This window comes from Pseudomonas sp. ABa2, from assembly GCF_056676075.1.
The window spans coordinates 3561416-4453457 of the sequence record NZ_CM155239.1 but is presented as its reverse complement, the minus strand read 5'-3'; the positions used below and the strand labels follow the sequence as shown (position 1 = coordinate 4453457).

Here is an 892042-nt window from a genome sequence, read left to right as displayed (position 1 = left end):
GCCCTGTGCGACCTTTCCGCGCCCTACGGCCTGCATCCGCACCTGGAATTCATGCCCTGGACCGACGCCCGCGACCTGCGCCAGGCGGCGCGCATCGTCGCCGCGGCGGACCGGGCCAACGGCTGTGTGCTGGTCGATGCCTTCCACTTCGACCGCAGCGCCTCGCGCCTGGCGGATCTCGCCGCGCTGCCGGCCGCGCGCCTGCGCTACGCCCAGCTGTGCGACGTGGCCGGGCCGCGCCCGGCCGACATGGCCGAGATCCTGCGCCAGGCGCGCAACGAACGGCGCTTTCCCGGCGACGGCGACTGCGACCTGCTCGGCCTGCTGCGCAGCCTGCCGGCGAACATCCCGCTGAGCCTGGAGATTCCCACCCGCCAGCTGCTGGAGCAGGGCGTCGGCGCGCTGGAGCGGGCGCAGCTGGCGCTGGACAAGAGCCGCACGCTGTTGGCGCGGTTGTAGCCGTGGCCGCCAGCCTGGACGGCGCGCCGGCGCGGCCGCTGGCCGGTATCGCCCTGGTGCTGCTGGCGACCTTGCTGTTCGCCAGCCACGACGCGCTGTCCAAATACCTGTCCGGCTTCTACCCGGTGGTCATGGTGGTGTGGGCGCGCTACCTGGTGCACAGCCTGCTGATGGCGGTCATCTTCCTGCCCCAATCGGGGCTGCGCGTACTGCGTAGCCGGCGTCCCGGCCTGCAGCTGCTGCGCGCGCTGTGCCTGGGCGCCACCAGCCTGCTGTTCACCAGCGGCCTGCTGTTCCTGCCGTTGGCCGAGGCCACTGCGGTGAATTTCCTCGCCCCGCTGCTGGTCACCGCGTTGTCCGTGCCGCTGCTCGGCGAGGCGGTCAGTCGCGGCCAGTGGGCGGCCGTGCTGGCCGGTTTCGCTGGGGTGCTGATCATCGTCCACCCCGGCGGCGCGCTGTTCACCCCGGCGGTGCTGCTGCCGCTGGCCTCGGCGCTGTGCTTCAGCCTCTACCAGTTGCTGACGCGCAAGCTCAGCGAGAGCGACAGCGCCACCACCAGCAACTTCTTCGCCGGGCTGTGCAACACGCTGCTGATGAGCGCCTTGGTGCCGTTCTTCTGGCAGCTGCCGAGCCTGGCGCACGCCCTGTGGATGCTGGCGCTGGGCGGCTGCGGCATGGCCGCGCACCTGTTCCTCACCCAGGCCTTTCGCCACGCGCCGCCGGCGCTGCTGGCGCCCTTCGGCTACGGCCAGATCGTCTTCGCCGGCCTGCTCGGCGCGCTGCTGTTCGGCCATGTCCCGGACCTGGCCGGGCTGGTGGGCATCGCCCTGATCTGCCTGAGCGGGCTGGCGGCGGCCTGGCAGCAGCGCCGCGGCTGAACCGGCAACGTCGCGTTTAGCCGGCGGACTCGCTGCTGAGCCGACGCGGCGCCATCAGGTACAGCCACAGCAGGGCGAGGAAGTAGGTCGCCGGGATCGCGCTGAACAGCAGGGCATAGTTGTTGTGCGTCACCGTCAGCACGTAGCCGACGATCTGCGTCATGAACATGCCGCCGATGGCCGCGCACATGCCGCCGAAGCCGAACACGGTGCTCATCATGTGCTTGGGCGTGTAGTCCATCACCAGGCTCCAGATGTTCGCGGTCCAGGCCTGGTGCGCGCCCACGGCGAGGGCGATGGCCAGCACCGCGACCCACAGGCCGCTGGCGTTGGCGGCGAACACCACGCTGACGATGGTGCAGGCGAACAGCAGCATGGACAGCAGGCGTGCGGTGGTGGCGCGCATGCCGCGGCCGATCAGCCAGGACGAGAGGATGCCGCCGCCGATGCTGCCGAAGTCGGCGGTGAGCCAGATCAGGATCAGCGGGATGCCCATCTGGGTGACGCTGATGCCCAGGTCGTACTGCTCGTTGAGGAAGGGCGGCAGCCAGTAGAGGTAGAACCAGAACACCGGGGCGGTGATCGCGTAGGCCAGGGCGAAGGCCCAGGTGCCGCGCATGCGCAGGATACGCGCCAGGGCGACCTTGCTCGGCTCGGGTTCGACCTCCTGCTGGATGTACGCCAGCTCGCTGCGCTTGAGGCTGGGGTGATCTTCCGGGTTGAAGTACTTCAGGGCCCAGAACACCAGCCAGACCAGGCCGAGCAGGCCCATGCTGACGAATGCCGTCTGCCAGCCCCAGACATGCAGGATCAGCGGCAGCAGCGCCGGGGTGACCATGGCGCCGACGTTGGTGCCGGCGTTGAAGATGCCGGTGGCGATGGCGCGCTCGCCGGCCGGGAACCAGATGCGCGTGGTCTTGACGCAGGCCGGGTAGTTGGCCGCCTCGGTCAGGCCGAGGATGAAGCGGCAGATCATGAAGCCGACCGCCGAGGTGGCCAGGCCGTGGGCACCGGTGGCCAGGCTCCAGAGCAGCACCGCGAGGAAGAACGCGCGCTTCACCCCGACCTTGTCGATGAAGCGGCCCTGCAGCAGGAAACCCACCGCATAGCCGACCTGGAACCAGAAGTTGATGTTGGCGTAGTCCATCGCCGTCCAGCTCATCTCCTCGGCCAGTACCGGCTGCATGATGCCGAGGGCGGCGCGGTCGATGTAGTTCAGGGTGGTGGCGAAGAACACCAGGGCGAGCATGCCCCAGCGCGTCTTGCCGACGGCCATGGCGCCGCGGATCTTGTCGCCGATTCCGCCTTGGCCAAGGCCGGCGGCGGGCAGGGTGGTGCTGGGGGAGTGGTTCATCGGCATGGCCATCCATTCGGTGACTGGACGTGCGCCAGTCGGACTAGGAGTCGGGCATGTGGGCGGGCGGACGGGGTGCCGCGGGCGCCACGCTGCGGGTATCGGCGCCACCGGGGGCGCGCGGGATTGCCGGTCTGGCAGGGGCGAGCGGTCAGCCGTGGGCCGCTGGGCGTCGCAGGCGTGGCTGCGGGGCGCTGTCGGCGCGCGCGAGGGCAGGCAGGGAAGGGCAGGCGAATACGGCAGTGACTATGAACATCGTAGGAACCCGAATCTTGAAATTGTTATGGCACAACGCTGTCGGCGCGCGCCCGTGGGCGGCGCGCCTGTCGTCAGGCACGGGGGTGGCTGGCACCGGCCGGCTGGCGATTCGCTGGAGATGGTGCGCAGCGGGCATGCCCAGGGTCAATTCGCCAAGCCGGCTTCTGTTCGATAAACGCACGGAAAACTAACCGGTTCGTACATTTAGGTTTGCCGCGCCGTGCGACTGCGCCAATAATCCTTTCACCCTGACTGGCACCTGGTCGGCGGGTGCATGGGTCGTGCGGCCAGCGCCGCAGCCCCCGGCACCGCGCCGCCGCTGAGCGCCGGCGTCCCCAACCAGGAGTTGCAGCATGCAGCGTTCGATTGCAACCGTCTCCCTGAGCGGTACCCTGCCGGAAAAACTCGAAGCCATCGCCGCCGCCGGCTTCGACGGCGTGGAGATCTTCGAGAACGACCTGCTCTACTACGACGGCAGCCCCAGCGAGATTCGCAAGCGCTGCGCCGACCTCGGCCTGGCCATCACCCTGTTCCAGCCGTTTCGCGACTTCGAGGGCTGCCGGCGCGACCGCCTGGCGCGCAACCTCGACCGCGCCGAGCGCAAGTTCGACCTGATGCAGGAACTCGGCACCGACCTGGTGCTGGTGTGCAGCAACGTCGCCGCCGACTCCCTGGGCGACGAGGAGATCCTGGTCGACGACCTGCGCCTGCTCGCCGAGCGCGCCGGCGCGCGTGGCCTGCGCATCGGCTACGAGGCCCTGGCCTGGGGCCGCCACGTCAACACCTACCAGCAGGTGTGGAAGCTGGTGCGCCAGGCCGACCACCCGGCGCTGGGGGTGATCCTCGACAGCTTCCACACCCTGTCGCTCAAGGGCGACCCGGCGGCCATCGCCGAGATTCCCGGCGACAAGATCTTCTTCGTGCAGATGGCCGACGCGCCGCTGCTGGCCATGGACGTGCTGGAGTGGAGCCGGCATTTCCGCTGCTTCCCGGGGCAGGGCGAGTTCGACCTGGCCGGCTTTCTCGCGCCTATCCTGCGCACCGGCTACCGCGGCCCGCTGTCGCTGGAGATCTTCAACGACGGCTTCCGCGCCGCGCCGCCGCGGCAGAACGCCGCCGACGGCCTGCGCTCGCTGCTCTATCTGGAAGAGAAGACCGCCAAGCGCCTGGACAAGGAAGGCCTGGCGATCGAGCCCGGCGTGCTGTTCACCCCGCCGGCGGCCAGCCGTTACGACGGCGTGGAGTTTCTCGAATTCGCCGTCGACGAGGCGGTCGGCGCGCGCCTGGCCGGCTGGCTGGAGCGCCTGGGCTTCGCCCGCGCCGGCCAGCACCGCTCCAAGGACGTCAGCCTGCTGCGTCAGGGCGATATCAATATCGTGCTCAACGCCGAGCCCTATTCCTTCGCCCACAACTTCTTCGAGGCCCATGGCCCGTCGCTGTGCGCCACCGCGCTGCGGGTGAAGCACGAGGCCGCCGCCCTGCAGCGCGCCTGCGACTACCGCGGCCAGCCCTATCGCGGCCTGGTCGGCCCCAACGAGCGGGAAATCCCCGCGGTGCGCGCCCCCGACGGCAGCCTGATCTACCTGGTGGAGCAGGCCGGCGCCGGGCAGACCATCTACGACACCGACTTCAAGCTGGACCCGAACGCCGTGGCCGCCGGCGGCCTGCAGCGCATCGACCACATGGCCCTGGCGCTGCCGGCCGAGTCGCTGGACAGCTGGGTGCTGTTCTACAAGAGCCTGCTGGACTTCGAGGCCGACGACGAGGTGGTGCTGCCCGACCCCTACGGCCTGGTCAAGAGCCGCGCGCTGCGCAGCCGCTGCAGCTCGGTGCGCCTGCCGCTGAACATCTCGGAGAACCGCAACACCGCCATCGCCCACGCGCTTTCCAGCTACCGCGGCTCCGGCGTGCACCATATCGCCTTCTCCTGCGAGGACATCTTCGCCGAGGTGGCGCGGGCCAAGGAGGCCGGCGTGCCGCTGCTGGAAATCCCGCTGAACTACTACGACGACCTGGCCGCGCGCTTCGACTTCGACGACGAGTTCTTGAGCGAGCTGGCCTACTACAACGTGCTCTACGACCGCGACGCCCAGGGCGGCGAGCTGTTCCACGTGTACACCGAGCCGTTCGAGGAGCGCTTCTTCTTCGAGGTCATCCAGCGCAAGAACGGCTATGTCGGTTATGGTGCGGCCAACGTCGCGGTGCGCCTGGCGGCCATGGCCAAGGCGCGCAGCGGCGCGGCCAAGCGTCCGCGGCTGTGAGCGCAGGGGGCCGGCTTCCCAGCGCCCCGGCCGCCACGGATAATCCGCCCATTCCAATAAGAAGCCGTGAGTCCGTATGAGCGATACCGCAGAGAGCCTCGCCACCCCCGCCACCGAGGCGGCGCGCAAGGGGCGCAAGAACAACCCGGAGAAGACCCGCGAGAGCATCCTTCTGGCGGCGGTCGACGAGTTCGTCCGCCACGGCCTGTCCGGCGCGCGGGTCGACGCCATCGCCGAGCGCACCCACACCTCCAAGCGGATGATCTACTACTACTTCGCCAGCAAGGAGCAGCTCTACCTGGCGGTGCTGGAGAAGCTCTACGGCGATATCCGCAACACCGAGGCGCGGCTGCACCTGGGCGAGCTGACGCCGCCGGAAGCGATCCGCCGGCTGATCGAGTTCACCTTCGACCACCACGACCGCAACGTCGACTTCGTGCGTATCGTCAGCATCGAGAACATCCATCACGGCGAACACATCACCCGCTCCGAGGTGATCCCGACGCTGAACAACTCGGTGCTCGAGGCCATCGCCGACATTCTCCGCCGCGGCGAGGCCGAGGGGCTGTTTCGCAGTGGCCTGAACCCGCTGGACATCCATATGCTGATCAGCTCGTTCTGCTTCTACCGGGTGTCCAACCGCCACACCTTCGGCACCATCTTCCAGATCGACCTGTCCGCCGAGGACAACAAGCAGCGCCACAAGCAGGTGATCTGCGAATCGGTGCTGCGCTATATGCAGGCCTGAGACGGGGGCGCCGTGCGCGCCAAATTCGCCACTGCCAGGGTGCGCACATGGCACACCCCGTGCGGTTTGGCATCGCTCAGTAAAAAAGGGCCCGCAGGCCCTTTCTATTGTTCGCCGCTCGCCTAGAAACTGGCGAAATGCGCCAGCATGCGCTGGGCATCGGCCTGCCGGCCGCTGAACAGCTCGAACGCCTTGACCGCCTGGAACACCGCCATATTGCCGCCGTCCAGGGTCTGGCAGCCGAGGGCGCGGGCGTCGCGCAGCAGCTCGGTCTCCAGCGGGAAGTAGACGATCTCCGCCACCCACAGCGCCGGGCGCAGCAGCGCCTTGGGCACCGGCGTGCCGGGCAGCTTGGCCATGCCCATCGGGGTGGTGTTGACCAGACCGTCGGCCACCGCCATGGCGGCCGCCAGGTCGCTGCCGGCCAGGGCGCGGCCGGCGCCGAAGTGCTGGTTGAGGTTGTCCGCCAGGGCCTGCGCGCGCGCCGGCTCGACGTCGAAGAGGCTCAGTTGCTCGACCCCTTCGCTGAGCAGCGCATGGGCCACCGCGGCACCGGCGCCGCCGGCGCCCATCTGCACCACGCGCTGGCGCGCCACGCCCGGCAGGCCGCGGCGCAGGCCCTCGGCGAAGCCCAGGCAATCGGTGTTGTGGCCGACGCGCTTGCCGTCCTTGAGCACCACGGTATTGACCGCGCCGATGCCGCGCGCCTCGTCCGACAGCTCGTCGAGCAGCGGGATGATCGCCTGCTTGCAGGGGAAGGTGATGTTCAGCCCGGTGAAACCCATGCGCTCGGCGGCGCCGAGCAGCTCGGGCAGGGCGCCGCTGTCGAGGCCGAGCTGGTCCAGGTCGATCAGCCGGTAGAGGTAGCGCAGGCCCTGGGCGTCGCCCTCGCGTTCGTGCATGGCCGGCGTGCGCGAGCCCTGGATGCCGGCCCCGATCAGGCCGGCGAGGATGCTGGATGTGGCGGAGGACATGGCGTTATCCCTTGAGCAACTGGCTGAAGTATTGCAGCCCCAGGCGATAGCCCTGGCTGCCGAGACCGCAGATCACCCCGACGGCGATCGGCGAAACGAAGGAGTGATGGCGGAAGGCCTCGCGCTTGTGCACGTTGGACAGGTGCACCTCGAGCACCGGCAGCTCGCTGGCCACCAGGGCGTCGCGAGTCGCCACCGAGGTGTGGGTCCAGGCCGCCGGGTTGATCAGGATGCCGGCGCAGCGCCCGCGCGCCTTGTGAATCCAGTCGAGCAGCTCGCCTTCATGGTTGGTCTGGCGAAACTCGATGGCCAGGCCGCACTCGGCCGCGGTGTCGGCGCACAGCCGGGAGATGTCGGCGAGGGTCTCATGGCCGTAGGTGGCCGGTTCGCGGGTGCCGAGCAGATTCAGGTTGGGGCCGTTGAGCACCAGGATGCAGGGAGACATAGGGGGCGATCTCTTGTTGTTGTGGCAACGGGCGATAAGTCGTGTCGGAAAAATGTACTAACTAGTTAATACGGTCAATCGAGCGGATCGCTTGCGCTGGCCAACGGCAGCCGGGGAAAGCTCGGTGGAAACGCTGCAGGCCAGCAATGGCGGGGCTTGCAGCCAGATGGCGGGGAGTAAGGGCGGGCGGCGAAACTGGGCGATTACCGGCCGGGCGCTGGGGCGAGGGGCGGGGATTGGCAGCGAGCAGGCAATAAAAAAGCCGGCTTGTGGCCGGTGTATTATTGTTGTATCTCATTGATTTTATAAGATTTTATATTTATAAATTACTTTGACCCACACTTTGACCCACACTCTGGTGGGTCGCTGCCCTGGGGCGATGATTTCAGATGGCTCTTGGGCTCATCTCTCTATGCTTGAATACGGCGGCGTCGATGGCCTCTTGGATTACACGCAGGTGTTCCTCTGCAAGAGGCGTTGCAGCGGCTTCTTCCTCGGGGGATAGCGCAGGGAGTGTTTCCTTTAGGTAGGCCTCCCACTGCGCAAGCTGTTTTATGCAATGGCGCAGCTGCTTCCAGGTTTCATCAATGCGGATCTTGGCTAACTCTTGTTCAAGCTTGCGTGCGTTGCGTATGGCTTTCATTGCCTGAGATTCGTGCCTGGCTTCCTCTTTGTTAATGGAAACCTGTTTAGAGGCTACCTCGATCAGGCTTTCAATCACGCCTGTTTCAGTAATTTTGTGTCTTTTTGCCAAGGTCTTGAGCTTTGCCTTGGTTGCTTTGGGGAGGGTGAAGGAGCACGTCTGCCGGCCACCCTCTGTCGCTCGATAGCGCCGTTGCCGGATGGCATTTCTCAGTCGCTGAATGAGCTTTACGCCTTCGGCCTCTTTTTCTAGGGCATGGATCGATCTGACAAGCGAGCTGAAAATCGTCGCGGCCATCAGGCTGAGCTTGTCCTTGAGTCGATCAGGGCAGTGTTTGGACAGATAGTTCGCGGCCCACTGCCACTCTTCATGATCATCCTCATTGAGCCAGCTCGGCTTGCCTTCAGTCCTCGCCATCCACCTCTCTCCTCTTACTGAGCTCCACCACCATGCCGTGGGCGCTCGCTATGCCAAGCCTGTTAACAGAAAAGATAACTGATGTGTTAGCTGATGTGAATTATGAGGTGTTAACTGATTTGTTAATTAGCATGTTAAATGCATCGTTAACGGTCTTGTTAACTGAATTAACTGTTCTGATAAAATAGGGTATAAAATCTCAATTTCTATTTTTGGATTAAGATTTTTACGGCCATGATAGCTCTATCAGATATAGAAGCAGATGCAGAGGCACGGTTTTTTTTGCAGGCTTTTGTTTGTCGGAATGACGTCAGTCTGGACGTGCCTTACAAGATCAAGCCTGTAGCGAAGCAACTCTGTCTGACGGAAAGGTTTGTCTGGGATGCTTCGCAAGAGCTGGTCAGGGCTGGGCTTCTGAAGAAGTGCAAGCAGGACGGCAGGGTTGGGCGTCCTGATGTCAGCTACGTAGCCTCAGAAAACTTGCTTAGAGTGCTCGTCAAGGCAGACCCAGAATTCACTCATCGCGAGCTGATGCTTCGTCTTTTTCTTGAACCGGAGATTCACGCAGTTAGGGACGGTGAAACGACGGCATCGACAGGGCATGAGGAAAAGCCACCCCGTACTGCGACACGCAAAGACGGTCGGCCTGCAGCTCCTGGTGCCAAGGGGCGGTTGGGGGCTGCTACCCGGGTTTTATTAGCGGCCCTTCTCAGTGAGGCTGACGAGTGCGGTGTAGTGGCCGGGCTTGGAGGGCCTAGGCTCAGGGCTATGACTGGTCTCGACACCTTATCGATCAAGCATCAATTGAAGCGTCTTTTGAGCTTGGGGTTCGTTAGGAGCTATATGCCGGGGTTGTCGCATGGGGTCTTCGTTGGCTCAAAGGTAACGAGCATCTACTACCTAAACCTGGATCACCCGCAGCTTCGTTTGAGACAGAGGGAACGGGGGGTAGTGGTATACGTAACGCATGGGCCGGGCAGATACGACATACTCGGCGCGGCAATGCCGACGACAGAGGCGCTAAATGCGCTGAAGCCAAAGCAAGGACAAAAGCCTTATGTGCTGGATCTGCTCTATCACAAGCTGGCAAGCCATACGTCGTATCTGCTGACGGCTATTTGGTCAGATCCAGAATGCGACCTGGGTGATGCGAAAGCGGAAATTTCCAAAAGGATTGCTGAAGAGCTGGGCGGTCCGTTGACCGTTAATTCTGATCGGACTGCGTACGCTGGTTGGGGAGGCTTGAGGGAAAGTTTCCAGGCCGAGGCTTGCCGGTGGGCGGAAAGCATCCACAAGGGGTTGCGCCGTATGAAAGTCTGGCCAGGATACAAGCCCCACCTGGTTCGGCTCATTCCAGCTCCGGTGAGAAAGGATGGCCTCAGCATTGTGTCGCTGGTTGTTCATCCCGCACCGAGAGATAACAACATATGCCTTTGGGTATGGGACGTACGCGGTGGGAGGGTTGACTCGTATGTCCGTGAGGATGCGCTGGACTCGGCCCTTCGCTATGACGTAAGGCTTTTGACCAGGGCCCCCTAGGCGAGCAACAGGCAGGTCATTTTATACGGCCCTCGCAGATCCTCTGGGACATACAGAGGAGCCCTGCTGATGCGAATTTTCCGCTTACAAGACGTGATCACTGCTACTGGCCTGTCTAGGTCGACCCTGTACAAGTACATCTCGGAAGGCACCTTCCCGAAACCGGTATCGTTGGGCGACCGATGCGTCGGCTGGGTCGATAGCGAGGTGCACGACTGGATCCTGGCCAGGATTGAGGAGCGTGACCAGGCTGAGGGTGCTGCTACGCGCCCGATTGGCCACCTGAGTATGGCCGGCTAGAACCGCTCCTGCGCCATGATCAGCTTCGGCTGGTCATGGCGCTTATGCCGTCGTTCAGTCACTGGCTGTGCGGCCTCGCATGGCAAGTCGTGGCGGTGTCGCTCCCGCCGCCCCGACAGCCTCTTCGATATCTGGCTCAGGCCTCTTCAGCTTGATTTATTTCCGAAATCCGAACTCGGCAAAAATTGCCGCTATGGCGGGACGATTGAGGTGGCTTTGCCCGAGCAGCTCGGCGAAGGAAATTGCGGTGCGGGTATTATGCTTTTACTAGCTATTACCCCCCGAAGGGTTCACGCCTAACCGAGTAGCAACCTTCACTGACCTACACAGGGAGTCGGACACTGATCCACCATCTGAGAGGCCAACACTACAGCGTGTCCAGAGAGACCAACCAACGGATCAGGCGAGCAAGGTAGCGGTTAAAAAGTACACAGTAGACAAAAGGTTATGAAACTCCACCAACGAGAGGTCATAACCATGCTCAACGATACCGACACCATCCAACGCTACCCGCTTCGTCATCCAGCCAATACCAATCTGCATCTTCACTACGACGACACCTTTGAGGGCTTCCGCTTGATGCGTGACAAGGGGCCTTTCATTCGTGAGCACCTGTCCGATCTCAAGCGCACCATAGACCTGGCATTAGCTGAGTATCCGAGGGTCTTAGCCTTCAGAGTTGACCTCCACTTGCCTCAAGGCGTCCTGCTACCTGACTACGCCTATACGAACCAGGTCATCAGCCGATTCTTCGAATCGTTTACGAAGAAGATCCAGTACCACCAGGAACGAGTGGCTGATCGTGGCTATTCGCGTGGCTGCAAAGTACGGTACGTCTGGTCGAGAGAAATAGGTCAGGCAGGCCGGCAGCATTATCACCTGCTGATCCTGTTGAACCGCGATGCCTATTACACCCTGGGGCTGCTGCGCTCAGAGAGGGTCAACATGATCAGCCGGATAGAAGAGTCATGGGCCAGTGCACTGCGGTTGTCGAAGCATGAGGTCGACGGGCTGGTACATATCCCCGACAATCCAACGTATCGGATAGATCGGCATCCCCGTATGCGGAAGGTTGCATGGTCAGAACACAAGGTTCTTGTTGATGAGCTACCGGATCTGTTCCACCGGGCCAGCTACCTGTGTAAGAAAGCGACCAAGTCCTACGGGGATCGTCAGCGAGGATTCGGTACCAGTCGAGGGTAGTGGCTAGTTCGCCTTTGCGACCATTAACTCAGACCAGCGAGTGGTGTAGGCGGGGGATAGCAGTTTTCTTCGCATAGCCCACTCGACTGGCTTGGCGATGCGTCCTGGCTGCAGCGTTCCACGTCCTCAGCAGTTTTTGATAGCTTCCATGGGGCACAGGATCATTTTCACATGCCAATGCTCGTTCCTTTATCATCCATGCACTTTGCATGGATGGTGGGCCTAAAGGCCCCCTGTGCCGCCTTGGCAGCAGTGATCGGAACAGCCCTATATGAACGCCGTAGAAATCGAACAAGCCATCACCGACCTGGCCAGCCAGCCGTTTGACCGGGTCGAGTTCCCTTATGCCTTCCTGCAGGCTTTCGGTAACAAGGAAACCACCCTCAAGCGCCTGCGTTCGGGTGCAACCAATAAGTCCGATCTGGGCGGCGTACTGCAGACCAGCAATATCCATTTGGCTGTGTGTGAGCCAGGCAAGGTCACCGAAACCCTGGCGGCACTGAAGGCCAGCCCCGCGACGGCCCGTGCCAAGGCTAAATATGTGCTCGCTACCGATGGCGAGACGCTGGAAGCTGAGGAGCTGGAAAGCGGCGAGACGGTCGCCTGCGACTACCCGCAGTTTCCTCTTGTGTCAGCTCACCGCTCGTTACCTATCTGGATGGCGAATGCAATCTGCGCTCAGTCGAGTTGCACCTGCACCCACCCTGTCAAGTTGGGCTAGCGGTTAGCTGTAGCCTACTTACCGCCAGACCGGCATTATCTGGGATGGGGCAATTCGATGTGAAAGCCCGTGAGGCTAGCCGCTGAGGTGCACCAGATGCGGCCTTTGTGAGCCTCAATGATGGATCGGGTGATTGCAAGCCCGAGCCCGGCGTTGCTCGGGCTGCCCTCCCGCCGAGCGGGGTCAACCCGGTAAAAACGGTCGAAGAGCTTCTCTAGATGCTCTGAGCTGATTGTGTCCCCTGGGTTCTCGATACTGAAGGTAGTGGAGTCCTCTGTCTCGCGGATCAGAACCGAAATTGTCTGTCCCGCCGGCGTGTAGCGCAGCGCATTGGACAGCAAGTTGGATAGCGCGCGATCAAGCATCAGCCGATCTCCCAGCACTTGGCCTTTGCCTGTGAGCGATAGCTCAATGCCGCGCTCTTCGGCCAGAAGGTGGTAGTAGTCAAACAGCTTGAAGACTACGTCAGCCAGTTCGATCCTGGCCTGCTCGGGGATGATCAGGCCATTATCAGCCTTGGCCAAGAACAGCATGTCATCAATCATCCGAGACATGCGCTTCAAGTCCTCCAGGTTGGAGTACAGATTCTCCTCATAGGCATTGATATCGCGTTTTTTACTCAGCACGACCTCGGTGTGGGTCATCAGATTGCTGACTGGAGTTCGTAGCTCGTGGGCAATGTCGGCCGAAAAATTGGAGAGCCTAACGAAGGCATCCTCTAGCCGAGCCAACATCGCATTGAAGGAGAGAACCAGTTGCTGAAGTTCCCGCGGCACTGGTTCGAGAGGGATTCGCTCCTGTAACGAGCGAGCGGACATCCCGGAGGCCACATGAGTGACTTGCCGCAGAGGCCTAAGGCCGCTGCGAGCAACCACCCAGCCGAGTGCGGCACTGAACAGGGCGCTGATGACCAATCCAATCCAAAACCATCGTTGCAGCGTGTCGAAAAAGTGTGTGTGATTGGTGACGTCAAGAATCAGCAACGCAGTGAGCGGCTCAGCCTGATCGGCTACCGAGATTTGCTCCGTCATGCCACGGTACATGTGTTGGCCGTTCTGCCACTCCCACATGCTCTGCTCATTTGCACGTCTGAAACGCTCAGGTACTTCGACTGCTCTGGGGTCGGAAAACAGTACAGAACCGTCACTGGCCAGGATAGTGGCGGCCAGATCCTGATGGGCTCCCAGCAAAGCTCGCAACTGCGGTAATTCTTCCGAAAGGCTCGCTTCACCGCGAGCATTGTTGAGGATATGTTTGGCGGATTCGAGTTTCTCCACCAGGGCCTGCCGATCCAGCATCTTGAAGTGGTGCTGGCTGAGCATATTGAAACTCAGCCCTGCTACCGTCAGGACTGCAATTACCGCGGACATGAACATCAGGCTCATGCGTGCGGTCAGCGAAAGGTGCTTCATATTCACTCCGGAGCATCCATCATGTATCCCATGCCGCGGGCGGTATGAATCAGCTTGAGATCGAAATCGTCATCGATTTTTGCGCGTAGCCGGCGTACCGCAACCTCAATGACATTGGTGTCGCTGTCGAAATTCATGTCCCAAACCTGAGAGGCAATCAGCGACTTCGGGAGCACCTCGCCGCGCCGGCGCAGTAGCAGTTCCAGCAGTGAAAACTCCTTCGCGGTCAGGTCAATTCTTTTCCCGCCACGGATCGCACGCCGCTTCATCAGATCGACTTCCAGATCGGCAATTTTCATGGTGGTCTGCGTCGGCGAACCATTACCTCTGCGCAACAGCGTTCTGACCCTGGCCAGAAGCTCTGAGAAAGCAAATGGCTTGATCAGGTAGTCGTCCGCACCCAGCTCCAACCCTTTTACGCGGTCTTCCACACCATCGCGTGCCGTCAAGAACAGTACGGGGACGTCTTTTCCTGCTGCGCGCAACATGCGCAGCACTTCCCAACCGTCCAGCCCAGGCATCATTACATCCAGAATTAGCAGGTCATAGGCTTCGCTAAGTGCATGCTGAAGGGCATCTGTACCGGTCATAACCCGGTCGACATTGAACCCAGCCTCGGTGAGACCTTGCTGGAGGTACGTACCGGTTTTGGGTTCGTCTTCAGCTACCAGTAGTTTCATGTGTGCAGACTCCAAAAGTCGGGTGGCCTGAGTTTGCAGGCAAACCGCGGCCCCAACCAGAAGCTTACGAAAATGTAATTCTGACTTCAGCTCACTGACAGGGTGGCTTGTCTAGGGTGCAAGCATGAGTACTAGGTTGTGCTCTCGGCCCTCGACAGACCAAAAGCAGAGGTGCCGGCCATAGTTTGCACTGATGGAGACTGCCCATGAAATCGCTGAAACCTTTGCTTCTGGTTGGTTCGCTACTGCTGTCTTCCATGGCTTGGGCCGAAGGGGGCAGCGACCGTGTATTCGAGCGCATCCAGCAGATGCGCGACAAAGCAGAAGCCGTGCTGATCCAGGCGGAGAAGGCCCCGGTCGGCGAGCGGCATGTGCACATGAAGGAGCATATGAACATGCTCGAAGACATCATGAGCCAGCTGCACAACGAACATCCCGCGCCAAACATGTCTGCCGAAGAGCATCTGGCCTGGATGGAAAAGCATGACAAGCTGGTAGACGACGTGCTGGCTCAAATGATCCGCGAGCACAAGCTAATGATGGCCGACAAAGAGTGCCATCGATAAGGATTTTCCCATCTTCCAGGCCTTCCGTGATTGCTCCTTTGGCCTAGCGGCGCCTTTATGGCGCCGTGCTTTTTCCCAGCTGACGCAATTGTAGTTTTGGGGTCAGCGGCCTGGCAGCAAGCGGGGAATAGCATGAGATTTCCAGCACCCATCTCGAGGTCTCACCATGAAACGCTTACCCCTTAAACTGCTGATCAGCACTCTGTTCATCAGCACCACCTTTCCGGCATTTGCCGAGGTCGGCGGCAGTAGCAATGGCATTGGGCAGCAGGCCCAGGCGACGCCAGCGACTCGTACCATCTTGGTAAAGATGGACGACATCAACTACAGCCAGAAAACGATCGATGTGAAGCCAGGTGAAACCGTGCGCTTCGTTCTGAAGAACGAGGGCGCGTTGATGCACGAGTTCAACATCGGGCAGGCAGCGTCCCAGCTGGAGCACCAGCGAAAGATGGCGTCCTTGTTCAAGGACGGCACACTGACCCCGACCGGCATGGCCGAGCGCATTGTCTGGCATGAGCGTTATGGCATGGGAGACTCCAACCCTCCAGGCTATCCGGAAGTCATCAAAGCCAAGCATGACGACCCGAACGCGGTTCTCGTCGAGCCCGGCACAACCAAAGAGTTCGTGTGGACCTTCCCTAAGGCGGGCAGTTTGAGCTTCGCCTGTACATTGCCTGGGCATTACCAGGCGGGGATGGTCGGTGAGTTTGCTCTGCGTTAGTCCGGCATCGGTGCTACCCGTTGGCCGCGAGCTGGGTAGCACCGATCTGACGAACCTTACTGCGATGTAGTTTTCACGTCAGCGTACCGCCAGCTGCACCTCATTAGCATCGGGACTCATCCCTCCTCAACACCTCAGAGGCACACCATGAAACTCAGACCCGCTTTCATAATCACCACCCTTGGCTTGCTGCTCAGTGCTGCCAATGCGCTGGCCAGCCCGGGCCACAAGAAAGACAGTATTGGGCAACCGGGAGACGGTCAGGCAGTAGATCGCACCATCGAAGTCCGGATGGGGGACATCTTCTTCGAACCCAAAGCAATGGAGATCAAAGCAGGCGAGACAGTTCGCTTCGTCCTGAAAAATGACGGTGCACTGCTACACGAATTCAATCTTGGCAAAGCGGCATCCCATGCCGCGCACCAGAAAGAGATGGCCGCGATGTTTCAGAACGGCACGCTGTCCCCTACAGGTGCACATGACATGAGCAATATGGGCCATGCCATGGGCGGCATGAAGATGGTCGGTATGGAACACGATGACCCCAACAGTGTTCTTGTCGAACCTGGAGCACGCGAAGAGTTGATCTGGACCTTCTCCGCCGCCACCGAACTGGAGTTCGCCTGCAATATTCCAGGACATTATCAGTCGGGAATGGTCGGTAAGGTGACCGTACGCTGACGTTTATTGATACTCGCCAACTCCGTCCAGTCTGAGACACCTATAGTGATCCGGCCGCCATTGAAACGAGGCTATTGTCATGGACCATACCCATCACACCAGTACCACTGAGCCGCCTTTTTGGAAGAGCAAGATTGGCATTGCGCTGATCATGCTGGCCGTAATCGGCATCTTCTATGTAGCGCGTGAGCATTACGGTCATCTTTCGCAGGCCCTGCCGTACCTCATCCTGCTGCTATGCCCGCTGATGCATCTGTTTGGCCACAATCACGGCGGGCACTCCCACTCCAGCAGCACCGCTGTTTCCAAGGACGAAGAAAGGACATAGATCGCATGCAAAAGACCTCCTGCCATCATGACCAGGATCATTCACATAACTCGCACGCCCACTCCGAGAGCCAGCGCGACCCGGTGTGTGGCATGGAGGTCAAACCTGATGGCCCTTATCGCGGGAGCTTTGAAGGGAAGGCCTATCATTTCTGCAGTGCGAAGTGCCTAGAGAAATTCCAAGCAGATCCTCATCAGTACATGAGCCATCAGTCTCATGGGGAGCATCACCAGCACGCGACTCCAGCACCCACATCGACACCTGTAGGTGCTGAATACACCTGCCCGATGCATCCAGAAATCCGTCAACCGGCTCCCGGAAACTGCCCGATCTGCGGGATGACGCTGGAACCTGTCATCCCGGAGCTGGAAGAGGAGGAAAATCCAGAGCTGAAGGACTTCTCGCTGCGGTTCTGGTGGACCCTACCGTTGACCGTCATCGTGACCGTATTGGCGATGGCCGGCCATTCCTTGCAACTGTTTCATGGCACGACCCAGAACTGGGTCGAGCTGGCTCTGGCGACGCCCGTGACGCTATGGGGTGGCTGGGTATTCTTCACCCGCGGCATTGACTCCATCCGCCACCGCAGCCCCAACATGTGGACCCTGATCGGTTTGGGAACGGCCGCTGCCTACCTCTACAGCGTGGCCGCTACCTTGGTTCCGCAGTGGTTTCCGGCGGCTTTTGCCCAGGACGGACGTATCGGCGTCTATTTTGAAGCAGCCGCGGTGATTATCTCACTCACGCTGTTGGGCCAAATGCTCGAACTCAAGGCCCGCTCGCAGACTTCGGCAGCCATCAAGTCACTGCTGAGGCTGGCACCAAAGACTGCGCGTCGCATCAAGCCCGATGGCCAGGAAGAAGATATTCCGCTGACACATGTCCATCAGGGCGACCACCTACGTGTCCGGCCGGGAGAGAAAGTCCCGGTGGACGGTACGGTTCTAGAGGGGGAGAGCGCCGTCGACGAGTCGATGCTTACCGGAGAACCGTTACCCGTGACCAAGCGGGTAGGGGATGCCCTTATCGGTGCCACCCTGAACACCCACGGCAGCCTGGTGATGGAGGCGCAGAAGGTCGGTGCCGAGACCATGCTGTCGCAGATCGTTCAGATGGTGGCCAGAGCCCAACGTTCCAAGGCCCCCATGCAGCGTATGGCTGATGCGGTGGCAGGGTATTTCGTGGTCGGGGTGATCCTGATCGCGATTCTGACCTTCTTCGGCTGGGGGCTATTAGGGCCGGAATCAGGCTGGGTATTTGGCCTGATCAATGCGGTGGCGGTGCTAATCATTGCGTGTCCCTGCGCTCTGGGTCTGGCAACCCCGATGTCCGTCATGGTTGCGACTGGCAAGGCCGCTAGCAGCGGTGTGTTGTTCCGCGATGCCAGCGCCATCGAAAATCTATGCAAGATCGACACGCTCATCGTCGACAAGACTGGAACCCTGACTGAGGGGCGTCCCGTATTTCATAGTGCGGAAGGGACAGGCGGTTACGACTCCAATGAAGTGCTGCGCCTGGCTGCTAGTCTCGACCAGGGTAGTGAGCACCCGCTGGCTCATGCCATCGTCGATCATGCGCGCGGTCAGGGCATTGCACTGGTCAAACCGGACACTTTCGAATCTGGCTCGGGTATTGGTGTGCGCGGCCAGGTCGATGACCATCAGCTGCAGCTCGGCAACACCGCACTGATGGACGAGGCGGGCGTCGATATTACCCCGCTGCGCAATCGCGCCGAGCAACTGCGTCTGGAAGGCATCAGCATCATCTATTTGGCCGTTGATGGTCGCCTGGCGGGACTCCTGGCCGTTTCCGATCCGATCAAGCCTACTTCTCAACAGGCTGTCTCCAAGCTTCAAAGCGAAGACGTAAAGGTCATCATGGCCACTGGTGATGGCCTCACCACAGCAAGAGCCGTGGCGAAGCAGCTCGGAATCGAGGAAGTGCATGGTGAGGTCAAACCGCAGGATAAGGAGAAACTGGTCGCCGATTTGCAGGGCTATGGCCGTCGTGTCGCCATGGCGGGTGACGGCATCAACGATGCGCCCGCCCTGGCCAGGTCTGACGTAGGTATCGCCATGGGCACCGGTACCGATGTGGCGATGAACAGCGCCCAAGTGACGCTGGTCAAGGGAGATCTGATGGGCATCCTGCGAGCGCGCACCCTGTCAGTGGCAACCGTGAAAAATATGAGGCAGAACCTCGCCTTTGCGTTCCTCTACAACGCGATGGGAATCCCGCTAGCAGCGGGGCTGCTGTACCCGCTGACGGGGCATCTTCTGTCGCCCTTGATTGCTGCGCTGGCGATGAGTGTCAGCTCGGCGTCGGTGGTCTTCAATGCTCTGAGGTTGAAATCAACGGACATCGGATAGGCTTCCATACCACCGACCAGGTGATTATTCAGAAGCGCATCTGACCGGAAAATGCCGTACGGTAGTTTCCGGTCCGACCTATCTGTCGCAACACATACGGGCTTGACCTTGCCATCGTGTCAAGGTCGATGCTGTCCGTGCGGTAACTTGAGCCGCGGACGAAATGAGGTGAAAGACATGTTTAGTCTGAGTGTTGCGGGGATGGGCTGTGGCAGTTGCGTGAGCAAAATCACGAAGGCCATTCAAGCTCTGGATCAGGATGCACGAGTAGAAGTGGATCGAGCGGCCGGCAAGGTCACCGTTGAGAGCACAGAAAGTGCCGAATCGATCCGCGAACTCATCCAGGAGCTTGGCTATTCGGCCCAGGTCAGCGCTTGAGCGCTGACCTGCTATCCCACTAAATCTCCAGTTCTGAGAGCTCTTTTAGCCCTGGGATACTGGTGACCTCGTTGGTCATACCTTCTGAACCATCTCGGCCGCGAAGCCAGTTTGAGTGATCGCCTGGCTCGCGCATTTCCAGCGTGTCATAGGAGTACCGCTTGCGCTTGAACAGGCTTTTCAATGCAGCGAACTCGTGGCTTTTTTCGTCTTCTATGCCGACGACTTCTCCTGCAAGCCGCTCCCAGTGACCAACGCCGTCGGCCAGCATTGCCTGATAGGTCTCCGGGTCAAGCAAGGCTTGCTGTTTGAAATGAATGATGCGGTGAGTCATAGAAGCGCTCGGAGTGGCCAAAGAGAGAGCGCTAGCCTAAAGGTTCCGGGTCATTCGTGTAATAGCTGGCCGCGCTTTAGCAAACCGTCGTTGACCCACAACTTCAACCAGGTCGCGGCTTGCAAGGGAGCTTGCTCGCCATGCGTGGCGCTCAACGACTCGCAGAGTTCAGCGAACGATCCGCCCTCGATGAGAAACTGCAATGCCGAAGCCTCCGCTGGCTCCAGGCTCCGGTACTGGCAGACGAGTTCATGACGCCAAACAAGACAGGCTAGGTTCGTTGGCAGGCGGGTAACATCAGGCAGCAAGCTGCCGGACTTGGCGGCTTTCCACAACTCCAGCGTGTTGTACTGCAGCTGCAACCACCGGGCAGATGCAGTCAGGGAAACCCTGAGTGAAATCCAGTCTTCAGCCGAAAAATCACTCATGGTCTCCAGCGAAAGCGCTTCGACATCCTGAGCGTCGAAGGCCAGTGTAAAGGCCCATTCCAGTTCCGCGAGTTCGCGCATCGGCGATAGTTGGGGTTCTTCGACGTAGCTGCTAATGAACTCGGGCAGCTTCTCGCCCAGCCAGCGAATGCTGAAATGTCGTGGTGGCCAGGCGGCCAAGTAGGCCAGTGCGAGCTGCTCGAATGATTCGTTGCCGATCCAGTGAAGCAGGGCAGGGAAGTCTTCTCGCAAGACCGCAAGCAGGCGCGAACGGTAAGCGTTGTGGTAGATCTGCAGGCCTTCGAGAGCACTCAGCGCTGTGCTACCTCGGATCTGCTCCAAAAGCTCGTTGGAGGGCAGGGCACTGTCACCTGTCAGGTAAGTTTCAAATGCAGTCTGTAGGGCGATCAGGCTCAAGGGGTGGCCCCCGATATCACAGATTTGGCGATAGCACGGGCATGTGCTAATTCGGACAACAGCTCTTCCAGCGGCGGAAACTGGTCATCCCGCTCGATCAAGGTCGATGTCGGGCCCAAGTAGCTCAAAGTCTTGCTGTAGAGAGACCAAACCGGATCAGCGATGGGCTGGTCATGGGTGTCGATGAGGTACTGCCCGTAATCGCTGTGCCCGGCCAGGTGAATTTGCCGAATCCGCTCGTGCGGCAATTCCATGATGAACTGCCAAGGGTCGAAACCCTGGTTGCGCGAACTGACGTAGACGTTGTTCACGTCGAGAAGCAGCTCGCACCCGGTCAGGTAACTGAGCTCCGAGAGGAACTGAGACTCGCTCATGCTGGATGTTGTCCACTGCACGTAGGAGGAAACGTTCTCCAGCACGATGGGACGTTCCAAAACATCCTGCACCAAGCGCACCCGGGCCGCGACATGCAGCAGGCTCTCCTGGGTAAACGGCAGCGGTAGCAGATCGTGAAGTTGATGGGCGTTGCCTCGACTCCAGCACAGGTGATCAGACACCCACTGAGGCTGCACCCGATCCGCCAGCTGCTTGAGCTGTCGTAGGTAGTCTATGTCCAAGGCATGTGAGCCGCCAATCGAAAGAGATACTCCGTGCATCACCAGGGGGTAGTGCTCGCCGATCGCATCAAGGAAGTAGAGAGCCTTGCCGCCCTCCACCAGGTAATTCTCGGAAATGATCTCGAACCAGTCGACCGCAGGCCGTTCCTCCAGGATCTGCCGGTAATACTCGTTACGAAGGCCAAGACCGAAACCCAGAGTTTTGCGCTTACTCATTCGAGACTCCAGCAGGGGAGTGGCATGCACTCCCCTGAACCGCCTTATTCGCTGGTTTTGCCACCGGCTTCGTCACATTTGGTCTGGGTCATCAACTTGAACCCTTGGCCTTTGCATTCGCCTTGGCCTTTGCAGTCGTTTTTCGCGGTCATGCAGTCGTTCTGCCCTTTGCAACCATTGATCCCGAAGCACTTCACTTCTGCTGCTTTGGTTTCCTGAGCAGCCTGGACGGGCAGGGTGGAGAACAGGCTGGCGGCCACCAGAGCCAAGGCGGCACCGGTAGCTACGTTGGATTTGTTCGACATAGTGGCTATCTCTCTTGATTGTTTGATGGTCGCGATCCGTCGGTGCGAATGAACGAGTTAGCTCAGGCATTGCTACCGATCAGGCCCATGGAATCCGCAAGGCTGCGCGGGCAGGAAGACAGTACCGAGCCTTCAGGAGGGCCTACAAGAAAGAAATAGCAAACTGACAGAACTGTAATGTTCGGATCAGGTTGCTGACAGGGCGTCGTGGTTAACGTAGCTGCGAGCTTAACGCTCGTCCCCACTAGTTACAGGGGCTTCTAAACTTCTGAGGATTAACGAAATGAAATCGATCAAAACCCTGTTTGTAGTTGCTGCCCTGAGTGTTTCCAGCCTGGCGATGGCCGAAGGCGGTGCTGATCGCACGTTTGCACGCATGGAGCAGGCACGCCAGACGTCTCTGGAGGCCTACCGGGTGGCCCAGCAGCAGAAAGTTGAGGCTCCTGTAGCCAGCAGTCCAACCGAGCAAGCAGAGCACGCCAACTGCTGAAGTCATCTACCTTACAGAAATGTAATCACCCGGATGGTTGAGATATGGCAGTTTCATACTGCTTGGTGTCAGGGGGAACTTGCGCAGCACGCAAAGCTTGAAGATCAAATCTCCCGACACTGGAGCAGTCAATGAACCCGAGACCGGATGCATATCACCGGCTCATCTGACGGATTGGACATAACGGCATGCAAAGCAAAACCACAAGACGTACTTTCGTCAAAGGCCTCGCCGCCGCCGGTATTCTCGGCGGCATGGGCATGTGGCGCACGCCGGTCTGGGCGGTGAACAGCCCCGGCCAGCCCAACGTACTGACTGGTAACGAATTCGACCTATTCATCGGTGAAACCCCGGTGAACATCACCGGCGCAGCGCGCACGGCCATGACCATCAACGGCTCGCTCCCTGGGCCGATTCTTCGTTGGCGCGAAGGCGATACCGTCACATTGCGCGTGCGCAACCGCCTCAAGGAGGACACCTCCATCCATTGGCACGGCATCATCCTGCCGGCGAACATGGATGGTGTTCCTGGCCTGAGCTTCCATGGCATCGCCCCTGACGGCATGTATGAGTACAAGTTCAAGGTCAACCAGAACGGTACCTACTGGTATCACAGTCACTCGGGGCTGCAGGAGCAGGTCGGCGTATACGGCGCGCTGGTCATCGATGCCAAGGAGCCCGAGCCCTTCAGTTACGACCGTGATTACGTCGTGTTGCTGAGCGACTGGACGGATGAAAATCCAACGCGGGTACTGGCCAAGCTCAAGAAACAGTCGGACTACTACAACCAGCACAAACGCACCGTTGGTGACTTCATCGATGACGTAAGCGAGATGGGTTGGTCCGCCGCCGTAGCCGACCGTAAGATGTGGGCCGAAATGAAGATGAGCCCGACTGATCTCGCCGACGTCAGTGGCTACACCTACACCTACCTGATGAACGGCCAGGCACCTGATGGCAACTGGACCGGCATATTCAAACCGGGCGAGAAGATTCGTCTGCGTTTCATCAATGCCTCGGCCATGACGTACTTCGATGTGCGCATCCCAGGCCTGAAGATGACTGTGGTTGCGGCCGATGGTCTGCACGTCAAACCGGTCAGCGTCGACGAGTTCCGTATCGCCGTGGCCGAGACCTACGACGTGATCATCGAACCAGACAGCGAACAGGCCTATACCGTGTTTGCCCAATCCATGGACCGCACTGGCTATGCGCGCGGCACCCTTGCGGTACAGGAAGGGTTGAGTGCACCGGTACCAAGCCCTGACCCGCGCCCACTGATTGCCATGGGTGACATGGGCATGGACCACGGCAGCATGGGCGGCATGGATCATGGGAGCATGGCCGGGATGGATCACGGCAGTATGTCGGGCATGGATCATGGGAGCATGCAGGGTGGCATGGCCGGCATGGATCACAGCCAGATGGCTGGAATGGATCATTCGGGCATGGCAGGCATGGCAGGCATGGCAGGCATGGCAGGTGCCATGCAGGCACACCCAGCCTCAGAGACCAACAACCCGCTGGTCGATATGCAAACCATGACACCAACGCATAAGTTGGACGACCCAGGTATTGGTTTGCGAGACAACGGCCGACGCGTCCTCACGTACTCTGACCTGCGCAGCACCTTCCCTGATCCGGACGGGCGGGAGCCAAGTCGCACCATCGAGCTGCACCTCACCGGGCATATGGAGAAATTCTCCTGGTCCTTCGATGGAATCAAGTTCTCTGACGCCGAGCCTCTGCGCCTCAAGTACGGCGAGCGTGTTCGCATCACGCTGGTCAACGACACCATGATGACTCACCCGATCCATCTTCATGGCATGTGGAGTGATCTGGAGGATGCGAACGGCAATTTCCTGGTGCGTAAACACACCATCGACATGCCGCCAGGTTCCAAGCGCAGCTATCGGGTGACCGCCGATGCGTTGGGGCGTTGGGCCTATCACTGCCACCTGTTGCTCCACATGGAAACGGGCATGTTCCGTGAAGTCCGTGTGGATGAGTAAAGGAGATTTCTGATGAGTACTTTTATGAAGCGTAATGCCCTGTTTGGCAGCGCAGCGATGTTCAGTCTTTTGGCTGTTCTGCACGCGCCGACGTCATTGGCAGGTGAGGGGCACAGCGAGCACGAACAACATGCTGCCGAGTCGGCTGCGCCCGACGCCAGTGACAAGCCAGCAGATCAATCGAAAGGCAAGGCCGCTGGCCATCAGATGGATCATGGCGCCATGGATCATGAGGGTATGAACCATGACGATATGGGGCACGAGAAGATGATGGATAAGCATGGCGGCACCGAAGCCGAAGCAGGTTCGAACCATGACCACTAGGTTTTCACGCCCGTCCCTCATAGCGCTGGCCGTGTCGCTGAGTGCACTCAGCGGCGGCGTTACCCAGGCTGCGGAAGAAATGGATCATTCGGCAATGGGGCACGGCTCCATGTCGATGGACCACAGCCAGATGGGCCACGGTTCCGCCAAAGCGCCGATGGAGGGCATGGATCACAGCAAGATGGACCATGGTGCCATGCAGGGTGCTTCGGGCAGCATGGATCATAGCCAGATGGGCCACGGCCAGAGCCAAGAGAAGGCCCAGGCTATGGATCACAGCAAGATGGGGCATGGCGCCATGCAAGGACAGATGGAGGGCATGGATCATTCAAAGATGAACCATGGCTCCGCTGAAGCCCCGAGAACCACCAGCCGTACGCCGATTCCCGTTCTGACGGATGCTGATCGCCAAGCGGCTTTCCCGCCATTACCTGGCCACAAGGTTCACGACAGCGCCATCAACAGTTTTTTCCTGCTCGATCAGCTCGAATACCAGGACGCAGATGAGGGCAGCACCCTGGCCTGGGATGCGTCGGGCTGGGTAGGCGGTGATATCAACCGGGTCTGGTTCCGCTCCGAAGGCGAGCGTACCAACGGCGTGACCGAGGATGCTGAATTACAGCTGCTGTACGGCCGCTCGATCGGCCCTTGGTGGGATGTCGTCGCGGGCGTTCGCCAGGACTTCAAACCGGAGTCGCCGCAGACTTGGGCCGCCTTCGGTATCCAGGGCATGGCGCTTTACGCCTTTGAGGCCGAAGCCACGGCCTTCGTCGGCGAGAATGGCCAAACTGCTGCCCGACTGGAGGGCGAGTACGACATTCTGCTGACCAACCGGCTGATTCTCCAGCCAACTGCCGAAATGAACTTCTACGGCAAGAACGATCCTGAGCGAGGTGTGGGGTCTGGGTTGGCAAATACCGAGCTCGGCTTGCGTCTGCGTTACGAGATTGTCAGGCAGTTTGCCCCCTATATCGGGGTTTCCTGGAGCCGCTCCTATGGCAACACGGCAGACATGGTGCGCGACGAGGGCGGTGATGTAGACGAGGCGCGTTTTGTCGCCGGTATCCGGATGTGGTTTTGAGAACCTGGCATGAAAAGAACAATTAAAACTTTGGTGGCGGCCGGCGTGGTCGGTAGCACAGCTGTCCTGGCCGGCGCCTACTTTGGCGTGGTCAACGTGGGGGCCGACGATCCCCATTTTCCTGCAGTGCATGCGTTTCTCACGATGGCCCGTGACCGCTCTATCGAAGTCCGTTCGCGGGACATCGAGGTTCCCAACCTGGATGATCAAGCTCTTATTCGCGCCGGTGCGGGCAACTACAACTCCATGTGTATCGGCTGTCATTTGGCGCCAGGTGTGGCGGAGACCGAGCTAAGCCAATCGCTTTATCCTGCGCCCCCCAACCTCGCCAAGATCGGTGTCGATGGCAATCCGTCAGCAGCGTTCTGGGTGATCAAGCATGGCATCAAGGCAACGGGTATGCCTGCGTGGGGCAAGAGCATGGGAGACGAGTACATCTGGGGCATGGTTGCCTTCCTCAACCAACTGCCGACGATGGATGCCAAGCAATACCAAACACTCGTCGCATCCAGTGGCGGCCATCAGCACGGTGGTGGGGAAACGCAGATGCATAACCATGAAGGACAGCACGGCGACAACAAGCCTGGCCATCATGACAATAGTGGCGGTGGCGATGACCATCATGGATCAGGTGATGCTGGAGAGCCTGGTCATCACGATGCCGCGGCTACGGATAGCGAGGGTGGCTCCGCACCTAAGGCAGGTCACCATTCGGATATGAGTGGCGATGACCACCATGCTGGAGATGAGGCGTCGTCCAACGGAGGTGATCATCACGCCGAGCAGGCTCCGAACGCCTCGCCCAAGACCCACACCCACGCCGATGGCAAAGAGCACGTACATGAAAGCTAAATATCTGGCCTTACTGGCCGCCCTCTCCGTCACGTCTGCGGTTCAAGCAGCTGATGCCCTGACGATTGATGTCCATCGTGATGCCAATTGCGGATGTTGCAAGAAGTGGATTTCACACCTCGAAGCGAATGGCTTCAAAGTCGTCGACCATGTTGAAAGCAACATGACAGCAGTGAAGCAAAGACTGGGCGTCGCGCCACGGTTAGCGTCTTGCCACACCGCGGTGATTGACGGCAAGTTCGTCGAAGGTCATGTGCCGGCGGCTCAGGTCATCGAACTCACCAAGCGCGATGATCTGCTGGGCATCGCTGTTCCCGGGATGCCGGCGGGCTCCCCCGGCATGGAAGTCGATGGCGTACAGCATGCCTACCAGGTCATTGGCTTGACCAAGACGGGTTCTGATCAGGTCGTTGCAGAATATCCCGCCCAGTAGTACTGCCTGCCAGCACGGCCGCTTGTGTGTAGTGGCCGACTCATTTTCATACGTCCTTTAACCTAAGTAAAAAAGGCGCCCTAGGGCGCCAAGGGCTGTCTCCAAACCAAAGGAGCACTACGAGGGGACAGCAGGACCAAGGAGCGAGCGGGCAATCAACCCGCTCGCTTGCCAGGGTTAGAGAACTTCCAGCGGGTACTCGACAATCAGGCGGAACTCATCCAAATCCGACTCGAAGTCGGTGGCGCGAGTCGTGGCTTGTCGAATGCGAAAGGACATGTCCTTCAACGACCCAGACTGCACAACGTACTTGGCCTCGATGTCCCGCTCCCAGCGCTTCTGGTTGGTCAACGGATCGCCGTTGTCATCACGGCGCATATAGACTTCGTTGGCGTTGCTGTAGTCGGCATCCCAGCCCTGGGCATATCGAGTCATGAAGCTCAATCCAGGCACACCGAAAGGCTCCATATCCAGGTCATAGCGCACTTGCCATGACTTCTCCTTCGGCGAGTTGAAGTCGCTGTACTGGATGGAGTTGTCGAGGTAGATGGAGTCCGATTGGCGCAAGTAGTCGAAGTCATCATCGCCATTGTTGCGCTGGAGACCCACCAGCACTGTATGAGCGCCGAATTGGATGCCGACCTTGCCGCTCCAGATGTTGTTATCGAAGCTCCCGAGGAGCTGCCTCCCTTCATCGACCGCCTTGTAGTAGTTCAGCCCGCCGATCAAGGCGACATCGTCCGCAAGCGGGTAGCTCAGCGTGGTGCCCGCGTAATATTGATTCCAGGCATCCTTGAGGCGGCTGGTGTAGAGACTAAAGCCGACGTTGTCATTAAGCGTGTAATCACCACCGAAATAGGCGATCCATGGCGAGTCCACTTCGCCCGCGTAGAAGGTAGCGAAGCCGTCGCGCATGCTGCTGGTATTGGGTTGGCTCATCGAGTGGAGGCGACCGCCCTGAAGCGACAGTCCTTCCACGCTGCTGTTGACCACGGTGACACCTCGGAAACTCTCCGGTAAAAGCCGTGCATCACCGTATTGGACGACCGGGCTGACGGGAAAGACGTCGCCTACCTTGATCTCGGTATCCATGAACCGAGTTTTCACCGCGCCCCCCAGTTTGGAGTAGTTGTCCTCAGCCTGCCCGAGGCTGTTGTAAGGCATCACGTCGACTGAGCCCCCGGCACCAGAACGGCCGTCGCCGGTGTCAAGCTTGAGCCCCAGCATGGCAAAGGCATCGACACCAAAACCTATGGTGCCCTCCGTGAAACCAGACTCGAATCGGCCTATCACGCCATGCGCCCACTCTTCCGAATAGCCATTACCCGAGCTGCTGGACTGGCCTTTACGGAAATCGCGGTTGAAGTAGAGGTTTCGATTGAGAATGGTCAGGCTGCTGCCTTCGATAAATCCCTCGCCTTTCTCGCCGGCGGCCATTGCAGCTTGCCCGGTACTGACGCTCAGAGTGAGCAGAGAAAGTCCTAACAGGGTTCTGTTATTCATAAATGCTCCTGATGTTATTGGCAGTTGTCATTGTGTGGTCGCATATATGTGCCAAGCGCGCCGGGCATAGCCAGGCACGCCTTGGTCATATTTCCACATGCCAAATAACGTCAGGGTGACTTGGAAATTACATTTCAGTCAGCGCGATGTCATTTATCTAGTTTTGATTACGGCAACCTGTCCCGGCTGCCCGGTATTCAAGAATATTCAGATCGCCATTGGAGTCCTCGTAGGTCATCTGGGCCGGCATCACACCGCAGCTAGAGTCCGTCGGGGTAGTGGCCACGACCCTGGCGATATCGAGTTTCATGCCGTAGCGGTAATGAATAACTTCAGGCGGATTCTTTCCGTTAGCGGCAGCATACTCTTGCATGGCCTGCTCATTGGCCTGAATCATCCGACCATAGACACGATCAGCGCCGCCTTCTGCCAGAGCTGCAGAGGAAACAACCATAGCGGAAAGTGCAGCAATGACTTTGAGGTTTTTCATGTTTAATCACTCCTTCAAGGTGGTGATTAAAATATAAACGCAAGACCCTGTCACAAACGTGAAGCGAGAATTACATTCCTGTAATGGATCTAAACTCTTTGAGAGTAAAGGTTTTGATACGTCAGTTATGTTTGGCACTCGTCAGAGCAATTACAGGCGTCGGCTACCGAAGATAACAATTTCTACCCAGGTATCAGTGAGTGGGTCATTGGAAAGTCAGCTTTGGTGAGGCGATCGTTAGCGGTAGTAATGCACTCTTGGCGGCTCCCCATAGTCGCCGTCTGTGCATTTCGCTAAATGCGTGCGCTGCACAAACAGTGCAACGCACGGATTATTGCTAATTACAGCAGTGGAAGGGTGTAGCTCACGATCAGGCGGTTCTCATCAACGTCGTTGCCGAAGTTGGTTGAACGTAGTGTGGCGTTGCGCCATTTAACGCCCAGGTTTTTCAGCGCACCGTCCTGAAAGACATAGGCGATGTCAGTATTGCGCTCCCACTCCTTACCATCGGCACCGCCTGCGCCTAGATCAATATTGTCGCCGGTCAGGTAACGGGTCATGAACGTCAAGCCAGGGATGCCAACGCTGGCAAAGTTGAAGTCATAGCGGACCTGCCATGAGGTTTCGTCTTTGTTGGCGAAGTCACCGATTTGCACATAGTTGACCAGGAACGGATCGGTGCCGTTGATGTAGGCGTAGCCGGTGTCTCCGCTCATGCTCTGGTAACCAACACCGAGTGCGTGACCGCTAAATGCATAGGTGAACATCGCCCCGAATGCCTTGTTGTCGACGTTGCTGTTGCCCTCGTCGGTGGAGCGAGCGTAGCGCAGATCAGTTTTCAGCGATTGCTTGTCACCTAGCGGCAAGGTGTGCAGGACCGTGAAAATATGCTGCTTGTAGAAACCGTCTAGATTGCCGTAGTTGTAGCCGGTGGCTAGGTTGCTGTTCCACTTGTAGGTTGCTCCGGCGAAGTTGAATTCATCGCTATTCTGGGTTCCGCCGCCGCTGATAGCGCGGGCTGCGCCGCTGGTAATGCTGAGGTCTTCGCTATCGGATGAGTCGCGCTGGCTTACTTGTTTGAGCTGGCCGGCATCGAAGGTCAGGCCGGCAATCTCCAGCGAATTCAGGTGCCCGCCTTGAAAGGTCTGTGGCAGCAGGCGCGAATCGTTTGCTTGGACGGTTGGCAGTCGAGGTTGCAGCGTGCCCAGTTTCAGCACGCTGTTTGAAGCGCGCAGCTTCGCGGTTAAGCCCATCTCACCATATTCATCCTGCGCTGCACGAGGTGCTTCTTTGTTGCGTTTTAGAAGGCCCGTGCCTGAACGATCAGCGCTGGAGTCCAGCTTGAGACCCAGCATGCCGATGGCGTCGATACCCACGCCGACTGTCCCTTCAGTGAAGCCGGATTCGTAGCGCAGCAGGAAGCCCTGGGCCCATTCCTCCTGCTTTGACTGGCTAGCTGAGTCTTGGCGGAAATCACGATTGAAATAGAAGTTGCGCGCTTCCAGACCAGCTTTGCTATCTGCCAAAAAATCAGCTGCCGCTGGTTGACTGAGACCGAGTCCTCCAGCGCTCAGCAGGAGCCCGCACGTGACTCGGTTAAGCCATTGAGAGTTGGGGGTAGCAATGAGCATGTAATTATCCTCGTCGAAAACATGTGTGGTAGACGTGGGGCAGGCTCGGGTAGGCGTATTACACTTGCACATACTTTCGATGACATTTTTATTTCAATGATCGAGAGGGCGAATGAAAGCCTTACAGGGCGAGGGTTTCAATGCAGGAGTGGAAACTTTTGTTTGTTTCAGCGAGATGACTATTTGGTGAATTAGCTGCTTGTGGACTACTCAGGGCTACTGAGTGAACCAGTTGTGGCGATCTTCAAAGGCTTTGTAGATGAGCGATACCAGTGTCTGCACTTCTGATTGCTCTGCTGCCAGCGGGGACGTTGAAATCCAGACCACCCGTTCCAAGGCAGTCTCGAATAACTCGTCAAGGGGCAGCAGGTTACGGTCTACATGGGAGATGTAGCCAGGTAGCAGGCCAATGCAGGAGGAGTTACGCAGCAAGTCAACGACCCACTCTTGTGAATGCACTTGAATGACCGCGCTTTGGCGCTGACGGATCAGCTGATTCCATGGTTCGAAACTGTCAACCGTTGTGTTTCCCGCGAGCTGAACCAGCATGAAATCCTTGAGGTCGGCTACAGAACTCGGTAGGCGTTTACCCGCATAACGTTTGGCCATATGGGCACGATAGGGAATTCGTGCAAGCATCAATGGTGTTGTCATTGCAAAGCTTGGAGTCGGTCTTGGCGTGCCGGGATCGGTGATCCAAATCATGACCTCTGCCAGCCTCTCGGGCTCGCCCTCCTGTGGGATGATTTCTAGTCTCACGGCCGCGTCATTACGCAGCCAGGAGATCAAATCACGGGCCAGCAGGTCGGTGAGCAGTGCCGTCGGCACCGCAAGACGTACCAGAGCTCGCTGGACACTGACGTCCTCTGGATGCAGGTCACCGAATTTCTGGATCAGTAGTTGTTGTAATTCACGTCCTGTTGCGCTCAGGCTGAGCTCGCGTCCTTTATAAAGGAATAGCGGGGTACCTACAGTTGCCTCCAGCTTCCTGAGTTTTTTGCGCATCGGCACGATATGTAAGTTTAGGCTGCGTGCAGCCTGCCTAAAGCAGGCGCAGCGCGCGCTGGTCAAGAAAATCTGTGCTAGTTGGTGGTCGATGGTGAGAGGGTCGAACATGGGGGGCGATCAAAGCTCGTGCCAAGCAAAATGCATGTACTTTGAGCTTAACGAGACGAACCTAACGCCAGGATCGCAGCAGGATTACTTATTTGTAATCTGATGGAGGGAGGAGCTTTATGTTTGGAATTGAACTTCCGGCAGTATCACTTTATCAGCGCGGGCGGTTCTAAGCGCGGCACTCGACTACTAGTTCCGCGCTGAGGTTTGATGATTACAACAGCGGAAGTGTGTAGCTGACGATCAGGCGGTTCTCGTCAACATCGTTGCCGAAATTGGTTGAACGTAGTGTGGCGTTGCGCCATTTCACACCCAGGTTTTTCAGCGCACCGTCCTGGAAGACATATGCGATGTCAGTATTGCGCTCCCATTCCTTACCATCGGCGCTGCCTGCGCCTAGATCAATATTGTCACCAGTCAGGTAACGGGTCATGAACGTCAAGCCAGGGATGCCAACGCTGGCAAAGTTGAAGTCATAGCGGGCCTGCCATGAGGTTTCGTCTTTGTTGGCGAAGTCGCCGATCTGCACATAGTTGACCAGGAACGGATCGGTGCCGTTGATGTAGGCGTAGCCGGTGTCTCCGCTCATGCTCTGGTAGCCAACACCGAGGGCGTGGCCACCAAAGGCGTAGGTAAACATTGCTCCGAATGCCTTGTTGTCGACGTTGCTGTTGCCTTCATCGGTGGAGCGGGCGTAGCGAAGATCAGTTTTTAGCGACTGCTTGTCACCTAGCGGCAAGGTATGCAGGACAGTGAAAATATGCTGTTTGTAGAAGTCGTCCAGGTTGCCGTAGTTGTAGCCAGTGGTCAGGTTGCTGTTCCATTTGTAGGTCGCCCCGGCAAAGCTGAACTCATCGCTCGTCTGGGTTCCACCGCCACTGATAGCGCGGGCAGAGCCGCTGGTAATGCTGAGGTCTTCGCTATCGGAGGAGTCGCGCTGGCTTACTTGCTTGAGCTGGCCTGCATCAAAGGTAAGCCCGTCAATCTCCAGCGAGTTGAGATGTCCGCCCTGAAAGGTCTGTGGCTGTAGGCGCGAGTCGTTCGCTTGGACGGTTGGCAGCTTGGGTTGCAGCGTGCCTAATTTCAGCACGCTGTTCGAAGCACGTAGCTTCGCGGTTAAACCCATCTCGCCATATTCATCCTGCGCGGCACGAGGTGCTTCTTTATCGCGCTTGAGCAGGCCCGAGCCTGAGCGATCGGCGCTGGAGTCCAGCTTGAGGCCAAGCATGCCGATAGCGTCGATGCCCACGCCGACTGTCCCTTCGGTGAACCCGGATTCGTAGCGCAGCAGGAAGCCCTGGGCCCATTCCTCCTGCTTTGATTGGCTGGCTGAGTCTTGGCGGAAGTCGCGATTGAAATAGAAGTTACGCGCTTCCAGACCGGCTTTGCTGTCTGCAAAAAATTCAGCGGAGGCTGGCTGGCTAAGACTGAGTACCCCAGTACTCACCGCGACTGCCAAGAGGGTCTTCTTCATTGTTGTTTCTCCATGCTCAGGGGGTTGGCATATCGGGGAGCCGTCGCTGTATGCCGTGCTCTCCGAATAGGGGCGGGTTCCTCTGCAGCCAATCTTCGGCTGGTCGTTATGCCTGTACGCCTGCAGGGTCTAGGTCGAGGAACCATTGCGGACTTTGGGGAAGATCAAACGGAACACGGTGAAGCTGCCTGGCAGGCTGCTGACCTCGACCGTGCCCTGATGCAGGCTCATGATCGAGCGAACAATTGCCAGGCCAAGCCCTGTTCCACCTTCGGCACGAGAGCGGCTGGTATCGACACGGTAGAAGCGTTCGAACAAATGAGGGATGTGTTGTGCGGGAATGCCAATCCCGGGGTTTTCCACCGAGAACGATACGGTTTCGCTGTGCTTTTCGATCAGCAACGAAATGTTTGCGCCGATGGGGCTATGTCGAATCGCATTGGACAACAGGTTTGAAATCGCGCGCTGCACCATCAGCCGATCACCGAAGGTTAGGCCTGCTCCGACAATGCTCAGGCTGATCTGCTTCTCTTCCGCGGAGATGCTGAACAGATCCACAACGCGTCTTGCCTCATCTTCTAGGGCAATCTTCTCGAAGGGAACCAGGGACGCCGGGTGGCTGACTTGAGCGAGAAACAGCATGTCGGAAACAATCCGGGTGACGCGCTCAAGCTCTTCTGTACAGCACTCCAGTACGGCTTTGTATTCCTCTGGCGGACGCTCTCTGGAGAGAGTTACCTGGGCTTTGCCCATCAGGTTGGTGATGGGCGAACGCAACTCATGGGCCAAGTCATCAGAGAATTGCGATAGCTGCTGAACGCCGCCATCAAGTCGATGCAGCATGAAGTTGATGCCGTGGGCCAGCGCGCTGAGTTCTTGTGGAAGCTTATCCACGGAAATTCGGTGGGTCAGATCCTGTGTGGAGATCAGCGATGCAACCTGGCGAAATTGCCGGAGCGGAGAAAGGCCTCGCTGCACGATCCACCATGCGCCCATGCCAATCAGCGCGAGCAGAAGAGGGAGTGCGATCAGTGTTGACTTGAGGTAGGCACTGAGCAGTGCTTCGTCGGCAGATCGATCAATTGAGAGTAAGACCCTGACGTGGTCGCCGTCGTTGAGCAGCATCACCTTGGATGCGGTCAGGAAGTTGTTTCCCTCAGTATCCGACCAGCTTTGGTAACTAGGGGTATCGCCTGCTGGTATGTTGGCAAGAATGGGCTCCCTGGATTTCTCACCCAGATTCAGGAGTAATTTGGTGCCTGACTTTTTCCCGTAGATCGTCAGGTGCAGGTTGTCATGCCCCATGACCAGATCCCGCAACTCGTGAGGTTGCTGGGCAATTGCATGTGCACTCATGTCTTCGGCGAGATTGTGCTGAATCTGCTCCAGTTTGCCGTCAAGACTCTGCTTGGCCAACGAGTCCAGCTCATGGGTAAGCGCGAAGTAGGCGAGTGCCGCTAGCAGAACAACCAGTGCCGCCCCCATCACGCTGACCGACAGGCCAAGGCGCATGGATAGACTGGCCGGCTTCATGCCCGTTCCTCAAGCACGTACCCAACACCCCTGAGGGTGTGGATCAGTTTGTTATCGAACGGATCATCAATTTTGGCGCGTAGCCTGCGGATGGAGACTTCGACGACGTTTGTGTCGCAGTCAAAATTCATATCCCAGACCAGCGAAATGATCTGGGTGCGCGATAGCACTTCCCCAGAGCGGCGCATCAGTAGGTGCAGCAACGCAAACTCTTTAGTGGTCAGGTCGATGCGCTGCTCACCACGGAACGCGCGGTGCCTCGCCGGATCAAGCTCAAGGTCGGCTACCCGCAGCACTTCCGGTACTGGAATTTGCTCGCTTCGCCGTAGCAATGTACGAATTCGCGCAAGTAATTCAGGGAACTCGAACGGTTTGACTAAATAATCATCTGCCCCCAAATCCAGGCCTTTAATTTTATCCACTAAGCGCCCGCGTGCAGTCAGCATTATCACGCGTGTACTGCTGTTACTGCGTATATGCTCAAGCACGCCCCAGCCATCAATTTCAGGCAGGTTTACATCAAGCACTACCAAGTCGTAAGCGTGTTGCCTAACAAGGTGGAGACCGTCCACGCCAGTGGCTGCCTTATCAACTACATAGCCACTTTCGCTTAAACCTTGGTGTAAGTATTCGGCAGTCTTGGGCTCGTCCTCGACAATAAGGATTCGCATAAAAATTCACCTTAAAATGTGCAGCCAGTATTTTTTAGATATTCTTTTGTTGTGGCTGCGGAGTGGTTTTAATTCTTTCATCGGCGGTCACGGATATGACCTACGGCTTTTCAGGTTGCTCCAAGGCTAAAGCCTGAAGCGGCTTTAGGGTCAAGCTGTAATGCCTATTTCGCATGGCTCCAAGGTGTTAAGCGACAACGTGTCGCAGTACTTGCCCTTATCCAAAACCCCCAACTTTTGACTGGCAGGGCTGCCCGGGGCGCTACACGCGAGGCAACCGCTATTTAACTGTGTTTGTTTCTAGTTGTTGCTGGGCGCTAAATCGCCTGCTCTCTTGAGCGCTGCCAATACTAATACAGGCCTACTTGGAAAGGTGCTGGATAACGTATTTGTAATTTTCCAGTCACCTTGCTGATAGGCGTGGAGCACTACATTCTGCCGGGAATTGGCTTTCTACTTATTTTCCCAAGTAATGATCCTCGATATCCCTCGGGATTAATAAATATAAAGGCCTTCATTATATTCCAGCAGAGTTAGTTCTGCGGAGGACTTTTAAGTGCATGTAAAAACAATGGCCGGACATGGAGTTGGAGTAGGTAAGTTCTGTGTGTTATCAGGGCTACTGGCTGCATTGTTAATTGCTCCAGTTCCAACAACTGCTGCCGAATCAACAAGGCAGTCAATAACGATTGATGAGGCGTTGGCGCAAGCGCTCACTGAGAACCAGGAGTTCGCTGCAGCACAATGGAATACAGGTATTGCCGAAGGTGCTCGTACTCAAGCTGGGCTGATCCCGAATCCTGAGTTGTCCTGGAGCGTTGAGGACACGCGCAGTGAGTCGCGCGTTACCAGCATTCAGGTATCTCAGCCAATTGAGCTGGGCGGCAAGCGTAGCGCGCGTATTGATGTGTCTGAGCGTGATCAGGACGCGGTGGCGATTGATCTGGAGCGTAAGAAAAACATCTTGCGCGCTGAGGTCATCCAGGCCTTTTACTCAGCCCTGCGTGCCCAGGAAGGACTGCAGCTTTCCACTCAGTCGTTAGACCTTGCCCGTCGCGGACTTCAGGTGGTCGAAGGGCGCGTAAAGGCCGGCAAGGCTTCGCCAATCGAAATTTCGCGTGCTCAGGTGCAGCTTTCGGAAATTCAACTGGAGCTGAATCGCGCACGCCTCAATCAAAGCAATGCCTACAAGCAACTGGCGCTCATAACGGGTGCCGAGACACCGAACTTCGCGCATGTCGAGGGTGATCTTGAGCGCCTGCCGTACCTGCCGTCGCAGGCTGAGATGCTTGCACGCATAACAGATACAGCGGACCTACGGCTGGCCAGCACGCACATCCAGCGTGCCGAGTCTTCCTTGGAACTCGAAAAGTCGCAGCGCATTCCAGACCTCACCGTCAGTGTTGGCAGCCAATACGACGAAGGGCTTGGCGAGCGCGTCAATTTGCTCGGCTTGTCGATGCCTATTCCGTTGTTCAACCGTAACCAAGGCAATGTGCTGGCCGCTGCTCAAGGAGCTGACCAAGCGCGGGATTTGCGCAATGCCGCAGAACTCCGCCTGCGCGCGGAAGCCCAGCAGGCATTTGAGCAGTGGGAAAGCGCTAGAAGTGAAGTCGACTCGATCAGCGGCACACTGCTGCCGACCGCGCAGCAAGCAGTAGAGGGCGCAGTACGTGGATTCGAGATGGGCAAGTTTGCCTTTATCGATGTACTCGATGCTCAGCGCACCCTCGTAAGCATGCGCTCCCAGTACCTGAATACCCTGGATGAAGCTATCTCGGCCTGGGTGAGCTTGGAGAAGATTTACGGCTCCCAACTCAACATCGAATTCAAAAAATAAGCATCTCTGCGCACCTACATAACGCCTTAGACGGTCGCGTCATGCGACATGAAGCCTCGCCTGCTTTCCTGGCGGCTGCATGTTTATTGAGCGCGTTTAGTCGCCGCCTGGGCATGAATCAAATTCAATACTTTTGATAATTTGGAGTTACCAATGGCATCAACAACTCCCAGAAAGCAGTGGCTGATGATTGTGGCTGTTGTCGTCATCGGTTTAGCCGTGGCGGGCCTGATTCTAAGTGGTAGCCCTGGTAAGTCCGGGGAGGAAGGCCATGGCCATGATGAGAGTCATGAGGATGTATCGGCTCACGCAGATCCAGAGCACCACGGGGAGGCTTCGGCCGACGAGCATGAAGAGGCCGATGAGCATGCAGATAAAGAGCACCATGAAACTGTAGAACCCACCAAGGGCGAGCATGGCGGCAAGCTTTTCACCGAGGGTGATTATGCGCTTGAAGTGACGATTTTTGAGGAGGGCGTAGAGCCTCAGTTCAGGCTCTATACCTACCTGGACGGCAAGCTTCTAAATCCTGCTGAAAGCACGGTGCAAGTGACCTTGTTGCGTCTTGGCCAACCTGCGCAAATCATCAATTTCAGCAAAGAGAATAACTACCTACGTGGCGATGCCGCGGTTGTAGAGCCGCATTCATTCCAGGTTTCCATCAGCGCCACGCACAGTGGCAAGAGCTATTCGTTCGGTTACGAGCAGGTTGAGGGCCGCGTGACCATGACGGATGCGCAGCTTGAGCAGGGTGGCGTCACGCTCGCCACTGCTGGTCCCGCGAAAATCGCCTCCACGCTGCAAGTGCTCGGCGAGGTTCGTTACAACGGTGACCGCACGGTTCAGGTGACCCCGCAACTTGCCGGGCGCGTCGACTCGGTGGCGGTTAGTGCTGGCGATACGGTCAGCAAGGGTCAGGTATTGGCCAAAATCTCCAGCCAGGCGCTGGCCGAACTGCGTGGCGAGCTACTGGCCGCCCAGCAACGCTCTGCGCTTGCCCGCACGACCTATGCACGTGAAAAGCAATTGTGGGAAGAGAAGATTTCCGCCGAGCAGGACTTCCTGCAGGCGCAAGTTGCCATGCAGGAAGCTGCTATCGCAGTGCAGCGCGTCCAGCAACAAATCGCTTCGCTGGGCGGTGCACCGGCCAAAGGCCAGAATCTCACCGAATTCGAGATTCGTGCCCCTATCGATGGCGTGATAACCAGCAAAAGCATCTCTGTTGGTGAAGTACTCAAAGAGGATTCCGCAGTCTTTACCGTCTCGGATTTGTCGACCGTATGGGTGGACTCAACCGTCGCGGCGAAAGACTTGGGCGTAATCGCCGAAGGGCAAAACGTTGTCGTGAGCTCCAGCGCATTCGCCGCCACGGCTAAGGGCTCCATTTCCTATGTCAGCGCTCTGGTTGGGGCGCAAACCCGCTCAGCGACTGCTCGCATCGTGCTAGCTAACCCAGATCGGCTATGGCGGCCTGGTTTGCCAGTGACGGTCGAGGTGATTGCCGAGGAGAACAACGTTCCCGTTGCAGTAGCGGTCGAAGCGATCCAGACCGTTCGCGATTGGCAGGTAGTGTTCGGCCGCTTCGATAACCAGCTAGAAGCTCGGCCTCTTGAGCTGGGCAAATCCGACGGCCGCTTCGTCGAGGTTATCTCGGGTCTGAAGGCGGGCGATCGATACGCGCTGAAGAACAGCTTCCTGATCAAAGCTGAGCTTGGCAAAGCCGGCGCGAGCCATGACCACTAATTCGGAGTCGAGCTATGAAACAAGTTACAGCTATTTTTCGCCCGATCCGGCTTGAGGCCGTCGAGCAAGCTTTGCATGCACTGCCACACCTGCCTGGATTTACCATCCTGCCCGCCCATGGTCATCCACGTGGCCACGGCAAGGATCACAGCTACATCGCCGACGAGTGGAACCCCGACGCCCATCAGCATCTCGTGCTGCTGGCGTTCTGTTCAGAAGAAGTTGCCGATGAGATCGTCCATGCCATCGAGAAGGCCGCCCACACAGGTGTACCCGGTGATGGAATCGTCGCCGTGGCCCCTTTGACCGACGCATTGCGCATCCGTACTGGAGAGCGCGGTGATGCTGCGCTTTAGGGGAAATTGACATGTACGAACGATTAATTCGCTTCGCCATCGACCAGCGCTGGCTAGTCTTGCTGGCTGTGCTCGGCATGGCAGCGTTGGGTGTTTACAGCTACCAGAAGTTGCCGATTGATGCGGTTCCCGACATCACCAACGTGCAGGTGCAGATCAATACCGAGGCAAAGGGCTACTCGCCACTGGAAACCGAGCAACGCGTGACCTTTCCGATTGAATCGGTAATGGCTGGGCTGCCCAACTTACAGGAAACGCGTTCAATCTCACGTTACGGGTTGTCGCAGGTCACCGTCATTTTCGAAGACGGCACAGACATCTACTTCGCTCGTCAGTTGGTGAATGAGCGGATACAGGAAGCGCGTGGAAATCTACCCAGTGATCTGTCGCCGAGCATGGGGCCAATCGCTTCTGGTCTGGGCGAGATCTACATGTGGACCATCGAGGCGCAAGACGGTGCGAAGAAGCCGGATGGCAGCACCTATACACCGATGGATCTGCGTGAGATTCAGGACTGGATCGTCAAGCCGCAACTGCGAACCGTCAAAGGTGTTACCGAGATCAACACCATTGGCGGTTATGCCAAGGAGTTCCAGGTTTCACCCAAGCCGGAGCGCCTGGTCGCACATGGCCTCAGCCTGCAGGACATTGTGGTTGCGTTGGAGAGCAATAATGCCAACGTTGGTGCGGGCTACATCGAACGCAGCGGCGAGCAGTACCTGATCCGCGCTCCGGGACAAGTCGGCAATATCGCTGACATCGCCAACATCATCATCAAGAACACCGATGGTGTTCCTGTGCGCATCGGTGATGTGGCCGAGGTTGGCCTGGGTAAGGAGCTGCGCACCGGTGCCGCTACTGAGAACGGCCAGGAGGTGGTGCTCGGCACTGCCTTTATGTTGATTGGTGAGAACAGCCGCTATGTATCGCAGGCTGTCGACCAGCGCATAAAGGAGATCAATCGCAACCTGCCGAAAGGAGTCATAGCGAAGACGGTCTATGACCGCACTGTATTGGTCGATAAGGCCATCAATACGGTGAAGAAGAATCTGATCGAAGGCGCTCTGCTGGTTATCGCTATCCTGTTCCTGTTCCTGGGTAACATTCGGGCGGCCCTCATCACCGCAATGGTGATTCCGCTGTCGATGCTGTTCACCTTTACGGGCATGGTCAGCAACAAGGTCAGCGCGAACCTGATGAGCCTTGGCGCACTCGATTTCGGCATCATCATCGATGGTGCCGTGGTGATCGTAGAGAACTGCGTGCGTCGTTTGGCTCACGCCCAGGCCGCAGCAGGCCGAACGTTGACCCGTAATGAGCGCTTCCATGAGGTGTTCGCGGCGTCGAAGGAGGCGCGTCGTCCACTGCTGTTCGGCCAACTGATCATTATGGTGGTGTACCTGCCGATATTTGCGCTGACCGGCGTGGAAGGCAAGATGTTCCACCCAATGGCGTTCACCGTGGTGACAGCCCTGTTCGGAGCCATGATCCTCTCGGTGACATTCGTCCCGGCAGCTGTTGCACTGTTCCTCAATGGCAACGTCAGTGAAAAAGAAAATCGGCTAATGGCCTGGGTCAAGCAAGGCTACGCGCCGTTGCTAGATTGGGTCATGGTCAGCAAGCCGTTAGTGCTGACCATTGCGACAGTCATCATGGTGCTTTCTGGTTTAGCTGCTTCGCGGATGGGCAGTGAGTTCGTGCCGAGCCTGGATGAGGGCGATATCGCTTTGCATGCCCTGCGTATTCCTGGCACTAGCCTTTCGCAAGCAATTGAAATGCAGGTGCAACTCGAACAACGAATCAAATCCTTTGCCGAGGTTGATACGGTGTTCGCCAAGCTTGGAACCGCTGAAGTCGCAACCGATCCAATGCCGCCGAACGTGGCGGACAACTTTGTCATGCTAAAGCCGCGCGACCAGTGGCCCGATCCTGATCGCAGCAAAGCCGATTTGGTTGCGGCGATGCAGGAGGCGGTTGAACAGGTTTCCGGCAACAACTATGAGTTCACTCAGCCCATTCAGATGCGCTTCAACGAGCTGATCTCCGGCGTACGCAGTGACGTCGCAGTGAAAGTGTTTGGCGATGACATGGATGTGATGAACGAGACCGCCGAGCAAATCGCTGAGGTGCTGGAGGGTATTCCAGGAGCAGCTGATGTGAAGGTCGAACAGACCACCGGTCTGCCGATGCTCAGCGTACAAATCGACCGTGAGAAAGCCGCACGATTCGGTTTGAATGTCTCGGAGATTCAGGACGCCATTTCCACCGCCATCGGCGGGCGCGAGGCGGGTGCACTGTTTGAAGGTGACCGGCGTTTCGATATCCAAGTTCGCCTGGCGGACGAGTGGCGCAATGATGTCGACAAGATCCAGCAGCTGCCTATTCGTCTGGCCAATGGCGATGGGCTGGATGGCCCAGGGTTTGTGCGCCTGGCTGATGTGGCGAGCGTGGTGTCCGCACCGGGGCCGAACCAGATCAGCCGTGAAAGTGGCAAGCGTCGCGTGGTGGTCACCGCCAACGTTCGCGGCCGCGATATTGGCTCTTTTGTCGCCGAGGCCGAGAGCAAGATCGCCCTGGCGGTTAGCGTCCCTACAGGCTACTGGACGACCTGGGGCGGCACCTTCGAGCAGCTTCAGTCGGCAGCCAAGCGCCTGCAGATTGTCGTACCGGTCTCGTTGCTGCTGGTGTTCACGCTGCTCTTCATGATGTTCGGCAATGTCAAAGATGGCCTGCTGGTATTCACCGGCGTGCCCTTCGCGCTGACCGGCGGGATCATGGCCTTGTGGCTGCGTGATATTCCGCTCTCGATCTCTGCGGGGGTGGGTTTCATTGCGTTGTCGGGTGTCGCGGTACTCAACGGCCTGGTGATGATTTCCTTTATTCGCAGTTTGCGTGAGAACGGCATGGGGCTGGACGAGGCTATTCGTGAAGGCGCGTTGACTCGTTTGCGGCCGGTGCTGATGACTGCTTTGGTTGCGTCTCTGGGCTTTATTCCAATGGCCACTGCCATCGGTACGGGCGCAGAAGTTCAGCGCCCTCTGGCGACGGTGGTGATTGGCGGAATCCTGTCTTCAACCGTGCTGACGCTGCTGGTTTTGCCATTGCTCTACCGCTTGGCCCATCGTCTGCGCTAAGTTCACAGCGCTATTCGTGTGCAACTGAAAAGCCCCGCTCTTGAGCGGGGCTTTTTGCTTACCGTAAATACCGCTCAATGTGGGCGGTGACTGTGCCTGTGACGTCCTCAGCGGCTTTTTTTACGCCAAATAAGAATCGGAACTGCCCGGATGTAGACAAGCTCACCCACCAACTCAACCAGCGTCTGGGTGATGACCGCTGCGGCTGCAAGCCCCCGTATTTCTTCAGGCAATGCCAGGGCCAGCGGAAGAACCACCAACGAGTTACGTGTGGAGGTACTGAAAGTAACCGCTCTCGCCGTCGAGGCGGGCAGTTTATAAGCTCTTGAAGCCAGTGCGCCCACTACGGGGGCCAAAAGCATGAAACCGATGTACACCGGGATCACCGGTAAAAGCTGGTCGATATCACGAACCACCGGCGAGATTTGCGACCCAACCACCGCAATGAGAACTGCCGCCATCGCAGGGACTGGCATCCATGCCCATACGGTGTTCCAGCGACCTACGAACCGTGAGCGCTTAGCCAAGGCTGCTGTAGCAACCGCGAGCAATAAAGGCACGACAATCAGTGCGAGAAAGGCTTCAGCGAAAGGCGCTATCGAGATAACGACTCGGGATTGCTCCCCTAGCATGAAAGCCAAGTACACAGGCAACAGCACAAGCTGCAACAGCAAGAGGATGGGGGTTGCTGCAAGAATCGCACGCGAGTCGCCTTTGCCAATGTGAGTAAAGACCACCACGTAGTCGATACACGGGGTGAGCAAAACTAGAAGAGCGCCTATTAGGATTGCCGGGTGTTCTGCGAGCCCTCTGGTGAGTGCCCATACCAGCAGTGGAATCAGTACGAAATTGGCGATAAGCAAGGCTGACATGAAGCGTTTGTTGCTAAGACTTTTGCGGAGATCAAGAAAGGGAATTTGCAGAAACATCGCGTACATCAGCACGGCGATAGTCGGGGTCACTAATGCGTTCAGGCTCTGCGCCGCTGCAGTAGCTATTAACCCACCGATTGCCGCTGCAATGACCGCGACGAAATAGATCGGTATCTGGTTTTGTTCAAGTGCATCCCTACTCATAGCATCCTCAAGGATGAAAAACGTCAGCTTACATGAGGAAGCGAAAAGCGTGGCGATCCTCTTGGATGGCTTGAATCATGAAAGATTGAGATGGGCACGGCGTCTGGCTATTGAGTGGGTATCTGCTGACGGTGCAAGGGCGCGGTATTCAAATGACACCGTGTTCTAGCATCGGGGTGATAGCCGAGTGCCTTTGCAGATATCAGGCAGATCAATCTAAAGGCCTTCACCGGTATCATTTTGCCCTTCTTGCTACACGCTGACAGCGATGGCTTGTTGCAGATATGAATGACTTGCGGAAGAGAAGAGTTAGTTGTCTAGCTTGGAGGTTTAAACTCCCAGTGAATCTTTCTTATTATTAAAGATTAAATAAAAAAAGCGCCCCGAAGGGCGCTTAGGGTACACCTCTTTCCAAAGGAGCTCGGGAGCTTCTAGAGGTGAACATCGTTCGGAAGTGAGCGGTTAGTCAGCGTTGGTTTCTTTTTTAAGATCGGTATTGGTCCGATCTTGGTTGCTGGTCTTAACCTTTAGTTCGTCCGCCGGTTTGGCAGCAGGCTCAGTTCCGTGAATTCGTTTTTGATCTGCTCGAAATTTTGCCTGAGCTTTCATTGAGCGATCATAGCCATCTTCTGCATAAGACTGTGTGGAGCCGACAAGAAGTACTGATCCAATAACTAGGGCTTTCAACATCTTCATAAGGCAGGCCTCGTAAAATTCAATTATTAGCTTGTCGAGGTTCATGGACAAGTTCTGCAAGTTCGAGTGAATTTTACGGAGGTGAAGCTAACAGCAGCGTGAGCCCAACATTACATTCTTGAAATCTAATAACTGCCTATCTTGTTATGCATGAGCGGGCAGTGCTTTTAGAGCCCGCCCGCCCATCCATTTTTAGAGCACGCTCAGTGGGTACTCGACGATCAGACGAACCTCGTCCAGATCCGACTCGTAATCCGTTGCGCGGGTAGTCATCTGGCGAACACGGAAGGACATCTCTTTCAGTGAGCCCGTTTGGACGACGTACTTGGCTTCGATGTTGCGTTCCCAGCGCTTCTGGTCAGTCAGCGGGTTGCCATCGGCATCACGACGCATATACACACTGTTGGCGTCGGAATAGTCCGCATCTGTACCCAGCGCATAGCGCGTCATGAAGGTCAGTCCAGGAACGCCATAGCTGGCCATATCTAGGTCGTAGCGCAGCATCCAGGACTTCTCTTTCGGCGAGTTGAAGTCGCTGTACTGAATAGAGTTGTCGAGGAAGATGGAATCAGACTGGCGCAGGTAGTCGAAATCATCGTCGCCGTTGTTGCGCTGGTGCGACAGGGCAACGCTGTGTGCACCGAACTGCACACCCACTTTGCCGCTGTAAATGTCGTTATCGAACTCACCCAACAGCTGCTGGCCGTCATCAACAGCTTTGTAGTAGTTCAAGCCACCGAACAAGGAAACACTGTCGGTCAGCGGGTAGGTGAAGGACGTACCGGCATAGTGCTGCTTCCAAGCATCCTTGAGTTGGCTGCTATAGAGACTAAAGCTCAGGTTGTCATTTAGCGAATAGTCACCGCCGAAATAGGCAACCCATGGAGACGCGACAGAGCCCGCATAGAAGGTTGCGAACTCATCACGCATGGTGCTGACCTGCGGCTGGCTCATGGCATGCAGGCGGCCACCCTGAAGGGTCAAACCATCAAAGCTTGTGTTCTCAACCGTAACGCCGCGAAAGCTTTCCGGTAGCAGGCGGGAGTCACCGTAGTGAACCACCGGCGTCATGGGGAACACATCACCCACTTTGACAACGGTGTCGAATAGCCGGGCTTTTACTGCACCACCCACTTTGGAGTAGTTATCTTCGGCTTCACCATCACTATTTACCGGCAGCAGATTAACAGTACCACCTGGGCCATATCGACCATCCCCGGTATCCAGTTTAAGGCCGAGCATGGCGAAGGCATCAATACCAAAGCCTACGGTGCCTTGGGTAAAGCCCGACTCGAACTGGCCAATGATCCCGTGTGCCCAAGCTTCAGTATAACCATTGTCAGTGTTGCTCGACTGACCTTTACGAAAGTCACGATTCATGTAGAAGTTACGGTTGAGAATATTGAAACTGCTACCTTCTACAAAACCTTCGGCTTGCTCTTCTGCGGCCGCCATGAGCGGAGCTGCACTGACAATCGCCGAAAATACTGCAAGGGATAGTTTGGTTTTATTAAGCATTTATTGCTCCTTTATAATTGGCAGTTATTAGTCTAGTTTTCGCCATGGCGTTCTTATAGGTATTGCACCCTCAAGCGCTCTGCGCCTTTGGGGAGCTGAGCCCTATCCTTGCAAGCTGAAGATAACTTGAAGATGATTGGAAAATTACAATTCTGTAATCTTCACAAGGCGGCAATGAAAGTTGTCTTAAAGCGACATTTGAATTCAGATTTTCAATAGAATCCGACGGGTAGGTCGAGAGAGCTCCAGCCTTGATCAGGCCGAATGTTCATGACTGCCAGCTCATAGGACGGTGCACTCAGATAGATCGATAGCGCCGGGCTGATGTGACAAGCCGGCTGGGGGTGACGCCGGTTGATCTTGTTTGGATGCTCGTAAGCGTCCACCCGAATCACCTTGCGTGATTCGGGCATGCTGCTCACTCCCGCCGTGTAAGCCAGCATTTCGCTGACGAGCTGGAGCTGGCAGGCGCACTGCGTATATTCCAGCTCATGGCAGTAATGGTGCATGAAACTGTGACCGCATGGGTGTGAATAGCCATGGGCTCAGCGCTTACCAGACGAAGAGTTGGTTGATGCGACCAAGAACCTAGCAAGGTGCGATTACTACAGCGGCTGAGAGTTTCCGTAGTTAAAGCCATTTGCCGCCAAGGTTGCCCAGCGGCGCTGACGGTGGGCGTAGAACAGGCGCGCAAATAGCCAGACGAACGGAGTGAGGACGCCCGCCTTGATGGTCACGCTATCTCGGTAAAGCGTTCCGCCGTTGACCTCTTGTGCCGTAATGAGGTGATCCCACTTGCTGATCAGCGGGCTGTAGCCGTTGTCTCTTAGCATGAAAATCTGAGCATTTTCCGTCTGCGGGTATGTAATCACAATCGCCTGACGGCCAATGGGAAGTACGCCGAATAACTTCAGCTTGACCCAGTAAGTGCCCTCGCTCCAGGTGCCAGGAAACTCAACGGGAGTCAGCGGGCTGAAACTCAGCAACGGTGATGCAACCTGATGCAGCAGACGTGGCGTGCGCACCTGGGCGATCACCTCTGCCAGTGAGCATGGCAGCTGGGTAGAGATATCAATTTGCATGGGCGCAATCACCGACCGGATTGAGTTTACTTGTCATCGGCAAGCAAGGTCTGTGGTTCTTCGGGAACCGGCATGGGCTTGAAAGCACTGACCCTGGAGCGGCCTGTATTGCCGATAGGCACCCAGATTTTGGAGAACAGCAGGGCCGCGAAAATACGTGGTAGTTGCCCCGCGACCTCGCGGTAATCGCCGGTCTGCCAGCCGAGCACAAGCATCAGCCAGTGTGACCCAGCATGCAGCACGGGTTGGCGTTGGGTCAGGATGTGCGCGCGCTCTAACCATTGAAAGGCATCTGCGCTGCGCTGTTCCTGCATGGCCTGCCGGGCCTGCTGAAAGGCTTGTTCAATTGCGAGTTGCAATGCTGCTTTCATCTTCAATCCTCCGATCCTACTTTTTAAGCAGGCGCAGGCCGTTGAACACCACCAGCAGGCTGACGCCCATGTCGGCAAAGACGGCCATCCACATCGTCGCCTGCCCCGTTAGGGTAATGGCGAGAAACAGGGCCTTGATCCCTAACGCCAGCACGATGTTCTGCTTGAGGATGACGGCGGTCTGTTGAGACAGGCGGATGAAGGCCGGGATCTTGCGCAGGTCGTCATCCATCAAGGCCACATCCGCAGTTTCGATGGCCGTGTCCGTGCCGGCGGCGGCCATGGCGAAACCGATTTCAGACTTCGCCAGCGCCGGCGCATCGTTGATGCCATCGCCGACCATCCCTACAACGTAGCCGCGCGCCTGCAATGCTTCAATGGCCTGCAATTTGTCGACTGGCAGTAGGTTGCCGCGTGCCTCGTCGATGCCTACCTGCTGTGCAATCGCATCTGCGGTGTGCGGGTTATCGCCGGTCAGCATTGTGGTCTTCACGCCAAGCGCATGAAGCTCCTCAATTGCCTGGCGGCTGGAGCCCTTGACGGTATCGGCAACGGCGAACAGGGCAATGGCACGCTGCGGATTGCACAGCACCACCACTGTTTTACCTTGGCGTTCGAGACGCTCCAGCGTCGCTTCCAGCTCGGGTGAGCAGAGGCCAAGCTCTTCCACCAGGCGGTGGTTACCCAGGTGGAAATCTATGCCTTCGATGGTGCCTCGAACACCTCGACCCAGTAGGGCTTCGAATCCTTCAACGGCGGTAAACGCCAGCCCATTCTTACTGGCATGCTTGGCTATCGCTTGCGATACCGGATGGTCAGACCGACTGGCGAGGCTGGCGGCATGTGTGCGGTAGACTTCTGAGTCCTGATCAACCAGCGGCATGTAATCGGTCTGCACCGGCTTGCCGTGAGTAATAGTGCCGGTCTTGTCGAGTGCCAGGAAGCCAAGCTTGCCGCCGGTTTCAAGGTAGACACCGCCTTTGATCAGAATGCCTTTGCGCGCAGCCGCAGCCAGGCCACTGACAATGGTGACGGGCGTTGAAATAACCAAGGCGCAAGGGCAAGCGACCACCAGCAGTACCAAGGCACGATAGATCCAGTCGTACCAGGGTTCGGCCATGAAGAGTGGCGGCACAATGGCGATAGCCAGGGCGAATAGGAATACGACAGGGGTGTATACCTTGGCGAATTGGTCGACAAAGCGCTGGGTCGGAGCACGTGAACCCTGTGCCTCTTCGACCGCGTGAATGATGCGTGCCAGCGTAGTGTTGGCAGCGGCTGCCACGACGCGGTATTCCAGCGAGCCTGCTTGATTGATGGTGCCAGCAAAAACCGGGTCTCCGACGGTTTTCTCTACGGGCAGGCTTTCCCCCGTGATCGGCGCTTGGTTGATGGTGGAGTTGCCGGAAGTCACCTCGCCATCGAGGCCGATTCGCTCGCCAGGCCGAACCCTGACCAATGCACCTAAGGCTATGGTTTTAACCTCAACTTCAAGCCATGAGCCGTCTGCTTGCTGCACCGTGGCGCGCTCTGGGGTCAGATCCATCAGGCCGCGGATGGCATTACGAGCCCGACCCAGCGATTTTGCCTCGATCAGCTCGGCCACAGAAAAGAGGAACATGACCATGGCGGCTTCCGGCCATTGCCCAATCAGCACCGCACCGGTAACCGCAATACTCATCAGTGCATTGATGTTCAGGTTGCGGTTCTTCAGCGCAATCCAACCCTTTTTATAGGTCGTCAGGCCGCACAGCAGAATGGCGAGCAGCGCCACACCGGCCACAACCCACTCAGGTGCAAGCTCGGCGAAGTGCAGCACTTCAGCCGATACGGCAGCCACACCGGATAGCGCCAAAGGCCACCAAGCCTTCTTGCGCGGCGCTGCTTGCGCTTCATCGTTTACTGTTGCTGCACCCTCAACCACTGGCGTGAAACCAAGGTCGCGAATCGCTGCCAGGGCTGCTGGCAATGCTTCTGCTGTGTGGCTAAACGTCAATACGCGCTGAAGCAAGTTGAACTCCAGCGCGCTGATGCCGGTCAGGGAGGAGAGCTTGTCGCGGATCAGCTTTTCTTCCGTTGGGCAGTCCATCTGTTCGATTGTGATGCGGGCTTGCCCCTCAGCAGAGAGCGGTTCTGCTTGCATACCTAGGGATGAGATCGCCGCTTCAATAAGAGCGGTCGACGGCAAGCTGTGCCATACCCCAAGAACGCGATTGATCAGATTGAAATCGAGCTTGTCTATGCCAGCCAGCTTGCTCAGTTTGTCTTGAATCAGCGTCTGTTCGGTGGGGCAGTCCATTTGTTCAATACGGAAACTGCTGAGCCTGGAGCGAACCATGGCATTTACCGTTGTAGTTGCCGTGGCCGAGCACTTAAACGCGCCGCTGGGGTCACAGCAGACATCCTTTGAAACCGCTTCAGGTTTTTGTTCATCACTGCAGCAACCAGCCATGGGGGTATCCTTATTGGTCAGTGCTGTAGAGTGAACACCCTGAAGCCACTACAGGGTCAAGAGTTTGTAGAAGGGGTATTTCATGAAAATTGGAGAGCTGGCCAAGCTTGCCGATTGCCAGGTTGAAACGGTTCGCTATTACGAGCGTGAAGGGCTGTTGCCGACACCGGCTCGCAGCGAGGGCAATTATCGTCTTTACAGCAGTGAGCATCTTGAGAGGCTTACGTTTATTCGTAATTGCCGAACACTGGACATGACCCTGGACGAGATCAGAAGCTTGTTGGCGCTGATGGATCGGCCAGAGGGGAACTGTGAGGGTGTGAATAGCTTAGTGGATGAGCACATCGAGCATGTGCAAGCGCGAGTGACCAGCCTCCTGGCACTGCAACAACAGCTGGTTGAGTTACGACACCGTTGCGCCTCTGAGCGGGGTGTAGACGAGTGTGGAATTCTCCAGCGCCTGAATACCACCGGCGGAGTCAGTGCACTTCCAGATGATGGCCATACCCACGTTGGGAAAAGCCATCGCCACTAAACAATGCGCCACCACCTGCAGTACTCGGCACGAGACATTGCAGGCGGTGGTGCGGGTTCGTTTGTTTACAGACTGCAAGCGCTTATTTGCTTTGTTCGATTTCAGCTTTAACCAGATCAATCAGTGGCTGTGCACCAAAGCTCAGGAGCGGTTTGCCATTCACAAAAAACGTGGTCGTCTGGCGCACGGCAGCAGCCTCCCAGGCTTTGAGCACCTGAGGGTCACTGTGCCATTGCCGTTGAGCTGAACCCAAGGGCGAGTACCTGAGTGTTAAACGCGTGATTTAAGGCAGATAAGCCCCTTTTCGTCATCTGGCGGAGGGGCTCTCCTGAACACTCAGAGCTATAGCTCCTGTGGTGAGTAACTCTTTCGTTTGCCCTGTCGACGCATCAGCCAGTACGCGGCCGGCAAAACCAACATGGACATCAGCGGCGCGGTAATCATGCCGCCGACCATGGGCGCGGCGATGCGCTTCATCACCTCAGATCCGGCACCTCCGCCCCAGAGGATTGGCAACAGGCCGGCGATGATCACGGCCACCGTCATCACCTTGGGCCGCACACGCAGCACCGCGCCTTCACGAATTGCCTCCAGTAGGGCCGGATCACCGCTGCGCCCGGTATCCACACGCGCATGCCAGGCGTTCTTCAGGTACAGCAGCATGATCACCCCGAACTCGGCCGAGACGCCGGCCAGGGCAATGAAGCCCACGCCGGTGGCCACCGACAGGTTGAAGCCGAACCAGTAGAGCAGCCAGATGCCGCCCGATAGGGCGAAGGGCAGGGTGGCCATGATCAGCAGGGCCTCGCCGAAGCGGCTGAAAGTCAGGTAGAGCAGCACGAAGATAATCAACAGAGTCGCCGGCACCACCCAGGCCAGCCGCGCATTGGCGCGCTCCAGAAACTCGAACTGACCGGAGTAGGAGACGGTCATGCCGGCGTCGAGTTGTACCCGCTCGGCGACGCGCTGCTGCAGCTCGCGCACGGTCGAGGCCAGGTCGCGCCCACGGACATCGACATAGACCCAGCCGGACAGTCGCCCGTTCTCGCTGCGCAGCATCGGCGGCCCTTCGGTCAGAGTTACCTGGGCGACGGTGCCCAAGGTGATCTGCTGGCCGGCTGGAGTGAGGATCGGCATACGCCGTAGTGCCTGCGGACTGTCTCGCCACTCCTTGGGATAGCGCAGGTTGATCGGGAAGCGGGCCAGTCCTTCAACCGTCTCGCCTATATTGCTGCCGCCGATGGCGCCCGATACCACCGTCTGCAGATCGGCGATGCTCAGGCCATAGCGCGCCGCGGCCAGCCGATCGATCTGGATATCCACATAGCGACCTCCGGTCAGGCGTTCTGCCAAGGCCGAACTCACCCCAGGCACCTCTTTGGCCACGGCCTCGATATCGCGCGTTATGCGCTCGATGTCGACCAAGGAGGTTCCGGAGACCTTCACCCCAATGGGGCTCTTGATCCCCGTCGCCAGCATGTCGATGCGGTTGCGGATGGGCGGCACCCAGATATTGGACAGCCCGGGGACCTTCACCGCGCGGTCCAGCTCCTCGATCAGCTTTTCCGGCGTCATGCCCGCACGCCATTGCTCGCGCGGCTTGAACTGCACCGTGGTCTCGAACATTTCCAGCGGCGCCGGGTCGGTGGCCGTCTCCGCTCGCCCGGCCTTGCCGAACACCCGCGCCACTTCCGGCACCGTGAGGATCATCCGGTTGGTCTGCTGCAGCAGTTGGGTCGCCTTGCTCGCCGGCAAGCCGGGCAGGGCCGAGGGCATGTACAACAGGTCGCCCTCGTCCATGGGCGGCAGAAACTCTCCTCCGAGTCTGCTGAGGGGCCAGAGGCTGGACAAAAAGACCAGCACGGCCAGCGCCAGGGTCACTTTTGGCCAAGCCAGCACCCACTCCAGTACCGGCCGGTATGCGCCGATCAGCCAGCGGTTCAAGGGGTTCTGTTGTTCGCTGGGGATATGCCCACGAATCCAATAGCCCATCAGCACCGGTACTAAGGTGATCGAGAGGCCAGCAGCGGCAGCCATGGCATAGGTCTTGGTGAATGCCAGCGGGCCAAACAGGCGACCCTCCTGGGCCTCCAGGGTGAAGACCGGGAGGAAAGACAGGGTGATGATCAAAAGGCTGAAGAACAGCGCCGGCCCGACCTCGGCCGCAGCTTCGCCGATCACCCGCCAGTGCGCCTCGCCCTGAAGCGGTTCACCGGGGTGTCGAGCCTTCCAGGCCTCGATGTGCTTGTGCGCGTTCTCGATCATCACCACGGCGGCATCGACCATGGCGCCGATGGCGATTGCGATCCCGCCGAGCGACATGATGTTGGCATTGACGCCCTGGTAGCGCATGACGATGAAGGCCATCAGGATGCCCAGGGGCAGGGTGATGATCGCGACCAGCGACGAGCGCAGGTGCCAGAGGAAGATCAGGCAAACCAGGGCAACCACCGCGAACTCTTCCAGCAGCTTGTAGCTGAGGTTATCGATGGCGCGGTCGATCAATTGCGAACGGTCATAGGTGGTGACCACCTCGACGCCGGCCGGCAAGCTGCCCTTCAGGCTGTCCAGCTTGGTCTTCACCGCGGCGATGGTATCGCGGGCATTCTTTCCGGAGCGCAAGATGACCACGCCACCTACAACTTCACCCTGGCCATCCAGCTCGGCAATGCCACGACGCATCTCTGGCCCCAACTGAATGGTGGCCACCTGACCCAGCAGCACCGGAACTCCGCTGGCCGAAGCCCGCAGCGGCACATTGCGGAAATCCGCCAGGCTCTCTAGATAGCCTGAAGCCCGGACCATGTACTCGCGCTCTGCCAGCTCCAGGATGGCGCCGCCGGTTTCCTGATTGGCGCTCTTCAGCGCCGCTTCGACCTCCTGCTGAGTTACCCCATAAGCCACCAGCTTCTGGGGATCGAGCAGCACTTGGTATTGCTTGACCATGCCGCCGAGGGTGGCCACTTCGGCTACGTTGGGCAGGCTCTTGAGTTCGTACTTAAGGAACCAGTCCTGCAGTGCCCGCAGCTGGGCAAGATCATGCTGGCCGCTGCGGTCGACCAAGGCGTACTGGTAGATCCAGCCCACGCCGGTGGCATCCGGCCCAAGGGTGGTGGTAACACCCTCGGGCAGGCGTTCCTGCGCCTGGTTGAGGTACTCCAGCACCCGCGAGCGTGCCCAGTAGAGGTCGGTATCGTCCTCGAACAGCACATAAACGAAGGAGTCGCCGAAGAACGAGTAGCCGCGCACTGTCTTCGCCCCCGGCACCGAGAGCATGGTGGTGGCCAGCGGGTAGGTCACCTGGTTCTCGACAATCTGCGGTGCCTGCCCGGGGAAGCTTGTGCGGATGATGACCTGGGTGTCGGACAGATCCGGCAGTGCATCCAACGGCGTGTTGCGCAGCGACCAGATGCCCAGGGCGGTGATGAACAGGGTCGCCAGCAGCACCAGAAAGCGATTGCCGATAGACCAGTGGATCAGGCGTGCGATCATGGCTGGTCTCCTTCCTTGCTGAGCTGCTCGATCATCAGGCCGGAGTTTTTCTGGCGGGCGCCGATACGTACGTGATCTCCTGGCTTAAGTCCCACAGCTACTTCTGAGCTGACCAATGGAAAAGCCATGGTCATACCTGGCATATTCAGGCTCTCGAAGGGCCCGTGCTCCAGGGTGACTGACTCCGCGTCCAGAGCACGAATCACACCATGGGCCTCATGTAGTTCCTTCTTATTGTCCTGCTCGGCATGGCTGGCCATGACACCCTGTAGGCTGGCCTCCGAATCGATGAGGAACTGGCCGGAGGTAACGACCGCCTGACCCTCCTCAAGACCGGACAACACCTCCAGACGCCCATCAGCCTCGCGGCCCAAGGTTATTTCCAGGGGGCGGTAGCGCCCATCGCCTTCTACCAGCATCACCAACGCACGCTTCCCGGTGCGAATCACGGCTTCACTCGGCACAAGAAGCGTGGATTGTTCGACGGCACTGTTCAGGCGTACGGCGGCGAACATGCCGGGGCGCAACTTACCGGCAGGGTTGGGTAGCTCGCTGCGTACCGTGAGCGTGCGTGTTTGCGGATCGGCACTCGGCAGCAAGGCTATGACGCGGCCCAGCAGCGGTCGATCAGGAAAGGCCGTCAGGTTGGCGCGGATCTCGTCCCCGACCTGGATACTTCCGGCCATGGCCTCGGGTATCGCCGCATCGAGCCAGACACTGGATAGCCCGTTAATCAACGCCAGATCCTGCCCGGCTTCGACGGTCATCCCGGCGCGTACCTGCAAGGCTTGGAGCTCGCCGCTGATAGGTGTGGTGAGGGTTTGCACCGCCCGTGGTTTGCCGCTGCGGCGGACCTGCTCGATCAACGTTTGAGGCATGCCAAGCAGGCGCAGGCGCTCTTGGGCCGCACTTATCAAGCGAGTGTCAGCGGTACGCAGTACCGCCAGGAACTCCAACTGCGCGGCGGACCATTCGGGAATCAGCAGGTCGACCAGGGGGGCTCCGGCAGGCAGCACATCGCCCGGGGCGCGACCGTAAACCCGCTCGACGAATCCGCCGGCGCGGGCCTGGAGGTTCGCCACTTCTCGCTGGTTATAGGCCAGGGAACCCACCGCCTCGATATCCGAGGGCAGTACACCTCGGATCACCATCGAGGTTCGCATTCCGAGGTTCTGCACGGCTTGAGCGGGGATGCTCAGGACAGACGGATCCTGCTCGGATCCTGCGTATTTAGGGACAAGTTCCATATCCATGAAAGGTGACTTGCCCGGTTTATCGAAGCGCTGCTCAGGCTGCATAGGGTCGTACCAATAGAGCACCTTGCGCTCGTCCGTCGGTGCGGAGCTAGGCAGTAGCTCGTGTTTGGCTTGCCGCTGGGCCAGCCAGTAGCCACCGCCCGCCGCGCCAATGCCCACGGTCAGCACGGCGACCGCAAAACCAAATGTCGATATCTTCATTTCAGGCCCTCCACATAGGCGTAGTACAGGCTTGCGGAGAGCTGGCTCAACTTGCGCTGCTGTTCAATCTGCCGCAGCTGCGCCTCAATCAGGTCGCGCTGGGCAGTAATAACGGATGTGAGCTGGCTGTTACCGGCTTGGTAGGCGGCCAGTTCGAGATCGGCACGTTTGCTTGCAAGCGGGATCAAGGTTTTTTCGGTGCGTGACAAGGTCCTGCGCAGTTGCTCAAGCTCGGCAATACCGCCTTCCAGCTCAGCCTGATGGGCGCGCAGTAATGCTTCCTGCTCGGCTTCCATCTGCGACACGCTTTGTTGTCTGGCGTTGATCTTGGGCCCCTGACGTGTGCCTACGAACAACGGCAGGTCGAACGTGAATTGCACCATCACCATATCGCCGAACTGGTTGTCGCGATTGTTGTAGGCAAACTCAACACCCCAGTCGGGGGTCTTCTCGGCGATGGCCTCGTTCAGCTCGGCGCTAGCCTCGCCGACTCGGGCGGAGGCAGCGCGCAACTCAGGGTGTGAGGCAATGCGTTGCTGCAGGTGCGGTGCCACCAGGTTCAGATTGGGAACACCTCCTTGCAAAGGCTGGTCAGCCTCGTTGCCTATCCAGCGGCGCAGCTTGGCACGAGCTACTGCCACATCGCGATTCAGTTCATCTCGCCGATCTTGTAACGCCAAAGCTTCCTGGTCGGCCTGCAACAGCTCGCCAGGCTGAGCACTACCGCCGGCAATTAGCGATTGCACGGTCGAGCGGAGCATCTCGATCTGACGGTCCAGTTGATCGAAGAGGCCAACACTGCGTTCGGCGTAGTACACGTCCAGCCAGCTCACTGCCGTCTGGCGCTTGATTTCCAACTGCATGGCACGCTGCTCGGCCTCGGCCCGCGTCATGGAGGCTTCGGCCAGTTGGCGACGGGCCAGACGCTTGTCGCCGTTTGGTACCTCCTGCATGAGTCCAATGCGGCGCATGGTCATGGAGTCACGATTAAGTGTGTAACGGTCAGGGCCTTCGATCGGCAGGTTGTCGATGCCTAGAATCAGCTTGGGATCGGGCAGGGCGTCTGCGGGCTCGACAGCCTGCTGTGCCGATGCCACCTGCGCCTGGCGCGCGAGGTTCTCAGGGGCACTCTGCTCGGCCAGAGCTTGGGCTCGTTCGAAAGTTAGGGGCTGCGCCTGCGCGGCAAGCCAGGGAGCTGCCCAGAATGCGGCAGCCAACACACCGAGAAAGCCACGGCGTGGAAAAAGGAAAGCGGACATGCTTTCGCCTCCAATGCGATTGATCGAAGTCGCGACTACGAAACGTGACCGCGACGATGCGCCTGACTGTAAGGCGCGGGATGATCACTGCATTAGACGAAACGAGGAGGGCGCCAGAGTCCTGCGGGCTCTCGCTTAATCACCGACTGGGTCAGCAATATCTCGGGGCGTGAGGGGAGAGGGGATATGCTCTTGATCACGGTGGTCTGGAGAAGTCCTCCGGTCTTGCATTCCTGGCCGGGTTTGCAAGGGGACTTCTTGGCCACCCCATCAGACTTGTCCATTTGCTCGCAGCACGGAGCATCGGCCATTGCATGGCCCTGATGATCGGCGCTCTGCATCGGGCAAGGTTGTGCCGGCATGCTGAAAGCCACACCGCCGAAGGTCGGCAGCACGAGGCTAGCAATCATTAGCAGGATCAATCCAATCCGACGCACAGCAATTCACCAGGCGGGGCAATAGGCCGACGATAGCAGATTGCCCCCGAGCCATGAATGCTCCTTTTGACGATAACAGCACTTCGTTGATTTGGATCAAATAGAGTGTCTGGTCTCACAGGGCGAGCTGATTTTGTAGCGGGTGAGATTTCAATCGAGCAAGCGATAGAGTTCAGGCCAAAGAGGATTCTATAATCACTCTATAATTAACTACATGGATCAGCGTATTATTTTTGGATAATTTGGATAATTTAATTCCGAAATTGTATTGATTGTTAAAAGCTCTGTAATTGCTTTGTTTTATCTATAGCACCCTTCGTGTTTGCTGGGCTTTCTGCTTATTTATTTTGCGGCGGGAGTATTATTATTTTATTGATAACTATTAAACTTATCTAGCATGGTGCGGGTGTTAAGGGTGGAGGGTGTAGGGTGTATTAAATATTTAATAATGGCATGTGTGTTATGAGTCAAATTAACTGGAGTCATAACCATGGTCAACGATATCGCTACAACCCAGCACTCCCCACTACGTCATCCCGATAATACCAATCTTCATTTGCACTACGGGGAGACCTTTGAAGGTTTTCCTATCCAGGCAGAAGTAGTCCCCTTTGCTCTGGAATACCTTTATGATCTCAAACATACCATCGACTTAGCCATGGCTGAGTACCCTAGAGTACTTGCCTTCAGAGTAGATCTTTATGTGCCTAATGCTATCGAGCTACCCGAGTACGCCTATACGAACAAGGTCATAAGCAAGTTCTTCGAATCGTTTACGAAGAAGATCCAGTACCACCAGGAGCGCGTGGCTGAGCGTGGTTACTCGCGTGGTTGCAAAGTACGATACGTCTGGTCGAAAGAGATCGGTCAGAGAGGTCGTCGCCATTACCACCTACTGATTCTTTTGAACCGTGATGCCTATTACAGGCTAGGCCGGATAGGTTCTGAACGGATTAACATGTTCAGACGGATTGAAGAGTCTTGGGCCAGTGTACTTGGATTATCAGCTGATCAGGTTAGGGGGCTGGTCCATAGGCCAAAGAATCCTGAGTACTTTATCAATCGAGAAATTCGTCGAGACGAGTTCGATGAGCTGCCTGAGCTGTTCAAACGAGCCAGCTACCTGTGTAAGAAAGCGACCAAGTCCTACGGCGATCGTCAGCGGAGTTTCGAGACCAGTCGGGGGTAGGGAGCAGTCCGCGCAAGCCGCATGGGCTCACAGCTCAATGGGAGGCTTCAGGGCAATCAGTTCTCCCAGATGGCGGCGGTTCAAAATTGGACGCCTCGTGCCATTTGGAAGATTGCCCATGGGGATGCCTTGCTATGCTATGCACCTTAAGACCAAAATAAAGACCTAAAAAAGGAGCTATGGTATGCAGAGTGTTTTGGCTGACGTTGCAGTGAGCGTTTCTGAGCTGAAGAAAAACCCCACCGGTGTTATGGCTGGTGCTGGTGGCATGCCGGTCGCCGTTCTCAATCATAACCGCGTGATGGGGTACATGGTGCCAGCCGAGCTGTACGAGCAGATGCTGGACCGTCTGGACGATCTGGATCTGATCGATGTCGTTAATGCACGCTCCGGTGAGAAGGGGGTGCCGGTGAACCTGGATGACCTATAAGCTCGAGTTCCTGCCCTCAGCGCTGAAGGAATGGGAGAAGCTGGGTCATACAGTGCGTGAGCAGGCAAAGAAAAAACTGCGTGAGCGGCTGGAAGCACCAAAGGTACAGGCTGATGCCCTCAGGGATCTGCCTGGGCACTACAAGATCAAGCTCCGAACAGCAGGCTATCGTTTGGTGTATCGGGTCGAAGATGATCGGGTGGTTGTGATTGTGGTCGCAGTGGGCAAGCGTGAACGAAGTGCAGCTTACAAGGCAGCAGGTAAGCGTTAGCTACCAGGGCAAAAGAAGAAGTGAGAGCCATTGCAGGCAGTCTTTCGACTACCCACGCTGGCTCACCGTTCAAGGGTTCATTCTTACTTTCTGCTTCCGGTAGATCCAGCACGCCAACACCACGGCAATCAGCAATGGTGGAAAGCGCACCATCAGAATCATCAGCAGCAATATCGCCAGACAACCGGCCAAGATCCCGGCAAACATGAATGCCGAGGCAACAGTCCGTAGCAGCAGTTTCATTGGCACCTCCTTACAGGTAGCCGCGCTCAGCCAACGACACACAATCCTCCTGGCCTACCACAACGTGATCGAGCGTTCTGACTCCGACCAGATTCAGTGCGTCCTGCAGTTTCGTGGTGAGATTGCGATCCGCCTGGCTGGGCTCGGGATCACCTGAGGGGTGGTTGTGTACCAGGATGATTGCCGCTGCGTTGTGTTCCAAGGCGATCTTCACGATTTCCCGTGGGTAGACGCTGGCTCCATCCAGGGTTCCGCGAAACACTTCCTCGAACGCAATCACCCGGTGTCGGCTGTCGAGCATGAGCAGTGCAAAAACCTCGTGCTCATAATCAGCCAGCAGCGTCTGCAGGTGACTGAACGCCTCCTTAGGCGAGGTCAGTGCACGTCCCTTGCGCAGGCGCAGGCTGGCCAGTTGCCTGGCCATCAGCAGGATGTCGTTTTCCGTCACCGGGGACTCGACCAAGTAGGTGCCGGCCGTGTCACTGGCTTTCAGCTTGTGCAGGTGCATGGCGGCCTCCTTGGTCTTGGTCTGTGGGTGGGGTGTGACGAGCAGCCTGTGCATCGAGCTTTTCAGCCAGGCTGGGTTTGGTGGGGTTGAGTTGGGAAATTGTTGCTGCAGCAGGAGCTTCACCCTCGGGGTAGAACTCTTCCACGATGGCGCTGGCATCCTCCTCGCTGTCCTCGAAGGCTCCGTTGCCGAAGCCGCGTCGTGCAGCCTCATCCAACGCTGCTTGATTGAAGCCGGCAGCTTGCCGCCGCGAATCGAGTTCACTGGCGGACACCAGTGCTTCAGACATGTCCATGCCACCACGTACCGTCAGATCGGCGTAGAAGATCGGCGTGCCATGGCTCTGGCGAGTCGACTTACCACGTAGACGTAGTTCCAGTGGCAGGCAGGCCAGGCGGTTGCCCGAGATGGCCTGGAAGTAATGCAGGCGAGCGGCGAGGGTGCGGATGCTGTTGAAGCCGGTGGTGCGGAACACGAAGCTGCCCAGCGGATCCTCATCACCAATGACCACATTCAGTCGGCCGTAGGGCTTACAGGCACCGCCTTTGGCCAGTGGGCAGGCATCCGGTGACGGGCAGGGCAGTGACTGCATGCCGTCCTGAGTGACCCGCTTGCAGGTTTCACCATTGCCCACGCAGATTGGGCGTCCGGACTGTCGGTCGAACAGCGTGTAGTCAGCTCGGAAATTCAGCTCCGGTTCGTTGAACAGAAGCCGTACCGGAATGCTGCGCAGCTTGTCGTCCTTGCCCTGGCGCAGCTCGTCATTGAGCGGGTGCAGCAGCCAGCCGTCCTTACCCTGCACCTGGGATGTGATGGTGAATTGGTCATCCTTCTCCGGCAGCCGTTTGCCGTTCTTCTCGATGACCTTACCGATGGAAATCCGCCCGAGTACCGGTGGAGTGATAGCCAGACCTTTGAGCATGGTAATTCTCCTGGAAATGAAAAAAGGCCAGCCACGCAGCGCGAACTGCATGGACTGGCCAAGGGGAGGGAAGGGATGAATGAGGTTGGTTTCAGCCGACCAGGAAGCGCCGTGCACCCGGCTTCAGCAGTGGGTACTTGGCCTGCAGGTGCGGTTTGTCTTTGAGCAGCTGTGCGACATCGAGGCCGATGCTGTCCTTGGCTTTGCGCCAACTGACGTAACCATTGGAAAACTCCGCCCGACTGGCATCGCCCATGGCCTGCTGCAGCATCTGCTTGAGCTCGGCCTCGCGCTTCTCCTTGTCGGCAATCGACTGACGCACGGCTTTCAGCTCGATGTAAGCCGCTGACAGACCAGCATGCTGGCTGAGGTCGATGACCTGGCCGTTGTCCTCCGGGTAGAGGCAGCGCAGGGCTGATTCAGCGGAGGCGGTGCCATCGGCCGGCGGTGGGGTGTCGGTTTCCACGTAGTGCCAGAACTTTCGCTCCAGCTCGATCAGCCGAGCGATCATCTGCTCATCTCGCTCGATGCGGTGGATCTCCAGCATCTGGCCACCCAGCAGTACCGCCACATCCGCCGCCTGCTTGCCGGTGACGGCGAGCTGGTGCATCACCTGCAGCTGCACATACTCCGGCACGCCCTCCTTCCAGAGGCGTGCCCCGTTTATGCCGGCTGTTTTGCATTCGAGGATCTGCACGTCGTCCGCCCCGATCACCTCGCGGTCGATGTTGGCCAGCATCCAGGGCAGCTCCGGATCCGGATGTTGGAGCACGGCATTGATGCGCCTTACCTTGTTCTTCGTGCGCTTGCTGTAATGCCAGGCCACGATGGGCTCCAGCACGTTGCCCCAGTACATAGGGCTTTCCTCATCCTGAGGATCAGCCTTCGGCATGCCGGCATCACGCCCGGTCTTTTCCATCCACAGCTCCAGTTGCGACTTGTAGGGGTTCAGTCCTACGGCTGCGGCAGCGTCCGAACTGCCAATACCTTGCTTGCGGATCTGCAGCCAGTCTTCGCGCGGCAGCTCCTTGGTGCTGACCAGGCGCAGAGCCGGACGGGTTTTGCTGGTGCTGCGATTCAATGAAGTGGCTTTCATAGTGTTCACCTTGCAGAAATAGAAACGCCCGACCTGCAACGAAGCGGGTCGGGCGTTATGGGGTGGAGTAAGTAAAAGGTCAGGCGACCAGTTGAAGGGCGGTATCTAGAGCGCGTTGCTTGATCTGTGCGCCATGCCCGAACCAGGCTGAATCGAGGCGGTATTCGGTGCTGCGTGCCCTGCGTTCGTGATCGACGTACTCGGTCACGGCGTTGAGCAAGCCCCAGGCGGTGCCGCGTGCTGAGTCCAGCTGGCTGCCACGGCCACGGCCTTCGTACAGCTCCTGCACTTTGCGCAGAGCGCGCTCGTTAGGCAGCTGCTCCGGCAGGGCGCCGGTCGGGCTGGTCTCGCACATCACGCTCATGAAAAAGCCTAGCGCCTCGTGCCATTGCACCTTGCGCTCAGCCAAGTGGCGCATGCGGTACATAAAGTCGTCCCATTGCGAGACGGCGATACCAAGTTGCTTCTTTACCAGGGTGCCGTCGAAGCGGGTGCTGTGCGGCACCTTGATTGCACGGCTAGTGCCGTCCAGAGCGATGGTCAGCGTGTTGTTACAGACCACCCGGATGGTAGTGGGCGTTGCTGTGGTGGCGAGGGTGCCGTCACAGGAAGTGGCCAGCAGCAAATAGCCGTTCACTTGGTCGTTGCCCTTGATTGCAGCGCCTTGGCCGGTTCGCGCCAGCGCCCAGAACTTGCGACCGCCCTTGAGCACTCCAGCGGTTTCCAGCTCGTAGCCGGAGACCTCGGTCAGGTCCCGGTAGAACTCCAGCACATCCTTGGGCTGCACGGTGTGGTAGCGGTGCGAGACCACCGACAGCGGTGCCTTGGTGTCCGAACGATAGAGCACCTTCTGTTCGGGGAAAGAATGGATCGCGCCCAGGTGGCCGATGGCGTCCGACTTGAAGTGCACGGGGCTTTCCAGGATCTGCCAGTCCATACCGGCTTCGCGCTGCCAGACTTCGATGGGTTGTTTCTGAGTGAGCTGATTGCCCAGGCCGTGCCACGGGGTGGCGCCAGCGTAGGCCATGGTTTCGACGAGATGTGCCATGTGAGGGATTCCTTTGGATGCAAGCCGGCATAAAGCGCCGCGCGAGGCGCAGCACCGTCCGGACGACTGAGATGAGAGAAGAGGGGGCGATCAGGTCGGGAGGTTGAAGCGATGACCGCAGAGCAGGCAGAGGTTGTGGGCCAGAACGTGGCGGTCGAGTGACTCACCGAGCTGAGCACCGAGAGCGCAGCCCGCGACACCTCCCGCCAGGCCGGCGAGGATGGCGCCTGATACGGAACCGAGGGTAATGCCGACCGGGCCGGCGAATGCGCCGATAACTGCGCCAGCCTGGCCGCCAGCCAGGGCAGCGCTGACGCCACGCGCAACACCGCCTACCGTGCCGATGGTGGCACCAGTTTTCATGGCGTGATGAAAGGAAGCAACTTTGGGGGAGTGACAGCGAGGGCACTGCAATGACATGGGGCGAACCTCATTGGTGTGATGTCATTGCAGTAATGTGTGGCTGAGATTTTTTTGAATCGAATGGCTGTTTTGCAGCTGCGAAACCAAGGGTGCCACTAGCTTTTATCGGTCAGCCAGTCAGCACTTAGTTTTGGTTGGCTGCTTCAGGCTGTAGCCGGCCATGGGTGTGCAGATCCGGCGTCGCCCTCAGATTATGGGTGTTTCCCGCTTGCACACCAGTCATTCCATTCATTGAGTTGTTCGTTCACGATTAGTGCTTCTTCACCCGCCTCTTTCCTAAAGGCAGCAATCCAGGCGTCCACGCAACTTTCGGGTGCTGGATTTCCTGCCTGTACAGGACCTAGAGCTTCGAGGCGAGTGGCCAGAGCATTGTTACGATTGACCAGGGCTATATAGCCGCAGCGTGAGTCACGGCAGCTCGCATCCATGAGCCCCGCCCAGTTTTGATGGTCGAATTCAAGTTGTTGTAGTGCCTCTTGGGTTGTGGCTGGGTGGTTTCGTATTTTTTCATAGAGGCCTTTCATCTTTTGTACTTCTGGAAGGGCTATAGCGTCGTAGCACTGCATTACTGCACGGGGAGTGTCCCGGCTTTCACAATAGCCATTTGCAATTGATGATGTCGAATACAGGGTCGCCAAGACTAATATGGCTGCTCTCATTATTGGTCTCCTTGCTGGTTTTTTGTTCTATTGCTTCATGGATATCGGTTAGGCGTCATGCTTGGCGTGCTCATGATTTATTAGCTTTACGCTGTACTCATTGCTGGTGCTGCCAAAGAAAAAGTCACGCTGAAAGTATGTGTAGCTGAGAAGCTACGCATGCTGACGATTAACCTGGCCTTGAGTCATGAGCCATGGGACTTCGTTGCGCTATGGGGGGCGAAAGCCCACCCCTGAATCGGCTCTCACTTAACAGAGTAGGTCGTTTCAGGGGTGTTGCTTTAGGGGTGATTGAAAACGGTCACTGTTGGCTCGTGCAGAATTCGGCCCAGTCAGTCATTAGTGCCCTGCGTTTTTCCAAGAGGTCCGAGCGTGAATAGGCCGCCTCGGTCTGGTCGCGTTCGTCATGGGCAAGCGCAAGCTCGCACACCTCTCGCGGGTAGTTGGTGCATTCGTTTGCCCAGTCCCGGAAGGTGGATCGAAAGCCATGTCTCGTGATGTCTGCATACCCCAGCTTGTGCAGCAGGTTGCGTACGGCGTTGCCATGCATGACACCAGTCTTCCCTTGCCCAGGGAAAAGATATATTGAATGAGTCTTATTCATGATTTTCAGCATCTCGACCACCGGGGGCGATAGAGGAATGACGAAAGGTTTTCGCATCTTCATGCGCTCAGCCGGCAGTGCCCAAGTGCCAGCTTCGAGGTCAAACTCGGGCCATTGAGCATGTTGGATCATGTGGTAACGAGCGCCGGTCAGAATCAGCAGCCTGGCTGCGATGGCGTCACGTGTATCGATTTTTGCTAGAGCGGCTATCAGCTTCGGGGTGTCTTTCCATTGCAGTGCTGGAAAGTGCTGGCGCTGCCTGGCCTTCTTTTTCTCTGCCTTGCTCAGCAAGTTGTCCAGGTGTCCGCGCCAGCGGGCAGGATTGTCCCCTTCGCGTAAGCGCCTGGCCTTGGCTGCATCCAGTATTTGCTCGATCTGGCCTCTGATTTCATCAGCAGTCCGGGTCTTGGTTACCCAGATGGGTTGCAATGCAGCAAGCACATGCTCGGTGCTGATGATGTCAGCCGACAACTTGCCCATGGTCGGGAAAGCGTAGAGCTCCAGTTTGCGCAGCCAGCCTTTTCGCCACTTCTCAGACCAACTGCCGCCATGTGCCTGTTGGTATTCGCGAGCGAGATCCTCGAACGTCGTGCGACGCGCTGCAGCCTGGCGTTCGGCCTCGCGCTTGGCTTCCTTTGCCGCATCGCGGGTTGCCAGTGGGTCGCTTCCGGAGGCGAGGAGCTTGCGTTGGTCGGCGGCCAACTGCCGGGCTTGGCTGAGTGTGATGGCGGGGAAGGGGCCTAGCCCCATTTCGCGGCTGCGGCCATCCAGCTTGTAGCGGAAGATCCAGCTGGTGCCGCCGCTCTTGGATACCTGGAAGTACAGGCCATCGCCATCATTGGTTTTTCCTGGCGTTGCAGCCTTGGCTATCGACTCTACGGTCTTGCTGGTCAGCTTGCCCATTACTCGCTCCTACTCCAACCCACACCCCTCAACCCACACTCTGACCCACACCTTGGTTGCGGATTTTATGGATGGCTACGGGATGTCTTGGGACGGATGCTAAGCTGTAAGGCGCGTATTTGCTAGGGCTGTAGGATCTTGCTGGATTTCTTCGGGCAATAAAAAAGCCGGCTTGTGGCCGGCTTTTAGGGGGTGGTCAGGGCTTATTTTTGGTAAGCCGCGACTGCCTTGTTGATCAGGCCGCGGGCCTCTTCGGCGCCGCCCCAGCCTTCGACCTTGACCCACTTGCCCTTCTCCAGATCCTTGTAGTTCTCGAAGAAGTGCTTGATCTGCTCGATCAGCAGGGCCGGCAGGTCGGTGTATTCCTGAACGTCCTTGTACAGCACGGTCAGCTTGTCGTGCGGTACCGCGACCAGCTTGGCGTCGCCGCCGGCTTCGTCGCTCATGTGCAGCACGCCGACCGGACGGGCGCGGATCACCGAACCCGGCGCCACCGGGTAGGGGGTCACGACCAGCACGTCCAGCGGGTCGCCGTCGTCGGCCAGGGTGTGCGGGATGAAGCCGTAGTTGGCCGGGTAGAACATCGGCGTGGCCATGAAACGGTCGACCATCAGGCAATCGCTGTCGTGGTCGATTTCGTATTTGATCGGCGCGTGGTTGGCCGGGATCTCGATGGCAACGTAGATGTCGTTCGGCAGGTCTTTGCCAGCCGGGATCTTGCTGTAGCTCATGGGGGAACTCCCAGGGAGGGCCAAAAAAGTGGGGCGGATTATAGGCACATTCGCACGGGGTGACTACGCCGGCTTACTCAGCCATTGGTCGCGTTTGTCGCCATCCGGTAGTCGGGGTGCTCGGCCTGCAGCCGCTGCAGGCGGGCCAGGCTGTCCTGGCGGTAGAACAGCGCCAGTTGTCGGTAAACCGCAGGGAAGGCTTCGGCCAGCAGGTCCGGGGCGCTGAAGAAGTATTCGCTGGTCACCGCGAAGAACTCCGCCGGGTCTTCCGCGGCGTAGGGATCGATGGCGGTTTCGGCGTCGGGATCGGCGTCCAGTTCGGCGTTGAGCGCGTCGAAGGCACTCTGCATGGCCTGCGCCCAATCCTGCACGCGCATGTCGCGGTGCAGCGGCGGCAGGCCGTTGGCGCCGCCGTCGAGCATGTCCAGCTTGTGCGCCAGTTCGTGGATCACCAGGTTGTAGCCCTCCCAGCCACCGCTGGCCTCGACGCCGGGCCAGGCGAGTATCACCGGGCCCTGCTGCCAGGCCTCGCCGCTGCGGGCGTCGTCCCATTCGTGCTCGACCCCGGCGGCGTCGCGGTGGCGCTGCGGGCTGAGGAAGTCGTCGGGGTACAGCACGATCTCGTGAAAGCCGCGGTACCAGTCCTGCTCGCCCAGGTGCAGCAGCGGCAGCTGCGCCTGCGCGGCCAGCAGCAGGCGCTCGACCGCGCCCAGCTCGACGCCGGGCAGGGCGGTCAGGCGCTTGCTGGCGAGAAACAGCGCGGCGCGCTCGCGCAGTCGCTGCAATTCCGCCTCGTCCAGGCCGTCGAGGATCGGCAGGCGACGGCGCACCTCGGCCCAGTGGGCCGGGTCGATCGGGTTGCGTTCGAGGGTGCGTTGGCGGCGCCAGGCCTTGAAGGACCACATGCTGAAAGGCTCGCAGGAAAGATGCGGCCACCTTAAGCGGCGCGGGCGCCTGCCACAAGTCGGCATAAAGCCTGCAACGACCGGGCAGGATGCTGCTTGCGCAGGAGGGCCGGCCATGACGCTGCAACTGCTCGAACACCCCACGCTCAGCCTGGCCCTCGGCGCCGGGCTGGACTTGCCGCAGCAGGCGGCGCGGGCTCGGGCCATGTGGCTGGCCGGACGCCAGGGGCGGCCGCCGCTGCTGCTGGTGGCGCTGCTTTGGGCGCGCCATTGCCCCGATGTGGTGCAAAGCCTGGAGCAGCATCTCGATGCCCTGTTCGCCGACTACCGCTGCACGCCGGAGGGCTGGAGCGAGACCCAGGCCGCGCGCCAGGTGCTGGCGGCGCTCAACCTGCAGCTGTTTCGCCGGCGTCAGGCCGGGGAGGGCATCGCCGAGCTGTATGCCGGACTGCTGCTGGTGCAGGGCGACGCGTTGCAGTTCCTCCAGGCCGGCAGCATCGGCCTGGCGCGAGTGCACGGCGCCGGCGTGCAGACGCTGGTCGGCCGCGACGGCATGGCCCTGGGCGCTCAGGCCGAGCTGGCGCTGGTGCAGCACGGCCTGACGCTGCGCACGGACGAGCTGTTGCTGCTGGCACCGCAGCCGCTACTCGCGGTCGGCGACCTGCAGCCGCTGTGCCAGGGCGTCGGGACGCTCGACGGCGCGGGCCTGGGTCAGGCACTGCGACCGCTGCTGCAGGCGCCGGGGGCGGCGGTGCTGCTCTGTCCGGGGGCCGGTGGCGGCTTGCCGCCGACGCCGGCGACGCCGCAGCGTACGGCGCTGGTCGATGTCGCACCCTGCCTGCAGGTCGACGGTTGGACGCTGCTGCGCGGCTGCCCCTACGGCCCGCCGGGCCGGTTGTTCCTGGCTCGCGACGAGGCCGGGCGCGAGGCGCTGCTGTGGTTCGCCGAGCGCGACGCCGACGAGGCTTTCTGGCAGCGCGAATGGGCCCTGCGCCGCAGCCCGCAGCGCGCCCTGGCGCAGGTGCTGTCGCCGCTGCGCGCGCGCAGCCATGCCTACCTGGCGCTGGCCGCGCCGCCGCCCGGCATGCGCAGCCTGGTGGATTGGGCGGCGGCTCATGGCGCGCCGGATGCGCAGACCCTGATGACCCTGCTGACGCAACTGATCGGCGCCGTGCGCGCGCTGCAGCGCCGTGGCATGCAGGGGCTGTGGCTGAACCCCAGGCAGATCCTGTTCGGCGACGACGGGCGGGTGCTGTTGCTGGCGGAACACGCCGCCATCCTGCCGGGCGTGGCGCGCCAGCCGCTGCCGGCACAGGCGGTGCCGCTGGCGCCGGAACTGCGCGCTGGGCGGGCGGTGGATGGCCGCGCCGATCAACTGGCGCTGGCGGCGCTGGCCTACTGGCTGCTGTGCGGGCAATGGCCGGAGGTGGCGCGCAGCGAGGTCGGCCCCGGCCATTGCTACGTGCCGCTGGCGCATTTCTCCGCGCGCATTCCGCCGGGCTGGGATGGTGTGCTGGCGCGCGCCCTGGCGCCGCAGCCGCAGGCGCGCTTCGAGGCGCTGTCGGAGTTGCAGCAGGCGTTGCAGCAGCCACTCGAGCGCCGCCGCAGCGCGCGGCGTTCGCGTCCGCCGCTGCGCCCGGCGCGCCTGGCGTTGCTGGGGCTGTTTGCCCTGCCGCTGCTGCTGGGTCTGCTGCTCAGCCTGGGCTGAGGTGGCTCAGTCGGCGTTGATCGGCAGCACGTAGTTCTTGAACTGCTCGTCCTCGACGAAACCGATGGACTCGTAGACCTTCTGCGCCACCTCGTTGTCGCGGCTGGTGGCCACGCGCATGCGCACGGCGTTGGTGTCCTTGGCCATCTTCTTCGCGGTCTGCAGCAGGCGGTCGGCCACCAGTTGGCGGCGGGCGTCCTCGGCGACATAGATGTCGTTGAGAATCCACACGCGCTTGAGCGACAGCGAGGAGTAGCTGGGGTAGAGCTGGCAGAAGCCGAGCAGCTTGTCCTCGTCGTCGGCCAGCGCCAGGTAGATCACCGATTCCTTGCGGCGCAGGCGTTTTTCGAGGAACTTGCGCGACGACTCGGGGAAGGGCAGTTCGTTGTAGAACTCGCGGTATTTGACGAACAGCGGGGTCAGCAGGTCCAGGTGCTCCAGGGTGGCTTGGACGATGCGCATGGCGGGCCTCGACTTCTGTGATTGGACTGGAGTGACGATGCAGCTGTTGTGCCAGCAGGCCAGGCGATGCTGCCTCAAAGCCAGTTGAAAGCGCAATCCAAGCAAGCGTTTGATTTTTCGCTGCGGAGCAACTTGGTCTTCGCGCCTCGGTCTGAACAGGGCGCAGCAGTCGCCTGGCGGGCGCTGTGCTAACCTGCCGCCATCGCGTCCAGGCCCGGTGTGGCCATCTCCAGAGGGCATTCATGCATATCCATATTCTCGGCATCTGCGGCACCTTTATGGGCTCGCTGGCCGTTCTGGCCAAGGAACTCGGCCACCGCGTCACCGGCTCCGACGCCAACGTCTACCCGCCCATGAGCACCCAACTCGAAGCCCAGGGCATCGAATTGATGCAGGGGTACGATCCGGCGCACCTGCAGCCGGCGCCCGATCTGGTGGTGGTGGGCAATGCCATGAGCCGCGGCAATCCGGCGGTGGAATATGTGCTGAACCAGGGCCTGCCCTACGTCTCCGGCCCGCAGTGGCTGGCCGATCACGTGCTGCAGGGACGCTGGGTGCTGGCGGTGGCCGGCACCCACGGCAAGACCAGCAGTTCCAGCATGCTGGCCTGGGTGCTGGAGCATGCCGGCATGAGCCCGGGCTTTTTGATCGGCGGCGTGCCGCAGAACTTCGGCATCTCCGCGCGCCTGGGCGGCACGCCCTTCTTCGTGGTCGAGGCCGACGAGTACGACAGCGCCTTCTTCGACAAGCGCAGCAAGTTCGTCCACTACCGCCCGCGCACCGCCATCCTCAATAACCTGGAATACGATCACGCGGATATCTTCCCCGATCTGGCGGCCATCGAACGACAGTTCCATCATCTGGTGCGAACCATTCCCGGCGAGGGGCTGGTGATCTATCCGGCCGGCGAAAGCGCGCTGGCGCGGGTGATCGAGATGGGCTGCTGGACGCCGGTGCAGACCACAGGCGAAGGCGGCCAGTGGCAGGCGCGCCTGCTCGCCGCCGACGGTTCGCGCTTCGAGGTGAGCTTCGATGGCAAGGTCGAAGGCACGGTCCAGTGGAACCTGACCGGCCAGCACAACGTCGCCAATGCCCTGGCTGTATTGGCCGCGGCACGTCACGTCGGCGTGGTGCCGGCGCTGGGTATCGAGGCGCTGGGCCGGTTCGTCAACGCCAAGCGGCGCATGGAGAAAGTCGCCGAAGTGGGTGGCGTGACCGTCTTCGACGACTTCGCCCACCACCCGACCGCCATCGCCACCACCCTCGACGGCCTGCGCAAGCGCGTGGGGGACGAGACCCAGGTGATCGCGGTGATCGAGCCGCGCTCCAACTCGATGAAGCTCGGCGCCCATCGCGACGGCCTGGCCGAGTCCGCCGAGCAGGCCGACGCGGTGTTCTGGTACGCGCCGCCGAACCTGGGCTGGGATCTGGCCGCCAGCGTGGCGCAGGCGCGTAACCCGACCCGCGTATGCGACTCGCTGGAGTCGATCATCGACGGTGTCAAAGCATTGGTGCGCCCCGGCACCCAGGTGGTGATCATGAGCAACGGCGGCTTCGGCGGCCTGCACGGCAAACTGGCCAAGGCCCTGGAGGGATAGATGTCAGGCCCCGAACGCATCACCCTGGCGATGACCGGCGCCTCCGGCGCGCAATACGGCCTGCGCCTGCTCGACTGCCTGGTGCAGGAGGAGCGTGAGGTGCACTTTCTGATCTCCAAGGCCGCGCAGCTGGTGATGGCCACCGAGACCGATGTGGCGCTGCCGGCCAAGCCGCAGGCCATGGCCCAGTTCCTCACCGAATACACCGGCGCCGCGCCGGGGCAGATCCGCGTCTACGGCAAGGAGGACTGGCTGGCGCCGGCGGCCTCCGGCTCCGGTGCGCCGACCGCCATGGTGGTGGTGCCGTGCAGCACCGGCACCCTGTCGGCCATCGCCAGCGGCGCCTGCAATAATCTGATCGAGCGCGCCGCCGACGTGGCCTTGAAGGAGCGCCGCCAGCTGATCCTGGTGCCGCGCGAGGCGCCGTATTCGAGCATCCACCTGGAGAACATGCTCAAGCTGTCGAACCTGGGCGTGACCATATTGCCGGCCTCGCCCGGTTTCTATCACCAGCCGCAGACCCTCGACGATCTGGTGGACTTCGTCGTCGCGCGCATCCTCAACTGTCTGGGCATACCCCAGGACATGCTGCCGCGCTGGGGCGAGCATCACCTGGTGTCGGATGACTAGCGCCCTGCGCCTGAGCGTCTTCGCCCTGGCGTTGCTGAGCCTGACCGGCTGCGCCACGGTGCGCACCCTGGATGCGGCCAAGGTCGATGCGCCGGTGGTCTATGCCGGCACGCGGCTGGACTGGTATGCCATCAATGGGGGTTGCTGCCCGCTGGACCGCTTCGGCGCAGAGGCGCCGCGTTACCCGGGGCTGGACCTGCCGGCCAGCGCGCTGCTCGATACCCTGCTGCTGCCGTTCTCCCTGGCCACCGCGCTGGGGATCAGCCTGGGCGTCAGCGGCGGGCTGTAGGTTGGGTTAGCGGCGGGTGCATTTGTCCTGATACGACACAGCTGCCAGGCGCCGCGATGGGGCGCCGCGCAGAACATGCGCTCCTGGCCCATACCTCCTTGGCGGCTAACCCATCCCAGGGTTGCGTTTAGCTCAGGATAAACAGCGCCGTATTGCCGAACTGGGCGCTGAACTGCTGCGCCCGCATCGGTCGGCCGAGCAGGTAGCCCTGCACTTCGTCGCACTCGTGCATGCGCAGGAAGTCGAGCTGCGCCTGGGTTTCCACGCCCTCGGCGATCACCGCCAGGTTCAGGCTGTGGGCCATGGCGATGATGGCGCGGGCGATCTGCGCGTCCTGCTCGCCCTCGGGCAGGCCGTCGACGAAGCTGCGGTCGATCTTCAGCACGTCGATGGGGAACTGCTTGAGGTAGTTGAGCGAGCTGTAGCCGGTACCGAAGTCGTCCACCGCGATGCACAGGCCGAGGCGCTTGAGGTCGGCCAGGGTCTGCATGGCGCTGGCCACGTCGCGCATCAGGATGCTCTCGGTCAGCTCCAGCTCCAGGCAGGCCGGCGGGATGCCGCTGCCGGCGAGGATGGCGGCGATGCGGGTGTGCAGGTCGCCCTCGGCGAACTGGCGGGCGGACAGGTTGACCGAGATCTTCGGGATGCGGATCTTCTCCTCGTGCCAGGCCTTGAGCTGGCGGCAGGCCTCGTCCAGCACCCAGTCGCCGACCTGCACCACCAGGCCGAGTTCTTCCAGCACCGGAATGAACTCGTCCGGCGGCACCAGGCCGCGGCGCGGATGGTTCCAGCGCAGCAGCGCCTCGACCCCGGTCAGGCGCCGGCCGTCGCCGGAGAACTGCGGCTGGTAGTGCAGGACGAACTGGCCCTGTTCCTGGGCGTGGCGCAGGTCGCTCTCCAGTTCCAGGCGCTCCAGGGCGCTGGCGTTCATGTCCGCCTGGTAGAACTGGAAGTTGTTCTTGCCGCGCTCCTTGGCGTGGTACATGGCGGTGTCGGCGTTCTTCATCAGCTGGCTCAGCTCCTCGCCGTCCTGCGGCGCCAGGGCGATGCCGATGCTGGCGGTGACGAAGAACTCGCGGCCCTCGAGGACGAAGGGCCGCGCCAGGCTGGAGAGGATCTGCTCGGCGACGTGGATCGCCCGGTTCAGTGCGCCCTCGCGGGTGGCGCGCGGCTGCAGCAGCAGGGTGAATTCGTCGCCGCCCATGCGCGCCACAGTGTCGTCGCCGTCGACGCAGGCCGACAGGCGGATGGCCACGTCCTTGAGCATGCGGTCGCCGGCGGCGTGGCCGAGCGAGTCGTTGATCGGCTTGAAGCGGTCGAGGTCGAGGAACATCAGCACCACCCACTCGTCGTGCCGCTCGGCATGCTGCAGGGCGCTGTGCAGGCGGTCCTGGAACAGGGTGCGGTTGGGCAGGTGGGTGAGGGCGTCGTAGTAGGCCAGGCGATGGATGCGCTGCTCGCTGGCCTTGCGTTCGCTGATGTCGCTGAAGAAGCACACGTAGCTGACCAGGTCGCCTTCCTCGTCGTGCACCGCGGTGATGCCGACCCAGGCCGGGAAGTTCTCGCCGCCCTTGCGCTTGAGCCACACTTCGCCCTCCCAGCTGCCGCGCTGGTTGAGCTGGCCGAGGATGTACTGCAGGTGCGCCGCCTGCTGGCGGTCGGCGGTGAGCATGCCGGGCAACTGGTCGAGCACCTGGCCGGCGGAGTAGCCGCTGACCCGGCTGAAGGCCTTGTTGACCTGGACGATGTAGCCGGCCGGGTCGGTGACCAGAATCGCCGCGGTGGAGTGCTCGAACACCGTGGCGGCCATGCGCAGGTCCTTCTCCGCACGGCGCTGCTGGCTGATGTCGCGGCCGACGCCGAGGATGCCCTCGAAGCGGCCGTTCTCGTCCCACATCAGCACCAGGCGCAGTTCCACCGGGATCTTGTGGTCGTCGGCACGCAGGCAGTCGAAGACGAACAGCTGGTCCGGCAGCTCCTCGCGCAGGCGGTCGAGGCGGGGGCGGTCGCCGAGGGCATCGCGGATGCGTTCGAGCAGCAGATTGAGGCCGTTCAATTGCTGGGGATTGGCCGCCAGGCTGGAGAAGCTGTTGGCCATCACCCAGTCTACCGAGTAGCCCAGCACAGGCTCCACCGAGGGGCTGACGTAGTTCAGCGCCAGGCTGTCGTCGGTGGAGAAGATCACGTCGCTGATGCTTTCGGCCAGCAGGCGGTAGCGCTGCTCGCTGTCGCGCAGCGACTGGTTGCGCTCGATCTGTTCGGTGATGTCCTTGGCCACGCCGATCAGGCGGCTGACCCGGCCGCGCGGATCGCGCGCCAGGGCCTGTTCGCGGATGCTGAACCAGCGCCACTGGCCGTCGCGGTGGCGCCAGCGCAGCACCGATTCGAGCAGCAGGCCGTCGCCGATGACCTTCTGCAGGTTGCGGATGCGCCAGTAGTAATCGCTGTCGTCCGGGTGCAGCACCTGCTCCCAGAATTCCCCGGCCATCGCCTTGAGTTCGCCGACGCTGTAGCCCAGCTGCAGGCCGAGGCTGTGGTTGCTGAACAGCACCTGCTTGTTCTGCATGTCGTGCACGTAGAGCAGGTCGGGCACCGAGCGCACCACCTCGGACCAGAAGCGCTCGCGCTCGATCAGCGACAGCTCGATGCGTTTGCGGCTGGTGATGTCGCCGATGCTCAGGGTCACCGCCTGGTAGTCCTGGATCATCTCCGGCAGACGCAGCACCAGCCAGACATGGCGTTGCAGGCCCTGGGCGGTGACCAGCTGGGTCTCCAGCTCGACCAGGTTGGGGCCCTCCAGTACGGCCACCGCCAGCTTGTAGCGCAGGTCGTCCGGCTGCAGCGGGCCGCAGTCGATCAGCTGCTGCCAGGCCTGCTCGGTGGACCTGACCCCGAGCAGGTTGAGCGCCACCTGATTGGCCTCGGTGATGCGCAGCTGTTGCAGCAGCTGCCGCTGGTGCCCGGCGTCGGCCTGCAGCCAGCGGTCCAGGCTCGCGCTGTCGCGCAGCTTGTGTTGCAGGAGGAAGCTGCGCAGGCCGGCCAGGTCGAGCACGCACAGGGCCACGCCGGTGCCTTCGAAGATGTCCTGGTAGCGTCGCCGGGTTTCCTGCAGCACGCGCATCGCCTGCTGCTCGTCGGTGACGTCACGCAGCACCCAGACGTAACCGGCCTGGCGGCCGCCCTCGCTGATGTCACTGCGGGTCACGGCGAACAGGCGCGCGCGGCCCTGCTGCACCACCCGCACCAGCTCCGGGCCCAGGTCGCTGGTCTGTTGCGGGCTGTTGAGCAGCAGCGGATCGAGGTCGGGCAGCAGCTCCAGCAGGTGGCGATCCCACACCGCCTGGCTGCTCTGGCCGAACAGCGCCTCGGCCTGGGGATTGAGGTAGCGCAGCTTGCCGTCGGCCTGGGTCACCAGGATGCGTTCCTCCACCGCGCCGAGGGCGCTGGCGGCCTGGCGCAGCGAGCGCCGCGATTCGGCATTGAGCCGCTGCAGGCTGCGCTGTTCGCGCTGCAGGCCGTACAGGGCGAGCAGGGTGAGCAGGCTGCACAGGGTGAACAGCAGAAACTTGCCGGCCAGGGCCGGCATCAGCTGACTGCCGGCGCGATCGGCGTCGAACAGCGCGCGCAGCTGCCAGTCGCTGCCGTCCAGGGGGATCAGCTGCAGGCTCTGCGCCTGCTCCTCGGCGGTGACCGGGGCGACTAGGCTGCCCTGTTGCAGGGCGTCGGCACGGGCGATCACCCGCCGGCTCTGCAGGTCCTCGAGCAGCCAGGCGTGTTCGCTCTGGTGCTGCTCGCGCAGCCAGCCGCGCAGCGCACGCACGCTCATGCGCAGCACCCGCGCGCTGCCGTCGGGCTGGCGCAGCAGCAGGTACAGCGCGCCGCCGTCGTGGGCGCTGAAGGCGAAGTGGTAGGGCGCGCCGCCGCTGCGTTGCTGCAGGTTGCGGATGAAGCTCAGGTCGGCGGTCTCGCCGGCGCTGTCGGCCAGCAGTTGGCCATGACCGTCGAGCCAGGCCAGGCTGGCCAGGGTCGGGAAGATGCCGCGCAGCGGCTTGAGCTGCGCGGTCAGCCCGTCCGCGCTGACGCTACGGGGTTCGCTGCTCTGCAGCATGGCCTGGCCGGCCTGGGCCTTGAGGCGCATGTTCAGGCCCAGGTGCTTGGCCAGTTGCTCGCTGTAGCTGCGGCTCAACTGCCGCTGGTTGTCCAGCAACTGGCGGTATTCCTGCAGCAGCTGCCAGGCCAGCAGCCCGAGCATGGCCAGCACCAGCACCACCAGGGCGCGCTTGAGCGATTCGCGGCGGCGCGGTGCGTGCGACTCTCCCTGAGGCGACGAGGGTGGTGATGAGGGGGTCGACACGTCTTAGAACCTGTTCAAAAGTCTCGCGAGCTAGAGCAATGCAAGGCGCTACGTTACTAACAGCCTCCGGCTGGCCAAAGCAGGCGAGGGACGGTCGGAGTCGCGGGCGACTTTACGAGCTGTAAATGAGCATTCCGAGCCTGTTTTTAACGCAGCAGTGCCGACGCGCAGCAGACTTTGAACAGGTTCTGAACCTGCAGCTACTGCGGAGTGTCGGGCGCGCGAGCAGGCCTGCGCTCGCGCGAGCCAGCTAGCATGCCTGCAAATGTGGCCAAGTGCCAGCTGAGCCGACGAGCGTAGGTTTGCCCTGCCTCGCGCATTCCGGTAGCTTTGCGCCGCGCGCGCATGGCCAGCCATCCGTTCGGCACTTGGCGTGCGCCCCGGCAGGGGCTAAGGTCTCTGCACTGCGCGCCACGACGCGCCGTTTTCACCCCATTCTCACCAGTCAGGTTCTCCATGGCTCAGTACTTCTATCTGCCCTATTAGGTTTTAGTCACGTTTTGTGATCTGCAGTCGAGCCCCCGTCATCACTGGCTTTCCAGCCTGCACAGCTATGCTTATCTCCTCGATTCTGTGTCATTGCAGAGCTTTTAGTTAGCTTTTGCTGATTTTGGGTCAAATTTAGGCTTCAAAACTTAACTTTTTGTGTGCGTTCCTGTGGTCGCTTCTTGTCAGTTTTCGCCAGCCGATTTGCTGTTATTAAGGCAGCAAATAAAGTTCTTTTTATAGAAGAGGCTCATTACTGCTCAGGGTATCTCCAAGCCCTCGATGCCATTGAGAAAATTCTAGCGGTGCAGGTGAAGTGATCACTGACGTCTAGGTTAGACTCACGCCTTTGCATGCCTTTCTAGGAGCAGTAGCGTGAACACGGAAAACCATTCCCAGACGGCCGCCTTTCTCTGGTCGATTGCCGACCTGCTGCGCGGTGACTTCAAGCAGTCGCAGTACGGTCGCATCATCCTGCCGTTCACCCTGCTGCGGCGGATGGAATGTGTGCTGGAGCCGACTAAGGAAGCGGTGATCCGTGAGTCCTATGCGCAGGAAGGCCGGCCTGATCTGGTGCGTGAGCGGCTGTTGCTGCGCGCGGCTGGGCAGCAGTTCTTCAATGCCTCCAAGCTGACCCTCGGCACGCTGTCCGATACCCAGACCGCCGCCGACCTGATGAGCTATGTGCAGTCCTTCAGCAAGGACGCCCGCGAGATCTTCGAGCACTTCCACTTCGAGGATTTCGTGCAGCAGCTTTCCGCCGCCAACCTGCTGTATCAGGTGGTACAGCGCTTTGCTGCCACCGACCTGAGCCCCGAGCGCATCAGCAACTTCGGCATGGGCATCATCTTCGAAGAGCTGATCCGCAAGTTCGCGGAAAGCTCCAACGAAACCGCCGGGGAGCACTTCACCCCGCGCGATATCGTGCACCTGACCACCTCGCTGGTGATCACCGGGCAGGACGACAAGCTCAAGCCCAACAGCATTGTCACCATCTACGACCCGACTGCCGGCACCGGCGGCTTCCTCTCCGAGGGTGACGAGTACATCCAGTCCATCAGCCAGCAGGTTACAGTGTCGCTGCACGGCCAAGAGCTCAACCCCGAGTCCTATGCCATCTGCAAGGCAGACATGCTGATCAAGGGCCAGGACGTGACCAGCATCAAGCTGGGCAACACCCTGTCCAACGACCAACTGGCTGGCCCCGAGCACCGCTTCGACTTCATGCTCAGTAACCCGCCGTTCGGTGTGGAGTGGAAGAAGGTGCAGAAGCAGATCACCGACGAGCACAGCGAGAAGGGTTTCAACGGCCGTTTTGGCCCGGGCCTACCGCGTGTCTCCGATGGCTCGCTGCTGTTTCTGCTGCATCTGGTCAGCAAGATGCGTGACCCGCGCGACGGTGGCTCGCGTATCGGCATCATTCTCAACGGCTCGCCACTGTTTACCGGTGGCGCCGGTTCGGGCGAGTCGGAGATTCGCCGCTACCTGCTGCAGAACGATCTGGTCGAAGCCATCATCGCCCTGCCCACTGACATGTTCTACAACACCGGCATCGCCACCTATGTGTGGGTGCTGAGCAACCACAAGGCCGCCGTGCGCCAGGGCAAGGTACAACTGATCGACGGCAGCCAGTACTTCGCCAAGATGCGCAAGTCCCTCGGCAGCAAGCGCCAGTACATCACCGAGGAGCAGATCGACGAGTTGGTGCGCCTGTATGGCCGCTTCGAGCAAACCGCGCAGAGCAAGATCTTCCCCGTCAGGGCCTTCGGCTACCGACGCATTACCGTCGAGCGCCCGCTGCGCCTGAACTTCCAGACCAGCCCCGAGCGCATCGATAAGGTGCTAGAAGAAAAGGCCATCGAGAAGCTGGATGCCCCGGTACGTCAGCGCCTGATCAGCGCCCTGCAGGCCATGGATGCCAGCCTGCTACATCGCAACCGCGAGCAGTTCAGCAAGCTGCTGAAGAAGGCGCTCAGCGCCCACGATGTATCGCCCAGCACGCCCGAGCTGAAGGCCATTCTCAGCGGCTTAAGCGAGCGCGACCCCGAGGCGGATATCTGCATGACCAAAGGTCAGCCAGAAGCCGACGCCGGCCTGCGCGACAACGAGAATGTGCCGCTGGGCGAGTCGGTGTACGACTACTTCGAGCGCGAAGTAAAACCCCATGTGCCGGATGCCTGGATCGACGAGAGCAAGACGGATGCGCAGGACGGTGAGGTCGGTGTGGTCGGTTTCGAGATTCCCTTCAACCGCCACTTCTATGTGTTCCAGCCACCGCGCCCGCTGGAAGCCATCGACCGTGACCTGAAAGCCTGCACCGACCGCATCAAACAGATGATTGAGGGGCTGTCGGCATGACGTTTCCCTGTTATCCGGATTACAAGGACTCTGGAGTGGAATGGCTTGGTGATGTTCCAGTTGGTTGGGGCGTATCAAGGGTTAAATTCGATTCTTATGTGAAAGCGCGCGTTGGCTGGCACGGCCTTAAGTCTGACGAGTTCACAGATGAAGGGCCTTATCTTGTGACTGGCAGTGACTTTAAGAACAAAACTGTGGACTGGAGTAACTGCTATCACTGTACGGATGAGCGCTTTGAACAGGATGAGTATATTCAGCTAAAAGAAAATGATCTGCTTATCACCAAGGATGGAACTATCGGAAAGCTGATCCTTGTTGAAAATCTTCCCGGTAAGGCGACACTAAATAGTGGGATATTCGTTGTCCGGCCATTACATGAAAAATACTCAACAAAGTTTTACTTTTGGGCGGCGGCAAAAACTGAGTGCAACACCTGACCTTTCCGGTACGGTGCTGCCCCTATGTCTTATACCGAACTCAGCGTTGAAGAGCGCGCCACCATTCAAATCGGTCGTACCCAAGGCTTCAGCCTGCGCAGGATTGCCTGCTTGATCAACCGATCCCCTTCGACCATCAGCCGTGAGCTGCGCCGTAACCGAGGTGCTTGCGGTGGCTACTCGGCCCGCCTGGCCCAGCAGCAAATGCAGGCCCGCCGCCAGGTTTGTCGACCGATGCGAAAACTGTTGCCGGGTAGCGAGCGCTTCGAACTGGTGACCCATATGCTGCGTGAGCGTTTGTCTCCCGAGCAGATTGCCGGCAAGCTGCGCAGCATGAACATACCCAACCTGCGAGATGCCTACGTCTGTCGCGAGACGATCTACAACGCGATCTATGCCCTGCCAGTGGGTGAGCTGCGTAAGGAGCTGATCATCTGTCTGCGCCAAGGCAAGACGACGCGCCGGCCGCGCTCTGGTGGCGTGGATCGGCGCGGCCAGATCCCCGAGATGGTCAGTATTCATGTGCGCCCGCCGGAGATTGAAGACAGGCTGATGCCGGGGCATTGGGAAGGCGACCTCATCAAGGGTAAGGCCAACGCCTCGTCCGTCGGTACGCTGGTGGAACGCACCAGTGGCTACCTGATGTTGGTGAAGATGAACGACGCGACGGCGACTTCGGCGCTGGAAGGCTTCAGCGCCGCGCTCAATAGCATGCCGCTGGAGATGCGCAAGAGCATGACTTACGACCAGGGCCGGGAGATGGCGCGACACGCCGAGATCACCCAAAGAACCGGCGTGGCGATCTACTTCTGCGACCCGCACAGCCCCTGGCAGCGCGGCAGCAACGAAAACATCAACGGCCTGATTCGCCAGTACTTGCCCAAGGGCACAGACCTGTCGGTACATAGCCAGGAGGAGCTGGACGCCATTGCGCTGCAACTGAACATGCGACCGCGCAAGCGCTTCGACTTCAAATGCCCCATCGAGGTGATGGGAGAGGTCATGCAAAATGCCATGGCAATGCGGCATGATGCTCCGGCTTCAATTCAATAACCGTGTTGCACTCAGCTCCTGCAACCGCCTTGGCTTTTGCAGTCTTCTGCGTTTTTTGACTTTGTTGGGATAAACAAGACTGGAAGCACCATTGTCCATCTTTACCAAGAGACATTCGAGAATTTACCTTATGCTCTGCCGCCTCTCGTAGAGCAGCTCCAAATCGCTCTTTTCCTCGACCACGAAACCGCCCGCATCGACGCGCTGATCGAAGAGCAGCAGCGCCTGATCGAACTGCTCAAGGAAAAGCGTCAGGCCGTGATCTCCCACGCCGTCACCAAAGGCCTCGACCCGACGGTGCCGATGAAAAACTCCGGGGTGGAGTGGCTGGGCGAGGTGCCGGCGCATTGGGATGTCGGCGGTCTGACACGGTTTATTGGCCCTGTTGTGGATTATCGGGGAAGGACACCGACAAAAGTTGACGAAGGTGTTTTCCTGGTCACTGCGAGAAACATTCGCAATGGTCGTATCGACTATGAGGCATCTCAGGAATATGTTGACCCCGCGTCTGCTGAGTCATTATTGGCGAGAGGCCGACCAGAGATAGGGGACTTGCTATTTACTATGGAGGCGCCTCTCGGTCAGGTTGCCTTGATTGACCGAACAGACATAGCGCTCGCACAGCGAATTGTGAAGTTCCGAGGCGAGCCGCATGTGATGAAGAATCACTACCTAATGTACTGGTTTATGAGCACGGTCTGTCAGGCACGATTGGAAACTCTGGCAACAGGTTCCACAGCTCTCGGTATCAAAGCGAGTAAGTTGGGAATGATTGAGTGCCTTGCCCCGTCGCTGAAAGAACAAGATGAAATCATCTCGTACATACAACGAGAGACTGCCAAGAGCGACACGCTTGTCTTTGAAACTGAGCAAGTAATCCTGCTACTCCAGGAGCGCCGCTCCGCCCTTATCTCCGCCGCCGTTACCGGCAAAATCGATGTACGCGACTGGCAGCCCCCGGCCAGCACCCAAGCCCCAAAATTAGAAGTAGCAGAGGCCGACTAAATGGCGGACAGCAAGGAAGCGCAATTCCAGCAGGACATCATCACCGCCATGGTCGCGCAGGGCTGGCTGACCGGCCCGGCTAGCGGCTATGACCGGCGCACGGCGCTGTATACCGAGGACTTTCTCGGCTACTTCAAAGAGGCCTGGCCGGAGCGTTGGGATAAGTTCGCCAAGGCCAACCCGAACAAGCCGGAAGATGTGCTGGTGCAGAAGCTGGTGCGCGAGCTGGAGCAGGACGGCACCCTGGACGTGCTGCGCCATGGCTTCAAGCTGCCGGGGGTGAAGATCGAGGCATGCAGCTTCAAGCCCGACCACGGCATGAACCCGGACACCCTCAAGCGCTACCAGTGCAACCGCCTGCGCGTGGTGCCGGAGGTTTCGTATTCCCCTCACTTCCGCGAAGGAGAATACAACCCGCGTCTGGATCTGGTGCTGTTCGTTAACGGCATCCCCGTTGCCACGCTGGAGCTGAAAAGCGAGTTCAAGCAGAGCGTGGAAAACGCCAAGCGCCAGTACCGCTATGACCGCCCGGTAAAAGACCCGCTGACGCGCAAACCCGAGCCGCTGCTGACCTTCAAGCGCGGCGCCCTGGTGCACTTTGCCGTAAGCCAGGATGAGGTGGCGATGACCACCCAACTGGCCGGCAAGGAGACCTTCTTTCTGCCGTTCAACCTCGGCAGCCTCGACGGCGGTGCCGGCAACCCGCCTGCGCCGGATGACAGCCAATACGCCACCGGCTACCTGTGGCAGCGCCTGTTCCAGCCGGATGCCTGGCTCAAGGTGCTGGGCCGCTTCCTGCACCTGCAGAAGAGCGTGAAGGAAGATGCCGACGGCAACCGCATCACCAAGGAGACCCTGATTTTCCCGCGCTACCACCAGTGGGAAGTGGTGAACAAACTGATCGAAACCACCCGCAGTGAGGGGCCGGGCAAGCGTTACCTGATCCAGCACAGCGCTGGTTCCGGCAAGTCCAACTCGATTGCCTGGACGGCGCATCAACTGGCCTCGCTCTACGATGCCGAGGGCCAGCGCCTGTTCAACTCGGTGATCGTGATTACCGACCGCACCGTGCTGGACAAGCAGCTGCAGGACACCATCTACCAGTTCGAGCACGCCCAGGGCGTGGTCAAGTGCATCACCCGCGATATCGGCAGCCAGAGCAAGTCCGAGCAACTGGCCGAGGCGCTGGCCGAGCAAACGCGCATCATCATCGTTACCATCCAGACCTTTCCGGCGCTGTTCGATGCGCTGGACAAGTATCCCAAGCTGGCCAGCGGGCGCTATGCGGTGATCGCCGACGAGGCCCATTCTTCGCAGACCGGCTCATCGGCCAGCAAGCTCAAGCAGATTCTCGGCAGCGATGCGCCGGATGCTGAAGAGGTCAGCGCCGAAGAGCTGCTGGATGCCGCCGTGGCTGCCCGCGCGCCCAACGAGCGCATCAGCTACTACGCCTTTACCGCCACGCCCAAGGCCAAGACCCTGGAGCTGTTCGGTCGCCCGGCCAATCCGGCGCTGCCGGCGAGCGCCGACAACAAGCCCGAGGCGTTCCACCTGTACTCCATGCGCCAGGCCATCGAGGAAGGTTTCATCCTCGATGTGCTGCAGAACTACACCACCTACAGCACCGCCTGGAAGATCGCCCACCCGGACGGCGAAGACGAGGAAGTGGACTCGAAAAAGGCACGCATGAAGCTGGCGCGCTGGGTGCGCCTGCATCCGTACAACATCAACCAGAAGGTGGAGGTGATCGTCGAGCACTTCCGCGCCAATATCCGCCACCTGCTGGGCGGCCAGGCCAAGGCCATGGTGGTCACCAGCAGCCGGCAGGAGGCGGTGCGCTACCAGCTGGCGGTGCAGGCTTATGTGAAGCAGATGGGCTACACCGATGTGCATCCGCTGGTGGCCTTTTCCGGCAGCGTGCTGCCGGATGAGGTGATCCCCGAAGAAGTGACGGAAAGCAGCAGCCTGCTCAACCCCGGCCTGAACGGACGTGATCTGGCGGAAGCCTTCGACACTCAGGACTTCAACGTGATGATCGCCGCCAACAAGTACCAGACCGGCTTCGATCAGCCCAAGCTGTGCGCCATGTATGTGGACAAGAAGCTGCAGGGCGTGGACTGCGTGCAAACCCTGTCGCGCCTGAACCGCACCTTTGGCGACAGCAAGCCGACCTTCATCCTCGACTTCTTCAACGACCCTAAGGACATTCTCGACGCCTTCCTGCCGTACTACACCAAGGCCGAGCTGACCGACGTGACCGACCCGCAGCTCATCTATGACCTGCAGAAGAAGCTGGATGCCGAGGGCATTTACCACTGGGAGGAAGTAACGGCGTTCGCGCTGGCCTTCTTCGACCCCAAGGCGGCTGCCAGCAAGCTCAGTTACTACTGCGCGCCGGCCAAGGAGCGCTTTGCCAAGCGCTACAAGCTGGCCCAGGAGTCACGCCAGCACGCGCTGGAGTTCAAGCGTACCGCCGAGCAGAACGGCGACAGCGCCGGCCTGAAAAAGGCCGAGGCGGCCGTCAAGGAAGCCGGCGAGCAGGTGGATCAGCTCGACCTGTTCCGCAAGAACCTGCAGAGCTTTGTGCGCCTGTACGAGTTCCTCTCGCAGATCATTCCCTATGAGGATCGCGAGCTGGAGCAGCTGTGCGTGTACGCCAAGCACCTGCACCCGCTGCTGCGTGTGGATCGCCTCGATCAGGAAGACGTGGACGTGGGCGAACTGCAACTGACCCACTACCGCCTGACCAAGCGCGCCGAGCACCAGCTGCGCTTGAGCGAGGAGCAAGGCGACTACGGCCTTGATCCGGCCACGGGGTTGGGCAGCGGCAAGCCCCATGACCCGGAGAAGAAGCGGCTATCGGAAATTATCGAGGCGCTCAACGATATCTTCGGTGCCGAGGTGAGCGATGAGGATCAGCTGCAATTCCTCACCGGCATCGCCAATCGCATCAGCCGCCAGGAAGATGTGATGGCTCAGGTGAACAACCACTCGGTCGAACAGGTGATGCACGGCCTGTTCCCCAAGAGGGTGCTGGACACCGTGCTGGATGCGATGACCGACCACGAGAAGCTGTCGTTGGAAGTTCTGGATAACGAGACCAAGAGCCGTGCGTTTGCGTTGGTGATCTTGAAGATGCTGACGGGGGCTGGAGGTTTGGGGCAAGGTAACAGCGGCGCTGCTGTCTGACCTTCTTGAGCCTGGTATTACTTGCTCTAGTTAGATTTCAGATGGCTTTGGCAGAAGGCTTGAAGGTTCGCAGGCGAGTTCGCCTGCGATGCGGTAGAGCTTCTCGACGGTGATGTTGACCTCGCCACGCTCGATGCGACCTACATAGCTGCGGTCGAGACTGCACGCCAGCGCCAGTGCATCCTGGGAAATCCGGCAGGCCTTCCTCTGCATTCGGATGCGTTCCCCTAACGCCTTCGCCAACTTATCCATGACCGTCTCAATTCAACTTGAGGCGGCAATATCGTGCGTTTGCGGACGTATAGGCCACGGATTATAATCCGCATTTTCGCGCTATTTCTTCTGGTGCCCTCAATGAAATCGGCCTCGTTTATCTTCGACAGGCGTCTGTATGAGCTGCTTCAGGAGCCAGGGCGTACATCGTTTACGACCCGCGAACTGCGCGATGCCTATGCCGCTCGCTTGAGTGGCACACAATTCCGTATCGCCGATGTGCGCCGCTATGTGTATGAGCAGATTCGCCGATTAGTGCGCGCGGGCTGGGTTTCACCGGACGAGGACCGCCGTGTTCGAGGGCAGGTTTACCACCTGCAGCCGATTCCGACACATCTGCAACTCGAACTGATAGACAACGGTTTTGAGAACAGCCTGATGGCCGCCGGAATGCCCGAGCCAGGCACAGCGGTACGCGATGCGGAAGCTTTGCCGCTTGAGTCGTCAGCCAATACGGATTTGCAGTTGGAAGCGCTCCACAAGGAAATCCGCTTGGACTTTCTCACTTCAATGGGCGAGGCAGAGCGATTCAAACTGCTTCTGGAAGAAATGCCGCATTTACGGGACAAGCTTGAAGGCGATTACCTGGAAGCCAGGGATCGCAGTTCTCGCCTCTTGGGGCATCTGCGCGCCATCGAAAAGACCCTCAAAACGCTAGCTGCGCCACGATGAGCCGCTCGCTACGGAGCTGGCAGAACAGCTGCATCACTCGGGCGTTGGAGCACTTTACCGTCACGCCGCACTTCTTCTGCCAGGCAACGCCGGGAGCCGGAAAGACGCGCATGGCTGCAGAACTGGCCAGCCGACTGCTTGAGCAGGACAGAATCGATTTGGTGCTGTGCTTTGCGCCGTCCTGCCAGGTCGTGGAGGGTTTTCGTTCGACCTTTGCGGCTGTGCTAGGCAGGCGTCTCGACGGCCAGATAGGTGCCGTGGGCGCGGCTTATACCTATCAGGCTATGGAATACCGTGATGAGGGATTCTGGCAGCTTCTTGATGACTACCGTGTGCTCGTGGTTTTCGACGAGATCCATCATTGCGCCGGCCACGATCCGCTGCTCAGCAATGCCTGGGGGCAGCAGATACTGCATCGGATACAGGATCGGGCTGCCTTCACGTTGGCCCTGTCTGGCACGCCCTGGCGTTCGGACGATAAGGCCATCGCATTGGCTCGTTACTCTTCGCCCGAGGGGCATTTGATCTGTGACTACCGTTATGGCTTGAAAGACGCCATTGCCGACGGCGTGTGCCGATCCCCTCGCATTGTTCTGCTCGACAATCAGAAGGTGAAACTCACGGAAGAATTGGGTGCGGATAGCTCCGTTAGGCTGTTTCCCAGCATCGCCAAGCTTTTAGGGGAGTCACCTGTCACCTATGAGGAACTGCTGCGCCATGATGAGGTGATCAATCCAATCCTAGACCTTGGCTGCAGCAAACTGAGCGAGCTACGCCAGATCAAACCTGATGCTGCTGGTTTGGTGGTGGCCACAGACATCGAACACGCCCAGCAAGTTGCACTCGCACTGGAAGCCATGGGTGAAGAGTGCCGCATCGTGACGAACAAAACCCCGGATGCGCAGCAGGTGATCAATGCATTCCGGAGCAGCGCCTGCCGCTGGATTGTGGCCGTCGGAATGATCAGCGAAGGTACCGACATCCCGCGCCTACAAGTGTGCTGCTACCTCAGCCGTATCCGCACCGAACTGCATTACCGGCAAGTGCTGGGGCGAGTGCTGCGGCGCACAGGTGAGTCCGACGACCAGGCATGGCTATTCATGTTGGCGGAGCCAACGCTTCAAGGCTTTGCGGAGCGAATTGCGGATGACTTACCGGATGATCTGGCTGTTTTAAGCGATGCTCATATGGCAGGTTTAACCCCAGGCTCCCGGCCAGACCCGGTGGGGGCTTTGGAGCATGCAGAAAGTATCGGAGATGCAGGGTTGGGTAGTACAGAACCTGGTACTGGGTCGCAGGCTACGAACATTATTTCGCTGGGTGGCTTTGCAATTGAGCCCGCTTACCAGGTCAGCTTTTCCCAGCATTACCGGCAGCAGCTACTGGCTTGTTTTTGATGCTCACCCAGTCGAAGCTGATCACACGATACCGGTGTGGATGAATCCATAGCCGGCCGTTGCTGCCTGGAACGTAGTCGAGAGGTGCGTATGGAGATTAAGTCGCAGGCATTGGTCGATGTCGTTGAGGATGTGATCTGCGACGTGTGCCGCTCTGGCACACGTATTCCCGGCTATGGCCTCCAACACGGCAAGCTTGAAGCCCATTGGGGATATGGCTCGCAGCATGACGGCGAGCACTACCAGGTGCATCTCTGCGAGCCCTGCTTTTTCAGCGTGCTGAGTGGGTTGCGTCGGGAGCGCATGGTCAATGGTATGTTCGATGATGATCAGCCATTTGCTTCCGAAGATTTTGGTCTGGTCAGCAAAGACAACTACTGGGGAAAGAGCTGATCGTAGGATTGAAAATCCATCAGCCGCACCACGTCGAATCGCGTGCAAATGAGGGGTAAGCGCGCGGCTTGCCCTAACTGAATAAGGAGGTAGCCACTTTGACCCTTCCGCATGAAAGAACCCGGAGTGTCGTCAAGACCGAAGCTTTTCTCCGCGACCTCTCTCGTAACACCGAACTACCTGATGACATTCGCAGCTATGCGAAAAGCCTGCTCAGACACTACCCGTCTGCCGATCAAGTTTTCTCGCTGGGGCGCCTCGAAGAGTGCCTGGTAAACAACGCTCAAGATGATGAATATCGGCGAAGGGTGATTGCGTTCCATCAGCCGCTTTTCAGTTCGTCGTTAAACTTCACGCTATAGGCGTGAACGCCACGATGCTCAGCACTGATCAAGCCCAGTCGGTATCCGCCCGGATTGCGCAACGAGTCAAGCGCCTACCTAAAGGGCAGCCGTTCAGCATTAGCCGTTTAACAGGGTTTGGAACGAAAAACGCCGTATCCAAAGCAATAGCCCGACTGGTCAACCGAGGCGAGCTCGAACGGGTGTATCTCGGGATTTATATGCGCCCTAAACCCGGACTTTACGTTGCCAGGGCTCGTCCCAATCCCTGGAAATTGCTTAGCCTGATTACCAGGCAGAAGCGCTTGTCTCTTCAAATCCATGGCGCCAATGCAATCAGGAAGTTTGGGCTCAGCACCCAGATGCCGCTCATCCCAATCTATTACACCAACGGAGCCAGCCGTTCAGTATTCATAGGGAAAGCTGAAATCCGGCTGATACACGCGGCACCGATGGTCATGCAACATGCCGGAACTGAGGTGGGTGCCGCTATCAGTGCATTGTTTTATCTCGGTAAAGGCGGCTCAACTCCGGAATGCATTACAGCGATCAAGAAAGGACTCAGACCTGAAGACTTAGTCAAATTGCTGGCCTGCAAACTGCCGAAATGGATGCGAACGGCATTGGAAGCGCAATAGCGAAATCGCTGCATTGCGAACTGCAGGGTAGGGGCTGTAAGAACCAATGATCATAAGCGGCTGGCGACAGATATTTTGAGCACCGAGCACTGATCATTTGATGATCAACATCGGCGTTTCCTAACGAATTCTGAGCACTCCAGCCCGGCCAAGCTTCAGGGATTTCGCCTAGTAACGCGCACGTTGAATTTCAGCTGAAGTTTTTACACAGCCTGGGCCGCTTGTTGCCTGTCACGCTTGGCTGGTTTGGGGCGACTGTCGCCGCTCGTAGCTTTCTCAAACCAGCACTCTGTTCTGACTGAACTCACTACACAAAAGTGTATCTGGACGTTTATTACCGGTTCCTGCTGCCCGTTCCGTGGCGGGGCCTGACGGCCACGATCGCGATTTGAATTACCTGCGTGAAATAATGCTGGGCCTAGCCTAAAGTCAGTTGCCGCATTCAATATGGATAGCCAGCTAGGACAGCCGGCCCCCTCGAAAGGAGTTCGACCATGCCCATGATCCTTCGCTACCTCTCCGTCTCCCTCGCTTCCGCCCTGGTGGCCGGTTATGTGGCCCTGTGGATGGCCAACCCCGCGCCCCTGGAAAAGCCCCATGCCGTTGTTCGCCCGCCGCTTACTATTGAGCAGCAAGGCGATGACCTGATGTTGTGGGGTGCCTGGAATACGGTGGCCGGCTACGAGCCGCCCGGAGTGAATGCGGTGGAGATTCGTTGCAACCGCGGCAGCAGCACATGCCAGGAGGCCTATGCCTCGATCCTGCAGCATGACCAGGGCGAAGACCTGGAAGCCCAGGTGTACAGCTACGAGGTGGTGGAGTGGACGGAACAGATGCTGCGTGCCACCGCGTTGATGCCCAGTACGCAATGCGTGATGCGCAGCCTGGTGGTTTCCCTACCGGATGGCGCCGCCACCCTGGAGCTACTGCCGAACGGTGACGACTGTCAGTTCGACGCCAGCGCTGCGGTGCTGGAAGGCGACCCGCTCTAGGCCGTTACCAGGCTCGGCCAGCGGTCGTGCACCGCTGGCATACCCTGCGGCGGGGTGGTGGTGACCACGTAGACCCGCCGTTCTTCCCCGTGCTCGATCAGCAGCGCCTCGATGGCCTGGCCTGGCTCCAGGTCGAACCAGTGCGAGGCACCTGATGCGTCTTTCTCCATAAAGCGTTCGGCCAGCACCTGCACTGGCTGCGGGTGGTAGCGCGCCCATTTGCCGGCGGTGATGGAGTCGGTTCGGGCCCAGCCGGTGGCGGGCAGGTGGCCGGGTTGCTCCTTACGGCGGCCCCAGGCGACCCAGGCCACTGCACCGTCGGCCTGGCGCACGGGCAGGGCGGCGCGTGGGTTGGGGAAGTAGATTCGCAGTTGCTGGCCGGTTTGGGTGTAGCGCCCGGCCACTTCGACGCCACCGCACATGGGGTGCCTCCCGCCTGTTGTCGTTGCCAAGGTTGGGGTTTGATAATACTGTATTAACATACAGTATTCGTGAGGTTATCCATGGCCCTGACAGTGATCGGCCGCCCGTTGCGGCCAGGTCTGCGGCTGCCGTTGTTCCTGAGCCGCGTTGCCGCCGGCTTTCCTTCCCCCGCTGAGGACCATATCGAGGCCAGTCTCTCGCTGGACGAGCTGTGCGTGGTGCACCCGGCGGCTACGTTCTTCCTGCGGGTGGTGGGGGACAGTATGACCGGCCTGGGGATTTTCGGCGGCGACATCCTGGTGGTGGACCGCTCGATCACGCCGCGCGCGGGCATGGTGGTGGTGGCGGTGGTGAACGGGGAGTTCACCTGCAAGCAGCTGGCCTATGAACACGGCACGCCGGTGCTACGCGCGGCGAACAAGGCCTACCCGGACATTCGCCTGCGCGACGGCGAGGACCTGGAGGTGTTCGGCGTGGTGACGCGCTGCATTCACAAGCTGCCGGGGTGCTGATGCCGACCTATGCCCTGGTGGACTGCAACAACTTCTACGTGAGTTGCGAGCGGCTGTTCCGCCCCGACCTGCGCACGGTGCCGATGGTGGTACTGAGCAACAACGATCTGAGGGATTGCTTCCGTTAGTAAATGAATTACAGTCCGCACCACCTTGATAGAAGCCTGAGAAATTACATTCCAGCCTCTGAAGGGGAGTCATCTGGATGGTGTTTAAGGCTGTGAAATGAGGCTGCTTCGATTGGAGAAAGCCAGAAAGGACTCGAAGAGACTGTTCCTCTGCTTGAATGGGTACGGCAACAAAGCCGAACGTGTTGGACACATCGAAGTGCTCAGCGCCGCAGGTTCCAATGAAGCCTTCAAGCGCGTCGCAAAAGCGGCTGGAAGTGATTGGCCATTGCGGACTCACCAGTGCCGTCGCACCTATGCCCGGTGCTTCGTTGAGTCTCGCATGGGGCGTACCTCGCTCGTCTTCCTCAAGTGGCAGTTCAAACACAGCAGTATGAGCATGACTCAGCTCTATGCCTCCAACCCCCTACAGGATCTCACCCTGTTCGATGAAATCCTCCAACAGATGACGGAATTCAAGATCGATCTCATCGAGTCGTGGTTGGATGATCAGCCACTTGCTGGAGGGGCGGGTGAGAGGATCATGGAGCTACGTGCCATTCCGATCAAAGATCGGAGTGCCTTGCTGGCCCAGACAGCCCCCCATGCAAACATTCGAGCGACTGGTCATGGCTGGTGCATCGCGACAGAACGGGGCTGTGGTGGGGCTGGTTTGTATGAGGCAACCCGTTGTCCTGGCTGCAAACACTCTGTGATTGACGAGACCTTTGCCACCACGTGGCAGGGGATCTACTCGCATCAGCTGGAGCTGATGGAAATCGACGATGCCGGGCCGGCTGTAAGGCAACGGGCAAAACGTGATATGCAGGTCGCATTCGACGTAATCAGCAGCCTTGGCCTGTCTCCTTTGGACGCTCGCGACAGTGACCCAACGCGAACTTGAAGGTGCCGACTTTGACCAATAAGCCAACTGCGCAACGATCCTCCGGACGCTCCAGACAGAAGACCTCGGAGATGCTCGATAAGGTCATCGACGGCATCCTTTCAACAAACGGAAAGCTGTCCATTTCTGGCGTAGCGAAAGCGGCAGGGGTCACTCCAGGTCTCATCCACAACACCTACCCAGCCGTGGCTGAACGCATTCGTGGTCTGATGGGGAAATCAGTCCGAGCACAGCGCGATTCGAAGCACCAAGCATTGTTGAAGGAGAGGGAGCTGAACAGAGCATTGCGCGCGGAGAACGCACAGCTAAGCCAGGATCTGGCTCGACTGGCCTCAGTGAATCAGACCCTGATTCTCGAACTAGCTCAACTGAAGGGCGTAGCTGTAACGGCTCGCATTTGAAAACCGCCGGGCTCGCAATCAACGCGATTCCCGGCTCAGATTAACTGCAACTAACGGAGCCGCCGGGCTCACATTAACTGCGAGCGAGCTTGCATTCAGCTGCACCGGCTTGCATTCCATCTCCGTGGGCTCACGCTTTCTGCAACTGAACACCCCCTCGCTCAGGCCGTCCAACAAACCAGGGTTTGTTGGACGGCCATCTCTCAGCAGGCAACCCTCGCACAAACCCGCATTGCTGACATCCAGCTACAGTCTCCATCTTTCAATATCCGACTACACTGGACTTTCACTGAATAGTTGGACAAAGCCATGCTGATTGGGTACGCCCGTGTCTCGACCGACGATCAACTCCTCGATCTTCAACGAGACGCATTGGAGAAAGCTGGTTGCGAGCGCGTGTTCGAAGACACCGCCAGCGGAGCCAAGGCCGAGCGGGTTGGTTTGACCGCCTTGCTGGCCACGCTACGCCGTGGCGACACCGTGGTGATCTGGCGCCTGGATCGCCTTGGCCGCTCGCTGAAGGATCTGATCCGGCTGGTTGAGCAACTGGACGCCGCCGGCGTCGGCTTGCGCAGCTTGCAAGAAAACATCGATACCGCCTCGATTGGTGGCCGCCTGGTATTTCACCTGTTCGGCGCCTTGGCTGAGTTCGAGCGCAACCTGATTCGCGAGCGCACCCAAGCCGGCCTATCCGCTGCGCGGGCCCGTGGCCGCAAGGGTGGGCGCAAGAAACGGCTCGATCCGGCCAAGCAAGAACTCGCCCTGCGTCTCTATCACGAGCGGAAACACACCGTGGCGGAAATCTGCCGGATGATGGGCATCGGCCGCTCTACGCTCTACAACTATCTCACCGAGGCCGAGCGTGATGCCCAGCGGGCGGCGTAAAGCCATCCCGACCGATTCGCTGATGCAGCTGCGGCAGCGGCTCGACCGCCTGCCGAAGAAAAGCCCAGAACGGGCCGCTCAGGTGACTGCGATAGCTGAGTTGTATGGCGTGTCCCCGAGCACTGTGTACCGGGCGCTGAACTTCATCCATAAACCCCACGCGGCCCACCGGGCCGATCACGGTAAACCGCGCGTGTTGCAGCAGGCTGAGCTGGAACGCTACTGCGAGCTGATTGCAGCGCTGAAACTGCGCACCACCAACAAGCAAGGGCGGCACCTCTCTACCCGCCGCGCCATCGAGCTGCTGGAAGACTACGGGGTGGAGACCATGCAAGGGTTGGTCAAGGCGCCTAAGGGTGTACTCAGTCGACCAACCGTCAACCGCTACCTATCCCTGTGGCGACTGGACCAACCGCGGCTGTTGCGGCAGCCGCCCGCGACGCGCTTTCAAGCGGCACACAGCAATGACTGTTGGCAGTTCGACCTGTCGCCCTCTGACCTCAAACACATCGACAAACCAGACTGGATCGATCCGGCCAGAGGTGAGCCAACGCTGATGCTTTTCAGCGTGGTGGATGACCGCAGTGGTGTGGCCTATCAGGAATACCACTGCGTATACGGCGAGGACGCAGAGTCCGCGCTGCGCTTCCTGTTCAACGCCATGGCGCCGAAGGCTGACCCCATCTTTCCGTTCCAAGGCCGCCCCAAGATGATCTACCTGGACAATGGCCCGGTGGCCAAGCGCCGAGTCTTCCAGAACGTCATGCAGTTGCTGGGCATCGAGTGGCAGACACACATCCCGGCCGGCAAGGATGGCACTCGTACCACAGCCCGCTCCAAAGGCAAGGTGGAGCGCCCTTTCCGTACCGTGAAAGAAGCCCACGAGACGCTGTATCACTTCCACAAGCCTGAAACCGAAGCACAGGCCAACGAGTGGTTGATGCGTTATCTGGTGCGCACCTACAACGCACAGGGCCATCGTTCCGAGCCGCATTCGCGGATCGAGGACTGGCTGGCTAACCTGCCCGCCGAGGGCCTCCGCGAAATGTGCACCTGGGAGCAGTTCTGTCGGTTCGCCCGCGAGCCTGAACGACGCAAGGTCGGCGTTGATGCCCGCGTCACTATCGACGGCACGGCCTACGAGGTTGAGCCGGACATGGCGGGCGAAACCGTGGTGTTGCTCTGGGGCTTGTTCGACGACGAACTCTATGCCGAATTCGACTGTGAGCGCTTCGGGCCTTACTACCCGGTCTCTGGGCCGATTCCGCTGCATCGCTACCGTGCCTTCAAGCGTGGCAAGGTGTATGAGCGGGCCGAGCGCATCCGTTCGCTGGCTGACCAGCTCGGCCTGCCGATTGCCGCACTGGCTGGTGACGATGTGCGACTGGCGCCGTCCGCGACAGCGGTGGAACTGCCGCGCCAACCATTCGACCCAGCGGCACACGAGTACCGGTTTCCCAGCGTGATCGCGGCTAAGCTCGCCGTTGCCGATGACTTGGCTCAGCCGTTAGCCAAGCTCTCGCCCGAGGATCAGGCATTCATCCACCAGGTGCTGAGCGAAACCCTGACACGACGCATCGTGTTGGAGCGCGTGCGGGGCTACTTCCGCCATAAGAAAACAGGAGAAGAACATGCGGGTTGAAGTGATGCAGCACTACGGACTGACGTTGCCACTGAACCAGGCCGGGTACTTTGAGACCGCCCACCACCAGCAACTGATCAAGGATATCAAGGCGGCGATCTTCGAAGGTCGGCTGATCGCGCTCTGCGGCGTCATTGGCAGCGGCAAGACCGTGATGCTGCGCCGGCTTCAGCAGGCGATGGAAGAGGAAAAGAAGATCACGGTATCCAAGTCGCTGGCGATCGAGAAACACAGCATCAAACTGGCCACCTTCATCGCCGCGCTCTTCTACGACCTTTCCACCGAGAAGCAGGTACGCATCCCGACCCAGGGCGAAAAACGTGAGCGTGACCTGCGCGAGCTGGTGAGGAAGAATAAGCGCCCGGTGGCCCTGTTCGTTGATGAGGCACATGACCTCAACGGCCATACGCTGACTGGTCTCAAACGTTTGATGGAGCTGGTAGAGGATGGCGACGGCCGACTGTCGGTGGTACTGGCCGGGCATCCCAAGCTGCGTAACGACCTGCGCCGGCCGACGATGGAGGAAATCGGCTACCGCACCGACATCTTCTCGCTCGACGGCATCGCCGGCAGTCAGCGCGAATACATTCATTGGTTGCTGGAAACCTGCACTAAAGGGAAGGTCGAACCCGAGTCGATCCTGAGTGAAGACGCCATAGACCTGCTCGCCACCAAGCTGCGCACACCACTGCAAATCCAACTGCACATCAGTTTGGCACTGGAAGCGGGCTACCTGACCGGCGAGAAGCCCGTTTCGGCGGAGCTGGTGGAATCGGTGCTGTCGCGCCAACTGGATGACCTGGAACCGACCCTGACGCGCCACGGCTACCGCATCAAGGATCTGGTGGAGCAGTTCGACGCCAGGCCTACCGAGATCAAGGCGCTGCTCAGTAACGCGCTTGACCCCGCGCGCGCTGCCGAGCTGCGTGACAAGATGCTGGCGGCGGGGCTGCCGATCTGATCACTGGCTAATTTCACGTTTTCGGGGTTGGGCAAAAATAGCCAACTTCGACGCTGCACTGCAAGTTCGCCAGTCTGTCGCTCCAACCGATCCTGCTGAGTGGCCTGTTCCTTCAGCAGTAGTCGGGCCTCGGTGAGCAGGCGCTCATTGTCGCGGTTCAACCGGGTCAGTTCGTCTTGTTTAACGATTAGCGTCTGCTGTAGCTGGTGAGCCTCCAGCTGCAGCACCTGCGCTTCGTGCCGGCGCTGCTCCTGCTCACGCTGATCCTTGCTTGTACGTCGGTAGTGCTCAAGTGAATCACGGGCATGTCGGTGTCCGGTTGGTCAGGCTTTCAATGCCAGTATTCGGCGCGCACCGTTCAGTACGATGAGGCCCACGACAGTACCAATCACCAAATCTGGGTAGGAAGAACCTGTCCAGGCAACCAATGCACCTGCTGCAATAACACCAATGTTCGCGAGCACATCATTGGCTGAAAAAATCCAACTCGCTTTCATGTGTGCACCACCTTCGCGGTGGCCATAGATCATCAAGAGACAGCTGACGTTTGCGACTAGTGCGACTGCGCCAATCCCCATCATCAGCATCGACTCAGGTTCGCTGCCGTAGAGGACGCGTCTAGCCACTTCCACGAGCACGCCCAGAGCCAACACGATCTGAAAGACCCCCGCCAGGTGGGCAGCCCGAACTTGAAGCCGTGCACTCCGGCCGACCGCATAGAGAGCCAGCCCATAGACGGCAGCATCAGCAAACATGTCCAACGAGTCGGCAACCAGGCCAGTCGACTGGGCGATCAAACCTGCACCCATCTCGATGACAAACATCGCGGCATTGATACCGAGCAGGATCTTCAGCGTGCTTGCCTCTTTCGAAGCAGTCAGCTCTTCATTGGCACTATTGGCCGAGGCTGCTTCCTGACTGGCCGGCTCAGTACCCAGCAACGCTGCACCCAGGCCAAGTGACTCCAGCTTGGTAGCGATCTGGTCAACCGCCCCGTCATGGAAAGCGCGTACCTGTCTGCTGGTCAAATCAAAGGACAACGAATTGAGCTCAGGCAAGCCATTCAGTGCGAGCCGAATCATTCGTTCTTCTGAAGGGCAATCCATCTTGGGTACAGAAAAACTGCTGACCCATGTTCCTTCATTCGAAGGCGCGGTTGCCGCTTCTGTGGTTGCCGAAACTGGGCCACAGCCACAGGACTTCTCACAAGAACTCATGATTCGCTTCTCCTATCGGGCTTTATTTTGTCGATTAAAAACCATATAGCAGGTATAGGGTCAAGCATGGATATACTGAGTTTTCACTCAGGAGAAGGCCATGCGCATAGGCCAACTTGCAAAGCTGACGGGGGCGGACATTCAGACGATTCGTTTTTATGAACGTCAGGGACTGCTCCCACCTCCTAACCGTCAGGACAATGGCTACCGAGCCTACGAAGCGGATCATGTGGAGAAACTGCTGTTCATTCGCCGATGCCGCTCTTTTGGCATGTCACTGGAAGAAATTGGTGTTTTACAGGGCTTTCAGGAGCAGCCGCAGCAACCATGCACGGCGATCAATACGCTCCTTGATAGACATATCGCCCAGGTAAGGGCTCAGATCGCATCCTTACATGCCCTCGAAAACCAGTTGGTGACGTTGCGGGGCTGCTGCGATGACGAACGACAAAGCCTGGACTGCGGAATACTTTCGGGTCTGGTGGAGGGCGGCACTCCACTTCTTCAATCCTGAGGTCGAAGACCCTGCTTTTGATCGAGGATCAAGCGGCAGACCTCTTTCCTATTCACGGCTTAAATTCTTTTTTTGCATCGCCTCAATCCATAGCGCTTGACCCTATTGCGACTACAGGGTGTTCACTTGGCACATCTGACCAAGGAGTATTTCATGTCCAGTTGCTGTGGCGATGACCCTAAGCCCACTACTTCCTCTGGGACTTGCGCCTTGCAGCAAGCCGGCCCGTCCCCATGCGGCTGCGCGTCTATGGGCGTCAGCTTGCTGGTTGTCCTGAATGGCCTTCGACCGCTGCGCAAGTGAGATCCAGATGAATACAGCCCTCCGCATTGCCATTGATGAAGCCTTCTCACGAGCAAAGCAGGCCCTCCGAGAAAAGGATGAAGCCGGAACCTTTCCCTGGTTGGAGCGGGCCCACATATTGAGCCAGCGAATGCCAGTCCTTCACGCTCGGAGCCATTGGCTGATGCTGAGGGCTGGCTGGCAGTTGCGCGACTATCGGGAGGTGCTCGGCCAAGTGCCTCGGATCATTGCGGCACTGCTGTTCTCCTGGATCTGGGTGCCACTCGGAAACACCGGGCGGGCCAGGGTTAGTGCTTTCGCGCCGATGCCCGTCTCCCAGGAGTTGCAGCGACTTCTTCAAGGAGAGTCGCGATGAGCTCTTCTCCTGAAAGGTCACTTTTCGGCGCTCCTTGGCTTTGGTGGTCGTTATCGCTAGCAATTGCGTTAGCCGACCAGGTGTTCAAGAGCACAATTGAGGGTTCGCTCCCGGTCGGCTCCGTGACTCCTATGGCCACGTTCTTCAATCTGGTTCATTTCTGGAATACCGGCGCTGCGTTCAGCTTCCTGGCTGACGCGGGCGGTTGGCAGCGATACGTCTTCATCGCCCTGGCCGTCATCATTTCGATAGTGCTCGCGCTGATCCTGCGTAAGCCCAGGCCCAAGAGCGAAGCGCTGGGCTATAGCCTCATACTGGGCGGTGCAGTTGGGAATCTGATTGACCGCGCATTCCGTGGTCATGTGATCGACTACCTGGATTTCTACTGGCAGTCCTGGCATTGGCCGGCGTTTAACCTGGCGGATATCGGTATCGTCGGTGGCGCCGCCATGTTGATCCTGAGCAGTTTGCTGAACCCAAAAGCGGAAGTGGACCGAGCCAGAGAATGAAAAGCTCGCCTTCGACGGACACAGTGCGCTGGGTAGGCCATGCATGGGTCGGACCCGGTATCGGAGTCTTTCATGGGCGTGCCGGTCACCAAGGCTGGCACCACCATCAGGCGCATCAGATCTCAGTGGGCCTCGATTCAACCGTAGCGGTCGAAACCCCGCTGGGTATTCATTCAGGGGCAGCCATCTTCATTCCGGCAGGCTTGAAACACCGGCTGAGCGCCGGTCGAGTTCTGTCGATCTATGTGGATGCGCTGTCCGAGGAAGCTCGTGCTTTGCGGGGTACCGAAGAAGCGAGGGTGATTGAGATCACGCCGGCGGATGTAGCGGCGATTATCGGCGCGCTGCGCGAGACAGGACACAGTGCTGTACAGCTGAAGGCTGGGGTGCGCCAGGCGCTGCGGCTACCCGACCCACCGATCTCAGATCCTCGCTTGACCAAGGTGATTGAAGCGCTGCGTAGAGGCCAAATGAGACGCGAAGAAATGGCCGCACTGGTGCATTTATCACCCACACGGTTTTCCCATTGGTTCGTGGAACAGACAGGTCTGCCGCTTCGCAGCTATGCGAAATGGTTACGTCTCACGCAAGCCCTACAGCACCTGGCCAAAGGGGGGCGGCTGACCGAAGCGGCGCATGAGGCGGGCTTTTCTGACTCGGCGCATTTCTCCCGAACATTCCGGACGCTGCTGGGCATCGATCCATCATCTGCCCTGGCTGAAGTCGATCTCCAGGAATCCTAGCTCTTTCGTTCAAGTCGAAAGCTGGAATCTCCGAATAGAGTCATGGCTCCATCACAGGGAGCTGAACGATGTCGACCTTTCTTCGATTTGTCATACGGTGGGTGAGCTATCCACTCGTGTTTGGTGGCGCTGCCGCCTTCATGATCTGGGCGCTGTATGCCGGCGTACCGTATTGGCCCACCACTCCCATAGCCGCCGCGATAGGACTGTTGAGCATCGCTGGCTTGGAGCGCATCCAACCTTTTCGCGAAGCCTGGCTTGAGGATCATCAAGACACCGCGACAGATCTGCTGCACATGCTGGTGAACCTTTCCGTCATTCAATTCACCGCGGAAATCCTGGCCAAACTTGGCGATGCGGTGCCGGCTTCGGTTCGTCTCTTTCCGATCGAGAGTCCGCTGTGGCTCCAGTTGCTACTGGTCGCTGCCGTGCTCGATCTGGGCCTGTACGCCATGCATCGAATTAGTCACCGAGTGCAATGGTTGTGGCGTTTTCATATGATTCATCACAGCGCCGAGCGGTTGTATTGGGTGAACGGGGAGCGACGCCATCCCCTGCACGCGGCGCTCATGGCCGGCCCGGGGCTGGTGATTCTGCTCGCATTAGGCGCCCCGTCTGCCGTAGTCGCCACCTGGTTTGGCATTCTGACCGTGCACTTGGCTTTCCAACATTCGAACCTGGACTACCGGCTTGGATGGCTGCGTCATTTGATCGGGGTTGCTGAAATTCATCGCTGGCATCACAAGCGCGACTTTGAAGATGCCCAGGTCAACTTTGGTGAGTTTCTGATGGTCTGGGATCGACTGTTCGGCACCTTCTTCGACAGTGCGGGGAAGCTAGGGGAGGCCGAGGTCGGGTTGCATGAAAAGGACTACCCCAAAGGCTACCTTGGGCAGTTCGCCGAACCCTTTGGGCTAGATCGTAGAAGCAAAGGCTAGCGGGTTCTCTTGCAGTGGCACGATGTCTCTGGATTGCTCTGGTTAGTTGCAGAAAGCGTGAGCCCATTGAGATTGAATGCGAGCCGAAGCGGCTGAATGCAAGCTCGCTCGCAGTTAATGTGAGCCCGAGGGCTTCGTCAGTTGCAGTTAATCTGAGCCGGGAATCGCGTTAATTGCGAGCCCGGTTGTTTTCAAATGCGAGCCGTTACACGTAGCCACTGGTAAGGTGGTTCTTCTGAGCAGTAAGCCGGCTTCCTAGCAGCGCTGGGGTGTGCCTCACCTCACTGTCCAGAGCTGATCTAACCGTGTGGTATAGCTTGGGCCGAGCATTTCCCGACACATCCCCAGTCAGGAGTCACCGGCACCCCGCCCAGGCGGAGCGTGCCTCGACCCCACTTGGAATTGATCCGATCCATCACCTGCATGACCTTCTCAGAGGCGACGGGCTGTACGGCGGCGATCACGATGTCACGAGAGCGACCGAGCAGATTGTCTCCATGCGCGACAAGGCTGACGCAATCCTAGTGGCGGAAACCGTCAAGAAGATTGAACAACTGGGCGCCACGGCGGCAGGCCGTGGCGAAGCGAAGCGCAGCCCGGCTGTCCGCCTGCAAGGTAGATATGTGCTACTCGACCAGATGCAACGTGGGCCCGCCCCACTGATGCACAAGGGCAAATAGCAGTACCAACCTAGGGCCTTTGCAAGTGCTCCTTTGCCCAGTCAGCGGCGCTCAATGAGCGCCGCTCTTTCCACCTTCAGACCGACAAACAGAGAGCCCTGACAAACGGGAAATCGTGGGCTAACGCGCGAAGTGCGGGCGGTCACTTGCTCGCTTGCAGCGAAACGATCAGCGGACAGCTCACTGTCCCTTGGCTCGCGCAACAGTCATCAACCAGCTGCGCCAAGACCGACTCGATCCGCTGAAGATCCGCGAGTTTCTCACGCACATCCTCAAGCTTCTGCTCGGCGAGCACACGCGCTTCGTCGCAGTGCGCGCCGTCGTCCAGTCGCAACAGTCCGGCCACTTCATCAAGGCTAAAGCCCAGCCGTTGCGCGGACTTCACGAATCTCACCCGTGCGACATCCGCCTCGCCATAGCGGCGAATGCTGCCGTAGGGCTTGTCCGGTTCGGGTAACAGCCCCTTGCGTTGATAGAACCGAATGGTTTCCACGTTAACCCCGGCTGCCTTGGCAAAGGCGCCGATGGTCAGGCTTTCCACCGCGTTGTGCATGCCGCTTGACCCCGTACCTAACTACGGAAATAACCTTAACCCATCGATCAACCACTCGGAAGGATGAACGTATGTCTGAATCGCGAAATGGGCGCGGTGCACTCCTCACTGGAGGTCTGGCGGCAATCCTCGCGTCCACGTGCTGCCTGGGGCCGCTGGTGCTGATCGCCTTGGGCTTCAGCGGTGCCTGGATCGGCAGCCTCACCGTTCTGGAACCTTACCGCCCGTTCTTCATTGGCGCGGCACTGGTTGCGCTGTTCTTCGCTTACCGGCGCATTTTCCGCCCGGCTCAAGTCTGCATACCCGGTGAGGTCTGCGCTGATCCCCAGGTAAGCACCATCTACAAGCTCGTTTTTTGGGTCGTGACGGCCTTGGTGCTGGTCGCGCTCGCTTTCCCCTACATCCTCCCCTTGTTCTACTAATCAGGAGTTGGTCATGAAAAAGCTGCTTGCCGCTCTCGCCCTCATTGCCGTGGTTTCCCCAGTGTGGGCCGCCTCCCAAATCATCACCCTGTCGGTGCCGGGCATGACCTGCGCCGCTTGCCCAATCACGGTGAAGAAAGCGCTGACCAAGGTCGAGGGCGTGACCAAGGCCGAGGTGAGTTATGAGAAGCGCGAAGCCATCGTCACCTTCGACGATGCCAAGACCAGTGCGCAGGCGCTGACCAAGGCGACAGAGGACGCCGGCTACCCGTCCAGCGTCAAGCAATAGGCGGGCATTCCGATGGCAAATTCTTTCAATCTGTTCACACGGATCGGTGACAAAGCCGGTTCCGTCGGCGTGCTGGTTTCCGCCATAGGTTGCGCCTCGTGCTTTCCCGCCCTTGCCAGCCTGGGCGCCACGATCGGACTGGGCTTTTTGAGCCAATGGGAAGGCCTGTTCATCACCACGCTGTTGCCGTTGTTTGCCGGCGTGGCTCTGCTCGTCAATGCCCTCGGCTGGTTCAGTCACCGGCAGTGGCGACGCGCTGCGCCTGGCCTGATCGGCCCGGCCCTGGTGCTGGTAGCGGTGTTTTTGATGCTGGCTCACGGCTGGCGGAGCGGCTGGCTGCTCTATATCGGCCTGGCCGTCATGTTTGGGGTGTCCATCTGGGACTTCGTGTCGCCCGCGCACCGCCGTTGCTCCCCGGCGTCCTGTCCGACGCCGCCAAACCAGTGAACCTGACAAGAGACGATTCAATGAGTAACGTTATGACCGAACTGAAAATCATTGGCATGACCTGCGCATCCTGTGTCGTGCATGTGAAAGAGGCCTTGGAGAAGATTCCGGGCGTGCATCGGGCGGATGTTTCCTACGCCAGTGGGAGGGCCGAATTGAAGGTCGACGAGGCCGTAAGCCGTGAACAAATGCAGGCCGCCGTCGAGGCCCTGGGGTATCGAGCGGCGTTCGAAGACATCACGCTACCTACCCGTCCCGGCCTGCTCGATAAGGCACGGGGCTGGCTGAGCGGTGGCACTGACGCCGGGAAAGAGGGTGACAGGCTTCACGTGGCGGTTATCGGCAGTGGTGGCGCCGCCATGGCGGCCGCGCTCAAGGCGGTAGAAAGGGGGGCCCGCGTCACCCTGATCGAGCGCGGCATCATCGGCGGCACCTGCGTCAACGTCGGCTGCGTGCCCTCCAAGATCATGATTCGCGCCGCGCACGTGGCCCATCTGCGCCGCGAAAGTCCGTTTGATGGCGGACTGCCCGCCACGCCGCCGCTTGTCTTGCGCGAACGGTTGCTCGCCCAGCAACAGGGTCGTGTCGACGAACTGCGCCACGCCAAGTACGAAGGCATTCTGGAAAGCACCCCAGCCATCACCGTGCTGCGTGGCTCCGCCCGCTTCCAGGACAGCCACACGCTCAGTGTGGAACTGGTCGAGGGGGGCGAGCGCATCGTGACCTTCGACCGCTGCCTGATTGCCACCGGCGCCAGTGCGGCCGTGCCGCCGATTCCCGGACTGCAAGATACCCCCTTTTGGAACTCGGAAAAGGCGCTGGCAAGCAGCAGTATTCCGCAACGGCTCGCCGTGATCGGCTCATCCGTGGTGGCCTTGGAGCTGGCGCAAGCCTTTGCCCGGCTGGGTAGCCGCGTCACCATCCTGGCGCGCAACTCGCTGTTCTTCCGTGAAGATCCGGCCATCGGCGCAGCGCTGACGGCGGCCTTCCGCCTGGAGGGCATCGAAGTGCTGGAACAGACGCAAGCCAGCCAGGTGGCCCATGCCAACGGCGAGTTCGTGCTGACCACCAAGCACGGTGAAGTGCGGGTCGACCAACTGCTCGTCGCCACCGGACGCACGCCCAACACCCACGGCCTGAACCTGGAAGCGGCCGGCGTGCAGCTGGATGAACGCGGTGCCATCCAGATCGACCAGGGCATGCGCAGCAGCAAAGCGGATATTTATGCGGCCGGCGACTGCACCAACCAGCCGCAGTTCGTCTATGTCGCGGCGGCGGCCGGCAATCGCGCGGCGATCAACATGACCGGCGGCGAGGCAATGCTCAATCTCGACACCATGCCGGCCGTGGTGTTCACCGATCCGCAGGTGGCCACCGTCGGCTTCAGCGAAGCGGAAGCGCACCAAGCCGGCCTCGAAACCGACAGCCGCACCTTGACCCTGGACAACGTGCCGCGCGCTCTGGCGAACTTTGACACACGGGGGTTCATCAAGCTGGTCGCCGAAACGGGCTCGGGCCGACTGCTGGGCGTGCAGGCAGTGACCCCGGAAGCGGGCGAGCTGATTCAGACGGCCGCCCTCGCCATCCGCGCCCGGATGACGGTGCAGGAACTAGCCGACCAATTGTTCCCCTACCTGACCATGGTCGAGGGCCTGAAGCTCGCGGCGCAAACCTTCAGTAAGGACGTGAAGCAATTGTCCTGCTGCGCCGGGTAAAGAATGCGAGGTGCAAACATGAACATTAAGACTAATGAACTCGGCAGGGGTGACAGCCTGCGCCAGACATGGCAGGTGATCAGCTTCTGGGGGCTGCCTGCCGTTGTCGCGACGCTAACCATTCTTCTGGCAGATCGACACCCCACGCTATTCCTGGCCGCAAGCGCCGCGCTGGCGGTGATGGGTGGCGCCTGCCTGGTCAATGCCGCACGCTGCCGCCGACTTCACTGCTACCTCACGGCGCCGTACTTCCTGTTGCTCGCGCTCGGCGGGCTGCTGGCTTATGGCTTCGACCCGCATGGCGAGCAGTTCTCCAGACTGTGGCTATTGCTGGCACTGGGGGCGGCACCCTTGCTCATCTGGCTGCCCGAGCGCCTGGCCGGCCGAAAGTACCTTGGCGCTCCAGGGTGCGGAGAAGGCCGGGAGTGTCGGTGATGTAGGCCCTCTCAGCAGCCCTGATTGGCCGGGAACGCTTCGGTCTCCGTAATAGTGCTGCGAGCCAAGGACGTTATGCGAGGACTCCGTGTGCTTTTCGGTTTCGCCTGCTCTTCCGAACAACCGAACGACTCCAGCCGACAACAGATGTGCACGCTCATGAAGTTCATTCAAAGTTTTTTGGGGCCTCGCGGCCCCAGGGACACGACATTCGAGGCGGGCAGCTAGTTGGCCGCATGGGGGTGGGTCGGACTGAAAAGCCCTGATTTAGGCTGCGAAGGACGAAAAATTGTTAGCGTAACAATATCGTTAAATATCAATATGTTATGCACTACTAACTGTTAGCGTCATTCAGATACAACGACGGCTGTGTGGTGAGCCGCAGCAACGAGGCCAAGGCGCTGGGCATTGGCATGGGCGAGCCGTTCTTCAAGATCCGCGACCTGGTGCAGGCGCATGGCGTGCTGGCGTTCAGCAGCAACTATGCGCTGTACGGCGACGTTTCCGCACGGGTGGTACGGGTGCTGCGCGGGCTGGCACCGCGTCTGGAGGTTTATTCGATCGACGAGAGCTTTCTCGACCTGGCGGGCCTCGGCCGGCCGCTGGCCGGTTACGGCCGGCACATTCGCGCGGAGGTGCAACGGCTGACGGGCATGCCGGTGGGGGTGGGCATCAGCACCACGAAGACCTTGGCCAAGTTGGCCAACTGGGCCGCCAAGCGGCGTAGCCAGAGCGGGGTGGTGGTGGCCACCCGGCCCGAGCAGCAGGCGGCGTTGCTCAAGGACGCGCCGCTGGGCGAGGTGTGGGGCGTGGGGCGCAAGCTGCAGGCGCACCTGGGCGCGCTGGGTGTTAAAACCGCCTGGGATCTGGCGCAGCAGGACGCCTGGACGATGCGCAAGCAGTTCTCGGTGGTGCTGGAGAAGACCATTCGTGAGCTGCGTGGCGAGCCGTGCTTCGCCCTGGACGAGGGGACGGAGCCGAAGCAGATGATCACCTGCAGCCGCAGCTTCTCGCGCCGGGTGACGGAGCTGGCGCCGCTGCGCGAGGCGGTGGCCAGCTACGCCTGCCGCGCAGCGGAGAAGCTGCGCACGCAAGGCGATGTGTGCCAGCTGCTGCAGGTGTATATCCGCACCGGGGTGTTCAACCCGGACGAGCCGCGCTACGCGCGCACCGCCAGCGTGCCGCTGCACACGCCGAGCAACGACTCGCGCGACCTGGTGCAGGCGGCGCTGGCCGGGCTGGAGGGTATCTACCGGCCCGGCTACCGGTACCAGAAAGCCGGGGTGATGCTGATGAACCTGGCCAGCCCCGGGCAGGTACAGGCCGACCTGTTCGCCCCGGCGCCGCGGCCGCGCAGCGCGGCGCTGATGGCAACCGTGGACAGGATCAACACCAGCATGGGCCGCGGCACCGTGCGCCTGGCGCGCGTGCCGGCCCTGGGCGGCTGGTCGATGAAGCAGGAGCTGCGTTCTCCGGGGTACACCTGCCGCTGGGACGAGCTGCCAAGGGTACGTTAGATCATGAACAGGTGAGGGAGCCGCCGTTGCTGACAGCGACCTACCAAGCGTTCCAAAGATAAAGGAGGGTGTGAAAGACCCACTACCATTAAGTCAGCTGCTGCCGGTCGCGACAGACTGAAGTCGAACCACGGCTATCGGTCGTGGTAGGCAACAACCGGTCAGAAGCGGTCGATGATTCCAATAAATCCGCCCCCTTTTTCCCGTAACTCCTGGCTACCTGCGACCAAGTCTAAGCAAGCTTCTGTGTCAGCTGCCCGATGAATAGCCGCAGCCATTCGTGCTGAGGCTTACTGTTCTTGGCAATGTCCCAAACCATGAAGCATCGAAATGATGGAACCGGAATCGGCGCCGGACAAATACTTAGCCGAGTCATGGCCGAATAGCTCTCGGCGGCGAACGTGGGAATTGTGGCTATCGCGCCGCTGCTGATCAACGTGGTGAGCGCGCCACTGAAGTGGGTGAATGAGGCTATAACACGCCTCGAATAGCCCGCCGCTTCGAACATGTCGTCGATAAAGCCGCGGCGGCCGTCATAGGAAACTCGCACATGGCTTGCCTCGAAGTACTCCTCCAGGCCGATAGGTGTGCCTGCGTTGTCTGCGCCAGGCAGGTACAAGCAGGAGTATGACGAGGAAAACAGCACCTTGGATGAATACCCGCTGCTGAAGTCTTTCGGCTCGCTGCAAATCACTAGATCCATGTCCGGATCTTGTAGCGACTGTTTCCACAGTGAGCTGTTGCTCTGATGGAACGAAAAGCTCACTCCCAGCCCCTGATCCGCTGCGGCGTTAACGATCCGCGGAGCGAGATAGGCCTCAATATCATCGGACAGACCGATGTTGAAAATGTAGCTCGAGTCGTGTGCGGAGAAATCCGGCTCTGCCCCAAGCACGCCTGAGATAGACGTAAGGGCCTCGGCGATCTTCGGCGCCAGCTCCATCGCCCTACGGGTTGGCTGCATTCCGGAAGCGGTGCGGATAAAGAGCTCATCTCCGAAATGCTCACGCAAACGACGCAACGCCGAGCTAACTGCCCCCTGGGTCACATGCAGCATGGCCGAGGCTCGGGTGGCACTGCGCTCGGTCATCAGGCAGTGGAACGTCAGCAGCAGGTTCAGATCAATTCTCGAGATATTACGTACACTAATCCGGCTCATATTTTCTAATCGTTTGCTCTGCGGCCGAGAGGATTCATAGTCTGCTGCCCATACACACCTAAGAAAAGCTGGGGAGCACCGTGGACGCAATTAATAAAAACGTAAATCCAAGCAGTATCCATACCAAGGGTGAGCAGTCAGACATTCGCAAGCGTGCAATCGCGGTGGGTATCGGCAACTTCATGGAGTGGTTCGACTTCGCCATCTACGGCTACTTCGCTGCCGTGATCGGTATGTTGTTCTTCCCCTCTAGCGCCCCAGGTGTATCGCTGCTGTCGTCGCTGGCAGTGTTCGCCGTAGGCTTCGTATCGCGACCATTTGGAGCATTGATTCTGGGGCCCATCGGTGACCGCCTCGGTCGCCGCGCGGTGCTTATCATCACTGTCTTCGGTATGGGTGTGTGCACCACGATCATCGGACTTTTGCCCACCTATGAGGCAATCGGTATCGCTGCACCTGTCTTGCTGATCGTCATGCGTTTCGTGCAAGGCATGATGGTAGGGGGCGAATGGTCTAGCGCAGGTATCTACATCGTAGAGAGTGCTCCGTCCAACCGCCGCGCGACGGCAGCCAGCGTTATCACTGGAACGGCTGGCTTGGCCTTCTTGTTTGGTACGTTCACCGCCGCGAGCCTCACCTCAACACTCGATGACCAGCAACTGGCGTCCTGGGGCTGGCGGATCCCATTCGTTGCCTCCATCGTGATGACCGGTATCGCCATCTTCATCCGCCGGAAGCTGGGTGATACCCCCGTGTATGAAGAGCTGGTACGTCAACGCGATTCACAACAGTTCGAAGCACCGAGCAAGTCTGTACACCGTCGCGCCTTCATCACTACTTTCGCGTTCTCAGCGCTGTTCGGCGTCTCGCTCTACTACTTCATCACCTACGCCAATAACCACCTGGTCACTACCGTTGGGCTACCACGAAGCAATGCACTATGGCTGTGCAGCATCGCGCTGGTTGTCTATGTCATTGCCAATCCACTGATCGGCCGGCTCAGCGACAGCATCGGGCGACGCAAGCTGCTGCTCAGTGCTGCTGCCGCACTCTCTGTACTGGCCTATCCAATCTTCCTGCTGCTCAACACCGGCAACCAAGTGGCAATCCTCGCAGGATTGATCGTTCTGGGACTACTTGTGGCTGTAACTGCGGTGATGGATGTGGTGCTGCTGGTTGAAGTCTTTCCAGCGTCCATCCGCTCCACGGGAGCAGCGCTCGGTCACAACCTGGCCCTGGCGACACTCGCAGGCCCAGGCCCCTTCATTGCCGCCGCCCTGATTAGCCAGACTGGCGACGCGAACATCCCTGCCGCCTATCTAGCAGCCGTCTCGCTGGCATGCCTCATCGTGCTGTGGAAGACCTTGCCGGAAACCCGCGACAACGACATCACACGTTTCTAGGTTCTTACTGCCCTCAGGAGTTTTTCATGACCAAAATTGCAGTCATCCAGGCCGCCTCTGTTCCTTATGATCCTGCAGCCAGCGTTGAAAAGGCTTCCACAATTCTGCGGCGCGTAGCAGATCAAGGTGCAAGGCTGGCCGTATTCCCTGAAGCGTTCATTGGCGGATATCCCAAGGGGATAGCTTTCGGTAGCGTAGTGGGTAATCGCAGCATCAGCGGGCGTGAGCTGTACCAACGCTATGTCGATGGGGCTGTGACGCTGGATGGGCCGGAACTGGCATTGCTTGCTGAAAGTGTCGAGCACACAGGGGTTACCACTGTGATTGGTGTAATCGAGCGCTTCGGTCGCACCCTTTACTGCACCGCGGTCACCATCGCCCCAGGCCGGGGTATTGCCGGTTACCACCGCAAGCTGATGCCCACCGGCCAGGAACGACTAATTTGGGGCTTCGGTGATGGCTCGACAATCGAGCCTGTAGAAACTGATTTTGGCGTCCTGGGGAGCGTGATTTGCTGGGAGAACTACATGCCAGCACTACGCCAGGCCATGTATGCCCAGGGTGTTCAGATCTACTGCGCCCCGACAGCAGATGACCGTCCGTCCTGGGCCAGCTCCATGGTGCACATTGCTCTTGAAGGGCGTGTTTATGTGTTGTCAGCCTGCCAGGCAATCCGTCTTGGTGAATACCCACAACAGCACCGCGATGCATTCGGCCTGGAGTTCAACGAGGACGATTACGTGATGCGAGGGGGCAGCATGGTTGTAAGTCCGCTCGGAGAAGTACTGGCAGGGCCGGTGTTCGACTGCGAGACAGAAATCTATGCAGACCTCAATATGGATCTGCTTAGCCAAGCCAACTTGGACTTTGATGTCGTCGGCCATTATGCCCGGCCGGACATCTTTGAACTCAAGGTGAACATTGCCCCGCAGGCCCCGGTAACCCTGGAGCGATAAGTAGAGCCTGTTTAGTGAAATCCTCCCTTTGACCGTCCAGTTTGGGCATGACTGCTTTAGGGATAGAGCCGCCGCAAGGCGGCTTTTTATTGCTGGCCAGGTTGTTGCCGCCATTTCCTGTGTAGCGAGGGCTTAGGCCCAAACCGATTTGCCAAGACAGATAACTCACCGACTTAACGTCCGCTTGTGGCCGGTAGCCGCCCGTCGCGGCTGGCCGCAATCGGCCATAGCTGTCGCTCGAGCTTAGCAGTTAATGTCAGTTGGACAGAGATCGCTGTCGTTATTCATGGCTCCCCGCGGTGGCACTCTGCCCACTGCGAGATGTATCGTCTCCTTGCGCCATTCTGCGCAGCCAGGGAGGACAGCCAGTGATTTCTATCGGTGACATCTACAACCAAGACATCAATTTCCTCTTCGGATCAGGAGCATCGTTCGGCCTGCTCCCGACCCTCCAACTGCAGGTTCGGACTGGTGAGGGCAACTCGCGCTACACGCTGGAAGATCTAGCCACTAAATTTGAGCATGAGGGCGACGAGCGCCTAATTCCGCTGTTCATGCATTACTACGCCAGCTGTATCCGCCCGGCCGAGGAGCTTAGCCTGGAACAGGCAGGGGCCGTAGAGGCAGGCGCCATGGTTATCAAGAACTACCGCACCTTCCTAACGACAGCACTCGAAATGGTAAAACGCCGCAAAGCTCTGGATCGTCGTTGCAATGTGTTCACGACGAACTACGACGGTTGCTTCCCGCTCGTGGCCGACGCGCTTATCAAGGAAGGCCACACTGACTTCGTATTGAATGATGGCGCACGGGGTTTCACGCGGCGCATCCTACAGGCCCGAAATTTCGGGTCTTATCTTTGCCAGGCTGGTGTCTTCGGCCGTCATCAGAGCAGCATCCCTCAGATCAATCTGATCCATTTGCATGGGTCGGTCTATTGGAGCAAGTTGGACACCGCCATTCAGGTCAGCTACGACCTGTCTAGCCGTGAAGAACTGCTGGACGCTGGTGCTATGGCGTTGCTGCAGCCATTTTCGGCTGCGCTTAATAACCCTGCCTCGACACTTGCCGACGTCCCAGTCCCAGATTTCGCCGATGATGAACTGGACGCCTTTTGGGACAAATACAAGCGGATTCCAATCGTGAACCCGACCAAGTGGAAGTTCCACGAGACAGTCTACGAGGAGCATTACTATCAAATGCTGCGGCTGCTCAGTTATGAGCTTGAGAAGCCCAACGCCGTGCTCATCACCTTCGGGTTCTCGTTTGCCGACGAGCACATCCTCAACCTCGTGATGCGTTCTCTTTCCAATCCGGGTCTGCAGGTGTTTGTTTGCTGTTACAGCCAGTCTGGGCATGCCGAAATGGAGGGAAAGTTCAAGGGAAACCGTAACGTAAAGTGCCTGATGCTGCAGAGTGGAGATATGGACTTCACCGCATTCAATGAGCAGGTATTGGCTTGGCCGGAGGGTGCGGCTCTTGCACCTACTACCCACATAGCTCCAGCAGCTCTTCCTGCGGCCGATGCAGACCTTGAGAGCCAGTTATGAGTATTCGCGTTGGCGAGGTCATCGCCGTCCATGGAACAAAATTGGTTCTGAAGATCGACGAACAGTCGAGCAAGGAAACCCTGTTCTATGAAGGAGAGAAATACAAGGGAGTCTCAATTCGCGAATACCTATCCATCCAGCGCGGCTTCCGCGACATCATCTGCATCGTCGAGGGCGAATATCTGGACGAAAGCCGCACCGAGATGCATGACGGCCGGCAGACGTTTGTGCGGAAAGTAGAGGCTAGGCCGATTGGATACTTCGACCGTTCTGGCTTCACTCAGGGCATCAAGTACCTACCAATGATCCAGGACGCGGCTTACCTGCTTCCCGAGGATAAAATCAGGTCCATCTTCGATCGCAATGCGGACAGCGATTTCAGAGTTGGGACCATGCTGAAAGAAGAAATCGCGGTTGGGTTGCCGTGGAAGCGACTCTTCAACAGTCATATCGGCATCTTCGGCAATACCGGAAGCGGCAAGTCGAATACTCTGGCAAAGCTATACACTGTTCTTTTCGATCAAAAGCTGCCTTTCATTACAGGTAAGAGCCGCTTCATTGTCTTAGATTTTAATGGTGAGTACGGCGGCGAGCAGCTCGCGGCTGCGGATCACAAAACCGTCTATCAGTTGTCAACGCTTACCGCCCCAGACCTGAACGATCCCGCTTCCCGGTTTCCGCTGGCAACGCAGGAGTTCTGGCAGCTCGAGACTATGTCACTGCTCTTTCAGGCCACACCAAATACACAAAGGCCTTTCCTCAATCGTGTGATTGCAGGTTGGGAACGCTATGGAGCGATACAGGGCTCACTTGCGAACTATGCGAAGAGAATGTTCCAGAAGTCGTTCTGCGCCGGTGAGGTTAAGCCTGCGACGCTGGATTTGATGAGGACCGTCGCGCGGCGCATGGAGAACCAGCAAGTCCAAGACCTGCTGGCAGAAGTCACCTGGCACCGGACAGGTGGTCGCTTTACCTACAACGAGCAGTTCATCGGTACCGATGGCGCGCGATACGCAGCGCATATCGCCCCAACTGTAGAAACGTTGGACGCCGATGGGCTTGATGAATTTGATCAGCTTGTACTCCGCGTCAACCTGCAGCTGTTGTCAGACTTGAACGCAGGATATGTTCAGTTCGAGCATATCCAGCCGCTTCTGAAGCGCGTCGAGTCCTCACTCGCCAACCTGCGTAAGGTGCTGATGGTTTCGGATTTTCCGCAAGATGACCGCCTGCTCACGGTCATTTCGATGCGCCGCTGCAACAACGAGATCAAGAAAGTTCTGCCGCTGCTGTTCGCCAAGCATTACTACAACAGCCACAAGGCCACAGTCGCTAATCCACCCGACCGCACCATCCATCTCATCGTTGACGAGGCACACAATATCCTATCCGACCAATCTGCAAGAGAAAGTGAAACCTGGAAGGACTATCGGCTCGAACAGTTCGAGGAGATCATCAAGGAAGGGCGAAAATTCGGTATGTTCATTACCATCGCCAGCCAGCGCCCCGCTGATATCTCGCCCACAATCGTCTCGCAGCTACACAATTTCTTCATTCACCGCTTGGTGAATGATCGAGATCTGTACTTGATCGACAATACGATCTCTACGCTGGATTCTTTGTCTCGCAGCCTCATCCCGGGACTCTCTCAAGGGTGTTGCGTGGTCACTGGTACCGCTTTTGAGCTGCCAATGGTGATCCAGGTCGACCGGCTGCTAGACGGTAAGCAGCCTGCCAGTGAGGACGTCGATCTTGACAGACTTTGGAGTGATGCTCTGGCAGTTGGGGCGGAGGAGTAGAGCTAGTCAGAGCACCAATAGTGCTACACAACCTTCTCTCGGCCGGCGATAGCCGGTAGACATTGACCAAGCGAACAGTTGAGGGATTAACCGGGATTAACCCCATCTTGAGAGCCGCCATGAATAAGTTTTCCGAAGATGATGTTCACAAGCATCTCCACGCTACGGGCTTGGAGGCTGTAATTGTCGACTGCCCTCTATTTGACGTGGATGAGGTTGAGCCGTGCGCTGAGGAACCTGATTTCCAACTCTGGCGAATCATCAAGTCTCGCGCACTTGCGAAGCTGGAACGCCTTCACGGAACAATTCGCTATGGGACCTTCGTCGGAACCAAAATCAAGCTTCCAACTGATCACACCAGGCCGATGGAACTCGACTTGCTCGGCACCCATGAGGATGGCCTGTTCGTCTTGGAGCTAAAAATCGACCGATCTGCAGAACGTAATGCGTTCTCCGAGCTGTTCGCTTACAGCAATTACATTGCCGGTATTTTCGCCCTATCAGGACACCAAGACATCACCAATGTCTTGGTCGCAAATCTCGACAACAAGATAACCAAACAGGCTTTTCTTTATGATCTCCTGATCAACGAGAGAGATATTATCGTCTATCGCCCAAGCTTCCCCGGCGGAAACCTAGAGAGCTTGCAGCTCGACCTCTACCTGCCAAGCGACGATGACTTTCGTCACTTCACAAACGAGCTGTTGTCACACGACGCGATGAGTTGTGTGGTGATTTCCTTCCACGACCTCGATGGTTGGTTCGATAGCGAAGAGAATGGGGGAGGGCTTAACGATTGGACCACCGAGCACTTGTCGGGACTCAGCGGCTATGCCGCCCAGTTAATGGAGGCCGAGCGACTGCACGGATTCTGCTTCATTCGAAAACCTTGGCGTGAGATTCCCTGCCACTATCGCAACAGCCTTTTTATATGCGCGCTCAACCCCTTTAGAATCGCGGAGCCAAACCGTGCTAATTCGATCCTATCGCAACTGGATGAGAGCGAGCACGAGTCATTTCTGGAGACGCCTGAGCTGGCTTTTGAGGGGCGACTGATCCGACTTGCGCAGCGGACTATCAAGGATTGGCGGTTGCAGGAGCTGAGTGCAACACGGTTATTGAATTGAAGCCGGAGCATCATGCCGCATTGCCATGGCATTTTGCATGACCTCTCCCATCACCTCGATGGGGCATTTGAAGTCGAAGCGCTTGCGCGGTCGCATGTTCAGTTGCAGCGCAATGGCGTCCAGCTCCTCCTGGCTATGTACCGACAGGTCTGTGCCCTTGGGCAAGTACTGGCGAATCAGGCCGTTGATGTTTTCGTTGCTGCCGCGCTGCCAGGGGCTGTGCGGGTCGCAGAAGTAGATCGCCACGCCGGTTCTTTGGGTGATCTCGGCGTGTCGCGCCATCTCCCGGCCCTGGTCGTAAGTCATGCTCTTGCGCATCTCCAGCGGCATGCTATTGAGCGCGGCGCTGAAGCCTTCCAGCGCCGAAGTCGCCGTCGCGTCGTTCATCTTCACCAACATCAGGTAGCCACTGGTGCGTTCCACCAGCGTACCGACGGACGAGGCGTTGGCCTTACCCTTGATGAGGTCGCCTTCCCAATGCCCCGGCATCAGCCTGTCTTCAATCTCCGGCGGGCGCACATGAATACTGACCATCTCGGGGATCTGGCCGCGCCGATCCACGCCACCAGAGCGCGGCCGGCGCGTCGTCTTGCCTTGGCGCAGACAGATGATCAGCTCCTTACGCAGCTCACCCACTGGCAGGGCATAGATCGCGTTGTAGATCGTCTCGCGACAGACGTAGGCATCTCGCAGGTTGGGTATGTTCATGCTGCGCAGCTTGCCGGCAATCTGCTCGGGAGACAAACGCTCACGCAGCATATGGGTCACCAGTTCGAAGCGCTCGCTACCCGGCAACAGTTTTCGCATCGGTCGACAAACCTGGCGGCGGGCCTGCATTTGCTGCTGGGCCAGGCGGGCCGAGTAGCCACCGCAAGCACCTCGGTTACGGCGCAGCTCACGGCTGATGGTCGAAGGGGATCGGTTGATCAAGCAGGCAATCCTGCGCAGGCTGAAGCCTTGGGTACGACCGATTTGAATGGTGGCGCGCTCTTCAACGCTGAGTTCGGTATAAGACATAGGGGCAGCACCGTACCGGAAAGGTCAGGTGTTGCACTCAGTTTTTGCCGCCGCCATTGTCTTACCGACGATTACAGTGCGGAAGTCGTGACCCCCTACTGGGGGGCGATCGTTACCGACAGCCAAGAGGTCGTCTTCACCCATAACTTCGCATTCCGGCCGACGGGTATTATGCGTGAGGCCTACTCTGGCTTCCTCAATGAACGCTACGCCCGCGAAGCATCAGGTCAGGGTTGGAGCGGGGATATATCCATTCTAAAGATTAACGAGATCCACAACTGGCTACGCGCTTGGATGTTTATGGAGGGCTGCGGGTTTAAGGCTGGTGAGACGCTAGATGACGAGGCGGATGGCGACACCTGAATCGCTCCTGATTTGCTAGACACGCCCGAATGGCTGCACTTGGCCGATTCCTGCCTAATCCGAAAGGCTCAAAGCGGTCAAAAGCGGTCATTGTTGGCCAGCTGCAACAGACCGCTTCATTAACAAGAAAATTATTCAGGTGTGAGCATGGAAATCAAATCGCTGGCGACGATAGCCATGATTGAGTATGTGATTTGCTACTGTTGCTCCTCTGGTACCCTCATCCCCGGTTATGGCTTGTAATATGGCCAGGTCATCAACTCGCACCCCTCCAGAACTTAGCGCGGAGCATGGTCCAAGTGCTCGAATTTCAGGACGTAGCGGCCATGAGTACTTCCCAAGTATAAGTTTCCGAACACCGGATCAGATCTTTTTTTGAAGCTGTGAAACCGGCCGCTCCAACATCGATTGCGTCAGCCCGTGCATATCCGCATTGGCTTGCCAGATCAAAAACCGGCTATGCATATCTCGAACAGCCGCTAACAGCTTCTGCTTGGTCGCTGTCAGTTCCTCGATGCGCTCGTTGGCTGTCTGAATATCGCCAATCCAGCCCGGCTTCAGCTTCTTGGCCTTCAATGCCGCCTTGCGATTCTTCATCGCCAAATCCACGGCAGGTAGATTCATCAGGGACTGGCGAGCACGACTGATACCCAGTTTTTCTTTGCAGGCATCAACAAGCAAAGGCCAGGTCAGCTTCGGCTCTGACCATTCCTCAATTAGCTTAATGATGCGTTTCTCATCCTTTGGCGTTAAATGCCCCATCGTTAACCCTCGATCTCATCCAGCAAGGCCAAGACGTCATCCAACGATGGCAACGCCTCTTGCGCCTGGTTCTCTTCAATGACTTTGACTTCGATCAACCCCGACATTGCGGCGGCGTTCTTGGTCAGCGTCCAACCGTTGTCGGCGTTCCACACAATGTCACCGTTTTCGAGTTCGGGGTTTTCCAGCGTTTGGATGAGCGCCTCGCACTTAAAGAGCTTCTCACCCAGTTTTTTGGCCGACTCCGATGCCCCAAACACGCCCCGAGACTGCGCATCCAGGGCTTTATCGAGACGACGTTTAAGGTCGTCGCGTTCTTCCCTGAGGTTGCCCAGCTTTACGTCATCCCCTTTGACGCAACCGAGCCGCCCGCAGTCCAAACAGGCGCCCATTTTCGGGCAGGGCTCGGATGCGAAGTTGTGCACACAAACGCCGAGATGGGTTTGATGGATAATTCGGTCCTGCTCTTCCTCGCGCAGTTTCCTTACATCAGCAAGATTCAGAGGCTGATTGGTTTTTACCTTGTCCAGACGCTGAGCAGCGGTGCTGTTCTTCGTTTTGGGGTGGTAAGCCGCAACCCCTTGGGTGCGCTCCTCGATAGTCTCGTGGTTGTAAACCGATCCCATCGTCGTGCGCCCGGAGAAGGCGTCAATCAGGAGCTGCGACAGACCGGCCTGGTGCATCCGCGTGTTCAATTCGTGTCGAAACGCATGCGTGTTGACCTTGACACCGGGGTATCCATGGCGCTCGAACAGACTTTTCCTTGCCGGGTTGTTCGTAATGGCTAATTGCGCCTTCATTCGGTTAGGGTTCGCCGCGATCTCTACGCCAAACCCGTGCGTCACAGCGGTGCCACCTGCGTCTTCAGCCAACGCTCCCGTGCGCACGGTGAACAAGGCATCACGAAACTTCACCCGCGCCTTGCCCTCCGTGTACGGCGTGGTGTAGGGAAAATCCTTTGGGAGATACTTCTCACGCAGCAGCACATTGAGCGTGCGCAGCGTGATCACACACCGGTCGTCAAACTCAACACCCTGGACTCCTGGCTTGTCCTTCACGTATATCCGCGTCCCTCTACTGGTATCCAAACCATCACGAATCTCGGCCAAGAGGGCTCGAGCGGCGGGGCTGAGCGCCTTTTTCTGCTCCAAGGGTTTTAGGAAACCTTTTTGGAATATAGTTCGCGGGTTTTGGCTCTCATGAACTCTGAGTTTCAGCGCGGCACAGGCTTCGGCATAGGTGAGCGGTTCATCAGGCCCCTTGGGTGGCAGCCCTTCATGGGGCGGAAACTCATCGGGATGATCTTCCAGCCAGGCGGCGTAAGCCCGCGCCTCATTGGTGATCGGTTTCAGTAAGGCGATGACCCGCTCGACGACCGGCTCCATCTCGGGCTTAACGACTGGCTTCAGCGTGACCTGGTTTATCTTTTCCGCGTACCAGCGCAGGAACATGCGCCGTTTGCCGTGGATATCCTCTTTGAACACCCGAAAATCCAATTCAACATCCGCCAACTCACCCACGCGACTCGGGGTGCTCAGCAACAGCGCACAGGCGGATGTCACAACGATATCCAGAGGGCGGGTCAATTCGTTAGTGAACACTTCCCCGAGCGCTTTGATCGCTTCGGGGCTGGGCAGTTTCTGTTCCCGATCCGCTTGTTGCTGCTTGAGCGTGCCACGCGGCTTAATCGTCAGCGGAGAGGTCCACCGAAAATCGGTCTTGAGCAGTTTTTTGGCCCGCATCAGGGTGATGAGGGCCTCAAGTGCCTTGCTGCTAGCGTATGCGTTATTGCCTTTTGCCCAGTGACGACTCAGGTGCTCGCACGCTTTATTGCAGACACCGGCGGACACCTGCGTCACATCCCGCGTGCCGGTCAGCTCGACCAAGGCGGCTTCCAGCACCTTCAGGGCACTCAGCCAGTCACTAATTGCCTTTTTCTGCAAATACACCCGTCGGTACACCATGATGGCCTTGGCAAACTCCGTGAAGGGTGCCTGTATCGCCTTTGGAGCTGCATTGGTCGATCCCAGCGCCGTGAAGCTACATTTTTGGACGCCATGCTTGTGCCAACTGCCGTCCTCCCAGCAAATACTCGAGTGCACGCGACTGGGAATGCCTTTGGGCAGGGTCTGTTTTGCCCATTCGATAAACGCCGCGAGCTGAGCCTCCGCAGCCAGTTGGCTCCTGGGCTTGAAATCAACAATGTTGTGCGTCAGTTCAGAATCAAACGCATCGGTCATTCGCCTTTCCTCCCTGATTGGCGCGCGGCCTCACAATCCAGAATCACCTTGCGGCACGCCAGAATGGCCCGATCCCAGAGCACGCCGGTCGTTTTATCCGTGGCAATGGTTTGCGCCCGCCGACGTTCCAATCGCTCAAGGATCGCGCGGTGATTGGCGTACAGAAGGGGTTGGAATTTTCCGCATGCGTAACAGGTAAAGGGCGCATCGAGATGGCAGGCGGCAGTGGCACCGCACACTGCCAGATCCTCGATTTGTCGATCCGCTCGATCCCCGTTTTTTGCTGAGGTGCGATCCGTGACGATGATCCCTGTGAACGCATTCACAACCAAGGCCAGATGGTCGCTCATCTTCGCGTCGATCAAGGCCAGCAGCTCCGGCGACACCTGGCGGTACTTTCGCACTGTCTGAGTATTCTTGTGCATCAATGCGCTGGCCATCGTCCACTCATCCAGCCCGGCATTGGACAGGTCCGTGCCGAGGGTGTGCCTGAACCGGTGCCCCCGCGTCACTTTCAGCGGCTGATGGGTGCGAGGCGAAATCGGAAAGCCCTCCATCCGCTCGATGCGATCAAGCCATCCCTGAACCGTGCCTGCTCCAACATGAAAGATTGGCTGCGGCGCCTCTTCGAGGGCTTTTTGCAGGGGGCTATCGAGTAAAACAGGGGGGGTCACCCGATCCGGAAATTCTGCTTCATCATCCATCTTCCGACGAAAGAGCGGCACATTCTCAATGGCTGCATCCCAGTCGGCGCGGTCTGGATAGGTTTGCCAGAGTTGCGCCAGAACCATGGCCTTGTAGGCCAGCACGGTGTTGTACAGGTCCTCATCCAGACTGAAGGTTTCGGACTTTGCTCGCCAACCCGCCTCGCCGTCTTTTTGCTTTGCCCAATGAAACCTGACCTTGCAGCCCTGATCGGTCTTCGTGAAATCACCAAAAACCATCATGCGCACCTGAGCGCCACGCTGCCCGTAAATCATCAACAGGCGCAGATACAGGTATTGCTCGGGATCTAGCTGACCGTGACAGAACTGCTCATGTATCCATTGGTGCAGCGCGTTCTGCTCCACCTGGGTGAACGGGCCATGTTCGGGGTCCAGGCTGAGGATCACATCGTGGCTGGATTTCTTTTTTCTGGGCAGTGCCTGGTAGGCCTCGATCAGGGATTGGGGCGGATGTTGTTCGAGGGATTCGCAGTCGTGCCAAAACGCCATGAAAGCGGCGAACTGACTGAACTCGCCGACGTTAAAGCGCTCCCGCAGAGCGATCAGGTGATCCTCGTTGAGCGGGTCAAGACCGGCCTGAGCAGCCCGCGACAACACACTGGCGACTTTAGCAACCGAGCCCGTTGCATGATCAGCCATTCGATAGGCCAGGGCGGCGTGCAACCAGGGCTGCCAATCCGGCGAGACGCAGGCAAGGGCCGCTTTCCAGTTGACTGGGTTTTTGGTCGATTTATCGGGTTTCCACATGGGGTGAGTCGGTGTGAAAACTTCCCCGCACTTGGCCAGGCGAGGCGTGTTCAGCCATGCATTGAGGCTGTCCTTCGTGGGTGCATGAAGTGCTTCGACGCAGATTTTCACTTTGAACCGCCCGGTGTCTCGGCCTTTTGACGGATGGCCTTAAACCTCTCGGCCCGCTTCTGTATCGCGTTGTCCGCCTCTTCTTTCCAGAATTTCGCGCCGTAGAGGCCAGGCATGTCCGATCCGGGACTCCAGCCGAACATCCATGTGAGGGTTTTTTGAACCTGCGTGGTGCGATCCTCCGGCGTGAGCGCTGCCAGTTCCTCCCGCATGCTTTCCAGCATCGTGTAGACCGCGTCATGCCTCAGAATATGCGGGTGCACATGAGCCAGTTCCGGCGCTATTTCTCGGACCCTGGACAGGACGCCATCAACTGCCTTGATGGTCAGAGGTCCGCCCTCATTTCGCTTGTGGGCCACCAGCAAAAACGGATGCTTTCTCGCTTGCGATGTGCCGCTACGAGGCTTTCTGTGGCGATATTTCGATTCGTACTCAGTGATTGCGTCATACAGGTCATCGGTCATGAGCAGCATGCGCTCGTTGGTTTTGAATTGCGGGGCCATGGTTCTTGGGTCGAGGCTCTCATCCTCTAGGTTGACCACCGCTAGTTGACGACTGTGCCAGTGAATATCGCTGGTCTTGATCAGCAGCATCTCGGAGCGGCGCAGCCCCATGTCGAGACCCAGCAGCAAAATGATGTAGTTACGTAGCCTGATAGCTTCATCTGAAAAGGGGTTCTCGGCGCTATCCGGATGCATGATTTCCAGCAATCGAGTTCGCTCCTGGCTGGTAAGCCCTTTCATTTCGTCAATTCGCGTTTCTTTCCACGAAGGGCGGGCCGCTTTGATCTTGCGTTTGATGCGCCCCTTCAGGTCGTCAATCGCCTCATATCGTGTTGAGTGATCACCCAACTTGTCATAAAGGAAGGCCAGATAGTCGCGTACCGCCTCAATTCGCTGCTGCGCATGGACTTTGCCAACTGATTTGTAGGCAGTCGGATGCAAACGCATCCCCGCATACTTCATGGCCAAGGTTTCCTTATTAAACCCTGCGTCCGACACAAATCTGGAAAGCTCACTGTCTGTCAGGTATTGGCTGGCAGGGCGCTGTTCGATGCGAGAAATCAGATCAATAGAGGAAAAAGCCAGAAACTGCTCAAGCACAACCAGATGCTCAAGGTACTTCTTTGTTGTTTCCAGTGCTCTGCCCGAGTGCTCCATGGTCATGTAGAGGTTGGGGTAGTAAACCGGGATGTAGTCTTGCACCAGCAGCTTTCTACGAGCACCATTCACCACCTGCTCTATGACCTGGAAACCCATATTGCTCCCTCATAAAAAATAACTTTTTTAAGTATAGTCAGGAACAAGATAAGGTCAACGCAAAACCTAACGTTTTGCTTTCCAGAATTTAAGCGCTTGCCGCTACCATAAAGCACTGAAAAAACAGGATTAAAGGCGAATCAAACCATGTCCAAAAGTGACAAAGCAGGCAAAACAGGCTCTTACGTCTACAGCATGCATCGGGTCAGCAAGGTCGTCCCGCCGAAGCGTGAAATCCTCAAGGACATCTCCCTGTCGTTCTTCCCCGGCGCCAAGATCGGCGTGCTCGGCCTCAACGGCGCCGGTAAGTCGACCCTGTTGCGCATCATGGCCGGCGTCGACACCGAGATCGACGGCGAAGCCCGCCCGATGCCGGGGATCAAGGTCGGCTACCTGCCGCAGGAGCCGCAGCTCGACCCGAACAAGAGCGTGCGCGACATAGTCGAAGAGGCCGTGGGCGAGATCAAGCAGGCCCAGGCCCGCCTCGACGAGGTGTACGCCGCCTACGCCGAGCCGGACGCCGACTTCGACGCCCTGGCCGCCGAGCAGGCCAAGCTGGAGGCGATTCTGCAGGCCTCCGACGGCCACAACCTGGAGCGCCAGCTGGAAGTCGCTGCCGACGCCCTGCGCCTGCCGCCATGGGAGGCCAAGATCGAACACCTGTCCGGCGGCGAGAAGCGCCGCGTGGCGCTGTGTCGCCTGCTGCTTTCTGCGCCGGACATGCTGCTGCTGGACGAACCGACCAACCACCTGGACGCCGACTCGGTGGCCTGGCTGGAGCGCTTCCTGCACGACTTCCCCGGCACCGTGGTAGCGATTACCCACGACCGTTACTTCCTCGACAACGTCGCCGGCTGGATCCTCGAACTCGACCGCGGCCACGGCATCCCCTACGAGGGCAACTACTCCGGCTGGCTGGAATCCAAGGCCAACCGCCTGGCCCAGGAAGCCAAGGCCGAGGCGTCGCACGCCAAGGCGATGAAGGCCGAACTGGAATGGGTGCGCCAGGGCGCCAAGGCGCGTCAGGCCAAGTCCAAGGCGCGCCTGCAGCGTTTCGAGGAAATGCAGTCGCAGGAATTCCAGAAGCGCAGCGAGACCAACGAGATCTACATCCCGGCCGGCCCGCGCCTGGGCGACAAGGTCATCGATTTCCATAACGTGTCGAAATCCTTCGGCGATCGCGTATTGATCGACGACCTGTCCTTCAGCATCCCCAAAGGCGCCATCGTCGGCGTGATCGGCGGCAACGGCGCGGGCAAGTCGACCCTGCTGCGCATGATCACCGGCAAGGAACAGCCCGATTCCGGCAGCATCGAGATCGGCGAAACCGTGCAGATCGCCAGCGTCGAGCAGAGCCGCGACCTGCTCGACGGCAGCAAGACCGTGTGGGAGCAGATCTCCGACGGCTTCGACATGATCAAGGTGGGCAACTACGAGGTGCCGTCGCGCGGCTACGTCGGCCGCTTCAACTTCAAGGGCGCCGACCAGCAGAAGTTCGTCAAGGACCTCTCCGGCGGTGAGCGCGGTCGTCTGCACATGGCCCTGACCCTGAAGCAGGGCGGCAACGTGCTGCTGCTCGACGAACCGTCCAACGATCTCGACGTGGAAACCCTGCGCGCCCTGGAAGAGGCGCTGCTGGACTTCCCCGGCGCCGCGGTGGTGATCTCCCACGATCGCTGGTTCCTCGACCGTATCGCCACCCACATCCTCTCCTACGAGGACGACGGCAAGGTCAACTTCTTCGAGGGCAACTACAGCGAGTTCGAAGCCGACCGCAAGAAACGCCTGGGCGACGCCGCCGCGCAGCCGCACCGGGTGCGCTACAAGAAGCTGGCGCAATAACTTTTCGCCATATGAAAAAAACGGAGCCTGCGGGCTCCGTTTTTCGTTGGTGACTCCGGCTGCCGGGCGCACCGGTAGCCCTGGGATATGGGGTCAGAGCCTGGCCAGCAGGATTTCCAGCGCTCTGGCCTGATCTTCGGCCAGGTCGATGATATGAAAGCCCGCCCAGCAGTGCTGGCCGTCGGCGCCGGGGCGGCTCCACAGGCAGTCGGCGCCCAGGCGCACCTCCGGCAGAACCTGCGTGCCGGCGCTGCACACCAGGCGACATTGCAGCACCGCGTCCGCGGTGTGCGGGGTGTCGCTGAACAGCATGAAGCCGTCGGCGGACAGGTCGACGATGCGGCCCAGGCGCTGGCCGCTGTTCAGGTCGAAGACCTCCAGCTGCAACTCGGTGCCATGGCGGCTGTGTTGGCGACGCTCTTCCATGGAAATTCCTCAGCGGGGTTCGGCCGTGCGCCCGGTAAAGCGCTGCAGCACACGGTAGATGGCAGTCAGGGCGCGATCCATCAGCGGTGCCGCGCGTTCGGGGGCGACGATGCGGGCCAGGCCCTGTTCCATCTCGCTGGCCAGCAGGGTCAGGGGTTTGATCGCCACGCGCTGGCCGCTGTTGTCGACGAACATGTAGTTGTGGGTGGTGGGGCTGAACCAGGACAGCTTGAGCACGCGGCTCTGCTCGCCGTTGACGAACTCGAACCAGGTGCCGAACTCGACGCTGGCCAGTTCCTTGGCCAGCGCCTGGGCGCGCGCCGACAGCCTGGTGCGCGGCGGCGCCTGACGGGCGAGGTCGGCGTCCTCGCCGAGCATGGCGCCGAGCGGGCTCTCCGGCAGGCTCGGCTTGAGTTGGGCGGCCAGCTGCGGCTGCTTGGCCTGCACCGCGTGCTGGCAGGCCACCAGATCCTGCAGCAGACGACGGATGCCGTCCTCGTGATAGCCGCCGAGCAGTTCCAGGCCCTTGCGCAGGTCGCTGAGCAGCGGCACGCGCAGCTCCTGCAGGCGGTGCAGGTCGGCCTCGCCCAGCGGCACGCCGCTCCAGGCCAGCTGCTCGGCGACCTCGCAGTGGCGCCGCCATTCCGCGCTGGCGTCGCCGTGGCGCAGCAGGACGAAGACCAGCACGTCGGCCCAGGTCAACTCGAGGAAGTTGCGGATGATCGCCGGCAGGTCGCGCTTGGCGACGCTGCGCTGGATCACTTCCAGCGCCTGTTCGCGGGCGCCGAGCAGGCGGTCGCGCCCCTTGGCCGCCTCGACCGCGCGGCGCTCGCGCAGCTCCACCTTGTGGCGCAGGGTCTCGACGTACTCGTTGAACTCGTCGATCAGGCTGTCGAACAGCGCCAGGTCGCCGCTGAAGCCGTGGATCACCCGTTCGACCACCCACTGCATCTTCGCCAGCAGGCCACGTTCGTCGCCCTCGTTGCCGTAGAGCACGCCGGCCTGGGCCATGGCGTTGAGCAGGCGGCGCGCCGGGTGGTGGTGCTGGGTGAACAGCGCCTTGTCCTGCAGGGCGATCTTCAGGTAGGGCGTGTGCAGGTGCGACAGCGCGGTCTTGCAGCTGTCCGGCAGGTTCTCGTCATCGAGGATGAAGTCGAACAGCATGCCCACCAGGTCGATCACGTCGGCTTCCTGGTCGGACACCTTGCTGTCGCCGGGCAGACTGCTGTGCGCCTCCAGTTGCTGCTGCAGGTCGGCCTTGAGCCCTTCCACCTGCTGCGGCCGCTGCAGGCGCTGGGCCAGGTCGTGGGCCGACTGCTGCTGCATGCGGTTGAGCGCGGCGAGCAGCTCGTTGGCGCTGTAGGTGCGGCTGGCACCGCGCGGCGAGAAGCTGACGATACTGCGTGTGCCGCCCAGCAGCGGTTGGTCCGGATGGCTCTGGCGGTGTTCGCCAAGCAGGCTGGACAGGCCGCTGAACAGCGCCGTGGGGTCGCTCGGCGGTGGCGCGCTGAGGTCCAGGTCGAGCAGCGCCGGTTCGGCCGCCGGGCCGCCAGGCGGGCCCTGGGCGGGCGCCTGGTGCTCGGGGGCCGTTTCGGCCTTGTTCGGCTCCGGGCGGCTGACGCTGGGGTTGAGCTGGGCGCTGTACTTGAGGTTGGGCAGCACGCCGGCGTCGATCAGGCGCTGGTTGAGCGCGTTGTACAGGGCATCCAGGCTCTGCATCACGTGGCGATCGAAGAGCATGTAGAGGATGGTCTTGATCTGCAGCGGGAAGGGGCAGGGCGCCAGGGCTTCGCGGAAGGCCTGGGCGATGGCCTGCGGGCCGAAGGGGTTGCTGTCCTCGCCGAGCTTCTGGCCGTTGTTGAGCAGCGCCAGGCGCTGCTCCAGGGCGAATAGTTGCTGGGTGCAGCGCGCCTTGACCCGGCTGACCATGTTGGTCACCTGCAGGCTTTCCTCGTAGTCCTCGTTCTGCACCAGGGCCAGTTGCTCGGGGTCGAGCTCGACCGGCGCCTGGTTCTGCAGCTTGCCTTCGAGGAAATCGGAGAAGTTGTGCGCGATCTGCTGGTGGTAGCTGCGTTCGATCTGCGGCCGCTGGCGGCGAATCTCGCGCATGCTGTCGAAGAACAGGGTCTGCACCTTGTTGTTCTCGGCTTTTTCCGCGCACTCGAACAGGGTGTCGTCGACCTGGCCGAACACGCCGCTCAGGTGCTCCGCCAGGCGATTCATCACCAGCTTGCGGCAGCTCTGCACCAGCTCGCCGAAGCGCGGCTGGATGCCGCGGCTGGCGAGCGTCGCCACGCTGGGCTTGATCGGGGGTGTGTCCTGGTTGCTCATGGACTGTCCTGGCTGGAGTCGTCGGCTGGCGCGTCCTGCGTCGGGCCGCAGTTCGATGAAACATATAGTAGTCCATCGCCGCGCTGCAAAGCATTGTCGTAAAAGCAGTTTGCAGGGGTTGACAGGGAAGTTTTGCGACGTAAAATGGCGCGCCTCTGAAGCGGGAAAGCAAATAGCCGAAACGCCGAAGAGATGGAATACCGAAGTTCCGCGATAGCTCAGTCGGTAGAGCAAATGACTGTTAATCATTGGGTCCCTGGTTCGAGTCCAGGTCGCGGAGCCAAATTCCAGACGGGGTATAGCGCAGTCCGGTAGCGCGCTTGCTTTGGGAGCAAGATGTCGGGAGTTCGAATCCCCCTACCCCGACCATATTTGGGTCGTTAGCTCAGTTGGTAGAGCAGTTGGCTTTTAACCAATTGGTCGTAGGTTCGAATCCTACACGACCCACCATATAGAACGACGAAGCCCGCCTTGTGCGGGCTTCGTCGTTTCTGCGTGTCGGCTTTTGCAGCGGGGCATTCTCGCCGCTGAATACCTGCCCCGGATTTCATCCGGGCTGCGTGCTTGTCGCCCCTCTCCCGGCGGGAGAGGGGCATCGGAAGGCCGCATGGCGGCCGCTTTCAGTGCAGCTTCAGGCGCGGCTCGGTGCTGCGGCCGATGCGGTCGCTGAGCATCAGCAGCAGGGTGCGCAGCGGGCCGTACAGGGCCATCTGGTGCATGCGGTAGAGCGACACGTAGAACACCCGCGCCAGCCAGCCTTCCAGCATCACGCTGCCGGTCAGGTTGCCCATCAGGTTGCCCACCGCGGAGAAGCTCGACAGCGAGATCAGCGAGCCGTAGTCGCGGTAGCGGTACTCCGGCAGCGGCTGGCCGCTGATCTTCAGGCGCAGCGACTTGGCCAGCAGCGAGGCCTGCTGGTGCGCGGCCTGGGCGCGCGGCGGCACGTTGCGGCCTTCGCTGCCCGGCTGCGGGCAGGCGGCGCAGTCGCCGAAGGCGAACACGTCGTCGTCCAGGGTGGTCTGCAGGGTCGGGCGCACCTGCAGCTGGTTGATGCGGTTGCTCTCCAGGCCGTCGAGCTCCTTGAGGAAGCCCGGGGCGCGGATGCCGGCGGCCCAGACCTTGAGGCTGGCCGGGATGAAATTGCCGTCGGCGGTCTGCAGCCCCTCGGCGCGCACCTCGCTGACGGCGGCGCCGGTGAGCACGGTGACACCGAGCTTTTCCAGGGTCTGGTGCACCGGCCGGGCGATGCGCTCGGGCAGTGCCGGCAGCACCCGCGGGCCGGCCTCGATCAGGGTGATGCGCATGTTTTCCGGGCGGATGCGGTTGAGCCCATAGGCCGCCAGCTGCTGCGCCGCATGGTGCAGCTCGGCCGCCAGTTCGACGCCGGTGGCGCCGGCACCGACTATGGCGATGTTGATCTGCGCACCGTCCTCGCCTTCGTTGGCGTGGGCGCGCAGGTAGTGGCTGAGCATGCGCCGGTGGAAGCGCTCGGCCTGCTCGCGGGTGTCGAGGAACAGGCAGTGCTCGGCTGCGCCGGGGGTGCCGAAGTCGTTGGTGGTGCTGCCGACGGCGAGCACCAGGCTGTCGTAGGCGATCTGCCGCTCGGGCATCAGCACCTGGCCGTCGTCGTCCAGGGTCGGCGCCAGGGTGATGGTCTTGGCAGCCCGATTCAGGCCGCTCATGCGGCCGAGCTGGAACTCGAAACTGTTCCACTTGGCCTGGGCCACGTAGTTCAGCTCGTCTTCCGAGGAATTCAGCGAGCCGGCGGCCACTTCGTGCAGCAGGGGCTTCCAGATATGGGTGAGATTGGCGTCGACCAGAACGATGCGGGCCGCGCCGCTCTTGCCGAGTTTTCTACCCAGACGGGTGGCCAGCTCCAAACCGCCGGCGCCGCCGCCGACAATCACGATGCGATGGGACATGGATGATGCTCACAAGGCTTTGAAAAAGACGGTGCGAGTCCGATCGGGCGAGCGCGAGGCAGCTCATAGCACCAACCGACTCAGGAAGCGGCTCAGCAGGCCGAGGCCGACGACCACGCAGAGGATGATGGCCAGCAGGCGCCAGACCCGGAAGGGCTGGCGCTCGACCTGGTGTTGCGGCGCACTCAGGTAGTGATCGACCTTTTGCTGGTCGTCGGGGCTCAGGCGGCTGGTCATCGGGAGGCCTCTGCTCGAATGCGGCTATTCTAGGCTTGCCCGCCAGGCTTGGCGAGCCTCGTTGTCCGGCTGGTCAAGCACCTGCACGCTATCTTCCAGGCGGATGATGCCGCCTTCCAGCACCCGCGCGGTAATGCCGCCGTGGCCGCGCATGGCCTGGAAGGTGCCGCGGCCGAGGCGCTGCTCCAGCCTGGCGCAGGGTTGGCACCAGCCGGTGGTTTCCAGCAGCGCCTGGCCGATGCGAAAGCGCCGACCCTTGAGGCTGAACAGGTTGATGCCGGCGACGGCGATATTGCGCCGCAGCTCGCTGGGCGGCAGCGGCGCCTGGTGGCCGAGCAGGGCGGCGATCACCGCCAGGTGTTCCCACTGGATCAGCGTCACCTGGCGCGCGTTGCGCGGCCCCGGGCGGCTGTGATCGCCGGTCAGCCCGGCTTCGCGGCGGGCCTGCACGGCCTCGACCTCGAGCATGGCGGCGCGTGCGGCCGGGCGCACGCCTATCCAGCGTACCCGGCCGACCTGCGGCACCTCGGCGAGCAGCTCCTGCAGCGACCTCACAGGCTGATTCCGATGTCGAACAGCAGGCTGCGGCCGAGGTTCTGGCGCAGGAAATCCGGGGCGTCCGGGTGGGCGAACAGCACGCGGGCGAAACGCGGGCCGACCAGCGACAGCGAGCGCCAGCCCTGGCGCAGGTATTCGGTGGGCGGCGGGAAGTGGCTGTTGCAGTCCAGCGCGGCGCGCTTGAGGCTGACGAAGGCGATCAGGTCCAGTTCGCCCAGGTCGATGCCGCGCTCGCGGTAGTTGTGCGCCTTCTTGCGCAGGGTGGGCGCCAGGCGCGCCTGCAGCTCGCTGGCGGGGATGCGCTTGGGGCGGGCTTCGCGGCGCACCAGCTGGCTGAGGGAGAAGGCGCTGCGCCGGCGTTCCAGCTCGGCGCGCCATTCGTCGTTGAGGCGGCGGCCCTCGTCGAGGACGAAGAATACTTCGAAGTTGGCGTCGCGAAACAGCACGTCCGGCGGCTCCTGCCCGCTGGGGCTGAAATCCTCGTTGCGCTGGGCGACGTTGAGCGCCTGCAGCAGGCGCTGGCAGACCCAGCGCTCGCGCTCCCACTTCTTGGCGTTGGAGAGAAAGGCGTTGGCTTGTTCGGCTTGGTGCGTGAGTAGACGCAGGTAATCGGAGTCGTCCATGAACCTAGCTTAGCCCCGCGCCGGGGGGGCTTGCCAGCGCGAGTCGTCCGCCGCCAGCGGCCGGTGTAGACTGCCCGGCAGCGAGCGGAGGATGGCATGCGCAGAGACGACGAAAGCGGGGCGGAGGCATGATCGCGGCGGAGTTGCTGGCGGGCACCACCCTGGCGGCCGGCTGGCTGATCTACCTGCCGGCGCTGCTCTGGGCCGTTTGGCGGGCACCTTGGTTGGAGCTGTGCAGCGACCTGCGCCGCCAGCATCTGCTGTTCGGCACCATGCTCGGGCTGTTCCTGCTGTGGCTGGTGCGCCGCGATTTCGACTCGGGGCTGTCCTACCACTTCATCGGCATGACCGCGGTGACCCTGCTGCTGGACTGGCCACTGGCGGTGCTGGCCGGCTTGGCGGCACAACTCGGCCTGCTCGCCATCGGCCGCCAGGACCTGGCCGCGCTCGGCGTCAACGGCGTGCTGCTGGTGCTGATCCCGGTGCTGGTCACCGAACTGTGCGCGCTGCGGGTGGAGCGCGCGCAGCCGCGCAACCTGTTCGTCTACATCTTCTTCTGCGGTTTCTTCCCGGCGGCGCTGGCCACCCTGCTGACCCTGCTCGGCGGTCTCGGCCTGCTGTGGCTGGACGGCCTGTTCCCCATGCCGCCCTGGCTGGACGACTTCGCCGGCTACCTGTGGCTGGTGATGTTTCCCGAGGCCTTTATCAACGGCACCGTGGTCACCGCGCTGGTGGTGTTCTACCCGGACTGGCTGGAGACCTTCAATCGCAGTCGCTACCTGCAGGCGCCGTGGAAGGAGGACGAGCGCGACGAGTGAATCCGGCTGCGCCGCTTGATCCGGATCAATGCCGCGCCGTGGTTTCGCGCCATGCTGGAGCAAACCATCGAGGAGTCGCGCATGAGCATTCACAGTTGGGCCCGAATCGCCCTGGAGGCGGAGCTGCAGGGCGCCGAGGCGCAGGGCTTCGACCGCCTGCTGGCGTTGCGCGCGCTGCTGGCGGAGGTCGTCGAGCAGAACAGGGGGCTGCGCGATGCGCAGGAGCTGGCGCACGAGCTGCAGTTTCTCGCCGACAACCTCGACGACGAGCGCGATTACGCCTTTATGCGGCCCTGAAGAGCGCTGGACGCAGGGCCTGCTGCTCAGTGCGGCCGCGTCGGCAGTTCGCCGCTGAACAGTTCGTCTTCCAGGTGGTCACCGGGAATGGCGTGCTCCTCGGCGGCCCAGGCGCCGAGATCGATCAGCTTGCAGCGTTCGCTGCAGAACGGGCGGTAGGTATTTTCGGTTTTCCACTCGACGGGCGCACCGCAGGTGGGGCATTGCACTGTGGTGGTCATGGCTGGCCTCCGCGCAGGGTCAGGTAGAAGGTGTGCAGGCGTTCGACCTCGGCATCCAGCCAGGCCAGGTCGCGGTCGTTGAGCAGCACGTCGTCAGCGTGGCGCAGGCGTTCCTCGCGGCTGGCCTGGGCCTGGAGAATCGCGCGCACCTGCTCCTCGCTGCTCTGGTCGCGGGCGATGGTGCGCTGCACCTGAAGCTCCACCGGGGTATCGACCACCAGCACGCGCTGGGTCAGGCGCTGCTGGCCGGATTCGACCAGCAGCGGCGACACCAGGATGGCGTAGGGCGACTCGGCGCGCGCCAGCACCTGGACGATCTCCTGGCCGATCAGCGGATGCAGCAGCGCTTCCAGCCAGCGGCGCTGTTCGGGGTCGGCGAACACCAGTCGGCGCAGGGCGGCGCGGTCCAGTTGGCCGTCGGCCTGCAGCACGCCGGCGCCGAAATGCTCGACTATCTTGCTCAGCGCCGGGCGACCGGGTTCGACCACCCAGCGCGCGGCATGGTCGGCGTCCACCAGGTGCACGCCGCGCTCGATAAAGCCTTGCGCCACCGCGCTCTTGCCGCTGCCGATGCCGCCGGTCAGGCCGAGAATCCAGGGTTTCATAGCGAGGTTGCGGTCCCGTTGCTGCTCAAGGCCGCGATTGTAGGGTGGATTCGGCAGCGAAGCGAACAATCCGCCAGTGCGCGGCCGCTATAGCGATCGAGCCGCGGCGTGGCCCGGATGTATCCGGGGGGCAATCCCCCGGATTACGCCGGCGGCCAATCCGGGCCACGGGCTGCGCCGGCTCAGCGATTGACCGGGGTCAGGCGCAGCAGGTGGATGCGGCGGCTGTCGGCGTTGAGCACGCGGAAGCGGAACTCGCCGATCTCGGTGACCTCGTTGCGCTTGGGCAGGTGGCCGAAGGCGTTCATCACCAGGCCGCCGACGGTGTCGTACTCGTCGTCGGAGAACTCGCTGTCGAAGGTCTCGTTGAAGCTGTCGATCGGCGTCAGCGCCTTGATCAGGAAGTCGCCGGACGGCAGCGGCTTGATATAGCCGTCTTCCTCGACGTCGTGCTCGTCCTCGATATCGCCGACTATCTGCTCGAGCACGTCCTCGATGGTCACCAGGCCGGCGACGCCGCCGTACTCGTCGATCACCACGGCCATGTGGTTGTGGTTGGCGCGGAACTCGCGCAGCAGCACGTTGAGGCGCTTGGACTCGGGCACGAAGGTGGCCGGGCGCAGCAGGTCCTTGATGTTGAAGCTGGGCTGCTCGCCCGAGAGGATCAGCGGCAGCAGGTCCTTGGCCAGGAGGATGCCGATGACGTCGTCGAGGCTTTCGCCGATCACCGGGTAGCGCGAGTGGGCGGCGTCGATGATGGCGGGGAGGAATTCGCGCGGCGTCTGGCTGGCCTTGATGCTGATCATCTGCGAGCGCGGCACCATGATGTCGCGTACCTGCAGGTCGGCGACCTGGATGGCGCCCTCGACAATGGCCAGGGCCTCGCTGTCGAGCAGCTTGTTCTGGTGGGCTTCGCGCAGGACTTCCAGCAGTTCCTGGCGGTTTTTCGGCTCATGAGCAAAAGCCTGGGTCAGTTTGTTCAACCAGGACTTCTGCTCGTTGCTCGATCGGTCTTCGCTCATGGCGTTTACTCGGGGTTCCTTGTCAGGAGGGTTATTCGTCGCCGGCATAAGGGTCGGGATGACCCAGTTCGGCGAGCAATTGTCGTTCCAGTTGTTCCATTTCGAGGGCTTCGTCTTCCTCGATATGGTCGTAGCCGAGCAGGTGCAGGCAGCCGTGGATCACCAGGTGGGCCCAGTGCGCCTCCAGCGTCTTGCCTTGCTCGGCGGCCTCGCGCTCGAGCACCGGCACGCAGATCACCAGGTCGCCCAGCAGCGGGATATCGAGAATCCCGTCAGGAATCTCGGCGGGGAAGGACAGCACGTTGGTGGCGTAGTCCTTGTGCCGCCAGGTGCGGTTCAGCTCGCGGCCTTCGGCTTCGTCGACCAGACGGATGGTCAGTTCGGAGTCGGCGGTGCGCTGGCGCAGGGCCAGTTCACACCAGTGACGCAGCTGGGCTTCGTCGGGGTGCTGGCCGTCACTGGCCAGTTGCAGGTCCAGTTCAAGCATCGCCGTCCTCGACCTTGCCGTGCAGGCGGTTGTCGTGGCGCTCGTAGGCCTCGACTATGCGTTGCACCAGGGGGTGGCGCACCACGTCCTTGGGCTTGAAGTGGGTGAAGCTGATGCCCGGCACGTCGCGCAGCACGTCGATCACGTGGGTCAGGCCGCTCTTGGTGCCGCGCGGCAGGTCGACCTGGGTGATATCGCCGGTGATCACTGCGGTGGAACCGAAACCGATGCGGGTGAGGAACATTTTCATCTGCTCGACCGTGGTGTTCTGGCTCTCGTCGAGGATGATGAAGCTGTTGTTCAGGGTGCGGCCGCGCATATAGGCCAGCGGCGCGACCTCGATCACCTGCTTCTCGATCAGCTTGGCCACCTGTTCGAAGCCGAGCATCTCGTAGAGCGCGTCGTACAGCGGGCGCAGGTAGGGGTCGATCTTCTGCGCCAGGTCGCCGGGCAGGAAGCCGAGCTTCTCGCCGGCTTCCACCGCCGGGCGCACTAGCAGGATGCGCCGCACCTGCTCGCGCTCCAGGGCGTCCACCGCGCAGGCCACGGCCAAATAGGTCTTGCCGGTGCCGGCCGGGCCGATGCCGAAGTTGATGTCGTGGTCGAGGATGGCCTTGACGTAGCGCTGCTGGTTGGCGCCGCGCGGCTTGATCACTCCCTTGCGCGTGCGCAGGCTGACCTGTGGCGCGCTGCTGGGGTTGACCAGTTCCTCGACACCGGACTCCTGCAGGTACAGGTGCACCAGGTCGGGTGACAGTTCGTTGGCCTTGGTCTCACGGTACAGGCGGCGCAGCAGTTGCTCGGCAGCCTGGGCCTTGTCGCTGCTGCCGAGCAGCTCGAACTGGTTGCCGCGGTTGCGGATCTCCAGGCCGAGGCGTTCTTCGATCAGGCGCAGGTGTTCGTCGAACTGGCCGCAGAGATTGGCGAAACGGCGTGCCTCGAAGGGTTCGAGGACGAAACGATGGGGTTCTAGGGGAGCGTTCAAGGTCGTGTGATGGCCGCCAGTCGGCTGGGGTAGTGAATCGAAGCATAACGCCGGCCGCCCAAGACGCAAAGCGCGGGCGGCTACGGCTTTAGTGGAGGCCCTGTCCGTCGAGCAGGGTGCCGCGCAGCGAGTGGGGCAGGGCGTCGTCGATATGCACGTCGACGAACTGGCCGATCAGCCGCGGATTGTCGCAACGGAAGTTGACGATGCGGTTCTGCTCGGTGCGGCCCTGGAGCATGCCCGGGTCCTTCTTCGAGTAGTCGCTGACCAGGATGCGCTGCACGCTGCCGACCATCCGTCGGCTATTCTCGAAGCCGTACTGGTTGATACGGTGCTGGAGGATGGCCAGGCGCTGCTTCTTCACCTCGTCCGCGGTGTCGTCGACCAGATCGGCTGCCGGCGTGCCGGGACGCGCGCTGTAGATGAAGGAGAAGGAGAAGTCGAAGCCGACGTCGTCGATCAGCTTCATGGTCTGCTCGAAATCCTTCTCGGTCTCGCCGGGGAAGCCGACGATGAAATCCGAGCTGATCAGGATGTCCGGCACCGCGGCGCGCAGCTTGCGGATGCGCGACTTGTATTCCAGCGCGGTGTGGTTGCGCTTCATCACCGCGAGGATGCGGTCCGAGCCGGACTGCACCGGCAGGTGCAGGTATTTGACCAGCTGCGGGATCTCGGCGTGGGCGGCGATGATCGCGTCGGAGAACTCCAGCGGGTGGCTGGTGGTGTAGCGGATGCGCTCGATGCCGTCGAGCGCCGCCACCGCATGCAGCAGTTCGGCGAAATCGACGATGCGCCCGTCCGGCGCCGCGCCGCGGTAGCCGTTGACGTTCTGGCCGAGCAGGGTGACTTCCTTGACCCCCTTGTCGGCGAGTTGGGTGATCTCCAGCAGCACGTCGGCCAGCGGCCGGCTGACCTCCTCGCCGCGGGTGTAGGGCACCACGCAGAAGGTGCAGTACTTGCTGCAGCCTTCCATCACCGAGACGAAGGCACTGGGGCCGTCGACCCGGGGCTCGGGCAGGCGGTCGAATTTCTCGATCTCGGGGAAGCTGATGTCGACCTGGGCGGTCTTGGTGCTGCGTGCGGCGTCGATCATTTCCGGCAGGCGGTGCAGGGTCTGCGGGCCGAACACCACGTCGACGTAGGGCGCGCGGTCGCGGATCGCCGCACCTTCCTGGCTGGCCACGCAGCCGCCGACGCCGATCACCAGATCCGGGTTGGCCAACTTCAGCTCGCGCCAGCGACCGAGCTGGGAGAACACCTTGTCCTGGGCTTTTTCGCGGATCGAGCAGGTATTGAGCAGGATGACGTCGGCTTCTTCGGGTTTTTCCGTGACCTCCAGGGCCTGATGCTCACCCAGCAGGTCGACCATGCGCGAGCTGTCGTACTCGTTCATCTGGCAACCGTGGGTTTCGATATAGAGCTTCTTGGTCATGGCACTGTCTGGGCTGGTTAAAAAATGACCGCGCATTATAGGGGAGCGGCGGGCATCAGGCTACAAGAGCTGCCGCAAGCCGCAAGCATTGCATGGCCCAGATTTCATCCAGGCTAGCCTTGTGCGCTGTGCTATTCTGCTTGCCCCCGTTTTTCCTGACTTCGAGTCTTCATGAGCAAACGCGACCCCATCTACAAGGTGATCTTCCTCAACCAGGGCCAGGTGTACGAGATGTACGCCAAGCAGATCTTCCAGAGCGATCTGTGGGGCTTCCTGGAGGTGGAGGAGTTCGTCTTCGGCGAGCGTACCCAGGTGGTGGTCGACCCCAGCGAGGAGAAGCTCAAGGCCCAGTTCGACGGCGTGGTGCGCAGCTTCGTGCCGATGCACGCGATCATCCGCATCGACGAGGTGGAGCGCCTGGGCACGCCGAAGATCAGCGAAGCCAAGGGCGGCGGCAACGTCATGCCGTTTCCCATGCCGATGCCGGACAAGTAAGCGGCAGGCCACGAGCTACAGGTAGGTAGGGTCAGGGCAAGGGCGCGAAGGGCGAGCGGCCCTCGGCGGCCTGCAGCTCCAGCAGGTAGTTGCGGAAGATCTGTCCCAGCACCTGGCTGGCGATCTCCAGCTCGTCGCGGCGCATCTGCGCCGACACCAGGTCGGCGGTGTCCATGGCCTCGTCCGAACCGTTGACCGAGGCCATCTTCAGCACGATATAGGCTTGCACGTTGTTCGCCGGCACCCCTTCGCCGCGAAAGAACATGGTGCCCAGGCGCAGCTGCGCCTCGGCATGCCCCTGCAGCGAGGCACGTTCGAACCAGGTCAGCGCCTGCTTGAGGTCGCGCGGGGCGCGTTTGCCGTCGTAGTGGTATTCGCCGAGCTCGAAGGCCGCCTGGACGTTGCCGCCGCGGGCCATTTCCTGGCAGCTGGCCAGCGCTTCGGGCAGGTCTTCGGGGGCGCCGTTGAGGGCGCAGCTGCCGGTTGCGGGGATCAACAGGGAGTTGCCGCCGGCGTGTGCGAACAGCGGGAGGAAAAGCAACAGGCAGCCCAGGGTCAGGGTGCGGCCGGTGCGGTTCATCTGGATAACGGGACCTCGGCGGTTCGGGGTGGGGGACATGCCCGGCCGGCGTAAAGCGTGCCGGCCGTCGCATTATGAAATAAACCGCGCGCTTCTTACAAAACCTTTACCCGGTCGATTGCCGTGCGCTGCCCGGCAGGCTAAGCAGCAGCCAGGCCAGCAGCGGATAGGCCGGGGTGAGCAGGCCGTGGAACAGGTCGACGCGGCGCAGCGGGCCGATGAAACCCTCGGTACCCACCGCCAGGCCGGCCAGCAGAAACAATCCGACCACCGCCGCGGCAGCGGCCGGCGGCGCGCGCCGCGGCCACTGCAGGGCGCCGGCGTAGAGAATCAGCGCCAGGGTGGCCAGGTTCAGCGCCAGGCGGTAGTCCTCCAGGTAGCCGAGCTGACGGAACAGCTCGAAGAAGGCGCACAGCCCCAGCACGATGCGTCCCCAGTTCGGCCGGCTCCAGGCCCAGCCGCGGCCCAGCGCCAGGGCGGCGGCGCCGAGCAGGGGCAGGGCGAGAAAGCTGCTGGCCTGGGAGAGCCACAGGTGCGCGCCCTGCCAGCTGGGGTCGAAGCCGTAGCGCAGCATGCCGACGCCTGCCGCCGCGGCCGGCAGCAGGAAACCCAGCAGGGCGCAGAACAGCGCCGGCTGATCGGCCTCGCCATAGTGCTTGCGGGCCTTGCCGATGACCAGCGCGCAGGCCAGGCAGGCCAGCGCGAGCACGCCGTCGGAGAGCGCGGTGCTGTACTGCATCAGGCTTTTTTCAGTTCGGCGAAGGCGCGCTCGGCGGCGTCCAGGGTCAGTTGCAGTTCGGCCTCGCCGTGGGCGATGGAGGTGAAACCGGCTTCATAGGCGCTGGGCGCCAGGTACACGCCGCCGTCCAGCATCAGGTGGAAGAAGCGCTTGAAGCGTTCGACGTCGCTGGCCATCACGTCGGCGAAGGTGACGATGTCGTCGGCGCCGCTGAAGTACAGGCCGAACATGGCGCCGGCCTGGGTGGTGACGAAGGGGATGCCGGCGGCATCGGCCCGCTGCTGCAGGCCGTCGAGCATGCGCGTGGTGTAGTCGGAGAGTTCGCTGTGGAAGCCCGGGCGGCTGATCAGCTTGAGGGTGGTCAGGCCGGCGGCCATGGCCAGCGGGTTACCCGACAGGGTGCCGGCCTGGTAGACCGGGCCGAGCGGGGCGACGCACTCCATGATCGCGCGCTTGCCGCCGAAGCAGCCGACCGGCATGCCGCCGCCGATGATCTTGCCGAAGGTGGTCAGGTCCGGGGTGACGCCGTAGTGCGCCTGGGCTCCGCCGAGGGCGACGCGAAAACCGGTCATCACCTCGTCGAAGATCAGCACCACGCCGTGTTGGTCGCACAGCGCGCGCAGGCCTTCGAGGAAACCCGGCGCCGGCGGCACGCAGTTCATGTTGCCGGCCACCGGCTCGACGATGATGCACGCGACTTCCTTGCCGACCTGCGCCAGGCACTCGGCCACAGCGTCGATGTCGTTGAACGGCAGGGTCAGGGTGTGCTTGGCGAAGGCCGCCGGCACGCCGGCGGAGTTCGGTACGCCCTGGGTCAGGGCGCCGGAACCGGCCTTGACCAGCAGGCTGTCGGAGTGGCCGTGGTAGCAGCCTTCGAACTTGATGATGCTGTCGCGGCCGGTGTAGCCACGGGCCAGGCGGATGGCGCTCATGGTTGCCTCGGTGCCGGAGCTGACCATGCGCACCATCTCCATCGACGGCACCAGCGAGCAGACCAGCTCGGCCATCTCGGTTTCCAGCGCGGTCGGCGCGCCGTAGGACAGGCCGTGCTGCAGCTGGCGACGCACCGAGTCGAGCACCTCCGGGTGGCTGTGGCCGAGGATCATCGGGCCCCAGGAGCCGACGTAGTCGACGTAGCGCTTGTCGTCTTCGTCCACCACATAGGCGCCTTCGGCGTGCTTGAAGAACAGCGGGGTGCCGCCGACGCTCTTGAAGGCGCGCACCGGCGAGTTGACGCCGCCGGGGATGTGTTTCTGCGCGTTGGTGAACAAAATTTCGGAACGGGACATGGCAGGTCTCTCTACAAACGAATCAGTCGAACAGCGCGGCGAAGGCGCGGGCGCGGTCTTCCACCTCGGTGGCGCAGTCCGCGGCGAGCAGGGCGTGGATCACCGCGACCAGGCTGGCGCCGCGGGCGATCAGGCCGGGGGCGTTGTCCAGGGTCACGCCGCCGATGGCGACGATGGGCTGGGCAAAGCGCGCGCGCGCCTCGTCCAGCAGTTCCAGGGTGGCGGCCGGGGCGCCGGGCTTGGTGTTGGAGTTGAAGAAACGGCCGAAGGCGATGTAGCTGGCGCCTTCGGCGACTGCGCGCTCGGCCAGCTCCAGCTGGGCATGGCAGGTGCCGCCGATCACGGCAGCGGCACCGAGGCGGGCGCGGGCCGTGGCCAGCGAGCCGTCGCTCTGGCCCAGGTGCAGGCCGACGTTCAGGCGTGCGGCCAGCTCCAGGTCGTCGTTGATGATCAGCGTGGCGCCGTGGCGGGCGCAGAGTTCGGCCAGGGCCTGGGCTTCGTCGAAACGGCGCACGGCATCGGCGGACTTGTCGCGGTACTGCAGCAGACGCGCGCCGCCGCGCAGCGCGGCCTCGGCGTAGGGCAGCAGCTTGCCGCCGGCCAGCAGCGGGGTGTCGGTGATGGCGTAGAGGCCGCGCAGCGCCGCAGTCATTGGGCGAAGTCCAGCGGCAGGCGGCGCGGGATGTACTGACCGCGACCGGGTTGTTCGGCGTCGCGCAGGGTGCGCCAGGTGTAGTCGAGGGCGCTCTTCACCGCGCTGACCAGCTCCTCGCCCAGCGCCAGGCGGCCGGCCAGGGTGCTGGCCAGGGTGCAGCCGGAGCCGTGGTAGCTGCCGGGCAGGCGCGGGCAGGTGAAGTCGTGGCGACTGCCGTCGCGGCAATACAGGCGGTTGTGCACCTCGCGCTCGTCGCCGTGGCCGCCGGTGATCAGCAGGTATTCGATATGGGGCAGCAGCTTCTCGGCGCATTCATCGGCCGTGCCGTCCGGCAGTTCGGCAAGGATGCGCGCTTCCGGCAGGTTCGGCGTGGCGATGGTCGATACGGCGAACAGCCGTTCGCGCATGGCGTAGCCGACTTCGTCCTTGCCCAGGGCGCCGCCGCCGCCGGCGCGCAGCACCGGATCACAGACCAGCGGCACGCCGGGCAGCTGGCTCATCAGCTCGAGCACGGTGTCGACCATCTCCGTCGAGCCGAGCATGCCCAGCTTGACGGCGGCCACCGGCAGGTCGGCGATCACTGTACGGGCCTGGGCCAGCACCCAGTCGCGGTCGAGCACGCGGAAGTCGGCGACGTCGACCGTGTCCTGCACGGTCAGCGCGGTTACCGTCGGGGCGGCGTGGCAGCCCTGGGCCAGCAGGGCTTCGATATCGGCTTGCAGGCCGGCACCACCACTGGGGTCGTGGCCGGACAGGCAGAGCACTACGGGGCGGGAATGGGTCATGTTCATGGCCGCCGAGCTTACCACCAAATCGCTCGGGCGAGACCGCCCGGTCGCCTGCGGCGCGGTGCCGCGCGATGGAAAAACTGTCGGCTGGATCAGGCTTCTGCGCCTTCCGAGCGGCGGTGCCTGTGCTAGAGTGCCGCGCTATCGACAACTCTGCCCAGGGCGGCGTGCGAGCGGTGAGCGGGCGGCTCCCGGTGCGCCGTAGCGGGTTCTGGCCGGACCGCATGCGCTACCTTCTGTTCTGTCTCTTTATATGGATGCCTGGCCTGGCCAGCGCCCTGGTGTTCGACGAACACAGCCGCAGCCTGCCGCTGGGTCAGGCCATGCACGTGTTCGAGGACGTGCGCGGCGATGCCAGCATCGACGACATCGCCTCGCCGGCGCTGCAGGACAGCTTCCGCCGGCACGACAAGCCGGTGCTCAACGCCGGCTATTCGCGCTCGGTGTTCTGGCTGCGCCTGGACCTGGAATACCGCCCGCAGCAGGCGACCGGCGCGCGTAACTGGCTGCTGGAACTGGCCTACCCGCCGCTGGATCACCTGGAACTCTACCTGCCCGACGCCGACGGCGGCTTCGTCCTGGCGCAGCGCACCGGCGACGCCTTGCCCTTCGTCAGCCGGCAGATCAAGCAGAACAACTACCTGTTCGAGCTCAACCTGGCGCCGGGCCAGCCGCAGCGCCTCTACCTGCGCCTGGAGAGCCAAGGCTCGATCCAGGCGCCGCTGACGCTGTGGGCGCCCAACGCCTACCTGGAAGAGCAGCCCGGGCGCATCTACGTGCTCGGCATCATCTACGGCGTGCTGCTGGTGATGCTGGTGTACAACCTGTTCATCTTCCTCAGCGTGCGCGACACCAGCTACCTCTACTACATCCTCTATATCGCCTCGTTCGGCCTCTACCAGGTGTCGGTCAACGGCGCCGGCATCGAGTACTTCTGGCCCGACAACCCCTGGTGGGCCAACGCCGCCACGCCCTTTTTGATCGGCTCGGCGGCGCTGTTCGGCTGCCAGTTCGCCCGCAGCTTCCTGCACACCGGCGAACACAGCCCCTGGATCGACCGCCTGCTGCTGCTGCTGATGGCCTGCGGCGCCGCGGTGATGATCCTGGCGCTGAGCGTCAGCTACGCCACCGCGCTGCGCCTGGCCACCTACCTGGCGCTGCTGTTCACCGTGGCGATCTTCAGCGCCGGGGTGCTGGCCTGGCTGCGCGGCATGCGCGTGGCACGCTACTTCATCATCGCCTGGAGCGCCTTCCTGATCGGCGGGGCGATCAACACCCTGATGGTGCTCGGCTACCTGCCCAACGTGTTTCTCACCATGTACGCCAGCCAGATCGGCTCGGCGCTGGAAGTGGGCCTGTTGTCGCTGGCACTGGCCGACCGCATCAACGCGATGAAGGAGGAGCGTACGCGCATCCTCCAGGAGGCCGGGCGCAAGCTGGAGGCGCTGAACCAGGAGCTGGCCAACAGCAACCGCTTCAAGGACGAGTTCCTCGCCACCGTCACCCACGAGCTGCGTACGCCGATGAACGGGGTGATCGGCTCGCTGGAGCTGATGCAGACGGTCAGCCTGGACGTCGAACTGGCCCAGTACCAGCGCACCGCCGCCAGCTCGGCGCGCGACATGATGCGCATGGTCAACGACATCCTCGCCCTCACCGAACTGCAGGCCGGCAAGCTCTACCCGCGGCGCGAGCCGTTCAGCCTGCGCGGCCTGTTCGACGGCCTGCGCGCGCAGTACGCGCCGCGGGCGCAGGACAAGGGGCTGCGCTTCGACCTGGAACTGGACGACAGCCTGCCCGATATCCTCGAAGGCGATGCCGCCAAGCTGGCCCAGGCCTTGGGCTATCTGCTGGACAACGCCATCAAGTTCACCAGCCAGGGGGGCGTGACCCTGCAGGTCGGCCGCGCCGGCAACGGCGGCGACTGCCTGCCGCTGAGCGTGCTGGTGAGCGACACCGGCATCGGTTTCGAGCCGGACGACGGCCTGCTCTACCGGCGCTTCCAGCAGCTCGACGGCTCGATGACCCGCAAGTACGGCGGCCTCGGCATCGGCCTGGCGATCTGCCGGCAACTGGTCGACTTGCTCGGCGGCAGCCTCGGCCACGAGTCGCAGCCGGGGCAGGGCAGCCGCTTTCGCCTCGACGTGCCGCTGACCCTGCCGCTACAGCCGCCGGTGGCGGCCGCGCGTCCCGGTCGAGCGCCGGGCGGCGCGCTGCAGCGCCTGGCGCAGCAGTGCAGCGTGCTGATCGTCGAGGACAACGCGATCAACCAGCTGGTCACCCGCGGCATGTTGCTCAAGCTCGGCTACCGCGTGCGCACCGCCGACAACGGCGCCGAAGCTCTGGAACTGCTGCGCAGCGAGACGGTGGACGCGGTACTGCTCGACTGCCAGATGCCGGTGATGGACGGCTTCGCCACCTGCCGTGCGCTGCGTGCCCTACCGGGCTGCGCCGAGCTGCCGGTGCTGGCGATCACCGCGCACAGCCACAGCGGTGACCGCGAACGCTGCCTGGCCGCGGGAATGAGCGACTACCTGGCCAAGCCGGTGAAGTTCGACGAGCTGCGCGTGCTGCTGCACGACTGGGTGCTGTGCCGCCCGGCGAGCCCTTCGCTGACCACCAGCTCGTCCTGAACCTGCTGGCGCCGCGCGCCTGCTCTCCTGCGGGCGCCTTGCATTCTGACGCCCATTCGGCCGCAGTTTTGGCCAGAACGTCGCTTTAGACATGGTCTGAATCCTGATTCACTGATGCCATGTGAATCGGGATTCAGACCATGGCCTACCGTCCCAGCGAAGCGCGGCTCGACCGCGATCAGGCGTTGCGTCAACGCATCCTCGTCTGTGCCCTGCAGCGGGTGGTCGATGGCGGCTTCGCTGCGTTGACCATGCAGGCGCTGGCCGAGGACGTCGGCATCGCCACCGGCAGCCTGTACCGGCATTTTCGCAGCAAGGGCGAACTGGCCGCCGAGGTGTTCGCCGACGCCAGCCAGCGCGAGGTCGATGCCCTGGCCGCCACCCTGCGCGCGCCGGGCAGTGCGCCGCAGCGCCTGCGCGCCGGCCTCGAACAGTTCGCCGCGCGCGCCTGGCACAGCCGCCGCCTGGCCTTCGCCCTGATCGCCGAGCCGGTCGACCCCGAGGTGGACGAGCAGCGCCTGCTGTACCGCGAGGCCTACGCCGAACTCTTTACCGATCTGCTCGAGGAGGGCGTGCGCCGCGGCGAATTTCGCCTCGAGCAGGTCGGCCTGGTCGCCGCCTGCCTGGTCGGCGCCATCGCCGAGGCCCTGATCGGCCCGCTCTCTCCCCCGGCCCGCGCCGCCCGTGCGGCGGGCCACCCCGCCCTGGAGCTGGCCGACGTCAGCGCCAGCCTGGTCACCTTCTGCCTGCGCGCCGTCGGCGCCGAGGAACTGCCGCGATGAAACCCAGCCTGCATGCCGAAACCCACGAGGTGTTCAACCAGGTGCCGAGCCTGGACGGCGCCAACCTCTATCGCCTCGACCTGCCGCTGCAGGAGTGGGTTCGGCGCTTCGCTGGCGGCTGGGCCGAGGACAGGCTGCACGCCTACGGCGCGCTGGCTGGCGGGGCGCTGATGCAGGCCGGTTTCCTCGCCAACGAGAACAAGCCGGTGTTCAAGAGCCATGACCGCTACGGCAACCGCATCGACCTGGTGGAATTTCATCCGGCCTACCACGAGCTGATGCGCACCGCGATCGAGCACGGCCTGCCGTCGCTACCCTGGACCGATCCGCGCGCCGGCGCCCATGTCGCTCGCGCCGGGCTGACCTACCTGCACAGCCAGGCCGAGGCCGCCAGCGGCTGCCCGTTGACCATGACCTTCGCCGCCGTGCCGGCCATCCGCCTACAGCCGAACGTGGCCGAGCAGTGGTTGCCGAAGATCCTCTCCAGCCAGTACGACCCGCGCAACCTGCCGATGGAGCAGAAGAGCGGTGTCACCATCGGCATGGCCATGACCGAGAAACAGGGCGGCACCGACGTGCGCGCCAACACCACCCGCGCCTATCCGGTCGGCATCGGCGGGCCGGGGCAGGCCTACGAGCTGGTCGGGCACAAGTGGTTCTGCTCGGCGCCGATGTGCGACGCCTTCCTCACCCTGGCGCAGACCGACAAGGGCCTGTCCTGCTTCCTGCTGCCGCGCCACCGTCCGGACGGCACGCGCAACCAGTTCTACATCCAGCGCCTGAAGAACAAGCTGGGCAACTGGGCCAACGCCTCCAGCGAGGTGGAATACCGCGGCGCCTTCGCCTGGATGCTCGGCGAGGAGGGGCGCGGCGTGCCGACCATCATCGAGATGGTGGCCATGACCCGCTTCGACTGCATGGTCGGCTCCAGCAGCCTGATGCGCCAGGCGCTGACCCAGGCCGCGCACCACTGTGCGCACCGCCAGGTCGGCGGCAAGCTGCTGGCCGACCAGCCGCTGATGCAGAACGTGCTGGCCGACCTGGCGCTGGAGAGCGAGGCGGCGCTGGCGTTGTCCATGCGCATGGGCCTCGCGCTGGATCACCTGCATGACGCGCAGGAAGACAAGTTCGCCCGCCTGGTCACCGCCGTGGGCAAGTACTGGATCTGCAAACGCGCGCCGGAAATGATCTACGAGGCCAGCGAATGCATGGGCGGCGCCGGCTACGTCGAGGAAACCATCCTGCCGCGCCTGTACCGCGAAGCGCCGGTCAACTCGATCTGGGAAGGCTCGGGCAACGTGCAATGTTTGGACGTGCTGCGTGCACTGTCCAAGGAGCCGGGCGTGCTCGACGCGTTGTTCGCCGAGCTGGGCGACGGTCACGGCGATACCCGTCTGAAGGCGCATATCCAGCGCTTGAAGGCCGACTTTGCGGATACCGCCGACATCCAGTACCGCGCCCGCCAGCTCACCGAGGACGTGGCCGTGGCGCTGCAGGCCAAGCTGCTGCTGGAGGCCGGCAACGCCACGGTGTCCGACGCCTTTATCGCCAGCCGCCTGGAAGGCCGCGGCCGGGTCTACGGCACCCTGCCGCGCGGCGTCGACGTCGAAGCACTGCTGGCGCGCAGCATGCCGCAGCTGGGCTGAGGGAAGGGGGGGACGCGCCGGCCATCCAGTCGGCGCATCAGCGGCAGGAGGCTTTAGTCGTCGCTCTCCAGCACTTCTCGGCCATTGAGTGGCTGGATCGGCCGCGCGTTCATCGCGTACAGGTGGCGGAACTGTGCCAGTTGCGCCTGGGACAGCTCGACCGGCTGCTTCAGTACGCGCCATTGCACGTTCTCGCTGCACGGCGGGGTGGTCAGCGAGCCGGCGAAGGCATAGTAGCCCTGCTGCGGCGGCAGTAGGGTTTGCGGGGCGAAGCTGTCGGCCAGCTCGACTTTCTCGCCCGCCCTGGTCGGCATGGCATCGAACACCTGACCCAGAGCCTGATTCTGCTCGCCTTCCCTGAACAGCACTGCCACCACCGCCAGGCGGCCATCGGCGGCTTGGTGGACGAAGTGCGCGACCATCGGGAATGCCCGCCCGGCGATGTGCTCCTCGCTTGGCGTGTGGAAATGGAACTGCACCAGGCGGTAGGGCTCGCCGTCGATCTCGACGCCGCCGGCATTGGCCAGGTTCACCTGGACGGTGTGGCCGTTGTTCACTACCTCCGCTGGGCTGGCCTGGTAGTCGAACATGATGCGCGGCAGGGAGGCTCGCGTGGCATCGCGGATGTCGATCGGCGATTGGGCATGGCCAATCGCGCAGGTTTCGTAGCCTGGGGCCAGCTGGGACCAGTGTGCGGGGCCCTCCTTGCCCTGGTAGTTCCAGTGCGGTTGCTGCTCGGCAGCCATGGCGCCGGTTGCGAACAGGGCTGTCAACGCGACGATCAGGGGTTTCTTCATATGCGCTCTCGTTACCGGATGATGGATCTGCGGGCTCGCGTGATCTGCAGTCGGCGCGGGTGCAGGAACACTACGATTGCCTTGTAATAAATGGTTACATATACCCGCGCGCAACGTGACGGTTGCCGCACTGGCGGGGAAGCGAGCGCCTCCAGCACCGCATCTGCTCAGCCAGTGAGGCGCTCCTGCCGCGGATGCCCCTCAGCCGTCGCGACGCGAGCGACAGATCAGTGACAGGCCCGGCTCTGGTGGGTTCCGAATCTCGCCGAGGAGCCTGGTGCGGGCGCGGTTGAGAGCGGGCGCTGTCTTTTGTCCGTGCGGCCGGGTAAGGTGGCCGCCGATGGTTCCGGCCCCAGGGTCGGATGAAAAGGGAACAGGGTGCGGCGCCGCGTCGCCAATGCCCTGGCTGCCCCCGCAACTGTAAGCGGCGAACGACGCCCATATGCCACTGGCCCACAGGCCGGGAAGGCGGGCGAAGTGTCGAGCCGCGAGCCAGGAGACCTGCCATCGCCGTCGGGCGCTTGCGCCCATCCCCTCCATCCGGATCGTCGCGCGGTGGGCGCGACCAAGGAACCCTTATGCATATCGAACCCGGCGTCGTCGAAGGCGCCAAGATCCTGCTCAGCTACGCCACTGCCGTCACCGGCCTCGGCCTGACCGCCAAACTGGCCCGCGATGCCATCCGCGACAACGGCGGGGTGGTCGCCCTGGCGCTACGCAGCCTGTTGACCACCGCCCTGGTGTTCTGCTTCTTCGAGGTCCTGCCGCGTCATCCGGTGGGCGTCTCGGAGGTCCACCTGATCCTCGGCTCGACCCTGCTGCTGCTGTTCGGCGCCGGCGCCGCGGCCATCGGTCTGGCCGTCGGCCTGCTGTTGCAAGGGCTGCTGTTCGCCCAGTTCGACCTGCCGCAGTACGGCATGAACGTCACCACCCTGCTGCTGCCGCTGTGGGGCATCCAGCTGCTGGCCAAGCGCATCGTCGCGCCGGGCACCGCCTACGTGGATCTCTCCTACAAGCAGGCGCTGGCGCTGTCGACCGCCTACCAGGGCGGCATCGTCGCCTGGGTGGCGTTCTGGGCCTTCTACGGTCAGGGCTTCGCCGGCGACAACCTGGCGGCGGTGGGCAGCTTCGGCCTGGCCTACATGAGCGTGATCCTGATCGAGCCGCTGATCGATCTGGGCGTGCTGGCCGCGGCCAAGGCGCTGGCGCGTTTCAGCCAGGGTCCGCTGTTCAACGTGCGCCTGCACCAGGCCGCCTGACCCGTAGCGTTACTTGCGGCGCTGCCAGATCATCTTGCCGGTATTGCTCTCGGTGACCAGGTACGGGTCGCTGAAGCGATAGTAAGCGGCGGGCTGGTAGTAGGCGGCGCCGTCCAGGCGCACCAGCAGCACGCCGTTGTCGCTGCGCCAGCGGCCGCGGTACTGCAGTTCGCCCGGGCTGTTGAAACTCCAGTCGCTGCCGCCGCCGGCCGCCAGGCTCCATTGTGCGACGCTGCCGTCGGCGCCCAGCTGCAGGGTCAGCAGGGTGGCGAAAGCGGCGAAGCTGGCGCCGCCGCTGTTGATCTGCTTCTCGTGAATCCAGGTGCCGATCAGCGCCGGGTCCAGGCGTTTCGCCGCGACTGGCGCGTCGGCCGGCGCGCCACGCTGGAACAGCGCCTGGCGCTCCAGCACCTGGCCGTTGCGCGGGTCGCGCGCGGCGATGCTGACGTTGAGCATGGCGTTGGCGTAGGTGGCGTTCATATTGGCGATCACCAGCCCGGACTGCGGGTCGCTGATCTCGGCGCGCAGCAACTGGCCGTCGTAATGACCCTTGAGGTTCAGGCGCAGACGCTGGTTTTCCACATACTGCCCTTCCACCGTCTGGCCCTGGCTGTTCAGGATCAGTTCGGCCGGCAGGCCGTCGAGGTTGGCGTGGTAGTGGCCGTCCAGCTCGCCGGCGAGCAGGACGGGAGCGAGCAGGGGCAGCAGGAGCAGGCTGAGCAGGCGTGGCATGGGGCGGCCCTCGGGCAGGCGCTATGCGGCTAAGCCTAGTCGCTTGACCGCGGGGCCGCCCCAGGCTTGCAGACTGTCCCGGTCGCCTACTCTGGAGCACCGCCATGAACCGTCGCCAAGCCTTCCACCACGAACTGCAACTGGCCCGCCGTCTGCGCTGCCTGGGCGATGCCGCGGGCGAACTGCGCCATCTGGAGCGTGCCCATATCCTCAGCCAGCCGAGTTTTCTCCAGCACGGCCTGAGCCACTGGCTGATGCTGCTGTGGGCCTGGCGCCGGCGCGACTGGGCCGAGCTGGTCGCGCAGCTGCTGCGTCTGCCGGGCAGCCTGGGGTCGCTGCTGGGCCTCTACCCGCTGGGCAATCCCGGCACGCGCCGGGTCGGGCCGCTGACGCCGCAGCCCGTGCCGGAGGATCTTGCTCGCCTGCTGCGCTGAGCGCTATGCCTGGCGCTGCCGGAACAGGCAAGATAGGGGCGTTCGATCAACCAGGAAGGTGCGCCGTGAAACCCTGTGCCGATGAATTCGTCGTTGCCTTTACCCCGGAAGAGGCGGTCGACCGCCTCGCCGCCCTCCACCAGCAGGCCACCGGCGCCCTCAGCCGGGCGCTGAAACGCTACCTCAAGGAGCGCATCAAGCCCGACGCCGGCGAGCATTGTCTGTTCCGCTATCCCGAGCTGCGCCTGACCTACCTGTGCCAGGGCGAGGTGCCGACCACCGTGCGCGCCTACGCCAAGGTGCAGGTGCCGGGTACCTACAGCGTCACCGTGACCCAGCCGGCGGCCTTTCGCAAATACCTGCTGGAGCAGCTGCGGCCGCTGATGCACGACTTCACCCTGCGCGTGGAAGTCGGCATGAGCCAGCAGAACATTCCCTATCCCTACGTGGTGGAGCAGGGCGACGAGCTGGCCGGCAGCGGGGTGACCGCCGCCGAGCTGGCGCGGGTGTTCCCCAGCACCGACCTGTCCGCCGCCACCGACGGCACCGCCGACGGCCTGTACGACTGGGAGAACACCGACCCGCTGCCGCTGGCGCTGTTCGACGCGGCCCGGGTGGATTTCTCCCTGCGCCGCCTGGTGCACTACACCGGCAGCGACTGGCGCCACGTGCAGCCGTGGATTCTGCTGACCAACTACCACCGCTACGTCGACCAGTTCATCCGCCATGGTCTGGACATGCTGGTAGGCGACTCGCGCTTCACCCGCCTGGTGCTGCCGGGCAACGTGGTGGTCGAGCGCGGCATGGCCGAAGGCGAGATGCAGGCGATCATCGAGAACGTCATCTGGCACCGCTACCAGATGCCGGCCTATCACCTGCAGGCCGATGACGGCCACGGCATCACCCTGGTCAATATCGGCGTCGGCCCGTCCAACGCCAAGAACATCACCGACCACCTGGCCGTGCTGCGTCCGCACTGCTGGCTGATGATCGGCCACTGCGGCGGCCTGCGTCAGTCGCAGACCATCGGCGACTACGTGCTGGCCCACGCCTATATGCGCCGCGACGGCATTCTGGATCGCGTGCTGCCGCCGCATATCCCGCTGCCGGCGCTGGCCGAGGTGCAGCAGGCGCTGCAGGAGGCGGCCAAGCTGGTCACCGGCGAGCAGGGCGACGAGCTGAAGAAACGCCTGCGCACCGGCACCGTGCTGACCTACGACGACCGCAACTGGGAGCTGCGCTGGGCCCAGGAGCGGCCACTGATCAACCTGTCCAGAGCCGTCGCCGTGGATATGGAAAGCGGCACCATCGCGGCGCAGGGTTACCGCCTGCGGGTGCCCTACGGCACGCTGCTGTGCGTGTCGGACAAGCCGCTGCACAGCGAGATCAAGCTGCCCGGCGCGGCCGGCGCCTTCTACGAGCGCGCCGTGACCCAGCACCTGCGCATCGGCATCGCCGCGCTGGAGCTGATGCGCAGCCAGCTCGACTCGCTGCACTCGCGCAAGCTGCGCAGCTTCGACGAGCCGCCGTTTCGCTGATCAGGCGGCTGCGACCTCGTCGCGCAGCAGCTCGGCCAGTGCCAGGCGGTCGATATTGGCACCGCTGAGCACCACCGCCACGCGCTGGCCGGCGTTGCATTCGCGCTCCTGCATCAAGGCGGCCAGGGCGGCGGCACCGGCGCCTTCGGCGAGGTTGTGGGTGTCCTCGTGGTAGACGCGGATCGCGGCGCGAATCTCCTCATCAGTCACGCGCACGATGCGCGCGGCGCCGGCGCGGATCATGTCCAGCGCCAGCTGCTGCGGCTGGCGGCAGGCCATGCCGTCGGCCAGGGTGTCGGCGCGTTCGGTCTGTACCAGGCAACCCTGCTCGAAGCTCTGCGCATAAGCATCGGCGCCGCTGGCGACCACGCCGATTATCTCGGTGTCGAGGCCGAGCAGGTCGCGGGTGCGGATCATGCCGCAGATGCCCGAGCCGAGGCCGATGGGCACATAGACCCGGCGCAGGTTCGGCAGCGCTTCCAGCAGCTCCAGTGCATAGGTGGCCACGCCGCGTACCAGATCCTCGTGCAGTGACGGTACCCAGTGCAGGCCGTCGCGTTCGGCCAGGCGCGCGGCTTCGGCGCGCGCCTCGTCGAAGTCGCGGCCATGTTCGATCACCTCGGCGCCGAGGGCGCGCATCGCCGCGTTCTTCTCACGCGCGTTGCCGTGCGGCACCAGAATGCGGATCGCCAGGCCGGCCTGGCGCGCAGCCAGCGCCAGGCTCTGGCCGTGGTTGCCGCGGGTGGCGGTGACCAGCCCGCGCACCTGCGGCTCGCGGCGCAACAGGGCGTCGATATAGACCAGCCCGCCACGCACCTTAAAGGCCGCGGTGGGCGCGTGGTTCTCGTGTTTGACCCACAGCTCGCAGCCCAGGCGCTGGGCCAGCAGTGGCCAGGCCAGTTGCGGTGTCGGCGCCATATGACGGTGAACCAGTTGCGCGCTCTGGCGCAGTTGGGTGAGGTCGAACATGACGGGCACTCCGAGTGGCGTTGACCCGGATGCTAGTGCGGCGCATTGTATGGGTAAATCTTTATATTGCATGGCAAGCAATGTGGCTTCCTGACCTCAGCGACAGCGCCTTACCCACCTACCTGGCCCTGGTCGAGGCCATCGCCGCCGCCATCGGCCGCGGTGAACTCAAGCCCGGCGAACGCCTGCCGCCGCAGCGGCGCCTGGCCTGGACGCTGGGTATCAACCCGAGCACGGTGATGCTCGCCTACCGCGAGGCGGCGCGTCGGCATCTGGTCTCCGGTGAGGTCGGTCGTGGCACCTACGTGCTGGCCGGTAGCCGCGAGGCGAGCCTGTTCCGCCTCAAGCAACCGGCTGCGCAGGGTGAACTGATCGACCTGTCGACCAACGTGCCGGTGCACGACCCGGACAACCGCGACCTGTCCGTCAGCCTTGCCGCGCTGGCTGCACGAGGCGAGCTGGATGGGCTGCAGGCTTATCCCTCGGCGGCGCTGGTCGAACGCGCGCACCTGGCCGGCGCCACCTGGCTGCGCCGCCGTGGCCTGGAACTGGCGCCGAACGGCCTGCTGCTCTGCGCGGGTGCCCAGCAGGGCGTCTCAGCCGCCTTGTTGGCGCTGTGCGAGGCGGGTGAAGCGATCCTGGTGGAGCGCTACACCGCGCCGGGGATCAAGGCCGCCGCGCGCCAGTTACGCCTGCCGCTGCACGGGGTGGCGATGGACGAGCACGGCATCCTGCCCGACGACCTCGACCGCCAGGCCCGCGCCACCGGCGCTCGCGTGGCGGTGCTCACGCCCTGCCTGCAGAACCCTACCGGCGCCAGCCTGGACGCCGAGCGCCGCGCCGCCATCGCCGAGGTGGCGCGGCGTCGTGGGCTGTGGATCGTCGAGGACGACGTCTACGGCGTGCTCGGCAGCGAGGCGCCGCTGGCGGTGCAGCTTGCCGAGCGCTGCCTGCTGATCAGCAGCCTGTCCAAGAGCGTCGCGCCGGGCTTGCGCCTGGGCTTTATCGCGGGGGCGCCGGAGCTGCTCGAGCGCATCGACCGCGAGGCCCAGGCCACGCGCTGGGCGGTGGCGCCGCTGAGCCTGGCGCTGGCCTGCGAGTGGATCGAAAGCGGCATCGCCGAACGGCGCCTGGCCTGGCAGGTCGAGGAGCTGCTGCAGCGCTGGCGCCTGGCCGCGCGCGTGCTCGGGCCGCGCATGCTGCAAGGCAGGGCGGTGGCGCCGCACCTGTGGCTGGATGGCGCGCCGCCTGCCGGCCTGGCCGAGGCCTGTCGGCAGCATGGCGTGGAGGTGGTGCCGGCCGAGGTGTTCGCGGTCGAGGCCAACCCGGGACACGCGGTGCGCGTCAGCCTCGCCGCCGCGGCCAGCCGCGCCGAGCTCAAGCGCGCCCTGGAGGGTATCGTGGCGGCCTGGCCGCTCGCCTGAGCCTCAGCGGCTGGCGTCCAGCACCACGCGGTAGCGTGCCTTGCCGCTGCGCAGATGGTCGATGGCCGCGTTCACCTGGCTCATGGGGAAGTGCTCGACCTGCGGCAGGATCTGGTGGCGGGCGCAGAATTCGAGCATGGTCGCCATGCTCGCTGGCGAGCCTACCGGCGAGCCGGACAGGCTCTTCTGTTGCGGGATCAGGTTGAACACGTGCACCGGGATGGCGCTGGGCACTATGCCGACGAAGTGCAGGCGGCCCTTGCCGCGCAGGGTGCCGAGCAGGGCAACCCAGTCGAGGTCGGCGCTGGCGGTGACCAGGAGGAAATCCAGGCTGCCGGCAATCGCCTTCATCGCCGCGCTGTCGGTGGAGGCCACCACCCTGTGCGCGCCCAGGCGCTTGGCTTCGTCCTGCTTGCCGAGCGAGGAGGTGAAGGCGGTCACCTCGCAACCCCAGGCATTGAGAAAACGCAGCGCCAGGTGGCCGAGGCCGCCGATGCCGACCACGCCGACGCGGTCGGTGGGTTTGACGTCGAACTCCAGCAGCGGGCTGAACACCGTGGAACCGGCGCAGAACAGCGGGCCGACCAGCGCCGGGTCGAGGCCTTCGGGCAGCGGCACGGCCCAGGCCCAGTGCGAGCGCAGGCGGTCGGCGAAACCGCCGTGGCTGCCGACTATGGTCGGTTTCACCGAGCGGCACAGCTGGTGCGAACCTTCCATGCACGAGCCGCAGTGCATGCAGCTGCCCTTGTACCAGCCGATGCCGACCCGCTGGCCCAGCGCGAGGCCGCGCGCCTGTTCGCCGAGGCGGACGATGGTGCCGACCACTTCATGGCCGGGGATAAAGGGGTAGCGCGCATTGCCCCATTCGTTGTCGATCATCGACTGGTCGGAGTGGCAGATGCCGCAGTATTCCACCGCCACTTCCACGTCCTCGGCGCCGAGCGGGCCGGGGTCGTAGCTGTGGCGCTCGAGCGGGGCGCCCGGGGCGGTGGCGGCCCAGCCGCTGAAGGTGGCGAGTTCGGCGCTGCTGCTCATGACTGACTCCTGTTGCGAGGGGACGGAATCAGCAGCTTAGTCGCCGCGCTACGGCGGGGAAGCACCATCAGCGCCGCTTATCGTGAGTTACACTGCGCGCCCCAGTTCCACCGAAGCCCGCCGCATGTCTCGCCCTCGTCCTCCCGCCAGTCGCCGTCCCGCCGCCCCGCGCCGGGTGGCCAAGGCGCCGCCCGCGCAGCCACGGCTGATCCTGCTGAACAAGCCGTTCGATGTGCTGACCCAGTTCAACGACGAGCAGGGCCGCGCCACGCTCAAGGATTTCGTCGAGGTGCCCGGCGTCTACCCGGCCGGGCGCCTGGATCGAGACAGCGAGGGCCTGCTGCTGCTGACCAACGACGGCCGCCTGCAGGCGCGCATTGCCGATCCGAAACACAAGCTGGCGAAGACCTACTGGGTGCAGGTGGAGGGCGAGCCGAACGAGGCGCAGCTGCAGCAGTTGCGCGACGGCGTGACGCTTAACGACGGCCCGACCTTGCCGGCCCAGGCGCGCCTGTTGGACGAGCCGCCGCTGTGGGACAGAAACCCGCCGGTGCGCTTTCGCAAGAGCGTGCCGACCGCCTGGCTGGAACTGGTGATCCGCGAGGGCCGCAACCGCCAGGTACGGCGCATGACCGCCGCGGTCGGCCTGCCCACCCTGCGCCTGGTGCGCGTGGCCATCGGCCCCTGGCGCCTGGATGGCCTGCAGCCGGGGCAATGGCGCGAGGTGCCGGCGCGGCTCGATTAAGCGGGTGGCGCTGTGCGCGTCGCCTGCCCCGGCGTGCCGGCATGCTCCCAGCCGAACAGTTCGCAGGCATTGCGGCTGCTGGCCGCGGCCAGTTCCTCGGCCGTGATGCCGCGCAGCGCCGCCAGCTCGGTGCAGATGTCCGCCAGGTATTCGGGGCTGTTGCGCTGGTTCGGGTGCATGGCCGGGGCCATGTCCGGGGCGTCGGTCTCCAGCACCATGGCCTCCAGCGGCAGTTGCGTGAGCACCTTGCGCAGGCGGTTGGCCTGCGGCCAGGTGGCGGCGCCGCCGAGGCCGAGGCGAAAACCCAGCTTGAGGTATTCGCGCGCCTCCTCGTAGCTGCCGGCGAAGGCGTGGACGATGCCGCCGCGTTTGAGGCGGTAGCGCTTGAGGGTGGCGATGGTCGCCGCATGGGCGCGGCGCACGTGGAGCAGGGCGGGCAGTTCGAACTCGGCGGCCAGCGCCAGCTGCGCCTCGAACAGCGCCTGCTGGCGCTGGCGGTCGAGGCTGTCCAGGTAGTAGTCCAGGCCGAACTCGCCCAGCGCGCAGAGCCGCGGATGGCCGGCCAGGCGCGTCAGCCAGGCGCGCAGTTCGCCCAGGTGTTCGGGCAGATGTTGTTCCAGATACACCGGGTGCAGGCCGAAGGCGGCGTACAGGCCCTCCTGCGCCTGCACCAGATCCCACAGCCGTTGCCAGTTGGCCTGGTACACGCCGAGCACCACCAGGCGCTCGACGCCCAGGGCGCGGCTGCGCGCCAGCACCTCGGCGCGGTCGGCGTCGAAGTCAGGGAAATCCAGGTGGGTGTGGGTGTCGATCAGGCGCATGGCGCAAGCATCGGCGATTTGTCCGACAGATGCCAGGCGCGCAGAAATTTGCCAGCCGATTCAATCGTTTAACCCACAGTAACGGTGCAGCAAGCTGTGCATAAGTTGTGCGCCGATGGCGCCGGCGCAGAGCCGGCGCGGCATTGGCTCGGCTGGTCGTTTATTGAGCGGCCTGGTTTGATCGTGGGCGCTGCGGGGACGCCTGGTCTGGCCGGCGATCTGTGCTCGATCGCCCGCCAGCGGGCTCCTCCGGGCATCTTCTCCGGGCTCTACAGCCGCGCCTTGAAGCTGCGCTCGATGGCCTCGATGCCGGGGCGGTAGTCGTCCTGCTCCACCGCCTGCAGCGCCCAGGCCAGCACCCGTTCGGCGATGCGCTCGTGCTGCTGGCTCATGGCGTTGACCCGCAGCGGCAGAAAATCCAGCAACTGGGTGTCGCCGAAGGTGGCCAGGCGCAGCGCCGGCCAGGCTTGCGGCGCCCGTTCGCGCAGGGCGTCGAGCACCCCTTCGAGCAGCACGTAGGCGGTGGTGAGCAGGGCGTCGGGGGTGCCGGCCTCGGCCAGCAGCGCCTGCATCTGGCGCTGGCCGCTGGCGCGGCTGAACTGCTCGCCGTGCAGCACGCTGATGCGCCCGGCGAACCCTTGCAGCGCCTGGCGAAAGCCGCGTTCGCGGGCTTGGCTGATCACCAACTCGGGGCGCGCGCCGAGCAGGGCGATATGCCGCGGCGGCGGCGTGAGCAGGCTGGCGGTGAGCTGGGCGCCGGCCTGCTCGTCGTCGCTGACCACCGAGCGGATATGCGCCGGGTCCAGCGCGCGGTCCACCGCGATCACCGGCAGGCCGCCGGCGACCAGGCGGCGGTACAGCGGATCGTCCGGCGGCAGGCAGCTGGCGACGATCAGCGCGTCGCAGCGGCGCGAGCGGAACAGTTCGAGCAACTGCCGCTCGCTGTGCGGGTCGTCGTCGGAGCTGGCGATCAGCAATTGATAGCCGGCAGCGCGGGCCTTTTGCTCCAGCAGCTTGGCCAGGCGCGCATAGCTGGGGTTTTCCAGGTCGGGGAGGATGAAACCCAGGCAGCGGCTCTGCCCGCGGCGCAGGCCGGCGGCCTGCTGGTCGGGGCGATAGCCGTGCTGCTCGACCACCGCCAGCACCCGCTCCACCGTGGCCGGGCTGATGCGCCGGCGCTCGGCCTGGCCGTTGATCACGTAGCTGGCGGTGGTCACCGAGACCTGCGCCAGGCGGGCGATATCGCTGAGTTTCACGGGGCTTCCAGGCTGTCGACGACGATCGGGCTTCAAGGATCGCCGATTCTGGGATAAGGTGCCAGCGCTAGATGAAACGTTTCAGCAAGCGCTTTCATCGACTAGGCTAAGAACAAGATCGCGAATCCGGGTGGCCGCATGACTCGGATACCTCGCCTGCCGGAGGACATTTCCATGCTCGAACTCGATGCCAGCCAGATCCAGATGGGCCGTCAGGCCGCGGACAAACAGGCGGCGCTGGCCATGCTCGGCGAGGCCCTGGCCGCCGCCGGCCTGGCCACCGCGGATTACCTGGCCGGCCTGCAGGCGCGCGAGGCGCAGGGCTCGACCTTTCTCGGCCAGGGCATCGCCATCCCCCACGGCACGCCGCAGACCCGCGACCAGGTGCTGCGCACCGGCGTCTGCCTGATCCAGTTCCCCGACGGCGTGGACTGGGGCAACGGCCAGCAGGTGTACCTGGCCATCGCCATCGCCGCGCAGTCCGACGAGCACCTGCACCTGCTGCAGTTGCTGACCCGCGCGCTCGGCGAGGGCGACTTGAGCCAGGCGCTGCGCACGGCGCGCACGCCCGAGCAGATCGTCGAGTTGCTGCAGGGCGCGCCGCAGGCGCTGGCGCTGGACGGCCAACTGGTGGGCCTGGGCCTGCCGGTCGAGGATTTCGACGAGCTGCTCTGGCAGGGCGCGCGACTGCTCAAGCAGGCCGGCTGCGCGGCCTCCGGCTTCGCCCTCAGCCTGGCCCGCGGCGAGCCGCTGCCCTTGGGCGAGGGCCTGTGGTGGCTGCACAGCGAACGGGGCGTGGAGCGGCCGGGGCTGGCCTTCGTCACCCCGGCGGCGCCCCTGAGTTTTCGCGGCGAGCCGCTCAAGGGCCTGTTCTGTCTGGCCAGCCAGGGCGAGGCGCATCGTCAGGCGCTGGAACGGCTGTGCGACGTGCTGATCGGCGGGCGCGCCGCCGAGCTGTGCGAGGCGCACAGCAGCCGCAGCGTGATCGAGGCCCTCGGCGGCGAGGTGGCGCCGGACTGGCCCAGCGTGCAGCTGCCGCTGGCCAACGCCCACGGCCTGCATGCGCGCCCGGCCAAGATTCTGAGCGAACTGGCGCAGGGCTTCGCCGGCGAGATCCGCGTGCGCCTGGCCGGCGACGACGGCGCCGGCGTCTCGGCCAAGAGCCTCAGCCGCCTGCTCGCCCTCGGCGCGCGGCGTGGGCAGGTCCTCGAATTCAGCGCCGAACCGGGCATCGCCGACGACGCCCTGCCGGCGCTGCGCGCGGCGCTGGAGAGCGGCCTGGGCGAGGCGGTCGAGCCGTTGCCGGTGGCGCCGCAGGAGCCGGCAGCCGACGAAACCGCGCAGGTGCCGCTGCAGGCGCCGCCGGACGGCAGCCGCCTGCAGGCGGTGGCCGCCTCGCCGGGCATCGCCATGGGCCCGGCGCTGGTGCGGGTGCTGCCGCGCTTCGACTACGCCGAGCAGGGCCAGGGCGCCGCTAGCGAGCGGCGCCGGCTGGACGCGGCGCTGGCGGCCATCGGCGGCGAGATCCAGCGGATGGTCGATGGCGCCGGGGTGGCCAGCATCCGCGAGATCTTCAGCGCCCACCTGGCCATGCTCGACGATCCGGCGCTGCGCGAGGACGTCGACGCCCGTCTGGCCCGCGGCGCCAGTGCTGAGGCGGCCTGGCAGGCCGAGATCGAGGCCGCCGCGCAGCGTCAGGAGGCCCTGCACGACGCGCTGCTGGCCGAGCGCGCCGCCGACCTGCGCGACATCGGCCGCCGCGTGCTGGCGCGCCTGTGCGGCGTCGAGCTGCCGGGCGAGCCGGACGAGCCCTATGTGCTGGTGATGGCCGAGGTGGCGCCGTCCGATGTCGCCAGCCTGGACCGTCAGCGCGTCGCCGGCATCCTCACCGCGCGCGGCGGCGCCACCGCGCACAGCGCCATCATCGCCCGCGCCCTGGGCATTCCCGCCGTGGTTGGCGCCGGCGAGGCGGTGCTGGCGCTGGCCCAGGGCACGCCGCTGCTGCTCGACGGCGACAGCGGCCTGCTGCGCGTGGCGCCGGATCAGGCGACCCGCCAGCAGGCCCTGCGCGAGCGCGAAACCGCGCAGCGCCGCCGCGAGCAGGCGCATGCCGAGCGCCTGCAGGCGGCCGTGACCAGCGACGGCGTGCGCGTCGAGGTGGCGGCCAATATCGGCGCCGCCGGCGAGACCGCCGAGGCGGTGGCCTTGGGCGCCGAGGCGGTGGGCCTGCTGCGCACCGAACTGGTGTTTATGGAACACGCCCAGGCGCCGAGCCAGGCGGCCCAGGAAGTCGAGTACCGCCGCGTGCTCGACGCCTTGGGCGGTCGCCCGCTGGTGGTGCGCACCCTGGATGTCGGCGGCGACAAGCCGCTGCCCTACTGGCCGATGCCGGCCGAAGAAAACCCCTTCCTCGGCGTGCGCGGCATTCGCCTTAGCCTGCAGCGTCCGGACATCCTCGAGACCCAGCTGCGCGCGCTGCTGGCTTCGGCCGAGGGGCGTCCGTTGCGGATCATGTTCCCCATGGTCGGCGCGGTGGAGGAGTGGCGGGTGGCGCGCGACATGGCCCTGCGCCTACGCGAGGAAATCCCCCTGGCCGACCTGCAGCTCGGCATCATGGTCGAGGTGCCCTCGGCGGCCCTGCTGGCGCCGGTGCTGGCGCGCGAGGTGGACTTCTTCAGCATCGGCACCAACGACCTGACCCAGTACTGCCTGGCCATCGACCGCGGCCACCCGACTCTCTCGGCCCAGGCCGACGGCCTGCACCCAGCGGTGCTGCGGCTGATCGGCATGACGGTGGCGGCGGCGCATGCCGAGGGCAAGTGGGTCGGCGTCTGTGGCGAGCTGGCCAGCGACCGCCTGGCGGTGCCGCTGCTGGTCGGCCTGGGCGTCGACGAGCTGAGCGTGTCGCCACGCGCCATCGCCCTGGTCAAGGCGCGCGTGCGCGAGCTGGACAGCCGCCATGCGCGCGCGCTGGCCGAGCAGGCGCTGGCGCTGGACAGCGCCGCCGCGGTGCGCGCGCTGGTCGCGGAGGTGCACTGATGGCGCGCATCCTGACCCTGACCCTGAACCCGGCGCTGGACCTGACCCTTAGCCTCGACCAGCTGCAACCCGGCGTGGTCAACCGCTGCCATGGCTTCGCCAGCCATGCCGCCGGCAAGGGCCTGAACGTCGCCCAGGTGCTCGCCGACCTCGGCCACAGCCTGAGCGTGGCCGGCTTTCTCGGTCGCGCCAACGCGGCGCCGTTCGAGGCCCTGATGCATCGGCGCGGCTTCCACGACCTGTTCGTCCGCGTGCCCGGGGAGACGCGCAGCAATATCAAGCTGGCCGAGGCCGACGGGCGCATCACCGACCTCAACGGCCCCGGTCCGCAGGTCGAGGCCGGGCATCTGGAGCAGTTGCTCGAAGAGCTAGCCCCGCTGCTGGCCGGCCACGACGCCATAGTCGTGGCCGGCAGCCTACCGCGCGGGGTTGCGCCTGAGTGGTTCGCCGGCCTGCTGCGCCGGCTCAGGGCCAGCGGCGTGCCGCTGGCGGTCGACAGCAGCGGCGCCGCACTGAGCGCTGCGCTGGCGGTGACGCCCTGGCTGATCAAGCCCAACGAGGGGGAGCTGGCCGAGGCCTGCGGCAGCGACCTCGACGCGGCGGTGCGCGGCCTGCGCGCCCAGGGCATCGAGCACGTGCTGCTCTCGCGCGGCGCCGCCGGGGTCGACTGGCACGGCCCGGGCATCGCCCTGCGCGCCATTCCGCCGCGGGTCGCGGTGGCCAGCACGGTCGGCGCCGGCGACTCGCTGCTGGCCGCCAGCCTGCACGGCCTGCTGTCCGCCTGGCCGGCCGAGCGCACCCTGCGCCTGGCCACCGCGGTGGCCGCCCAGGCGGTGACCCAGGTCGGCTTCGGCATCCACGATCGCGAACAGCTGGCGCGCCTGGAAGCGGCGGTGCAGCTGCAGTCCCTAGAAGAATAAGAGGCCTTTCACCATGAACCTGCTGATCGTCACCGCCTGCCCCAACGGCCAGGTCACCAGCGTGCTCTGCTCGCGCCTGCTGCAGGCCGCCGCCGAGCGCCTGGGCTGGAGCACCCGCGTCGAGGTGCACGACGCCCGCGCCATCGGCGCGCCGCTGAGCGAGGCGGATATCGCCGCCGCCGACCTGGTGCTGGTGGTCAAGACCGGCGAGCTGCCGCTGAGCCGCTTCGTCGGCAAGCGCCTGCTGCAATCCACCCCGGCCGAGGCCCTGGCCGACCCGCAGCGTTTCCTGCGCGAGGCGGCCGAGCGCGCCCAGCCCTACAGCGAGCAGGCCGCGGTCGTGGCCGCTGGCCGACCCCGCCTGGTGGCGGTGACCGCCTGCCCGACCGGGGTGGCGCACACCTTTATGGCCGCCGAGGCGCTGCAGCAGGCGGCCGCGCGCATGGGCCTCGAGCTGCAGGTGGAGACCCGCGGCTCGGTGGGCGCGCGCAACCTGCTGGACGAGGCCTCCATCGCCGCCGCCGATGCGGTGCTGCTGGCCACCGATATCGAGGTGGACACCGCCCGCTTCGCCGGCAAGAAGGTCTATCGCTGCGGCACCGGGGTGGCGCTCAAGCAGCCGCAGCAGACCCTCGAGCGCGCCCTGGCCGAGGCCCGGCCGCTGAGCGAGGCGACGCCGGCCGAGGGCGCCACCACGGCCAAGCCCGGTGCCAAGGCCGGGCCCTACAAGCACCTGCTCACCGGCGTGTCCTATATGTTGCCGATGGTGGTGGCCGGCGGTCTGCTGATCGCCCTGTCCTTCGTCTTCGGCATCGAGGCGTTCAAGGAGGAGGGCAGCCTGGCCGCGGCGCTGATGAAGATCGGCGGCGAGACGGCGTTCCAGCTGATGGTACCGCTGCTGGCCGGCTATATCGCCTACTCCATCGCCGACCGCCCGGGGCTGGCGCCGGGGATGATCGGCGGCCTGCTGGCCAGCTCGCTGGGCGCCGGTTTTATCGGCGGCATCATCGCCGGCTTTCTCGCCGGTTACTCGGCCCTGGCCATCGCCCGCTGGCTGCGCCTGCCGGACAGCATCGAGGCGCTGAAACCCATCCTGATCATCCCGCTGGTCGCCAGCCTGTTCACCGGCCTGGTGATGATCTACCTGGTGGGCAGTCCGGTGGCCGGCATGCTCGCCGGGCTCACCGCCTTCCTCGACGGCATGGGCAGCACCAACGCGATTCTGCTCGGCCTGCTGCTCGGCGGCATGATGTGCGTCGATCTCGGCGGACCGATCAACAAGGCCGCCTACGCCTTCTCCGTGGGCCTGCTGGCCTCGCAGAGCTACGCGCCGATGGCGGCGACCATGGCCGCCGGCATGGTGCCGCCGATCGGCATGGCCATCGCCACCCTGCTGGCGCGGCGCAAGTTCGCCCAGAGCGAACGCCAGGCCGGCAAGGCCGCCGGGGTGCTGGGGCTGTGCTTTATCTCCGAGGGAGCGATCCCCTTCGCCGCCAAGGACCCGCTGCGGGTGATCCCGGCCAGCATTGCCGGCGGTGCCCTGACCGGTGCGCTGTCGATGTACTTCGGCTGCAAGCTGATGGCGCCGCACGGCGGGCTGTTCGTGCTGCTGATCCCCAATGCGATCAACCAGGCGCTGCCGTATCTGCTGGCCATCGTCGCCGGCAGCCTGCTCACCGGGGTGGTCTATGCCATGATCAAACGCGCCGATGCCCCGCCGCTGGCGGTGGGGGCGGCGGCGTAGCAGGAGCCCTCAGCCCCGTTCGCTCATCGCTGCCAGCGCCACCGAGGTGGCGGCGGTGCGGGTTTCCACGCCGAGTTTCACGTAGACGTGCTCCAGGTGTTTGTTCACCGTGCGCGGGCTGAGGCCGAGGATGTCGCCGATGTCGCGGTTGGTCTTGCCGCAGGCGACCCAGCGCAGCACTTCCATCTCGCGCTCGGTGAGCTGAAAGCGTGCCGAGAGCGTGGCCCGGGCCGGGGCACCGTTCAGCGTCGGCGCCGCTGCCGTGGTCTGTCGGGCTGCCTGGATCAGGCGCGCGGTGCGCAGGTGGGCGGCGACCCGCGCCAGCACCTCGTCGGTATGGATCGGCTTGGTCACGTAGTCGCTGCCGCCGGCGGCGAAGCCTTCCACCACATGTTCGCTGTCGGTCAGCGCGGTCATGAACAGCACCGGGATGTCGGCGCTGTCCGGCTCGGCCTTGATCCTGCGGCAGGTCTCGAAACCGTCCAGGCCGGGCATCATCGCGTCGAGCAGGATCAGGTCGGGGCGCCGGCGCTGGATGCGGTTCAGCGCGCTCTGGCCGTCCAGCGCCACCAGCACCATGTACCCGTGAGCGTCGAGGGCGTCGGAGAGCAGGGCGAGATTGTCCGGCGTGTCGTCGACGATCAGCACCGTGCCGCGTTCAGCAATCTGCATGGCTGCATTCATGTTCGGCCTCCTTGAGTTGGCGGTTGAGTTCATCCAGGCGAAAGCCCTTGGTCAGGGCCCGCAGGCGTTGGGTGAAGGAGGCGCAGGCGGGGCTGTTCCGCTCGATGGCGTCCAGCTTGTCCTGGATGCCGCGCATGTAGCCGAGCGCCGCCAGTTCGCGCAGCTCGGCCAGCTCGGCGATGCTGGGCAGCGCCTCGGCCTGTGCCTGCGCCTCGGGCTCGGCGGTGCGGTGCAGCCACTGCAAGTCGAGCTGCTGCTGGATACGCTCGAGCAGCGCCGGGATATGCACCGGCTTGGCCAGGTAGTCGTTGCAGTAGGCGGCGATGCTGCGCTCGCGGTCGTCGGCGAAGGCGTTGGCCGAGATGACGATGATCGGCGCCTGGCACTGGGCGTTGCGGCGGATCAGGCGACTGGCCTCGAAGCCGTCCATCTGCGGCATCGACAGGTCCATGAGGATCAGGTCGGGGCCCAGCAGCGCGGCCTGGCGGATCGCCTCCTGGCCGCTGGCCGCCTGCTCGACGCGAAAGCCCAGCGGCTCGAGCATGCCGGCTAGCACCCGGCGGTGCTCCAGGTGGTCGTCCACCACCAGCACCAGGCGGCGCGGCCCCCGGTAGCCGATGATGTCGTGCGCCACGTGCACCACCGCCCGCGGCGCGCGTACCTCGGAGAGAAACAGGCGCACCTGGAAGCGCGTGCCCTTGCCCGGCTCGCTGTGCACCGACAGCTCGCCGCCCATCAGCGCGGTGAGCATGCGGGTGATGGTCAGGCCGAGGCCGACGCCGTTGTCCTGGCGCATCAGGTCGCCGCGCTCGAAGGGCTGGAAGATGCGCTCGATCTGCTGCGGATCGATGCCGATGCCGGTGTCGACGATCTCGAAGCAGGCAGTCTCGCGCAGGTAGCTGACGCGCAGGCGCACCTCGCCCCGCTCGGTGAAGCGCACGGCGTTGCCCAGCAGGTTGATCAGGATCTGCCGCACGCGCTTCTCGTCGCCGCGCACCACCGCGGGAATCCGCCCGGCCGTCTCCAGGTGGAAGGACAGGCCCTTCTCGGCGGCCTGCGGGGCGAACATGCGTTCGAGCTGGCCGACGAATTCGGGCAGGGCGATTTCCGAGAGTTCTAGGTGCAGCTTGCCGGCCTCGATCTTGGCCACGTCGAGCAGGCCGTCGATCAGCGACAGCAGGTGCGAGCCGCTGCGGTGGATGGTGGCCAGGGCGTCGTGGTGGCGCTCGGGCATGGCCGCGTCGCGCTGCAGGATCTGGGTGTAGCCGAGGATGCTGTTGAGCGGCGTGCGCAGCTCGTGGGACAGGCCGGTGACGTAGCGGCTCTTCGCCGCGTTGGCGTTCTCGGCTTGTACCTTGGCCTTCTGCAGCGCCTCGTCGGTCTTGCCGTGGGCCTCGATCTCCTGCATCAGCAGCAGGGTCTGGCGGTCCGACTCCTGCTGCGCCACCTGGCGGCTCTCGCGGGTCAGGACGATCCACCAGGCGAGCATGCCGGCGAACAGCGAGAGGGTGAGGAAGGCCTTGAAGAAGGCCTGGTACAGCGTCTGCTGCACCTCCGGCGAGTGCGGCACCAGGCCGTGGGAGACCTGGCTGTAGATCAGCGCCAGGGCACCGAACAGCATCAGCACCAGCAGGGCGAGGAAGCCCAGGTACTGGGCCAGGCGGCTGTGCAGGCGCGGGATGCTGGCCCAGGGCAGCAGCCAGTGCAGCAGCGCGTCGACTTGCTGGCTCAGGCGCCCGTGCGGCTTGCAGACGTCGCCGCAGCGCGCGTCCAGCGAGCAGCACAGCGAGCAGATCGGCGTGCTGTAGGCCGGGCAGAAGGCCATGTCCTCGCTCTCGAAGGCGTTGTTGCACAGCCCGCAGCGGCCGGCGTCGGTCGCGCTCGGCGGGTGGATCAGCGCCGTCGTGCTGGTGCGCGCAACGTAGAAGCGGCCACCGGTGGCCCAGGCCAGCAGCGGTGCGCAGACAAAGGCGGAAAACAGCGCCACCAGCGGCGAGGCGGCCTCGGCCAGGGCGCCAAACAGGCCGAAGTGGGCCAGCACCGAGAGCAGCGAGGCGATCAGCATGGCGCCGACGCCGACCGGGTTGATGTCGTACAGGTGCGCGCGCTTGAACTCGATGTGGCGCGGCGACAGGCCCAGCGGCTTGTTGATCACCAGGTCGGCCACCAGCGCGCCGATCCAGGCGATGGCGATGTTGGCGTAGAGGCCGAGCACCTCCTCGATCGCCTCGAACACGCCCAGCTCCATCAGCATCAGGGCGATGGCCACGTTGAACACCAGCCACACCACGCGCCCCGGATGGCTGTGGGTGACCCGGGCGAAGAAGTTGGACCAGGCCAGCGAGCCGGCGTAGGCGTTGGTCAGGTTGATCTTCACCTGGCTGACGATGACGAACAGCACCATGGCGCCGAGCGCCCACTGCGGCGAGGCGAATACGTAGCCGAAGGCCACCAGGTACATCTGCGTCGGCTCGGCGGCGCGCTCGACGGGGATCTCGTGCTGCAGGGCGAGGAAGGCGAGGAAGGCGCCGGCGAGCATCTTCAGCGCGCCGGGGATGATCCAGCCGGGCCCGGCCATCAGCAGCGCGGCCCACCAGCGCTTGCGGTTCTGCACGGTCTTCTCCGGCAGGAAGCGCAGGTAGTCGACCTGCTCGCCGATCTGTGTGACCAGCGCTAGGGCCACGGTGCAGGCGGCGCCGAAGTGCAGCAGGTTGAAGCTGCCGGCCTCGCCCTCGCGGCCGGCGAAGCTGGTCCAGTCGCCGAGCGCCTCGGGGTTCCTGGCGACGACGAAGGCGTAGGGCAGTAGCAGCAGCACCAGCCACAGCGGCTGGGTCCAGGTCTGCAGGCGGTTGATCAGGGTGATGCCGTAGGCCACCAGGGGAATGATGATCACCGAACAGATCACGTAGGCCAGCGCCAGCGGGATGTCGAAGTACAGCTCCAGGGCCAGGGCCATGATCGCCGCTTCGAGGGCGAAGAACAGGAAGGTGAAGCTGGCGTAGATCAGCGAGGTAATGGTCGAGCCGATGTAGCCGAAGCCGGCGCCGCGGGTCAGCAGGTCCATGTCCACGCCGTAGCGCGCCGCGTAGTAGCTGATCGGCAGGCCGGTGAGGAAGATCACCAGGCTCACCGCGAGGATCGCCCACAGGGTGGTGGTGAAGCCGTAGGACAGCGCCAGGGCGCCGCCGATGGCTTCCAGGGCGAGGAACGACACCGCGCCGAGGGCCGTATTGGCGATGCGCAGCTCCGACCATTTGCGAAACGCCCGCGGGGTGAAGCGCAGGGCGTAGTCCTCCATGGTCTCGTCGGCGACCCAGCTGTTGTAGTCGCGACGGATCTTGACGATGCGCTGGGTTCCGGTCGGTTGCACGCCCGTGCTCCTGGTGGTGCCGTTTCTGCGGTGAATTTGCAACATCCATGCCCCCAGCTGCGTGTCGCGTGCGCGTGCGCCCGGACTTCTGTCTGGCTTCCTGCTCGGCTCCGAGAGTGCACCAGGCTGGTGCCTGGCGCTGTACGTCAGATGACGTATGCGCTTACGTCATGCTGCGTATACCCGGGCGGGGAGGGCGCCCGCATTCTTGCGGCGAACCCGGAGCAGACCTGCGCAGACAGGCCGGCGACGACCCCCACCGCACGAGGAGCACGACGATGGATGCACAACCGACCCGACTTCTACCCCGCCGCCTGACGCTGGGCGCTGCCGCGCTCTCGCTGCTGGCCGCCAGCCTGTTCAGCCATGTGGCCAATGCCGAGGTGAACACCACCGGTCTGGCCGTGACCGATACCGAAGTGACCGTCGGCCAGCTGCACTCGGCCACCGGCACCATGGCCATCTCGGAAACCGGCTCGATCCAGGCCGAGCGCCTGGCCATCGAGCAGATCAATGCCGCAGGCGGGGTGCTCGGCCGGCAGATCAAGGTGATCCAGGAAGACGGCGCCTCCGACTGGCCGACCTTCGCCGAGAAGGCCAAGAAGCTGCTGGTCGGCGACAAGGTCGCCGCGGTGTTCGGCTGCTGGACCTCGGCCTCGCGCAAGGCGGTGCTGCCGGTGTTCGAGAAGGAAAACGGCCTGCTCTACTACCCGACCTTCTACGAGGGCCTGGAGCAGTCGAAGAACGTCATCTACACCGGCCAGGAGGCGACCCAGCAGATCCTCGCCGGCCTCGACTGGATCGCCAAGGAGAAGGACGCCAAGACCTTCTACCTGATCGGCTCCGACTACATCTGGCCACGCACCTCGATGAAGATCGCGCGCAAGCACATCGAGAACGTGCTCGGCGGCAAGGTGGTCGGCGAGGAGTACTACCCGCTGGGCAACACCCAGTTCGGCTCGCTGATCAACAAGGTCAAACTGAAGAAGCCCGACGTGGTGTTCACCGCCGTGGTCGGTGGCTCCAACGTCGCCTTCTACAAGCAGATGAAGGCCGCCGGCGTCACCGCAGCCAAGCAGAACCTGCTGACCCTGTCGGTCACCGAGGACGAGCTGCTCGGCATCGGCGGCGAGAACATGGAAGGCTTCTACGCCTCGATGAAGTACTTCCAGAGCCTGGACAACCCGAACAATGCCGCCTTCGTCGAGGCCTTCAAGGCCAAGTACGGCAAGGACGCGGTCGTCGGTGACGTGACCCAGGCCGCCTACCTCGGCCCGTGGCTGTGGAAGGCCGCGGTCGAGAAGGCCGGCAGCTTCGACGTCGACAAGGTCGCCGCCGCCTCGCCCGGCATCGAGCTCAACAGCGCGCCGGAAAGCTACGTGAAGGTCCACGACAACCATCACCTGTGGAGCAAGACCCGCATCGGCCAGGTGCAGAAGGACGGCCAGTTCAAGGTGGTCTACGAGTCCGGCCTGATCGAGCCGAACCCCTTCCCGAAAGGCTACCAGTAAGTCCAACCGCATCCCTCTCCCGCCAAGCGGGGGAGGGGCTCTCGCATTCTTCCCGCCAGGAGACCATCAACATGGAATGGCTATCGGAATTTGGTGCCATCGCGGCCATGCAGGGCTTCAACGGCTTGTCCGTGTTCTGCGTCCTGCTGCTGATGGCTCTGGGGCTGGCGATCATCTTCGGCCAGATGGGCGTGATCAACATGGCCCACGGCGAGTTCCTCACCATCGGCGCCTACACCACCTTCGTGGTTTCCTCGCTGACCGAACAGTACGCCCCGGCCTTCGGGCCCTATTACTTCTTCTTCGCCATCGTCCTGTCCTTCCTCATAGCCGGCGCCATCGGCTGGCTGGTGGAATTGGCGATGATCAGCAAGCTGTACCAGCGTCCGCTGGATACCCTGCTGGCCACCTGGGGCCTGTCCCTGGTGATGCAGCAGGCGTTCCGCTCGATCTTCGGTGCGCGCGAGGTCAGCGCCACCCTGCCGGAGTGGCTGATGGGCTCGTGGAACCCCACCGAGGCCATCGACATTCCGCGCAACGGCCTGTTCGTCATGGGCCTGACCATTCTCCTTACCGCCACCCTGTTCCTCATGCTGTATCGCTCGCGCTGGGGCCTGCAGGTGCGCGCCACCATGCAGAACCGGGTGATGAGCCGCGCGGTGGGGATCAACACCAAGCGCGTCGACCGCATGACCTTCGCCCTCGGCTGCGGCGTGGCCGGCGTGGCCGGCGCGGCCTTCACCACCATCGGCTCCACCGGCCCGACCGCAGGCTCGCTGTACATCGTCGACACCTTCCTGGTGGTGGTCTTCGGTGGCGCGGCCAGCCTGGTCGGCACCATCGCCTCGGCGTTCTCCATCGCCCAGGCCCAGTCGCTCATGGAGTTCTTCATGAGCGGCTCGATGGCCAAGGTGCTGACCCTGTCGGCGGTGATCCTGATTCTGATGATGCGCCCGCAGGGGCTGTTCTCGATCAAAGTGCGCAAGTAGGAGCCGCCCATGAACCCGATTCTCGACAAACTCCTGGGCGGCAAGCAGGGCGCCATCGGCCTGGCGGTGCTCGCCGCGCTGATCCTGGTGGTGTTTCCGCTGGCGCTGGACGCCTTCCGCCTGAACATGGTCGGCAAGTACCTGACCTACGCCTTCGTCGCCGTCGGCCTGGTGCTGTGCTGGGGTTACGGCGGCATCCTCAGCCTCGGCCAGGGCATCTTCTTCGGCCTCGGCGGCTACTGCATGGCGATGTTCCTCAAGCTGGAAGCGTCCGACCCGGAGAGCACCAAGATCCAGTCCACCCCCGGCATCCCGGACTTCATGGACTGGAACCAGATCACCGAGCTGCCGATGCTCTGGCAGCCGTTCCACAGCTTCGGTTTCACCCTGCTGGCGGTGATCGCGGTGCCGGTGCTGCTGGCCCTGGTGATCGGCCTGACCATGTTCAAGCGCCGCGTCGGCGACGTGTACTTCTCCATCGTCACCCAGGCCATCGCGCTGATCCTCACCGTGCTGATCATCGGCCAGCAGGGCTACACCGGCGGGGTCAACGGCATCACCGACCTGCGCACCCTGATGGGCTGGGACATCCGCAGCGACGAGGCCAAGCTGATCCTCTACTTCGTCAGCGCCTTCCTGCTGTTCGGCTGCATCCTGCTGGCGCGTTTCATCATCGCCTCCAAGCTCGGCCGCCTGCTGCTGGCCATGCGTGACAAGGAGGAACGCGTGCGCTTCTCCGGCTACGACGTGGCCAGCTTCAAGATCTTCGTGTTCTGCGTCGGCGCCGCCTTCGCCGCCATCGGCGGAGCGATGTTCACCCTGCAGGTCGGCTTCATGTCGCCGAGCTTCGTCGGCATCGTGCCATCGATCGAGATGGTCATCTTCGCCGCCGTCGGCGGGCGCCTGTCGCTGCTCGGTGCGGTGTACGGCGCGCTGTTGGTCAACTTCGGCAAGACCTACTTCTCCGAGAGCTTCCCCGAGCTGTGGCTGTACCTGATGGGCGGCCTGTTCATCGTCGTGGTCATGTACTTCCCCAACGGCCTCGCCGGCCTGTGGGACAGCCACGGCAAGCGCTGGCTGGCACGTCTCAAACCGGCGGCCAAGGCGCCGGTCAAGGCTCAGCCGGTGGCCAAACCCGTCGCCAAGGCCGTTCCCACTCGCGAACTGGAGACCACCCCATGAGCCCGAATCCCAGCGGCTTCCAGATGCCCAAACCGGTGCTGGCCATCGAGGGCCTGAGCGTGTCGTTCGACGGCTTCAAGGCGGTCGACGACCTCAACCTGTACATCGACCGCAACGAAGTGCGCGTGGTCATCGGCCCCAACGGCGCCGGCAAGACCACGGTGCTCGATCTGATCTGCGGCAAGACCCGCGCCACCGCCGGCAGCATCCAGTTCGAGAACCGCGAGCTGACCAGGATGCGCGAGTTCGACATCGTCCGCGCCGGGGTCGGGCGCAAGTTCCAGAACCCGTCGATCTACGAGAACCTGACGGTGTTCGAGAACCTGGAAATGTCCTATCCCAAGGGCCGCAAGGTACTCGGTGCGCTGTTCTTCAAGCGCTCGGCCGAGGTGGTCGAGCGGGTCGAGCAGGTGGCGGCGGAAATCATGCTCGGCAAGCACCTGCACCTGCAGGCCGACCTGCTCTCGCACGGCCAGAAGCAGTGGCTGGAGATCGGCATGCTGCTGATGCAGGACCCGCAGCTGCTGATGCTCGACGAGCCGGTGGCCGGCATGAGCGTGTCCGAGCGGGTGGCCACCGCCGAGCTGCTCAAGCGCATCAGCCAGGGCCGCTCGGTGCTGGTAATCGAGCACGACATGGAGTTCGTCAAGAGCATCGCGCACAAGGTCACCGTGCTGCACCAGGGCAAGGTGCTGGCCGAGGGCAGCATGGACGCGGTGCAGAACAATCCCAAGGTCATCGAGGTGTACCTGGGGCACTGAGCCCCGGGTCAAGGAGTCCAGCATGTTCCAGATCAACAACCTCGTCTCCGGCTACGGCCAGAGCCGGATCCTCCACGAACTCGACCTGACGGTGGCGAAGAAGGAAATCGTCGCGGTGATGGGCCGCAACGGCATGGGCAAGACCACCCTGTTCAAGAGCCTGATGGGCGTGCTGCCGCAGTGGGGCGGACAGATCAGCGTCGACGGCCGCGACATCTCCAAACTGGAAACCCACCAGCGCGTCGAGGCCGGCATCGCCTATGTGCCGCAGGGGCGGATGATCTTCCCCAGCATGACCGTGCTGGAGAACATCCAGACCGGCCTGCCGGCGGAAGCACGCGGCAAGGTGCCGGACGACCTTTATGCGCTGTTCCCGGTGCTGCAGGAGATGCGCCACCGCAAGGGCGGCAACCTCTCCGGCGGCCAGCAGCAACAGCTGGCCATCGCCCGCGCGCTGGCCACCAACCCCAAGGTGCTGCTGCTCGACGAGCCGACCGAGGGCATCCAGCCGTCGATCATCAAGGACATCGCCCGCACCCTGAAGGAGATCCGCAACCTGCGCGACCTGACCATCATCGTCTCGGAGCAGGTGCTGTCCTTCACCATGGAGATCGCCGACCGCTTCCTGGTCATCGAGAAGGGCAAGTTCGTCATCGAGGAGGCGCGCGACAAGGTCGACGAGGCGACCATCAGTCGCTACCTGTCGGTGTGATTTAAACCCCTCTCCCGGCCGGGGGAGGGCGTCGTTTCACCTGTTTACGGCCGGCGTGTTCTCCATGCGCCGGCCGCTTTTTCGCGTCTGCGCAAAAGCCGCTGCAAGCCGCACCACTGCTGCTGCCGCGCATACGTCATCCAACGTATTTTCGCCCTCGCTGCGCTCCCCGAGACTGGCCCTCGTACCCCGGCGCATCAATGCGCCAGGCACCCACCACAGGTCCCAGGAGCACTGCCATGACCGACACCCTGATCAAGGTCGACCTCAACCAGGCCGCCACCGAGAACGAACAAGTCCACAACCGCTGGCACCCGGACATCCCGATGGCCTGCTGGGTAAAGCCGGGCGACGATTTCATCCTGGAGACCTACGACTGGACCGGCGGCGCGATCAAGAACGACGACGATGCCAGCGACGTGCGCGACGTTGACCTGTCCACCGTGCACTACCTGTCCGGCCCGGTCGGCGTGCATGGCGCCGAGCCGGGTGACCTGCTGATCGTCGAGCTGCTCGATATCGGCGCCAAGGCCGAGTCGCAGTGGGGCTTCAACGGCTTCTTCTCGAAGAACAACGGCGGCGGCTTCCTCACCGACTACTTCCCGTCTGCGCAGAAGTCGATCTGGGACTTCGAGGGCATGTTCACCAAGAGCCGGCACATCCCCGGCGTGCGCTTCGCCGGCCTGATCCACCCCGGCCTGATCGGCTGCCTGCCGGACCACAAGATGCTCGCCGAGTGGAACCGCCGCGAGCAGGAGCTGATCGACAGCAACCCGACCCGCGTGCCGCCGCTGGCCAACCCGCCGTTCGCCAGCACCGCGCATATGGGCAAGATGAAAGGCTCCGAGCGCGACATGGCCGCCGCCACCGGCGCGCGCACCGTGCCGCCGCGCGAGCATGGCGGCAACTGCGACATCAAGGACCTGTCGCGTGGCTCGAAGATCTTCTTCCCGGTCTATGTCGACGGCGCCGGCCTGTCGGTGGGCGACCTGCACTTCAGCCAGGGTGACGGCGAGATCACCTTCTGCGGCGCCATCGAGATGGCCGGCTGGGTGCACATGAAGGTCGAGCTGATCAAGGGCGGCATGGCCAAGTACGGGATCAAGAACCCGATCTTCAAGCCCAGCCCGATCGTGCCGACCTACAACAACTTCCTGATCTTCGAAGGCATCTCGGTCGACGACGCCGGCAAGCAGCACTACCTGGACGTCAACCTGGCCTACCAGCAGGCCTGCCTCAACGCCATCAACTACCTGACCAAGTTCGGCTACTCGCCGGCCCAGGGTTACTCGCTGCTCGGCTCGGCGCCGGTGCAGGGGCACATCAGCGGCGTGGTCGACATCCCCAACGCCTGCGCCACCCTGTGGCTGCCGACCGACATCTTCGAGTTCGACATCAACCCCAGCGCCAGCGGCCCGACCAAGTTCCTCGACGGCAGCATCGACCTGCCCATCGCCTACGACAAGTGATACCAGCGCACACGGCCACCCCAGGGGGCGCCGTGCGCACCGACTCTATCGAGGTATTGCCATGCCCATCTATGAATACGACTGCCCGAGTTGCGGCGACTTCACTGTGCTGCGGCCGATGGCCGAGCGCGACGCCGCCTGCGCCTGCCCGCACTGCGACACGCCGAGCGAGCGGGTGATTCTCAGCGCCCCGGGCCTGAGCAGCATGGCCGGCAGCCAGCGCCGCGCCCATGAAACCAACGAGCGCAGCGCCCACTCGCCGCAGAGCCTCGAGGAATACAAGGCCAACCGCAAGCACCCGGCCGGCTGCAGCTGCTGCGGCCCGAGCAAGCCGGTCGAGCGCACCAAGGCCAACCCCCATGGCCTCAAGGCCAGCCCCTCGGCGCGGCCGTGGATGATCAGCCACTGAGGTTGTTTGTTGGGTCCCCGCCTGCGCGGGGATGACGTGGGTTTTTCACCGTCATTCCCGCGCAGGCGGGAATCCAGCCCACAGGGCGCTCCTACGACATACATCTCAAGCGGAGGTTTTCCATGCGCCACGGCGATATTTCCAGCAGCCCCGATACCGTCGGCGTCGCCGTCGTCAATTACAGAATGCCGCGCCTGCATACCAAGGCCGAGGTGCTCGACAACGCGCGCCAGATCGCCGAGATGATCAAGGGCATGAAGCTCGGCCTGCCGGGCATGGACCTGGTGGTGTTCCCCGAGTACAGCACCATGGGCATCATGTACGACAAGGACGAGATGATGGCCACCGCCGCCACCATCCCCGGCGAGGAGACCGCGATCTTCTCCGCCGCCTGCCGCGAGGCCAAAACCTGGGGCATCTTCTCGCTCACCGGCGAGCGCCATGAGGAACACCCGCACAAGGCGCCGTACAACACCCTCATCCTGATCAACGATCAGGGCGAGATCGTGCAGAAGTACCGCAAGTGCATTCCCTGGTGCCCCATCGAGGGCTGGTACCCGGGCGACCGTACCTACGTCTCCGCAGGCCCCAAGGGCCTGAAGATCAGCCTGATCATCTGCGACGACGGCAACTACCCGGAGATCTGGCGCGACTGCGCGATGAAGGGCGCCGAGCTGATCGTGCGCTGCCAGGGCTACATGTACCCGGCCAAGGAGCAGCAGGTGCTGATGGCCAAGACCATGGCCTGGGCCAACAACTGCTACGTGGCAGTGGCCAACACCACCGGCTTCGACGGTGTGTACAGCTACTTCGGCCACTCGGCGCTGATAGGCTTCGACGGCCGCACCCTCGGCGAATGCGGCGAGGAGGAGATGGGCATCCAGTACGCCCAGCTGTCGGTGTCGCAGATCCGCGACGCGCGCGCCAACGACCAGTCGCAGAACCACCTGTTCAAGCTGCTCCATCGTGGCTACACCGGCGTCTACAACTCCGGCGACGGCGACAAGGGCGTGGCCGACTGCCCGTTCGAGTTCTACCGCACCTGGGTGCTGGACGCGCAGAAGGCCCAGGAGGACGTGGAGAAGCTGACCCGCAAGACCATCGGCGTGGCCGATTGCCCGGTCGGCGAGTTGCCGCATGCGGGCAAGGAACGCACGGCCTGAACCTTCGTCTGTCGCGGCTAAAGCCCTACCCACGGGATACCGCCGTTGTAGGAGGGGCTTTAGCCGCGAGCTTTTCCAACACCCGAGGCGGTCTATGCCCTTCGCCAATGACCTGATCGACAGCAACCGCGAGCGCCTGGAGGAAAAGGGCATTGCCCGGCTGCAATCACGTTTCCTCTTTGACCCCGCTGCCGTGATGGCCCTGCTGCGTGCGCGAATCGTCGGCCAGGACGCGGTGCTGGCGCAGGTCGAGGCCATGCTCAAGGTGGTCAAGGCCGATATCGGCGAGTGCGAGCGGCCACTGGCGGTCAACCTGTTCATGGGCCCCACCGGCGTCGGCAAGACCGAGATCGTGCGCCTGCTGGCGCAGGCCATTCATGGTCGCGCCGACGCCCTGTGCCGCATCGACATGCACACCCTGGCCCAGGAGCACTACGCCGCTGCCCTGACCGGTGCGCCGCCCGGTTACGTTGGCAGCAAGGAAGGCACCACGCTGTTCGATGCAGAATCTATCGCCGGCAGTTTCGGTCGACCCGGCATCGTGCTGTTCGACGAGCTGGAGAAGGCCAGCCCCGAAGTACTGCGCAGCCTGCTCGGCATTCTCGAGCATGGTCGACTGACCCTGACCGCCGGCAGCCGTACCCTGGATTTTCGTAACAGCCTGATCTTCATGACCAGCAACCTCGGCGCGCAGCAGGCGCAGCGCTACCGCGAGCGTTTCGCCCGTGGCTGGCGACGTTGGTTGGGGCTGGCGCCGAGAGGCGAGGGCGCATTATTGGAGCAGGTGCTGCACGAGCGTTTCGAGCCGGAATGGCTCAATCGTATCGACCGAATTCTGGTGTTCGAGCGCATCGACGAGCAGTGGCTCGATGCCTTGCTGAACATCGAGCTGGACAAACTCAACCAGCGTCTGGGGCGTCAGGGCCGCTCGCTACAGGTGGAGCAGAGTGCCCGCGCCTGGCTATGCCGCGAGCATGACATCCGCTTCGGTGCCCGCGCCCTGGCGCGCCGTATACGCACCGAGCTGGAGCCGGCAATTGCCGAGTGGCTATTGGCGGAGCCCGGTATTAGCCGCCTTTCATGTGTGCTTGCACAGGGCCGGCTGCAGGTGCGTGAGCAACAGCAGTCCTGACGAACGGGCGACAATAAAAAACGGCCCGTTGGGAGGGCCGTTCTTTATTCAGTGATGCTCACGCGTGGCGCGGAACTTGATCTCCGGCCAGCGCTCTTCCATCAGGCTGAGGTTGACCCGGGTCGGCGCCAGGTAGGTGAGGTGGCCACCGCCGTCGACGGCGAGGTTCTCGTAGGCCTTGTCCTTGAATTCCTTGAGCTTCTTCTCGTCGCTGCACTCGATCCAGCGCGCCGACCAGACGTTGATCGCCTCGTAGGCGCATTCCACCTTGTATTCCTCCTTCAGGCGGCTGGCGACCACGTCGAACTGCAGCACACCGACCGCGCCGAGCACGATGTCGTTGTTGCGCTCGGGGAAGAACACCTGGGTCGCGCCTTCCTCGGCCAGCTCCTGCAGGCCCTGGCGCAGCTGCTTGGATTTCAGCGGGTCCTTCAGGCGCACGCGGCGGAACAGTTCCGGGGCAAAGTGGGGGATGCCGGTAAAGCCCAGGCTCTCGCCTTCGGTGAAGGTGTCGCCGATCTGGATGGTGCCGTGGTTGTGCAGGCCGATGATGTCGCCGGCGAAGGCCTCGTCCAGGTGCTCGCGCTCGCTGGAGAAGAAGGTCAGCGCGTCGGCGACCTTGAGGTCCTTCTTGATGCGCACGTGGCGCATCTTCATGCCCTTCTCGTACTTGCCCGAGCAGATACGCATAAAGGCGATGCGGTCGCGGTGTTTCGGGTCCATGTTCGCCTGGATCTTGAACACGAAGCCGCTGAACTTCTCCTCGATCGGTTCCACCACCCGTTCGTGGGCGGCGCGCGGCAGCGGGCGCGGGGCCCAGTCGACCACGGCGTCGAGCACCTGGTCGACGCCGAAGTTGCCCAGCGCGGTGCCGAAGAACACCGGGGTCATCTCGCCCTTGAGGAAGGCTTCGGCATCGAATTCGTGGCAGGCGCCCTGGACCAGCTCCAGCTGGTCGACGAAGTTGTCGTAGAGGTCGCCCAGGTGCGCGCGGGCCGCGTCCGAGTCGAGGTGCTCGATGATCTTCACCTCGGTACGCTCGTGGCCGTGGCCCGGGGTGTAGACGACGATCTTGTCTTCGGACAGGTGGTACACGCCCTTGAAGTCGCGGTAGCAGCCGATCGGCCAGGTGATGGGCGCGGCCTTGATGTTCAGCACCGCCTCGATCTCATCGAGCAACTCGATGGGGTCGCGGATATCGCGGTCGAGCTTGTTGATAAAGCTCACAATCGGAGTATCCCGCAGGCGGCACACGTCCATCAGGGCGATGGTGCGCGGCTCCACGCCCTTGCCGCCGTCGAGCACCATCAGCGCACTGTCCACCGCGGTCAGGGTGCGGTAGGTGTCTTCGGAGAAGTCTTCGTGGCCGGGGGTGTCGAGCAGGTTGATCATGTGCTCGCGGTAGGGGAACTGCATCACCGAGGTGGTGATGGAGATGCCGCGCTGCTTTTCCATCTCCATCCAGTCGCTGGTGGCGTGGCGGTCGGATTTGCGCGACTTCACCGTGCCGGCGACCTCGATGGCCTTGCCCATCAGCAGCAGCTTCTCGGTGATGGTGGTCTTACCGGCGTCCGGGTGGGAAATGATGGCGAAGGTACGGCGCTTGGCGACTTCGGCGGCCTGGGTGGTCATGGGCTGAACCTGGATGAAGATGGGGCGAAAAATTGGTCGCGAAGTATACAGCAAGCGCCGTGCGGGTGCCTGCACCTCGGTGGCGAGCCGCCGGCAGCTTGTCGCGCCGCTGCAGAGTGTCGGATGGGTTTTTGCGAAGCCAATCTCCGGCCTGGTCATGGCGCTGACTCAAGGCTGTTCTAGACTGTTTTGCCGCAAGGAGTTCGCCTGCCGGGCAAGCGGCTGCAGGCCGCGCCCGTTCAGCATTTCCGGGCATTTCGTGCGATATCCGGAACGATGAAATTTCCGGTTGATCTGAGGGGCGCATGGTCTTAAAGTCCGCGCCCGAACGTCCATGCTGGAAACGATCCATCCGGCTCAAGTACTGACGACGAGAGGTTGCCGGCCGGCCAGGTCGGTACCGGTGATGCTCGGCGACATGCCTTGGGAAGTAGGCGAACCAAAGTGGGGAAACTGTCAGACGTTCAGGCCGGAGCAACGCGCGGCCAGCCCCGACACGTGGCGGAACCTGTAAGCGGTTCTGCTGCCCGAATCAATGTGTTCCCGGTTTTGCCATTGGAGTCACCAGCATGTCGATCAAGGTCGAAGACTATTACGCACCCGCCACTTTTGCCCGCATGAAGGCGTTCGCCGATCAGCACGAAACCCCCTTCGTGGTGATCGACCGGCAGATCATCAGCGATGCCTACGATCAGCTGGGCAACTGCTTCCCGTTCGCCAAGGTCTACTACGCGGTCAAGGCCAACCCGGCCGTCGAGATCATCGAGCTGCTGCGCGACAAGGGCTCGAGCTTCGACATCGCCTCGATCTACGAGCTGGACAAGGTGATGGCCACCGGCGTCGGTCCCGAGCGCATCAGCTACGGCAACACCATCAAGAAGGCGCGCGACATCCGCTACTTCTTCGACAAGGGCGTGCGCCTGTTCGCCACCGACTCCGAGGCCGACCTGCGCAACATCGCCAAGGCCGCACCGGGCGCCAAGGTCTATGTGCGCATCCTCACCGAAGGCTCGACCAGCGCCGACTGGCCGCTGTCGCGCAAGTTCGGCTGCCAGCCGGACATGGCCCTGGACCTGCTGATCCTGGCCAAGCAGCTGGGCCTGGTGCCCTACGGCATCTCCTTCCACGTCGGCTCGCAGCAGCGCGACATCGACGTGTGGGACGCGGCCATCGCCAAGGTCAAGGTGATCTTCGAGCGCCTCAAGGAAGAGGACGGCATCACCCTGCAGATGATCAACATGGGCGGCGGCTTCCCGGCCAACTACATCCAGCGCACCAACGACCTGGAAACCTACGCCGAGGAGATCACCCGTTTCCTCAAGGAAGACTTCGGCGACGAGCTGCCAGAAATTATCCTCGAACCTGGTCGCTCGCTGATCGCCAACGCCGGCGTGCTGGTCTCGGAAGTGGTGCTGGTGGCGCGCAAGTCGCGCACCGCGGTGGAGCGCTGGGTCTACGCCGACGTCGGCAAGTTCAGCGGCCTGATCGAAACCATGGACGAGTCGATCAAGTTCCCGATCTGGACCGAGAAGAAGGGCGAGATGGAGGAAGTGGTGATCGCCGGTCCCACCTGCGACAGCGCCGACATCATGTACGAGCACTACAAGTACGGCCTGCCGCTCAACCTGGCCAGCGGCGACCGCCTCTACTGGCTGTCCACCGGTGCCTACACCACCAGCTACAGCGCGGTGGAGTTCAACGGCTTCCCGCCGCTGAAGTCCTACTACCTGTAAGCGACCTGCCTGGTCAGCAACGCCCACCTTGTGTGGGCGTTGTCATTTCTGCCGCCGGGCTTCTGCGCTTTCCCCCGGTTCGGCTGTAAATCCCTTTCCAGAGCGCTCTGTTGGCTAGGCGCGATTGTCAGTGACATATTTGTTACAAATTCTCCTTTGTAAATCGTTCGTAAAGATTGATTGCAACTGAATCTCATCTACTATCGCGCGCAGTTTTTATCTGGAGTGATTTTCGTGAGCGATAAGCATAACAAGCGTGCACCTCTTCCCCAGCGTCGCCTGCTGGCCTCGGCCGTCGGCCTGGCCCTGGCGTCCGGCTTCGCCGTGGCTCAGGACAGCGCGATGGAGCTGGACAGCGTCACCGTGCAGGGGCAGCAGGACCAGGGCTACAAGGTCGACAAGGTGTCCTCGCCGAAGCAGACCGCGGCGCTGCTGGATACCCCACAGACGATCAACATCATTCCCGAAGCGCTGTTTCGCGAGCAGAACGCGCGCACCCTCACCGAGGTGCTGAAGAACACCCCGGGGATCAGTTTCAACGCCGGTGAGAACGGCTTCGCCAGCGGCACCAACAACTTCAGCCTGCGCGGTTTCGACACCAGCGGCAGCATCTTCATCGACGGCGCCCGCGACAACGGCAGCTACACCCGCGACGTGTTCAACGTCGAGCAGGTGGAAGTGGCCAAGGGCCCGGCCGCCGACAACGGCCGCGGTGGCGCCGGCGGCTACGTCAATCTGGTGACCAAGACGCCGACCCTGGCAAGCTTCATTGCCGGTGGCGCCAGCTTCGGCTTCGATCAGTACGATTCCGAGGCGCGCCGCCGCGCCACCCTGGATACCAACCAGATCATCCACGACAGCGCCGCCTTCCGCCTCAACCTGCTGGTGGAAGACAGCGGCGTGGCCGGTCGCGAGCACGCCGAAAAGAACAGCTGGGGCCTGGCGCCGTCGCTGGCCTTCGGCCTGGGCACCGACACCCGCGCGATCTTCGCCTACGAGCACGTGCAGATGAACGACCGCCCGGACTGGGGCGTTTCCGGTGCGTCGGTCAAGGGCATGAAGGGCGACACGCCCTACAACCCGGCGCTGTCCGGGGTCGACCGCGACGAGTTCTACGGCCTCAAGTCGGACTTCGACGACACCACCAGCGATGCGCTGCTGGTGCGTCTGGAACACGACCTCTCCGCCGGCATGACCCTGAGCAACCAGACCCGCTGGGCGCGCGTCGACCGCCAGGCGCGCTACACCCTGCCCTTCCAGTACCTGGGCGGCGACCAGCTGCGTACCGACACCCAGTTCTACGACCGGGTCAACACCAGCCTGAGCAACCTGACCAACCTGTCGGCGCAGTTCGCCACCGGTTCGATCAAGCACAACCTGGCCGCCGGCCTGGAGCTGACCCGCGAGGAGTCCGAGGCCGGCACCTATGCCGAGGTCAACCCGGGCAACGTCAACATCTTCGACCCGGACTGGGAGCGTAGCGGGCCGGCTTCCAAGCACAGCCGCCTGCGCGAGCGCAGCGACGTGACCGTCGACACCGTGGCGCTGTACCTCTACGACACCCTGGAGTTCACCCCGCAGTGGCAACTGACCGGCGGCCTGCGCCTGGAGCAGTACGACGTCGATATCCGCAGCCGTAACGTCCAGACCGGCGCCGCGGTGGGCGCCGACGGCTTCGACGACCGCGAGTTCAGCATCGGCGGCAAACTCGGCCTGGTCTACAAGCCGGCAGAGAACGGCAGTCTGTATGCCGCCTACGGCGTGTCCAGCCAGCCGCCCGGCTCCTACCTGTCCAACCCGGACATCTCGCGGGTCAACGGCCAGGCCTTCCCCGGCTTCGTCCCGGGCGCCGATCCGGTGCGCGCGCACAACTACGAAGTCGGCACCAAGTGGGACTTCTTCGACAAGCGCCTGTCCACCACCGCAGCGCTGTTCTACACGGTGAAGAAGGACGTGGCCATCACCGGTCGCGACGCCGGCGAGACCAGCGACAGCCTCAAGGGCTACGGCGAGCAGGTGGTCAAGGGCCTGGAGCTGGGCGCCTCGGGGCAGATCACCGAGGCCTGGAACGTCTATGGCGGCATCGTCTTCATGGACAGCGAGCGCAAGCACAGCGCCTATCTGGACGAGGTGCGTCGACGCGCCAACGCCGGCGACTACGGTACTGCGCTGCGCACCGACGGCGACGAGCTGGCCTTCACCCCCAAGGTGTCGGGCAACCTGTGGACCACCTATCGCCTGCCGGTCGGCCTGACCCTGGGCCTGGGCGCGCAGCACGTCGGTTCGTCCTACCTGGGCCGCCCGGACGATGCCAGCCGCATCGTCGCCAACGGCCTGTACGGCAAGCTGCCGAGCTACACCACCTTCGCCGCCATGGCCAGCTACGAGGTCAACCAGAACCTCGATGTGCGCCTGAACGTCGACAACCTGACCGACGAGGAATACGCCGTCTCCAGCAACTGGAACGGTCGCCGCGTGCTGCTGGGCGACCCGCGTACCTTCACCCTGAGCACCAACTTCCGCTTCTAAGCGCAAGTGCCTGTGGCAACGCCCCGACCGCGCCAGCGGCCGGGGCGTTTGCCTGTAGCAGGAGCGAGCGCCAGGCATGGCTGTCATAGTGGCCTCGCTCTCTTTAGAATTCTGCGCCAACGGCGAGCCGCCCTGGAGACCTCACCCATGCTGCTGCATATCCCCGATCTGCTGAGCGCCGAGCAGCTGCGCCAGTGTCGCGCCGCGCTGCAGGCCGCCAACTGGCAGGACGGTCGGCACAGCGCCGGGCATCAGGCGGTCGGCGTCAAGGCCAACCAGCAACTGGCCCAGGACGATCCGCTGGCCCAGCAACTGGCCGAGTTCGTCCTCGCCCAGCTCGGCCAGAGCCCGCGTTTCATGGCCGCTGCACTGCCGCTCAAGGTGCTGCCGCCGCGCTTCAACCGCTACGCCGAGGGCGGCAGCTACGGCGCGCATATCGACAGCGCCGTGTTCAGCGTGCCGGGCACGCCGCACCGCATCCGCGCCGACCTGTCGGCCACCCTGTTCCTCAGCGAGCCGGACGAGTACGACGGCGGCGAACTGGTGCTGCAGGACAAGCGCGTCAAGCTGCCCGCCGGCCATCTGCTGCTCTATTCCAGCGGCAGCCTGCACCGGGTCGAGCCGGTGACTCGCGGCGCGCGTCTGGCCGCCTTCTTCTGGGTGCAGAGCCTGGTGCGCGAGGAGTCGCAGCGTAACCTGCTGCTGGAGCTGGACGACAGCATCCAGGCGTTGCGCCAGCAACTGCCGGACAGCCCCGAGCTGCTGCGCCTGACCGGCGTCTACCACAACCTGCTGCGCCAGTGGTCGCAGACCTGAGCGCCCGACCCATAGCCCGGATGCAATCCGGGGATAGCTGGCGCGCACTTCCCGGATGGCATCCGGGCGACCAACAACTCGCGGAGAGGCTCCCATGCCCTTGCCCAAACTGCAGCAGATACCCGCAGAAATCGCCGCGCTGGCCGACTACGAGCGCTTCGCCCGCGAGCGCCTGAGCGAGCAGGCTTGGGCCTACCTGGCCGGCGGCGCCGCCGACGAGCTGACCCTGGCCGACAACCGCGCCGCCTTCGACCGCCTGCGCCTGCGCAGCCGCGTGCTGCGGGATCTGAGCGGCGGCAACACGCGCCTGCGCCTGTTCGGCCAGGACTTCGACCACCCGATCTTCCTCGCCCCGGTGGCCTATCAGCAGCTGGCCCACCCCGACGGCGAGCTGGCCAGCGTGCTGGCGGCCGGCGCGGTGCGCGCCGGCATGCTGGTCAGCACCCAGGCCAGCGTCGAACTGGAAACTATCGCCGCCGCCGCGCAGACGCCGCTGTGGTTCCAGCTGTATATCCAGCCCGATCGCGACTTCACCGCGGCGCTGGTGCGCCGCGCCGAGGCGGCCGGCTACCAGGCGCTGGTGCTGACCGTGGATGCGCCGGTCAGCGGCGTGCGCAACCGCGAGCAGCGCGCCGGCTTCGCCCTGCCGGCGGGCATCGAGGCGGTCAACCTGCGCGGCATGCGCCCGCTGCAGGCATCAATCGAGCCGCCTGCCGGCAGCCTGCTGCTCGGCGGCCCGCTATTGGCGGCGGCGCCGACCTGGGCCGATCTGGCCTGGCTGCGTGGGCTGACCCGCCTGCCGATCCTGCTCAAGGGCATCATGAGCGGCGCCGATGCCGAGCAGGCGCTGGCGGCGGGGGTGGATGGGCTGATCGTCTCCAACCACGGCGGGCGCAGCCTGGACGGCCTGCCGGCGACCATCGAGGCGCTGCCGGAAGTGGCCGCCGCGGTGCAGAAGCAAGTGCCGCTGCTGCTCGACGGCGGCATCCGCCGCGGCAGCGACGTGCTCAAGGCGCTGGCCCTGGGCGCCGACGCAGTGCTGGTGGGAAGGCCCTATGTGTTCGGCCTGGCGGCGGCCGGCGCGGTGGGCGTGGCCCATGTGCTGCAGATGCTGCGCGGCGAACTGGAAGTGGCCATGGCCCTGACCGGCTGCCGCGACCTGGCGGCCATTGGTGCCGAGACGATCTGGCGGCCGGCGTAGCAGGCTGTTGAAAAACTACCTGCGTTGCCATCGCGGCGTTAAAAACAGGCTCGTGCGCGAGTCCGATCAAAATGCTCATTTACAGCTCGTAAACTCCGCTTTTTCGCCTGTTTTTGCCTTGCGCTGGCTGCCTCGCCTACGTTTTTCAACGGCCTGCTGGGCGCGCGTTCAGCTCAGCTGCAGGGTCAGCGCGGCCAGCACCGCGTAGCGCGAGGCCTTGGCCAGACTGACGAGGGCGAGGAACACCCACAGGCGTTCGCGCATCACCCCGGCGACCAGGGTCAGCGGGTCGCCGATCACCGGCAGCCAGCTCAGCAGAAGCGACCAGCGCCCATGGCGGGCGTACCAGGCCTGCGCCTGCTGCAGGCGCGCCGGGCTGACCGGGAACCAGCGGCGTTCGCGGTAGCGCTCGAGGGAGCGGCCGAGCAGCCAGTTGACCCAGGAACCCAGCACGTTGCCGCAGGTGGCCACCAGCAGCAGGGCCCAGAGGGCATGTTCGCCGTGCAGCAGCAGGCCCACCAGCACGGCCTCCGACTGCAGCGGCAGCAGGGTGGCGGCGCCGAAGGCAGAGAGGAACAGGGCCGGGTAGGCGGACAGGCTCAGCATCGTGGCGTTGCGCCGACCGGGCGGCCGGCGCGGACGGGAATCAGGACTGCGACTCCTGGCCCTGGTGGGCCATGATCTCTTCCAGGCTCAGGCCGGTGAGGCCGTGGATGGTCTTCCACAGGTAGTAGAAGATCGCCATCAGCATGATCATCGAGGGGATGGCGATCATCGGGTAGCTGAGCAGGGTCATGCGCCCCAGCTCGTCGTTGAACGCCTCGGTGCCGGCCGGGCTCACGACTATCCACTTGGCCAGCACGTAGTTCATCAGCGAGGAGAAGAAGAAGGTGCCGCTGAGCCAGTAGGTGGCGCGCATCAGCCGGGTCTCGAAGTGCTCGAGGTGGCCGCCCTGTTCCAGGCGCTGGTGGATCTTGTCGACGTTGAGCACCGACTTGTTGAACAGCAGGGTACGGATCAGCGGGTAGCGGGTGCGGGTCGAGACCAGCACGGCGATGCCGATCAGCCCGGGGATCGCCGCCTCCTTGACTGCCAGCCACTGGGTGTCGAGGTGCAGCAGGCCGATGCCGCCGGTCAGCGCCACGCTGATCAGGCCGAGCAGGGCGATGAAGTTGAACTTGCGGTACTTGATCAGCTCGAACGCGCCCCAGCCCAGCGGGAACGCCAGCGCCAGCAGCAGCGCGCCGTCGGCGCCGAGGCGCTCGTCGCCGCTGAGCTTCATCAGGATGAACGAGGGGATCAGGATGCTGATGGCCAGGTCGATCAGCGGGCGGGGCTTGTGCGTCGGGATGCGGCTGTCGGTGGTAGCGGTCATAACGTCTGGAGTCTGCGTAGGAGGCCCGATGATCGCCTGCCCGGCGCGCCAGGGCTAGCCCGACCGTCGGTTGGAATGTGAAAAAGTATGAGCCCACAGCTGGGCGACAGGCGCTGCAGGGCGAACCGGCGGCGTCGCGCCTGCAGCTGCTGCCCGAACCGCGTGTGCTGACTGCGGCGGAGCTGGTCGACGCCGCCGCCGCCGAGCAGCCTTGGTGATGCGCCGGGCAGGCGTTTATCATCGTGCGCCTGGTCGCTCCGAATCCTGAAGTGGGGCGCGCCTCAGTCGGTGGCCGCTGATGACCCTGAAATGCAAAGCCTGTGTCCTGTTGTTGCTCTGCAGCCTGGCCACCTCCCTGGCCGCCGAGCTGCGCCTGTACACCGAGGACTATCGGCCGTTCAGCTACCTCGAGGACGGCCAGCCGAGCGGCATGGCAGTGGCGGTGGTCGAGGAACTGATCCGCCGCACCGGCGAGTCGGCGCGCATCGAAGTGGTGCCCTGGACGCGCGGTTACCACCAGGTTCGCCGGCTACCCGATACGGCGCTGTTCTCCACCGTGCGCACGGCGCCGCGCGAGGCGCTGTTCCACTGGGTCGGCCCCATCGCCCGCGGCCATACGCGCTTCTACAGCCGCAAGGCGGACGGCCTGCACGTCGCCGACCTGGACGGCGTGCGCCGTCTCGGTCCCCTGGCCGTGCCCAAGCAGTGGTACTCCTACGAGCTGCTGACCGAGCTGGGCCTGGACAACCTTTACGGCGTGCCGACGCCGCAGGACATGCTGCGCATGTTCCGCCACGGCCGGGTCAAGCTGCTGCTCGCCAACAGCCTGACCCTCGACGGCATGCTGGCCGAACAGGGCATGCAGGCCGAGCAGCTGCAGGCGCAGTTCGACCTGATGCCCAACGATTCCTACATCGCCTTCTCCCGCCAGACCGATGCGCGGCGCGTGGAGCGCTGGCAGCAGGCGCTGCTGGAGATGCGCCGCGACGGTAGCCTGGAACGCATCTACCGGCACTGGTTGCCCTGGGTCGATGCCGAGACCTTGGCCGAGCTGCTGCGCGACGACTGAGCGCGCGGCACGCCTCCTGCCGCAGCGCGCCGAGTGACGCCGCTCGGCCTGCGGTGGCGCATGTCGGTGTCCTGCGCCCCGGTTCGTCGCGTCTATCCGGGTAACCCTACAGCCGATCCGCGATTCACCTGACTGGAATACGCACCATGCCCATCCTGCAACGCGCCTCCCACCACCAACTGCGCAGCGCCTTTCGCGCGCTGCTGGCCTCCGACCGCTGTTACCACACCGCCTCGGTGTTCGACCCGATGTCCGCGCGGATCGCCGCCGACCTGGATTTCGAGGTCGGCATCCTCGGCGGCTCGGTGGCCTCGCTGCAGGTGCTGGGGGCGCCGGACTTCGCCCTGATCAGCCTGAGCGAATTCGTCGAGCAGGCCACGCGCATCGGCAGGGTCGCGCGCCTGCCGGTGATCGCCGACGCCGACCATGGCTACGGCAACGCGCTCAACGTGATGCGCACGGTGGTCGAACTGGAGCGTGCCGGGGTGGCCGCGCTGACCATCGAGGACACCCTGCTGCCGGCGCAGTTCGGCCGCAAATCCACCGACCTGATCTCGGTCGAGGAGGGTGTCGGCAAGATCCGCGCGGCGCTGGAGGCGCGCATCGATCCGGAGCTGGCGATCATCGCCCGCAGCCACGCTGGAGTGCTCGAGGTCGACGAGGTGATCCGCCGCACCCGCGCCTACCAGGCCGCCGGCGCCGACGCCATCTGCCTGGTCGGGGTCAAGGATTTCGCCCACCTGGAGCAGATCGCCGGCGGCCTTGGCGTGCCGCTGATGCTGGTCACCTACGGCAACCCGCAGCTGCGCGACAACGCCCGCCTGGCGCGGCTCGGCGTGCGCATCCTGGTCAACGGCCACGGCGCCTACTTCGCCGCGATCAAGGCCACCTACGACTGCCTGCGCGAGCAGCGCGGCATCGAGCCGGGCGATCTCAACGCCACCGAGCTGACCCACAAGTACAGCCTGCCCGAGGACTATATCGTCTGGGCCCGCGAGTTTATGGAAGTCAAGGAGTGACGACGGGCTGCTCTTGAACTTCGCCCGCCGTGGGCGCATATCTGTCTGGTGGGGGCGAGGAGACAGACGATGGCAGGCGGTTGGGCGAGCGACACGGCGGTACAGGAACAGATCGACAGCAGCATCGAGGACGCCGTGGCGCGCGCTCGCAGCCAGCTGCCGAAAGGCGAGAGCCTGCGCCACTGCGAGGAATGCGGCGCGGCGATTCCCGAGGCGCGCCGCCAGGCCATTCCCGGCGTACGCCTGTGCGTGGCCTGCCAGGCCGAGCACGACCGCGAGCAGGCCGCTTTCAGCGGCTACAACAGGCGCGGCAGCAAGGACAGTCAGCTGCGCTGATCAGGGCGTGACGGAGTAGCCGCGCCCGCTCATGCAATTGATATAGGCCTGCTGCGCGTTGTCGCCGGCGCTGTCGTTGCGACGGTTTTCGCGCCGCTCCTGGCGCTGCCTGGAGCCTCCCACGGCCATGCCGACGGCCGCCGCGTCGCGCGCCTGATTCTGCCGGTACTCCTGCTTGATATCGTCGTCCACCCGGTCGTAGACCTCGTCGTGGCGATTGCCGCGAATCTGCGCCGCCGTGGCACCCACCGCGGCACCCTTGGCCGCGCCGCGCAGGCGCTCGCCACCGACGCCGTCGTTGCCGCTCTGCGTTTGGCTGCCGCCGGCCTGGGCCTGGCAGCTGGCAATATCGGCTTGAATCTGCTCCGGGCTTTGCCCCTGTAGGGGCGTCAGTGTTTCCGCCTGGGCGAGGGGCAGGCTGAGCAGCAACAGGCCGCCGAGTAGGCGGCAAGACGGCGAGGGCGGGCGCATGAGGTCGATCTCCCATCGGAGGGATGGATTTTCACTATAGTCCCGCCATGGACGGCCGCCGGTGCCCGCTCGGGTTTGCCGACGGGCGTTCGATGGACGGTCCGGGCTGGGGCGTGGTGCCCCTGGGCAAAGCGGCAAATGCTCGCTAGAGTTGGTAGCCTGCTAACTATTCGTTTGGTTTGTTTCGTGCCGACTTCCCATCGCCCGGGCCTGGGCATCCTGCTGATCCTCGCCGCCGGCCTGTTGCTGGCCAGCCACGACGCCCTGTCGAAATCCCTGACCCAGCTCTACCCGGTGCTGCTCGTGGTGTGGGCGCGCTACCTGGCGCAGACCCTGTTGATGGCGGCGCTGTTCGCCCCGCGCCTGGGCTGGGACCTGGTGCGCACCCGGCGGCCCTGGCTGCAACTGACGCGTGGCCTGAGCCTGGTGGCGATCAGCCTGCTGTTCTTCAGCGCACTGCGCTACATCCCGCTGGGCGAGGCGACGGCGGTGATCTTCCTGGCGCCGTTGGTGGTGATCCTGCTATCGGCATTCGTGCTCAAGGAGCAGATCGGCGCCGGGATATGGCTGGCAGTGGGCTGCGGTCTGCTCGGCGTGCTGATCATCGTGCGCCCTGGCGGCGCGCTGTTCACCCCGGCGATCCTGCTGCCGTTCGCGGCGGCGCTGTGCTTTGGCCTCTACCAGTTGCTCACCCGACGCCTCAGCGCCACCGACCATCCGGCCACCAGCAACTTTCTCACCAGCCTGCTCGGCGCGCTGCTGATGAGCCTGGCACTGCCCTGGGTCTGGCAACTACCGGAGTTCTCCCACGGCCTGCTGATGGCTGCGCTCGGCGCCCTGGCGATGACCGGGCACATGCTGCTGACCCACGCCTACCGCTTCGCCAGCGCGGCCAGCCTGGCGCCCTTCACCTACGGCCAGATCGTCATCGCCACCCTGCTGGGCATGCTCTTCTTCGCCCACACCCCGGACGCCGGCGGCATCGTCGGCATGGCCATCATCATCCTCAGCGGCCTGTGTCTGGCCTGGAGCCAGCGGCGGACGGGCTAGATGCGCTTGTGGCGCATTCGGCGGGTCGAGGCGCCTGCGCCCAAGCCCAACGGGGGCGCCGGGCGGAGCAGGGCGTGCTCCTGACTGGGCGCGGGACAAGGTTGGGGGGCGGTAGGTTGGGTTGAGGAGCTTGCGACGAAGCCCAACGGGAGTTGGGACCGTCGGGCGGAGCACTGCGTGCTCCCTGTTGGGCTTCGCTGCGCTCAGCGCCAACCTACGCACCAACCGACGCTCAGCACCAACCTGTGTCCGGCGGCAGGCGGCGCTTTTTGCAGTTCAGGTGCCGCCTCCGGCCCAGTCGACGGGTAACAGGCCTTGGGCGATATGCCGGTGAATGGAGGAGAACGGCCATTCTGCGGGGCATCGGGCGTGACCGTGCTTGACCGGATTGAAGTGGATGTAATCGATATGTCGTTGCAGGTCGTCGGCATCGCGGATGCAGTGTTCCCAGTAGCGTCGCTGCCAGATGCCGCGTTCGCGTTTGAGGTGGCGCGACAGGGAAACAGGCTCGCAGTCGTCGAGGGCTCGGGAGAAGCCGGATTTGATCAGGGCCCACCGGGTCGGGTAAGCGCAGTCCCCCTGCGGCAGTTGCCAAATGCAGTGCAGGTGCTCCGGAAGTACCACGATGGCCGGGATGCGAAAGGGATGGCGCTGATGCACCGCGCGGAATGCCGCACGCAGGGCGTCGATATGACGGGTTAGCAGGTCTTGCGGGCGATCGGCCAGCGTGACCGTGAAGAAGTAGGTGCCGCCCGCCACCCGGGCGCGTCGATAGCGCATGTTCACCGTCCTTGGTGTGGTTGTCGTTCGCGTCAGTGTAGTTGCGTTGTCGGGGGGCGGAGCGCATCCGGTAGGTTGGGTTGAGGAGCTTGCGACGAAGCCCAACGGTGGGGGGAGACCGTCGGGCGGAGCACTGCGTGCTCCCTGTTGGGCTTCGCTGCGCTCAGCGCCAACCTACCTCAGTGCCAACCTACGTTCAGCACCAGCCACCTCAGTGCCAACCTACATGCCTGCCGAGTCCAGCCTGGCTCCCGCTTTAGAACAGGAAATAGCGCTGCGCCATCGGCAGCACCTCGGCCGGCTCGCACCAGAGCAGTTGGCCGTCGGCCTTGACCTGATAGGTTTGCGGGTCGACCTCGATGTTCGGCAGGTAGCCGTTGTGGATCAGGTCGGTCTTCTGCACCGCGCGGCAGCCCTTGACCACGCCGATCTTCTTCTTCAGGCCGAGTTGCTGCGGCACGCCGGCGTCGAACGCCGCCTGGCTGATAAAGGTGATGCTGGTGGCATGGCGGCTGCCGGCGTAGCTGGCGAACATCGGCCGGTAGTGCACCGGTTGCGGCGTGGGGATCGAGGCGTTGGCGTCGCCCATCAGGCTGGCGGCAATCGCCCCGCCCTTGAGGATCAGCGTCGGTTTCACCCCGAAGAAGGCCGGGCGCCACAGCACCAGGTCGGCCCACTTGCCCACTTCGATGGAACCCACCTCGTGGCTGATGCCGTGGGTGATGGCCGGGTTGATGGTGTATTTGGCGATGTAGCGCTTGGCGCGGAAGTTGTCGTTGCCCGGCACGTCCTCGGGCAGCGGACCGCGCTGCTGCTTCATCTTGTCGGCGGTCTGCCAGGTGCGGGTGATCACCTCGCCGACGCGGCCCATGGCCTGGCTGTCGGAGCTGATCATGGAAAAGGCGCCGAGGTCATGCAGGATGTCCTCGGCGGCGATGGTTTCGCGGCGAATGCGGCTCTCGGCAAACGCGACGTCCTCGGCGATGCTCGGGTCGAGGTGGTGGCAGACCATCAGCATGTCCAGGTGCTCGTCGATGGTGTTCTTGGTGAACGGGCGCGTCGGGTTGGTCGAGCTGGGCAGCACATTGGGGAAGCCGCACGCCCTGATGATGTCCGGCGCATGACCGCCACCGGCACCCTCGGTGTGGTAGGTGTGGATGGTGCGGCCCTTGAAGGCGCCCAGGGTGGTTTCGACGAAGCCGGACTCGTTCAGCGTGTCGGTGTGGATCGCCACCTGCACGTCGTACTCATCAGCCACGGAGAGGCAGTTGTCGATGGCCGCCGGGGTGGTGCCCCAGTCCTCGTGCAGCTTCAGACCGATGGCGCCGGCCTTGACCTGCTCGATCAAGGGCTCGGGCAGCGAGGCGTTGCCCTTGCCGGTGAAGCCCAGGTTCATCGGGAAGGCATCGGCGGCCTGGAGCATGCGCGCCATGTGCCAGGGGCCTGAGGTGCAGGTGGTGGCGTTGGTGCCGGTGGCAGGTCCCGTGCCGCCACCGATCATGGTGGTGACGCCGCTCATCAGCGCCTCTTCGATCTGCTGTGGGCAGATAAAGTGGATATGGGTGTCGATGCCGCCGGCGGTGAGGATCATGCCTTCGCCGGCGATCACCTCGGTGCCGGCGCCGATGGCGATGGTCACGTCGGGCTGGATGTCCGGGTTGCCGGCCTTGCCGATGGCGTGGATGCGCCCGTCCTTGAGGCCGACGTCGGCTTTGACGATGCCCCAGTGGTCGATGATCAGCGCGTTGGTGATCAGGGTGTCGACTACATCTTTGGCGCACAGCTGGCCCTGGCCCATGCCGTCGCGGATCACCTTGCCGCCGCCGAACTTCACCTCTTCGCCATAGGTGGTGAAGTCCTGCTCCACTTCGATCCACAGGTCGGTGTCGGCCAGGCGCACCTTGTCGCCGACCGTGGGGCCGAACATATCGGCGTAGGCTTGTCTGCTGATCTTCATTGGTTCGTCCCGTTGGGTGCGCCGTGCGCACCATCGCTATCCGCGTTGTTTGTGGCGCGCATGGCCCAGGCGGCCCCGCGACACCCTACTCGTCAAAGCTCGCCCATCACCCGGCCGGCGAAGCCGAACACCCGGCGTGCGCCGGCCAGATCGACCAACTCCACCTCGCGGCTCTGCCCCGGCTCGAAACGCACCGCGGTGCCGGCCGGGATATTCAGGCGCATGCCGCGCGTGGATGCTCGATCGAAGATCAGCGCATCGTTGGTCTCGAAGAAGTGGTAGTGCGAGCCGACCTGGATCGGCCGGTCGCCGCTGTTGGCCACGGAAAGAGTCAGGGTACGGCGGCCGGCATTGAGCTCGATCTCGCCGTCGGCAATCTGGTATTGGCCGGGAATCATGGGGTGTTCACTCCAGAATCAGTTGCATAAAGGTCAGGTCCAGCCAGCGGCCGAACTTGCGGCCGACCTGGGGCATCTGCCCGGTGGTGACGAAACCCAGGCGCTGGTGCAGGCGGATCGAGGCGGCGTTCTGCGACTCGATGGCGGCGACCATGACGTGCAGGTCGGCGGCGCGGGCGCGTTCGATCAGCGCCTGCATCAGCGCCGGTCCGAGGCCCTGGCCGCGCTGGTCGGCGCGCACATACACCGAGTGCTCGACGGTCTGGCGAAAGCCTTCGATGCTGCGCCAGGTGCCGTAGCTGGCATAGCCGAGCACCCCGCCGGCGGCATCGCGCGCCACCAGCACGGGAAAGCCCGCCGCCGTGCGCTCGGCCAGCCAGGCGCGGCGGTTGGCCAGGTCCACCAGGGTCTCGTTCCAGATCGCCGTGGTGTGCGCCACCGCGTCGTTGTAGATGGCCAGGATGCCGGGCAGGTCGGCCTCGCCGGCGTCATGTATCGAATAGCTCATGGTTCAGGCAATCGGCTGGTGGACGGTCACCAGCTTGGTGCCGTCGGGGAAGGTGGCCTCGATCTGGATCTCCGGGATCATCTCCGGCACGCCCTCCATCACCTGCGCGCGGCTCAGCAGGGTGGTGCCGAAGTGCATCAGCTCGGCCACGGTGCGGCCGTCGCGGGCGCCTTCGAGCAGGGCGGCGGAGATATAGGCCATGGCCTCCGGGTAGTTGAGCTTGACCCCGCGGGCCAGGCGACGCTCGGCCACCAGGCCGGCGGTGAAGATCAGCAGCTTGTCTTTCTCGCGTGGACTCAGATCCATCTCGTGACTCCGTTTCTGGGCGACCGCCTGTCGCAGCCGCCGCAATCATTGGGGTAGCCAAGGCGCGTGCCTTGGCCCTACATCCGTCAGGTACTCCAGATGCGCGGCAGCAGCGCCTCGCGACCGAGCAGCGCCGGGCGCAGCAGGCGCCACAGGGCGATCAGCCAGGCGCGCGCCTGCAGCGCCTCAAAGGCCAGGCAGCGGGCGATCAGCAGGCCCGAGAGCTGGCTGAGGTCGCCGCGCACGCCGTCGATCTTCAGTTCGCGGCAGCGCTCCAGCAATTCGCTGTCCACTTCGCTGCTGACCAGCAGGGTGGCGAATACCGGCTGGCCGTCGAGGCCCACGGGCGAGTCGAGCAGGCCGTCGCCGCCGGTTACGCGCTGGCGCTCGTGCCACAGCAGCTGGCCGTCGCGGCGGATATCCAGGGCGGCCTGGAAGTGGCCGCTGGCGAAACGCTCGGCGGCGGCGGGGCGGCCGAGGGCGACGATGTCCCAGTACAGCAGGCGGGCGTCGCCGTGCAGCTCGATCTGCGTATGCAGTTCGGCCTGGGCGCCGGCGTAGACGATGGTCTCCTGCGGCAGCCATTCCAGGGTGGCGCCGGCCGCGACGCTCAGGCGCAGCTCCTGGCGGGCGACGCCGGCGGCGCGATACCACTTGGCGGCGCCGGGGCTGGTGAGCTGCACCCAGGTGCCTTCGCCGGCATGGGCGGAGATGTCCAGGCGGTCGCCGCCGGCGATGCCGCCGGGCGGATGGACGATGATGTGCTGGCAGACTTGCGGCCCTTCGGCATAGAGGTGCTTCTGCACCCTAAGAGGGCCGAGGTGGCGCCTTTGCACTGGCGTGGTGCGTTCGCCGTGGCGTGCATAGGCCAGCTCCAGCTCGGCGGGCCAGCTCGGCGTGAACGGGGCGACAGGCAGGTTCATGACAGGGCAAAGATTTCCGCGCATTAGTTGACCGAGTGGGCAAGCAAGAGGCGTGCCTCGAACCAATTCGGTGCGTGGGGTGCGCCGTGCGCGTCTGGACTGCGCTGACCCGAGAGGGCGGCGGTGCGTGCGGCGCACCCTACTAGATGGCCACCAGCCCGCGTACGCCCTCGGCTTCCATATTCTCGCCGCGGCCCTGCTGGACGATCTCGCCGCGGCTCATCACCAGGTACTGGTCGGCCAGTTCGGCGGCGAAGTCGTAGAACTGCTCCACCAGCAGGATGGCCATATCGCCACGTTCCGCCAGTTTGCGGATCACCGCGCCGATTTCCTTGATCACCGAGGGCTGGATGCCTTCGGTGGGTTCGTCGAGGATCAACAGGCGCGGCTGGCTGGCCAGGGCGCGGCCGATAGCCAGCTGTTGCTGCTGGCCGCCGGACAGGTCGCCGCCGCGGCGATGCTTCATCTCGCGCAGCACCGGAAACAGCTCGTAGATAAATTCCGGCACGGCCTTGGCCTGGCCGGCGGGGAAACGCGACAGGCCCATCAGCAGGTTTTCCTCCACCGTCAGGCGACCGAAGATTTCGCGGCCCTGCGGCACGTAGGCGATACCGGCCTGTACGCGCTGGTGCGGCTTATGGCCGGTGATGGCCTGGCCCTCCCACTGCACGCTGCCGTCCTTGGCCGGGATCAGGCCCATCAGGCATTTGAGCAGGGTGGTCTTGCCCACGCCGTTACGGCCGAGCAGGCAGGTGACTTCGCCGACCTTCACGTCGAACGACAGGCCACGGAGGATATGGCTGCCGCCGTAGTACTGGTGGAGTTGTTCAACTTGCAGCATGTCGATGTCCTTTGCGTAGGGTGGAGCGGGGCGCGTAGCTCGCGCGCTATCGATCCACCGTGCGATGCCATTGGTGGATGAAAAAAGCGTCATCCACCCTACGAATCCCTTACCGACCGAGATACACCTCGATCACCCGCTCGTCGTTCTGCACCTGCTCCAGCGAGCCTTCGGCCAGCACGCGGCCCTGGTGCAGCACGGTGACGTGGTCGGCGATGCTGCCGACAAAGCCCATATCGTGCTCCACCACCATCAGCGAATGCTTGCGCGCCAGGGACTTGAACAGCTCGGCGGTGAACTCGGTTTCGGCGTCGGTCATGCCCGCCACCGGCTCGTCGAGCAGCAGCAGGTGCGGCTCCTGCATCAGCAGCATGCCGATCTCCAGGAACTGCTTCTGGCCGTGGGAGAGCAGGCCGGCCGGGCGGTGGCGCGAGGCGTCCAGGCGGATGGTGGCGAGCACCTCGTCGATGCGGTCCTTCTGCTCGCCGGACAGGCGCGCGCGCAGGCTGGCCCACACCGACTTGTTGGTCTTCTGCGCGAGCTCCAGGTTTTCGAACACCGAGAGCGCCTCGAACACCGTCGGCTTCTGGAACTTGCGGCCGATGCCGGCCTGGGCAATCTGCACCTCGCTCATGGCGGTCAGGTCGTACTGCTCGCCGAAGTAGGCCACGCCGTTGTCCGGGCGGGTCTTGCCGGTTATCACGTCCATCATGGTGGTCTTGCCGGCGCCGTTGGGGCCGATGATGCAGCGCAGTTCGCCGACGCCGATATACAGGGTCAGGTCGGTCAACGCCTTGAAGCCGTCGAAGCTGACGTTGATCGCTTCCAGGGTGAGGATGGTGCCGTGGCGCACGTTGACGCCCTTGCCGACGTTCTTGCCGGTGTCCAGCGCCAGGCCGGTGGGATCGAAGGCGGCTTCGAGCATGGCTTCGGGGACGGGGGCGGTTCTCATTGATCCTTCTCCTTGCGCAGCAGACCCACCACGCCCCTCGGCAGGAACAGGGTGACGACGATAAACAGCGCGCCCAGGGCGAACAGCCAGTATTCCGGGAAGGCCACGGTGAACCAGCTCTTCATGCCGTTGACCAGGCCGGCGCCGAGCAGCGGGCCGATCAGCGTGCCGCGCCCGCCCAGGGCGACCCAGACGGCGGCTTCGATGGACTGGGTCGGCGCCATCTCGCTGGGGTTGATGATGCCCACCTGCGGTACGTACAGCGCGCCGGCCAGGCCGCACAGCACCGCAGAGAGCACCCAGATAAACAGCTTGTAGCCGCGCGGATCGTAGCCGCAGAACATCAGGCGATTCTCGGCGTCACGCAATGCGGTCAGCACCCGGCCGAACTTGCTGCGCGCCAGGCGAAATCCCAGGTACAGGCTGCCGACCAGCAGGGCCACGGTGGCGATAAACAGCGCGGCGCGGGTGCCGGCGGCGGTGATATCGAAGCCGAGGATGCGGGTAAAGCCGGTAAAGCCGTTATTGCCGCCGAAGCCGGTTTCGTTGCGGAAGAACAGCAGCATGCCGGCGAAGGTCAGCGCCTGGGTCATGATCGAGAAGTACACGCCCTTGATCCGCGAGCGGAAGGCGAAGAAGCCGAACACCAGCGCCAGCAGGCCGGGCGCCAGCACCACCAGGCACAGCGCCCAGAGGAAGCTCCCGGTGCCGTACCAGTACCAGGGCAGCTCAGTCCAGGCCAGAAAGCTCATAAAGGCCGGCAGTCCATCCCCCGCGCTCTGGCGCATCAGGTACATGCCCATGGCGTAGCCACCGAGGGCGAAGAACAGGCCGTGGCCCAGCGACAGCATGCCGGCGTAGCCCCAGACCAGGTCCAGGGCCAGGGCAACTATGGCGTAGCAGAGGATCTTGCCCACCAGGGTCAGGCTGTAGGCCGAGACATGCAGGGCGTGGTCGGCCGGCAGCAGGTGCAGCAGCGGCATGGCCACGAGAATGGCCAGCACCAGCAGACCGAGGGCCAGCGAAACCTGCGGGCCGAGCTTGGCGCTGGCGCGCGCCAGCAGCGTTTGATTGAGTGGCATGGTCATCAGTCGATCACCCGTCCCTTGAGTGCGAAGAGCCCTTGGGGCCGCTTCTGGATAAACAGAATGATCAGCGCGAGGATCAGGATCTTGCCCAGCACGGCGCCGATCTGCGGTTCGAGGAACTTGTTCAGCACGCCCAGGCCGAAGGCGGCGGTGACGCTGCCGGCCAGCTGGCCGACGCCGCCGAGCACCACCACCAGGAAGGAGTCGATGATATAGCTCTGCCCCAGGTCCGGCCCGACGTTGCCGATCTGGCTCAGGGCCACGCCACCAAGGCCGGCGATACCCGAGCCGAGGCCGAAGGCGAGCATGTCGACGCGGCCGGTTGGCACGCCGCAGCAGGCGGCCATATTGCGGTTCTGGGTGACGGCACGGACATTCAGGCCGAGACGGGTCTTGTTCAGCAGCAGCCAGGTCAGCAGCACCACGAACAGGGCGAAGCCGATGATCACGATGCGGTTGTACGGCAGCACCAGGTTGGGCAGCACCTGCACGCCGCCGGACAGCCAGTAGGGGTTGGCCACCTCGACGTTCTGCGCGCCGAAGGTGACGCGCACCAGCTGGATCAGGATCAGGCTGATGCCCCAGGTGGCCAGCAGGGTTTCCAGCGGGCGACCGTACAGATGGCGGATCACCGTACGCTCCAGGGCCATGCCGATGGCCGCGGTGACCAGGAAGGCGATGGGCAGGGCGAGCAATGGGTAGAGGGCGAGGTAACCAGGAGCGAATTTCTGGAAGGCGATCTGCACCATATAGGTGGTGTAGGCGCCGAGCATCAGCATCTCGCCGTGGGCCATATTGATCACCCCGAGCAGGCCGAAGGTGATGGCCAGGCCCAGCGCCGCCAGCAGCAGGATCGAACCCAGGGACAGGCCGCTAAAGGCCTGGCCGAGCAGCTCGCCGACCAGCAGCTTGTTCTTCACCTGGGCCAGGCTTTTTTCTGCGGCGCTGCGCACGGCGGCGTCGCTTTCCTCACCATCGAGCAGGGCCTCCAGGCGGGTGCGCGCCAGCGGGTCGCCGGTCTGGCCGAGGCGCTCCACGGCGGCCAGGCGCACGGCCGGATCCTCGGCTGCCAGTTGCAGGTTGGCCAGGGCCAGGGTCAGGGCGTCGCGCACGGCCTCGTCGGCCTCGATGCTCAGGCGGCTTTCCAGCAGCGGCAGCAGGGCCGGCGGGGTATTGCGTTGTAGCTGTTTGGCGGCCTCGAGGCGGATGGCGGCATCCTTGTCGAGCAACTCATGGCTGGCCAGGGCGCTGGCGATCAGCCCGCGCAGGCGGTTGTTCAGGCGCAGTTTGCGCGGCGTGCCGTTGGGCTCCGCTTGGCCGTCGGCGGCCTGCCAGGTGCCGCCTTGTTCGATAAAGGCACGCTTGTCGGCGTCGCCGGCGACGCGGCCCTGTTGCAGCGCCTGCAGCAGCGGCAGACGTTCAGGCGTGGGCGCGGCGGCCCAGTCCTGCAGCAGCTTGGCCTGCTTGGCCGGGTTGGCGGCGACGAAGGCGTCGGCTTCATTGGCGCTGGCAACCAGAGGTAGCAGCAACAACAGTCCGAGCAGAATTCGGGTAAGGGCAGTGGGCATAAGGGGGTGTCCTTGGCGTAGCCCGGATGCAATCCGGGCGCGGTCTTCCCGGATTGCATCCGGGCTACAGCGACCCTCTCCCTGCGCGGGTCGCTGCCCCTCTGCCGCTTGCGGGAGAGGGACAGGGGGAGAGGGGCTTTTGCCTTAGTTCGACTTCACCGCGTAATCCGGCTTCTTGTCGTTGCCTTCGATATAGGGGCTCCACGGCTGGGCGCGGATCGGGCTGTCGGTTTCCCAGACCACGGAGAACTGCCCGTCTTCCTGGATTTCGCCGATCATCACCGGCTTGTGCAGGTGGTGGTTGCTCTTGTCCATGGTCAGGGTGTAGCCGCTCGGCGCCTCGAAGGTCTGGCCGTAGATGGCCTCGCGCACCTTGTCCACCTCGGTGGTGCCGGCCTTCTCCACGGCCTGGGCCCACATATGGATGCCGACGTAGGTGGCTTCCATCGGGTCGTTGGTCACCGCCTTGTCGGCGCCCGGCAGGTTCTTGGCCTTGGCATAGGCCTTCCACTTGTTGACGAACTCGGTGTTGACCGGGTTTTCCACCGACTGGAAGTAGTTCCAGGCGGCCAGGTGGCCGACCAGCGGCTTGGTGTCGATGCCGCGCAGTTCTTCCTCGCCCACCGAGAAGGCCACCACCGGCACGTCGGTGGCTTCCAGGCCCTGGTTGGCCAGTTCCTTGTAGAAGGGCACGTTGGAGTCGCCGTTGACGGTGGAGATCACCGCGGTCTTGCCGCCGGCGGAGAACTTCTTGATGTTGGCGACGATGGTTTGATAGTCGCTGTGGCCGAAGGGGGTGTAGACCTCTTCGATATCCTTCTCGTCGACGCCCTTGCTGATCAGGAAGGCGCGCAGGATCTTGTTGGTGGTGCGCGGGTAGACGTAGTCGGTGCCGAGCAGGAAGAAGCGCTTGGCGGCGCCGCCGTCCTCGCTCATCAGGTACTCGACCGCCGGGATGGCCTGCTGGTTCGGCGCCGCGCCGGTGTAGAACACGTTGGGCGACAGCTCTTCGCCTTCGTACTGCACCGGGTAGAACAGCAGGCCGTTGAGTTCTTCATAGACCGGCAGCACGGATTTGCGCGACACGCTGGTCCAGCAGCCGAAGGTCACCGCGACCTTGTCCTGGGTCAGCAGCTGACGACCGCGTTCGGCGAACAGCGGCCAGTTGGAGGCCGGGTCGACCACCACCGGCTCGAGCTGCTTGCCGAGCACGCCGCCCTTGGCGTTGATCTCGTCGATGGTCATCAGCGCCATGTCTTTCAGCGAAGTTTCGGAGATCGCCATGGTGCCGGACAGCGAATGCAGGATGCCGACCTTGATGGTCTCGGCGGCCTGTACGGTCCAGGTCATGCCCATGGCGGCGATGGAAGCGGAAAGGGTAAAGGCCTTGATCAGGCTGCGACGTTGCATGGTGCGATCTCCATTCACAGATGTGAGTAAGTGGACAGCGTTGTTATTGGTCATGCAGTGAAGGTCATGGCTCGGCTATTCCGGCATCGGCTGCACGCGCTGGCGAGCGCCGTACAGCTTGTGCAAGGTGATGCTGTGCACCTCTGCCTGGCTGACCTCTATATGGCTCTTGAGCAATTGCTGTGCCTCTTCTAGGCGCCGAGTCAGGATCGCTTCGAGAATTTGCCCGTGTTCGGCGTAGGTCAGCTCGATGCGCTGCGCCTGGGTGAAATCCAGGCGCCTTAGAATGCGGATCTTCTCGCTGACCTCGCGGTGCACGCGGGCCATCTCGCGGTTGCCGGCGGCCTCCAGCAATTGGCAATGGAAGGCCTCGTCGAGGCGTGAAACGGCTGCGCCATCCTGCAATTGCGCCTCTTTGCGCACCAACCAGGTGCGCTCGAGCGCCTGCAGTGCAGCGGGCTGTTCGTCGTTGGGGCGCTGGCACAGCCGGCGTACGGCCTCGAGTTCGAGGACGACGCGCAGCTCGTAGAGTTCGTCGAAGTGGGCGAAGTCCAGCGGGCGTACCTGCCAGCCGCTGCGAAACTGCACCTCGAGAAAACCCTCGCGTTGCAGGCGATGCAGGGCCTGGCGCACCGGCGTGCGGCTGGCGGCGACGCGCTCGGCCACCTCGCCCTCGGAGAAGCGGTCGCCGGGCATCAGGCGGAACTCGAAGATGTCGTCCTTGAGCTGGGCGTAGATGCGCTCGGCCAGACTTTGCGGGCGTGAAACGGCGCGCGACATGCTTGTGCTCAGGCCTGGGTGCTGGCGATAAAGGCGCGCCAGCCGCCAAAGCTGGTGATATCGCGGGCGCCAGCGAGCGCATACGGCTCGCAGATAAAGCCCTTGACCCAGCGGCCGTCGGCCAGCTGCAGGTTGCCGATGCCCAGCGGCGGCGGGATCTCGGCGACGAACTCGCCGAAGCGCGCCTGCGGCACGTCCCACAGCTCGACGACGAGCTCGGCGCCGTCCTCGGCGACCCGCGCCAGGCCCGGCTTGGGCGGTACGCTGCCGGGCAGGGCAAAGAGGCGGTAGCTGGCGGCGCTGCTGGTCTGCTCCACCAGCACGGCGTCGCGGCTGGTGAGCTGGAAGTTCAGCGGCATGCCGGTCAGGTGCGCGCCGACCACGGCGACGCGGATGCAACCCGGCGCCGGTTTGTCGCTTGGTTCTGGCGCCGGCAGCGGCTTGCCGGTGGCGCCCAGCGGCAGAGCGACGGCCTGCTGCCAGCGCTGGCCGAAGGCGGCCAGCGCCTGGTCGTGCCAGGCCGGGGCGATCAGGGTGATGCCGGCCGGCAGGCCGTCGGCGCGCAGACCCGCCGGTACGGCCAGGGCGGACAGGTCGGCGAGGTTGGTGAAGTTGGTGTAGGTGCCGAACTGGCTGTTGTACAGCACCGGCTCGGCTTCCATCTCGGCCAGGCTGCGGATGGTCGGCGAGGTGGGCACCACCAGGGCGTCGAAACCGGCCAGGGCCTCGTTGATGCGGCGGCTCAGCTCGGCGCGGATGTATTCGGCCTTGTAGGCGTCGCAGGCGCTGTACTTGTGGCCGCCCGCGACTATGCCGCGCACCACCGGGTTGATATGCGCCGGGTCGACGCCTTCCACCGCCACCGTGCGCTCGGCGACCCAGGAGCCCTGGTAGAGCTGCTCGGCCAGTTGCCGGAAGGGGGCGAAGTCGATCTCCACCAGCTCGGCGCCCAGTTCGCGCAGCTTGCCCAGCGCAGCTTCGTAGACGGCCTGGTTCTGCGCGTCGCCGAAGAATTCCGGGTTGGCCGGCAGCGCCAGGCGCGGCTGGGCCGGCATGCCGACCTTGGCGCTGGTAGGGTTCTGGCGGCTGTAGGGATCGGCGGCGTCATAGCCGCCGGCGATAGTGGCCACGGCCAGGGCATCGCCGACGGTCAGGGCGAATACCGAGATGCAGTCCAGGGTCTTGCAGGCCGGCACCAGGCCGGTATTGGGCAGCCACCCCTTGGTCGGCTTGAGCCCGACGATATTGTTGAAGCCGGCCGGCACCCGTCCGGAGCCGGCGGTGTCGGTACCCAGGGCGAAGGGCACCAGGCCGCGCGCGACCACGCTGGCCGAGCCGGAGCTGGAGCCGCCGCTGACGTAAGCCGGGTTGAAGCTATTGGGCACCGCGCCATAGGGCGAGCGGGTGCCAACCAGGCCGGTGGCGAACTGGTCGAGGTTGGTCTTGCCGATCAGGATGGCGCCGGCGGCGTGCAGGCGCGCCACCACTGTGGCATCCGCCTCGGCGCTATAGGCGAACTCGGGGCAGGCAGCGGTGGTGGGCCAGCCGGCGGCGTCGATATTGTCCTTGATGGCGAAGGGCACGCCGTACAGCGGCAGCTTGCTCGGGTCGCCGGCTGCACCGTCCAGTGCGCTGGCCAGGGCATCGAGCTGGGCATCGAGCTGAGCCTCGCTGGCCAGGGCGATCCAGGCGCTGTCGCCGGCGCGCAGTTCGCGGCGCAGGGCGTGCAGCAGCTCAAAGGGGGATTGGCCGTCGCGGTAGGCCTGTTGCCAGTCGGTGAGGGTGAAGGCGAGCGGGGCGTCGGACATGCGCTGAGATTCCATCTTGTATCCAAGTTGGGATCAGCAGAGCAATGTCAGTGCCATTTCCTTTAAAGCTTTTAATTTCAGTCGCTTAGTGAGTTTTCTAGGGCGCGTGAGGCTCTGCTAGGTGAGCGGCATGCACCGAGCCAGAGCGTTGTTGCAAGCATATGGTGCAGAAGAGAGCGGCGTAGCCCGGATGAAATCCGGGACAGGCTCTGCGGATTACGGCACCAGGTAGTTCTTCACCCCGGTAAAGATGATCTGCGCCGCCAGGGCGCAGACGAACAGGCCCATCAGGCGGCTGACGATCTGCAGACCCTGGTCGCCGAGCAGGCGCTCGAACTGGTTGGACAGGTAGAGCACCACGCCCACGGTGAGACTGGCGAAGAAGATCGCCACCACCGCCACCAGCTTGTCGTCCCAGTGTGGCTGGCTGGCGCCCATCAGCAGCAGCGCGCCGATGGTGCCGGGGCCGACGGTCAGCGGAATGGTCAGTGGCACTATGGTCACGTCCTGCTGCACGTTGTCGCTCTGCACCGCCGGCTTGCCCTGGGCCATGCCCAGCGCGGAGATGAACAGCACGCTGCCTGCGCCGATGCGGAAGGCGTCGATGGTGATGCCGAACAGGGTGAAGATGTGCCTGCCGAACAGGTACAGCAGCACACTGGCGATCAGCGTGGCCAGCGCCACCTTCCAGGCCAGGCGCTTGCGCTCCCTGAGGGTGTAGCCGCGGCTCAGGCCGATAAAGCACGACAGCACGAAGAAGGGGCTGTAGAGCACCAGCATCTTCAGGTACAGGCTGAACAACTCGGAGGCCATGGCGGCAGGCTCGCAGAAAACTGGGGGAAGGAGACGATCAGTTTGGCAGTGCGTCACGCTGGCGGCGCAGTTCGCGTTCGGCGATCCAGTGTTCGATCAGCTCGCGCAGTTGCGACAGCTCCACCGGCTTGGACATGTGGCCGTCCATGCCCACGGCGCGGGCGCGTTCCTTGTGTTCGCTCAAGATATGCGCGGTGAGCGCCACCACCGGGGTGCGCGGGCGATGTTCGGCGGCCTCCCAGGCGCGCAGCTGTTCGGTGGCGGAAAACCCGTCGAGCACCGGCATCTCGCAGTCCATCAGCACCAGGTCGTAGTGCTGCGCCTTCATCGCGCTGAGGGCTTCCTCACCGTTGCTGGCGGTGTCCGGCTGCAGGTTGAGCTTGCCGAGCATGCCGCGGATCACCTTGGTGGAGATGCTGTTGTCCTCGGCCACCAGGATGCGGAAGTCGCCGGGCACCTCGAGCGGCGTGCTGACCGGCGTCGGCGCGGCCTGCACCTGGCTGTCGTTGGGGCGCTGGGCCAGCTCGTCGGCCAGGGTGGTCTTGAGCGTATAGCCGGCCACCGGCTTGGCCAGGATGCGCTTGATCCCGGCGTTGCGCGCGATCACCTTGCTCGGCGCGTTGCTGATGCCGGTGAGCATGATGATCAGGATGTCGTGGTTGAGGCTGGGGTCTTCCTTGATCTTGGCCGCCAGCTGCATGCCGGTCATGCCGGGCATGTCCTGATCGAGCAGCACCGCGTCGAAGTATTCGCGCATATGCGCCTTGGTGCGCAGCAGGGCCAGGGCCTCCTTGCCCGACGGCACGGCGCTGACCTGCAGGCCCCAGGCGTTGCACTGCTGCACCAGCACCTTGCGGCAGGTGTCGTTGTCGTCCACCACCAGCAGGCGCGCGCCCTGCAGCGGGCTGTCCAGGTCGGCTTCGGGCTGCTGCAGGCGGGCGGCGTCCAGCGGCAGGGTCAGCCACAGCGTCGAGCCCTGGTTGCCGCTGCCCTGGATGCCGAACTCGCCGCCCATCAGGCGCACCAGCTGACGGGCGATGATCAGGCCCAGGCGCCCGCCGAGGCGGGTGGCGGCGAGGAAGTCCTTGCTGTGCAGCTCGGCGTTGAGCAGGGCGTCGCGCTCCTCGGCCAGCAGCGGGCGGCCGCTGTCCTGCACGGCGATGCGCAGGCGATGCTGGCCGTCGCTGCTGTCCAGCGCGGCGACCAGCAGGATCTCGCCTTCGTCGGTCTGCTTGAAGGCGTTGTCGAGCAGGCTGAGCAGGGCCTGGCGCAGGCGCGTCGGGTCGCCGCTGATCACCCGCGGCACCTGCGGCTGGATGAAACTGATCAGCTCCACCCGCTGCTGCTCGGCCTTGGCGCGGAAGATGTCGAGGCAGTCCTCGATCAGCGCGCCGAGGTCGAACTGCACGTCGTCCAGCTCGATCTGTCCGGATTCCAGCTTGGAAATGTCGAGAATCTCGTTGATCAGGGTGAGCAGCTCGTTGCCCGAGCTGTGGATGGTCTGCACGTAGTCGCGCTGCTTGGCCGACAGCGGCGTGCCCAGCAGCAGCTCGGTCATGCCCAGCACGCCGTTCATCGGCGTGCGGATCTCGTGGCTGATCTTGGCCAGGAACTCGGCCTTGGCGCGCAGTTCGGCGCTGCTGGCGGCCAGCGCGGTGCGCTCGTCCAGGGTGTCGCGCTGGATCTGCCGCTGGCGCTCGGTCAGCGACACGCTGAGGATCAGCCCGGCCAGGGTGGCGACGCTGAACACGCCGAGCACCAGCCAGCCGGGGTTGAGCTGGTCGTAACCGAGCAACACCGGAATGAAGAAGCCGAAGCCCAGGTTGAACACCAGCATGCCCACGGCGATCAGCCGCGCCGGCTGGTAACCGGCGCGCCAGTGCAGGGTGCTGACCAGCAGCAGATTGAGGGTGCTCAGCGCCACCAGCAGGTAGACCAGCGAGCTGTACCAGAGCAGCCCGGTGAGGGCGACGGTGACGGCATAGGCCAGCAGCAGCAGGGCGTTGCCCTGCAGCAGGCGGTTGAGCGGGCTGGCCTGCACCGGCGTGCCGCGGACGAAACTGAGGGCGAAGGCCAGGCCGCTGAAGGCGGCGAACAGCGCCGAGAGGTCGGCGATCAGCGACTGGTTGTGGCTCAGGCCCGGCAGCCACTGGGCGAAGATGCCGAGGTTGGCCGAGGAACACACCGCCAGGCCGATATTCACCCCGGCCAGCCACAGGCTGCTGGCGCTGCGGCTGTAGAAGAAACGGATCAGGTTGTACAGGGTCAGCAGCAGCAGCGCACCGAACAGGGCGCCAAACAGGTAGGCGGGCTTTTCCAGGCTGACCAGCTCGGCCTGATCCATCACCTTGAACCAGGTCATCAGCGGATGGTTGGAGGTCAGCCGCACATAGGCGACGCGCGCCTGGCCGTCGTTGGGCAGCGGCATCAGGTAGAAACGCGAGGGCAGCGGGCGCGACTCCAGCGGCATGGCCTCGCCGGTGTGCAGGTTCTGCTCCAGCTGGCCGTCGCGCAGCAGGTAGTAGTCGAGGTACTGCACCCGTGGCGAGAACACCCAGAGCCAGGTCGGCTGCTGCTGCGCGGCGAGCTCGACGCGCAACCAGACGGCGTGCTGGCTGGGCGGGAAGGTGAAGGATTGTTTAGTGAGCGGCTTGAACTGCTGGCGCTGGGCGCGCACCTCTTCCAGGCCCAGGCGGGCGCTGGCGTCGATCAGGTAGGACCAGCCCTGCGGGCTTGTCGGAGCGGTGCCGGCGCAGGCTGTCAGGTTGACACCGAGCAGCAGCAAACTGGCGAATAGTCCGATGGCAATCCTGAGCCGGCGCACGGGCAAATCCCTTCTAAATGAGTGGCCGGATTATAGCCAAGCATTTGTTCGGGAGAATATGGCGTAGGCGGGCATTTTTGCGGCCTGCCATCCCTGGCGGCCACCGGCCTGCGTCATATGCCCTGGCGGCGATCAGCCTTCGCCACGCTCGCGGGCGATGGCGCGGTAGCCGATGTCGTTGCGGTGGAACATGCCGTTCCAGCGGATCTTCTCGGCCAGGCGGTAGGCCTGCTGCTGGGCCTCGGCCACCGTGCGACCAATGGCGGTGGCGCACAGCACGCGGCCGCCGGCGGTGACGATCCGGCCGTCCGAAAGCTTGGTACCGGCGTGGAACACCTTGCCGTCGAGCTTGGCGGCTTCATCCAGACCTTCGATGACATCGCCCTTGGCGTAGTCGCCCGGGTAGCCACCGGCGGCCAGCACCACACCCACGGTCGGACGCGGGTCCCAGGTCGCTTCGACCTTGTCCAGCGCCTTGGCCAGCGCCGCCTCGACCAGCAGCACCAGGGAGCTTTCCAGGCGGCACATGATCGGCTGGGTTTCCGGGTCGCCGAAGCGGCAGTTGAACTCGATGACCTTGGGCTTGCCAGCCTTGTCGATCATCAGCCCGGCATAGAGGAAGCCGGTGTAGACGTTGCCTTCGCTGGCCATGCCGCGCACGGTGGGGTAGATCACCTCGTCCATCACCCGCTGGTGCACCTCAGGCGTCACCACCGGCGCCGGCGAGTAGGCGCCCATGCCGCCGGTGTTCGGGCCGGTATCGGCGTCGCCGACGCGCTTGTGGTCCTGGCTGGTGGCCATCGGCAGCACATGCTCGCCGTCGACCATGACGATAAAGGAAGCCTCTTCGCCGTCGAGGAACTCTTCGATCACCACGCGCGAGCCGGCCTCACCGAAGGCGTTGCCGGCGAGCATGTCGCGCACGGCGTCTTCGGCTTCCTGCAAGGTCATGGCGACTATCACGCCCTTGCCGGCGGCCAGGCCGTCGGCCTTGATCACGATGGGCGCGCCCTTCTCGCGCAGGTAGGCCAGCGCCGGCTCGATCTCGGTGAAGTTCTGGTAGTCGGCGGTGGGGATTTGGTGGCGGGCCAGGAAATCCTTGGTGAAGGCCTTGGAGCCTTCCAGCTGGGCGGCGGCGGCGGTGGGGCCGAAGATGTCCAGCTTGCGGCTGCGGAACAGGTCGACCACGCCCTTCACCAGCGGTGCCTCGGGCCCGACTATGGTCAGTTGCACGTTCTGCTCGGCGAAATCGGCCAGCTCTTCGATGGCCAGCACGTCGATGGCGACGTTCTCACACTTGGCTTCCACCGCAGTGCCAGCGTTGCCCGGGGCGACGAAGACTTTCTCGACGCGCTTGTCCTGCGCCACTTTCCAGGCCAGGGCGTGTTCACGACCGCCGCTGCCGATGATCAGTACATTCATTGCGTTCTCCTTGAGGAGGTGGGCCAGGGGCCCCGATGGTGGATGAGAAAAGCGTCATCCACCCTACAAAAGCTTATTCCTGCAGACCTTCGGGGGCGCGATGGAGCGGGTAGATGCAAGGCGTCCGGGCCCTCACCAAGCGGAGTTGCCTTCTGGCAATGAGCATTGGGGAGGGGCCGGACAACGCAGCAGATGCCTGCTTCAGTGCGTCCCTGTCACTCAGTGCCGGAAGTGGCGCATGCCGGTAAACACCATGGCAATGCCGGCTTCGTCGGCGGCGGCGATCACTTCGTTGTCGCGCATCGAACCACCGGGCTGGATCACCGCGGTGATGCCGGCCTTGGCCGCATTGTCGATGCCGTCGCGGAAGGGGAAGAAGGCGTCCGAGGCCATCACCGCGCCCTGCACCTGCAGGCCGGCGTGCTCGGCCTTGATCGCGGCGATGCGCGCGGAGTTGACGCGGCTCATCTGGCCGGCGCCGACGCCGACGGTCTGGCGGTTCTTGGCGTAGACGATGGCGTTGGACTTGACGAACTTGGCCACTTTCCAGGCGAACACCAGGTCGTGGATCTCCTGCTCGCTCGGCGCGCGCTGAGTAACCACCTTGAGATCGCTGGCGGCGATCATGCCGATATCGCGGCTCTGCACCAGCAGGCCGCCGTTGACGCGCTTGAAGTCCCAGCCCGCGGCGCGCTCGGTCGGCCACTGGCCGCATTCGAGCAGGCGCACGTTGGCCTTGGCGGCCACCACTTCACGGGCGGCGGCGCTGATGCTCGGGGCGATGATCACTTCGACGAACTGACGCTCGACGATGGCCTTGGCGGTCTCGCCATCGAGCTCGCGGTTGAAGGCGATGATGCCGCCGAAGGCGGATTCCGTATCGGTGGCATAGGCCAGGTCGTAGGCCTTGCGGATACCGCCTTCGTTTTCCGGGACCACGGCCACGCCGCAGGGGTTGGCGTGCTTGACGATGACGCAGGCCGGCTTGACGAAGCTCTTCACGCATTCCAGCGCGGCGTCGGTGTCGGCCACGTTGTTGAACGACAGTTCCTTGCCCTGCAGCTGGACAGCGGTGGAAACGCTGGCCTCGCCCTTCTTCGCCTCGACGTAGAACGCTGCGCTCTGGTGCGGGTTCTCGCCGTAGCGCATTTCCTGCGCCTTGATGAACTGGCTGTTGAAGGTGCGCGGGAAGGCGCCACGGCCTTCGGTGGACAGGGTGTCGCGCGCCTGGTCGATGGTGCCCAGGTAGTTGGCGATCATGCCGTCGTAGGCGGCAGTGTGCTCGAAGGCCTTGAGCGCCAGGTCGAAACGCTGGGCGTAGGTCAGGCCGCCGGCCTTGAGGGACTCGACGATGCCGGCGTAGTCGCCGGCGTTGACCACGATGGCGACGTCCTTGTGGTTCTTCGCCGCGCTACGGACCATGGTCGGGCCGCCGATATCGATGTTCTCGATGGCATCGGCCAGGTCGCAATCGGGCTTGGCCACGGTGGCTTCGAAGGGGTAGAGGTTGACCGCCACCAGGTCGATCGGCTTGATGCCGTGCTCGTCCATCACCGCGCCGTCCAGCGCGCGACGGCCGAGGATGCCGCCGTGGATCTTCGGGTGCAGGGTCTTCACCCGGCCGTCCATCATCTCCGGGAAGCCGGTGTAGTCGGCCACTTCCACTGCGGCTACGCCGTTGTCCTTGAGCAGCTTGTAGGTGCCGCCGGTGGAGAGGATCTCGACACCGAGGGTGGCCAGTTCGCGGGCGAACTCGAGGATGCCGGTCTTGTCGGAGACGCTGATCAGGGCGCGGCGAACGGGGAGGCGGGTGGTCTGGTCGGTCATGGCAAAGTCCATCGGAACAGGAAAACAGTGAAAAAGGCGGCACTCGGCCGCCCTTTTCCGGGGATTCGCTTACAGCAGATCGTACTGCTTGAGCTTCTTGCGCAGCGTGCCGCGGTTCAGGCCGAGCAGCTCGGAGGCCTTGGTCTGGTTACCTTTCACGTAATTCATGACGGTTTCCAGCAGCGGCGCTTCCACTTCGGTGAGCACCAGGTTGTACACATCGGTGACGTCCGCGCCCTCGAGATGGGCGAAATAGTTGTGCAGCGCCTTTTCCACGGCGCCACGCAGGGTCTGGCCCTCGTCGCTCGGCGTGCTCAGGTGCTGTTTAAGGCTGGTGTTGTCACTCACGGGTGCGGTTCCACTCACTAAGGTCTCTGTCATCAACGTCATGCGGCCACCTCGTTTCCATCGTTGTGCCGTTCGCGGAAAAACGCGCGAACGTGGGCGCACTGTGCGTCCGTACTGTCCAGACGGTTGAACTGGGCGCGAAACTCCCTGGCGCCCGGCAGGGTTGCGAGATACCAACCGACATGCTTGCGGGCGATGCGCGTGCCCATCTCGTCGCCGTAGAAGGCGTGCAGGGCGGCCAGGTGTTCTAGCAGAATGCGTTCCACCTCGAGCAGGCCGGGCGCCGGCAGGCTTTCGCCGGTGCGCAGATAATGCTCGATCTCACGGAAGATCCACGGCCGGCCCTGCGCGGCACGACCGATCAGCAGGGCGTCGGCGCCGGTGGCGTCGAGTACGGCGCGGGCTTTTTGCGGCGAGTCGATGTCGCCGTTGGCGAACACCGGAATCGACACCGCCTGCTTGATCGCGGCGATAGTGTCGTACTCGGCTTCGCCGGTGTAGAGGTCGGCGCGCGTGCGGCCGTGCACGGCCAGCGCGGCGATGCCGGCATCTTCGGCGATCTTCGCCACGGTGACGCCGTTCTTGTTTGCGCGATCCCAGCCGGTGCGGATCTTCAGGGTCACCGGTACGTCCACCGCGCCGACCACCGCGGCGAGAATCTCGCGCACCAGCGGCTCGTCGCGCAGCAGGGCGGAGCCGGCGGCCTTGTTGCAGACCTTCTTGGCCGGGCAGCCCATGTTGATGTCGATGATCTGCGCGCCCAGCTCGACGTTCTTGCGCGCGGCTTCGGCGAGCATCTGCGGATCGCCGCCGGCGATCTGCACCGAACGCGGCTCGGGGTCGCCGGCATGCAGCAGGCGCAGGCTGGACTTGCGGCTGTTCCACAGGCGCACATCGCTGGTGACCATCTCCGACACCACCAGGCCGGCGCCGAGGCGGCGGCACAGCTGGCGGAACGGGCGATCGGTGACGCCGGCCATGGGGGCCAGGATCAACCGATTGGGCAATGTGTAGGGGCCGATACGTGGGGCCGACATGGGGCGTCCCTGCTTGTTGGTTCGCAGTTGAGACAATGGGGCGATCAACAGCTGTCCTCCACGGTTTCCGCAGGGGGAAACAATGGTGGGCCTGTGCTCGCAAAAGGGTGGGCATGATACCCGCTCTGGATGACCGGATAAAGGCTGTTTTGAACAAATTCTGAACAGCTATGGGCTTATCGCCAAGAGTTCGATAGGCGGCCTGCGGCCAGTTGTCGCGCCGCCTGCAGGCTATTCCGGGGAGTGGAAGCTGAGGCTGTAGTTCACCGCGCGGGTGCCCGGGTCGAGGATGTCCAGGGAGATGTGGATCGGCGTCTGTGGCGGCATTTCGCTCTGCCCGGCGAGCTCGCCGGCGAGGTATTCGCTGGGCTTGAAACGGCGGCTGGCGACCAGCTGGCCACCGAGGTCGGCGAAGCGCATTTCCAGCAGCGGGAAGGGTTGGGCGAAGGGCGCGCGGTTGTAGAGGATGGCGTCGACGATCAGCGCGCCGGAGAACTCCGGGTGGCTGCGCACCACCAGGTTGCTGCTGCGGATCTGGCTGATGTCGACCTTCGACGGCAGGCTGCAGCCGATGCTCGGGCAGAGTTGCTCGAACCAGGGGCGGTAGCGATCCTGGCGCGCCAGCTCGTCGAAGTTGTAGGCGGCGTACTGCGCCAGCAGGCCGCCGGCCGCCAGCAGGTTGAGCAGGCTCCAGGCGAACCAGCGGCCCCAGGGGCGCGACTGCGGCTGGCGCCAGTCCAGTTGCAGCGGCTCGTCGTCCAGTTCGAACAGGCGTTCCTCGCGCAGGCCCGGCTCGCTGCGCGCCGCCTTGGGTTCTTCGCGTTCGCTGCGCAGGTCTTCATCCTGTCGCTCTTGCTCGTCCGGTTCGTCGTCGAGGCTACCCAGGCGCGGCTCGCTCGGTTCGTCGAGCTCGTCGGCGCTGGGCTGCTGCTCGCGGGGCGTGACGGGGGCGGCGAATTCGCTGGCTGCTTTGGGCTCAGCGGCGGCGGGCTCTGGCTGCTCTTCGGTAGGTTGCAGTGCGAAGCTGTCGCGCTCGCGTTTTACCGGCTCGTCACGCAGCAGGGCCTCGGCCCAGGCCTCGTCGTGCGGCGCGTCGCGGCTCGGCGCTGCATCGCTGTCGAAGCGTTCGCTGTAGCGCGGGGCGCGCTCCAGGGCGAGGAACTGCTGCGACAGTTGCTGTTCCTGTTCCTCCAGCTTGGCCAGTTCCTCGTCCAGATCGAGGCCATCCAGGTCGAGGTCGTCGTGAATCCACAGGGTGTCGTCGGCGGCCTTGGCCGGTTTGCCGGCGGCCGCTGGCTGTGGTTTGCCGGCTGCTGCCGGCGGGGCGGTCGTGGGCGCAGCGCTGGGCGTGCCGAACAACTGCTGCGCGGCGTTGAACACGTGCAGGCAGGCCCCGCAGCGCACCGCGCCATGGGCGGCAGCCAGCTGCGCCTGGCTGACGCGGAAGCTGGTGCGGCAATGGGGGCACTGGGTGACGTGGCTTTCGCTCATGCGCGGGTCCGATAACTCGAGGCGGTTAGTCTAACGCAATGGTCAGGGGTTCAGCGCTTGATGCCGCTGATGCGCACCCAGCCGTCCTTGACGGCTGTCGGGTCGAGGTCGAAGGCGCCGGCGTAGGCGGCGCGCACTTCCTCGGCCTGCTCGGCGAGGATGCCCGACAGCGCCAGGCGCCCGCCCGGCTTGACCAGCGCGCCGATCTGCGGCGCCAGCGAGACCAGCGGGCCGGCGAGGATATTGGCCACCACCACCTCGGCCGGCTGCTGCGGCAGGTCGGCGGGCAGGTAGACCGGGAAGCGTGCCGGATCGATGCCGTTGCGCGAGGCGTTGTCGCGCGAGGCCTCCAGCGCCTGCGGGTCGATATCGGTACCGACCGCCTGCGGCGCGCCGAGCAGCAGCGCGGCGATGGCCAGGATGCCGGAGCCGCAGCCGAAATCCAGCACGTTGCAGCCGGCCAGATCCTGGCCGTCCAGCCATTCCAGGCACAGCGCGGTGGTCGGGTGGGTGCCGGTGCCGAAGGCCAGGCCCGGATCGAGCAGCAGGTTGACCGCCTCCGGCTCCGGTGCGGCATGCCAGCTCGGCACTATCCACAGGCGTTGGCCGAAGCGCATCGGCTGGAAACCGTCCATCCAGCTGCGCTCCCAGTCCTGGTCCTCGATGCGTTCGACATGGTGTTCCGGCAGGGCGCCGCCGCACAGCAGCTGCAGGTGGGCGAGCAGCGCGGTCTCGTCGGTATCGGCCTCGAACAGGGCCAGCAGGTGGGTGTGCGACCACAGCGGGGTGGTGCCCAGGTCCGGCTCGAAGATCGGCTGGTCTTCGGCGTCCATAAAGGTCACCGACACGGCGCCGACCTCGAGCAGGGCGTCCTCGTAGGTCTCCGCCTGCTCCGGGGTGATGGCGAGACGGACTTGTAACCAGGGCATGGGCAACCTCATGAACGATGCGGCGGGGCGTTTGGCCGCGCAGCTTACTTGAACGGATGGGCGGGCTGCCAGTTCGGCCGCCGGCCGGAAACGACAAGGGCCGCCAGATGGCAGCCCTTGTCGGTGCAGCAGACCTAAGTCTCAGTGCTTGTCCATACCCAGTTTCTTTTCCAGGTAGTGGATGTTCACGCCGCCCTTGACGAAACCCTTGTCGCGGGTCAGGTCGCGGTGCAGCGGCACGTTGGTCTTGATGCCGTCGACCACGATCTCGTCGAGGGCGTTGCGCATGCGCGCCATGGCCTCGTCGCGGTCCTTGCCGAAGGTGATCAGCTTGCCGATCAGCGAGTCGTAGTGCGGCGGCACGCTGTAGCCGCTGTACAGGTGCGAGTCGACGCGCACGCCGTTGCCGCCCGGGGCATGGAAGTGCTTGACCTTGCCGGGGCTGGGCATGAAGTTGTCCGGGTCCTCGGCGTTGATCCGGCACTCGACCGAGTGGCCGAGGATCTTCACGTCTTCCTGCTTGATCGACAGCTTGTTGCCGGCGGCGATGCTGAGCATCTCCTTGACGATGTCGAAGCCGGTGATCATCTCGGTGACCGGGTGCTCGACCTGCACGCGGGTGTTCATCTCGATGAAGTAGAAGCGGCCGTCTTCGTAGAGGAACTCGAAGGTGCCGGCGCCGCGGTAGCCGATCTCGATGCAGGCGTCGACGCAGCGCTTGAGCACCTCGGCACGGGCCTTCTCGTCGATGTAGGGGGCCGGGGCCTCCTCGATCACCTTCTGGTGGCGGCGCTGCAGCGAGCAGTCGCGGTCGTACAGGTGGATGGCGTTGCCCTGGCCGTCCGACAGTACCTGCACCTCGACGTGGCGCGGGTTGCCGAGGAATTTTTCCAGGTAGACCATCGGGTTGCCGAACGCCGCGCCGGCTTCGGTGCGGGTCAGCTTGGCCGACTTGATCAGGTCTTCTTCCTTGTGCACCACGCGCATGCCGCGACCACCGCCGCCGCCGGCGGCCTTGATGATCACCGGGTAGCCCACTTCGCGGGCGATGCGCAGGGCTTCTTCCTCGTCTTCCGGCAGCGGGCCGTCGGAGCCAGGCACCACCGGCACGCCGGACTTGATCATGGCGTTCTTGGCCGACACCTTGTCGCCCATCAGGCGGATGGTGTCGGCTTTCGGGCCGATGAAGGCGAAACCGGAGTTCTCCACCTGTTCGGCGAAGTCGGCGTTCTCGGCGAGGAAGCCGTAGCCCGGGTGGATCGCGGTGGCGCCGGTGACTTCGGCGGCGCTGATGATCGCCGGGATGTTCAGGTAGGACCGTGCGCCGGGCGCCGGACCAATGCAGACGGACTCGTCGGCCAGGCCCAGGTGCATCAATTCACGGTCGGCGGTGGAGTGCACGGCCACCGTCTTGATGCCCAGCTCCTTGCAGGCGCGCAGGATGCGCAGGGCGATTTCGCCACGGTTGGCGATCAGGACTTTTTCCAGCTTCTGCATTGCAGGCTCCCCGCGCATCAAACGATGGTGAACAGGGGCTGGTCGTACTCAACCGGCTGGCCGTTTTCCACCAGGATGGACTCGATCACGCCGCTGGCTTCGGCCTCGATGTGGTTCATCATCTTCATGGCTTCGACGATGCACAGGATGTCGCCTTTCTTCACGCTCTGACCGACTTCGACGAAGTTGGCCGAGGTCGGCGAGGCGGCGCGGTAGAAGGTGCCGACCATCGGCGAGCGGGCCACGCTGCCGTTCAGCTTCGGCGCGGCGGCCGGGGCAGCCTCGGCGGCGGGAGCGGCGGCTGCCGGGGCGGCGGCCGGCGCCGGGGCTTGGGCGTAGACCGGTTGCGGCGCGTAGGCCGGCTGCTTGCTGTGGCGGCTGATGCGTACGGACTCTTCGCCCTCTTTGATCTCCAGCTCGTCGATACCGGATTCTTCCAGCAGCTCGATCAGTTTCTTGACTTTACGGATATCCATAGCGATTCAACTCCCGGTGAGGTCAGGGTCGTTTAGTTTCAAGTTGTTCTAGCGCGGCCTCCAGGGCCAGCCGATAACCGCTGGCGCCAAGGCCGCAGATCACCCCCACCGCAACGTCGGAGAAGTAGGAGTGATGGCGGAATGGTTCACGTTTGTGCACGTTGGACAGGTGCACTTCGATGAATGGGATGCTCACCGCCAGCAACGCGTCACGTAATGCGACGCTGGTATGGGTAAAAGCGGCGGGATTGATCAGGATAAAGTCGACACCTTCGCCTTTCGCTGCGTGAATCCGCTCGATCAGCTCGTACTCGGCGTTGCTCTGCAGGTACAGCAGGTGATGGCCGGCGTCGCGGGCGCGGCGTTCCAGGTCCTGGTTGATCTCGGCCAGGGTGGTGGCGCCGTATTTGTCGGGCTCGCGGGTGCCCAGCAGGTTGAGGTTGGGGCCGTGCAGCACCAGTAGGGTGGCCATGGTCGCGTTCCTTGTTGTTCGAGCTGCGCAGGACTATGCCGCAGCTGGCCCGATGTCAGCAATAGCCGACACGATGCCCGGCGTTTGCGGCAAAAATATGACTATAGCGGTGGTTTCGGTCGTTGCCAGGCTGAGCTGGGCGCCTAGCGCGCGCTGGCCTGATCCAGGCGGGCGGCGAAGCTGGCGGCATCGACCTCACCTACGACACGCAGATCGAGCCATTCGTCACCGTTGCCGGCGAACAATTGAATCGCCGGCGGGCCGAACAGCTGGTAACGGTCGAGCAGGGCGCGCTGCGCGGCGTTGCTCTCGGTGATGTCGAAGCGGATCAGACGCCAGTCGCCGAGCTTGCTGCCCACTTCGACCGAGCCGAACACCTCGCGTTCGATCACCTTGCAGCTGATGCACCAGTCGGCGTACCAGTCCAGCAGCAGCGGCTGTCCGGCAGCCTTGGCCTCGGCCAGCGCGGCGTCCAGTTCGGCCGGGCTGCTCAGGGTCAGCCAGGCGCCGCCCTTCGCGCTCGCCGCGCCGGTGCCGGCCTGCAGCTGGCCGAGCGGCTTGAGCGGATCGCTCGCCCCCTGCAGGGCGCCGACCCAGCTGGCCAGGGCGTAGACCAGCAGGGCCAGGCCGGCGATCTGGCCGAGTTTCTGCCGGTGGGTCTTGGGGCCGAACTCCAGGGCACCGAGAAACACCGCCACGCCGCCGGCCAGCAGGCCCCACAGGGCCAGGCTGAGGCTGCCCGGCAGCACCCGCTCGAGTAGCCACACCGAGACCGCCAGCAGCAGCACGCCGAAGGCGTTGCGCACGGTGACCATCCAGGTGCCGCTCTTCGGCAGCAGGGCGCCGCCGCCGACGGCGAACAGCACCAGCGGCGTGCCCATGCCCAGGCCTAAGGCGAGCAGCTTGAGACCGCCGCCGAGGGCGTCGCCGCTGGCACTGATATAGAGCAGGGCGCCGGCCAGCGGCGCCGACACGCAGGGGCTGACCAGCAGGCTGGAGAGCACGCCGAGCAGGGCGGCATTGAGGTGCGAGCCGCCGTGGGTCTTGCCCGCCAGGCGGTCCAGCGGTTCGCTGATCACGCGCGGCAGACGCAGTTCGAACAGGCCGAACATGGCCAGGGCGAACAGCGCGAAGAAGGCGGCGAAGGGCACCAACACCCAGGCCGATTGCAACCGCGCCTGCAGGTTGAGACCGGCGCCAAACAGGCCCATCAGGGTGCCGAGCAGGGCGAAGCAGGCGGCCATCGGCACCACGTAGGCCAGCGACAGGGTCAGGCTGCGCAGGCCGCCGAGCTGGCCGCGCAGCACCACGCCGGAGAGGATCGGCAGCATCGGCAGCACGCAGGGGGTGAAGGTCAGGGCCAGGCCGCCGAGGAAGAACAGCGCCAGCTCCTGCCAGTTCCAGCCCGCGGCCGGCGCGCTGGCAGGGCTGTCGGGTGCGGCAACGGCGGGCAGCTCGCCGATCTCGATGAATTCGGTTTCCGGCGGATAGCACAGGCCCTTGTCGGCGCAGCCCTGGTAGCCCACCTGCAGGCGCAGCGGGCGCTGCTCCGGGTTGGCCAGCGGCAGGCGGATATCCAGCACGCCGTAGTAGACCTCGACGTCGCCGAAGTACTCGTCGTGCTTGGCCTGACCCGGCGGCAGTTCGGCCTGGCCGAGCGCGAGATCGCCTGGCTCGACGGCGAAGTTGAAGCGATGGCGGTAGAGGTAATAGCCCTCGGCGGCGACGAAGCGCAGGGTCAGCGCCTCGGCGTCGCTGCTCACCAGGCTCAGCTTGAACGCTTCGCGCACCGGCAGAAAATCGCCGCTGTTGTTCAGTGTGGCGCCGATGGGCGTGGCGGCGGGGCGTTGATCGAACAGGCCGGCGGCGGCCGGGAAGACGAGCAGCAACAGAAGCAGGGGCAACAGACGGCGCATGGTGGACTCGCACGACGGACTCGCCGGCATCATACCCAAGTTGGCGCCCAGGCCCCAGGCGACGTGGTGGCGCAGGGTGTCAGCGGATGTTGCCGGGGGACCAGTGGCACGTCGGCGGCTAGCCCAGTCCCAGCGCGTTCCAAACCTTGTGCGCGCTGTGATGCAGGATGCCGTGGCGGCGGGCCAGGACGGCGCGGTCCTTGGCGTAGCCGCCGCCGATCACGCCGAGCACCGGGATGTCGCGGCCCAGGCAGTGCTGCAGCACCGCCTCGTCGCGCGCGGCGATGCCGGCGTCGGTGAGCTGCAGATGGCCGAGGGCGTCGTCGCGGTGCACGTCGACGCCGGCGTCGTAGAGCACCAGGTCCGGCTGGTACAGCGGCAGCAGGTAGTTGAGGCTGTCGTCCACCACCCTGAGGTAGTCGGCGTCGCCCATGCCGCGCGGCAGGGGGATGTCCCAGTCGCTCTCGGCCTTACGCGCGGGGAAGTTCTGCGCGCAGTGCAGCGACACTGTGACGGCGTCCGGCACCTCGGCCAGCAGCCGCGCGGTGCCGTCGCCCTGGTGCACGTCGCAGTCGAAGATCAGCACCCGCTGCACCCGCCCGGCTTCCAGCAGGTAGCGGGCGATCACCGCCAGGTCGTTGAAGATGCAGAAGCCGGAGGGGAAGTCGTAGTGGGCGTGGTGGGTGCCGCCGGCCAGGTGGCAGGCCAGGCCGTGCTGCAGCGCCAGCTCGGCGGTCAGCAGCGAGCCGCCCACCGCGCGCACCGTGCGCTGCGCCAGCGCCTCGCTCCAGGGCAGGCCGAGGCGGCGCTGCTCCTCGTGCGCCAGCTCGCCGGCCATGTAGCGGGCGATATAGTCCGGGCAGTGGACCAGGGCGAGGATGTCCGCCGGGCAGAGCGCGGGGCGCTGCAGCTGGGCGTCGGTGGTCAGGCCGCTGGCGATCAGGTGATCGCGCAGTAGGCGGAATTTTTCCATGGGGAAACGGTGCCCGGCGGGGAGGGGCGGGCTGTAGTCCTCGTGGTAGACCAGCGGTAGCGGCATAGAATAGGCATCAGCGAATCGAGCGGCCGAGTATGGCCGCAGCTTTCTTCCCTACTCAAGCGAGCCGCCATGCCGCCTATCGAGACCCACAGCCCGCGCCTGCTGCTGCGCGCCTGGCGCGACGCCGACCTGCCGGTTTTCGCCGCGCTGAATGCCGATGCCGAGGTGATGCGCCACTTTCCCGCACCGCTGGACGCCGCGCAGAGCGCGCAGCTGCTGGAGCGCATCCGCGAGCATTTCGACGCGCATGGCTATGGCTTCTGGGCGCTGGAGCGGCGCGACACGGGCGAACTGATCGGTGTCACCGGCCTGGCGCAGGTCGGCTTCGATGCGCCTTTCGTGCCGGCGGTGGAGATCGGCTGGCGTCTGGCACGGGCTCACTGGCGTCAGGGCTATGCCCGCGAGGCGGCGCGCGCGGCGCTGGCGGTGGCCTTCGAGCGGCTCGGCCTGGAGCAGGTGGTGAGCTTTACCGTGCCGGCCAATCTGCCGTCGCAGGCGGTGATGCGCGCCATCGGCATGCAACGTGACGAGAGCGGCGATTTCCGCCATCCGCGCGTACCGGACGGCCATCCGCTGCAGCCGCATGTGCTCTATCGCATCCGCCGCGCGCAGTGGGAGGCGCAGCGATGATGGACGTGCTCGCCTATCACCGACTCAGCAAGCATGCCCCCGAGCGTTTCGCGCCGGGGCCGGGGCAGCTGGACTGGGCCACCCAGCCGGCGCCGTTTCGCCGCTACGAGGGCGCCCGGATGATCGAGCTGTACCACCGCCCGCTGGAAGAGGGCCCGGCTTACGACGCGGCATTCGCCGGGCCGCAAACGTCGCCCGCTCCGCTGGATCGCGCCAGCGTCGCGCAACTGCTCTACGACAGCCTGGCCATTTCCGCCTGGAAGGAGGCTGGCGGCAGCCGCTGGGCGCTGCGGGTCAACCCCTCGTCCGGCAACCTGCACCCGACCGAGGCCTATCTGCTGCTGCCGCCCGGCGCGCTCGATAAGCACGGCTTGCTGGCGCATTACGCGCCGGATAGGCACGGCCTGGAAGTGCGCGCCGAGCTGTCGGAGGCGCTGGGCAAGCGGCTGGCCGCAGCGTTGCCGGCCGGTGGCTTGTTGCTCGGCCTGGCCAGCATCCCCTGGCGCGAGGCCTGGAAGTATGGCGAGCGCGCCTACCGCTACTGCCAGCACGACCTCGGCCACGCGCTGGCGGCCATTGCCATCGCCGCCAGTGCGCTGGGCTGGCAGGTACGGCTGCTGCGCGGTGTGGCGGAAGAGCGGCTGGATGCCCTACTGGGGCTGGATCGCAGCGGCTTTCACGAGGCGGAATGCGGCGACTGCCTGCTATGGATAGGCCCGGCGCAGGAGTCTGAGTTCCGCCTTCCCGAGACCCTGCTCGATGACCTGGCGCAGCTGCAACTGCAGGGCACGCCCAATCGCCTGTCACGCGACTATCGCCACTGGCCCGAACTGCAACGGGTACATGAACTATGCCGGGCGCCGGCGCTGCCGCCGGTGGCCTGGACTGCCGAGCCGGCCGTCGTGCGCGCGGACAATCCCGGTCTGCCGCTACGGCCGCTCCTGCACCGGCGGCGCAGCGCGCAGGCCATGGACGGGCGCAGCGGCATCCAGGCCGAGCTGCTGCTGGCCTGGCTGCGGCGCCTGCTGCCGGCGCAGTCGCCGGTGCCCTTCGCGGTGACTGGCGAGCCGCCGGCCATCGACCTGCTGCTGTTCGTCCATCGCGTGCAGGGGCTGACACCGGGGCTGTACTGGCTGGATCGCAGCGGCCGCGGCGTGCAGGCGCTGCGCGAGGACTATCTGTGGCAACGGGTGGACGACGAGCTGCCGCTGTACCGCCTGCTCGAAGGCGATGCCCGCGGCCTGGCGGGGTTCCTGAGTTGCGGCCAGGACATCGCCGCCGACGGCTGCCTGGCCTTGGCCATGCTGGCGCGGCTGGAGGATGCCCTGACAGATGGCGCCTGGCGCTATCCCAGGCTCTACTGGGAGTGCGGGCAGATCGGCCAGCTGCTCTATCTGGAAGCCGAGGCGGCCGGGCTGTCGGCCACCGGCATCGGCTGCTATTTCGACGATGCGCTGCACGAATTGCTCGGCGCTGCCGACAGCGGCTGGCAAAGCCTTTACCATTTCACCCTTGGCCGCGCCGTATGGGACGAACGCCTGACCTCCCTGCCGGCCTACCCGCAACCCCGTATTCCCCCTGTGCAAGGAGAGACCCCATGACCCAGGTGCTCGACGATCTGGTGGCGCTGCTCAGCCTGGAGCAGATCGAGGAAAACCTGTTCCGCGGGCGCAGCCAGGACCTGGGTTTCCGCCAGCTGTTCGGCGGCCAGGTGCTCGGCCAGTGCATCTCCGCGGCCAGCCAGACGGTGGCCGCCGAACGCCATGTGCATTCGATGCACGGCTACTTCCTGCGCCCGGGTGACGCCAGCCTGCCGGTGGTCTACCAGGTCGAGCGTACCCGCGACGGCGGCAGCTTCAGCACCCGCCGCGTGGTGGCGGTGCAGAAGGGCCAGCCGATCTTCTTCTGCAGCGCCTCGTTCCAGTCCGACGAGGAGGGCTTCCACCACCAGAGCCCGATGCCCGAGGTGCCTGGCCCCGAGGGGCTGAAATCTGAAACCGAACTGGCGCGGATGGTCGCACCGATGATCCCCGAGCGCCTGCGCGAGCGCGCGATCAGCGACAAGCCGATCGAGATCCGCCCGGTGACGCTGATCAATCCCTTCGCCCCCGAACCCTGCGAGCCGGTCAAGTACGTGTGGTTCCGCGCCGCCGGCGAGCTGCCGGACGACCCGCAGCTGCACAAGTACCTGCTGGCCTACGCCAGCGACTTCAACCTGCTCACCACCTCGATGCAGCCGCATGGCGTGTCGGTGTTCCAGAAGTTCATGCAGGTCGCCAGCCTCGACCATTCGCTGTGGTTCCACCGCAATCTGCGCCTGGACGACTGGCTGCTGTACGCCATGGACAGCCCCTGGGCCGGCAACGCCCGTGGCTTCTCCCGCGCCAGCATCTACAACCGCCAGGGCGAACTGGTGGCCTCGGCGGCCCAGGAAGGCCTGACCCGCGTGCGGGAAGACTGGAAATGAGGCAACTGGCGACGGCGCGCCACTGGGTGTTCGACATGGACGGCACCCTGACCCTGGCGGTGCACGATTTTCCGGCAATCAAGCGCGCGCTGGAGATACCCCAGGAGCACGACATCCTCCATCACCTCGCCGCCCTGCCGGCCGAGGTGGCGGCGGCCAAGCACGCCTGGCTGCTGCAGCACGAACGTGAACTGGCCCTGGCTGCGCAGCCGGCGCCGGGCGCGCTGCAGCTGGTGCGCGCCCTGCGCGAGCGCGACTGCCGGCTCGGTATCCTGACCCGCAACGCTCATCCCCTGGCGCTGCTGACGCTGGCCGCCATCGGCCTGGCCGACTGTTTCGCCGACGCCGATATCCTCGGCCGCGACGAGGCGCCGCCCAAGCCCCATCCCGGCGGCCTGCTGCACCTGGCCGAACGCTGGAGCGTGGCGCCGAGCGAGCTGGTGATGGTCGGCGACTACCGCTTCGACCTGGAATGCGCCCAGGCCGCCGGTGCGCGCGCTGTGCTGGTCAACCTGCCGGACAACCCCTGGCCCGAGCTGACCGGGCTGCATGCGCGTGATTGCGCCGAGCTGCTGGCGTACCTTGGCTGATTGGTTGCACGGTCGGGAGCGGCATGTTCTGTGGGAGGGGCTTTAGCCGCGATCCGGTGACGCCGGTCGCCTCCCACGAGATCTCTACAACCGCGCCACCTTGAAGGTATCGCAGCGCCCCGGCTGGCCGCTGTCGAAGCCCATGCGGAACCAGCGCACCCGCTGCGCCGAGGTGCCGTGGGTGAAGGCGTCCGGTACCACCTGGCCGCGCGCCTGTTTCTGCAGGCGGTCGTCGCCGATGGCGCTGGCGGCGTTCAGCGCTTCTTCCAGATCGCCCTCCTCCAGCCAGGTATGGCGGCGCTGAGCGTGGTGTGCCCAGACCCCGGCCAGGCAGTCGGCCTGCAGCTCCTGGCGCACCAGCAGGCCGTTGTCGCCCTCGACCCGTTCGCCGCGCTGGCGCGCCGCGTTGACCCTGGCCGAGACGCCGAGCAGGGTCTGCACGTGGTGGCCGACTTCGTGGGCGATGACGTAGGCCTGGGCGAAGTCGCCGGCGGCGGCGAAGCGCTGTTCCAGCTCGCGGAAGAACGTCAGGTCGAGATAGACCCGCTGGTCGCCCGGGCAGTAGAAGGGGCCGACCGCCGAGTTGGCGAAGCCGCAGGCAGAGTTGACGCCGCCGGAGAACAGCACCAGCTTGGGATCGCGATACTGCTGGCCGGCGCTCTGGAACAGCTCGCGCCAGGTGTCCTCGGTGTCGCCGAGAATGGCGCGGACGAACTCGCTGTGCTCGTCGTTGGCCGCCGGCGGCGCGCCCTGGGGCAGGCCGACCTGGCTGGTCTGGGTGGCCTGGCCGGCGATCTGGCCGAGGATCTGCAGCGGATCCTGGCCCATCAGCAGGCCGACGATGACGATCACCGCCACCCCGCCCAGGCTCAGCCCCTTGCCGCCCATGCGCATGCCGCCGGAGCGGCCGCGCGCGTCCACCACGTTGTCACTGCGTCTTGCCTTGCGCCAGCGCATCTTCGCTCTCCCTGTGGCTCAGGCTGTTCAGTGTCGTCGGCGTCGCTGCTGCGCGCCAGGCCGGCCGTCAGTTGCCGGGGTAGTCGGCCAGTACCTGGTCGCGGCGCTCGCGGTCCAGGCCGATCACCTGGTAGGCGTCGACGCGGTCGCCGTACTCCATGCCGGGCGAGCCGACCGGCATGCCGGGCACGGCGGCGCCGAGCAGGTCCGGGCGCTGGCGCAGCTTGAGGATATCGGCGGCCGGCACGTGGCCTTCGACGAACTTGCCGTCGATCACCCCGGTGTGGCACGAGGCCAGGCGTGGCGGCACGCCGAGGCGTTGCTTGACCGCGGCCATGTCGGTTTCGACGTGGTCGTTGACGGTGAAGCCGTTGTCCTGCAGGTGGCTGATCCAGGCCTTGCAGCAGCCGCAGTTGGCGTCGCGGTGCACGTCGATGGCCAGTGGCTCGGCGGCCTGGGCCAGGCCGGCAAAGAGGGCGAGGGCGAGTAGCGAGCGGCGCATGGCGAAACTCCAGGGAAGCGGATGCCCAGCATAGCGCCGTGGCGAGCACAGCCCAAGGCGTTGCGACTATGCGTCGCGACCGGCTGCACCTATGCTGCCTGCAGCCGATGTCGACAAGGAGGCTGTTCGATGCTGTTCGTCCGGATCGTCGTACTGATCCAGATCGCCGCCCTGACCGGGCTTGGCCTGGTGTATTTCGTCAAACCCCATGAAATGGCCAGCCTCAGCGGCGCGCTGCTGATGGGTAACGCCGCGGTGACCGAGGTGCGCGCCTACTACGGCGGCCTGCAGTTGGGCCTGGCCGCCTACCTGGTGCTGGCGCTGCTGCGTCTGGAGCTGCTGCGCCCGGCCTTGACGCTGCTGGTGCTGCTCTACAGCGTGCTGGCCCTGGCGCGTATCGCCGGGCTGTGGCTGGACGGCGGCGCGCAGCAGACCTTCAACCTGGCCGCATTGCTGCTGGAGGTGGTTTCGGCCGGGCTGGCCTGGTGGGCGTTGCGCGGGCTACGCGGCACACCTAGTTAGGTAGGGTGGACAACGCGAAGCTTGTCCACCTGTCGCTTGTGGTGGAAAACGCTGCGCGGTTTTCCACCCTACTCCGAGACGGCTCATAGCATGGCTTAGCGCCGCTCCAGCAGCACCCCGGCTTCCATATGGTGGGTGTAGGGGAACTGGTCGAACAGCGCGCTGCGCGTCACCCGATGGCTATCGTTGAGCTGGGCGATATTGGCCGCCAGGGTCTCGGGGTTGCAGGAGATGTACAGAATGCGCTGAAAGCGCCGGGTCAGCTCGCAGGTATCCGGGTCCATCCCCGCGCGCGGCGGGTCGACGAAGACGCTGCCGAAGTCGTAGCTTTTCAGGTCGATGCCGGCCAGGCGGCGGAACGGCCGCACCTCGTTCAGCGCCTGGGTCAGTTCCTCGGCGGACAGGCGCACCAGCTCGACGTTGTCCACGCCGTTATCCGCCAGGTTGGCCAGCGCGGCGTTCACCGAGGTCTTGCTGATCTCGGTGGCCAGCACGCGGCGCACGCGAGTGGCCAGCGGCAGGGTGAAGTTGCCGTTGCCGCAGTACAGCTCCAGCAGGTCGTCGTCGCGCTGGCCGAGGGCGTCATGGGCCCAGTTCAGCATCTTCTCGCACACCGCGCCGTTGGGCTGGGTGAAGGCGCCTTCCGGTTGGCGGTAGCGGAAGGTGCGTCCGGCCACCCTCAGTTCTTCCTCGACGTAGTCGCGGCCGACCACCAGGCGCTGGCCGCGCGAGCGGCCGACCAGGCTGACGTTCAGCTGCGCGGCCAGGCGTTCGGCCTCGGCCTGCCAGGCGGCGTCCAGTGGGCGGTGGTAGGCCAGGGTGATCAGCGCATCGCCGGCCAGGGTGGTGAGAAATTCCACCTGGAACAGTTTGAACGACAGCGCCTCGCTGGCCTGCCAGGCGGCGCGCAGGCGCGGCATCAGCTCGTTGATGCGCAGGCTGGCGATGGGGAAGTCGTCGAGCAGGATCGGCGTGTGCTTGTCGCCCGGCGCGAACATCGCATAGTGACGCTGACCGTCCTCGCGCCACAGGCGAAACTCGGCGCGCAGGCGGTAGTGCTCGCGCGGCGAGTCGAACACTTCGGGCGCGGGGGCGGCGAAGGGGGCCAGCAGTTCGATCAGGCGCTGCTCTTTCTCGGCGAGCTGGGCGGCGTAGGTGGCGGGGTCGAATACGGGGGCGCTCATGGCAACACTCTAAAGCGGCCGGCGACCGGCGTTGCAGCCGGTCGTCGGCGAAAGGGGGATCAGGCGAACAGGCCCAGCTTGACGACGAACAGCGCGGAGAGAATCCACATCGCCGGGTTCAGCTCGCGCCAGCGCCCGGACAGCACCTTGACCGCGGTCCAGGCGATAAAGCCGAAGGCGATGCCGTTGGCGATGGAGAAGGTCAGCGGCATGGCCAGGGCGGCGGCCACCACCGGGGCGGCGACGGTGAGGTCGTCCCAGTCGATCTGCGCCAGGCTGCTCATCATTAGCACGGCGACGAACAGCAGCGCCGGCGCGGTGGCGTAGGCCGGTACCGAACCTGCCAGCGGGGCGAAGAACAGGCTGAGCAGAAACAGCGCGGCGACCACGCAGGCGGTCAGGCCGGTGCGCCCGCCGGCGCTGATGCCGGCGGCGGACTCGATATAGCTGGTGGTGGTGCTGGTGCCGAGTGCGGCGCCGGCCATGGTGGCGGTGCTGTCGGCCATCAGTGCGCGGCCCAGGCGCGGCATCTTGCCGTCCTTGTCCAGCAGGTCGGCCTTCTGCGCCACGCCGACCAGGGTGCCGGAGGTGTCGAACAGGTCGACGAAGAGGAAGGCGAAGATCACGCTGATCAGACCGATGTCCAGGGCGCCGGCGATATCCAGCTGCAGCAGGGTCGGCATCAGCGACGGAGGCATCGACACCACGCCCGGCAGCTCCGAAAGGCCCAGGGCGATGGACAGGCCGGTAACCAGCAGGATGCCGATCATCACCGCGCCGGTGACCTTGCGATAGGCCAGCGCGGCGATGACGAAGAAACCCAGGCAGGCGAGCAGGGCGCCGCCCTGGCTGAGGTCGCCGAGACCGACCAGGGTGGCCGGGTGATCGACCACGATGCCGGCGTTCTTCAGCGCGATGATCGCCAGGAACAGGCCGATGCCGGCGGCGATGCCGGCGCGCAGGGCCAGCGGGATGCTGTTGATGATCCACTCGCGGATCTTGAAGATCGACAGCAGGAAGAAGATCGCACCGGAGAGGAACACCGCGCCCAGGGCAGTCTGCCAGCTGTAGCCCATGGTCATCACCACGGTGTAGGTGAAGAAGGCGTTGAGGCCCATGCCCGGTGCCAGGGCGATCGGGTAGTTGGCCAACAGGCCCATCACCGCCGAGCCGATGGCCGCCGCCAGGCAGGTGGCGACGAACACCGCGCCGTGATCCATGCCGGTCTCGGCCAGCATGTTGGGGTTGACGAAGAGGATGTAGGCCATGGTCAGGAAGGTGGTGAGACCGGCGATGACCTCGGTGCGCACGTTGGTGTGGTGCGCTTTGAGTTGGAACAGTTTTTCCAGCATGGTGGGCTCCCCCGAGGCGCGAACGCGCCGAAAGTGATGTGCAGCAAGCTAAGCATATCCTTGCCGGAAAATTGCCCGTTTGCGCAAAAGCCGCGCATCATAGCAGCAAGGTTTTCCCCGGTGAATTTATGGCCTGTCGTCTCATTTTATGACCGGGCGGACAGTTTCGTTTCCTGCCTGAAGGAGTTGAGATATGAGCAAGCGTGCGCTGATCGCCGTCGCCGACGGCGTCGAAGACCTCGAATGCGTGACCCTGATCGACGTGCTGCGTCGCGCCGACATCGAGGTGCTGGTGGCCAGCATTGAGGAACGCCGCATGATCACCTGCGCCCGCGGCACGCGGCTGACCGCCGACGCCATGCTGGTGGACGTGCTGGCCCAGGATTTCGACCTGATCGTGCTGCCCGGCGGCATGCCCGGCGCCCAGCACCTGGCCGATTTCGAACCGCTGGCCGAACGGGTGCGCCAGCAGGCCAAGGCCGGCGAGCTGTTTGCCGCCATCTGCGCCGCGCCGGCGCTGGCCCTGCAGCAGTACGGCGTGCTCAAGCAGCGGCGGATGACCTGCTACCCGGCATTCAGCGAGCGTCTTTCCGGCTGCACCTTCGTCGACGAGGCGGTGGTGGTCGACGGCAATTGCATCACCAGCCAGGGGCCGGGTACGGCGTTGGCCTTTGCCCTGTGCCTGGTGGAACAACTGGTGGGCCGCAGTACACGCAACGAGGTGGCCAAGGCGATGTTGGTATAGCACCTGGGGAGGATTGGTGCGCCGCGCGCACCGAGAACCCGCGATGCCCTACGACTGTTCCTGCTCCAACAAGCGCCGCTTGCGCTGCAGGCCCCAGCGGTAGCCGCTGAGGCTGCCATCGCTGGCCACCACGCGGTGGCAGGGCAGCAGCAGGCCGATGGCGTTGCTGGCGCAGGCGCGGGCCACCGCGCGCGGGTGGCTGTGCAGCTGGCCGGCCAGTTCGCCGTAGCTGCGCGTCTGCCCCGACGGGATCGTCTGCAGCGCCTGCCAGACCCGCTGCTGGAAGGCGCTGCCGCGAATGTCCAGAGGCAGCTGGGCGGCCCGCTCGGGCTCGTCCAGTTGCTGCAGCACCTGCTGCAGCCAGGCCTGCAGCCCCTGGTGATCCTCCTCCAGCTGGGCGGCGGCGAAGCGCTGCTGCAACTCCGCGCGCAGCGCCTGCGCGTCGTCGCCGAACAGCAGGGCGCAGACGCCCTTGGCGCTGGCCGCGATCAGCACCAGGCCCAGCGGGCAGGGGGCGCTGGCGTAGCGCAGGCGTTCGCCGGCGCCGCGCTGGCGGCGCTGCGCCGGGCTCATGGCCTGGGGCTTTTCATAGAGGGCGCGGGTGCCGGAATAGCCGGCGGCCAGGGCGGCATCGAGCACGCTATCCGCCGCGCCCAGTTGCGCCTCCAGGCGCTGGCGCCGCTGGGCGGCGGCCCAGGCATGGGGCGTCAGCCCGGTGCGGGCCTTGAAGGCGCGGGCCAGGTGCGAGGACGACAGGCCGATGCGCGCCGCCAGTTGCGCCAGGCTCAGGCGCTGCTCGCCGCGCAGCAGCTGGCAGGCGGCGGCGACCAGGGCGTCGAGCTGCTGCGCCGGGCTCTGCCCCTGCGGCGTGCAGCGCTTGCACGGGCGGAAGCCGGCGGCCTCGGCGCTGGCCGCATCGCCGTGGAAGCTGACGTTGTCGCGCCGCGGCCGCCGCGCCGGGCAACTGGGCCGGCAGTAGATGCCGGTGCTGCGTACGGCGAAGACGAAGCGCCCGTCCTGGCCTGCATCGCGGGCGCAGACGGCTTGCCAGCAGTGGTCGGTGTCGAGCATGGGGGCCTTCCTCCTGATGCTTTCGATTGTCGGCCCGCAGCCGCGCGCTGCCAATCCGTAATGCGCTTTCAAAGCCGGGCTAGGCTTACAGCCCATCGACGGCCGGCAAGGGGATGCAGGCATGGCGCGTTATGCTCGTTGGGCGCTGGCGTTGCTGCTGTGGGGCGTGCTGGCGCCGGCACTGGCGGCGCTGCCGCTGAGCAAGGCAGAGCAGCACTGGCTGGCGCAGCACCCGCAGCTGCTGGTCGGGGTGGAACGCACCGGCTGGCCGCCGTTCGACATGGTCGAGGACGGCCGCTATCAGGGTATCAGCGCCGACTACCTGCGCCTGCTCGGCGAGCGCCTGGGGGTGGAGATCGACGCGGTCTACTTCGACGACTGGGAGCAGGCCCTGGCCGCACTGCGCGAGGGCCGTATCGAGATCCTGCCGTCGGTGGCGCGCACTCCCGAGCGCGAGGGCTGGATGCGCTTCAGCGATCCCTATCTGATCAGCAGCAGCCTGATCTTCAGCCGCCCGGAGGTGCGCGTGCAGCAGGTCGCCGACCTGGCCGGCAAGCGTGTGGCCATCGAGCGCGGCTACGTGCTGCAGCAACTGCTGCGCGACGAGGTGGCCGGCATCGAGTTCGTCGAGACCCTGAACACCGAGGAGGCCCTGCGCGCGGTGTCGTCCGGGCGCGCCGAGGCCTACGTCGGCGACATGATAGTGGCCAGCTACCTGATCCGCCGGCACAACCTGGCCAACCTGGAGCTGCGCGGCGAGTCGGGGCTGAGCAGCAGCGAGATCCGCTTCGGCGTGCGCCGCGACCTGCCGCAGTTGGTCGATCTGCTCGACCGCGCCCTGGCCAGCCTCAGCCGTGAGGAGCGCGAGGCGATCCGCGATCGCTGGCTGCCGCCGCTGACCGAGTTCAACTGGCGCAAGGCGCTGCAGGTGGGCTGGCCCTACGCCCTCGGCCTGCTGGCGCTGATCGTCTTCGTGCTGGTGTGGAACCGCCGCCTGACGGTACAGATCGCCGAGCGCCAGCGCGCCGAGGCCGAGGCCAGGCGCCAGCGCAGCACCTTGTTGGCGCTGGTCAATGCGATCCCCGATCCGATCTGGTTCAAGGACAGCGACGGCGTCTACCGCGGCTGCAACCAGGCCTTCGCGGCGATCTTCGCGCGCAGCCCGGAGAGCCTGGTCGGCTGCCGCGACGAGCAGCTGTTCGACGCCGCGCTCAGCCGCGAGCGTGCCGGCCTCGACCGCCGCGCCCTGGCCAGCCGCGCGCCGCTGGAAAACGAGACCTGGCTGGACCACGCCGACGGTCGGCGGGTGCTCTACGACACCCTGCGGGTGGCCTTCTACGACGACCGCGGGCAGTTGCTCGGGTTGGTCGGCACCGGCCGCGACATCACCGTGCGCAAGGAGGTCGAGGAGGCCATGGCGCGCGCCAAGGCCCTGGCCGAGCAGGCGGCGCGGGCCAAGGCGGACTTTCTCGCCAACATGAGCCACGAGATCCGCACGCCGATGAACGCCATCATCGGCATGTCGCACCTGGCGCTGAAGACCGACCTCGACCCGCGCCAGCGCGACTACCTGAACAAGATCCAGCAGGCCGGCCAGCACCTGCTCGGGGTGATCAACGACATCCTCGACTTCTCCAAGATCGAGGCCGGCAAGGTCAGCGTCGAGTGCATCGAGTTCGACCTCGAGCAGGTGCTCGACAACCTGGCCAACCTGATCGGCGACAAGGCCGCGGCCAAGGGCCTGGAGCTGCTGTTTCGCCTCGATCCGCAGGTGCCCTGCAGCCTGCTCGGCGATCCGCTGCGGCTGGGGCAGATCCTGATCAACTACGCCAACAACGCGGTGAAGTTCACCGCCGAGGGCGAGGTGGAGGTGCGCATCGAGCTGGAGCGGCGCGACGGCAAGCAGGTCTGGCTGCTGTTCGCGGTGCGCGACACCGGCATCGGTCTGGACGCCGAGCAGCAGGCGCGGCTGTTCGAATCCTTCCAGCAGGCGGACAGCTCCACCACCCGCAAGTACGGCGGCACCGGCCTCGGCCTGGCCATCTGCAAGCGCCTGGCCGAGGCCATGGGCGGCGAGGTCGGGGTCGACAGCCAGGTCGGCGTCGGCAGCCGTTTCTGGTGCCGCCTGCCGTTCGCCCTGGCCAGTCGCCAGCGCCCGGCGCTGCAGCCGCAGGCCGATCTGCGCGGGCGGCGGGTGCTGGTGGTGGACGACAACGACAATGCCCGCCAGGTGCTCGCCGAGCTGCTGACCAGCATGACCTTTCGCGTCGCCGAGGCCGCAGACGGCGTGCAGGCGCTGGCCCTGGTACGCCAGGCGCAGGCCGCCGGCGAGGGCTTCGAGCTGCTCTTCATCGACTGGCAGATGCCCGGCATGGACGGCCTGGAGCTGGCCCGGCGGGTGCGCGCGCTGGCGCTGACGCCGCCGCCCAAGCTGCTGATGGTCAGCGCCCACGGCCGCGAGGAGCTGCTGCAGGGCGCGCAGCGGGTCGGCGTCGAGGACGTCCTGCTCAAGCCGCTCAACCCCTCGCTGCTGTTCGATGCGGCGATGCGCTGCCTGGGCGGCAACGGCGGGCTGAGCAGCTATGCGCGCAGCGGCGTGGGCGAGGCGGTACCGGATTTCGCCGGCCGTCGTGTGCTGCTGGTGGAGGACAACGAGCTGAACCAGGAAGTGGCCAGCGGCCTGCTGCAGGAGGCCGGGCTGCAGGTGGAACTGGCCGGCGACGGCGCGCAGGCCATCGAGCGCCTGCAGGCGGCGGCGGACGATCATTACCAGCTGGTGCTGATGGACATGCAGATGCCGGTGCTCGACGGCCTGGCGGCCACCCGCGTGCTGCGCGCCCAGCCGCGGTTCGCCGCGCTGCCGATCCTGGCCATGACCGCCAACGCCCTGGACGCCGACCGCCAGGCCTGCCTGGACGCGGGGATGAACGATCACCTGAGCAAGCCCATCGAGCCGGCCACGCTCTGGGCCACCCTGCAGCGCTGGCTGCCGGGGAGCGCGGCGGTCGCTGGCGCGCCGGCGGCGCAGGCCCTGGATTTCGAGCTGGCGGGCGTGGACGTGGCCAGCGGCCTGCGCCGGGTGCTGGGCAAGCGCGCGCTGTACCTGGAGCTGCTCGGCAAGTTCGCCGCCGGTCAGGGCGAGTTCCCCGCGCAGCTGCGCGCCGCCCTGGCGGACGCCGATGGCGCGCGCGCCGAACGGCTGGCCCACACCTTCAAGGGCCTGGCCGGCAGCATCGGCGCCGGCGCCTTGCAGGCGCAGGCCGCGGCGCTGGAGGAGGCCCTCAGGCAGGGCGCCGCCGCGGCGCGGATCGAGGCGCTGCTCGGCGAGCTGGAGCCCCCGCTGCAGGCGCTGCTCGCCGCCATCGCCGCGCAGCTGCCGGCGCCGCCGTTGCCGCGCGAGGTCGCCGTCGAGCCCGGCGAATTGCAGCGGGTCTGCCAGCAGCTGGCGCGGCTGCTCGACGAGGACGACCCGCGCAGCGGAAAACTGCTGGAGGAACAGCGCGAAATGCTGCAGAGCGCCTTTAATGAGGGGTATGCCGCCATCGCCCGCGCGGTGCACGGCTACGATTTCGAACAGGGGCTGCTGGCCTTGCGCGAGGCGGCGGCCGAGCAGGGCATAGAGTGCTGAGAACGTGTTTACGGTCTGCTGCGCGTCGGCCCTGCTGCGTTGAAAACAGGCTCGGAATGCTCATGTACAACAGTACACTCCGCTTCCTCGCCTGTTCTCGCCTTGCATGGCTCTAGCTCGCAAGATCGTAAATACGTTCTGAAACAGGGGGGATGCGATGGTCGAGATGCTCGACAGGCCCGAGCAGGAGATGATCCTGGTGGTGGACGACACCCCGGACAACCTGCAGCTGATCAGCGAACTGCTGATCGACCGTTACCGGGTCAAGGTCGCCAACAACGGCGCCAAGGCCCTGCGCATCGCCCAGGGCAGCCCGGCACCGGACCTGATCCTGCTCGACATCATGATGCCGGAGATGGACGGTTACGAAGTCTGTCGGCGGCTCAAGGCCGACCCGCAGACCCGCGACATTCCGCTGATCTTCCTCACCGCCAAGAGCGAGGTGGCCGACGAACAGCTGGGTTTCGACCTCGGCGCCGCCGACTACATCACCAAGCCGATCAGCCCGCCCATCGTCCTCGCCCGGGTCAAGGCGCAGCTGCAGCTCAAGGCCGCCACCGACTACCTGCGCGACAAGAGCGAGTACCTGGAGCTGGAGGTCAAGCGCCGCACCCGCGATATCCAGAAGCTGCAGGACGTGACCATCGAGGCCATGGCCAGCCTGGCGCTGATGCGCGACAACCCGCGCAGCCGGCACCTGCAGCGTATCGAGCGCTACATGACTTGCCTGGCCAAGGCCCTGGCCCGTCAGCAGCCGGCGCTGAGCGGCGAGCTGGACGCCGAGCGCATCGCCCAGCTGGGGCGTTCGGCCATGCTCCATGTACTGGGTCGTCTGACCCTGCCTGATCGCGTGCTGCTCAGCCACGGCGAGCCGAACGAGGCCGATCTGCGCCTGTTGCAGGAGGGCGTGACGGCCGGTCGTGATGCCCTGGAGCGCGCCGAGCGCAAGCTGGGCGGCAGCGCCGGTTTTCTCTGCGATGCCAAGGACATCGTCTACGGCCAGCACGAGCGCTGGGACGGCAAGGGCTACCCGCAGGGCCTGCACGGCGAGCAGATCCCGCTGTCGGCGCGGCTGATGGCGCTGATCGGCCATTTCGAGGAGCTGACCTGCCAGCATCCCTACCTGCCGCGCATCAGCCCGGCGCAGGCGGTGACGCAGATCGGCGCGGCCAGCGGCACGCGCTTCGACCCCATGGTGGTGCTGGCCTTCGTCGAAGCGACGCCGCAGTTCATCCGCATCGCCGAATCCCTGGCCGACGACGCCGCTGCCGTGGGCCTCGAGCTGCAGCGGCTGGAGGATTCGCTGGCAGAAAGCATCGAGCTGACCCTGCCGCCGGCGCCTTGAGATGGCGAGGAGGTTTTTCCCCCGGCTCGCCGGTGGGGTTGAGGCGCCGGCGACGAAGCCCAACGCCCCCCATGAGCGCTGCTCGCAGGCTGCTCGTTGCGCTTCGCTGCGCTTCGCTGCGCTTCGCTGCGCTCAGCGCCAACCTACGGGGCGAGCCTGCTAGCCGTTGATCCGCTCCACATGATGGCAGGCCACCTGGCGCGCTTCGATCAGGCGCAGCTCCGGGCGCTCGCCGCGGCAGCGCGCGTCGGCATGCGGGCAGCGCTGGTGGAAGGCGCAGCCGGAGGGTGGGTCGAGCGGGTTGGGCAGCTCGCCGACTATCTTGATCCTGGGCTTGTGCGGATCGGGATGGAGGGTCGGGGTGGCCGACAGCAGCGCCTGGGTGTAGGGGTGCAGCGGGCGATGGTAGATGGCGGCGCTGGCGCCCATCTCCACCGGGCGGCCGAGGTACATCACCAGCACCTCGTCGGCGACGTGGCGCACCACCGCCAGGTTGTGCGAGATGAAGACGTAGCCGGTGCGGTACTGCTCCTGCAGGTCCATGAACAGGTTGAGCACCTGGGCCTGGATCGACACGTCCAGCGCCGAGGTCGGCTCGTCCGCCACCAGCACCTTGGGTTGCAGCATCATGGCGCGGGCCAGGGCGATGCGCTGGCGTTGGCCGCCGGAGAACATGTGCGGGTAGCGCTGGTAATGCTCGGGGCGCAGGCCCACCTGCTGCATCATCGCCTGCACCCGCTCGCGGCGTTCGGCGCGGGACAGATCGGTGTTGATCAACAGCGGCTCGGCCAGCTGATCGCCGATCTTCTGCCGCGGGTTGAGCGAGGCATAGGGGTTCTGGAACACCATCTGCACGTCGCGGCGCAGCTGTTTGCGCTCGGCCCGGCTGGCGCCGGCAACCTCGCGCCCGGCGATCTGCAGGCTGCCGGCGCTGGGCTCTTCGATCAGGGTCAGGGCGCGGGCCAGGGTGGACTTGCCGCAGCCGGACTCGCCGACCACCGCCAGGGTCTTGCCGGCCTCGAGGCTGAAGGACACGCCGTTGAGCGCCTGGACCAAGGCCGCCGGCTTGAACGGGCCGCGCGAGACGCTGTAGTGACGGGTCAGCTCATTGGCTTGGAGAACGCTGTTCATCGGGCCACCTCCAGGGGAAAGAAGCAGCGCGCGGCGCCACGCTCGTGTGCGTCCAGCGCTGGGCGCTCCTCGCGGCAACGCGGCTGCACGTAGGGGCAGCGCGGTGATAGCAGGCAGCCCTGCGGACGGTCGTAGCGGCCAGGCACTATGCCGGGCAGCGTCGCCAGGCGGCGGGCGCCGGCGCTGTGTTCGGGGATGGCCTTGAGCAGCGCCTCGGTGTAGGGGTGGCTGGGCGCGTCGAATAGGGTCGGCACCCGGCCCAGCTCCACCGCTTGCCCTGCGTACATCACGCAGACGCGCTGGGCGGTCTCGGCGACCACCGCCAGGTCGTGGGTGATCAGCACCAGGGCCATGCCCTGGTCGCGCTGCAGGTTCAGCAGCAGTTCCATGATCTGCGCCTGGATGGTCACGTCCAGCGCCGTGGTCGGCTCGTCGGCGATCAGCAGCTTGGGTTCGGCGGCAATCGCCATGGCGATCGCCACGCGCTGGCTCATGCCGCCGGAGAGCTGGTGCGGGTAGGCATCCAGGCGGCTGGCGGCGGCGGGTATCTCCACCCGCTCCAGCAGCTCGAGGGCACGGGCGCGCGCCGCCTTGCCTTTCAGGCCCATATGCTGGCGCAGCACTTCCTCGATCTGGAAACCCACGCTGTAGCTGGGGTTGAGCGCGGTCATCGGGTCCTGGAACACCATCGCCAGGTCCTTGCCGACGATATGCCGGCGCTGGCGGCCCTTCAGGCGCAGCATGTCGGTGCCGTCGAACTGCAGGCAGTCGGCATGGACGATGCCAGGCGCGTCGATCAGGCCCATCAGCGCCAGCATGGTCACCGACTTGCCGGAGCCGGACTCGCCGACTATGGCCAGCACCTCACCCTTTTCCACGGAGAGGTCGAGGCCGTCGACCACCGGCACGGCATCGGCGGCGCCGAAGCGCACTGAGAGGTTGCGGATATCCAGCAGGCTCATGCATGGCCCCCCGTGTGGATCGGGGTAGGGAGCGCCATGCGCAGCGGGATCATCTTGTGCATACGGGCCTCCTCAGATGGCGTTCTTCAGTTTCGGGTCGAGGGCGTCGCGCAGGCCGTCGCCCATCAGGTTGATGGCCAGCACGCTGAGCAGAATCGCCAGGCCGGGCAGGGTCACCACCCACCAGGCGCGTTCGATGTAGTCACGCGCCGAGGCCAGCATGGTGCCCCACTCGGGCGTCGGCGGCTGCACGCCAAGGCCGAGAAAGCCCAGTGCGGCGGCATCGAGAATCGCCGAGGAAAAGCTCAGGGTGGCCTGCACGATCAAAGGCGCCATGCAGTTGGGCAGTACGGTGACGAACATCAGCCGCAGCAGGCCGGCGCCGGACAACTGCGCGGCGGTGACGTAGTCGCGGCCCAGCTCGCCCATCACCGCCGCGCGGGTCAGGCGCACGTAGCTGGGCAAGGAGACTATGGCGATGGCGAAGATGGTGTTGATCAGCCCCGGGCCGAGGATGGCGACGATGGCCACCGCCAGCAGCAGCGACGGCAGCGCCAGCATGACGTCCATCAGGCGCATGATGCCGGGGCCGAGCAGGCGCGGGAAAAAGCCGGCGGCCAGGCCCAGCAGGATGCCGGGAATCAGCGATAGCAACACCGAGGCCAGACCGATCAGCAGCGACAGGCGCGCGCCGTGGATCAGCCGCGAGAGCAGGTCGCGGCCCAGCTCGTCGGTGCCGAGCAGGAAACGCCACTGGCCACCGTCCAGCCATACCGGCGGGGTGAGCAGGAAGTCGCGGTACTGCTCGCTGGGATCATGCGGCGCGATCCAGGGCGCGAGCAGCGCGCAGAACAGCATCAGCAGCATGAACGCCAGGCCGGCGAGGGCGCCCTTGTTATGGCTGAAGGCCTGCCAGAATTCCTTCAGCGGCGAGGGGTAGAGCAGGCTCTGGTCGAGGCTGGTGGCGACGGTCATGGGCGTACCTCGCGTAGGCTGGACGACGTTTCACCCGTCCACCGATGCCTTTTCACGGTGGATGAAAAGAGCGTCATCCACCCTAGGTGATCGATGTGGTTATGCATGGCGTCGTCCTTATTTCTGATGGCGAATACGGGGATTGGCCAGGCCGTAGAGGATGTCCACGGTGAAGTTGACCAGGATCACCAGGCAGGCGATCAGCAGGATGCCGTTCTGCACCACCGGGTAGTCGCGGGCGCCGATGGCCTCGATCAGCCATTTGCCGATGCCCGGCCAGGAGAAGATGGTCTCGGTCAGCACCGCGCCGGCCAGCAGGCTGCCGACCTGCAGGCCGAACACCGTCAGCACCGGGATCAGCGCGTTGCGCAGGCCGTGCACGAAGACCACCCGCGCCGGCGACAGGCCCTTGGCCCGCGCGGTACGGATATAGTCCTCGCGCAGCACTTCGAGCATGGCCGAGCGGGTCATCCGGGCGATCACCGCCAGTGGGATGGTGCCGAGCACGATGGCCGGCAGGATCAGGTGGCGCAGGGCGTCGACGAAGGCGCCTTGCTCGTCGCTGAGCAGGGTGTCGATCAGCATGAAGCCGGTGACCGGCGGGATGTCGTAGAGCAGGTCGATACGCCCGGACACCGGCGTCCAGCCCAGGCCGACCGAGAAGAACATGATCAGCAGCAGGCCCCACCAGAAGATCGGCATCGAGTAGCCGGTCAGCGAGATGCCCATCACCCCGTGGTCGAACAGCGAGCCGCGCTTGAGCGCGGCGATCACCCCGGCGATCAGACCCAGGGTGCCGGCGAACAGCAAGGCCGCCAGGGCCAGTTCGACGGTGGCGGGGAACAGGCTGAGGAACTCGCGCCACACGCTTTCGCGCGAACGCAGCGACTCGCCCAGATTGCCGCTGGCGAGCTGGCCGATGTAGTCGAAGTACTGCTCATGCAGCGGCTTGTTCAGCCCCAGGCGCTCCATGGCCTGGGCGTGCATCTCCGGGTCGACGCGGCGTTCGCCCATCATCACTTCCACCGGGTCGCCGGGGATCAGGCGGATCAGGGCGAAGGTCAGCAGGGTGACGCCGAAGAAGGTGGGGATCAGAAGCCCCAGGCGTCTGGCGATAAAGGACAGCATCAGGCGGTTCTACTCCGTGGCGGGATGCGGGTGCCGGACTGTGCATGGTCCGGCGTTGTTGTGGTCGTGTCGTAGCCCGGATGCAATCCGGGGATAGGGCGCGAGAGGAGTCCCGGATCGCATCCGGGCTAGGGTTGTTCATGGCAGCTTCACCCTGGCGAAATTGTTCGACCCCAGCGGGCTCAGCACGAAGCCTTCGACGCCCTTGCGCAGGGCGGCGAACTGTTTGGGGTGGGCCAGGGCGATCCAGGGCGCCTGCTTATGGAAGATCGCCAGGGCCTGGCGATACAGCGCGGCGCGTTTTTCCTGCTCGGGCTCGCGGCGCGCCTGGGCGATCAGCGCGTCGAAGGCCTTGTCGCACCAACCCGCCTGATTCTCGCCGCTCTCGGCGGCGGCGCAGGACAGGTTGGGGGTGAGGAAATTGTCCGGGTCGCCGTTGTCGCCGGCCCAGCCCATAAACACCAGGTCGTGCTCGCCGTTCTTGGCGCGCTTGATCAGCTCGCCCCACTCGAACACGCGGATGTCGCTGCGGATGCCGATGGCGGCGAGATCGGCCTGCAGCATCTGCGCGCCGATGCCAGGGTTGGGGTTGGTCGGCCCGCCACCGGGACGGGTCCAGATCGACAGGGAAAAGCCATCGGCGTGACCGGCTTCGGCCAGCAGGGCCTTGGCCCGTTCAACGTCATGCGGCCAGTCCGCGAGCTCGGGGTCATGGCCCCAGAGCGTCGCCGGGTAGGGCGCCACGGCCGGCGTGGCGTTGCCTTCGCCGTACTGCGCGCGGATATAGGCGGCCTTGTCGAATGCCAGGTTCAGCGCCTGGCGCACGCGCACGTCGTCCAGCGGTGGGTGGCGGGTGTTGATGCCGATATAGGCGGTCAGCAGCGAGTCCAGCTCCAGCACCTGCAGTCTGGCGTCGGCCTTGAGCGCCGGGATGTCCACCGGCCGCGGGTAGAGGGCGATCTGGCAGTCGCCGGCCTTGAGCCGCTGCTGGCGCACGTTGGGTTCGGGGGTGATGGCCAGCACCAGGCGCTCGATCGCTGGCGCGCCGTCCCAGTAGTCCGGGTTGCCGCGAAAGCGCACCTGGGCGTCCTTGGCGTAGCGCTCGAAGACGAAGGGGCCGGTGCCAATCGGCTGACTGTTGAGCCGTTCGGGCTTGTTCGCGGCGAGCAGATGCTCGGCGTATTCGGCCGAATAGATCGAGGCGAAGCCCATGGCCAGGTTGGCCAGGAAGGGCGCCTCCGGATGCCTGAGGACGAAGCGCACCCGATGTTCGTCGAGTTTCTCCACACGTTCGATCAGGTTTGCCAGGCCCATGGCCTCGGCATAGGGGAAACCGCGCAGCGACAGCTTATGCCAGGGATGTGTCGGATCGAGCTGGCGCTGGAAGCTCCACAGCACGTCGTCGGCATTGAACGCGCGCGTTGGCGTGAAGTCGTTGTTGGCGTGAAATTTCACCCCCTGGCGTAGGGTGAAGCTGTAGCTCAGGCCGTCGGCGGAGATTTCCCAGCTTTCTGCCAGCGCCGGCACCAGCTCGGTGCTGCCGGGGGCGAAGGCCACCAGGCGTTCGAACAGGGTCTCGGCCGTGGCATCGGCGGTGGTCGCGGCGGTGTACTGGACGATATCGAAACCTTCCGGGCTGGCTTCGCTGCACACCACCAGATTATTCGCCGCCTGGACCTGTGCGCACAGCAAAGCGGCCAGCAGCAGGCCGCCGCGCTTAAAGGGCATGGAAGACATGTGAACTCCTGATCCGGGTAGAAACGGCGCACCCGCAGGCGCGCCGCCTGCCATCACTGGGCGATACCTACACCATAGAAGGAGTTGAGCGCGAAGGGGCTGATGCGGAAGTCCTGCACCTCCTTGCGCATCGGCTGGTACACGGTGGAGTGCGCCAGCGGGGTGATCGGCACCTCGCGCTTGAGGATCACCTGCGCCTGCCGGTACAGCTCGGTACGCTCGGCCTGGTCGGTGGTGCGCTTGGCGGCCTTGACCAGCTTGTCGTAGTCCTCGAAGCACCACTTGGAGAAGTTGTTGCCGTCGACCGCGTCGCAGCCGTAGAGGGTACCGAGCCAGTTGTCCGGGTCGCCGTTGTCGCCGCTCCAGCCGATCAGCATGGCGTCGTGTTCGCCGGCCTTGGCGCGCTTGAGGTACTCGCCCCACTCGTAGCTGACGATGCGCGCCTGGATGCCGATCTTCGCCCAGTCGGCCTGCAGCATCTCGGCGATCTGCTTGGCGTTGGGGTTGTACGGGCGCTGCACCGGCATGGCCCAGAGGGTGATCTCGGTGCCTTCCTCGACGCCGGCGGCCTTGAGCAGCGCCTTGGCCTTTTCCGGGTCGAAGGCCGGGTCCTTGATGGTCTCGTTATAGGACCACTGGGTCGGCGGCATGCCGCCCACCGCCAGCTGGCCGGCGTTCTGGTACACCGCGTCGAGGATCGCCTGCTTGTTCACCGCCATGTCCAGCGCCTGGCGCACCTCCAGCTTGTCGAACGGCGGGTGGGTGACGTTGTAGGCGATATAGCCGACGTTGAAGCCGGCCTGTTCGGGCATCTGCAGCTTGGCGTCCTGCTGCAGCGAGGCGATGTCGGCCGGGCGCGGGAACAGGGTGACGTGGCATTCGCCGGCCTTGAGCTTCTGCATGCGCACCGAGGCGTCGGTGTTGATGGCGAAGATCAGGTTGTCGATCTTCACGTCCTCGGGCTTCCAGTAGTCCTGGTTGCCCTTGTAGCGGATCACCGCGTCCTTCTGGTAGCGGCTGAACACGAAGGGGCCGGTGCCGATCGGCTTCTGGTTGATGTCTGCGGCCTTGCCGGCCTTGAGCAACTGGTCGGCGTACTCGGCGGACTGGATCGAGGCGAAGCTCATCGCCAGGTTCTGCACGAAGGCGGCGTCCACTTCGTTGAGGGTGAAGCGCACCGTCTGATCGTCCAGCTTTTCCAGCTTGGCGATATTGGCGTCCATGCCCATGTCGGTGAAGTAGGGGAACTCGGTGGGGTAGGCCTTGCGGAACGGATGGTCCTTGTCGAGCATGCGGCCGAAGGTGAACAGCACGTCGTCGGCGTTGAATGCGCGGCTGGGCTTGAAGTACTCGGTGCTGTGGAACTTCACCCCGGGGCGCAGCTTGAAGGTGTAGACCAGACCGTCCTCGGACACCTCCCAGCTTTCGGCCAGGCCGGGCTCGACCTGGGTGCCGCCGCGCTCGAACTGGGTCAGGCGGTTGAAGATGGTTTCCGCCGCGGCGTCGAAATCGGTGCCGGTGGTGTACAGGCCCGGGTCGAAACCGGCGGGGCTGCCTTCGGAGCAGAACACCAGGTTGGCGGCGCTGGCGAGGGGGGCGCTGGCGATCAGCCCGGCGGTAAGCAAAGCCTGGATAACGGCGTTCTTGCGCATCATGACCTCATCGTTGTTGTGGTTGTGATCCTTGAGGAGCCTCTCGTGGAGGCCACCGCCGAAACTATGCAGCCCTTGTGCCCGAGGCAAGCGCGATGTCGCACAGCAAATGGTTAGCGCTACAGCGCTGTAACTTGCTGTCGCATTTATGAAAATTTTGCAGGGAAAAGATGGCGAAACGCCGTTATCTGACGATAACGGCGTGGCCTTGTTGCGGGGCGTGGTTCAGGGCATCTGCACTTCGATGACGCCGTCGGCGCTGACCGTGACCTGGCTGGTGCCGGCCTCGATTTCCGGGGTGGGCGCCGCTTCCATCATCGCCATGCCCTTGGCCGCGTAGTGGCGCGGCATCGGCGGCTGGAAACCGCCGGTGTTGAGGTTGAGGCTGACCAGCTTGTAGCCCTTGCCGCCGAGCGCCTCGGTGGCCAGCTGGGCGCGGGCCTTGAAGGCATTCACCGCGTCCTTGAGCATGGCGTCCTCGCGGGTCTTGCGGGTGTCGGTGGCGATGCTGAAGTCCATGCCGGCCATCTTCATCTGTTGCAGCAACTCGCCGGTCAGTGCCGACAGGCGGGCGAAGTCGGCGCTTTCCAGGCGCACTTCGGCGCGCTCGCGCCAGGCGGTGATCTTCTGGCCCTTGTCGTCATACACCGGGTAGCTGTGACGGCTGCCGAGCTTGACCGAGACGCCGCGCACCTGGCGCACTTGCTCCAGCGTCTGGTTGAGGGTGTTGGTGATCTCGGCGGCCAGCTTGGCCGGGTCGGCGTGCTGCGCTTCGGTATAGAGGGTGACGTGCATCAGGTCGTGGGCGACCTCCTGATTCACCTCGGCGCGCAGGGCGATCTGGTTGTAGCGCGCCTCCTCGGCCAGCAGGGCGGTGCTGGCCAGGCTGGCGGCGGCCAGGGCGAGGGCGGTGGCGATACGGGTCATGGTGCGCATGGGCGGTTCCTTGTCGATGGCCGATGGGCCGTTACGCGAGGGTAGACGAAGCAGAGTGACTGTTCGGGTTAATGGCGGTTCAACTTTTTTCTTTGCCGCGTCGGCACCGGGTCGTGCCGGCTTAATCGTCCAGCCAGGCGCCCTGGGTTTCGCCGTGGCCGGTGTCGCGGTCGTAGCGGTGTTCGCGCTCGATATGGCGTTGCAAGGTGGCGTGGGCGCGGGCATTGGCCTGCTGTTCCAGGGTCTTGCAGTCGGCTTGCTCCGGCAGCGCCAGCAGCGCCGCGTCGATGGCCTGCGCCGCCGCCTGGCCGATGCGGTAGTGGCCCAGTTCGTGTTCCTCGAGCGCCGCCAGGTAGCGGGCGAAGCGCTGTTGCTGCTGGGCGTCGCCGCCGTGCAGGCGCGGCAGGGTGATGCTGGCCTGCAGCTGGGTGCTGCTGCGTTCGATACGGCAGCGGCCATCGCGCGCCTCCCGCCACCAGAAGCGCCATTCCACCTGCCAGCGGGTGAAGCCGTGGTAGGTCTGGCCGTCCAGGCGGATCGGCGAGGCGCTGTTCAGCGCCTGGCGCAGGCTGGCGTGCGCTTCGAGGTGGGCGTCGTAGTGGCGGTAGTCGAGCTGCTCGCGCACCTCGGCGTGCAGCGGCGCGGCCAGCAGCAGCGGCAGCAGGGCGCGCTTCATGACCGACGCAGCCGTTCGCGGCCGCGGCTGAGGTCGGCCAGCAGTCGATCCAGCGCGTCCAGTTGGGCGGCGGGCACGGCCAGCTCGAGGCGGGCGCCGCTGGCGTCGAAGGCCTCGTTTTCCAGCAGGGCGTCGAACTCGCCCAGGCGCGCCTTGAACGGCGCCAGTTCGGCGAACTGCAGGTGGCAGTGGCAGGCCTGGCGCGGCACCAGCTCGCGGCGCTCGCCGCCCTGCAGGCACTTGGCCGCGCTGCCGCCGTAGGCACGCGCCAGGCCGCCGGTGCCGAGCTGGATGCCGCCGTACCAGCGGATCACCAGCACCGCCACCTGGTCGCACGCCTGGCCTTCGATGGCGGCGAGAATCGGCCGGCCGGCGGTGCCGCCGGGTTCGCCGTCGTCGCTGAAGCGGTACTGCGCGCCGACTTTCCAGGCCCAGCAGTTGTGCGAGGCACCGGGGTCGCTGTGGGCGGCGATAAAGGCCTGCGCCTCGGCCGCGCTGGCGACCGGCGTGGCGAGGGCGTGAAAGCGGCTCTTGCGGATCTCCTCGCGGTACTCGCAGGGCGCGCTTAGGGTGAAGGCCATCAGGGCTTGGCGGGCGGCGTCAGGCCGCAGCCCTTGAGGATGATCTGGATCAGGTTGCCTGTGGCGGCTTCGAAGTCCTGCTTGGTCAGGCGCGAGCGGCCGCTGACGCGGCAGATCTGCGAGGCGAAGTCGGCGTAGTGCTGGGTGCTGCTCCACAGCAGGAAGATCAGGTGCACCGGGTCGACCGGGTCCATCTTGCCGGCGGCGATCCAGGCCTCGAACACCGCGGCGCGGCCGCGGAACCAGTCCAGGTAGTTCTGGTTGAAGTACTGCGACAGGCAGTCGCCGCCGCTGATCACTTCCATGGCGAAGATCCGCGAGGCCTTCGGCTGGCGGCGGGAGAATTCCATCTTGGCGCGGATGTAGCGGGCCAGCGCCTCGGCCGGGTCGTCGTCGACGGTCAGGGTGTTGAAGGTGCTGTCCCACAGTTCGAGGATGTTGCTCAGCACCGCCAGGTACAGACCCAGTTTGTTGTTGAAGTAGTAGTGCAGGTTGGCCTTGGGCAGGCCGACGTTCTGCGCGATGGTGTTCATGCTGGTGCCCTTGAAGCCGTGGCGGGCGAACTCCTCTTCGGCGGCTTGGATGATGGCTTCTTCGTTCTTCTGGCGGATGCGCCCGGCGGGCTTGCCGCTGGCGCTATGGGCGGGGACTTCGAAGGTCATGGGCGATTCCGAACTGATCTGGGAGCACAGCGAGTGCACAGATACCCCAGCGTCGCCCGGGTGACAAGCGCAAGTCGCGGAAAAGTGGCGGGAAATGCCGCGAATCCGGGGTGTGCACCAAGGCTGTGCGGCGCTGTCCCCAGCACGCCCCATGGCCGCCCTCGCTACAGATCCCGCCGATAACACCCAGCCTCGCGCAGGGCCTGCACCTGCTCGCGGCCGAGCCGAGCTGAGCCAGTGCCGTTGGCGCAGGGTGCCGATTCGATAACCCCGGCCGTGCGGCCGGGGTTGGGACGGTGCCGGGTCAGAACTCGAGCACGGCCGACAGCCACAGGCGACGGCCCTCTTCGAGGGTGCCGGTGGTGGATTGGGCGATCTGCGTGTAGTAGGAGGCCCAGCCGCTGGCGCCGGTATTGGTGGTGTAGCTCTCGCCGTCGAGGAAGTCCTTGTCGAACAGGTTGTAGAGGGTGGCGTTGAGGGTGAGGTTTTGCGACGCCTTGAACGAGCCGCCGAGGTGGAACAGCTCGTAGGCCTTGAGGTCGCCGACCTGATCCTGCAGCGCCTGGTTGGCGGCCGTCAGGTTGGCGTAGCGCTGGTTGAAGCGCGCCCGCTCGCCGCGGTACTCGCCCTTGAACCACAGGCTCAGGCGTTCGGTTGCATGCCAGTTGAGGCTGGCGTTGAGCATGTGCTGCGGCGTGTTGGTCAGCGGTGCACCCTTGTCGGCGCCGCTGCTCTGCTCGCTGTCGGTGTAGGTGTAGTTGCCGGCCAGGGTCCAGCCCGGGGCGAACTGCCAGCGGCTGGCCAGCTCCGCGCCCCGGGTCTTGGCTTCGCCGATGTTGACGCTCTGCGCGAAGCTTTCCTGCAGGAAGCTGCTGCCCAGGCTGATGCAGCCCGGCTGGTTCGGGGCGCCGGGGAAGTTGCAGTTGGCGATCGGCGCGCCGTCGTCGATCTTGTCCTTGAACTTGGTGTGGAACAGCGTGGCATTGGCGCTGAAGCCGGCGAGGTTGTCGTAGTAGGCGCCGAACTCGGTGTTGGTGGTGGTTTCCGGGTCGAGGTCCGGGCTGCCGATGGTGATGGTGCGGCCCTGGGCGGTGACGCCGTTGATGCCGTCGTGCAGCTGGTTGAGGCTCGGCGTCTTGTAGCCCTTGCTCACGCCGCCCTTGAGCGTCCAGTTGTCGTTGGTGTTCCACACCAGGTAGGCGCGCGGGCTGAAGTGGCCGCCGAAGGCTTCGTGATCCTCGTAACGGCCGCCCAGGGTCAGGGCCAGGTCGTGGCGCAGGCGCCACTCGTCCTCGACGAACATCGCCCAGGAGGTCTGCTGGAAGTCTTCGTCGGCGATGCCGTCCTCGACCTTGGCGTCCCAGTACTGGCCGCCGAGGGTGACGATGTGCGACTCGCCCACTGGCGCCACCAGTTTGCTGTCGAACACCAGGTCGGTGGACTTCAGCAGGCGGTCGTCGCCGCCGACGATGGCCGGGTAGCCCGTGTAGGGCACGCCGACGGTGCCGGGAATGGTGCGCCCCAGGGGCTCGGTGGTGTTGTGGGTCAGGCTGCTGTCGAGGGTGCCGATATCGAAACGGCCGGTGTGCGACAGGGCGAACTGGTCGCGCTGGAAACGCAGTTCGTCCCGGTAGCCGTTGGCGAGGGTCGGCTGGTCGACGCTGCAGCCGCCGATGGCGTTGCCGCCGCTCTTGCCGTCCAGGGTGCCGAGCTGGCAGTCGTCGTTGTCGTAGACCTGGCGGCCGCGCTCGAAGTCCAGGGCGAAATCGTGGTTGTCCTGTGGGGTGAAGGTCAGGCGGCCGCCGAGGTTGTAGTTGCGGCCCTCCACCGGCGCTGCGCCGCGCTTGCTGACGGTGCTGTCGTCGTCGAACTCGAGGTCGGACTCGCCGCGGTCGTACAGGCTGCCGCGTACCTGCAGGCCGAGCAGGTTGTCGATCAATGGGCCGCTGGCTTAGAAGCTGGTGTTGCTGGTGTCGCCGAAGTCGCGGTTTTCCTGGAAGGTGTGATCCAGGGTCAGGCTGCCGCCCCAGGCCTTGCCCACCTTGCGGGTGATGATGTTGATCACCCCGCCCATGGCGTCGGAACCGTACAGGGTCGACATCGGCCCGCGGATCACCTCGATGCGCTCGATGGCCGACAGCGGCGGCATGAAGCTGGTGGCGGTCTCGTTGAAGCCGTTGGGGGTGACGTTGCCGGCGGCGTTCTGCCGACGGCCGTCGATCAGGATCAGGCTGTAGTCGCTCGGCAGGCCGCGGATGCTGATGTTCAGCCCGCCGGTCTTGCCGGTGCCCTGGCCGATGTCGACGCCTTCGACGTCCTCCAGGGCCTCGGCCAGGTTGCTGTAGCGCTTCTGCTGCAGCTCCTCGCGGCCGATCACGCTGATGCTGGCCGGCGCGTCGGTGATCTTCTGCTCGAAGCCGGCGGCGGTGACCACCACGTCGCCGAGGGCGACCGGCTCGCTGGCCTGGGCGCCGAGGCTGGTGACGAGGGCAATGGCGCTGGCCAAGGCGCTGCGGGAACTGAGGGCGGACATCGATCTACTCCTGGCGGTGTAAGGATTGGAGGCGAGACGGCCGCGATGATAGTGATTTGCATATAAGGTTCAATCGCGAATGAGTTTCAACGGCGTAAGCAACTTCTGCAGGGCGCGTGGCGACTGGGCTGGGAGTGGGTTGTAAATTTTGTAAATGCGACTGTTTCTCGGCTGAGCCGCCGGCCTTTGCGAATCGCCCGGCGCGCCTTAAGCTGCCGGCATGAACCGCATCCTTCTCAACTGCGACATGGGCGAGGGCTTCGGCGCCTGGCGCATGGGCGACGACGCGCTGGCCATGCCGCTGATCGACCAGGCCAACCTGGCCTGCGGCTTTCACGCCGGCGACCCGCTGATCATGGCGCGCAGCGTGGCGCTGGCGGTCGAGCACGGCGTGCGCATCGGCGCTCATCCGTCCTACCCCGACCTGCAGGGCTTCGGCCGCCGCCATCTGCAGTGCTCGCCGGAGGAAGTCCACGCCCTGGTGCTGTACCAGATCGGCGCGCTGGACGCCTTCTGCCGCGCCGCCGGCGGCCAGCTGGCCTACGTCAAGCCGCACGGTGCGCTGTACAACGACCTGGTGCGCGACGATGCCCTGCTCGCCGCGGTGCTCGATGCCTGCGCCAGCTACCGCAAGGGCCTGCCGCTGATGGTGCTGGCCCTGGCCGACAACCAGCGTGAGTTGTGTCTGGCCGACGAGACCGACGTACCGCTGATGTTCGAGGCCTTCGCCGACCGCGCCTACCTGGCCGACGGCCAGCTGGCGCCGCGCCGGCTCAGCGGCGCGGTGCACCAGGACCCCGAACGCATCCTCGCCCAGGCCCTGGCCATCGCCCGCGGCCAGGCCTTCCCCGACCTCGACGGCAAACCGCTGCGCCTGCGCGCCGACAGCCTCTGCGTGCACGGCGACAACCCCGAGTCGCTGGCCGTGCTGCGACGCCTGCGGGCGCAGCTGGACGCACTCTGAGGGCGCGGTCCCGGCATTTGCCGCGCTGCCCGGTCGGGCAACTGGTCAGCGCATGCGCGGCGGGAGTCGGCATCTGCCTCGCGCTGTGAGAGGATGGCTCCTGCAAGCCCCGCCCCAGGCCAAAAAGGACCCGTGATCCACGCCGATGAAGACGCCCAAACGTATTGAACCCCTGGTCGAAGACGGCCTGGTGGACGAAGTGCTGCGCCCGCTGATGAGCGGCAAGGAAGCAGCGGTCTATGTGGTGCGCTGTGGCGACGAGCTGCGCTGCGCCAAGGTCTACAAGGAAGCCAACAAACGCAGTTTTCGCCAGGCCGCCGAGTATCAGGAGGGCCGCAAGGTGCGCGGTAGCCGCCAGGCGCGGGCCATGGCCAAGGGCAGCAAGTACGGGCGCAAGGAGCAGGAGCAGGCCTGGCAGAACGCCGAGGTGGCGGCCCTGTTCCACCTGGCCAGCGCCGGCGTGCGGGTGCCCAAGCCCTACGACTTTCTCGACGGCGTGCTGCTGATGGAGCTGGTCAGCGACGGCCAGGGCGACGTGGCGCCGCGGCTCAACGACGTCGAGCTGCACCCGGACGACGCCCGCGAGTTCCACGCCTTCATGATCCAGGAAATCGTCAAGATGCTCTGCGCCGGCCTGGTGCATGGCGACCTGTCGGAATTCAACGTGCTGCTCGGTCCCGACGGCCCGGTGATCATCGACCTGCCGCAGGCAGTGGACGCCGCCGCCAACAACCATGCCTTCAGCATGCTCGAACGCGACGTGCGCAACATGGCCGAGTACTTCGGCCAATTCGCCCCCGAGCTGAAATACACCAAGTACGCCAAGGAAATGTGGGCGCTCTACGAGGCGGGCAAACTGCAGCCGCACAGCCAGCTGACCGGTGAATTCGCCGAAGCCGAAGACGCCGCCGATATCGACGCGGTGATGCGCGAGATCAAGGCCGCCCTGGCCGAAGAGGCACGGCGCCAGGCCTTGCTCAATGCCGAAGACGCGCCCAAGGACGCCGAACCGACGCCACCCTGGATGCGCTGACTCGGCGGACGGTGCGCCATGCGCGCCGACGCTTGTGGGACTGCATGAAATCCGGGGTTGACGCTCGCATCTCCCGGATTGCAGGGCTATGCCCCCAACGCCTGGATATGCCGTCCGTAGGGTTCGCCGCGCGCGAGCCTCTGGTGCGCACGACCTGGGCGGCCCCGCGACACCCTAGTCGCTGTGTACCCCACGCCGCGTCGTTAGCGCTGAGGGTGCGACGAACATCCCGGCGCGGCGCAACCCACGCCCTCTTCCAGCCCCCGCAGAATCGGACAATCCGGCCGGCTATCGCCCTGGCAGCTGTTCGCCAGCTCCACCAGCGTATCGCGCAGCGCGCTCATCTCCGCGATCTTGCGCGAAAGCGTGGCGATATGCCCCCCGGCCAGCGCCTTCACATCGGCACTGGCGCGACTCTTGTCCTGCCATAGCGCCAGCAGCCGGCCCACTTCCTCCAGGGAAAACCCCAGATCCCGCGCCCGCTTGATAAAGGCCAGGCGGTGCAGGTCGTTGGCGCTGTACTGCCGATAGCCGCTCTCCGTACGCCCGGCCCGCGGCAGCAGGTCGATGGACTCGTAGTAGCGGATCATCTTGGCGCTGAGGCCGGTGTGCTTGGCGGCTTGGCCGATGTTCATGCTTGGAGCCTCGTCGTGAGCAGATTGCGCCAGGATAGCGCTGCGGCGATCAAATCAGACCCTGCTCTCGCTCCAGATCCACCAGCCGACTAGTCGGGCCGTCGGCACGCAGGCGCTCACGAATCATCTGCGGCCATTGGCTGCGCGAGCGGCGCTTGGCGATGGCGTAGGTGAAGTTTTGCAGGGCGTTGAGCGGAGCGAGGACGATGCCGCCGAGCAACAATAAGAAGTCGGAAGCGCTGAGGAAGTTGCGACCGCCGTTGGCCTGGTACTGTTCCTTGATGTCACGCCATTGCAGGCGCGCCCAATGTCCTCGGCGTTTGCGTACTGCCAGCAGGCTCTGAATGGACTCAGGCGAGTCGCTGGGATTGCCCTGTTCGTCGAACCAGGGGCCGTTGTCCATATAGGCGCGCAGGTATTCCCAGAAGCCCAATTGCATTTCCAGACTCTTGCCAATGGGCGAGCCGAGGTTGAGCAGCACCTGTTCCTCGGGGTGGCCGAAGCGATGCAGGAGAACTTCGAGCGCCGCATGGCGCATGCCGGCGGTATAGGGGCCAACGGTGCCGTAGGCGTAGGCGGCTGCCGCGACGTCATCCCAGGGTGTGTGGTAAAGCTCGTCGTCCTGCTCGAAATACAGCTCGCGGGTGTGTCGGTTGAGCAGGATGGGGAGAGGCATGGGGCGAAGGACTTCCCAGATAAAAGGAATTACAAAAAAGGCCAATGCAAGTAGGAGGGTGTTTAGCGCTTGCTCAGGACGATGATCCAGGAAGAGAGCAAGAGCGAAAATAGCCCAAAAAGTACCAGCCACTCCCCCTAGCGCCCCAGTCCACATTCCTCTATCCGCACTATCGCCATGCTCGATGGCTAGGTAGTACTCGGTCTGCTCCTCGACTTCGGGCATGCATATCAGCGGTGCGCCGGTGGGCTGATTGGCCTGAAGCAGATGGCTGTCCGGCACCTGGGCCAGGCGTTGGGCGAAGGGGTGATTGGTGGTGGCGGTCATGGCTTAGCTCAGGTCGATATCGATGGGCGGCAGGTAGAGCCCTTCGATGGGTTGGTAGGTCAGGCTGCCGCGAATGGCCGTAAGATCCTCGACGTGCTCGTGATAGGCGCGGCGCAGGCGGACGCTGCCATCGGCTTCCGGCGCCACGCGAGTGCCGATATCCAGGTCGAAGGGAATGGGATCGTCCTCGCCCCAGACCAGCGGCACGCAGCGTTTGGCCGATCCGAGCAGGCCAGTCGAGCGCTTCCACTCCTCGTGCCCGTCGAAGCTGACCATGCCTTGACGGTATTCGCGCTGGCCGGGCAGGCGCAGTACCAGGCGCAGTTCATTGACCACGCCACTCGGCCCCATATCGTTCCAGCGCTCCAGGGCAAGGTTTACCGGCAATACGATCTGGTAGAAGGCGCGCATGGTGGCTGCGAAGTCGCCGGACCAATCCGCCGGGCGGATGCCGAAGCGGGTCTGCTTGATCCACTGTTCCAGCGGGGTGTCCTCGGTATAGATCAGCGAGATCAGCCCGATAAAGAGGGTGACGGTCAGCCCGACCAGGCTCAGGCGCAGCGGCAGCGATAGCACGCGGATGCCGGTGGCCAGGGCCTCCGCCTCGCCGGCCAGTGCCGCGGCGCGAGCGATACGCATGGCGCGCATGGCCTGCAGCGATATGCGGGCATAGCCCAGGTTGGCGCCGACCAGGCCGGTGCTGACCACGGCCGTGTCCAGATCCCCCGTGCGGAAGGCCTCCAGCGCATGCCAGCCGAAATAGAACACATCGATACCGGCGGTAATGGCCTGCAACAGCATGGCCGCGGAGCCTAAACCCAGTGCACGCGCCAGGTATTCTCTGGCCTTTGGATCGAGATGGCTGGCCTGGGCCACATACCGCTCCCAGCGGATATCGGCCAGTTGCTGCAGTACTGCGGTTGAGGCAGTTGCCGTTGCCATGATTGCACTTGTTGCGGAAACAACGTTCTTGGATGACATGTCCGCCCAAGCTTGCTTTCCAGCCTCCGCCACATTCCAAGCAGCCACCAACACAATCAGCGTCTTTAGCGGCGCCTCGTCCAGCAGTTCGGCGACATTGCGCGGCAGCTCCAGCTTGGCCGCATCGCCGCTCAGCGGGGGCAGCACCGGCGTCGGTTTGTTGGGCATGGCGCGTGGCAACTCACTGCCATAGCCCGGCTGGGAATGAGGGGGCGCGGATCGCGGGGCGGGTACCAGGCGAAGATGTGCAATGGCGTCCTCAACCTGGGTCGCCGTCGGGCTTTTGTTGGGCGCCGCGCCAGGGGTTGTGCGAGCGGTGCGCGCCTGCTCGCGCTCGATCTGCTCGATGCGTTTGCCGATGCTGCGCCGCTGCCCCTTGTTATGGGCCTGGCCCATCTGCTCGCTGAGCCAGCGCAGGGCATCGACGGGCCGCAGTTTCTCTACCTCCATGCGTTGCCGGCTACGCACCAGCATGGCGACCATCAGGTTGTAGGCCAGCGGGTGAACCTGCTCGGCCAGGGTGCGCAGCCGGCCGGCGAGAATGGGCGACACCGCCGCGAACAAGGGTTCGCCACCGCCTACCGGTGCCAGCCCCTGCAGACCATCCGCCCCGTGATTCAGGGCCAGGCTCAGGGCCGTTGCGCGAGCCAGGCGAGCCGCAGCCGCGCTCGCGTCGGTCGCGACTTCAGACACGCCTTCCGGAATATTCAGCAACTGTTTCAGCTCGCCCGGGCGAGGCTTCTGCAACAGGCCGAGAATTGCCCATAGCAGCCAAGGCTGGCCTTTGACACGCTCGGGGTCGAGGGCTTCTTCGATGGCCAGGACGCCGGGCGGCGTGGCCGCAGGGCCGAGGCAGGCAGCGGCGAAGCTGGCCTCGAGCATGTCGCGCTGATCGAGTTGGGTGATATCGAAGTGTTCGCAGGCCGTTTCCAGGTCAGCGGGCGTGCTGCCGCCCAGGGTCGCGAACCAGGCCGCCCAGAGTTCGGCCAGGCGGCGCCTGTCCGCGTCCAGGGTTTCCTGCTCGCGCTCCTGTTCCTGCAGCACACGTTGCAGGCTCGGCACATCGACCATTGTGGCCAAGCGGTCGCGGATGTCCTTGTCGCCGTCGCTGACGGACTTGACCACGGCGGCAATGGACCACTCATCGGCCCGGTGCCTGTTCAGTTTGTCGAAGGCCTGGTTGCGCGTGCGCAGTAGGGCGGCGAGGTCGAACAGCACGCCCCAGGGGTCGTCCAGCAGCGCGAAGTGTTGTTGTTCGCAGCGCCGCATGCGTTTCAGCGGCGGTTCTTCCAGCAGCCAGTACTTGGATTCGCGGGCACAGCTCCAGCGGTAATTTTCTGGTTTCACATCGCCGATCTGCGGGTGCAAGGTCTGGACCATCCCGCTGAAGGGGGCTGTGCCGGGAACCAGCGGACGCATTAGGCGTTGACGTGTCTCGGCCTTTTGCTCGGCTGCGGCGAAGGTATCCGCGCTCCACTCGACGGGCGACCAGGCCAGAGCTGCCGGCGCACCAGCTTCCAGCAGGAGGTAGGCCATGGCGCTGTTATCCCGGGCACGGCCACCCCGCGCGGTAGGGGTGAGCATGGAGGCCTCGACCCGGTATTCGCTCAGTTCCTGCAGGCTGTCTTCCCAGACGTAGAGCCAGCCATCGCGCAGCATGCGCGGCACATAACCGAGCGGGCGCTCCTGCAGTTGGGGATGATCCGGCCCCAGGTCGGGGAACAGCCCCCGGATTTCGGGCAAGCCCAGGGCTGAGGCATCCAGGCCGGATGGAGTGCGCGGATCGATAGGGCCGATGGCGTAGCGAAGGGGCAGCACCGCCGCTAGCAACGGGCAGGCAGCAGGTTGCAGGCGGTCGGGTCGAGTTGCGGGTTGGTTCATGTGGTTGCTTCCTGCAAAGTGGTCTCGCTGTGCGCCAGTGCTTCCAGCAGCGGCCAGTCCAGAGTGATTTGCGCATCCAGGGTATCGCTGGCGACGGTCTCGTCCTGTTCGGGAGAAGGGTTGCGCCAGGCCAGCAAGGGTGCCTCGCCATCGTGCAGCCAAATCTCATGCACGCCATGCCAGAACCCCGAGGGCCATTGGGAATTTTTCCGCCAGGCATTGAGCAGGGGCCGGCCATCGGCCAGACGCAACCAGAACTCTCTGCCGTCTGGGGAGAAGATGCGTAGACGGCGCCGCAGGGTGTCGCGTAGATCATGCAGGGCGAAATCGCTTTTCAGCCATACGGCGTGCCGCAATTCGGGGACGCCCTGACACCAGGCGTTACGCAGGGCACTGCCGCCATCCGCCTCTAGCAGAATGGGTCCTATATCCGCGAGGGAGGCGTAGGCTGTGTCCAGCAAGAGTGGGCGGGCGCCGTGTTCGGGGAAGGTCTGGCAGAGCCAGGCCAGTGCCCGCTTGTGCGATGCCCCATCGAATAGCAGAAAGCCAGCGTCGGTCATTTCGCCTCCCTGGCCTGCTTGGCCGCCTCACAGACTTCGCAGATGCCGCTGGTGGCTTGTAGGAAAACACGGCGCTGCTTGGCCAGGGCCTCCAGGGACATTCCAGCCCTGTCCGCATCGGCCGGCTTCACCGGCCCCGGCAGGATGGGCTTGGCGCCCGAGCCTTTACCCGGCCCGCCCCCCGAATTCATCTTGATCGTCGCCCCACTCAGGGTCACGCCGCTGGGGTCGAGTTTGAGGAAACTGCCGCCGCCGGCTGCAGTGAGTTCCATGCCGGCGTCGATGACGATTTTGCTGCCGGCGTTGTAGTGAATCTCGTTGCCGGCTTCGATGAACAGGCCGGTGCCGATCTTATTGTGCTGGGTGGCGGCGACGGTGAGGTGGTCGTTGGCGCGCACTTCCACCTTGCGCTCGAGGTCGGTGGTGCGGTGTTCCTCGGCGCGCATCTCGCTGTAGCTGTTGGCCTCCACCGTGTCGTGGCGTTCATTGCCGACGCGGATCTTCTGGTCGTGCTCGATGTTCTCGTCCCAGTCGCGCTGGGCGTGGATGTAGATCTGCTCGGCGCCCTTGCGGTCTTCGATGCGGAACTCGTTGTAGCCGCCACCGCCCGGGCTGCTCAGGGTCTTGAACACGCTGCGGGTCTTGTTCGCCGGCAGGTCGTAGGGCACCACGTGCTCGGCGTGGTACAGGCAGCCGGTGATCAGCGGCTGGTCGGGGTCGCCTTCGAGGAAGGTGACCAGCACCTCCATGCCCACCCGCGGGATGGCCACGCCGCCGTAGGCCTTGCCGGCCCAGTTGGAGGCCACGCGCAGCCAGCAGCTGGTGGTGTCGTCACCCTGGCCTTCGCGGTCCCAGTGGAACTGCACCTTGACCCGGCCGTACTGGTCGCAGTGGATTTCCTCGCCAGCCGGGCCGGTGACCACGGCGGTCTGGCTACCCAGTACCTTGGGTTTGCGATGTTCGAGCGCGGGGCGGTAGGGGATGTCCCAGGGCGTGGCGATAAAGCGGTTGCGATAGCCCTGCTGGAAGCCATCGCCCGGCTGGGTGTTGCTGGTGACCGACTCCTCCAGCACCTGCGGTTGCTTGCCCTCATGGATCACCTCGGCCAGCAGCCAGAGGTCGTTCCACGGTTCGCGTGGATGATCCGCCAGGGCGAGGAAGTGGCCGCTGCACAGGTAGGCATCGCTCTTGCCTTCGGCCAGCTCGTAGTCGCTGCGCAGGCGTTCCAGGCTGCGCTTGGCCAGGTGCTTGCCGCGGGTACGGTCGGTAAAGCGACCGGGGTAATCGTAGACCTCCAGGGCCGGGGCGAATTCGCTGCGGTAGTCCGCCTCCATCTGCAGCTTGGGCTGCTCGAAGTCGTAGTCGCGCCAGCTGGCCTGGGTGCTGCGGGTTTCCAGGCGCACGCCGAAGGCGCGCACCACCTCGTGGTCGGCGGCCAGGCCGCTGTCCTGCTGGTAACTCAGCGGCTCGAGCTTGGGGAATACGCTGGCGTTGTCGCCGAAGACCAGGCGGTGGCCGGTTTCGCCGTGCTGGAAGTGGAAGCTGATGCCTTCCTCCTCGCACAGGCGCTGGATGAAGTGCAGGTCGGATTCGTCGTACTGCACGCAGTAGTCGCGCTCGGGGTAGAGGTAGCCGAGCTGGAACTGGTAGGCATCGCTGTGGATGCCGTGCTCTTCGAGGATCTGGCCGACGATCTGCGGCACCGTGAGGTGCTGGAAGATGCGTTGGTTGTGGCGGTGCGCCAGGTAGGCCAGTTGCGGGCGCAGGCCGATGCGGTAGCGGGTCAGGCGCTTGCCCGAGTCGCCCTGTTCGATGCTGTAGATCACCCCGTGCACGCCCTTGCCGGAGGGGCCGAAGGCCAGGTAGGCGGTCTGGTTGATCAGCGCATCGAGGTCGAGGTCGGCGCTTTGGCTGACCAGCTCGATGTCGAAGCGGTAGGGCTTGTTGAGCGCCTCGCGGCCTTCGAAGCTCAGCACCTGCAGGTCGTTGTCGAGGGCGGGAATGGTGAGGGTGATATGCGCCTGGTTGGCATCCAGCATGCCGTGGCCTCCATCCTTGAGTTGGGCGAGGGCTGAAGGGTGCCGGACGCCGGGCAGCGGTTCAATGATGGCATTCCCATACTATGCGCCGGGTCATGAAAAAACCGCCGCGGCGCCTGGGCTGGCGCCGCGCGGGTAAGCCTTCTCCTACAAGTCTTGCGGCTTCCAGCGGGTCAGCAGCAGCGCATTGCTGACCACGCTGACGCTGGACAGGGCCATGGCGGCGCCGGCGAACATCGGGTTGAGCAGGCCGGCGGCGGCCAGGGGAATGCCGATCAGGTTGTAGACGAAGGCCCAGAACAGGTTCTGGCGGATCTTCGCGTAGGTGCGTCGGCTGATCTCCAGCGCCGCCGGCACCAGGCGCGGGTCGCCGCGCATCAGGGTGATGCCGGCGGCGTGCATGGCCGCATCGGTGCCGCCGCCCATGGCGATACCGACGTCGGCGGCGGCCAGCGCCGGGGCGTCGTTGATGCCGTCGCCGACCATGGCCACCGTGCCCTTCTGGCGCAGCTCGCCGATCAGCCGCGCCTTGTCCGCCGGCAGCACCTCGGCGTGGGCCTGGTCGATGCCCAGCACGCCGGCCACGGCGGCGACGCTGCCGCGGTTGTCGCCGCTGATCAGATGGCTGGCGATGCCCTGCGCGCGCAACTGCTCGACCGCCTCGGCCGCCCCCGGCTTGAGCGCGTCGCCGAAGGCCAGCAGGCCGAGCAGGCGCGGCGATTCGCCGGTTTCGAGCAACCAGGACAGGGTGCGGCCCTCGGCTTCCCAGGCGCGGGCGGATTCGCCCAGCGCGTCCATCTGCAGTTGCTGTTCGTCGAGTAGGCGGCTGCTGCCCAGTTGCAGGGCACGGCCCTCGACCGTGCCGGCGATGCCGCGGCCGGCCAGCGCGCGGCTGTCGCGCACCGCGGGCAGGGCAATCTCCAGCTCGGCGCAGCGTTGCAGCACGGCCTTGGCCAGCGGGTGCTCGCTGCCCTGCTGCAGGGCGCCGGCCAGGCGCAGCAGTTCGGTTTCGTCGGCCGCGGCGAGGCCGAGGTGGACGATACGCGGGCGCCCTTCGGTGAGGGTGCCGGTCTTGTCGAAGGCGAGGGTGTCGACCGCATGCGCCACTTCCAGCGCCTGGGCGTCCTTGATCAGGATGCCGTGGCGCGCGGCCACGCCGGTACCGGCCATGATCGCGGTCGGCGTGGCCAGGCCGAGGGCGCAGGGGCAGGCGATCACCAGCACCGCCACGGCGTTGAGCAGGGCGCTTTCCAGCGGCGCGCCGAACGCCAGCCAGCCGAGCAGGGTGGCCAGGGCGACCAGCAGCACGGCCGGCACGAACACCTGGCTGACCCGATCCACCAGCTTCTGAATTGGCGCCTTGGCCGCCTGGGCGTCCTCCACCAGGCGGATGATCCGTGCCAGCACGGTCTCCGCGCCCAGCGCGGTGGTTTCCACCAGCAGGCGGCCTTCGCCGTTGATCGCGCCGGCGGTGACCTTGTCGCCCGGCTGCTTGGCCACCGGCAGGCTCTCGCCGCTGATCAGCGCTTCGTCGGCGTGGCTATGGCCTTCGACGACCCGGCCGTCCACCGGGAAGCGCTCGCCCGGCTTGACCACGACTCGGTCGCCGAGTGCCAGGGCATCGATGGCCACGCTCTGCTCGCGGCCGTCGACCAGGCGCACGGCGCGATCAGGGCGCAGCGCCTGCAGGGCACGGATGGCGCCGGCGGTCTGGCGCTTGGCGCGGCTTTCCAGGTACTTGCCGAGCAGGATCAGGCTGATGATCACCGCCGAGGCTTCGAAATACAGGTGCGGCATGCCGCCGGCCGGGGTCACCGCCCACTGGTACAGGCTCAGGCCGTAGCCGGCACTGGTGCCGATGGCCACCAGCTGATCCATATTGCCGGCGCGGGCTCTGAGCGCTTGCCAAGCGGCGCGGTAGAAGCGCGCGCCGAACACGAACTGCACCGGCGTGGCCAGCAGGAATTGCACCCAGGCCGGCAGCATCCAGTGCAGGCCGAAGGGCTCGACCAGCATCGGCAGCACCAGCGGCAGGGTCAGGGCGATGGCCGCCAGCAGCACCAGACGTTCGCGGCGCAGGCGCTTTTGCGCCATGTGCGTCTCGGACGGGCCTTGCTCGAGCAGGCGGCCATGGTAGCCGGCGGCGGCGACGGCGCGCAGGGCGAGCTGCACGTCGAAGCTGGCGAGCACCTGCAGATGGGCCTTCTCGTCGGCCAGGTTGACCGCGACGCGGGTCACCCCGGGCAGCTGGTGCAGGGCGCGTTCGATGCGGCCGATGCAACTGGCGCAGGTCATGCCGTCGATGGCCAGCTCCAGCGGCTGGCTCGGCACCCGGTAGCCGGCGCGCTCGACCGCGGCGATCAGCCCGCCGAGGCTGTCGCCTGGCGCCTCGATGCGCGCCTGTTCGCTGGCCAGGTTGACGCTGGCGCTGGTCACGTCGGGCAGCTGGCGCAAGGCGCGTTCGACGCGGCCGGCGCAGCTGGCGCAGGTCATGCCTTGGATCGGCAGGTCGTAGGTAGTGAGGTTGGGCATGCTGGGTCTCCCTGTAGCGAGGGCTACAGGATCAACCTTGACGCCATGGCAAGGTCAAGCACTTCAATGCACGGGCGGTGCGGCATGCAGGCGCAGGCCGGCGGCGTCCATGGCGATGCGGTAGCGGCGCACCTCGCCGGCCTGCAGTTGCAGCGCCTGGCCGCTGAGCTGGGCGATACCCAGGCCGCAGGCGCCCGGGCCCTGCAGGCCGAGACGCAGCGCAACGCTGCCCGGCGGCAGGTTGAAGGCCACCGACTGGCCCTGATACAGACGCGCCGCCAACTGGTCCTGCAGGTACAGCGCCACCTCGCAGGGGCTGGCCACCTCCAGGCGCTCGCGCGAGACGATCAGCACCGCATAGCCCTCGCCTTGGGCGGTGTCGGGCAGCGGCGCCAGGGGTTGGGCGGCGAGCGGCAGGTTCAGCAGGGCGGTGAGCAGGAGCGGGGCGAGGCGCATGGCGGCGATCCTTTCGAAGACCTATTGAGCTTGGCTCATCGAGCCGGATCGGCAAGGGGTCTGCACCCGGGGGCTTGACCTTGCCACCGTGGCAAGCTCGAGACTGAACGCCGTCAAGCAAACCAACGAGGAGTGACAGATGCAGATTTTCAAGGTGAGCGGCATGTCCTGCGGTCATTGCGTGCGGGCCATCGGCGAGGCGATCAGGGCGCTGGACGCTGCGGCCGAGGTGCAGGTCGACCTGGCGGGCGGCGAGGTGCGGGTGGCCAGCCGACTGAGCCAGGAGCAGTTACTGGCGGCGATTCGTCAGGAGGGCTACCAGGCGCAGCCCGCGTAGGGTGACGCGGGGCCGCCTACTGCCAATTGCGCAGCAGGCCGCGGAAGCAGCTGTCGACCATGGCCGGGGTGTCGAGTTGCGGGTCGAACAGGTTGGGGTCGCGCAGCCAGTCGCTGAACAGGCCGACGATCAGCGCGTGCAGGGTACGCGCCGCCAGGCGCGGGCTGATGCCCGGCTGCAGCAGCGGCTGCACCGCCGCCTGGGCGAACTGCTGTTCGCACAGGGCGATGAACTGGTTGATAAAGGCCTCGTGGCGCTCCTCGGCTTCGCGCAGCTCCTCGGTGAATTCGCAGCGGCGCAGCAGGATGGTGAAGATGCGCCGGCGCTGCGCGTCCTGCGCCAGGTGAGCCATGGCCTCGACGCACAGGTCGCGCAGCATCTGCAGCGAGGTCAGGCCGTCGGCGGCCTCCAGTTGTTCGGCCAGCGGCTCCAGGGGCAGGCGCACCTGGTTGAGCATTTCGTGGAACAGATGGGCCTTGTTCTGAAAGTGCCAGTAGATCGCCCCGCGCGTCACCCCGGCACGGCGCGCCACCTGCTCCAGGCTGGTATGGGCCACGCCCTGTTCGAGGAACAGCAGCTCGGCGGCGGCGAGGATGGCGCAGCGGGTTTTCTCCGCGTCTTCTTTGGTTCGGCGCATGGCGATTCGGTCAATTCTGGCTAGGCTCTGGTTGAGCCGAGTTTACCGATTTTGCCGTGCCAGCAGGTGGCGCCGCGCGACTGGCGAGTCCGCCGTGCGCCCTTCGCCATGCGCGTCGCCAAGGAGAGGAGTGCCTCATGTCGTTCGTTCGCCTGTTCCGTCCGCTGTTGTCCCTGAGTCTAGCCGTGCTGCCGCTGGCCACCCTGGGTGCCGACGCGCCACCCCCGGCGGTGACCGTGGAGCAGGTCAAGGCCGGCGCCTTGCCGGTGGTGCTGGAGTACTCGGCGCGCACCGCCGGCTATCGCGAGGTACAGGTGCGGGCCCAGGTCAGCGGCATCCTCCAGGAGCGCACCTACCAGGAAGGCAGCGGCGTGCAGAAGGATCAGCTGCTGTTTCGCATCGACCCGCGCCCGTACCAGGCCGCGCTGGCCCGCGCCAAGGGCGCGCTGGCCCAGGAGCAGGCGCGCTTTCGGCAGACCGAGCGCGACCTCAAGCGCATTCGCGAGCTGCAGAAGAAGGGCTTCGCCAGCGAGAGCGAACTGGACAATGCGGTGTCCAACTTCGAGCAGAGCAAGGCCAATATCGAGGCCGCCCAGGCCGAGGTGCAATCGCGCCAGATCGACCTCGACTACACCACGGTGAAGGCGCCGATCACCGGCATCACCAGCAAGGAAAGCGTCTCCGAGGGCAGCCTGATCGTCGCCGGCGATCCCAGCGCCAGCCTGCTCACCCAGATCACCCAGCTCGACCCGATCTTCGTCAACTTCGCCTACCCGGACGCCGAAGCCGAACGCCTGCGTCGCGAGTTGTCCGAAGGCAGCCTGGTGCCGCCGGCCAGCGGCAAACTCAACGTCGAGGTGCAGTTCGGCGACGGTTCGGCCTATCCGGTGGAGGGCGAGGTGGATTTCACCGACAGCCTGATCGACCGCGGCACCGGCACCGTCAGCGCCCGCGGCGTGGTGCCCAACCCCGAGCAGAAGCTGCTGCCGGGACAGTTCGTGCGGGTGCTGGTCAAGGGCCTGACCCGGCCCGACGCCATCACCGTGCCGGAGCGGGCGGTGGCCCAGGGGCCGCGCGGCACCTTCGTCTACGTGGTGGACGAGCAGGGCATCGCGCGTATGCGCCAGGTCGGCACCGGCGATACGGCCGGCGGCCGCTGGCTGATCACCTCCGGCGTCAGCGAGGGCGACCGGGTGGTGGTCGACGGCCTGGCCAAGGTGCGCCCGGACAGTCCGGTACAGGTCGAGGAGGCCAAGGCAGCCCCGGCGCAAGCCACGGCGCAGGAGTGACGCCATGATCTCGCGCTTCTTCATCGACCGCCCGGTGTTCGCCACCGTCATTTCCATCGTCATCGTGCTCGCCGGCCTGGCTGCCATGCGCGCCCTGCCGATTGCCCAGTACCCGGAGATCCTGCCGCCGCAGGTCTCGGTTTCGGCTGCCTATCCCGGCGCCAGCGCCCAGGTCATCGCCGAGACCGTGGCGGCGCCGCTGGAGCAGGAGATCAACGGCGTCGAAGGCATGATCTACCAGCTGTCCAACTCATCCAGCAGCGGGGCGATGAGCCTGACCGTGTACTTCGAGGTGGGCACCGACCCCGACCAGGCCACCATCGACGTCAACAACCGGGTGCAGGCCGCCCAGGCCAAGCTGCCCGAGGAGGTGCGCCGGCAGGGGGTCAACGTGGAGAAGAAGTCCTCGGACATCCTCCAGGTGATCACCCTCTATTCGCCGGACGACTCGCGCGACCCGATCTTCATCAGCAACTACGCGCTGATCAACGTGATCGACGAGCTCAAGCGCCTGCCCGGGGTGGGCGACGCCAGCCAGTTCGGTTCCAAGGACTACTCCATGCGCATCTGGCTGCGCCCGGACAAGCTGGCGCAGTACGACCTGACGCCCACCGACGTGGTGAATGCCATCCGCGAGCAGAACTCGCAGTTCGCCGCCGGCAGCTTCGGCCAGCAGCCGCTCAAGGAGGCGCAGGACTTCACCTACACGGTGACCACCCAGGGCCGCTTCACCGACCCCAGGGAGTTCGAGAGCGTGATCCTGCGCAGCGACGCCACCGGCGCCAGCCTGCTGCTCAAGGACGTGGCGCGGGTCGAGTTGGGCGCCCAGGACTACTCCCTGGTGACCACCTTGAACGGCCAGCAAAACGCCGCCTTCGGCATCTACCTGCAGCCCGGCGCCAACGCCCTGGACACCGCCGAGGCGGTGGAGCGCACCATGCAGCGCCTGGCGCAGCGCTTTCCCGAGGGCATCGCCTACAAGATTCCCTACGACACCACCAAGTTCGTCCGGGTGTCCATCGAGGAGGTGATCCACACCTTCTTCGAGGCCCTGGTGCTGGTGGTGCTGGTGGTCTTCGTGTTCCTGCAGAACTGGCGCGCCACGCTGATCCCGGTGCTGGCCATCCCGGTGTCGCTGGTGGGCACCTTCGCCGGCATGTACCTGTTGGGCTTTTCCATCAACCTGCTGACCCTGTTCGGCATGGTGCTGGCCATCGGCATCGTGGTGGACGACGCCATCGTGGTGATCGAGAACGTCGAGCGGGTGATGCGCACCAAGCACCTCAATGCGCGCGAGGCGGCCATCGAGGCGATGGAGGAGGTCACCGGGCCGATCATCGCCATCGTCCTGGTGCTCTGCGCGGTGTTCATTCCGGTGGGCTTCCTCGGCGGCCTGGCCGGGCAGATGTACAAGCAGTTCGCTATCACCATCGCGGTGTCGGTGGTGATCTCCGGCATAGTCGCCCTGACCCTGAGTCCGGCGCTCTGCGCGTTGCTGCTCAAGCCCGGCCATCACGAGCCGGCGGCGCCGTTTCGTGCCTTCAACCGCTTCTTCGACAAGGCCACCGAGGGCTACGGCGCCGGCGTGCGTTTCTTCCTCAAGCGCTCGGCCGTGGGCCTGCTGCTGTTCGGCGGGATGATCGGCCTGATCGTGCTGCTGTTCGCGCGGGTGCCCGGCTCGCTGGTGCCGGACGAGGACCAGGGCTACGTGATCAACGCCTACTACCTGCCGCCGGCGGCCTCGCTCAACCGCACCGACGCGCTCAGCGGCGCGGTGACCCAGCAACTGATGGAGCATCCGGCGGTGCAGGACGTGGTCACTTTCGCCGGTTTCGACGTACTCACCTTCGGTGTGCGCAGCAACGCCGGGGTGTCCTTCGTGCCGCTCAAGGACTGGAGCGAGCGCACCACGCCCGAACTGGATGCGCGCAACCTGACCCGCGAATTCATGGGCATGGGCGCGGCGCAGAAGGACGGCCTGGTGCTGTCGTTCAACCCGCCGCCGATCACCGGCATGAGCACCACCGGCGGCTTCGAGGCCTATATCCAGGACCGCTCCGGCGGCAGCGTCGAGGCGCTCGGCGCCAAGGTCCAGGCCTTCGTCCAGGCCGCCAGCCAGCGCCCGGAACTGGCCGGGGTGCAGAGCACCTTCAGCGCCAACGTGCCGCAGTACTACATCGACCTCGACCGCACCAAGACCCGTGCCCTGGGGGTGAGCGTCAGCGACGTGTTCACCGCCATGCAGGCCACCTTCGGCAGCTACTACGTCAACGACTTCACCCTCTACGGGCGCACCTGGCAGGTCAGCCTGCAGTCGGAGGCGGAGTTTCGCCGCAAGCCGGAGGACCTCGGCCAGGTCTACGTGCGCTCCAGCGCCGGCGAGCTGATTCCGCTGTCGAGCCTGCTGCGGGTGCGGCGCATCCTCGGTCCGGACTCCTACGACCGCTTCAACGTCTACCCCTCGGCCAAGGTGCTCGGCGGCCCGGCACCCGGCTACAGCTCGGGGCAGGCGCTGGCGGCGATGCAGGAGGTGGCCGACCAGGTGCTCGGCGAGGACTACAGCCTGGGCTGGATCGGCTCGGCCTTCCAGGAACTGGCCACCCAGGGTTCGGGCACCCAGGCCTTCGTCTTCGGCCTGATCCTGGTGTTCCTCATCCTCGCCGCCCAGTACGAGCGCTGGACCCTGCCGCTGGCGGTGGTCACTGCGGTGCCCTTCGCGGTGTTCGGCGCGATCCTCGCGGTGTGGCTGCGCGGCATCCAGAACGACGTGTACTTCCAGGTCGGCCTGGTCACCCTGATCGGCCTGGCGGCGAAGAACGCCATCCTCATCGTCGAGTTCGCCGTGCTGCTGCGCGCCGAGGGCAAGGGCATCTTCGACTCGGCGCTGGAGGCGGCCAAGCTGCGGTTTCGCCCCATCGTGATGACCTCGCTGGCCTTCATCCTCGGCTGCGTGCCGCTGGCGATCAGCTCGGGCGCCGGTTCGGCCAGCCGCCATTCGATCGGCACCGGGGTGATCGGCGGCATGCTCGCCGCCACATTGCTGGCGACCTTCCTGATCCCCATGTTCTACCTGCTGGTGGAGTCCGCCGCGCAGCGCCTGAGCCGACGCGGCAAGGTCGAACAGGGCGAAGAGGCCGACCAGCGCTGAGCCCTGCCCGGGCCGCGAGCCGCGGCCCGGGCCTTTCTTGGGCGGTGTCCCGATGAGATGATTAGCCGGCTAATAAATGTCCGGACTGTCCATGAACCTTCGCCTCCTGCTGATTCTCGGCGCGCTGTGCGCCTTCGGCCCGCTGGCCATCGATTTCTACCTGCCGAGTTTCCCGACCCTGGCCCAGCAGTTCGCCACCGATGTCGAGCAGGTGCAGCTGTCGCTGGCCGCCTACTTCGTCGGCATCGCCCTCGGTCAGCTGTTCTACGGCCCGCTGGCCGACCGCTACGGTCGGCGCGGCCCGCTGCTGCTGGGGGTGGCGCTGTTCACCGCGGCGTCGCTGGCCAGCGCCCTGGCGCCGAGCCTGGAATGGCTGATCGGCGCGCGCTTCGTCCAGGCCCTGGGCGGCTGCGCCGGCATGGTGGTGACCCGTGCGGTGGTGCGTGATCTGTGCGACCCGCTGACCTCGGCCAAGGTGTTCTCGCAACTGATGCTGGTGATGGGCCTGGCGCCTATCCTCGCGCCGCTGGGCGGCGGCCTGCTGCTCGGCACCCTGGGCTGGCCGTGGATCTTCCACAGCCTGGCGCTGTTCGCCGGCCTGTGCCTGCTGGCGGTGTTGCTGTGGCTGCCGGAAACGCGGCCGAGAGCTCTGGCGCCGGCGCCGCTGCGCGGGGCGCTGGGGCAGTACCGGGTGCTGCTGGGCAATGGCGCCTTCATCACCTATTCGCTGGCCGGCGGCGTGGCGATGGCCGGGATGTTCGCCTATATCGCCGGTTCGCCCTTCGTCTTCATCGAGCTGTACGGGGTGCCGGCCGAGCACTACGGCTGGCTGTTCGGCAGCAACGCCGTCGGTTTCGTGCTGATGGCGCAGGTCAATGCGCGCCTGGTGCGCCGTGGCGGGCCGGGCCGCTGGTTGCGGCGCATGGCGCCGCTGTACCTGGCCAGCGGCCTGGCGCTGCTGGGGCTGGCGGCCTGGCAGCCGGCCAGCCTGTGGCCGCTGCTGGTGCCGCTGTTCGTCTGTGTCGCCAGCCTGGGCAGCATCCTGCCCAACGCCACCGCCTGCGCCATGGCCGGCCAGGGCGAACACGCCGGTAGCGCCTCGGCGCTGCTCGGCAGCCTGCAGTTCAGCGTGGCGGCCAGCGCCTCGGCCCTGGTCGGCGCCCTGCACGACGGCACGGCGGCGCCCATGGCCCTGGTGATCGCGCTGTGCGGCGCCGGGACCTGCGCCTTCGCCTGGCGGAGTCGGCACTATGCCGGTTGATAAGAGGGGCGTCGGTGCGGGCTACCCCCTCTCCCCGGACGGGCGAATGGGTAGATCGACGTATCGACAGCTACCGCGCGTATGGCCTGAATAGAAAAACGCCCCCGCAATAACTGCGGGGGCGGCGCGTGGGATAAGGCTCGTCCGTGATGCGGGTTACGCGCGATCAACCATGCGGGGCCGTGCCCGTATCGGCGTTCCAGCCGCCGCCAAGGGCCTTGTACAGTTCCACTTCGCTGGCGAGCTGGGCCAGGCGGTCGCCGATCAGTTGCTGGCGCACGCTGAACAGCTGGCGCTGGGCGTCGAGCAGGGTCAGGTAGCTGTCGACCCCGGTGCGGTAGCGGCGTTCGGCCAGTCGGTAGTAGGTCTCGGTGGTGTCCAGCAGGGCGCGCTGGGCCGCCAGCTGCTCGCGGTAGGTGGTGCGGGCGGCGAGGCGGTCGGCGACTTCCTGGAAGGCGACCTGGATGGCCTTCTCGTACTGCGCCACCTGGATGTCGTTCTGCAGCTCGGCGTAGTCGAGGTTGGCGCGCAGGCGCCCGGCGTTGAAGATCGGCAGGCTGATGCTGGGCTGGAACAGCCAGGTGCCGGAGCCGCCGTCGAACAGCCCGGACAGCTGGCTGCTGGCGGTGCCGGCATTGGCGGTGAGGCTAACGCTGGGGAAGAAGGCCGCGCGCGCCGCGCCGATATTGGCGTTGGCCGCCTTGAGCTGGTGCTCGGCCTGCAGCAGGTCGGGGCGCCGTTGCAGCAGATCCGACGGCAGCCCGGCCGGCACGCTCTCGAGCAGCTCGGCGTCCAGCGCCAGGCCCTGCGGCAGGTCGTCCGGCAGGCCGGTGCCGAGCAGCTGGGTCAGGGCGTTGCGATCCTGCGCCACCAGGCGCTGGTACTGCGCCAGGCTCACCCGCGCGCTGTCCACCGCGCTGCGCGCCTGGCTCAGGGCCAGGGCATCGGCGACGCCGACGTCGAAGCTGCGCTGGGTCAGGCGGTAGCTGTCTTCGTAGGTCGCCAGGGTGTCACGGGTCAGCTGCAGCAGGGCCAGATCGGCCTGCCATTGCAGGTAGGCGCTGGCGACGCTGGCCACCAGGCTGATCTGGGTGCTGCGCGCCGCCTGTTCGGTGGCCAGGTACTGTTCCAGCGCCTGCTCGTTGAGGCTGCGGATGCGGCCGAAGAAATCCAGCTCCCAGGCATTCACCCCCAGGGTCGCGCTGTACTGGCCGCCGGTGCTGGCCGCGCCGTTCTGGCTGAGGTCGGCCGGCAGGCGCTGGCGGGTGCCGCTGCCGTCGGCGGATAGCGACGGCAGCAGCTCGCTGCGCTGGATGCGGTACAGCGCGCGGTAGGCCTCGACGTTGAGTGCAGCCACGCGCAGGTCGCGGTTGTTTTCCAGCGCCAGCTGCACCAGCTGCTGCAGCGCCGGGTCGCGGAAGAACTCGCGCCACTGCAGGTCGGCGGCGGCGCGTTCGCCTTCGGCCGCGGCGCTGCCATAGGCCTCGCCCTGCGGCCAGTCGGCGGCCAGCGGGGCGTCCGGGCGCTGGTAATCGGGAATCAGGCTGCAGCCGCCGAGCAGGGCGGCGGTCACGGCCAGGGTCAACAGGGACTGCCTCACTGCAGCGCCTCCTTTTCGGTTTCGCCGGCCGGCTCGGTTTTCTTCTTCTCGAACAGCGAGCAGACCAGCACGTAGAACAGCGGAATCCAGAAGATCGCCAGCACCAGGGCGCTGAGCATGCCGCCGATCACCCCGGTGCCGATGGCGTGCTTGCTGCCGGCACCGGCGCCGCTGGCGATGGCCAGCGGCAGCACGCCGAGGATGAACGCCAGCGAGGTCATGACGATCGGGCGCAGACGCATGCGGCAGGCCTCGATGGCCGCCTCGGTGAAGCTCATGCCCTGCTCGTACTGGGCCTTGGCGAACTCGACGATAAGGATCGCGTTGCGCGCCGACAGGCCGATGGTGGTGAGCAGGCCGACCTGGAAGAACACGTCGTTGGACAGCCCGCGGCCGTAGGTGGCCAGCAGCGCGCCGATGATCCCCAGCGGCACCACCAGCATCACCGAGAACGGGATCGACCAGCTCTCGTACAGCGCCGCCAGGCAGAGGAACACCACCAGCAGCGACAGGGCGTACAGCGCCGGCGCCTGCGAGCCGGACAGGCGTTCCTCGTAGGACAGCCCGGTCCAGGCGTAGCCGACGCCTTCGGGCAGCTGCTTGGCGATTTCCTCCACCGCGGCCATTGCGTCGCCCGAGCTGAAGCCGGGCGCCGGCGCGCCGAGGATTTCCACCGCCGACACGCCGTTGTAGCGGCTCAGTTTGGGCGGACCGTAGGTCCACTCGCCGCTGGCGAAGGCGCTGAACGGCACCATCTGCCCGGCGGCGTTGCGCACGTACCACTTGTTCAGGTCTTCCGGGCTCATGCGCGCCGAGGACACGCCCTGCAGGTAGACCTTCTTCACCCGGCCGCGGTCGATGAAGTCGTTGACGTAGCTGGCGCCCCAGGCGATCGACAGGGTGTTGTTGATGTCCGCCAGCGACAGGCCGAGGGCGCTGGCCTTCTCGTCGTCGATCAGCAGCTGGTACTGCGGCTCGTCGCGCAGGCCGTTGGCGCGCACGCTGGTCAGCGTCGGGTGCTGGTTGGCCAGCTGGAGGAACTGGTCGCGCGCCTGGTTGAGCACCTCGTGGCCGACGCCGGCCTGATCCTGGAGGAACAGGTTGAAGCCGGTGGCGTTGCCCAGCTCCATCACCGCCGGCGGGGCGAAGGCGAACACCATGGCGTCGCGGAAGCTGAAGAAGTGCTGCTGCGCGCGCTGCGCCAGGGCGGCCACGCCGTTCTCCGCGCCGGGCCGTTCACCCCAGGGCTTGAGCATGATGAAGGCCATGCCCGAGCTCTGCCCGCGACCGGCGAAGTTGAAGCCGGTGACGGTGAACACCGATTTCACCGTGCTGCTTTCCTCGTCCAGCAGGTACTGGCGCATCTCGTCGACCACCGCCTGGGTGCGCTCGGCGCTGGAGCCGGCCGGGGTCTGCACCTGGGCGAACAGCACGCCCTGGTCTTCCTCGGGGAGGAAGGCGGTGGGAATGCGGGTGAACATAAAGGCCATCACAGCGACGATAGCGAGGTACAGCACGAGGTACGGCGCCTTGCGCTTGAGCATGGCGGTCACGCCGCGCTGGTAGGCGTCCGAGCTGCGCTCGAACTTGCGGTTGAACCAGCCGAAGAAACCCTTCTTCTCGTGGTGCTCGCCCTTGGCGATGGGCTTGAGCAGGGTGGCGCACAGCGCCGGGGTGAAGATCAGTGCCACCAGCACCGACAGGGCCATGGCCGAGACGATGGTGATGGAGAACTGCCGGTAGATCACCCCGGTGGAGCCGCCGAAGAAGGCCATCGGCAGGAACACCGCCGACAGCACCAGGGCGATGCCCACCAGCGCGCCCTGGATCTGGCCCATCGACTTGCGCGTGGCCTCCAGCGGCGACAGGCCTTCCTCGCGCATCACCCGCTCGACGTTCTCCACCACCACGATGGCGTCGTCCACCAGCAGGCCGATGGCCAGGACCATGGCGAACATGGTCAGGGTGTTGATGGAGAAGCCGAACGCCGCCAGCACGCCGAAGGTGCCGAGCAGCACCACCGGCACCGCCAGGGTGGGGATGATGGTGGCGCGCAGGTTCTGCAGGAACAGGAACATCACCAGGAACACCAGGACGATGGCCTCGAACAGGGTGTGCACCACCCCCTCGATGGAGGCCGAGATCACCGGCGTGGTGTCGTAGGGGAAGACCACCTCCATGCCCGCCGGGAAGAACGGTTCCAGCGTGGCGATGGTCTCGCGCACCGCCTTGGCGGTGTCCAGGGCGTTGGCGCCGGTGGCCAGCTTGACCGCCAGGCCGGAGGCCGGCATGCCGTTGAACTGCGCGCTGATGGCGTAGTTCTCGCCGCCCAGCTCGACCTTGGCGACGTCACCCAGGCGCACCTGGGAACCGTCGGTCTCGACCTTGAGGAGGATGTTGCGGAACTCCTCGGGGGTCTGCAGGCGGGTCTTGCCGATGATGGTGGCGTTGAGCTGGTTGCCCGGCGAGGCGGGCAGGCCGCCGAACTGGCCGGAGGAAATCTGCACGTTCTGCGCCTGGATCGCGTTGCGCACGTCCACCGGGGTCAGCTGGAAGGCATTGAGCTTGGCCGGGTCGAGCCAGATGCGCATGGCGTACTGCGCGCCGAACACCTGGAAGTCGCCGACGCCCTTGGTCCGCGAGATCGGGTCCTGCAGGTTGGAGACGATGTAGTTGGCTAGGTCGTCCTTGCTCATGCTGCCGTCGGTGGAGACCACGCCGATCACCAGCAGGAAGTTCTTCACCGCCTTGGTCACGCGGATGCCCTGCTGCTGCACTTCCTGCGGTAGCAGCGGGGTGGCCAGCTGCAGCTTGTTCTGCACCTGCACCTGGGCGATGTCCGGGTTGACCCCCTGCTCGAAGGTCACGGTGATTTCCATGCTGCCGTCGGAGTTGCTCGACGAGCTGATGTAGCGCAGCCCGTCGATGCCATTGAGCTGCTGCTCGATCACCTGCACCACGGTGTCCTGCACCGTCTGCGCCGAGGCGCCGGGGTAGTTGACGCTGATGCCCACCGCGGGCGCGGCGATGCTCGGGTACTGGTTGATCGGCAGCTTGAGGATGGACAGGCCGCCGGCCAGCATGATCACCAGGGCGATGACCCAGGCGAAGATCGGCCGGTCGATAAAGAATCTGGACATTCAGTGGCGCTCCGTTAGCCCTTGCCGTTGCCCGGGGCGGCGTCCTGCGCCACCTCGTCGGCCTTGATATTGCGTGCCGGCACGGTCTTGACCTGGGTGCCGGGCTGGATGAACTGCAGGCCCTCGGTGATCAGGCGGTCGCCCTCGACCAGGCCTTCCTCGACCAGCCAGGCGTTGCCGGCGGTACGCTCGGCCTTGAGCAGGCGCTGCTCGACCTTGCCGTCGGCGTCCACCACCAGCGCCACCGGCTCGCCTTTGAGGTTGCGCGTCACGCCCTGCTGCGGGGCGAGGATGGCGTCGCGCTTGACCCCGGAGAGCAGCTCGGCGTGCACGAACATGCCCGGCAGCAGCAGGTGGTCGGGGTTGGGGAACACCGCGCGCAGGGTCACCGAGCCGGTGCCTTCGTCCACCGCCACCTCGGAGAACTCCAGGCTGCCCTCGTGGGGGTAGCGGCTGCCGTCCTCCAGTTTCAGCGCGACCCTGGCGCCGCCGTCGCCGGCCTTCTGCAACTGGCCGCTGGCCAGGTCGCGGCGCAGGCGCAGCAGCTCCTTGCTCGACTGGGTGACGTCGACGTAGATCGGGTCGAGCTGCTGGATGGTGGCCAGGGCGGCGCTCTGGCCATTGCTCACCAGGGCGCCTTCGCTGGCCGCGGATCGGCCGATGCGGCCGCCGATCGGCGCCAGCACCTTGGTGTAGCGCAGGTCGATGCGCGCCTGCTCCAGCGCCGCCTCGGCCTGCAGGCTGGCGGCGCGCGCCTCGTCGTAGGCCTGCTGGCTGACGGCCTGGTCGGCCACCAGCAGCTTGTAGCGCTCGGCCAGGGCGCTGGCCGACAGCAGGGTGGCCTGGGCGCTCTTGAAGCTGGCCTGATAGCTGGCCGCATCGATCTGGTACAGCTGCTGGCCGGCCTTGACCTCGCTGCCCTCGGTGAACAGGCGCTTCTGGATGATGCCGGCCACCTGCGGGCGCACCTCGGCGATGCGGTAGGCGCTGGTGCGGCCCGGCAGCTCGCTGGTCAGGGCGTAGGGTTGCGCTTGCAGCGTCACTACCCCGACTTCGGGGGCCTGTTGGGTCTGCGGGGCGCTGGCTTCCTGGCAGCCGGAGAGGCTGAGTAGGGCCGCAGCAATGGCGGAAACCATGACGGCGAAGGCTGGCTTCGTGTGCATCTGAGGAGACCTCGTTTGTCGAATCTGGTGCCCGAAGGGGCGGGGAGGGCAGTAACTGAGAACCAATGGCGGCGAATATACTTACGTACGTGAATGTTTGTAAATGCCTAAAACTGCCTTCATACTCCAGCCCGGCGCTCTAGCGAGCGGCTATTGGGCGATACAGGTAGGCGTGGAAAATGGTCAGACGAACCAAAGAAGAAGCCGAAGCGACACGGGTGCAGATACTCGATGCCGCCGAACGGGTGTTCCACGCCCAGGGCGTTTCGCGCGCCTCGTTGGCTGAAGTGGCCAAGGCCGCCGGGGTCAGCCGCGGCGCCATCTACTGGCATTTCGACAACAAGCTGGACCTGTTCCAGGCCATGCTCGAACGCCTGCGTCTGCCGCTGGAAGAACTGGCCCGGGCCAGCGAGAGCGAGGACGAGCCGGACCCGCTGGGCTGTATGCGCGAACTGCTGGTCAAGGCCCTTACCCGCCTGGCGCAGGACGCGCAGAGCCGGCGCATCCACGACATCCTGCGTTACAAATGCGAGTACACCGGCGAGCTGGTCGGCCTGCGCGAACGCCTGCAGGCGCTCAGCGCCGAGTGCGACCAGCGCATCGCCAGGGCCCTGGGCAACGCGGTGAGCCGCGGCCAGCTGCCGGCGCAGCTGGACTGCCGGCGCGCGGCGGTGTGCCTGCATGCCTACATGGAAGGGGTGGAAGCCAACTGGCTGCTGGTGCCCGATTTCGACCTGGCCGCGCAGGCGCCGGCGCTGGTGGACGCGGTGCTGGACATGCTGCGCAGCAGCCCGGCATTGCGCAGCCCGGGCTAGGCTGCTTCAGCTCGCCTGGCTGTGCTGCCGCCAGGGCAGGGCGTGCGGCGCGCGCAGGCGCGCCTCGAGGGTGGCGACGAACTGGCGGGCCTCGCCTTCGCTGCGAAAGCTCACGCTGTGTTGATCCAGACGTACCTGCCAGAGGGTCTGGCCGGTCTTGTTCAGCGGCTGAATGAGGATGTTCATGCTGCACCACCTCTTGGGGGGAGCAGCAATCTTAGTCCGCCGGCATGGCAGTTTCCTGACCTGGATCAAGCAGCCGACCATCGGCGCGTAGGCTGCCGTGCAGGCCGTGGCGCGGTTCGCTGCCGGTGGCCAGGCGCAGGCTCACCGGCAGCGGTTCGGCGCCGGCGCGCAGCAGCAGGGCCGGGCCCTGCCAGTGGCTGCGGTGGCCCGCGAGCAGGGCGGCGATGGTCGCCTGCAGCGGCTCGCCCGCGGGATCCCGCAGGTAGTCGCCCAGCGGCAGGCCCAGACAGCTGTGGCCGGGGCGCCCGCTCAAGCGATCCCAGGCCGGGTTGAGGAAGGTCAGGCGGCCCTGGCTGTCGGTCAGGCACACGGCATCGTCGATCTCCTGCACCAGCTCGCGGTAGCGCAGCTCGGACACCTGCAGCTCGTCGCGGGCGCGGCGCTGCTCGGTGAGGTCGATGTCGATGCAGTACATCTCCGCCTGGCCGCGGCTGTTGCGCAGCATCACGTGGCTGGAGAACACCCAGACCAGGCTGCCGTCCTGGCGCTGCAGCTGGATCTCGGCGGCGGGAATCACCGGTCCGCCCAGGTGCCAGGCCTGGATCGCCGCCACCACCTGACGGCGTTCGGCCTCCGGCACTATCAGTTCCTCCAGGCGCCGGCCGAGGGCGTCCTGCAGGCGGTAGCCGTACAGCTGCTCGCTGGCCGGGTTCCAGAAGATCACCCGGCGCTCGCGGTCGTAGCCCTGCACGGCGATGCGCGGGGTCTGCTCGAACAGCTGGCGAAAGCGCTGCTCGCTCTCGCGCAGGGCCTGCTCGTCGCGCTTCTGCGCGCTGATGTTCTGCAGGGTGCCGAGGGCATGGCCGGGGCGATCCGCTTCGCCGTGCAGCTGCAGCCAGTATTCGCCGTTGTCGCGCGACTGGCGCAGGCGCAGGCTGAGGTGCAGGGCCTGGCCCTCCTGCAGCAGCGCCAGCAGGGCGCGGCGCGCCGCCGGGCGGTCGCCGGGATGGATCAGGGCGAGCAACTGGTCGAGATGGCGCGGCGCCTGGGCCTCGCTCTGGCCGAGCAGCTCCAGGGCTTCCTCGCCCCAGCTGAACTGGCCGTCGTAGTCCCAGCTGCCGAGGGCGGCGTTGCGCTGCGCCTGCTGCAGCATGCGCGTGCGCAACTGCAGGGCGTCGTAGAGCCGCGATTGCTGGGCCAGGGCGTAGCGGGTCAGGGCGTACACCAGCAGGCTGCTGAACGCCACGAACAGCAGGCCCTTGGCGGTCTGCCAGACGGCCTGCAGGCCGGGGTCGGCGACCAGGGCCTGCAGTGCGCCGTCGCTGAAGACGATCCACAGCACGCCGAAGGCGCAGTAGATGGCGGTCAGATACAGGGGGTGGGCCAGTTTGCGACGCATGACAAGACTCGCACTGAGGCGCCAGCGGGCGCCTCAGCAAGTCTAGCTGGCCTATCGCGAGTGGTGGCGAGAGGCTATCAAAAGCCTTCGAGGACGATCTTGCCCCGCGCCTGGCCGCTTTCCAGCAGGGCGTGGGCGCGGCGCAGATTGGCCGCGTCGATGCGGCCGAAGTGCTCGCCCAGGGTGGTCTTCAGCACGCCGCTGTCCACCAGCGCGGAGACCCGCTGCAGCAGACGGTGCTGCTCGATCATGTCCTCGGTCTGGAACAGCGAGCGGGTGAACATCAGCTCCCAGTGCAGCGACAGGCTCTTGCGCTTGAGCAGCATCACGTCCAGCGGCTGCAGCGGGTCGTCGATCAGCGCCAGGCGGCCCTGCGGCGCCAGCGCCTCGACCAGCTGCGCGAAGTGTTGGTCGGTCTGCGTCAGGCTGGCGACGTGGCTGACCTGGCCGAGGCCGAGGCGCGCCAGTTCCGCGGCCAGCGGCTGGCTGTGGTCGAGCACCTGGTGGGCGCCCAGTTCGCGCACCCAGGCCTGGGTCTGCGGCCGCGAGGCGGTGGCGATCACCTGCAGTTCGGTGAGCTGGCGCGCCAGCTGCACCAGGATCGAGCCGACCCCGCCGGCGGCGCCGACGATCAGCAGGCTTTGGCCCTGGCTGGCCTGGCCTTCGCCGACCTGCAGGCGCTCGAACAGCAGTTCCCAGGCGGTGATGGCGGTCAGCGGCAGGGCGGCGGCCTCGGCGAACGACAGGCTGGCGGGCATGTGGCCGACGATGCGCTCGTCGACCAGGTGCAGCTCGCTGTTGGCCCCGGCGCGGTCGATGGCGCCGGCGTAGAACACCCGATCGCCAGGCTGGAACAGGCTCACCTCGCTGCCCACCGCCTGCACCACGCCGGCGGCGTCCCAGCCCAGTACCTTGGCCGCGCCGTGTTCCGGGGCGACGTTGCGGCGGATCTTGGTGTCCACCGGGTTGACCGAGATGGCCTGCACCGCCACCAGCAGGTCGCGCGGGCCGGGGGTGGGGGCGGGCAGTTCGACATCCTGCAGGGCGTCGGGATGTTCGGCAGGCAGGGACTGGTAATAGGCGACGGCTTTCATCGGGGCGAGCTCGGCGGGAGAGGGTGTCGCCATGCTCGGCTATTTCACAAAGGCGAAAAAGCGGGTAGGAATAGAGTCTCTTTCATTATTTTTTTGAAAATCATGCTGCGTTTCGACGACCTGCAACTCTTCGTCCGCACTGCCGAGACCGGCAGCCTGTCCGCCGCCGCGCGCCTGCTGGAGGTGTCGCCGGCGGTGGCCAGCGCCGCGCTCAAGCGCCTGGAGCAGCAACTGCAGGTGCGCCTGCTGGCCCGTTCCACCCGCAGCCTGCGCCTGACCCCGGAAGGCGAGCTGTTTCTCGGCCATGCGCGCCTGGCCCTGCACAGCCTGGAGGACGGTCGCCGGCAGCTGGCCGGCAGCAAGGCCGAGATCGGCGGCGTGCTGCAGCTGTCGGTGCCCTCGGATTTCGGCCGCAACACCCTGCTGCCCTGGCTCGACGCGTTTCAGCGCGAGCATCCGCAGCTGCACCTGCGCCTGCTGCTGGGCGACCGCGTCGCCGATCTGTTCCGCGAGCCGGTGGACATTGCCCTGCGCTACGGCGCGCCGGAAGACTCCAGCCTGGTGGCGCTGCCGCTGGCGGCGGACAACCGCCGCGTGCTGTGCGCCGCACCGGCCTACCTGGCGCGGCATGGCGCGCCGCAGACGCCGGAGGCGCTGGCCGAGCACAACTGCCTGCTCTATATGCTCGGCGGGCGGGTGCACGAGCGCTGGCGCTTCCACAGTGGCAAGCGCGAGATCGCCCTGACGGTCGCCGGCGACCGTGTCAGCGACGATGCCGACGTGGTGCGCCGCTGGGCGGTGGCGGGGCAGGGGCTGGTGTACAAGTCCTGGCTGGATGTCGCCGGCGACGTGCGCGCCGGGCGGCTGCAGCTGCTGTTGCCGCAGTGGCGCGGCGAGCCGACGCCGCTCAACCTGGTCTGCGCCCACCGCGCGCAGCTGAGCCGGCCGGTGCACCTGCTGCGCGAGTTCGTCCAGGCGCGCTGCGCCGAGCTGCTGGCGCATGCCCCCTGGCGCGGCTAGGCTTGCACTCGGCTGCGGCAATCCACCGCAGTGTCGCGCCGCCATCGCCTGTTTAGAGTCGCGCCCCATGAAACTGGCCCGCAACCACCGCTCGCTGACCGCCTGGCTGCTGTACTTCAGCATCCTGTTCAGTGCGTTGGTCTGCGCCATCAGCCACGGCCAGATGGCCGGCCTGCAGCTCAGCGGGCTGGATGGCCAGTACTGCTCCTTCGAGGGTAACTTCGGCGCTGGCGCCGATCTCGACGGCTCCGGCGTGGTCGCGCCCAATCCGGCCACCGGCTCCGGTTGCGCCCTGAGCAGCAGCTTCAGCGCCATCATCCTCGCCGCCTTCTTCGGCCTGCTCGGTCTGCTGCCGGTCAGTCGCGCGCTGCCCGGCGTCAGCCTCGTGGTCCACCGCCCGCTCCGCTACCTCTGGCCCTCGGCCAACCCCCGCGCTTCTCCGTTGTTCGCCTGATCAGCCTGCCCCTGGCGGGGCATTCCCCACCATGCGAATAGTGCGTCGCGCGGCATGCGCGCGACGCTGGAGAACTCCCATGTCGTCACCCTCCGATGCCGTTGCAGGGGCTCGCATGCGCGCGCAGCCCGCTTTCTACAACCTGGTCTGGCGCTGGCATTTCTATGCCGGGCTGTTCGTCATCCCCTTTATGGTCATGCTGTCGATCACCGGCATGATCTACCTGTTCAAGCCGCAGCTGGACCAGTGGCTGTACGCCGATCTGCTGCAGGTGCCGGCGGGCGAACGGCCCCTGGATGCCGACCGCCAGCTGGCCATCGTCCGCGCAGCCTATCCGCAGGCAGCGGTGAGCAAGTACCTGCCGCCGGTGGCGGAGGATCGCAGCGCGCAGTTCGTGATCGGCCAGGACGGACAGGAGCTCAATCTGTTCCTCGACCCCTACCGCGGCACGCTGCTCGGCGTGCAGGACGCCACCTGGAACCTGCAGGCGGTGGTGCGCAAGGTGCACGGCGATCTGCTGATCGGCACAGTCGGCGACCGCCTGATCGAGCTGGCCGCCGGCTGGGGCGTGGTGCTGGTGGTCTCCGGCCTGTACCTCTGGTGGCCGCGCGGCAGCGGCGGCGCCGGCGTGCTGTGGCCGCGCCTGGGCGCCCGCGGGCGTCTGCTGTGGCGCGACCTGCACGGGGTCACCGGCTTCTGGGGCAGCCTGCTGCTGCTGTTGATGCTGCTCACCGGCATGACCTGGACCGGCTTCTGGGGCGCGCAGTTCGCCGGCACCTGGAACCACTTCCCCGCGGCGATGTGGGACGCGGTGCCGAAGTCCGGGCAACTCACCGGCAGCCTCAACGACAGCCGCCAGCAGACCGTGGCCTGGGCGGTGGAGGTGACGCCGCTGCCGGCCTCCGACCCGCATGCCGGGCACCATGGCCAGCGTCCCGCCGGCGCGGCCGCGGCGCCGCAGATCGGCCTGCAGCAGGTGGTCGACACCGCCACGGCGCAGGGCGTGCAGCCGGGTTATAGCATCAGCTTCCCGCGCGGCGCCGAAGGCGTCTACACCGTCGCCCTGTTCGCCGACGACCCGCGCCACGACGCCACCCTGCACCTGGATCAGTACAGCGGCGCGCTGCTCGCCGATGTGCGCTGGCGCGACTACGGCCTGGTGGCCAGAACGGTGGAGAGCGGGGTGAAGCTGCACGAGGGCAAGATGTTCGGCCTGGCCAACCAGCTGCTGATGGCGCTGGTCTGCCTGCTGATCCTGTTCGGCGCGGTCAGCGGTCTGCTGCTCTGGTGGCAGCGCCGCCCGGCCGGTCGCCTTGGCGTGCCGCCGCTGCGTCACGACCTGCCGCGCTGGAAGCTCGGGGTGGCGATCATGCTGGCGCTCGGCCTGGTCTTCCCGCTGGTCGGCGCCTCGCTGCTGCTGATCTGGCTGCTGGATCGCCTGCTGGCGCGGTTGCCGGCTTGGCGCCGGCTGGCCAGCGACTGATGCGCCACCTTCATCGCGGCGACCCGGCCCTGGCCGGCGTCGCCGGATTCATTCAGGCTACGGCCGACTATCGCAACTGGAGGAACACCATGCTGCCGAACAAATTCCTGCTGCTGGGCGCGCTGCTCGGCGCCAGCCTGCTGGCCCAGGCCCACGACTACCAGGCCGGCGACCTGCATATCGATCACCCCTGGTCGCGCGCCATGCCGCCGGTGGCGCCGACCGCCGCCGCCTACTTCGTGGTGCACAACCGGGGTAGCGAGGCCGACCGCCTGCTCGCCGTCAGCACCCCGGTGGCTGGCAAGGCCGAGCTGCACGAGCATGTGCACGAAGGCGAGGTGATGAGGATGCAGCAGGTGCAGGACGTGACCATCCCCGCCGGCGGCGAGGTGCAGTTCGCGCCCATGGGCTACCACGTGATGCTGTTCGAGCTGAAGCAGCAGGCCAAGGACGGCGAACGTTTCCCGCTGACCCTGACCTTCGAGAAGGCCGGCCAGGTCGAGGTCGAGGTGGCGGTGCAGCAAGAGGCGCCGGTGGCCGAGGCCGCCCATGAGCATCACCAGCACTGAGGCGAGCGCAGCGGCAGTGCCCGGCTGACGCACGCGCCTATACGCGAAACACCTGCACCGCACTATGCAGCTGCCCGCCCAGGTGCAGCAGTTGCTCGCCCTGGTCGCGGCTGCGGCCGATGCGCTGCAGGTTGTCGCCGCCGAGCTGGTGGATGCGTTCGCCGTGCTCGCGGATTTCGCCGACCGCCTCGCTCTGTTGCGCGGTGGCGTCGGCAATGCGTTCGGCCATGTTGGCGATGGTGCGGATTGCCGCGACGATTTCGTCGAGCGCGCCGTCGGCCGCCTCGGCCTTGCCGGCGGTGGCCTCGGCATGTTCGACCTGGGCGCGCATGGCGCTCACCGACTGGCGCGCGGCCTGCTGCAGGCGGCCGATCAGCTCCTGGATCTCGGCGGTGGCGCTACCGGTGCGCTGCGACAGCGAACGCACCTCGTCGGCGACCACGGCAAAGCCGCGGCCGGCCTCGCCGGCCCGCGCCGCCTCGATGGCGGCGTTGAGCGCGAGCAGATTGGTCTGCTCGGCGATGCCGCGGATCACCGTCAGTACGCTGCCGATGGTGGCGGTCTCCTCGGCCAGGCGCTCGATCGCCTGGGCGTTGTCCTGCACCTCGCCGACCAGCGCGTGCAGCCCTTCCAGGCTCTGGCCGATGACCCGCTGGCCCTGCTCCAGGGCGCGGTCGGCGTCGCGGCTGGCGTCGGCGGTCTGGCTGGCGTCCTGCGCCACCTGGCCGATGGTGGCTTCCAGTTCGCTCAGCGCGTCGCGGATCAGCGCGGTGTCGCCGGCCTGGCGCTCGGCGCCGGCATGCAGGCCGCCGCTGAGTTCGGCCAGGGTGCGACTGGAGCCGGCGACCTGCTCGGCGTGGCCGCGGATGCTGGCGACCAGCTCGACCAGGTAGCGGCGCAGGTGATTGAGCGAGTCCTCGATATCGCGCAGCTCGCGGGTGCGCGCGCCGATGGCGATGGGCGTGGCGAAGTCGCCGCGGGCCCAGGCCGACAGCGCCGGCACCAGCTGGCTGAGCACCCGGGTCAGGCGCCGCTGGATGCTGTCGATGGTCAGCGCGATCAGCAGGATCAGGCCGATCATCAGGCCCTGGATCAGCCGCACGTCGCCCTGGATGCGCGCGTACTCGGCCTTGACCTGCGGCTCCAGGGCGGCCAGCGCCTGCTGCAGCTGGTCGATGCGCGCGCGGGTGGCGGCGGCCAGTTGCTGACGCTGCTCGACCAGCTCGCGGGTGCGCTGCAGCTCGGCCGGGTAGCGGCGTACCAGGGCGGCGAAGTCGCGCTTGAGGGCGACGCCGCGATCTTCCGCCTGGCTGGCGCTGCTGTCGTCGGCCAGGCCGAGCAGGGCGGCGAAGCCGGCGCTGGCCGAGTCCGAAGCCTCCGCCACACCGAGCAGCGGCAGGCTGTCGAGGCGCCCGGCCTGCGCGCCGAGGGCCTTGAGTTCGCGTTCGATATCGGCCAGCAGCTCGTTGCGGCCCTGGGCAACGAAGCGGCCGCGGGCATGGCCCAGGCGCGTCAGGTGCTGGCTGGCGTCGAACAGCGGGCGGCGGTAATCCTGCGCTGACGCCCCCGTGGCCGAGTCGGCGTACTGCGCCAGCTGCTCCAGCGCGCCGCCCATCTCCCGTTCGGCCTGCAGCAGCAGGCCCTGCGGGTCGCCGGCCAGCTTGCCGGCGGCGAGCAGCTCGCCTGCGCTGAAGGTACGTAATTGCTCCAGGCTCGGCCGCAGCTCCTCGGCCAGCGGCGCCGGCAGCTCGTCGAGCGCCAGCTCCAGGCCGTCGATGGCCTGGCCCGCGGCGCTGTGGCGCAGGGCGTCGCCGCTGGCCAGGTAGGCCTGGATATTGCCGGCCACGTCCTGCTGGAACTGCTGGGACAGCGCCAGGTAGCGCTCCATCAGCTGGAACGGCTGTTGCAGCGCGCGCTGCGACCACCACAGAGTCGCCGCCAGGGCGACGCAGACGGTGACCAGCAGCAGGGTGTTGAGGTTGGTGAGCAGCTTGAGACGCATGGCGGGCTCGATCGACGGCTGAACGATGCCCGCGAGCCTATTGCGGTTTGGTTACAGGCTGATGACGTTGTGCGTTGCGTCACGTTCCGGCGACCGGCGAGCCGTCACGCGCCGCGGTACAGCTCCACCCGGTTGCGGCCGCCGTGCTTGGCCCGGTATAGCGCCTCGTCGGCCTGCTTGGACAGGGCGTTGCCGTCCAGGCCCGGCTGCAGCATGGCGATGCCGCAGCTGAAGGTGCAGGAGAGGTCCTGCGGCTGCGCCGGGTAGTGGATCTCAGCGAAGCGCTGGCGGATTTCCTCGAGCACCCGCAGCGCCGATTGCTCGTCGGTATCGGGCAGCACCACGGCGAATTCCTCGCCGCCGTAGCGGCCGATATGGTCGGTCTTGCGCAGGCGCTGTTTGAGAAACAACGCCAGGCTCTTGATCACCCGGTCGCCCATGGGGTGGCCGTAGCTGTCGTTGACCCTCTTGAAGTGGTCGATGTCGAGCATGGCGAAGGCCAGCGGCTGCTCGTCGCGGCGCGCGCGGAAGCAGGCGTCTTCGAGCAGCTGCAGGGTGTGGGTGTGGTTGTACAGGCCGGTCAGGCTGTCGCGCACCATGCGCGCCTTGAGGTTGCGCGCGCGGGCGGCGCGGTTGCGCACGGTGGCGATCAGATGGCGCGGCTTGATCGGTTTGGTGAGGAAATCGTCGCCGCCCTCGCTCATGGCGTCGAGCTGCTTGTCCAGGTCGTCCTCGGCCGACAGGTAGATGATCGGCACGCTGACGTAGCGGTCGTTGTGGCGGATCACCTTGGCCAGCTCGGTGCCGCTGCACTCGGGCATGTACATGTCGAGGATGATCAGGTCGGGCTGGAACTCGGCCAGCGCGTCCATCGCCTGGATCGGCTCGGTCAGGGTGTGGGTGAGGATGCCGGCGCTGTTGAGCACGCGCTCGGTGTGGGTGGCCTGGGCCTTGGAGTCGTCGACGATCAGCACCTTGTAGGGATCGTACTGGGCGACGTGGGTCAGCACCTCGATGCGTTCGAGCAGGCTGGAGGCGTCCAGCGAGCCGGTGAAGAACTCCTGGCCGCCGGCGCGCACCGCGGCCAGGCGGGTCGGCGTGTCGGTGTCGCGGTGGCTGAAGAACAGCAGCGGAATCTTCTGCTCCAGGCCCTGCTGCAGCGAGTCGGCCAGCGCCAGGCCGGCACCGGCGAAGTCGACGTCCATGACGATGGCGGCCGGGTGGCGCTCGGCGATCGCGGCGCGAAACGCCGCGGCGTCTGTCAGCGCCTGCGCGGCCAGGCCGAAGAACTCCAGCTGCTGGGCCAGGCGCTCGGCGCGGGCGGTGTCCTGCAGGGCCAGGTAGACCGGCTTGCGCAGCGGCGGCAGGAAGGTCTGCTCGAACGCGTCGCCGTGGCGCAGGCCGGTGCGCGACAGGCGCTGCATGGCCAGGTTGAGCTGGCCGATCAGGCTGCTGTTGAGGCGTCCGCGGTTGTCCGCCACCGCCATCAGGCTGGCGGCGATGGCCTCGGCCAGCTGGGCATGCTCGGCCTGCTCGAAGCGCTCGGCGTAGCGCAGCAGGCGCAGGTTGGCCTCGCCCAGTTCGGCCATGCCGGCGTCGTTCCATTCGCTGCGCTGCAGGCGCTGCCAGACTTCCAGCACCTGGCGCGCCTGATGGATCACGCGCTGGGCGAAGTGATGCTTGAGGCGATCGCGACTGGGGTCTGGGTGCTCGGTCATGGGCCGACTTCTTTAAATGACTGGGTCAGTGGTGGCTCGATGCTATCACTTGGCGGCGGCGCTGACAGTGCCGTCGATCAATTGGCGTCGTGTTTTCTGTCGAATAGGCGACATAAACCTAGCTTTTTCCCACTGACTTGCCACCGGCGGTAAGTTTGCCCGTGCGCCCTGCGCTTTGCGGCGTGCTTGCCTTATAGTGCGGACACGCAACCCGTTGTCCGGGGCGCGGTCGAACATTCGAATTTGCTGAAGGAAGGACACTGCCATGCTGGACTGGAAGAATCGCGCGGCGAGCTCGCCCGACGCCGCCGCCAAGGCCGCCACGTACGCAGGCGAGCGCAGCGGCGCCAGCCTGATCGGTCGCGCGGTCGGCGGACTGCTCGGCGTCTACCTGCTGCTGGCCCTGGTGGTCGGCTGGTACTGGAGTCAGGAGCCGTCGGCCTTCCCGGTGCAGCAGCGGGCCCAGGCCGCGGCGGAGCAGGCCAAGCGCCAGCTGGTCGGCGGCTACACCACGGTGGAGACCCTCAAGCAGGTGGCCGGCACCCTGCTGGACAAGCCCGGCGGCTACCTGTCCAACGACCTGGCGCCGCCCGGCCTGTGGCTGGACAACATGCCGAGCTGGGAGTACGGCGTGCTGGTGCAGGTGCGCGACTTCTCCCGCGCCCTGCGCAAGGACTTCGCCCGCTCGCAGTCGCAATCCACCGAGGACCCGGACCTGGCTCAGGCCGAGCCGCGCTTCCACTTCGACAACAAGAGCTGGGCGCTGCCGGCCTCGGAGTCCGAGTACCGCGAAGGGATCAAGGCGCTGGATCGCTACCTGGCCCGCCTGGCCGATCCGAGCAAGCAGAACGCGCAGTTCTATACCCGCGCCGACAACCTCAACAACTGGCTGGGCGACGCCGGCACCCGCCTCGGCTCGCTGTCGCAGCGGCTGTCCGCCAGCGTCGGTCAGGTGCGCCTGAATACCGAGGTGCTGCCGAGCGAGCCGGACGCCACGGCGGTGGGCGAGGGTGGCATCTACGAGACGCCCTGGCTGCAGATCGACAACGTGTTCTACGAGGCGCGCGGCCAGGCCTGGGCACTGGCCCACCTGCTGCGCGCGGTCGAGGTGGACTTCGCCGACGTGCTGGCGAAGAAGAACGCCACGGTCAGCGTGCGGCAGATCATCCGCGAGCTGGAGGCGGCGCAGGAAACCCTGTGGAGCCCGATGATCCTCAACGGCAGCGGCTACGGCCTGCTGGCCAACCACTCGCTGGTGATGGCCAACTACATCTCACGGGCCAACGCGGCGATCATCGACCTGCGCCAGCTGCTGAGCCAGGGCTGATGGCGGCGATCTCCGAGGCGGAAGCGGCGCATCGCGCCGCCTCCGACGCCGAGCGGGTGGCCTGGGTCGACGAACAGGACCGGCCGCTCGGCGGGGTGTCGCGCGCCGAGCTGCGCGAGCGCCGACTGATCGGCCGCGGCACCTATATCCTGCTGTTCAACTCGGCCGGCCTGCTCTGCGTGCACCGGCGCACCCTGAGCAAGGCGCTGTATCCCGGCTACTGGGACGTGGCCGCCGGCGGCATGGTGCTGGAAGGCGAGGCGTACGCCGAGTCGGCCGAGCGCGAACTGGCCGAGGAGCTGGGCATAGTCGGCGCCGAGCTGGTCGAGCATGCGCATTTTCTCTACGACGCCCCGGAAAGCCGGCTGTGGTGCATGGCCTACTCGGCGGTATCCGACGCGCCGCTGGTGCTGCAGCCGGAAGAAGTGCTGGAGGCGCGCTTCATCAGCGTCGAGCAGGCGCTGGAGGAGACCCGCCGCTTGCCCTATTGCCCGGACTCGCTGGCCGCGCTGGAGCGCTACCTGGCGGCAACCGGGTAGCCCGGATGCAATCCGGGGTGTCAGGCATTCCGAGCACGCCGTGCGCGATGACGAACGGCGTCGCCAAAGTGCCGCACAATGACGCAAATCCGTACTTAGCAAGGGCCGCCTTTGCCGTTACACTGCGCGACCTTTTCAGCGGACGTCTGTCCGCTTGCGCTGCCCCTGCCAGAGTGGGGCTTCGCGGTCGACGCCCGTCGACCAGTCGCTATCCTGACCCCTACGAGGACAAGCCGGTGGTCAAGAAAGCTTCGTCATTTTCCGCCCTGAGCGGTCTCGTCTATTCCACCGACACTGGTCGGCATTGCCCCGACTGCGGCCAACCGGTGGACGCCTGCAGCTGCAAGCAGAGCCAGCTTCCCGCCGGTGACGGCATCGCCCGCGTACGCCGTGAAACCAAGGGCCGTGGCGGCAAGACGGTGACCACGGTGAGCGGTGTGCCGCTGGCCGAGGAGCCGCTCAAGGAGCTGGCCAGCGCGCTGAAGAAGCGCTGCGGCACCGGCGGCGCGCTGAAGGACGGGGTGATCGAGATCCAGGGCGATCATGTCGAGTTGCTCCTCGCGGAACTGAGCAAGCGCGGTTTCACCGCGAAGAAGTCCGGCGGCTGAAGCGTCATTTCCTAAACTTCGATGCTGCTCATGCGGTCAACCGCCGAGCAAACGTCATCTTGCATCCTTAATTTCCAGGCTGGCCACCTAGAGGGCCAGACTCATTCTCATGGGAGAACCCGATGTCCGCACGACGCACCCGCAAAGACGACGGCAGCCAGTGGACGGTAGCCGACAGCCGCAGTGTCTACGGTATTCGCCATTGGGGCGCCGGCTATTTTTCGATCAATGATGCCGGCCGCATCGAGGTGCGTCCCAACGGCCCGGACAGCGCGCCGATCGACCTCTACGACCAGGTCGACGAGTTGCGTCAGAGCGGTCTGTCGCTGCCCTTGCTGGTGCGCTTTCCGGACATCCTGCAGGACCGCGTACGGCGCCTGACCGGTGCCTTCGACGCCAGCATCGCGCGCCTCGAATACCAGAGCCGCTACACCGCGCTGTACCCGATCAAGGTCAACCAGCAGGAGGCGGTGGTGGAGAACATCATCGCCACGCAGAACGTCTCCATCGGCCTGGAAGCCGGCTCCAAGCCCGAGCTGCTGGCGGTGCTGGCGCTGGCGCCGAAGGGCGGCACCATCGTCTGCAACGGCTACAAGGACCGCGAGTTCATCCGTCTGGCGCTGATGGGGCAGAAGCTCGGCCACAACGTGTTCATCGTCATCGAGAAAGAATCCGAGGTGCGCCTGGTGATCGAGGAGGCGGCCGAACTCAAGGTCGCGCCGCAGATCGGCCTGCGCGTGCGCCTGTCCTCTCTGGCCTCGAGCAAGTGGGCCGACACCGGCGGCGAGAAGTCCAAGTTCGGCCTGTCCGCCGCGCAGATCCTGCAGGTGGTCGAGCGTTTCAAGGCCGCCGGCCTGGACCAGGGGATTCGCCTGCTGCATTTCCATATGGGCTCGCAGATCGCCAACATCGCCGACTACCGCAAGGGCTTCCGCGAGGCCATCCGTTACTACGGCGAGCTGCGCGCGCTGGGCCTGCCGGTCGATCACATCGACGTCGGCGGCGGCCTGGGAGTGGACTACGACGGCACCCACTCGCGCAACGCCAGCTCGATCAACTACGACATGCAGGACTACGCCGATGCCGTGGTCGACATGCTCAAGGAATTCTGCGACCGCCAGGAAATCCCCCATCCGCACATCTTCTCCGAGAGCGGCCGGGCCATGACCGCGCACCACGCCGTGCTGCTGGTGCAGGTCACCGACGTCGAGCGGCACAACGACAAGGTGCCGGAGATCGATGCGAGCGTCGAACAGCCGGAAGTGCTGCAGGTGCTGATCGAGCTGCTCGACGACAGCGACCCGGAGATGGTCGCCGAGACCTACTGGCGCGCCACCCACTACATCGAGGAAGTGGCGGCACAGTACTCGGCGGGCAAGCTCGATCTGCCGCAGAAGGCCCTGGCCGAGCAGTGCTACTTCGCCATCTGCCGGCGCCTGTACAACCAGCTCAAGGCGCGTCAGCGCTCGCACCGCGCGGTGCTCGACGAGCTCAACGACAAGCTGGCGGACAAGTACATCTGCAACTTCTCGGTGTTCCAGAGCCTGCCGGACACCTGGGCCATCGGCCAGATCCTGCCGATTCTGCCGCTGTCGCGGCTGGACGAGGAGCCGCTGCGTCGCGCCGTGCTGCAGGACCTGACCTGCGACTCCGACGGCAAGATCCGCCAGTACGTCGACGAGCAGTCGATCGAGACCAGCCTGCCGGTGCACGAGGTGCGCGAGGGCGAGGACTATGTGCTGGGCATCTTCCTGGTCGGCGCCTACCAGGAGATCCTGGGCGATATGCACAACCTGTTCGGCGACACCGACTCGGTGAACATCTATCAGAACGCCGACGGCAGCGTGTACCACGCCGGCATCGAGACCCACGACACCATCGAGGACATGCTGCGCTACGTGCACCTGTCGCCCGAGGAGCTGATGACCCACTACCGCGACAAGGTGGCCAGCGCCAGGATCAGCGCCCGCGAGCGCACCCAGTTCCTCGACGCCCTGCGTCTGGGCCTGACCCGCTCGTCCTACCTGGCCTCCTGAACCCCCTGACCGCGCGCCGCCCTGGGCGCGCGGTCAGGCCGGCCGCGGTTATTCGTGGTGCGCCTGGCCGAGGAAGGTCAGCGAGGCGAACAGGCCGCGGGTCTCGATATCCGCATCGTTCGCCACCGGCAGGCTGACCTCGGCGCTGATGATGTTCAGCCCCTGGTTGCGCACCGGTACCTGCGCGCGACCCTCGGCATCGGTCATCGCGCTGACCTGGTGCGGTGCGCCGCGGTAGTCGCCGACCAGCTCGACGCCCGCCAGCGGCTTGCCGTCCACCAGCACCCGCACCGGCAGCGACTTGCCCGGGCCGACCTTGAGCGGGTCGGTTTCCGGCACTATGACCATCCTCAGTTGATCCAGCGCCGGCAGCTGGGCGCCTTCGGCGTAGATCGCCAGGCTGTACTTGTAGGTGTGCAGCGACTGGGTCGAGTCCGCCACCTGGCTGCGGCCCTGGTTGATCCATTGGCCGTCCGGGGTTTTCGACCAGGCGCCGTTGTCCAGCGCCACGCCGAGCACGGCGGGGGGCTTCAAGGGTTGCAGGCGGGCGTGGTCGCTCAGGCGCTCGACGCTCACCGGGATCATCTTGCCGGCGGCGTCATAGGCCCAGGCGCCGCTGATCTTCTCGGCCTTGAAGACGTTGTCCTCGGCGCCGTGGCCATAGACCACTTCGATGTTGCCGCGACGCTGTTCGGTCCACAGACCATGGGCAAGGACGTTACCGCTGGCGAACAGGCCGGCGAGGAGCAGGTAGGCAGGGATACGCATGTGAAACTCCGGTTCAGAGGTTGAGGGTCAGGCTGACGCTGAGGTTGCGGGGTTCGCCGGGCAGTACCCAGACGCTGTTGAACGAGCGCTCGTAGTACTTGCGGTCGAACAGGTTGTTGAGGTTCAGGCCCAGGCTGAGGTCCTGGGTGGCCTGCCAGCGCGCCAGCAGGTCGACCGTGGTGTAGGCCGGCAGCTCGAAATCGCTGCCGGTCTGCCCGGAGCGGTCGCCGACATGGGTGATCGCGGCGCCCAGCTCCGAGCCTTGCAGGGCGCCGCCCTGGAACTGATAAACGCCCATCAGGCTGGCGCTGTTGCGGGCGATGCCGAGCAGGTCGCTGCCCTCGGGAATGCTGTTGTCCTCGGTCACTTCGGCGTCGATGTAGGCGTAGGCACCGATAAGCCTCATGGCCTCGCTGAGCTGGCCGCTGATCTGCAGGTCGAGGCCCTGGCTGCGCGCCTTGCCGGCGGCGATGCTGTCGCCGGGACTGTTCGGGTCGGCGGTCAGCACGTTTTCCTTGTCGATATGAAACAGCGCCACGGTGGCGCCCAGGCGGCTGTCGAGCAGGTCGAGCTTGAGCCCCGTTTCATAGCCGAGACCCTTTTCCGGTTTGAACACCTGGCCCTGAGCGCCGATGGCATTGGGTTTGAACGACATCGAGGCGTTGGCGAATACGCCGACCTCCGGCGTCAGCTGATAGAGCAGGCCCGCGCGTGGGGTGGCGACATCCTTGCTCTGCTCGTTGCTGACCCGCGTGCTGCGGTTGCGCGCAGTCTGCTCGAAACGCTCCAGGCGCACGCCGAGCAGGCCGCTCCAGCGCTCGCTGAAGGCGATCTGGTCCTGCAGGTTGAGGGCGTAGCTCTCGGTGTGCTCGTGGAAGTCGTTGGGATTGACGATGGGTGGTTTCGGTTGCCCGTAGATCGGGTTATGGATGTCCTGGCCGTAGCCCAGGCCGGTGACGCTCTGCGGGTACTTCTGGCTGTTGCGGTAGTTCTCGTACTCCAGGCCCAGCAGCGTCTGGTGCTGCCAGCCGGCCAGCTCGAACTGGCCGTGCAGTTCGGCCTGGGTGATGCTGTCGTTCCACTCGAAACTGCGCTCGCGATAGAAGCGCGTGACCTGGTCGCCGATCAGCCGCGATGGCTCCGAGCTGTTGCCGTCCAGCGTGCCCTGGCTGTAATGGCTGGCCAGGCGCAGTTTCCAGGCATCGTTCAGATAATGCTCGAGGCTGGCCTGCAGCAGCTGGTTGTCGTTGCGGATCTTGCCGTCGTTGGGCTCGCCGAGAAAGGTCGAGCGCTTGACCGCGCCAATCTTGCCGTCGACCGCCGGAATGCCACGGTCGAACACCGAGTCGGTGCGCGAGAACTCGCTGTCGAGGGTCAGCAGGGTGTCCGGCGACAACTGCCAACTGAAAGTCGGATTGACGATCTGCCGCTGGTTGCCGACGTGGTCCCGAAAACTGCCGTTGTCTTCCACTGCCAGGTTGACCCGCGACAGCAGCGTGCCCTCGGCGTTCAGCGGCGTGTTGACGTCGAGACTGCTGCGGTAGCGATCCCAGTGTCCGGCGCTGGCCTTGAACTGGGTGAAGGGCTCCAGTTGCGGGCGCTTGGTGACGATATTGACCAGGCCGCCGGGGTCGCCGCGGCCGTAGAGTGCCGCGGCCGGGCCCTTGAGCACCTCCAGGCGCTCGATGGCCGAGGCGTCCGGCGAGCTGTAGCTGCCGCGGTTGATGGCAAAACCGTTGCGGTACAGCTCGCCGGTGGTGAAGCCGCGCACGCTGTAGTTGAGGAAGGTCAGGCCGCCGAAGTTGTTCTGCCGCGACACGCCGCCGGCGAAATCCAGGGCGCGGTCGATGCGCGTGCTGCCGAGGTCGTCGAGCACCTGGGTGGGCACCACGGCGATGCTCTGGGGAATCGCCTCGATGCGCGTGTCGGTGCGGGTGGCGCTGGCCGAGCGCGTGGCGCGGTAGCCCTGCACCGGACCGTCGGCCAGCTCGGCGTCGGCGCTGATGATGCTGTCTTCGAGCTGGGCGGGAGATGGCGTGGCGAGGGCGCTGGGAGCCAGCAGGCTGGCAAGCAGGGCAAGGGTGGCGCGCAAGGGAAGGCTCCTGTCGATGAAATTTAATGTAATAACATAACATTAAACCCAATCGAGAAGAGTTCCCAGATGAAAATTCAGCCGATCAGTTGCCGTTAACGGGGGGGCGCAGGCCGATTTCCGCGGTCAGTTCCAGCGTCTTGCCGTTGCGCAGCACCTCGATGCGGATCTGGTCGCCCGGCTTGGTGCGCGCCACCTGGTTCATCGAGCGGCGGCCGTCGCCGGCCGGTTCGCCGTCGATGCTGAGGATCAGGTCGCCCGGCTGCAGGCCGGCCTTCTGCGCCGGGCCGTCGCGGTACAGGCCGGCGACGACGATGCCGGGGCGGCCTTCGAGGCCGAAGGACTCGGCCAGTTCCGGGGTCAGCGGCTGCACCTCGATGCCCAGCCAGCCGCGAATCACCTGGCCGTGCTCGATGATCGCCTGCATCACCTCCAGCGCCAGCTTGACCGGGATGGCGAAGCCGATGCCCTGCGAGCCGCCGGACTTGGAGAAGATCGCGGTGTTGATGCCCACCAGGTTGCCGTGGGCGTCGACCAGCGCGCCGCCGGAGTTGCCCGGGTTGATCGCCGCGTCGGTCTGGATGAAGTCCTCGTAGGTATTGAGGCCCAGCTGGTTGCGCCCGGTGGCGCTGATGATGCCCATGGTCACGGTCTGGCCGACGCCGAAGGGGTTGCCGATGGCCAGGGTGACGTCGCCGATCTTGATGGTATCGGAGCGGCCCAGGGTGATGGCCGGCAGGTCGGGCAGATCGATCTTGAGTACCGCCAGGTCGGTTTCCGGATCGGTGCCGATCACCCGCGCCAGGGTGTCGCGACCATCCTTGAGCGCCACCACTATCTGGTCGGCGCCGCTGACCACGTGGTTGTTGGTCAGCAGGTAGCCCTCGCGGCTCATCAGCACCGCCGAGCCCAGGCTCGACTCCATGCGCTGCTGGCGCGGCAGGTTGTCGCCGAAGAAGCGGCGGAAGGTGGGGTCCTCGAACAGCGGGTGCGTCGGCTTGCTCACCAGCTTGGTGGTGTAGAGGTTGGCCACCGCCGGCGAGGCGGTATCCACCGCCTCGGCATAGGACACCGGGCCTTCCTGCAGACGGCTGTAGATCGGCGCCTGCAGCATATGCACTTCCTGGCGGGGCAGGCCGACCCACTCCGGGTAGCGCTGGATAATCAACAGCGCGAGCAGCACGCCGACCAGCAAGGGCCAGCCGAGGAAACGCAGGGCCTGGGACATCGAGACGATCTCTGAGAGTTGCGAGGGGCCAAGGTGCCCCTTAAGGTGGCGCATTATAGAGAGGTGCCGGCCAATAAGGCAGCGGCCCGCAACAGCTTGTGAGGAAACCCCATGGCCATTGCCTTGTCTACCTTGGTCGCCGAAGCCGATGCCTATCTGGGCGCCGCGCGCATCGCCGATTACTGCCCCAACGGCCTGCAGGTCGAGGGGCGGCCGCAGGTGCGGCGCATCGTCAGCGGCGTCACCGCCAGCCAGGCGCTGATCGAGGCGGCCATCGACGCCGAGGCCGACGTGCTGCTGGTGCACCACGGCTACTTCTGGAAGGGCGAGAACCCTTGCGTCACCGGTATGAAGCAGCGCCGGCTGAAGGCACTGCTGGCTGCCGACATCAGCCTGCTGGCCTATCACCTGCCGCTGGATCTGCACCCCGAGGTGGGCAACAACGTGCAACTGGCGCGCCAGCTCGGCATCGTCGTCGAAGGCCCGCTGGAGCCGGACAACCCGCGCACCGTTGGCCTGGTGGGGTCGCTGGAGGAGCCGATGAGCGCCGCCGATTTCGCTCGCCAGGTGCAACAGGCGCTCGGCCGCGAGCCGCTGCTGGTGGAGGGCGAGGGACTGATCCGCCGGGTTGGCTGGTGTACAGGCGGCGGTCAGGGCTACATCGACCAGGCCATCGCCGCCGGCGCCGACCTGTACCTGACCGGCGAAGCCTCCGAGCAGACCTTCCACAGCGCGCGGGAGAACGGCATCGCCTTCATCGCCGCCGGCCACCACGCCACCGAGCGCTACGGCGTGCAGGCGTTGGGCGACTACCTGGCGCGGCGCTTCGCCCTCGAACACCTGTTTATCGACTGCCCGAATCCGATCTGAGGGCGCTTTCTTGCGGGTATAAAACTAGACCTTTTCGATCTAAGTAGCGTCCTGATTAGAAGTTGGCGCTGTGCTAGAGTGCGCCCTCGTCCACGGCCCGCCGGCCCAATTACACAGCAAACCGTGAGTAGCCATGCTCGATAAACTGACCCACCTGAAGCAGCTGGAGGCGGAAAGTATCCACATCATTCGTGAAGTGGCCGCCGAATTCGACAACCCGGTAATGCTCTATTCCATCGGTAAAGACTCTGCCGTGATGCTGCACCTGGCGCGCAAGGCGTTCTTTCCCGGCAAGCTGCCGTTCCCGGTGATGCACGTCGACACCCGCTGGAAATTCCAGGAGATGTACCGCTTCCGCGACAAGATGGTCAGCGAGATGGGCCTGGACCTGATCACCCACATCAACCCCGATGGCGTGGCGCAGGACATGAACCCCTTCACCTACGGCAGTGCCAAGCACACCGACGTGATGAAGACCGAGGGTCTCAAGCAGGCACTGGACAAGTACGGCTTCGACGCCGCCTTCGGTGGCGCGCGTCGCGACGAGGAAAAATCCCGCGCCAAGGAGCGCGTGTATTCCTTCCGCGACAGCAAGCACCGCTGGGACCCGAAGAACCAGCGTCCCGAGCTGTGGAACGTGTACAACGGCAAGGTCAAGAAGGGCGAGTCGATCCGTGTGTTCCCGCTATCGAACTGGACCGAGTTGGACATCTGGCAGTACATCTACCTGGAGCAGATCCCGATCGTGCCGCTGTACTTCGCCGCCGAGCGCGAAGTGATCGAGAGGAACGGCACCCTGATCATGATCGACGACGAGCGCATCCTCGAGCACCTGTCGGACGAAGAGAAGGCGCGCATCACCAAGAAGATGGTGCGTTTCCGCACCCTGGGCTGCTACCCGCTGACCGGCGCGGTGGAGTCCACCGCGGCGACCCTGCCGGACATCATCCAGGAAATGCTCCTGACTCGTACTTCCGAACGCCAGGGCCGGGTGATCGACCACGACGCCGCCGGCTCGATGGAAGAGAAAAAACGCCAGGGCTACTTCTAAGGATTCCGCACCATGAGTCATCAATCCGATTTGATCAGCGAGGACATCCTCGCCTACCTGGCCCAGCACGAACGCAAGGAACTGCTGCGCTTTCTCACCTGCGGCAACGTCGACGACGGCAAGAGCACCCTGATCGGGCGCCTGCTGCACGACTCCAAGATGATCTACGAAGACCATCTGGAAGCCATCAGCCGCGACTCGAAGAAGGTCGGCACCACCGGCGATGACATCGACCTGGCGCTGCTGGTCGATGGCCTGCAGGCCGAGCGCGAGCAGGGCATCACCATCGACGTGGCCTACCGCTATTTCAGTACGGCCAAGCGCAAGTTCATCATCGCCGACACCCCCGGCCATGAGCAGTACACCCGCAACATGGCCACCGGTGCGTCCACCTGCGACCTGGCGATCATCCTGATCGATGCCCGCTACGGCGTGCAGACCCAGACCAAGCGCCACAGCTTCATCGCCTCCTTGCTGGGCATCAAGCACATCGTCGTCGCGGTCAACAAGATGGACCTCAAGGACTTCGACCAGAGCGTGTTCGAGTCGATCAAGGCCGACTACCTGGCCTTCGCCGACAAGATCAGCCTCAAGCCCAGTACCCTGCATTTCGTCCCCATGTCGGCGCTCAAGGGCGACAACGTGGTCAACAAGTCCGAGCGCTCGCCCTGGTACGACGGCCAGTCGCTGATGGAAATCCTCGAGACCGTGGAAGTGGCGGGCGACCGCAATTTCGACGACCTGCGCTTCCCGGTGCAGTACGTCAACCGCCCCAACCTCAACTTCCGCGGCTTCGCCGGCACCTTGGCCAGCGGCATCGTGCGCAAGGGCGACGAAGTGATGGCGCTGCCGTCGGGCAAGACCAGCAAGGTCAAGTCCATCGTCACCTTCGAGGGCGAGCTGGAGCACGCCGGCCCCGGCCAGGCCATCACCCTGACCCTGGAAGACGAGATCGACGTGTCGCGCGGCGACATGCTGGTGCACGCCGACAACCGTCCGCAGGTCACCGACAGCTTCGAGGCCATGCTGGTGTGGATGGGCGAAGAGCCGATGCTGCCGGGCAAGAAGTACGACATCAAGCGCGCCACCAGCTACGTGCCGGGCTCGATCCCGAGCATCGTGCACCGCGTCGACGTCAACACCCTGGAGCAGGGCGCGGCCAGCGAACTGAAGCTCAACGAGATCGGCCGGGTCAAGGTCGCCCTGGATGCGCCCATTGCCCTCGACGGCTACGAGCACAACCGCACCACCGGCGCCTTTATCGTCATCGACCGCCTGACCAACGGCACCGTCGGCGCGGGCATGATCATTGCCGATCCGGTCGGCCATGGCGGCGGCCAGCACGGCCGCCTGGCCCATGTGTCGACCGAGGAGCGCGCCGCGCGCTTCGGCCAGCAGCCGGCCACCGTGCTGTTCAGCGGCCTGTCCGGCGCCGGCAAGAGCACCCTGGCCTACGCCGTGGAGCGCAAGCTGTTCGACATGGGCCGCGCCGTCTACGTGCTCGATGGCCAGAACCTGCGCCACGACCTGAACAAGGGCCTGCCGCAGGATCGCGCCGGGCGTACCGAGAACTGGCGTCGCGCCGCCCATGTGGCGCGCCAGTTCAACGAGGCCGGTCTGCTGACCCTGGCCGCCTTCGTCGCCCCGGATGCCGAGGGCCGCGAGCAGGCCAAGGCGCTGATCGGCGGCGAGCGCCTGCTCACCATCTACGTGCAGGCCTCGCCGCAGGTCTGCCGCGAACGCGACCCGCAGGGCCTGTATGCCGCCGCCGGCGACAACATCCCCGGCGAGTCCTTCGCCTACGACGTGCCGCTGGACGCCGATCTGGTGATCGACACCCAGACCGTGTCGGTGGAAGAGGGCGTCAAGCAGGTGCTGCAGCTGCTGCGTAGTCGCGGCGCCATCTAACAGCCTGCGCGCAATGCAAAAAGCCCCGCTCGCCAGCGGGGCTTTTTGTTGGTTGCGCTTTATTGGGGCGTAACGGGCGAGGTCCACCTGGCCTGTCGATGCGCAGAGCCGGCCTCCGCAGGTGCGAATCTATTCGCGGTTGCGCGGTGAATTTCGCGGATAAACCTGCGCTTTGGCGGCCATCCACGGTGCCCGTGTCGAGCCTTCCCGGATTGCATCCGGGCTACAAGGCCAATAAAAAGCCCCGCAATAGCGGGGCTCCCTGTCTTGGCCGAGGGGTTACTTCTTCAACCCGTAGCTCTCGTCCAGCATGCCGGGACCGTCGCTTTTCGGTGCGTAGTCCTTGGGCATTTCGTAGTTCTTCGGCGGGGTCAGGCGCTCACGCTTCTCGCCGCCTTCGCTGCTGCTGAGGGCGGCCAGCAGACGCTGGCGGGTCAGTTCGTCCAGGGCCAGACGATTGGCGCCGTCGGACAGGTGCTCCTGCACGTCCTGGTAGCTCTGGGTGAGTTTCTTCACCAGGCTGGCGGTGGTGTTGAAGTGGGTCACCACTTCGTTCTGGTAGGCCTCGAAGCGTGCCTGCATTTCTTCCATTTGCCGCTGCGTGCGGCTCGGTGCGGCGCTGGGCGCCAGGCGAGCGATCAGAAAGCCGACGGCAATGCCGACCACCAGGGTCAGGGCGGGTATCAACCAGGCTGTAAGGGTCTGTTCCACGAGTCCTTCCTCTCAAAACGGCTTTGCTTTACGTTAGCGGCTCGAACCTGCGCTGTATACGGCTATGCCGTGCCGCGCAGACAGTTTGCTAGACGAGTCGACCCGATCCGGGGTCACGGAGTTCTCTGTTGCTCAACCGCGAAACCGCCGTTTTTATCCCTGGCCCCGTCGGCCAGCTCGAAGCCCTTTTTCTCGAAGTGCCCGACGCCCGCGGCGTGGCGCTGATCTGCCACCCCAATCCGGTGCAGGGCGGCACCATGCTCAACAAGGTGGTTTCCACCCTGCAACGCAGCGCCCGCGACTGCGGCCTGCATACCCTGCGCTTCAATTATCGCGGCGTCGGCGCCAGTGCCGGCAGCCATGACATGGGCAGCGGCGAGGTGGACGACGCCGAAGCGGTGGCCGCCTGGCTGCGCGAAGGGTACCCGGATCTGCCGCTCACCCTGCTCGGGTTCTCCTTCGGCGGTTTCGTCGCCGCCGCGCTGGGCGCGCGTCTGGAGCGCCAGGGCGTGGCGCTGGACAAGCTGTTTATGGTGGCGCCGGCGGTGCACCGGCTGACCGCCGACAATCCGCCGGCGGCCACTTGCCCGCTGGTGCTGATCCAGCCGGACGCCGACGAAGTGGTCGAGCCGCAGGCGGTGTACGACTGGTCGGCGAACCTTGGGCGTGCCCATGAGCTGCTGAAAGTGGCAGAATGCGGCCACTTCTTTCACGGCAAGCTGACCGATCTGAAGGATCTGCTGTTGCCGCGTCTCTGAACCAGCTGTACGACAAGCGAACGCCATGACCACCCGTATCCTCACCGGCATCACCACCACCGGCACCCCGCACCTGGGCAACTACGCCGGCGCCATCCGCCCGGCCATAGTCGCCAGCCGCGCCGCGGATGCCGATTCCTTCTACTTCCTCGCCGACTACCATGCGCTGATCAAGTGCGACGACCCGGCGCGCATCCAGCGCTCGCGTCTGGAGATCGCCGCCACCTGGCTGGCGCTGGGCCTGGACGTGAACAAGGCGACCTTCTACCGCCAGTCCGACATTCCCGAGATTCCCGAGCTGTGCTGGCTGCTCACCTGCGTCGCCGGCAAGGGCCTGCTCAATCGCGCCCACGCCTACAAGGCGTCGGTGGACAAGAACGTCGAGGCCGGCGAAGACCCGGACGCCGGCATCACCATGGGCCTGTTCAGCTACCCGGTGCTGATGGCGGCGGACATCCTGATGTTCAACGCGCACAAGGTGCCGGTCGGCCGTGACCAGATCCAACACGTGGAGATGGCCCGCGACATCGGCCAGCGCTTCAACCACCTGTTCGGCACCGGTCGCGAGCTGTTCACCCTGCCCGAGGCGGTGATCGAGGAGGAGGTGGCGACCCTGCCCGGCCTCGACGGCCGCAAGATGAGCAAGAGCTACGACAACACCATCCCGCTGTTCGGTAGCGCCAAGCAGCTCAAGGACGCCATCGCCCGCATCGTCACCGACTCGCGCCTGCCGGGCGAACCCAAGGACGCCGACGGCTCGCACCTGTTCACCCTGTACCAGGCCTTCGCCACCCCGGCGCAGCAGGCCGAGTTCCGCGCCGAGCTGGAAGGCGGCCTGGCCTGGGGCGAGGCGAAGAATCGCCTGTACCAGCTGCTGGAAAACGAGCTGGGCGAGGCGCGCGAGCGCTACAACGCGCTGATCGCCAGGCCCGCCGATCTGGAGGACATCCTCCTGGCCGGCGCCGCCAAGGCGCGCCGGATTGCCACGCCCTTCCTCGGCGAGCTGCGCGAGGCGGTGGGCCTGCGTTCGTTCCGCGAGCAGGTGCAAACCGCCTCCGGCGAGAAGAAGAAGGCGGCCAAGAGCGCGCGCTTCGTCAGCTTCCGCGACGACGACGGCAGCTTCCGCTTCCGCCTGCTGGACGCCGCTGGCGAACAGCTGTTGCTGTCGAAAGCCTTCGCCGATGGCAAGTCGGCCGGCATGGTCAATAAGCGCCTGCAGTCCGGCGAACCACTGGATGTGCGCGCCGAAGGGCAGGGCTTCGGCGTCTGGCTGGATGACGAATGCGTGGCGACCAGCCCCGCGTTCGCCGATGCCGTCGCGCTGGACGCCGCCATCGCCCGTCTGCGCGAGGCGTTGGCGACGCAGGAATGATGTCGCCCGGATGGAGCCGGGCGACGGCCCCACGCCGTAGGTTGGGTTGAGGCGCTTAGCGACGAAGCCCAACGGCTCATGGCATGCCGTTGCCGGTCGTTGGGCTGCGCTGCGCTCAGCCCAACCTGCGATTGCCAATCCACGGGGGCGTCGCTAAAGTGACGCCCCCGTTTTTACTTGCCCGGCTAACGAATCATGACTCCTTTCGAGCGCTATCAGGCCGACCTCCAGCGGCCCGACTTCTTCCATGATGCGGCCCAGGAAAACGCCGTGCGCCACCTGCAGCGGCTGTACGACGAGCTGGTGGCCGCCGACCAGGGCAAGGGCGGTCTGCTCGGCAAACTGTTCGGCAAGAAGCCGCAGGGGCCGGTCAAGGGCATCTATTTCTGGGGTGGCGTCGGGCGCGGCAAGACCTACCTGGTCGATACCTTCTTCGACGCGCTGCCGTTCGAGCGGAAGATGCGCACCCACTTCCACCGCTTCATGAAGCGCGTGCATGAGGAGATGCGCACCCTCAAGGGCGAGAAGAACCCGCTGACCATCATCGGCCGGCGCTTCGCCGACGAGGCGCGGGTGATCTGCTTCGACGAGTTCTTCGTCAGCGATATCACCGATGCGATGATCCTCGCCACCCTGCTGGAGGAGCTGTTCAAGAACGGCGTGTCGCTGGTGGCCACCTCCAACATCGTGCCGGACGGCCTGTACAAGGACGGCCTGCAGCGCGCGCGCTTCCTGCCGGCCATCGCCCTGCTCAAGCAGCACACCGACATCGTCAACGTCGACAGCGGCGTCGACTACCGCCTGCGCGCGCTGGAGCAGGCCGAGCTGTTCCACTTCCCGCTGGACGCCGAGGCCGAGGTCAGCCTGGACAAGAGCTTCAGGAGCCTGCTACCGGAGCATTGCTCGGTGCAGGAGCACGAGGCGCTGATGATCGAGAACCGCCCGATAGTCGCGCGCAAGGTCGGCGACGACGTGGCCTGGTTCGAGTTCCGCGAGCTGTGCGACGGCCCGCGCAGCCAGAACGACTACATCGAACTGGGCAAGATCTTCCACGCGGTGATCCTGGCCAATGTCGAGCAGATGAGCACCGCCAAGGACGACATGGCGCGGCGCTTCATCAACCTGGTGGACGAGTTCTACGACCGCAACGTCAAGCTGATCATCTCCGCCGAGGTGGAGCTGAAGGACCTGTACACCGGCGGCCGCCTGACCTTCGAGTTCCAGCGCACCCTCAGCCGTCTGCTGGAGATGCAGTCGCACGAATTCCTGTCGCGGCCGCACAAGCCCTGATGGCTTGCGCAGCATGAAAAAGGCGACCGCAAGGTCGCCTTTTTCATATTGGTTGGTGCGCGCGGCGATCCGGATGGGGGGCGCTGCCGGCGGCTCAGTGCTTCGCCAGCTTCTGCTGGTACTGGGCGAGCATCTTCTGCGCGTTGGCCACTTCCAGCGCCTCCATGGCGTTGATCGGCGTGATCGCCACGGCGCGCTCGAGGTGCTCGACGACCTTGTCGTGCTGGTCGTCGCCGTACACGTAGGTCAGCGCGTTGGCGTATTCGTAATGGCCGATCGGCAGGTCGTCGCGGGCCTGGAAGCTGCGGCTGAAGTATTTCTCCATATTGTCCGCGCTGACCCCGTAGGTCATCTTGCCCACCAGCTTGCCCACCTTGCGGATCACCCCGGCCTCGTAGCCGCCGTACAGCGCCAGGGCGAAGGGCTGCTGCGGCTGCTTGGCCAGCAGCGCCTCGAGCTCGTCGGGGATCTGCGAGGTGTAACCGCGCTTGAGCACCACCGGCACCGACAGCTCCTCGCCCAGGCGCGCCTTGGCGTAGACCCGGCCGAACTGGGCGACGGTGTCGGCCTGCACCAGTTCGCCGGCCTCGTCGGTGTAGGCGATCACTTCTTCCAGCAGGCGATGCTTCTCGGCCTGCTCCGGCACCAGGAACATGGCGTAGATCACCTGGGCGAACAGCGCCGGGATCTGCCCGCCGACGCCCAGGGCCAGGCCCTGCTCCTTGGCCTGGGCGAAGTCGCCGCGGAACATCAGGCGCCAGACCTCCTGCAGTTTCTGCGCATAGACCTCGGCCTCTTCCGGCTTGCCGGTGAAGCCGGTGCCAGCCGCCACGGTCCTCTCCAGCGCCTGCGGATGGCGGCTGGCCATGCTCACCACCCAGTCGGCGTCGGGGAAGGGGTAGTCGCCGAAGCCGCGGGTCAGCTGCGGCCAGGCCTGGCGCAGCTTGTCGCCGCTGTAGTCGTAGGCGCTCTGGTCGAGCGGGAAGGGCTTCCAGTTGTCGTCCGCCACGGCGGTGAGGCTGCAGGCGGCAAGCAGGGCGATAAGGGTGCGGCGCATGGCGATGGACCTGTTGTTGTTATCAGTGTCCCGATCATAGGCCGGCGTCACCTGCGGCCAACCTAACCAAGGGTGGGTGGCTGTTCAGTGGCTGTCCTTGTGCTGGAACTGGCGGCGGTACTGATTCGGCGACAGCTCGGTGTGCTGGCGGAACAGTCGGGCGAAGAAGCTGGCGTCGTCGTAACCGACCTCGTAGCTGATGGTCTTGATGCTCTTGCGGGTTGAGGACAGCAGGCTCTTGGCGGTTTCGATGCGCAGGCGCTGCAGGTAGTGCAGCGGCTTGTCGCCCGTCGCACCTTGGAACCGGCGCATGAAGTTGCGGATGCTCATGCCGTGCTCGCGGGCCACGTCCTCGAAACGGAACTTGTCGGCATAGTGCTCCTCCAGCCAGTGCTGGATCTGCAGCACGGTGACGTCCTGGTGCAGCTTCTGGCCGCCGAAGCCGATGCGCCCCGGGGTGTAGCTGCGCTGTACCTCGTAGAGAATGTCGCGTGCCACGCCCTGGGCCACGCCGGCGCCGCAATAACGCTCGATCAGGTAGATATAGAGGTCGCAGGCCGAGGTGACGCCGCCGGCGCAGTACAGGTTGTCGGCATCGGACAGGTGCTTGTCCTGGTTGAGCAGCACCCTGGGGAAGCGCTCGGCGAACTCGCGGAAGAAACGCCAGTAGGTGGTCGCCTCCTTGCCGTCGAGCAGGCCGGCCTCGGCCATCCAGAACACCCCGCTGGCTTCGCCGCAGATCGCCGTGCCGGCCGCGTGCTGGCGTTTGAGCCAGTCCAGCACCTGCGGATAGCGGCGGCTGAGGGCGTCGAAGTCGTCCCAGAAGGCCGGCAGGATGATCACGTCGCAGGCCTCCAGGCCACCGTCCACCGGCACCTGCACCTTGCTGAAGCTATTCACCGGCAGGCCGTCCGGGCTGGCCAGGTGGATCTCGAACGGTGGCTCATGGCCCAGGCCCTGCTGCTTGGCGTAACGGATGCCGGCCATATGGAAGAAGTCCTTGGCCTGCATCAGGGTGGAGGCGAATACGCCGTCGGTGGCGAGGATGCTGACGCGGCGCAGCGGGGCATTGGATTGGGTAGGCATAGATATTGTTCTTTTTAGGGCTAAGCGGTCATGCGACGGCTGGATCGTCTTATTTTTTGGCGCTTGTGTCCAGTGTGACCAAGCGTTTGCTTGGCTAAAGTCGAGGCCACTGTCCCCAAGGTCTCAGACACAGGTAGCGCCATGATCCCCAGAACGATTTTCAGCTCCGACCATGAACTGTTCCGCGACAGCGTGCGCAAGTTCCTCGAGCAGGAAGCGGTGCCTTTTCATGCACAGTGGGAAAAGGACGGTCATGTCGACCGCGCCCTGTGGAACAAGGCCGGCGAGGCCGGCATGCTCTGCTCGCACATCCCCGAGGAATACGGCGGCATGGCCGCAGACTTCCTCTACAGCGCCGTGGTGATCGAGGAGATCGGCCGCCTGGGCCTGACCGGCATCGGCTTCTCCCTGCATTCGGACATAGTCGCGCCCTACATCCTGCATTACGGCAGCGAGGTGCAGAAGCAGCATTACCTGCCCAAGCTGGTCAGCGGCGAACTGGTCACCGCCATCGCCATGACCGAGCCGGGCGCCGGCTCCGACCTGCAGGGGGTGAAGACCACCGCGGTGCTGGACGGCGACGAGTACGTGATCAACGGCTCGAAGACCTTTATCACCAACGGCTGGCTGGCCGACCTGGTCATCGTGGTGGCCAAGACCGATCCCAAGGCCGGGGCCAAGGGCACCAGTCTGTTCCTGGTGGAGGCGGGTACGCCGGGCTTCGCCAAGGGCAAGCGCCTGGAGAAGGTGGGCATGAAGGCGCAGGACACCTCCGAGCTGTTCTTCCAGGACGTGCGCGTCCCCAAGGAAAACCTGCTGGGGCAGGCCGGCATGGGCTTCGCCTACCTGATGCAGGAGCTGCCGCAGGAGCGCCTGACCGTCGGCGTCGGCGCCCTGGCCTCGGCCGAGGCGGCGCTGCAGTGGACGCTGGACTACACCCGCGAGCGCAAGGCGTTCGGCAAGGCGGTGGCGGACTTCCAGAACACCCGCTTCAAGCTGGCCGAGATGGCCACCGAGATCGAGGTCGGCCGGGTGTTCGTCGACCGCTGCCTGGAGCTGCATCTGCAGGGCAAGCTGGATGTGCCCACCGCGGCGATGCTCAAGTACTGGGGCACCGACCTGCAGTGCAAGGTGCTCGACGAGTGCGTGCAGCTGCACGGCGGCTACGGCTACATGTGGGAATACCCGGTGGCGCGCGCCTGGGCCGACGCGCGGGTGCAGCGCATCTACGCCGGCACCAACGAGATCATGAAGGAAATCATCGCCCGCTCGCTGGTCTGAGTGCGGTGATGGCAAGAAAAAGCCCGGCATTGCCGGGCTTTTTCGTTTGAGTCGGGATCAGGGCGCCGGGTTGGGCTGCGCCTTGTGGATCGCCTCGATGCCGGCCAGCACGTCCTCGGAGAGTCGTAGCTCGGCGCTGGCCAGGTTGCTGTCCAGTTGCGCCAGGCTGGTGGCGCCGATGATGTTGCTGGTGACGAAGGGCTGTGCGGTGACGAAGGCCAGGGCCATCTGCGCCGGATCCAGGCCGTGTGCACGGGCCAGGGCGACGTAACGCGAGCAGGCCGCCTCCGACTGCGGGTTGGTGTAGCGGGTGAAGCGGCTGAACAGGCTGATGCGCGCGCCGGCCGGCCGCGCGCCGCCCTCGTACTTGCCGCTGAGCATGCCGAAGGCCAGCGGCGAGTAGGCCAGCAGGCCGCACTGCTCGCGCATCGCCACCTCCGCCAGGCCCACCTCGAAGCTGCGGTTGAGCAGGTTGTAGGGGTTCTGGATCGACACCGCACGCGGCCAGCCGTGGCTCTCGGCCAGTTGCAGGAACTTCATGGTGCCCCAGGGCGTTTCGTTGGACAGGCCGATGTGGCGGATCTTGCCGGCCTTGACCTGCTCGTCGAGCACTTGCAGGGTTTCTTCCAGCGGCGTGAAGTCCGCTTCCTGATGCTGGTAGCCGAGCTGGCCGAAGAAGTTGGTCGGGCGTTCCGGCCAGTGCAGCTGGTAGAGGTCGATCCAGTCGGTCTGCAGGCGTTTCAGGCTTGCGTCCAGCGCCGCGACTATATTCGCGCGGTCGAATTTCAACTGGCCGCCGCGGATATGGCCGATGCCGTTGCCGGGGCCGGCGATCTTGCTCGCCAGAATCCAGTCGGCGCGGTCGCCCCGCTGCCTGAAGTAGCTGCCGATGATCTGTTCGGTGCGGCTGTAGGTCTCGGCGCGCGGCGGCACCGGGTACATCTCGGCGGTATCCATGAAATTGATGCCGCAGGCCTTGGCGCGCTCGATCTGGGCATGGCCCTCGGCCTCGCTGTTCTGTTCGCCCCAGGTCATGGTGCCCAGGCAGAGGGCGCTGACCCTGAGGTCGGTACGGCCCAGCTGACGGTATTCCATTGCTGACTCCTAGTTTTCGACTGCAGGTGAGAGGGTGCATCAAAGCAGGTTGCTATTTTCGCTGCAATCGGCATAATTCCGCGGCTCTCGACGCGGGAACGCCTAGCTCGCTGACAGAGAAGGTGGGGATGCCTAGCCCGCCGAACACCCCGCCGTAGCGGACGCGCTGACCCGAGCCCCCGATAGCGTCTGTTTCCGGCCGTCTTTGACTTGTCAAAGCAAGCACTATTCAGTAAGATCCGCCGTCTTATTTTCAGGGCGGCCCCTGAGGCTATAGCGAATGAAGACTTTTACTGCAAAACCGGAAACTGTTAAGCGCGACTGGTACGTCGTCGACGCTGCAGGTCAGACCCTGGGTCGTCTGGCCACCGAAATCGCCAGCCGTCTGCGCGGCAAGCACAAGCCCGAGTACACCCCGCACGTCGACACTGGCGATTACATCGTCGTGATCAACGCCGAGCAGGTGCGTGTCACCGGTGCCAAGACCAGCGACAAGATGTACTACTCCCACTCCGGTTTCCCGGGCGGCATCAAGTCGATCAACTTCGAGAAGCTGATCGCTCGTGCTCCTGAGCGCGTGATCGAGACCGCGGTCAAAGGCATGCTGCCGAAGAACCCGCTGGGTCGCGACATGTACCGTAAGCTGAAGGTGTACAAGGGTGCCGTCCACCCGCACACCGCTCAGCAGCCCCAAGAACTGAAGATTTAACGGAATAGTTCATTATGTCGGCGACTCAAAACTACGGCACTGGCCGTCGCAAGACCGCAACCGCGCGCGTATTCCTGCGTCCGGGCACCGGTAACATCTCCATCAACAACCGCAGCCTGGATACCTTCTTCGGCCGCGAGACCGCTCGCATGGTCGTGCGTCAGCCGCTGGAGCTGACCGAGACCACCGAGAAGTTCGACATCTACGTTACCGTTATCGGTGGCGGTGTCAGCGGTCAGGCCGGTGCCATCCGTCACGGCATCACCCGCGCCCTGATCGAGTACGACGAGACCCTGCGCAGCCCGCTGCGTAAAGCCGGTTACGTCACTCGCGACGCCCGTGAAGTCGAGCGTAAGAAAGTCGGTCTGCGCAAAGCGCGTAAGCGTCCGCAGTACTCCAAGCGTTAATTCGCTGGCGCTTTCGAAGACGCCCAGTTTCCTTTCGGAACTGGGCGTTTTTTATGGGCGCGACAAAACGCTGCGACAACGTGCCGCAGCCGCGCAAGCCGCGCGCGACAAGGCTTTCGCCGGACTGTTCGGGGGTAATTACCTTGTCAGAAAAGGGGCTTTTCTTTACCATTTGGCGAATTTTTTGCGCGGCCCGATTTTTACTTAGTAGAGGCCTGAACAACAGGCCACAAAGCTGATGGGAGACGACTGAATGAGCAATGACGGCGTGAATGCAGGCCGACGTCGCTTCCTGGTGGCAGCCACTTCCGTGGTGGGTGCTGCCGGAGCGGTAGGTGCTGCGACTCCGTTCGTGGGGTCATGGTTCCCCAGTGCCAAGGCCAAGGCGGCCGGGGCACCGGTGAAGGTGAACGTCAGCAAGATCGAGGCGGGTCAGCAGATGGTTGCTGAGTGGCGCGGTCAGCCGGTGTTCATCGTGCGCCGTACCGAGGAGATCCTGGCCAACCTGACCAAGATCGAAGGCGGCATGGCCGACCCCGAATCCGCTGCCTCGGTGCAGCCGGAGTACGTCGACAAGAAGACCCGTTCGATCAAGCCCGAGCTGCTGGTGCTGGTCGGCCTGTGCACCCACCTGGGCTGCGCACCGTCCTTCCGCCCGGAAGTGGCCCCGGCCGACCTCGGTCCGGATTGGGTCGGTGGCTATTTCTGCCCCTGCCACGGTTCGCGCTACGACCTCGCCGGCCGCGTCTACAAGGCTCAGCCCGCGCCGTTGAACCTGCCAGTGCCGCCGCACACCTACGAGACGGATGATGTGATCATCATCGGTGTGGACCAGGAGAACGCCTGATGAGCAAATTCATGGAATGGGTGGATGCGCGCTTCCCCGCCACCAAGATGTGGGAAGACCATCTGTCCAAGTACTACGCACCGAAGAACTTCAACTTCTTCTACTTCTTCGGCTCCCTGGCGCTGCTGGTGCTGGTCAACCAGATCGTCACCGGCATCTGGCTGACCATGAGCTTCGAGCCTTCGGCCGAGGGCGCCTTCGCCTCCGTCGAATACATCATGCGCGACGTCGAGTACGGCTGGATTCTGCGCTACCTGCACTCCACCGGCGCTTCGGCGTTCTTCGTGGTGGTCTACCTGCACATGTTCCGCGGTCTGCTCTACGGCTCCTACCAGAAGCCGCGCGAGCTGGTGTGGATCTTCGGCATGCTGATCTACCTGATGCTGATGGCCGAGGCCTTCATGGGCTACCTGCTGCCCTGGGGCCAGATGTCCTACTGGGGCGCCCAGGTGATCATCTCGCTGTTCGGCGCCATCCCGGTGATCGGCGACGACCTGACCCAGTGGATTCGCGGTGACTACCTGATTTCCGGCATCACCCTGAACCGCTTCTTCGCCCTGCACGTGATCGCCCTGCCGATCGTGATTCTCGGCCTGGTGGTGCTGCACATCCTGGCGCTGCACGAAGTCGGCTCGAACAATCCGGACGGCGTCGACATCAAGAAGAACAAGGACGAGAACGGTGTGCCGCTGGACGGCATCGCCTTCCACCCTTACTACACCGTGAAAGATATCGTCGGCGTGGTGGTGTTCCTCTTCGTGTTCTGCTTCGTGGTGTTCTTCTTCCCGGAAATGGGCGGTTACTTCCTCGAGAAGCCGAACTTCGAAGCGGCCAACCCGTTCAAGACCCCTGAGCATATCGCCCCGGTGTGGTACTTCACCCCCTACTACGCGATCCTCCGCGCGGTGCCGGACAAGCTGCTTGGCGTCATTGCCATGGGCGCGGCCATCGCGGTGCTGTTCGTCCTGCCGTGGCTCGACCGTAGCCCGGTCAAGTCCATGCGCTACAAGGGCTGGCTGAGCAAGATCTGGCTGGTGATCTTCTGCATTTCCTTCGTCATCCTCGGCGTACTGGGCGTGCTGTCGCCGACTCCGGGTCGTACCCTGCTGTCGCAGGTGTGCACCTTCCTGTACTTCGCGTACTTCATCCTGATGCCGTTCTACACCAGGATGGAGAAGACCAAACCGGTTCCGGAAAGGGTGACTGGCTGATGAAAAAGCTCTTCGCTGCATTTGTGATCGCTGCGCTGCCGGCCCTGGCCCTGGGCGCAGCCAGCAACTATCCGCTGGACAAAGTGGATATCGACCTGCGCGACAAGGCCGCCATGCAGGACGGCGCGCGCACCTTCGCCAACTACTGCATGGGCTGCCACTCGGCCCAGTACCAGCGTTACGAGCGCGTGGCCGACGACCTCGGCATTCCGCACGAGATCATGCTGGAGAACCTGGTGTTCACCGATGCCAAGATCGGCGACCACATGAAGATCGGCATGAAGCCGGACGACGCCAAGGCCTGGTTTGGTGCGGCGCCGCCCGACCTGACCCTGGTCGCCCGGGTACGCGGTAACGACTGGCTGTACACCTACCTGCGCACCTTCTACGCCGACCCGGCACGTCCGCTGGGCGCCAACAACAAGGTGTTCCCCAACGTCGGCATGCCCAACGTGCTGGTCGGTCTGCAGGGCAACCAGGTGATCGGCTGCAAGCAGGTGCAGGTGGTGGAGAACGGCAAGAAGCAGTTCGACCCGCTGACCGGCACCCCGATCACTCACGAAGCCTGCGACCAGCTGACCGTCGAGCCGAACAGCGGCAGCCTGAGCGAGGCCGAGTTCGACGAGAAGATCAAGAACCTGGTGACCTTCCTGGCCTACTCGGCCAACCCGGTCAAACTGGAGTCCCAGCGCATCGGCACCTACGTGCTGCTGTACCTGGCCTTCTTCTTCGTCTTCGCCTACCTGCTCAAGCGCGAATACTGGAAGGACGTGCACTAAGCCGCTTTACCCCTGCTGTCGACCTGCGCGCCCTATATGGGCGCGCAGGTTTTTGTGACCTGCCATCCCTGGCGGCTACCCCTGCGGGGCCGTCGCAAGCGACGTCAAAAATTGCTCCCGGCAATTTTTCCTGCTTCTGATAAATCCAAAACGCGAGGAGGATCGCCATGGCGGTGACCAATAGGTTGACCTGCTACTCCGACCCCGCCGACCACTATTCCCATCGCGTGCGTCTGGTGCTCGCCGAGAAAGGTGTCAGCGTCGAGATCGTCGATGTCGAGCTGGGCCGCTGTCCGCCCAAGCTGGCCGAACTCAATCCCTACGGCAGCGTGCCGACCCTGGTCGACCGCGACCTGGCGCTGTACGAATCGTCCGTGGTGATGGAATATCTGGATGAGCGTTACCCGCATCCGCCGCTGTTGCCGGTGTATCCGGTGGCGCGCGCCAACAGCCGCCTGCTGATGCACCGTATCCAGCGCGACTGGTGCGCCCTGGTCGACCGCATTCTCGACAAGCGCAGCAAGGAGGCCGAGCGCCAGCTGGCGCGCAAGGAGTTGCGCGAGAGCCTGACCGGCGTGTCGCCGCTGTTCGCCGACAAGCCGTTCTTTCTCAGTGACGAGTTGAGCCTGGTGGATTGCTGCCTGCTGCCGATTCTCTGGCGTTTGCCGCGGCTGGGGATCGAGTTGCCGCGACCGGCCAAGCCGCTGCTCGACTACATGGAACGGCAGTTCGCCCGCGAGGCCTTCCAGGCCAGTCTGTCCGCCGCCGAGCGCGAAATGCGCTGAGAAGGAGAAAACCATGAATTCCAGCCGTCCCTACCTGGTGCGCGCCCTGTACGAGTGGATAGTCGACAACGACTGCACCCCGCACCTGCTGGTCAATGCCGAATACCCCGGGGTGCAGGTGCCGCCGGGCTTCGCCAGCGACGGGCAGATCGTGCTCAACGCATCGCCCGGCGCGGTGCGACACCTGCATATGGACAATCAGGCGGTGAGCTTCGAGGGGCGCTTCGGCGGCGTGGCTCACAGCCTGTACATCCCGGCCGCGGCGATCCTGGCGATCTATGCGCGGGAGAACGGCCAGGGCATGGTCTTCGACATGGAACCACCGCAGGCGGACGACGAAGACGAGCAAGGTCCGGACGACGACGGCCCGTCCGGCGGCGAGCCGCCGCGGCCCAGCGGTCGGCCGAGCCTCAAGGTGGTCAAGTAGGGCTGCTGCAGGCCAGGGCAAGAAAAAGTTGCATGACAATAAAAACGGGCGCCAATGGGCGCCCGTTTTTACTTGCAGCTTGCGGGGGCGGCGGCCATCCGCCTTATGGTTTGCCGCTGCCTCAGTTGGTGTACTCGAACAGGCGCACCACCTTCTGCACCCCGGCCACGCCCTGCACCACGCGGGTGGCGGCGTTGGCTTCCTCGCGGGTCACCAGGCCGAGCAAGTAAACGATGCCGTTTTCGGTGACCACCTTGATCCGCGTGCTCGGCACCGTGGCGTCGGCGAGCATCTGGGTCTTGATCTTGGTGGTCAGCAGCGAGTCGTTGCTGCGCGCCAGCAGCGAGGCCGGTTGCTGCACCTGCAGCTCGTTATAGACCTTCTTCACCCCCTGCACGCGGCGCGCGGCCTGGGCAGCGGCGTCCTTCAGCTCGCTGCGCGGGGTCTGTCCGGCGAGCAGAATCACGCCGTTGTAGCTGGTGACGATGATCCGCGAGGTCGGGCTGGCCAGGTCGGCGTGGGCCTTGCTGACCTGGGTGGCGACATCCGGGCCGAGGAACTGGTCGTCGATCTTGTTGCCGATGCTGCGGCTGCCGCAGCCGGCCAGGCTCAGGGTAACGGCCAGAGCGGCCAGGATCAGGGCGGAACGCTTCATTCTTCACTCCCGAATAGTTGACTGTCGATCAGGTCGCAGAGGCAGTGGATGGCCAGCAGGTGGACCTCCTGGATGCGTGCGGTGACTTTGGCCGGCACGCGGATCTCCACGTCCTCGGGCAGCAGCAGCGAGGCCATGCCGCCGCCGTCGCGGCCGGTGAGGGCGACCACGGTCATCTCGCGGTCGTGGGCCGCCTGGATGGCCTGGATCACGTTGGCCGAGTTGCCGCTGGTGGAGATGGCCAGCAGCACGTCGCCGGGCTGGCCGAGGGCGCGGATCTGCTTGGAGAACACCTCGTTGTAGCTGTAGTCGTTGGCGATCGAGGTGATGGTCGAGCTGTCGGTGGTCAGGGCGATGGCCGGCAGGCTGGGGCGCTCGCGCTCGAAGCGGTTGAGCAGCTCGGAGGAGAAGTGCTGAGCATCGCCGGCCGAGCCGCCGTTGCCGCAGGAGAGAATCTTGCCCTCGTTGAGCAGGGCCTGAACCATCACCAGGCTGGCGTGCTCGATGTAGGGAACCAGGACTTCCATGGCCTGTTGCTTGGTGTCGATGCTGGCTTGGAACAGCTGGCGGATTCGGGATTGCATGTCCATCGGTTAAACCTTGAGTGTGCGGCCGTCAGGCGTCGAAGGCGTTCTTGATCCAGTCGAGGCCGGGGCCGCCGATGGCGACCACGTCGAAGCGGCAGGGGTGGCGGGCCCAGCGAGACTGCTGCTGGAGGAAGAGCTCGGCGGCCATGATCAACTTGCCGCGCTTGCGCGCATCGATACTCTCCAGGGCGCCGCCCCAGGCGCTGTGACGGCGGGCGCGGACTTCGACGAATACTACTGTATCGCCGTCGAGCATGACCAGATCGAGCTCGCCGCGGCGACAGCTCCAGTTCCGTTCGATCAAGCGCAGGCCGTTACGTTCCAGATGCTCTCGGGCTGCCTGTTCGGCGGCCCGGCCGAGCTCGTTGTGGGCACTCAATTGAGCGCGTCGGGAAGGCGCTGGACCTGGCCGCCGCGGAACTCGGCCCAGGGCAACTGGCGTTCGATGCGCTGCGCCGGGTTGAGGCTGAGGCTGCCGGACAGGCCGTCGATGCGCGACTCCGGCAGGGCCTTGAGCTGGCCCAGGCGCGGCGCCAGGCGGTAGGCGTCGACGCCCATGGCGTACAGCCGGCCGAGGCTGCCGGCGGCCTGCGGCCACTGACCGCTGACCTGCTGGCGCAGCGGATCCTGCGCGTCCAGCAGCCAGGGCGTCTCGCAGAAGCGGATGCCTTCCAGGTCCTGGTACTGCGCCTGGCTGTGGGCGCCGGTGAACAGGTGCGAGGTGGCGTACACCGGTACGTCGCCGGCGTACTGGAAGGCCAGGGTCGGCTTGATCTGCTGCGCCTGTTGCGGGGTGGCGGCGAGGAAGATGAAGTCGATGTCCTGGCGCCGCGCCGGCTGGGCGTCGAGGTTGGTGCCCAGGGTGTTCTGCAGGCGACGGGCGCGGGCCTCGCTTTCACGCAGCTGGAACAGGTCGGCGATCTGCCGGGCCAGTTCCACCGGCTGGTCGACGTGTTCGGCGGCGATCAGGCTGCCGCCCTGGGCCTGCCAGCTCTGGCGGAAGGCTTCCAGCACGCGGTCGCCCCAGTCGCCGCGCGGCACCAGGGCCACGGCGCGGCGCATGCCATCGTCCCAGGCGCGACGGGCCACTTCGCGGGCCTCGTCCTCGGCGGCCAGGCCGAACTGGAACAGCTGGGCCGGGCCTTCCTGGCCGGCGTCGCTGTAGTTCAGCGCCAGGGTGGTGATCGGCAGCTGCTCGCGCTCGCTGAGCTGCTTGACCAGCGGCTTCTCCAGCGGGCCGACCACCAGTTGCACGCCGTCGGCCTGGGCCTGCTGGTAGAAGGCGTCCAGCGAGCCGATGCGGGCGCTGTCGTAGAGTTGGATCTGCGGCGGGTTCTGGCCGGCCTGCTGGGCTTCGTAATGGGCGGCGAGGAAGCCGTCGCGCAGGGCGCGGGCGACGCTGGCCAGTTGGCCTTCCTGGGGCAGCAGCAGGGCGATGCGGGTCAGCGGCTGGCTGGCCAGCTCGCGCAGCTTGCCCAGCGCCTCGGGCAGCTGTTCGGCGGCCGGGTGTTGCGGGTTCTGCGCGACCCATTGGTCGATGGCGGCTTGCTGCTGCTCCAGGGTGGCGCCGGCCTTGGTCACGCGCGCCAGTTCCAGCCAGCCGGCCAGGTCGCTGTCGGCGCCGGCCGAGGTCTGCGGCGGCAGGGTGGAAACCAGGGCCCAGATGCTTTCATGGTTGTCGTGGGCGGCCTGGCCGCTGAGCAGCGGGGCGATGAACACCCGCTCGCGGGCGGCTGCCAGGGCCTGGCCGTCGGCTTCCAGGGCGCGGGCGCGGACCAGTTGGGTACGGATCTGCTGCTCCACCGGCAGCTCGGCCAGGCGCTCCAGGCTGGGATGTTGCAGGGCCTGCAGGGCGCTCTTGGGCTGCTGGCGGGCCAGCGCCAGTTCGGCGTCCAGGGTGCTGGCGAAGATCTGCTGGGCTGGCGCCAGGGCGGCCAGGTCGATCTGTTCGCGGATGCGCGCGGCGCGGGCGATGTCCTTCTGCTGATAGGCCTGGTCGGCGGCGGACAGGCGCAGCAGGGCGGCCTGCTCCGGCTTGCTTTCGGCGGCCTGCTGGAGCATCTGCTCGATGCTGGCCTGTGGGGTGCGCGGCAGCTGACCCAGGGTGTTGGAGGGCGAGCTGGCGCAGGCGGCGAGCAGGCCGGCCAGGCAAAGGACGGAAAGGGGGCGCAGGCTAGCGATCATCGGGGCATCCTGGTGCTTGAGCGAATCAGGCGGCGATTGTACCCAAGCCCTGCAGTCGGTGCGATGTTGCCGGGGTGGAAGCGGCTAGAATGAGCGCTCTTTCAATTAACGAGGTGTTTCCAGTGAGTCATTCCGCCGTTGCCAGTGCTCAGCCCGGCACCCTCTACGTGGTCGCCACGCCGATCGGCAACCTGGACGACATCAGTGCCCGCGCCCTGCGGGTTCTGCGCGACGTGGCGTTGATCGCCGCCGAAGACACCCGTCACTCGATGCGCCTGCTGCAGCATTTCGGCATCGAAACGCCGCTGGCGGCCTGCCATGAGCACAACGAGCGCGACCAGGGCGGGCGCTTTCTCGCCAAGCTGGAGGCCGGCGAGGATGTGGCGCTGATCTCCGATGCGGGCACGCCGCTGATCTCCGATCCCGGCTACCACCTGGTGCGCCAGGCGCGAGCCGCCGGCTTCGCCGTGGTGCCGGTGCCGGGGGCCTGTGCGCTGATCGCCGCGCTGTCGGCCGCCGGCCTGCCGTCGGATCGCTTCATCTTCGAGGGTTTTCTGCCGGCCAAGGCCGTGGGGCGGCGCGCGCGCCTGGAGCAGGTGCGCGAGGAGCCGCGCACGCTGATCTTCTACGAGGCGCCGCACCGGATTCTCGAGTGCCTGGAGGACATGCGTGCGGTGTTCGGCGACGAGCGTCCGGCGCTGCTGGCCCGCGAGCTGACCAAGACCTTCGAGACCCTCAAGGGCCTGCCGCTGGCCGAACTGTGCGCCTGGGTGGCCGGCGACAGCAATCAGCAGCGCGGCGAGTGCGTGGTGCTGGTAGCCGGCTGGCAGGCGCCGGAAGGCGAGGAGGCGGTCAGCGCCGAGGCGCTGCGGGTACTCGACCTGCTGCTGGCGGAAATGCCGCTCAAGCGCGCGGCGGCGTTGGCCGCCGAGATCACCGGGGTGCGCAAGAACCTGCTCTACCAGGTGGCGCTGACGCGCCAGGGATGAGCTCGCTCCTGCAAGGGGCAGGCTGCTTTTTCTTGCAGCTTGTGGCTTGCCGCTTGCGGCTTTGTTACCCTTGCCGGCGGAGAGTTGATCGGACAGTCGCTGCCTTCGCAAGAAGGGGGAGGAAAGTCCGGGCTCCATAGGGCGGAGTGCCAGGTAACCCCTGGGAGGCGCGAGCCTACGGAAAGTGCCACAGAAAATAACCGCCTAAGCGCTTCGGCGCCGGTAAGGGTGAAAAGGTGCGGTAAGAGCGCACCGCACGGCTGGCAACAGTCCGTGGCTAGGTAAACCCCACTCGGAGCAAGACCAAATAGGGTTCCATTGGCGTGGCCCGCGCTGGAACCGGGTAGGTTGCTAAAGGCGTGCAGTGATGTACGTCGTAGAGGAATGACTGTCCTCGACAGAACCCGGCTTACAGATCGACTCTCCACCTCTTTTTCCCCTCGATTTGCGCTTTTACTTCCCGCCTTTCTAATACCGAAAAAATCTTACTCTTAACAAATTACTTTAAGTTCGAATTTCAGCTCTCTGGAATAGCTGGTTTTTGTCTCTCGACTACCCCTTCCAGCATCGCTTTTTTCCTCGCTTTCGTTCGCTAAATCTCCGTCCTGTAAGGATTTTTCCCTTCTGGCGCGCCTTGACGGTGGGGCGTACGCATTCCTATAGTGTGCGCAAGTGGTGAGAAGTGGCATGAAGTGGGTTTTTTTGGGCATGGAAAGCTAATTACAGGGGAAGCGCAGCCGTGTTTCGCGGAGCTAACGCCATCAGTCTCGACGCCAAAGGGCGCCTCGCGATGCCGAGTCGGTATCGCGACGAGCTCGTTTCGCGTTGTGCCGGCCAGCTCATCGTCACCATCGATGCCGTCGACCCCTGCCTCTGTGTCTACCCGCTGGCCGAATGGGAGCTGATCGAGAACAAGCTGCGCGAACTGGCCTCCTTCCGTGAAGAGAACCGCCGCCTGCAGCGCCTGCTGATCGGCAACGCCGTCGACCTCGAGCTGGATGCCAGCGGCCGTTTCCTGGTGCCGCCGCGCTTGCGCGAGTACGCCAAGCTGGACAAGCGGGCGATGCTCGTCGGCCAGCTCAACAAGTTTCAACTCTGGGACGAAGATACCTGGAATGCCGTAGCCGAAGCCGATCTGGCTGCCATCAAGCAGCCCGGCGCCCTTTCCGACGACTTGCGTGATCTGATCCTGTGACCATGACCGATAGCACCTTGCGCCATATCACCGTGCTGCTCGACGAGGCCGTCGAGGGGCTCGCCGTGCGCGCCGGCGGCTGCTACTTGGACGGCACCTTCGGTCGCGGCGGACACAGTCGGCTGATCTTGCAGAAGCTCGGCCCAGACGGGCGGCTCCTGGGGTTCGACAAGGACCCCCTGGCGATAGCCACCGGGGAAGCATTGGCGGCCGAAGACGGCCGCTTTGTCGTTGTGCAGCGCAGTTTTGCGGAACTCGGCGAGGAAGTCGCTGTCCGCGGCCTGGTCGGCAAGGTCGCCGGCATCCTGCTGGACCTCGGCGTGTCGTCGCCGCAGCTGGACGATCCCGAGCGCGGCTTCAGCTTCCTCAACGACGGCCCGCTGGATATGCGCATGAACCCCGCAGTGGGCGTCAGCGCGGCGGACTGGATCGCCACGGCCGCCGAAGACGAGATCGCCCGCGTGCTCAAGGACTACGGCGAAGAGCGTTTCGCCAAGCGCATGGCGCGTGCCGTGGTGCAGCGCCGCGAGCAGCAGCCCTTTACCCGCACCGCCGACCTGGCGCAGGTGCTGACCGTGGCCAACCCGGCCTGGGAGAAGGGCAAGAACCCGGCGACCCGCGCCTTCCAGGGCATTCGTATCTATATCAACAACGAACTGGGCGACCTCGAGCGCGGCCTCGACGCGGCGCTGGAAGCGCTGGAAGTCGGCGGTCGCCTGGTGGTGATCAGCTTCCACTCGCTGGAAGACCGCATCGTCAAGCAGTTCATGAGGCGCCAGGCCAAGGGCGAGGCGGACAAGCTGCCGCGCGATCTGCCGATCATCCCCAAGGCCTTCGAGCCGCGCCTGAAACTGATCGGCAAGCCGGTCTTCGCCGGCGAAGCCGAGCTCAAGGCCAACCCGCGCTCGCGCAGCGCGGTGATGCGCATCGCGGAGAAACTGCGGTGAACCTGCGTCTCGGCAAGACCATGCCCAGCGGCAGCCTGCTGATGCTGGTGCTGTTCATCGCGGTGCTGCTGTCGGCCCTGGCGGTGTCCTACAGCGCGCACTGGAACCGCCAGCTGCTCAACGAGTTGTACGGTGAGCTCAGCGTGCGCGACAAGGCGCAGGCCGAGTGGGGCCGACTGATTCTCGAACAAAGCACCTGGACCGCGCACAACCGCATCGAGGCGCTGGCCAGCGAGCGGCTGCAGATGCGCATTCCCGACCCCGCCGAAGTGCGCATGGTGCAGCCATGATCGGCCTCGAAGGCGCGCTCTACCCCTGGCGCTTCCGCCTGGTGCTGGCCCTGCTGGCGCTGATGGTCGGCGCCATCGCCTGGCGCATGCTCGATCTGCAGGTGCTCGACCACGATTTCCTCAAGGCCCATGGCGATGCGCGCAGCGTGCGGCACATCCCGATTCCGGCGCACCGCGGCCTGATCACCGACCGCAACGGCGAGCCACTGGCGGTGAGCACCCCGGTCACCACCCTGTGGGCCAATGGCAAGGAACTGCAGGCCGGGCGCGAGCGCTGGCCGGCGCTGGCCGCCGCCCTGGGCCAGGAGCCCAAGGCCTTCGCCGAACGCTTGCAGCAGAACAAGGAGCGCGAGTTCATGTACCTGGTGCGCGGCCTGACCCCGGAGAAGGGCCAGAGCGTGCTCGACCTCAAGGTGCCGGGCGTCTACGCCATCGAGGAATTCCGCCGCTTCTACCCGGCCGGCGAAGTGGCGGCCCATGTGGTCGGCTTCACCGATATCGACGACCGTGGTCGCGAAGGCATGGAGCTGGCCTATGAAGAATGGCTGGCCGGCGTGCCGGGCAAGCGCCAGGTGCTCAAGGACCGCCGCGGCAAGCTGATCAAGGACGTCCAGGTCGCGCAGAACGCCAAGGCTGGCAAGGCCTTGGCGTTGTCCATCGACCTGCGTCTGCAGTACCTGGCCCATCGCGAGCTGCGCAACGCGCTGCTGGAACACGACGCCAAGGCCGGCAGCCTGGTGATGGTCGACGTCAAGACCGGCGAAGTGCTGGCCATGGTCAATCACCCCACCTACAACCCCAACAACCGGCGCAACCTGACCCCGGCGGCGATGCGCAACCGCGCCATGATCGACGTGTTCGAGCCCGGCTCGACCATCAAGCCGCTGTCGATGGCCGCCGCCCTGGAGACCGGACGCTGGAAGCCCAGCGATATCGTCCAGGTGGGTAACGGCACGCTGCAGATCGGCCGTTACAACATCCGCGACGTGTCCCGCACCCAGGGCCCGGCGCTGGATTTGCCTGGCATCCTGATCAATTCCAGTAACGTCGGCATGAGCAAGATCGCCTTCGACGTCGGCGGCGAGCAGCTCTACGAAGTGTTCAGCAAGCTGGGCTTCGGTCGCGACACCGGTCTGGGCTTTCCCGGCGAGCGGGTCGGCAATCTGCCCAACCACCGCCAGTGGCGCCAGGCCGAGACCGCCACGCTGTCCTACGGCTACGGCCTGTCGGTGACCGCGGTGCAGCTGGCCCACGCCTACGCCGCGCTGGGTAACGGCGGCGGCATGGTGCCGCTGTCGATGATCCGCGTGGACAGCACGCCGGGCTCGATGCAGGTGGTGCCGCCCGAGGTGGCCAAGACCCTGCAGGGCATGTTGCAACAGGTCATCGAGTCCCCGCGCGGCGCCGTGCGCGCCCAGGTGCCGGGCTACCACGTGGCCGGCAAGAGCGGTACGGCGCGCAAGACCAGCGTCGGTACCAAGGGCTACCAGGCCAACTCCTACCGTTCGCTGTTCGCCGGCTTCGCCCCGGCGCAGAACCCGCGCATCGCCATGGTGGTGGTGGTCGACGAGCCCGGCAAGGGCGCCTATTACGGCGGCCTGATCTCCGCGCCGGTATTCAGCCGGGTGATGGCCGGTTCGCTGCGCCTGATGAATATCGCGCCGGACAACCTGCCGCCGCCGGAGCAGAAGGTAGCCGCCATGACCCAGGGAGGGCGCAACTGATGCCCATGCCACTCAATCAATTGCTGCCGGCCGCCGAGAGCGCCGTGCTGATTCGCGAACTGACCCTGGACAGCCGCAAGGTGCGCCCGGGCGACCTGTTCCTCGCCGTGCCCGGCACCCAGCAGGATGGCCGCGTGCATATCGCCGACGCCGTCGCCCGCGGCGCCGCCGCGGTGGCCTACGAGGCCGAAGGGGCTGCCCCCATGCACGCCGAAACTGCGGTGCTGGTGCCGGTCAAGGGGCTGGCCGGCCAGCTGTCGGCCATCGCCGGGCGCTTCTATGGCGAGCCGAGCCGCGGCCTGCACCTGGTCGGCATCACCGGCACCAACGGCAAGACCAGCGTCAGCCAGCTGCTGGCCCAGGCGCTGGACCTGCTCGGCCAGCGTTGCGGCATAGTCGGTACCCTGGGCAACGGTTTCCACGGCGCGCTGGAACAGGGCAAGCACACCACGCCCGACCCGGTCGGGGTGCAGGCCACCCTGGCCGGCCTCAAGCAGGCCGGCGCCCGCGCGGTGGCCATGGAAGTGTCGTCCCACGGCTTGGATCAGGGCCGAGTGGCGGCGCTGGAGTTCGACGTCGCGGTGTTCACCAACCTGTCGCGCGACCACCTCGATTACCACGGCGACATGCAGGCCTACGGTGCGGCCAAGGCCAAGCTGTTCGCCTGGCCGAACCTGCGTTGCCGGGTGATCAATCTGGATGACGCCTTCGGTCAGGAGCTGGCGCAGCAGGCGCATGATTCGCGCCTGATCGGCTACAGCCTGAGCGACGCCGGCGCCTTCGTTTATTGCAGCGAAGCGCAGTTCGATGATCATGGCGTACGTGCGCGCCTGGTCACCCCGCGTGGCGAAGGCATGCTGCGCAGCAACCTGCTCGGCTGCTTCAACCTCAGCAACCTGCTGGCGGTGGTCGGCGCGCTGCTGGGCATGGACTACGGTCTCGACGAGATTCTCCAGGTGCTGCCGCAGCTGCAGGGGCCGGCCGGGCGCATGCAGCGCCTCGGCGGCGGCGACCGGCCGCTGGTGGTGGTGGATTACGCGCACACCCCGGACGCCCTGGAGAAGGTGCTCGAGGCCATGCGCCCGCACGTGCGCGGGCGGCTGATCTGCCTGTTCGGCTGCGGCGGCGACCGCGACCGCGGCAAGCGCCCGCTGATGGCCGCGGCGGCCGAGCGTCTGGCCGATGCGGTGTGGGTCACCGACGACAATCCGCGCAGCGAAGACCCCGCGCAGATCATCAAGGATATCCGCGCCGGCCTCAAAGCACCGGATGCCGTGCAGTTCGTCCCGGGGCGCGGCGAGGCCATCGCCCGCCTGGTGGCGCAGGCCGAGGCCGCCGATGTGCTGGTGCTGGCCGGCAAGGGTCACGAGGATTACCAGGAGATCATGGGCGTGCGTCACCCCTTCTCCGATCTGATCGAGGCGAACAAGGCCCTGGCGGTCTGGGAGGCGGCCCATGCTTAAACCCTGGCTGCTCGGCGAAGTCGCCGGCCCTCTCAACGCCCGCCTGATCGGTACCGACGTCGCCTTCTCCGCCGTCGGCACCGACAGCCGTACCATCGCCCCTGGCCAGCTGTTCGTGGCGCTGACCGGGCCGCGCTTCGACGGCCATGACTACCTGGCCGAAGTCGCCGCCAAGGGCGCGGTCGCCGCGCTGGTCGAGCGTGAGGTGGCCAATGCACCGCTGCCGCAGCTGCTGGTGGCCGATAGCCGCCTGGCCCTCGGCCAGCTCGGCGCGCTGAATCGCCAGGCCTTCAGCGGCCCGCTGGCGGCCGTGACCGGTTCCAGCGGCAAGACCAGCGTCAAGGAGATGCTCGCCGCCATTCTGCGCGCCGGCCTGAACGGTGCAGTGCTGGCCACCCGCGGCAACCTCAACAACGACCTCGGCGCGCCGCTGACCCTGCTCGAACTGGCGCCGGAGCACCGCGCCGGGGTGATCGAGCTGGGCGCCAACCATGTCGGCGAGATCGCCTACACCGTTAGCCTGACCCGGCCGCAGGTGGCGATCATCACCAATGCCGGCAATGCTCACGTCGGCGAGTTCGGCGGCCCGGAAAAGATTGTCCAGGCCAAGGGCGAGATTCTCGAAGGCCTGCCGCAGGACGGCGTGGCCGTGCTCAATCTGGACGACAAGGCTTTCGCCATCTGGCAGCAACGGGCCGCCGGGCGCCGGGTGCTGAGCTTCTCGCTGGTCGATCAGGCCGCCGACTTCCATGCCAGCGAGCTGAGCCGCGACGAGCGCGGCTGCCAGGGCTTCACCCTGCAGGGTGCGGCTGGCCGCGCGCGCATCCAGCTCAACCTGCTCGGCGTGCACAACGTCGCCAACGCCCTGGCCGCCTGCGCCGCCGCCCATGCCCTGGGCCTGCCGTTGGTCGCCATGATTCAGGGCCTGGAAAGCCTGCAGCCGGTCAAAGGCCGCGCCGTAGCGCAGTTGACGGCCAATGGCGTGCGGGTGATCGACGACAGCTACAACGCCAACCCGGTGTCGATGTGCGCGGCGGTGGATATACTCGCCGCCTTCTCCGGCCGCACCGTCCTGGTGCTCGGGGATATGGGCGAGTTGGGCCAGTGGGCCGAGCAGGGCCACCGCGATGTCGGCCGTCATGCCGCCGGCAAGGTCGATGCGCTCTATGCCGTGGGGCCGCTGATGCGCTTTGCGGTCGAGGAATTCGGCTCACAAGGCCGCCATTTCGCCGATCAAGCCAGCCTGATCGCAGCGCTTCGCGCCGAGCAGGCCGGCAGCACACTACTAATCAAGGGTTCACGCAGCGCTGCCATGGACAAGGTCGTGGCGGCGCTCTGTGGCGTATCTGGGGAGAATCACTAAATGCTGCTGCTGCTGGCGGAGTACCTGCAACAGTTCCACAAGGGCTTCGCGGTCTTTCAATACCTGACCCTGCGCGGCATCCTCGGCGTGCTCACCGCCCTGGCCCTGTCGCTGTGGCTCGGGCCCTGGATGATCCGCACCCTGCAGATCCGCCAGATCGGCCAGGCCGTGCGCCACGACGGCCCGCAGTCGCACCTGTCGAAGAAGGGCACGCCGACCATGGGCGGCGCGCTGATTCTCAGTGCCATCGCCGTGAGCACTCTGCTCTGGGCCGACCTGTCCAACCGCTACGTATGGGTGGTGCTGGCGGTGACCCTGCTGTTCGGTGCTATCGGCTGGGTCGATGACTACCGCAAGGTGATCGAGAAGAACTCGCGCGGCCTGCCGAGCCGCTGGAAGTATTTCTGGCAGTCGGTATTCGGCCTGGCGGCGGCGATCTTCCTTTATATGACCGCACAGAGCCCGGTGGAGACCACCCTGATCCTGCCGCTGCTGAAGGACGTCGCCATTCCCCTGGGCGTCGGCTTCATCGTCCTGACCTATTTCGTCATCGTCGGCACCAGCAACGCGGTGAACCTCACCGACGGCCTCGACGGCCTGGCCATTCTGCCCACGGTGATGGTGGCTGGCGCGCTGGCGATCTTCTGCTACCTGTCGGGCAACATCAAATTCGCCGAGTACCTGCTGATTCCGTACGTGCCGGGCGCCGGTGAACTGATCGTGTTCTGCGCCGCGCTGGTCGGCGCCGGTCTGGGCTTTCTCTGGTTCAACACCTACCCGGCGCAGGTCTTTATGGGCGACGTCGGTGCGCTGGCCCTCGGCGCCGCGCTGGGCACCATCGCCGTGATCGTGCGCCAGGAAGTGGTGCTGTTCATCATGGGCGGGGTGTTCGTCATGGAAACCCTGTCAGTGATCATTCAGGTCGCCAGCTTCAAGCTGACCGGCAAGCGCGTGTTCCGCATGGCACCGATCCACCACCATTTCGAACTCAAGGGCTGGCCTGAGCCGCGCGTGATCGTCCGTTTCTGGATCATCACCGTGATTCTCGTGCTGATCGGCCTGGCCACCCTGAAACTGAGGTAATAGAGCGTGTCATTGATCGCTTCCGACCAGTTCCGCATCGTTGTCGGCCTCGGCAAGAGCGGCATGTCCCTGGTGCGCTTCCTGGCGCAGCAGGGCGTGCGCTTCGCCGTGGCCGATACGCGCGCGAACCCGCCGGAGCTGGAGACGCTCAAGCGCGACTACCCCGAGGTGGAAGTGCGTTGCGGCGAGCTGGACGTGGACTTCCTCTGCCGCGCCTCGGAACTGTACGTGAGCCCGGGCCTGGCTGTGGCGACTCCAGCGCTGGCCGCAGCGGCTGCACGCGGGGTCAAACTGTCTGGTGATATCGACCTGTTTGCCCGCCACGCCAAGGCGCCGATCGTCGCCATAACCGGCTCCAACGCCAAGAGTACCGTCACCACCCTGGTCGGCGAGATGGCGGCTGCGGCGGGCAAGCGCGTCGCCGTGGGTGGCAACCTCGGTACCCCGGCGCTGGATCTGTTGGCCGACGATGTCGAGCTGTACGTGCTGGAGCTGTCCAGCTTCCAGCTGGAGACCACCGATCAGCTCAATGCCGAAGTGGCCACCTGCCTGAACGTCAGCGAAGACCATATGGATCGCTACAGCGGTCTGCCGGCCTATCACCTGGCCAAGCATCGGATCTTCCGTGGTGCCCGTCAGGTGGTGATCAACCGCGACGACGCGCTGTCGCGTCCGCTGATCGCCGACCAGGTGACCTGCTGGGAATTCGGTCTGGGCAAGCCCGACTTCAAGCGCTTCGGTCTGCTCGAGGAAAACGGCGAGAAGTCCCTGGCGTTTCGCTTCGAAGCGTTGCTGCCGGTGAGCGAGCTGAAGATCCGCGGCGCGCACAACCAGTCCAACGCCCTGGCCGCCCTGGCCCTTGGCCATGCCGTCGGCCTGCCGATGGATGCCATGCTGGCCGCCCTGCGCCAGTTCGCCGGGCTGCCGCACCGCTGCCAGTGGGTCGGCGAGCGCGCCGGGGTGAACTACTACGACGATTCCAAGGCCACCAACGTCGGCGCTGCGCTGGCCGCCATCGAAGGCCTGGGTGGCGATATCGCCGGCAAGCTGGTGCTGATCGCCGGCGGCGACGGCAAGGGCGCCGATTTCTCCGCACTGAAGGCGCCGGTGGCGCGTTTCTGCCGCGCCGTGGTGCTGCTCGGCCGCGATGCCGAACGGATCGCCGCGGCCCTGGGCGACGCCGCGCCGCTGGTTCGGGTGAAAACCCTCGACGAAGCCGTGCTGCGTTGCAGCGAGCTGGCCGAGGCGGGCGATGCCGTGCTGCTGTCGCCGGCCTGCGCCAGCCTGGACATGTTCAAGAACTTCGAAGAACGCGGGCGGCTGTTCGCCCAGGCCGTGGAGGGGCTCGTCTGATGCTGGCCTTCCTGCGTCCCTACCCGTCGCCGCTGCTCAGTCGTCGTGGCCTCGACCTCGACTTCCCGCTGCTGGCCGGCTGCCTGGGCCTGCTCGGCCTGGGCCTGGTGATGATCACCTCGGCCTCCTCGGAAGTGGCCGCGGCGCTGTCCGGCAACCCGCTGTACCACATGATTCGCCACCTGATTTACCTGATCATCGGCCTCGGCGCCGCTGGCGTGGTGCTGCTGATCCCCATGAGCTTCTGGCAACGCTACGGCTGGATGCTGCTGCTGGCCGCCTTCGCCCTGCTGGTGCTGGTGCTGGTGCCGGGCATCGGCCGCGAGGTCAATGGCGCGCGGCGCTGGATCGGCTTCGGCGCGTTCAACGTGCAGCCCTCGGAAATCGCCAAGGTGTTCGTGGTGGTCTATCTGGCCGGCTACCTGGTGCGCCGTCAGGAAGAAGTGCGCGAGAGCTGGGCCGGTTTCTTCAAACCCTTCGTCGTGCTGCTGCCGATGGCCGGCCTGCTGCTGCTGGAGCCGGACTTCGGCGCCACCGTAGTGATGATGGGCGCGGCCATGGCCATGCTGTTCCTCGGCGGCGTCGGCCTGCTGCGTTTCGGCCTGATGGTGGCCCTGGCGGTCGGCGCGGTGTTCGTCCTGGTGCAGACCCAGGAATACCGCCTGCAGCGCCTGATCACCTTCACCGACCCCTGGGCCGACCAGTACGGCGCCGGCTACCAGCTGACCCAGGCGCTGATCGCCTTCGGCCGTGGCGAATGGTTCGGCGTCGGCCTGGGCAACAGCATCCAGAAGCAGTTCTACCTGCCGGAAGCCCACACCGACTTCGTCTTCTCGGTGCTGGCCGAGGAGCTCGGCCTGATCGGCGCCCTGGCGACCCTGGCGCTGTTCGTCTTCGTCTGCGTGCGCGGCCTTTACATCGGCCTGTGGGCGGAGAAGGCCAAGCAGTTCTTCGCCGCCTACGTGGCCTATGGCCTGTCGTTCCTGTGGATCGGCCAGTTCCTGATCAATATCGGGGTGAACACCGGGCTGCTGCCGACCAAGGGCCTGACCCTGCCGTTCCTCAGCTATGGCGGCAGCTCGCTGGTGATCTGCTGCGTCAGCCTGGCGCTGCTGCTGCGAATCGAGTGGGAGCGGCGCAACGTGCTGGGCAACGAGGACGTCGAGTTCGACGAGGCGGATTTCGCCGAGCCGAACCAGGAGGTCGCCCATGCGCGGTAACGTGCTGATCATGGCCGGCGGCACCGGCGGCCACGTGTTCCCGGCGCTGGCCTGCGCCCGTGAGTTCCAGGCACGCGGCTACGCCGTGCACTGGCTGGGCACGCCGCGTGGCATCGAGAACGAGCTGGTGCCGCAGGCCGGCCTGCCGCTGCACCTGATCGACGTCAGCGGCCTGCGCGGCAAGGGCAAGTTGTCCTTGCTCAAGGCGCCGTTCCAGCTGCTGCGCTCGCTGTGGCAGGCGCGGCGCGTCGTGCGCCAGCTGCAGCCGGTGTGCGTGCTCGGCATGGGCGGCTACGTCACCGGCCCCGGCGGCCTGGCCGCGCGCCTGGCCGGCGTGCCGCTGGTGATCCACGAGCAGAACGCCGTGGCCGGCACCGCCAACCGCCTGCTGTCGCGCATCGCCGCGCGTATCTGCGAGGCCTTCCCGAATACCTTCGCCGCGTCCGACAAGCGCCGTACCACCGGCAACCCGGTGCGTGAGGAGCTGTTCCTCGAGACCCCGCGCGAACCGCTGGCCGGGCGCAAGCCGCACCTGCTGGTGCTGGGCGGCAGCCTGGGCGCCGAACCGCTGAACAAATTGCTGCCGGCCGCGCTGGAGAAAATCCCTGCCGATATACGTCCGCAGGTATTCCACCAGGCCGGCAAGCAACACGCCGAGGTCACCGCGGAGCGTTATCGCAATGCCGCGGTCGAAGCCGAGGTCGCGCCCTTTATCAAGGACATGGCCCGTGCCTACGGCTGGGCCGATCTGGTGATCTGCCGCGCCGGTGCGCTGACCGTTAGCGAACTGGCTGCCGCCGGTCTGCCGTCGTTTCTCGTGCCCTTGCCGCATGCCATCGACGACCACCAGAGCCGTAACGCCGAATACCTGGCGAAGGAGGGCGCGGCCGTCCTTCTTCCGCAACACGCCACTGACGCGGCCAAGCTCGCCGCGCAGCTCACCGAGGTTCTGATGCACCTGGAAAAACTCACCGCCATGGGCGCCACCGCGCGTCGCCTGGCCAAGCCCGACGCCACCCGCGCGGTGGTCGATATCTGCCAGGAGGTGGCCCATGGCTAAGTCGCCTGCCGCGGTCAAGGCCGAAGTGCGGCGCATGCGCCGTATCCGCCGCATCCATTTCGTCGGCATCGGCGGCGCCGGCATGTGCGGCATCGCCGAGGTGCTGCTGAACCTGGGCTACGAAGTGTCCGGCTCCGATCTCAAGGCCTCGGCGGTGACCGAGCGCCTGGAAAACTTCGGCGCCAAGATCTTTATCGGCCATGCCGCGGAGAACGCCGAACAGGCCGACGTGCTGGTGGTGTCCAGCGCCGTCAACGCCCGCAACCCGGAAGTCGCCACGGCCCTGGAGCGGCGCATCCCGGTGGTGCCGCGCGCCGAGATGCTCGCCGAGCTGATGCGCTACCGCCACGGCATCGCGGTGGCCGGCACCCACGGCAAGACCACCACCACCAGCCTGCTGGCCTCGGTGTTCGCCGCCGGTGGCCTGGACCCGACCTTCGTCATCGGCGGCCGCCTCAACGCCGCCGGCACCAATGCCCAGCTCGGCTCCAGCCGTTTCCTGATCGCCGAGGCGGACGAGAGCGACGCCAGCTTCCTGCACCTGCAGCCGATGGTCTCGGTGGTCACCAATATCGACGCCGACCATATGAGCACCTATGGCGGCGACTTCAATGTGCTGAAGAAGACCTTCATCGAGTTCCTCCACAACCTGCCGTTCTACGGCCTGGCCGTGCTCTGCGTGGACGATCCGGTGGTGCGCGAGCTGCTACCGCAGGTCGGCCGCCCGACCGTGACCTACGGCTTTGCCGAAGACGCCGACGTGCGCGCGATCAACGTGCGTCAGGAAGGCATGCGCACCCACTTCACCGTGCTGCGCCCGGACTGCGCGCCGCTCGACGTGTCGGTCAACATGCCCGGCAATCACAACGTCCTCAATGCCCTGGCGACCATCGCCATCGCCACCGACGAGGGCATCGACGATGCCGCCATCGTCGCCGGCCTGTCGGGCTTCCAGGGCGTCGGTCGACGCTTCCAGGTCTACGGCGAGCTGCCGGTGGACGGCGGCAGCGTGATGCTGGTGGACGACTACGGCCACCACCCGCGCGAAGTGGCCGCGGTGATCAAGGCCGTGCGCGGCGGCTGGCCGGAGCGCCGCCTGGTGATGGTCTACCAGCCGCACCGCTACAGCCGTACCCGCGACCTGTACGACGACTTCGTCCAGGTGCTCGGCGAAGCCAACGTGCTGCTGCTGGTGGAGGTCTACCCGGCCGGCGAGGAGCCGATCCCCGGCGCCGACAGCCGGCAGCTGTGCCACAGCATCCGCCAGCGCGGCCAGCTCGACCCGATCTACGTCGAGCGCGGCACCGACCTGGCGCCGCTGCTCAAACCGCTGCTGCGTGCCGGCGACATCCTGCTGTGCCAGGGCGCCGGCGATATCGGTGCGGTGGCGCCGCAACTGATCAAGCACCCGCTGTTCGTGGGGGAGTCGCAATGAGTTTGCACACTAGCCTCGATCCCAAGGCTTTCGGCCGCGTCGCCGTGCTGTTCGGCGGCAAGAGCGCCGAGCGCGAGGTGTCGCTGAAGTCCGGCAAGGCCGTGCTCGGCGCCCTGCAGGCCGCCGGGGTGGACGCCTTCGGCATCGACGTGGGCGACGACTTCCTGGCTCGCCTGAATGCCGAGAAGATCGACCGCGCCTTTATCGTGCTGCACGGCCGTGGTGGCGAGGACGGCTCCATGCAGGGCCTGCTCGAGTGCGCCGGCATCCCCTACACCGGCAGCGGCATCCTCGCCTCCGCCCTGGCGATGGACAAGCTGCGTACCAAGCAGGTCTGGCACAGCCTCGGCCTGCCGACGCCGCGCCATGCGGTGCTGAGCTCCAAGGCCGACTGCGAGGCGGCCGCCGCCGCGCTGGGCTTCCCGTTGATCGTCAAGCCGGCCCATGAAGGGTCCAGTATCGGCATGGCCAAGGTCGACAGCGTCGAGGCGCTGATCGCGGCCTGGCAGGACGCCGCGCGCTACGACAGCCAGGTGCTGGTCGAGCAGTGGATCGCCGGTCCGGAATTCACCATCGCCGTGCTGCGCGGCCAGGTGCTGCCGCCGATCGGCCTGGGCACCCCGCACAGCTTCTACGACTACGACGCCAAGTACCTGGCCGATGACACCCAGTACCGCATTCCCTGCGGCCTTTCGGCCGAGAAAGAGGCGGAACTGAAAGAGCTGACCGCGCGTGCCTGCGAGGCCGTGGGCACTCAGGGCTGGGCGCGCGCCGACGTGATGCAGGATGCCAGCGGCCAGTTCTGGCTGCTGGAAGTCAACACCGTACCGGGCATGACCGATCACAGCCTGGTACCGATGGCCGCGCGCGCCGCCGGCCTGGATTTTCAGCAGCTGGTGCTGGCGATCCTGGCCGACAGCGTCGAGGCGAGGGGTTAAGCAATGGTCACGGCCGTGCGTCACCAGGACTCGCTGAGGGCGCCGCTGCGCGGCAAGCCCGCGCCGCGTGGCGCCAGCCGTCTGGTGGCCAAGGAGCCGGTGCGCCTGCGCCTGCCCAAGGCGGATTTTTCCTGGCTGGGGCGTCTGGCCTGGCCGCTGCTGCTGGTGGGCTTGGGCTTCGGCGCCTACGAGGGCGCGTTGCGTCTGCTGCCCTATGCCGACCGGCCCATCGCCAAGGTCAGCGTGCAGGGCGATCTGGCCTATGTCAGCCAGCAGGCGGTGCAGCGGCGCATCGCCCCCTATATCGAGGCCAGCTTCTTCAGCGTCGACCTGCGCGGCATGCGCGAAGAGCTGGAGCAGATGCCCTGGATCGCCCACGCCGAGGTGCGCCGGGTGTGGCCGGACCAGGTCGACGTGCGCCTGGAGGAGCAACTGCCGATCGCCCGTTGGGGCGACGAGGCGCTGCTCAACAACCAGGGCCAGGCGTTCGCCCCGCAGGAGCTGAACCACTATCAGCACCTGCCGCAGCTGTCCGGCCCCAAGCGCGCGCAGCCCAGGGTGATGCAGCAGTACCAGATGCTCAGCCAGCTGCTGCGGCCGCTGGGTTTTACCGTGGTCGGCCTGCAATTGCGCGAGCGCGGCAGCTGGTTCCTCTCGGCCACCGAGAACGCCAGCGGCCAACGCATCGAGCTGCTGCTGGGGCGCGATCACGTGGTGGAAAAAATGCGTCGGTTCGCCGCCATATACGAGCGGGAACTGAAAGAACAGAGCGCGAACATCGCGCGCATCGACTTGCGCTACGCCAACGGCCTGGCCGTGGCCTGGCGCGAGCCGGTGGAGCCGGCCGCGGCCGAGCAGAAAGTGAATTGAGGAGAGGCAGCACAATGAATAGCGCGCAGAGCGGCAAGATGATCGTCGGCCTGGACATCGGCACCTCCAAGGTGGTGGCGCTGGTGGGCGAGGTGACGGCCGACGGCCAGCTGGAAATCGTCGGCATCGGCACGCACCCGTCGCGCGGCCTGAAGAAAGGCGTGGTGGTCAATATCGAGTCCACCGTGGCCTCGATCCAGCGCGCGGTGGAGGAGGCGCAGCTGATGGCCGGCTGCCGCATCCACTCGGCCTTCGTCGGCGTGGCCGGCAACCATATCCGCAGCCTGAACAGCCACGGCATCGTCGCCATCCGCGACCGCGAAGTGAGCCCGGCCGATATCGAGCGGGTGCTCGACGCCGCGCAGGCGGTGGCCATCCCGGCGGATCAGCGGGTGCTGCACACCCTGGCGCAGGACTACGTGATCGACAACCAGGAAGGCGTGCGCGAGCCGCTGGGCATGTCCGGCGTGCGCCTGGAGGCCAAGGTGCACGTGGTCACCTGCGCCGTGAATGCTTCGCAGAACATCGAAAAATGCGTGCGCCGCTGCGGCCTGGAAGTCGACGACATCATCCTCGAGCAGCTGGCCTCGGCTTATTCGGTACTGACCGAGGACGAGAAGGAACTGGGCGTCTGCCTGGTCGACATCGGCGGCGGCACCACCGATATCGCCATCTTCACCGAGGGGGCGATTCGCCACACCGCGGTGATCCCGATTGCCGGCGACCAGGTCACCAACGACATCGCCATGGCCCTGCGCACCCCGACCCAGTACGCCGAGGAAATCAAGATCCGCTACGCCTGCGCCCTGGCCAAGCTGGCCGGTGCCGGCGAAACCATCAAGGTGCCCAGCGTCGGCGACCGGCCGCCGCGTGATCTGTCGCGCCAGTCCCTGGCCGAGGTGGTCGAGCCGCGCTACGACGAGCTGTTCACCCTGATCCAGGCCGAGCTGCGCCGCAGCGGCTACGAAGACCTGATTCCCGCCGGCATCGTCATGACCGGCGGCACGGCGAAGATGGAAGGCGCGGTCGAGCTGGCCGAGGAAATCTTCCACATGCCCGTGCGTCTCGGCGTGCCGCACAGCGTCAAGGGCATGGCCGACGTGGTGCGCAACCCGATTTATTCCACCGGCGTGGGGCTGCTGATGTACGGGCTGCAGAAGCAGAACGACGGCGTTTCCATGTCGGTGGGCAGTCCTTACCAGGACGAAAACAAGACCCCGGTACTCGAGCGCCTCAAGCGCTGGGTGCAAGGCAATTTCTGAATTTGCAGTAGGCGTTACAACTAGAAAGGAAGGAGAGGGATCATGTTCGAACTAGTAGATAACATTCCGCAAAGCGCGGTCATCAAGGTCATCGGTGTCGGTGGTGGCGGCGGCAACGCGGTCAACCACATGGCGGTCAGCAACATCGAAGGCGTCGAGTTCATCTGCGCCAACACCGATGCGCAGGCGCTGAAGAACATCGGCGCGCGCACCGTGTTGCAGCTCGGCCCGGGCGTGACCAAGGGTCTGGGCGCCGGCGCCAATCCGGAAGTCGGTCGTCAGGCCGCGCTGGAAGATCGCGAGCGCATCGCCGAAGTCCTGCAGGGCACCGACATGGTGTTCATCACCACCGGCATGGGCGGTGGTACCGGTACCGGCGCCGCGCCGGTGATCGCCGAGGTGGCCAAGGAGCTGGGCATCCTCACCGTCGCCGTGGTCACCCGTCCGTTCCCCTTCGAGGGCAAGAAGCGCATGCTGATCGCCGACGAAGGCATCCGTGCGCTGGCCGAGAGCGTCGACTCGCTGATCACCATCCCCAACGAGAAGCTGCTGACCATCCTCGGCAAGGACGCGAGCCTCTTGTCCGCCTTTGCCAAGGCCGACGACGTGCTGGCCGGCGCGGTGCGCGGCATCTCCGACATCATCAAGCGTCCGGGCATGATCAACGTCGACTTCGCCGACGTGAAGACGGTGATGAGCGAAATGGGCATGGCCATGATGGGTACCGGCTGCGCCAGCGGCCCGAACCGCGCCCGCGAGGCCACCGAGGCGGCGATCCGCAACCCGCTGCTGGAAGACGTCAACCTGCAGGGCGCGCGCGGCATCCTGGTCAACATCACCGCCGGCCCGGACCTGTCGCTGGGCGAGTACTCCGACGTGGGTAACATCATCGAGCAGTTCGCCTCCGACCAGGCCACTGTCAAAGTCGGCACCGTGATCGACGCCGACATGCGCGACGAGCTGCACGTCACCGTGGTCGCCACCGGCCTCGGCGCGCGCATGGAGAAGCCGGTCAAGGTGATCGACAACACCGTGCAGGTCGCCGCCAGCCAGCCGGTTGCCCAGCAGTCCGCCGCGCAGCCGCGCAGCGAGCAGTCGGTCAACTACAAGGACTACGAGCGTCCCACCGTGCAGCGCCAGAGCCACGGCGGCGCGGCGACCGCGGCCAAGCTCAATACCCAGGACGATCTCGATTACCTGGATATTCCGGCGTTCCTGCGTCGTCAGGCCGATTGATGGAATGTATCAGGAGTATAAGGGTGATTGGTGTTCAGCAAAGGCCGGTTCTGCTATCATCCCCGGCCATTGTTGAAAACAGTTCGCAACTAGCGATATAGCGGCCAAAGCCATGATCAGACAACGCACCCTGAAGAACATCATCCGTGCCACCGGCGTCGGCCTGCACTCGGGGGAAAAGGTTTACCTGACCCTGAAGCCGGCTCCGGTGGACAGCGGCATCGTGTTCCGTCGTACCGACCTCGACCCCGTGGTGGAAATCCGCGCGCTGGCCGGGAATGTCGGTGAAACCACCATGTCGACCACGCTGGTCAATGGTGATGTCAAGGTGGATACGGTAGAGCACCTGCTTTCGGCCATGGCAGGCCTGGGCATCGATAACGCCTACGTCGAGCTCTCCGCGTCCGAAGTGCCGATCATGGATGGCAGCGCCGGTCCCTTTGTATTCCTGATTCAATCCGCCGGCCTGCAGGAGCAGGACGCGCCGAAGAAGTTCATCCGCATCCTGCGCGAAGTCACGGTGGAGGAGGGCGACAAGCGCGCCACCTTCGTGCCCTTCGACGGTTTCAAGGTGAGCTTCGAGATCGATTTCGATCACCCCGTGTTCCGCAATCGCACGCAGAGCGCCAGTGTGGATTTCTCCAGCACCTCCTTCGTCAAGGAAGTCAGCCGGGCCCGCACCTTCGGTTTCATGCGTGACATCGAGTTCCTCCGTTCGCAGAACCTGGCACTCGGCGGCAGCGTGGAGAACGCCATCGTGGTCGACGAGTACCGCGTGCTCAACGAAGACGGCCTGCGTTACGAGGACGAGTTCGTCAAGCACAAGATTCTCGACGCCATCGGCGACCTGTACCTGCTGGGCAACAGCCTGATCGGCGAGTTCAGGGGCTTCAAATCGGGGCACGCGCTCAACAATCGCCTGCTGCGCACCCTGATCGAGCAGACCGATGCCTGGGAAATGGTGACCTTCGAGGACGCCAAGCTCGCGCCGATCTCCTACATGCGCCCGGTTGCGGCGGTGTAGTTCGACCTCTCTTTCTCGCTTCAAAATTAGTGGCCACCCTAGGGTGGCCTCTTTTTTGCCTGGTTCTTTCGACGAGCGGTCTTGGTCGCTTATTCGGCGTCCTTGGTATGGCTGGCCAGGCGCTCGAGAGCCGCGCGCAGCCTGGGATCGCGGATACCTTCGGCGCCGGCCTGGATGCTCTGCGCGGCGCTGGCGGAGAGGTGAATTGTGCGACCGGGCGCACGACTCGCGCCGCTTTGCGGTTGCACCTTGAACAGGATTTTCGTTAAGGTCGCGAACTCTTCCAACGCTTGCAGCTGCCTGTGCAGCCTGCGCTGCTGATAGCGCAAGCGTGTTGCCCAGTGGCCATCGGTCACGATCAACAACAAACAGCCGTCGCGCCAGGAGGCCACATGACAGTGCTCCCGGGCGGCTGGTTGCAGCTGGCTTTCGACAAGACGCTGCAGATGGGCCAGGCGTTGCGCCTGACCGAACAGCGCTTTCAGGGGCTTGGCTTCGCGTAACAGCGCAGCGGGTGCCTGGGCCGGCAAGGGACGGAACGTCATGGCAGGAGGCCTTAGTATTGCAGAGCCGTCATGGTAGCAGAGCCTGCTACCAGCCTGGGTTCTGCCAGAAGGGGATGCCATGCATATTATCCTGCTCAATGGCCGGCACGGTTCGGCGCGAACGATCAATCTCGACCTGCGCTGGCTGCTGCTGGCTTTGTTCCTCCTGCTCAGCCTGAGCCTCGGCGCCGGCGCCGCCCTCGGCGCCAAATGGCTGATCGCCGAGCCCATTGCCGACAGCCAGCTGGCCGAAGCCCTCGACCAGCAGCGCGAGCAGGTCGGCGCGGTACGCCTGGACGCCCAGCGCCAGCTGGATGCCTTCGCCGCTCATGTCGCCGAACTGCAGGCGCGCCTGACCCGTCTCGATGCCCTCGGCGAGCGCCTGACCGAACTGGCCGAACTGGACGCCAGTGAATTCGATTTCTCCCTCGACGTTGGCCAGGGCGGTGCCGAGGATGCCCTCGGCGCCTCGGCCTATGCGCCGCCGCCGTTCATGACCGCGCTGGACGAGCTGGCCCTGCGCGTCGACAGCCGCGAGCAGCAGCTGGAAGTGCTCGAGCAACTGCTCGGCGAGCGCCGCCTCAGCGAGGCCGAGTTCCTCTCCGGGCGGCCGGTGCTGCAGGGCTACATGTCTTCGCCGTTCGGCCGCCGGGTGCACCCGCTGACCGGGCGTTCGAGCATGCACAAGGGCGTCGACTTCGCCGCCAAGCCCGGCAGCGACGTGGTGGCGGTGGCCGCCGGGGTGGTGACCTTCTCCGGCAGGAAGAGCGGCTACGGCAATGTGGTGGAAATCAGCCACGCCGACGGTTATGTCACCCTCTATGCGCACAACCAGAGCAACACGGTGCAGATAGGCGACCTGGTGCAGCGTGGTCAGACCATCGCCAAGGTCGGCCGCAGCGGCCGCTCCACCGGTTATCACGTGCATTTCGAAGTCAGCAAGGATGGCCGCCAGGTCAATCCCGCGCTCTATATCGCCCGCGCCAGCGGCGTCGAGTGAGTTGCGTCTGAAAGGGTCGGCAACCGCCGTCGCTTGAATTCCTCGCATTCGCCCCAACCTATTGGCCCATGCCGCGCCGCCGCGATTGTCCGGGGCGTGCGCGGCCTGCGCCATCACGCGGTAGCAATGGGCAGACAACGTCACTTTCCTCCCCGGCTTTTCCGGGTAGAATGCCCCCTTCGCCCGCAGCCACACTGGCTGCCAGGTCGCGATTTGCGCCGACCTCCATCCATTCGCCGGAAGATCCTGTCGATATGTTTGCGCCTCTGTTGAAAAAACTTTTCGGAAGCAAGAATGAGCGTGAAGTCAAACGCATGCTCAAGGCGGTGCAATCCGTCAACGCCCTCGAAGAGCAGATGATCGCCCTCTCGGACGAGCAACTGCGCGGCAAGACCGAAGAGTTCAAGGCCCGTCTGGGCCAGGGCGAAACCCTCGATCAGTTGCTTCCCGAAGCCTTCGCCGTGGCCCGCGAGGCCGGCAAGCGGGTGATGGGCATGCGTCACTTCGATGTGCAGCTGATCGGCGGCATGACCCTGCACGAAGGCAAGATCGCCGAGATGCGCACCGGCGAGGGCAAGACCCTGGTGGGCACCCTGGCGGTGTACCTTAACGCGCTGTCCGGCAAGGGCACCCACGTGGTCACGGTCAACGAATACCTGGCCCGCCGCGACGCCAACTGGATGAGGCCGCTGTACGAGTTCCTCGGCCTGTCGGTGGGCATCGTCACCCCCTTCCAGCCGCCGGAAGAGAAGCGCGCCGCCTATGCCGCCGACATCACCTACGGCACCAACAACGAATTCGGGTTCGACTACCTGCGCGACAACATGGCCTTCAGCCTGGAGGACAAGTTCCAGCGCGAGCTGAACTTCGCCGTGATCGACGAAGTCGACTCCATCCTCATCGACGAGGCGCGTACCCCGCTGATCATCTCCGGTCAGGCCGAGGACAGCTCCAAGCTGTACATCGAGATCAACAAGCTGATCCCGCGCCTCAAGCAGCACATCGAGGAAGAGGAAGGCGTGGTCACTCAGGAAGGCCACTACAAGGTCGACGAGAAGTCGCGCCAGGTCGAACTCAACGAGCAGGGCCACCAGTACGTCGAGGAAATGCTCACCGACGCCGGCCTGCTGGCCGAGGGCGAGAGCCTCTATTCGGCGCACAACCTGGGCCTGTTGACCCATGTCTACGCCGGCCTGCGCGCGCACACCCTGTTCCACCGCAACATCGAATACATAGTGCAGAACGGCCAGGTGATCCTGATCGACGAGCACACCGGCCGCACCATGCCCGGCCGTCGCCTGTCCGAAGGCCTGCACCAGGCCATCGAGGCCAAGGAAGGGGTGAACATCCAGGCCGAGAGCCAGACCCTTGCCTCGACCACCTTCCAGAACTACTTCCGCCTATACAACAAGCTGTCCGGCATGACCGGTACCGCCGACACCGAGGCCTTCGAGTTCCGTCAGATCTACGGCCTCGACGTGGTGGTGATCCCCACCAACAAGGCCGTCGCCCGTAAGGACTTCAACGACCTGGTCTACCTGACCCAGGAGGAGAAGTACCAGGCGATCATCGCCGACATCAAGGAATGCCAGGCCCTGGGCCGGCCGACCCTGGTCGGTACCGCGTCGATCGAGGCGTCCGAGTACGTCAGCCAGCTGCTGAACAAGGAAAAGATCGAGCACAAGGTGCTCAACGCCAAGTACCACGACAAGGAAGCCGAGATCATCGCCCAGGCCGGGCGTCCCGGCGCGGTGACCATCGCCACCAACATGGCCGGTCGCGGTACCGACATCCTCCTCGGCGGTAACTGGGAGGTGGAAGTCGCCGCCCTGGAGAACCCCACCGACGAGCAGATCGCGCAGATCAAGGCCGAGTGGCAGAAGCGCCACCAGCAGGTGATCGAGGCCGGCGGCCTGCACGTGATCGCCTCCGAGCGTCATGAATCGCGGCGTATCGACAACCAGCTGCGCGGCCGTGCCGGTCGCCAGGGCGACCCGGGTTCCAGCCGCTTCTACCTGTCGCTGGAAGACAACCTGATGCGCATCTTCGCCTCGGACCGGGTGAAGAACTTCATGAAGGCCCTCGGCATGCAGTCCGGCGAGGCCATCGAACACCGCATGGTCACCAACGCCATCGAGAAGGCCCAGCGCAAGGTGGAAGGGCGCAACTTCGACATGCGCAAGCAGCTGCTCGAATTCGACGACGTGGCCAACGAGCAGCGCAAGGTGATCTACCACATGCGCAACAGCCTGCTGGCCGCGGAAAGCGTCGGTGACACCATCGCCGAGTTCCGCGAGGAAGTGCTGAGCGCCGCGATCAACGGCCACATCCCGCCGCAGTCGATGCCCGAGCAGTGGGACGTCGCCGGCCTGGAGGCCACCCTGCAGAGCGACTTCGGCCTCAAGCTGCCGATTCAGCAGTGGCTCGACGAGGACGACAAGCTGTACGAGGAGACCCTGCGCGAGCGCATCCTCGCCGAACTGCTGGCCGCCTACAACGAGAAGGAAACCCAGGCCAGCGCCGAGGCCCTGCGGACCTTCGAGAAGCAGATCCTGCTGCGCGTGCTGGACGACCTGTGGAAGGACCACCTGTCGACCATGGATCACCTGCGCCACGGCATCCACCTGCGCGGTTACGCGCAGAAGAACCCCAAGCAGGAATACAAGCGCGAGTCCTTCGCCCTGTTCCAGGACCTGCTGGAGTCGATCAAGCGCGACACCATCCGCGTGCTGTGCCATGTGCAGGTGCGCCGCGAAGACCCGGCCGAGGAAGAGGCGCGCCTGCGTCGCGAGGCCGAGGCCTTGGCCGAGCGCATGCAGTTCCAGCACGCCGAAGCCTCCGCCCTGGCCCAGCCGCAAGCGCTCGGCGAGGAGGGCGACGTCGCCGTGGCCGCCGCGCCGGTGCGCGCCGAGCCCAAGGTCGGCCGCAACGAGCCCTGCCCCTGTGGCTCGGGCAAGAAGTACAAGCACTGCCACGGTCAGATCGGCTGACCGCCGGCCCGCAAGGGCCGCTTGCAGTAGAGGGCGCTTCAGCTATGCTGTCGCCGCCCTGACAACGCCGCGAACGGCCCAGCCGCTCGCGGCGTTTTACCATCTACCCGGCCGCCTGCGCGGTCACCGAACACCTCAAAGGAGCGCTCTCTATGGCTGTTGGTCTTGGCCCGCTGTCCACCCTGCACCCGGTTCCCGGCTTCGAGCTGGGCATCGCCTCGGCCGGCATCAAGCGCCCGGGGCGCAAGGATGTGGTGGTGATGCGCTGCGCCGAAGGTTCGCGCATCGCCGGGGTGACCACCACCAACGCCTTCTGCGCGGCACCGGTGCTGATCACCCGCGAGCGCCTGGGTGGCGAGGTGCGCTACCTGCTGACCAACACCGGCAATGCCAACGCCGGCACCGGCGCCGATGGCCTGGCGCGTGCCCGCCGTGCCTGCGCCCGCCTGGCCGAGCTGACCGGCGTGGCCGAGGCGGCCGTGCTGCCGTTCTCCACCGGGGTGATCGGCGAGCCGCTGCCGGTGGAGAAGATCGAGTCCGCCTTGCAGGCGGCGCTGGACGATCTCAAGGAAGACAACTGGGTCAATGCCGCCACCGGCATCATGACTACCGACACCCTGCCCAAGGGTGCCAGCCGTCAGTTCCAGCACGACGGCGTCACCGTCACCGTGACCGGCATTTCCAAGGGCGCCGGGATGATCCGGCCGAACATGGCGACCATGCTCGGCTATATCGCCACCGATGCCAAAGTGGCCCGCGGCGTGCTGCAGGACCTGGTGCGCGACGCGGCGAACAAGTCGTTCAACCGCATCACCATCGACGGCGACACCTCGACCAACGACTGCTGCATGCTGATCGCCACCGGCCAGGCCGCCCTGCCGGAGATCGTCGAGCCCTCCGGCGAGCTGTTCGCCAAGCTCAAGCAGGCGGTGTTCGAGGTGTTCATGGAAGTGGCCCAGGCCATCGTCCGCGACGGCGAGGGTGCGACCAAGTTCGTCACCGTGCAGGTCAACGGTGGCGGCACCCACCAGGAATGCCTCGATGTGGCCTACGCCGTGGCCCACTCGCCGCTGATCAAGACCGCGCTGTTCGCCTCCGACCCGAACTGGGGACGCATCCTCGCCGCCGTCGGTTACGCCGGCGTGGCGCAACTGGACGTGAGCAAGATCGACGTGTTCCTCGGCGAGGTGTGCATCGCCAGCAAGGGCTGCCGCGCCGCCAGCTACACCGAAGAGCAGGGCGCGGCGGTGATGGCCCGTGAGGAAATCACAATCCGCATCGAGTTGGGCCGCGGCAGCTGCAGCGAGACCATCTGGACCACCGACCTGTCCCACGAATACGTCAAGATCAACGCCGAATACCGCACCTGAGTAACCTCGGCTGTGCACTATTCCCGCGCCTCATGCCCCCATGACGCGCGGGAATTTGCCTTTCGGGGAGCGAACTTTTACCGTCTCTCGATCCCTTCCTTAAGCAATCCAAGGAGCATCGGCATGGCCCTGCAACTGGTGATCGGCGACAAGAACTATTCCTCCTGGTCGCTGCGCGCGGCCCTGGCCCTGGAACTGGCCGGCGAGCCCTACGACGAAGTGCAGGTGCGGCTCTACCAGCCGGACAGCCGCGCGCGCCTGCTCGCGCATTCGCCGACCGGCAAGGTGCCGGTGCTGCTGACCGAGGAAGGCCCGGTGTGGGACTCGCTGGCCATCGCCGAGTACCTGGCCGAGCGCTTTCCCGAGGCCCATCTGTGGCCGCGCGGCGAGTACGCCCGCGCGCTGGCGCGCAGCATCTGCGCGGAAATGCACAGCGGCTTCGCCGCGCTGCGCAGCCACCTGCCGATGGACCTGGCGCGCGACCAGGCGTTGACCGAGTTGCCCGACGCGGCCCAGGCCGACATCGACCGCATCTGCGCGATCTGGGCCGATTGCCGCGAGCGCTTCGGTCAGGACGGTCATTACCTGTTCGGCCACGCCAGCATCGCCGATGCCTTCTACGCGCCGGTGGCGGCGCGCCTGCGCAGCTACCGGGTGGTGCTGCCGACGACCGCGGCGGCCTATGTCGAGACCCTCTACCAGTGGCCGGCGTTCCAGCGCTGGTACCGGGCCGCCCTGCAGGAGGTGCAGGGGTGAAGCGCATCCATGTCGCGGCGGCGGTGATTCGCGGCGCGGACGGCCGCATCCTGATCGCCAAGCGCCCGCCGGACAAACACCAGGGCGGCCTGTGGGAGTTTCCCGGCGGCAAGGTGGAAGACGGCGAGGCGGTCGAGCGTGCCCTGGCCCGCGAGCTGGAGGAGGAGTTGGGCATCCGCCCGACGGCGGTGCGGCCGCTGATCCAGGTGCGCCACGACTACCCGGACAAGCAGGTGCTGCTGGATGTCTGGGAGGTCTCGGCATTCGCCGGCGAGCCCCATGGCGCCGAGGGCCAGCCGCTGGCCTGGGTCGCCCCAGGACGACTCGGCGATTACCAGTTCCCCGCCGCCAACGCGCCGATAGTCGCCGCGGCGCGCCTGCCCGAGCAGTACCTGATCACCCCCGACGGGCTGACGCCCGAGCAATTGCTCGCCGGCGTGCAGCGCGCCATCGCCGGCGGCACGCGGCTGCTGCAGCTGCGCGCGCCGAATCTGTTCGACGCCCAGTATCGTGATCTGGCGCTGGATATCCAGGGCCTGTGCGCCGGCAAGGCGCAGCTGATGCTCAAGGGCCCGGCGGAGTGGCTGGCGGACTTTCCCGCCGCCGGCTGGCACCTGACCGCGGCGCAGCTGCGCCAGCTCGCCGGCCGCGGCCGGCCGCTGGAGCCCGGGCGCTGGCTGGCCGCCTCCTGTCACGATGCCGAGGAGCTGGCGCTGGCCGGCGAGCTGGCAGTGGACTTCGTCACCCTGTCGCCGCTGCAGGCCACCCAGTCCCACCCGCAGGCCCGGCCGCTGGGGTGGGACGCCGCCGCCGAGTTGCTGCGCCGCTGCAACCGGCCGGCCTACCTACTCGGCGGCGTCGGCCCGGGCGAAATCGAGCGCGCCCGGCAGATCGGCGCCCAGGGCGTCGCCGGAATCCGCGCGTTCTGGCCGGCGTAGGTTGGCTTGAGGCGCGCAGCGCCGAAGCCCAACGGACGGCGCTGAGGATTTCTACGACTTGTCGCGGGGGGCGCCGTCGGGCTTCGCAGCGCTCAGGCTCCGCGCCCGCCCCGCCTACGGCTTCTCCGCCGCCTGCCAGAGCACCTCGGCGATGCCCTGGCGCTTGCCGATCAGGCGCGCGGCGACGAACAGCAGGTCGGAGAGGCGGTTGACGTAGGCCAGACCCTCGGCGCGCAGCGGTTCCACCGCGTTGAGGTGCTGGCAGCGGCGTTCGGCGCCGCGGGCGACGCTGCGGCAGAGATGGGCCTGGGCCACCAGGCGCGAGCCGCCGGGCAGGATGAAGTTCTCCAGCGGGCCGACCTCCTCGTTCCAGCGGTCGATGGCCGCCTCCAGGCGCTGCACTTCGCTGGCCTGCAGGGCCTGGTAGTCGGGCATCGCCAGTTCGCCGCCGAGGTCGAACAGGCGGTGCTGACAGGGCGCCAGCTCCGCGGCGATTTCCTGCAAGCCCGGCCACCTGGCCTCGCCTTCGGCCAGCTCGGCGAGCAGCAGGCCGAGCTGGCTGTTGAGCGTGTCCAGCTCGCCCATGGCTTCGATGCGCGGGTGGTCCTTGGTCACCCGGCGGCCATCGGCCAGGCCGGTCTCGCCCTTGTCGCCGGTGCGGGTGTAGATCTTGGAAAGGCGGTAGCCCATGTTCAGAGTCCTGTGCTGTCGGGAGCGGGGGCCAGCGGCAGGCGCAGGGTGAAGCAGGTGCCCTGGCCGGGCTTGGATTGCACTTCCATCTGCCCCTTGTGGTTGTTGGTGACGATGAAATAGGACACCGCCAGGCCCAGGCCGGTGCCCTGGCCGACTTCCTTGGTGGTGAAGAACGGCTCGAAGATGCGCTTGCGCACGGCCTCGCTCATGCCGGTGCCGTTGTCCTCGACCTGCAGTTCGGCCCAGTTGCCGACCTGGCGCGTACGCAGGGTGATGCGCCCGGGTTCGTCGGGCGCGCTGCGCTGGTGGATGGCCTGGGCGGCGTTCTTCAGCAGGTTGAGCAGCACCTGCTCCAGCTCGTTGGCGGTGGCGGCCACCGCGCCCAACTGCGGGTCGAAGTCGCGGACGATGTGCAGCGCCTTGAAGTCGAAGCTGTCGGTGAGGTCGAAGTCGTTGCCGGCGATCTCCAGCGCCTGGTCGATCAGTGCCGGCAGCTGGCAGGGCGCCAGTTGCCGGTCGCTGCGCCGGCTGAAGCTGAGCATATGGCTGACGATCTTCGCGGCGCGCTGGCCGGCCTGCTGGATGCCGTCGAGCAGGCGCGGCACCTCGCGGGCCTCGAGGTAGCGGTCGATGCTTTCCAGGCAGACGCCGACCTGCTCGGCCTGTTCGCGGTTCTTTTCCAGTTCCGGCGACAGACGCCGGCGGATGTTTTGCACGTTGTGCAGGATGGCGCCGAGCGGGTTGTTGATCTCGTGTGCCATGCCGGCGGCCAGGCCGCCGACCGAGAGCATCTTCTCCGACTGCACCATCATTTCCTCCAGCGCCAGGCGCTGGGTGATGTCGTCGATGCGGATCACCGCGCCGCGCCCGGCACCACCCATCAGTGGGTAGAAGGTCAGGGCATAGTGGCGCGGCTCCTCGTCCTTGTGCCAGGTGACCCGCTCGATCTTCTCCACCCGGTGCTGCTCGGCGGTGCGCTTGAGCTGTGGCAGGAAGGGCTTGAGCGGCGGGAAGGCGAGGAACACCGGCTGGTTCAGCGCCTCGTCCAGGCGCGTGCCGGAAAGCGCGCTGGCCTCCTGGTTCCATTGGGTGACGTAGAGCTGCTCGTCGAGGGCGATCAGCGCCGAGGGCATGGAGTCGATGATGCTGTTGAGGTAGTTCTGGAAACCGGTGAGCTTTTTCTCGATCTTGCTGCGCACCTGCACCTCCAGCTCCAGCTTGCGGTTGGAGTGGCGGGTTTCCTCGGCCAGGCTCTGCGCCTGGTCGAAGGCGGCCTGGGCGTCATCGCGGGCGCGGCTGAGCTGCTGCTCGCGCGCCTCCATGCGCATCAGCATGGTGTTGAAGGCGTCGGCCAGGCTGCCGATCTCGTCCTGGTTGCCGCGGGCGGCGCGCAGGGCGTAGTTCTCCTCGCGGGTGACCTGGCGCGACAGCTCCTCCAGCTTGCGGATCGGCCTGGTCACCAGGCGCCTGATCTGCCGCGCCACCAGCAGCCAGAGCAGCACGCTGAGCGCCAGGATCGCCAGGCTGGCGGTCAGGGTGCCGGTGTAGAAGGCGCCGGGCAGTTCGCTGGAGGCCACCAGCAGCAGGGCGCCGGGGCGGCCGCTGGGGTGCGGCAGCTCGACCAGGTGGTTGGCGCGAAAGGCGGTCTCGCGCCAGTGCGGCAGCTGGCTGAGCTGCAACGGCACCTGCAGTTTCTCGCCGCGCTGCAGCTGCGCCAGGCTGACCCCGTTGCTGTCGTAGATCACCGCCGCGCGCAGCGGCGCGTAGTCGTCCAGGCGCTTGAGCAGGGCTTCGGCGGAGGCCGGCGAGTGCAGCGCCTCCTTGCTCAGCGCCGGACTGGCGATCAGCCGGCCGAGGGTGTGCAGGGCCTGCGGCGCCATGCTCTCCTGGGTGATCCAGTAGGCGGCGCTGATAAAGGCCAGGTTGGCGATCAACAGCACCGCGGCGAGCAGCACCAGCAGCGCGGCGAGCAGCTTGCGGCCGACCGGCAGGTTGTCGAGGTGCTGACGCAGTCGCATGTGGCTATCGCTGTGACGGGCGGGAAGGGCAGGTTAGCGCGGGCGGGCGGCCATTGCCATGGCGGGATCGGGCGGCTGCGCACAGGTCGTGGGGTGGACATGCCGCAGCCCGGCTTGTCCACGGGGGCGGGCGCTGGTGGACAGGGCCGTCAGTCCAGCGGCAGGCCGCGTGCACCGAGGTGCGCCAGCAGGCGCTGCTGCAGGTGCTGCAGGTGCGGCAGCTGCAGGTCATGGCGGCGGGCGGTGGCGCAGGCATGGCCGAGCAGGTAGGCGATCTCGGTGCGGCGGCCCTGGGCCACGTCCTGGTGCATGGAGGAGTAGTTGGCCGCGGTGGCTTCTATCACCCGCTGCACTTCCTCGTGCAGCTGCTCGGCCGCCGCCGGCTGGCCGCAGCGCTGCAGCAGCTCGCTCAGCTCGGCGCAGAGCGTGGCGACCTCGGCCGGGTGTTCGCGCAGGCCGCCGTTGCGGCAGTCATGGAGCACGGTCAGCGGGTTGATCGCGCAGTTCAGCGCCAGCTTGCGCCACAGCCGGGCGAGGATGTCCGGGCTCCACTGATGGGGAATGCCGGCGCGTTCGAGCTCGTCGAGCCAGGGCGGCGGCAGCGGGTCGGCCGGATCGCCCAGCCAGGTGTGGCCGTTGCCGGCGAACACCACCTGGAAGTCGGCCTGGCGAAACGCACCCTCGGTACTGGAGGCGAACAGGCAGCGCTGCTGCGGCAGGCGCTGGGCCACCGCGTCCTGGCTGCCCAGGCCGTTCTGCAGCAGCAGCAACTCGCCATCGGCGGCCAGGCGCGGCGCCAGTTCGGCGGCTGCGGCCTCGGCATCGTAGGCCTTGCAGGCCAGCAGCAGGCGGTGGATCGGCGCATCGGCCTGCGGCAGTTCGGCGGGGATGGCGTAGCGGCGGGCTGCGCCGCGCTCGACCAGGGTCAGGCCGCCGGCCTGCTGGTAGGCCGCCAGGCGTTCGCGGTTACGCAGGATCAGCCGTACCGGCAGGCCGGCGCGGGCCAGGCGGGCGGCCCACAGGCTGCCCAGGCTGCCGGCGCCGAGAACGTGCCAGGTCACAGCAGCGGCAGGCGCATGGCGGCGACCCGGCCGCTGGCGTAGGACTCGGCCAGCAGGCCTTCGGCATGGCGGATCAGCTGTTCCGGATCGGTGGGCAGGGCCTTGGCGTCCAGGCCCACCAGGCTGATGCCGGCCTTGAGCGTGACAAAGCCTTCGCTGGTCTTGAACGCCTTGAGGTTGAGGCCCTCGTGCAGGCGCTTGAAGCTGCTCGGCGAGCATTCGTGGAGGTCTTCGAGCAGGGTGATCAGGCCGAAGTGGTTGTCGTCCAGGCGGGTCAGCACATCCAGCGGCCGCACCAGTTGCTGCAGGCGCCGGGCCACGCCGTGCAGCAGCTCGTTGTAGAAGCGGTCGCCGAACTTGCGGTGTAGCTGGCCGGCCTCTGGCAGGCCGATCAGCAGGTAGCACACCGCGCCGCCGCGCGACTCCACCTGGCGCAGGCTGTCGGCCAGCTTCTGCCGCAGGTAGCGCGGGTTGCCCAGGCCGGTGAGCGGGTCGACCAGGTTGCGCCGCTCCAGGCTGGCGATGTTCTGCGTCAGCAGGCGGTTTTCCTGCAGCAGGCGCTGCAGGGTATTGCACAGACGGTCGGCGGCGTAGACCCGCGGCACCAGTTGCTCGTTCATCGCCGCCTTGCTGATGAAGTCGTCGACGCCGCGATCGAAGGCCTCGCCCAGCACGTTCTCGCCCTCTTTGCCGGTGAGCAGGATGACGTAGGTGTAGTGATCGGCCGTCTCGTCCAGCTGGCGCACCCGCGCGGTCAGCTCCAGGCCATCTATCTCGGGCATCAGCCAGTCGGCCAGAAGTACGCTGGCGGGACGCTCTTCGAGCAGCTGCAGGGCCTCGGCGGCGCTGCTGGCGAAGCGCACGTCCTGGTAGCCGGCCTGGCTCAGGGCGCGACCGATCATGGCGCTGGAGAACTTGGCGTCGTCCACCACCAGGATGCTGAGATGGGGGTTGGGCATGGGCAGGCTCGCGACAGAGAGGAAGGACGCCAAACGGCGTGGATCAGTCCGGTTATAATGGGCCCGCCATAGTTATCGTCAAGTCAGGCGCGTTCACTCCGTGAAGGGGATCGCGCCGTCCATCAGGAGCAAGCCCATGCCTTCGTTCGACGTGGTGTCGGAACTGGACAAACACGAACTGACCAACGCGGTCGACAATGCCGTCAAGGAACTCGATCGCCGTTTCGATCTGCGCGGCAAGTGCAGCATCGAAAGCAAGGACAAGACCCTCACCCTGACCGCCGAAGCCGAGTTCATGCTCGAGCAGGTGCTCGACATCGTGCGCAGCAGCCTGATCAAGCGCAAGATCGACTGTCAGTGCATGGAAGCCAAGGAGGCCTACGCCTCCGGCAAGGTGATGAAACAGGAGGTGACCTTCCGCGAGGGCATCGACAAGGAGCTGGCGAAGAAGATCGTCGCCCATATCAAGGACGCCAAGCTCAAGGTGCAGGCCGCCATCCAGGGCGAGCAGGTGCGCATCACCGGCAAGAAGCGCGACGACCTGCAGGAGGCCATCGCCCTGCTGCGGGGTCACGATTTCGGCATGCCGCTGCAGTACAACAACTTCCGCGATTGAACCTTTGCCGCCTAGCGGCGTCGCAACGCAGGATTGATAGCATTCTGACCGCCATGGCATGCCATGGCGGTGTCGTTTCATGCACAGGAAAGGAGTACCCCATGGAGATGAACGTCGACGAACTGGTGAAGCTCTCGGAGGCCTGGCTGCCGGTGGTGCTGGAGTACAGCGGCAAGCTGACCCTGGCGCTGATCACCCTGCTGATCGGCTGGTGGCTGATCGGCCGGCTGACCGCCAGCATCGGTCGTCTGCTCGAGGCGCGGCGCGTGGATCGGGCGCTGAGCAGCTTTATCGGCAGCCTGGTCAGCATCGTGCTGCGCATTCTGCTGCTGATCAGCGTGGCCTCGATGATCGGCGTGGAGACCACTTCCTTCATCGCCATGATCGGTGCCGCCGGCCTGGCCATCGGTCTGGCCCTGCAGGGCAGCCTGGCCAACTTCGCCGGCGGCGTGCTGATCATGCTGTTCCGCCCGTTCCGCGCCGGCGACTGGATCGAGGCCCAGGGCGTGGCCGGTAGCGTCGACAGCATCCAGATCTTCCACACCACGCTGAAGACCGCCGACAACAAAGTGGTCATCGTGCCCAACGGCAGCCTGTCCAACGGCCACATCACCAACTATTCGCGCGAACCGCGCCGGCGTGCCGACATCAATATCGGCATCGACTACTCCAGCGACATCAAGCGCGCCCGCGAAGTGCTTTTGGAGATCGCCAAGGACCCGCGCGTGCACCTCGATCCGGCGCCGGTGGTGTTCGTCACCGGTCTGGGCGACAGCGCGGTCAACCTGTCGCTGCGGGTGTGGGTGGCCACCGCCGATTTCTGGCCGGTGACCTTCGAGTTCACCGAGCTGGCCAAGGAGCGCCTGACCGCCGCCGGCATCGGCATCCCCTTCCCGCAGCGGGTGGTGCACCTGGCCAAGGCCGACTGAGGCGTGGCGGATGTAAAAAGCCCCGGCAGGTCCGGGGCTTTTTTCTGTCTGTCGTTCAGGCCTTCTCCGGCGGCGCGACCGGCGTGTCGCCGTTGGGCTGGCGACGGTCGCGGCCCCACTGCAGGGCGATCAGGATCAGCGTGGGGATGCCGAGCAGCGCGGTGGCGAGGAAGAAGTGGGCGTAGCCGAGCTTCTCCACCATCACCCCGGAGTAGCCGCCGATCAGGCGCGGCAGCAGCAGCATGATGGAGCTGAGCAGGGCGTACTGGGTGGCGGAGAACTTCAGGTTGGTCAGGCTCGACAGGTAGGCGACGAAGGCCGCGGTGGCCAGGCCGGCGCTGAAGTTGTCGCAGCTGATGGTGACGATCAGCATGTTCAGGTGCGGGCCCATGCCCACCAGCAGCATGAACAGCAGGTTGGTCGCCGCCGAGGCGAAGGCGCCGATCAGCAGGATCGGCATGATGCCGAAGCGCACGATCAGCAGGCCGCCCATGCCGGCGCCGAGCAGGGTCATGACCAGGCCGAACAGCTTGCTGACGCTGGCGATCTGATCCTTGGAAAAGCCCTGGTCGATATAGAAGACGTTGGCCATCACCCCCATCACCGTGTCCGACAGCCGGTAGGTGGCGATCAGGCCCAGCAGCAGCAGGGCCTGCCAGCGGTAACGCAGGATGAAGTCGTTGACCGGGGTCAGCACCGGCGCCAGGCTGCGCCGGCCCATGGCCGACAGGCACAGCGCGGTGAGGATGGTGTAGAGCAGGGCGCGCAGGAAGGCGCGGTCCTCCAGCAGCAGGTCGAGCAGGCTGGCCTCGCCGCGCAGGACGCTGGCGAAGTCGGTGTGGAAGAACTGGGTGAACATCGCCGGCACCGACACCAGCAGCACGATCAGCACCAGCACCGAGAGGATCTGCCGCACGAAGCCGTACTTGGCCGCCGCCAGCTGGGTCTTCAGCGGCACCGGCGGCTCGCGCATCCACAGGCTGGTGAGCAGGCCCGGCAGCATCAGCAGGGCGAACACCAGGTAGGTGCCGGCCCAGGCGCCGTGCTTGTACAGCTGCGCGGTGGAGCCGAAGCCCTCGGCGAAATACAGCGCGCCGGCGGTGGCGAGCAGCGCGGCGACCCGGTAACCGGCCATGTAGGCGGCGGCCAGGGCGGCTTGACGGGTGTCGTCGACGATCTCCAGGCGGTAGGCGTCCACCGCGATGTCCTGGGTGGCCGAGGCGAAGGCCACCACCACCGCCAGGGCGATCAGCCAGCTGAGCTGGGTCTGCGGGTCGAAGCTGGCCATGCCGACCAGACCGACGGCGATCAGGCTCTGTGCCAGCACCAGCCAGGAGCGGCGCCGGCCCAGCTTGCCCAGCAGCGGCAGGCGCCATTGGTCGAGCATCGGCGCCCACACCCATTTGAAGGCGTAGGCCAGGCCGATCAGGCTGGCGAAGCCGATGGTCTCGCGCGCCACGCCGGCTTCGCGCAGCCACACCGACAGGGTGGAGAACACCAGCATGTAAGGCAGGCCGGCGGCGAAGCCGAGCAGGAGCAGTGCCAGGGTGGCGGGGCTGGCATAGGTGGCGAGGGCTTCTCGCCAGGATTTGCGTGGCATCGGGCTCGAATCTGGGGAACGGGTGATAGCGCGCACTCTAACCGCTGTGCTCCATCGGGCGCCAGCCGTGCCGACGGATATCCACCCGTTCGTTCAGGATACTGATGCCTTCGGCGCGCAAGCGCGCGCGCTGCTCGTTGCCCGCCGGCGTTCCGGCGCCCAGGCTCAGGCGTCCGCCGGCGCCGAGCACCCGATGCCAGGGCAGCGCGGTGCCCTCCGGCAACTGGCCGAGGGTGCGCCCGACCCAGCGCGCGGCGCGACCCAGGCCGGCCAGTCGGGCCAGCTCGCCGTAGCTGATCACCTTGCCCGCCGGCACCTGCGCCAGCACCAGGTACAGCGCCTCGCGCCGGGCCTCGGCGCTTGCCGGTGGCGGGGCCGGCCATGCAGACTCTGCCGGGTCCACTGTGCCCCTATGGGTTGTCCTCGTCATGCTGCCACGCCTGTTGTTCGCCTTCGTCCTTTATACCCTGGCCGCACCGCTGTGGGCCGACACCGTGTGGCTCGATAACGGCGACCGCCTCAGCGGCGAGATCGTTCTGCTCGACGGCGGCAAGCTGGCGCTGAAGACCAAGTACGCCGGCCAGGTGCTGATCGACTGGAAGGATATCGACACCCTGAGCTCGGACAAACCCCTGCTGCTGCGCCGCCAGGGCTTCGACAGCGAGCTGAGCAAGACCCTGGCGGCGGCCGGCGCCGGCATGGTGCGGGTGGAGGGCGAGCGCAGCCAGGTGCTGCCGCTGGCCGAGATCACCCGCCTGGTGCCGCCGCGGCCGCTGCTGGAGGATCGCGTCTGGGAAGGCAATCTCGACGCCAAGCTGGATATGGAGCGCAACGACAGCAAGGTCGACGAGTGGAAGCTCAAGGGTAACACGCGCGTCGAACATGGGCGCTGGCGCCACGTGCTGAGCGGCGAGCTGGAGCACGAGACCAAGAACGGCGAGAAGGTCGACGACAACTGGGAGCTGGAGTACGACCTCGACCGCTTCTTCACCGAGCACTGGTTCTGGCGGGTGGGGGGGGAGCATCGCGAGGACGAGTTCGAGTCCATCGAGCGCCAGCGCATCCTCGGCACCGGGCCGGGCTACCGCTTCTGGGACGACGAGCTGGGCCGCTTCGACCTGATCGCCCAGTTCAACCGGGTGCGGCTGGAGTCGGATATCGTCGATCTGGCCTTCGACACCACCTCGCTGGAGCTGGACTACAAGCGCCTGCTGTGGGGCACCCGGCTGGAGTTCTATGCCAACGCCGAGCTGCAGATGCCGCATATCGACGCCATCGACTACGTGCTCGACAGCGAGTTCGGCCTGCGCTACCGCCTCAACCAGTGGGCGCGGCTGTCGCTGCTGTACGAGCTCGACCAGTTGCGCGGCCAGGGCCAGACCATCTCGGATCGCCATTACCTGATCGGCGTCGGCGTGGGCTGGTGATGCCGCCCAGCGGAAAAAGCTGAACTCTGCCGGCCGATGCCGGTCAGCTCTTGCTCTGGCGTCGGGCTTGCGCATAATGCCCGGCTTTTCGCCCCATCAGAGCTCAGTTGTCCTCGTTATGTCGCGTTCGCTACCGCTTTCCCTGCTCAGCCTGAGCCTCGCCCTGCTCAGCTCCACCGCCGCCGCCGACACCGTCTGGCTGAAGAACGGCGACCGCCTGACCGGCACCATCAAGTTCTACGACGGCAACAAGTTGCTGCTCCAGACCGACTATGGCGGCGCCATCGCCCTGGACTGGAAGAAGATCGCCACCCTGGAGAGCGAGCAGGCGCTGCTGATCAAGCAGGACGACTTCAATGGCGAGCGCGCCAAGTCGCTGCAGGCCGCCGAGCCGGGCAAGGTGACCCTGGCCAATGGCGACGTGCCGAAGACCGTGGAGTTGAGCGAGATCGCCCAGATCATCAAGCCCAAGCCGCTGGTGGAGGATTTCACCTGGAAGGGCAACGTCGACCTGGCGCTGGACTACAAGCGCGCCGAGAGCGACACCGACGACTACGACGTCGACGTCAAGACCCAGGCCCGCCACGGCTGGTGGCGGCACAACGCGCAGGCCGAGTACAACCGCGAGCTGAAGGACGATGTGGTCAGCACCGACAACTGGAGCGCCGAGTACGCCCTCGACCGCTTCCTCACCGAACAGTGGTTCTGGCAGGGGCGCTTCGAGTACAAGCGCGACCGCATCGAGGAGCTGGAGCGTCAGCGCACCCTGGGTACCGGTCCCGGTTACCAGTTCTGGGACAACGAACTGGGCGCCTTCTCCATCGCCACCCTGGCCAACCGCAGCGACTACGTCTACAGCAACGGCGAGCAGGACCGCTTCTACGCGCTCAGCGTCAAGTGGGACTACAACCGCTACCTGATCGGCAAGGCGGTGGAACTGTTCAGCGTCGGCGAGGTGGGCAAGCCGCTGGAAGGTGTCGCCGACTACACCCTGGATGCCGAGGTCGGCCTGCGCTACAAGGTCACCGACTGGGCCTCGCTGAACATGAAGGCGGAAAAGGACATCGTCAGCGGTGCCGAGGGCGAGCTGGACGAGACCCGCTACAGCCTGGGCTTCGGCGTCGGCTGGTAAGCGCCCGACGCAATGGCCGAGCACGAAAAAGCCCGCGATAGTCGCGGGCTTTTTCGTGGGGGCGACTCAGTGGGTCTCTTCGAGGCTTTTGTTGTTCCAGCCGGCGCCGCCGGGGAGCAGCAGGTTGAGCAGCAGGGCGCTGACGGCGCACAGGGAAATCCCCGACAGGGCGAATTCCTTGCCGCCGATCACCATGCCGCCGATGCCGAATACCAGGGTGACCGAGACGATGATCAGGTTGCGCGCCTCGGACAGATCGACCTGGTGGCGGATCAGAGTGTTGAGGCCGACCACCGCGATGGAGCCGAACAGCAGGCAGAGGATGCCGCCCATCACCGGCACCGGAATGCTCTGCAGGGCGACGCCGAACTTGCCGACGAAGGCCAGGGCGATGGCGAACAGCGCGGCCCAGGTCATGATCTTCGGGTTGTAGCTCTTGGTCAGCATCACCGCGCCGGTCACTTCGGCGTAGGTGGTGTTGGGCGGGCCGCCGAACAGGCCGGCGGCCGAGGTGGCCAGGCCGTCGCCGAGCAGGGTGCGGTGCAGGCCCGGCTTCTTGACGAAGTTCTTGCCGGTGACGCTGCCGATCGCCACCACGCCGCCGATATGCTCGATGGCAGGCGCCAGCGCTACCGGCACCATGTACAGGATGGCGCCCCAGTGCAGCTCGGGCGCGACGAAATTGGGCAGCGCCAGCCAGGGCGCACTCGCCACCGCGCTGGTGTCGATCACCCCGAGCACGGCGGCGATCAGGCAGCCGACGGCGATGCCGGCGAGGATCGGCACCAGGCGGAAGATGCCGCGGCCGAGCACGGCGACCAGCAGGGTGGTGAGCAGCGCCGGCATCGAGATCAGCATGGCGGTGGCATAGGGCACCAGCTCGACGCTGCCGTCGCCGGCCTTGCCCATGGCCATGTTCACCGCCACCGGCGACAGGGCCAGGCCGATGGAGATGATCACCGGGGCGATCACCACCGGCGGCAGCAGGCGGTCGATGAAGCTGGGGCCGCGCAGTTTGACCAGCACCGAGAGCAGGATGTAGACCAGGCCGGCCGCCATCACCCCGCCGAGCACCGCCGGCAGGCCGAACTCACCCTTGGCCGCCAGAATCGGCGCGATGAAGGCGAAGCTGGAGGCGAGGAACACCGGCACCTGGCGCTTGGTCACCAGCTGGAACAGCAGGCTACCGAGGCCGGCGGTGAACAGCGCGACGTTGGGGTCCATGCCGGTGATCAGCGGCATCAGCACTAGGGCGCCGAAGGCCACGAAGAGCATCTGTGCGCCGGAGAGGCCCTGGCGCCAGAGCGGATCCTTGAATTCCGTTTGCGACATGTTCAGGCGTCCTTCTGCTTGGTGCCGAAGATCTTGTCGCCGGCATCGCCCAGGCCGGGGATGATGTAGCCGTGCTCGTTCAGGCGCTCGTCGATCGAGGCGGTGAAGATGGTCACGTCGGGGTGGGCCTTCTCGACCGCTTTGATGCCCTCGGGCGCGGCGACCAGCACCATGGCGCGGATGTCCTTGCAGCCGGCTTTCTTCAGCAGGTCGATGGTGGCGACCATGGAGCCGCCGGTGGCCAGCATCGGGTCGATGATCAGCGCCAGGCGCTCGTCGATCTCCGGTGCCAGTTTCTCCAGGTAGGTGTGCGCCTCCAGGGTTTCCTCGTTGCGCGCCACGCCCACGGCGCTGACCTTGGCCCCGGGGATCAGGCTGAGCACGCCGTCGAGCATACCGATGCCGGCGCGCAGGATGGGCACCACGGTGATCTTCTTGCCGGCGATCTTCTCCACCTGCACCGCGCCAGCCCAGCCCTGGATTTCGTAGCTTTCCAGCGGCAGGTCGTTGGTCGCCTCGTAGGTCAGCAGCGCGCCCACTTCCTGGGCCAGTTCGCGGAAATTCTTGGTGCTGATGTCGGCGCGGCGCATCAGGCCGATTTTGTGACGGATCAGCGGGTGGCGGATCTCGCGGATGGGCATGGGCTGGGGTCTCCGGCGGGCTGAGAGCCCATTCACGGTCTGCTGCGCGTCGGCCAAACAGCGTTGAAAACAGCTTCGGAATGCTCATTTACCACTCGTAAACTCCGCTTCCTCAGCTTTTTTCGCCGCCGTTTTGCTCTAGCTCGCGAGACCCTGAACGGGCTCTGGGAAAAATCGCGTTAGATTAAAGCATTGCTCATGCCAGGTGGTGGGTGACTGATGGGTCAGCGCACCGCGCGAGCGGCCTCGGCTACGCTGGTCAGGCGAGGCTTGGCAAGTGCGACGCAGGTCTGTACCTTTGCCCGCTTTTATTTGACTGATCGCTCAGCTTTTGCCGCCGATCGCCGCTCATTTTATCAGCCCGACCAAGAGAGAACGCCCCATGTCCGCCGATCTCGCGCACATCCGCCAAGTCATGGCGGAAGCCGACTGCCTGTTCACCGAAGCCGAGGTGGAAGCGGCCATCGACCGCGTCGCCGCCCAAATCAACGCCGAACTGGCCGAACGCAACCCGGTGGTGTTCTGCGTGATGAACGGCGGCCTGATCTTCTCCGGCAAGCTGCTGCCCAAGCTGGCCTTCCCGCTGGAGGCGTCTTACCTGCACGCCACCCGCTACCGCAACGAGACCAGCGGCGGCGAGCTGTTCTGGAAGGCCAAGCCGGAAGTCTCCTTTATCGACCGCGACGTGCTGATCATCGACGACATCCTCGACGAAGGGCACACCCTCGGCGCGATCATCGACTTCTGCCGCCACGCCGGCGCCCGTGCGGTGCACACCGCTGTACTGATCGACAAGGAACACCAGCGCAAGGCGCGCCCGGACCTCAAGGCCAACTATGTCGGCCTGCACTGCATCGACCGCTATATCTTCGGCTACGGCATGGACTACAAGGGCTACTGGCGCAACGCCGCCGGCATCTACGCGGTCAAGGGGCTGTAAGCGCGTGCTGCGCCCGGATTTCATCCGGGCTACGGCTCCAGGCCTTCTCCCAGCCAGCGCAGCGCCTTCTGCCGCGCCTGCGCCAGATCGCGCACATAAGCCAGTTCGCCGGCGCGCCGGTGCACTCCGGCGCGGCGCAGTTGCAGGCGCACCTGCGCGGTCGGGCCGCTGAGGATCAGCGCCACGCCCTGCTGGCGGTAGTCGCGCAGCACGTTGTCCAGCGCGGCGATGGCGGTCATGTCCAGCAGCGGCACCGCGCTGATATCGACTATCACCACGCGCACCCCGGGGGTGAAGCGGCGCAGCACGCTCAGTGCCTTCTCCGCCGCGCCGAAGAACAGCGGCCCGCGAATGGCGTAGGCCAGCACGTGCTCGGGCAGGTCCTGCAGGGCCTGGCGCTGCTGCCGGCTCAGCGCGGCGGTGTCGGTCAGCTCGCTCATGCGCTTGATGAACAGCCCGGCGGCCAGCAGCAGGCCGACGCCGACCGCCAGCACCATGTCGAACAGCACCGTCAGCAGCAGGCAGGTGAGCAGCACCAGCACGTCGCCGCGCGGGGCGATGCGCAGGGTGTGGGCCACATGCTGCGGTTCGCTCATGTTCCACGCCACCACCAGCAGCAGGGCCGCCAGCGCCGCCATCGGCAGGTAGCTGAACAGCGGCGCCAGCAGCAGGATCGCCGCCAGCACCACGCCGGCGTGAATCAGCGCCGCCAGCGGCGAGAAGGCGCCGGCGCGCACGTTGGCGGCGGTGCGGGCGATGGCCGCGGTGGCGGTGATGCCGCCGAAGAAGGGCGCGGCCAGGTTGCCCAGGCCCTGGCCGATCAGCTCGGCATTGGGGTCGTGCTTGCTGCCGCTCATGCCGTCGGCGACCACGGCGCAGAGCAAGGATTCGATGGCGCCGAGCATGGCGATGGCGAAGGCCGGCGCCAGCAGCTGGCGGATCAGCTCGAAGGACAGCACCAGCGGCTGGCCGTCCGCGCCGGGCAACTGCCAGGGCAGGCCCGGGCTGGGCAGCAAGGGCGGGATGCCGGGGTGCTCGATGCCGTCGAGCGTATAGCTGAAGCGTTCGCCCAGGGTCGCCACCGGCAGGCCGAGGCGCTCTAGGGCGAGCGCCAGCAGGGCGCCGACGGCCAGGGCGACCAGGTGCGCGGGAATCTTCGGCGCCAGGCGCGGCCACAGCAGCAGGGTGGCCAGGCAGATGGCGCCGACCAGGCTGTCGCCTGGCTGCAGGCTGGGCAGCGCGCTGGCCAGCAGGGCGAGCTGCTGCAGCAGGTGCTGCGGGGTTTCGGCCAGTTCCAGGCCGAGCAGGTCCTTGAGCTGCAGGATGGCGATGACGATGCCGATGCCGGCGGTGAAGCCCAGGGTCACCGGGTAGGGCACGAACTCGATCAGGCGGCCGGCGCGCAGCAGGCCCAGGGTGATCAGGATGATGCCGGCCAGCAGGGTGCACAGCAGCAACCCGCCCAGACCATATTGCTGGGTGATCGGCAGCAGGATCACCACGAAGGCCGCGGTGGGCCCGGAGATATTGAAGCGTGAGCCGCCGCACAGGGCGATCAGCGGCGCCGCGATCAGCACGGTGTACAGGCCATGCTGCGGCGCCACGCCGACCGCGATGGCCAGCGCCATGGCCAAGGGGATGGCGATGACGCCGACCGTCAGCCCGGCGCTCAGGTCGCCGCGCAGGGCCTTCCAGGAGTAGCCGGCGCGCAGGGTCTGGCGCCAGGCGGCGAACAGCGGCAGGGAGTGGCGTGGCATGGTGGCTCCGGGATGGCTCGGCGCATTATAGGAGCGGCGCGCCGTGCGGCGGCATGACCTAGGTCGGCTGTTGCGTCGAATGTTCGCGTGCTAGCCTGCTCGGCTGCGCGTTGAGCCGCGCGCGGCGCGGCGGTAAACTGCCGGCCCTCTGTAATGCTGGCGGGAGCGGGCGATGCGTAAAGACAAGAAGCAGGTGATTGGCGAAGAAATCAGCGACGACTCGATCAAGCTGTTCCTGGCGGTGGAGCCGGCCGATGCCACGCCACCCTCGCTGCACAAGCTGATCAAGGCCTATCGCGGTCTGCGCATCGACGACTTCGAACGTTTCGTCGGCTTCTTCGTTGCCGCCGGCTACGACCTGACGGCTACCGACGCGCAGGGCCACGACTTCGTCGCCCTGATCCAGGATCAGCGCAACGCCGAGCCCTATATCGAGGTGATCAAGGCCGCGCGCGCCGGCTGATCCTGCAGTCGGGCGGACATGCCGAAGGCTTGTCCGCCCTGTGGTTTGCCTTTCTTCCAGGCAATAAAAAACCGGCCACGGGGGCCGGTTTTTCAAGAACCTGTCGCGATTAGGCGGCAGCAGCTTCGCCCAGCGCCTTGATGTGCGCGTTCAGGCGGCTCTTGTGACGAGCGGCTTTGTTCTTGTGGATGATGCCCTTGTCGGCCATGCGGTCGATGACCGGAACGGCCAGGGTGTAGGACGACTTGGCAAGCTCGAGGTCTTTGGCGTCGATAGCCTTGACCACGTTCTTGATGTAGGTACGGACCATGGAGCGCAGGCTGGCGTTATGGCTACGGCGCTTCTCAGCCTGTTTGGCGCGTTTTTTGGCAGAAGGTGAGTTGGCCACCGTCAAGCTCCTCGAAAACTGGGGGGTTACGACAAATAAGGCCGCGAATCATGCCGACCCCCTGGGCATCTGTCAAGCCCGCTGGCGCTTTCCCGTGCTGGCCTGACCAATGGCGGCTCGCTACACTCGACGCCTTCGCGCGCCGGCGGATTGTCCAGCGGCGCGCCCGTTTGCGGGAAATCGAGTCACTCCATGAATCTGCTCAAATCCCTGGCCGCGGTCAGTTCCCTGACCATGGTCTCGCGCGTGCTGGGTTTCGTGCGCGACACCATCATCGCTCGGACCTTCGGCGCCGGGGTGGCGTCGGACGCCTTCGTGGTGGCCTTCAAGCTGCCCAACCTGCTGCGCCGCATCTTCGCCGAGGGGGCGTTCTCCCAGGCCTTCGTGCCGATCCTGGCCGAGTACAAGATGCAGCAGGGCGAGGAGGCCACGCGTACCTTCGTCGCCTATGTCTCGGGCTTGCTGACCCTGGTGCTGGCGCTGGTCACCGCCATCGGCGTGCTGGCCGCACCCTGGATCGTCTGGGCCACCGCGCCGGGGTTCGCCGATGAGGCCGAGCGCTTCGAGCTGACCGTCGACCTGCTGCGGGTGACCTTCCCCTATATCCTGCTGATCTCGCTGTCGTCGCTGGCCGGCGCCATCCTCAACACCTGGAACCGCTTCTCGGTGCCGGCCTTCGTGCCGACCCTGCTGAACGTCAGCATGATCGGCTTTTCCGTGTTCCTGACGCCCTATTTCGACCCGCCGATCATGGCCCTGGGCTGGGCGGTGCTGGTCGGCGGCCTGCTGCAGCTGCTCTGGCAACTGCCGCATCTGAAGAAGATCGGCATGCTGGTGCTGCCGCGCCTGAGTTTTGGCGACCTCGGCGTGTGGCGCGTGCTCAAGCAGATGGGGCCGGCGATCTTCGGCGTGTCGGTGAGCCAGATCTCGCTGATCATCAACACCATCTTCGCCTCCTTCCTGGTCGCCGGCTCGGTGTCCTGGATGTACTACGCCGACCGCCTGATGGAGCTGCCCTCGGGCGTGCTCGGCGTGGCCCTGGGCACCATCCTGCTGCCGGCGCTGTCGAAGACCTACGCCAGCCGCGACCGCGAGGAGTACCGCCGCCTGCTCGACTGGGGCCTGCGCCTGTGTTTCCTGCTGGTGCTGCCCAGCGCCCTGGCCCTGGCGGTGCTGGCCGAGCCGCTGACCGTGTCGCTGTTCCAGTACGGCAAGTTCACCGCCAGCGACGCGCTGATGACCCAGCAGGCGCTGATCGCCTATTCCATCGGCCTGCTCGGCATCATCCTGGTGAAGATCCTGGCGCCCGGCTTCTACGCCCAGCAGAACATCAAGACGCCGGTGAAGATCGCCGTGGTGACCCTGGTCTTCACCCAGTTGATGAACCTGGTGCTGGTCGGCCCGCTGGCGCACGCCGGCCTGGCCCTGGCGATCAGCCTGGCGGCCTGCCTGAACGCCGGGTTGCTGTACTGGCAGCTGCGCCGCGCCGATATCTTCCGGCCGCTGCCGGGCTGGGGCCTGTTCCTGCTCAAGCTGGTGCTGGCGGTGACGGCGATGGTGGCGGTGCTGCTGGGCCTGCTGCAGATCATGCCGGCCTGGGCCGAGGGCGACATGCCGCTGCGCCTGCTGCGTCTCGGCGCGCTGGTGGTCGCCGGGCTGCTGGTCTACTTCGGCATGCTGCTGCTGCTCGGTTTCCGCCTGCGCGACTTTGCCCGGCGGACGGTCTGACGCCTGTATTGGGCCGCGGGCTGTGCGTATAATCGGCCACTTTGTGAACAAGAAGCGTGCTATGCAGCTGGTTCGAGGTCTTCATAACCTGCAGCCCCAGACGCGGGGCTGCGTGGTCACCATCGGTAATTTCGACGGCGTTCATCGTGGGCACCAGGCCATCCTGGCGCGCCTGCGCGAGCGTGCCGCGGAATTGGCCGTGCCCAGCTGCGTGGTGATCTTCGAGCCGCAGCCGCGCGAATTCTTCGGTCCCGACACCGCTCCGGCGCGCCTGACCCGGCTGCGCGACAAGCTCGCCCTGCTGGCCGCCGAAGGCGTCGACATGGTGCTGTGCCTGGCCTTCAACCGCCGCCTGCGCGAGCTGTCGGCGGCCGAGTTCGTCCAGCGCGTGCTGGTCGACGGCCTCGGCGTGAAGGACCTGGAAATCGGCGACGATTTCCGCTTCGGCTGCGACCGCGCCGGCGATTTTGAGTTTCTCCAGGCCGCCGGGCGGCGCCACGGTTTCAGCGTCGATGCCTCGACCACGGTGGAAGTGCGCGGTGGCCGGGTCAGCAGCACCCGCGTGCGCCAGGCCCTGGCCGATAGCGATTTCGAGCTGGCCGAGGCGCTGCTGGGCCGGCCGTTCCGCATCGCCGGGCGGGTGCTGCACGGGCAGAAGCTCGGCCGCCAGCTGGCCGCCCCCACCGCCAATATCCAGCTCAAGCGGCGCAAGGTGCCGCTGACCGGGGTCTATCTGGTGAGCTGCGAAATCGATGGCGTGATTCAACCGGGCGTCGCCAATATCGGCGTGCGCCCCAGCGTTGCCGGCGACGGCAGCGCTCATCTGGAAGTGCACCTTCTGGATTTCGCCGGCGACCTGTATGGCCGGCGCCTCTCGGTGGCCTTCCACCACAAGCTGCGTGACGAGCAGCGTTTCGCCTCGCTGGAGGCCCTGAAGACGGCGATTGCCGCCGATATTGCCGCTGCCCGTGATTGTTGGCAGAGCCACCCGCTGATGAAGAGTCCGACATGACCGATTACAAAGCCACGCTGAACCTGCCCGATACCCCGTTCCCGATGAAGGCCGGCCTGCCGCAACGCGAGCCGCAGACCCTGCAGCGCTGGAACGAGATTGGCCTGTATAGCAAGCTGCGGCAGATCGGCGAGGGTCGGCCCAAGTTCGTCCTGCACGACGGCCCGCCCTATGCCAACGGCAGCATCCATATCGGTCATGCGGTGAACAAGATCCTCAAGGACATCATCACCCGCTCCAAGACCCTGGCCGGTTTCGACGCGCCCTACGTGCCGGGCTGGGACTGCCATGGCCTGCCGATCGAGCACAAGGTCGAGACCACCTTCGGCAAGAACCAGCCGGCCGACCTGACCCGCGAACGCTGCCGCAGCTACGCCGGCGAGCAGATTGAAGGGCAGAAGGCCGACTTCATCCGCCTCGGCGTGCTGGGCGACTGGGACAACCCCTACAAGACCATGGATTTCGCCAACGAGGCCGGCGAGATCCGCGCCCTGGCTGAGATGGTCAAGCAGGGCTTCGTGTTCAAGGGCCTGAAGCCGGTCAACTGGTGCTTCGACTGCGGCTCGGCGCTGGCCGAGGCCGAGGTGGAGTACCAGGACAAGAAATCCGACGCCATCGACGTCGCCTTCCCGGTGGAAGACGCCGGCAAGCTGGCCGCCGCCTTCGGCCTGGCCGAGCTGAACAAGCCGGCCGCCATCGTCATCTGGACCACCACGCCCTGGACCATCCCGGCCAACCAGGCGCTCAACGTCCATCCGGAATTCAACTACGCGCTGGTCGACACCGGCGCGCGCCTGCTGCTGCTGGCCGAGGAGCTGGTCGAATCCTGCCTGCAGCGCTACGGTCTCGACGGCCAGGTGCTCGCCACCGCGCCGGGCGCGGCGCTGGAGCTGATCCGTTTCCGTCATCCGTTCTACGAGCGCTTCTCGCCGGTGTACCTGGCCGACTACGTCGCCCTCGACGCCGGTACCGGCATCGTCCACTCGTCGCCGGCCTACGGCGAGGACGACTTCCGCACCTGCAAAGCCTACGGCATGAGCAACGACGAGATTCTCAGTCCGGTGCAGAGCAATGGCGTCTACACCGCGGATCTGCCGTTCTTCGGCGGCCAGTTTATCTGGAAGGCCAATGCCAACATCGTGGCCAAGCTCGACGAAGTCGGCGCGCTGCTCAAGCATCAGCCGATCCAGCACAGCTACATGCACTGCTGGCGGCACAAGACCCCGCTGATCTACCGCGCCACCGCGCAGTGGTTCGTCGGCATGGATACTCAACCCAATGATGGCGCGACCCTGCGCGAGCGCGCGCTGGCGGCCATCGAGCAGACCCAGTTCGTCCCGGCCTGGGGCCAGGCGCGTCTGCACAGCATGATCGCCGGCCGTCCCGACTGGTGCATCTCGCGCCAGCGCAACTGGGGCGTGCCGATCCCGTTCTTCCTGCACAAGGTCACCGGCGAGCTGCATCCGCGCACCGTCGAGTTGATGGAGATCGTGGCCAAGCGTGTCGAGCAAGAGGGCATCGAAGCCTGGTTCAAGCTCGACGCCGCCGAATTGCTCGGCGCCGAGGCCGCCGACTACGACAAGATCAACGACACCCTGGACGTGTGGTTCGACTCCGGTACCACCCACTGGCACGTGCTGCGCGGTTCGCACGACATGGGCCACACCGACGGCCCGCGCGCCGATCTGTATCTGGAGGGTTCGGATCAGCACCGCGGCTGGTTCCACTCGTCGCTGCTGACCGGCAGCGCCATCGACGGCCACGCGCCCTACAAGGCGCTGCTGACCCACGGCTTCGTGGTCGACGAGAACGGCCGCAAGATGTCCAAGTCGCTCGGCAACGTGGTCGCGCCGCAGGAGGTCAACGACAGTCTGGGCGCCGACATCATGCGCCTGTGGGTCGCCTCCACCGACTATTCCGGCGAGATGGCGGTGTCCAAGGTGATCCTGCAGCGCAGCGCCGACGCCTACCGCCGTATCCGCAACACTGCGCGCTTCATGCTGGCCAACCTCAATGGCTTCGATCCGGCCAAGGACCTGCTGCAGCCCGAGCAGATGCTCGACCTCGATCGCTGGGCCGTCGACGCGGCCCTGCGCCTGCAGGAAGAGATCATCGAGGCGTACGCCGACTACCGCTTCTGGAACGTCTACTCCAAGGTGCACAACTTCTGCGTGCAGGAGCTGGGCGGCTTCTATCTGGACATCATCAAGGACCGTCAGTACACCACCGCTGCCGACAGCGTCGCGCGTCGCTCCTGCCAGAGCGCGCTGTACCACATCAGCGAGGCGCTGGTGCGCTGGGTCGCGCCGATCCTGGCGTTCACCGCCGAGGAAATCTGGCAGTTCCTGCCGGGCGAGCGCAACGAGTCGGTGATGCTCAATACCTGGTACGAGGGGCTCAGCCGCCTGCCGGAGGGTTTCGAGCTGGATCGTGCCTACTGGGATCGGATCATGGCGGTCAAGGCCGCGGTCAACAAAGAACTGGAGAACCTGCGCACGGCCAAGGCCATCGGCGGCAGCCTGCAGGCTGAGGTCACGCTGTTCTGCGACGAGGCCAAGCAGGCCGATCTGGCCAAGCTCGGCGACGAGCTGCGTTTCGCCCTGATCACCTCGGCGGCGCAGACTGCGCCGCTGGCCGAGGCGCCGGTCGATGCGGTGGTCACCGAGGTGGAGGGGTTGAAGCTGAAGATCCTCAAGTCCGCCCACGCCAAGTGCGGCCGCTGCTGGCACTTCCGCGCCGACGTCGGCAGCCATGCCGCCCACCCGGAACTGTGCGGCCGCTGCGTGAGCAATATCGAAGGTGCAGGCGAGGTGCGCAAGCATGCCTGAGGTCTCGCGTTTCGGGCATCTGCCCTGGCTGCTGCTGAGCCTGCTAATTCTGGTTGCCGACCGTCTGAGCAAGGATTTCTTCGAGGCCAGCCTGAGCATGTACCAGCGTATCGAAGTCATCCCCGGCTACTTCGATTGGACCCTGGCCTACAACACCGGCGCGGCCTTCAGCTTCCTGGCCGATGCCGCCGGCTGGCAGCGCTGGTTCTTCGCCGCTATCGCCATCGTGGTCAGCATCGTGCTGGTGGTTTGGCTCAAGCGCCTCAAACGCCACGAAACCCTGCTGGCCGTGGCGCTGGCCATGGTCCTGGGCGGAGCCCTGGGTAACCTCTACGACCGCGTGGTGCTCGGCCATGTGGTCGACTTCATCCTGGTGCACTGGCAGAACCGCTGGTATTTCCCGGCGTTCAACCTGGCCGACAGCGCCATCACCGTCGGCGCCATCCTCCTGGCGCTGGATATGTTCAAGAGCAACAAGTCCGGAGAACCTGCCAATGACTGACGTACGCATCGGCCCGGACAGGGAAGTCACCCTGCATTTCGCCCTCAAGCTGGAGAACGGCGACGTGGTCGACAGCACCTTCGACAAGCAGCCGGCCACCTTCAAGGTCGGCGACGGCAACCTGCTGCCCGGCTTCGAGCAGGCGCTTTACGGCTTCAAGGCCGGCGACAAGCGCAGCGTGCAGGTGCAGCCGGAGCAGGGCTTCGGCCAGCCCAACCCGCAGAACGTGCAGGTCATGCCGCGTAGCCAATTCGAGGGCATGGAACTGTCCGAAGGGCTGCTGGTGATCTTCAACGACGCCGCCAATGCCGAGCTGCCCGGGGTGGTCAAGGCCTTCGACGACAAGCAGGTGACCATCGACTTCAACCACCCGCTGGCCGGCAAGGTGCTCGACTTCGAGGTGGAGATCCTCTCGGTCAAGGCGCTCTAGCCCGAATCGCCGCTTCCGTGGGAGCGGCTTTAGCCGCGAAGCTCTTGTTGCAGCCTGCGCTTATCCCGCGCAGGCTGTATCTTCCGGGATCGACCGATAGCGGCGCGTCGATCCTCGATCAATACCGAGACAACCAGCATGCATATCAAACTTGCCAATCCCCGCGGCTTCTGCGCCGGCGTCGACCGCGCCATCGAGATCGTCAACCGCGCCCTGGAAGTCTTCGGCCCGCCGATCTACGTGCGTCACGAAGTGGTGCACAACAAGTTCGTGGTCGAGGATCTGCGCGCCCGCGGTGCCATCTTCGTCGAAGAGCTGGACCAGGTACCGGACGACGTCATCGTCATCTTCAGCGCCCACGGCGTGTCCCAGGCGGTACGCGCCGAGGCTGAGCGCCGTGGACTCAAGGTGTTCGACGCCACCTGCCCGCTGGTGACCAAGGTGCATATGGAGGTGGTGCGCTACAGCCGCGAGGGCCGCGAGTGCATCCTCATCGGCCACGAGGGTCATCCGGAAGTGGAAGGCACCATGGGCCAGTACGACGCCAGCAACGGCGGCGCCATCTACCTGGTGGAAGACGAGACCGACGTCGCCGAGCTGCAGGTGCGCAATCCCGAGGCGCTGGCCTTCGTCACCCAGACCACGCTGTCGATGGACGACACCAGCAAGGTGATCGACGCCCTGCGCGCCAAGTTCCCGGCCATCGGCGGGCCGCGCAAGGACGATATCTGCTACGCCACGCAGAACCGCCAGGACGCGGTCAAGCAGCTCGCCGCCGAGTGCGACGTGCTGCTGGTGGTGGGCAGCCCCAACAGTTCCAACTCCAACCGCCTGCGCGAGCTGGCCGAGCGCATGGGCACCCCGGCCTACCTGATCGACGGCGCCGAGGATCTCAAGGCCGAATGGTTCGACGGGGTAAGTGGCATCGGCATCACCGCCGGCGCCTCGGCCCCTGAGGTGCTGGTGCGTGGGGTGGTCGAACAGCTGCGCACCTGGGGCGCGCAAGGGGAGACCGAACTGGACGGCCGGCCGGAGAACGTGACGTTTTCCATGCCGAAGGAGTTGCGGGTTAAGGCGTTATAGAAATAAAAAGCGGCCCATTGGCCGCTTTTTATTTCTGCTTGGTTGCTAGCGCCAGCACTGCTCCACTGTTTTTGCATTCGAGCCGCTTGCACTACGACCTTTAATGCCTACTGCTGTTAGGGTCAAGTCGCCACAGAGCCCATCGCCGATGTCTTCTTCTGCCGTCAAGGTGTAACCGCCGTCGCCATTGGTGCGTGAGACACCCACCAGATAGTAGCCGTTCTCCGAGCGTACGCGTGCACCGGCAGTATCCAGGCCCACTAAGCTGGCGGCATTGGTTACCAACAAATCCAGATCCTGGTTTATGGTGACGTAGCGGTTGTTCTGTGCGTAGAAGCGCTCCTGACGTGCCGACATTTCCTGTAAAAGTGCCATACCCTCAGCTCTTTTGCTGCGAGTGATGTAGTCCTGATAGTTCGGGATGGCGATCGCTGCCAATATGGCAATGATCGCGACCGCGAGCATCAACTCGATCAGGCTAAAACCATGTTGTTGACGCTTATTCATTGAAACTCCTCAGGCACGATATGCCAGCTCTGGCGGCCGCTGCTGTTGGGGTCATCACCGACGGTGGCAGGGTCGGCGGCACCGTCACTGCCGAAGACCTTGTTGCCCGGTGCCAGGGTGAAACCGCCGACTGCCGGGAAGCGTACGCCGGAGACCACGCTCTTTGCATCACCGTAGGCGTCCAGCGGGCTAACCATCTTGTCGTTGTTAAGGTCGAGCACGTTGAACTTGGTACGGCCACCGCTATACGCATCGACGGCATAGAACCAAGTATCTGCCCCGGCCTGGCAAGGATCCTGGTTTGGGGTGAGGCTGCTGAGGAACAGCGTCGAACCACGTGCAGCCATATTGTTGATGATCATCTCGCCGGTCAGCTTCTGCCCTCCAGTGCCCTCCACTGCCATGTCCAATGCCCAGCCCCACAGGTTGACTGCAGCATCGTCTTTCGGGGCTACGGGAGGGTTCGGGTCATTCGGAACCGGCGTTTTGAACCATTGAACCTGATTTTGGCTAAGCAAGCGGATGTCATTCTGCGCGCTTTGGTTTTCGTCGCCGATAACAGCCCCATCGACCTGATCGGTGAACTGCTGTTTCTGCAGCTGGCTGCGATCAGTAGCTCTGGGTGTATTGTCAGTGGTCGACTGGCGTTTGGTGTTGCGATCCCAGATGCCATAAAGGGTCATCGCTCGGCTGGTATCGACATTCGCATCGCTGTTCTCGATGTACTTGCCGGTACCTACCAGAACCAGATAACCGTAAGAGCTAGGGTGGCGTACTAAAGAGGGTTGAATAGTGATTGCCTGGCGCTTCAATACACCGTTCTTCGAGTCTTTTGCAGTAAATAATGGCTTGCCGCCGTAAGCAATCTTGAAGTCGGCGACTGTGACATTCTCGAGTGCTGTCTGCGCCCGTGAGAATGGGTCTCCCCCAGGCGGGGTGAGCTCGGTTGGTAGCAGATCAAAGCGCCACAGATTTCCTTGTAGGTCGCCGGCATAGGCATAGTCAACCAGGCCGTCACCATTGTTGTCTGCACCCCGCACGCTAGAGAGGCCATTCGGCAAGGTTATATTGTTCTCGACAACGTCGGGTACGACGAGTTTTTTCAGCAGGCCACCACTTTTGATGTCGATGATCATCAAGGCTGCCTTGTCATTGGTGCTGTTGTAGCCATTGCCCATTAGTACAGCCCATTGGCCTGAGTGCAGGCGTACGATTTCCGGCTGGGCGAAGGTGTAACCAAGATCAATGTCGGTAGTCGAGTCGAATTCCCAGAGCAGTTTGATGTTTTCCGGATCGGTGATATCCAATGCAAACAGAGACTTGCCTCCGGCACGAAGGGTGCCGATTAATACAGTGCGCCAACCTTCGTCGTTACCATCGCCAAAGTAAACGTCGCGAACGATAGGCGAGCCGTCGACGAAATAGCGGTGCTCCGCGCCGGTATAGTTCTGACCGGTCAGGCGATAGAGGTTCTTGATCACTTCGGTCGGGATAAAGGCAAACTCTTCCTGGCCGGTTGCTGCATTGAAGCCGTGCAACATGCCATCGTTACCGCCCACATAGATCATTTCCTTGCGCGCCGATTTTTGGTTTGCAGTGCGGAATGCGGCATAGCTTTTGTAGTTACTATTGTCGCCGCCGGGGTTTTCGATGGCGTCGGCTAGATAAGCCAGGTAACCAGGCGTGCCGACAACGACTGGGCTGGAGTTGACAATGTCGCCCAGTACAGTGCTACGGGTGCGGAATAAGGGGCTGGCTGAGCCCTCTTTACTGCGGTCGCCACGAATATAGGCGACACGATCAGCGCCTCGAGTGTCGCTGGCCCCCACCAAGCTTTCCGGATCAACACTTAGCAGGCTTTGCATAGAGCCCAGGTTGTTCCAGGTAAAGTTCTTCAATTTATTTGTCGAGTTGCTGGTGTCCGCCATCATGACCTTGCGTGTCGCGGGGTCTATGCTCTGATTGGCTGCTTTGGCATTCCACAGCACTGTCTGTTCGCCGTTGCCGGCGACCAAGGTTTTGATCAGTTGGCCACTCCAGTCCTGGCTGGAGAATTGAGTCGCGTAGACGTTGCTTTGAATGCTGGTTCCATCGTTATCCGATACGAAGGATGCCGATACTGCGGGGCGCGCAGCGGAGGCGGTTCGGTCGGCGATGCGATTAAGAATATCCTTGAAGGCTTGTACCATTGCGTCTGGGCTGTCGACACTGAAGAACTCTCCGCGAGAGTTTATCGCTGCGTGCCACAAGTCGTAGACATTGTTGACACTATCGCCGCTGGCGGCTGGCCAGCTTCTGGCGCCACTTGCCAGGTTGTTGTAACCCGCACCGCCAAATGTGCCTTTTTCCTCATCCCATTCCAGGCCTGCTTGAGCCAGGGCACTTGTGAGGCCGAGACCCATGGTGAAGTTGACCATGTGCTGCCAAGTCGCCGGGTCGTTTCGAGGATCCCAATATTGAGTCGCCGCAGTCTCATTCTTGAACGGGATATAAGGGCTGAGGCCATTAGATAGGTTTGGATTAAGGTCCGTGGCCCAGTAGTGCATTGCCAGGTCAGCAAGTGTCTGCTGTGTCCCGTCTGCAAAAGGGGGGCGACTTCCGTTGTAACTGGTACCGTCAGGTAGAGTAAAGTTACTGTGGTCCGCGCGCAGAGTGTCGCTGGGTGCATTGTATCCGCCGTTCCATATGCCGTCGGTCATCATGATGTGATAACTAGGGCGGCAGGAATAAGTGTTGCCGGAATTATTGGTCTGGCTAGAGTCGTTTGGGTACTTGTGCCAGGCAACTGAACTCTTAAGAAACTCGCCAGCCCTCTGCATTGCTATGCGCAGAGGCGTGCTTTGATCGAATGGTGGATCTTGGAACCAGGAAAAAAGCTGGCCTTTGTGTGCGTTGGTATATTCGCGAAGTCGGTTGTCTTTGCAGGCGCTGCTGGTGCCGTTGAAGTTTGTGCAGTTCCCCAGGCTTTGCCAGGTCAATCGAACTTCTGCTGGTAAGTCGGAAAATGCGATTTGAGCGGCGCTCAATGTCGCCAGTGCACGGTTGCGATAGAACGAATACCAGATGGCGAAATTCTGTCTTTCATCGATACCTGCAGCACTGTCATCAGCGCGTAGTGTGCCGGAAGTGGCGGACACTATGACACGTCGATAGCAATTATCATCAACTTTGCGATTGGCAACGACCGTTGTGCAACTCGGCAGGGTGTCGTCGAATACGTAGTAATAGGCTGGAACGCCAGTTTGGCGAGTGTCGTTGGTAGTGACGCTGAATGAATTGTTGGAGCGGGAGCAGTTTACTGTCGTAAATCCAGTGGGTGACGTGATGCTTGCCGTACAACCTGTTCCGGTATTCGTACGTGTAACTGTAAAGGTGACATTGTTGATCGTTTGGGTAAGTGATGCGCCGTTAGTGGTTGGGCCGTTGAAGCTACCGCTGCTAAAGTAATAATCGGGTGCAGGGTTTGACCCAAAGCGGTTCGCTGTGCTGTTGTAGCCGTAAGCGGTACTGGTTGGCAGCGTTCCTGTGGGGTCGTATGTCCAAGTAACTCGATAGGCATTGCTAAGGTCGTATGTTCCTCGGCCGGTATTAAAGCCATTATTGTATGCGGTAGTAAAACTAGTGGAGAAAGGCGTTGCTGAAACGTTGCCGTTGGTGTCATAACGCGTAGGAATGCGATAGGTTACCGACGGATTATAGTACATTGGGTTGAAATCGGCCGATTTTGCTCGGCGAGTACTGTGCAAACCATTAATGCCGTCCGGCACAAACGCCCAGCGCATACTGCCCGAATCATCGAGAGTAAGAATAAGGTTTGGGGCTACCGTTTCGTTGAGGATCAGCGGTTTCTGGCTGATATTGAGTGCGGCGGCACTCGCCGAAAAAGTACCGCTGAAATAGAGGAAAAAACCTAGGGTGCTGAGTAGTGCTTTGCTTGAAAGTGTGGGCTTGTGCATGGCGTTGTCCTGAGGTGATCTCTGGCGGCGACTTAGTTTTTCTCGATCAGGCCCTTTGAATTCAGGGCTACAGTTGAGCGAGCTGCGCTGCTGATACTGTTGTTTTCGGCGATGCCATTAATTTCATAGCGGAATACGCCAATGCCCAGCAGCATGTTGCCATATTCCGGGTTTTCGGATTCGCCCTGTAGTTCGCCCCCCGGAGCTATCTGTGCATACCACTGAGCGGTGCCGTAGAGTTCGGTGCCGTCATTCGGCGAGTAAATTTGTGCGTCTGTTGCATTGATTGCATAGGTAGGGTTGCGTTTGAGCAGGCAGAGTTTCTTCGGGGCTAGGCCTGCACAATCGGCGGTGGGTTCCTGTGGGCCGAATTCAATCACTCGCCGCTCACCATCGCGAAGCGTGGAGTCGGCGACATTCAGTAATTGCTTACTTTCGATCATGTTGCCGGTGATCCGTGACTCCAGACTGACCTCGCGCATATTGGCGATAGCCAGGACGGTGATGATAAGCAGAAATACCAATGCAATCAGTAGGCTAATACCTTGTTGCTGGCGTCGTTGTCCCAGAAGTTGGTGGCGATTCTGTGTCATGGCATCAGATTCCTCATGCTGGCGCTGCTGGATAGCATGGTGTAGAGACGCTTGTCGTTAGGTTGGTTGCCGAACCAATATTCATAAACGTGGCTGCCGGCACTCTTGCTGATTTCGGTCGGACTTGCAGCCATAACGGAGAACTGCACAGCACGAATATTCGCGTTCTCGGCAGGCTCAGGAACGTATTCGGTGATGCGCTTTTCTTCGCTATAGTTCACGCCATAGTCAAAGCCCAGTCCCGCAATTCCGGTGGCAATGGTTTGGCCATTGCAAGTGAGATCACCGTCGGTGAGTTCGAAGAACTCGGTCACCGGTTCTCCATCTATGTAAGGGTTTGCTGGAATGTTGGCGATATTGTCGCCGCTACAAGTGCGAGCGTTGGGGAAGGCGGGTTGATACCGAATGCAGAATGAGCTAGCGCTCACTCGTTTCACCACTTGCCCCGCAGCCATCCCGTCACAAGCGCCACCACTTATCGAAGGGAAGGCCGCCTCCATGGTTTCGTCGGGACGACGGCGGTAGCCGGTCTTGGCCAGCGTTTGCTCCAGCAGCAGGATGGAGAAGCGCGCGCTTTCGATATTTTGCCCCTGACTTTGCTGAAACAGGGTGTTTTCGCGGTTATCCAGATACACCTGGGTGATGCCGATGATCAGGAAGCTGCTAATCAGCAGGGCAACCATCATCTCGATAATAGAAAGACCGTATTGCTTGTGCATGGTCATAGCTCTCCGCGCAGACGCAAGGTACAGATGAAAGGATCGGCGCCATTGCCACAGCTTTCACCATTGGAGCGCCAGGCCACCTGAACTTCGACGGTCGAGCCGGCACCGGCGGCGCAGACCCCTGGTTGCACCGAGCGACAAACGTAGAAAGCGTTGCGCACGGCTACGGCGTCGTCATCGTCGCCCGCCGTTCCGGGCATCAACATACGTGCCTTCTCGCTCCAGCAGGTGAGCTGTTCGGCTACGTCGGTTGCGTCCACCTGGCCGCCCTCGCATTCGCCATCGGCTGCGAGCTGGTCGATCAGGTAGTCATCGCGGGCGTCCGGATTGGCGCGGATTTTCTCCATGATCTCGGTTGCCAGCATGACGGCGTTGTTGCGCGCCACCGAGTCCGAGGTGAATTGGATGCCACGTCCTTGCATGGCTACTAGACCGAGCATGCCGACGGTCAGTAGCAATAATGTGACCAGCACTTCGATCAGGCTGAAGCCGCTTTGCGTATTGCGCAGGGTCATGGTTGGCAGTCTCCCAAATCGTTGCCCTGGTCGTCCTTGCCTCGCGGCATCAGGCGCGTACTGCCGCTGGGCTGAACCTCAATTCGATAGGCGAAGGCTGGGTTATCGTCGCGGCAAACAACGAAGCTTGCAGCCTCGGCCGAGCCGTTTGCGGTAAAGGTGAGCGTGATCGGCGCCAGGCTGCTGGCGACACTGGCGTGGTCCGGGTTAAAGGTCTCCTGGCGCAGCGCGGTGGCATCCGTAGCGTTCTCGACGATCCAGTCGTTATTGCTGTTGCGCAGTCTGATAGAGGTGCGGCGCACCACCGCCTGCGAACGAGCGAACTGCAGCAGACTGTTGAGCGTCTGCGCCTGTGCCTCGATCTGGTTGTTGGCGACCAGGCGGGCGAAGTTAGGTATTGCGATGCCCACTGCGATAGCCAGCAAGGCAAGAACGATCATCAGTTCGATCAGGCTGAATCCTCGCATGTCAGGGTGGTGTGACATGGTGTGCTCCTTGGGGACGTCCGAGCGAATACTGCGATAGCGTCCCCTGTCTGTCTGCTATGGCATGACAGCTGGCTGACTGGAGCGGATGACTGGTTGCGGCAGAGTTTCAGCCGCGGCATCGATGGGCTTCCGCCAGGTTTTCCGCAGTGCTTGCGAGGCGAACTCGTCCTTGTCTATTGAGGATCAGTTGCCAGGCGATCTCCTTGCCTTTGCACTGAAAGAAGCGGCCGTTGCTGGCGGGACTGGTGCCATTGGCGTGGAAGCGAATGCGGGGATCGAAGCCGGCCCAGTAGAGGGGTGTCGAACTGCGATGCTGCTGGATTTGTAGGACTTGTTCCGGTGTGCGTGTGAACTGCATGCGCCAGCCCTGACTCCAGTCGCGGCCACAGGTCGCGCCATTCAGTGAGCCGCACAATTCTACGGATGTCCTGCGGAGTACGGCCTGTAGCCGGGCGTAATGGAGAGAGGCATGTAGGTGGTTGCGCAGGGCCTCGCGTTCACTTTTTTGCTGTAGCGCCGAGAGGGCTGGTACTGCCATGGATGTGCCGATACTGACAAGCGCCAGTGCGACCAGAAGCTCATACAGGCTGAATGCCAACTGTGTACGTTGTTTCATCGGTATAGTCCCTTACGTTTTGCTGGGTGCCTTCCTGGCACAGGTAAGGGTTTAGTAGTTATTAACAGTCTTGGCAAATTGGGGGCTATGTGGGGAGCACGGTAATAGTCGGAGGGGGGGCTTTGGGGTTGCTGTCTGCCAACATGTTGGCTATGGCGGGCGAAGAAGTACTGCTTCTGGATCGCCAAGGTGTCGGCACTGAATCCTCCTGGGCCGGCGGCGGCATCGTTTCGCCGCTCTATCCCTGGCGTTACGGCGCGGCGGTGACGGCGTTGGCGCATTGGTCGCAGGATTTCTATCCGGGGCTCGGCGAGCAGTTGCTGGCGGCGACCGGGATCGACCCCGAGGTGCATGTCACCGGCCTGTACTGGCTGGATCTGGACGACGAGGCCGAGGCGCTGGCCTGGGCGGCGCGCGAGGGGCGGGTGTTACGGGCGGTGGAGATCACCGAGGTGCATGCCCGGGTGCCGGCGCTGGGAGCGGGCTTTGCGCGCGCCATCCATATGCCGGGGGTGGCCAATGTGCGTAACCCGCGGCTGGTCAAGGCGCTGCGCGCGGCGCTGCTGGCGATGCCCAAGGTGCAGTTGCGCGAGCAGTGTGCGGTCGGTGGCTTCATTCAGGAAGGTGGGCGGATCCGTGGCGTCGCCACGGCCGACGGCGAGATTCGCGCGGAGCGTGTGGTGCTGGCCGCCGGGGCCTGGAGCGGCGAGTTGCTCAAGAGCCTGGGGATCGACCTGCCGGTGCAGCCGGTCAAGGGCCAGATGATCCTCTACAAGTGCGCCGCGGACTTTCTGCCGAGCATGGTATTGGCCGGCGGGCGCTACGCGATCCCGCGACGCGACGGCCATATCCTGGTGGGCAGCACCCTGGAGCATGCCGGCTTCGACAAGACGCCGACCGAGGTGGCCCTGGCCAGTCTGAAGGATTCGGCGGAGACGCTGTTGCCGGCCTTGAAGGAGGCCGAGGTGGTCGGCCATTGGGCCGGTCTGCGGCCGGGTTCGCCGGAGGGTATTCCCTTTATCGGCGAGGTGCCTGCGTATCCCGGGCTGTGGCTCAATTGCGGGCATTACCGCAACGGCCTGGTGCTGGCACCGGCGTCCTGCCGCCTGCTGGCCGATCTGCTGCTGGGGCGCGAACCGATCATCGATCCGGCGCCCTATGCGCCGGCGGGGCGGTTGGGCTAGCTTGGCCAGCGGCATGCGGTATCGATCCCGCGCTTTGGTGGATGTAAACAGCGACATCCGCCCTACGGAACGCTGTGTGTCCTAGTCGATCCCCAGTTTCTTCAGGCGGTAGCGCATCGAGCGGAACGTCAGGCCCAGGCGTTGGGCGGCGGCGGTGCGGTTCCAGCGGGTTTCTTCCAGGGCCTGCATGATCAGCTTGCGTTCGATGCCTTCGAGGTAGTCCTCCAGGTTGTCGATCTGCGCCAGGCTGGTTTCGCCGGCCTCGCCGCTCGGGCCTGCGGCGTCGGCCAGGCGCAGGTCGGCGGCGCTGATCTGGTCGTCCTCGCACAGGGTGTAGGCGCGTTCGAGCATGTTCTCCAGTTCGCGCACGTTGCCCGGGAAGCGGTAGTTCTTCAGCTTCTCCAGCGCCTCGGGCTGCAGCTTGGCGGCGGCCAGGCCGCTGCCGTCGGCCAGGCGCGCGAGCATCACCGTGGCCAGCTGGGCGATGTCCTCGCGACGCTCGCGTAGCGGCGGTACGCGCAGTTCGATGACGTTGAGGCGGTAGTAGAGGTCCTGACGGAAGCGCCCGGCGGCGACTTCGGCGGCCAGGTCCTTGTGCGTGGCGCAGAGGATGCGCACGTCCACCACCACTTCCTGCTGGCCGCCGACGGCGCGCACGGCCTTCTCCTGGATCGCGCGCAGCAGCTTGACCTGCATCGGCAGCGGCAGGTCGGCCACTTCGTCGAGGAACAGGGTGCCGCCGTTGGCGGCCTGGAACAGGCCCTGCTTGTCCTCGATGGCGCCGGTGAAGCTGCCTTTCTTGTGGCCGAAGAACTCGCTCTCCATCAGCTCCGAGGGGATGGCGCCGCAGTTGACCGGGACGAACGGCTGCTCGGCGCGCGGGCCCTGTTCGTGAATCAGCCGCGCCACCAGTTCCTTGCCGCTGCCCGACTCGCCGCTGATATAGACCGGCGCCTGACTGCGGGCGAGTTTCTGGATCTGCTTGCGCAGCGCCTTCATCGGCGGCGAGTCGCCGAGCAGGCGGTTGTCCACCGGCGCGTCCTCGCCCTCGGGAGAGCGGATGCGCAGGGCGGTGGCGACCAGTTCGCGCAGCCGGCCGAGGTCCACCGGCTTGGTGACGAAGTCGAAGGCGCCGGCCTTGAGCGCGTTGATCGCGGTGTCCAGGCTGCCGTAGGCGGTGATCATCGCCACCGGCACCTGCGGGTGGCGCTGCTGGATGTGCTGCACCAGGTCGAGGCCGGTGCCGTCGGGCAGGCGCATGTCGGTCAGGCACAGGTCGAAGGGTTCGCGTGCCAGCCACTCGCGCGCTTCCTTGACGTTGCGCGCGCTGCGCGTGTCCAGCTTCATCCGGCCGAGGGTGATTTCCAGCAGTTCGCGGATGTCCGGTTCGTCGTCGACGATCAAGGCTCTCTGGCGGGTCATGGTCAGCTCAGTTTGCGCGGGTGGGCGAAGGTGATGCGAAAGCAGCTGCCGCCACCTTCGCGGGGTTTGTAGTCGAGGCGTGCCTGGTTGCCCTGGCACAGCTCGCGGGAAATATACAGGCCCAGGCCCGTGCCCTTGTTCTCGGTGGTGTAGAAGGGCTCGAAGATGTGCTGCTCCTGCTCGGGTGGCACGCCGGGGCCGTCGTCGAGGATTTCCAGCACCGGCAGGTCGCTGGCCTCGTCGCGGAACAGGCGCAGCCAGACCTGGCCGATCTTGTGCTGCTTGGCGCTGTAGCGCAGGCCATTCTGCACCAGGTTGGTCAGCACCTGGGTCAGCTGGTGCGGGTCCATGCGCGTCTGCAGGCTGCCACCCTGGGTCTCCAGGTGGATCTGCCGGTCCGCCGGCGCCGAGCTGCGGAACTCGCTGGCGAAGCGGTGCAACCAGTATTTCAGGTCGAGCAGTTGCGGCTCGGCCTGGCGCCGGCGCGACAGCTGCAGGACGTTCTCGATCACCAGGTTCATGCGCTTGGAGTGATCCTGGATGATCTGCGCCAGGCGCTGGTCCGGGCCCTGCAGCTCTTCCGACTCCTGCAGCAGCTGCGCGGCGTGGCTGATGGCGCCGAGCGGGTTGCGAATCTCGTGGGCGATGCCGGCGGTCAGTCTTCCCAGGGAGGCCAGCTTGAGCTGCTGCGCCTGCTGGGCGATCTGCGAGATGTCGTCGAGAAACACCAGGATGTGCTGCTGCTCGCCGCGCTGCAGGGAAATGAAGCTGGGCTGCAGCACCGGGCCGTCGGGCTGGGCCTGCAGGTTGTCGGGGCGCAGGGTGGGGTTGTGCAGCCACTGCTGCAGGCGCTTGACCAGCTCGGGGCAGTGCGGGTCGATGATCTTGCCGGTCAGTTCGCCGCGCCCTAGCAACTGGGTGGCGCCCTGATTGGCCAGCAGCACGCGGTGCTGGGTGTCGAGCACCAGGATGCCGGTGCGCATGCGCTGGAGGATCTGCGCGTTGAGCTCTTCCAGGTTGGCCACGTCGGCGGCGCGCTGTTCGGCGAGGTTTTCGCTGACCTGCAGGCGGCGGGTGATGCCCTGGATGAACAGCGCGCCGGCGAAGCACAGTGCGCCGAGGGCGCCGGCCTGCACGTACTGCGCGGCGGCGGCCGGGCGGTTGAGGCTGAGGTAGAAGGTCAGGTAGATCAGCGCCATCGCGGCGACGGCGGCGATCAGCAGGCCGATGCGTCCGCGCAGCAGGATATTGGCGATGGCCACCGCCACCACCAGCAGGTTGCCGATGCCGCTGGGCGTGCCGCCGGCAGCGTAGAACAGGCCGGAGAGGAAGATCACGTCGACCAGCGCCAGGCTGAACAGCTGCATCAGGTGCCTGGGCTTCTGCACCAGCACGGCGATGAAGATGTTGAGGATCAGGTAGACCCAGCTGCCGGTGCGAAACAGCTCGATATGCATCACGTCGAGCAGTTGCTCGTCGAGGTTGCTGGAGATCAGCAGGATCAGCGCCAGGCCGATGCTCAGGCGATAGAAGTGGTAGAGCCTGAGGATGCGCCGCCCCTGCGTACTGTCGAGGACGCTGGCGTCAGCGATCACCGGCGTGCGGGCCTTGTTCGAGGTGGGCCTGGCTGCAGTACCAGCGCTGATCCTGGCTCAGTGCCTGGCTTTGCGGCACGTGCACGCCGCAGTGGGCGCAGCGCACCATGGGCGCGGCGGCGTCCTCGCGCGGACGCGGGCGTTTCGGTTTGCTGACGAAGCGGCGCCAGATCCAGATCGCGGCGAAGATCACGGCGATCCAGAACAGCAGGCGGAACAGGCCCATGGTGTGCTCTTTAGTCGGTTAAAGCCGGCAGTTTAGCCAAGCCGCGGCCATCGGCACAGGGGCCGGGTGGCAGGCTGTGCGCTGATTCCGGGCAATAAAAAAGGGAGGCCGTGGCCTCCCTTCTATGCGGGCGTGGCGATCAGTCGAACAGGCCGAAGGTCAGGTAGCTCCAGATCGAACGCTTCTTTTCGGTCTCGCCGGTCTCGGCGTCCTGCTGCAGCTCGGCCGGAATCTGCTGCTCGGCATCTTCGTACTGACGGATCACGTCCTGGCTGGCGCGGGTTTCGCCTGGCGGCAGCGGGGTGTCGGTCTCGATCAGGCCGAGGGTGGCCTTGGCCAGCCAGGAGCGGTTGTCCGCCTCTTCCTCGCGTGGCACGAACTGGCCGTCGACCAGGCTGGGGTGGTCGGGGTAGTTGAGCTTGAGGGTTTCCAGGCTGGTGGCGGCCAGGTCGTCGAGGGACAGGCGCTGGTAGGCCTCGGTCATGATCGCCAGGCCGTCGCCGACCGCCGGGGTTTCCTGGAAGTTTTCCACCACGTAGCGGCCGCGGTTGGCGGCGGCGACATAGGCCTGGCGCTTGAGGTAGTAGTGGGCGACGTGCACTTCGTAGGCGGCCAGCAGGTTGCGCAGGTAGATCATGCGCTGCTTGGCGTCCGGCGCGTAGCGGCTGGTGGGGTAGCGGCTGGTGAGCTGGGCGAACTCGTTGTAGGAGTCGCGCGCCGCGCCGGGGTCGCGCTTGGTCATGTCCAGCGGCAGGAAGCGCGCCAGCAGGCCGCGGTCCTGGTCGAAGGAGGCCAGGCCCTTGAGGTAGTAGGCGTAGTCGACGTTGGCGTGCTGCGGGTGCAGGCGGATGAAACGCTCGGCAGCGGACTTGGCGGCCTCCGGCTCGACGTTCTTGTAGTAGGCGTAGATCAGCTCCAGCTGCGCCTGCTCGGCGTAGCGGCCGAACGGGTAGCGCGATTCCAGGGCCTTGAGCTTGCTGATGGCGCTGGTGTAGCTGCGGTTGTCCAGGTCGGCCTGGGCCTGCTGGTACAGCTCCACCTCGCTCAGGTTTTCGTCGACCTCCGGCTGCTTCGAGGAACAGGCGGCGGTGAGGGCGAGGATGGCGATCAGCAGCAGGTGTCTCACTTGCATGGCGGCTTGCGTCCCTGTGACGGCCGCGCGGCCGTCCTGTTATGATGAGCGCCCCCTGGGTTCCCCTGGGGCAAAGACGCCGTATTTAACCACAAGCCCGTCGCCGAAACCAAAGGCCGGGCTCCCGCCGTTGCCGAAGATGACTTCTATCAATAAACAGCTGATCCAACTCCAGGCCACCGTGCCCTTCGAACAGGGCGGGCAGCGCCTCGACCAGGTGGCGGCGCAGCTGTTCGGCGAGTTCTCCCGCTCGCGCCTGTCCGCCTGGATCAAGGACGGCCGGCTGACCGTCGACGGCGCCGTGGCGCGCCCGCGCGACATCGTCCATGCCGGCGCGCAGCTGGTGCTGGACGCCGAGCAGGAAGCCCAGGGCGAGTGGCTGGCGCAGGACATCGAACTGAACATCGTCTACGAGGACGAGCACCTGCTGGTGATCGACAAGCCGGCTGGCCTGGTCGTCCACCCCGCGGCCGGACACGCCGACGGCACCCTGCTCAACGCCCTGCTGCACCACGTGCCGGACATCGTCAACGTGCCGCGCGCCGGCATCGTCCACCGCCTGGACAAGGACACCACCGGCCTGATGGTGGTGGCCAAGACCCTGCAGGCGCAGACCATCCTGGTCGAGCAGCTGCAGAAGCGCACGGTCAGCCGCATCTACGAATGCATCTGCATCGGCGTGATCACCGCCGGCGGCACCATCGACGCGCCCATTGGCCGCAGCTCGGCGCAGCGCCAGCGCATGGCGGTTACCGACGGTGGCAAGCCGGCGGTCAGCCACTACCGGGTGCTGGAACGCTACCGCTCGCACACCCACGTGCGGGTCAAGCTGGAAACCGGGCGCACCCACCAGATTCGCGTGCACATGAGCCACGTCGGCTACCCGCTGGTGGGCGACCCTGTGTATGCCGGGCGCTTCCGCATTCCGCCGGCGGCCAGCCCGAGCCTGGTGCAGAGCCTCAAGGAATTCCCGCGTCAGGCGCTGCACGCGCGCTTCCTCGAGCTGGACCACCCGGCCACCGGCAAGCGCATGAAGTGGGAGTCGCCGCTGCCGGACGACCTGGTCTGGCTGCTCACCCTGCTGCGCCAGGACCGCGAGGCATTCGTCGGGTGAACGCCTGGGCACATGACTGGTTGACCCCGGACTGGCCCGCGCCGGCCAGGGTGCGCGCCTGCGTCACCACCCGCCGCGGCGGGGTCAGCGCGGCGCCGTTCTACAGCCTCAACCTCGGCGAGCACGTCGACGACGACCCCGCCGCCGTGGCCAAGAACCGTCAGCGCCTGCTCAGCCAGCTGGGTTGCCAACCGGCCTGGCTGCGCCAGGTGCATGGTATCCAGGTGGTCGCCGCCGACCCGGCGCGGGTCGCCGAGGCCGATGCCAGCTGGACCGCCACCCCCGGCATCGCCTGCACCGCGATGACCGCCGACTGCCTGCCGGCGCTGTTCTGTGACCGCGCCGGCACTCGGGTGGCCGCCGCCCATGCCGGCTGGCGCGGGCTGGCCGGCGGCGTGCTGGAGGCCACCGTGCAGGCGCTCGACGTGGCGCCCGAGGACCTGCTGGTCTGGCTCGGCCCGGCCATCGGCCCGGCGGCCTTCGAGGTCGGCGCCGAGGTGCGCGAGGCCTTCGTCCGCCAGCACGGCGAAGCGGCAAGCGCCTTCGTGCCCGGCACCAATGCCGGCAAGTACATGGCCGATATCTACCAGCTGGCGCGCATCCGCCTGGCCGCCATCGGCGTGACAGCGGTCAGCGGCGGCGGCCTGTGCACCTACAACGACCCGCGTTTCTATTCCTACCGGCGCAGCCCACGCACCGGGCGTTTCGCCTCGCTGATCTGGCTGCAGCCCTGAGTCGGGATACCCCGGCCGCGTAGGGTGGATCGCGCTTTATCGATCCACCGTGCTGGTGGATATAAAAAGCGATATCCACCCTACGGCCATCCCGCCATCCCGCCATCCCGCCATCTCCGCTAATCGGCGCTTTTGTAGCTCTTAATCACCATCATCAATAGTGCTGTGCCGAGCGAGACGACCGGTCATATGCTCGGCGCCATGAACAGCATTCGACTCGACAAGCGCGACCTGATCCTGAGCAAGGGCTCGGCGGTGATGACCCGTCGCGGCTACCACGGCACCGGGGTACAGGAGATCGTCCAGGCCGCCGGGATTCCCAAGGGCAGCTTCTATCACTACTTCGCCAGCAAGGAAGACTTCGCCCTGCAGGCGCTGGCCTTTATCTACCGCCCGCGGCTGGAGCGTTATGCCCAGGCGCTGGGCAACCCGGCGCTGAGCCCGCGGGCGCGCATCCTCGGCTACTACCGCGACCTGCTGGCGCACTTCACCCGCCAGGACTCGCCGCAGTACCACTGCTTCATCGGCAGCCTGAGTTTCGAAATGAGCGAGATGCTGCCGGCCATCGGCGCCGAAGTGGAGGCCATCCAGCAGGCCTCGGTGGAAATCCTCCGTCAGTGCCTGGAGCAGGCGCGCGCCAGCGGCGAGCTGAGCGCCGACGAGGACTGCGGCAACCTCGCGATCTTTATCGCCAACGCCTGGCAGGGCGTGCTGGCGCGGCTCAAGGTGGGCCGCAGCCTGCAGCCGCTGGAAGCTTTCGTGTTGCGCCTGGAGCGTCTGCTGCAGGCCTGATTTTTCTTGACCCTTGAAACGAGACGACCGGTCGGTTGGCCGGCCCCAGGAGACCCCATGAGCGCCCCCGTACAAGCCCTGTTCGCCCCCTTCCGCCTCGGCAACCTGGAGCTGCCGACCCGCGTGGTGATGGCGCCGATGACCCGTTCCTTCTCCCCCGGCGGCGTGCCCAACGCCCAGGTGGTGGAGTACTACCGCCGCCGCGCCGCCGCCGGCGTCGGCCTGATCATCACCGAGGGCACCACGGTCGGTCACCAGGCCGCCAACGGCTACCCCAACGTGCCGCGCTTCTATGGCGAGGACGCCCTGGCCGGCTGGAAGCAGGTGGTCGAGGCGGTGCATGCAGAGGGCGGCAAGATAGTTCCGCAGCTGTGGCACGTGGGCAACGTGCGGCGCCTGGGTACCGAGCCGGACGCCGGCGTGCCGGGCTACGGGCCGATGGAGAAGCTCAAGGACGGCAATGTCGTGGTACACGGCATGAGCAAACAGGATATCGACGAGGTGATCGCCGCCTTCGCCCAGGCCGCGCGCGATGCCAAGGCCATCGGCATGGACGGCGTGGAGATCCACGGCGCCCACGGCTACCTGATCGACCAGTTCTTCTGGGAAGGCTGCAACCAGCGCACGGACGAGTACGGTGGCGACCTGGCCGGCCGCTCGCGCTTCGCCATCGAGCTGATCCAGGCGGTGCGCGCCGCGGTCGGCCCGGACTTCCCGATCATCCTGCGCTTCTCGCAGTGGAAGCAGCAGGACTACAGCGCCCGCCTGGTGCAGAGCCCCGAGGAGCTGGAGGCCTTCCTCAAGCCGCTATCCGAGGCCGGCGTGGATATCTTCCACTGCTCGACCCGGCGCTTCTGGGAGCCGGAGTTCGCCGGCAGCGACCTCAACCTGGCCGGCTGGACCCGTCAGCTCACCGGCAAGCCGACCATCACCGTCGGCAGCGTCGGCCTGGACGGCGAGTTCCTGCAGTTCATGGTCAAGACCGACAAGGTCGCCGAGCCGGCCAGCATCGACAACCTGCTCGAGCGGTTGCACAAGCAGGAGTTCGACCTGGTGGCGGTGGGCCGCGCGCTGCTGGTCGACCCGGACTGGGCGCTGAAGGTGCGCGAAGGGCGCGAGGGCGACATCCTGCCGTTCAGCCGCGATGCGCTGATGCAGCTGGTCTGAGGCTTCTTCCCCGGGCGCCGGTCTGCGGCGCCCACTTTCGAGCCCCGGCACATCGGGGCTTTTTTACGCCCGCTGGCAGGGGGCGGGGTGCGCCTCGGATGCCTAGCCTGGCTGCAATCCGGCAGGGCTCAGGGCCCGGGCGCCTTGCCCCGGATTGCGGCCGCGCCAGCCCTGTCGGCGACCTTGGGCGGTGCCTGCAGGGCGCCGCGCAGGTGCTGTTCGAACAGCTGGACGATGCCGTCCCAGCCCTGTCTGCCGGCGTGCTGGCGGGCATTGAGGCGAACCCGGCGCAGGGTCTCGTCGTCTTCCAGCAACCAGCAGGCCGCCTCGCAGAAGCCGTGCTCGTCGCCGGGGCGGGCGAGGGCGCCGTTGTGCCCGTGGTGAATATGCTGGGCGGCGGCGGCCTGGTCGTAGGCCACCACGCCGAGGCCCGAGGCCAGCGCTTCCAGCACCACGTTGCCGAAGGTCTCCGACAGGCTGGGAAACAGGAACAAATCGCCCGAGGCATAGTGCGCGGCCAGCGCCTCGCCGCGTTGCAGGCCGCAGAACACCGCGTCCGGCAGCTGCGCCTGGAGACTGGCGCGCTGCGGGCCGTCGCCCACCAGGATCAGGCGCATGCGCCGGCGCGGCTGGCTCGCCTGCAGGGCGGCGAAGGCCTTGCCCAGCAGGCCGAGGTTCTTCTCCGCGGCCAGGCGGCCGACATGCAGCACGGCCAGCTCGTCCGGGCCCAGGCCCCAGCTGGCGCGCAGCGCCTCGCTGCGCCGGCTGGGGTGGAACAGCTGGCTGTCGACGCCGCGGGCGAGCAGGGCCAGGCGCTCGAAGTCGCGTCGCTGCAGCTCGATCTGCTGCCCGGCGCTGGGCACCAGGGTCAGTTGCGAGCGGTTGTGGAACCAGCGCAGGTAGTTGGTCAGCAGGCGGGTCAGCAGACCGACGCCGTAGTGCCCGGTGTACTGCTGGAAGTTGGTATGAAAGCCGCTGACCACCGGGATGCCCAGACGCCGGGCGGCGCGCAGGGCGGACAGGCCGAGCGGGCCTTCGGTGGCGATATAGAGCACGTCCGGGCGTTGCCGTTGCCAGCGTCGCAGCAGCTTGTGCAGCGCCGACTGGCCCCACTGCAGGCCGGGGTAGCCGGGCAGCGGCCAGCCGCGGGTCAGCAGCAGGTCGGCGTCCAGCGGCTGCGCCGGGTCCGTCGCCTGGCGCGGGCGCACCAGCTGCACGCGATGGCCGCGGCCGCGCAGGCCCTCGACCAGGCGGCCGAGGGTGTTGGCCACGCCGTTGATTTCCGGTGGGTAGGTTTCGCTGATCAGGGTGATTTGCAGGGCGGTCGGGTTCATGACGGCAGTCTGGGCCGCCGCCATGTAGCCCATGTGACGTCAGGGTTGCGGTTTTGTGACGGGCTCTGCGCCGCGTTCGCGCACCCAGAACAGCGTGGCGCCGGCCACCGCCGCCGGCATGACGAGGATATTGACGAAGGGAATCAGCAGCGCGGCGTAGGTGATGCCGCCGAAGCTCAGGCTCTGCCAGCGCTTTTCGCGCAGCCAGGCGAGCATGTCCTGCCAGCTCAGCTTGTTGTTGTCCGCCGGGTAGTCGATGTACTGCACCGCCATCATCCACACGCCGAACAGCAGCCACAGCGGCGCGGCCACCAGGTTGACCACCGGGATGAAGCTCAGGATCAGCAGGGCGATGGCGCGCGGCAGGAAATAGGCCAGCTTGCGCGCCTCGCGGCCGAGGGTGCGCGGCACCATGGCCGCCAGTTCGGCCCAGCTGAAGGGCGGGAAGTGATCCTCGCCGCGCACCACCACCTCGACCTTCTCGGCGAGAAAACCGTTGAACGGCGCGGCGATGATATTGGCCAGCAGGGTGAAGCTGAAGAACACCATCAGCAGCACCAGCACCACGAACAGCGGCCACAGCAGGTACTCGAGAAAGCTCAGCCAGTTCGGCAGGCTGGGCATGAAGGCATCGACCCAGCCGCCGAACTGCTGCACGGCGACGCCGATCAAGGCGACGAAGAGGATCAGGTTGACCGTCAGCGGCAGCAGCACGAACAGGCGCAGGCCGGGGCTGAGCACCAGCTTCAGGCCTTCGCGCAGGTATTGCGGGCCGGACAGAACGGGGGCAGCGGGCATGATGGGCTCCAGGGTGGTTGAGTCGCGCGACCATACCGACTTTGCCGGGGCGGCGAAAGTTCAGCGGTTCATGGCTCCGCCGTGCTGGCCTGCGGCTGGTACAGCACCACCTGGTTGCGCTTGCGCTTGGCCAGGTACATGGCGCTGTCGGCGGCCTTGATCAGCGCCTCGGCCTCGCCCGCGTGCAGCGGGCAGAGGGCGATGCCGATGCTCGGGGTGACGAAGTCGATGCGCTCGCCGAGTATGTCGAACGGCGCGCCGAGGCTGGCCAGCAGACGCTCGCCCAGGGCCTGCGCGGCCTCGGCGCTGGCGCCGGCGAGCAGCAGGGTGAATTCGTCGCCGCCCAGGCGGTACAGCTTGCCGGGCTGGCGCAGGCCGTGCTGCAGACGCGCGGCGATGGCCGCCAGCAGGGCGTCGCCGGCGTCGTGGCCGAACTGGTCGTTGACCTGCTTGAAGTGGTCCAGGTCGATGAACAGCAGGGCCAGCGGGCCGGCGTTGCCGCTCAGCGCCTGGTCGAGGTCGTGCTGCAGCTGTTCGTTGAACGCCTTGCGGTTGCCCAGGCCGGTGAGTGGGTCGCGGTAGGCCAGGTCGTGCAGGTGGCGCTGGTAGGCCATGCGTTCGCTGACGTCGCGCAGGATGCCGCGGTAGCCGAGCAAGGCGCCGCCGCGCTCGCGGATGGCGCTGACCCGTGCCTCGCAGTCCAGCGTCTGGCCGTCGCCGCGGCGAAAGCGCGCGTTGAAGGTGTCGCGGCTGGCGTCGTCGCGCGCCTGCTGGAACAGCTGGCGGGCGCGCTCGACCTCGTCGCCGGCCAGCAGCTCGACGAAGGGGCGGTGCAGCAGCTGGTCGTCGCGGTAGCCGAGCAGGCGCTCCAGGGCGCGGTTGAAACGCTGCAGGCGGCCCTCGGCGTCCACCTCGAAGTAGCCGTCGTGGATCGCGTCGAGCACCACGCGGTCGCGCGCCTCGCTCTGTTCCAGGCGCTCGAGCATCTGGTTGAGGCCGGTGCTGAGCGCGCCCAGCTCGTCGCGGCCGAGGTCGCCGACCCGCGGCAGGCGGGCCTGGTCGCCGATGGCGGCGATCTCGCCATTGAGCCGGCCGAGGCGGCGCAGCACCCAGAACTCCAGGCCGATGTACACCAGCAGCGCCGCCGCCAGGGCGATCGCCAGGCTGAGACCGAGGAAGAAGTGGATGGCCTCGCCGCCCTTGCGGAAGTTGATGCGCTCGCCGGTCAGCTGCAGGCGCAGTTCCGGCTCGCCGAGGCTGTTGGCCGATTGCAGCTCGATGCGCTGACGCTGCGCGTCGAGCAGGCTGCGCGGGCTGAGCCAGCCCTGCGGCAGCGGGGTGTCGGCGGGCAGGGCCAGGCGTTGCCAGTCGTCGTCCATCTCCACGGGCGGCAGCAGGCGCAGGTCGCCGAGGGTGCGCAGCTGCAGGTTCTCCTGGCGTGCGCCGTCGAAGAAATAGCCGGCCAGCAGGCTGCCGATGGCCTCGGCGCTGCCCTGGCTGTTGCTCACCGCGCTGACCGTCAGCAGCTGCGGCACGCCCTGCACCAGCAGCAGCTGGCCGGACTGGAACTGCGCATCGCCGCCGTGCTGCAAAAGGCCCAGGCGCTGGCTGCGGGCGAGGATGTCGCGGCGCAGGCTGGCGATGCTGCGCGGGCGCTCGCCGCCGACCGGGAGCATGTCGAGCAGGTCCGGCGGCGCCCATTGTTCGACCACCACCTGGCCGCGGTCGTCGAGCAGCACCATGAAGTCGAAGTCGAGGTTGGCCAGTTGCCCGGGGTCGAGGTTGCGCCGCAGGAAGCGGCTGCGGTCGCCTTCGCCGAGCAGCAGCTCGTAGCTGCCGTCCCACCAGGCATAGCTGCGCAGCAGGCTGCTGGTGCGGTGGATATGGGCGAGCAGCAGGGCATGCGCCTTGTGCGCCTCGGCCTGCAGGCGCAGGTTGTCCTGCTGGTCGAAGCGGCTCAGCAGCAGGCGCTCGGAGAGGCCGTAGACGGCCAGCAGGGTTAGCACCAGCAGGGGGGCGAACAGCGAGAACAGGCGGGTGCGCAGGGTCATGACGGCATTCGTCCCTGAAGTCGATGGGCCCAGTATAGCCAGGGCGGGCGATCCTTCCGGTCGATAGCGGGGCTCTATGCCGCGCATTGGCAATGGGTATTTCCGCTCGCGCCGAGCGCTCGCTAGCCTGGCGACCAGTTTCACACTTTGCCGGGCTCCCCCTGCGTCAGCCTTCCCCACGTGCTCGGGAGCCCGTTCTTATCTCAGCCGGCGCAGCTGCCGGGAGGAGTCGTCGATGTCTGCCATTCGCCATGCCCGCGTCATCATTCTGGGTTCCGGGCCGGCCGGTTACAGCGCCGCGGTGTACGCGGCGCGGGCCAATCTCAAGCCGCTGCTGATCACCGGCATCCAGGCCGGCGGCCAGCTGACCACCACCACCGAAGTGGACAACTGGCCGGGCGATCCCCACGGCCTCACCGGCCCGGCGCTGATGCAGCGCATGCAGGAACACGCCGAGCGCTTCGAGACCGAGATCGTCTTCGACCATATCAACGCGGTGGACCTGGTCGGACCGCGCTTCACCCTGGTCGGCGACAGCGCCATCTACAGCTGCGACGCGCTGATCATCGCCACGGGCGCCAGCGCCCGTTACCTGGGGCTGCCCAGCGAGGCGGCGTTGATGGGCAAGGGCGTGTCGGCCTGCGCCACCTGCGACGGCTTCTTCTACCGCGGTCGCCCGGTGGCGGTGGTCGGCGGCGGCAATACCGCGGTGGAGGAGGCGCTGTACCTGGCCAATATCGCCAGCAAGGTGACCCTGATCCACCGCCGCGAGACCTTCCGCGCCGAGAAGATCCTGCAGGACAAGCTGCGCGCGCGGATCGCCGAGGGCAAGATCGAGCTGCGCCTGAATGCCGAGGTGGACGAGGTGCTGGGCGATGCCGGCGGCGTCACCGGCGTGCGCCTCAAGCACCAGGACGGCGCCAGCAGCGAGCTGGCCGTGGACGGCCTGTTCGTCGCCATCGGCCACACCCCCAACACCAGCCTGTTCGAGGGCCAGCTGGCGCTCAAGGACGGTTATCTGGTGGTCAACGGCGGGCGCGAGGGCAACGCCACCGCCACCAGCATCCCCGGCGTGTTCGCCGCCGGCGACGTGGCCGACTCGGTCTATCGCCAGGCGATCACTTCGGCCGGTGCCGGCTGCATGGCCGCGCTGGATGTCGAGCGTTATCTCGACGGGCATTGAGCTCCGGTTGTGGACAAAGCCCCGGCATCGCGAGATGGCGGGACTTTTTCGTGGTAGCCCGGATGTCATCCGGGCTATGCGAGCGCCTCCCACCCACTATGAGTCAATCCGGCCAGTGCCAGGCCGGTTCGTCCAGCAGGCCCTGACCGCGGATGCCGGTCTGGCCCAGCGCTTTGTCCAGCTCCAGGGCGTTGCACGCCGGGCTTTGCTTGAGCGTGGCGATCAGGCGGCTGGCGTGGGACACCACCCACACCTGGGTGTGCTGCGAGGCGGCGATGATCAGGCGGCCGAGCGCGGGCAGCAGATCCGGGTGCAGGCTGGTTTCCGGTTCGTTGAGCACCATCAGCGATGGCGACCGCGGGGTGAGCAGGGCGGCCACCAGCAGCAGGTAGCGCAGGGTGCCATCGGACAGCTCGGCGGCGCTCAAGGGGCGCAGCAGGCCTTCCTGGCGCAGCTCGACGGCGAAACGGCCGCCCGGCTGGAAGTCGATGTGCAGGCGGCTGCCGGGAAAGGCGTCGTCGATGGCGGCATCCAGCGCGGCGCGGTCGCCGATCTCGCGGATGGTCTGCAGCGCCGCGGCCAGGTCGCGGCCGTCGTGGTGCAGCACCGGTGTGCGCGTGCCCAGTTGCGGCTGGCGCGCGGGTGCGTCGGCATCGCTGCGAAAGTGATCGTAGAAACGCCAGCGGCGGATGGTTTCGCGTAGCTGGAAGACTTCCGGGCAGCTCGGGTCGTTGCCGATCTGGTCGAACAGGCTGTCGTAGCTCGGCAGGTGCTGGGCCAGCACCTGCCAGCTGCGGCCTTCGCGCAGGCGTACCAGTGGTCCGGCACGATCCACCAGCAACGAGGCGGGGCGGTAGCTGGCGCCGGCCCAGATACATTCGCGCTTGATCTCCGGGTCGAGGGCGAAGGCCGAGCGGCTCGGCTCGGGCAGGCCGAGGGATATCGCATAGCCGAAATCCTCGCCGGCAAAGCCCAGGCGCAGACGCATCGCGTGCTGCCGTGGGCCGCCTTGCACCGGCACCTCGCCGCTGCGCATGCGCCGGGAAATCTGCTCCGGCCCGGCCCAGAAACTCGACTCCAGCCCGCCCTCTCGGGCCAGCGCATTGACCACCCCGCCCTGGGCGGTTTCCGCCAGCAGGCGCAGGGCGCGGTAGAGATTGGACTTGCCGCTGCCGTTGGCGCCGGTGATCAGGTTGAGTTGGCCCAGCGGCAGCACCAGGCTGTTGATCGAGCGGTAGTTGGCGACGGCGAGGGTATGCAGCATGGGTGTCGTCCTGACCAGGAATCAGCGGCCGTGGCGCGGCGAGAAGGCCAGCCAGGCCAGCAGCGGGTAGCACAGGTAGTGCAGGCTGAACAGGAACAGGCCCATGGGACTGGGGGTGTCCTGCAGGGCCATCATCGCCAGCAGGCCCAGGTAGAGCAGCGCCAGCAGGCCGCCGTAGAGCGCGGTGAAGCGCCAGCGTTCGGCGTTGCTCGGCGCGCGCCCTTCGCGCCAGTGGAACAGCAGCGCCAGGCCGGCGGCGATGGCGGCGGCGATCAGCAGGGTGGTCAGCACCCCGCCGAGGCGCACGAAGGTGCGCAGCAGCAGGTTCAGCAGCACCGCCGCGAGCACCCCGCCGAGGGCGTAGTAGCGCAGTTGCACGGCGCCGCTCACAGGCTGCGGGCCAGGCCGAAGCGTTTGCTCAGCACCCGGTCCAGCAGGGCGCCGGGCAGCAGCGCGGCGAGCAGCGGCAGGGCGCGGCTGCCGTTGCCCAGGCGCAGCAGGCGCGGGCGTTTGTCGCGCTGCACGGCGGCGAGCAGTTGCGCGGCGAACGCCTCGGCCGGGGTGGGGTTGTCCTGCGAGGCGCCGGCGCGGGCGCGGATGCCGTCGCGCAGCGGCCACCAGGGCGAGTCCTGGCGGATCAGTGCTTCGGCCTGCTGGCTGGCGTTGGCGCCGAAGCTGGAGGCGATGGCGCCGGGCTGCACCTCCATCACCTCGATGGCGAAGGGCGCCAGCTCCAGGCGCAAGGCGTCGGTCAGCGCGTGCACCGCCGCCTTGGAGGCGCAGTAGGCGCCGGCGAAGGGGGTGACCAGCACGCCGGAGACGCTGCCGATATTCACCACCAGGCCGCGGCTGCGACGCAGCAGCGGGAACATGGCGCGGGTCACGCCGACCACGGCGAACACGTTGGTCTCGAACTGCTGGCGCATGGCCTGAACGCCGCCGTCGAGCAGCGGGCCCATGGCGCCGTAGCCGGCGTTGTTGATCAGCACCTCGAGGCCGCCGATCTCCTCGTTCAGGCGGCTGGCCAGGCGTTCGAGGGCCTCGCCGTCGTTGACGTCCAGCTGCACCGCCTGGAAGCCGGCCTGCTGCAGCGCCGCCAGGTCGCCGTCCTTGCGCGCGGTGGCCCAGACGCGGTAACCGGCGGCCTGGAAGGCGTCGGCCAGGGCGCGGCCGATGCCGCTGGAGCAACCGGTGATCAGGACATTGGCTTGGGACATGCGGCGGTCTTCCTTGTAGCGGGTTATCGGTATGCGCGGCGCAGCTCGGGGCTCAACGGACGAACTGGCCCTGCAGGCGCTCGGCGCGAAACTCCAGGGTAGCCGGGCTGTAGCCGCTGCGCAGGTCGGGCAGCGGCAGGCAGTCGTTCCAGCTGGCGCCAGGCAGCAGTTCGCCGGGGCCGCTGTAGCGCGGCGATTCGTACAGGCGCTGAGCCAGGTTGGTGGCGTTGCCGGGGCGGTAGGCGGCGACTTCCCAGCGCAGTTCCAGCAGGGCGGCGTCGCTGCCGTTCTTCAGCGTGACGAACAACGGCCGGTCGGCCGGGCACTGCTGCGGATCGTAGCGCAGGCGCAGTTCCAGGTGGGCGAGGTAGCGGGCATCGCGGTTTTCCTGCCAGAGCACCCAGCTGGCGACCAGGGCCAGGCCGGCCAGCGCCGCCATGGAGATCGGCAGGGCCTTGAGCGGGTAGCGGATCAGCAGGATCAGCCAGGAGACGACGAGCAGGACACCGATCAGCATGGGGGCAGCCTTGGAAAAGTCTGCCCTCATCCTACACAAGGCGGTTTGTCAGGGTAACCGCAGGGGCTGTCTCAAGCTGTGACAGGGGCGTAGCCCGGATGCAATCCGGGGGGCTCGGCGGCGGGGCCCCGGATTGCGTCCGGACTACGGCGGCTCAATGTGCGCTGATGACCGCGGCATCGCTGCGGCCGTAGACGTCCTCCAGGCGCTCGATATCGTCCTCGCCCAGGTAGGTGCCGGACTGCACCTCGATGATCTCCAGCGGGATCTTGCCCGGGTTGGAGAGGCGGTGCACCGAGGTCATCGGGATGTAGGTGGACTGGTTCTCGGTGAGCAGGAACTCGCGGTCGTCGCAGGTCACCTTGGCCGTGCCGGACACCACGATCCAGTGCTCGGCGCGGTGGTGGTGCATCTGCAGCGACAGCTGCGCCCCCGGCTTGACGGTGATGTGCTTGACCTGAAAGCGCCCGCCCATGTCCACCGAGTCGTACGAGCCCCAGGGGCGGTACACGGCGCAGTGGTTCTGGGTCTCGCTGCGGCCCTGGGCGTCGAGCCTGCCCACCAGCTTCTTGACGTCCTGCACGCGGTCCCTGTGCGCCACCATCATGGCGTCCTTGGTTTCCACCACGACGATGTCGTCCAGGCCGAGCACCGAGACCAGCTTGCCGTTGCCGTGCACCAGGCAGTTGCGGCTGTCCTCGAGCAGCACGTCGCCCTTGGTGACGTTGCCGGCGGCGTCCTTGTCGTGCACTTCCCAGATCGACGACCAGCTGCCGACGTCGTTCCAGCCGGCGGCCAGCGGCACCACGCAGGCGCGGGTGGTCTTCTCCATCACCGCGTAGTCGATGGAGTTGTCCGGGCAGCAGGCGAAGGTGGCAGGGTCGATGCTGATTTCCGCGTCCTTGCGCTGGCTGCGCTCCAGGGCCAGCAGGCAGGTGTCGTAGATGTCCACGTCGTGCCGCTTGAGCTCCTCGAGGAAGCGGCTGGCGCGGAACAGGAACATGCCGCTGTTCCAGTAGTAGTCGCCGCTGGCCACGTATTCGGCGGCGTGCTCGGCGTCGGGCTTCTCGACGAAGCGGGCGACCCGCGCCACGCCGTCCGGCAGCTGCGCATCGACGCCGCCGCGGATATAGCCGTAGCCGGTCTCGGGGCGGTCGGCCGGTACGCCGAACAGCACCATCTCGCCCTTCTCGGCGGCCATGGTGGCCAGCGCCAGGGCCTGGCTGAAGGCCTGCTGGTCGTCCAGCACGTGGTCGGCCGGCAGCACCAGCATCAGCTCGTCACGGCCCTCGGCGATCAGCTGCAGGGCGGCCATGGCCACCGCCGGCGCGGTGTTGCGGCCGAAGGGTTCGAGCAGCAGCAGCTGCGCCTGCTGGCCGATCTGCTGCAGCTGTTCCTGGACGATGAAGCGGTGCTCCAGGTTGGCCACCAGCACCGGCGGCTGCATGCCCTCGACGGAGAGGCGCTGCAGGGTCTGCTGGAACAGCGTGTGCTCGCCGGTGAGGGCGAGGAACTGCTTGGGATACTGCTTGCGCGAGAGCGGCCAGAGTCGCGAGCCGCTGCCACCGGAAAGGATGATCGGGGTCATGGTGTGTCTCCTGAGATGAGGGTCATGAGGTGCTCCAGCGTCATGTGGTGCGGCGTGTGCCCGCCGTTTTCCTTGTTCTCGAAAAAACTCGTTGCCTTAAGGAAGTTCTGAAAAAGCCATTTATCGTCACTCCCGCGAAGGCGGGAGCCCAGGGACTACGCAGGCTCTGGATTCCCGCCTGCGCGGGAATGACGGCTATTTCAGAGTTTCCTCAACCGTCGATGGGGCGCTTGACCCACACCGGCGCCAACTTGCCCTGGGCGCCGGTGACGAACAGGCTGACCACCTCGCCGCGCTCCAGGGTCACGGGTTTGAGGTCGGCCACCTTGCGCTCGCCCTCGAACAGCGCCAGGCCGACCTTGACCGGGTTGATCTCGCGCTCGCCGCGGCCGTCGGGCTGCACATCGGCGACCACCGCGGTCTTGCCGTCGGCGGTCTTCAGGCTGAGCGGGCTGTCGCTGAGGTTCTGCACCCGCAGCAGCGCCTTCTGCTTGTTGCTGAACGCCGGTTCCTCGACCAGGCGCGGCGCGCTGCCGGTCTGGCTGACCAGGGTGTAGTAGTGGGCGGCCTGCAGCTGCACCGGCAATCGGGCGTTGCCGACCTGGGCCTGGTAGCTGCCGGCCGGCAGGTACTCGAAGTCGCTGGAGCCCAGCGGTGCGACCCGCTTGAGCTGCACCTCGCCGACGTTGACGTCGAGCTCGGCGTTGCCGGCGTTGTAGGCGCGAACGAAGGCCGAGCCCTTGGGTGCCTTGGGCCCGTAGAGGGCGCCGTCGTCGGCCTGGGCCTGGAACATGCCGAGGCCCAGGCCCAGGGCGCAGGCGCCCAGGGTGAAGCGGCGCAGGGTGGTTTGAGTGTTCATCGGATAGTCCTCCTTGGGGGATGAATCAGTGGCTGGCGGCAGCCAGCCCCTGGCGCTCGCCGCCGTCTTTCAGGGCGGCGAGCCATTGCGGGTCGAAGTCGGTGAGATCGCTGGTCATCGGCAGGTAGCGCTCGGGGAACTCCCAGATCACCAGCTGCGGTGGGGCGCTGTTCAGCTCCTCGCTCTGCAGGTACTTGAGCATCGGCACCAGCGGGCCGCCGCCTTCCTCGGCGTGGTTGGCCAGATCGCGCTGCAGGTGCTGGCGCAGCGCGCCGGCGAAGTTCCAGGCCGGGTTGGCGCTGTAGCTGGTGCCGACCAGCACCACCGGCAGGTCGGTCTCGGCGAACAGCGCGTCGCCGTCGCCGCCGGCGGCATGGGTCTGGCGCAGTTGCAGGCGGTCGGCGCTCGGCAGCAGGCTCTCGAACAGCGGGCCGAGCGGCAGGAAGCGGGTCAGGTCGCCCTGGTGCGCGCGGGTTTCCAGGGTCTCGGTGACGAACTCCTGCGGCTCGCCGCGCAGCTGCACGGCGCTGCGCACCACCTCGCTCAGGGCGCGCGCGGCGACCTCGGCGCCTTCCGGCGTCCAGTGGGTGTCGGTGCGCAGGAACATCGGCGCCTCACTCTTGGCCGCCTGCAGCGGGCCGAGCAGGTCCGGCGCGGCGATCCCGGCATTGCGCACCGCGCGATGAAAGCGCGGATACAGGCTGCGCTGCAGGGCGCTGGGCTGATGGGCGCCGGTGTGCTCCGGGTAGAGGCGGGTCTTGGCCGGGACTATGGCCAGCAGCAGCTGGATATCGCGATCTTGCAGCTGGCGCTGCACGCCACGGATCAGTGCCAGGTTGTCGCGCAGCTGGCGTTGAGCATCGACCACCGGGTCGAATTCCTCGTCCGAGTACAGCCAGCCGTCCTGGCCGATCACCAGGCCGGCGCGGCCTTCGCCGAACGCCAGGTATTCCAGGGCCGCCCACAGGTTGATGCCGACCTGCTTGAGCGGGAAGTGCTCGTCGTAGTGTCGCTCGAGGCTCTTGGCCAGGCTGCCGTCGAGCACGCGCGGTTCGGCGGGCGGCCTATAGTCCGCCAGGCCGCCGAGGGCGAGCAGGCTGGTGGGTACCAGCAGCAGGCTGAACAGCGCGACGTAGAGGGTGGTGACGGGGCGATTCATGGCTGACCTCCGCTCAGAACTGGAAGTAGAGGAAGGGGGAGTAGCTCTGCGCCGAGAGCTTGAGCAGCGAGGCGCAGAACAACAGCAGCAGGGCGCCGCGCAGCGCCAGCATGCGCAGGTCGACGGCCTGCAGGGTGACACCGGCGCTGGCCAGGGTCAGGCCCGGCGCATGGCTGCGGCTGGCAAGGAACTGGCGGGCGCCGTTGACGGCGATCACCACCCAGGCCAGCACCAGAGTGACCATCTGCAGCCCGCTGATCTGCGCCAGGGTCAGCTCGCTCGGGCGCCAGTCGCCGAAGGGCAGCAGCGCGGCGTACATGCGCCCGGCCACCTCCAGATTCTCGGCGCGGAAGATCACCCAGCCGAGCATCACCAGCAGCAAGGTGAAGGCCCATTTCAGCGGGTTGAACACAATCGGTGCGGCTTTCACGCCCAGCGCTCGTTCGACGGCCAGCCAGGTGCCGTGCCAGGCGCCCCAGATCAGGAAGGTCCAGTTGGCGCCGTGCCAGAAACCGCCCAGCAGCATGGTCAGAAACAGGTTGCGGTAGGTGTTGAAGGTGCCGTGGCGGTTGCCGCCCAGCGGTACGTAGAGGTAGTCACGCAGCCAGGTGGACAGGCTGATGTGCCAGCGCCGCCAGAACTCGGTGATCGACTGGCTGATATAGGGCTGGTTGAAGTTCTCCATGAAGCGAAAGCCCATCATCAGGCCCAGGCCGATGGCCATGTCGCTGTAGCCGGAGAAGTCGAAGTAGAGCTGCGCGGTGTAGGCGATCATGCCCAGCCAGGCGTCGCCGGTACTGGGGTTTTCCAGGGCGAAGCAGTGATCGACCAGCGGCGCCAGGCTGTCGGCGATGAACACCTTCTTGACGAAGCCCTGCATGAAGCGCGTGGCGCCTTCACTGAACTTGTCGAGGCTGTGGGTGCGCTCGGTGAACTGGTCGGCCAGGTCCTTGTAGCGCAGCACCGGGCCGGCGATCAGCTGCGGGAACAGGGCGATAAAGGCGGCGAAGTTGATCAGGTTGCGCGTCGGTTCGGTGTCGCGGCGGTACACGTCGATCAGGTAGCTGATCGACTGGAAGATGTAGAAGGAGATGCCGATCGGCAGGATCACCGAGGTGAGGACGAAGGGCTCGAGACCGAAGGATTCGAGCAGGGCGTTGATATTGGCCACGCCGAAGTTGGCGTACTTGAAGTAGCCCAGCGTGGCCAGGTTGCCGACCACCCCGGCCACCACCCAGCGGCGTGCCGTTTCGGTGCCGGCATGGGCCTGGATGCGCAGGGCGAAGACGTAGTTCCACAGCGTCACCGCGGCGAACAGCAGGAGGAAATCCACCCGCCACCAGGCATAGAAGGTGTAGCTGCCGACCAGGATCAGCAGATTGCGCCCGCGATTCGGGCACAGGTAGTACAGGCCGAGGAAGATCGGCAGGAACAGGAACAAAAAGACGTTGGACGAAAAGACCATCCGGGCTTCTCCGAAAATAGCCGGGGCAGCGCCCCCCTTTCCCCCCGCGAGCGGAGGGTTTGTTTTGCTGCGTCCCGTAGGCGCGAACTTGTTCGCGAAATTCGCGGCTCAAGCCGCGCCTACGGGCTTTCAAATACCTGGCTTACCTCGCCGCCGAGGCGGAAGCTGTTGAACGGCCCCATCGTCCGGTTCAGTTCGCGGGTCTGTTCGCTGCAGGCGTAGAGGCTGCAGTAGGGCGCCAGCCAGGCGTACTTGTAGTCCTTGCGCAGCTCGCTCATGTCCTGCTTGGCGCCGCTGCGTTGGGCGAACGCCGCCGGATCGCGCGCGCCTTGCAGCACGCGCTCGGCCAGGCGCTGCAGGGCGCCCTGGTTCTCGCCGCGCAGGTCGACGCCGTTGGCCCCGGCGAAGGCCGCGATCATCGCCAGCGGCGGCAGGGCGTAGTTGTGATAGGCCAGGGCGCGCTGGCTGCGGCGCATCTCGTTGGCCAGGTAACCCTGGTCGTCGACCTGACCCGCGGCGATGCGGAACTGGCCCACCGACCAGTCGAACAGGTCGCGGCGGTCAGCGATGACGGCCACCGCCATCACCGACCAGGCGGCCCAGTAGCTGTGGTTGTTGATCTTCTTCAGCGGCAGGTCGCTCCACTCGCGCACCGTGTGCTCGGCCAGACGCACGAACCAGGCTTCGATGCGCGCGCTCTGCTGCGGGTAGGCGGCCAGCGGCTGCGACGCGGAGAACTTCAGGCGCAGCCAGGCGCCGGCCAGGCTGCCGAGCGCCCATTTGCGCATCGACTTGCCGGTGTGGTTGAACTGCTCGGACGCCAGCGCATCGGCGCTGGCCCACTGGTCGAGCCAGTCGATGGCGCAGTCCAGGCGCCCCTGCTGACCGGTGCGCATATAGCCGGTGATCATCCGCCCGGCTTCCTTTTCCAGGCGGGTGATGGGCGCGGTCTGCGCGCGGAAGTTCTGCTCCGCCTGGCGGTTGAGCGTGGCGCGGGCGCTGCCTGAACCCTCGTATTTGCTGGTGAACTGCAGCTCACCGGTGTAGGGCGCAGGCGTCACCGGGCAGCTGGGCGCCTGGCCGCCTTGCTGCCGTACCGGCGCCAGGTAGCCGGGCGGCGGCTGCAGCGCGGCGAAGGCCGGAGCGCCGAACAGCAGGCTGGCGAGCAGGGCGGGGGCGAATCGCTTCATGGGCAACCTCAACTCCTGGGCTCGTGGCGGGCCACCCGCTGGCCGGCACCGCTCGGGCGCTGGCACAGGCTGGCCTCGACCTTGAGGTCGTCGGCGCTGTCTTCGGGTTTCTGGATTTCCAGGGCGAAGAAGTTCTGTTCGCCCCAGCCCGGCTCGTCGCGCAGCTCGAAGGCGAAACGGCCGTCGGTGTCGGCGGTGTCGGGTTTCTCCAGCTTGAGTTGCTCGCGGCGGCCGTTGAGGTACCAGACGGTAGCGTCGACGCGCTTGACCGAGGGATCGCTGAAGCGCAGGTCGAGCTGATGGCGCGTGCCGGCCAGGGTCAGCAGGCGGTTCTCGCCGTTGACCAGCACCTCGTTGCTGCCCGGGCGCAGGCGCGTCTCGGCGCTGAGCAGGGCGCTCTGGTCGCTGCAGCCGTTGTTCAGGGTGGCCATCAGCTGGCGGTGGATCTTGTCCGAGGCCAGGTCGTAGAGCGGCGAGAACTCCCAGATCAGGATCTTCGGCGGATCCTTCTGGAACGCCTCGCTGCCCAGGTACTCGAGCATCGCTCCTTCCAGGCCGCCGCCGGCGAAGGCGGCGTTGAGCACCTCGGCGCCCAGGTGCTGTTCGAGGAAACCGCCGAAGTTGTAGTTCTTGCCGCTGTGGCTGGTGCCGACCAGGGCGATCTTCGGGCTGCTCGCCTCGCCGAACAGTGCGTCGCCATCGCTGGCGTCCTTCGGCTCGGTGACGAACTGATCGACGTACTGCACCGCGTAGCCGGTGCCGCACAGCTGGCTGGCGACGTTCTGCATGGTGCCGGTCTTGCCCATCAGACCGACGCGCTCGGTGACGAACTCCTTGCGCGGAATATCTTCGAAGCCGGGGATGCGCTTGACCGTCTCGGCCACCAGGCGTGCGGTGCGCTCGGCGCCGTAGGGCGTCCAGTGCTGGTCACGGCGGAAATAGAACGCCTGGTCGCTGTCCTCGTCGGTCAGTGGGGTCAGATCCGGCACCCAGATACCGAGCTGCTCGAAGCGCGCCAGCGCCTGGCGGTAGTTGGCCAGCGCCTTGTCGTAGTCGAAGCGCTGGTAGTCGGCGGGCTTGAGCTTGCTGCGATTGACCAGGCCGCGGGTCGGTTGATAGACCACCACCAATTCCACGCCGCGCTGCTTGAGGCCGTCGCGCAGTTCCTTGAGGCGCTGGTAGCCGGTTTCGCTGGTGCCGAACTCGGTGCGCAGGTCTTCCACGCTGCGAAACAGCCAGCCTTCCTCGGCGTCCATCAGGGTGATGAAGTTCTTCATGTAGTTGCTGGTGTAGCGGCTGGCGTCGTGCGCGGCGGGGCACAGCGAGCAGCAGTCTTCGACCTGGTATTGCGGCGCCTGGCGCTCCTGCGCCTGCAGGGCACCGGAGGCGGCGGCGCAGGCCACGGCCAGGGCGAGGGATTTGAGCGGAGAAACGATCATGGTGGGCCTCGTCAATTGGTCATCTGCTCGGGATCGATCGGGTCGATCAGCACGGGCTGGCGCTGGCGCACCAGCAGGTCGAGGATCTGTTCCTGTTTTTCGCCGAGGATGCCGGCGAGCTGGATGCCGTTGCTCTTGCGCGGGGCGATCAGCTTGACCCGGTACAGCTCCACCGACAGCGGCGAGTCGATGTTGATCGGGCTGGAGCCGTTGCCGGCCAGGGTGCCGCCGACGATGATCATCGACACCTTGGTGTCGAAGGGATCGAGCTTGAGGTCGCGGTCGGTATCGGACAGGTCCTTGATGTGGCCGTACACGCCGGTCAGCTCGTTGAGCGCGGCGAGGTTGTCGTAGAGGCGAATGTTCTCGCTGTTGCGGATGCGGATGCCGTGGCGCCGGTTGCGCAGCACCTGGTTGCCCCACAGCAGGTTGTCGCCGCTCTCGTAGATGGTGATGCCGTCGGCATGGTTGCCGTGCACGCGGTTGTAGGCGATCAGGTTGCCGACGCTGTTACGGTCGATGACCACCCCGGAGAGCTTGTTGTCATGGCTCTCGTTGTTGATGATCCAGCTGTCGTTGACCTCGCGCGAAATGATGATGCCGTGCTTCTTCTTGGTCCCGAACACCTTGTTCTCGGCGATGATCAGGCCGTGCGAACGGTCGTGCGGGTCGATGCCGTAGACGATGTTGTCGCGGTAGGTATTGCCCTTGATCACCACGTTCTGCGCTTCGTAGCAGTAGAAGCCGTACCAGTGGTCGACGAACTCCGAATCGATCAGCCAGCCGGTCGGCTCCTCGCGCTTGAGGCGGGCATGCATGTTCGGCGTGTACTGGGTGATCGACACGCCGTAGGACTTGGAATTCGAATAGCCCAGGCTGGTCAGCACGCTGCCGGCGATGTACAGCTCGCTGCCGCCCCAGGACACCAGGAAGGGGCGGAACTCCTTGGGATCGCCGCGGAAGGTGGCCGGGCCCTTGTCGGCCTCGCGCCAGGCGGTGACGCGGGTGTCGGTGAGGAACATCAGGCCGTCGTTGACCAGGAAGGCGCCGCGTTCCTGCGACAGGCGCAGCTCGCGGGTCTCCTTGCCGACGTGCAGGGTCGCGCCCTGGGCGACCACGATCGGCAGGCGGGCGAGGTAGACGCCCGGCTGCTGTTCTTCGAACTGGCTGGCGGGCAGGGCCTTGGCCAGGTCCTGTGCGGTGACCAGGCCACCTTCGATGAAGATCGCCTGGGGCATGCCCTGCTGGCGCTTGACCCATTCGCGCAGGCGCTCGTTGCCGCCGGTGAAGTCCTTCAGCGCGTCCTGGCGCAGCATGCGCCGCACCGCCACGCGGCCCTTGTCCTGGCGCGGAATCTTGGCCAGCACGGCGTCCATGGTGTAGCCGGACAGATCCGGTAGCGTCGGCGCTTCCAGGTGCAGCGGCTCGGCCGGCGCACTGCGCACCCGGTAGTCGAACTGGTGCTCGCTCTCGGCGCCGAGCGCCGGCGGCGCGGCCAGCTGCACGGCGCCGAGCAACGCGCCTGCGCCGAGCAGGCAGAAGGCGAGGCGCTTGTTGATCCTGCGTGGCATGGGATCTCTCCTTAGAAGCGCCAGATGAAGTCGACGAAGGCGCGGTGCATTACCGAGTCGGTGCCGCGGCCATAGGCGTCGCCGGGCAGGAACACGCCGCCGCGCAGACGCACCAGGGCCGAACGCTCGTCGAGTCGTTCCGCCACCGAGGCCGGCAGCAGGCCCTGCTTGAAGTAGCGGGTCAGGACCAGGTCGACCTCCTGGCCGACGTCCTTCTCGCCCGCCACCAGCGGCGCGTCGACGCCGCTGTCGCCGATGTCCTGGTCGCCGTCGACGCGCCACAGGCGGTGGTAGACCAGGCTGGCGTCGTAGTCCTGGCCCAGCTGCCAGGAGCTGAAGGCGCTGGCCACCTGCAGGTTGGAGAGCTCGCCGCGGAAGGCCTCGCCGAAGCGGTGCAGGCGCGATTCGACGCCGGTGAAATTGGCGCGGTTGCTGTGTAGGCCGGTCTGCATGAACTGGCGCGACTCGTCCTCATCGCCGCCGCCACTGCCGCGGGCATAGGCCGCACCGATCTTCCAGTGCTCGTCGAGGCTGTAGCGCAGGCCGAGGTCCACCGCCCAGGCGTCGACGTCCTGGCTGCGCGAGCCGCTGGCCAGGCGTTCATCGCCGACGATCTGTTGCTGCAGCTGGTCGGTGTCGCCCTTGAGCCAGGTCATCTGCGCCCAGTAGTTGAGGCGGTTGCGCGAGTTGCGCTCGAAGAAGCCGCCGTCGGCATGCAGGCCGAACCAGGTGAGGTCGCCGGTATGGCGCTTGCTCAGCTCGTCGATGCGCTCGCCGACGCTGGGCAGGCTGCCGTCGTCGCGGCTGTGGTGCAGCTTGGCGCCGATGCGGTGGCCCGGCGTCCACTGGTAGGCGAGGCCGGCGAAGTAGTGGCGGCGGTCCTCGTCTTCCGGGGCCAGCTCGTCGAGGTCGGTGCGGTACTCGGAGAAGCGTTCGGCGACGCCGATATCGGCCTGCAGCAGGGTGCTGTCGAAGCGCCAGTGCAGGGCCTCGATATTGGTGTCCCACCAGGTGCCTTCGTCGCTGCGCAGGCGCTGGCGGCCGAAGCGCAGGCGCTCGCCGGGGTAGGCGGTGAGGCCGCTGTAGTCGACCCAGAACTCGCGCAGGGCCAGGTAGCTGTCGTCCGGCTGGCGCGCGTCGCTGCGGCTGCTGCTGGCGGCGGTTTCGCCGTCGTCGCCGGCGCGCTGCAGCGGGTCGGTCTCGATGGTGTCGGTGGCGGTCACCGCCTGGCCCATGGCGAAGGCGCTCCAGTCGCCGCGCTGGGCATAGGCCCAGGGGCGCAGGTCGAGACCGATGCCGTTGACGTCGCCGCCGTCGCGGGTGCCGAGGTCGCGGTCGTCTTCCGATTGCGCGGTGATCTTGATGTCCAGGCCGAAGTCGGTCTGGTTGTCGGTCGCCCAGGCGGTGCCGGCGGCGAGCAGGCTGGCACCGAGGCCGAGCTGGCTGACGATTCGATTGAACTGCATACGGGTGTCCTTGTTCATGGCTGGCTCGCCTGCAGGCTGTTCTGTTCGCGCCAGGCGTTGCCACGCGCCTCGCGCTCCTCTTGCAGCAGGCGCTGGGCCTCGGCCAGTTGCGCCGGGGTCAGGCGCTGGGCGATGGCATGGGCCAGCTCGTGGGTCTGCGGCGTGTTGCGCGGCAGGGCGAGCTGGCTGAAGACATAGGCATTGACCGGGTTGGGCTTGACGCCGCGGCCCTGGCTGAACATCTGCGCCAGGGCGAAGTCGGCGCTGAGCTGGCCGGCGCGGGCGGCGCTGAGCAAATGATCGAGCGCCTGTTGCGGGTAGACCTCGCCGAGGTAGCCGCGCAGGTAGAGCTGCCCCAGGTAGTAGTTGGCGCTGGGCTCGCTGGGCGCGGCCTTGCGCAGGTGCTCCTCGGCTTTCTTCGGCTCCTGCGGCAGCAGCTTGCCTTCGTAGTACAGGCGCCCGAGCAGCAGCTCGGCGCGCGGCAGGGCGGCGTCGCGGCCCTTGTCCAGGTAGCCGAGCAGGGTCTCGCTGTCGCCCTGCTGCGGGTAGTCGTAGAGCAGCCGCGCCAGGCTGACCCAGGCGGTCGGATGCTGTGGCGCGATGGCTTCGAGCAGCTCCTGTGCGCGTCCGGGCTGCGGCTGGCCGACTTCGGCATCGGCCAGCACCTGGGCCACGGCGTCGACCCGGTTGGGCGACACGCGGCCGGCGCGGTAGTCGGCCATCAGCTGTTCAAGCAGGGCGTCGAGCTCTTCGGCGCGCCCCTGCTTCTGGTACACCGTGGCCAGCTCGACGTAGCACACGTCGTTCGCCGCCAGGCCGGCCTGGCAGATGCGCTCGATTTCGCCCAGGTGCTGGTCGTAGCTGCCGTCGCTGCGGTAGACGAGGATTTGCGCCAGTTCGGCCTGCGGCAGTCCCTGCTGGCGCCAGTCATGGATGCGTTGCGATAGGTTCATGGCGGGGAAGTCCTGTGGGTAGAACAGGTAAAGCTCGGTCAGCGGCAGCAGCACGCCGGGCTCGCCGGCGCGGCTGGCGGTCTCCAGCAGTTCGGCCGCTTCCTGGCGCTCGGCGGAGCTGCTGCCGGGCTTGCGCGCCAGCAGCTTGCCGAGCCGCGCCTTGGCCCGCGGCGAACCGTCGAGGGCCTGGCGATAGACGCGCTCGGCCTCGGCCAGGTCCTGCGGCTGGCCGTTGGCGACATACAGGTCGGCCAGGCCGATCTGCGCTTCGTCGTAACCCAGTTCGGCGAGCTGGCGGAAATGCCGCTCGGCGGTCTGCTGGTCGCCGCGCTGCAGCGCCTCGCGGGCCAGGCGTTGATCGGGCAGACCGGCGCAACCGGCGAGGGCGGCGCTCACGGCCAGGCCGAGCAGGGCGGGGCGGAGAAGAGGCAGAGACATGGCGTTAACGTCCGGCGGCGATGGCCCGGTCGACCAGCCAGCTCAGCGACGGGCCGCGGTCGATGACCACGTCCACCGGCTGGCCGGCCAGGCTGGCGGGCAGGGTCTGTTCGGGCTTGATCTGCACGCGGATGTCGGCGGACAGGCCACCGTCGTGCAGGCTGCTGCTGACGATCTCGCCGCGGCGCGGCTGGTCTTCGCCGGCCACCTTGAAGCTCACCGGGGTACCCGGGCGGGCCTGTTCCAGGTGGCGGTAGGGGAAGCTGGCGCTGACGGTGGCGATGCCGTCCTGCGGCACCAGTTCGAAGATCACGTCGCCCTTGCTGGCGAACTGGCCGTCGGCCACCAGCTGGCGGGCGATCTTGCAGTTGCACGGGCTGGTCAGGGTGCCCTGCATCTCGCGGCTGAACAGTGCCTCGATCTGGCTCGGCTCGAGCTGCTCCTCGCCCAGATGGCCCTTGAGCATCTCCAGCATGCTGGTGGTGAAGGTGGCGATCGGCGCGCCTTTCTCGACGATGCCGTCGGGCTGCACCAGGCTCTGCACGCTGCCTTCGCGCGGCATGGTCACCTGCAGGGCGGGCAGGCTGATCTGCGCCGACTGGGCGTGGGTGACGAAGTACAGGCCGTAGATCGACTTGCCGATGTAGCCGAAGGCGGCCAGGCCGACGAGGAAGATCGCGGTGCTGAAGGTCACCGCGCGCAGGCGGCCGAACAGGCCCATGCCGCCGCCGGCACCGTTCTTGCGCGCCTTGGTGAAGTTCTCGCGCTGGAGGATGTGCAGCACCTCGCCGACGTTGACCAGCTCGCCGGCCAGGTGGGCGCTGATCAGGTGGCGCAGGGCGGCGGTTTCGCGGGTGCCGAGGTTGTGGAACTGGCAGCCGACGCGGCCCTGTTCGGGCTGCACCGAGCAGACCTGGAAATCCATGTCCAGGCCCAGCACCAGGCTGTCGAGCTGGAACTGCAGCTGGCCGCGATGGAAGTCGCCGACCTTGTGTGCGGTGCGTTCGCTGGCGAAGCTGAAGCCGCCGGCGGAGACATCCAGCAGGCGCACGTCGATGCGTTCGCGCTGGGCATTGCTGTAGCGCAGGCGTCCGGGCAGCTTGACCCGGGCGTGCTGGCGTTGGGCCTCGGACTCATGGACGACGTTGAGGTTGGCGACTGAGTTCATGGTGGCTAGTTCCTATTCGAGTTCGGTCATACCAGCGCCAACAGCGCGGCGATGAATACACAGGAGGCAGAGAAGGTCATGGCGCGCGACGACCAGCTGTTGAACCAGTTGGCGAAGCTGGACAGGCCGCGGTTGAGCTTGGTGTTCTGGCGCGTCCAGGACTGCTGGTCGAGGCGGAAGAACACGTAGATCTTCACCAGGGCGCCGACGATCTGGTTGTAATAGAGCAGCACCGGGTAGGCCGGGCCGACGCGGTGGCCGGAGAGCATCAGCAGCACTGTCAGAACCAGGCGCGTGCTGCCGATCCACAGCAGGTAGATCAACAGGTACATCAGGCTGTACTTGATGCTGGCGATGATCGCCACGCACAGGCCGAGCAGGCAGGTCCACATCGACACGCGCTGGTCCAGCAGCACCAGACTGGTGAAGGCGCCGAGGCGATTCAGGCCGAGGCGCAGGGCGCGCGAGTTCTGCCGCAGGTTGTTGCCGTACCAGCGGAACATCAGCTTGCGGCTGGCCTTGATGAAGCTCTTCTCCGGCGGATGCTCGACCGTGTTGATCGCCGCATCCGGCACGTAGAAGGTGTCGTAGCCCAGGCGCATCAGGCTGTACCAGCTGGACTTGTCGTCGCCGGTGAGGAACTGGAAGCGGCCCAGACGCCAGTGCTCGAGGTGATCGCTCTCCACGTCGCGGATGAACTCGGGGTCGGTCACCACGCTGGCGCGGAACACCGACATGCGCCCGGTCATGGTCAGCACGCGCTTGGAGAGGGCCATCGAGCACATGTTGAGGTGGCGCTGGGCGAAGCGCAGCTTGTGCCACTCGCTCATCAGGTAGCTGCCGCGCACCTCGCAGAACTCGTTGGTGGTCAGCCCGCCGACATTGGGGAACAGCTTGAACCAGGGCACGCTCTTGCTCACCACGCCCGGCTCGAGCACGGTGTCGCCGTCGATCACCGCCACCACCGCATCGCGATCCGGCTGCTGCCGGGAGATGGCGCGGAAACCGTGGGCCAGGCCGTCGCGCTTGCCGGTGCCGGGAATGCGCACGATGTTCAGCTTGACGTGCGCCGGCGGCTGGGCCTGGGCCCAGAGCGTCTTGATCAGCAGCTCGTCGGACAGCTCGACGATCGAACACACCACGGTACTCGGGTAGCCGCAGTCGATCGCCTCGCGGATCACCGAGCGATAGACCATGGCGGTGGTCAGCGCCTCGATGCGAAAGCTGGTCACCAGCAGAAAGACATGAGAGGGGTCGGCATCCTTGCCGAGTCTTTGCACCTTGCGGCGATACCAGGGGTACACCAGGTAGAGGAACAGGCAGCCGCGCACGAAATGCACGGCACCCATGGAATAACGCCAGATGCCGACGATGCCGATCAGCAGGAGGAAGTCCCGCGATTCGGGGTCGAACACCGTACGTGGCAGGGCCAGTGCCAGCAGCATCAGCGCGCTGAGGTACAGCAGCCAGCCGCTGGCGTGGTTGAGGCCGTTCTTGAGCTTGTCCATATGCGTCTCTCGGTACCCGCGCGCAGGGCGCGCGGGCACGCTTGGCCTTACCAGCAGATGCCTTCGGCCACGCCATTGCTGGCGTGCGGCATGAAGCCGACCAGGTCGATCACCCGCTTGCCGCTGGGTGCCTGCGCGGCCAGCTTGGCGAAACGCTCGTCGCCGTTGCCGAGGACGATGATGTCGGCCTTGGCGATCACCGCGTCGAGGTCGCTGCCCAGCAGCGAGGACACGTGCGGGATCTTCGACTCGATGTAGTCCCGGTTGGCGCCGTGGACGCGGGCGTATTCGACGTTGCGGTCGTAGATGCCCAGGTCATAGCCCTTGCCGATCAGCATCTCGGCCAGTTCCACCAGCGGGCTCTCGCGCAGGTCGTCGGTGCCGGCCTTGAAGCTCAGGCCGAGCAGGGCGACCTTGCGGGTGTCGTGGCTGGCGATGATGTCGAAGGCCTTCTGCACCTGGGCGGCGTTGCTGCGCATCAGCGAGCCGATCAGCGGCGCCTCGACGTCCAGGCTACCGGCGCGGTAGTTCAGCGCGCGCACGTCCTTGGGCAGGCAGGAGCCACCGAAGGCGAAGCCGGGCTTCATGTAGTACTTGGAGAGGTTGAGCTTGTGGTCCTGGCAGATCACGTCCATCACCTCGCGGCCGTCGACGCCGACCGCCTTGGCGATGTTGCCGATCTCGTTGGCGAAGGTGACCTTGGCCGCGTGCCAGACGTTGCAGGTGTACTTGATCATCTCGGCGACTTCGATGTCCTTGCGGATGATCGGCGCGTCCAGCTCGCCGTAGATGCTGGCCAGCAGGTCGCCGGAGGCCTTGTCCAGTTCGCCGATCACGGTCATCGGCGGGAAGTCGTAGTCCTTGATCGCGGTGCTCTCGCGGAGGAACTCGGGGTTGACCGCCAGGCCGAAGTCGACCCCGGCCTTCTTCCCGGAGCAATCCTCGAGGATCGGCAGCACCACGTTCTTCGCGGTACCCGGCAGCACCGTGCTGCGCACCACCACGGTATGACGGCCGGGCTTGTCGCGCAGGGCGTAGCCGATCTCGCGGCACACGCCTTCGATGTAGTTCAGTTCCAGGTCGCCGTTCTTCTTGCTCGGCGTGCCGACGCAGATGAACGACACGTCGCTCTCCAGCACGGCGGCGGCGACGTCGGTGGTGCCGCGCAGGCGACCCTGGCGCAGGCCCTGTTGCAGCAGTTCCTCCAGGCCGGGTTCGACGATGGGCGATTTGCCGTTGTTGATCAGCTCGATCTTGTGCGCGGAGATATCCACGCCAATCACCTCGTGGCCGCGGGCCGACAAACAACCAGCGCACACGGCGCCCACATAACCCAAACCGAAAATACTGATTCGCATGGTATTCACCTCGTCCGTTCGATGCGTTTTCAAATACTGGCCAAATGGCCAAAACTGTTCTGCGAACTTGCTGTTTGTGCGTCAGCAAGTTCCTTCAGGCATAAGTAGAGTGGGGCGCCGGAAGTGGCGCCAAATGTGGGCCTTTATATAAAGTGGTGGCCCTTGGGTATTGTCTGTGCGGCCCGAGTGGAGGCCTCTGTTTCGGTACTCTTGCGCGGGTGTCTATCTCCCTCTGGTGGCCCGTCTACTTTCTTCCGGGCGAAACCGCCCAGCGAAGGTTGATTCGCATGGTGGCAGTTTAAAATGGCAAGAAAGTTATGTATTGAAATGTGTTACGGGCTGTATGAGTGCATGACTTTTGCGATAGTTCCTACCGTTCGTCCTGTTCCTGAACGCAAGCTGAACGATTAATTGATCGCAAATTAATGGCAACTTGCAAATTGCACGATGGCACTTTGCAGTTTAATTGGCGTGCAATTAGCGGGTAACTAAGGACGGGCAATGGCTCGCGCTAAAACAGGCCGGCGTCGAAATTGCCAAGGCGTGCGGGTTTTGTTGGCGGGAACCAAGGTTCGTGGGGGCGCCACGGCTTCGATGGCCAGGGCTGCGGGACGGCCAGGCAGGCCAGTCGCTGCGGCGGCAGAGGAGGCGGCCGGGCAGAGCGCCGGGCCGCGACGCGAGGATCAGTCCTGCGGCTGGTCGCGCAGGAACACTAGGTTGTCTTCCTTGGAGTGCTCGGCCGAGTAGCGGTAGCCCTGGTAGTCGAAGTCCTTGAGGCCCTCGGGGTTGGTCAGGCGCTCCTTGATCACGTAGCGCGCCATCAGGCCGCGGGCCTTCTTGGCGTAGAAGCTGATGATCTTGTACTGGCCGTTCTTCAGGTCCTTGAACTCGGTGTCGATGATCCGCGCCTTCAGCGCCTTGCGCTTGACCGCGCCGAAGTACTCGGTGGACGCCAGGTTGAGCAGCACCTCGTCGCCCTGGGCGGCCAGCGCCTCGTTCAGCCAGCCGCTGATGCGCTCGCCCCAGAAGGCATAGAGATCCTTGCCGCGACCGTTGACCAGCTTGGTGCCCATCTCCAGGCGATAGGGCTGCATCAGGTCCAGCGGGCGCAGCACGCCATACAGGCCGGAGAGCATGCGCAGGTGGGCCTGGGCGAAGTCGAAATCGTCCTCGGAGAAGTCCTCGGCATGCAGCCCGGTGTAGACGTCGCCCTTGAATGCCAGCAGCGCCTGCTTGGCGTTGGACGGATTGAACGGCCGCTGCCAGCTGCCGAAGCGCGCGGCGTTGAGGCCGGCGAGCTTGTCCGAGAGGTGCATCAGTTCGGCGATCTGCGCCGGGCTGAAGTCGCGCAGTTGCTCGATCAGTTCCTGGGCGTGGTCGAGGTGTTCGGGTTGGGTGAAGCGCGGCGTGGCCGGCCGGGTCTCGTAGTCGAGGGTCTTGGCCGGTGAAATCACCATCAGCATGGACATCTGCTCCTGAAAGTCTGGCGGCGATTCTAGAAGCTGGGGCCGGGCAAGACCACCTATAGGGGCGATTGAGTCAGGACAACGACCGCAGCGCCCAGCCCGGAGGCAATCCGGAACCTGGTGTGCAGGAACGGGCGCCAGGCGCCGGCTTGACCCCGGGGCCGCCCCGGGGTTGTAGTGTGGCGGCGAACCTCGCACAGGGAGTCGTCATGACGAGCTGCAACCATTCGCGCTGGGAGCCTTCCCACGACTATCGCCCGCTGGAGTCCACGGCCGAGCGCCAGGCCTGGCGGGTCACCGCGCTAACCGGCGCGACCATGCTGGTGGAGATCGCCGCCGGCTACGCCTTCAACTCCATGGCCCTGCTCGCCGACGGCTGGCACATGGCCTCGCATATGCTCGCCATCGGTCTCACCGCGCTGGCCTACCTGCTGGCGCGGCGCTATGCCAACGACCGGCGCTTCGCCTTCGGTACCTGGAAGGTGGAGGTGCTGGCCGGCTTCGCCAGCGCCGTGCTGCTGCTGGTGGTGATCGCCCTGCTCGCCGTCGAGTCGTTGTGGCGTCTGTGGCGGCCGCAGCCGATCGCCTTCGACATGGCCCTGGCGGTGGCGGCGCTCGGCCTGCTGGTCAACCTGGCGTCGGCCTGGATGCTGCGCGACCAGCACGAGCATGGCCACGGCCATGCTGGGCACGATCACGATCACGATCACGATCACGATCACGATCACGCGCCGGCCGGCGGGCGCGATCTCAACCGCCACGCCGCCTTCCTCCATGTGCTGGCCGATGCCCTGACCTCGGTGGCGGCGATCCTCGCCCTGCTCGGCGGCTGGTGGCTGGGCTGGAACTGGCTCGACCCGCTGATGGGCGTGGTCGGCGCGCTGATCATCGCGGTGTGGGCCAAGGGCCTGCTGCTGGAGACCGCCAAGGTGTTGCTCGACCGCGAGATGGACAGCCCCCTGGTGGAGCGTGTGCGCACCGCGTTGGAGCAGGAGCACGACACCGAGCTGGCCGACCTGCACCTGTGGCGCGTCGGTCGCGCCCAGTACGCCTGCATCGTCAGCGTGGTGACCCATGGCGAAACCACGGCCGATCGCTACAAGGCCCGTCTGGCGGGCTTTGCCGAGCTGGTGCACGTCACGGTGGAGGTCAATCGCTGCGCCGAGGTCGGCCACGGCTGAGGGCGAAAAACGACGGGTGGGACTTCGGACTGTAACGGCGTCGCCGGAGCCCGCCAAGCGCTATTTGTCGCGGCGACAAATAAACCGGTAAAACCATAAAAAAACGTTTTTCTGTCACCTGAATTGGAGTAATTAAACAGCAAGACCGCCGAAACCTGCAGACAGGTGGCGGCCACTGGCCCTCACCTTGCTTGCACCTTCTCAGCCCCGGCACTGAGGAGTCGGCGGCCTCTCCGCGGCGCAGCACCGCCTTGGTATTGCGTCGCTTGGCTACTACAAGAAGGTGACCGAGTATGGATGACCACGGACGCTCCAAGCCCACCGCTCCAACCCTCTACGCCCTCGACACCAACGTCCTGATCCACGATCCGAACGCCTTGCTGAACTTCGAAGAGCACCACGTCGCCATCCCGATGACGGTGCTGGAGGAGCTCGATAAGCTGAAATCCGGCAAGCACGGCGTCGCCGCCGAATGCCGCCAGGCCATCCGCCTCATCGATCAGATCCTCGGTGTCGCCAGCCCGGACGACGTGGAGCACGGCGTACCCATCCAGCGCGGCAAGAGCGGCCCCTGCGGGCGTCTGTCGATTCTCATGAGCAAGCGCGCGGCGCCCATCACCTGGCTGCCGGAAGACCTCAACGACAACAAGATCATCAACCAGCTGGTGGAGCTGAAATCGCGTAATCCGGGGTTGTCCGTGGTGCTGGTGACCAAGGACATCAACATGCGCCTGAAGGCGCGCGCCTGTGGTATCGATGCCGAGGACTACCACACCGACCAGCTGGTGGACGACGTCTCCCTGCTGTCCAAGGGCTACCACGACATGACCGGCTCCTTCTGGGACCGCGTCAGCAAGGTGGAAACCCGCCAGGACCACGGCCGCACCTGGCACCGGGTGCAGCTCACCGACAACCTGCCGGCGGTGCATATCAACGAGTTCATCCTCGACGAGCAGGGCTTCGTCGGCTGGATCAAGGCGATCAAGGGCGACGAGCTGGTGATCCTCGACATGCACCAGGAGCCGCTGCTGCACCAGGAAGCCTGGGGCCTCAAGCCGCGCGACGTGTACCAGTCGCTGGCGCTGTTCGCCCTGCTCGACCCGGACATCCACCTGGTCAACCTGTCCGGCGCCGCCGGTTCCGGCAAGACCATCCTGGCGCTGGCCGCGGCCATCGAGCAGACCATGGTCAGCAAGCGCTACCGGCGCATCATCGCCACCCGCAGCGTGCAGGGGCTGGATCAGGAGATCGGCTTTTTGCCCGGCACCGAGGCGGAGAAGATGGAGCCCTGGCTCGGCGCCATCACCGACAACCTCGAAGCCCTGCACATGGACGACGAGAGCACCCACGGCAGCGTCGACTACATCCTGCAGAAGGTGCCGCTGCAATTTAAGTCGCTCAACTACATCCGCGGGCGCAGCTTCCAGCAGAGCCTGATCCTCATCGACGAATGCCAGAACCTCACCCCGCACCAGATGAAGACCATCATCACCCGCGCCGGCAACGGCTCCAAGGTGGTGTGCCTGGGTAACCTGGCGCAGATCGACACCCCCTACCTGTCGGCGCCCAGCTCGGGCCTGACCTACCTCACCGAACGCTTCAAGGACTTCCCCCACGGCGTGCACATCACCCTGCAAGGGGTGCCGCGCTCGATCCTCGCCGAATACGCGGAAACCCATATGTAGCGCTCGGGCTATTGAGCGCTCGCGCCCCTGTTCGCAAGAGCAGGGGCGTTGTTATTTGCGCGCCCTCTAGGAGCGGCCGGGCGGCGTTCCGCTTCAGCCGCGATGGTCGCGGATAAATCCGCTGCTACAGAAGCAGGGTGGAGTCCCGGCATATGACGCGGCATCGCTTTTTTATGCCTGCCAAATCCTGACCCAGGGGTTTACAATCGGCCGATCCCCGCCTGGAGCTTTCCCGTGCTGACTCACCTCGATTCCCAAGGCCGCGCGCATATGGTCGACGTCACCGACAAGGCGACCACCTTTCGCGAGGCCACTGCCGAAGCGCGCGTGCGCATGCTGCCCGCCACCCTGCAGATGATCGTCGCCGGCGAGCACCCCAAGGGCGACGTGTTCGCCGTGGCGCGTATCGCCGGCATCCAGGCGGCGAAGAAAACTTCCGACCTGATCCCCCTGTGCCATCCGCTGATGCTCACCGGGGTCAAGGTCGAGCTGAGCGCAGAGGGCGAGGATGCCGTGCGCATCACCGCGCGCTGCAAACTGTCCGGCCAGACCGGCGTGGAGATGGAGGCGCTGACCGCCGCCAGCGTCGCCGCGCTGACCATCTACGACATGTGCAAGGCGGTGGACCGCGGCATGGTCATCGAGAACGTGCGCCTGCTGGAGAAACTCGGCGGCAAGAGCGGCCACTACAAGGCGGAGGAGCCAGCATGATCCGCGTGCAGTATTTCGCCCGTTACCGCGAAGCCCTGGGCCGCGACGAGGAGCAACTCAGCGGCGATTTCGCCAGCCTCCACGAACTGCGCCTGCACCTGCTGGCCCGTGGCGGCGAGTGGGAGGTGCTCGGCGAGCAGAACCTGATGTGCGCGCGCAACCAGGAACTGTGCGGCCTCGACGAGCCGCTGGCCGAAGGCGATGAAGTGGCCTTCTTCCCCACCGTTACCGGCGGCTGATACCTCTTGTAGGAACGGTCGGGCGGCGTTCCGCGTAGGGTGGGCTTCAGCCCACCAATCGGCTCACCAAGAGCCCGCCGACCGACCCTGACCACAGCCCTCATCAAACGAGACACGTCGCATGACCATCCGCGTCCAAGCCCAACCCTTCGACCCCGGCAGCGAACTCAACGCCCTGCACGCCGCCAACCTCGGTATCGGCGCGGTGGTGAGCTTCGTCGGCTACGTGCGCGACTTCAACGAAGGGCGCGACGTCGGCGGCATGTTCCTCGAGCACTTCCCCGGCATGACCGAGAAGGCCCTGGCCAAGATCGCCGACGAGGCGCGCGCGCGCTGGCCGCTGCTGGGCATCGAGATCATCCACCGTATCGGTCGCCTGGAGCCGGGCGAGCCCATCGTCTTCGTCGGCACCAGCAGCGCCCACCGCCAGGCCGCGTTCGACGCCTGCAACTTCGTCATGGATTATCTGAAGACCCGCGCGCCGTTCTGGAAGAAGGAAGACACCAGCGAAGGCCCGCGCTGGGTCGAAGGCCGCTGCAGCGACCAGAGCGCCGCCGAGCGCTGGAAACGGTAGGGTGCGCCCGATCTACGCCAATGCCAGATGCACCCGTAGCGCAATCGGCACCAGCATCAGCAACACCCCCAGGCCGAGCACGCGCACGCCCCATTCGTGTTCGCGGAAGTTGAAGCCGACTCCCAGCAGCACGAAGCCGCCGATCAGCAGCACCAGCATCAGGTGAAAGTGATCCATCGCTCTTCTCCGCTTCGCTGTCCTGTTTTCAGCCTAGTCGCTGTGCCGGTCTGCGGCGCTGACCTGTGGCAATGAATGCCTGACCCGATTGGCGACAAACCGCGGCCCGATCGGTCGCTGCCGCTGTCGGCAGCTTGCTGCATACTTCGCCGCAGTCATCGTCAAGGATCGTCCATGCGCCTGTTTCCCACCCTGCTGCTCGCCGGCCTGCTGAGCGCCGCGCCGCTGGCGGCCGCCGAACGCAGCTTCACCATCCTGCACAGCAACGACTGGCAATCGCGCCTGCTCGGCTTCGGCCCCGACAACGAATACAGCCCGGCCACGCTGAACGACGACGACACGGTCGGCGGCGTCGCGCGCCTGGCCACCCTGCTGCGCGAGCGCCGCGCGGCGGCCGAGGGCGAGGCGGTGCTGCTGCTCGATGGCGGCGACTTCACCATGGGCACGCTGTTTCACACCGTCGCCCGCGAGATGGGCAGCGAGCTGCGCCTGATGAGCGAGCTGGGCTACGACGCCGCAGTGCTCGGCAACCACGAATTCGACTTCCGCCCCGCCGGCCTCGCCGCGATGATCGGCGCCGCGCACAGGGCCAAGGGCGAGGCGCTGCCGGCGCTGCTGTCGAGCAATATCCGCTTCGACCCCGCGCGCAAGGAGGACGACAGCCTGCAGGCGCACTTCGAGGCCGGGCGCATCCTGCCGTACCGGCTGATCGAGCGCGACGGCATCCGCTTCGGCCTGTTCGGCCTGCTCGGCAACAACGCCGTGGCGGTCAGCCCGATGATCAAGCCGGTGACCTTCGACGACCCTGTAGAGACCGCCAAGATCATGGTCGCCAAGCTGCGCGAGGAGGGCGCCGAGGTGGTCATCCTGCTCTCGCACATGGGCGTCACCCAGCAGGCCGACGGCAGCTGGCGCGGCGAGGAAGTGGAGCTGGTCGAGCAGGTGCCGGGCATCGACATAGTGGTCGGCGGCCATTCGCACGTGGCGCTGCCGCAGCCGGTGCTGGTCAATGGGCGTACCCCGGTGATGCAGGCCGGCTCGGAAATCCAGTACCTCGGCGAGCTGCGCATGAGCCTCGGCGCCGACGGTGTGCCGCGCCTGCGTGACTACCGCCTGCACCCGCTCGACGACCGCATCGCCGGCGATGCGGCGATCACCGCCCAGGTCGAGGACTTCAAGCAGGTGGTCAGCGAGCGCATGCTGGCGCCCAAGGGCTATCGCTTCGACCAGCCGCTGGCCAAGGTCGACCAGCGCCTCGGCCGCGACTTCACCGATACCACCCTGGCCAACCTGGTCACCGACGCCCTGCGCCACGCCGCCGGCGCCGACCTGGCCTTCACCGGCAACGGCACCATCCGCGACGACCTGATCAAGGGCCGCCACGGCGTGCAGAGCGTCTCCGACCTGTTCCGCATCGCCCCGCTGGGCATCGGCCAGTTCGACGACGAACCCGGCTACCCACTGATCAAGGTCCACGTCAGCGCGCGCGAGATCAAGACCATGCTGGAGGTGCTGCTGCTCGCCTACCAGCTGCGCGACAGCCGCAGCTACTACCCGCGGGTGTCCGGCGTGCGCTTCAGCTACAACCCCTGGCGCGTGCCGTTCGACCGCGTCAGCCGCATCGAGATCGGCGACCCGGTCAACGGCTACCGCGAGCTGGATCTGAACGACCCGCGCCTCTACAGCATCGGCGCCACCAGCTACGTCGGCAGCTTCACCTGGCTGGTGCCGGACCTGACCAAGGGCCTGCTCGACGTGGTGCCCAAGGACGCCGCCGGCCGCCCGCTGCCGCGCATCGAAGACGCCATCATCGACCAGGACCCGGACACCCCCGGCGTGCAGGAACTCAAGGAATGGCAGGCGTTGCTCGACCATATCCGCAACCTGCCGGACCTGGACGGCGACGGCCTGGCCGACATCCCCACCAGCGGCGCGGCGGCCGAGCAGCGCATGCTGCGCCAGCCCAGCCTGCACCCGGCCGAACTGCTGCGCCTGGCCGGCCCGCTGCAATGGGGCGCCAGCGCGGTGATCCTGTCCGGCCTGCTGCTGATCCTCTGGCTGCTGACCCGACCGCTGCGCCGCCCCAGAAGCGTCGAGCCAGCGGCGGCGTCGGGCGCATCGCCGGATTGATGCGCCGCCCTCAGGGGGCGCCGCGTGCACCAAGGCTCGACGCTTCGCCCGCAGGGTGCGCCGTGCGCACCGAGGCTCGACGCCCCGGCGCCTGCCCCGCAACCTTGCCAAGCCCCCACTGCCTCCGTATGGTGCAAGGCCGCCCGATCCGGAAGCGACGCCATGCTGGCTCAGCACAACCCATGCCCTGGCCGCGCCTCGCGGGCCGTAAATTTCGCCGACTGCTCGCTGCGCCAAGCCCAATGAGTTCGCTCAACCCTTCCCGTCCGCTGGCCCTGTTCGGCCTGCTGCTGGCCGTGCTCTGCTGGTCCGGCAACGCCCTGGTGGCGCGCGCCTTCGCCGGCGAGATCCCGCCCTTCGCCCTGTCGTTCTGGCGCTGGAGCCTGGCCCTGGCGCTGCTGCTGCCCTTCGTCGCGCTGCCGCTGTGGCGCCACCGCCAGCAACTCAAGGCCGCCGGCTGGCGCCTGCTGCTGGTTGCCGGCCTCGGCATCGCCGGCTACAACTCGCTGCTGTACAGCGCGGCGCAGACCACCGCGGCGATCAACATCACCCTGGTCAACACCTGCCTGCCGCTGATGACCTTTATCGGCGCCGGCCTGCTGCTCGGCGAATGGCCGGCGCGGCGCGCCTGGTGGGGCATGGCCCTGGCCGCCATCGGCCTGCTGGTGCTGATCGCCCAGGGCCAGTGGAACCGCCTGGCCAGCCTGTCGTTCAACCGCGGCGACCTGATCATGCTGCTCGCCGTGGCCGATTGGGCGCTGTACTCCCTGCTGCTGCGGCGCTGGTCCGGCTACCTGCACGCCATCCCGCCGCTGGCATTGCTCGGCGTGCTGATCCTGCTCGGCGTGCCGCTGATCCTGCCGTTCTATCTGTACGAACTGAGCCAGGGCGCGCACTTCGCCAGCACCCCGAGCAACCTCGCCGCCATCGCCTACACCGCGGTGTTCGCCTCGCTGCTGGCCTACCTGGCCTGGAACCACGGGGTCAAGGTCATCGGCGCGGCCAAGGCGGCGCTGTCCAACTACCTGATGCCGGTCTTCACCGCGCTGCTCGGCTGGCTGCTGCTGGACGAAGGCCTGCAGCCCTACCACTGGGCCGGCGCCACGCTGATCTTCGCCGGCCTGCTGCTGGCCACCCGCCCGGGCAAGGCCTGAGCGAACCGCTGCGGGGCGCAGGAGCCGGCTTGCCGGCGTGCGCCGCTCGTCTCCCCGCCGCACCGCACGCACGATATTTACCCGGCTCATCTGTCTAACCGCCTTGGGGGATAACCGCAGAGGAGACCCCGCCATGTTCAGACCGATGCTCCCCCTGTTCGCCCTCGCCGTGCTGATCGCCCTCAGCGGCTCATCCTGTCACGACCACCACCCACGCGGCGATGGCGGCGAGATGTCGCAACAGAAGCAGGAAAAACCGCGCAGCCCCACGGGCGGTGGCGGGGGCTATTGAGCGCTTGCGAGAGGGATTGCGCCTGAGCCCGGTTCGCCTGTCGGGCGTTCGCCGCCGGCTGGCGCAAGCCTGCTCCCGGCCGCCGTATGCAGCCCGGCTAACCGCTTGATAAAGCGTAAATTTATCTAGGGTTCAGGGTTGACAGTCGCCACCGAGACGCGGAAAATGCGCGCCACGTTGGCTACATAGCTCAGTCGGTTAGAGCGCAGCATTCATAATGCTGATGTCCCAGGTTCAAGTCCCGGTGTAGCCACCATAAATTTCAAGGGGTTAGCGCAAGCTAGCCCCTTTTTGTTTTGGGGCCGTGACTACAAAGTGACTACGGCTTGCCTACAGTCGATCAGCCTAACTAGGCGCTCCAAGGATCGACCAGGGCAACTCCCAGCGTTTCGAAATGGCGAATATTGCGAGTTGCGATCACGGCATCATGTAGCCGACCAATTGCAGCGATCTGCGCATCGGCCATATCAACCACCCGCCCTTTAGCCTCGGTTTCGGCTGCTATCTCCGCATAGTGGACGGCAGCGTCAGCATCGAAGGGCAGGATGTTGCCCGCGAAGTCTTCATCGAACATGACCGAGGCCACATCGAGCAGCCCTTGCTTACGCTTGCCGTCTGGCATCCTGGCAATTCCGTAAAGAATCTCCGCAACGGTGATAGCACTGATCACCAAGTCACCTGCAGGCTGAGCGTCAATCCACTCCAGAACCTGGGGCGCAGGCTTGGCGCGCATGAGCTCCGACAGCACGTTGGTATCAAGCAGGATCATTCATCAAAGCTCGCCGCTCGGGCTTTGTCTTGGCGCTCTGGCAACTCAAGGTCTACCCCGCCCACGGCGGCAAAACGCGAGTGAATGCGGCTACCTAACCCGCCACGTTTTCCTTGACGTGAGAGCGCCTGCCGAATGATGACTCGGGCTTCTTCTTCCATGGAACGGCCATGGCTCGCAGCAACGATGCGCAGCTGAGCTTTCAAGTCGTCGTCGAGGTTTCGAATAGTGATGGCGGCCATGGCTACCTCCCTTGGATTCAGTGCAATCATTGATAGCATACCTGCATGCAGGTTACATGCACACAGCGGCAGGCCTCACTGATAGATGCCCTGGAATCCCGCCACGCTGAAGCCATTCATTCTCTTGTCGCCGACCAAGATGACCGGCACGCCATTGCCGCCGATTGAGTCGTAGGCTTTGCGGGCGCGCTGGTCTTTCTCGATATCGTATTCGACGAAGCTGATGCCGTTTTGCTGGAAGTACTGGCGGGCCTGTTTGCAGTAGCCGCACCAGACAGCGGAATACATGACAACGCGCTTCGACTCGGAGCCCTGGACTGGGGCGATTGCTTCATAGCTGACGCTCTCGTAGGAATTGACTTTGATCGAGAGCAGTTCGGCTTTGTCCTTTTCCTTTGGTTTGTCACCGAAATGAACGCGCCCATTCTCGTCCGTCCATTTGTAGATTTCTGCAGAGCAGACCATCGGCAGAGTGGCGATAAGGGCGAGAATGAGTTTGTTCATGCGGTCAGCATCCATGCACGGTGGGTTTGTAGCGGATACTAGTCAATGGATCATGCTTGAGCGAGAAGGATCAAAACAGATCCCAAACCATTGCACCAAAACCGGCTAGGAAGCACGAAAACCCAACCATGATCGGGATGGCCACTAGGCGGCGTAGGCGAGGCGTGGGCGAATCACGGTGCTCAATTAGCCCAGTGATCGACGCGATAAAAGCGATCAGAGCGATCAGGAAGAATGCGGCGCTAAGCTTCAGGCTTGTGGTTGCATCCTGCCCCTTGGCGTTGAAAAGTAGAGCCGCAACGGCTGCTGACGAAATGGTGATTTGAACTTTCAGCCAGTCAATCACGTCCTTGGCTTGATCCTGCTTGATGTCGAACATAAGGCCTCGCTTAGCTAGATGGGCTTCCATCGTCGCACGTAAACCCTTGATATTGAAAGGCCATTACTTGTCCGGAAAGCAGCGAGCTTGAGCGAGGGGAGATAGCCTAAGCGCCGACTCCAGATGATCCGGTGACAGGTGGGCATAGCGCATGGTCATGGTGATGGACGAGTGCCCGAGGATGCGTTGAAGGCCCAGGATGTCACCACCGCCCATCATGTAATGGCTGGCGAAGGTGTGCCGGAGGATGTGGGTCATCTGGCCCGGTGTATGGAAGCCGCAACGCAGGTAAGCGGATCGAAAAGCCGACCGGCAGGGCATGAACAGCCGACCGTTCCCCGGCATCCCCACCTTTAACGCAATATCTTCGACCTCTTTGGGGATCGGCACTGAGCGGGACTGGCGGTTTTTCGTGCGGTGAAAGTGAGCTTTGCCGCCGAACAACGCACCTCTTTGCAGGGATTCCGCCTCATCCCATCTGGCGCCGGTGGCCAAGCAGATCAGCGCAACCGGATAGGTGTGGTTGTTGGTCGAGCGCTTGCACTCTTCCAGCAGTTGTTCGACCTGTTGCAGGGTCAGAAACGTCAGCTCGGTCTGATCGGTCTTGATCTGGCGAACCTTGGCCAATGGGTTGATGCCGACCCAGGCACCCAGGCGGATCAGTTCGGAGAACACAGCCGACAGGTAGCGCTGTTCATGGTTGACGGTGTGCGGGGTAACGTCTTTCAGGCGGGACTGGCGGTAGCGTGCCCAGGCGAGTGCATCGAAGCTGGTAGCCAGCGGATTGCCGAGGCGCTCGACAGTGGCCAGTGTGCGCGATAGACGATGCTTGGCGTCCTTGAGCGAGCAGCCGTGCAGGTCGTACCAGAGCGTCACCAGATCGGACAGGCGATCATCGAGCGGCCGGCCGGTTCTGGTCAGGCTGGCGAAGAACTCAGATTCATAGCGCTGGGCTGCAGCTTTGGTTTTGAAGCCCTTTTTGCGTATGCGGCGACCCGAGCGACCGTTCTCGTAGAAGTCAGCGGTCCACGTATTGCCGTCTTTCCTGGCCGTCATACAGCACGCCCCCAGCGAACATGCCGTTCCTCAAGGATGCCCTTGATGTGCTTGTACAGGCCGTCTTCGTCCATGCCCTTGGCGGCATAGTGGTCGCGGATCACCGGCCAGCATTCCCAATCCTTGAGCCGGTGAAATGCCCGTCTAGCGCCCACTCGCTCCCGTGCCAGCAGGCTGACGAAGTTTCCCAGGAATAGCTCGACGTTCTTGCCCGAGAAGCCCCGCGAGGTCTTGTATTGCCGCTTGTACTCGGTGTCATCCACCAGGGAATCCACTGGCAGGTCGACGCGCACATCGTCACGGATGAGCGTCCAGATGGGCTCGAAATAGCCAGGGCGGGCCAGTAGCTTGAACTGGCGCAGGCCATAGCGCCAAAGGCCGTCGAGGTGGGGTGCAAAGGCGGCATAGCTGTCGGTTTCGATGGTCTGGCCGCTGTGCAGGTCGAACGAGCCCGAGGCGAATTGTTGGATGATCGAGTGGTGATAACGCAGCTCGACACGCCACACGTCCTGGGCCGGGTTGTAGTTGTCAGGGTCACCTTCGTCGAAGCTGTCACGGCGACGCCATACGCCTTCCCAGTAGTCGAGCTTGTCGGCCGCTCGGGCCTGTTCGGTCTTGTTGTAGATCGCCAGTTGAACGCCACCGGCCGAGCCAAACATGTAGGTCTCGCCCCGTCCGTAGACGCTGCTTTTGGTTTCCCAGGTGATTTCCTTGATGCCAGATATGTCACGGGCCGAGCGGGCACGGCAGTGCATGCGGGCGACCAGATCGGCGGGCGGTGTCCAGCCCTGCAGGTCTAGCGCGAGGTGGACGGCGCACTGGTTGCGCTCGACGTGGGTAAGCACATGGCTGGCGTAGTAGTCGAGGCGTTCTTGCAGACGCTCCGGCGAGAAGGCGTCGATGGCGTGCGGCGAGACCTCGATTTTCAGGTGGGGGCCGATGTTTTCCAGCTTGGCGTTGAAGTTCTTCACCAACAGGATGATGCCGAGGTCGGCATTCTGCAGCTTGTACTGATAGCCCGAGTCCTTACCAACGCGACCCGAATGCCAGCGCTGGCCGGCGAAGTCGACGATGGTGCCGGGCTTGTCGAACAGACACATGATTTCCGGGCGGATCAGGCCACGGTACAACTGGCGGACGGTATCGACGGTGCAGTTGAGAAGACGGACGCCAGATAGGTCTACAAATCCCCCGGCTCGCGGGTCGCAGAAAAGGCGACTTCTTGGGTCTTCTTTCCCGGTTTCGATATCAATGCGGTAGTAGTCCTTTGCCTTACTCATTCTGTGTATCACTCTGGTTTAACGTGGTTTCACACATGGGTTTATCTGACGTGTTACAGGGACGTCAGCGAGCCGGCTGCGCCGCGCTGGCACCGGCGCCTGTTGCGCTACGCTGACCGGCGCCGGTGTCAGGTTCGCGGCGCGCCGGATTCACGGACGGCACCGGGTCGATCACGCTGGTAACCGCGCCACGGCCAGTCCAGGGGGTGACACGTTCGCCATCGAGGTCGCAGTACATATCCAGTTGCCCTGGGAAGAAGCGGCATTCGCTGATGGGCACGATGCGTGTCCCGCCACCGTTGGAGACGAGGACGACGCGAGCGGTCTTGCTCACGGGCTGGGCGCTGCCGGTGTTCTGCCAGTAGGTGCCCTGGGTTGGGGGCGGCTCGGGTGGGGGCGTCGGTTGCCAGCTGCCGGTGGGCGACATGACGTAGCCGCCAACGCGCCAGGTGGTGGACATGACGGGGCCGGCTGGCTGGGTGTTGTACACGACCGCCGCCGCCCGATTGATCTTGGAGGCCGGCGCGGGCTCGGTGGGCGGGGCTGTGGTTGCCGTGGTCGGTGTTGGCTTGATGACTTCGCCGCCGAAGAACGCGCGCACGCCGTAGACGCCGAAGGTGCCGCATACGACCATGATCAGCAGCAAGCCCCACAGCCCCCAGGAACGCAGCAGCGAGGCGCGGCCATCGGCCTTGGATTCGTCGCCCACTTCGCCTGTGGCCGACTGGGTGGCGGATTTGTAGTAGCACCAGACGGTGGGCTTGAAGGTGCCCGCCGCTTGCCGCAGCAGCGCGCTTTTCGGTGGGCGCTGGCCCTTTGCGGCCCCGCGGTAGATGTCCACCCGGTAGAACTTCTTGGACTTCTTGACGATGCGGTAGGTGGTTTCCACCAGCAGGCAGACCCAGCTGGCGATTTGCTCCAGATCCTGGGTCACCAGAATGACCCGCATCGACTGGCCCTTGTCGTCGACGCGGTGGCGGTGCTCGGCCAGCAGGGCCTTGTCTTCGAGCGGGGCGAGGTTGGTTTTCTGGCCCTTGGGCCAGCGGCGCCAGAGTTCGTCGAGCACCAGGACGCAGCCGTTGGGCGCCAGGTCGGCCAGGTCGCGGCGCTCGTACCAGTCGGCTGGCAGCTGGTCGATGGTGCCGCCGAACTCGGCGAGCAAGGCGTCGATTTCCAGCGGGATGTTGGTCACCACGTGGCGGCCTTGTTTCAGGCTGGGGATGATGACGTGTTCGACGACCCCGTAGCTTTTGCCGTGTCCGGGCATCCCGGTATATGCATCGATGGCCATGGGTCACCCGATGATCGGAATGCGGCGGATCACGAAGCGGATCAGGAACGCCAGCAGCACCACGGAGACGCCGAAGTCGAGGCGGAACATGGCGGCGAAGTACAGCACCTCGGGCGGAATCGACTGCATGGCGTCGCCGGCCTGATGGAAGAACTGCGGCACCGGGATGGCTTCGAAGAACTTGACCACGCCCTGGCACAGGCCGTTGAAGACCCACTGCGGAAAGGTCTCGATAAATCCGATGATGGAGTCGAAGGCGTCTTGCAGCCATTGCAGCAGCTTGCCCGGAAACGCCCACACCCAATCGATAAAACGACCCAGTTTTTCAAGCATGGCAGCACCTCATGAGGACAGGACAATGCGCACGGCCAGCAGGCACCAGACGGCCAGCATGAGCGCGGTGAAGATTCCGGAGATTTCGCCCCACAGGGAGCAATGGCCATCGAAGGTGATGGTCTTGCCGAACAGCTCGACGCTGCCGCTGGGGCAGGTGCCGGAACCGGAGGGAAAGGCGATGCTGGTCACGGCGTTGCCGATGGGGGAGTTGAGAATGCCGTCGTAGACGTAGCTCAGCGATTCATCGAAGCCCGGCACCTTGTCGGCGCCCCCGAAGTAGGTCGGTTCGATGAACTCGCAGGGCGCATCGCCTTCGCAGAAGCCAGGGCCGGAGCCTTCGCCTTCGTCGCCCTCACCGTCGCCATCGCCGCTACCGCCTGAGCCGTTGCCGCCGCTGCCGCTGCCGTCGCCATCGCCCGAGCCGTCACCGTCGCCACTGCCCGAGCCGTCGCCATCGCTGCCGCCGTTGTTGCCGCCACCCCCGGAACCATCGCCGTCGCCTGGGGTGCCGCCTGTGTCGCCGCCGTCGCCATCCCCATTGCCGTCGCCAGGCTCGCCGCCGTCATCGGGGGTCTTGACGCAGGTGGTGCCCGACCAGCTGTAACCCGGCGGGCAGCCGGGGTCGTTGGGATCGGAAGGCGGGGTGTCGGGGGTGTCCGGTGGGTTCAGCGCATCGCCGGGGGCACCGAGGGCCGCATCGGGCGCCGTGCAGGTATCGCCGTTGCCGTTGCCAACGTAGTTGCAATAGCCGCTGTTGGTCGAACCGGGGTCGAAGTAGCAGCTGGAGGCGGTGCTGGCGATGGCATAGCTGCAGCCACCAAAGCAGACGGTCGAGCCGCCCGGAAAGCCGGTGGCCACGTAGTTACGGCCGCCCGAGTTGATGACCGGGCCGCTGGGGGATTTGAAGATGCCGGGAGACAGGTTGGAGCAGTCTTGCGGCTCGGGCGGCAGGTCGCAGTTGAGGCCGTCGGCGGAGCCGTGTTCACAGATGGCAGTGGTTTTAACCCAACGACCGTATTGACCACGGGTGCCAGTGGGCAGGTCACCAATGCAGGAAGCACCACTACTGCCCTGGAGAGCCGCCACATGCTTGTACTTAGCAACCTCGGGAGCTTCGGAAAGAATCGCCATACAGGCTGCATCGGGATTCTTCTGCCGCGAGGTGATCCAGTCACCTTGCTGGCCGTAGTAGTAGGTAATCGTGGTGGCAGCGCTGGAGACCGTCGAGAAGGCCAGCAGAGCCGCGCAGAGTGTGAAACGGAGAACCTGGCGCATGGGCGACCTCACCACCTCGAAAAGATCGCGTAGGCGCAGGCGCAACCGATGCAGAAGAAGGCGAATTCCCACAGCGCTTGCATGCTGACCTCGCAATGAGAAAGGCCGGCGCTGGGCCGGCCTGGGTGGGTGGAGGGGTTAACCGCGGAGGAAGCCGAGGACGATGCGAGCCCCCTTGATACCGGCGTACACCACCGCCAGCAGGCCGGCGATAGCCAGGACGCCGGTGGCGATGGTGGCGAAGTCGATATCGTTGGTAACGGCGCTGTAGTCCCAGGCGGCATGGGCGGAAACCGCCGCGATGCCGAAGGGAATGGCCAGGGCCAGGTCACGGGTAACGCGCTTGAGTTTTTGCATGGTGATGCTCTCCAGTAGGGGTTAGCCGTGTCTGAGGAAGTCGAGGACGGCCTTGCAGCCAATCCCGATCAAGAGCACGGTGGTTACGAGGGTGAAGCCGACGCCGAACACCTGGGCCAGAACCAGCGGGTCCAGTTGCGCGGGGTCGAACTGTTCAGGGAGCTGGATCAACACCCAGCCCCCGGAACACAGGGGCGCGCCGCTCGGGTCAATCGAGACGTTGCCGTCGCAGGTCAGCGCGTAAGTCATGCGTCGTGCTCCAGGCTGGGTTGGCAGTCCGGGCAGACGGCGTAATGCGGGGCGCAGCGCTGATCCTCGACGTACTCGTCAGAGGCGGCCGGCTGGTGGTGAAGCTGGCCGATGTAGGCCAGGCATTCGTCACACAGCACGCGGTCGAGGATCAGCACGGCGGCGCCCTCGGGTCAGGCCTTGGCCGGTTCCGGCTGGGCGCCGGTCGGTTTGGCTTGTTGTTGGGCGGCTTGCGGGGCGGCAGGCTTGGCAGCTTGGGCAGCCTTCACCGGCTCGACGTGCAGGACGATGAACTTGCCGGCGTTCTTGGAGCCTCGGTCGATTTCTACGGTGACGCGGACGGTCTCCAGCACATCGAGGCCTTTGCAGGCGGCCCACACTTCGTCCAGGGCGCTTTCGGATACCTGCATCGAGAGCAGGGAAACGCCGAGGTCTTTTTCGCCGTCCGGTTCGTCGCCCAGGTACAGCTTGACCAGATCAACGTTGTCGAACTTCACGCGCTCGGCGCTGATGAATGCCAGTTCCATAGTGGTGCGTGCCATGTTGTGTTTCCTCGCTTAGTTGCGCGTTAGTGCGCGGGTTTGCCTTTCAGCAGGCCGAGCGAGTCCACGCGGACAAACTTCGCATTTTGTCCGGGGTGGTTTTCTCGACTTGCCGAGGTTCAGTTGTTGTCGCTGGTGCAGCGGGTTACTCGGTTAACACCAAGGGCTTTGCCCTTGTCATCCCACTCTTGCCGCCGAGGGCTCGGGCGCTGGGGAGGTGAAGCGCTTCCCCAGCACCCGTGCGGAGGCTGTTTGGTCGGGCGGGCGTTCAAGGGTTCGCTCTGCCCGTGCTTCCGTTCGCCGGATCGGTGAAGCGTGATCCGACGAGCCGGGAGCGCGGCCCTTGACCGGTTCGGCACCGGTGGCGTTGGCCGGATCGCTGGGGGTGCATTGCTTGGCCACGTTGGCGATGGCGGTTTCGAAGGCGTTGCCGATGGCCTGGACGCTTTCCTGTAGGCCGACCAGGGTCACGAGCGTGGCGGCGATGGCGCCGAACAGGAACGGGGTGATCCAGTGCCAGAGCAGGGCGACCAGATAGCGGCCGAGGTGGAAAGAGACGGTCATGCGTTCACCCCTAGAACGGAAACTCGTCCGTTGGTACGGAGGTGGAGCTTTGATAGGCAACGCTCCAGAACGATGGCGGTCGGCGCGGTGGCTTGTGTTTCGCGCAGATGAAAGCCGGCCTCACGTGCCAGCGTCCGGTCAATAAGTCCCTGGAGACGTGCACGGGGCGGCAATGGCTGCATGGTGTGGACGGGTAGGGCGCGGGTCGAGCCATCGCGCGTCGGGACCAGCAGACAGAGCAGTCGCAGTTCTCGGCGTGTGGTTGGCGCAGGTACTGGCTCAAGCCTTTCATTGGCGGAGTCCCGCGCACCGAGCTTTACGACAATAGCCCCAGCTTCAGCATTGTGACGCTTGAACCACACCGAAGTCGGCATATATGGGCCTGCGTTGCGAGCATCAGGAAAGCTCAGGTTCGAGGAGTACCGCGCCGCACTTCGAAGAAGACGATTTAGCCGAAGAAACTCAGGTGCAGAAATGTAGCCTTCAGTCAGCCCGCGATTGATCAGCGAGGACGCTTCCGTCAGCGAGTCACCGTCTGTGCCACACGGGTCATTGGAGAGACGAACCTCAGTGAGTGCACCGAGAAGGCGCCAGAGGAAGTTTTGGTAGTCCATGACACCGAATCGACTAGTCATCGATGTAATCCCCCGCGCAGAAGATGGTTTTGCCTCGGTCGAGGTCGCGGCGGATGCGGTGCAGGTTGATGACGCGGTGACGGCCGATTTTCACGGTCGGCACGGTGTAGCTTTCGATCCAGCCACGCACCACGTCTTCGCTGATTTGCTCCATGCCCAGGAGCTGAGCCAGCACGTACTTCGTGCAGAACGGTGCGTCGCGGAAATCCGTTACGCGTTGGGCGTCTCCCGAAATCGAAAGCCCCACTACACCAGACTGTTCCATAGCTTTTGCCCTATACTCGTCCAAACGTTCGACTCAGATACTTGAGTCAAAATATTTGAACAAAGCATATGAATTGCTTTCTCAAAATTCAAACTATTTGATCAAAATCATTATACGAAATGGGCACGATAAACGAGCGCGTTAGAACGGTTGCCTCTATGGCTGGCATGGATCGGCTCGTGAGAGAGACGCCGATTGGCTCGAATCGATGGAGAACGGTGCTCTACAACAAGGATGTGCGGATCAGTACGGACGAGATCGAAGCACTGGGCGCTTTGTATCCGAGCTATCGCTGGTGGATGGTCAGCGGTGAGATTGCGCCAGAGATAGGGCAGACCAGCCCAGAATTCGACGAAGCCAACCGAAACTTGGCCAATCCATCCGCGGGATAGCGATCACACAGGAAGTAGCTAGGCGCTGGTACGCCCGAAGGAACAGCGGCAAGGAGTAGAGGTATGGGACGCCAAGTGGCCGCCGCGGTCATTTATCTGGACGGGAAGATTCTTATCACTCGCCGAGCCCCTGGCGAGAAGTTAGCAGGCATGTGGGAGTTTCCGGGCGGTAAGCTCGAAGCTGACGAAACCCCACAAACCTGTATTGTTCGTGAGTTGCGTGAAGAGCTCAGCGTCGAGTCTGATGCCGGTGAGGTCCTCACCACATCCCTATACACGTACCCGGGCGGCACCATCGAGTTAATCGCGGTGCTGGTCTCCCTGCGCTCTACCGCTCTCAAGCTACAGGTCCACGATCTGGCAGAGTGGGTCCTACCTAATGACTTGCTCGGCTACGAATTAGCCCCCGCAGATATCCCGATTGCCGAAGAGATCATTGGCACGTATGGCTAGCTTTACGCCGCCAGCACCTGGCGCAACGCTCAATAACAGCGAGCTCACAGCGACGTTTCTTTGCAGTGGACAAGGCGGCATGCGCCGGTCCAAACGTACCAATACGCTGGTTATCGTCTCGAACCATGTGGAGTCGGTGTATGACGATCGTTGGATAAATGACGTGCTGCATTACACCGGAATGGGGCAGGTTGGTCCCCAGTCGTTGGAGTTCAATCAGAACAGGACGCTGAACAAATCGCCCACCAACGGCGTAGCGGTCCACCTGTTCGAGGTTTTCACCAAGCGCGTATACACCTACATCGGTGAGGTTGTTCTGGCCGGTGAGCCCTATCAAGAACAGCAGCTAGATGCGGAAGGTAACAACCGGCTGGTATGGGTGTTCCCGTTGCGGTTGAAGGCAGGCAGCTTGCCTGAGATACCTGAGACCACGTTGAAAGCGCTGGACCAAGTTAAAGAGAAACAAGCTCGCTACCTAAGCGATACCGAAGTTGAGAAGCTGGCCAAGCAACAGGGGCAGACAAAGGTAGGCATGCGTACCGTTAGCGCCATTCAGCATCAGCGCTCGGCATGGGTCGCCGAGAATGCTAGGCGTCGAGCCAAAGGCCATTGTGAGCTATGCGGAGAGCCGGCACCATTTAAGCGGAAGGACGGTCGCCCTTATCTGGAAACACACCATATCGAGTGGTTAGCGAATGGCGGGGCGGACACGGTGGAGAACACCGTTGCACTTTGCCCTAACTGCCATCGGAAGATGCACATTGTTAACGGTGAGTCGGATATAAAATTGTTGAAAGTAAAGTGCTTTCAGAAATTAAATTGATTTATAAAAGTTTTATTGAGGTGTAGGCAATGCTTAGCAGGCTCAATGTTGATAATTTCAAGTCATGGACAAAACTGGATATATCTTTTAGCTCGGTGACCGGGATTTTTGGTCCGAATAGCTCAGGGAAAAGTACGATTATTCAGTTTTTGCTTTTGCTAAAGCAAACAAAAAATGCAACCGATAGGGGGTTGGTTTTAGACTTTGGAAGCTCAGATGATTATGTGAGTTTGGGCGGTTTCCAAGATGTTGTGCATAAGCATAATGTCGATAAGGAAATTTCCTGGAATGTGGTGTGGGATTTACCTAAGAAGATAACGATAAATGATGCTTCAGGGAAAAGAACAGATGTATTGGCTTCAGGTAGTAGCCTGAGTATCTGGAGCGCTGTAAGGTATCAAAAGAAGCAAATTGCATGTAATCATCTTCAGTATGACTTTGGTGAATATAGTTTTTTTATGACTCCAAAGAAAAAGGCTGTAACTGAGTATGATTTGTTGGCCGAATCAGATGATGAGAGTTGTAAGTTTAGATTTAAAAGGGTTAAGGCTAGGGCGTGGGCGCTACCGGGGCCAATTAAAACGCACTTGTTTCCTGACCAGGCTAAGACTTATTTCCAGAACTCAGATTTTCTAAGCGTATTTGAGACAGAGTACGAAAGTTTGATGGATAAGGTGTTCTATCTTGGGCCTTTGAGAGAGCCTCCAAAGCGCGACTATGCGTGGTCTGGAGCAAGTCCTTTAGATGTGGGGCGCAAAGGTGAGCAAACAGTGGCCGCAATTCTCTCGGCTACTCTTCGTAAGGAGAAAAGGAACTTAGGTGGCAGGACGCACTATAAATCATTTCAAGAAATGATTGCATATTGGCTCAAGGAATTAGGCTTGATTAGCGAGTTCTCAATATCAGAGATTGGGGAAGGGTCTAATATCTATAGAGCATATGTTAAGAAGGATCAGTATAGCGCGCCGGCGCTGTTGACAGATGTGGGGTTTGGTGTTTCGCAGGTGCTTCCAGCAATTGTTCTTTTGTACTATGTTCCAGAGGGTAGCGTGGTTCTGATGGAGCAGCCTGAAATACATTTACATCCTGCTGTTCAAAGTAAATTTGCAGACCTCATATTGAAGGTTTCAGAAACTCGACGCCTGCAAGTAATAATTGAAAGTCACAGTGAGCACATCCTTAGGAGGCTGCAGCGTAGAGTGGCAGAGGCCGAAGTAAGTAACGAATCTGTGTCGCTGTTTTTCTGTGATCAAGAAAAAGGTGTATCTAAGCTTTCAAGGCTGCAATTAAATGAATATGGCGAGATTGAGAATTGGCCCGAACACTTCTTTGGGGATGAAATGGGCGAAGTGTCCGCGGTGAGAAAGGCGGCTTTGAAAAGAAAGATAATGGCATCCAAATAATGAGCATTGTCGATACGAATGTTGCTATCGCCGCTAATGGCCGAGATACGCATGCGTGTCTTGAATGTCAATTGGCATGTGTAGAACTACTTGAAGACTTGGTAGGAAAAAGGGGAAAAGTAACAATAGATAGTAGTGGTTTGATATTGGATGAATATGCAAGGTATCTAAATCATAGTGGTCAACCTAGCGTTGGGGATGTTTTTTTTAAGTACGTTAATGATAATCAATATGTCGAAGGCGAAGTGAGAAGGTTTGACGTAACTTCAAATGGGGACGCAAAAACCGGTTTTGATGAGCTACCCCCGAATTCTATGGACCCATCCGATAGAAAATTCTTGGCAGTCGCAGTAGTTTCTGGAGCAGTGATTTACAACGCGTTAGACAGTGACTGGATCGAGCATGCTGATGAGATAGAAGCAATGGGTGTGTCTGTTGAACAACTATGCCCCCAGCATGCTATGAAGTAGGTAAGAGGATAATGCTTGGTAAGCGCTAGAAAGGTGACTACATGAGTCAATTTTCCTGGTAAGGACTGGGCTAGCCAGGGCAGGGAAGGGCTGAACGCCCCGTTTTATGGGGTTCTCTGGATCTGCGGGGCGGTTCGTAGCGGATTCATAATGCTGATGTCCCAGGTTCAAGTCCCGGTGTAGCCACCATAAATTTCAAGGGGTTAGCGCAAGCTAACCCCTTTTTGTTTGGGCGCGAAAAATTGCGCCATATGACGCTAATTTACCCCTTCAACGCATTAGTCGTTCCAGCGCGTCATCCACATGCGCCTGCCATTCCCCCTGGCCCATTTCCTGGTAACCGTTGCTGCCGGCGAAGGCGCTGCCGATGACCAGGTCGGGTTCCAGTTCGCGCAGGCCGGTGATGCTGGTGGCCATGGTCTGGCGGTCTTCGGGGCTGTTGTGGCCGGGAATAAAGCCGGCTCTCCAGCTGCCGTCCGCGCTGCGGTACAGGGTGTCGCCGGTGAACAGGTAGCGCTGACCGGTCGGGCTATGCACCAGAAAGCAGGTGCTGCCGGGGCTGTGCCCGGGGGTGGGGATCACGTCGATATTGCCGAGCAGCGTTTCGCGGTCGTCGAACAGGATGTCTGGTGTGACGAAGCGGGCGAATTCCGCCTGCTCCCGGCGGTGGCCGCCCAGCCGGGTGCCGAAGCGCTGGCGGATCTGCAGCAGCGAGTCGCCCAGTTCGTCGCGGTGGCTGAGCAATTGGTAGGCGACGCCGCCCAGCTCGCCCATCCGTTCTATCTCCTGCTGCAGGCTGGTGTTGTAGAACAGCAGGTTGCCGGCCTCGCGGGTCAGCAGGTAGGCATGGGTGGTCAGGCCCGGCATGGGGGGCTCGGTGGCGGTTTCCCAGAGGTCGTCTCGAATCTGTTGCATGGCTGGCTCCTTGGTCTTGGGAGGGATGGAGGCCAGCCTAGGACCTCAAGTTAGGTTGAGGTCAAGGATGAGGAGGGCGGCTGAGGGGCTCGCTCGGTGGGAGTATGGCGTCGTCGGCGATAGGCGCTTTCGCCGCGGGGCGTGGCTCCTGCAGTGGGGGAGGGCCGGGCGTGAGAGGCTTGCTGTCACCTGTAGGGGCGGATTTATCCGCGATATTCATGAAGGAATCGCGAATTAATTCGCTCTTACGGATCGTGGGCGATAGGCAAAGAAAACCCCGCCGAAGCGGGGTTTTCTTTATGCGCTGACAAGGCTCAGACGTTGAAGCGGAAGTGCATCACGTCGCCGTCCTTGACGATGTAGTCCTTGCCTTCCAGGCGCCATTTGCCGGCTTCCTTGGCGCCGGCTTCGCCCTTGTAGGCGATGAAGTCGTCGTAGGCGACCACTTCGGCGCGGATAAAGCCTTTCTCGAAGTCGGTGTGGATCACGGCGGCGGCCTGCGGGGCGGTGGCGCCGACGCGCACGGTCCAGGCGCGTACTTCCTTCACCCCGGCGGTGAAGTAGGTCTGCAGGTTGAGCAGCGAGTAACCGGCGCGGATCACGCGGTTCAGGCCCGGCTCTTCCATGCCCATGGTTTCGAGGAACATCTGCATCTCTTCCAGATCGTCCAGTTCGGCGATCTCGGCCTCGATCTTGTTGCACACCGGCACGACGATGGCGCCTTCTTCCTTGGCGATGGCGTTGACCACGTCGAGGTGCGGGTTGTTCTCGAAGCCGTCTTCGGCGACGTTGGCGATGTACATCACCGGCTTGGTGGTGAGCAGGTGGAAGGTCTTGGCCAGGCGCTTCTCGTCGTCGCCCAGGTCCTTCAGCAGGCTGCGCGCGGGCTTGCCTTCGGTGAAGTGGGGGATGAGTTTTTCCAGCAGGGCCTTCTGCGCCACGGCTTCCTTGTCGCCGCCCTTGGCGGTGCGGGCGACGCGCTGCAGCTGCTTCTCGCAGCTGTCGAGGTCGGCCATGATCAGTTCCAGGTCGATGATCTCGATGTCGCGCTTGGGGTCGACGCTGTTGGCGACGTGGATGACGTTCTCGTCTTCGAAGCAGCGCACCACGTGGGCGATGGCGTCGGTCTCGCGGATATTGGCGAGGAACTTGTTGCCCAGGCCTTCACCTTTCGACGCGCCCGCTACCAGGCCGGCGATGTCGACGAATTCCATGGTGGTGGGGATGACTTTCTCCGGCTTGACGATCTCGGCCAGGGCGTCCAGGCGGCTATCGGGCATCGGTACGATGCCGCTGTTCGGCTCGATGGTGCAGAAGGGGAAGTTTTCCGCGGCGATGCCGGATTTGGTGAGGGCGTTGAACAGGGTGGACTTGCCGACGTTGGGCAGGCCGACGATGCCGCAGTTGAATCCCATGATGTGTCCCTCGAGGGAAAGGTGGTTACTTGGTGGCCTTCTGGCTATGTAGTTTGCGCATGGCCACGGTCCAGTCGCCGGCGAGTATTTCCGGCAGGACGTCCAAGGCGAAGTCGATGCTTTGGTCGAGCAGTTCCTGTTCGCTGCGTGGGGCACGTCCGAGCACGTAGCCGGAAACCAGGCTGGCGTGCCCCGGGTGGCCGATGCCGAGCCGCAGACGATGGAAGTTATTCTGGTTGCCGAGCTGGGCGATGATGTCGCGCAGGCCGTTGTGTCCGCCGTGGCCGCCGCCTTGCTTGAGCTTGGCGATGCCGGGCGGCATGTCGAGTTCGTCGTGGGCCACCAGGATCTCTTCGGGCTTGATCTTGAAGAAATTGGCCAGGGCCGCCACGGACTGGCCGCTGCGGTTCATGTAGGTGGTGGGGACGAGCAGACGAACTTCGCGTCCCTGGTGGTTGAACTTGCCCACCAGGCCGAAATACTTGCGATCGACGCTGAGGTTGACGCGCTGGCTGTCCGCCACGCGCTCAACGAAAAGGGCCCCTGCATTGTGCCGGGTCTGGTCGTATTCGGGGCCGGGGTTACCCAGGCCAACGATCAGTTGTACGGCAGTCATACAGGAGCCCTTTCGAGGAAATCGCCCGGCGTGATCGCCTACCGGGCGGGTTCCGCGCTGCGATTACTCGGCAGCGCCTTCTTCTTTCACGCGGCTGGCGTGGATGTTGGCCACGGCCAGGTCGTTACCGTGAGCCAGTGCGACCAGCTCGACGCCTTTCGGCAGCTTGAGGTCGGACAGGTGAACGGTCTGACCGACTTCTACGGCAGCCAGGTCGACTTCGAGGAATTCCGGCAGGTCTTGCGGCTGGCAGGAAACTTCGACTTCGTTGATGGTGTGGGAGACTTCGCCGCCCTGCTGCTTCACGCCAACGGAGGTAGCTTCGTTGAGGAAGTGCAGGGGTACGTGAGCGCTCAGCTTCTGGCCGGCGACGACACGCTGGAAGTCGGCGTGCAGGACGAAGCCTTTGGCCGGGTGGCGCTGCAGGGCCTTGATCACCACGTTTTCGGTGGTGCCGGCAACGTTCAGGGCCAGTACGTGGCTGAACGCGGCTTCGTTTTCCAGCAGCTTGGCCAGTTGGTTGGTCAGCAGGCTGATGGATTGCGGGGCCTTGTCGCCACCGTAGATCACGGCAGGAACCAGGTTGGCGTTACGACGCAGGCGGCGGCTCGCACCTTTCCCCAGGTCGGAACGCACTTCGGCATTCAGGGTAAAGTCAGTCATTGCATTTCTCCAAAATAACCAAACCGCCTGCACGCTTGCGACCAGCGTTGGGCGGTAGGGCAAAAAGCCCCGCACGAGGCGGGGCAGTGTTGATCTGGCCTGTTCCGCTTAGCGGAACATGGCGCTGATCGATTCTTCGTTGCTGATGCGGCGGACCGCTTCGGCGACGACCGGGGCGATGTCGAGCTGGCGAATGCGCGAGCAGGACTGTGCCGCAGCGGACAGCGGGATGGTGTTGGTGACCACCAGCTCGTCCAGGACGGAATTCTCGATGTTCTCGATGGCGCGGCCGGACAGCACCGGGTGGGTGCAGTAGGCGTAGACCTTGGCGGCGCCGCGCTCTTTCAGCGCCTTGGCGGCGTGGCAGAGGGTGCCGGCGGTGTCGACCATGTCGTCGACCAGGATGCAGGTACGACCTTCGACATCGCCGATGATGTGCATCACTTCGGACTGGTTGGCCTTCTCGCGACGCTTGTCGATGATCGCCAGGTCGACACCCAGGCTCTTGGCCACAGCGCGGGCGCGGACCACGCCGCCGATGTCGGGGGAGACGATCATCAGGTTGTCGAAGCGCTGGTCTTCGATGTCGTCGACCAGGACCGGGGAACCGTAGATGTTGTCCACCGGAATGTCGAAGAAGCCCTGGATCTGGTCGGCGTGCAGGTCGACGGTCAGCACGCGGTCGATGCCGACCACGGTGAGCATGTCGGCCACTACCTTGGCGCTGATCGCCACGCGCGCGGAACGCGGACGGCGATCCTGGCGGGCGTAACCGAAGTAGGGGATGACCGCGGTGATGCGGGTCGCCGAGGAACGGCGGAAGGCATCGGCCATCACTACCAGTTCCATCAGGTTGTCGTTGGTGGGCGCACAGGTCGGCTGAATCAGGAACACGTCCTTGCCGCGGACGTTCTCGTTGATTTCGATCATGACTTCGCCGTCGGAAAACTTGCCGACCGAAGCATCGCCGAGGGGAATGTGCAGCTGACGAACGATCCGTCGCGCCAGATCGGGGTTTGCGTTCCCCGTGAAGACCATCATCTTGGACACGCGCAGTACCTGCCGGCTGGGGTATACCTGGATGGGTATGGAAAATGGCAGGGGCGGCTGGATTCGAACCAACGCATGGCAGGATCAAAACCTGCTGCCTTACCGCTTGGCGACGCCCCTATATTCTGTGTCGAACGCTGTGTGATCCGGCTGGCGATGCCTCCCGTGGGAGGTTATGGCAGGGGCGGCTGGATTCGAACCAACGCATGGCAGGATCAAAACCTGCTGCCTTACCGCTTGGCGACGCCCCTGTATCGTATAACCGAATGCTCAGCATTCACTTCTTGGCCAATGCTTGGAGCCTGCGGTGCAGCATCGAGATGTTGCGACCTTGAGCGACAAAGCTCGGCAGAGTGCCTGGAAGTTGGCGGGCGACTTTATCAGCATCGTCCCGCTTTGGGAAGCTCCCAAATACGCAAGCTCCAGTGCCGGTCAATCTAGCTGAAACAAATTTGTTCAACAAGATCAAAGCGTTACGAACCTCTGGGTAACGCTTCTCGACCACCGGCTGGCAGTCGTTTCGACCACCCCCCGCAAGAAGGCTGCGAACTTTAATGGGCGGCGTATCCCGTGTCAACTCGGGCGCGCCGAAAACTTCTGCTGTGCTGACAAAGACTTGCGGCACGGCGACGAGGAACCAGGGCTCGTCCAGTTCGACCGGCGTGAGGCGCTCGCCGACGCCCTCGGCGAAGGCCGCGCGGCCGCGCACGAACACCGGTACGTCGGCGCCCAGGGCCAGCCCCAGCTCGGCCAGGCGGTCTTCGCCGAGCCCGGTGTGCCACAGGTGGTCGAGACCGAGCAGGGTGGTGGCGGCGTCCGAACTGCCGCCGCCGATGCCGCCGCCCATGGGCAGGCGCTTGTCCAGCCAGATATCGGCGCCGAGCGCGGTGCCGGAGGCCTGCTGCAGGCGCCTGGCGGCGCGCACGATCAGGTTGCTGTCGTGCGGCACGCCGTCGATGGGCGTGTGCAGGCGGATTTCGCCGTCCTGGCGCACGCTGAAGCCGAGCTCGTCGCCGTGGTCGAGAAACTGGAACAGGGTCTGCAGCTCGTGATAGCCGTCGGCGCGGCGGCCGAGGATATGCAGCATCAGGTTGAGCTTGGCCGGGGCGGGCAGGATGAGTTCGGCGTGGGCGGGAATGGGCGTGGCGGTCATAGGTGCAAGTTGGCGAATTGTGGGGGCGGGAGAGGGCGGGCTACGGCTTTTAGCTTGTAGGGTGGATGACGCTTTTCTATCCACCGGCTGCGGTGGAAAACGCTTCGCGGTTTTCCACCCTAGGTGCGATTACGTCGTCATTCCCCGGATTTCATCCGGGCTACGGAAACTACTGCCCCAGCAGACGCGGTTGCCAGTCCTTGATCACCAGGGTCACTTCCAGGTCCTGGCCGTACAGCTTGAGGCGCTCGGGCAGGGCGTAGCCGTTCTGCTGGGCGTAGCGCTGGTATTCCACCTGCCAGCCGTCCTGCTCCAGGCGCGCCAGGTGGCTGTCGCCGTCGAGGGTCAGGCGGCTGCGGCTGTCCGGTGCGGGCAGGCCGCGAATCCACCACAAGAGGTTGGACACCGGCAGGTCGAGGCGCAGCTGTTCGCGTAGCAGGGCTTCCGGCGAGGCGGCCTGGTAGCGGCCGCGGTTGGCCACTTCCAGCAGGATGTCGCCGGGGCGGCCGGTCAGGCGCGCGGCGCCGCCGCCGAGCGGGCCGGACAGGCGGATGTCGTAGTAGTCCTGGCGCTGCAGCCAGAACAGCGTGGCGCTGCCGGAATCGCGCGGGGCGCGAATACCGATCTTGCCGCTGATCTGCCAGCCGTCGAGCTGGGTGATCTGCCGTTTGTGGGCTTGCCACTGGGCGGGGTCGCCCTGGCCTTCCAGCGCTTCGCGCGAGGTAAGGCCGGCGCAACCGGCGAGCAGGGCGATCAGGCTGAAAACGAGGAGGTGGCGCAGGAACATCAGAGCGTCTCGGAACCGGTCAGGCGCAGCAGGGTGCCGCGCAGGATGGAGCTGTCGGGGGTTTCGGCCAGCGCGTCGCGCCAGATGCGCCGGGCTTCGCGCTGTTTGCCCTGGGCCCAGAGCACTTCGCCGAGGTGGGCGGCGACTTCGTGGTCGGGGAATTTCTCCAGGGCCAGGCGCAGCAGACGTTCGGCCTCGTCGAGCCTGCCCTGGCGGTAGTTGACCCAGCCCAGGCTGTCGAGGATGGCCGGGTCGTCCGGGCTGAGCTGGTGGGCCTTCTCGATCAGCTCGCGTGCTTCTTCATAGCGCGTGGTGCGGTCGGCCAGGGTGTAGCCGAGGGCGTTGAGGGCCATGGCGTGATCCGGCTCGCGTTCGAGGATGAAGCGCAGGTCGCTTTCCAGCTGGCCGAGGTCGTCGCGCTTCTCCGCCAGCATGGCGCGGGTATAGAGCAGGTTCAGGTCGTTGGGGAACTGCTCCAGGCCTTGCTGGATCACGGCCCAGGCCGGTTCGACCTGGCTGCGGTTGCTCAGCGCCTCGGCTTCGATCAGGTACAGCTGGATGGCGTAGTCGGGCTGCGCCTCGCGGGCCTGGGCCAGGCGGGCGCTGGCTTCCGCGCCGCGCTGCTGGGCGAACAGCAGTTCCGCCTGGCGCTGCTGGGCCGGCAGGTAGTCGTTGCTCGGGCCGACCAGGCCGTATTCCTGCAGGGCGCTGTCGGCGTCCTCCAGGGCCTCGTAGGCGCGGCCGAGGTTGTAGTGGGCGGCGTCGACATGGCTGCGCCGCTCCACCAGTTCTTCCAGGTAGACGATGGCCTCTTCCCAGGCCTCGGCCTCCAGGCACACCAGGGCCAGGGAGAAGCGCAGGTCGTCGTCGTTGGGATTTTCCTGGACCAGGGTGGAGAACTCGCCCTTGGCCTCGTCGAGGCGATCCTGTTCCACCAGCAGGCGCGCGTAGGTCAGGCGCAGGCGCTTGTCGTCCGGGTGCTGGCGAATGCCCTTCTCCAGCAGCGGCAGGGCCTCGTCGCCGCGTTTCAGGCTCTGCAGCAGGCGCGCGCGCAGCAGCAGCGGGGAGACTTCGGTCTGGCTGCTCGGCTGGCTTTCCAGCAGAGCCAGGGCTTCCTCGGCGCGGCCGTCCTGTTGCAGCAGGATGGCCTTGCCGAACAGCAGCTGGCTGTTGTCCGGGTACTTGCTCTGCAGGCGGTCGAAGCCCTGCAGCAGGCCGGCGCGGGTGTCCGGGTCGGTTTCCGCGGCGGACAGGGCGAGGAAGTCGAAATGGGTGTCGCCCTGGCGCTGCAGCACCCCTTCCATAAAGGTCATGGACTCGTCGTAGCGGCCGGCGCGCGCCAGTTGCACGGCGGCGGCGCGCTGCGCGTCGATATTGCCGGGGGCGTTCTCGGCCCAGATCAGCGCGCTGTCCAGCGCCGCCTGTTCGGCGCCGAGGTATTCGGCGATGCGGAAGGCGCGCTCGGCGACGCCGGCGTCGCCGGTGGCATTGGCCTGCTGCACGTAGTTGCCGAGGGCGATGTCGAAGCGGTTGCGCTGCCCGGCCAGCTCGGCGGTGAGCAGGGCGAACAGGGTTTCCTGGCTGAACGAGCCGTATTCGCTCGGCTCCAGCTGGGTCTTCTGGTCGGCTTCCTGCACCGGCGGGGTGCCGTCCGGCTCGCTGGGGGCGAAGGTTTGGCAACCGCCGAGCAAGGCGAGTGCGGTGAGCAACGCGAGGGGTCTGTTCATAGGGCCTTGTCGTGCGTTATTTCCGGGCGGCTGGCGCCCTGCGACGTTCGCGGCATCATGACACAAGCCATGGGGCAAGCCCACTGGCAGCGGACGCCGCGGCGAACTGTCTATTGGGACAATAGGTCGCGGTAGTTGTTCTCGCCGGATCGAAGTAGGACAATCGCCGCCTTCCGTACTGCCCCTCAGCGACCCTGCATGGCCTTTATCGCCCTCGGTATCAACCACAAGACCGCCTCGGTAGAGGTGCGCGAGCGCGTTGCCTTCACCCCGGAGCAACTGGTCGAGGCCTTGCAGCAGCTGTGCCGGCTGACCCCCAGTCGCGAGGCGGCGATCCTCTCCACCTGCAACCGCAGCGAGCTGTACCTGGAGCAGGATCAGCTGAGCATCGACGAGGTGCTGCAGTGGCTGGCCGACTATCACCGCCTGAGCCCCGACGAGCTGCGCGCCTGCGCCTACGTGCACAGCGACAACGACGCGGTGCGCCATATGATGCGCGTGGCCTGCGGGCTGGACTCGATGGTGCTCGGCGAGCCGCAGATTCTCGGCCAGCTCAAGTCCGCCTATGCCGTGGCGCGCGAGGCCGGCACCGTCGGCCCGTTGCTCGGCCGGCTGTTCCAGGCCACCTTCAGCACCGCCAAGACCGTGCGCACCGACACCGCCATCGGCGAGAACCCGGTGTCGGTGGCCTTCGCCGCGGTGAGCCTGGCCAAGCAGATCTTCGCCGACCTGCACCGCAGCCAGGCGCTACTGATCGGCGCCGGCGAGACCATCAGCCTGGTGGCGCGCCACCTGCACGATCAGGGCATCAAGCGTATCGTCGTCGCCAACCGCACCCTGGAGCGCGCCAGCCAGCTGGCCGAGCAGTTCGGGGCCCATGCGGTGCTGCTGTCGGACATCCCCGCGGTGCTGGCGCACAGCGATATCGTCATCAGCTCCACCGCCAGCCAGCTGCCGATCCTCGGCAAGGGCGCGGTGGAAAGCGCGCTGAAAAAACGCAAGCACAAGCCGATCTTCATGGTCGACATCGCCGTGCCGCGCGATATCGAGTCGCAGGTCGGCGAGCTGGACGACGTCTACCTCTATACCGTCGACGACCTGCACGAGGTCATCGAGGAAAACCTCAAGAGCCGCCAGGGCGCGGCGCAGGCCGCCGAGGAGCTGATCGCCGCCGGCACCGAGGAGTTCATGCAGCGCCTGCGCGAGCTGGCCGCGGTGGACGTGCTCAAGGCCTACCGCCAGCAGGCCGAGCGTCTGCGCGACGAGGAGCTGGCCAAGGCCCAGCGCCTGCTGGCCAATGGTGCCAGTGCCGAAGAGGTGATGGCGCAACTGGCCCGCGGCCTGACCAACAAGCTGCTGCACGCGCCCAGTGTGCGCATGAAGAAACTCACCGCCGAAGGGCGCCTCGATGCGCTCGGTCTGGCCCAGGAACTCTTCGCCCTCGACGAGGGCGCGCCGTCCGATAAAGGTCTGCAATGAAAGCTTCACTGTTGAACAAGCTGGACAACCTCAGCGACCGCTTCGAGGAGCTGACGGCGCTGCTCGGCGACGCCGAGGTGATCGCCAAGCAGAGCCAGTTCCGCGCCTATTCCAAGGAATACGCCGAGATCGAGCCGGTGATCGCCACCTTCCGCGAGCTGCGCAAGGTGCAGGGCGACCTCGAAAGCGCCCAGGCGCTGCTCAAGGACAGCGACCCGGACCTGCGCGAGATGGCCGAAGAGGAAGTGGCCCAGGCCAAGGAAGCCATGGTCGCCCTGGAAGACAAGCTGCAGCGCATGCTGCTGCCGAAAGACCCCAACGACGGCCGCAACGTTTACCTGGAGGTGCGCGCCGGCACCGGCGGCGACGAGGCGGCGATCTTCTCCGGCGATTTGTTCCGCATGTACTCGCGCTACGCCGAGAAGCAGGGCTGGCGGGTCGAGGTGCTGTCGTGCAACGAAGGCGAGCACGGCGGCTTCAAGGAGGTGATCGCCCGCGTCGAGGGCGACAACGTCTACGCCAAGCTCAAGTTCGAGTCCGGCGCCCACCGCGTGCAGCGCGTGCCGGAAACCGAGTCCCAGGGCCGCATCCACACCTCCGCCTGCACCGTGGCGGTGCTGCCGGAGCCGGACGAGCAGGCGGCCATCGAGATCAACCCGGCCGACCTGCGCGTCGACACTTACCGCTCATCCGGCGCCGGCGGCCAGCACGTCAACACCACCGACTCGGCGATCCGCATCACCCACATTCCCACCGGCACCGTGGTGGAATGTCAGGAAGAGCGTTCGCAGCACAAGAACCGCGCCAAGGCCATGGCCTGGCTGGCGGCCAAGCTGCAGGACCAGCAGGAAGCCGCGGCGCACAAGGAAATCTCCGAGACGCGCAAGCTGCTGGTGGGCTCGGGCGACCGCTCCGAGCGCATCCGCACCTACAACTTCCCGCAGGGCCGGGTCACCGACCACCGCATCAACCTGACCCTGTATTCGCTGAGCGAAGTGATCGCCGGCGGCGTCGACGCCATCATCGAGCCGCTGCTGGCCGAGTACCAGGCCGACCAGTTGGCGGCGCTGGGCGATTGAGTGCAGCCGCACGGTGCGCGCCTCGTAGGCTGCGCCGGGCGCACCGTAGCCCGGAGGCGATCCGGGAAGAGCTGACAGACCCGTAGGGTGGATGACGCTGTTTTCATCCATCATCCCGCACGGTGGGTCGATAAAGCGCGAGCTACGCGCCCGATCCACCCTACGAGAGAACCATGGCCACCATCGAAACCCTGCTAACTAACGCCGAGCTGCCCGACTCGCCCACCCCGCGGCTGGACGCCGAGCTGTTGCTGGCCGCCGCCCTGGGCAAGCCGCGCAGCTACCTGCGTACCTGGCCGGAGCGCGAGCCCGATGCCGCGCAGCAGGCGCTGTTCGACACCTATCTGCAGCGCCGCCGCGCCGGCGAGCCGGTGGCCTATATCCTTGGCCACCAGGGCTTCTGGAGCCTGGATCTGGAGGTGGCGAGCCATACCCTGATTCCGCGCCCGGACACCGAACTGCTGGTGGAAAGCGCCCTCGAGCTGCTGCCGGCCACGCCGCTGGCGGCGCTGGACCTGGGTACCGGCAGCGGCGCCATCGCCTTGGCCCTGGCCAGCGAGCGGCCGGCCTGGCGCGTCACCGGGGTGGACCGGGTGGCGGAGGCGGTGGCCCTGGCCGAGCGCAATCGCCAGCGCCTCCAGCTGGACAATGCCGAGTTTCTCCACAGCCACTGGTTCTCCGCCCTGGCCGACCGACGTTACAGCCTGATCCTCAGCAACCCGCCCTATATTCGCGCCGACGACCATCACCTCGATCAGGGCGACCTGCGTTTCGAGCCGAGCAGCGCGCTGGTCTCCGGCGCCGACGGGCTGGACGATATCCGTGTCATCATCCAGGCCGCGCCGGCCCATCTGCAGCCCGGCGGCTGGCTGCTGCTGGAGCACGGCTTCGATCAGGCCGAGGCGGTGCGCGCGCTGCTCAAAGCTGTCGGCTTCGCCGAGGTGGACAGCCGGCGTGACCTGGCCGGCCACCAGCGCATCAGTCTGGGACGTTTCCATCATGAGTGACCCCACCATGCTCAGCGACGACGAGCTGCTGCGCTACAGCCGGCAGATTCTCCTCAAACAGATCGACGTCGACGGCCAGTTGCGCCTCAAGCAGAGCCGCGCGCTGATCGTCGGCCTCGGCGGGCTGGGCTCGCCGGTGGCGCTGTACCTGGCCGCCGCCGGCGTCGGCGAGTTGCACCTGGCCGACTTCGACCGCGTCGACCTGACCAACCTGCAGCGGCAGATCGCCCACGACACAACCAGCATCGGCCAGGCCAAGGTGGATTCGGCCATGGCGCGGCTGGCCGCGATCAATCCGCAGGTGCGCCTGGTGCCGCATCGCCAGGCGCTGGACGCCGACTCGCTGGCCGCGGCGGTGAGCGGCGTCGATCTGGTGCTGGACTGCTCGGACAACTTTTCCACCCGCGAGGCGGTCAATGCCGCCTGCGTGGCCGCCGGCAAGCCGCTGGTGTCCGGCGCGGCGATCCGCCTGGAAGGCCAGCTCTCGGTATTCGATCCGCGCAATGCCGCCAGCCCCTGCTACCACTGCCTTTACGGCCACGGCAGCGAGGCCGAGCTGACCTGCAGCGAGGCCGGGGTGGTCGGCCCGCTGGTGGGCTTGGTCGGCAGCCTGCAGGCGCTGGAGGCGCTCAAGCTGCTGGCCGGCTTCGGCGAGCCGCTGGTCGGCCGCCTGCTGTTGATCGATGCCCTCGGCACGCGCTTTCGCGAGCTGCGGGTCAAGCGCGATCCGGCCTGCAGCGTGTGCGGCGGTGGCGATGGCCGGTAACGCGCCGGTCGGCGTGTTCGACTCCGGGGTCGGCGGCCTGTCGGTGCTGCGCGAGATTCGCCAGTTGCTGCCGCACGAGTCGCTGCTCTACGTCGCCGACAGCGGCCACGTGCCTTACGGTGAGAAGAGCCCCGAGTTCATCCGCGAGCGCAGCCGCGTCATCGCCGAGTTCCTCCTCGCCCAGGGCGCCAAGGCGCTGGTGCTGGCCTGCAACACCGCCACCGTGGCGGCGGTGGGCGAGCTGCGCGAGCGTTACCCGGCGCTGCCCATCGTCGGCATGGAGCCGGCGGTGAAGCCGGCTGCGGCGGCCACCCGCAGCGGCGTGGTCGGCGTGCTGGCCACCACCGGTACGCTGAAGAGTGCCAAGTTCGCCGCCTTGCTCGACCGCTTCGCCAGCGATGTGCGGGTGATCACCCAGCCCTGCCCGGGGCTGGTGGAATGCATCGAGGCCGGTGCGCTGGAGGCGCCGGCCACCCGCGAGCTGCTGCAGGGCTATGTCGCGCCGCTGCTGGCCGAGGGCTGCGACACGCTGATCCTCGGCTGCACCCATTACCCCTTCCTCAAGCCGCTGCTGCGTCGTCTGGTGCCGGACTCGGTGAGCCTGATCGACACCGGCGCGGCGGTGGCGCGCCAGCTGCAGCGTCTGCTCGAACAGGGCCAGTTGCTGGCCGCCGGGCCGGCGCAGGCGACCCGTTACTGGAGCAGCGGATCGCCTGCGCAAATGCAGCGGGTATTGCCGGTGCTGCTGGGCGAGGCGGCCGAAGTGCGGGCATTCTGAGCCGGGTTTTGTGCCTTTGTAGCCTTTCGCTCATAACGAAGGCTTCTATACTCAGGTGCAGGTCATTCGTTCTAGCTGACTTCTCAAGAAGGAATAATTCATGAAGAAGCTGTGTGTTTTGGCTGCCTGTGCAGCCTTATCCATGGGACAGATGGGGGCGGTACAGGCGGCGGACGTGACCGCTGCCATCGGCCAGAGCGGCGATTCCACCATGGTCTATCGCCTGGGGGCGCAATGGGACTGGAGCAGCAGCTGGCTGCAGAGCGACGTCGGTCGCCTGACCGGCTACTGGGATCTGGGGTACACCTACTGGGACGGCGACGAGACGGCGAGCAACCACAGTCTGTCGTTCGCCCCGGTATTCGTCTACGAGTTCGCCGGCCAACACGTGCGCCCCTATATCGAGGCGGGCATCGGCGTGGCGGCCTTCTCCAGCACCGAGCTGGAAGACAACGACCTGGGCTCGTCCTTCCAGTTCGAGGACCGCATCGGCGTCGGCCTGCGCTTCTCCGGCCAGGAGGTCGGCCTGCGCGCGGTGCACTACTCCAACGCCGGCCTGCAGAACCCCAACGACGGCGCCGAAGCCTACACCCTGCATTATCGGCTGAGCTTCTGAACCACAAGACCGGGCCAGTCCCGGTCTTTTTCGTTGCGCGTCTCGCCTGGGGATTGGGGGCGCGCGGCGCACGGGTTTACCCCGTTATCGATAGGCCCCGGCGATACCGCGGCGCTGCTCCAGGCACTCGGCCGCGCCCAGCTCGAATTCGCGGCAGATCATCGGACGCACTGCGTAGATGGTGCAGCGCATGCTGTCGCGATCCAGCGCCGCGCACCAGCCGTCGTCCAGGCGGCGCATCACCTCGCCGCCCCACTGGTCGGTATCGATATAGCGCGGCGGCACGCCGCTGTCGCCGAACAGCATCACTTCCAGCTGGCAGCAGCAGGCCGCGCAGGTGCTGCAGCTGACTTCGGGCTCGCTCGGCAATTGGCTGTGGGGGATGGTCTGGCTCATGGCGCGGCAGTGTACGCCAAGGCTCGCCGTCGTGGTGTGCGGACGGCTGAGCGGTTCGCGGCGCCGGTTGGCGCTGAGCGTAGCGAAGCCCAACAGCGAGCGCGCAGCGCTCCGCCCGTCGATCTCAAGGCCGAATCTACGCCGCTCGCCGGCTACGCAGACTCTGTTCGTACTGGGCGCGATACAGCCGGGCGAAGCCGTGCAGCACCGGCATCGCCACCGCCCAGACCGCGGCGAGGATGGCCAGGGTCGGCCAGGTGCCCAGCGGCAGGCCGACGTCGGCGATCTGCGCGCCGCCGTAGTAGGACAGTGGCGCCGCCAGCGCGCCGAGCAGGCTGCCTTTCCACCAGGGCTGCGCGGTCCAGGCCAGGCAATGGTTGAGGGTGCTGGCCAGCAGCAGCCAGAGCAGCGCCAGCCACAGCGGGATCAGTTGGCGCGGCTCGCCGAAGTCGAACAGCCCAAGGTTGAGCAGGAAGCTGTCTAGCGCGCTGCCGGCGAGAAACACGCTGAGCAGCAGCTTGCCCTCCGCCGCCCAGCTGCTGACCCACAGCAGGTGCACCGCCATGATCGCCGCCACCAGCAGCAGCCAGGGGCTGTCGCCGGCGAAGACGCAGACCAGCCAGCCGAGCTGGAAGAGAAGGGCGTTGGCGATCAGTTTAGGCATCGAAGTTTCCTAGCAGAGGGGCGGGCCGCGCGGCCGGCTTGGCCAGCAGCAGTTGCGCGGTGCCAATGGTGCGTTCGAGGAAGCCTCCCTCGCAATAGCACAGGTAGAACTCCCAGAGTCGGTAGAAGTAGTCGTCGTAGCCCAACTGCTCCAGGCGCTGGCGGGCCTGGCGCAGGTTGTCGTGCCACAGGCGCAGGGTACGCGCGTAGTGCAGGCCGAAATCTTCCATATGGTGCAGGTTGAGGTCGGTATGGCGGCCGACCACATCGAGCATCTTCTGTACCGAGGGCAGGGCGCCGCCGGGGAAGATGTAGCGCTGGATGAAGTCCACCGACTTGCAGGCCTGTTCGTAGCGTTGATCACGGATGGTGATGGCCTGCAGCAGCATCAGCCCGTCGGGCTTGAGCAGGCGCGCGCACTGCTGGAAGTAGGTGGGCAGAAAACGGTGGCCGACCGCCTCGATCATCTCGATGGAGACCAGCTTGTCGTACTGGCCCTCGAGGTCGCGGTAATCCTCCAGCAGCAGGGTGATGCGATCCTCCAGGCCCAGCTCGCGGATGCGCCGTGCGGTATGGGCATGCTGCTCGCGCGACAAGGTGGTGGTGGTCACCCGGCAGCCGTAGCGGGTGGCGGCATGGATGGCCATGCTGCCCCAGCCGGTGCCGATCTCCAGCAGGTGGTCGGATGGCCTGAGCGCCAGCTTCTGGCAGATGCGCTCCAGCTTGTTGAGCTGCGCCTGCTCCAGGCTGTCATCCGCGCCTTTGAACATGGCCGCCGAATACATCATGGTCGGGTCGAGGAACTGCTCGAACAGTTCGTTGCCCAGGTCGTAGTGCGCGGCGATATTGCGCCGCGAGCCCTGGCGGGTGTTGCGGTTGAGCCAGTGCAGGCCCTGGATCAGCGGCCGGCCGAGTTGCGCCAGGCCGCGCTCCATGGCGTCGAGCACCTCCAGGTTGGCGACGAAGATGCGGATCACCGCGGTCAGGTCCGGGGTGCTCCAGTACCCGTGGATATAGGCCTCGCCCGAGCCGATCGAACCGTTGCCGGCCACCAGGCCCCAGACCGCGCCGTCGAGCACGCGGATTTCGCCGCGCAGGCTGGCCTGCGGGTCGCCGAAGTGCAGGGTCTCGGCGCCCTCGTGGATGGTCAGCCGGCCATGGCGCAGGCGACCCAGCTGGCGCAGTACGGCGCGGCGCAACAGGCCGGCACCGAGGCCGCTGCCGGCACGCACGCTGTCTTTGGCGGAGGTCAGGCTAGAGCTTTTCATAGGGCAGGTCCTTCGGTTGCGGGCGGGCGACGCGGAAGTCGCCTTCCGCGGCCTGGTGAGCGAACAGGGGCACGCGTTTGAGCAGCAGGCGCAGGGCCTGCCAGTAGATGGCCGCGAGGGTCTTGGCGGTCATCCAGGGGAAACTCAGCAGATGGCGGTGCAGGCTGGCGCGGCTCAGGGGCTGGCGCTGCAGGCTGAGGCTGGCGTCGAAGAGCTTTTCCTCGCCGTTCCAGTCGGCCATATGAATGCCCAGGCGCTCGCCCACCGGGCTGAAGCTCATGCGGTACTCAAGCTCGTGCGGCAGAAAGGGCGAGACGTGGAAGGCCTTGGCCACGCTGAACTGCTGCCGCCCAGTGCCGGCTGCCGGCAGCACGTAGTGATAGCGCTCGCGCCAGGGCGTGTTGCTCACTTCGCAGAGGATCGCCAGTAGTTGCTCGTCGGCGTCGAAGCAGTAGAAGAAGCTCGCCGGGTTGAACGCCAGGCCCCAGCTGCGCGGCTGGGTCAGCAGGCAGATGCGCCCCAGCGGGCGCCGGCCGATGGCCCGCTCGACGCGCTGGCGCACCGCCTCGGCCAGGGGCATGCCGGCGCGGGTGAATTGCGGCAGGTAATCGGACTCGCGAAAGGCGAAGGGCATCCAGCGGCTGCGCCCGGCCAGCTTTGAGAGGGCGAACAGGGCGTCCTGCTCGTCCAGATCGAGGTAGAGCAGGCCCATGCGGTAGCGGAAGGCGTGCGCGCGCGGGGCGAAGCGCCGATGCTGCACCCAGCCGCTGTACAGGGCGCTGTGCATCACAGCGCCTCGCCGAAGGCGCGGGCCACGCGCAGCGCGCTGAGCACGCCGTCCTCGTGGAAGCCGTTGGCCCAGTAGGCGCCGCAGTAGTAGCTGTGCTGGCTGCCTTGCAGCTCTTCCCAGCGCGCCTGGGCGGCGATGCCGGCCAGGCTGTACTGCGGGTGGGCGTAGCGAAAGCGCGCGAGCAACTTGGCCGGGTCGATGGCCGCGCCCTGGTTGAGGCTGACGCAGAAGGTGGTATCGCTGTCGATACCCTGCAGGATGTTCATGTTGTAGGTGACCGCTGCCGGTCGATCGCTCGGCCCGCCCAGGCGGTAGTTCCAGCTGGCCCAGGCCAGCTGGCGCCGGGGCAGCAGGCGCGTATCGGTATGCAGCACCACCTCGTTGTCGGCGTAGGGCAGGGCGCCGAGGATGGCCTGCTCGGCGGCGCTGGGCCCTGCCAGCAGGGCCAGGGCCTGGTCGCTGTGGCAGGCGAACACCACCTTGTCGAAGCGCTCGGCGCCGGCGGCGCTGTGCAGGGTGACGCCGCCGGCATCGCGCTCGACCCGCTGCACCGGGCAGTTGAGCCGGATGCGCTCGGCGAAGCTGGCGCTCAGCGGCGCCACGTAGCTGCGCGAGCCGCCGGCGATCACCTGCCACTGCGGGCGGTCGCTGATCGACAGCAGGCCGTGGTTCTTGCAGAAGCGCACGAAGAACTGCAGCGGAAAACCGAGCATGCCGGCCAGCGACATCGACCAGATCGCCGCGCCCATGGGCACTATGTAGTGGTCGATGAAGCGCTGGCCGTAGCCGTTGCGCGCGAGGTAGTCGCCGAGGGTGGTGTCGGCGGCGATGCGGCCGCAGGCCAGGTCGTCCTGGGTCTGGCGGTTGAAGCGTAGGATGTCGCGCAGCATGCCCCAGAATCCCGGCGAGACCAGGTTGCGGCGCTGGGCGAACAGGCTGTTGAGGTCGTGACCGTTGTACTCCAGGCCGCTGGCCGGATCGCTGACCGAGAAGCTCATCTCGGTGGGCTGGTAGGCCACGCCGAGCTGTTCCAGCAGGCGGATGAAGTTGGGGTAGGTCCAGTCGTTGAAGACGATGAAGCCGGTGTCGATGGCGTACGCGCGGCCGTCCACCTCGACGTCCACCGTATGGGTGTGGCCGCCGACCCAGTCGCTGGCCTCGAATACCTGGATCTCGTGCTGGCGATTGAGCAGGTAGGCGCTGGTCAGGCCGGCGATGCCGCTGCCGATGATGGCGATTTTCATGGGGCGTCCTGGGTGGTGGGCTCGCTGCGCGCCAGGCGGCGGCCGATGGCCAGGCGCAGGCGTTTGGGCAGCAGGCCGAGGAGTTTCAGGGTGACGATAAAGGGCGCGGGAAAGGCGATTTCCAGCGGGTGCTTGTCCAGCCGTGCGGCGATGTGCCGGGCGGCCCTTGCCGCCGGCCAGCGCATGGGCATGGGGAAGTCGTTCTTCTGCGTCAGCGGGGTGTCGACGAAGCCGGGGCTGATCAGGGTGACGTCGATGCCTTCGCCGGCCAGGTCGATGCGCAGCGCCTCCAGCAGGTAGCGCATGGCCGCCTTGGAGGCGCCGTAGGCCTCGGCGCGCGGCAGGGCGAGGAAGGTCACCGAGCTGCCGACGCCGACCAGGTGCGGCCGCTCGCCCCGACGCAGCAGGGGCAGGGCCGCCTCGATGCAGTGGCTGGCCGAAAGCAGGTTGGCGCGTATCACCCGCTCGATGAGGGCGGACTCGTACACCTGGGCGTCGAGGTACTCGCAGGTGCCGGCGTTGAGGATGGCGCAATCCAGCGCGCCCCAGGCCTGCCCGATGCGCTGGGCGATGGCGCGCACCTGCTCGGGCTCGCAGAGATCGCCCGGCACCACCAGCACCTGCTCGGGGAAGCGCATCGCCAGCTCCTGCAGCGGGCCGCTGCGGCGCGCGCTGAGGGCCAGGCGGTGGCCGCCGCGCAGCAGTTCCTCGGCCAGGGCGATGCCGATGCCACTGCTGGCGCCGGTAAGCCAGATACGCTTCATGCCAGCCTCCGCTTCAGCCAGCCGATGCTCTGGCCGAGCACGGGCAGATGCTCGTAGAGCAGGGCGCCGGCGTCGAAGTAGTCGCGGTGCAGATAGACCTTGTCGCGCCACTGCAGGTGCGTGCAGCCGTCGACTTGGATCGGTGCGCCGCGGGCCAGGCGCGGGTGGCGGTAGCTCAGGGTCCAGCGCAGGTAGCCTTGGCCCTCGTCGACCCGGTCGCGGCCGTGGAACTCGAAGCGCAGCGCGTCGACATTGGCGTACAGCTCGGCGAAGTAGCGGCGCAGCGCGTCCAGGCCGCGTACCTCGTGCAACGGGTCGCGAAACAGCACGTCGTCGCTGTACAGCTCGCCGAGCCGCTCGAGGTTGTCCTTGTTCAGCGCGGCGAAGCGTTCGCCGAAGGTGGACAGGAAATCGTTCATGCGGGCACCTCCCGGTTGCCGAGATGCTTGAACGCGGCCAGGGCGCGTTCGCGCGAGCGCGCCAGATCGACGATCGGCCGCGGGTAGCCGGCCGGGGCGAGCAGCCCGCCGAGCGCGGCCGGATCATGGATGTCGCGCTTGTTCAGCCCGGCCAGCTCCGGCACCCAGTGACGGATGAAGTGGCCGTCGGGATCGAACTTCTGCGACTGGCTGATGGGGTTGAAGATGCGGAAATAGGGGGCCGCGTCGGTGCCGGTGGAGGCGCTCCACTGCCAGCCGCCGTTGTTCGCCGCCAGGTCGCCGTCGATCAGCTGACGCATGAAGAAGCGCTCGCCCTCGCGCCAGTCGATCAGCAGGTTCTTGGTCAGGAACATGGCGACGATCATGCGCAGGCGGTTGTGCATCCAGCCGGTCGCGCGCAGCTGGCGCATGGCGGCATCGACTATGGGCAGGCCGGTGCGGCCCTGCTGCCAGGCGGCCAGCTCGTCCGGCGCGTCACGCCAGGGCAGCGCCTCGGTTTCCTGGCGGAAGGCGCGGTGCATCGAGACCCGCGGGTAGCCCACCAGGATGTGCTTGTAGAACTCGCGCCAGAGCAGTTCGTTGATCCAGGTGACGGCGCCGGGGTTGCCGCTGTCGAACTCGCCGCGGTTGGCGCGCAGCGCCGCATGCAGGCACTGGCGCGGCGACAGCACGCCGGCGGCCAGGTAGGGCGACAGCTGGCTGGTGCCGAGGGTGGCGGGAAAGTCGCGCGCCTCTTGGTAGAACTCGATGCGCTCCTCGGCGAAGCGCGCCAGGCGGCTGTGCGCCTGCTCTTCGCCGGCCGGCCAGAGCGCGCGCAGCGCCTCGCTCGGTGCGGCGAAGCCGGCGATCGCGGCGGGCAGCGGGTCGCTGGCCACGTCCAGCGGCGCCTGCGCCTTCGGTTGTGCGCGCAGCGCCGGCAGGGCGGTGTGCAGGCGCTGGTAACAGACCTTGCGGAACTGGCTGTAGACCTGGAAGTAGCCGCCGGACTGGGTCAGCACGCTGCCGGGCTTGAACAGCAACTGGTCCAGGTGGCTGTGCCAGGCGACGTCCTGCTGCGCCAGATAGGCCGCGGTGGTGCGGTCGCGCAGGCTCTCGTGGACGCCGTACTCCTCGTTGACCTGCACCGTCCCTATGGCGTGCTGGTGACAGACTTCGGCGACGATGGCGGGTGCCTGCTCCCAGTCGTCGCACTGGCGCACCAGCAGCGGCACATTCAGCCGCTGCAAGGCACGCTGCAGTTCGACCAGGTTGCGCAGCCAGAACTCGACCTTGCACGGCGCGTCGTCGTGGGCCAGCCACTGCTTGGGGCTGAGCAGGTACAGCGCCAGGGTCGGGCCGGCGGCCATGGCGCTGGCCAGGGCGCTGTTGTCGTGCACGCGCAGGTCGCTGCGCAGCCAGATCAGTTGACGCATGGTGAATCCTCGAGGGGGCCGAGCAGGCCCTGGCGCTGCAGCCAGGCATGGGCGGCCAGCGGGTCGGCGGCCAGCGCCAGCTCGGCCAGCACGTCGCGGTGGATATGGGCGGCGGGGCCGGCCAGCAGCAGCGGGATCCGGCACTGCCGGTGCAGGCGCGGCAGCTGGCGGCGCAGCAGGGCGCCGTCGAGCGCCTGGTCGGCGTACAGCAGCAACGCGCGCGGGGCGATCTGCTCCAGGGCCAGGGCCAGTTCGGCGGGCGGCAGCGGCCAGTCGAACACCTCCACCGGGCAGTCGCTGTCGCTGACCAGCCAGGCGCACAGCCACAGGCCGGGCTCCATCGGCGCGTCGCCGAGGTTGACCAGCAGCAGCGGCGCACCGCCGGCCTGACGGTTGTTGTGGTAGATGCGCGTGGCAAACTTGCTGCGCAGCCAGGAGAAGAAGAACACCTGCTCCAGGCGCGCGCCGAACTGGCCCTGCCAGCGCTGCTGCAGTTCGCCGAGCAGCGGCCAGAGCAGGCGTTCGACCAGGGTGCGCAGCGGGTAGAGCGCCAGGGCGGCGTTGAAGCTTTCGTCCAGGCGCCGTTCGGCGAGCTGGGCGATATGCCCGAGCAGCTCACCGCGCAATTGTCGCCAGCCGCCGTCGGCCGGCAGCTGCAGCGGTTGGCGGCTGTCCAGCAGTTCCTTGACCTGGCTCACCGCGACGCCACGGCCGAGCCAGCCGAGGATGGCCTGGATGCGCGCCACGTGTTGCGGCGAGTAGAGGCGGTGACCCTTGGCCGTGCGCTGCGGCACGATCAGCCCGTAGCGGCGCTCCCAGGCGCGCAGGGTGACGGCGTTGACCCCGGTGCTGCGCGCCACGTCGCGAATTGGCAGATAGCCCTGGGCGAGGGCGCTGCGCAGCTGATCGGCGGCCTCGCTGCGCTGCAGCTGGTCGTTCGGCTCAGAGGGCATTGCGCAGACTCAGACGTTCCGGATGCGGCTGCAGGTAGACCTGCTCGGCGATGTAGCGATCCGGGTGGCGGCGGAAATGATGTTTGAGCAGGGTCAGCGGCACCACCAGCGGCACCACGCCGTCGCGGTACTGGCCGATCAGCTGTTGCATCTCCTGTTTCTCGTCGGGGCTCAGGGCGCGCTTGAGATAGCCGGCCAGGTGCTGCAGCACGTTGCTGTGGGTGCCGCGGGTGGCGCAGCGCTTCAGCGCCGCCATTAGCTGGCTGAAATAGTGCGGCGCCAGGCTGGCCAGGTCGTGCCGGGCGAGATCGCCGACTAGGCGGCCGAGGGTCTTGTACTGCAGCGGGTCGGTGGCCAACAGCAGGTACTTGTAGCGCGAGTGGAAGGCGATCAGCGCGCGGCGTGTCAGGCCCTCCTGCAGCAGACGTTGCCACTCGGCGTAGGCGAACACGCGGGTGAGGAAGTTCTCGCGCAGCACCGGGTCGTTGAGGCGGCCGTCTTCCTCCACCGGCAGGTCGGGATGCCGGGCGCAGAAGGCCGCGGCGAAGATGCCACGGCCCGGCTCGCTGGGGCGGCCGCCGTCCTGGTAGACCTTGACCCGCTCCAGGCCGCAGGACGGCGACTGCTGCATGAAGATGAAGCCACAGATGCCCTGCAGCTCGCCGGCCATGCGTTCGGCATAGGCGGCCAGGGCGTCAGTGACGTCGTGCGAGCGTTCCACCGTGCCGACTGCGCGCGGCGCCTGCGGGTCGCCCACCAGGCGAATCGGCTGGCGCGGCACCGGCATGCCGATGCCGACTTCCGGGCACACCGGGACGAACTCGAAATGCTCGGCGAGGCTGCGGCTGCACAGGCGCGACAGCTTGTGACCGCCGTTGTAGCGCACCTCGGCGCCCAGCAGGCAGGCGCTGATGCCCAGTTTGGCTTTGCTCGGTTGCATGACTCGACCTCCGGCTGTCTTGTACATGGGCTTGGTCATGTACAACTTTTGTCCATCATAGGTCTGCTATTGTACAAGTCAAATTCTTTGTACAGCTTGTGTATGGCTTTTTGTGTGTGACGACAAGCGCCGCGCGAGCGCGGCGTCAGGGCGGGGAGGGGAAGAGGTGGGCTTCAGCGCCAGCCTTGCAGCCAGCGCTGGGTGTCCTGCAGCTGGCGCCAGTCGAGCTGCTGGCTGCGCCGGGTCAGCACGGCCTGCAGCTCCACGGCGAGAATGGTGTCGGCCTCGTCGCGGATCAGTTCGGTGACCAGGAAGTGGCGTTCGCGGTTCTGCGGCTGCGCCGCGGTCCATTTCGACAGCAGCAGCTTGCGCGGATTGAGCCGCCGCGCGGGCGTCATGCCAGGTGTTCGAGCAGGCGGCGGGCGGCGTCCTGGCCGCTGAGCCAGGCACCCTCGACGCGGCCGGACAGGCACCAGTCGCCGCAGGCGTACAGGCCCAGATCGGCGTCGGCCAGCGCGCCCCACTGGTGGGCCTGCGCCGGACGGGCGTAGAGCCAGCGGTGGGCCAGGGTGAAGCTGGGCGGCGGCACGGCGCAGCCGATCAGCTCGGCGAAGGCACCGTGCAGCTGCTCGATCACGGTGTCCTTGGGCAGGTCCAGGTGCTGCTTGCTCCAGGCGCTGCTGGCGTGCAGCACCCAGGTGTCCAGGCGGTTGTCGCGGCCGGGCTTGCTGCGGTTGCGCGCCAGCCAGTCGAGCGGGCTGTCCTGGACGAAGCAGCCCTCGACCTTGGTCTCCAGCGGCGTGTCGAAGCCCAGCGCCACCGCCCAGGTCGGCTCCATGATCACGCTGGCGGCAGCGCCGGCCAGCTTGGGCGCGGCCGCCAGCAGGGCGCTGGCCTGCGGCGCCGGGGTGGCGATGACGACGTGGCTGAACGGGCCGTGGCTGCAGCCCTCGGCATCCTGCAGGCTCCAGTGGCTGCCGCCGCGGAACACCTCGGTGATGCGGCAGGCGAAGTGCACCGGCAGGGCGCCGAGCAGGGCGCGGGTGATGGCGCTCATGCGCGGCGTGCCGACCCAGCGCACCTGTTCGTCCGGCGAGGCGCTGAGCTGACCGTCCTTGGCGTGGTACATGCCCGGCGTCCATTCGGCGACCCAGCCGCGGGTCAGCCACTGCTGCACCACCTCGACGAAGCGGCGGTCGCGCGCGGTGAAGTACTGGGTGCCCAGGTCGAGGCTGCCGACATCGCTGCGCTTGCTGGCCATGCGCCCGCCGCTGCCGCGACTCTTGTCGAACAGCTGGACCTCCTGGCCGGCGGCGTGCAGGGCCTGGGCGGCGGACAATCCCGCGATGCCGGTGCCGATGATGGCGATGGGTGCGTTCATGGTGACCTCGTCAGCTCTGAATGCTTTACAGGCTACGCTTTGGACAAAAGCTATACAAGAATGCTTTCATGTACAGCTGTTGCCTCGGGTGTCGCTCCTTACTCTAGGTTTAGGACAAACGCGGCCATCAATAAAGGCACGTGTGCGCGTCATAAACCAGACTAGGGGTGAAAGCTCATCAATTTCCATGCGAGGACGATGCCATGCATATCCTGCTGACCGGCGGTACTGGCCTGATCGGCCGCGGGCTCTGCGCCTACTGGGCCGAGCAGGGCCTCCGCCTGACCGTCTGGAGCCGCGAGCCGGACAAGGTGAAGCGCCTGTGCGGCGCGACCGTGCGCGGCATCGGCCGGCTCGAGGAGCTGGCCGAGGAGCCGCTCGACGCCGTGGTCAACCTGGCCGGCGCGCCCATCGCCGACCGGCCCTGGAGCAGCAAGCGCAAGGCGCTGCTGTGGGCCAGCCGCATCGGCTTGACCGAACAGCTGCTGGCCTGGCTGCAGGGCCGCAGCCAGCGCCCGGCGCTGTTGCTGTCCGGCTCGGCGGTGGGCTGGTACGGCGACGGCGGCGAGCGCGAGTTGCACGAGGACACGCCGCAGGTCACCGACGATTTCGCCGCGCAGCTGTGCGGCGCCTGGGAGGAGACTGCCCTGCGCGCCGAGGAACTGGGCCTGCGCGTGGTGCTGGTGCGCACCGGCCTGGTGCTCAGCGCCGATGGCGGCATGCTCAAACGCCTGCTGCTGCCGTTCAGGCTGGGCCTGGGCGGACGCCTCGGCGACGGCCGGCAGTGGATGCCCTGGGTGCATATCGCCGATCAAATCGCCCTGATGGACTTTCTCTTGCAGCGAGACGCTGCCCGGGGTCCCTATAATGCGTGCGCGCCGCAGCCGGTGCGCAACGCCGAGTTCGCCAGGGCGCTGGGCCAGGCCCTGCATCGCCCGGCGATCCTGCCGGCGCCGGCCTTCGCCCTGCGCGCCGGCCTCGGCGAGCTGTCCGAGCTGCTGCTCGGCGGCCAGCGCGCGGTGCCGACGCGCCTGCTGGAGGCGGGTTTCAGTTTTCGCTTCACCCATCTGGACGTGGCCCTGGCCGATCTGCTGGGCCATCACTGACTAGGATTTCGCATGACCGATCACGCATTGTTGCTGGTTAACCTGGGTTCGCCCGCGTCCACCGAAGTAGCCGATGTCCGCCGTTACCTCAATCAGTTCCTGATGGACCCCTATGTCATCGACCTGCCCTGGCCGCTGCGCCGCCTGCTGGTGTCGCTGATCCTGATCAAGCGCCCGGCGGCCTCGGCGCATGCCTATGCCTCGATCTGGTGGGACGAGGGCTCGCCGCTGATCGTGCTCAGCCGCCGCCTGCAGCAGGCGATGCAGGCGCACTGGACGCGCGGCCCGGTGGAACTGGCGATGCGCTATGGCGAGCCGTCCATCGAAACCAGCCTGCAGCGTCTGGTCGACCAGGGCGTCCGCGAGGTGACACTGGCGCCGCTCTACCCGCAGTTCGCCGACAGCACCACCACCACGGTGATCGAAGAGACCAAGCGGGTGCTACGCGAGCGCGGGCTGAAGCTGCGCCTGTCGATCCTGCCGCCGTTCTTCGAGCAAGCCGAATACCTCGACGCCCTGGCGGCCAGCGCCAAGCCCTACCTGGAGCAGCCGTTCGATCACCTGCTGCTGAGTTTTCACGGCCTGCCCGAGCGCCATCTGCACAAGCTCGATCCCAGCGGTCATTGCCTCAAGGGCGCCGACTGCTGCCGCACGGCCTCGGCCGAGGTGCTCGCCGGTTGTTACCGCGCGCAGTGCCTGCGCAGCGCCGAGCTGTTCGCCGCGCGCCTGGGTCTGCAGCCGCAGCAGTGGTCGGTGAGCTTCCAGTCGCGCCTGGGCCGGGCCAAGTGGATCGAGCCCTACACCGAGACGCGCCTCGACGAGCTGGCCGCGCAGGGGGTGAAGAAGCTGCTGGTGATGTGCCCGGCCTTCGTCGCCGACTGCATCGAGACCCTGGAGGAAATCGGCGACCGCGGCCGCGAGCAGTTCGTCGCGGCCGGCGGCGAGAGCCTGCAGCTGGTGCCCTGCCTCAACGACCACCCGGACTGGGCGGCGGCGCTGAAGACCCTGTGCGAGCGTGCGCCGCTGGCCATCTGAAACGGCCGCCGCGCCATTCGCCCCGGCGGGTATGAAGCATTCGCCCGCCTGATAACACCTTCGAGCGATACTCAGCGCCGTTTATATCGCCCTAAGCTGACGCACTTTCAACCGCCGCGCGCCGCGTTCAGCGGTGCCGAGGAGAGCGTCCGTGCATAACAACAATAACGGCTATCCCTCCAGTGCCCGTGCCTGGGTCACTGTCGCCATCCTGATGGTGGCCTACGTGCTGTCCTTCGTCGACCGGCAGATTCTCAACCTGCTGGTCGAACCGATCCGCCGCGACCTGCTGATCAACGACACGCAGATGAGCCTGCTGATGGGCCTGTCCTTCGCCCTGTTCTATACCATCTGCGGCATTCCCCTCGGGCGCGTCGCCGACACCCGCAGCCGGCGCGGGCTGATCGCCGTCGGCGTGCTGTTCTGGAGCGCCGCCACCGCCGCCTGCGGCATGGCCAAGCTGTACTGGCAGTTCCTGCTGTGCCGCATCGGCGTCGGCGTGGGCGAGGCGGCGTTGTCGCCGGCGGCCTATTCGCTGATCGCCGACAGCTTTCCCGCCGAGCGCCGCGCCACCGCCATCAGCGTCTACTCCATGGGCGTCTACCTCGGCTCGGGGCTGGCCTTCCTGGTCGGCGGGCTGGTCATCCAGTTCGCCTCGGCGCAGGGCAATGTGCTACTGCCGGTGCTGGGCGAAGTGCGCCCCTGGCAGTTGATCTTCCTGATCCTCGGCGGCGCCGGGGTGCTGTTCACCCTGCTCATGCTGGCGGTCAAGGAGCCGGCCCGGCGTGGCGCCGGCGCCGGCGTGGCGGTGCCGCTGGCGGATGTCGGCCGCTATATCCGTGCCAACCGTCGCACCGTGCTGCTGCACAACTTCGGCTTCGCCGGCCTGGCCTTCGCCGGCTACGGCAGCGCGGCCTGGGTGCCGACCTTCTATATCCGCACCTACGGCTGGGACGCTGGCCAGGTCGGCATCGTCTACGGCTGCATCGTCGCGGTGTTCGGCTGCCTGGGCATCGTCTTCGGCGGGCGCCTGGCCGACTGGATGGCCAAGCGCGGGCGCAGCGACGCCAACATGCGCGTCGGTCTGTACGCCGCGCTCGGCGCGCTGCCGCTGGTGCTGCTGTTCCCGCTGATGGACACCGCCTTCTGGGCCAGCGTGCTGCTGGCGCCGACGGTGTTCTGCCTGAGCATGCCGTTCGGCGTGGCGCCGGCGGCGATCCAGGAGATCATGCCCAACTCGATGCGCGGCCAGGCCTCGGCCATCTACCTGTTCGTCATCACCCTGATCGGCCTGGGGATAGGTCCGACCGCGGTGGCGCTGGTGACCGACTTCGTCTTCGCCGACGACAACGCGCTGCGCTACTCGCTGCTGATCGTCACCACCCTGGCGGTGCTGATGTCTATCGTGCTGCTGGGCAAGAGCCTCAAACCCTACCGCGAGAGCGTGGTGCGCCTGGAACAGTGGGCGGCGAGCCCGGCCTGAGCCGCGTAGGGGGCGCCGCGCGCACCAATGATGAAAAAGCCGCGATAGTCGCGGCTTTTTCACAGAGCGAGCGGGTTTAACGACGATAACGATGATGGTGCTTGTGGCCGCGCCAGTGCCTGTGCGGGTGGTGATAGTGGCGCGATTTGTAGTGATACGGCCGGGGTTCGTAGTAGCGCGGGCCCACCACCACGGTATAGGGGCGGTAGTAGACCGGCGGCTCGTAGTACACCGGCGGTGGCGGGTAGTACACCACGTGCGGTGGTGGGGCGTAGTAGATCCGGCTGTTGGCGCCGATCACGCCACCGACCACGGCGCCGACTACCGCTCCGGCGATGGCGGCGTCGCGACGATCCGAGGCCTGAACCGGTTCCACGCCGGCCAGTGCCAGGCTGGCGAGCAGGCCGGTGACGAGGGAAATACGCGTATGCATGAGCGTGCCTCCTGTAGGGCCGGAGCGATCCGGTTACTGGTTTCGACCGATACTCGGGCGGCGCATTGCATGGCGCTGTGTAAAAGCTATGTAAACCAGGGGGCGCTGCCTGCTGGCTAGGAACTGCGCTTGGTGCCTCGACCGCTCAGCCGCCGGCTCGAGCGCGGGCCATCGACTTCCAGGTGGAGGCCGGCGAACAGCCGGTGGATCAAGCGCTCGTGGCGTTCGATGGCGTCGGCATGGCGCTCGATGACCATGGGCAGTTGGCGCAGGCTGTCCGAGGGGGTGTCGAGCAGGAAGGGCAGTTGTGGGTTGCCGAGACTGTGCTCGATCTCGCCTAGGTGCAGGAGGATGTCTTTCTCCATCTCGTTGAGCTGAACCAGCATGTCCAGCAGCTCGCCCTGCACCGGCAGGCGGGTGGCGTCGCACAGGCGGATCAGCAGCAGGCCGGCCTCGCGCAGCAGGCCGATCAGCTGCGTGCTCTTGATGCCGTAGTGGACGATGGCCAGGCTATCGCTGGCGCGCCGCTGGTAGTTGAGTCCGGCATGGGGCAGGCGATGGCCGGCGAGGTCGCGCGGCTGCTGGCCAAGCTTGAGGCCGAGCCACTTGGCCTTCAACTGCACGAATTCGGCTTCGAGGCTGTCCTTCTGCTCGAACAGGCGGTGCAACTGCTGGTGGGGCAGCAGCGGCTCGGGTGTCTTGCCCAGGCTGCGCTGCGAATCGCGGACACTTTTCCACAGGCGCCACAGCATCAGCGCGATGCATAGCGCGGCGAGTCCCGACAGGGCCAGCAGCAGGGCGGGCTCGGCCTGGGCCAGGGCATCCAGTCGCGAGGTGAGGGGGATCGGTTGTTGCATCCGTGAGCTCCAGTGCGGGTCCATCTGACTGGGTGATTCGAATCCAACGCACTACAGGTTCGCCCACGGTCGGCCGATGAATGATCAACAGGCTTAGCGTAGTTGCCCGCCGGCGAATTGAAATGGCTAAACGCTAGTATTTTTCCGCAAGCCGCTGGCCTGGGCGTCACTGTGCCCAGCGCTGCTGGATGCGCTCCAGCGTGCCGGCCTTGCGCAGTCGTACCAGCGCCTCGGAGAACTGCCGGGCACGCTGGATATCGCCCTTGGCGAAGGCGACGAAGCGCGGCATCTGCACCAGCGGGCGGGGCAGGATGCGCACCTGTTGCTGGGCGCGCTGTTCGCGGACGAAGTACTGCAGTTGCACGCGGTCGCCGACGATGATGTCGATGCGCCCGGCCAGCAGCATCGACACCAGCTGGCGCGGGTTCTGCGCGCTGCTGTCGCGGGCCAGGTCGGCGCGGTCGAAGTGCTCCTCGTAGGCGTAGCCGCGCACCTGGCCGATCACGTAGGGGGCGAAGTCGTCCAGCGTGCGCCAGTCGGCGATCGCGGTCTTGGCGGTGGTCATGAACACCGTGGCGCCGCTGCGCAGCGGGCCGACCAGTTCGTACTGCTCCTGGCGCTGCGGCGTGCCGGCGAACTGGAAGGCCATCTGCGCCTCGCCGCGCTCGAGCATGCGCTTGACCCGCTCCCAGGGGTAGAGGCGGATCTGGTGCGCGACCCTGGCCTCGCGCAGCACCGCCTCGACCAGCTCGACGTCGAGCCCGCGAGGCGTGTCGTCCTCGCCGGTGACGAAGCTGTAGGGGGCGAACTGCTCGTCGCCGACCACCCGCCAGGGCTCCGCGGCCAGGGGATTGGCCAGGGCCAGCAGGACGAGCAGCAGAAGGCGCATGGCGGGTCTCCTCGGGGCGGGCTTGTGTTCAGGCTAGCCAATTTTCCCCGAGGGCGTGCGGCAGATCAGACCTTGCGCACGAACTCCGACTTGAGCTTCATCGCGCCGATACCGTCGATCTTGCAGTCGATGTCGTGGTCGCCGTCGACCAGGCGGATGTTCTTCACCTTGGTGCCGACCTTGACCACCAGCGACGAGCCCTTGACCTTGAGGTCCTTGATCACGGTGACGCTGTCGCCGTCCTGCAGCAGGTTGCCCACCGAATCCTTGATCGCCCGCGCCGCCTCGTCGCCCCCGGCGGCGTCGCCGGCCCGCCATTCATGGGCGCATTCGGGGCAGATCAGCTGCTCGCCGTCAGCGTAGGTGTATGCGGAGTTGCACTGGGGGCAAGGTGGCAGGCTGCTCAAGGGACGTCCTCGACTGTGGGTTGATAGACCCTGAATTGTATAGGGTTTTGCCCGCGGGCGCCGCTCTAGGACGCCGCTCGGCTCGCCGGTGATGTCAAAAATATTGGACTTGCCGGGCGGGCAGGTTTCACCGCTTTTTGCTTGAATCATGCCGGCTTAAGCCATTTCTGAGGAATCTGCGAGTGCATTTTGTTCGACAATTTCGCGCTTGTTTGTTTGACATATTTTACGGTTCGGGCAGACTGGCAATAGATTCCGCTGCCGAACCGGGTGGCGGGCGCTCCTGTGGCGCCCCTTTGCGCAGAGTCGCCAAGGCCCGGTTTCGCGCCGCCGTCGGAAGGCGGCACCCCGGCTCAGGACGAGCCCGGGTGCACGGAGTTAGCCAAACAGGCCGCAGTCGGCGACAGCCACCGGCCTGCACAGCAACGACAGGCCCGGCCTGTCCCAAGGTGACGTATGTCCGACAAGAAAATCCGCAGTACCCCGCGCAAACCCGTCGTGTTGATGTCCATGGGCGCTCAGGAGCGCAAGGGCCACGACTATCAAGTGATGACCCACAAATACATCCAGCCGCTGGTCGAGCTCTCCGGCTGCGTGCCGCTGCTGGTGCCGACCTGCTGCGGCACGGCTGACCTCGAGCAGTACCTGGACATGGCCGACGGCGTGTACCTGACCGGCGCCGGCAGCAATATCGACCCGGCGCTCTACGGCCAGGAAAACGAGACGCCGAACAAGGCCCAGGACCGCGACCGCGATCTGTTCGACCTGCCGCTGATCCGCGCCGCCCTCGCGCGCGGCCTGCCGATCTTCGGCATCTGCCGCGGCATGCAGGAGATCAACGTGGCCCTGGGCGGCGACATCTTCCAGAAGGTCTATGCCGAGCCCGGCTACCACGACCACCGGGAGAACCCCGACGACCCGGTGGAGGTGCAGTACGCGCCGCGCCATGCGGTGTACCCAGTGCCCGGCAGCTGGTTCGCCGAGCTGCTGGGGCAGCCGGAGATCCGCGTCAACTCCCTGCATGGCCAGGCCATCCGCAACCTGGGCCAGGGCCTGGAAGTGTTGGCCAGCGCCGAGGACGGCCTGATCGAGGCCATTCACGCCCCCAGCCTGTCGCCCTTCCTGCTGGCAGTGCAGTGGCACCCGGAATGGCGCGCCGCCGCCAACCCCGACTCGGTGAAGATCTTCCAGGCCTTCGGCGAAGCCTGCCGGCGCCGCGTCGCCGAACAGAGCTGAGCCCTCCAAGAGGCGGTTCCCGGCGCGTCCTGCGTCGATCTGTCAGGAAAGGGCGTGGAACTTGCTAGCGGCTGAGCGTCCGGGCCATGTCCCCGGGCGCTTCCTCCAATCGCACAAGGACCACCTCGATGATCACTGCCTCCATCGCCGACTGCATGAGCCGGGATTTCGCCCGCATCCATCCCGATATGCCCGTGGTCAAGGCGGTCGCCAAACTGATGCGCCACGAGCTGCTCGGCGGCCCGGTGACCGACGGCGACGGCCGCCTGCTCGGCTGGCTGTCCGAGCAGGAATGCCTGAAGGTGGCGATCCAGGTGGCCTACTACAACCAGCGGGTGGCCACGGTCGGCGACATCATGCGCCGCGACGTGCTCAGCGTGTGCGCCGACATGGACCCCATGGCACTGGTGCAGCAGATGCTCGGCGACAAGCCGAAGAACTACCCGGTGGTCGACGCCGGTGGCCGGGTGCTCGGGGTGATCAGCCGTCGCCATCTGCTGCAGCAGCTGGACAAGCTGCTGCAGGGCGGGGCTCAGGCGGCCTGAGGCGCAGGCGAGCCGTCCTGGTGCGGCGGCGCCGAGCGGGTGCACCAAAAGGGTTGGCGTGCGCGGCCTGTCAGTAGACGCGCGGCGGCTCCGGCCAGTCCAGGGTGCCGCTGTCGCTGAACCGGCGGGTGCCGAACAGGCCGCCGGCCAGCTTGCCGCGCAGCACGTAGGGCAGGCCCTGGCCCGGGCGGTAGTCGGTGGCGCCCCAGGCCTGGCGCATGGCGGAGAAGGCGGAAATGCTCACCGGCACGCTGATCAGGGTCTCGCCGAAGCGCGGCACGCTGCCGCGCTGGTCGCTCACGCCGCTGGCCAGCGGCTGGCCGTTGACCTCCAGCTCCAGCGCCACGCCGTCGAAGTCCACCGCGCTGTCGTTGGGATTCTGCACCCGCAGCTTGACCGCGAAGCGCATCTCCAGGCCCTGGCCGGGCAAGGGTTCCAGCCCGGCCAGGTCGATGCGCAGCGGGTCGCGCTGGCCCAGGCTGGCGCAGGCGCCCAGGCCCAGGGCGAGCAGCAGGATAAAACAGAGGCGAAACAGACGGGGCATGGCGATCTTCCGGATGAGCATTGGCTACAGCATAGAAGACCGTCGCCAGCCGCTTTAGCTCCCGGCCTTGCGTTGCCGACTGCCGAGCACCAGGGCGATGCCGCCGAGCACCGCGCCGGCGCTGAGCAGCAGACGCAGGCTCAGCGCTTCGCCGAGCAGCAGGGCGCCGCCGAGGGCGGCGAGGATCGGCACGCTGAGCTGCACGGTGGCGGCCTGGCTGGCGCGCAGGCCGGGCAGGGCGCTGTACCAGATGGCGTAGCCGACGCCCGAGGTCAACGCGCCGCACAGCAGGGCGTAGCACAGACCCGCGCCGTCCCAGCTCAACCGCGGCAGCAGCGTCAGGGCCAAGAGCAGGGCCAGCGGCGCGGCGCGCAGGAAATTGCCGGCGGTCACCGCCAGCGGGTCGCCCTGGCCGCGCCCGAGCAGCGAGTAGCCGCCCCAGGCGATACCGGCCAGCAGCATCAGCAGGGCGGCCGTCAGCGGCGGCGCGCTGGCGCCGGGCAGCAGCAGCGCGAGCAGGCCGCCGGCCGCCAGGGCGGTGCCGAGGCTGGCCGCCAGGCCCAGGCGTTCGCCGCGCCACAGGCCCCAGAGCAGCATGCTCAGTTGCACCGCGCCGAACAGCAGCAGGGCGCCGACGCCGGTGTCCAGCTGCAGGTAGGCGAAGGAGAAGGCCGCGGCGTAGGCGAACAGCGCCAGCGCCCCCGGCCAGTTGCCGGCCATGGGCTGGCGCGCCGTGCGCAGGCGCAGCAGCAGCCAGAGCGTCAGCGCACCGGAAACGAGACGAATGGCGGTGAAACTGGCGGCGTCGATGGCCGTCTCGCGCAGGGCCAGGCGGCACAGCAGCGAGTTGCCGGCGAAGGCCAGCATGGCCAGGGCGGTGAGCAGCAGGATACGCGGGGGCATCGGCCATCCTTGTGCGGGCGTGACCGCCAGCTAAGCACAGCGCAGCGATGGATGGGATTGGCCGAAGGTCGCAACTGCGTCGGCGCTCAGTCGTACTCGGCCTCGGCGTGATCGCCGAGCAGGCGCCGCTGGCGCGGGGTGCAGGCGGCCAGCACCGCCGGGTCGAAGCGAAAGTGTAGGTAGGGCGAGAACTTCTGCGCCACCATGCGCCGGCCGTAATGGATCTGCAGCAGATAGCGGCTGCGCGTGCGGCTCAGGTTGGGACTGCCGGCGTGCCACAGCTCGCTGCGAAAGAACAGCAGATCGCCGGCGCGGCAGAAGATCGGCTCGGGCTCGCGGCCACGCCAGTGACGCTCGCCGGCAGCGGGCGGCCGGCCGGCGCGGTGGCTGCCGGGGATGACCCGGGTCGGGGCCAGCTCGGCGTCGATGTCGTCGAGATAGAGCTGGGCGGTGCAGATCTGCATCGGCAGCTCGAAGGCGGGATCGTCCAGCAGGCTCGGCGGCAGCGCCATCGGCAGATGATCCAGGTGCAGCGCGCTGCCGACGAAGCCGGGGTGGCAGCGCCAGGCGGTCTGGCCGATCACGTGGCAATCCTCGCCCAGCGCCGCTTCGGCCAGCTCGATCACCTGCGGCAGGTCGAGGTAGGGCAGCCAGAACGGGTTGCGGTTGAACAGGCACTTGTAGTGGTCGAGGCTGCCCTGGTAGTCCCAGTGGATGGGACGCAGGGCATCGATGGCGGTGCGCAGCGCGGCGATGCGCGGCGCCTCCAGCACCCCGGGCAGCAGGACGAAGCCCTGCTGGTGCAGGGCCTGCAGCCGTTCGGCGGTGTGGCTGGCGATGAAATCGGGCATGGCGCCGCTCCCGAAGGTGACCAGAGCATGCTGGCACTCGCAAGCGGCGTTGCCCAGTCCTCGGTGGTGCTTAGAAGTGCGCCTTGACCAGCAGGCTGGCGGTGTTCTGGTCGGTCGGGCCGACGAAGTTGGTGCTGACGAAGCCGCCGTCCTTGATGCCGTACTTGTTCTTCCAGTAGTCGTACTCGATGCCGACGTACAGCTGCTTCTCGCCCCACTTCAGCGCCTTGCCCAGGTCGTACTTGATCTGCGGGTTGAAGTGCAGGTTGGCGTGGTAGTCGCCGCGGCTGTTCTCGTCGTTGTCCACCACCCAGTCCATGAAACCGTCGATGAGGATGTCGGACTCGCCGACCGGGATGGTGTAGCTCCACACCGGGGTGATCTGCCAGACGTTGTCGCCGGGACGGCTGCCATCGGTGGTGCGCAGGTAGGTGTTGAGCTGGAAGTAGTCGAAGCCGGGGATGGCCAGGTCGAAGCCCGGGCCGATCAGGTAGGACTCGACGTCGTCCTCGCCGAACTCGTAGGTGGTGGCGATCAGCACGTCCTTGAGCGGGCCGAACGACAGGTCGGCGCCGCTGAGCTTGCCCAGGGAGAAGCGCGGGCTGAACTCGCCGTAGAAGGTATGGCCGTCGCCGGCGCCGTTGCGGGCGTCGGTGTTGTACTTGATCGCGTCGACGAAGATGAACAGGTCGCCGAAGCTCCAGCCGCTGGCGTGCTCGAAGGTGACGGTCTGCTGGATTTCCGGGTCGATCTTGAAGTCCTGGCCGTAGAGGTAGGTCAGGCTGTTGTCCTGCCAGTGCAGCAGGTCGCCGGCGACGGCCTGGCCGCCCGCCAGCAGGCCGCCGGCGAGGATCAGCGAAGAAAGGGTGCGGTTCATGAAGGCTCCTGGTGTGTAGCGTGTCGTTATGGTTGTAAACCTGTCTGCTTGGTCAGGCTGGTGCAGCTAGAGCAAAAACGGCGCCAATTCTCGTGATTGGCGATAGACCTTGCAAATCAATCGGATGGCTTGCATTTCGGCGCAGGATGGTGGCCGTTCGTGCACCTTTTGCTGACCGCTGGGACAGAAACGGCCATAAGTTGGTGCGCACGGCCGTGGCGGTCATTGGTCGGCTGGAGTGGAAAAGCCATTGACGAGCAGTATGACGAGGTTCATATAGGAGATTAAGATTATGACTGTAATCTAATTGGCCCGCTCAAACCTCTTCATGGAGAACGCTATGAACGCTGCAAGCAAACCCGCCACCGCCCTGATCACCGGCGCCTCTTCCGGCATCGGTGCCACCTATGCCGAGCGCCTGGCTCGGCGTGGTCACGACCTGCTGCTGGTGGCGCGCGACGCCCAGCGCCTGCAGGCCCTGGCCGAGCGCCTGGGCGGCGAGTACGGCGTCGCCGTCGAGGTGATGCCGGCTGACCTGACCGTGCCGGCCGACGTGCGCAAGGTGGCGCAGCGCCTGCGCGAGGACGCGCGCATCGGCCTGCTGGTGAACAATGCCGGGGTGGCGATGAACGGGCCGCTGGCCGGCGCCGACCTGGAACAGGTGGACGCGATGATCCAGCTCAACGTGGTGGCCCTGACCCATCTGGCCGCCGCCGCGGCCGCCAGCTTCGGCCAGGCCGGGCGTGGCGCCATCGTCAATATCGGCTCGGTGGTGGCGCTGGCGCCGGAGATGTTCAACGCCGTGTACAGCGCCACCAAGGCCTATGTGCTGAGCCTGACCCAGACCCTGGCCGGCGAACTGCGCGGCTCGGGCGTTCAGCTGCAAGCGGTGTTGCCGGGGGTGACCCGCACCGAGATCTGGGAGCGCAGCGGCACCGATGCCTCGGCGCTGCCGCCGTCGATGATCATGGAGGTGGGCGAGATGGTCGACGCGGCGCTGGCCGGTTTCGATCAGGGCGAGCTGGTGACCATCCCCTCGCTGCCGGATGCCGCCGACTGGGACGCCTTCGTCGCCGCCCGCGCGGCGCTGGGGCCGAACCTGTCGCACAGCCAGGCTGCGGCGCGCTATAAATAAGCGCGCGGGGCGCCGGTCAGGCGCCCCTATTGTTGCTGAGCGTCCTGCGCCTGCTCGATCAGCAGACGGCGGGTGGTCTTCAGCAGGCGGTCGGACAGCCCGGGGTCCTTGACGCTGCGCGACAGCAGCAAGGCGCCGACCATGGCCGAGAGCAGCAGCACGCTCTGCTCGGCGGCGTCGTCGCCTTTGAGGTTGTCTTCGATCAGCGCCAGGCGATTGCGGATCAGCGCGTCGGTGATCTCGCTGGCCTCGCCACGCTGGCCCAGCTCGGCCGACATGGTCGGCAGCGGGCAGCCGGCGCCGGGGTTGGCGCGGTGCGCGCTGGACAGGTAGCTGGCGATAAAGCGCGGCAGCGGCGCCTCGGACTTCTCGGCCTGCTGTTCGGTGTTGCTGGCAAGGTCCTGCACGGCATGGCGCAGGGCGGTCTCCACCAGCTCGTCCTTGGACTTGAAGTGGGCGTAGAAGCCGCCGTGGGTCAGGCCCAGGGCCTTCATCAGCGGCTGCAGGCCGGTGGCGCCGATGCCGTCGCGGCGAAAGCGCAGCGCGGCCTCGTCGATGATGCGTTGGTGGGTCTTGGCCTTGTGGTCTTCCGAATAGCGCATGGGGTGCTCCGGATGATTCAGATGTTGGCTGTCATCTTACACCCGCGGCCGCGCCTTGGCGCGACCGCGTTGTGCACTCAGGGCGCCGGCGGCGCCATATCGAGAATCAGGCAGGTGGTGGAGGCCATGGCGTAGAGGCGCTCGTCGACGTCGTACAGGCGTCCTTCGGCCAGCGCGGTGGAGCGGCCGAGGTGGATGATGCGGCCCTCGGCGCGTACCGGGCCGGCGTCGCTGCGCAGGGCGCGGATATAGCTGACGCGCAGGTCGCTGGTGGTGTAGCCCTGGCCCCGCTTTAGCAAGGTGTGCACCGCGCAGCCCATGCAGGAGTCGAGCAGGGTGGCGATATAGCCGCCGTGCACGCTGCCCAGTGGGTTGTAGTGACGCGCATCGGGCGTGCCCTGGAAGACGAAACGACCGCTGGCCCACTGCAGTGGCACGAAATCCAGCAGCTGGCCGAAGGGCGGGCTGGGCAGCTCGCCGCGGCCGATGCGGTCGAAGAAGTCCATGGGCGCCATGCTGGCCACCTCGGCCAGGGCCAGGGTGCCAGGGGCGGCGAGATTGGCGCGCAGCGCCTGTTCTTCGGCGTGCCAGGCGGCCAGACGGGTATCGCGGTCTTGCGGGTTCATGCGGGTCTCCCAATTTTATGATGGACGACATCTAATCTTTCATATTATGGTTGAAATATAAACACCCCGAGCCGGAGATTCGCCATGCGTCCGTCCCCCTCCCGTCTGTTGCTGCTGCTCCTGATGCTGCTCACCGCCCTGGGGGAAATCTCCACCCAGTTGCTGATTCCCGCGCTCGGCGCCCTGGAGCGCGGCCTGCACGCCGCGCCGGGCAGCAGCCTGCTGGCGCTGTCGCTGTTCGTCGCCGCCTTCGGTCTCGGCCAGCTGCTGCTCGGCCCGCTGTCCGACCGTCTCGGCCGGCGCCCGGTGCTGCTGGCCGGGCTCTCGCTGTACCTGCTGGCGAGCCTGGGCATGCTGCTGGCGGAGAACATCCAGACGCTGATCGCCGCCCGTGTGCTGCAGGGCTTCGGCGCCTGCGCCGCGCTGGTGCTGGCGCGCGCCATAGTGCGCGACGTGTGGCAGGCCGAGGCGGGGCCGGCCCTGGCGCTGACGGTACTGGGCATGTTCGTCGCCATCGTCCTGTCGCCGCTGCTCGGCGGTCTGCTGACCCAGTACGGCGGCTGGCGGGCGCCGCTGGTTGCCAGCCTAGTGCTGGGCGGCGTGGCGCTCTTGGCGGTGCTCGGCAGCTACCGCGAGAGCCATTTGCAGCGCGACCCGCAGGCCGGGCGCTTGAGTCGTCTGGCGGGCGACTATTGGGATCTGCTGGGCAGCTGCCGCGCGCTGGCGCTGACCATCGCCATGACCTACGGCGCCATGTTCGTCGTGGTGGCCGGCTCCTCGGCGGTCTATATCGGCCTGCTCGGGCTGAGCGCGGCGCAGTACGGCATGACCTTCGCGGCCATCGTCTCGGGCCTGCTCGGCGGCGCCCTGTTCACCCTGCGCAACGTGCAGCGCCTGGGACCGCAGCGAGTGGTGGCCATCGGCGTGGCGCTGGTGTTGGCCGGCGCCGCCCTGTCCCTGGCGATCTATGTGCTGTTTGGCCTGTCGCTGCTCGGCCTGTCCCTGCCGCAGGTGCTGGTGACCCTGGGCGGCGGCATGCTGCTGCCGGCGGCGGTGGCCGGCGCGGTGATTCCCAACCCGCAGCGCGCCGGGCTGGCGGCCGGGCTGATGGGCTTCGCGCAGATGAGCGGGGCGACGGTGAGCGGCCTGTTGCTGGCCTGGCTGCAGGATGGCTCGGCCTGGCCTATGGTTGCCTTGCAAGCCCTGTTCGCCGCGCTGGCGTTCACCGGCTTCCATCTGTTGCGCGCCCGCCCGAGCGCATTTTCTGAGGCAAGGAGAGTTTCGCCATGAGCAGCTACGACGTGGTCATCATCGGCGCCGGCCCCGGCGGCTACAACGCCGCCATCCGCGCCGGCCAACTGGGGCTCAAGGTGGCCTGCGTGGAGGGCCGCGAGACCCTCGGCGGCACCTGCCTGAACGTCGGCTGCATGCCGTCCAAGGCCCTGCTGCATGCCTCCGAGCTGTACGAGGCAGCGGCCGGCGGCGAGCTGAGTGCGCTGGGGGTGGAGGTGACGCCGCAGTTGAACCTGCCGCAGATGATGAAACAGAAGGAAGGCAGCGTCGAAGCCCTGACCAAGGGCGTGGAGTTCCTGTTTCGCAAGAACAAGGTGGAGTGGGTCAAGGGCTGGGCGCGCATCGACGGCCCGGGGCGGGTGCAGGTCAAGCTGCACGAGGGCGGCGAACGCCTGCTCGAGACGCAGAACATCGTCATCGCCAGCGGCTCCGAACCGACGCCTTTGCCGGGCGTGGAGATCGACAACCAGCGCATCCTCGATTCCACCGGCGCGCTGTCGCTGCCCGAGGTGCCAGGGCACCTGGTGGTGATCGGCGCCGGGGTGATCGGCCTGGAGCTGGGCTCGGTATGGCGCCGCCTGGGCAGCCGGGTCACCGTGGTGGAATACCTCGAGCGCATCTGCCCCGGGCTGGATGGCGAGACCGCCAAGACCCTGCAGCGCACCCTGGGCAAGCAGGGCATGAGTTTCAAGCTCGGCACCAAGGTCACCGCTGCCAAGACCGGCCAGTCAGGGGTGACCCTGAGCCTGGAGCCGGCCGCCGGCGGCGCGGCGGAAAGCCTGGAAGCCGACTACGTGCTGGTGGCCATCGGCCGCCGCCCCTACACCAAAGGGCTTGGGCTGGAGAGCGTCGGCCTGAGCACCGACCGGCGCGGCATGCTCGCTAACGACAAACATCAGAGTGGCGTACCCGGCGTGTGGGTGATCGGCGACGTCACCTCCGGGCCGATGCTGGCGCACAAGGCCGAGGACGAGGCGGTGGCCTGCATCGAGCGCATCGCCGGGCATGCGGCCGAGGTCAACTACGGGGTGATTCCCGGGGTGATCTACACCCGCCCGGAGGTGGCCAGCGTCGGCAAGGGCGAGGAGGAGCTGCAGGCCGAAGGCCGCGCCTACAAGGTCGGCAAGTTCCCCTTCAGCGCCAATAGCCGGGCGAAGATCAACCACGAGACCGAAGGCTTCGTGAAGATTCTCGCCGACGCCACTACCGATCAGATTCTCGGCGTGCACATGATCGGCCCGAGCGTCGGCGAGCTGATCGGCGAATACTGCGTGGCCATGGAGTTCTCCGCCTCGGCCGAGGACATCGCCCTGACCTGCCACCCGCACCCGACCCGCTCGGAGGCCGGGCGCCAGGCGGCGATGGGCGTGCACGGCTGGACTATGCAGGCATAGGGGCGCCCTGCGCGTCAGCAGCGCCGAGTACCCGGCAGGCGCTGCGCGCGTTGTGCGTCGATCAACCAGCCCGGATTTCATCCGGGCTACGGCGCTCACAGCACGTGATCGAGATTCACCGTTTCGCCCGGCTTGGCATGCAGCTTGGCACGGATATCGGCGAACACCTTGTCGTACTCGTCGTGGCCGCGCATCACCGGGCTGGCGTTGATCGGCAGGCCGTGACGGGCGGCGACGCGGGTGGCGGCGCTGGCGAAGTTGAAGGCGACGTCGCGGTGCAGCTCGAACTCCTCGTCGAAATGCCGGCCCTGCACCTCGCCGACCAGGCGCATATGCAGCATCGGGCCCTGCGCCGGGTCCTGGCGCACCTGGTAGTAGAAGTCGACGGAGAAGGGCGGCGCCAGACGCAGGCTTTCCGGGCGGTCGAGGTTGTCGCGGTGCAGATGGCCTGGGGTGAACATGCTGAACGTCCCTGCAACGTGGCGAGCGGGGTCATGGCCCCGCGCCGGGGTCAGTGGTAGCGGATGCCGTCGCAGTCCAGGCTGATGCGGGTGCCCGAGGTGCCCTGGACGATGGCCTCGATGTTTTCCAGCGAGCCGATCACCGCGGTGCTGCCGGTGTTGCGGGCGAACTCGCAGGCGGCCTGCACCTTGGGCCCCATGGAGCCGGCGGCGAAGCCGAGCTTGTCGATCTCGTCGGGGTGGGCGGCGGCGATGGATTTCTGCGTCGGCTTGCCCCAGTCGACATAGGCGGCGTCGACGTCGGTGGCGATCACCAGCAGCTCGCAGGCCAGTTGTTCGGCCAGCAGCGCCGAGCACAGGTCCTTGTCGATCACCGCCTCGACGCCGCGCAGCTTGTTGCCGTCGTACATGGTCGGGATGCCGCCGCCGCCGGCGCAGATCACCACGCTGCCTTTCTCCAGCAGCCACTTGATCGGGCGGATCTCGAAGATGCGCTGTGGCCGTGGGCTGGCCACCACGCGGCGGAACTTGTCGCCGTCCGGGGCGATGCTCCAGCCTTTCTCGGCGGCCAGACGCTCGGCCTCGGCCTTGTCGTAGACCGGGCCGATCGGCTTGGTCGGCTTCCTGAAGGCCGGGTCGGCGCTGTCCACCTCGACCTGGGTGAGGATGGTGGCGAAGGGCACCTCGAACGGCAGCAGGTTGCCCAGCTCCTGTTCGATCATGTAGCCGATCATGCCTTCGGTCTCGGCGCCGAGCACGTCCAGCGGGTAGGGGTTGCTGGCGTCATAGGCGGCGCCCTGCAGGGCCAGCAGGCCGACCTGCGGGCCGTTGCCGTGAGCGATCACCAGTTCGTTGCCGGGCGCCACCTTGGCGATCTGCTCGCAGGCGATTCGCACGTTTTCCCGTTGGTTTTCCGCGGTCATGGCTTCGCCGCGGCGAAGCAGGGCGTTGCCGCCCAGGGCGATGACGAGTCGCATGGTGTTCTCCTTGTTCGAGGCCGTAGCCCGGCTTTCATCCGGGCTACGGTTCTAGGGCGTCAGATGTCGGCCAGGGTCGAGACCAATATCGCCTTGATGGTGTGCATGCGGTTTTCCGCCTGCTCGAAGGCGATGTTGTAGGGCGACTCGAACACGTCCTCGGTGACCTCGATGCCGTTCTTCAGGTGCGGGTACTGCTCGGCGATCTGCTTGCCGACCTTGGTCTCGCTGTTGTGGAAGGCCGGCAGGCAGTGCATGAACTTGGCCCGCGGGTTGCCGGTGGCCTTCATGATGGCCATGTTGACCTGGTAGGGCAGCAGCTCCTGGATGCGTTCGCCCCAGGCCTCGACCGGCTCGCCCATCGACACCCAGACGTCGGTGTGGACGAAGTCCACGCCCTTGACCGCTGCCTTGGCGTCCTCGGTGAGGGTGATGCGTGCGCCGCTTTCCTCGGCGAACTGCTTGCAGGCGGCAACATGTTCGTCGCTCGGCCACAGTGCCTTGGGCGCGGCGATGCGCACGTCCATGCCGAGTTTGGCGCCGATCAGCAGCAGCGAGTTGCCCATGTTGTTGCGCGCATCGCCCAGGTAGGCGTAGCTGATCTCGTGCAGGGCCTTGTCGCTGTGCTCGCGCATGGTCAGCACGTCGGCGAGCATCTGCGTCGGGTGGTATTCGTCGGTCAGGCCGTTGAACACCGGTACGCCGGCGTAGCTGGCCAGTTCCTCGACTATTTCCTGCTTGAAGCCGCGGTATTCGATGGCGTCGTACATGCGCCCGAGCACACGGGCGGTGTCCTTCATCGATTCCTTGTGGCCGATCTGCGAGGAGCCCGGGTCGATATAGGTGACGTTGGCGCCCTGGTCGTAGGCAGCCACCTCGAAGGCGCAGCGGGTGCGGGTGGAGGTCTTCTCGAAGATCAGCGCGATGTTCTTGCGCTTGAGGTGCTGCTGCTCGGTGCCGGTGTACTTGGCGCGCTTGAGGTCGCGCGAGAGGTCGAGCAGGTAGCGCAGCTCGCGCGTGCTGTGGTGCATCAGGCTGAGCAGGTTACGGTTGTGCATGTTGAAAGCCATGATTCTTTCTCCTTGTGGGCAGCTGAAAACGGCGCCCGGCGGCGGATGACCGCCGGGGCTGGCTTGTTCAGTAATCGATCGGGTCGCGGATGATCGGGCAGGTCATGCAGTGGCCGCCGCCGCGGCCGCGCCCCAGTTCGCTGGCGCTGATGGTCACCACCTCGACGCCGGCCTTGCGCAGCAGGGTGTTGGTGTAGGTGTTGCGGTCGTAGCCGACCACCACGCCCGGCTCCAGGCAGACCACGTTGTTGCCGTCGTCCCACTGCTCGCGCTCGGCCTCGTAGGCGTCGCCGCCGGTTTCCACCACGCGCAGTTTCTTCAGGTTGAGCGATTCGGCGACCACGTCGAGGAAGGACTTGTCCTCGCGGCGCAGGTCGATGCCGCCGGGGCGGCTCTCGTCCGGGCGCAGGACGAAGGGCACGATGGAGTTGGCCACTTCCGGGAAGACGGTCACCAGGTCGCGGTCGCAGAAGCTGAACACGGTGTCCAGGTGCATGGCCGCGCGCGACTTGCCGAGCCCGGCCACTACCACCCGCTCGGCTGCACCCTTGGCGAACAGCGCCTGGGCGACTTGGCCGATGGCCTGGTGCGAGGTGCGCTCGCCCATGCCGATCAGCACGGTGCCGTTGCCGATCGGCATCACGTCGCCGCCCTCCAGGGTCGCGGCGCCATGATCCTGATCCGGGTCGCCGTACCAGATCTCGAACTGCTCGCCGACGAAGTCCGGGTGGAACTTGTAGATGGCGGTGGTCAGCAGGGTTTCCTGGCGGCGCGCCGGCCAGTACATGGGGTTGAGGGTGACGCCGCCGTAGATCCAGCAGGTGGTGTCGCGGGTGAACTGGGTGTTGGGCAGCGGCGGGAAGACGAAGCTGGACTCGCCCAGGTAGGCGTTGAACATCTTCGCCGCGTCGGAGTCCTTGTGCCTGACCAGGTCGGCGCCGGATACGCCGCCGATGAGGAACTCGGCGATCTTGCGCGGCTCCAGGCCCTCGATAAAGGAGCGCACCTCGCCCTGCAGGCCGAGGCCGACGCTGTTGGGGGTGATCTTGCGGTCGAGAATCCACTGCAGCGCTTGGGGATTTCTCACCGTCTCTTCCAGCAGGTTGTGCATCTCCACCACCTCGATGCCGCGCTCGCGCATCTTGGTCATGAAGTCGAAGTGGTCGCGTTTGGCCTGGGACACCCAGATCACGTCGTCGAACAGCAGTTCATCGCAGTTGTTCGGGGTCAGGCGCAGGTGGGCCAGGCCCGGCGAGCAGACCATCACCTTGTGCAGTTTGCCGGCTTCCGAATGGACGCCGAGGGCTTTCTTGGACATATCGAACTCCTTCTCGCTAGAGACTCAGGAAACCGTCGTACAGCCCGTAGGCGGCGATGGCGGCACCGATCAGCACGACGACGAAGATCAGTTTTTCGACGCCGGTGAAGATGGGCTGCCCCAGCTCGCGCTTGGCCTTGGCGAACAGGATCGCGCCTGGGGCATAGAGCAGGGCGGAGAGCAGCAGGTACTGGACGCCGGCGGCATACACCAGCCACACGGCGTAGAGGGTGGAGATCAGGGCGATCAGCAGGTCCTTGTTGCGCTCGCCGCCGGCGGTCTCGTAGGTCTCGCCGCGCCAGGCCAGCAGCAGCGCATAGGCGCTGGACCAGAAGTAGGGCACCAGGATCATCGAGGTGGCCAGGTACAGCAGGCTGAGGTAGGTGGAGGCGTTGAACAGGGTGACGATGAGGAACAGCTGGATCAGCCCATTGGTCAGCCACAGGGCGTTGGCCGGGACGTGGTTGGCGTTCTCCTTGCGCAGGAACTCCGGCATCGTGTGATCTTTGGCCGAGGAGTAGATTATCTCGGCACACAGCAGGGTCCAGGACAGCAGGGCTCCGGCCAGGGATACGAGCAAGCCGATGCTGATCAACTGGGCGCCCCAGGGGCCGACCACCTGCTCTAGCACGCCGGCCATCGACGGGTTCTTCAGCCCGGCCAGTTGGGCTTGGGCCATGATGCCCTGGCTCAGCACGTTGACCAGCACCAGCAGCAGCAGCACGCCGATGAAGCCGATCACCGTGGCCTTGCCGACGTCGCTGCGCTTTTCGGCGCGGGCCGAGAAGATGCTCGCGCCCTCGATGCCGATGAACACCCAGACGGTGACCAGCATCATGTTGCGCACCTGGTCCATCACGCTGCCCAGCTCGGGGTTGCCGCTGCCCCAGAAGTCGTTGGTGAACACGTCGAGCTTGAACGCCACCGCGGCGATGACGATGAACAGCGCCAGTGGCAGCATCTTGGCGATGGTGGTGATGGTGTTGATGAAGGCCGCTTCCTTGATCCCGCGCAGCACCAGGAAGTGCAGCAGCCAGAGCAGTACCGAGGCGCAGATCACCGCCGGCAGGGTGTTGCCTTCGCCGAACACCGGGAAGAAGTAGCCGAGGGTGGAGAACAGCAACACCATGTAGCTGACGTTGCCGATCCAGGCGCTGATCCAGTAGCCCCAGGCCGAGGAGAAGCCCATGTAGTCGCCGAAGCCGGCCTTGGCGTAGGCGTACACCCCGCCGTCGAGCTCGGGCTTGCGGTTGGCCAGGGTCTGGAACACGAAGGCCAGCATCAGCATGCCCACCCCGGTGATCAGCCAGCCGATCAGGGTGGCGCCGGCGCCGGCGCTGGCGGCGATGTTCTGCGGCAGGGAGAAGATCCCGCCGCCGACCATGGAGCCGACCACCAGGGCGATCAAGGCGGCCAGGCGCAGTTTCTGGGTCGAATCGGACATCTCGTTACCTCCATGTCGGGGAGCGACTGCGGTATTGAGCGCGTTTGGGTGTACAGCCACGTTGATTTGCATCAACCGAGCTGCTGGCAACTGCGCAAACGCACTTGCGCGAAAGCGATCAGCCGTTTTTGAAGAGCACCTGGGGGGCAGGAAGGCAGCTCTGCGCCGGGCGTTGAGCGACGTCCGACTGTTGAAACGCTAGTCAGCTTTTATGGCAATGCAAGGACGGCAAAATGAAAATTTCTCCCGGCCAGGGCCGACCGGGGAGGGGGGCGAGCGGGGCGGATGGCCCCGCTGCTGCACTGGCCGGGTAGGCTGGTGCCTGGACTCGAAACGAGCCCGGAGAGGAGGAAACGCGACACCGGGCGGGTAGCCCACTGCAGGCAGCCGTGTCGCGCTTGGCCGCGCCAATTGGCGTGGCCGGTCAGGCGCCTTGGGAAAGCTCCTGGGAGCGGCGCTGGGCCGCTTGCGCCGCCGCTGCGACCAGGCGGCGCAGGGCCTGATCCTGTTCGAAGACGGCGATGGCGGCGGCGGTGGTGCCGTTGGGCGAAGTCACCGCCGTGCGCAGTTCGACGAAGTCCGCACCGGCCTGGGTCTGCAGCGAGGCCGCGCCGAAGGCGGTCTGCGCCGCCAGGGTCCTGGCCAGTTCGGGAGTGAGGCCGAGGGCGATACCGGCATCGGCCAGCGCCTCGCTGAACAGGTGGTAGTAGGCCGGGCCGCTGCCGGAGATGGCGGTGACCGCGTCCAGCAGTTCCTCGCGCTCGACCCAGCTGGCGCTGCCGACGGCGCCGAACAGGCGGCCGATCAGCTCGCGCTTGCCGCTATCCAGTTCGGCGTCGCCATACAGGCCGGTGCAGCCGGCGCCGACCAGCACCGGGGTGTTGGGCATGGCGCGTACCACCGGGCAGCGTCCGCGCAGGGCGGCGGTGAGGCTGGCGCAGGTGACGCCGGCGGCCACCGACACCACCACGGCGTGCTCGCACAGGGCGTCGGGCAACTCGCCGAGCACCTGACAGGCATGGCCGGGTTTGGTGGCGACCAGGATCAGATCGAAGGGCTGGGCCGGCACCTGGGCCAGCGCCGGGTAATGGGCGACGGCGGCGTCGGCCGGCGCGTGCGGGTCGACCGCGACCAGGCGCTGGGCCAGGCCGGCCTCGAGCCAGGCCGCACCGATGGCGCTGCCCATGCGGCCGTAACCGATAAAGAGTGCGTTCATGCTGTTCCTTGAAGCCCCTTGGCGGGCGCAGCATGCCCGGGAAAGCTTTCAGGCCGCTTTCCCGGGCAACGTTTCGGCAAACCCCGGCCGCCTCGCGGCGACCGGGCACGGGCCATCAGCCGATGGTCATCAGGCTGGCGTTGCCGCCGGCTGCCGCGGTGTTGACGCTCAGGGCGTGCTCGATCAGCAGGCGTTCCAGCGGGATGTCGGTCTCGCCCTTGTTCAGGCCGTGCACGCTGACGATGGCGCCCTTGCGCTGCGCCGCCTGCTGGCAGACCTCGCGCAGCTGGTCGGAGTCGCCGTGATGGAGGATGGCGTCGAACTCGGCGTCGACCGTGCTCCAGTCGGCGACCAGCGCGATGCACTTCTGTACCTCCTTGGGCAGCTCGGCGTACAGGCCGCGCTGGCTTTCCAGCCACAGCGCGCGGCTGCCCACGGCCAGGGTGGCGGCCAGTTGCGCCAGCAGGTCGCCGCGCTCGTCGGCCAGGCCCAGCACGCGCTCGCGCGGCAGCAGGGTGTAGCTGTTGCGCTCGCCGGTCGGGCCGCTCAGCAGGTGGCTGCTGTAGCTCTGGCTGAGGCCCAGGTACTGCTCGAACAGGGCGGCAACGGCCGGCTCCTGCTTGGCCGCCCACTCGGCGAAGGCGGTGCGTGCCTTGGCCAGCTCGGCCGGCATGTCCAGCGCCTGCACGTTGTCGCCGGCCAGCTGCTGGGCCACGGCTTCCTGCGGACGGGTCGACAGCAGGCGGTACAGGTACAGCGGGCCGCCGGCCTTGGGGCCGGTGCCGGACAGGCCTTCGCCGCCGAACGGCTGCACGCCGACCACGGCGCCGACCACGTTGCGGTTGACGTACAGGTTGCCCACCTTGGCGCTGCTGACCACCTGGTTGATGGTCTCGTCGATGCGGGTGTGTACGCCCAGGGTCAGGCCGTAGCCGCTGTCGTTGATCTGCTGAAGCAGCTTGGCCAGGTCGGCGCGCTGGTAGCGCACCACATGCAGCACCGGGCCGAAGATCTCGCGCTTGAGCTCGTCGAAGCTGTCCAGCTCGATCAGGGTCGGTACCACGAAGGTGCCGCGCTTGAGCTCCTCGGCCTCAAAGCGGGCGCACTGGAACACCTTGCGGCCCTTCTCGCGCAGCTTGGCGATATGGTTGTCGATATTGTCCTTGGCCTCGTGGTCGATCACTGGGCCGATGTCGGTGTGCAGGCGCTCCGGCGAGCCGACGCGGTATTCGGCCATGGCGCCCTTGAGCATTGCCACCACGCGGTCGGCCACGTCGGCCTGCACGCACAGCACGCGCAGCGCCGAGCAACGCTGGCCGGCGCTGTCGAAGGCGGAGTTGACCACGTCGACCACCACCTGCTCGGCCAGCGCCGAGGAGTCGACGATCATGGCGTTGAGGCCGCCGGTCTCGGCGATCAGCGGAATGCTGCGGCCCTGGGCGTCCAGGCGCCCGGCGATGTTGCGTGCAAGGATGCCGGCCACTTCGGTGGAGCCGGTGAACATCACCCCGCGCACCCGCTCGTCGCCCACCAGGCGGGCGCCGACGGTCTCGCCGCGGCCCGGCAGCAGCTGCACGGCACCGCCGGGCACGCCGGCTTCGAGCAGGATGCGCACGGCCTGGGCGGCGATCAGCGGGGTCTGTTCGGCCGGCTTGGCCAGCACGGTGTTGCCGGCGGCCAGGGCAGCGGCCACCTGGCCGGTGAAGATCGCCAGGGGGAAGTTCCACGGGCTGATGCACACCACCGGGCCCAGCGGGCGGTAGCTGTCGTTGCTGAAGCTGCGCGCCTGGGCCGCGTAGTAGCGGAGGAAGTCCACCGCCTCGCGCACTTCGGCGATGGCGTTGGCAAAGGTCTTGCCGGATTCGCGTACCAGCAGGCCCATCAGCTGCTGCATCTCGCCTTCCATCTGGTCGGCGGCGCGCTCCAGCACGGCAGCGCGTTCGGCCGGCTGGGTCGACTGCCAGATCTGCCCGCTGGACTGGGCGCAGAGGATCGCACTCTTGACGTCGGCCTCGCTGGCCTCGTGCACATGGCCGACCAGGTCGCGCTGATCGGCCGGGTTGCGCACCGGCTCGGCCGGGCCCGGGTTCGGCGTGTCGCAGCCGAGGATCGGGCCGGCGACATAGCTATTGTTGGTCGACGACAGCAGCGCCGAGGACAGCGAGCCCAGGCGGTGTTCGTTGGCCAGGTCGATGCCTTCGGAGTTGAGCCGGGCCTCGCCGTACAGATCGCGCGGCAGCGGGATGCGCGGGTGCGGCAGGCCGAGGGTGCCTTCCTGGGCGGCCATCTGCTCGACCTGCTGCACCGGGTCGAGCACCAGGTCCTTGAGCGAGATGCTGTGGTCGGCGATGCGGTTGACGAAGCTGGTGTTGGCGCCGTTTTCCAGCAGGCGACGCACCAGGTAGGCCAGCAGCGTCTCGTGGCTGCCGACCGGGGCGTAGATGCGGCACGGACGAGCGTACTTGCCGTCCTTGAGCGAGCCGACCACCTGCTCGTAGAGCGGCTCGCCCATGCCGTGCAGGCACTGGAACTCGTACTGGCCCGGGTAGTAGTTCTGCCCGGCGAGCTGGTAGATGGCCGACAGCGAGTGAGCGTTGTGGGTGGCGAACTGCGGGTAGATGGCTTCCGGCACGGCCAGCAGCTTGCGCGCGCAGGCGATGTAGGACACGTCGGTGTAGGGCTTGCGGGTGTACACCGGGTAGCCTTCCAGACCGCCCACCTGGGCCAGCTTGATCTCGCTGTCCCAGTAGGCGCCCTTGACCAGGCGGATCATCAGGCGATGGCGGCTGCGCTTGGCCAGGTCGATGACGTAGTCGATCACGTAGGGGCAGCGCTTCTGGTAGGCCTGGATGACGAAACCGATGCCGTTCCAGCCGGCCAGCTCGGGGGCGAAGCACAGGCGCTCGAGCAGGTCGAGGGAGATTTCCAGGCGGTCGGCTTCCTCGGCGTCGATGTTCAGGCCGATGTCGTACTGCTTGGCCAGCTTGGTCAGGCCGAGCAGGATCGGGAACAGTTCGTCCATCACCCGGTCGTACTGGGCGCGGCTGTAACGCGGGTGCAGCGCCGAGAGCTTGATCGAGATGCCCGGGCCTTCGTAGATGCCGCGGCCGTGGGAGGCCTTGCCGATGGCGTGGATGGCCTGCTCGTAGGAGGCCAGGTAGCGCTTGGCGTCTTCCTCGGTCAGCGCGGCTTCGCCGAGCATGTCGTAGGAGTAGCGGAAGCCCTTGCTTTCCATGCTGCTGGCGTTGGCCAGGGCCTCGCCGATGGTCTCGCCGGTGACGAACTGCTCGCCCATCAGGCGCATGGCCATGTCCACGCCCTTGCGGATCACCGGCTCGCCGCTCTTGCCGATCAGGCGGTTGAGCGAGGACGACAGGCCTTCCTCGTTATGGGTGGCGACCAGCTTGCCGGTGATCAGCAGACCCCAGCTGGCGGCGTTGACGAACATCGACGGGCTCTGGCCCAGGTGCTGGCTCCAGTTGCCGTTGGCGATCTTGTCGCGGATCAGGGCGTCACGGGTGGCCTTGTCCGGGATGCGCAGCAGCGCCTCGGCCAGGCACATCAGCGCCACGCCTTCCTGCGACGACAGGGAGAACTCCTGCAGCAGGCCCTGCACCAGGCCCTGGCGGCCACCGGCGCTCTTCTGGTTGCGCAGCTTCTCGGCGATGCCGAGGGCCATCTGGTTGGCCGCTTCGGCCTGCGCCTTGGGCAGACGCGCCTGCTCCAGCAGCATCGGCAGCGCCTCGGTTTCCGGGCGGCGGTAGGCGGCGGTGATGGCGGCGCGCAGCACCGACTGCGGCAGGATGCTCTCGGCGAAGTCGAGGAACACCTGCAGGCCCGCCTCGTTCAGGTGCTCCACCGCCTCCTCGCCGGCGGCAGCGGCCAGGCCGGCGTGCTCGGCGGGGGTCAGGCCACCCTCGATCTGCTCCAGATAATTGAAGATCGCCTGCTTGATCAGCCAGTGCGGGGTGCGGTCGATGGACTGGGCGGCCTGCTTCAGGCGGTCGCGGGTGGCATCGTCGAGTTTTACGCCAAGGGTGGTGGTGGCCATGGGGAGTCCTACTTGTCAGGTGATGCACGGCAAAAAAAGCTGCGGGAGATTAAACCTGCATCCATCTTGGGTGCAACCAGGTGCAACCTTTGATTTCGCTCGGTGCGACGGACGTTGATTCGGGTGTTTGAAATTTGGCCTAAGCCAGGTTTCAGGGGGCGCGGGATTCGAGGGGGATGCTGTCGCGATGGGCGGGTAGGGCTCGACATGGCTGCGCCTGCTGCGATCTGACTGGCCTCACGTTGCTTGGGTGCAACCAAATTCGCTTGCCTGGAGGAGGCAGGGAGGGATGGGTGCTACCCACTCAGGGTAGCCTTGTCAGAGAACTTTGTAGCAGGGCGGAGCCGGTCTCCGATCAGTGGGCGTGTGACGCGCTCAGTAATGGCAGTCCTCGCCCTGGCGCTGGTAGATAAGGGTGTGCTGCCGGCCTTGCGAGTCCAGGTAGACCATGCGCGCCTCGCCCACCTCGCAGCCGTGCGGCAGGCTCTGGCTGATGACCTTGGCCACGTCCAGGTGCATGCCGTAGTGGTAGTGCTGCGGTTCGTCAGCGTGGGCCAGGGCAGCGGCGAAGGACAGGGGGAATAACCAGGCGAGATGCTTCATCGTGACCTCGAATCGGTAGCGGCTGGCACGCCGCCGCGAGTGAATAAAAGGGGCCGCGCAGGCGGCCCAGGGACGTCGACGGGGAGCTGGCAGGTCGACGCCGGGAGGAAGGGCTCAGCCCTGTTGCTGGGAGGCGTCGGCGGTGCGTTGCGCCTGCTGCTGCGCCGAGCCGGCGTTTTGCTGCAGCTTTGCGTGGTGCTCGACGAAGGCGGAGGATTCCTCGGCCAGGCAGGCCTGGGCGGCGAGCAGGGTGGCGAGGGTCAGGCTGGCGGCAGTGAGAAGCTGTTTCATGGGGCGATCCTCTGGCGGATTTTTCGTGGGTTCGCAGCCATGCTAGTGGCGCGCAGGACCATGAAACAGGCAGCGACAGGTGAATGACTTTTACCTGTGACGTAACAATTGCCCGGCCTCCGCCCAGCAGGCCGGGTCGTCCAGCACCGCTTCGTCGGCGGCCAGCAGCGGCGGCAGTTCGGCCTTGAGGAAATCCACCCAGGTGCGCGTTTTGGCGTCGAGAAAGCGCCGCGATGGGTACAGCGCGTAGATGCTCAGGGCGCGCAGGCGGTGCTGCGGCAGGATGCGCAGCAGGCGCCCCTCGCGTAACGGCTGGCTGGCGACGAACGAGGGCAGCAGGCAGAAGCCCATGCCCGCCTGCGCCGCCTTGACCAGCGCCTCGGCGACGTTGACCTGGAAGCTCTCGGCCGGCAGGGCGTCCAGCTGCTCGTCGCCGAAATCCCACTGGCCGCGGTAAAGCGGGTCGGTCAGGCGCAGGTAACGGTGCCGTTGCAGATCGCCCGGCTGCTGCGGCACGCCGTGCTCGGCCAGGTAGCTGGGCGCGGCGCACAGCACGCTGTACACCGGGCCCAGGCGTTGCGCCACCAGTTGCGAGTCGGGCAGGTCGCGAGCGAAGGCGATGGTCACGTCGTGGCCGTCTTCCAGCAGGTCTGGGGTGCGCTGGGCCAGGGTCAGCTCTACCACCACCTGCGGATGCCGTTCGGCGTAGCGCGCGATCAGCGGAGTCAGGTGCTGCAGGCCGAGGCCGGTCATGGTGTGCACGCGCAGCCGGCCGCTGGGGGTGAGGTGGGCGCCACGCGCCTCGGCGGCGGCCTCGTCGACCTGGGCGAGAATCTGCCGGCAGCGCTCCAGGTAACGCTCGCCGGTCTCGGTCAGCGCCAGGCGCCGGGTGGTGCGGTGCAGCAGGCGTGCCTGCAGCTGCTGCTCCAGATCGGCGACCAGCCGCGACACCTGCGCGGTGGACAGATCCAGCGCCTGGGCGGCGGCGGTGAAGCTGCCGTCGTCGATCACCCGGACGAACACGCGCATGCTGTGCAAGGTATCCATTGTTGCTCCTGGCGTAAGAGGCCAGGGGATTATGCGCGACTACAGAGCCCCCAGCATCAGCTGCGCGGCCACCGCGAACATCATCGCCGCCACGCCCAGGTCGATCAGCCGCCAGGTCAGCGGTCGCGCCAGCCAGGGCGAGAGCCAGGCGGCGCCGAGGGCCAGGCTGGCGAACCACAGCAGGGACGCGCTGGCGGCGCCGGCGGCATAGGCGCCGGGTACCGGCTGCTGGGCGCCGAGCGAGCCGATCAGCAGCACGGTGTCCAGGTACACGTGCGGGTTGAGCAGGGTCACCGCCAGGGCGGCGAGCAGCACCGCGCGCAGCGAGCGCGGCGGGCTGTCGACGGCCTGCAGCGACTGCGGGCGCGCGGCGCGCAGCAGGGCCTGGCTGCCGTACCAGATCAGAAACGCGGCGCCGCCCCAGCGGGCGATGGCCAGCAGCGTCGGGCTCTGCGCCAGCAGCGCGGCCAGGCCGAACACGCCGGCGGCCACCAGTACGGCGTCGCAGAGGATGCACAGCGCCGCCACCGGCAGGTGATGTTCGCGGCGCAGGCTCTGCGCCAGGACGAAGGCGTTCTGCGCGCCGATGGCCATGATCAGGCCGATGGCCACCAGCAGGCCGTTGCTGTAGCTCTGCCACATCACCGGGGCTCCGGCATGGACGCCGCCGCCAGGGCGTGCAGGGTCGACAGCGCCTTCTCGGCCCGTTCGAGGGGCACGAACAGGTGGTCGTGATGAACGCCGGCGATCACGTTGCAGCTGATCCCGGCCTGGGCCAGGGCGGCGGAGAAGGACGCGGTCAGGCCCACCGCCGCCAGCGAGGAGTGCACCTCAAGGGTGATCCAGGCGGCGACGTAGTCGTAGCTCAGGCCATGGGCATCGGCGACTTCGCGCGGCAGCACCAGGCTCAGGCCTTCGCCTTCGCGCATGCTGGCCAGCGGCTGCAGGGCGCTGCAGTCGCGATCGGCGGCGACGCAGCAGAACACGTACTGCCCCGGGTTGAGGTGTGGCGTCATGCTCTGCAGCAGGCGCGCGAGGTTGGTTTCGCCGGACATGGCGGGCTCCTGAAATGGGCTGAGTGCTGGCGAGTCTGGCGGCTGTGGCGGTATAAGAGAAACCAATATTGCTGATCTCTCATTAGGTAAATCGATTGTTCGACTACAAGTTGCTCGCCGCCCTGGCGGCGGTGGTGGAGCAGGCCGGCTTCGACCGTGCGGCGCAGGTGCTGGGCCTGTCGCAGTCGGCCGTGTCGCAACGGATCAAGCTGCTCGAGGCGCGGGTCGGCCAGCCGGTGCTGGTGCGCGCCACGCCGCCGACGCCCACCGAGATCGGCCGCCGCCTGCTCAACCATGTGCAGCAGGTGCGTCTGCTCGAACGCGACCTGCAGGGCCAGGTGCCGGCGCTGGACGAGGCGGCGACCCCGGAGCGCCTGCGTATCGCCCTCAACGCCGACAGCCTGGCCACCTGGTGGGCGGCGGCGGTGGGCGGCTTCTGCGCGCGCCAGCGGTTGCTGCTGGAGCTGGTGGTGGAGGACCAGGAGGTCGGCCTCAAGCGCATGCGCGCCGGCGAGGTGGCCGGCTGCGTGTGCGCCGCCGAGCGCCCGGTGGCCGGCGCGCGCAGCCTGGCGCTGGGGGCGATGCGCTATCGCGCGCTGGCCAGCCCGGCCTTCGTCGCCCGGCATTTTGCCGACGGGGTCACGGCCGCGGCGCTGGCGCGGGCGCCGGCCATCGTCTTCGGTCCGGACGATCAGCTGCAGCACCGCTACCTGGCCGAGCTCGGCGTGGCGGGCGGCTTCGCCTACCACCTGTGCCCGTCCTCGGAAGGCTTCGTGCGCCTGACCGAAGGCGGCCTGGGCTGGGGCCTGGTGCCGGAGCTGCAGGTGCGCGGCGAGCTGGCGCGCGGCGCGCTGGTGGAACTGGTGCCCGGGCGTTCTATCGACGTGCCGCTGTACTGGCATCACTGGCGCAACGGCGGCGAGCTGCTGGCCGGGCTCACCGAGCAGCTGCGCCGCGCCGCCGCCGGCGCCCTGGTGCAACAGGGCTAGGCGCGAACCAGGCGGCCGGCCCGGGACAAGCCGGCGGCCTGTCCACGGCGGCGGTACGCCGTGCTAGCTATCGAGACGAATCGGCCCGCAGCCTGGCAGCTGTTCCACGCAGCGCGCGCCGAACAGCTGCGACGGGGTGAAGTAGCCGCCGCGGCCCTGGTAGTCGAGCAGGTGGCGCACCGCCAGCAAGCTGCCGTGCACCGTCACCTCGTAGCCGTTGGCGGTTTGCAGGTGGGCCGTGCGCACGACGCCGGCGGCGTTGCGCACCTCGCCCCACAGCCAGGTGCGCAGGCGCTCGCGGCTGGCCGCGTCGGGGCCTTGCACGCGCCTGTCCACCTGGCGCTTGAGCCAGGCCTGCACGCTGGCCAGGCCGAACAGTGGGCGCAGCGGATCGAGCAGGCGCATGCCGATGGCCAGCGCCTTGGGCGCCGGCAGGTAGACCTCGATATTGCCGATGCCGGTGGAGTGGTAGGCGGTGGCGACGTCGCCCCAGGGAATGGTCACCGCGTCCTTGGCGCCGCGGCCGAAGTCGATGGTACGGCGCCGATAGCCCAGCGGCACGTCGGTGACGATCCCCGCGCGGCGCACCTTGCCGCCCAGGTGCAGGCCTTCCACGGTGGTCTTGGCGGTGCCCGGCGACAGCCCGCTGGCGGTGTCGAAGCCCAGCGCCAGGTGCGTCGCGTCGGGCAGCGCCTGGTGCAGGCAGGCGGCCAGGCAGTCGCTGGGAATCACGTCGAAGCCGACGCCCGGACAGGCCACGATGCCGCGCTCCCGGAATTGTGCGTCGCGGGCGAACGCCGCCTCGAACACCGAGATTTCGCCGGTGATGTCGACATAATGGCTGGCGCTGGTCAGGCAGGCTTCGAGCATCGGCGCGCTGGTGGCGGAGAAGGGCCCGGCACAGTGGGCCACCACCGCGACGTCGGCCAGGGCCTCGCGTGCCCGTTGCGGCTGCTGGATGTCGAAGATGCGGCAGTCGAGCCCCAGCAGGCTGCCGAGGGCGTGCACCGCCGCCGGGTTGCGGCCGGCGAGGATGGGCCGCAGGCCCTGGCGCTGCGCCTCGGCGGCGAGCAGGTGACCGGTGTAGCCGTTGGCGCCGTAGATCATCCAGTGTTGCTTGGCCATGGGAGCGTCCTGTTGCGTCGATGGGGTGTCGTGCAGGGTAGCCGTTATACCCGCGTCGCGGCGGCGCAGCGCCCATCCATCGGCCTGCGCGGTCGCTGTTCTGGCCGCCGCCGACAGCGCGCAGGCGGCGTGGCGCTGCTAGAGTGCGGCAAACGGCAGCACCACGGGGGAGTGGCGATGAAGATTCTGGTCACCGGCGCGAGCGGATTCATCGGCGGGCGTTTCGCCCGCTTCGCGCTCGAACAGGGCCTGGCGGTGCGGGTCACCGGCCGCCGCGCCGAGGGCGTGCAGCACCTGCTCAAGCGCGGCGCGGAGTTCGTCCAGGGCGATCTCGGCGACGCCGATCTGGCCCTGGCGCTGTGCCGCGACGTCGAGGCGGTGGTGCACTGCGCCGGCGCGGTGGGGGTGTGGGGCGACTACGCGCATTTCCACCAGGCCAACGTGACGGTCACCGAGAACGTCATCGAGGCCTGCTTGAAGCAGAAGGTGCGGCGCCTGGTGCACCTGTCGTCGCCGTCGATCTATTTCGATGGAAAATCTCATGTCGATGTTCGCGAGGAGCAGGTGCCCAAGCGCTTCTCCGATCACTACGGCAAGACCAAGTACCTGGCCGAGCAGCAGGTGTTCGCCGCCCAGGAGTTCGGCCTCGAGGTGATCGCCCTGCGCCCGCGCTTCGTCACCGGCGCCGGCGACACCAGCATCTTCCCGCGGCTGATCGGCATGCAGCGCAAGGGCCGCCTGGCGATCATCGGCAACGGCCTGAACAAGGTCGACTTCACCAATGTGCACAACCTCAACGACGCCCTGCTCAGCGCCCTGCTGGCCGCCGGCCCGGCGCTGGGCCAGGTGTACAACATCAGCAACGGCGCGCCGGTGCCGCTGTGGGACGTGGTCAATTACGTGCTGCGCCGCCTGGAGCTGCCACCGGTGACCCGCCATGTGCCTTACCCGCTGGCCTACGCCGCCGCCTGCCTCAACGAGGGCGTGTGCAGGCTGCTGCCGGGGCGCCCGGAGCCGAGCCTGTTCCGCCTCGGCGTGGCGGTGATGGCCAGGGATTTCTCGCTGAATATCGACCGCGCGCGGCAGTACCTCGACTATGAGCCCAGGGCCAGCCTGTGGGATGCGCTGGACGAGTTCTGCACCTGGTGGCAGGTGCAGTCGCGCGCCTGATCAAGCGCGGTCGCAGGTCGTCCGGCAGGCGCGGCTTCAGCCGCGAACGGCCTTGAGCCCGGCCGATGCGGCACGGCCAGGCGGAGTGTCGCCTGCCAACCACTCAGGCATAGACGCGCTGGCCGCGATAGATGCGCACCGAGCCGCTGGCCGCCGCCTGTGGCAGCGCCACGCTGGCCACCGGCTTGGCGGCGGGCGTCGGCGGGCGTTGATCGGCGAGTTCGGCCAGGCGCTGGCCGAGCCGACGGGTTTCTTCGTCGCTCGACTGCAGGCAGCCGCCGAGCATGGCGATCACCGCATCGCTCTGGCTCAGGCGGATATCCAGGGCCACTTCGTCGCGCAGCCGGCGACGCAAGGCTTGCATGCAGTCCAATAGCGCTTTGTTCAGTTCCATGCCGCTTCCCCCAGGTTGGTTGAAGGGTCACCCCTGGCCTCGTCCTGACGCCTGTGTGACCGGGCCGGGCGTATTCCCTCGCCCGGCTGCCCATCGCCCGCGGCGCCGTGCCGCGGAGCACGAGCGGCTCCAAGGCCGCCCGTCGCTGAACTCGAATGATCCTCAGCAAACTGCGTACCAGTTCAAAAAACGCGGAACCACGGGGCTGGCGGCGGGTCGATGAGGCTGTCGCGCCCTTCGTCGGTGCGCCGCGCACCTGCTTGGCGCGGCGCTGATCGGCCATCGGCGAATCGGTATACTGCGCGGCACTTTCGTTTCCCCCGTTCCAGACAAAGGTCCGACCATGCGCAACGATGCCCACGACGAGCTCGATCACCTGCCCAGCCTGACGACCGGGCGCCGCGAGGAATTCGCCGAGCCCCAGGACGAGCCGGCCCCGCGCCCGCAGCGCGCGCCGGCCGGCCCGGCGGCGGGTATAGGCGCCAGCACCGGCCCGCTGTGGGCGCTGGTCGGCGCGCTGAGCATCGCCCTGGGCGGCCTCGGCTGGTGGAGCCTGCAGCAGATCGGCCTGATGGAGCAGCGCCTGGTGGCGACCCAGGAAAGCTTCGCGCGCATCAGTGAGGAGGCCGCTGGGCGCATCCAGGACATCTCCGGCAAGGTGGTGGCCACCGAATCGAACGTCACCAGCGGCAGCGAGGCGCTCAAGCTGCAGGTCAAGCAGCTGGAGAATCGCCTCGCCGAGCTGGGCAAGCAGCAGCAACAGGCCGCCAGCGCGCAGGCCGCGCTGGACAAGCGCCTCGAGCAGCTAGGCAGCGAGCTGAAAAGCGGCCTCGGCGCCAGCGCCGCCTTCGACAAGCGCCTGCAGGCGCTGAGCAGCGAGCAGGCCGCGCTGAAGAGCGCGCAGGGCGAGGCCAAGGCGGCGCAGGCCGAACTGGCCAAGCTCGATGGCCGGATCAAGAGCCTGAGTGGCGAGATCGACACGCTGAAGCAGCAGGGCAACCCGGCCCAGGCCATCCAGCGCCTGGAACAGGACCTGCTGGTGCTGCGCAGCGAGCTGGACAGCCGCCCTGCCGCCAGCGCCGGCCCCAATACCGCCGAGTTCGACGCCTTCCGCGCGCAGATGACGCGCAACATCAACACCCTGCAGAGCCAGGTGATCAACCTGCAGCAGCAGCTCGACGCGCGCTGAGGCGTCGCGCTAAACGCACAAGCCCCGCAATGCGGGGCTTGTGCGTTTACGCTCGCGGCTGAAGCCCCTCCCACAGGCGCTGTGGGTGTTGCGGGAGGCGCTTCAGCGGCGCGTTTCGTTGCCGGGCTTACAGTCGCGGATAGTCGATATAGCCCACCGGGCCGGCGCTGTAGAAGGTCTGCGGCTGCGGTTCGTTGAGCGGCGCGTCCTGCTGCAGGCGGGCCGGCAGGTCCGGGTTGGCGATAAAGGGGATGCCGAAGGCCACCGCATCGGCCTTGCCCTCGGCCAGCCAGGCATTGGCCTGATCCTTGGTGAAACGCTCGTTGGCGATGAAGACGCCGCCGAAGGCTTCCTTCAGGCTCGGCGACAGGCTGTCGTCGGCTTCCTGCTCGCGGGCGCAGATAAAGGCGATGCCGCGCTTGCCCAGCTCGCGGGCGACGTAGGTGAAGGTCTCGGCGCGGTTGGCATCGCCCATGTCGTGGGCGTCGGCACGCGGCGCCAGGTGCACGCCGACGCGGCCGGCACCCCACACCTCGATGGCGGCATCGGTGACTTCCAGCAGCAGACGCGCGCGGTTCTCCAGGCTGCCGCCGTAGCGGTCGGTGCGCTGGTTGGTGCTGCTCTGCAGGAACTGGTCGAGCAGGTAGCCGTTGGCGCCGTGGATCTCCACGCCGTCGAAACCGGCGGCCTTGGCGTTCTCCGCGCCCTGGCGGTAGGCCTCGACGATATCGGCGATTTCCTCGGTTTCCAGCGCGCGCGGGGTGACGAACTCCTTGATCGGGCGCACCAGGCTGACGTGGCCGGCCGGCTTGATCGCGCTCGGCGCCACCGGCAGTTCGCCGTTCAGGTAGATCGGGTCGGAGATGCGCCCGACGTGCCACAGCTGCAGGACGATCTTGCCGCCGTTGGCGTGCACCGCCTTGGTCACGTTGCTCCAGCCGCGGATCTGCGCCTCCGACCAGATGCCGGGGGTGTCCGGGTAGCCGACGCCCATCGGCGTGACCGCGGTGGCCTCGCTGATGATCAGCCCGGCCGAGGCGCGCTGCACGTAGTACTCGGCCATCAGCGCGTTGGGCACGCGGCCTTCGTCGGCGCGGGTGCGGGTCAGTGGCGCCATGATGATGCGGTTGTTCAGGGCGAGGTCGCCGATCTGGATCGGGTCGAAGAGCGTGGGCATGGTGAATCCTCCGTGGGGAGCGATTGGGAAAAGGATGTTCAGAGTTGCTGGCCGAGGCGTTCGACGAAGGCCTGGATGGTCGCCTCGTTGCGCTTGAAGAAGTGCCACTGGCCAACCTTGCGGCTGCTCACCAGACCGGCGCGCTGCAGGGTGGCCAGGTGCGCCGACACGGTGGACTGCGACAGCCCGCAGCGCTGGTTGATCTTGCCGGCGCACACGCCGATCTCGAGCGGATGCTCCTGGTCGGCGAAGTGGCGCTCGGGCTCCTTCAGCCAGTGCAGGATGTCGCGCCGCACCGGGTGGGCGAGGGCTTTGATGATGGCGTCGAGGTCCATGGTGTGGGTTCGCTGTATCGGCATGGGACGAACCTTATATCGGTCTGTGGCGATATACAGATCGTTTGTGCCGATAGCCGTTATCGACGGCTTCGATTCTGCGAGGCGGCCGGTTAAGCTCGGCGCATGAACTACCTGGCCCACCTGCACCTCGGCGGCGCTGCCCCGCCGCAACTGCTTGGCAGCCTCTACGGCGATTTCGTCAAGGGGCCGCTGGGCGGGCAGTGGCCGGCGGAAATCGAGGCGGCCATCCGCCTGCACCGGCGCATCGACGCCTTCACCGACAGCCACCCGCTGCAGGCGCGTGCGCGGGCGCGCTTCCCCGCCGCGCGGCGGCGCACGGCCGGCATGCTGCTGGATCTGTTCTTCGACCACTGCCTGGCGCGCGACTGGGCCGACTATGCCGAGCAGCCGCTGGAGGCCTTTACCGCGCGGGTGTACCGGGTGCTGGCCGACGAGCCCCAGCTGCCCGGGCGCCTGGCGCTGATCGCGCCGCGCATGGCGGCGCAGGACTGGCTCGGCAGCTACCGCGAGTTCGCGGTGCTGGAGCAGGTGATCGCCGGCATGCAGCGGCGGCTGTCGCGACCGCAGCTGCTCGACGGCAGCCTGGGCGAGCTGGAGCGCCTGTACCAGCCGCTGAGCGAGGATTTCCGCGCCTTCTACCCCGAGCTGATGGCGTTCGCCCGCGGCGAGCGGGGTTGAGGCGATTGCCCCGGTGCGCCACGCGCACCGAGGTTACCCCGTCGGCTGCAGGCGCAAACGGCGGATCAGCCATTTCTCCAGTTCGGCGACGACGAACAGCGCCAGCCCGGCCAGCACCACCCGCGCCCACTGCGCCGCATCCAGCGCGGTGGAGTGGAACAGCCGCTGCAGCGGCGGGGCATAGGTGTACAGCGCCTGCAGCAGCAGGCAGGCGGCGATGGCCAGCAGCACGGCGCGGCTGCCGAACAGGCCGTCGAGGCTGAGCACCGAGGCGAAGATGCGCCGGCTGTTGATCAGGTAGAACACCTCGCACATCACCACCGCGTTCAGCGCCATGGTCCGCGCGCTGTCCAGCCCGGTGCCGTTGTCCAGCTCCCAGAGGAACAGGCCGATGCCGGCGCCGGCCATCAGCAGCGACACCAGCAGCACGCGCCAGACGAAGAAGCCCGACAGCAGCGGCTCGTTCGGCGCCCGTGGCGGGCGGTCCATCAGCCCGGCCTCGGCCGGCTCGAAGGCCAGCGCCAGGCCCAGGGTCACCGAGGTGACCATGTTGATCCACAGCACCTGCGCCGGGGTCAGCGGCAGGGTCAGCTGGAACAGGATGGCGGCGATCACGATCAGCGCCTGGCCGCCGTTGGTGGGCAGGGCGAAGAGGATGAACTTCTTCAGGTTGTCGTAGATCGCCCGGCCCTCGCGCACGGCACCGGCGATGGTGGCGAAGTTGTCGTCGGCCAGCACCACCTCGGCCGCCTCCTTGGCCGCCTCGGTGCCCTTGTCGCCCATGGCCACGCCGACGTCGGCGCGTTTCAGCGCCGGGGCGTCGTTGACCCCGTCGCCGGTCATCGCCACCACCTCGCCGCTGGCCTGCATGGCCTGCACCAGGCGCAGCTTGTGCTCGGGGCTGGCGCGGGCGAACACCTCGACGCCGGGCAGCACCTGGCGCAGCTGGCGCTCGTCGAGCAGCTCCAGTTCGGCGCCGGTCAGCGCCGGCAGGCCGACGCCGATGCCCAGCTGGGCGCCAATGGCGCGGGCGGTCTCGGCGTGGTCGCCGGTGATCATCTTGACCCGGATGCCGGCGCGCTGGCATTCGGCCACGGCGGCGATGGCTTCCTCGCGCGGCGGGTCGATGATGCCGACCAGCGCCAGCAGGCACATGCCGCCTTCCACGTCGGCGAAACTCAGGCTGCGCTGGGAGGCGTCGGCCGGGCGGCTGGCGATGGCCAGCAGGCGCAGGCCGCGGGCGGCCAGGTCGGTGGCCTGGCGCCGCCAGTAGTCGGCGTCCAGCGGCTGGCTGCCGCCGTCGGCGCCGCGCTGCTCGCGGCACATCTCCAGCAGGCGCTCCGGCGCGCCCTTGAGGTAGATCAGGCCATGGCCCTGGTGGTCATGGTGCAGGCTGGCCATAAAGCGGTGCTCGGACTCGAAGGGGATGGTGTCGCTGCGCGGCAACTGGGCGTGCAGGGTGGCGGCGTCCAGGCCGGCCTTGAGCGCCAGGGTGTGCAGCGCACCCTCGGTGGGGTCGCCCTGCAGGCGCCAGGTGCCGCCGGCGTCCTGCTGCAGCTGGGCGTCGTTGCACAGCGCGGCGGCGCGGGCGATTTCCAGCAGCGCGGCATCCGGTTCCATCAACGCGCCGTCCAGGTGGAAGGCGCCTTGCGGGGCATAGCCGACGCCGCTGACGTCGAGGATGCGGCTGGCGCTGACCACGCGCTGCACGGTCATCTCGTTGCGCGTCAGGGTGCCGGTCTTGTCCGAGCAGATCAGCGTCACCGAACCCAGGGTCTCCACCGCCGGCAGGCGGCGGACGATGGCGTTGCGCCCGGCCATGCGCTGCACGCCGAGGGCGAGGATCACCGTCATCAGCGCCGGCAGCCCCTCGGGGATGGCCGCGGCGGTCAGCGCCACCACCATCATGAACATCTCGGCCGGGTCCTGGCCGTGCCAGAAGGTGCCGAGGGCGAAGGTGGCCAGGGCGAAGATCAGGATGGCCAGCGCCAGCCAGCGGCTGAACTGCTCGATCTGCCGCAGCAGCGGGGTGGTCATTGCCTGCACCTGTTGCAGCATGGCGCCGATGCGGCCCAGTTCGGTGGCGGCGCCGGTGGCCACCACCAGGCCGCTGGCCTGACCGCTGGCCACCAGGGTGCCGGAATAGGCCATACAGCGGCGGTCGCCGAGGGCGGCATCGGCCTGGCAACGGGCCAGGGATTTCTCCACCGGCAGCGATTCGCCGGTCAGCGCCGCTTCCTCCACCAGCAGGTTCTTCACGCTGAGCAGGCGCAGGTCGGCCGGCACCTTGTCGCCGGAGGCGAGCAGGACGATATCGCCGGGCACCAGCTGCTCGGCGTCGATCTCCAGGCGCTCGCCGCCGCGCAGCACCAGGGCACGCGGCGACAGCAGGTTGCGGATGGCGTCGAGGGCGTTCTCCGCCTTGCCTTCCTGGATAAAGCCGATCACCACGTTGATCAGCACCGCCGCGAGGATCACCCCGGTGTCGACCCAGTGGCCGAGCAGGGCGGTGATCAGGGCGGCGGCCATCATCATGTACAGCAGCACGTTGTGGAACTGGTACAGCAGGCGCAGCAGCGGGCCGCGCCGCTTGGGCGGCGGCAGCCGGTTGGGGCCGTGCAGCTGCAGGCGGGCGGCGGCCTCGCGCTGCTCCAGGCCGCTCGACGAGCTGCGCTGGGCCTCCAGTGCTTGTTGTGGAGTCAGTTCGTGCCAGGCGTTGTCAGAGTGTTCAGGGAGCCGAGTGTCCATTCGGGTGTCTCTGTTCGATGTCCCGCTAGGACCTTAGTCGGTTTCTCCGCGCCTGGCCTGATCTGCATCAAGCATCGGGGGGCTGTCCAGGCGCTCAACGGAGCGGGCCAGATGCCTGCCGAGGAGGATGAGATGAACAAGATACTGGTGGCGACCGACCTTTCCGAGCGCTCGGCACATGCCATGCAGCGCGCCGTGCAGTTGGTGCGAAGTCAGGGCGGCGGGGACTGGAGCCTGGTGCATGCGGTCGATGACGATGCGCCGACGGTATTCGTGCAGAATCAGGTGCGTCAGGCCGAGACCCTGCTGCAGGCGCAGGCCGAGCGTCTGGCCGAGCAGGCCGGCAGCCGGCCGCGAGTGGTGGTCGACAGTGGCGACCCGGCCTCGCTGCTGGTGGCGAGTGCACAGGAGCTGGCGGCCGACCTGCTGGTGGTGGGGGCGCACCGCAAATCGATGTTGCGCGATTTCTTCGCCGGTACCACCCTCGAGCGGCTGGTGCGCAGCAGCCATCTGCCGGTGCTGCGGGTCAATGGGCCGGTGATGCACGAGTACCGTAGCGCGCTGCTGGCGCTGGATCTATCCAGCAGCACTTCGCAGCAGGCCTTGCGTCGGGTACGGGAACTGGGGTTGCTGGACTCGCTGGATCTCGCCGCGGCCTGCGCCCTGGAGCTGCCTTCGAGCGGCACGATGACGGAGGCGGGGCTCGGCCCGGCGTTGCTGGAGAATCAGCGCAGCGCCGCCCGTGATCAGGCTGTCGCCCAGCTTCGCGAGGAAGGGGTGGAGCTGGCAGCTGAGTGCCTGCATGTCGCGTTTGGTTCTCCCGAGCGGGTGATCGGCGAGGCCCTGCAGCAGTCGGGCGCCGATCTGCTGGTGCTCGGCACCCATGCGCGCCAGGGACTCGCGCGTTTCGTCCTGGGCAGCGTGGCCAGTCGTCTGCTGGCCGAGGTGGATTGCGATGCGCTGATCGTGCCGCCGTCGGCCTGAGAAAGGCCTGTGCTGCAATCAGCGCCGCCCACAGCTCCTGGATGGCCGGCCTGGTGTGGGCTTCAGGCGGCCTCGCGCTGGGCTGCCGGCGCGTCCAGCTGTAGGGCGGTGGCGATGCGGCTCTGCGCCTGGCGCGCCAGTTCGTTGCGGCTGGCGCTGTTGCTGGCGATCGGCGCCAGCAGCTGGATCTGCACCTCGCCGGCCTGGCTGCGCAGCAGGCGCAGCAGGTGGCTGAGCATGTCGTCGTCGCCGACGAAGGGCGCCACCGGGCACGGCTGGCCGCCGCGCAGGTAGCGGATGGCCACCGGTTGCAGCGGCACGCCGCTGTCGATCGCGCTCGCCAGCAGGCGTCCGTGGAAGGTGCGCAGGCCCTGGCCGTCGGTGGTGGTGCCCTCGGGGAAGATCAGCAGGTGGCGGCCGCGTTGCAGATGGCGACCCAGCTGCTGGCCGACCAGGTTGCTGTCGCCCGAGCCGCGGCGGATGAACAGGGTGCCGGCCTTGTGCGCCAGCCAGCCGGCCAGCGGCCAGGTGCGCACCTCGGCCTTGGACAGGAAGGAGATCGGCTGCAGCGCGCCGAGCAGCGGGATGTCGGTCCAGGACACGTGGTTGGCGACCCATAGCATGGGCTGCGCGGGCAGCTCGCCTTCGACGCGCACGCGAAACGGCAGGGCGCCGCTGAGGCGCGCGAGGAACCAGCGGGTCAGGCGTTGGCGCAGGGCCATCAGGTCGTGGCGCACCAGGCGTTCACACAGGCTGACCACGCCGGCCAGCAGGGCGCCGCAGGCGATTACCAGCAGCAGGTGGGCCAGGCGAAGGGACAGACGCAGTTGGGCCATCGGGGCCTCCGCTTAAGGATGAGTGGCGGCATTATCCATGCACAGGAGCGTTTGGCGATGCCTGGCTGTCTGGCTGTAGGTTGGGTCGAGCAGCGACGGAGCCCAACGACAGCGGGGCGGCGCAACGCCGACGTGTGGCCGCACATCGCCCGTTGGGCATCGCTGCGCTCAGCCCAACCTACACGGCCGCCTTGAAGTGGCGGGCATAGCGCGGGCACAGCTCGTCGCGCTTGAGCAGGATGAACACGTCGGCGACCTGGAAGTCGCGGTCCCAGCAGGGTTCGCCGCAGATCTTCGCGCCCAGGCGCATGTAGGCCTTGAGCAGCGGCGGCATCTCGGCGATGACGTTGCCCGGCACGTCCAGTTGCGGCAGCGGGTGCCTGGGTTCGGCGCGCAGGTGTTCGGTGCACAGGTAGCGTTCGCGCAGGCGTTGCATGATCGCCTGGGCCTGGATGCCGCCGTCCTGCATGGAGATGCTGGCGCAACCCATCAGGTAGCGGTAGCCGCCCTCGTTGAGCACCTCGGCCAGTTCGCCCCAGAGCACGGCGATGGTGGCGCCGTTGCGGTAGGCGCCATCGACGCAGGTGCGACCGATCTCCAGCACCGGGCCCTGCAGCCCGGCCAGGCCGTGCAGGCTGAATTCCTCTTCGCTGTAGTAGCGGCCGAGGCCGGCGGCGGCCTGGTGGTCGAGCAGGCGGGTGGTGGCCACCAGCTCGCCGCTGTTCATATCACGCACACCGATATGCCGGCAGTGAATGTCGTAGTCGTCCATGTCCAGGCCCAGTTCGGCGCCGTTGAGCTTGGCGTCGAATTCGGCGCTGAACACCCGGTAGCGCAGGGCCTGGGCCTCGCGCAGGGCGGCGGGACCCACCAGGCGTTCGGCCTGCAGGCGGCGTGCGGTGTTGGGTGCAGTCTGGGTCATGCCTGAGCCTCCTTAAAGCCGGCTTTCGGGACTTGCAGCCGGTCGATCTTGTTGGGCAAAGTCAGGCTAGGTAGCCGCGGTGTCACCACCGTGAAGCTTTTTTGATGCTTGTGTGACGGCCGCCGGCCGTTGCCTGGAGGGAATACGCGATGCCCTGGTCAACCCTGCTGCAACCCGCTGCCCGCCTGAGCGCCGAACAGGGCCTGGAGGACTGGTACGGCCGGCTGCTGCAACGCCTGGGCGGGGCGCCGCAGCCGTTCGAGCTGGCCCTCGGCGGGCGCCTGGCGGCGACGCCGGGGCTGGCCTTTCTCGCCGGCTACCAGGCGGCGCTGCGCGTGCTGTGGCCGGCGGCGCCCTGGTCGGCCGGCGCGCTGTGCGTCACCGAAGGGCGTAGCACGCGGCCGGCGGATATGCACACCCGTATCGACGGCCTGCATATCGACGGGCGCAAGGACTTCGTCACCGCCGCCGAGTGCGCCGACTGGCTGCTGGTGGCGGCGCGCGAGGACGGCCCGGGCGAGGCGCCGCGCCTGGTGCTCGGCGTGGTGCGCCAGGGCGCGCCCGGGGTGCGCATCGAGGCGCTGCCGGCACTGCCGCTGATGCCGGATATCGGCCACGCCCGCCTGCATCTGCAGCAGGCGCAGTGCGAGCGTCTGGCCGGCGACGGCTGGGCCGACTACGTGAAACCCTTTCGCAGCATCGAGGACGTCCACGTGCTCGCCGCGCTGTGCGCCTGGCTGCATGGCGTCGGCCAGGAATGCGCCTGGCCCGAGGCCCTGCAGCTGCGCCTGCTGGCGCAGTTGGCCGGCTGCGCCGAGGTGGCCCGGCAGTGCCCGAGCGCGGCGCCCACGCACCTGCTGCTGGCCGGCCTGTTCGCCCAGCAGCGAGCGCTGGCGGCCGAGCTGGACGCCGCCTTCGCCGCCGGCCCGGCGCCCTGGGCGGCGTTGTGGCAGCGCGACCAGGGCCTGCTGCAGATCGCCGAAGGCGCGCGGGCCAAGCGCCTGGAGAAGGCGCGGCAGATTGTCGCCCGGGCTTGATCCATATCAGTACGCCGCACAGGGCGCGGCCCTAAGGTTGCCTCGCGTTTCGTCTACGAGGTTTCCATGCGCCGCGAGCCCATCGTGCTGTTCGATAACGGCAGCCACCAATGCCTGATGTTCGATGACCTGGTCAGCGGCGAGGGCGTGCAGTCCAACCAGTTCCTGATCACCGACCACGAGCAGTACCTGCTGCTCGATCCGGGCGGCGACCTGACCTACACGCCGCTGTCGCTGGAGCTGTCCAAGCACATCCCGGTGCAGGACCTGACCTACATCTTCGCCTCGCACCAGGACCCGGACATCATCGCCTCGCTGGACAAGTGGCTGCTGCACACCCGGGCGCGGGTGATCTGCTCCAAGCTGTGGGCGCGCTTTCTGCCGCACCTGACCGCCAACTACCTGGCGTTGAGCCGCGGCATCAACACCTTCGATCGCATCATCGCGCTGCCCGACCGCGGCCAGAGCATCGCGCTGGGCCAGTGCACGCTGAAGGCGGTGCCGGCGCATTTCCTCCATTCGGTGGGCAACTTCCAGCTGTACGACCCGGTGAGCAAGATCCTCTTCTCCGGCGACATGGGCGCCTCGCTGGTGGACGACGCCAACCCGGTGCGCGACTTCGTCAATCACCTACCCAACATGGAGGGCTTCCACCGCCGCTACATGGCCGGCAACAAGGCCTGCCGGCTGTGGGCGGCGATGGTCCGCGAGATGGACGTGGCGATGATAGTGCCGCAGCACGGCCGGCCCTTCGTCGGTGCGGAGATGATCAGCGCCTTCCTCTACTGGATCGAGAACCTCGAATGCGGCCTCGACCTGATGGGGCCGGAGGACTATCGCCTGCCGAGCTGAGGCGCGCTCGGTGGCTTGGCTGCGATGGGGCGGGTGGAGCGCGGCGCGCCCCTGTTGGGCTGCGCTCGGCGCCAACCCACCTTTGCCCGCGTGCAGGGGCGGTGCGGCGCTTCAAGCGGTCACCGGCTCCGTGCTAGGGTGCGCCTCGATTTCCTAGCGAGGCCGCCCATGAGCCCCTTTTCCCTTCGCCGTATGAGCCTGCTGCTCGGCCTCAGCCTGTTGGCCGGCATCGTCCGGGCCGAGTCCTGGCCGCAGCCGGACTGGCAAACCGTCCCCCACAGCGACAGCCCGGCGCTGGCCGCGCTGGAGGCCTACGCCTTTCCGCCGCGCGACGACGCCACGCGCCTGGGCGTGCGCAGCGATGCGCTGCTGGTGGTGCGCGACGGCCGGATCGTCTACGAACGCTACGCCGCGCCAACCACGGCGGACAGCGCGCACCTGACCTGGTCGATGGCCAAGAGCCTGCTCGCCACCACCCTCGGCGTGGCCTACGGCGAGGGCCGCTTCAAGCTGGACGCGCCGGTGGCCAAGTACTACCCGGCGATGGCCGAGCACCCGCAGGTCAAGGTCGGTCACCTGCTCAACTGGGCCTCGGGCCTGGCCTGGCAGGAGGACTACGAGTACGCGCCGCTGAAGTCCTCGGTGATCGCCATGCTCTACACCCGCGGTCGCGACGACATGGCCGGCTTCGCCGCGGCGCATGCCGCCGATGCCGCGCCGGGGGTGCGCTTTCGCTACTCCAGCGGCGACAGCAACCTGCTGGCCGCCGCGCTCAAGGGCATGGTCGGCGCCGAGGCCTACCCCGACTATCCCTGGACCGCGCTGTTCGAGCCGCTGGGCATCGCCAGCGCGACCTGGGAGCGCGACGGCGCCGGCACCTTCGTCGCCTCGTCCTACGCCTACATGAGCGCCCGCGACCTGGCCCGCGTCGGCCTGCTGCTGCAGCGCGGCGGCCGCTGGGGCGAGCGCCAGCTGCTGCCGCCGGCCTGGGTCGAGTTCGTCGCCACGCCGTTCGCCGGCTACCAGCCGCAGACGGCCAAGCCCGGCGACGCGGTGCCCGGCGCCCATTGGTGGCTCAACGCCGAACTGCCCGGCGCCGCGCGGCCCTGGCCGGATGCGCCGGCCGATACCCTGGCCGCCCTCGGCCACTGGGGCCAGGGCCTGTACGTGCTGCCCGAGGAGAAACTGGTGGTGGTGCGCTACGCCGACGACCGCGACGGCAGCTACAGTCATAACGAACTGCTCAAGCGCGTGCGTGCGGCCTTCGCCGAGGAGGTGCAGCCATGATCCGTCGTCGTCCCTGGCTTACCCTGCTGCTGTTGCTGGTCATCGTGCTGATCGCCCTGGCCTGGCCCAATCGCGCGCACCTGGCGGCGTTCCCCGACATCATCGGCGCCTACACCGCCAAGGAGTACTGCTCCTGCCGTTACGTCAGCGGCCATCCGGCGGCCTATTGCGAAGGTTACGTCGCCCAGTACGTGCCGATCGGCAGCCTGCGCGACGATACGGCCGGCAAGCGGGTGACCGCCAGCGGCCTGGGCCGCACCCACAGTGCCGCCTGGCTGGGCGCGCGCCAGGGCTGCCAGCTGTTGCCGAACGACTAGCGACCAACCCTCTCCCCGCAATGGGAGAGGGGAGCCTAACCCCACGATCTTGAGCCAATGGCACCGGAGCAGGGCGCCGGGCTTTGCAAGCCCGGCTGCGGCGACTATCGTTGCGCCTGGTCATGCCGTTTGCCGAGTCCCCATGCGTCGTTCGCTGTTTGCCCTGTTGCTGGCTGCCGCCTTGCCCGTCCAGGCCGATTGGTACCTGGACAACGAGTCCTCGCGGCTGTCCTTTATCTCCACCCACTCCGGCAACCTGTCGGAGGTGCACCGCTTCCTCACCCTGCACGGCCAGATCACCGCCGACGGCCGCGCCCGCCTGCGTATCGAGCTGGACTCGCTGAGCACCGGCATCCCGCTGCGCGACGAGCGCCTGCGCGCCATGCTGTTCGACACCGAGCGCCTGCCCGAGGCGCGGGTCGCCGCGCAGGTGAACCTGGCGCAGCTCACCGACCTGGCGCCGGGTGCGCAGCTGGAACTGCGCCTGCCGCTGACCCTGACCCTCAACGAGCGCGCGCGCCAGCTGGAGGCCGAGCTGCTGGTCACCCGCCTGGACGACCGCCGCTTCCAGGTGGTCAGCCTGGCGCCGCTGGTGCTGCACGCCGAGGACTTCGGCCTGGCCAGCGGCATCGAGGCGCTGCGCAAGGTGGCCGACCTGTCCGCCATCAGCCTGTCGGTGCCGGTGGGTGCGGTGCTGATCTTCACTGCTCGCTGATGCGCGGCGCGATCTTCCCCTGGCGCGGCGGCAACCGCTTCGCCCTGCTGCTCGACGGCCCGCAGTTCTTCCCGCGCATGCTCGCCGCCATCGACGCCGCCGAGCGCCAGGTCGAGCTGGAGCTGTACCTGGTCGAGGACGGCCAGTGCAGCGAGCGCCTGGTCGCCGCGCTGTGCCGGGCGGCGGCGCGCGGCGTGGCGGTGCGCGGGCTGTTCGACGCCTTCGGCTCCGCCGGCCTGGGCCAGGCGCTGCGCCAGCGCCTGCAGGCGGCCGGGGTGCAGCTGCGCTGGTACAACCCGCTGCGCTGGCGCCGCGGCCTGCGCAACTTCCAGCGCGACCACCGCAAGCTGCTGCTGGTCGACCGGCGCCTGGCCTATGTCGGCGGCACCGGCGCGACCGACCAGTTCTGGCTGCCGGAGCAGGCCGACAGCGCCTGGCACGAGGTCATGGTGGAGATCGAAGGGCCACTGGTGCACGACTGGCAGCAGCTGTTCGAGTACCAGTGGCAGGCCTGCCTGGCGCGCTTCGCCTGGCAGCCGCCGCGGCTGCCGGGGCTGCGCAAGCTACCGGGCAATCCACCGGCGGGGCAGGGCCTGGGCCGGGTGGCCTACGCCGATGCGGCGCAGCACCGCGACATCCTGCAGTCGCTGGTGCGCGCGCTGCGCGTGGCCAAGCATCGGGTATGGCTGGCCACGCCCTATTTCCTGCCGACCTGGAAGGTGCGCCGGGCGTTGCGCCGGGCCGCGGCCAGCGGCGTCGAGGTGCGCCTGCTGCTGACCGGCCGGCACACCGACCACCCGCCGGTGCGTTTCGCCGGCCAGCGCTACTACCCGCGCCTGCTCAAGGCCGGGGTGCGCATCTTCGAGTACCAGCCGCGCTTCCTGCACCTGAAGATGGTGCTGGTGGACGACTGGGTCAGCGTCGGCTCGTGCAACTTCGACCACTGGAACCTGCGCTTCAACCTCGATGCCAACCTTGAGGCGCTCGACCCCGAGCTGACCGCCGCGGTGACGGCCAGCTTCGTCGCCGACTTTGCCGCCAGCGCCGAGATCACCCTCGACGAGTGGCGCGCGCGGCCCTGGTGGGGGCGCCTGCAGCAGCGCCTGTGGGGCTGGCTGGATCGCCTGGCGGTCAACCTGCTCGATCGCTGGCGCTGAACGCCACGCAACACCGGCCCGCCCCCTGGGAAAGTTCCCCGTTGGCCTGATGTTCCGTCATTCAGCAGCCTGAGGGTGGGCGCGTGCCGCCCGCGCCAGGGCGCCATTCATACTTTCGGGCGACAGATGAAATCCCTCCTTGGTGCGCTTATCCGGGCGTCGGTCGCTGCGTAGGGTGCAGGGCAGTCGCACCCCAACATCAGGAGACCCGCATGACAAGAACAACAGGGCCCGGAATCTTCCAGCCGCACACCTTGGCCTTGGCCGTCGCCGTCGGATTCGCCGCCCCCGCGCAGGCCATCACCTTCAATATCGGCGAGATCGAGGGCCAGTTCGACAGCTCGCTGTCGGTCGGCGCCAGCTGGTCGGTGCGTGGCGCGGACCCGGATTTCGTCTCCGTCGCCAGTGGCGGCAAGGCCTCCTCGCGCACCTCGGACGACGGCCGGCTGAACTTCAAGAAGGGCGAGACCTTCTCGAAGATCTTCAAGGGCATTCACGACCTCGAGCTGAAGTACGGCGACACCGGTGTGTTCGTCCGTGGCAAGTACTGGTACGACTTCGAGACCAAGGACGAGAGCCGGCTGTTCTACGACATCGAGGATCACAACCGCAAGACCGCCGCGCAAAGTTCAGGTGCGGAAATCCTCGACGCCTTCATCTACCACAACTACAGCCTCGGCGATCTGCCGGGCAGCGTGCGGGTCGGCAAGCAGGTGGTCAGCTGGGGCGAGAGCACCTTTATCGGCAACAGCATCAACTCGATCAACCCCATCGACGTCGCCGCCTTCCGCCGCCCCGGCGCCGAGATCAAGGAAGGTCTGATTCCGGTCAACATGCTTTACGTCTCGCAGAGCCTGAGCGACAACTTCTCGGCCGAGGTGTTCTATCAGCTGGAGTGGGACCAGACCGTGGTCGACAACTGCGGCACGTTCTTCTCCACCTCCGACGTGGTCGCCGACGGCTGCGAGGATCGTCTCGTGGTGTTCGGCCCGGACCTGCCGCCGGGCGAGTCGACCAACTCCTTCGTCGACAACGCCTACATTCCCCGCGCCGGGGACCGCGACGCGCGCGACAGCGGCCAGTACGGCCTGGCCCTGCGCTGGTTCGCCGAACAGCTCAACGACACCGAGTTCGGCCTCTACGCGCTGAACTACCACAGCCGCAACCCGGTGTTCAGCACCATCCGCACCACCACGCCGAACTTCGTCAGCTTCATTCCCGGTGCGCCGAACGCGCGCTACTTCATCGAGTACCCGGAGGACATCCGCCTCTACGGCCTGAGCTTCCAGACCAACGTCGGCGGCACTGCGCTGTCCGGCGAGATCAGCTACCGGCCGAACATGCCGATGCAGATCAACTCCACCGACCTGTCCTTCGCCGCCCTCGGCCTGCCGTTCAACCCGGTGTTCGAGAGCGGTCACGCGCAGAACGTCGCCAGCGCCGATCTCCACGGCTACGAGCGCAAGCCCTTCACCCAGGCACAGCTCACCGCGGTGCAGTTCATCGATCGGGTGCTCGGCGCCAGCCGCCTGACCCTGCTCGGCGAGGTGGGCTGGAACCACATCGGCGGGATCAAGGACGACCCCAGCGAGCTGCGCTTCGGCCGCGACCCGATCTACGGTGCCGGCGAGTTCAGCGCGCCGGGTGTGTGCGCCGCGTTCAACGCCGCCAACCCGGACGAATGCCAGGGCGACGGCTTCCACACCGACACCTCCTGGGGCTACCGCCTGCGCGCCAGCGCCGACTACAGCAACGTCTTCGCCGGGGTCAACCTGACGCCGAGCGTGGCCTGGTCGCATGACGTCGACGGCTACGGGCCCAATTTCAACGAGGGCAGCAAGGCCATCAGCATCGCCCTGAATGCCGACTACCAGAACACCTACAACGCCAGCCTCAGCTACACCGATTTCTTCGGCGGTGAGTACAACACCATCACCGATCGCGACTTCGTGGCCCTGAGCTTCGGTGTGAACTTCTGATCAACCACGCGCAAAGGATCCGTACCCGATGAAAACTACAAGAATCCTGCAAAGCGGAGCGCTGGCCCTGACCCTGCTGGCGACCGGTGTGATGGCCGCCGTCTCCGAACAGGAGGCTGCGCAACTGGGCACCAGCCTGACCCCGCTCGGCGCGGAGATGGCCGGCAACGCCGACGGCAGCATCCCCGCTTGGACCGGCGGCCTGCCGAGCAACGCCGGCGCGGTCGACGGCAAGGGCTTCCTCGCCGACCCGTTCGCCGCCGAGCAACCGCTGTTCACCATCACCGCGGCCAATGCCGAGCAGTACCGCGACAAGCTGTCCGCCGGCCAGCTGGCGATGCTCAAGCGCTACGCCGACAGCTACAAGATCCCGGTCTACCCGACTCATCGCAGCGCTGCGGTGCCCGACGAGATCTACGCCGCAGCCAAGCGCAGCGCCCTCCATACCACGGCGGTGGACGGCGGCAACGGCCTGCAGAACTTCGCCGACAGCCGCTACTACGCCTTCCCGATCCCCAAGAATGGCATCGAGGTGGTGTGGAACCATATCACCCGCTACCGCGGCGGCAACGTGCGGCGCTGGATCACCCAGGCCACTCCGCAGACCGGCGGTTCCTACAGCCTGGTGCGGTTCGAGGACGAGGTGGCGTTTCCCGCCGACATGCCCGACATCGATGCGGACAAGGCGAGCAACGTCCTGCTCTACTTCAAGCAGCGGGTGACCGCGCCGGCGCGCCTGGCGGGCAACGTGCTGCTGGTCCACGAGACCATCGACCAGGTCAAGGAGCCGCGCCTGGCCTGGCTCTACAACGCCGGTCAGCGCCGCGTGCGCCGCGCCCCGCAGGTCGCCTACGACGGCCCGGGCACCGCCGCCGACGGGATGCGCACCGCCGACAACTTCGACCTGTTCTCCGGCGCCCCGGATCGCTACGACTGGAAGCTGGTGGGCAAGAAGGAGATGTACATCCCCTACAACAGCTACAAGCTCGATTCGCCCACGCTGAAGTACGACGACGTGCTTAAGGCCGGGCATATCAACCAGGACCTGACCCGCTACGAGCTGCACCGGGTCTGGGAAGTGGAGGCCACGCTGAAGTCCGGCGAGCGCCACATCTACGCCAAGCGCCACATGTACTTCGACGAGGACAGCTGGCAGCTGGCGCTGGTCGACCACTACGACGGCCGCGGCCAGCTGTGGCGGGTAGCCGAGGGGCATGCGCAGAGCTACTACAACCACAAGGTGCCGGGCTACACCCTGGAAGCCCTGTACGACCTGATCGCCGGTCGCTATCTGGCGCTGGGTATGAAGAACGAGGAGAAGTCCGCCTACGCCTTCGGCTTCAAGGCCACCGGCGCCGACTACACGCCCGCCGCGCTGCGCACCGCCGGGGTGCGTTGAGTCCGGGTCAAGCGTCTCTCCATGTTCGGGCGGCCTGCGGGCCGCCTTTTTTATTGGCCCTCATCAGGGCCGGTGATACAGCTGTCGGCCGCGGGGATTGCGCACTAGCCTGCAATCAGCCGGTCCCCGCATAAGAACAATTCAGAGCCGCTATGACCGCTTACGCTCCCTCCACGCCCCTGGTCGTGCCGTCCTGTGGCAAGGGCGTGCCGCTGCGCCAGCCGCCGGGGCACATTCGCCGCGAGCCGTTGATCCAGCGCCTGCTCGAGCAGGATTGCCGCCTGCGTCTGCTGATCGCGCCGGCTGGCTTCGGCAAGTCGGTGCTGCTCGCCGATTGCGCCCGTGCCTGTCCCGCCGGGCGTCTGCCGGTGTGGCTCGGTTGCGCCGGCCAGGCCTGGTCGGCGGGCGAATTCTGCCGACAGCTGGCCGTGGCCCTCGGCTACCCGCCCGATTTCACCGAGGCTCAGCTGCTGGCGGCGCTGGCGCAAGAGCCACGCGCGCTGTGGATCATGCTCGACGATTACCCGCGCGAGCCCGACGCCGAACTCGATGCCTGCTTCGACCGCCTGCTCGCGGCCGCCGCGCCGGGGCTGAACTGGTGGCTCGGCAGCCGCCGGCGCCCGGCCTGCAACCTGCCCCGGCTGCTGCTCGAGGGCGAGCTGTTCGAGCTGGGCAGCGCCGACCTGGCGTTCAGCCTGGCCGAGGTCGATGCCTGGCTGGCGCAGTTCGATGGCCGCCGCGTGGCCGGCGCCGAGGCGCTGCGGGCGCAGACCTGGGGATGGCCGGCGGCCTTGCGCCTGCTCGCCGTCCAGGGCGAGCGCGAGGGGGCTGTCGCGCCCGGCTGCGCACTGCTGCGCGACTACGTCGAGCATGAGGTGCTGCGCGGCCTGCCGGACGAACTGCTGCAGGCGCTGCTGCAACTGGCGCAGCTGCCGCGCTTCTGCACCGAACTGTGCGAGCACCTGCTGGGGGTGGGCGAGGGCGCCGCCTGGTTGCAGGCATTGCGCGCCCGCGGCCTGTTCATCGAGGCGCTGGAGGGTGCCGCCGACTGGTTCGTGCTGTTCCCGCCGCTGGCCCAGGTGCTGCAGCGACGCGTCGGCGGCGGCAGCCAGAGCCTGCACCTGCACGCCAGCCAGTGGTTCGCCGCCCGCGGCGAGGTGCGACCGGCGGTGGAGCACGCGCTGCTCGGCGGACAGCCGGAGGTGGCGGCGAGCTTTCTCGAGCGCTTCACCGAGGAACAGTTGCTGCAGGGGCAGGAGCTGGCGCTGATCCTGCGCTGGCGCGGCGAACTGCCGGAGGACCTGCTGGCCAGTACGCCGCGGCTGATCCTGCTCAATGCCTGGGCGTTGTTGCTGGTGGGACGCCTGGATGAGGCGCAGGACTGCGCCGACCAGCTGGCGCGCTTTCAGCCGCGTGCCGATGGCGAGCGGCTGCGTGAGCTGTTCGCCCAGTGGCAGGCCATACGCGGTATCGCCGCCTATGGCCGCGGCTGCGCCGAGGAGGCCCGCGCTCATGTCCTCGAGGCGCTGGCCATGCTGCCGGAGGGGGCCTGGGCGCAGGCGTTGCTGTGCCGTTCGGTGTTGACCCAGATGGCCATCGGCGAGGGCCGTCTGGAGGATGCCCAGCTGCTGGGCTACGAGGCGCTGAAGCAGGCGCGGCGCTGCGGCAGCCTGGTGTTCGAGGCGCTGCTGGAGCTCGATCATGCGTTGTTACTGGAGGCCCGCGGCGAGTTCGGCCGCGCCCAGGCGCTGCTGCGGCGGGTGCTCGAGCAGCCGGACGGCGGGGTGTTGCGCAACACCCCGGTGTGCGGGCGGATTGTTCTGCGCCTGGGGCGTCTGGCCTTGCGCCTGGGCCGTGCGGAGGAGGCCCGCGAACAATTTCACGCCGGCCTCGCGGTTGCCCTGGAACATGGCGATCCCGGCGCCTTCCATGGCTACCTCGGCTTGGCCGAGCTGGCGGCGCGCCAGCGCGACCTGGCGGCGGCCTTCGCCCGCCTGGCCGAGGCCGAGCGCCTGATGCAGCGCCAGGGGGTGGCGGATTCGCTCTATCGGGGCGTGCTGTTGCTCGTCAGCAGCCGTCTGTGGTCGTGGCAGGGCCATCACGAGCGCGCCCGCGAGGCGCTCACCCGGGTGCTCGAACACTGGCGCAGGCATCAGGTCATGCTACCGCCGCCCAACTTTCCCGACCTGTTGCCGCGCCTGCATCACCTCTTGCTGCTGCTCGATCGGGACCAGGGCCGCGACATTGGCGAGGCGCTGCAGCGGCTGCTCGAGCGGGCGCTGGCCGAGGGGCGTCAGGCCCTGGCCTGCGAGTTCTGGCTGAGCTATGCCGAGGCCTGCACGGATGCCCCGACGGCGACTTGCGCCAGGCAGACCGGGCAGGCCCTGCGCCAGCGTTTGAACTACCAGGGCCTGTGGTTCGTCGCCGACGAGTTGCCGTTGCCGGCCGCGAGTGAGGGCGAGGCGGCCGCCGCGGAGGCCCCCTTGAGCGGCCGCGAGCTGGCGGTGCTGCAGCTGATCGCCCAGGGCTGTTCCAATCAGGAGATCGCCGACCGCCTGTTCATCTCCCTGCACACGGTCAAGACCCATGCACGGCGGATCAACGTCAAGCTCGGCGTACAGCGCCGCACCCAGGCGGTGGCGATGGCCAAGGCCTGGGGCTTGATGGGCGATTGAGCGGGCCCGCTCGCGTCGGCGAGCGGGCAGGGTGGTCAGCCGAGGAAGTAGAAGGCGCCGCAGATCACCACGCCCGAATACAGCAGCATGATCAGGCAGTAGCCCATGATGTCGCGCGCGCCGAGGCCGACGATGCCGAGCAGCGGCAGGGCCCAGAACGGCTGGATCATGTTGGTCCAGGCGTCGCCCCAGGCGATCGCCATGGCGGTGACGGTGGGCGACACGCCGAGGGCCTGCGCCGCCGGCAGCATGATCGGCCCCTGCACCGCCCACTGGCCGCCGCCGGACGGCACGAAGACGTTGACCACGCCGGCGCTGAGGAAGGCCAGCAGCGGGAAGGTGTCGGCCGACGACCAGGAGATGAAGGCCTCGGTGATCTGCCGGCCGAGGGAGATACCGTCGGCGTTGGCGCCCATCATCATGCCCATGATCCCGGCGTAGAAGGGAAACAGCAGGACGATGCCGCCGATGCCGCGCACGCTCTCGTCCACCGCGCGCATGTAGCGCTCCGGGGTGCCGTGCAGCAGCAGACCGCAGAACAGGAAGATGGCGATCACCACGTCGAGGCCGAGGACGAAGCCCTTGCTGGCGAAGTGGTTGAACAGGTAGATCGCCGCCATGGCCACCAACGCCAGGCCGAGGATGCGGCTGTCGTCCAGGCGCTGCGCCGGGGTTTCGCGCTCCGGCAGTTGGGCGTGGGATTCCACCAGCTTGGCGGCATCGGCGACCTTGGCGTCCTGGCGCGGGTGCATGGCACGGTTGAGCAGCGGCAGGCCGATGAACAGCAGGATGACTATGGTCAGGTTCAGCGGGCTGAACAGGGTCTCGCTGATGCTCACCGGCTCGCTCAGCACGCCGGCGGTGATGCGCGCCAGATCCGGGCCGCCGGTGGCCATGGACAGCGGGATGGAGCCGGCCAGGCCGCCATGCCAGACCAGGAAGCCGGAATAGGCCGAGGCCACCAGCAGCGGGTAGTCCACGCCTTGCACCTGGCGCGCCAGGGCGCGGGCGAACACGGCGCCGATCACCAGGCCGAAGCCCCAGTTGATCCAGCAGCCGAGCAGCGCCACCAGGGTGACCATGATGATGGCCTGGCCCGGCGTGCGCGCCATGCTGGCCAGGCGGTCGAGCTGGCGGTTGACCACCGGGGCGCTGGCCAGGGCGTGGCCGGTGACGAAGATCAGCGCCATCTGCATGGCGAAACCGAGCAGGGTCCAGAAACCGCTGCTCCAGTGTTGCACCATGGCCGGCAGCGACTGGCCGGTGGAGGAAATGCCGGCGACCAGCACGGCCAGGGTCAGCAGCGCGGAGAACACGAAGGGTGAGGGTAGGTAGCGCTGTACCAGACTCACGCTCAGGCGGGTGAGGGTGTTGAACATGGATGACGCCTCTTTTTTATGGTTGTGAAGTGGGGCTGACGGCCAGGCATGCGAGGTTGGCTGAGCCTGGGGTTGGGGTGGAAATGACAAAGCCCGGCACGAGGCCGAGCTGGTTATAGTCGTTGCCTGGTTGGGCTTCGGGGCTGCGCCCCTCGACCCAAGCTACGGCTTTGGCTTAGCGCTCGATGGCCAGCGCCACACCCTGACCGCCGCCGATGCACAGGGTGGCCAGGCCCTTCTTCGCATCGCGGCGGATCATCTCGTGCAGCAGGCTGACCAGCACACGGCAGCCCGAGGCGCCGATGGGATGGCCGAGGGCGATGGCGCCGCCGTTGACGTTGACCTTGGCCGCGTCCCAGCCCAGCTCCTGGCCGACCGCCAGGGCCTGGGCGGCGAAGGCCTCGTTGGCTTCGATCAGGTCCAGCTCGGCGAGGTTCCAGCCGGCCTTGTCCAGGCAGCGGCGGGTGGCCGAGACCGGGGCGATGCCCATGATCGCCGGGTCGACGCCGGCATTGGCGTAGGCCTTGATTCTGGCCAGCACCGGCAGGCCCAGTGACTGCGCCTTGGTCGCGCTCATCAGCAGCACGGCAGCGGCGCCGTCGTTAAGGCTGGAGGCGTTGCCGGCGGTGACGCTGCCGTCCTTCTTGAACGCCGGCTTGAGCTTGCCCAGCGCCTCGGCGGTGGTGCCGGCGCGCGGCTGTTCGTCGCGGGCGAAGGCGACGGGGTCGCCCTTGCGCTGCGGGATCAGCACCGGGGTGATCTCGGCGTCGAAGCGACCGGTCTCGATGGCCGTGCAGGCCTTCAATTGCGAGGCGGCGGCGAAGGCGTCCTGGGCGTCGCGGGAAATCCCGTATTTCTCCACCAGGTTCTCCGCGGTGATGCCCATATGGTAGTCGTTGAAGGCGTCCCACAGGCCGTCCACGATCATGCTGTCCTGCAGCTGGGCGTGGCCCATGCGCAGGCCGGTACGGGCCTTGGGCAGCACGTAGGGGGCCAGGCTCATGTTCTCCATGCCGCCGGCGATGATCACTTCGGCGTCGCCGCAGCGAATCGCCTGGGCGGCCAGGTGCAGGGCCTTCAGACCCGAGCCGCAGACCTTGTTCAGGGTCATGGCCGGCACGGCATGCGGCAGGCCGGCGCGGATCGCCGCCTGGCGTGCCGGGTTCTGGCCACTGCCGGCGGTGAGCACCTGGCCGAGGATGACTTCATCGACCTGAGCGGCGTCGAGGCCGGTCTGCTGCAGCAGGCGCTTGATCACGATGGCGCCGAGCTCGGGCGCGGGAATCTCGGCCAGGCTGCCCTGGAAGCTGCCGATGGCGGTGCGGGTGGCGGCGACTATGACGACGTCTTGCATGGGATGACTCCTCTCGGCTGATGGGCCGCATATTGTGGGAGGGAGCCGCGACGAGAAAGGCTCGCCGCTAAAGCGCCTCCCACAATGTAGAAAAACGCTGCGCAGACGCCGTGCGTGGTGGCGTCTGCGCAACGGTAGACAACTTAGAAGCTCATTTCCGGCACGTGGTCGGGCACGATCAGCTTGCCGGCGGTCTTGGCGACGATTTCCTCGACGCTCACCCCCGGCGCGCGCTCGCGCAGGACGAAGGCGTTGTTCTCGATTTCCAGGTAGGCCAGGTCGGTCAGCACCTTGCGGATGCAGCCGCAGCCGGTCAGCGGCAGGCTGCAGTGCTCCAGCAGCTTGGACTCGCCGTCCTTGGAGGCGTGGGTCATGGTGACGATGATGTTGTCGGCGCCGGCCACCAGATCCATGGCGCCGCCCATGCCCTTGACCAGCTTGCCGGGGATCATCCACGAGGCGATGTTGCCGCGTACGTCCACCTCGAAGGCGCCGAGCACGGTCAGGTCGACGTGGCCGCCGCGGATCATGGCGAAGGACTCGGCCGAGCTGAAGATCGACGCGCCCTTGACCGCGGTGACGGTCTGCTTGCCGGCGTTGATCATATCGGCGTCGACCTCGGCTTCCGTCGGGAAGGCGCCCATGCCGAGCAGGCCGTTCTCCGACTGCAGCATCACCTGCATACCCTCGGGCACGTAGTTGGCCACCAGGGTGGGGATGCCGATGCCGAGGTTGACGTAGTAGCCGTCCTGCAGTTCGCGGGCGACGCGCTGGGCCATCTGTTCACGGGTCAAAGCCATGGTCGTCTCTCCTCAGGCGCGCAGGGTGCGTTTTTCGATGCGTTTTTCGAAGCTGCCGCAGATCAGCCGGTCGACGTAGATGCCGGGGGTGTGGATCTGCGTCGGGTCCAGCTCGCCGGGCTCGACTATTTCCTCCACCTCGACCACGGTGATGCGTCCGGCGGTGGCCACCACCGGGTTGAAGTTCTGCGCGGTGTGGCGATAGACCACGTTGCCGAAGTGGTCGGCCTTCCAGCCCTTGACGATGGCGAAGTCGCCGGTGATGGCCGGCTCGAGGATGTAGTGGCGGCCGTTGATCTCGCGCGCCTCCTTGCCCTCGGCGACCGGGGTACCGTAGCCGGTGGCGGTGAAGAAGGCGGGGATGCCGGCGCCGCCGGCGCGCAGCTTCTCGGCCAGGCTGCCCTGCGGGGTCAGTTCGACTTCCAGCTCGCCGGACAGCAGCTGCTGCTCGAACAGCGCGTTCTCGCCGACGTAGGAGGCGACCATCTTGCGGATCTGTCGGTCTTCCAACAGCACGCCGAGACCGAAACCGTCGACGCCGCAGTTGTTGGACACCACGGTGAGGTCGCGCACGCCGCGGCGGCGGATCTCTTTGATCAGGTTTTCGGGGATACCGCACAGGCCGAAGCCGCCGGCCAGCACGGTCATGCCGTCCTGCAGGCCGTCCAGGGCTTCTTCATAGCTGCCGACGCGCTTGTCGAGTCCGCTCATCTCGGGGTGCCTCTTGTTGTTATCCGGGGTGAGGCCAAGCTTCAGCTCTGGGGAGTGATTTGTTAAGTTTGTTTTTCCTCTGAATTAATCAGGTAAGCAAATCAATGACCGTCAAGCAGCTGCGCGCCTTCCTCGCCGTGGCGCAGAACCTGAGCTTCGCCCAGGCCTGCGAACGCCTGCACCTGTCGCAACCGGCGCTGAGCCTGGCGATCAAGAACCTGGAGGAGTCGCTCGGCGGCCAGTTGCTGGTGCGCACCACCCGCAGCGTGGCGCTGACCCCCGAGGGCGAGACCCTGCTGCCGATCGCCGTGCGCCTGCTGGCCGACTGGGACAACGCCGAGGACCTGCTGCGCCAGCACTTCAGCCTGCAGCTGGGCAGGGTGGCGGTGGCGGCCATGCCCTCGTTCGCCGGCAACCGCCTGCCGGCGGCGCTGCGCGCCTTCCGCGACGCCCATCCGCGGGTGGGGGTGACGGTGCACGACGTGATCAACGAGCAGGTGCTGGAGATGGTACGCGACCGCCGCGTCGAGCTGGGCATCGCCTTCGAGCCGGCGACCCTCGACGGCCTGCAATTCACCGCGCTGTACGATGACCGCTTCGTCGCCGTGGTGCCGGCCGCCAGCGCCCTGGCCGCCTGCGCCGAGCTGAGCTGGGCGCAGCTGCTGGAACAGCCCTTCATCACCCTGCAGCGGCCCTCGGCGGTGCGCCTGCTGCTGGAGGACAGCGTCATCGCCACGCACGGCAAGCTGCCGGTGGCCTTCGAGAGCCATCAGTTGGTGACGGTGGGGCGCATGGTCGCCGAGGGCCTGGGCGTCAGCGCGGTGCCCAGCCTGTGCCGGCGGCAGATGGAGGAGTTGGGCGCGCGCTGTCTGCCGCTGCGCGAGCCGCAGGTCGCCCGCCGCGTCGGCCTGCTGCACCTGGCCGGGCACCAGCTGTCCCGCGCCGCCCAGGCGCTGAGCGAGACGCTGATGCGCCAGGCGGGGGCCGAGGCTTAAAGGCGGCGCCAGTCCTCGGCGGTGTCGACATCCAGCACCAGACCCGGATCGTCCAGCTCGACGATCCGCACCGCGCCCGGGTGCTGCTGGATGACCGACTTGGCGCCCGTGTCGCCGCTCAGGGCGGCGAGCTGCGGCCAGAAGCGGCGGCCGAACAGCACCGGATGGCCGCGGCTGCCGCGATAGCTCGGCAGCAGGATGCGCTCGGCGTCGGCTTGCGCCAGCAGGGCATCGAGGCTGTCGCGGCGAATCCGCGGCATATCGGCGAGAAAGATCGCCACGGCCTGCGCCGACGATTCGGCCAGCAGGCGCCGCGCCCCGGCGGCCAGGCTATGGCCCATGCCCTGGGCGCTGGCCGGGTCCTGGACGATGCGCACGGATGCCGACAGCCCCAGCCCGGCGGGCGTCTCGTCCGGGCGCAGCACCAGCCACACCTCGTCCAGCGCCGCGCAGGGCAGCGCCAGGCTGGCGGTCAGCAGCGAGCGGCCGTCGGCCAGGGCCGCGCGGCGCTTGTCGGCGCCGAAACGGCAGCTGTAGCCGGCGGCCAGCATCAGGGCGGCAACGGCGAGGGGCGGGGCGGGCATGGCCATGGGCGGTTTCCACTGCGCGGGTGGCGAGGTCGAAGGGTCTTGCCCGCCGGCAAGCGCGGGCGAAGACGGCTCAGCATAACCCGCCACGGGCGCCGCGAGCGCCTCGCCCGGTCACTACGGCTGCAGCTCGGCGCGCTTGAACAGAGGTTCGCTGGCGAGCAGGCGGATGCCATCCGGAGCGCAGTCCAGCAGGCGCCGCTCGCCGTCGGCCACCAGCAGTTCGAGGTCGTAGCCGGCACCGGCCAGGCAGCGCGAGATGTCCTGCACGGCCTCCCGCGCCCAGGGGGTAGCGGATTCGAAATGGCCCAACAGCCTGGCGCCCTTGCGCACCATGAGTCGGTATCTGTTCATGTAGTTCTCGCTCGATGATGGGGCGCTCAGAACGCGCAGTGACTGGCGCCCGCCGATGCGGCGCTGATCTGTCGCGAACATCAAGCCGCCGAGGTGGCGACATGAGCCTGCCCGGTATTCGTCTCGACGTGCTGCTCACCGGCCGCGCACAGCCGTTCAGTCGACCGGGTTCGCGCAGCGCCATCGACAAGCGACCGCTTCGGCGTCGCCACGCTGGCCCTGCGCGTGCAGCAGTCCGGGCGCACCGGCTGGTACTACCGGGTGCTGCAAGAGGGGGGGCGGCGCCGGCGAGCACCTGCAACTGGTCGAGCGCGCCCATGCCGACTGGCCACTGAGCCGTCTCTTGGCGGTGCTGTTCGACAAGCGGGTGGAGAGCGAACTGCTGCGCGAATGCCTGACCCTGCCGCTGGTGCCGTCGTGGCGGCGCACCCTGGAGCGGCGGCTGGAGCAGGGCAGGTCGAGGACTGGGCACCCCGCCTGCAGGGTCGGGACGCGGCCGAATAACGCCGCACTGGCCACCGATCGCCGGCGCGGCAAGCGGATACGAATGCTTCTAAACTGGACTCGCGCGTTGATCTGCGGCTGTCCAGTACCGGCGCAGGGCGCTTTCCTGGGGGCAGCATGAGCCGGCTGATCTGCGCCGACTTCGACGAGTTCGAAGAGGCCTTGTACGGGGTCGAGGGGCATTACGTGCTGCGTTCGCGGCAGCAGCGCGACTGGCGTTTGCGCGTGGTCGAGCTGGACGGCGTGGCCCTGATGTTCGGCCGCGAGGGCGCCGGCACCGTCTACAGCGGCGTCGGCCTGCCCGGCTTCTTCAATATCTTCCTGCCCCTGAGCCGGCACGAGTGCACCGTGCTGGGCGGCCAGCGCCTGGATCGGCGGCTGATCGGCTGGATGGTGCCCGAGGCGATGTTCCATATCGACGCCAGCCAGCCGGCGAGCTGGATGACCGTGGCCATGTCCTGCGAACTGGTGCTGCGCTGGGCGCAGCAGCACGAGGACGAGTTCGACGCCTCGATGCTTGCACGCAATCTGGTCTGCCTGGCCCAGCAGGACCTGGCGCCGCTGGTCTGGCTGGCGCTGCGCCTGCTGCGCATCGACCACTGTGCACCGCAGGAGCTGCATGCCCCGGCGGCCGAGTGCGCGGCGCGCGGCGAACTGCTGGACCAGGTGTTCCGCAGCCTGTTGCCGGTGACGCCGGCGCCATCCGCCGCCGCTGGCCGGCACAACCACCAGTCGATACTGCGCCGGGCCCTGGAACTGCTCGACGCCATGCCGGATACCCCGCTGCACCTCGCCGACCTGTGCCAGGCCTGCCACACCTCGGAGCGCACGCTGCGCAACCTGTTCACCCGTTACCTGGGCATGAGCCCGCACCGCTACCTGATGCAGCACCGCCTGCACGCGATTCGCCGCGCCATCCTGCACGCGGCGGCGGGGGAGACCATCACCGAGATCTGCGCGCGCTTCGGCGTGTGGGACTTCGGCCGTTTCGCCGGCCTTTACCGGCGCTACTTCGGCGAGCTGCCGTCGCAGTCGCTGCGCAGCCGCCGTTCGCTGCCGCCGTCGCTCAGCCAGGGTTGACGCCGCGCAGCAGGGTGACGCTGGGGTACTCGCCGAACAATGCGTGGTAGTCCGCCGCCATGCGCCCGCAATCGGTGTAGCCGAAGCGCCTGGCGATCTCCGTGACGCTGCTCTGATGCTGATCGGCAACCGCCAGGGCGGCGCGCAGCAGGTGCAGGCGGCGCAGGCGCAGATAACGTGCCGGCGCCATGCCCAGGGTGGCGACGAAGGCGCTGCGCAGGGTGCGTTCGCTGACCCCGACGCTGCGGCACAGCTCGGCCAGGCGCGGCGGGCGCCCGCAGCCGAGCGGCAACGACTCCAGCACCCGCTGCAGCAAGCGCTCGTGAGAGGCCTGCCGGGCGCGTTGGCGCGGCGTGATGCGCGGTGGCATGGCAGTGTCCTGGCGAGGGCGACGCCTCCAGACTGGGCCGAGACGGGCGCTGCGACTACGTAAAACAGGCAAATCCACGGCGCCTGGCAACTTTGCCGATTTTACGTAGCTGCCTGCTGCCGCGCGCAGCGACCATCGATTCATCGCTCGCCATCCGCTGCCCCCGCATTCGGCGCCCTGACGAGCCCCTGAAGCGTTCGAGCGTGGTCGACGCGAGTGGAGGCGATATGAGTCTGTCGAAGCGCAGCATGGGCATCCTCTGCCTGGTGCTGGCCGCCGCGCCTGCTGCTGTGCGGGCCGAGGCGCTGGGCCCGCAGGTGCTCGAGGTCGAGCCGTTCGTCGAGCTGCCCGCCGGGGTGCGCTACCCGGAAGGGCTCGCCGCCAACCCGGGCAACGGTGAAATCTACGTCGGCACCTTCGATGCGCGCGAGCCTGCCAGCGTGCGCAGCAACCAGCTGCTGCGCTATGCCGCCGATGGCCGGCTGCTGGCGCAACGCGCCTTTGCCGCGACGCCGTTGACCGGCGTGGGTTATGCCGATGGCCAGATTTATATCCTCAACTTCGGTGCCGGCAAGCTGCAACGCATCGCGGCCGATTTCACCGCGGACAGCCCGGTCGAGGACCTGCTCGACTTCCCCCGGCTCAGCCCGGCCGTGCCCGCCCCGCGCAGCGTGGCCAACCCGGACGGCAGCCAGGACCGAATCCACTTCGGCGCCAGCGGCATGCCGGCGCCCAACGGCCTGGTGTTCGCCGGCAATGGCGATCTCTATGTCTCCGACTCCTTCCAGGGCGCGCTGTATCGCATTGCCAATGCCACGCGCTGCGCGCCCTGCACGCTGGAAGTGCTGTCGCGCGATCCGCTGCTGGCCACCGCGGGCTTTCTGCCGTTCGGCGCCAACGGCCTGGCCTTCAATGCCGACGAAAGCCGGCTCTATATCAACAACGCCGGCGACGGTCGCCTGCTGCGTCTGAACCTGGCGAGCGGCGAGTTGCGGGTGCTGGCCGAGAGCCTGCCGGGAGCCGACGGCTTGCTGTTTCACGACGGCCTGCTGTGGCTGCTGGCCAATCAGGTCGACCAGCTGCTCGGCCTCGACGAACGCGGCCTGATCCGCGTGCGCGCGGGCGGCTTTCAGGGCATCGCCGGCAACGGCGCGCCGCGCGGCCTGCTGTTTCCCGCCAGCAGCGTGGTGCAGGGCGAGTGGATGCTGGTCAGCAACCTGGCCCTGCCGCTGACGCCCGCCGAGGGCGACGAGTGGGAGGAGCGGGTAAGCACCTGGAACCTGATGCGCGTGCGCCTGCCGCCGTCGCTTAGCAGAGGAGCGTCTGCCAATGCCGCAATACCCTGAACCACCGCTGAACCAAGGCCGTCGCCACCTGCTGCTCGGCTCTGCCGCGCTGGCCACGGCGCTGTTGTTACCCCTGGGCGGTTGCACGCGCGGCAGTGGCCCCGCGGCAAGCCGCCCGCAACCAGAGAATGGAGAGCGCAAGACCATGGGCACTATCACCACTCGCGACGGCACCGAGATCTATTACAAGGACTGGGGCACTGGCCCGGTTGTGGTGCTCAGCCACGGCTGGCCGCTCAACTCCGACAGCTGGGAGGCGCAGATGATGTTTCTCGCCAGCAACGGCTACCGGGTGATCGCCCACGACCGCCGCGGCCATGGCCGCTCCAGCCAGCCCTGGAGCGGCAACGAGATGGACACCTATGCCGACGACCTGGCCCAGTTGCTCGATCAGCTGGACGTGCGCGGCGCCGCGCTGTTCGGCTTCTCCACCGGCGGCGGCGAGGTGGCGCGCTACATCGGCCGCCACGGCACGGCGCGGGTGGCCAAGGCCGGGTTGATCGCGGCGGTGCCGCCGCTGATGGTGCAGACCGAGGCCAATCCCGGCGGCCTGCCACTTTCGGTGTTCGACGGCATCCGCGCCGCTTCCCTGGCCGACCGCTCGCAGCTGTACCGCGACGTCGCCAGCGGCCCCTTCTTCGGCTACAACCGCCCCGGCGCCAAGGCCTCCCAGGGGGTGATCGACGCCTTCTGGATGCAGGGCATGATGGCCGGGCACAAGAACGCCTACGACTGCATCAAGGCCTTCTCCGAGACCGATTTCACCGAAGACCTGAAGAAGTTCTCCATCCCCACGCTGATCCTGCACGGCGACGACGACCAGATCGTCCCGGTGGACGCCGCCGCACGCGCCTCGGCCAGGCTGGTGCCGCACGCCAAGCTGGTGATCTACCCCGGCGCCCCGCACGGCATCACCGACACCCACAAGGAACAGCTGGGCGCCGACATGCTGGCCTTTCTGCGCAGCTAGGCGGCAGCGTTGTTCGCACCCATTGAGAGGTCATTCACATGAGCAGCAAGACAGCCCTGATCGTGGTGGATATCCAGAACGATTACTTTCCCGGCGGCCTGTGGACCCTGAGCAAGGTCGAGGCCGCCGCGGCCAAGGCGGCGCAGGTGATCGCCGTGTTCCGCGAGCGCGGCGATCTGGTCGTGCATATCCGCCATGAGTTCACCAGCGCCGACGCGCCGTTCTTCCGCCCCGGCAGCGAAGGCGCGCAGCTGCACCCCAGCGTGATCAATCAGCCTGACGAGCCGGTGGTGCTCAAGCACTACATCAACTCCTTCCGGGAAACCGAGCTCAAGGCCGTGCTGGATCGGCACGCCATCGAGGCCGTGGTGGTGGTGGGCAACATGAGCCATATGTGCGTGGACGGCATTACCCGCGCTGCCGTGGATTTCGGTTACGCCACCACCGTGCTGCACGATGCCTGCGCCACCCTCGACCTGGAGTTCAACGGCGTGAAGGTGCCCGCCGAGCAGGTACATGCGGCCTTTATGGCGGCGCTTCGCTTCGGTTACGCGCCGGTGATCTCCACGGCGGAGTACCTGCAGGCGCTCTAGGAGGCCCCATGAAACAGAGCATGACTTTGGCCGCGATGCCGGGGGCAATGCCGCTGGGCGCCGAGCGGGGGCGAGGTCACCAAGGCGCCCTGGCGGGCGAATCACAGCGGTCGTTGACCAGGAGCCCACGATCATGAGCCTTGCAGATTCCGCCACTACTGTCGCCAACCAGTTCGTCGAGGTCGACGGCCGGCGCCTGGCCTATCGCGTCATCGGCGCAGGCACGCCGCTGCTGCTGTGCCTGCGCTTTCGCGGCACCATGGACGACTGGGATCCGGCCTTCCTCGATGCGCTCGCCGCGCGGGATTTCCGCGTGCATGTCTTCGACTACAGCGGCCTCGGCTGGTCCACGGGGCAGCCGAGCTATGACCCGGCCGCGCTGGCCAAGGACATCCTCGATCTGATCGGCGCGCTGGGGCTGGGCCGCCTGGTGCTGGGCGGCTGGTCGATTGGCGGCGTGGCGGCGCAACTGGTGCTGTTGCAGGCGCCGCAACTGCTCAGCCACCTGCTGCTGATCGCCACCACGCCGCCCGGCCCGCTGGTCAAGACCGGCGAGCCGCTGTTCTATGAGCTGGCCGCCCGCGACAACGATTTCGAGGATTTCGTCAGCCTGTTCTTCGAACCGAGTTCGGCCAGCAGCCGCGAGGCGGCGCAGCGTTCGGCCGAGCGCATCGCCCGACGCAGCGACGGGCGCTGCCCGCCGGTGCCTTTTGCCTGGGCCGCGCAGTTTCTCGGCGACGGGCCGCGCAACCCGATGTTCCCGCTGCCGGCGGCGCTGGAGGCGCTCAAGCAGACGCAAACGCCGGTGCTGCACCTGGGCGGCGACCACGACATCGTGTTTCCGGTGGAGAACTGGTACGCGCTCAACCGGACGCTGCCCACCCTGCAGCTGCTGACCCTGCCCAGCACCGGGCATGGCCCGCAGTTGCAGTATCCCGAGGCCAGCGCCGCGCATATCGCCGCCTTCGTGGCTGGCTGAGAACGAGTGCGCTGCAAGGCGCGGCGCAACCCCGAGGCAGGGCGACAGCGGTTGTGCGCCGTTGCCCACCGCCTTGGCTGTGTGTATCTGTTGTGAAAGGTGTCGAAGCATGAAAGCCCGCACGGGGCGGGCTATTCAGGGGTGTTTCCGGTCACGTGGGAACATGTGGAAACTTGCATTTGGTGAAGCCGAGGGGTGTGACCCGACTCGTCGAACCCATGGGCTGCCACCTCGAGATTCAAGCCGGCACGTGGCTTATGCCTTGTGCTGTCTGGCGTTCTCAGTGCTCAAACACGGCGGATTTTTCCGGACGTCAAGGGCATAACCTATTGGATCGCTGTTTCGGGGCATTGCAGATCCTTGTTTCTGGAAAAAGGGATATAGGGATTTTTCGATATATTGGGGCGTGATTTGAATCTTCCGCGTCAGGCATGACCAAGTCTGATGCGATCGCTGTCGATTACTGCCAGCAGCCGACCCAGTGGCGTGCGGTCGAAACCACCTTCAGCAATGCGTTCGCCGAGAGGGGTACGGTCGAAACCATCTTCGGCAATGCGCTCGCCGAGAGGGGTACGGTCGAAACCATCTTCAGCAATGCGTTCGCCGAGGGGGGTACGGTCGAAGCCATTTTCCGAAACGTTACGGTCGACGGCAGTTGCTTGCTGGACGGTCGCAGCGTCTTGCGCTTCCCCCAGCAACGGCTGCGGGCTGGACGGTGGAACGGCGAATGCAGACGAAGCCACGTTGGCCAGAAGGATACTTGCTAGTAATTTTTTCATGAGATGGTCCTCGGTAGGAGTGGTTACGGAACCTAGGCTACAGATGAGGACGAGATGGACAAACGCGAGCGTATCAATAGTAATATTTGACAGTCGTGATAATAGACTTCATTCGGTAATGAATATTTTAATCTAATAGTATTATTCGATGGGCTTGATAGGTAATGGCTCTCAAGATCTGAATTAACTTGTGGTTTCACTGCGTGCGGTCATTGGATAGCTGTGCTCACAGGTGCAAAGTCTCACTTTTCACCTTGAGCAATTCGCTAAAATTTCGCTCGGGCTGATCGGGTGTAACAGCTTTAACCCATTTATAACTGCTGGCAGTGGAGGCGCCGAGGTGTGCTGCTGTTTTCGCAACTAAATAGTGCCGACCAACAAACTTTCTGGCAGTTTCGGTCTTGAGTTCCGGGGGGCGTCATAGAGGGTTCATAGACATCGCCCTGTGCTCAAAGCATAGGCTGGGGAAGTCTATTAGGATTGTGGTAATCGTACTGTCAGGATGCGCCTGACTTTGATCAGGCCCGTTCGCTGCAAGGTTGAAAGGTAGCCTGACATCGTTGACTGTTTACGCAGGCGCCCAACGTGATAGCGTCACTTTCACTGTTGAGGGCCTCATGCGCCCAGACACACCTGTTCAATCTCCGGGTAATCTTCGATAGCGTACTTGGGGGCTTCACGGCTTAAGTCCGAGGCCTTCATGCCGCCGAGTGGTGTGACTTGACGTCAAGGCTTGCGCAGCGCGGAGTGCACGGGGCAGGTCACGCGCATGGAAGTCCGAGTCCAGACCGAACTCGGTGTCGTTGGACATCGCGATGACTTCGGCTTCGTCTTTGAAACGAAACAGTGGCGCCAGTGGGGCGAAAGTCTCTTCCCTCGCCACGGCAGCCCCATCTAAGGCGGACATTCTCGCCGTAGATGGGGTCAGGTTCAGAAGTAGGCTTCGCTCCAAGTGAGCTCGGCTCTAGGCGTGCAACTTCGATGCGACCCGAGCAACGTGCTCTCCCTGATGGCGTGCGATTTCCAACTCACGGTCATCCGGCTGCCGAGAACCATCGCCACCTGCAATGGTAGATGCACCGTAAGGCGTACCTCCTCCTACTTTTGAAATATCAAACAGTGCTGAGGTGGTATAGCCAATTGGCACGATGATCATCCCGTGATGGGCCAACGTGGTCCAGGTGGAGGCGATGGTCATCTCCTGACCTCCCCCAGTTCCAGTTGAGGTAAACACGCTTGCGACCTTTCCAGCCAGAGCGCCCTTGGCCCAAAGACCGCCTGTCCGGTCGAGAAAGTTGCGCATTTGTCCGGACATATTGCCGAAGCGGGTCGGAGTGCCGAAGATGATTGCATCATAGTTTGCCAGTTCCGCCGGCTCTGCCTCTGGTGCACTCTGATCGGTCTTGCCGCCTGCTGCTGCGAAGGCTTCTGGGTTCATCGTTTCAGGAACTCTCTTTACTACAACCTCGGTCCCTGGAACGCTGCGCGCACCTTCGGCGATCTGGTTCGCCATGGTCTCGATGTGGCCATACATGGAGTGGTAGAGCACTAATACTTTAGCCATTGTTAGTTCCTTCTTCTGTGAATTTACGCTGCTTGGAACAGCCGCGATTCGGAGGTGTGTCTACTGCGTTTGCTGCTCTCGGCTTGAGCTCTGCGGCTGTGTTGAACTGATCGACATAAACCTGCGACAGCCGAAGCAAACCGCCTGGATAGGCTTTCAAGATATCGTCTTATCCAGCTGCGCTGAGGCTGATGATGTGTCGCTGACTTGTGCAGCTGGATGGGTTGAAGAGCCAGGTAAGGATGCCTGCGGCCGGGTATTAGGTGTATGCAGCTTCCGCCAGGTTTGCGGCGACAACCCTGTTTCGCGTCTGAACACACGGCAAAAGTGCGACTGGTCGCAGAAGCCATGACTTAGCGCAATGTCGATCAAGGAGTGAGCGGAGTTGAGCATAAGTTGTCGCGCCGCATCCACACGTGCGGCATACACATACATCAATGGGGTCATGCCGGTCGTCTGTTTGAACAGGTGCGAAAAATGGCTGACACTCAAATCCAGTAACGACGCCATCTCACTCGTTCGTATGCGCTTGTCTATATTTTCATTTATGAATACATCTACGCGTGCTATCTGCCAGTTTGTCAGTCGTCCCTTATATTTAAACGACGATTGTTCGCTCTGGTTGTCGACCGCCAGCAAGGCGATCGCCTGATTGAGATAGGTCAATGTGATATCGGGATCACGATGAATGGTCTGCTCCATTTCCGTGAGTAACATCAACAGGTGCTTTGCCTGTTTAACGCGTTCAGGAAAGCTGGAGGTGCTGTCGTCCAGAGAGTGATTTGTGCTGATATTACTACTCATGGCTTATGCTACTTGTTATAGATAAAACCAGGAGTGCACGTGGTGCTCGTCATCGTGAGCAGCACATGATGTGCTGGATAGCACGTTCCCACCGTCACCGGGAGTAGCGATAAGCTCGAGCGTGGGCATAGTGCACTCTAGGTTATTTGGTTTTGTAGATACAATCAGCAACCAGCATGTCGGGCACAATCGCCAGGAGTCCGGGGTGTTTTGGCAAGGCCCAAAGTCTTCTTCAGAGGTTCCTCAGGCCGATGAGGTAAAGAACTGCTAGGTGAAAAATTCTTTACCAGATCGGGAGCTTCATACGCTCAGGCACAGGTATTTGATCTCCAGGTAATCCTCAATACCGTACTTGGAACCTTCACGGCCCAAGCCCGAAGCCTTCATGCCGCCGAACGGTGCGACCTCATTGGAAACAAGACCGGTGTTGACGCCGACCATGCCGTATTCCAGGGCTTCCGCAACACGGAACACTCGGTTCAGGTCACGCGCATAGAAGTACGAGGCCAGACCGAACTCGGTGTCGTTGGACATCGCGATGACTTCGGCTTCGTCTTTGAAACGAAACAGCGGAGCCAGTGGGCCGAAAGTCTCTTCCTTGGCCACGGCTGCGTTGTTTGGCACGTTGGTCAGGATGGTCGGCTCAAAGAAGTTGCCCTCGATGGACTTGCCGCCGGACAGCACGGTCGCGCCTTTGGCAACCGCGTCCACGATATGTTCTTTCACCTTGGCCACGGCTTTTCCATCGATCAGGGGGCCGGCGGTGGTGCCATCTTCCAGACCGTTACCGACCTTCAGTTTGGCCACAGCCACCTTCAGCTTCTCGGCGAAGGCGTCGTAGACCGAATCCTGAATGTACAGACGGTTGGCGCAGACGCAGGTCTGGCCGTTGTTGCGGTACTTGGAAATGATCGCGCCTTCGACGGCCTTATCCAGGTCGGCATCGTCGAACACGATGAACGGCGCGTTACCGCCCAGTTCCAGCGAGACCTTCTTGATGTCCTTGGCGCATTCGGCCATCAGCTGGCGACCGATTTCGGTCGAGCCGGTGAAGGTCAGTTTGCGTACGGTCGGGTTGCCGGTCAGCTCGCTGCCGATGTCGCCGGCGCTGCCAGACACCACGTTGAACACGCCGTTCGGGATGCCGGCACGCTGCGCCAGTTCAGCCAAGGCGAACGCGGAGAACGGGGTTTGCGAAGCCGGCTTGAGCACCATGGTGCAACCGGCGGCCAGGGCCGGCCCGGCTTTACGGGTGATCATCGCGGCCGGGAAGTTCCACGGCGTGATGGCGGCGGTGACGCCGATCGGCTGTTTCAGCACGATCAGGCGCTTGTCCGGCTGGTGGCCCGGAATGACGTCACCGTAGACACGCTTGGCTTCTTCGGCGAACCACTCGATAAAGGAAGCGGCGTAAACGATTTCACCCTTGGCTTCGGCCAAGGGTTTGCCTTGCTCCAAGGTCATCAAGCGCGCCAGGTCGTCCTGGTTCTCGATCATCAGTTCGAACCAACGACGCAGCTTGTTCCCACGTTCCTTTGCCGTCAGCGCGCGCCAGGCCGGCAGTGCCTTGTCCGCCGCTTCTATGGCACGGCGGGTTTCGGCGGCGCCCATTTTCGGCACGCTGCCCAGAATTTCGCCTGTTGCCGGGTTGTCGACCTTGATCGTCTGGGCGCTGTCAGCATCGACCCATGCGCCGTTGATGAAGGCTTGCTGGCGGAACAGTCGGGTGTCTTTGAGCAGCATGATGAACTCCGATTTCAGTACGGAAAGACTGGCGGCACCGCAATGTCGCCTCCAAGACAAACGCGTCTGGCCAGATCAGACCAGGGCACTTCTTCTCTTGATTTCACTGTTGAGAATGAAGTCATTTTCCGAGTAGTCCACCGGGCAATCGATCACGTGCACGCCCGGTTCGCTGATGCAGCGCTGCAACAGCGGCAGGAAGCCTTCGGCGCTTTCCACGCGATGGCCCTGGGCGCCGTAGCTTTGCGCATACATGACGAAGTCCGGGTTGCCGTAGTCCAGGCCAAAATCGGTGAAGCCCATATTCGACTGCTTCCAGCGAATCATGCCGTAGCCGCCGTCGCGCAGGATGATGACCGTCAGGTTCATCTTCAGGCGTACCGCGGTCTCCAACTCCTGGCTGTTCATCATGAAACCACCGTCACCACAGACCGCGACCACCGGCCGATCCGGGCAGACCAGGTGCGCAGCCATGGCCGACGGCAGGCCTGCGCCCATGGTCGCCAGGGCGTTGTCGAGCAGCACGGTGTTCGGCTTGTGCGCCTTGTAGTTGCGCGCGAACCAGATCTTGTAGATGCCGTTATCCAGCGCGATGACGCCTTCGGACGGCAAGGCCTGACGCACGTCAGCGACGAAGCGCTGCGGGTAGATCGGGAAGCGGTTGTCGTCAGCACCCTCGACGATCTGTGCTTCGTTGGCTTCGCGAATCGCCATCAGCCGGCTGAAGTCCCAGTGGTCCTGAATCTGCAGCGCTTCGCCGATCTGCCACACGGCGTTGGCGATATCGCCGATCACTTCCACCTGCGGGAAGTACACGGCATCGACTTCGGCGGAGCGGAAACTGATGTGGATGACTTCGGTACCGCCACGCACCATGAAGAACGGTGGCTTTTCGATCACGTCGTGGCCGATGTTGACGATCAGGTCGGCGGCCTCGATGGCGCGGTGCACGAAGTCGCCCGCAGACAGCGCGGCATTGCCCAGGAAACGTGGGTGGCGCTCATCTACCACGCCCTTGCCCATCTGGGTGGTGACGAAGGGGATGTCGGTCTTGTCGATCAGTTGCTTGAGCACCTTGGCGGTCATCTTGCGGTTGGCGCCAGCGCCGATCACCAGAATCGGGGTGCGGGCGTTCTGCAGCTTCTCGACCGCGGCCTCAATCGCCTTGTGCTCGGCCAGCGGGCGACGGTGCAGGCTTGGCGGGATCGGTGTGCTGTCGGTCTGTTCGGCGGCGATGTCCTCCGGCAGTTCCAGGTGCACGGCACCGGGCTTTTCTTCTTCAGCCAGGCGGAAGGCTTCGCGCATGCGCGCCGGAATGTTGTCGGCCGAGGCGAATTGGTGGGTGTACTTGGTGATGGGCGCCATCATCCCGCATACATCGATGATCTGGAACCGGCCCTGCTTGGACTTCTTGATCGGCTTCTGGCCGGTGATCATCATCATCGGCATGCCGCCCAGGTAGGCGTAGGCGCTGGCGGTCACCAGGTTGGTGGCACCGGGGCCGAGGGTCGACAGACTGACGCCGGTCTTGCCGGTCAGGCGGCCGTAGGTGGCGGCCATGAAACCTGCGGACTGCTCGTGACGGGTCAGTACCAGCTGGATCTTCGACTTGCGCAGGGACTCCAACAGGTCGAGGTTTTCCTCACCGGGAATGCCGAATACGTACTCGACACCTTCGTTTTCCAGGCATTGCACAACAACATCGGCGGCCTTGGCCATTGCTTCACCTCACTGTCTGTGAGCGCTTGCGCGCAATTTAAGGTACTGCCACGCCAAAGATGCTGTTCTGATCGTCATCCTTTCCCGTAGTAAAAGCCGCTCCCTCAATGTGATAGACCGTCGGCTCTCCGGAAAAATATTCCTCCAGGCCCAGCATGAACAGCCGATGGTCTTCGCTCGCTTCGAAGCCCGGCGTGTGGTCCTCGAGTGAAGCCCAGCGCACGATCAGGTTGAATCGCTCGGGGGTTTCGATACCGGGCGCGAGCATGTGGCCGCCATACCCCTTGGCGCGGCGGAGCAGAGGCGCAACCTCGGCAAATGCGCGTTTGAAGGGTTCAATCCGTTCTTTGTGAACGGGCAACAGAGCAATTTCATAAATCATTGCGGTATTCCTCTAGAGTAAGTTCGGCAGTTGCATGCCCTTACGGGGCGAGCGAGGGCTCGACGGCAATCGCGATTTTTCCCTGAAGACCATTGTTGGGCGTCTCCAGCAGGGCATGGGCGAGCCCAATGTCGGCAAGTGAATAGACCGCACCAACATGGGGCCGCAGTTGCCCGCGCTCGACCAATGCCTTCAGCTCATCGAGCTTGCCGCGGTTCTGGCGGGTGAAGACAAAGTGGTAACTGGCATTCTTGCCCCAGGCCTGAATGAGGTTCTGCGGCTTGGCGATGTCCACGATCGAAACCACGCGGCCGAGCTGGGCGAGCGCGTCGGGGCTACGGGTCAAGGTGTCGCCGCCGATGGTGTCGAAGATCACGTCCACGCCCTGGCCATCGGTTTCCCGCAGGATGGCGTCCACGTAATCCTCTTGTTCGTAGTCGATGACCACGTCGGCACCCAGCCCCCGGGCGAACTCGAAGTTCGCTTCGCGCACGGTGGTGAAGACCCGCGCGCCAATGGCCTTTGCCACCTGGATCGCGACATGGCCGACGCCACCCGCGCCGCCGTGGATCAGAATGCTTTCCCCGACCCGGAGCGATACACGCCCGACCAGGGCTTCCCAGACCGTCCCGCCTACCAGCGTCAGGCTGGCCGCCTCGAGATGGCTCAGCGATGCCGGCTTCTTGCCGATGATGCTTTCGGAGGCGACGTGGTACTCGGCATAGCTGCCGTCGCCTTCGAAGATTTGCGTGGTGTACCAGACTTCGTCGCCTGGCACGAAGCTCGTCACCCCCGGGCCGACGGCTTCGACGACGCCGGATACGTCATGCCCGGTGATGGCGGGGAGAGGCACGTAGTCGACGTAGTCGCCCCGACGTACCTGGTAATCCAAGGGGTTGATGGAGGTTGCGTGAACCCGCACCAGCACTTGTCCCGCTTGCGGCACCGGCTTGGGTACGTCGCTCAGTTCGAACGATTGCGGGCCGCCAAACGAATTGAGTATCTGCGCTTTCATTGAAAATCCTCGCTCCGATAAATATCGGGATATTTCGATATGCGGCCCTGTTCAGGCTGGTGGTTCAAGCAAGGGCTTGAAGTGACTCGGGCAGGACCTGGCCACCGTCGATAATCAGGCTTTGCCCGGTGATGTAACCGGCTTCGCGGCTGGCAAAGAACAGGACAGCGCTGGCAACGTCTTCGGGCGTGCCCAGGCGCTTGAGTGGAATGGAGGCCGCCACGCCCGCTTGGTACTCGGCATCCACGTCCAGGAAGCCTTCGGTGACGATGTTGCCGGGGAGTACCGCATTGACGGTGATGCCGTCTTTGGCTAGCTCGATCGCCGCAGTCCGCATGAACCCCAACTGCGCCGCCTTGCTCGCACCGTAATGGACCCAACCAGGAGACCCGGTGACGGGGCCAGTAATCGATGAGGTGAGGATCACCCGACCGTATTCGGCTCGTCGCAGGAGGGGTAGGGCGGCTTGCACGCACAGGAATGTGCCTTTGGCATTGGTTGCCATCACCCGATCCCAGTCGGCCTCGGTCAGGTTTTCCAATGCTGAATTGGGGAAAATGCCAGCATTGCAGCAGAGCACGTCGAGGCCGTCATACATCTCCTCCAGGGTGCGTATCAGCGCCTCGACGGAGGCGGAGTCAGCCACATCGGCGGCCAGCCCCTGTACTTGCAACCCATCGGCGCGCATACCGGCAGCGACGGTTTCGATCTTGTCAGCGTTGCGCGCGGTGATCAGTACACGTGCCCCCTGGATAGCAAACTGCCTGGCAATTCCAAGGCCTATGCCACTGCTGGCACCGGTGACCAGGACACTCTTGCCACTTAATGACGAGAACATCTGCGCAGCTCCTATCCAATGTGGGTGCTGGCATAGTCAGTCAAGCCATGGCGGTCTGCTTGACCGCTCGGCACATTTTTGTGCTCGGCGGTCAACTCCTAAGCAAAAAAGGTTTAGGTTTGTCTTCTGCGGTCAACGACTTATCTCTAGATATCAAGCATTTGCCGCGCCACTAGGCATTCTTGGATTCGCCGCTTATTCGAGGAGAAACTGATAGAAGGAGACCGGTGGTCGCTGATGGCTCAGGTTGTATCGAATGTTGATAAGCTGGATGACATCCCCCTTCAGGATGTGTGTCAAAAAGCGGCATGAAGATTGCCTTACTTTGTGCTTGTCAAAACCGACTTACCGGTCCCATTAGCACTCGTGTGAGAGGTTGCCATGCAACTTGCCACTACGCGGCGACTCGCCGAAGAGCTTCAATCCATTGGAGTTCTCAGTTCGGCTGCAACAGGCTTGGCTGAATTCATCCAGCAGAAAGGTGGAGATGTAGACCGAATCTTCGGTCATGCGGGGTTCGACCCGGAGCATCTGCAGCACCCAACCTTGAGTCTGGATCTCAAGCAGTATTGCGCCGTTTTCGAAGAGGCCGCTCGTCAGACCCAAGATGACAATTTTGGTTTGCGCTACGGCAATCAGTTCAAACCCGACAGCCTGGGGATGCTCGGCTATGTCGGCATCTGCTCGGAAACTCTGGGAGACGCACTGCGTAACGTAGTGAAGGTGTTTCCCATCCATCAGCAAGGCAGCCTGCTGCGCCTTGAGGTGGAGAGCGAATGGTGCCGGCTCGATTACCAGGTGCAGTACGGCGCGATCTTTCGCAAGCGTCAGGACGCTGAATTGTCCATGGGGATGTTCACCAACTTGATGCGTCACGCCCTCGGGCAAAAGTGGGCCCCTGAGCGGGTTCATTTCGAGCACCCGCAGCCGGAGGCCTGGCACGAGCACTGTAAGGCCTTCGATGCTCCGGTCTTCTTTGGCCAGCCCTGTAATTCGCTGGTGTTCAGGAGGAGTGCGCTGGAGAAAGCCATGCCCGATCGTGATAGTCGCCTGCTGGCCATCGTCATGGAAAGCATGGCCCTGTTGGCGCGCCAATGGGGCGAGCGGCAAGAGGGACATGGCATCATCAACGATGTTCAGGCGCAGATCCGAATTCAGCTGGCCGAGGGTGAGCCGAGTCTCGAGCAAGTGGCGGACCTGCTGAATATGACAACCTGGAGCTTGCAGCGACGACTTGGCGAGAAGGGGTTGACCTTTTCTGCTCTGGTCGAAAAAGTGCGCCAGGACTTGGCCCAGTATTACCTGACTCGGACGAGCCTACCCATCTCCGAGCTCGCACTTTTGCTGGGCTATTCAGAAACCAGTGCTTTCTCGCGCGCTTTCCGGCGTTGGCATGGTGCGAGTCCGAAACAGTGGCGCAAGTCCGACGCATAGTTTGTTCCGCCAGCAGAATTCGCTCGGCATCCCAGGGGCCCGCTGCCGCTGCCGAGAACGCTATTTTTTGAAAGTGTCCGACTGTCGTTAATGAAGCTTCATCGAAGCGCGACCTGGGCGAGTTCATCGTTCAAATATCGCCGGCATAGATCAAGGCTTTGCTTCGCCCAGTTCGCCCCGAGGTTACGGACTTGCTGGGTGTCAGCATGGGTTCCGGTCCAGGCCAGAAGCTGGATGCGCCGCTGAATGATGAAGGTCGGAATCATGGCGATGTCGTGCGCCGTCAAACGACTCACCGCCGCATAACCGGCCAGCCAGTGTTCGATCCAGTCATTCAGTCGCTCGTGATGCTCGTAGAAGCTCAGAGCCGAAGCCAGGTCATGCATATACCAGCCAAAACCGCAGTCATCGAAATCGATAACGTGCGTGCGCTCATGATCGACCAGCAGATTGGCCAAACGCAGATCGGCATGAATCAAACCGTACCGTTTAGCGTCCTGACCATAGCCCGCCAGCTCGCGATCCACGCGTTGCAACACCTCCTCGATCAAACCAAACGCGCTGCTGTCCAGATTGACCGCATCCCGCCAGTTTCCCCAGTGTCCCCCGGGGCCGACCATGCTTTGGTGATTCCAGACAATCCGGCGAAAATCGTCTGGGCGCTGCCATTGCTGGCTGTGCTGATGCAGCTTTGCGGTAATGGCGCCCAACCGCATGAAGGCACTGACGTCGACATCTGCGGTGGGCTCGCTCCCGTTGACCCAGTTGAACAGCACCAGATTAAGTTCCTTGCCGATACCCACCCCAGCACTCTGCACATAATGTCCATCCAGGCCTGCGATGGGGCGCGGGACTTGAATGCCTGACGCCTGCAAAGCGCTCAGCCAGTTCAGTTCGCTCTCGATATCGGCTTTTTGGTGATAACCCAGCTTGTGCACGCGCAAGGCATAACGTTGCCCGCCCGGCGTATCGACACGGTAGGTGGCGTTCTCTGAATGACACAGCAGCGTTACTTGCCCTTGCACATGGGGCGGGTAGCAATCGGCGAGCGTGCGGATCGCCACATCGTGCAGGGTCTGAAGGCCGATTTCTTCTTGTTTTGCAGTGCTCATACGTCAGCTCCAGCGTGTTCTGAGGAAAAGTCAGAATCAGGATGGAGAGACTGTCGTGGATGTGCTTGACCTTGGGCGGAGTGAATCTGACTGCAGAGGACAATTACAAGATCCAAGGCTGGAAGTTGACCGCAGCGCAGATAACGAATCTGCCAAGGTCAAGTCGCGCGAAGAAACCAGCGGCACTATTTCCAACACGCATCTGCTACCTGGATGCCGCTTCCGGTACTTCTTTGCACGCCTAGCGAGGCCGCTCAGCATGTTGAAAACCAACGCTTTTTCCCAGGAAAGCAGTAACACTCTCTCGCCGCGCACCCGCGAGATGATCGAGCGCCGACGGCGTTTGCTCGGCCCAGGTTATCAACTGTTCTATCAGAACCCGCTGCATCTGGTTCGTGGTGAAGGCGTCTGGGTCTACGATGTCGAAGGGCAGCGCTATCTGGACGTCTATAACAACGTACCGTCAGTCGGGCATTGCCACCCGCATGTCGTCGATGCCCTGTGTCGCCAGGCACGCCTGCTCAACACGCACACCCGTTACCTGGATGACAACATCCTGGATTTCGCGGAAAAACTGCTGGGAACCATGCCTGGCGAGCTGAGTCAGGCGATGTTTACCTGCACGGGCAGCGAGGCCAACGATCTGGCGGTGCGTATCGCCCGTGACCATACCGGCGGTACCGGTGTGATCGTTACCAGCTACGCCTACCACGGACTCACCGCCAGCATTGCCGAACTGTCTTCCTCGCAGTTTTCGCAACTCGCGGCGAGCCCTGATGTGCGCACGGTTGCGGCGCCCATACATAACCCGCAAGACCCCGAAGAAGTTGGCCGACGGTTTGCCGCCGACGTACGTGCGGCCCTGGCCGATATGCGCCGTCACGGTATCAAGCCAGCGGCCCTGTTACTGGATTCATTCTTCACCAGTGACGGCGGCTTCTTCGACCCGCCCGGTTTCCTGCGCGAAGCCGTCGAGGCTGTGCGAGAGGCCGGTGGCCTGTATATCGCCGACGAAGTCCAGCCGGGCTATGGGCGATCAGGGCGCCATATGTGGGGCTTTCAGTGTCATGGCCTGGTCCCGGACATCGTCACCCTGGGCAAGCCGATGGGCAACGGTCACCCAACGGCGGGCATCACCATCAAGCCGCAAATCCTGGAGCGTTTCGCCAACGAGTCCGGCTATTTCAACACCTTTGCCGGCAATCCGGTTTCGTCCGCTGTCGGGTTGGCGGTACTGGAGGTGATCGAGCGGGAAAAGCTCATCGCCAATGCCCACGAGTCCGGCAAGTTGCTGCTCGAAGGGCTCAAGCGCCTGGCCACACGCCACAGGGGCATCGGCGATGCGCGCGGCATGGGGCTGTATCTGGGCCTCGATTTCACTACCCCGGAGGGGGCGCCCGATGCCGCGACCGCGGCAAAAGTGGTCAACGGCCTGCGAGAGGAGCAGGTGCTGATCGGCGCCGCCGGTCCACACGTCAATACCCTCAAGATCCGCCCACCGCTGGTATTCCAGCGCGAGCATGCAGAGATCTTCCTGAACAGCTTGGCGCGCGTGCTCGAGCGACTCTGACCGGCGCAGCGGTACTGCGCCCGACAATCACAAGAACGATGTCACGGAGAACACCATGATCTACGCAAAACCCGGAACACCCGATGCTGTCATCAAACTCAAGACACGGTACGGCAACTACATCGGTGGCGAATTCGTTGCGCCGGTCAACGGCCTGTACTTCACCAATACCAGCCCGGTCGACGGCTCGCTGATCGGCGAATTCCCCCGCTCCAGCAGCGAAGACATCGAACTGGCGCTGGATGCCGCCCATGCCGCCGCCGATGCCTGGGGCAAGACTTCGGTGCAGAACCGCGCCCTGGTGCTGTTGAAAATTGCCGACCGCATCGAAGCCAACCTCGAGCTGCTGGCCGTGGCCGAAACCTGGGACAACGGCAAGGCCGTTCGCGAAACCCTGAATGCCGACGTGCCGCTGGCAGCCGACCACTTTCGTTACTACGCCGGCTGCATCCGCGCCCAGGAAGGCAGCGCCGCCGAAATCGACGAACACACCGCGGCCTATCACTTCCATGAGCCGCTGGGCGTGGTCGGCCAGATCATTCCGTGGAACTTTCCGCTGTTGATGGCCGCCTGGAAACTCGCTCCAGCCTTGGCCGCCGGTAACTGCGTGATCTTGAAGCCTGCCGAGCAGACTCCGTTGTCGATTACCGTGCTGATGGAGCTGATCGGCGACCTGCTGCCACCGGGCGTGCTCAATGTGGTCCAGGGCTATGGCCGCGAAGCCGGCGAGGCCCTGGCCACCAGCAAGCGCATCGCCAAGATCGCCTTCACCGGCTCCACCCCGGTGGGCTCGCATATCTTGAAATGCGCCGCCGAGAACATCATCCCGTCCACCGTGGAGCTGGGCGGCAAATCGCCGAACATTTTCTTCGAAGACATCATGAACGCCGAGCCGGCCTTTATCGAAAAGGCCGCCGAAGGTTTGGTGCTGGCGTTCTTCAACCAGGGCGAGGTGTGCACCTGCCCGTCGCGCGCGCTGGTGCAGGAGTCGATCTACCCGCAGTTCATGGACGTGGTGATGAGGAAGGTGCTGCAGATCAAGCGCGGCAATCCGTTGGATACTGAGACCATGGTCGGCGCCCAGGCTTCCCAGCAGCAGTTCGAGAAAATTCTTTCGTACCTGGAAATCGCCCAGGAGGAGGGCGCCGAGCTGCTGGCCGGCGGCAGGGTGGAGAAGCTCGAGGGCTCCTTGGCCACCGGCTATTACATCCAGCCGACCCTGCTCAAGGGCCACAACAAGATGCGCGTGTTCCAGGAAGAGATCTTCGGCCCGGTGGTCAGCGTGACCACCTTCAAGGACGAAGCCGAGGCCCTGGCGATTGCCAACGACACCGAGTTCGGCCTGGGCGCCGGGGTGTGGACCCGCGACATCAACCGTGCCTACCGCATGGGGCGCGGTATCAAGGCCGGACGCGTATGGACCAACTGCTACCACCTGTACCCGGCGCATGCCGCGTTCGGTGGCTACAAGAAGTCCGGGGTAGGGCGCGAGACCCACAAGATGATGCTCGATCACTATCAGCAGACCAAGAACCTGCTGATCAGCTACGACATCAATCCGCTGGGCTTTTTCTAAGTACTGCCACTCCCTAATTCGCCTCACGCCGCCGTGCAGGTGCACGGCGGCCGTCATGAAGAGGACCCAGTTCATGTCCATTCAACAAGAACAAACCATCAGCCTCGCGCACGGTGTCGAAACTGAAGGTGTCGATGCGCACTATTTCCAGAACCGACAGTTGAAACAAGGTGCCGCGGGATGGGTGCTGCTTATCGGCCTGGGGGTTGCCTATGTCATATCGGGTGACTTTGCCGGCTGGAACTTCGGCCTGGCCCAAGGCGGGTGGGGCGGCATGTTCCTCGCCACCTTGCTGATGGCCGCCATGTACCTGTGCATGTGCTTCTCCATGGCCGAGCTGTCTTCGATGATTCCCACCGCAGGTGGTGGTTACGGCTTCGTGCGCACGGCCTTCGGGCCCTGGGGTGGCTTCTTCGCGGGCGCTGCGATCCTGCTGGAGTACGCCATCGCGCCGGCCGCTATCGCGGTGTTCATCGGCGCCTACTGCGAATCGCTGTTCGGCGTGGGCGGCTGGCCGATCTACCTGGCGTTCTACACGGTGTTCATCGGTATCCATGTCCTCGGCGCCGGAGAGGCCTTGAAGGTCATGTTCGTGATTACGGCGGTGGCGGCCGTTGCACTTGGCCTGTTCATCGTGACGATGATTCCACACGTTGAAGTTGCCAACCTGTTCGACATCCCGGTGACCGAAGCCAAGGGGGCCAGCAGCTTCCTGCCATTCGGCTATGTCGGCATCTGGGCCGCAATCCCTTACGCGATGTGGTTCTTCCTCGCCGTGGAGGGTGTCGCGCTGGCCGCAGAGGAAACCAAGAACCCCACACGCGACCTGCCACGAGGATTGATTGGCTCGATGCTGCTGCTGCTGATCTTCGCTGCGTTGATTCTGACGGTGGGTCCCGGGGCGGCGGGAGCCATGGCGCTGATGGAGTCCGGTAACCCGCTGGTGGCGGCGCTGGAGGTGGTCCATGGAGGTTCGACCTGGATGAGCCAGTTCGTCAATCTGGTTGGCCTGGCCGGCCTGATCGCCAGTTTCTTCTCGGTGATCTATGCCTATTCGCGGCAGATCTTCGCCTTGTCGCGAGCGGGCTATCTGCCGCGCAAGCTGTCGGTTACCAACCGCAACAAGGCGCCGGTCCACGCACTGGTCGTACCGGGTGTCATCGGTTTCGGCCTGTCGCTGACGGGGCAGGGTGACCTGCTGATCCTGGTCGTGGTGTTCGGCGCGACACTGTCTTACGTGCTGATGATGGCGGCGCATATCGCTCTGCGCATCCGTCGCCCGGATATGCAGCGCCCGTATCGCACGCCAGGCGGCATCGTCACTTCGTCATTCGCCTTGGTGCTGGCGGCGATCGCCCTGGTCGCCGGCTTCCTGGTCGACCCGAAAGTGATGCTGGGGGCGGCGGCAATCTACGGGCTCTTCATTGCCTACTTTGCGTTTTACAGCCGTCACCACCTGGTGTCCGGCACTCCCGAGGAAGAGTTTGCGGCCATCCAGATAGCCGAAGAAACGCCTCATTAGCGACCACCTTTGTTGCGGCCCCGTCGATCAGGCGGGGCCGTTCAAAACCTGATCAGAGCTAACAATCAGCCATTGGAGGCTTCCAGCCCAGCGACTCGGCGGGTGGCCTTCTTACAGGAAAACCTCATGTCGATTTTCGAAACGGGCCTGGCGCCCCTGGCGGTTAACCACATAGCGCTCTCACCGCTGAGCTTCATCGAGCGCACCGCTGCTGTTTACGGACAATATCCCGCGGTCATCCACGGCGCGCTCAGGCGCAATTGGCGAGACACCTATGAGCGTTGCCGGCGCCTTGCCAGTGCGTTGAGTCGGCGGGGCATCGGCAAGGGCGATACGGTGGCGGTGATGCTGCCCAACATTCCGGCGATGCTTGAAGCGCACTTCGGCGTGCCGATGATCGGCGCGGTGCTCAATACGCTGAACGTGCGCCTGGATGCGCCGGCGATTGCCTTCATGCTCGAGCACGGCGAAGCGAAGGTGTTGATCACTGACCGCGAGTTCCACGCTGTGATCCATGAGGCCTTGAGCTTGCTCGCTGATCCGCCACTGGTGGTCGATGTCGATGACCCGGAGTACGGCGCAGGGCGTGCCGTGAGTGAGCTGGATTACGAAGCGTTGCTGGCCGAAGGCGACCCGCAATTTGCCTGGCAGTGGCCGGAGGACGAGTGGCAGGCCATCTCGCTCAACTACACCTCCGGCACCACCGGCAACCCCAAGGGCGTGGTCTATCACCACCGCGGCGCCTACCTGAATGCCTTGGGCAACCAGATGACCTGGGCCATGGGCAACCATCCGGTGTACCTGTGGACGTTGCCGATGTTCCACTGCAATGGCTGGTGCTACCCGTGGACGGTCACCGCGCTCGCCGGCACGCACGTGTTTCTGCGCCGTGTCGAGCCGCAGAAGATCCTGTTGTTGATTCGCGAGCATCGCGTCAGCCACCTGTGTGGCGCGCCAATCGTGCTCAATGCGCTGGTCAATCTGCCGGATGCAGACAAGGCGTCCATCGAGCATCCGGTCGATGCCATGGTGGCCGGTGCAGCACCGCCGGCGAAGGTCATTGGCGCGGTCGAGGAAATGGGTATCAAGGTCACCCACGTGTACGGGCTCACCGAAGTCTACGGGCCAGTGACGGTGTGCGCGTGGCATGGCGAGTGGGATGAAAAACCGCTCGACGAGCGCGCTAGGATCAAATCGCGTCAGGGTGTGCGTTATCCGACGCTGGAAGGTTTGATGGTGGCCGATCCGCAAACCCTGCAACCCGTCCCGAGCGACGGGATCGCCATGGGCGAAGTCTTCATGCGCGGCAACACAGTAATGAAGGGTTACCTGAAAAACCCTGATGCGACTCGCGAGGCTTTCGCTGGCGGTTGGTTTCACACCGGCGATCTAGCGGTGCGACACCCGGACGGCTACATCGAAATCCAGGATCGACTGAAGGACATCATCATCTCCGGCGGTGAAAATATTTCCACCATCGAGATCGAGGGTGTTCTCTATCGCCATCCGGCAGTGCTGGAGGCTGCGGTAGTAGCCCGGCCGGACGAGAAATGGGGAGAAGTGCCCTGCGCGTTCATCGCCCTCAAGGAGGGGCGTGCGGACACTCGGGAGGAGGACATCATTGGGTTTTGCCGCGAGCAGCTGGCCAGTTACAAGTTGCCTAAAATCGTGGTGTTTCGCGAGTTGCCGAAAACCTCGACGGGCAAAATCCAGAAATATTTGCTGCGAGACTGGGCCAGGTCGCTCTGACAAAGTCCGCGGCCATGGGCGCGCGTATGCGTTGGCGTTTGGTGCACCCATGTACAGCGAGCCTTGTTGAGCTGTGGATAGGGGCCTGGGTCGCCCTGGCAGCGGCAAGCTACCAACCGATACACGCAGGCTGAGCGAACTCGCCCACGGGATCCGCTTCATCCAACCACCAACCCATTGGGTGGCAATGGCAGCGCCGTCTTGTAACGCACCTGCTTCAGCGCAAAGCTCGAACGAATGTTCGCGACACCGGGGATTTTGGTCAGATGATCAAGGATGAAGCGCTCCAGCGCCTGAATGTCAGGCACTAGCACGCGTAGCAAGTAATCGGCGTCTCCAGTCATCAAATAACATTCCATCACCTCCGGCCGCTCGGCAATGGCGCTTTCGAAACGCGCCAGTGCATCGACCACCTGTTTTTCCAAGCTGACGTGAATGAACACGTTGACATGCAGACCCAGCAGCTCCGGGGCCAGCAGCGTGACCTGCTGACGAATCAACCCAAGCTCCTCCATGGCCTTGACCCGGTTGAAACAGGGGGTAGAGGAAAGATTGACCGCGCGCGCCAGTTCGGCATTGGTTATGCGCGCATTCTCCTGCAGCCGGTTGAGAATCCCGATGTCGGTCCTATCAAGCTTGCGCATTAAATTTTTCTCCATATTTCAACAATAGGAGAATATTTGACTAAAACTCCGCTGTCTTACAAGTCAATTAGGAAAGTTTCTCTGCCTCGGGACCATTAGGCTGTTCTGTACCCACTAATTGCTTCAGGAGGTCATCGTGACGACCTGCCCGCAAAGCCTGAGTACCGAGGCTCGAAACGCTCCAATATCTGAGCGCATTTTGCTGACCCCTAGAGTCAAGGGGATCGCGTTGCTGCTCTTGGCGATCCTGGTATGGGGCGTCAACTGGCCGGTCATGAAGGCGGGACTTGATCACGTCACCCCCGTTTGGTTCTCAGCCAGCCGCTTCGCACTTGGCGCCTTGTGCCTGTTCCTTCTGCAATTGGCGACCGGCACCCTGTACCGACCCCGTGGGCGCGACTTGCCACTCTTGCTGAGTGTCGGTCTGTTACAGATGCTTGCCTTTACACTGCTCGGCGCGCTGGCCATGACGGACCTCCCAGCGGGTCGTTCGGCTGTGCTCGCCTACACGACCCCGCTATGGGTGACCCCATTGGCCGTGCTCGTCTTTCGTGAACGTCTGGCCCCTCGTCAGCTGTTCGGCGCCGCCCTCGGCATGTTCGGCGTAGCCGTGTTGTTCAACCCGCTGGCGCTGGACTGGAACAATGCGAACCTAGTGCGCGCAAACCTGATGTTGCTGATCGCATCGGCCTGCTGGGCGCTGTGCATTCTGCACCTGCGCTACGCCAACGTACGCGCTACGGCCTACGAGCTTGCTCCTTGGCAGATGCTGGTCGCTGCGGTTCCCCTGCTGGTGCTCGCACGAATCGTCGAGGGACCATTCACAGGCGATGGCTCAATGACGTTCTGGCAGATCGTTTTGTTCGTCGGCCCGCTGGCTACCGCTTTTTGCTTCTGCGCCGTCAACGCCGCAAGCATGTGGCTACCGGCGACGAGCATGTCACTGGCCATGTTGGGTGTGCCGCTGGTGGGCTTGATTAGCTCGGTGTTCTGGTTTGGTGAGAGCTTGAGCATCAGTCTTATTGCCGGTGTGCTTGCGATCTCTGCAGGTATTCTCCTTGCCATGTTGAAGACACGAGCCAGCGGAACATCGTGAACAATCGAACGGCAAGCTCACACCTTGCCGTCGCTGATCCGACAGTCAGTTGCGAGGCAGCCAGAAGGTGAATTGATGAGCGGCACACCTCGGATCAGTACGGCACTAAACGCAGCGCCAGGTAGATGGCGATGCCACGGATCTGGGCCAGGTGAACACCGACCCTTTGATGGCACAAAGTGCGTGCATCGAGCTTTGATCGAATGCGGCTGCCGATGATTGCGGTATCGGCCCGCTTGATAGGGCTTTCTACCGCGATAGCCGCTCGAGCTCAGCAGTTCTGCGCCTATTTATGGCGGACGCTATGTGTTGCTTCGACGTCGCAGCTCTGGCGTTCCAGAAAGTTGTCCTGAGCCAGGTATAGCGATGCTTGTATTCGCAGTTCGGTGGTGTCAGCCAGGCGTAAGGTTGCGTGTCGCTGCAACCTTGGCCATCGCATCTGTAAACGGCGGATTTCTTTCAAATGATTCGATCATCAACTCCGAGAGGATGCGCACTTTTTGCGCTGGGTGCGCGCTGGGCGGCCGCACGATGTAAACGTCCCCTACTGGCAGTGGATAGCGAGTCATGATCGGAACGAGTGCGCCGGAGGCCAGATATTCGTAAGTGACACAATCGGGGAGCCAGGCAATACCGAGCCCCGCTGCCGCAGCACCGGCCAGCGCCGCGCCGTTATCGCTCTTGAAGCGTCCCTGCGGCTGCACGGTGATGACCTTGTTTCCATCCATGAAGCGCCAACTTTCGGCGCCGAGCAACGCCTGGTGGGCGGCGATTTCGTCCGGCGTCTCGGGTGCTCCATGTGCCTTGATGTAGTCCGGGCTGGCGACGAGCTTGCCGTAAATCTGGCCCACGCGTTTGGCCAGCAGGTTCGAGTCGCGTAGGGCGCCGACCCGGATGGCACAATCGAAGCCTTCTGCGACCAGGTCGACGAAGCGATCTCCGTAGGCCGCATCAATCTGAAGGCGAGGGTAGCGGCGTGCCATCTCAGCGAGCACAGGGGCAAAGTGTATCGGGCCGGAGGAAAGCGGCACTGCGACCCGCAATCGACCACGAAGATCCCCGGTGGGAAGAATCGTTTCCCTGGCCGTCTCAATCTCGGCACTGGCTCGGGCCGCATGTTCCCGAAATGTCATACCCGCTTCTGTAAGTGCCGCACCGCGGGTGGTTCGTGCGAGAAGCTGAATGCCAAGGTCCGCTTCCAGTCGGAACAGCCGCCGACTGACGATTGATTTGGAAACTCCAAGGTGGCGCGCGGCGGCTGAGATTCCGCCAGCATCAGCGACCTCAACAAATGTTTGCAGGTCTTCGAGATTCAATCCGGCGTTCCCCATTCCGCGACACAGCTAGCCGCAGAGCGACACTAGCCCATCGTTAATCGCGACAGCAATACTGTGTTCAAGCAGCGTCGCCTCACAGCCTGATCGGCGACAGTCAAAAAATGTACAACTCTGCGTAGGTGCCTAACATGATGAACAGAAATGATTTGCGTCGGGCGGATATCAATCTGCTGGTAGTTTTCGAAACCATGATGCACGAGCAAAATGTTAGCCGTGTCGGCGAGAAACTGTTCCTTGGGCAACCAGCAGTCAGCGCTGCCTTGGGGCGCCTACGCCACCTGTTCGATGACCCCTTGTTCATTCGCACCGGGCGGGTAATGGAGCCTACATCCCGCGCCCAGGAAATTTTCTCCAACCTGACGCCTGCTCTCGACAGTATTGCTGCTGCGCTGGGCTCGTGTCAGACGTTCGACCCGACAACGAGTGAAGCCACTTTTCATATTGGTCTTTCCGATGACGTCGAATACGCCTTGTTACCCACCCTGCTGCGCCGCCTACGCGTCGATGCACCGAACATAAGGCTTGTGGTACGTCGCGCCGATCAATGGCAATTGCCCCAGTTGCTTGCATCCGGGGAAATTTCGCTTGGCATCAGCCATGCCTTGCAGCTGCCGGCCAACGCGCGGAGTAAGCATTTACGGTCGATTCGCCCGATGTTGCTGCGGGCTGACTCTCAGGCTGGCGCACTGAGCCTGGAAGAGTTCTGTCGGCGGCCGCATGCCGTGGTGTCGTCCATGGGCAACGTTATCGAGAATGCCGACCGGGCCCTCCATTCGCTTGGTCGTCAACGTAAAGTCGTCCTCGCTGTGCCGCAGTTCAGCGCCTTACCCATGCTACTCGAAGGCAGCAGCATGATTGCCATCGTGCCGGAATATGTTGCTCAGGCCATGTCTGGCTCGGGGGGGTTGAGAGCGGAAGCCGTGCCAGTTGCACTTCCTCAGCAAGAGCTATCGATGGTCTGGAGAGGGGCTGCTCACAGTGATTCGGGCGAACGGTGGTTGCGTTCGCGATGCAGCTCTTTATTGGGAGCACAGCCCGAAGAACTTGTTCGCCAGAATATGTCGAGCGGTATTGTTGCGGCGGCAGCCTGACTAGCCCGGAGTGCATGCCACAGGCAAAGGCGGAAGTTCAGAATGTCAGTAAGTGCTTGGCACAGGCTGGTTAGTTGATCTGTGGGCACACAGCGCTACCCGCGGTGATACCAGGGAACCCTGCGCAGCAGATGGCTCTGGTGGATAACGAAATCAATCGCATCTGATGCTGCTACTGAGAAAACCGGTTTGTCTCAGTCTGAGTGGGCGCTGACGCCAGGAGGATGATGAGCGCCGCAAGGAGTATTCATGATGCAGACCAGACGATGTTTCCCGAGCTGCCCGCTTGCCAGTTACCGGTAAAGGTTCCGCCTCTAGAAAAGTCAGCCATCGTCAAGCCGGATTATTGGGAGTCTGATCCTGCTGTGACACTTTCGGGACATTCGCAGTCCCTGAAAACACAAAACCCCTGAAATTCTCTAGGAAAATCAGGGGTTTGTGCTTGCTTCAATTGGTGGAGCCGGGGGGATTTGAACCCGTTTTTTGACGCCACTTTATGACGCAATGCCCGGCTTTACTGGCCTCGCCGCGTCATCACGCCCGCATTGCATGGCTATGACGCGCAGTGATTTCGACACTTTTTCGACACGTCGTCTGGACAGCTTTTAGGCCGGCTACTAGCGTCTAGCGTGATAGCTTGTTGGCTACTCTGGTGTGTGGTTGCTCCTCCGTCCCTAGAGTCGCACGTTTTTCTTGTCTTTATGTCGGTCAAGGTTTTGCTGCGTGACAAAGAAAGTTGTCAGCTATCTCCAAAGTGTTTTGGGCGGCAGCAATGTGATCTAGTTGATATCCGTGTTAAATGGATGCGTATTCGTTAAGAGGCAATTAATGGATATTCAATGGATATTCTGGCAGGCGCTAGTGCCCCTTGTTTCACCCGTTATCGTATGGTTTGTGGTCTGTTGGGGGCGTGCCTCGCTTGGGAATACTCATTCTTTAAAGCTGCATCTTAAGACTTGGAGGCAGGTGGTAGAGGAGTATGGTTGGCTAATGTATGCAGTATTCATATCGTTGCAATCTGGCGTGGCTATAAATGCTGCAGAAGATGCTCCGGCATGGATTTTTTGGTTAAATATTTTTGTGTTAGCCATGAGTTTAATTATTTTGGCAATAGCATTTGTAGCGCGATTTGAGGATGGTAATGCAAGCGTTATACTCAAACCATCACATGAGGTTCCAATACAAAGCCGTTCGGCTGGGATTGTTGCTGTTTCTGCCGCAGTTGTTGGTTATTTTGTCATGAGTGCGGGGAGCGTGCTGTGATGAAGAAAGCACTGAGTCAGTTATCCTGTTCTGCTAGCGGAGCTAGTGCTGGTGCTGTAGTGGGAGCAATGATAACGGTTATGGCTCCTGGTGTTGGTGCTGTAATTGGTGGGGTTCTCGGTGCTTTGCTAGGTAAATTCGCAGTTGACTTTAGGTATAAAGAGCACTCTTTGTCTAGTGAGGTGTTGTCTTCTGTGGTTGAAAAAGATAGAGATTTATCAGGGGCTTCATGTGCCTTGGAAGAAGAGAGTGCTAGTGATGCTGTAAGTTACATTGCAGAGTCCGTTGGTAGTGTTGAAGAAGCATCAAGAGCGATTCAGTCTGTGGGTGATAGATCCGCTATTATTGGGTCGATATTGGAAGAGGTTAGAGGCATGAATGAGCAAACACGTGCTCTCGCTCTAGATGCTGCTATAGAGGTAGCTCGTTCAGGTGGGCAGGGCGGAGGTTTTGCTGTTGTCGTTGATGGGGTAATGTCTTTAACGCAAAAAAACCTAGAGTCAACAAGCAGAATAGCTGAATTGGTTGGTTTATTACAAGAAGGGTCTGCGGGCGCCTCATTAATCATGCAAGAAACCGCCCTGAATATTTTAGATGCACAAGGGCGAGTAATAAGTGCGTCTGAGTCACTTGTGGCAATTTCCCGAGCAATAGCAGATATATCTGCAATGAGTGCTAGGATTGCGGCTGCTGCTGAAGATCAGGCAATGATCTCAGGTGGAATTAATGATGCTTTGAGTTATATAAGCGAAAGGGCTGAAGTCACAAGAAAGCTTGCCGATAAAGCTAGTAGTGATTTGTTTGGTCAAAATTCTACCCCCTTTTCTAGTCAAAAAATTTAAGTGGGGGCTGCTCTTGTGTCTGAGTGTTCTTTTTGTGCGTTCTGTAGGGCTGAGTATAAAAGTAATGTGGGTTGGCAATGTCGATAAATGAACTTCTTCCTTGTTATGCTGTTTGCTGTGTGGGTGTAATCTTAACGGTCATTTGATAGGGGGTGTTATGGCAGACGTATCTTATTACTACATATATAAGGATTCTGTTGGTCAGTGGCGTTGGAGATTTACTGCGAAAAATGGAAAGATAATCGCAGTGAGTTCTGAAGGTTATCATAACCTTGCTGATTGCGAACACGCTGTTGGGCTTATGAAAACACAGTCTGCAGGGTCGCCTGTAATTGGTGATGATGACTATAAAAGGTTGCGCGGTTAGTAATCATTAATCTGTGATATGGCTGGTGTTTTCTTGTAGGAGCGAGTTAAGTTTTCGCCCCTATTTGCCGCGGCCTAGTTTCTTGCCTAGGTGCTGCCGTTGCGGTCATGCGCGTACTAATAGCCATGAATGCGGCTAGGGCGGTTACTGCTACTTTCATCATCATGCATCCTTACAAGTGCTTTCCATTTTTCGGGCATACCAGCGCCTAGCTGCTTCCTGGGTGATCGCTATCCCGCGTTGGGTTGGCTCAAGTTTCGGTTGGCTTCGTCGTAGGCCGGGCTTGTTTGTCCAGCTGCAGGCGCAACCTGGCCGCTAGCCAGCCATAGTGCGTACTGAGGGTAAATCTTCACCAGTACGTCTATCTCTTCAGTGCTGATCCGCACTGCTCCCTTGCTGAGGCTTTTCCATCGGTTGTGGTCTGTACCGCTTTCGGTACTGATCCTCTTGGGGCCGTACATCTTGATCAATAGACGAGCCCTATCGCCTGAGCTTTCCATATAGATAATGATTTTCTCTTTGCTTGGGGCAAATGTTGCTCTCACCTACGGTGGGGGCTATATTTGCTCCGAGGGCTATATTTGCTCCCTCGGAATGCCGATCAATGCCGAACATAGTGGATTAAAGCTTATGGATACGGAAGGTCTTGACCCGCAAAAGCTGCACGGCGCCCCGCCCTTGATGCCGTGGCAGAAGTTCGCCGAGTGGATCGGCATGGGCGACGAACCGGTTGTGGTGCGCACCTGGGTAGAACGCAACTACCTGCCTTCCAAGAAGGTGGGCAAACGCACCATGGTCAATGTGGCCCTGCTGACCCAGCAGCTTCTAGAGCAGGAGTGGACGCTGTGAGCCGAACAGACCCGCAATTCAAGCTGCGCGTACCGCCCGAGCTGCGCGCCAAGATCGAACAGTCCGCCTTCGCGGCCCGCCGTTCGATGAACTCGGAAGTCGTCATTCGCCTGGAAGCGAGCTACGCCCAGGACAAAGCCGCCAAGGAGGGCACCCAATGAGCAAGCCAGACGAAAGCCTCGACCTGTGCAGCGTAAAGACCTTCGCCGAGCTGAGCGGCGTGACGGTCGAAGAGGTCATCAACTGGGTGGACAGCAAGACCATCCCCAGCATGAAGCTGGCCGACTTCCGCATGGTCAATCTCGCCCGTCTCCGCGCCGATCTGGAGAAGGGCAAAACCGAGTTCAAGGAAGGGGACTACGCCCATGTCTAAGCCTGCTCTCGCGTTCGATCCCATTACCGCCATCGGCTACATCGGCCAGACCGTGCTCGTCGAACTGCGCTGGGACGACGACAACGAAATGCTATGGCGCTGCTACCACATCGTTGGCGTGGTGCTGCCGGTTCAGGGCGTGTTCGAAGACGGCTACTTCCTCGTCATGCCGTTCGATATCGGTAACGACATGCCGCAAGAGGTCTATTTCGACAGCATCAACACTATTCGCGGCATCAGCGACCGTCACGCCGTCGGTAAGGTGCTGGGCCGCCTGCCGCTGCCGCACCTGATCCAGGGCCACGCCACGCAAGGAGAGCGCCACCATGCGTAAGCCACGTCTCCAGCTCGATGCCGCCACGGCCCTGAGCTATGTCGGGAAAACCGTGCTGCTCGAAACCGCCTGGGACGCTGAGCCGGAATCCTTCTGGCAATGCGTGCACATTGTCGGCGTCCTCTTGCCCACGCCGGATATGCAGGGCGCCCCGTGCTTCTTGGCGGTCGAAGTCAGCTCCAGCACGCGTAACCCGAACGAATACTACTTCGACGACATTTGCACTATCAGGGCGATGCGGTACCGCGACCGGCGCAGTTCCGGCAACGTACTGGGCCGCATGACCCTGACCCATTCGGAAGGGTCCAGGGCCGCGCTCCCGGCTCGTCGGAACAGCTTCACCGTTCCGGCGAACGGAAGCACGGGCGCAGCGCACCCTTGACCCCACGCCATGATGAACAGCCTGACCACGGGAGAGTGGGGCAGCTTCACCGCCCCGCGCTCCCGAGCCCTCGGCGGCAAGAGTGGGATGACAAGGGCAAAGCCCTTGGTGTTGATCCGGCCGCGCCCGCTGCACTTCGCTGACTGCCTCCACCTCGCTTTCCTGGCGCTGCTGAGCGCCTTCCTCTGGTACGCCAGCCTCCCGCCCGTTGATCGTCCCCAGGTGCCTTCCTACACCCAGGAACAGGCCTGCCTGATCGAACCAGACCCATTCAAGGAGCTTGAACGATGGATGAAGCAAGAAAAGTGCGGGCCCTCGACGCACGTGGGTGTGCTTCGGCGCAGCCGGAGCGCGTGCGCGTGCGTCGGGGGCGCAGCGCGCCGCGAGCAGACACCAGCGCCGAGTCAGCGTAGCGCAACGGGCGCTGGTGCCACAGCGGCGCGCCCGCCGCTGACGTCCCTGTAGCACGTCAGAGAGTTAGAGAAAAACTTCCGCATTAATCAGCAATAGGTGAACAGATGAGAAAGCCCAAAGACTTCCTGAGACTGAACATGGTGGCCTGTGAAGACCCGACCGGGCGCCTGTTCGTCGACCCGAGCACAGCCCGTTTTGTCGACCTGTCGAAAGTCCGCCTGCTGCACTGCGGCGTCGATACCGTCCGCCAGTTGTACCGCGGCCTGATCCGCCCGGAAATCATGAGCCTGTTCGACAAGCCCGGCACCATCGTCGACTTCGCCGGAGAGCGCTGGCATGCCGGCCGTGTGGGCAAGGACTCGGGCTACCAGTACAAGCTGCAGAACGCTGACCTGGGCTTCATCCTGCTGGTGAAGAACTTCAACGCCAAGCAGGAGAACATTGGTCCTCACCTGAAAATCGAGGTGTCACCGCATGCCATCGACGCCCTGTCGCCTGAGAGGCTGCAAGCCAGGATGGATTTCTATGCCGAGCAGATCCTCTCGCACCTTGAAGTGAACCAGTGCGCCGTCCACCTCGCTCTGGATCTGCAAGGCTGGCAGCTGCCTGCCGATCTGGTCGCCCATATGCACTGCCGCGCCCGTGCCGCCCGCGACATCTCCGGCATCAAGGAAATTCAGTGGACCCTAGAGTCCGCCACCTACGGTAAGGGCCAGTCCTACCTGTTTGGCTCGGCGGGGAGCGTCCAGCTGGGTATCTACAACAAAACCGCCCAGGCCCGAGCGGTAGACAAGCTCGACTACTGGGAAGGCGTCTGGAAGCGTCGCGACAGCTTCGACGAGGGCGACCCGGACAACTACGACCCCAAGCAAGACGTGTGGCGTGTCGAGCTGCGTTACCACCATTCCGTGATCCAGCAATTCGCCAGCGGTTCGATTGACCTGCACACCGGCAACGCCATCGAAACGAACTGCTACGCCGCTTTCGCCCCACACCTCGATGGCCTGTGGCGCTATGGCCTGGGGCAATTCAAGCTGCTGGCTCGCCCTGGATACTTCGAACCGATCTGGACGCTGATCCGCGAAGACGCCCGAGTCGATCTGCCGGTGGATTCCCTGCTGGATGACACCGAGTACAAGCGGCAGTACAAGACCTCGCGCGGTTTCTCCGGCAAGAACGTGGAGCTGTTCCTGGGAAACTTCGTAAGCCTGCTGGCACGGGAGCGAGTGGGCGCTAGGAGGGGATTTCACCGGCTCAAGGATTGGGAGTGCTGGCCGGTGATCCGCGACCACTATGCCGCCAAGGGCATGGACGAAGACGGCCTGTACAAGCACATCAAGGGCATCCTCGAGGAACGCCATGTTCGCTGGGGGCGTGCTGTCTGATGGCGATTGACCAACTGCCCGATGGCCGCTGGAAGGTGGACGTAGAACCCATCAAGGGCAGGCGCTTCCGCAAGACGTTCAAGACCAAGGGCGAAGCCCAGCGCTTCGAAGCATCCTGCAGGGCCAAGGTTGTCGAGAATCCAGATTGGTCGCCCAGGCCGAAAGACCGTCGCACCCTCACCGAGCTGGTTGGACTCTGGTTCGATCTGCATGGGCATTCCCTGCGTGATGGTGAACGCCGCCGTAGCAAGCTCGATGCTCTGGCCAAGCGCCTGCGCAATCCTCGGGGCGCCAAGCTCGACCCGCAAACCTACGCCCAGGATCGTCGAGTCAGGTTAGGGGAGGGCGCCTCACCCAAGACGCTGAACAACGAGCTGGGCTATCTGCGTGCGGTCTACAACGAGCTGCGTGGATTGGGTGTGATCGACTACGCCAACCCGCTTGACCTGGTGAAGCCGCTCAAGGTGCAGGAACGGGAGCTGTCCTGGCTGACCACTGAACAGATTGCCGAGCTGCTGGAAGAGATTCGGCGCGGCTGCGACAACCCGCACGTCGAGATAATCGCCCTGATCTGTCTGGCCACCGGTGCTCGATGGTCTGAGGCTGAGAAGCTGAAACCGACCGGCCTGCGTAATGGCGTGATCACCTTCAGCGGAACCAAGAACGGCAAGGTTCGTTCGGTGCCCATCACTGCAGGGCTTGAAGCCAAGATCGTCAGGCACTGGAAGCAACACGGCCAGCCAAACTCGGCTATCACCTCGTTCCGCCGCGCCCTGGCCAGGACGACCATCCGCCTACCGAAAGGGCAGGCCGCCCACGCCCTGCGACACACCTTCGCCAGTCACTTCATCCAGAACGGCGGGAACATCCTCACCCTGCAGAAAATCCTGGGTCATTCCAGCCTGGCCATGACCATGCGCTACGCGCACCTGGCCCCAGATCATCTGCAGGATGCTTTACGGTTTGGGCCGATTTCAGAGAACATAGCGCGTCTTTAGCTCCGCGGATGGAGATGTCTGTGTCGTCATTTGCAGCTGAGTGGCTGCTTCGTCTTGCCACGCGAGAGGAGGATTTGTTTCAGTATCCTCGCCTCACTGAGCAGACCACTTTGGACGAGGCGATTAACCGCTTAGTTTTGGCTCCAGCTGCTGTGCTTGAATCTCGCGAAGAGGAAGACCCTGACAAAATGGTCTGGTGCCACGGTTATGATAGGAGTGGCTCCAGCTTCTTCGTCTATAAGAACACCTATCAGGTATGGATTGATGTGTCTGAATCGGTGCCCGGCTCTGGCGGTTCAGCGATCTATGCAGCAGTCGCTTCGTTCGCCCACGGTTGCGGGTACAGCTTCATAGGTGACCCGCAGGGCCTGTCAGATATGGCTCTTCGCCGACGTACGGATGCGATGCTATCATCTGCGCTCAAGTACGGTACCACACGGCATTTGGCGCCCCACCAGCGTCAGCTCGGAGGGGCTAGGGAACTCGGTGTCCCACCGCTTGTCTGGGGTAGTGATACCGTTACAAACATTCAGGGTATGATTCAGGTAGCTGTCGACTCAATGGAGTTTGACCTCCCGGAGATCAGTGATGCGTACTACGACTTTTCAAGTAAAACCTTCTGCTACGTTGGCGGCGGACGGCTATTGGAAACAGTTCTGGGAAGCTGGAGTGATCACCTTGCAGGAAGCGGAAAGACGCGCGCAGGCATCTCTACGCTTAAGAGATGCATACTGCTCCGATCCTTGGTTCGCCAAGAAAGCGAAACGAGACCCCAGCTTCTGGAGCAAGTTTTATGCGAGTCGAGTGAATTCATAAATTCAGGCGAGCTTGCTGAGATTTTTTATTAAAGCCCCATTTAGGGGCTTTTTTGTGTCCGTTACCCTCTCGACACCTTTTCGACACCCCAAAGAAAAACCCCTGACTTTCTCTAGGAAAATCAGGGGTTTATTTGGTGGAGCCGGGGGGATTTGAACCCCCGTCCGCCAGCTCTCCGCTATCGGTTCTACATGCTTAGCCATCTCTACTGAGTTAACTCCGCGCGGCCCGAGTGGCAGGGCGCTTGGAGCGAGCTGTATGAGTTTTAGCCGTTACGTCTACAGCGAACTTGGCGGCGATCCTGTTCTATATGACTGACCAGATCTTCGGGTTTACAGGCATCCCCTAGGGTCAGCTGGCGCCCTTAGGCGGCCAGAGCGTAGTTGTCGTCGTTGGCAACTATGAAGTTGTGGCAGCGGATTTACGAGAACTGTCACCTACTCGGCATGCCCCTCAAGTTTCGTTACCGGCGTCGAATCCTAATCGGCCCCAAAACCTTCGTGGTTACAGCTAGGACGCGGAGTGTACGGCAAAGGTTCCATAACGTCGACTGCGGATTCCAGCGCGGGACGCTATGATGACGCCTCGCGTCCCTCTGCGCGCCCTATGGAAAGGAGTCGTCATGCCGAGCTCTAGCCGCTACCCCCTGCGCCAGTGGATCTGGCGGGCCTTCGTGCAGAGCGCGCTGATCCCGTTGATCCTGGTGGAGTCGGTGTTGATTGCGGCGTACCTGCTGAGCAATCAGGCGATTCGCGACACGCAGATCGGCCATCTGCAGGAGGCGGCGGTGAAGGACCTGGCCAGTGCCGCGCTGCGCGAGGGGCAGATCGTCGACGGCCGCCTGCGTTCGATCGAATCGCTGGTCCAGGTGTACCGCGACGCGACTCAGCGCGCGCTGCTCGATACCGGCTATCAGGCCGACGAACTGGAGCGTCAGCGCCATACCAGCACCGACAGCGGGGTGTTCTACACCCGCAGCGACGACGGCCGCGCCGCCTCCTTCTACGCCAACAGTACGCCGCTGGCGCAGCAGGATCACGCCAAGGTCATGCGCCTGTCGCAGCTCGACCCGCTGATGCGCTCGATCCAACAGGCCAACCCGCTGGTGGCGGCGCTCTACTTCAACAGCTGGGACAGCTACAACCGCATCTATCCCTGGTTCGACACGCCGGCGCAGTATCCCCATGACATGGTGATCCCGGATTACAACTTCTATTACCTCGCCGACGCCAAGCACAACCCCGAGCGCAAGGTGGTGTGGACCGAGGTCTACCTCGATCCGGCCGGCCTCGGCTGGATGATGTCGGCCATCGCCCCGGTCTATCGCGGCGACTTCCTCGAGGGCGTGGTGGGCCTGGACATCACCGTCGGCCAGGTGCTCGGCGAGATCGCCGAGCTCAACGTGCCCTGGCAGGGCTACGCCATGCTGGTCAGCCACGACCACAACATCATGGCGCTGCCGGCCGCCGGCGAGCTGGATTTCGGCCTGCGCGAGCTGACCCATTACTCCTACGAGGAGGCGGTACGCCGCGAGGTACTCAAGCCCGAGGACTTCAACCTGGCCAAGCGCGAGGGCATGGAGCCGCTGCTGCAGGCGATGAATGAGGGCCGCGGTAACGTCCAGGAGGTGCTGCTTGGCGGGCGCAAGCAGCTGGTGGCCTGGAGCGAGATTCCGCAGACCGGCTGGCGCCTGTTGCTGGTGGTGGACGAGGAGCAGATCTTCCACGACACCAACCAGCTGGCCGAGCGCTACCTGCAGATCGGCTACCTGCTGATCGCCGGCCTGCTGGCCTTCTACCTGATGTTTTTCGCCTGGATGTGGCTGCGTTCGCGGCACCTGAGCAACCAGCTGGCGCACCCCATCGCCGATATCGTCGAGATGGCCGGCAGCCTGGGCCAGGGCAACTACCTGCCGGCGGCGCCGGACAGCCGGATCGCCGAAGTCAGCCGCCTGGCGGACGCGATGCAGCAGGCCGGGCGCCAGCTGCAGGCCAGCGAGCAGGAGCGCCAGGAGGCGCAGAACATCCTCCAGCTGGTGCTGGAGAGCACCACCGAGAGCCTCTGGCAGATCAACGCCCGCGACCTGACCATCGACCTCAGCGACCGCTTCGTGCGGCGCTTCGGCCTGGGCGCGCGTCACCTGAGCCTGAGCGAGTTCAACCAGCGCGTGCACCCGGACGACCTGGAGCGCCTGCGCCACCTGCGCAAGCACTTCGCCGAGAGCGGCGACGAGCATTTCGACGCCGAGTACCGCTACCTCGACTGCCAGGGCCAGTACCTCTGGCTGCTCAGTCGCGGCAAGGTGCTGGAGCGCGACGCCAAGGGCTGGCCGCTGCGCGTGGCCGGCACCCATGTCGACATCACCCGTCTCAAGCAGGCGCAGGAGGAGTTGCGCCACGCCAGCCTCGAGGCCCTGGCGGCCAGCCAGGCCAAGAGCCGTTTCCTGTCGAGCATGAGCCACGAGCTGCGCACGCCGCTCAACGCCATCCATGGCTTCGCCCAGCTGATCGAGATGGAGGCGCAGGACAAGGCCGATGCCAAGCTGGAGTGCGACTACGCCCACGAGATCGTCAACGCCAGCCGCCATCTGACCGCGTTGGTCGACGACATCCTCGACCTGTCGAGCATCGAGAGCCGCCGTCAGCAGCTGCAGTTGCAGCCCCTGGAGATCGGCAGCCTGCTGGCCGGCTGCGCCGAGCTGGTGCAGCCCGAGGTGCAGCAGCGCCAGCTGCAGCTGCAGGTGATGGCCGCGGCCGAGCCGCCGCTGTTCGTCCAGGGCGACCCGCGCCGGGTGCGGCAGATCCTGCTCAACCTGCTGTCCAACGCGATCAAGTACAACAGCCCGCAGGGCCTCATCCGCATGGGCTACGAGGTGCGCGCCGACTGCGTGCGGCTGTGGGTCGACGACACCGGCCCGGGGCTGTCCGGCGAGCAGCAGGCGCAGCTGTTCCAGCCGTTCCAGCGCCTCGGTCGGGAGAGTTCGAACATTCCCGGCACCGGCATCGGCTTGGTGCTCTGCCGCGAGCTGGCCAGCCTGATGGACGGCGAGATCGGCGTGCGCAGCGAGCCGGGTGTGGGCAGCCGCTTCTGGCTCGACCTGCCCAGCGCCGCGCGGCCGGACGAGACCGACGCCGATGCGCCGGAGCAGTCGGCGCAAAGCGAGCGGCGCCTGGTGCAGGTGCTGTGCGTGGAGGATCACCCGGCCTGCCTGAAGATTCTCCAGGAGGCGCTGCGCGAGTTCGCCGAGGTGCGTGGCGCGGGTACCCGTCAGCGCGCGCTGGCCGAGCTGCAGGACAACGAGCCGGCGCTGTTGCTGCTGGATATCGACCTGCCGGACGGCAACGGCCTGGAGATACTCGACGCCATGCGCGCCGAGCCACGGCTGCGCGAGGTGCCGGTGCTGGTGATCAGCGCGGTGGCCGACCAGGCGCTATTCGAGGAAGCCAGGGCGCGCGGGGCCTCTGCCTGCCTGAGCAAGCCGGTGGACTTGCAGGAGGTGCGGCATCTGGCGCTGGAGCTGCTCTACACCGGCTACTAGGCAGCAGTGCTGCAGGCGCCGCCAGGCCGGCGCCTACGACCAGCAACTGAGCCGGCGACTACTCGCTGGCTTCCAGCAGATTGATGGCTTCGCCCAGCACCTTGACCGATTCGCTGTGGTTGCCGGCCTTGTGCAGGGCTTCGCCTTCGGCGCGCAGTTCCTGCACCTTGGCCAGCACGGCGGGGTCGGCCGGTGGGTCGCTTTGCAGCATGGCGTCGATCTTGGCCATGTCCGCCGGGCAGTGCATCGCCCAGAGGGGCGCGCTGAGCAGGGCGGCGGCGAAGAAGGCGGTTAGGCGGCGCATGATGGCTCTCCAGAACGGGACGGTGGGACCTTCAGTATAGAAAGCCGTGTCGCGGCGTCATCTCCGCCGGTCACTCAGCCCTTCACGCACACCAGCTGGCGCAGGCTGTGCACCACTTCGACCAGGTCGCGCTGGGCCGCCATCACCGCCTCGATGTCCTTGTAGGCCATGGGGATTTCGTCGATCACGTCCTTGTCCTTGCGGCATTCGACGTGGGCGGTGGCGCGCAGCTGGTCGGCCAGGTCGAAGCGTTTCTTCGCCTGGCTGCGGCTCATCACCCGGCCGGCGCCGTGGCTGCAGGAGCAGAACGCCTCGGCATTGCCCAGGCCGCGCACTATGTAGCTGCGTGTGCCCATGGAGCCGGGGATGATGCCCAGCTGGCCTGGCTGCGCCGACACCGCGCCCTTGCGCGTGACCAGCACCTCGCGGCCGAAGTGGCGTTCCTGTTGCACGTAGTTGTGGTGGCAGTCCACCGCCTCCAGCTGCGCCTCGAACGGCCGGCCGAGCACCTGGCGGGTGGCCGCGATCACCGCCTGCAGCATCAACGCGCGGTTCTGCCGGGCGTAGTCCTGGGCCCAGCCGACCGCCTCGAGGTAGTCGGCGAAGTGGCGGCTGCCTTCCTCGAAGTAGGCCAGGTCCTTGTCCGGCAGGTTGGCCAGGTGCTGGCGCATGTCGGCCTGGGCCAGCTCGATGAACAGGTTGCCGATGGCGTTGCCGACGCCGCGCGAGCCGCTGTGCAGCATAAGCCAGACACGGTCGGCCTCGTCCAGGCAGAGTTCGATGAAGTGATTGCCGCCGCCCAGGGTGCCGAGGTGCACACGGTGGTTGCTCTTCTCCAGGCGCGGGTGCTTGGCGCAGATTGCCCGGAAGCGCCCGGCCAGGGCGCGCCAGGCCACGTCGGTGGGGGCCGGCACCTCGTCCCAGGCGCCGACGTCGCGCTTGCCGAAGCTCTTGCCGTGCGGCACCGCGCGTTCGATGGCGCTGCGCAGGCGGTGCAGGTTGTCCGGCAGATCCGTGGCGCGCAGCGAGGTGCGCGCGGCGACCATGCCGCAGCCGATATCCACGCCGACCGCGGCGGGGATGATGGCGCCGAGGGTGGGGATCACGCTGCCGATGGTCGAGCCCTTGCCCAGGTGCACGTCCGGCATCACCGCCAGGTGCTTGAAGATAAAGGGCATCCGCGCGGTGTTGAGCAGTTGCCGGCGGGCTTCGTCCTCCACCGGCACGCCGCGGGTCCAGAGCTTGATCGGTTTGCCGCCGGCGACGTGCAGCAGCTGCGGGCCGTGGTCGTTCATGCAGGGGGGCCAGGCTGGTATGACTGCTCTATTGTGCGCCTGCCGGCGCTCAATAGTGATACCAGCGCAGCTCCAGCTTCACCTCGTTGACCGGCGCGGCGAGCTGGCTGAACTCGCGCTGGGCGCTCAGGCGCAGGCCGAGGTCGGTGCGCACTTCCCATTGCTGGTTCAGCGACAGGCGACGGCGTACCTCGCCGTTGTGGAAGTAGTCGCCGGCCGCCTCAAGGGTCAGGTTGCCCAGCGCGTTGCGCCACAGCAGGCCGGTGTTGAAGCCCAGCGCCGGGGCGACGAAGGCGGCGAAGTCGCGGTTGTGCTCCAGGCGCGCGGTGGCCAGGGCGAAGCCCAGGGTGCCAGCGCCGAGCTGCCAGGTGGCGCCGCCACCGCCGCCGACATGCGCCACCAGCGGGCTGTCGCCGTCTGCGCCGAGCACCCGCTCCAGGCCGCCGCCGACCTGCCAGGACCAGGGCTGGAGCAGGGCGTCGCGCGGCGTCAGCGAGCGGATGTTGGCCAGGTCCAGGCGCTGCACTTGCCAGTGGTTGCCCTCGTACTGGCGCAGCTTGAGCTGGGCGATCTCGATCTGCGCGCCGAGGGGGAAGCCGTCGAGGTTGTCGTTGAGGTCGTGGTAGGCCATGCGCAGGCCGTACTCGGCGAAGGCGCGATCCTCGCGGCTGCCGCCGGCCAGCTGCCAGGTGCGTGACTGGTGGCCTTCCTCGGGCAGCAGCGGGCGTTGCAGCGCCAGCGGCGGCGGCGGGTTGCGGTTGACCGCACCGAGCAGCTGGAAACTGCGCTCGGCGGTTTCGTCCGTGCGCGCCTCGCCGCTGGCGCGGTAGCGCACCAGGCGGAAGGCGGCGTCCTGGATCAGCGCGCGGCGCTCGCTCGGCAGGCTCTGGAAGGGCGCCGCGCCGAGCTGCGCGGAGTCGCCGGCCAGGCTCAGCACCCAGGCCTTTTCCGCCGCACCCAGCGGCTCGGCGCGGCCCAGCAGTTCGCGCTCGCGCGAGGGGCGGTAGTCGATGCGTTCGATCAGCCCGGCGTCCTTCACCGCGCGCACGGTGTCGGTGGGGATGGCGGTGATCGGGAAGTGCTCGGTCAGCTCGATGCCGGGGCGGGCGATCTCCAGCAGTTCGAGCAGGCGGTAGGAGCAGTTCTCGTCGAAGAAGAAGTAGTCGAAGCGCACCTGCTTGAGTTCCCACACGTGCTCGACCATGCGCCCGGTTTCCTCGGGGCTGAGGTTGAGGCGGTATTCCCACAGATCGCGGTTTTCCAGGCGGCTGTATTCGCTGAGTTTCTCGCGGTAGGGCACCAGGGCGAACAGCCCGGGGTAGCCGCCCATCAGCCCGCGCCAGGCGTAGAGGATGCTGTTGTCGTCGCCCTCGATAAAGGCGCCGAAGTTCAGTGCGTAGCTGAGCAGGGCGGTGTTGTGGCTGTCGACGTCGGCCTGGTCGATGCGCAGCAGGGTGTGACCGAACATCGACGAGGGGCTATTGAGGTAGGCGGCGGGGAACACCAGCACGGTGCTGTGCGGATTGACGTCGGCGAACCAGGCGCGGTACTCGGCGCAGTCCGGGCTGGGCAGATCGTCCAGCGCCAGGCGCTCCTTCAGCCAGCGGGTGCGCGCCGGGTAGACGCACTGCGGGTGGCGGTCGCCCAGCTCGGCCGGCTGGTACAGGGCCTCGAGCGTGGCGGCCAGCTCCGCGGCCGGATCACCGGCGCCAGCCTCGGCGAGGAAGAAGGTCTGGTCGTCGACGTAGCTGCGCCAGCCGCCGAGCTTGCCGGTCTCGTAGTGGCCGAGGGCAATCCAGTAGGGATCGGCGGCCAGTGTGGCCAGCGGCGTGGGCGAGGCGGCCTGCAGCGGCAGGCTGAAGCTCAGGGCGAGGGCGGCGAATGTCCGTTTCAAGGTCGCTGTTCTTCTAATAGTGGCGATGGCCGAGCTTTGGCCAGGCGCGTGGCGGGTGTCAAGGCGGCGCTTGCGCGGTTGCCGTGCAACTTGGCCGGCAGCGGCCACACTTAAGTCATAGCCTCGAGGAGTTGCATCATGACCGCCCACGACACCGCCGCCGTGCTCGACGCCCTGCTGGCCGAATACGGCGCCCGCGCCAACGCAATCCGCCGCGACCTGGGGCGCAGCCATTCGGCGGATTTCGCCGAGCAGGCGCAGCAACGGCAGAACGACGAGGTGCTCGAGGCGCTGCTGGCCGAGGCCGAAGCCGCCTTGCGCCAGGTCGGCCTGGCCAAGCAGCGCCTGGCCGAGGGCCGCTACGGCGAGTGCCAGCGCTGTGGCGAGCCGATCGAAGCCGGCCGGCTCAGGGCGCTGCCGGCGGCGGAATTCTGCCTGCGCTGCGCCGCGCTCAACTGAGCGGCTGGCCGACCTCTTCCAGTAGCCGCCGCGCGGCCGAGTCGGCGGCGTCGATATAGGGCTGCAGCACGCTGGCCGCGCCGGCGCGGGTGAAGGCCTCCAGGTCGCCCTCGCGAAAGGCGCTCAAGGTCACCTGGCCGCGGAAGCCGGCGCTGCGCGCGGCGCGCAGGAGGATGGCGTTGACCTCGCGCTGGGGGATGGTGCTGACCAGCGCGCGCGCCTGCTGCAGCGGCAGATGGGCGATGAAGTCGTGATCCTCGGCATCGCCGTAGCACACCGTCAGGCCGGTGCGCCGGGCACTGGCCAGGGCTTCCGGGTTGAAGTCGACGCCGAGCACGCGCAGCCCGGCGTCTTCCAGGCGGTGCGCCAGCTGGCGGCCGTAGCGGCCCAGGCCATAGACGATCACCTCCGGCTGCTGGCTGTCGCTGGCGCTGTCGGCGGCGTTCTCGCGGTGCGCCACGCGCCGCTCGAACGGCCCCAGCCAGGGCGACAGGCGCTCGAACAGCGGCTGGGCGTAGAGAATCATGTAGGTGGACAGGGTGATGGTGATCACCCCCACCAGGGTGGTCAGGCCCAGGGCTTCGCCGCCGACGTGGCCGAGGCCGATGCCCATGGCGACGAAGATGATCGAGAACTCGCTGATCTGCGCCACGGTGAGCCCGGCCATGAAGCCGGTGCGCTTGCGGTAGCCCATCGCGCCCATGATCGCCATGACGATCAGCGGGTTGCCGATCAGCACGAACAGCGACAGCAGCAGGGCGCTGCCGAGCTGGCCCTGGAAATGGGTGAAATCCAGCTGGATGCCCAGGTGCAGGAAGAAGAACAGCAACAGGAAGTCGCGCAGGCTGGTCAGGCGGCTGGCGATGGCCTCGCGCAGCGGCGTCGAGGCCAGGCAGAAACCGGCGATAAAGGCGCCGATCTCCTTGGACAGGCCCAGCGCCTCGGCGCCGCCGGCCAGCAGCGTGCCCCAGGCGATGGCCACCAGCATCAGCAGCTCCGGCGAGCGCGCCATGGGGGCGAGCAGGTGCGGCAGGGCGTAGCGCATCAGGATGTAGAGCAGGATCAGGCTGCACAGCAGTACCGTGATCAGCGCCAGCGGCGACAGGCCCTGGCGTTCGCCCGCCGCCGGCTGGTAGAGGTTGATCGCCAGCATGGCCAGCACCACGGCGATGTCCTGCACGATCAGAAAACCCATGGCGATGCGCCCGTGCAGCGAATCGATCTCGCCTTTGTCCGACAGCAGCTTGACGATGATGATGGTGCTGGAGAAGGTCAGCGCCACCGCCACGTAGGTGGCGGTCAGCCAGTCCAGGCCGAGCAGGCGGCACAGCAGCAGGCCGAACAGGATGGTGAAGGTGAGCTGGCCCAGACCGGTGGCCAGCGCCACCGGGCCGAGGGTGCGCACCAGGCGCATGTCCAGTTTCAGGCCGACCACGAACAGCAGCACGGTGATGCCGATCTCGGCCAGCAGGCCGAGCGAGGCGTGGTCGCCGGACAGGTTCATCGCCGCCGGACCGGCGAGGATGCCGACCAGGATGTAGGCGATGATCAGCGGCTGGCGCAGGCGCACCGCCAGCATCCCGAACAGCGCGGAGAGGGCGAGCAGGGCGGCGATTTCCTGGAATAGGCTCATGCGGGGCGTCCGGTGAGAGGAGCGCGACACTTTAAGCGGCACTGGGCGCAGGAGGCTGCCCTGGATCAAGCTTAGCGCTTGTCCGGGACCGCGGATGGGGCCATGATTTCCCCAGGCCCCTGCCTTCCCGCCTAAGGATTTACGATGCCCGACTCCGTTGCTGCCAGCCTGCGGCTGCCGCCCGACTCCCTGACCCGCCCCTTCGCCCCCGAGCAGTTCAACTTCACCAGCACCGACGACCTCGAGCCCTTCCGTGGCGTGCTCGGTCAGGCTCGCGCGGTGGAGGCCCTGCAGTTCGGCGTGGCCATGCCGCGCCCCGGCTACAACGTGTTCGTCATGGGCGAGCCGGGTACCGGACGCTTCTCCTTCGTCCAGCGCTACCTCAAGGCCGAGGCCAAGCGCATGGAGACCCCGGCTGATCGGGTTTACGTCAACCATTTCGACGAGCCGCGCGAGCCGCGCGCGCTGGAGTTGCCGGCCGGCACCGCGAGCGATTTCATCGCCGACATCAACCAGTTGATCGACAACCTGCTGGCCACCTTCCCGGCGGTGTTCGAGACGCCCACTTACCAGCAGAAGAAGAGCGCCATCGACCGCTCCTTCAACAAGCGCTACGACCAGGCGCTGGACGTGATCGAGAAGCTGTCGCTGGAGAAGGGCGTGGCCCTGTACCGCGACAGCAGCAATATCGCCTTCACCCCGATGGCTGACGGCAAGGCGCTGGATGAGGCCGAGTTCGCCCAGCTGCCGGAAGCCGAGCGCGAGCGCTTCCATGCCGACATCGCCCTGCTCGAGGAGCGCCTCAACGAGGAGCTGGCCAGCCTGCCGCAGTGGAAACGCGAGTCGAGCAACCTGCTGCGCCAGCTCAACGAGGAGACCATCACCGTCGCCCTGCAGCCGCTGCTGGCGCCGCTGTCGGAGAAATACGCGGAGAACGCCGGCGTCTGCGCTTATCTGCAGGCGATGCAGGTCAATCTGCTGAAGACCGCGGTCGAGCAGCTGGTCGACGTCGACAAGGCCGACCCGCAGCTGCGCAAGCTGCTCGAGGAGCAGTACTGCCCGAGCCTGGTGGTCGGTCACCATGCCAACGGCGGCGCGCCGGTGGTGTTCGAGTCGCACCCGACCTACGACAACCTGTTCGGCCGCATCGAATACAGCTCCGACCAGGGCGCGCTGTACACCAGCTACCGCCAGCTGCGCCCCGGCGCGCTGCACCGCGCCAACGGCGGCTACCTGGTGGTGGAGGCGGAGAAGCTGCTCAATGAGCCCTTCGTCTGGGAGGCGCTCAAGCGCGCCCTGCATTCGCGCCAGCTGAAGATGGAATCGCCGCTGGGCGACCTCGGCCGCATCGCCACCGTGACCCTCAATCCCCAGGTCATCGCGCTGCAGCTGAAAGTCATCATCATCGGCTCGCGCCAGCTCTACTATGCGCTGCAGGACCACGACCCGGACTTCCAGGAGATGTTCCGCGTGCTGGTCGACTTCGACGAGGACATTCCCCTGGCCGAGGACAGCCTGGAGCAGTTCGCCCAGCTGATGAAGACGCGCACCTCGGAGGAGGGCATGGCGCCTTTGACCGGCGCGGCGGTGGCGCGCCTGGCCACCTACAGCGCGCGCCTGGCCGAGCACCAGGGCCGTCTGTCGGCGCGCATCGGCGACCTGTTCCAGCTGGTCAGCGAGGCCGACTTCATCCGCCACCTGGCCGGCGAGACGCTCACCGACGTCGGCCATATCGAGCGCGCCCTCAAGGCCAAGGCCACCCGCACCGGGCGGGTGTCGGCACGGATCATCGACGACATGCTGGCTGGCATCATCCTGATCGACACCTGCGGCGCCGCGGTCGGCAAGTGCAACGGCCTGACCGTGCTGGAAGTGGGCGACTCGGCCTTCGGCGTGCCGGCGCGCATCTCCGCTACCGTCTATCCCGGCGGCAGCGGCATCGTCGACATCGAGCGCGAAGTCAGCCTGGGCCAGCCGATCCACTCCAAGGGGGTGATGATCCTCACCGGTTTTCTCGGCAGCCGCTACGCCCAGGAATTCCCCCTGGAGATTTCCGCCAGCATCGCCCTGGAGCAGTCCTACGGCTACGTCGACGGCGACAGCGCTTCGCTCGGCGAGGTCTGCACGCTGATCTCGGCCCTGTCGCGCACGCCGCTCAAGCAGTGCTTCGCCATCACCGGCTCGATCAACCAGTTCGGCGAAGTGCAGGCGGTCGGCGGGGTCAACGAGAAGATCGAAGGCTTCTTCCGCCTGTGCGAGGCACGCGGCCTGACCGGCGAGCAGGGGGTGATCATCCCCCATTCCAACGTCAGCAACCTGATGCTCGACGACCGCGTGCTGCAGGCGGTGCGCGCCGGCCAGTTCAACGTCTACGCCGTGCGCCATGTCGACGAGGCGCTGAGCCTGCTGGTCGGCGAGGCGGCCGGCCATCCGGACGAGCAGGGCCGCTTCCCCAAGGGCAGCGTCAATGCACGGGTGGTCGAGCGCCTGCGCGAAATCGCCGAGATCGACCTGGAGGAAGACGGCAAGCACGCCGAGGCGGCCAAGGCCAAGGCCGAAGCCGAGCCCGTCGCCGCCAAGCCGGCCAAGGCGCCGCGGCGCAAGAAGGGCGAAGGCGAGGGCGCCGCGGGCTGAACAAATCTTGCACGATTGTCCCGGATCGCCCGGGGCAACCGTGCCAGCATCGTTGTTCAGCCGTCATGCACAGAGTTATCCACAGATTGCGGGGATAACTTTGGCCTTCACAGTGCGGCCGCTCGGGGTGTAGGCTGGAGCCTGGAATCCGCGAGGGTCGCCGCCATGCCGCGTAGCCTCTGCCTTACCCGCCAATGCCTGGGCCTGGTCACTCGTATCGAATGCGTGATCCGGCCGCTGGCCGGGGAAAACGGACTTTGGACGCTGCTCTGCGCGGCCGGCATGTCCGGCGCGCAACCCTCGGCGATCAAGGCACAGGGCCCGTTCTACGGGCCTTTTGTCGCCGAAGGGGTGCTAGCGTCCATCGCCGAGAGCCTGGCCCAGCAGGGCTATGCCGAATGCCTCGAACCACCCATCTGGCGCCTGCACCTGCAGGCCGAACTGCGTCGCCTCAACGGCGAGCGCCGTCGACCCACCGGGTGCTACCAGTTCCAGCCGGAGACCTGAGGGTCACATCTGCGCGGCTTTTGTACAGCGCCGCTCAGGCCGCAGGCCATGCCCCGTCGCGCCGCGCAAGGCGCCATTGCCCACAGCTTTATCCACAGAAAGCGTGGATAACCGCCGAGGCCGTCGCGCGCTTTGTCTGGCGCGGGCGGCTGGGTATACTCGCGCCAGTTTTGACCCTGCAGTGAGTCCCTATGGAACGCCTCATCGAAAACGCCATGTACGCCTCGCGCTGGCTGCTCGCCCCGATCTACTTCGGCCTGTCGCTGGCGGTGCTGGCGCTGTCGATCAAGTTCTTCCAGGAGCTGTACCACATCCTGCCGCAGATCTTCACCCTCGCCGAAGCCGATGTGATCCTCAAGCTGCTGTCGCTGATCGACATGGCCCTGGTCGGTGGCCTGCTGGTGATGGTGATGCTGTCCGGCTACGAGAACTTCGTCTCGCGCCTGGACATTCGCGAAGGCACCGAGAAGCTCAGCTGGCTGGGCAAGATGGACTCCGGCTCGCTGAAGATGAAGGTGGCCGCCTCCATCGTGGCGATCTCCTCGATCCACCTGCTCAAGGTATTCATGGACGCCAAGAACTACGACCTCGAGTACCTCAAGTGGTACGTGATCATCCACCTGACCTTCGTCGGCTCGGCCTTCGCCATGGGCTATCTGGACAAGCTGACCAAGTACGACGGCTGAGTCGTCCCGGGGCTCCACCGCCGCCCGGCCGTTGCAAAACGGACGGGCGGTTTGCTTTCTGCCTTGTGCTTTTATCTGCTTGTACAAAAATTGTATATGAAGTGATTTTTGTATAGCTTTGCCTGCGTAAGGAGAGCCCCATGAATCTGCAAGACCTGTCCAGCCATGCCCACGCCGGGCACATCGACGAGCTCAACCTGATCTCCATGGAGGGCGGCATCTATCTGCTCGAAGCGCAGATGGACGGCCGCGCCCACCCGCTCAGCGACAGCCAGGGCGCCACCCTGCACCTGCGCTCGGTGGAACATGCGCGCGACCTGCTGCACGAGCTGCCGAAGGTGCCGTTCAACCTGGTGCATGCGGTGGTGCACGACGAGATGTGCGGCATGCCGGCCGGCAGCCAGGACTGCCTGAAGGTGCCGATTTCCCTGCGTTCCAGCTGGTGATCGGGTGAGGGTGAGCGCGCGCCGCCTGGCCCTGGTGCTCGGCGACCAGCTCAGTTTCGATCTGGCCAGCCTGCAGGGGCTCGACCTGGCGCAGGACGTCGTGCTGCTCGCCGAGGTCGCGGAGGAGGCCGGCCATGTGCCGCACCATCCGCAGAAGATCGCCCTGATCTTCAGCGCCATGCGCCACTTCGCCGCGGCGCTGCGTGAGCGCGGCCTGCGCGTGCAGTACGTGCGCCTGGACGATGCCGACAACAGCGGCTCGCTGCCCGGCGAACTGCTGCGCTGGGCCGATCATTTCGGAGCCCAGGAAATCCACCTTACCGAATGCGGCGACTGGCGCCTGGAGCAGGCCCTGCGCCACTGCGGCCTGCCGATTCACTGGCATGTCGACCAGCGTTTTCTCTGCAGCCGCGAGGCGTTCGCCGCCTGGGCCGGCGGGCGCAAGCAGCTGCGCATGGAGTACTTCTACCGCGAGATGCGCCGCCGCAGCGGCCTGCTGATGAACGGTGACGGCACGCCGGTGGGCGGCGCCTGGAACTTCGACGCCGACAACCGCAAGGCCCTGCCGCGCGGCGTGCGCCCGCCGCAGCCGCTGCGCAGCGCGCCCGACGCGATCACCGGCGAGGTGCTGGCGCTGGTGGCCGCGCGCTTTTCCCACCATTACGGCAGCCTGGCGGCCTTCGACTACCCGGTGACCCACGCCGAGGCCGAGCGGCTCTGGGCGCATTTCCTCGCCCACGGCCTGGCGGATTTCGGCGACTACCAGGACGCCATGGCCAGCGGCGAGCCCTACCTGTTTCACGCGCGCATCAGCGCCGCGCTGAACATCGGCCTGCTCGACCTGCGCCGCCTGTGCGCCGACGTCGAGGCCGCCTATTGGGCCGGGCGGGTGCCGCTGAATGCGGCGGAGGGCTTTATCCGCCAGCTGATCGGCTGGCGCGAGTACGTGCGCGGCATCTACTGGCTGCAGATGCCCGAGTACGCCGAGGGCAACGCCTTCGGCAACACGCGCGCGCTGCCTGCGTTCTACTGGACCGGCAACACCCGCATGAACTGCCTGCGCCAGGCCATCGGCCAGACCCTGGAGCACGCCTACGCCCACCATATCCAGCGGCTGATGGTCACCGGCAACTTCGCCCTGCTCGCCGGCATCGCGCCCAAGCAGATCTGCGACTGGTACCTGGCGGTGTACATGGATGCCTTCGACTGGGTCGAGCTGCCCAACACCCTGGGCATGGTGATGCACGCCGACGGCGGCTACCTGGCTTCCAAGCCCTACTGCGCCAGCGGCCAGTACATCAAGCGCATGTCCGACTACTGCAGCGGCTGCGCTTACAAGGTGAGCGAGAGCAGCGGCGAGTCGGCCTGTCCGTTCAACGCGCTGTACTGGCACTTCCTTATGCGCCACCGTGAGCGGCTCGAGCGCAACCCGCGCCTGGGCATGGTCTATCGCAACCTGGCGCGCATGGACGAGGCCAGGCAGCAGGCGCTGTGGGACTGGGGCGAACGCCTGCTGGCCCGCCTGGATGCCGGGGAGATGCTGTGAACAAGCGCCAGTTGCCGGTGAAAGGCTGCGCGGTCTGCGGGCTGCCGTTCACCTGGCGCAAGAAATGGGCGCGCTGCTGGGATGAAGTGCGTTACTGCTCCGAGCGCTGCCGACGCCGCCGTTCCGCCAGCATGGGCGCGTGACGACGGGCCGCGCTTCTGTGCTAGTCTGGCCGGCCTTTTTGCAGCCCCAAGCGGAGCCTTTCATGTCCGAATTCACCTTCAGCCCCGATCTGTCCTCCGACGAGGGCCGCGTCAGCTACGGCATCGGCCGTCAACTCGGCGGTCAACTGCGCGACAACCCGCCGCCCGGCGTCGACCTGACGGCCATCCTCGCCGGCCTGACCGACGCGTTCGGCGGCCAGGCCAGCCGCGTCTCCGAGGCCGAGCTGGGTGCCAGCTTCAAGGTCATCCGCGAAATCATGCAGGCCGAAGCCGCCGCCAAGGCCGAAGCCGCTGCCGGCGAAGGCCGCGCCTACCTGGCCGAGAATGCCAAGCGCGAAGGCGTGACCGTGTTGCCGTCGGGCCTGCAGTACGAAGTGCTGGTGGCGGGCGAGGGCGCCAAGCCGTCGGCCGACGACCAGGTGCGTACCCATTACCACGGCACCCTGATCGACGGCACCGTGTTCGACAGCTCCTACGAGCGCGGCCAGCCGGCGGAATTCCCGGTCGGCGGGGTGATCCCGGGCTGGGTCGAGGCGCTGCAACTGATGGGCACCGGCAGCAAGTGGCGCCTGCACGTGCCGAGCGAGCTGGCCTACGGCGCCCAGGGCGTCGGCAGCATCCCGCCGCACAGCGTGCTGGTGTTCGATGTCGAGCTGCTCGATATCCTGTAAGCCTTGGACACAGGCTGTCGCTGCGGGGCGCATGGCGCACCCTACCTGACAGCGAGAAAGTCCAACGAAACGGGGCGCCCTGGAAACAGGGCGCCCCGTTTGCGTTTCAGCGATTGCGCCGCGAGCACCGAATGGCGGTTTCGACTTAGGGCCGCAAGGCCCGCGCGTAGCAGAACAGGAACAGGCTGCGCACCAGCTCCTTGAGCACTATGGGTTCGCTGGAGTTGAGTTCGTGCAGGTCCAGATCGCCCTGGTCGCGCAGCTCGTCCAGGGCTTCTTCTTCGAGCATGGCGCAGACCTCGCCGGTTTCGCGATTGAGGATGCGCAGATAGGGATGCGGGCGGTCCAGCCAGGCATCGATCAGGTAGGTCATGGCAGGTCTCCTTGGCCGTCTTTACGTAACTGAGAATAATTCCTATTACATAAATAGCAAGGACTTATTACGCCTTTCTGTCGTACGCCGGCTGTAGGGTGTCGCGGCCCCGCGACACCCTACGGGCAGGCACTGCTCAATGGGCGGGCGAAGCCTGTGCCTGTTCCTGCCGCTCGGCATCCGGCTTGGCCAGCAGGCTGTAGACGCAGGGTAGGACGAACAGGGTGAACAGCGTGCCGACGCTCATCCCGGTGGCGATCACCAGGCCGATGTCGAAGCGGCTCACCGCGCCGGCGCCGCTGGCGAGGATCAGCGGCACCATGCCGAACACCATCGCCGCGGTGGTCATCAGCACCGGGCGCAGGCGAATCGCCGCCGCTTCCTCGATGGCCTCGCGCAGCGGCAGGCCCTTGTCGTGGCGCAGCTGGTTGGCGAACTCGACGATGAGGATGCCATGCTTGCTGATCAGGCCGATCAGCGTCACCAGGCCCACCTGGGTGTAGATGTTCATGGTCGAGAAACCGAGGAAGATCGGCACCAGCGCGCCACAGATCGACAGCGGCACGGTGACCAGGATCACCAGCGGGTCGCGGAAGCTCTCGAACTGCGCGGCCAGCACCAGGAAGATGATCGCCAGGGCCAGGGCGAAGGTGACGAACAGCGCGCTGCCTTCCTGGATGTACTGCCGCGAGGCGCCGGCATGGTCGAAGCTGTAGCCGCGCGGCGCTTCCTCGCGGGCGATGGCGGTGATGGTGTCGATCGCCTCGCCCTGGCTGACGATCGGCACGCCCTCGATGATCGCCGAGTTGAGCTGCTGGAACTGCTTGAGCTTGGTCGGCCGGGCGCGGTCGCTGAGGCTGATCAGGGTGCCTAGCGGCACCATGACGCCGCTTTCGCTGCGCACGTGGTAGCTGTCCAGCCAGCCCGGATTGTCGCGATAGGCGCGCTCGACCTGGGCGATCACCTTGTAGCTGCGCCCGTCGATGGTGAAGCGGTTGATCTCGCCCTCGCCGAGCAGGCTGGCCAGGGTGACGCCCAGGTCCTCCATGGACACGCCCATCTGCGCGGCCTTGGCGCGGTCGATGTCGACCACGATTTCCGGCTTGTCGAAGGCCAGGTCGATATTGAGGAAGGCGAACTTGCCCGACTCCAGCGCGCGCGCCTTGATGCGCTCGGTCACCTGCAGCAGCGACTCGTAGTCGTTCGGCGTGTTGATCACGAACTGGAACGGCAGGCCCTCGCCGGTGCCCGGCAGCGACGGCAGGTTGAAGCCGAAGATCTGCAGGCCGGGGATGTGGTTGAGCCGCGCCTGCACCTCGGGAAGGATCTCCATCTGGGTGCGCTCGCGCTCGTTCCAGGGCGTCAGCAAGAAGCCGCCGATGCCCGACTGCACGCCGTCGAAGCCGTTGATCTGGAACGAGGAGTAGTACTCGGGGAAGGTCTTGAAGATCTCCACGAACTGGTCGGTGTAGGCGTTGACGTAGTCGAGGTTGGTCGGCTGCGGTGCGTTGGCGAAGAGGAACACGATGCCCTGGTCTTCCTCGGGCGCCAGTTCGCTTTGGGTGAAGCTGAGCAGCACCGGGATCAGCGCCATGACGATCAGGGCGAACACCACCACCACCGGGCGGGTGTTGAGGGTGCCGTGCAGCATCTTCTGGTAACGCTGCTTGAGCCGGTCGAAGATCAGATCCAGGCGATGGGCCAGCCCCGAGGGGTTCTCGTCATGGCGCAGCAGCTTGGCGCACATCATCGGCGACAGGGTCAGGGCGACTATGCCGGAAATGATCACCGCGCCGGCCAGGGTCAGGGCGAATTCCTTGAACAGCGCGCCGGTCAGGCCTTCGAGGAAGCCGATGGGGGCGTACACCGCGGCCAGGGTGATGGTCATCGACACCACCGGCACGGCGATCTCGCGCGCGCCCTCGATGGCAGCGTCGAACGGCGTCTTGCCCTCCTCGATATGGCGGTGGATGTTCTCCACCACGACGATGGCGTCGTCCACCACCAGGCCGATGGCCAGCACCATAGCCAGGAGGGTGAGGAGATTGATCGAGTAGCCCATCAGCTGCATGAAGAACAGCACGCCGATCATCGACAGCGGGATGGTGATCACCGGGATCAGCACCGAGCGCAGCGCGCCGAGGAACAGGAACACCACGACTATGACGATCAGCACCGCCTCGATCAGGGTCTTGACCACCTCGTCGATGGACGCCTGGATAAACAGGGTGGCGTCGTAGGCGATGGCCACCTTGAGGTTCGGCGGCAGCTGCGCCTCCAGTTCGGGGAGGATGCCGCGCACCTCCTTGATCACCTCCAGCGGGTTGGCGCTCGGCGTGCCCTTGATGGCGATGTACACCGAGGGGATGCCGTCGAAGGAGCTGATCGAGTCGTAGTTCTCCGCGCCCATTTCCACCCGAGCGATATCGCGCACCAGCACGCGGGTATCGCCGAGGGTCTTCACCGGAATCGCGCCGAAGGCCTCGGCCGACTTCAGGTCGGTGCTGGCGTTGATGCTGGTGACCACGTACTGACCCTTCACCTCGCCGGCGGCGGAGAGGAAGTTGTACTTGCGCACTGCCTCGTTGAGGTCGCCGGCGGTGACGCCGTAGGCGGCCATCTTCACCGGGTCCAGCCACAGGCGCATGGCGAACACCTGGTTGCCGAGGATCTGCGCCTCGGCCATGCCGGGCAGGGTGGCCAGCTTGGGCTGGATCACCCTGGAGAGGTAGTCGGTGATCTGCGGGTTGGACAGCTCGTCGCTGTAGAAGCTGACGTACATCAGCGCCGAGGCGTCGGCCGCCTCCTTGGACAGCACCGGGTCTTCGGCGTCCTGCGGCAGCTGGTTCTTCACCTCGTTGGCCTTGGCCAGCAGCTCGGTGAACAGGCGGTCGGTGTCGGCGCCGATGCGCGCGTAGATGGAGATGGTCGACAGGTTCTGCTGGCTCGACGAGGTCATGTAGTCGATGCCTTCGGCGCTGGCCAGGCTCTGCTGCAGCGGCTGGGTGATATAGCCCTGGATGGTCTCGGCGTTGGCCCCGGGGTAGGCGGTGGTCACCGTGATCAGGGCGTTCTCCATCTGCGGGTACTGACGGATGCTCAGCTTGCCGAAGGCCTGGAAGCCGAGCAGCACGATCAGCAGGCTGACCACTGTGGCCAGCACCGGACGGCGGATAAAAGGATCGGTAAAAGCCATAAGGATTTCCTTGGCTGTTGTCATCCGTAGGAGCCGGCATGCCGGCGAGATCTGGCTTGGGGCAGATCGCCAGCGGGCTGGCTCCTACGCGCGTTGACGGGTCAGTTCGCGTCTAGTTGCAGTGCCGGATCTTCGACCAGCTCGACATGGGCGCCATTGTCCAGCTTGAGCTGGCCGGAGGTGACCACCTGTTCGCCGGCTTGCAGCCCCTTGACTATTACCACGCGGCCGGCACGGCGCTCGCCGGTCTCGACGAAGCGCCGCTCGACCGTCAGCTGCGTCTCGCCCTCGGCATCCTTGACCGGTTGGCCGTCCTCGTCCTGCTTTTCCTGCACCACGTACACCGAGTTGCCATAGAGGGTGTAGGTGATGGCGGTTTCCGGCACCACGATCTTCGGCTCGTCGCCCGCCAGCAGCACCTCGAGGTTGGCGAACATGCCCGGCAGCAGCTTCTCGTCCGGGTTGCTCAGGGTGGCGCGCACCTGCAGGTTGCGGGTTTCGTTCTCCACCTTGGGGTTGAGCGCGGCGATCCGGCCCTCGAAGGTCTCGCCCGGGTAAGCGGCCACGCCGACCAGCACGCGCTGGCCGACCTGCAGCAGTGGCGCGCGCTGTTCGGGCAGGAAGAAGTCGACGTGCAGGCGCGACAGATCCTGCAGGGTGGCGATGGCGGCGCCGGGCGAGAGGTAGTCGCCGGTGTCCACCTGGCGGATGCCGATGGTGCCGGCGAAGGGGGCGAGCACGCGCTTCTTGTCCAGCTGCGCCTTGAGCTGGGCGACCGTCGCCTCGGCCTTGAGCAGCTCGGCGTTGAGGCGGTCGAACTCGCTCTTGGAGATGCTCTGCCGGTTCACCAGGCTGCGGCCGCGTTCGAATTCGACCCGCGCCAGGCTGCGCACCGCCTCGGCGGTGGCCAGGTTGGCGCGTTCCACTTCGCTGTCGAGCTGGATCAGCGGCTGGCCGAGCGTGACCTTCTGCCCGGACTCGAACAGCACTGCGCTGACGATGCCTTCCACCTCGGCGGACAGGTCGACGCCCTGGAACGCCTTGAGCGTGCCGATGGCCGGCAGGCGACCCTGCCAGGGCTGCTGCTCGGCCTGTGCGGCGGAGACGCTGATGGCCGGCTGCGGTGCCGAGAACATCTGGATCTGCTGGTAGATGGAGAGGCCTTTGTAGGCGGCGAAGGCGAGTACCACGACGAGTACCACGCCGAGCATGATGAGCATGCGGCGGAGCAACATATTCCGTTTCCTTGGCGAGCAGGGTAGGGCCTGGGAATAGGCAAGAGAGGCACCTTAGTGCCAGAGCCGGGCGCTGTCAAAACCCCGTGGGGCGGGTGATTGCAGGGTGCTGGCACTTCCCTGTGCCAGCTGCTGAGTGATCTATGAACCGAGGCGGCGGGTCACCTCGCCCAGCTGCCCGGACAGGTTGCGCAGGTTGTGGCTGGCGGCCTGGGTGCGCTCGACGTTCTCCTGGTTGGCGCTGGCGATGGCGGTCAGCTCGGTGAGGTTGCGCGAGATGTCCTCGGCCACCGAGGTCTGCTCCTCGGCGGCGGTGGCGATCTGCCGGTTCATGTCGCGGATCGCCTCCACCGCGCCGGTGATGCGCTGCAGCATGGCGCCGGCCTCGGTGACCTGGGTCACCCCCTGCTCGCTGCGCTGTTGGCCGCTCTCGATGGCGCGCACGGCATTCAGCGCGCCGGTCTGCACGGTATCGATGATCTGGTTGATCTCGGCGGTGGATTCGGCGGTGCGCTGGGCCAGGGTGCGCACCTCGTCGGCCACCACGGCGAAGCCGCGGCCCTGTTCGCCGGCGCGCGCCGCTTCGATGGCGGCGTTCAGCGCCAACAGGTTGGTCTGCTCGGCGATGCCGCGGATCACCTCCAGCACCTTGCCGATGCGCCCGCTGTCGGCCTCCAGGCGGCGGATCACCTCGGCGGTGTTGGCGATCTCGCCGCGCATGTCGGTGATGGTGGCGATGGTCGATTGCATGACCTTGCCACCCTGGCGCGCCGAGTCGTCGGCATCGTCCGCCGCGTGCGCCGCCTCGGCGGCATGCCGCGCCACCTCCTGGGCGGTGGCGGACATTTGGTGCATGGCGGTGGCGACCTGGTCGGTGCGCTCGAACTGCTCGTTGACCCCCTCGGTCATGCGCGAGGCGATGGCGTTCAGCTCGCCGCTGGCGTTGTCGAGGTCGCCGCTGCTCTGGTGCAGGCTCTCGGTGGTGCTGGCGAGAAAGTCGCGCAGGGTGTTGGCGGCTATCGCCAGCATGCCCAGTTCGTCGGCGCGCGAGGTCTCCACGCGCTGGCCGAACTGGCCGTGGCTGAGCTGATCGACGTGGGTGATCAGGTGGCGGATGGGGATGATCAGGTGGCGATTGACCAGCCACAGGCTGAACACCCCGATCACCAGGGCGGCGGCCAGCATCAGCAGGGTACCGCTGAGGATGGTGCGCTCGGCGCTGGCGTTGATCTGCTCGGCCTGGCTCAGGCTGTGCTGGCGCAGCTGGTCGACCAGCGCGCTCATCTGCTCGCTGGCGGCGCGGTCGATACCCTTGACCGCGGCATCGCCGGCCTGGGCGTCGGCGCCGGCGGCGACGAAGGCGTCGCGGCCCTTGCGGTAGTTGGCGCCGAGGCTCTGGTGTTCGCTGCGCAGGCGTTCGACCTGGGCCTTCAGCGCCGGATCGGCGGCGGCGACCTGGATCAGCTGGCCGAGGCGCTCCTGCACCTTGCGCTCCTGTGCCTCGAACTGGCTCCAGTAGCGCTCGAGGTTGGCGCTGTCCTGGCCGCGTAGCAGCACGTTCTTCCATTCCTGCACCTGGGTCTTGAACTCGACGTTGGCCGCGTCGATCAGCCGCGAGGCCTCCAGCGGGCCGTCGAGCAGGCCGCGGTAGGACTGGATGCCGCCGGAGAGGAAACTGAAGCAGGCCAGCGCGGTGACCAGGATCAGCGCCAGGCTGCCGCCGAGTAGAGCGAGGATCTGCGCGCGCAGGGATTTTTGCAGCATGGGAGTCATGCCTCGGAGTTCGAACGTTGGGAAGCCAGCTGAAAAGCAGCGCGTGGCGGTGGTGTCGATTTCCCTATCGCTCAGCCGCTCCGTCGCCGGGAGTGGGTGGCTGAAGTATAGGTTGGCCACGCCGCGGCGGGCTTTTGCAGGTTATGACCAGTTGATGACGTTTGGATGACAGTTGCGCGTCTGTTTGCCGTTGCTCTCGCGGAGGCGGGGGAGGCGTTTCGCCTTGCGAGGCTCGCGGCGCCCCCAACCGCTGGCGCGGATGGCCCGGATGCAATCCGGGATGCGGCAGGCTCGCGTCCCGGGTCGCCCCCAGAGCGTCAGGCCAGGCGCAGGTGGTTGTCCCACAGCCCGGCCGGCAACTCCAGCGCCTTGGCGACTATGCGCTCGCCGCGGCAGTCGTACAGGCGGCAGCGGCCCTGGCCGGAGCTGACCACGAAGCCCTCGGCCAGCGCGCCGACCCCGGCGCAGTCGGCCAGCGGCACGTCCAGGCGCACCGCGGCGCTGTCCAGGTCCCAGATGAAGAAGCGGTTGCCGCGCGGGGCGGTCAGCGCCAGCAGGCGCAGCTCGCTGTGGATCGCCACGCTGGCGGTGTACTGGTTCATCGCCAGGCGCTGCGCCTCGCCCAGGGGGAAGGGCTGGAAGGCCTGGCCGGGACGCTTGATCGCCAGCAGCGGGGCCGCATCCTGGATGTCGCCCATATATTGCTGGCCGCTGACCACCGTGCCGTCGCTGGCCACGGCCAGGTGGCGCACGCTGTTCTGCTGCTCGGCCAGGCGTTCGCGGCTGACCAGGCTGCCGTCGCGGCGCATCAGCACCAGGCTGGCGTCCATGGCGTCGAGGTTCATCTCCACCCGGCTCTCGGCTTCGGTGCGGATGCCGCCATTGGCCACCACCAGGGTTTCGCCGTCGGGCATCCACAGCAGCTGGTGCGGGCCGACGCCGTGGCTGGCATGCTCGCCGGCGCGCACCAGGCGCTCGCCCTGGAGGCGGTAGACGCCGAGCACGCCGCGACCGGGCTCGTTGGTGTCGTTTTCGGTGGTGTACAGCCAGTCGCCACCTTTGTGGAACACCGCGTGGCCGTTGAAGTGGCGGCCGGCCGGCGTGACCAGGCGCTGCAGCAGGCGGCCGTCGCGGGTGTCGATCAGGTAGCTGGCGGTGCTCGGCCGGCGGCCGACGAACAGCGCCAGCGGCAGGCTGGGGTGCGGCACCACGTCGTGGCAGCGCTCGGCTACCTGCGTGGCGAAGGCGCGCGAGCCGTCCAGTCGGAAACCCACGGCGTAGTGGCGGCCGTCGCCGTCGTCGCGGGCGGACAGCAGCAGCGGCTGGCCCTTTGGGCCGAGCAGGGTCCAGCTGGCGAAGGCGCCGGTCGCGGCGCCGACACCGAGCAGCGCGCCCAGGCCGAGCAAGGTTCTGCGCTGCATCGTCAGTCCCCGTCGTGGGCGTTGAAGCCGATCTGCACGCCGAGGGCCTTGGCCAGCTCGCCTTCCTGCAGGCGGTGCAGGCGATTGAGGCTGTCGTACAGCTCGTCGAGGTTGGCGCGCCCGGCGTCTTCGCCGAGCAGTTCGCCCAGCGGCCGCTCCAGCGCGGCCAGGCGCTGGCGGGTGTCCTGGTAGGCGGCGTCGATGCGCTCCACCAGCTCGGCCTGATCGCTGCCGAGCAGCGCCTGCAGGCCGTCCTGGTTGCTGCCGTGCCACAGCAGTTCGGCGCTGGCCAGGGCGGCACCGAGGTTGGCCAGGCTGGCGGCGCTGCGCCAGGCTTCGGCCTGGTAGGGCTGGGGGATGCCCTTGCTCTGCCGGCCCATGGGCGCGCCGAGCTTCTTCTTCAGGCCGTCGAGGGCGCCGACCTGCACGCGCAGCAGTTCGGCGATGGCCTCGTCGGCGTCGGCGTAGCGCTCGTTGGGAAAGCGCTTCAACTGCACGGCCATGCCCTGTTCGCCCTGCCACTCGCCGAGAATCTCGCCGGCCAGCGCCTGCTGATGCTCGCCGATGGCCGTCAGCAGCGGGCAGTAGCGCGCCTTCTGCTCGGCCTGGGCCAGATCCAGGCTGGGGTCGAACAGCAGGTACTCGTAGGCGCTCAGGCCCTGCACCACCACGCTGGCGCTTTCGACATCGGCCTGGCTCAGCTGCGGCTTGTTCTTGACCAGGGCTTCGACCTGGCGCTGCACCAGGTTCTTCTTGTCCGGCCAGAACTGGATCTGCCAGGCGCGATTGCCTTCGGCCAGCGGCCCGAGCAGCAGCGGCTGCAGCCCGGCCCAGGCGCTCTGCGCGCCGAGGAAGGCCTGGCGAGCGGCCGGCAGGTCGGCGTCGCCGGCGCAGAAGGCGGCGGCGCTGGCGGCGAGTTGGCGGTCGGCTTCCTGCCAGCTGCTGTAGGCCGGAAGCAGCACGCCGTCGGCCAGCGCCGCGCTGACCTGGGCATTGGGCTCCTGCTGGCCGCAGCCGACCAGGGCCAGGCCGAGCAGAGAAGCGATCAGGCTCTTGTGCAGCATATCGGGCTCCTTATAGGGAATTGAGAAAGGCCAGCAGCGCGGCGCGCTGCTCGGCGTCGAAGGTAAGGACCTGCTGCTTGGCCGCCTCGGCCTCGCCGCCGTGCCAGAGGATGGCTTCCAGCAGGTTGCGCGCGCGGCCGTCGTGGAGGAACTGGCTGTGACCATTGACCGTCTGCGTCAGACCGATGCCCCACAGCGGCGCGGTGCGCCACTCGCGGCCAGTGGCGAGAAACTCCTCGCGGCCGTCGGCCAGGCCCTCGCCCATGTCGTGCAGCAGCAGGTCGCTGTAGGGACGGATCGACTGGCCTGCCAGTTCCGGCTCGGCGGCAGCGGCCGCGGTGGTGAAGCTGGGGGTGTGGCACTGCTGGCAGCCGGCCTGGTGGAACAGGTTCTTGCCCGCGAGCACGGCGGGCGAGTCGACGTCGCGGCGCGCCGGCACGCCGAGGTTGCGGCTGTAGAACAGCACGCTGGCGAGAATGCTGTCGCTGACCTCCGGCGCGCCGCCGTGGGGCGCGGCGCGGCAGTCGGCCTGCGCGGCGGTGCAGTTGTCCTGGTCGACCAGCGAGCTGGTCAGGCCCATGTCATTGGCGAAGGCCTCGGCGTTCTGCTGATTGAGGGTCGGCTGGCCGGCCTTCCAGCCGAAGCGGCCGAGCACGCTGCGTTGCTGGACGCGATCCCAGACCCGGTTGGGGCGCCCGGAGATGCCGTCGCCGTCGGCATCAATCGGGTCGGCGTTGGCCAGGATATCCGCCTCGGCAATGGCTTCGAGCAGGCCCAGGCCGATCATCGGCGGCGCCACGCGCACCGAGAAACGGGTGTCCGGGTGCATGTCGCCGTAGCCGAGCTGGCTGATCTGCAGCTCGGGCTGGCGCAGCTCCACCAGCGTGCCGTCGGCGAAGCGCACCGGCACGCTGCGGTAGCTCAGGCGCACCTTGCCTTCCGCCGCCACGCCGGGGTTGGCCATGTCCTGCAGCTGGCTGCCATAGGTCGGCTCGGGAATCACCCCCAGGCGTTCGATCAGCGCGGCCTGGGCCGCATCGTGGGGCAGCGACAGACGCACCAGCAGCGAGGCGGCGCTGGCGGCATCGGGCGCCGGCGGGTGGCCGCGGCCGTCCTTGATATGACAGTTCTGGCAGGCGTTGGTGTTGAACAGCGGGCCGAGGCCGTCGCGCGCGGTGGTGGTGGCCGGGGCGACGACCCAAGGGTTGCGAAAGAAGCTGTTGCCCACGGCGAAGTCCAGGCGCCGGCTCGGCGCCAGGTTGGCCGCGGGCATGGAGAAGGCGTTGTGATCGTACTGGCGCACGCTGGCGGTGCCGGCCGAGAGCGCTTCGCCGGGTTCGGCGGCGGTAAAGCGCGGTTGCTGATCGCAGGCGGCCAGGGCGAGAGCCAGCAGGGGCAGCAAACGGCGCGGGAACGACAGCATCGAAGAGTCCGGAGCGTGAAACAGGAGGGGGCTAAGCTTAGCAGGCTAACGGAGCTTAAATAAGATGGATTAGCGTTTCATTGGCGGGGCAAAAGGTCGCGCAAAGCTGTCTTGTAGCCTGGATGCAATCCGGGAATCGGGTGCCAGACTGCTCCTACAGGGCGTGTAATCGCCCATAAAAAACCGGCGCTCCCTTGCGAAAGCGCCGGTCCGTGCGGTTACCGGTTCGATCAGAACTGGTGATCGGCGGTATCCGGGTTGAGGTCGCCGATGCCCAGCTTGGCCGCGGCCTGTTCGATGGCGCCGGTCTGCTTGACCAGGGCGGCGATGGCGTCGCGCACCAGTTGCTGGCCTTCGGTGTTGCCTTCGGCGATCAGCTGGTCGAAATGCTGGTTGTTCTTTTCGGCGCTGTCGACCAGGGCCTGCAGCTTGGCCTCGCTGGCCTCCAGGTCGGCCTTGAGGGTGGCGTCGGCCTGGGTGTCGATCTTGGCCACCAGTTCGGCCAGGCTCGGGCCGCTCAGGGTGCTGCCGTCGACCTTCTTGTACTCGCCGAGGTAGACGTTGCGGATGCCCTTGCCGTTGTAGAAGTGCGAGTTGTGGGTGTTGTCGCTGAAGCAGTCGTGTTCGTCTTCGGTGGAGCCCGCTTCCAGGGCGACCTTCATGCGCTCGCCGGCCAGCTCGCCGAGGGACAGGCTGCCCATGCCGAACAGCATCTTGCGCAGGCCGTTCTCGGCCGAGTCGGCCAGCAGCTCGCTGCGGTAGTTGCCTTCGACGCCGTCTTTCCACTGCTCGACCATGCTGTCCAGGTCGCTGACCAGCAGCTCGGTGGCGGCCTTCAGGTAGGCGCGACGGCGCTCGCCGTTGCCGCCGGTGGCGCCTTCGCCGACCAGGTAGTCGGTGTAGGGGCGCTCGCCGGCGCCGGGGTTGGTGCCGTTGAGGTCCTGGCCCCAGAGCAGGAACTCGATGGCGTGGTAGCCGGTGGCGACGTTGGCCTCGGAGCCGCCCAGCTCGTTCAGGCTGGCCAGCAGCTCGGCGTTGATCTCGCTCGCGTCGATCTTGTCTTCGCCGATCTGGAGCTCGCTGTTGGCGACGATATTGGCCTGCGCGCCGGGGTTGCCCAGGGCGTGCTGGTAGTCGGCGGCGACGTAGTCGATCAGGCCTTCGTCCAGCGGCCAGGCGTTGAGCTGACCTTCCCAGTCGTCGACCACGGCGTTGCCGAAGCGGAACACTTCGGTCTGCATGTAGGGTACGCGCGCGGCCAGCCAGGCCTGCCTGGCGGCGTTCAGCGTGGCTTCGCTGGGGTTGGCCAGCAGGGCGTCGATGGTGCTCTGCAGGGCCTTGCCGGTGCTGGCGGCGTCGCTGAACACGGCCAGGGCCAGATCCGCGTAGTGCTTGACCACGGCCTTGGCCGCCGCCTCGTCGACCTTGGCTGCGGCTGCCGGAGCGCTGCTCTCGCTGCTGGCAGCCTTGGCCGCCGCTTGGCTGGCGGGCGCTTGGTCTTCGCCGCAACCGGCGAGGGAAATGGCGATGGCCAGCAGGCTGGCGGAGGCCAGGGGCATACGAATCATGACGGGGTCCTTTGCATGTGCGGAATGTGGATGGTACGCAGGGGTACCTGTAAAACTGCAACATAATGCAAATGTTTCGCATTATGTGTAAAGGCCATTATGCGTCGCTGTGCGGGATATCGCTGCCGCCGGGCGCCGCTGCCGCTAGAATGCCGGCACCGATTCGCAGTTCTGCATGGAGAAAACTGCATGAGCCTGACCGCCGTGATCCTGATCGTCGTCCTCGTCCTGCTCGGTGCCTACGCGGTGTCGCTGTACAACGGCCTGGTGCGCCTCAAGCATGGGGTGAGCAAGGCCTGGTCGAACATCGACGTGCTGCTCAAGCAGCGCCACGACGAGCTGCCCAAGCTGGTGGAGACCTGCAAGCAGTACATGCAGTACGAGGGCGCCACCCTGGAGCGGGTGATCGCCGCGCGCAGCGCCGTGGCCAGCGCCCGCGAGCAGCACGACGTCGGCGCTCTGGGCAAGGCGGAAAGCGGCCTGCGCGCCGGCCTCGGCCAGCTCTTCGCGCTGGCCGAGAACTACCCGGAGCTCAAGGCCAACGACAGCTTCCAGCACCTGCAACAGCGCATCAGCGGCCTGGAGAACGGCATCGCCGACCGCCGCGAGCTGTACAACGAGGCGGTCAACCTCAACAACGTGCGCATCGAGCAGTTCCCCGACGTGATCCTGGCCCGCCTGTTCGCCTTCCAGGCCGCCGAGTTGCTGGTGTTCAGCGACGCCGAGAAGGCCGACGTCGACCTCAAATCGCTGTTCAGCTGAGGCGATGGAAGGCGATATCGGCGGCCTGCTGGTCGCCCTGGGATTCAGCCTGGGCGCCTGCCTGGGCGGTGGCTGGTGGTGTCTGCGGCGCTGGTCGCAGGCGCGCCATCTGTTGGACACGCCGACCTCGAAGATCCGCTCGGCGGCGCAGGGCTATGTCGAACTCTACGGCGTGCTGGAGGAGCTGCCCGAGGCGGCGGTGCGCGGCCCGCTGACCGGTAAACCCTGCCTGTGGTGGCGCTTTCGCATCGAGGAGTACAAATCCAGCGGCAAGAAGCGCAGCTGGCGGGTGATCGAGAGCGGCAGCAGCGATGCCTGGCTGCGCCTGGTCGACGGTACCGGCGAATGCCTGATCGACCCGCGCGGCGCCGAGGTGCGCCCGCTGGTGCGCGAGGTCTGGCAGGGCAACCTGCGTCACCCGCTGGGGCCGGCCAAGACCGGGCTGCTGGGCTTTCTCAGCAGCGGCAAGCGTTACCGCTACTGCGAGGAGCGTTTTCACGTCGGCCAGCCGCTCTATGCCATCGGCGATTTCCGCACCACCGGCGGCGGCCAGCAGGGCCTCGACCTGCACGGCGCGCAGGGCCAGGTGATCCGCGAGTGGAAGGGCGACTATGCCGGGCTGCTGCAGCGTTTCGATAGCGATGGCAACGGCGAGCTGGACGAGCGCGAGTGGGGCCGCGTGCGCCTGGCCGCGCAGCTGGAGGCGGAGCACAGGCACCGGCGCAGCAGCGCCGAGCCGGCGCGGCACAAGATGGCCAAGCCGGGCGAGGCGCGTCCCTTCATCCTTGCCAATGCCGGCGAAGACGAGTTGGCCCGCGGCTTCTACTGGCAGGCCGCGGCGGGCGCGGCGCTGTGCCTGGTCGGCGCTTTAGCCACCGCCTGGCTGCTGGGCGTGCGGCATTTCTGAGGCCTAGGGCAGCGAGCCTGCCATCGAGGTAGGCTTGCCCCTTTAGAGAGTGGCGGGGTTACCGGCGGCGGCGCTGAGGCGGCGGGCCTGCTTGAGGAACAGGGTCAGTTCGCGCGCCGGAAGCGGCTTGCTGTACAGGTAGCCCTGCCCCTCGTGACAGCCCTGGGCGATGATGTAGGCCTCCTGCTCGGCGGTCTCCACGCCCTCGGCGATCACCTGCATGCCCAGGCTCTTGCCGAGCTGGATGATGGCGCGAACGATGGTGGCGTCGTCCTCGTCTTCCAGCAGGTCCTGGACGAAGCTCTTGTCGATCTTGATCTTGTCCAGCGGCAGGCTCTTCAGATAGCTCAGCGAGGAGTAGCCGGTACCGAAGTCATCGATGGCGATCAAGGCGCCGGAGCGGCGCAGGCTGAGCAGGTGCTGGGCAGCGGTGCTGATGTCTTCCATCAGGCCGGTCTCGGTGACTTCCAACTCCAGGCTCTTGGCCGGCAGGCGGTAGACCTGCATCAGGTTGTTGACCACCCGCGGCAGCTCGGCGTGGTGCAGTTGCACGGTGGACAGGTTGATGGCCATGCGCAGGTCGCTGAAACCCTGGTCGTGCCACTCGCGCAGCTGGCGACAGGTCTGGTCGAGCACCCATTCGCCGATGGGGATGATGGTGCCGTTTTGTTCGGCCAGCGGGATGAACAGGTCCGGCGCGACGAAGCCGTGTTGCGGGTGCTGCCAGCGCAGCAGCGCCTCGACGCCGACCACGCGGTGGTCGCGGTAGTCCACCTGCGGCTGGTAGACCAGGTGCAGCTGGTTCTGCGCCAGCGCCTCGCGCAGGTCCTTTTCCAGTTCGCGGCGGCGGCGCATCTCGCTGTCGACGCTGGCGATATAGAACTGGTAGCGGTTGCGCGAGCGGCTCTTGGCCAGGGTCATGGTCTGTTCGGCCTTCTGCAGCAGCTTCTCGGTGCTGTCGCCGTCCTCGGGGAACAGGGTGATGCCGATGGTGGCGCGCAGGTGCACTTCCTGCTGGTCGAGGAGGAACGGCTGCTCCAGGTCGTCGAGCACGCTCTGCGCCAGCTCGGCGGCCTCGTAGGGTTGTTCGATATCGGCCTGGACCAGGGCGAACTGGTCGCCGCCGAGACGGGCCAGCGCGCCGAGGCGGCCGCTGTGGCTGCGCAGGCGATCGGACAGGGCCAGCAGCAGCTGGTCGCCGCTCTGGTAGCTGAACTGCTCGTTGATGCCCTTGAAGTCGTCCAGGCCGACGCACAGCACGGCGACGCGGCGTTGCAGACGGCCGGCGTCCTCGAGGATCTGGTCGAGCTGCTGCTGCAGCTGCTGGCGATTGGGCAGGCCGGTGAGGAAGTCGTACTGGGCCATGCGCAGCAGGCTGTTCTCCGCCTCGCGGCGCAGGTGGGTGTTGCGCTCGATGGAGGCCAGCAGCTGGTTGGCGGTGTTGATCCACAGGCCCAGCTCGTTCTTCTCGTTGCCCCTGAGCATGGGCAGCTTGTGTTCGCTGGGGCGGTCGGGGTTGATGTGGGTCAGGTGCTCGATGATCTTCGACAGCGGCTTGGTCAGCAGCCAGTGGTAGACCAGGTACAGCACCAGGCCCATGGCCAGGGCGCGCAGCACGCCGGAGATGAAGATGATCACCGAGTTGGTGACGAAGCTTTCGCCGTAGGGCGCGGTATCCAGGGTGATGTTGAGGTCGCCGTAGTATTCGCTGTAGGGCCCGCGGCCGACCAGCTTGGTGGAGAAGTGCCGCTCCTGGCCGAGGATCGGGTCGGTCATCCAGCGCGTCGGCAGCTGGGTCAGCTCGCGGGATTTCTCCGCCAGCATGGGTTCGTTGGGGTGGCCGATGCTGGCGTAGCGCACCGATTCGTGCTGGAACAGGCCCTCGATGACCTGCATGCCCATCTCGCGATCCAGGCTGTACACCGCCTGGGTCGAGGGGTCGCGGAACATGCCGAGGATGCGCTGGGCGTCGTTGGCCACTGCCTGGCGGGTCTTGTAAGCGTCGAAGACGATCTGCGCGCAGCTTAAAACCACCCCGACTGCCAGCGCCGAGAGCAGCACCACGCGGAGCAACTTGAGTGACAGGCTGTTCTTCAGTTCCAGCTTCAAAGGCGATTCCTTGTTCTGTGCGCCCAGCGTCAGTCGGATCAGAGTATTGGCAATCTCGCCCTGGCCGTCAAAGGGCCATCATGCGGGCCAGCAGTTTTTTCTCGACGGCGCGCAGCCTGCCGGTACAGCGGGCGTCTAGCACTGTGTCGGTGCGCCGGCTGCGGACTTGAGCGCCGTTCGCCGCGCCGAAAACGAAAAACCCGGCCGAGGCCGGGTTTTCGCGTTACGGGGCTTGAATTCAGGCCGCGTAATTCTGGGCGACGAACTCCCAGTTGACCAGGTTCCAGAACGCCTCGACGTACTTCGGACGCAGGTTGCGGTAGTCGATGTAGTAGGCGTGTTCCCAGACGTCGCAGGTCAGCAGCGGGGTGTCGCCGCTGGTCAGCGGGCAGCCGGCGCCGATGGTGCTGGCCAGGGCCAGGGAACCGTCGGCCTTCTTCACCAGCCAGCCCCAGCCGGAACCGAAGGTGCCGATGGAAACCTTGCTGAACTCTTCCTTGAACTTGTCGAAGGAACCGAAGGCGGCGTTGATGGCGTCGGCCAGGGCGCCGGTCGGCTGACCGCCGCCGTTGGGCGACAGGCAGTTCCAGTAGAAGGTGTGGTTCCAGATTTGCGCGGCGTTGTTGAAGATGCCGCCCGAGGAGGTCTTGACGATCTCTTCCAGGGTCTTGCCTTCGAACTCGGTGCCCGGCACCAGGTTGTTCAGGTTCACCACGTAGGTGTTGTGGTGCTTGCCGTGGTGGTATTCCAGGGTCTCGGCGGAAATGTGCGGCTCGAGGGCGTTCTTTTCGTAAGGCAGCGGCGGCAATTCGAAAGCCATGGTCTATCTCCTACTCAGGTCGTGTGCGGTATGCGCATGGGCCGATCACGGGCGGCCGGAACAGCAGGCGCGGGTGGCCTGCAAGCGGCGGGAATTTCCACTCCTTGCGCCGCAGACCGGGGATCATAGCACCGCCCCCCGGGCATAACCACGCAGCAACTGTGTGGAAAAGCCGGTGCCAGGGCCCTGTACCGCGCTTCTGTCAGCGCTTGGCCTGGGGCGAGCGTAGCGGTACCCGGGGCTCGGCTGGTGGACAAGGCTTCGCCATGTCCCCCCTACAGCGCGCCGGCTTTCTTCCAGGCCAGGTAGTTGCTGACCAGCTCGGGGCCCAGCTCGCCGGGGCGGGCGTCGAGCACCGGCACGTCGTGGGCGGCCAGGCGTTCGTGCAGGTCGGCGCGGGCGTTGAGGTAATCCAGGGTGCCGCAGTAGGCCAGGGCCTGCTCGAACTGCTGCACCGGCTCCTGGCGCAGGCGATCGAGCACTTCCTCGCGCAGGCTGGCGATCAGCACGCGGTGCTGGCGCGACAGGCGCTTGACCGCGGCGAGCAGCTCCTGGTCGTCCTCGTCGCGCAGGTTGGTCACCAGCACCACCAGGGCGCGGCGGCGCTGGCGGGCGAGCAGGGCGTCGGCGGCAGCGGCGAAATCGGCCGGCTGCTGGCTGGCGTGCAGGTCGTAGACGGCATTGAGTAGCACGTTGAGCTGGGCCGGGCCCTTGACCGGCGCCAGGTAGCCCGGCTGGCCGCCGGCGAAGGTGGCCAGGCCCACCGCGTCGCCCTGGCGCAGCGCCACGTAGCTGAGCAGCAGGCAGGCGTTGAGGGCGTGGTCGAAGTGCGACAGCTCGTCGTCCTGGCTGCGCATGCGCCGTCCGCAGTCGAGCAGGAAGACGATCTGCTGGTCGCGCTCGTCCTGGTACTCGCGGGCGATGGGGGTGCGCTTGCGCGCGGTGGCCTTCCAGTCGATCTGGCGCAGGCTGTCGCCGTCGCGGAATTCGCGCAGCTGGTGGAACTCCAGGCCGAGGCCGCGACGCGGGCGCTGGCGCACGCCGAGCTGACTGAGCCAGTCGTCCACCGCCTTCAGCTGAGCGCCGTAGAGGCGGGCGAAGTCGGGGTAGACGCGGCTCTCGCCGGGCAACGCCAGCAGGCGCCTGGCCTGCCACAGGCGCAGTGGGCTGGGCAGCGTCAGCTCGCAGTGCTGGAAGTGGAAATGCCCGCGTACCAGCGGCTTGAGGCGGTAGGCGAAGCGCGTCTGCTGGCCGGGGCGCAGGGCAATGCGCTGCGGCAGGTGTTCGAAGGCCATGCCCGCCGGCACATGGTCGAACGCCTCGACCTCCAGGCCCTGGGCGTAATCGTGGTGGGCGGTCAGTTGCACTTCGCTCCAGCGCCCCAGCGGCAGGTTGCCCGGCAGCGCGCGTTCGAGGCGCGGCGAGGGCAGGCGACGCAGCCACAGCGCATCGACCGCGGCGACCAGCAGCAGAGCCAGCAGCAGGCCCCAGGCCAGCGGCATCAGGCTGTCGGCCAGGCGCACGCCGAGCAGGGGCAGGGCGCCGAGCAGTACGGCGACGGCGAACAGGCCGCCGAGCAGCCCGAGGAGCAGGCGCGAGGGTTTCATAGGCGCGGCGCCGGCACCTGGTCGAGCAGCTGTTGCAGCACCTGGTCCACCGACAGGCCCTCGATGTCCAGCTCCGGTGCCAGGCGCACGCGGTGGCGCAGCACGGCCAGGGCGCAGCCCTTGATGTCGTCGGGCAGGACGAAATCGCCACCGCGCAGCAGGGCGCGGGCGCGGGCGCCGCGCACCAGGGCGATCGAGGCGCGCGGCCCGGCGCCCATGGCCAGCCCCGGCCAGCTGCGGGTGGCGCGGGCCAGGCGCACGGCGTAGTCGAGCACCTGGTCGTCCAGCGCCAGGTCGCTGGCGATCTTCTGCAGCGCCAGCACGTCCTTGGCCTGCAGCAGGGTGCGCAGCGGGCTGACCTCGAGCATGTCGGCCTTGGCCGAGCGGGTCACCTGGCGCACCATGCTCAGCTCTTCGTCCGGCGCCGGGTAGTCCATGCGCAGCTTGAGCATGAAACGGTCCAGCTCGGCTTCCGGCAGCGGGTAGGTGCCTTCCTGCTCGATGGGGTTCTGCGTCGCCAGCACCATAAAGGGCAGCGGCACGGCCAGCGCGCGGCCTTCCAGGGTCACCTGGCGTTCCTGCATCACTTCCAGCAGCGCGGCCTGGGTCTTGGCCGGGGCGCGGTTGATCTCGTCGGCCAGCAGCAGGTTGGTGAACACCGGGCCCTTGCGCAGCTTGAACTGCTCGCTGGCGAGGTCGTACACGGCGTGACCGGTGACGTCGCTGGGCATCAGGTCGGGGGTGAACTGGATGCGCGCGAACTCGCCGCCGAAGCAGCGCGCCAGGGCGCGCACCAGCAGGGTCTTGCCGAGGCCGGGAACGCCTTCGACCAGCACGTGGCCGCCGGCGATCAGCGCGGTGAGCACGTCGTCGATCACCGCGCCCTGGCCGATCACCGCCTTGCGCAGCTCGGCGCGCAGGGCCTGGGCCAGGGCGCTGGCGCGCTGGCGCTGCTGCGCCTGCGGGTTGCTCGGGGTGGCGGCCGGGGCTTCGCTGGCCGACAGGTTTTCGGTATCTGGCGTCTGTTCGCTCGTCATAGGGCATTCCTGAGGCTTTGCAGGTGGGCGACCTGGCGGGTGAAGTCGCTGGCGGAGAGGCGTTGCGGCGGCAGCGGGCGCATGGCCTGGCTGATGTCCCTGGCCGGTAGGCGGGTCAGGCGACCGAGCACCTGCCACTGTTCGGCCACGCCGAGTTTGTCGAAGCCGGGATGACGGCGCCGCGCACGGCGCTTGATGTCCTGTTGCAGACCCTGCAGCAGGGCCTGCTGGCCGCTGCGGCGGAGGAGGAAGTCGGCGCTGGCACGCAGGTGCTCCTCCAGCTGGCGGCGGGCGCGGCTGGCGGGGGCGAGCAGCGGGCCGTGGCGCATGCCGAGGTGCCACAGCGCGGCACCGAGCAGCAGCGCCAGCAGCACCAGCGCCAGCGGGAAGTGGCGCAGCAGCAGGCGGGCCAGGTCGTCGCGCTCGGCGCGGTAGAGCAGGGTCACCGCGCTGTCTTGGCCGAGGTACCAGAGCAGCCAGGCATGGTCGTACTGGTCGATGTTGCGGTTCTGCCAGATCCAAGGATCGCTGAGCACGGTGATCAGGCCGTCGCCGTGATACAGCTGCAGCAGGTGGGTGGCGGCATCGCTGTTGGCCCAGGCGTGGGCGCGATTCTGCGCGTCATAGAGGTGGAAGGCGGTGTCGAAGGCGATATAGGCCGGCGCCTGCTCGTTTTCCAGGTAGAGCTTGGTCAGCTGCGGATAGGGCTCGCCGTCGCCAGTCTCCTCGTCGTCCGCGGCCGCTTCCTCCTCGTCCAGCTCCTCGCTCATGTACTGCTGGATGCCGAGCAGGTCGAGCAGCAGGTCGCCGCTCTTGCCTTCCTCCTCGTCCCACAGGCGTTCGGCGACGAACAGCAGATGGCCACCGCCCGCCGTCCACTGCAGCAGGCGCTCGACTTGGCGCGGGGTCATGTTGCCGCGATCGGCCAGCAGCATCAGGGTCTGGCCCTGGCTGGGCAGGCCGGCAAGCACTTCCAGGCCGTCGGCGCGGCGCGCGGCGATGCCCTGCCGGCGCAGGAAGTGTTCGGCGGCGAGATAGGGGCTGCTGGCGACCTCGGGGGCCGGGCCGTGCTCGACTTCGTCTTCGTAGGCTTCGAGCTTGCCCAGCAGGTAGCTGGCGAGCAGGCCCAGGCCCAGCAGCAGGGCCATGCTCAGGATGAAGCCGGCGCGCCGCGTCATGCCGGGCGCTCCTGGCCGAACAGCTCGCGCCAGCCCTGGCACAGGCCCTGGCGCAGCGCCTCGGGCGGCAGGCGGTGACCGTAGGCCAGGGCCTGCCAGTGGCCGGTGAGCTGGCGGCTGTAGGCGGACAGCTCCTGCTGCTGCAGGGTCTCGACCAGTTGCAGCACCTCGCCCTCGGTGTGCGCCTGTTTCAGCGGCAGCCGGTGTTCGTGCAGCAGGCGGCTGAGCAGGGCACGATAGAGCAGGCCGAGGGCGGCGCGCGGCTGCTCGGCCCAGAGCCGTTCGGCCGCGCTGGCGACGTCCTCGGGTAGGCTCTCCGGCGCCAGCTCCAGGCCGAACAGCTGATCCGGTGGCTGCAGCCGGCGCCGACTCGGCAGGCCGAGGCGCTCGCCGAAGGTCTGCAGCCACTCGCGGTAGCGCCACAGGACGAATACCAGCAGGGCGACCAGGGCGGCCCACAGCAGCGCCTCGAAGACCTGCGCGACTATATCCAGGCTCTTCCACCATTCGCCGAGCTCGAGCAGGTTCTTGAGCATCTCCAGCAGGGCTTCCAGGTCCTCGGGATCGGCCTCCTGCGCCGGTTTTTCCTCGCCGAAGCGCCAGCGGGTGACGGTTTCGCGGTGCTCGAACGGCGGCTCGTCGAGCAGCGCCTCGATGCCGGCGCGCGCCGCCTGGCTGGTCAGCGGCTGCTGCAGCAGGCGCGGCGCATCCGGGCCCTGCGGGTCGAACGGCGCGCTGGCCGTCGGCGCCGAGTCGGCCCAGGCGACGCCGGGCAGCTGGCTCAGCAGCAGGGCGCCGCCGAGCAGCAGGGCGTAGGCGCTGCCGGTCAGGCGCTGGCGCAGGCGCCGGAAGCTCAGCTCGATGTCCCAGGCCTCCAGGGCGGTGCGCCGGTTGAGGTAGAGGCTGAAGCCGCAGGCGACATAGACTGGCTCCCAGACGATCAGCAGCAGCACGTAGAGCAGGTTGGACAGGTGCTCCAGCCACAGCCACTGGCCGCTGCTGGCGGCGATCAGGGTTTCCCAGCTCCAGTTCAGTTCGATCTGCTGCGGCAGCATCAGGTAGAACAGCGCGGCCAGGCCCATCCACAGGGCGATTTCCAGGTGCATGCCGACCAGGGTCAGCCAGGTGGCGGCGGCGCCGTCGCGCTGGCCGAGGACGATCAGGCGCTGGCTGCGCGCCTGGCCGGCCAGGCCTTCGAGCTGCAGCACCGGCAGGTCGAAGCTGCGCGTCGGGCTCAGCCGGCGCCAGGTCAGGCTGGCCAGCAACTGCGGCCCGAGCAGCCGTGGCAGGGCGCGCAGGGCCTGCTTCAGCGTCGGCACGTTGCCGAACAGCGCCTGCGACAGGATGTACAACGGCAGCCGCTCGTACGCCGGCTTGAGCCACCAGAACAGGAAGATCGCCCAGCCCGGGTACTGCCAGAGCAGCGCGCAGAGCAGGGCGAACAGCGGCAGGGTGAGCAGCGCCCAGCTGGCCATCAGCAGGCCGGCGTGGCGGCGGGCGAGCAGCACGCCGAGGTCGATGGCTTCCCAGGCGGTGCGCGGGCGGATGGCGACGCTGGCTTCAGTCAGGCGCATGCTGCCTCCGCCCGGCCAGCAGCAGGTAGCCCAGCACCAGCGCCCACAGCCCGGCGCCAACCGTGTACTTGATGGTCGGGCTGGCGAAGGTGGTGGACGACCAGAAGGCCTCGATAAAGGCCGCCAGCAGGAGGAACAGGATCACCCCGGCGACCAGCTGCACCGCGGTGCCCGCGGCCAGGCGCAGCGCCTCGCCGCGCGGCAGGCGGCCGGGGGCGAGCAGCGCCCAGCCGAGCTTGAAGCCGGCGGCGCCGGCCAGGGCGATGGCGGTCAGCTCGAAGGCACCGTGGCCGACGACGAAGGACCAGAAGGTCTCGCTGTAGCCGATGCGGGTCAGGTGGCCGGCCACCGCGCCGATCATCAGGCCGTTGAACAACAGGAAGAACAGGCTGCCCAGGCCCAGCAGCAGGCCGCTGGCGAAGGTCTGAAAGGCGATGCCGATGTTGTTCATGATGTAGAAGCCGAACATCACCCAGTCGTCGCCGGCGTCGCGCTCGCCGAAGCGGCCGAGGCGCCGCGCGTCGGGGTCGTACATTTTCTCCATCTCGCCGACCTGCTCGGGGCTGACCAGGCTGTAGATCAGCTCCGGGTAGAGGTAGGTCAGGCCGCCCATCAACGCCAGGCTGCCGAAGAACAGCAGGCTGGCGACGCACACGCTGCGCCATTCGGCGCGTACCAGGCGGGGGAAGCCGCCGAACAGGAAGCGCACCAGCTGGGCGCCGAGGTGGCTGCGGTGGCGGTAGAACTGCTGGTGGCCGCGCATCGCCAACTGCTGCAGCTGCTCGATCAGGTGGCTGCTGTAGCCGCGCGCCTCGGCCAGGGCCAGGTGCTGGCACAGCCGGCGATAGTCGGCGGCGAAGCGGCTGCCGGCCTGCGCCTCGGCTTTGCCTCGCTCGAGGGCGTCGAGCTGCGCGGCGAAGGCGTCCCAGTCGGCCTGGTGGCGGCTTTCGAACAGGCTCTGCTTCATGGCGCGCTCCCCAGCAGGCCGCGGGCGATGCCGTTCAGGCGCGCCTCGGCCTGCTCCGCCGGCACCTGCAGCGGCTCGGCGAGCAGGGCGGCCAGCTCGGCGCGGCGCGCGGCCGACAGCTGGGCGCCGCGTTCGGCGAAGCCGAGCAGCGCGCGTTGCTCGGCCAGGCTGAGCGGGAAGGGCGTCGGCAGCGGCTCGGCCTCCGGCAGCTGCGGGCGCGCCGGCGCGGCGTCGCGGTAGACCACCAGGGTGCCGGCGGCGATATCGCCGAGGCGCTTGAACGCCGGATGATTGAGGCAGCTGAGAATGCCCAGGCTGTAGCCGAACGGCAGGATGTCGACGAAGCGCAGCAGGTTACGCGTCAGCGAGGCGGCCCAGCCGATGGGCGTGCCGTCGTCGTGCACCACGCGCAGGCCGAGCAGCTGCTTGCCGGGCGAACGGCCCTGGTTGAGCACCTCGAACAGCACCATGTACCACCAGGTGACGAGAAACAGCAGGATGGTGCCCAGGCCCATGCCGAACTGACCGAGCAGGCCGAGGACGATGAACATCACCGCCAGGATCAGCCCGCGGATCGCCAGGTCGATGGCGAACGCCAGGGCCCGCGGCACCAGGCCGGCGGGGCGCAATTGCAGGTCGATGCCCTCCGGCGTCTCCACCTGGTAGCGGGTGTCCAGGGGCGGCTGGTGCTGCGGGAGGCTGGCGCTTGAGCGTGAGGGCATCGGCGGACTGCATCAGGGAAAGCCCGATGCTAGCGAGCAGCGGGACACGAACGCAACCGGGCCGATGGCTCGGCCCGGCATAACGGCTTACTGGGCGGCGGGCAGCACGCCGAAGATGGTGCGGTAGAGCACGCCCATGGCCACGACCATCAGCGGGATGCTCCAGACCAGGCCAATACCCAGCGGGATGGCGCTGAGGATCACGATCACGCCGAGCAGCAGGAACAGGCCGAAGACCTTGAACCAGTGCTGGCTGATGGCCTTGCGCGAGGCCTCCAGCGCCTGCCAGGGCGACAGGCCGCGCTCCACCACCAGCGGAATCGCCAGCAGATAGGCCACCGCCAGGTAGATGCCAGGGAGCAGCAGCAGGAGCATGCCGAGGTAGATCAGCAGCATCATCACCACGGCGGTGATGATCAGCGGCACGGTGCGGCCGAAGTGGCTGAAGATTTCGTTGAAGCTGATCGGCTGGTCGGCGGCGCGGCGGATGCCGACCATGTTGATCCCGGCCATGAAGGGATAGGCCAGGGCGGAGGCCAGCAGCGACACCAGCACCTCGCCGACCACCACCGCGACCAGGTTGTCGCTGAGGGCGCCGAACACGCCGACTATGCCGCCGAGGATGAAGGTGGCGGCCAGCAGCACCAGGTAGAACACCAGGAAGCCGCCGATGATGATGCCCTTGGTGCCTTTGACCTTGGCCCAGGCCTCGCCGATCAGCGCGCCGATGCTGAAGTCGTAGCCGCGGGCCAGCGCTTCTTCGATGCTCGGCGCCTGGTCGCCGAGCGGCTGCTGCAGGTCGCTGACGGGGGCGGCATAGGGATTGGGGGTGGTAGCGTCACTCATGGCGGCGTCCTTGTACGTAGAGTGGGAGAGGTGGCACATGCTAGGGGTACTGGCATTTGGCCTACAAGCGGCGCCTGGGCGGGCATGCAGCGGCTGTGCGCTGGTTCATGCTTTGCCGGCGGCGGCGCGCCTGGGCATGAATGATAGACTGCCTGGCCACTGTGCACTGGGGATACGCGCGTGACTTCCAGCATCTTCTGGTACGACTACGAGACCACCGGCATCAATCCGCGCTGCGACCGTCCGCTGCAGGTGGCCGGCATCCGCACTGACGAGGCGCTCAACGAGATCGGCGAGCCGCTGAACCTCTACTGTCGGCCCAGCGACGACATCCTGCCGCACCCGGCCGCCTGCCTGGTCACCGGCATCGACCCGCAGCGCCTGCAGCAACTGGGGCTGGACGAGGGCGAGTTCGTCGCCCGGGTGCATGCCGCGCTGTCCGCGCCAGGCACCTGCGGCGCCGGCTACAACAGCCTGCGCTTCGACGACGAGGTGACCCGTTACAGCCTCTATCGCAACTTCTTCGATCCCTACGCCCGCGAATGGCAGGGCGGCAACAGCCGCTGGGACCTGATCGACCTGGTGCGCACCGCCTACGCCCTGCGCCCGGAGGGCATCGAGTGGCCGGAGGAAGACGGCCGCGTGACCCTCAAGCTGGAACGCCTGACCCAGGCCAACGGCATCGACCATGGCCAGGCCCACGACGCGCTGTCCGACGTGCGCGCCACCATTGGCCTGGCGCGCCTGCTGCGCGAGCGCCAGCCGCGGCTGTACGACTTTCTCTATCAGTTGCGCAGCAAGCAGCGGGTGCTGGATCAGATCCGTCTGCTGCAGCCGCTGTTGCATGTGTCCGGGCGTTTCTCCGCGGCGCGTCATTACCTGGCGCCGGTGTTGCCGCTGGCCTGGCACCCGCGCAACCGCAACGCGCTGATCGTCTGCGACCTGCAGGCCGACCCGGCGCCGTTGCTGGAGCTGGATGCCGAGACCCTGCGCAGCCGCCTGTACACCCGGCGTGAGGAGCTGGCCGAGGGCGAGGCGCCGGTGCCGCTGAAGCTGCTGCATATCAACCGCTGCCCGGTGGTGGCGCCGCTGTCGGTGCTGCGCGAGCAGGATCGTCAGCGCCTGCAGCTGGACTGGGCGCAGTGCCAGCGCCACGCCGAGGCGCTGCAGGCGGCGCAGGCGCTGTGGCAGGACAAGCTGGCGACCATCTATCGCGAGGAGGCCTTCGCCGCCAGCGGCGATCCCGAGCAGCAGCTGTACGAGGGTTTTATCGGCGACCGCGACCGCCGCCTGTGCGAGCAGGTGCGCCGTGCCGAGCCCGAGGCGCTGGCCAACCAGGACTGGCCGTTCGACGACGCGCGTCTGCCGGAGTTGCTGTTCCGCTATCGCGCACGCAACTTTCCGGACAGCCTGTCGCCGGCCGAGCGGCAACGCTGGCAGGAGTTCTGCCGCCAGCGTCTGAGTGCCGCCGAGTTCGGCGCACCCAATACCCTGGGGCAGTTTCGTCAGGCGCTGGATGAATTGCGCGGCAACTGCACGCCGAGCCAAGTGCAACTTCTGCAGCAATGGCAGGCGTATGCGGAGGATGTGCAGGCGCGCTACGGGATAAATTAGCCGCGGCGCCGGCAACGGGGCATAGCCCAATTGTGCGCGGGCATATCGAGCGGGGTGGCGGCGGCCGGCGCTTGTTTGTCCGGGCGCGCTGGCGAGTTGCCCTGTGGCAATTGCCGGCTGGGCGTTGGCCGTGGCCAGCACGGCAAACTTGCGGGGCGCCGGACGAGTTGCCGGCAACAATTGCGCCGGTCATCCCGCGGCAAAATAACGGCAATAAAAAACGCCAGCAGGGCTGGCGTTTTCGGGTATTGCGCGAGGCTTAGCCGAGCAGGGTGGCCCAACCTTCGACGACGTCGGCGCCCCACTTGGCTTTCCACTCTTTCAGGGTCTTGTGGTTGCCGCCTTTGGTTTCGATCACTTCGCCGCTGTGCGGGTTCTTGTACTGCTTGACCTTGCGCGCGCGCTTGGTGGCAACGGGCTTGCCGGCACGCGGGGCCTTGCCGACCTTGGCTTCCGGGTCGAGCAGGGCAATGATGTCGCGCAGGGACTTCTGATATTCGCCCATCAGGGTGCGCAACTTGCCTTCGAATTCCAGTTCCTTTTTCAGCTTGTCGTCTTGCGACAGGTTCTTCAGGCGCTCTTGCAGCTCCTTGATGGCTTCTTCGGTGGCGCGGTATTCATTGATCAGCGACATGGACTTTACCTTGGCGTGAATAGGTTTAAAAAGTGAGCAGTGAGGCAATAATAGTCACGCACTTATAACAAGTAAACAGTGTCGGAGAAAATAGCCGCGGCGCACTGCAAGGTTTTGTAACCACGGGCTTTAATTTAAACCGGGTATTTCCGCGCTGGCCGAAGTTGCCTGTTTTTCCGCCGCCTCGATATTTTTCCGCGCCCGGCCAGGGGTGGCCACGGGTGCCTAGCCCTCCGCGCTACTGCAGTTTCCCCGGCTTGTCGCTAGAATGGCCGACTTTTGCGCCGTCATTGGGGTTTTGTATATGCGCACGTTCAGACTGGTCATCGCCTGCCCGGATCGCGTCGGCATCGTCGCCAAGGTCAGTAGTTTCCTGGCGACCTATAACGGCTGGATCACCGAAGCGAGTCATCATTCCGATACCCAGAGCGGCTGGTTCTTCATGCGGCACGAGATTCGCGCCGATTCCCTACCGTTCGAGCTGGAGGGCTTTCAGCAGGCCTTCGCGCCGATTGCCCGCGAGTTCTCCATGGAGTGGCGCATCACCGACTCGGCGCAGAAGAAACGCGTGGTGCTGATGGCCAGCCGCGAGTCGCACTGCCTGGCCGACCTGCTGCACCGCTGGCACAGCGACGAGCTCGACTGCGCCATTCCCTGCGTGATCTCCAACCACGACGACCTGCGCAGCATGGTCGAGTGGCACGGCATCCCCTACTTCCATGTGCCGGTCGATGCGCAGGACAAGGCGCCGGCCTTCGCCGAGGTGGAGCGCCTGGTCAAGCAGCACCAGGCCGACGTCATCGTCCTGGCGCGCTACATGCAGATCCTGCCGCCGGCACTGTGCGCCGAGTACGCGCAGCGGGTGATCAACATCCACCACAGCTTCCTGCCGTCGTTCGTCGGCGCCAAGCCCTACCACCAGGCCTCGCTGCGCGGGGTCAAGCTGATCGGCGCCACCTCGCACTACGTGACCGAGGAGCTGGACGCCGGGCCGATCATCGAGCAGGACGTGGTGCGCGTCACCCACCGCGACGATATCGAGGAAATGGTGCGCCTGGGCAAGGACGTGGAGAAGATGGTGCTGGCGCGTGGGCTACGCTATCACTTGGAAGACCGGGTTCTGGTGCACGACAACAAGACGGTGGTGTTCGACTGATCTTGCGCCGTGGGCCGAACCGATGCTCGCCAGAGGAGATCGCCCATGCTCAAGTCCATCAAGGTGCGGGACTACATGACCCGCCATCTGGTGACCTTCAGGTCGGATACCGATCTGTTCACCGCCATCAACCGCCTGCTGGAGCACCGTATCTCGGCGGCGCCGGTGGTCGATTCCCAGGGCCATCTGATCGGCCTGCTGTCGGAGGGCGACTGCCTGCGCGGCATCCTCTCCGGCGCCTACTACGAGGCCATCGGCGGCAACGTCAGCGCCTACATGACCGCCGAGGTCGAGACCATCTCGCCGGAGGCGGACATCATCGAGCTGTCCGAGCGCTTCCTGCGCGGTCGGCGTCGGCGCCTGCCGGTGGTCGAGGACGGTCACCTGATCGGCCAGATCAGCCGCCACGACGTGCTGCGGGCGGTCAAGGAGTTCGCCCAGCATGAGCAGGGCAAGCTGGAAGCCGGTTAGAGCCTGTTCAAAGTCTGCTGCGCGTCGGCACTGATGCGTTAAAAACAGGCTTGGAATGCTCATTTACAACTCGTAAAGTCGCCCGCGACTCCGACCGTTCCTCGCCTGTTTTGACCAGCCGAAGGCTGTTGCTAGCGTAGCGCCTTGCATTGCTCTAGCTCGCGAGACTTTGAACAGGCTCTGAGTGAGGAGGACTTGATGAACGATCCACTGGACAAGGCGACGTCCAAGGCGCCGCCGACCCTGGGCGAAGGCTGCGTGCGCCGCTACGACCCGGACGCCTTGAGCGAGGACGACGGCACCGAGTTCGCCGAGGCCGCCGAGCTGTGGCGGCAGCTGCAGGAACAGGCGCCGCCTGAGCCCGAGCCATAACGACCAAGGGCGCCGTGGCGCCCTTGGTCTCGTTTCGCGTACTCAGATGCGGAAGCTGTCGACCAGCTGCTTGAGGCGTGCGGCCTGTTGCTCCAGGTCGCCGCAGGCGCGCAGGGTGGCCTGCAGGTTCTCCACGCCTTCCTGGTTGAGGGTGTTGATCTCGATGATGTCCATGTTCAGCGACTCGATCACCGAGGTCTGCTCCTCGGTGGCGGTGGCCACCGACTGGTTCATCCCGTCGATCTCGCCGATGCGCGCGGTGACGGTGCCCAGGCGTTCGCCAGCCTGGTTGGCGATCGCCACGCTTTCCTCGCTGTAGCGCTGGCTCTCGGTCATGGTGGTGACCGACTCCCGCGAGCCGACCTGCAGCTCCTCGATCATCTTCTCGATTTCCTGCGCCGACTCCTGGGTGCGGTGCGCCAGGTTACGCACCTCGTCGGCGACCACGGCGAAGCCGCGGCCGGCCTCGCCGGCGCGGGCGGCCTCGATGGCGGCGTTGAGCGCCAGCAGGTTGGTCTGCTGGGAAATGCTCTTGATCACCTCGAGAATCTGGCCGATGTCCACGGTCTTGCCGTTGAGCATCTCGATCTTGGCGCAGGCGTCGCTGATCTTGTCCGACAGCTCGCTCATCGAGGAGATCGCCTGCTGCACCACCTTGCCGCCGTCCTCGGCCTGATGGCGGGCGTCGGAGGCCTGGGTCGAGGCGTCGGCGGCGTTACGCGCGATCTCCTGGGCGGCGGCGCCCAGTTCGTTGATCGCCGCGGCCACGCTGTTGGTGCGGCTGGCCTGCTCGTCGGAGTTGGCCATCGACGAGTTGGAGGCGTTGACCACCAGCTTGGCCACCTCGTTGACCTGCACGGTGGCCGAGGACACCTCGCGAATCGAGCTGTGGATGCGCTCGACGAACTGGTTGAAGGCGCGCGCCAGGGCGCCGAACTCGTCGTTGGACTGGATCGCCAGGCGCTTGGTCAGGTCGCCCTCGCCCTGGGCGATGTCCTGCATGGCCTTGCCCATGGTGTTGAGCGGCTGCATCAGCACGCGGATCAGCACACCGAGCAGGGCGATGATCAGCACCACGGCGATGACGGTGGCGACTATGGCCGAGGCGCGGAACTCGGTGAGCATCGCGTAGGCCTTGGCCTTGTCGATGGACAGGCCGACGTGCCAGTTGACCGAAGGCAGGCCCTTGACCGGGGTGAAGGTGAGGATGCGGGTGTTGCTGTCTTGTTGCGCCTCGCTGAACTCGCTGCTGATGCGCGGCGTGTTCTGCGGGTAGATGTCCTTGAGGTTCTTCATCACCAGGTTCTTGTCTGGGTGCACCAGGATCTTGCCGTCGGCGCTGACCAGGAAGGCGTAGCCGATGCCGTCGAAGTCCAGGGCGTTGATGATGTCGACCAGGGTCTGCAGGCTGAGGTCGCCGCCCACCACGCCGGCCGGCTTGGCCGGGGTGGCGATGGTGATGATCAGCTCGCCGGTGGCGGCGTCGACGTAGGGTTCGGTGAGGGTGGAGCCGCCGGCGGCCATGGCATCCTTGTACCAGGGCCGGGTGCGCGGATCGTAGCCCTCGGGCATGTCGGCGTCCGGGCGCATGGTGAAGTCGCCGTTCTCGGCGCCCAGGTAGGTGAAGGCGAAGGAGGAGGTCAGCGCCTTCTGCTCCAGCAGCTTGACCACGCGATCCGGGCTGCTGTCGTTGACGATCGACTGGGCGGCGCTTTCCACCAGGAGGATGCGCCCGGACAGCCAGTTCTGGATGTTGCTGGCGGTCACGTCGCCCATTTCATGCAGGTAGCTCTCCAGGTCCGCACGGATGGCGTTGCGTTGCAGGTAATCGTTGTAGAGGGTGAACAGGGAGAAGGCGACTATCACCACCAGCGATGCTGCGAGCAGGATCTTGTGGCTGAACTGCAGGTTTTTAGTCATGTTGTCTTGCGTCCGGAAGGCTCTGGAACCAGTCTTGTGTTCCACGAAGCCGCCAGTGGGGCGGTTCGTGGGAGATTGTGGCGAAGGCAATTCGCCTTTGGTCTGATGCCTATGTCGGCATACCTGCAGTAAAGCTTTAACCCAGGGGATGGCAAAGATGCCTTTGATTTCGCAGTTCGTACTGGGCGCCGGCAGCGATGGCCAGCCCGTCGGCCAGCCGTTGCGCCTGGCCAACCGTCACGGTCTGATCGCCGGCGCCACCGGCACCGGCAAGACGGTGACCCTGCAGCGCCTGATCGAGACCTTCAGCGACGCCGGCGTGGCGGTGTTCGCCGCCGACGTCAAGGGCGACCTGTGCGGCCTCGGCGCCGCCGGTGCGCCGCAGGGCAAGGTCGCCGAGCGCATCGCCAGCATGGCCTGGCTGCAGCACCGGCCGCAGGCCTATCCGCTGTGCCTGTGGGACGTGCACGGGCAGAGCGGCCACCCGCTGCGCACCACCTTGAGCGAGATGGGCCCGCTGCTGCTCGGCGCCCTGCTGGAACTGACCGACAGCCAGCAGGCGGCGCTCTACGCCGCGTTCAAGGTGGCCGATCGCGAGGGTTTGCTGCTGCTCGATCTGAAGGACCTCAAGGCGCTGCTCGGCCACCTCAAGGACAACCCGCAGGTGCTCGGCGAGGACAGCGCGCTGTTCACCAACACCTCGGCGCAGGCGCTGCTGCGGCGCCTAGCCAGCCTGGAGCAGCAGGGCGCCGAGGCGCTGTTCGGCGAGCCGGCGCTGCAACTCGAGGACCTGCTGCACCCCGATCGCGACGGCCGCGGCCGGGTTCACCTGCTCGACGCCAGCCGCCTGGTGCACGAAGCGCCCAAGGTCTACGCCACCTTCCTGCTGTGGCTGCTGGCCGAGCTGTTCGAGCAGCTGCCCGAACGTGGCGACGCCGACAAGCCGGTGCTGGCGCTGTTCTTCGACGAGGCGCACCTGCTCTTTCAGGGCACGCCCAAGGCGCTGCAGGAGCGCCTGGAGCAGGTGGTGCGGCTGATCCGCTCCAAGGGCGTGGGGGTGTACTTCGTCACCCAGTCGCCCAGCGACCTGCCGGACGACGTGCTGGCCCAGCTCGGCCTGCGCATCCAGCACGGCCTGCGCGCCTTCACCGCCAAGGAGCAGAAGGCGCTGCGCGCGGTGGCCGACGGTTTCCGCCCCAATCCGGCGTTCGACAGCCTGAGCGTGCTGACCGAGCTGGGCATCGGCGAGGCGTTGGTCGGCACCCTGGAGGAGAAGGGCACGCCGGCCATGGTGCAGCGCGTGGCCATCGCCCCGCCGCAGTCGCGCATCGGCCCGCTGAACGAGAGCGAGCGCGCCGCCCTGGTGCGTCAGTCGCCGTTGGCCGGGCGCTATGACAAACCCGTCGACCGCGAATCGGCCTACGAGCTGCTCACCGCCCGCGCCGCCCAGGCCAGCGCCGAGGCGCCGGCCCAGCCGAGCGGACGGCAGAAGGCCGCGGCGCCGGATCAGGGGCTGGGGCAGATGGCCGGCGAACTGCTCGGCGGGGCGATGAAGTCGGCGCTGCGCCAGGCGGCCAACCAGCTCGGGCGGCAGCTGGTGCGCGGGCTGATGGGGTCGCTGCTGGGCGGCAAGAGACGCTAGCCGGCGAGGGCAGGGTGGACAGGGCGAAGCCGGGTCCACCCTTTACCGGCGCCGGACAGGCCTGAGCGATCGCGGTAATAGCTGAGCGGCGATGAAAGGCTAGTTCGACAGAGGGCCTGGCGCTATTCGCTGGCGGCGTCTTGCTTGTCCTGACGTTCTTTTTCGATCTTTTCGATTTCCTTATCGAAGGCCTGATCGAGCAGGCTGGGTTTCTTGCGCCAAGGTTTGCGGTCGGGGTCCGGCTGCGCGGCGTAGGTGATGACTTCCCCGCCGTATACATCCTTGTAACGCTGCGCCTGGCGCTCGAGTTCGGCGCGCAGTTCGTCTTTCGTCACTGGGTTTACCTATATGGTCTGGCGATCGACCCGCATGACGCGTGAAGCACTCCGCTTCACTGCTGCGGTCAGGGATCAATCTAGGGTGCTGCTGATGGTTTCGTTCGGCGAATACTTTGCAAAGTGTCAGAGCTTGCAAGTTTCCCGTTCTTATTCAGTTACTTATGTGTATGAAACTTTTTATAAATGAAGTTGCGAGAGGCAACTTGCGCGCCATTATCGCGAAGTGTCGGCGAATGTCCAGCGCTCAGTTATCGAGCGCCTGGCACTCCAGGCTGAACTGCAGCCGGCAACTTTGCCCCGGCGCCAGCAGTTGCAGGCCCGGGCGCCCCGGCAGGTGGTGGGCGTTGACCGGATGGCTGACCGGCTCGAAACAGAAGAAGTTCTGCTCCTGCGGGCAATACAGCAAGAAGAACTCGGCGCCCTCGGCGTGGCAGAGCAACTGATAGCCGGCCTCCGGCTGAACAATAAGCGCGCTGCCCGGCCAGCCAGTAAAGGCATTGTCCAACGTCTGCGCCGGCAGGGCGGCAAGTTCGGCGAAGTTTCAGGCCGCGGGTAACTCGGCCAGTTGAGTGGAGAGTTTGTCGGTGTTGCACAGCCACACTCGGCTGGCCTGCGCTTGCAGGCGGGTATGCGCGGAGCGGGCGAGATAGGGATGCAGGCCGAGGCCTTACCAGGTCGGCCGCTCGCCGAGGTGGGTGGCTTGCAGGTGCAGGCTCAGGCGCCCGTCCGCCAGCCGCACCTGCAGGCGGCGCGGTAGGGGAAGGGCTGCAGGCTGTCCAGTTGCAGGGTGGCGCTGTCGGATGTCGCATCAACCAGTTGCCAGGCGCTCAAACGGGTTCAGTTGACCAGGCTGGCGCCCAGTTCGGGGGTCAAGGTCAGGCGGGTCAGGCTGTCGTGCAGGGTCAGCAAGGTGGTCGGCATCTGGCGCTCCGGTGTCGCTATTTGTCGGGAATTCATAGCGTCATCGTACAACTGCTGGGCTATGATTGCGGCTTAGCCGTCAGCCGAGAGCGCTCCCGCCATGGAAACCCCCAACGCCCAACCCCGCGCCCGCCGCAAGCACCGTAGCCTGGCCCAGGAGTTGGTGGCCGAGCTGTCGCAGCGTATCCGCGACGGTGCGATCAAGCGCGGCGAGAAGCTACCCACCGAGTCGGCGATCATGGAGGAGCAGGGCGTTAGCCGCACCGTGGTGCGCGAGGCGCTGTCGCGGCTGCAGGCCGCCGGTCTGGTGGAAACCCGCCACGGCATCGGCACCTTCGTGCTCGACACCCCCAGCCCCAGTGGCTTTCGCATCGACCCGGCGACCATCGTCACCCTGCGCGACGTGCTGGCGATTCTCGAATTTCGCATCAGCCTGGAAGTGGAGTCCGCCGGCCTGGCCGCGCAGCGCCGCAACGAGGCGCAACTGAAGGCCATCCGCGAGGCGCTGGACGCGATCAGCGAGTGCGCGGCGCACGCCAGCGACGCGGTGTCGTCCGATTTCCAGTTCCACCTGCGCATCGCCGAGGCCACCGGCAACCGCTACTTCACCGACATCATGAGTCACCTGGGCACCAGCATCATTCCGCGCACCCGGGTCAATTCCGCCAGCCTGGCGCGCGACGACCAGGCGCACTATATGGCGCGCCTTGCGCGCGAGCACGAGCAGATCTTCGAGGCCATCGCCCGCCAGGACTCGGAGGCGGCGCGCGCCGCCATGCGCCTGCACCTGACCAATAGCCGTGAGCGCCTGCGTCAGGCGCACGAGGCTGCCGAGGCCGAGGCGCTGCGCGGCTGAGCCATGGCTAACGGCGGTAGGCCAGCAGGACGATGCCGCCGACCACGATCAGCCCGCCGACCACCTGCAAGGCGCCGAGCAACTGATCGAGAATCAGCCAGCCGAACAGCATCCCGGCCACCGGCTCCATGTTCATCACCGGCGCGTTGCGCGCGATATCCAGGCGCGGCATGCAGATGAACAGCACCGAAAACGCCGTGCCGTAGAGCAGTACCAGGCAGGCCAGGGCCACCCAGCCGACCGCCGCGTCGGGCAGGCCGAGGCCACCGGGCAGGGCGCCGCTGGCGCCGGCCAGGGCCGAGGCGCTGAACACCACCGCCATGGTCAGCATGCTGCGCACCCGCCCGGGCATCACCGACAGCCGGTGTTCGGTGACCCACAGGGCCACGGCGAACACCGCCGCCGCGGTCAGGCTGAACGACACCCCTTCGATCCAGCGCGCATCGAGCTGGGCCTGGCCGGCCAGGCGCGCCGGCACGTCCAGCACCAGCACCAGGCCGAACAGGATCAGGCCCATGATCAGCGCCGCGCGGCCGGTCGGTCGCGGGCCGCCGAGGGCCCAGGTGAGCAGCGCCAGGAGGATCGGCGAGAGGTTCACCACCAGCAGCGCCAGGCCCACCGGGATGCGCGCCACCGCCGAATAGATGCAGAAGCTCTGCACCGCGATCAGCAGCCCCAGCACCAGCTGCCAGCCCCAGGTCTGGCGGCTCAGGCGCAGCGAGTCGCGTTGCCACAGCACCAGGGCGGCGAGCACCAGCAGGGTCACCCCAGAACGGCAGAGGATCGCCAGCAGCAGGCCGGCGTCGTGGTCGAAGGCGATACGCGCGGCGATATGGTTGCCGGCGAAGGAGCAGGCCAGGGTGGCGAGGATCAGCGCGGCGATATGCCGGGGGAACGGGGCGGCGGGCATGGCGGGGCGTTACGTCCTTATAAAGCGAGAGCCGCCAGGCGGCGGCTCGGGGTGAATGGGGCAGGCCCCGCTCCCGCAGGACGGGAGTGGGGCGGGCGCGGGTTCAGGGCACCACGCTGGGCAGCCACAGCGAGATGGCGGGGATATAGGTGACCGCCATCAGCACCGCGAACAGCGCGGCGTAGAACGGCAGCAGCGCTTTCACCGTGCTCTCGATGCTGACCTTGCCGATGGCGGCGCCGACGAACAGCACCGCGCCCACCGGCGGGGTGATCAGGCCGATGCCCAGGTTGACCAGCATGATCATGCCGAAGTGTACCGGGTCGACGCCGAAGGAGGTCACACCGGCAGCAGGATCGGCGTGAGAATCAGGATCAGCGGCGCCATGTCCATCAGCGTGCCCAGGGCCAGCAGCATGAAGTTGACGCACATCAGGATCACGTAGCGGTTGTCCGACAGGGTCAGGAAGGCCGTGGTGATCTTCGACGGAATCTGCATCAGGGTCATGATGTAGCCGAAGCTGGCGGCGAAGGCGATCAGGATCATCACGATCGACAGGGTGCGCACGGTGCGGTGCAGCATCTTCGGCAGTTCGCTCCACTTGTAGTCGCGGTAGATGGACATGGTCACGAAGAAGGCCCAAACCACCGCCACCGCCACCGCGGCCGACTCGGTGGCGGTGAACACGCCGCTATCACCATGGTCATCAGGCCCCACAGCGCCTCGACGCAGATCTTCAGCGCCTGGCGCAGCGGAATCACCTCGCCCTTGGGGTAGTTGCGCTTGCGCGCGAACAGCAGGCATAGCGCGGCCATGGTGAAACTGAGCAGCAGGCCCGGGCCGATGCCGGCGACGAACAGCGCGGCGATCGACACCGTGCCGCCGGCGGCCAGCGAGCGAACAAGGTGAGAAACGGCTGGGCACGCGCACCCTTCGTCTCTTGTGACCAATGTTGTATGACAACGTATCTCGCATGAATTCGGGCCAGCGCCCTGGGTAAGGTGCCCGGACTCCCGAGGGGCAGAGCATGAGTCGAGAAACTCCCGATTCGCGCGCCGCCCCTGATCGACGTGGCCAAGGTGGCCGGCGTGTCGCCCATTAGCCTGTCCCGCGCCCTGGGCTGTCCCGAGGTGGTCGGCTTCGGCGACCTGTCCTGCGCGGCGCACACCCATCCGCCGCTGACCACCGTGCGCATCGACGGCCTGCGCATCGGCCGCACCATCGCCGAACCGGCGCTGGTGCACCAGTCGTTGCGCCTGGATGTGGGGGCGAGGTGATCGAGCGGGGGAGTGGGTGAGGGGAGTCGAGCGAGGGGCAGTCGATAGCGCCCTCGATGGGCCCCCGCGCGCCCCAGGTTATTTGGCGGCCCAGTCTCCGATCAGCGGCTATTTAGCTTGATCGCAATAAGATCACCACACTGAACAGCTGAATTTGACCTGACAGTCGCGGGCCTCAAGGCAGGTAACTGTCAGATCAACTTATGATCACTGCAAATTAGCGACATCTGGTCCGCATGTTTCTGACAACGGCCAATTCTTTGCAGCCCACAACCGCCTAAGACACTGGCATTGCCCGGTCAAAGATGCTGTTTTGATCGTCATCCTCTCCCGTAGCAAAAGCCGCTCCTTCAATGTGATAGACCGTCGGCTCTTCGGAAAAATATTCCTCCAGGCCCAGCATGAACAGCCGATGGTCTTCGCTCGCTTCGAAGCCCGGCGTGTGGTCCTCGAGTGAAGCCCAGCGCACGATCAGGTTGAACCGCTCGGGGGTTTCGATACCGGGCGCGAGCATGTGGCCGCCATACCCCTTGGCGCGGCGGAGCAAAGGTGTAACCTCGGCAAATGCGCGTTTGAACTGTTCAATCTGTTCTTGGTGAACGGGCAGCAGTGCGATTTCATAAATCATTGCGGTATTCCTCTAGAGTAAGTTCGGCAGTTGCACCTATGCCCTTACGGGGCGAGCGAGGGCTCGACGGCAATCGCGATTTTTCCCCGCAGACCGTTGTTGGGCGTCTCCAGCAGCGCATGCGCGCTTGAAATGTCGGCGAGCGAATAGACCGCGCCAACATGGGGCCGCAGTTGCCCGCGCTCGACCAATGCCTTCAGTTCATCGAGCTTGCCGCGGTTCTGGCGGGTGAAGACGAAGTGGTAACTGGCATTCTTGCCCCAGGCCTGGATGAGATTCTGCGGCTTGGCGATGTCCACGATCGAGACCACGCGGCCGAGCTGGGCGAGCGCGTCGGGGCTACGGGTCAAGGTGTCGCCGCCGATGGTGTCGAAGATCACGTCCACGCCCTGGCCATCGGTTTCCCGCAGGATGGCGTCCACGTAATCCTCTTGTTCGTAGTCGATGACCACGTCGGCACCCAGCCCCCGGGCGAACTCGAAGTTCGCTTCGCGCACGGTGGTGAAGACCCGCGCGCCAATGGCCTTTGCCACCTGGATCGCGACATGGCCCACGCCACCCGCGCCGCCGTGGATCAGAATGCTTTCCCCGACCCGGAGCGATACACGCCCGACCAGGGCTTCCCAGACCGTCCCGCCTACCAGCGTCAGGCTGGCCGCCTCGAGATGGCTCAGCGACGCCGGCTTCTTGCCGATGATGCTTTCGGAGGCGACGTGGTACTCGGCATAGCTGCCATCGCCTTCGAAGATTTGCGTGGTGTACCAGACTTCGTCGCCTGGCACGAAGCTCGTAACCCCCGGGCCGACGGCTTCGACGACACCGGATACGTCATGCCCGGTGATGGCGGGGAGAGGCACGTAGTCGACGTAGTCGCCCCGACGTACCTGGTAATCCAAGGGGTTGATGGAGGTTGCGTGAACCCGTACCAGCACTTGTCCCGCTTGCGGCACCGGCTTGGGTACGTCGCTCAGTTCGAACGATTGCGGGCCGCCGAATGAGTTGAGAATTTGCGCTTTCATGGTAGTTCCTCGTTTCTGAAAAAAGGGATATAGGGAATTTTCGATATATAGAGTCAAAGAATTAACGGGTCTTTCCTACGACCTCTCTATCGTGAGTGCTTCGGTAAAAAGGGATATCGGGAATTATCGATGTTGTGCGTGAAAAAATTACAACTCCTTGCCTATGATCTCGGCCAGAGCACGGATGTTGGCTTCATTGCGCTTGTAGTAGGTCCACTGCCCGATACGACGGACTTCGACCAGCCCTACTCGCTGCAGCGTGGCAAGGTAATCGGACACCGTCGACTGCGACAGACCGACACCTTCCTGAATACTGCTGACGCAGACGCCCACGGTATGAACGTCCCCTTCATCCTGTGGAGGAAAGTTCTTCACCGGATCCTTCAGCCCCTTGAGGATTTCAAGGCGGGTCGGATTTGAGAGGGCTTTGAATACATTGATCAGTTCCATGGCGCGATAATATCGAGATTTACCGATATGTCAATGCGAAAATCATCCGCCCGTCGGACGGCTAATCCCAAGGGGCCGCCTCCAGGGGCAGTCGAGTTGCGCAGCACATCCCAAATTGGCCAGCCTCTCGACGGGGGCTCGATCTGCACTCGCCTTTTTACCGCCCGCTCGCCGTCGAGGTCATTACTGCGCCCGCCTGAATGAGGCTGACGGTTCCGCCTGTGAGTGCCTCAATCGCGCCAGCGAGGTGCCTTGGAACGGCTCGAGTTCGGTTCGACACGCCGATCGCCACCGGCGAGATGCTCACCAGCCCGGCCGAGTTCTGGGAGTTCATCCGCCGGCGCACCGCCGACTTCCTGATGGCCGATGCGCCGCGGGTCGGCGGCAGCACCCCGTATCTGCGCGTGCAGACCCTGGCCGAGCAGGCCGGCATGAGCTTGGCGCCGCATTTCGCCATGGCGCTGCGCGTTTACCAGGCGGCCAGCCATAGGCGTGAGCCCTGGGGTGGGCGATCAGGTGCGCAGAATGGCGTTGATCGCGCTGGGCTTGGGCCGCAGGGCGCTGAACATCTGCCAGAGGACGAAGGCCAGGGCCAGGCCGAGGAGGCTGCCGGCGATGGGGGTGGTGAAGAAGTCGGCGAAGTTGCCATCGGAGAGCATCAGGCCGCGGCGCAGGTTGGTCTCGGCCATCGGCCCGAGGATGAAACCGATGATGAACGGCGCCGCCGGCAGGCCGGCCTTGACGAAGCCGTAGCCGAGCAGGCCGAACAGCAGGATCGAGCAGACATCGAACAGGCGGCTGGACAGGCCGAAGGCACCGACCACGCAGAGCACCAGGATGATCGGCAACAGGATGTGCTTGGGCACGTCGAGCAGCTTGATGGACAGGCGCAGGCCGTAGAACTCCATGAACAGCATCATCACGGTGGCGACCAGCAGGGCGGCGAAGATGCTGTACACCAGCGGGCCCTGGCTGATGAACAGCAGCGGGCCGGGCTGGAGCTTGCTGGCGAGGGCGGCACAGACTTGCAGCACGCCGAGCAGGGTCAGAAAGCCGGCCAGCAGCAGGGGCGGGGTGGCGATGTCGACGCCCTGGTGGTCGGGCAGTTGGTAGGCCATCACCTCACGGCTTTGCAGAACGGTGTGATTGCTGGCGAGGGTCTGGACGTCTACCAATGCGAACCCGAACTCCCGGCCGCGTTGCTCGAGTTGGACAACGCGGTGCTGCTGCCGCATGTCGGCAGCGCTAGCGTCGAGACCCGCCAGCAGATGGCCGATCTGGTCCTCGACAACCTGCGTTGCTGTATCGCCAGCGGCCAGCTGCTGACGCCGCTGTAACCCATTCGCGTGACGGCGCCCGCCGCCACGCTTATCGCCGCAACGCCACAAGCGTAGCGGCCGCTTCTCCCGAAACCTCACCTGCAGCACCGGCGCGCCACAAGCGCGCCGGGTTTTTTCCTGCCTGCCATTCAGGCGAACCTGACCAGGTTCAGCGCCGGCAGCGGCCCACCGGGAAACTGCGCCAGCCGGCCCTGCTCGTTGCCGCCGAGGTCGAGGGCGAAGAAGCCCAGGCGCTCGATCAGTGCCGCCACCGTGGCCTTGGCCGCCGCGTCCTCGCCGGAGACGAACAGCACGCGGCGGCCGCCCTCGGCCTGCGGGTCGCCAGCCAGCAGCGCCGGTTGCAGGTGGTTGAAGGCCTTGACCAGGCGCGCGCCAGGCAGCAGATCGCCGACCACCGCGCTGGAGGCGCGGCCGCCCAGATCGACGGCCCGGAAGGTCGGCGCCTCGATGGGGTTGTTGGCGTCGATGACGATGCGCCCGTTCCAGGGCCCGAGGCCCTCCACCGCGCCGGCCAGCTTGGACCAGTTGACCGCGAGAAACACCAGGTTGGCGCGGGCCGCCTCTTCGCGGCTCACGGCCCTGACCTTGGGGCCGAGTCGCTCGACCAGCGCCGCCAGGCTGTCCGGCCCGCGGCTGTTGGCGATGACCACGTCGATGCCGGCAGTTGCCAGGGCCTGGGCGATGGCCGTGCCGATGGCGCCGGCGCCAATGATGCCGATGTTCATATAAAGCCTCCTGAAATTCTGGATCCCTCTCCCTGTGGGAGAGGGTTGGGGTGAGGGTAGTCGCGACTGGCTGCCGAGCCGGCGGCGTCAGGCGGTAAAGCCGCCGTCCACCAGCAGTTCGGCGCCGGTGACGAAGGCCGCCTGCGGGCTGGCCAGGTAGGCCACCGCGCTGGCGATATCGCGGCCTTCGCCGTAGCGGCCGACGGCGATATGGGGGCGTACGAAGTCGGCCACCGGGTCGTCGGCCGGGTTCATGTCGCTGGCGGTGGGGCCCGGGTGCACGGTGTTGACCGTGATGCCGCGCGGGCCGAGGTCGCGCACCAGGCCGCGGCTGAAGCCGGCCACGGCGCCCTTGGTCAGGGTGTAGGCCGAGGCAGTGGCGAAGGCGGCGTACTGCACCATGGAGCTGCCGATATGGATGATTCGCCCGCCCTGGCCCATATGCTTGAGCGCTTCCTGGGTGGCGACGAACAGGCCGGTAACGTTCACCGCGAGGATGCGCTGGAAGTCGGCGAAGGCGATCTCTTCCGGGGCGCCGAGCACGCTGATGCCGGCGTTGTTGACCAGGATGTCGACCTTGCCGAAGCGCGCGGCCACCTGCTGCACGGCGCTGCGCACCGCCTCGGGGTCGCCGGCGTCGGCGGCCAGGGCGATGGCCGTGCCGCCGGCGGCGAGAATCTCATCGACCACCTGTTCGGCCCGCTCGGGGGAGGCGTTGTAGGTGATGGCGACGCTGGCGCCATCGGCGGCCAGGCGCTTGGCAATGGCCGCGCCGATGCTGCGCGAGCCGCCGGTGACGATGGCGATCTGGCCGGAGAGGGGGAGGGTGCTGTTCATGGTTCGAGCCTCGATGTGTGGTTGGTGAGGCTATGAAACGCCTTTGCAGTTTTGCGCAGTAGCTGGTAATGGCTAGAATCACCTTCAAGCAATGCTTGAATATAGCTTGCGCACCCAATCGGCTCTGGTGCGCGCGGCGCACCCTACACAAGCGGTCCGTCGCAGGGTGCGCCATGCGCACCAGGCCGGTAACAGCTCGCCCGCTACGCGACAGGAACCCCGTCCCATGGAAAGCCTGGCCAACCTCGAATCCTTCGTGCGCAGCGCCGAGCTCGGCAGCTTCTCCGCCGCCGCTCGGCGTCTGGCGCTGACCCCGGCGGCGGTGAGCCGCAACGTTGCCCAGCTGGAGCGCCACCTGGGCGTGCGCCTGTTCCTGCGCAGCACCCGCCGGCTGAGCCTGACCGAGGCCGGCGAGCGCTTCCTCGGCAACGTCAGCGGCGGCCTGGCGAGCATCCAGGCGGCCATCGCCGACCTCAGCGACGCTGCCGGCGAGCCGGCCGGCACCCTCAGGCTCAGCGCCGCACCGGCCTTCGCCCGCGATCACCTGTTGCCGCTGATGCCGGCGTTTCTCGCTCGCTACCCGGCGGTGCTGCCGGACTGGCACCTGGACAATCGTCAGGTCGATCTGATCGGCGAGGGTTTCGACGCCGCCATCGGCGGCGGCATCGAGCTGGCCCCCGGGGTGGTGGCGCGGCGCCTGGCCCCGGCGCATCTGGTGACGGTGGCGGCGCCCGGCTATCTGCAGGGCCGCGCGCTGCCGCGGCACCCTGGCGAACTGGCCGAGTTCGACGGCCTGCTGATGCGTTCGCGGCAGAGCGGCAAGCTGCGCCAGTGGCAGTTGCGTCATGCCAACGGTGAGGAAGCGGCGCTGAATCTGCGCCCGCGTCTGCTGCTCGACGATCCCGAGGCGCTGCGCCACTGCGCGCTGCTCGGCATGGGCGTGGCGCTGCTGACCATGGCCGACGTCGCCGAGTACCTCGAGCTCGGCACGCTGCTGCGCCTGCTGCCGGACTGGCATGTCGATGCCGGGCCGATCTCGCTGTATTTCGCCAGCCAGCGCCTGCTGCCGGCCAAGACCCGCGCCTTCGTCGACTTTCTCACCGCGCACTTCGAGACCGAGCAACTGGCCCGACGTTTTTGTGCAACGCAGTGATCCGTGCTTGCCCTGTCCTGGTGGTCAGGCTCTACACTCTGTGGTTTTTCCGCAGGCAAGGACTCCACCGTGCAGTCGGTCATCTCCATTTCGCAACTGAACAAGACCTACGCGTCGGGCCATCCGGCGCTGCAGGGCATCGACCTGGACATTCGCCAGGGCGAGATCTTCGCCTTGCTCGGCCCCAACGGCGCCGGCAAGACCACCCTGATCAGCATCATCTGCGGCATCGTCAATCCCGGTAGCGGGCAGGTGCTGGTCGGCGGCAAGGACATCGTCCGCGACTACCGCGCGGCCCGCGCGCAGATCGGCCTGGTGCCGCAGGAGCTGGTCAGCGACGTGTTCGAAACCGTCTGGGCCACGGTCAAGTTCAGCCGCGGCCTGTTCGGCAAGAAGCCCGATCCGGCCTACCTCGAGCAACTGCTCAAGGACCTGTCGCTGTGGGACAAGCGCAACGCCAAGATCATGGAACTGTCCGGCGGCATGAAGCGCCGGGTGATGATCGCCAAGGCACTGTCCCACGAGCCGCAGATTCTGTTTCTCGACGAGCCCACCGCCGGCGTCGACGTCGAGCTGCGCCGCGACATGTGGAACATGGTGCGGCGCCTGCGCGAGCGCGGCGTGACCATCATCCTCACCACCCACTACATCGAGGAGGCCGAGGAAATGGCCGACCGCATCGGTGTGATCAGCAAGGGGCGGATCATCCTGGTGGAGGACAAGCAGGTGCTGATGCACAAGCTGGGCAAGAAGCAGCTGAGCCTGCAGCTGCAGCAGCCGCTGGCCGGCGTGCCGGCCGAGCTGGAACGCTACGGCCTGGAGCTGGTCGACCAGGGCCATGCCCTGGTGTTCACCTTCGACGCCCAGCACGAGCACACCGGCATCGCCGAGCTGCTGCGCGACCTGGCCCAGCACGGCATCGATTTCAAGGACCTGCAGTCCAGCCAGAGTTCGTTGGAGGAAATCTTCGTGTCCTTGGTCAAGGAGTCGCGCGCATGAACCTCTATGCCATCAAGGCCATCTACCTGTTCGAGCTGGCGCGTACCTGGCGCACCCTGCTGCAGAGCATCGCCACGCCGGTGATCAGCACCTCGCTGTACTTCGTGGTGTTCGGCTCGGCCATAGGTTCCAGCATGACCCAGGTGCAGGGGGTGAGCTACGGCGCCTTTATCGTGCCGGGGCTGATCATGCTGGCGCTGCTCACCGAGAGCATCTCCAACGCCTCGTTCGGCATCTATATGCCCAAGTATTCGGGGAGCATCTACGAGCTGCTGTCGGCGCCGGTGTCCTACCTGGAAATCCTCGTCGGCTATGTCGGCGCGGCGGCGACCAAGTCGGTGATCCTCGGCATCATCATCCTGCTCACCGCGCGGCTGTTCGTCGACTTCGAGGTGCAGCACCCGCTGTGGATGGCGGCCTTCCTGGTGCTCACCGCGCTGACCTTCAGCCTGTTCGGTTTCATCATCGGCGTGTGGGCCGACGGCTGGGAGAAGCTGCAGATAGTCCCGGCGCTGATCGTCACGCCGCTGACCTTCTTAGGCGGCGCCTTCTATTCCATCAGCATGCTGCCGCCGGCCTGGCAGACGGTGACCCTGTTCAACCCGGTGGTGTACCTGATCAGCGCCTTCCGCTGGAGCTTCTACGGCGTCTCCGACGTCAACGTCGGCCTCAGCCTGGCGATGATCCTGGGGTTCCTGGCGCTGTGCATTTTGCTGGTGGGCTGGATCTTCAAGACCGGCTACCGGCTCAAGAGCTGAGGTCGCCGGCAGGCACGCCGGGGCGCTGTCGGGAGACTACGGGGCTGAGGCCAGCCGTATCGCGAAACGGAGGCTTGGCGCAGGGTGGATCGCGCTTTATCGATCCACCGCTGTGGTGGATGTAAAAAGCGACATCCACCCTACGGAGCGAGGTGTGCCACCGGCGATCCAGGGCATCTGCAGATCGCCCACAAGCGGGCTCCTACCGGGCGAATCGGGGTGGCCCCTTATTTCACCTGCAACTCGCAGTCGAAGGTCTTGGCTGGCGCCACGTCGGTTTCCCAGGGCCGCTGGTAGGTCAGCAGCAGGCGACCCTCGCCGCGTTCGCGGGTCTGGAAGCGCCAGGTGGATTTACCGGCGGCGCCGACCAGGCCGGCGTCCTCCGGGTTGCTGTAGACCTCCGGGCCGAGGCTCTGCAACACGCTCTCGGCGCCGTCGCGCAGCACCCAGCGAAAGCCGGTGGTGGGGTTGCTGGGCAGGCTGAGGATCAGTTGCTGGCCCAGGTCGAGGCTCAGCGGGCATTTGTTGCCCTGCTCCTGGGTCAGGGTCAGGGTGCTGGGCTTCTGCGCGCAGGCGGCGAGCAGGGCCAGGCTGGCGAGGGGTAGCAGGCGGAAGGCGGCGGTCATGACGGATTCCTGTCGGCGAAACGCGCCCAGCATAGCCGCATTGGCCAGGCGCAGGGTAGGTTGGCGCTGAGCGCAGCGAAGCCCAACAGGGAGCGCGCAGCGCTCCGCCCGACGATTCCAGCAGCCGCTTTTGCTTGCGGCTTGAAGCTTGCCGCTGCTTCTACTCGAACAACACCCTGGCCACATCGCTGTAGCGCCTGGCGAAATGCACGGTCAGGCCTTCCTTGAGGTAGTCCGGCAGCTCCTCGTAGCTGCCGCGGTTGGCCTCCGGCAGGATCAGCTCGAAGATCTTCTGCCGCCGCGCGGCGATCACCTTCTCGCGCACCCCGCCGATGGCCAGCACCTGGCCGGTCAGGGTCAGCTCGCCGGTCATCGCCACGCCCTTTTTCGCCGGTTGGTTGCGTGCCAGCGACAGCAGCGCGCTGGCCATGGTGATGCCGGCGCTGGGGCCGTCCTTGGGCGTGGCGCCTTCCGGCACGTGCAGGTGGACGAAGGCCTGGTCGAAGAAAGCCGGGTCGCCGCCGTACTGCTTCAGGTGCGAGCTGACGTAGCTGTAGGCGATCTCCGCCGACTCCTTCATCACCTCGCCGAGCTGGCCGGTGAGCTTGAAGCCGCGGTTGAGGGTGTGGATGCGCGTCGCCTCGATCGGCAGGGTGGCGCCGCCCATGCTGGTCCAGGCCAGCCCGGTGATGACGCCGGTGCCGGCCAGCAGTTGCTCGTTGCGAAACACCGGCATGCCCAGGGCTTCTTCCAGGTCCTTGGCACCGATGCGGATCTTCGCTTCGGGATCGTCCAGCAGTTTCACCACCGCCTTGCGCACCAGCTTGCCCAGCTGCTTCTCCAGCTGGCGCACGCCGGCCTCGCGGGCATACCCCTCGATCACCCCACGCAGCGCCGCATCGCTGATCCCCAAGCGCGCCTTGGGCACGCCGGCCTTGGCCAGCTGCTTGGGCCACAGGTGGCGCTTGGCGATGGCCAGCTTCTCCTCGGTGATATAGCCGGACAGGCGGATCACCTCCATGCGGTCGAGCAGCGGCCCGGGAATCGAGTCGAGGGTGTTGGCGGTGCAGACGAACAGCACCTTGGACAGGTCCAGGCGCAGGTCCAGGTAGTGGTCGAGGAATTCGACGTTCTGCTCCGGGTCGAGGGTCTCCAGCAGCGCCGAGGCTGGGTCGCCCTGGTAGCTGGCGCCCATCTTGTCGATCTCGTCGAGCATGATCACCGGGTTCATCACCTCGGCTTCCTTGAGCGCCTGCACCAGCTTGCCGGGCATGGCACCGATATAGGTGCGGCGGTGGCCCTTGATCTCAGCCTCGTCGCGCATGCCGCCGACCGAGAAACGATAGAAGGGCCGGCCCAGGCTTTCGGCGATGGACTTGCCGATGCTGGTCTTGCCCACCCCGGGCGGGCCGACCAGCAGCACGATGCTGCCGGCGATCTCGCCCTTGAAGGCGCCGACGGCGAGGAACTCGACGATGCGTTGCTTGATGTCGTCCATGCCGGCGTGGTGCGCATCCAGCACCTTGCGCGCATGGGCCAGGTCGAGCTTGTCCTGGCCGTAGACGCCCCAGGGCAGGCTGGTCGCCCAGTCCAGGTAGTTGCGGGTGACGGCGTACTCCGGCGAGCCGGTCTCGAGGATGGCCAGCTTGTTCAGTTCCTCGTCGATGCGCTTGCGCGCCTGCTCGGGCAGGGTCTTGCCCTCCAGGCGGGCGCGGAACTCGTCGGCGTCGGCACTGCGGTCGTCCTTGACGATGCCCAGTTCCTGCTGGATCAGCTTGAGCTGTTCCTGCAGGAAGAATTCGCGCTGACGCTCGCCGATCTTGCGGTTGACCTCGGCCGACAGCTCATTCTGCAGGCGCGCCACCTCGACCTCCTTGCGCAGCAGCGGCAGTACCTTCTCCATGCGCCTGAGCATCGGCACGGTATCCAGCACCTCCTGCAGCTCGGCGCCCGGCGCGGTGGTGAGGGCGGCGGCGAAGTCGGTGAGCGGCGAGGGGTCGTTGGGGCTGAAGCGGTTGAGGTAGTTCTTCAGTTCCTCGCTGTACAGCGGGTTGAGCGGCAGCAGCTCCTTGATCGCGTTGATCAGCGCCATGCCGTAGGCCTTGACCTCGTCGCGCGGGTCGGCCGGCGCCTGCGGGTACTCCACCTCGGCCAGGTACGGCGGCTTGCGGCTGAGCCAGCCACGGATGCGCACCCGCGCCAGGCCCTGGGCGACGAACTGCAGCTTGCCGCCGTCCTCGCTGGCATGGTGCACGCGCACCAGGGTGCCGTGCTCGGGCAGCTTGTCGAGGTCGAATTCGCCGCTGTCGCCGGGCGGGGTGTCGACGTAGAACACCGCCAGGCAGCGGTGGTCGGTGTTGCCGACGCGCTCCAGGGTCTTGCCCCAGGGCTGCTGGTTGACGATCACCGGCAGCACCTGAGCGGGGAAGAACGGGCGGTTGTGGATGGGGATGACGTAGAGCTTGTCCGGCAGGCGCTGGGCGGGCAGCACCAGGCTGGTGCCGTGCGTCTGGGCGCCTTCTGCGGCGGCGTCGGGGGTGATGTCCTGATCGTTCATGGAGCACCTTTGCTTGCACGTTAAGTGCTAGATGGGGCGGTGCTCGGGGTTTTTCAACGGCTCTGTTCAAGCGAGATTCAGGCGAATCCCCTGCAGGCGCTGCTCGATCAGCGGCGTGAGCAGGGCGAAGCAGTCGGCGGGGGCCAGGCGCACCTGCGGCGCGTCGATCAGCTCCTGGCGCAGGCGCTCGAGCAGGGCGTGCAGCGGCTGGTCCTGGCCCTGTGCGTCGAGGCGCTCGCAGAGAAAGCGCATCTGCATCTGCAGCCCGGGCGGGCAGCGCGAGTAGTTGGCCGCGCGCACCGCCAGGCCGCGCAGGCGGGCGAGGTCTTCCAGGGCGCGGCAGGCCTCGCCGAGGCCGCGGATGGCCGGGTGTTCGTGCTGGTAAAGGCGGTCTTCCAGCCGCTCGATGGCTTCCAGCAGGGCCTCGATCAGCTTGCTGTGCGCCTCGAAGTCGGCGGGCTTGCGCCGCAGCTGCGGCCAGTGCTGCTGCAGCGCCGGCAGCTGCAGGCTGGCGCCGGGCCAGTTCAGCCACAGCGCATCGAGCTGGCGGGCCAGGGCGTTGCGCTGGCTGACGCTGGCGATGTCTTGCTGCGCGCCGAGGCCGCGATGCTTCTGCAGCGCCTGCAGCAGTTCCAGGCAGCGTTGCAGGGTCTGGCTTTCCAGTTGGCCCAGGGCCAGGTGGTGGCGGCGTTCGGCGCGCTGGCTGAGCCAGTGGCCGAGGGCAAGCAGCACGGCGCCCAGGGCCAGGGCGATAGAGAGTTCCAGATTCATGGGGCCTCGCTTGGTTGAATCCGCTGGCTGAGCCATGTCGATTGGATCTCGCTCAAGCAACTCTCCTGCCAGCCGCCGGCAATGCCCGGATTGCCTGGGCATGGCGGTTGCGCCGCGGCGCCGGCTGTGCCCATTAATGGCGCCTGGGCGGATTTCGCTGCCCAATCTGGTGCGTGCGTTGGAAAAGGTGCAACCCGTCCGCTGGTCGTGGGTTGCGGCGTTTTTTGCGATTAAGGAGTAAAGTGCAACCCTTGTTTCGTGCCGCCAGTCTTTCGCGATGCTGCAAGCCCGAGTGATCCGCCTGGATGAACAGGCCCATGTCCATGCCCACGACCATCACCAGCTGGTGATGTCCCTGGTCGGCCGCGCCGAATTCGAGGTCGGCGGCCGCGGCGGCGAGGTGTGCCGCATGCGCGCCTGCCTGGTGCCGGGCGACGCCGCCCACCAGTTCGCCGGCATGGGCGACAACCGCATGCTGATCCTCGACCTCGACGAGCAGGACACCCCCAGCGAAGACCTGGAACTGCTCCACCGCCTGTTCGAGACCCCGCGCTATCCGGCGCTGGACGTCGATTTCCAGCACCTGCTGAGTTACGCCGGCGCCGAGCTGGAACGCTACGGCAGCGACTCGATCCTGGCCCGTTCCCTCGGCGGCGTGCTGCTGCGCGCGCTGCACCTGCGCCTGTTCGGCGAGCAGCGCTGGCGGCCGCAGGGCAGCCTGGATCTGCAGCGCCTGGACGGCTATATCGGCGAGCACCTGGCGCGGCGCATCAGCGTCGCCGAACTGGCCCAGGTGATGTGCCTGAGCCCCAGCCATTTCCACGCCCAGTTCAAGGACAGCGTCGGCCTCACCCCGCACCAGTACCTGCTCAAGACCCGCCTCGACCGCGCCGCGCGGCTGCTGCGCGAGAGCAAGCTGCCGCTGGTGCGGATCGCCGAGGAATGCGGCTTCTCCAGCCAGAGCGCGCTGACCACGGCGATGCGCCGCTACCTCGGCCTCACGCCCAAGCGCCTGCGCAGCGAATAGCGCCGCTGCTGGCCAATTGCCGCTGGCCGGTTCGCCGCCGGCCAGCTAGGCTGTCATCTCAGTACGCCAAACTCGGTTGCCAGGACGGCATGTAATCCTGTGAACGTCCGGCCTTCGGCTCGGGCCAAGGTACGCGCATGACTGGTTGCAATTCCCGCCTGCTCCCCCTCGTTCTGTTCGCCGCCCTGGTCCTGCCCGGTCCGGCGCATGCCGCGGCGCTGCAGGCCGAGCTGGTGGACGCCGCCGGCCAGCCGCTGGCCGATGCGGTGATCAGCCTGCGCGGCCCGCTGGACGCGCCCCAGGCGCCGTCGTCGGCGCGCATGGATCAGCGCAACAAGCAGTTCCTGCCCCATGTGCTGGCGGTGCGCACCGGTACCTCGGTGTCCTTCCCCAACAGCGACGACATCCGCCATCAGGTCTATTCCTTCTCGCCGGCCAAGCGTTTCGAGCTGCGCCTGTACCAGGGTACGCCGAGCGAGCCGGTGCTGTTCGACAAGCCCGGGCTGGTGGTGCTCGGCTGCAATATCCACGACTGGATGCTCGGCTATATCTACGTCACCGACGACCCCTGGTTCGCCGTCAGCGACGAGCACGGCCGCGCCGCCATCGCCGAGTTGCCGGCCGGGCGCTACGCCGTGACCCTGTGGCACCCGGGCAACCCGCAGCTGCTGCCGCAGGCCGCCGGCGAGCTGCTGTTCGACGCCCAGGCGCCGAGCCAGCGGTTCGTCCTGGCCAGCAGCGGCCCCGCCGAGCCACCCGCGCCGCCGGCGCCGAGCGCGTTCGGCGAGGCCTTCAGGAAAGCCGCCGAAGATGCTGCGCAGTAGCTTCCAGGCGCGTATCGCCGGCGTTCTCGTCCTGCTCCTGCTGGTGGTGATCGGCGCCCTCTATGTCGCGGTGAAGGCAGCCACCGATGCGGCGGTGCGCGCCCAGGCGCAGGAACAGCTGAACGTCGGCAGCCGGGTATTCGAGCAACTGCTGGCGCTGCGCAGCGACCAGCTGCAGCAGGCCGCCCAGGTGCTGGCGGCCGATTTCGGCTTCAAAGATGCGGTGGCCAGCGGCGATGCGCCGACCATCCGTTCGGCGCTGGCCAACCAGGGCGCGCGGATCAACGCCGGCGCCGTGTTCCTCCTGGGCCTGGATGGCAGCCTACAGGTGAGCACCGACCCGGGCATCGATGCCGAGGCGCTGGCCCGTCTCGACCGCCAGTTGCAGTTGCCGCGGCGCGACGGCCCGCGGCTGTTCCTGCTGCCCATCGGCAGGCAGATCTACCTGCTGGTGGATGCCACGGTGAGCGCGCCGCTGCCGATCGCCCGGGTGCTGATGGGCTTTGCCGTGGACCGCGAATTCGCCCTGCAACTGCGTGAGCTGACCCACCTGGAACTGAGCCTGGTGGCCAGTCGCGACGGCGCTGCGCCGACCTGGATCAGCACCCTGCCGGGCAGCGCCCAGGCCCTGCTGGAGGCGCAGATGGAGGCGGCCGGCGCGATGCCGCAGCGCCTCGACGACGGCACCGAGCACTACTTCGGCCAGCACCTGCAACTGGCCAGCGGCTCCGGCTACCGGGTCGAGGCGCTGCTGCACAAATCCCTCGGCGAGGCCGAGGCGGCGTTCGCGCCGCTGGATCGGCGCATCCTGCTGATCAGCCTGGGGGCCATGCTCGCCTCGCTGGTCGGCGCCCTGCTGCTGGCGCGCAGCGTGTCGCGGCCGGTGCGCGAACTGGCCGCTGCCGCCCAGCGCATCGGCCGTGGCGACTATCAACAGCCGGTGGCCCTGGCCCGCAGCGACGAGTTGGGCGTGCTGGCGCTGGCGGTCAACGACATGCAGCGCGGCATCGCCGAGCGTGAGCGGCAACTGGCGCACAACGCCCTGCACGACGCGCTGACCGGTCTGCCCAACCGCACCCTGGCGCTGGAACGGCTGGGCAGCGCGATCACCGCCGGGCGACCCACCGCGTTGCTGTACCTGGGCGTGGGCAACTTCGCCGCGATCAACGAGAGCTGCGGCCAGGGCGGCGGCGACCTGGCCCTGCAGCAGCTGGCCCGGCGCCTGCAAGCGACCCTGCGCCCCGGCGACAGCCTGGCGCGCCTGCTGGGCGACGAGTTCCTCCTGCTGCTGGAGCAGTGCGATGGCGACAGCGCGGTGGCCAGCGCCGACCGCCTGCACCAGCTGCTGCTCAAGCCGCTGCGCATCGGCACCCTGGACGTCGCCCTGGACTGCCGTATCGGCATCGCCGCCTACCCGGCCGACGGTGACACGCCGGACGACCTGCTGCGCCGTGCGCGCATCGCCATGCAGGACGCCGCCCAGCAACCCGGTCGCCTGCAGCTCTACCAGCAGGGCCGCGACGCCGCCCAGCAGCGGCAGATCCGCCTGATCCGCGACCTGCGCCACGCCGCCGCGCAGGGCCAGCTGCTGCTGCACTACCAGCCCAAGCTGGACATCCGCGAGGGCCTCGTGCGCCAGGCCGAGGCGCTGCTGCGCTGGCAGCACCCGCAGCTGGGCATGGTCTCGCCCGGCGAATTCATCCCGTTGGCCGAGCGCACCGGCAGCATCCAGCTGCTCACCGCCTGGGTCATCGAGGAGGCCATGCGCCAGTTGCAGGAATGGGACGGGCGCGGCGTCTGGGTGCAGCTGTCGCTGAACATCTCCACCGAGGACCTGCTCGACGCCGACCTGCCGGCGCGGGTCGGCGCGCTGCTGGCGCACTACCGGGTGGCGCCGGAGCAGCTGATCTTCGAGATCACCGAGAGCGGCGTGATGCTCGACCCCGAGCGCGCGCTGCAGGTGCTGCACGGCCTGCGCGGCTGCGGCATCGGCCTGTCGGTGGACGATTTCGGCACCGGCTACTCCTCGCTGGCGCAGCTCAAGCGCATGCCGGTGCAGGAGCTGAAGATCGACCAGAGTTTCGTGCGCGAGCTGGACGACCACAGCGAGGACTCGGTGATCGTCCGCTCGACCATCGAAATGAGCCACAGCCTGGGCCTCAAGGTGGTGGCCGAGGGCGTCGAACTGGCGCCCAGCCTGAGCCTGTTGCAGCGCTGGCACTGCGACACCGCGCAGGGCTACCTGATCAGCCGGCCACTGGCCGCCGCGGCCTTCGAGGCTTGGCTGGCGCAACCCTATCGTTCCCCCCTGGCCAAGGTGCACTGAAGCATGCGACTCGCTTATCTGTTGGGCCTGTGCCTGTGCGGCGAGCTGGCCGCCGCCGGCGAAGGTCGCCTGCTGGCCACCGGCGGCGCCACCAGCCTGGAGGGAACCGCCGGCGGCGGGATCATGCCCTGGGCGGTGCTGGCCGGTTACGGCGAGCGCGGCGAATGGGGCGCGGACGTGTTCGCCACCCGCGTCGAGACCGGCGACTACCGCCTCGACGTGGCCGGTGTGGCGGCGGCCTACGGCAACCGCATCGAGCTGTCCTACGCGCGCCAGCGCTTCGACCTCGGCACCCTGGCGCGCGACCTGCGCCTGCCGGACAACAGCCTCAGCCAGGACGTGCTCGGCCTCAAGCTGCGCCTGGCCGGCGACCTGATCTACGACCGCCTGCCGCAGATTGCCCTCGGCCTGCAGCACAAGCGCCAGCGCGACTTCCGGGTGCCCAGCCTGGTCGGCGCGCAGCGTCGCGAGGACAGCGAAGGCTACCTGGCGGCCAGCCGCCTGATCCTCGGCGGCGCCTTCGGCTACAACCTGCTGCTCAACGCCAACCTGCGCTACAGCCGGGCCAACGAGCTGGGTCTGCTGGGCTTCGGCGGCGACCGCCGCGACCGCCATTCCTGGCTCAAGGAGGGCTCGGTTGCGGTGCTGCTGGATCGGCACTGGGCGGTGGGCATGGAGTACCGGGAAAAGCCCGACAACCTGAGTTTCGCCGGCGAGAGCGACTGGGCCGATCTGTTCGTCGGCTACTTTCCGAACAAGCACCTGGCCCTGGTGCTGGCCTACGCGCGGCTCGGCGAGATTGCCACGCTGGACCACCAGGACGGCGTCTACCTGTCCGTGCAGGGGAGTTTCTGAACATGCGCCTGGCCATGCTCTGCCTGCCGCTGCTGCTGGCGGCCTGCGCCCAGCAGGCGCCGCGCGACGACGGCCTGTACCGCGCCCTGGGTGCGGAGCCGGGTATCGTGCGGATAGTCGAGGGCATGCTGCTGGGCAGCGCGCGCGATCCGCGCATCGCCCGGCACTTTCTCGATATCGACATCGAGCGCCTGCGCGACAAACTCATCGAGCAGCTGTGCTTCGAGAGCGGCGGCCCCTGCGTCTACACCGGCGACAGCATGGAGGAGAGCCACAAGGGCCTGCGCCTGACCCCCAGCGATTTCAACGCCCTGGTCGAGCACCTGCAGGACGCGATGGACGCCGAGGGGGTGCCGACGCCGGCGCAGAACCGCCTGCTGGCGCGCCTGGCGCCGATGCGTGGGCAGGTGATCGACCGCTAGCGAGCGGGTTTAGGCGTAGTTCTGCGGGCTGAGCTTGCGCTCGATCAGCTCGATGAGGATGTGCAGCACCTTGATATGCAGCTCCTGCACGCGGTCGGCGTAGTCGCCGCCGGGCGCGCAGATGCACACGTCCGCCAGGCTCTCCAGCAGCGAGCCGGGCTTGCCGGTCAGGGCCACCACCTTCACCCCCAGGGCCTTGGCCGCTTCGGCGGCCTTGACCACGTTGGGGCTCTTGCCGCTGGTGCTGATGGCGATCAGCACGTCGCCGGCGCGGCCATGGGACTCGATATAGCGCGAGAAGATGTGGTCGTAGCCGAAGTCATTGGCCACGCAGCTGATATGGCTGGGGTCGCTGATCGACACCGCGGCGATGCCGGGGCGGTTGTTGCGGTAGCGCCCGGTCAGTTCCTCGGCGAAATGCATGGCGTCGCACATCGAGCCGCCGTTGCCGCAGGAAAACGCCTTGCCCTTGGCCTCGAAGCTTTCGATCAGCAGCTCGGCGGCCTGCTGGATATTGCCCAGGGTCTGCTCGTTGGCGAGGAAGGCCTCCAGCGCGCGCTGGGCTTCCTGCAGGCTGTTGCGGATATGTTCGATCATCGCGGGGCTCGCTCTCAGGGCAATTCGGGGCTGGAGTAAAACGCACTCAGCACTTTCACCAGGTGCTCCAGGTCGTGGCTGCCGGCCAGTTCGCGGATCGAGTGCATGGCGAAGGTGGGCAGGCCGATATCGACGGTGCGTACGCCCAACTGGCTGGCGGTGAGCGGGCCGATGGTGGAGCCGCAGGCCATGTCGCTGCGCACCACGAAGCTCTGCACCGGCACCTCGTTCTCCAGGCACAGGTGGCGGAAGAAGCCGGCGGTCTCGCTGTTGGTGGCGTAGCGCTGGTTGCTGTTGATCTTGATCACCGGGCCGGCGTTGAGCTTGGGCCCGTGGTTGCCGTCATGCTTGTCGGCATAGTTGGGGTGCACGCCGTGGGCGTTGTCGGCCGACACCAGCAGCGAACGCTGGATGGTCCGCACGAAGGCATCACCCTCCGGCAGCACGCGGCGCAGCACCTGTTCGAGGAAGGGACCGTCGGCGCCGCAGGCCGAGCAGGAGCCGACCTCTTCGTGGTCGGTGCAGACCAGCACGCAGGTTTCCTCGTCGCTGGAGTCGATCAGCGCCTGCAGGCCGGCGTAGCAGGACAGCAGGTTGTCCAGGCGCGCGCCGGCGATGAAATCCTGGTTGAGGCCGACGATGGCGGCGCTCTGGGTGTCGTAGAAACTCAGCTCGTAGTCCAGCACCGCATCGGCATTGAAGTCGTGCTCCATGGCCAGCTGTTCGCTGAGCAGGGCGCGGAAGTCGGCGGTCTCGCTGCTGGCCAGTTGGGCGAGGATCGGTGGCAGCTCGTTCTGCGGGTTGATCGCCCAGCCCTGGTTGGCCTCGCGGTTGAGGTGGATGGCCAGGCTGGGGATCACGGCGATGGGCTGGTAGAAGTCGATCAGCTGGCTCTCGACCTTGCCGTCGCGGCGGTAGGTCACGCGGCCGGCCAGCGACAGGTCGCGGTCGAACCAGGGGGCGAGCAGGGCGCCGCCGTAGACTTCCACGCCGAGCTGGAAGAAGCCCTGGCGCTGCAGCTCGGGGTTGGGCTTGACCCGCAGGCAGGGGCTGTCGGTATGCGCACCGACCAGGCGAATGCCGCCGTCGACGGCCGGGCGCTTGCCGAGCTTGAAGGCGATCAGCGAGGAGTCGTTGCGGGTCACGTAGTAGCGGCCGCCGGCCTCGGTGTGCCAGGGCGCGCGCTCGTCGAGGTGACGATAACCGGCCGCCTCCAGGCGCATGGCCAGGCTGGTGGTGGCGTGAAAGGGGGTAGGCGAGGCGTTGAGAAAGTCGATCAGGCCTTGGTTCAGTTCTTCGCGCATAGGGACTCCGGGCAACGATGGCGCGAGTTTACCAATTTGCCTCGGCCTGTGCCGGCTGCGCGCTCGTTTGCGCGCGATAGTTCGCGTCTATCGCGCTTTAAGTGCTGGTGGTGCGCAGGGCAACGCGTAGGGTGGATCACGCTTCACCGATCCACCAGAGCGGTGGATGAAAAAGGCGTCATCCACCCTACGGCGTGCGCCGTGCGCACCGGGCGGGCAATCAGAACGGCGCCGGGCACTCGAAGCGCATCCGCGCGCCGCTCTGCGGGTGGGTCAGGGCCAGCATGCTGGCATGCAGGCAGAGGCGCTGATGGGCGGCCAGGGCCTGTTCGTGGGCATAGAGGCGGTCGCCCAGCAGCGGATGGCCGATGGACAGCATATGCACGCGCAGCTGGTGCGAGCGGCCGGTGATGGGGGTGAGCTCGACCCGGCACCAGTCGCCGCAGCGCTCGAGCACGCGCCAGTGGGTCAGGGCGTGCTTGCCCAGCTCATGGTCGACCACGTGGCGCGGCTTGGTCGGCGGGTCGTAGCGCAGCGGCAGGTCGATGCTGCCGCTATCGCCCTCGAGCTGGCCCCAGCACAGCGCGGTGTAGGCCTTCTCGGTCTCGCGGTCGTGGAACTGGCGCGACAGCTCGCGGTGGCTGTCGGCGTCGCGGGCCAGCACGATGATGCCGGAGGTTTCCCAGTCCAGGCGGTGGACGATGCGCGCCTCGGGGTAGCCGTTGTCCTGCAGGCGGGTGACCAGACAGTCCTTGTTGTCATCGGCGCGGCCGGGCACCGAGAGCAGCAGGGTGGGCTTGTTGATCACCAGCAGGGCGGCGTCCTGGTGGAGTATTTCGATCTGGCTAAGGGGCATGGGGCGTTCGCAGCGGTCTTGTAGGAGCGAGCTCTGCTCGCGAAGTCTGCTGGCTACCGGCGTTCGCGAGCAGAGCTCGCTGCTACAGGTGCCTGGGACTATAAACGAACACGGCGGCCGAAGCCGCCGTGAAACGGGCCGGTAGCTATCAGCGATCCGGCAGGGTGATGTTGAGCTCCAGGATCGAGCAACTGCCCTGGTTCTCCAGGGCGACCTGGACCTGATCCGAGTCGATATTGACGTACTTGCGGATCACTTCGACCAGTTCTTGCTGCAGCGCCGGCAGGTAGTCCGGCTGGCTGCGCTGGCCGCGTTCGTGGGCGACGATGATTTGCAGACGCTCTTTCGCGATCGACGCCGGGGTTTCCTTTTTGCGTTCGCGAAAGAAGTCGAAAATATTCATTTAGCGAGCTCCGAATAAGCGTTGCATGAGTCCTTTCTTCTGCACGTCGAGGAAGCGATGCGGCACTTCCTTGCCGAGCAGGCGTTCGACCGCGTCGCTGTACGCCTGGCCGGCGTCGCTCTGCTCGTCGAGGATCACCGGCACGCCTTGGTTGGAGGCCTTGAGCACCGCCTGCGACTCGGGAATCACGCCGAGCAGACGGATGGCGAGGATTTCCTCGACGTCCTCGACGCCGAGCATCTCGCCCTTGGTCACGCGCTCGGGGTTGTAGCGGGTCAGCAGCAGGTGTTCCCGGATCGGCTCCTCGCCCTTCTCGGCGCGGCGCGACTTGCTCGCCAGCAGGCCGAGCATGCGGTCGGAGTCGCGTACCGAGGAGACTTCCGGGTTGGTCACGACGATCGCCTCGTCGGCGAAGTACATGGCCAGGTGCGCGCCCTTCTCGATGCCGGCCGGCGAGTCGCAGACCACGTAGTCGAAGTTCTGCGACAGTTCGCCGATCACCTTCTCCACGCCTTCCTGGGTCAGCGCGTCCTTGTCGCGGGTCTGGCTGGCAGCCAGCACGAACAGGTTTTCGATGCGCTTGTCCTTGATCAGCGCCTGGGTCAGGGTGGCTTCGCCGTTGACCACGTTGACGAAGTCGTACACCACGCGGCGTTCGCAGCCCATGATCAGGTCGAGGTTACGCAGGCCGACGTCGAAGTCGACGATGACGGTCTTGTGCCCGCGCAGGGCGAGGCCGGTACCGATGGCGGCGCTGGTGGTGGTTTTACCGACACCACCCTTGCCGGAAGTAACTACGAGGATTTTGGCCAAGGTGATTCACCCCAAGAAATGAAGAAAAAAGCGGGAATCCGTAGGCTGTTATTGGGCTTCCGGATGCCTTTTTGTGTCCCTGAAAATTGGCCGCAGTATCCGTTAAAGGCGGGTGATGTTCAACACGTCACCCGACAGGCTGACATGCACCGCATCGCCCCATAGTGGGTCGCGGCGCAGGTCTTCGGCGACCTTGTAATGACCGGCGATCGACAGCATTTCGGCGCCCATTTGCTGACAGAAAATCCGTGCCTTGCCGTTGCCCTTGACGCCGGCCAGGGCGCGGCCGCGCATGGGCGCGTAAACATGGATGTTGCCGTCGGCGAGAAGTTCCGCCCCGGCGCTGACCGGGGCCAGGACGATCAGGTCGCCGCCCTGGGCGTAGACCTGTTGGCCGCCGCGCACCGGGCTGGTGATGATCTTGCTCGGCTTGTGTTCGGGTTCGGCCGGCTTCTCGACCTTCTTCGGTGCCGGGTCGAGCGGTCGTTCGCGCGCGCCGGAGGGCGGCAGCACCGGCAGATCCATGGCCTCGGCGGCGGCGATATCGGCCGCGCGGCTGGCGCGGATGGCCAGGGTGCGCAGGCCGTGGCGGCGGCAGACGGCCATCAGCTCGGCCAGGTCCAGTTCGCCTTCGCCTTCCGGCAGTTTGTCCAGGGCCAGCACCAGCGGGGTGTTGCTGAAAAAGGCCGGGGCCTGGGCGACCTTTTCCGCGAGCTGCGCGTCGAGGCGGGCCAGGTCGTTGTGCGCCAGCTCCATCACGGTGATGGCGAGCATGCTGCCCTTGAGCTGGAACACGGGGTCTTGGGCGAGGAGATCGGCTTGGCTCATGGGAGGGCGATGGGCCTTGTGGCGAGTCGGAAAGTTGCCCGGACTTATAGCGACTCGAGCTGCAAGCCGCAAGCCGCCGACACCCTGGCTTCCGAGTCGGCGGGAAAACTGCGTTAGAATGTGCGGCTTTGCTCGTGCTCGGAAACCTTTCATGGATCGCCCACGCTTTCGCGCCTATTTCCTTCATCCGCGCTTCTGGCCGCTGTGGCTCGGCCTGGGCCTGCTGTGGCTGGTGGTGCAGTTGCCCTACGCGCTGCTGCTGCGGCTCGGGCGCGCGCTGGGCTGGCTGATGTACCGCACGGCCGGCTCGCGCCGGCGCATCGCCGCGCGCAATCTGGAGCTGTGCTTCCCGCAGCTGAGTGCCGCCGAGCGCGAACGTCTGCTCAAGGAGAACTTCGCCTCCACCGGCATCGCCTTCTTCGAGATGGCCATGAGCTGGTGGTGGCCCAAGGCGCGCCTGGCGCCGCTGGCGCACATCGAGGGGCTGGAGCACCTCAAGCAGGCGCAGGCCGAAGGCCAGGGGGCGATCCTGATGGCCGTGCACTTCACCACCCTGGAGATAGGCGCCGCGCTGCTCGGTCAGCACCACACCATCGACGGCATGTACCGCGAGCACAAGAATCCGCTGTTCGACTTCATCCAGCGCCGTGGCCGCGAGCGGCACAACCTCGACGCCAGCGCCATCGAGCGCGAGGACATCCGCGCCATGCTCAAGGTGCTGCGCGCGGGCCGCGCCATCTGGTACGCGCCGGACCAAGACTACGGGCGCAAGCAGAGCATCTTCGTGCCGCTGTTCGGCATCCCCGCGGCCACCGTCACCGCCACCAGCAAATTCGCCCGCCTGGGCAAGGCGCGGGTGATTCCCTTCACCCAGCAGCGCCTGGCCGACGGCAGCGGCTACCGCCTGGTCATCCACCCGCCGCTGGCGGACTTCCCCGGCGACAGCGAGGAGGCCGACTGCCTGCGCATCAACCAGTGGATCGAGCAGGTGGTCAGCGCCTGCCCCGAGCAGTACCTGTGGGCGCACCGGCGCTTCAAGACCCGCCCCGAGGGCGAGGCCAAGCTGTACGGGAAGCGCAAGTAGCTCGCCTATACTCGAATAAACCCCAGGATCTGCCCCGATGACCGTCATTGCCCGCCCCCACGAGCCTGTCACCGGGCTGATCCTCTCCGGCGGCGGGGCGCGGGCGGCCTATCAGGTCGGCGTGCTGGCGGCCATCGCCGACCTGCTGCCGGATGCCGCGCACAACCCCTTTCCGGTGATAGTCGGCACCTCGGCCGGCGCGGTGAACGCGGTCGGCCTGGCCTGCGGGGCGCTGCATTTCAGCGAGGCGGTGCGACGCCTGACCGCGGTGTGGCAGGGTTTTCACACCCATATGGTGTACCGCAGCGACTGGCCGGGGGTGCTGCGCCAGGCCGCGCGCTTCGTCGGCCACAGCCTGCTCGGCCTGGGTCGCGAGGTGCCGGTGGCGCTGCTCGACAGCTCGCCGCTGCGCGAGCTGCTGGCGCGCGAGCTGGATTTCTCCGGCATCGCCGCGGCGGTGCGCCATCGCCAGCTGCGCGCCGTGGCGGTGACCGCCTTCGGCTACGAGAGCGGCCAGGCGGTGACCTTCTACCAGGGCCGCGCCACCATCGACCCCTGGTTCCGCCACCGCCGCGTCGGCGTGCCGACCCGCCTGCAGCTGGAACACCTGCTGGCCAGCGCCTCGATCCCGCTGATCTTCCCGCCGGTGAAGATCAACCGCGAGTATTTCGGCGACGGCGCGGTGCGCCAGTCGGCGCCGATCAGCCCGGCGCTGCACCTGGGCGCCAGTCGCGTGCTGGTGATCGGGGTCAGCGGCAACGCCCAGCTCGAGCCCAGCCAGCCGGCGCCGCGCCCGCTCAGCAATCGCCCGCCGAGCCTGGCGCAGATCGGCGGCCATCTGCTCAACAGCACCTTTATCGACAGCCTGGAAAGCGATATCGAGCTGCTCGACCGGCTCAACCAGTTGAGCGGCCTGGTGCCGACGGAGCATCGCCCGCGCGGCCTCGGCCTCAATCCGGTGGACGTGCTGGTGATCGCCCCGAGCCGGCCGCTGGATCAGATCGCCGCGCGCCACCAGCGCGAGCTGCCGCGGGCGCTGCGCCTGTTCCTGCGCGGGCCGGGGGCGACCAAGGCGGGCGGCGCCGGGGTGCTCAGCTACCTGTTGTTCGAGCCCGGCTACTGCAGCGAGCTGATCGAGCTGGGCTACCAGGACGCCATGGCGCGCAAGGCCGACCTGTGCGCCTTTCTCGGTCTGGCCGAGGTGGCGCAGCCGGCCTGACACTGCGCCGGATCAGGCCAGCACGCCGTCGCGGAAATCGCGCAGGGCCTGCTCGATCTCCTCGCGGCTGTTCATCACGAACGGGCCGTACTGCACGATGGGCTCGTGCAGCGGCGTGCCGGCGATCAGCAGCACCCGTGCGCCCTGGGCGCTGGCCAGATGCAATTCACCCGCGTCGGACAGCCGCACCAGGCGTCCGGCGCTGACGGATTGCGCGCTGGCCTCGGGCAGTTCGAGCAAGCCTTGGTAGACGTACAGCATCACCCGCTGGCCGTCGGCCAGGCGCGGGGCGATCCGGCTGCCGGGCGGCAGGTGCAGGTCGAACAGCTGCGGCTGGGTGTGCGGGCGCTGCACGGCGCCGGCCTGGCGGAGCTGGCCGTCGTCGAACTGGCCGGCGATCACCACCACCTCGACACCACCTGCCGTGGTCAGGCGCGGAATCTCCTCGGCCGGAATATCGCGGTAGCCGGGGTCGCCCAGCTTGTCCCTGGCCGGCAGGTTGAGCCACAGCTGGAAACCGCGCATGGCACCGGACTCCTGTTCGGGCATCTCGCTGTGGACGATGCCGCGCGCGGCGGTCATCCACTGCACGCCGCCCGTGCCGAGCAGGCCGACGTTGCCCAGGTGGTCCTCATGGCGCATGCGCCCTTCGAGCATATAGGTGATGGTCTCGAAGCCGCGGTGCGGGTGCGGCGGGAAGCCGGCGATGTAGTCGTCCGGGTCGCTGCTGGAGAACTCGTCGAGCATCAGGAAGGGATCGAAGCGCTCCAGACCCGGGCCACCGATCACCCGGTTGAGGCGCACGCCGGCGCCGTCCGAGGCCGGCTGGCCGGGTTGGATGCTGAGGATGCGGCGGGCTTGGGTCATGGTGTGGACTCCGTCGGTCGAGGCGATGGAGGCCATGCTACGCCGATCTTGTCGATCAAATGTCGCAAGTTTTGCGGGCTATTGATCGATCTGTTCGATGTTTCAGTGGGCGGGGCAGGGGCTGGCCGGGCGGCTTTCGCCGGGCAGTTCGAAGTCCTCGATCAGCTGGCAGATGGCCTGGCCGTCGGCCGCGCATTGCGGCCGTGCGGCCCAGTCGGCGAGGGCGCGCTGCATCACTCCGGCCAGGCGCTGGCATTCGGCGATATGCGCCTCGAGCGCGTGCAGGCGCTCGCCGAGCAGTTCGCGCACCTCGGCGCAGGGCTCGGCGCCGCTGTCGGCGCGGGCGAGGATGGCCTGCACGTCCTTGAGGCTGAAGCCCAGGCGGCGAGCGCGGGCGATAAAGCGCAGGCGCTTGAGGTCCTCGGCGGCGTAGAGCTGGTAGCCGTTGTGCGGATCGCGCCGCGGTTTGAGCAGGCCGAGGTCGGTGTAGTGGCGCACGGTATCGCCGCTGACGGCGGCGGCCTTGGCCAGTTGGGCGACGCGCATGCTGCACTCCTTCTGCTGGCGAGAGGCCGTCAGCTTAAAACCGCGGGGCGGCCCCGCGGTCAACGGGTTTATCCCGCTGCTCGGCGGCCTGTCATTCGGCAATCTTCAGCTTGCGCGACTCGTGATAGAAGTAGCGCAGCTTCTCGTACTCGAACGGCGAGTTGAGCTGGCCGTAGCGGAAGCTGGTGTGCGCCCGCTCGTCCACCGCGCGCAACGCCGTGATGCCGGGGTTGCGGCTGCTGGCGTCGGCCACGTCGAGGTAGTTGACCGCGCTTTCCAGGCTGTAGTCCGCCACCAGCCCGCCGGTGTCGCGCAGGTTGGAGGGGCCGAGCAGCGGCAGCATCAGGTAGGGGCCGGCCGGCATGCCGTAGTGGCCGAGGGTCTGGCCGAAGTCTTCGCGCAGCCGGGGCAGGCCCATCCGGCTGGCCGGGTCCCAGATGCCGCCGATGCCGAGGATGGTGTTGAACAGCAGCCGCGCGGTGCTGTTCATCGCCCGCTGGCCCTTGAGCTGCAGCAGGCTGTTGGCCAGGGTCGGCACTTCGCCGAGGTTGCTGAAGAAGTTGTGGATGCCGCTTTCCACCAGGTTCGGGGTGACGTAGCGGTAGCCGTCCACCAGCGGCAGGAACACCCACTGATCGAAGCGGTAGTTGAAGTGGTAGACGCGGCGGTTCCACGACTCCAGCGGGTCGTACACCTGCAGGGCGTCGTTGGAGGCGCGTTCGAACTCCTGCTGATCCAGCCCCGGGTTGAAACGCAGGTGCTGCAGCGGGTTGGTGAAGCCGTCGGGGTCGGCGTGGTGTTCGGCCAAGGCCGGCCCGCTGCCCAGCAGCAGGGCGATCAGAATCCAGTGCTTAGCCACGGAAGAACTCCAGCATGGCGTCGCTGTTGACGCGGTAGTTGAGGTTGCCGCAGTGCCCGCCGCGCGGGTACAGGGTCAGGCGCTCGCCGAAGGCGCGGCGCAGGAAGCCGATGTCGCCGGGGCCGAGGATCAGATCGTCGGCGTTGTGCATCACCGCCACCTTGTCGCTGCCCTTGAGGTAGTCCTCCAGCGCGTAGAGGCTGGCCGCATCGATCAGCTGGTTGAGGCTGCCGCCGTCGTAGCGGGCGCGCCACATCGGCACCAGCTGTTCGGCGATGTAGCAGTCGAAGTCGCAGCGCAGCGCCAGCTGGAAGAAGGGGGTGAGGCTGGTGCCCTCGCTGATGCGATAGCCCTGCGGGGTGATCAGGCCGCGGCGGTTGAGCAGGTCCGAGCTGAACACTATGTCGGCGGCGGCGAAGCGGAATACCGTGCCGATGAGCATGGCCATCTGCTCGTCGGAGAGCTTCTCCTTGGACTGCTGGAAGTCGTAGAGCATGGCCTCGTTGATATCCAGGTAACCCTTCTCGTTGAAGTAGCGGGTCAGCTTGCCGAGCACCAGGTCGTAGAAGTTGGTGCTGTTGTCGATGCCCTCGACCTGGGTCTGCACCAGGCGGTCGAGGTTGGTGATCGAGGTGTAGAGGTTGACCGGCGGGTTGAGCAGCAGCACGCGCTTGAAGTCGAAGGCGCGGCGGGTTTCGTCGAGCTGGCTGACGAAGGCGGCGTGCAGGCCGCCGAGGCTGTAGCCGGTGAGGTGGAACTCGCTGACCTCGAGCTTGGGGTGCTGGGCGCGCACCGCCTGCATGGCGCGGTACAGGTCGTCGGCATCGTCCGGGGTGTAGCCCGGGGTGGCGAAGCGCGAGGCGGCGGCCATGAAGTCGTAGCTGGTCGGCGACGACAGCTGCACCACATGGAAGCCGGCGCCGTAGAACAGCTTCTTCAGGTATTCCGGGGTGCCGCTGGAATAGTGCGCACCGGTGCCGGCGATGATGAAGATCAGCGGCGCACGGCCCTTCTGCTGGGCCAGGCGGTACTGCAGCTTGGTCACCGGCCAGAAGTTCTCCAGCAGCTCGAACTCGCGATCCGGACGGATGCGCACGGCGTAGTCGCGCTGATCGATGGCGTCGTCGGCGGGCAACGCCGGGCGCAGCTGCGGCGGGGTGGTGGCGATGGTCGCCTCGAACGGGTTGGCCAGCGGAAAGCCATAGCTTTCGGCGTCCACGTCCGCCGCTGCGGCGGACGCACAGAAGACCAGGCCGCCGAGCAGGGCGGCGAGTAGGGCAAGGCTGGGCATGTGCAAGTCCCTTTTAGGAAGAGAACGTCTCGATTGAACAGCCCGCTTATGACAGCAATAGCTGGGGCAAAGTGCCAGAACCGCCGTTTATCGAGGCTGTCCGGCCAGCGCGTCCAGCGCCTCGCCGGTCAGCCGGTAGACGGTCCAGTCGTCCTGCGGCGTGGCCCCCAGACCTTCGTAGAAGCCGATGGCCGGCGTGTTCCAGTCCAGCACCGACCACTCCAGGCGGCCGCAGCCGCGATTCACCGCCAGGCGTGCCAGCTCGGCTAGCAGCGCCTTGCCGAGGCCGGCGCCGCGGGCGGCGGGACGCACGTAGAGGTCTTCCAGGTACAGTCCGGGACGGCCGAGGAAGGTGGAGTAGTTGTGGAAGAACAGGGCGAAGCCGGCGGCCTCGCCGTCCACCTCGCCGATCAGCACTTCGGCGAAGGGGCGCGGGCCGAACAGGTGTTCGGTCATCTGCAGCGGATCGGCGACCACCTGGTGGCTGAGCCGTTCGTACTCGGCCAGTTCCTGGATGAAGTCGAGAATCAGCGAAATATCGGCGGGTTGCGCGGGGCGCAGGCTCAGCTTGGACATGGCGGCTCCTTGTGGATGCTGCCGAGTATGCCGCGGGTGCCCAGGGCTCTGGCAAGTCGCCGATCAGACGTGGTGATGCAGCCAGGCATGCCTGGGAATGGCCGACTCGCGCTTCTTCGCCTCCAGGCGCGCCCAGACCTTCTCGTGGAAGTAGAAGCCCACCGAGTTGCACAGCGGCTCGACCGCCGCCACCAGGCCGCTGACCGCGACGCTGCCGGTCAGCGCGTAGGCCACGCCGAAGGCGATGCAGAAGTGCATGATGGTGAAGGTCAGGGTCTTGAGCATGCTGCACCTCGATGAGAATCGTTTCGCGTCGAGAGCAAGGCTAGTCCCCCTGTGCAGCCGGGGGAAATGCGGGCTGTGCATGGCTTCGATAGTCGAAGTGCATGAGTAGGATGCTCTGGAGAGTTTTGCTCTATTTGTCTCGCGGCGCCGCGCCCTGCCAAAGAGGCGCGCGCCATTGACAGGAGGTGGTTGCATGCCGGTCCGCGATCGCCCTGGCTCCACCGTGGCGCCGCCGCGGGTGGTGAGCTGATGCTGCTGCGCCTGGCCGCCGATGCGCTGGTGCTGCTGCACCTGGCCTTTATCCTCTTTGTGCTGGGCGGCGGCCTGTTGCTGCTGCGTTGGCCGCGCCTGGTCTGGTTGCACCTGCCGGCAGTGGCCTGGGGCGCGGTGGTGGAGTTGTGCCACCTGCTGTGCCCGCTGACGCCCTGGGAGAACCAGTTGCGCCGCGCGGCGGGGCAGGCCGGTTACGACGGCGGCTTCGTCGAACACTACCTGATCCCGCTGATCTACCCGGCCGGACTGACGCCGCAGATCCAGCTGTGGCTCGGCGCACTGGTGCTGCTGGTCAACGGCGCGGTGTACGGCTGGCTGCTGTGGCGCTGGAGACGCAGGCCGTAGCGCCGATTTGCCCTGCCTATTCATAAGCCTGATGAAGGGCAGGCGGCACTATTTCCTTCGCTACACTGCCAGCCATTCCAACCGGACATTGAAAAGGCAGGCCCGCTATGCAAAACCGCATGATGATTACTGGTGCCGGTTCCGGCCTGGGGCGCGAGATCGCCCTGCGCTGGGCGCGCGATGGCTGGCGTCTGGCCCTGGCCGACGTCAACGAGGCCGGCCTGGCCGAGACCCTCAAGCTGGTGCGCGAGGCCGGCGGCGACGGTTTCACCCGCCGCTGCGACGTGCGCGACTACAGCCAGCTGACCGCGTTGGCGCAGGCCTGCGAAGAGCAGTTCGGCGGCATCGACATCATCGTCAACAATGCCGGGGTGGCGTCCGGCGGCTTCTTCAGCGAGCTGTCGCTGGAGGACTGGGACTGGCAGATCGCGATCAACCTGATGGGCGTGGTCAAGGGCTGCAAGGCCTTCCTGCCGTTGCTGGAGCAGAGCAAGGGCAAGATCGTCAACATCGCCTCGATGGCGGCGCTGATGCAGGGGCCGGCGATGAGCAACTACAACGTGGCCAAGGCCGGCGTGGTGGCGCTGTCGGAAAGCCTGCTGATCGAGCTGCGTCAGCAGGAGATCGGCGTGCACGTGGTCTGCCCGTCGTTCTTCCAGACCAACCTGCTGGACTCCTTCCGCGGTCCGACCCCGGCGATGAAGGCGCAGGTCGGCAAGCTGCTGGAAAGCTCGCCGATCAGTGCGGCGGATATCGCCGAGTACATCCACGCCGAGCTGGCCAAGGGCAGCTTCATGATCCTGCCGCACGAGATGGGCCGCATGGCCTGGGCGCTCAAGCAGAAGAACCCGCAGGCGCTCTACGACGAGATGGCCAACATGGCCGACAAGATGCGCGGCAAGGCCAAACCGGCGGGTTGACCGAAAGGTCAGTTAATTGCCGCCGCAGGCTTGCCCGAGCGGGCCTGCGGGGGTAGGGTGGCCGATCCGGCCTGCCTGCCGTTCTGACCTTGGATAATCCGTGAAACCAGTCCCTCGGGCCCTGCTGCTGGTGGCCCTGGTGCTGGCGGCGATCAACCTGCGCCCCGGCATCACCTCCCTCGCCCCGCTGATCGAGCGGATCGCCGCCGAGCTGTCGCTGAGCCGCAGCTTCATCAGCCTGACCACCGCGCTGCCGGTGCTGTGCATGGGCCTGCTCGCCCCGCTGGCGCCGCGCCTGGCGCTGCGCTGGGGGCTGGAGCGCACCATCGTGCTGTGCATGGCGCTGATCGCCCTGGCCCTGCTGGCGCGTCTGGCGGCGCACCAGAGCGCGGTGCTGATCGCCAGCGCCATCGCCCTCGGCGCCGCCATCGCGGTGGCCGGGCCGCTGCTGTCGGGTTTCATCAAGCGCTATTTCGCCGGGCAGATGGGCCGTGTGGTGGGCTGGTATTCCCTCGGCATGGCCATCGGCGGCGCCGCCGGCGCGGTGCTCACCGCGCCGGCCACCGCGCTGTTCGGCGATGCCTGGCACCTCGGCCTGGCGGTCTGGGCGCTGCCGGCGCTGCTCGGCGTGCTGCTCTGGCTGTGCCTGCCCAACCAGCTCGGCGCCGGCGAAGCGCAGGAGGGCGGTCTGCCCTGGCGGCAGCCGCGCGCCTGGCTGATCAGCTGTTTCTTCGCCCTGCAGGCCGGGCTGTTCTATGCCCTGGCCACCTGGGTGGTGGCGCGCTACCACGAGGCCGGGCTGAGCCTGCTGCGCAGCAACTCGTTGCTCAGCCTCTCGATGCTGATGGGCCTGCCCAGCTCCTTCCTGCTGCCCTGGCTGGCGCAGCGCTTCGATGCCCGCTACTCGCTGCTGCTGGCCTGCGGCGCGTTGAGCAGCCTGTGCCTGGCGATGATCAGCTTTGCCCCGAGCGTGGTCCCCGAGCTCTGGGCGGTGCTGATCGGCTTCGGTCTCGGCGGCTCCTTCGCCCTGTCGCTGGTGCTGCCGCTGTACGAGGCCGGCTCGCCGCTGGCGGTCAGCCGCTGGACCGCGATGATGCTGTTCACCGGCTACGGCCTGGCCTGCATGACGCCGATTCTCACCGGCCTGGCGCGCGACCTGTCCGGCAGTTACCGTCTGCCGTTCGCCGCGCTCACCGGCCTGGCCCTGCTGATGACGCTGATCGCCTGGCTGCTCGGGCGCAGCCAGCGGTGAAGAATTCGCGCCAGTTCCTTTCTTGCCCGGCGGGGCTGTGTTAGAAGGCGGTCTGTTTTTCCTGGAGTGCCGGTGTGGAGTCCGAATCCATCGTCTATGGCTGCATCCGCGACTGGCCCTCGGATGACCCCGAGCTGCGTCGCCTGCGCCGCGAAACCAACCACGGCGTGCTGGCCGAACTGCCGGCCGGCGACCTCTGGCCCTTCCTCGGGCGCGAGATGTTCTCCTTCTGCGAGCAGCCCGGCGCCGGCCTGTACCAGACCCAGGTGATCCACTTCGGCGCCAGCTACGGCGCGGTGGAGTACGAGTGGAACCTGTGGATCGAGGCCTTCGAGGCGCTGCTCAAGCGCCTGTACTGGGCCAATGCGGTGGTGCACCTGGAAACCGAGCTCAATGGCGTGCACACCTTCCGCTGGGAATCCGACAGCGGCTTTCACAGCCCCCAGGAGGGCGCCCTGCGCGTGCGTTGCGCCTGGGAACGCGAAGGCATGCTGCGCGGCTGAGGAGGCGAACGTGCTCAACTACCTGTGGTTCCTGCTCGCCGCACTGCTGGAGATCGCCGGCTGCTACGCCTTCTGGATGTGGCTGCGGCTCGACCGCAGCGCCTGGTGGATAGTGCCCGGGCTGCTCAGCCTGGCGCTGTTCGCGCTGATCCTGACGCGGGTCGAGGCGGCGTTCGCCGGGCGTGCCTACGCCGCCTACGGCGGGGTCTATATAGTCGCTTCGCTGGCCTGGCTGGCGCTGGTCGAGAAGACCCGGCCGCTGGCCAGCGACTGGCTGGGCGCGGCGCTATGCCTGGCGGGCGCCGCCATCATCCTGTTCGGGCCGCGCTTCGCGCTGTCCTGAACCGCGGGCCAGAGCGCTGCACTGCTTATAGAGAATCGAAGTAAAAAATTTCCGCTGTCATGAAATCTTTATATATTGGCAACTGAGCTGAAATAACCCCTCGCCAAGATTCCCCCCAGCACGAACGAGCCCTGCGCTCGGGTGTTTTCAACACTAAAAGTCCAACAGGGGAATTTCTCGATGATCCGTAAGCACTTCGCCGGTTTCGCAGCCAGCGCCCTGGCCCTGGCCGTTTCCGCCCAGGCTTTCGCCGGCACCGTCACCACCGACGGCGCCGATATCGTGATCAAGACCAAAGGTGGCCTGGAAGTAGCGACTACCGACAAGGAGTTCAGCTTCAAGCTCGGCGGCCGCTTGCAGGCCGACTATGGCACTTTCGACGGTTTCTACACCCGCAACGGCAACAACGCCGACGCCGCCTACTTCCGTCGTGCCTTCCTGGAGCTCAGTGGCACCGTCTACAAGGACTGGAAGTATGTGCTGAGCTACGACCTCGCCCACAACGCCGGCAACAGCGACGACGGCTACTTCGACGAGGCGTCGATTGCTTACACCGGCTTCAACCCGGTCAACCTGCGCTTTGGTCGCTTCGATCCGGACTTCGGTCTGGAGAAGGCCACCAGCTCCAAGTGGATCACCGCCATCGAGCGTTCCGCCATCTATGAAATCGCCGACTGGGTCAACGGCCACGAGAACGGCATGGGCGTGCAGGCCAGCTCGGTTCTGGGCAACATGGCCTTCCTGTCCGGTGGCGTCAGCGCCAAGGACAGCAACGACACCGACGGCGAGAGCGTCAAACAGTTCAACGTGCGCGGCGTGTTCGCGCCGATGGCCGAGGCCGGCAATGTCCTGCACCTGGGTCTGAACTACGCCAACCGCGGTCTCGACGATGTCGCCGCAGACGGCCGTATCCGTCCGCGTCTGACCGTGCGGGGCGTGTCCACCAACGGCGGCAACGACGCCGGTACCAACGGCAACCGCGCCACCTTTGGCGGCTTCCAGGGCGTGGCTGGCGACTTCGACAACGACGCGGCCTGGGGTGCCGAACTGGCCTACGCCATGGGGCCGTTCTCGGCTCAGGCCGAATACCTGGCGCGCAAGCTGAAGGCTGACCGTGCCGGTATTGAAGACGTCGAAGCCAACGGTTACTACGCTCAGCTGGCCTACACCCTGACCGGCGAATCGCGCGGCTACAAGCTCGACGGCGCGAAGTTCGACAGCATCAAGCCGGAGAACAAGCAGCTCGGCGCCTGGGAAGTTTTCTACCGCTACGACAACATCAAGGTCGAAGACGACAACGTCACCGTGGCCACCGCCACCCGCGAAGTGGGCGACACCAAGGCCAAGCTGCACACCGTAGGCGTCAACTGGTACGTCAACGACGTGGTCAAGGTAGCCGCCAACTACGTCAAGGCCGAGACCGACAAGATCACCAACAACGTGGGTGACGACGACGGCGACGCTTTCGTGATGCGCATGCAGTACGCGTTCTGATTCAACGCCGACTCTGCTCCTGTTTGAGCCCCGCCTAATGGCGGGGCTTTTTTATTGCTCGCCACCCCTGGCGGCCATCCGGCGGGCCGGTGCCAGGCGAGGTTAAAAATGGCGCCCGGGCTTTTTTTCGCCCACGGCACAGGCCAGACTGCGCCCATGCCGATCATGACCCTGCACCGACTTGCCGACCTGGATCCAGCCAGCTGGGACGCGCTGCTGGCCGACGCCCAGCCCTTTCTGCGCCACGCCTTTCTCAGCGCCCTGGAAGACAGCGCCAGCGTCGGCGGGCGCAGCGGCTGGCAGCCGGCGCACCGGCTGTGGCTGGACCGGCACGGCGTGCTGCGCGCCGCCATGCCGGCCTACCTCAAGCAGCATTCCTACGGCGAGTACGTGTTCGATCACGCCTGGGCCGACGCCTGCCGCCGCGCCGGCATCGGCTATTACCCCAAGCTGCTCGGCGCGGTGCCCTTCTCCCCGGTCGGCGGCGCGCGCCTGCTCGGCGAGCCGCAGGCCGCCGGGCAACTGCTCGACGCCCTGGCCGTTGGCCTGCCCGAAGAGGGCCTGTCGAGCCTGCACATCAATTTCACCGCACCGGCCTGCGACGCCCTGCTGCAGGGCCGCGCCGGCTGGCTGGAACGCCTCGGCTGCCAGTTCCACTGGACGAACCGCGGCTACCGCGACTTCCAGGACTTTCTCGAGGCGCTGAGTTCGCGCAAGCGCAAGCAGCTGCGCAAGGAGCGCGAGCAGGTGGCGGGGCAGGGCATCGACTTCGACTGGCGCCAGGGCGGCGAGCTGAGCGAGGCGGACTGGGACTTCGTCTACCAGTGCTACGCCAACACCTACCAGGTGCGCGGCCAGGCGCCGTACTTGACGCGGGCCTTCTTCAGCCTGCTGGCCGAACGCATGCCCGACGCCATCCGCGTGGTGCTGGCGCGCCAGCGCTCGCGTCCGGTGGCCATGGCCTTCAGCCTGCTCGGCGGCGGCTCGCTCTACGGCCGCTACTGGGGCTGCCTGGCCGAGTTCGACCGGCTGCATTTCGAGACCTGCTTCTACCAGGGCATGCAGCTGGCCATCGACCAGGGCCTGGCCCGTTTCGATGCCGGCGCGCAGGGCGAGCACAAGCTGATTCGCGGTTTCGAGCCGGTGATCACCCGCTCCTGGCACTACCTCTGCCACCCCGGCCTGCGCGCCGCGGTGGCGGATTTCCTCGCCCAGGAACGCCCCGGCGTGCTGGCCTATGCCGAGGACGCGCGGCGCTACCTGCCCTATCGCCAGGGCTGAGGGCGGTGGCGCTGGCCGGCTCGAACGGCCGTTCGCCGGAAGTTCCCCGGGCTGGAGCTTTCTGTAAAAACTCCAGAGCTTTTTGCAAGAAGCCCGCGCCGCTCTGCCACTAAATTCCGCCCTTCACTTTTCGTCACGACCGTTTCCGGCCGCGCCCATTGGTCAGACCAGCGATGCTGAGCTAGACCGATAACAGCGGCCAGCACGGTGGTGGCGCGATTCGGTGGCCGCAGGCGTCAGCCAGGGAGGTCAGGGAGGGTGCCCAGGCACTTGCCGATGCAGTGACGATGCGGTGGAGATCCCACAGCGCCGGTTTCTGCCCTTGCCTGTGCCCGCCAATGCGCCGGTGCGACGAGTGACAGAGAGCGGAGCCCGGCACTCGCCACGAGCGGGTGCGTTTTGCCAATCAGGGCATGGGCGGTCGCCGATGCCCGATAACAACAAACGAGAGGGGAGCCCCCCAATGACAGCTAGTACTCCAATGCTCGTCACCTTCGTGGTGTACATCGCAGCCATGGTGCTGATCGGCCTGGTCGCCTATCTGCGCACCAAGAACCTTTCCGACTACATCCTCGGCGGCCGCAGCCTCGGCAGTTTCGTTACCGCGCTGTCCGCCGGTGCCTCCGACATGAGCGGCTGGCTGCTGATGGGCCTGCCGGGCGCCATCTTCATCGCCGGTATCTCGGAAAGCTGGATTGCCATCGGCCTGGTCATCGGTGCCTACCTCAACTGGCTGTTCGTCGCCGGCCGTCTGCGCGTGCAGACCGAGCACAACGGCAACGCCCTGACCCTGCCGGACTACTTCACCAACCGCTTCGAAGACAACAGCCGCATCCTGCGTATCTTCTCCGCCGTGGTGATCCTGGTGTTCTTCACCATCTACTGCGCCTCCGGCGTGGTCGCCGGTGCCCGTCTGTTCGAGAGCACCTTCGGCATGAGCTACGAGACCGCACTGTGGGCCGGCGCCGCCGCCACCATCGCCTACACCTTCATCGGCGGCTTCCTCGCGGTGAGCTGGACCGACACCGTGCAGGCCACGCTGATGATCTTCGCCCTGATCCTCACCCCGATCGTGGTGCTGATCGCCACCGGCGGCGCCGATGCGACCTTCGCCGCCATCGAGCTGAACGACGCCACCAACTTCGACATGCTCAAGGGCGCCACCTTCGTCGGCGTGATCTCGCTGATGGCCTGGGGCCTGGGTTACTTCGGCCAGCCGCACATCCTGGCGCGCTTCATGGCCGCCGAGTCGGTGAAGGCCATTCCGGCCGCGCGCCGCATCTCCATGACCTGGATGATCCTGACCCTGGCCGGTGCCGTGGCCGTCGGCTTCTTCGGTATCGCCTACTTCGCCGCCCACCCGGAACTGGCCGGCCCGGTCGCCGAGAACCCGGAGCGGGTGTTCATCGAGCTGTCCAAGCTGCTGTTCAACCCCTGGATCGCAGGCATCCTGCTGTCCGCCATCCTCGCTGCGGTGATGAGCACCCTGAGCTGCCAGCTGCTGGTGTGCTCCAGCGCCCTGACCGAGGACTTCTACAAGGCCTTCCTGCGCAAGAATGCCAGCCAGCTCGAGCTGGTCTGGGTCGGCCGCGCCATGGTGCTGCTGGTGGCGCTGATCGCCATCTGGCTGGCCGCCAACCCGGAAAACCGCGTCCTGGGCCTGGTGTCCTACGCCTGGGCCGGCTTCGGCGCCGCCTTCGGCCCGGTGGTGATCCTCTCCCTGGTGTGGAAAGGCATGACCCGTAACGGCGCCCTGGCCGGCATGCTGGTCGGTGCCACCACGGTAATCGTGTGGAAGAACTGGATCGGTCTGGGCCTGTACGAGATCATCCCGGGCTTCATCCTCGCCACCCTGGCGATCCTGATCTTCAGCCGCATCGGCAACGGCCCGAGCAAGGCGATGCTGCAGCGCTTCGACGAAGCGGAGAAGGAATACCAGTCGGTCTGATCCCCTGGCAGTGACGACACAGGCGGTGGTTGCCTCGGCAACCACCGCCTTTTTTATGCCTGCGCAACATGACGCCCGGCCATCGTTCCGGCCGCCGACTGGCTATGCTTAGGCCTGAGTTCCCTATGACAGGGGCCGCTTTCCTTCAGTCGCGCGGAGGGCGCGGGCATGGCCAACGGTTTACTCGGCGTCGGCGAGGCCGCGCCCTGGTTCGTCTGTCCCACGCAGAGCCGGCAGCGCTTCGTGTTCGACACGGTCGGCGGGCGCTACATCCTGCTGTGCTTCTTCGCCTCGGCCGCCGAGCCCGCCAGTCAGGCGCTGCTGGCCGGGCTGAACGAGCAGCGCCAGCGCTTCGACGACCTCAACCTGACCTTCTTCGGCGTCTCCGTGGATGCCGACGACGCGCGCCTGCAGCGCGTCGCCGAGTCGCTGCCGGGGGTGCGCTACTTCTGGGACTTCGACCGCCAGGTCAGCCGCCTGTACGGCGCCTGCCGCGAGGACGGCCGCTACCAGCGCGTCAGCTACGTGCTCGACCCCATGCTGCGGGTGCTGGCGGTGCTGCCCTTCGCCGGCGAGGTGGCGGCGCACCTGCAGGCGCTGACACAGGTGCTGGACAGCCTGCCGCAGATCGGCGCGCCCTGCCGCGCGGCGTTCCAGGCACCGGTGCTGGTGCTGCCGCGGATCTTCGAGCCGAGCCTGTGCCGCGAGCTGATGGACTACTACCGGGCGCGCGGCGGCGAGCCGTCCGGCTACATGCAGGAGATCGACGGCAAGACCGTGCAGGTGATCGGCCAGACGCACAAGAGTCGGCGCGACTGCCTGGTGGAGGACGAGACGTTGCGCGCGGCCTGTCGCCAGCGCATCCACCAGCGCCTGGTGCCGCAGATCGAGCGCGCCTTCCAGTTCAAGGTCTCACGCATGGAGCGCTACCTGATCGGCTGCTACGACGCCGAGGAAGAGGGGCACTTCCGCCCGCACCGCGACAACACCACCAAGGGCACGGCGCATCGCCGCTTCGCCGTCTCGCTGTTTCTCAACAGCGGCGAGTACGAGGGCGGCTGGTTGCGCTTTCCCGAGTTCGGCGCGGCGCTGTACAGCGCGCCGCCGGGCGGCGCCGTGGTGTTCGCCTGTTCGCTGCTGCACGAGGCGCTGCCGGTGACCCGCGGGCGGCGCTTCATGTTCCTGCCGTTTCTCTACGACGAGGCGGCCAAGCAGATCCGCGAGGCCAACCTGGGCTTTCTCGAGGAGGGTGTGCGCGCCGCCGACGCGCCGGGCGAGCAGCCGGCGGCGAGTGGTTAGCAGGCTTTCGCCGGCGGCCGCCTTTGGCTAAGGTGGCGGCCCCGATTCCCCGAACCCGCACAGGCTGCCCCATGACCGCGAAAGACCCGCTCCACGGCCTCACCCTGCAGGCCATCCTCAGCGCCCTGGTGGAGCGCCTGGGCTGGGACAGCCTGGCCCGGCACATCGATATCCGCTGCTTCAAGCACGAGCCGAGCCTCAAATCGAGCCTGGCCTTCCTGCGCAAGACGCCCTGGGCGCGGGCCAAGGTCGAGGCGCTCTACCTGCAGCAGTTCAAGGATCGGGCCTAGGCGCGCGCCACTCCCTGTCTCCGATCCGGATTGCGTCCGGGCGACGTGCTGGCGCTGTGCAAGAACAGCTGTGAATCCCAGGCCGCCGCCTAGTTCAAACCCAGCCCCAGCGCCTGCAGGGCCTGGCGGTAGCTGCTGCCGGCCATGCGCAGGCCGTTGTTGTGGTTGGCGCCATCGATCAGCAGCAGCTGCTTGGGCTCGCTCGCCGCGGCGTACAGCGCCTCGCTGAAGCGCGCGGGGATGAAACGGTCGTCGCGGCCGTGGGCGATCAGCACCGGCATCCCCACCTCGGCGATCTTGCTCAGCGAGTCGAACTCCTGCGACAGCAGCCAGTGCACCGGCAGGCGCGTGCGGGTCACCGCGGCGGCGACATCCGCCAGGTTGGTGAAGCTGGATTCGACGATCAGCCCGCCGGCCTGCGCCGTTGCGTCCGCCTCGGCCAGCTCGCGGGCCAGGTGGATCGCCACCGCGCCGCCGAGGGAATGGCCGTAGATCAGGCGTTTGGCCGGCTCCGGCTGCAGCCTGGTCAGATGCTGCCAGGCGATGCGCGCGTCCTGGTAGACGCTGCGCTCGGAGGGCAGCTGGCCGCGGCTCTGGCCGAAGCCGCGGTAGTCGACGGCCAGCACGGCAAAGCCCATGGCGTGCAGCTGCTCGATGCGAAACAGCTGGCCGGTGAGGTTCCAGCGCGAGCCGTGCAGGTACAGCAGGGTCGGCGCATCGGCGCGCGCGGCCGGCCACCACCAGGCGTGCAGGCTTTCCTCGGCCGTCAGCTGCGGCGACTGCAGCTGCACCTCCTCGATGCCGGCGGGCAGGCCGCTGAACCAGCGCGCGGTGCCCGGCTCGATGCGAAACACCAGCTCGCGCTCGGTCTGCTCCAGCTTGGCGCAGCCGATCGGCAGCAGTACCAGCAGGCAGGCCAGGACGAACAGGCTCAGGCGCCGGCGGCGCAGCAGGGCGATCCAGGATGGGGACATGGCGGCTCCAGGCAAAGGTCCTAGGCTAAACGGACTCTGCAGCCATGGACTGCTCGTTCGTCGCCCGGTTGCCTTCGCGCTGGTTACCGGGTGTTACCGCCAGCTGATCTGCGGCGCGCTCTGCGGCGCCTGGCACAGGGTGGCGCTGCCCGGCTCCAGGTAGGGCGCGAGGATCGGCGCCATGCCCTTGAGCACCTGCACCGGCAGCGCCGAGGTGAAGGTGAATTTCTCCGCCTCGCGGCCGGGGACGAAGGCGGTGAGGGTGCCGTAGTGGCGCGGGCCGAGGAAGAACACGAAGGTGGCGGTGCGGTTCATCGCCCGCGAGCTGAGCACCCGGCCACCGGCGCCGACGCTCTCGATGCGGTTGTCGCCGGTGCCGGTCTTGCCGCCGAGGGTCAGGCTGCGCCCGTCCTGCAGCAGGAAGCTGCCCTGCAGGCGCCGCGCGGTGCCGCCCTCGACCACCTGCGACAGCGCACCGCGCAGCGCCGCGGCGACTTCCGAGGACATCACCCGCTTGGCGCCGCGGGTATTGCGCTCGACGCGCGTCTCGTAGGGGGTAGCGGCGGCGAAGTGCAGTTCCTCGATGCGCAGCACCGGCTGGCGGATGCCGTCGTTCTGGATGATGCCCATCAGCTCGGCCAGCGCCGCCGGGCGGTCGCCGGAGCTGCCGATGGCGGTGGCCAGTGACGGCACCAGATGGGCGAAGGGATAGCCGAGGTTCTGCCAGCGCCGGTGGATGTCGGAGAAGGCCTCCACCTCCAGCATGATGCGGATACGGCTGTCGCGGGCGCTCTTGTGCCGGCTGCGGAACAGCCAGCCGTAGACCTCCTGGCGCTCGTCGACGCTGGCGGCGACGGCGTCGCCGAAGCCGGCCTGCGGGTTCTCGATGAGAAAGCCCAGCAGCCACAGCTCCAGCGGGTGCACCCGGGCGATGTAGCCCTGGTCCGGCAGGCTGTAGGCGCCGGGGCCGTAGTCCAGGTAGAGGCGGGCTATGCGCTGGTCGGTCAGTTTCTCCTGCGGCACCTGGGCACGCAGGAAGGCGGCGAAGGTGGCCTCGTCGGCCTGCGGCATCAGGTAGCGGTGCACCGCGGCCAGGCGGACCGAGGTCTGCCGCAGGCCGCTGAGGAAGGTTTCCAGGCGCTGCTGCTCCGCCTGGCCCTGGTACTTGCGCCAGAAGCGCAGGAGGAAGGTGCGCCCCTCGCGGTCGGCGAAGCTGCGCAGGTATTCCTCGCGGCGCGGGTCCTTGTCGTCCTTGAGCAGCTCGGCGCTGCTCTGGTAGGTGCTGTAGCGCACCAGGTCGCGCATCAGGCGGATGAACGGCAGGTTGATCGACTCGCGCAGGGACTCGCGCAGGGTCGGGATGCGGCCGTTGTCCTCGCGGCGGAAGTTGCCGAAGGTGTGCAGGCCGCCGCCGGTGAAGAAGCGTTCGTGCGGGCTGGCGGAGTATTTGCGCTCCAGCGCCGCGTCGAGTATGGCCGGCAGACTGGCGCCGGGGTTGCCGCGCAGGTAGTCGATCGCCCAGCGGCTGAGGTTGTCCTGTGGGGCTATGTCCAGCGCGCGCAGCTCCTCGACGCTCTTGCCGGCATGCCGCTGGTGCAGCTCGGCGATCATCTCCAGGTAGGTGGCCAGCACCCGCAGCTTGGCGGTGGAGCCCAGCTCCAGCTTGCTGCCCTCGTTGATGTCGAACGGCTGGTCGGTGCTGTCGGTCTGCACCCGCACCCGGCTGCCGGTGGCGGTGCGCTCGAACAGGGTGAAGCTGTAGCGCACCTCGGCGGTCTTTTCCGGCGACAGCAGGCGTTCGCCGAACAGGCCGATCTGCCCGGCGAATTCCGGCTCGGCCAGGCGCTGCAGGTAGGCGCTGGCCTGCTGCTGCAGGTCGCGCTGCAGGGTGCTGCGGGCGGCCAGGTCGAGGCGGTCGAGGTCGTACAGCGGCATGCCCAGCAGGTTGGACAGGCGCGAGCGGGCCACGCTGATGCCCTTGTCGCTCTCCACCGGACGCAGGTTGGGTTCCAGCTGCCAGTCACGGTAGCGCAGTTTCTGCGCCAGGGCGGCGTCGCGCAGGGCGCCGTCGATCAGCCCGCCGCCGGCCAGCAGGCGGATATGGCTGTCGGTCAGCGCCTCCATCTCCTTGCGGCCCTGGGCCAGGTAATAGGATGGGCGGCGCTGGGCGATCATCAGCGACAGCACCTGGCGCAGCGCCAGACCGCGCTCGGCCAGGCTGGCCTCGGGGGTACGGGCCGGGTCGAGCAGGGCGTTGCTGCGCTCGAAATCGGCGCCGTACCAGATGCGCAGGCCGTCGGCCAGGCCGTGCACCTCGCCGTGCCCCGGCGCGGCGGACAGCGGCACGCTGTTGAGGTAGTCGCGCACGATGTTCCGCCGCGCCTCCAGGGTCTGCGGGCCCTGCTGATAGGCGCGCACGCTGGCGGAAATCATCTGCCGCAGCTTTTCCCCGGCCGACAGGGTCAGGCCGTCGGGCGAGTGGCGGTATTTCTCCAGCTGGGTGGCCAGGGTGCTGCCGCCGGCGGACTGATCCTGCACGTCGAGCAGCTTGCCCAGCTGCGACAGCGCCGCCATGGCGAAGCGCGGCCAGTCCACCGCCGGGTTGGCCAGCGGCTGCTCGCTGTCGAGCAGGTGACGGTTCTCGATGAACAGCAGGCTGCCCACCACCAGCGGCGGGATGGCGGCGAAGTCGGCATAGCCCTGCTGTGGGTAGCGGAACTGGTAGAACGGCGTGCCGCGGCAGTCGGCGATGCTCAGGCCGCTCTGGCTCTTCTCGACGAACGGCGGGAAGAAGCCGCGGCGGCTATAGGCCATCAGCGCCGGGGAAAAACGCGCCTGCTCGCTGATCAGGAAGTCGCGCTGCTGCAGGCGCTCGAGCATCAGCGGCAGGTAGGCGTAGCCCTGGCGCTTGTCGAACGGCCCGTCGCTCGGGTAGACGATGGCCGGGCTCGGCCCGGGCTCGACGCGATAATTCAGGCTGGCGGCGTAGCGGCTCAATTCGCGGGCCTGGAAGTGCGCACTGCGCAACTCGAAGGCGAGCAGGGCGGCGGCGAGCAGCAACAGCAGCGGCACCAGCAGGTAGGGCAGCAGGCGCCAGCGCCGCGACGGCGGACCCGGCGTCGGTTCGGTCGCCGCGATAGCGTCCGACGCAAGGTCGCGCTGCTGAGGATCGGATTGCCATAATGCGCCCATAATCCACCGGCCTGGCCTGTCAGCTCACGGAAATCCCCCGGGTGAGCGCCGCCAGAAGGCGGGTCACCGCGTTTGCCTGATATCAGCTTAGACGCTGGCGCAGCGTCTAGAATCCACTCCACCGCAAAAATGCAGGAAATCGCCATGCAGCGCGATCATCGAGAACAGCTTCAGCAGAGCTGGCAGGCCAACGCCGATGCCTGGGCTGCCGCGGTGCGCGAGCAACGCATCGAGAGCCGGCGGCTGGTCACCGATGCGGCGATTCTCCAGGCGGTGCTGGCCCTGGCGCCCAAGCGGGTGCTGGATATCGGCTGCGGCGAGGGCTGGCTGTGCCGTGGCCTGGCCGAGCACGGCATCGAACCGGTCGGCGTGGATGCCTCGGCGCCGCTGATCGAGGCGGCCCGCGCCGCCTGCGATGGACGCAGCCAGTACCGGGTCTGCGGTTACGCCGAGCTGGACAGCCAGGCCGAGGCGCTGGGCCGTTTCGAGGTGCTGGTGTGCAACTTCGCCCTGCTCGAGGAGCCGCTGCAGCCGCTCCTGCACAGCCTGCACGGGCTGCTGGCGCCGGGCGGCAGCCTGCTGATCCAGACCCTGCACCCCTGGCGCGCCAGCCACGGCGAGGCCTATCGCGACGGCTGGCGGGTGGAGGACTTCGCCGGTTTCGGCGAGGGCTTCCAGGCCCCCATGCCCTGGTTCTTTCGCACCCTGCAGTCCTGGCTGACGCTGATCGGCGAGACCGGCTGGCGCCTGGAGTGGCTGCAGGAGCCGCTGCACCCGGAGAGCGTGCAGCCGGTATCGCTGCTGTTGCTGCTCAAGCCGCTCTGAGCATGGAGTTGTTGCTGAACCTCGACGTGCCGGACCTGGCGGCGGCCGAGGCCTTCTATACCCGAGCGCTCGGCCTGCGCGTCGGGCGCCGGTTGTTCGCGGGCAGCGTGGTCGAGCTGCTGGGGGCCGCGGTGCCGCTCTATCTGCTGCACAAGGCGGCGGGCAGCAGGCCTTTCGCCACGGCGAGGACGGGGCGCGACTATGGCCGCCACTGGACACCGCTGCATCTGGATGTCGTCGTCGACGACCTGGACGTCGCCCTGGCGCGGGCCCTGGCTGCCGGCGCGCGTCAGGAGAGCACGATCAGCGAACAGGCCTGGGGCCGGCTGGCGTTGCTCAGCGACCCGTTCGGCCACGGTTTCTGCCTGCTGCAATGGCGCGGCGACGGCTATGCGGAGGTGTGCGATGAAAGAGTGCAATGACGGTAACCGATTGATTCCCTGCCTGCGTTACCGTGATGCCCCGGCGGCAATCGACTGGCTGTGCCGGGTGTTTGGCTTCGAGGCGCAACTGGTGGTACCCGACGCGCAGGGCGGTATCGCCCACGCCCAACTGCGCCGGGGGCGCGACCTGCTGATGCTCGGCTCGCCGGCCGACTCGCCCCACGGCCGGCACATGCGCCAACCGGACCAGGCCGCTGGTTGTACCCAGTGCCTGTACCTGGTGGTGGAGGACGCCGATGCCCTGTATGCCCGGGTTCAGTCGGCCGGGGTGGAGGTGGTCATCGAGCTGCGCGACGAGGACTATGGTGGGCGCGGCTTCACCTGCCTGGATATCGAAGGGCATCTGTGGAGCTTTGGCACCTATGATCCCTGGCGGTCATGAACAGGAGGAGCAGTGACGATGCGTACGCTTGAGTTGGCCGGCACCCGGGTGCCGGTGATCGGCCAGGGCACCTGGCACATGGGCGAGGATCGCCGCCAGCGGACGCGCGAAGTGGCGGCCCTGCGCGAAGGCCTCGAGCTCGGCCTGCGGCTGATCGACACCGCGGAAATGTACGGCGAGGGCGGCGCCGAGGAGGTGGTCGGCGAGGCCATCGCTGGGCGCCGCGAGCAGGTCTTTCTGGTCAGCAAGGTCTATCCGCACAACGCCAGCCGCCAGGGCGTGCAACAGGCCTGCGAACGCAGCCTGCGGCGCCTGGGTTGCGAGAGCATCGACCTGTACCTGCTGCACTGGCGCGGCCAGCACCCCCTGCAGGAGACGGTGGCGTGCTTCGAGCACCTGCGCGAGCAGGGCAAGATCGGCGCCTGGGGCGTGTCCAACTTCGATCTGGACGACCTGGTCGAGCTGGACGAGGCGGCTTGCGCCACCAACCAGGTGCTGTACAACCTCGAGGCGCGCGGCATCGAGTACGACCTGCTGCCCTGGCAGCGCCGCGCCGGCATGCCGCTGATGGCCTATTGTCCGCTGAGTCAGGCCGGCGCCCTGTTACGCGAGCCGGCGCTGAGCGAAGTGGCCGCGCGGCATGCCGCCACGCCGGCCCAGGTGGCGCTGGCCTGGATCCTGCGCCAGGGCGGGGTGATCGCCATTCCCAAGGCCGTGGAGGCCGCGCACCTGCGCGACAATGCCGCGGCGGCTGCGCTGGTGCTGAGCGAGGACGATCTGGCCCTGCTCGACGCGGCCTTTCCTCCGCCGCAAGGCAAGCAGGGCCTGCAGATGGTCTAGGCGCAGGGCGCGCGCTAAGGCTTGACGTACCAGTAGTCGTACCAGAAGCCCATGACCTTGGCCGGGTATTTCAGCTGGCCGAGGCTGCCGTTGTAGCGGGCCAGGGCGCGGCTGAGATTGCCGTTCTCGCGCTTGAGGTAGTAGGCCAGGATGGTGCAGCCGTAACGCAGGTTGGTGGCGTTGTCGGTGAGGTTGTCCTGCGGCCGGCCCAGTTCGGCCTTCCAGAAGGGCATCACCTGCATCAGCCCCTGGGCGCCCACCGAAGAAATGGCGAAACGGTCGAAGTGGCTCTCGGCGTGGATCAGGGCGATCACCAGGTCCGGACGCAGCCCGGCCTTGCTCGCCTCGGCGTGCACCAGGCGCAACAGCGTCAGGCGCTGCTGGTCGTCGGGGATATAGCGGGTCAGGCGGGTGGACATGTCCAGCAGCCAGACCTCGGCATCGAAGCGGTCGGCGAAACTGTCGGCCTGGCTCACCGTGCGTTGCAGCAGTTCGCGCAGTTCCGGCTCGGGCGCCTGGCGCAGGTTGGCCTCGGCGGCACTGACGGCCAGCAGCAGCGCCGCCAGCAGCAGTCGAGGCAGGGGCACAGGCGCCTCAGTTCACCACGGGATCGGCGGCCAGGCGGCCGGCGTCTTCCAGCAGGGCCTTGAGGAAGGCTTCCTGCAGTTCCGGGTCGTTGCGGGTCAGTTCGATCAGGCTCTGCTCCAGCTCGCTGGCTTCTTCTTCCAGGCCCAGGTCGGACAGGCGCTTGACCCGGTGCACCCACTGCGCCACGTCGTCGTCCTCGAGGTCGTCGAAGATCAGGTCGTGGGCCTCGCGCAGCTTGCCGCGCAGGGTGTGGCTGACCAGCAGGCTGGCCTCGGCGCGGGTCTCGTCGCGGTCGTCCTCGACGCTGAGCAGGAGCATGCCGAGGCGGCCGATATCCTGTTCGGTGAAGGGGCTGTCCAGCAGGTTCAGGCGCAGCACGCCGCTGCGGTCGGTGAGCAGCTCGAAGCTCTGCTCGCCGGCCAACACCCGCACCGGACGCTCGGCCCAGGGCAGGCTGGAATATTCCATGCGGCGATCCTGCTGGACCTCTTCGATGCTCGCCAGGTTCTGCTCGGCGCGGCCGTTGGACTCGACGTTCATGAAGGGGTTGAGCCCGGCCATGCCGTAGCTGATCCAGTCGCGCGTCGCGCTGTCCGGCAGGCTGCCGAGCAGCACCACGTTGAGCACGTTGGCGCCGATCCCGGCGACCACCGCCACCGCGCCCAGCGGCACCTCGTACAGCTCGCGCCAGGGCTGGTAGGGGGTGTAGCGGTCGTAGCGGCGGGTGACCTCGAAGGCGGTGACCTCGAAGTTCTTCTGATCATGCACGCGCACCCGGCGCTGCGGCAGTTCCAATACCTTGGGCTCGCCCACGTCGATCTGCAGCTGGTGATCCAGCAGTTTGCGTTCGACGCGCTCCTCGTGCTCGCTGCGTTGCGGCAGCTGGTTAGCGCAGCCGCTGAGGAAGAGGGCGCCGCACAGGGCGGCGCCGATGAGGCGAAGGCTGTTGCTCGTGTGCATGATGTCTCGGTGCGGCGTGATCAGCGGCTGATACGGGCTTGCAGGAAGGGCAGGATGTCGGCCAGCGGCACGGCCTGGGCTTCGGTCTCGGCGCGGCTCTTGTATTCCAGGTTGCCGTCGGCCAGGCCGCGGTCGCTGACTACCACGCGGTGCGGAATGCCGATCAGCTCCATGTCGGCGAACTTGATGCCGGGGCTGGTCTTTTTGTCGCGGTCGTCCAGCAGCACCTCGAAACCGGCGGCGGTCAGCTCGGCGTAGAGCTTGTCGGTGGCCTCGCGGACCTGCTCGGTTTCGTAGCGCAGCGGCACCAGGGCGATGTGGAAGGGCGCCAGGGCGTCGTTCCAGAGGATGCCGCGCTCGTCGTTGTTCTGCTCGATGGCGGCGGCCACCACACGCGATACGCCGATGCCGTAGCAGCCCATGGTCAGGGTGACCGGCTTGCCGTTCTCGCCCAGGACCTGGCAGTTCATCGCCTCGCTGTACTTGGTGCCGAGCTGGAAGATATGCCCGACTTCGATGCCGCGCTTGATCTCCAGGGTGCCCTGGCCATCCGGACTGGGGTCGCCGGCGACCACGTTGCGCAGGTCGGCCACTGCCGGCAGCGGCAGGTCGCGCTCCCAGTTGACGCCGAAGTAGTGCTTGTCCTCGATGTTGGCACCGGAGGCGAAATCGCTCATCAGCGCCACGCTGCGGTCGACGATGCAGGGGATCGGCAGGTTGACCGGGCCCAGCGAGCCGGGGCCGGCACCGATGGCGGCGCGAATCTCGGCTTCGCTGGCCATCTGCAGCGGGCTGGCGACCTGCTCCAGGTTGGCGGCCTTAATCTCGTTGAGCTCGTGGTCGCCACGGACGATCAGGGCGATCAGCTTGCCTTCCTCGGCAGCGTGCACCACCAGGGTTTTGATGGTCTTCTCGATGGCCAGGCCGAAGCCCTGCACCAGGGCGTCGATGGTCTTGGTGTCGGGGGTGTCGACCAGGCGCATCTCTTCGGTGGCGGCGCCGCGCGCTTGCTCGCGCGGGATGGCCTCGGCCTTCTCGATATTGGCGGCGTAGTCGGAGACGTTGCTGAAGGCGATATCGTCTTCGCCGGACTCGGCCAGCACGTGGAACTCATGCGAGCCGGTGCCGCCGATGGAGCCGGTGTCGGCCTGCACCGGGCGGAAATTCAGGCCCAGGCGGCTGAACACGTTGCAGTAGGCCTGGTGCATGCGGTCGTAGGTTTCCTGCAGCGAGGCCTGGTCGGCATGGAAGGAGTAGGCGTCCTTCATGATGAACTCGCGGCCGCGCATCAGACCGAAGCGCGGGCGGATCTCGTCGCGGAACTTGGTCTGGATCTGGTACATGTTGATCGGCAGCTGCTTGTAGCTGTTCAGCTCGTTGCGCGCCAGATCGGTGATCACTTCCTCGTGGGTCGGGCCGACGCAGAAGTCGCGCTCGTGGCGATCCTTCAGGCGCAGCAGCTCGGGGCCGTACTGCACCCAGCGGCCGGACTCCTGCCACAGCTCGGCCGGCTGGATGGCCGGCATCAGCACTTCCAGGGCGCCGGCGGCGTTCATTTCCTCGCGCACCACCTTCTCCACCTTGCGCAGCACGCGCAGGCCCATCGGCAGCCAGGTGTACAGGCCGGAGGCCAGCTTGCGGATCATGCCGGCACGCAGCATCAGCTGGTGGCTGATCACCACGGCATCGGAGGGGGTTTCTTTCAGGGTCGAGAGCAGGAACTGACTGGTACGCATGTTTGGCCGTTCTGTCGGTTGCTAGGGCTTGGAATAGGGCGGCATTGTACGGTGCCTGTACAGTGGCGTACAGGACGGGGCGCCGGCAGACCGGCCGCGTGCCTGCGCAACGACGGCGATAAGCGGGAGGTCGGGGTGGCGGGATTGACTGCGGGGGAGGTTCAGGCGCTGATTCGCGCGGGGCTGCCGATGGCCGAGGATATCGATCTGCACATCGACCGGCTGGACGGCGAGAGCGTGCTGGCGCGGGTGCCCTTTCAGGCCAAACTGGTGCGTCCGGGCGGCACCCTGTCCGGGCCGACCATCATGGCCCTGGGCGATGCGGCCATGTACGCCATGGTACTGGGCCGCCTGGGGCGGGTGGAAATGGCGGTGACTTCCAATCTGAACATCAACTTTCTGGTCAAGCCCAGGCCGGTGGACCTGCTCGCCGAAGCGCGCATCCTGCGCCTGAGCCGCCGCCAGGCGGTGTGCGAGGTCTCGCTCTATTCGGCGGGCAATGAGGACGAGTTGGTGGCGCATGTAACGGGCACTTACGCGTTGCCGCTTTGAACGCTTCGGTTAATTGAAGTGCAAAGAAAAAGCCCGGCGAATGCCGGGCTTTTTTAACTAGCTATCGAATAACGCAGGAGTTACAGCACTTCCAGCGGGTATTCGACGATCAGGCGGAAGTCGTTCAGGTCGGAGCCGTATTCAGCGTTCTGCACGCTGTTGGCGCGCCAGATGGAGCTGCGGATGCGGAACGACAGGTCCTTGGCTGCGCCTTCCTGAACGACGTACTTGGTTTCGAAGTTGAACTCGTGTTCTTTACCTTCTTCATCGAAACCTTCGACGTCGATATTATCGCCGTAGATGTAGCGAGTCATGAAGCTCAGGCCCGGTACGCCGTACTCGGCCATGTTCAGGTCGTAGCGAGCCTGCCAGGAACGCTCGTCCTTGCGGTCGAAGTCGGAGTATTGAACCGAGTTGGCCAGCCAGATGGTGCCGCCGCCGTCCACGCCATAAGCATAGGCGCTGTCGCCGGAGGAGCGCTGGTGAGCGACGGTGAAGGTATGGGCGCCCAGCGAGTAAGCCGCTGCCAAGCTCCAGATCTTGTTGTCGACGTCGCCCGACAGTGCCTGGCCGTCATCCCTGGTACGGTAGCCGTTGAAGTCGAAGTTCAGGGCCTGATCTTCTGCCAGCGGCAGGTTGTAGTTCAGGTTGATGTACTGCTTCTTGAAGTGATCTTCGATATCGGAAGCGTGAATGGCGCCGCTGAAGTTGTCGGTGAAGCTGTAGCTGGCGCCAACGATATTGGCTTCGGTCAGGGCGAAAGTGTCGCGATCGGTGCTGACCTGGCTGCTCATGGCGGTGAAGCGACCGGCGGTCAGCTCCAGGCCTTCGATTTCGTTGCTGGTGATCAGCGTGCCGGTGGTGGTTTCCGGCAGGATACGGCTGTCGTCGGTGCTGAACACAGGGCTGGCGGTGAACATGTTGCCGTGCTTCAGGACGGTGTCGGAAACGCGGAACTTGATAGCGCCGCCGACTTCGGTCTGAGTGTCGTCGCCACGGCCGTCGTCGGTGGTGTCGAAAAGGCCATTGCTGTGGCGGCCGCGGCCGCTGTCGAGCTTGATGCTGCTCAGGGAGTGAGCGTCGAAACCGACGCCTACGGTGCCTTGGGTGAAGCCGGATTCGTACAGCAGGCGGATACCCAAGCCGGTTTCTTCGCGGTAACCCTTTTTGTAGGGAGCGGAATCTGCTTCGCCATCGGCGTCGCTATCAACGGTAGGGATGTTGCCACCGCCATTGCGGAAATCGCGGTTCATGTACAGAACGCGATTGAAGATGTTGAAGCTGCTGTCTTCAATGAAGCCTTTGGATTCGGACTGGCTGGACGCCACTGCCATTTGGGAAGTGCCCGCGGCTACTGCCAGGGCGATTACGCTCCACTTCATCACTTGCATCGTGATTGCTCCTTTGGTTTAGAAGAGTTGCGCTGCCCATCTAATTATTGTATGGGCGGCTCTTTCTTTTTGTGTCGGCGCTAACTTATAGCACGCAGCCAATGTTGGCGATAGTTGCAATCTATTCGTTGCGATTTCTTCACAGCAGTGTCGCAAAGGCTTATGAAGGATGTCGCAAATCTGTAGTTCTGCACTTGCGTCCCGTTGCGCCGACTGGTTCCGCGGTTTGAGTTGCCGGATACCGCTGTTATTGACCCGCTGCGCGGCGTGCCGAGCATTGCCCAAACCGATAGCAAAAGTCGTGCTCAAAACCCCAGTTCGGCGTTAAAAGCTCGCTTTTGCCGGCGGCCAGGGGCGCTTTGGTCCAGGCCGAGCCTGCTCCGCCGCGGGTTCGCCGTGGCCGCGTCGACGCTTTGCGGCGAAGGCGGGGGAGGCACCTTGAGGCCCTTGGCGGCCGCATCGGAAGCCGCGTGCGGTAACGTGCGACGGCGGTTATTACGGTAGGAAACAAAATGGTGCACGCCTGCGGTGCGCGTCGCGCCGAGCTGCCTTGCGCTGGTGCGTGGCGGCGGGGTGAATTGTCGCCGCCGGCCGCGTATGCTGCGCGCCCAGTGCGCCGAGCTGGTCCGGCGCTAAGCTTGGTTGATGGCTTGATGCGAGGAGAGTCGCCATGTTCGTCCTGGATTCGCGTTTGCAGCAGGACTGCCTGCTGATCGGGGACTTCCCCCTGTGTCGTCTGTTGCTGATGAACGATGCCCACTACCCCTGGTTCATCCTGGTCCCGCGGCGCGAGGAGGTCAGCGAGTTGTTCCAGCTGGATGCCGCCGACCAGACCCGGCTCTGGCAGGAAACCACCCTGCTGGCCGAGAAGCTCAAGGACACCTTCGCCGCGGACAAGATGAACGTGGCGACCCTGGGCAACCTGGTCAGCCAGCTGCACATGCACGTGATCGTAAGGCGTCGCGAGGATGCCGCCTGGCCGGCGCCCGTCTGGGGGCGGCAGCCGGCGCAGCCCTACGCCGAGGACCAGGTGCAGCAACTCAAGGACAAGCTGCGCCTGGTGCTGACCGAGGATTTCCAGTTCGCCGGAGAGGCGGCATGAGCCTCGAGGCGCGGGTCATGGAGCTGGAGAGCCGCCTGGCCTTCCAGGACGACACCATTCAGGCGCTGAGCGACGAGCTGGTCGAGCAGCACAAGCGTATCGAGCGTCTGCAACTGCAGTTGGCGGCCCTGGCGCGGCGTCAGGAAGAGTTGCACGGGCAGGCGGGCGTCGCCGAGGACGAGGCGCCTCCGCCACATTATTAAGCCCAACAAAAAATCCCAGGGAGGGATTTTTGGCGTCGCGAAGCGACGGCCAGAAGTGACGCCAGGGATGTCAGGCAATAAAAAGCCCGCGATGATCGCGGGCTTTTTGTTGCTGTGAGGCTCAGCGCCGTGCGGGGGCGGCGGCGATCACGTCTTCGGCCTGCAGGCCCTTGTCGCGCTGCATTACCGAGAACTCTACGCGCTGACCTTCGACCAGTACGCGGTGGCCTTCGCCGCGGATGGCGCGAAAGTGCACGAAGATGTCTTCGCCCGAGTCGCGGGAGATAAAGCCGAATCCCTTGGAGGTGTTGAACCACTTGACCGTGCCGGTTTCGCGGTCGTCCTGCTCACTGGGCGCGGCGTGCTGACCAGGTTGCGCGCGCGGGCTGCGTTGACTGCTCTGGCGCGGCTGCGGGCGCAGCTGGCTGGTCAGGTGCAGCAGGGTGGCGACGACGGCGATCAGCAGACTCAGCCAGATGGCGGGTTGGCCGCCGATATTCGGCAGAGGCGCGAGCAGGATCAGGCCCTGAACCACGGCGGCGAGGATCAGCAGGGCCGATGCCAGGCCCTGCAGCTGCTGGCGGGCTGCGCCGAGGTTGAGCGCTTGCTGCGGCGCGAGCAGCAGGTTGAGCAGGCCGATCAGAGCCAGGTAGGACGCGTCGGGGGTGGCGAGGAATGTGCCGGAAAAACTGGGAACGGCAGACAGCAGCAGGGCGGCAAACCCTGTCACAAGATGGGCAATCTTCAACATCTTCGATGAACTCACTGATTGAATGACGACTTAGGGTGCTGCGGAGGCGGCAAGTTCGCCGTGGCCAGCTGGACGGCCATGGCGCGCGCCGATGTATTGCGTCGCGCGCGCCGCAGGACAAGAGCGCGGCGCGCGGGGCGTATTTAACAGCAAAGGCAGGGGCTTCTCAAATCAAGCGCTTAGCATGCTTTCGCCGGCAGCGGGGTGAACCTGGTTGCGGCCACTGCGCTTGGCCTGATAGAGCGCGTCGTCGGCGCGGGTGAGCAGGGCCTCGAGGGTGTCGCCGGCTTCGGCCAGGGCGAAACCGAAGGAGGCGGTGATGCTGTCGAGCACCTGGTCGGTGCGGCGCACCTTGACCCGCAGGGCCTGGATCTTGTGGCGTAGCTGCTCAGCGAAGTTGCGCACGCCGGCGAGGTCGGTGCAGCCGCGCAGCACCACGCAGAACTCCTCGCCACCGTAGCGGGCGGCGAAGGCGCGCGGCGGCAACAGCTCGCGCATCAGCTGGCCGACGTGCTGCAGCACGCGGTCGCCCAAGGGGTGGCCGTACTGGTCGTTGAACTGCTTGAAGTGGTCGATATCGAGAATCACCAGGGCCAGGCCCTCGTGCGATTCGTTCAGTGCCTGCTCCAGCAGGCGGGTGAAGGCGTGGCGGTTGAATACGCGGGTCAGGCTGTCGAGGGTGGCGGCCAGGTGCGCGCGCTCCAGCTGGCTGCGCAGGTGCTTGATCTCCTCCTGGGCGGCGCGCAGGCGATAGAGGAATTTTTCCTGCTGATCCTGCATCAGCTGGGTGCTTTCCTGCAGCTCGCTGAGCACGCTGGGCAGGTCGTCGATGATCGGCTCCTGCAGGGCGCTGAGTCCGTGATTGAGACTGTGCTGGTAGTTCTGGCTGCCGATCACGCTGCGCGAGACGTCGCCTTCGATGTCGTCGACCAGCTCGATCACTTGTTGCTGACCGGCGCGCGCCTCGTCCAGTTCGGCGCGGATGATGTAGTCGCGAAACAGCTTGACCGCGGTATCCGGCGGGAAGACGTCGAAATCTTCCACGGCCTTGTCCAGGCGGCGGTTGAGTTCCGGCTCGCTACCCTTGCTGTAGGTGTACCAGAGGGCGTAATGCACCGGGTTGGGGGCGATGGCGTGGCGCATCATCAGCGGCACCGCCTGTTTCAGCAGGGTCGCCGCTTCGCGGGTGTCTTCCGGGTAGAGCTCGAGAATGCTGGGGGATTTGGGCGGCTGACTCATATGCGTCACGAAACTCGGTGGCGAATGGCCAGAGCATAGAACAGGCGGGGGGCGACTGCCTAATGAAAAGGCCCGGATCACCGGGCCTCGGGGCGGGTCATGCGGCGAGCAGGCTGCGCAGCATCCAGGCGGTCTTCTCGTGCACCTGCATGCGCTGGGTCAGCAGGTCGGCGGTGGGTTCGTCGCTGACCTTGTCCAGCAGCGGGAAGATGCCGCGTGCGGTGCGCACCACGGCCTCCTGGCCCTGCACCAGTTGCTTGATCATGTCCTCGGCGCTGGGCACGCCTTCCTCTTCCTTGATCGACGACAGGCGGGCGTAGGCGGCGTAGGTGCCCGGCGCCGGGAAACCCAGGGCACGGATGCGCTCGGCGATGGCGTCGACCGCCAGGGCCAGTTCGTTGTACTGCCCCTCGAACATCAGGTGCAGGGTGTTGAACATCGGGCCGGTGACGTTCCAGTGAAAATTGTGGGTCTTCAGGTACAGGGTGTAGGTATCGGCCAGCAGGCGCGACAGGCCTTCGGCGATGGCGGCGCGATCCTGTTCGGCGATTCCGATATTGATTTCCATAGGGTTTTCTCCTCTCAGGTGAGCCCGGGGTGTCGATCCCCCAGTGTTGGGCGGAGCCTAACACGGGACCATTCGGGGCAATCTTGGCTTATGTCAATGGAAGTCATGTTTAGAAGCTATCGATAGCTTGCGGTTCACTTTTTATGCAGAAGCTTGGCCAGCAGCCTGGGGTAGGCCGCCGGTAGCAGGCGTTGGACACGGTCGAGGAAGCGCGCGTCGCTGCCGATCAGAATGCGCGGCTGGCCGGCCTTGATCCCGGCGACTATCGCTTCGGCCGCCTGCGCGGCGCTGGTGCGCGCGAGCTTGTCGAAATTGTGGGCGGCGCGCTCGGCGTCCTGCGAGCCGTCGATGCCACGGTAGAAGCGCGCGGAACGGGCGATATTGGTCTTGATCCCGCCGGGATGCACGCAACTGACCGCCACGCCGCGGCAGGCGACCTCCTGGCGCAGGGCCTCGGTGAAGCCGCGCACGGCGAACTTGCTGGCGTTGTAGGCGCCCTGGGTCGGCAGGCTGATGATGCCGAAGATGCTCGACAGGTTGACGATGTGCCCGCTGCCCTGTCGCAGCAGGTGCGGCAGGAAGGCCTTGCTGCCGTGCACCACGCCCCAGAAGTTGATGTTCATCAGCCATTCGAAGTCGTCGTAGCCAAGCGCCTCGATGGTCTGCGACACGGCGACGCCGGCGTTGTTGACGATCAGGTCGGCGCCGCCATGTTCGGCCAGCACGCGGTCGGCGAAGGCGTAGACCGCCGCGCGCTCGGCGACGTCCAGGGCGTGGCAGCTGACGCGTGCGCCGCTGCCGCGCAGGGCCTCGGCGTTGCGTTCGAGCTGCGCCAGGTCGATGTCGGCCAGGGCCAGTTGGCAGCCTTCGGCGGCCAGGCGGGTGGCCAGGGCCTGGCCGATGCCGGAGGCGGCGCCGGTGATCACGGCGACCTTGCCGGAGAGAGAGTGCATGGTGGCTCCTTGCGCGCGATGGTTGTCCATGGAGGCCGGAGCTTAGCCACTCGGGGCGGGCCGGCACAACCGTTTCAGCCGTGGGCCAGGTTGGGGTTCTGCTGCAGGGTGCGGTTGAACACCTCGACCCAGTGCGCGCTGAACTGCTGGCCGGCGAGGTTGTTGATCTCCAGGATGGCGCGCAGCAGCGGGCGCTTGCTCAGGGTCTGGTGGGCGCGTTCGTGGGTGCGCGCGTCGAAGGCGTCGGCGATGTGCAGGATCAGCGCGCCGGGGCTGATCTCCGCCTCGCGCAGGCCCTTGGGATAACCGCTGCCGTCGGCGTGCTCCTGGTGCTGCAGGACGATCTCCATGGCCGGCGCCCAGTCCGGCATGCGCCTGAGCAGGTCGCTGGCCAGGCGCGGATGGCCCTGCATCAGGCGGCGTTCCTCGCGGCTCAGGTCGGCCTGCTTGTGCAGCAGCGGCAGCGGCAGGAAGGCCATGCCCAGATCGTGCAGGCAGACCGCCGCCGCCAGCTGTTCCGGGCGCTCGGCCAGGCCGCCCTGGGCGTTGATGCTCAGGCTCAGGTCGAGCAGGCGCAGGTTGCGTCCTTGCCAGTAGCGCGAGCGCTGCTCGGCGGCCTGGGTCAGGGCAGCGAAGAACTGCAGGTCGGGGTGCGCGGCGATGCCGTGGTGGGCCAGCAGGGCGTCGGTCTGGCTCTGCAGCGGCGCGGGCGGGGCTTGCAGGTGGGTGCTGGGGTCCAGTCGCTGCAGCAGCTGGCGGCGGATTTCCCCCTGCTGGCTCTCCGGCGCCATGGCCAATGCCTGCAGGGCCTGGCACAGCTGATCGAGCTGGGCGGCGCCGAGGCGTGCGTTGGGGCCGCCGAGGGCCTGGTCGATCAGGGCGCGCAGGTGGTCGAGGGGCAGCAGCAGGATGTCGCCGAGCAGGCTGTCGAACGCCAGGCGTTCCTCGCGCAGGGCGCCGAGCACGTCTTCCATGGCCTGCGGCAGTGGCATCAACGCATTGAGGCCGACGTAGCCGAGGTTGCCCTTGAGCGTGTGCACCAGGCGAAACAGCTCGCGCAGCCGCTCGCCGCTGCTGGGTGCGCGCTCCAGTTCGATCAGCAGTTGTTCGCAGCGCGGGAACTGCTCGGCGGCGTCCAGGCGAAAGTCATCCAGCAGGTCGCTGGAGAGGTCGGCGAGGCGGGGCAGGGGCATGGCGGTTCTCCGCGACGAAGGCGCCCTTCATTATAGAAGCCATCCGCCGGGCGGCTGCGCCCCGGCGATTTACCCTATATAATCCCGCTCTTTTCAACACGGGGCGCGCGGCTGGACGCTCGCCGCGGCGTGGCCTCTGCCCAGTGCGCAGGGCGCCGCCTGACCAATCCAAGACCTTTAGAGAAGCGAACCACGATCATGATGCGCAGCCACTATTGCGGCCAACTGAACGAGAGCCTGGATGGCCAGGAAATCACCCTTTGCGGCTGGGTGCACCGTCGCCGCGACCACGGCGGGGTGATCTTCCTCGACATCCGCGATCGTGAAGGCCTGGCCCAGGTAGTGTTCGACCCGGATCGCGCCGAAACCTTCGCCAAGGCCGACCGCGTGCGCAGCGAATACGTGGTCAAGATCACCGGCAAGGTGCGCCTGCGTCCGGCCGGTGCGGTCAACCCGAACATGGCCAGCGGCGCCATCGAGGTGCTGGGCTACGAGCTGGAAGTATTGAACGAGGCCGAGACCCCGCCGTTCCCGCTCAACGAATACACCGACGTCGGCGAAGAAACCCGCCTGCGTTACCGCTTCATCGACCTGCGTCGCCCGGAGATGGCCGAGAAGCTCAAGCTGCGTTCGCGCATCACCTCGAGCATCCGCCGCTACCTGGACGACAACGGTTTCCTCGACGTCGAGACGCCGATCCTGACCCGCGCCACCCCGGAAGGCGCGCGCGACTACCTGGTGCCGAGCCGTACCCACCCCGGCAGCTTCTTCGCCCTGCCGCAGTCGCCGCAGCTGTTCAAGCAGCTGCTGATGGTGGCCGGCTTCGACCGCTACTACCAGATCGCCAAGTGCTTCCGCGACGAGGACCTGCGCGCCGACCGTCAGCCGGAATTCACCCAGATCGACATCGAGACCAGCTTCCTCGATGAAAGCGACATCATGGCCATCACCGAGACCATGGTGCGCAACCTGTTCAAGGAAGTGCTGGACGTCGAGTTCGGCGAACTGCCGCACATGACCCTGGCCGAAGCCATGCGCCGCTTCGGTTCGGACAAGCCGGACCTGCGCATCCCGCTGGAGCTGGTGGATGTGGAAGACCAGCTCAAGGACGTCGAATTCAAGGTGTTCGCGGGACCTGCCAACGATCCCAAGTGCCGCGTCGCCGCGCTGCGCGTGCCGGGCGGGGCGAGCATGCCGCGCAAGCAGATCGACGACTACACCAAGTTCGTCGGCATCTACGGCGCCAAGGGCCTGGCCTACATCAAGGTCAACGAGCGTGCCGCCGGCGTCGACGGCCTGCAGTCGCCGATCGTCAAGAACATCCCGCTGGACAACATCAACGTCATCCTCGACCGCGTCGGTGCAGTCGATGGCGACATCGTGTTCTTCGGCGCCGACAAGGCCAAGATCGTCAGCGAGGCCCTGGGCGCGCTGCGCATCAAGCTGGGTCACGACCTCAATCTGCTGACCTGCGAGTGGGCGCCGCTGTGGGTCGTCGACTTCCCGATGTTCGAGGAAAACGACGACGGCAGCCTGACCGCCATGCACCATCCCTTCACCTCGCCGAGCTGCAGCCCCGAGGAGCTGGAGGCCAACCCGGCCGCCGCGCTGTCGCGCGCCTACGACATGGTACTCAACGGCACCGAGCTGGGTGGCGGCTCGATCCGTATCCACGACAAGGCCATGCAGCAGACCGTGTTCCGCGTGCTCGGCATCAGCGAAGAGGAGCAACAGGAGAAGTTCGGCTTCCTCCTCGATGCACTCAAATACGGCGCGCCGCCCCACGGCGGCCTGGCCTTCGGTCTGGATCGCCTGGTGATGCTGATGACCGGCGCCAGCTCGATTCGCGAAGTGATCGCCTTCCCGAAAACCCAGAGCGCCGCCTGCGTCATGACCCAGGCGCCGGGTGTGGTGGATGCCAAGTCGCTGCGCGAGCTGCATATCCGCCTGCGTGAGCAAGCCAAGGCCGAATAAGCCTGCAAAAGAAGCCTGGAGATCCCAGGCTTCTTCGTTATGGGGTGGAGAGACTCGAACCCTCACACCCTGGCAATTGTGAAAACCTTATAGATGGAGTGAGTTATGGCTGGTCATTCCAAATGGGCCAATATCAAGCACCGCAAGGGTCGTCAGGACGCCAAGCGCGGCAAGATCTTCACCAAGCTGATCCGTGAGCTGACGGTGGCGGCCAAGCATGGCGGGCCGATCCCGGCGGACAACCCGCGCCTGCGCCTGGCGGTGGACAAGGCGCTGACCGCCAACATGTCGCGCGAGGTGATCGACCGCGCCATCGCCCGCGGCGCCGGCAACAACGAAGCCGACAACGTCGTCGAGTTCAGCTACGAAGGCTACGCGCCGAGTGGCGTGGCGATCATCGTCGAAGTGATGACCGACAACCGCAACCGTACCGCCGCCGAAGTGCGCCATGCCTTCAGCAAGTGCGGCGGCAACCTCGGCACCGACGGTTCGGTGGCCTACATGTTCGAGCGCAAGGGCCAGCTCAGCTTCGCTCCCGGCGTGGATGAGGACGCCCTGATGGAAGCGGCGCTGGACGCCGGCGCCGACGACGTGGAGATGGGCGAGGACGGCTCGGCGCTGGTGTCCACCAGCTTCACCGAGTTCCACGCGGTCAACGAGGCGCTGGCTGCCGCCGGCTTCAAGGCCGACGAGGCGGAAATCGCCATGATCCCCTCGATCAGCGCGCCGATTGCCGATCTGGAAACCGCGCAGAAGGTGATCAAGCTGATCGACATGCTGGAAGACCTCGACGACGTGCAGAACGTCTACCACAACGCGGAAATCCCCGACGAGATCATGGATCAGTTGGGCTGAGCCATAGGACAGGCCGTGAGCCGGAAGTCGCCGCGGGTACTTCCGGCTTTTTCATATCTGCCCGCCGGGCATCCGCTACTGGGTGACGGCGGCCCGTCGGCGCCCCTATACTCGCGCCCTGGATAAATAGACAGTGTGACGCCTGGCGCGTCATCGATGGAAAACAGGCATGACGCTGATTCTGGGGATAGATCCCGGCTCGCGCATCACCGGCTACGGCGTGGTGCGCGATACCGGCCGTGGCTGCGAGTACGTCGCCAGTGGCTGCATTCGCACCGGTGACGGGCCCCTGGCCGAGCGCCTGCAGATCGTCTTTCGCGGCGTCGGCGAGGTGATCCGCAGCTATGGGCCGGTGACCATGGGCATCGAACAGGTGTTCATGGCGCGCAACGCCGATTCGGCGCTCAAGCTCGGCCAGGCGCGCGGCGCCGCCATAGTCGCGGCGGTGGAGGCGGGGCTGGAGGTGGCCGAGTACACCGCCACCCAGGTCAAGCAGGCGGTTGTCGGCACCGGCGCGGCGGACAAGCAGCAGGTGCAGATGATGGTCATGCACCTGCTCAAGCTGACGCAGAAGCCGCAGATCGACGCCTCCGACGCCCTCGGCATCGCCCTGTGCCACGCCCACCATCGGCAGAGCCTGATTCCCCATGGCCTGGCCGGCGCCAAGCGGCGCGGCGGGCGCCTTCGTTTGTAATCTGATTAAAGGACAGCAGTGGTGATCGGACGTTTGCGCGGCACCCTGGCGGAAAAGCAGCCGCCGCATTTGCTTCTGGATGTAAATGGCGTCGGTTATGAGCTGGAAGTGCCGATGACCACCCTTTATCGTCTGCCCTCGGTGGGCGAGCCGCTGTGCCTGCACACCCACCAGGTGGTGCGCGAGGATGCCCAGCTGCTCTACGGCTTCTTCGAGAAGCGCGAGCGCGAGCTGTTCCGCGAGCTGATCCGGCTCAACGGCGTCGGCCCCAAGCTGGCCCTGGCGCTGATGTCCGGGCTGGAGGTGGACGAGCTGGTACGCTGCGTGCAGGCTCAGGACGCCGCGGCGCTGACCAAGGTGCCGGGCGTCGGCAAGAAGACCGCCGAGCGCCTGCTGGTGGAGCTCAAGGACCGCTTCAAGGCCTGGGAAAGCATGCCGGCCATCGCCACCCTGGTGGTTGAACCTCGCGCCGGGGGGGCAGTCTCAAGCGCGGAGAATGACGCGGTGAGTGCCCTGATATCCCTGGGCTACAAGCCGCAGGAGGCCAGCCGGGCCGTGGCGGCCGTCAAGGAGGATGGTTTGACCAGCGAAGATTTGATCCGTCGCGCCTTGCGCGGCATGGCTTAGTGGAACCCTATCGATGATCGAAGCCGATCGCCTGATTACCGCCAGCCCGCGCGAGCGCGACGAGCAGCAGGATCGCGCCATCCGTCCGCTGAGGCTGGCCGAATACATCGGCCAGCCCGGCGTGCGCGAGCAGATGGAGCTGTTTATCCAGGCCGCCAGGGGCAGGGCCGAATCCCTCGACCACACCCTGATCTTCGGTCCGCCGGGCCTGGGCAAGACCACCCTGGCCAATATCATCGCCCAGGAAATGGGCGTGTCGATCAAGAGCACCTCCGGCCCGGTGCTGGAGCGCCCGGGCGATCTGGCCGCGCTGCTGACCAACCTGGAGGCCGGCGACGTGCTGTTCGTCGACGAGATCCACCGCCTCTCGCCCATAGTCGAGGAGGTGCTGTACCCGGCCATGGAGGACTTCCAGCTCGACATCATGATCGGCGAAGGTCCGGCCGCGCGCTCGATCAAGCTGGATTTGCCGCCCTTCACCCTGGTCGGCGCCACCACCCGCGCCGGCATGCTGACCAACCCGCTGCGCGATCGCTTCGGCATAGTCCAGCGCCTGGAGTTCTACGGCATAGACGACCTGGCGACCATCGTCACGCGTTCGGCCGGCATCCTCGGTCTGCCCATCGAAGAGCGGGGCGCCTACGAAATCGCCCGCCGCGCCCGTGGTACGCCGCGTATCGCCAACCGCCTGCTGCGCCGGGTGCGCGACTTCGCCGAGGTGCGCGGGCGTGGCCATATCACCCGCGACATCGCCGATCAGGCGCTGAACCTGCTGGACGTCGACGAACGCGGCTTCGACCACTCCGACCGCCGTCTGCTGCTGGCCATGATCGAGAAGTTCGACGGCGGCCCGGTGGGCGTCGACAGCCTGGCCGCGGCCATCAGCGAGGAGCGCCACACCATCGAGGACGTGCTCGAGCCCTACCTGATCCAGCAGGGCTACATGATGCGCACGCCGCGCGGGCGCGTGGTGACCCGTCACGCCTACCTGCATTTCGGCCTGAACCTTCCCAAGCGCCTCGGTGAGCAGCCGGGCGCGGATCTCTTCGCGGTGAGCGACGAATGACGAAAAAATTGTTACCAAGCCGGATTGGCAAGCAGCAGGGCGAGGACTAGAGTATGCGCGCGCAAAACGGAGTCCAGCCGTTCAGCCACCGTTGCCGGGTCTATTACGAGGACACCGACGCCGGCGGTATCGTCTACTACGTCAACTACCTCAAATTCATGGAGCGGGCTCGCACCGAGCGTCTGCGTGAACTGGGTTATGCCCAGTCGGCGCTGGCCGGTGAGGGCCTGTTGTTCGTCGTGCATTCGGCCGAGGCGCGCTATCACGCGCCGGCGCGGCTGGACGACGAGCTGACCATCAGCGCCGAGGTAATCGAATTGAACCGTGCCAGCCTGCGTTTTCGTCAACAGGTCAGGCGGGCCGCGGATGCTGTGCTGCTCTGCGAAGGGCAGTTCCTGGTGGCCTGTGTGCGCGCCGACAACTTGAAACCCCGGGCCATCCCCGAATCCCTGCGCCATGCGTTCGCCGGGGTGCAGGCGCCGGGCCTAATTGCAGCAGGAGAGTAAGCGTGGAAGCCAACGCCAACGCCGTTGACCATATGTCGATGTGGAGTCTGATCAGTAACGCCAGTCTGGTGGTGCAGTTGGTGATGCTCACCCTGGTGGCCGCCTCGGTCATTTCCTGGGTGATGATCTTCCAGCGCAGCAATGCCATTCGCGCCGCCAAGCGCGCGCTGGATGCCTTCGAGGATCGCTTCTGGTCCGGTATCGACCTGTCCAAGCTGTATCGCCAGGCCGGCAGCAACCCCGACCCGGATTCCGGTCTGGAGCAGATCTTCCGCGCCGGCTTCAAGGAATTTTCCCGCCTGCGCCAGCAGCAGGGCGTCGACCCAGATGCGGTGATGGATGGCGTGTCGCGTGCCATGCGCGTGGCCATCTCGCGCGAAGAAGAGAAGCTGGAAACCGCGCTGCCGTTCCTCGCCACCGTCGGCTCCACCAGCCCCTACATCGGCCTGTTCGGCACCGTATGGGGCATCATGAACTCCTTCCGCGGCCTGGCCCAGGTGCAGCAGGCCACCCTGGCCACCGTCGCCCCGGGCATCGCCGAGGCGCTGATCGCCACCGCCATCGGCCTGTTCGCCGCGATTCCCGCGGTGATCGCCTACAACCGTTTCGCCGCCCGCGGTGAAATGCTGATCGGTCGTTACTACACCTTCGCCGACGAGTTCCAGGCCATCCTGCACCGCAAGGTGCACACCTCGGACGACTAAGACGCGCGCATAGGATAGGTGTTAGCCATGGCGAGAATTCGCAACAGACGCAAACCGGTCGCCGAGATGAACGTGGTGCCCTACATCGACGTGATGCTGGTGCTGCTGGTCATCTTCATGGTCACCGCGCCCATGCTCAACCAGGGGGTCAAGGTCGATCTGCCCAAGGTCAGCAGCGAGGCGCTGCCGCAGGACAACAACGCCCAGGTGCTGACCATTTCCATCAAGGCCGACAAGACCTACTACTGGAACATGGGCAGCGAGGTGGACGTCGACACCGAGCAGGAGCGTGCCTCGACCCTGGAACAGATGACCCAGGCGGTGTCGGCGATCATTGCCGAGAACCGTCGTCAGGGTAAGCCGGTTCAGGTGTTCGTGCGCGGCGACAAGTCGGTCGACTACGGCACGGTGATGGCCGCCATGGGCGGTCTGCAGCAGGCCGACGTGGGCAACGTCGGATTGATTACCGAGGCGCCCTGATGCAGCACAGCGAGCGTTCGCCCTCGGAAAGCTACTTCTGGCCCGTGGTCTGGGCCGTGGGTCTGCACGTCCTGATGTTTGCCATGCTGTTCGTCAGCTTCGCCTTCAGCCCCGAGCTGCCGCCGGCACGCCCGGTGGTGCAGGCCACCCTGTATCAATTGAAATCGCAGAGCCAGGCCACCACCCAGACCACCCAGAAGGTGGCGGGCGAGGCGCAGAAGACCTCGGCGCCGCAGTTCGAGACCGAGCGTCTGGAGCAGAAGAAGGCCGAGGAGCAGAAGCTGGCCCAGGCCAAGGCAGCGGAACAAAAGAAAGCCGAAGAGGCTCGAAAGGCCGAGGCAGCCAAAGCCGAGGCGGCGAAGAAGGCCGAAGCCGAGAAGAAGGCCGCCGAGCAGAAACGCCAGGCCGACATCGCCAAGAAACGCGCCGAGGAAGAGGCGAAGAAGAAAGCCGCCGAAGAGGCCAAGAAGAAGGCCGCGGCCGAAGAAGCGAAGAAGAAGGCAGCCGCCGAGGCGGCCAAGAAGAAAGCGGCCGAGGACGCCAAGCGCAAGGCCGAAGAGGCGCGGCGCAAGGCGGCCGAGGATCAGAAAGCGGCGGCACTGGCCGAGCTGCTGTCGGACAACGTGCAGAACCAGCAGGCGCTGGCCGAGACCCATGGCGACCAGGTGGCGGGCAACCTCGACGACCTGATCATCAAACTGATCACCGAGAACTGGCAGCGGCCGATGTCGGCGCGCCGCGGCATGAGCGTCGAACTGCTGATTCAGATGCTGCCCGACGGCACCATCGCCAACGCCAGCGTGTCACGCTCCAGCGGCGATGCGCCGTTCGACAGCTCCGCCGTGGCCGCGGTGCGTAACGTCGGCCGTATTCCCGAAATGCAACAATTGGATCGCGCTACCTTTGACTCCCTGTACAGGCAGCGTCGCGTTATTTTCAAACCGGAGGATTGAGCGCTGTGAATACCCTGATTCGTATGGCCCTGTTGGGTCTGATCATGCTGGTCGGCAGCGTGCAGGCGGCCGATCCGCTGGTGATCTCCCATGGCGCCGACCGTGCCACGCCGATCGCCGTGGTGCCCTTCGGCTGGCAGGGGGGCTCGGTGCTGCCCGAGGACATGGCCGAGATCATCGGCAACGACCTGCGCAACTCCGGCTACTTCGAGCCGATTCCGCGGCAGAACATGATCAGCCTGCCGACCCAGGCCAGCGAAGTCATCTACCGCGACTGGAAGGCCCTCGGCGCCCAGTACGTGCTGGTCGGCAGCCTGGTGCCGAACGCCGGTCGCCTGCAGGTGCAGTACGCGCTGTTCAACGTCAGCACCGAACAGCAGGTGATGACCGGCAGCGTCGGCGGCGGTACCGACCAGCTGCGCGACATGGCCCACCATATCGCCGATCAGTCGTTCGAGAAGCTCACCGGGGTCAAGGGCGCGTTCTCCACCCGCCTGCTGTACGTCACCGCCGAGCGCTTCGGTGCCAACAACACCCGTTACACCCTGCAGCGTTCCGACTACGACGGCGCCCGCGCGGTGACCCTGCTGCAGTCGCGCGAGCCGATCCTGTCGCCGTCCTTCGCGCCCGATGGCCGGCGTATCGCCTATGTGTCGTTCGAGCAGCGCCGCCCGCGCATCTTCGTCCAGCATATCGACACCGGCCGCCGCGAGCAGATCACCAACTTCGAGGGTCTCAACGGCGCGCCGGCCTGGTCGCCGGATGGCAATCGCCTGGCCTTCGTGCTGTCGCGCGACGGCAACCCGGAAATCTACGTGATGGACATGGGCAGCCGGCAGATGCGCCGCATCACCAACCATTACGCCATCGACACCGAGCCGTTCTGGGGCAAGGACGGGCAGACCCTGTACTTCACCTCGGATCGTGCCGGCAAGCCGCAGATCTACAAGACCAATATCAACAACGGGGCGGTGGAGCGGGTAACCTTCGTCGGCAACTACAACGCCAACCCGAAGTTGTCGGCCGACGAGAAGACCCTGGTGATGATCCATCGCCAGGACGGTTTCACCGTGTTCAAGGTGGCCGCGCAGGACCTGGAAACCAAGCGCCTGCGCATACTTTCCGACACAAGTTTGGACGAGTCGCCCACTGTTGCGCCCAATGGCGCCATGCTAATCTACGCCACCCGCCAGCAGGGCCGGGGAGTCTTGATGTTGGCGTCCACCAATGGACGCGTGAGGCTCCCTCTTCCTACCGCTCAAGGCGAAGTTCGAGAGCCTTCTTGGTCCCCTTACCTGAACTGATGCGGCGCTACACCTTTATTGCTTAACACAACTGGGGTTCATTAGGAGTTACATGATGGAAATGCTGAAATTCGGTAAGTTTGCTGCACTGTCCCTGGCTCTCGCCGTCGCTGTTGGTTGCTCTTCCAAAGGCGGTGACGCTGCTGGTGAAGGCGCAGTCGACCCGAACGCCGGTTACGGTGCCAACACCGGTGCCGTCGACGGCAGCCTGAGCGAAGAAGCCGCCCTGCGCGCTATCACCACCTTCTACTTCGAGTACGACAGCTCCGACCTGAAGGCCGAAGCCATGCGCGCTCTGGACGTACACGCCAAGGACCTGAAAGGCAACGGCGCTCGCGTCGTTCTGGAAGGCCACGCCGACGAGCGCGGTACCCGTGAGTACAACATGGCTCTGGGCGAGCGTCGTGCTAAGGCCGTTCAGCGCTACCTGGTACTGCAGGGCGTTTCCCCTGCTCAGCTGGAACTGGTTTCCTACGGCGAAGAGCGTCCGGTTGCCACTGGCAACGACGAGCAGTCCTGGGCTCAGAACCGTCGCGTAGAGCTGCGCAAGTAAGCTGCCATGCGTAATTGCCGCCGTATCCTGACCCTTCTGACGCTCGCCCTGCCGCTTGCGGCGATGGCGGAAGTTCCCGTACTGGAAAGCAGCTCCATGCCGCAAGGCAGCAGCTATCCACCGGCGGGTTATGGTACGGCCGGCTCCTACGCCGGGGGCGGGGCGCAAGCCCCGGCCTCGGCGCAGGGTATGCTGTTCAACCAGCTCGAGCAGATGCAGCAGGAAATTGCCCAGCTGCGCGGCATGCTCGAAGAACAGCAGAACGAAATCCAGCGCCTCAAGCAGGAGAGCCTCGAGCGCTATCAGGATCTGGACCAACGCCTGTCTTCCGGTGCTGGCTCCGCTGCTCCCGCACAGAATTCCGCCGCTGGCGCGATCAACGCCAACGGTACCCCGACGCCGCCTGCCGCCCAGCAGCAGGCCAGCGTCGAGCCGGGTGATCCGGCCAAGGAAAAGCTCTATTACGACGCCGCCTTCGACCTGATCAAGGCCAAGGATTTCGACAAGGCGTCGCAGGCTTTCACCGCCTTCCTCAACCGCTATCCCAACAGCCAGTACGCCGGCAATGCGCAGTACTGGCTGGGCGAGGTCAATCTGGCCAAGGGCGACCTGCAGGGCGCCGGTCAGGCCTTCGCCAAGGTCAGCCAGGCGTACCCGAGCCATGCCAAGGTGCCGGATTCGCTGTTCAAGCTGGCCGATGTGGAGAAGCGCCTGGGCAACAACGACAAGGCCCGCGGCATCCTCCAGCAGGTCATCGCCCAGTTTCCCGGCAGCTCGGCCGCGCAGCTGGCCCAGCGCGATCTGCAGCGCCTGCCGTAACGGCCACGACCTTTCAAGAGCCCGCGCTAGGCGCGGGTTTTTTATGCTCGGCTGTCGTGCTGTAGGCTGTGCCGGCGCACTCCAATGGGCGATGGCGGGGTGAAATATCGGCCGCGGCGTTTTTCGTTTAGAATCGCCAGCCCCGCAACGGGTGCGAAGTTTCAGCTCGGCTGATGCCTTCGCCGTGCGGGGTAACCAATCGCTGCCGCTACGTGCGGTAAGCATCCCGATTCAACGCAACGGAGGCGGATGGCCTGTTTCGTCATCACGCCCGTGGCCACTATGCAAACAACCCTGCGCATCACCGAGATCTTCTACTCGCTGCAGGGCGAGACGCGTACCGCCGGCTTGCCGACGGTATTCGTGCGCCTGACCGGCTGTCCCCAGCGCTGCCAGTACTGCGACACTGCTTACGCCTTTAGCGGCGGCGAGCACGTTGCGCTGGACGCTATCCTCGACCAGGTGGCGGCCTACAAGCCGCGCTACGTCTGCGTCACCGGCGGCGAGCCGCTGGCCCAGCCCAATTGCATTACCCTGCTCGAGCGCCTGTGCGACGCCGGCTACGAGGTGTCGCTGGAGACCAGTGGCGCGCTCGACGTATCGGCCGTCGATCCGCGGGTGAGCAAGGTGCTCGACCTGAAGACCCCGGGCTCGGCCGAGGTGCAGCGCAATCGCTACGAGAACATCGACTGGCTGACCGCCAAGGATCAGGTCAAGTTCGTCATCTGCTCGCGCGAGGACTACGACTGGGCGGTGTCCAAGCTGATCCAGTATCGCCTCGAGGCGCGCGCCGGCGAGGTGCTGTTCTCGCCCAGCCACCAGCAGCTGGACGCGCGCGCGCTGGCCGACTGGATAGTGGCGGACAACCTGCCGGTACGCCTGCAACTGCAGCTGCACAAGATTCTCTGGAACGACGAGCCGGGACACTGAGCATGAACGACAAGAAAGCGCTGATTCTTCTCTCCGGCGGCCTGGACTCGGCCACCGTGGTGGCCATGGCCAAGGCCGAGGGCTATGCCTGCTACAGCATGAGTTTCGACTATGGCCAGCGTCATCGCGCCGAACTGCAGGCCGCCGAGCGCGTCGCCCGGCAGCTCAGCGTGGTCGAGCACAAGGTGATCGGCCTCAATCTCAACGGCATCGGCGGCTCGGCACTGACCGACACCTCCATCGCCGTGCCGGAAACCCCCGGCGAGGGCATTCCGGTGACTTACGTGCCGGCACGCAACACGGTGTTCCTGTCCCTGGCCCTGGGCTGGGCGGAAGTGCTGGGCGCACGCGATATCTTTATCGGGGTCAACGCGGTGGACTATTCGGGCTATCCCGACTGCCGGCCGGAATTTATCGAGGCCTTCGAACGCATGGCCAACCTGGCGACCAAGGCCGGGGTGGAAGGGCAGGGCTTTCGCATTCGCGCGCCGCTGCAGCAGCTGAGCAAGGGCGAAATCATCCAGGCCGGCATGCGCCTGGGCGTGGATTACACGCTGACCGTGTCCTGCTACCAGGCCGACGACGACGGTCGCGCCTGTGGCAAGTGCGACAGCTGCCGCCTGCGCGCCGCCGGTTTCGCCGCCGCTGGTGTACCCGATGCTACCCGCTACGTTTGAAAAAGTTTTCGCGAAGTGTTGATTTCCTGAATTAAATCAGTATCATGCGCCTCGCGTTGGGTCGTTAGCTCAGTTGGTAGAGCAGTTGGCTTTTAACCAATTGGTCGTAGGTTCGAATCCTACACGACCCACCAGATCGCAAAAGCCAGTCGCAAGACTGGCTTTTTTTTGCTCTCGGAAAAGCCCCTTGGTCGATGCTGCCCCGCCTGTGGCGATGGGCAGCCAGGGGGTATACTCGCAGCTCGCTCAAGAGCGCCGCAGGTTCGATGATATGACGCAGATTTCCGAACGCCTTCTGGTTCAAGCCCACCTCGATGCCAAACAGCCCAAGCCTCTGACCGCCGAGGAAGAGGCCTTCTATCGCCGTGAAATCGCCGCCGAGCTGAAGAAGCAGAACGCGGTGCTGGTGGCGCACTATTACTGCGACCCGGTGATCCAGGCCCTGGCCGAGGAAACCGGCGGCTGCGTTTCCGACTCTCTGGAAATGGCCCGCTTCGGCAACCAGCACCCGGCGCAGACCGTGGTGGTGGCCGGGGTCAAGTTCATGGGCGAGACGGCGAAGATCCTCAACCCGGAAAAGCGCGTGCTGATGCCGACTCTGGAGGCGACCTGCTCGCTCGATCTGGGCTGCCCGGTGGACGAGTTCTCGGCCTTCTGCGACCAGCATCCCGAGCGCACCGTGGTGGTCTACGCCAACACCTCGGCGGCGGTCAAGGCGCGGGCCGACTGGGTGGTGACCTCCAGCTGCGCCCTGGAAATCGTCGAGAGCCTGATGGACAACGGCGAAACCATCATCTGGGCGCCGGACAAGCACCTAGGCAACTACATCCAGCGCGAGACCGGCGCCGACATGCTGCTTTGGGACGGCGCCTGCATCGTGCACGAGGAGTTCAAGTCCAAGCAGCTGCTGGACATGAAGGCGCTCTACCCCGACGCCGCCATCCTGGTGCACCCGGAGTCGCCGCAGAACGTGGTCGAGCTGGCCGATGCGGTGGGCTCCACCAGCCAGTTGATCAAGGCGGCGCAGACCCTGCCCAATTCCACCTTTATCGTCGCCACCGACCGCGGCATCTTCTACAAGATGCAGCAGCTGTGCCCGGACAAGACCTTTATCGAGGCGCCCACTGCCGGCAACGGCGCGGCCTGCCGCAGCTGCGCGCACTGCCCGTGGATGGCGATGAACACCCTGGAGCGGGTGCTCACCGGCCTGCGCGAAGGCAGTGGCGAGATTCATGTCGACCCGGCGCTGATTCCCAAGGCGGTCAAGCCGCTCAAGCGCATGCTCGATTTCACCCAGGCCGCCAGGCTGAAGGTGGCGGGCAACGCCTGATACGCCCGCGCAACCCGACAAAGCCCGGCACATGCCGGGCTTTGTGTTTTCAGTAGCCTGGATGCAATCCGGGTCTACGCTCAGGCCGCCCAGTTGCCCGGCAGGTTGACGAAATTCAGCAGCTCGCGCAGCCGGCCGTGGTCGCGGCCGTTGAAGGCGAAGGCCAGGCGGGTCAGGTGGCACAGTTCGGGTTCGTCGCGTTCCTGCTCGCAGTAGGGCTGCTGGCTGAAACCGCCCTGTTTGCATAGGCCGGCGAATTCCCCCTGCAACTGCTTGAGCGCGGCGTCGCTGAGCGGGTGGTTGAGGCGCAGGACGAAGCTGTCCTTGAGCCAGCGGCTGGAGTGGAAGTTGCGGTAGAACTGGGCGATTTCCTCGGCGGCGTCTTCGGCGCTGTGCACCAGGCGCATTAGGTTGAGGTCGCTGGGCAGGATATAGCCCTTGTCCGCCAGTTCCTGCTGGAGAAATTCGATGGCGCGCTGCCAGTAGCTGCCGCCCGGCTGATCCAGCAGCACCACCGGCACCAGTGGGCTCTTGCCGGTCTGGATCAGGGTGAGTACTTCCAGCGCCTCGTCCAGGGTGCCGAAACCGCCGGGGCAGAGCACCAGGGCGTCGGCCTCCTTGACGAAGAACAGCTTGCGCAGGAAGAAGAAGTGAAACGACAGCAGATGCTCGCTGCCCTGCATGGTGGCGTTGGCGTTCTGCTCGAACGGCAGGGTGATGTTGAAGCCCAGGCTGTTCTCGCGCCCGGCGCCCTCGTGGGCGGCAGCCATGATGCCGCCGCCGGCGCCGGTGATGACCATCAGGTCATAGCGCGCCAGGGTCGCGCCCAGCTCGCGGGCCAGGGTGTAGACCGGGTGCTCGGCCGGCGTGCGCGCCGAGCCGAAGACCGTGACCTTGCGCCGGCGCTTGAACTGCTCCAGGGTGCTGAAGGCGTGCTCCATCTCGCGCAGGGTCTGCAGCATGATCTTGGCGTCCCAGCGGTTGCGGTCGGCCTGGGCCATGCGGATCACGGTGGTGAGCATGTCGCGGTACAGCGGCAGGTTCGGGCTGTTGCCGGGGGCGGAGAGGGCGAGCAGCTCGTCCACTTTGCTGGCCAGGTCGATGCCACTGGTCTGGAAGTGGCGTGACAGGTAATCGTCCGGTTCGTAGGGCATGCAGCGTCTCCTTGATCGAATCCGCTCGGCACCTCCAAGTCCCTGAAAGCCCGAGCCTTTTCAGAGTATGGACGTCTGCGGACGATGGCGGAAGGCGCATCGGGCGCGAGCGCCGCTGGCGGCGCCGGTCAGATGGCGATCTGCTCGCCCGGTTCGGGGATGTTGGCGATCCAGTTCAGCCGCTGGTGCAGGGCCTGCTGCAGCGCCTGCATCTTCTCCAGCTCGCCGTGCACCAGGTACAGCTCGGGGTGGTGCTCGAAATGGCTGGCCCAGTCGAGCAGCTGCGATTGCCCGGCATGCGCCGAGAAGCCGCCCAGGGTATGCACCTTGGCCTTCACCGCGATGCGCTGGTGCAGCACCTTCACCGTACTGGCGCCGTCGACTATCAGGCGGCCGAGGGTGCCCTTGGCCTGGAAGCCGGGGAACACCAGGTGGCAGTTCTCGCGCCAGAGGTTGTGCTTGAAGTGATGGACGATGCGCCCGCCGTTGCACATGCCGGCGCCGGCGATGATGATCGCGCCGCTGTTGATCCGGTTGATCGCCATCGACTCCTCGGCGCTGGGCGTACAGCGCAGGATCGGCAGCCAGTCCTCGACTCGCTTGACCCCCTTGGCGGCCAGCGCGGCACGATCCTCGGCGGCGAACTGGTCGTGGAAGCGGCTGTAGATGGCGTTGGCGCGGATCGCCATGGGGCTGTCGAGGAACACCGCCTGTTGCGGCAGGCGGCCCTCCTGGTAGAAGCGCCCCAGGTAGTAGATCAGGTCCTGGGTGCGGCCGACGGCGAAGGAGGGAATCAGCACGTTGCCGCCCTCGCGGTGGGCCTGCTGCAGGATCGCCGCCAGCTCCTCCAGGGTGTCCTCGCTACGGCGGTGGTCGCGGTCGCCGTAGGTCGACTCCATCAGCAGCACGTCGGCCTCGCTCAGCGTGGTCGGCGCCTGCATCAGCGGCGAGCAGGTATTGCCCAGGTCGCCGGAAAACACCAGGTGGCGGTGCAGGTGGTGATCCTCGATCTTCATCTCGACTATCGCCGCGCCGAGGATATGCCCGGCGTTATGGAAGGTCACCTGCACCCCTTTGGCCACCTCCACCGGCGTGCCGTAGGCGTGGGTGCGGCGCTGGCCGAGCGCCTGCTCGGCGTTGGCCAGGGTGTACAGCGGCACGATCGCCGGCTTGCCCTGGCGCGCCCGCCAGCGGTTCTCCCACTCGGCGTCCTTCTCCTGGAGAAAGGCGGCATCCAGCAGCATCAGTTCGAGCAGCTCGCCGCTGGCCTCGGTGACATGGATGGCGCCGCGGTAACCCTCGGCCACCAGGCGTGGCAGCAGGCCGCTGTGGTCGAGGTGGGCGTGGGACACCACCACCGCATCCAGGCCGCGCGGGTCGAAAGGGAAGGCGCTGCGGTTGCGGTCCTCCTCCTCGCGGCGGCCCTGGTGCATGCCGCATTCGAGCAGCACCTTGGCGCCGTCGCGGCTCTCCACCAGGTAGCAGGAGCCGGTGACTTGGCGAATGGCGCCGAGAAAGCTCAGTAATGCCATGATCCTCATCTCCAGTAGGCGACGGCCCATCTTGCCGAGCCGCGCGGACGATGCCGTTGATGCAGGTCAGTATGGTCGCTGGCGCGCCGTTCGTCCGGGCGAGCCGGCCGTGGCGCGTCGTCTGATTTACTGGAGAGGTGAGGGCGCGTCGTCTGGCGCAGATGCACGGCGAGGAAAGGGAGGGGCAGGCATGCCCAAGTTGATCCTGGAGATAGATGTGGATTTGTACCGCCTGCTGCAGCAGGCGGCGCGCACCAATCAGTTGAGCCTGGAAGACGAATGCCTGCGTCGTCTGGAGGGGGGCGTGCGCCGTTCGCGCTATATGGAGGCGCTGCTCGCCGAACTGCGCGCCGACGACGCGCAGCGTCGGGCCGAGAAAGGCTGAAGGCTTACAGGCCGCAGTCGGCCCTGTCGAACTGCTCGGTGGTTACCGGGCGGTTGCTGCGGTATTCGCTGAACTGGTAGCGCAGCTGCGCGCCCTGGGCCAGCAGCTGGCGGTAACCCGGGTTGCGGCACACGCTGGCGGCCAGCTGGGCGCGCACCGTGTCCGGATTGCCGCGCATCTGCGCGGCGTGGGCCGGCCGGACGCTGAGGTGGTTGATCAGGGTGTGGCCTTCGACTGTGTAGCCCTGATCGAGGATGTCCTCGTTGATCGCCCGCGGCGTGCCCTCGCTGCTTTGCCGGGCGACCTGCTCGAGGGCGCGGGTCAGTTCGAGCTCCTTGAGCGAGGCGGCCTGGGCGGCGACGGGCAGAGCCAGGGCGAGGACGAGGGCGGTAACGCGGGACATGCGGATTCTCCTGAACGAGTGCGGGCTTTGACCCGCCAGGCGCGGCCGGGTTCAGCGCCTGGCGCATCATAGCCTGCCCGGCTTTGTTAAACTGCCGCGTTTTTTCTGTCGAGCCCTGTTCGTGGACCAGTCCCATCCCCCGCATGCCGTCGCCCGGCTACGCGCCGAGCGCCTGGCGCGCAGCGTGAAACCCTTCGTCGCCCGTGGCTCGCGAGCCGAGCGCTGCCCGGCTTGCCGGGTGCAGCCGGATTACTGCCTGTGCGCCTGGCGCCCGCGGGTGGAGGCGCATGCCGGCATGTGCCTGGTGATGCACGACATCGAGGCGCTCAAGCCGAGCAACACCGGCTGGCTGATCGCCGACGTGGTGGCTGACACCCACGCCTTCGGCTGGACGCGCACCGCGGTCGATCCGGCGCTGCCGGCGCTGCTCGCCGAGCCGCAGTGGCAGCCCTACCTGGTGTTTCCCGGCGAGTACGCCGCTCCCGAGCGGGTGGTGGACGAGGTGCATCTGGCGCCGGGCAAGCGGCCGCTGTTCGTGCTGCTGGATGCGACCTGGACCGAGGCGCGCAAGATGTTTCGCAAGAGCCCCTATCTGGACGCGCTGCCGGTGCTCAGCCTGACCCCGGCGCAGCTGTCGCGCTACCGCCTGCGCCGCTCCACCCGCGGCGAGCACCTGTGCACCGCCGAGGTGGCGGCCATGTGCCTGGAACTGGCCGGCGACGCGCAGGCCAGCGAGGCGCTGGACTGCTACCTGGATGCCTTCAGTCAGCATTACCTGGCGGCAAAGCGGCGCCTGCCGCTGGATCTGGACGACGAGCTGCATCAGCGCCTGGCGCGTTTTCGCTGAGCGCGGCCGGCAGCGGCTTGGGCCACAGCTGGGCCAGCAGCATGCCGGCGAACATCAGCGCGCAGCCCAGGTAGCCGCGCAGCGCCAGCACTTCGCCGAGCAGCAGGGCGCCGGCGATGGCGGCGAACACCGCCTCCAGCGAGAGGATGATCGCCGCGTGCGAGGCGATGGCGTGCTGCTGCGCCACCACCTGCAGGGTAAAACCGACGGCCACGCCGAACAGGCCGCCATAGAGGATCGCCGGACCGGCTTTGATAATGCCGTCCAGGGTCGCCGTCTCGAAGACCAGCGCCAGCAGCAGGCTGATCGCGGCGCAGGTGGCAAACTGGATGAATGCCAGACGCAGCGGGTCGTGGCGGCTGGCGAAGAAGCCCACCAGCAGCACGTGCGCGCCCCAGACGAAGGCGCCGGCCAGTTGCAGCCAGTCGCCGGAGGCGACGGTAAAGCCTTCGCCGACGCTGAGCAGGAACATGCCGAGCACCGCCAGGCTGGCGCCCAGCCAGATGCCCAGGCCGCTACGCTGGCCGATCAGCAGGCCGAGGATCGGCACGACTATGACGTACAGCCCGGTGATGAAGCCGGAGTTGGTCACCGTGGTGAACAGCAGGCCGACCTGCTGCAGGTTGATCCCCAGCGACAGCGCCAGGCCCATCACCACGCCGCCGAGCAGCAGGCCGCGGCTCAGCGGCGCCGCCGGGCCTCGGCTGCGCCGTTGCAGCAGGGCCAGCAGCGGCAGCAGCACCAGGCTGGCCAGGGCGAAACGCAGGCCGGTGTAGAGGAAGGGGCCGATGCTGTCCATGCCCAGGCGCTGAGCGACGAAGGCGCTGCCCCAGATCATCGCGGTGATCAGCATCAACAGGTCGGCGCGCAGGGCTTGGCTCGGCATGGCGGTGTCTCGGCGGGCAAAGCGGCGAATCGTGCCGCAAAGCGCGGCGCTTGACCACCCCGTCACGGCTCGGCATGCTGGGCGCCGCCGTCGCTCCGTGTGGGGAGCCTGCCGCGTCGAGTGCGCAGGCTTGAGCGGGTCGTCCGGCGCCAGGCGCTGCCATAATCAATGCAGTGCACTCATAACAAGAACAGGATCTGCCAATGGCCGCCTACGAAATCCTGATTGCCGACGACCATCCGTTGTTTCGCAGCGCGCTGCAGCAAGCCCTGACCCTGGGCCTGGGGCCCGAGGTGCGGCTGGTGGAAGCCGCCAGCATCGCCGAGCTGGAAGGCCACCTGGCCGCCAAGAGCGACTGGGACCTGGTTCTGCTCGACCTCAACATGCCCGGCGCCTACGGCTTCTCCGGTCTGGTGCTGCTGCGCGGGCAATACCCGCAGATTCCCGTGGTGATGATCTCCGCGCAGGAGGAGGCCTCGGTGGTCAACCGCTCCCGCGAGTTCGGCGCCAGCGGCTTCATCCCCAAGTCCAGCCCGCTGGAAACCATCCAGCAGGCCGTGCGCCAGGTGCTCGACGGCGATACCTGGTGGCCGCCGCTGGCCGAGGAGGGCGCGCCGGTGTCGGCCGAGGCCAAGGCCGCCAGCGCCGGCCTGGCCAGCCTGACGCCGCAGCAGTTCCGCGTGCTGACCATGGTCTGCGAAGGCCTGCTGAACAAGCAGATCGCCTATGAACTGAGCGTCTCCGAGGCCACGGTCAAGGCCCACGTCACCGCCATCTTCCGCAAGCTCGGGGTGCGCACCCGCACCCAGGCGGCGCTGCTGCTGCAGCAGATGGAGTCGATTCCGGGTTAATGGCCCAGGCGGACGCAAGCGTTCGCCGTGTAAGACGGGGGACAAGCTTGCGGCATGTCCACCCTAGGCAATCGACGGCAGGACGATCTGATCACTGCGCGCCACCCCGACGGTGAGCGCGCGGCACTGTTCGAGAAACTCGCGCATGGCCGCGGTCTGGTACTTCTGCTTGTGCCAGATGAAGTAGAACTGCCGGCGCAGGTCCAGCTGCGGCGTCTCCACCGGCACCAGGCTGCCGCGGCGGAAGGCGTCGCGCAGCGCCAGGCGCGAGATGCAGCCGATGCCCAGGCCCGACTCCACCGCGCGTTTGATTGCCTCGGTGTGTTCCAGCTCCAGGCGGATATTCAGGCTGCGCGGGTGATGGCGCATGGCCTGGTCGAAGGTCAGGCGGGTGCCCGAGCCCTGCTCGCGGAGAATCCAGGCCTCGTGCGTGAGCTCCTCCAGCGTCGCCGTGCCGCGCGCGGCGAGGGCATGCTGCGGCGCGCAGAACACCACCAGTTCGTCCTCGACCCAGGGCTGCACCTCGATGTCCGGGTGCTGGCAGTCGCCTTCGATCAGGCCCAGGTCCAGCTCGTAGTGGGCGATCTGCTGCACCACGTGGGCGGTGTTGTGCACCTGCAGCTTCACCCGGCATTCGGGGTGGCGCTGCATGAAACTGCCGATCAGCAGGGTGGCCAGGTAGTTGCCCACGGTGAGGGTGGCGCCGACGTTGAGCGAGCCGAAGCCGCTCTTGCCGCCGAGCAGGCGTTCGATCTCGCGCGCCTGGTCGAGCAGCGCCACCGCCTGCGGCAGCAACTGGCGACCCAGGGCGTTGAGCGCCAGGCGCTTGCCGGCGCGGTCGAACAGCTGGCAGTCGGAGTGGCGCTCCAGCTCGGTCAGCGAGGTGCTGGTGGCCGATTGCGACAGCGCCAGCGACTCGGCCGCGCGCGAGACGCTTTCCTGCTGGGCCACGGCGACGAAGACCTGGAGTTGTCTGAGAGTAAATCGCATATCGATATAACCGATAACCTATATCTTGATAATCCACTTAACAGATATTCTGCGCCCGCCTAGAATGCCGCGCAATTCGTCTTTTTTGGTTCCCGTCCGCGCGAGGAAGTCCGCATGAGCAATATGAACGTCGAGCGTGTGCTCAGCGTCCACCACTGGAACGACACCCTGTTCAGCTTCAAGTGCACCCGCGACCCGGGCCTGCGCTTCGAGAACGGCCAGTTCGTCATGATCGGCCTGCAGCAGCCCAACGGTCGTCCGCTGATGCGCGCCTACTCCATCGCCAGCCCGAACTACGAGGAGCACCTGGAGTTCTTCAGCATCAAGGTGCCGGACGGCCCGCTGACCTCGCAGCTGCAGCACCTCAAGGAAGGCGACGAGATCGTCATCAGCAAGAAGCCCACCGGCACCCTGGTGCTCGACGACCTGCTGCCGGGCAAGCACCTCTACCTGCTGTCCACAGGCACCGGCCTGGCGCCGTTCATGAGCGTGATCCAGGACCCGGAAACCTACGAGCGTTTCGACAAGGTGATCCTGGTGCACGGCGTGCGCTACGTGAACGAGGTGGCCTACCGCGAGTTCATCACCGAGCACCTGCCGCAGAACGAGTTCTTCGGCGAGGCGCTCAAGGGCAAGCTGATCTACTACCCGACCGTGACCCGCGAGCCGTTCGAGAACCAGGGCCGCCTGACCGACCTGATGCGCAGCGGCAAGCTGTTCGCCGACATCGGCCTGCCGCCGATCAACCCGCAGGACGACCGCGCGATGATCTGCGGCAGCCCGAGCATGCTCGACGAGACCAGCGAAGTGCTCGACGGCTTCGGCCTGAAGATCTCCCCGCGCATGGGTGAGCCGGGCGACTACCTGATCGAGCGCGCCTTCGTCGAGAAGTAAGACCGCAGCGAAAACGACAAAGCCGCCCACTGGGCGGCTTTGTCGTTGTAGGGCCGTAGGGTGCGTCGTGCGCACCAACCCTTCATGGAAGCCCGGGGATGGCCCCCGGCGGCGTTACAGACGCTTGGCCTCGAGGATCAGCACCGGCTCGCGCGGCACGTTCTGGTGCATGCCGCGGTTGGCGGTGGGCACCTGGGCGATCTTGTCCACCACCTCCATGCCGCGGGTCACCTTGCCGAACACCGCGTAGCCGAAGTCGCGCGAGCCGTGGTCGAGGAAGGCGTTGTCCTTGTGGTTGATGAAGAACTGGCTGGTGGCCGAGTCGCGTACCTGGGTACGGGCCATGGCCAGGGTGCCGCGCACGTTGTGCAGGCCGTTGTCGGCTTCGTTCTTGATCGGCGTGTCGGTGTCCTTCTGCTGCATCTGCGCATCGAAGCCGCCGCCCTGGACCATAAAGCCGGGGATCACCCGGTGGAACTGGGTGCCGGCGTAGAAGCCGCTGTCGACGTACTTGAGGAAGTTGGCGGTGCTGATCGGCGCCTTGTCGGCAGCCAGCTCCACCTCGATCTCACCGAGGCTGGTGGTCAGCAGCACCTTGGGATTGTCCGCCGCCAGCAGGCTGGTGGAGAGCAGCAGGGAACAGGCGGCGAAGACGAGTTGCTTGAGCATGATGGTCAGTTTTCCTTGTTGGCGGTTTCTTCGAGAAAGGCGAGCAGGGCGCTGTTGAAGCGTTCGGGTTGATCCAGCGGGGTGGCGTGGCGCGAATTTTCGATCACCAGCAGGCGCGCGTCGGGCAGTTCGGCGACGTACTCGCGCTTGCGTTCGACCGGGGTGTAGTCGCGGTCGGCGCTGATCACCAGGGTAGGACAGGTGATGCGGCTCAGGCGTTCCCGCACGCCCCAGCCGATGATGGCGTCGAGGCTGGCCAGGTAGGCGCGCTTGTCGTTCTGCGGCCAGCGCTCTTCGATCTTGCGTCGCAGTTCGGCCTGCTCCGGCCTGGGGAACAGCAGCTTGCCCAGGGCCTTGGCGATGGTCTCCAGGCTGAGCAGGCGCGACAGCGTCCAGCGCTTGCCGATTTCCAGCCAGTCGCGCGGGCTTTTCGCCTTCACCTCCGGGCCGCTGTTGACTATGGTCAGGCTGCGCAGCAGCTCCGGGCGGTCGACGCCGAGCTGGAAGCCGATCATGCCGCCCATGGAAATGCCCACCAGGTGCACCGGCGGCAGTTGCAGGTGTTCGATCAGCGCGGCCACGTCATCGGCGAAATCGGCGATGCGATAGGCCTCGCGCAGTTTGTCCGAGCGGCCATGGCCGCGCACGTCGAGCGCCAGCACGCGGTAGTGCTGGCTGAGCACGGGAATCTGGTACTCCCAGTCGCGGGTGCTCGAGCCCAGGCCGTGCACCAGCAGCAGCGGCGCGCCGTGGCCGTAGTCCTCGTAGTGCAGCTGGCAACCGTCGTTGTCGAAGTAGGGCATGGCCGGGGTCTCAGTTGGGCGACTGTGGGGCGGCGAAGGCGGCATCCAGGGGGGCGGCGTCGAAGTTCTTGATCAGCTCGATGAGAATCTGCGTGGCCGGGCCGAGCACCCGTTCCTTGTTGCTGTAGAGGAAGAAGCGCGGCTTGCGCGTGCCGCCCTGGGCCAGCGGCAGCGGCTTGAGCAGGCCCTCGTCCAGCTCGCGGGCGATCAGGTGGCGCGGCAGCCAGGCGAAGCCCAGGCCGCTGCCGACGAAGGTGCGCGCGGTGGGCAGGCTGCCGACGGTCCAGCGTTGTTCGGCACCGAGCCAGCCGCTGTCGCGCGGCTGCACCCGGCCGCTGTCGCGGACCACCACCTGCATCTGGGTTTCCAGGTCCTGGAAGCTCAGCTCGCGCTGCAGGCGGTGCAGGGCATGCTCCGGGTGGGCCACGGCGATAAATTCCACCTCGCCCAGTTCCTGCGGCAGGTAGCCGGTGATGTTGAGGGCGCTGATGGCCAGGTCGGCGGAGCCTTCGAGCAGCACCTCCTCGACGCCGGACAGCACCTCCTCGCGCAGGCGCACGCGGCAGCCGCGGCTCTGCGGCATGAAGGCCGACAGCGCGCGGACGATATTGGCGGTGGGGTAGGCGGCGTCCACCACCAGGCGCACCTCGGCTTCCCAGCCCTGCTCCATATGGTGGGCCAGGTCTTCCAGCTGGCTGGCCTGCTTGACCAGTTGCCGCGAACGGCGCAGCAGCACGTCGCCGGCCTCGGTGAGCACCGCCTTGCGCCCGTCGATGCGCAGCAGCGGCACGCCGAGCTGCTCCTGCATGCGCGCCACGGTGTAGCTGACCGAGGATTGCGAGCGGTGCAGCACCTCGGCGGCCTGGGCGAAGCCGCCCTGGTCGACCACCGCCTGCAGCGTGCGCCATTGATCCAGGGTTACACGGGGAGCCTTCATTGCTTTGTCCTGTCTCTGCCGGCAGACGGGTTCTATCGCCGGCGATATCCACCTACACTGGCGCTTCCCCGTTGGAGAGCGTCGATGAAAAAACTCTGCTGCCTGCTGTTCGTCCTGTTGCCGCTGGGCGCCCATGCCTACCCCATCGAGCTGGACAAGCAGCTCAACGGTGCCGAGGTGTCCGCCAGCACCCAGGAGATCGACCACAACATGGCGGCGCTGATGCTCTACAACTATGGTCAGAGCGAGGCCGAATGCACCGCGGTGTTCCGCAACGGCCCCGAAGCGCCGCGGACCCGTCGGGCCGCGCTGGCGCCGGGGGCGAACACCAATCTGACGGTCAAGTTCACCCGCAGTGTGATTCGCCTGCGGGTCAGCCTGACCTGTGGCCTCAAGTAAGCAGAGCCTAGTGCCGGGGCATAGATAAATCAACTTTGTCGATATATGTAAGCGGATATTTGCGCTTTTTAATCGATAGTTGCGACTCTAATCTCTGCTCCATCGATCTCTACCCACCTCGATGGAGTCTCAAACATGTCCCGTGTTCTGGTTATCGAAAGCAGCGCCCGTCAACAAGGCTCGGTGTCCCGCGAGCTGACCCAGCAGTTCATCGCCAACTGGCAGGCCGCCCATCCCGCCGACCAGATCCAGGTACGCGACCTGGCCGCCGAGCCGGTGCCGCACCTGGACGCCACCCTGCTGGGCGGCTGGATGACCCCGGCCGAGCAGCAGAGCGAGGCGGAGAAGGCCGCGCTGGCACGCTCCAACCAGCTCACCGACGAGCTGCTGGCCGCCGACGTGCTGGTGCTGGCCGCGCCCATGTACAACTTCGCCATCCCCAGCACCCTGAAAGCCTGGCTGGACCACGTACTGCGCGCCGGGGTCACCTTCAAGTACAGCGAAACCGGCCCGCAGGGCCTGCTCAGTGGCAAGCGCGCCTTCGTCCTCACCGCCCGCGGCGGCATCTACGCCGGCAGCGGCCTGGATCACCAGGAACCCTACCTGCGCCAGGCGCTGGCCTTCATCGGCATCCACGAGGTGCAGTTCATCCATGCCGAAGGCCTGAACCTGGGCAGCGAGTTCAGTGCCAAGGGGCTGGCCCAGGCCAAGGCCAAGCTGGCGGCCGTGGCCTGATCGCGACTCCACTCTCCTGAGCGCCCGCATCCGGGCGCGTTCGCCGGCCGGTGCCCGAGGGTGCGGGCCGGCTTTTTCGTCTGATCCGGGGCAAAACCGGAGACATTCACGCGGATCCTCCCGGATTGCGACCGCAGTCCACCCTGTTCGCGGCCCAGGCCGCTGCGACGGATTGTCCGGCACGGGCGAACGCGCTAAGGTCGCCGCCTTAGTTGTCTGGAGCTCGCCGTGCGCTACCTGCTGATTGTGACCCTGCTGTGGGCCTTCTCCTTCAGCCTGATCGGCGAGTACCTGGCCGGGGCGGTCGACAGCTACTTCGCCGTGCTCAGCCGCATCCTCATCGCCGGGCTGCTGTTCGTGCCGCTGACCCGCTGGCGCGGCCAGGCGCCGGCCTTCGTGCGCGGCATGCTGCTGATCGGCGCGTTGCAGTTCGGCGTCACCTATGTCTGCCTGTACCTGAGCTTCAACCTGCTGACGGTGCCCGAGGTGCTGCTGTTCACCATCCTCACGCCGCTGCACGTGACCCTGATCGAGGACGCCCTTAATCGCCGCTTCAACCCCTGGGCGCTGCTCGCCGCGCTGGTGGCGGTGCTGGGCGCCGGGATCATCCGCTACGACGGCGTCAGCCAGGGGTTCCTGCTCGGCTTCCTGCTGCTGCAACTGGCCAACTTCACCTTCGCCGCCGGCCAGGTGCTGTACAAGCACCTGCTGTTGCGCCACCCCTCGAACGAGCCGCAGTACCGGCGTTTCGGCTTCTTCTATCTGGGTGCGCTGCTGGTGGCGTTGCCGGCCTTCCTGCTGCTGGGCAATGCCGAGCGCCTGCCGAGCACGCTGCTGCAGTGGAGTGTGCTCGCCTGGCTCGGCGTGGTGGCCTCGGGCCTGGGGCTGTACTGGTGGAACCAGGGCGCCAGCCTGGTCGACGGCGGCACCCTGGCGGTGATGAACAATGCGCTGGTGCCGGCCGGCTTGCTGGTCAATCTGCTGATCTGGAACCATGACGCCGATCTGCTGCGCCTGGCCCTGGGCGGTGCGGTGATCGTCGCCTCGCTGCCGCTGGCCGGCCTCGGCCGGACGCGGCTACTGCAGGGCAGGGTGGCCTGATGCACCTGTCCGGGCGTGGGGTGGCGCTGTCGGTGGGCGCCTCGCTGCTGTTCGCCGTGCTGCCCGGTTACGTGCAACTGCTGGCGCCGCTGGACGGCATCCAGATCTTCGCCCAGCGCGTGCTCTGGTCGATTCCGGTGGTGCTGTTGCTGGTGCTGCTGACCCGCCAGGGGGCGCTGCTGCGCGAGACCTTCGCCCGCCTGCGCCGCGAGCCGTTGCTGCTGGCCGCCTGGCCGCTGGCGGCGGTGCTGATCGGCGTGCAGTGGGGACTGTTTCTCTGGGCGCCATTGGCCGGGCGCATGCTCGAGGTGTCGCTGGGCTACTTCCTCCTGCCGTTGGCCATGGTCCTGGCCGGGCGGCTGTTCTACGACGAACGCCTGCGCCCGCTGCAGCAACTGGCGGTGGCCTGCGCCGTGCTCGGCGTGCTGCACGAACTGTGGCGCAGCCAGGCGTTCTCCTGGCTGACCCTGGTCACCGCGCTGGGCTACCCGCCGTATTTCATGCTGCGCCGCTGGATGCGCCTGGACGCATTGTCGGGCTTCGTGCTGGAGATGCTGATGCTGGCGCCCTTGGCGATCTGGCTGATCGTCGCTTACGCCCCGGTGGGCGCCTTCGAGGAGCGGGCCGCGCTCTGGCTGCTGGTGCCCGGCATGGCGCTGATCGGCACCCTGGCCTTCGCCGCGATGATGGCTTCCAGCCGCCTGCTGCCGCTGGGGCTGTTCGGCATCCTAAGTTACGTCGAGCCGGTGCTGCTGTTCGGCGTGGCCCTGCTGGTGCTCGGCGAGTCCTTCGATGCCGGGCAATGGCTGACCTACCTGCCGATCTGGCTGGCGGTGCTGCTGGTTGGTTGGGACAGCGCCCGGCTGCTGCGCAAGCAGCAGCGCGGGCACTGATCAGGCGGCGCTGCTGCGCGGCATGGGAATCTGCGTCGGCTGGCTGGCCTGCTTCTTCACCTGGTAGTGCAGCTGCACCGTGCCGCTGTTGAAGCGCCGCTGGTCGCTCAGCACCAGGCTGCGCTCCATGCCGCTGGCCAGCAGCGGAATGCCGGCGCCGAGCAGGTGCGGTACCAGGTTGATCACCACCTCGTCGAGCAGGCCGGCGGTGTAGCAGGTGCCCGCCAGGGAGCTGCCGCCGACCAGCCAGATGCGCTGGAACTTGGCTTCCTTCAGCGCCGCCACGGCCTGCCCCGGCGTGCAGTGGGTCAGCTGCACCTCGGTCGCCGCACGCGGCAACTGGGAGCGGGTGAGCACCACGCAGGGCTTGCCCGGATAGGGCCAGGGCCCACCGCGCTTGAGCAGCGCCTCGTAGGTGCCGCGACCCATCAGCAGGGCGTCGATGCTGGAGTAGAAGTACTGAAAGCTGTATTCCTCGTCCGGTTGGCGCTGGGCTTCGAACCAGTCGAGGCGACCATCGGGGCGGGCGATATAGCCATCGAGGCTTGAGGTGACGTGGTAGATCAGCGAGGGGTTCATCATGCCTCCGCAACAAAGCGTCTTAGCGTTGGAGCGATGCGTAGGCGACAAGTTCAGCGGGCGCCGCGACCGCTGGTCGGCGGCGCCCGGGGCTCTGGTTTAGTCCAGCACGTTCCTCAATACCTCATAGACGATCCCGGTGGCGATTGCCACCAGCACCACGTCGCGGCCCACCTGTTTCCACTCGTAACCCTCGTAATAGGGCAGGCGCGCCGACAGACGGCTGTCGAAGTTCTTGGCGATGCCCGGCGGCAGCGGCTTGCCGCGGGCCAGGTTCTTGGCGATGCCGGGCGGCAGAGCGGAGGTCGGGCCGATCAGCTGGCGGTTGTCGCCGAGCACGATGCGCACCTGGCCGATATCCACGGTCGGACCGCGCAGGTCGATCTGCACCTCGTCGTGGCCGCCGCCATGCTTGCCCTTGCCCGGCGGCGGGCTGGCCAGCAGTGGCGAGGCGACCAGCAGCAGACTGAGGCCGAGCGCGAGGGGAGTTCGGGTTATGGCAGGCATGGGCAGAGCTCCAGCGAAGGGGTGTGCCGATTAGAACGCCGCGGCCGGGGCGGTTCAAGCCTCCGGCGTCGGCGCCGCCGGCGATTGTGACGGCAGTCTTTGACTCAGCGCCTGCAGGCCCTGGCGCAGGTCGTTGCCGGCCGGCTGCTGGTACAGCGCCAGGTCGAACTCCGGCAGCAGGGCCAGCAGGTAGTCGAAGATGTCGCTCTGGATGCGTTCGTACTCCAGCCAGTTGGTGGTGCCGGTGAAGCAGTAGATCTCCAGCGGGATGCCTTCGGCGCCGGGTTGCAGCTGGCGCACCATGCAGGTCATGTCCTGGCGGATCTGCGGGTGGCTCTTCAGGTAGGCCTCGGCGTAGGCGCGGAAGGTGCCGATATTGGTCATGCGCCGGCGGTTGGCCGAGGGGCCGTTCTCGGCCTTGTGCTCGGCGTTCCACTGGCGCAGCTCGGCCTGCTTGTGGCCGAGATAATCGGTGAGCAGGCGCACGCCGGCCAGGCGCTGCTCCTCGGCGGCGTCGAGAAAGCGCACCAGGCCGGCGTCCAGGTGCAGGCTGCGCTTGATCCGTCGGCCGCCGGCCTGGGTCATGCCGCGCCAGTTCTTGAACGACTCGGCCATCAGCCGCCAGGTGGGAATGGAGACGATGGTCTTATCGAAGTTCTGCACCTTGACCGTGTGCAGGCTGATGTCCACCACGTCGCCGTCGGCGCCGACCTGGGGCATCTCGATCCAGTCGCCGACGCGCAGCGAGTCGTTGCTGGTCAGCTGCACGCCGGCGACGAAGGACAGCAGGGTGTCCTTGTACACCAGCAGGATCACCGCCGACATCGCGCCGAGGCCGGACAGCAGCAGCAGCGGCGAGCGGTCGATCAGGGTGGCGACTATGACGATGGCGGCGAACACGTACAGCAGCATCTTGGCCAGCTGCACGTAGCCCTTGATCGAGCGGGTGCGCGCGTGCGGGGTGCGTGCGTAGAGGTCGAGCAGGGCGTTGAGCAGGGCGCTGAGGGCCAGGGTCAGCGACAGCAGGGTGAAGGCCAGGGCCAGGTTGCGCAGGAAGTGCTCGGCCTTGTCGCTCAGCTCCGGCACCAGCACCAGGCCGAACTGCACCAGCAGCGACGGCACCATCTGCGCCAGGCGGTTGAACACCTTGTTGTGGCGCAGGTCCTCCAGCCAGAACAGCGCCGGCTGGCGTGCCAGCAGCTTGCTCGCATGCAGGATCAGAAAGCGCGCCAGGCGTCCGGCCAGCAGCGCCACCAGCAGCAGCACCAGCAGGCCGGTGATGGCGCCCAGCCAGGGGTACTGGTCGAAGTGGTTCCAGAGTTGCTCGGCCTGGCTCAGCAGCTGATCCGTATCCATGGGCGAAAACTACCTGTCGATGCTCGGGAAGGGGCCAATTAGACCATCCCCATGGCATGGGGTCGCAACCTCGGCGGCGCCGCCTTGCAAAGAAATTCGGCCGCGGCGGCGGAAACCGTTAGGCTATGCACCGTTTTGTCGATTCTTCGAGGTAGTGCCCCCGTGTTTGCCCAATTCGCCCTGCATGAACGCCTGCTGAAAGCCGTGGCCGAGCTTAATTTCGTCGAGCCCACCCCGGTGCAGGCGGCAGCGATTCCGCCTGCGCTGGAGGGCAAGGATCTGCGGGTGATCGCCCAGACCGGCAGCGGCAAGACCGCCGCCTTCGTCCTGCCGTTGCTCAACCGCCTGCTCGGTGATGGCAACTCGCAGCAGCGCGTGAGCATCCGGGCGCTGATCCTGCTGCCGACCCGCGAGCTGGCCCAGCAGACGCTGAAGGAAGTCGAGCGCTTCGCCCAGTTCACCTTCCTCAAGGCCGGCCTGGTCACCGGCGGCGAGGACTTCAAGGTGCAGGCCGCGATGATGCGCAAGATCGACATCCTGATCGGCACCCCGGGGCGCCTGATCGAACACGCCAACGCCGGCAACCTGCCGCTGAACGAGGTCGAGGTGCTGGTGTTCGACGAGGCCGACCGCATGCTCGACATGGGCTTCGCCGAGGACGCCCAGCGCCTGGCCGAAGCCTGTGGGCCGCACCAGACCCTGCTGTTTTCCGCCACCACCGGCGGCAATGGCCTGCGTGAGATGGTCGCCAAGGTGCTCAAGGCGCCGCAGCACCTGATGCTCAACAGCGTCAGCCAGCTCAACGAGGGCACCCGCCAGCAGATCATCACCGCCGACCACAACCATCACAAGGAACAGCTGGTCGACTGGCTGCTGGCCAACGAAACCTATGACAAGGCCATCGTCTTCACCAACACCCGGGTGCAGGCCGACCGCCTCTACGGCAAGCTGGTGGCGGCCGGGGTCAAGGCCTTCGTGCTGCACGGCGAGAAGGACCAGAAGGACCGCAAGCTGGCCATCGAGCGCCTGCGCCAGGGCGCGGTCAAGGTGCTGGTGGCCACCGACGTGGCCGCCCGCGGCCTGGACGTCGACGGCCTGGACCTGGTGATCAACTTCGACATGCCGCGCTCCGGCGACGAGTACGTGCACCGCATCGGCCGCACCGGCCGCGCCGGCGGCGAAGGGCTGGCGATTTCGCTGATCTGCCACGGCGACTGGAACCTGATGTCGAGCATCGAGCGCTACCTCAAGCAGCGTTTCGAGCGGCGCACCGTCAAGGAACTCAAGGGCAGCTACCAGGGGCCGAAGAACCTCAAGGCCTCGGGCAAGGCCGCCGGCAGCAAGAAGAAAAAGACCGACAAGGATGCCAAGAAGGCCGCGCCCAAGCGCAAGTCCGGCCCGCGCCCGGCCGGCAAGCCCTCGGTGCTGGTCAGCGAGGACGGCCTGGCGCCGCTCAAGCGCAAGAAGCCGGCGGCGGAGTAACCGGGCAGGAATGCCATGCTGTGGGAGACGCTTTAGCGGCGAGTCGCGGCTCAAGCCCCTCCCACGGGGTCAATCCACCCCGACGAAGCCGCCGGTCTGGTGCTGCCACAGGCGCGCATACAGGCCGCCGCGGGCGACCAGCTCGGCGTGGCTGCCGCTCTCGACGATGCACCCCTGGTCGATCACCACCAGGCGATCCATGCGCGCGATGGTCGACAGGCGGTGGGCGATGGCGATCACCGTCTTGCCCTGCATCAGCTCGTCCAGGCTGTCCTGGATCGCCGCCTCGACTTCCGAATCCAGCGCCGAGGTGGCTTCGTCCAGCACCAGGATCGGCGCGTCCTTGAGCAGCACGCGGGCGATGGCGATGCGCTGGCGCTGACCGCCGGACAGCTTGACCCCGCGCTCGCCGACCTGGGCGTCCATGCCGCGGCCGCCCTGGCCGTCGTCCAGCAGCGGAATGAAGGCGTCGGCGCGGGCCTTGCGCGCCGCCTCCAGCAGCTGCGCCTCGCTGGCATCCGGCTTGCCGTAGCGCAGGTTGTCGCGGATCGAGCGGTGCAGCAGGGCGGTGTCCTGGGTGACCATGCCGATCTGCGCGCGCAGGCTCTCCTGGCTGACCTGGGCGATGTCCTGGCCATCGACCAGGATGCGTCCGCTCTCCAGGTCGTACAGGCGCAGCAGTAGGTTGACCAGGGTCGACTTGCCGGCGCCGGAGGGCCCGACCAGGCCGATTTTCTCGCCGGCGCGCACGTTCAGGCTGAGCCCGGCGATCACCCCGCCGGCCTTGCCGTAGTGGAAGTGGATGTCCTCGAAACGCACCTCGCCGCGCTCCACCCGCAGCGGCTGGGCGCCCTCCCGGTCGAGCACCTGACGCGGCTGGACGATGGTGTGCATGCCGTCCTGCACCGTGCCGACGTTCTCGAAGATGCCGTTGACCACCCACATCACCCACTCGGCCATGTTGTTGATGCGCAGCACCAGGCCCAGCGCCAGGGCGATGGCGCCGGTGCTGATCGACCCCAGGCTCCACAGCCACAGCGCCAGGGCGCCGGTGGCGACGATCAGCACGCCGTTGAGGCTGGTGATGCTGACATCGAGCAGGGTCACGGTGCGGGTCTGCTGGTGCACCTTGTCCAGCAGTTCCTGCATGGCCTCGCGGGCGTAGCCTTCCTCCTCGCGGGTGTGGGCGAACAGCTTGAGCGTCATCACGTTGCTGTAGCCGTCCACCACCCGGCCCATGACCTTCGAGCGCGCCGCCGAGGCGGCGGCCGAGCGCTGCTTGATGCGCGGCACGAAATGGCGCAGCAGCAGGCAGTAGCCGACGATCCAGGCCAGCAGCGGCAGGATCAGACGCACATCCGCGGCGGCGAACAGGTACAGCGCGCTGCCGGCGTAGACCACCACGAACCACAGCGCGTCGACCAGCTGCATGGCCGACTCGCGCAGGCTCGGCCCGGTCTGCATGATGCGTTGGGCGATACGCCCGGCGAAGTCGTTCTGGAAGAAGCTCAGGCTCTGCTTGAGCACGTAGCGGTGGTTCTGCCAGCGGATCAGGTTGGTCAGCCCCGGATTGACCGCCTGGTTGGCCAGCAGATCGTGCAGGCCGAACACCAGCGGGCGCAGGATCAGCGCCACCAGCAGCATCCACAGCAGCTCGCCGCGGTACTGCTGGAAGAACTCGGCGCTCGGCGTGCGTTGCGCCATGTCGATCAGGCGGCCGAGGAACTCGAACAGCGCCACCTCGATCACCGCGGCGAAGAAGCCCATCACCAGCAGGGCCAGCATCAGCGGCCAGACCTGGCGCAGGTAGTGCAGGTAGAAGCGCACCAGTCCGGCGGGCGGCTGCACGTCCGGGCTGGGTTTGAAGGCGTCGATCAGCGACTCGAAACGGCGGAACAGCATCGCAGGCATCCTGCCTTGATGAAGAGGGTTCGATGTTAGCGCGAGCCCGTCTCACTTAGCAGGGGTTTCTCCAGTTCGCCGGCCCAGGCCAGTAGCGGAACGGGCAGCTGCGGCTGCCAGATGCGCTTGAGCAGCACCAGCAGGTGCTCGGGTTCGCCGCGCTCGAAGGGCAGCCGCTCGATGTGCCGGTGCACCTGCCACTGGCCGTCCTGCAGGCGGGCGAAGTCGAAGCGGAAGGGGTGGAAGCCGGTCATGCCCAGGCGCAGGTCGGTGACGATCAGGCGGTCGCCGATCTGGTCGTAGCGCAGCACGCCGTCGGTGAACCAGGCCAGGCGCCGGTGCGCGGGCGAGTCGAGCAACTGCTCGCGCAGCTGTGTGCCGCGGGGCAGGCGCTGCAGCTGCGGCGGAGCGTCGTCGAACCAGCCGACCAGGGCTTCGTGGTAGTGCTCGCCGTCCAGCACTATGACCCGCCACAGCAGGCTGTTGAGCGGCGTCGGGGTGATGAACAGCTGCTCGGCGACGATGCCCTGGCGCGCCAGTTCGGCCTCCACCCGCTGCTCGGCCATGTATTTGCCGGCCAGGCTGAAACCGATATAGAGCGTGGACAGCGCCAGGGCCACGGCCGGCACCCGCCAGGCCTGTTCGCGCAGGCCGTTGAACAGGCCGACCACGACCGCAACCAGCAGTGGCAGGGTATACAGCGGGTCGATGATGAACAGGCTGGACCAGGCGGTGGGAATCGGCATCAGCGGCCAGAACAGCTGGGTGCCGTAGCTGGTGAAGGCGTCCAGCACGGGGTGGGTGAACAGAATCAGCCAAACGGTGAGCAGCAGGCGCCGCCCCGAATAGCCGGGGTGAGGCCGAAAACGTCTGACCAGCCAGGTCAACAGCAGGGCCAGGCCGCTGAGGACGAACAGCGAATGGCTGAAACCGCGGTGGTAGGTCATGTCCGCCACGGCATCGCCGTAGTCGATGACCACGTCGAGATCTGGCAGGGTGCCGAGCATGGCGCCGTACAGCAGCGCCTTGCGCCCCTGCCAGCGGCCGAGCAGGGCGCCCTGGATGCTGGCGCCGAGTACGGCTTGGGTGATCGAATCCATCAGTTGAGCTCGCGTGAGGGCAGGTCGCTACGTTAGCCGAGGCCGTGGCCGAATGCCGCGGAGAAATTTCAAGCAAAGGTTACAGCGTCAGCGGCTATCCTGACGGCCTGAATCTCGCGGATCCAAGCCATGCTGATCGTCTCCAACGCCGTCCACCTGCCGCTCGAGGAAATCGAGCTGAGCGCCATTCGCGCCCAGGGCGCCGGCGGGCAGAACGTCAACAAGGTGTCCAGCGCCGTGCACCTGCGCTTCGACAGCCAGGCCTCGTCCTTGCCGCCGTTCTACAAGGAGCGCCTGCTGGCGCTGGCCGACAGCCGCATCACCGCGGACGGGGTGGTGATCATCAAGGCGCAGCAGTACCGCACCCAGGAGCAGAACCGCGCCGATGCCCTCGAGCGCCTGGCTGAGCTGATCCGCAGCGCCGGCAAGACCGAGAAGAAGCGCCGCCCGACCAAGCCGACCCTGGGCTCGAAGCAGCGCCGCCTGGACGGCAAGAGCAAGCGCGGGGCGATCAAGGCGGGGCGGGGGCGGGTGGATTTTTAGTCTGTCGTGGTGCGCGCTTGCTTCAACCGCGCCCGGCCAGATAGGCCTGGTAGTCGGGAATGCGGTACTCGTGCTGCTGCTCCAGCAGGCTGCTGCTGAGTAGGTAGTCGGCGCTGCTCTCGTTGCACGCCACCGGGATGTTCCACACCGCGGCGACCCGCAGCAGCGCCTTGATGTCCGGGTCGTGCGGCTGCGGCTCGAAGGGGTCCCAGAAGAACACCAGGATGTCCACGCGCTGCTCGGCGATGCGCGCGCCGAGCTGCTGGTCGCCGCCCAGCGGGCCGCTGATCATGCTTTCCACCGGCAGCCCCAGGCGCTTGCTCAGCAGCAGGCCGGTGGTGCCGGTGGCGAGCAGCTCGTGATGCGCCAGCTTGTAGCGCTGGCGTTCGCACCAGTCGAGGAGAAAGCCCTTGCAGTGGTCGTGGGCCACCAGGGCGATGCGTTTGCGCGCCGGCAGGCTGGCGCTGGTGAAGCTGATACGGCTCATCGACATTCCTCGGTCACATCAGCCGCGCCAGGGCCCGGCAGTTGTCCAGCATGCGGTTGGAGAAGCCCCATTCGTTGTCGTACCAGGCCATCACCTTGAGCAGCTTGCCGCTGGCCTTGGTGTGGTTGGCGTCGAAGATCGACGACAGCGGGTTGTGGTTGAAGTCGCAGGACACCAGCGGCAGGCTGTTGTAGCCCAAGACCGGCGACTGTTCGCTGGCGGCCTTGAGCAGGGCGTTGACCTCCTCGGCGCTGGTCTCGCGCTTGAGCTGCAGGGTCAGGTCGACCAGCGACACGTTGATCACCGGTACCCTGACGGCCATGCCGGTGAGCTTGCCGGCCAGCTCCGGCAGCACCAGGCCGACCGCTTCGGCGGCGCCGGTCTTGGTCGGGATCATCGACTGGGTGGCCGAGCGGGCGCGGTAGGGGTCGCTGTGGTAGACGTCGGAGAGGTTCTGGTCGTTGGTGTAGGCGTGGATGGTGGTCATCAGCCCCTGCTCGATGCCCAGCTCGCGATGCAGCACCTGAGCCACCGGCGCCAGGCAGTTGGTGGTGCAGGAGGCGTTGGAGAGGATCTGCATGGCCGGCGTCAGCACGCCTTCGTTGACCCCGTACACCAGGGTGGCGTCGGCGCCTTTGGCCGGCGCCGAGATCAGCACCTTGCGCGCACCGGCGGCGAGGTGGGCGGCGGCCTTGTCGCGCTCGGTGAACAGCCCGGTGCACTCGAACACCACGTCCACCTGGTGGGCTTTCCAGGGCAGTTCGGCCGGGTTGCGGATGGCGCTGACGGCGATGCGGTCGCCGTTGACCCACAGGCTCTCGCCATCGGCCACCACCTCGCCGGCGAAGGGGCCGTGTACGCTGTCGTGGCGCAGCAGGTGGGCGTTCATGGCGCTGTCGCCCAGATCGTTGATCGCCACCACCTGCAAATGCTGGCGATAATCCTGGGTATAGAGTGCGCGCAGTACGTTGCGGCCGATACGGCCAAAACCATTGATGGCGATTCGCAGGGGCATGGTGAGGGTTCTCGTAATTTTGTTGTTGGAATTACAAGATTATTCGCATGAGACTAGAAATCAAGCCTTTTGAATGGCAGTATTTTGTTAAAACTACAAACAGACGCTAGCTGCTAGCCTGGAGACCCCCATGCATCCCCGCGTTGTTGAAGTCACCGACCGCCTGATCGAGCGCAGCCGCGCCACCCGCCAGCGTTACCTGGCGATGATCCGCGCGGCTGCCAGCGAAGGGCCGCAGCGCGGCAAGCTGCAGTGCGCCAATTTCGCCCATGGCGTGGCCGGTTGCAGCGGCCACGACAAGCAGACCCTGCGCCTGATGGACGCGGCCAACGTGGCCATAGTTTCTGCTTACAACGACATGCTTTCGGCGCACCAGCCCTACGAGCAGTTCCCCGAGCAGATCAAGCAGGCCCTGCGCGAGCTCGGCTCGGTGGGCCAGTTCGCCGGCGGCGTGCCGGCCATGTGCGACGGCGTCACCCAGGGCGAGCCGGGCATGGAGCTGGGCATCGCCAGCCGCGAGGTGATCGCCATGTCCACCGCCGTGGCCCTGTCGCACAACATGTTCGACGCCGCGCTCTACCTGGGCGTGTGCGACAAGATCGTCCCCGGCCTGCTGATGGGGGCGCTGCGCTTCGGCCACCTGCCGTCGCTGTTCGTGCCGGCCGGTCCCATGACTTCGGGCCTGTCCAACAAGGAAAAGGCCGACGTGCGCCAGCGCTACGCCGAGGGCAAGGCCAGCCGCGACGAGCTGCTGGCGGCGGAGATGGCCGCCTACCACGGCCCGGGCACCTGCACCTTCTACGGCACCGCCAACACCAACCAGCTGCTGATGGAGGTGATGGGCCTGCACCTGCCGGGCGCCTCCTTCATCAACCCCGGCACGCCGCTGCGCGAGGCGCTGACCCGCGAGGCGGCGCGCCAGGTCACCCGCCTGACCAAGCAGAGCGGCCAGTTCATGCCGATCGGCGAGATCGTCGACGAGCGCTGCCTGGTCAACTCCATCGTCGCCCTGCACGCCACCGGCGGTTCGACCAACCATACCTTGCATATGCCGGCCATCGCCCGCGCCGCCGGCATCCTGCTGACCTGGCAGGACATGGCCGAGCTCTCCGAGGTGGTGCCGACCCTGGCCCACGTCTATCCCAACGGCAAGGCCGACATCAACCACTTCCAGGCCGCCGGCGGCATGGCCCTGCTGATTCGCGAGCTGCTCGCGGCCGGCCTGCTGCACGAGGAGGTCAACACCGTGGCCGGCCGCGGCCTGTCGCACTACACCCGCGAGCCCTTCCTCGAAGACGGCCAGCTGGTCTGGCGCGACGGCCCCACCGAGAGCCTGGAAGAGAGCGTGCTGCGCCCGGTGGCGCGGCCGTTCTCGCCGGAGGGCGGCCTGCGCCTGATGCAGGGCAACCTCGGTCGCGGGGTGATGAAGGTCTCCGCGGTGGCGCCCGAGCACCAACTGGTGGAGGCGCCGGCGCTGGTGTTCGAAGACCAGCTGGAGCTGGTCGAGGCGTTCAAGGCCGGCAAGCTGGAGCGCGATTTCGTCGCCGTGGTGCGCTTCCAGGGCCCGCGCTGCAACGGCATGCCCGAGCTGCACAAGATGACCCCCTATCTGGGCGTGCTGCAGGACCGCGGCTTCAAGGTGGCGCTGGTCACCGACGGGCGCATGTCCGGCGCCTCGGGCAAGATCCCGGCGGCCATCCATGTCTGCCCCGAGGCCTTCGACGGCGGCCCTCTGGCGCGGGTGCGCGACGGCGACATCATTCGCCTGGACGGCCACAGCGGCGAGCTGCTGCTGAAGGTCGACGAGGCCGAGTGGTCGGCGCGCGAAAGCGCCACGCCGCCGGCGCCGGCGATGGGTTGCGGGCGCGAGCTGTTCGCCTTTATGCGGCATAACTTCAGCAGCGCCGAGCAGGGCGCTAGCGCCTTCACCGCCAGCCTGGAGTCGCTGACGTGAAGCTGGCGCTGGTAGGCGATATCGGTGGCACCAACGCGCGCTTCGCCCTGTGGCGCGACGAGCAACTGGTCGAGGTACGGGTGCTGGCCACCGCCGACCATCCGACCCCCGAGGCGGCGATCCGCACCTATCTGCAGGGCCTGGAGCTGCCACTCGGCGCGGTGGATTCGGTGTGCCTGGCCTGCGCCGGGCCGGTCAGCGGCGACGAGTTCCGCTTCACCAACAATCACTGGCGCCTCAGCCGCAGCGCGTTCTGCCGCGACTTGCAGGCGCGCGAGCTGCTGCTGATCAACGACTTCTCCGCCATGGCCCTGGGCATGACCCGCCTGCGCGAGGACGAGCGTCGGCCGATCTGCCCCGGCCAGGCGCAGGCCGGGCGCCCCTGCGTGGTGATCGGCCCCGGCACCGGCCTCGGCGTCGGTACCCTGCTGGCCACGGCCGGCGGCGGCTGGCAGGCGCTGCCGGGGGAGGGTGGGCACGTCGACCTGCCCATCGCCACGCCGCGCGAGGCCGAGCTGTGGCAGCTGCTGTATCGCCAGCTCGGCCATGTGCGCGCCGAGGACGTGCTCAGCGGCGGCGGCCTGCTGCTGCTGTACCGGGCGCTATGCCAGCTGGACGGCGCCGAGCCGCGCCTGGCCTCGCCGGCCGAGGTGACGGCGGCGGCGCTGGCCGGCGATGCGCTGGCCGGCGCGGTGATCGAGCAGTTCAGCGTCTGGCTTGGCCGCGCCGCCGGCAACCTGGTGCTCAGCCTCGGCGCGCGCGGCGGGGTCTATGTGGTCGGCGGCGTGGTGCCGCGTTTCGCCGAGCTGTTTCTGGCCAGCGGCTTCGCCGCGGCACTGCGCGACAAGGGCTGCATGAGCCATTACTTCGACGGCATCCCGGCCTGGCTGGTGACCGCCGAATACCCCGGCCTGATGGGCGCCGGCGTGGCGCTGCAGCAGGCAGCGGGGTAGGGTGTGCGGGGCCGCCTAGGCCATGCTTACCAAGATTCGTGCAGAACAACCAAAGTGGCGAGATGAGCCAGTCCCGTAGCCCGGATTTCATCCGCGCTATAGAGGCATAACAAGAAAGGTGGCGGACCATGAGCCAGCCCGGAAAATCCATTCTCCTGGTCGATGACGACGCGGAGATTCGCGACCTGCTACAGACCTACCTGAGCCGCGCCGGCTTCGCCGTGCGCGCCGCCTGCGACGGCGCCGGCTTTCGCCAGGCGCTGTGCGCCGAGCCGGCCGACCTGGTGATTCTCGACGTGATGCTGCCCGACGAGGACGGCTTCAGCCTGTGCCGCTGGGTGCGCGAACACCAGCGCTTCGCCCTGGTGCCGATCATCATGCTCACCGCCAGCTCCGACGAGGCCGACCGGGTGATCGGCCTGGAGCTGGGCGCCGATGACTACCTGGGCAAGCCGTTCAGTCCGCGCGAGCTGCAGGCGCGGATCAAGGCGCTGCTGCGTCGCGCGCAGTTCAGCCAGGTGGCGGGCGGCGAGGTGCTGGCCTTCGACCAGTGGCGGCTGGACATGGTCAGCCACCGCCTGTTCCATGCCGATGGCGAGGAGGTGATCCTCTCTGGCGCCGACTTCGCCCTGCTCAAGCTGTTTCTCGATCACCCGCAGCAGATCCTCGATCGCGACACCATCGGCAACGCCACCCGCGGCCGCGAGGTGATGCCGCTCGAGCGCATCGTCGACATGGCGGTCAGCCGTCTGCGCCAGCGCCTGCGCGACACCGACAAGCCGCCGCGGCTGATCCGCACCGTGCGCGGCAGCGGCTACCTGCTGGCGGCCCAGGTGACGGCGCAGCATGGCTAGCTGGCGGCGCTGGTTGCCGGTGCCGCGCTCGCTGCTCGGGCGCATGCTGCTGCTGACCCTGCTGGTGGTGCTGCTGGCGCAGGCGCTGTCCAGTTTCATCTGGGTCTCGCAGCTGCGCGCCAGCCAGATGGAGGGCCTGCTCACCAGCGCGCGCAGCCTGGCGCAGTCGATGGCTGCCAGCGTCAGCTACTTCCGCTCGCTGCCGATCGGCTACCGGCCGCTGGTGCTCGACCAGTTGCGCAACATGGGCGGCACGCGCTTCTTCGTCTCGCTCAACGACAAGCCGCTGCAGATGCAGGTGCTGCCGCCGACGCCGCGCAAGCGCGCGGTACTCGAGGCGGTCGAGGCCACCCTGCGCGAGCGTCTGGGCAGCGGCCTGGACATCTCCCTGCAGTTCGTCAGCCCGGAGGACCTGCGTATCTTCAACAGCGGCCTGAAACTCGACGAGCTGCCGCGTTCCTGGGCGCACTACGCGCTGAGCCTGGAGCCGCTCAATCCGCCGGTACTGGTGACGCAGATCCGGATCGCCGAGGGCGAATGGCTGTACCTGGCGTCCTTGCTGCCCGAGCCCTATGTCGGCCTGGAGCAGCAGGGCCTGCCGGCGCAGCAGCTGTGGTTCATCATCCTCACCAGCAGTTTTTTGCTGCTGTTCATCGGCATCCTGGTGCACTGGCAGAGCCGTCCGCTCAAACGCCTGGCGCGGGCGGCGCGGGAAATGTCGCTGGGCAGCGAGGTCGAGCCGCTGGCCGAGGCCGGCGGCAGCGAGGTGGTGGAGGTCAGCCGCGCCTTCAACGCCATGCGCGAGCGCATCGGCCGTTACCTCAACGAGCGCAGCCAGCTGTTCAGCGCCATCTCCCACGATTTGCGCACGCCGATCACCCGCCTGCGCCTGCGCGTCGAGCTGCTCGACGACGAGGTGCTGCAGGCCAAGTTCGGCCGCGACCTGGACGAGCTGGAGATGCTGGTCAAGGGCGCGCTGCAGTGCGTCAAGGACACCGACATCCACGAGAACATCGAGCCGGTCGACCTCAATCACCTGCTGCACGGGGTGGTCGAGCCCTACCTGGGTAACGGTCGGGTCACGCTCGCCGGCAGTGCGCTGGCGCCCTATCCGGGCAAGCCGCTGGCGCTCAAGCGCTGCATCGGCAACCTGGTGGACAACGCACTGAAATACGGCGAGCGCGCCCACCTGCAGATCGAGGACGACGGCCAGGCCTTCGTCCTGCACGTCGACGACGAAGGCCCGGGGGTGCCGGAACAGCGCCTGGAGCAGGTGTTCGAGCCGCATTTCCGCCTGGCCGGGCAGCAGCAGGGCTACGGCCTGGGCCTGGGCATCGCGCGCAATATCGCCCACAGCCACGGCGGCGAGCTGAGCCTGCGCAACCTGCGCGAGGGCGGCCTGCGGGTGACCCTGAGTTTGCCCAGGTAGGGTGCGCCCCGCGATCCGCCCTGTGGGAGCAGCTTCAGCCGCAGACGCCGCGGCTCAGATCCCCTGGGGAATCTCTTCGCCGCCGAGGGCGCTGAACAGCTCGGGGAGGAACTCCACCAGGGTCATCATCATCAGGGTGAAGCTGGCGTCCTGCTGCGCCAGGGCGTCTTCGCCGCCATCCTGTTCGGCCTGCTCCTGGAGAATGTCCTCGAAGCGCAGGCGCTTGATCACCAGCTTGTCGTCGAGCACGAACGACAGCTTGTCCTGCCAGGCCAGCGACAGCTGGGTGACCTGCTTGCCGGTGGACAGGTGCAGCTGGATCTCCTCGCTGGTCAGGTCCTGGCGCTTGCAGCGCACCACGCCGCCGTCCTCGTGGGTGTCGCGCAGCTCGCACTCGTCGAGCACATAGAAGCCCTCGGCGGCCTTCTGCGTCTTCAGCCAGTCGGTGAGGGTGGCGGTCGGCGCGATCTTCACCGACAGCGGGCGCACCGGCAGGGAACCGATGGCCTCACGCAGGGTGGAGAGCAGGTCTTCGGCCTTCTTGGCGCTGGCGCTGTCGACCAGGATCAGGCCCTGCTTCGGCGCGATGGCGGCGAAGGTGCCGGACTTGCGGATAAAGGCGCGCGGCAGGAAGGCCTGGACGATCTCGTCTTTCAACTGATCGCGCTCCTTCTTGTACACCTTGCGCATCTGGCTGTTCTCGATCTCGTCGACCTTCTCCTTCAGCGCGTCGCGCACCACCGAACCGGGCAGGATGCGTTCTTCCTTGCGCGTGCCGATCAGCAGGAAGTCGCCGCTGACATGCACCAGCGGCGCATCGGCGCCCTTGCCGAAGGGCGCGCTGAAGCCGTAGGTGGTCAGCTCCTGGCTGGCGCAGGGACGCGCCGGCTTGCTCGCCAGCGCGGTTTCCAGCGCGTCGGCATCGAAGGGGATGTCCTGGGTGAGGCGATAGACCAGCAGGTTACGAAACCACATGAGCGGGTGACTCTCCATTGGCGTGATGGTCGCGGGGCGGCGCTCGGGCTGCAGGTGGCGCGCCGCGACGGGAAGGGGGGCGGGTGGTCGCGAGATCGCGGCCTGGCCGCCAGCGCAAAGCGCGCATTATTCTCCCCTCGCGGGCTCAGGCCAACCCTGGCATCGGGCCAGCGGGAAAATTCCCGGGTCTCGCCTAAGTTCTTGCTGGAGCGATAGAATTTTTTTGCATCGGGGCTTGCCAAGGTGCAGATCGCTCTCTAGAATGCGCCCCACTTCGAGAGTGAAGGGTGATTAGCTCAGCCGGGAGAGCATCTGCCTTACAAGCAGAGGGTCGGCGGTTCGATCCCGTCATCACCCACCAATCTCGCAGTTACGCGCAGCGGTAGTTCAGTCGGTTAGAATACCGGCCTGTCACGCCGGGGGTCGCGGGTTCGAGTCCCGTCCGCTGCGCCATTCTTCTCCTCGCTCCATCCCCTCCTGTGACGCCTCTTCGGCATTCGCCGAAAACCTCAGAAAATTCCTTTGTTTGCTTGAACTTATGCGCATCGCTCGGCTCCTATGCCGTAGCCAGTGATCGCGGCGGACTGCTAAGCTCGCGCTTTCACACGACGGCCTTTGGGCGCATCTACAAGGAACAAGCATGAAACAGCATCGTTTGGCGGCGGCGGTAGCCCTGGTGGGCCTGGTGCTCGCCGGTTGCGATTCGCAAACCAGCGAAGTCGAACTCAAGACCCCGGCGCAGAAAGCCTCCTACGGCATCGGCCTGAACATGGGCCGCAGCCTGTCCGAGGAAGGCATGGACGATCTGGACTCCAACGCCGTCGCCCAGGGCATCGAGGATGCGCTGGCGAAGAAAGAGCCGCGCATCAAGGACGAGGACATGATCGAGGCCTTCTCCTTCCTGCAGACCCGTGCCGAAGAGCGCATGGCGGCACTGAACAAGGAAGCGGCCGAAGCCGGCAAGAAGTTCCTCGAGGAAAATGGCAAGCGCGAAGGCGTGGTCACCACCGAATCCGGTCTGCAGTACGAAGTGGTGAAGAAGACCGACGGTGCCCAGCCCAAGGCAACCGACGTGGTGACCGTGCACTACGAAGGCAAGCTGACCGACGGCAGCGTATTCGACAGCTCGGTCGCGCGCGGCAGCCCCATCGACCTGCCGGTGGGCGGGGTGATTCCGGGTTGGGTCGAAGGCCTGCAGCTGATGCACGTCGGCGAGAAGTACAAGCTGTACATCCCCAGCGAACTGGCTTACGGCGAGCAGAGCCCGTCGCCGGCGATCCCGGCCAACTCGGTGCTGGTGTTCGATCTGGAGCTGATCGGCATCAAGGAACAGGCTGCCGCGGAGTAACACCCGGCAGTTCGACGCAGCGCCCCGTCTCGACGGGGCGTTGCCGTTTCTGACGGTCGAGAAATCGACCTGTGGGGCTTGTGTTCGGTCGCAGGTGTTACGCTTATGCACATTATGGGAAGCATTCCCAACAAGGGTTCGTTACACTCCAGGGCTCGCTAAGTCAATTTTCAAGTGATTGATTTTATTGAATTTTGTGGGCTGGGCAAAAAATGCCCGATCTGTCCGCAGGCCGCATGCCACGGGGCTTTGATAAGCTTGTCGAACGCCTGTTAACAGGTTTATCCACAGCTTCGGTGGATAAGCCGAGCAAGCCCAGGCGGCGCCTGGGTTACGAGGAGGACCGATGAAAACTCCGTGGAAACTGGCGCGTTACCTGCCCATGGCGGCGCGTTTCCTGCGCGAGGGACGCCTGCCGGAACTGCTCCGCGCCCTGGGCGACAAGCGCACGCCGCAGGGTGCCCGCTTCGCCGGGCTGCGCGAGGATCTGCGGCTGTTGCGCGCGCTGTGCCTGGCCTGGCTGAAGGGCGATTACCGGCAGATCAGCAGCCAGGCGCTGCTGATGGTGGTGGCCGCCTTGCTGTATTTCCTCTCCCCGCTGGATGCCATACCCGATTGGCTGGTGGGGCTGGGTTTCATCGACGATCTGGCCGTGCTGGCCTGGGTGCTGCGTACCTGGCGCGGCGAGCTGGACTCCTTCAAGGCCTGGCGGGCAGCGCAGACGCCCGAGCAGCTGGCGCTTATCGAGCGCTTGCCGCCTGCGCCGCCGGCGAGTCCGCAGCGCTCCTGAGCGCCTCCTCCAGCCATTGCTCAATCCGGCCCTGGTCGCGCAGCTCCACCAGCAGCGCGTCCAGGCGTTTGGCCGCCACCGGCAGGTGCGGCCCGTAGGCGCAGTGCACCTGATAGCGCTGTACCACCCAGGGACTGAAATCCAGGCGCAGTTGCGGGTGCTGGGCGAGCTTGTAGGCCAGGTTGCGGCGCATGTCGATCACCGCATCCAGGCGCTGCTTGTCGAGCATCTGCAGGCTGGTATCGAGGTCGCGCACGTCCTGACGCAGGATGCGCTGGTCGGTGAAGGCTGCCATCAGTGGTGCGCTGTAGACGTAGCCGAGGCTGGTGCCGAGCACCTTGCCATGTAGGCTTTGCAGGCTGGTCAAGGGCGCCGTGTCGCGGTGCTGCAACAGCACGTCTTCCTCCTCGTAAAGCGGCGGCGACCAGTGCAGGCGCTGCGGCTCACCGACCCACTCGGGGTTCGCGTTGCAGATCAGGTGCAGGCGGCCCTGCTGCAGGTAGGTTTCCAGGCGGTTGTTCGGCGTTTCGATGAATTCCACCGGCAGATCCAGGCGCAGCGCCAGTTCCAGGCCGAGGCGGTGGGCCAGGCCACGCTGCAGGCGCTGCTGCTCCACGCCCACATAGGGCATGGCGTCGGCCGGGCCATAACCCCAGCGCAGGCTGTCGGCAGCGCAGGGCAGCGCCAGCAGGCCGCAAAGCAATGCGTAGAGTCTGCGCAAAAGAAACTCCCCCGCCCAGTGGGCTCTAATGCCAAAGCAGTATAGATCACGCCCCTGGCGGCGGCCGCCTGTTAAGATGGCCGCTCGCAAGGAAGGCGCCGAGGTCGTCGGTGCTGCTTTCCAACGGAGAGAGTCATGACAGTGCAAATCATTGCCCGCGACGGCGAGCCGGAGTACGCCGTGCTGCCCTGGGCCGACTATCAGGCGCTGCTGCAGGCGGCCGGGCGTCAGGGCGAGGCCGAGCCGGTTCAGGCGGTCGCGCCGAGCCAGGGGGCGCGGCCGGCGCTGGCGCAGTTGCAGGCCCTGCGCGAGGCCAAGGGCCTGAGCGCCGAGGCGCTGGCGCGCAGCGTGGGCATCAGCCCGCATTACCTGGCCATGATCGAGCGCGGCGAGCGTCAGCCCGACGCCGCCATCCTGCGCGCGCTGGCCTGGGCGCTGGAGCTGGAGGGCTGGTCTTGAGCGTACGCATCAGCCGCCAGCACTGGCAGGCCCTGCTCGACGAACTGGACGACGCCCGCCGTCAGCGCCACCTGCTGACCTACCGGGCGCTGATCGAGCGTCTGGAGCTGCCCACGCCGGCCATGCAGACCCTCACCGCCGCGCTGGAGCATCTGGCCGCGCTGGATGCCCGCGCCGAGCGCCCGCTGCGCAGCGCCCTGGTGATCAGCCAGGGCGCCAGTCGCCTGCCGCGTACCGGTTTCTTCGACTGCGTCACCCGCCTGGGGCGCTTCAGCGGCGCCCCCGACGGCGTCGCCGCGGCTTCCTGGCATGCCGCCGAAGTGGTGCGGGTGTTCGAGTTCGATTATCCCGCGGATGTCTAGGCTGCTCTGGCGGTTGCGTGCAGGCCTGGGCTACTGGCTGGCCCGGCGCCTGTTCCACTGGCCCTGGCTGCTGCGCCAGCCGCGGGCCTGGCAGTGGCTGCAGGGGCAGTACGCGCGCCAGGCCAAGCTGGGCGACGTGCCGGCGCAGAGTTTCTACGGGCATATCCTGCTGTTTCGCGGTCAGGGCCTCGGCGCGCGCGAGGAGGGGCTACGCCTGCTGCGCCTGGCGGCCGAAGGCGGCGACGGCAAGGCCGCTTACCAGTTGGGCGTGCAGGCGCTGCAGGGCGATGCCCGCCTGGCTCCGGACGGCCAGGCCGCGGCCCACTGGTGGGAGCTGGCGGTCGCCGCCGGCCATCCGCTGGCTGCCGCTCGTCTGCACCGTCTGTACCGCGACGGCGCGCCCGGTTTGGCGGCCGATCCCGAGCTGGCCGAGCGCTATGCGGCGCCCGACGAGGCGAGCGAGTCAGGCCGATAGCCGCTCGAGGATATGCAGGCTGTAGCCGGGCACCGCCTTGGCCTGGCGTTTGGCCTCCGAGGCCAGTTCGGCCAGCTGCGCGGCGTCCAGGTTCGGGCAATCCTCGGCCTGCAGGCATACCACGCCGATGGAGAGCGACAGCAGGGCGAATTCCTGGCGTTGGCCCTGGCGATTGTGCGCGCTGAAGCAGCCGGCCTGCAGGTGTTCTTCGCGGTAGAAGCGCCGGCACTGGCTCTGGAAATCCTCGAACAGGCGGCCAAGCCTGTCGCGCCAGTCGGCCGAGCCGAGCACCAGGAGGAAGTCGTCGCCGCCGATGTGGCCGACGAAGTCGCGCGCCGGGTCGACCCGCTCGCTCAGGCACTGCGCCAGGCACAGCAGCACCTCGTCGCCCCTGGCGTAGCCGTAGAGGTCGGTCAGCGGCTCAATTCGAGAAATTTCATTCCCTGCGGCACTAGCAAATTTCTACAAGACATTGAGGGGCGCAATTTGTGAAAGTTGTAGCCCTTTACTGTGCTTTTTATTTTTTGAGTAATAAGCGATTCTGCTTATCTGGAAGATATATTTCCCTGTGGTCTTTAAAGCTGTCAGGATATTTTTTAAGGCCGGTAGTGAGGATGACTTGGTAAGATTTTCCATAGCTACCAAGCTCGCCGATTTTTTCAAGGCAACGTTTAAGTTTGTCTAGTTCAATCCCTGATGTTTCTGGAGTGTCGATAAGCAAGAATCTAGGGAAAGGTACGTCTTCTTGTGATAGGGATAAGTTCATGAGGGCGAGGTAATACATAAGCCGCCTTGATACGGCTGAGCTGGCCTCTCTATATTCACCACTACCAACTATTGGGAGATAGTCATCTAAACTTATGCGAGCAGTATTGCAGTCAGGTAGGGAATCGGTCATTAACTTGTTGTATATGGAGCTGAGCTTTCCTACCTTACCTTGAATATCTATTTTTGCTTGTTTTTCTAATGCATCTGTTTGTAGTTTTAAACTTTCATGTTCGCTTCTCTTTTGCTCATAGTCGTTTGCTAGGCGAACATTTTTGCTTTCTGCTTCAATTTGTTGGCGTATTTTTTCTATATCTTGACGAGTGTTGAGGATTTCATCGTCAATATCGTTGATTGTGTCTAGGTCTACTGGGGTGTCTAGATTATCAACCCGCATTTCTATTTTTCGAATTAGCTCTGGTATCTCTGTTTCCAGTCTGTGAATATTATCCTGAATGTTCTTGATGTCTTGATTGCAATCAGTTATCGCTATTTCAATGGTTTGGGTTGTCTTGATTTTTGCTTTATAGATTTCTTTGTATTCTTTTGATGTGTAGAAGAAGCGTTGATATTGTTCCTCCTGTATCTCTGAGCCGCAAACACAATGACCTGTTGCTCGCTCAACCTTTCCTAAGCAGTAAGGGCATGTGTCTGCTGAGAATAAATTAAGTTGATCATGCGAGTGAATGATTTTTACGATTTGAGAGATTTCTCTTAAGGTGTTCTCTTTAACAATGTTTAGTTGTTGCTTTTCACCTAGGGTTGAGATCAGGTCTTGATTCAGTTTGCTTAAATCAAGCTGCTTCTCTGTGATTTGGTTTTTGATGTCTATCAGTGCATGGTCTACTACTGTTCCTTTGATTTCTCTATTGCTTTTGAATTTATTCCTGGCGTTGTGCAGGCGCTCTAATTGCTTTTCTTTTTCTTGCAGTGAAGCCTGAAGAAAGGAAATGTTTAGTGGCTCTGAGCTTCCTGACAACTCTTCAATTATTCTTGAATATTCCTTCAAAAGACCTGCTGCGATATTTTTGTCTTTCTCTAGTGCTTTTGACTTGGAAAGGGATTCGTAGTACTCCGAAAATGTTTTCCCGACTAAAAGCTCAAATATTGCTTTTCTCAGAAGCTCTGAGTCATTCATGAAATTGCTTTGGGTATCTATCTTTTTGTACACCCCTTTAGGGTCGGGCTGCTGGTCATGATAGATAAGCCGCATAAGGTCGGTGAAATTGATTTTAAAATTTCTATAACCTTGGTATAGCTCTACAACGGTTATTCCAAGCTTCGAGAGAATCCAGTCGGAAAATATGTACTCAACTTCAGGGGAGCGAAAGACCTGAAATATGGAGGTGGGTTCATCGTTGTTGTGTATTAATATTTTTGATTTGGTGCTGATGTTGCTGGCTTCTAGGATGGACGATATAGTTATATCGTTGTCATCTATATGGCGAGTTAATTTATAGCTTTCATTGTTTATTTTTATGTAAAGTTCGACGCGATTATCTTTGTCTTCTGTGATTTGTTTGTGCTGCTCTTGCTTCTCTTTGCGGCTGAACTCGCTAACTCGCCCGCCAAGTCCGTAATAAATCAAGTTGCAGAAGGTGCTCTTTCCCGTTCCGTTGTCACCTTCTATAAGGATGAGGTTTTCATCAAATAGGGGGGATTCGAAATGGTAGTTTGTTCCCTCATAAACTACCTTCTGAATTCTTAAACTTCCCATATTTTTATACCTCGGTCCCTGTATACCTTGCTAAGGAATGTATCAAGAGTAATGGTTGTGCTTCTCTGAATTGCCTTCTTAAATTTCTCGCAATTTTTGTACTCGTTCTTGAATACTTCCTTGGATAGAAAATTTGGGGGCAGTTTTTCTTTGTTTAGAGTTATGTTGATCAGTGATTCCGTGTCACCCTTGTGGAGAGATACATATCCCTTCTTTTCAAGTGTGAATAAAATTTTTAATGTTTCGCTTCTTTTCGCAAGGCCATTTGTATAGCTGTGGAAGATAAAGTCTCTGTCGCCTTTGCGTGGTTTCTCTGTGGTCGAGGATTCTAATATTAGGATGCTTCTATTGTTGGTTATTAATTCTATAATGAACGGAATTTTTCTGTAGTCTTTAAAGACTCGTGCCTTGGTGCAGTTAAGGCAGTCAAGGATAATTATTGTTGCATATGTGAGTAGGTAGAAGTCATCAGATGATATGAACATTAAGTTCTTTTTTGCTGCCTCGTTCATTCGGATTTCTCCTCGTCGAAGCATATGAAGCAAGAATCTATTAGATTGACTACTATGCCGTTGATAGTTTCTTTGTTTGATACGGTGTATGTGTAGTCTTTTTTCAATTCTTCAATCGTGTCTGCTGCTTTTTGTTGTAATGATTTTATTGTGGCGTCGATTGAGGTTTGATTAACGGTTTCGCTGAATTTGTTGTTGTCAAAAAAATAGTCTTCACAGGCCTCAAAAACTCTGTATTTCAATGACAGAAAGCTCTTGTTGCTTGCTTCCTCTTCTGTTTTTGAGCTACAGGCTTTTCTTGCAAGGGTAGCAATTTTTGATTTTGGGTATTCTGGGCAGCTATCCAGTATTTTTTCTTCTAAATTGCGTTTGTCGGTGATTTTGATTGATAGCTCTTGAAGTTCTTTCCATATGGGGTCAAGTAGTTGTTCACTGACTTCGGATTCTGCCATTTTGAAAATTAGTTCTACCTCGGCAGAGTTTATAAACCTCTCTGCGAAGTCTTTGAAGTGTTGTTTCTCATCAATCTTGTCAAGAATTTTGGCGAGAATTAGCTGCTCTTTTCCACTCATGCTGAGTTGATAATATTTGCAGCTCTTTATCAGTTTCTCTGCACTGTCTTGGAGTTCTGACTCGTCTTCTTGCCCAGATAGCCAGTTTATTTTCTTAAGAAAAGCTTTGAAGTCTTCTAGAGAAATTTCTTCGAGAGTTTTGAGGTGGCCATTGCCGGGAAGTTTTTCATATTGCTTTTTGTATTCAGCAAGCAGGATGCTTTTTACAATACTGGCTATGTTGTCGGGGATGTCAGAGGAATTTTGAAGGATTTCAAGAATCGGCTTATCTGGAAGCTCTATTGTTGTTCCGTCTGCAAGTTCTTTCTTTTTTTCTTTTCCGAAATTCGTCGTAGTGTAAAAGCTAAATGTGAATACTGTGGATTGGCTTTTATGCCACTTGCCTATATAGATGTCAAAAAAGCTTACGAGGGTATTTAGTACGGCTTCTGAGTGTATGGTGAGGTTGCTATCAGAGCTGTAATTCTTATCTTCTTCAATTATCTGCTCTGTGCTTAGATTTATGGTTTTTATTATTGTTACATCTTCTTCTGCTTCAATGGCTGCGTAGTAGAAATTTACATGCGACAAGTCATTTGCTGCTTTCAGCAGAAGTATTGCTGTTCGGAGCTTTTGTAGCCGGAAGCCTTTTGTTTTGTCAGCAGCATCCCGGTTTATTATCTGCGTCATATCGACGTGTAATCCGTTACTTAGGTTTTTCGGATATTTCTATAACCGAACCTTAACTGAAAGCTGACCATGCTGTCGATATGCCGCTATGCCTTGCCTGGCTTACACCTTCCCGGTTGGGGGCAGGGGGTAGCACTGAAGGGTAAGGTCAATTCTTGCTCGTGCAGATTTAGCTGAATCTCCATACGGAGCCAACTCTGCTCTGTTAGCACCTCCGCAGCTTTTGCATACCCATACAGTAGAATCGAGTCCTTTCATGCCACAGCGAAACCCATCCAAGTCGTTGAAGGGCTTGAAGCTGTCGATGTCGACGTAGCAGATCGCCGCCGTGCGCCCCTGTTGCAGCAGGCGGGTCAGGCACTGCTGGATCGGCACGTTGCCCGGCAGCAGGGTCAGCGGGTTGGCGTGGCGCGCCTGCTGCAGCTTCTGTTCGGTGATCAGCTTGAGCACGTCGATCACCCGGCCCAGGCCGAGGTAGCGGCCGTTCTGGGTGATGATGAAGTCTTCCTCGATGCGCTGGCGCGCGCGGCTGGTGAGCAGGCGGCTGACCTTCTGCAGCGATTGCGCCAGTTCCACGGCGAGAAAGTCCTGGCTCATCAGCCGGCTGATCGGCTTGCGCGCGAACAGGTCGGTGGCGAAGGGCTTGAGCAGCGCTTCGGAGAGCGAATGGCGATGGACGATGCCGACCGGTTGGCGCTGCTCGTCGAGCACTGCCAGGGAGTTGAGGTTGGCCTGGGTGCGGAAGGCTTCCAGCACCTCGGCGATGGCGGTGTGCTGGTCTACCGCCGGCTGTTCGTTCAGCAGTGCGCCGAGGTCGCGACCTTCGTCGCCCAGGCCGACCTGGCCGCCCTGCAGGCGCGGCAGCAGCTGGCGGGCATCGCGCGGCGGCTTTTCCTGCGGGCGGCTGAGCAGGTAGCCCTGCACCAGGTCGACGCCCATCTCGGCCAGCACGGCCAGTTCCTCGGCCAGTTCGATGCCTTCGGCGATCACCTGGGCGCGCGAGGCTTCGGCCATTTTCAGGATGGAGCCGACGAACTCGCGCTTGACCGTGTCCAGGTGGATGCCGTCGATGAAATGGCGGTCGATCTTCACGTAGTCCGGGCGCAGTTCCGACCACAGGCGCAGGCTGGAGTAGCCGGCGCCGAGGTCGTCGAGGGCGATGGAAAAGCCCATGGCGCGGTAGTGGTGCAGGGCGTTGTCGAGCAGGGCGAAGTCTTCGGTGGGCGACTGTTCGGTGAGTTCGATCACCACCTGGCTCGGCGGAATGCCGAACGCCTGCAGCAGCTGCAGGGTGCGCCCCGGCTGGTGACTGGGATCGAGCAGGGATTCCGGCGAAACGTTGAGAAACAGCTTGCCCTCCAGGCTCTGGGCGCTGAAGCGCTGGCAGGCGCTCTTGCGGCAGGCCATCTCCAGCTCGCTCAGGCGGCCGGCGTGGCGGGCCACGGCGAACAGCGTCAGCGGCGAGTGCAGCGGGCTGTTGGAGGGGCCGCGGGTCAGCGCCTCGTAGCCTAGGATGCGCTGCTCGGACAGCGAGACGATGGGCTGGAACAGGCTGTTGAGGTCGCCGTGAGCGAGGATGATCCCCAGTGCGCTCAACTGCTCGGTGACGGTCATGGTGGTCTCGATCTGGCGAAAAAACGAAAGGGTCGGCTTTTGGCCGACCCTCGCATTTCACGACAGTTCGGTGACGTTATGATGACGTCCGACGATTTGTCTCAGAACCTGTTTACGATCTGCTGCGCTTCGGCCCTGCTGCGTTAAAAACAGGCTCGGATGCTCATTTACAGCTCGTAAAGCAGGTTCTCAGTGCAGCGCCAGGGATGGATTCAGCCCCAGGTAGTCGAGCAGGATGCGCCCCGACTCGGCCAGGTAGGCGTCGTCTTCCGGGGTGCTCTTGTCGTCTTCCGGCGGCAGGGCGTCCTCGTCTTCCTTCTGCAGTTCCTTTAGCAGCTCCTCGCCCTTGGCCTGGCGGCGGTTGTTCTCCAGCTTCAGCTGCTTGGCCTCGACTTCGGCCTGGCGCGCGCGACGGGTGTGTTCGTTGAGGCTGACGCGGGTCTCGGCCATCAGCTGCTTGGCCAGGGTCAGGCGGTCGCGGGTAAAGACGAAGTCCGGGTCGTTGGCGGTGCGCCGGTCATGCCGGGTGGTCAGCTCGGCGAGGAAGGGCTTGATCGGATCCAGCTCGGGTTTGATCGCCGGGCGGATGCTGTCCCACGGTAGGGCGGCGGGCAGGGCGCTCTCGCCGATGTCCTTGGTGTCCATCACGTCCGGGTAGAGGATGTCGGGGATCACCCCCTGGTGCTGGGTGCTCTGCCCGGAGACGCGGTAGAACTTGGCCAGGGTCAGCTTCAGCTCGCCGTGGTTGAGCGGCTGGATGGTCTGCACCGTACCCTTGCCGAAGGTCTGGCCACCGAGGATCAGCGCGCGGTGGTAGTCCTGCATGGCGCCGGCGAAGATTTCCGAGGCCGAGGCGGACAGGCGGTTGACCAGCACGGCCAGCGGGCCGGTGTAGTAGGTGCCAGTGTTCTCGTCGGCGAGTACATCGACGCGGCCGTCGGCGTTGCGTACCAGCACGGTGGGGCCCTGTTCGATGAACAGGCCGGTCAGTTCGGTGGCTTCCTGCAGCGAGCCGCCGCCGTTGTTGCGCAGGTCGATGACCACGCCGTCGACCTTCTCCGCCTTCAGCTCGCTGAGCAGGCGTTTGACGTCGCGGGTGGTGCTCTTGTAGTTCGGGTCGCCGGCGCGGAAGGCCTTGAAGTCCAGGTAGAAGGCCGGAATCTCGATGACCCCGAGCTTGTAGTTGCGCCCCTCGTGGGTCAGTTCGAGGACCTTCTTCTTCGCCGCCTGCTCCTCGAGCTTGACCGCCTCGCGAGTGATGGTGACCACCTTGCTGGTCTGGTCGCTGGGCGCGTTGCTCGCCGGGATCACCTCCAGGCGCACGGTGGAGCCCTTCGGCCCGCGGATCAGCTTGACCACTTCGTCCAGGCGCCAGCCGATCACGTCGACCATCTCGCCGTTGCCCTGAGCCACGCCAACGATCTTGTCCGCCGGGGCGATCTGCTTGCTCTTCTCCGCCGGGCCGGCCGGTACCAGGCGCACCACCTTGACGTGCTCGTTGTCGCTCTGCAGCACCGCGCCGATGCCCTCCAGCGACAGGCTCATGTTGATGTCGAAGTTTTCCGCGTTGTCCGGCGACAGGTAGGTGGTGTGCGGGTCGTAGGTGGTGGCGAAGGCATTGATATAGGCCTGGAACACGTCCTCGCCGCGGGTCTGCTTGAGCCGCGCCAACTGGTTGTTGTAGCGCTTGGTCAGCAGTTCCTGGATGTCCTTGGTGTCCTTGCCGGCGATCTTGAGGCGCAGCACCTCGTCCTTGACCCGCTTGCGCCACAGCTCGTCGAGCTCGGCGCGGTTCGCCGCCCAGGGCGCCTTCTCGCGGTCCACTTCGAGGCTCTCGTCGACGCCGAAGTCGATCTTGTCGACGCCCTTGGCCAGCTCGGCCAGGGCGAATTCCAGGCGCTCCTGCAGGCGCACCAGGTGGCGGCGGTAGATGACGAAGCCGGGTTCGAGGTCGCCGCTTTTCAGCAGGTCGTCGAACTTGTTGCGCCACTGGTTGAACTCGGCGATATCGGCGGCGGTGAAGTAGCTGCGCGCCGGGTCGAGCAACTTGAGGTAGTTGTCGTAGATCTGCAGCGAACGCTCGTCGTTCAGCGGCGGCTTGTTGTAGTGATGGCGCCTGAGCAGTTCCACCACGTTGAGGCTGGCAATCACCTGCTCGCGATCCGGCTGCAGGTAGTCCCAGTCGGCGGCACTGGTGGTCTTGGCCGCCAACGGCAGGGCACTGAAGCCGAGAACGAGGGCGAGGGCGGTGCTTGCGAGAGAGCGCTTCATGCTGATTCGACGTAGTGGCAGGTGATAACGCATATTAGGCCGTAATTGAGCGCGCCAGGTTCCGTTGGCGCCAGGCGGGAGGCCGACGGTCGACGTCGGGCCCGATTTCACTTCCACTATGGGGGCAGCATGAAGGCATTGCAAGGCGTCGAGGGGCGGGCACAGTGGCTGGAACAGCCGGCGCAGGCGTGCGACGCGGGGCAGATTCGGGTCAGGGTGGCCGCCGCCGGTCTCAACCGCGCCGACCTGCTGCAGCGCGCCGGTCTCTATCCGCCGCCGCCCGGCGCCAGCGAGGCGCTGGGCCTGGAATGCGCCGGGGTCATCAGCGAGGTGGGGCCGGGTAGCGCCTGGCAGGTGGGCGACCGCGTCTGCTGCCTGCTGGCCGGCGGCGGCATGGCCGAGGAGGTAGTGGTCGATGCCCGTCACGCCTTGCCGGTGCCCGAGGGGCTGAGTCTGGTCGAGGCGGCGGTGTTGCCGGAGGTCTATGCCACGGCCTGGCTCAACCTGTTCCAGCTCGGCGCCCTGAAGCCGGGCGAGAAGGTGCTGCTGCATGCCGGCGCCAGCGGCGTGGGGTCGGCAGCCATCCAGCTGTGCAAGGCATTCGGCAGCCCCTGCTGGGTCAGCGTCGGTTCGCCCGAGCGGCTGGCCTATTGCGAGGGGCTCGGCGCCCAGGGGGGCGTGCTGCGCGGCGACGACCTGCAGGGCCTGCGCGATTTTGGCCCCTTCGATGTGATTCTCGACCCGGTCGGCGGTCAGTACGCGACGCTCAACCTGGAACTGCTGGCGCGCGACGGGCGCTGGATCAACATCGGCCTGATGGGCGGGCGCGAAGCCAAGCTGGACCTGGCACAGGTGCTGGGCAAACGCATTCAGCTGATCGGCTCGACCCTGCGCAACCGCGACGACCAGTTCAAGGCCGACCTGTTGCGCGACCTGCAGCAGCAGGTCTGGCCGCTGTTCGTCGAGGGCCGGTTGAAGCCGCAACTGGAGCGCAGTTTTGCGCTCAAAGACAGCGAAGCGGCGTTCGAGACACTCGCCGGTAATCAGGTTGCAGGTAAAATCGCGCTGCTTATCGATCCCGATCTTGTCTGAGCAAGAGCTCTAGCCCGCGTCTGGCGCGGGCTCGGCCAGCGATTGGCTGATTCAATCAATATCATGGCCGTAATCAATAAGCTTTTTTTCGTTAGGCCGCTAAGATACGCCCTGTAAATTTTCAACCCTCACAGAAACCTCAGAAGGAGTCAGAGATGTCCCTCATCAACACTCAGGTACAGCCGTTCAAGGCCAACGCTTTCCACGCTGGCGAGTTCGTCGAAGTCACCGAGCAGAGCCTGAAGGGCAAGTGGTCCGTGCTGATCTTCATGCCGGCCGCCTTCACCTTCAACTGCCCGACCGAGATCGAAGACGCCGCCAACAACTACGCCGAGTTCCAGAAGGCCGGTGCCGAGGTCTACATCGTGACCACCGACACCCACTTCTCGCACAAGGTCTGGCACGAAACCTCGCCGGCCGTTGGCAAGGCGCAGTTCCCGCTGATCGGCGACCCGACCCACGCCCTGACCAACGCTTTCGGCGTGCACATCGCCGAAGAAGGTCTGGCCCTGCGCGGCACCTTCGTGATCAACCCGGAAGGCGTGATCAAGACCGTTGAGATCCACTCCAACGAAATCGCTCGCGACGTCTCCGAGACCCTGCGCAAGCTGAAGGCCGCTCAGTACACCGCCGCCAACCCGGGCCAGGTTTGCCCGGCGAAGTGGAAAGAAGGCGAAGCCACTCTGGCGCCGTCGCTGGACCTGGTTGGCAAGATCTAAATCTGCCAGCTCCCTTTCCGGTCTGTCACAGGCCGGAAAGGACCAACTCTGCGCTGTTTGGGCCATCAACCGGCCCTTGTGGTGCCCGATGCCCGGGCGCGATCCGTCCGGGCATTTTATTGCCTGCCATTCAGGGCAGGCCACCCAGCGGGCTGTCGCAGCGCGACGTTAAAAATTGTTTCCGACAATCTTTTAATCGCCCCGAATTCTTGTCATTGAGGACTCTCCACCATGTTGGACGCCAATCTGAAAACCCAGTTGAAGGCCTATCTGGAAAAGGTCACCCAGCCGTTCGAGATCGTCGCGTCCCTCGATGACAGCGCGAAATCCCAGGAGCTGCTGGGCCTGCTCCAGGACATCGTCGGCCTGACCGACAAGATCACCCTGAAGACCGACGGCAGCGATGCCCGCCGTCCGTCTTTCGCCCTGAATCGTCCGGGCGAAGACACCGGCGTTGCCTTCGCCGGTATCCCCATGGGCCACGAGTTCACCTCGCTGGTGCTGGCGCTGCTGCAAGTGGGCGGTCATCCATCGAAGCTGGATGCCGACACCATCGCGCAGATCAAGAGCATCGAAGGCAAGTTCGAGTTCGAGACCTATTTCTCGCTGTCCTGCCAGAACTGCCCGGACGTGGTCCAGGCGCTGAACCTGATGGCGGTGCTCAACCCCAACATCCGCAACGTCTCCATCGACGGTGCGCTGTTCCAGGAAGAAGTCGAGCGTCGCCAGATCATGGCCGTGCCGAGCATCTACCTGAACGGTGAGGTGTTCGCTTCCGGTCGCATGGAAGTGAAGGAAATCCTTGCCAAGATCGACACCGGCGCCGCCAACCGCGACGCCGAGAAGATGAGCGCCAGGGACGCCTTCGACGTACTGGTAGTCGGTGGTGGCCCGGCCGGTGCTTCGGCTGCCATCTACGCCGCGCGTAAAGGCATCCGTACTGCCATTGCCGCCGAGCGTTTCGGCGGTCAGGTGCTGGACACCATGGCCATCGAGAACTTCATCTCGGTGAAGGAAACCGAAGGGCCGAAACTGGTGCGCGCCCTGGAAGAGCACGTCAAGGAATATGAAGTCGACGTGATGAACCTGCAGCGTGCGTCGGCTCTGGTACCGGCCAGCAGCGAAGGCGGCCTGCACGAAGTCAAATTCGAGAACGGCGCTTCGCTCAAAGCCAAGACCGTGATTCTGTCGACCGGCGCACGCTGGCGCGAAATGGGTGTGCCCGGCGAGCAGGAATACAAGGCCAAGGGCGTGTGCTTCTGCCCGCACTGCGACGGCCCGCTGTTCAAGGGCAAGCGTGTGGCGGTGATCGGCGGCGGTAACTCCGGCGTCGAAGCGGCCATCGACCTGGCCGGTATCGTCGCCCACGTGACCCTGCTGGAATTCGCCGACAGCCTGCGTGCCGACGCCGTACTGCAGAAGAAGCTGGGCAGCCTGCCCAACGTGACCGTGATCAAGAGCGCGCAGACCACCGAGGTCAAGGGTGACGGTCAGAAGGTCACCGGCCTGGTGTACAAGGACCGCACCACCGAGGAACTGCACAGCGTCGAGCTGGAAGGCATCTTCGTGCAGATCGGCCTGCTGCCCAACAGCGACTGGCTCAAGGGCACCGTGGAGCTCAACCGTTTCGGCGAGATCATCGTCGATGCCAAGGGCGCGACCAATATCCCCGGCGTATTTGCCGCCGGTGACGTGACCACTGTGCCGTACAAGCAGATCGTCATCGCCATGGGCGAAGGCTCGAAGGCATCGTTGTCTGCCTTCGATCACCTGATCCGCCATAGCTGATCGGTTGCTGCATGAATGAAAAAGGCCACCCCTAGGGGTGGCCTTTTTTGTAGTACGCCGTGCGTGACCCTTATTCATCGGTGCGCGGCGCATCCTACAGGGATGGCATCGCTCAGCGCTTCAGACCGCCCAGGGTCAGCGGCATCTGACGGTTCACATCCTTGTACAGCAGGTAGCGGAAGCGGCTCGGGCCGCCGGCGTAGCAGGCCTGCGGGCAGAAGGCGCGCAGCCACATGAAGTCGCCGGCCTCGACCTCGACCCAGTCCTGGTTCAGGCGGTACACCGCCTTGCCTTCCAGCACGTACAGGCCGTGTTCCATGACGTGGGTTTCGGCGAAGGGGATCACGCCGCCCGGCTCGAAGTTGACGATGTTGACGTGCATGTCATGGCGCATGTCGCTGATCTCGACGAAGCGCGTGGTGCTCCAGCGGCCTTCGGTGCCGGGCATGACGATCGGCTCGATGTCCTGCTCGTTGGTGACGAAGGCTTCCGGGTAAGGCACGCCTTCGACCGGCTGGTAGGCCTTGCGCAGCCAGTGGAAGCGCACGGCTTGGCTGCTGTTGTTGCGCAGCGACCAATCGCTCTGCGGCGGGATGAAGGCGTAGCTGCCCGGCCGCATGGCGTGCTGGGTGCCATTGAGGGTCAGGCTGAATTCGCCTTCGACGACGAAGATCACGCCTTCGGCACTGGCGTCCAGCTCCGGCTTGTTGCTGCCGCCGTTCGGGCCGACTTCGACTATGTACTGCGAGAAGGTCTCGGCGAAGCCGGTCAGCGGGCGGGCGATGACCCACATGCGCATGTTGTCCCAGAACGGCAGGTGGCTGGTGACGATGTCACGCATCACGCCTTTGGGGATCACGGCGTAGGCTTCGGTGAACATGGCGCGGTCGGTCAGCAGCTGCTCCTGACCTGGATGACCGCCATGGGGGGCGTAGTAGTAGGGCGATTTGCTCATCGAGAGATTGCCTCGGCGGGTGAATGGCGCAGGGATGGCTCCCGGCGCGGAAAATGGGTTCCCATGCACTATAGGAATTCGCGGCTGGATTCGGAAATTAAATAGTAGAATGCCTGCCAGTGGCTTTCATGATGGGTGGCGACATGCTCGATCCCGTGCTGTTACGCAGTTTTCTCGCCGTGGTGCAGACCGGTGGCTTCACCCGCGCGGCCGCCAGCCTGCACCTGACCCAGTCCACCGTCAGCCAGCAGGTGCGGCGCCTGGAGGAGCAGCTCGGCGCCGAGCTGCTCGACCGCAGCGGCCGCTACGTGGTGACCACCACCGAGGGCGAGCGCCTGCTCGGTTACGCCAACCGCATCGTCGCGCTGATGGATGAAGCCATGCTGGCGCTGGGGCAGAGCGCGGTGGAGGGCGAGGTGCGCCTCGGCGTGCCGGACGATTTCGCCGCCAACAGCCTGACGCCTTATCTGGCGGATTTCGCCGATGCCCATCCGGGTATCCGCCTGGAGATCACCAGCGGCCTCAGCCACGACGTGTGGCGCGCGTTCAATGCCGGCGAACTGGATCTGGCGTTGATCAAGCAGCGCGCCGGCAGCGCCAAGGGCCTGGCCAGTTGGGCCGAGCCGCTGGCCTGGCTCGACAGCCGCGCGCGGCCGGTGCTGGCGCGCAATCCGGTGCCGCTGGCGGTGTTCCCGCCCAACGGCCTGTATCGCCTGGAAATGACCCACGCGCTGGACGCCATGGGCAAACCCTGGCGCATCGCCTATGTCAGCAGCAGCCTGCCCGGGGTCAGCGCCGCGGCCGAGGGCGGGCTGGGTCTGACCCTGTTGCCGCGCCGGTTGATCACTGCCGCGCATCGCGAACTGGGCGAGGCCGAAGGTTTCGCCCCGGTGACGCCGGTGGAGGTGGCGCTGCATGCGCGCAACCAGCTGCCCGGCTATGCGCGGGAGCTGGCGGCGGCGTTGATCGAGGCCTGCGAAGGCATCATGAGCCGCTAGGGGGCGCGACACCCTAGCGCCAGCTGAGAATCGGCCAGCCGGCCTGCTCGGCATGGGCGCGCAGGGTCGGATCGGGGTTGACCGCGAAGGGCCTGTCCACCAGTTGCAGCAGCGGCAGGTCGTTGCGTGAGTCGGAGTAGAAGCTGGCGCCGGCCAGGTTCTCGTTCTGCTCGGCGAGCCAGGCGTGTAGCCGCGTCACCTTGCCTTCGCGGTAGGTCAGCACGCCCTGGGTGCGGCCGCTGTAGAAGCCGTGCTGCTGTTCCAGGTCGATGGCCAGCACCTCGTCGATGCCGAAGCGCTCGGCAATGGCGCTGACCAGAAAGTGCGCGGAAGCGGAGATCACCAGCAGGCGGTCGCCGGCCTCGCGGTGGGCGGCCAGGGTGCGGCTGGCGTCGCTGTAGAAGATCGGCTCGATCACGTCCTCGACGAAGGGCTCGACCACATGGGCGACCTCCTCGGCCGTGCGCCCCACCAGCGGCGCCAGGGTGAAGGCCATGTAGTCCTCCATGGCCAGCTTGCCTGCCGCGTACAGGTGCATCAGCTCCTGTTCGCGGGCGATGAAGGCCTCGCCATCGGCCCAGCCCAGCTTGGTCATTTCCACTGCCCACAGGCTGGCGCAATCGCCGTGGATCAGGGTTTCGTCGAGATCGAAGATTGCCAGGGCCATCACGCCACCTCCCGGATCGCATCGGCGCCTATGGCCAGGCTGACGCTCTGGCCGTCGTGGTGCAGGTCGGCGGCAGAGCGATTGAGCACGTCCACCAGCAGCTCCACGCCACGGGCCTCGACTCGGTAGCGGATGACGTTGCCGAGCAGGCTGTGGCTGCGAATCCGCGCCTCGATGCCGCCGTCGGCGAAGTGGATGGCTTCCGGACGGATCGCCACGCGGCTGCCGACCGGCTGGCCGAGCAGGCGGCTGGCGGCGTCGGCGTCGAGCAGGTTGTAGTTGCCGATAAAACCGGCGGCGAAGGCATCGGCCGGTGCGGTGTAGAGGGTTTCGGCGTCGCCGCTTTGGACGATCTGGCCGCCGTTCATCAGCACGATGCGATCCGACAAGACCAGCGCCTCTTCCTGATCGTGGGTGACGAAGATGGTGGTCAGGCCCAGCTCGCGCTGGATGGCGCGGATCTGCTCGCGCAGGTGCTTGCGGATACGCGCGTCCAGCGCCGACAGCGGCTCGTCGAGCAGCAGCAGGCGCGGGCGGGTGACCAGCGAGCGGGCCAGGGCCACGCGCTGGCACTGGCCGCCGGAGAGCTGCTGCGGGTAGCGCCCGGCGTAGTCGCTGAGTTCCACCAGCTCCAGCACCTCGGCGACGCGCTTGCTGGCCTCGGCGGCTTGGACTTTCTGCATGCGCAGGCCGAAGGCGACGTTCTGTTGCACGGTCATATTGGGGAACAACGCGTAGCTCTGGAACACCATGCCGATGCCGCGTTTCTGCGGCGGGATAGGCACCAGATCCTGGCCACCCAGCAGGATCTGCCCGCCATCGACATCGGTCAGGCCGGCGATGCAGCGCAGCAGGGTGGACTTGCCGCAGCCGGAGGGGCCGAGCAGGGTGATGAACTGGCCCTGGCCGATCTCGATGTTGATGTCGGTGAAGATGGGCGTGGCGCCGTAGCTTTTATGCAGGCCGCGGATATTCAGAAAACTCATTGGTCGTTCCTTATCAAGCAATCCGGGTTTCGCAAGCTCAACCCAGCCTAGGATTTGTCCTTGTTCAGACGGTTGGCCGCCCAGGTCATCAGCAGCACGAACATGAAGTAGGAAATCACCAGGGCGCTGGTGAAATGGCCGCTGTCGTTGCGCATGTTGTACAGGTACACCTGCAGCGTCTCGTAGCGGCTGCCCACCAGCACGTTGGCGAAGACGAATTCGCCGAACAGGAAGCTGAAGGACAGAAACACCGAGACCATCAGGCCCTTGCGCAGATTGGGCAGCACCACCATGAAGGCCGCGCGCCAGGTGCTGGCGCCGAGCAGGTGGGCGGCGTCCATCAGGTCGCGCAGGTTGATCGCCTGCAGGTTGTTGGTGATGGCACGGTACATAAAGGGCAGGGCGATGGTGAAGAAGCAGCCGATCAGGATCCACGGCGTGCCGAGGATCGGCAGCGGGCCGGCGGCGAACAGCTGCATCAGGCCGACCGAGGACACCACCGGTGGAATGGCGAAGGGCAGCAGGATCAGCACGTTCATCACGGCGTCCAGCTTGGGGAAGTGGTAGTTGACCACGAACAGCAGCGGCAGGATCAGCAGCAGCGCCAGTGCCAGGGCAGCGATGCACACCAGCAACGAGCGGCCGAAGGCGGCGAGAAAGCGTGCATCGCTCCACAGCGTCAGGTACCACTTGAAGGTGAAACCGCTGGGCAGGATGGTCGCCGACCAGCTGGTGGACAGCGAATAGACCAGGGTGCCGAGCAGCGGCAGCAGCAGGATCAGAAACAGCAGGTAGACCACCAGCTGGTGGAACAGCGGCGAGCGTTTTTCAGCGGGCGACATGGTAGCTCCGGCGCAGCAGCCATTGGTGGACGATGGTGATCAGGGTCATCAGGCCGACCAGCACCATGGCCAGGGCGCTGGCCATGTTCGGGTCGAGGAAGATGTCGCCGGAGACCATCGCCGCGATACGGATCGGCAGGATGTTGAAGTTGCCGGTGGTCAGCGCATACACCGTGGCATAGGCGCCGAGGGCATTGGCCAGGAGGATGACGAAGGTGCCGAGCAGCGCCGGGGTCAGCACCGGCAGGCCGATATGCCGCCAGAACTGCCAGGTGCTGGCGCCGAGCAGCTCGGCCGACTCGCGCCAGTCCTCGCGCAGGGCGTCGAAGGCCGGGTAGAGCAGCAGCACGCCGAGGGGAATCTGGAAGTAGGTGTAGAGCACGATCAGGCCGGTCTTGGAATAGAGATTGAAGTCTTCGATCAGGCCCATCTGCTTGAGCAGGATGGTCAGCGCGCCGTTGAAACCGAGCAGGATGATGAAGGCGAAGGCCAGCGGCACCCCGGAGAAGTTGCTGGTCATGTTGGAAAACGCCATGACGAAATCGCGCAGGCGACTGCTGACCTGGCGCAGCGAGTAGCTGCCGATGATGGCGATGACGATGCCGAACAGGCTCGACCAGAACGCGACCTCCAGACTGTGGCGCATGGCCTGGCGGTAGAAGGCCGAGGAGAAGGCCTGCTGGAAGTTACCCAGGCCCCAGCCTTCGGCGGTGTTCAGGCTGTTGCTCGCCACCCAGGCCAGTGGCGCGATCTGGAAGGCGAAGAAGAACAGGGCGAAGGGCACCAGGCACAACAGCGCCCAACCCTTGCTGGAAATGGTGGACTTCATGCGAGCAGCTCCCTGCACCAGGCTTTGTCGTGGGCTGCGCCGAGCAGCTGGCAGACGGTGCCGCACAGCTCGGTCTGCTGCGGCTGTGCTGCAGGATCGAGGCTAAAGGCGCTGCCAAGCACGATCAGCGGCACTTCGCGCTCCTCCGGCAGCAGGCCGTTGTGGCTGCGGTCGGCGTTCATGCCGTGGTCGGCGGTCACCAGGATCTGGTAGCCGGCGTCGAGCCAGGTCTGGATGTATTCGGCCAGCAGCACGTCGGCCATGCGCGCGGCGTTGCGGTACTGCGGGCTGTCGAGGCCGTGTTTGTGGCCGGCGTCGTCGATGTTCATCGGGTGCACCAGCAGCAGGTTGGGGCTATGGCGCTGGCGCAGGCTGTCGGCATCGGCCAGCAGGTGCGAATCCGGGTAATGGTCGGCGTAGTAGAAGTGGCCGTGCTGGATCGGCAGCGACGGGTCAAAGGTGTGGCGGTCTCTGGCGGCGACGAAGGGCGCACGGTTGTACAGCTCGCTGACCCAGTGATAGGCCGCGGCGGCGGTGCTCAGGCCGGCGTCACGGGCGTAGTGGAAGATGCTGCGCTGATTCGACAGGCGCACCACATCGTTGTGCACGATGCCGCTGTCGATGGGCGCCACGCCGGTGAGGATGCATTCGTAGAGCGGACGGGACAGTGCCGGCAATGCGCAGTCGAGCTTGTACAGCGCAGCGCGCCCGGCCTGGCAGTAAGCCAGCAGGTGACCAAGCGCATGCTGGGCCACCTGATAGCTCAGGCCATCCAGTACCACCAGGATGACGTTGTGCTTCATGGGGTTCTCTCGTTCGGTCGTAGCCCGGCTGCAAGCCGGGTCTCGTTCAGATCTGGCAGGGCGTGGTGCCTTTCACCCTCTCCCCCGGCCCCTCTCCCGTAAACGGGAGAGGGGCGGCGTGCATCAATTCATATTGATGATCACGTGCTCCTGCCACAGGCGCGGCAGGGCCTTGGAGGTGGCCTCCCAGGCAGCGGCGTCCTTGATCGGCTGGACCTTGGCGTACTGCTCCTGCGGCAGCAGCTTGGCCTGCACCTCGGCCGGCAGCTCGATGTGCTCGGCGCGGATCGGCCGGGCGTTGCCCTTGGCCAGGTTGATCTGCCCGGCATCGCTCAAGATGTATTCGCGGGTCAGCTTGGCGGCATTGGGGTTCTTCGCCCACTTGTTGATGATGGTGCTGTAGCCGGAGATCACCGAACCGTCGGACGGGATCAGCACCTCGAAACGCTCGGGGTCGATCTGGTCGCGGTAGGACAGGCCGTTGAAGTCCCAGACGATGCCGACTTCCACTTCGCCCTTTTCCAGGGTCTGGATGGTCGGGTTGGCCAGCGACAGGCGACCCTGCTTGGCCAGTTCGCCGTAGAAGTCCAGCGCCGGTTGCACGTTGCTCTCGTTGCCGCCCATGGCGATGGCGGCGGCCAGCACGCCGTTGACGGCTTGCGCGGCGGTGCTCACGTCGCCGGCGGAAACCTTGTAGGTGCCGGTCTTGAGGTCGGCCCAGGAACGCGGAATGTCCTTGACCAGCTGCTTGTTGACGATGAAGGCGATGGATCCGGTGTAGGCCAGCATCCAGTGGCCATCCTGATCCTTGGCCCAATCCGGGATCTGTGCCCAGGTGCTCGGCTTGTACGGCTGGGTCACGCCCTGCTGCACGGCGATGGGGCCGAAGGCGGCGCCGACGTCGCCGATATCGGCGGTGGCGTTTTCCTTCTCGGCGGCGAACTTGGCGATTTCCTGCGCCGAGCTCATGTCGGTGTCCTGGTGCTTGAGACCGTAGAGGCGCGCCAGGTCAGCCCAGGTGTCTTTCCAGTTGGCCCAGCTGTCGGGCATACCCACGCTATTCACCGCGCCCTCGGCGCGTGCAGCCTGTTCCAGTGCCTGCAAGTCGGTGCCTTCGGCCATGGCGGAGGTCGCCAGGGCGATGGCCGAGCCCATCAGTGAAGCCAGCAGCAGTTGTTTCATCGGAAACTCCTTTGCATGAGAGTGTTGGTCTAGATCAGCAAGACCTGAGCCAATCTAGGCGCCTTCAATGACAGTTTTATGTCGGGTCGCCGGGGGCAGATGTCTAGGCTTGACCGGCTGGCGCGCTCAACAAGCGTAGACCATGGCTAAGTAACTGATTTCGCGGCCTGCGGAGCTTGGCGGCGGTGGCATGCGGCGTGCTTGTAGCAGGGTTGTCATCTGCCGGTCATCTAGACTGCCTAGGCTGGTAAGCCGTCCGAGCACACGACTTTTGCCCCGCGATGGGGCTGGACTAGTCCATAAGGGGAGCAATTGATGCGCGAAGAAGCGCCGCGGGCCGTCACCGTCATCTGCCGCGCGTTGCAGGAGCAGATCGACCGCGGCCTGTTGCCCTCCGGTAGCAAGCTGCCGGCCGAACGCAAGCTCAGCGAACTGTTCGACACCACCCGCATCACCCTGCGCGAGGCGCTCGGCCAGTTGGAGGCGCAGGGCCTGGTCTACCGCGAGGAGCGCCGCGGCTGGTTCGTCTCGCCGACGCGGGTGGCTTACAACCCGCTGGTGCGGACGCACTTCCACGCCATGGTCGCCGAACAGGGGCGAGTGCCGGCCACCGAAGTGCTCAGCGCGCGGTTGATGCCGGCCAGTGCACAGATCTGCCAGGTGCTGGAGCTGCCGGCGCTGTCCAGCGTCTACCAGGTGTGCCGCGCGCGGCGCATCGACGGGCGGCTGGTGCTGTATGTCGAGCACTACCTGAACCCGGCCTATTTTCCCGGCATTCTCGAGTTCGACCTGACCCGCTCGCTGACCGACCTCTATGCCAGCGAGTACGGCATCCACTACGGCCGCGTGCGCTTCGACATGGTGCCCACGGCGCTGCACGCCGAAGCCGCGGCCAGCCTCAAGGTGGCGCCGGGCAGCCCGGCGCTGCGCATCACCCGGGTCAACCGCGACCAGCACGGGCGCATCATCGACTGCGACCTGGAGTTCTGGCGCCACGACGCCATCCACGTCAGTGTCGAGGTGCCGGAGTAGGGGGCGCCGCGTGCGCCGGCTTGTGTAACGAGGCGCGCGGCGCACCCTACCGTTCATCGGTTTCTGCGATGTTTTTCCGACCAATGTCGAAACGTCCCCGGCGCGTTCGACTATCCAGTACCCACCCGCCAAGGAACTGGAGCGCGTCATGAAATACCTCTGCCTCGTCTACGCCAACGAACAGGAGCTGCACAGCTCCCCCGACAGCCCGCATGACAGCGAGTGCCTCGCCTACGCCAGCGCCGTGCAGGAGAGCGGGCGCATGCTCGCCGCCGAGGCGCTGCAGTCGGTGCAGAGCGCTACCACCGTGCGCATGCGCGGCGGCAAGCTGGCGATCACCGACGGCCCCTTCGCCGAAACCAAGGAGCAGCTGGCCGGCTTCTATCTGGTGGAGGCGCGCGACCTCAACGAGGCGATCCAGCTCGCCGGGCACATTCCTGCCGCCCGCGTCGGCTGCGTGGAAGTGCGTCCGGTGCGCGAACTGGACGTCCAGCCGGCGCAGTTGCAGGCCGGCCGGCACTGAGCCGCCATCGGCAGGAGAACCGCTATGGACCGCAGCTATATCCCCGAGGTCGCCACGCGTGAGCAGTGGCTGGCCGCCCGCAAGGCGTTGCTGGAGCAGGAGAAGGCCCTGACCCACCAGCGCGATGCGCTCAACCGCGCGCGCCGCGCCCTGCCCATGGTGGCGGTGGAGGAGGATTACCGCTTCCAGGGCCCGCAGGGCGAGGTGCGTCTGCTCGACCTGTTCGAGGGGCGCAGCCAATTGATCGTCTACCACTTCATGTACCACATGGATCGCGGCGAGGGCTGCGACGGCTGCTCCTGCCTGGTCGACAACATCGGCCATCAGTCCCACCTTCACGCGCGCGACACCACCCTGGTGCTGGTCTCGCGCGCGCCGCTGGTCGATCTCGACGCCTTCAAGCGGCGCATGGGCTGGACGCTGCCCTGGTACAGCTCCTACGGCAGCCGTTTCAACTACGACTACCAGGCCACCTGCGACGAGGCGGTGGCCCCGGTGCAGTACAACTACCGCGACCAGGCCGAGCTGCAGCGCCTGGGTCTGGACTACCACCTGCAGGGCGAACAGCCCGGCGTCAGCGTGTTCCTGCGCGACGGCGAGCAGGTATTCCATACCTACTCCTGCTATGCGCGCGGCCTGGAAATGCTGATGAGCAGCTTCCACTACCTCGACCTCACCCCCTTCGGCCGCGGCGAGGGCTGGGACGGCATGCCCGATCTGGACGGCAAGGGACTCAACTGGACGCGCCTGCACGACGAGTACGAACAAGCGGCGCCCGCCCACGACTGCTGTGGCCACAAGGCCTGAATATCAACAAGGAGATTCGACATGAGTCAGCACGAACTGCAAGACGCCCTGAACAGCTGGACCGAAGCCTGCCGCAGCAAGGACGTGGCGCGCATCATGAGCCACTACGCCGAAGACGTGGTGGCCTACGATGCCATCGGCCCGCTGCGTTTCCAGGGGCGCCCGACGTACCAGGCGCACTGGCAGGCCTGCATGGAGATGTGCAGCGGCCCGGGGATGTTCGAACCGCACGAGCCGACCTTCACCGCCGCCGGCGATCTCGGCGTGACCCACTACCTGCTGCACTGCGGTGGCACCAATGAAAAGGGCGAGCTGCAGACCTGCTGGATGCGCGTGACCCAGTGCCTGCGTCGCCAGGGCGGGCGCTGGCTGATCTTCCACGAGCACTTCTCCGCGCCCAGCGACATGGAAAGCGGCAAGGCGCTGTTCGATCTGCAGCCCTGACGCCGGTCAGGACGCCCAGTCCATGGCGCTGTCTTCGGCGTACTTGAGCGCGGGCGCGTAGTCCCGGTAGTCGCTCCAGTTGCGCTGGCCGTTGGCGATGTCCTGCATCAGCGGATAGAGCGATCCTTCCAGGGCCGACACGTAGCCGCGTCCGACCTCGGCCAGGTGGGTGATGATGGCCAGGTCCTGCAACTCCACCGGCAGGTGCATCAACCCGACGGTATCGCCGGTCGCCCAGTCGAGAAATTGCTGGGCGACGGCGCGGCCCTGGTTCGGTTGCCGCGCCGCCCAGGCGGCGATTTGTGCATAGCTGCTGGGGCGGCTACCGGCGCGGCGAATCACCGGATCGTAGTTCTGCCAGCCGCGCCCCAGCTTGAAGCCCAGGCCGCCCAGCTCGCTGTTGACGTGGGCGATGAGTTCGTCGCGTTTGCCCTGCTGGTTGCCGACCCACATGTTGGCGAACCAATGACGGCCCCAGATGACGAGGATATTCGCTTCTGCCTGTGACATGGCGTGCCTCCTTTCGTTGTGTCGTGGCAGGCAGAAGCCTAGTCGCTGCGTCGCTGTTGGCGAGGCCTGCAAGCAGTGCTGGCGAAATCGTGCGAACTAGCCTGCGGCCAGGCGCAACATGCGCTGCGCCTGCTGCCGCAGGGCTTCACGCAGCTGCGCCGGCTGTTCGATGTGGAAATCGAAGGACAGGCGCAGCAGCAGGCGGGCGAACCAGGTCGGGCTGTCAGTGCTGGTGCTCAGGCGCACGCCGTCGCCCTCGGGCGTCAGCAGGCCGGCGTTGACGCCGAGTTCGGCGACGGCGCCGGCCAGGTCGGTGTGCAGCAGGATGCGCACCGGGTAGGCACGCGGCAGGTTGGCGATGCTGGCATTGAGGTGTGTGGCGGCGTCGAAGTCGTGCGGGCGCTCGAAGCGGCTGTCCAGCGTCCGTACCTCGTGCAGGCGCTCCAGGCGGAACGAGCGCAGCGCCTGACGCAGGTGGCAGTAGCCGCTCAGGTACCAGAGACCCTGACGGAACACCAGGCCGTAGGGATCGACCTCGCGCTCGCTGCACTGGCCCTGTTCGCTGCAATAAATCAGGCGCACGCGCTGACGCTCCTGGGCGGCGGCGGCGAGTTCGGCCAGCAGCAGCTGATCGCCGGTGCCGCGGCTGCGCGGCAGATCCAGGGTGGCGCTCTGGCTCAGGGCGCGCACCCGCTGCTGCAGCTTGGCCGGCATCACCCGTTCCAGCTTGGCCTGGGCGCTGGCCACCGCCGCCGCGGTCTCGGCCAGGCCGAGCTTGGTCGTGGCCAGGAGGCCCAGGGCCACGGCCTGGGCTTCCTCGAGGTTGAACATCAGCGGCGGCAGCTTGAAGCCGGCCACCAGGCGGTAGCCACCGTAGCGGCCGCGCTCGCTGGTCAGCGGAATGCCCAGGTCTTCCAGGTGGCGGATATAGCGGCGCAGGGTGCGCCCGTCCACTTCCAGGCGTTCGGCCAGTTCGCGGCCGCTGAGCTGGCCGTGGCTCTGCAGCAGTTCCAGCAGGGCCAGCACGCGGGTGGTGGGACTGTTCACGGGGGACGGACTCCGGGTGTGCGCGGGGCGTCGGGATAAACATTAGGGGGACGATTTTATTAGGGCCGAATATAGCCTAATTCGCCCTTAGCCTGGCTGCAGGTGACGCGAAGGGCGCGTCGACCGCTGGCAGACAAGGAGTTCTTCTCATGCAACCGATACTGTTCTACGGCGTGCCGCAAGGTTGTTCGTTCGGTGCCATCGTCGCCCTCGAGTGGCTCGGCCAGCCATACCGGCTGTGCCGCGTGGAGATGCTCGAACAACCCTGGGACCCGCTGTTCGAGCGGCTCAACCCGCTGTACCAGACGCCCACGCTACTGCTGGAAAGCGGCGAGTCGCTGAGCGAGAGCCTGGCGATTCTGCTGCACCTGGCGGCGCGGGCAGAGGGCTCGCCGCTGGCGCCGCGCCAGGGCAGCGCCGAGTTCGATGCGCTCAACCAGATGCTGGCCTACCTGGTGAGCGATTTCTTCGCCGCCTTCAGCCCCTTGTGGCTGGCCTACGAGAAGACCGAGCTGGACGAGTCGCAACGCGCGCTGTTGCGCAGCCTGGGGGCCGAGCAGGTGGCGGCGGGTTGTCGCTACCTCGAGCGGCTGCTGAGCGAGCGCGACTGGCTGCTGGGCGAACGGCGCAGCCTGGCGGACGCCTACCTCGCCGGCATCGGCCGCTGGGTCGACTACCACCAGCTGTTCGATCTGCAGCGGGAGCATCCGCATCTGGCCCATCACCTGGCCCGGCTCGCCGCCGATCCGGCGGCGTGCTTCGCCCGCGCCATCGAGCGCGGCGAAACCGCCCACAGCGGCGGCTTTCTCGGTCATGTCGAGCTACAGCAAGTGCGCGAACGTCTGGAGGCGGCCTGAGAGGTGTTCGAGGATTCGCTGATCGATCATCCGTGCATCACCGTGGCCAACTTCCGCCGCAGCCGTGCCTGGTATCGGGCGGCCCTGGCGCCCCTGGGCTACGAGCTGAAACACGAGGGCGAGCACGGTGCGGGGCTGGCTGCCGGCTTCGGCCCGCGGGACGACGCGCCGGCCTTGCTCTACCTGCTCAGCGCCGTGCCGGGGCGCGCCGTCGGCGAGGCGTGCCCGCCTTTTCGCCTGCGGGCAGGCAACCGCGAGGCGGTGCGGGCTTTCCATGCCGCGGCGCTGCAGGCCGGCGGCGAGGACGACGGCCGACCCGGACTGCGCGCCGAATCCGGCTGCTACACCGCCTGCGTGCTCGACCCGGACGGCTACAGCGTCGAGGTGATCTGTGACGCCTGACGGCCCGCTTACTGCTGGCCCAGCGCCGCGCAGGAGGCTTCGTAGCGCTGCTGGCAGGCGCTCTGGTACAGGCGCCGCGCCTGGTCCGGGTCGCGCGGCACGCCGCCTTCGCCGCGGCGGTAGAGGTTGCCGAGAATGTGCTGGGCCATGGGGTTGCCGGCGGCCGCCGACTGGTTGAGGTACTTGAGCATGCCCCGCTGGTTGGCGAATTCCGGTGCGTCGCGCCCGGTGTAGAGGTAGGCCAGGCTCACCGCGGCCATGGCGTGGCCCTTGTCGGCGGCCTGCTTCCACCAGTATTCGGCCTGCTTGAGGTTCTTCTCCGGCTGGCCGACGAAGTAGCTGCTGCCGAGCTGGAACTGGCTCTCCAGATCGCCGCGCTGGGCCTGCTGGCGCAGATCGCGCAATGGGTCCTGCGGCGTCTGTTGCTGGGGTTGCGGCTGCGCCGGCGGGCTCGCCGGGCTGGACTCGCGGGCGGCGCAGCCGGCCAGCAGCGTCAGGGCGAGCAGGGCGGTGAGGCTGTGGCGCAGGAGGATGGGGCTGGGCATGGCGGGATTCTCTGGTTGAGTCGGCTCAGGCCGTTAGGCCGACCTTGCCAACCTTAGTTCGCCAGGAGCCACCTGTCTGCCTTCACAGCGACGCGGCGAGCTGCAATCCTGACGGCTGATTTCGGCTCACGAGGCATTCATGAAGATCAGCGCGGATTTCGACAGTGGCAATATCCAGGTCATCGACGCCAGCGACCCGCAGCGGGTGCTGCTGGCCATGCGCCCGGACCTCAACAGTCATCATTTCCAGTGGTTTCACTTTCAGGTGGACGGCCTGCAGCCGGGGCAGCGCCACGCCTTCAGCCTGACCAATGCCGGACAGTCGGCCTACAACAATGCCTGGGACGGCTACCAGGCCGTGGCCAGCTACGACCGGCAAGACTGGTTTCGCGTGCCCACCCGCTTCGCGGACGGCCAGTTGCACTTCGAGCTGCAGGCCGAGCGCGCGCAGGCCTGGTTCGCCTATTTCGAGCCCTATAGCCGGGCACGCCACGACGCGCTGATCGAGCAGGCGCTGAGCCAGGCCGGTGCTGAGCTGCTGGCCTGCGGCAAGAGCCTGGAAGGGCGCGATATCCAGCTGCTGCGCATCGCGCGCCAGGCGCAGACGCCGCGCAAGCTGTGGATCATCGCCCAGCAGCATCCCGGCGAGCACATGGCCGAGTGGTTCATGGAAGGGCTGATCGAGCGCCTGCAGGATCCGCAGGATGCCGAGTTGAATGCGCTGTTGGCCCAGGCCGAGCTGTACCTGGTGCCGAACATGAACCCCGACGGCGCCTTTCGCGGCCACCTGCGCACCAACCATGCGGGGCAGGACCTTAACCGCGCCTGGCAGTCGGCCAGCGCCGAGCGCAGCCCGGAAGTGCTGTTCGTGCTGCAACAGATGCAGCGCATCGGCGTCGACCTGTTCCTGGATATCCACGGCGACGAGGAAATTCCCCACGTGTTCACCGCCGGCTGCGAGGGCAACCCCGGTTACACGCCGCGCCTGGCCGCGCTGGAGGAGGATTTCCGCCGGCGCCTGGTGGGCCTCGGCGCCGAGTTCCAGACCCGCTTCGGCTACCCGCGCGACGAACCCGGCCAGGCCAACCTGACCCTGGCCTGCAACGCCGTGGGCCAGGCCTTCGACTGCCTGTCGTTCACCATCGAGATGCCGTTCAAGGACCACGACGACAACCCGCAGCCACGCACCGGCTGGAACGGCGCGCGCTCGAAGCAGCTGGGGCGGGACGTGTTGACGGTGCTGGCGCAGATGGTGGGCCAGCTGCGCTGAGGGGGAGTAGGGGCCAGCGGCAAGCCGTTGGATCTGCAGGCAAAAAAAAGCCCGTCGCAAGGACGGGCGCAAAGTGCCGTACACACATGGAGACAAGCGGACGCGCTGGCGCGTCGGGCGTTACAGGATCGACAGCGGGTAGTTGATGATCAGGCGGTTCTCCTGCAGGTCCATGCCGACGTCGCGGCGCACGTCGGAGTTGCGCCAGCGCACGCTGAGGTTCTTCAGGCTGCCTTCCTGGATGGTGTAGGCCAGTTCGGACTCGCGGCCCCACTCCTCGGCGTCGGTGCGGCCGCCGGCGTGGATGTTGGAGCCGCTGACGTAGCGGTTCATCAGGGTCAGGCCGGGGATGCCGAGGCCGGCGAAGTTGTAGTCGTGGCGGATCTGCCAGGAACGCTCTTCGGGGTTGTCGTAGCTGTTGGTGAAGCCGTCGTTGACCAGGGCGCCGTCGCAGGTGCCGGCGGTTGCGCGACATTCGGCGGGAAAGCTTCGGCAACCGGCGCAATTGCCTGGACGATTAGCCGGGTTCGAGCAGGCGCGGCCCTGCCCCCTGCTCGCCGAGCTGATCCTGGGGGTTGCGCAGCGGGCAGTCCTGCATCGACAGGCAGCCACAGCCGATGCAGCCGGTGAGCAGGTCGCGCAAGCGGGTCAATTGTTCGATGCGCGCGTCCAGGTCGCGTTGCCACTGCGCGGACAGGCGCTGCCAGTCGGCTGCCGTGGGCGTGTGGTCGGCAGGCAGGCTGGCCAGCGCGGCGCCGATGTCGGCCAGGGGAATGCCCAAGCGCTGCGCCACCTTGATAATCGCCACCCGGCGCAGCACCTCGCGCGGGTAGCGGCGCTGATTGCCGGCATTGCGCTGGCTGTGGATCAGGCCCTTGGCCTCGTAGAAGTGCAGGGTGGAGATCGCCACTCCGCTGCGTTCGGCCACCTGGCCGACGCTCAGGGGGCGCTCGAAACGCGGGTTGCAGGGCGACATGAAAAATCCCTCTTGACCTCAAGTTAAGTTGAGGTTTTACCCTCGGCCACCTCGATTGACAACCCCGAGGGCATTTCCATGCAGGACAGAGTTCGACTGGTACTGATCTACGGCAGCGTGCGCGAGGGTCGCTTCTGCGACCGCGTGGTGGCCTGGGCGTGCGAGCAGATCGCCCAGCGCAGCGAGTTCGAGCTGAGCCTGGTCGACCCGGCCGCGATGTTCCGCCAGCCCGGCGAGGCGCCCGGGGCGGGCGAGGCGCGGCATCAGGCGTTGCAGCAGTTGCTGCGCGCCGATGCCTTCCTGATCGTCACCCCGGAGTACAACCACGGCTATCCGGCGGCGCTCAAGCAGTTCATCGACGAGGTGCCGGCCTCCTGGGAGGCGCGCCCGGTGGGCTTCGTCAGCTATGGCGGGGTGTCCGGCGGCCTGCGCGCGGTGGAGCAGCTGCGCCAGGTGCTGGTGGAAATGCACGGCATGACGGTGCGCAGTTCGGTGAGTTTCGCCAATGCCTGGGAGCAGTTCGACGAGCGCGGCCGGCTGCGCGAGCCGCGCCACGCCAACTCGGCCATGGCGCACCTGCTGGTGCAGCTGAACTGGTGGGCGCAGACCTTGCGCGCCGGGCGCGAGCGGGTGGCTTATGAACGGGTCAGGGGGTAGGGGCTCCTGCCAGGTATCGAGGCTTGCGGGCAGGCGGCGATTTGCTGAAGCTGCGCGGGTCGCCATTGACCGGAGAAGAGCATGCAGCTGACTGCCCCCATTCCCATTCTGCGCAGCTTCGACGAGTCGCGCGCACGGGCCTTCTATATCGATTACCTGGGGTTTGCCGAGGATTGGGCGCACCGTTTCGAACCGCAGCTGCCGCTGTACCTGCAGCTGTCGCGCGGGCGTTGCGTGCTGCATCTGTCCGAGCACCATGGTGACTGCTGCCCTGGCGCGGCGCTGCGTATCGCCTGCGACGATCTGGATGGGCTGCTGAACGAACTGCGCGGCAAGGACTACGACTTCGCCCGACCTGCCATCGTCGCGCAGCCCTGGGGACGTGATCTGGCGCTGAGCGATCCGTTCGGCAATCGCCTGATCTTTACCGAGCCGAGCTGAGAACGCTGCGTAGGAGCCGGCTGGCGGCGATGCTCCTAACGGCAGCCGGCAGCGCGAGATCGATGGCAACAACGAGGTAGCCCGCAATGCAGCCGGGCGACGAGAGCTGGCGTTGGGTGGATGAACACAGCGTCATCCACCCTGCGCCTGACGCTTAGCCGCGGTAGTAGCGCTGCGGCACGAACGGCGTCTTGGCCACCTTCATCGCCACGCGCTTGCCGCGCACGACGGCCCAGACTTCGCTGTCCACGGCGGCGTGGCTGGCCTTGAGGTAGCCCATGGCCACCGGCGCGCCGAGGGTCGGGCCGAAGCCGCCGCTGCACACCCGGCCGATCACCTGGCCGTCGGCGTCGACGATCTCGGCGCCTTCGCGTACCGGCACGCGCTCCTGCGGCAGCAGGCCGACGCGCTTTTCCGCCACGCCGTCGCGCTGCTGTTCGAAGATGCGTCCGGCGCCCGGGAAATTGCCGGCGCGCTCGCCGCCTTCGCGACGCACCTTGGAGATGGCCCACAGCAGGCTGGCTTTGATCGGCGTGGTGGCGCTGCTCATGTCGTGGCCGTACAGGCACAGGCCGGCTTCCAGGCGCAGCGAGTCACGCGCGCCGAGGCCGATGGCCTCGACTTCCGCTTCGGCCAGCAGGCTGCGCGCCAGGGTTTCGGCCTGCTCCACCGGCACCGAGATCTCGAAACCGTCTTCGCCGGTGTAGCCGCTACGGCTGACGATGCATTCGCTGCCCAGCAGGCGCACGCGGGCGACCTGCATGAAGGTCATCTTGCTCACCTCGGGCGCCAGACGGGCCAGCACCTCGACGGCCTTGGGGCCTTGCAGGGCGAGCAGGGCGCGTTCCTCGAACAGGCACTCGATCAGGCACTGCTCGCCGATGTGCTGCTTGAGGTGAGCCAGGTCCTGCTCCTTGCAGGCGGCATTGACCACCAGGTACAGGGTGTCGTCGCCGAGGTTGGCGACCATCAGGTCGTCGAGGATGCCGCCGTTCTCGTCGGTGAACATGGCGTAGCGCTGCAGGCCTACCGGCAGGTCGATGATGTCCACCGGCACCAGGGATTCCAGGGCGCGCGCGGCATGCTCGCCGCGCAGGAGGATCTGGCCCATGTGCGAGACGTCGAACAGGCCGGCGGCGTCGCGGCAATGCAGGTGTTCCTTCATCACGCCCAGCGGGTACTGCACGGGCATTTCAAAGCCGGCGAAGGGCACCATGCGCGCGCCGAGTTCCAGGTGCAGGGCATGTAGCGGGGTTTTGGCGAGGGTCTCAGAGGTCATTTCGATTTCCTGTAAGGTGCGCCGCGCGCACCGGGTCGTGAGCAATGCGTGTGTCGGATGGGATCATTGCTGCGCGCGGCCCAGGCGGCCCCGCACACCCGACGAATCAGCATTCGATGATATTGACGGCCAGACCGCCGCGAGCGGTTTCCTTGTACTTGCTCTTCATGTCGGCGCCGGTCTGGCGCATGGTGCGGATCACCTTGTCCAGCGAGACGAAGTGCTGGCCGTCGCCGCGCAAGGCCATGCGCGCGGCGTTGATCGCCTTGACCGAACCCATGGCGTTGCGCTCGATGCAGGGCACCTGGACCAGGCCGCCGATGGGGTCGCAGGTCAGGCCGAGGTTGTGCTCCATGCCGATCTCGGCGGCGTTCTCCACCTGGTTGACGCTGCCGCCGAGCACTTCGCACAGGGCGCCGGCGGCCATCGAGCAGGCCACGCCGACCTCGCCCTGGCAGCCGACTTCGGCGCCGGAAATCGAGGCGTTTTCCTTGTACAGGATGCCGATGGCGGCGGCGGTAAGCAGGAAGCGCACCACGCCGTCCTCGTTGGCGCCGGGCACGAAGCGGGCGTAGTAGTGCAGCACCGCCGGCACTATGCCGGCCGCGCCGTTGGTGGGGGCGGTGACCACGCGGCCGCCGCTGGCGTTTTCCTCGTTCACCGCCAGGGCGTAGAGGTTGACCCAGTCGAGCACGCTGAGGGTGTCGCGCAGGCAGGCTTCGGGGTGCTCGCTGAGCTGGCGGTGCAGCGCGGCGGCGCGACGCTTGACCTTGAGCCCGCCGGGCATGATGCCCTCGTTGCGGCAGCCGGCGGTGACGCAGTCCTGCATCACCTGCCAGATATTCAGCAGGCCGGCGCGGGTCTCGGCCTCCGGGCGCCAGGCCGCCTCGTTGGCCAGCATCAGCTGGCTGATCGACAGCTTGTGTTCGGCGCACAGCGCCAGCAGCTGCTTGCCGGTGGTAAAGGGATACTGCAGGGCGGTGCTGTCCTCGACGATGCGGTCGGCGCCGGCGGCCTGTTCGTCGACCACGAAGCCGCCGCCCACCGAGTAGTACTCGCGGGCGCGCAGCTGCAGGCCGGCGGCGTCGAAGGCGCGGAAGATCATGCCGTTGGGGTGGAAGTCCAGCGGCTTGCGGATCATCGCCAGGTGCTGCTTCTCGACGAAGGCGATGGTCTTTTCGCCGAGCAGGTTGATCTGCCCGGCGCCGCGGATGGCGGCCAGGCGCTCGGCGATGCGGCTGGTGTCGACCGTGTCGGGCTGCTCGCCCTCCAGGCCGAGCAGCACCGCCTTGTCGCTGCCGTGGCCCTTGCCGGTGGCGCCGAGCGAGCCGTACAGCTCCACCTTGACCGAGTCGGTGGCGGCCAGCAGGCCGTCGCGCTTGAGCCCCTCGACGAAGCGCGCGGCGGCGCGCATGGGGCCGACGGTATGCGAGCTGGACGGCCCGATACCTATCTTGAACAGATCGAAAACGCTCAGTGACATGTCGTACTCCTGGCGGCGCCGGTTGGCCCCTCCCCAGAGAGAGGGGAGGGCCGGCGCCCGCCTTATCAGTCAGCGTAGACCGGGAAGGTGGCGCAGAGGTCGGCGACCTGACCACGGACACGCGCGATCACCGCCGGGTTGTCCAGCTCGTCGAGGATGTCGCAGATCCAGCCGGCCAGGGTGCGGCATTCGCCTTCCTTGAAGCCGCGGGTGGTCACCGCCGGGGTGCCGATGCGGATGCCGGAGGTGACGAACGGCGACTGCGGGTCGTTCGGCACCGCGTTCTTGTTCACCGTGATGTGGGCTGCGCCCAGCGCCGCGTCGGCCGCCTTGCCGGTCAGGCCCTGCTTGACCAGGCTGATCAGTATCAGGTGGTTGTCGGTGCCGCCGGAAACCACGTCATAGCCGCGCTGGACGAACACCGCCGCCATGCCGCGGGCGTTGTCGATCACCTGCTGCTGGTAGGTCTTGAAGCCCGGCTCCAGCGCCTCCTTGAAGCACACCGCCTTGGCCGCGATCACGTGCATCAGCGGGCCTCCCTGGGCGCCAGGGAATACGGCGGAGTTGAGCTTCTTCTCGATCTCTTCGTTCTTGCGCGCCAGGATCAGGCCGCCACGCGGGCCGCGCAGGGTCTTGTGCGTGGTGGTGGTGACCACGTCGGCGAACGGCACCGGGTTCGGGTACAGACCGGCGGCCACGAGTCCCGCCACATGGGCCATATCGACGAACAGCAGCGCCCCGACCTGGTCGGCGATGGCGCGGAAACGCGGGAAGTCCAGCACTCGCGAGTAAGCCGAGAAACCGGCGACGATCATCTTCGGCTTGTGCTCGATGGCCAGACGCTCGACCTCGTCGTAGTCGATCAGGCCGTTCTCGTCGATGCCGTACTGCACGGCGTTGTACAGCTTGCCCGAGGACGACACCTTGGCGCCGTGGGTCAGGTGGCCGCCGTGGGCCAGGCTCATGCCGAGGATGGTATCGCCGGCATTGAGCAGGGCCAGGTAAACGGCGCTGTTGGCAGAGGAGCCCGAGTGCGGCTGCACGTTGGCGTAGTCGGCGCCGAACAGGGCCTTGGCGCGCTCGATGGCCAGTGCCTCGACCTTGTCCACATGCTCGCAGCCACCGTAGTAGCGCTTGCCCGGATAGCCTTCGGCGTACTTGTTGGTCAGGCCGCTGCCTTGCGCCTGCATCACGCGCTGGCTGCAGTAGTTCTCCGAGGCGATCAGCTCGATATGGTCTTCCTGGCGCTGTTCTTCGGCCTGGATCGCCGCGAGCAGGGCATCGTCATAGCCCTGCAGTTGGTCGTGCTTGCTGAACATGGTGAGGCCCTCTTTATCGTTTTTCTCGGGATGCAGTCGGCCCGCCCCGGTGAGGGGAGCCGAATGGAAACTGGGTAGAGCGATGAACCGCTCCCTCTCCCGCACGCGGGAGAGGGAAGGTTATGGGCGCTTACGCGTCCTGATACGCCTCGATGGACGGGCAGGCGCAGACCAGGTTGCGGTCGCCGTAGACGTTGTCCACGCGGCCAACCGGAGGCCAGTACTTGGCCTCGATCAGGCTCGCCAGCGGGTACACCGCCTGCTCGCGGCTGTAGGCGTGGTGCCAGTCGCCAACCAGTTCCAGGGCGGTGTGCGGGGCGTTCTTCAGCGGGTTGTCGTCCTTGTCCAGGCGGCCCTGCTCGACCGCGCGGATTTCCTCGCGGATGGCGATCATGGCGTCGCAGAAGCGATCCAGCTCTTCCTTGGACTCGCTCTCGGTCGGCTCGATCATCAGGGTGCCGGCCACCGGGAAGGACATGGTCGGGGCATGGAAGCCGAAGTCGATCAGGCGCTTGGCCACGTCATCGACGCTGATGCCGCTGCTGTCCTTGAGCGGACGGATGTCGAGGATGCACTCGTGCGCCACCAGGCCGCCTTCGCCTGAGTACAGCACCGGGTAGTGCTCTTCCAGACGACGGGCGATGTAGTTGGCGTTGAGAATGGCCATCTGCGACGCACGCTTGAGGCCGTTGCCGCCCATCATGGTGATGTACATCCAGGTGATCGGCAGGATGCTGGCGCTGCCGAACGGCGCGGCGCTCACCGCACCTTCCTTGCGTGCCATGTGCGCATGGCCCGGCAGGAACGGTGCCAGGTGCGACTTGACGCCAATCGGGCCGACGCCCGGGCCGCCACCGCCGTGCGGGATGCAGAAGGTCTTGTGCAGGTTCAGGTGCGAGACGTCGCCGCCGAACTGGCCTGGGGCGCAGAGGCCGACCATGGCGTTCATGTTGGCGCCGTCGATGTACACCTGGCCACCGTTGTCGTGGATGATCTGGCAGATCTCGCGGATGCCTTCCTCGAACACACCGTGGGTGGACGGGTAGGTGATCATGATCGCGGCCAGGCGATCCTTGTGCTCTTCGGCCTTGGCCTTCAGATCGGCGATGTCGACGTTGCCGCGCGCATCACAGGCGGTCACCACCACGCGCATGCCGGCCATGGAGGCGGTTGCCGGGTTGGTGCCGTGGGCCGATTGCGGGATCAGGCAGATGTCGCGCTGATCGTCGCCACGGCTCAGGTGATAGGCACGGATGGCCAGCAGGCCGGCGTACTCGCCCTGGGAACCGGCGTTGGGCTGCAGCGACACGGCGTCGTAGCCGGTGGCGGCGCAGAGCATGGCTTCCAGTTCCGTGGTCAGCTGGGTGTAACCCGCAGCCTGCTCGACCGGAGCGAAGGGGTGCAGGTTGCCGAACTCCGGCCAGGTGACCGGGATCATCTCGCTGGCGGCGTTGAGCTTCATGGTGCAGGAACCCAGCGGGATCATGCTGCGATCCAGGGCCAGGTCCTTGTCAGCCAGCTTGCGCAGGTAGCGCATCAGTTCGGTTTCGCTGTGGTAGCGGTTGAACACTTCGTGCTGCAGGATCGCCGATTGGCGCAGCAGGCCTTGCGGCAGACGGCTGGCGATCTGTGCGGCCAGGTCGCTGACGGCAGGGGCAGCCTGGTCAGCGGCGAACAGTGCCAGCAGCGCCTCGACGGCGGCCTGGTCGGTGGTTTCGTCCAGCGACAGACCCAGGCGCTCGGCGTCGATCTCGCGCAGGTTGATGCCGGCGGCACGGGCCTTGGCATGCAGCTCGGCGGTCTTGGCGCCGGTCTTGATGCTCAGGGTGTCGAAGAAGTGCTGCTGCTCGACGCTGTGGCCCAGCTTGGTCAGGCCCAGGGCGAGGATGGCGGTGAAGCTGTGTACGCGCTGCGCGATGGCGGTCAGGCCTTTCGGGCCGTGGTACACGGCGTACATGCTGGCGATGTTGGCCAGCAGCACCTGGGCGGTACAGATGTTACTGGTGGCCTTCTCGCGGCGGATGTGCTGCTCGCGGGTTTGCATGGCCAGGCGCAGGGCCGGCTTGCCGAAACGGTCGACCGACATGCCGACCAGGCGGCCCGGCATGTCGCGCTTGAACGCGTCGCGGGTGGCGAAGTAGGCGGCGTGCGGGCCACCGAAGCCCAGCGGCACACCGAAGCGCTGGGCGCTGCCTAGGGCGACGTCGGCGCCGAACTCGCCCGGCGGGGTGAGCAGGGTCAGGGCCAGCAGGTCGGCGGCCACGGCCACCAGGGCACCCGCGGCATGGAAACGCTCGACCAGGGCGCGGTAGTCGAAGATGTCGCCGTTGCTCGCCGGGTACTGCAGCAGCGCGCCGAAGTAGGCGCTGGCGTCGGCAATAGTGGCTTCGTCGCCGACTTCGATGTCGATACCCAGCGGCTCGGCACGGGTGCGCAGCACGTCGAGGGTCTGCGGGTGGCAATGCTGGGAAACGAAGAAGGTGTTGGCGGCCTTGTTCTTCGACAGACGCTTGCAGAAGGTCATGGCTTCGGCGGCAGCGGTGGCTTCGTCGAGCAAGGATGCGTTGGCGATCTGCATGCCGGTGAGGTCGCTGATCAGGGTCTGGAAGTTCAGCAGCGCTTCCAGGCGGCCCTGGGAAATCTCCGGCTGGTACGGGGTGTAGGCGGTGTACCAGGCCGGGTTTTCCAGCAGGTTGCGCAGGATCGGGCTCGGCGTGTGGGTGCCGTAATAACCCTGGCCGATGAAGTTCTTGAACTGCAGGTTCTTCGCGGCGATGGCCTTGATCTTGGCCAGGGCGTCGGCTTCCGACAGGCCCGGCTGCTCGCCGAGGATGCTGGTGCCCTTGATGCTCTCGGGAATCACGGCATTGGTCAGCGCGTCCACCGAGTCGTAGCCCAGCAGTTCGAGCATGGCGGCGGTGTCGGCATCGCGCGGGCCGATGTGGCGGGCGATGAATTCGTTCTGGGTATCGAGCTTGGTCATGGCGGTCACTCAGGCGTCGGCATTGGCGTTCAACAGACGATCATAGCCGGCCTTGTCCAGCAGGTCGGCCAGCACGGCGTTGTCGGCCAGGCGCATGCGGAAGAACCAGGCCTTGTCCAGCGGCGACTCGTTGACCAGCTCCGGGCTGCCTTCCAGCTCGGCGTTGACCTCGACGATCTCGCCGTCCAGCGGCATGGCGATGTTGCTGGCGGCCTTGACCGACTCCAGCACGGCCACTTCCTCGCCCTGGGCGTAGGCCTGGGTTTGCGGCAGTTGCACGTAGACCACGTCGCCGAGCGCGTCCTGGGCGTAATGGGTGATGCCGACGGTCACCAGACCATCGTTGTCCAGACGCAGCCATTCGTGATCGGCGGTGAAACGCAACTCGCTCATGTCAACTCCTCAAGGGGCAAGGGTGCCCGCTTCTAGGCGGCGGGCATAAGGGGCGCCCACGCTCTGGCGGGCAAGATTGGGTAAACCCTTAGCAATGCTGGTGCCAATATAAAAATATTCAATAAAAACAAATACTTAAGTGCATTTATGGGGCTTGTATACAGTCCGGTGGAACGATATCGCTACGAATGATTGCGTCGCTTTTGGCAAAGTCGAGGTCGTACCAGGCGCGGCGCGGCTTTCGGTGGGTTGTTGCTGAATCGTTACGGGGGAACGATATCGATACGGTGCGTTGGTGGAACCAGTCGTACGGACCGGCGGTCGGTTACAGGGCTACTTAAGGCAAAGGAGAGCAACTGCCATGAAACCCTTGATTCCACTGGTATTGGCCCTGGGCGGCGCAGTCGCCGCGCAGGCCAGCGACACCGTCACCGTAGTCATGGAGCAGGCGACCGAGACGGGCCCCGGCTCCTCGCTGGGCACCGTGGCCATCAGGCAGTCCGCCTACGGCCTGGTGTTCACCCCGCAGCTCAAGGGGCTGGAGCCGGGCATCCATGGTTTTCACGTGCATATGCTGGCCAACTGCAACGCGGTCGAGGTGGATGGCAAGCTGACCCCGGCCGCGGCGGCCGGTGGTCACTGGGACCCGAAAAATATCGGCCGCCACGGTTTCCCCTGGGAGGACGACGCCCACCTCGGCGATCTGCCCGCGCTCCACGTGGCGGCCGACGGCAGCGCCAGTCAACCGGCGTTGGCGCCACGCTTGAAGCGCCTGGATGAACTGCACAACCGCGCGCTGATGATCCACTCCGGCGCCGACAATCATTCCGACCATCCGCAGTCCCTGGGTGGTGGCGGTGCGCGGGTCGCCTGCGGGGTGATCAAGGTACCGACCAGTTCCGAGCCGATATAACCCGCCGCGGCCTATCGCGGCAGCCCGAGGTATCGGGGAACGGGGGCGGGCCGCGCAGGTTAGCGGCGCCAACCTCCGAACGTCCTGACACCTCGCTCGTGGCGCGCCGCGTAACCCTCCAGGCGATCTTTCGGCGTGGCGCCAATGGTGGGTTACGGTGCGGCAGAAATTGCGGGGGGCATCAGTACAAAGACAGGCGCCTAAGCCACCCTACAGGGTGCGCGGTCCGCTTATTGACCCTGGTCTCAGTGCTTGTCCGGTATTCCGTACTTGCGCAGGCGTTTGGCGATGGCGGTATGCGAGGTGCCCAGGCGCGCGGCCAGCTGGCGGCTGGAAGGATGGCTGGCGTAGAGCTTTTCCAGCAGCGCCTTCTCGTAGTCGTCCATAGCCTGTTCCAGGCTGCCGATCTCGCCATTCAGGCGCGGCGCCACCTCGGTGCCGGCGATATCCAGATCGTCGATCTCCACCCAGTTGCTGTCGCAGATGGCGGCGGCGCGGAAGATCACGTTCTGCAACTGGCGCACGTTGCCCGGCCAGCGATTGGCCAGCAGCGCCGGAAAAGTGGCCGGTGCCAGGCGGCAGGGCAGGCGCTGGATCTGCGCGCAGGCCTGGGCCATGAAGTGCTGGGCCAGCAGCAGGATGTCCTGGCCGCGCTCGCGCAGCGGCGGCACTTCCAGATTGAGCACGTTGAGGCGGTAGAACAGGTCTTCGCGAAAGCTGCCCTGGGCGACCATCTGTTCCAGGTCGCGGTGAGTGGCGCTGAGGATGCGCACGTTGACCCTGACCTCGCGCTCGCCGCCGACCCGGCGGAAGCTGCCATCGCTCAAAAAGCGCAGCAGCTTGGCCTGCAGATAGGGCGACATCTCGCCGATCTCGTCGAGAAATACCGTGCCCTGGTTGGCCAGCTCCAGCAGCCCCGGCTTGCCGCCGCGCTGCGCGCCGGTAAAGGCGCCGGGGGCATAGCCGAACAGCTCGCTCTCGGCCAGGTTTTCCGGCAGCGCCGCGCAGTTCAGCGCCAGGAACGGCGCGCTGCGTCGCGCGCTGACTGCGTGGCAGGCGCGCGCCACCAGCTCCTTGCCGGTGCCGGTCTCGCCCTGGATCAGCAGCGGCGCATCCAGCGCCGCCACACGCAGGGCGCGCGCCTTGAGGGTGCGAATCGGCGTCGAGTCGCCGAGCAGCGAATCGAAGCCATCGGTGTGATCGTGGTGCAGCGCCGCTAGGCGCTCGCCGATCCGGCTCGGCGCATAGAGCGTCAGCAGGCCGCCGGCCAGACGCCGCTCCTCGGTGATCGGCTGGGCATCGAGCAGCAGCGGCTGGCCGCCGAGGGTGACTTCGCGCAGCGGCAGACGGAACTCGGCGGCGAGCAGCGCCCGCTGCAGTTCGTCGTCGGCGAACAGCGCGGCGATGCTCTGGCCGGCCGGGGCGCTGCCGCACAGCTCGACCAGTGCCGGGTTGGCCAGCAGCACGGTGGCGCGATCATCCACCGCCAGCACCGGGTCGGGCATGGCGGCGAGCAGGGCGTCGAGCTGCAGGCGGCGGCGCTGGCCGGGGAGGATATCGACCACCTGCACGCTCTGCACGCCATGCACCTGCAGCAGCGCGTCGCGCAGCTCGTCGAGCACGGCGGCGCTCAGGGTCGGTGCGTCGATATAGACGTTTGGCGGTACCATCTCCACCGCATCGAGGTTCAGATTGCGCCCGCCGAGCAGCGCCAGGACTTCCTGGGTAATGCCGACGCGGTCGATAAAGCTGACGTGGATGCGCATTGATAACGGTCGAAATGGGCGAACAGGCGGCGATTATGCCTGCTCCGCCCGGCATGAGGAAAAGGGCAACACCGTGAGCACAGAAAAACCGAGCCGTGCCGACTACCACCGTAAGCACCAGGGACGCGCCGAAGCCGAGGCCCAGCGCCTGCTGGCGCGCAAGGCCGAACTGCAAGGGCGCTGGCTGCCCTGGGTGGCGCAGGAGCTGTACCAGCTCAGCCCGCTGGAGTTCGTCAATATGGTGCGTCGCGAGTTGCAGCGTCTTTCGTAGCCACGATTCCGACGGTGCGCCGTGCGCACCGGCCTCATTTTCGTTGGTGCGCACTACCTGGGCGGCCCCGCGACACCCTACGACCTACGCGCGCAGCGGCTCATCTCCACCTTGCCCACATGCGGGTTGCCCCAACCCATTACACAGGCCACCTGCTGATTGCGCTGCTGCTCCCAGGGCTTGACCGGGTAGGCCTTGTCCCAGGCCTGGTAGAGCTGGCGATCCTGCCTGGACAGACGCAGCTGGTAACGGTCGGCCATATAGAAATAGGTGCGCGCGATCATCCCGCGAATGGCCGGGCGCGGCATCACCTTGCGCGCCTTGAAATCCACCACCGTCTGGCACTGGCCGTACTGGTGCGGCTGTTGCGGCAGCCAGGCGAAGCTGTAGTTGCTGCGGTCGCCGTTGACCTCGCCGATGCTCGGCACCAGGTTGTGCAGATCGGCCTCGGCCTTGCGGAACTGCGCATCCTTGGCCGCACAGTTCTTGCGCCCGCCGTGCTGCCAGCACTGGCGCTGATGGCCGATCACCCAGGCCGGGACTATATGCTCCCACTCGATGCGCTGGGCGCGGCCCGCGTTCTTGCGCGGGCTGTAGCCGCAGGAACGCAAGTCGACCCGATTGCCGCTGTACTTGCAGCCGCAGTAGAACTCGGTGGACTGCTGCGCATACAGCGGCCAGGCCAGGCGCTTGGCCTCGGCGAAGCTGGCGGGGGCGGCGTTGAGGGAGAAGCTGGCGAGACAGCAGAGCAGGGGGATAAGGCATCGAATCATGGGGCGCCAGGGTAGCCGTCACTGCTGTCGACGTGAAGTAAAAAGTCTCTGTTTTTCAAATGCTTAGATAGTGGCAATGGGCCGCGTCAAAGCCTCGCGGCAGGCTGCTGGCAGAAGGTGGTGGCGGTAATCGCCATGGGCAAATTCGTCGAAGGTCTGCTGGAAAGCGTCCAGCAGAGGGATGAAATTCGCCGCGGCGAACCTCAGCCCTCGCGGGCGTTTACTCTGGACGCGCTGCAGGTGCGGAAAGTCTGTACAGCCACCGGAATGATCCAGGCCAAGTTCGCGGCCATCATCGATGTTCGACTCGGCTCGCTGCGTAACCGGGAACAGCGGCGGCGAACCTGGCAGCCCGGTCAGGGCGTTGCTGCGTGCGATCCACAACGACCCGAAGCACGCCATCCTGGCACTGTCCGCCTAATGGCTGGTCGATTTCGACACTTCTTCGACGCCAGCGAACCCCAGAAACGAAAAAGCCCTGTAAATACAGGGCTTTAACTTGCTGAATTCTGGAGCGGGCGAAGGGAATCGAACCCTCGTCATGAGCTTGGGAAGCTCAGGTAATGCCATTATACGACGCCCGCGGCGGGTGCCTTTATACCGGAACTCGGCGGGGAAATGAAGGGCGAACCGGTGCTGGTCGTGCATCCGGTTCGCCGTGGGGCCTGCTCATACGGCGATGGCCTGCAGCTCCTGCAGCCCGCCACGGCGTGGCAGCAGCAGGCGCTTGCTGGGGGCGTTGAAGAAGTCCAGCAGCACGCGTTGGGTCTGCAGCCAGGCGTCCTTGTGCTCCATGTCGAGGAAGTGGCCGGCGTCGTTGATCACGGCGAACTGGGCGTTATCGAGGTGATGGGCGAACAGGCAGGCGTCTTCCACCGAGGTGTATTCGTCGCGATCGCCGTTGACGAACAGCAGGGGGATGTCGATGGCCTGCAGGCATTCCTTGCGGCAGTGCGCTTCCAGGCTGAGCACCTGTTTGATATGGGCATACATCTGCCGGTACTCGTGCTCGTCGAGGGTGCTGACGTGCTTGTGGTTGAAGCGCTTGAACAGCGATGGCAGGTGCTTGCCGATGGTGCTGTTGACCAGCAGGGCGATGTTGTCGCGGTCCACCGCGCCGAGAAAGCGCAGGCCCTTGTGCAGGTAGTCGAGCATCGGCACGTTGAGGATCGGCGAGAAGGAGCAGATCGCCGCCTTCTCCAGGCTGGCCGGACGCTGTGCCAGGGCGAGCATGGAGGCGACGCCGCCCCAGGAGAAGGACATCAGGTAGTTGGCGCCATGGTGGTCGATCAGCTTGAGCAGGATCGCGGCTTCGTCTTCCTTGCTGATGGGCGTGAAGTCGCTGTTGAACGGCTTGGACTGACCGGCGTACGGCAGATCGAAGGCCACCACGTTGAACTGCGGCTGCAGGTATTTGATGGTCTGGGTGAAGGACGCCGTGGTCGCCAGGGAGCCGTTGACCAGGATGATCGTCTTGCTCGCTGCCGGGTTGCCGTAGAACTCCGTGTGAACCTTGTGCTTCCTGTTGATCTCGACGACTGCGGTTTGTGGCCTCATGTCGTTTCCTCCTGGCGCAAGTGTGACGAGGCGAGCGGTGGGCCGTTCGCAAGCTTTTGGGCAGTCAGATAAACGCCTGGACATGACAACCTAATGTCAGGCTGGAGGATTTTATAATTCTTTGATTTTCAATCAGTTAGGATCGAAACAGAGCGACTGCCCAAGCCTTTTAAAGGCCGGGAGCGAGGGCGGTGTTACCAGGCAGGAATCCAGTTCGCGCAGGGCGCAAGCAACCGATGGAACGCTTAGATGTCTGCTGTGACTCATTGGTCACGCCGAGACTTATGGTTCGATTTAAGCAGCGCCCTTGCAGCCATGCAAGAGCGAGTCACAGCTTTATCGCATATTGCTGCTGCCGTTGGTCGGTTAGCTTGCGAACGATTGCCGGCGTTGCCAGCGCCCCTCAAACGCTGGCGATTTCCGCGCTGGTCAGTGGACGGTATTGGCCGGGGGCAAGCGAGGGGTCGAGGTGGATCTCGCCCATGCTCTCGCGGTGCAGGGCGACGACCCGATTGCGGAAGTGGCCGAACATGCGCTTGACCTGATGGTAGCGGCCCTCGAACAGGGTCAGGCGAGCGCTGTGGCTGCCGAGCAGTTCGAGCCGGGCGGGCAGGGTGGTGAGGTCTTCATAGGCGAAGTACAGGCCGCGGGCGAAGACTTCGGCGTACTCGGCGGTGATCGGCTGTTCGGTGTCGACGAGGTAGACCTTGGGCTTGCGCTGCTGCGGCTGGGTGATGCGCCGCGACCAGCGCCCGTCGTTGGTGATCAGCAGCAGGCCGCTGGTATTCAGATCCAGGCGGCCGGCCAGGTGCAGGTCGTGTCTGTCCGGCTCGTCGAGCAGGTCGAGGACGGTGCGGTGTTCGTCGTGCTCGGTGGCACTGACCACGCCGACCGGCTTGTGCAGCATCCAGTAGCGCGCGCTACGTCCGGCTTGCAGCAGTTCGTCGTCCAGCTCGACGCGCTGGAAGTCGCGCACGTCGAAGCGCGGGTCGTGAATCACCGCGCCGTCCACCCGCAAACGCCCGGCGCTGATCAGCAGGCGGCTGTCCTGGCGGCTGAAACGGGGGAAGTTGCTGAGGAAGCGGTCGAGGCGCATGGCTCAGTCCTGCTCGCTGCGCCGGTCGCGCTCGGCGGCTTCGACCACACCCGCGCAGGCCGGGCACAGGCAGGCCTGGTCGCGCTGTTCGGGCGTCAGGCGCTCGAGCACAGCCGGGTCGATGCGGGCCGCGAAGCACCAGCAGGCCTGGATGTCCGGCGCGCCGTCGGCCAGGGCGCAAGCGTTGCCCTGGCCACAGAGCGGGCAGCGTTGTGTGGGGTTCACGGCGCGTCGTCCAGGGTGGCGGCGCAGACGCGGTTGCGCCCGCCCTGCTTGGTCTGGTTCAGCGCCCAGTCGCGCAGGAAGGTGTCGCGCGACATCATCGAGGCGATCTGGGTAGGACGGATCAGGTCCTTCTGGATTTCCGAGTAGATGTTGTCCGAGGTCAGCGGCAGCTCGGTGTTGACGATGTTCTGCCGGATGCTCTCGCGCGAGGCGTAGTAGCTGGCCAGGCTGGTGGCAAGGAAGCCGCCCGGTAGGAGCTGGAGGGTGATCTGGGCCTTGCGCGAAGTGCTGAATGCCATGAGGTCGGGGCCTTGGAGACGTGGCGCAATGCTAGCGCGCTGCCGCAGGCGCGTCATCGGTGCCCGTGCGATTTGCGCTTGCGCGCCGCGGCCGCCGGGTTGTCACCGGCGGCCGCGATGCTCAGGCCTGTTCCAGCACCACCACGCGCTGCCCGGCGCGCACCGGCGAGCCGGGCTGCACGCGCACCTCGCGCACCGTGCCGGCCACCGGGGCGATGAGGGGAATTTCCATCTTCATCGACTCGAGAATCACCAGCACGTCACCGGCCTCGACGCGCGCGCCTTCTGCCACCTGCACCTGCCACAGGTTGCCGGCGATATGGCTGTCGATGCCGTGCTGGCCCGCGCCGAGCGGCGCATCCTCGCCGAGTTCGGCGGCCACCTCCTCGACCTCGAAATGCGCCTGGCCCGACTCGATCCAGCGCTGGCGCTCGGCGTCGAAGGCCGCGCGCTGCTGCTGGCGGAAGGCGGCGATGCCCTCGGCCTCGCGGTCGAGGAAGGCCTGGTAGTCGGCCAGGTGCAGCTCGCTGTGTTCGATACGCAGCGGGTAGCGGCCGAGCGGGAAGTCGCGGCGGATGCGCAGCAGTTCGTCGGCGCTGACCGGGTAGAAGCGAATCTGGTCGAAGAAGCGCAGCAGCCACGGCTTGCCGTCGAAGGCTTCGACCGCGCGGTAGCGGTTCCACATCTGCAGGGTGCGACCGACGAACTGGTAGCCGCCGGGCCCTTCCATGCCGTACACGCACATATAGGCGCCGCCGATGCCGACGGAGTTTTCCGCCGTCCAGGTGCGCGCCGGGTTGTACTTGGTGGTGACCAGGCGGTGACGCGGGTCCAGCGGGGTGGCCACCGGCGCACCGAGGTAGACGTCGCCCAGGCCCATGACCAGGTAGCTGGCGTCGAATACCGTGCGGTAGACCTCGTCGAGGTTTGGCAGGTCGTTGATGCGGCGGATGAACTCCAGGTTGCTCGGGCACCAGGGTGCGTCCTTGCGCACCGTGGTCATGTATCTCTCTATCGCCAGCTGGCAGGCCGGGTCATCCCAGGACAGTGGCAGGTGGACGATGCGCGACGGTACCTTGAGGTCCTTGGCCGCGCACACTGCGTCCCACTCGCCGGCGACTGTGTCGAGCAGCCGCTGCAGCGCCAGGGTTTCCGGCTGGTAGTGCACCTGCAGCGAGCGAATGCCTGGGGTGAGGTCGATCACGCCAGCGAGCTGCTTGGCCTCCAGCGCCTGCATCAGCGCGTGGCCACGAAAGCGCAGCACCAGGTCCAGCTCAGGCGCGCCGATTTCCAGCAGCAGGTGGGTGTCGCCAGACAGGCGTGCGACCAGTCGGGTGTCGCCTTCGCCGAGGTCCAGCACGATAGGGCTTTGGAGGGCCTTTGTGAGAGGGGCTGCAGCCGCGACCGAAGCGGCATCATCGTCGCGGCTAAAGCGGAGCGCCGCCCGGCCCCTCCCACCTAATTCGGCGTATTCGCGTGTGTTGGTCTGCGCCAGTTCCCGCGCCGTGGCGATATCCACCGGCACGAAGCGCACCTTATCGCCTGCCTTGAGCTGGCCGAGTTGCCATAGGTCGGCCTCGATGATGGTCACCAGGCAGACGAAACCGCCCAGGCTGGGGCCGTCCGGACCGAGGATCACCGGCATATCGCCGGTAAAATCCACCGCGCCGATGGCGTAGGGGTTGTCGTGGATATTCGAGGGATGCAGGCCGGCTTCGCCGCCGCTGTCGCGCACCCATTCCGGTTTCGGGCCGATCAGGCGCACGCCGGTGCGGCTGGAGTTGAAGTGCACTTCCCAGTCGGTGGCGAGGAAGCGGTCGATATAGCGCTCGCTGAAGTATTCCGGCGCGCCGTGCGGGCCGTAGATCACCCGCAGTTCGCGTACGGCCGGCAGGTCGGGGCAGAGCTCGGCGGGTAGTTGTGCGCCGCTGCTGGTATCGGTCAGCGGCAGCAGGTGCAGCACGTCGCCGGCACGCAGGGCACGGCCGCCATGGCCGCCGAACTGGCCGAGGGTAAAGGTGCTCTTGCTACCCAGGTACTCGGGCACCTGCAGGCCGCCGCGCAGGGTCAGGTACGAGCGTGCGCCGCTACCGGCGATGGTGCCGAGGGCCAGGGTAGTGCCGGCCTTGATCAGCAGCGCGGTGTTCATTGGCTGTTCCACGCCATCGACGCTCAGCGGAATCTCGGCGCCAGTGACGGCGACTACGGCGTCCGTATTGAAGCGCAGCAGCGGGCCGCTCATGGTGATTTCCAGGCCAGCAGCGCCCTCGGCGTTGCCGAGCAGGCGGTTGCCCAGGCGCAGGGCGCGGCTGTCCATCGGCCCGGACGGCGGCACGCCGACGGCCCAGTAGCCGAGGCGGCCAGGGAAGTCCTGCACGCTGGTCTGGGTACCGGCGCTCAGCACTTCGAAGGTGCTGGCCTGATAGACGAGGTTTTCCAGGCAGCGCGTCCAGGGCTTGCCGCTGGCGAAGGGCGCATCGCTGAGGATCTGGCGCAGGTAGTCGCGGTTGCATTCCACGCCGTACAGCAGCGTGCCTGCCAGCGCCTGATCCAGCGCATTGGAGGCTTCTTCGCGGCTTGGCGCCCAGGTGATCAGCTTGGCGATCATCGGGTCGAAGTAGGGCGGAATCTCGCAGCCGGCCTCGACCCAGGTATCGATGCGCAGGGCCTTGCCGTCAGCGGGCGGGAATGCGACGGCGGTGAGCAGGCCGGGGCTGGGCTGAAAATCGCGGCCCGGGTCTTCGGCGTACAGGCGTGCCTGGATGGCATGGCCGCTGGGTTCGAGGGTTTTCGCCAGTTCGCTCAGCGGCGGCAGATCGCCGGCTGCCAGCTCGATCATCCAGCGCACCAGGTCGACGCCCCACACCTGTTCGGTGACGCCGTGCTCGACCTGCAGACGGGTGTTCACTTCGAGGAAGTAGAAGCGCTCGGCCTCGCTGTCGTAGACGAACTCGACGGTGCCGGCGCTGCGGTAACTGACCGCCTTGGCCAGCTTGATCGCCGCCGCGCACAGCTCATCGGCCATGCCGGCGGGCAGGTTCGGTGCAGGGGTTTCTTCCAGCACCTTCTGGTTGCGGCGCTGTACCGAGCAGTCGCGCACGCCGAAGGCGAGCACCTCGCCCTGGCCATCGCCGAATACCTGCACTTCCAGGTGGCGGGCGCGCTGGATGTACTTCTCGATAAATACACCGCTGTCGCTGAAGTTGTTCTGCCCCAGGCGCTTGACCGCCTCGAAGACTTCGCTGAGTTCTGCGGCCGAGCGGCAGACACGCATGCCGATGCCGCCACCGCCAGCGGTGCTTTTCAGCATCACCGGGTAGCCGACCTGTTCACCGGCGGCCAGCGCCGCATCGAGATTTTCCAGCAACTCGGTGCCTTCGAGCATCGGCACGCCGTGCTGCTTGGCCAGGGCGCGGGCGGTGTGCTTGAGGCCGAATACGCGCAGTTGCTCGGGCGTCGGGCCGACGAAGGCGATGCCGGCGGCTTCGCAGGCTTCGGCGAAGGCCGCGTTCTCGGAGAGAAAGCCGTAGCCGGGGTGAATGGCCTTGGCGCCGCTGCGTTTGGCGACGTCGAGAATTTTCTCCACAACGAGATAAGTTTGCGCAGCCGGGCCGTCGCCGAGGCAGAAGGCTTCATCTGCCTGCTGGATATGCAGGCTGGCGGCGTCGGCTTCGGCATACACGGCTACGCCGCCGACGTTCAGCTCACGCAGGGTGCGCAGGATGCGGCAGGCAATGGCGCCACGGTTGGCGATCAGGAGTTTGTCGAACATTCGAGGAGCCCTCGAAGGTGGCGGGCCGTCCCGCCGTCATTGGGTCTGCGCCACGGTCGTCCGTGGCGAAAAAATCGGGTGATGCGTATTGCTGTGTAGGAGCGGCTTTAGCCGCGAACCAGCGGAGCCGGTGGATGTAGAAAGCGACATCCACCCTACGGGTTATCGCGGCTGAAGCCGCTCCTACGGGAAGTGATCAATCCCAAACCAGGACTTCAGCCGGCGTCGGGTTCCAGCCGTTGCAGGGGTTGTTCAGTTGCGGGCAGTTGGAGATCAGCACGATCACGTCGGTCTCGGCCCTGAGCTCCACGTACTTGCCGGGCGCGGAGAGGCCGTCCTCGAAGGTCAGGCCGCCCTCCGGCGTTACCGGCACGTTCATGAAGAAATTGATATTGGCGCCGAGGTCGCGCTTGCTCAGGCGGCCGTCGTGCAGGCTGGCGCGCAGGAAGTTGTCGCGGCAGCTGTGCATATAGCGCTTCTCGAGTGCATATCTGACGGTGTTGCTTTCCTGGGCGCAGGCGCCGCCGAGGGTGTCGTGGCGACCGCAGGTGTCGGCGGTGATGGTCAGCAGCGGCTTGCCGAGGTTGGAGTAGAGCACCGTGCCGGTGGTCAGGTAGACCTTGTTCTGCTTGCGCAGGGTGCGCTGCGGGTCGAAGCGCTCGCGCGGGTTGCGCGCGGCGAAGAACAGGGTGTCGATCGCCTGGTTGCCTTCCAGATCATGCAGGCGCAGGGTCTGCCCGGCCTTGACCTCGAACAGGTAGGACTCACCCGCCGGGATGGTGTGGCGGAAGCTGGCGGTTTCGGGATGCAGGTTGCTGGATGTCAGGTCGCTGGCGGTAAGGCTCATCGGACTGTCCTCGATAGCGTTTACTGGGCTCCCGCCTTCGCGGGAGTGACGAGATCGGCGTCATCCCCGCGCAGGCGGGACGGTGCTTGCGCCGAACGCCCTTCAGGGCGGCCCGAAGGGCGAGCGCAGCGAGTCACCCATTCAAAGGTACTGGCGTTCGGTGTTGTGAAAGCCGCGGCCGTTTTCCGGGCGCGAGGTGCGGCAGAGCAGGGTGATGCCGTCGCTGGCGACCTCGCTCCAGCGCAGCTGCACCGGCTTGGGCGCGTACTGCGGGTTGGGGTCCAGTGGGTGCTGCAGGGCGGTGAGCACCACCAGGGTGTCCATCGGCGCATACAGCTCGATATGGTCGCCGGCCTTGGAATTGTTCGGCTGGAAGTGGAAGACACCCTCGGCGTCGACGTCCACGCGGCTGAACAGGTTGAGGTTCATCAGCAGGTCCTGCAGGTTGAGGTCCCACTTGCCCATTTCCACCAGCAGGTTGTCCATGCCGTTGCGGAAGAAGCCGTTGCGCAGTTCCTGGTAGCGGCCCTGACCGTATTTCTCCAGCACTTCCTCGGCATTCAGTACGCCGCCGAAGCTGTCGTGCCAACCGCAGGTGTCGGCGGTGATGGCGGCCAGCACCTTGCCCATGTCCGAGTACAGACAGTGGCCGGCGCTGAGCCTGGCGGTGTGTTGGCACTTGAGGGTATCGGGCAGGTTCAGTCGTTCGCTTTTCTCGGCGGCGTTGAACAGCAGCAGGCTGACGTTGGCGCCGCCTTCGAGGTCGGTGATGCGCAGCAGCTGGCCGCGCTTGAGCACGAAGGAGGTGTGGCCGCCGCCGGGTACGGTTTCCTCGTACAGGGTCGGGCGCAGGGTAAGGGCAGTGTTCATGGGGACCTCGGGATCAAAGCCTGGTCGTCAGGCGCCGGCAGTGGCGCCTGATTAGCGTTGCGATGTGGTTTAGGGCGTAGGCTTCAAAGCTTGCCGTCGACGGCCATCTGTATGTAGCTCGGGTCGAAACGCAGCTTGATGTTGGCGGCGTCGCCGGTGCTTACGCCGCCCGCGAAGGTCATGCCGATGGCGTCGGCGCTGCGCGCGCCTTCGCCGAGGATGCCGTGCTCGAAGCTGAAGTTGGCGACCTTGGTCATGGTCTCCGGCAGGGCCGGGCTGGTGACGAAGTCCAGGGTTTCCTTGGGCGTGTAGAACAGCTTGGTGGTCGCCAGCTGGGCCTGGAAACCGGCCAGGTCGGTGCCGGAGGCCTTGGCCATTTCGGTCAGGGCGTCGGTGGCTTCGGGCGTTCCGGCCTGCATCAGTTCGAGAATCTCGAACCAGGCGCCGACCAGGGCTTTGCCGAAGTCCGGGTTGTCCTTCAGGGTCTGGGTGTTGACCACCATCATGTCGAGGATTTCACCGGGGATCTTCGAGGAGTCGAACACCTGGGTGCTGCCGGGCTGGGCGATTATCTCGGCGAGCATCGGGTTCCAGGTGGCGGCGGCCTGCACGCTGGGGGTGGAGTAGGCGGCGATGATGTCGGCGTCGGAAGTGTTCACCACGCTCACGTCGCGCTCGCTCATGCCTGCCGACTCCAGGGCGCGGGCGAGGAAGTAGTGAGAGACCGACAGCTCCACCAGGTTGACCTGCATGCCCTTGAGGTCGGCCAGGGTCTTGCCCTCGCCCTTGATCAGCAGGCCGTCGTTGCCGTTGGAGTAGTCGCCGACGATCAGCGCGGTGGAGTCCACACCACCGGCGGCGGGGATGGTCAGGGCGTCCATGTTGGTCATGGTGCAGCCGTCGAACTGGCCGACGCTGTACTGGTTGATCGATTCGACGTAGTCGTTGAGCTGCATGACATCGATCTCGATGCCGTATTTCTTCGCCCATTTGTCGATGATGCCGGAGGTGCTGGCCTGGCCCCAGGGCATCCAGCCGGCGTAGAGCGTCCAGCAGACGCTGAAGCTGTCTTTCTTCTCGGCATGGGCGCTGAAGCTGAGCAGCGCGGCCAGACCGGCAGCGGCGAAGGAGAGCAGACGGTACTTGCGCATTTGGAACCTCCAGTCTTGTTGAGTGCGGGCAGGAGTCGCGGCACGTTTCGAATCGTTCGAAAGGCGCGTTCTCCCGGGCTTTTATCCCGCCGTGTAACCTCACTGGAGGTCGATGACTCTCGGACCAGTCACCCGCCTGCGCGGATCGGAACCCTAGTCATCCATTTCGCAAATTGTGGTGCCGCGATTCCGGGAAACCCCGGTTAGAACCTGCACACTGAGGCTTTAGCGAATAGCGTGCCAGCTCGCCGAAGCCCGTGGCTGGGCGTTCTGGCGACGCTGCTTGCGGTTTGCGTGCTGCCTGTTGGGGCTTGCGGGCTATGGAGTGCACCGCTCTGGGGCGAGTCTGCCCACGGGATAGCGCCTCGGCGGCGTGATGCGGGTGGCATGGAAATCGCTATCGACCCTGTTGCAGGGGCGGCCTTGCCGCCGCCCTCGGGACGACCCGACCCGCTGCTCGTCTGGACGACCAGGTAACTCACTTGTTCAAGGGAGATTGCCATGGCGCATACCCATTTCACTTCGATTCCCCTGATCGACGTCTCGGGCTTGTATAGCGAGCATCCTGCCGAGCGCCAGCGCGTCGCCGATGAGCTGGGCCGTGCCGCGCGCGAGGTCGGCTTTCTGCAGATCACCGGACACGGTATTACGCGTGATCTGCGCGACGGGCTGATCCAGCAGGCGCGCAGTTTCTTCGCCCGCCCGCTGGAGGAGAAGATGCGCTTCTATATTGGCCAGTCGAGCAACCACAGCGGCTACGTGCCGGAAGGCGAGGAGCAGTTCGTCGGCGGCAGCAAGGATCTGAAAGAGGCCTACGACGTCAATTACGACTACACCGAGGCGGCCCAGGTCTATCCGCTGCTGGGGCCGACGCAGTGGCCGGACTCGGCGGACTTCAAGCGCGAGGTCGGCGCCTACTACCGCGCGGCGCTGGCACTGGGCGACACGCTGTTTCGCGGCTTCGCCCTGGCGCTGGGGCTGGCCGAGGACACCTTCGCCGGCATCACCCGACACCCCACCAGCCAGTTGCGCATGATCCATTACCCGCTCGATCCCGATCCGGTGGCTGACCGTCCCGGTATCGGCGCGCACACCGACTACGAGTGTTTCACCATCCTGTTGCCCACCGCCGAAGGCTTGCAGGTGCTCAACGACGACGGGCAGTGGATCGACGTGCCGCTGGTGGAGGACGCCTTCGTGATCAATATCGGCGACATGCTCGAGGTGCTCAGCAACGGCCATTTCGTCGCCACCTCGCACCGCGTGCGCAAGGTCAGCGAGGAGCGCTTCGCCTTCCCGCTGTTCTGCGCCTGCGACTACCCGACGCGCATCGCCCCGATTGCCGGCCTGCCAGCGCGCGGTGAGCGGGTGTACGCGCCGGTGAGTTGCGGCGACCACCTGTTCGCGCAGACGGCGCAGACCTTCCGTTACCTGCGCGAGCGGCTGGAGAACGGCTCGCTGCAATTGCCGGATGGCGCGACAGGCCTGTCCAGCTTCGGCCCCTCCAGTGTCGGCGCGGCCCGCCGGGAGGTGACGGCATGAACCTGCTGGAACTGGCGGCACCTTACCCACAACGCGCCGAAGGTGGCGTGCCGGACTGGATGCTCGGGCACTTTCGTCGGCGCACCATCAGCTTCGCCGATGGCCGCAGCGATGAGCGCACCCAGGTGCACTGGCTGCAGAGCCGCAGCTTTACCATCGACCTGCGCCTACCGGATGGGCCGCCATTGTCGGGGCGTGCCTGGCAGGACTACGACGCCGCCGAGTTGCGCCAGCTCGCCAACCACGAAGGCTGGGTGGCCGACAGCGTCTGGGAGAACGGCTACCTGAGCTGGCACGGCGGGGTGTCCCTGCAACTGCACAACCGCTGGCCGGAACCGGCGCAGTTGCAGCGCATCGGCAACTGCATGATCGAGTTCGGCACCAGCGGCGCCTATGTCGAGGACTGGCGTTTGCAGGCCAGCCGCGGGCCGTTGATTGGCCTGCGCCTGCTGGAGGAGTGCGATGCCGAAAGCGGCGAGGTGCTGCAACGCGGCGGTGGCCTGATTCTCTGCTGCGATCGACTCGGCTGGGTGCGCGGGCGGGCGGTCGAGCCGGGTGAGTCAGCGCTGCAACTGCGCGAGCGGGTCGAGCTGGCGCGCGGTGATGGTAAGGCCCTGGCCGCGCTGTTCGACTGCGAGACCTCACTGGCCTATGCCGATCAGCAGGGCCGTTATCGGGTGGCGCTGTCCACCCAGCCGGCACGGGTAGGGCAGAGCGTCTCGCTGGAGGGCTTCGAGATCCTGGCGGCAGGTCGCGTGTGCCAGCACCTGCAAAGGCCGGATGGCCGTGCGGTGGTACGCACCTTCCTTATCGATACGCTGGAGCCGGATTGGCGCGCGGCTCTCGCTACGCCGACTACCGACGAGGCGCAGCGCTGGTTTGCCGCGGAGAGTGAAACGCTGTCGAGGTATCTGGAAGTGTTGAGCTGATCTGCGACTCGTTTTGTAGGAGCCCACTTGCGGGCGATCAGCATAAGCCGCAGCGGATCGCCCGCAAGCGGGCTCCTACAGATGGTTAGCCTGCCGCGATGCGCTCGGCCAGCTCGCTGGGCAACTGCGCCTGAGCCCGGCGTGCCGCGTTCAGCGGGATGTCGTAGGTGATGCGCGCGCCATAGGCGTTGGGCGCCTGCGGGTCGTGGCGCACCTTGTCGAACACCAGCAGGCGGGTGCCGAGGCTGAAGCCTTCGGACAGGTCGTGGGTGACCATGAACACGGTCAGGCGGGTTTCCTGCCACAGCTCCAGCAGCAGCGCGTGCATGTCCTTGCGGATGCCGGGGTCGAGGGCGCCGAACGGCTCGTCGAGCAGCAGCATGCGCGGTTGCATCACCAGTGCCTGGGCGATGGCCAGGCGTTGCTGCATGCCGCCGGAAAGCGCGCTGGGATACTTGTTCAGGGCATGGCCGAGGCCGACCTTGGTGAGGATTTCGGCAGCGCGCTCGCGGGCCTCGCGCTTGGCCGCGCCGAACAGCCGGCCCAGCAAAGGCGAGCGCGGCAGCTCCAGGCCCAGGGCGACGTTGTCCAGCACGCTCAGGTGGGGGAATACCGAGTAGCGCTGGAACACCACGCCACGGCTCGGATCGGGCTCGTTGGGCAGCGCCTGGCCGCCCAGCAGCAGCTCGCCACGACTCGGGCGTTCCTGGCCGAGCAGCATGCGCAGAAAGGTGGATTTGCCACAGCCGGAGGCGCCGACCAGGGTGCAGAACTCACCCTCTTCGACCTTGAGGTTGAGGCGTTCGACCACCACCAGGTCGCCGTATTCCTGCCACAGGTTGCGCGCTTCGATAAAGGTGGTTTTCCCTGTGCTTGCAGGGGCCGTACGGGAGTCGCTCATGGCAGGTTCACTTAGCGGGACGATGTGTTGGCTGAACAGGGTCATGCCTTGCCTCCTTCATGCCAGGGGAAGCACAGGCGCAGCACCTGGCGCAGGCCCAGATCCATCAGCCAGGCCAGCAGGGTGATCCACACGACGTAGGGCAGGATCACGTCCATGGCCATGTAGCGACGTACCAGGAAGATGCGGTAACCGAGGCCGTCGGTCGAGGCGATGGCCTCTGCGGCGATCAGAAACAGCCAGGCCGAACCGAGCATCAGGCGCAGCGAGATCAGTAGGCGCGGCAGCAGTTGCGGCAGCACCAGGCGCAGGATCAGCGTCCAGGTGTTGGCGCCGAGGGTCTGCGCCTTGATCAGCAGCTCGCCGGGAATCTCGCGGGCGCGCTGTTCGATGTCGCGGGCGATGCAGGGGGTGATGCCGATGACGATCAGCATCACCTTGGACAGCTCGCCCAGGCCGAAGACGATAAACAGGATCGGCAGGATGGCCAGCGGCGGAATCATCGACAGCACGGTGAGCAGCGGCGACAGCGGCGCGCCGAACAGCGGCACGCTGCCGGCGGCGATGCCCAGCACCAGGCCCAGCAGCGCGGCGATGCCAAGGCCCAGGCCCAGGCGTTGCAAGCTGGAGGCGGTGTCCTGCCAGAACAGGTACTGGCCGCTGCGTTTGTCTTCGCTGAAGGCCAGGCGGTCGACGGCATCGATCATCTGGCTGGCGCTGGGCAGCAGCTTGTCGTTGGGGTTCTCGGCCAGGCGGGTGGTCGAGGCGCTGAAGTAGACGAACAGCAGCAGGGCGAAGGGCAGCAGGATCAGCAGCAGGCGGCCGCTGCGATCCGGGTGGCGGTTGATCAGGCGCATGGATAGTCCTCGTCGGGCCTGGAACGAAAGGCGTGCGCAGCTAGCAAGCGCAAGAGCGCGCTGGTTTCGGGCCTTTGGGGTGGGCGGCTGGTTGCCGCCGATGCGAGTGGGGCGTACCCATGATGAACCTCCAGTTTGACAGGGGCGGGCAGGAGTTCGCGGCGGTTCCCCACGGATGGGGCGCGTTCTCCCGGGCTTTTGTCCCGCCGTGTAACCTCGCTGGAGGTCGCTAGCTCTCGGACCAGTCGCTCGCCTGTGGCGAGCCGGAACCCTAGCCGGCTATTGGCAAATTGTGGTGCCGCGATCCCGGCGAGCCGGGTTGTTCCTGCACGAGCTGTACTTAGCGAACATCGTGCCATGCGTCGCGAACCGCAGCAGACGGCGCTCCCTTCGGCGGCGCCGGGTCTGCGGTGCGCCGTGCTGGTGCGTTGTCAGAGCGGCGTGCTGCCTGCTGGGGCGTCAGGACGGTGTCAGAGCTTGCCGTCAGCGGCCAGCTGCATGTAGTCGTGGTTGAAACGCAGCAGGATGCGTTGAGCGTTGCCCAGGGTCTGCTCGCCGCTGAAGGCGATGCCCAGGTTGCTCAGGCCCTGGCCGCTCTGGCCCAACAAGCCGTGCGCATCGGCGAAATGGGCGACGCGCTGCATCAGGTCCGGCAATTTGCCGGTCTGGGCGAAGTTCAGCGCATAGCGCGGGGCGTAGAAGGAACGCAGGGTGTTCAACTGGGCCTCGAAGTCCTCGGGGCTGGTGCGCGCGGCGGCCGCCATCTTCGCCCTGGCCTCACGCCCGGCGGCGGTGGGCAGGCCGAGCAGACGCTGGGTTTCGAACCAGGCGCCGGTCAGTGCCCGGCCGAATTCCGGGTGTTGCACCAGGGTCTGGCTGTCGACCACGGTCAGGTCGAGGATCTCGCCGGGAATCAGGTTGGAGGTGAACACCTGGCTGACCTCGGCCTTGCGTTTGATCTCGGCGAGGATCGGGTTCCAGGTGATCACCGCATCGCCCTGTCCGGCGAGGAAGGTGTCGGCGATTTCGGTATCGGAAACGTGCTGGATGGTTACGTCGCTTTCCTTCAGCAGCGCCCATTCCAGTGCGCGGCTGAGCAGGTAATGGGACACCGAGTTCTCCACCAGCAGCACGGTCTTGCCCTTGAGATCCTGAATACGCTTGCCGCTGCCACGCAGCAGCAGGCCATCGGCACCGTTGGAGAAGTCGCCGATGATCAGCGCGGTGCTGTCCTTGCTGGCAGCGGCGGGAATGGTCAGGGCGTCCATATTGGTCATGGTGCAGGCGTCGAACTGGCCGGCGGTGTACTGCTCGATGGAGCCGACGTAATCCGGCACTTCCTGCACCTGGATATCGATGCCGTACTTGTCCGCCCATTTCTTCACGATGCCCTGTTCGGCGGCGTAGCCCCAGGGCATCCAGCCGGCGAAGATCGACCAGCAGAGCTTGAAGGTCCTGGGCGCGGCCTCGGCGGCGGGAGCGGTCAGCAGGGCGGTGCAGAGCAGGGCGGTAAGCAGGGTACGCAATGACATGGTGACCTCGGCGGCAGGGAACGGAGGCGGGAAGGCGGGCAGCCGTGCTGCGCGTTCTCCCGGGCTTTTATCCCGCCGTGTAACCCCGCGGCTTCCCGCCGCTGCATGAGGTCGCCCACTCTCGGACCAGTCACCCGCCTGCTCAGGCGGGCCGGAACCCTAGTCGGCCATTGTCTGCACGCAGCGCTGTTCGCCTTCCCGCTGCGGCGCCTTGCCAAGCGAGGAGCGTGCCAGTGGCCGTGGCGAGGCTGTGATGGCCGTCACTCGGCTGCACGGAACGTGATCCAGTGCAGATTGTCGAACGAGCATGCTGATAGAGCTGTGCCCGCTGCGGTGGCCGGGCGTCTAGCAGATACGGGAAATTCGAGGAGTATTCCAACATGCGTGGTGTGACTGTGATGGTATTGGCGTTGCTGCTGGGCGGCTGCAGTTTCAGTGCCCCGGGCGTGCATGCCCGGGTCGGTGATCCCGATGTGATTCATGTCGACCTGGGTGGCCGCGGTTACCACGGCGGCGGTCACTTCTGCCCGCCGGGGCACCGGATGAAGGGGAGCTGCTGATGAAAACCTTCGGCGCGTTGCTGCTGGCGATCAGCCTGGCGTTCGGTCTGTCCGGCTGCAGCCTGAGGCTGCCGGGTATCGGCATCGATATCGGTGATGTCGGCGGCGGTCCTCCCCACTGCCCGCCGGGGCAGGCCAAGAAAGGTCGTTGCTGATCCAGTCCCGGGCCTCGCGGCCCGGCCTCTTCCCTCGGGGGCGCGGTGCGCGTCCCCCGCTTCCCCTGCGGAGGCTTCCATGTCCTACAGAACCCTGCTTGCGGCCCTGCTGTTCATCCCGCTCAGCGGCTGCGCCGTGTATGGCGACGGCTACGACTACGACCGCGGCTACCGCGATCATCATCACTCGCACCACTATTACAACGGCTACCGCCGCGATTACTCGCCGCCGGTCTACGTCACGCCGCGGTACTACTATTACGACGACCGCCGCCACGACCGCCATCGCCACGATTCCAAACGCTACGTGCCGGCACCGCCGCCGCGCCAGCATGGTTTCTACCAGCGCGATCACAAGCGCCACGACGGTTACTCGCGCCACGACGGCCGCCGCGACGATGGCCGCCGTCACGATGGTCGGCAGTATCACAAGCAGTATCAGAGCGCGCCTTCCGGCAAACGCTGGGAAGGCAATCGCCAGCAGCAGGTGCAGCAGCGCTACTCCCGCGACGACCGTCACTCGCGCGGCGAGCAGCAACGCAGCGGCGACTGGCGGCGCAACTAGCGGCGTTCAGCGCCGTGGCGGCAGCGGCTGGCGATCCACCCGGCGAATTTCCTCCACCAGCGCCTGCGCCGCCGGCGACAGGCTGTGCCCGGCACGGCTGACCAGGCCGTAGGCCGACTGCTGCTGCAGGCTCGCCGGGGCCAGCGGCAGCAGGCTCAGCTGGCCGGCCGCCACTTCTTCGGCGATCACGTCCCAGGGCGCCATGCTCAGCACCTCGCTGTCGGCCACCAGGCGCTTGAGCACCAGAAAGTTGTCGCACTGCACGCTCAAGGGTTGCGGCCGGCCGCTGGCCGCGCCGAGGCTGCGCTCTACCGCCTGCGGCAACTGGGTGCCGGCCAGGGGGAAGTCGAGCAGGTCGGCCAGGCGCAGCTCGCGGCGTTGTAGCAGCGGATGGCCGGGGCGGCAGAACAGCACGCCGGCATGCGCCTGTAGCGCCTCGATCTGCAGTTGCGGGTCATCCTGCAGTTCGCGCACATCGGCGACGAACAGTTCGACGCCGGCCTCCAGCAGCCGCTCGCGCAGCTCCAGCCAGTTGCCGATCTCCAGTCTCACCTGTACCCGCGGATAGCGTTGCAGCAGCCTGCCCACCGCCTGCGGCACCAGCCGTGCGGCTGGGTAGGGGCCGGCGCCCAGACGCAGTTCGCCGGCCTCCAGGTTGTCCAGCTGGCTGACCGCGTTGCTCAGCGCCTGGCTGCCGGCCAGCAGGCGGCGGGCGTGTTCCAGCACCAGCTGGCCGTGGGCGGTGAGGCTGATGCCGCGGCTGTGGCGATCCACCAGGCTGCAGCCGAGCTGCGCCTCCAGGGCCTGGATGCTGCGGCTCAGTGCCGGCTGGCTGAGGTGCACGGCCTCGGCGGCGCGGGCGAAGTGGCCGTGTTCGGCGAGGGCGACGAAGTGACGGAGCTGGCGTAGGTCGTTCATGCGCTGCCTGCATTGGTTCATGGATTCGAATGCATTGGAATTATCAGGCGGCCTTTGCCAACCTGCCAGCACTTCAACAACAAGACGTCCTATCGCCATGAGCACCTTCTCTCGCCTTGGCGGCCTGCTGCTGGCCGCCGCCTTGCCCCTGAACGCGCAGGCCGAACTGCCGGCCGAGCGCATCGAGCCGAGCATCCACGCCGAGCTGGCGGCGCACACCAAGCACTTCGCCCAGCAGGTCTACCGCGTCGCGGGCAACGTCTACTCGGCCGTCGGCTGGCAGCTGGGCAACGTGGTGATGATCGAGGCGCCCGAGGGGCTGATCATCGTCGACACCGGCGAGTCGGTCGGCGAGTCGCGCAAGATCATGGCCGAGTTCCGCAAGCTCACGGACAAGCCGGTCAAGGCGGTGGTCTACACCCACTTCCACCCGGACCATATCAACGGCGTGCAGGCCTTCGTTAGCCGCGAGCAGGTGGAACGCGGCGAGGTGCAGATCTACGCCCACGCAAGCCTGCTGGAAAACGTGGTGGCGCAGGGCGCGCTGGTCGGGCCGATTCTCGGCGTGCGCTCGGCCTACAGCTTCGGCTCCTTTCTGCCGGCGAGCGACCTGGAGGGCATGAACGCCGGCATCGGCCCGCTGGCCAAGCCCGAGCCGTCGTCCTTTATCGCGCCGACGGTGACCTTCGCCGAGCGCCTGGACACCCGCATCGCTGGCCTCGACGTGCAGCTGCTGCACGTGCCCAGCGAGGCGCCGGACGAGATCACCCTGTACCTGCCGGACAACCGCGTGCTGATCAGCGCCGAGGTGGAGCAGGGGCCGACCCTGCCGAACATCCATACCCTGCGCGGCACCAAGTTCCGCGACCCGGTGCAGTGGGTCGCCAGCCTGGACAAGCTGCGCGAATACCAGGCCGAGCACATGGTGCCGCTGCACGGCCGCCCGGTCAGCGGCCAGGAGCGGGTCGAGGAGGTGCTGCGCATGACCCGCGACGGCATCGCCTATATCCACGATCAGAGCGTGCGCTGGATGAACAAGGGCCTGACCCCGGACGAGCTGGTGGAGAAGGTCAAGCTGCCGCCGCACCTGGCCGGCTACATGCCCTACCTGCGCGAGTACTACGGCACGGTCAAGCACAGCGTGCGGCAGATCTACAACGGCTACCTGGGCTGGTTCCAGGGCGACCCGGTGGCGCTCGACCCGACCCCGCCGCGGCAGCAGGCCGAGCGGCTGATCGCCCTGGCCGGTGGCCGGGAAAAGCTGCTGCTGGAGGCCGGCAACGCCTACCTCAAGGGCGACTACCAGTGGGCCGCCGAGCTGGCCGGCTACGCCATCCGCGTCGACCGCGAGGATCGACTGGCACGCGAGATCAAGGCGCGCAGCCTGCGCAAACTGGGTTACGCCAGCATGAACATCAACTGGCGCAACTGGTACCTGATGAGTGCCATGGAGCTGGAAGGCAAGCTCGACGGTGAGGCCATCCGCCAGCGCTCGCAGGAGATGCGCAAGGTCCTCCTCTCCCCGGACATGGTGCGCAGCTTCACCCCGCAGGCCTTCCTGCAGAACTGGGTGACGCGCATCGACCCGGAGCAGGCCGGCGACCTCGAACTGACCCTGGGCTTTCGCTTCCCGGACGTGAACGAGGAGTGGGCGCTGGAAGTGCGCCGCGGCGTGGCCCAGTTGCACCGGGGCATTCCCGAAGGCACCGAGCTGCGGCTGAGCATGGACAAGCGCTTTATGGAAACCCTGCTGACCGGCGAAGGCGGCCTGGTCAAGGGCGTGCTGCTGGGCGACGTGCAGGTCGAGGGCAACCTGCTGGAGATCCGCCGCTTCCTCGCCTGCTTCGACTTCGCCGACGAGTCCTTCGGCCTGACCCTGCGCTGAGCACCGTTCCAGCCGAAAGAGCGGCGGCAGCGCCGGGCTGGCCCGGCACACTGCGGCGATCGCCCAACCGGAGGATCGCGATGAAACTGCTGTCGTTCGCCAAGGGCGCCCTGGCCATGTTCTGGCTGGTGGCGCTGCTCAACCTGCTCTACCCCTTCGCCGCGCCGCTGGGCGGCTGGGTCAACTGGGCCGCGCTGGCGCTGTTGCTGGCCCATCTAGGCGAGCTGCTGCTGTTTCGCGCGCGTCTGCACGGCCGGCCGGGGCTGTGGCGGCAGCGCCTGCAGGTGCTGCTGTTCGGCCTGCTGCATCTGCAGACGCTGCGCTGAATGCCGTTGGCCCGGAGGCAATCCGGGGCGGTCGCCGCGCTTTATCCCGGATTGCATCCGGGCCAAGACTGCACGGCGTACTCGCGCTTTCGTAGGAGCCGGCTTGCCGCGATCCGCTTCAAGGCATCGCCAGCAAGCTGGTGCCTACGGACCGCTACTCCACGAACAACTGCTGCACCACTGAAAAATCCTGCTTGCCCTTGCCCTGCTTGAGCAGCAGACGGTACAGCTGAAGCGCCAGGGCGCCCATCGGCGTGCTGTTGCCGCTGTGGCTGGCGGTTTCCTGGGCCAGGCCGAGGTCCTTGGCCATCAGTTCGGCCATAAAACCGCCGCTGTAGCCCTTGGAGGCCGGGGCGTTCTCCATCACCCCGGGCCAGGGGTTGTACTTTTCCAGCGTCCAGTTGCCGCCGGAGCTCTGCCGCATGATCTCGGCCAGGGTCGCCGGCTCCAGGCCGTTGGCCACGCCCAGGGCCATGGCCTCGGCGGTGGCGATCATCTGCACCGCCAGCACCTGGTTGTTGCACACCTTGGCCACCTGGCCGGCACCGTCCGGGCCGGCGTGAAAGATGTTCTTGCCCATGGCGGCGAGGATCGGCCGCGCCTTGTCCAGGGCGTTGGCCTCGCCGCCGACCATAAAGGTCAGGGTGGCGGCCGCGGCGCCGGCGGTGCCGCCGGATACCGGCGCATCGAGCAGGGCGATGCCGCGTCCACGGGCGGCGGCGTGCACCTTGCGCGCCGACTCCGGGGCGATGGTCGAGCATTCCAGCACCAGGGTGCCGGCCGGCAGTTGCGCCAGCAGGCCGGCGTCGCCCAGGTACAGACCTTCGACATGGCGGCTGGCCGGCAGCATGCTGATCACCACCTTGGCCTGGTCGACCGCCTCGGCGGCGCTGTCCGCCGCCAGGGCGCCTTCGCCGGCCAGTTCGTCCACGGCGCTGCGCACCAGGTCGAAGACCTTGAGCGGGTAGCCGGCCTTGAGCAGGTTGCGGGCCATGGGCAGGCCCATATGGCCGAGGCCGATAAAGGCGATCTGGGTCATGGTTTGGGTTCTCCTTGTGCTGATGCCTCGGGGAGCGAAGGTTTACAGATCCGCCAACGGATGCGCGCCGTCCCAGGCCGGGGCGAAGTGCGCCTCGATCACCGCCGGCGGGATGGCCGCCACGTCCGGCCAGTGCCAGCGCGGCGTCTGGTCCTTGTCGATCAGGCGGGCGCGCACGCCCTCGGCAAACTCCGGGTGGCGGCAGCAGTTCAGGCTCATGGCGTACTCCATGCGGAACACCTCGGCCAGCGACAGGTGACGGGCGCGGCGGATCTGCTCCCAGACCAGGTGCGCGGTCAGCGGGCAGCCGCCGGTCAGGGTCTTGGCCGCACGGGCCAGCAGCAGGTCGGCGTCGCCGTGCAGGCCGGCGATGGCCTGTACCGCGGCCGGCAGGTCGGCCACGTCGAGCAGCGCATCGAGGCGTTCGCGGCGCGGCAGCCACTGCGCCTGCGGCAGCTCGCCGCGCGCCTCGCGTTCCAGCGCGCGCAGCAGGCTGTGCAGCTGCTGCGCGGCGTGCTCCCGCCAGTTGAGTTGCACCAGGCCTTCGATCAGTGCGTCCTGCTGCTCGTCGCGGAGGAAACGGTCGGCCAGGTTCAGATCCAGCGCGTCGCGGGCGTTGATGCTGGCGGCGCTGAGACCGAGGAACAGGCCGAGCCTGCCCGGCAGGCGGGCGAGGAACCAGCTGCCGCCGACGTCCGGGTACAGGCCGATATTGATTTCCGGCATGCCCAGGCGGCTGCTGGGGGTGACGATGCGGATCGCCGCGCCCTGCATCAGGCCCATGCCGCCGCCCAGCACGTGGCCGTGGGCCCAGCAGATCAGCGGCTTGGGATAGCTGTGGATGCGGTGGTCGAGGCGGTATTCGTCGGCGAAGAAGCGCCGCGCCAGCGGCGGCACCTCGCCGGGGTGTTCGCGGCACTGCTGCACCAGCTGCACCACGTCGCCGCCGGCGCAGAAGGCCTTGGGCCCGTTGCCGCGCAGCAGCACGCAGGCGATTTCGGGATCGATGGCCCAGGCCTTCAGGCGCGCGTCCAGCGCCTCGATCATCGGCAGCGACAGGGCATTGAGGCTCTTCTCGGCATCCAGGCTGGCGATGCCGATGCGGTAGCCATGCAGGCTGGGGCGTTCTTCGAAGTGCAGGTTCATACAGGTTTCCAGCTTAGGGCGGGGCGGTTCTGGTGGATGTAAGAAGCGACATCCACCCGACGGGCCTGGCCGATTACGGTGCCACGAATCATTTGTTGCGCCACTGCGGGTCGCGCTTCTCGAGGAAGGCGTTGACCCCTTCGCGGGTGTCGTCGGCGTCGAACAGGTCGACGAAGCGCTCGCGTTCCTCCGCCAGCCAGGTATTCGGGCCGCGCTCGCGCGCGCCCTGGATCAGCGGCTTGATGGTGCGCACCGCCACCGGACTCTGTCGCGCCACCTTGGCCGCCAGCAGCAGGGCATGGCCACGGGCCTCGCCGCTATCGACCAGCTGTTCCACCAGGCCGATGCGCAGGGCGGTTTCGGCGTCGATACGTTCGCCGCAGAGGATCATGCGCTTGGCCCAGCCTTCGCCCACCAGCCAGGGCAGCGCCTGGGTGCCGCCTGCGCAGGGCAGCAGGCCCACCGCGGCCTCGGGCAGGGCCATCTGCGCCTGGCGTTCGGCGATGCGGATATCGCAGGCCAGCGCGCATTCCAGGCCGCCGCCCATGGCGTAGCCGTTGATCGCGGCGATGGACACCCCGCGGAAGTCGCGCAGGGTCTCGAAGGCCTCGCCGAAGCGCCGCGCCATCTCGCGGGCGCGCGCCTTGTCGCCGTCGGCGAACATGTTCAGGTCGGCGCCGGCGGAAAAGAACTTCGGCCCCTGGCCGGTCACTACCAGGGCGTAGATGTCGTCGTCGCGGTTGAGGTGCTCGACCAGCTGCTTGAGGCCGATCAGCGAGTCGCGGTCCCAGGTGTTGGCCGGCGGGTGGTTGATGGTGATCAGCGCGGTGTGGCCGTGCTTTTCCACGGTGAGCTTGTGGGTCAGGTCGAAGATGCCGGGCTTGTAGGCTTCGATGGCGGTGCTCATAAGGGTCCTCTTAAATGATGTTCCCCTCTCCCCCGGGGAGAGGGGATAAAGCGGTCACAGCAGGCGATCGAGCATGCCGCCCTGCTGCAGCAGGCGGCGGGCGACGATCACCCGCATGATCTCGTTGGTGCCTTCCAGTATCTGGTGCACGCGGCTGTCGCGCACCCAGCGCTCCAGCGGATAGTCGCTCAGGTAACCGTAGCCGCCGTGCAGCTGCAGCGCCTCGTTGCAGATGGCGAAACACTGGTCGGTGGCGAAGCGCTTGGCCATGGCGCAGTACAGGCTGGCCTCGGCGTGGCGCCGGTCCAGCTTGTCCGCGGCCAGGCGCACCATCTGCCGGCTGGCGGTCAGCTCGGTGAGCATATCGGCCAGCTTGAACTGCAGCGCCTGGAATTCGGCCAGTGGCTTGCCGAACTGCTTGCGCTCCTCCACGTAGTGCAGGCTCTGCTGCAACGCCGCCTGGGCCGCGCCGAGCGAGCAGCTGGCGATGTTCAGGCGGCCACCGTCCAGGCCCTGCATGGCGTAGACGAAGCCCTGGCCCTCCGGGCCGATGCGGTTGCCGGCGGGGATGCGCACGCCGTCGAAGGCGATGGTGCGGGTCGGCTGGGCGCGCCAGCCCATCTTGTCCTCGTTGCGTCCGTAGCGGATGCCGGCGGCGTCGGCCGGCACCAGGAAGCAGGAGATGCCCTTGGCGCCGTCCTCGCCGGTGCGCGCCATGACGATCAGCACATCGGTCGATCCCGCGCCGGAGATAAAGCACTTGCTGCCGTCGAGCAGGTAATCGTCGCCATCGCGCCGCGCGCGGGTTCGCAGGTGGGCGGCGTCGGAGCCGGCGTCCGGCTCGGTCAGGCAGTAGGAGGCCAGCAGGCGGCCGTCGATCAGCCCGGGCAGGTACTGCGCCTTCAGGGCCTCGTCGGCGAAGCTCGCCAACATCCACGAGGCCATATTGTGGATGGTCAGGTAGGCGGTGGTGGCCACGCAGCCGGCGGCCAGCTGTTCGAAGATCAGCGAACTGGACAGCCTCGACAGGCCCAGGCCGCCGTCCTCCTCCTTGAGGTACAGGGCCAGGTAGCCCTGCTCGGCGGCGCGGCGGATCACCGGCAGCGGAAAGTGGTGGTCGCGGTCCCAGTCGCCGGCGTGCGGCGCCAGCTCCCGCGCGGCGAAGGCGCGGGCGCTGTCGGTGAGCAGGCGTTGTTCGTCACTGAGTTCGAAGTCCATGGCGCCTCATTGCAATGTCAGGGGTTGACCGCCGGCGCGGCGCTCGGCCTGCCACTGCGCCAGATTGGGCAGCGCGGTGTCGGCGTCGAGGCGGTCGACGATTTCGAAGTAGTCCTGCTTGAGCGGGTCCTTGAGCACCTCGTCGCGCGGCTTGACCCGCACCGCGTAGACCGTCTGCAGATTCTGGTGATCGAAGGCGCGCCACTGCTGTTCGTCCTTCAGCAGGCTGTAGCGGTGGCCTTCCAGCGCCTTGATCAGCGCCTCGCTATCCAGGCTATTGGCACGCTTGGCGGCATCGGCCCACTGCTGGACGATGCTGTAGGCCGAGGCGGCGGAACTCGAGGGGTACATCTGGTAGCGCGCCTTGAAGGCGGCGACGAAGGCTTCGCCGCGGGCGGATTTCTCCAGCGCCGGCACGCGCCAGGTCCAGGGTTCGGTGCCGATCACGCCCTGCATCAGGTCCGGGCCGGCCTGCTCGACCATGCTCTGGGTCAGGTTCGGCGCGATGACCTGCATGCGCTCGGTCAGACCCAGGTCCTTGGCGATGCGCATGGCGCGCACCAGGTCCTCGCCGAACAGCACCAGGGCGAGGATCTCGGCATCGCTCGCGGCGGCCTGGGTCAGGGCATCCTGGTAGTCGGCCAGGCGTGCGCCGGGGAAGGGCACGCGCACGCCGGCGTGCTGGCCGGCGTCGTCGCTGGCGGTGGCCTGGCGCAGCGAGGCCTCGGTGGTGTGGCCCCAGGTGTAGTCGGAGGTGACGTAGAAGTAGCGCTTGTCCGGCAGGTGCTTGCTCAGGTACTGGCCGAGCACCTGGGCGCTCATCCAGGCGTTGTTGCACTCGCGGAACAGGTAGCGGTGGCCGTCCTTGCCGGTGGTGTCGTTGGAGTAGGTGAGGGTGCCGAAGTACAGCAGGCCGTGTTCGCGGGCGCGCTTGCCGGCGGCGATGGCCACCGCGCTGGAGGCGCCGCCGAACAGCATGGCGGCGCCCTCGGCGGCTAGCTTGTCGACGTTCTTCACCGCCTTGGCCGGACGCGAGGCGGTGTCCTTGCTGGACAGGCGCAAGGGGCGGCCTAGCACGCCGCCTGCGGCGTTGAGCTCGTCGATGGCCAGCAGGGCTCCACGCATCTGCGCCAATCCCTCCTCCTTGTATGGGCCGGTGCGCGGGTAGTTGAGTCCCAGGGTGATGGGCTCGGCGGCCTGCGCACAGGCGGTGATCCCGGCCCACAGGGCCAGGGTGGCAGTCAGGTGGCGCATTGCAGTTCTCCTTGTTGTTGTGCTGCAGGAGACTGTTTTACGCCGCTCGTCCAGTTGCAGTGATCGTCTATTGGTCTAACAGAGGCCTACTCCGTTCTCATTTCAATTGAATGGTCATATTCGGCCCACTCACGGACGAGTCGTCGAACCAGCGGCTGGTGACCGTCTTGGTCTCGCTGTAGAAACGCACCGCCTGCTTGCCGTAGGCGTGCAGATCGCCATAGAAGGAGCCCTTCCAGCCGGTGAAGGAGAAGAACGGCAGCGGCACCGGGATCGGCACGTTGATGCCCACCTGGCCGACTTCCACCGCGTGCTGGTAGTGGCGCGCGGCGCCGCCGGAGCGGGTGAAGATGCTGGTGCCGTTGCCGTAGGGGCTGGCGTTGACCAGCTCGATGGCCTCTTCCAGGGTCGCGACTTCCAGGCACACCAGCACCGGGCCGAAGATTTCCTCGTGGTAGATGGACATTTTCGGCGTGACCTTGCGAAACAGCGTCGGCCCCAGCCAGTTGCCCTCCGGGTAGCCCTCGACGCTGCACTGTGAACCATCCAGCAGGCACTCGGCGCCCTCGGCCTTGCCCTCGGCGATCAGGCGCAGCACGCGCTGGCGCGCCTGCTGGCTGATCAGCGGGCCGAATGCAGCGCCGCTGTCGCGCCAGTGGCCGGGGCGCAGCTCGGCCATCTGCGCGGCCAGCTCGGGAATCCACTGTCGCGACTCGCCGACGAACACCGCCACGCTGATCGCCATGCAGCGCTGGCCGGCGGCGCCGCAACTGGCGCCGACCAGGTTGCTGATGACCTGGTCCTTGGGCGCGTCGGGCATGATCACCATATGGTTCTTGGCCCCGGCGAAGGCCTGCACCCGCTTCAGGTGCTGGGTGCCGGTGCGGTAGATATGCTGGCCCACCGGCACCGAGCCGACGAAGGAAATCGCGCGCACGTCCGGGTGCACCAGCAGCGCGTCGACCTGCTCGCGCCCACCGTGCAGCAGCTGCAATACCCCGGGCGGCGCGCCGGCCTCGAGAAACAGCTCGGCCAGGCGGTTGGGGGTCATCGGGTCCTGCTCGGAGGGCTTGAGGATGAAGGTGTTGCCGCAGGCGATGGCCAGCGGGAACATCCACAGCGGGATCATCGCCGGGAAGTTGAACGGGGTGATGCCGACGCACACGCCCAGCGGCTGGATCCAGCTGGCGGTGTCGATCTCGCGGGCGACGTTCTCCACCGTCTCGCCCATCATCAGGCTGGCCACGTTGGCGGCGTGCTCGGCCACCTCGATGCCGCGCCAGACATCGCCCTTGGCATCGGCGAAGGTCTTGCCGGTCTCCTGCGCGAGAATCTCCGCCAGCTCGTCGTGGTGCTCCTTGAGCAGGTGCTGGTAGCGCAGCATCAGCCGCGCCCGTTCCGGCACCGGCACCTCGCGCCAGGTGAGGAAGGCGGCCTTGGCGCTGGCCACGGCGGCCTCGATCTCCGCATGGGTGGCCTTGGGCGCCAGCGCCAGCACCTGCTGGGTGGCCGGGTCGGTGACTTCGATCAGTTCGCGGGCCTGGCTCGCGAGCCACTGGCCGTCGATCAGCTGGGGCAGGGTACGGGGCATGGTCGGCCTCCTGTTGTTCTTCTGTGCTCTCTTTATAGTCAGTGTCCGGCTGCTTGTGGATTGACGATCTTGGCCTTTGGATGGACGATCTTGGCATTGCCATCCCCCAGCGAGGTGGGCGCGCCGATGACCGCACGAGTGGAAACCTCCAGCTGGCCGCTGCCCGCCAACGGCCAGCGCTTCATCACCCCGCCGCGCCTGCGTCGCCTGCTGGCCCGTCAGCCGCTGAGCTGCGGCTGCTACCCGCTGGCGCTGGGGTTCTACCCGGAAGCGGCCGGACACCTGATGCAGCGCAGTCAGCCGGAGGACCACCTGCTGATCTACTGCCGCGCCGGGCGCGGCTGGCTGGAGACGGCGGATGGACGATTCGAGGTCGGCGGCGGCGATCTGCTGCTGCTGCCCAAGGGCCTCGCCCACCGCTACGGCGCCGACGCCGCACGGCCCTGGACGCTTTACTGGGTGCATTTCGACGGCAGCCTGGCCGAGGACTTCCTGCGTCTGCTGGGGCCGCGTCGGGTGCGCCGCATCGGCGTGCAGCCGCGCCTGCTGGCGGATTTCGAGGCGTTACTGGGCTTGCAGCGCCAGGGTCTCAACCCGGTGCCCTTCATCCACGCCGCCCATCAGCTGCAGGCGCTGCTCAGCTCCCTGGCGGTGCTGCCGGCGCGGGCCAACCTCAAATCCGGGCGGGTGCTGGACGTCGACGCGGTGCAGGCGGTGATGCGCAGCCACCTGCACGGCAGCCTCAACCTCGACGAGCTGGCGGCGCAGTTCAAGCTGTCGCGCTTCCACTTCGCCAAGACCTACCGTGCCCTGACCGGCCACGCGCCGATCCAGGATTTCATCCAGCTGAAGATGGCCCAGGCCTGCCGCCTGCTCGACCAGGGCGACGCCGAGGTGCGGCAGATCGCCGAGCAACTGGGCTACGACGATCCCTATTATTTCTCGCGACTGTTTCGCAAGGTGGTGGGCATGGCGCCCAGCCATTACCGGGCCTTGCACCAGGGTTAGGGCGGCACCCGCCGCTAGCTGGGCGCTAAGCGCAGCGAAGCCCAACAGTCCTCGACATGACCCGTTGGGTTTCGGCGCTGCGCACCTCAACCCAACCTACGGCTGCTGAATCCGCCCTACACCCGGGCGATGGTCGCCAGGCCGGTGGCCACCAGCTTCTCCTGGCCATCCTTCAAGGCGAACACGTCGGCGCGGCAGACCGCCTGGCGCTGTCCGGCCTTGAGCACTTCGGCCCGGCACAGCAGACGCTCGCCGATGGCCGGGGCGAGCAGGTTGAGTTTGTATTCGCTGGTGACCACGTCGCCGACCAGCGAGGCGGCGGCCCAGGCGCAGCCGCTGTCGACCATGAAACCGACCACCGCACCGTGCAGATAGCCGTGGTGCTGGCACAGGTCGGGGCGGCTGCGCACCTGCAGGCTGACCTTGCCGGGTTCGAAGTCGAGCAGCTCGGCGCCGAGCAACTGGGCGAAGGTGGAGTGGGCCAGCGCCTGTTCCAGGCGTTCGCGGCTGATAGCGGTCGCGGTGTTCATGCTGCGCTGCTCCTCGGGATATCGCCTTTGAGTCTTGGCCGGCGAGGGCGGCGTGGCAACGCGCATCCAGCGGCGTGATGGGCAGGCATCAGTCGGCGCCGCGTTATCCCGTGCGATGCCTTGACTTGCCCCCGTGCCTTGCCTAGCGTGCCGTTTTCGTTTTCAGCGCAGGAACACCCGGGATGACCGACGACCGCATCAAACTCGACGCCAGCTGGAAAGAGGCGCTGCGCGAGGAGTTCGACAAGCCCTACATGAGCGAGCTGCGCGAGTTCCTCCGTGCCGAGAAGGCGGCCGGCAAGGAGATCTACCCGCCGGGCCCGCTGATCTTCAATGCGCTCAACTCCACGCCGCTGGATCGGGTCAAGGTGGTGATCATCGGCCAGGACCCCTACCACGGTCCCGGCCAGGCCCACGGCCTGTGTTTCTCGGTGCAGCCGGGGGTGCAGACGCCGCCGTCGCTGGTGAACATCTACAAGGAACTCAAGCGCGACCTGAACCTGGATATCCCTGCCCACGGCTACCTGCAGAGCTGGGCCGAGCAGGGCGTGCTGCTGCTCAACACCTCGCTGACCGTGGAGCGCGGCAACGCCGGCTCCCACGCGAACAAGGGCTGGCAACTGTTTACCGACCGGGTGATCGAGGTGGTCAGCCAGCAGCGGCCCAAGCTGGTGTTCCTGCTCTGGGGCAGCCATGCGCAGGGCAAGCAGCGCCTGATCGACCCGACCAAGCACCTGGTGCTGCGCTCGCCGCACCCCTCGCCGTTGTCGGCGCACCGCGGCTTTATCGGCAACGGCCACTTCAGTCGCTGCAACCAGTTCCTCGTGCAGAACGGCATGACCCCCATCGACTGGCGGTTGCCGGCGCTCTAGTCGGGATCGCGGCGCGCAGGCTGCGCCGTGCGCAGCGATGCCGCTATCTTGCTTTGCGCGGCGCTCCCTGCGGGAGCCGCCCATCAACGAACGACAACGGCTTCGCCGGCCTGACACTGCTGCTTCGCCAGGTCGGCGTGCAGGCCGTTCAGGCGCTGCCGCAGGCGGCTGAGCTGGGGCTCGTCGGCCTGGGCGAGCAGGTCGGCGAACAGCTCGACCAGCGCCCGGCGACTGGTCGCATAGCTGGCCTGGTAGGCCTGGGTATGGAAGCGCTCGCGCTGTTGCAGCAGCGCGCGCATGCGCGCCTCGAACGCCTCGCCGCGACGCACCTCGAGGGTTTCGCGCAGCGCCTGTTGCCAGGCCAGGCGGTTGTCCAGCCAGACCCGGTTCTGCGCGCCCAGGCTGGCGGCCCAGGCCTCGACGCGGGCGCTCTGCGTGGCGCTCAAGTTGCCGAACCAGGGCTGCAGGCGCTGGCTCATGCGCTCGGCGCGTTGGGCGATCTGCTGCGGCAGCGGCGGTTCGACAAACTCTTCGCGCAGCTTGGCGTTCTGCTCGTCCAGCGCCTCGAACAGCTGCTCGACCTGGCGCGGGCTCAGGCCGCGCAGCAGCTGCACGCTGCTCGGGGTGATTTCCACGGCGATGCGCTGCAGGGCCTGGTCGAAGGCCTGCAGTTGCGCGGCCAGCGCCTCGCTATCGGGGGCGTCCAGCAGCGCCTGGTTGGCCTCCAGCCAGTCGAGGTAGCGCGGCAGCTCGACGCGGCAATGCCAGGCCAGGTGCTGCTGCACTTGCGGCTTGAGCCAGGCGCGCTGCTGCTCGTCGAGCGCCAGGTAGTCGTCCAGTTTCCAGGGGATCAGCCAGTCCAGATTGCGGTAGGCCAGGTCGACCCGGCTGCAGGCGCCGAGCAGCAGGGCCAAGGCCAGCAGCAGAAGCAGGGGCTTGCGCAGCGACATGAGCGTGCTCTCTCGAGGGCGGAGACCTTGAGCCTAATGCCAGACGGGCAGGGCGCAAGAGGGCGGAAATATCCGCTTAAGAGTTCAGCGTTTCCTAGGGGGCGCGCACCGGGCATTCGTCGCCCGCGTTGTGGCGTAGGGCGCTCCCTACAGAATAAAAAACCGCCCCGAAGGGCGGTTCCGCTTGCATCGGCCGGGTTCAGCCGCCGAGGTAGGCGTCGCGTACCTTGGGGTCGCTGAGCAGGTCGCTGCCGCTGCCCTGCATGACGATATGGCCGTTCTCCAGCACATAGCCACGGTCGGCCAGCTTCAGCGCCTGGTTGGCGTTCTGCTCGACCAGGAAGATGGTCACGCCGTCTTTGCGCAGCTGTTCGATGATGTCGAAGATCTGCTGGATGATGATCGGCGCCAGACCCAGCGACGGTTCGTCGAGCAGCAGCAGCTTGGGCTTGCTCATCAGCGCACGGCCGATGGCGAGCATCTGCTGCTCGCCGCCGCTCATGGTGCCGGCGCGCTGGGCGAAGCGTTCCTGCAGGCGCGGGAACAGTTGCAGGACCTTGTCCAGCTGCTCCTGGTTGTCGCCCTTGCTGCCGAAGAAGCCGCCCATGGCCAGGTTTTCCTCGACGGTCAGGCGGGCGAACACGCGGCGGCCTTCCGGCACCACCGCGATGCTCTTGCGCATGATGTCCGGCGTGTCCATGCCGACCAGTTCCTCGCCCATGTAGCGGATGCTGCCGCTGGTGGCGCGCGGGCTGCCGCACAGGGTCATCAGCAGGGTCGACTTGCCGGCGCCGTTGGCGCCGATCAGGGTGACGATCTCGCCTTTCTGTACCTCGATGCTGACCTCGTGCAGGGCCTGGATCTTGCCGTAGAAGGTGGAGACCTTGTTGAAACTGAGCATGGTTAGGCTTCCCCCAGGTAGGCTTTGATCACGTCCGGATTGTTGCGGATCTGCTCCGGCGTACCGTCGGCCAGGGGGGTGCCCTGGTTGATCACGTAGATGTGGTCGGAAATGCTCATCACCAGCTTCATGTCGTGCTCGATCAGCAGCACGGTGACGCCGTGCTCGTCGCGCAGCACGCCGATCAGCTGCTTGAGGTCCTCGGTTTCGCGCGGGTTGAGACCGGCGGCCGGCTCGTCGAGCATCAGCAGGCGCGGGCGGGTCATCATGCAGCGGGCGATTTCCAGGCGGCGCTGCTGACCGTAGGCCAGGGTGCCGGCCGGGCGGTTGGCGAACTCGGTGAGGTTGACCCGCTCCAGCCAGTGCGCGGCGAAGTCCATCGCCTCGCGCTCGCTCTTGCGGAACGCCGGGGTCTTGAACAGGCCGGACAGGTAGTTGGTGTTGAGGTGGCGATGCTGCGCCACCAGCAGGTTCTCCACCGCGGTCATGTCCTTGAACAGACGCACGTTCTGGAAGGTGCGCACCACGCCCTTGCGCGCGATCTTGTGGCCCGGCAGGCCCTCGATCTGCTCGCCGTCGAGGCGGATGCTGCCGCCGGTGGGCTGGTAGAAACCGGTCAGGCAGTTGAACACCGTGGTCTTGCCGGCGCCGTTCGGGCCGATCATCGAGACCACCTGTTTTTCCTTGACGCTCAGGCCCACCTCGTTGACGGCCAGCAGGCCGCCGAAGCGCATGGTGAGGCCGCTTACTTCGAGAATCGCGCGGCTCATTGCTTCAACTCCAGGTGGGGACGCTGCATGGGCAACAGGCCCTGCGGACGCCAGATCATCATCAGCACCATCAGGGCGCCGAACATCAGCATGCGGTATTCGTTGAACTCCCGCGCCAGTTCCGGCAGCAGGATCATGACGATGGCCGCGAGGATGATCCCCAACTGCGAACCCATGCCGCCGAGTACCACGATGGCGAGGATGATCGCCGACTCGATGAAGGTGAACGACTCCGGCGACACCAGGCCCTGGCGCGCGGCGAAGAAGCTGCCGGCGAAACCGGCGAAGCTGGCGCCGATGGTGAAGGCCGAGAGCTTGATCACGGTGGGGTTCATGCCCAGCGCGCGGCAGGCGATCTCGTCCTCACGCAGCGCTTCCCAGGCGCGACCGATCGGCATGCGCAGCAGGCGGTTGATCACGAACAGGGTCAGCAGCACCAGCAGCAGGGCGATCAGGTAGAGGAAGATCACCTTGTTCACCGAGTTGTAGGCGATGCCGAAGTACTCGTGGAAGGTCTGCATGCCCTCGGCGGCGCGGCGGTCGAAGGACAGGCCGAACAGGGTCGGCTTGTCGATGCCGCTGATGCCGTTGGGGCCGCCGGTGAGCTCGGTCATGTTGCGCAGCAGCAGACGGATGATCTCGCCGAAGCCCAGGGTGACGATGGCCAGGTAGTCGCCGCGCAGACGCAGCACCGGGAAGCCGAGGATGAAGCCGAAGAACGCCGCCGTCAGGCCGGCGATCGGCAGGCACACCCAGAAGCCCAGGCCGTAGTAGTGCGACAGCAGCGCGTAGCTGTAGGCGCCGACGGCGTAGAAGCCGACGTAACCCAGGTCGAGCAGACCGGCCAGACCCACCACGATGTTCAGGCCGAGGCCGAGCATCACGTAGATCAGGATCAGCGTGGCGATGTCCACCGCACCGCGCGAGCCGAAGAACGGCCAGGCCAGGGCGACCAGGATCAGGCCCATGATCGCCCAGCGCTGGGTCGAGGGCAGGGTGAGGAAGTTGCTCGCCTTGCTCGGCATGCTCGGCAGCTTGGGCGCGTGGGCCCAGGCGGCGCCGAGCTGGCTGCGGAACAGCTGCCAGAAGAACATGGCGATGGCGCAACCGGCGATGGTCCACAGCACGGCCGGGCTGGCGCCCTGCACCTGCAGCTTGATGCCGACGGTGGTCAGCTTCAGGCCGAGCACCGGGTAGGCCACGGCCAGCACCAGCAGGGCGCTGAAGAAGGCGGTCTTGAGGCGATTGCTCATGGAGGGCGCACTCATACTTTTTCAACCTCCGGACGGCCGAGGATGCCGGTCGGGCGGAACAGCAGCACCAGCACCAGCAGGCTGAAGGCCACCACGTCCTTGTACTGGTCGCCGAAGATGTCGGCGCCGAAGGCTTCGGCCACGCCCAGCACCAGGCCGCCGAGCACGGCGCCGGGGATGCTGCCGATGCCGCCGAGCACCGCGGCGGTGAACGCCTTGATCCCGGCGAGGAAGCCCAGGTGCGGGTTGATCACGCCGTACTGCATGCCCAGCAGCACCGCGGCCACGGCGGCCAGGGTGGCGCCGATGACGAAGGTCAGGGCGATGATGTTGTTAGTGTTGATGCCCAGCAGGTTGGCCATCTTCAGGTCTTCGGCGCAGGCGCGGCAGGCGCGACCGAGGCGCGAGCGGGAGATGAACATGCTCAGGCCGACCATCACCACGAAGGTGACGACGAAGATCAGCACCTGCATGTAGGAGATGACCACGCCGTTCATGGCGCTTTCACCGAAGATGAAGTTGCCCGGCAGCAGGTTGGGAATGGCCTTGTCCTTGGAGTCCTGGGCCAACAACACCTCGTTCTGCAGGAAGATCGACATGCCGATCGCGGAGATCAGCGGGATCAGGCGGTTGCCGCCGCGCAAGGGGCGGTAGGCCACCCGTTCGATGCTGTAGCCGTAGGCGCTGGCGACGATGATGCTGGCGGAGAACGCCGCGATCATCACGATGGGCAGGCTGTCGAGACCGAACATGGCGAGTCCGGCGATCACGATGAAGGCTACGTACGAGCCAATCATGTAAACCTCGCCATGGGCGAAGTTGATCATGCCGATGATGCCGTAGACCATGGTGTAGCCGATGGCGATCAGGGCATAGGTACTGCCAATGGTGAGTCCATTGATCAGCTGTTGAAGGTAGTGGTAAAGATCAGGCATTGCCTAACTCCTGGGCCCTGCGTAAAGCGGCGCTTGTGACGCAGCGCAAGACCGGAATTCTTCTAATAAACAAAGCCCACTGCGGCTGCAGTGGGCTTTGGGTTCAGGCGGGACTGTTACTTGGCTTCGGACTTGGTGCCGTCCTGGTGCCATTCGTAGACCACGAAGCTGAAGTCCTTCAGATCGCCCTTCTCGTCGAAGGCGAGGGTGCCGGTCGGGGTGTCGAAGCTGTTGGCGCGCAGGGTTGCGGCCACTTCGGCGGTGTCGGTGCTGCCGGCTTTCTCGATGGCTTCGGCAATCACCTGCACAGCGGCATAGGCCGGGAACACGAACGGGCCGCTCGGGTCTTCGTTCTTGGCCTTGAAGGCCTCGACCAGCGCCTGGTTCTTCGGATCCTGGTCGAAGGACTTCGGCAGGGTCACCAGCAGGCCTTCGGAGGCCGGGCCGGCGATGGCCGAGATTTCCTTGTTACCCACGCCTTCCGGGCCCATGAACTTGACGTCCAGACCCTTCTCCTTCGACTGGCGCAGCAGCAGGCCCAGTTCCGGGTGGTAGCCGCCGTAGTAGACGAAGTCGACGCCGGCTTGCTTGAGCTTGGCGATCATCGCGGAGAAGTCCTTGTCGCCGGCGTTGATGCCTTCGAACAGGCCGACCTTGATGCCCTTGCCTTCCAGGGTCTGCTTGACCGCGGTGGCGATGCCTTCGCCGTACTGCTGCTTGTCGTGAATCACGGCGACGTTCTTCGGCTTGATGCTGTCGGCGATGAAGTTGCCGGCGGTCGGACCCTGCAGGCTGTCCAGGCCGATGGTGCGGAACACCAGTTCATAGCCGCGCGCGGTGATGTCCGGGCTGGTGGAGGCCGCGGTGATCATCAGGATGCCTTCGTCTTCGTAGATGTCGGAGGCCGGTTGAGTGGAGCTGGAGCAGAGGTGGCCGACCACGTAGGAGATGCCGTCGTTGACGATCTTGTTGGCCACGGCGACGGCCTGTTTCGGGTCGCAGGCATCGTCGTAGACCACGCCTTCGAGCTGGGCGCCGTTCACCCCGCCGGCCTTGTTGATCTGCTCGATGGCCATCTTGGCGCCGATGAATTGCATCTCGCCGTACTGCGCCACGGCACCGGTCACCGGACCGGCCAGGCCGATCTTGATGGTGTCGGCTGCCATCGAATAGCTGGCCGCCCCCGCCAGAGCCATTGCCGCAAACAGTTTGGAAATCTGCTTAGTAGCCTTGTTCATGAGTGCTCCACTCTTATGTTTTTCGTTGTTGTAGTTCTTGCGGCCGAAGCTGCAGAACCGGGTCCGTTACCCCGGTCATGCCCCCGGCAACTGTACCGGAACAGTGTAGAGCGCGGATTTGCGCCTTGAAAAGCCGGCAGCTGGAGGCGAATCGCGGGGGTGTCGCTAAATTGCAAGGTATGTACAGAAAAACGGCGTGTCCCCAGTCGCTCAGCGAGCGTCCCGCGGTTGCCTGAAGAGTCGCCGGCGCTATCATTGCGCGCCTGCACTCATCGCCATCGACACGGGGCACACCATGACGGATCAATCTAGCACCCTCTATGCCAAGCTGCTTGGCGAAACCGCGCCGATTCGCTGGCAGGAACTGCAACCCTTTTTCGCCCGCGGTGCACTGCTCTGGGTCGAGGGCAGCGAGGATCTGGTGGCGATCGCCGAGGCCGTGGCCAGCAACGACCAGGCGCGGGTCGCCGAGCTGATGGCCCGGGGCCTGCTGGGCAAGCTGGAGGATGCCTGCGCCGAGGACCTGCTGGCGCGCGACCCGCAGCTGTGGGCGGTGGTGGTGGCGCCCTGGGTGCTGGTGCAGGAGCGGGCGACGGCCGCCAGCGTGCACTGAAACGGCGCGCTGCAGCGGCGCGATAGCCGGTCTAGACTGTCTCGGCGTTCCCGCGCGGAACGCCCAGACCCGTTACTAAGGAGTGGTGCCATGTTCGAACCCGGTCACCTGCATCGCCGCAATCCGCCCGGTATGGCCGGGCAGCCGAGCTATTCCATCGACTTCTATTACGAGGTGCGCCAGGACCCCAAGGAAGGCGCCATGCTGCACGGTCGCCTGGTCGGCGAGATCGACGGCAAGGCCTTCGAGGAAGTGTTCGAGATGCACCGCGACACCGCCTTCAACTTCGCCAGCGTGATCTCCCGGCTGGTGGTCAAGCACGGCCTGCACGCCAACGCCAGCCCGATCATGCGCGGGCACAAGGAATACGACGCCATCTTCGAGGACATCCGCAGCAAGCTGCACGCCAAGCCGGGCGAGGCGGTGAACCTCGATCATCTGGAGCAGGACGGGCTCTGAGCACCTACTGGCCGAGCGTTGTTCTTCATGCCCATCGCCGAGAACCTGATCGCCTTCACCCTCGCCGCCGCGCTGCTGACCCTGACGCCGGGCATCGACACCGCGCTGGTGCTGCGCACCGCCGCGGTCGAGGGACGCCGGCAGGCGTTGCGCGCGGCGCTGGGCATCAACGCCGGCTGCCTGCTGTGGGGCGCGGCGGTGGCCTTCGGCCTGGGCGCGCTGCTGGCGGTGTCCGAGTTCGCCTACAACCTGCTCAAGTATTGCGGCGCGGCCTATCTGGCCTGGCTCGGGCTGAACCTGCTGCTGCGCCCGCGCAGCTCGCTGGCCCTCGCGCAGGCGAGCGGCAAACCCGACGCCAACTGGTTTCTGCGCGGCCTGCTGGGCAACCTGCTCAACCCCAAGGTGGGGATCTTCTACGTCTCCTTCCTGCCGCAGTTCATCCCCCAGGGCCAACCCCTGATCGCCTGGACCTTCGTTCTGGTGGGCATCCATGTGGCGCTCGGCCTGATCTGGGCGCTGGCGCTGATCGGCGCCACCGAGCCGCTTGGCCACTGGCTGCGGCGCGCGGCGGTGATCAGGTGGCTGGATCGCAGCACCGGGCTGATCTTCGTGCTGTTCGCCGCGCGCCTGGCCTTGAGTCGACGCTGAAGCGCTATCCTGTGCCCTCGCGACCAAGAACCAGGCGGTGACGATGGACCGGTTTCAGGAAATGCGGGTGCTGCTGGCGGTGACCGAGGCCGAGAGCTTCGCCGGCGGCGCCAAGCTGCTGGGCATCTCGCCGCCCAGCGTGACCCGCGCGGTCGCCGCGCTGGAGGCGCGTCTCGGCACCCTGCTGCTGGCGCGCAGCACGCGCAGCCTGCGCCTGACCGAAGCCGGCCAGCGCTATGTCGAGGACTGCCGGCGCATCCTGCTGGAGTTGGAGGAGGCCGAGGAGCTGGCCGCCGGCGGCAGCGTGCGCCCGCGCGGGCGGCTTACCGTGACCGCGCCGGTGATGTTTGGCGAGCTGTTCCTGATTCCACGCATCGCCCAGTACCTCGACACCCACCCGGACGTGGAGGTCAATGCGCTGCTGGTCGACCGTGTGGTGAACATGCTGGAGGAGGGCATCGACGTCGCCGTGCGCATCGGCTCGCTGCCCGAGGGCGATCACCCGGCGCTGCAGGTCGGGCAGATCCGCCCGGTGGTATGTGCCGCGCCGGCCTTTCTCGACCGCGTCGGCCGCCCGCGTCATCCGGATGAGTTGCGCGATGCGCCCATCGTCATGTCCAGCGCCAGCAACCTGCTGTCGCACTGGCAGTTCATCGGCGCCGACGGGCCCTTCGGTTTCATGCCGCGTCCACGCTTTACCGTCAGCTCCAACCAGGCGGCGATCGGTGCCGCACGCCTGGGCTGGGGCTACACCCGCGTGCTGTCCTACCAGGTGGCCGAGGCGGTGGCGCGCGGCGAGATCGAACTGGTGCTCGAAGCCTTCGAACCACCGGCCCTGCCGGTGCACATCATTCACCAGGGCGGGCGCCAGGTGTCGGCCAAGGTGCGCACCTTCGTCGACCACTGTGCCGCCAGCTTTCGCGCCGATCCGGCCCTGCGCGCGGCCGGCGCACCACCCGCAGCATGAGCCATCACCGCGAAATGCAGGTGTTCCTCGCCGTGGCGCAGGCCGGCAGCCTGGCGGCGGCCGCCAGGGCGCTGCAGCTGTCGCAGGCCACGGTGATGCGTACCGTTGCTGCGCTGGAGAGCCGTCTGGACAGCACCTTGCTGTTGCGCGGTCCGCGCGGCGTCAGCCTGAGCCCGGCGGGTGCGGCTTTCGCCGACAGCTGCCAGCGCATCCTGCAGCGGGTGGAGGAGGCCGAGCGCTCCGTGACCGGCCTGCACGCCAGCCCCGCCGGGCAGCTGACCCTGGCCCTGCCGCTGCTGATGACGCATCAGGTGCTGACGCCCATCGCCGTCGACTACCTGGCGGCCTTTCCCGAGGTGAGCCTGGCTACCCTGGCGCGCGAGGAGCTGCCGAGGCTGCTGGAGGAGGGCATCGACCTGGCGCTGGTGGTCGGTCACCTGCCCAGTTCGTCCGGTTTCGCCGTGCCGTTGGGGTGGGCGCGACCGCTGGTCTGTGCGGCACCCGCCTATCTGCAGCGCTGGGGCTGGCCCGCCAACCCGCAGGCTTTGCACGCACACCGCACCATCGCTCGTTCTTCGACCGGGCATGCGGGGGAATGGCGCTTTGTGGACGGCGCGGTGAAGCTCGCGCCGCGGCTGACTTGCAGCACGCCGCAGGCGGCGATCCGCGCGGCGCTCGCCGGTTTTGGCCTGACCCGCTGCCTGAGCTACGAGGCCTATCAGGAGTTGCAGAGTGGGCAATTACAGGCGGTGCTGAAAAACTTCGCTACAGCGCCCGTGCCGGTGCAGCTGTATTACCGCGAGGGGCGCCCGGCGGCGGCGCGGGTGCGCAGCTTCCTCGACTTTGCCGTACCGCGCCTGCGCGCCCACCCGGCCTTTCAGGTCTGAGCTGATTGCGGAAAATGAAATAGTGGATTGCCAATAGTGGTGATTCTTATCGGGGTTGGATGGGGTGAACATGGCCCCCATCGTCGCGAAGGCCAGTCGTCTCGCGGAGACCTAAGCCCACCTCGAAGGAGTCATCGCATGTCCCGTCCCGCCATCAAGCTGTACAACTTTCCCCGTTCCGGTCACGCCCACCGCGCCGAGCTGATGCTGTCGCTGCTGCAGTTGCCCACCGAGCTGATCTTCGTCGATCTGGCCAAGGGCGCGCACAAGACCCCCGAGTTCCTCGCCCTCAACCCCTTCGGCCAGGTGCCGGTGATTGATGACGGCGGCACCGTCGTCGCCGACTCCAATGCCATCCTGGTCTACCTGGCCAAGCGCTACGGCAATGACGACTGGCTGCCGCAGGAGCCGGCCGCCGCCGCACGGGTGCAGCGCTGGCTGTCGGTAGCCGCCGGGCAGGTGGCCTTCGGCCCTGCCGCCGCGCGCCTGGTCACCGTATTCGGCTACTCGTTCAACACCGAAGAAGTGATCAACCGCGCCCACGCGCTGTTCACCGTGATGGAAGGCGAGTTGGGCGAAACCCCGTTCCTCACCGGCGACAAGCCGAGCATCGCCGACGTGGCCAACTACTCCTACATTGCCCATGCGCCGGAGGGCAACGTCTCGCTGGAGCCCTACCCGAACATCCGCGCCTGGCTGGCACGCATCGAGGCGCTGCCGGGGTTCGTGCCGATGCCGCGTACCGCCGCCGGCCTGCAAGCCTGAGTCACCGCCAGCTGCCGGGTTTCCCCGGCGGCTCCTCTCGTGGAGGGCAGAACATGCAACAGCTTCCCAGCCATCGGCACTCGCCCTGGCACGCCGGTGAAAAGCAATTGCAGGAGAAGGTCGGCGTCGCCGAGCGCATGGAAGTGCTCGGGCAGAAGGTGATCCGCGACCATATGCCGGACCAGCATCGCGACTTCTATCGTCAACTGCCCTTCATGATCGCCGGTGCCGTGGATGGCGCAGGCCAGCCCTGGGCCACCCTGATCGAGGGCGAGGAGGGCTTCGTCACCTCGCCCGACCCGCGCCGGTTGGCGTTCGATCTCGCCGCCATGGCGCTCGACCCGCTCGACCCGGCCACGTCCGGCCTGGGCGCCGGCGAGGCCATCGGCCTGCTGGGTATCGAGCTGCACACGCGGCGGCGCAATCGCATCAACGGCCATATCCGCCAGGCCTCGGCGCAGCGCCTGGAGATCGATGTGGAGCATTCCTTCGGCAACTGCCCGCAATATATCCAGCTGCGTGAATACAGCCGTTCTCCGGATGGACGGGGGAACGCACGTCACGACGCCAGCGAGCTGGACGAACGCAGCGCCGAGATGATCCGCAGTGCCGACACCTTCTTCGTCGCCAGCTACTTCGAGCACGACGACGGCCGCCGTTCGGTGGACGTCTCCCACCGCGGCGGGCGTGCCGGTTTCGTGCGGGTGGAGGGCAATCGCCTGACCATCCCCGACTACGCCGGCAACCTGCACTTCAATACCCTGGGCAACCTCAGCGTCAATCCGCGCGCCGGCCTGCTGTTCGTCGACTTCGCCACGGGCGACGTGCTGCAACTGGCCGGCTGCGCCGAGATCGTCCTCGACAGCCCGCTGATCCAGGCCTTCGAGGGCGCCGAGCGGCTATGGACCTTCGACGTGGAGCAGGTGGTGCTGCGTCCGGCGGCGGCTTCGCTGCGCTGGGCCTTCCATGAGTACGCGCCGACCAGCCTGATGACCGGCACCTGGGCGCAAGCCGATGCGCGTCTGCGCGAACGCGAGCAGCGTAATCAGTGGCAGCGCTGGCGAGTACTGAATCTGCAGCAGGAGAGCAGCGATATCCGCTCATTCGTGCTGGCGCCGGAGCAGGGCGCCGCACCGAGTTTCGCCGCCGGCCAGCACCTGCCCATTCGCATCAGCAGCGCCGTGGGCGAAACCCTGCTGCGCACCTACAGCCTGTCCAGCGCGCCGTCGGATGGCTTCCTGCGCATCAGCGTCAAGGCGCAGGGTCGGGTGTCGCGGCATCTGCACGAGCAGGTTCAGGTCGGGGATGTGCTGGAGGTGCGTGCGCCGCTGGGCAGCTTCACCCTCAACAGCGACACCCATCGGCCGCTGGTGCTGATCGGCGCCGGTGTCGGCATCACGCCGCTGCTGTCGATGCTGCGCGAACAGGTGGCGCTGGGGCGGGGCAGGCGCATCCATTTCTTCCAGGGCGCACGCACGCTGGCCGACCTGCCGTTCCAAGCCGAGCTGCGCGAGCTGGTGCAACGTGCCAATGGCTTGCTCCACATCCACCGTGCCCTCAGCGCACCGGGCAGCGATGCCGTGCTCGGGCGCGACTACGAGCAGCAGGGACGTCTCGATCTGGCGCAGATCAAGGCGGCCCTGGCGTTCGACGACTACGACTTCTACCTGTGCGGCCCGGCCGCCTTTACCCAGGCGATCTACGACGGCCTGCGCGACTTGAATGTCGCCGACGCGCGCATCCACGCCGAGGCGTTCGGCCCCTCGACGCTCACGCGCCGCACGGACGGCCAGGCCGCCACCTTGGTGCAGCCGCCAGCGGCGAGCGAGCCGGTGCCGGTGTACTTCACCGCCTCGGCCAAGGAGGCGCGCTGGACGCCAGGCAGCGGCAGCCTGCTGGAGCTGGCGGAAAGCCGCGGCTTGAGCCCCGAGTTCAGCTGCCGCGGCGGTTCCTGCGGCACCTGCAGGACGCGTCTGGTCAGCGGCCAGGTGCACTACCCGAATCCGCCCGCCGAGCTGCCGCAAGACGACAGCGTGCTGATCTGCTGCGCCGTGCCGGCGCAGGGCGAAGGCGGCACGCAGCCGCTGGTGCTGGATCTCTGAGGAGGCAGGCGAGATGAACGGGCAAACCCATCCGACTCCCACCTGGCGCGACAGCGCCCAGGCCATGCGCCACTCGTACTGTGCTCAGAGCGAGGTCGAGGCCGGGTATCTGCTGCCGCAACTGCTGGTTTCGGCGGAAATGCCGACGTGCCGATCCTCCGTTTCGGCATCGGCGCGCTTATGGCGATGGCTGGCCGGGGGCAGCGCCAGTGCGCTGTCGTAGGGCGCGGTGTGTTCCACCCATCCGCTCGCTGGCGGTGCGCACGACGCACGCTGCGGGCCAGTAAGCGCCGGACCATTGCGAGCCGGTTCAGAGACGCGATCGCCATAACCAGCCCGCCTGGGACGGCCTGTTAGCCGTTGGCCAGACCACGCCGCGCCATCCAGCGACGGTACTGACGGGAGCGCCGCATATCGCTCAGCTGCTGCTGGAGCAGCGCCCACAGCGGCGATACCCGCGGGTGGGTGTCGCGGCCCTGGCTCAGCTTGCGTAACTGGTGCTTGACCACGGCCATGTTGGCCAGCGACGCCAGCACCTTGTTGCCCCAGGTGATCGGCGGCAGCTGCGGCGCGTTGTGCTGCCCGCGCTGCCAGTCGCGCGGCAGGTTGGGGTCGATGGCCAGGGCCGTGCCGATGCCGACCATCTCGACGCCGCTGGCCAGCACCTGCTCGGCGACGGGCGCACGGCGGATGCCGCCGGTGACCATCACCGGCATGCTCGCCAGCGCACGAATCTCGCGGGCGAACTCCAGAAAATAGGCCTCGCGGGCCAGGGTGCGGCCGTCGCGGGCCTCGCCCTGCATGGCCGGCGCCTCGTAGCTGCCGCCGGACAGTTCGACCAGGTCCACCCTCAGCTCGCCCAGCAGCCTGACCACCTGCTGCGCGTCGTCGGCGCTGAAGCCGCCGCGCTGGAAATCCGCCGAGTTGAGCTTGACCGCCACCGCGAAGCCCGGCGCCACCTCGGCGTGCACCGCCTTGACGATCTCCAGCAGCAGACGCGCGCGGTTTTCCAGCGAACCGCCCCATTGGTCGCTGCGCCTGTTGGTCAGCGGCGAGAGGAACTGGCTGAGCAGGTAGCCGTGCGCCGCGTGGATCTGTACGCCGCTGAAACCGGCCCGTTCGGCGAGGCGGGCGGTGCGGACGAAGCGCGCTATCGCCTCGTCGATCATCGCCTGGGTCATCGCCAGCGGGGTGGCGAAGCGCTTGGACAGCTTGCCCAGCTCCAGCGCCACCGCCGAGGGTGCCCAGGTCGGCTGGCCGAGGTTGGCCTGCATCTGCCGGCCGGGGTGGTTGATCTGCAGCCAGAACTGCGCGCCCCGAGCACGACCGATGCGCGCCCAGTGCTCGAACCTGGCCAGCTGCGTATCGTCCTCCAGCACCACGCCGCCCGGGCCGGTCATGGCGCGGCTGTCGACCATCACGTTGCCGCTGATCAGCAGGCCGGCGCCGCCCTCGGCCCAGGCCTGGTAGAGGCGCAGCAGCTGTTCCGACGGCGCGTGCTCGGCGTCCGCCATGTTCTCCTCCATCGCCGCCTTGGCGATGCGGTTGGGGATGGTCGAGCCATTGGGCAGGGCAAGGGGGGCGAACAGGTTCATGGGGCGCTTCCTCGGCTGAAAGTGAGGCGACCTTAACCTTTAAGCTCACTTTAATGTCAATGAGCATTTGCACGCGATTCGCCCTGTCCATCGTCACCAACAAGCCCGGCAACGCCAACCTGGGGCCGCTCAGCCTGGTCGGCCAGTCGCTGTCCAAGGACTTCTGGGGCTACGTGCTCAAGCTGCCGGTCAATACCGAGCTGGCGCGGGTGCGAGGGTGTGGTCGGCTACAACCTGCCGAAGTGGCTGACCGCCATCGACTATCGCGAGACCGACAAGCGCCTCGTCTTCGAGATCGTCGACAGCGAAACCGGCAGGCTCGACCTCGTCTTCGAGGTGGCCTATGGCTACGCCGTTTCCCGGCAACTGCGCCATGCCTCCAACTCGAACGCGGATTCGGTGAGCCTCAAGCTCGGCGATGGCAGCCTGTCGAGCTACATCGAGTCGCTGCAGCTGGGCAGGATGATGAAGGACGCATACGTGCCGGACTTCCAGAGCGCGCTCTATGCGCCCGAGCCCTTGGCGCAGATGCCGCGGTGAAAGGTTGGGTGGGCCGTGCGCCAGCCATCAACGGCTGGTGCGCGCGGCGCCCCCCAGGCGATTGCAGCCTCAGGCGCGCTGGCCGGTTTTGCCGGCGCGTTTGGGCATCTCGCTGGTCTCGCCCAGGTTCATCTTCGACAGCACCCGCTTGGCGTTGGCCGCGCAGTCGAGGTCGTCCGGTTTGCTTTCGATTTCGTCGATCAACGCCAGCAGGTGTGTCTTGCTCTGCGCCAGGCGTTGCTCCAGCGCCTCGATGTCATGCACCTTGGCGTGCAGGGTGTCGAGCAGCTTGCCGTGCTCCCACTGCGACAGGTCCTGCGGCAGCAGCGTGCGCAGCTCGTTGAGGCTGAAGCCGGCCTGCTGCGCCGTGGTGATCAGGTTCAGCACCAGCACGGCCTCCTGCGGATAGCTGCGATAACCGTTGGCCTGCCGCTCCACCAGCCTGAGCAGGCCGATGCTTTCGTAGAAGCGAATGCGCGAAGCCGCAAGGCCGGTGCGCTGCGCCAGTTCGCCGATTTTCATAGCTGTGCTGCCCCTGTGCTGCAAGCCGGTTAAAGGTTTAAGCCCAACGTTAACCTTTAACTCGGCAACCGGCAGCACTGGCTCGCAAGGCTGCCAGCTCGTGCCTTTGCTTCGCGGGCGCGTCCTGGTTGTCCAAACGCCGGGACTCAAGACTTCAGCGCCGCCTCGATCTGTGCGATATCGATCTTGCTCATGCCCATCATGGCCTCGAACGCACGCTTGGCCGCCGCGCGATCGGGGCTGGCGATGGCGGCGGTGAGGACACGCGGGGTGATCTGCCAGGAGATGCCCCATCTGTCCTTGCACCAGCCACAGGCGCTGGCCTGGCCGCCGTTGTCGATGATCGCGTGCCACAGACGATCCGTCTCGGCCTGGTCGTCGGTCGCGACCTGGAAGGAGAAGGCCTCGTTGTGCCGGAACGCCGGGCCGCCATTGAGCCCGAGGCAGGGGATGCCCATCACCCTGAACTCCACCGTCAGCACATCGCCCTGCTTGCCGGCGGGGTAGTCGCCGGGGGCGCGATGCACGGCCAGCACGGCGCTGTCCAGGAAGGTCTCGGCATAGAAGGTCGCGGCTGCCAGGGCGTCGCGGTCGTACCAGAGGCAGATGGTGTTCTTGCTGGTCATCCTGAGTCTCCCGCCATGGGTTGAGACTCAGGAGTCTAGACGGCAGTGGGGCTGGCTTGTGTTTGCCTGGTTCGTCGTTACGGCTGCGGCTCTCTTATCCAGAATCTCTGAAACGGATCGAACGGGTGGTGCTTGCCGTCGTAGCGGATGGTCGTGCTGACCTTGCGAAGCGTGGGCGCCTGCCGGCCTGCACGAACATGAGCAGTAACCCTCAGATCGGCGTAGCCCTGGGCTTGCTTCGGCCCAAGGCCCAGCGTCAGGTCGGCCTGCTCCGATTCAAAACCGCTGTCCGGCACACAGGACATGCCCTGCGCTCGTGAGGAGTGGTTTTCGCCCCGTAGCGGTCCCTCGATCCCGCCGATAAATCTGCTTTCTGCTGGTATTGTGCAGAACCAGCTGCGCCTGGGCGGTCAGTCTGAAAAGCATGCAAGTCAATTTCTGTGGATAAGAGCATGAATAAACTATCTGAAATGCATGCTTTCGTGGCTGTAGTGGACAACGGGAGTATTTCCGAGGCCGCTCGTCGTTTGGGCACGGCCAAGTCGATGGTTTCTCAGCGCATTCAGCAACTGGAGAAACGTCTAGGATGCATCCTGCTGGAGCGTGGTCGGCAGACTCGCCTGACCGAGTCGGGTGAGGTTTTTTACCGTCATTGCACCGCAATTCTCGCTGATATAGAAAATGCCGAGAATGCCGTTCTGACGTCCCAGTCGAGTGTCCGCGGAGATCTGCGTATTGCAGCTCCGATGGCGTTCGGTATGCGATATCTGACGCCGCTTTTGGCGTCTTTTGCCAAGCAGTATCCTGAGTTGTACTTGGACGTTGAGTTCGACGACCGGCGCGTCAACTTGCATGAAGAGGGCTTCGATGCGGCGGTGCGTATTGGCGAGTTACCGGACTCTTCGCTGGTGGCCAAAATCATCACACCCAACCGCCATATCATCTGTGCCAGCCCCGACTATCTGAATGCACATGGCACGCCACAGCTACCGCAAGACCTCGCTCAGCATTTCGCCTTGCTCTACGTTAATCGCGAACCACACGGCATGTGGACGCTACCGGTGAATGACACATTGGAGTCATTTCGCGTGCGCTGCCGGATGCGCACCAACTGTGGTCACCAACTCATGGAGGCGGCGAAAGCAGGCCTCGGGCTGGCTATATTGCCCACCTTTCTGGCCGCGCAAGCCATCGTGGACGGTGAACTGATAGAGGTGTTGGAGCCTTATGCCCCGCGAGGAGGCAATATTTCTGTGGTCTACCGTCAATCGCAAAAAAACTCGCCCAAGCTTCACGCGCTGAGCAGCTTCCTTAGCGAGCAGATCGGCAACCCGCCCATTTGGGATCAGATGCTGGCAACCAATCCGCATTCACAGCAGTGAGTCGTTCGAGAAAAACGAAACACCGATTCGATTTTTCCAGGCTTATGGCGAGGGTCTCTCCGACTTATCCTTTTTTCAGCTGAGCGCGCTGGACGCGAAAGGATCAGTGTCAACATTCCATACCGCTCGCCGTGCCGCGGCTGCCAGGGTGTATTTGGTTAACCCGCACTGGGCACTGGCTTAGCGCGTATTGGCAGGCCGGTAAAGGCTTATGGCCAGGCTACCGTTCAGAGCAACGATTATGAGATTGCCTGAAATTGCAGGTGCGAGAGTCAGTCACTGCGTTCACCCCGGTCCTCGAGCAGGCATTGGCCTGGTAATCGAAGCAATGGGGGAGAGTGTTCGTGAAGCGCTCGGCTTTCGCCCTGTCTATCGACTTGAGCCGTGGCCGGCGTAGTTGATCAGCCCTTGATCATGGCTCCGGTGCTATCCGTTAACCCTGCGCCGCCCTGGCGGCTTCTCCGGAGCAGGCCCGCTCTACGCATCCATACTGACTGGAACCGTGTGATGTCATGCTCACTCGTTTCGGTCCTCTCATTCGCCGGCACAGATCAATCGAGCCGCTCAAAACAATAATCGAGGCCTCCTTCAATGGCGATCAGCTACAGCTCAGGGATCAAGCATCCGGACTTTCAGGACCTGAGTGAACAGATTCGCTTTCAAAGCACAGAAGGCAAGATCTGGTTCGGCGAGCAGCGCATGTTGCTGATGCAGGTGTCGGCGATGGCTAATTTCCGCCGTGAACTCATCAATAGTCTGGGGATCGAGCGCGCCAAGGGATTCTTCCTACGACTCGGCTACCAATCCGGACTAAAAGACGCCGAAATGGCCCGCAAGCTGAGGCCGAACAGCCCGGAGCTGGAAATGTTCCTGGTTGGCCCGCAGTTGCACTCCTTGAAGGGCATGGTCAATGCGAAGCCCATTCAGCTGGAAGTGGACCAGGAGGCCGGCCATTTCTACTGCGAGCTTGAGTGGATTGATTCCTTTGAGGTCGAGAGCTGCCTGACCGAGGTGGGCCTGATGGATGAGCCCGTCTGCTGGTCCTTGCTGGGCTACGCCTGTGCGTACAGCTCCTCGTTCATGAAACGCGAAATCATCATCCAGGAAACCAGCTGTCGCGGGTGCGGCGATGAGCGCTGCATCATCATTGGCAAACCCGCCGAGCAATGGGAAAACGCCGCAGAATTCAGACGCTACTTTCAAGCCGATCCGATCATCGAGGAGCTGTATGAGCTGCAATCGCAGATCAGCTCGCTGCGCACGTGCCTGGAGAAGCAAGAGGGCCAGTACTACGGCATAGGGCGCTCTCCCGCCTACATGATGGTCTGCAAGACGATCGACAAGGCAGCCAAGGGCAAGATCTCGGTTCTGTTGCTCGGAGAAACCGGCGTCGGCAAGGAGGTAATCGCACGGAGCGTCCATCTTCGCAGCGAGCGCGCCGAGCAACCGTTTATCGCGGTGAACTGCGCTGCCATTCCGCAGGACTTGATCGAGGCCGAACTGTTCGGCGTCGAGAAAGGGGCGTTTACCGGCGCCAATCAGACCCGCCCGGGACGCTTCGAGCGCGCCAGCGGCGGGACCATCTTTCTGGACGAAGTGGTAGAACTGACCCCCAGAGCGCAGGCGACCTTACTAAGGGTGCTGCAAGAGGGGGAACTCGAACGTGTGGGTGGCTCTCGGATCCACAAGGTCGATGTGCGAGTCATTGCTGCCACCAATGAGAGCCTCGCCGATGCAGTCGAGGCGGGCCGGTTTCGCGCGGATCTTTATTACCGCCTGAATGTGTTTCCGGTTCAGGTCCCCCCGCTGCGCGAGCGGCTTGAGGACCTGCCGCTGCTGGTCGAACACTTTCTAAGCAAGTTTCATCTGCAGTATCACAAGCGCACGCTAGGTTTGTCAGACAAGGCTCTAGAGCTGTGTCTCAGTTACGCTTGGCCTGGAAATATCCGCGAACTGGAGAATGTGATCGAGCGCGGCGTCATCCTGACTGACAGCAATGAAACCATAGGGCAGGACGCTCTTTTTGCGGTCTTCCCAAAGGCAGGCAATCTGCATGGTGATCGTCTCAACGCCGATGGCGCGCTGGTGCAGGCTGAGGACACGGAAAGCGCAGCCGATTGGGTCACGCAGATCTTCGAACGAAACATAAGCTTGGAAGCGGTAGAAGAGCAGCTGATGCGGCGGGCAATGGACCTCGCTCAGCAAAACGTTGCACAAGCCGCTCGAATCCTTGGGTTAACTCGACCTGCGCTGGCTTACCGTCTCAAGAAGAGCGGCATCCTTGATGAGGATGCGACTGAGTGAATTCGCTGTCTTCGCGGATGGATCAAATTGATTGCGAAGTTTTTGTGACATTAACCAAATAATCAATGCGCTGCCGTGATTTATCAAATGATAAATTCAGCCTTCTTCGATAAACCATAGACTTGAACAGAATTTCTTTATTTATAAATCTATCTTGCTGATAAATATGGGTTTTCTCCAGTATCTTGGGCAATGGCATACCCTTTGCTCAAGTACTACCAGTTGCCGAGTACTCACCAGCACTTGGCGACGTACTAGGTCTCATGCATCACAAACGGTAGTTAACGGAGAAGCTCATGAACATCCCCAAAATCAAGTCGCTGTTTGCAGCAATCACCCTCGCTGCGTGCATTGTGACTGTTACTCCCGTGGTCGCGCAGTCAACTAGCGAAGCACAGTCTGCGGCTTCGCTTTCGGTCGTCATGGAGTTCCTGGCCAATACTGCGCCCGATAAAGTTGAGGCCGCTGCCGAGAAGCTGGCGGCTCCCGACGCCACTTATGTTTCGCTCAACTTCGATAACCCGGAGTTAAGGAAAATCATGCCTTGGACGGGCACAAACAAGGGGCCGAAAGCCTTTAGTTCATTGTTCATGCAGGTCCAGGACTACTGGAAAATCGAAGACTTCACCATCAGCACCAAAATCTCCTCCGGAGAGGATGTGGCGATTTTCGGTAAGTTCACCTATCGGTCCGTGGCAGTCGACCAGGTATTCACTTCGCCGTTCTCCATCCATGCCAAGGTGCGTGACGGCAAGATGACCTATTTCCAGTTCATGGAAGATACCTATGCATCTGCCAGCTCCTTCCGACAGTCAGGCGCCTGGACTGTGAAGACCTCTGCGAACGCAGCCCCCTTTACGGTGGCCGCGGATTAACGATTTAGATCACGAGGACCAAGCCTTGTGCCGGCATCCCGGAGAGCGAAAGCACTCCTGGCGTGCCGGCAGATGGCGCCCAGAGGGGAGAGCACATCATTGCCAACCTCTCTCTATGCGCCGTTTCCAGAGATGGCGTTGGCGCCAACCAGGGTGACCTAATGGTCACCGAACGGATCGCAGCCATGCGGGGACAGGGCCCGATACTTCACACCAGGCAACACGCAGGAGTTAGCCATGAATATTCATACCCCGCACACCTCCCGACATGCGTTGAATTGGGTCGGTGGCGAGTGGATGGGCGCGGATACGATCCGTGGATCCATCAACCCTGCCACCTATGAGGTCATAGGTACCTATGCCGAAGGGGGTGTTGAAACCGCCGAAGCGGCCATCGCCGCGGCGAAACGCGCCATGCACGAGACCGATTGGGTGCACGATCGCAAGCTGCGCGCGCGCGTGCTCGACAACCTTGCAGACGCGTTCGAACGCAATCGGGGCGAGCTCATCAAGATCCTCTGCACCGAAAACGGCAAGATTCAACGCGAGGCCAGCTTCGAAGTCGATCTCTGCGCGCCGTCACTGCGATATTTTGCCGGTATCGCCCGCACTGAGGCCGGACGGGTGGTGGACTCCAGACCGGGCAGAATCGCGATGATGATGCGCCAGCCAATGGGCGTGGCGGGAATCATCGTGCCGTGGAATTCCCCGATAATCCTGACGGTACGATCACTCGCACCTGCGTTGGCGGCCGGCTGTGCGGTAATCGTCAAGGTGCCGGGCAAGAGCGCGCAGATCGCCTCGACCCTGTCCCAGATCTTCAGCAACGTAACGGCACTGCCCCGCGGCGTGATTAATGTCTTTACCGACGAGACTGGCGATGGCGCCAAGCATCTCGTCGCCTCGCCGGAGGTGCCGATCATCAGCTTTACCGGTAGCACTGGCACCGGCAAGGCGATCGCGCTCAGCGCCGCACCGCACTTCAAGCGCGTTGGGCTGGAGCTCGGTGGTAAGACGCCATCGATCGTGTTCGACGATGCCGATCTCGATCTCGCGCTACCCATCCTGGAGAAGTCAGTGACGGTGTTTGCGGGCCAGTTCTGTGTGACGGGGCAGCGGGTGATCGTGCAGGAAGGGATCGCCGACGAGTTTCGCAAGCGCTTTGCCGAACGCCTGCGTGCGGTAAAGGTCGGGCCTGCGGCAGACCTGTCCAGCGACATGGGCCCGATGATCGACCGCGAGAACGTCGAGCGCGTCGATAACCTGGTTGAGCGCGCCATTGCGCAAGGCGCGCAGAGCATTGTGCGAGGTGGTCCGGTGGTCGAAGGCCCGCTGTCGAAAGGCGCATTCTTTCGCCCCACGTTTCTGGAGGTAAGCGATCCGACGATGCCGATCGTCCAGGAAGAGACGTTCGGGCCGGTGGTCACCATGCAGAGGTTTGCGACGGAACAGGACGCCGTTGCGTTGGCCAACGACAGCATCTATGGCCTGGGAGCGAGCATCTGGACGCGCGATCTCTCCAAAGCGTTGCGGATCGCGCCCCGGATCGAGGCGGGTATGGTCTGGATCAACGAGTGGGGTGCACTCGGCGAAGACACCGAGGAGGGCGGTTGCAAGCAGTCGGGCCTCGGCCGTCTGAATGGTGTGGCTGCGATTGACGACTTCACCGAGATCAGAACGATCACGCTCAATCCAGGCCTGATGGATGCCCAGGTGTAAACCAGCGCCGCATCTATAAACAGCACGTTATCCAGAGGAAATGGCAATGGCTAAAGTTTTAGTGCTCTATCACTCCATGTATGGCCACATTGAGACCATGGCGAACAAGGTCGCCGAAGGTGCCCGCAGCGTTCCGGGAACGGAGGTTGTGATCAAACGGGTTCCTGAAACGATGAGTCCGGAAGCCTTTGCCGCAGCAGGCGGCAAGACGAATCAGAGTGCCTCAGAGGCATTGCCGTCAGACCTGGCCGATTTCGATGCAATCATCTTTGGCACCCCGACGCGCTTCGGCAACATGTCCGGACAAATGCGCAACTTCCTCGACCGAACAGGCGGGCTCTGGGCCCAAGGTGCTCTGGCAGGAAAGGTCGCCAGCGTGTTTACCTCAACCGGAACGGGCGGTGGCCAGGAGATGACCATTGCCTCCACCTGGACCACGTTGGCCCATCACGGAATGATCATCGTGCCGATCGGCTATACCACCCCAGCGCTGTTTGATGTCTCCAAGGTAGGAGGGGGTACTCCCTATGGTGCGTCTACCGTTGCCGGTGGCGACGGTTCCAGGCAGCCAGATGAGCGTGAGCTGGAAATAGCACGTCATCAGGGCGAACACGTTGCTCGGATCGCATCCAAGCTACACGGCTAGAACGAGAAGTACCTGGCCCCATAACGACCGAACGGCCCTTGACTCGACCGGTGGCACGCATCGATGCGCGCCGCTGGATCGATAAGGCCAAGGCTTTGAGCAGAGTATCCAACATGAGCGAGACGCAACCTGAAGCCGTAACCCTGGTGGTGCGCCATCAGGTTCGCCCAAACCACGTGCCGGGCTACGAGACCTGGTTGCGTCGCATCATCGCCACCGCCAACCAATGCCCCGGCCACCTCGGGGTGGACGTGATACGTAGCTGGCGACCCGACGTGGCACAGTTCACATGCGTGCTGCGTTTCACCAGCTTAGAGCAGCTGCAAAACTGGATTCGCTCGGAACAAAGGCGCCAGCTAGTAGCCGAGGTCGTACCGCTTCTTTGCGATGGCGACCAGTTGGAGATCGCTCAAGGCAAGGATTTCTGGTTCGTACCTGAAACCGTCCAAGCACCTCCGCCACGCTGGAAACAAAGCAGCGTAACCTTTCTCGTGATTCTGCCTCTGAGCCTGCTGATGCCGCTGCTTTGGCAACCTCTGTTCCAGCTTGTTCCCTGGCTCGGCGGTTACCTGCTGAGCAATGCACTCATCACTCTGAGTATCGTCCTGCTGGTGGTGTACGTGCTGATGCCCATGGCCACGCGCGCCTTTGGCATCTGGTTGAGGTCTCACGACCATGAGAGGAACGATCCTGAGTCAGGATATTCACGATGAACGTCGCCGCGGCATTTGCGCTGCCGGCGGTTTGCTCGGCCCCGCCGGCTCCATCTGGTCCGCCTTGCACCTTCTGCCGTCACCTCCAAGCTTGGCTTCGCTGGCCGTGCCGCTGATGCCTGGCCGGTAGCCGTCATATCCGGGCAAAAGAGTCCCTGCGCACCAGCACGACCCTGGGCGCCGCAGCAATGTGCAAGTGAATAATCGCCAAGGCTACCGGAGCACGCTCGGCTGTTCCTGCTTCGCCTTTTGAACTTTTCCAGCCAGCGGTGAGCATCCATGAGAGGACTGCTGGGCTGCGCTGGGTAGTCAGGTGGTGAAGCTCACCACCGCCTATCAACGTTCAAATGATGAAGCAGGAACGACTTGGTTTCTTCATAGCGCCACTGCGCGCCGCTGCCTCATAAGCTCAGCAACTGGCTGTTTCGCGTACCGCAATTGAGAAATTTGCTATTGGGCACTACGACACCCCGGTGTAGGCCTAAGGCCTGCTCCGGGGAATTGATTCACATCGATTAGATAGAGCGCAGCGCACGGGCACCCACGTCTGGCTCATTACTTGCGCCTTGAGAGAGGCCGAAAGCGTATTGCTCCAGCCCACCTCGCATCAAACGAATCCCGGCTTAGCGCAGCGTGCATGCTGCGAGCAAATCTTGCTGCAGCAAGCAGCGCCGTTCAAACGGGGTTTCGCTGATCGTTAGTCACGAGGAAACGAGTCTCTCGTAGTCCGAGAAGGGCTTGAGCGCACAATACTGCACGTGGAGCAGATTCTCTTTGACGTAAGGCAGCGCCTCGATGTACGCACGGGCTTCTTCGAAGGTGGCGGACTCCAGCTCAAACGCTGCGCCGGGACCAGCGGCCAGCCCATGGACTGCGCGAACAATACCGTCAGCGAAGCCTTGCCAAACGTGCACTACCTCCGGTTTCGCCAGTCGCTTGAAGTCCTCTGCCGCTCCATCAGCGCGGCGAGTCAGGATCACGAAGGTTTTCATAACGCCCCCTCCGTTTCCAGCTGCTGCCGCTGGGCTGTTTCGCCATACGCAACGTGCGCCATTAGGCCGGTCTGGCCGACGGCCACATGCGGTTTAAGCTCATTGCGGGGAGTGTAATCTCCTCCGTTTTGGGGCCGGAAGGGTATTGGCGCGTCTGTGAACAAATCCTCGAGACGGGTGCGCCAAGCCTCTTTGGCTGCGGTAGCACCTGCGGCGGTCAAGTTGCCAGTGCCGTATATGGCGAACGTAGGCAGCACATCGAACCCGGGAAAGTAGAGCGAGCCGTGCGTGATCGGAAACAGCAATTGCTCAAGTGGTCCGTTGATACCGCGCGGCGAGTAGTCTTCTGCGGGGCCGCCGACAGCGACCGACAGCATGGCCCGCTTGCCCTTGAAGGCCCCGTCACCATAGCGGTAGGCATTGCTAGCGTCCTTGTAGCCGTGGGCGAGTCCGGCTGCCCAGACGCGATCTATCCATCCCTTCATGATGGCCGGCATGCCGTACCACCAAAGTGGAAACTGGAAGATGACAGCATCTGCCGCTAAGACCTTGTCCTGCTCTGCCGCCACGTCAGGGCTTTGGCGGCGATGACGATAGGCGTGGGCGGACTCTGCGCCGAACGACAGCCGCTGAGGGTTGGCCCGCTCAGGAAAGTCGTGCTCGTCGAACGTTGCTTTCCAGCCCATGGCATATAGATCGGATTGCAGGACCTCGTGCCCTTGTGCAGTCAAGCATTCAACAGACACATCCACCAGTTGCCGCGTTAGCGACGAAGGCTCGGGATGGGCATAGATGATCAGTACTCTTTTCGACATGAAGGACCGCTCCGCTGTGATGTCGCTGGAGTGTCGCGGGGCTCGGACCATCTGTGAAATCGCAAAATTTTCCTGCTAGCATAAGCTCGATGGATACCAGACGCCTTGATCTCAATCTGCTTGTGACGTTGGAGGCCCTTCTCATCGAGCAGAACGTGACTAGGGCGGCTGCCCGTCTGCATTTGAGCCAGCCAGCGGTCAGCGCGCAGTTGAGCCGCCTGCGCGACGTCTTCAACGACCCTCTTCTGATCCCCGCGCAGCGTGGAATGACCCCCACCGTCAAAGCCTTGGAGCTGCTCGTCCCGCTTCGCCAAGCACTTGACCAAGTAAGGGCCACCGTAACTACTCACCTGAATTTCGAGCCCGCGACGGCGAGCCTGACGGTATCAATCGCCTGCACGGATTACGTGCAGGCGGCCTTGATCAAGCATCTCGTTGTCGCCATGCGACGCGAAGCGCCGGGTGTCCGTATCGCACTGCGCATCCTGGACGTGCCACAGCTGGAGCTGCAGATGACCCGCGGCGAGGTGGATCTGGCCGTGATAAACATGAACGGGGCTCCGCCCGCACTGCGCTCGCAACACCTCTATGATGAGAGTTACGTGCTGATCGGGCGCCGTGGGCATCCAAGCCTGCGCGCGGACCTGTCTGTGGAGGAGTTCGCGCAGCTGGAACATGTCGTGGTGTCACTACGCGGCGGAGGCTTCTCTACCTCGGTGGATAACGCCTTGGTAGCGCGGGGGCTGCGGCGTAACGTAGTTCTGTCAGCCTCGTCATTCCTTCCGGTGCCGGAGTTGGTCGCGCAGTCGGATTGTGTGGCCCTGGTTCCACGTCGTCTCGTAGAAGGTCGTGGCGAGCAGCTGCTGTGCGTAGCCCCCCCATTGCCGGTGGAGGGTTTTGCGATCGGCATGTTCTGGCATGAGCGGTCGGATGGGCACGCCGGCTTCAGATGGGTGCGTGAGTTCATCGCTCTCGTAGCCGATTCTCGGGCATCCGGTTCAACTGAATCGAACAGTCAGGCTAGGTAGTTAATCGCATTATTCAAATGCGACCTCACGTAGCTCGCGCAGTCTCTGGTATTCGCGGCAGACATGGCCTCAAACCGGAAATAGTGATCGTCTGCTTCTGGCCGGTTGTTGCCTGTTACCTCTGCCTCCCCCCAAATACTCAACCCATTCACCGCCAGCACCGGCAGCAACATGACCGGAATTGCCCTGGCCGCCAGGGCTTACAGGAACCCTAGCGAAATATAGGGCGTCTGCCGCAGGCAACGGCGACGCCCAGCGCGCTGGCCTGGGGTTTCTCGCGGTCGACCGTGTGCCGGCGGCCGTTGTGGAGAATGAGATCGGCGCTCAGGTGTTCTCCAGATGACTGGCGGACGAATCGCTAGTGGTGAGGGCGCGTTCTGGGGCGCAGGCCCCCTGACTCAGGGGCGATCTGCTCTGGCGAGGGCATCAGCCAGGCAGCGAAGGCGCGTGTGGCCATGGGCGTCACCTGCGGGGCGTGGTGGTGTGGTTCACTGCTCGGCATGCCCAGTTTCAGCAGCTGTGGCTGGGGCTGGGCCTTTCGAGCCTCTGGCGCTGAATGAAGCACAGGTCAACTCAACCACTCACCCATCTCTGCCGCGCCCAACCACTCAGGCCGTCCACTGCCAGCACCAGCACCAGCATGGCGAGGATTATCGTGGCCGCCTGGGCTTCCTGGAACAGGCTGAGTGACACGTAGAGCATCTGCCCCAGGCCACCGGCACCGACGAAGCCGAGCACGCTGGCCATGCGGATGTTGTTCTCCCAGCGGTATAGCGTATAGGCCACCAGTTGCGGCCAGACGCCGGGCAGGGTGCCGTAGCAGAAGGCATTGATGCGCCCGCCGCCGCTCAGGCGGATGGCTTCGGCCGGTTCGCGCGGGGTGTTTTCCAGCGCCTCGGCGAACAGCCGGCCGAGCACGCCGGCGGTGTGCAGGGCCAGGGCCAGGGTGCCGGCGTTGGGGCCGAGGCCGGCGGCCAGCACCATCAGCGCGGCCCACACCAGTTCGGGGATGGCGCGCAGGGCGTTGAGCAGCAGGCGTGTGGCATGCAGGGCAAAGCCGCCGAAACGCCCGGCGGCCGGCAGCGCCAGGGCCAGGCCTAGCAGGGCGGCGAGCAGGGTGCCGATGGCGGACATGGCCAGGGTTTCCAGGGCGCCGCGGCCGATGGCCTGCAGGTGCGCGGCGGAGAAGTCCGGCTGCATAAAGCCGCCGGCGTACCTGGCCATCTGCGTCAGGCTGTCGCCACCAACCAGGCCGGCCAGGTCGATGCCCAGGTAGAGGAAGGAAGCGATCACCGCGGCGATCAGGGCGGCGAGCAGAATCAGGTTGCCGGTTCTCATAGCAGCCTCGCGCGCAGCAGGCGGCTGAGCTGGTCGGCCAGCAGCACCAGGGCGAGGAACACCAGCAGCATGCTGGCCACCTCGCCGCCGGCGAACATGCGCATCGACAGGTCGATCTGCTGGCCGAGGCCGCCGGCGCCGACGAAGCCCATCACCACCGAGGCGCGGATCGCGCATTCCCAGCGGTACACGGTGTAGGACAGCATCTCTCCCGCGGCATTGGGCAGCACGCCGTAGGCGAAGGCGCTCAGGCGGCCACTGCCGGCCAGCAGCAGGGCGCGGCTGGGGCGGGCGTCGACCGACTCGAAGATTTCCGCGTAGACCTTGCCGAGCATGCCGGCGTAGGTGATGGCGATGGCCAGCACCCCGGCGGTCGGGCCGAGGCCGACGGCGCGGACGAACAGCAGTGCCCAGACGATCTCCGGCACGCTGCGCAGGAAGATCAGCAGGCCGCGCACCGGCCAGCGCGCGAGATTCGCCCACCAGGCCGGACGGCCGCCGCGGTGCAGCGCCGACAGCGACAGCGCGCGGCTGGCCAGCAGGGCCGCGGGCAGGGCGATCAGCAGCGCCAGGCTCATGCCGGCGGTGGCGATGGCCAGGGTTTCCAGGGTGGCGCGGCCGAGCAGGGCGAGGAACTCGCCGTCGTGCGCCGGCGGCCAGAAGTCGGCAAGGAAGTTGCCCATGCTGCGGGCGTTGTCGCCGTCGAACAGCACGCCCAGGTTCAGCTCGCTCAAGCCGAGCCCCGGCCACAACAGCAGCAGCGCCAGCAGGGTGATCAGCAGCCGCGGCAGGGCGGCCGGGTCGCGCGGGGAGCGGCTCAGCATCGCGGGATCTGTACCGTGAGCGGCTGCACCGGCAGCGAGGCCGGCAGCGGCTGCAGCTGTTCGTTGGCGTACAGCGCCTCCAGCGCCGCCGGCTCGATGGCCGCCGGCGGCAGGTCGAAGACGATGCACCCGTCGCGCAGGCCGATCACCCGCGGGAAATGTGCCAGGGCCAGCTCCACCGCGTGCAGGCTGGCCAGCAGGGTCATGCCGCGGCTGGCCGCCTCCTGGTTGAGCACCGCCAGGGTGTGGCCGGCCAGCACCGGGTCCATGGCCGACACCGGCTCGTCGGCGAGGATCAGCTGTGGCGCCTGGTACAGCACGCGGGCGATGCCGACCCGTTGCAGCTGGCCACCGGACAGCTGGTCGCAGCGCTGGAACAGCTTGTCGGCGATATCCAGGCGCGCCAGGGCGGCCTGGGCGCCGGCGGCGTCGAGCGGGTGCAGCAGGTTGAGCAGGCCCTTGGCCAGCGGCCACTGGCCGAGCTTGCCGGCCAGCACCGCGGTGACCACCCGTTGCCGCGGCGGCAGCGGTGGTGCCTGGTGGATCAGGCCGATGCGCGCGCGCAGGCGCTGGCGGGCGCGGTTGCCGAGGCGCCAGGGATCTTCGCCGAGCAGTTCGAGCTGGCCGCTGCTGGGCACCAAGTTGCTCGCCAGCAGGCGCAGCAGGCTGGTCTTGCCGGCGCCCGAGGGGCCGATGATGGCCACCCGTTCGCCGGGCGCCAGGCTCAGGTCGATGCCGTCGAGCGCGCGCGTGCCGTCGGCGTGGGTCAGGCCCACGCCGCGCAGGGCGATGCTCACTTCAGTAGGCCGGCGGCGCGAGCAGCTTCCTCGATGCCGGCGTAGTTCTCGACCTTGGTCTCGATAAAGCGGCTGGCGGCCTGCAGCTCGAGGATGGCCTTGTGCTCGGGGTTGGCCGGGTCGAGGGCGAGGAAGGCGGCCTTGATCTTGCCTTGCAGCTCTGCGTCGAGGTTGCCGCGCACGGTCCAGTTGTAGTCGTAGTAGGGCGGGGTGGTGGCGATCACCTTGACCTTGTCGACGTCGACCTTGCCGGCGGCGACCAGCTTGTCCCACACGCTGGCGTTGAGCACGCCGCCGTCGGCCTTGCCGGCCTGGACCCAGGCGGCGGTGGCGTCGTGGGCGCCGGAGTAGGCGATGCGGCTGAAGAAGTCTTCCGGCTTGATGCCGTCCTTGAGCATGAAGTAGCGCGGCATCAGGCTGCCGGAGGTGGAGGACACCGAGCCGAAGGCGAAGGTCTTGCCCTTGAGGTCCTGCAGCGATTTCACCGCCGGGTCGGCGCTGATGATCTTGCTGGTGAACTGCTCGTCCTCAGCGCGCTGCACCAGGGGCACGGCGTTGCCAGTCTTCAGGCGCGTCTGGACGAAGGTGAAGCCGCCCAGCCAGGCCATGTCGACGCGGTCGGCGGCCAGCGCCTCGACCACTGCGGCGTAGTCGGCCACCGGGACGAATTCGACTTTCATCTCCAACTGCTGTTCGAGGTAGGCGCCCAGCGGCTTGAACTTGCGCAGCAGTTCGGTGGGGGCTTCGTCGGGGATGGCCGAGACCTTGAGGACCTCGGCGGCCTGGGTGAAGACGGCGGAAACGGACAGGGCGAGGCCGGCGGCGAGCGCCAGGGTGTGCTTGAGCATGACGGGTTCTCCGGTTCAATAGCGGGGAAAGCGCGCGGAGTATAGTGAGCCGAGGGCCAGGATGCAGCAGGCTTGCGCTGCCGCCGGCCTGACTCTGTGGTTAAGATGGCGTTTTTCCCCTGTTTCAGGAGCTGCTCGATGACCGCTACGCTGCCCGCCCTGGCCTTCGCCGGGATCGGCCTGATGGGCCTGCCGATGACCCGCCGCCTGCTCGCCGCCGGCTACCCGCTGACTCTGTGGAACCGCTCGACGGACAAGTGCGCGCCACTGCTGGCGCAGGGCGCGCACCGGGTGGAGACGCCGGCCGAGCTGTGCCGCGAGGCCAATGTGGTGATGCTCTGCCTGGCCAACACCGAGGTGGTGCGCGAGGTGGTGTTCGGCCCCGGCGGCATAGTCGAGGGCGCGCGGCCCGGCCAGCTGCTGGTGGATTTCTCCAGCCTGGAGCCGGCCGCCACCCGCGAGATGGCGGCGGAGCTTCAGGCGCGCACCGGCATGCGCTGGGTCGATGCGCCGGTGTCCGGCGGCACCCCCGGCGCCGAGGCCGGCACCCTGGCGATCATGGCCGGCGGCCGCGAGGAGGATGTGGAGCGGGTGCGGCCGATTCTCGCCCACCTGGGCCAGCGCCTGACGCGCATGGGCGAGGTGGGCGCCGGCCAGGTGACCAAGGTGTGCAACCAGATGATCGTCGCCTGCAACGCCCTGGTGATCGCCGAGGTGGTGGCCCTGGCGGAGAAGGCCGGGGTCGACGCCAGCCTGATCGCGCCGGCGCTGGCCGGCGGTTTCGCCGACTCCAAGCCGCTGCAGATCCTCGCCCCGCAGATGGCCGAGAGCCGCTTCGAGCCGGTCAAGTGGCACGTGCGCACCCTGCTCAAGGACCTCGACACCGCGGTCAAGCTGTCGCGCGAGCAGGGCAGCGCCACGCCGATGAGCGGCCTGGCGGCGCAGCTGATGCGCCTGCATGGCAGCCAGGGCAATCTGCAGCGCGACCCGGCCACTCTGGTCGAGCTGCTGCGCGGGAGCGAGGCATGAAGATCGCCGCCAACCTGTCGCTGCTGTTCACCGAGCTGCCGCTGCGCGAGCGTATCCAGGCGGCCGCGGCGGCCGGTTTCGACGGCGTGGAGATCCAGTTTCCCTACGAGCTGCCGGCCATCGCCCTGCAGGAGGCGCTGGCGCGTGCCGGCCTGCCCTTGGTGCTGATCAACCTGCCGGCCGGCGACCTGATGAGCGGCGGCGCTGGCCTGGCCGCGGTGCCGGCGCGTCAGGCCGAGTTCGACGCCGCCCTGCAGCAGGCCCTGACCTACGCCGCCATGGCGCGCCCGGCCTGCGTCAACGTGCTGCCCGGACGCCTGGCCGCGGGCGTCAGCCGCGAGCAGGCACTGGATTGCCTGGCCGCCAACCTGCGCCAGAGCGCCGAGGCCTTCGCCCTGCTCGGCATCCGTGTGCTGGTGGAGGCGATCAACCCCATCGACATGCCGGGGTTCCTGATCAACACCCCTCAGCAGCTGGACGAGCTGCTGCGCGCGGTGAATCACCCGAATCTCGCGGCGCAGTACGACCTCTACCATATGGCCCGTCAGGAGCTGGACCTGGTCGCCGGCATGCGCCTGTTGGCCGGGCGCATCGGCCACGTGCAGTTCGCCGACTGCCCCGGCCGCGGTGCGCCGGGCACCGGCGAGCTGGCCTTCCTGGCGTTGCTGCGTGCGCTGCGCGAGAGCGGCTACGGCGCTTGGCTGGGGGCGGAGTACAAGCCGGGCGAGGCGGGTACCCAGGCCAGCCTGGGCTGGTTGCAGCCGTTCAGGGAGTACGCGGGCGGTGTTTGAATGGCGCTTTTCCGCGTCGCCGCTAAAGCCCCTCCCACCGTATCTGTGCCGCTGATGTAGGAGACGCTTCAGCGGCGAGCTTTTTTGGCTCGGCGTGTTTCGGTCGATAGGACGGAGCCCGGATGCACTCCGGGGATGGCTGGCGCTAGAACCGTGTGCCCACCCGCTCCAGCGGCCGGTAGTGCGGGGGGAACAGGCTGACGATCTCTTCCAGCGGCAGCGGCTTGCTGAACAGGTAGCCCTGCACCTGATCGCAGTCGCGCTCCTGCAGGAAGGCCAGTTGCTCGCTGGTTTCCACGCCCTCGGCCACCACCTTCAGGCGCAGGGCATGGGCCATGGCGATGATCGCGTGGACGATCTCGCGGTCCTGGCTGGAGGCAGCGAGGTCCTGGATAAAGGAACGGTCGACCTTGAGGGTGTCCAGCGGCAGGCGGCGCAGGTAGGCCAGGGACGAATAGCCGGTGCCGAAATCGTCGATCGACAGGCTCACGCCCAGGGCGCGAATGCTATCCAGCAGGCCGATGGCGCGGTTGATATTGCTCAGCAGCGCGCTTTCGGTGACCTCCAGCTCCAGGCTCTGCCCCGGGCAGCGGCTGTCGTGCAGGATCTGCGCGATGCGTCCGGGCAACTGGTCGTTGCCCAGGTTCAGCGCCGAGCAGTTGACCGCCACCTTCAGTCCCGGATAGCCCATCTCGTCCAGGCTGCGCAGGTCGTGGCAGGCGCGGCGCAGCACCCAGTCGTCGAGCTGGTCGATAAAGCCGTTGGTCTCGGCGATGGCGATGAAGCGCTCCGGGGTGAGCAGGCCGTGCTGCGGGTGGCGCCAGCGCACCAGCGTCTCCAGCTTGTGCAGGGCGCCGCTGCGCAGGTCGATGATCGGCTGGTAGAACAGGGTCAGGCCGTTGTCCTGTTGCAGCGCCTGGCGCAGGTCTTCCTCCAGTTGCAGCTCGAACGAGGCCTTCTGTTTCAGGTGCGGGTTGAAGAAGTGCACCACGTTGCGTCCGCTGCCCTTGGATTGGTACAGCGCCAGGTCGGCATGCTTGAGCAGCTCGTCGGCGCCGCCACCATCGCGCGGGAACAGGCTGATGCCGATGCTGGTGGTCATCACGATCTTGCGCCCGGCCAGCTCTATCGGTTCCTTCATCTGCTCCAGCAGACGCTGGGCCAGGACGCGCGGCGCGGCGTTGCTGTCGAGGCTGGCGACCACGCAGAACTCGTCGCCGCCGAAGCGGGCGATCAGGTCGCGCTCGCGCAGGGCGCCGCGGATGCGCTGGGCGACCACCCGCAGCAGGTCGTCGCCGGCGGCGTGGCCGAGGGTGTCGTTGATCCGCTTGAAGTGATCGATGTCGAGGAACATCACCGCCAGGCCGCGGCCGACTATGGCGTGTTCCTCCAGGGTGGCGGCGAACACCCGGTTGAAGCCGCGGCGGTTGAGCAGCTCGGTCAGCGGGTCGAAGTGCGCCGCCTGTTCCAGCGAGGCCTTGGCCTGGTCGAGCTGCGCCAGCAGGTGGTTGACCCGCTGCAGGTCGCGCTCCTTGTCGTCCAGCTTGCGGTTGGCCCAGGACGCCACCAGGCTCAGGGCGACCACCGCCAGGGTGATGACGGCCACGCTCAGCCCCAGCTGCAGGCTGTTGTCGGCGCCCTGCACCTCGAGCGTGGCGCCTTGCGGCACCACCAGGTGCAGCGCCGCCATGCCGGTGAAATGCATGGCGGTGATGGCGGCGCCCATCACCAGCGCGGCCGAGTACTTCAGCCAGTGGCGGTAGGGTGCGCTGCTGCTGCGCCGATGATGGGCCAGCAGCTGCGCGGCGAGGCTGGCGCCGATGGCGATGACGATGGACAGGGCGAACAGCCCGCCGTGGTAGTAGGCCTGCGCCGTCGAGCGCATGGCGGCCATGCCGCTGTAGTGCATGGCGGCTATGCCCAGGCCGATGATCGCCGCGGCCAGGGCGCGGCGGCCGAGGCCGGCGTCGCGCTGGGCCATGCAGTAGAGGGCGAGCAGGGCGGCGGCCAGGGCCACCAGCAACGACAGCAGGGTGGTGGCCAGGTCGTAATGGATGGCCAGCGGCGCGCGGAAGGCCAGCATGCCGATGAAGTGCATCGACCAGATGCCGCCGGCCAGGCACAGCGCGCCGACCAGGCCCCAGGCCAGGCGCATGCCGCGCTGCGGCACCTGGTCGAGGTGCTCGACTATCGCCAGGGTGCCCAGGCTGCCGGCCGTGGCGACCAGGTAGGCGAGCACCGTCAGCCAGGGATCGTGGCTGCAGTCCAGCAGCAGCTGGCCCTGCTCGGGCAGCTGCGCGAGAAACCGAATCGACCACCCATCCATAGCCACCCCCCGCAGTGCAGCCCCGACGCCCTCCTCAGTCAAGCACAAACGTGCCAAGTCAGTCGCTTTTACCGTAATCGTTGAGCGAGATCACCCGAGTCTTGCCGATGCGGTGGCGGTAGATCTCGCGCAGGTACTTGATCGCCTGCTTGACGCTGCCGCGGCTCAGGCGGATGTCGTTGATCGAGACGAACTTGTCGGCGTCGTGGATCAGCTCGCGGTACTTCTTCTCGTACATCGGTTTGATCGCGTACCAGTTGGTGTCGAGGATCTTCGCCGGGTCCTCGTGCTCGTTGAGCATGGCATCGAGCTTGGCCTCGTCGAAGTGCTCGGCGACGATGAAATCGAGCATGGCGTCGTCCAGGCTGTCGTCGAAGCGGTACTGGTCGCGGGCGAAGCAGCGCTTGATGTAGGCGACGATCAGGGTCAGGAAGTCGTCCGACAGGCACGGGCTCTTGACGATCAGGGTGGTCAGCGACAGGTTGGCCGAGGCGCCGATCACCAGGGCGTAGCGCTTGAGCGTGGTGTTGGGGAAGAGGTTGTTGAGGTGGGTCTTGAGCCGGTTCAGGTCCATGTAGGACAGCTTGTAGTCCTTGGGCAGGGAGACGATGGACACCACCGAGGAGCAGTTCTTGAAGAAGTGCAGCTCGCTCAGCTGCGTCGCGTCGTAGCCGCTGGCCTTGTACTGCTCCAGGGCCTGGCGATAACGCTTGGACTCGATCGGCAGCAGGCTGATGCCCTCGATGGCCTGGGTCACCTTGTTGAAGTGCGGCAGGTCGATGGAGCGGAAGAACAGGTCGTCGATGTTCAGCCGCGGCGCGTGCTGCTCCTTGTCCAGCACGCGGAATTTCTCCGAGAGCTGGGCCGGCTGTTCGGGCACCACGGATTCGGCGTAGGCCACCGCCACCGGTCCGGCCAGGCTCATGAACAGGTCGTTGGCGTCGAGGCGGATGGTCTCGCCGATGTCGATGCCGGCGCGGCGGAAGTAGTTCTGGTCGTAGTCGCCGGTGACCGCCTGGGCGGTGAGGATGTTGAAGATCTGCTGCGAGATGTACTGGTTGGCGTGGCGCTCCATGGCGGTCACGTCGATGTTGTGGATGCTGCCGTCGCCGCTCTCCTCGGCGTAGCGCATGATGTCGTTGGAGATCAGCATCATGGCGTTCCACGGGCGGATGCGGCGCATCACGCTCTCGGCGCTGCTCTGCTCGTTGTCGAAGTTGTAGGAGAAGTCCCATTCCTCGGCCAGGTACTTGCACAGCAGACGCCCGGCGTTGATGTGCAGCGCTTCGGACATCTCGCTGCGCTGGTCGGAGATGTTCGGCAGGATGCAGATGCCGCTGGTGAAGATCGGCTCGAAGACGAAACCGTGGTCGCGCTGCGCCTCGTCGTCCACGTTGGCCTTGCTGTCGAAGGTCTTGCTCATGTAGGCGAACTGCTGCGCCAGGCCGAACTCCGAGGCCATGCCCGAGCCGGTGCCGCCGCCGGCGCTGAAGATATAGAAGTACAGGCGCGACTGGTTGGCCTTGATCCCGCAGGAGTCGATCAGGTAGCTGTGGATGAACTTCCAGTCTTCGTTGGAGAAGCGCTGGGTGTCCTTGTTGAGGATGATCTTGGCCAGGTACTGGCCGAGGATCGGCGCGTTGCCGGCGCCACCGGCATGCACCTCGGACAGGTCCATGATCTTCATCTTGCTGTAGTCGTCGAGAAAGCCGCTCATCTCGCCCTTGCGCGAGAAGCGAATGCGGCCCTCGATGTCCTTGTCCAGGTCGCCGAGCATCACCAGCGGCTCGATCAGGAACACCGGCTTGCTGCTCTTGTGTGGGGCGCGCAGCAGGTTGCTGCGAATCCAGCGGCTGGGCCGCGAGGCCTGCTCGGCGGCGGCGGTGGCCTCGCTGTGGAATTCCTCCAGGTAGAACTGGCGGGCGTTGTACACCAGCGAGGCGACGTCCAGGGCGATGTTCGAGCCGCAGCGGCCGAGGCCGATCAGGCACACCGAGGGGAACTGCTGGATGCGGCTCGACTCGCCCTCGTCCAGTGGCTCGCCCAGGGGGAAGACCAGGTTGCGCAGGCCGTCGAGGTTATCGAGGATGCGCTCGATGTCGCGTTCGGTGAAATACAGGTACTGCTCGCCGGTATCGCCGCGCACCGGCAGCGCGAGCGGAGCGGGCGGCACTAGCAGGGTGTCGGCGAGATCGGCCAGGGTGGCTTCCTTGGCGGCGGCTACGGCGTCTTTCTTGGTTTTCATCGGTGACAGTCCGGCGAGTCGGTGGGGTATTGGCCATTGGCCATGAATTGGCCAGCCCCATGGTTCTAGCACGGAATAAAGCGCTTCGCATTATTCCAGCTGGATATGGACGATTTTTTGGCGTCAACGCCCCATCGATGTGCATAAATCCAGCGAATAGTCGCAGACAAGCCGCGGCAAAGCCTCTAGATTGCCCCTCACCCAAGGTTCGGCCGGTGCTGCCAAGGTAGGCGCCACCGCAGTAGGCCCGACGTGGACAACAACAAGAGAGATTGCCATGCAGCCCAACCAGCAAGCGTCCAACGCCTGGCGCATCCTGTTCCTGCTATTCCTCGCCAACCTGTTCAACTTCTTCGACCGCACCATCCCCGCCATCATCATCGAGCCGATCCGCCTGGAATGGGGCCTCAGCGACCTGCAGCTGGGGCTGATCGGCACCGCCTTCACCATCGTCTACGCCCTGGCCGGGGTGCCGCTGGGGCGCATGGCCGACACCGGCGCCCGGCGCAAGATCATGGGCTGGGGCCTGGCCGCCTGGAGCGGGCTGACCGCGCTGAACGGCATGGCCTGGAATTTCTGGAGCTTCCTGCTGATCCGCATGGGCGTCGGCATCGGCGAGGCCAGCTACGCGCCGGCGGCCAACTCGCTGATCGGCGACCTGTTCCCGGCGCACAAGCGCGCGCGAGCCATGGGCATCTTCATGCTCGGCCTGCCGCTGGGGTTGCTGCTGGCCTTCTTCACCATCGGCGCCATGGTCCAGGCCTTCGACAGCTGGCGCGCGCCCTTTCTGATCGCCGCCGTGCCGGGGCTGATCCTCGCCCTGTTCCTGTTCTTTATCCGCGAGCCGGCGCGCGGTGCGGCGGAGAGCACCCGGGTCAGTAGCGCGCCAGTGGACAAGCCGCTGCGCAAGGTGCTGGCGATCCGTACCTTCTGGTGGCTGGTGCTGGCCGGGCTGGCGTTCAACTTCGCCTCCTATGCCTGCAATTCCTTCATGGTGCCGATGCTGCAGCGCTACTTCGGTCTGCAGTTGCAGGATGCGGCGATGGCCACCGGGGTGATAGTCGGGCTGACCGGCTTGCTCGGCCTGACCCTGGGCGGCTGGCTGGCGGACAAGGTGCACCAGCGCTGGGCCAATGGCCGTCTGCTGTTCGCGGCTTTCAGCATGCTGCTAGCCTGCCTCTGCACCGCCTGGGCGCTGAGCGCCGGGCGCATCGACACGGCGCTGTTCGTCGGCGTGTTCAGCCTCGGCTGGCTGTTCTCCTACAACTTCTACACCTGCGTCTACACGGCGATCCAGGACGTGGTCGAGCCGCGCCTGCGCGCCACCGCCATGGCCCTGTTCTTCGCCGGCCTGTACTTGCTCGGCGGCGGCCTCGGCCCACTGGCGGTGGGCTGGCTGTCGGATCACTACGCCCAGGCAGCCATGCATGCGGCCGGCGCCAGCGAGATGAGCGAGGCGTTCAAGGCCGTCGGCCTGCACGACGCCATGCTGCTGATTCCTGTGGCGCTGTTTCTCACCCTGTTGGCGCTGCTGCAGGCCGCCCGCTGTTTCCAGCAGGATGCGCTGCGCATGCGCGAGGGGTTGGCTGGGGCTGCTTTGGCTTGATCGTGGGATGGTGCGCGCGGCGCACCCTAAGGGAGTAGGGGCGCCGTGTGAACTTCGGGGGGAGGGTGCGCCATGCGCACCCTTCTCAGGGCACCAGCAGGATCTTGCCGTCGCGCTCGCCGCTGGCGGCCGCGGCCACGGCGTCCTTGATATGGGCCAGGTCGTAGGTGGCGGCGACGCGGGTCTTCAGCTTGCCGCCGGCGATCAGCTGCACCAGCTCGCCGAACACCTTCATCTGCTCGGCCGGCGTGGCCTGCTGGAACCACTTGGCCAGCCAGAAGCCGCGCAGGGTGACGTCGCGGAACACGAAGGAGGCCGGCGATACCAGGCACGGCTGGCCGCTCATCATGCCGTAGTTGACCAGCACGCCGCCGTTGCACAGGGTCGCGGCGATATGGTCGGTGCTGGCGCCGCCCACCGCATCAATGCCCAGGCGCACGTCGGCGCCGCCGGTGGCCGCGCGCACGCGCTTGGCCAGGTCGGGGCCGTCCACCAGCACCAGATCGCCGCCTTCGGCCTCGACGCCGGCCACGGCCGATTCGCGGCGCACCACGTTGATGGTCTTGAAGCCGCGCAGCTTGGCCAGCTGGATCAGGTAGCTGCCGACGCCGGAGTTGGCGGCGTTCTGGATCACCCAGTCGCCCGGCTTGAGGTCGACGAACTCGCTGAGCAGCAGCGAGGCGGTCGGCGGGTTGACGGTGAGCATGGCCAGCTGCAGCGGGTCGGCGTCCGGCAGCGGGATCAGCTTGTCGGCTGGCGCATTGAGGGCGCTGACCCAGGTACCGCAGCCCACCGGCAGCAGCACGTTCTGGCCGACCTTGAGGTTGCCGACGCCCTCGCCGAGCGTTTCGACCCGACCGACGCCCTCGTTGCCGCCGATGGCCGGCAGCGGCGGCAGCATGCCGTAGGCGCCGGTCAGGGTCAGCACGTCGGAGGGGTTGATCGGCGCGGCCAGCACCTTGACCCGCACCTGGCCGGCGGCCGGCGCCGGCAATTGCAGCTCGACCGCTTCGATCACGTCCTGCGGCACCGGGCCGCGTTGCTGGTATTGGGCTTTGAGCATGATGATTCTCCTGGGGCAGGCGCAGAAATGCGTGGAGCCAGTCTAGCCGCGCGCGGGCAAAGCGGAATGAATCGCCGTGCATCCACTCTGGTGATGGGCGGCCGGCGCCGTCTATGCTCAGGGCTCGTTCGAGTCAGGGACGTGGCATGTGCAGATGCTGGGTAGGCGTGCTGTTGCTGTGGCTGGCCGCGGGGGCGTGCGGCGAGACGTTGCGCGTCGGTTTCGGCACGCACAAGCCGCCCTACGTGTTCGAGGGCGAGCCGCGCGGTCTGGAATACGAGCTGGTGGACCGCGCCGCGCGCCTGGCGGGGTTCGACATGGCGGCCTACTACGCGCCCATGGAGCGCCTGCACCTGATGCTGCGCCGCGGCGAGATCGACGCCATCACCACCACCAACGAACGCAGCGGCGTCGAGGCCTTCTACTCGGACATCTATATCCACTACCACAACGCCGCCGTCGGCCTGGCCGCGCGCGGCTACCGTATCGAACGCATCGCCGACCTGGGCGGCTACTCGGTCAGCGCCTTCCAGCGCGCCCGCCTGCTGCTGGGCGCGGAGTTCCAACGCATGGCCGAGGGCAATCCGCGTTACCGCGAGGAGGCCCTGCAGATCAATCGCAACCGCCTGCTCTACAGCGGCCGGGTCGAGGTGGTGATCGGCGATCCGCGGATCATCCAGCATTTCAATCGCGAGGTGGCCGAGCAGGTCGACGTCAGCCAGCCGCTGGCCTGGTACCCGCTGTTTCCCCCCACCGCCTACCGAGTCGGCTTTCGCCTGGAGGCGCAGTGCCAGCGCTTCGACCAGGGCCTGCGCCAGTTGCGCGCGAGCGGTGCTTATCAGCTGATCGAACGTCGCTACCTGAGCGACTGAAACCTGGCGAAACCTTTTGCGGGGCTGCCTCGGCCGTACCGCTGTAGCACTATGCGGACTCGTTCCGCGACTCGCATGGAGGAGCCCCGATGTTGCGTCCACACCTGCTTGCCAGCCTTGGCCTGGCAGCGCTGCTGAGCAGCCAGGCGAGCCTGGCCGAGTCCCGCCAACTGCCCAGCGAGCTGGGGCAGCTGCAGATCGAGACCGTTGCCGAGGGGCTGGCCAACCTCTGGGGCCTGGCTTTCCTGCCGGATGGCCAGGGTTACCTGGTGACCGAGCGTCCCGGACGCCTGCGCCGGATCGCTCCGGACGGCGCCTTGTCGGCGCCGCTGGGCGGCGTGCCCGAGGTGTTCGCGGTGGGCCAGGGCGGTTTGCTCGACGTGGTGCTGTCGCCGGATTTCGCCGTCGACCGTCTGGTCTACCTGTCCTACGCCGAGGCCGGTGACGGTGCGGCCGGCACGGCGGTCGGGCGCGGCCGTTTGTCCGCCGATGCCACGGCGCTGGAGGGCTTCGAGGTGATCTTCCGCCAGCAGCCCAAGCTGTCCAGCGGCACGCACTTCGGCTCGCGCCTGGTGTTCGACCGCGACGGCCACCTGTTCATCGCCCTCGGCGACAACAACCAGCGCCCCACCGCGCAGGCGCTGGACAAGCTGCAGGGCAAGCTGGTGCGTATCCATCCCGATGGGCGCATTCCGGCGGACAACCCCTTCGTCGGCCAGGCCGGCGCCCGTGCGGAAATCTGGTCCTACGGCCACCGCAACCAGCAGGGCGCGGCGCTCAACCCCTGGAGCGGCCGCCTGTGGAGCCACGAGCACGGCCCGCGCGGCGGCGACGAGATCAACATCCCCGAGGCGGGCAAGAACTACGGCTGGCCGCTGGCGACTCACGGCATCAACTACTCGCTGCTGCCGATTCCCGAGGCCAAGGGCGAGGCCGTCGCCGGCACCGAGCCGCCGCACCACGTCTGGGAAAAATCGCCGGCCATCAGCGGCATGGCCTTCTACGACGCCGAGCGTTTCCCGGCCTGGCGGCACAACCTGTTCATCGGCGCGCTGGCCGGCCAGGCGTTGATCCGCCTGCAACTCGACGGCGACAAGGTGGTGCACGAGGAGCGTCTGCTGCAACCGCTCAAGGCGCGCATTCGCGACGTGCGCCAGGGGCCGGACGGCTTTCTCTACGTGCTGACGGATGCGAGCGACGGACGACTGCTGCGCCTGGGATTGGCGCGCGAGTAACGCGGGGGGAGGGGGATGCCGGGTGCGCGCTGCGCACCCGCGGGCATTACTTCTTGCTGATGGTGATCTGCCGGGTGCCGCCGTAGGTCTGGCCGCTGACGCCCTTGGCGATCTGCTGGATCTCGCCGCCGCCCTGGAGGAAGGCCGCCACCTGGGCCTCGATGGACTCGCGGGTTTCCACGGCAGGGGCCGGCTTGCTGACTTTGCTGGTGGACGACTTGACGCGCAGGGTGGCCATGACCTTATCTCTCGACGATGGGCGGTCGGCCATTGTGCCTGATCGGGGCGCCGCCTGCTCGCCTAATCGTCTGGGACCGCTCTGGCGGGGACGCTCGTCGAGGCCCTGGATGCCGGCTAATCGCTTGTTTTCAAGGCACTTAAAGCACTTCTCGACCGGCTGTCGATTAACCGCGCGAGCAACCCTGGCACAGCCGAACTCGGGTAGAATGGCCGGCTGTTTTGGCGAGGTGGAACGCGATGGCCTTAATCGGGCGGATGAATTCTTTGCAGGTGGTTAAGCACACCGACTTCGGTCTGTACCTGGACGGCGGTGCGGACGGCGAAATCCTCCTGCCCAAGCGCTACATCCCCAAGGACACGCCGAGCGAGGTGGACGACTGGCTCAACGTGTTCCTCTACCTCGACAGCGAAGACAAGCTGATCGCCACCACCCTGAAACCGAAGATCCAGCTCGGCGAGTTCGCCAGCCTCAAGGTGGTAGATATCAACCGCATCGGCCTGTTCCTCGACTGGGGCCTGGCCAAGGACCTGCTGTTGCCGCACTCCGAGGAGAAGCGTCCGTTGCAGCTCGGCGATTACTGCGTGGTCTACCTCTACCTGGACAAACGCACCCGCCGCCTCACCGCCACCGCGCGTCTGGACCGTTATCTGGACAAGACCCCGGCCAATTACCAGGTGGGCCAGGAGGTCGATCTGCTGGTGGTCGAGCGCAGCGACCTGGGCTTCAAGGCCATTATCAACGGCCAGCACTGGGGCCTGATCCACAAGAACGAACTGTTCAAGTTCGTGCGCAACGGCATGCGCGAGAAGGGCTATATCAAGGAAGTGCGTGCCGACGGCAAGATCAGCCTGAGCCTGCAGCCGGTGGGCCATGAGGCGGCCAGCGGCCTCGGCGAGCAGATTCTCGAACGCCTGCGCGCCCAGGGCGGCAGCCTGGCGCTGGGTGACAAGAGCCCGCCCGAGCTGATCGCCGAACATTTTCGCGTCAGCAAGGGCAACTTCAAGAAGGCCATCGGCGGCCTGTACAAGCAGGGGCTGATCCGCATCCGCGACGACCGCATCGAACTGCTCGACAGCTGAGCCGCCAGCGGCTTGAGTCGCGCCGCGCCAACTCGCATAATGCCGCCGTCTTCCGCCGGTGTAGCTCAGTTGGTAGAGCAGCGCATTCGTAATGCGAAGGTCGCAGGTTCGACTCCTGTCTCCGGCACCATTAAACAGATTCATGCAGTGCCAAGCAGTGTCATGAATCTCTCAGGAAGCCCGCCTAGTGCGGGCTTTTTGTTTCATGCGGTGCCATTCGGTCTCATCCAAGCACTTGTCTTCTGAGTACCTCCGCGAGTACCTTTGGATTGTTCAATAATCTATGGGTACTCAGCATGCCATTGACGGCTCTGCAGGTGAAGAATGCTGCACCACGCGAGAAGGACTATGGCCTTGCAGATGGCGGCGGTCTGTTCCTCTGGATTCGTGCGGCAGGTGGCAAATCCTGGCGCTTCCGATTCCGCCTGGATGGCAAGCAGTCGCACATTTCCCTTGGCACTCTCGACAAGGTGACGCTCGCACAGGCAAGGCAGCTTGCTTTTGACGCTCGCCAGCTAGTGGCGCAGGGGCGGCATCCTGGGCTTGAGCGGAAGGTTGCGCGCGCCCAGGCGGCAATATCTCGCGCCAATACATTCAAGAGCCTTGCATTGGAGTGGCATCAGCATAAGTCGTCGCGCTGGTCGGCAGGTTATGCCGGTGACGTTATGGAGGCTTTCGAGCTGGACATATTTCCCCAGGTGGGGAACTTGCCGCTAACCGAAATCAAGCCTATGCACTGGCTACAGGTTTTCCGTCGCATCGAGGCGCGCGGAGCCCTGGAGAAGCTGCGCAAGGTTCGGCAACGTTGCCAAGAGGTTTACCGTTTCGCGATTGCCACGGGACGCGCTGAGTACAACCCAATCGCGGACGTGGGAGGGGCGCTGCAGACCCCTACGTCCCGACACTACCCCTTCTTGCCCATTGCTGAAGTTCCGGAGTTGATACGCAGCATTCAGGCGTGTCCGGGGCATGACGTCGTAAAGATCGCTACCCGTCTGCTAATTCTGACAGGGGTACGAACGGCCGAGCTGAGAGGGGCACCATGGGCTGAGTTTGACCTCGATAGGGAACTCTGGCTGATCCCCGCTGCGCGTATGAAGATGCGCCGTGCTCACCTTGTCCCGCTCTCCAGGCAGGCGGTCGCCGCGTTGCGTGAACTGCAAGGCATCACTGGCGGCTACACGCTGGCATTCCCGGGCCGTAACGACCCAGCAAAACCTATGAGCGAGGCTGCCATCAACCAACTGTTGAAGCGTTCCGGCTACGACGGGCGCGCTACTGGTCATGGATTTCGCCATACGATGTCAACCACCCTGCACGAACAGGGGTACCCCAGCGAGTGGGTCGAAACCCAGTTAGCGCATGTGGACAAGAACAGTATTCGCGGCACCTACAACCATGCTCAATATCTGGAGGGGCGACGAGAGATGCTGCAATGGTATGCCAACCATCTGGATGAGCTGCATGACTAGCCCTCAAGCCGCCCCCATTAAGCGCCGGCCACTTGTCACGCGTTGTGATCCGCTTCGGCTGTGCGATTTCATTGGCTACTACAGGCAGGAGTTGGGCTGCAGCCATGAGGAGGCAGCCTTTGCGACAGCAGATATCTTTCGGAGGCTTGAGACCAAATATCCGCAACTGAGCGCTAACACATGCTGGGCTGCAGAGGTGCTCGACCCAACCGCTCGACGCAGCTCCCGGGGATTTCAGACCGCCCGGATCGTCAGGTACTTTGAGCTTCAGGCTCTTAGTAAGAGCAAACGCGAGCCGTTTATCTTGATCGAAGACGATCTGGACGAGGAGTGCCGTGCCTCTGATGCAGCTGTCTACTTTTCACCATCGGTGTTGACCAGGCTAATCGAGGAATATTGGGGCTGGGATCAGATACCTCGCTTCATTCACTCGGATGTATCAGGCAGCAAGCAAGGTGAAAACGCCCAGCCAGTAGCAAGAGCGCACCTGAACACACGAGAGCTACTCACTGTGCAGCGACTCACTGGGGCTCTCATGGCGATGCTTACTGCGAGCGCCAACCAAGAGAGTGCGCGGCGCACGATCTTGAACTCGACACTTTGCTCAAAAGGAGTCCAGAACCAGGGGCCTTTCTCAGCCGCTCAAGGCCTTACATACATTGCCGATCGACTGGGTATCAGCGACTTCCCCGACACCGATACGGTGGCGAAGTACCTTCCGACGAAACAGGGTGAGACATAGAGCATCGCATCTGTTTTCCCGAATTCGGTTTTTTCTGCCGGCGCGTGCCATTCAATCCAGAGCCATCTCAACAGGACTCATGGAGACCTCGAATGGCACTGGCATCCCCCTTAACTCCCGCACTGATACGCCTCCCCGGTGTTTGCACACAGGTTGGTTTGAGCAAGTCACAGATCTACCGACTCATCCGTAGTGGCGAGTTCCCGCCCCCGGTACGGCTTGGCCCGAATTCGGTCGCCTGGCCTGCTGAGCATGTCCATGCTTGGATCGCAGACAAGGTTCTTGCGTCAGCTGGACAAAGGCCTTGATGAGTCGTCATGAGGAGCGCATTGCAAAGATTCGTCGCGGGCCTGGGAACGCTGCCAAATCCGCGCAGGTAGCGCCCCGCTCACGCCAAGAGAGCTCTCATGACGGGAAAGGAGAAGCTGCTTCCCGCCACATGTTCTTGCCCGGTTTTGCCATCGGGGCCTTTCCAAACCACCTCAATCGGTCGAGCCTGATTGCCCCGATCGCTCGCAATAAGCGGAAAGAACACTCGAAGACCAGGATGGTGACACGCCGAGATTGCGTCCTGGAGTACAGGGGAGAGCAGCTGGATGAGGCGGATGGAGACTTAATCATGGCGTTGATCGCGTTCGCCCAGCCGTTCCCGCTTGGCGACCCCGTTCTGCTGAATCGCAAACAACTGCTCAGGAAGATCAAACGTGGAGTCATCGGCAGCTCGCAATACGAGTGGCTTTATCGAAGCATGAAGCGTTTACGCCAGGCCACGTTGTTCCTCGAGGCGCTCAAACCAGATGGGTCTACCCGATACACGGTTGGGATGATGGAGTCATTCAACATTCTTAAGAGCCTCAGCTATGACAACGAGACCTACTGCTACACGCTCGACCCGCATTGGATTCTGATGTTCGGAAATCGGGAGTACAGCCTGATTGACTGGGGAAAGCGTTTACAGATCCGCCGCGGGCTGGACATGGCCAAAACGCTGCAGCGACTGATCGCCACGTCCTCTGACCGAGTGCAACGTTACGCACTTGAGGGACTCAGGGCCCAAATGGCATATGGCGGGCGCCTAAGAGACTTCCGTGACAGCCTTGGTCGAGCTGTATGCGAGCTGGAGCGTCTGGAGATCATCGTAAGGGGCTGCATTCAGGACAGCAGCCGGGGCAAGCCACAGTTGGTTCTATGGCTGCCTCCCGAGCGTTTTGACGCAGCGGCATAGCGCCGCGCTTCTGATGGCATAGCGTCGCTCCAGGGTGGCATAGCGTCGCGCAGCAGTGGCATAGCATCGCAGAGAGCGCTTATAACAATTTGATTTTATTAATAAAAAAAGAGAAAAACTGGCTACTACCTTTTATCTACCTTACTTCTACGCACAGAGCCTGTGGATAATATCCTCCTCCTTCGGCTCACTTGCCCAAGACGCCATGAAAGGCCTCGAAGCACGCGTTTATTCGCGTCGAACCTTGTCCAGCAAAGCCACGACCTGCTCTTCAGTCATGTCTGCCAGGGCTGCTACACCGGCACGGACAACATCCGAACGAGAGGCCCGGAATCCACGCGGAATCAGACTGAGGCGATCAATTTCCTCACTGATTTGGTCTGTCAGCGAGAAGGTGACGCGCTTAAAGACTGCTGCGCTCTGTGTTGGGGTATTCGGTTTGACCATCGTGTTGCCCTGATTGTTATTTAAGAGCAGCAACTTACGTAAGTGAGGTGCGCTTTTCAACCTGTGAAGGCCTTCGCTCGGTTGATCGCACCGCAACAGACTGGTTTCAGGCCAAGCGGGTAGCATGTTGAAAACGACGCACTTACGTAAGTTGCTTAAGTTAAGCAGATCACCTATGATTCCTCTACAGCAGGTCGCCCCATGTCTGCTCGCCGGAATCTGCCGGCCAGGAGGCGCATCATGGTTGTTGCTGAGTTCACGCTTGATGCAGGGCTCGTCGTGTCTAACGAGTTGCCGATCCTGGATGAAGGTGAGTCGATCATGTTCCGTGGGTGCAGCTACAGAGGTCGGGCCTCAATGCTCATCGAGGTACTGAGCGATGGGCGCGTAGCAGACTCAATTGTCTTTCCGGGACTGGTCGCCGGCCGGTTTCCGATAGAGCTGTCTCAGTTGTAGGCGCGTTGGCTAAGTGGAGCGGACGGTGGCCCTGAATTCGCAGTTTCACGACATCTACCTGTCCATGCCGATGGAAGCCACCCTGCTGCCCGAGCTCCAAGGCCTTTCGTACTGGGGGCGGACAGTCCACGAGATTCTTCAAGAGGTTAATCCGCGCCTCATGGGTCAACTGGCAAAAGGTCAGGGGTTGCGGACATATATCGAGCGGAAGCAGGGCTATCTCCAGATTGAGGCTGCTCGGCTTGAACGGCAGTGGCGGCGGCTGCACCCGCTGAGTGCTGATGCCGGCTACCTGGCTCGCGCCAATTGGCAGCGACACTGCAAGCAGGCTGTGCGGGAAATGCTGATCGATGAGCTCGCCAAGAGCCTGAGCGGCAGCACAGTCGATATGTAGGAATCGATCGTTCAAATCCATTGATGGCAAAGGAGTTGCGGCTATGTCGGCAGTCAGATCTTTCCTTGGGGCGGTTTGGTCGTATGGCGTTTCACTGCCGCTGTACGTGATGTGGAGCCTCATCGTCAGTTCCGTGAGAGCAGCCTTCGATTTCTTCTACCCGCGTGGCTACAGGCCTTGCAATGAGCTGGCGGATGCGTTCGTCGAGGAATGCGCCAATCGCCCTGCCGGGCAGTCCGTCCGTTTGCCTTGGGTGGATAGCTCGGCAACCCACTCGGTGGTGATGAACAACACGGGGCGCCTGCTCTCCTATGTGGCTATCGCCCGCGGCTGGTTTGGGGTGGCAGTGAAGAATTCCGGTACCCAGTACCAGCCCAAGCGTACCTATCGCTACTACTACCGTCGCAGCCTGACCGGTAACTGGTTTGCCGAAATCTGGTCGGTGCCGAAGTCCGGCTTCATTGCTGCCGCGCTGGCCATTCCGTTCGTGGACATGGCGCGGGACGTGATGCGGGGGCGCACCTTCGTCAAGCAGGACTCCTTTTCCATCGGAGAGTGGGTGCCGCTGCCTGGATATGAGGGGCTGATGCTGTTGATGGCCGGGTTGCTGCTGGTGATCTGCTTCCTGCCTCGGGCCCTCCTGGGGCGTGGCACTCACTTCGCGGCGATAGCGCCGATCAATGGCGGTGCCTTTGGTGGTTATGGCTGTGCCCAGGTCATCAACTGGGCGGCGGCAATGGCGGGTCTTTCCTACCTGTGGCTGGCGATGGGCGCCGAGTGGGATGTGGGGGCGGTGGTGAGCTTCATCACCAGTGGCTTCTCGGCCTTCGCGAGCGAGCTCATGGCAAGCATGGTCGATCCGGGACCGCAGGTTCTGTTGATGATCCCCGTCGTGATTGCAGTGGGAATCCTGTTTGGCATGGCCTGGACGGTGATCCCGGCAGCAGCTTTCTGGTACGTCTCCCTGCGCTTTATCGCTGCGCGCAACACCAAGGCACAGCTTGAGGCTCTGCCGTTCAACTCGACCCAGGCTGCCATGTACCTGGGTAGCGACTTCGAAAAGCTCGCCGAGCTGCGTGCGCCACAGGTAACTCTCGGCTACTGGGTATACATGGGCCTGATGGTCGGCATCATCCTCTATCCCATCCAGACTTGGATGCGGTCCCTTTTCTGATCTCTCCAGACGCGCTATGCGATGAAAGCCCCACACAGTGGGGCATTTACCGGGCTCACAGGTTCGGAAAATCAGCACCTTAGCCGGCCCCAGCTACTGGTCCGAAGCTATCCAACCGGTTAAGGTGCGGCATCGATCACACATAGCTCGCAGGGAAGTGACGCGGCGCCGCCTTCCCCGCACCCGTGGAAGGAATACAGCGTGAACCAGCAAAACCTCGCCGACTTCATCTGGAACGTGGCCGACGTGCTGCGCGGCGATTTCAGACAGTCCATCTACGGTCGCATCATCCTGCCTTTCACCCTGCTGCGCCGGCTGGAGTGCGTGCTGGAGCCGACCCGCGACAAGGTGCGCAGCCAGTACGAGAGCATGAAGGCCAGTGGCGTGGACATGGACCTGATCCTGCCGACCACTGCAGGTGCCACCTTCTACAATGTCTCGCAGTTCTCGTTGGCGAGTGTGGGCTCCACCAGTACCCGCGCCAACCTGGAGGACTACATCGCCAAGTTCTCCGCCAACGCCCGCCAGGTGTTCGAGCACTTCGCCTTCTCCGATTGGCTGGTTCAGCTCGACAAGGCCAACCTGCTATATCTGGTGACGCAGAAGTTCGCCAGCATCGACCTGCACCCGGAAACCATCAGCAACCACGAGATGGGCCTGGTGTTCGAGCACCTGATCCGCAAGTTCGCCGAATCCGCCAACGATACCGCCGGGGAGTTCTTCACCCCGCGTGACGTGGTACGCCTGGCCACCACCCTGGTGTTCGCCCCGGATCATCAGGCGCTCAATGGCGAAGGCGTGGTGCGCACCGTGTACGACTGCGCCGCCGGCACCGGCGGCTTCCTGTCCTCGGCCATCGAGCAGGTGGCCGAGTGGAACCCCAATGCCCGCCTGGTGCCTTACGCCCAGGAACTGAACCCCGAGACCTACGCCATCTCGGTGGCGGACAAGCTGATCCAGGGCTTCGAGACCCGCAACATCACGCTCGGCAACACCCTGTCCAACGACCAGCTGCCCCATGAGCAGTTCGACTACTGCCTGGCCAACCCGCCGTTCGGCGTGAAGTGGGAGAAGGTGCAGAAGCAGGTGCAGGGCGAGCACAGCCAGCAAGGCTACGCCGGCCGCTTCGGCCCCGGCCTGCCGCGCGTGGGCGATGGTTCGCTGCTATTCCTCATGCACCTGCTGTCCAAGCGCAAACCCATCGAGCTGGGCGGCAGCCGCATCGGCATCGTGCTGTCCGGCTCGCCGCTGTTCAATGGTGGCGCAGGCTCCGGCGAGTCGGAGATCCGTCGCTGGATTCTGGAGAACGACTGGCTGGAAGCGATCATCGCCCTGCCCACCGACCTGTTCTACAACACCGGCATCGGCACCTATATCTGGGTGCTGTCCAACCACAAGGACGCGCTGCGCAAGGGCAAGGTGCAGCTGATCGACGCATCCAGCATGCATGCCCCTATGCGCAAGAGCCTCGGTAGCAAGCGCAAGTACCTGTCGGACGAGCAGATTGCCGATATCGCCAAGCTGCACGAGGCCTTCGAGGAAGGCCCGAACTCGAAGATCTTCGCCACCACCGACTTCGGCTACCGCCGCATCACCGTCGAGCGTCCGCTACGCCTGCGTTTTTCGGTGACGCCGGACAAGCTTGCCGTTTACCGGGACACCAAGGGCGCTGATCAAGTCGAAGCCTTTGCCGCCGTGCAGGGCGAGTTCGACAACCTGCCGGCCTTCCTCAAGGCCGCCGGTATCAAAAAGCTCGGCAAGGGCGCACTGAAAGCCGCGCTGGCCTGCTTTGGCGAGCGCGACGCCAACGCCCACTCGGTGCTGGACGACAAGGGTAATCTGCAGGCCGACTCCGACCTGCGCGAGTTCGAGAATGTGCCGCTCAGCCAGAACATTGACGACTACTTCGCCCGCGAAGTGCTGCCCCATGTGCCGGATGCCTGGATCGACACCGGCAAGACGGACGAGAAGGACGGTCTGGTCGGCATCGTCGGCTACGAGATCAACTTCAACCGCTACTTCTACGTCTACCAGCCGCCGCGCCCGCTGGCCGAGATCGATGCCGACCTCAAAGCCGTGGAAGCCGAGATCGCCGCACTGCTGGGCGAGGTCACGGCATGAGTCATTACAAGCCCTATCCGGCCTACAAGGACTCCGGAGTGGAGTGGTTGGGGCGGGTTCCGGAGCATTGGCAGATCAAGCGCCTCAAGCACATTGCCAATGTACAAACTGGCGTAGCCAAGGGCAAAGATAACGAAGGCAAAGACACCATCGAGGTTCCCTATCTGCGCGTCGCCAACGTGCAGGATGGATATTTGTCGCTGGATGACGTGGCCACCATCGAGATTCCTCGGGAAGACCTGACGCGCTACAGCCTGCAGCCCGGCGATGTGCTGATGAACGAGGGAGGCGACTTCGACAAGCTGGGGCGTGGCAGCGTCTGGCAGGGAGAGATCGAGCCCTGCATCCACCAGAACCATGTTTTTGCTGTAAGACCTACTGCTGTGTCATCGGCCTGGTTGAACGCCTTCACCGGATCACTAGCTGCTCAGTTCTACTTCATGGGACGCGCCAAGCAGAGCACCAATCTGGCCTCCATTTCCTCCAGCAATATCATGGAGCTGCCGGTGGCAATACCGCCTGCAAATGAAGTTGATCTGCTGCTTGCCCACCTCGACCGCGAAACCGTCCGCATCGATGCGCTGATCGAAAAGAAAACCCGCTTTATCGAACTGCTGCGTGAAAAGCGCCAGGCGCTTATCACCCATGCCGTCACCAAGGGCCTCGACCCCAGCGTGAAGATGAAAAACTCCGGCGTGGAGTGGCTGGGGGAGGTGCCGGAGCATTGGGGCGTAAAACCGTTGAAGCTGCTCGTCAAAGAGGGCTCGACGATCTCCTACGGTATTGTTCAGCCAGGGGAGCCTCTGGATGAGGGTGTGCCTTTTGTCCAGACCACCAACATGTCTTCGGGCGACTTCGAGATCGAAAGCCTGCAAAAAACCACTCCAGAAATCGCAGCTGGCTTTCCGCGGTCGCGCTTGACAGGGGGAGAGGTCATCTTGGGGATTCGAGCATCGATTGGGGCTGCTTTCGTTGTGCCAATGCATCTTGCTGGCGTGAACCTTTCAAGAGGCGTTGCAAGGATCGACTGTTCGTCTGAGTTGTCGAGCCATTTTGTTGTGGCATATCTCAGCAGCATGGCTGTCGATAGCTACTGGCAGCTTGCTAAGCAAGGATCAACGTTCAATGAAGTATCGATAGCAACGGTCAAGGAGTTACTTGTTCCCGTGCCTCCGCGCGAGGAGCAAGCTGAGATCGAGGATATGTTGAGTAACGCAACGGCTCGTCTTAACTCGATACTCAAGAAAACCGAGCGCAGCATCGAGCTCCTCAAAGAGCGTCGCTCCGCCCTGATCACTGCCGCCGTCACCGGTCAGATCGACCTACGGGAGGCGGTATGAGCCAAGGCCGCAGCCTGCGCCTGTTTCTGGTGGACGGCACGCCCAACGGCCTGCTCACCGCCGAGATCATGAACTGGACCGGCCATGTGCTGACCGGCCCGCGTTCCAAACTGGCCGAACTGGTGCAGCGCCCCGAGTGTGCGCGCACCGGCGTGTACTTTCTGGTCGGCCCCGACCCGGACAACAGCCTGCGCTCCAGGGTGTATATCGGCGAGTCGGACGATGTGGCCAAGCGCCTGAAGAGCCATAACCGCCCGGAAGAGGCTGGCGGCAAGGATTTTTGGGAGCGCGTCTGTCTGGTCACCAGCAAGGACCAGAACCTGACCAAGGCTCATGTGAAGTACCTGGAAAGCCTGCTGATCGGCATCGCCGGCAACCTCGGCCGCTGCGAGCTGGTCAACGGTACAGCGCATGAGTACGTCAGTCTGCCCGAATCCGATCGCGCCGACATGGCCTTCTTCCTGGAACAGATCCGCACCGTGCTGCCGGTGCTGGGCTTCGACTTTCTGCGTGAGCTGACCAAGCCTTCCGCGCCCGCTGCTGCCAGCACGGCGGCACCGGTCAGCCGCTCCCCGCGCTTCAGTCTGGAGGTTCCACGCTACCGCTTGAGCGCCCAGGGCCAGGAAATCGACGGTGAATTCTTCGTACTCAAAGGCTCCAAGGCTCGCGCCGAGTGGGTGGGCACCGAGCGCGGCTACCAGGGCTTGTTCAAACAACTGGTCGACGAGGGTGTTCTGGTCGCCGATGGCGGTGAGCACCTGACTTTCAGCGACGACTATGCCTTTAGTAGTCCCAGCGCGGCAGCGGCCGTGGTCTGTGGTCGCGCCGCGAACGGGCGTACTTCCTGGGTGGTTGAGGAAACCGGGCAGACTTATGCTGCCTGGCAAGAGCAGCAGTTGAATATCTCAGAGCTGCCGGCGGGGGCTGAAGCCTGTGAATGAAGCCAGACTGCAACAGTACCTGCTTGAGCATTTCCCCAAGGAAAATGCCGCCTGCGAGTGGAAGGAGTTCAAGAACCTGCGCCATGCCCTTACGGGCGCCGAAGGTAAGGATGTAATCAGCTACCTGTCGGCTATCGCCAATATGGAGGGCGGGCATCTGGTGATCGGTGTGGAGGACGCCACGCTGCGCATCGTGGGCATTCAAGACTTCAACAACCAGACGGTCGATAATGTTCGCCAGCGGCTGCTGGAGCGCTGCCGCGCACTCGACTCGGAAGCCTTCCGCGTCGAGCCCTTTACCACGGACGACACCGGCAAGACGGTGTGGGTGTTCCATATCCCCAAGCACCGGCCGCGTATGCCGGTGTATGCCCATGACAAAGCCTGGCAGCGCCTGGATGACTCCTTGGTGGAAATGCGCCAGGAACGCCTGGAGGCCATTCTGCACGAGCCGCTGGATACCAGCGACTGGTCTGCGCAGATTGTAGAAGGGGCAACGCTGAACGATCTGGACCCTGCCGCGCTTGCTCTTGCCCGCGAGAAGTTCGCCGAGAAACACCGTAATACGGCTTTCGCCCAGGATATAGCCGGCTGGGATGTGGCCACCTTTCTCGACAAAGCCAAACTCACCATACAGGGCGGTGTAACCCGTACGGCTCTGTTGCTGCTGGGCAAGCCAGAGGCCAGCCATTTCCTGCCGGCACTGGCGCAAATCACCTGGAAACTGATGGGTGAGGAGCAGGCTTACGAACACTTTGGGCCGCCGTTTCTGCTGAGCACCACTCAGGTGCTGCACCGCATCCGCAATATCGGCTACAAGCTCTTCCCGCAGAATCAGCTACTGGCCACTGAGGTCAGCAAGTACGACACTCGGGTGATTCTGGAGGCTCTGCATAACTGCATCGCGCACCAGGACTACCAGTTGCGCTCGCGCATCCTGGTGACCGAGCGGGTGGACCGGCTGGTGTTCGAGAATGCCGGTGGCTTTTTCGAGGGTAAGCCTGAGGACTACTTCAGTGGTGAGGTCACACCGAGTCGCTACCGTAACCCCTGGTTGGCACAGGCCATGGTCAGCCTGAGCATGATCGATACCATGGGCTTTGGTATCAGCACCATGACCCAGTCCCAGCGCAAGCGCTATTTCCCGCTGCCCGACTACAGCAAGTCGGGGCCAGACAAGGTGGTGCTGGAGATCTACGGGCATGTGATCGACGAGAACTACACCCGCCTGCTGCTGGAACGACAGGATCTGCCGTTGAACACGGTAATGCTGCTGGACCGGGTGCAGAAGAAGCTGCCGATCACCGACGACGCCGCGGCGCTGTTGCGCAAGCAGGGGCTGATCGAGGGGCGCAAGCCCAACTACTACCCGGCTGCGCAAGTGGCTCAGGCCACCGGAAACAAGGGCGAATACATCCGCAATAGAGCCTTTGATAACGCTTACTACAAGGATCTGATCCTCGACTACCTGCGCAAGTTTGGCTCTGCCAGCCCGGATGACTTGAAAGGACTTGTTTTAGACAAGCTTTCGGATGCCTTAGACGAGAAGCAGAAGCAGAACAAGTTCCGTAACCTGCTGAATGCCATGTCGCAGCGTGATCAAACCATTGAAAAACAAGGCAGTCGGCAAACGGGGCGATGGGTGCTGTCCGGCTCCGATCAAGACAAGGTTTAGACAAGGTTTAGACAAGCTCCGCACTATTGGGCCTCATGATTTATTTGACGGGTATTTGATCGGAGGCCTGCCGCAAGGTGCATTGCTCCAGCGTAAGCCTTCTGTCTCGCGGGTTTGCGGTCTTGGCAGGAGCTGTTTTTTATTTGATGGGTATTTGACTGGCCGCCCGGCAGCTTCGATTACGCTGCTTTGCCAGGTCGGTAATACCCCGCAGTCCAAAGGAATGACCATGAGCCACATCCACCACGAATGCGAACTGGAACGCCATATCGTCGAGCAGCTTGAGGCTGCCGGCTGGCGGGTGGGCAAGTCTGCCGACTATGACCAGGGAAGGGCGCTATTTCCCGAGGATGTGCTGGGTTGGCTGGAAGACAGCCAGCCGCAGGCTATGGCCAAGATCCTTGCCATGAATGGCGTCGGAACTCGTGATGTGGTGCTGGATCGCCTGGCCAAGCAGCTGGAGAACAAGGTCGATGGCGGCACGGTGAATGTGCTGCGTTATGGCTTTGCCGTGGCGGGTGGCGGCACTCTGGCTATGAGCCAAGCACTGCCTGAGGACGAGCGCAACGACACTGTCATTGCCCGCTATGCGGCCAACCGCCTGCGTGTGGTGCCGCAGCTGCGCTACTCGCTGGATAAGGCTGACGAGATCGACCTGGCCTTTTTTATCAACGGCATCCCGGTGGCTACGGTGGAGCTGAAGACCGATTTCACCCAGTCGGTGCAGGCTGCTATGCAGCAGTACCGCATGGATCGCCGACCTGAGCGCAAGAGTGGCGGCCTGGAGCCGCTGCTGACTTTCAAGCGAGGCGCGGTGGTGCACTTCGCCATGAGCGACAGCGACATCCGCATGACCACCAAGCTGGCCGGGGATTCGACCTTCTTCCTGCCGTTCAACCGGGGTAACGATGGCGCTGCTGGCAACCCGCCGGGCGAGAACGGCCACTACCCGGTGAGCTATTTCTGGGAGCGGGTGCTGCAAAAGGACAACTGGCTGCACATCTTCCACCGCTTCGTGCTGCAGGAGCGCAAGGAAGCCCAGGACGTCAACGGCAAGACCTATTTCAAGGAAGGCCTGATCTTTCCGCGCTTCCATCAGTGGGAAGGCGTGACCAAGATGATCGACGCGGTGCGGGTTGAGGGGGCCGGGCAACCGTACCTGATCCAGCACAGTGCCGGCTCGGGTAAGACCAATACCATCGCCTGGACCGCGCATTCGCTGATTCGCGTGCGCCGCCCGGATGGCGAGCCGTATTTCCACAGCGTGATTGTGGTGACCGATCGGCAGGTGCTGGACCAGCAGCTGCAGGACGCCATCCAGCAGATCGAGCACCAGGCCGGCGTGGTCTGCGCCATCGACCGCCAGCAATCGAGCCTGCCCAAGAGCCAGCAACTCGCCAAGGCCATGCTGGATGGCGTGCCGATCATCGTCTGTACCCTGCAGACCTTCCCTTATGCGCAGAAGGCCATCCTTGGCGAACAGAGCCTGCGTAACCGCCGCTTCGCCATCATCATCGACGAGGCGCACAGCTCTACCGGGGGCAGCACAGCGGACGATCTGCGCTATGTGCTAACCGGGCAGAGCGAGGCGGAGTGGGAGAAGCTTTCCAAGGAGGAGCGACTGTCCGTATGGCAGAGCTCGCGTTCGCGTCCCGGAAATGCCAGCTATTTCGCCTTCACCGCCACGCCCAAGCATTCGACGCTGAGCCTGTTCGGCCGCCCGCGCAATCCGGCGCAGCCCGTCAGCACAGACAACCCGCCGGCACCGTTTCACCTCTACACCATGCAGCAGGCCATCGATGAAGGCTTCATCCTCGATGTGCTGAAGAACTACACCAGCTACGAGGTGGCGTTCAAAATCGGCAGCGAGATGGTTGATGACAAGCGCGTGGATGAGAAGAGCGCCGGGCGCAAGCTGGCCAAGTGGCTCTCGCTCAACCCGGTGAATGTGGGGCAGAAGGTCGAGCTGGTCGTCGAGCATTTCCGCAAGAACGTGGCGCACCTGCTCGGTGGCCAGGCCAAGGCCATGGTGGTGACCAGCTCGCGTGCGGCGGCTGTGAAGTACCACCTGGCGCTGGAGGATTACTGCAAGCGCAAGGGCTACGACAACGTGCAGGCGATGGTGGCCTTCTCCGGTGAGGTGCGCAACACGGATGTGCAAGCACCTAGTCTGCCGGCGGATCACCAGTTCAGTGAAACCAACCTGAACCCCGGCCTGCATGGCCGCGATATGCGCAAGGTGTTCGACACCCCGGATTACCGGGTGATGATCGTTGCCAACAAGTACCAGACTGGCTTCGACCAGCCCAAGCTGGTGGCCATGTACCTGGATAAGAAGATATCCGGCGTGGAGGCGGTGCAGACGCTGTCGCGCCTGAACCGCACCTTCCCCGGCAAGGACAAGACCTTCGTCATCGACTTCGCCAACAAAGCCGAAGAGATTCTCGCGTCGTTCAAGACCTTTTACCGCGATGCCCAGGTGGCGAACATCCAGGATCCGAACATCGTCTACGACATCAAGCAGCGTCTGGATGGCATGTTCATCTACGAGCAGGCCGAAGTGGAGGCCTTCGGCGATGCCATCGTCGATCCGAAGGTGACGCACCAGAAGCTGTTCTCGCTGACCCAGGCACCCACCGACCGCTTCAACGGAAAGCTGAAGACGCTCAACGACGCCATCGACCAGTGGGAAAAGGCCTGGGAGAAGGCCCACGACGAGGGCAACGACAAGGACATGGAGTACGCCGACGTCCAGCGCTCGGAGTACTGCAAGGCCCGCGACGAGCTGATGATCTTCAGCGAGAGCCTGACCAAGTTCGTGCGCAGCTACGAGTACATCGCCCAGCTCATCGATTTAGGCGACCCGAGCCTGGAGGCCTTCGCCAGCTATGCCCGCCTGCTGCGTAAGCGGCTCAAGGGCATTACGGCGGAGCAGGTGGATCTCGGCGACCTCAAGCTCAGCCACTACAAGATCAAGAAGGGCGGCAACCTCAGTGGCGTTGGTGTGCAGGCGGAAACGCCTGGACTCTACGGCATGACCGACAACGGCCTGCGCGATGCCCGTGACCGCGAGAAGAAGTACCTCACCGAGTTGATCGAGAAGCTCAACAACGCCTTCGGCAAGGACATCACCGACACCGACCAGGTGGCGTTTGCCGTGCACGTTTCCGAGAAGCTACGCGCCGACAGCATGGTGATGGCCCAGGTGCAGAACAACACCATGGAGCAGGCCATGAAGGCCGACCTGCCCACGAAAGCCATCTCCGCCATCGCCGCCGCCATGAACAGCCACACCAGCATGGCGACCAAGCTGCTCAGCGACGAGTCGACGCGGGATGTGTTCTTGACGGTTGTCTACGAGTTGCTGAAGAAGGATGCGGGAACGGATTTGCTGGGTGCTGCGCGAGATTGATTGCGTACGCACTCGCTCTGCTAGGGAAGGATGGCTCTTCGTTCTTAGAGATCAGCTCACCCATGACATCTGTGTCCGCAAGCCTACTGTCACGCGCTGTGTGAATCAGTCTCTCGCGGCCTGTACTCGCCCACCCCTTAGCGTCGCCATCGATAGCTAGGTGGTACTCCGTCGAACTCGGGGATCAGCAGTCGCTTCAAGAATGAGGTAATGCACGGCGGGATTTCATAGTGTTACGGAGATAACCTGCCAATCATTGCCATTTAATGGCAATGATTGGCAGGTTATGGCGCAATTGTGGATCTTCAGGAAGTAATTAGATGGCAATCATTGGCAATGATTGGCTTTCATTGCCAATGATTGCCATCAATTCGGCTGCCAGCAGCTGTCTTGCTCGCGCCTGAGCGCGGCTCTTCGCTTACCAGGGCTGCTCTGTCGATAAATGTCTTCGAGGCTGGCCGAATTGCCGTGTTTAGGCGGCATAAATGCCGCTGTATCACAGGCTGAACGCTGTTGGTGTATCACACGTTGCACGCGGTCCCTGTATCACACGCTGCACGCTCAAAAATCAGTGCGAGACTATTACGGGTAGACAAATAGGGTGATACACCGAGACCTGAAAATGGCCGCTCAGCGTAGGAATGAGATCGGGTTTACGTGTCGATCCCGGCTGTAGAGTTTGTGTTGTCGGCAGTGAAGCGAAATCCGCGTCTTGGTGTGTCATCCATCGATCCACGGCCGGCCGCACTGACTACAAAACGAAACCCTCGGCCAGCTGTGTCAGCAGTTCCTCGACGAGCCAGGCCCCTGCCGTAGATTTCAGCATCTGAATTGGCGAGTTGCCGGAGAACCTGTCTTGGGGCTTCGAGAGCCAGCGCTGCGCCTTATCACGAGAGCCAAAAAGGATCTCGGCCACCACGGTCGCATGCACGACGCGAAAGAGTCGGTCGCTCTCATCTGCAGACAGTCGATTATCTGGTGAAGCGTCCGGAACCGTAATTCTGTCTATTGGGCGTTGCTTTTGCCCAAGGGCTGGCGTGACTTGCTCACACGCATGGGCATTGATGTCACCGTTCCTGAGCAGCGTTGCCAAGTGAGCTACAGGGATGCCGTTGATGATGTGCGAATGCACGTCTACATCAGTTGCGTGCTCTGGTAGGCCTAGCAGCCTCGCCCTGCGTTGGCGGTAATCCTCCGCCTGGATTCCTAAAAGCATGGAGCACCTCAGATGGCAGAAATCACGCGTCCTACGTAAGCCAGCTCGTTGAGCTGGATATCAAGAGGCTCGTGCAAATCGGGCAGTAGCGGGTGCAGTAGCTGCTGAGACTCACCCGGATGCTCGACCCTGCCGATATAGGCTGTGCCAGCCTTGTGGCTGAGGTAGCAATGGATCTGATCCCGCCGCTCGTAGAAGTCGTCGACGTTCATCGCGTACACATCGGTGCTGATCAAGAACAGCATCGCCGTGTGGTGCATGCGATAGCCAGGGTTCAGCCAAAATCCACGCTTGCACACTACCTTACCGGGCGGAACCTCCAGGTACTCCGTGTTGCCCGGTACAGCCCCGTGATCCAGGTAGGGGGCAATCTGTGTCGCCAGGGACAGCACAGGGCATCCACTGTAGGTGCGCTCTCGGTTTCGCATGAGTCCCTCACTATCGGAGCTTTCGGTGAAAGGCTAAAGCGTTGCTATTCGCTCACAGCTAGGTGTTTTGGTCGCCCCCCAAGCCCCCGTGAACAGTCTTATCACTGGGGACGAGAGACGTTGCTTTCATCCAGGCAATCACGCCACCGATGATGAGGCTGGCGAATGCCGCCAAAGGAAAAGGAATCATCCTGGTGAGCAGAACGAGGGCGAGCGCGCCGGCAGTGCCGCCTCCGGCAATTGCCCCAAGCAAAGGGGTTCTGCGAAACGCAGCGATGAGGCAACAAATGCAGTCAACCAAGAGCAGCAGCGCGCCAAGATAGAGCACCTCCAGTTCGGTTTCGATCACGCTTTGCTGGCCTGTTGGCGATACTTGTAGAGGGTGCTTCGGCTGATCTTCAGCGCCTTGCATATCTCGTCGGGCGTACGATTCTGATCACCTGCCAGGGCTTGTATCGCAGCAATCGTTTCTGGCGGCACACCAGGCCGCCCGCCTTGCCGCCCCCTGGCACGTGCCGCTTCGAGGCCGGCAAATGTGCGTTCTCGAATCAGGTTTCTCTCGAACTCCGCCATCGCAGCGAAAACATGGAAAACCAGGCGGCCGGCAGCGCTGGTGGTGTCGATCTGTTCCTTCAGGCTTTCAAGGCCCACGCCAGTGGATTCGAGGTTGGCAGTGAGGCGCAGCAACTCGGACATCGAGCGGCCCAGGCGGTCAAGCCGCCAGACAACCAAAACATCGCCCGGCCTGGCAAATGCCAGCGCTTCATCAAGACCGGGGCGCGATGCTTTGGCGCCACTCATCTTGTCGCTGAAGATCCGCTCGCAACCGGCAGCGGTCAGCGCGTCATGCTGAAGATCGAGCTGCTGATCATCCCTTGATACTCGCGCGTACCCAATCTTCATTGTCCGAATTCTCGTCAGCATGGAAGGTTTACGTATTTTGATTTAAAGACGAGTTTAAATCAATCGTAAGCGCTGACTACTGGGTGTCGAGAGAGGTAGCTGTACGTGTCCGTAAAACAACCGTTTTGCAAGCATCACGGAGCGGGGCAACTAAGGGGCTGAGAAATGCAACATGGCATAGCCCCAACTGCCTCGGCGGTTCACTGAACGGTAGCTTTTCGCTTGCCAGCGGTCGAAGTCTTTGAGTGGTCAAGTTGACGGTTCTGGGCATGCACGCTTATCATCTGCCCACGGCTCCTGATTCGTTGCGATGATCACGCAGTGATTAGGAGGGCTACTGAGAGACCTAGCAGATCCCCTTTAGTGGTGATCCAGTGCATCTCGAGGGCTGTAGCAACGCCGAAGCGCTGCCGAGTATATGGTTCTGCTCGATGGACGACGTTGCAAACAGTTGGGAACCAGGCAGAAATATCATGCATTCCTCGATACCCGCCACACTCCGTGGCGGGATATTGTTGATTTACGCCTGGGATCTTTCGATGGACGAACTTGCTCACATTAAGCAGCTGATCCTTCAGTTGCTCTCCTCTACGCCTAACGAATTTTGCGCCCGCCTGAAGCAGAGGCTGAACCAGCTCCTCATTGCCCAAAGGGGCACTGCTTTCGATGAGAGTAAATTCGGAAGCAAGAAATTCTCTGATTTTCTCTCGGATCATCTCGGAGACAGGTTGAGCCTTGAAAGGCCTGTCGGTGCAGGTGATATCCGCGTTTCTTTAAAGCCATCCATCGCTCGGTCTAGCGCCTCTGGCGTCGTGGCGCCAAAGCGTGAGCAGCCGTTCGCAATACGCAGCGATGTATGGCAGGCATTCACCAATCCTGACGCTAGGCGAAAGCGCTTTTTCAACCGCGTAACAGGAGCGGTATTGCACTTCGTCGAGGGTGCTGGCGGCGAATTTCAGCAGCAGCTAGACGCTGCTCCGCACGACTATGCGGAGATTGAATTCATCCCTCCTGCTGTCCAGCAGGAGTGGATGCGCGAGTTTCTTGGCCTCCTCGCTCTGCCTGAGCCTGAGAAGGTTGCTCTGGAAGGCCTCATCGCTGCGGGGTATTCCAGTGGCGCCAATGCAGCTTTTACCAAAGCTCTAGATGGCCGCGAGCAAGAGTGGCGAAAAATGCGCACTCTGAAAGTCACCGAGCGAATCCAGGCCTGGGCAACGCAGCACAGTGTCAAGCTCGAGGCATTGAGTACAAGCAAGTACGCCAATGATGCGCCAGTTCCCACTCCTAAGGCGCCCGCCCTACTGACGTCACGCCAACAAGCAATCAAATTGCTTGCGCTCATGAGTGATGAGGACATCGCCAGAGTCGCAATCCCGGTGCTCCTGAGTAGCGTTCTGAGTAAACCTCAGATTTGATGCCGGTAGGTAATGATGGATCAGGTCTTCATCATCGGCTTACCAAACCAGTTGCGCAGGCGTGTTGAGGCAGCGCTCGAGGGGCTGGGGATATCACCCAATACGATTCCGGCAGGCATAGATAAGGCAGGACACCTAAAGCTGCTTCCAGATCCGTCTGTGGCTGCTAGCAGGCTGCGCGAATACTGCGAGTCAGTTGAGGGCGGGTACGACTGCGCTGAAGTGTACGTCCTTCCGTACACCTTCTTAACGCCTGATCTCCGTGGCGAGCTCGATGCGCTCGAGGGGATGGGGGCAGAGGTCGTCTATTTCGAGATGGAAAAGGATGGATGGCCCTATATGCACCATCCCAGACCCAAGATTACCGAGGTGTTCCTTGACGCGATTTTCCACCTGTTGCTGGCAGAGATTGCTGGCGAAATAAAAGGCGATGATGTCGAGGTAGTCGATCCATCAGAGTGCATCAGGCTTGCCTGTCAAGGCACTCCAAGTCTCATCGTGGTTGGGAGCGCAATTGATCTCTGCGATTCAATTGCAACCGAGCGCTATCCCTGGGTCAAGTTGGCGATCGATGCATTCGTAGAGCTCATCGGGCGTGAGGGAAATGTAGGCAATTTGGATGCGTTTTTCGAGGGGCGACAGCTCTATAACGCTAAGACCGGCGGCATTTCGGTCAAGCTGGAGGTAAGGGCTGGGGGGCGGCGGGTGCATCTTGCTACAACCAGTGCTCACCTCAAGAAAGGCGATGCCACATCCCCCCAGGCCGCCGCTCGAATTTACTACCAGTTCGCTGCCCTGAGCGGCACGTTCTATGTATTTCTTCTCTACGTAGGGCCGCATCCAGAGAGAAATCTTTCTTATGTGTACCACCTTTCCTAGGCGCCATAGCAGGATCGGGCACTGGGGTGCCCATTAAGAACCAGGGAACTTCAGGTGGGTCTGCAGCTTTGCGGATGAGTAATAACTGAGTGCCCTTATGAGTACCTATCTGGCGAGCTATATTTCTGAGAGATAGTAATAGCCTGAGTTTGGAGCCTTGAGTTTTATTCCTGTCTCCGGCACCATCCAACCCAAGGGCTTGCAGCGATGCAGGCCCTTGGCGTTTTCGGGCGTAGAATGCCGGGAACCTTGGTTCTGCCTGTGAGGTGCCCATGTTGGTCCGACTGCTGCTGCCGATCCTGTTCTGTGCATTTGCCTTGCCTTCCTGGGCCGATGTCACGCAGCCGATCCGGGTGATTCCCAAGAGCTATGTCAGCCCCGGCGCCAGCGGCAGTGTGTCCGGTTCGGCGCATTTTCAGCAGTACGATCTCTATGGCGGCCAGCGTCTGCCGCAGGCGCCGCTGCGCGAGGAGAGCCGCTACGGCAGCCATGCCAGCGAGGTACGCGGCGGCATTCGGCAGAGCATCGAGTATCCCGGCGGTTTGCGTCTGGAACTGCAACCCGGCAGCGGCAGTTACCAGCAGCAGCGCAGCCGCTGAGCGCGGTCGGCCTTGCCGGGCGGGCGTGGCGTCAGCGCCGGCGCTCCGCGGCGTGGTGGGCGGCGGTCCCTTGTGGTGCGGGTTCGTTGCGGTCGATGACCACGCGGTTGCGGCCGCCGCTCTTGGCTTGATAGAGGCACTCGTCGGCGCGTTGCAGCCAGCTTTCCCAGTGTTCGCCGCTGCGCAGGATGGCGCCGCCGATGGACACCGTCACCGGCCCGCCGGGGCTTTCCAGTTCACTCTCGACGCGCTTCAGCAGATGCTGGGCGGCGGCATGCAGGCCGTCGAGCTCGGTGTTGGGCAGCAGCAGGAGAAATTCCTCGCCGCCGAAGCGGAACAGGCGGTCTTCCTTGCGCGAACAGCGTTTGACCAGTTCGACGAAGGCCACCAGCACCTGGTCGCCGATGTGGTGGCCGAAGCGGTCGTTGATCTGCTTGAAGTGGTCCAGGTCCATCACCAGCAGGCCGAAGCTGTCGCTGTGGCGGCGGTGGCTGGACATGGCGATCTTCAGTTCCTCGTTCATCGCCCGGCGGTTGCGTGCGCCGGTCAGCGGGTCGTGGATGGCCAGCAGTTGCAACTGGTCGCGCTGGGTGCGGGTGCGGACGGCGAAGATGAAGCTGAGCACGCTGGCCATCATCCCGGTGACTAGGAAGGAGACCATCTGGTAGTGGCTGTCGAACACGCTGCCGGGCACCAGCAGGGCGTGCGCCACCAGACAGGCGAGCACCAGGGCGGTGGCCAGCAGGGCCTTGCGGGGGGTGACCATGAAGAAGTTGAAGAGGATCAGCGGGTAGATCCAGAACAGGCCGTTGACCCCGAGGTTGATGGCGATCAGCGTCGAGCCGATGGAGAACACCGTGGCCAGGTAGATGCCCGGTTTGACCGTGTCGCGGGTGCGCCAGGCGTAGAACACGGCGAACAGGGTGGAGAGCACGATGATGGTGTCGGCTATGCCCACGAGGTAGTTGCCGTGCAGCAGGCGGTACACGGCGTAGGGTGAGATGCCCAGGACGCCGAACAGGCCCATCAGGGTGATGATCGACAGCTGGAAATCTTCGCGCAGGCGCTTGAGCAAGCGGGCAGTCTTGATGGCCATAAGCGTTCTTGTCGTTGTTATGTGGCAAGCATGCAGAGCTTTGACCGCTTATGGCAAGGGTAGATCCTGAGCAAAGTGCCAGCATTTGCGCCAGGCCGACGAGTCGCTCCGGCGCTTGAGGCCGGTTTGGTTAACCGCTGCGCATTTGCAACCGGCTGGCCGGTGACAGTTCGCCAGCGCCGCCGCATCATGGGCCGCCCGCCATCAGTTCAAGGATCTGCGCGTGTCCCAGTCATCGCCTCCATCCGTGGTATTCGCCGCGCAAAGCGTCGCCGGCCAGGTGCGCACGCACAACGAGGACGCCCTGGCCTGTCGCCCCGAGCTCGGTTTATGGGCGCTGGCCGACGGCATGGGCGGCCACGAGCGCGGCGAGGTGGCCAGCGCCCTGGCGCTGCAGGGCCTGATCGAGGCGTTGCATCAGGGCGCCGAGCTGGCCGCGGCGGTGCACGCCGCGCACCGGGCGATTGCCGACGCGGCGGGGCCGGGCGCCGGAGAGGCGAGCATGGGCAGCACCCTGGTGGCGGTGCGCCTGGCGGGCGATGGGTTCGAGCTGGCCTGGGTCGGCGACAGCCGCGCCTATCGCATCGGCGCCGAGCGCATCGAGCAGCTCAGCCACGATCACAGCTGGGTGCAGGCCATGGTCGACGCCGGCCAGATGAGCGCCGAGGAGGCGCGCCAGCACCCGCGGCGCAACCTGATCCTGCAGTGCCTGGGCCAAGGCGAGCAGGCGCCGGAGGTGGGCCTGCTGCACGCCCGGCTGGCGCCCGACGAACTGCTGCTGCTGTGCAGCGACGGCCTCACCGGCGAGCTGGACGACGCGGCGATCCAGCGCTGCTGCGCCGAGGCCGAGACCCTGGAGGCGATGGTCGAGCAATTGGTGGGGCTGGCCAATAGCCATGGCGGCAGGGACAATATCAGCTGCATCGTCCTGGGCCTCGCCCCGGCTGCCGAACCGCGCGAGGCGCCGCCCCGCGGTCTGCTGCGCAAACTGTTCAAACCCCGTTAATCCTGAGCGCCAGTCCAGCCGCATGAGTCAGCCTCCGATCAGCGTACCCGGTTACAGCATCCACGGCCGCCTGGGCAAGGGCGGCATGGCCGAGGTCTACCTGGCCACCGAGCAGGCGCTGCAGCGCCAGGTGGCGCTCAAGGTGCTGCTGCACCGCGAGGACCAGGCCTTCACCCAGCGCTTCATCCAGGAAGGCCATATCGTCGCCTCCCTGCAGCATCCGTCGATCATCACCATCTACCGCATCGACCAGCTGGCCGACGGTCGTCACTTTCTCGCCATGGAATACCTGGCCGGCGGCGACCTGGCCCAGTACAAGGGCCAGCGCCTGGAGCCGGCGCGCGCCCTGCGCATCGTCCGGCAGATCGCCAGCGCCCTGGCGCTGGTGCACGACCGCGGCCTGGTGCACCGCGATATCAAGCCGGGCAACATCCTGTTTCGCGACGACGGCACCGCGGTGCTCACCGACTTCGGCGTGGCCAAGCAGCTGCAGCTGGACAGCGAGCTGACCCAGTCCGGCATCGCCGTCGGCAGCCCGGCCTACAGCAGCCCGGAACAGGCGCAGTGCCAGGCGCTGGATGCGCGCAGCGACATCTACAGCCTCGGCGTGATCCTGCTGGAGATGCTGACCGGGCATAACCCCTTTCGCGGCGCCAACTACACCCAGACCCTGATGAACCAGCTGCAGCTGCAACCGCCGCCCCTGCCCGAGCCGCTGGGCGAGTGGCAGTGGCTGCTCGAGCGCATGCTGGCCAAGGACCCGGAGGATCGCTTCGCCGATTGCCACGTGCTGCTGGCCAGCCTCGACGAACTGCAGGACGCCGAGCAGGATCACACCCGCCTGAGCCCGGCGCTCGGGCCGGCGCCGCGCAGGGCCAAGCGTCGCTGGCTGCCCTGGGCCCTGCTCGGTGTGCTGCTGCTCGGCGCCGGCAGCGCCGGCGGCTACTACTGGCAGCTGCAGCAGCGCCTCGCCGGGCTGCTCGCCCTCGGCGAAACGCGCCTGAGCGAAGGCCAGCTGCTCGCCCCGGCGCAGGACAACGCCGACTACTATTTCCGCCAGGCGCTGGCCCTGGATGCCGATAACGCCCAGGCCGCCGACGGCCTGCAGCGGGTGTTGCAGGCGCGCATCCAGCAGTACCTGGAACTGGCCGAGCAGCGCCTGGGCGAGGGCCTGCTGATCCTGCCCGAGGACGACAGCGCGGTGCACTACTTCCGCCAGGTGCTTGGCTGGGAGCCGGACAACCTGCTGGCGCAGGCCGGGATCAACCGCGTGGCGCAGCGCTTCATCGAGCAGAGCGAGGCGGCCTATGCGCGGCGCGAGTACAACCTGGCGCTGGAGCAGATCAAGCAGGGGCTGGAGGCCGAACCCGACAACGAACGCCTGCTGGCGCTCTACGACGGCCACCAGCAGCGCGTGCGCAGCAGCCAGGCGGCGAGCCGGCCGCGCAGCGCGCCGCCGGCCCAGCAGAATCCGATCAAACGTTTGCTGAACAACCTTTTCGACTGATCCGAGGCGCCCGAGATGCTCAGATTGCAGTTCCTGGATAACCGCCAAGCGCCGGTCTGGCTGACCGAAGAACGCCTGACCATCGGCCAGGACAGCCGTAACCAGCTGGTCCTCGGCGATGCCGGGATCGCCAGCTTTCATGCCGAGATTCGCCAGGATCACGGTTACTACTACCTCAGCGATGCCAGCCAGGGCGCGACCTACGTCAACGACCAGCGCATCGGCACGCGCTTTCAGCTGCGCGACGGCGACCGCGTGCGTCTGGGCGGCGTCGAGCTGCTGCTGGTCGACCCGGCGAAGAGCGCGGCGCGTCCCGAGGCCGCCGCGGCGCGCTGGTTCCTCCAGGTGATCCAGGGCGAGCACCAGGGGCGCAAGTTCCATATCCACGGCTCGATGACCTTCGGCCGCTCGAGCAAGTGCGAGCTGTGCTTCGGCGACCCGGAGCTGTCGCGCCGGCACTGCGAGTTCTTCCTCAAGGACGACGTGCTGGAGGTCAAGGACCTGGCTTCGGCCAACGGCGTGACGGTCAACCAGCAGAAGGTCAGAACCGCCGTGCTGCAGCCGGGCGACCAGTTGAAGATGGGCTCGGTGAGCCTCTTGGTGATCGGGCCGAAGGTGAGCCTGAGCGAGACGCCGGACGAGGATGCCACCCAGTTCATGCGCGTGGCCGACCTGCCGCCGGCGTTAGCCGCCAAGGCCGCTGGCGGTGCCACGCAGATCGCGCCGGTACCGCAGGTGCCGCGCGCCAGCGCCAAGGCCGCGCCGGCGGCGGCGGCGGCGGCTAATCCGCTGCGCGCCGCTCAGGCCAGGACGGCGCCCGTCACCGCGGCGCCAGCGGCCAGCGCCGGCAGGCTATGGCTGGGCGGCGCCTTGCTGCTGCTGATCGGCGCCGGCCTCGGCGCCGCGTCGATGCAGCTGCTGGGCTGAGCCGGATGGGCACCCTTGGCATCGGAGATACGCCGCCCGGGTTGGCGCGCGTGTCTCAGGCCGGCGCCAGGCGCCGCCGTTCGGCGCGGATCTCCGGCAGGTCGCTGCGCCGCAGGTAGAGGCGCAGCGCCTCGCCGAGGTTGACCCGCTCGTCGATGCGCTGCTCCTGCAGCCAGGCCAGGCGCTGGCGATCCAGGCGCATCAGGCCGTCTGCCTCGGCGTGCCAGACGTATTCGCTGGTCGGGGTGATGGTCTCGGCCGGCACGTCGAGGCCGAAGCTGTCCTCGGAGAAACGCAGCAGGTACTGGCCGGTCTTGGCGTTGAAACCGACGAAGCCCTGCAGCTGGTCGGCGGCCTGGCAGATCTGGGCGGAGCTGATACTCATGGCAAACCTCGGGTTGCTGTGGGTTTGCACGCAAAACTAAGGGTTCTGGTTATCGGCGCAGCCTAGCGCGTGGCCGCGTGGCCGCGCGTTGCCGTGGATCAACAAAGGCGCGCGGCCAGGGCGGGCAGCACCTGCTCGCGCAGCAGCGGCGCCAGCTCGCCGTCGAAGGGCTGGCCGGCGGCGTACCAGCGCAGTTCCTCCAGCTCGGCCGCCGGATGTACGGCGTGGGGCAGGGCGGCGTGGAAGATCTCCGCCTGCAGCCAGGTATCGGCCTCGTTGGCGGCGCTTGCCTGGAATCGGCCGAGCGGGTGCAGCGCCGCGTCGTCCAGCTGCAGTTCCAATTCTTCATGCAGTTCGCGGCGCAGGGCGGCCAGGGCATCCTCGCCGGCTTCGCGCTTGCCGCCGGGCAGCATGAAGAACCGGGTGTTGCGCTTGCGCACCAGCAACAGGCGGCCCCGTTGGTCGAACAGGCAGGCGGCGGCGATATGCAGGGTGGTGTTCATGGCAGGTGTCGCGAGTGTCGAGCAGGTGAGACCTTTGTCCCCTCGCCCATCAGTGGGGGAGGGGGCAAAGTGCTTTAGCGAGCGGAATCAGCCGGCCAGGCCGACGTAGACATTCTGCACGTCGTCGTGGCCGTCGATGGCTTCGAGGAAGGCTTCGACTTCTTCCAGCTGCTCCGGCGTCAGGCTGCTCACCGGGTTCTTCGGGCGGTAGCCGAGCTTGGCCGAGTTGACGGTGAAGCCCTGCTCCGGCAGCGCCTTGCACACGGCGTCGAGGTCGGTCGGCTCGGTGATGAACAGGGTCGCGCCCTCGTCATCCGGGACGAAGTCCTGGGCGCCGGCTTCGATAGCGGCCAGCTCCGGGTCGGCGCCCTCGTCGGTGCTGGCCTCGATCAGGCCGACGTGGTCGAAGTCCCAGCTCACCGAGCCGGAGGCGCCGAGCTGGCCCTTGCGAAACAGCACGCGGATCTCGGCCACGGTGCGGTTGACGTTGTCGGTCAGGCACTCGACGATCAGCGGCACCTGATGCGGGGCGAAGCCTTCGTAGAGGGTGCGCTCGTAGTTGATCACCTCGCCGGACAGGCCGGCGCCTTTCTTGATCGCGCGCTCCAGGGTGTCCTTGGGCATCGAGGCCTTCTTCGCCTGATGCACGGCCAGGCGCAGCTTGGCGTTGGTGTCCGGGTCGGCGCCGTTACGCGCGGCGATCATGATTTCCTTCACCAGCTTGCCGAAGATCTTGCCTCGGGCATTGGCGGCGGCTTCTTTGGGTTTGGCTTTCCACTGGGCGCCCATCTGGGGTCTCCTGGCCGATAGGTGAGACGGCGTCGCGGCGCGGGGGCGGCCGGACGATCGGTTAGGCTGCGGATTCTAGTGCCTTGCGGCGCCGGCGGCACGCGCAATTTCCCGGATGGCGTTGGCGGCGGGGGAAGCGCCGGCGCAGCGGTTCTGCGCCGGCAGGCTGGGGCTCAGGCGTTGGGCGAGTGGCTGCCGAGCAGGGTCTGGCCGTGTTTCTTCTCGCGTTTGGCCATGCGTTTCTCGTGTGCCGTTTTCAGCGGCTTCTTCTTGCCTTCTTTGTGGGAATCCATGCTCTTGCTCATGGTCGTGTCTCCGGGAAGTTGGTCATTGACTGGGTAAATGCATTCGGGTCACTACCACCTCCTCGGCCCCTGCAGCCGGCTGTCATGCGTTATCGCCTTTCAAGCATAGCTGGCGGGCAACACCCTGTTGCGAATCGGCGACGGTCGTCGCGTGCAGCTTTTCTATGCTTGGCCTGTGTCGCCGTGACGCGTTCGAGGAGGTCGCCATGTCCCCTTTCCTGCATCGTTTCGCCACCGCGCTGGGCCTGCTGGTGCTGCTGGGCGGTGCCCCGGCGCTGGCGCACGCGGAAGCCCTGCGCATCGGCATCATCGGCACCGGCAATATCGGCGGCGCGCTGGCGCGGCTGTGGGTCGAGGCGGGGCACGAGGTGATGATGTCCTCGCGTCATCCCGAGCGTCTGCAGCCGCTGGCCCTGGAGCTGGGCGAGCGCGCCCGGGTCGGCACCCCGCGCGAGGCGGCCGAGTTCGGCCAGGTGATACTGCTGGCGGTGCCCTACGCCGCCACGCCGCAGATCGGCCGCGACCTTGCCGGCGAGCTGGCCGGCAAGGTGCTGCTGGATGCCGGCAATCCGCGCCCGGAACGCGACGGGCCGATGGCCGAGGAGGCCCGCGAGCTGGGCGCCGGCCTGGCCTCGCAGCGCTTTCTGCCCGGCGTGCGCCTGGTGCGCGCGTTCAACGCCATTTCCGCCCACAACCTGCGCAGCCAGGCCCATCGCAGCGGCGAGAAACTGGCCATCCCGCTGGCCGGCGACGACGAGGCGGCGCTGGAGGTGGCGGCGCGCCTGGTGATCGATGCCGGTTTCGATCCGGTGATAGTCGGGCCGTTGGCCACGGCCAAGCGCTTCGACTTCGCCAGCGGCATCTCGGCGCGGATGCCGACGGCGCGCGAGTTGCGCGAGATCCTCGGGCTGTAGCTCCTGCGGGCTGAATCCCCCGCCGCGCTGCCAGCGTCGCGGCTGAGGCCGCTCCTGCAGGGGCGATGAGGGCTACAGATTGCGCCAGATCAGCTGCACGCCGGCCAGCAGGATGCCCAGCCGGGCGATGCGGTAGAACCACTGGTGGTTGACCCGCGACTGCAGCCACAGGCCGCTCCACACGCCGAGCGGCACGATGGGCGCGAGCATCAGGCTCAGCAGCAGGTTGTCCCGGCTGAACTGGCCCAGGGCGGCGTAGGGCAGCAGCTTGGCCGCGTTGGTCAGCAGGAAGAACAGGTTGATGGTGGCGACGAAACGCAGCTTGTCCAGCTGTTGCGGCAGCAGGTGCATCATCACCGGCGGCCCGCCGGCATGGGCGACGAAGCTGGTGAAGCCGGCCAGGCTCGACAGCAGGGTGCCGCGGCCCTTGTGCAGCGGCCGCGGCGCCTGGTTGCCGGCGAGCAGGCCGAGGGCGACGAAGCTCACCGCGATCACCCCGATCAGCAGGCCGATGCTGCGCTCGTCTAACAGCTCGAAGGTCAGCGCACCGATGACGATGCCGATCAGCGCGCCGGGCAGCATCACCCTGAGGTTGGCCGCGTCCCACTTGCCCCAGTAGGCCTTCAGCCCCACCACGTCGGCCAGGCAGAGGATCGGCAGCATGATCGCCACCGCCTGCTTGGGCGAGGTGGCCAGCGCCAGCAGCGGCACGGCGATGCCGCCCAGGGCGCCGCCGAAGCCGCCCTTGGACAGCCCGGTGAGGAAGATCGCCGGCAGGGCGAACAGGAGGAAGTCGGACAGGCTCATGGCAGCGGCCGCGGCGAAGGAGGGCGCAGGGTAGCAAAGGGCGCGGCGCGGCAGAACGGCCAGCGGCACAGGGCGGGCGATCAGCGCACTGTGTGGCGTTTTTCCGCGCTCACTGTGTCTGCCGCGCAGGCTATGCGCTTGCTCTAATGGCCGCTCCCTGACCGCGAGGATTGCCCCATGTCGCCCAAAGATCTGCTGCTGGCGCTGCTGGTGATAGTCGTCTGGGGCCTGAACTTCGTGGTGATCAAGCTCGGTCTGCACGAGATGCCGCCGATGCTGCTCGGCGCGCTGCGTTTCCTGCTCGCCGCCTTTCCCGCGATTCTCTTCGTGCGCCGGCCACAGGTGCCGCTGCGCTGGCTGCTGGCCTACGGCCTGACCATCTCGCTGGGCCAGTTCGCCTGCCTGTTCTACGCCATGCATGTGGGCATGCCGGCCGGGCTGGCCTCGCTGGTGCTGCAATCGCAGGCCTTCTTTACCCTGTTCTTCGCCGCGCTGCTGCTGGGCGAGCGCCTGCGCGCGAGCAACCTGCTGGGCCTGCTGGTGGCAGCCGCCGGGCTGGCGTTGATCGGCCTGCAGGGCGGCCAGGCGATGACCCTGGCAGGCTTCGCCCTGACCATTGGCGCCGCGGCGATGTGGGCGCTGGGCAATATCGTCACGCGCAAGCTGGGCCGGGTGAACCTGGTCGGCCTGGTGGTCTGGGGCAGCCTGGTGCCGCCGCTGCCGTTTCTGGGGCTGTCGCTGTGGCTGGAAGGGCCGGCGGCGATCGAAAGCGCGCTGCGCGGCTTCGGGGTGGAGGCGCTGCTGGTGCTGGCCTACCTGGCGTTCGCCGCGACCATTCTCGGCTATGGCCTGTGGAGTCGCCTGCTGTCGCGCTACCCGGCCAGCCAGGTGGCGCCGTTCTCGTTGCTGGTGCCGGTGGTGGGCATCGGTTGCGCGGCGCTGCTGCTGGGCGAACGCCTGGGCGCGCTGCAACTGGTCGGCGCGGCGCTGGTGATGGGCGGGCTGCTGATCAATGTGTGGGGCGGCAAGCTGCTGGAGCGGCTGCGCCTGTGGCGGGCGCAGGGGGCGGCGGGGCTGGAGTGACGGCGTCGGCCGGGCGCCGACGCCAGCGCCGCGCGGATCAGTCCTGGCGGCTGGTGACTTCCAGCAGGTGGTAACCGAATTGGGTCTTCACCGGGCCCTGGACCACGCCGACCGGCGCGCTGAACACCACGGTGTCGAATTCCTTGACCATCTGGCCCGGGCCGAAGGAGCCCAGGTCGCCGCCGTTGCGGCCGGACGGGCAGGTGGAGTTGTCCTTCGCCAGCTGGGCGAAGTCGGCGCCGCCTTCGATGGCGGTTTTCAGTTCGTTGCACTTGTCTTCGCTGGCAACCAGGATGTGACGGGCAGTGGCGCGGGCCATGGGAATACCTCCGTTTGATTGAGGGGCAGAGCCTAACCGAATCGACCGGCCAAGCAAACGCCGCTGCCGCCTGTTCTGTGTCTGCAGCCTGTCGACTAAACTGTTGTCCAATGGCCTAGCCGCGGGCGGCGGGCTTGTGGCACCCACTTTCAGGAGGTCCGGATATGAATACCTTGACCATCGAAGGCTGGCGTAAGGGCAACGGTGAGCAGAAATCCACGCCCATCGGCACCTTTCACTTCCGCGTCAGCGAGGCCGATCACCTACGCCTGGAACGCGCCGAGGAAGAGCTGCAGAAGAGCGGCGGCAAGGACATGATGGTCGATGCCGACATGGCGGCGATGGAGCTGGTCACCCCGGCCGAATGCGGCCCGCTGTCCGATTGCCAGTGGCGGGTCTACCTCAGTGGCGAAGACCGTCGCGGCCAGTTCCACCTGGTCGGCCACCGCGCCAGTGACGGCAGCCTGGTCTACAGCAACGCGGTGATGGTCGACCAGCTCGGCTGATGCCGCCGCGGCCCGCGCTGCCGGATCGCCTCCGGCAGCGCGATGCCTTCACTGCTGCAGCCAGGCCTCGGCTTCCGCCTCGCGGATCGAGTCGAATGCCTTGATCGTCAGGCCGGGAATCAGCGCGCCTTCCATTTGGCTGGCGGTACGCAGCCACTGCTGATCGGCCACCACCGCCACGCGGTCGAACTGGCGGATAAAGCGCAGCAGCTGCGGGATGCGCCCCAGCTCGACGCCCACCGCGCCCAGGGTCGGCCACTCGAAGTTGCCGATGCGATAGAGCATGCGCCCGTGCTCGATACCTTCGGCGGCCTGGGTCAGCTCGTCGAGGGCGGCGCGCATGGCGTCGCTGTCCAGTTTGCCGGCGAAGTCCACATCGAGGCGCTGGTCGCCGTTGCGGGTTACCTTGAACATGGCGGTTCCTCCGTGAGGGATGGGACTATCACCATACGCCCCCTGGCGGCGCAGGGTAATGGGGCGGCCGATAAGCGCGCTGCGCCGCCGCCGGGGGGTAGGCCTGGACGGCGGTAATCGCGCATCATCTGTGCCGTCGGCTTGTTAAGGAGAGTTCCATGCGCTTGTCCCTTTCTGTACTGGTTCTGGCACTGGGCCTGCTCGCCGCGGCGGCGCAGGCGGCCGAGGAGGGTGCGCTGGTCGAGGCGATCAACGCCTATCGCGGCGAGGTGCAGCGCTGCGGCGTGCACGCCTCCGAGCCGTTGCCGCCGCTGGCCAGCGATGCGCGTCTGCTGCTGCCGGCGGCCGGCACCGGTGATCTGCAGCAGGCCTTGAGTGCGGCGGGCTATCCGCTGGTCAACGTGCAGGCCATCAGCCTGTCCGGCCCGCGCGATGCGCAGGCGGCGATGCAGGCGCTGGCGGAAAGTTTCTGCCGGGTGCTGCTCGACCCGCAGTTCGTCGACATCGGCGTCAGCCGCGCCGAGCGCGACTGGCGCATCGTCCTGGCGCGACCGCTGCTCAGCGGCCGTCTGGGCGACTGGCAGGCGGAGGGGCAGAAATTGCTGGAGCAGATCAACGCCGCCCGCGCCCAGGCGCGCCAGTGCGGCGGCCAAAGCTTCGCCGCCGCCGCGCCGCTGGCCTGGAACGCCGAGCTGGGTAGCGCCGCCGAAGCGCACAGCCGGGCCATGGCCAACGGCAACTTCTTCGCCCACCAGGGCCGCGACGGCCGCACCCCCGGCGACCGCGCCGAACTGGCCGGTTATGCCGGCGGCCAGATTGGCGAGAACATCGCCGCGGCGCTGGATACGCCGGCCAAGGTGGTCGAGGGCTGGCTCGCCAGCCCCGGGCACTGCGCCAACCTGATGCACCCGCAGTACCAGGACCTCGGCGCGGCCTACGCCAGCGACCCGCAAAGCGACGTGGGGATCTACTGGACGGCGCTGTTCGGCGGGCGCTGAGCCGGGTCTCAGTGGACGCCGAACACCTCGGCCAGGTGTTGCTGGTAGCGGGCCACGTCGCGCTCGATATTCGGCTGCTTCATCACGTCGGTGCTGAGGAAGGTGGGCAGGGCAGTCATGCCGAGGAACTGGTTGGCCTTGTGGAAGGGGAAGTACACCGCGTCCACGCCCTTGCCTTCGAAGAAGTCGCTGGGGTCGTCGAAGGCCCGCTGCGGGGCGTTCCAGGTCAGCGACAGGAGGTACTGCTTGCCCTGTACCAGGCCGCCGCTGCCGTACTTCTGCGAGGCGTCGGAGCGGGTGCGGCCGTCGTTGGCGTAGAGGCTGCCGTGGCCGGCGGTGAACACCTCGTCGAGGTACTTCTTCACCGTCCAGGGCGCGCCCATCCACCAGCCGGGCATCTGGTAGATCACCACGTCGGCCCAGAGGAATTTCTCCACCTCTTGCGCGACGTCGTAGCCGCCATCGATGAAGGTGGTCTTGATATCGAACCCGGCGCGGTCGAGGAAGGCCGCGGCGGCCTCGTGCAGGGTGGCGTTGTACTGGCCGTTGGAGTGGGCGAACTGCTTGCCGCCGTCGAGCAGAAGGATGTTTTTCATGGCTGTCTCCGCAAAAGAATGGCGGCAGGTTAGCGGCGCACCCGCGCGGGAAACAGAGTGGGTCAGGCAAATGATTGTTGAGTGAAAGGCACGAATGCCCAGCTTTATCCTGCGTTAGAGTGCGACAAACAACGCTTTTGCAGGAGGTCTTGCATGCACGCCTTTATCCTTCACGCCCACACCAGACCGGAGCAGGCCGAGGCCTTCGAGCGCCTGTTCCGCGCCCATGTCGAGCCCAGCCGCGCCGAGCCTGGCTGCATCGAGTACCACATGCTGCGCGACGCGCAGGACCCCACGCTGTTTATCTTCTACGAGGTCTGGGCGTCGCCGGAGGCGTTCGCCGAGCACACGGCGCTGCCGCATATGCGCGCATTCCACGAGAAGCGCATGGACTACCTGCGTCGCGATTTCGAGGTTCGCCAGATCGAGATGCTTAGCCCGGCGAGTGCGGCGCGCGCCTAGTTCGCGATCTGCAGGAGCCAGCTTGCTGGCGATTGTTGTGCTAGCCCGGAGGCAATCCGGGACATACAGGCGCATTCCCCCCCGGATTGCATCGGGGTTATCGGGGAACAGGCGAGGCCGGGCTCAGTGGCTATAGCCCGGCTTCTGGCGAATGGTCTTGAGCAGGTCGTCAGGGCTGATGTGGCCGACCACCTGGGTCGCGGCGCTGCCAGGCTGCGGCAGGCCGAGGATATGCCCCTTCATCTTGCCGACCACGTGCATCTCGCACGGCTTGCAGTCGAACTTCAGGGTCAGCACCTCGTCGCCGTGGATCAGCTGCATCGGCGCGACGCGGGTTTTCACGCCGGTGACGCCCTTGGCCTGCTTGGGGCAGAGGTTGAAGGAGAAGCGCAGGCAGTGCTTGGTGATCATCACCGGCACCTCGCCGGCTTCCTCGTGGGCCTCGTAGGCCGCGTCGATCAGCTGCACGCCGTGGCGATGGTAGAAGTCGCGGGCCTTCTGGTTGTAGACGTTGTAGAGGAAGCTCAAATGCGCCTCCGGATAGACCGGTGCCGGGTTGGTCTCGGCCTTGCGGCTGCCGCGCGGGTGGGCGGCGACGCGTGCCGCGGTCAGCGCCTCGATGGCCTCGCGGCGCAGCGCCTTGAGCTGCGAGTTGGGCACGAAGAAGGCCTGCGGCGCGTCCAGGGTCACGCCCTGGGCGTGGTAGATGGTGGTGCCGAGCTGGATGAGCAGGTCGCGCAGGCCGTCCAGCGCCTGTGCCGGCTTGTTGGCCGGGCCGAAGGGGCCGGGCAGGGCGACCTCGACGCTGACGCCTTCCTCGCTGGTGGCGGTGAGTTTCAACTGCTGCTCGCGCAGCTCGGCCTGCCAGCTGACGCCGATACGGCGTTCGGCGCTGGTCCTCTGCAGGGCCTGCTGCCAGTTGTGGTCGAGGTTGCGCGACAACGGATGATTCGGGCGCAGGCGGAAAAGCCCCTCGGGCATCTCGTTGGGTTCGACGCGGTAGCGGTAGCGCTTCTCGCCTTCCTCCTCGAACTCGCCTTTTAGTTCGGCGATATTGGCGCGAAAACCCACAACCTCGCGCTTGACCAGCACGTTGAGGCCGTCGCCGTTGGACAGCGGCTCATGGGTGACGGCGATCAGGTCGCGCTTGCCCACCTTCTCGACATGACCAACGGAGAGCCCGGTAAAGGTCGGCGAGTCGAAGGCGCCGATGTCCACCTTGCGCTCTGTGACGAAATAGTCGGTGCTGCCGCGGTGGAAGGTCTTGTCCGGATCGGGCAGGAAGAAGTGCGCGGTGCGGCCGCTGGAGGCGCGGGCCAGGTCCGGGCGATCCTCGAGGATGGCGTCGAGCTCCTTGCGGTAATGGGCGGTGATGTTCTTCACGTAGCCCATGTCCTTGTAGCGCCCCTCGATCTTGAACGAGCGCACGCCGGCCTCGACCAGGGCGCGCAGGTTGGCGCTCTGGTTGTTGTCCTTCATCGACAGCAGGTGCTTCTCGTAGGCGATCACCCCGCCTTTTTCATCCTTGAGGGTGTAGGGCAGGCGGCAGGCCTGCGAGCAGTCGCCACGGTTGGCGCTGCGCCCGGTCTGCGCGTGGGAGATGTTGCACTGGCCGGAGAAGGCCACGCACAGCGCGCCGTGGATGAAGAACTCGATGGCCGCGTCGGTGGCCTCGGCAATAGTGCGGATTTCCTGCAGGTTCAGCTCGCGCGCCAGCACCAGCTGGGAGAAGCCGGCCTGATCGAGGAACTTGGCCCGCTCCAGGGTGCGGATATCGGTCTGGGTGCTGGCATGCAGCTCGATCGGCGGAATATCCAGCTCCATCACCCCCATGTCCTGCACGATCAGCGCATCCACACCGGCGTCGTAGAGCTGGTGGATCAGCTTGCGCGCCGGCTCCAGCTCGTCGTCGTGGAGGATGGTGTTGATCGTGGTGAACACCCGCGCGTGGTAGCGGCGGGCGAATTCCACCAGCTCGGCGATCTCGCTCACCTCGTTGCAGGCGTTGTGCCGCGCGCCGAAGCTCGGCCCGCCGATATAGATGGCGTCGGCGCCATGCAGGATGGCCTCGCGAGCGATGGCCACATCGCGGGCAGGGCTGAGCAGTTCCAGGTGGTGTTTGGGCAGGGACATGGCGTTTTCTTTTATCCGGCGGCACGGGCAAGGCGCGCATTGTAGCCGCCTGCCGGGCGCAGGGCACGCCGAGCTGCCGGGTGGTGGAGCCCGCCGTGGCGACGGGCTCTGAAACCTGGGGCCTTACTGGCGCGGAGCGGGGCTGGTAGCGGCTGCGGCCGACCAGACGCGGTAGCGCACCTCGACATCTGCCGGGGCGTAGATCACCAGCGGCAGCTTGCTGTTGTAGCGCACCAGCATGGGCTCGCCACCGACCTGGACGAAGGCCGGCTTGCGGCTGCCGTCGGGGCAGGCCATCAGGGTGCTGACCGCCGGGCCGACCTGGCCCAGCTGGTAGTAGTTGTAGCCCCAGCCTTCGACCGTCTTCTCCTGCCACTGGCCGCCGAGGCGCTGCTGGTTGCAGTCCACTTCCAGGGTCTTGCCGGCGATCAGTTCCACCTTGTGCTCGGCCTCGTTGGCCTGCGCCGGCAGCTCGATGACATGGCGGGCGTAGCCGTCGGCGGCGGCCGGGTAGGGCTTGAGTGCCTCGGGCGTGGCGGCGCAGGCGGCCAGCGGCAGGGCGCAGGCGAGGAGGGCGATCAGCGGCAGTGGGTTCGCGTTCATAAGAGTCCTTGCTTCACAGGCCTTGTGGGCCGTCCGTTGAGGGAAAACCGCCGGGGCGGCGGCGCAGCACAGACCCTTCTGGATAGGCGAAGTTCCGGAGCTTGGCAAGACGGCTGGTCAACCGCACAGGGTTTTCCGCCGCGCAGTGCAATGGGCGCCTCGTGCGGCCTGGCGCGCCTCGTGGGCGTGGCCGGCGGCGGATAAAAAAAGACCGGCTGATTGGGCCGGTCTTTTTCTGGCTGCAGTGGCGTTGTCGTCATGCGCGGGTCTCGATCATCAGGGGCGCTGGATCAGGCCACGCGGCTTTGGATCAGGCGATCCGAGCCACCCTCGGCGACGCGGTTCTGAATCAGGCGATCCGAGCCACCCTCGGCGACTCGGTTCTCGATCAGGCGGTCCGAGCCACCTTCGGCGACGCGGTTCTCAATCAGGCGATCCGAGCCACCCTCGGCGACGCGGTTCTCGATCAGGCGGTCCGAGCCACCCTCGGCGACGCGGTTCTCGATCAGGCGATCCGAGCCACCCTCGGCTACGCGGTTCTCGATCAGGCGGTCCGAGCCACCCTCGGCGACGCGGTTCTCGATCAGGCGATCCGAGCCACCTTCGGCGATGCGGCTTTCGATCAGGCGGTCGGCACCGCCCTCGGCGACAACAGGTTGGGCGGAAGAAGCGGCGAATACGTTGGCTGCCAGTACGGAGAAAGCGAAGCTGAGGATGAGTTGGCGTTTCATGGTGGTGTGCTCCGGGGTGGTTGCTGCTTGGGTATGGAGCAGATGGTACGCAGGTGAATTTTTAAGAGAACTTCATTGACCTGATGGTAACTATCGATGCCGGCAATGGTCGGTGGCACATCCCTGGCGCCGGCCTGACAAGGCATCCTCGGCCCCGTCGCCGGCGGGCCTCGCCTGGACAAGCGGCGCTCGGTGCCAGCGTCACGTCCCGGACGGCGAGCTAGACTGACTGCATTCGGGCTCGGGCTGCCGTGCTCGGCATGCCGGGGCGCTCCCGGCTAGGAGGCGGCGGTGGATAAACGGCAAAGGCCTGGCGCCGGCCTCACACGGCGTCACTTTCTCTATGGCGGCGCCGTGCTCGGCGGTGGCCTGCTGGCCGCGCCGGCCCTGGCGCAGCAGCTCTGTCGGCCCACGGCCGGCGATATCCTCGGCCCCTATTACCGCTTCGGCGCGCCATTTCTGGCGCAGCTGGCCGGGCCGGAAGAGGCGGGCGAGCGGCTGGCGGTCAGCGGCACGGTGCTCAGCGCGGACTGCCGCACGCCGATCGCCAACGCCCTGGTCGAAGTCTGGCAGGCCAACGGCGCCGGCCTGTACGACACCCAGACCCCGGGCAACTACACCGACAAGGGCCGCTTTCACCTGCGCGGCATGCTCTACACCGACGCCCAGGGGCGCTACCGCATCGAGACGGTGATGCCCGGGCGCTACCCGGTGCCGCCGAACCTGCCGGGGCTGGAGCAGTACGGCGGGATCACCCGGCCGGCGCATATCCACTTCCGGGTGATGGAGGCGCTGCACGTGCCGGTGACCCTGCAACTGTACTTCGCCGGCGACCCCCATATCGCCGAGGACCCCTGGGCCAGCCAGCACCCGGACAACGTCATCGCCCTGGAGGCGGATGGCCAGGGCCGGCGCGGGACGTTCGATATCGTGCTGGCCCGGGGGTTCTAGACCGCGCAGCGCTGCAGGCGGTGCATCTGTCAGCCAACTCGGAGGTGTGGCATGGGCCGGATCAGCAGTTGCGAATTGCTCGAGTGGCAAGCGGCGGGGCGCAGTTTCACCCTGCTGGATGTGCGCCGCGAGGCGGCACGGCTGGCGGATGCGGCCGCCATCCCCGGCGCGCACTGGCATGCGCCCGAGACGCTGCTCGCCTGGAAGGATTCGGTGCCGCGGGATAGGCCGGTGGTGCTCTATTGCGCCCATGGCCGCGAAATCAGCCAGGGCATCGCCGCCACCCTCGAAGCGATGGGGCTCGATGCCCGCTACCTGATCGACGGCTTCGCCGGCTGGCGCGATGCCGGTCGGCCCACCGCGGCCCTGTAGCGCTCGGGCTTGCAGCCGGCGCTACCGCTCGCCGCCCTGCCGGTGCTTCCGGTGGCCGGCTTGGGCTATGATGTGCGCCCTCGAATCACCCGGTCCAACCCCAGGTCAGCATGTCCGGCAACGCCCTCTATACCGACCTGTCGGGTTACTACGATCTGCTCTGCGCCGATATCGACTACCAGGCGCAGAGCCACTGCGTGCATCGCCTGCAGCAGCTGTTCGGCAACGGCGGCACGCGCCACCTCGACCTGGCCTGCGGCACCGGCCCGCACGTGCGGCATTTTCTCGATGCCGGCTATGCGAGCGGCGGCCTCGACATCAATCAGCCGATGCTCGATAGAGCCGCCCTGCGCTGCCCGGAGGCACGCTTTGCCCGGCAGGACATGTGCGGCTTCAGCGCGGACGAGCCGCTGGATCTGATCACCTGCTTTCTCTACTCCATCCACTACAGCGCCAGCCTCCAGCGGCTGCAGGCCTGCATCGCCAGCGTGCATGGCGCCCTGGCCGTCGGCGGGCTGTTCTGCTTCAACGCGGTGGACAAGCACAAGATCGACAACGCCTCGTTCGTCTGCCACAGCGCCGAGCATGCCGACGGCCAACTGCGCTTCGGCTCCGGCTGGCACTACCAGGGCGAGGGCGAACGGCAGACGCTGAGGTTGCGCATCGAACGAACGGTGGCCGACGCGACCCAGGTCTGGCACGACGAACACCCCATGGTGGCGGTGAGCTTCGCCGAGCTGCAGGCGCTGCTGGCGCCGTACTTTGAGGTGCAGGTGCTGGAGCACGACTACCAGAAGTTGCTGCCTTGGGACGGCGCCTCCGGCAATGCGCTGTTCGCCTGCGTCAAGCGTTGATGGCGCGACGCCGTCTACCCAGCTGACGCTTTGCTCATCCTCGTTGCGGCTTACCGGCCATGTGCCGCAAGAGGGGTGTGGCTAATTGCCACTTTTGCGAGCTTTGCATAGAGTGTCGCCGCTGTCGCAACGACGGCAGCTTTCAGCCAACAAGGATGAGTCGATATGAAGTTAAAAGCGGTGGGTATGGCGATGGTCTTGGCGCTGGCGGGTTGCGCCAGTTTCCCCGGCGATCAGGTAGCGGAAACCACATTGCCCTCGATGTCGAGCTATCAGCAGCGCCCCGGTGTGTTCGTCGATTTCAATTTTTATCGCGGCGAGGCGGACAGCGCCACGGCCGTCGAAGTACCGCAGGGACGGGATCTGCTCAAACCGCAACTCGAAGCGGCGCTGCGCGACTCCGGGCTCTTCAGTCGCTACACCCTCGACCCGTTCCAGAAGCAGGCGGGCGACTACACCCTCAAGCTGAATGTCTACAACAGCGGCTCGGAAGGTGCGGCCATGGTCAGTGGCATGATCACCGGGTTCACTCTGGGCATCATTCCAGGCAGTGCGAAAGACGAATACACCATGACCTTGCAGGTGCTGGACGATCAGGGCCAACCGCTTCAGGTCGGACAGAACCACGACTCGGTGCGTACCTGGATGGGGCTGGTGTTCATCCCCATGATGGCTTACACCCCGGCCGAGGCCATCAACGACAGTTTCCGCCGTCAGCTCAATGCGCTGCTCAAGCAACTGCTCGACCAGCAGGTGCTTAAGTACGCCCAGGGCCGTTCGCTGCTGATGCGTGGCTGAAGCCAATCGGCGCGCCTGAGGCGCGCCGATCGTTCGCTCAGGGTTTCAACGCCTTGATGAAGGCGGGGTCCTGATACAGTTCGGCCAGCAGTTTTCGCACCAGCGGGTTGTAGGCGTTGGCGGCCGAGGGGATGGCAATGGCGCCGACGAAGCTGCTGTCCCAGACGCTGGTCACGGTCTTGCTGCCGCTGTACAGCGACACATCACCTTCGCGCAGATCGAAGTCCGCACTGATTACGCCATTACCACTGCCCATGCCGGCCGTCAGGCTGTTCTGGCGCAGGCGAACCTGCAGTTGACGTGCGGAGGACGGCGCCAACAGGCCTGCCAGTCGCAGCTCGCCTTCCAGGGCGTGTTGGACATGCTTGCTCAACGAACCTTCGGGGCTGCGAATAGGGTTGGCGCGGGCCGAAACCGAATCCTGTCCCTGATCCGCTACCACGCTCGGCGAACCCATGACGCTCAGCGGCGCTTGTTGCTTGAGGAGTTGGACGTTGTCGAAGTTGGGTTCGTAGCGGGGCATGGTCACGCCACATCCCTGCAGAACGGCGACTGCGGTGGCCAGTAAAGCGATGCGTTTGAGCATATGAATCCTTTCGTGTGATATGTGGAGGGCGGCGATGATAGCGCAATGCTATCTAAGCGTCTCCAGGCGGTGGGAGAAGCAGCAGCGGCAGGAAAACCGCGCCGCGTTTTCCCCGGCGTACCCACTGCGCCGATCCCCCGCGCGGCGGCAAGACGAGACTTCCCGCGCAAAAGCCGGATAATGGCGGCCATTTCGTCTCGCTGCTGTCTGGTACCCCGCATGGAAATCAAGGTCAACTTTCTCGACAACCTCCGTCTCGAAGCCAAGTTCGATGACTTTACGGTGATTGCCGACCAGCCCATCCGCTACAAGGGCGATGGCTCGGCGCCGGGGCCGTTCGACTATTTCCTGGCCTCCTCGGCGCTGTGCGCGGCCTACTTCGTCAAGCTCTACTGCCAGACCCGCGACATCCCCACCGACAATATCCGCCTGTCGCAGAACAACATCGTCGACCCGGAAAACCGCTACCAGCAGATCTTCAAGATCCAGGTCGAGCTGCCGGCGGACATCTCCGAGAAGGATCGCCTAGGCATCCTGCGGTCCATCGACCGCTGCACGGTGAAGAAGGTGGTGCAGGCCGGCCCCGAGTTCGTCATCGAGGAGGTGGCCAACCTCGACGCCGATGCCCAGGCCCTGCTGATGCCGGCGCTGACCGCAGGCCCGGGCACGCGCATCCTCGGCAAGGACCTGCCGCTGGAACAGACCATCGCCAATATGTCGGGCATCCTCGCCGAACTGGGGATGAAGATCGAGATCGCCTCCTGGCGCAACATCGTCCCCAACGTCTGGTCGCTGCATATCCGCGACGCCCAGTCGCCGCTGTGCTTCACCAATGGCAAGGGCGCCAGCAAGGAGAGCGCGCTGGCCTCGGCGCTGGGCGAGTTCATCGAGCGGCTGAACTGCAACTTCTTCTACAACGACCAGTTCTGGGGCGAGGAAATCGCCAACGCGCCCTTCGTGCATTACCCCAACGAGCGCTGGTTCAAGCCCGGCCCCAAGGACGCGCTGCCGGAAGAGATCCTCGACGCGCATTGCCTGGCCATCTACAACCCGGACGGCGAGCTGCGCGGCTCGCACCTGTACGACACCAACTCCGGCAACAAGGCGCGCGGCATCTGCTCGCTGCCCTTCGTGCGCCAGTCCGACGGCGAGACGGTGTACTTCCCCAGCAACCTGATCGAGAACCTGTATCTGTCCAACGGCATGAGCGCCGGCAACACATTGGTCGAGGCGCAGGTGCAGTGCCTGTCGGAAATCTTCGAGCGCGCGGTCAAGCGCGAGATCCTGGAGAACGAGCTGGCCCTGCCGGACGTGCCGCAGCAGGTGCTGGCCAAGTACCCGGCCATCCTTGCCGGCATCCAGGGGCTGGAGGAGCAGGGCTTTCCCGTGCTGGTCAAGGACGCCTCGCTCGGCGGCGAATTCCCGGTGATGTGCGTGACCCTGATGAACCCGCGCACCGGCGGCGTGTTCGCCTCCTTCGGCGCGCACCCGAGCTTCGAGGTGGCGCTGGAGCGCAGCCTCACCGAACTGCTCCAGGGCCGCAGCTTCGAGGGCCTCAACGACCTGCCGCAGCCGACCTTCGAGAGCCAGGCGCTGACCGAGCCGAACAACTTCGTCGAGCACTTCATCGACTCCAGCGGCGTGGTGTCCTGGCGCTTCTTCAGCGCCAGGGCCGACTACGAGTTCGTCGAGTGGGACTTCTCCGGCCACGGCGAGGACTCCAACGCCCAGGAGGCCGCCACCCTGTTCGGCATCCTCGAAGACATGGGCAAGGAGGTGTACATGGCGGTGTACGACGACCTCGGCGCCAACGCCTGCCGCATCCTGGTGCCGGGCTACTCGGAAATCTACCCGGTCGAGGACCTGATCTGGGACAACACCAACAAGGCGCTGCTGTTCCGCTCCGACATCCTCAACCTGCACAGCTTGAGCGACATGCGCCTGAGGAGCCTGCTCAAGAGCCTGGAGCAGTGCGAGGTCGACGACTACACCGACATCACCACCCTGATCGGCGTCGAGTTCGACGACAACACGGTATGGGGCCAGCTGACCATCCTCGAGCTCAAGCTGCTGATCTACCTGGCGCTGAACAAGTTCGACGAAGCCAAGGAACTGACCGAGGCCTTCCTCCAGTACAACGACAACACGGTCGAGCGCGGCCTGTTCTACCAGGCGCTCAACGTGGTGCTGGAAGTGCAGCTGGACGACGAGCTGGACATGGCCGACTTTGAGCCCAACTTCCGCCGCATGTTCGGTAACGAGCGGATGGACGCGGCCATCGGTTCGGTCAATGGCAGCGTGCGGTTTTATGGCCTGACCCCGACCAGCATGCAGCTCGAAGGCCTCGACAAGCACCTGCGCCTGATCGACAGCTACAAGAAGCTGCACGCGGCGCGGGCCAGGGCGGCGGGTCTGTAGCGCCGGGTAGGGTGGATGACGCTCTTTTCATCCACCAACCGGGGGCCAAGCTTATCCGGGGCGTTCACTAGAAAGGCTCGCCCAACGCAGGGTGGAAAACCGCGCGGCGTTTTCCACCACAGCCCTTCATTCCCCAAAGCCCTGGTCCTCAGGCGAGGGGCCTACGCACCAGTCCCTGTCGTAAATCCCCATTGCCACCGCCCGGTGAAAGCTCGAATAGGGCCAGTCCGCCAGGCGCTCGACGTGGCCGTGTTTCAGCGGGTTGTAGTGGATGTAATCGAAGTGGCGCTGGTAGTCCCGTTCGTCCCGGATCAGATGTTCCCAATAGCGCCGCTGCCAGATGCCTCGTTCCCCGCGTCTGCGCTGCGTCGCAGTGGTGGGTTCGGTGGCCGGCAAGCGTTTGGCGAAGGCGAACTTGATCACCTTCCAGCGCAGGGCAAAGTCGGCATCGTCGGGTGGCAGCGTCCACAGGCAGTGCATATGCTCGGGCAGCACCACCCAGGCGTCGATATGGAAGGGATGACGTGCCCGAGTAGCGCGCACCGTCTCGCGCAACAGGTCGATTTCGCGAATCAGCAGATCGCTGCTGCGATCGCGCAGGTTGACGGTGAAGAAGTAGGTGGCGCCGGGAGCGAGGGCGCGGCGGTAGTCGGGCATGGCGGCTCATCCTTGAGCGGTGGGATGCTTGAACCATGGTGGACAAGCTTCGCGTTGTCCACCCTGCGAACTACTTGACGCTGTCCAGGCGTTTGTCGGTGAACACGCAGACCACCCCGGCGCGGTTGTGCATCACCTCGTGGTTGAAGTCGCAGTAAGCGGCAGCAACGCTGAGCGCCGCTTGCTCGCTGATCAGCTGGTCGTTGTCCGGGCGGAACCAGGCCATCTGCCCGGCCTTGCAGCGCTCGGCCTGCGGATCGGTGTTGTAGATGCACAGCTTGTTGGTGACATCTTCCTGTTCCTTGTCGAAGCAGGCCGTCAGGGAAAGAGCGGCAGCGCTGAGCAGGCAGAGGCGGGTGAGGGTATGCATGTGGGGCTTCTCCGCAGTGATTAGGTCGTGCGGCTTAGGGGAGCAAAGGTGCAGAAGGTTCCCTAGGCCGATTGCGCCGAGTGTGCGGGTGAGAATCCCGTCGTTGTTCGAGCCGGCGCCGAGTGTTGCCCGGCGCCGTTGTCTGGAGTCTCAAGCCGGTTCCGCGACCCGCTCAGTCTGCAACTCCCGCTGCAGTTCCACCACCAGCGCATCGACCCGACTCAGCGCCTGCGCCACCGAGGTGGCCAGCAGCTCGCCGCCCACTTCCTGGCCCTCGATGGCGATCTGGTGCACGCGGGTGATGCCGATAAAGCCGAGGGCGGTGATCAGGCTCGACTCCAGGTGGTTCATGTGCGCCATCGCACCGCCGGCGTCGAAGCCGACCCCGCCGCGGGCGCTGAGGATCACGGCGTGCCGCGGCCGGTCGGACAGCAGCGGTACATAGGGATCGAGCGGCTTGCTGGCGTCGAAGGCCACGGTTCTGTCGGTGCGCACTATCTGGTCGATCCAGGCCTTGAGCGCGGCCGGCATGCTGAAGTTGTACAGCGGCGCGCCGATCACCAGCACGTCCGCAGCGATCAGCTCGTCGATCAGCCGGTCGCTCTCCGCCAGGGTGTCGCGCATCCACGGCTCGCGCTGCGGCTCCGCGGTGAAGGCGGCGGCGATCCAGTCGTGGTCGATGAAAGGTGGCGGGTTCTGGCCGATGTCGCGGTAGGTGAGGCTGTCCTGTGGGCGGCGGGCCCGCCACTGGCCGACGAAGTGCTGGCTGAGGTGGCGGCTGTGCGAGCCGTGCAGGTCCTTGCCGGCGAGGCCGGGGCGGGCGCTGGCGTCCAGGTGCAGGATGTGGGGCATGTCGCATCTCCTTTACGAAGTTGAACTCATCTGTGTTTCGCAGCAGACTCAGGCTAAGTTGCAGCCTGCATGGGCGACAAACGACGATTATTTTCCGTTACGGATGAGAGAGGTTCATGTATGGCGCAGCGCTGGTTACCTTCGCTATCGGCCTTGCGGGCCTTCGAGGCGGCCGCGCGCCATGAGAGCGCTAAGCGGGCCGCCGAAGAGCTCTCGGTGACCGCCACGGCGATCAGCCACCAGATCCGCGCACTGGAGGAATCGCTCGGCGTCGCGCTGTTTCTGCGCAAGCCCAGGCAGCTCGAACTGACCACCCAGGGCCGCGAGCTGCGGCAGGTGCTGGAAACCGCCTTCGACAGCATCAGCGCCACGGTCGAACGGCTCAGCGCGGTGCCCAGTCGCCAGGCCATCACCCTCAGCACCACGCCCGCGGTAGCGATGCGTTGGCTGCTGTCCTGGGTCTGCCTGCTGCGCGAGGCCCACCCGACCATCGACCTGCGCATCCACGCCTCGCACGAGCCGGTGGCGCTGGATGGCGTCACCGCGGACATCGCCATCCGCTACGGCGACGGCCGCTGGCCGGGGCTGGTGGCGGAGAAGCTGTTCGACAACAGCTTCATCCCCACCTGCAGCCCGCTGCTCGGCCTGCACGATGCCGCCGAGCTGCCCAGGCACTCGCTGATCCACTTTCGCAACCAGGCCGCGGTTTCCTCGCCGCTGGACTGGGCCCTGTGGCAGAAGCAGGCCCAGGTGCCGGGGCTGGACGTCAACGCCGGGTTGGTGTTCTCCGACGAGACCCACGCCGTCTCGGCCGCCATCGGCGCCCAGGGCGTGGCGCTGATGAGCCGCCAGCTGATCGAGGACGAGCTGAGGGAAGGGCGCCTGGTGCAGCCCTTCGGCCCGGAAATTGAGGGCAAGCCGTTCTTTCTGGTGTACCCGGAAAGCCGCAGGAACGATCCGACCATTCGGGCGGTGAGGGATTGGGTGATGGCGGTGCCGGGTGGGTTGTGTACCTTGTAGGCTGCTGAGTTAGGGGCGCTCCGAAATAGTCGTCATTCCCGCGCAGGCGGGACAGCGGCTTTATCGCTGAACAGCGCTTGCGCTGGCCCGAAGGGGAATAATCCAGAACTTCCGGAGTACCTGGGCTCCCGCCTTCGCGGGAGTGACGGTATATCGCCTTTCCAGAACTTCCCTAGAGGTGACTTTGGTAGTGCAAGGGGGGATGACGCTTTTTCATCCGCCATTTGGGGGATGGCTATCCCTTTATGCCTTTCGCCGTATCCCCGCGTTCGGGCGTCCGGATCGTAGGGTGGATGACGCTTTTTTCATCCACCATCAGCGGTGATCCGGGATGTTCGCTACAAGCGCTCAACGCGGGGGATATCAGAGGCGTGGTCCTGGTATCAGTAGGTGCTGTACTTCTTATCGACCTTACGTTTTTCCAGCGTGTAGGCAGCGAGGTCGATTTCGCCGCTGGCGAGGCGTTCGTCCAGCGCACTTACTTCGCGATCCTGCAGCTTGGCGACATGCGCCTTGGTGGCATGGTAATTGATCGTTTCGGATGCGTCGTAACCGCTGACCGGGTCCCACAGGATCGACAGCGGCCAGAACAGCAGGTTGACCACGCCCAGCCCATATTCGCGGCCATAGAAGGAGCCGCCACCGGGCAGCAAACCAAGAGCGGCAGCGGTGCCCGGGTTCTTTTCCTGAACCGCCTGCCCGCGAGCTTCGTATTGGCGCAGCTCTGTCTTCTGCTGGGAGTTCAAGCCACTTGCGCAGCCGGAACACAGAACGACCAGACCCATGGCCAACAACATACGTTGCGCTTTCATGCGCTTACTCCTTTTTCCTTGTTTATTTGATGGCGCTGTAAAAGCGCGGCGCGATGATATCACTTTGATATCCATTGGCCAGGTGGTGGGGCGGCTTGGTGTACATACGTCGCCTCTATATCGTCTGGACTAGCGGTTCCGCTCTTACGGCGGGTCACTTTTGGCATCGCCCGGATGGCCGGCCCCGCCAAAAGTAACCAAAAGGTCTAGCCCCACCATCCGGGTCTGGCTGCGCCAGACTTGACTCGCTTTGCTCGCCCTGCGGGCCAGCCTGCGGCTGTTACTCCGCTGCGCTCCGTTTCCTCGCTGCATCGTTGCTCCGGGGTCGGCGTAAAAGGGCCGTCCCTGGCCCTTTACGCCTTTCGCCGCATCCATGCGGCTCACCCCCTGCGCAACGATTCCGCTCGGCCTCCTGAAGGGGCGCTTGGCGTCGTCTGCGAGATTGTGGATGGAACAGCAAAAGCCGAATGCGACAGTTATTGCCGGAGGTGGTTTGGTTATCACGGTGGACAAGCTTCGCGTTGTCCACCCTACAGGACCGCAACCCCGCGTTCGGGCGTCCAGACCGTAGGGTGGATGACGCTTTTTTCATCCACCATCAGCGTTTATCCGGGCTACTCGCTCCCGGCGTACATACGCCGCTTCTTTATCGTCTGGACTAACGGTTCCGCCCTTACGGCGGGTTACTTCTGGCAGACGCCCCAGAAGTAACCAAGAGGTCTTGCCCCTTGCATCCGGCCCGACTTCGTCGGGTTCCCTCGCTCCATCGCTGCTCCAGAGGCCCGCCGCGAAGGGCCATCCCTGGCCCATCGCGGCTCTCGCGGCATCCATGCCGCTCAACCCCTTACACAACGATTCCACTCGGCCTCCTGATGGGGCGTTTGGCGTCGTCTGCGAGATCGTGGATGGAACAGCAAAAGCCGAATGCGACAGTTATTGCCGGAGGTGGTTTGGTTATCACGGTGGACAAGCTTCGCGTTGTCCACCCTACAGGACCGCAACCCCGCGTTCGGGCGTCCAGACCGTAGGGTGGATGACGCTTTTTTCATCCACCATCAGCGGTTATCCGGGCTACTCGCTGACGGGGCGTTTGGCGTCGTCTGTGACGATTGGCGCTCCAGAACCATAAGAAGCCGCAATGCTTTGGCTCTGCTTTTTTGGATTTTCCTACACGGACAGCTTAGGCGACTCGGTCTCTGAATCCCGTCAGGAGGCCGAGTGGAGGTGCTGTGGAGAGGGGCGTTTGGCATGGATGCCAAACGAGGAGTGATGGGCCAGGGATGGCCCTTCGCGACGACCCTCGGAACAGCACCGGAGCGAGGGGAGTTGAGCGCAGCGAAACCCGGATGTCGGGCGCGCTTTCTCTTTGGTTACTTTCTCTTTTGCGCGAGCAAAGAGAAAGTGACTCGCCGTAAGGGCGAAACCGGTAATGGAGGGAACCGATAAATCGTGGACTGTCCCCAATTACCCTTAATTCGAAGCATAGGGGGAGGTTTTGAAATCTTTAATTTTTATCTTTGATAAGTTGCTCTTGGATTTTTTGCCATGCGGGGTCGCTAGCTATTATTAAACTGCATAGGTCTCCTGCGCTGTCTTTGTTGATCATTTCAAGAGTTCCAGCAGATTGGGTGCGGTAATGGTTATGCATTTTTTTAACGCGATCCAATATTGGAATTATTTGAGATGTTACTTTGTTTAGGTAGTCTTGGATGTCAGATAGAGATGTTGGTATTTTGTAGCCATTAGGGCTGCTCGCAATTATGACGCTTTCGTCTCGAAGTTTTGCAATTCCTCCAGTGCGTAGCATTTGTTGCGTGATGTCGGTGAGTCCAATACTTTTCAAGTGATCCTCTATTTCTCCCGTGCTTATATAGTTGGACATTCCTTCTAGTGTGTTTTTGAAAAGCAAAAATTTCAGTATCGCCGTTTGTAGTCTTTTAGATTGATCAGCAGATTCTGGTGTTTTAGAAAGGTAGTCATATGCGCTTTTTATAGCGATTTCGTATACCTTTCGGTCTTGGGGGTTTGATGATTTAGATTGGGGAGGTGATGTGTATCTGATTGGCCACTCAATAAACGAGCTCTGCTTTTCTCTGATTTGATCTAAATACTCCAGAGCTACATGTGGTGGGCATTTTTCTTCGTATATGTGCGCTATCGTGCCCGCATAGAAGTCTGCTACTTGAATTAATATAGAGTTATGGCTCTTTGCTGTTCCGAAGGCTGAGGTAGAGTCGATTAAATCAAATTTCCTGTTGACGTACGTTTCTAGCGAAGATTTGAATTCTGGTGATCCATGTTCATCAGCTAGTACCTCAATGGTGGGATATGTTTCGTATAGGTTTTTATATAGTATGCTGGTTCCATATTTTATGAAGGATCTTTTATGCTTAAGGCCGTTATCTGGGTATATTTCGGCTTTGTTTATTGCGATAACTTCGAGCCTTATTTCTAGCTTGGCTAGGTCTTCTAGTATTTGCTTTCTGCGGTTATGGCTTTTGTGTCCGACGTTGCTTGATTTTATTTCGCTTGTTTTGAAGTGTCTTTCTCTTATTGTTTCAGCAATTTTTTCATTTTGCTTTAAATTGTGTTCTGAGCTAATTACTGCGCATACTACATAGTATTCTGATGTTCCGTCCTTCTCTGTGTTTAAGCTTGTATTTCCCGACTCGTCGACATATGCGTAATGTTTTTCAGTAAGCATATATTCCTCGCCCATAAAAAACCCCGCACTAGGCGGGGCTTTTTATTCAGCTTCATTCCCAACATCCCTGGCAGGTGTAGGGTCAATCTACTCTGATGTCAGCGAGCCATCAATCCCAGCTCAACGCCCCACCAGTCTGATACTCGATCACGCGGGTCTCGAAGAAGTTCTTCTCCTTCTTCAGGTCCATGATCTCGCTCATCCACGGGAAGGGGTTGGTGGTGCCCGGGTACTCTTCCTTCAGGCCGATCTGGGTCAGGCGGCGGTTGGCGATGAATTTGAGGTAGTCCTCCATCATCGCGGCGTTCATGCCCAGTACGCCGCGCGGCATGGTGTCGCGGGCGTATTCGATCTCCAGCTGGGTGCCCTGCAGGATCATCTGGGTCGCTTCGTCCTTCATCTGCGCGTCCCACAGGTGCGGGTTCTCGATCTTGATCTGGTTGATCACGTCGATGCCGAAGTTCAGGTGCATGGATTCGTCGCGCAGGATGTACTGGAACTGCTCGGCGACGCCGGTCATCTTGTTGCGGCGGCCCATGGAGAGGATCTGGGTGAAGCCGCAGTAGAAGAAGATGCCTTCCAGCACGCAGTAGTAGGCGATCAGGTTGCGCAGCAGTTCCTTGTCGGTCTCCACGGTGCCGGTGTTGAACTGCGGGTCGGAGATGGCGCGGGTGTACTTCAGGCCCCAGCTGGCCTTCTTCGCCACGCTCGGGATCTCGTGGTACATGTTGAAGATCTCGCCTTCGTCCATGCCGAGCGATTCGATGCAGTATTGGTAGGCGTGGGTGTGGATCGCCTCTTCGAAGGCCTGGCGCAGGATGTACTGGCGGCATTCGGGGTTGGTGATCAGGCGGTACACGGCCAGGGCCAGGTTGTTGGCCACCAGGGAGTCGGCGGTGGAGAAGAAGCCGAGGTTGCGCATGACGATGCGGCGCTCGTCCTCGGTGAGGCCGTCGGCGCTCTTCCACAGGGCGATGTCGGCGTTCATGTTGACCTCTTGCGGCATCCAGTGGTTGGCGCAGCCGTCGAGGTATTTCTGCCAGGCCCAGTCGTACTTGAAGGGCACCAGCTGGTTGAGGTCGGCGCGGGCGTTGATCATGCGCTTCTGGTCGACCTGCACGCGGGCGGCGGAGCCTTCCAGTTCGTCCAGGCCTTCCTGGATGTCGAGCTGGTCGAGCGCGGCCTTGGCGCGGGCGACCGCGGCGCTGTCGTCGGCGGCGACGGCGCGGGCTTCGTGGGCGGCGGCGTCGCCGGCCTGGTCGAGCTTGTCGAGGCTCATGTCCGCGACCTGCGGGTTGTGCTTGCTTGCGGCGGCTGCTTCGGCGCCGTCTTCCTTGTCGAATTCATCCCAGCTCAGCATGGCTTGGCTCCTGCGTGAGGGCCGGTGAAAGGCCGGCCTGTATGGATATACAGATGTTTTGATTATGTTCCGTTGCGTACAGCGCGCAAGGGCAAAACGGGTACCGCTGGTCAGGGCGGCGGCGGGTGGCCTGCCGCTCTGGCCGGTGCCCCTCGACCCGGTGGGGAGGAGGGGCGGGAATTGGTGGGGAGGGGCTGTTCTGGTTGCTGTAGCAGCGGGGCGTTCCGCGAGATGCGCGGCTGAAGCCGCTGCTACAGGGCGCAATAGAACAGCTTTTTCCTCTCCCTAACCCTCTCCCGCAAGCGGGAGAGGTGTGTTGCTTTGGATCTGTGCTTTGGGCTCGACGGTCGAGCGCGTAGCTGAGCGAGTGAGCGCTAGGCGCCTGGTAGGTCGGAGCCCCTGAGCGTACGACTGTACGTGATGGGGGCCGACCTGCCAGGCAACGACGCGGGCGCCGCTCAGATGCGTGCGCTTACTGGCACGCCTCGCAGTCCGGCTCGTCGATGGCACAGGCCTTGGGTACCGGTGCCGGCGCCGGGGCGGCTTGCTCCGGGGCCTTGGCCGGTGCGGCGCTAAGGCCGCTGTCGCCACCGCTGGACACCGCGTTGAGCTTGCCGGTGTTGATGGTGGACTTCTCGGTGCTGGTGGCGGCCAGGGCACGGAGGTAGTAGGTGGTCTTCAGGCCACGGTACCAGGCCATGCGGTAGGTCACGTCCAGCTTCTTGCCGCTGGCGCCGGCGATGTACAGGTTCAGCGACTGGGCCTGGTCGATCCACTTCTGGCGGCGGCTGGCGGCGTCGACGATCCACTTGGTCTCCACCTCGAAGGCGGTGGCGTAGAGGTCCTTCAGGTCCTGCGGGATGCGCTCGATCTGCTGCACGGAGCCGTCGTAGTACTTCAGGTCGTTGACCATGACGCTGTCCCACAGGCCGCGGTTCTTCAGGTCGCGCACCAGGTAGGGGTTGATCACGGTGAACTCGCCGGAGAGGTTCGACTTCACGTAGAGGTTCTGGTAGGTCGGCTCGATCGACTGCGACACGCCGGTGATGTTGGCGATGGTCGCGGTCGGCGCGATGGCCATGATGTTGGAGTTGCGGATGCCTTTCTGCACGCGCTCGCGCACCGGCGCCCAGTCCAGCGACTCGGTCAGGTCGACGTCGATGTACTTCTGGCCGCGGGCCTCGATCAGGATCTGCTGCGAGTCGAGCGGCAGGATGCCCTTGCTCCACAGCGAACCCTCGAAGGTGGAGTAGGCGCCGCGCTCGTCGGCCAGGTCGCAGGAGGCCTGGATGGCGTAGTAGCTGACCGCTTCCATGGACTTGTCGGCGAACTCGACGGCGGCATCGGAGCCGTAGGGGATGTGCTGCAGGTACAGCGCATCCTGGAAGCCCATGATGCCCAGGCCGACCGGTCGGTGCTTGAAGTTGGAGTTCTGCGCCTGCGGCACGCTGTAGTAGTTGATGTCGATGACGTTATCGAGCATGCGTACCGCGGTCTTGACGGTCTTCTCCAGCTTGGCGGTGTCCAGCTTGCCGTCGACGATGTGGTTGACCAGGTTCACCGAACCCAGGTTGCACACGGCGATCTCGTCCTTGTTGGTGTTCAGGGTGATCTCGGTGCACAGGTTGGAGCTGTGCACCACACCCACGTGCTGCTGCGGGCTGCGCAGGTTGCACGGGTCCTTGAAGGTCAGCCAGGGGTGGCCGGTCTCGAACAGCATCGAGAGCATCTTGCGCCACAGGTCCTTGGCGGCGATGGTCTTGAACAGCTTGATCTTGCCGTACTCGCAGAGGGCTTCGTAGTACTCGTAGCGCTCCTCGAAGGCCTTGCCGGTGAGGTCGTGCAGGTCCGGCACTTCGCTCGGGCTGAACAGGGTCCAGGGGCCGTCGTCGAACACGCGCTTCATGAACAGGTCGGGAATCCAGTTGGCGGTGTTCATGTCGTGGGTGCGGCGGCGGTCGTCGCCGGTGTTCTTGCGCAGCTCGAGGAATTCCTCGATGTCCATGTGCCAGGTTTCCAGGTAGGCGCACACCGCGCCCTTGCGCTTGCCGCCCTGGTTGACCGCCACGGCGGTGTCGTTGACCACCTTGAGGAAGGGCACGACGCCCTGGGATTTGCCGTTGGTGCCCTTGATGTAGGAGCCCAGCGCGCGCACCGGGGTCCAGTCGTTGCCCAGGCCGCCGGCGAATTTGCTCAGCATGGCGTTGTCATGGATGGCGCTGTAGATGCCCGACAGGTCGTCCGGCACGGTGGTCAGGTAGCAGGACGACAGTTGCGGACGCAGGGTGCCGGCGTTGAACAGGGTCGGGGTCGACGCCATGTAGTCGAACGAGGACAGCAGGTTGTAGAACTCGATGGCGCGGTCTTCGCGGTTCTTCGGCTCTTCGATGGCCAGGCCCATGGCCACGCGCATAAAGAAGATCTGCGGCAGTTCGAAACGCACGCCGTCCTTGTGGATGAAGTAACGGTCGTACAGGGTCTGCAGGCCCAGGTAGGTGAACTGCTGGTCGCGCTCGTGGTTGATCGCGGCGCCCAGCTTGGCCAGGTCGTAGCCCTTGAGCTTGGCGTCGATCAGCTCGAACTCCACGCCCTTTTCCACGTAGGCCGGCAGCGCCTTGGCGTACAGCTCGGCCATTTCGTGGTGGGTGGCGCTGGCGGCCACGCCGAGGAAGCTCAGGCCTTCGGCGCGGATGTTGTCCATCAGCAGGCGGGCGGTGACGTAGCTGTAGTTCGGCTCGCGCTCGACCAGGGTACGGGCGGTCATCACCAGGGCGGTGTTGACGTCCTTCTCATTGACGCCGTCGTAGAGGTTCTTCAGGGTTTCGCGCTCGATCAGCGCGCCGTCGACTTCGGCCAGGCCTTCGCAGGCTTCGCTGATGATGGTCTGCAGGCGGCCCATGTCCAGCGGCTGCAGGCTGCCGTCGGCGGCGGTGATGCGGATGCTCGGGTGCGGCTGGGCGATCTCGCCGGCGCTGGCGTTCTTGCGCTTGGCGGCCTGGGCTTCGCGGTAGATCACGTAGTCGCGGGCGACCTTCTGCTCGCCGGCGCGCATCAGGGCCAGTTCGACCTGGTCCTGGATCTCTTCGATATGGATGGTGCCGCCGGACGGCATACGGCGCTTGAAGGTGGCGGTGACCTGCTCGGTCAGGCGCGCGACGGTGTCATGGATACGCGACGAGGCGGCGGCGGTGCCGCCTTCCACTGCGAGGAACGCCTTGGTGATGGCCACGGTGATCTTGTCGTCGGTGTAGGGGACGACGGTGCCGTTACGCTTGATCACGCGCAGCTGGCCGGGCGCGGTGGCGGCCAGATCCGGGGTGGAATCGGCGCCCTGCGGCACGCTGGCCGGCGAGTTCTCGCGAGAAGTGTCGGTATGCATGGGGATCTCCGTGTTCTGTCATTTGTTTGTTGGACGCCACAGCAGTAGATGCCGTGCCATGTCCACCGTTCATTCCATTTCAACAACTGCACCGCACGCGGCACGAGGCCGGAGGCGGGCGACTTGCAAAGCGGTCAGGATGGGCACGATTTGGAGTGCCGTCCTGGCGCAAAAGTCTCGGTGGGGCAGTGCTGCACCCCGCCTACTAGATATAGTGGTCGGCTTGCGGCGTTGGCCGCGGCCTTACCGGCACGCAGAGGCACCAGGGTGCGGCTCTGCGGCTGCGCCCCGGCACCGCCGGGACGCGCGTATAAACAGCTGGTCGACACACCGGGACAAGCTTGGGAAAAGGGCTTGCGCGAGTCGTTCTTCTTGTGTTCGGTGGCCCGTGTTAACCCAACATCTGGTGGGTGCTGAGCGATGGGGATACAAGATAGTGCGCTGTTTGCGGCAATGCAAGGAGGCTGGGCAAGAACATCCTGTGGATAACTTGTGGGTGTTTTGTGGGTGAATCGCGCGGCATCCGGGCGAGCCCCCATGCTGCCTGGCTCTGACCGTTCGTCGTTGCCGGCGAGGGCGTCTCGCGGGTTTTGCGAGGGTGCCGAAGGGGTCGCAGGTTAACACTACATCTAGTGTTATTGCAGCTTGATGGCATGAGCTGTGCAGTGCCTGGGCGGTTGTTACAATGCCGGCATTTTCCGGTCGCGGCAGTCGAGAGAGGATGAGGGCGTGGAGCAAGAAGCGTGGCAGATCCTGATTGTCGAGGACGACCAGCGCCTGGCGCAGTTGACCCGTGAATACCTCGAAGGCAACGGCCTGCGCGTGGCCATCGAGGCCGACGGCGCCCTGGCGGCGGCGCGGATCCTGGCCGAGCAGCCGGACCTGGTGATCCTCGACCTGATGCTGCCCGGCGAGGACGGCCTGAGCATCTGCCGCAAGGTGCGCGCCGGCTACCCGGGGCCGATCCTGATGCTCACCGCGCGCACCGACGACATGGACCAGGTGCTGGGCCTGGAGATGGGCGCCGACGACTACGTGTGCAAGCCGGTGCGCCCGCGCGTGCTGCTGGCGCGCATTCGCGCCCTGCTGCGGCGTCGCGAGGGCGTCGAGGCCGAGCGCGACGAGGGCGAGCCGCGGCGCCTGCAGTTCGGCCCGCTGGCCATCGACAACGCCATGCGCGAGGCCTGGCTGGGCGAGCAGGGCATCGAGCTGACCAGCGCCGAGTTCGACCTGCTCTGGCTGCTGGCGGTCAACGCCGGACGCATCCTCTCGCGCGAGGAAATCTTCACCGCCCTGCGCGGCATCGAGTACGACGGCCAGGACCGCTCCATCGACGTGCGCATCTCGCGCATCCGGCCGAAGATCGGCGACGACCCGATGCACCCGCGGCTGATCAAGACGGTACGCAGCAAGGGCTACCTGTTCGTCGCCGAGGCGGCGCAGGCCATGGCATGAACTCCATCTTCCTGCGCATCTACGGCGGCATGCTGGCCGCCCTGGTGCTGGTGGCGCTGCTCGGCGTCGGCACCCTGCACCTGGTCAACGAGGTGCGCGCCGACCAGTACCGCGAGGGCCTGGCGCGCGGCACCTTCCGCCTGATGGCGGACAACCTGGCGCCGATGAACGAGGTGGAGCGCAAGCGCGCCCTGGCGGTGTGGTCGCGCCTGCTCGGCATCCCGCTCAGCCTGCAGAGCCTGGATCAGGCGCAGCTCGACAGCAGCGCGCGCAACCGCCTGCAGCGCGGGCAGATCCTGGTGCAGCAGACCGGGCCGCACTCGGCCAAGGTCCACGGCCTGCTCAGCGAGCACGAGCCGCTGCTGCTGACCGGCGAGATCCAGCAGATCAGCGAGCAGCTGGCGCGCGCCACCAACTACCTGCTGATCGACGAGCTGATCCGCCACCCGGTGGACGAGCAGCCCAGGCGCCTGGCCGAGCTGAAGGCGGCCAAGCAGTTCGGCTTCGACCTGCGTCTGGTGCGCCTGGAGGACGCCGGTCTCGACCTCGACCAGCGTCGCCGCATCGACGAGGGCGACACGGTGATGGCCCTCGGCAAGGGCGGCGACTCCATCCATGTGTTCTCCGGCATAGTCGATACGCCCTGGGTGCTGGAGATCGGCCCGCTGTACCAGATGAACCCCTACCCGCCGCAGCTGCTGGTGCTGATCGGCGCCCTCGGCCTGAGCCTGATCGGCCTCATCGTCTACCTCCTGGTGCGCTCGCTGGAGCAGCGCCTGCGCGGCCTGGAAGGCGCCGCCACGCGCATAGCCAGCGGCCGCCTGGACGCCCGCGTGCCGGCCCGCGGCGCCGACTCGGTGGGGCGCCTGGCGAGCAGTTTCAACGCCATGGCCGAGCACCTGCAAAGCTCACTGAGCATCCAGCGCGAGCTGGTGCGCGCGGTGTCCCACGAGCTGCGCACGCCGGTGGCGCGGCTGCGCTTCGGCCTGGAGATGATCGCCGATGCGGGCAGCGAGACGGCGCGGCGCAAGTACATGGACGGCATGGACAGCGATATCCAGGACCTCGACAAGCTGGTCGACGAGATGCTCACCTACGCGCGCCTGGAGCAGGGCTCGCCGGCGCTGAACTTCCAGCAGGTCGAGCTGCAGGCGCTGATCGACCAGGTGATCGAGGAGCTGGCGCCGCTGCGCGCCAGCGTGCGGGTCGAGCGCGGGGCGACCCTCAGCGTGCAGGAAGACGGCACCTGCTGGGTCGAAGCCGAGCCGCGCTACCTGCACCGGGCGCTGCAGAACCTGGTGAGCAACGCCATGCGCTACGCCGAGTCGCGCGTGCTGATCAGCTGCCAGGTGGGCCACAAGCGCTGCCGCATCGACGTCGAGGACGACGGCCCGGGCGTGCCGGAGGAGGCCTGGGAACGGCTGTTCAGCCCCTTCCTGCGCCTGGACGACAGCCGTACCCGCGCCTCCGGCGGGCATGGCCTGGGGCTGTCCATCGTGCGACGGATCATCTACTGGCACGGCGGCCGCGCGCAGATCGGTTGCAGCGCCAGCCTCGGCGGCGCGCGTTTCAGCCTGGTGTGGCCGCGGCGTCAGGGCGAGTAGGGTAGCGGCCGGTGCTGGGCCTGGTGCGCAGGGCGCACCCTACGGACGGCGGGCGGCTTGTAGGGCGTCGCGGGGCCACCTAGGCCGCGCGCACCGCTTATAAGGCAGGTACGGCCACCAGGCTCAAGACCTTGCCCTCGAACAGGACGAACTGGCCGTCCAGCTCGGCGCCGGCGCGCCAGTCCGCGTTGAGGTCGAGCAGCAGGCGCAGGCGCGCGCCGTCCTGATCCAGGTCGAGCACTTCGGCATCCTGGAAATAGAAGCGGGTCAGGGTCAGCGGGTAGAGTGCCTTGAACAGGCTTTCCTTGAGCGAGAAGCTCAGGCCGATGCGCTGGGCGCGGGCCGCGTCGTCCAGGCCGTCGAGGCGCTCCAGCTCCGCGGGAGTGAGGATCTCGCCCTGCAGGCGCAGGGCGCGCTCGACGGGCAGCAGCTGCTCCACGTCCAGGCCGATGGCGCGCCACTGCCGGGCATGGCCGACCAGCGCTGCGGCCCAGCCGTCGCCGTGGGTGATGGAGCCGGTTATGCCGCCCGGCCACTGCGGCGCACGGTCGGCGCCGACGGCCGGCACGCGGGCCACGCCGGTCAGCTGACGCAGCGCCTCGCGGGCGCACAGGCGACCGGCCAGGTATTCGCTCTGGCGCTTGGCCACGCCGCGCACCGGGGCGATATCGCAGCGGACGAAGTCGTCCGCGGCCAGTCGCGCCGGGTCGAAGCGGGTGCTGATTAGCCGCGTGCCGGGCAGCGGGCGGGGCAGCGGGTCGCGGTCGTCGAGGGGGCTGCAGCAGGCGGGGTGGTAGGCGTTCATGGCGCGATTGTGCCGCGGTGCGGACCGCCCAGTCATCCGCCGTTTACATTTCTTTGCAGGCAGGTAACAAAGCTAAACGGACGCTGCCCGGGGCTTTTGTCAGACTGGCTAGGCATTCCCCAGGGAGTGCAGGTGAGGTTGTAGTCAGTGCCTGGCACTGACGTTTTCTCCGAGTTCGAGAACGGTAGCCCGATTGGGCTGCCGTTTTTTTTGGGCGCTGCGTAGGGTGGATCACGCTTCACCGATCCACCGCTCTGGTGGATGTAAAAAGCGACATCCACCCTACGGCCTCCACCTCATGGCGCCGGGTGGTTATCGCCATCGCATTTGCCCTGTGGCTTTCGTCGGGGCAATTGCAGTCAAATGCCTGTGCGGGCAATCCGGCCCCGCGAGGACCATGGACGATGACCCAACAATCGCAATTCGCCCTGCTCGGCAAGAAGCGCTTCTTGCCGTTCTTCCTGACCCAACTGCTTGGCGCCTTCAACGACAACATCTTCAAGCAGTCGCTGATTCTCGCCATCCTGTTCAAGCTCAACACCGGCGCCGACCGCGATCTGCTGGTCAACCTCTGCGCGCTGCTGTTCATCCTGCCGTTCTTCCTGTTCTCCGCCCTCGGCGGCCAGTTCGGCGAGAAGTTCGCCAAGGACGCCTTGATCCGCAAGATCAAGCTGGCCGAGGTGTTCATCATGCTCGCCGGCGCCGCCGGGGTGCTGCTCGACAGCCTGCCCTTGATGCTCGCCGTGCTGTTCGCCATGGGCACCCAGTCGGCGCTGTTCGGCCCGGTGAAGTATTCGATCCTGCCGCAGCACCTGAAGGAGGAGGAGCTGGTGGGCGGCAACGCCCTGGTGGAGATGGGCACCTTCCTGGCCATTCTCGCCGGCACCATCGGCGCCGGGGTGATGATGGCCAGCAGCAGCTACGCGGCCATAGTCGCCGGTTCGGTGGTCGGCGTGGCGCTGCTCGGCTACCTGGCCAGCCTCGGCATCCCGCGTGCGGCGGCGGCGATGCCCAGCTTGCCGCTGGACTGGAACATCCTGCGCCAGTCCTGGCTGATCATGAAACTCGGCCTGGGCCAGCGCCCGGCGGTGTCGCGCTCGCTGGTGGGCAACTCCTGGTTCTGGTTCCTCGGCGCCATCTACCTGACGCAGATTCCGGCCTACGCCAAGCAGTGGCTGCACGGCGACGAGAGCGTGGTGACGCTGATCCTCACCGTGTTCTCGCTCGGCATCGGCCTGGGCTCGATGCTCTGCGAACGCATGAGCGGGCACAAGGTGGAGATCGGCCTGGTGCCGTTCGGCTCCATCGGCCTGACCCTGTTCGGCATGCTGCTGTGGTGGTTCTCCGGCGGTTTTCCCCAGGGCGCCGCGCCGCATGACTGGCTGGCGCTGCTGGGCCATGGCCAGGCCTGGTGGATTCTCGGCTGCATTCTCGGTATCGGCCTGTTCGGCGGCTTCTATATCGTGCCGCTGTATGCGCTGATCCAGTCGCGCACCGCCGAGCACGAGCGGGCACGGGTGATCGCCGCCAACAACATCCTCAACGCGCTGTTCATGGTGGCCTCGGCCATAGTCGCGATCCTTTTTCTCAGCGTCGCCGGGCTGTCGATTCCGCAGCTGTTTCTGGTGGTGTCGCTGATGAACGTGGCGGTCAACAGCTACATCTTCAAGATTGTCCCCGAGTTCAGCATGCGCTTTCTCATCTGGCTGCTGGGCCATTCGATGTACCGGGTCGAGCACAAGGGGCTCGACGCCATCCCCGACGAGGGCCCGGCGGTGCTGGTGTGCAACCACGTGTCCTTCGTCGATGCGCTGCTGATCGGCGGCGCGGTGCGGCGGCCGGTGCGCTTCGTCATGTACTACAAGATCTACGACCTGCCGCTGCTCAACTTCATCTTCCGCACCGCCGGCACCGTGCCGATCGCCGGGCGCAACGAGGACCTGCTGATCTACGACGCGGCGTTCAAGAAGATCGCCGAGTACCTGCGCAACGGCGAACTGGTGTGCATCTTCCCCGAGGGCAAGCTGACCGGCGACGGCGAACTCAACGAGTTCAAGGCCGGCATCGAGCGTATCCTCGAGGAGAACCCGGTGCCGGTGATTCCCATGGCGTTGCGCGGGCTGTGGGGCAGCTTCTTCAGCCGCGACCCGCGCAAGGGCCCGTTCAAGCGCCTGTGGTCGCGGGTGTGCCTGGTGGCCGGCGCGCCGCTGGCGCCGGAGCTGGCGCGGCGCGAGGCGTTGCAGGCACAGGTGGCGGAGTTGCGTGGCGATTGGCGGTAGCGAACGGTCGGGTGGGAGGGGCTTTCGGCTCGGGCATCCTGCTTCGCAATCCACAGGGATGTGGTGAATGCCGCAGCCCGTAGGGAACGGGCGCGGCGCTACCTCCTGCATCCATTCAGTCGTAGCCGCGATTCGTCGCCAAAGCGCCTCCCACGGAGCGGGCGTCCTCAATGGCTCAGCTTGAGCCCGACCAGGCCGCAGAGAATCAGCGCCACGCTGGCCAGGCGCAGCAGCGCCATCGATTCGCCGAACAGGACGATGCCGGCGATCACCGTGCCCACCGCGCCGACGCCGGTCCAGATGGCGTAGGCGGTGCCCAGCGGCAGTTCCTTCATGGCCAGGCCGAGCAGGCCGAGGCTGATGACGATGGCGGCGACGGTGAGCAGGCTGGGCAGGGGACGGGTGAAGCCGTCGGTGTATTTCAGGCCGACGGCCCAGCCGACTTCGAACAGGCCGGCGAGCAGCAGAATGAACCAGGACATGATGACCTCCAGTGGGGACTGAAGGGGCCGTCCCCGGGATGGTTCATCGCCGTTGCGGCAATGCGGAGGTCGTCCTCGCGTCGTGCAGTATTCTGCACATCTTCGAGGCCGGGGCAAGCTGCCCCGGATCAACGGAAGTTTTTGATTCAGCTGGCGCTTTTATCGGAATCCTGACTCATCCGACGATAAACCGTGGCCAGCAGCGGGCCGGACAGGTTGTGCCAGACGCTGAACAGCGCGCTGGGCACCGCCGCCAGCGGGCTGAAGTGGGCGCTGGCCAGCGCCGCGCCGAGGCCGGAGTTCTGCATGCCGACCTCGATCGACAGGGTCTTGCGCTGCGCCAGCGGCATGCCGAACAGGCGTCCGGCCAGGTAGCCGAGACCCAGGCCGATGCCGTTGTGCAGCATCACCACCGCCATGATCAGCAGGCCGGATTCGGCGATCTTGCCCTGGCTGGCGGCCACCACCGCGGCGACGATGGCGACTATGCACACCACCGAGATCAGCGGCAGCACCTCCACCGCGGTCTTCACCCGTTCGCCGAGCAGGCGCTGGGCGATCAGGCCGAGGACGATGGGCAGCAGCACCATCTTGAGGATCGAGACGAACATGGCGCCGAACGATACCGGCAGCCATTCCGAGGCCAGCAGCCAGATCAACGCCGGGGTGACGAGCGGGGCGAGCAGGGTGGTCACCGCGGTGATCGACACCGACAGCGCCAGATCGCCGCGGGCGAACCAGGTGATGACGTTGGAGGCGGTGCCGCCGGGGCAGCAGCCGACCAGGATCACCCCGACGGCGATTTCCGCCGGCAGGCCGAAGGTCTGGCACAGCACCCAGGCCACCGCCGGCATGATGCTGAACTGCGCCAGCACGCCTAGCAGTACCGCCAGCGGGCGCCGCGCCACTTCCCTGAAGTCCGCGCCCTTGAGGGTCAGGCCCATGCCGAACATGATCAGCCCGAGCAGCGCTACTATCCACGCCGTCACCGGCAGGAACCAGCTCGGCTGGAAGAACGCCAGCACGGCGAACAGCAGCACCCAGAGGGCGAAACTGTTGCCGATAAAGCGGCTGAGGGCGATCAGTGCATGCATGGAAGTGCTCCCCGGCAGTGGTGCAAAGCCGGCAAGCCTACCAGCCCGCGGGGCGGCCCGCTTATGTAACCATTCGGTGACCTTTCTTCATCCCTTCGTTACCCGCCGCGGCCAAGGCCGTGGTTAGACTCGATTCCAGCGCAAGCACCACGACTTGCCCGCGAATAACAACAACAAGGTGTCTCTTCCCATGAAAGCGATCTCTCGCCTGACCACCGCCATTTCCCTCGCTGCCCTGTTGCCCCTGTCCGCCTCCGCCGGCGAAGTCGAAGTGCTGCACTGGTGGACCTCCGGCGGCGAAAAGCGCGCCGCCGATACCCTGCAGAAACTGGTCGAAGCCCAGGGCCACAGCTGGAAGGATTTCGCCGTCGCCGGCGGCGGTGGCGAAGCGGCCATGACCGTGCTGAAGACCCGCGCGGTGTCCGGCAACCCGCCCGCCGCCGCACAGATCAAGGGCCCGGACATCCAGGAGTGGGGCGAGCTGGGCCTGCTCGCCGATCTCAACGGCGTCGCCACCGAGCAGAACTGGGACGGCCTGCTGCCGCCGCAGGTGGTCGAGGTGATGAAGTACCAGGGCGACTACGTGGCGGTGCCGGTCAATGTGCACCGGGTCAACTGGCTGTGGATCAACCCACAAGTGTTCGCCAAGGCTGGCGCCACGCCGCCGACCACCCTCGACGAATTCTTCGCCGCCGCCGACCAGCTCAAGGCGGCCGGCTTCATCGCCATCGCCCATGGCGGCCAGCCCTGGCAGGACGGTACCGTGTTCGAAGACCTGGCCTTCAGCATTCTCGGCGCCGAGGGCTTTCGCCAGGCCTTCGTCGAGCAGGACCGCGCCACCCTGACCGGTGACAAGATGGTCGAGGTGTTCGCCGCCCTGCAGAAACTGCGCGGCTATATCGACGCCGATGCCGCCGGGCGCGACTGGAACAGCGCCACCGGCCTGGTGATCGACGGCAAGGCCGGCATGCAGATCATGGGCGATTGGGCCAAGAGCGAGTGGACCGCCGCCGGCAAGGTCGCCGGCAAGGACTACCAGTGCCTGGCCTTCCCTGGCACCCAGGGCAGCTTCGCCTTCAACATCGACTCGCTGGCCATGTTCAAGCTGAGCGACGCCGACAACCGCAAGGCCCAGGAAGACCTGGCGCGCACGGTGATGGGCACCGAGTTCCAGGAGTTCTTCAACCAGAACAAGGGCTCGATCCCGGTGCGTATGGATCAGGACATGAGCAGCTTCGACGCCTGCGCGCAGAAGTCCATGGCCGACTTCAAGGAAGCCGCCGCCGGTGGCGGTCTGCAGCCGAGCCTGGCGCACGGCATGGCCGCTTCCAGCTACGTGCAGGGCGCGGTGTTCGACGTGGTCACCAACTTCTTCAACGACCCCAAGGCCGACCCCAAGCGCGCCGCCCAGCAACTGGCGGCGGCGATCCAGGCGGTGCAGTGAGCGCTCGGGCCGCCTGGGCGGCCCTTCCCCCAGGGCGGGTGTAACCCGCCGGTTTCAAGCCTGTGATCCCAGGCGCATGCCCTCAAGCCTGCGCCACGGGATCGGCCGCGCCGCGTTTCCCTCTCTCAGGGGCAATGGGGCCGACCGCGCAACCTGCAACAACGGAGTGATCCATGAGTTCAAACGCAGTCTTCGCCAAAGCCTCACCGCTGGACGCCCTGCAGCGCTGGCTGCCCAAGCTGGTGCTGGCGCCGAGCATGGTCATAGTGCTGGTGGGCTTCTACGGCTACATCGGCTGGACCTTCCTGCTGTCGTTCACCAACTCGCGCTTCATGCCCAGCTACAACTTCGTCGGGCTGCAGCAATACGCGCGGCTGTGGGACAACGACCGCTGGTGGGTGGCGAGCCAGAACCTGCTGCTGTTCGGCGGTCTGTTCATCGCCATCAGCCTGGCCATCGGCGTGCTGCTGGCGGTGCTGCTGGATCAGCGCATCCGCCGCGAAGGTTTTATCCGCACCATCTTCCTCTATCCCATGGCGCTGTCGATGATCGTCACCGGCACCGCCTGGAAGTGGCTGCTCAACCCCGGCCTGGGCCTGGACAAGCTGCTGCGCGACTGGGGCTGGGAGGGTTTTCGCTTCGACTGGCTGGTGGACCCGGAGCGCGTCGTCTACTGCCTGGTGATGGCCGCGGTTTGGCAGTCCTCGGGCTTCGTTATGGCGCTGTTTCTCGCCGGGCTGCGTGGCGTGGATCAGTCGATCATCCGCGCCGCCCAGGTCGACGGCGCCAGCCTGCCGAGCATCTACCTGCGTATCGTGCTGCCGAGCCTGGGCCCGGTGTTCTTCAGCGCGCTGATGATCCTCGCCCATATCGCCATCAAGAGCTTCGACCTGGTCGCCTCGATGACCGCCGGCGGCCCCGGTTATGCCTCCGACCTGCCGGCGATGTTCATGTACGCCCACACCTTCACCCGCGGCCAGATGGGCCTCGGCGCGGCCAGCGCGATGCTGATGCTCGGCGCGGTGCTGGCGATCCTGGTGCCCTACCTGTATTCCGAACTGCGAGGCAAACGCCATGACTGATTCTGTCCTCGATGCGCGCCTGGCGCCGCGCCCCGTGCCCCGGGTGAAGGCCTTCAGCCTCAGCCGCCTGGCCATCCATGCCACCCTGATCCTGGCTTGCGCGGTGTACCTGGTGCCGCTGCTGGTGATGCTGCTGACCAGCTTCAAGACCCCGGACGACATCCGCAGCGGCAACCTGCTGTCGATTCCGGACGTGTTCACCCTGATCGGCTGGGTCAAGGCCTGGGACGGCGTCGGCGGCTACTTCTGGAACTCGGTGAAGATCACCATCCCGGCGGTGCTGATCTCCACCCTGCTCGGCGCGCTGAACGGCTACGTGCTGGCCATGTGGCGCTTTCGCGGCTCGCAGCTGTTCTTCGGCCTGCTGCTGTTCGGCTGCTTCCTGCCGTTCCAGGTGATCCTGCTGCCGGCGTCCTTCACCCTCGGCCAGCTCGGCCTGGCCAACACCACCGAAGGCCTGGTGCTGGTGCACGTGGTCTACGGCCTGGCCTTCACCACGCTGTTCTTCCGCAACTTCTACGTGAGCATTCCCGAGGCGCTGGTGCGCGCCGCGCGCCTCGACGGCGCGGGGTTCTTCACCATCTTCGCGCGCATCCTGCTGCCGATGTCGGTGCCGACCATCATGGTCTGCCTGATCTGGCAGTTCACCCAGATCTGGAACGACTTCCTGTTCGGTGTGGTGTTCGCCAGCGGCGACACCCAGCCGATCACCGTGGCGCTGAACAACCTGGTCAACACCAGCACCGGGGCCAAGGAATACAACGTCGACATGGCCGCGGCGATGATCGCCGGGCTGCCCACCCTGCTGGTCTACATCCTGGCCGGTAAGTACTTCCTGCGCGGCCTGACGGCCGGCGCCGTCAAAGGTTGAGGTAATAACCATGGCTACCCTCGAACTGCGCAACGTCAACAAGTCCTACGGCAGCGGCCTGGCGGACACCCTGAAGAACATCGAACTGGCCATCGACTCCGGCGAGTTCCTGATCCTGGTCGGCCCCTCCGGCTGCGGCAAATCCACCCTGATGAACTGCATCGCCGGCCTGGAGAACATCAGCGGCGGGGCGATCCTGGTGGACGGCGCCGACATCAGCGGCATGAGCCCGAAGGATCGCGACATCGCCATGGTGTTCCAGTCCTACGCGCTGTACCCGACCATGACGGTGAAGGACAACATCGCCTTCGGCCTGAAGATTCGCAAGCTGCCGCCGGCCGAGATCGACGCCGAGGTGGCGCGCGTGGCCAAGCTGCTGCAGATCGAGCATCTGCTGGGCCGCAAGCCCGGCCAGCTCTCCGGCGGCCAGCAGCAGCGCGTGGCCATGGGCCGGGCGCTGGCGCGGCGGCCGAAGATCTACCTGTTCGACGAACCGCTGTCGAACCTCGACGCCAAGCTGCGGGTGGAGATGCGCACCGAGATCAAGCTGATGCACCAGCGCCTGAAGACCACCACGGTGTACGTCACCCACGACCAGATCGAAGCCATGACCCTGGGCGACAAGGTGGCGGTGATGAAGGACGGCATCATCCAGCAGTTCGGCACCCCGCAGGAGATCTACAACGACCCGGCCAACCAGTTCGTCGCCAGTTTCATCGGTTCGCCGCCGATGAACTTCATCCCGCTGCGCCTGCAGCTGCGCGACGGCCAGTGTTTCGCCGTGCTTGAATCCGGGCAGGCGCGCTGCGAGCTGGCCCTGGGCGCGGCGGCGGAGCTGGAAGGGCGCGAGCTGATCCTCGGCGTGCGCCCCGAGCAGATCCAGCTGGCCGGCGCCGGCTCGACGCTGCCGAGCCTGCGCGCCGAGGTCGAGGTGGTCGAGCCGACCGGCCCGGACACCCTGGTATTCGTCAGCCTCAACCAGACCAAGGTGTGTTGCCGCCTGGCGCCGGACGCCGCGCCGCAGGCCGGCGCCAGCCTCGATCTGCAGTTCGATCCGGCCCGCGTGCTGCTGTTCGACGCCGGCAGCGGCGAGCGCCTGCGTCCGGGAAAGCGTCAGGCCGCTGAGGGCAAGGTGGCGCAGTTGAAGAGAGGTTGAGCCACGCCGCGGTATCGGCGCGCCTTATCCCGTAGGGTGCGCACCCAGGCAATGGAAAAAGCCGACGCTGCGGCGGCTATTCCGCAGCATCCGTAAAAAATAAAAACAATCAGGAGCAACGATGAAGACCACACAGCAAGCTGCCTTCCACTCGCTCGGCCTGGGCGGCCCCGCGACACCCTTTCTACTGGCCTTGGCATTGGCCGCGCCACAGGTGCAGGCCCTGGAGTTCAGCGGCTATATGCGCAGCGGCGCCGGCGGCTCGGAGAACGGCGGCACCCAGTCCTGCTTCCAGCTGCCCGGCGCGCAGTCCAAGTACCGCCTCGGCAACGAGTGCGAGCAGTACATCGAGCTGGACCTGCGCCAGGACCTGCTGACCCTCGACGACGGCTCGGTGCTGAGCGTCGAGGGCATGGCCCAGCTGTACAACCAGTACGGCCACACCCCGGAGTTCACCGGCGAGCATGGCTTCGCGCGGATGAACCAGATGTACGCCGAATGGAGCAAGGTGCCGGCGCTGAACGGCGGTTCGCTGTGGGCCGGACGCCGCTTCTACAAGCGTAACGACATCCATATCAGCGACTTCTACTACTGGAACCAGAGCGCCACCGGCGCCGGCATCGAGGACTTCGAGTACGGCGGGCTGAAGTACAGCTACGCCTTCTCGCGCAAGGACAGCTATTTTCAGGAGCCCTACATCAACCGCCACGACTTCAACGTCGGCGGCTTCAAGGTCAACCCGGGCGGCGAACTGGAGTTCGGCGTCAGCTATATCGACAAGCCCGACAGCACCGGCGCCAACAGCGGCTGGGCGGTCACCGCGCAGCACAAGCAGAGCGATTTCCTCGGCGGCACCAACACCTTCGCCCTGCAGTACGGCCGCGGCCCCGGCACCGGCCTGGGCTATACCGGCGACGTCACCCTGGATCGCGACAACAAGAGCTGGCGCCTGGTGGAGTTCTTCGACTGGCAGTCCACGCCGCGTCTCGGCGGCCAGGTGCAGTTCGTCTACCAGAAGGACACCCGGCCCGACGGCGACGACCAGGACTGGCTGTCGGTGGGCGGGCGCACCAGCTACGCCTTCACCGAGCAGTTCAAGCTGGTCGGTGAGCTGGGCCACGATCAGGTCGATGCCACAGATGGCACGCGCAAGCTGACCAAGTTCACCATCGCCCCCACCTGGTCGCCGGCCGGCCCCGGTTTCTGGGCGCGCCCGGAGTTTCGCCTGTACTACACCTACGCCAGCTGGAACCGCGCGGCGCAGCAGGCGGCCAGCCAGTTGGCGGCCGGCTCGGCGCTGTCCGACAGCGGCGCCTTCGACAATGCGCGCCACGGCTACAACTTCGGCGTGCAGGTGGAGCACTGGTGGTAAGCGCCTCGCGCCCCTTCGGCGCCGCCAGCGGCGGCGCCGAGCTGCACCCGCTGGCCGGGCTCTTTGCCGAGCCCGGTCTGGCGCGCCAGCGCTGGACGGTGCGCCAGGGGCGCGAGCTGCTGCTGCTCGAACACCGCCTGTTCCAGGCGGCGTTCAGCCGCCAGGGCGCGCAGTTGCTGCACTTTCAGCCGCGCGGCCAGCGGCCCTGGCTGTGGTGCGCCGGGCACTGGCCGCAGGGCGCGGCGATTCGCGGCGGGGTGCCGATCTGCTGGCCCTGGTTTGGTCGCCATCCCAGCGAGAGCGGCTGGCCGTCCCATGGCTGGGCGCGGTTGAGCGAGGACTGGCAGCTGCTGGCCTGCGACTGGGGCGAGCAGAGCGTGCAGCTGGCCTGGCAGCTCGAGCTGTGCGACTGGACGCTGCGCCTCGAGGCCGAGCTGGGCGAGACCCTGGCGCTGCGCCTGGTGACCCGTCATCAGGACAGCGAGCCGTGCCGGCTCAGCCACGCGCTGCATGCCTACTGGCGGATCAGCGACGTATCGCGGGTGGCGCTGCTAGGCCTCGACGGCGCCAGCGGCCATGACCTGCTGGCGCGTGCCGACTGCCGCCAGGACGGCGAGCTGCGCATCGAGGACGGTTGCCACCGCATCTTCCACCACACCGGCGTGCTGCAACTGCAGGACCTGCCCTGGCAGCGGCGCCTGGCCATCGACACTCGCGGCGGCGCCAACAGCGTGGTCTGGCACCCCGGCAGCCGGCCGCTGACCGAGGTCGGCTGGAACGAGAGCCTGGGTTTTCTCTGCGTCGAGGCCGCCAGCTGCGGGCCCGATAGTTTATGCCTGCGGCCAGGGGAGGAGGGCGAGTTGAGCCTGCGCGCGGGGTTGGCCCGTTAACCACCGTGGGACCGGGTATCGGCGGTGCGCGCGGCGCACCCTAGGCTGCGCCGACCAAATGCGCACCAGACATCCGTTTACCGGCGGAGCGCCGAAACCCTAGGGTGCGCTGCGCGCACCAACCCACCAGCGTGCCCTGAATCGGCTCCTCATTCGCCGGACAACGGCTGGCGGTCAGGCTCTCCTTGATCTTGCGCAGGCAGAGTGCCGCCCAGCGCAGCGCCACCCGGCCGGTCCCACCGATAGCGGCAGATTATGCGTGGCGCGACACAGGTTCGCAGAAAGGCGTCTCGCGACGGAACCGCAACAGGCGCTCGCGCCGCTCCCCCTCTTCCTGAAAGATCGGATCGATAGCGCTCCTGGCCGATGGAGCCTGCGGTCCGCCGCTCGTGGGCTTCCCGCACCCGCGCAGTCTCGGCCATGACGGGGTCGCCGCCATTTCACGCTGTGCCGGTGCCGGCCCGCAAGCGCCTCGAGCTCGTGTGCGGTCATTGCCGGCGCGGTGACCCGCCGGGGGCGACCTTGGAGCATGTCCGAATAAATGTTGTTTTATTACTACATAATCCCTTGATCGCTCGAATTTTTAGGAGTATCAATAGCTGATATTTTTACTAAAACAACTTTTCTTCTTTGCGCACGGCAATTTCCGGGTTTCGATCCGGCGTGCGAGGTCGAGAGGTGTTCGCCATGCAGGGACTGTCGGGCGGTTGTGCCGGCTGTCGCGCGGGCGGGGCGTGGGTAGGCCGATGGCGGTCCCTGTCCTGTGCGGAAAACAGGTCTTTACGAGGGTTTGAACTGTGCAACGAAGAACAAAAATAGTGGCCACCCTGGGCCCGGCCACCGAGAGCCCCGAGGCGATCGAGGGGCTGGTGCTGGCCGGTGTCGACGTGGTGCGCCTGAACTTCTCCCACGGTAGCGCCGCCGAGCACATCGCCCGGGCCGCCTTGGTGCGCGAGATGGCGCGCAAGCACGGGCGCTTCGTCGCCGTGCTGGGCGATCTGCAAGGGCCGAAGATCCGTATCGCCCGCTTTGCCGCTGGCAAGGTGCGGTTGTCCAAGGGCCAGGTCTTCGCCCTCGATGCAGCACTGGACAAGCAGTCCGGCGACGAGCAGGCGGTGGGGATCGACTACGAGGCGCTGATCGGCGACAGCCGCCCCGGCGACATCCTGCTGCTGGACGACGGCCGCATCGAGCTGGAGGTCAAGCGCGTCGAGGCCAGCCGGCTGCTCTGCGAGGTGCTGGTCGGCGGGCCGCTGTCGAACAACAAGGGCATCAACCGCAAGGGCGGCGGTCTGTCGGCGGCGGCACTGACCGACAAGGACCGCGAGGACATCCTCACCGCCGCCGAGATGCAGGTCGACTACCTGGCGGTGTCCTTCCCGCGAGACGCCGCCGATATCCAGCTGGCGCGCCGGCTGCTGCGCGAGGCGGGCGGCGAGGCCGGGCTGATCGCCAAGATCGAACGCGCCGAGACGGTCGCCGAGCTGCAGGTGCTGGATGCGATCATCGAAGCCTCCGACGGGGTGATGGTGGCGCGCGGCGACCTCGGCGTGGAGATCGGCGATGCCGAGCTGGTAGCGGTGCAGAAGCTGATCATCGAGCGCGCCCGCAGCCTCAATCGGGTGGTGATCACTGCGACGCAGATGATGGAGTCGATGATCAGCCAGCCGCTGCCGACCCGTGCCGAGGTGTTCGACGTCGCCAACGCCGTGCTCGACGGCACCGATGCGGTAATGCTCTCGGCCGAGACCGCGGCCGGTGCCTATCCGATCGAGACGGTCGAGGCCATGCGCCGGGTCATAGTCGGGGCGGAGCGGCACCCGCTGGCGCATCGCTCGCGCCATCGCATGGATGAGGTCTTCCACAAGATCGACGAGTCGATCGCCATGGCGGCCATGTACGCGGCCAACCACCTGCACGGGGTCAAGGCGATCATCTGCATGACCGAGAGCGGCGACACGCCGCGGCTGATGTCGCGGATCCGCTCGCACCTGCCGATCTACGCCTTCTCGCGCAATCCGCGCACCCAGAACCGGGTCGCCTTGTTCCGCGGGGTGCAGACCATCCCGTTCGACAGCGAGCGCCTGCCGCTGGCCGAGATCAACGCCCGCGCGGTCGACGAGCTGCTGCGCCGCGGCGTGGTGGCCGACGGCGATCATGTGCTGATTTCGCGCGGCGACCATGTCAATGCCCAGGGTGGCACCAACTGCCTGCGGGTGATCCGCGTCGGCGACGACGTTTGCTAGGAGTTCCCATGAATACGCCCCTTCAGTCCGGTGGCCCTGTGCCCGCCGGCGAATTCGAGTGGCCGCGCGACTTCGATTTTCGCGAAGCCTATGCCGAGCAGCGCGAGCTGCTCGCCGCTGCGCCCGTCGAGCCAACCCCTGCAACCCTTTCCCCGGAGAGCGAAGGCAATGACTGACACCCGCATCCAGCAAGTGACCGCTCGCGAGATCCTCGACTCGCGCGGCAACCCGACCGTCGAAGCCGTGGTGACCCTGGCCGGCGGCGCGGTCGGCATCGCCAGTGTGCCGTCCGGTGCCTCCACTGGCAGTCGCGAGGCGCTGGAGCTGCGCGACGGCGGCGCGCGCTACCTGGGCAAGGGCGTGCAGCGCGCGGTGGCCAACGTCGACGGCGCGATCCGCGAGCGCGTGCTCGGCCTGGATGCGCTGAACCAGCGCGAGCTGGACGCGGCGATGATCGCCCTGGACGGCAGCGAGAGCAAAAGCGCGCTGGGCGCCAATGCCATCCTCGCGGTGTCGCTGGCCGCTGCCAAGGCCGCTGCCGCGGCGCTCGGCATGTCGCTGTACGAGCACCTGGCGGCGCTGTACGGCCAGCCGGGGCGGTTCAGCCTGCCGGTGCCGATGATGAACATCATCAATGGCGGCGAGCATGCCGACAACAACGTCGACATCCAGGAGTTCATGATCCAGCCGATCGGCGCCGGCTCCTTCGCCGAGGCGCTGCGCATGGGGGCGGAGGTCTTCCATACGCTCAAGCAGGTGCTCGGCGAGCGCGGCCTGAGCACCGCGGTGGGCGACGAAGGCGGCTTCGCGCCCTCGCTGGCGTCCAACGAGGAGGCGCTGGTGGTGATCGCCGAGGCGGTGCGCCGCGCCGGCTATGAACTGGGCAAGGACATCAGTCTGGCGCTGGACTGCGCCGCCTCGGAGTTCTACCGCGACGGTCGCTACGTGCTGGCCGGCGAGGGCAAGAGCTTCGACTCCGCCGGCTTCGCCGACTACCTGGCCGGGCTGTGCCAGCGCTACCCGATCGCCTCGATCGAGGACGGCATGGACGAGAGCGATTGGGATGGCTGGGCCTACCTGACCGAGAAGCTGGGCAAACGCGTGCAACTGGTCGGCGACGACCTGTTCGTCACCAACAGCCGGATTCTCAAGGAGGGCATCGATCGCGGCATCGGCAACTCGATCCTGATCAAGTTCAACCAGATCGGCAGTCTCAGCGAGACCCTCGATGCCATCCGCATGGCCCAGGATGCCGGGTACACCGCGGTGATCTCGCACCGCTCCGGCGAGACCGAGGACACCACCATCGCCGACCTGGCGGTGGCCACCTGCGCCGGGCAGATCAAGACCGGTTCGCTGTGTCGTACCGACCGGGTCGGCAAATACAACCAGCTGCTGCGCATCGAGCAGGCGCTGCAAGGCCGTGCCGCCTATTGCGGCGCTTCGATCTTCCCCCAGAGGAGCTGACGCCATGAGCGCTGTCAACCGTCTCGATCGCCTGTTTCCGGCCCTGGCCGAGATTCCCGAGCAATACCGCCCCGGCGCGCCCATCGAGCAGCGCGACTACCTGGTCGATGGCCAGCTGCGCACCTGGGAGGGGTCGCTGGCACCGGTGCGCAGCCCGGTGTTCCTGGCCACCGCACAGGGCGACGAGCAGGTGATCCTCGGCAGCACGCCGCGGCTCGACGCCGAGGCGGCGCTGGCCGCCCTGGACGCCGCGGTGCGTGCCTACGCCAACGGTCAGGGTGCCTGGCCCAACCTGCGCGTGGCCGAGCGCATCCAGCACGTCGAGGCGTTCCTGGCGCGCATGCGCGAGCAGCGCGAGGCGGTGGTCAAGCTGCTGATGTGGGAAATCGGCAAGAACCTCAAGGACTCGCAGAAGGAGTTCGACCGCACCTGCGACTACATCGTCGACACCATCGAGGCGCTCAAGGCGCTGGACCGTCGCTCCAGCCGCTTCGAGCTGGAGCAGGACACGCTCGGCCAGATCCGCCGGGTGCCGCTGGGCGTGACCCTGTGCATGGGGCCCTACAACTACCCGCTGAACGAGACCTTCACCACCCTGATCCCGGCACTGATCATGGGCAACACCGTGGTGTTCAAGCCGGCCAAGTTCGGCGTGCTGCTGATCCGCCCGCTGCTTGAGGCGTTCCGCGACAGCTTCCCGGCCGGGGTGATCAACGTCATCTACGGCAGCGGCCGCGAGACCGTCAGCGCGCTGATGGCCAGCGGCAAGGTCGACGTGTTCGCCTTCATCGGTACGCACAAGGGCGCCAGCGACCTGAAGAAGCTGCACCCGCGCCCGCACCGCCTGCGCGCGGCGCTGGGCCTGGATGCGAAGAATCCGGGCATCGTGCTGCCCGAGGTCGACCTGGATAACGCCGTGAGCGAGGCGCTGACCGGGGCGCTGTCGTTCAATGGGCAGCGCTGCACGGCGTTGAAGATCCTCTTCGTGCATGAGGATGTGGTCGACAGCTTTCTCGACAAGTTCAGCGCCGGGCTGGCCGCGCTCAAGCCGGGCATGCCCTGGGAACCCGGGGTCGCCCTGACGCCGCTGCCCGAGCCGGGCAAATGCGAGTACCTGCAGACCCTGCTGGCCGATGCCGTGGCCAAGGGTGCGCGGGTGGTCAATGCCGACGGCGGCGAGTCGCGCCAGTCGTTCTTCTACCCGGCCGTGCTCTACCCGGTGAGTCCGGCCATGCGCATCTATCAGGAGGAGCAGTTCGGCCCGCTGGTGCCGGTGGTGCCCTACCGCGACCTGCAGACGGTGATCGACTACGTGCTCGACTCCGACTACGGCCAGCAGCTGAGCATCTTCGGCAGCGACTCGGCCCAGGTCGGCCGGCTGGTCGATGCCTTCGCCAACCAGGTCGGCCGGATCAATATCAACGCCCAGTGCCAGCGCGGCCCGGACAGCTTCCCGTTCAACGGTCGCAAGAACTCGGCCGAAGGCACCCTGTCGGTGCACGACGCGCTGCGCGTGTTCTCCATCCGTACCCTGGTGGCGACCAAGTTCCAGGACGGCAACAAGGCGCTGGTCAGCGAGATCATCCGCAACCGCGAATCGAGCTTCCTGACCACCGATTACATCTTCTGAGAGGCGCCGATGACCACTCGAACCCTGATCATTCTCGACGGCATCGGCCTGCGCCGGGAGGTCGAGGGCAATGCCCTGGCCGCGGCGCGTACGCCGACCCTGGACGCACTGTTCGCTCACTATCCGCACGGCCGCATCGCCACCTCGGGCCTGGCGGTCGGTCTGCCCGAGGGGCAGATGGGCAATTCCGAGGTCGGCCATATGAACCTCGGCGCCGGGCGCGTGGTGTACCAGAGCCTCACGCGGATCAACCGGGCCATCGCCGATGGCGAGTTCGCCGCCAATCCGGCGCTGGTCGAGCTGCTCGACGGCGCGCGGCGCCGCGGTGGTGCGGTGCACCTGCTCGGCCTGCTGTCGCCGGGCGGGGTGCACAGCCACGCCGAGCAGATCATCGCCGCTTGCCGGGTGCTGGCCGAGCGCGGCATCGAGCGCTTCTACGTGCATGCCTTCCTCGATGGCCGCGACACCCCGCCGCAGAGCGCCGGGCCCTTCATCGCGCAGCTGCAGGCCGAGCTGGATGCGCTGGGCAAGGGGCGCATCGCCTCGTTGATCGGTCGTTACTACGCGATGGATCGCGACAATCGCTGGGAGCGGATCGCGGCGGCCCACCGGCTGATCGTCGAGGGGCGCGGCGAGTTCCGTGCGGCCACGGCCGAGGCCGGGCTGCAGCAGGCCTATGGCCGCGGTGAGTCGGACGAGTTCGTCCAGGCTACCGGCATCGGCGAGGCGGTCGCGCTGGCGGAGGAGGATGCGCTGATCTTCATGAATTTCCGGCCCGACCGGGCGCGGCAGCTGTGCCAGGCGCTGGTCGATCCGGCCTTCGACGGCTTCGCCCGCGCGCGCCTGGTCGACAAGCGCCGGCTGCTGACCCTGACCCGCTATTCGCAGCAGCTGGACGGGCCCTGCGCCTTCCCGCCGCAAAGCCTGCGTAACAGTCTGGGCGAATACCTGGCCGGGCTCGGCAAGACCCAGCTGCGCATCGCCGAGACGGAGAAATACGCCCACGTCACCTTCTTCTTCAACGGCGGGCGCGAGCAGCCATTCGCCGGTGAGGAGCGCATCCTGATCCCGTCGCCGGACGTCGCCTCCTACGACCTGCGGCCGCAGATGAGCGCGCCCGAGTTGACCGCGCGCCTGGTCGAGGCGATCCGGGATCGGCGCTTCGATCTGATCGTATGCAACTACGCCAACGGCGACATGGTCGGCCATACCGGTAGCTTCGATGCGGCGGTGCGCGCCGTGGAGGCGCTGGACGCCTGCCTGGGCGAGGTGGTCGAGGCGACCCTGGCAGCCGGTGGCGAGTGCCTGATCACCGCCGATCACGGCAACGTCGAGCAGATGTGCGACGCCGAGTCGGGTCAGGCGCATACCGCGCATACCCTCAATCCGGTGCCGCTGATCCTGGTCAGCGGACGGGCCGGGCAGTTCGCCCTCGGGGATGGCCGGCTGTGCGACATCGCGCCGACCCTGCTGGAGCTGATGGACCTGCCGGTGCCGACGGAGATGGGTGGGCAGTCGTTGCTGATGAGCGGTTAAGAGCCTGTCGGCCGGTGGCGGGAGGGGCGTCATGCGCACCGCCCCGCCGCCGCTGGATCGCTAGAGCGGTTCCTCGCCCGCCGGATAACGGCTGGCCGTGAGGCTCTCCTTGATCTTGCGCAGGTGCGGCTGGAAGTCCACGCCGCGGCGCAGGGTAACGCCGGTGGCGAGCACGTCGAGTACGGTGAGCTGAATGATGCGCGAGGTCATCGGCATGTAGATGTCGGTGTCCTCCGGCAGCGGGATGTCCAGGCTCAGGGTGCTGATCTGCGCCAGCGGCGAGCCGGCGGCGGTCAGGCCGAGCACCGACGCGCCGTTCTCCCGCGCCAGGCGCGCCACCTCCACCAGCTCGCGGGTGCGCCCGGTGTAGGAGATGATCACGAACAGGTCGCCGGTGTGCGCCACCGAGGCGATCATGCGTTGCATCAGCACGTCGGAGTGCGCCGACACCGCCAGATTGAAGCGGAAGAACTTGTGCTGCGCGTCCAGCGCCACCGAGGCCGAGGCGCCGAGGCCGAAGAAGTGGATCTGCCGTGCCTGGATCAGCAGGTCGACGGCGCGGCTGATCAACTGCGGGTCGAGCGACTGGCAGGCGCTGTCCAGCGAGGTGATGGCGCTACCGAAGATCTTGCGGGTATAGGCCTCGGGGCCATCGTCGGCCGATACCGCCTGGCTGACGTAGGCGGCGCCGCTGGCCAGGCTCTGCGCCAGCTGCATCTTCAGCTCGGGGTAGCCGTTGACGCCGAACGAGCGGCAGAAGCGATTGACCGTCGGCTCGCTGACCTGGGCGGCCTGGGCCAGGGCGGCGATGCTCAGGCGGGTGGCCTGCTGCGGGTCGTGCAGGATCACCTCGGCCACCTTGCGTTCGGCCTTGTTCAGGTCGTCGAGGCGGCTCTGGATCTGTTCCAGCAGGTTGCGCACGCGGTCCATAGGGGCTCCTAACAGGCTTGGCGCCGTCGCGGCAGGCGCTGGCGACGGGCGGAAAAATGGCTGGCCTATCCTACTGATGAGGCCCGGTGGCCACCACTGCTTATCCGCATAATGGAAAAATGTTGTTGTTATTACAACATTTGTTCTTGCTTTAACCGCTGCTACCCGGTATTTCTAGTGCATCTTGATAGAAGAACAAACATCATGGCCGCGATAAAACTCGAATCCTGCACCTTTGCCCTGTTCGGCGCCCTCGGCGACCTGGCTCTGCGCAAGCTGTTCCCTGCGCTGTACCAGCTCGATCGCGCCGGATTGCTCCATGACGACAGCCGCATCCTCGCCCTGGCCCGCGAAGCCGGCGAGCCGCAGCGCCACCTGGCCGCCATCGAACAGGCCCTGCGCCTGCACGTGCCGGCCAAGGAGCTGGAGGAGGGCGTGCTGGCGCGCTTCCAGGCGCGCCTGCACTACCTGACCATGGATTTCCTCCAGGCCGAGGACTACCTGGCGCTGGCCGAGCTGGCCGGCAGCCAGGACCAGCTGATCGCCTACTTCGCCACCCCGGCCTCGGTATACGGCGGCATCTGCGCCAACCTGGCGGCGGTGGGCCTGGCCGAACACAGCCGGGTGGTGCTGGAGAAACCCATCGGTCACGACCTGGCCTCCTCGCGCGCGGTCAACGACGCGGTGGCCAAGGTATTCCCGGAGAACCGCGTCTATCGCATCGACCACTACCTGGGCAAGGAGACGGTGCAGAACCTGATCGCCCTGCGTTTCGCCAACAGCCTGTTCGAAACCCAGTGGAACCAGAACCACATCTCCCACGTCGAAATTACCGTGGCCGAGAAGGTCGGCATCGAGGGCCGCTGGGGCTACTTCGACCAGGCCGGCCAGCTGCGCGACATGATCCAGAACCACCTGCTGCAGCTGCTCTGTCTGATCGCCATGGACCCGCCCAGCGACCTCTCGGCCGACAGCATCCGCGACGAGAAGGTCAAGGTGCTCAAGGCCCTGGAGCCGATCAGCGCCGAACATCTCGGCCAGCGTGTGGTGCGCGGCCAGTACGTGGCCGGCAGCAGCGACGGTCGGCCGGTGCCGGGCTACCTGGAGGAGGAGAATTCCAACACCCAGAGCGACACCGAGACCTTCGTCGCCCTGCGTGCCGACATCCGCAACTGGCGTTGGGCCGGCGTGCCCTTCTACCTGCGCACCGGCAAGCGCATGCCACAGAAGCTGTCGCAGATCGTCATTCACTTCAAGGCGCCGCCGCACTACATCTTCGCCCCGGAGCAGCGCCAGCTGATCGGCAACAAGCTGATCATCCGCCTGCAGCCGGACGAGGGCATCGCCCTGCAGGTGCTGACCAAGGACCAGGGGCTGGACAAGGGCATGCAGCTGCGCAGCGGCCCGCTGCAGCTGAGCTTCTCCGACACCTACCGCAGCGCGCGTATCCCCGATGCCTACGAACGTCTGCTGTTGGAGGTGATGCGCGGCAGCCAAAACCTGTTCGTGCGCAAGGACGAAATCGAATACGCCTGGCAGTGGTGCGACCAGCTGATCGCCGGCTGGAAGCAACTCGGCGAGGCGCCGAAACCCTATACCGCCGGCAGCTGGGGCCCGATGGCCTCGGTTGCGCTGATCACTCGCGACGGGAGGAGCTGGTATGGCGATCTCTAATCTCGAACTGCCCACGGGCATCATCGCCCGCAGCCACGCCAGCGCCGAGAGCCTGGCCGACGCACTGGCCCTGCGCGTGGCCGAGGCGCTGCGCCAGGCTATCGACAGCCGCGGCAGCGCCACCCTGGTGGTGTCCGGCGGACGCAGCCCGGTGGCCTTCTTCGAAGCCCTGGCGCAGCAGCCGCTGGACTGGCGCCAGGTGCTGGTGAGTCTGGCCGACGAGCGCTGGGTGCCGGTCAACCACGCCAGCAGCAACGAGGCGCTGGTGCGCCGTCACCTGCTGCGCGGGGCCGCCGCCGAGGCGCAGTTCCTCGGCCTGTACCGGGTCGCCGGCAGCCTGGAGCAGGCCGCCGAGCTGGCCGACGCGGCCTTCGCCGAACTGCCGCCGATCGACGTGCTGGTGCTCGGCCTGGGCGACGACGGCCACACCGCCTCGCTGTTCCCCGATAGCCCCAATCTCGACCTGGCGCTGCGCGCCGACTGCCCGCGCCGGGTGCTGCCGATGCAGGCGCCGAGCCAGCCGGCGCAGCGCCTGACCCTGACGTTGCCGCTGCTGGCCGGCGCGCGCCTGCCGCTGCTGGCGATCCAGGGCCAGGCCAAGCTGGCCACCCTGGCCGAGGCGCTGGCGCCGGGCGAAGTGGCCCGCCTGCCGATCCGCGCCTTCCTGCATTCCCCTCTCGAAATCTATTGGTGCCCCTGACATGAGCAGCCCCAACGAACGCCAGCGTGCGCGCATGGCCGACCACATCGCCGAGATCGACCGCATCTGCGCCCAGGCGCGGATCATGCCGGTGATCACCATCGCCCGCGAGGCGGACATCCTGCCGCTGGCCGACGCCCTGGCCGCCGGCGGCCTGCGCGTGCTGGAGGTGACCCTGCGTTCCGAGCATGGCCTGGAGGCGATCCGTCGTCTGCGCGCCGAGCGCCCCGAGCTGTGCGTCGGCGCCGGCACCGTGCTCGACGAGCAGATGCTGGCCGCCGCCGTCGATGCGGGGGCGCAGTTCATCGTCACCCCGGGCAGCACCCGCGAGCTGCTGCTGGCCGCCCTGGACAGCCCGGTGCCGTTGCTGCCGGGGGTGAGCAGCGCCTCCGAGCTGATGGTCGGCTACGCCCTCGGCTATCGCCGCTTCAAGCTGTTCCCGGCCGAGGTCTGCGGCGGCGTCGCCGCGCTCAAGGCGCTGGCCGGCCCGTTCGGCGGCGTGCGTTTCTGCCCCACCGGCGGTATCACGCCGGACAACCTGCAGCGCTATATGGCCCAGCCCAACGTGATGTGCGTCGGCGGCACCTGGATGTTCCAGCGCGAGTGGGTGGAGCAGGGCGACTGGGCGCGTATCCAGCAGTGCAGCGCCGAGGCGTTGCAGTTGTTGGGCTGAAATCTCTGATCGGCCTAGTGGTGCGCGCAGCGCACCCTACGATTCGTCACCATTGCGTAGGGTGTCGCGGGGCCGCCCAGGTCGTGCGCACCACCGATTACCTGGAATCCCTCGTATGACCGCATTTCCGCTCCGGCAACCGCTGCTGCTGGGCATGATGCGCCTGCTCGAATGCGCCGAGCTGGACACGCCGCAGGCGCTGCTCGGCTTTATCGAGCGCTGCGTTGAGCGCGGCCTCAACGGCTTCGACCACGCCGATATCTACGGCCTGGGCGAATGCGAGGCGCGCTTCGGTGCGGCGCTGCGCCTGCGTCCGCAGTTGCGCGCGCACCTGCAATTGATCGGCAAGGCCGACATCGTGCCGGCGGCGCAGGACGTTTCGCGCTGGCGGGTCAAGCACTACGACACCAGCGCCCGCTACCTGACCCACGCGGTGGAGGCCTCGCTGCAGCGCCTGGGCGTCGAGCAGCTGCACGGCTTTTTGCTGCATCGCCCCGATCCGCTGCTGCAGGTCGAGGAGGTGGCCCGGGCGCTGCAGGCGCTGGTCGCGGCCGGCAAGGTCGGCTGGATCGGCCTGTCCAACGCCGAGCCGCTGCACTGGCAGGTACTGGGGCGCGAGTTGCCGCTGCGCTGCAACCAGATCGAGCTGTCGCTGGCCGCCCAGCAGGCGGCCTGGGATGGCCGCCTGCAGGCGTTGCAGACCGATGGGTTGCAGGTGCTGGCCTGGTCGCCGCTGGCCGGCGGCCGCTTCGCCCCGGCGCTGCAGCAGGCGCTGGAGGCGGTTGCCGCGGCGCTGCAGGCGACGCCG

General features: G+C 65.3%; 846 protein-coding genes, 11 tRNA genes, 2 other RNA genes, 20 pseudogenes and 4 riboswitches (2 of these 883 cut by a window edge). Of the genes and pseudogenes, 427 read left to right on the top strand and 452 right to left on the bottom strand.

The annotated features are described in order from the left end of the window. Both AC1G9C_RS21690 and AC1G9C_RS21685 read left to right on the top strand, forming a co-directional pair. Positions 1-459: the 3' portion of a sugar phosphate isomerase/epimerase family protein gene (locus AC1G9C_RS21690; protein WP_480408740.1), read on the top strand. 354 nt of this gene lie to the left of the window's left edge; the window shows 459 of its 813 coding nt (coding positions 355-813); its start codon lies beyond the left edge, outside the window; it ends in the stop codon at positions 457-459. 2 nt (positions 460-461) lie between these two features. Beyond that, positions 462-1337, top strand: coding sequence for a DMT family transporter (locus AC1G9C_RS21685; protein ID WP_122108023.1), 876 nt, complete (start codon positions 462-464; stop codon positions 1335-1337). A 16-nt stretch (positions 1338-1353) separates the two neighbouring features. On the opposite strand, the gene AC1G9C_RS21680 is transcribed toward AC1G9C_RS21685, so the two are convergent. Next, positions 1354-2691: an MFS transporter gene (locus tag AC1G9C_RS21680; protein ID WP_480408739.1), complete on the bottom strand. Its 1338-nt coding sequence runs from the start codon at positions 2689-2691 to the stop codon at positions 1354-1356. A gap of 611 nt (positions 2692-3302) precedes the next feature. Between AC1G9C_RS21680 and quiC the strand changes: the two genes are divergently transcribed. Both quiC and AC1G9C_RS21670 read left to right on the top strand, forming a co-directional pair. Then, positions 3303-5210: a 3-dehydroshikimate dehydratase QuiC gene (quiC, locus tag AC1G9C_RS21675; RefSeq protein ID WP_480408738.1), complete on the top strand. Its 1908-nt coding sequence runs from the start codon at positions 3303-3305 to the stop codon at positions 5208-5210. A 76-nt stretch (positions 5211-5286) separates the two neighbouring features. After that, entirely contained in the window at positions 5287-5958 is a 672-nt protein-coding gene (locus AC1G9C_RS21670; protein ID WP_021445556.1) for a TetR/AcrR family transcriptional regulator, read from the top strand. Positions 5959-6080: 122 nt separating this feature from the next. Here the strand turns inward: AC1G9C_RS21670 and AC1G9C_RS21665 are convergent, their stop codons facing one another. The 3 genes from AC1G9C_RS21665 to AC1G9C_RS21655 form a co-directional block, all read right to left on the bottom strand. After that, positions 6081-6932 (bottom strand): shikimate dehydrogenase, encoded by an 852-nt coding sequence (locus AC1G9C_RS21665; RefSeq protein WP_122108026.1) that lies wholly within the window; start codon positions 6930-6932, stop codon positions 6081-6083. A gap of 4 nt (positions 6933-6936) precedes the next feature. Beyond that, positions 6937-7377 carry a type II 3-dehydroquinate dehydratase gene (gene aroQ / locus AC1G9C_RS21660; RefSeq protein ID WP_480408737.1) on the bottom strand — a complete coding sequence of 147 codons (441 nt, stop codon included), beginning with the start codon at positions 7375-7377 and terminating at the stop codon, positions 6937-6939. 385 nt (positions 7378-7762) lie between these two features. Continuing rightward, on the bottom strand, positions 7763-8437 hold the full coding sequence (locus AC1G9C_RS21655; RefSeq protein ID WP_034019461.1) for a hypothetical protein: 675 nt from the start codon (positions 8435-8437) through the stop codon (positions 7763-7765). A 234-nt stretch (positions 8438-8671) separates the two neighbouring features. Here AC1G9C_RS21655 and AC1G9C_RS21650 point away from each other — a divergent pair, with 234 nt between their 5' ends. From AC1G9C_RS21650 to AC1G9C_RS21640, 3 genes are all read left to right on the top strand, one after another. Further along, positions 8672-9976, top strand: a complete 1305-nt coding sequence (locus tag AC1G9C_RS21650) for a hypothetical protein (RefSeq protein WP_034019463.1) — start codon at positions 8672-8674, stop codon at positions 9974-9976. Positions 9977-10045: 69 nt separating this feature from the next. After that, entirely contained in the window at positions 10046-10276 is a 231-nt protein-coding gene (locus AC1G9C_RS21645) for a helix-turn-helix transcriptional regulator (RefSeq protein WP_034019465.1), read from the top strand. A gap of 477 nt (positions 10277-10753) precedes the next feature. Continuing rightward, entirely contained in the window at positions 10754-11479 is a 726-nt protein-coding gene (locus tag AC1G9C_RS21640) for an inovirus Gp2 family protein (RefSeq protein ID WP_034019520.1), read from the top strand. A gap of 3 nt (positions 11480-11482) precedes the next feature. Here the strand turns inward: AC1G9C_RS21640 and AC1G9C_RS21635 are convergent, their stop codons facing one another. After that, positions 11483-11554, bottom strand: a complete 72-nt coding sequence (locus AC1G9C_RS21635) for a DUF4113 domain-containing protein (RefSeq protein WP_232961653.1) — start codon at positions 11552-11554, stop codon at positions 11483-11485. A 196-nt stretch (positions 11555-11750) separates the two neighbouring features. Here AC1G9C_RS21635 and AC1G9C_RS21630 point away from each other — a divergent pair. After that, positions 11751-12104: pseudogene (locus AC1G9C_RS21630) on the top strand (type IIL restriction-modification enzyme MmeI); the annotation flags it as partial. 131 nt (positions 12105-12235) lie between these two features. Here AC1G9C_RS21630 and AC1G9C_RS21625 read toward each other — a convergent pair. Beyond that, a complete protein-coding gene (locus AC1G9C_RS21625) occupies positions 12236-13612 on the bottom strand; it encodes a heavy metal sensor histidine kinase (protein ID WP_012018612.1) in 1377 nt (458 codons plus the stop codon). A 2-nt stretch (positions 13613-13614) separates the two neighbouring features. Continuing rightward, positions 13615-14292, bottom strand: coding sequence for a heavy metal response regulator transcription factor (locus tag AC1G9C_RS21620; RefSeq protein WP_004374688.1), 678 nt, complete (start codon positions 14290-14292; stop codon positions 13615-13617). 206 nt (positions 14293-14498) lie between these two features. Between AC1G9C_RS21620 and AC1G9C_RS21615 the strand changes: the two genes are divergently transcribed. The 6 genes from AC1G9C_RS21615 (at position 14499) to AC1G9C_RS21590 (ending at position 19338) form a co-directional block, all read left to right on the top strand. Beyond that, positions 14499-14858 carry a co-regulatory protein PtrA N-terminal domain-containing protein gene (locus AC1G9C_RS21615; RefSeq protein WP_003246763.1) on the top strand — a complete coding sequence of 120 codons (360 nt, stop codon included), beginning with the start codon at positions 14499-14501 and terminating at the stop codon, positions 14856-14858. A 166-nt stretch (positions 14859-15024) separates the two neighbouring features. Further along, on the top strand, positions 15025-15582 hold the full coding sequence (locus tag AC1G9C_RS21610; RefSeq protein ID WP_003139550.1) for a cupredoxin domain-containing protein: 558 nt from the start codon (positions 15025-15027) through the stop codon (positions 15580-15582). A gap of 147 nt (positions 15583-15729) precedes the next feature. After that, positions 15730-16263 (top strand): cupredoxin domain-containing protein, encoded by a 534-nt coding sequence (locus tag AC1G9C_RS21605; RefSeq protein WP_003246762.1) that lies wholly within the window; start codon positions 15730-15732, stop codon positions 16261-16263. Positions 16264-16342: 79 nt separating this feature from the next. Beyond that, entirely contained in the window at positions 16343-16591 is a 249-nt protein-coding gene (locus AC1G9C_RS21600; RefSeq protein ID WP_003246761.1) for a DUF2933 domain-containing protein, read from the top strand. Positions 16592-16596: 5 nt separating this feature from the next. Next, complete coding sequence (locus AC1G9C_RS21595) at positions 16597-18960, top strand: heavy metal translocating P-type ATPase (RefSeq protein ID WP_172979187.1); 2364 nt, start codon at positions 16597-16599, stop codon at positions 18958-18960. Positions 18961-19137: 177 nt separating this feature from the next. Further along, a complete protein-coding gene (locus AC1G9C_RS21590) occupies positions 19138-19338 on the top strand; it encodes a heavy-metal-associated domain-containing protein (RefSeq protein WP_003246756.1) in 201 nt (66 codons plus the stop codon). A 19-nt stretch (positions 19339-19357) separates the two neighbouring features. Here AC1G9C_RS21590 and AC1G9C_RS21585 read toward each other — a convergent pair whose 3' ends face one another. The 4 genes from AC1G9C_RS21585 to bufA2 are packed head-to-tail and all read right to left on the bottom strand — an operon-like array spanning position 19358 to position 21655. Beyond that, positions 19358-19672, bottom strand: coding sequence for a hypothetical protein (locus AC1G9C_RS21585; RefSeq protein WP_004374672.1), 315 nt, complete (start codon positions 19670-19672; stop codon positions 19358-19360). A gap of 50 nt (positions 19673-19722) precedes the next feature. Further along, complete coding sequence (locus tag AC1G9C_RS21580) at positions 19723-20517, bottom strand: HvfC/BufC N-terminal domain-containing protein (protein WP_003246754.1); 795 nt, start codon at positions 20515-20517, stop codon at positions 19723-19725. Next, positions 20514-21350, bottom strand: coding sequence for an MNIO family bufferin maturase (bufB, locus tag AC1G9C_RS21575; RefSeq protein ID WP_004374664.1), 837 nt, complete (start codon positions 21348-21350; stop codon positions 20514-20516). Before bufB ends, AC1G9C_RS21580 begins: the two co-directional genes overlap by 4 nt. 44 nt (positions 21351-21394) lie before the next feature. After that, positions 21395-21655: a BufA2 family periplasmic bufferin-type metallophore gene (bufA2, locus tag AC1G9C_RS21570; RefSeq protein WP_003460126.1), complete on the bottom strand. Its 261-nt coding sequence runs from the start codon at positions 21653-21655 to the stop codon at positions 21395-21397. 283 nt (positions 21656-21938) lie between these two features. On the opposite strand from bufA2, the gene AC1G9C_RS21565 reads away from it, so the two are divergent. The 6 genes from AC1G9C_RS21565 (at position 21939) to AC1G9C_RS21540 (ending at position 26847) form a co-directional block, all read left to right on the top strand. Beyond that, on the top strand, positions 21939-22145 hold the full coding sequence (locus AC1G9C_RS21565) for a co-regulatory protein PtrA N-terminal domain-containing protein (protein ID WP_480408736.1): 207 nt from the start codon (positions 21939-21941) through the stop codon (positions 22143-22145). Between the two features lie 188 nt (positions 22146-22333). Beyond that, positions 22334-24157 carry a copper resistance system multicopper oxidase gene (locus tag AC1G9C_RS21560; protein WP_045736089.1) on the top strand — a complete coding sequence of 608 codons (1824 nt, stop codon included), beginning with the start codon at positions 22334-22336 and terminating at the stop codon, positions 24155-24157. 12 nt (positions 24158-24169) lie between these two features. Beyond that, the gene (locus tag AC1G9C_RS21555) at positions 24170-24481 is read left to right on the top strand and encodes a hypothetical protein (RefSeq protein ID WP_003246749.1); all 312 of its coding nucleotides are present in this window, start codon (positions 24170-24172) and stop codon (positions 24479-24481) included. Continuing rightward, a complete protein-coding gene (locus AC1G9C_RS21550; protein WP_003246748.1) occupies positions 24471-25562 on the top strand; it encodes a copper resistance protein B in 1092 nt (363 codons plus the stop codon). The genes AC1G9C_RS21555 and AC1G9C_RS21550 overlap by 11 nt, the downstream gene beginning before the upstream one ends. A gap of 9 nt (positions 25563-25571) precedes the next feature. Further along, entirely contained in the window at positions 25572-26414 is an 843-nt protein-coding gene (locus AC1G9C_RS21545) for a c-type cytochrome (RefSeq protein WP_003139525.1), read from the top strand. After that, the gene (locus tag AC1G9C_RS21540) at positions 26404-26847 is read left to right on the top strand and encodes a DUF411 domain-containing protein (protein ID WP_003246746.1); all 444 of its coding nucleotides are present in this window, start codon (positions 26404-26406) and stop codon (positions 26845-26847) included. Before AC1G9C_RS21545 ends, AC1G9C_RS21540 begins: the two co-directional genes overlap by 11 nt. Before the next feature lie 177 nt (positions 26848-27024). On the opposite strand, the gene AC1G9C_RS21535 is transcribed toward AC1G9C_RS21540, so the two are convergent. The 7 genes from AC1G9C_RS21535 to AC1G9C_RS21505 form a co-directional block, all read right to left on the bottom strand. After that, positions 27025-28350, bottom strand: coding sequence for an OprD family porin (locus tag AC1G9C_RS21535; protein WP_024616830.1), 1326 nt, complete (start codon positions 28348-28350; stop codon positions 27025-27027). Positions 28351-28507: 157 nt separating this feature from the next. Continuing rightward, positions 28508-28840: a DUF2790 domain-containing protein gene (locus AC1G9C_RS21530; RefSeq protein WP_017675718.1), complete on the bottom strand. Its 333-nt coding sequence runs from the start codon at positions 28838-28840 to the stop codon at positions 28508-28510. A 341-nt stretch (positions 28841-29181) separates the two neighbouring features. Then, entirely contained in the window at positions 29182-30471 is a 1290-nt protein-coding gene (locus tag AC1G9C_RS21525; RefSeq protein ID WP_059392063.1) for an OprD family porin, read from the bottom strand. 216 nt (positions 30472-30687) lie between these two features. Further along, positions 30688-31587 (bottom strand): LysR family transcriptional regulator, encoded by a 900-nt coding sequence (locus AC1G9C_RS21520; RefSeq protein ID WP_017679356.1) that lies wholly within the window; start codon positions 31585-31587, stop codon positions 30688-30690. Between the two features lie 214 nt (positions 31588-31801). Continuing rightward, the gene (locus AC1G9C_RS21515; RefSeq protein WP_045733426.1) at positions 31802-33061 is read right to left on the bottom strand and encodes an OprD family porin; all 1260 of its coding nucleotides are present in this window, start codon (positions 33059-33061) and stop codon (positions 31802-31804) included. Positions 33062-33190: 129 nt separating this feature from the next. After that, on the bottom strand, positions 33191-34594 hold the full coding sequence (locus tag AC1G9C_RS21510; RefSeq protein WP_480408735.1) for a heavy metal sensor histidine kinase: 1404 nt from the start codon (positions 34592-34594) through the stop codon (positions 33191-33193). Beyond that, the gene (locus AC1G9C_RS21505; RefSeq protein ID WP_017675714.1) at positions 34591-35265 is read right to left on the bottom strand and encodes a heavy metal response regulator transcription factor; all 675 of its coding nucleotides are present in this window, start codon (positions 35263-35265) and stop codon (positions 34591-34593) included. Before AC1G9C_RS21505 ends, AC1G9C_RS21510 begins: the two co-directional genes overlap by 4 nt. Positions 35266-35836: 571 nt before the next feature. On the opposite strand from AC1G9C_RS21505, the gene AC1G9C_RS21500 reads away from it, so the two are divergent. The 4 genes from AC1G9C_RS21500 (at position 35837) to AC1G9C_RS21485 (ending at position 42338) form a co-directional block, all read left to right on the top strand. Next, the gene (locus AC1G9C_RS21500) at positions 35837-37105 is read left to right on the top strand and encodes a TolC family protein (RefSeq protein ID WP_045733423.1); all 1269 of its coding nucleotides are present in this window, start codon (positions 35837-35839) and stop codon (positions 37103-37105) included. A gap of 153 nt (positions 37106-37258) precedes the next feature. After that, on the top strand, positions 37259-38848 hold the full coding sequence (locus tag AC1G9C_RS21495; protein ID WP_045733422.1) for an efflux RND transporter periplasmic adaptor subunit: 1590 nt from the start codon (positions 37259-37261) through the stop codon (positions 38846-38848). 14 nt (positions 38849-38862) lie between these two features. Further along, positions 38863-39204 carry a P-II family nitrogen regulator gene (locus tag AC1G9C_RS21490; protein WP_045733421.1) on the top strand — a complete coding sequence of 114 codons (342 nt, stop codon included), beginning with the start codon at positions 38863-38865 and terminating at the stop codon, positions 39202-39204. 11 nt (positions 39205-39215) lie between these two features. Then, entirely contained in the window at positions 39216-42338 is a 3123-nt protein-coding gene (locus AC1G9C_RS21485; RefSeq protein ID WP_045733420.1) for an efflux RND transporter permease subunit, read from the top strand. A gap of 107 nt (positions 42339-42445) precedes the next feature. Here AC1G9C_RS21485 and AC1G9C_RS21480 read toward each other — a convergent pair whose 3' ends face one another. The 7 genes from AC1G9C_RS21480 to AC1G9C_RS21450 all read right to left on the bottom strand — a co-directional run bounded on the left by AC1G9C_RS21480 (position 42446) and on the right by AC1G9C_RS21450 (position 49380). Then, positions 42446-43414 carry an arsenic resistance protein gene (locus tag AC1G9C_RS21480; RefSeq protein ID WP_059392065.1) on the bottom strand — a complete coding sequence of 323 codons (969 nt, stop codon included), beginning with the start codon at positions 43412-43414 and terminating at the stop codon, positions 42446-42448. A 462-nt stretch (positions 43415-43876) separates the two neighbouring features. Then, positions 43877-44155 carry a hypothetical protein gene (locus AC1G9C_RS21475; protein ID WP_224490798.1) on the bottom strand — a complete coding sequence of 93 codons (279 nt, stop codon included), beginning with the start codon at positions 44153-44155 and terminating at the stop codon, positions 43877-43879. A gap of 147 nt (positions 44156-44302) precedes the next feature. Further along, a complete protein-coding gene (locus AC1G9C_RS21470; protein WP_026088463.1) occupies positions 44303-45628 on the bottom strand; it encodes an OprD family porin in 1326 nt (441 codons plus the stop codon). A 212-nt stretch (positions 45629-45840) separates the two neighbouring features. Continuing rightward, positions 45841-46137 (bottom strand): hypothetical protein, encoded by a 297-nt coding sequence (locus AC1G9C_RS21465; protein ID WP_017675706.1) that lies wholly within the window; start codon positions 46135-46137, stop codon positions 45841-45843. Between the two features lie 96 nt (positions 46138-46233). Beyond that, complete coding sequence (locus AC1G9C_RS21460) at positions 46234-46710, bottom strand: hypothetical protein (protein WP_017675705.1); 477 nt, start codon at positions 46708-46710, stop codon at positions 46234-46236. A gap of 26 nt (positions 46711-46736) precedes the next feature. Continuing rightward, entirely contained in the window at positions 46737-47081 is a 345-nt protein-coding gene (locus tag AC1G9C_RS21455; protein WP_017675704.1) for a DUF3703 domain-containing protein, read from the bottom strand. Between the two features lie 16 nt (positions 47082-47097). Continuing rightward, entirely contained in the window at positions 47098-49380 is a 2283-nt protein-coding gene (locus AC1G9C_RS21450; protein WP_017675703.1) for a heavy metal translocating P-type ATPase, read from the bottom strand. 235 nt (positions 49381-49615) lie between these two features. On the opposite strand from AC1G9C_RS21450, the gene cadR (AC1G9C_RS21445) reads away from it, so the two are divergent. Continuing rightward, positions 49616-50068, top strand: coding sequence for a Cd(II)/Pb(II)-responsive transcriptional regulator (gene cadR / locus AC1G9C_RS21445; RefSeq protein ID WP_017675702.1), 453 nt, complete (start codon positions 49616-49618; stop codon positions 50066-50068). A gap of 82 nt (positions 50069-50150) precedes the next feature. Here cadR (AC1G9C_RS21445) and AC1G9C_RS21440 read toward each other — a convergent pair whose 3' ends face one another. The 4 genes from AC1G9C_RS21440 to AC1G9C_RS21425 form a co-directional block, all read right to left on the bottom strand. Next, positions 50151-50282: a hypothetical protein gene (locus tag AC1G9C_RS21440; protein ID WP_423386899.1), complete on the bottom strand. Its 132-nt coding sequence runs from the start codon at positions 50280-50282 to the stop codon at positions 50151-50153. A gap of 128 nt (positions 50283-50410) precedes the next feature. Continuing rightward, on the bottom strand, positions 50411-53560 hold the full coding sequence (locus tag AC1G9C_RS21435) for an efflux RND transporter permease subunit (protein ID WP_480408734.1): 3150 nt from the start codon (positions 53558-53560) through the stop codon (positions 50411-50413). Beyond that, the gene (locus tag AC1G9C_RS21430) at positions 53557-55017 is read right to left on the bottom strand and encodes an efflux RND transporter periplasmic adaptor subunit (RefSeq protein ID WP_003460118.1); all 1461 of its coding nucleotides are present in this window, start codon (positions 55015-55017) and stop codon (positions 53557-53559) included. The genes AC1G9C_RS21435 and AC1G9C_RS21430 overlap by 4 nt, the downstream gene beginning before the upstream one ends. Next, on the bottom strand, positions 55014-56276 hold the full coding sequence (locus tag AC1G9C_RS21425; RefSeq protein WP_480408733.1) for a TolC family protein: 1263 nt from the start codon (positions 56274-56276) through the stop codon (positions 55014-55016). The genes AC1G9C_RS21430 and AC1G9C_RS21425 overlap by 4 nt, the downstream gene beginning before the upstream one ends. 927 nt (positions 56277-57203) lie before the next feature. Here AC1G9C_RS21425 and AC1G9C_RS21420 point away from each other — a divergent pair. The 3 genes from AC1G9C_RS21420 (at position 57204) to AC1G9C_RS21410 (ending at position 58603) form a co-directional block, all read left to right on the top strand. Then, complete coding sequence (locus AC1G9C_RS21420) at positions 57204-57902, top strand: inovirus Gp2 family protein (RefSeq protein ID WP_480408732.1); 699 nt, start codon at positions 57204-57206, stop codon at positions 57900-57902. A gap of 184 nt (positions 57903-58086) precedes the next feature. Further along, positions 58087-58332 (top strand): type II toxin-antitoxin system Phd/YefM family antitoxin, encoded by a 246-nt coding sequence (locus tag AC1G9C_RS21415; RefSeq protein ID WP_033942931.1) that lies wholly within the window; start codon positions 58087-58089, stop codon positions 58330-58332. Further along, entirely contained in the window at positions 58322-58603 is a 282-nt protein-coding gene (locus tag AC1G9C_RS21410) for a type II toxin-antitoxin system RelE family toxin (protein WP_074918669.1), read from the top strand. Before AC1G9C_RS21415 ends, AC1G9C_RS21410 begins: the two co-directional genes overlap by 11 nt. 69 nt (positions 58604-58672) lie before the next feature. Here the strand turns inward: AC1G9C_RS21410 and AC1G9C_RS21405 are convergent, their stop codons facing one another. The 10 genes from AC1G9C_RS21405 to AC1G9C_RS21360 all read right to left on the bottom strand — a co-directional run bounded on the left by AC1G9C_RS21405 (position 58673) and on the right by AC1G9C_RS21360 (position 66645). Beyond that, positions 58673-58846, bottom strand: coding sequence for a hypothetical protein (locus AC1G9C_RS21405; RefSeq protein ID WP_009686156.1), 174 nt, complete (start codon positions 58844-58846; stop codon positions 58673-58675). Positions 58847-58856: 10 nt separating this feature from the next. After that, positions 58857-59354 (bottom strand): RadC family protein, encoded by a 498-nt coding sequence (gene radC, locus AC1G9C_RS21400; RefSeq protein ID WP_074918671.1) that lies wholly within the window; start codon positions 59352-59354, stop codon positions 58857-58859. Then, positions 59326-60276: a recombination directionality factor gene (locus tag AC1G9C_RS21395; RefSeq protein ID WP_074918674.1), complete on the bottom strand. Its 951-nt coding sequence runs from the start codon at positions 60274-60276 to the stop codon at positions 59326-59328. Before AC1G9C_RS21395 ends, radC begins: the two co-directional genes overlap by 29 nt. A gap of 91 nt (positions 60277-60367) precedes the next feature. Next, complete coding sequence (locus AC1G9C_RS21390) at positions 60368-61372, bottom strand: YqaJ viral recombinase family nuclease (protein WP_480408731.1); 1005 nt, start codon at positions 61370-61372, stop codon at positions 60368-60370. Between the two features lie 79 nt (positions 61373-61451). Next, a complete protein-coding gene (locus AC1G9C_RS21385) occupies positions 61452-62420 on the bottom strand; it encodes a DUF932 domain-containing protein (protein WP_480408730.1) in 969 nt (322 codons plus the stop codon). 90 nt (positions 62421-62510) lie between these two features. Beyond that, positions 62511-62840 carry a hypothetical protein gene (locus AC1G9C_RS21380; RefSeq protein ID WP_037051480.1) on the bottom strand — a complete coding sequence of 110 codons (330 nt, stop codon included), beginning with the start codon at positions 62838-62840 and terminating at the stop codon, positions 62511-62513. Positions 62841-63034: 194 nt separating this feature from the next. Continuing rightward, positions 63035-63367: a hypothetical protein gene (locus tag AC1G9C_RS21375; protein ID WP_198756663.1), complete on the bottom strand. Its 333-nt coding sequence runs from the start codon at positions 63365-63367 to the stop codon at positions 63035-63037. 436 nt (positions 63368-63803) lie between these two features. Further along, entirely contained in the window at positions 63804-65009 is a 1206-nt protein-coding gene (locus AC1G9C_RS21370) for a tyrosine-type recombinase/integrase (protein ID WP_480408729.1), read from the bottom strand. A gap of 203 nt (positions 65010-65212) precedes the next feature. Next, positions 65213-65740: an inorganic diphosphatase gene (ppa, locus tag AC1G9C_RS21365; RefSeq protein WP_017675534.1), complete on the bottom strand. Its 528-nt coding sequence runs from the start codon at positions 65738-65740 to the stop codon at positions 65213-65215. Between the two features lie 77 nt (positions 65741-65817). Next, positions 65818-66645 (bottom strand): M90 family metallopeptidase, encoded by an 828-nt coding sequence (locus AC1G9C_RS21360; protein ID WP_021444771.1) that lies wholly within the window; start codon positions 66643-66645, stop codon positions 65818-65820. 115 nt (positions 66646-66760) lie between these two features. On the opposite strand from AC1G9C_RS21360, the gene AC1G9C_RS21355 reads away from it, so the two are divergent. Then, a complete protein-coding gene (locus AC1G9C_RS21355) occupies positions 66761-68353 on the top strand; it encodes a serine/threonine-protein kinase (protein ID WP_480408728.1) in 1593 nt (530 codons plus the stop codon). Positions 68354-68359: 6 nt separating this feature from the next. Here the strand turns inward: AC1G9C_RS21355 and AC1G9C_RS21350 are convergent, their stop codons facing one another. After that, on the bottom strand, positions 68360-68815 hold the full coding sequence (locus tag AC1G9C_RS21350; RefSeq protein ID WP_021445133.1) for a GNAT family N-acetyltransferase: 456 nt from the start codon (positions 68813-68815) through the stop codon (positions 68360-68362). A gap of 242 nt (positions 68816-69057) precedes the next feature. On the opposite strand from AC1G9C_RS21350, the gene mpl reads away from it, so the two are divergent. The 3 genes from mpl to AC1G9C_RS21335 are packed head-to-tail and all read left to right on the top strand — an operon-like array spanning position 69058 to position 71332. Then, on the top strand, positions 69058-70413 hold the full coding sequence (gene mpl, locus AC1G9C_RS21345; protein WP_480408727.1) for a UDP-N-acetylmuramate:L-alanyl-gamma-D-glutamyl-meso-diaminopimelate ligase: 1356 nt from the start codon (positions 69058-69060) through the stop codon (positions 70411-70413). Continuing rightward, positions 70414-71043 (top strand): flavin prenyltransferase UbiX, encoded by a 630-nt coding sequence (ubiX, locus tag AC1G9C_RS21340; RefSeq protein WP_397495969.1) that lies wholly within the window; start codon positions 70414-70416, stop codon positions 71041-71043. Next, positions 71036-71332, top strand: a complete 297-nt coding sequence (locus AC1G9C_RS21335) for a YceK/YidQ family lipoprotein (protein ID WP_021445125.1) — start codon at positions 71036-71038, stop codon at positions 71330-71332. Before ubiX ends, AC1G9C_RS21335 begins: the two co-directional genes overlap by 8 nt. 127 nt (positions 71333-71459) lie before the next feature. Here AC1G9C_RS21335 and AC1G9C_RS21330 read toward each other — a convergent pair whose 3' ends face one another. After that, the gene (locus AC1G9C_RS21330; RefSeq protein WP_480408726.1) at positions 71460-75686 is read right to left on the bottom strand and encodes a sensor domain-containing protein; all 4227 of its coding nucleotides are present in this window, start codon (positions 75684-75686) and stop codon (positions 71460-71462) included. Positions 75687-76547: 861 nt separating this feature from the next. Here AC1G9C_RS21330 and AC1G9C_RS21325 point away from each other — a divergent pair. Genes AC1G9C_RS21325 through AC1G9C_RS21305 form a run of 5 tightly spaced genes read left to right on the top strand, consistent with a single transcriptional unit; the run spans position 76548 to position 84214 of the window. After that, a complete protein-coding gene (locus tag AC1G9C_RS21325) occupies positions 76548-78530 on the top strand; it encodes a type I restriction-modification system subunit M (protein ID WP_480408725.1) in 1983 nt (660 codons plus the stop codon). 35 nt (positions 78531-78565) lie between these two features. Further along, a complete protein-coding gene (locus AC1G9C_RS21320; protein WP_480408724.1) occupies positions 78566-78967 on the top strand; it encodes a restriction endonuclease subunit S in 402 nt (133 codons plus the stop codon). A gap of 24 nt (positions 78968-78991) precedes the next feature. After that, positions 78992-80020: an IS30-like element ISPsp7 family transposase gene (locus AC1G9C_RS21315; protein WP_033959121.1), complete on the top strand. Its 1029-nt coding sequence runs from the start codon at positions 78992-78994 to the stop codon at positions 80018-80020. Positions 80021-80056: 36 nt separating this feature from the next. Next, complete coding sequence (locus AC1G9C_RS21310) at positions 80057-81025, top strand: restriction endonuclease subunit S (protein WP_480408723.1); 969 nt, start codon at positions 80057-80059, stop codon at positions 81023-81025. Then, positions 81026-84214 carry a type I restriction endonuclease subunit R gene (locus AC1G9C_RS21305; protein ID WP_480408722.1) on the top strand — a complete coding sequence of 1063 codons (3189 nt, stop codon included), beginning with the start codon at positions 81026-81028 and terminating at the stop codon, positions 84212-84214. Between the two features lie 30 nt (positions 84215-84244). Here the strand turns inward: AC1G9C_RS21305 and AC1G9C_RS21300 are convergent, their stop codons facing one another. Beyond that, on the bottom strand, positions 84245-84466 hold the full coding sequence (locus AC1G9C_RS21300) for a helix-turn-helix domain-containing protein (RefSeq protein ID WP_023109449.1): 222 nt from the start codon (positions 84464-84466) through the stop codon (positions 84245-84247). 102 nt (positions 84467-84568) lie between these two features. Between AC1G9C_RS21300 and AC1G9C_RS21295 the strand changes: the two genes are divergently transcribed. The 6 genes from AC1G9C_RS21295 (at position 84569) to AC1G9C_RS21270 (ending at position 88920) form a co-directional block, all read left to right on the top strand. Then, a complete protein-coding gene (locus tag AC1G9C_RS21295) occupies positions 84569-85159 on the top strand; it encodes a hypothetical protein (RefSeq protein ID WP_055985793.1) in 591 nt (196 codons plus the stop codon). Further along, a complete protein-coding gene (locus AC1G9C_RS21290; protein ID WP_480408721.1) occupies positions 85156-86556 on the top strand; it encodes a DEAD/DEAH box helicase in 1401 nt (466 codons plus the stop codon). Before AC1G9C_RS21295 ends, AC1G9C_RS21290 begins: the two co-directional genes overlap by 4 nt. Before the next feature lie 90 nt (positions 86557-86646). Next, entirely contained in the window at positions 86647-86949 is a 303-nt protein-coding gene (locus tag AC1G9C_RS21285; RefSeq protein ID WP_480408720.1) for a hypothetical protein, read from the top strand. Positions 86950-87047: 98 nt separating this feature from the next. Continuing rightward, positions 87048-87311, top strand: a complete 264-nt coding sequence (locus AC1G9C_RS21280; protein WP_480408719.1) for a BPSL0761 family protein — start codon at positions 87048-87050, stop codon at positions 87309-87311. 2 nt (positions 87312-87313) lie between these two features. After that, entirely contained in the window at positions 87314-87928 is a 615-nt protein-coding gene (locus tag AC1G9C_RS21275) for a DUF6088 family protein (RefSeq protein ID WP_480408718.1), read from the top strand. 494 nt (positions 87929-88422) lie between these two features. Continuing rightward, positions 88423-88920 carry a hypothetical protein gene (locus AC1G9C_RS21270; RefSeq protein ID WP_480408717.1) on the top strand — a complete coding sequence of 166 codons (498 nt, stop codon included), beginning with the start codon at positions 88423-88425 and terminating at the stop codon, positions 88918-88920. On the opposite strand, the gene AC1G9C_RS21265 is transcribed toward AC1G9C_RS21270, so the two are convergent. Then, positions 88917-89342, bottom strand: a complete 426-nt coding sequence (locus tag AC1G9C_RS21265; RefSeq protein WP_480408716.1) for a hypothetical protein — start codon at positions 89340-89342, stop codon at positions 88917-88919. The two genes, AC1G9C_RS21270 and AC1G9C_RS21265, sit on opposite strands and share 4 nt — an antisense overlap. 81 nt (positions 89343-89423) lie before the next feature. Here AC1G9C_RS21265 and AC1G9C_RS21260 point away from each other — a divergent pair, with 81 nt between their 5' ends. The 7 genes and pseudogenes from AC1G9C_RS21260 (at position 89424) to AC1G9C_RS21230 (ending at position 94755) form a co-directional block, all read left to right on the top strand. After that, positions 89424-89855 (top strand): LexA family protein, encoded by a 432-nt coding sequence (locus tag AC1G9C_RS21260; protein WP_480408715.1) that lies wholly within the window; start codon positions 89424-89426, stop codon positions 89853-89855. After that, positions 89855-89962, top strand: a pseudogene (locus AC1G9C_RS21255) (Y-family DNA polymerase); the annotation flags it as partial. The gene AC1G9C_RS21260 and the pseudogene AC1G9C_RS21255, both read left to right, overlap by 1 nt. 118 nt (positions 89963-90080) lie before the next feature. Further along, complete coding sequence (locus AC1G9C_RS21250; protein WP_397487499.1) at positions 90081-90866, top strand: site-specific integrase; 786 nt, start codon at positions 90081-90083, stop codon at positions 90864-90866. A gap of 71 nt (positions 90867-90937) precedes the next feature. After that, on the top strand, positions 90938-91267 hold the full coding sequence (locus tag AC1G9C_RS21245; RefSeq protein WP_195883221.1) for a TetR family transcriptional regulator: 330 nt from the start codon (positions 90938-90940) through the stop codon (positions 91265-91267). A gap of 309 nt (positions 91268-91576) precedes the next feature. Next, positions 91577-92152, top strand: a complete 576-nt coding sequence (locus AC1G9C_RS21240) for a recombinase family protein (protein ID WP_195883222.1) — start codon at positions 91577-91579, stop codon at positions 92150-92152. A 4-nt stretch (positions 92153-92156) separates the two neighbouring features. Further along, complete coding sequence (locus AC1G9C_RS21235) at positions 92157-93794, top strand: IS481 family transposase (RefSeq protein WP_254348506.1); 1638 nt, start codon at positions 92157-92159, stop codon at positions 93792-93794. Further along, complete coding sequence (locus tag AC1G9C_RS21230; RefSeq protein WP_195883223.1) at positions 93784-94755, top strand: ExeA family protein; 972 nt, start codon at positions 93784-93786, stop codon at positions 94753-94755. The genes AC1G9C_RS21235 and AC1G9C_RS21230 overlap by 11 nt, the downstream gene beginning before the upstream one ends. A gap of 65 nt (positions 94756-94820) precedes the next feature. Here the strand turns inward: AC1G9C_RS21230 and AC1G9C_RS21225 are convergent. Both AC1G9C_RS21225 and AC1G9C_RS21220 read right to left on the bottom strand, forming a co-directional pair. After that, a pseudogene (locus AC1G9C_RS21225) lies at positions 94821-95069 on the bottom strand (cointegrate resolution protein T); the annotation flags it as partial. 9 nt (positions 95070-95078) lie between these two features. Beyond that, complete coding sequence (locus AC1G9C_RS21220; protein ID WP_375136126.1) at positions 95079-95975, bottom strand: cation efflux transmembrane domain-containing protein; 897 nt, start codon at positions 95973-95975, stop codon at positions 95079-95081. A gap of 97 nt (positions 95976-96072) precedes the next feature. Here AC1G9C_RS21220 and cadR (AC1G9C_RS21215) point away from each other — a divergent pair, with 97 nt between their 5' ends. The 5 genes from cadR (AC1G9C_RS21215) to AC1G9C_RS21195 all read left to right on the top strand — a co-directional run bounded on the left by cadR (AC1G9C_RS21215) (position 96073) and on the right by AC1G9C_RS21195 (position 99334). Then, complete coding sequence (gene cadR, locus AC1G9C_RS21215; RefSeq protein ID WP_107320920.1) at positions 96073-96486, top strand: Cd(II)/Pb(II)-responsive transcriptional regulator; 414 nt, start codon at positions 96073-96075, stop codon at positions 96484-96486. Between the two features lie 310 nt (positions 96487-96796). Next, positions 96797-97144: a DUF3703 domain-containing protein gene (locus AC1G9C_RS21210; protein ID WP_107320934.1), complete on the top strand. Its 348-nt coding sequence runs from the start codon at positions 96797-96799 to the stop codon at positions 97142-97144. Beyond that, positions 97141-97653, top strand: a complete 513-nt coding sequence (gene lspA, locus AC1G9C_RS21205) for a signal peptidase II (RefSeq protein ID WP_107320919.1) — start codon at positions 97141-97143, stop codon at positions 97651-97653. Before AC1G9C_RS21210 ends, lspA (AC1G9C_RS21205) begins: the two co-directional genes overlap by 4 nt. Next, on the top strand, positions 97650-98396 hold the full coding sequence (locus tag AC1G9C_RS21200) for a helix-turn-helix transcriptional regulator (RefSeq protein ID WP_107320918.1): 747 nt from the start codon (positions 97650-97652) through the stop codon (positions 98394-98396). The genes lspA (AC1G9C_RS21205) and AC1G9C_RS21200 overlap by 4 nt, the downstream gene beginning before the upstream one ends. A 68-nt stretch (positions 98397-98464) precedes the next feature. Beyond that, positions 98465-99334 carry a sterol desaturase family protein gene (locus tag AC1G9C_RS21195; protein WP_107320917.1) on the top strand — a complete coding sequence of 290 codons (870 nt, stop codon included), beginning with the start codon at positions 98465-98467 and terminating at the stop codon, positions 99332-99334. Between the two features lie 276 nt (positions 99335-99610). Here the strand turns inward: AC1G9C_RS21195 and AC1G9C_RS21190 are convergent. Beyond that, positions 99611-99798 (bottom strand): annotated as a pseudogene (locus AC1G9C_RS21190) (DUF4113 domain-containing protein); the annotation flags it as partial. A 33-nt stretch (positions 99799-99831) separates the two neighbouring features. Here AC1G9C_RS21190 and AC1G9C_RS21185 point away from each other — a divergent pair. Then, positions 99832-100014 carry a hypothetical protein gene (locus tag AC1G9C_RS21185; RefSeq protein WP_008567184.1) on the top strand — a complete coding sequence of 61 codons (183 nt, stop codon included), beginning with the start codon at positions 99832-99834 and terminating at the stop codon, positions 100012-100014. 142 nt (positions 100015-100156) lie between these two features. On the opposite strand, the gene merR is transcribed toward AC1G9C_RS21185, so the two are convergent. Then, positions 100157-100567, bottom strand: coding sequence for an Hg(II)-responsive transcriptional regulator (merR, locus tag AC1G9C_RS21180; protein WP_008567182.1), 411 nt, complete (start codon positions 100565-100567; stop codon positions 100157-100159). Positions 100568-100638: 71 nt separating this feature from the next. Here merR and merT point away from each other — a divergent pair, with 71 nt between their 5' ends. The 6 genes from merT (at position 100639) to umuC (ending at position 105392) form a co-directional block, all read left to right on the top strand. Beyond that, entirely contained in the window at positions 100639-100989 is a 351-nt protein-coding gene (merT, locus tag AC1G9C_RS21175) for a mercuric ion transporter MerT (RefSeq protein WP_008567181.1), read from the top strand. Between the two features lie 13 nt (positions 100990-101002). Continuing rightward, entirely contained in the window at positions 101003-101278 is a 276-nt protein-coding gene (merP, locus tag AC1G9C_RS21170) for a mercury resistance system periplasmic binding protein MerP (RefSeq protein WP_008567180.1), read from the top strand. 12 nt (positions 101279-101290) lie between these two features. After that, a complete protein-coding gene (merC, locus tag AC1G9C_RS21165; RefSeq protein ID WP_008567179.1) occupies positions 101291-101725 on the top strand; it encodes an organomercurial transporter MerC in 435 nt (144 codons plus the stop codon). Between the two features lie 32 nt (positions 101726-101757). Further along, positions 101758-103440 carry a mercury(II) reductase gene (gene merA, locus AC1G9C_RS21160; RefSeq protein WP_008567178.1) on the top strand — a complete coding sequence of 561 codons (1683 nt, stop codon included), beginning with the start codon at positions 101758-101760 and terminating at the stop codon, positions 103438-103440. Between the two features lie 18 nt (positions 103441-103458). Continuing rightward, a complete protein-coding gene (locus AC1G9C_RS21155) occupies positions 103459-103875 on the top strand; it encodes a hypothetical protein (RefSeq protein WP_008567175.1) in 417 nt (138 codons plus the stop codon). A 374-nt stretch (positions 103876-104249) separates the two neighbouring features. Beyond that, positions 104250-105392, top strand: coding sequence for a translesion error-prone DNA polymerase V subunit UmuC (umuC, locus tag AC1G9C_RS21150; protein WP_480408714.1), 1143 nt, complete (start codon positions 104250-104252; stop codon positions 105390-105392). Positions 105393-105624: 232 nt separating this feature from the next. On the opposite strand, the gene AC1G9C_RS21145 is transcribed toward umuC, so the two are convergent. Then, positions 105625-106551, bottom strand: coding sequence for a LysR family transcriptional regulator (locus AC1G9C_RS21145; RefSeq protein ID WP_003464940.1), 927 nt, complete (start codon positions 106549-106551; stop codon positions 105625-105627). A gap of 80 nt (positions 106552-106631) precedes the next feature. On the opposite strand from AC1G9C_RS21145, the gene AC1G9C_RS21140 reads away from it, so the two are divergent. The 5 genes from AC1G9C_RS21140 (at position 106632) to AC1G9C_RS21120 (ending at position 113386) form a co-directional block, all read left to right on the top strand. Further along, positions 106632-107954 carry an MFS transporter gene (locus AC1G9C_RS21140; RefSeq protein ID WP_058192539.1) on the top strand — a complete coding sequence of 441 codons (1323 nt, stop codon included), beginning with the start codon at positions 106632-106634 and terminating at the stop codon, positions 107952-107954. A gap of 26 nt (positions 107955-107980) precedes the next feature. Further along, positions 107981-108910, top strand: a complete 930-nt coding sequence (locus tag AC1G9C_RS21135) for a carbon-nitrogen hydrolase family protein (protein ID WP_003464945.1) — start codon at positions 107981-107983, stop codon at positions 108908-108910. Between the two features lie 368 nt (positions 108911-109278). After that, the gene (locus tag AC1G9C_RS21130; protein WP_480408713.1) at positions 109279-110460 is read left to right on the top strand and encodes a hypothetical protein; all 1182 of its coding nucleotides are present in this window, start codon (positions 109279-109281) and stop codon (positions 110458-110460) included. Continuing rightward, positions 110457-112259, top strand: coding sequence for an ATP-binding protein (locus AC1G9C_RS21125; RefSeq protein WP_480408712.1), 1803 nt, complete (start codon positions 110457-110459; stop codon positions 112257-112259). Before AC1G9C_RS21130 ends, AC1G9C_RS21125 begins: the two co-directional genes overlap by 4 nt. 119 nt (positions 112260-112378) lie before the next feature. Then, a complete protein-coding gene (locus AC1G9C_RS21120; RefSeq protein ID WP_480408711.1) occupies positions 112379-113386 on the top strand; it encodes a hypothetical protein in 1008 nt (335 codons plus the stop codon). Here AC1G9C_RS21120 and AC1G9C_RS21115 read toward each other — a convergent pair. Beyond that, a complete protein-coding gene (locus tag AC1G9C_RS21115) occupies positions 113375-114403 on the bottom strand; it encodes an IS30-like element ISPsp7 family transposase (RefSeq protein ID WP_033959121.1) in 1029 nt (342 codons plus the stop codon). The genes AC1G9C_RS21120 and AC1G9C_RS21115 overlap by 12 nt on opposite strands. Positions 114404-114490: 87 nt before the next feature. Between AC1G9C_RS21115 and AC1G9C_RS21110 the strand changes: the two genes are divergently transcribed. Then, entirely contained in the window at positions 114491-114766 is a 276-nt protein-coding gene (locus tag AC1G9C_RS21110; protein WP_480408710.1) for a hypothetical protein, read from the top strand. 363 nt (positions 114767-115129) lie between these two features. On the opposite strand, the gene AC1G9C_RS21105 is transcribed toward AC1G9C_RS21110, so the two are convergent. The 4 genes from AC1G9C_RS21105 to AC1G9C_RS21090 are packed head-to-tail and all read right to left on the bottom strand — an operon-like array spanning position 115130 to position 120610. Next, positions 115130-115528 (bottom strand): hypothetical protein, encoded by a 399-nt coding sequence (locus tag AC1G9C_RS21105; RefSeq protein WP_143498251.1) that lies wholly within the window; start codon positions 115526-115528, stop codon positions 115130-115132. Positions 115529-115530: 2 nt separating this feature from the next. Next, a complete protein-coding gene (locus AC1G9C_RS21100; protein WP_480408709.1) occupies positions 115531-117768 on the bottom strand; it encodes a hypothetical protein in 2238 nt (745 codons plus the stop codon). After that, the gene (locus tag AC1G9C_RS21095; protein WP_480408708.1) at positions 117765-119351 is read right to left on the bottom strand and encodes a tyrosine-type recombinase/integrase; all 1587 of its coding nucleotides are present in this window, start codon (positions 119349-119351) and stop codon (positions 117765-117767) included. Before AC1G9C_RS21095 ends, AC1G9C_RS21100 begins: the two co-directional genes overlap by 4 nt. After that, the gene (locus AC1G9C_RS21090) at positions 119348-120610 is read right to left on the bottom strand and encodes a site-specific integrase (protein ID WP_480408707.1); all 1263 of its coding nucleotides are present in this window, start codon (positions 120608-120610) and stop codon (positions 119348-119350) included. The genes AC1G9C_RS21095 and AC1G9C_RS21090 overlap by 4 nt, the downstream gene beginning before the upstream one ends. A gap of 147 nt (positions 120611-120757) precedes the next feature. Between AC1G9C_RS21090 and ettA the strand changes: the two genes are divergently transcribed. After that, positions 120758-122452, top strand: a complete 1695-nt coding sequence (gene ettA, locus AC1G9C_RS21085; RefSeq protein ID WP_480408706.1) for an energy-dependent translational throttle protein EttA — start codon at positions 120758-120760, stop codon at positions 122450-122452. A 93-nt stretch (positions 122453-122545) separates the two neighbouring features. On the opposite strand, the gene AC1G9C_RS21080 is transcribed toward ettA, so the two are convergent. Both AC1G9C_RS21080 and AC1G9C_RS21075 read right to left on the bottom strand, forming a co-directional pair. Continuing rightward, positions 122546-122878 carry a PilZ domain-containing protein gene (locus AC1G9C_RS21080; protein WP_021445294.1) on the bottom strand — a complete coding sequence of 111 codons (333 nt, stop codon included), beginning with the start codon at positions 122876-122878 and terminating at the stop codon, positions 122546-122548. A gap of 9 nt (positions 122879-122887) precedes the next feature. Further along, positions 122888-125209: a DUF1631 domain-containing protein gene (locus AC1G9C_RS21075; RefSeq protein WP_480408705.1), complete on the bottom strand. Its 2322-nt coding sequence runs from the start codon at positions 125207-125209 to the stop codon at positions 122888-122890. 207 nt (positions 125210-125416) lie between these two features. On the opposite strand from AC1G9C_RS21075, the gene AC1G9C_RS21070 reads away from it, so the two are divergent. The 3 genes from AC1G9C_RS21070 to AC1G9C_RS21060 all read left to right on the top strand — a co-directional run bounded on the left by AC1G9C_RS21070 (position 125417) and on the right by AC1G9C_RS21060 (position 125659). Continuing rightward, positions 125417-125492 (top strand) — tRNA-Asn (locus AC1G9C_RS21070). A gap of 9 nt (positions 125493-125501) precedes the next feature. Further along, positions 125502-125578, top strand: a tRNA-Pro gene (locus AC1G9C_RS21065). Between the two features lie 5 nt (positions 125579-125583). Next, positions 125584-125659 (top strand) — tRNA-Lys (locus tag AC1G9C_RS21060). 170 nt (positions 125660-125829) lie between these two features. Here the strand turns inward: AC1G9C_RS21060 and AC1G9C_RS21055 are convergent. The 4 genes from AC1G9C_RS21055 to AC1G9C_RS21040 form a co-directional block, all read right to left on the bottom strand. Further along, entirely contained in the window at positions 125830-127131 is a 1302-nt protein-coding gene (locus tag AC1G9C_RS21055; RefSeq protein WP_480408704.1) for an NAD(P)/FAD-dependent oxidoreductase, read from the bottom strand. 63 nt (positions 127132-127194) lie between these two features. After that, positions 127195-127368: a DUF3094 domain-containing protein gene (locus AC1G9C_RS21050; protein WP_021445286.1), complete on the bottom strand. Its 174-nt coding sequence runs from the start codon at positions 127366-127368 to the stop codon at positions 127195-127197. A gap of 24 nt (positions 127369-127392) precedes the next feature. Then, the gene (locus AC1G9C_RS21045) at positions 127393-127923 is read right to left on the bottom strand and encodes an MOSC domain-containing protein (RefSeq protein WP_122108962.1); all 531 of its coding nucleotides are present in this window, start codon (positions 127921-127923) and stop codon (positions 127393-127395) included. Then, the gene (locus AC1G9C_RS21040; RefSeq protein ID WP_021443101.1) at positions 127920-128549 is read right to left on the bottom strand and encodes a DUF1780 domain-containing protein; all 630 of its coding nucleotides are present in this window, start codon (positions 128547-128549) and stop codon (positions 127920-127922) included. Before AC1G9C_RS21040 ends, AC1G9C_RS21045 begins: the two co-directional genes overlap by 4 nt. Positions 128550-128677: 128 nt before the next feature. Here AC1G9C_RS21040 and AC1G9C_RS21035 point away from each other — a divergent pair, with 128 nt between their 5' ends. Together AC1G9C_RS21035 and AC1G9C_RS21030 are read left to right on the top strand one after the other, a co-directional pair. Beyond that, complete coding sequence (locus AC1G9C_RS21035) at positions 128678-129367, top strand: energy-coupling factor ABC transporter permease (RefSeq protein WP_021443100.1); 690 nt, start codon at positions 128678-128680, stop codon at positions 129365-129367. Between the two features lie 81 nt (positions 129368-129448). Continuing rightward, the gene (locus tag AC1G9C_RS21030; protein ID WP_480408703.1) at positions 129449-129664 is read left to right on the top strand and encodes a hypothetical protein; all 216 of its coding nucleotides are present in this window, start codon (positions 129449-129451) and stop codon (positions 129662-129664) included. A gap of 26 nt (positions 129665-129690) precedes the next feature. Here AC1G9C_RS21030 and yacG read toward each other — a convergent pair whose 3' ends face one another. The 6 genes and pseudogenes from yacG to miaB form a co-directional block, all read right to left on the bottom strand. After that, complete coding sequence (gene yacG / locus AC1G9C_RS21025; RefSeq protein ID WP_021443098.1) at positions 129691-129885, bottom strand: DNA gyrase inhibitor YacG; 195 nt, start codon at positions 129883-129885, stop codon at positions 129691-129693. Then, complete coding sequence (coaE, locus tag AC1G9C_RS21020) at positions 129882-130490, bottom strand: dephospho-CoA kinase (protein WP_021443097.1); 609 nt, start codon at positions 130488-130490, stop codon at positions 129882-129884. The genes yacG and coaE overlap by 4 nt, the downstream gene beginning before the upstream one ends. A gap of 182 nt (positions 130491-130672) precedes the next feature. Then, a complete protein-coding gene (locus AC1G9C_RS21015; RefSeq protein ID WP_021443096.1) occupies positions 130673-131512 on the bottom strand; it encodes an HlyC/CorC family transporter in 840 nt (279 codons plus the stop codon). Positions 131513-131527: 15 nt separating this feature from the next. Continuing rightward, a pseudogene (ybeY, locus tag AC1G9C_RS21010) lies at positions 131528-131999 on the bottom strand (rRNA maturation RNase YbeY); the annotation flags it as partial. Next, positions 131992-132984, bottom strand: coding sequence for a PhoH family protein (locus AC1G9C_RS21005; RefSeq protein ID WP_480408702.1), 993 nt, complete (start codon positions 132982-132984; stop codon positions 131992-131994). The pseudogene ybeY and the gene AC1G9C_RS21005, both read right to left, overlap by 8 nt. A gap of 88 nt (positions 132985-133072) precedes the next feature. Further along, positions 133073-134416, bottom strand: coding sequence for a tRNA (N6-isopentenyl adenosine(37)-C2)-methylthiotransferase MiaB (miaB, locus tag AC1G9C_RS21000; protein ID WP_480408701.1), 1344 nt, complete (start codon positions 134414-134416; stop codon positions 133073-133075). Positions 134417-134587: 171 nt separating this feature from the next. Between miaB and AC1G9C_RS20995 the strand changes: the two genes are divergently transcribed. Beyond that, the gene (locus AC1G9C_RS20995) at positions 134588-134911 is read left to right on the top strand and encodes a DUF1820 family protein (RefSeq protein ID WP_021443092.1); all 324 of its coding nucleotides are present in this window, start codon (positions 134588-134590) and stop codon (positions 134909-134911) included. Between the two features lie 31 nt (positions 134912-134942). On the opposite strand, the gene AC1G9C_RS20990 is transcribed toward AC1G9C_RS20995, so the two are convergent. The 5 genes from AC1G9C_RS20990 to AC1G9C_RS20970 all read right to left on the bottom strand — a co-directional run bounded on the left by AC1G9C_RS20990 (position 134943) and on the right by AC1G9C_RS20970 (position 138965). Beyond that, positions 134943-135491, bottom strand: a complete 549-nt coding sequence (locus AC1G9C_RS20990) for a tetratricopeptide repeat protein (protein WP_021443091.1) — start codon at positions 135489-135491, stop codon at positions 134943-134945. A gap of 106 nt (positions 135492-135597) precedes the next feature. Beyond that, positions 135598-136230 (bottom strand): DUF6962 family protein, encoded by a 633-nt coding sequence (locus AC1G9C_RS20985; protein WP_480408700.1) that lies wholly within the window; start codon positions 136228-136230, stop codon positions 135598-135600. Further along, on the bottom strand, positions 136230-137519 hold the full coding sequence (hemL, locus tag AC1G9C_RS20980; protein WP_122108970.1) for a glutamate-1-semialdehyde 2,1-aminomutase: 1290 nt from the start codon (positions 137517-137519) through the stop codon (positions 136230-136232). Before hemL ends, AC1G9C_RS20985 begins: the two co-directional genes overlap by 1 nt. Before the next feature lie 22 nt (positions 137520-137541). Then, positions 137542-138171 (bottom strand): thiamine phosphate synthase, encoded by a 630-nt coding sequence (gene thiE / locus AC1G9C_RS20975; RefSeq protein ID WP_480408699.1) that lies wholly within the window; start codon positions 138169-138171, stop codon positions 137542-137544. Next, positions 138168-138965: a bifunctional hydroxymethylpyrimidine kinase/phosphomethylpyrimidine kinase gene (locus AC1G9C_RS20970; protein ID WP_397497885.1), complete on the bottom strand. Its 798-nt coding sequence runs from the start codon at positions 138963-138965 to the stop codon at positions 138168-138170. Before AC1G9C_RS20970 ends, thiE begins: the two co-directional genes overlap by 4 nt. 221 nt (positions 138966-139186) lie before the next feature. On the opposite strand from AC1G9C_RS20970, the gene AC1G9C_RS20965 reads away from it, so the two are divergent. The 3 genes from AC1G9C_RS20965 to AC1G9C_RS20955 all read left to right on the top strand — a co-directional run bounded on the left by AC1G9C_RS20965 (position 139187) and on the right by AC1G9C_RS20955 (position 144023). Continuing rightward, on the top strand, positions 139187-141595 hold the full coding sequence (locus tag AC1G9C_RS20965) for a 7TM diverse intracellular signaling domain-containing protein (RefSeq protein WP_480408698.1): 2409 nt from the start codon (positions 139187-139189) through the stop codon (positions 141593-141595). Between the two features lie 140 nt (positions 141596-141735). Continuing rightward, positions 141736-142377, top strand: a complete 642-nt coding sequence (locus tag AC1G9C_RS20960) for a TetR/AcrR family transcriptional regulator (protein WP_480408697.1) — start codon at positions 141736-141738, stop codon at positions 142375-142377. Beyond that, positions 142374-144023 carry an acyl-CoA dehydrogenase family protein gene (locus AC1G9C_RS20955; RefSeq protein WP_480408696.1) on the top strand — a complete coding sequence of 550 codons (1650 nt, stop codon included), beginning with the start codon at positions 142374-142376 and terminating at the stop codon, positions 144021-144023. The genes AC1G9C_RS20960 and AC1G9C_RS20955 overlap by 4 nt, the downstream gene beginning before the upstream one ends. 53 nt (positions 144024-144076) lie before the next feature. Here AC1G9C_RS20955 and AC1G9C_RS20950 read toward each other — a convergent pair whose 3' ends face one another. Next, positions 144077-144820 carry a carbonic anhydrase gene (locus AC1G9C_RS20950; RefSeq protein WP_480408695.1) on the bottom strand — a complete coding sequence of 248 codons (744 nt, stop codon included), beginning with the start codon at positions 144818-144820 and terminating at the stop codon, positions 144077-144079. A gap of 324 nt (positions 144821-145144) precedes the next feature. Continuing rightward, positions 145145-145343: riboswitch (cobalamin riboswitch) on the top strand. A 55-nt stretch (positions 145344-145398) separates the two neighbouring features. Between AC1G9C_RS20950 and AC1G9C_RS20945 the strand changes: the two genes are divergently transcribed. Further along, positions 145399-146079 carry an energy-coupling factor ABC transporter permease gene (locus tag AC1G9C_RS20945; RefSeq protein WP_457788885.1) on the top strand — a complete coding sequence of 227 codons (681 nt, stop codon included), beginning with the start codon at positions 145399-145401 and terminating at the stop codon, positions 146077-146079. Positions 146080-146088: 9 nt separating this feature from the next. Here AC1G9C_RS20945 and AC1G9C_RS20940 read toward each other — a convergent pair whose 3' ends face one another. Continuing rightward, the gene (locus AC1G9C_RS20940) at positions 146089-146811 is read right to left on the bottom strand and encodes a hypothetical protein (RefSeq protein ID WP_480408694.1); all 723 of its coding nucleotides are present in this window, start codon (positions 146809-146811) and stop codon (positions 146089-146091) included. A gap of 104 nt (positions 146812-146915) precedes the next feature. Between AC1G9C_RS20940 and AC1G9C_RS20935 the strand changes: the two genes are divergently transcribed. Continuing rightward, a complete protein-coding gene (locus tag AC1G9C_RS20935) occupies positions 146916-147245 on the top strand; it encodes a DUF3703 domain-containing protein (protein WP_480408693.1) in 330 nt (109 codons plus the stop codon). A gap of 65 nt (positions 147246-147310) precedes the next feature. Next, positions 147311-148783, top strand: coding sequence for an AMP nucleosidase (gene amn, locus AC1G9C_RS20930; RefSeq protein ID WP_021443513.1), 1473 nt, complete (start codon positions 147311-147313; stop codon positions 148781-148783). Here the strand turns inward: amn and AC1G9C_RS20925 are convergent, their stop codons facing one another. Further along, the gene (locus tag AC1G9C_RS20925; protein WP_480408692.1) at positions 148784-149752 is read right to left on the bottom strand and encodes a threonine dehydratase; all 969 of its coding nucleotides are present in this window, start codon (positions 149750-149752) and stop codon (positions 148784-148786) included. An 80-nt stretch (positions 149753-149832) separates the two neighbouring features. Between AC1G9C_RS20925 and AC1G9C_RS20920 the strand changes: the two genes are divergently transcribed. Beyond that, positions 149833-151176 (top strand): aminotransferase-like domain-containing protein, encoded by a 1344-nt coding sequence (locus AC1G9C_RS20920; protein ID WP_480408691.1) that lies wholly within the window; start codon positions 149833-149835, stop codon positions 151174-151176. Between the two features lie 3 nt (positions 151177-151179). Here the strand turns inward: AC1G9C_RS20920 and ahr are convergent, their stop codons facing one another. Next, entirely contained in the window at positions 151180-152211 is a 1032-nt protein-coding gene (gene ahr / locus AC1G9C_RS20915; RefSeq protein ID WP_480408690.1) for an NADPH-dependent aldehyde reductase Ahr, read from the bottom strand. 175 nt (positions 152212-152386) lie between these two features. Here ahr and AC1G9C_RS20910 point away from each other — a divergent pair, with 175 nt between their 5' ends. Then, positions 152387-152956 (top strand): pseudouridine synthase, encoded by a 570-nt coding sequence (locus tag AC1G9C_RS20910; protein ID WP_480410430.1) that lies wholly within the window; start codon positions 152387-152389, stop codon positions 152954-152956. On the opposite strand, the gene AC1G9C_RS20905 is transcribed toward AC1G9C_RS20910, so the two are convergent. Both AC1G9C_RS20905 and cra read right to left on the bottom strand, forming a co-directional pair. Further along, entirely contained in the window at positions 152953-153777 is an 825-nt protein-coding gene (locus AC1G9C_RS20905) for a TatD family hydrolase (RefSeq protein WP_480408689.1), read from the bottom strand. The genes AC1G9C_RS20910 and AC1G9C_RS20905 overlap by 4 nt on opposite strands. Before the next feature lie 269 nt (positions 153778-154046). After that, positions 154047-155033, bottom strand: coding sequence for a catabolite repressor/activator (gene cra / locus AC1G9C_RS20900; protein WP_480408688.1), 987 nt, complete (start codon positions 155031-155033; stop codon positions 154047-154049). Between the two features lie 174 nt (positions 155034-155207). Here cra and ptsP point away from each other — a divergent pair, with 174 nt between their 5' ends. The 3 genes from ptsP to AC1G9C_RS20885 are packed head-to-tail and all read left to right on the top strand — an operon-like array spanning position 155208 to position 160736. Continuing rightward, entirely contained in the window at positions 155208-158072 is a 2865-nt protein-coding gene (ptsP, locus tag AC1G9C_RS20895) for a phosphoenolpyruvate--protein phosphotransferase (protein ID WP_480410429.1), read from the top strand. Further along, entirely contained in the window at positions 158072-158992 is a 921-nt protein-coding gene (gene pfkB / locus AC1G9C_RS20890; protein WP_480408687.1) for a 1-phosphofructokinase, read from the top strand. The genes ptsP and pfkB overlap by 1 nt, the downstream gene beginning before the upstream one ends. Positions 158993-159005: 13 nt before the next feature. Next, positions 159006-160736, top strand: a complete 1731-nt coding sequence (locus AC1G9C_RS20885; protein WP_480408686.1) for a fructose-specific PTS transporter subunit EIIC — start codon at positions 159006-159008, stop codon at positions 160734-160736. A 9-nt stretch (positions 160737-160745) separates the two neighbouring features. Here the strand turns inward: AC1G9C_RS20885 and AC1G9C_RS20880 are convergent, their stop codons facing one another. Both AC1G9C_RS20880 and AC1G9C_RS20875 read right to left on the bottom strand, forming a co-directional pair. Continuing rightward, positions 160746-161420 carry a response regulator gene (locus AC1G9C_RS20880; RefSeq protein WP_457788907.1) on the bottom strand — a complete coding sequence of 225 codons (675 nt, stop codon included), beginning with the start codon at positions 161418-161420 and terminating at the stop codon, positions 160746-160748. Next, complete coding sequence (locus AC1G9C_RS20875) at positions 161395-164790, bottom strand: ATP-binding protein (RefSeq protein ID WP_480408685.1); 3396 nt, start codon at positions 164788-164790, stop codon at positions 161395-161397. The genes AC1G9C_RS20880 and AC1G9C_RS20875 overlap by 26 nt, the downstream gene beginning before the upstream one ends. 278 nt (positions 164791-165068) lie before the next feature. Between AC1G9C_RS20875 and urtA (AC1G9C_RS20870) the strand changes: the two genes are divergently transcribed. From urtA (AC1G9C_RS20870) to AC1G9C_RS20830, 9 genes are all read left to right on the top strand, one after another. After that, a complete protein-coding gene (gene urtA / locus AC1G9C_RS20870) occupies positions 165069-166301 on the top strand; it encodes an urea ABC transporter substrate-binding protein (protein WP_480408684.1) in 1233 nt (410 codons plus the stop codon). Between the two features lie 71 nt (positions 166302-166372). After that, complete coding sequence (urtB, locus tag AC1G9C_RS20865) at positions 166373-167290, top strand: urea ABC transporter permease subunit UrtB (RefSeq protein ID WP_480408683.1); 918 nt, start codon at positions 166373-166375, stop codon at positions 167288-167290. Positions 167291-167299: 9 nt separating this feature from the next. Further along, complete coding sequence (gene urtC, locus AC1G9C_RS20860; protein WP_480408682.1) at positions 167300-168472, top strand: urea ABC transporter permease subunit UrtC; 1173 nt, start codon at positions 167300-167302, stop codon at positions 168470-168472. Beyond that, the gene (urtD, locus tag AC1G9C_RS20855; RefSeq protein WP_480408681.1) at positions 168469-169233 is read left to right on the top strand and encodes an urea ABC transporter ATP-binding protein UrtD; all 765 of its coding nucleotides are present in this window, start codon (positions 168469-168471) and stop codon (positions 169231-169233) included. The genes urtC (AC1G9C_RS20860) and urtD (AC1G9C_RS20855) overlap by 4 nt, the downstream gene beginning before the upstream one ends. 22 nt (positions 169234-169255) lie before the next feature. Continuing rightward, positions 169256-169945 carry an urea ABC transporter ATP-binding subunit UrtE gene (gene urtE / locus AC1G9C_RS20850; protein WP_457788918.1) on the top strand — a complete coding sequence of 230 codons (690 nt, stop codon included), beginning with the start codon at positions 169256-169258 and terminating at the stop codon, positions 169943-169945. A 239-nt stretch (positions 169946-170184) separates the two neighbouring features. Further along, positions 170185-171414 (top strand): formamidase, encoded by a 1230-nt coding sequence (gene fmdA, locus AC1G9C_RS20845; RefSeq protein WP_480408680.1) that lies wholly within the window; start codon positions 170185-170187, stop codon positions 171412-171414. A gap of 61 nt (positions 171415-171475) precedes the next feature. Then, positions 171476-171823, top strand: coding sequence for an FmdB family zinc ribbon protein (locus AC1G9C_RS20840; protein WP_480408679.1), 348 nt, complete (start codon positions 171476-171478; stop codon positions 171821-171823). A 122-nt stretch (positions 171824-171945) separates the two neighbouring features. Next, on the top strand, positions 171946-172986 hold the full coding sequence (locus AC1G9C_RS20835; protein ID WP_480408678.1) for an aliphatic amidase: 1041 nt from the start codon (positions 171946-171948) through the stop codon (positions 172984-172986). Positions 172987-173080: 94 nt separating this feature from the next. Further along, positions 173081-174118 carry an AAA family ATPase gene (locus AC1G9C_RS20830; RefSeq protein WP_480408677.1) on the top strand — a complete coding sequence of 346 codons (1038 nt, stop codon included), beginning with the start codon at positions 173081-173083 and terminating at the stop codon, positions 174116-174118. 48 nt (positions 174119-174166) lie between these two features. Here AC1G9C_RS20830 and AC1G9C_RS20825 read toward each other — a convergent pair whose 3' ends face one another. After that, the gene (locus AC1G9C_RS20825) at positions 174167-175750 is read right to left on the bottom strand and encodes a peptide chain release factor 3 (protein WP_480408676.1); all 1584 of its coding nucleotides are present in this window, start codon (positions 175748-175750) and stop codon (positions 174167-174169) included. A gap of 569 nt (positions 175751-176319) precedes the next feature. Between AC1G9C_RS20825 and AC1G9C_RS20820 the strand changes: the two genes are divergently transcribed. The 4 genes from AC1G9C_RS20820 to AC1G9C_RS20805 all read left to right on the top strand — a co-directional run bounded on the left by AC1G9C_RS20820 (position 176320) and on the right by AC1G9C_RS20805 (position 182029). Next, positions 176320-177483 (top strand): type III PLP-dependent enzyme, encoded by a 1164-nt coding sequence (locus tag AC1G9C_RS20820; RefSeq protein WP_021442828.1) that lies wholly within the window; start codon positions 176320-176322, stop codon positions 177481-177483. A 234-nt stretch (positions 177484-177717) separates the two neighbouring features. Then, entirely contained in the window at positions 177718-180012 is a 2295-nt protein-coding gene (locus AC1G9C_RS20815) for a TonB-dependent receptor (protein WP_480408675.1), read from the top strand. Between the two features lie 147 nt (positions 180013-180159). Then, positions 180160-180828, top strand: coding sequence for a Fe2+-dependent dioxygenase (locus AC1G9C_RS20810; protein WP_397496009.1), 669 nt, complete (start codon positions 180160-180162; stop codon positions 180826-180828). Positions 180829-180922: 94 nt separating this feature from the next. Further along, on the top strand, positions 180923-182029 hold the full coding sequence (locus tag AC1G9C_RS20805; protein ID WP_480408674.1) for an alpha-hydroxy acid oxidase: 1107 nt from the start codon (positions 180923-180925) through the stop codon (positions 182027-182029). 168 nt (positions 182030-182197) lie between these two features. Here the strand turns inward: AC1G9C_RS20805 and AC1G9C_RS20800 are convergent, their stop codons facing one another. Together AC1G9C_RS20800 and AC1G9C_RS20795 are read right to left on the bottom strand one after the other, a co-directional pair. Beyond that, positions 182198-182635 (bottom strand): YqaA family protein, encoded by a 438-nt coding sequence (locus tag AC1G9C_RS20800; RefSeq protein WP_457788936.1) that lies wholly within the window; start codon positions 182633-182635, stop codon positions 182198-182200. A gap of 40 nt (positions 182636-182675) precedes the next feature. Then, entirely contained in the window at positions 182676-183404 is a 729-nt protein-coding gene (locus AC1G9C_RS20795; protein ID WP_021442672.1) for a VC0807 family protein, read from the bottom strand. Between the two features lie 77 nt (positions 183405-183481). On the opposite strand from AC1G9C_RS20795, the gene AC1G9C_RS20790 reads away from it, so the two are divergent. The 4 genes from AC1G9C_RS20790 (at position 183482) to AC1G9C_RS20775 (ending at position 185828) form a co-directional block, all read left to right on the top strand. Further along, positions 183482-183622: a hypothetical protein gene (locus AC1G9C_RS20790; RefSeq protein WP_480408673.1), complete on the top strand. Its 141-nt coding sequence runs from the start codon at positions 183482-183484 to the stop codon at positions 183620-183622. An 80-nt stretch (positions 183623-183702) separates the two neighbouring features. Next, positions 183703-184473 (top strand): substrate-binding periplasmic protein, encoded by a 771-nt coding sequence (locus AC1G9C_RS20785; RefSeq protein WP_122108153.1) that lies wholly within the window; start codon positions 183703-183705, stop codon positions 184471-184473. Positions 184474-184628: 155 nt separating this feature from the next. Further along, on the top strand, positions 184629-185492 hold the full coding sequence (locus AC1G9C_RS20780; RefSeq protein ID WP_397496615.1) for an isocitrate lyase/PEP mutase family protein: 864 nt from the start codon (positions 184629-184631) through the stop codon (positions 185490-185492). Positions 185493-185561: 69 nt separating this feature from the next. Continuing rightward, a complete protein-coding gene (locus AC1G9C_RS20775; RefSeq protein ID WP_021442668.1) occupies positions 185562-185828 on the top strand; it encodes a DksA/TraR family C4-type zinc finger protein in 267 nt (88 codons plus the stop codon). Here the strand turns inward: AC1G9C_RS20775 and AC1G9C_RS20770 are convergent, their stop codons facing one another. Then, a complete protein-coding gene (locus tag AC1G9C_RS20770) occupies positions 185829-186299 on the bottom strand; it encodes a hypothetical protein (protein ID WP_480408672.1) in 471 nt (156 codons plus the stop codon). Positions 186300-186485: 186 nt separating this feature from the next. Between AC1G9C_RS20770 and AC1G9C_RS20765 the strand changes: the two genes are divergently transcribed. After that, entirely contained in the window at positions 186486-187349 is an 864-nt protein-coding gene (locus AC1G9C_RS20765; RefSeq protein ID WP_480408671.1) for a DMT family transporter, read from the top strand. A gap of 276 nt (positions 187350-187625) precedes the next feature. On the opposite strand, the gene AC1G9C_RS20760 is transcribed toward AC1G9C_RS20765, so the two are convergent. From AC1G9C_RS20760 to AC1G9C_RS20635, 26 genes are all read right to left on the bottom strand, one after another. Further along, the gene (locus AC1G9C_RS20760) at positions 187626-188129 is read right to left on the bottom strand and encodes an REP-associated tyrosine transposase (protein WP_480408670.1); all 504 of its coding nucleotides are present in this window, start codon (positions 188127-188129) and stop codon (positions 187626-187628) included. Positions 188130-188385: 256 nt separating this feature from the next. Next, a complete protein-coding gene (gene ureC / locus AC1G9C_RS20755) occupies positions 188386-190086 on the bottom strand; it encodes an urease subunit alpha (RefSeq protein ID WP_480408669.1) in 1701 nt (566 codons plus the stop codon). A 92-nt stretch (positions 190087-190178) separates the two neighbouring features. Next, the gene (locus AC1G9C_RS20750; RefSeq protein ID WP_480408668.1) at positions 190179-190484 is read right to left on the bottom strand and encodes an urease subunit beta; all 306 of its coding nucleotides are present in this window, start codon (positions 190482-190484) and stop codon (positions 190179-190181) included. Positions 190485-190491: 7 nt separating this feature from the next. Further along, entirely contained in the window at positions 190492-190992 is a 501-nt protein-coding gene (locus tag AC1G9C_RS20745) for an N-acetyltransferase family protein (RefSeq protein WP_480408667.1), read from the bottom strand. Between the two features lie 3 nt (positions 190993-190995). Next, entirely contained in the window at positions 190996-191298 is a 303-nt protein-coding gene (gene ureA, locus AC1G9C_RS20740; protein ID WP_480408666.1) for an urease subunit gamma, read from the bottom strand. 86 nt (positions 191299-191384) lie between these two features. Next, positions 191385-192221 carry an urease accessory protein UreD gene (locus tag AC1G9C_RS20735; protein ID WP_480408665.1) on the bottom strand — a complete coding sequence of 279 codons (837 nt, stop codon included), beginning with the start codon at positions 192219-192221 and terminating at the stop codon, positions 191385-191387. 142 nt (positions 192222-192363) lie between these two features. Continuing rightward, positions 192364-193062: an urea ABC transporter ATP-binding subunit UrtE gene (gene urtE / locus AC1G9C_RS20730; protein ID WP_122108160.1), complete on the bottom strand. Its 699-nt coding sequence runs from the start codon at positions 193060-193062 to the stop codon at positions 192364-192366. Positions 193063-193171: 109 nt separating this feature from the next. Beyond that, positions 193172-194014, bottom strand: a complete 843-nt coding sequence (urtD, locus tag AC1G9C_RS20725; protein WP_397496021.1) for an urea ABC transporter ATP-binding protein UrtD — start codon at positions 194012-194014, stop codon at positions 193172-193174. Further along, positions 194011-195102, bottom strand: coding sequence for an urea ABC transporter permease subunit UrtC (gene urtC, locus AC1G9C_RS20720; protein WP_480408664.1), 1092 nt, complete (start codon positions 195100-195102; stop codon positions 194011-194013). Before urtC (AC1G9C_RS20720) ends, urtD (AC1G9C_RS20725) begins: the two co-directional genes overlap by 4 nt. Then, positions 195102-196670 carry an urea ABC transporter permease subunit UrtB gene (urtB, locus tag AC1G9C_RS20715; RefSeq protein ID WP_480408663.1) on the bottom strand — a complete coding sequence of 523 codons (1569 nt, stop codon included), beginning with the start codon at positions 196668-196670 and terminating at the stop codon, positions 195102-195104. The genes urtC (AC1G9C_RS20720) and urtB (AC1G9C_RS20715) overlap by 1 nt, the downstream gene beginning before the upstream one ends. A gap of 144 nt (positions 196671-196814) precedes the next feature. Continuing rightward, positions 196815-198080, bottom strand: coding sequence for an urea ABC transporter substrate-binding protein (urtA, locus tag AC1G9C_RS20710; RefSeq protein WP_122108164.1), 1266 nt, complete (start codon positions 198078-198080; stop codon positions 196815-196817). A 75-nt stretch (positions 198081-198155) separates the two neighbouring features. Beyond that, positions 198156-198860, bottom strand: a complete 705-nt coding sequence (locus AC1G9C_RS20705; RefSeq protein ID WP_480408662.1) for a GntR family transcriptional regulator — start codon at positions 198858-198860, stop codon at positions 198156-198158. Between the two features lie 8 nt (positions 198861-198868). Then, positions 198869-200668, bottom strand: a complete 1800-nt coding sequence (gene atzF, locus AC1G9C_RS20700) for an allophanate hydrolase (protein ID WP_480408661.1) — start codon at positions 200666-200668, stop codon at positions 198869-198871. A 216-nt stretch (positions 200669-200884) separates the two neighbouring features. After that, on the bottom strand, positions 200885-201481 hold the full coding sequence (locus AC1G9C_RS20695) for a MarC family protein (protein WP_021442653.1): 597 nt from the start codon (positions 201479-201481) through the stop codon (positions 200885-200887). A gap of 37 nt (positions 201482-201518) precedes the next feature. Then, a complete protein-coding gene (locus AC1G9C_RS20690; RefSeq protein WP_480408660.1) occupies positions 201519-204305 on the bottom strand; it encodes a hybrid sensor histidine kinase/response regulator in 2787 nt (928 codons plus the stop codon). A 132-nt stretch (positions 204306-204437) separates the two neighbouring features. Continuing rightward, the gene (purD, locus tag AC1G9C_RS20685; protein WP_480408659.1) at positions 204438-205727 is read right to left on the bottom strand and encodes a phosphoribosylamine--glycine ligase; all 1290 of its coding nucleotides are present in this window, start codon (positions 205725-205727) and stop codon (positions 204438-204440) included. A 219-nt stretch (positions 205728-205946) separates the two neighbouring features. Beyond that, positions 205947-207554, bottom strand: coding sequence for a bifunctional phosphoribosylaminoimidazolecarboxamide formyltransferase/IMP cyclohydrolase (gene purH, locus AC1G9C_RS20680; RefSeq protein ID WP_480408658.1), 1608 nt, complete (start codon positions 207552-207554; stop codon positions 205947-205949). Positions 207555-207623: 69 nt separating this feature from the next. Next, positions 207624-207944, bottom strand: coding sequence for a DNA-binding transcriptional regulator Fis (gene fis / locus AC1G9C_RS20675; RefSeq protein WP_031302786.1), 321 nt, complete (start codon positions 207942-207944; stop codon positions 207624-207626). After that, positions 207941-208939 carry a tRNA dihydrouridine synthase DusB gene (dusB, locus tag AC1G9C_RS20670; RefSeq protein WP_480408657.1) on the bottom strand — a complete coding sequence of 333 codons (999 nt, stop codon included), beginning with the start codon at positions 208937-208939 and terminating at the stop codon, positions 207941-207943. The genes fis and dusB overlap by 4 nt, the downstream gene beginning before the upstream one ends. A 231-nt stretch (positions 208940-209170) precedes the next feature. Further along, positions 209171-210430, bottom strand: a complete 1260-nt coding sequence (locus AC1G9C_RS20665; protein ID WP_480408656.1) for a DUF3426 domain-containing protein — start codon at positions 210428-210430, stop codon at positions 209171-209173. 50 nt (positions 210431-210480) lie between these two features. Next, entirely contained in the window at positions 210481-211359 is an 879-nt protein-coding gene (gene prmA, locus AC1G9C_RS20660) for a 50S ribosomal protein L11 methyltransferase (RefSeq protein WP_480408655.1), read from the bottom strand. Between the two features lie 141 nt (positions 211360-211500). Next, the gene (gene accC, locus AC1G9C_RS20655; protein WP_021442645.1) at positions 211501-212856 is read right to left on the bottom strand and encodes an acetyl-CoA carboxylase biotin carboxylase subunit; all 1356 of its coding nucleotides are present in this window, start codon (positions 212854-212856) and stop codon (positions 211501-211503) included. A 17-nt stretch (positions 212857-212873) separates the two neighbouring features. Then, a complete protein-coding gene (gene accB / locus AC1G9C_RS20650; protein WP_122108172.1) occupies positions 212874-213332 on the bottom strand; it encodes an acetyl-CoA carboxylase biotin carboxyl carrier protein in 459 nt (152 codons plus the stop codon). Between the two features lie 22 nt (positions 213333-213354). Then, positions 213355-213804, bottom strand: coding sequence for a type II 3-dehydroquinate dehydratase (gene aroQ, locus AC1G9C_RS20645; RefSeq protein ID WP_021445594.1), 450 nt, complete (start codon positions 213802-213804; stop codon positions 213355-213357). Positions 213805-213947: 143 nt separating this feature from the next. Next, on the bottom strand, positions 213948-215720 hold the full coding sequence (gene dsbD, locus AC1G9C_RS20640) for a protein-disulfide reductase DsbD (RefSeq protein ID WP_480408654.1): 1773 nt from the start codon (positions 215718-215720) through the stop codon (positions 213948-213950). Positions 215721-215838: 118 nt separating this feature from the next. After that, positions 215839-216759 carry a histone deacetylase family protein gene (locus AC1G9C_RS20635; RefSeq protein ID WP_480408653.1) on the bottom strand — a complete coding sequence of 307 codons (921 nt, stop codon included), beginning with the start codon at positions 216757-216759 and terminating at the stop codon, positions 215839-215841. Positions 216760-216828: 69 nt separating this feature from the next. On the opposite strand from AC1G9C_RS20635, the gene AC1G9C_RS20630 reads away from it, so the two are divergent. From AC1G9C_RS20630 to AC1G9C_RS20615, 4 genes are read left to right on the top strand one after another with little or no spacing between them, the layout of a single operon-like run. Next, entirely contained in the window at positions 216829-217389 is a 561-nt protein-coding gene (locus AC1G9C_RS20630; RefSeq protein WP_480408652.1) for a GNAT family N-acetyltransferase, read from the top strand. Then, a complete protein-coding gene (locus tag AC1G9C_RS20625) occupies positions 217386-218990 on the top strand; it encodes a SagB/ThcOx family dehydrogenase (RefSeq protein WP_480408651.1) in 1605 nt (534 codons plus the stop codon). Before AC1G9C_RS20630 ends, AC1G9C_RS20625 begins: the two co-directional genes overlap by 4 nt. Next, positions 218987-219856, top strand: coding sequence for an acyl-CoA thioesterase II (gene tesB / locus AC1G9C_RS20620; RefSeq protein WP_021445253.1), 870 nt, complete (start codon positions 218987-218989; stop codon positions 219854-219856). The genes AC1G9C_RS20625 and tesB overlap by 4 nt, the downstream gene beginning before the upstream one ends. Beyond that, positions 219853-220446 (top strand): HAD family hydrolase, encoded by a 594-nt coding sequence (locus tag AC1G9C_RS20615; protein WP_480408650.1) that lies wholly within the window; start codon positions 219853-219855, stop codon positions 220444-220446. Before tesB ends, AC1G9C_RS20615 begins: the two co-directional genes overlap by 4 nt. Positions 220447-220530: 84 nt before the next feature. Here the strand turns inward: AC1G9C_RS20615 and ypfJ are convergent, their stop codons facing one another. Next, a complete protein-coding gene (gene ypfJ / locus AC1G9C_RS20610) occupies positions 220531-221403 on the bottom strand; it encodes a KPN_02809 family neutral zinc metallopeptidase (protein WP_480408649.1) in 873 nt (290 codons plus the stop codon). Positions 221404-221470: 67 nt separating this feature from the next. Continuing rightward, positions 221471-221905, bottom strand: coding sequence for a DUF411 domain-containing protein (locus tag AC1G9C_RS20605; protein ID WP_480408648.1), 435 nt, complete (start codon positions 221903-221905; stop codon positions 221471-221473). Between the two features lie 129 nt (positions 221906-222034). Between AC1G9C_RS20605 and AC1G9C_RS20600 the strand changes: the two genes are divergently transcribed. Then, a complete protein-coding gene (locus AC1G9C_RS20600; RefSeq protein WP_480408647.1) occupies positions 222035-222427 on the top strand; it encodes a DUF4345 family protein in 393 nt (130 codons plus the stop codon). Positions 222428-222522: 95 nt separating this feature from the next. Here the strand turns inward: AC1G9C_RS20600 and trmA are convergent, their stop codons facing one another. Together trmA and AC1G9C_RS20590 are read right to left on the bottom strand one after the other, a co-directional pair. Beyond that, positions 222523-223611, bottom strand: coding sequence for a tRNA (uridine(54)-C5)-methyltransferase TrmA (gene trmA, locus AC1G9C_RS20595; protein ID WP_021443693.1), 1089 nt, complete (start codon positions 223609-223611; stop codon positions 222523-222525). A gap of 59 nt (positions 223612-223670) precedes the next feature. Then, positions 223671-224963 (bottom strand): NCS2 family permease, encoded by a 1293-nt coding sequence (locus tag AC1G9C_RS20590; RefSeq protein WP_021443694.1) that lies wholly within the window; start codon positions 224961-224963, stop codon positions 223671-223673. Between the two features lie 193 nt (positions 224964-225156). Between AC1G9C_RS20590 and AC1G9C_RS20585 the strand changes: the two genes are divergently transcribed. Then, entirely contained in the window at positions 225157-225708 is a 552-nt protein-coding gene (locus tag AC1G9C_RS20585) for a DJ-1 family glyoxalase III (RefSeq protein WP_021443695.1), read from the top strand. A gap of 48 nt (positions 225709-225756) precedes the next feature. Here AC1G9C_RS20585 and ada read toward each other — a convergent pair whose 3' ends face one another. After that, the gene (gene ada / locus AC1G9C_RS20580; protein WP_480408646.1) at positions 225757-226779 is read right to left on the bottom strand and encodes a bifunctional DNA-binding transcriptional regulator/O6-methylguanine-DNA methyltransferase Ada; all 1023 of its coding nucleotides are present in this window, start codon (positions 226777-226779) and stop codon (positions 225757-225759) included. Positions 226780-226900: 121 nt separating this feature from the next. Here ada and AC1G9C_RS20575 point away from each other — a divergent pair, with 121 nt between their 5' ends. Next, on the top strand, positions 226901-230407 hold the full coding sequence (locus AC1G9C_RS20575) for a response regulator (RefSeq protein WP_480408645.1): 3507 nt from the start codon (positions 226901-226903) through the stop codon (positions 230405-230407). Positions 230408-230564: 157 nt separating this feature from the next. After that, positions 230565-231752, top strand: a complete 1188-nt coding sequence (locus AC1G9C_RS20570) for a response regulator (protein ID WP_021442283.1) — start codon at positions 230565-230567, stop codon at positions 231750-231752. A gap of 159 nt (positions 231753-231911) precedes the next feature. Here AC1G9C_RS20570 and AC1G9C_RS20565 read toward each other — a convergent pair whose 3' ends face one another. The 11 genes and pseudogenes from AC1G9C_RS20565 to AC1G9C_RS20515 all read right to left on the bottom strand — a co-directional run bounded on the left by AC1G9C_RS20565 (position 231912) and on the right by AC1G9C_RS20515 (position 244725). After that, positions 231912-232883 carry a peptide ABC transporter ATP-binding protein gene (locus tag AC1G9C_RS20565; RefSeq protein WP_480408644.1) on the bottom strand — a complete coding sequence of 324 codons (972 nt, stop codon included), beginning with the start codon at positions 232881-232883 and terminating at the stop codon, positions 231912-231914. Beyond that, the gene (locus AC1G9C_RS20560) at positions 232880-233845 is read right to left on the bottom strand and encodes an ABC transporter ATP-binding protein (protein ID WP_480408643.1); all 966 of its coding nucleotides are present in this window, start codon (positions 233843-233845) and stop codon (positions 232880-232882) included. Before AC1G9C_RS20560 ends, AC1G9C_RS20565 begins: the two co-directional genes overlap by 4 nt. 72 nt (positions 233846-233917) lie before the next feature. Continuing rightward, the gene (locus AC1G9C_RS20555; RefSeq protein ID WP_480408642.1) at positions 233918-234820 is read right to left on the bottom strand and encodes an ABC transporter permease subunit; all 903 of its coding nucleotides are present in this window, start codon (positions 234818-234820) and stop codon (positions 233918-233920) included. Between the two features lie 117 nt (positions 234821-234937). Continuing rightward, positions 234938-235948, bottom strand: coding sequence for an ABC transporter permease subunit (locus AC1G9C_RS20550; RefSeq protein ID WP_021442279.1), 1011 nt, complete (start codon positions 235946-235948; stop codon positions 234938-234940). Between the two features lie 138 nt (positions 235949-236086). Beyond that, positions 236087-237685 carry an ABC transporter substrate-binding protein gene (locus AC1G9C_RS20545; RefSeq protein ID WP_480408641.1) on the bottom strand — a complete coding sequence of 533 codons (1599 nt, stop codon included), beginning with the start codon at positions 237683-237685 and terminating at the stop codon, positions 236087-236089. 53 nt (positions 237686-237738) lie between these two features. Next, on the bottom strand, positions 237739-239337 hold the full coding sequence (locus AC1G9C_RS20540; RefSeq protein ID WP_480410428.1) for an ABC transporter substrate-binding protein: 1599 nt from the start codon (positions 239335-239337) through the stop codon (positions 237739-237741). Between the two features lie 225 nt (positions 239338-239562). Then, positions 239563-240273, bottom strand: a complete 711-nt coding sequence (locus AC1G9C_RS20535) for an SIMPL domain-containing protein (RefSeq protein WP_457789025.1) — start codon at positions 240271-240273, stop codon at positions 239563-239565. 121 nt (positions 240274-240394) lie between these two features. Continuing rightward, entirely contained in the window at positions 240395-240949 is a 555-nt protein-coding gene (locus AC1G9C_RS20530) for a DUF922 domain-containing protein (RefSeq protein WP_480408640.1), read from the bottom strand. Next, complete coding sequence (locus AC1G9C_RS20525; RefSeq protein ID WP_480408639.1) at positions 240946-241530, bottom strand: IMPACT family protein; 585 nt, start codon at positions 241528-241530, stop codon at positions 240946-240948. Before AC1G9C_RS20525 ends, AC1G9C_RS20530 begins: the two co-directional genes overlap by 4 nt. Continuing rightward, positions 241530-242192, bottom strand: a complete 663-nt coding sequence (locus AC1G9C_RS20520; protein WP_021446338.1) for a TetR/AcrR family transcriptional regulator — start codon at positions 242190-242192, stop codon at positions 241530-241532. Before AC1G9C_RS20520 ends, AC1G9C_RS20525 begins: the two co-directional genes overlap by 1 nt. Before the next feature lie 304 nt (positions 242193-242496). After that, a pseudogene (locus AC1G9C_RS20515) lies at positions 242497-244725 on the bottom strand (TonB-dependent receptor domain-containing protein). A 220-nt stretch (positions 244726-244945) separates the two neighbouring features. Here AC1G9C_RS20515 and AC1G9C_RS20510 point away from each other — a divergent pair. Both AC1G9C_RS20510 and AC1G9C_RS20505 read left to right on the top strand, forming a co-directional pair. Beyond that, entirely contained in the window at positions 244946-245689 is a 744-nt protein-coding gene (locus AC1G9C_RS20510) for a 5-oxoprolinase subunit PxpA (protein ID WP_480408638.1), read from the top strand. Positions 245690-245834: 145 nt separating this feature from the next. Next, entirely contained in the window at positions 245835-246722 is an 888-nt protein-coding gene (locus tag AC1G9C_RS20505; protein WP_122108194.1) for a PA4780 family RIO1-like protein kinase, read from the top strand. Between the two features lie 203 nt (positions 246723-246925). Here the strand turns inward: AC1G9C_RS20505 and cueR are convergent, their stop codons facing one another. The 7 genes from cueR to AC1G9C_RS20470 form a co-directional block, all read right to left on the bottom strand. Then, on the bottom strand, positions 246926-247357 hold the full coding sequence (gene cueR / locus AC1G9C_RS20500) for a Cu(I)-responsive transcriptional regulator (protein ID WP_480408637.1): 432 nt from the start codon (positions 247355-247357) through the stop codon (positions 246926-246928). A 49-nt stretch (positions 247358-247406) separates the two neighbouring features. Then, the gene (locus AC1G9C_RS20495; protein ID WP_480408636.1) at positions 247407-248360 is read right to left on the bottom strand and encodes a hypothetical protein; all 954 of its coding nucleotides are present in this window, start codon (positions 248358-248360) and stop codon (positions 247407-247409) included. Positions 248361-248363: 3 nt separating this feature from the next. Then, positions 248364-251222, bottom strand: a complete 2859-nt coding sequence (locus AC1G9C_RS20490; RefSeq protein WP_480408635.1) for a toxin VasX — start codon at positions 251220-251222, stop codon at positions 248364-248366. Beyond that, complete coding sequence (locus AC1G9C_RS20485) at positions 251219-251782, bottom strand: DUF4123 domain-containing protein (protein ID WP_480408634.1); 564 nt, start codon at positions 251780-251782, stop codon at positions 251219-251221. The genes AC1G9C_RS20490 and AC1G9C_RS20485 overlap by 4 nt, the downstream gene beginning before the upstream one ends. Next, entirely contained in the window at positions 251779-253821 is a 2043-nt protein-coding gene (locus AC1G9C_RS20480; protein WP_480408633.1) for a type VI secretion system Vgr family protein, read from the bottom strand. Before AC1G9C_RS20480 ends, AC1G9C_RS20485 begins: the two co-directional genes overlap by 4 nt. A gap of 147 nt (positions 253822-253968) precedes the next feature. Then, positions 253969-256353: a heavy metal translocating P-type ATPase gene (locus tag AC1G9C_RS20475; RefSeq protein ID WP_480408632.1), complete on the bottom strand. Its 2385-nt coding sequence runs from the start codon at positions 256351-256353 to the stop codon at positions 253969-253971. Positions 256354-256416: 63 nt separating this feature from the next. Beyond that, a complete protein-coding gene (locus tag AC1G9C_RS20470; RefSeq protein ID WP_480408631.1) occupies positions 256417-256809 on the bottom strand; it encodes a hypothetical protein in 393 nt (130 codons plus the stop codon). Positions 256810-256948: 139 nt separating this feature from the next. On the opposite strand from AC1G9C_RS20470, the gene AC1G9C_RS20465 reads away from it, so the two are divergent. Continuing rightward, on the top strand, positions 256949-257146 hold the full coding sequence (locus AC1G9C_RS20465; protein ID WP_397496057.1) for a heavy-metal-associated domain-containing protein: 198 nt from the start codon (positions 256949-256951) through the stop codon (positions 257144-257146). A gap of 16 nt (positions 257147-257162) precedes the next feature. On the opposite strand, the gene AC1G9C_RS20460 is transcribed toward AC1G9C_RS20465, so the two are convergent. After that, positions 257163-257783, bottom strand: a complete 621-nt coding sequence (locus tag AC1G9C_RS20460) for a TetR family transcriptional regulator (RefSeq protein ID WP_397496058.1) — start codon at positions 257781-257783, stop codon at positions 257163-257165. A 137-nt stretch (positions 257784-257920) separates the two neighbouring features. Between AC1G9C_RS20460 and AC1G9C_RS20455 the strand changes: the two genes are divergently transcribed. The 3 genes from AC1G9C_RS20455 (at position 257921) to AC1G9C_RS20445 (ending at position 263481) form a co-directional block, all read left to right on the top strand. Then, positions 257921-259072, top strand: a complete 1152-nt coding sequence (locus tag AC1G9C_RS20455) for an efflux RND transporter periplasmic adaptor subunit (protein ID WP_021442526.1) — start codon at positions 257921-257923, stop codon at positions 259070-259072. 4 nt (positions 259073-259076) lie between these two features. Continuing rightward, complete coding sequence (locus AC1G9C_RS20450) at positions 259077-262220, top strand: efflux RND transporter permease subunit (protein ID WP_397496060.1); 3144 nt, start codon at positions 259077-259079, stop codon at positions 262218-262220. Between the two features lie 91 nt (positions 262221-262311). Continuing rightward, the gene (locus AC1G9C_RS20445) at positions 262312-263481 is read left to right on the top strand and encodes a multidrug effflux MFS transporter (protein ID WP_480408630.1); all 1170 of its coding nucleotides are present in this window, start codon (positions 262312-262314) and stop codon (positions 263479-263481) included. A 166-nt stretch (positions 263482-263647) separates the two neighbouring features. Here the strand turns inward: AC1G9C_RS20445 and adeC are convergent, their stop codons facing one another. From adeC to AC1G9C_RS20430, 3 genes are read right to left on the bottom strand one after another with little or no spacing between them, the layout of a single operon-like run. Next, positions 263648-265081: an AdeC/AdeK/OprM family multidrug efflux complex outer membrane factor gene (gene adeC, locus AC1G9C_RS20440; RefSeq protein WP_480408629.1), complete on the bottom strand. Its 1434-nt coding sequence runs from the start codon at positions 265079-265081 to the stop codon at positions 263648-263650. Next, the gene (locus AC1G9C_RS20435; protein WP_480408628.1) at positions 265078-268221 is read right to left on the bottom strand and encodes an efflux RND transporter permease subunit; all 3144 of its coding nucleotides are present in this window, start codon (positions 268219-268221) and stop codon (positions 265078-265080) included. Before AC1G9C_RS20435 ends, adeC begins: the two co-directional genes overlap by 4 nt. Positions 268222-268235: 14 nt before the next feature. After that, positions 268236-269384 (bottom strand): efflux RND transporter periplasmic adaptor subunit, encoded by a 1149-nt coding sequence (locus AC1G9C_RS20430; RefSeq protein ID WP_480408627.1) that lies wholly within the window; start codon positions 269382-269384, stop codon positions 268236-268238. A gap of 179 nt (positions 269385-269563) precedes the next feature. Between AC1G9C_RS20430 and AC1G9C_RS20425 the strand changes: the two genes are divergently transcribed. Continuing rightward, positions 269564-270199, top strand: coding sequence for a TetR family transcriptional regulator (locus AC1G9C_RS20425; protein ID WP_397496065.1), 636 nt, complete (start codon positions 269564-269566; stop codon positions 270197-270199). A 6-nt stretch (positions 270200-270205) separates the two neighbouring features. Here AC1G9C_RS20425 and AC1G9C_RS20420 read toward each other — a convergent pair whose 3' ends face one another. From AC1G9C_RS20420 to AC1G9C_RS20410, 3 genes are all read right to left on the bottom strand, one after another. After that, positions 270206-270385: a hypothetical protein gene (locus tag AC1G9C_RS20420; protein WP_021443408.1), complete on the bottom strand. Its 180-nt coding sequence runs from the start codon at positions 270383-270385 to the stop codon at positions 270206-270208. 31 nt (positions 270386-270416) lie between these two features. Continuing rightward, positions 270417-271784: a PAS domain-containing protein gene (locus tag AC1G9C_RS20415; protein WP_480408626.1), complete on the bottom strand. Its 1368-nt coding sequence runs from the start codon at positions 271782-271784 to the stop codon at positions 270417-270419. Positions 271785-271861: 77 nt separating this feature from the next. Then, a complete protein-coding gene (locus tag AC1G9C_RS20410) occupies positions 271862-272878 on the bottom strand; it encodes a zinc-binding alcohol dehydrogenase family protein (RefSeq protein ID WP_021445040.1) in 1017 nt (338 codons plus the stop codon). Positions 272879-272980: 102 nt separating this feature from the next. Between AC1G9C_RS20410 and AC1G9C_RS20405 the strand changes: the two genes are divergently transcribed. The 4 genes from AC1G9C_RS20405 to AC1G9C_RS20390 all read left to right on the top strand — a co-directional run bounded on the left by AC1G9C_RS20405 (position 272981) and on the right by AC1G9C_RS20390 (position 276404). Continuing rightward, positions 272981-273898: a LysR family transcriptional regulator gene (locus tag AC1G9C_RS20405; protein WP_397496068.1), complete on the top strand. Its 918-nt coding sequence runs from the start codon at positions 272981-272983 to the stop codon at positions 273896-273898. A 67-nt stretch (positions 273899-273965) separates the two neighbouring features. Next, positions 273966-274352, top strand: coding sequence for a DUF2946 domain-containing protein (locus AC1G9C_RS20400; protein WP_480408625.1), 387 nt, complete (start codon positions 273966-273968; stop codon positions 274350-274352). A gap of 79 nt (positions 274353-274431) precedes the next feature. Beyond that, positions 274432-275835 (top strand): PepSY-associated TM helix domain-containing protein, encoded by a 1404-nt coding sequence (locus tag AC1G9C_RS20395; RefSeq protein WP_480408624.1) that lies wholly within the window; start codon positions 274432-274434, stop codon positions 275833-275835. A gap of 89 nt (positions 275836-275924) precedes the next feature. Beyond that, positions 275925-276404, top strand: coding sequence for a copper chaperone PCu(A)C (locus tag AC1G9C_RS20390; protein ID WP_021445390.1), 480 nt, complete (start codon positions 275925-275927; stop codon positions 276402-276404). Positions 276405-276441: 37 nt separating this feature from the next. On the opposite strand, the gene AC1G9C_RS20385 is transcribed toward AC1G9C_RS20390, so the two are convergent. Beyond that, positions 276442-277485, bottom strand: a complete 1044-nt coding sequence (locus AC1G9C_RS20385) for a methyl-accepting chemotaxis protein (RefSeq protein ID WP_480410427.1) — start codon at positions 277483-277485, stop codon at positions 276442-276444. A gap of 1025 nt (positions 277486-278510) precedes the next feature. Next, complete coding sequence (locus AC1G9C_RS20380) at positions 278511-280124, bottom strand: diguanylate cyclase (protein ID WP_457789077.1); 1614 nt, start codon at positions 280122-280124, stop codon at positions 278511-278513. A gap of 265 nt (positions 280125-280389) precedes the next feature. On the opposite strand from AC1G9C_RS20380, the gene AC1G9C_RS20375 reads away from it, so the two are divergent. From AC1G9C_RS20375 to speA, 4 genes are all read left to right on the top strand, one after another. Beyond that, positions 280390-281451, top strand: coding sequence for a DUF2333 family protein (locus AC1G9C_RS20375; protein WP_457789079.1), 1062 nt, complete (start codon positions 280390-280392; stop codon positions 281449-281451). Further along, entirely contained in the window at positions 281451-281990 is a 540-nt protein-coding gene (locus AC1G9C_RS20370; RefSeq protein ID WP_480408623.1) for an NUDIX hydrolase, read from the top strand. Before AC1G9C_RS20375 ends, AC1G9C_RS20370 begins: the two co-directional genes overlap by 1 nt. 236 nt (positions 281991-282226) lie before the next feature. Beyond that, positions 282227-282598 (top strand): translation initiation factor Sui1, encoded by a 372-nt coding sequence (locus tag AC1G9C_RS20365; protein WP_031302695.1) that lies wholly within the window; start codon positions 282227-282229, stop codon positions 282596-282598. Positions 282599-282720: 122 nt separating this feature from the next. Then, positions 282721-284634 carry an arginine decarboxylase gene (gene speA / locus AC1G9C_RS20360; protein ID WP_480408622.1) on the top strand — a complete coding sequence of 638 codons (1914 nt, stop codon included), beginning with the start codon at positions 282721-282723 and terminating at the stop codon, positions 284632-284634. Positions 284635-284682: 48 nt separating this feature from the next. Here speA and AC1G9C_RS20355 read toward each other — a convergent pair whose 3' ends face one another. The 3 genes from AC1G9C_RS20355 to algW form a co-directional block, all read right to left on the bottom strand. After that, complete coding sequence (locus tag AC1G9C_RS20355; protein ID WP_021442308.1) at positions 284683-285402, bottom strand: DUF4198 domain-containing protein; 720 nt, start codon at positions 285400-285402, stop codon at positions 284683-284685. A gap of 13 nt (positions 285403-285415) precedes the next feature. Continuing rightward, positions 285416-287476 carry a TonB-dependent siderophore receptor gene (locus AC1G9C_RS20350; RefSeq protein ID WP_480410426.1) on the bottom strand — a complete coding sequence of 687 codons (2061 nt, stop codon included), beginning with the start codon at positions 287474-287476 and terminating at the stop codon, positions 285416-285418. Between the two features lie 103 nt (positions 287477-287579). Then, positions 287580-288722, bottom strand: a complete 1143-nt coding sequence (algW, locus tag AC1G9C_RS20345) for a Do family serine endopeptidase AlgW (RefSeq protein WP_021442306.1) — start codon at positions 288720-288722, stop codon at positions 287580-287582. 111 nt (positions 288723-288833) lie between these two features. Here algW and AC1G9C_RS20340 point away from each other — a divergent pair, with 111 nt between their 5' ends. The 3 genes from AC1G9C_RS20340 to cysN all read left to right on the top strand — a co-directional run bounded on the left by AC1G9C_RS20340 (position 288834) and on the right by cysN (position 292551). Further along, on the top strand, positions 288834-289592 hold the full coding sequence (locus AC1G9C_RS20340; protein WP_021442305.1) for a Nif3-like dinuclear metal center hexameric protein: 759 nt from the start codon (positions 288834-288836) through the stop codon (positions 289590-289592). Between the two features lie 133 nt (positions 289593-289725). Next, complete coding sequence (gene cysD / locus AC1G9C_RS20335; RefSeq protein WP_021442304.1) at positions 289726-290643, top strand: sulfate adenylyltransferase subunit CysD; 918 nt, start codon at positions 289726-289728, stop codon at positions 290641-290643. Positions 290644-290655: 12 nt separating this feature from the next. Further along, on the top strand, positions 290656-292551 hold the full coding sequence (gene cysN, locus AC1G9C_RS20330) for a sulfate adenylyltransferase subunit CysN (protein ID WP_480408621.1): 1896 nt from the start codon (positions 290656-290658) through the stop codon (positions 292549-292551). A 279-nt stretch (positions 292552-292830) separates the two neighbouring features. Here cysN and AC1G9C_RS20325 read toward each other — a convergent pair whose 3' ends face one another. Beyond that, positions 292831-293262 (bottom strand): Z-ring associated ZapG family protein, encoded by a 432-nt coding sequence (locus tag AC1G9C_RS20325; RefSeq protein WP_031302694.1) that lies wholly within the window; start codon positions 293260-293262, stop codon positions 292831-292833. Between the two features lie 128 nt (positions 293263-293390). Here AC1G9C_RS20325 and AC1G9C_RS20320 point away from each other — a divergent pair, with 128 nt between their 5' ends. From AC1G9C_RS20320 to zapE, 3 genes are all read left to right on the top strand, one after another. Continuing rightward, positions 293391-294020, top strand: a complete 630-nt coding sequence (locus AC1G9C_RS20320; protein ID WP_021442301.1) for an alpha/beta hydrolase — start codon at positions 293391-293393, stop codon at positions 294018-294020. Positions 294021-294045: 25 nt separating this feature from the next. Then, positions 294046-295392 (top strand): tryptophan--tRNA ligase, encoded by a 1347-nt coding sequence (locus tag AC1G9C_RS20315; protein ID WP_480408620.1) that lies wholly within the window; start codon positions 294046-294048, stop codon positions 295390-295392. A 195-nt stretch (positions 295393-295587) separates the two neighbouring features. After that, positions 295588-296682, top strand: a complete 1095-nt coding sequence (gene zapE, locus AC1G9C_RS20310) for a cell division protein ZapE (protein WP_021442299.1) — start codon at positions 295588-295590, stop codon at positions 296680-296682. Positions 296683-296776: 94 nt separating this feature from the next. Here zapE and AC1G9C_RS20305 read toward each other — a convergent pair whose 3' ends face one another. Then, positions 296777-297739 carry a hypothetical protein gene (locus AC1G9C_RS20305; protein WP_480408619.1) on the bottom strand — a complete coding sequence of 321 codons (963 nt, stop codon included), beginning with the start codon at positions 297737-297739 and terminating at the stop codon, positions 296777-296779. Positions 297740-297823: 84 nt separating this feature from the next. Next, on the bottom strand, positions 297824-298726 hold the full coding sequence (locus AC1G9C_RS20300) for a GlxA family transcriptional regulator (protein ID WP_480410425.1): 903 nt from the start codon (positions 298724-298726) through the stop codon (positions 297824-297826). A gap of 240 nt (positions 298727-298966) precedes the next feature. On the opposite strand from AC1G9C_RS20300, the gene AC1G9C_RS20295 reads away from it, so the two are divergent. Beyond that, positions 298967-300106, top strand: coding sequence for an acyl-CoA dehydrogenase family protein (locus AC1G9C_RS20295; protein WP_480408618.1), 1140 nt, complete (start codon positions 298967-298969; stop codon positions 300104-300106). Between the two features lie 57 nt (positions 300107-300163). Here AC1G9C_RS20295 and AC1G9C_RS20290 read toward each other — a convergent pair whose 3' ends face one another. Continuing rightward, the gene (locus AC1G9C_RS20290; protein ID WP_480408617.1) at positions 300164-301201 is read right to left on the bottom strand and encodes an NADP(H)-dependent aldo-keto reductase; all 1038 of its coding nucleotides are present in this window, start codon (positions 301199-301201) and stop codon (positions 300164-300166) included. Positions 301202-301481: 280 nt separating this feature from the next. Here AC1G9C_RS20290 and rplM point away from each other — a divergent pair, with 280 nt between their 5' ends. The 7 genes from rplM (at position 301482) to AC1G9C_RS20255 (ending at position 306366) form a co-directional block, all read left to right on the top strand. Beyond that, complete coding sequence (gene rplM, locus AC1G9C_RS20285) at positions 301482-301910, top strand: 50S ribosomal protein L13 (RefSeq protein WP_021442294.1); 429 nt, start codon at positions 301482-301484, stop codon at positions 301908-301910. Between the two features lie 14 nt (positions 301911-301924). After that, positions 301925-302317: a 30S ribosomal protein S9 gene (gene rpsI / locus AC1G9C_RS20280; protein ID WP_003242948.1), complete on the top strand. Its 393-nt coding sequence runs from the start codon at positions 301925-301927 to the stop codon at positions 302315-302317. A gap of 253 nt (positions 302318-302570) precedes the next feature. Further along, a complete protein-coding gene (petA, locus tag AC1G9C_RS20275) occupies positions 302571-303164 on the top strand; it encodes a ubiquinol-cytochrome c reductase iron-sulfur subunit (protein ID WP_031302693.1) in 594 nt (197 codons plus the stop codon). Then, positions 303164-304375 (top strand): cytochrome b, encoded by a 1212-nt coding sequence (locus tag AC1G9C_RS20270; RefSeq protein ID WP_021442292.1) that lies wholly within the window; start codon positions 303164-303166, stop codon positions 304373-304375. The genes petA and AC1G9C_RS20270 overlap by 1 nt, the downstream gene beginning before the upstream one ends. After that, the gene (locus AC1G9C_RS20265; RefSeq protein WP_021442291.1) at positions 304375-305154 is read left to right on the top strand and encodes a cytochrome c1; all 780 of its coding nucleotides are present in this window, start codon (positions 304375-304377) and stop codon (positions 305152-305154) included. Before AC1G9C_RS20270 ends, AC1G9C_RS20265 begins: the two co-directional genes overlap by 1 nt. A gap of 167 nt (positions 305155-305321) precedes the next feature. Beyond that, positions 305322-305939, top strand: coding sequence for a glutathione S-transferase N-terminal domain-containing protein (locus AC1G9C_RS20260; protein ID WP_021442290.1), 618 nt, complete (start codon positions 305322-305324; stop codon positions 305937-305939). 13 nt (positions 305940-305952) lie between these two features. After that, complete coding sequence (locus tag AC1G9C_RS20255) at positions 305953-306366, top strand: ClpXP protease specificity-enhancing factor (RefSeq protein ID WP_397496085.1); 414 nt, start codon at positions 305953-305955, stop codon at positions 306364-306366. A 121-nt stretch (positions 306367-306487) separates the two neighbouring features. Here the strand turns inward: AC1G9C_RS20255 and AC1G9C_RS20250 are convergent, their stop codons facing one another. From AC1G9C_RS20250 to AC1G9C_RS20235, 4 genes are read right to left on the bottom strand one after another with little or no spacing between them, the layout of a single operon-like run. After that, a complete protein-coding gene (locus AC1G9C_RS20250; protein ID WP_021442288.1) occupies positions 306488-307021 on the bottom strand; it encodes a BON domain-containing protein in 534 nt (177 codons plus the stop codon). Beyond that, positions 307018-307611, bottom strand: a complete 594-nt coding sequence (locus AC1G9C_RS20245; protein WP_021442287.1) for a phosphoheptose isomerase — start codon at positions 307609-307611, stop codon at positions 307018-307020. The genes AC1G9C_RS20250 and AC1G9C_RS20245 overlap by 4 nt, the downstream gene beginning before the upstream one ends. Before the next feature lie 25 nt (positions 307612-307636). Beyond that, positions 307637-307987, bottom strand: coding sequence for a YraN family protein (locus AC1G9C_RS20240; protein ID WP_021442286.1), 351 nt, complete (start codon positions 307985-307987; stop codon positions 307637-307639). Next, positions 307984-309792, bottom strand: a complete 1809-nt coding sequence (locus AC1G9C_RS20235; RefSeq protein WP_021442285.1) for a penicillin-binding protein activator — start codon at positions 309790-309792, stop codon at positions 307984-307986. The genes AC1G9C_RS20240 and AC1G9C_RS20235 overlap by 4 nt, the downstream gene beginning before the upstream one ends. 89 nt (positions 309793-309881) lie before the next feature. Here AC1G9C_RS20235 and rsmI point away from each other — a divergent pair, with 89 nt between their 5' ends. The 18 genes from rsmI to lpxC all read left to right on the top strand — a co-directional run bounded on the left by rsmI (position 309882) and on the right by lpxC (position 329244). Next, positions 309882-310781: a 16S rRNA (cytidine(1402)-2'-O)-methyltransferase gene (gene rsmI / locus AC1G9C_RS20230; protein ID WP_480408616.1), complete on the top strand. Its 900-nt coding sequence runs from the start codon at positions 309882-309884 to the stop codon at positions 310779-310781. Positions 310782-310861: 80 nt separating this feature from the next. Next, positions 310862-311209: RNase P RNA component class A (rnpB, locus tag AC1G9C_RS20225), an RNA gene on the top strand. 311 nt (positions 311210-311520) lie between these two features. Continuing rightward, the gene (mraZ, locus tag AC1G9C_RS20220; protein ID WP_031303041.1) at positions 311521-311976 is read left to right on the top strand and encodes a division/cell wall cluster transcriptional repressor MraZ; all 456 of its coding nucleotides are present in this window, start codon (positions 311521-311523) and stop codon (positions 311974-311976) included. Between the two features lie 2 nt (positions 311977-311978). Beyond that, positions 311979-312923 carry a 16S rRNA (cytosine(1402)-N(4))-methyltransferase RsmH gene (gene rsmH / locus AC1G9C_RS20215; RefSeq protein WP_480408615.1) on the top strand — a complete coding sequence of 315 codons (945 nt, stop codon included), beginning with the start codon at positions 311979-311981 and terminating at the stop codon, positions 312921-312923. Between the two features lie 20 nt (positions 312924-312943). Further along, positions 312944-313213 (top strand): cell division protein FtsL, encoded by a 270-nt coding sequence (gene ftsL / locus AC1G9C_RS20210; RefSeq protein ID WP_031303043.1) that lies wholly within the window; start codon positions 312944-312946, stop codon positions 313211-313213. Next, complete coding sequence (locus AC1G9C_RS20205; protein ID WP_021443737.1) at positions 313210-314937, top strand: peptidoglycan D,D-transpeptidase FtsI family protein; 1728 nt, start codon at positions 313210-313212, stop codon at positions 314935-314937. The genes ftsL and AC1G9C_RS20205 overlap by 4 nt, the downstream gene beginning before the upstream one ends. Beyond that, positions 314937-316400: a UDP-N-acetylmuramoyl-L-alanyl-D-glutamate--2,6-diaminopimelate ligase gene (locus AC1G9C_RS20200; protein WP_480408614.1), complete on the top strand. Its 1464-nt coding sequence runs from the start codon at positions 314937-314939 to the stop codon at positions 316398-316400. The genes AC1G9C_RS20205 and AC1G9C_RS20200 overlap by 1 nt, the downstream gene beginning before the upstream one ends. Continuing rightward, positions 316393-317763 (top strand): UDP-N-acetylmuramoyl-tripeptide--D-alanyl-D-alanine ligase, encoded by a 1371-nt coding sequence (locus tag AC1G9C_RS20195; RefSeq protein WP_480408613.1) that lies wholly within the window; start codon positions 316393-316395, stop codon positions 317761-317763. Before AC1G9C_RS20200 ends, AC1G9C_RS20195 begins: the two co-directional genes overlap by 8 nt. Then, positions 317764-318846, top strand: coding sequence for a phospho-N-acetylmuramoyl-pentapeptide-transferase (gene mraY / locus AC1G9C_RS20190; protein WP_021443818.1), 1083 nt, complete (start codon positions 317764-317766; stop codon positions 318844-318846). 6 nt (positions 318847-318852) lie between these two features. Next, on the top strand, positions 318853-320199 hold the full coding sequence (gene murD, locus AC1G9C_RS20185) for a UDP-N-acetylmuramoyl-L-alanine--D-glutamate ligase (protein WP_122108219.1): 1347 nt from the start codon (positions 318853-318855) through the stop codon (positions 320197-320199). Further along, positions 320199-321419, top strand: coding sequence for a putative lipid II flippase FtsW (ftsW, locus tag AC1G9C_RS20180; protein ID WP_480408612.1), 1221 nt, complete (start codon positions 320199-320201; stop codon positions 321417-321419). The genes murD and ftsW overlap by 1 nt, the downstream gene beginning before the upstream one ends. Then, complete coding sequence (gene murG / locus AC1G9C_RS20175; RefSeq protein ID WP_480408611.1) at positions 321409-322479, top strand: undecaprenyldiphospho-muramoylpentapeptide beta-N-acetylglucosaminyltransferase; 1071 nt, start codon at positions 321409-321411, stop codon at positions 322477-322479. Before ftsW ends, murG begins: the two co-directional genes overlap by 11 nt. Then, the gene (gene murC / locus AC1G9C_RS20170; RefSeq protein ID WP_021442022.1) at positions 322472-323914 is read left to right on the top strand and encodes a UDP-N-acetylmuramate--L-alanine ligase; all 1443 of its coding nucleotides are present in this window, start codon (positions 322472-322474) and stop codon (positions 323912-323914) included. The genes murG and murC overlap by 8 nt, the downstream gene beginning before the upstream one ends. Continuing rightward, entirely contained in the window at positions 323911-324852 is a 942-nt protein-coding gene (locus tag AC1G9C_RS20165; RefSeq protein WP_480408610.1) for a D-alanine--D-alanine ligase, read from the top strand. The genes murC and AC1G9C_RS20165 overlap by 4 nt, the downstream gene beginning before the upstream one ends. 3 nt (positions 324853-324855) lie before the next feature. Further along, on the top strand, positions 324856-325722 hold the full coding sequence (locus AC1G9C_RS20160) for a cell division protein FtsQ/DivIB (protein ID WP_480408609.1): 867 nt from the start codon (positions 324856-324858) through the stop codon (positions 325720-325722). 14 nt (positions 325723-325736) lie between these two features. Next, positions 325737-326984, top strand: a complete 1248-nt coding sequence (ftsA, locus tag AC1G9C_RS20155; RefSeq protein WP_021442019.1) for a cell division protein FtsA — start codon at positions 325737-325739, stop codon at positions 326982-326984. A 42-nt stretch (positions 326985-327026) separates the two neighbouring features. Then, a complete protein-coding gene (ftsZ, locus tag AC1G9C_RS20150; RefSeq protein ID WP_021442018.1) occupies positions 327027-328220 on the top strand; it encodes a cell division protein FtsZ in 1194 nt (397 codons plus the stop codon). 112 nt (positions 328221-328332) lie between these two features. Next, complete coding sequence (gene lpxC / locus AC1G9C_RS20145) at positions 328333-329244, top strand: UDP-3-O-acyl-N-acetylglucosamine deacetylase (RefSeq protein ID WP_021442017.1); 912 nt, start codon at positions 328333-328335, stop codon at positions 329242-329244. Positions 329245-329333: 89 nt separating this feature from the next. On the opposite strand, the gene AC1G9C_RS20140 is transcribed toward lpxC, so the two are convergent. After that, positions 329334-329789 carry a DUF721 domain-containing protein gene (locus tag AC1G9C_RS20140; protein WP_122108224.1) on the bottom strand — a complete coding sequence of 152 codons (456 nt, stop codon included), beginning with the start codon at positions 329787-329789 and terminating at the stop codon, positions 329334-329336. 79 nt (positions 329790-329868) lie between these two features. Between AC1G9C_RS20140 and AC1G9C_RS20135 the strand changes: the two genes are divergently transcribed. From AC1G9C_RS20135 to AC1G9C_RS20115, 5 genes are all read left to right on the top strand, one after another. Next, positions 329869-330789 (top strand): M23 family metallopeptidase, encoded by a 921-nt coding sequence (locus AC1G9C_RS20135; protein WP_021442014.1) that lies wholly within the window; start codon positions 329869-329871, stop codon positions 330787-330789. A gap of 254 nt (positions 330790-331043) precedes the next feature. Then, positions 331044-333779 (top strand): preprotein translocase subunit SecA, encoded by a 2736-nt coding sequence (gene secA / locus AC1G9C_RS20130; RefSeq protein WP_122108226.1) that lies wholly within the window; start codon positions 331044-331046, stop codon positions 333777-333779. 152 nt (positions 333780-333931) lie between these two features. Beyond that, entirely contained in the window at positions 333932-335149 is a 1218-nt protein-coding gene (gene argJ, locus AC1G9C_RS20125) for a bifunctional glutamate N-acetyltransferase/amino-acid acetyltransferase ArgJ (protein WP_480408608.1), read from the top strand. Between the two features lie 123 nt (positions 335150-335272). Further along, positions 335273-335905 (top strand): glutathione S-transferase family protein, encoded by a 633-nt coding sequence (locus tag AC1G9C_RS20120; RefSeq protein WP_021445038.1) that lies wholly within the window; start codon positions 335273-335275, stop codon positions 335903-335905. After that, on the top strand, positions 335902-336843 hold the full coding sequence (locus tag AC1G9C_RS20115; RefSeq protein ID WP_480408607.1) for a Nudix family hydrolase: 942 nt from the start codon (positions 335902-335904) through the stop codon (positions 336841-336843). Before AC1G9C_RS20120 ends, AC1G9C_RS20115 begins: the two co-directional genes overlap by 4 nt. A 114-nt stretch (positions 336844-336957) precedes the next feature. Here the strand turns inward: AC1G9C_RS20115 and AC1G9C_RS20110 are convergent, their stop codons facing one another. The 4 genes from AC1G9C_RS20110 to AC1G9C_RS20095 all read right to left on the bottom strand — a co-directional run bounded on the left by AC1G9C_RS20110 (position 336958) and on the right by AC1G9C_RS20095 (position 341574). Continuing rightward, entirely contained in the window at positions 336958-337533 is a 576-nt protein-coding gene (locus AC1G9C_RS20110; RefSeq protein WP_480408606.1) for a cob(I)yrinic acid a,c-diamide adenosyltransferase, read from the bottom strand. Between the two features lie 2 nt (positions 337534-337535). Continuing rightward, entirely contained in the window at positions 337536-339554 is a 2019-nt protein-coding gene (locus tag AC1G9C_RS20105) for a HAMP domain-containing sensor histidine kinase (RefSeq protein WP_021446057.1), read from the bottom strand. A gap of 149 nt (positions 339555-339703) precedes the next feature. Next, positions 339704-340615 carry a putative 2-dehydropantoate 2-reductase gene (locus tag AC1G9C_RS20100; RefSeq protein ID WP_122108248.1) on the bottom strand — a complete coding sequence of 304 codons (912 nt, stop codon included), beginning with the start codon at positions 340613-340615 and terminating at the stop codon, positions 339704-339706. Continuing rightward, positions 340612-341574: a response regulator gene (locus AC1G9C_RS20095; RefSeq protein ID WP_021444164.1), complete on the bottom strand. Its 963-nt coding sequence runs from the start codon at positions 341572-341574 to the stop codon at positions 340612-340614. Before AC1G9C_RS20095 ends, AC1G9C_RS20100 begins: the two co-directional genes overlap by 4 nt. A 136-nt stretch (positions 341575-341710) precedes the next feature. Between AC1G9C_RS20095 and AC1G9C_RS20090 the strand changes: the two genes are divergently transcribed. Both AC1G9C_RS20090 and AC1G9C_RS20085 read left to right on the top strand, forming a co-directional pair. Beyond that, the gene (locus AC1G9C_RS20090; protein ID WP_021444165.1) at positions 341711-342190 is read left to right on the top strand and encodes a YajQ family cyclic di-GMP-binding protein; all 480 of its coding nucleotides are present in this window, start codon (positions 341711-341713) and stop codon (positions 342188-342190) included. 101 nt (positions 342191-342291) lie between these two features. After that, positions 342292-343119, top strand: coding sequence for a mechanosensitive ion channel family protein (locus AC1G9C_RS20085; RefSeq protein ID WP_021444166.1), 828 nt, complete (start codon positions 342292-342294; stop codon positions 343117-343119). Positions 343120-343174: 55 nt separating this feature from the next. On the opposite strand, the gene AC1G9C_RS20080 is transcribed toward AC1G9C_RS20085, so the two are convergent. Then, entirely contained in the window at positions 343175-344719 is a 1545-nt protein-coding gene (locus AC1G9C_RS20080; RefSeq protein ID WP_480408605.1) for an AmpG family muropeptide MFS transporter, read from the bottom strand. A gap of 37 nt (positions 344720-344756) precedes the next feature. Then, positions 344757-345149, bottom strand: a complete 393-nt coding sequence (locus AC1G9C_RS20075; RefSeq protein ID WP_122108250.1) for an MGMT family protein — start codon at positions 345147-345149, stop codon at positions 344757-344759. On the opposite strand from AC1G9C_RS20075, the gene AC1G9C_RS20070 reads away from it, so the two are divergent. After that, complete coding sequence (locus AC1G9C_RS20070; RefSeq protein ID WP_480408604.1) at positions 345148-346146, top strand: DUF481 domain-containing protein; 999 nt, start codon at positions 345148-345150, stop codon at positions 346144-346146. The two genes, AC1G9C_RS20075 and AC1G9C_RS20070, sit on opposite strands and share 2 nt — an antisense overlap. 118 nt (positions 346147-346264) lie before the next feature. Continuing rightward, complete coding sequence (locus AC1G9C_RS20065; protein WP_397496114.1) at positions 346265-347278, top strand: DUF481 domain-containing protein; 1014 nt, start codon at positions 346265-346267, stop codon at positions 347276-347278. 66 nt (positions 347279-347344) lie between these two features. Here the strand turns inward: AC1G9C_RS20065 and AC1G9C_RS20060 are convergent, their stop codons facing one another. Next, positions 347345-348610: a uracil-xanthine permease family protein gene (locus AC1G9C_RS20060; protein WP_480408603.1), complete on the bottom strand. Its 1266-nt coding sequence runs from the start codon at positions 348608-348610 to the stop codon at positions 347345-347347. A 2-nt stretch (positions 348611-348612) separates the two neighbouring features. Continuing rightward, positions 348613-349251: a uracil phosphoribosyltransferase gene (gene upp / locus AC1G9C_RS20055; RefSeq protein WP_021441757.1), complete on the bottom strand. Its 639-nt coding sequence runs from the start codon at positions 349249-349251 to the stop codon at positions 348613-348615. A gap of 382 nt (positions 349252-349633) precedes the next feature. Between upp and AC1G9C_RS20050 the strand changes: the two genes are divergently transcribed. Next, positions 349634-350191 (top strand): hypoxanthine-guanine phosphoribosyltransferase, encoded by a 558-nt coding sequence (locus AC1G9C_RS20050; protein ID WP_021441756.1) that lies wholly within the window; start codon positions 349634-349636, stop codon positions 350189-350191. Positions 350192-350220: 29 nt separating this feature from the next. Here AC1G9C_RS20050 and dauA read toward each other — a convergent pair whose 3' ends face one another. Continuing rightward, positions 350221-351948 carry a C4-dicarboxylic acid transporter DauA gene (gene dauA / locus AC1G9C_RS20045; RefSeq protein WP_480408602.1) on the bottom strand — a complete coding sequence of 576 codons (1728 nt, stop codon included), beginning with the start codon at positions 351946-351948 and terminating at the stop codon, positions 350221-350223. Positions 351949-352120: 172 nt separating this feature from the next. On the opposite strand from dauA, the gene AC1G9C_RS20040 reads away from it, so the two are divergent. Then, the gene (locus AC1G9C_RS20040) at positions 352121-352411 is read left to right on the top strand and encodes a PA4642 family protein (RefSeq protein WP_021441754.1); all 291 of its coding nucleotides are present in this window, start codon (positions 352121-352123) and stop codon (positions 352409-352411) included. 109 nt (positions 352412-352520) lie between these two features. Here AC1G9C_RS20040 and rpsT read toward each other — a convergent pair whose 3' ends face one another. Beyond that, a complete protein-coding gene (gene rpsT / locus AC1G9C_RS20035) occupies positions 352521-352799 on the bottom strand; it encodes a 30S ribosomal protein S20 (protein WP_021441753.1) in 279 nt (92 codons plus the stop codon). Positions 352800-352991: 192 nt separating this feature from the next. On the opposite strand from rpsT, the gene murJ reads away from it, so the two are divergent. The 6 genes from murJ (at position 352992) to ispH (ending at position 360382) form a co-directional block, all read left to right on the top strand. Beyond that, positions 352992-354527: a murein biosynthesis integral membrane protein MurJ gene (murJ, locus tag AC1G9C_RS20030; protein ID WP_122108255.1), complete on the top strand. Its 1536-nt coding sequence runs from the start codon at positions 352992-352994 to the stop codon at positions 354525-354527. 61 nt (positions 354528-354588) lie between these two features. After that, positions 354589-355539: a bifunctional riboflavin kinase/FAD synthetase gene (ribF, locus tag AC1G9C_RS20025; RefSeq protein WP_480408601.1), complete on the top strand. Its 951-nt coding sequence runs from the start codon at positions 354589-354591 to the stop codon at positions 355537-355539. Further along, positions 355536-358367 carry an isoleucine--tRNA ligase gene (gene ileS, locus AC1G9C_RS20020; protein ID WP_480408600.1) on the top strand — a complete coding sequence of 944 codons (2832 nt, stop codon included), beginning with the start codon at positions 355536-355538 and terminating at the stop codon, positions 358365-358367. The genes ribF and ileS overlap by 4 nt, the downstream gene beginning before the upstream one ends. After that, entirely contained in the window at positions 358360-358869 is a 510-nt protein-coding gene (gene lspA / locus AC1G9C_RS20015; protein ID WP_480408599.1) for a signal peptidase II, read from the top strand. The genes ileS and lspA (AC1G9C_RS20015) overlap by 8 nt, the downstream gene beginning before the upstream one ends. Beyond that, positions 358862-359299 (top strand): FKBP-type peptidyl-prolyl cis-trans isomerase, encoded by a 438-nt coding sequence (locus AC1G9C_RS20010; protein ID WP_021441748.1) that lies wholly within the window; start codon positions 358862-358864, stop codon positions 359297-359299. The genes lspA (AC1G9C_RS20015) and AC1G9C_RS20010 overlap by 8 nt, the downstream gene beginning before the upstream one ends. A gap of 138 nt (positions 359300-359437) precedes the next feature. Continuing rightward, positions 359438-360382: a 4-hydroxy-3-methylbut-2-enyl diphosphate reductase gene (gene ispH / locus AC1G9C_RS20005; RefSeq protein ID WP_480408598.1), complete on the top strand. Its 945-nt coding sequence runs from the start codon at positions 359438-359440 to the stop codon at positions 360380-360382. A gap of 45 nt (positions 360383-360427) precedes the next feature. On the opposite strand, the gene AC1G9C_RS20000 is transcribed toward ispH, so the two are convergent. The 7 genes from AC1G9C_RS20000 to AC1G9C_RS19970 all read right to left on the bottom strand — a co-directional run bounded on the left by AC1G9C_RS20000 (position 360428) and on the right by AC1G9C_RS19970 (position 367782). Further along, entirely contained in the window at positions 360428-360889 is a 462-nt protein-coding gene (locus AC1G9C_RS20000) for a type IV pilin protein (RefSeq protein WP_480408597.1), read from the bottom strand. Then, positions 360886-364845, bottom strand: a complete 3960-nt coding sequence (locus AC1G9C_RS19995) for a pilus assembly protein (RefSeq protein ID WP_480408596.1) — start codon at positions 364843-364845, stop codon at positions 360886-360888. Before AC1G9C_RS19995 ends, AC1G9C_RS20000 begins: the two co-directional genes overlap by 4 nt. 32 nt (positions 364846-364877) lie before the next feature. After that, a complete protein-coding gene (locus AC1G9C_RS19990; protein WP_480408595.1) occupies positions 364878-365438 on the bottom strand; it encodes a pilus assembly PilX family protein in 561 nt (186 codons plus the stop codon). Further along, positions 365435-366157 (bottom strand): prepilin-type N-terminal cleavage/methylation domain-containing protein, encoded by a 723-nt coding sequence (locus tag AC1G9C_RS19985; RefSeq protein ID WP_480408594.1) that lies wholly within the window; start codon positions 366155-366157, stop codon positions 365435-365437. The genes AC1G9C_RS19990 and AC1G9C_RS19985 overlap by 4 nt, the downstream gene beginning before the upstream one ends. A gap of 2 nt (positions 366158-366159) precedes the next feature. After that, entirely contained in the window at positions 366160-366678 is a 519-nt protein-coding gene (gene pilV, locus AC1G9C_RS19980) for a type IV pilus modification protein PilV (protein ID WP_480408593.1), read from the bottom strand. Further along, entirely contained in the window at positions 366675-367163 is a 489-nt protein-coding gene (locus AC1G9C_RS19975; protein WP_480408592.1) for a GspH/FimT family pseudopilin, read from the bottom strand. Before AC1G9C_RS19975 ends, pilV begins: the two co-directional genes overlap by 4 nt. 109 nt (positions 367164-367272) lie before the next feature. Then, positions 367273-367782 (bottom strand): GspH/FimT family pseudopilin, encoded by a 510-nt coding sequence (locus AC1G9C_RS19970; protein ID WP_480408591.1) that lies wholly within the window; start codon positions 367780-367782, stop codon positions 367273-367275. A gap of 143 nt (positions 367783-367925) precedes the next feature. On the opposite strand from AC1G9C_RS19970, the gene AC1G9C_RS19965 reads away from it, so the two are divergent. Then, positions 367926-368966, top strand: coding sequence for an NAD(P)/FAD-dependent oxidoreductase (locus tag AC1G9C_RS19965; protein WP_480408590.1), 1041 nt, complete (start codon positions 367926-367928; stop codon positions 368964-368966). 81 nt (positions 368967-369047) lie between these two features. On the opposite strand, the gene AC1G9C_RS19960 is transcribed toward AC1G9C_RS19965, so the two are convergent. The 4 genes from AC1G9C_RS19960 to AC1G9C_RS19945 form a co-directional block, all read right to left on the bottom strand. Further along, complete coding sequence (locus AC1G9C_RS19960; RefSeq protein WP_457789164.1) at positions 369048-370388, bottom strand: sigma-54-dependent transcriptional regulator; 1341 nt, start codon at positions 370386-370388, stop codon at positions 369048-369050. Positions 370389-370390: 2 nt separating this feature from the next. After that, positions 370391-371983 (bottom strand): sensor histidine kinase, encoded by a 1593-nt coding sequence (locus AC1G9C_RS19955; RefSeq protein WP_480408589.1) that lies wholly within the window; start codon positions 371981-371983, stop codon positions 370391-370393. After that, positions 371973-372209 (bottom strand): PP0621 family protein, encoded by a 237-nt coding sequence (locus tag AC1G9C_RS19950; RefSeq protein WP_021441730.1) that lies wholly within the window; start codon positions 372207-372209, stop codon positions 371973-371975. The genes AC1G9C_RS19955 and AC1G9C_RS19950 overlap by 11 nt, the downstream gene beginning before the upstream one ends. A gap of 139 nt (positions 372210-372348) precedes the next feature. Then, on the bottom strand, positions 372349-373341 hold the full coding sequence (locus AC1G9C_RS19945; protein ID WP_021441729.1) for an outer membrane protein assembly factor BamD: 993 nt from the start codon (positions 373339-373341) through the stop codon (positions 372349-372351). A 139-nt stretch (positions 373342-373480) separates the two neighbouring features. Here AC1G9C_RS19945 and rluD point away from each other — a divergent pair, with 139 nt between their 5' ends. From rluD to AC1G9C_RS19925, 4 genes are all read left to right on the top strand, one after another. Beyond that, positions 373481-374455, top strand: a complete 975-nt coding sequence (gene rluD / locus AC1G9C_RS19940; RefSeq protein ID WP_021441728.1) for a 23S rRNA pseudouridine(1911/1915/1917) synthase RluD — start codon at positions 373481-373483, stop codon at positions 374453-374455. Beyond that, the gene (pgeF, locus tag AC1G9C_RS19935) at positions 374452-375189 is read left to right on the top strand and encodes a peptidoglycan editing factor PgeF (RefSeq protein WP_480408588.1); all 738 of its coding nucleotides are present in this window, start codon (positions 374452-374454) and stop codon (positions 375187-375189) included. The genes rluD and pgeF overlap by 4 nt, the downstream gene beginning before the upstream one ends. Positions 375190-375390: 201 nt before the next feature. Continuing rightward, entirely contained in the window at positions 375391-375981 is a 591-nt protein-coding gene (locus AC1G9C_RS19930) for a TetR/AcrR family transcriptional regulator (protein ID WP_480408587.1), read from the top strand. Positions 375982-376038: 57 nt separating this feature from the next. Beyond that, entirely contained in the window at positions 376039-377148 is a 1110-nt protein-coding gene (locus AC1G9C_RS19925) for an NADH:flavin oxidoreductase (RefSeq protein WP_480408586.1), read from the top strand. Between the two features lie 128 nt (positions 377149-377276). On the opposite strand, the gene AC1G9C_RS19920 is transcribed toward AC1G9C_RS19925, so the two are convergent. The 3 genes from AC1G9C_RS19920 to AC1G9C_RS19910 form a co-directional block, all read right to left on the bottom strand. After that, the gene (locus tag AC1G9C_RS19920; RefSeq protein ID WP_457789176.1) at positions 377277-378506 is read right to left on the bottom strand and encodes a glycosyltransferase family 4 protein; all 1230 of its coding nucleotides are present in this window, start codon (positions 378504-378506) and stop codon (positions 377277-377279) included. Between the two features lie 15 nt (positions 378507-378521). Continuing rightward, a complete protein-coding gene (cysZ, locus tag AC1G9C_RS19915; RefSeq protein WP_480408585.1) occupies positions 378522-379280 on the bottom strand; it encodes a sulfate transporter CysZ in 759 nt (252 codons plus the stop codon). Positions 379281-379348: 68 nt separating this feature from the next. Continuing rightward, positions 379349-381331, bottom strand: coding sequence for a sensor domain-containing diguanylate cyclase (locus AC1G9C_RS19910; RefSeq protein WP_480408584.1), 1983 nt, complete (start codon positions 381329-381331; stop codon positions 379349-379351). Between the two features lie 235 nt (positions 381332-381566). Between AC1G9C_RS19910 and trxB the strand changes: the two genes are divergently transcribed. Continuing rightward, positions 381567-382514, top strand: coding sequence for a thioredoxin-disulfide reductase (gene trxB, locus AC1G9C_RS19905; protein WP_021444336.1), 948 nt, complete (start codon positions 381567-381569; stop codon positions 382512-382514). 103 nt (positions 382515-382617) lie between these two features. On the opposite strand, the gene AC1G9C_RS19900 is transcribed toward trxB, so the two are convergent. From AC1G9C_RS19900 to yaaA, 17 genes are all read right to left on the bottom strand, one after another. Continuing rightward, the gene (locus tag AC1G9C_RS19900; protein ID WP_480408583.1) at positions 382618-383778 is read right to left on the bottom strand and encodes an AAA family ATPase; all 1161 of its coding nucleotides are present in this window, start codon (positions 383776-383778) and stop codon (positions 382618-382620) included. Between the two features lie 21 nt (positions 383779-383799). Next, a complete protein-coding gene (locus tag AC1G9C_RS19895) occupies positions 383800-384168 on the bottom strand; it encodes a hypothetical protein (protein ID WP_122108270.1) in 369 nt (122 codons plus the stop codon). After that, positions 384165-384995 carry an SDR family oxidoreductase gene (locus tag AC1G9C_RS19890; RefSeq protein ID WP_480408582.1) on the bottom strand — a complete coding sequence of 277 codons (831 nt, stop codon included), beginning with the start codon at positions 384993-384995 and terminating at the stop codon, positions 384165-384167. Before AC1G9C_RS19890 ends, AC1G9C_RS19895 begins: the two co-directional genes overlap by 4 nt. A 52-nt stretch (positions 384996-385047) precedes the next feature. After that, positions 385048-385512 carry a hypothetical protein gene (locus tag AC1G9C_RS19885; protein WP_021443312.1) on the bottom strand — a complete coding sequence of 155 codons (465 nt, stop codon included), beginning with the start codon at positions 385510-385512 and terminating at the stop codon, positions 385048-385050. Positions 385513-385666: 154 nt separating this feature from the next. Then, positions 385667-387100: a mannose-1-phosphate guanylyltransferase/mannose-6-phosphate isomerase gene (locus AC1G9C_RS19880; RefSeq protein WP_480408581.1), complete on the bottom strand. Its 1434-nt coding sequence runs from the start codon at positions 387098-387100 to the stop codon at positions 385667-385669. Between the two features lie 211 nt (positions 387101-387311). After that, the gene (locus AC1G9C_RS19875; protein WP_480408580.1) at positions 387312-387959 is read right to left on the bottom strand and encodes an alginate O-acetyltransferase AlgF; all 648 of its coding nucleotides are present in this window, start codon (positions 387957-387959) and stop codon (positions 387312-387314) included. A 25-nt stretch (positions 387960-387984) separates the two neighbouring features. Further along, positions 387985-389118, bottom strand: a complete 1134-nt coding sequence (locus AC1G9C_RS19870) for an alginate O-acetyltransferase (RefSeq protein WP_480408579.1) — start codon at positions 389116-389118, stop codon at positions 387985-387987. A 13-nt stretch (positions 389119-389131) separates the two neighbouring features. Then, positions 389132-390583: an MBOAT family O-acyltransferase gene (locus AC1G9C_RS19865; protein WP_480408578.1), complete on the bottom strand. Its 1452-nt coding sequence runs from the start codon at positions 390581-390583 to the stop codon at positions 389132-389134. A gap of 119 nt (positions 390584-390702) precedes the next feature. Next, a complete protein-coding gene (locus AC1G9C_RS19860) occupies positions 390703-391773 on the bottom strand; it encodes a mannuronate-specific alginate lyase (RefSeq protein ID WP_480408577.1) in 1071 nt (356 codons plus the stop codon). An 8-nt stretch (positions 391774-391781) separates the two neighbouring features. Further along, positions 391782-393212 (bottom strand): alginate O-acetyltransferase AlgX-related protein, encoded by a 1431-nt coding sequence (locus AC1G9C_RS19855; protein ID WP_480408576.1) that lies wholly within the window; start codon positions 393210-393212, stop codon positions 391782-391784. Positions 393213-393223: 11 nt separating this feature from the next. Continuing rightward, a complete protein-coding gene (gene algG / locus AC1G9C_RS19850; RefSeq protein WP_480408575.1) occupies positions 393224-394783 on the bottom strand; it encodes a mannuronan 5-epimerase AlgG in 1560 nt (519 codons plus the stop codon). Positions 394784-394794: 11 nt separating this feature from the next. Then, positions 394795-396249 carry an alginate export family protein gene (locus AC1G9C_RS19845; RefSeq protein WP_480408574.1) on the bottom strand — a complete coding sequence of 485 codons (1455 nt, stop codon included), beginning with the start codon at positions 396247-396249 and terminating at the stop codon, positions 394795-394797. Between the two features lie 14 nt (positions 396250-396263). Then, on the bottom strand, positions 396264-397640 hold the full coding sequence (algK, locus tag AC1G9C_RS19840) for an alginate biosynthesis TPR repeat lipoprotein AlgK (RefSeq protein ID WP_480408573.1): 1377 nt from the start codon (positions 397638-397640) through the stop codon (positions 396264-396266). Positions 397641-397644: 4 nt separating this feature from the next. Beyond that, positions 397645-398808: an alginate biosynthesis protein Alg44 gene (locus AC1G9C_RS19835; RefSeq protein WP_021441932.1), complete on the bottom strand. Its 1164-nt coding sequence runs from the start codon at positions 398806-398808 to the stop codon at positions 397645-397647. Between the two features lie 26 nt (positions 398809-398834). Next, positions 398835-400316 (bottom strand): glycosyltransferase family 2 protein, encoded by a 1482-nt coding sequence (locus AC1G9C_RS19830; protein ID WP_397496146.1) that lies wholly within the window; start codon positions 400314-400316, stop codon positions 398835-398837. Between the two features lie 47 nt (positions 400317-400363). Further along, positions 400364-401674: a GDP-mannose 6-dehydrogenase gene (algD, locus tag AC1G9C_RS19825; protein ID WP_021441934.1), complete on the bottom strand. Its 1311-nt coding sequence runs from the start codon at positions 401672-401674 to the stop codon at positions 400364-400366. 683 nt (positions 401675-402357) lie between these two features. Next, positions 402358-403137: a peroxide stress protein YaaA gene (gene yaaA, locus AC1G9C_RS19820; RefSeq protein WP_021441935.1), complete on the bottom strand. Its 780-nt coding sequence runs from the start codon at positions 403135-403137 to the stop codon at positions 402358-402360. A gap of 212 nt (positions 403138-403349) precedes the next feature. Between yaaA and dmeF the strand changes: the two genes are divergently transcribed. The 5 genes from dmeF (at position 403350) to moaE (ending at position 407530) form a co-directional block, all read left to right on the top strand. Beyond that, positions 403350-404321, top strand: a complete 972-nt coding sequence (gene dmeF, locus AC1G9C_RS19815) for a CDF family Co(II)/Ni(II) efflux transporter DmeF (RefSeq protein ID WP_480408572.1) — start codon at positions 403350-403352, stop codon at positions 404319-404321. A gap of 293 nt (positions 404322-404614) precedes the next feature. Beyond that, entirely contained in the window at positions 404615-406006 is a 1392-nt protein-coding gene (locus tag AC1G9C_RS19810) for a PhoH family protein (RefSeq protein ID WP_021441937.1), read from the top strand. 234 nt (positions 406007-406240) lie between these two features. Then, entirely contained in the window at positions 406241-406717 is a 477-nt protein-coding gene (moaC, locus tag AC1G9C_RS19805) for a cyclic pyranopterin monophosphate synthase MoaC (RefSeq protein WP_122108283.1), read from the top strand. Then, complete coding sequence (locus AC1G9C_RS19800) at positions 406714-406956, top strand: MoaD/ThiS family protein (protein ID WP_480408571.1); 243 nt, start codon at positions 406714-406716, stop codon at positions 406954-406956. The genes moaC and AC1G9C_RS19800 overlap by 4 nt, the downstream gene beginning before the upstream one ends. A gap of 121 nt (positions 406957-407077) precedes the next feature. Beyond that, complete coding sequence (gene moaE / locus AC1G9C_RS19795; RefSeq protein WP_457789211.1) at positions 407078-407530, top strand: molybdopterin synthase catalytic subunit MoaE; 453 nt, start codon at positions 407078-407080, stop codon at positions 407528-407530. 12 nt (positions 407531-407542) lie between these two features. Here the strand turns inward: moaE and AC1G9C_RS19790 are convergent, their stop codons facing one another. Continuing rightward, entirely contained in the window at positions 407543-407707 is a 165-nt protein-coding gene (locus AC1G9C_RS19790) for a hypothetical protein (RefSeq protein ID WP_021441941.1), read from the bottom strand. A 174-nt stretch (positions 407708-407881) separates the two neighbouring features. Between AC1G9C_RS19790 and AC1G9C_RS19785 the strand changes: the two genes are divergently transcribed. The 4 genes from AC1G9C_RS19785 to AC1G9C_RS19770 all read left to right on the top strand — a co-directional run bounded on the left by AC1G9C_RS19785 (position 407882) and on the right by AC1G9C_RS19770 (position 411539). Next, entirely contained in the window at positions 407882-409837 is a 1956-nt protein-coding gene (locus AC1G9C_RS19785) for a bifunctional metallophosphatase/5'-nucleotidase (protein ID WP_480408570.1), read from the top strand. Between the two features lie 242 nt (positions 409838-410079). Next, positions 410080-410991 (top strand): DMT family transporter, encoded by a 912-nt coding sequence (locus tag AC1G9C_RS19780; protein WP_480408569.1) that lies wholly within the window; start codon positions 410080-410082, stop codon positions 410989-410991. Between the two features lie 133 nt (positions 410992-411124). After that, positions 411125-411283, top strand: coding sequence for a hypothetical protein (locus AC1G9C_RS19775; RefSeq protein WP_021446130.1), 159 nt, complete (start codon positions 411125-411127; stop codon positions 411281-411283). 179 nt (positions 411284-411462) lie between these two features. After that, positions 411463-411539: transfer RNA gene (locus AC1G9C_RS19770), tRNA-Met, on the top strand. A gap of 93 nt (positions 411540-411632) precedes the next feature. Here the strand turns inward: AC1G9C_RS19770 and AC1G9C_RS19765 are convergent. The 16 genes from AC1G9C_RS19765 to AC1G9C_RS19690 form a co-directional block, all read right to left on the bottom strand. Beyond that, positions 411633-412052: a PIN domain-containing protein gene (locus tag AC1G9C_RS19765; protein ID WP_480408568.1), complete on the bottom strand. Its 420-nt coding sequence runs from the start codon at positions 412050-412052 to the stop codon at positions 411633-411635. Next, positions 412049-412294, bottom strand: a complete 246-nt coding sequence (locus AC1G9C_RS19760; RefSeq protein ID WP_480408567.1) for a FitA-like ribbon-helix-helix domain-containing protein — start codon at positions 412292-412294, stop codon at positions 412049-412051. The genes AC1G9C_RS19765 and AC1G9C_RS19760 overlap by 4 nt, the downstream gene beginning before the upstream one ends. A gap of 75 nt (positions 412295-412369) precedes the next feature. Further along, the gene (locus AC1G9C_RS19755) at positions 412370-412798 is read right to left on the bottom strand and encodes a glutaredoxin domain-containing protein (RefSeq protein WP_480408566.1); all 429 of its coding nucleotides are present in this window, start codon (positions 412796-412798) and stop codon (positions 412370-412372) included. Between the two features lie 70 nt (positions 412799-412868). Next, on the bottom strand, positions 412869-413177 hold the full coding sequence (locus AC1G9C_RS19750; protein WP_480408565.1) for a hypothetical protein: 309 nt from the start codon (positions 413175-413177) through the stop codon (positions 412869-412871). 63 nt (positions 413178-413240) lie between these two features. Beyond that, complete coding sequence (locus AC1G9C_RS19745) at positions 413241-414233, bottom strand: phage integrase (RefSeq protein ID WP_480408564.1); 993 nt, start codon at positions 414231-414233, stop codon at positions 413241-413243. Continuing rightward, positions 414230-415513 (bottom strand): hypothetical protein, encoded by a 1284-nt coding sequence (locus AC1G9C_RS19740; RefSeq protein ID WP_480408563.1) that lies wholly within the window; start codon positions 415511-415513, stop codon positions 414230-414232. Before AC1G9C_RS19740 ends, AC1G9C_RS19745 begins: the two co-directional genes overlap by 4 nt. A gap of 64 nt (positions 415514-415577) precedes the next feature. Beyond that, on the bottom strand, positions 415578-416804 hold the full coding sequence (locus AC1G9C_RS19735) for a zonular occludens toxin domain-containing protein (protein ID WP_480408562.1): 1227 nt from the start codon (positions 416802-416804) through the stop codon (positions 415578-415580). Positions 416805-416807: 3 nt separating this feature from the next. Then, positions 416808-417137, bottom strand: coding sequence for a DUF2523 family protein (locus tag AC1G9C_RS19730; protein WP_480408561.1), 330 nt, complete (start codon positions 417135-417137; stop codon positions 416808-416810). A gap of 9 nt (positions 417138-417146) precedes the next feature. Next, entirely contained in the window at positions 417147-418415 is a 1269-nt protein-coding gene (locus tag AC1G9C_RS19725) for a methyltransferase (protein ID WP_480408560.1), read from the bottom strand. Positions 418416-418553: 138 nt separating this feature from the next. Then, a complete protein-coding gene (locus AC1G9C_RS19720) occupies positions 418554-418772 on the bottom strand; it encodes a hypothetical protein (protein WP_480408559.1) in 219 nt (72 codons plus the stop codon). Positions 418773-418793: 21 nt separating this feature from the next. After that, positions 418794-419021, bottom strand: coding sequence for a hypothetical protein (locus AC1G9C_RS19715; protein WP_480408558.1), 228 nt, complete (start codon positions 419019-419021; stop codon positions 418794-418796). Then, a complete protein-coding gene (locus AC1G9C_RS19710) occupies positions 419018-419179 on the bottom strand; it encodes a hypothetical protein (RefSeq protein WP_480408557.1) in 162 nt (53 codons plus the stop codon). The genes AC1G9C_RS19715 and AC1G9C_RS19710 overlap by 4 nt, the downstream gene beginning before the upstream one ends. Positions 419180-419194: 15 nt before the next feature. Further along, positions 419195-419563, bottom strand: a complete 369-nt coding sequence (locus tag AC1G9C_RS19705) for a hypothetical protein (protein ID WP_480408556.1) — start codon at positions 419561-419563, stop codon at positions 419195-419197. A 177-nt stretch (positions 419564-419740) separates the two neighbouring features. Continuing rightward, complete coding sequence (locus AC1G9C_RS19700) at positions 419741-420127, bottom strand: hypothetical protein (protein ID WP_480408555.1); 387 nt, start codon at positions 420125-420127, stop codon at positions 419741-419743. A 10-nt stretch (positions 420128-420137) separates the two neighbouring features. Next, on the bottom strand, positions 420138-420419 hold the full coding sequence (gene pflM / locus AC1G9C_RS19695) for a lysogeny maintenance protein PflM (RefSeq protein WP_480408554.1): 282 nt from the start codon (positions 420417-420419) through the stop codon (positions 420138-420140). A gap of 335 nt (positions 420420-420754) precedes the next feature. Further along, entirely contained in the window at positions 420755-421027 is a 273-nt protein-coding gene (locus AC1G9C_RS19690; RefSeq protein ID WP_480408553.1) for a DNA-binding protein, read from the bottom strand. Between the two features lie 218 nt (positions 421028-421245). Between AC1G9C_RS19690 and AC1G9C_RS19685 the strand changes: the two genes are divergently transcribed. From AC1G9C_RS19685 to AC1G9C_RS19665, 5 genes are all read left to right on the top strand, one after another. Beyond that, the gene (locus AC1G9C_RS19685) at positions 421246-421419 is read left to right on the top strand and encodes a hypothetical protein (RefSeq protein ID WP_013714245.1); all 174 of its coding nucleotides are present in this window, start codon (positions 421246-421248) and stop codon (positions 421417-421419) included. Positions 421420-421482: 63 nt separating this feature from the next. Then, positions 421483-421872 (top strand): (deoxy)nucleoside triphosphate pyrophosphohydrolase, encoded by a 390-nt coding sequence (locus AC1G9C_RS19680; protein ID WP_480408552.1) that lies wholly within the window; start codon positions 421483-421485, stop codon positions 421870-421872. Between the two features lie 79 nt (positions 421873-421951). Then, a complete protein-coding gene (locus AC1G9C_RS19675; protein ID WP_480408551.1) occupies positions 421952-422695 on the top strand; it encodes an HNH endonuclease in 744 nt (247 codons plus the stop codon). A 29-nt stretch (positions 422696-422724) separates the two neighbouring features. Continuing rightward, complete coding sequence (locus AC1G9C_RS19670; RefSeq protein ID WP_480408550.1) at positions 422725-424098, top strand: DUF3696 domain-containing protein; 1374 nt, start codon at positions 422725-422727, stop codon at positions 424096-424098. Beyond that, positions 424098-424568, top strand: a complete 471-nt coding sequence (locus tag AC1G9C_RS19665; protein WP_480408549.1) for a hypothetical protein — start codon at positions 424098-424100, stop codon at positions 424566-424568. Before AC1G9C_RS19670 ends, AC1G9C_RS19665 begins: the two co-directional genes overlap by 1 nt. A gap of 270 nt (positions 424569-424838) precedes the next feature. On the opposite strand, the gene AC1G9C_RS19660 is transcribed toward AC1G9C_RS19665, so the two are convergent. The 10 genes from AC1G9C_RS19660 to AC1G9C_RS19615 form a co-directional block, all read right to left on the bottom strand. After that, positions 424839-425483, bottom strand: coding sequence for an MBL fold metallo-hydrolase (locus AC1G9C_RS19660; RefSeq protein WP_480408548.1), 645 nt, complete (start codon positions 425481-425483; stop codon positions 424839-424841). A gap of 314 nt (positions 425484-425797) precedes the next feature. Next, entirely contained in the window at positions 425798-426898 is a 1101-nt protein-coding gene (gene ychF / locus AC1G9C_RS19655; protein WP_021446127.1) for a redox-regulated ATPase YchF, read from the bottom strand. A gap of 25 nt (positions 426899-426923) precedes the next feature. Then, positions 426924-427514, bottom strand: a complete 591-nt coding sequence (gene pth / locus AC1G9C_RS19650) for an aminoacyl-tRNA hydrolase (RefSeq protein WP_480408547.1) — start codon at positions 427512-427514, stop codon at positions 426924-426926. Positions 427515-427577: 63 nt separating this feature from the next. Then, entirely contained in the window at positions 427578-428177 is a 600-nt protein-coding gene (locus AC1G9C_RS19645) for a 50S ribosomal protein L25/general stress protein Ctc (RefSeq protein WP_021446125.1), read from the bottom strand. Positions 428178-428285: 108 nt separating this feature from the next. After that, the gene (locus tag AC1G9C_RS19640; RefSeq protein WP_003244667.1) at positions 428286-429227 is read right to left on the bottom strand and encodes a ribose-phosphate pyrophosphokinase; all 942 of its coding nucleotides are present in this window, start codon (positions 429225-429227) and stop codon (positions 428286-428288) included. A gap of 45 nt (positions 429228-429272) precedes the next feature. Next, positions 429273-429347 (bottom strand) — tRNA-Gln (locus AC1G9C_RS19635). Between the two features lie 56 nt (positions 429348-429403). Next, positions 429404-429478: transfer RNA gene (locus AC1G9C_RS19630), tRNA-Gln, on the bottom strand. A 26-nt stretch (positions 429479-429504) separates the two neighbouring features. After that, positions 429505-430380, bottom strand: coding sequence for a 4-(cytidine 5'-diphospho)-2-C-methyl-D-erythritol kinase (gene ispE, locus AC1G9C_RS19625; RefSeq protein WP_457789221.1), 876 nt, complete (start codon positions 430378-430380; stop codon positions 429505-429507). A 169-nt stretch (positions 430381-430549) separates the two neighbouring features. Continuing rightward, positions 430550-431167 carry a lipoprotein insertase outer membrane protein LolB gene (lolB, locus tag AC1G9C_RS19620; RefSeq protein ID WP_021446123.1) on the bottom strand — a complete coding sequence of 206 codons (618 nt, stop codon included), beginning with the start codon at positions 431165-431167 and terminating at the stop codon, positions 430550-430552. Continuing rightward, positions 431167-432894: a tetratricopeptide repeat protein gene (locus AC1G9C_RS19615; protein WP_457789223.1), complete on the bottom strand. Its 1728-nt coding sequence runs from the start codon at positions 432892-432894 to the stop codon at positions 431167-431169. The genes lolB and AC1G9C_RS19615 overlap by 1 nt, the downstream gene beginning before the upstream one ends. 198 nt (positions 432895-433092) lie before the next feature. Between AC1G9C_RS19615 and hemA the strand changes: the two genes are divergently transcribed. The 6 genes from hemA to AC1G9C_RS19585 all read left to right on the top strand — a co-directional run bounded on the left by hemA (position 433093) and on the right by AC1G9C_RS19585 (position 438619). Continuing rightward, positions 433093-434373: a glutamyl-tRNA reductase gene (gene hemA / locus AC1G9C_RS19610; RefSeq protein WP_480408546.1), complete on the top strand. Its 1281-nt coding sequence runs from the start codon at positions 433093-433095 to the stop codon at positions 434371-434373. Then, the gene (gene prfA / locus AC1G9C_RS19605; protein ID WP_480408545.1) at positions 434370-435452 is read left to right on the top strand and encodes a peptide chain release factor 1; all 1083 of its coding nucleotides are present in this window, start codon (positions 434370-434372) and stop codon (positions 435450-435452) included. Before hemA ends, prfA begins: the two co-directional genes overlap by 4 nt. Before the next feature lie 173 nt (positions 435453-435625). Further along, positions 435626-436459: a peptide chain release factor N(5)-glutamine methyltransferase gene (gene prmC / locus AC1G9C_RS19600; RefSeq protein ID WP_480408544.1), complete on the top strand. Its 834-nt coding sequence runs from the start codon at positions 435626-435628 to the stop codon at positions 436457-436459. 7 nt (positions 436460-436466) lie between these two features. Continuing rightward, on the top strand, positions 436467-437225 hold the full coding sequence (locus AC1G9C_RS19595; protein WP_480410424.1) for a molybdopterin-synthase adenylyltransferase MoeB: 759 nt from the start codon (positions 436467-436469) through the stop codon (positions 437223-437225). Continuing rightward, the gene (murI, locus tag AC1G9C_RS19590; protein ID WP_480408543.1) at positions 437215-438003 is read left to right on the top strand and encodes a glutamate racemase; all 789 of its coding nucleotides are present in this window, start codon (positions 437215-437217) and stop codon (positions 438001-438003) included. The genes AC1G9C_RS19595 and murI overlap by 11 nt, the downstream gene beginning before the upstream one ends. Before the next feature lie 100 nt (positions 438004-438103). After that, positions 438104-438619: an acyloxyacyl hydrolase gene (locus AC1G9C_RS19585; RefSeq protein ID WP_480408542.1), complete on the top strand. Its 516-nt coding sequence runs from the start codon at positions 438104-438106 to the stop codon at positions 438617-438619. 84 nt (positions 438620-438703) lie between these two features. On the opposite strand, the gene AC1G9C_RS19580 is transcribed toward AC1G9C_RS19585, so the two are convergent. The 12 genes from AC1G9C_RS19580 to AC1G9C_RS19525 all read right to left on the bottom strand — a co-directional run bounded on the left by AC1G9C_RS19580 (position 438704) and on the right by AC1G9C_RS19525 (position 448870). After that, positions 438704-439015 (bottom strand): YkgJ family cysteine cluster protein, encoded by a 312-nt coding sequence (locus AC1G9C_RS19580; RefSeq protein ID WP_480408541.1) that lies wholly within the window; start codon positions 439013-439015, stop codon positions 438704-438706. A gap of 136 nt (positions 439016-439151) precedes the next feature. Then, a complete protein-coding gene (locus tag AC1G9C_RS19575; protein ID WP_021443346.1) occupies positions 439152-439679 on the bottom strand; it encodes a DUF2878 domain-containing protein in 528 nt (175 codons plus the stop codon). Then, a complete protein-coding gene (locus tag AC1G9C_RS19570; RefSeq protein ID WP_480408540.1) occupies positions 439672-440946 on the bottom strand; it encodes a class I SAM-dependent methyltransferase in 1275 nt (424 codons plus the stop codon). The genes AC1G9C_RS19575 and AC1G9C_RS19570 overlap by 8 nt, the downstream gene beginning before the upstream one ends. Beyond that, a complete protein-coding gene (locus AC1G9C_RS19565) occupies positions 440933-441733 on the bottom strand; it encodes a DUF1365 domain-containing protein (protein ID WP_480408539.1) in 801 nt (266 codons plus the stop codon). The genes AC1G9C_RS19570 and AC1G9C_RS19565 overlap by 14 nt, the downstream gene beginning before the upstream one ends. Next, a complete protein-coding gene (locus AC1G9C_RS19560) occupies positions 441733-442980 on the bottom strand; it encodes an NAD(P)/FAD-dependent oxidoreductase (protein ID WP_480408538.1) in 1248 nt (415 codons plus the stop codon). The genes AC1G9C_RS19565 and AC1G9C_RS19560 overlap by 1 nt, the downstream gene beginning before the upstream one ends. After that, complete coding sequence (locus AC1G9C_RS19555) at positions 442977-443744, bottom strand: SDR family NAD(P)-dependent oxidoreductase (RefSeq protein ID WP_480408537.1); 768 nt, start codon at positions 443742-443744, stop codon at positions 442977-442979. Before AC1G9C_RS19555 ends, AC1G9C_RS19560 begins: the two co-directional genes overlap by 4 nt. Then, on the bottom strand, positions 443741-444163 hold the full coding sequence (locus tag AC1G9C_RS19550; protein WP_480408536.1) for a nuclear transport factor 2 family protein: 423 nt from the start codon (positions 444161-444163) through the stop codon (positions 443741-443743). The genes AC1G9C_RS19555 and AC1G9C_RS19550 overlap by 4 nt, the downstream gene beginning before the upstream one ends. Beyond that, positions 444160-445596, bottom strand: coding sequence for a deoxyribodipyrimidine photo-lyase (gene phrB / locus AC1G9C_RS19545; RefSeq protein WP_480408535.1), 1437 nt, complete (start codon positions 445594-445596; stop codon positions 444160-444162). The genes AC1G9C_RS19550 and phrB overlap by 4 nt, the downstream gene beginning before the upstream one ends. Beyond that, positions 445584-446549 (bottom strand): MerR family transcriptional regulator, encoded by a 966-nt coding sequence (locus AC1G9C_RS19540; RefSeq protein WP_397496170.1) that lies wholly within the window; start codon positions 446547-446549, stop codon positions 445584-445586. The genes phrB and AC1G9C_RS19540 overlap by 13 nt, the downstream gene beginning before the upstream one ends. Further along, positions 446539-447489 carry a YbgA family protein gene (locus AC1G9C_RS19535; RefSeq protein ID WP_480408534.1) on the bottom strand — a complete coding sequence of 317 codons (951 nt, stop codon included), beginning with the start codon at positions 447487-447489 and terminating at the stop codon, positions 446539-446541. Before AC1G9C_RS19535 ends, AC1G9C_RS19540 begins: the two co-directional genes overlap by 11 nt. 173 nt (positions 447490-447662) lie before the next feature. Next, positions 447663-447887, bottom strand: coding sequence for a TIGR02450 family Trp-rich protein (locus AC1G9C_RS19530; RefSeq protein ID WP_480408533.1), 225 nt, complete (start codon positions 447885-447887; stop codon positions 447663-447665). Continuing rightward, positions 447884-448870 (bottom strand): NAD(P)/FAD-dependent oxidoreductase, encoded by a 987-nt coding sequence (locus AC1G9C_RS19525; RefSeq protein WP_122108304.1) that lies wholly within the window; start codon positions 448868-448870, stop codon positions 447884-447886. Before AC1G9C_RS19525 ends, AC1G9C_RS19530 begins: the two co-directional genes overlap by 4 nt. A gap of 203 nt (positions 448871-449073) precedes the next feature. Between AC1G9C_RS19525 and AC1G9C_RS19520 the strand changes: the two genes are divergently transcribed. The 3 genes from AC1G9C_RS19520 to AC1G9C_RS19510 all read left to right on the top strand — a co-directional run bounded on the left by AC1G9C_RS19520 (position 449074) and on the right by AC1G9C_RS19510 (position 452494). Further along, on the top strand, positions 449074-449976 hold the full coding sequence (locus tag AC1G9C_RS19520; RefSeq protein WP_480408532.1) for a TIGR01777 family oxidoreductase: 903 nt from the start codon (positions 449074-449076) through the stop codon (positions 449974-449976). A 12-nt stretch (positions 449977-449988) separates the two neighbouring features. Next, entirely contained in the window at positions 449989-451011 is a 1023-nt protein-coding gene (gene hemH / locus AC1G9C_RS19515; protein ID WP_480408531.1) for a ferrochelatase, read from the top strand. Positions 451012-451162: 151 nt separating this feature from the next. Beyond that, complete coding sequence (locus AC1G9C_RS19510; protein ID WP_021443494.1) at positions 451163-452494, top strand: spinster family MFS transporter; 1332 nt, start codon at positions 451163-451165, stop codon at positions 452492-452494. 76 nt (positions 452495-452570) lie between these two features. On the opposite strand, the gene AC1G9C_RS19505 is transcribed toward AC1G9C_RS19510, so the two are convergent. The 4 genes from AC1G9C_RS19505 to AC1G9C_RS19490 form a co-directional block, all read right to left on the bottom strand. Then, positions 452571-452927: a hypothetical protein gene (locus tag AC1G9C_RS19505; protein WP_480408530.1), complete on the bottom strand. Its 357-nt coding sequence runs from the start codon at positions 452925-452927 to the stop codon at positions 452571-452573. Positions 452928-453043: 116 nt separating this feature from the next. Further along, complete coding sequence (locus AC1G9C_RS19500) at positions 453044-453784, bottom strand: hypothetical protein (protein WP_397496175.1); 741 nt, start codon at positions 453782-453784, stop codon at positions 453044-453046. A gap of 166 nt (positions 453785-453950) precedes the next feature. Next, positions 453951-454673, bottom strand: coding sequence for a substrate-binding periplasmic protein (locus tag AC1G9C_RS19495; RefSeq protein WP_397496176.1), 723 nt, complete (start codon positions 454671-454673; stop codon positions 453951-453953). A gap of 65 nt (positions 454674-454738) precedes the next feature. Continuing rightward, the gene (locus AC1G9C_RS19490; protein WP_122108308.1) at positions 454739-455080 is read right to left on the bottom strand and encodes a zinc ribbon domain-containing protein YjdM; all 342 of its coding nucleotides are present in this window, start codon (positions 455078-455080) and stop codon (positions 454739-454741) included. 456 nt (positions 455081-455536) lie between these two features. Here AC1G9C_RS19490 and AC1G9C_RS19485 point away from each other — a divergent pair, with 456 nt between their 5' ends. Both AC1G9C_RS19485 and AC1G9C_RS19480 read left to right on the top strand, forming a co-directional pair. Continuing rightward, on the top strand, positions 455537-456316 hold the full coding sequence (locus tag AC1G9C_RS19485) for a gamma-glutamyl-gamma-aminobutyrate hydrolase family protein (RefSeq protein WP_480408529.1): 780 nt from the start codon (positions 455537-455539) through the stop codon (positions 456314-456316). A gap of 128 nt (positions 456317-456444) precedes the next feature. Then, positions 456445-456861, top strand: coding sequence for a CBS domain-containing protein (locus AC1G9C_RS19480; RefSeq protein ID WP_480408528.1), 417 nt, complete (start codon positions 456445-456447; stop codon positions 456859-456861). Between the two features lie 70 nt (positions 456862-456931). Here the strand turns inward: AC1G9C_RS19480 and AC1G9C_RS19475 are convergent, their stop codons facing one another. The 4 genes from AC1G9C_RS19475 to AC1G9C_RS19460 form a co-directional block, all read right to left on the bottom strand. After that, complete coding sequence (locus tag AC1G9C_RS19475) at positions 456932-457405, bottom strand: LEA/WHy family protein (RefSeq protein WP_036987625.1); 474 nt, start codon at positions 457403-457405, stop codon at positions 456932-456934. Positions 457406-457459: 54 nt separating this feature from the next. Next, the gene (locus AC1G9C_RS19470) at positions 457460-458308 is read right to left on the bottom strand and encodes an EamA family transporter (RefSeq protein WP_480408527.1); all 849 of its coding nucleotides are present in this window, start codon (positions 458306-458308) and stop codon (positions 457460-457462) included. Between the two features lie 86 nt (positions 458309-458394). Next, the gene (locus tag AC1G9C_RS19465) at positions 458395-459159 is read right to left on the bottom strand and encodes a phytanoyl-CoA dioxygenase family protein (protein ID WP_480408526.1); all 765 of its coding nucleotides are present in this window, start codon (positions 459157-459159) and stop codon (positions 458395-458397) included. A gap of 70 nt (positions 459160-459229) precedes the next feature. After that, a complete protein-coding gene (locus AC1G9C_RS19460; RefSeq protein ID WP_480408525.1) occupies positions 459230-460036 on the bottom strand; it encodes an outer membrane protein OmpK in 807 nt (268 codons plus the stop codon). Between the two features lie 340 nt (positions 460037-460376). Between AC1G9C_RS19460 and AC1G9C_RS19455 the strand changes: the two genes are divergently transcribed. Further along, the gene (locus AC1G9C_RS19455) at positions 460377-461171 is read left to right on the top strand and encodes an SDR family NAD(P)-dependent oxidoreductase (protein ID WP_122108313.1); all 795 of its coding nucleotides are present in this window, start codon (positions 460377-460379) and stop codon (positions 461169-461171) included. A gap of 26 nt (positions 461172-461197) precedes the next feature. Here AC1G9C_RS19455 and AC1G9C_RS19450 read toward each other — a convergent pair whose 3' ends face one another. Further along, a complete protein-coding gene (locus AC1G9C_RS19450) occupies positions 461198-461773 on the bottom strand; it encodes a TetR/AcrR family transcriptional regulator (protein WP_480408524.1) in 576 nt (191 codons plus the stop codon). Positions 461774-461850: 77 nt separating this feature from the next. Further along, positions 461851-462399, bottom strand: a complete 549-nt coding sequence (locus AC1G9C_RS19445; RefSeq protein ID WP_480408523.1) for a PaaI family thioesterase — start codon at positions 462397-462399, stop codon at positions 461851-461853. Between the two features lie 84 nt (positions 462400-462483). Here AC1G9C_RS19445 and AC1G9C_RS19440 point away from each other — a divergent pair, with 84 nt between their 5' ends. Beyond that, the gene (locus AC1G9C_RS19440; RefSeq protein ID WP_397496183.1) at positions 462484-463689 is read left to right on the top strand and encodes an MFS transporter; all 1206 of its coding nucleotides are present in this window, start codon (positions 462484-462486) and stop codon (positions 463687-463689) included. Further along, positions 463686-465086 (top strand): dihydrolipoyl dehydrogenase, encoded by a 1401-nt coding sequence (lpdA, locus tag AC1G9C_RS19435; protein WP_480408522.1) that lies wholly within the window; start codon positions 463686-463688, stop codon positions 465084-465086. The genes AC1G9C_RS19440 and lpdA overlap by 4 nt, the downstream gene beginning before the upstream one ends. 95 nt (positions 465087-465181) lie before the next feature. Here the strand turns inward: lpdA and AC1G9C_RS19430 are convergent, their stop codons facing one another. The 12 genes from AC1G9C_RS19430 to AC1G9C_RS19375 form a co-directional block, all read right to left on the bottom strand. Continuing rightward, a complete protein-coding gene (locus tag AC1G9C_RS19430; RefSeq protein ID WP_021443085.1) occupies positions 465182-465547 on the bottom strand; it encodes a DUF5064 family protein in 366 nt (121 codons plus the stop codon). A gap of 50 nt (positions 465548-465597) precedes the next feature. After that, the gene (gene arcC / locus AC1G9C_RS19425) at positions 465598-466524 is read right to left on the bottom strand and encodes a carbamate kinase (protein ID WP_457789267.1); all 927 of its coding nucleotides are present in this window, start codon (positions 466522-466524) and stop codon (positions 465598-465600) included. A 59-nt stretch (positions 466525-466583) separates the two neighbouring features. After that, the gene (locus tag AC1G9C_RS19420) at positions 466584-467594 is read right to left on the bottom strand and encodes an ornithine carbamoyltransferase (RefSeq protein WP_021443087.1); all 1011 of its coding nucleotides are present in this window, start codon (positions 467592-467594) and stop codon (positions 466584-466586) included. 67 nt (positions 467595-467661) lie between these two features. After that, positions 467662-468912, bottom strand: coding sequence for an arginine deiminase (gene arcA / locus AC1G9C_RS19415; protein WP_480408521.1), 1251 nt, complete (start codon positions 468910-468912; stop codon positions 467662-467664). 16 nt (positions 468913-468928) lie between these two features. Continuing rightward, positions 468929-470356 (bottom strand): arginine-ornithine antiporter, encoded by a 1428-nt coding sequence (gene arcD, locus AC1G9C_RS19410; RefSeq protein ID WP_021443089.1) that lies wholly within the window; start codon positions 470354-470356, stop codon positions 468929-468931. A gap of 424 nt (positions 470357-470780) precedes the next feature. Further along, positions 470781-471572 carry a pyrroline-5-carboxylate reductase gene (proC, locus tag AC1G9C_RS19405; protein WP_480408520.1) on the bottom strand — a complete coding sequence of 264 codons (792 nt, stop codon included), beginning with the start codon at positions 471570-471572 and terminating at the stop codon, positions 470781-470783. Between the two features lie 115 nt (positions 471573-471687). Continuing rightward, complete coding sequence (gene putA, locus AC1G9C_RS19400; RefSeq protein WP_480408519.1) at positions 471688-475623, bottom strand: trifunctional transcriptional regulator/proline dehydrogenase/L-glutamate gamma-semialdehyde dehydrogenase; 3936 nt, start codon at positions 475621-475623, stop codon at positions 471688-471690. Between the two features lie 375 nt (positions 475624-475998). Continuing rightward, complete coding sequence (locus AC1G9C_RS19395; RefSeq protein WP_122108323.1) at positions 475999-476226, bottom strand: DUF2790 domain-containing protein; 228 nt, start codon at positions 476224-476226, stop codon at positions 475999-476001. 114 nt (positions 476227-476340) lie between these two features. Further along, the gene (locus AC1G9C_RS19390; RefSeq protein ID WP_021444121.1) at positions 476341-476517 is read right to left on the bottom strand and encodes a hypothetical protein; all 177 of its coding nucleotides are present in this window, start codon (positions 476515-476517) and stop codon (positions 476341-476343) included. Positions 476518-476607: 90 nt separating this feature from the next. Further along, positions 476608-477564, bottom strand: a complete 957-nt coding sequence (locus tag AC1G9C_RS19385; RefSeq protein WP_021444120.1) for a LysR family transcriptional regulator — start codon at positions 477562-477564, stop codon at positions 476608-476610. Between the two features lie 39 nt (positions 477565-477603). Further along, on the bottom strand, positions 477604-478206 hold the full coding sequence (locus tag AC1G9C_RS19380) for a LysE/ArgO family amino acid transporter (RefSeq protein WP_122108325.1): 603 nt from the start codon (positions 478204-478206) through the stop codon (positions 477604-477606). Continuing rightward, positions 478206-478619, bottom strand: coding sequence for an ACT domain-containing protein (locus tag AC1G9C_RS19375; RefSeq protein ID WP_397496190.1), 414 nt, complete (start codon positions 478617-478619; stop codon positions 478206-478208). The genes AC1G9C_RS19380 and AC1G9C_RS19375 overlap by 1 nt, the downstream gene beginning before the upstream one ends. Positions 478620-478714: 95 nt before the next feature. Between AC1G9C_RS19375 and AC1G9C_RS19370 the strand changes: the two genes are divergently transcribed. Further along, positions 478715-479608, top strand: a complete 894-nt coding sequence (locus tag AC1G9C_RS19370; protein ID WP_397496191.1) for a LysR family transcriptional regulator ArgP — start codon at positions 478715-478717, stop codon at positions 479606-479608. Between the two features lie 63 nt (positions 479609-479671). On the opposite strand, the gene AC1G9C_RS19365 is transcribed toward AC1G9C_RS19370, so the two are convergent. Continuing rightward, positions 479672-480733 carry a saccharopine dehydrogenase family protein gene (locus tag AC1G9C_RS19365; RefSeq protein WP_457789278.1) on the bottom strand — a complete coding sequence of 354 codons (1062 nt, stop codon included), beginning with the start codon at positions 480731-480733 and terminating at the stop codon, positions 479672-479674. Between the two features lie 177 nt (positions 480734-480910). Between AC1G9C_RS19365 and AC1G9C_RS19360 the strand changes: the two genes are divergently transcribed. Further along, positions 480911-481903: an NAD-dependent epimerase/dehydratase family protein gene (locus tag AC1G9C_RS19360; RefSeq protein ID WP_480408518.1), complete on the top strand. Its 993-nt coding sequence runs from the start codon at positions 480911-480913 to the stop codon at positions 481901-481903. A gap of 103 nt (positions 481904-482006) precedes the next feature. Here the strand turns inward: AC1G9C_RS19360 and AC1G9C_RS19355 are convergent, their stop codons facing one another. Further along, on the bottom strand, positions 482007-482297 hold the full coding sequence (locus AC1G9C_RS19355) for a hypothetical protein (protein ID WP_480408517.1): 291 nt from the start codon (positions 482295-482297) through the stop codon (positions 482007-482009). Positions 482298-482640: 343 nt separating this feature from the next. On the opposite strand from AC1G9C_RS19355, the gene AC1G9C_RS19350 reads away from it, so the two are divergent. After that, positions 482641-483486, top strand: coding sequence for an ATPase (locus AC1G9C_RS19350; RefSeq protein ID WP_480408516.1), 846 nt, complete (start codon positions 482641-482643; stop codon positions 483484-483486). A gap of 127 nt (positions 483487-483613) precedes the next feature. Here the strand turns inward: AC1G9C_RS19350 and AC1G9C_RS19345 are convergent, their stop codons facing one another. Further along, a complete protein-coding gene (locus AC1G9C_RS19345; RefSeq protein ID WP_122108332.1) occupies positions 483614-484663 on the bottom strand; it encodes an alkene reductase in 1050 nt (349 codons plus the stop codon). A gap of 38 nt (positions 484664-484701) precedes the next feature. Next, positions 484702-485022: an ArsR/SmtB family transcription factor gene (locus AC1G9C_RS19340; protein ID WP_031303395.1), complete on the bottom strand. Its 321-nt coding sequence runs from the start codon at positions 485020-485022 to the stop codon at positions 484702-484704. Between the two features lie 102 nt (positions 485023-485124). Here AC1G9C_RS19340 and AC1G9C_RS19335 point away from each other — a divergent pair, with 102 nt between their 5' ends. After that, positions 485125-485700 carry an acyl carrier protein phosphodiesterase gene (locus AC1G9C_RS19335; RefSeq protein WP_122108334.1) on the top strand — a complete coding sequence of 192 codons (576 nt, stop codon included), beginning with the start codon at positions 485125-485127 and terminating at the stop codon, positions 485698-485700. 33 nt (positions 485701-485733) lie between these two features. On the opposite strand, the gene AC1G9C_RS19330 is transcribed toward AC1G9C_RS19335, so the two are convergent. After that, a complete protein-coding gene (locus tag AC1G9C_RS19330; RefSeq protein ID WP_480408515.1) occupies positions 485734-488448 on the bottom strand; it encodes a cation-transporting P-type ATPase in 2715 nt (904 codons plus the stop codon). Between the two features lie 132 nt (positions 488449-488580). Between AC1G9C_RS19330 and AC1G9C_RS19325 the strand changes: the two genes are divergently transcribed. Further along, positions 488581-489432, top strand: coding sequence for a universal stress protein (locus AC1G9C_RS19325; RefSeq protein WP_122108355.1), 852 nt, complete (start codon positions 488581-488583; stop codon positions 489430-489432). Positions 489433-489494: 62 nt separating this feature from the next. On the opposite strand, the gene AC1G9C_RS19320 is transcribed toward AC1G9C_RS19325, so the two are convergent. Further along, positions 489495-490268: a lysophospholipid acyltransferase family protein gene (locus tag AC1G9C_RS19320; RefSeq protein WP_480408514.1), complete on the bottom strand. Its 774-nt coding sequence runs from the start codon at positions 490266-490268 to the stop codon at positions 489495-489497. 178 nt (positions 490269-490446) lie between these two features. Further along, complete coding sequence (gene olsB / locus AC1G9C_RS19315; protein ID WP_021444159.1) at positions 490447-491190, bottom strand: L-ornithine N(alpha)-acyltransferase; 744 nt, start codon at positions 491188-491190, stop codon at positions 490447-490449. 149 nt (positions 491191-491339) lie between these two features. Here olsB and AC1G9C_RS19310 point away from each other — a divergent pair, with 149 nt between their 5' ends. The 9 genes from AC1G9C_RS19310 to AC1G9C_RS19270 all read left to right on the top strand — a co-directional run bounded on the left by AC1G9C_RS19310 (position 491340) and on the right by AC1G9C_RS19270 (position 502608). Next, complete coding sequence (locus AC1G9C_RS19310) at positions 491340-492227, top strand: acyl-CoA dehydrogenase middle domain-containing protein (RefSeq protein ID WP_480408513.1); 888 nt, start codon at positions 491340-491342, stop codon at positions 492225-492227. Positions 492228-492293: 66 nt separating this feature from the next. Beyond that, positions 492294-493079 (top strand): oxygen-binding di-iron domain-containing protein, encoded by a 786-nt coding sequence (locus AC1G9C_RS19305; protein ID WP_021445675.1) that lies wholly within the window; start codon positions 492294-492296, stop codon positions 493077-493079. 168 nt (positions 493080-493247) lie between these two features. Then, positions 493248-494366 (top strand): serine hydrolase domain-containing protein, encoded by a 1119-nt coding sequence (locus AC1G9C_RS19300; protein ID WP_480408512.1) that lies wholly within the window; start codon positions 493248-493250, stop codon positions 494364-494366. Next, the gene (locus AC1G9C_RS19295; protein WP_397496200.1) at positions 494363-494683 is read left to right on the top strand and encodes an amidase; all 321 of its coding nucleotides are present in this window, start codon (positions 494363-494365) and stop codon (positions 494681-494683) included. Before AC1G9C_RS19300 ends, AC1G9C_RS19295 begins: the two co-directional genes overlap by 4 nt. Positions 494684-494825: 142 nt before the next feature. Beyond that, positions 494826-495398, top strand: a complete 573-nt coding sequence (locus tag AC1G9C_RS19290; protein ID WP_397496201.1) for a YceI family protein — start codon at positions 494826-494828, stop codon at positions 495396-495398. Then, on the top strand, positions 495398-496555 hold the full coding sequence (locus AC1G9C_RS19285) for a phospholipase D-like domain-containing protein (RefSeq protein WP_480408511.1): 1158 nt from the start codon (positions 495398-495400) through the stop codon (positions 496553-496555). The genes AC1G9C_RS19290 and AC1G9C_RS19285 overlap by 1 nt, the downstream gene beginning before the upstream one ends. A gap of 212 nt (positions 496556-496767) precedes the next feature. Beyond that, positions 496768-498534, top strand: a complete 1767-nt coding sequence (locus AC1G9C_RS19280; RefSeq protein ID WP_480408510.1) for a DUF1302 domain-containing protein — start codon at positions 496768-496770, stop codon at positions 498532-498534. Between the two features lie 28 nt (positions 498535-498562). After that, on the top strand, positions 498563-499933 hold the full coding sequence (locus AC1G9C_RS19275) for a DUF1329 domain-containing protein (protein ID WP_122108342.1): 1371 nt from the start codon (positions 498563-498565) through the stop codon (positions 499931-499933). Between the two features lie 152 nt (positions 499934-500085). Then, positions 500086-502608, top strand: a complete 2523-nt coding sequence (locus AC1G9C_RS19270) for a LuxR C-terminal-related transcriptional regulator (RefSeq protein WP_480408509.1) — start codon at positions 500086-500088, stop codon at positions 502606-502608. 35 nt (positions 502609-502643) lie between these two features. On the opposite strand, the gene AC1G9C_RS19265 is transcribed toward AC1G9C_RS19270, so the two are convergent. The 4 genes from AC1G9C_RS19265 to AC1G9C_RS19250 form a co-directional block, all read right to left on the bottom strand. Beyond that, positions 502644-503987, bottom strand: a complete 1344-nt coding sequence (locus tag AC1G9C_RS19265; protein WP_457789296.1) for a short-chain fatty acid transporter — start codon at positions 503985-503987, stop codon at positions 502644-502646. A gap of 175 nt (positions 503988-504162) precedes the next feature. Beyond that, the gene (locus AC1G9C_RS19260; protein WP_480408508.1) at positions 504163-505341 is read right to left on the bottom strand and encodes an acetyl-CoA C-acetyltransferase; all 1179 of its coding nucleotides are present in this window, start codon (positions 505339-505341) and stop codon (positions 504163-504165) included. A gap of 143 nt (positions 505342-505484) precedes the next feature. Further along, positions 505485-506141: a CoA transferase subunit B gene (locus AC1G9C_RS19255; RefSeq protein WP_021443595.1), complete on the bottom strand. Its 657-nt coding sequence runs from the start codon at positions 506139-506141 to the stop codon at positions 505485-505487. A gap of 12 nt (positions 506142-506153) precedes the next feature. Then, on the bottom strand, positions 506154-506852 hold the full coding sequence (locus AC1G9C_RS19250; protein WP_021443594.1) for a CoA transferase subunit A: 699 nt from the start codon (positions 506850-506852) through the stop codon (positions 506154-506156). 104 nt (positions 506853-506956) lie between these two features. On the opposite strand from AC1G9C_RS19250, the gene AC1G9C_RS19245 reads away from it, so the two are divergent. Beyond that, positions 506957-507847: a LysR family transcriptional regulator gene (locus AC1G9C_RS19245; protein ID WP_021443593.1), complete on the top strand. Its 891-nt coding sequence runs from the start codon at positions 506957-506959 to the stop codon at positions 507845-507847. Here AC1G9C_RS19245 and AC1G9C_RS19240 read toward each other — a convergent pair. Beyond that, positions 507844-508437: a nucleotidyltransferase family protein gene (locus AC1G9C_RS19240; RefSeq protein WP_480408507.1), complete on the bottom strand. Its 594-nt coding sequence runs from the start codon at positions 508435-508437 to the stop codon at positions 507844-507846. The two genes, AC1G9C_RS19245 and AC1G9C_RS19240, sit on opposite strands and share 4 nt — an antisense overlap. A 114-nt stretch (positions 508438-508551) precedes the next feature. Further along, the gene (locus AC1G9C_RS19235) at positions 508552-508788 is read right to left on the bottom strand and encodes a cytoplasmic protein (protein WP_480408506.1); all 237 of its coding nucleotides are present in this window, start codon (positions 508786-508788) and stop codon (positions 508552-508554) included. A 189-nt stretch (positions 508789-508977) separates the two neighbouring features. Here AC1G9C_RS19235 and AC1G9C_RS19230 point away from each other — a divergent pair. Both AC1G9C_RS19230 and AC1G9C_RS19225 read left to right on the top strand, forming a co-directional pair. Then, positions 508978-509292, top strand: a pseudogene (locus tag AC1G9C_RS19230) (3-alpha domain-containing protein); the annotation flags it as partial. 117 nt (positions 509293-509409) lie between these two features. Then, positions 509410-510372: a helix-turn-helix domain-containing protein gene (locus AC1G9C_RS19225; protein WP_480408505.1), complete on the top strand. Its 963-nt coding sequence runs from the start codon at positions 509410-509412 to the stop codon at positions 510370-510372. Here the strand turns inward: AC1G9C_RS19225 and AC1G9C_RS19220 are convergent. Beyond that, complete coding sequence (locus AC1G9C_RS19220) at positions 510359-510742, bottom strand: helix-turn-helix domain-containing protein (RefSeq protein ID WP_021442926.1); 384 nt, start codon at positions 510740-510742, stop codon at positions 510359-510361. The genes AC1G9C_RS19225 and AC1G9C_RS19220 overlap by 14 nt on opposite strands. Positions 510743-510969: 227 nt before the next feature. On the opposite strand from AC1G9C_RS19220, the gene AC1G9C_RS19215 reads away from it, so the two are divergent. From AC1G9C_RS19215 to AC1G9C_RS19200, 4 genes are all read left to right on the top strand, one after another. Then, entirely contained in the window at positions 510970-512088 is a 1119-nt protein-coding gene (locus AC1G9C_RS19215) for an SMP-30/gluconolactonase/LRE family protein (RefSeq protein ID WP_480408504.1), read from the top strand. A 145-nt stretch (positions 512089-512233) separates the two neighbouring features. Further along, on the top strand, positions 512234-513058 hold the full coding sequence (locus AC1G9C_RS19210) for an alpha/beta fold hydrolase (protein WP_457789314.1): 825 nt from the start codon (positions 512234-512236) through the stop codon (positions 513056-513058). Between the two features lie 38 nt (positions 513059-513096). After that, positions 513097-513651 carry a cysteine hydrolase family protein gene (locus tag AC1G9C_RS19205; protein WP_397496212.1) on the top strand — a complete coding sequence of 185 codons (555 nt, stop codon included), beginning with the start codon at positions 513097-513099 and terminating at the stop codon, positions 513649-513651. A gap of 133 nt (positions 513652-513784) precedes the next feature. Next, complete coding sequence (locus AC1G9C_RS19200) at positions 513785-514630, top strand: alpha/beta fold hydrolase (RefSeq protein WP_480408503.1); 846 nt, start codon at positions 513785-513787, stop codon at positions 514628-514630. Positions 514631-515055: 425 nt separating this feature from the next. Here the strand turns inward: AC1G9C_RS19200 and AC1G9C_RS19195 are convergent, their stop codons facing one another. The 10 genes and pseudogenes from AC1G9C_RS19195 to fabG all read right to left on the bottom strand — a co-directional run bounded on the left by AC1G9C_RS19195 (position 515056) and on the right by fabG (position 523474). Beyond that, positions 515056-515409 carry a hypothetical protein gene (locus tag AC1G9C_RS19195; RefSeq protein ID WP_480408502.1) on the bottom strand — a complete coding sequence of 118 codons (354 nt, stop codon included), beginning with the start codon at positions 515407-515409 and terminating at the stop codon, positions 515056-515058. A 229-nt stretch (positions 515410-515638) separates the two neighbouring features. Further along, positions 515639-515821: pseudogene (locus AC1G9C_RS19190) on the bottom strand (IS3 family transposase); the annotation flags it as partial. A gap of 203 nt (positions 515822-516024) precedes the next feature. Beyond that, positions 516025-516340: pseudogene (locus AC1G9C_RS19185) on the bottom strand (aldehyde dehydrogenase family protein); the annotation flags it as partial. A gap of 33 nt (positions 516341-516373) precedes the next feature. Continuing rightward, positions 516374-516973 carry an NAD(P)H:quinone oxidoreductase gene (gene wrbA, locus AC1G9C_RS19180; RefSeq protein ID WP_457789320.1) on the bottom strand — a complete coding sequence of 200 codons (600 nt, stop codon included), beginning with the start codon at positions 516971-516973 and terminating at the stop codon, positions 516374-516376. A 156-nt stretch (positions 516974-517129) separates the two neighbouring features. Continuing rightward, complete coding sequence (locus AC1G9C_RS19175) at positions 517130-517777, bottom strand: helix-turn-helix domain-containing protein (RefSeq protein ID WP_480408501.1); 648 nt, start codon at positions 517775-517777, stop codon at positions 517130-517132. Positions 517778-518077: 300 nt separating this feature from the next. Then, on the bottom strand, positions 518078-519520 hold the full coding sequence (gene gabD / locus AC1G9C_RS19170; RefSeq protein ID WP_457789324.1) for an NADP-dependent succinate-semialdehyde dehydrogenase: 1443 nt from the start codon (positions 519518-519520) through the stop codon (positions 518078-518080). Between the two features lie 75 nt (positions 519521-519595). Beyond that, a complete protein-coding gene (locus AC1G9C_RS19165; RefSeq protein ID WP_480408500.1) occupies positions 519596-521239 on the bottom strand; it encodes an acetolactate synthase large subunit in 1644 nt (547 codons plus the stop codon). 37 nt (positions 521240-521276) lie between these two features. Then, entirely contained in the window at positions 521277-521621 is a 345-nt protein-coding gene (locus AC1G9C_RS19160) for an antibiotic biosynthesis monooxygenase family protein (RefSeq protein ID WP_480408499.1), read from the bottom strand. A gap of 40 nt (positions 521622-521661) precedes the next feature. After that, positions 521662-522636 (bottom strand): zinc-dependent alcohol dehydrogenase family protein, encoded by a 975-nt coding sequence (locus AC1G9C_RS19155; RefSeq protein ID WP_480408498.1) that lies wholly within the window; start codon positions 522634-522636, stop codon positions 521662-521664. 64 nt (positions 522637-522700) lie between these two features. Then, the gene (gene fabG, locus AC1G9C_RS19150; protein WP_480408497.1) at positions 522701-523474 is read right to left on the bottom strand and encodes a 3-oxoacyl-ACP reductase FabG; all 774 of its coding nucleotides are present in this window, start codon (positions 523472-523474) and stop codon (positions 522701-522703) included. 381 nt (positions 523475-523855) lie between these two features. On the opposite strand from fabG, the gene qhpR reads away from it, so the two are divergent. Then, positions 523856-524908 (top strand): AraC-like transcriptional regulator QhpR, encoded by a 1053-nt coding sequence (qhpR, locus tag AC1G9C_RS19145; protein ID WP_457789333.1) that lies wholly within the window; start codon positions 523856-523858, stop codon positions 524906-524908. A gap of 98 nt (positions 524909-525006) precedes the next feature. Here the strand turns inward: qhpR and AC1G9C_RS19140 are convergent, their stop codons facing one another. Continuing rightward, complete coding sequence (locus AC1G9C_RS19140; protein ID WP_457789334.1) at positions 525007-526020, bottom strand: phosphotransferase enzyme family protein; 1014 nt, start codon at positions 526018-526020, stop codon at positions 525007-525009. A gap of 259 nt (positions 526021-526279) precedes the next feature. On the opposite strand from AC1G9C_RS19140, the gene AC1G9C_RS19135 reads away from it, so the two are divergent. From AC1G9C_RS19135 to AC1G9C_RS19120, 4 genes are all read left to right on the top strand, one after another. Continuing rightward, positions 526280-527590: an aspartate aminotransferase family protein gene (locus AC1G9C_RS19135; RefSeq protein ID WP_480408496.1), complete on the top strand. Its 1311-nt coding sequence runs from the start codon at positions 526280-526282 to the stop codon at positions 527588-527590. Between the two features lie 55 nt (positions 527591-527645). Next, complete coding sequence (gene exaC / locus AC1G9C_RS19130) at positions 527646-529166, top strand: acetaldehyde dehydrogenase ExaC (RefSeq protein ID WP_480408495.1); 1521 nt, start codon at positions 527646-527648, stop codon at positions 529164-529166. 73 nt (positions 529167-529239) lie between these two features. Next, the gene (gene eat / locus AC1G9C_RS19125) at positions 529240-530688 is read left to right on the top strand and encodes an ethanolamine permease (protein ID WP_480408494.1); all 1449 of its coding nucleotides are present in this window, start codon (positions 529240-529242) and stop codon (positions 530686-530688) included. 126 nt (positions 530689-530814) lie between these two features. Next, positions 530815-532437: an acyl-CoA synthetase gene (locus AC1G9C_RS19120; protein WP_480408493.1), complete on the top strand. Its 1623-nt coding sequence runs from the start codon at positions 530815-530817 to the stop codon at positions 532435-532437. 158 nt (positions 532438-532595) lie between these two features. On the opposite strand, the gene bkdR is transcribed toward AC1G9C_RS19120, so the two are convergent. Further along, positions 532596-533081 (bottom strand): Bkd operon transcriptional regulator BkdR, encoded by a 486-nt coding sequence (gene bkdR, locus AC1G9C_RS19115; RefSeq protein ID WP_148117580.1) that lies wholly within the window; start codon positions 533079-533081, stop codon positions 532596-532598. Positions 533082-533217: 136 nt separating this feature from the next. On the opposite strand from bkdR, the gene AC1G9C_RS19110 reads away from it, so the two are divergent. Beyond that, positions 533218-534177, top strand: coding sequence for a DMT family transporter (locus AC1G9C_RS19110; protein WP_480408492.1), 960 nt, complete (start codon positions 533218-533220; stop codon positions 534175-534177). Between the two features lie 392 nt (positions 534178-534569). Here the strand turns inward: AC1G9C_RS19110 and AC1G9C_RS19105 are convergent, their stop codons facing one another. Then, positions 534570-535493 (bottom strand): LysR family transcriptional regulator, encoded by a 924-nt coding sequence (locus AC1G9C_RS19105; protein ID WP_395505921.1) that lies wholly within the window; start codon positions 535491-535493, stop codon positions 534570-534572. A 149-nt stretch (positions 535494-535642) separates the two neighbouring features. Here AC1G9C_RS19105 and AC1G9C_RS19100 point away from each other — a divergent pair, with 149 nt between their 5' ends. From AC1G9C_RS19100 to AC1G9C_RS19045, 12 genes are all read left to right on the top strand, one after another. Continuing rightward, entirely contained in the window at positions 535643-536605 is a 963-nt protein-coding gene (locus AC1G9C_RS19100) for a LysR family transcriptional regulator (RefSeq protein ID WP_480408491.1), read from the top strand. Between the two features lie 828 nt (positions 536606-537433). Then, positions 537434-537868, top strand: a complete 435-nt coding sequence (locus AC1G9C_RS19095; protein ID WP_480408490.1) for a hypothetical protein — start codon at positions 537434-537436, stop codon at positions 537866-537868. Beyond that, positions 537868-538710, top strand: a complete 843-nt coding sequence (locus tag AC1G9C_RS19090) for a methyl-accepting chemotaxis protein (protein WP_480408489.1) — start codon at positions 537868-537870, stop codon at positions 538708-538710. Before AC1G9C_RS19095 ends, AC1G9C_RS19090 begins: the two co-directional genes overlap by 1 nt. Positions 538711-538867: 157 nt before the next feature. After that, positions 538868-539077 (top strand): YegP family protein, encoded by a 210-nt coding sequence (locus tag AC1G9C_RS19085; RefSeq protein WP_480408488.1) that lies wholly within the window; start codon positions 538868-538870, stop codon positions 539075-539077. Between the two features lie 630 nt (positions 539078-539707). Continuing rightward, a complete protein-coding gene (locus AC1G9C_RS19080) occupies positions 539708-539926 on the top strand; it encodes a DNA-binding protein (protein ID WP_480408487.1) in 219 nt (72 codons plus the stop codon). Further along, positions 539923-540087 carry an Arc family DNA-binding protein gene (locus AC1G9C_RS19075; protein WP_480408486.1) on the top strand — a complete coding sequence of 55 codons (165 nt, stop codon included), beginning with the start codon at positions 539923-539925 and terminating at the stop codon, positions 540085-540087. The genes AC1G9C_RS19080 and AC1G9C_RS19075 overlap by 4 nt, the downstream gene beginning before the upstream one ends. Further along, on the top strand, positions 540084-540299 hold the full coding sequence (locus tag AC1G9C_RS19070) for a hypothetical protein (protein ID WP_457789352.1): 216 nt from the start codon (positions 540084-540086) through the stop codon (positions 540297-540299). Before AC1G9C_RS19075 ends, AC1G9C_RS19070 begins: the two co-directional genes overlap by 4 nt. Beyond that, entirely contained in the window at positions 540292-540633 is a 342-nt protein-coding gene (locus AC1G9C_RS19065) for a hypothetical protein (RefSeq protein ID WP_480408485.1), read from the top strand. Before AC1G9C_RS19070 ends, AC1G9C_RS19065 begins: the two co-directional genes overlap by 8 nt. Next, on the top strand, positions 540626-541015 hold the full coding sequence (locus AC1G9C_RS19060; RefSeq protein ID WP_480408484.1) for a hypothetical protein: 390 nt from the start codon (positions 540626-540628) through the stop codon (positions 541013-541015). The genes AC1G9C_RS19065 and AC1G9C_RS19060 overlap by 8 nt, the downstream gene beginning before the upstream one ends. Positions 541016-541533: 518 nt before the next feature. Next, on the top strand, positions 541534-542814 hold the full coding sequence (locus tag AC1G9C_RS19055; RefSeq protein WP_480408483.1) for a hypothetical protein: 1281 nt from the start codon (positions 541534-541536) through the stop codon (positions 542812-542814). Further along, complete coding sequence (locus tag AC1G9C_RS19050) at positions 542814-543812, top strand: phage integrase (protein WP_480408482.1); 999 nt, start codon at positions 542814-542816, stop codon at positions 543810-543812. The genes AC1G9C_RS19055 and AC1G9C_RS19050 overlap by 1 nt, the downstream gene beginning before the upstream one ends. 20 nt (positions 543813-543832) lie before the next feature. Continuing rightward, the gene (locus tag AC1G9C_RS19045) at positions 543833-544660 is read left to right on the top strand and encodes a hypothetical protein (RefSeq protein WP_480408481.1); all 828 of its coding nucleotides are present in this window, start codon (positions 543833-543835) and stop codon (positions 544658-544660) included. Between the two features lie 102 nt (positions 544661-544762). On the opposite strand, the gene ssrA is transcribed toward AC1G9C_RS19045, so the two are convergent. After that, positions 544763-545119: a transfer-messenger RNA gene (ssrA, locus tag AC1G9C_RS19040) on the bottom strand. Positions 545120-545250: 131 nt separating this feature from the next. On the opposite strand from ssrA, the gene AC1G9C_RS19035 reads away from it, so the two are divergent. Further along, positions 545251-548166 carry a hybrid sensor histidine kinase/response regulator gene (locus AC1G9C_RS19035; RefSeq protein WP_480408480.1) on the top strand — a complete coding sequence of 972 codons (2916 nt, stop codon included), beginning with the start codon at positions 545251-545253 and terminating at the stop codon, positions 548164-548166. A gap of 58 nt (positions 548167-548224) precedes the next feature. Here AC1G9C_RS19035 and AC1G9C_RS19030 read toward each other — a convergent pair whose 3' ends face one another. The 3 genes from AC1G9C_RS19030 to AC1G9C_RS19020 form a co-directional block, all read right to left on the bottom strand. After that, positions 548225-548470 (bottom strand): hypothetical protein, encoded by a 246-nt coding sequence (locus AC1G9C_RS19030; RefSeq protein ID WP_021445945.1) that lies wholly within the window; start codon positions 548468-548470, stop codon positions 548225-548227. A gap of 74 nt (positions 548471-548544) precedes the next feature. Then, the gene (locus AC1G9C_RS19025) at positions 548545-549765 is read right to left on the bottom strand and encodes an RtcB family protein (protein ID WP_480408479.1); all 1221 of its coding nucleotides are present in this window, start codon (positions 549763-549765) and stop codon (positions 548545-548547) included. Between the two features lie 49 nt (positions 549766-549814). After that, the gene (locus AC1G9C_RS19020) at positions 549815-551659 is read right to left on the bottom strand and encodes an Lnb N-terminal periplasmic domain-containing protein (protein WP_480408478.1); all 1845 of its coding nucleotides are present in this window, start codon (positions 551657-551659) and stop codon (positions 549815-549817) included. A gap of 138 nt (positions 551660-551797) precedes the next feature. Between AC1G9C_RS19020 and AC1G9C_RS19015 the strand changes: the two genes are divergently transcribed. Beyond that, positions 551798-552118, top strand: coding sequence for a TraR/DksA family transcriptional regulator (locus tag AC1G9C_RS19015; protein WP_122107628.1), 321 nt, complete (start codon positions 551798-551800; stop codon positions 552116-552118). Here AC1G9C_RS19015 and AC1G9C_RS19010 read toward each other — a convergent pair. Continuing rightward, on the bottom strand, positions 552111-553751 hold the full coding sequence (locus AC1G9C_RS19010; RefSeq protein ID WP_397496244.1) for a cation:proton antiporter: 1641 nt from the start codon (positions 553749-553751) through the stop codon (positions 552111-552113). The genes AC1G9C_RS19015 and AC1G9C_RS19010 overlap by 8 nt on opposite strands. A gap of 144 nt (positions 553752-553895) precedes the next feature. On the opposite strand from AC1G9C_RS19010, the gene AC1G9C_RS19005 reads away from it, so the two are divergent. The 7 genes from AC1G9C_RS19005 to bamJ (AC1G9C_RS18975) all read left to right on the top strand — a co-directional run bounded on the left by AC1G9C_RS19005 (position 553896) and on the right by bamJ (AC1G9C_RS18975) (position 560405). Continuing rightward, positions 553896-556385: a Lon protease family protein gene (locus AC1G9C_RS19005; protein ID WP_122107626.1), complete on the top strand. Its 2490-nt coding sequence runs from the start codon at positions 553896-553898 to the stop codon at positions 556383-556385. A gap of 165 nt (positions 556386-556550) precedes the next feature. After that, positions 556551-556892, top strand: a complete 342-nt coding sequence (locus tag AC1G9C_RS19000) for a PA4575 family protein (protein ID WP_480408477.1) — start codon at positions 556551-556553, stop codon at positions 556890-556892. A 191-nt stretch (positions 556893-557083) separates the two neighbouring features. Next, positions 557084-557578 carry a TIGR00645 family protein gene (locus AC1G9C_RS18995; protein WP_021443600.1) on the top strand — a complete coding sequence of 165 codons (495 nt, stop codon included), beginning with the start codon at positions 557084-557086 and terminating at the stop codon, positions 557576-557578. Positions 557579-557718: 140 nt separating this feature from the next. Then, the gene (locus AC1G9C_RS18990) at positions 557719-558024 is read left to right on the top strand and encodes a DUF6482 family protein (protein WP_021443599.1); all 306 of its coding nucleotides are present in this window, start codon (positions 557719-557721) and stop codon (positions 558022-558024) included. A 10-nt stretch (positions 558025-558034) separates the two neighbouring features. Then, positions 558035-559570 carry a cryptochrome/photolyase family protein gene (locus AC1G9C_RS18985; protein WP_480408476.1) on the top strand — a complete coding sequence of 512 codons (1536 nt, stop codon included), beginning with the start codon at positions 558035-558037 and terminating at the stop codon, positions 559568-559570. Next, positions 559567-559713, top strand: a complete 147-nt coding sequence (locus AC1G9C_RS18980) for a DUF2256 domain-containing protein (RefSeq protein ID WP_480408475.1) — start codon at positions 559567-559569, stop codon at positions 559711-559713. Before AC1G9C_RS18985 ends, AC1G9C_RS18980 begins: the two co-directional genes overlap by 4 nt. Positions 559714-559775: 62 nt before the next feature. Beyond that, entirely contained in the window at positions 559776-560405 is a 630-nt protein-coding gene (bamJ, locus tag AC1G9C_RS18975; protein ID WP_021442570.1) for a BamJ family beta-barrel-assembly machinery protein, read from the top strand. 145 nt (positions 560406-560550) lie between these two features. Here the strand turns inward: bamJ (AC1G9C_RS18975) and AC1G9C_RS18970 are convergent, their stop codons facing one another. From AC1G9C_RS18970 to AC1G9C_RS18935, 8 genes are all read right to left on the bottom strand, one after another. Beyond that, complete coding sequence (locus AC1G9C_RS18970) at positions 560551-560778, bottom strand: PA4570 family protein (RefSeq protein WP_122107622.1); 228 nt, start codon at positions 560776-560778, stop codon at positions 560551-560553. Between the two features lie 136 nt (positions 560779-560914). Continuing rightward, a complete protein-coding gene (locus tag AC1G9C_RS18965; RefSeq protein WP_457789411.1) occupies positions 560915-563974 on the bottom strand; it encodes a multidrug efflux RND transporter permease subunit in 3060 nt (1019 codons plus the stop codon). A 101-nt stretch (positions 563975-564075) separates the two neighbouring features. After that, positions 564076-565209, bottom strand: coding sequence for an efflux RND transporter periplasmic adaptor subunit (locus AC1G9C_RS18960; protein ID WP_397496248.1), 1134 nt, complete (start codon positions 565207-565209; stop codon positions 564076-564078). 141 nt (positions 565210-565350) lie between these two features. Then, positions 565351-566973 (bottom strand): methyl-accepting chemotaxis protein, encoded by a 1623-nt coding sequence (locus AC1G9C_RS18955; RefSeq protein WP_480408474.1) that lies wholly within the window; start codon positions 566971-566973, stop codon positions 565351-565353. A 326-nt stretch (positions 566974-567299) separates the two neighbouring features. Continuing rightward, on the bottom strand, positions 567300-568403 hold the full coding sequence (locus AC1G9C_RS18950; protein WP_480408473.1) for a DUF1513 domain-containing protein: 1104 nt from the start codon (positions 568401-568403) through the stop codon (positions 567300-567302). 2 nt (positions 568404-568405) lie between these two features. Next, positions 568406-569467, bottom strand: coding sequence for an imelysin family protein (locus tag AC1G9C_RS18945; RefSeq protein WP_480408472.1), 1062 nt, complete (start codon positions 569465-569467; stop codon positions 568406-568408). Between the two features lie 10 nt (positions 569468-569477). Next, entirely contained in the window at positions 569478-570890 is a 1413-nt protein-coding gene (locus AC1G9C_RS18940; RefSeq protein WP_480408471.1) for a di-heme oxidoreductase family protein, read from the bottom strand. 230 nt (positions 570891-571120) lie between these two features. Then, a complete protein-coding gene (locus tag AC1G9C_RS18935) occupies positions 571121-572458 on the bottom strand; it encodes an imelysin family protein (RefSeq protein WP_480408470.1) in 1338 nt (445 codons plus the stop codon). Positions 572459-572647: 189 nt separating this feature from the next. Between AC1G9C_RS18935 and AC1G9C_RS18930 the strand changes: the two genes are divergently transcribed. Together AC1G9C_RS18930 and AC1G9C_RS18925 are read left to right on the top strand one after the other, a co-directional pair. Continuing rightward, a complete protein-coding gene (locus AC1G9C_RS18930; protein ID WP_122107615.1) occupies positions 572648-573220 on the top strand; it encodes a LemA family protein in 573 nt (190 codons plus the stop codon). Positions 573221-573224: 4 nt separating this feature from the next. Beyond that, positions 573225-574127: a GIDE domain-containing protein gene (locus AC1G9C_RS18925; RefSeq protein ID WP_021443759.1), complete on the top strand. Its 903-nt coding sequence runs from the start codon at positions 573225-573227 to the stop codon at positions 574125-574127. A gap of 42 nt (positions 574128-574169) precedes the next feature. Here AC1G9C_RS18925 and AC1G9C_RS18920 read toward each other — a convergent pair whose 3' ends face one another. From AC1G9C_RS18920 to AC1G9C_RS18880, 9 genes are all read right to left on the bottom strand, one after another. Further along, positions 574170-576236 carry a putative bifunctional diguanylate cyclase/phosphodiesterase gene (locus tag AC1G9C_RS18920; protein WP_397496255.1) on the bottom strand — a complete coding sequence of 689 codons (2067 nt, stop codon included), beginning with the start codon at positions 576234-576236 and terminating at the stop codon, positions 574170-574172. A 238-nt stretch (positions 576237-576474) separates the two neighbouring features. Next, positions 576475-577056, bottom strand: a complete 582-nt coding sequence (gene sodB, locus AC1G9C_RS18915) for a superoxide dismutase [Fe] (RefSeq protein WP_397496256.1) — start codon at positions 577054-577056, stop codon at positions 576475-576477. 275 nt (positions 577057-577331) lie between these two features. Beyond that, positions 577332-578663 carry a DUF58 domain-containing protein gene (locus AC1G9C_RS18910; protein WP_480408469.1) on the bottom strand — a complete coding sequence of 444 codons (1332 nt, stop codon included), beginning with the start codon at positions 578661-578663 and terminating at the stop codon, positions 577332-577334. Further along, positions 578660-579700, bottom strand: coding sequence for an AAA family ATPase (locus tag AC1G9C_RS18905; protein ID WP_397496258.1), 1041 nt, complete (start codon positions 579698-579700; stop codon positions 578660-578662). Before AC1G9C_RS18905 ends, AC1G9C_RS18910 begins: the two co-directional genes overlap by 4 nt. Then, complete coding sequence (locus AC1G9C_RS18900) at positions 579697-580878, bottom strand: DUF4350 domain-containing protein (protein WP_397496259.1); 1182 nt, start codon at positions 580876-580878, stop codon at positions 579697-579699. The genes AC1G9C_RS18905 and AC1G9C_RS18900 overlap by 4 nt, the downstream gene beginning before the upstream one ends. Then, a complete protein-coding gene (locus tag AC1G9C_RS18895) occupies positions 580875-582452 on the bottom strand; it encodes a DUF4129 domain-containing protein (RefSeq protein ID WP_397496260.1) in 1578 nt (525 codons plus the stop codon). Before AC1G9C_RS18895 ends, AC1G9C_RS18900 begins: the two co-directional genes overlap by 4 nt. After that, the gene (locus tag AC1G9C_RS18890; protein ID WP_397496261.1) at positions 582439-583419 is read right to left on the bottom strand and encodes a stage II sporulation protein M; all 981 of its coding nucleotides are present in this window, start codon (positions 583417-583419) and stop codon (positions 582439-582441) included. The genes AC1G9C_RS18895 and AC1G9C_RS18890 overlap by 14 nt, the downstream gene beginning before the upstream one ends. Continuing rightward, positions 583416-584141, bottom strand: a complete 726-nt coding sequence (locus tag AC1G9C_RS18885) for an RDD family protein (RefSeq protein WP_480408468.1) — start codon at positions 584139-584141, stop codon at positions 583416-583418. The genes AC1G9C_RS18890 and AC1G9C_RS18885 overlap by 4 nt, the downstream gene beginning before the upstream one ends. A gap of 87 nt (positions 584142-584228) precedes the next feature. Continuing rightward, the gene (locus AC1G9C_RS18880; RefSeq protein WP_021442676.1) at positions 584229-584987 is read right to left on the bottom strand and encodes a hypothetical protein; all 759 of its coding nucleotides are present in this window, start codon (positions 584985-584987) and stop codon (positions 584229-584231) included. Between the two features lie 180 nt (positions 584988-585167). Here AC1G9C_RS18880 and sbcB point away from each other — a divergent pair, with 180 nt between their 5' ends. Next, positions 585168-586601, top strand: coding sequence for an exodeoxyribonuclease I (gene sbcB, locus AC1G9C_RS18875; RefSeq protein ID WP_480408467.1), 1434 nt, complete (start codon positions 585168-585170; stop codon positions 586599-586601). 259 nt (positions 586602-586860) lie between these two features. On the opposite strand, the gene mvaT is transcribed toward sbcB, so the two are convergent. Next, positions 586861-587235, bottom strand: a complete 375-nt coding sequence (gene mvaT / locus AC1G9C_RS18870) for a histone-like nucleoid-structuring protein MvaT (protein ID WP_021442678.1) — start codon at positions 587233-587235, stop codon at positions 586861-586863. A gap of 304 nt (positions 587236-587539) precedes the next feature. Between mvaT and purU the strand changes: the two genes are divergently transcribed. The 3 genes from purU to AC1G9C_RS18855 all read left to right on the top strand — a co-directional run bounded on the left by purU (position 587540) and on the right by AC1G9C_RS18855 (position 589234). Beyond that, positions 587540-588391, top strand: coding sequence for a formyltetrahydrofolate deformylase (gene purU / locus AC1G9C_RS18865; protein ID WP_021442679.1), 852 nt, complete (start codon positions 587540-587542; stop codon positions 588389-588391). A 45-nt stretch (positions 588392-588436) separates the two neighbouring features. Further along, positions 588437-588862 carry a CBS domain-containing protein gene (locus AC1G9C_RS18860; RefSeq protein WP_021442680.1) on the top strand — a complete coding sequence of 142 codons (426 nt, stop codon included), beginning with the start codon at positions 588437-588439 and terminating at the stop codon, positions 588860-588862. Between the two features lie 198 nt (positions 588863-589060). After that, positions 589061-589234, top strand: a complete 174-nt coding sequence (locus AC1G9C_RS18855) for a hypothetical protein (RefSeq protein ID WP_480408466.1) — start codon at positions 589061-589063, stop codon at positions 589232-589234. Positions 589235-589276: 42 nt separating this feature from the next. Here AC1G9C_RS18855 and AC1G9C_RS18850 read toward each other — a convergent pair whose 3' ends face one another. Then, entirely contained in the window at positions 589277-591154 is a 1878-nt protein-coding gene (locus tag AC1G9C_RS18850) for a methyl-accepting chemotaxis protein (RefSeq protein WP_480408465.1), read from the bottom strand. 157 nt (positions 591155-591311) lie between these two features. On the opposite strand from AC1G9C_RS18850, the gene AC1G9C_RS18845 reads away from it, so the two are divergent. Further along, on the top strand, positions 591312-592796 hold the full coding sequence (locus tag AC1G9C_RS18845; RefSeq protein WP_397496264.1) for a helicase HerA-like domain-containing protein: 1485 nt from the start codon (positions 591312-591314) through the stop codon (positions 592794-592796). Positions 592797-592918: 122 nt separating this feature from the next. Here the strand turns inward: AC1G9C_RS18845 and AC1G9C_RS18840 are convergent, their stop codons facing one another. After that, positions 592919-593131: a hypothetical protein gene (locus AC1G9C_RS18840; RefSeq protein ID WP_122107604.1), complete on the bottom strand. Its 213-nt coding sequence runs from the start codon at positions 593129-593131 to the stop codon at positions 592919-592921. A 247-nt stretch (positions 593132-593378) separates the two neighbouring features. Beyond that, positions 593379-594055, bottom strand: a pseudogene (locus AC1G9C_RS18835) (aldose epimerase family protein). Between the two features lie 100 nt (positions 594056-594155). On the opposite strand from AC1G9C_RS18835, the gene AC1G9C_RS18830 reads away from it, so the two are divergent. Beyond that, positions 594156-594911, top strand: a complete 756-nt coding sequence (locus AC1G9C_RS18830) for a FadR/GntR family transcriptional regulator (protein WP_480408464.1) — start codon at positions 594156-594158, stop codon at positions 594909-594911. Between the two features lie 7 nt (positions 594912-594918). On the opposite strand, the gene AC1G9C_RS18825 is transcribed toward AC1G9C_RS18830, so the two are convergent. Both AC1G9C_RS18825 and AC1G9C_RS18820 read right to left on the bottom strand, forming a co-directional pair. Continuing rightward, positions 594919-595821: an EamA family transporter gene (locus tag AC1G9C_RS18825; RefSeq protein WP_480408463.1), complete on the bottom strand. Its 903-nt coding sequence runs from the start codon at positions 595819-595821 to the stop codon at positions 594919-594921. A 103-nt stretch (positions 595822-595924) separates the two neighbouring features. Further along, positions 595925-596720 (bottom strand): annotated as a pseudogene (locus AC1G9C_RS18820) (TRAP transporter large permease subunit); the annotation flags it as partial. 189 nt (positions 596721-596909) lie between these two features. Here AC1G9C_RS18820 and AC1G9C_RS18815 point away from each other — a divergent pair. Next, positions 596910-597098 (top strand): hypothetical protein, encoded by a 189-nt coding sequence (locus AC1G9C_RS18815; protein WP_371921448.1) that lies wholly within the window; start codon positions 596910-596912, stop codon positions 597096-597098. A 277-nt stretch (positions 597099-597375) separates the two neighbouring features. On the opposite strand, the gene AC1G9C_RS18810 is transcribed toward AC1G9C_RS18815, so the two are convergent. The 3 genes from AC1G9C_RS18810 to AC1G9C_RS18800 form a co-directional block, all read right to left on the bottom strand. Beyond that, on the bottom strand, positions 597376-597726 hold the full coding sequence (locus AC1G9C_RS18810) for an antibiotic biosynthesis monooxygenase family protein (RefSeq protein WP_480408462.1): 351 nt from the start codon (positions 597724-597726) through the stop codon (positions 597376-597378). 44 nt (positions 597727-597770) lie between these two features. Beyond that, positions 597771-598745: a zinc-dependent alcohol dehydrogenase family protein gene (locus tag AC1G9C_RS18805; protein ID WP_480408461.1), complete on the bottom strand. Its 975-nt coding sequence runs from the start codon at positions 598743-598745 to the stop codon at positions 597771-597773. 147 nt (positions 598746-598892) lie between these two features. Then, complete coding sequence (locus AC1G9C_RS18800) at positions 598893-599195, bottom strand: ArsR/SmtB family transcription factor (RefSeq protein WP_021445912.1); 303 nt, start codon at positions 599193-599195, stop codon at positions 598893-598895. A gap of 269 nt (positions 599196-599464) precedes the next feature. Here AC1G9C_RS18800 and AC1G9C_RS18795 point away from each other — a divergent pair. After that, a pseudogene (locus AC1G9C_RS18795) lies at positions 599465-599698 on the top strand (enolase C-terminal domain-like protein); the annotation flags it as partial. Positions 599699-599707: 9 nt separating this feature from the next. On the opposite strand, the pseudogene AC1G9C_RS18790 reads toward AC1G9C_RS18795, so the two are convergent. Then, positions 599708-600199, bottom strand: a pseudogene (locus AC1G9C_RS18790) (tripartite tricarboxylate transporter permease); the annotation flags it as partial. Positions 600200-600337: 138 nt separating this feature from the next. Here AC1G9C_RS18790 and AC1G9C_RS18785 point away from each other — a divergent pair. Further along, a complete protein-coding gene (locus AC1G9C_RS18785; protein WP_480410446.1) occupies positions 600338-600532 on the top strand; it encodes a hypothetical protein in 195 nt (64 codons plus the stop codon). Between the two features lie 131 nt (positions 600533-600663). Here the strand turns inward: AC1G9C_RS18785 and AC1G9C_RS18780 are convergent, their stop codons facing one another. Beyond that, the gene (locus AC1G9C_RS18780) at positions 600664-601260 is read right to left on the bottom strand and encodes an NADPH-dependent F420 reductase (RefSeq protein ID WP_480408460.1); all 597 of its coding nucleotides are present in this window, start codon (positions 601258-601260) and stop codon (positions 600664-600666) included. Positions 601261-601347: 87 nt separating this feature from the next. Next, entirely contained in the window at positions 601348-602097 is a 750-nt protein-coding gene (locus AC1G9C_RS18775) for a 3-oxoacyl-ACP reductase family protein (protein WP_480408459.1), read from the bottom strand. A gap of 226 nt (positions 602098-602323) precedes the next feature. Between AC1G9C_RS18775 and AC1G9C_RS18770 the strand changes: the two genes are divergently transcribed. From AC1G9C_RS18770 to AC1G9C_RS18760, 3 genes are all read left to right on the top strand, one after another. After that, on the top strand, positions 602324-603250 hold the full coding sequence (locus AC1G9C_RS18770) for a LysR family transcriptional regulator (protein WP_480408458.1): 927 nt from the start codon (positions 602324-602326) through the stop codon (positions 603248-603250). Positions 603251-603319: 69 nt separating this feature from the next. Further along, complete coding sequence (locus AC1G9C_RS18765; protein ID WP_122107596.1) at positions 603320-604249, top strand: ABC transporter ATP-binding protein; 930 nt, start codon at positions 603320-603322, stop codon at positions 604247-604249. Continuing rightward, positions 604246-605007 carry an ABC transporter permease gene (locus AC1G9C_RS18760; protein ID WP_021446366.1) on the top strand — a complete coding sequence of 254 codons (762 nt, stop codon included), beginning with the start codon at positions 604246-604248 and terminating at the stop codon, positions 605005-605007. The genes AC1G9C_RS18765 and AC1G9C_RS18760 overlap by 4 nt, the downstream gene beginning before the upstream one ends. A 227-nt stretch (positions 605008-605234) precedes the next feature. Here the strand turns inward: AC1G9C_RS18760 and AC1G9C_RS18755 are convergent, their stop codons facing one another. From AC1G9C_RS18755 to AC1G9C_RS18745, 3 genes are all read right to left on the bottom strand, one after another. Next, a complete protein-coding gene (locus AC1G9C_RS18755) occupies positions 605235-605633 on the bottom strand; it encodes a protease inhibitor I42 family protein (RefSeq protein WP_021446367.1) in 399 nt (132 codons plus the stop codon). 160 nt (positions 605634-605793) lie between these two features. Beyond that, entirely contained in the window at positions 605794-608190 is a 2397-nt protein-coding gene (lon, locus tag AC1G9C_RS18750) for an endopeptidase La (RefSeq protein WP_480408457.1), read from the bottom strand. Between the two features lie 66 nt (positions 608191-608256). Continuing rightward, positions 608257-608961, bottom strand: a complete 705-nt coding sequence (locus AC1G9C_RS18745) for a hypothetical protein (protein WP_480408456.1) — start codon at positions 608959-608961, stop codon at positions 608257-608259. A gap of 277 nt (positions 608962-609238) precedes the next feature. Here AC1G9C_RS18745 and AC1G9C_RS18740 point away from each other — a divergent pair, with 277 nt between their 5' ends. The 5 genes from AC1G9C_RS18740 (at position 609239) to AC1G9C_RS18720 (ending at position 614415) form a co-directional block, all read left to right on the top strand. After that, the gene (locus tag AC1G9C_RS18740; protein ID WP_397496272.1) at positions 609239-609988 is read left to right on the top strand and encodes a helix-turn-helix transcriptional regulator; all 750 of its coding nucleotides are present in this window, start codon (positions 609239-609241) and stop codon (positions 609986-609988) included. Between the two features lie 137 nt (positions 609989-610125). Then, the gene (locus AC1G9C_RS18735; protein ID WP_480408455.1) at positions 610126-610812 is read left to right on the top strand and encodes a methylamine utilization protein; all 687 of its coding nucleotides are present in this window, start codon (positions 610126-610128) and stop codon (positions 610810-610812) included. Beyond that, entirely contained in the window at positions 610799-613138 is a 2340-nt protein-coding gene (locus AC1G9C_RS18730) for a putative bifunctional diguanylate cyclase/phosphodiesterase (RefSeq protein WP_480408454.1), read from the top strand. Before AC1G9C_RS18735 ends, AC1G9C_RS18730 begins: the two co-directional genes overlap by 14 nt. 3 nt (positions 613139-613141) lie before the next feature. After that, entirely contained in the window at positions 613142-613993 is an 852-nt protein-coding gene (locus AC1G9C_RS18725; RefSeq protein ID WP_480408453.1) for a DUF3034 family protein, read from the top strand. Positions 613994-613995: 2 nt separating this feature from the next. Further along, the gene (locus AC1G9C_RS18720) at positions 613996-614415 is read left to right on the top strand and encodes a group I truncated hemoglobin (protein WP_021442098.1); all 420 of its coding nucleotides are present in this window, start codon (positions 613996-613998) and stop codon (positions 614413-614415) included. A gap of 9 nt (positions 614416-614424) precedes the next feature. Here the strand turns inward: AC1G9C_RS18720 and lpcA are convergent, their stop codons facing one another. The 6 genes from lpcA to minC form a co-directional block, all read right to left on the bottom strand. Next, positions 614425-615012 carry a D-sedoheptulose 7-phosphate isomerase gene (gene lpcA, locus AC1G9C_RS18715; protein ID WP_122107590.1) on the bottom strand — a complete coding sequence of 196 codons (588 nt, stop codon included), beginning with the start codon at positions 615010-615012 and terminating at the stop codon, positions 614425-614427. Positions 615013-615026: 14 nt separating this feature from the next. Next, on the bottom strand, positions 615027-616316 hold the full coding sequence (locus AC1G9C_RS18710; protein WP_021442100.1) for a M18 family aminopeptidase: 1290 nt from the start codon (positions 616314-616316) through the stop codon (positions 615027-615029). 220 nt (positions 616317-616536) lie between these two features. Beyond that, entirely contained in the window at positions 616537-617172 is a 636-nt protein-coding gene (locus AC1G9C_RS18705) for an RluA family pseudouridine synthase (protein ID WP_021443222.1), read from the bottom strand. Between the two features lie 148 nt (positions 617173-617320). Beyond that, on the bottom strand, positions 617321-617575 hold the full coding sequence (minE, locus tag AC1G9C_RS18700; RefSeq protein WP_021443221.1) for a cell division topological specificity factor MinE: 255 nt from the start codon (positions 617573-617575) through the stop codon (positions 617321-617323). Further along, on the bottom strand, positions 617576-618388 hold the full coding sequence (gene minD / locus AC1G9C_RS18695) for a septum site-determining protein MinD (protein WP_021443220.1): 813 nt from the start codon (positions 618386-618388) through the stop codon (positions 617576-617578). A 102-nt stretch (positions 618389-618490) separates the two neighbouring features. Beyond that, positions 618491-619216, bottom strand: a complete 726-nt coding sequence (minC, locus tag AC1G9C_RS18690; RefSeq protein WP_480408452.1) for a septum site-determining protein MinC — start codon at positions 619214-619216, stop codon at positions 618491-618493. 151 nt (positions 619217-619367) lie between these two features. On the opposite strand from minC, the gene AC1G9C_RS18685 reads away from it, so the two are divergent. After that, positions 619368-620300 (top strand): lipid A biosynthesis lauroyl acyltransferase, encoded by a 933-nt coding sequence (locus tag AC1G9C_RS18685; protein WP_480408451.1) that lies wholly within the window; start codon positions 619368-619370, stop codon positions 620298-620300. Between the two features lie 37 nt (positions 620301-620337). Further along, positions 620338-621519 carry a patatin-like phospholipase family protein gene (locus tag AC1G9C_RS18680; RefSeq protein WP_457789462.1) on the top strand — a complete coding sequence of 394 codons (1182 nt, stop codon included), beginning with the start codon at positions 620338-620340 and terminating at the stop codon, positions 621517-621519. 12 nt (positions 621520-621531) lie between these two features. Here AC1G9C_RS18680 and AC1G9C_RS18675 read toward each other — a convergent pair whose 3' ends face one another. The 6 genes from AC1G9C_RS18675 to AC1G9C_RS18650 all read right to left on the bottom strand — a co-directional run bounded on the left by AC1G9C_RS18675 (position 621532) and on the right by AC1G9C_RS18650 (position 625943). Next, positions 621532-622386, bottom strand: a complete 855-nt coding sequence (locus tag AC1G9C_RS18675) for a pirin family protein (protein WP_480408450.1) — start codon at positions 622384-622386, stop codon at positions 621532-621534. Between the two features lie 102 nt (positions 622387-622488). Then, a complete protein-coding gene (locus AC1G9C_RS18670; protein WP_480408449.1) occupies positions 622489-622932 on the bottom strand; it encodes a MerR family DNA-binding protein in 444 nt (147 codons plus the stop codon). Between the two features lie 91 nt (positions 622933-623023). Continuing rightward, positions 623024-623791, bottom strand: a complete 768-nt coding sequence (locus AC1G9C_RS18665; RefSeq protein WP_021443875.1) for an MlaA family lipoprotein — start codon at positions 623789-623791, stop codon at positions 623024-623026. Next, positions 623784-625082: a serine/threonine protein kinase gene (locus AC1G9C_RS18660; protein ID WP_480408448.1), complete on the bottom strand. Its 1299-nt coding sequence runs from the start codon at positions 625080-625082 to the stop codon at positions 623784-623786. The genes AC1G9C_RS18665 and AC1G9C_RS18660 overlap by 8 nt, the downstream gene beginning before the upstream one ends. 87 nt (positions 625083-625169) lie before the next feature. Continuing rightward, on the bottom strand, positions 625170-625658 hold the full coding sequence (locus AC1G9C_RS18655; RefSeq protein WP_021443873.1) for a GNAT family N-acetyltransferase: 489 nt from the start codon (positions 625656-625658) through the stop codon (positions 625170-625172). A gap of 63 nt (positions 625659-625721) precedes the next feature. Further along, positions 625722-625943, bottom strand: coding sequence for a DUF2061 domain-containing protein (locus AC1G9C_RS18650; protein ID WP_480408447.1), 222 nt, complete (start codon positions 625941-625943; stop codon positions 625722-625724). Between the two features lie 249 nt (positions 625944-626192). On the opposite strand from AC1G9C_RS18650, the gene AC1G9C_RS18645 reads away from it, so the two are divergent. The 10 genes from AC1G9C_RS18645 (at position 626193) to AC1G9C_RS18600 (ending at position 635891) form a co-directional block, all read left to right on the top strand. Then, positions 626193-626561 (top strand): DUF2784 domain-containing protein, encoded by a 369-nt coding sequence (locus AC1G9C_RS18645; protein ID WP_122107679.1) that lies wholly within the window; start codon positions 626193-626195, stop codon positions 626559-626561. Between the two features lie 107 nt (positions 626562-626668). Then, positions 626669-627481 (top strand): SDR family oxidoreductase, encoded by an 813-nt coding sequence (locus AC1G9C_RS18640; protein WP_021443870.1) that lies wholly within the window; start codon positions 626669-626671, stop codon positions 627479-627481. 100 nt (positions 627482-627581) lie between these two features. Next, entirely contained in the window at positions 627582-628733 is a 1152-nt protein-coding gene (locus AC1G9C_RS18635) for an MFS transporter (RefSeq protein ID WP_480408446.1), read from the top strand. Positions 628734-628807: 74 nt separating this feature from the next. Then, positions 628808-629236, top strand: coding sequence for a hypothetical protein (locus tag AC1G9C_RS18630; RefSeq protein WP_021444565.1), 429 nt, complete (start codon positions 628808-628810; stop codon positions 629234-629236). Between the two features lie 10 nt (positions 629237-629246). Then, positions 629247-629579, top strand: a complete 333-nt coding sequence (locus AC1G9C_RS18625) for a YnfA family protein (protein ID WP_480408445.1) — start codon at positions 629247-629249, stop codon at positions 629577-629579. Positions 629580-629759: 180 nt separating this feature from the next. Then, positions 629760-631073: an OprO/OprP family phosphate-selective porin gene (locus tag AC1G9C_RS18620; RefSeq protein WP_021444563.1), complete on the top strand. Its 1314-nt coding sequence runs from the start codon at positions 629760-629762 to the stop codon at positions 631071-631073. A 156-nt stretch (positions 631074-631229) separates the two neighbouring features. Continuing rightward, the gene (locus tag AC1G9C_RS18615; RefSeq protein ID WP_480408444.1) at positions 631230-632354 is read left to right on the top strand and encodes a GNAT family N-acetyltransferase; all 1125 of its coding nucleotides are present in this window, start codon (positions 631230-631232) and stop codon (positions 632352-632354) included. A gap of 463 nt (positions 632355-632817) precedes the next feature. Then, positions 632818-634302 carry a sodium/proline symporter PutP gene (gene putP / locus AC1G9C_RS18610; RefSeq protein WP_480408443.1) on the top strand — a complete coding sequence of 495 codons (1485 nt, stop codon included), beginning with the start codon at positions 632818-632820 and terminating at the stop codon, positions 634300-634302. A gap of 168 nt (positions 634303-634470) precedes the next feature. Then, positions 634471-635601: a redoxin domain-containing protein gene (locus AC1G9C_RS18605; RefSeq protein WP_480408442.1), complete on the top strand. Its 1131-nt coding sequence runs from the start codon at positions 634471-634473 to the stop codon at positions 635599-635601. Between the two features lie 71 nt (positions 635602-635672). After that, positions 635673-635891 (top strand): VF530 family protein, encoded by a 219-nt coding sequence (locus AC1G9C_RS18600; protein ID WP_480408441.1) that lies wholly within the window; start codon positions 635673-635675, stop codon positions 635889-635891. Between the two features lie 89 nt (positions 635892-635980). Here the strand turns inward: AC1G9C_RS18600 and AC1G9C_RS18595 are convergent, their stop codons facing one another. Further along, positions 635981-636865 carry an alpha/beta hydrolase gene (locus AC1G9C_RS18595; RefSeq protein ID WP_480408440.1) on the bottom strand — a complete coding sequence of 295 codons (885 nt, stop codon included), beginning with the start codon at positions 636863-636865 and terminating at the stop codon, positions 635981-635983. A 93-nt stretch (positions 636866-636958) separates the two neighbouring features. Further along, positions 636959-640057, bottom strand: a complete 3099-nt coding sequence (locus AC1G9C_RS18590) for a transglycosylase domain-containing protein (protein WP_480408439.1) — start codon at positions 640055-640057, stop codon at positions 636959-636961. Between the two features lie 144 nt (positions 640058-640201). Between AC1G9C_RS18590 and AC1G9C_RS18585 the strand changes: the two genes are divergently transcribed. The 4 genes from AC1G9C_RS18585 to AC1G9C_RS18570 are packed head-to-tail and all read left to right on the top strand — an operon-like array spanning position 640202 to position 642547. Further along, complete coding sequence (locus AC1G9C_RS18585) at positions 640202-640882, top strand: class I SAM-dependent methyltransferase (protein ID WP_031303464.1); 681 nt, start codon at positions 640202-640204, stop codon at positions 640880-640882. A gap of 2 nt (positions 640883-640884) precedes the next feature. Continuing rightward, positions 640885-641304 carry a VOC family protein gene (locus AC1G9C_RS18580; protein WP_457789481.1) on the top strand — a complete coding sequence of 140 codons (420 nt, stop codon included), beginning with the start codon at positions 640885-640887 and terminating at the stop codon, positions 641302-641304. After that, positions 641288-641707, top strand: coding sequence for a VOC family protein (locus AC1G9C_RS18575; RefSeq protein WP_480408438.1), 420 nt, complete (start codon positions 641288-641290; stop codon positions 641705-641707). Before AC1G9C_RS18580 ends, AC1G9C_RS18575 begins: the two co-directional genes overlap by 17 nt. 18 nt (positions 641708-641725) lie before the next feature. After that, positions 641726-642547 carry an aldo/keto reductase gene (locus AC1G9C_RS18570; RefSeq protein ID WP_480408437.1) on the top strand — a complete coding sequence of 274 codons (822 nt, stop codon included), beginning with the start codon at positions 641726-641728 and terminating at the stop codon, positions 642545-642547. 14 nt (positions 642548-642561) lie between these two features. On the opposite strand, the gene AC1G9C_RS18565 is transcribed toward AC1G9C_RS18570, so the two are convergent. The 3 genes from AC1G9C_RS18565 to AC1G9C_RS18555 are packed head-to-tail and all read right to left on the bottom strand — an operon-like array spanning position 642562 to position 645831. Continuing rightward, positions 642562-643134, bottom strand: coding sequence for a lytic transglycosylase domain-containing protein (locus AC1G9C_RS18565; RefSeq protein ID WP_021445053.1), 573 nt, complete (start codon positions 643132-643134; stop codon positions 642562-642564). A 7-nt stretch (positions 643135-643141) separates the two neighbouring features. Next, a complete protein-coding gene (locus AC1G9C_RS18560; protein ID WP_021445052.1) occupies positions 643142-644095 on the bottom strand; it encodes a hypothetical protein in 954 nt (317 codons plus the stop codon). Between the two features lie 20 nt (positions 644096-644115). Beyond that, the gene (locus AC1G9C_RS18555; RefSeq protein WP_021445051.1) at positions 644116-645831 is read right to left on the bottom strand and encodes a proline--tRNA ligase; all 1716 of its coding nucleotides are present in this window, start codon (positions 645829-645831) and stop codon (positions 644116-644118) included. Positions 645832-645975: 144 nt separating this feature from the next. Here AC1G9C_RS18555 and AC1G9C_RS18550 point away from each other — a divergent pair, with 144 nt between their 5' ends. Then, positions 645976-646383 carry a PaaI family thioesterase gene (locus AC1G9C_RS18550; protein WP_031303460.1) on the top strand — a complete coding sequence of 136 codons (408 nt, stop codon included), beginning with the start codon at positions 645976-645978 and terminating at the stop codon, positions 646381-646383. A gap of 80 nt (positions 646384-646463) precedes the next feature. Here the strand turns inward: AC1G9C_RS18550 and AC1G9C_RS18545 are convergent, their stop codons facing one another. Next, positions 646464-647774, bottom strand: a complete 1311-nt coding sequence (locus AC1G9C_RS18545; RefSeq protein WP_480408436.1) for an OprD family porin — start codon at positions 647772-647774, stop codon at positions 646464-646466. Between the two features lie 670 nt (positions 647775-648444). Between AC1G9C_RS18545 and AC1G9C_RS18540 the strand changes: the two genes are divergently transcribed. Continuing rightward, a complete protein-coding gene (locus AC1G9C_RS18540; protein WP_122107556.1) occupies positions 648445-648876 on the top strand; it encodes an HIT family protein in 432 nt (143 codons plus the stop codon). Next, complete coding sequence (locus AC1G9C_RS18535; protein ID WP_021445047.1) at positions 648873-649079, top strand: SlyX family protein; 207 nt, start codon at positions 648873-648875, stop codon at positions 649077-649079. Before AC1G9C_RS18540 ends, AC1G9C_RS18535 begins: the two co-directional genes overlap by 4 nt. A 121-nt stretch (positions 649080-649200) precedes the next feature. On the opposite strand, the pseudogene AC1G9C_RS18530 reads toward AC1G9C_RS18535, so the two are convergent. From AC1G9C_RS18530 to AC1G9C_RS18505, 6 genes and pseudogenes are all read right to left on the bottom strand, one after another. Further along, positions 649201-649419: pseudogene (locus AC1G9C_RS18530) on the bottom strand (cold-shock protein); the annotation flags it as partial. 147 nt (positions 649420-649566) lie between these two features. Next, positions 649567-649830 (bottom strand): annotated as a pseudogene (locus tag AC1G9C_RS18525) (cold shock domain-containing protein membrane protein); the annotation flags it as partial. Between the two features lie 171 nt (positions 649831-650001). After that, on the bottom strand, positions 650002-651069 hold the full coding sequence (locus AC1G9C_RS18520) for a GGDEF domain-containing protein (RefSeq protein WP_021445045.1): 1068 nt from the start codon (positions 651067-651069) through the stop codon (positions 650002-650004). Positions 651070-651166: 97 nt separating this feature from the next. Continuing rightward, positions 651167-651637, bottom strand: coding sequence for a Dps family protein (locus AC1G9C_RS18515; RefSeq protein ID WP_021445044.1), 471 nt, complete (start codon positions 651635-651637; stop codon positions 651167-651169). 134 nt (positions 651638-651771) lie between these two features. Continuing rightward, positions 651772-652590, bottom strand: a complete 819-nt coding sequence (locus AC1G9C_RS18510; protein WP_122107553.1) for an SDR family NAD(P)-dependent oxidoreductase — start codon at positions 652588-652590, stop codon at positions 651772-651774. Positions 652591-652664: 74 nt separating this feature from the next. Next, a complete protein-coding gene (locus AC1G9C_RS18505) occupies positions 652665-653783 on the bottom strand; it encodes an HD-GYP domain-containing protein (protein WP_480408435.1) in 1119 nt (372 codons plus the stop codon). A 198-nt stretch (positions 653784-653981) separates the two neighbouring features. Between AC1G9C_RS18505 and aspS the strand changes: the two genes are divergently transcribed. The 16 genes from aspS (at position 653982) to nadA (ending at position 667255) form a co-directional block, all read left to right on the top strand. After that, the gene (gene aspS / locus AC1G9C_RS18500) at positions 653982-655757 is read left to right on the top strand and encodes an aspartate--tRNA ligase (protein WP_480408434.1); all 1776 of its coding nucleotides are present in this window, start codon (positions 653982-653984) and stop codon (positions 655755-655757) included. A 105-nt stretch (positions 655758-655862) separates the two neighbouring features. Continuing rightward, positions 655863-656612: a YebC/PmpR family DNA-binding transcriptional regulator gene (locus AC1G9C_RS18495; RefSeq protein ID WP_021445490.1), complete on the top strand. Its 750-nt coding sequence runs from the start codon at positions 655863-655865 to the stop codon at positions 656610-656612. 169 nt (positions 656613-656781) lie between these two features. Continuing rightward, positions 656782-657306 (top strand): crossover junction endodeoxyribonuclease RuvC, encoded by a 525-nt coding sequence (ruvC, locus tag AC1G9C_RS18490; RefSeq protein WP_021445489.1) that lies wholly within the window; start codon positions 656782-656784, stop codon positions 657304-657306. 21 nt (positions 657307-657327) lie between these two features. Continuing rightward, the gene (ruvA, locus tag AC1G9C_RS18485; protein ID WP_122107550.1) at positions 657328-657933 is read left to right on the top strand and encodes a Holliday junction branch migration protein RuvA; all 606 of its coding nucleotides are present in this window, start codon (positions 657328-657330) and stop codon (positions 657931-657933) included. 13 nt (positions 657934-657946) lie between these two features. Further along, positions 657947-658999, top strand: coding sequence for a Holliday junction branch migration DNA helicase RuvB (gene ruvB / locus AC1G9C_RS18480; RefSeq protein ID WP_122107549.1), 1053 nt, complete (start codon positions 657947-657949; stop codon positions 658997-658999). Positions 659000-659052: 53 nt separating this feature from the next. Next, positions 659053-659505, top strand: coding sequence for a tol-pal system-associated acyl-CoA thioesterase (gene ybgC / locus AC1G9C_RS18475; protein WP_021445486.1), 453 nt, complete (start codon positions 659053-659055; stop codon positions 659503-659505). A 32-nt stretch (positions 659506-659537) separates the two neighbouring features. After that, positions 659538-660209 (top strand): protein TolQ, encoded by a 672-nt coding sequence (gene tolQ / locus AC1G9C_RS18470; RefSeq protein ID WP_031303639.1) that lies wholly within the window; start codon positions 659538-659540, stop codon positions 660207-660209. Between the two features lie 27 nt (positions 660210-660236). Beyond that, positions 660237-660689: a protein TolR gene (tolR, locus tag AC1G9C_RS18465; RefSeq protein WP_021445484.1), complete on the top strand. Its 453-nt coding sequence runs from the start codon at positions 660237-660239 to the stop codon at positions 660687-660689. Beyond that, positions 660686-661642: a cell envelope integrity protein TolA gene (gene tolA / locus AC1G9C_RS18460; RefSeq protein WP_480410423.1), complete on the top strand. Its 957-nt coding sequence runs from the start codon at positions 660686-660688 to the stop codon at positions 661640-661642. Before tolR ends, tolA begins: the two co-directional genes overlap by 4 nt. Positions 661643-661647: 5 nt before the next feature. Then, on the top strand, positions 661648-662946 hold the full coding sequence (gene tolB, locus AC1G9C_RS18455; RefSeq protein ID WP_021445482.1) for a Tol-Pal system beta propeller repeat protein TolB: 1299 nt from the start codon (positions 661648-661650) through the stop codon (positions 662944-662946). Positions 662947-663001: 55 nt separating this feature from the next. After that, the gene (gene pal / locus AC1G9C_RS18450) at positions 663002-663499 is read left to right on the top strand and encodes a peptidoglycan-associated lipoprotein Pal (RefSeq protein ID WP_003241687.1); all 498 of its coding nucleotides are present in this window, start codon (positions 663002-663004) and stop codon (positions 663497-663499) included. Between the two features lie 6 nt (positions 663500-663505). After that, positions 663506-664318, top strand: coding sequence for a tol-pal system protein YbgF (gene ybgF, locus AC1G9C_RS18445; RefSeq protein ID WP_480408433.1), 813 nt, complete (start codon positions 663506-663508; stop codon positions 664316-664318). A 282-nt stretch (positions 664319-664600) separates the two neighbouring features. Next, positions 664601-665248, top strand: a complete 648-nt coding sequence (gene queE, locus AC1G9C_RS18440; RefSeq protein WP_480408432.1) for a 7-carboxy-7-deazaguanine synthase QueE — start codon at positions 664601-664603, stop codon at positions 665246-665248. A gap of 2 nt (positions 665249-665250) precedes the next feature. After that, entirely contained in the window at positions 665251-665925 is a 675-nt protein-coding gene (gene queC / locus AC1G9C_RS18435; RefSeq protein WP_480408431.1) for a 7-cyano-7-deazaguanine synthase QueC, read from the top strand. A 58-nt stretch (positions 665926-665983) separates the two neighbouring features. After that, positions 665984-666059 (top strand) — tRNA-Lys (locus tag AC1G9C_RS18430). 137 nt (positions 666060-666196) lie between these two features. After that, positions 666197-667255, top strand: coding sequence for a quinolinate synthase NadA (gene nadA / locus AC1G9C_RS18425; protein WP_021445478.1), 1059 nt, complete (start codon positions 666197-666199; stop codon positions 667253-667255). An 80-nt stretch (positions 667256-667335) separates the two neighbouring features. Here the strand turns inward: nadA and AC1G9C_RS18420 are convergent, their stop codons facing one another. Both AC1G9C_RS18420 and AC1G9C_RS18415 read right to left on the bottom strand, forming a co-directional pair. Continuing rightward, entirely contained in the window at positions 667336-668409 is a 1074-nt protein-coding gene (locus AC1G9C_RS18420) for an LOG family protein (RefSeq protein WP_021445477.1), read from the bottom strand. A 128-nt stretch (positions 668410-668537) separates the two neighbouring features. Next, a complete protein-coding gene (locus AC1G9C_RS18415; RefSeq protein WP_480408430.1) occupies positions 668538-669941 on the bottom strand; it encodes an MBL fold metallo-hydrolase RNA specificity domain-containing protein in 1404 nt (467 codons plus the stop codon). Positions 669942-670131: 190 nt separating this feature from the next. Here AC1G9C_RS18415 and AC1G9C_RS18410 point away from each other — a divergent pair, with 190 nt between their 5' ends. After that, positions 670132-670326, top strand: a complete 195-nt coding sequence (locus AC1G9C_RS18410) for a hypothetical protein (protein ID WP_021445475.1) — start codon at positions 670132-670134, stop codon at positions 670324-670326. Between the two features lie 4 nt (positions 670327-670330). On the opposite strand, the gene AC1G9C_RS18405 is transcribed toward AC1G9C_RS18410, so the two are convergent. Next, positions 670331-670729 (bottom strand): quorum-sensing-regulated virulence factor family protein, encoded by a 399-nt coding sequence (locus tag AC1G9C_RS18405; protein WP_021445474.1) that lies wholly within the window; start codon positions 670727-670729, stop codon positions 670331-670333. 121 nt (positions 670730-670850) lie between these two features. Between AC1G9C_RS18405 and AC1G9C_RS18400 the strand changes: the two genes are divergently transcribed. Continuing rightward, on the top strand, positions 670851-671576 hold the full coding sequence (locus tag AC1G9C_RS18400; protein ID WP_397496311.1) for a tRNA-uridine aminocarboxypropyltransferase: 726 nt from the start codon (positions 670851-670853) through the stop codon (positions 671574-671576). Here the strand turns inward: AC1G9C_RS18400 and AC1G9C_RS18395 are convergent. Further along, the gene (locus AC1G9C_RS18395) at positions 671491-672462 is read right to left on the bottom strand and encodes a DMT family transporter (RefSeq protein ID WP_480408429.1); all 972 of its coding nucleotides are present in this window, start codon (positions 672460-672462) and stop codon (positions 671491-671493) included. The two genes, AC1G9C_RS18400 and AC1G9C_RS18395, sit on opposite strands and share 86 nt — an antisense overlap. A 203-nt stretch (positions 672463-672665) precedes the next feature. On the opposite strand from AC1G9C_RS18395, the gene erdR reads away from it, so the two are divergent. After that, positions 672666-673313, top strand: coding sequence for a response regulator transcription factor ErdR (gene erdR / locus AC1G9C_RS18390; protein ID WP_021445471.1), 648 nt, complete (start codon positions 672666-672668; stop codon positions 673311-673313). 63 nt (positions 673314-673376) lie between these two features. Here the strand turns inward: erdR and AC1G9C_RS18385 are convergent, their stop codons facing one another. Further along, complete coding sequence (locus AC1G9C_RS18385) at positions 673377-674303, bottom strand: LysR family transcriptional regulator (RefSeq protein ID WP_031303633.1); 927 nt, start codon at positions 674301-674303, stop codon at positions 673377-673379. A gap of 114 nt (positions 674304-674417) precedes the next feature. Between AC1G9C_RS18385 and fpr the strand changes: the two genes are divergently transcribed. Further along, on the top strand, positions 674418-675197 hold the full coding sequence (gene fpr, locus AC1G9C_RS18380; protein ID WP_021445469.1) for a ferredoxin-NADP reductase: 780 nt from the start codon (positions 674418-674420) through the stop codon (positions 675195-675197). Between the two features lie 114 nt (positions 675198-675311). On the opposite strand, the gene AC1G9C_RS18375 is transcribed toward fpr, so the two are convergent. Genes AC1G9C_RS18375 through AC1G9C_RS18365 form a run of 3 tightly spaced genes read right to left on the bottom strand, consistent with a single transcriptional unit; the run spans position 675312 to position 677606 of the window. Further along, positions 675312-675866, bottom strand: a complete 555-nt coding sequence (locus AC1G9C_RS18375; protein WP_480408428.1) for a peptidylprolyl isomerase — start codon at positions 675864-675866, stop codon at positions 675312-675314. Between the two features lie 5 nt (positions 675867-675871). Further along, the gene (locus AC1G9C_RS18370) at positions 675872-676669 is read right to left on the bottom strand and encodes an alpha/beta fold hydrolase (protein ID WP_480408427.1); all 798 of its coding nucleotides are present in this window, start codon (positions 676667-676669) and stop codon (positions 675872-675874) included. Between the two features lie 10 nt (positions 676670-676679). Further along, complete coding sequence (locus tag AC1G9C_RS18365) at positions 676680-677606, bottom strand: LysR family transcriptional regulator (RefSeq protein ID WP_397496314.1); 927 nt, start codon at positions 677604-677606, stop codon at positions 676680-676682. 84 nt (positions 677607-677690) lie between these two features. Here AC1G9C_RS18365 and AC1G9C_RS18360 point away from each other — a divergent pair, with 84 nt between their 5' ends. The 4 genes from AC1G9C_RS18360 (at position 677691) to rarD (ending at position 680734) form a co-directional block, all read left to right on the top strand. Next, entirely contained in the window at positions 677691-678005 is a 315-nt protein-coding gene (locus AC1G9C_RS18360; RefSeq protein WP_021445465.1) for a hypothetical protein, read from the top strand. Between the two features lie 135 nt (positions 678006-678140). Further along, complete coding sequence (locus AC1G9C_RS18355; RefSeq protein ID WP_480408426.1) at positions 678141-678740, top strand: FMN-dependent NADH-azoreductase; 600 nt, start codon at positions 678141-678143, stop codon at positions 678738-678740. A gap of 228 nt (positions 678741-678968) precedes the next feature. After that, positions 678969-679841 (top strand): carboxylate/amino acid/amine transporter, encoded by an 873-nt coding sequence (locus tag AC1G9C_RS18350; RefSeq protein WP_021445463.1) that lies wholly within the window; start codon positions 678969-678971, stop codon positions 679839-679841. Then, the gene (rarD, locus tag AC1G9C_RS18345) at positions 679841-680734 is read left to right on the top strand and encodes an EamA family transporter RarD (RefSeq protein WP_021445462.1); all 894 of its coding nucleotides are present in this window, start codon (positions 679841-679843) and stop codon (positions 680732-680734) included. Before AC1G9C_RS18350 ends, rarD begins: the two co-directional genes overlap by 1 nt. On the opposite strand, the gene AC1G9C_RS18340 is transcribed toward rarD, so the two are convergent. From AC1G9C_RS18340 to AC1G9C_RS18330, 3 genes are all read right to left on the bottom strand, one after another. Then, complete coding sequence (locus AC1G9C_RS18340; protein WP_021445461.1) at positions 680735-681313, bottom strand: dihydrofolate reductase family protein; 579 nt, start codon at positions 681311-681313, stop codon at positions 680735-680737. Positions 681314-681412: 99 nt separating this feature from the next. Continuing rightward, positions 681413-681820 (bottom strand): anti-virulence regulator CigR family protein, encoded by a 408-nt coding sequence (locus AC1G9C_RS18335; RefSeq protein WP_122107538.1) that lies wholly within the window; start codon positions 681818-681820, stop codon positions 681413-681415. Positions 681821-681874: 54 nt separating this feature from the next. Continuing rightward, positions 681875-683176 (bottom strand): mechanosensitive ion channel family protein, encoded by a 1302-nt coding sequence (locus tag AC1G9C_RS18330; RefSeq protein ID WP_397496318.1) that lies wholly within the window; start codon positions 683174-683176, stop codon positions 681875-681877. Between the two features lie 162 nt (positions 683177-683338). On the opposite strand from AC1G9C_RS18330, the gene AC1G9C_RS18325 reads away from it, so the two are divergent. After that, on the top strand, positions 683339-684658 hold the full coding sequence (locus AC1G9C_RS18325) for a DEAD/DEAH box helicase (RefSeq protein ID WP_480408425.1): 1320 nt from the start codon (positions 683339-683341) through the stop codon (positions 684656-684658). Between the two features lie 69 nt (positions 684659-684727). Here AC1G9C_RS18325 and AC1G9C_RS18320 read toward each other — a convergent pair whose 3' ends face one another. Continuing rightward, positions 684728-686560, bottom strand: coding sequence for an ABC transporter ATP-binding protein (locus AC1G9C_RS18320; RefSeq protein WP_480408424.1), 1833 nt, complete (start codon positions 686558-686560; stop codon positions 684728-684730). A 35-nt stretch (positions 686561-686595) separates the two neighbouring features. Next, entirely contained in the window at positions 686596-687660 is a 1065-nt protein-coding gene (locus tag AC1G9C_RS18315) for a metal-dependent hydrolase (RefSeq protein WP_480408423.1), read from the bottom strand. Positions 687661-687789: 129 nt separating this feature from the next. On the opposite strand from AC1G9C_RS18315, the gene arfB reads away from it, so the two are divergent. Continuing rightward, positions 687790-688203, top strand: a complete 414-nt coding sequence (gene arfB, locus AC1G9C_RS18310) for an alternative ribosome rescue aminoacyl-tRNA hydrolase ArfB (protein ID WP_021445455.1) — start codon at positions 687790-687792, stop codon at positions 688201-688203. Positions 688204-688225: 22 nt separating this feature from the next. Here arfB and AC1G9C_RS18305 read toward each other — a convergent pair whose 3' ends face one another. Further along, on the bottom strand, positions 688226-688690 hold the full coding sequence (locus AC1G9C_RS18305; RefSeq protein WP_480408422.1) for a methylglyoxal synthase: 465 nt from the start codon (positions 688688-688690) through the stop codon (positions 688226-688228). Between the two features lie 13 nt (positions 688691-688703). Further along, positions 688704-689705, bottom strand: a complete 1002-nt coding sequence (gene gap, locus AC1G9C_RS18300; protein ID WP_480408421.1) for a type I glyceraldehyde-3-phosphate dehydrogenase — start codon at positions 689703-689705, stop codon at positions 688704-688706. Between the two features lie 130 nt (positions 689706-689835). Between gap and edd the strand changes: the two genes are divergently transcribed. The 4 genes from edd to AC1G9C_RS18280 all read left to right on the top strand — a co-directional run bounded on the left by edd (position 689836) and on the right by AC1G9C_RS18280 (position 694895). After that, positions 689836-691659: a phosphogluconate dehydratase gene (gene edd, locus AC1G9C_RS18295; RefSeq protein WP_480408420.1), complete on the top strand. Its 1824-nt coding sequence runs from the start codon at positions 689836-689838 to the stop codon at positions 691657-691659. Continuing rightward, positions 691656-692612 (top strand): glucokinase, encoded by a 957-nt coding sequence (locus tag AC1G9C_RS18290; protein ID WP_480408419.1) that lies wholly within the window; start codon positions 691656-691658, stop codon positions 692610-692612. Before edd ends, AC1G9C_RS18290 begins: the two co-directional genes overlap by 4 nt. Positions 692613-692740: 128 nt before the next feature. Then, a complete protein-coding gene (locus tag AC1G9C_RS18285) occupies positions 692741-693466 on the top strand; it encodes a response regulator (RefSeq protein ID WP_021443528.1) in 726 nt (241 codons plus the stop codon). Positions 693467-693485: 19 nt separating this feature from the next. After that, complete coding sequence (locus AC1G9C_RS18280) at positions 693486-694895, top strand: ATP-binding protein (protein ID WP_218567624.1); 1410 nt, start codon at positions 693486-693488, stop codon at positions 694893-694895. A 54-nt stretch (positions 694896-694949) separates the two neighbouring features. Here the strand turns inward: AC1G9C_RS18280 and rdgC are convergent, their stop codons facing one another. After that, positions 694950-695870: a recombination-associated protein RdgC gene (gene rdgC, locus AC1G9C_RS18275; protein ID WP_480408418.1), complete on the bottom strand. Its 921-nt coding sequence runs from the start codon at positions 695868-695870 to the stop codon at positions 694950-694952. Positions 695871-696155: 285 nt separating this feature from the next. Between rdgC and AC1G9C_RS18270 the strand changes: the two genes are divergently transcribed. The 4 genes from AC1G9C_RS18270 (at position 696156) to AC1G9C_RS18255 (ending at position 698008) form a co-directional block, all read left to right on the top strand. Beyond that, a tRNA-Val gene (locus AC1G9C_RS18270) sits at positions 696156-696231 on the top strand. A 15-nt stretch (positions 696232-696246) separates the two neighbouring features. Continuing rightward, a tRNA-Asp gene (locus AC1G9C_RS18265) sits at positions 696247-696323 on the top strand. A gap of 187 nt (positions 696324-696510) precedes the next feature. Continuing rightward, the gene (gene bamJ / locus AC1G9C_RS18260; protein WP_021443525.1) at positions 696511-697218 is read left to right on the top strand and encodes a BamJ family beta-barrel-assembly machinery protein; all 708 of its coding nucleotides are present in this window, start codon (positions 696511-696513) and stop codon (positions 697216-697218) included. 346 nt (positions 697219-697564) lie between these two features. Further along, positions 697565-698008: a YkvA family protein gene (locus tag AC1G9C_RS18255; RefSeq protein ID WP_480408417.1), complete on the top strand. Its 444-nt coding sequence runs from the start codon at positions 697565-697567 to the stop codon at positions 698006-698008. Here the strand turns inward: AC1G9C_RS18255 and AC1G9C_RS18250 are convergent. Continuing rightward, positions 697959-698729 (bottom strand): substrate-binding periplasmic protein, encoded by a 771-nt coding sequence (locus tag AC1G9C_RS18250; protein ID WP_480408416.1) that lies wholly within the window; start codon positions 698727-698729, stop codon positions 697959-697961. The two genes, AC1G9C_RS18255 and AC1G9C_RS18250, sit on opposite strands and share 50 nt — an antisense overlap. Before the next feature lie 135 nt (positions 698730-698864). Between AC1G9C_RS18250 and AC1G9C_RS18245 the strand changes: the two genes are divergently transcribed. Genes AC1G9C_RS18245 through AC1G9C_RS18235 form a run of 3 tightly spaced genes read left to right on the top strand, consistent with a single transcriptional unit; the run spans position 698865 to position 700025 of the window. Further along, complete coding sequence (locus AC1G9C_RS18245) at positions 698865-699188, top strand: helix-turn-helix domain-containing protein (protein WP_480408415.1); 324 nt, start codon at positions 698865-698867, stop codon at positions 699186-699188. Further along, positions 699185-699550, top strand: a complete 366-nt coding sequence (locus tag AC1G9C_RS18240) for a hypothetical protein (RefSeq protein WP_122107526.1) — start codon at positions 699185-699187, stop codon at positions 699548-699550. The genes AC1G9C_RS18245 and AC1G9C_RS18240 overlap by 4 nt, the downstream gene beginning before the upstream one ends. Then, entirely contained in the window at positions 699543-700025 is a 483-nt protein-coding gene (locus AC1G9C_RS18235) for an SEL1-like repeat protein (RefSeq protein ID WP_480408414.1), read from the top strand. The genes AC1G9C_RS18240 and AC1G9C_RS18235 overlap by 8 nt, the downstream gene beginning before the upstream one ends. Here the strand turns inward: AC1G9C_RS18235 and AC1G9C_RS18230 are convergent. From AC1G9C_RS18230 to AC1G9C_RS18205, 6 genes and pseudogenes are all read right to left on the bottom strand, one after another. Next, positions 700014-700445: pseudogene (locus tag AC1G9C_RS18230) on the bottom strand (diguanylate cyclase domain-containing protein); the annotation flags it as partial. The gene AC1G9C_RS18235 and the pseudogene AC1G9C_RS18230 overlap by 12 nt on opposite strands. A gap of 97 nt (positions 700446-700542) precedes the next feature. Next, complete coding sequence (locus AC1G9C_RS18225) at positions 700543-702507, bottom strand: AAA family ATPase (protein WP_480408413.1); 1965 nt, start codon at positions 702505-702507, stop codon at positions 700543-700545. After that, complete coding sequence (locus AC1G9C_RS18220) at positions 702495-703019, bottom strand: hypothetical protein (RefSeq protein WP_480408412.1); 525 nt, start codon at positions 703017-703019, stop codon at positions 702495-702497. The genes AC1G9C_RS18225 and AC1G9C_RS18220 overlap by 13 nt, the downstream gene beginning before the upstream one ends. Then, positions 703016-704260 (bottom strand): hypothetical protein, encoded by a 1245-nt coding sequence (locus AC1G9C_RS18215; protein ID WP_480408411.1) that lies wholly within the window; start codon positions 704258-704260, stop codon positions 703016-703018. Before AC1G9C_RS18215 ends, AC1G9C_RS18220 begins: the two co-directional genes overlap by 4 nt. A 102-nt stretch (positions 704261-704362) precedes the next feature. Beyond that, entirely contained in the window at positions 704363-705874 is a 1512-nt protein-coding gene (locus tag AC1G9C_RS18210) for an EAL domain-containing protein (protein ID WP_480408410.1), read from the bottom strand. Positions 705875-706063: 189 nt separating this feature from the next. Continuing rightward, positions 706064-708145 carry a carboxy terminal-processing peptidase gene (locus AC1G9C_RS18205; protein ID WP_480408409.1) on the bottom strand — a complete coding sequence of 694 codons (2082 nt, stop codon included), beginning with the start codon at positions 708143-708145 and terminating at the stop codon, positions 706064-706066. Between the two features lie 129 nt (positions 708146-708274). Between AC1G9C_RS18205 and AC1G9C_RS18200 the strand changes: the two genes are divergently transcribed. From AC1G9C_RS18200 to ahpF, 3 genes are all read left to right on the top strand, one after another. Continuing rightward, a complete protein-coding gene (locus tag AC1G9C_RS18200; protein ID WP_397496330.1) occupies positions 708275-709237 on the top strand; it encodes a zinc-binding dehydrogenase in 963 nt (320 codons plus the stop codon). A 155-nt stretch (positions 709238-709392) separates the two neighbouring features. Next, on the top strand, positions 709393-709956 hold the full coding sequence (gene ahpC / locus AC1G9C_RS18195; protein ID WP_021442365.1) for an alkyl hydroperoxide reductase subunit C: 564 nt from the start codon (positions 709393-709395) through the stop codon (positions 709954-709956). Positions 709957-710187: 231 nt separating this feature from the next. Next, the gene (gene ahpF, locus AC1G9C_RS18190) at positions 710188-711744 is read left to right on the top strand and encodes an alkyl hydroperoxide reductase subunit F (protein WP_480408408.1); all 1557 of its coding nucleotides are present in this window, start codon (positions 710188-710190) and stop codon (positions 711742-711744) included. Positions 711745-711856: 112 nt separating this feature from the next. Here ahpF and AC1G9C_RS18185 read toward each other — a convergent pair whose 3' ends face one another. Further along, a complete protein-coding gene (locus AC1G9C_RS18185) occupies positions 711857-712699 on the bottom strand; it encodes a bifunctional allantoicase/(S)-ureidoglycine aminohydrolase (RefSeq protein WP_480408407.1) in 843 nt (280 codons plus the stop codon). 143 nt (positions 712700-712842) lie between these two features. Here AC1G9C_RS18185 and AC1G9C_RS18180 point away from each other — a divergent pair, with 143 nt between their 5' ends. After that, a complete protein-coding gene (locus tag AC1G9C_RS18180; RefSeq protein ID WP_480408406.1) occupies positions 712843-713697 on the top strand; it encodes a LysR substrate-binding domain-containing protein in 855 nt (284 codons plus the stop codon). Between the two features lie 13 nt (positions 713698-713710). Here the strand turns inward: AC1G9C_RS18180 and AC1G9C_RS18175 are convergent, their stop codons facing one another. The 6 genes from AC1G9C_RS18175 to AC1G9C_RS18150 form a co-directional block, all read right to left on the bottom strand. After that, positions 713711-714364, bottom strand: coding sequence for an HAD family hydrolase (locus AC1G9C_RS18175; protein WP_122107519.1), 654 nt, complete (start codon positions 714362-714364; stop codon positions 713711-713713). Further along, positions 714364-715350 (bottom strand): ABC transporter ATP-binding protein, encoded by a 987-nt coding sequence (locus tag AC1G9C_RS18170; protein WP_480408405.1) that lies wholly within the window; start codon positions 715348-715350, stop codon positions 714364-714366. Before AC1G9C_RS18170 ends, AC1G9C_RS18175 begins: the two co-directional genes overlap by 1 nt. Positions 715351-715397: 47 nt before the next feature. Further along, a complete protein-coding gene (locus AC1G9C_RS18165; protein ID WP_480408404.1) occupies positions 715398-716192 on the bottom strand; it encodes an ABC transporter permease in 795 nt (264 codons plus the stop codon). Further along, positions 716179-717021, bottom strand: coding sequence for an ABC transporter permease (locus AC1G9C_RS18160; protein ID WP_480408403.1), 843 nt, complete (start codon positions 717019-717021; stop codon positions 716179-716181). Before AC1G9C_RS18160 ends, AC1G9C_RS18165 begins: the two co-directional genes overlap by 14 nt. Beyond that, positions 717018-717824 (bottom strand): alkaline phosphatase family protein, encoded by an 807-nt coding sequence (locus tag AC1G9C_RS18155; protein WP_480408402.1) that lies wholly within the window; start codon positions 717822-717824, stop codon positions 717018-717020. Before AC1G9C_RS18155 ends, AC1G9C_RS18160 begins: the two co-directional genes overlap by 4 nt. Before the next feature lie 123 nt (positions 717825-717947). Continuing rightward, entirely contained in the window at positions 717948-719006 is a 1059-nt protein-coding gene (locus tag AC1G9C_RS18150) for an ABC transporter substrate-binding protein (RefSeq protein WP_457789552.1), read from the bottom strand. Positions 719007-719321: 315 nt separating this feature from the next. Between AC1G9C_RS18150 and AC1G9C_RS18145 the strand changes: the two genes are divergently transcribed. The 4 genes from AC1G9C_RS18145 (at position 719322) to AC1G9C_RS18130 (ending at position 721812) form a co-directional block, all read left to right on the top strand. After that, entirely contained in the window at positions 719322-720038 is a 717-nt protein-coding gene (locus tag AC1G9C_RS18145; RefSeq protein ID WP_122107514.1) for a UTRA domain-containing protein, read from the top strand. Positions 720039-720186: 148 nt separating this feature from the next. Further along, positions 720187-720561, top strand: a complete 375-nt coding sequence (locus AC1G9C_RS18140; protein WP_457789554.1) for a YciI family protein — start codon at positions 720187-720189, stop codon at positions 720559-720561. Between the two features lie 24 nt (positions 720562-720585). Beyond that, positions 720586-721368 (top strand): DUF899 domain-containing protein, encoded by a 783-nt coding sequence (locus tag AC1G9C_RS18135; RefSeq protein WP_480408401.1) that lies wholly within the window; start codon positions 720586-720588, stop codon positions 721366-721368. 21 nt (positions 721369-721389) lie between these two features. Beyond that, entirely contained in the window at positions 721390-721812 is a 423-nt protein-coding gene (locus AC1G9C_RS18130; RefSeq protein WP_397496338.1) for a YybH family protein, read from the top strand. Positions 721813-721818: 6 nt separating this feature from the next. On the opposite strand, the gene AC1G9C_RS18125 is transcribed toward AC1G9C_RS18130, so the two are convergent. Together AC1G9C_RS18125 and AC1G9C_RS18120 are read right to left on the bottom strand one after the other, a co-directional pair. Then, a complete protein-coding gene (locus tag AC1G9C_RS18125; RefSeq protein ID WP_480408400.1) occupies positions 721819-722322 on the bottom strand; it encodes a hypothetical protein in 504 nt (167 codons plus the stop codon). Positions 722323-722418: 96 nt separating this feature from the next. Further along, positions 722419-723369, bottom strand: coding sequence for a helix-turn-helix transcriptional regulator (locus tag AC1G9C_RS18120; RefSeq protein WP_480408399.1), 951 nt, complete (start codon positions 723367-723369; stop codon positions 722419-722421). A 149-nt stretch (positions 723370-723518) separates the two neighbouring features. Here AC1G9C_RS18120 and AC1G9C_RS18115 point away from each other — a divergent pair, with 149 nt between their 5' ends. After that, a complete protein-coding gene (locus tag AC1G9C_RS18115) occupies positions 723519-724226 on the top strand; it encodes a glutathione S-transferase family protein (RefSeq protein ID WP_480408398.1) in 708 nt (235 codons plus the stop codon). Between the two features lie 3 nt (positions 724227-724229). Next, entirely contained in the window at positions 724230-724628 is a 399-nt protein-coding gene (locus tag AC1G9C_RS18110; protein ID WP_480408397.1) for a VOC family protein, read from the top strand. A gap of 8 nt (positions 724629-724636) precedes the next feature. On the opposite strand, the gene AC1G9C_RS18105 is transcribed toward AC1G9C_RS18110, so the two are convergent. Continuing rightward, positions 724637-725173 (bottom strand): tetratricopeptide repeat protein, encoded by a 537-nt coding sequence (locus tag AC1G9C_RS18105; RefSeq protein WP_480408396.1) that lies wholly within the window; start codon positions 725171-725173, stop codon positions 724637-724639. 139 nt (positions 725174-725312) lie between these two features. Here AC1G9C_RS18105 and AC1G9C_RS18100 point away from each other — a divergent pair, with 139 nt between their 5' ends. Continuing rightward, positions 725313-726443 carry a M14 family metallopeptidase gene (locus AC1G9C_RS18100; protein WP_480408395.1) on the top strand — a complete coding sequence of 377 codons (1131 nt, stop codon included), beginning with the start codon at positions 725313-725315 and terminating at the stop codon, positions 726441-726443. Between the two features lie 120 nt (positions 726444-726563). Here the strand turns inward: AC1G9C_RS18100 and AC1G9C_RS18095 are convergent. Continuing rightward, positions 726564-726902, bottom strand: a pseudogene (locus AC1G9C_RS18095) (OprD family outer membrane porin); the annotation flags it as partial. A 58-nt stretch (positions 726903-726960) separates the two neighbouring features. Next, complete coding sequence (soxR, locus tag AC1G9C_RS18090) at positions 726961-727419, bottom strand: redox-sensitive transcriptional activator SoxR (protein WP_397496346.1); 459 nt, start codon at positions 727417-727419, stop codon at positions 726961-726963. 78 nt (positions 727420-727497) lie between these two features. Here soxR and AC1G9C_RS18085 point away from each other — a divergent pair, with 78 nt between their 5' ends. Both AC1G9C_RS18085 and AC1G9C_RS18080 read left to right on the top strand, forming a co-directional pair. Beyond that, positions 727498-728076, top strand: coding sequence for an NADPH-dependent FMN reductase (locus tag AC1G9C_RS18085; protein WP_021443042.1), 579 nt, complete (start codon positions 727498-727500; stop codon positions 728074-728076). Between the two features lie 81 nt (positions 728077-728157). Next, a complete protein-coding gene (locus tag AC1G9C_RS18080) occupies positions 728158-728517 on the top strand; it encodes a glyoxalase superfamily protein (protein ID WP_480408394.1) in 360 nt (119 codons plus the stop codon). A gap of 154 nt (positions 728518-728671) precedes the next feature. Here AC1G9C_RS18080 and gcvT read toward each other — a convergent pair whose 3' ends face one another. The 5 genes from gcvT to gcvH form a co-directional block, all read right to left on the bottom strand. Continuing rightward, on the bottom strand, positions 728672-729796 hold the full coding sequence (gene gcvT / locus AC1G9C_RS18075) for a glycine cleavage system aminomethyltransferase GcvT (RefSeq protein WP_480408393.1): 1125 nt from the start codon (positions 729794-729796) through the stop codon (positions 728672-728674). Positions 729797-729902: 106 nt separating this feature from the next. Next, positions 729903-731279, bottom strand: coding sequence for an L-serine ammonia-lyase (locus AC1G9C_RS18070; RefSeq protein ID WP_457789575.1), 1377 nt, complete (start codon positions 731277-731279; stop codon positions 729903-729905). A gap of 65 nt (positions 731280-731344) precedes the next feature. Beyond that, the gene (glyA, locus tag AC1G9C_RS18065; RefSeq protein ID WP_480408392.1) at positions 731345-732598 is read right to left on the bottom strand and encodes a serine hydroxymethyltransferase; all 1254 of its coding nucleotides are present in this window, start codon (positions 732596-732598) and stop codon (positions 731345-731347) included. 130 nt (positions 732599-732728) lie between these two features. After that, positions 732729-735581, bottom strand: a complete 2853-nt coding sequence (gcvP, locus tag AC1G9C_RS18060; RefSeq protein WP_480408391.1) for an aminomethyl-transferring glycine dehydrogenase — start codon at positions 735579-735581, stop codon at positions 732729-732731. Positions 735582-735590: 9 nt separating this feature from the next. Further along, complete coding sequence (gcvH, locus tag AC1G9C_RS18055; protein WP_075746108.1) at positions 735591-735974, bottom strand: glycine cleavage system protein GcvH; 384 nt, start codon at positions 735972-735974, stop codon at positions 735591-735593. A gap of 361 nt (positions 735975-736335) precedes the next feature. On the opposite strand from gcvH, the gene sodC reads away from it, so the two are divergent. After that, positions 736336-736887, top strand: a complete 552-nt coding sequence (sodC, locus tag AC1G9C_RS18050) for a superoxide dismutase [Cu-Zn] SodC (protein ID WP_480408390.1) — start codon at positions 736336-736338, stop codon at positions 736885-736887. Between the two features lie 245 nt (positions 736888-737132). On the opposite strand, the gene AC1G9C_RS18045 is transcribed toward sodC, so the two are convergent. Next, complete coding sequence (locus AC1G9C_RS18045) at positions 737133-738653, bottom strand: sigma-54-dependent transcriptional regulator (protein ID WP_397496353.1); 1521 nt, start codon at positions 738651-738653, stop codon at positions 737133-737135. Between the two features lie 73 nt (positions 738654-738726). Here AC1G9C_RS18045 and AC1G9C_RS18040 point away from each other — a divergent pair, with 73 nt between their 5' ends. Beyond that, the gene (locus tag AC1G9C_RS18040) at positions 738727-738924 is read left to right on the top strand and encodes a hypothetical protein (protein WP_480408389.1); all 198 of its coding nucleotides are present in this window, start codon (positions 738727-738729) and stop codon (positions 738922-738924) included. Between the two features lie 77 nt (positions 738925-739001). Here AC1G9C_RS18040 and AC1G9C_RS18035 read toward each other — a convergent pair whose 3' ends face one another. Next, entirely contained in the window at positions 739002-739697 is a 696-nt protein-coding gene (locus tag AC1G9C_RS18035; RefSeq protein WP_480408388.1) for an endonuclease, read from the bottom strand. Positions 739698-739832: 135 nt separating this feature from the next. On the opposite strand from AC1G9C_RS18035, the pseudogene AC1G9C_RS18030 reads away from it, so the two are divergent. After that, positions 739833-740118: pseudogene (locus tag AC1G9C_RS18030) on the top strand (helix-turn-helix domain-containing protein). 89 nt (positions 740119-740207) lie between these two features. Here AC1G9C_RS18030 and AC1G9C_RS18025 read toward each other — a convergent pair. From AC1G9C_RS18025 to AC1G9C_RS17985, 9 genes and pseudogenes are all read right to left on the bottom strand, one after another. Then, positions 740208-740281: transfer RNA gene (locus AC1G9C_RS18025), tRNA-Gly, on the bottom strand. An 85-nt stretch (positions 740282-740366) separates the two neighbouring features. Continuing rightward, a complete protein-coding gene (locus tag AC1G9C_RS18020) occupies positions 740367-741254 on the bottom strand; it encodes an alpha/beta fold hydrolase (RefSeq protein ID WP_021442977.1) in 888 nt (295 codons plus the stop codon). 403 nt (positions 741255-741657) lie between these two features. Next, a complete protein-coding gene (locus tag AC1G9C_RS18015; RefSeq protein WP_457789686.1) occupies positions 741658-742350 on the bottom strand; it encodes a pseudouridine synthase in 693 nt (230 codons plus the stop codon). A gap of 3 nt (positions 742351-742353) precedes the next feature. Further along, a complete protein-coding gene (locus AC1G9C_RS18010) occupies positions 742354-742575 on the bottom strand; it encodes a cysteine-rich CWC family protein (protein ID WP_457789688.1) in 222 nt (73 codons plus the stop codon). 59 nt (positions 742576-742634) lie between these two features. Then, positions 742635-742874 (bottom strand): annotated as a pseudogene (locus tag AC1G9C_RS18005) (GGDEF domain-containing protein); the annotation flags it as partial. Positions 742875-742995: 121 nt separating this feature from the next. Next, entirely contained in the window at positions 742996-746646 is a 3651-nt protein-coding gene (gene uca / locus AC1G9C_RS18000; RefSeq protein WP_480408387.1) for an urea carboxylase, read from the bottom strand. A gap of 196 nt (positions 746647-746842) precedes the next feature. Next, positions 746843-747493 (bottom strand): urea amidolyase associated protein UAAP2, encoded by a 651-nt coding sequence (locus AC1G9C_RS17995; RefSeq protein ID WP_480408386.1) that lies wholly within the window; start codon positions 747491-747493, stop codon positions 746843-746845. A 141-nt stretch (positions 747494-747634) separates the two neighbouring features. Further along, on the bottom strand, positions 747635-748363 hold the full coding sequence (locus AC1G9C_RS17990) for an urea amidolyase associated protein UAAP1 (RefSeq protein WP_480408385.1): 729 nt from the start codon (positions 748361-748363) through the stop codon (positions 747635-747637). 83 nt (positions 748364-748446) lie between these two features. Next, positions 748447-749514 (bottom strand): putative urea ABC transporter substrate-binding protein, encoded by a 1068-nt coding sequence (locus AC1G9C_RS17985; RefSeq protein WP_457789696.1) that lies wholly within the window; start codon positions 749512-749514, stop codon positions 748447-748449. Between the two features lie 68 nt (positions 749515-749582). Continuing rightward, positions 749583-749682, bottom strand: a riboswitch (guanidine-I (ykkC/yxkD leader). Between the two features lie 333 nt (positions 749683-750015). On the opposite strand from AC1G9C_RS17985, the gene AC1G9C_RS17980 reads away from it, so the two are divergent. Then, entirely contained in the window at positions 750016-751056 is a 1041-nt protein-coding gene (locus tag AC1G9C_RS17980) for an isopenicillin N synthase family dioxygenase (protein WP_480408384.1), read from the top strand. Beyond that, positions 751053-751985: a hypothetical protein gene (locus AC1G9C_RS17975; protein WP_480408383.1), complete on the top strand. Its 933-nt coding sequence runs from the start codon at positions 751053-751055 to the stop codon at positions 751983-751985. Before AC1G9C_RS17980 ends, AC1G9C_RS17975 begins: the two co-directional genes overlap by 4 nt. Before the next feature lie 85 nt (positions 751986-752070). Here AC1G9C_RS17975 and AC1G9C_RS17970 read toward each other — a convergent pair whose 3' ends face one another. The 3 genes from AC1G9C_RS17970 to AC1G9C_RS17960 form a co-directional block, all read right to left on the bottom strand. Then, positions 752071-752886, bottom strand: a complete 816-nt coding sequence (locus AC1G9C_RS17970; RefSeq protein ID WP_480410422.1) for an ABC transporter ATP-binding protein — start codon at positions 752884-752886, stop codon at positions 752071-752073. A 41-nt stretch (positions 752887-752927) separates the two neighbouring features. Beyond that, positions 752928-753743, bottom strand: a complete 816-nt coding sequence (locus AC1G9C_RS17965) for an ABC transporter permease (protein ID WP_480408382.1) — start codon at positions 753741-753743, stop codon at positions 752928-752930. Between the two features lie 185 nt (positions 753744-753928). Next, positions 753929-754029, bottom strand: a riboswitch (guanidine-I (ykkC/yxkD leader). Between the two features lie 184 nt (positions 754030-754213). After that, positions 754214-755275: a putative urea ABC transporter substrate-binding protein gene (locus AC1G9C_RS17960; RefSeq protein ID WP_480408381.1), complete on the bottom strand. Its 1062-nt coding sequence runs from the start codon at positions 755273-755275 to the stop codon at positions 754214-754216. Between the two features lie 54 nt (positions 755276-755329). After that, positions 755330-755449, bottom strand: a riboswitch (guanidine-I (ykkC/yxkD leader). A gap of 206 nt (positions 755450-755655) precedes the next feature. Here AC1G9C_RS17960 and AC1G9C_RS17955 point away from each other — a divergent pair. The 3 genes from AC1G9C_RS17955 (at position 755656) to AC1G9C_RS17945 (ending at position 756555) form a co-directional block, all read left to right on the top strand. Beyond that, positions 755656-755835: a hypothetical protein gene (locus AC1G9C_RS17955; protein WP_480408380.1), complete on the top strand. Its 180-nt coding sequence runs from the start codon at positions 755656-755658 to the stop codon at positions 755833-755835. Continuing rightward, positions 755835-755990: a hypothetical protein gene (locus AC1G9C_RS17950; RefSeq protein WP_021442965.1), complete on the top strand. Its 156-nt coding sequence runs from the start codon at positions 755835-755837 to the stop codon at positions 755988-755990. The genes AC1G9C_RS17955 and AC1G9C_RS17950 overlap by 1 nt, the downstream gene beginning before the upstream one ends. Before the next feature lie 79 nt (positions 755991-756069). Continuing rightward, entirely contained in the window at positions 756070-756555 is a 486-nt protein-coding gene (locus tag AC1G9C_RS17945) for a hypothetical protein (protein WP_480408379.1), read from the top strand. A gap of 6 nt (positions 756556-756561) precedes the next feature. Here AC1G9C_RS17945 and AC1G9C_RS17940 read toward each other — a convergent pair whose 3' ends face one another. After that, the gene (locus tag AC1G9C_RS17940) at positions 756562-757473 is read right to left on the bottom strand and encodes a LysR family transcriptional regulator (protein WP_457789711.1); all 912 of its coding nucleotides are present in this window, start codon (positions 757471-757473) and stop codon (positions 756562-756564) included. Positions 757474-757570: 97 nt separating this feature from the next. Between AC1G9C_RS17940 and AC1G9C_RS17935 the strand changes: the two genes are divergently transcribed. Both AC1G9C_RS17935 and AC1G9C_RS17930 read left to right on the top strand, forming a co-directional pair. Further along, positions 757571-759358, top strand: a complete 1788-nt coding sequence (locus AC1G9C_RS17935; RefSeq protein WP_480408378.1) for an alkyl/aryl-sulfatase — start codon at positions 757571-757573, stop codon at positions 759356-759358. 80 nt (positions 759359-759438) lie between these two features. Next, complete coding sequence (locus tag AC1G9C_RS17930; RefSeq protein ID WP_021442961.1) at positions 759439-759684, top strand: DUF1145 domain-containing protein; 246 nt, start codon at positions 759439-759441, stop codon at positions 759682-759684. 154 nt (positions 759685-759838) lie between these two features. Here the strand turns inward: AC1G9C_RS17930 and mmsB are convergent, their stop codons facing one another. From mmsB to AC1G9C_RS17900, 6 genes are all read right to left on the bottom strand, one after another. Next, a complete protein-coding gene (gene mmsB, locus AC1G9C_RS17925; protein ID WP_480408377.1) occupies positions 759839-760723 on the bottom strand; it encodes a 3-hydroxyisobutyrate dehydrogenase in 885 nt (294 codons plus the stop codon). A 42-nt stretch (positions 760724-760765) separates the two neighbouring features. Continuing rightward, positions 760766-761869: an enoyl-CoA hydratase/isomerase family protein gene (locus AC1G9C_RS17920; RefSeq protein WP_480408376.1), complete on the bottom strand. Its 1104-nt coding sequence runs from the start codon at positions 761867-761869 to the stop codon at positions 760766-760768. Positions 761870-761957: 88 nt separating this feature from the next. Beyond that, on the bottom strand, positions 761958-762776 hold the full coding sequence (locus AC1G9C_RS17915; RefSeq protein WP_021444473.1) for an enoyl-CoA hydratase: 819 nt from the start codon (positions 762774-762776) through the stop codon (positions 761958-761960). 54 nt (positions 762777-762830) lie between these two features. Next, positions 762831-763994 (bottom strand): acyl-CoA dehydrogenase family protein, encoded by a 1164-nt coding sequence (locus AC1G9C_RS17910; RefSeq protein ID WP_480408375.1) that lies wholly within the window; start codon positions 763992-763994, stop codon positions 762831-762833. 6 nt (positions 763995-764000) lie between these two features. Next, positions 764001-765248: a substrate-binding protein gene (locus AC1G9C_RS17905; RefSeq protein ID WP_480408374.1), complete on the bottom strand. Its 1248-nt coding sequence runs from the start codon at positions 765246-765248 to the stop codon at positions 764001-764003. 97 nt (positions 765249-765345) lie between these two features. After that, positions 765346-766839, bottom strand: coding sequence for a CoA-acylating methylmalonate-semialdehyde dehydrogenase (locus AC1G9C_RS17900; protein ID WP_480408373.1), 1494 nt, complete (start codon positions 766837-766839; stop codon positions 765346-765348). Between the two features lie 126 nt (positions 766840-766965). Here AC1G9C_RS17900 and AC1G9C_RS17895 point away from each other — a divergent pair, with 126 nt between their 5' ends. Continuing rightward, the gene (locus AC1G9C_RS17895; protein WP_397498204.1) at positions 766966-767847 is read left to right on the top strand and encodes an AraC family transcriptional regulator; all 882 of its coding nucleotides are present in this window, start codon (positions 766966-766968) and stop codon (positions 767845-767847) included. Between the two features lie 116 nt (positions 767848-767963). Here the strand turns inward: AC1G9C_RS17895 and AC1G9C_RS17890 are convergent, their stop codons facing one another. Further along, positions 767964-768377: a PaaI family thioesterase gene (locus AC1G9C_RS17890; RefSeq protein WP_021443718.1), complete on the bottom strand. Its 414-nt coding sequence runs from the start codon at positions 768375-768377 to the stop codon at positions 767964-767966. 182 nt (positions 768378-768559) lie between these two features. On the opposite strand from AC1G9C_RS17890, the gene ung reads away from it, so the two are divergent. Next, the gene (gene ung / locus AC1G9C_RS17885) at positions 768560-769249 is read left to right on the top strand and encodes a uracil-DNA glycosylase (protein ID WP_397498202.1); all 690 of its coding nucleotides are present in this window, start codon (positions 768560-768562) and stop codon (positions 769247-769249) included. A gap of 83 nt (positions 769250-769332) precedes the next feature. On the opposite strand, the gene AC1G9C_RS17880 is transcribed toward ung, so the two are convergent. From AC1G9C_RS17880 to AC1G9C_RS17855, 6 genes are all read right to left on the bottom strand, one after another. Then, complete coding sequence (locus tag AC1G9C_RS17880) at positions 769333-770199, bottom strand: DUF6279 family lipoprotein (RefSeq protein ID WP_480408372.1); 867 nt, start codon at positions 770197-770199, stop codon at positions 769333-769335. 199 nt (positions 770200-770398) lie between these two features. Next, positions 770399-771100 (bottom strand): ABC transporter ATP-binding protein, encoded by a 702-nt coding sequence (locus AC1G9C_RS17875; RefSeq protein ID WP_021442915.1) that lies wholly within the window; start codon positions 771098-771100, stop codon positions 770399-770401. A 2-nt stretch (positions 771101-771102) separates the two neighbouring features. Next, the gene (gene livG / locus AC1G9C_RS17870) at positions 771103-771870 is read right to left on the bottom strand and encodes a high-affinity branched-chain amino acid ABC transporter ATP-binding protein LivG (protein WP_021442916.1); all 768 of its coding nucleotides are present in this window, start codon (positions 771868-771870) and stop codon (positions 771103-771105) included. After that, on the bottom strand, positions 771867-773123 hold the full coding sequence (locus AC1G9C_RS17865; RefSeq protein WP_480410421.1) for a high-affinity branched-chain amino acid ABC transporter permease LivM: 1257 nt from the start codon (positions 773121-773123) through the stop codon (positions 771867-771869). Before AC1G9C_RS17865 ends, livG begins: the two co-directional genes overlap by 4 nt. Positions 773124-773134: 11 nt before the next feature. Then, complete coding sequence (gene livH / locus AC1G9C_RS17860; RefSeq protein ID WP_021442918.1) at positions 773135-774058, bottom strand: high-affinity branched-chain amino acid ABC transporter permease LivH; 924 nt, start codon at positions 774056-774058, stop codon at positions 773135-773137. Positions 774059-774174: 116 nt separating this feature from the next. Further along, on the bottom strand, positions 774175-775296 hold the full coding sequence (locus AC1G9C_RS17855) for a branched-chain amino acid ABC transporter substrate-binding protein (RefSeq protein ID WP_021442919.1): 1122 nt from the start codon (positions 775294-775296) through the stop codon (positions 774175-774177). Positions 775297-775591: 295 nt separating this feature from the next. On the opposite strand from AC1G9C_RS17855, the gene AC1G9C_RS17850 reads away from it, so the two are divergent. From AC1G9C_RS17850 to AC1G9C_RS17815, 8 genes are all read left to right on the top strand, one after another. After that, a complete protein-coding gene (locus AC1G9C_RS17850; RefSeq protein ID WP_480408371.1) occupies positions 775592-775909 on the top strand; it encodes a DUF2288 domain-containing protein in 318 nt (105 codons plus the stop codon). Positions 775910-775999: 90 nt separating this feature from the next. Further along, a complete protein-coding gene (locus tag AC1G9C_RS17845; protein ID WP_122107484.1) occupies positions 776000-776368 on the top strand; it encodes a DUF5064 family protein in 369 nt (122 codons plus the stop codon). A gap of 27 nt (positions 776369-776395) precedes the next feature. Beyond that, entirely contained in the window at positions 776396-777016 is a 621-nt protein-coding gene (locus AC1G9C_RS17840) for a LysE family translocator (RefSeq protein WP_480408370.1), read from the top strand. A gap of 43 nt (positions 777017-777059) precedes the next feature. Continuing rightward, positions 777060-777983: a LysR family transcriptional regulator gene (locus AC1G9C_RS17835; protein WP_122107483.1), complete on the top strand. Its 924-nt coding sequence runs from the start codon at positions 777060-777062 to the stop codon at positions 777981-777983. Next, entirely contained in the window at positions 777980-778870 is an 891-nt protein-coding gene (locus AC1G9C_RS17830; protein WP_480408369.1) for a LysR substrate-binding domain-containing protein, read from the top strand. The genes AC1G9C_RS17835 and AC1G9C_RS17830 overlap by 4 nt, the downstream gene beginning before the upstream one ends. A 138-nt stretch (positions 778871-779008) precedes the next feature. Next, positions 779009-779635: a glutathione S-transferase family protein gene (locus AC1G9C_RS17825; RefSeq protein WP_480408368.1), complete on the top strand. Its 627-nt coding sequence runs from the start codon at positions 779009-779011 to the stop codon at positions 779633-779635. 53 nt (positions 779636-779688) lie between these two features. Further along, positions 779689-781737 (top strand): 2Fe-2S iron-sulfur cluster-binding protein, encoded by a 2049-nt coding sequence (locus tag AC1G9C_RS17820; RefSeq protein WP_480408367.1) that lies wholly within the window; start codon positions 779689-779691, stop codon positions 781735-781737. A gap of 13 nt (positions 781738-781750) precedes the next feature. Further along, on the top strand, positions 781751-781960 hold the full coding sequence (locus tag AC1G9C_RS17815) for a hypothetical protein (RefSeq protein WP_480408366.1): 210 nt from the start codon (positions 781751-781753) through the stop codon (positions 781958-781960). Between the two features lie 130 nt (positions 781961-782090). On the opposite strand, the gene AC1G9C_RS17810 is transcribed toward AC1G9C_RS17815, so the two are convergent. Then, positions 782091-783332 (bottom strand): NADH:flavin oxidoreductase/NADH oxidase family protein, encoded by a 1242-nt coding sequence (locus AC1G9C_RS17810; protein WP_480408365.1) that lies wholly within the window; start codon positions 783330-783332, stop codon positions 782091-782093. 80 nt (positions 783333-783412) lie between these two features. On the opposite strand from AC1G9C_RS17810, the pseudogene AC1G9C_RS17805 reads away from it, so the two are divergent. Beyond that, positions 783413-783872, top strand: a pseudogene (locus tag AC1G9C_RS17805) (acetoacetate decarboxylase (ADC)); the annotation flags it as partial. A gap of 69 nt (positions 783873-783941) precedes the next feature. On the opposite strand, the gene AC1G9C_RS17800 reads toward AC1G9C_RS17805, so the two are convergent. The 3 genes from AC1G9C_RS17800 to AC1G9C_RS17790 form a co-directional block, all read right to left on the bottom strand. Then, the gene (locus AC1G9C_RS17800) at positions 783942-784394 is read right to left on the bottom strand and encodes a MerR family transcriptional regulator (protein WP_480408364.1); all 453 of its coding nucleotides are present in this window, start codon (positions 784392-784394) and stop codon (positions 783942-783944) included. Positions 784395-784540: 146 nt separating this feature from the next. Beyond that, the gene (locus AC1G9C_RS17795) at positions 784541-785020 is read right to left on the bottom strand and encodes a VOC family protein (RefSeq protein WP_122107478.1); all 480 of its coding nucleotides are present in this window, start codon (positions 785018-785020) and stop codon (positions 784541-784543) included. A gap of 77 nt (positions 785021-785097) precedes the next feature. Then, positions 785098-785325, bottom strand: coding sequence for a hypothetical protein (locus AC1G9C_RS17790; RefSeq protein WP_480408363.1), 228 nt, complete (start codon positions 785323-785325; stop codon positions 785098-785100). A gap of 147 nt (positions 785326-785472) precedes the next feature. On the opposite strand from AC1G9C_RS17790, the gene AC1G9C_RS17785 reads away from it, so the two are divergent. From AC1G9C_RS17785 to AC1G9C_RS17760, 6 genes are all read left to right on the top strand, one after another. After that, positions 785473-786402 (top strand): LysR family transcriptional regulator, encoded by a 930-nt coding sequence (locus AC1G9C_RS17785; RefSeq protein ID WP_480408362.1) that lies wholly within the window; start codon positions 785473-785475, stop codon positions 786400-786402. A 591-nt stretch (positions 786403-786993) separates the two neighbouring features. Beyond that, entirely contained in the window at positions 786994-788706 is a 1713-nt protein-coding gene (locus tag AC1G9C_RS17780; protein WP_480408361.1) for a sigma 54-interacting transcriptional regulator, read from the top strand. Positions 788707-789002: 296 nt separating this feature from the next. Further along, positions 789003-789581, top strand: a complete 579-nt coding sequence (locus tag AC1G9C_RS17775) for a nuclear transport factor 2 family protein (protein ID WP_021445005.1) — start codon at positions 789003-789005, stop codon at positions 789579-789581. A 237-nt stretch (positions 789582-789818) separates the two neighbouring features. Next, complete coding sequence (locus tag AC1G9C_RS17770; RefSeq protein WP_480408360.1) at positions 789819-791300, top strand: aldehyde dehydrogenase family protein; 1482 nt, start codon at positions 789819-789821, stop codon at positions 791298-791300. A gap of 46 nt (positions 791301-791346) precedes the next feature. Then, a complete protein-coding gene (wrbA, locus tag AC1G9C_RS17765; RefSeq protein WP_480408359.1) occupies positions 791347-791946 on the top strand; it encodes an NAD(P)H:quinone oxidoreductase in 600 nt (199 codons plus the stop codon). A gap of 50 nt (positions 791947-791996) precedes the next feature. After that, positions 791997-792659 (top strand): antibiotic biosynthesis monooxygenase, encoded by a 663-nt coding sequence (locus AC1G9C_RS17760; RefSeq protein ID WP_480408358.1) that lies wholly within the window; start codon positions 791997-791999, stop codon positions 792657-792659. Between the two features lie 701 nt (positions 792660-793360). Here AC1G9C_RS17760 and AC1G9C_RS17755 read toward each other — a convergent pair. Further along, a complete protein-coding gene (locus AC1G9C_RS17755) occupies positions 793361-793651 on the bottom strand; it encodes a YciI family protein (protein WP_480408357.1) in 291 nt (96 codons plus the stop codon). Then, positions 793648-794466, bottom strand: coding sequence for an NAD(P)H-dependent oxidoreductase (locus AC1G9C_RS17750; RefSeq protein WP_480408356.1), 819 nt, complete (start codon positions 794464-794466; stop codon positions 793648-793650). The genes AC1G9C_RS17755 and AC1G9C_RS17750 overlap by 4 nt, the downstream gene beginning before the upstream one ends. 89 nt (positions 794467-794555) lie before the next feature. Here AC1G9C_RS17750 and AC1G9C_RS17745 point away from each other — a divergent pair, with 89 nt between their 5' ends. Beyond that, positions 794556-795494 (top strand): LysR family transcriptional regulator, encoded by a 939-nt coding sequence (locus AC1G9C_RS17745; RefSeq protein ID WP_480408355.1) that lies wholly within the window; start codon positions 794556-794558, stop codon positions 795492-795494. Positions 795495-796067: 573 nt separating this feature from the next. Here the strand turns inward: AC1G9C_RS17745 and phnE are convergent. Genes phnE through AC1G9C_RS17725 form a run of 4 tightly spaced genes read right to left on the bottom strand, consistent with a single transcriptional unit; the run spans position 796068 to position 799301 of the window. Further along, positions 796068-796832: a phosphonate ABC transporter, permease protein PhnE gene (phnE, locus tag AC1G9C_RS17740; RefSeq protein ID WP_480408354.1), complete on the bottom strand. Its 765-nt coding sequence runs from the start codon at positions 796830-796832 to the stop codon at positions 796068-796070. Beyond that, the gene (locus tag AC1G9C_RS17735; protein ID WP_122107468.1) at positions 796829-797656 is read right to left on the bottom strand and encodes a PhnE/PtxC family ABC transporter permease; all 828 of its coding nucleotides are present in this window, start codon (positions 797654-797656) and stop codon (positions 796829-796831) included. The genes phnE and AC1G9C_RS17735 overlap by 4 nt, the downstream gene beginning before the upstream one ends. Next, entirely contained in the window at positions 797650-798453 is an 804-nt protein-coding gene (locus AC1G9C_RS17730) for a phosphonate ABC transporter ATP-binding protein (RefSeq protein ID WP_480408353.1), read from the bottom strand. The genes AC1G9C_RS17735 and AC1G9C_RS17730 overlap by 7 nt, the downstream gene beginning before the upstream one ends. Beyond that, positions 798450-799301, bottom strand: coding sequence for a putative selenate ABC transporter substrate-binding protein (locus tag AC1G9C_RS17725; protein ID WP_122107466.1), 852 nt, complete (start codon positions 799299-799301; stop codon positions 798450-798452). Before AC1G9C_RS17725 ends, AC1G9C_RS17730 begins: the two co-directional genes overlap by 4 nt. 138 nt (positions 799302-799439) lie before the next feature. Here AC1G9C_RS17725 and AC1G9C_RS17720 point away from each other — a divergent pair, with 138 nt between their 5' ends. Then, a complete protein-coding gene (locus AC1G9C_RS17720) occupies positions 799440-800330 on the top strand; it encodes an NAD(P)-dependent oxidoreductase (RefSeq protein ID WP_122107465.1) in 891 nt (296 codons plus the stop codon). Further along, positions 800327-801121 carry a hydroxypyruvate isomerase family protein gene (locus AC1G9C_RS17715; RefSeq protein ID WP_122107464.1) on the top strand — a complete coding sequence of 265 codons (795 nt, stop codon included), beginning with the start codon at positions 800327-800329 and terminating at the stop codon, positions 801119-801121. The genes AC1G9C_RS17720 and AC1G9C_RS17715 overlap by 4 nt, the downstream gene beginning before the upstream one ends. Positions 801122-801266: 145 nt before the next feature. Here AC1G9C_RS17715 and AC1G9C_RS17710 read toward each other — a convergent pair whose 3' ends face one another. Both AC1G9C_RS17710 and AC1G9C_RS17705 read right to left on the bottom strand, forming a co-directional pair. Further along, the gene (locus tag AC1G9C_RS17710) at positions 801267-803447 is read right to left on the bottom strand and encodes a putative bifunctional diguanylate cyclase/phosphodiesterase (protein ID WP_480408352.1); all 2181 of its coding nucleotides are present in this window, start codon (positions 803445-803447) and stop codon (positions 801267-801269) included. 58 nt (positions 803448-803505) lie between these two features. Then, complete coding sequence (locus AC1G9C_RS17705; protein ID WP_480408351.1) at positions 803506-805692, bottom strand: hypothetical protein; 2187 nt, start codon at positions 805690-805692, stop codon at positions 803506-803508. 277 nt (positions 805693-805969) lie between these two features. Between AC1G9C_RS17705 and AC1G9C_RS17700 the strand changes: the two genes are divergently transcribed. Beyond that, the gene (locus tag AC1G9C_RS17700; protein WP_021441769.1) at positions 805970-807298 is read left to right on the top strand and encodes a spinster family MFS transporter; all 1329 of its coding nucleotides are present in this window, start codon (positions 805970-805972) and stop codon (positions 807296-807298) included. 85 nt (positions 807299-807383) lie between these two features. Here AC1G9C_RS17700 and AC1G9C_RS17695 read toward each other — a convergent pair whose 3' ends face one another. Next, positions 807384-808361, bottom strand: coding sequence for a zinc-dependent alcohol dehydrogenase family protein (locus AC1G9C_RS17695; protein WP_480408350.1), 978 nt, complete (start codon positions 808359-808361; stop codon positions 807384-807386). A 146-nt stretch (positions 808362-808507) separates the two neighbouring features. Between AC1G9C_RS17695 and AC1G9C_RS17690 the strand changes: the two genes are divergently transcribed. Both AC1G9C_RS17690 and AC1G9C_RS17685 read left to right on the top strand, forming a co-directional pair. After that, positions 808508-809233, top strand: coding sequence for a substrate-binding periplasmic protein (locus AC1G9C_RS17690; protein ID WP_480408349.1), 726 nt, complete (start codon positions 808508-808510; stop codon positions 809231-809233). 89 nt (positions 809234-809322) lie between these two features. Further along, on the top strand, positions 809323-810468 hold the full coding sequence (locus AC1G9C_RS17685; RefSeq protein WP_480408348.1) for a PQQ-dependent sugar dehydrogenase: 1146 nt from the start codon (positions 809323-809325) through the stop codon (positions 810466-810468). A 46-nt stretch (positions 810469-810514) separates the two neighbouring features. On the opposite strand, the gene AC1G9C_RS17680 is transcribed toward AC1G9C_RS17685, so the two are convergent. Further along, positions 810515-810706 (bottom strand): hypothetical protein, encoded by a 192-nt coding sequence (locus AC1G9C_RS17680; RefSeq protein ID WP_021441765.1) that lies wholly within the window; start codon positions 810704-810706, stop codon positions 810515-810517. Positions 810707-810945: 239 nt separating this feature from the next. Here AC1G9C_RS17680 and AC1G9C_RS17675 point away from each other — a divergent pair, with 239 nt between their 5' ends. The 6 genes from AC1G9C_RS17675 to AC1G9C_RS17650 all read left to right on the top strand — a co-directional run bounded on the left by AC1G9C_RS17675 (position 810946) and on the right by AC1G9C_RS17650 (position 815227). After that, entirely contained in the window at positions 810946-811788 is an 843-nt protein-coding gene (locus tag AC1G9C_RS17675) for a CvfB family protein (protein WP_480408347.1), read from the top strand. Positions 811789-811842: 54 nt separating this feature from the next. Continuing rightward, positions 811843-811918: transfer RNA gene (locus AC1G9C_RS17670), tRNA-Thr, on the top strand. 166 nt (positions 811919-812084) lie between these two features. Further along, positions 812085-813260 (top strand): tyrosine-type recombinase/integrase, encoded by a 1176-nt coding sequence (locus tag AC1G9C_RS17665; RefSeq protein WP_192315272.1) that lies wholly within the window; start codon positions 812085-812087, stop codon positions 813258-813260. Next, positions 813253-814002 carry a hypothetical protein gene (locus AC1G9C_RS17660; protein WP_225580255.1) on the top strand — a complete coding sequence of 250 codons (750 nt, stop codon included), beginning with the start codon at positions 813253-813255 and terminating at the stop codon, positions 814000-814002. Before AC1G9C_RS17665 ends, AC1G9C_RS17660 begins: the two co-directional genes overlap by 8 nt. Before the next feature lie 92 nt (positions 814003-814094). Further along, a complete protein-coding gene (locus tag AC1G9C_RS17655) occupies positions 814095-814310 on the top strand; it encodes a helix-turn-helix transcriptional regulator (RefSeq protein ID WP_192315274.1) in 216 nt (71 codons plus the stop codon). 311 nt (positions 814311-814621) lie between these two features. Beyond that, entirely contained in the window at positions 814622-815227 is a 606-nt protein-coding gene (locus AC1G9C_RS17650; protein ID WP_237257936.1) for a hypothetical protein, read from the top strand. Between the two features lie 228 nt (positions 815228-815455). Here the strand turns inward: AC1G9C_RS17650 and AC1G9C_RS17645 are convergent, their stop codons facing one another. Then, entirely contained in the window at positions 815456-815734 is a 279-nt protein-coding gene (locus tag AC1G9C_RS17645) for a ribbon-helix-helix domain-containing protein (RefSeq protein WP_139134158.1), read from the bottom strand. Positions 815735-816155: 421 nt separating this feature from the next. Between AC1G9C_RS17645 and AC1G9C_RS17640 the strand changes: the two genes are divergently transcribed. The 7 genes from AC1G9C_RS17640 (at position 816156) to AC1G9C_RS17610 (ending at position 827187) form a co-directional block, all read left to right on the top strand. Beyond that, on the top strand, positions 816156-816524 hold the full coding sequence (locus AC1G9C_RS17640; protein WP_480408346.1) for a hypothetical protein: 369 nt from the start codon (positions 816156-816158) through the stop codon (positions 816522-816524). A gap of 43 nt (positions 816525-816567) precedes the next feature. Beyond that, a complete protein-coding gene (locus AC1G9C_RS17635) occupies positions 816568-817698 on the top strand; it encodes a hypothetical protein (protein ID WP_480408345.1) in 1131 nt (376 codons plus the stop codon). A 201-nt stretch (positions 817699-817899) separates the two neighbouring features. Beyond that, a complete protein-coding gene (locus tag AC1G9C_RS17630; protein WP_480408344.1) occupies positions 817900-819819 on the top strand; it encodes a type I restriction-modification system subunit M in 1920 nt (639 codons plus the stop codon). Continuing rightward, a complete protein-coding gene (locus AC1G9C_RS17625) occupies positions 819816-821159 on the top strand; it encodes a restriction endonuclease subunit S (RefSeq protein ID WP_480408343.1) in 1344 nt (447 codons plus the stop codon). The genes AC1G9C_RS17630 and AC1G9C_RS17625 overlap by 4 nt, the downstream gene beginning before the upstream one ends. After that, positions 821156-822100: a GIY-YIG nuclease family protein gene (locus AC1G9C_RS17620; RefSeq protein WP_480408342.1), complete on the top strand. Its 945-nt coding sequence runs from the start codon at positions 821156-821158 to the stop codon at positions 822098-822100. Before AC1G9C_RS17625 ends, AC1G9C_RS17620 begins: the two co-directional genes overlap by 4 nt. Continuing rightward, positions 822093-823775 (top strand): RNA-binding domain-containing protein, encoded by a 1683-nt coding sequence (locus AC1G9C_RS17615; protein WP_480408341.1) that lies wholly within the window; start codon positions 822093-822095, stop codon positions 823773-823775. Before AC1G9C_RS17620 ends, AC1G9C_RS17615 begins: the two co-directional genes overlap by 8 nt. Positions 823776-824004: 229 nt before the next feature. After that, positions 824005-827187, top strand: a complete 3183-nt coding sequence (locus tag AC1G9C_RS17610; RefSeq protein WP_480408340.1) for a type I restriction endonuclease subunit R — start codon at positions 824005-824007, stop codon at positions 827185-827187. 751 nt (positions 827188-827938) lie between these two features. Here the strand turns inward: AC1G9C_RS17610 and AC1G9C_RS17605 are convergent. From AC1G9C_RS17605 to AC1G9C_RS17590, 4 genes are all read right to left on the bottom strand, one after another. Further along, a complete protein-coding gene (locus AC1G9C_RS17605) occupies positions 827939-828319 on the bottom strand; it encodes an antitoxin Xre/MbcA/ParS toxin-binding domain-containing protein (protein WP_480408339.1) in 381 nt (126 codons plus the stop codon). 92 nt (positions 828320-828411) lie between these two features. Next, a complete protein-coding gene (locus AC1G9C_RS17600) occupies positions 828412-828795 on the bottom strand; it encodes a hypothetical protein (RefSeq protein ID WP_480408338.1) in 384 nt (127 codons plus the stop codon). Between the two features lie 94 nt (positions 828796-828889). After that, complete coding sequence (locus AC1G9C_RS17595; RefSeq protein ID WP_480408337.1) at positions 828890-829180, bottom strand: hypothetical protein; 291 nt, start codon at positions 829178-829180, stop codon at positions 828890-828892. Beyond that, positions 829177-829734, bottom strand: coding sequence for a recombinase family protein (locus AC1G9C_RS17590; RefSeq protein ID WP_041109349.1), 558 nt, complete (start codon positions 829732-829734; stop codon positions 829177-829179). Before AC1G9C_RS17590 ends, AC1G9C_RS17595 begins: the two co-directional genes overlap by 4 nt. A 431-nt stretch (positions 829735-830165) precedes the next feature. On the opposite strand from AC1G9C_RS17590, the gene AC1G9C_RS17585 reads away from it, so the two are divergent. From AC1G9C_RS17585 to AC1G9C_RS17575, 3 genes are all read left to right on the top strand, one after another. After that, entirely contained in the window at positions 830166-831149 is a 984-nt protein-coding gene (locus AC1G9C_RS17585; RefSeq protein WP_480408336.1) for a UPF0158 family protein, read from the top strand. A 15-nt stretch (positions 831150-831164) separates the two neighbouring features. Next, positions 831165-832028: a lysis system spanin subunit gene (locus tag AC1G9C_RS17580; protein WP_480408335.1), complete on the top strand. Its 864-nt coding sequence runs from the start codon at positions 831165-831167 to the stop codon at positions 832026-832028. 272 nt (positions 832029-832300) lie between these two features. Continuing rightward, a complete protein-coding gene (locus AC1G9C_RS17575) occupies positions 832301-832627 on the top strand; it encodes a hypothetical protein (RefSeq protein ID WP_480408334.1) in 327 nt (108 codons plus the stop codon). 31 nt (positions 832628-832658) lie between these two features. Here AC1G9C_RS17575 and AC1G9C_RS17570 read toward each other — a convergent pair whose 3' ends face one another. Next, positions 832659-833723, bottom strand: a complete 1065-nt coding sequence (locus tag AC1G9C_RS17570) for a GGDEF domain-containing protein (protein WP_397496396.1) — start codon at positions 833721-833723, stop codon at positions 832659-832661. A gap of 223 nt (positions 833724-833946) precedes the next feature. Between AC1G9C_RS17570 and AC1G9C_RS17565 the strand changes: the two genes are divergently transcribed. The 3 genes from AC1G9C_RS17565 to AC1G9C_RS17555 are packed head-to-tail and all read left to right on the top strand — an operon-like array spanning position 833947 to position 837163. Continuing rightward, positions 833947-834729 (top strand): PP2C family protein-serine/threonine phosphatase, encoded by a 783-nt coding sequence (locus tag AC1G9C_RS17565; protein ID WP_480408333.1) that lies wholly within the window; start codon positions 833947-833949, stop codon positions 834727-834729. Between the two features lie 22 nt (positions 834730-834751). Next, a complete protein-coding gene (locus AC1G9C_RS17560; protein ID WP_480408332.1) occupies positions 834752-836236 on the top strand; it encodes a protein kinase domain-containing protein in 1485 nt (494 codons plus the stop codon). Between the two features lie 15 nt (positions 836237-836251). Next, positions 836252-837163 carry an FHA domain-containing protein gene (locus AC1G9C_RS17555; protein ID WP_480408331.1) on the top strand — a complete coding sequence of 304 codons (912 nt, stop codon included), beginning with the start codon at positions 836252-836254 and terminating at the stop codon, positions 837161-837163. A gap of 55 nt (positions 837164-837218) precedes the next feature. On the opposite strand, the gene AC1G9C_RS17550 is transcribed toward AC1G9C_RS17555, so the two are convergent. The 3 genes from AC1G9C_RS17550 to AC1G9C_RS17540 all read right to left on the bottom strand — a co-directional run bounded on the left by AC1G9C_RS17550 (position 837219) and on the right by AC1G9C_RS17540 (position 838840). Then, positions 837219-837548, bottom strand: a complete 330-nt coding sequence (locus tag AC1G9C_RS17550; RefSeq protein ID WP_480408330.1) for a DUF2025 family protein — start codon at positions 837546-837548, stop codon at positions 837219-837221. Positions 837549-837646: 98 nt separating this feature from the next. Next, a complete protein-coding gene (locus AC1G9C_RS17545; protein ID WP_480408329.1) occupies positions 837647-838051 on the bottom strand; it encodes an NUDIX hydrolase in 405 nt (134 codons plus the stop codon). Between the two features lie 87 nt (positions 838052-838138). Beyond that, positions 838139-838840 carry a YebC/PmpR family DNA-binding transcriptional regulator gene (locus tag AC1G9C_RS17540; RefSeq protein ID WP_021444105.1) on the bottom strand — a complete coding sequence of 234 codons (702 nt, stop codon included), beginning with the start codon at positions 838838-838840 and terminating at the stop codon, positions 838139-838141. Positions 838841-839351: 511 nt separating this feature from the next. Between AC1G9C_RS17540 and AC1G9C_RS17535 the strand changes: the two genes are divergently transcribed. After that, the gene (locus AC1G9C_RS17535) at positions 839352-840059 is read left to right on the top strand and encodes an NADPH-dependent F420 reductase (protein WP_480408328.1); all 708 of its coding nucleotides are present in this window, start codon (positions 839352-839354) and stop codon (positions 840057-840059) included. Between the two features lie 72 nt (positions 840060-840131). Here AC1G9C_RS17535 and AC1G9C_RS17530 read toward each other — a convergent pair whose 3' ends face one another. Next, a complete protein-coding gene (locus AC1G9C_RS17530; protein ID WP_480408327.1) occupies positions 840132-840866 on the bottom strand; it encodes a sulfite exporter TauE/SafE family protein in 735 nt (244 codons plus the stop codon). 177 nt (positions 840867-841043) lie between these two features. Here AC1G9C_RS17530 and AC1G9C_RS17525 point away from each other — a divergent pair, with 177 nt between their 5' ends. Beyond that, on the top strand, positions 841044-841949 hold the full coding sequence (locus tag AC1G9C_RS17525) for an EamA family transporter (protein ID WP_397496404.1): 906 nt from the start codon (positions 841044-841046) through the stop codon (positions 841947-841949). A 37-nt stretch (positions 841950-841986) separates the two neighbouring features. Here AC1G9C_RS17525 and AC1G9C_RS17520 read toward each other — a convergent pair whose 3' ends face one another. After that, entirely contained in the window at positions 841987-842268 is a 282-nt protein-coding gene (locus AC1G9C_RS17520; RefSeq protein ID WP_021445077.1) for a peptidylprolyl isomerase, read from the bottom strand. A gap of 164 nt (positions 842269-842432) precedes the next feature. Between AC1G9C_RS17520 and AC1G9C_RS17515 the strand changes: the two genes are divergently transcribed. After that, positions 842433-842774, top strand: a complete 342-nt coding sequence (locus AC1G9C_RS17515; RefSeq protein WP_021445078.1) for a hypothetical protein — start codon at positions 842433-842435, stop codon at positions 842772-842774. Between the two features lie 48 nt (positions 842775-842822). Here AC1G9C_RS17515 and AC1G9C_RS17510 read toward each other — a convergent pair whose 3' ends face one another. Further along, positions 842823-843188 carry a SpoIIAA family protein gene (locus tag AC1G9C_RS17510; RefSeq protein WP_480408326.1) on the bottom strand — a complete coding sequence of 122 codons (366 nt, stop codon included), beginning with the start codon at positions 843186-843188 and terminating at the stop codon, positions 842823-842825. 158 nt (positions 843189-843346) lie between these two features. On the opposite strand from AC1G9C_RS17510, the gene AC1G9C_RS17505 reads away from it, so the two are divergent. Further along, positions 843347-844186 (top strand): CAP domain-containing protein, encoded by an 840-nt coding sequence (locus AC1G9C_RS17505; protein WP_480408325.1) that lies wholly within the window; start codon positions 843347-843349, stop codon positions 844184-844186. Positions 844187-844194: 8 nt separating this feature from the next. On the opposite strand, the gene mdaB is transcribed toward AC1G9C_RS17505, so the two are convergent. Further along, complete coding sequence (mdaB, locus tag AC1G9C_RS17500) at positions 844195-844782, bottom strand: NADPH:quinone oxidoreductase MdaB (RefSeq protein WP_480408324.1); 588 nt, start codon at positions 844780-844782, stop codon at positions 844195-844197. 153 nt (positions 844783-844935) lie between these two features. On the opposite strand from mdaB, the gene AC1G9C_RS17495 reads away from it, so the two are divergent. After that, the gene (locus tag AC1G9C_RS17495) at positions 844936-845244 is read left to right on the top strand and encodes a putative quinol monooxygenase (RefSeq protein WP_021444529.1); all 309 of its coding nucleotides are present in this window, start codon (positions 844936-844938) and stop codon (positions 845242-845244) included. Between the two features lie 123 nt (positions 845245-845367). Here the strand turns inward: AC1G9C_RS17495 and AC1G9C_RS17490 are convergent, their stop codons facing one another. From AC1G9C_RS17490 to AC1G9C_RS17480, 3 genes are all read right to left on the bottom strand, one after another. Then, positions 845368-847377, bottom strand: a complete 2010-nt coding sequence (locus AC1G9C_RS17490) for a peptidase U32 family protein (RefSeq protein ID WP_480408323.1) — start codon at positions 847375-847377, stop codon at positions 845368-845370. A gap of 123 nt (positions 847378-847500) precedes the next feature. Then, positions 847501-847980 carry a serine protease inhibitor ecotin gene (gene eco, locus AC1G9C_RS17485; protein ID WP_122107444.1) on the bottom strand — a complete coding sequence of 160 codons (480 nt, stop codon included), beginning with the start codon at positions 847978-847980 and terminating at the stop codon, positions 847501-847503. A 290-nt stretch (positions 847981-848270) separates the two neighbouring features. Beyond that, positions 848271-848711 (bottom strand): phage infection protein, encoded by a 441-nt coding sequence (locus AC1G9C_RS17480; RefSeq protein WP_480408322.1) that lies wholly within the window; start codon positions 848709-848711, stop codon positions 848271-848273. A 291-nt stretch (positions 848712-849002) separates the two neighbouring features. Between AC1G9C_RS17480 and AC1G9C_RS17475 the strand changes: the two genes are divergently transcribed. From AC1G9C_RS17475 to AC1G9C_RS17460, 4 genes are all read left to right on the top strand, one after another. After that, positions 849003-849662 (top strand): dioxygenase family protein, encoded by a 660-nt coding sequence (locus AC1G9C_RS17475; protein ID WP_480408321.1) that lies wholly within the window; start codon positions 849003-849005, stop codon positions 849660-849662. Positions 849663-849713: 51 nt separating this feature from the next. Continuing rightward, positions 849714-850034: a rhodanese-like domain-containing protein gene (locus tag AC1G9C_RS17470; protein WP_397496411.1), complete on the top strand. Its 321-nt coding sequence runs from the start codon at positions 849714-849716 to the stop codon at positions 850032-850034. Positions 850035-850144: 110 nt separating this feature from the next. Further along, positions 850145-850888 carry a class I SAM-dependent DNA methyltransferase gene (locus AC1G9C_RS17465; protein WP_480408320.1) on the top strand — a complete coding sequence of 248 codons (744 nt, stop codon included), beginning with the start codon at positions 850145-850147 and terminating at the stop codon, positions 850886-850888. A 165-nt stretch (positions 850889-851053) separates the two neighbouring features. Beyond that, on the top strand, positions 851054-851686 hold the full coding sequence (locus AC1G9C_RS17460; protein WP_031304209.1) for a hypothetical protein: 633 nt from the start codon (positions 851054-851056) through the stop codon (positions 851684-851686). Between the two features lie 37 nt (positions 851687-851723). Here the strand turns inward: AC1G9C_RS17460 and AC1G9C_RS17455 are convergent, their stop codons facing one another. After that, on the bottom strand, positions 851724-852272 hold the full coding sequence (locus tag AC1G9C_RS17455; protein WP_480408319.1) for a hypothetical protein: 549 nt from the start codon (positions 852270-852272) through the stop codon (positions 851724-851726). A gap of 219 nt (positions 852273-852491) precedes the next feature. On the opposite strand from AC1G9C_RS17455, the gene AC1G9C_RS17450 reads away from it, so the two are divergent. Next, positions 852492-854690: an OsmC domain/YcaO domain-containing protein gene (locus AC1G9C_RS17450; protein WP_480408318.1), complete on the top strand. Its 2199-nt coding sequence runs from the start codon at positions 852492-852494 to the stop codon at positions 854688-854690. 126 nt (positions 854691-854816) lie between these two features. Here AC1G9C_RS17450 and AC1G9C_RS17445 read toward each other — a convergent pair whose 3' ends face one another. The 3 genes from AC1G9C_RS17445 to AC1G9C_RS17435 form a co-directional block, all read right to left on the bottom strand. Further along, positions 854817-855347 (bottom strand): REP-associated tyrosine transposase, encoded by a 531-nt coding sequence (locus AC1G9C_RS17445; protein ID WP_457789793.1) that lies wholly within the window; start codon positions 855345-855347, stop codon positions 854817-854819. A 70-nt stretch (positions 855348-855417) separates the two neighbouring features. After that, positions 855418-855717 carry a hypothetical protein gene (locus AC1G9C_RS17440; RefSeq protein WP_122107439.1) on the bottom strand — a complete coding sequence of 100 codons (300 nt, stop codon included), beginning with the start codon at positions 855715-855717 and terminating at the stop codon, positions 855418-855420. A 150-nt stretch (positions 855718-855867) separates the two neighbouring features. Further along, positions 855868-856569 (bottom strand): FMN-dependent NADH-azoreductase, encoded by a 702-nt coding sequence (locus AC1G9C_RS17435; RefSeq protein WP_122107438.1) that lies wholly within the window; start codon positions 856567-856569, stop codon positions 855868-855870. A 120-nt stretch (positions 856570-856689) separates the two neighbouring features. Here AC1G9C_RS17435 and AC1G9C_RS17430 point away from each other — a divergent pair, with 120 nt between their 5' ends. Further along, the gene (locus tag AC1G9C_RS17430; protein ID WP_480408317.1) at positions 856690-857589 is read left to right on the top strand and encodes a LysR substrate-binding domain-containing protein; all 900 of its coding nucleotides are present in this window, start codon (positions 856690-856692) and stop codon (positions 857587-857589) included. Positions 857590-857972: 383 nt separating this feature from the next. Here the strand turns inward: AC1G9C_RS17430 and AC1G9C_RS17425 are convergent, their stop codons facing one another. The 4 genes from AC1G9C_RS17425 to AC1G9C_RS17410 form a co-directional block, all read right to left on the bottom strand. Beyond that, positions 857973-858401, bottom strand: coding sequence for a hypothetical protein (locus AC1G9C_RS17425; RefSeq protein ID WP_021446319.1), 429 nt, complete (start codon positions 858399-858401; stop codon positions 857973-857975). A 1504-nt stretch (positions 858402-859905) separates the two neighbouring features. Beyond that, positions 859906-861120, bottom strand: coding sequence for a DUF3800 domain-containing protein (locus AC1G9C_RS17420; RefSeq protein ID WP_480408316.1), 1215 nt, complete (start codon positions 861118-861120; stop codon positions 859906-859908). A gap of 94 nt (positions 861121-861214) precedes the next feature. After that, positions 861215-862465, bottom strand: coding sequence for a ribonucleotide-diphosphate reductase subunit beta (locus AC1G9C_RS17415; RefSeq protein WP_397496461.1), 1251 nt, complete (start codon positions 862463-862465; stop codon positions 861215-861217). A 472-nt stretch (positions 862466-862937) separates the two neighbouring features. Then, complete coding sequence (locus tag AC1G9C_RS17410) at positions 862938-865844, bottom strand: ribonucleoside-diphosphate reductase subunit alpha (protein WP_457789797.1); 2907 nt, start codon at positions 865842-865844, stop codon at positions 862938-862940. A gap of 729 nt (positions 865845-866573) precedes the next feature. Between AC1G9C_RS17410 and AC1G9C_RS17405 the strand changes: the two genes are divergently transcribed. Both AC1G9C_RS17405 and AC1G9C_RS17400 read left to right on the top strand, forming a co-directional pair. Continuing rightward, positions 866574-867299, top strand: a complete 726-nt coding sequence (locus AC1G9C_RS17405) for a response regulator (protein WP_122107433.1) — start codon at positions 866574-866576, stop codon at positions 867297-867299. After that, positions 867296-868903 carry an ATP-binding protein gene (locus AC1G9C_RS17400; RefSeq protein WP_480408315.1) on the top strand — a complete coding sequence of 536 codons (1608 nt, stop codon included), beginning with the start codon at positions 867296-867298 and terminating at the stop codon, positions 868901-868903. The genes AC1G9C_RS17405 and AC1G9C_RS17400 overlap by 4 nt, the downstream gene beginning before the upstream one ends. A gap of 97 nt (positions 868904-869000) precedes the next feature. Here the strand turns inward: AC1G9C_RS17400 and AC1G9C_RS17395 are convergent, their stop codons facing one another. After that, positions 869001-869708, bottom strand: a complete 708-nt coding sequence (locus AC1G9C_RS17395; protein WP_480408314.1) for a 4'-phosphopantetheinyl transferase family protein — start codon at positions 869706-869708, stop codon at positions 869001-869003. A 404-nt stretch (positions 869709-870112) separates the two neighbouring features. Here AC1G9C_RS17395 and AC1G9C_RS17390 point away from each other — a divergent pair, with 404 nt between their 5' ends. Continuing rightward, positions 870113-871987: an MFS transporter gene (locus AC1G9C_RS17390; RefSeq protein ID WP_480408313.1), complete on the top strand. Its 1875-nt coding sequence runs from the start codon at positions 870113-870115 to the stop codon at positions 871985-871987. 167 nt (positions 871988-872154) lie between these two features. On the opposite strand, the gene sugE is transcribed toward AC1G9C_RS17390, so the two are convergent. Beyond that, positions 872155-872469 (bottom strand): quaternary ammonium compound efflux SMR transporter SugE, encoded by a 315-nt coding sequence (gene sugE, locus AC1G9C_RS17385; RefSeq protein ID WP_480408312.1) that lies wholly within the window; start codon positions 872467-872469, stop codon positions 872155-872157. Between the two features lie 146 nt (positions 872470-872615). After that, positions 872616-873563 carry a bile acid:sodium symporter family protein gene (locus tag AC1G9C_RS17380; protein WP_480408311.1) on the bottom strand — a complete coding sequence of 316 codons (948 nt, stop codon included), beginning with the start codon at positions 873561-873563 and terminating at the stop codon, positions 872616-872618. Positions 873564-873753: 190 nt separating this feature from the next. Here AC1G9C_RS17380 and AC1G9C_RS17375 point away from each other — a divergent pair, with 190 nt between their 5' ends. The 11 genes from AC1G9C_RS17375 (at position 873754) to gpmI (ending at position 887257) form a co-directional block, all read left to right on the top strand. Next, complete coding sequence (locus AC1G9C_RS17375; protein WP_480408310.1) at positions 873754-875007, top strand: ABC transporter substrate-binding protein; 1254 nt, start codon at positions 873754-873756, stop codon at positions 875005-875007. Between the two features lie 173 nt (positions 875008-875180). Continuing rightward, complete coding sequence (locus AC1G9C_RS17370) at positions 875181-876089, top strand: carbohydrate ABC transporter permease (RefSeq protein WP_480408309.1); 909 nt, start codon at positions 875181-875183, stop codon at positions 876087-876089. Beyond that, positions 876082-876960, top strand: a complete 879-nt coding sequence (locus AC1G9C_RS17365) for a carbohydrate ABC transporter permease (protein ID WP_397496470.1) — start codon at positions 876082-876084, stop codon at positions 876958-876960. The genes AC1G9C_RS17370 and AC1G9C_RS17365 overlap by 8 nt, the downstream gene beginning before the upstream one ends. Positions 876961-876970: 10 nt before the next feature. Beyond that, the gene (locus AC1G9C_RS17360) at positions 876971-878116 is read left to right on the top strand and encodes an ABC transporter ATP-binding protein (protein ID WP_457789813.1); all 1146 of its coding nucleotides are present in this window, start codon (positions 876971-876973) and stop codon (positions 878114-878116) included. A gap of 121 nt (positions 878117-878237) precedes the next feature. Further along, positions 878238-879488 (top strand): maltoporin, encoded by a 1251-nt coding sequence (locus AC1G9C_RS17355; RefSeq protein WP_397496472.1) that lies wholly within the window; start codon positions 878238-878240, stop codon positions 879486-879488. Next, positions 879482-880378, top strand: a complete 897-nt coding sequence (locus tag AC1G9C_RS17350; RefSeq protein ID WP_480408308.1) for a D-hexose-6-phosphate mutarotase — start codon at positions 879482-879484, stop codon at positions 880376-880378. The genes AC1G9C_RS17355 and AC1G9C_RS17350 overlap by 7 nt, the downstream gene beginning before the upstream one ends. A 797-nt stretch (positions 880379-881175) precedes the next feature. Continuing rightward, complete coding sequence (gene pyk, locus AC1G9C_RS17345; protein WP_418804117.1) at positions 881176-882624, top strand: pyruvate kinase; 1449 nt, start codon at positions 881176-881178, stop codon at positions 882622-882624. 8 nt (positions 882625-882632) lie between these two features. Next, positions 882633-882800 (top strand): hypothetical protein, encoded by a 168-nt coding sequence (locus tag AC1G9C_RS17340; RefSeq protein WP_177432040.1) that lies wholly within the window; start codon positions 882633-882635, stop codon positions 882798-882800. Continuing rightward, positions 882793-884091, top strand: coding sequence for a phosphopyruvate hydratase (gene eno, locus AC1G9C_RS17335; protein ID WP_125881638.1), 1299 nt, complete (start codon positions 882793-882795; stop codon positions 884089-884091). Before AC1G9C_RS17340 ends, eno begins: the two co-directional genes overlap by 8 nt. Positions 884092-884095: 4 nt before the next feature. Beyond that, the gene (locus AC1G9C_RS17330; RefSeq protein ID WP_480408307.1) at positions 884096-885721 is read left to right on the top strand and encodes an NADP-dependent glyceraldehyde-3-phosphate dehydrogenase; all 1626 of its coding nucleotides are present in this window, start codon (positions 884096-884098) and stop codon (positions 885719-885721) included. Between the two features lie 9 nt (positions 885722-885730). Then, complete coding sequence (gene gpmI / locus AC1G9C_RS17325) at positions 885731-887257, top strand: 2,3-bisphosphoglycerate-independent phosphoglycerate mutase (protein ID WP_480408306.1); 1527 nt, start codon at positions 885731-885733, stop codon at positions 887255-887257. 60 nt (positions 887258-887317) lie between these two features. Here gpmI and AC1G9C_RS17320 read toward each other — a convergent pair whose 3' ends face one another. Next, the gene (locus AC1G9C_RS17320; RefSeq protein WP_397496632.1) at positions 887318-888178 is read right to left on the bottom strand and encodes a MurR/RpiR family transcriptional regulator; all 861 of its coding nucleotides are present in this window, start codon (positions 888176-888178) and stop codon (positions 887318-887320) included. Between the two features lie 213 nt (positions 888179-888391). On the opposite strand from AC1G9C_RS17320, the gene zwf reads away from it, so the two are divergent. The 4 genes from zwf to AC1G9C_RS17300 form a co-directional block, all read left to right on the top strand. Next, positions 888392-889861 (top strand): glucose-6-phosphate dehydrogenase, encoded by a 1470-nt coding sequence (gene zwf, locus AC1G9C_RS17315; protein WP_480408305.1) that lies wholly within the window; start codon positions 888392-888394, stop codon positions 889859-889861. Next, positions 889848-890561: a 6-phosphogluconolactonase gene (gene pgl, locus AC1G9C_RS17310; protein ID WP_480408304.1), complete on the top strand. Its 714-nt coding sequence runs from the start codon at positions 889848-889850 to the stop codon at positions 890559-890561. The genes zwf and pgl overlap by 14 nt, the downstream gene beginning before the upstream one ends. 1 nt (position 890562) lies before the next feature. Continuing rightward, positions 890563-891234: a bifunctional 4-hydroxy-2-oxoglutarate aldolase/2-dehydro-3-deoxy-phosphogluconate aldolase gene (locus AC1G9C_RS17305; RefSeq protein ID WP_397496481.1), complete on the top strand. Its 672-nt coding sequence runs from the start codon at positions 890563-890565 to the stop codon at positions 891232-891234. A 115-nt stretch (positions 891235-891349) separates the two neighbouring features. Then, positions 891350-892042: the 5' portion of an aldo/keto reductase gene (locus AC1G9C_RS17300; protein WP_480408303.1), read on the top strand. Its footprint extends 171 nt past the window's final position; 693 of the gene's 864 nt are visible here — the first part of the coding sequence; its start codon is at positions 891350-891352; its stop codon lies beyond the right edge, outside the window.

Bases quoted from the DNA above. Each gene is read 5' to 3' on its own strand.
- AC1G9C_RS21680 (WP_480408739.1), bottom strand. From the start codon at position 2,691: ATGAACCACTCCCCCAGCACCACCCTGCCCGCCGCCGGCCTTGGCCAA.
- quiC (WP_480408738.1), top strand. From the start codon at position 3,303: ATGCAGCGTTCGATTGCAACCGTCTCCCTGAGCGGTACCCTGCCGGAA.
- AC1G9C_RS21670 (WP_021445556.1), top strand. From the start codon at position 5,287: ATGAGCGATACCGCAGAGAGCCTCGCCACCCCCGCCACCGAGGCGGCG.
- AC1G9C_RS21665 (WP_122108026.1), bottom strand. From the start codon at position 6,932: ATGTCCTCCGCCACATCCAGCATCCTCGCCGGCCTGATCGGGGCCGGC.
- aroQ (WP_480408737.1), bottom strand. From the start codon at position 7,377: ATGTCTCCCTGCATCCTGGTGCTCAACGGCCCCAACCTGAATCTGCTC.
- AC1G9C_RS21655 (WP_034019461.1), bottom strand. From the start codon at position 8,437: ATGGCGAGGACTGAAGGCAAGCCGAGCTGGCTCAATGAGGATGATCAT.
- AC1G9C_RS21650 (WP_034019463.1), top strand. From the start codon at position 8,672: ATGATAGCTCTATCAGATATAGAAGCAGATGCAGAGGCACGGTTTTTT.
- AC1G9C_RS21645 (WP_034019465.1), top strand. From the start codon at position 10,046: ATGCGAATTTTCCGCTTACAAGACGTGATCACTGCTACTGGCCTGTCT.
- AC1G9C_RS21640 (WP_034019520.1), top strand. From the start codon at position 10,754: ATGCTCAACGATACCGACACCATCCAACGCTACCCGCTTCGTCATCCA.
- AC1G9C_RS21625 (WP_012018612.1), bottom strand. From the start codon at position 13,612: ATGAAGCACCTTTCGCTGACCGCACGCATGAGCCTGATGTTCATGTCC.
- AC1G9C_RS21620 (WP_004374688.1), bottom strand. From the start codon at position 14,292: ATGAAACTACTGGTAGCTGAAGACGAACCCAAAACCGGTACGTACCTC.
- AC1G9C_RS21615 (WP_003246763.1), top strand. From the start codon at position 14,499: ATGAAATCGCTGAAACCTTTGCTTCTGGTTGGTTCGCTACTGCTGTCT.
- AC1G9C_RS21610 (WP_003139550.1), top strand. From the start codon at position 15,025: ATGAAACGCTTACCCCTTAAACTGCTGATCAGCACTCTGTTCATCAGC.
- AC1G9C_RS21605 (WP_003246762.1), top strand. From the start codon at position 15,730: ATGAAACTCAGACCCGCTTTCATAATCACCACCCTTGGCTTGCTGCTC.
- AC1G9C_RS21600 (WP_003246761.1), top strand. From the start codon at position 16,343: ATGGACCATACCCATCACACCAGTACCACTGAGCCGCCTTTTTGGAAG.
- AC1G9C_RS21595 (WP_172979187.1), top strand. From the start codon at position 16,597: ATGCAAAAGACCTCCTGCCATCATGACCAGGATCATTCACATAACTCG.
- AC1G9C_RS21590 (WP_003246756.1), top strand. From the start codon at position 19,138: ATGTTTAGTCTGAGTGTTGCGGGGATGGGCTGTGGCAGTTGCGTGAGC.
- AC1G9C_RS21585 (WP_004374672.1), bottom strand. From the start codon at position 19,672: ATGACTCACCGCATCATTCATTTCAAACAGCAAGCCTTGCTTGACCCG.
- bufB (WP_004374664.1), bottom strand. From the start codon at position 21,350: ATGAGTAAGCGCAAAACTCTGGGTTTCGGTCTTGGCCTTCGTAACGAG.
- bufA2 (WP_003460126.1), bottom strand. From the start codon at position 21,655: ATGTCGAACAAATCCAACGTAGCTACCGGTGCCGCCTTGGCTCTGGTG.
- AC1G9C_RS21565 (WP_480408736.1), top strand. From the start codon at position 21,939: ATGAAATCGATCAAAACCCTGTTTGTAGTTGCTGCCCTGAGTGTTTCC.
- AC1G9C_RS21560 (WP_045736089.1), top strand. From the start codon at position 22,334: ATGCAAAGCAAAACCACAAGACGTACTTTCGTCAAAGGCCTCGCCGCC.
- AC1G9C_RS21555 (WP_003246749.1), top strand. From the start codon at position 24,170: ATGAGTACTTTTATGAAGCGTAATGCCCTGTTTGGCAGCGCAGCGATG.
- AC1G9C_RS21550 (WP_003246748.1), top strand. From the start codon at position 24,471: ATGACCACTAGGTTTTCACGCCCGTCCCTCATAGCGCTGGCCGTGTCG.
- AC1G9C_RS21545 (WP_003139525.1), top strand. From the start codon at position 25,572: ATGAAAAGAACAATTAAAACTTTGGTGGCGGCCGGCGTGGTCGGTAGC.
- AC1G9C_RS21540 (WP_003246746.1), top strand. From the start codon at position 26,404: ATGAAAGCTAAATATCTGGCCTTACTGGCCGCCCTCTCCGTCACGTCT.
- AC1G9C_RS21535 (WP_024616830.1), bottom strand. From the start codon at position 28,350: ATGAATAACAGAACCCTGTTAGGACTTTCTCTGCTCACTCTGAGCGTC.
- AC1G9C_RS21530 (WP_017675718.1), bottom strand. From the start codon at position 28,840: ATGAAAAACCTCAAAGTCATTGCTGCACTTTCCGCTATGGTTGTTTCC.
- AC1G9C_RS21525 (WP_059392063.1), bottom strand. From the start codon at position 30,471: ATGCTCATTGCTACCCCCAACTCTCAATGGCTTAACCGAGTCACGTGC.
- AC1G9C_RS21520 (WP_017679356.1), bottom strand. From the start codon at position 31,587: ATGTTCGACCCTCTCACCATCGACCACCAACTAGCACAGATTTTCTTG.
- AC1G9C_RS21515 (WP_045733426.1), bottom strand. From the start codon at position 33,061: ATGAAGAAGACCCTCTTGGCAGTCGCGGTGAGTACTGGGGTACTCAGT.
- AC1G9C_RS21510 (WP_480408735.1), bottom strand. From the start codon at position 34,594: ATGAAGCCGGCCAGTCTATCCATGCGCCTTGGCCTGTCGGTCAGCGTG.
- AC1G9C_RS21505 (WP_017675714.1), bottom strand. From the start codon at position 35,265: ATGCGAATCCTTATTGTCGAGGACGAGCCCAAGACTGCCGAATACTTA.
- AC1G9C_RS21500 (WP_045733423.1), top strand. From the start codon at position 35,837: ATGGCCGGACATGGAGTTGGAGTAGGTAAGTTCTGTGTGTTATCAGGG.
- AC1G9C_RS21495 (WP_045733422.1), top strand. From the start codon at position 37,259: ATGGCATCAACAACTCCCAGAAAGCAGTGGCTGATGATTGTGGCTGTT.
- AC1G9C_RS21490 (WP_045733421.1), top strand. From the start codon at position 38,863: ATGAAACAAGTTACAGCTATTTTTCGCCCGATCCGGCTTGAGGCCGTC.
- AC1G9C_RS21485 (WP_045733420.1), top strand. From the start codon at position 39,216: ATGTACGAACGATTAATTCGCTTCGCCATCGACCAGCGCTGGCTAGTC.
- AC1G9C_RS21480 (WP_059392065.1), bottom strand. From the start codon at position 43,414: ATGAGTAGGGATGCACTTGAACAAAACCAGATACCGATCTATTTCGTC.
- AC1G9C_RS21475 (WP_224490798.1), bottom strand. From the start codon at position 44,155: ATGAACCTCGACAAGCTAATAATTGAATTTTACGAGGCCTGCCTTATG.
- AC1G9C_RS21470 (WP_026088463.1), bottom strand. From the start codon at position 45,628: ATGCTTAATAAAACCAAACTATCCCTTGCAGTATTTTCGGCGATTGTC.
- AC1G9C_RS21465 (WP_017675706.1), bottom strand. From the start codon at position 46,137: ATGCACCATTACTGCCATGAGCTGGAATATACGCAGTGCGCCTGCCAG.
- AC1G9C_RS21460 (WP_017675705.1), bottom strand. From the start codon at position 46,710: ATGCAAATTGATATCTCTACCCAGCTGCCATGCTCACTGGCAGAGGTG.
- AC1G9C_RS21455 (WP_017675704.1), bottom strand. From the start codon at position 47,081: ATGAAAGCAGCATTGCAACTCGCAATTGAACAAGCCTTTCAGCAGGCC.
- AC1G9C_RS21450 (WP_017675703.1), bottom strand. From the start codon at position 49,380: ATGGACTGCCCCACCGAACAGACGCTGATTCAAGACAAACTGAGCAAG.
- cadR (WP_017675702.1), top strand. From the start codon at position 49,616: ATGAAAATTGGAGAGCTGGCCAAGCTTGCCGATTGCCAGGTTGAAACG.
- AC1G9C_RS21435 (WP_480408734.1), bottom strand. From the start codon at position 53,560: ATGATCGCACGCCTGATCCACTGGTCTATCGGCAATCGCTTTCTGGTG.
- AC1G9C_RS21430 (WP_003460118.1), bottom strand. From the start codon at position 55,017: ATGAAGATATCGACATTTGGTTTTGCGGTCGCCGTGCTGACCGTGGGC.
- AC1G9C_RS21425 (WP_480408733.1), bottom strand. From the start codon at position 56,276: ATGTCCGCTTTCCTTTTTCCACGCCGTGGCTTTCTCGGTGTGTTGGCT.
- AC1G9C_RS21420 (WP_480408732.1), top strand. From the start codon at position 57,204: ATGGTCAACGATATCGCTACAACCCAGCACTCCCCACTACGTCATCCC.
- AC1G9C_RS21415 (WP_033942931.1), top strand. From the start codon at position 58,087: ATGCAGAGTGTTTTGGCTGACGTTGCAGTGAGCGTTTCTGAGCTGAAG.
- AC1G9C_RS21410 (WP_074918669.1), top strand. From the start codon at position 58,322: ATGACCTATAAGCTCGAGTTCCTGCCCTCAGCGCTGAAGGAATGGGAG.
- AC1G9C_RS21405 (WP_009686156.1), bottom strand. From the start codon at position 58,846: ATGAAACTGCTGCTACGGACTGTTGCCTCGGCATTCATGTTTGCCGGG.
- radC (WP_074918671.1), bottom strand. From the start codon at position 59,354: ATGCACCTGCACAAGCTGAAAGCCAGTGACACGGCCGGCACCTACTTG.
- AC1G9C_RS21395 (WP_074918674.1), bottom strand. From the start codon at position 60,276: ATGCTCAAAGGTCTGGCTATCACTCCACCGGTACTCGGGCGGATTTCC.
- AC1G9C_RS21390 (WP_480408731.1), bottom strand. From the start codon at position 61,372: ATGAAAGCCACTTCATTGAATCGCAGCACCAGCAAAACCCGTCCGGCT.
- AC1G9C_RS21385 (WP_480408730.1), bottom strand. From the start codon at position 62,420: ATGGCACATCTCGTCGAAACCATGGCCTACGCTGGCGCCACCCCGTGG.
- AC1G9C_RS21380 (WP_037051480.1), bottom strand. From the start codon at position 62,840: ATGTCATTGCAGTGCCCTCGCTGTCACTCCCCCAAAGTTGCTTCCTTT.
- AC1G9C_RS21375 (WP_198756663.1), bottom strand. From the start codon at position 63,367: ATGAAAGGCCTCTATGAAAAAATACGAAACCACCCAGCCACAACCCAA.
- AC1G9C_RS21370 (WP_480408729.1), bottom strand. From the start codon at position 65,009: ATGGGCAAGCTGACCAGCAAGACCGTAGAGTCGATAGCCAAGGCTGCA.
- ppa (WP_017675534.1), bottom strand. From the start codon at position 65,740: ATGAGCTACAGCAAGATCCCGGCTGGCAAAGACCTGCCGAACGACATC.
- AC1G9C_RS21360 (WP_021444771.1), bottom strand. From the start codon at position 66,645: ATGTGGTCCTTCAAGGCCTGGCGCCGCCAACGCACCCTCGAACGCAAC.
- AC1G9C_RS21355 (WP_480408728.1), top strand. From the start codon at position 66,761: ATGACGCTGCAACTGCTCGAACACCCCACGCTCAGCCTGGCCCTCGGC.
- AC1G9C_RS21350 (WP_021445133.1), bottom strand. From the start codon at position 68,815: ATGCGCATCGTCCAAGCCACCCTGGAGCACCTGGACCTGCTGACCCCG.
- mpl (WP_480408727.1), top strand. From the start codon at position 69,058: ATGCATATCCATATTCTCGGCATCTGCGGCACCTTTATGGGCTCGCTG.
- ubiX (WP_397495969.1), top strand. From the start codon at position 70,414: ATGTCAGGCCCCGAACGCATCACCCTGGCGATGACCGGCGCCTCCGGC.
- AC1G9C_RS21335 (WP_021445125.1), top strand. From the start codon at position 71,036: ATGACTAGCGCCCTGCGCCTGAGCGTCTTCGCCCTGGCGTTGCTGAGC.
- AC1G9C_RS21315 (WP_033959121.1), top strand. From the start codon at position 78,992: ATGTCTTATACCGAACTCAGCGTTGAAGAGCGCGCCACCATTCAAATC.
- AC1G9C_RS21305 (WP_480408722.1), top strand. From the start codon at position 81,026: ATGGCGGACAGCAAGGAAGCGCAATTCCAGCAGGACATCATCACCGCC.
- AC1G9C_RS21300 (WP_023109449.1), bottom strand. From the start codon at position 84,466: ATGGATAAGTTGGCGAAGGCGTTAGGGGAACGCATCCGAATGCAGAGG.
- AC1G9C_RS21295 (WP_055985793.1), top strand. From the start codon at position 84,569: ATGAAATCGGCCTCGTTTATCTTCGACAGGCGTCTGTATGAGCTGCTT.
- AC1G9C_RS21290 (WP_480408721.1), top strand. From the start codon at position 85,156: ATGAGCCGCTCGCTACGGAGCTGGCAGAACAGCTGCATCACTCGGGCG.
- AC1G9C_RS21285 (WP_480408720.1), top strand. From the start codon at position 86,647: ATGGAGATTAAGTCGCAGGCATTGGTCGATGTCGTTGAGGATGTGATC.
- AC1G9C_RS21270 (WP_480408717.1), top strand. From the start codon at position 88,423: ATGCCCATGATCCTTCGCTACCTCTCCGTCTCCCTCGCTTCCGCCCTG.
- AC1G9C_RS21265 (WP_480408716.1), bottom strand. From the start codon at position 89,342: ATGTGCGGTGGCGTCGAAGTGGCCGGGCGCTACACCCAAACCGGCCAG.
- AC1G9C_RS21260 (WP_480408715.1), top strand. From the start codon at position 89,424: ATGGCCCTGACAGTGATCGGCCGCCCGTTGCGGCCAGGTCTGCGGCTG.
- AC1G9C_RS21250 (WP_397487499.1), top strand. From the start codon at position 90,081: ATGAGGCTGCTTCGATTGGAGAAAGCCAGAAAGGACTCGAAGAGACTG.
- AC1G9C_RS21245 (WP_195883221.1), top strand. From the start codon at position 90,938: ATGCTCGATAAGGTCATCGACGGCATCCTTTCAACAAACGGAAAGCTG.
- AC1G9C_RS21240 (WP_195883222.1), top strand. From the start codon at position 91,577: ATGCTGATTGGGTACGCCCGTGTCTCGACCGACGATCAACTCCTCGAT.
- AC1G9C_RS21230 (WP_195883223.1), top strand. From the start codon at position 93,784: ATGCGGGTTGAAGTGATGCAGCACTACGGACTGACGTTGCCACTGAAC.
- cadR (WP_107320920.1), top strand. From the start codon at position 96,073: ATGCGCATAGGCCAACTTGCAAAGCTGACGGGGGCGGACATTCAGACG.
- AC1G9C_RS21210 (WP_107320934.1), top strand. From the start codon at position 96,797: ATGAATACAGCCCTCCGCATTGCCATTGATGAAGCCTTCTCACGAGCA.
- lspA (WP_107320919.1), top strand. From the start codon at position 97,141: ATGAGCTCTTCTCCTGAAAGGTCACTTTTCGGCGCTCCTTGGCTTTGG.
- AC1G9C_RS21200 (WP_107320918.1), top strand. From the start codon at position 97,650: ATGAAAAGCTCGCCTTCGACGGACACAGTGCGCTGGGTAGGCCATGCA.
- AC1G9C_RS21195 (WP_107320917.1), top strand. From the start codon at position 98,465: ATGTCGACCTTTCTTCGATTTGTCATACGGTGGGTGAGCTATCCACTC.
- AC1G9C_RS21185 (WP_008567184.1), top strand. From the start codon at position 99,832: ATGCGCGACAAGGCTGACGCAATCCTAGTGGCGGAAACCGTCAAGAAG.
- merR (WP_008567182.1), bottom strand. From the start codon at position 100,567: ATGCACAACGCGGTGGAAAGCCTGACCATCGGCGCCTTTGCCAAGGCA.
- merT (WP_008567181.1), top strand. From the start codon at position 100,639: ATGTCTGAATCGCGAAATGGGCGCGGTGCACTCCTCACTGGAGGTCTG.
- merP (WP_008567180.1), top strand. From the start codon at position 101,003: ATGAAAAAGCTGCTTGCCGCTCTCGCCCTCATTGCCGTGGTTTCCCCA.
- merC (WP_008567179.1), top strand. From the start codon at position 101,291: ATGGCAAATTCTTTCAATCTGTTCACACGGATCGGTGACAAAGCCGGT.
- merA (WP_008567178.1), top strand. From the start codon at position 101,758: ATGACCGAACTGAAAATCATTGGCATGACCTGCGCATCCTGTGTCGTG.
- AC1G9C_RS21155 (WP_008567175.1), top strand. From the start codon at position 103,459: ATGAACATTAAGACTAATGAACTCGGCAGGGGTGACAGCCTGCGCCAG.
- AC1G9C_RS21145 (WP_003464940.1), bottom strand. From the start codon at position 106,551: ATGAGCCGGATTAGTGTACGTAATATCTCGAGAATTGATCTGAACCTG.
- AC1G9C_RS21135 (WP_003464945.1), top strand. From the start codon at position 107,981: ATGACCAAAATTGCAGTCATCCAGGCCGCCTCTGTTCCTTATGATCCT.
- AC1G9C_RS21125 (WP_480408712.1), top strand. From the start codon at position 110,457: ATGAGTATTCGCGTTGGCGAGGTCATCGCCGTCCATGGAACAAAATTG.
- AC1G9C_RS21120 (WP_480408711.1), top strand. From the start codon at position 112,379: ATGAATAAGTTTTCCGAAGATGATGTTCACAAGCATCTCCACGCTACG.
- AC1G9C_RS21115 (WP_033959121.1), bottom strand. From the start codon at position 114,403: ATGTCTTATACCGAACTCAGCGTTGAAGAGCGCGCCACCATTCAAATC.
- AC1G9C_RS21105 (WP_143498251.1), bottom strand. From the start codon at position 115,528: ATGGGGCATTTAACGCCAAAGGATGAGAAACGCATCATTAAGCTAATT.
- AC1G9C_RS21100 (WP_480408709.1), bottom strand. From the start codon at position 117,768: ATGACCGATGCGTTTGATTCTGAACTGACGCACAACATTGTTGATTTC.
- AC1G9C_RS21090 (WP_480408707.1), bottom strand. From the start codon at position 120,610: ATGGGTTTCCAGGTCATAGAGCAGGTGGTGAATGGTGCTCGTAGAAAG.
- ettA (WP_480408706.1), top strand. From the start codon at position 120,758: ATGTCCAAAAGTGACAAAGCAGGCAAAACAGGCTCTTACGTCTACAGC.
- AC1G9C_RS21080 (WP_021445294.1), bottom strand. From the start codon at position 122,878: ATGGAAGAGCGTCGCCAACACAGCCGCCATGGCACCGAGTTGCAGCTG.
- AC1G9C_RS21075 (WP_480408705.1), bottom strand. From the start codon at position 125,209: ATGAGCAACCAGGACACACCCCCGATCAAGCCCAGCGTGGCGACGCTC.
- AC1G9C_RS21055 (WP_480408704.1), bottom strand. From the start codon at position 127,131: ATGTCCCATCGCATCGTGATTGTCGGCGGCGGCGCCGGCGGTTTGGAG.
- AC1G9C_RS21050 (WP_021445286.1), bottom strand. From the start codon at position 127,368: ATGACCAGCCGCCTGAGCCCCGACGACCAGCAAAAGGTCGATCACTAC.
- AC1G9C_RS21040 (WP_021443101.1), bottom strand. From the start codon at position 128,549: ATGGACGACTCCGATTACCTGCGTCTACTCACGCACCAAGCCGAACAA.
- AC1G9C_RS21035 (WP_021443100.1), top strand. From the start codon at position 128,678: ATGATCGCGGCGGAGTTGCTGGCGGGCACCACCCTGGCGGCCGGCTGG.
- AC1G9C_RS21030 (WP_480408703.1), top strand. From the start codon at position 129,449: ATGAGCATTCACAGTTGGGCCCGAATCGCCCTGGAGGCGGAGCTGCAG.
- yacG (WP_021443098.1), bottom strand. From the start codon at position 129,885: ATGACCACCACAGTGCAATGCCCCACCTGCGGTGCGCCCGTCGAGTGG.
- coaE (WP_021443097.1), bottom strand. From the start codon at position 130,490: ATGAAACCCTGGATTCTCGGCCTGACCGGCGGCATCGGCAGCGGCAAG.
- AC1G9C_RS21015 (WP_021443096.1), bottom strand. From the start codon at position 131,512: ATGAGCGAAGACCGATCGAGCAACGAGCAGAAGTCCTGGTTGAACAAA.
- miaB (WP_480408701.1), bottom strand. From the start codon at position 134,416: ATGACCAAGAAGCTCTATATCGAAACCCACGGTTGCCAGATGAACGAG.
- AC1G9C_RS20995 (WP_021443092.1), top strand. From the start codon at position 134,588: ATGAGCAAACGCGACCCCATCTACAAGGTGATCTTCCTCAACCAGGGC.
- AC1G9C_RS20990 (WP_021443091.1), bottom strand. From the start codon at position 135,491: ATGAACCGCACCGGCCGCACCCTGACCCTGGGCTGCCTGTTGCTTTTC.
- AC1G9C_RS20985 (WP_480408700.1), bottom strand. From the start codon at position 136,230: ATGCAGTACAGCACCGCGCTCTCCGACGGCGTGCTCGCGCTGGCCTGC.
- hemL (WP_122108970.1), bottom strand. From the start codon at position 137,519: ATGTCCCGTTCCGAAATTTTGTTCACCAACGCGCAGAAACACATCCCC.
- thiE (WP_480408699.1), bottom strand. From the start codon at position 138,171: ATGACTGCGGCGCTGCGCGGCCTCTACGCCATCACCGACACCCCGCTG.
- AC1G9C_RS20970 (WP_397497885.1), bottom strand. From the start codon at position 138,965: ATGAACATGACCCATTCCCGCCCCGTAGTGCTCTGCCTGTCCGGCCAC.
- AC1G9C_RS20965 (WP_480408698.1), top strand. From the start codon at position 139,187: ATGCGCTACCTTCTGTTCTGTCTCTTTATATGGATGCCTGGCCTGGCC.
- AC1G9C_RS20960 (WP_480408697.1), top strand. From the start codon at position 141,736: ATGGCCTACCGTCCCAGCGAAGCGCGGCTCGACCGCGATCAGGCGTTG.
- AC1G9C_RS20955 (WP_480408696.1), top strand. From the start codon at position 142,374: ATGAAACCCAGCCTGCATGCCGAAACCCACGAGGTGTTCAACCAGGTG.
- AC1G9C_RS20950 (WP_480408695.1), bottom strand. From the start codon at position 144,820: ATGAAGAAACCCCTGATCGTCGCGTTGACAGCCCTGTTCGCAACCGGC.
- AC1G9C_RS20945 (WP_457788885.1), top strand. From the start codon at position 145,399: ATGCATATCGAACCCGGCGTCGTCGAAGGCGCCAAGATCCTGCTCAGC.
- AC1G9C_RS20940 (WP_480408694.1), bottom strand. From the start codon at position 146,811: ATGCCACGCCTGCTCAGCCTGCTCCTGCTGCCCCTGCTCGCTCCCGTC.
- AC1G9C_RS20935 (WP_480408693.1), top strand. From the start codon at position 146,916: ATGAACCGTCGCCAAGCCTTCCACCACGAACTGCAACTGGCCCGCCGT.
- AC1G9C_RS20925 (WP_480408692.1), bottom strand. From the start codon at position 149,752: ATGTTCGACCTCACCCAACTGCGCCAGAGCGCGCAACTGGTTCACCGT.
- AC1G9C_RS20920 (WP_480408691.1), top strand. From the start codon at position 149,833: ATGTGGCTTCCTGACCTCAGCGACAGCGCCTTACCCACCTACCTGGCC.
- ahr (WP_480408690.1), bottom strand. From the start codon at position 152,211: ATGAGCAGCAGCGCCGAACTCGCCACCTTCAGCGGCTGGGCCGCCACC.
- AC1G9C_RS20905 (WP_480408689.1), bottom strand. From the start codon at position 153,777: ATGCGCCTGATCGACACCCACACCCACCTGGATTTCCCTGACTTCGAC.
- ptsP (WP_480410429.1), top strand. From the start codon at position 155,208: ATGCTCGAACTCGATGCCAGCCAGATCCAGATGGGCCGTCAGGCCGCG.
- pfkB (WP_480408687.1), top strand. From the start codon at position 158,072: ATGGCGCGCATCCTGACCCTGACCCTGAACCCGGCGCTGGACCTGACC.
- AC1G9C_RS20885 (WP_480408686.1), top strand. From the start codon at position 159,006: ATGAACCTGCTGATCGTCACCGCCTGCCCCAACGGCCAGGTCACCAGC.
- AC1G9C_RS20880 (WP_457788907.1), bottom strand. From the start codon at position 161,420: ATGAATGCAGCCATGCAGATTGCTGAACGCGGCACGGTGCTGATCGTC.
- urtA (WP_480408684.1), top strand. From the start codon at position 165,069: ATGGATGCACAACCGACCCGACTTCTACCCCGCCGCCTGACGCTGGGC.
- urtB (WP_480408683.1), top strand. From the start codon at position 166,373: ATGGAATGGCTATCGGAATTTGGTGCCATCGCGGCCATGCAGGGCTTC.
- urtC (WP_480408682.1), top strand. From the start codon at position 167,300: ATGAACCCGATTCTCGACAAACTCCTGGGCGGCAAGCAGGGCGCCATC.
- urtD (WP_480408681.1), top strand. From the start codon at position 168,469: ATGAGCCCGAATCCCAGCGGCTTCCAGATGCCCAAACCGGTGCTGGCC.
- urtE (WP_457788918.1), top strand. From the start codon at position 169,256: ATGTTCCAGATCAACAACCTCGTCTCCGGCTACGGCCAGAGCCGGATC.
- fmdA (WP_480408680.1), top strand. From the start codon at position 170,185: ATGACCGACACCCTGATCAAGGTCGACCTCAACCAGGCCGCCACCGAG.
- AC1G9C_RS20840 (WP_480408679.1), top strand. From the start codon at position 171,476: ATGCCCATCTATGAATACGACTGCCCGAGTTGCGGCGACTTCACTGTG.
- AC1G9C_RS20835 (WP_480408678.1), top strand. From the start codon at position 171,946: ATGCGCCACGGCGATATTTCCAGCAGCCCCGATACCGTCGGCGTCGCC.
- AC1G9C_RS20830 (WP_480408677.1), top strand. From the start codon at position 173,081: ATGCCCTTCGCCAATGACCTGATCGACAGCAACCGCGAGCGCCTGGAG.
- AC1G9C_RS20825 (WP_480408676.1), bottom strand. From the start codon at position 175,750: ATGACCACCCAGGCCGCCGAAGTCGCCAAGCGCCGTACCTTCGCCATC.
- AC1G9C_RS20820 (WP_021442828.1), top strand. From the start codon at position 176,320: ATGTCGATCAAGGTCGAAGACTATTACGCACCCGCCACTTTTGCCCGC.
- AC1G9C_RS20810 (WP_397496009.1), top strand. From the start codon at position 180,160: ATGCTGCTGCATATCCCCGATCTGCTGAGCGCCGAGCAGCTGCGCCAG.
- AC1G9C_RS20805 (WP_480408674.1), top strand. From the start codon at position 180,923: ATGCCCTTGCCCAAACTGCAGCAGATACCCGCAGAAATCGCCGCGCTG.
- AC1G9C_RS20800 (WP_457788936.1), bottom strand. From the start codon at position 182,635: ATGCTGAGCCTGTCCGCCTACCCGGCCCTGTTCCTCTCTGCCTTCGGC.
- AC1G9C_RS20795 (WP_021442672.1), bottom strand. From the start codon at position 183,404: ATGACCGCTACCACCGACAGCCGCATCCCGACGCACAAGCCCCGCCCG.
- AC1G9C_RS20785 (WP_122108153.1), top strand. From the start codon at position 183,703: ATGACCCTGAAATGCAAAGCCTGTGTCCTGTTGTTGCTCTGCAGCCTG.
- AC1G9C_RS20775 (WP_021442668.1), top strand. From the start codon at position 185,562: ATGGCAGGCGGTTGGGCGAGCGACACGGCGGTACAGGAACAGATCGAC.
- AC1G9C_RS20770 (WP_480408672.1), bottom strand. From the start codon at position 186,299: ATGCGCCCGCCCTCGCCGTCTTGCCGCCTACTCGGCGGCCTGTTGCTG.
- AC1G9C_RS20760 (WP_480408670.1), bottom strand. From the start codon at position 188,129: ATGCGCTATCGACGCGCCCGGGTGGCGGGCGGCACCTACTTCTTCACG.
- ureC (WP_480408669.1), bottom strand. From the start codon at position 190,086: ATGAAGATCAGCAGACAAGCCTACGCCGATATGTTCGGCCCCACGGTC.
- AC1G9C_RS20750 (WP_480408668.1), bottom strand. From the start codon at position 190,484: ATGATTCCCGGCCAATACCAGATTGCCGACGGCGAGATCGAGCTCAAT.
- AC1G9C_RS20745 (WP_480408667.1), bottom strand. From the start codon at position 190,992: ATGAGCTATTCGATACATGACGCCGGCGAGGCCGACCTGCCCGGCATC.
- ureA (WP_480408666.1), bottom strand. From the start codon at position 191,298: ATGGATCTGAGTCCACGCGAGAAAGACAAGCTGCTGATCTTCACCGCC.
- AC1G9C_RS20735 (WP_480408665.1), bottom strand. From the start codon at position 192,221: ATGAACCTGCCTGTCGCCCCGTTCACGCCGAGCTGGCCCGCCGAGCTG.
- urtE (WP_122108160.1), bottom strand. From the start codon at position 193,062: ATGCTGCAAGTTGAACAACTCCACCAGTACTACGGCGGCAGCCATATC.
- urtD (WP_397496021.1), bottom strand. From the start codon at position 194,014: ATGAGAACCGCCCCCGTCCCCGAAGCCATGCTCGAAGCCGCCTTCGAT.
- urtC (WP_480408664.1), bottom strand. From the start codon at position 195,102: ATGACCATGCCACTCAATCAAACGCTGCTGGCGCGCGCCAGCGCCAAG.
- urtB (WP_480408663.1), bottom strand. From the start codon at position 196,670: ATGCCCACTGCCCTTACCCGAATTCTGCTCGGACTGTTGTTGCTGCTA.
- urtA (WP_122108164.1), bottom strand. From the start codon at position 198,080: ATGCAACGTCGCAGCCTGATCAAGGCCTTTACCCTTTCCGCTTCCATC.
- AC1G9C_RS20705 (WP_480408662.1), bottom strand. From the start codon at position 198,860: ATGTCGCGCGCCGTTTCACGCCCGCAAAGTCTGGCCGAGCGCATCTAC.
- atzF (WP_480408661.1), bottom strand. From the start codon at position 200,668: ATGTCCGACGCCCCGCTCGCCTTCACCCTCACCGACTGGCAACAGGCC.
- AC1G9C_RS20695 (WP_021442653.1), bottom strand. From the start codon at position 201,481: ATGGCCTCCGAGTTGTTCAGCCTGTACCTGAAGATGCTGGTGCTCTAC.
- purD (WP_480408659.1), bottom strand. From the start codon at position 205,727: ATGAATGTACTGATCATCGGCAGCGGCGGTCGTGAACACGCCCTGGCC.
- purH (WP_480408658.1), bottom strand. From the start codon at position 207,554: ATGACCGACCAGACCACCCGCCTCCCCGTTCGCCGCGCCCTGATCAGC.
- fis (WP_031302786.1), bottom strand. From the start codon at position 207,944: ATGACGTTGATGACAGAGACCTTAGTGAGTGGAACCGCACCCGTGAGT.
- dusB (WP_480408657.1), bottom strand. From the start codon at position 208,939: ATGTCGGCCCCACGTATCGGCCCCTACACATTGCCCAATCGGTTGATC.
- AC1G9C_RS20665 (WP_480408656.1), bottom strand. From the start codon at position 210,430: ATGAGCGAAAGCCACGTCACCCAGTGCCCCCATTGCCGCACCAGCTTC.
- prmA (WP_480408655.1), bottom strand. From the start codon at position 211,359: ATGCCCTGGTTACAAGTCCGTCTCGCCATCACCCCGGAGCAGGCGGAG.
- accC (WP_021442645.1), bottom strand. From the start codon at position 212,856: ATGCAGAAGCTGGAAAAAGTCCTGATCGCCAACCGTGGCGAAATCGCC.
- accB (WP_122108172.1), bottom strand. From the start codon at position 213,332: ATGGATATCCGTAAAGTCAAGAAACTGATCGAGCTGCTGGAAGAATCC.
- aroQ (WP_021445594.1), bottom strand. From the start codon at position 213,804: ATGGCCACCCTACTGGTGCTGCACGGCCCCAACCTCAACCTGCTGGGC.
- dsbD (WP_480408654.1), bottom strand. From the start codon at position 215,720: ATGCGCCGTCTGTTGCCCCTGCTTCTGTTGCTGCTCGTCTTCCCGGCC.
- AC1G9C_RS20635 (WP_480408653.1), bottom strand. From the start codon at position 216,759: ATGCCGCTACCGCTGGTCTACCACGAGGACTACAGCCCGCCCCTCCCC.
- AC1G9C_RS20630 (WP_480408652.1), top strand. From the start codon at position 216,829: ATGCCGCCTATCGAGACCCACAGCCCGCGCCTGCTGCTGCGCGCCTGG.
- AC1G9C_RS20625 (WP_480408651.1), top strand. From the start codon at position 217,386: ATGATGGACGTGCTCGCCTATCACCGACTCAGCAAGCATGCCCCCGAG.
- tesB (WP_021445253.1), top strand. From the start codon at position 218,987: ATGACCCAGGTGCTCGACGATCTGGTGGCGCTGCTCAGCCTGGAGCAG.
- AC1G9C_RS20615 (WP_480408650.1), top strand. From the start codon at position 219,853: ATGAGGCAACTGGCGACGGCGCGCCACTGGGTGTTCGACATGGACGGC.
- ypfJ (WP_480408649.1), bottom strand. From the start codon at position 221,403: ATGCGCTGGCGCAAGGCAAGACGCAGTGACAACGTGGTGGACGCGCGC.
- AC1G9C_RS20605 (WP_480408648.1), bottom strand. From the start codon at position 221,905: ATGCGCCGCTCGCTACTCGCCCTCGCCCTCTTTGCCGGCCTGGCCCAG.
- AC1G9C_RS20600 (WP_480408647.1), top strand. From the start codon at position 222,035: ATGCTGTTCGTCCGGATCGTCGTACTGATCCAGATCGCCGCCCTGACC.
- trmA (WP_021443693.1), bottom strand. From the start codon at position 223,611: ATGAGCGCCCCCGTATTCGACCCCGCCACCTACGCCGCCCAGCTCGCC.
- AC1G9C_RS20590 (WP_021443694.1), bottom strand. From the start codon at position 224,963: ATGCTGGAAAAACTGTTCCAACTCAAAGCGCACCACACCAACGTGCGC.
- AC1G9C_RS20585 (WP_021443695.1), top strand. From the start codon at position 225,157: ATGAGCAAGCGTGCGCTGATCGCCGTCGCCGACGGCGTCGAAGACCTC.
- ada (WP_480408646.1), bottom strand. From the start codon at position 226,779: ATGCTCGACACCGACCACTGCTGGCAAGCCGTCTGCGCCCGCGATGCA.
- AC1G9C_RS20575 (WP_480408645.1), top strand. From the start codon at position 226,901: ATGGCGCGTTATGCTCGTTGGGCGCTGGCGTTGCTGCTGTGGGGCGTG.
- AC1G9C_RS20570 (WP_021442283.1), top strand. From the start codon at position 230,565: ATGGTCGAGATGCTCGACAGGCCCGAGCAGGAGATGATCCTGGTGGTG.
- AC1G9C_RS20565 (WP_480408644.1), bottom strand. From the start codon at position 232,883: ATGAACAGCGTTCTCCAAGCCAATGAGCTGACCCGTCACTACAGCGTC.
- AC1G9C_RS20560 (WP_480408643.1), bottom strand. From the start codon at position 233,845: ATGAGCCTGCTGGATATCCGCAACCTCTCAGTGCGCTTCGGCGCCGCC.
- AC1G9C_RS20555 (WP_480408642.1), bottom strand. From the start codon at position 234,820: ATGACCGTCGCCACCAGCCTCGACCAGAGCCTGCTCTACCCCTCGCCG.
- AC1G9C_RS20550 (WP_021442279.1), bottom strand. From the start codon at position 235,948: ATGCTGTCCTTTATCGCCAGACGCCTGGGGCTTCTGATCCCCACCTTC.
- AC1G9C_RS20545 (WP_480408641.1), bottom strand. From the start codon at position 237,685: ATGTCTTCCATGCCCTTTAAGCGCGGCGGCCTGCTGCTGGCCGCTTTG.
- AC1G9C_RS20540 (WP_480410428.1), bottom strand. From the start codon at position 239,337: ATGCGCAAGAACGCCGTTATCCAGGCTTTGCTTACCGCCGGGCTGATC.
- AC1G9C_RS20535 (WP_457789025.1), bottom strand. From the start codon at position 240,273: ATGCGCACCATGACCCGTATCGCCACCGCCCTCGCCCTGGCCGCCGCC.
- AC1G9C_RS20530 (WP_480408640.1), bottom strand. From the start codon at position 240,949: ATGAAGCGCGCCCTGCTGCCGCTGCTGCTGGCCGCGCCGCTGCACGCC.
- AC1G9C_RS20525 (WP_480408639.1), bottom strand. From the start codon at position 241,530: ATGGCCTTCACCCTAAGCGCGCCCTGCGAGTACCGCGAGGAGATCCGC.
- AC1G9C_RS20520 (WP_021446338.1), bottom strand. From the start codon at position 242,192: ATGACCTTCGAAGTCCCCGCCCATAGCGCCAGCGGCAAGCCCGCCGGG.
- AC1G9C_RS20510 (WP_480408638.1), top strand. From the start codon at position 244,946: ATGAACCGCATCCTTCTCAACTGCGACATGGGCGAGGGCTTCGGCGCC.
- AC1G9C_RS20505 (WP_122108194.1), top strand. From the start codon at position 245,835: ATGAAGACGCCCAAACGTATTGAACCCCTGGTCGAAGACGGCCTGGTG.
- cueR (WP_480408637.1), bottom strand. From the start codon at position 247,357: ATGAACATCGGCCAAGCCGCCAAGCACACCGGCCTCAGCGCCAAGATG.
- AC1G9C_RS20495 (WP_480408636.1), bottom strand. From the start codon at position 248,360: ATGACCGCCACCACCAATCACCCCTTCGCCCAACGCCTGGCCCAGGTG.
- AC1G9C_RS20490 (WP_480408635.1), bottom strand. From the start codon at position 251,222: ATGAACCAACCCGCAACTCGACCCGACCGCCTGCAACCTGCTGCCTGC.
- AC1G9C_RS20485 (WP_480408634.1), bottom strand. From the start codon at position 251,782: ATGACCGACGCTGGCTTTCTGCTATTCGATGGGGCATCGCACAAGCGG.
- AC1G9C_RS20480 (WP_480408633.1), bottom strand. From the start codon at position 253,821: ATGCTGGATGCCAACCAGGCGCATATCACCCTCACCATTCCCGCCCTC.
- AC1G9C_RS20475 (WP_480408632.1), bottom strand. From the start codon at position 256,353: ATGCCCAACCTCACTACCTACGACCTGCCGATCCAAGGCATGACCTGC.
- AC1G9C_RS20470 (WP_480408631.1), bottom strand. From the start codon at position 256,809: ATGCGCCTCGCCCCGCTCCTGCTCACCGCCCTGCTGAACCTGCCGCTC.
- AC1G9C_RS20465 (WP_397496057.1), top strand. From the start codon at position 256,949: ATGCAGATTTTCAAGGTGAGCGGCATGTCCTGCGGTCATTGCGTGCGG.
- AC1G9C_RS20460 (WP_397496058.1), bottom strand. From the start codon at position 257,783: ATGCGCCGAACCAAAGAAGACGCGGAGAAAACCCGCTGCGCCATCCTC.
- AC1G9C_RS20455 (WP_021442526.1), top strand. From the start codon at position 257,921: ATGTCGTTCGTTCGCCTGTTCCGTCCGCTGTTGTCCCTGAGTCTAGCC.
- AC1G9C_RS20450 (WP_397496060.1), top strand. From the start codon at position 259,077: ATGATCTCGCGCTTCTTCATCGACCGCCCGGTGTTCGCCACCGTCATT.
- AC1G9C_RS20445 (WP_480408630.1), top strand. From the start codon at position 262,312: ATGAACCTTCGCCTCCTGCTGATTCTCGGCGCGCTGTGCGCCTTCGGC.
- AC1G9C_RS20435 (WP_480408628.1), bottom strand. From the start codon at position 268,221: ATGTCCAGATTCTTTATCGACCGGCCGATCTTCGCCTGGGTCATCGCC.
- AC1G9C_RS20430 (WP_480408627.1), bottom strand. From the start codon at position 269,384: ATGCACACGAAGCCAGCCTTCGCCGTCATGGTTTCCGCCATTGCTGCG.
- AC1G9C_RS20425 (WP_397496065.1), top strand. From the start codon at position 269,564: ATGGTCAGACGAACCAAAGAAGAAGCCGAAGCGACACGGGTGCAGATA.
- AC1G9C_RS20420 (WP_021443408.1), bottom strand. From the start codon at position 270,385: ATGAACATCCTCATTCAGCCGCTGAACAAGACCGGCCAGACCCTCTGG.
- AC1G9C_RS20415 (WP_480408626.1), bottom strand. From the start codon at position 271,784: ATGCGTCGCAAACTGGCCCACCCCCTGTATCTGACCGCCATCTACTGC.
- AC1G9C_RS20410 (WP_021445040.1), bottom strand. From the start codon at position 272,878: ATGAAAGCCGTCGCCTATTACCAGTCCCTGCCTGCCGAACATCCCGAC.
- AC1G9C_RS20405 (WP_397496068.1), top strand. From the start codon at position 272,981: ATGCTGCGTTTCGACGACCTGCAACTCTTCGTCCGCACTGCCGAGACC.
- AC1G9C_RS20400 (WP_480408625.1), top strand. From the start codon at position 273,966: ATGAAACTGGCCCGCAACCACCGCTCGCTGACCGCCTGGCTGCTGTAC.
- AC1G9C_RS20395 (WP_480408624.1), top strand. From the start codon at position 274,432: ATGTCGTCACCCTCCGATGCCGTTGCAGGGGCTCGCATGCGCGCGCAG.
- AC1G9C_RS20390 (WP_021445390.1), top strand. From the start codon at position 275,925: ATGCTGCCGAACAAATTCCTGCTGCTGGGCGCGCTGCTCGGCGCCAGC.
- AC1G9C_RS20385 (WP_480410427.1), bottom strand. From the start codon at position 277,485: ATGATCGGCCTGATCCTGCTGATCGCGCTGACCATCGACAGCATCCAG.
- AC1G9C_RS20380 (WP_457789077.1), bottom strand. From the start codon at position 280,124: ATGACCGAGCACCCAGACCCCAGTCGCGATCGCCTCAAGCATCACTTC.
- AC1G9C_RS20375 (WP_457789079.1), top strand. From the start codon at position 280,390: ATGCTGGACTGGAAGAATCGCGCGGCGAGCTCGCCCGACGCCGCCGCC.
- AC1G9C_RS20370 (WP_480408623.1), top strand. From the start codon at position 281,451: ATGGCGGCGATCTCCGAGGCGGAAGCGGCGCATCGCGCCGCCTCCGAC.
- speA (WP_480408622.1), top strand. From the start codon at position 282,721: ATGTCCGCACGACGCACCCGCAAAGACGACGGCAGCCAGTGGACGGTA.
- AC1G9C_RS20355 (WP_021442308.1), bottom strand. From the start codon at position 285,402: ATGCGTATCCCTGCCTACCTGCTCCTCGCCGGCCTGTTCGCCAGCGGT.
- algW (WP_021442306.1), bottom strand. From the start codon at position 288,722: ATGTCCCAGGCCCTGCGTTTCCTCGGCTGGCCCTTGCTGGTCGGCGTG.
- AC1G9C_RS20340 (WP_021442305.1), top strand. From the start codon at position 288,834: ATGGCCATTGCCTTGTCTACCTTGGTCGCCGAAGCCGATGCCTATCTG.
- cysD (WP_021442304.1), top strand. From the start codon at position 289,726: ATGCTCGATAAACTGACCCACCTGAAGCAGCTGGAGGCGGAAAGTATC.
- cysN (WP_480408621.1), top strand. From the start codon at position 290,656: ATGAGTCATCAATCCGATTTGATCAGCGAGGACATCCTCGCCTACCTG.
- AC1G9C_RS20315 (WP_480408620.1), top strand. From the start codon at position 294,046: ATGACCACCCGTATCCTCACCGGCATCACCACCACCGGCACCCCGCAC.
- zapE (WP_021442299.1), top strand. From the start codon at position 295,588: ATGACTCCTTTCGAGCGCTATCAGGCCGACCTCCAGCGGCCCGACTTC.
- AC1G9C_RS20305 (WP_480408619.1), bottom strand. From the start codon at position 297,739: ATGCGCCGCACCCTTATCGCCCTGCTTGCCGCCTGCAGCCTCACCGCC.
- AC1G9C_RS20300 (WP_480410425.1), bottom strand. From the start codon at position 298,726: ATGGCCGGCATCCGTTACGCCAAGCAGCAGGGCCTGGGCCATGAGCCA.
- AC1G9C_RS20295 (WP_480408618.1), top strand. From the start codon at position 298,967: ATGATCCCCAGAACGATTTTCAGCTCCGACCATGAACTGTTCCGCGAC.
- AC1G9C_RS20290 (WP_480408617.1), bottom strand. From the start codon at position 301,201: ATGGAATACCGTCAGCTGGGCCGTACCGACCTCAGGGTCAGCGCCCTC.
- rplM (WP_021442294.1), top strand. From the start codon at position 301,482: ATGAAGACTTTTACTGCAAAACCGGAAACTGTTAAGCGCGACTGGTAC.
- rpsI (WP_003242948.1), top strand. From the start codon at position 301,925: ATGTCGGCGACTCAAAACTACGGCACTGGCCGTCGCAAGACCGCAACC.
- petA (WP_031302693.1), top strand. From the start codon at position 302,571: ATGAGCAATGACGGCGTGAATGCAGGCCGACGTCGCTTCCTGGTGGCA.
- AC1G9C_RS20270 (WP_021442292.1), top strand. From the start codon at position 303,164: ATGAGCAAATTCATGGAATGGGTGGATGCGCGCTTCCCCGCCACCAAG.
- AC1G9C_RS20265 (WP_021442291.1), top strand. From the start codon at position 304,375: ATGAAAAAGCTCTTCGCTGCATTTGTGATCGCTGCGCTGCCGGCCCTG.
- AC1G9C_RS20260 (WP_021442290.1), top strand. From the start codon at position 305,322: ATGGCGGTGACCAATAGGTTGACCTGCTACTCCGACCCCGCCGACCAC.
- AC1G9C_RS20255 (WP_397496085.1), top strand. From the start codon at position 305,953: ATGAATTCCAGCCGTCCCTACCTGGTGCGCGCCCTGTACGAGTGGATA.
- AC1G9C_RS20250 (WP_021442288.1), bottom strand. From the start codon at position 307,021: ATGAAGCGTTCCGCCCTGATCCTGGCCGCTCTGGCCGTTACCCTGAGC.
- AC1G9C_RS20245 (WP_021442287.1), bottom strand. From the start codon at position 307,611: ATGGACATGCAATCCCGAATCCGCCAGCTGTTCCAAGCCAGCATCGAC.
- AC1G9C_RS20235 (WP_021442285.1), bottom strand. From the start codon at position 309,792: ATGATCGCTAGCCTGCGCCCCCTTTCCGTCCTTTGCCTGGCCGGCCTG.
- rsmI (WP_480408616.1), top strand. From the start codon at position 309,882: ATGAGCGCTCTTTCAATTAACGAGGTGTTTCCAGTGAGTCATTCCGCC.
- rsmH (WP_480408615.1), top strand. From the start codon at position 311,979: ATGACCGATAGCACCTTGCGCCATATCACCGTGCTGCTCGACGAGGCC.
- ftsL (WP_031303043.1), top strand. From the start codon at position 312,944: ATGCCCAGCGGCAGCCTGCTGATGCTGGTGCTGTTCATCGCGGTGCTG.
- AC1G9C_RS20205 (WP_021443737.1), top strand. From the start codon at position 313,210: ATGATCGGCCTCGAAGGCGCGCTCTACCCCTGGCGCTTCCGCCTGGTG.
- AC1G9C_RS20200 (WP_480408614.1), top strand. From the start codon at position 314,937: ATGCCCATGCCACTCAATCAATTGCTGCCGGCCGCCGAGAGCGCCGTG.
- AC1G9C_RS20195 (WP_480408613.1), top strand. From the start codon at position 316,393: ATGCTTAAACCCTGGCTGCTCGGCGAAGTCGCCGGCCCTCTCAACGCC.
- mraY (WP_021443818.1), top strand. From the start codon at position 317,764: ATGCTGCTGCTGCTGGCGGAGTACCTGCAACAGTTCCACAAGGGCTTC.
- ftsW (WP_480408612.1), top strand. From the start codon at position 320,199: ATGCTGGCCTTCCTGCGTCCCTACCCGTCGCCGCTGCTCAGTCGTCGT.
- murG (WP_480408611.1), top strand. From the start codon at position 321,409: ATGCGCGGTAACGTGCTGATCATGGCCGGCGGCACCGGCGGCCACGTG.
- murC (WP_021442022.1), top strand. From the start codon at position 322,472: ATGGCTAAGTCGCCTGCCGCGGTCAAGGCCGAAGTGCGGCGCATGCGC.
- AC1G9C_RS20165 (WP_480408610.1), top strand. From the start codon at position 323,911: ATGAGTTTGCACACTAGCCTCGATCCCAAGGCTTTCGGCCGCGTCGCC.
- AC1G9C_RS20160 (WP_480408609.1), top strand. From the start codon at position 324,856: ATGGTCACGGCCGTGCGTCACCAGGACTCGCTGAGGGCGCCGCTGCGC.
- ftsA (WP_021442019.1), top strand. From the start codon at position 325,737: ATGAATAGCGCGCAGAGCGGCAAGATGATCGTCGGCCTGGACATCGGC.
- ftsZ (WP_021442018.1), top strand. From the start codon at position 327,027: ATGTTCGAACTAGTAGATAACATTCCGCAAAGCGCGGTCATCAAGGTC.
- lpxC (WP_021442017.1), top strand. From the start codon at position 328,333: ATGATCAGACAACGCACCCTGAAGAACATCATCCGTGCCACCGGCGTC.
- AC1G9C_RS20140 (WP_122108224.1), bottom strand. From the start codon at position 329,789: ATGACGTTCCGTCCCTTGCCGGCCCAGGCACCCGCTGCGCTGTTACGC.
- AC1G9C_RS20135 (WP_021442014.1), top strand. From the start codon at position 329,869: ATGCATATTATCCTGCTCAATGGCCGGCACGGTTCGGCGCGAACGATC.
- secA (WP_122108226.1), top strand. From the start codon at position 331,044: ATGTTTGCGCCTCTGTTGAAAAAACTTTTCGGAAGCAAGAATGAGCGT.
- argJ (WP_480408608.1), top strand. From the start codon at position 333,932: ATGGCTGTTGGTCTTGGCCCGCTGTCCACCCTGCACCCGGTTCCCGGC.
- AC1G9C_RS20120 (WP_021445038.1), top strand. From the start codon at position 335,273: ATGGCCCTGCAACTGGTGATCGGCGACAAGAACTATTCCTCCTGGTCG.
- AC1G9C_RS20110 (WP_480408606.1), bottom strand. From the start codon at position 337,533: ATGGGCTACCGCCTTTCCAAGATCTACACCCGCACCGGCGACAAGGGC.
- AC1G9C_RS20105 (WP_021446057.1), bottom strand. From the start codon at position 339,554: ATGCGACTGCGTCAGCACCTCGACAACCTGCCGGTCGGCCGCAAGCTG.
- AC1G9C_RS20095 (WP_021444164.1), bottom strand. From the start codon at position 341,574: ATGCCCAACCCCCATCTCAGCATCCTGGTGGTGGACGACGCCAAGTTC.
- AC1G9C_RS20090 (WP_021444165.1), top strand. From the start codon at position 341,711: ATGCCTTCGTTCGACGTGGTGTCGGAACTGGACAAACACGAACTGACC.
- AC1G9C_RS20085 (WP_021444166.1), top strand. From the start codon at position 342,292: ATGGAGATGAACGTCGACGAACTGGTGAAGCTCTCGGAGGCCTGGCTG.
- AC1G9C_RS20080 (WP_480408605.1), bottom strand. From the start codon at position 344,719: ATGCCACGCAAATCCTGGCGAGAAGCCCTCGCCACCTATGCCAGCCCC.
- AC1G9C_RS20070 (WP_480408604.1), top strand. From the start codon at position 345,148: ATGCTGCCACGCCTGTTGTTCGCCTTCGTCCTTTATACCCTGGCCGCA.
- AC1G9C_RS20075 (WP_122108250.1), bottom strand. From the start codon at position 345,149: ATGACGAGGACAACCCATAGGGGCACAGTGGACCCGGCAGAGTCTGCA.
- AC1G9C_RS20065 (WP_397496114.1), top strand. From the start codon at position 346,265: ATGTCGCGTTCGCTACCGCTTTCCCTGCTCAGCCTGAGCCTCGCCCTG.
- AC1G9C_RS20060 (WP_480408603.1), bottom strand. From the start codon at position 348,610: ATGTCGCAAACGGAATTCAAGGATCCGCTCTGGCGCCAGGGCCTCTCC.
- upp (WP_021441757.1), bottom strand. From the start codon at position 349,251: ATGCCCATCCGCGAGATCCGCCACCCGCTGATCCGTCACAAAATCGGC.
- AC1G9C_RS20050 (WP_021441756.1), top strand. From the start codon at position 349,634: ATGTCCGCCGATCTCGCGCACATCCGCCAAGTCATGGCGGAAGCCGAC.
- dauA (WP_480408602.1), bottom strand. From the start codon at position 351,948: ATGCCACGCCACTCCCTGCCGCTGTTCGCCGCCTGGCGCCAGACCCTG.
- AC1G9C_RS20040 (WP_021441754.1), top strand. From the start codon at position 352,121: ATGCGTAAAGACAAGAAGCAGGTGATTGGCGAAGAAATCAGCGACGAC.
- murJ (WP_122108255.1), top strand. From the start codon at position 352,992: ATGAATCTGCTCAAATCCCTGGCCGCGGTCAGTTCCCTGACCATGGTC.
- ribF (WP_480408601.1), top strand. From the start codon at position 354,589: ATGCAGCTGGTTCGAGGTCTTCATAACCTGCAGCCCCAGACGCGGGGC.
- ileS (WP_480408600.1), top strand. From the start codon at position 355,536: ATGACCGATTACAAAGCCACGCTGAACCTGCCCGATACCCCGTTCCCG.
- lspA (WP_480408599.1), top strand. From the start codon at position 358,360: ATGCCTGAGGTCTCGCGTTTCGGGCATCTGCCCTGGCTGCTGCTGAGC.
- AC1G9C_RS20010 (WP_021441748.1), top strand. From the start codon at position 358,862: ATGACTGACGTACGCATCGGCCCGGACAGGGAAGTCACCCTGCATTTC.
- ispH (WP_480408598.1), top strand. From the start codon at position 359,438: ATGCATATCAAACTTGCCAATCCCCGCGGCTTCTGCGCCGGCGTCGAC.
- AC1G9C_RS20000 (WP_480408597.1), bottom strand. From the start codon at position 360,889: ATGAATAAGCGTCAACAACATGGTTTTAGCCTGATCGAGTTGATGCTC.
- AC1G9C_RS19995 (WP_480408596.1), bottom strand. From the start codon at position 364,845: ATGCACAAGCCCACACTTTCAAGCAAAGCACTACTCAGCACCCTAGGT.
- AC1G9C_RS19990 (WP_480408595.1), bottom strand. From the start codon at position 365,438: ATGACACAGAATCGCCACCAACTTCTGGGACAACGACGCCAGCAACAA.
- AC1G9C_RS19985 (WP_480408594.1), bottom strand. From the start codon at position 366,157: ATGCACAAGCAATACGGTCTTTCTATTATCGAGATGATGGTTGCCCTG.
- pilV (WP_480408593.1), bottom strand. From the start codon at position 366,678: ATGACCCTGCGCAATACGCAAAGCGGCTTCAGCCTGATCGAAGTGCTG.
- AC1G9C_RS19975 (WP_480408592.1), bottom strand. From the start codon at position 367,163: ATGTCACACCACCCTGACATGCGAGGATTCAGCCTGATCGAACTGATG.
- AC1G9C_RS19970 (WP_480408591.1), bottom strand. From the start codon at position 367,782: ATGAAACAACGTACACAGTTGGCATTCAGCCTGTATGAGCTTCTGGTC.
- AC1G9C_RS19965 (WP_480408590.1), top strand. From the start codon at position 367,926: ATGTTGGCTATGGCGGGCGAAGAAGTACTGCTTCTGGATCGCCAAGGT.
- AC1G9C_RS19960 (WP_457789164.1), bottom strand. From the start codon at position 370,388: ATGACCCGCCAGAGAGCCTTGATCGTCGACGACGAACCGGACATCCGC.
- AC1G9C_RS19950 (WP_021441730.1), bottom strand. From the start codon at position 372,209: ATGGGCCTGTTCCGCCTGCTGTTCTGGATCGCCGTGATCTTCGCCGCG.
- AC1G9C_RS19945 (WP_021441729.1), bottom strand. From the start codon at position 373,341: ATGCAAGTGAGACACCTGCTGCTGATCGCCATCCTCGCCCTCACCGCC.
- rluD (WP_021441728.1), top strand. From the start codon at position 373,481: ATGACTTCTATCAATAAACAGCTGATCCAACTCCAGGCCACCGTGCCC.
- AC1G9C_RS19930 (WP_480408587.1), top strand. From the start codon at position 375,391: ATGAACAGCATTCGACTCGACAAGCGCGACCTGATCCTGAGCAAGGGC.
- AC1G9C_RS19925 (WP_480408586.1), top strand. From the start codon at position 376,039: ATGAGCGCCCCCGTACAAGCCCTGTTCGCCCCCTTCCGCCTCGGCAAC.
- AC1G9C_RS19920 (WP_457789176.1), bottom strand. From the start codon at position 378,506: ATGGCGGCGGCCCAGACTGCCGTCATGAACCCGACCGCCCTGCAAATC.
- cysZ (WP_480408585.1), bottom strand. From the start codon at position 379,280: ATGCCCGCTGCCCCCGTTCTGTCCGGCCCGCAATACCTGCGCGAAGGC.
- AC1G9C_RS19910 (WP_480408584.1), bottom strand. From the start codon at position 381,331: ATGACCCTGCGCACCCGCCTGTTCTCGCTGTTCGCCCCCCTGCTGGTG.
- trxB (WP_021444336.1), top strand. From the start codon at position 381,567: ATGTCTGCCATTCGCCATGCCCGCGTCATCATTCTGGGTTCCGGGCCG.
- AC1G9C_RS19900 (WP_480408583.1), bottom strand. From the start codon at position 383,778: ATGCTGCATACCCTCGCCGTCGCCAACTACCGCTCGATCAACAGCCTG.
- AC1G9C_RS19890 (WP_480408582.1), bottom strand. From the start codon at position 384,995: ATGTCCCAAGCCAATGTCCTGATCACCGGTTGCTCCAGCGGCATCGGC.
- AC1G9C_RS19885 (WP_021443312.1), bottom strand. From the start codon at position 385,512: ATGCTGATCGGTGTCCTGCTCGTCGTCTCCTGGCTGATCCTGCTGATC.
- AC1G9C_RS19880 (WP_480408581.1), bottom strand. From the start codon at position 387,100: ATGACCCCGATCATCCTTTCCGGTGGCAGCGGCTCGCGACTCTGGCCG.
- AC1G9C_RS19875 (WP_480408580.1), bottom strand. From the start codon at position 387,959: ATGAACACTCAAACCACCCTGCGCCGCTTCACCCTGGGCGCCTGCGCC.
- AC1G9C_RS19870 (WP_480408579.1), bottom strand. From the start codon at position 389,118: ATGAATCGCCCCGTCACCACCCTCTACGTCGCGCTGTTCAGCCTGCTG.
- AC1G9C_RS19865 (WP_480408578.1), bottom strand. From the start codon at position 390,583: ATGGTCTTTTCGTCCAACGTCTTTTTGTTCCTGTTCCTGCCGATCTTC.
- AC1G9C_RS19860 (WP_480408577.1), bottom strand. From the start codon at position 391,773: ATGAAGCGATTCGCCCCCGCCCTGCTCGCCAGCCTGCTGTTCGGCGCT.
- AC1G9C_RS19855 (WP_480408576.1), bottom strand. From the start codon at position 393,212: ATGATCGTTTCTCCGCTCAAATCCCTCGCCCTGGCCGTGGCCTGCGCC.
- algG (WP_480408575.1), bottom strand. From the start codon at position 394,783: ATGCCACGCAGGATCAACAAGCGCCTCGCCTTCTGCCTGCTCGGCGCA.
- AC1G9C_RS19845 (WP_480408574.1), bottom strand. From the start codon at position 396,249: ATGCAGTTCAATCGAATCGTCAGCCAGCTCGGCCTCGGTGCCAGCCTG.
- algK (WP_480408573.1), bottom strand. From the start codon at position 397,640: ATGTCTCTGCCTCTTCTCCGCCCCGCCCTGCTCGGCCTGGCCGTGAGC.
- AC1G9C_RS19835 (WP_021441932.1), bottom strand. From the start codon at position 398,808: ATGAACTCAGTCGCCAACCTCAACGTCGTCCATGAGTCCGAGGCCCAA.
- AC1G9C_RS19830 (WP_397496146.1), bottom strand. From the start codon at position 400,316: ATGGACAAGCTCAAGAACGGCCTCAACCACGCCAGCGGCTGGCTGCTG.
- algD (WP_021441934.1), bottom strand. From the start codon at position 401,674: ATGCGAATCAGTATTTTCGGTTTGGGTTATGTGGGCGCCGTGTGCGCT.
- yaaA (WP_021441935.1), bottom strand. From the start codon at position 403,137: ATGCTGATGGTGATTTCACCGGCCAAGACCCTCGACTACGAGACCCGG.
- dmeF (WP_480408572.1), top strand. From the start codon at position 403,350: ATGACGAGCTGCAACCATTCGCGCTGGGAGCCTTCCCACGACTATCGC.
- AC1G9C_RS19810 (WP_021441937.1), top strand. From the start codon at position 404,615: ATGGATGACCACGGACGCTCCAAGCCCACCGCTCCAACCCTCTACGCC.
- AC1G9C_RS19800 (WP_480408571.1), top strand. From the start codon at position 406,714: ATGATCCGCGTGCAGTATTTCGCCCGTTACCGCGAAGCCCTGGGCCGC.
- moaE (WP_457789211.1), top strand. From the start codon at position 407,078: ATGACCATCCGCGTCCAAGCCCAACCCTTCGACCCCGGCAGCGAACTC.
- AC1G9C_RS19790 (WP_021441941.1), bottom strand. From the start codon at position 407,707: ATGGATCACTTTCACCTGATGCTGGTGCTGCTGATCGGCGGCTTCGTG.
- AC1G9C_RS19785 (WP_480408570.1), top strand. From the start codon at position 407,882: ATGCGCCTGTTTCCCACCCTGCTGCTCGCCGGCCTGCTGAGCGCCGCG.
- AC1G9C_RS19780 (WP_480408569.1), top strand. From the start codon at position 410,080: ATGAGTTCGCTCAACCCTTCCCGTCCGCTGGCCCTGTTCGGCCTGCTG.
- AC1G9C_RS19775 (WP_021446130.1), top strand. From the start codon at position 411,125: ATGTTCAGACCGATGCTCCCCCTGTTCGCCCTCGCCGTGCTGATCGCC.
- AC1G9C_RS19765 (WP_480408568.1), bottom strand. From the start codon at position 412,052: ATGATCCTGCTTGATACCAACGTGCTGTCGGAGCTCATGCGCGCCAAG.
- AC1G9C_RS19760 (WP_480408567.1), bottom strand. From the start codon at position 412,294: ATGGCCGCCATCACTATTCGAAACCTCGACGACGACTTGAAAGCTCAG.
- AC1G9C_RS19755 (WP_480408566.1), bottom strand. From the start codon at position 412,798: ATGAACAAACTCATTCTCGCCCTTATCGCCACTCTGCCGATGGTCTGC.
- AC1G9C_RS19750 (WP_480408565.1), bottom strand. From the start codon at position 413,177: ATGTTCGACATCAAGCAGGATCAAGCCAAGGACGTGATTGACTGGCTG.
- AC1G9C_RS19745 (WP_480408564.1), bottom strand. From the start codon at position 414,233: ATGACGGCCAGGAAAGACGGCAATACGTGGACCGCTGACTTCTACGAG.
- AC1G9C_RS19740 (WP_480408563.1), bottom strand. From the start codon at position 415,513: ATGAGTAAGGCAAAGGACTACTACCGCATTGATATCGAAACCGGGAAA.
- AC1G9C_RS19735 (WP_480408562.1), bottom strand. From the start codon at position 416,804: ATGGCCATCGATGCATATACCGGGATGCCCGGACACGGCAAAAGCTAC.
- AC1G9C_RS19730 (WP_480408561.1), bottom strand. From the start codon at position 417,137: ATGCTTGAAAAACTGGGTCGTTTTATCGATTGGGTGTGGGCGTTTCCG.
- AC1G9C_RS19725 (WP_480408560.1), bottom strand. From the start codon at position 418,415: ATGCGCCAGGTTCTCCGTTTCACACTCTGCGCGGCTCTGCTGGCCTTC.
- AC1G9C_RS19720 (WP_480408559.1), bottom strand. From the start codon at position 418,772: ATGCAAAAACTCAAGCGCGTTACCCGTGACCTGGCCCTGGCCATTCCC.
- AC1G9C_RS19715 (WP_480408558.1), bottom strand. From the start codon at position 419,021: ATGACTTACGCGCTGACCTGCGACGGCAACGTCTCGATTGACCCGAGC.
- AC1G9C_RS19705 (WP_480408556.1), bottom strand. From the start codon at position 419,563: ATGGCACGCACCACTATGGAACTGGCATTCATCAGCGCCGAGCGCGTG.
- AC1G9C_RS19700 (WP_480408555.1), bottom strand. From the start codon at position 420,127: ATGACCGTCTCTTTCCACCTCGGCCGCTATCTGGTCGCCCTGCTCTGG.
- pflM (WP_480408554.1), bottom strand. From the start codon at position 420,419: ATGAAAGGCTTGAGCCAGTACCTGCGCCAACCACACGCCGAGAACTGC.
- AC1G9C_RS19690 (WP_480408553.1), bottom strand. From the start codon at position 421,027: ATGGAACAGTCTGGTGTAGTGGGGCTTTCGATTTCGGGAGACGCCCAA.
- AC1G9C_RS19680 (WP_480408552.1), top strand. From the start codon at position 421,483: ATGGGACGCCAAGTGGCCGCCGCGGTCATTTATCTGGACGGGAAGATT.
- AC1G9C_RS19675 (WP_480408551.1), top strand. From the start codon at position 421,952: ATGCGCCGGTCCAAACGTACCAATACGCTGGTTATCGTCTCGAACCAT.
- AC1G9C_RS19670 (WP_480408550.1), top strand. From the start codon at position 422,725: ATGCTTAGCAGGCTCAATGTTGATAATTTCAAGTCATGGACAAAACTG.
- AC1G9C_RS19665 (WP_480408549.1), top strand. From the start codon at position 424,098: ATGAGCATTGTCGATACGAATGTTGCTATCGCCGCTAATGGCCGAGAT.
- AC1G9C_RS19660 (WP_480408548.1), bottom strand. From the start codon at position 425,483: ATGCAACAGATTCGAGACGACCTCTGGGAAACCGCCACCGAGCCCCCC.
- ychF (WP_021446127.1), bottom strand. From the start codon at position 426,898: ATGGGATTCAACTGCGGCATCGTCGGCCTGCCCAACGTCGGCAAGTCC.
- pth (WP_480408547.1), bottom strand. From the start codon at position 427,514: ATGACTGCCGTACAACTGATCGTTGGCCTGGGTAACCCCGGCCCCGAA.
- AC1G9C_RS19645 (WP_021446125.1), bottom strand. From the start codon at position 428,177: ATGACTGACTTTACCCTGAATGCCGAAGTGCGTTCCGACCTGGGGAAA.
- ispE (WP_457789221.1), bottom strand. From the start codon at position 430,380: ATGACCGCCACGCCCATTCCCGCCCACGCCGAACTCATCCTGCCCGCC.
- lolB (WP_021446123.1), bottom strand. From the start codon at position 431,167: ATGTTCCTGCGCCACCTCCTCGTTTTCAGCCTGATCGCCCTGCTCGCC.
- AC1G9C_RS19615 (WP_457789223.1), bottom strand. From the start codon at position 432,894: ATGAACAGACCCCTCGCGTTGCTCACCGCACTCGCCTTGCTCGGCGGT.
- hemA (WP_480408546.1), top strand. From the start codon at position 433,093: ATGGCCTTTATCGCCCTCGGTATCAACCACAAGACCGCCTCGGTAGAG.
- prfA (WP_480408545.1), top strand. From the start codon at position 434,370: ATGAAAGCTTCACTGTTGAACAAGCTGGACAACCTCAGCGACCGCTTC.
- prmC (WP_480408544.1), top strand. From the start codon at position 435,626: ATGGCCACCATCGAAACCCTGCTAACTAACGCCGAGCTGCCCGACTCG.
- AC1G9C_RS19595 (WP_480410424.1), top strand. From the start codon at position 436,467: ATGCTCAGCGACGACGAGCTGCTGCGCTACAGCCGGCAGATTCTCCTC.
- murI (WP_480408543.1), top strand. From the start codon at position 437,215: ATGGCCGGTAACGCGCCGGTCGGCGTGTTCGACTCCGGGGTCGGCGGC.
- AC1G9C_RS19585 (WP_480408542.1), top strand. From the start codon at position 438,104: ATGAAGAAGCTGTGTGTTTTGGCTGCCTGTGCAGCCTTATCCATGGGA.
- AC1G9C_RS19580 (WP_480408541.1), bottom strand. From the start codon at position 439,015: ATGAGCCAGACCATCCCCCACAGCCAATTGCCGAGCGAGCCCGAAGTC.
- AC1G9C_RS19575 (WP_021443346.1), bottom strand. From the start codon at position 439,679: ATGCCTAAACTGATCGCCAACGCCCTTCTCTTCCAGCTCGGCTGGCTG.
- AC1G9C_RS19570 (WP_480408540.1), bottom strand. From the start codon at position 440,946: ATGAAAAGCTCTAGCCTGACCTCCGCCAAAGACAGCGTGCGTGCCGGC.
- AC1G9C_RS19565 (WP_480408539.1), bottom strand. From the start codon at position 441,733: ATGCACAGCGCCCTGTACAGCGGCTGGGTGCAGCATCGGCGCTTCGCC.
- AC1G9C_RS19560 (WP_480408538.1), bottom strand. From the start codon at position 442,980: ATGAAAATCGCCATCATCGGCAGCGGCATCGCCGGCCTGACCAGCGCC.
- AC1G9C_RS19555 (WP_480408537.1), bottom strand. From the start codon at position 443,744: ATGAAGCGTATCTGGCTTACCGGCGCCAGCAGTGGCATCGGCATCGCC.
- AC1G9C_RS19550 (WP_480408536.1), bottom strand. From the start codon at position 444,163: ATGAACGATTTCCTGTCCACCTTCGGCGAACGCTTCGCCGCGCTGAAC.
- phrB (WP_480408535.1), bottom strand. From the start codon at position 445,596: ATGCGTCAACTGATCTGGCTGCGCAGCGACCTGCGCGTGCACGACAAC.
- AC1G9C_RS19540 (WP_397496170.1), bottom strand. From the start codon at position 446,549: ATGCCCTCTGAGCCGAACGACCAGCTGCAGCGCAGCGAGGCCGCCGAT.
- AC1G9C_RS19535 (WP_480408534.1), bottom strand. From the start codon at position 447,489: ATGCAACCGAGCAAAGCCAAACTGGGCATCAGCGCCTGCCTGCTGGGC.
- AC1G9C_RS19530 (WP_480408533.1), bottom strand. From the start codon at position 447,887: ATGACGCCCGCGCGGCGGCTCAATCCGCGCAAGCTGCTGCTGTCGAAA.
- AC1G9C_RS19525 (WP_122108304.1), bottom strand. From the start codon at position 448,870: ATGAACGCACCCATCGCCATCATCGGCACCGGCATCGCGGGATTGTCC.
- AC1G9C_RS19520 (WP_480408532.1), top strand. From the start codon at position 449,074: ATGCATATCCTGCTGACCGGCGGTACTGGCCTGATCGGCCGCGGGCTC.
- hemH (WP_480408531.1), top strand. From the start codon at position 449,989: ATGACCGATCACGCATTGTTGCTGGTTAACCTGGGTTCGCCCGCGTCC.
- AC1G9C_RS19505 (WP_480408530.1), bottom strand. From the start codon at position 452,927: ATGCATACGCGTATTTCCCTCGTCACCGGCCTGCTCGCCAGCCTGGCA.
- AC1G9C_RS19500 (WP_397496175.1), bottom strand. From the start codon at position 453,784: ATGCAACAACCGATCCCCCTCACCTCGCGACTGGATGCCCTGGCCCAG.
- AC1G9C_RS19495 (WP_397496176.1), bottom strand. From the start codon at position 454,673: ATGCGCCTTCTGCTGCTCGTCCTGCTGGCCCTGGCCAATCCCCTGGCC.
- AC1G9C_RS19485 (WP_480408529.1), top strand. From the start codon at position 455,537: ATGTCCGACAAGAAAATCCGCAGTACCCCGCGCAAACCCGTCGTGTTG.
- AC1G9C_RS19480 (WP_480408528.1), top strand. From the start codon at position 456,445: ATGATCACTGCCTCCATCGCCGACTGCATGAGCCGGGATTTCGCCCGC.
- AC1G9C_RS19475 (WP_036987625.1), bottom strand. From the start codon at position 457,405: ATGCCCCGTCTGTTTCGCCTCTGTTTTATCCTGCTGCTCGCCCTGGGC.
- AC1G9C_RS19470 (WP_480408527.1), bottom strand. From the start codon at position 458,308: ATGCCCCCGCGTATCCTGCTGCTCACCGCCCTGGCCATGCTGGCCTTC.
- AC1G9C_RS19465 (WP_480408526.1), bottom strand. From the start codon at position 459,159: ATGCCCGATTTCATCGCCAGCCACACCGCCGAACGGCTGCAGGCCCTG.
- AC1G9C_RS19460 (WP_480408525.1), bottom strand. From the start codon at position 460,036: ATGAACCGCACCCTTTCTTCGCTGATCCTCGCCGGCGGCCTGCTGGCG.
- AC1G9C_RS19455 (WP_122108313.1), top strand. From the start codon at position 460,377: ATGAACGCTGCAAGCAAACCCGCCACCGCCCTGATCACCGGCGCCTCT.
- AC1G9C_RS19450 (WP_480408524.1), bottom strand. From the start codon at position 461,773: ATGCGCTATTCGGAAGACCACAAGGCCAAGACCCACCAACGCATCATC.
- AC1G9C_RS19445 (WP_480408523.1), bottom strand. From the start codon at position 462,399: ATGAACCCGCAAGACCGCGATACCCGTCTGGCCGCCTGGCACGCCGAA.
- AC1G9C_RS19440 (WP_397496183.1), top strand. From the start codon at position 462,484: ATGCGTCCGTCCCCCTCCCGTCTGTTGCTGCTGCTCCTGATGCTGCTC.
- lpdA (WP_480408522.1), top strand. From the start codon at position 463,686: ATGAGCAGCTACGACGTGGTCATCATCGGCGCCGGCCCCGGCGGCTAC.
- AC1G9C_RS19430 (WP_021443085.1), bottom strand. From the start codon at position 465,547: ATGTTCACCCCAGGCCATCTGCACCGCGACAACCTCGACCGCCCGGAA.
- arcC (WP_457789267.1), bottom strand. From the start codon at position 466,524: ATGCGACTCGTCATCGCCCTGGGCGGCAACGCCCTGCTTCGCCGCGGC.
- AC1G9C_RS19420 (WP_021443087.1), bottom strand. From the start codon at position 467,594: ATGGCTTTCAACATGCACAACCGTAACCTGCTCAGCCTGATGCACCAC.
- arcA (WP_480408521.1), bottom strand. From the start codon at position 468,912: ATGTCCAAGAAAGCCCTCGGCGTCCATTCGGAAGCCGGCAAACTGCAC.
- arcD (WP_021443089.1), bottom strand. From the start codon at position 470,356: ATGTCCGATTCGACCCAGAAACTGCGCCTGGCCGCCTTGATCGCCCTG.
- proC (WP_480408520.1), bottom strand. From the start codon at position 471,572: ATGAACGCACTCTTTATCGGTTACGGCCGCATGGGCAGCGCCATCGGT.
- putA (WP_480408519.1), bottom strand. From the start codon at position 475,623: ATGGCCACCACCACCCTTGGCGTAAAACTCGACGATGCCACCCGCGAC.
- AC1G9C_RS19395 (WP_122108323.1), bottom strand. From the start codon at position 476,226: ATGAAGCATCTCGCCTGGTTATTCCCCCTGTCCTTCGCCGCTGCCCTG.
- AC1G9C_RS19390 (WP_021444121.1), bottom strand. From the start codon at position 476,517: ATGAAACAGCTTCTCACTGCCGCCAGCCTGACCCTCGCCACCCTGCTC.
- AC1G9C_RS19385 (WP_021444120.1), bottom strand. From the start codon at position 477,564: ATGGATACCTTGCACAGCATGCGCGTGTTCGTCCGGGTGATCGACGAC.
- AC1G9C_RS19380 (WP_122108325.1), bottom strand. From the start codon at position 478,206: ATGTGGCAGAGCTACAGCAACGGCCTGCTGGTGGCCATCGGCCTGATC.
- AC1G9C_RS19375 (WP_397496190.1), bottom strand. From the start codon at position 478,619: ATGTCCGGCGAAACCAACCTCGCGCGCCTGCTGCAGAGCATGACGCCA.
- AC1G9C_RS19365 (WP_457789278.1), bottom strand. From the start codon at position 480,733: ATGGCCAAGCAACACTGGATGATCTACGGCGCCAACGGCTACACCGGT.
- AC1G9C_RS19360 (WP_480408518.1), top strand. From the start codon at position 480,911: ATGAAGATTCTGGTCACCGGCGCGAGCGGATTCATCGGCGGGCGTTTC.
- AC1G9C_RS19355 (WP_480408517.1), bottom strand. From the start codon at position 482,297: ATGGAACTGAACAAAGCGCTATTGGACTGCATGCAAGCCTTGCGTCGC.
- AC1G9C_RS19350 (WP_480408516.1), top strand. From the start codon at position 482,641: ATGCGCAACGATGCCCACGACGAGCTCGATCACCTGCCCAGCCTGACG.
- AC1G9C_RS19345 (WP_122108332.1), bottom strand. From the start codon at position 484,663: ATGCCCACGCTCTTCGACCCGATCCAGATCGGCGACCTCGCCCTGAAC.
- AC1G9C_RS19340 (WP_031303395.1), bottom strand. From the start codon at position 485,022: ATGCCGATACAGCGAACCCACACCATGGACCTCGACGCCATCATCAAA.
- AC1G9C_RS19335 (WP_122108334.1), top strand. From the start codon at position 485,125: ATGAACTACCTGGCCCACCTGCACCTCGGCGGCGCTGCCCCGCCGCAA.
- AC1G9C_RS19330 (WP_480408515.1), bottom strand. From the start codon at position 488,448: ATGGACACTCGGCTCCCTGAACACTCTGACAACGCCTGGCACGAACTG.
- AC1G9C_RS19325 (WP_122108355.1), top strand. From the start codon at position 488,581: ATGAACAAGATACTGGTGGCGACCGACCTTTCCGAGCGCTCGGCACAT.
- AC1G9C_RS19320 (WP_480408514.1), bottom strand. From the start codon at position 490,268: ATGGCCCAACTGCGTCTGTCCCTTCGCCTGGCCCACCTGCTGCTGGTA.
- olsB (WP_021444159.1), bottom strand. From the start codon at position 491,190: ATGACCCAGACTGCACCCAACACCGCACGCCGCCTGCAGGCCGAACGC.
- AC1G9C_RS19310 (WP_480408513.1), top strand. From the start codon at position 491,340: ATGCCCTGGTCAACCCTGCTGCAACCCGCTGCCCGCCTGAGCGCCGAA.
- AC1G9C_RS19305 (WP_021445675.1), top strand. From the start codon at position 492,294: ATGCGCCGCGAGCCCATCGTGCTGTTCGATAACGGCAGCCACCAATGC.
- AC1G9C_RS19300 (WP_480408512.1), top strand. From the start codon at position 493,248: ATGAGCCCCTTTTCCCTTCGCCGTATGAGCCTGCTGCTCGGCCTCAGC.
- AC1G9C_RS19295 (WP_397496200.1), top strand. From the start codon at position 494,363: ATGATCCGTCGTCGTCCCTGGCTTACCCTGCTGCTGTTGCTGGTCATC.
- AC1G9C_RS19290 (WP_397496201.1), top strand. From the start codon at position 494,826: ATGCGTCGTTCGCTGTTTGCCCTGTTGCTGGCTGCCGCCTTGCCCGTC.
- AC1G9C_RS19285 (WP_480408511.1), top strand. From the start codon at position 495,398: ATGCGCGGCGCGATCTTCCCCTGGCGCGGCGGCAACCGCTTCGCCCTG.
- AC1G9C_RS19280 (WP_480408510.1), top strand. From the start codon at position 496,768: ATGACAAGAACAACAGGGCCCGGAATCTTCCAGCCGCACACCTTGGCC.
- AC1G9C_RS19275 (WP_122108342.1), top strand. From the start codon at position 498,563: ATGAAAACTACAAGAATCCTGCAAAGCGGAGCGCTGGCCCTGACCCTG.
- AC1G9C_RS19270 (WP_480408509.1), top strand. From the start codon at position 500,086: ATGACCGCTTACGCTCCCTCCACGCCCCTGGTCGTGCCGTCCTGTGGC.
- AC1G9C_RS19265 (WP_457789296.1), bottom strand. From the start codon at position 503,987: ATGTTCAACACCCTCACCCGCCTGAGCGTGAGTCTGGTACAGCGCTAC.
- AC1G9C_RS19260 (WP_480408508.1), bottom strand. From the start codon at position 505,341: ATGCAAGACGTCGTCATAGTCGCCGCCACCCGCACCGCCATCGGCAGC.
- AC1G9C_RS19255 (WP_021443595.1), bottom strand. From the start codon at position 506,141: ATGGCTTTGACCCGTGAACAGATGGCCCAGCGCGTCGCCCGCGAACTG.
- AC1G9C_RS19250 (WP_021443594.1), bottom strand. From the start codon at position 506,852: ATGAGCGGACTCGACAAGCGCGTCGGCAGCTATGAAGAAGCCCTGGAC.
- AC1G9C_RS19245 (WP_021443593.1), top strand. From the start codon at position 506,957: ATGACCGTCAAGCAGCTGCGCGCCTTCCTCGCCGTGGCGCAGAACCTG.
- AC1G9C_RS19240 (WP_480408507.1), bottom strand. From the start codon at position 508,437: ATGGCCATGCCCGCCCCGCCCCTCGCCGTTGCCGCCCTGATGCTGGCC.
- AC1G9C_RS19235 (WP_480408506.1), bottom strand. From the start codon at position 508,788: ATGAACAGATACCGACTCATGGTGCGCAAGGGCGCCAGGCTGTTGGGC.
- AC1G9C_RS19225 (WP_480408505.1), top strand. From the start codon at position 509,410: ATGAGCCGGCTGATCTGCGCCGACTTCGACGAGTTCGAAGAGGCCTTG.
- AC1G9C_RS19220 (WP_021442926.1), bottom strand. From the start codon at position 510,742: ATGCCACCGCGCATCACGCCGCGCCAACGCGCCCGGCAGGCCTCTCAC.
- AC1G9C_RS19215 (WP_480408504.1), top strand. From the start codon at position 510,970: ATGAGTCTGTCGAAGCGCAGCATGGGCATCCTCTGCCTGGTGCTGGCC.
- AC1G9C_RS19210 (WP_457789314.1), top strand. From the start codon at position 512,234: ATGGGCACTATCACCACTCGCGACGGCACCGAGATCTATTACAAGGAC.
- AC1G9C_RS19205 (WP_397496212.1), top strand. From the start codon at position 513,097: ATGAGCAGCAAGACAGCCCTGATCGTGGTGGATATCCAGAACGATTAC.
- AC1G9C_RS19200 (WP_480408503.1), top strand. From the start codon at position 513,785: ATGAGCCTTGCAGATTCCGCCACTACTGTCGCCAACCAGTTCGTCGAG.
- AC1G9C_RS19195 (WP_480408502.1), bottom strand. From the start codon at position 515,409: ATGAAAAAATTACTAGCAAGTATCCTTCTGGCCAACGTGGCTTCGTCT.
- wrbA (WP_457789320.1), bottom strand. From the start codon at position 516,973: ATGGCTAAAGTATTAGTGCTCTACCACTCCATGTATGGCCACATCGAG.
- AC1G9C_RS19175 (WP_480408501.1), bottom strand. From the start codon at position 517,777: ATGAGTAGTAATATCAGCACAAATCACTCTCTGGACGACAGCACCTCC.
- gabD (WP_457789324.1), bottom strand. From the start codon at position 519,520: ATGCTGCTCAAAGACACCCGACTGTTCCGCCAGCAAGCCTTCATCAAC.
- AC1G9C_RS19165 (WP_480408500.1), bottom strand. From the start codon at position 521,239: ATGGCCAAGGCCGCCGATGTTGTTGTGCAATGCCTGGAAAACGAAGGT.
- AC1G9C_RS19160 (WP_480408499.1), bottom strand. From the start codon at position 521,621: ATGATTTATGAAATTGCTCTGTTGCCCGTTCACAAAGAACGGATTGAA.
- AC1G9C_RS19155 (WP_480408498.1), bottom strand. From the start codon at position 522,636: ATGAAAGCGCAGATACTCAATTCGTTTGGCGGCCCGCAATCGTTCGAA.
- fabG (WP_480408497.1), bottom strand. From the start codon at position 523,474: ATGTTCTCGTCATTAAGTGGCAAGAGTGTCCTGGTCACCGGTGCCAGC.
- qhpR (WP_457789333.1), top strand. From the start codon at position 523,856: ATGCAACTTGCCACTACGCGGCGACTCGCCGAAGAGCTTCAATCCATT.
- AC1G9C_RS19140 (WP_457789334.1), bottom strand. From the start codon at position 526,020: ATGAGCACTGCAAAACAAGAAGAAATCGGCCTTCAGACCCTGCACGAT.
- AC1G9C_RS19135 (WP_480408496.1), top strand. From the start codon at position 526,280: ATGTTGAAAACCAACGCTTTTTCCCAGGAAAGCAGTAACACTCTCTCG.
- exaC (WP_480408495.1), top strand. From the start codon at position 527,646: ATGATCTACGCAAAACCCGGAACACCCGATGCTGTCATCAAACTCAAG.
- eat (WP_480408494.1), top strand. From the start codon at position 529,240: ATGTCCATTCAACAAGAACAAACCATCAGCCTCGCGCACGGTGTCGAA.
- AC1G9C_RS19120 (WP_480408493.1), top strand. From the start codon at position 530,815: ATGTCGATTTTCGAAACGGGCCTGGCGCCCCTGGCGGTTAACCACATA.
- bkdR (WP_148117580.1), bottom strand. From the start codon at position 533,081: ATGCGCAAGCTTGATAGGACCGACATCGGGATTCTCAACCGGCTGCAG.
- AC1G9C_RS19100 (WP_480408491.1), top strand. From the start codon at position 535,643: ATGATGAACAGAAATGATTTGCGTCGGGCGGATATCAATCTGCTGGTA.
- AC1G9C_RS19095 (WP_480408490.1), top strand. From the start codon at position 537,434: ATGGATATTCAATGGATATTCTGGCAGGCGCTAGTGCCCCTTGTTTCA.
- AC1G9C_RS19090 (WP_480408489.1), top strand. From the start codon at position 537,868: ATGAAGAAAGCACTGAGTCAGTTATCCTGTTCTGCTAGCGGAGCTAGT.
- AC1G9C_RS19085 (WP_480408488.1), top strand. From the start codon at position 538,868: ATGGCAGACGTATCTTATTACTACATATATAAGGATTCTGTTGGTCAG.
- AC1G9C_RS19080 (WP_480408487.1), top strand. From the start codon at position 539,708: ATGGATACGGAAGGTCTTGACCCGCAAAAGCTGCACGGCGCCCCGCCC.
- AC1G9C_RS19070 (WP_457789352.1), top strand. From the start codon at position 540,084: ATGAGCAAGCCAGACGAAAGCCTCGACCTGTGCAGCGTAAAGACCTTC.
- AC1G9C_RS19065 (WP_480408485.1), top strand. From the start codon at position 540,292: ATGTCTAAGCCTGCTCTCGCGTTCGATCCCATTACCGCCATCGGCTAC.
- AC1G9C_RS19060 (WP_480408484.1), top strand. From the start codon at position 540,626: ATGCGTAAGCCACGTCTCCAGCTCGATGCCGCCACGGCCCTGAGCTAT.
- AC1G9C_RS19055 (WP_480408483.1), top strand. From the start codon at position 541,534: ATGAGAAAGCCCAAAGACTTCCTGAGACTGAACATGGTGGCCTGTGAA.
- AC1G9C_RS19050 (WP_480408482.1), top strand. From the start codon at position 542,814: ATGGCGATTGACCAACTGCCCGATGGCCGCTGGAAGGTGGACGTAGAA.
- AC1G9C_RS19035 (WP_480408480.1), top strand. From the start codon at position 545,251: ATGCCGAGCTCTAGCCGCTACCCCCTGCGCCAGTGGATCTGGCGGGCC.
- AC1G9C_RS19030 (WP_021445945.1), bottom strand. From the start codon at position 548,470: ATGCGCCGCCTAACCGCCTTCTTCGCCGCCGCCCTGCTCAGCGCGCCC.
- AC1G9C_RS19025 (WP_480408479.1), bottom strand. From the start codon at position 549,765: ATGAACGACCACGGCCCGCAGCTGCTGCACGTCGCCGGCGGCAAACCG.
- AC1G9C_RS19015 (WP_122107628.1), top strand. From the start codon at position 551,798: ATGACCGCCCACGACACCGCCGCCGTGCTCGACGCCCTGCTGGCCGAA.
- AC1G9C_RS19010 (WP_397496244.1), bottom strand. From the start codon at position 553,751: ATGAGCCTATTCCAGGAAATCGCCGCCCTGCTCGCCCTCTCCGCGCTG.
- AC1G9C_RS19005 (WP_122107626.1), top strand. From the start codon at position 553,896: ATGCCCGACTCCGTTGCTGCCAGCCTGCGGCTGCCGCCCGACTCCCTG.
- AC1G9C_RS19000 (WP_480408477.1), top strand. From the start codon at position 556,551: ATGCCGCGTAGCCTCTGCCTTACCCGCCAATGCCTGGGCCTGGTCACT.
- AC1G9C_RS18995 (WP_021443600.1), top strand. From the start codon at position 557,084: ATGGAACGCCTCATCGAAAACGCCATGTACGCCTCGCGCTGGCTGCTC.
- AC1G9C_RS18990 (WP_021443599.1), top strand. From the start codon at position 557,719: ATGAATCTGCAAGACCTGTCCAGCCATGCCCACGCCGGGCACATCGAC.
- bamJ (WP_021442570.1), top strand. From the start codon at position 559,776: ATGTCCGAATTCACCTTCAGCCCCGATCTGTCCTCCGACGAGGGCCGC.
- AC1G9C_RS18970 (WP_122107622.1), bottom strand. From the start codon at position 560,778: ATGACCTACCTGATCGATGCCTGGCTGGACCGCCCGCATCCCTATCTG.
- AC1G9C_RS18965 (WP_457789411.1), bottom strand. From the start codon at position 563,974: ATGGCTTTTACCGATCCTTTTATCCGCCGTCCGGTGCTGGCCACAGTG.
- AC1G9C_RS18960 (WP_397496248.1), bottom strand. From the start codon at position 565,209: ATGTTGCTCCGCCGCATGCTCATCATGCTCGGCGTGGTACTCGTCGTG.
- AC1G9C_RS18955 (WP_480408474.1), bottom strand. From the start codon at position 566,973: ATGCTGCAAAAATCCCTGCGCGCGCAGATCCTCGCTCTACTCGGCGGC.
- AC1G9C_RS18950 (WP_480408473.1), bottom strand. From the start codon at position 568,403: ATGCAGCGCAGAACCTTGCTCGGCCTGGGCGCGCTGCTCGGTGTCGGC.
- AC1G9C_RS18945 (WP_480408472.1), bottom strand. From the start codon at position 569,467: ATGCTGCACAAGAGCCTGATCGCTTCTCTGCTCGGCCTGGCCCTGGTC.
- AC1G9C_RS18940 (WP_480408471.1), bottom strand. From the start codon at position 570,890: ATGCTGTCGTTCCCGCGCCGTTTGCTGCCCCTGCTGGCTCTCGCCCTG.
- AC1G9C_RS18935 (WP_480408470.1), bottom strand. From the start codon at position 572,458: ATGATTCGTATGCCCCTGGCCTCCGCCAGCCTGCTGGCCATCGCCATT.
- AC1G9C_RS18930 (WP_122107615.1), top strand. From the start codon at position 572,648: ATGAGCCTGACCGCCGTGATCCTGATCGTCGTCCTCGTCCTGCTCGGT.
- AC1G9C_RS18925 (WP_021443759.1), top strand. From the start codon at position 573,225: ATGGAAGGCGATATCGGCGGCCTGCTGGTCGCCCTGGGATTCAGCCTG.
- sodB (WP_397496256.1), bottom strand. From the start codon at position 577,056: ATGGCTTTCGAATTGCCGCCGCTGCCTTACGAAAAGAACGCCCTCGAG.
- AC1G9C_RS18910 (WP_480408469.1), bottom strand. From the start codon at position 578,663: ATGAAACCCTCGCGCCTGCTCCTCGGGCTGCTCGGCGGCCTGTTCGCC.
- AC1G9C_RS18905 (WP_397496258.1), bottom strand. From the start codon at position 579,700: ATGACGAGCGAACAGACGCCAGATACCGAAAACCTGTCGGCCAGCGAA.
- AC1G9C_RS18900 (WP_397496259.1), bottom strand. From the start codon at position 580,878: ATGACGCGGCGCGCCGGCTTCATCCTGAGCATGGCCCTGCTGCTGGGC.
- AC1G9C_RS18895 (WP_397496260.1), bottom strand. From the start codon at position 582,452: ATGCGCCTGACTGAAGCCAGCGTCGCCATCCGCCCGCGCACCGCCTGG.
- AC1G9C_RS18890 (WP_397496261.1), bottom strand. From the start codon at position 583,419: ATGAAGCAGAGCCTGTTCGAAAGCCGCCACCAGGCCGACTGGGACGCC.
- AC1G9C_RS18885 (WP_480408468.1), bottom strand. From the start codon at position 584,141: ATGCCCTCACGCTCAAGCGCCAGCCTCCCGCAGCACCAGCCGCCCCTG.
- AC1G9C_RS18880 (WP_021442676.1), bottom strand. From the start codon at position 584,987: ATGAGTGACGCTACCACCCCCAATCCCTATGCCGCCCCCGTCAGCGAC.
- mvaT (WP_021442678.1), bottom strand. From the start codon at position 587,235: ATGTCGCTGATCAATGAATACCGCGCCACCGAAGAAGCCATCAAGGAG.
- purU (WP_021442679.1), top strand. From the start codon at position 587,540: ATGCGCACGTTCAGACTGGTCATCGCCTGCCCGGATCGCGTCGGCATC.
- AC1G9C_RS18860 (WP_021442680.1), top strand. From the start codon at position 588,437: ATGCTCAAGTCCATCAAGGTGCGGGACTACATGACCCGCCATCTGGTG.
- AC1G9C_RS18855 (WP_480408466.1), top strand. From the start codon at position 589,061: ATGAACGATCCACTGGACAAGGCGACGTCCAAGGCGCCGCCGACCCTG.
- AC1G9C_RS18850 (WP_480408465.1), bottom strand. From the start codon at position 591,154: ATGACTAAAAACCTGCAGTTCAGCCACAAGATCCTGCTCGCAGCATCG.
- AC1G9C_RS18845 (WP_397496264.1), top strand. From the start codon at position 591,312: ATGCCTTTGATTTCGCAGTTCGTACTGGGCGCCGGCAGCGATGGCCAG.
- AC1G9C_RS18830 (WP_480408464.1), top strand. From the start codon at position 594,156: ATGGAAACCCCCAACGCCCAACCCCGCGCCCGCCGCAAGCACCGTAGC.
- AC1G9C_RS18825 (WP_480408463.1), bottom strand. From the start codon at position 595,821: ATGCCCGCCGCCCCGTTCCCCCGGCATATCGCCGCGCTGATCCTCGCC.
- AC1G9C_RS18810 (WP_480408462.1), bottom strand. From the start codon at position 597,726: ATGATTTATGAAATCGCACTGCTGCCCGTTCACCAAGAACAGATTGAA.
- AC1G9C_RS18805 (WP_480408461.1), bottom strand. From the start codon at position 598,745: ATGAAAGCGCAAATTCTCAACTCATTCGGCGGCCCGCAATCGTTCGAA.
- AC1G9C_RS18800 (WP_021445912.1), bottom strand. From the start codon at position 599,195: ATGGAACTGATCAATGTATTCAAAGCCCTCTCAAATCCGACCCGCCTT.
- AC1G9C_RS18780 (WP_480408460.1), bottom strand. From the start codon at position 601,260: ATGAACATCGGCATCATTGGCGCCGGCGCCATCGGCACGGCCATCGCC.
- AC1G9C_RS18775 (WP_480408459.1), bottom strand. From the start codon at position 602,097: ATGAACAGCACCCTCCCCCTCTCCGGCCAGATCGCCATCGTCACCGGC.
- AC1G9C_RS18770 (WP_480408458.1), top strand. From the start codon at position 602,324: ATGGAAAGCCTGGCCAACCTCGAATCCTTCGTGCGCAGCGCCGAGCTC.
- AC1G9C_RS18760 (WP_021446366.1), top strand. From the start codon at position 604,246: ATGAACCTCTATGCCATCAAGGCCATCTACCTGTTCGAGCTGGCGCGT.
- AC1G9C_RS18755 (WP_021446367.1), bottom strand. From the start codon at position 605,633: ATGACCGCCGCCTTCCGCCTGCTACCCCTCGCCAGCCTGGCCCTGCTC.
- lon (WP_480408457.1), bottom strand. From the start codon at position 608,190: ATGAACGATCAGGACATCACCCCCGACGCCGCCGCAGAAGGCGCCCAG.
- AC1G9C_RS18745 (WP_480408456.1), bottom strand. From the start codon at position 608,961: ATGAATCTGGAACTCTCTATCGCCCTGGCCCTGGGCGCCGTGCTGCTT.
- AC1G9C_RS18740 (WP_397496272.1), top strand. From the start codon at position 609,239: ATGCTGCAAGCCCGAGTGATCCGCCTGGATGAACAGGCCCATGTCCAT.
- AC1G9C_RS18735 (WP_480408455.1), top strand. From the start codon at position 610,126: ATGACTGGTTGCAATTCCCGCCTGCTCCCCCTCGTTCTGTTCGCCGCC.
- AC1G9C_RS18730 (WP_480408454.1), top strand. From the start codon at position 610,799: ATGCTGCGCAGTAGCTTCCAGGCGCGTATCGCCGGCGTTCTCGTCCTG.
- AC1G9C_RS18725 (WP_480408453.1), top strand. From the start codon at position 613,142: ATGCGACTCGCTTATCTGTTGGGCCTGTGCCTGTGCGGCGAGCTGGCC.
- AC1G9C_RS18720 (WP_021442098.1), top strand. From the start codon at position 613,996: ATGCGCCTGGCCATGCTCTGCCTGCCGCTGCTGCTGGCGGCCTGCGCC.
- lpcA (WP_122107590.1), bottom strand. From the start codon at position 615,012: ATGATCGAACATATCCGCAACAGCCTGCAGGAAGCCCAGCGCGCGCTG.
- AC1G9C_RS18710 (WP_021442100.1), bottom strand. From the start codon at position 616,316: ATGCGCGAAGAACTGAACCAAGGCCTGATCGACTTTCTCAACGCCTCG.
- AC1G9C_RS18705 (WP_021443222.1), bottom strand. From the start codon at position 617,172: ATGCCCCTTAGCCAGATCGAAATACTCCACCAGGACGCCGCCCTGCTG.
- minE (WP_021443221.1), bottom strand. From the start codon at position 617,575: ATGAATATTTTCGACTTCTTTCGCGAACGCAAAAAGGAAACCCCGGCG.
- minC (WP_480408452.1), bottom strand. From the start codon at position 619,216: ATGAGCCAAGCCGATCTCCTCGCCCAAGACCCCGTGTTCCAGCTCAAG.
- AC1G9C_RS18685 (WP_480408451.1), top strand. From the start codon at position 619,368: ATGGATCGCCCACGCTTTCGCGCCTATTTCCTTCATCCGCGCTTCTGG.
- AC1G9C_RS18680 (WP_457789462.1), top strand. From the start codon at position 620,338: ATGACCGTCATTGCCCGCCCCCACGAGCCTGTCACCGGGCTGATCCTC.
- AC1G9C_RS18675 (WP_480408450.1), bottom strand. From the start codon at position 622,386: ATGACCCAAGCCCGCCGCATCCTCAGCATCCAACCCGGCCAGCCGGCC.
- AC1G9C_RS18670 (WP_480408449.1), bottom strand. From the start codon at position 622,932: ATGCGCGTCGCCCAACTGGCCAAGGCCGCCGCCGTCAGCGGCGATACC.
- AC1G9C_RS18660 (WP_480408448.1), bottom strand. From the start codon at position 625,082: ATGCCCAGCCTTGCCCTACTCGCCGCCCTGCTCGGCGGCCTGGTCTTC.
- AC1G9C_RS18655 (WP_021443873.1), bottom strand. From the start codon at position 625,658: ATGTCCAAGCTGAGCCTGCGCCCCGCGCAACCCGCCGATATTTCGCTG.
- AC1G9C_RS18650 (WP_480408447.1), bottom strand. From the start codon at position 625,943: ATGCTCAAGACCCTGACCTTCACCATCATGCACTTCTGCATCGCCTTC.
- AC1G9C_RS18645 (WP_122107679.1), top strand. From the start codon at position 626,193: ATGCTGCTGCGCCTGGCCGCCGATGCGCTGGTGCTGCTGCACCTGGCC.
- AC1G9C_RS18640 (WP_021443870.1), top strand. From the start codon at position 626,669: ATGCAAAACCGCATGATGATTACTGGTGCCGGTTCCGGCCTGGGGCGC.
- AC1G9C_RS18620 (WP_021444563.1), top strand. From the start codon at position 629,760: ATGATCCGTAAGCACTTCGCCGGTTTCGCAGCCAGCGCCCTGGCCCTG.
- AC1G9C_RS18615 (WP_480408444.1), top strand. From the start codon at position 631,230: ATGCCGATCATGACCCTGCACCGACTTGCCGACCTGGATCCAGCCAGC.
- putP (WP_480408443.1), top strand. From the start codon at position 632,818: ATGACAGCTAGTACTCCAATGCTCGTCACCTTCGTGGTGTACATCGCA.
- AC1G9C_RS18605 (WP_480408442.1), top strand. From the start codon at position 634,471: ATGGCCAACGGTTTACTCGGCGTCGGCGAGGCCGCGCCCTGGTTCGTC.
- AC1G9C_RS18600 (WP_480408441.1), top strand. From the start codon at position 635,673: ATGACCGCGAAAGACCCGCTCCACGGCCTCACCCTGCAGGCCATCCTC.
- AC1G9C_RS18595 (WP_480408440.1), bottom strand. From the start codon at position 636,865: ATGTCCCCATCCTGGATCGCCCTGCTGCGCCGCCGGCGCCTGAGCCTG.
- AC1G9C_RS18590 (WP_480408439.1), bottom strand. From the start codon at position 640,057: ATGGGCGCATTATGGCAATCCGATCCTCAGCAGCGCGACCTTGCGTCG.
- AC1G9C_RS18585 (WP_031303464.1), top strand. From the start codon at position 640,202: ATGCAGCGCGATCATCGAGAACAGCTTCAGCAGAGCTGGCAGGCCAAC.
- AC1G9C_RS18580 (WP_457789481.1), top strand. From the start codon at position 640,885: ATGGAGTTGTTGCTGAACCTCGACGTGCCGGACCTGGCGGCGGCCGAG.
- AC1G9C_RS18575 (WP_480408438.1), top strand. From the start codon at position 641,288: ATGAAAGAGTGCAATGACGGTAACCGATTGATTCCCTGCCTGCGTTAC.
- AC1G9C_RS18570 (WP_480408437.1), top strand. From the start codon at position 641,726: ATGCGTACGCTTGAGTTGGCCGGCACCCGGGTGCCGGTGATCGGCCAG.
- AC1G9C_RS18560 (WP_021445052.1), bottom strand. From the start codon at position 644,095: ATGCACACGAGCAACAGCCTTCGCCTCATCGGCGCCGCCCTGTGCGGC.
- AC1G9C_RS18555 (WP_021445051.1), bottom strand. From the start codon at position 645,831: ATGCGTACCAGTCAGTTCCTGCTCTCGACCCTGAAAGAAACCCCCTCC.
- AC1G9C_RS18545 (WP_480408436.1), bottom strand. From the start codon at position 647,774: ATGCAAGTGATGAAGTGGAGCGTAATCGCCCTGGCAGTAGCCGCGGGC.
- AC1G9C_RS18540 (WP_122107556.1), top strand. From the start codon at position 648,445: ATGTTCGTCCTGGATTCGCGTTTGCAGCAGGACTGCCTGCTGATCGGG.
- AC1G9C_RS18535 (WP_021445047.1), top strand. From the start codon at position 648,873: ATGAGCCTCGAGGCGCGGGTCATGGAGCTGGAGAGCCGCCTGGCCTTC.
- AC1G9C_RS18520 (WP_021445045.1), bottom strand. From the start codon at position 651,069: ATGAGTCAGCCGCCCAAATCCCCCAGCATTCTCGAGCTCTACCCGGAA.
- AC1G9C_RS18515 (WP_021445044.1), bottom strand. From the start codon at position 651,637: ATGGAAATCAATATCGGAATCGCCGAACAGGATCGCGCCGCCATCGCC.
- AC1G9C_RS18510 (WP_122107553.1), bottom strand. From the start codon at position 652,590: ATGCACTCTCTCTCCGGCAAGGTCGCCGTGATCACCGGCGCCGCCTCC.
- AC1G9C_RS18505 (WP_480408435.1), bottom strand. From the start codon at position 653,783: ATGCCCCTGCCCCGCCTCGCCGACCTCTCCAGCGACCTGCTGGATGAC.
- aspS (WP_480408434.1), top strand. From the start codon at position 653,982: ATGATGCGCAGCCACTATTGCGGCCAACTGAACGAGAGCCTGGATGGC.
- AC1G9C_RS18495 (WP_021445490.1), top strand. From the start codon at position 655,863: ATGGCTGGTCATTCCAAATGGGCCAATATCAAGCACCGCAAGGGTCGT.
- ruvC (WP_021445489.1), top strand. From the start codon at position 656,782: ATGACGCTGATTCTGGGGATAGATCCCGGCTCGCGCATCACCGGCTAC.
- ruvB (WP_122107549.1), top strand. From the start codon at position 657,947: ATGATCGAAGCCGATCGCCTGATTACCGCCAGCCCGCGCGAGCGCGAC.
- ybgC (WP_021445486.1), top strand. From the start codon at position 659,053: ATGCGCGCGCAAAACGGAGTCCAGCCGTTCAGCCACCGTTGCCGGGTC.
- tolQ (WP_031303639.1), top strand. From the start codon at position 659,538: ATGTCGATGTGGAGTCTGATCAGTAACGCCAGTCTGGTGGTGCAGTTG.
- tolR (WP_021445484.1), top strand. From the start codon at position 660,237: ATGGCGAGAATTCGCAACAGACGCAAACCGGTCGCCGAGATGAACGTG.
- pal (WP_003241687.1), top strand. From the start codon at position 663,002: ATGGAAATGCTGAAATTCGGTAAGTTTGCTGCACTGTCCCTGGCTCTC.
- ybgF (WP_480408433.1), top strand. From the start codon at position 663,506: ATGCGTAATTGCCGCCGTATCCTGACCCTTCTGACGCTCGCCCTGCCG.
- queE (WP_480408432.1), top strand. From the start codon at position 664,601: ATGCAAACAACCCTGCGCATCACCGAGATCTTCTACTCGCTGCAGGGC.
- queC (WP_480408431.1), top strand. From the start codon at position 665,251: ATGAACGACAAGAAAGCGCTGATTCTTCTCTCCGGCGGCCTGGACTCG.
- nadA (WP_021445478.1), top strand. From the start codon at position 666,197: ATGACGCAGATTTCCGAACGCCTTCTGGTTCAAGCCCACCTCGATGCC.
- AC1G9C_RS18420 (WP_021445477.1), bottom strand. From the start codon at position 668,409: ATGCCCTACGAACCGGACGATTACCTGTCACGCCACTTCCAGACCAGT.
- AC1G9C_RS18415 (WP_480408430.1), bottom strand. From the start codon at position 669,941: ATGGCATTACTGAGCTTTCTCGGCGCCATTCGCCAAGTCACCGGCTCC.
- AC1G9C_RS18410 (WP_021445475.1), top strand. From the start codon at position 670,132: ATGCCCAAGTTGATCCTGGAGATAGATGTGGATTTGTACCGCCTGCTG.
- AC1G9C_RS18405 (WP_021445474.1), bottom strand. From the start codon at position 670,729: ATGTCCCGCGTTACCGCCCTCGTCCTCGCCCTGGCTCTGCCCGTCGCC.
- AC1G9C_RS18395 (WP_480408429.1), bottom strand. From the start codon at position 672,462: ATGCCGAGCCAAGCCCTGCGCGCCGACCTGTTGATGCTGATCACCGCG.
- erdR (WP_021445471.1), top strand. From the start codon at position 672,666: ATGGCCGCCTACGAAATCCTGATTGCCGACGACCATCCGTTGTTTCGC.
- AC1G9C_RS18385 (WP_031303633.1), bottom strand. From the start codon at position 674,303: ATGCGATTTACTCTCAGACAACTCCAGGTCTTCGTCGCCGTGGCCCAG.
- fpr (WP_021445469.1), top strand. From the start codon at position 674,418: ATGAGCAATATGAACGTCGAGCGTGTGCTCAGCGTCCACCACTGGAAC.
- AC1G9C_RS18375 (WP_480408428.1), bottom strand. From the start codon at position 675,866: ATGCTCAAGCAACTCGTCTTCGCCGCCTGTTCCCTGCTGCTCTCCACC.
- AC1G9C_RS18370 (WP_480408427.1), bottom strand. From the start codon at position 676,669: ATGCCCTACTTCGACAACGACGGTTGCCAGCTGCACTACGAGGACTAC.
- AC1G9C_RS18365 (WP_397496314.1), bottom strand. From the start codon at position 677,606: ATGAAGGCTCCCCGTGTAACCCTGGATCAATGGCGCACGCTGCAGGCG.
- AC1G9C_RS18360 (WP_021445465.1), top strand. From the start codon at position 677,691: ATGAAAAAACTCTGCTGCCTGCTGTTCGTCCTGTTGCCGCTGGGCGCC.
- AC1G9C_RS18355 (WP_480408426.1), top strand. From the start codon at position 678,141: ATGTCCCGTGTTCTGGTTATCGAAAGCAGCGCCCGTCAACAAGGCTCG.
- rarD (WP_021445462.1), top strand. From the start codon at position 679,841: ATGCACCTGTCCGGGCGTGGGGTGGCGCTGTCGGTGGGCGCCTCGCTG.
- AC1G9C_RS18340 (WP_021445461.1), bottom strand. From the start codon at position 681,313: ATGAACCCCTCGCTGATCTACCACGTCACCTCAAGCCTCGATGGCTAT.
- AC1G9C_RS18335 (WP_122107538.1), bottom strand. From the start codon at position 681,820: ATGCCTGCCATAACCCGAACTCCCCTCGCGCTCGGCCTCAGTCTGCTG.
- AC1G9C_RS18330 (WP_397496318.1), bottom strand. From the start codon at position 683,176: ATGGATACGGATCAGCTGCTGAGCCAGGCCGAGCAACTCTGGAACCAC.
- AC1G9C_RS18320 (WP_480408424.1), bottom strand. From the start codon at position 686,560: ATGCTGTTCCGCCGTTTCGAGTCGCTGATCGACGCCTTCAAACCCAGC.
- AC1G9C_RS18315 (WP_480408423.1), bottom strand. From the start codon at position 687,660: ATGGATTCGATCACCCAAGCCGTACTCGGCGCCAGCATCCAGGGCGCC.
- arfB (WP_021445455.1), top strand. From the start codon at position 687,790: ATGCTGATCGTCTCCAACGCCGTCCACCTGCCGCTCGAGGAAATCGAG.
- AC1G9C_RS18305 (WP_480408422.1), bottom strand. From the start codon at position 688,690: ATGAGCCGTATCAGCTTCACCAGCGCCAGCCTGCCGGCGCGCAAACGC.
- gap (WP_480408421.1), bottom strand. From the start codon at position 689,705: ATGCCCCTGCGAATCGCCATCAATGGTTTTGGCCGTATCGGCCGCAAC.
- edd (WP_480408420.1), top strand. From the start codon at position 689,836: ATGCATCCCCGCGTTGTTGAAGTCACCGACCGCCTGATCGAGCGCAGC.
- AC1G9C_RS18285 (WP_021443528.1), top strand. From the start codon at position 692,741: ATGAGCCAGCCCGGAAAATCCATTCTCCTGGTCGATGACGACGCGGAG.
- rdgC (WP_480408418.1), bottom strand. From the start codon at position 695,870: ATGTGGTTTCGTAACCTGCTGGTCTATCGCCTCACCCAGGACATCCCC.
- bamJ (WP_021443525.1), top strand. From the start codon at position 696,511: ATGAAACAGCATCGTTTGGCGGCGGCGGTAGCCCTGGTGGGCCTGGTG.
- AC1G9C_RS18255 (WP_480408417.1), top strand. From the start codon at position 697,565: ATGAAAACTCCGTGGAAACTGGCGCGTTACCTGCCCATGGCGGCGCGT.
- AC1G9C_RS18245 (WP_480408415.1), top strand. From the start codon at position 698,865: ATGACAGTGCAAATCATTGCCCGCGACGGCGAGCCGGAGTACGCCGTG.
- AC1G9C_RS18235 (WP_480408414.1), top strand. From the start codon at position 699,543: ATGTCTAGGCTGCTCTGGCGGTTGCGTGCAGGCCTGGGCTACTGGCTG.
- AC1G9C_RS18225 (WP_480408413.1), bottom strand. From the start codon at position 702,507: ATGGGAAGTTTAAGAATTCAGAAGGTAGTTTATGAGGGAACAAACTAC.
- AC1G9C_RS18220 (WP_480408412.1), bottom strand. From the start codon at position 703,019: ATGAACGAGGCAGCAAAAAAGAACTTAATGTTCATATCATCTGATGAC.
- AC1G9C_RS18215 (WP_480408411.1), bottom strand. From the start codon at position 704,260: ATGACGCAGATAATAAACCGGGATGCTGCTGACAAAACAAAAGGCTTC.
- AC1G9C_RS18210 (WP_480408410.1), bottom strand. From the start codon at position 705,874: ATGACCGTCACCGAGCAGTTGAGCGCACTGGGGATCATCCTCGCTCAC.
- AC1G9C_RS18205 (WP_480408409.1), bottom strand. From the start codon at position 708,145: ATGAAGCGCTCTCTCGCAAGCACCGCCCTCGCCCTCGTTCTCGGCTTC.
- AC1G9C_RS18200 (WP_397496330.1), top strand. From the start codon at position 708,275: ATGAAGGCATTGCAAGGCGTCGAGGGGCGGGCACAGTGGCTGGAACAG.
- ahpC (WP_021442365.1), top strand. From the start codon at position 709,393: ATGTCCCTCATCAACACTCAGGTACAGCCGTTCAAGGCCAACGCTTTC.
- ahpF (WP_480408408.1), top strand. From the start codon at position 710,188: ATGTTGGACGCCAATCTGAAAACCCAGTTGAAGGCCTATCTGGAAAAG.
- AC1G9C_RS18185 (WP_480408407.1), bottom strand. From the start codon at position 712,699: ATGAGCAAATCGCCCTACTACTACGCCCCCCATGGCGGTCATCCAGGT.
- AC1G9C_RS18180 (WP_480408406.1), top strand. From the start codon at position 712,843: ATGCTCGATCCCGTGCTGTTACGCAGTTTTCTCGCCGTGGTGCAGACC.
- AC1G9C_RS18175 (WP_122107519.1), bottom strand. From the start codon at position 714,364: ATGGCCCTGGCAATCTTCGATCTCGACGAAACCCTGATCCACGGCGAT.
- AC1G9C_RS18170 (WP_480408405.1), bottom strand. From the start codon at position 715,350: ATGAGTTTTCTGAATATCCGCGGCCTGCATAAAAGCTACGGCGCCACG.
- AC1G9C_RS18165 (WP_480408404.1), bottom strand. From the start codon at position 716,192: ATGTCGCCCGCTGAAAAACGCTCGCCGCTGTTCCACCAGCTGGTGGTC.
- AC1G9C_RS18160 (WP_480408403.1), bottom strand. From the start codon at position 717,021: ATGAAGTCCACCATTTCCAGCAAGGGTTGGGCGCTGTTGTGCCTGGTG.
- AC1G9C_RS18155 (WP_480408402.1), bottom strand. From the start codon at position 717,824: ATGAAGCACAACGTCATCCTGGTGGTACTGGATGGCCTGAGCTATCAG.
- AC1G9C_RS18150 (WP_457789552.1), bottom strand. From the start codon at position 719,006: ATGAAACAACTGCTGCTGGCTTCACTGATGGGCTCGGCCATCGCCCTG.
- AC1G9C_RS18145 (WP_122107514.1), top strand. From the start codon at position 719,322: ATGCGCGAAGAAGCGCCGCGGGCCGTCACCGTCATCTGCCGCGCGTTG.
- AC1G9C_RS18140 (WP_457789554.1), top strand. From the start codon at position 720,187: ATGAAATACCTCTGCCTCGTCTACGCCAACGAACAGGAGCTGCACAGC.
- AC1G9C_RS18135 (WP_480408401.1), top strand. From the start codon at position 720,586: ATGGACCGCAGCTATATCCCCGAGGTCGCCACGCGTGAGCAGTGGCTG.
- AC1G9C_RS18130 (WP_397496338.1), top strand. From the start codon at position 721,390: ATGAGTCAGCACGAACTGCAAGACGCCCTGAACAGCTGGACCGAAGCC.
- AC1G9C_RS18125 (WP_480408400.1), bottom strand. From the start codon at position 722,322: ATGTCACAGGCAGAAGCGAATATCCTCGTCATCTGGGGCCGTCATTGG.
- AC1G9C_RS18115 (WP_480408398.1), top strand. From the start codon at position 723,519: ATGCAACCGATACTGTTCTACGGCGTGCCGCAAGGTTGTTCGTTCGGT.
- AC1G9C_RS18105 (WP_480408396.1), bottom strand. From the start codon at position 725,173: ATGCCCAGCCCCATCCTCCTGCGCCACAGCCTCACCGCCCTGCTCGCC.
- AC1G9C_RS18100 (WP_480408395.1), top strand. From the start codon at position 725,313: ATGAAGATCAGCGCGGATTTCGACAGTGGCAATATCCAGGTCATCGAC.
- soxR (WP_397496346.1), bottom strand. From the start codon at position 727,419: ATGTCGCCCTGCAACCCGCGTTTCGAGCGCCCCCTGAGCGTCGGCCAG.
- AC1G9C_RS18085 (WP_021443042.1), top strand. From the start codon at position 727,498: ATGCAGGACAGAGTTCGACTGGTACTGATCTACGGCAGCGTGCGCGAG.
- AC1G9C_RS18080 (WP_480408394.1), top strand. From the start codon at position 728,158: ATGCAGCTGACTGCCCCCATTCCCATTCTGCGCAGCTTCGACGAGTCG.
- gcvT (WP_480408393.1), bottom strand. From the start codon at position 729,796: ATGACCTCTGAGACCCTCGCCAAAACCCCGCTACATGCCCTGCACCTG.
- AC1G9C_RS18070 (WP_457789575.1), bottom strand. From the start codon at position 731,279: ATGTCACTGAGCGTTTTCGATCTGTTCAAGATAGGTATCGGGCCGTCC.
- glyA (WP_480408392.1), bottom strand. From the start codon at position 732,598: ATGTTCAGCAAGCACGACCAACTGCAGGGCTATGACGATGCCCTGCTC.
- gcvP (WP_480408391.1), bottom strand. From the start codon at position 735,581: ATGACCAAGCTCGATACCCAGAACGAATTCATCGCCCGCCACATCGGC.
- gcvH (WP_075746108.1), bottom strand. From the start codon at position 735,974: ATGAGCGAGTTGCGTTTCACCGCCGATCACGAATGGCTGCGTCTGGAC.
- sodC (WP_480408390.1), top strand. From the start codon at position 736,336: ATGAAACCCTTGATTCCACTGGTATTGGCCCTGGGCGGCGCAGTCGCC.
- AC1G9C_RS18045 (WP_397496353.1), bottom strand. From the start codon at position 738,653: ATGCGCATCCACGTCAGCTTTATCGACCGCGTCGGCATTACCCAGGAA.
- AC1G9C_RS18035 (WP_480408388.1), bottom strand. From the start codon at position 739,697: ATGATTCGATGCCTTATCCCCCTGCTCTGCTGTCTCGCCAGCTTCTCC.
- AC1G9C_RS18020 (WP_021442977.1), bottom strand. From the start codon at position 741,254: ATGAGGCCACAAACCGCAGTCGTCGAGATCAACAGGAAGCACAAGGTT.
- AC1G9C_RS18015 (WP_457789686.1), bottom strand. From the start codon at position 742,350: ATGCGCCTCGACCGCTTCCTCAGCAACTTCCCCCGTTTCAGCCGCCAG.
- uca (WP_480408387.1), bottom strand. From the start codon at position 746,646: ATGTTCGACAAACTCCTGATCGCCAACCGTGGCGCCATTGCCTGCCGC.
- AC1G9C_RS17995 (WP_480408386.1), bottom strand. From the start codon at position 747,493: ATGAGCCTTACCGCCAGCGACCTGACATCCAGCAACCTGCATCCCGAA.
- AC1G9C_RS17990 (WP_480408385.1), bottom strand. From the start codon at position 748,363: ATGAACACTGCCCTTACCCTGCGCCCGACCCTGTACGAGGAAACCGTA.
- AC1G9C_RS17985 (WP_457789696.1), bottom strand. From the start codon at position 749,514: ATGCGCAAGTACCGTCTGCTCTCCTTCGCCGCTGCCGGTCTGGCCGCG.
- AC1G9C_RS17980 (WP_480408384.1), top strand. From the start codon at position 750,016: ATGGCGCATACCCATTTCACTTCGATTCCCCTGATCGACGTCTCGGGC.
- AC1G9C_RS17975 (WP_480408383.1), top strand. From the start codon at position 751,053: ATGAACCTGCTGGAACTGGCGGCACCTTACCCACAACGCGCCGAAGGT.
- AC1G9C_RS17970 (WP_480410422.1), bottom strand. From the start codon at position 752,886: ATGAGCGACTCCCGTACGGCCCCTGCAAGCACAGGGAAAACCACCTTT.
- AC1G9C_RS17965 (WP_480408382.1), bottom strand. From the start codon at position 753,743: ATGCGCCTGATCAACCGCCACCCGGATCGCAGCGGCCGCCTGCTGCTG.
- AC1G9C_RS17960 (WP_480408381.1), bottom strand. From the start codon at position 755,275: ATGTCATTGCGTACCCTGCTTACCGCCCTGCTCTGCACCGCCCTGCTG.
- AC1G9C_RS17955 (WP_480408380.1), top strand. From the start codon at position 755,656: ATGCGTGGTGTGACTGTGATGGTATTGGCGTTGCTGCTGGGCGGCTGC.
- AC1G9C_RS17950 (WP_021442965.1), top strand. From the start codon at position 755,835: ATGAAAACCTTCGGCGCGTTGCTGCTGGCGATCAGCCTGGCGTTCGGT.
- AC1G9C_RS17945 (WP_480408379.1), top strand. From the start codon at position 756,070: ATGTCCTACAGAACCCTGCTTGCGGCCCTGCTGTTCATCCCGCTCAGC.
- AC1G9C_RS17940 (WP_457789711.1), bottom strand. From the start codon at position 757,473: ATGAACGACCTACGCCAGCTCCGTCACTTCGTCGCCCTCGCCGAACAC.
- AC1G9C_RS17935 (WP_480408378.1), top strand. From the start codon at position 757,571: ATGAGCACCTTCTCTCGCCTTGGCGGCCTGCTGCTGGCCGCCGCCTTG.
- AC1G9C_RS17930 (WP_021442961.1), top strand. From the start codon at position 759,439: ATGAAACTGCTGTCGTTCGCCAAGGGCGCCCTGGCCATGTTCTGGCTG.
- mmsB (WP_480408377.1), bottom strand. From the start codon at position 760,723: ATGACCCAGATCGCCTTTATCGGCCTCGGCCATATGGGCCTGCCCATG.
- AC1G9C_RS17920 (WP_480408376.1), bottom strand. From the start codon at position 761,869: ATGAACCTGCACTTCGAAGAACGCCCCAGCCTGCATGGCTACCGCATC.
- AC1G9C_RS17915 (WP_021444473.1), bottom strand. From the start codon at position 762,776: ATGAGCACCGCCATCGAAGCCTACAAGCCCGGCATCTTCGACCTGACC.
- AC1G9C_RS17910 (WP_480408375.1), bottom strand. From the start codon at position 763,994: ATGGACTTCGAACTCAGTGACGAACAACGCCTGCTCACCGACAGCGCC.
- AC1G9C_RS17905 (WP_480408374.1), bottom strand. From the start codon at position 765,248: ATGCGCCACCTGACTGCCACCCTGGCCCTGTGGGCCGGGATCACCGCC.
- AC1G9C_RS17900 (WP_480408373.1), bottom strand. From the start codon at position 766,839: ATGCCCCGTACCCTGCCCCAGCTGATCGACGGCCAGTGGCTCGCGAGC.
- AC1G9C_RS17895 (WP_397498204.1), top strand. From the start codon at position 766,966: ATGACCGCACGAGTGGAAACCTCCAGCTGGCCGCTGCCCGCCAACGGC.
- AC1G9C_RS17890 (WP_021443718.1), bottom strand. From the start codon at position 768,377: ATGAACACCGCGACCGCTATCAGCCGCGAACGCCTGGAACAGGCGCTG.
- ung (WP_397498202.1), top strand. From the start codon at position 768,560: ATGACCGACGACCGCATCAAACTCGACGCCAGCTGGAAAGAGGCGCTG.
- AC1G9C_RS17880 (WP_480408372.1), bottom strand. From the start codon at position 770,199: ATGTCGCTGCGCAAGCCCCTGCTTCTGCTGCTGGCCTTGGCCCTGCTG.
- AC1G9C_RS17875 (WP_021442915.1), bottom strand. From the start codon at position 771,100: ATGCTCAGTTTCAACAAGGTCTCCACCTTCTACGGCAAGATCCAGGCC.
- livG (WP_021442916.1), bottom strand. From the start codon at position 771,870: ATGAGCCGCGCGATTCTCGAAGTAAGCGGCCTCACCATGCGCTTCGGC.
- AC1G9C_RS17865 (WP_480410421.1), bottom strand. From the start codon at position 773,123: ATGAGCAATCGCCTCAAGACCGCCTTCTTCAGCGCCCTGCTGGTGCTG.
- livH (WP_021442918.1), bottom strand. From the start codon at position 774,058: ATGCCTGATCTTTACCACTACCTTCAACAGCTGATCAATGGACTCACC.
- AC1G9C_RS17855 (WP_021442919.1), bottom strand. From the start codon at position 775,296: ATGAACAAGGCTACTAAGCAGATTTCCAAACTGTTTGCGGCAATGGCT.
- AC1G9C_RS17850 (WP_480408371.1), top strand. From the start codon at position 775,592: ATGACGGATCAATCTAGCACCCTCTATGCCAAGCTGCTTGGCGAAACC.
- AC1G9C_RS17845 (WP_122107484.1), top strand. From the start codon at position 776,000: ATGTTCGAACCCGGTCACCTGCATCGCCGCAATCCGCCCGGTATGGCC.
- AC1G9C_RS17840 (WP_480408370.1), top strand. From the start codon at position 776,396: ATGCCCATCGCCGAGAACCTGATCGCCTTCACCCTCGCCGCCGCGCTG.
- AC1G9C_RS17835 (WP_122107483.1), top strand. From the start codon at position 777,060: ATGGACCGGTTTCAGGAAATGCGGGTGCTGCTGGCGGTGACCGAGGCC.
- AC1G9C_RS17830 (WP_480408369.1), top strand. From the start codon at position 777,980: ATGAGCCATCACCGCGAAATGCAGGTGTTCCTCGCCGTGGCGCAGGCC.
- AC1G9C_RS17825 (WP_480408368.1), top strand. From the start codon at position 779,009: ATGTCCCGTCCCGCCATCAAGCTGTACAACTTTCCCCGTTCCGGTCAC.
- AC1G9C_RS17820 (WP_480408367.1), top strand. From the start codon at position 779,689: ATGCAACAGCTTCCCAGCCATCGGCACTCGCCCTGGCACGCCGGTGAA.
- AC1G9C_RS17815 (WP_480408366.1), top strand. From the start codon at position 781,751: ATGAACGGGCAAACCCATCCGACTCCCACCTGGCGCGACAGCGCCCAG.
- AC1G9C_RS17810 (WP_480408365.1), bottom strand. From the start codon at position 783,332: ATGAACCTGTTCGCCCCCCTTGCCCTGCCCAATGGCTCGACCATCCCC.
- AC1G9C_RS17800 (WP_480408364.1), bottom strand. From the start codon at position 784,394: ATGAAAATCGGCGAACTGGCGCAGCGCACCGGCCTTGCGGCTTCGCGC.
- AC1G9C_RS17795 (WP_122107478.1), bottom strand. From the start codon at position 785,020: ATGACCAGCAAGAACACCATCTGCCTCTGGTACGACCGCGACGCCCTG.
- AC1G9C_RS17790 (WP_480408363.1), bottom strand. From the start codon at position 785,325: ATGTCCTGTGTGCCGGACAGCGGTTTTGAATCGGAGCAGGCCGACCTG.
- AC1G9C_RS17785 (WP_480408362.1), top strand. From the start codon at position 785,473: ATGAATAAACTATCTGAAATGCATGCTTTCGTGGCTGTAGTGGACAAC.
- AC1G9C_RS17780 (WP_480408361.1), top strand. From the start codon at position 786,994: ATGGCGATCAGCTACAGCTCAGGGATCAAGCATCCGGACTTTCAGGAC.
- AC1G9C_RS17775 (WP_021445005.1), top strand. From the start codon at position 789,003: ATGAACATCCCCAAAATCAAGTCGCTGTTTGCAGCAATCACCCTCGCT.
- AC1G9C_RS17770 (WP_480408360.1), top strand. From the start codon at position 789,819: ATGAATATTCATACCCCGCACACCTCCCGACATGCGTTGAATTGGGTC.
- wrbA (WP_480408359.1), top strand. From the start codon at position 791,347: ATGGCTAAAGTTTTAGTGCTCTATCACTCCATGTATGGCCACATTGAG.
- AC1G9C_RS17755 (WP_480408357.1), bottom strand. From the start codon at position 793,651: ATGAAAACCTTCGTGATCCTGACTCGCCGCGCTGATGGAGCGGCAGAG.
- AC1G9C_RS17750 (WP_480408356.1), bottom strand. From the start codon at position 794,466: ATGTCGAAAAGAGTACTGATCATCTATGCCCATCCCGAGCCTTCGTCG.
- AC1G9C_RS17745 (WP_480408355.1), top strand. From the start codon at position 794,556: ATGGATACCAGACGCCTTGATCTCAATCTGCTTGTGACGTTGGAGGCC.
- phnE (WP_480408354.1), bottom strand. From the start codon at position 796,832: ATGAGAACCGGCAACCTGATTCTGCTCGCCGCCCTGATCGCCGCGGTG.
- AC1G9C_RS17735 (WP_122107468.1), bottom strand. From the start codon at position 797,656: ATGCTGAGCCGCTCCCCGCGCGACCCGGCCGCCCTGCCGCGGCTGCTG.
- AC1G9C_RS17725 (WP_122107466.1), bottom strand. From the start codon at position 799,301: ATGCTCAAGCACACCCTGGCGCTCGCCGCCGGCCTCGCCCTGTCCGTT.
- AC1G9C_RS17720 (WP_122107465.1), top strand. From the start codon at position 799,440: ATGACCGCTACGCTGCCCGCCCTGGCCTTCGCCGGGATCGGCCTGATG.
- AC1G9C_RS17715 (WP_122107464.1), top strand. From the start codon at position 800,327: ATGAAGATCGCCGCCAACCTGTCGCTGCTGTTCACCGAGCTGCCGCTG.
- AC1G9C_RS17710 (WP_480408352.1), bottom strand. From the start codon at position 803,447: ATGGATGGGTGGTCGATTCGGTTTCTCGCGCAGCTGCCCGAGCAGGGC.
- AC1G9C_RS17705 (WP_480408351.1), bottom strand. From the start codon at position 805,692: ATGAAAACCAAGAAAGACGCCGTAGCCGCCGCCAAGGAAGCCACCCTG.
- AC1G9C_RS17700 (WP_021441769.1), top strand. From the start codon at position 805,970: ATGCAGCCCAACCAGCAAGCGTCCAACGCCTGGCGCATCCTGTTCCTG.
- AC1G9C_RS17695 (WP_480408350.1), bottom strand. From the start codon at position 808,361: ATGCTCAAAGCCCAATACCAGCAACGCGGCCCGGTGCCGCAGGACGTG.
- AC1G9C_RS17690 (WP_480408349.1), top strand. From the start codon at position 808,508: ATGTGCAGATGCTGGGTAGGCGTGCTGTTGCTGTGGCTGGCCGCGGGG.
- AC1G9C_RS17685 (WP_480408348.1), top strand. From the start codon at position 809,323: ATGTTGCGTCCACACCTGCTTGCCAGCCTTGGCCTGGCAGCGCTGCTG.
- AC1G9C_RS17680 (WP_021441765.1), bottom strand. From the start codon at position 810,706: ATGGCCACCCTGCGCGTCAAGTCGTCCACCAGCAAAGTCAGCAAGCCG.
- AC1G9C_RS17675 (WP_480408347.1), top strand. From the start codon at position 810,946: ATGGCCTTAATCGGGCGGATGAATTCTTTGCAGGTGGTTAAGCACACC.
- AC1G9C_RS17665 (WP_192315272.1), top strand. From the start codon at position 812,085: ATGCCATTGACGGCTCTGCAGGTGAAGAATGCTGCACCACGCGAGAAG.
- AC1G9C_RS17660 (WP_225580255.1), top strand. From the start codon at position 813,253: ATGACTAGCCCTCAAGCCGCCCCCATTAAGCGCCGGCCACTTGTCACG.
- AC1G9C_RS17655 (WP_192315274.1), top strand. From the start codon at position 814,095: ATGGCACTGGCATCCCCCTTAACTCCCGCACTGATACGCCTCCCCGGT.
- AC1G9C_RS17650 (WP_237257936.1), top strand. From the start codon at position 814,622: ATGGCGTTGATCGCGTTCGCCCAGCCGTTCCCGCTTGGCGACCCCGTT.
- AC1G9C_RS17635 (WP_480408345.1), top strand. From the start codon at position 816,568: ATGTCGGCAGTCAGATCTTTCCTTGGGGCGGTTTGGTCGTATGGCGTT.
- AC1G9C_RS17625 (WP_480408343.1), top strand. From the start codon at position 819,816: ATGAGTCATTACAAGCCCTATCCGGCCTACAAGGACTCCGGAGTGGAG.
- AC1G9C_RS17620 (WP_480408342.1), top strand. From the start codon at position 821,156: ATGAGCCAAGGCCGCAGCCTGCGCCTGTTTCTGGTGGACGGCACGCCC.
- AC1G9C_RS17610 (WP_480408340.1), top strand. From the start codon at position 824,005: ATGAGCCACATCCACCACGAATGCGAACTGGAACGCCATATCGTCGAG.
- AC1G9C_RS17590 (WP_041109349.1), bottom strand. From the start codon at position 829,734: ATGAAGATTGGGTACGCGCGAGTATCAAGGGATGATCAGCAGCTCGAT.
- AC1G9C_RS17585 (WP_480408336.1), top strand. From the start codon at position 830,166: ATGGACGACGTTGCAAACAGTTGGGAACCAGGCAGAAATATCATGCAT.
- AC1G9C_RS17580 (WP_480408335.1), top strand. From the start codon at position 831,165: ATGGATCAGGTCTTCATCATCGGCTTACCAAACCAGTTGCGCAGGCGT.
- AC1G9C_RS17575 (WP_480408334.1), top strand. From the start codon at position 832,301: ATGTTGGTCCGACTGCTGCTGCCGATCCTGTTCTGTGCATTTGCCTTG.
- AC1G9C_RS17570 (WP_397496396.1), bottom strand. From the start codon at position 833,723: ATGGCCATCAAGACTGCCCGCTTGCTCAAGCGCCTGCGCGAAGATTTC.
- AC1G9C_RS17560 (WP_480408332.1), top strand. From the start codon at position 834,752: ATGAGTCAGCCTCCGATCAGCGTACCCGGTTACAGCATCCACGGCCGC.
- AC1G9C_RS17555 (WP_480408331.1), top strand. From the start codon at position 836,252: ATGCTCAGATTGCAGTTCCTGGATAACCGCCAAGCGCCGGTCTGGCTG.
- AC1G9C_RS17550 (WP_480408330.1), bottom strand. From the start codon at position 837,548: ATGAGTATCAGCTCCGCCCAGATCTGCCAGGCCGCCGACCAGCTGCAG.
- AC1G9C_RS17545 (WP_480408329.1), bottom strand. From the start codon at position 838,051: ATGAACACCACCCTGCATATCGCCGCCGCCTGCCTGTTCGACCAACGG.
- AC1G9C_RS17540 (WP_021444105.1), bottom strand. From the start codon at position 838,840: ATGGGCGCCCAGTGGAAAGCCAAACCCAAAGAAGCCGCCGCCAATGCC.
- AC1G9C_RS17535 (WP_480408328.1), top strand. From the start codon at position 839,352: ATGTCCCCTTTCCTGCATCGTTTCGCCACCGCGCTGGGCCTGCTGGTG.
- AC1G9C_RS17530 (WP_480408327.1), bottom strand. From the start codon at position 840,866: ATGAGCCTGTCCGACTTCCTCCTGTTCGCCCTGCCGGCGATCTTCCTC.
- AC1G9C_RS17525 (WP_397496404.1), top strand. From the start codon at position 841,044: ATGTCGCCCAAAGATCTGCTGCTGGCGCTGCTGGTGATAGTCGTCTGG.
- AC1G9C_RS17520 (WP_021445077.1), bottom strand. From the start codon at position 842,268: ATGGCCCGCGCCACTGCCCGTCACATCCTGGTTGCCAGCGAAGACAAG.
- AC1G9C_RS17515 (WP_021445078.1), top strand. From the start codon at position 842,433: ATGAATACCTTGACCATCGAAGGCTGGCGTAAGGGCAACGGTGAGCAG.
- AC1G9C_RS17510 (WP_480408326.1), bottom strand. From the start codon at position 843,188: ATGTTCAAGGTAACCCGCAACGGCGACCAGCGCCTCGATGTGGACTTC.
- AC1G9C_RS17505 (WP_480408325.1), top strand. From the start codon at position 843,347: ATGCGCTTGTCCCTTTCTGTACTGGTTCTGGCACTGGGCCTGCTCGCC.
- mdaB (WP_480408324.1), bottom strand. From the start codon at position 844,782: ATGAAAAACATCCTTCTGCTCGACGGCGGCAAGCAGTTCGCCCACTCC.
- AC1G9C_RS17495 (WP_021444529.1), top strand. From the start codon at position 844,936: ATGCACGCCTTTATCCTTCACGCCCACACCAGACCGGAGCAGGCCGAG.
- AC1G9C_RS17490 (WP_480408323.1), bottom strand. From the start codon at position 847,377: ATGTCCCTGCCCAAACACCACCTGGAACTGCTCAGCCCTGCCCGCGAT.
- eco (WP_122107444.1), bottom strand. From the start codon at position 847,980: ATGAACGCGAACCCACTGCCGCTGATCGCCCTCCTCGCCTGCGCCCTG.
- AC1G9C_RS17480 (WP_480408322.1), bottom strand. From the start codon at position 848,711: ATGAAACGCCAACTCATCCTCAGCTTCGCTTTCTCCGTACTGGCAGCC.
- AC1G9C_RS17470 (WP_397496411.1), top strand. From the start codon at position 849,714: ATGGGCCGGATCAGCAGTTGCGAATTGCTCGAGTGGCAAGCGGCGGGG.
- AC1G9C_RS17465 (WP_480408320.1), top strand. From the start codon at position 850,145: ATGTCCGGCAACGCCCTCTATACCGACCTGTCGGGTTACTACGATCTG.
- AC1G9C_RS17460 (WP_031304209.1), top strand. From the start codon at position 851,054: ATGAAGTTAAAAGCGGTGGGTATGGCGATGGTCTTGGCGCTGGCGGGT.
- AC1G9C_RS17455 (WP_480408319.1), bottom strand. From the start codon at position 852,272: ATGCTCAAACGCATCGCTTTACTGGCCACCGCAGTCGCCGTTCTGCAG.
- AC1G9C_RS17450 (WP_480408318.1), top strand. From the start codon at position 852,492: ATGGAAATCAAGGTCAACTTTCTCGACAACCTCCGTCTCGAAGCCAAG.
- AC1G9C_RS17445 (WP_457789793.1), bottom strand. From the start codon at position 855,347: ATGCCCGACTACCGCCGCGCCCTCGCTCCCGGCGCCACCTACTTCTTC.
- AC1G9C_RS17440 (WP_122107439.1), bottom strand. From the start codon at position 855,717: ATGCATACCCTCACCCGCCTCTGCCTGCTCAGCGCTGCCGCTCTTTCC.
- AC1G9C_RS17435 (WP_122107438.1), bottom strand. From the start codon at position 856,569: ATGCCCCACATCCTGCACCTGGACGCCAGCGCCCGCCCCGGCCTCGCC.
- AC1G9C_RS17430 (WP_480408317.1), top strand. From the start codon at position 856,690: ATGGCGCAGCGCTGGTTACCTTCGCTATCGGCCTTGCGGGCCTTCGAG.
- AC1G9C_RS17425 (WP_021446319.1), bottom strand. From the start codon at position 858,401: ATGAAAGCGCAACGTATGTTGTTGGCCATGGGTCTGGTCGTTCTGTGT.
- AC1G9C_RS17420 (WP_480408316.1), bottom strand. From the start codon at position 861,120: ATGGGCGAGGAATATATGCTTACTGAAAAACATTACGCATATGTCGAC.
- AC1G9C_RS17415 (WP_397496461.1), bottom strand. From the start codon at position 862,465: ATGCTGAGCTGGGATGAATTCGACAAGGAAGACGGCGCCGAAGCAGCC.
- AC1G9C_RS17410 (WP_457789797.1), bottom strand. From the start codon at position 865,844: ATGCATACCGACACTTCTCGCGAGAACTCGCCGGCCAGCGTGCCGCAG.
- AC1G9C_RS17400 (WP_480408315.1), top strand. From the start codon at position 867,296: ATGAACTCCATCTTCCTGCGCATCTACGGCGGCATGCTGGCCGCCCTG.
- AC1G9C_RS17395 (WP_480408314.1), bottom strand. From the start codon at position 869,708: ATGAACGCCTACCACCCCGCCTGCTGCAGCCCCCTCGACGACCGCGAC.
- AC1G9C_RS17390 (WP_480408313.1), top strand. From the start codon at position 870,113: ATGACCCAACAATCGCAATTCGCCCTGCTCGGCAAGAAGCGCTTCTTG.
- sugE (WP_480408312.1), bottom strand. From the start codon at position 872,469: ATGTCCTGGTTCATTCTGCTGCTCGCCGGCCTGTTCGAAGTCGGCTGG.
- AC1G9C_RS17380 (WP_480408311.1), bottom strand. From the start codon at position 873,563: ATGCATGCACTGATCGCCCTCAGCCGCTTTATCGGCAACAGTTTCGCC.
- AC1G9C_RS17375 (WP_480408310.1), top strand. From the start codon at position 873,754: ATGAAAGCGATCTCTCGCCTGACCACCGCCATTTCCCTCGCTGCCCTG.
- AC1G9C_RS17370 (WP_480408309.1), top strand. From the start codon at position 875,181: ATGAGTTCAAACGCAGTCTTCGCCAAAGCCTCACCGCTGGACGCCCTG.
- AC1G9C_RS17365 (WP_397496470.1), top strand. From the start codon at position 876,082: ATGACTGATTCTGTCCTCGATGCGCGCCTGGCGCCGCGCCCCGTGCCC.
- AC1G9C_RS17360 (WP_457789813.1), top strand. From the start codon at position 876,971: ATGGCTACCCTCGAACTGCGCAACGTCAACAAGTCCTACGGCAGCGGC.
- AC1G9C_RS17355 (WP_397496472.1), top strand. From the start codon at position 878,238: ATGAAGACCACACAGCAAGCTGCCTTCCACTCGCTCGGCCTGGGCGGC.
- AC1G9C_RS17340 (WP_177432040.1), top strand. From the start codon at position 882,633: ATGAATACGCCCCTTCAGTCCGGTGGCCCTGTGCCCGCCGGCGAATTC.
- eno (WP_125881638.1), top strand. From the start codon at position 882,793: ATGACTGACACCCGCATCCAGCAAGTGACCGCTCGCGAGATCCTCGAC.
- AC1G9C_RS17330 (WP_480408307.1), top strand. From the start codon at position 884,096: ATGAGCGCTGTCAACCGTCTCGATCGCCTGTTTCCGGCCCTGGCCGAG.
- gpmI (WP_480408306.1), top strand. From the start codon at position 885,731: ATGACCACTCGAACCCTGATCATTCTCGACGGCATCGGCCTGCGCCGG.
- zwf (WP_480408305.1), top strand. From the start codon at position 888,392: ATGGCCGCGATAAAACTCGAATCCTGCACCTTTGCCCTGTTCGGCGCC.
- pgl (WP_480408304.1), top strand. From the start codon at position 889,848: ATGGCGATCTCTAATCTCGAACTGCCCACGGGCATCATCGCCCGCAGC.
- AC1G9C_RS17305 (WP_397496481.1), top strand. From the start codon at position 890,563: ATGAGCAGCCCCAACGAACGCCAGCGTGCGCGCATGGCCGACCACATC.